The following is a 922,746-nucleotide window of genomic DNA, read 5'->3' as shown; positions in this document are numbered from 1 at the left end:
TACCAGTGGCAGTTCATAAAACACTTCTGGCATTTCGACAACTTCTTGCGTCACCAAATACTCAGAATAAGGTCGAGGGCTTTCTGTTGAATGCTTTAAGAAGGTTTTCGCTGCAAAGCTAAGAACCAACAACAGGCCAAGCTGCAGACACAGGCTGACTAGCTTAGCTTTGGAAAACTTCATCGTGAGCAATGCCAGAGACAAAACAGCTAGCGTTACCAAGAATCCTTGATTGCCTGCTGAGTACGTCACGAACGTCATGAAGGCACCATAGAAAGGCAAAACCGCACTTCCAAGGTCAAAGTTCGATCCAAAGATCAAAAAAGGTACGAGAGAATACAAACTTAGAACGAGAAGTAATAAGCCTTTGGATTTGTTAGAGAACAGAGAAGTCATGGCTAAGATCTTTTAGGTAAAGTGTCCGGATGCTATCGCAGCTTAGCAGCGCTAATATCAATTTTATGTCAAAACGGTCAGTAAGACGTCATGGTGTAACAATATTGAATTATTAAGCCACGTTAGCATTCATTTGATAAACATTTGCTTTATCAACGATATGAATTGGACACACACTCATGTTCATAGACACATGAAAACCCTTTCAAACATCAAAAATCTACGCACAACTATGTATGCAAACCAAGTGATGCCTGTTTCGTTGATAAAATGAGCACTTACCGCCTTCAAAAGGCAGAATCTAAAAAACTTTGCTGTCAGTCCTTTAAATCCACTATTGAAAGGATTACCATCTGGTCTGCTTTCAAAGCAAAACAAATTATTAATTTTTATTCTCAGGGCGGGGCGAAATTCCCCACCGGCGGTATGTCCTTAGCAAAATCTAAAGATAAGCCCGCGAGCGCTCGATTCGTCGAGGTCAGCAGATCTGGTGAGATGCCAGAGCCGACGGTCATAGTCCGGATGAGAGAGAATGAAAACACACTCGTTTAAGTTGGAAAGGCATGCCCATTTATTGGGTTCATGCCTCCAACTTAGGCGGGTGCATTTCGTTTTGGATAAAACCATAATGAGCTAAAGCCAATCATAGTACGATTGGTACAAGCCGACTTATAATGAGTTGGCTTTGTTGTGCTCGGTTGAGATCCCTCATACAGCCCTGATTCTGGTGATATTTTAGGAGTTTAACCATGAATCAGTCTTCACTACTTGCCGAATTTGGCGAACCAATCACTCGCGTTGAAAACGCACTGCAAGCTCTACGCGAAGGTCGTGGCGTACTTTTACTTGACGATGAAGATCGCGAGAACGAAGGCGACATCATCTACTCAGTAGAACACCTAACCAATGCTCAAATGGCACTAATGATCCGTGAATGCAGCGGCATCGTGTGTCTGTGTCTAACCGACGAGCAAGCAAACCAACTTGAACTTCCACCTATGGTTGTAGATAACAACAGCGCAAACCAAACTGCGTTTACGGTGACTATCGAAGCAAAAGTAGGCGTAACAACAGGTGTTTCTGCCGCTGACCGTGTCACGACGATCAAGACAGCTGCAAACCCAACAGCTAAGCCTACTGACCTTGCTCGCCCTGGCCACGTATTCCCACTGCGTGCTCGCAAAGGTGGTGTACTTGCTCGCCGCGGTCACACAGAAGGCACTGTGGATCTTATGCAAATGGCAGGTCTTCAATCGGCAGGCGTACTGTGTGAAGTAACCAATCCAGACGGCACGATGGCAAAAGCGCCAGAGATCGTTGCTTTCGGTAAAATGCACAACATGCCAGTACTGACCATTGAAGATATGGTGATGTACCGCACTGAGTTCGACCTTAAGCTTGCGTAACGTTTAATCGTCAGTGTCCCGCGCTGGCGATAATTGGATCGCTAGTAAATATTGAAAGGCCTCACTTTTTAATGCTGTTTCTAGTTAATAGCATTAAAGAATGAGGCCTTTTTAATTTCCGTACTTTGAGACGAACTAGAGATTGATCGCCGAAGTGTCCCTACCTATCGAAACCTCCCCAGCCTAATCACAAGAAAAGCGTAACCTCTCAAAAAATCCTGCAAAATATGAGAAACATTCACTCGAATGGTGAAGTCATGCACCATCATTGATCATCCATAAATAAAGAAAAAACATAAACCACTGAAATATAACACTTATTGATTTTGGCACGGCGTCTGCACTACCACTAAGTAGGTATGCACATATTAGGAGTTAAATATGTTTGTAATTATTTCAGTTGGTTTATCCATAGCAGTACTTGCTGCCCTATTTCATTTTTCCAAAAAGAGACAAACGGCGCTATCACATAGGTTTGAAACCTTAGTTCTACTCAGAGAACTATTACTGCTATCACGCAAACATCGCGCCGCAACGCATTATGCTCTTGGTTATAAGCTGTCTAGCGACTCGATTCGCAAAGTGAATGAGATTTACGACAACATACTTGAGGTGTCTGAACTGCTTCAATCTCATGTGTCGTTTGATAGCCGTCCTATGTATCGCATCTACCATCTAAAACTCATCGCAATGCACAGCGATTGGCAAAACCGTAGCTTGGTGCGTAACCAATCTATTCACGGTAAAACCATTCGCCACAGCATGTTCTTGATGGATGAAGTCATGATCATCTGGCTGATCCAATCTGAACGAGAAGACATGAGTAGCGAATACCATATGAATTGGCAACAGATCTTAGACTGCATGGAGATCTTGACCAAGTTACGAATGTGTATCCCTGATATGGAGAAGCCAGAAGAGTATGCGAGATTCAAATTCTACGCCTCTCAGACACACAGAAAACTTAACCAATTATCGATTATCTGTCCTATAAGCAGTGGGTCACCCATTTGCACACGTGCGATGCATGCACTCACCGAGATCGCATCAAGTACCGAAGCAACTCAACCGGCAGATAGCATGTACGAATTAACAAGCGATATATCAACCGTCGTTTCAAAAGTATACGACCAAGTATTGACGGACATTACCAGAAGCTTGTATCGACCTTTACCTGACATTAACGAAAAGGCGATAGATACCCGATTATCCGTACATCATTACATGTAAAGACTTCGTGAGAGGAGAGCGTGCTGGAACTCTGAATTATTGAGTTCAAATCCGATATCACCTTTGATATCGGATTTTTGTATTTATATGTTTATGCCTTGTGTACTTAGGATATATAACCTCAAACACCCTCAGATTTAATATCGTTAGACCAAGCTTCTGCTGCAAAATCAATAAACTGACGTACAGCAGGGAGTTGATAGCTGCGTGATAGATACACCGCCCAAAGCACACTGCTCGGTGAAACAAAGTCTTCCAAAATCCGCTTCAACTTACCATTGGCAATCAATGGATTCGCTAAGTCACACGGTAATCGCACGATCCCTTTGCCATGCTGTGCGGCGCGGGTTAACACCCCAACATCGTTGGCTTTAATGGTGCCAGACACCTCAACCGAATAATGTTGGTTATCCTTAACAAAATCCCACTTAGAGACACTCAAATGGCGAAAGCAATTATGTTGTCTAAGCGCTTCAACCGTTTCAGGTTCACCGTGTTTGTCTAGGTAGTCTTGTGAGGCGCACACCACCGAATCGATTTCCATTAGCTTCCTAGCAATTAGGCTATCGTCAGGTTGATCGGTATAGCGAAGGGCAATATCGATTCTTTCATCCACCAACTGAGCAAAACGATCCGATGCAAACAACTCGACCGTGACATTAGGATGACACTCAGTGAATTGTTCGACCACATCCAGCAGCATGTTTTGAGTTAAACCAATGGGTGCAGCAATTCGAATTACCCCCGAAAGATCATCGGTTTGATTGAGCGAAGTGACTTCTAGCTCTGCGGTCTCGTGGAGAATTTTTTCGCAACGTTGTAACGCAACCTCCCCTGCCGCCGTCAAACTCACCTTTCGAGTGGTCCTGTGCAATAGCCTCTGCTTTAACCACCCTTCTATCTCTTGAACATGGCGTGAAACCTGTAATCGGCTCATGTCCAAATGCTCAGCTGCCTGAGTGAAACTGGCACAATTCGCAACTTCGATAAAACTGCGCATCGCCGTCAACCTATCCATCACACTCTCCTTGAACTGTTTAGCAGCTAATCGAATCTTATTAGATCACTATCTAGATACAATCTACATCATTTTGCGATATTTATCGCAACCTAGTGAGCTATTAGACTGCAATGGCTGTCGAGAAAACGACTTAATAAATTAGATAATTGGAGAGACATGATGAAAATTGCAGTATTAGGCGCATCAGGTTGGATTGGTAGTCACATCGCTCAAGAAGCTCAATCTCGTGGTCATGATGTGGTAGCTGTTGTAAGAGATGCAAACCGCGTGGAAACCAAAGGCATTGAAGTTCGTTCATTTGATTTACAAGACGAAGCCGCAAGTCTAGCAAACGCACTAGCCGGCGTTGATGCAGTAATTACTTCGATTGGCGGACGTGCTCTGGGTAATCACGACATCGTAAAAAACACTGCGACTAAATTGCTGGCAACATTACCAAGCATCGGTATCGAGCGCCTACTTTGGGTTGGCGGTGCAGGCTCATTAGAAGTAGCACCAAATGTACCGCTAGTGACCGTTCCTGATTTTCCAGCGGATTACAAAAACGAAGCGCTAGCACAAGGCGAAGCTCTTGAAGTGTTCAAGCAATCGAACAGCGAAGTTAACTGGACGTTTGTTAGCCCTGCAGCAGAAATCTTCCCGGGTGAGAAACTGTCAACCTACCGCACAGGCGGCGACCAATTACTCACCGACGAAGCTGGCAACAGCAAAATATCCGTCAGCGATTACGCTATCGCGATGATTGATGAACTAGAATCTGGCAAGTTCCCACGCCAACGTATTGGTGTCGCTTACTAGTCAGCTCATATGTAAAAACTAAAAAAAGCCGCTTGTTCAAAACAATGCGGCTTTCTCATCTTTGTATTGGGCACTCCTTTAATCCAATGGCAGGTGACCTGTTTTCACTAGGATGACGGTCTCTTCTTCCACATAAGGGAAATGCTCACTCATGTGAGGGCTACGCATCCATGTGTGTTTTGGATACTCGCCATGTTCATCTTTAAAGGTACCGGACAACACAAAGATCTCTTCACCGCCAAAGTGACGATGCGGCTGAAAACGTTCGCCAACTGGCCACTTAACTAAAGCGACATGCTCGTGTTCGAATTCATGCAGTGGCATCACTTGTAAACCGCCGATACCTGCAAGCCATTCCGTTTCTAGCGTATTGATACGAACTTGAGTTAAGTCTCTCTCATCAAACTGATTAAGCTTAACCAAAATCGTGCAGCCATTTTTGCTTGATGGAGAGTGCGCGCTACCCGGCGGATTACGGATATAAGTGCCAGCAGGGAAGTCTCCTGTTTCATCTGAGAACACACCCTCTAATACGAAGATCTCTTCGCCTTGTGGATGTGGGTGCTCAGAAAACGAAGATTCAGGATCGTACTTCACCACACTGGTCGTGTGGCCCGATTCTTTCTCTTCTCTTTCTAGAGGCTTACGCCATACCCCTTTGGCAGGGCTTGCAATCCAATCTAATGATTCGGTTTCAATAACCAGTTTCTTTGAAAAATCCATGTTGAACATAATGGCGACCTTACTCTTGTTATCGTTTTAATTATTCTTATTATCTTTCTAGCTTTTATTCTACGCGAATACTCATCAAGGAGGCCATCTCGCTGCTATTTTGCCTGCGCGACAGCCACCTAAAAAGAACCCTAATTAATTACGACCAGCAATCACACCGCCATCAACATCCCAGATTGCACCCGTTACCCAATCTGCACTGTCTGACAGTAAGAAAGAGATGCTATTGGCGATGTCTTTCGGTAAACCGACTCGACCAATCGGGTGGAACGCGTTGAAGCCTTCTAACGCTTGATCCACTTCTTCAGGTTTAATGAAAGATTCGTAAATTGGCGTTTTAACCACAGCCGGGGACACCGCATTCACACGAATGTTATGCTCAGCCAGTTCCATTGCCATGTGCTGTGTTAATGCGTGCAGGCCTGCTTTAGCCATTGAATAGGCAGAAGATGGCGTCGCTTTGATTGCTTGCTTACCCCACATAGAACCAACGTTAACCACATTGCCACCGCCGTTCTTGATCATCAATTTGCTTATCGCTTGAGTGATGAAGAAGGTTGCTTTATTCAGCTGCATATATTGCTCGTAATCAGATTCTTGGTGCTCAATAAACGCTTTAGGGTTGAAATAACCTGCAGCATTAACAAGGTAACCAATACCTTCATCTAACGACTCAAGGTGTTCGATAAGGCGAGACACACTCGCACCATCATAAAGGTTAGCTTGCCAACCAGAAGCGTGGCCTAGTGATTGAAGTTCTGACACCGCTTTATCTAACTTAGTTGGGTTATTGCCGACAACCAACACATGGATGTTCTGAGCGACTAACTGCTTCGCTGTTTCAAATCCCATACCACTTGTGCCACCGATTACTACTGCAATACCATTTTTAGTGAAGTTCATTTTGTTATCTCCTAAGTCATGTGAACGTGGTAATCTTAGGCTTTGAACTAACACTATGAATAGTAAGTACAAATCGGTTAGGTAGGTACTTATTGGTACATCTTTATGAAAAATCAGGAAAACTTTTTTTCAAGAAAATCAGCACCAGAGCGCTCAGCTCGCATGGTAGAAACCATCTACGGCTGTAAATGGTCGCTAACGGTTTACCAATTATTGGCAAATGGCATTAATCGCCCCGGTGAAATGGTGCGGTCAGTAGAAGGATTATCGACCAAGGTATTGAATGAATGTTTGAAGCGAAATGTAGAGTTCGGGATTTTAGATAAACAAATGTTCAACGAACTGCCACCAAGAGTTGAGTATCAAGTGACACCCTTTGGTGAGAAGTTCTTATTGATACTAGACCAGCTGGAAAACCTGCAAAACGAAATCGACGAGATGTAAGCCCACGCTAATCCGTTCTATTGCAAATAATGGACAGCACGCACTATTTAGCTCACTGGTATTTGCTCAAAACGGCCTTTTACAAAATCAATGAAGGTTCGGATTCGGCTTGGTTGATAGCGGTCTCGATGGTAGATCGCTGAAAAGTCCACTTTCGGCACCACCCACTCATCAAACACTTGCACTAGTTGTCCGTCATTGAGTTCTTGTAAACAATAGATGGTTGGCACACGAATAATTCCGTTGCCTGATTTCGCGCCCTGTACCAACACTCGGCCATTTTTGCATTGCAACCTGCCCGTCACATGCACATCAACCGTTTTCTTGGTGTCGTCCAAAGCTTGAAAGCTCCACTTGCGCACTGACCCCGTTAAGCAATCATGATGGATCAGATCTTTGGGGTGATTTGGCTTCCCTTTGCGAGCAAAATACTCAGGGCTCGCGAGTGTTCCCATCTCAATGTCTAAAAGCTTTCTTGCGATAAAGCCCGCGTCTTCTAAGCTTCCCATGCGAAAAGCGATATCAAACGCGTCTTCAATCAAGTCGACTCGGTTGCTACTGAAATCAAGGCTAATACTGATGTCTGGGTAGAGCTGCATAAACTCATTCACCAAATCCGCGATGATCACTTCACCCAAATAACCGCCAACACAGTTTACTTTTATGTCGCCACGTACTTCTTCGACATCATCCACAGCAGCAATCAGAGCTTGGTCTATATTATCTAAAGCTTGTTCACATCTCGCGTACAGATCTTGCCCTGCATGCGTCAGTCTTAAGGTTCGAGTAGTACGAATAAACAGAGTCACACCCATCTGTTTTTCTAAGCTACTCACTTGACGTGACACGTGGGAACGCGACACATCAAGCTCCTCTGCCGCTTTAGTGAAGTTACCTAAACGCGCGATAAGTACGAAGGAGCGAATATCAGACAGGTTAATTTGATTGAGCATGGTCGCCAGCTTAGTTGTGAGATTTTAAGATGATGAAGTAATAAAGTGTGCACCTTTATTGTTGCACCACCGCAACAGTGTTTCAAGTAAAGCGCTATATATCAACAATGCTATTTTCCTTAATATACCTCCATCGCAACGAAGCAAGGCAACAAGCACTTGATTCAAATGCACTTAAACAATACGTCGTAACCACCCGACGCAATAAAAGTACAGAGGAAATAAAATGAAAAAACTAATCGTAATTACAGGTGCAAGCTCTGGTATTGGTGAAGCAATCGCTCGTCGTCTAAGCGATGAAGGTCACCCTCTGCTACTTTTAGCTCGTCGTGTTGACCGCCTTGAAGCGCTTAACCTACCAAACTCTCTATCAGTAAAAGTAGACGTGACAGACAAAGCGTCTTTTGATGCAGCAATCGCACAAGGTGAAGCTAAATTTGGCCCTGTAGACGCGCTTATCAACAACGCTGGTGCAATGCTTCTTGGTCAAATCGATACTCAAGACGCTCAAGAGTGGAAGACAATGTTCGATGTGAACGTGATTGGCCTTCTAAACGGCATGCAATCTGTACTTGCTCCGATGATGGAACGCAACACAGGTACTATCATCAACATCAGCTCAATCGCGGGTAAGAAAACTTTCCCAAGCCACGCGGCTTACTGTGGTACTAAGTTCGCGGTACACGCTATTTCTGAGAACGTTCGTGAAGAAGTTGCCGCTTCAAACGTTCGTGTTACGACTATCGCACCGGGCGCTGTAGAAACTGAGCTTCTGTCGCACACTACCTCTCAAGAGATCAAAGACGGTTACGATTCTTGGAAAGAAGACATGGGCGGCGTACTGGCAGCTGACGATATTGCTCGCGCGGTATCATTCGCTTACCAGCAACCACAGAACGTTTGTATCCGTGAAATTGCTCTAGCACCAACTAAGCAACAACCATAGAAGTTAATTATCACGCATATATTTGTGATGCATAAATAGAAAGCGCCACGACTTAACAAGTCGTGGCGCTTTTGTTTTTGTTGAGTCTAGTTACACGCAGTAACCGTGATTAAAACTCAACGCGATAAACTGATGTGCTACCACTTACTTCGTTCCCAACCGCAATAAAGTGGTTACCAGAACGGGCGAAATACTTGATTGACTCTGGGCCTAAATCACCCGCTTTAGCGTTGTACGTATCGTTGTCGCAATCACCGTCTTCATCAACCTTAGTGCACACTGGTTGTGTAAAGTCTCGGTTGTTCAAGTAGCTGATGAAACTTGCAGTTTTAGGCTGTGTTACGTCGTAAACCATGATGCCACCTTGGCGTTCAAGACCAATAAAGGCATAGTGCTTACCGTTAATCTCAGCCACTTCGATAGCTTCAAGCTCAACCCCTTTATCATCACTGCGATCGTCACCACTTTGGTTGTTATCATTGGTGCTGTTGAAGTTTGCAGGATCTTGCTCAAGAACGATTCGAGCGAAATCATCACCGCTATCAAACACTAACTCGCCTGCCTCATCCCAGATAGAGAAAGAACGGCTACCGAATGCTTGAACCTTTTGGTCAGCAGCAAGTGTCTCTTGTGGCTTAATCACTTTAAGACGAGCAAGTTGCTTATTGTCTTTGAGTGCCCCAGCCAATGGGTGGTTCGCGTCAACGTCTAGCTTCTTGCCACGCACTTCATCGACATAAGCAATACAAAAATCTTTTTCTGTGGTGTAGTTTTCGGTGCCTTGATAGTCATCACCATCCCACTCAAAGCCTTTGTCGTCACACAATTGTTGCGTCGTCTTGATGCCATATTCACGGCCGTCGCCTTCGTTTGCAGTCACAATGTAGGTGTTACCATCAACACTGTAGCTGGTGATGCTGTCTGGCATGTAAAGGCCTTCTAGCATTGCGTAGCTTTGTAGGTTACCTATGTTTTTGTCTTTATTTGACGCATCCAACTGAGCAGTATCCCAAGGCTTTCCACCTAATCCCAGAATCGCATCCACTTCTGCACTCGCCACGTCAATTGCTGCCAATGCATTGTTCTCTTGCAGGGCTACGTAAAGCTTTCCGTTATCAGCAAACGTTAGGTATTCCGGTTCAAGGTCTTGAGCAACGGTTGCATTAGGCGCCGAGATTCGAACCTTGTCGGTTAGTTCTGCATACCGTGGCTGACCTTGGTTAAATGCCTTAAAATCAATCTGCGTGACTTTCGCTTGCAAAGGACCATTGGTTAAATCAACCAGTGTCACTGAGCCTTCAGGATCAATGCTGTAATCCGAATTCGGCTCTCCTTCATTTGCAGAGGCAATATAGTGACCATCTTTCGAGAAGCTCACCATATCCGGTAATGCACCAGCCGTATAAGTAGTGATCAGCTCTAGCGTGTCTGAGCGATACAGAGCAATGATGCCATTTTGTTGCTTGTCGGCGTTTTCAATCACGACAGCAACTAAACCCTGATGAGTAGATACACTGTTCGCAGCACCGATATTAATACCAGAAGCCGCAGCGGCTGATTGAAGGTCGATAGAGCCCTCAGAAGTTGGTGCGCTGTCAGCGTCCATCGATAGCACATCAACTTTTTGTGCTTGAGCGTTAACCACATAAAGCTTGTCGGTACATGAATCGTAGCTGACGATTTCGGCTGCAGAAGTATCAAACGGGGCGTCAGCAATAGCACGACCAACCAAACTAATTCCAGAAAGAGTGGCATCTGTCATGTTCGGTTGTTGAATGGATTGGCATTGGAGGCTAAAAGTATCAAGTGACGTTTGAGATGATGTTGCAGTCGTTGATGGTGTTACCAACGTTGAAGTTGACTGAGAACACCCAACCAGAGCAGAACTTACCGCGATAGGCAGTAATAGAGCCAGCTTATTAAATTTACGATTCATATATCCTCCATAATTAGAATCGAGATCATAGGAGCCGAATATGACAGTTGGCTTTCTGTTTTATTAACAATCTATTACGAATGAGGAATATTCTTCATTAATAAAGTTAGCTAGCGAATAAACAAAAAAAACGCTCAAGCGGCTGGTGCTTGAGCGCCTTTAGTAAACTAATAGGGAGGGTTAGAAGTTGTAACCACCACCGATCATGAATACCCATGGGTCGATATCAACGTCTGTTGAGTACTGTTTTCCACCCGCTTTGTATTTCGCTGTAGTGCTAATGTCTGCATACCAAACTGACGCATTCAAGAACCAATCTTCATTGATCATGTAGTCCATACCGATGTTTGCAGCAAGACCCCAAGAGTCATCAAGAGACAGGTCACTCAAGCCTGCATCTTTACCAGTGCCATTAAGTTCTTCATCAAAGAAGACAGTGTAGTTAATGCCCGCACCCACGTAAGGGCGGAAGTCGCTGTTCGCTTGGCCGAAGTAGTACTGAACCATAAACGTTGGCGGAAGGTGTTTAGTGTCAGCAACTTTACCTAAACCATTAACAGAAATACTGTGAGAAAATGGGCTCGCGGCTAATACTTCAAAACTGATGTTATCAGTAAACATGTAGCCGAAAGTAAGGCCAAGCTGAGTATCAGAATCAACCGAGAACTCTAGGTCTGGATTGTTAAGTACAGCGCCGCTGCTTTCGTTTGGAGATACCGTTGCTGCACCTGCACGGATGATGAAATCACCTTCTTTATGAGCAAGAACATTGGTTGACATAAGAGCCGCAATAACCGCAATACCACATACTGTTTTTTTCATTATAATTTCCTTTTGAGGGCTTAATTCTTTATTGGTGAATGAGTAATCATTTCTTATTTTGCGTGCAAGGTAGCACAGAATAACCCTACTTTATTGATGGAAATCAATTTGTGAAAAGTTGTGATTATTTATGTAAATTTATATCGACCCGATCACTTTATTCCTTCATTTTATTGACAGTTTTGTAATGCAACTTTCACGTGCGTCATCTTGTTAATTCACCCCCTCACTTTGCCCAGAACTCTTCGGATCAAAATAGAGCAAGCCAATATCTCGTACGCATCAATTTGGTGCAGATCTACAAAAATCACTCCCACCTCGCTTAATATTCAATGAGTTACATTTGGCTTAGTGCTTGCAAGTCTATGTTCATAATCATAAATACATTGAGGTTCTGACCATGCAAGACACTCTAACAATCGTTCTGGCCGGCGGTGTTGGCTCTCGGCTTTCTCCCCTCACCGATAACCGTGCAAAACCTGCGGTGCCCTTTGGTGGCAAATATCGAATCATCGATTTCACACTCGCGAACTGCCTGCATTCTGGACTTCGCCAAATTCTGGTACTGACTCAGTACAAGTCTCACTCTTTGCAAAAACATTTACGTGATGGTTGGTCGGTGCTTAACCCCGAGCTCGGCGAATACATCACCAATGTTCCTCCACAAATGCGAACGGGTGATAGCTGGTATAGCGGAACAGCCGATGCGATTTATCAGAACCTGTATTTGCTTTCTCGCAGCGAAGCGAAACATGTGGTGGTGTTATCAGGCGACCATATTTATCGTATGGACTACGCGCCAATGCTCAAACAACATAAACAGAGCGAAGCCGACTTAACGGTGGCTTGTATGGAAGTTTCGATTGATGAAGCCAAAGAGTTTGGCGTTATGGAAATCAACGAATCGCATCAGATAAACAACTTCACAGAAAAGCCCCGTTATCCTGCCTGCGTACCCGGAAGGCCAACACGAAGCATGGCTTCAATGGGGATTTATATTTTCGATAAAGAAGTGCTTACACAAGCACTATTGGCGGATGCAGAAGATCCAAATTCCAGCCACGATTTCGGTAAAGATGTGATACCTAAATTGGTAGGGGATAAAAGCGTTTATGCCTACAAATTTGGAGACACCGAAGGCAGAGTTACACAAGATACTTATTGGAGAGACGTTGGTACCCTCGACTCTTATTATCAAGCCAATATGGATTTACTAAAGCCAGTTTCCCCTATCGATTTATACCAACCCGATTGGGCAATCCGCACTTACGAACCTCAATTACCACCCGCTCGAACCATCGCTTCAGTTGAAGGGAATCAAGGGATCTTCATCAACTCGATGATCGCAAATGGTGTGGTGATAGAAGGTGGTTCAGCGCAGAACTCCATCTTTTTCCCAAAAGTTAAAGTCAACAACGCGGCCATTGTTATTGACAGTATTCTGTTTGAAGATGTTGAAATTGGGAAAAATTGTCATATACAAAACTGCATCATCGACAAGCATGTGAAAGTGCCTGTTGGTACCCAAATAGGTATTGATAGTAGAGCGGATTCAGAACGATTTCATATATCAAAGAAAGGCGTGATTGTGGTGCCCTCTTCTTACCAATTTGAAGAGTAATCTTGGTCATTGTAATAGCTTTTCTTTAAACGAAAAAAGGCAGCGAATTCGCTGCCTTCTTAGTAATTCACACGGCCTCAGTTAAACCCTAACTGTCCATGCATTCGATTAAACAGAAACCCTTAGAAAGGCCCTAGCTCAATCATTTGAGCAATCACAACTGAAATCAAAGCACCCACCGACCAGAACAAGAACAGCGGTAAGAAGAAGCGAACCCACTTAGTGTAAGGCACTTTTGCAATAGCCAATACCGCTAACAAGCCACCATTGGTTGGGTAAATATAGTTAGAAATACCATCACCCAGTTGAGAAGCCAGTGCTGCTACTTGACGAGTCACTTGACCAATATCTGCCAATGGAATGATGATTGGCATAGTGATCACAGCTTGGCCACTGCCAGACGGAATGAATAAGTTGATCGCAGCCTGCGAGAAGTAGATCCCTGCCGCTGCCACGAGTTTAGAGCTACCAGAAATGATCTGTGCGAGATAGAAGATAATAGAATCGACGATCTTCGCGTCTTCCATAATGGTTAACACTGATCGAGCGAAGAAGATGATCAGCACTGCCACCAATACATCGCTAACACCTTTGGTCCAATATTCACAAATCTTATTCGGAGACAAGCCCGCAACCAAACCTGGAATGATCGCCATTGCCACGAATGCACCCGCAATCTCAGTGAAACCGAAACCCATCGTCAGCGTGCCGAAGATCATGTATGCGAATACGCCCAAGAACGCGATGCCCGCAAGCTTTTCACGAGTAGTCAGTGTTTTCGCTTCAACGCTAGATTCGTAGTGGTAACCCGTACCATGCAACAAACTTTTGGTTGGATCTTGCTTAACTTTACGCGCGTAGTTAAGTACATACCAAGCACCCGTTAGCAACATGAACATGCCAACAATAAAGCGGTACCACATGCCTGAATACATAGGCAGTTCAGCAATAGTGTGTGCGATACCCGTAAAGAATGGGTTAGCCAAAGCTGCAGCGAAACCGGCACAACTTGCCAGTAAAACAACGCCAAGTGCCGTGATCGCGTCATAGCCAAGCTTAATACAGATCGGGATCATCAAAGAGATAAAAATGACATCAAGCTCACGCATACCCGTGAAGGTGACGTTGAAGAAAATCGCCGTCATGATCACAGGTGCAATCACGTACAAGCCTTGCTTCTTTAGCTTCGTCGTCAGCGCAACAACGGATGCGTCTAACAAACCCATGTGTTTGATAATGCCGAAAGCACCACCAACGAATACCACAACACCCATCACGCCAGAAGCGGATTTGAAGCCTTTAAAAAATGATTCGAAAAAAGAGGCTAATGTCGTTGGGTTACTAGCTAATAATGTGTAACTGTCTGGGTCAATCACCGTGCGACCATTCATGACCACTCGTTCAAACTCACCAGCAGGGATGAAGTAAGTTGCGATTGCAGCAACAATAACCATGATAACCAAAGAGAGAAACGGGTGGTTTACTTCTTTCTCTATCGGAGCTGTGTTACCAGCTTGAGATGTAGGTACGGACGTAGATACCGTAGTCGTCATATAGACTCCTTACTTGTCAGCAACTAAGGAGTACTTAGCCGCCGAGAGGGATTTTTGGAAAAACGAAACCCTTCACGCAGAACTAAGTTCGCGCTAATTTAGGCTGTTTCAAAAAGGCCTTTGATAGATGGTGCTCTCAAATGTACATAGTGAAGTAGTGAGTACTACTCTCTTTGCGTCCGAGCAAAATGCAGATGTTCAGCCAAATCAGGCCAAACTGAATGAGGTCATTACGGGCAGATAAACAAAGAAATCCGCTGAGTAATATGTTTTTTATCAATTACAAAGACAAGCCGCGCATGCTAACACAACGAACGGTAAATTGTCAGAAAAGTGTGAGTTTCGTCATGTTTTGGTGGGCTTTAAAAAAGCGCCCCATAAAAACAGGGCGCTTTTCTAAAATTGAATCAAATTACTTAGGTGCTAATTCATAGTTTTCTTGCATCTCATGAGGGGCAATCCCGTACTCATAATCCGCTAAGTAACCATCCTTATAGACCTTCATTCCCTTCTCATCCCAGCTCACTTTGATCATCGCCGTGTTGCCATCTTCACTGCCTAACAGCTCAAGCATTTCAGCATCGATCTTAATCGCTTTAATGGTTTTAATACGCTTAAAGGGCTTAAATTCAGTGATCGAGGTTGGCAAAGATCCGTAGCTGCTGATCCATGTCTCTTTAGGTACTAGCCATTGGTTGAAAACATCATCCACAATCGCTTTCGGCATGCTTGCGATAACAACAGAATCTGTCATTACGTTGTTTGTCTCTAAGCTGTAGCCACCCTTCCCGTCTGAAACATAAGTAGGAAAATCAATGCCAATTTCAGACTCGGCTGGTAAACGACCTAAGGTGACCGACTTCTTAACGTACAGTTCTGCCGTTTCAAACTGCTGCATGATCTCTGGAATTTTCTGAAACTCAACAGGGGCAGCAAAGGCATTAAAAGCGAAAGAAAGGGAAGCTGCGATTACAGCGAATTTAACAGGCATTTTCATGTTAACGGATCCAAATAGAAGATGGCAGTTAGAGTATCCCGCACTAAAATTCATCTCAATATCTCATTGTTCTTTATATCAGTAATTGTGATATCGACAGAGCAGATATGTTTTGTTCACTAAAATGGATGTGGATTTATAAAAGCAGACTAGAATAAGTATTTGGAGTGATGCGTGATTAGGGCGATAAAAACTAAGTTGAAAGAGTGAATTGGAGTAATACTTCAAAGGTGAGGGATTTTTAAACACGTTTGAAATTCACGAAACATAATATGCGACCAGTTCATCGGACTTTCAAGGGAGTAATGGGAGATTATTTGATAACACTGAAGTGAATCACACATGTGCTATTTCGCAGTTGGTTAAACTCACCGATGTTTGCTACGTTTAAATGACACAGTCATTGGAAAGGTATGATTTATGAAAATAAATGTTCAAACACATCACGTATCAATTAACGACGAGTCACGCAAAGACATCGAAAGTAAATTCGAGAAGATATCGAACCATTTCCCATCACTGATCAGTTGCGACATCATCATTACTAAAGAACACGGTCAACATCAGGTAGAAGTATTCACCAACTACGAAGGTGTACGAGTAACAGCAAAATCTACAGACGATGTTATGTACCCAGCTATCGCTGCAGCACTCAAGAAACTTGAAGCAGGCTTAAGTAACCGTAAGGGACAATTGAAAGCAGACCTACACGAGAAACCAACGAGCACGAAGCCAGAAATCGCTTCGGACATCATCCAAGAGATGAAACTGGTATAACTCGACAAGTAGTTAAAGCTCACTAACGAATAGAAGCGCACAAGAATTTCAAAGCCAGCACATGTTGCTGGCTTTTTCGATCTACCCCTCAATTTCTTTATCAATCTATCACTTTGATTTTTCCTATCGCGACGGCCTAACCCCTTCACTTCCCATCTTAGAGCCAAGCCCAACTCTATATCGTTTTTAGCAAACTTATGTCACTGGCTGCTATAACAATCGCTAGTCGTATTTGGTACAGTTATAAGCAGAAATTTAGAGAATAAAGGAATCTTTATTATGAAAAAAATCGCGCTAATTCTATTTCTAGCGACTCAACTGATGGCTTGTACAGAAGTGGGCAGTGAAGCTTGGTGTACAGATATGAAAGAAAAGCCGAAAGGCGACTGGACTGCCAATGAAGCCGGTGATTTTGCTAAACATTGTATTTTCTAAACACGGTTAAGCGTTAATTAACGACACTGAGTGAAAGACGTTTAACGACGAACTGAGCACTCCACGCAACACAATAAACCCGAATAAGTGAGTTTGAGGATGGAACACCAACTAGGTAATGACTGGCAACACATCAACTGGGTATTAACCGACGTCGATGACACGCTCACTTGGCAAGGTTCACTCCCTCCAGAAACCCTGATTGCGTTACAAAAGCTGAGAGACAATGGAATCAAAGTGGTCGCAGTAACGGGAGCCTGTGCTGGTTGGTGTGACCATATTGCGCAGCTTTGGCCTGTCGATGCCGTGCTTGGAGAGAACGGCGCCTTCTTACTAGAGAAGCAAGATAGTGCATTACAACTCTCATCTGAAACACCGCTAGAACAAGTGCGTCAGAACCAAGCTAAGCTAAAACAAGAAGTTGAAGCGATCTTGTTGAGTTATCCCGACCTATCACTAACTTTGGATCAATCTTACCGCTTGTGTGAGGTCGCGATTGATATCGGCCAAAACCGTAAGCCTGTTGATCCTGAAACTGTTCAAGCGGTACTCGAAAGAATACACGCTTTAGGCGCACACGCGACGGCAAGTTCGATTCATATCAATGCTTGGTATGGCGAACACTCAAAGAAAAACGCAGTACACCGCTTCCTTGCTGATAAAGGCTTATCGCTTGAGCAAATCCACAATGAGGCTTGCTATGTCGGCGATTCAATGAACGATCAACAGATGTTCGAATCACTACCACTCACCGTTGGCGTGGCAAACATTAAGCATTATTGGGATAAGTTAGATCATCATCCAAGTAAGGTGATGTCGCAGCCGGGTGGCTATGGGTTTGCAGAATTTGTGGATGCGCTGCTGGCAGTTAAAAGCTAGACACTTAAAAACGAGTCACGCCCTTCTAACAAGGTCTCAGGTCACTCAATAGACATAAAAAAACGACCGCTAGGTAGACCGAAGTACCTAGGGTCGTTTGAGCTTCAAAATGCTAGATAAGCTCTTAACTTTGACACATCACACAAAACACGCTGCATTGCACCATATGTTTATATGAGTTTGTTACGGATGTGGATCACTACGGCTTCTGCAACGATAACCACTGCGAAGATACTCACTAATACCATCGAAACTTTTTGCCACTCAAAAAGGTTCTGCGCATCGTTTAGCACCACGCCAATACCACCAGCGCCCACTAACCCCAATACCGCAGATTCACGCACATTGATGTCCCAACGGAACAACACGATGGAGTAGAATGCGGGCATCACTTGTGGCCAATACCCTTTAAGCAAGATGCTCATCCAAGAAGCGCCTGTTGCGCGCAGAGCTTCGATAGGCCCCATGTTCACTTCGGCAATCGCTTCCGCTAACAGCTTCCCTACAAAGCCGATACTGCGAATGGCAATTGCCATAATGCCTGCGAGAACACCGGGGCCAAATAGTGCGATAAACAACAAAGCCCAAACCAATGAGTTCACAGAACGTGAAGACACCAAAAAGAATTGTGCCACCCAGTTCAGCGCTTTATTAGGTGTGATATTTGGCGCGTTCAACAACGCCAACGGAATCGCAAATATCAAGGTAAACAAGGTACCTAACGTCGCAATGTGCAGTGTTTCAATCATCGCTGCGTGGATTGATTCAGGATAGAAAGCGTAGTCCACTGGCACCATACGCTCGAACATGTCAGCAAACTGCGCTGGCGCGTCGTATAGGAACTCTGGAATCACTTCAACCGTCTGCCAAGACCAAACAATCGCACACACTAAGCTCAGGTAAACGGCAAATCGAGCTACTCGTTCATTTGGTGTAAAACGCTGCCACTCTTTATCGATAGATGCTGTTGTCATTAGAAGATTCTCCTAACAATGTTGGAAAGAAATTCACCCACAAGAATCAATGCGATAATGGTGATCAAAATAGCGGCAACGAAGTCGTAGTCAAAGCGTTGGAATGCCGAAAATAACGTGCCGCCAAGGCCGCCCGCACCCACAATGCCAACCATGGTTGAGTTACGTAGATTTGAATCCAACTGGTAACTAGCAAAGCCAATAAAACGAGTAAATACTTGAGGCATTACCGCATACAAAATGACGCTGATAAAACTGGCACCGGTTGCTTTAATCGCTTCAACCGGTTTAAAAGATATCTCTTCAATCGCTTCTGCAAAAAGCTTGGCAATAAAACCAATCGATGCGAAGACCAAAGTCAGGATCCCAGCTAGGGCACCGAAGCCCACCGCTTTCACAAATAGGATTGCGATGATCACCGGGTGAAAAGAGCGACATAGTGCAATGAAACAACGTATTGGCGTCGATACGATTGAAGGCATCATATTTCTCGCAGCTAACAAGCCCAGAAACAATGAAATAACGATGCCAAAGAAGCTTGAGATAATCGCAATCTGTAAGCTTTCCGCTAATCCACTCAGCAGTAAGCTAGTACGCGAAAAATCAGGCGGAAACATTCTTGATAGTAACCGCTCACTTTCACCAAAACCGATGACCAAACGATCAAAGGTTAGCCCTAACGTCGAGAAACTGTAAAACAGATAAGCAACTATCGCAGCGATGATTGCTCGGTTAGTCCATGAGGTTTTGAATGGGTTTTCATGCTTCGCTGGCGACTGGTTTGACGGTACGCTTGGCGATGAACTTGGGGTTAATCCAGCCATGACTCACCCCCGTAAATGATTTTTAGATCTTCTTCTGAGATCCCTTCAGGGCTACCGTCATAATGCACTTTACCGTTACACATGCCGATGATGCGCTTGGCATAACGCTTGGCTAAGTTCACATCGTGGATGTTAACCAACACGGGAATGTTTTTCTGTTCTGCGAATGTCTCCATCAACTCCATGATCTCAACCGCGGTTTTCGGGTCGAGTGATGAAGTCGGTTCATCCGCCAATAAGATATATGGGTCTTGCATAACGGCGCGAGCGATACCGACACGCTGTCTTTGGCCGCCCGATAAACTGTCGGCACGTTGGTTAGCAAAGTCTTGCAGGCCAACAAATTCAAGTAACTCGAACGCTTTTGCTAGGTCTTGCGCAGAGTAGTTGCGACGCCATGCATTCCAAGCGGTCATGTAACCCAAACGGCCACTCAACACGTTCTCGATAACCGTTAAACGTTCGACAAGGTTATATTCTTGAAACACCATGCCGATGTGTCGACGCTGTTTACGTAGCGCTTGGCCTTTTAATTGAGTCAGATCTGCGCCATCAAATATGATCTCACCTTGGCTTGGATCGTTGAGTCGGTTGATACAGCGTAGAAGTGTACTTTTACCTGTACCAGATGGACCAATGATCGCGATGATGCCTGGTTCATCGATATCAATATTAATGCCTTTAAGGATTGGCTTGCCTGCCACATATTCGTGGAAAAGGTTGTTTATCTTTATTCCTTCATAGCTTGCTACGGCCATACTGCATTTCCTTGTGCGAATTTTCGAATGATCTATGCCCTACCCGCGAGGGCATAGATATTTAGTTGAAGTAGGTATTTTAAAAGGGCTAAGTCTTTCTAAAACTTAGCCTTCTAATAGAAAAAGAGTTAGCCGTTGTTTGCTTGTTTTGCTAGCTCAGCTGCTTTTTTCTTTGCGCGTTTAGCCGCATCTTTTTCAGCCAATTTCTTCAGGCCTGTTTTGGTGTAAGCCGTACCTGTCGCATGAGCGATATCACGAATCACATCCCACTCTTCTTTGTAGCTGATTGGCGAGAAACGATCTGCACCTTTAAATGATGCGCTCATCTCTGGTGTAAAGCGGTAGCTAAAGAAAGCTTCGTTGATCTTCTCAACTAGCTCTGGTTTTAAGTTGTACGCGTAACCAAAAGCAGACGTTGGGAAACGTGGGCTACGGTAGATGATCTTCAGTTCAGAATCGTCAACACGACCTGCTGCTACCATACGATCGTACACGTCCGATGCCACAGGTGCTGCGTCATAATCTCCATTGAAGACACCTAGAATCGATTGGTCATGCTTGCCTGAGTAAAGCACTTTATAATCTTCATCTGGCACTAGGCCTTTCGCTGGGAATAACGCACGTGGAGCTAGGTTGCCAGAGTTGGAAGATGCAGAAGTGTGTGCAACCTTTTTGCCTTTCAGATCAGACATTTTGTTAATGCCGCTATCTTTACGCACAATCGTGATTAGGTTGTAGCCTTGGAAACCAGACTCATCGCCCTTCACCGCAATTGGAACGTAACCTGCCAAGTTAACTGCGTAGCCTGTTGGGCCCGTAGAGAAACCAGCAACGTGCAGTCGACCAGAACGCATCGCTTCTACTTGCGCAGAGTTCGAGTGAACTGTGTAGTAAATCACTCGCTTACCTGTAATTTTACTTAGGTGAGCTTGGAAATCCGCAAACGCATCTTTGTACAACGCAGGGTCTTCTACTGGCGTGTAGGTAAACACAAGCGTACTTGGGTCATTCCACTCATCTGGGTTCTTTGGTGAATCGGCCACCAAATCTTGGTTTTCATCACAGTATCGATCGTCTAACACACCACGACTAGAGCAGTCGCTTGCCATAGCCATTGAAGGAAGTAGTAATGAGCTAGCGATTAACAGTCCTTTAACACTGATTTTCATATTCAAACCTTACTTTTACTTATTGTTGAAAGTCACCTTAGCTACTGCAGCCTTCGTGCCATATTTTTATTTATTAAATTTCAATAACTTACAACAAAACTCAAACTAGCCAAGATCTTTTGAGTCATTCGTGTCCAACTAAAAATCCATCATTTGGGTCATTTCTGTCCCACCAATTTCAGTGGTAAAAAAAGAGCCCGAAGGCTCTTTGGTTCACTGCTTTTTCTCTTATTATTCTTTGGCTAAGCGCTCTCTATACAAACGCTATAATTAGCGACGTAACAGCGCTCTCAGAATCGCCTATGCGTCGCTGTCCATGCAGTTAGCGTAATAAGTTACCGTTGCAGGCCAGTCGCTGAATACGCCCATCACACCCACATCTTGTGCCAGCACATCAAGCATTTTCATCATATCGCCATCATTGTTGATGCCGTCCTTCACGCTCTTGTAGTACCAACCACCGCCTTGCGCTAGCGGGCCAGAACGTTCCAGTGTCCATGCGATAATGTCGAGGTCTGCATCCTTAGCCAGTTTCGCGTAATTAGACGCCACTAATTCGTTGTTCTTATCAAGTTCAACCAAAGCAAACAGAGGTGGTGCGATGATATTCACACCCGCATCGTGCAGTTCTTTCATGTTCTCAACAGACGCGACAAAGTCCGTTTGCTCATAAACACGGTCATCAAGGTAAACCGCTTGTTTGCCGAACTTCGGCGTTTCATTGATCCAATACTTCACATCATCCAAGTTAAATGACTGTAGGTAAGTCTCAGAAGGCTTGAAACCCGCCTCTTTCAGTTCATCCACCAACTTCTGCGCGTACATCTCTTGGCTAAATCCATTGAAAGGCATGTCTACTGCTGCCGATTTCAATTCAGGTGTGACCTTAACGCCGTGCTCTTTAAAGAGTGCTGCACTTTCTGCGTGTGTCATCAGTGTGCCACTTTGACTGTAAAGATCGGTTCTCCAACCTGGAGTTCCGTTCATGTACTCTTCAACCGTGGTGGCTTTTGGGTTCGCACCATCCATTTTTCCTTTTAACGTCTTAAACTCAGCCAACGTGAAATCAGAAGTACGGCACTCCACCTGAGCATCTTCACCTGTCGTTGGATTAGCTGGTGTAAACGGGGTTGAGCACTTCTTAGCAAGATCTGGGTGCGCTAATACATCGGTTGTGGTGTGCAGATCACTTTGCGAGTGACGACATACCAACGCCTTATCTTTGGTAAAGGTCACATCACACTCTACAACACCTGCGCCCATTTGAATCGCCGCTAAATAGGATTCCTTAGTGTGCTCAGGAAACTGCATCGCAGCTCCGCGATGCCCAATAGAAAAATCACTACGATGAAAAGGTCCTTCGCTGCAACTCAACAGCTTAGTTTTCAAAGGGCTCTCATCCATATTGTTGACTAAAAAGAAGGGACGAGGTCCTAAGTTTGCTGGTTCTGCAGCGGCCCATGCCGTTATTGAACTCATGCCTAATATCAGAGCAATCGAACCTTTCAGTATTTGCTTCATGTTTGTATCTCCTTGCAACAAGCAATTATTTTTCTAATGTCCTTTATTCGATCATTCAATGTTGGATAGCTGTCATATATAGATAGCTGTCATATGTTTTTTGACTCAACACCGAATAACCTCGTGTGGGCTGACGCCACAATGTAGGGGTTGCACGCTTTGTGCCAGATGTTAAAGCTCTTTTATTACAATCACTTGAAACCGTTAGCCATTCGACTAAAAACCAAATGGGTCATTGTTGTCTTGTGCTTTTATTTTGGTTTTGGTTTTGGTTTTGGTTTTCCATTTAACAAACACCTGAACGAATTAAGCTTTGAAACTCTCTTTATCCAATTGGTGTTTCTTCATTTTTCGATAAAGGGTTTTACGCGGTAAATTCAGCTTACTTGATACCTCGTTAATGTTACCTGCGCTTTCTATTAGCGCTTCCGTCAGTACATTCCTTTCGTACTGCTCCATCTGCTTTTCAAAGGCGAAATCTTCTCCGGACGCTTCACAAATTGGCGATTGAAGATCGAAGCCATCACCGACGATACCCAACACAAATCGATCAGCGACATTACGTAGTTCACGTACGTTACCCGGCCATTCATGTCGACATAGCTGCTGTATCTGCTCGGGGTAAATCGTCGATGGGCGCGTCTTATATTTGTGGCTCGCTTGAATCACAAAGTGGCGAAACAGCACCTGAATGTCTTCTTTTCGTTGGCGCAGTGCCGGAAGGTTTAAGCTTGCAATGTTCAAGCGATAAAAGAGATCGGCTCTGAATTCCCCAGACTCACTCAAGCTCACAAGATCGGCTTTACTGGCTGCGACCACGACGATGTCGACAGGTATCAACTCATTACCACCAACACGCTCAATCATTCGCTCTTGAATCACACGCAGTAGTTTTATTTGTACCGCAATCGGCATGCTCTCAATTTCATCGAGAAACAGAGTACCGCCATTGGCTTGTTCTATTTTGCCAATGCGCTTCTTGTTCGCGCTAGTAAACGAACCCGCTTCATGGCCAAACAACTCACTCTCAATAATGCTCTCTGTCATACCACCACAGTTAATCGCGACAAATGGCTTAGTCTTACGACGACTGAATTGATGCAGAGCTTGAGCTATCACCTCTTTGCCCGTTCCCGTTTCGCCGTTGATGATGGTATCAACACCGGTATGAGACAGTGCGAGCACTTGCTTGCGTATCGTATCCATCGCTTTTGATTGGCCAATAACCACCGTTTCAATCGGTAACTCAGTTTCCGCATCACCGTCTGTAGTCGCTGGGTAATTGTGCTGAGATTGTGTCAGTGCCAGTGCCAAATCGAGCTTCTCTACCAGCTCACTCGCATTCAGTGGCTTTTCTAAGAAGTCGAAAGCTCCTAGCTTCATTGCCTCTATCGCCATGGGAATATCGCCATGGCCACTCATCAACAATACAGGGACGTTAGCGGCTCTATGTTGAATTGAACTCAACAGCGTAAGCCCATCCACCTGTGGCATTCGTACATCACACAATACAACCGCCTGGCTGTTCGCTTTGAGCGATTTAAGGCCAAGGTTAGGGTTGGTAAAAGTGGTGACGCTAAACCCTTCTAGCTCCAACATTTCACTCACGGCTTCAACGACATCGATTTCATCATCGATAAGAACTATGTGTTTTTCTGCAGTCATGAGGCTATGCCTTTTGGTAGAGTGACGATAAAAGTAGTGCCTTGGTGTTCAACTGATTCCACGTGAATCGAGCCGCCAAAGTCTTTTATGATGTTGTATGCGATAGACAAACCGAGCCCAAGCCCCTTACCTGTTGTTTTGCTGGAATAAAATGGGTCAAACAAATACGGGATATCTTCTTCAGGTATGCCCAGTCCATTGTCCTTAACCAAAATCTGTATGGTGTTCGAAAACTCTTGCGTAGCAATACTAAGTTGAGGCTGCTCTTTATGCTCAATAGCATCCAGAGCATTGCTGATGAGGTTCACCAGCACTTGTTCCAAGCGTATGTTGTTGGCTCGAACCATCTGGTCGCTTTGGGGCGAATACTGAATCGATACTGAGCTCTGTCTGGTTTCAAACAGATCAATCGCATCACCAATCACCTTCTCTAGTTCCACATTATCAGTCTTGCCGTCGCTCTTACGTGAGAAGGCTTTTAAGTGACGAGTAATCGCAGCCACCTTTTCTAGCAGGACTTCGATCTTTTTAAGATTTTCTTGTGCTCTGTCTGGTCTATTTTTACCGAGCCAAAGCTGTGCACTTCGAACGTGGCTATTCACAGCCGTCAGAGGTTGATTGATTTCGTGAGTGATCCCAACACTGAGTTGCCCCAATGCAGCCAGTTTTCCGGCTTGGATCAACTCATCTTGAGTCACTCGAAGTTTAGCTTCGGCTAGGGTTCGCTCTTCCACTTCAGCTTCTAATTTTCGGTTAGTTTGCTTAACGATTTTGGCCGTGGTTTGGAATACCTTTAGGTACTTGGCCATTTGCGTCACTTCGTCTTTGCCACGAATGGACACTTCGGTATCTAAATGGCCGGTAGAAATCGCAAACATGTTGTCTTTAAGCTGTAAAAGTCTTTCCAAAATGCTCTTACGCACGTAGAACCATGAAATAGCAGCGGCAGCCAACACGCTAAATAGAGAAAGGAAAAGAGAGAGACGCTGGTTAGATTGCAAAGATTGCTGCGCCTGCTGAATCGATTGGTCAATATTGCTATTCACCTTGCTGGTGTTGCTTTCGATCTGCACGGTTAATTGGTTCAAATGCTCGCGGCTGTTTTGCAGGAAGTATTGCTCTTGATAAAGATGATCGAGCGCTTTATTTTTCATCCCATACAAGCTGCTATCACTTGAGGCAAGGTTATAAATCACCGTGAGTTGATGATCTAATTGAGGAAAATCACTTCTTAAATCACCACTGACCCAGAGCTTCCACCACTCTTCCCCTACCTGCTCTAAACGGTAACTGGTGTAATCGAGCTCATTAAAGCTTGAGTCGTTATACAGCTTCTCTACCAAGCCTAATTGGTAATAAAGCAGAGATTTCAACTGGGTATATTGGATTTGATCTTTGGCTGGGTCAGATAAACTATCGAGTGAATCACTGGCTTGTTGCAATAGAGGATAAAAGCCCTCAAGCAAGTTACGAAGTTCTTGATTGAGTTGTTCTGACTCAATCTCACTTTGATACAACAAACTCAGACTATTGTTAACTTGGGCGATAAGGTCTTTAAAATAGGCATGATAATCAGGGAACTGAACCATAACGCTATTCATCACGGAAATAGCATCTTCGATTTTTAGCATCGCCTGTTTGCGCTCTAAATTCGATTCAGCGTCACCAAGCTGAGAAGACGTTGTGATAATCACTCGCACCATATCATTAAGGCGTGCGGCATTATCTAAGGCCGGGATTTCACTCTCCTTTAGCTCAACAAGACGTTGGTTTAAATCATCGAATGTAAAGCTGGAGACAACCGAGAGGAAGATAGTGGTCATCGATAGCATGGCTAACGCAAGTACTAAGCGCAGCTCAATACCTTTCCAACCAAACCACTTACGACGTGGGATTTTGATCGAGAACGGGCGCTCAAAACTATCCTTATTTTCTACAACCTCGGAGACATGACTACTCACTCGCCCCACCTTCTTCTCATCAAATAATCAACAGGAACTGTCAATGATTCAATTAGTTAGGGTATGAGCCTTACTTAGGTTTGCATCGAATAGCTTTAGTGAAGCTATTAAATGAAGAGTAATCATTAACATTTCACATAAGATATCATAACAATTGTTTTATAAAGCTTGAGCTGTCTGTTTTGCGATAATAGAAAGTGACCGCACCGACAGAAACGTGATTACTTTATCAATACGCCCGTAAATCATACGAATAGCGCGCTCAATCAAGCAGTAAAAACCTTTGATTATTTAATAAGTTAAGGACTAGAGATCTAAAAAATCGCACAAGCTTTCACTCGTGCGATTTCATTTATGCCATGTCCATCGACTAACCCGAGGCTCAACGAACTTAGAGAATAATCATCCCATCGCGATAAGTCAGAGCAGGAGAAACGTCTTGGCCAAGTAAGACTGGGCCATCAAGGTCGACGATTTCAGATTGAACGGCGATAGGCAGAGCTGCACGCATCGCCAAAGAAGTACCAAGCATACAACCAGACATCAGAGTAAAACCGAGCCTTTGTGCTTCTTCTGCGAGAACTAATGCCTCAGTCAAGCCACCCGTTTTATCGAGCTTGATGTTGACCATTTCATACTTACCCAACAGCGATGAGAGCTGTGAAGTGGTATGACAGCTTTCATCAGCACACAGTGGGATCGGGTGCTTGATGTGTGCCAATGATGCATCATGCTGTTGTGGCAGAGGCTGTTCGATCATAGCAATATCAAATTCAGTCAGTTGGTTAAACAATTCTTCGAGATTCAACCCTGTCCACGCTTCATTGGCATCCAATACAATCGTTACACCTTCCGCAACTTCTCGAACTGCGCGAACACGCTCCACCACTTGCTCACCATCAAGTTTCACTTTCAGCAGTTTTGCGCCGTTGGCGACATAATCTCGCGCTTGGGTCGCCATCGCTTCTGGCGTACCAATTGAGACAGTCATCGCGGTGATGATTTGCGTTGGCAGCTCAAACAGGCTTTTCGGGAAGACCTGATCAGCTTGCTTAGCTTCAAGTTCCCAAAGCGCACAATCGACCGCATTTCGCGCTGCCCCTCCAGTCAATAAAGACTGAAGATGATCTCTTAGCTCTGCGGGATCGGTAATGCCTCGCTCAAACATCGCTTCAAGCGCACTAGACGCTTGTTGAATTTGCGCTAACACAGACTCCGACGACTCACCATATCTTGGGTAGGGGGTACATTCCCCTTGAGCTTGTTTGCCGTCGTGTTCGATGTGAACACGAACAACATGACACTCAGTTCGGCTGCCGCGAGAGATGCGAAACGGCGTTTGCATCGCGATAGTAATGGGTTCTGCTGTAATCTTCATAATTTCACTCGGTTGATGTTCGCTTTAACAAATGGAAACGTAGAAATGATGAAGTCGCTAAAGTGAATGTCGCAAATGATTCGTAATGTGTTGTACACCAAAACGCACAGGGTCCGTCACGGGTACTTGATATAGTGTGGTCCATTCTTGGCACAATGTCGCAGCATCTTCAACGCTAATCGACGAGGTGTTCAAACAGATACCAAATAGTTTCGCATCTGGGTTAGTCAATCGCGCCGCTTGCAAGTTAGCTTCAATCGTCTGTTCAATACTTGGTAGTTGCGCGTGTGGCAGATTGCGAATATGTGGCCTTCCAACTTCATGGCACAATACCAAGGCATCGGCTTGCGCGCCATGTAAAAGCCCCAAACTTACACCAGCAAAAGACGGATTGAACAATGAACCTTGCCCTTCAATGATGTCCCAATCATGGTCGGTAAATTCTGGGCTAATCGCTTCAACCGCGCCGGAAATAAAATCCGCAACCACAGCATCAATCGAAATTCCGCTGCCTTCAATCAAAATACCGGTCTGCTCTGTCGCTTTAAACTGAGCAGATGTTCCCGCTTGTTTAAGCGATTTTTCAATCGCTAATGCCGAGAACATTTTGCCTACTGAGCAATCTGTTCCGACAGTAAGCAGGCGCTTGCCCTGACGAGGCTTACCGTTACCAACCTTTAGAGAACCATCAAAATGGCGTATATCATGAAGCTTAGTCAATCCTTGTTGCTGCATGTCAGCAAGCGGTGAAAATTCACTCAGTCGTTGGTGCATGCCAGATGCAATCTCATATCCCATTTCTGCTGCTGCCATAATGGTTGACTGCCAAGAATCAGGGATAACGCCCCCCGGATTTGCGGTGCCAATCACTAGCGTTTTCGCCCCCTGCGCTTGAGCAGCTTGCAAGGTCATGTCCGTTAACCCCAGTGAAACGGTATCGTCAGTTAAACGCAGTTGGCCTAGACAGATTTCTGGTCGCCATTGGTGAATACCGCGAGCTGTCTTTGCGGCAAGTGGATCTGTAACATCCCCAAGAAAAAGAAGGTAAGGTTGAGCGATAGACATGAGCATTCCTAATTAATAAATCCTTGTATGGATTTACTTTAATTAAGAATTTGAAGGCTGCCGAATACCTATTTATGGCGAGCCTATAACCTTAAGTTATAGGGTGAGTATGGCTCTTCAATGAAGCGATAAATTGCTTAACGGAAATCGACTGAGGGGTGTGCTCTGCGCAAAGCATCGAGACCGAGAATTGGATATCTGGTTGAAGTGGCAACACACAAACCGCATCGTCATTTTGGTACTGCTCTGCCGTCCACGGGTCAACGATCGCAAACCCAGCTTGGTGCTTCACCAGTTCCGCCGCCGCGCTATATTCACGTACCGATATCGGATGGTGATAATGCTCATCGCGTGCAATAAGGCTTTGATGTAACAGGAGGCCTAATGGATCGCGGCCATCAAGCCCGATGATTGGCAGCGGAAAATTGATAAGATCATTTAGCGTTAATTCTGCCGGTAACTGCTCAACCGTATTGGATGGAACCAAAACCTTGAGTGATTCGGTTAATAGCGTTTCACTTAATATGGCAGGCGGTGCTTCATCGCCGAACGCGATAGCAATATCAAGCTCATGCTTTAATAGCCCAGCACACAGTTCGTCACGGTTGGCTGTCAGTAATTCAAAAGAGAGTTCTTGCTCGCGAGACATTTGGGCGATCACTGGCGTCAGCAATTTAGTCGCCAGAATCGGTGGCGCACCAATGCGTAAATGCTGGTGTCCTTGTTTTACTTTATTGGTCAAAGCGCGAAATTGACCCAGTTGCTGGTATACCCTCTCCGCTTCTGGCAGCAAGGTTTTCGCTTCAACCGTTGGTACTAAGCGTCCTTTAACTCGTTCGAATAAACCAAACTCGAGTTGTTGCTCAGTGTGCGCCAGAATACGAGTCACATTAGGTTGTGACACATGCAGATTACGTGCAGCTCCAGATACGGTGCCGGTTTGCATGATGGCGTAAAAGACTTCCAACTGTCTTAGGTTCACATTGATGTCCCTTATTGTTCACGAAACCAGTTAAGGCTTAGCTTTCTGATATTGGCTAAGCTGCTTATCTGTATATCTGTTTAACTCGCTGCCTATTTATCTATTTATTTGCGTGAGTCTATTTTAGTAGCTCAGCTACCGTAGGTTGAAGAACCTCAGTCCAAGCTTGGTAAGCCTTCGCATTCAAATGCAAATCATCACATGAGTACTCATTCGACAAAAGCTGATTAGGTGACAATACAGAATTCACATCTAAGAACGCAATACCTTGCTGGAAACAGTACTCGCTTAACTTGCTATTGAGCAATTCAACCGACGGATTCAAACCTTGCAGTTTAGAGCCAACATAAAGCGTTGATTGCACCAAGATTCGAATATCGTTTTCTTGCCACACCTTAAGCATATCAATGTAGTTCTGGTAGATATGCTCGACATCATAACCCTGAGCTAAATCGTTTATCCCTGCCATAAAACACAACAACTTTGGCTTCACATTCAACGTGGTATCAATACGGCGCAACATACCGGTTGTGGTATCGCCTGCTAGGCCACGATTGACCATTGAGACATCGCGGAAAATATCTGCCCATGGAGCCCACTCGGTGATCGAATCACCAAACATCACTAAGTCTGCATTCGGAGAGAAATGGCGATGATTGTCTGATGTCATGATGTAACGGCTCATGCTGTGGCCTCGTTGCTGAATCTCAGACTGAAGAGCGACCGCTTTGAGGATCTCGCTATCCGGCGTAGTGCTATCAAATTGAGCCAACAACCCTTCAATGTGAGGCTTAAAAGGGCTAAGACGAGTACTCAGTTGATGGTGTTCTTTAAGGGAAGATAGCTTTTCTAGTAATGCATACAAAGAGCGGTTTTGACCAACTTCTTGGAATAACTGATACAGATCGAGGACAGGATTTTGTTGTAGCGCGGCAAGTAATTGCTTGTCTTCCATAGTGTTATCTAACCCTTCAATTATCTAGTGATGAACCAAAGATAATATCCGATTGCTTACGGGATAGATAACACTAGAAGCAGAGAGTTACTTAATCTGAACAAAACACATACATACTGAATAAAATTTATGGCCGTACAAATCTCAACTGGGACTCAAAAACCAGCACTTCATCATAATATGCATAAGAAGTTAGCTACATATTGTGACCCCAGTCTCTCAGCCTACCGTCTACTCCTATTGCCACTATTTAACGGAGGATTTATAGAATATCAGGATGGTGAATAATAAGTTAAATCATAATAATAAGGACCTTAACGTGAAACTTTCTCTATCCAATACCGCGTTGGCCGTTACCGCCATCCTACTTGCAGGTTGCCAATCTGCACCTGAATCAGTTCAAGAACCAACGACATACCAATGCCAAACGAATACGAATGCCGACGTGAATGACTTGAGGATCTATCAAGTGATGGTCGAAAGCTTTGTCAGTGGCGATGACTCAATTGGTCATGGGACAGGCTACGGAACCAGTCACCATAACGGAGATATCCAAGGTATTATCGACTCACTTGATTACATTGAATCTCTTGGCATGAACGGGATTTGGCTAACCCCAATCTTTAATTCAGAGCCTATCGAAAACCAAGACCATTGGGCTGATAGATTGGATGCAACCGGTTATTTTGCCACTGATTATTTCAATATCGACCCTAGATTCGGAACGATGGAAGAAGCTAAAACCTTAGTTGAAGAAGCGCATGCTCGAGGGCTTTATGTCTTCTTTGATGGCGTATTTGGCCACCACAAAAAAAACGTAGTGCCGTCACCTACAGGTAAGGTGCCCCAAGGAGAAGATAATCCAGTCTCATACCCTGAGAGCCTAGCCTTCTATCAAGAAGTTGCCGAGTATTGGATCAAAGAACTCAAAATCGATGGTTGGCGCTTAGATCAGGCTTATCAAGTGCCAAAAGAAGCTTGGAGTCAAATCAGAGAGACGGTAGACACTGCTTCTTCTCAAGTCGAATACGTAAACAGCGAAGGTAAAACCGTGAACCCTCTGGGTTATATAGTCGCGGAAATTTGGGCCGGTGAGAACCGTATTATAGAAACAGGTTACGGTTCAAATGAAGCACCGGCCTTATGTTCTGCGTTTGATTTCCCGATGCGCTACCGCCTAACAGAAACCTTTGCCGTAAACGAAGCAGGCGTGGGGAACAAAGGTGGAGAATGGCTTGCAGAAGGCATGTCTTTACATTCGTTATACCCAGACCACGCAAAGCCCAACTTGATGATTGGTAACCATGACCTTGTTCGCTTTGGTGACTTATTACAGCGCGGTGATATCGCTTCTCCACAAGACAAAGAGTATTGGCAGCGTTATAAAGCGGCATTTTCATTCCAAGCAGCTTATACAGGCCCAATAACCACCTACTATGGGGACGAAATTGGCGATCAACTAGAAGGTTTTTCAGATAAAGTTTGGACTGATGACTGTGCCATTAATGGCTTGTGCGATGACCATGTAGCACGTACTAGCGGTAAAGTAGAAGGTGTCACAACTCAACTCAATACCAACGAAAAAGACTTAAAGCAGTACGTTACAAACTTAATGAAATTAAGGGAAACGCACCCCGCTCTATCACAGGGTAAACGTACAAACCTAATCGCCAACGATATCGCATATGTCGATCACAAAGCCTATGAAGGCGATGCAGTTATCTACGCAGTGAACGTTACCAACAAAGAGCAGACCATAAAACTAACCAAAGAAAAAGCAGGCTCCAAAGCTGATCTGACGGATATTGAATCTGAGCAATCTATATCAGCAATTGATGGTCATTACTCTATAGTTCTAAACCCTTTTGAAGCTCGTTTCTTGTCGATAACACAACCAAATAAAAAAGGCCCTATAGCGGCCATAATGGCGACAGGGAATGAAGTTGGACAAGGTTTCATGGCTAAATGTAATAATCCAACGATTAACGCTGAAGGGCCAATTTCAAGCCCACTTTATGTGGTTGGCAACTTTACTGATTCAGGTTGGAAACACGTAGCTAAACGAGAGTTTGCGTATAAAGGTGGAAACACTTACCAAGTCGTTACCACTGAAAAGCCTGGTAGCTATCGCATGCAATACGCGTCTAAAGCTTGGTCACCACAATTTACAGCGGATGGGCTCAACCTAAAACTGGGACAACTAAACTCATTAACTAAAGGTGGTTACGGGCAAGATACTGCTATTACCATCCGTAATCCAGGGCAGTATGTATGGAGCTTACAGTTCGATGAGACGGGACAACCATTAAAAATTATGGCTTCCAAATGTGCTGAATAGCCAAACCTAAGACCTAAGATCCAAGTTCAACCAAGTAAAAACCCCTTATTCCTACGAATAAGGGGTTTTCTTTAATCGGCATTGGATATTAAGAGAGCACATACGATTAGAACGATATCTAGCCCTGCTTCACTTGCAAGTGATTGCGATTATCACGGCTCTTTTTAATAAGCTCGTTGCTCTCGTCCATTTCATCCGATTTAGCAAGGCGATCATAAAGTAGCACGTTGACCGTCGCAGCTAGATTCATACAGCCTACCGTTGGCACATACACAACGTGATCAGCTCTATCCGCAACATCTTGAGAAATTGAGCCATCTTCAGGGCCAAAGATATAGATAGCGTTTTCAGGGTGTTTAAAACGAGGCAGTGGTGTCGCACCTTCTGCTAGTTCTACACACACAATCTGAGTTTCCGCGTCAAGATTATCTAAAAATGACTCAGCGGCAGTAAGCGGGATCGTGCGCGCTGCGCTCTTCGTATCAGTGTGGAATTTAGCGGCTTTTTCGTAGCGTTGCCCTGTGTATTTAACTTCGTCGACTTGGTAACAACCAGCCGCACGCATAACAGCGCCAACATTCGTCGGGCTCTTTGGGTTAGTTAAACCAATAATCACATGGCTTTTGTTCATGAATATATCTCACTTAACGAATAAACATAGCAAGGTGCTACAAAGGGCCGCATTCTACCAAAGCAGCGTCGAATTCTAAAGCATGGATACAAACTCGCTTTTTCGCTCTTAAGCCTCTAATTGCAAGGCTTCTCACTTGAAAAACTTAACCATCATCATATTTATCAAACAAAAACACTCTAGAGTAACAATTAGACAACAAGCCCATTTACATTTTGAAACCACATTAATAATGTGTTGAAAATTGCATGAGAAAATCACACAGGAAGCGTGACATGACCCTAACCATCAAAAACCGCCTTTATATTCTCTCTTTCATTCCTTTGCTACTAATGGCAATTGGCATGATGAGCGTGACGTATATGAAGAGCACCGAGCTAACCGCACAGCAAGTAGAATCGACGCGTAGCAATATGATGGCGATGAAAGAAAAGGAACTCAAAGCGTACCTGCAAATGGCCTACTCTTCGATCAGCCCATTTTTAGATAAAGGGGCAACGCTAGAAGAGGCTTTACCAACATTGAGAACCCTAGAATATGGCGAATCAGGCTATATTTTTGGCTATGACTCTAAAGGTGTCCGAGTTGTGGTTGGGCAAAGTAACGATGGTATTGGTAAAAACTACTATGACCTTCAAGACAAACAAGGTAATTACCTAATCCGAGACCTGATCAAGAACTCAAAATTGGGTGAATTTACGACTTACTATTTCCCGAAACCGGGCCAATCTGTCGCTTTACCAAAACTCAGCTACTCAGTATTTGTTCCGCAATGGGACTTAATGCTTGGTACTGGCTTCTACACCGATGACATCGACGCTGTTATTGCCGAGATGAAAGAGAGTTCAAATGTCGCGCTACAAAGTTCCCTGACTGCTATCGCGATTTTCTGCGGATTGATTGCCCTAGTGGTAGCCGTTTTCGCCGTCGCAGTGAACCGCACCATCATGCAACCTCTTGAGCAGTTCGACCGATCAATTAGTGCCTTTGCAAGTGGCGAGGCCGATTTAACCGCTCGAATGGAAAAATTCAAAGCCCCTGAGTTCACTAAGCTCAGCGAGAACTTCAACGCCTTCGTTGCTAGCCTACAAACCATCATCCGCAGCGTGAGTGATGTTGGCCAGCAAGTTGTCGCTGAAACCAGCAGTATGTCTTCTCGCGCCGCTCAGGTTGATGAAATTGCCACTGGTCAGCGTGAAGAGACTGAACAAGTTGCAACAGCAATGACCGAAATGACAACAACAGCACAAGAGATCTCCAGTAACGCAAGTCAGGCGGCTGACTCAGCGAAGCTTGCAGAGGGTAATGCCAAAGAAGCTCAACAAATAGTGAACGCTGCTGCCAACTCTGTTGCTGGTCTTGCTAGCGAAGTGTCCGAAGCCAACACAGTGGTATCTAGATTAGAGGGTGATGTACAAAACATTTCGTCGTCACTGACGGTCATTCAAGATATTGCCGAACAAACAAACTTATTAGCACTGAATGCAGCAATTGAAGCCGCTCGTGCAGGTGAGCAAGGGCGAGGATTTGCAGTGGTTGCGGACGAGGTTCGTAAACTGGCAAGCCGAACTCAAGAAAGCACTGGCGACATCCATAAAATGATTCAGCAGCTAAAAGCCGCCTCAGATGCTGCCGTAAAAGCAATGGATTCGAGCCAAAATAAAAGTGCTCAAACGGTGGAAGAAGCGAATGCCGCAGCTGCAGCACTGGCGAAAATCCAAGAGTCGATTGATACGATCATGGACATGAACTCATTGATTGCTACCGCGACAGAGCAGCAAAACATTGTTGGCCAAGAGATATCTCAACGCATTGTGGTGATTTCCGATCAAAGCTCACAATCAGCATCATTAGCGAATCAAAACCGTGCGGGGAGCCAGAACCTCAACAGCCGCGCAAATGAGCTGTACCACTTGGTTGATCGCTTCACGGTTTAACGTTTAACGTTTAACAAGTAAAGCTATAGAGCATTAATAGAAAGGTGCCTCAGAATTTCTATTCTGAAGCACCTTTTTATCTGAAGTGATTTGGTAAAATAGAACTAGTCCAATTGCTCAGACAGGAAGTCCACCAGCAAGCGAACCTTTGAAGACAGGTTACGGTTCTGCGGATAAAGCGCCCAGATCCCTTCTTTATCGTCTCGGTAATCGGATAGCACCTCAACCAACTCTCCCGACTCTAGATCTTCACTCACGTAATATTCTGGCAGTTGAACCAAGCCAATGCTCTGTTTAGCGGCGTCCAATAAGGCTAAGCCACTGTTACACCTAATTCGTCCATTAACACGAACCGAACGCGGACGACCATTTTCCTTGAAGCGCCAATGCTCAAAACCACCCACTAAGCATTGGTGATGACTCAATTCAGAGAGCGTATGCGGCTCACCATAGCGTTCAATGTATTCAGGGCTTGCACATACATAAAGCTGTCGCTGCGATAACTTCTTTGCGACCAAGCTTGAATCTTCTAAGCGGCCAAGGCGAATCGCCACATCAACACCAGAATCGATGAGATCGAGCTTTTGATTGGTCAGCATCAGCTCAAGTTCTACTTGTGGGTGAAGCTTTAAAAATTGATGAAGTATTGGAGCGAGTTGGCGCTCACCATAGGTCACAGGCGCAGTGACTTTCAGTAAGCCTTTTGGCGTGGATTGCATCTGCGTGACCGCAAGCTCAGCAATTTCTAAGCCTTCAACCAGCAACTTACACTGCTGATAATAGAGTTGCCCAGCCTCTGTAAGAGAAACCTTACGCGTCGTTCGATTGAGCAGTTTCACCGCGAGTCGTTCTTCGAGATTTGCTACTCTACGACTGATTTGAGCCACCGACGTAGCGAGCTTCTGCGCCGCACCGGTAAAGCTTTCACGCTCTGCCACTGCAACAAACTCACTTACCCCTTCCCAATTGGCCATGTTTTTACCTTATGCTGAACGATGGTTACCCAGACAGTGTATTGAAGATAGATATCAGTGTCACCTTGCTTGATATGCGCTGTTCATAAATGGTCTTCATCTACAATCGTTCAAAATCAATACAACCAACACCTGACATTTCTCCATATTCCTTACTTAATACTAACAAAATCGGCTTTTATCCTGACACTCATCTTACCACTTCATTGGTATGTTGGTTCTGTACCGGAACACAGGTATTCCAACAAAGTAAGGTAATCCTATGAAAAAATTAATCATACTTGCATCAACTCTTGTTCTCAGCACCACAGCGTTTGCAGCAACTAAAACAACGATTCAAGAAACAACGCTAAAGTCTGATACATTTGTTACTGAAGCGGAAGCATACGATGCAGGCACGAACCTTATGGATGAGTTAGGCACAAAAACTTCTTTTGAGCTTTCAAGAGAACTGCCACAGTTCCAACAAACAACAAAGTACGATTCGTTCAAGATTGATGACGCGAATATGGAAGTGAAGAAAATCACGAATATGAACGGCGACATTCATTACCAAGCGAACGTAAAAGTTGACTACCGTTACACATACAAAGACGGTCGTAGCAGCTAACACCGAATGATTGATTAGGTCTAAAAACTGATCACCTAGTCAAAAAAAGCCCGCACTCATAGAATGCGGGCTTTTTTGTCGTTCAGCTATGATCAATGGGAGCCAGAGCGAGCAACCATTATCAGATCATGCTTATCTGCTTATCTGCTTATTTTTGAAGATTAAACCTCAAACTGAGATACAAGGCTATCAAGCGCTTCACACTGTTCGGCCAATGCCATGCAAGCATTCTCAGCGCTGCTCGCCATTTCAACCATTTGCATAGTGCTTTCTGCGATGCGTTGAACATTCTTGTTCACTTCTTCAGACACTTGAGACTGCTGAGAAGCTGCGGTTGCGATTTGTGTGTTCATGTCATTCATCTTGCCGATTGAGTTACGAATCTCACTCAGTGAAGACGCCGCAGTTCCTGCCTGAACAATGGTTTTCTCGCCACTCACTTTGCTTTCGGTCATCACGCCAACCGCGTGTTTAGCACCCACTTCTAAGCGTTCAATCATTGATTGGATTTCGCCAGTGCTGTCTTGAGTTTTACTCGCCAGCGCTCTTACTTCATCTGCGACTACGGCAAAACCACGGCCTTGCTCACCGGCACGAGCTGCTTCAATCGCCGCATTTAATGCAAGCAGGTTGGTTTGCTCTGCAATGCCTTTGATCACGCCAAGAATTGAAGCTATGTTCTTCACATCGGTATCCAGCTCTTGAACCACGCCACCCGCGTTCTCGATATCTTGCGCAAGGCGTTCAATAGAAGTCACGGTTAAACCCAACGTCGTATCTGCCGATTCCACTTCATGATTGGCAACGTTACTTGCAGTTGCGGCATCCAGTGCATTACCACTGACCACTTCGCTAGTTGCTTGCATTTCATGAACCGCTGCCGCGACGACTTCACTTTCTCTCTGTTGGTTCGATGAAAATTCAGCAACACTTTGCGTGAGCGATTTGATGTTTTCCATCTCGCCACGTACTGCGTTCGATGTGAGAATAACTTGTTCCACGGTTACATGGATCTTGCCAACAAACTGGTTAAATGCCGAGCTTAAGCGAGCAATTTCGTCGTTGCCTTCAACCTTCATGCGTTGAGACAAGTTACCGTCGCCCGATGCGATCTCATTCATCGCTTTCTCTACGTTCTGGATTGGTTGGACGATAAAACGGTTAGATAACCACATCGCAAAAAGCGCAGCGAAAACAGCGACCGCCATACCCACTTCAATGATCAACTTACTTGATTCGATAGAGTCAGCAGCTTGCTGGCGAAGCTCTCTCTGCTTCTGTTCAATCAGGGTTCTGATATCACGAAGCTGAACACGAATGATTGCAAACTCAGCGTCTAATGCTGGTGAGTAATTGATGTTGTATTGGTATGCGTTGGCAGGATCTGCAAACATTGGCTCATGCAGCGCCACCCACTTGCTCATCGCGTTCACAAGCTTTGACAACTCACCGCGAGAAGAAGGATCCAGCACACCCGCTGTATATAAAGTTTCCACACTTTCAAAACGAGGAACCGCTTTGTAAGCGTTGTCTTTAAATTCAAATTTTTGGTACTCAATCGCCGCTTGGTCTTTCGCGAGTAGCAGACCTTGAGCAGAAGCAATAACTTGGTAAATGTCACGATAACCATCTTCCAAATTGTCTAGCACGGGCTGAACCACATTATTCAACTCATAGTTGATCGCAGCCTGAGCATTAGATCTAATGACATTAAGCACAGTAACAGTCGAGAAAACAATCACGATCACCATTAGTGGAATCGCAATTTTACTCTTAATAGATAGGTTGTTGATACTCATAAGGGGGTTAATAACCACACAGTAAATAGGGACGCGCGCATAATATACAGTATCAATATAAAAGCTAGCTAAAAGTTTGTGAACCTAGTCGCATAGCAAACGTTACCCTTGAGTTAACTGTCGAATACTTAACCAAACGTCAACTTTAAAAAGATCTGAAGAAAGCAAATATCGCACTTATTTACCCTAGACATGCTCAAACACTGGAGAAGTATTGGAAATAGCACCATAATGTACGGCTCAAAAGTAAATAGGTATGAACATGAAAATTTGTGGTGTTGAAATCAAAGGCAACGATGCAGTCATCTGTCTTCTTTCTCTGTCAGATGGTGTATTTAATATCCCTGATTGCCGAGTTTCTAAGGTTGCGATTAGCGACGCAAACGACACGCAGAATATGAAAGACTTTCAATTCTCTTTTGCAAAGTTGATGGAAGATTACCAAGTAGACAAAGTTGTGATTCGTCAACGCCAAACAAAAGGCAAATTTGCTGGCGGTGGCTTTGGCTTCAAACTAGAAGCAGCAATTCAACTGATCGACGGCCTAGACGTAACCGTTGTGTCACCTGCTGACATCAAGGAGAGCCTTAAGCGCAACCCTCTTATGATGAAGTTCAAAGAAACTGGCCTTAAGCAATACCAAGAAGCACCGTTTACAACGGCTTACGCTTGTTTAATGCAGCGCTAATCAATAGTCGCTAGCCAATATTTGATACAGAAAGAGCCTGAATATTCAGGCTCTTTTTTGTTTCTATCACTCGGCTTTAAACCCAGTTAGTTTTGATGAAATACGCTTACCGCTCTAACGCTGTTCGCCTGCGAGCCTTGATCCATTCTGGCTTCTTCACCACCAGATAAACAGCAGCCGCAGACAAAGCGAAGCCCGTCGCACCGTAGATATCGAACGACTCACCAAAGATAAGCCACGCTTGAATAGCTGTCGTCGGTGGAACCAAGTAAAACACAGATGCCACACTTGAAGATGCTCCATGCTCTACCATGTAAAGCAGCAAAAGGATGGCCACACAAGACAGAACAACCACCAGCCAGGTTAGAGTCAACGTGAATTCTACAGTCCAGTTCACTTGCATAGTTTCGTAACGCATCGCGAAAGGTAAAAACAACGAAGCTGCAGCCAAGTATTGCACCATCGCGCCACCGACCATATCCGTCCCTTTGCAGAAACGCTTTTGGTACAGAGTACCGACCGTGATACCCACCAGCGAAACCAAACACAACAGCGTCGCCATGCCCTTTTGATCATCTGATTGCCATTCAATATTTCCCATCAACACTAGGCTAATGCCCGCAAAGCCGAGGGCTAAACCCAGCCATTGTGCGAAGTTAAACCGCTGTGAAGTACAGCTAATCATAATCAAGGCAGTCAAAATCGGTTGTAAGCCAACAAGTAGAGAACTCAACCCTGCAGGCATACCCATATCAATCGCCAGATAAGTGCCACCAAGGTAGAAACCATGAATCAAGATGCCGACAACACAAGCATGGAAGAATGCGCGACCACGAGGGATACGACGCTTAAGGATTGCAATCAAAACCAAGAACAGCGCTACGTTGGCCACCATCCTCAGTGAGAGTAATGTTGCGGGTTCCGCGTATTCCACACCAAGACGTGCGCCGACAAAACCTGACGACCACAATATTACAAACACGAACGGAATCATTTTAATCAGCATTACAAACCTCTGGTCAACTCTTCATCAATGCTGTTACCTTAGTTGGGTACAGATAACTAATAAAGATACAGATATAACACTTTAAATGGTTACAGATTGAGAGTGAGCAACGAGGGAGAATAACGTGGAAGTAGAAGTCAGCGGCAATAAATACCTTGCTACCGAACACCATATTAAGGCTCAAATCGATAAAGGGCTCTTTCACCCAGATGATCGTCTACCCTCGATCCGCCAGTTAAGCGAACAGCTTGGCGTAAGCAAAAATACCGTAATTCGAGCCTATCAAGAACTCGAAGCAACGGGTTGGGTTTACTCGGTACCTAAATCTGGCTATCGCGTGAAAGCGCCCAATACCACCAGCTGGGATTCATCGAGCCAACCTCAAAAAGTCGATCTACTATCTGTCACTAAATCGGTGCTCTCTCGTCCAAAGGGTCGCTTGAAGCTTTTAGCAGGTTCTGCACATCCCAACATCAACAACCCCGCGATTCGTAGTTTATACGCCGAGATCGGTCGCCACAGTCGATTGCAAACTCAGTTACCCGGTTACTACCAACTACCTCCTGGCGACGAGCAATTAGTAAAGCAATTGTTAAAGATCACCCATGATCTAGGCGTGCCCGCGGGATCGAAAGAGATTGCGATTACTCACGGTGCTCAACAGGCGATCAGTTTGGCTCTGCGAGCATTAACCAAACCGGGTGACATCGTCGCTGTTGAGTCGCCGTGTTATTTCGGTAACTTACTACTACTTGAATCACTTGGGTTACAGGCTCTTGAAATACCAAGCAGTATTAGCCACGGAATCGACATCCCTTCGCTACAAAGTGCATTGGATAAATGGGAAGTAAAAACGCTACTGCTAACACCAAACTTTACCAACCCAACGGGCTCTCGTATGCCTTTGGCAAATCGAAAAGCGCTGTTGGAGATAACCGGATCTTTGCCGATTATCGAAGATGATGTGTTCGGCAGTCTGGCGTTTGATACACCAATTGCTAGCCTAAAAGAACTTGATGACCAAGATAGAGTTATCTACGTGAACTCTCTATCCAAAACCTTAGACTCTCGCCTACGCATTGGTTGGTTACTCTCGGGACGTTACCAAGCTCAAGTCGAAAAATATCTACTTTGCGACAACATGGGCAGTTCCAATCTCATGCAATCGGCGGTCGGACAGTTTCTCACCACAGGCAAATACCGCAGTCACCTTTCCAAAATGAAACGACTCTATCAAACCAATCAAAAGCAGTTTCAAAGCTTGTTAATACAAGCATTGGACAGCTATCCTCATATGGAAGGGCGTTATCATTTATCGAAGCCAGAAGGCTCTTTTTTAAACTGGATAACACTGCCGGAATCGGTCGACAGTTATGCCGTTTATCAAGATTGCTTGAAACATAAACTAGGGATCTTACCCGGCACCGTTTTTGGTACCCACGATCAATTCAAGCACTGTTTGCGCTTTACTGTGGCTAACATTGAAGAGAGTAAAGATTGGAAAGAAGGGGTTGTGACATTAGCGAAGATAATCGCTAAGCACGTAAGTTAGGTTACCTTTCTAATTCCCCATTCACACCAAACAACAAAGCCCCACTCAACCGAGTGGGGCTTTGATTATTCTTACTCTTTACTTAGTTCAATGGGAATTAACCTTGCCAAGCAAACTGTTCGAACACCTTGTCTACTGGCGTTTCAGCAACACGGTTTACGTAGTTACTGATCACTTTCTGAGACAAACCTAGAATGACTTCTAGCACTTGTTGTTGACCGTAACCCGCCGCAAAGAAGGCTTCCATTTCGTCCGCTGGCACATTGCCACGATTACGTACCATACTTAGCGTGAAGTCGTGCAATGCTTGCAGTTTTTCAGTTGGCAGTGCAGTACGGTTACGAAGTGCTTCGGTAATCGCTGGGTCCACATTCATTGAATGTGCGATACCCGTATGTGCAGGCACACAGTAGTGGCACTCGTGCTCAACGTTGATAGTTTGCCATACCACGGTTAACTCATCAGCATCAAAAGACGAATCACTAAATGCTTGATGAAGCTGCGTGTAAGCTTTGAGAGTATTAGGTGATTCAGCCATCACCCCAAAAAGACCAGGAACTCGACCCATCTGTTTTACAGCCCCTTCAAGAATGGGTTTGCTTTGCTCAGGTGCTGATTCTACTGAGTGAATTTTAAAGTTGCTCATGTTCTATTCCTTTCGATTCTTTATACTAATTTGATTCACAATCGGAGTGATATATGACTGTTCTCCGTTGGCGTGAAAACAATATAGATCAAATCTGAACGATCGTTCAAGTATTAATTTGAACAATCGTTCAGATTTACACTGTTTATCGAATCAACAATTAAGAAATAACCGTATTCATTTGAGAAGTTCTGACCCTATCCGTATGATTTAAAATAAAAAGCCCATCAGATAACATCTGATGGGCTCGCTTCTGACTCTGAATTCTTATTTCAATCAACGATCAATATCAACGGTACAAGCCTTCAGGTCATCTAATCACATTTAATCTCATCACAAGGTTAGACACTTTTCCCTTCAAACTGATAAAGCTCTCTAAGCGTGTCTTTTAGCCATAGAACGATTGGGTTGTAAGCATTGCGTTTATGCCAAATCATGGTGAACGGGATCAGCAGCTTTGTGGCGTTCTCTTCATCTAGAGGAATAGGCAGACAAGTAAGATTAGGGTAAAGTTGTTCAACGTAACGTCGGCAGTAATTCGGTGCCACGGTAGTCATGGTGTGGTTTGACTGAGCCGCCATAAACAAAGACTGCTCAAAACCCGCTAGCGTAAGTGCGATATGTCGGTCGAGTTGCAAATCTGTGAGAATTTCATCCAACGCCCATGTTTCACTTTTCTCCCACACAATATTGATGTGAGGGTATTTGAGGAAAGCCTCAAGGTTCCACTCTTCTTGCAAGGCTGGGTGGTCTTTTCTCAGATACACCACGGGCAAATCGTGGAACAATACCTCGAAATCAATGAAGTATGGCAGTGCATCTAGAGACTCTTTCGAACGTGGGTGGCTTTCTCGCCCTGAAAATCCAATATCAGATTCGCCACGTACGATGGAATCTATCGAATCGTAGTCCCAATTGCGCATTTTGATCTCCGCATTGGGATAACGTTGATACACGCTTTGCGTCAATTCGTTCAGCATGATCAACGATAACGGAGATTCGGCTTCTAAATTTAAACGTAAGTCCTTTGGAGCATCGTCGCCACGAGTAGTGAGTATTTGACTACCAATCTGCAACCAGTCTTGAAGATCTTTCACCATGCTCAGCGCAAGTGGTGTTGGCGTTAAGCCCCTCGGCGTTTTCACAAATAGAGGATCATCGAACCAGTCTCGAAGTTTAGTCAGTGATTTGCTTACCGTTGAAGGCGTGACGTTCAGCTTTTTGGCAGCTTTTGAAACACTCTGTTCTTGCAACAGCAATTGCAGAGTGAATAACAAATTCAGATCAAGACGGGCTAGTGGCTTCTTCATAATCACTTTTAACTTGGGAAGGACCTACCCATAGTATTAGAGCAATACTGATAACTCCACCAGCAGCCAATATAAATGCCAACATATTCAATGCACTTAGCCCGATAACGCCCATAAACCAGATAAACAGTGCTGAAGTACATACTTGGGAAACTCCGAGTATTGAACTTGCCACACCTGCGCGCTGTGAATAACAGCTCAATGCTTGGCTCATCGCGACACCAAAACCCAATGAGAAGCCGCCGCACACGAAAGCAAAGCCCAACAACGTCACGTAATGCCCTAAACCACCATCAATCGATGCGAGCAACAAGATAGCCGCAACGACAAAGCAAACTTGTGAAGTCAGCATTAAGTACTTTTGATTAAACACATTCAAAGCAAATGGTGCAGAGAATGACACCAACATACTCACCAAAGCCGTGAGTGCCATAGTGTAAGAATACTGACCTCGGTCGAAGCCAAGCTCTGTCATGATCAACAGTGGAGAGACATTCACATAAGTAAGAATTGCGGTCACTCCTAGGCTGGTCATGATCACTCGGCTGATAAACAACGGGTCTTTGAACGTTTCAGTTGAAGTTGGTTGAAATGTCTCAGATAAAGAAGCTTTCGCTAACACCGACCCTATAACTTTAGGTTTAGTCTCTTTTAGCACGAGCACCGACAACAAACACACCACTACACCCATGCCCGCCATGGTCGTGAACAAACTCGGCCATGGGTAAACAGTCATGATTAGATGACCAATCACAGGCGCGAGTACTGGTACGATGCAGGTAATGCCATTCATCATCGACAGCACCTTAGCGCGTTTTTGGTCGTCCAATACATCTCGCAAGATAGCGAACGCCACCACATAACAAGAGCCAGCACCCACACCTTGAAAGAAACGCACGAGAAGAAATGGTTCTGCATTGGTCACAACACCGCCGAACATCGAAGAGGTAGCAAAGACAATCGCACCGAAAATAGCGACAGGTTTTCTTCCTACACTGTCGGCAAATTTACCGGCAAACAACATGGTGGTTGCCATTCCTGCGAGATAAATAGAGAACGCAGCATGAAGCTGAGCCTCAGACGCATTTAGGTCCGCGGCAATTTGAGGCAACCCAACTAAATACAAATCAATAGCCGTTGGATACAAGAGAACAAGCGTAAAACTACAAAATAGAAAACGGTACATAACACCCCCACATAATTGGTGTGAGGATAATAAGAGCGAAACGCCAAACTACCGAGTGGTATCTACGACAACGGATCTTTCCATTTACGACAAACCCTCATGCTACAACTGGATAGTCTCTTCATTGAGGAGATCCAATTAGTACTCATAAAATAAGGGAATCCGGCAGGAAATCATCAAATTAGCAAGGTTTTGACTTGGTTTCACTGAAATTAAGGCATCCGTTAATCAGCCGTATAGAACGAATGATTAAACGGCTGTTAATGAACATAAGTTATCAAAAAGATAAAACAACTCACAAGATGAATACCAAAAACAACCGGCCATATGTAGCGCAAATCTCTTCGTGATTTTTTTAGAAAAATTCAAAATTTATTAGAAATTAACCCCTAACTTTACTGAGTAATTTGTTAGTCTTGGCAACAAATATTTACAATCCAACTAAAAATTATTTGGATACTTCGAGGTTGTTTTCTTGAATATGAAATTATTCGGCAGTTCCCTAATCCTTTCAGGGACTGCATTAGGTGCAGGCATGCTGGCCATTCCGATGGTATTGGCTCAATTTGGTTTCATGATCAGCTCAGTACTGATGCTGCTTATCTTTATTGGCACCACCTACTCAGCACTCCTCTTGGCAGAAGCGTGCACCAAAACCAAAGACAACAGTGGAATGAGCAGTGTTGCTTACCTAACGTTAGGCAGCAAAGGCAAACACTTTATCAATGCACTCTTTTACCTGCTGTTGGTGTGCATGCTCATCGCTTATATCTTGGGTGTCGGCGACATCATTCATAAGTTACTGCTCGATGTCGGTATAGACATCTCTGCATCCGCTGCTTATACCGTTTTCAGCCTATTAATGGGTGTGATTGTGGTGGCGGGTAAGTCGTATATCGACAAGTTAAATCGCGGTTTATTCATCACGATGGTGGTGATGCTGCTTATCGTTATCGCCTCTTTGTTTAGTAATATTCGTCTTGATTACCTGACTCAAACCAGTAAATACACCGCTAATGACGTGGTGCAGTACAGCGCAGTTATCTTTACCAGCTTTGCCTCTATGGTGGTGATTCCGTCACTGGTTATATACAACCGAGAAGCGACTCAAAAGCAGATCCGCAATATGATTCTGCTAGGCTCTGTGATTCCACTAATCTGCTACCTCACTTGGTTATTCGCGATTATCGGTAACCTTGGTACAGACGCTATCAGCCAATTCCATAACATTTCAGAACTGATCTCGGCGTTTAGCGGACAGTCTTCTTGGCTGAAAGTAGTGATTGCGCTGTTCTCAGTATTGGCATTGGTGACATCTTTCCTTGGTGTGTCTATGGCGCTGTATGACCAAAATAAAGATGCAGTCACCAGCAACAAAGCATTGGCTTATGCCCTAACCTTCGTTCTACCTTTGGTATTAGCTGAGTTATTCGCTAGCCAATTCGTGAGCATGTTGGATTACGCGGGGATGGTGTTGGTGTTCTTAGCTATCTGGGGACCACTTGCAATGGTGGTTAAAGTTCGTAGGCCAGACTTTCCTCACCTACAGACTCAAGGCAGCTATACCGCAGCCGGTGGCGACACAGCACTTATCGCAACATTTGGTTTTGGTGCGTTGATTTTTATCTCTTGGTTTATGGGTTAATTCTCAAACTAATACAATATCAAGTGACCATTTCAACGGTAGTCGATACCAAAAAGCCCGTGAGCATTACTCTGGATTAGCAATGACCGCTAATTAGTAGTAAAGGCTTACGGGCTTTTTCATTTTCTGATTATCATTGCCGAGAACTAAAAGCCCTCTCTCATTTGGTCAAGTTACCAAGCAATTGCTCACACTGTGCTTTTAATGATTTAAGCTCATCTTCGTTCATCTTGGAGAGACACAGCATTTCAACTGGCACGGTTTGCGCTTGTTCTTTGAGAACGACCCCTGCAGGTGTCAACGTGATAACTCGAACTCGTTCATCTTCAGCACTGCGAGTTCTAAGCACATAACCTTTCGCTTCCAAACGCTTGAGTAGTGGCGTCAAGGTGCCAGAATCTAAATGCGTTTTTGCGCCTAGCGCTTTGACATTTATCTCTTTTTCTTCCCAAAGCACCATCATCACAATGTACTGCAAGTAAGTAAGATCAAGCGCTTTCAGTAAAGGTTGATACGCCCTACTCATTGCATTCGACGCACTATACAACGCAAAACACACCTGATTATCCAGCTTTAGATAGTCATCTTTGTCGCTCATGATCACCTCACCAATAAATTAAATTGCGCACAATATACTTGCGCGCTCAAATTTTATCAATTAAGCTAGCTTTAAAATTAAGTTGCGCGCAATTTAATCTTACACAATTCAAATAAGGACTAAAACAATGACAACACTCTACACAACTTCTGCAACAGCAACGGCAGGTCGTAATGGCCAAGTATCAACTGATGACAATCTACTCTCAGTGGCATTGAGCTACCCTAAAGAGATGGGCGGTTCAGGTGAAGCGACCAACCCAGAGCAGCTATTTGCTGCGGGTTACTCTGCGTGTTTCTCAAACGCTCTACTTCACGTTGCGAAAGAGATGAAGATTAAGATCGCATCAGCGCCAACCACTGCAACGGTAGGCATTGGTCCAAATGAGAATGGTGGCTTTGCTTTAACCGTTTCACTAGCCGTTGAACTCGATTTAGATCAGGAACAAGCTGTTACGCTTGTGAAAACGGCTCACCAAGTTTGCCCTTACTCAAACGCGGTTCGTGGCAACATTGATGTGAAATTGTCGGTTAACGGACAAGCGCTTTAGTCTCAAAGTTAAACCAGAAAGATACGCCAATAGAGATGTCTGTAGACGCCTAAAATTGAGCCTCATCCCTAAGTTACTTTGCTTTGAGCGAGTAACTTGGGGATTGTTCATTCGTTAATAGCGAATAAGCTTTACCAAAACAAATCGATACTCAGATCCCGTAACGCCGGATTGGCAGACACCGAAAATAGACATCGACATATTGCGATATCCTAGTTTCGAGGGTATATTTCACTTAAATCAGAAATAGCAGTTAAACACCATGTCAGACGTGAACGAAATTTTAAAATCCATCAACAACCCTGTACGCCGAGATATTCTTCATTGGCTTAAGTCGCCTCAAGAGCACTTTAACCTAGAGAAGCAACTCGTTGATACCGATGTTGAGGGGGTATGCGTTAGCATTATTCAGGAGAAGAGTGGCCTATCTCAATCTACCGTTTCTTCTTACCTCTCGAACCTGCAGCGTGCAAAGTTAGTGACATCAAAACGCATTGGCTCGTGGACTTACTACAAGCGTAATGACGAATACATCGAGAAATTCCTGAAAGCGCTGTCTGATTCCCTATAGTTGAAAAGAACAAAAATCAACAGAACAACAGTTAGATAGCACGATGAAAACTGGATGGATTCACGCCATCCTTTATGACGAATATCATTTATTAAAAACCAACATATCGAGATTTTTAGATATCTAGTTATCGAATTATTTAATAATAATGCAGATACTAAAAATGCAGCGGAGCCGACAAACATGAACAAGTCCATTCAATCCTTTGACCCAAGTAACGGTGAACTCCTTGGCGAGGTAAACCAAACTTCAGCTGAAGAAGTCACTCAAACCATTCACAAAGCAAAAGCTGCACAAAAAGCATGGCGTCAACTCTCGATGAACGAGCGAGTGCTGACCATTATCAAAGCCTATCAACAACTTGATAAGTACGAAGAGTCCTTCTCACAGTTACTTGCTCGTGAAATGGGTAAAGACATTCGTCGTGCGACCGGAGAAGCAACCGGTGCGATCTACATGGGTCAGCACTATGCAGAGGATGCTCAACGCGCACTCAACACACGGAAATTGTCCGGTTCAACAGAACTTCAATACCGTCCACTAGGTGTTGTCGGAGTTGTATCTCCTTGGAACTACCCTGTGATGATGGCAAACAACCTCATTGTGCCAGCACTGGTCGCGGGCAATAGCGTGATTCTAAAACCTTCAGAAGAGACACCTCTCATCGCAGAAGCATTCTTTGGTGAACTGCAAAAGCACTTACCAGAGAATGTCTTGACCGTGATGCAAGGCGATGGTGAAACAGGCAAAGCATTAGTCGAAGGCGACATCCAAATGATCGCGTTCACTGGCTCAAAAGCAACAGGCCAAGACATCATGAGACGTGCCGCGAGCAAAGTGAAACGCCTTGTAATGGAGCTGGGCGGCAAAGACCCAATGATCGTGATGCGCGACGCGAACCTAGAACAAGCCGCACGCTTTGCTGTTGCGGGTAGTTTTGAAAATTCAGGACAAATGTGTACTTCTATCGAACGTATTTATGTTGATGAGCGCATAGCAGATAAATTTGAACAACGTGTCACTGAGATCGCAAATATGTACCAGATTGGCCCGTGGGATATGCCTAACGTAAACATAGGACCAATCATCAATGCTACGCAACATGGAAAAATCGTTGAACAATTAAAAGACGCACAACAAAAAGGGGCAACTTTCCTTCTAGGTGATATTGAACAACCAGAGCGTTATATCCGCCCTACTGTTATCACCGGAATGACTCCTGAAATGAAGTTAGAAACAGAAGAGACTTTTGGGCCAGTGGTCGCGATCAGTCGCTATTCCGACATTGAAGATGCGATTGAGCGCGCTAACAACAGCGAGTATGGGTTGGGTGCTGTGGTGTTCGGAAACCAAGGCGCCAACGAGGTTGCTGATGAACTTGATGCTGGCATGGTTGGCATCAATCAAGGTCAGGGCGGCAGTGGCGATGCCCCATGGGTTGGCGCGAAACAGAGTGGCCTTGGTTACCACGGCTCGGTTGACGGACACCGTCAGTTTGCACAAGTAAAAGTGGTTTCAAAATAAGGATTCATGATGAATAACGAACAGAACTTCTACGTTGTTAGACGAGAATCAGGCACTCAGCGCAGTGACCTTCCCGTTTGGGCACCAAAGTCTGCAAACCCATTTGCACTTGATAAGAACGTTAACGCGGTATCACGCGCTGAAGTAAGCAATGTACCGGGTGCTTTTCAGTTACTCGATGTGCTGCTCCCTGAAGAAGTTCAGCGCATACTCGATGAAGCCAACCAACTTGGTTTTACAGAAGATGCAGCTGTGTCTCTACCAAGAGAAGTTCGCCACAATCAGAATCTCAACTTGATCGCGGATACTGAAACCCTCGACATTATTTGGAAGCGTTGCAAAGATCATTTCGTTGATAAGTACGGCCATTTTGCTGGTGTGAAACCACTTGGAATCAACGGTCGTTTTCGATTTTATCGCTACGATGAAGGGGATTTCTTTAAAATGCACACCGATGGCTCTTGGCCCGGTAGTCAAGTTGTCGATGGAGAACTGATCGATGACTCTTTTGGCGACCGTTGGAGCATGTATACCTTTTTGCTTCTCTTGAGTGATGATTTCGTCGGTGGCGAAACTCAATTCATGGTTAGCCATGATGACCCGAGTAAGCCTGCTCGTCGTCAAGGGCATCATCATGAAAATGCGGATATAGAATCGGTTAGAACACCGAGCGGCAGCGTGCTTTGTTTTCCTCACGGTACGCACCCCGCCCATTGTATTCACGGCTCAGCACCGATACTTTCTGGGACTAAATACATTATTCGTACTGACGTATTGTTTGAGCTTTAACTTGTTGTTTCTATAAAGCGCAGTCTTAGTCGCTTCAAATCCTAAAAAAATGTCCCGCACTAAGCGGGACATTTCGTTATATAAGAGAGATAGCTCTTAACTTTAAACTCTTAGCTATTAGCCATGAGCTCGGAAAGATTAACTCTTAAACGTATTCGAGAGCTCTTTCAGCGATGTTGCCAATTCAGCTTGTTCTTTCGCTGTCGCCGCAATTTGCGTTGCGCCCGTCGTCGATTCGGTCGACTTCTGCTCAACCGCCACCACGTTCTGAGCAATGTCTTGTGTCACGACTGCTTGCTCTTCTGTTGCCGTTGCAATCTGCTCTGTCATGCTGAATATCTCGCTCACAGCACTAGAAATATCTTGTAGCGTTTGTTCTACTTCTCGCGAATCTTCAACCGCTCTTGATGACATTTTCTTACTGTTCTCAATCACATTGAACGCCGTTTGTACATCAGACTGTAGCGAACTGATGAAGCCCTCTATCTCTAACGTCGACTCTTGCGTACGCTGAGCCAATGTACGAACTTCATCAGCTACAACGGCGAAACCACGACCTTGTTCACCTGCACGTGCCGCTTCGATCGCTGCGTTTAGTGCTAACAAGTTTGTTTGATCAGCAACCGACTTAATCACATCGATAACGCTGTTAATGTTATTGCTGCTTTCGTGTAGGTGGGTAATTTTCTCAGCTAAGCCGTTAATCTCAGATGCCAAGATTTCAATCGATTCATAAGAGTGTTGAACTGTGCTCAAGCCCTCTTGTGACTGTTGATCCACCATTTTCGCCGAAGTTGCCGTTTGCTGCGTTTTAGCCGCGACTTCATTCACGGTTGCCGAAAGCTCTTCAGTTGCCGTTGCAATCAGCCCAATTTGGTCTTGTTGCTCAACTAATGTATTGGAGTTGTATTGGCAAGTTTGCGCCGTCTCTTCTGCTGCCGAAGCGAGTGTTAAGCTTGATTGAGACAAGTTATCGATCACCTGAGAGAACTTCTCTAACGTTTCGTTAAGCGATGAAGATATCTGACCAAGCTCGCTCTCACCCAAGTAAGTTGCGCGAACCGTTAGGTCATTGTCATCACGAACCTTTGAAAGCACCAAATTCAGGTCTTTGACTCGGGTAGTTAGGTCTGTAATGGCTTTGAAACTAACAAAGGTTGCAAACAAAGTAATCACAACAAACATCGCGATACTGCCCATCATTGCTGATTGAGCTTGCTGAGTTTTCTGATCAGTCAATGCAATAAGAGAGTCTGACAGTTGGTTCTCTGTCTTTTTCAGCTGAACAATGCGCGCTGTTGATTGCGCGAACCAGTACACAGGGTCGACATCAAATCCGCTCATTTTCGATTCAGCCACATCACGAAGCTTCTCGACTTCCGCGACCGAGCGGTCATTCAATTGTTGTTCAAAAAAGCTAACATTGTCTGGGTTACCCAGAACTTCAAAGTTCGAGAAATAGGTATTTTGCTCAGTCACCAAAGAGATGAATTTAACCAACATACCTGGGCCAAATTCATTTTTAGAAAAGGTGTTGTTGAGGACAGCACGCTCGATACCAGCTCGCTCTTTACCTTGCAAGAAATTGTAGTAAGCGATGGTTTCAGTAGTAATCGTCGAGTCTGAGCTCAGTTCCGCAATCAAAGCCGATACACTAAGCAGTTTTGCATTCAGTTTTGTGTAGTAACCTAACGCCTCAGAGAGTGGAATTGATTGAGAATCCACTCGGTTTCGAATCGTGGTTATTTGATTAAGGCTTTGGCTTATTTCACTGTTCAAGCGATTGATCTGTGGCAGATCGATATCAGCCGACTGCCAGTATTCGTTTCTCTGATCACGTCGACTATCCGCACTAGTACGTTGTGAACGTAATTCACTCACAAATTGAGTGCCTTGAGAGCCGATAAAGCCAGCCGTCATGCCTCGCTCTTTTTGCAACTCATGTACCAATTCACTGTAAACAACCGACAAGCGTGTCAGTTGATTCAATGATGACATTTCACTCGTCGTTTCTACGCCTTTTGAAATCGCAGAAACACTGAGCCATAGAAACCCTAAGATCGGCAAAATAAGCAAAGCAATAATTTTTTGCTTAAAAGACATATCGGATAATTTCATTTTTATTCCCTAGCAGCTAACAAATCTCTATCTGTCATGTAATTAGACACACTTCTAAACCGGCATGCCCTTGTTGAGATCATATAATTATTCAGTTTTAACAATTACCGTTCTATATCGACGGCAATCGATAAATCTAACACTTAACCTTACAAAACTCATTGATTTATTTATAAAACTGCAAGCTATGCAACCTTAGTAGCCATACAAATGCGTGCAACAACATTTTATTGGCGGAGTGACTAAAAATTGACAGCTTTTGCATAACCATAAAGAGGTAGATCGGCACTCGCAGTATAATCTTTACCAAACAATGCACTCGCGATCATCTATAAATTCAACATCAAATATGTATAATGCCGAGCTCTTAAAATTAACGTAGATGCATAATTAGAGGTTTTATGAATTGTCCTGCTTGCGAAGAAAACATTGGATGGGAGTGGGTAGAAGAGGCAGCAATTGAACCCAACGAAGAATTCAACTGCCCAGAATGCGATGAAACTCTAATGTATACCATTGATGAAGGCACCTATTACGGCGCGCAACATAAAACCGTAGAAGTAGTCGACGCGTAAATTACAGCCTTATAGCGACAAGCTGACCACTTTATTTCAAATACTTAGCAAATAACTAAACTAAGCGGCTTACTTTCTTGCTGGCTCTTCTTTACTAGAACGGGCGTTCAGCATAAAATATTGAACATATGTTCAGATTAATGAAGTAGATGTTATGGCCAAGACAGCGAAGTTCGATAGACAAGATGTAGTAGATAAAGCAACTAACCTGTATTGGGAAAAGGGCTTTCACGCAACGTCTATGCGTAACCTACAGGACGTGATTGATATGCGTCCGGGAAGTATCTACGCGACTTTTGGCAGCAAAGAAGGCCTATTTAAGGAAACTCTTGCTCGTTATACCGAGCTTGGCATCCTTAATCTGAACCGCTTCCGCAGTGAAACGGACTCGCCGATTAAAGCACTCGAAAATTTTGTAAAGCGCGCAGTCGTCGAATCTAAACAGAGCTCTCCTAACGGCATGTGCATGTTAGCTAAAACGGTTGCTGAACTGACTGACGAGCACGCAGAATTATTAGCAGAAGCGAAGAAATCATTAAAGATCATGGAAGGTGAATTCGCCAAGTTGATAGCTGAATCACAAGATCTAGGTGAGATAAGCAAAGAGCGAGAACCCGCTCAGCTTGCTCGTCATGTTCAAGTTCAAATCGCTGGCCTGCGTACCTATGCGAAAACATGCGACGACATCGAATTACTCAACTCGATGGTTGAGGACGTATTTAAGTACCACCCTTTTTAGCGTCTGACCTTATAGATTGGGCACAATACTAAAAGACTCCACTTTCGCCTTAATAGGTCTGAGCGGAGTCTTTTTAGTTTGGAGTCGATAAACTTTGTGGTTTAAGGATTACACCTTTCTCATGATCAACGCTTGCGCATTAAGCATCGCTTCCTTAGTACTAACATCTAAGGTTTTAACGTTCGCAAAGCGCTCGACTTCTTTGATTGCCACATCGTGAGCAAAAATCACTAGCCTAGCTTTTTCAATATCTTTTTGTGTAATGCGATTGCCTATCCCGTTTGCACCTTGTGTTTCGACTTTTATCCGAACCCCAAGATGATGCGCCGCCTTTTCCAAAGACTTAGCCGCCAGAAAAGTGTGCGCGACACCTGACGGGCAAGAAGTAATAGCAAGTACATCAGCTTGCCCTTCTTCCGTGACCGAACCACCCGCAAATTGATTAGAGCGAGACTCATCTTCAACCACATTCTTTTTAAGCAGTATCACGATCGCAGCCGTCGTCAGTGCACCCGCTAACGTCCCAACAATGTAGCCAATCTTGCCATCAACCACAGGCAAAACAATCCAGCCCCCCCAAGGAGCATGGTTTACTACATGGAACATAAAGCCAACCACGTTACCGACAATGCCACCAGCCACAACCGCAGGCAGAACACGCGCAGGATCGGCCGCTGCAAATGGGATTGCACCTTCACTGATGCCAATCATTCCCATAATACCTGCTGCTTTACCTGCTTCGCGTTCGTCTCGTTTAAACTTCTTCGGCGATAAGAAAGTCGCCAGCGCCATACCTAATGGGGGTGTACAAATGGCAATGCCAACCCCCCCCATTAACCATGGCTGAGTATTCACCTGAGTTTGTGCAAACAGCGTGGCTACTTTGTTGATTGGGCCGCCCATATCAAACGCGGTCATTGCACCTAGAATGCTACCCAGTACCACTTTTCCTGAGCCAGCCATGCCAGTCAGCATTTGATTCATCTCAAGCATCACCTGCGCAATGGGGGCACCAATCACCCACATCACAGCCCCACAGGTAACAAAAGTGCCGACAAGCGGATAGATGAAGATAGAGCTCAGCGAGATCATGCTGTCTGGCAGCTTGATTTTCTTAAGTAGATTAACCACAAAGCCTGCGAAAAAGCCGACCACAATCGCACCAAGGAAACCAGTGTTGTATTGATTAACCGCCACCCAAGAACCAATCATACCCGGTGCTAAACCCGGCTTGTCGGCCATTGAATACGCGATGTAACCGCCGAGCACGGCGGTAAAAAGCGTTAAGCCCGCAATACCCATTTGTGCAATGTCAGCCAGAACGCCGCTCTCTGGAACGGCACCGTGACCAGATATCATGACCGATAAAGACAACAGAACACCGCCCGCGACCACGAATGGAATCATGTGTGAAGTGCCGTACAACAAGTGTTCTTTAAGGCGATTGAGATATTGAGCCCAAGGGCTGAGCGGCTCGACGTAAACTTCATTATAGTTTGAGGCGTAACTATCGAACGATTCAGAATTGGCTTCGAGGAACAGCTCTTGAGCTTCCTCGACCGACTCAACCGCCTTTAATTTTGTAACAAAGTCATCTTCAATCAGTTTGGTCGAGATCTGAGCCAGTACCTCGATATGATGGTCATCGTTGTTGTCAGGCGAAGCGAGCATAAAGAACACATCGGACAGCTCACCGCCATCGGCACCATAATCAATACCCGTTCGGCTAATCCCAACCGCAACGGCAGGCTTAGCAACTGCGGTGCTTTTCGCGTGTGGAATGGCGATACCATCATCAAAGCCCGTGTTACCTATGGCTTCACGCTTCCAAATGTCATCAAGGAATTCACTTTTATTGGAAAGCTTACCAGCACGGTCGAGCAGTTCGACAAGCTCTTCAAATACCGCCTGTTTTGAGTCTGCCTGTAGTTCCAAGCAGATAATCTCGGGCTCGATAATGTCAGTGATATCCATGTGCCGCCTCGTCCGAGTAACAATTTGAGTGAATGAGATAAAGAGGTTAATAAGAAGAAAAGATTAACGGTGTGGGGGCACTCAATATATAGGACGAAAGGTGCATTAACTGGATTATTGTAACCAAGAACTCAGAGTGTGACTTTCACCTTGGAATAAAAAACGCCAATCCATAAAATCCACAGAACCCATAACAATATCGCCCCTCCCCAATGCGAGCTTTCCATACTGGATTTCCCACGCAAGATAGCTTCTGAAAGGTAGCTTATGTAAAGTAACAGGGACGAGATTAAGCCGAGAATAATAATGAGAATTGTAGCGGTAACTGCGTGCCCTACAGGTATTGCACACACCTATATGGCAGCTGATGCATTAAATAAGACAGCCCCTAAATTCAACGTTTCAATCAAGGTTGAAACACAAGGCGCTATGGGTATTGAAAACTTACTCTCTGCACAGGACATTAGCCTCGCAGACAAGGTGTTGATCGTTTCTGATATCGACATTGAACAGCCAAGTCGCTTCGACCCAGCTAAAACCTTATTCATTCCCATGGAAGAGGTATTGTTGAGTGTCGATAAAGTCTTTATCAAGCACTGTCGAACCTAAACCTTTCATGAACGAATATCAGATCACCTTCTTCGTTGACGATCCTGCAGCTAACTCACACGTCGCGCAGCCACTTAGCCGTTTGGCAAAGAAATTCAAAAGTAACATCCGTATTATCAACATCACTCAAAATCGAACGGCCGATCTATCCAAATCTGTCGCGATGTTACAAGTCGGTCTACTTCGTGGTGATTTGTGTCAGATAACCGCTGTTGGTATCGATGCGGAACTGGCGTGCTTTGTTCTTAAAGACATAATCGCCGAGCATTACGCCATGGTTGGGTCGCAAGTAAACCATGAATTCTCTAACGATTTGATTCAGCGTATGCCGCAGATATGCCCACCTTGCGAGATCAAATGGCATCATGCCAAAGCACAAACCCAATTAACCAAATTCGAATGCTTAAAAGGACTCGCTCACTTAGTTCACCCAAACGATCCTGATGAGCTTATTCTGGCTTTCATTAAGCGAGAAGAACGCTCTTCAACGTGTGTATCGCCGGGCATCGCATTACCTCATGTGATGTTTGAATCGACCAAAGATCTCTCGATTGCGGTCATCGTCAGTGACGAAGCGATTGATTGGGCGTCTCAAATTGGCCAAGTACACGTTGCCATCGCACTTGTACTGCCAACCAAACCACAAAGAGAACATATTGTAGCGGCCACCAATCTAACCAGAAACCTGCTTCATGATCAGGTCAATGAGCGTTTACAGAAGACCCGCAGCAGCGTCGACCTACAAGCCTTGCTGATGTATATCTCTTCACGTCTGATTTAGTTCTTCTCTCCCTTTTAAATTCAATCTATTAATCAACTAAGTTACTCACTCATTGGTTATAATCCCCATTGTTTACACAATAAAAAACGGCTGAGCAATTACGCTCAGCCGTTCTATTCTAAATGGCTTATCTTGTAGGTTTAGTTACCTAAGCCGTTTTGTTCTCTTGTTTCGCATCTTCCACCGAGTCGTCTACGGCTTTCACCAGCATTAGACCAACGATAAACACGATACCGCCACACAGTACGAACATCATTCTTCCCCAGAATGGGTTCGGTAGAGCAAACATCGCCATCACTGCCACACCAGACACTGCGATCAGTGAGCCCAGCATGTGTCGCTGTTTGTTATCCAATTTCTTCTGTGCTGTTGATTCAGAAACCAAAGGTGTCGCAAGGTTGTTGAAGAAGGTATCAACATCTTTCTGACGAGACGCTTCTAGTGGTTTGTAGAACAAAGTCGACAGAATGAAGAAGCCACCAGTAAACGTTAAGTGAGCAATCAGACCTACCGCTACTTTCAAATCAGACCATTCACGGCCTGTTAGCGGCTCTAGGTTGAACCAGTTTTGTAGCATTTCAGCGGTAATCACAAAGCCTACAATGTAAGACACAATCGCGCCAACCACTAGCGTGCCCCAACCTGCCCAGTCCGGAGTCTTTTTAATGAAGAAGCCACAGAATGCTGGAATCGTCATTGGGAAACCGATTAATGCACCGACGTACATCATGGTGTCGAACAGGCTCAAACCTTTCAGCGAGTTGATAAACAGTGCGATAAGGATGATAGCGACGCCGAAGACCGAAGACATCAACTTAGACACAACCATCAACTCTTTCTCTGTCGCGTTTGGACGAAGAATCGGTTGGTAGAAGTTGATAACAAAGATACCCGAGTTACGGTTTAAACCTGAATCCATTGAAGACATAGTTGCCGCAAACATCGCTGCAATTAGAAGCCCCACCATACCTGCTGGCATGTATTGCTCTACGAAGTATAGGTAAGCGAAGTCGCCCGCTTTAGAACCTGCATCTGGGTAATGCGCCGCAAGATCAATGCCTTGCCCAGCGACAAACCAAGGTGGCATGAACCAGATGATTGGACCGATTGTCATCAGAATACATGCCAACAGAGCCGCTTTCTTCGCGTTCTTTGAGTCTTTTGCCGCTAGGTAACGGTAAGAATTCAACATGTTGTTAGTAATACTGAACTGCTTGAAGAAGATGAAGAATGCCCAGATTCCGAAGATGCTTACGTAGTTCAGATTATTACCAGAAACGAATGATGCGCCTTCTGCTACAGGGAAGTCGTTGATGATCTCAGTGACACCGCCACCTTGCACAATAGCGACCGCAGCACACGTTACTGTTACCGCCATGATGATAACCATCTGCATGAAGTCAGACGCAATAACCGCCCATGAACCGCCAGTAACCGACATCACCAGTACAACAAGACCGGTTAGAACGATGGTTGTCGTCATATCGAAGCCAAAAATGCCCGATGCGATGATCGCCAAGCCATTTAGCCAGATACCTGCAGATACAATACTGTTCGGCATGCCAGACCAAGTAAACACTTGCTCGTTGAAGCTACCAAAGCGCATGCGTATCGCGTCAATTGGCGTGACTACACGCAGTTGACGGAATTTCGGAGCAAAGTACAGGTAGTTCATCAAGTAACCAAATGCGTTTGCTAGGAAGATAACCGCGACAGCCATACCATCAGCGTACGCTTTACCTGCTGCACCGGTGAAAGTCCAAGCACTGAACTGAGTCATAAACGCAGTTGCGCCAACCATCCACCAAAGCATGTTACCGCCCCCGCGGAAATAGTCACTGGTTGTACTGGTGAACGTTCTAAACATCCAACCTATTGCGATAAGGAAAAGGAAATAAATTCCTACGATCATAGTATTGAGTTCCATGAATTAAGTCTTCTTTATTATTAATATCTGAAGAGCATATTATCCATAGAAAATTTAATTTGTAGTATTATAAGTCAAGATTGTGATGGGACATATAAACCTGAATATTCAATTTCGAGGCATTAATTACGCGCTAGTAAACAAAGAATAAGCTATCATGATAGTAAACATTTAGAATCAATGACTTAAAATCACATCGATCAGTAACTCGGACAACAATAACAAGATTTTGTCGTTTCGATAAGTGGTTTTTAATTTACTTAACATTCATTAAATGCATCGCGTTAATACATCAACTCTCACACGTTTAATTCAATCAATAGAGAGCGGAAATAATAAGCAACTCGCAAAGCTAACCCTTAATGTTATTAATTAGGGTTATTTAGTGAAGTGGGATAAATAGAAAAATGAGCTTAGAGATGAAGCGTAGGAATAAACACTAGAGGAAAACACAAAGTAAGTGACCACCACAGCTCAGAACCAGCAGTGATGCTCTAGTCATACAAATTTCGGTCGTATAAGCTCAGGTCAGAAAAGGGAATTTTAGAGTATATTAGATTGACCCACGATATTGTGTCGGTGTTCTTCCTGTTCGATTTTTGAACACTCGACAAAAGTAATTCACGTCCTTGAAGCCACAACGCACCGCCACTTCATTGAGCTTGAAGTTGTACTTTTTGAGCATGAACTTGGCACGGTCGACTCGCACGCGTGTGATGTATTCTGCCAGCGTCATATGGCCCTGCTGGCGGAACATTCGTGATAAGTGATTGGATGAAATACTAAAGCGTGAGGCAATGCTGTCTCGGGTTATTTGGCGATGGAAGTTCTCTTGAATGTAGATACAAATTCCCTGATACACATCCTGCACTCGGCTGTGAGACTTCTCGACCGGCGCATCCAACATCGACTTACTGTATTGAAGAAGAGCCTGTAGCAATAACTCATCCATAGGCTGCTTGTTGCTCTCTCTTGCTAGTGAGCTGAGCGCCTCAAGAATGTTATCAATCGCAAACCCAGATCGAGTCTGAATACTGTGCTTTTGAATATCATAGAAACTCTCTTCCCCTTTGCGCTTACTCACCAAACTTAAACCAAGCTGACGACGCCCAAACAACATGCTCAACACAGAACAATCGGTATCCCAATTAGGCTTATTCCAGCAGTTAGGCGGAATGAAAATCGCATCTCCGGCTTTGGCAACAACGTTAGTGATTTTGCGATCATGACATTCCATTTCATTAATATACTCTCCGTCTAGAACCAACTCTAAACGCGGAAAGTTCACCTGATAACTAAAAGCTGAAGGCGTATGAAAATCTCCAGCAAACCAGATGTTATGAAACGGTTCTCTCTCATTTAGCACCGAGGAGATTAAGTCATGAAATATCATTATTCGTACTCTGATGGGCAGCAATAAGGCTACGAGAATAGATATACCCCTTAGTGAAACATAGCGCTATTGAGCAAAATCACAATTTGAGATCTAGGTTACAAAAATCCAGTCATAGAAATAAATATCCAGTCTAAAAACTGATATAGAACGTCATTTTCAAAATAGACCACTACGCCACAACCTTTATAAATAAAAGCCTCGTTGCATTATCAATGCTGTCAAGATAGGCCTAAAATCGACTGTTATACCGATCAAAATCACACTCTTTTTAGAACGCAACAATCATCCAGTAAATGCATTTTTTCTGCACTACAGAAGGTGAGTGATCAATTCCAGAATACCCATTACAAAATAAAAACGTATTAGGGGTTCATTATGATCACGACATTGATCAATCAAGATTTGATTAAGCTTTCGCTTAGCGCTAATTCAAAAGAAGACGTATTTAAAGAGCTAATAGACGTGCTTTATGCACAGGGTCGAATTTCAGATAAAACACAATTTCTTGCCGATATTAAGGCGCGTGAAGCACAAGGTAATACTGGCTTTGAAGAAGGTATCGCCCTTCCACACGCGAAAAGTAGCGCGGTAATCAAACCCGCGGTTGTGATCGGCGTCCACAAGCAGGGCATCGACTACGGCGCAGATGACGGTCAGCCATCCAAACTCTTTTTTATGATTGCCTCTCCTGATGGCGGCGATAATCACCATATCGAAGTACTAGCAGAGCTTTCTTCAAAACTGATTGAAGAAGGCTTTATCGAAAGCTTCATGAATGCTAAATCTGAACAAGCGGCATTGGAACTACTGCTTGCCAAACCTGAACCTTCAGCAACCGAAACCAATGTTGAGAAACAAGGCTTCATCATTGGTGTCACAGGTTGCCCTGCAGGCGTTGCACACACTTACTTAGCAGCAGAAGCACTTGAGAAAGGCGCGGCAGCACTTGGTTACGACATCAAGGTCGAAACCAACGGTTCTATTGGTGTTAAAAACAGCCCAACTCAAGAAGAGATCGAACGTGCTGACGCGATTGTCGTGGCTTGTGACAAGCAGGTCGACATGGCGCGCTTTGCGGGAAAACGCGTCATCAGCACCAACGTAAAAGCACCAATCAAAGACGCACAAGGTTTAATTAAGCAAGCGCTCAACGCACCTAGCTACCAAGCTGAACAAACGCCGACCAACCAATCCGTTGTAGAAAAAGCCTCACAAGCGCGTTCAGACCTTTATCGTTACTTGATGAATGGCGTATCACACATGATCCCATTCGTGGTGACTGGCGGCCTATTGATTGCCCTTGCACTGGCGATTGGCGGCGAGCCAAGTGAATCTGGCATGGCGATTCCTGCTGGCAGCATGTGGAACCAAATCCTAGAAGTGGGCGTGGTTGCTTTCACCCTAATGATCCCAATCTTGGCTGGCTACATTGCTTACGCGATTGCTGACCGCCCTGCCCTAACCCCTGGCCTTATCGGTGGTTGGATTGCGAACAACGGTTCTTTCTACGGCGCTGATGCGGGTACAGGCTTCATTGGCGCGATCATCGCAGGCTTGTTAGTCGGTTACTTCGTTAAATGGATTACCTCATTTAACTACCACAAGTTCGTTCAACCGCTTGTGCCTATCATGATTGCTCCGATCACTGGCTCTCTATTCATCGCAGGTCTGTTCATCTTCGTAATTGGCGCGCCTATCGCGGGGCTGATGGATGCTCTTACTGCACTACTAACGAGCATGAGCACAGGCAACGTGGTTCTACTAGGTATTGTCCTTGGTGGTATGGCCGGTTTCGATATGGGCGGTCCATTCAACAAGGTGGCGTTCCTATTCTCGGTCGGCATGATTGCGAGCGGTCAAACTCAATTCATGGGTGCAATGGCGTGTGCAATTCCTGTTGCTCCACTGGGTATGGCTATCGCAACCAGACTTGGCCGTAAGTTCGACCTATTCGAGTCTTCTGAAATTGAAGCGGGTAAGGCAGCAGGTGCGATGGGCTTGGTGGGCATCTCTGAAGGTGCGATTCCTTTCGCAGCTCAAGACCCGATGTCGGTTATCCCTGCCAATGTACTTGGCTCAATGACGGCAGCGGTTATGGCGTTCTCATTTGGTATCACCAACAGCGTTGCCCACGGTGGTCCAGTGGTCGCTTTACTAGGCGCAATGAACTATCCACTGCTGGCACTTCTGTGCATGGCATCAGGTGCGGGTGTGACTGCCATTACTTGTATCGCGCTTAAAAATCTACGCAAAGCCAAGCTAACGACAGCAGCGGCTTAAGCCATTTCAACTCCAATGGCTTGAGCCCTTTTACTCTCCTTTTTTTAGGAACTAATACAGCTCAAGCCATGTTTCCCTTCATGGTGATTTCGATGTCTGATTTTTCTTTAGCGAACGACTCGTTCGTGCAACGCTTTTTCTACCCTATGACCAACGTGATTCAGAATTACGCATGGGGTAGCCCTTCTTCGTTTAGCCAACTGTTTGGTATTGATAACCAATCTGGTGAGCCACAAGCGGAGATCTGGATGGGTGCTCACCCGAATGGTTGCTCAATGGTGACCGATAATGGTCAGCAAACCACATTGTCGAACCTGATTTCGAAGAACCTAAGCCTGTTTCTAAGCGAAAAAATAGCAAGTCGTTTTGGTGAGCTTCCATATCTGTTTAAGGTGTTAGCAGCAGAGAAAGCGCTCTCAGTTCAAGTACACCCGAATAAGCAACAAGCGGAATCTGGGTATGCACTCGAAGAGCAGCAAGGCATTCCAATGACGGCGGGCAACCGTAACTACAAAGATGCCAATCACAAGCCAGAACTGGTGTATGCCCTAACCGACTACACGGCGATGAATGGTTTTAGGTCGATCGACGAGATCCTTGAACATTTCCACTACCTCGATATTCCAGAGCTGCATTCGATGATCAACGATTTAGCGGGCGATCAAACACCGAATGGATTAGCGTGCTTTTTCGCAAGCCTGTTGTCTTTGGAAGGCGAACAAAAAGGAATGGCACTCACCATGTTGTTGATGAAGGCGAAGCTTTCTGATAACTGTGTGTTCCAGTTGATTTCAGAGTTGGAACAACAGTATCCGGGTGATATCGGCCTGTTTGCCCCGCTGCTATTGAATGTGATCACCCTAAAGCCAGGGCAAGCCATGTATTTGGATGCTGAAACGCCCCACGCTTACATCAAAGGGACTGGATTAGAGATCATGGCGAATTCCGATAATGTGCTTCGTGCCGGGTTGACACCTAAGTACATGGATATCAATGAACTAGTCTCTTGTACTCAATTCAATGAAAAGCCTGCGGATAGGTTACTGCTAAGCCCAGTTGAGCAAGGTGATGTAATGGAATACCAAATTCCCGTCGAGGATTTTAAGTTCTCTATCGTCCAGAATTCTCATAAGAGAGAGATCACTACTGAGGGTGCAGAGATCTTGCTGCCGCTCGATGAATCCATGGTGCTCACCCATCAATGCGGTGAAACCTGTGTGATAGAGAAAGGCCAATCGGTTTTCATTCCCGCTTATGCTGAGAGTTACAAACTGGATTGTGTTGGGCGTGTTGCACGCGCTTACAGTTAGTCAGCACTGAGCAAATCTAAATAAACTCACACTGATCATGCCCTGCTTTTGCGGGGCATTTTTGTTTTTACGAAGCCTATTGGCGTATCAAAACATAATCAAAACGCCATTAAGTATGACCCGTATCACACTGCATTAATGATGCAAATCACACTTAATTTTGCTTGGTACAAATATGCAGTGAAGGGCTTTTATTTGCTATTTCGCGAATCGGGTTAATCCATTAATTTTAATTCAAGAACTTCAATAGTGAATGAGTTAATAAATGATCACACAGCTAACTAACGTCAACTTAATTAATAACAACCTTCAAGCGAAAAATAAAAAAGAACTGTTTGAAGAATTGGCAGACATGTTATTTGAGAACAAGCGAATCAGCAGTAAAGAAGCCTTCTTGGCAGACATCGAAGTTCGTGAATCTCAAAGCATTACCTCAATGGACGGCATTGCTTACCCACACTCAAAAAGCAAGGCAGTCACTGAACCCGCAATTGCTGTCGGTGTTAAGCGTGAAGGTATCGAGTATGGCGATGACGACGGCATTAACCCAACCGTATTTTTTATGATTGCATCACCAGATAACGGTGCTGACCATCATATTTATGTACTACAAGAACTATTTGGAAAATTCAGCGATGAATTTATTCAAAATATCCATAACGCAAAAGACGAACAACAAATCCTTAATATTTTAATTAATTCATAAGGCGTAGAAAATTATGAGCACCCTAGCAAATCAAGCTACCAATACCAGTAGCAATTCTAATAATAAGAATAGTAGTAGCGACTATAAAAAAATCCTCAGTACTATGAAAGGTCACCTGCTTTTTGGTACATCACACATGCTACCTTTCATCGTAGCCGGTGGTGTTCTGTTGGCTTTAGCGGTAATGGCATCGGGTAAAGGCGCAGTACCTGCCGACGGCTTGCTGGCAGACATCTCTAATATCGGTATCAAAGGCCTTGTTCTTTTCCCAATCATTCTTGGCGGCTTTATTGGTTACTCAATTGCAGATAAACCAGCACTTGCTCCTGCGATGATCTCTTCTGGCATCATGGCTGACATGGGCGGCGGCTTCCTTGGCTGTATCGTGGCAGGCTTTATCGCCGGTGGCGTGGTGTTCCAACTTAAGAAGATCCCGCTTTCTGCGAACATGACAGCGCTAGGTGCTTACTTCATCTACCCGCTTCTAGGCACGTTAATCTCTGCAGGTATCGTATTGTGGGGCATCGGTGAGCCAATCAAACTGTTCATGTCTTCTATGAACGAGTTCTTAGCTTCAATGGCTGGCGCATCTAAGATGGTTCTAGGCACAATCCTTGGCGGTATGACTGCGTTTGATATGGGCGGCCCTATCAACAAAGTAGCGACCCTATTTGCTCAAACTCAAGTAGACACACAACCGTGGCTAATGGGCGGCGTAGGCATCGCGATTTGTACGCCACCTCTAGGTATGGCATTGGCGACTTTCCTATTCAAAAACAAGTTCTCTAAACAAGAGCAAGAAGCAGGTAAAGCTGCAGCAATCATGGGTTCTATCGGTATCTCTGAGGGTGCTATCCCATTCGCAGCAAATGACCCAATGCGCGTACTTCCTTCAATCGTTGCCGGCGGTATTGTTGGTTGTGTGTTTGGCTTCATGACAGACGTTCTACTGCACGCACCGTGGGGCGGCTTAATTACTGCACCAGTATCAAGCAACATTCCAATGTACGTCGTCGGTATTGCACTTGGCTCACTAACCACAGCCGTTATCGTTGGCTTCTGGAAACCAGTGGCTGTTGAAACCGATGAAGACATGGCTGAAGCGCCAGTACAAGCTCAAGCGGCTCCAGTAGCAGGCGAAGGCGAGTACGACATCGTAGCAGTAACATGTTGTCCTTCTGGTGTTGCACACACCTTCATGGCCGCAAAAGCACTAGAGAAAGCAGGTTTAGCAGCAGGCCTTAAGATTAAGGTAGAAACACAAGGTCAAAACGGTATTCAGAACCGCATCAGCGACCTAGATGTGGCTAACGCAAGGCTGGTTATCTTGGCTCACGATATTCAAGTGAAAGACGCACACCGCTTTGCTAACGCGAACGTGATTGAATGCTCGACTAAGGAAGCGATGAAGAAAGCCGCGACTATGGTCGCTATTTAAAGCCAAAGGTTATCTAAAGCCAAAAGCTATCTAAAAGAATCAATAAATTAGTGAATGCTCACTATTGATAAAGTAACTACCCCCTAGTAACTAAAATCCCCATTCGTTTATCAACGAATGGGGATTTTTTATAGTTAGGCTAACAGTATCCTTCTCGATACAAGTCATCTGTATCCCTGTCGCTTAGATGAAAAAATATTACGTTATGTTGTTGAACATGGTTATTTTTCAGGGGTAAGACTTACTTTTAACTGTTTGGAGGACATCGGGTAGCCTAGATAATAACCTTGGGCTTGTTCGCAATTTAACGTTTTCAAAATTGACAACTGTTGAGCATTTTCAACCCCTTCAGCCACGACATTAATGCCAAACCCTCGCGCGATATCAATGATACCAGACGTTATGGCTCTAGAACGATAATCATCTTCTAACCCATTGATGTAACTGCGGTCGACTTTGATTTCATCTACATCTAATTTGCTAAATATACCAAAAGAAGTGTAACCAACACCAAAGTCATCTATCGAAAAGGACACCCCTTGTTTTTTTAACGTCTGAACAGCGATTGCACACTGATCTATATCTTTCAAAATAGCGGTTTCAGTGATTTCAAGACAAAGTAAGCGAGCAAACTCGGGATCCTTTCGTAGATATTCATCCAGATGGTTCATGTCATCAACGCTATTTAGCTCTACCGCTGAAATATTGACCGAGACACTATTAAGCTCATTTCCTAGTAAACCGTTAGCCCTAAGTTGTGACGCAGTCTTCTCTAGAACTAACGTAGTCAAATCACGACAAAAATGATTCTCTTCTGCTAGCGCGACAAAGATATCTGGTGAAACGACACCATAGCGCTCATGCGTCCAACGAGACAACACTTCCACGCCAGCGACAAATTTACTTTCAATGTTGTATTTAGGCTGAAACACAATATCAATCGCTTTGTCATCAATCGCTTTACGTAATTCTTGCACCATCTCTTGACGTTGACGTTCAAGCTCAGTGAGCTTTGGGTCATGAAACTCAATCGTATTCTTGCTTTTCTTTGCTTCAGTTAAGGCGTGGATTGCTGATGCCATAAGTTGCTTGGCATTATTTCCATCAGAGGGGAATAGAGCAGCGCCAATACAACAAGTGGCGTTGATATCATAACGATAAGCACATTGGTTAAATCTACGATGTACGAGAGCAATGTAGGATTCAATATCTTCCTTATCATCGAGTTTGACTAAACATGCGAAACCATCGGAATGTACCCGTGACGAAAGTGGTTGATGCTCAATAGGAAGTTCAATCGATCGGGCGATGTCTTTTAAAAATAAATTCGTATTTTCGAACCCAATCTGATCAGCTACAGATTTGAAGTTATCAATGTCGAGTAAGAAGAGGACATAATGGTCACTGGCCTGGGATTTTTTTAGCCTTTTGTTTAAATATCGATAAAAAACTGATGGGCTATGAAGCCCAGTGACACTATCAAGATCGTTAGCGCTCTCTAAATCTCGATTATTTTTCCGAACCATTACCCATAACAAAGCAGACGTTAGAATGATAAATACCAGGCCTTTGACTGTCTGTGCTAAGGCGTGTTCTTGCAAGTCATTTGATAGTGATTCGACCGCGAGATCAGAAAATAAAACCCATAAAGATGACAGTATTAAGTAACTGAATACTATGTTGGCCGGATATCTTTTTGTCTTGTTCATCGTTAGCTGCTATCTCTCAGTCTAATGTGTCATGACTTATATGTTATAAATTGCTCATAACGTAGCACCAACATAAATCGCAATCTACCGCTCGCGTTTTTATTTTTAACTTTTGTTTACCGATTTTCGTCATCACTCTGCGCGACGAAAACCTTTAAAGGCTAAAACATGCCAAGAACAATTTGAGTGGATATTAGCTCTTAGCCAAACTAAGAGCTGCCAATCGCTTTTGTTGATGTCGAGTAACTGTCATATGACTCTTCAATTACAATTGTATTTCGTCCTTTAAGCTTTGCTTGATAAAGCGCCCTATCAGCGCGATCGACACAGTCTTTCCATTTTTCATTTTCTGATAGCAAGCTAATACCAAAACTAGACGTAATTGTTAAAGTTGGTTGTTGCTCAAGTTTGATCTTCTGAATTGCTGAGCGTAATTTCTCTGAAAGGGCTGCACACCAACTGCCAATGTTCTTGAAACAGTCGCTCGCAATGGGTGTCTTCGCTTTCGACCTTGCCGTTAGTCAGTTCGATATCAACATTCTGACAAGGGGTGGTTGATGGCCAGTCCACCAGCTGAATATCGAGCCTGATAAAAGAGTATTTTTTATAGAAGGGTGGCAGGCGAGGAAGGCTTCTAAACTTTTTAGCTGCTGACTCACCGCAGCTTGTGTAACGCAAAGCTCTCTCGCGGCAGCGCCAATGGAACCGAGACGAGCAACAGCTTCGAACGCAACAAGGGCGCGTAGAGGGGGTAACATGGCTTCATTGAGCGATAGATCCAAGCTCGCATCAGACTTATCTATTCTTTGATGTAGCGATCTTTGGAATAACGCAGCTCTAGAAAATGCAGATATTTGCGAAGCACGCACCGCTTAAAGACGTTGAAGAGAGTAAACCCATCACATCTAAAGTAAGAGTACTCGCTCTACTATTTTAATATGATGAGTTTCTAGAAATTAAGGCTAGACGTATTTAAATAGCGCTCTAGCCTAACTGAATAAAAGTCTGATAATTCCTCGTCTTCTTCATCGTGGCAATCTATACAGCTATCCTTAGGATCAAATTCTTCATGAGGAAGATGACACTCGACGCACTCCATCTCCTCGCTCTCTTTGTGCTTTAGATTATGCTGGTGCCCCTCTAGATGCCCAAAATCATCATGACACTCCACGCAGCTGTTATATTCAAACTCAAGATCGTCAGAAGGTTCCTCGTCTAGATGGCACTGCCCCGCACATGTTTCATCCTTCAGGTGAATATTCGCTAGATTATGCTCATCTGGATTAGGTAAATCTTCAGCGACTACCAGAACGCATACTCCAGCAAGTAATACACCAATTAAATATTTAGTCGTACTCATAAAACTGGCTCCTTCTTACCGATGCGACTTAAGCGCTTTCTCACGCAGAATAGCTTCATGGCAGGTTGCACATAGCCCAATACGGAACTTCTTACTGATACCGATAATCGGGTCTGAATCTCGATGTAAATTGTGGCAGTTGGAACATGTTAATTTGGTGGCGTGTACATCGTGGGTCCACTCACTGGCCCTCAAGCTTTCTGGAGAATGACAGGCGATACACTTTTGGTTTTGTTCGAAAATTGGTAAGTCGACATGATCATCGAATGGAATCACACTCACTAAATCAGAATCTTTGGGGTGAGAACCTTTTCTGCCATGACAAGCCGTGCAGTTGTTGTGAAACTCGGTACTGGCATGTGCGCCTACAGAAGCGATGGCATCAATATTTTTAAGCAGACGCTTTTTTTGATGGCACCGTATACAACGCTTATTTTCTTTTATTAAAATCTGCATTCCCGCTTCATTGGTAATTTGGCTAGAAAACGGTTCTACATTATGGACAGCGGAATCCTGAACTGTTGGCTCAGAACAGAGCGATAACGGAATAAAGAACATACTCAACGTGGTCAACACAAATAAATAAGAAACATATTGAGTAACTGTTTTGACCATAATAGTATTCTTCTGTGAAGAAATGATTTGAGCCGATTATTTCGACACAAATCATTTCAGTTAGTGACGAGTGTTATACTTATTTAAACTCAAGATTTAACACACCACGATGGTATATGTGATTAATTTGAGAGTTATCAAAAACCGCAACACCAAATGGATATAATTGGCTCAAGTCGTTAAATTGCACATCTTGCGTTTCTGAATTTTCACCCGTAGTGACAAGCTTACGCTTCATTTCAAGAGTCCAAATACCCTCTTTCCAAACGGCACCGACTTCGATATCACCACGAGAACCGGTAAATGGCTTACCCGTTAAACCTGGGATTCGTTCCAACTGATTGTAGTCAGGTGTAAATGGTTTCTTCCCTGAGTCTAAAATCAGTAACGTTTCATTAGTCAAGTTATCTGATACATAGGCTGGCTGGCCGTCTTTTACGTTATTAACGTACCCACCACCTGTTTTGCTGTCACCTTTACGTCCCCAACCTTTGTTTTGTTCTGGATCAGTATTGCTATCGACGTATTGGTCATCGAGCTGGTTATGAACCGCAGTTCTCACACCTTTCCAGTGCCACATATCAATAAACTCACCTTCACGATTGGTGTATTTCCGTGCAGGGTTCTTGTCATCACGCCCTGCGTTTTTTCCCTTTTTAGCTCTGTGACACGCAGCATTACACCCCTTATCAGAAAAGCCTTCAGCATTGATATTCCAATAGACCGCAAATTTGTCTTCGTAGTAGGTATTGTCATGTCCGGTGTCATCTTTATTTTTTAACTGTTTCCATGAACCATCCTCTTGCTTAATCCAAGGAAAGCGGTCAATACTTTTGGTCGGATCGGCATAACTAAACAAGAAATAAATGTATTCATCGTCATACATTGATTTCATTTCCACGCTGGTTTTTTTAATACCCTCATAGCCATTATTTGGCTTATACGGTAATTTATTCACCTTCTGAGTCAGCGGTTTAGCTTGATCCCAAACGGCATCAACGCTGCCATCGATAACTATATTTGAGGCAAGCTTACTGCTCTCTAGTATCTTATCTTTTGCTTGAACAGCACTGGCTGGAATGATCATAAGTACAGCCACGGCTGATAGCGTCATCATTGAGTACTTCATTATTACCCTCCTAAATCCCATTGCTCTATTTATATAATTAAGCGTAGGAATGAATTAGGCTTTTTCAATTGATCGATATCAACTTAAATACAAATAGACTAAATAGAAAAATAGATATTTAGAACTCAACAAATAGAGGGTAATTTTTGCAGAAAACCTCAAATATTATAAATATCAATAGCTTTAGAGTGGCTCTCCGTAACGAATTCACAAATAATAATGGTTAGTATCGACTTCGAGCCTCAACGTTCATTTATAGGCAGCTAAAATTGCCTATAAATAGCCTTATCTAAAACAGAGATATAATAAAGGGACGTTAATCATATATTTATGTTCAACGTCCCTCTTCTTCTTTTTTTGATCTTTATGCGCTATTTCTTAGATCCGTCATGTCTTCAAACCGCCATATCAGATCTCACAGTTAATCTATCTATTCTTTGATATAAAGATCCTTAGAATAGATGCGCCCTTCAACATTGTTCTTAGCAAAACCACCGACACTTGGTCGCACTAGGCGAGCCTGCATGTAGTAATAGATTGGCGCGATAGGCATATCTGCAGCCAGTAACTGCTCCGCTTGATCATAGAAACCTTGGCGATCTTGCTCATTGGTTGCGGCTAATGCGCTGTCCATCGCTGAGTCGTACTTGTCGTTGTTGTAACGCGCAAAGTTACCCGAAGACTCAGAGCGCAGTAGGCTTAAGAAGGTCGACGCTTCATTGTAATCACCACACCAAGATGCTCGCATCACATCAAAATCACCTTGGCGACGTGATACTAGGTAAGACTTCCACTCTTGGTTTTCCAACTCAACTTGCGCGCCTAGATTACTTTTCAGCATGGATGCAATCGCCACCGCAATCGACTTATTCGATTCACTGGTGTTGTAGAGCAATTTGAAATCTAGTGGATTAGCGGCATCGTACCCCGCTTCTTTCAACAGCTCTTTCGCCTTTTGGTCCCGCTCTTTTTGTGTCCATGAGCTGTATTCAGGCTGAGTCGCATCAAAACCTGCTGTGTATTCATGGGCAAAGGTATAAGCCGGCAAGTTACCCACCTGAGTGACGCCATTGGTAATCACATCACGCATCATTGAGTAAGACACTGCTTGACGCACTCTCGCGTCATCAAACGGAGGTCGTGTGGTATTGAATGCGTAGTAATAAGTACACAGTAGAGGGACGGCGGTATAAGCGTCTTGATACTTTGTTTTCAGCTGCTGCGCCATGTGTGTCGGCACATCAGACGTGATATCAACCTCGCCCACCGCATAACGGTTAATCGAGGAATTTTGGTTCTCAAACGGAATGTATGTCACTTGAGTTAGGTTCGTATCTGAACTGTCCCAATAGTTAGGATTCTTCTTCAGTTCAATCCGTTCGTTAACCACCCACTCGTCTAAAACAAAAGCGCCATTCCCCACAAACTGCTTAGGATCGCTCCACGGCTTGTCGCTGTTTTCTAGCGTTGTCTTGTGAATGGGCATCATTGAAGTGTGACCTGTCATCGCCACAAAATATGGCACTTTACTATCAAGCTCGAACTTCACCGTATGCGTATCAACGGCCGAGATACCGAGCTCTTCAACAGGCTTCTTACCTTCTGCCACATCAGCGATATTTTTGATTTGAGTTAGCTTGAGATACCACACATTTGGCGAAGCGAGTTTCGGGTCGACCGCGCGTCTTATCGCATACACGAAATCATCGGCCGTCACCGGATCGCCATTCGACCATTGCGCGTCTTTACGCAAGTGGAATACAAACGTCTGGTTGTCTTCGGTTTCCCAAGATTCCGCAACACCTGGGGTGATATTGCCATCGCGATCTTGAATCACTAAACCTTCAAACAGGTCACGTAGAATGTGCATTTCAGGCAAGCCTTCTGCCTTTGCCGGATCGAGTGTCGCAGCTTCTGCATCATTGGCTCGCACCAAATGTTGCTCTTTCGCCAGAGAAGTTCCGGCAGGTAAGGTTTCAGCAACGGCAGTCACTGATATAAAAGGGGTCAATAAAGATGAAATGAGTAAAGCCGTTGAATGTTTCTTAAAATCCATGTTTTTTTGCTCTCCTAGCCTATCTTTGAAGCAAAGTAATAAAATTAACAATGCGACGGTTGACGAGTTTTGACGCTATGGTTTATTTAATAGAGGTCATCTAAATAGTAGTGACACTTTGATAGTACTTGATCAATCAGGAGATTAAGGTGAGTTTAATTCCAAGAACGGAAAGAGCTGCGTTTTCGATAAAGCCGCTGTCATATGGAAAATCGGGGTTGGGTGCGCCTTTGCTCTATTTCCCCGCGCAAATCGAAAGCGAATCTCGCGGGCTGATCTTAGCAGGCACACACGGCGATGAAACTGCTTCTATCGCGGGTTTATCTTGCGCGCTAAGAAGCTTGCCTGCCGCCAACTTACGACACGATGTGATTCTGTCGATGAACCCAGATGGCAATCAATTGGGTACTCGTGCCAACGCTAACCAAGTCGATCTCAACCGCGCCTTTCCGACACAAAACTGGACTAAAAACGGCACCGTCTATCGCTGGAGTTCTCACACCCCTGTCAGAGATGTAAAAGTAAAAACCGGACACGCCAACCAACTTGAACCTGAAGTGCAATCGCTCATCAACCTCATTGAGCAACGCAAACCCAAGTTCGTCATCTCTTTCCACGAGCCACTCGCCATGGTCGACGACCCAACCCAATCTGAACTCGCCATTTGGCTGGGCAAACAGTTCAACCTACCACTTGTCGAAGACGTCGATTACGAAACCCCAGGCTCATTCGGCACTTGGTGCCAAGAAAGAAACCTACCGTGCATCACCGTGGAGCTACCGCCCGTTTCAGCGGATCTGACTATCGAGCAGTATTTGGATGCGTTTGTGGCAGTGTTGAGGGGAGAGGGAGGGCAGGTTGACTTATTGTTGGACAAAAGTGTCTCAGGACTTACTCTAAATTAGCAACTCGTGGATAACTAAAGGTATGGAAAAGTGAGTATTGGAGAGCGAGCGCGATGCGTAAAATCGCACTAGTAAAAAGGTTGGTTTAAATGCCGACTAAATGCGGTTCCGCTCAAACCACTATTATTGAATAAAAAGCCTTTAGCGGTGGAGCTAGAAGAAATTCACCCTTCGAATTGACTTTGTAGTGTAAAAACGGCTCCCTATCGGGAGCCTGTCATATGTCTAAATCTCGGTGCGGATTAAGTGCAGTTAAGTTCAATCAACTATCGATGTTGCATGAAGGTTGTATTTAATCACATCGAATGTAATCAGATTCCAAACATATTTTAGCTCTTTTTTTCGCCTTATTGACATCGATTAATGTCATTCTTTTAGTCATTATATCGAAGTCGTTTTGCATCCCTTCCTTGCCATTATATTGAGCTAATTTTAACCACATGTAAGATGTTTTATCGTTTTTAGTCACACCTTTACCTTCTGCGTACATTGATCCAAGATTGTATTGAGCTGTCGCAAGTCCTTGCTCAGCTGCCTTTGTGTACAAAGACACCGCTTTTTTTTCATCTCGAGAAACACCGGTGCCCTTTGCGTACATAACACCTAGATTGTTTTGAGCATCTACATCACCCTGCTCCATGGCCTTTCTATACCAAGACACCGCCTCTTTATAGTCCTGAGAAACACCTCGACCTTCTGCGTACATAACGCCTAGATTGTTTTGAGCTGTCGCAAGTCCTTGCTTAGCGGCCTTTCTAAACCACAACACCGCCTCTTTATCATCTTGAGAAACACCGATGCCTTCATCGTACATCCACCCTAAATGGTTTTGAGATCTCGCATGCCCCTGCTCTGCAGCCTTTTCATACCAATACACCGCTTCTTTATCGTCTTGAGAAACACCCGCACCTTGCTCGTAAGACATTCCAAGGTTATGTTGAGCATCTACAACCCCCTGCTCAGCGGCCTTTTTATACCAAAACACCGCTTCTTTATCATCTCGGGAAACACCTCGGCCTTCTCCGTACATAACGCCTAGATTGTTTTGAGCTAGCGCATGTCCTTGCTCGACGGCCTTTTTATACCAAGACACCGCTTCTTTATAGTCCTGAGAAACACCTAGGCCTTTTTCGTGCATAACGCCTAGATTGTTTTGAGCTAGCGCAAGTCCTTGCTCAGTGGCTTTTCTATACCAAGATACTGCTTCTTCATAATTTTGAGAGATACCTCGACCTTCTACGTACATGCTGCCTAGATTGTTTTGAGCTAGCGCATGCCCTTGCTCAGCGGCCTTTCTAAACCACAACACCGCTTCTTCATAATCTTGAATTACACCCACACCTCGTTCGTAAGACAATCCAAGATTATATTGAGCATCCATAGCACCCTGCTCAATGGCTTTTCTATACCAAGACACCGCTTCTTCATAATTTTGAGAAACACCTCGGCCTTCTGCGTACATGGTGCCTAGATTGTTTTGAGCTAGCGCGTGTCCTCGCTCTGCGGCCTTTCTATACCAATACACCGCTTCTTCATAATTTTGAGAAACACCTCGGCCTTCTGCGTACATAGCACCTAGATTGTTTTGAGCTAGCGCATGCCCTTGCTCAGCGGCCTTTCTAAACCACAACACCGCCTCTTTATCATCTTGAGAAACACCTGTGCCCTCGACGTACATCCATCCTAACTTGGTTTGAGCTCTTGCATACCCCTGCTCTGCCGCCTTTTGATACCAAGACACCGCCTCTTTATAATCTTGAGAAACACCTGTGCCATCGGCGTACATCCATCCTAAATTGGTTTGAGCTCTCGCATACCCTTGCTCTGCGGCCTGTCTATACCAAGACACCGCCTCTTTATCACCTTGAGAAACGCCTGTGCCTTCGTCGTACATAATGCCTAGATTGTTTTGGGCGCTCGCATCACCCTGCTCAGCGGCCTTTCGATACCAAGACACCGCCTCTTTGTCATTTTGAGATACACCTCGGCCTTTTTCGTACATAACGCCAAGATTGTTTTGAGCTGTCGCGTTCCCCTGCTCAGCGGCCTTTCTATACCAAGACACCGCTTCTTTATAGTCCTGAGAAACACCTCGGCCTTCTTCGTACATAACGCCTAGATTGTTTTGAGCTCTCGCATGTCCTTGCTCAGCGGCCTTTCTATACCAAGACACCGCTTCTTTGTTATCTAAGGAAACACCGATGCCTTTTTCGTACATCCATCCTAAGTTAGTTTGAGCTCTTACATACCCCTGTTCAGCGGCCTTTCTATACCAAGACACCGCCTCTTTGTCATCTTGAGAGACACCTCGGCCATTTTCGTACATCCATCCTAAATTGTTTTGAGCTCTAGCGTACCCCTGCTCAGCGGCCTTTCTATACCAAGACACCGCCTCTTTATCATCTTGAGAGACACCTCGGCCTTCGTCGTACATCCATCCTAAATTGTTTTGAGCGCTCGCCTCCCCCTGCTCAGCTGCCTTTTTATACCAAGACACCGCCTCTTTATCATCTTGAGAAATACCTCGGCCTTCTTTATACATCCATCCTAAGTTAGTTTGAGCTCTCGCGTACCCCTGCTCAGCGGCCTTTCTATACCAAGACACTGATTCTTCATAATCTTGGGAAACACCTCGGCCTTCGTCGTACATCCATCCTAAATTGGTTTGAGCTCTTGCATACCCCTGCTCTGCGGCCTTTCTATACCAAGACACCGCCTCTTCATAATCTTGGGAAACACCTCTGCCTTTTTTGTACATCCGTCCTAAATTGGTTTGAGCTCTTGCATGCCCTTGCTCTGCGGCCTTTCTATACCAAGACACTGCTTGTGTATCGTCCTGAGATACACCTTTTCCGTCTTCATACATAACGCCTAGATTAAATTGACCATGAGCGTCCCCTTGCTCTGCCTGTTGAAAGTATGCAGCTTTTTTTGCTTCAATATCTTCTTGATGTCGATCTTGAGTGCACCCAGCCAAGCTAATAGAAACTATTAAGAAAATTAAAATTCGCATCTCTGACTCTGTTGTATAAGTAATAATTATTATTTATGTGTGTAACTTGTGATTTCCACAAAATCTATGACAAGTAGTAGCAAAGTCGCTATAGCGACCTTTAAATAGCAAGTAATAAGATAATGCGATCTTCTCTTTGTGACTTTTTATAAAATCAATAAGTTAGAAGAAAGTCAATCGAGTGAATTGCTTATTGTTGCATATGTTGAATATTTACTGCGTTTGAGTGAATTCTAGTCGGGAAAGGCTCGTCGTTAAATTGTGTAGAGTATTCAATCTGTCAAATAAACGGGCAGGGATGTGTAAGTCGAGAATCAACCAACTCGACTATTGAGAAGTTAACTAGGAATAAGTTCTTGAGGGTTAAATTAACAAGTTCAGTAGCTGAAACTCCTGTGTTGCGTACATAACGAGTCACGAAGCTGTGTCCCCCTCACGCATAACACAACTAGCTCCCCTAATGACTCACCGAAGTCGAAAACAGGTTGATAATCACGACGCCAGACAGAATCAAAGCGATGCCAATGATCGCGAAGATATCGAGTTTTTGCCCGTAGACCAGCCAAGACAAAGCTGCGACTAGCACTATCCCTGCCCCACACCAAATCGCATACGCCACACCCAAAGACATGGTTTGCACTGTGAGAGACAACAGATAAAAGGCACAACCGTAGCTAGCCAATACCGCAGCAGTGGCCGGTAGAGAAGTAAACTGCTGTGTTTTAGGTAATAGAGAAGTTGCGACAACTTCAAGCACAATGGCAAGTGACAGCATCACTGGAGGAGGGAGAGATAAAAGCATGTTTGAGTCCACAACAATAAAATACGGCGCTCAGAATATTGTAGTTTTATTTCCAATTCATGCGATTTTCAGTAAGCAATTATTATGACATACCCTAAAAAGCCTTGAGTGTAATCCTCGATTGAAGTTTCTCTACAGACAAACAAAAAGGACCCACGAATTCATCTTTAGTGGGTCCTGCTTTAATCCAATGATCTAGAAACCTAGTCAGCTATAACAAAGCAATGAAACTTAGTTTGCTGACGTAGAGCCTCTTAAAATATCGCGCTTAACTTCACCTTTCAGATCCGTCAAAGTTTGTTGGTCGATATCAATCAAGAAGTGATCACTCGCTTGACCTGTTGCGAATTTTTCAAGAATCACGAACAAGCTGCCGAAACGTGAACGGAACACTTCACCAACGGTATATTGGCCAAGGTCACCCAGTTCAGAATCCACCGTGCCATCAAACTCTGAAAGCTCTCGGCTTAGCAACTCGTATTGGCGCAGTTGTGTTTCACCGATATCACGGAACGCCAGTTCGTCTGCATTACGTAGTCGGTAGAAGTCGGTTGCAAGAGTTTCACCTTCCCATGTTACGAAGTCTTCAAGCACTAGACCTTCTTGAGATGCAATAGCGTCAGCTTCAACTTTCGCTGCTTGCCAGTCTTGTTTAAATTGCTCGTAGTCTTCTACACCATTTGCAACACAACCCTCGACTGGATAATTCATTTCATCAGCTAGCTGACAAACCGTAAAATTGGTTTCTAGCTGAGACATGATCATCATATCTTCACCGTTCATGCGCATGATCATTTCACGCATTTCGATTGGCCAATCACTAGGAAGGAAACGCAGACGCGTTAACTCACGGATATGCCAATCAGTCAGTTCGTAGTAGCTCTCTGAATCCAAAATATCTTTGTTCCAGATTTTCGCTTGTGCTTCCGGGTCTCCGATTGCAGCTTGAGTAAGATATTCATGCTCTTCTTCATAGTGACTGAATAGCTCGTTGTAACGTTTAACTTGATCGATAACGACGGTTTCAACTTCGATTTGGTTATCCGGGCGAATGTTCAGCAGCTTGTAAGCTGGGATGTAACCCGCTAGCGATGGCGCTTGGATGTTGAAGAGTGTGTGTTGAACACCATCAATATTGAAGCTCTTCTTACCCGTATCATTAAAGTGCATGTGACCGCCAACGTGAATGTTTAAACCAGTCGCTGCCAATGCTCGGCTGGTATTGTCATCTGGTTCACGAGCCAATTGATGGCTTCCTTCTCCAAACAAGTCTTCAATCTCTTCAGAGGCACCGTTGTAGAAATCGGTCATTGGGAAGTGTGAGAAAGAGACCAGAGTCTTATTCTGTTCTTTCGCTGCTTTTACTACATCAGAGATCCAATCGATCACGTGTTCTTTGTGAGTGAGCATCATGTTGTAGCCAGCACTGCTTGAGCCATCAAACGTATTTCCATCTAAAGAACTATCAGCCGAACCTTCTTGGGGGCGATAAACATTCGCGTCGATTGCCAACAACCAAAGTCCTTTCACAGGCTCTACTAAGTAGCTGGTATCAGGCACTTCAGAACAGCTTGAGTAACCGCTCTCTTTGTAACTGCCTCCAGTGCCTTCGTAACAGATCTCGTACATACGCTTGTCAAAGGCCGCTTCTTCTTTAGCTAAGTCATAGCTGTAGTTAGCACGAGCTTGGTCACTACTGTAAGGCGTTTCAAAGTAGAGATAATCTTGCTGAGGATAGAAACCGTGAGTACCAAGGATACTCATGATCTCTTCATAACCCCATTCACGCACTTCTTCAGTACAAATGGTATCGAGGTTGTCACCGGCTCCAGGAATGGTTGTCCACTCATCTTCATAGCCAACACACTCTTCTTTACCGCGACTATAAATACGTTGGTTCTTGCCCCCTTCACCTAAAAAGTCGGACTTACCCGCAGGGATAGTAAATGGCCTCACTGGATCGTGGTTGCCAGGTGCTGCAAAAAACTCAAGGCCGTACGTGTCGCGGTAGTGATCAAAAATGCTTACTAAACCACGCATATGAATGGGTTGGCCGTCATCACTGAAGTCACCCGGCAGGGCTACGTACTTCACGCCACGCTCAACCACATCATCTAGCGCCGCAATCATCGCGAAGTAGTTTTCGTTGAATAGACGAGTAGAGTTCATCTGAGACTCCATCGTTCTGATCGTTGCATTCTTACCACTGATTGCATTCGGCAACCCTGCGAACGAGCCGTCCTGAAAATCACCGTAAACATCATGGAAATGGATATCAGGCATGAACGCCACTTGCACTGCGCTATCCATATTGCCGCTGTCATCACTTGGCGAACTTGAATTGCAACCAACCAGAGCTGCTGCTATCAAGCCTGAAAGTACGGTCAATGTACTCTTTTTCATTTTCTCTTCCCAAAAAGTTAGAACTCAAAATTTGGCGAGGAGATTAGGTGAGTAAAATGACACTATTGTTTCTGATATCTTACAAAACGTCGTATGCAGAGTTCTTATGCGACATTGCTTCAATCATTAAAATTCAATTAGTTAGTAACTATTATAAGTATTGATAACTCTATCGTAGGAATCAGTTATTAATATATAAGCTGCCATAACACAACCACTCAAACATCAATGATAACTATGCATTCAGACTATTTGGATAAGTAGCCCTCCATCAAAACCCGACTCGATCTGAATAAAGTAATTACTGGGAACGCAGAGCAGATCTTTATACTAACTATTACAAATACGTAATAATCATTTTCAATTTAAGGGGATTATCAAAACTCATGCTCACACCTATACTAGCTCCAACAAAACGAGAGAGCGGAAACAATTAAGCTCAACTACTCTTAACGGGTTGAAGCTAATTGCACAGTTATCCGCTGTACTGACATATATAGGAAGCATCCAATGACAATCGAAATTAAACCTGGTCAAACTCATATCAAATCAAAAGCAATGGTTGCATGGGCAGCTGGCGAGCCACTAAAAATGGAAGAAGTAGATGTACAACTTCCTAAAGCGGGTGAGGTTCTAGTTCGCATCGTTGCTACTGGTGTTTGTCACACTGACGCATTCACATTATCAGGTGACGATCCAGAAGGTATCTTCCCTTCAATCCTTGGTCACGAAGGTGGCGGCATCGTTGAGATGATCGGCGAAGGCGTGACAAGTGTTGAGATTGGCGACCACGTTATCCCACTTTACACAGCTGAATGTGGCGAATGTAAGTTCTGTAAATCTGGTAAAACTAACCTATGCCAAGCGGTTCGTGAAACGCAAGGCAAAGGCCTAATGCCAGATGGTACAAGCCGCTTCTCTATCAATGGCGAAACAATTTTCCATTACATGGGTTGCTCTACTTTCTCTGAGTACACAGTACTTCCAGAAATCTCTCTAGCGAAAGTAAGCAAAGAAGCGCCACTTGAAGAAGTTTGTCTTCTAGGTTGTGGTGTAACAACAGGTATGGGCGCGGTATTGAACACTGCTAAAGTTGAAAAAGGCGACAACGTTGCTGTATTCGGCCTAGGTGGTATCGGTCTATCTGCAATCATTGGTGCTCGCATGGCTGGTGCTGACCGCATCATCGGTGTAGATATCAACGAGAGCAAATTCGAGCTAGCAAAACAACTTGGCGCGACTGACTGCATCAACCCAACTAAATTCGACAAACCAATCCAAGACGTTATCGTTGAGATGACAGACGGCGGTGTTGAGTACTCTTTCGAGTGTATCGGTAACGTAAACGTAATGCGTCAAGCACTTGAGTGCTGTCACAAAGGTTGGGGCGAATCTGTAATCATTGGTGTGGCGGGTGCAGGTCAAGAGATCGCAACTCGTCCATTCCAACTAGTGACTGGTCGTGTATGGCGTGGTTCTGCTTTCGGTGGTGTTAAAGGCCGCTCTGAGCTTCCAGAAATCGTTAACCGTTACATGGCGGGTGAATTTGGTCTTCAAGAGTTCATCACTCACACTATGGGTCTGCAAGACGTAAACGAAGCATTCGACCTAATGCACAAAGGTGAATCTATCCGTACTGTTCTACACATGGATAAGTAATTCTCCTTGGCCTCGGCACTTAGGTGTCGAGGCCAAAGTTATAAATGAAAAGCAACAAACTGTCTTCACCACCTCCTGCCCGGTGGGTGGTGAAACTTTAGATGATATAGACATGTTATTCCCCAAAACCATCAACCTAACGGAGCACAATAGATGACAATCGAAAACATTAGCCAAGCAAAGGTTGCTGGTGGTTGGCACAAACAATACACCCACTTTTCTGCAACGCTTGACTGCAACATGCGTTTTGCGATTTTCTTGCCGCCTAACGCAAGCAAAGAAAACCCAGTTCCTGTTTTGTATTGGTTATCAGGCTTAACCTGTACCGATGAAAACTTCATGCAAAAAGCCGGCGCGTTCAAAGCTGCGGCTGAGCAAGGCATCGCGATTGTTGCCCCAGATACAAGCCCGCGCGGCGAAGGCGTTGCCGACAATGAAAGTTACGATCTCGGCCAAGGTGCAGGCTTCTATGTGAATGCCACTCAAGCACCATGGGACAGCCATTACCACATGTACGATTACGTGGTAACAGAGCTCCCAGCTTTGATTGAATCTTTCTTCCCAGTAACGTCTGTGAAATCCATTTCAGGTCACAGCATGGGCGGACACGGTGCCCTAACGATTGGTATCAAAAACGAAGATAGCTACCGTTCTATCTCGGCATTCAGCCCAATCACCAACCCAATGCAATGCCCTTGGGGACAAAAAGCCTTCAACCAATACCTAGGCTTAGATATTGAAGAGTGGAAACACTACGATGCCTCTGAGCTTCTAAAAACCAAAGGCACTAAACTGCCAATGTTGGTTGACCAAGGCGAAGCCGATAACTTCCTGATTGAGCAACTTAAGCCTGAACAATTAGTCGAAGCAGCTAAGGTAACCAATGCCGATTTAGATCTACGTATGCAGCCAGGTTACGACCATAGCTACTTCTTCATCTCTAGCTTTATTGATGAGCACATTGAGTTCCACGCAGCTTATCTGAACAAGTAGTCACACCGATTTAGCCCACACCTTGCAAAAGCGTGAGGTGTGGGCTTTTTTGTGCCTGCTATTTAGGCGAGCCCACTGTAACTCAATAGCAGCAACAACGATTCACTCTTTCAAACACCTCGCTATACCAACAAAAAACAATACAACTAAAAGGTACGACTATGAGCTGGTTTTTCTTAATGATGGGCGTGATGGCGGAAGCACTTTCTCACGTAGCACTTAAAGCAACCGACGGTTTCAGTTTGTCTAAACCCATCCCTGCTCTATTGGTGATTTCAGGACACTTGGCGGCATTTCTATTTTTGAGCCAAGCCATGAAAGGGATGCCTGTGGGTGTGGTTCACTCTTTATGGGCGGGTTTGGCTATCGTAACCGTGAGCCTGATTTCTACGTTCGTTTACCGCCAACACCTCGATACCATGGTGTGGATCGGCATGTTATTTGTGGCGGCAGGTGTTGTGATGATCAATCTATCTCAAGGTCACTCGCACTAGTGTAGATAATGACTTATGAACAGTGTGTCAATTCATTCAAACTTCCTAACAGACAGGTGTCGCCTTCACTTATTCATACTCTTACAATCAACAAATCAAACCTGTTACCATAGCGTCTTCAACATCACCTATTTTGAAGGTTGCTATGAAAGCAATTAAGACTCTTTTCTTCCTGATGGTTTTATTGAGCGGTCTGTTTACCGCTTGGCTGTTTATCCCGATTCCAGCGACCATGGACAAGCAAACGCTCGACGTTCCATTAACGGAACCATTCAAGCTTGTGGCGTACCGCAGCAACCCGAATGATGCGAGCAAGCCGCTGACCTACCACTACTATGTGATTTCTGATGTGGTTGGCGTAGATGACATGGACCCGTTTTTGATTACCACAGACCAGTTCGTAAAACTTGGTGAGTTCGATGAGAACACGTTCAATTTAACGGTTAACGGTAAGATCGAGAGCTACACCAACGATTTGTGGATCAAAAAATCTGACGGCAAACTTCAGCACTGGTACGTAAGTGTTGATGCAAACTATATTCGTTAGAGTCGAATCCCAATAGACCCTATTTTAAAACTGCGCTTTGGCTTCCAAGCGCAGTTTTTGTTTCTAGCGCAATTTTTGTTTCAAGCCGCCCGCTTTACACTCTCCCTCACTTTTTACCCACCACTGCCGTACTCTTAAAATGCTACAAGCAGAGCAGGTTTTATAAGCTCTTAAGATAAGATAAGCTCCACCTATACTCGACTCCCAATAAATCAAAAATAATAAAGGATCACCCGTGGAATTTACGCTCGACAAATTTAACGGCATCATCATAGACCCAGCAACTGCCCCTCACGATGCTGATTCATTCAATGCCGAACTCAGCGAGATCACCGAATTTTCAAATCAGAATAACAAAGGCATCATTTGGATTAGCTTGCCTATTTCACTCTCGCACCTTATTCCGGTGGCGACTGAGCTTGGCTTCGTGTTTCACAACTGCTTAGAAGACGAGATTACGCTGATTCATAAATCCGAGATTGTAGAATTTGTGCCTTTCATTCCGACCCACACCTTGGGCGCTGGCGCGTTGATCACCAACGAACACAACCAAGTGCTGATGATCAAAGAGCATGGCATGACAGGCTACAAATTACCTGGCGGCCACATTGAACTTGGCGAGGGTATTGAAGAGTCTGTGGTTCGAGAAACATTAGAAGAGACAGGTATCGAAGCCACGTTCGTTTCAGTGGTTGGCATGGCGACAAGGCACCCGTATCAATTCGGCAAATCAAACCTCTACTTTATTTGCCACCTGATAGCTCAAACCCAAGAGATCGCAATTCAAGACACTGATGAAATTGCAGAAGCTAAATGGATTGATGTTGAAGAGTATATTAACAACCCCGACAGCTACCCGTTTAACCGCCAGTTAGTCGGCTCTTTGATAGGCAAACAAGGATTAGAGCTTACCCAACTAGAAGGCAACTATGGCCCTGTCCACAAGCCAGAGATCTTCTTTTCACAAAGCTAGAACGATTCAGACATAAAAACGCCCAACTCAAATGAGTTGGGCGTTTTGGTTTCTAGCTTTTGTTCTTGATTAAGCCGACTGCGTTGTTAGTTATTCTTTGTACCTATGATTCATTCTCATACTTTTAAAACGAATCTGTATTAAAAGAAGCCTAACGGATTAGTATCGTAGCTGATCAACAGGTTCTTAGTATTTTGGTAGTGATCGAGCATCATTTTATGTGTCTCACGACCAATGCCTGATTTCTTGTAACCACCGAACGCGGCATGTGCTGGATAAGCGTGGTAACAGTTCACCCAAATACGCCCCGCTTCGATGTTACGTCCCATGCGATACGCTAGGTTTGCATCACGCGTCCACACACCTGCACCCAAGCCATATTCGGTGTCATTGGCAATTTCTAGTGCTTCCGCTTCATCTTTAAACGTCGTTACTGCGATAACAGGGCCGAAGATCTCTTCTTGGAATACACGCATCTTGTTGTGCCCTTCCAGCATGGTTGGCTGAATGTAGTAACCGTTGCCGAGATCATCTGGTTGCTGCGCGATTTCACCACCTGTTAGCACTTTCGCACCTTCTTGACGACCGATTTCTAGGTAGCTAAGAATCTTATCGAACTGTTCTTTAGAGGCTTGTGCGCCAACCTGCGTATCAGTATCTAACGGGTTACCTTGTTTAATAGTTTGAGCACGCTCGACCACCTTGGCGATGAACTTGTCGTACACCGATTCATGGATCAACACACGTGATGGACAAGTACACACTTCACCTTGGTTGAAGAACGCAAGCAGCATGCCTTCGACACACTTATCGAGGTATTCGTCTTCATGGTTAAAGATATCTGGGAAATAGATGTTTGGAGACTTACCGCCAAGCTCAACCGTTGATGGAATCAAGCTTTCTGCGGCACATTTCAGAATATGATGTCCAACTTCAGTTGAGCCAGTAAACGCCAACTTAGCCAAACGATCGCTAGTTGCTAATGCTTGGCCTGCTTCGCTACCAAAACCATTCACGATGTTGACGACGCCTGCAGGTAGAAGATCGGCGATCTTCTCCATCATCACCAAAATCGATGTCGGTGTTTGTTCGGCGGGTTTCATCACCACACAACAGCCCGCTGCCAGCGCTGGTGCCAGTTTCCAAGCTGCCATTAAAATCGGGAAGTTCCAAGGAATGATCTGCCCCACCACACCAATAGGTTCTGGGAAGTGGTAGCTTGCGGTGTTTGAATCTAGCTCTGCTGCGCTGCCTTCTTGCGCTCGAATACAACCCGCAAAGTAACGGAAGTGATCGACAACCAAAGGAATGTCTGCTGCTAAGGTTTCACGCACAGGCTTGCCGTTTTCCCACGTCTCGGCGACTGCGATTTCTTCAAGGTTTGCTTCAATGCGGTCGGCAATTTTAAGCAGGATGTTGGAGCGCTCAGTCACACTGGTCGAAGCCCAACTAGCACGAGCAGCATGCGCGGCATCAAGTGCCAAGCTAATGTCCGCCTCGGTTGAACGCGCCACTTGGCAATACACCTGACCATTCACTGGGGAAGTGTTATCAAAATACTCGCCGCTGACAGGCTTCACCCACTCGCCACCGATAAAATTATCGTATTGCGCTTTAAAGTTAACCACTGCGTTATCACTACCCGGCTGTGCGTAAATCATAGTTAGATCCTTCTTAGATTTTTAGTCGTTGTTTATTCGTTATTGAGCTTATGTTGTCGAGCTAGCATGGTGGCTTCCCTTGAGAACAGATCTCGTGAGAAGAAAGCTCGTAAGAAGAGAGCCACCATGTTTATGCTTTCTGTTTAAAACACTGATACTTCGTGTTTTCTTCACAACAGTAACAACGCAAATCACACGCCAGAACTTCAAAACTTGTTGTTAATAAATTGTAAAACTATGATTACCAAACGTTTACAACCCAAAGTGAGTTGGCATTGAACGGACGTATGGAAACCACTCCAGTGTTCAACTGTTCCAAATTGGTACACCCTCACTGTTACGACATGGAACAGTCATGCACCTTCAACAAGCAAACACCTCAGATTGGCTTTCGTCTTCTTGGCACCGCAGCACAGAAGCGGGTCTAAAACAGAGACGACTTCCCGAAGACATTCGCCTGCCACAATCGATACTTAAACAGCGACGTCATCAATCGGCTGACTTGATCCACATCGTCGAACGCAATGCGCTACCTCTGTTTAATCAGATGTTTGCACGCACTGACAGTCGTTTGATTCTGACCGATATTGAGGGCGTCATTCTGGCAAGTTGGGGACAGGAGCGGTTTAAGGAGAAACTGACATCAATTGCACTCAGCTCAGGAGCGTGTTGGCAGGAGCAACTGAAAGGCACCAACGCGATTGGCACCGCCATTGTTGAAGCGAAAGCAGTATCCATCATTGGCGAACAACACTTCATCCACCAGCATCGATTTATCAGTTGTTCAGCAAGCCCAGTGTTTGATCATCAAGGGCAAATGGTTGGCATATTAGACATTACTAGCGAGCAGCAACAACACGACAGTTCCGTACAATTGCTGGTTCAAAATATGGTTCAGCTTGTTGAAAACCAGCTACTGAGTCATATCCCGCAAGGCACTACTCGAATCGACCTCGCATGTGAGAAATCGTTGCTGTACAGTGGTTGGCAAGGAATTGTGATAGCCAACGAAGCCGGAGAAGTGGTAGCGCACAATCAAGTCGCCTCTCAACTGTTGGATCAAACCTCGATCGTTGGCGAATGCATCGATACTCTCTTCAATCGAACCTCATTGGACACGCCCTTTGTATTTGAGAAGCAACACCTCAAGCAACCAACCACCAAATGCACGCGCTCCATTTCAGCATCGTGTGATCTGCACCATGGCGAACAACAAATTGAACACGCTTGGCAACAAGCCAATAAGGTTATCGATAAAGGGATCAGCCTATTAATTCTAGGAGAAACAGGGGTCGGCAAAGGAGAGTTTGTTAAAGCGTTACACAAGCAAAGCCAGCGTAAATCGTCGCCCTTAGTTGCGGTGAACTGCGGTGCACTACCGAAAGATCTTATTGAATCCGAACTGTTTGGTTACGCACCGGGCGCTTTTACGGGCGCAAGCCACAAAGGATTCCAAGGTAAGATCCGTCAAGCAGATAAAGGTATTCTATTTCTTGATGAGATTGCCGACATGCCATTAGAGGCTCAGTGCCGACTACTGCATGTTCTGCAAGACAAATCCGTGGTGCCGGTTGGTTCCAATCAAAGCTATCAAGTCGATTGCCAGATCATCGCTGCCACACATAAAAACTTAGAGCAGTTAGTCGCAACTGGAGAATTTCGACAAGATCTCTTTTATCGCCTAAATGGCTTAGCCTTCACTTTACCAAGCCTGCAACACCGACAAGATAAGCATGCCTTAATCGAGCACATTCACCGTAAATACGCTGAGGATGAGCAGACAATATGCCCGCACTTAATGAGCTTACTGTGCGCCTATTCATGGCCCGGTAATATCCGCGAATTAGACAACTTACTTAAAGTTGCTGCTCTATTGGCAAGTGATGAACCACAACTCACGCTAGAACATGTACCTAGCCATCTTGCTCAACACCTCACGTCATTAGCGCAAGATGATCATCATAAGTTCATCACAACCAATGCTATCGAAGGTAGGCCAAAGTCCGATTTAAAAAGCACCGTTGAAGATACCTTGCTGCAAACCTATCAAGCTAACCAAGGCAATATCAGCAAGACATCGCGAATACTCGGCATCAGCCGCAATACCATTTATCGAAAGCTGAAAAGCTTGGGGATTCTCCAGTAATCACCAATGACGATCCCAGCCTGCCCTTTCGTTATCAATAAATAAAATTCACTTCCAGTGAGACATTTTGCCCTCTAACTCGTAGTGCTTGAAAACGAAAGAGGGCTCAGATGCAAACAATCAACATAGTGTGGCTAAAGCGCGATTTAAGACTCACCGACCACGCACCTTTACTACACGCTTTATCAGATAAGCACCCAACGATATTGCTCTACATTTTCGAACCCATGCTGCTAAACAATGCCCACTATTCTGAGCGACATTGGAGATTTGTCTGGCAGTCACTGCAATGCATGAACCAGTCGTTGAAAGAGCATGGACATCAGATTTCAATACTTCATGGCAGTGCTATGGACTGCTTCGAAGCGATCCAATCTCGTTACCACATCAAAAACGTATTCTCTCATCAAGAGATAGGCCTCAATTGTACTTTCGAACGTGACAAGCAAACCTCTGACTGGTTTCAAGAGCACAACATTCATTGGCAAGAGTTCGCACAGGGCGCTGTCGTGAGAGGGTCAAAAGATCGAATCGGTTGGGACAAGCACTGGAACAGTGTCATGCGTAATCCCATACCAGAAATTCAATTGACCACGGAATCACTACATACCCTTGATGCTGAAGAGCTTGAGTTGGCAATGGAACCTCCACAAGCATGGTTAACCAAAGGTAACGGCATTCAAACGGGCGGAAGTGCATTGGCATGGGCAACGTTACACGACTTCTTTGAGCGCCGTGGTAGAGATTACTACCGCAGCATCTCAAGCCCAGAAGCTTCACGACATGCCTGTACACGTCTATCCCCATATTTGGCTTGGGGCAATATATCCCTGCGTGAAGTTTATCAACATCTATTGGGACACTGGCAAGTTGCAGGGTTTCGTCGCAGCTTGATCGCGCTCTCTTCAAGGCTTCATTGGCACTGTCATTTCATGCAGAAATTTGAATCGGAATGCGATATGGAATTTCGCTGCATCAATCACGCCTACGAAGCACTATTACAGAATGAAACGGTAAAAGAACCAGCAAGTTTGGAGGCATGGAAGATGGGACTAACGGGCGTGCCCTTAGTCGACGCCTGTATGCGCTGCCTACATCATACGGGTTATATTAATTTTCGTATGCGCTCTATGTTGGTGAGCTTTCTAACGCATCATATGAATATGGACTGGCGTGATGGTGTCACTCACTTAGCGCAGCTGTTTCTCGATTTTGAACCCGGTATTCATTACCCACAGTTTCAAATGCAAGCAGGGGTAACAGGGATAAACACTATCCGAATTTACAATCCGACCAAGCAAGCGCAAGAACACGACTCTGATGGAGACTTCATCCGAAAATGGGTGCCAGAGCTTTCAGACATTCCTACCCCACTTCTGTTTGAACCATGGAAGATGACACCCATGGAGGTGATGATGCAAGATTTCGAATCTAACTCACCCTACTTAGATCCAGTGGTAGATATAGAGGCGAGCGCAAAAGAAGCACGCGTACGTTTATGGTCGTGGCGAAAACTGGCTGAGGTAAAACAAGAACGAAGCCGTATTTTGGCTCGCCATGTCAGGCCGTCGAAGAAGCAAAGCAAATCGACACGGGCGCGCTAATACAACGCGTCCCCTCTTTAAATCACTTATAAAAAGATTAGTAATTCATTAGGTTAAATAAAATTAATTGTGACCGTTGTCATATAATGAGTAATCGATACACGGTCACAAACTAGAAAAGCTGAATCGCAGCCTTAGGAAAACATCAAGCTGTCCTAATTATCATGAACACTAATAAATACATAAGGTTAGCGATTGCTAAATGATGATTTTTATCTTCCTCTAAACGTTGCGACCAAACCCAAAACTACACGTTATGCAATCCTATTTATAATTTTGATCTCCCTATTCTTTTTGTGTTCATTATTCTGAATTTTCCATTCACTTATCTTGTTTAAAATCTCTGTAAAACTACCACTATTTGGTTACAGGGATCTTATGTTTAACAGTATACGTACGCGAATTGCGGTGAGTGCAGGCGGGGCAATGGCTTTCACTCTGTTGATCGCAATGGGCATGACCACCAGCGCCTTTACCGATGTGAACAAACAAGTCACTGAAAAAGTAAAGACGCAGCTGACAGACGCCACAACGACAGATTTGCAAAACACAGCCATTCAACAAGGTTTGAACATTGCTAACCAACTTGATCCTGTACTAGCAAACCTTAAGCAAGCACGTTCCATTATTGAGTTAAGTTCAGAAACCAACGCAAGCGCAGATCTTATCGTTAAACAGTTTACTGCCGCCTTGGAAGCACAAAACAAAGCTGTATTTGCTGGCTACATGGTGTGGGAGAACAAGACTTGGCCACAACAAACCGATCTGAATAACGAAATCAGCTTGGACACCGAATTAGGTTTTAACAGTCAGGGCTACCTTGCGCCTTTCTTCTCTCCAAATGATCAGAACAGCTTTGACGCCGTCGCAATGGAGAGCTTCAGCAATACCGAGCTAAACAGCAACGGTGAGCGCAAAGATGACTGGCACTTAATGCCATACCAAACCGGTAAGACATTTGTGATGGAACCCTATTTCTACCCAGTTCGCGGTAAGCAAGAGCTCATCACTACCATCAGCCAACCAATCAAACAAGACGGGAAAATCATTGGCTCAATTGGTTTTGATTTGTCTTTGTTTGAGCTTCAAAGCCAAAGCGAATTGCTTGCACGTAACTTGTTTGATGGCGAAGGAAAAATCCTTATTACATCATGGAAAGGCATAACTCTCGCCAATAGCCGAGCTGGAAACATGGTGGGTAAAAGAGTCTCTTCTGAATTGGAATCCGAATGGTCGACAATTCAATCTATCGCTAAGCGAGAAGGTGCAGGCCTTGTTAATTTCGGCGGCGATGAGTACGCAATAACAGCCATTGATACCAGTGATGCGCCATGGGTAGTCATGGTATCCGTTCCCAGTAGTCACCTTACAAAAAGCGTCGACGACTACACGCAATGGAGTGATGCACAGAATTCAAAAGCACTTGAAAAAGGTGTGTGGGCGGGGATCATCGCAGCTATTCTAGGTATTGCCTCAATGGCATTCATTGCCAATTCTCTGGGCAAGGTTCTAAACAATTTAGTAGAGCGCTTTAAAGATGCAGCACAAGGCGAAGGTGACTTAACTTACCGCATTGAAGTGAAAGGAAAAGATGAAACTGCTCAGCTTGCACACTGGTTCAATACCTTCCTATCTCGTATGCAAGAGATGCTACTTACCGTGATGGTAACGGCCGACCAAGTGGATAAAAACGCAACAGAAGGTCAAGCTCGTGCTGAAGTTTCACGTGACCAGTTGAACTCTCAGGTTAACGAGGTGAACTCACTTGCAACCGCGATCAATGAAATGAGTGCAACTGCGCAAGAAGTGGCAAGTTCAGCGGTTCAAGCAGCAGCGGCAGCAAGCCAAGTACAAAGTAATAGCCTCAATGGCATGACACGCATGGACAATGCCGCCAGCGCTGTAGACAGCTTGGCTGTTCAGGTCAATGACGCACAGCAACAAACGCAAAATTTGGTCGATTCGAGTACTGCTATTCAAGGCATCTTGAGCGAGATTGGTGGTATTGCAGAACAAACCAACCTACTTGCGCTCAATGCCGCTATTGAGGCAGCACGTGCGGGTGAAGCGGGACGAGGCTTTGCTGTCGTGGCAGATGAAGTACGTAACCTCGCAAATCGCACTCAAGGCTCGACAGAAGAGATTCGCTCGATGCTGGCTCGCCTAGAGCAAGAGACTCAATCTATCGTGATATTGATGGAGCAAAGCCAGAAGCAAGCGAATGACACCAAAGGCGAAACCCAAGCAGCACATCTCGCCTTGTCGGAAATCAACCAAGCGATTGAAGTGATCAACGACATGAACAATCAGATTGCTTCCGCGGCTGAAGAGCAAAGCTCAGTATCAGAAGAGATTAACCGCAATGTAGTGATCATCAATGACACCGCTGTGGAAGTGATGGGCACCATGACATCATCAGTAGCAATCAGTAATGAGCTGACAGTGAAAGCCGGAGATTTGCACGGTGAGTTAAGCAAGTTCAAGCTTTCTTAATTACCAACAACGTCTCACAATAACTAGGCCGAGAAACACTATGTTTTCGGAGAAACGCGATGTTCTCGGCCTCTTCATTTATTAATTCCCACTCAGCTCCAAACTCATCGATTGCAGTTCATCTATTAAATTTTACGGAACAAAGCTAATCAGACTCTATTTCCACAAGCTGATTGAGCACTTCTTTGTCTAACACCGGGTGATGTTTGCTCGCTAAGATCAGCACAATATCGACCGAGGGTAACGGCGGCATATCTCCAAGAATTTTCAAATCCGGAGTCACGCTAAGCTTACCCATAGCACCAATCGCTAAACTCGCTTTAACAATTGCTCGCTGCGCAGAAGCCGTGTTACTGCACGCCAACAACTGATAAGGCGTACCTTGCTTAGTTAAACCATTCACCGCCGCCGCATGATATTTACAGTCCGTTTGAAACAAGGCTAATGGAACAGGCTTGGAACCATCAAATACAAACTCAGGGCTGCTAATCCACACTCCGACATCATGAGTCAGCCAATACCCCTCTTCGCTGTCGGGCGCTCGAGTGACAATTGCGGCATCTAAACGGCCGTCATCCAACCACTCTCTCAGCGTAATGCTGGGCAGGCTGAATATTTGGATTGAGCACGTAGGCTCTGCTTGCTGTAACAGGCGAATCACTTTCGGAAGAATGGTGTCGTTGTAATCTTCAGGGCAACCTAATCTTAAGGGCTGTTTGTCTTCATAACGCTTTACTTGTTTAAGCGCGGTATTGTGAAGGGCGACCAACTGTTCAGCATGAGAACGCAGCGCTAAGCCCGCTTCAGTCAGTATTAAATTACGTCCTTCTTTTTGGAAAAGAGTGACGTTGAGTTCTTCTTCCAACTTACGCATCTGAGCACTGAATGCCGATTGGGTGCGGTTGATCTGCTTCGCGGCACGCGTGAAGCTGCTGGTTTCCACAAACGCGAGAAAGCCTCGCAACGCATCAATATCCATATCGAAATCACCACCCATCGTTTTTATTAATGTATTGCATCAAAATTATCCGTTAGTGCCTCGCAATACAATCCCCTAAGCTCAAAAGCATACCCACCAAACGCAAGGAAGCAACGATGCAGCTTTATATTGGAAACCAAAACTACTCAACTTGGTCACTGCGCGCATGGCTAATATTCGACAACTACAACCTCAATGCCGAAGTCATTAAGCTCAAGCTTTTCACCTCTGATTTCTACGACACTCTGGCTAAAGTGACACCAACGGCCAAGGTTCCAACCCTAGTTGATGGTGACGTTGCGGTGTGGGATTCATTGGCGATTCTCGAATACGTTAACGACGCCCACTTGAACAGTGCTGCGTGGCCTAGCTCAGTGAAAGAACGCGCCCATGCCCGAGCTATTTCCGCAGAAATGCACTCTGGATTTTTTGCCGTCAGAAATGAAATGCCAATGAATTGCCGCGCACAACGAAAGCTAAAACTCAGTGAAGATGCACTGAAAGACATCGCTCGTATCGATGCAATATGGTCAGCGCAAATGGATCTGTACCCAGAGGGATGGTTGTTTGGTGAATGGTCGATTGCCGATGCGATGTTTGCACCAGTGGCGCTACGCGTAGAAACCTATGGCATCAAACTTTCAAAGAAGGCATCACAGTATCAGCAACGCGTGCTTAACAGTCCATCAATACAAAAATGGCTAGCAGAAGCGAGCTTAGAAACCGATGTTGTTGAAGAGGACGAGGCAGGCAAGCCTGTATAAATAGTTAGCAATGAGTCTCGATAAGGGCATCGAGACTCATTCATTATTAGATAATTAGAAAGCGATTTCCTTACCGGCTACTCTTCAGCAACGCTGTCTTGATGATCATTCGGTTCAAACTCCAAAATATCACCAGGTTGGCACTCTAAAACTTCACACAGCTTATCGAGTGTCGATAGCCTTACCGCTTTAGCTTTACCATTTTTTAATACTGATAAGTTGGCTTCAGTAATCCCAACTTCTTTTGCCAATGTCTTCAATCGCATTTTTCGTTTGGCCATCATAATGTCTAAATTAATGCGGATAGTCATGACAAGTCCTTTAAATGGTTTGGCTATGTTCGTCAGCCAGAATATAACCTTCTTTCATCACCCATGAGATGATCAAAATAATTATACCCAATATCAGTGTTAAAAAGTCCATACCAACAAAACTAATCTCGAAGATACGTTCACCTGGTGGATTATTGAACGACAGAATCACTGACATCAATGAACCATAGATAACTGAACCTAATACCCAATAAAACAGGCTATATCCGAGCTTCTGGTAGGACATTGCGTTTTCTAAAGAGAAGATTTCACCTCGCTCATAGTTACGGAATAAACGTATCAGAACCATCAGTGCGTACATAAGGATGCTGGACATCAATAAGCCTGTGAACGCAGCAACGATTCTTGTTGTCATAGTAAGCGGCAACATCGTGAAATACCCGATGTCGTAGGTAAGATAAAAAATGCCCGTCGCACTAATAAAGTCATAGGGAGTCTCAACTGTTAGCCAGAAGTAGCACACCATTATAGGGGTAAGTACAAAAAGGGATTGCAATAGCATACGTACACGTCGGCTTTGTTTTTGGATGTTAGACATACTTATATTCCTGTTGAATTGACAGGAGGATACTAAGATCAAAACAAACGCTAATCAATGAAAAATTATCGTTTTTCGATAATTTTTTATTGATTAGCATTTAACAAAGAAGCTATTCGCTATTTTATTTTCAGAGTATATTTTCCAACAACCCACTAAATCGTGACGCTATCCACTGATGCGAAGCGGATGTAAATGTACGTTGATGCTGCAACAAATAGAGATCTACGTGATATTGTTTACTGTCTACGAAATCGTAAATGTCCACAAACCGACTATCGAAATCAGGTAGTGAACTCAACGCGTTCATACCAAAAATCACCGCATCTGAGCGAGATGCAATCTCCATTAACACATGAGTTTGAGTACTTCTAAGTTTTGGTCGTTTATTGCTTTCAAGCTCTAACAATATTTGCTGAAGAGGGGTGTTAAATGCTTGTTTGTGGTCTTCTTCTACATTCATCGCGAGCACCGGGTATCGCATGATTTCATCTAACGTAGCGTTTATTCCTACTAGAGGATGGTCTCTCCGAACAAACAGTTTGGGGTAAATGGTTCCTAACTTTGTCGCTTGGTATTTTTGATCTAGCGAACTCGAATAATGAATAGCAAAATCTAACTTCCCTTTATCGAGCAAATCATAAGGATTACTTTTCGCTGCCATTTCTATCAAGTTCACATCTGGAGCTTCATCAAATAGCTCTAAAGCCAAATTAGGAAGAATGGTACTGCCCAGAAAAGTAGGCAGGGAGATCGAAAACGTATCATTGCATTCTCGGGGATCAAATTGATTACGCTGAAATAACGCACTCAACTGCGGAAGAATGTGTTGCAGTTCTTTGCCTAACTCTAAGGATTTAGCTGTCGGTGTCAGCCCTGTCGATGTTCGAATGAAGAGAGGATCATCGAACGTTTCTCTCAAACGTTTTAAGCTCCGACTCATGGCTGACTGCGAAACAAACAACGCCTTAGCAGCATTGGTGACATTACGTTCTTTAAGCAACGTATCAAAAGCCACCAGTAGATTTAAGTCGACTCGATTCAACTGATATGAAATATCTTTTTGCATAAGCCCTCTAGCTAGATTGAACAATGACAGTGCTAAACGTTGAATAACCTTAACATGAAAAGATGCACCCATTTATAGGGTGCATTCAAACTTACTATGCCTTCTATTTTATCTTAACAAAATCACTTGGCTTCCATGAATTATCAAACCACTTTTCTGTCGGTGAATACATGCGGAAGATGATATTAAAACCCTTACCTTCCGTCGTTTGAACCCAGTTATTTTCCATTCCTTTGGGTGCATTGGGAGCAAAGTGTATGGTTATAGAACCATCGACATTTTTCTGAATACTGTCACTCAAACCATCAATACCCGCAGACTTTTGATCCGTTTCTAACATAGAACGCGTCTGGTTATCGTAGATCATAAATGACCAAAACTTCTCTACAGGTGCATTTGGCGGCAGTGTCACCGTGTAATGTTGACTACCATCCAGTACTTCCTTGTTTGCATCACGTGTCGCCAATAAGTAATCCGACCCTTTGCCTACAGTTTTTGTCACCATATCAGGGGTAATCCCCGTCGCCATGAAGTGGAAAGTTGCTCGCATATCCGAGTCAATCACGCCATTCGCATCTTTAAATTCATGGCCTGAGACTAGCGGAGTAAACCATTGTCTATCATCGTAGCGGAACATTTCTTCTTTAGGATGGAAGTAGGTTGAACGTGCTTCAGCCGTTGCTATTTTTGCCGCTTCCGACAGTATTTTCTGCATGCGTTTATTAGGAGCAAACTCCTGGCCTTTTTCTATCCCAATATCTTTGGCTAGCGACAACCATTCAGCATCAAAAATAGCAGTAGGTTCGTACTGAATTAGAGCATTTACCTCATCGTAAAACGTCGCATCCATAGCGTGAATGGTGTTGTAGTCAACACCTGAAATGTTCATGAACTCTGTCTTATCTTCTTCTCCATACGGGTAAAGCTTGGTGGTCGCTTTTAGTGTTTCAATGCTTTCTTGCATCTCTTCTGGAGAGCTCACAAGGCGCAGTAACAACCAATGTTGATAACCTTCACTAACAATCTCAATGTATCCCTCTGGCACTTCTCCTTTCCACGAAGAATGGCGAACGAAGTACTTACCTGATTTAGCGACGTTGTCTGGGTGAGTCACGCCAATTCTGTCTACATATTTGAACGCAGCATTGTCGAGTAAGCCAAGCACTGGAGTGGGAATATCCAGAATGACTGGGCCATTTCTTACATCAATCTCTGATGTGATATACGGTGTGGTCGTGTTCGCTGTTAACCAAAGGCTATTCGCGTCTAGATTATCTTCAGAAATTGCGATGGTTTGATTAGGTTTCATGCCGATGCTTTCATGTCCCAACAATAGTCCTTGTATTGAAGCAACGGGGATGCCAGATAGAAAAACACGAACGGCGTTGGATACTTGAACGAAATTTTGAACCTTGGTGTGTGTTTCGGCTGTCGGTGCGCCATCGGTATAATTCAGTTCACCTAGATAGGTAGACTCAACCTTATTTGGCGTGATGATGCTCTCTGGCACTTGTGCGCTGAATTTAGGCTCAGCTAGCGCCACAGATGAACAACCTAAAGTAATCAGCAACGTAGCAATAATCGATTTTTTCATAATAATTTCTCTTGTTAAATTTGATTCACATAGCCTAGGCCGCACCAATTGATATTCTTCGCTTAGGTGTCACGCTCTAGGCTATTTATTTCCAGAAACGGGTTAGCGTTTATTGCTGGTTAGCCACTGATTTTTTCCATGTCTTCTAGCATCCAGTTTTTAAAGAACGTCTTCGATGTTGGACGGTAAAGTCGGAACAATAAGAAGTAATCTTCACCACCGGTAGGAACCCAGTTTTCCTCTTGTCCTTTTGGCGCTTCCGGGCCGAAGTACAAATCATAAGAACCATCTGGATTCTTTTTCATCGTGTCTGCATTTCTAGACGATAGTCCTACTCGGTCGACTCCTTTAACAAAGTTTTTGGTTTCCATGTTGTAAACAATGGCTGACCAAAAATCCTCAACAGGCGTGTCGGCTGGCACATTAAGCTTGTATGTCGCTTTGCCATCTAGCATCTCACCTTTTGAATCACGTAAGCCCGTTAAATAAAAGGTTGAACCGCCCAATTGCTTCGGCAAGTAAGTGACGTAGAAGTAAGATGCTGCACGCTTATCGACTAACACCTCATTTTCATCCACAAAGGGGAAACCAAGCTGAGCTTGAGGGCCAAAATTCCAGAAGGACCATTGCGACAAAGGCTCGCCATTTTCATCTTTCCATAACGCACTCACCGTCTGATCAGGTTCTACAAATTTCGACTGCATGTGCGCATAAGCCATCAAGACACCTTCACGTATCGCTTTTTTCTGCTCATCTGTTGGGTCGAATTTTTTACCTTTTTCGATACCGAGATCTTTTAGTAATGACGCCATCGCCTTGTCTTGAGCTCTGACCGGGTTCTCTTGGATAACGTCATTGATGTCTTGAAAAAACGTCTCGTTGTAATACGGGAGGCTGTCATACGCGACTTCCGTTGCATCTAAGTAGTCTGTTTTGGGTGGGTTTTCAGCATCAACAAGATTGTAGATTTTGATTTTCTTCGCATAGTTACCCGCATCTAAATCTGTCGCACCATTCGTTAACGATGGTCTGAATGAAAAACCATACAGATAAGTGTCGGTTTCAAATACCAGATAACCTTGCCTTTCTAGCGCTAGCTTCGAACCAAACTCGTTGTTGTAACCTGGCGGTAAGAAGAGATATTTGCCTCCTTCACCTTCATCAGCACCTTTGTAGCCAACATCCGTGATCGGTACTTCCCATTGGTTCACAACCGAGCCAAAGTAATTCACTTTGTCAGTCGCGGCAGGCACTTCAATAACGACTGGGCCATTTTTAGAGGTTGTGGTTGCCCACGCATAAGCTGTGGTGTCATTGGCAGTGAGGAACCCCTTTTCTGATCCGAAAGGTTCGTTCACGTAAATCACGTCATTGTAGTCGCCATTCAAATCACGGCGGGTCGCTTTTAAAAAATCTATTTGAGTAACCGCTGGCATGTAATGAATCGCCGTTTGAGTGGCACGTTGCACCATCATTTTGTATTCAAGGTTTTCAATCTGCGATGCGCGAACAAGGATGTCGTCGGTATCATCAAACGATTGAGAATAGACAGGCATTGTGCTGATAGTGAGTAGCGAAGCTAATAGAAGTTTTTTCATGTTGAGCATATCTCTTCGTAAAGGTGAAACATTCAATTGTTTAAAAAACATCCTTTGTTTGAACCGAGTATACGAACGCGACCAAAATTCATCCAATGACTTATAGTAATTACTAATTATTCGAATTATGGATAATGCTAGATGAGATTCGATTAACTCAATACGACTCAATGACCTTTAAGCTTCCCCTTTAAACCGTTTTAATTTGATCGATTGTGATCGCCGAATCACAATGTGCAGACCTGATTGTTTATATTCAACTAAATTCAAATCATTAAGATAAACATCATGTTACGAGCAACGATCGCATTACTCAGCGTGGCCAGTTTCGCTGTATCTGCCAATGTCACCCTTCCTTCCGGAGAAGACTGGATTAATCATGCTTCTGAAGGGCTCGCACCTTACTGGCTAATGCCTAGCGCTCAGGGAGAACCGATAGGCAATTTCCCGACGTTTCGTTGTGATGACGGTACCTTGCTTGATGTTTCTGATGTGTGTCCTGAATTAGACAGAGGCTGGATCACTCCCCACTTCGGCAAAGAGTTTACGCGCATGAAATCACGCCAAACTTATGCCTATGGCGTGCTCTACCATCTTACCGGAGACAAGCAGGCTTTGGCGCTTGCCAAACAAGGCGCCTACTACCTCATTGATCAACTAGAAGATAAGCAAAATGGTGGCTTTATTGGCTACACAAAAGAGGGCAAAGCAGGTCAGAATTGGCAGCAACGTACCTCTCAAGATCAAGCGTATGCGTTGGTTGGACTCGCGATGTATTACTACCTAACCCAAGACAAAAAGGTAGAAGAAGCACTCATCGCCCAACAAGCTTTTATCTTTGATAAGTATCGACTTAGCGACAACAGTGGTCTTGCTTGGGTACTTGCTGACGGTGAAGATGGAAAAGCCACACGACGTGAATTAGTCGCGCAACTTGATCAAATTAACGGTTACATGCTGTTAGTCGCCCCTTTGCTGAAAGAGCCGATCAAATCAAAATGGCTTGATGACCTGAATTGGCTCACACAAACCATGGTCGATCACTATCATTCTGAAGATGAGCAACGCTTCTACGGGGCTATTCACGATAAAGCAGCGATGATGCCGAATGCTAATCACAATGATTTTGGGCACACCATCAAAGCGTATTGGATGACTTACCTTACCGGCCAAACATTGAATAACTCTGAATGGAAAGAGTTTGGCATCAAAGGGATGAAGCACACCTTAGAGCAAGCTCAATACCAGAAAGAGTTCGTGAGCGTGTCCCAATATTTTGGCGAGGAACTTCAGAATACGTGGAAAGGACAAGAGATTACTGGGTGGCAAAGCAGGCCAAACACTAATTGGGCGTCATCATGGGAATGGGCAGAGCTTGATCAAGCAGCCATGACGGTTTCACTGGTCGATGGTTCAATGAAAGACGTCCTGCAATACACCCTACCGACCTTTCATGATGTATGGGTCGACCACAAATACGGTGGCGTTGGGCTTGAACCTAAGCGTACTAAAGCTTTCCATTGGGGTAATGGCTATCACCAATTTGAACATGCGCTGATTGGCTATTTATATGCTCAGCAAGTTGACGCTAAACTGGCTGTATTGCACTACGCAAGACCGACCAACAGCAATATGCCAATGGAACCGTATTACTATCAAGGGGACGTGGTTAAGTTGGAGAAACTTGGAGATGGTACGCAGAAGGTCAGCTTCAATAACATTCGACCTTAGCATTGGTTGTTAGCTCTGAATGAACTTTATGTGCGAGGAATGGGCAAGGTCAAAGAGCTAGCACAATAGTGATGTCGCAGACCAAACAAAAGCCGCTGTTGATCAGCGGCTTTCTTGATGGAGATAAGCGGAGGTTAGTCGTCCAACCCTTTAATTGGGTTCATCGAGTGATAAACGGTGTTCACGTCACCAGTCATCGACAATGAACTCAAGTCATCAATGAAGAAACGGCTGGTCATTGTGTGCTTACCGCCATTGATAAAGATTTCGATCACTGACTTATCGACATATACCTCGATGGTTTGCTTAGTGCTCAACCTCGGAGCTTTTCTCACCGAGCCAAACTCTTCCGCGTAGAGTTGAGACATCTTACTGCGATCAAGCATGAACTCCGATTCCGTGGCACTGAACACGATGTTATCGCCCGCAGCGTTAGCAAGCGTTAACTCAAACTCGTCCGTTTCCGTTTCAAGCTGAACCATGAAGCTGGTTGTATCCAGTTCAAGAACGCTCTCAACCGCAACAACTTCGCCTTGCAACGCGTTCAATTCAGGTAAAGTCGATTGCACCAGATAGCCATCTTGGATGTTAAGCTCGCGTGGTAATGACAACATACCCGCCCATTGGTGCGCTACAGATGGAGCGTCGATATCAGGAAGGCCTACCCAAGCAATCAAGATCCGACGACCTGAATCGTCTAAGTAAGTCTGAGGAGCGTAAAAATCAAACCCGTAATCAGGCTGCGCGATATCTTGATGGTTTTCAAATTCCATCGAATCTAAATTCAAACAATCACCAACAATGTAAGCCACTGAGTAAATGTTTTTAAAATCGTACGGATTATCGCTAGAGACACCTTGTGGAGAAAACAGCATCACCGACTGATTATCGATTTCAAAGAAATCTGGGCATTCCCACATATAACCAAGGTTGTTGTAACGAGTTTGAATAGAACCTTTATGCTGCCAGTTCATGAGGTCACGACTTCTGTACAGCGCCATTGAACCACGTTCTTCTTGGGTCTGAGCCCCAACAACCATCAAGTAATCGTCACCGCCCTTCCACACTTTTGGGTCGCGGAAATGTTCGGTGTAGTGTTCATTTTCGATAACCACACCATGCTTTTCTATTTGCCCTTTGACAGACATCTTGGCAAAACACTGAGTTGAGGACCTTTCCCAGTTTTCATCACGATGATTCCCCGTGAAGAATAAAATAGCTTCGTCGTTTTCAACGAGAGCTCCACCAGAATAAACCCCATGAGAATCGTAATCTTGGTCTGGGTGCAAGCCAATGCCGTGGTCTTCGAAATGAACGAAGTCTTTGGTAGAAAGGTGGTACCAGTACTTCATACCATGGACTGGGCCAACTGGCGTCCATTGGTAAAATAGGTGGTGTTCACCATTAAAAAAACACAGACCATTCGGGTCATTAAGCAGACCAAACTTAGGCGCAATATGGTAGCTCGGATATCCAGCATCTTGTTTGCGAAGCTTTATCATCGCATCAATGCTGTCTTGTGAAATCGCTTCTATACGACGATATCTTTGCTCTACCGTCCAGTTCGAGTTCAAACTCATACACTCTCCTCGACGGCATTCGTATTTGAAGAGTCTTTTTGAATAAACTGAGTTAGAGCCTCTTGCGATGGAAGTGCAGTCATCGCACCTTTTTGCGTGGTTGCCAATGCACCACAGCCATTTGCCCACTGGATTGCAGAGTCAACGACTTGTTGATTATTCCACTCTTCATGTTGAGAAAGCTTTGCAAGTAAGCCGCCAACAAAAGCATCGCCTGCGCCTGTAGTATCCACTGGCGTCACTGAGCGACCTGAAATCAACACACCTTGGTTTTCAAATACTCGCCAAACGCCTTTCGCGCCCTGCGTAACCAAAACAAGCGTGTTGTTAAGATCTGCAATGTTAGCCAAACCTTGTTCCATCGAAGTTGAATCGGTTAAGGAATCCAGTTCTTCTTCTGAAAATTTAACCACATCAGCTAATTCAACCGCTTTCATGACCACAGACTTAATTTCAGGTGGGTTTTGCCACACTTCATCACGAAGGTTTGGATCGAAGCTGATGTAACCACCCGCGGCTTTCATACGTCGGATCGCTTCGAAGGTACTGCTTCGGCTTGGTTCATTAGCCAAAGAGATTGAGCAGACGTGTAGCCACTCGTTTTTCTTAAATTCGGGAATGTCTTCAACAGACATAAACTGGTCGGCACTTGGCTTAACCATAAACGTAAAGCTGCGCTCGCCTTGGTCATCAAGATCGACCACCACAGTGGATGTACGTTGTTCAGGGTCCTTCACCAAACGGTCGGTATTCACACCTTCCTTTTGCAGAGTCACTTCCATAAAAGTGCCAAACGGGTCGTTACCCACTCGGCCGAAAAATGCGCTTTTGCCTAAAAGGCGAGAAATCGCTACCGCGACATTAGCAGGCGCACCGCCCGGACATTTCAATAATGTCGCGTCAGTCTCCGGAATGAGGTCGACGACGGCGTCTCCAGTTACCCAAACTTGATTCATCTTTCTTACCTTAAAACTGAAAATCATGACAACCGAAAGCGATGGCAATCGAAAGCAGTAGCAACCAAAAGCAAGGTGACACTTCACGCTGTCATGTAAAAATATAAAAAGGCTAGCTAAGCCAAATCACCTAGCTAGCACCCCAAAGCTTAGGAAATGAAGTGAAAAGGGGGGCTTCACTTCTAGGGAGAAACGTTAAGCTGTTGCTTTAATGTTTTGCTTGCTGCGCTCACGCAGACCTAAAACAACGGTCAAAGCAAAGGCAGTCACGAACGCGATAATCATACCTACCACGTAGTAGCCAATTTTTTCTGGTGATATTGAGATGATGCCAGGAATACCCGCCGCACCCAGTGCTTGTGCTTTCACATTGAACATCGTGATAAACGCGCTTGAAACCGCAGCTGCACAAACCGCAGCAATGAATGGGTAGCGAAGCTTCAAGTTCACGCCGAACATTGCAGGTTCAGTAATACCAAGCAAGCCAGTCACACCAGAAGGAATCGCGATACCTTTCATTTTCTTATCTTTACTCATGAAACCAACCGCCAGTGCCGCTGCACCTTGTGACACGTTAGACATCGCCGCGATAGGGAAGATGAACGTACCGCCAGTCGTTGCTATATCCGCAAGCAGCTGAGTTTCAATAGCAATAAAGCTATGGTGCATACCAGTAATAACGAACGGCGCATAAATCAAACCAAACACCGCACCACCAATGAAGCCAGCGCTGTTGTATAGCCAGTTAAGACCATCACCCAGTAGGAAGCCGATATCACGTGTAAATGGACCCACAACCGTGAATGTCAGAAGGCCAGTCACGAAAATAGCCAGTAGCGGCGTTAGCAAGTTATCCAGAACCGAAGGAATAACTTTACGTAGGCCAAGCTCAACTTTCGCTAGAATAAACGCAGAAACAAGAACGGGCAGTACTGAACCTTGATAGCCCACTTTCTCGATTTCGAAGCCTAGAATGTTCCAAACAGGAATACTGCCCGACACTGATGCGCCACCGAAGCCCCAGCCGTTAAGCAAGTCTGGGTGAACCATCAACATACCTAAAGCCGCGCCAAGGTATGGGTTACCACCAAACTTCTTACTCGCTGAAAATGCTAATAAAATAGGTAAGTACACAAAAGGGGCATTAGCAAATGTATTGATCATGTTTGCTAAATCGGTCAAACCCGGATTAGCGTCGATTAAAGATTTGCCATCAATGAACAAGCCTTGAGCCGTCAATAGGTTGTAGATACCCATCAACAAACCACCAGCAACAATTGCCGGAATGATTGGTACAAAGATATCAGACAGACCTTTCACCGCGCGTTGCAGAATATTTTGGTTATCAGCACCTGCAGACGCCACATCGTTGGTCGACATTTCCGTCATTTCCGTCAGCTTAGCCAACTCAGCATAAACTTGGTTTACGATGCCTGAGCCAAAGATGATCTGATATTGACCCGCCACTTTAAACTGGCCCTTAACCCCCTCTAGGTTATCAATCGCCTGTTCATCAATTTTATCTTGGTCTGCAACCGCAAGACGCAGACGAGTCGCACAGTGTGCGAGTGCGGTGATATTACTTTTACCACCTAATAGAGAAAGCAGCTCTTTTGCTATTTTTGGATAATTCATTACATACCCCATTGGATTATCATTTGAGCCTTTGAATTTTCGGGAACGTTTGCAGAACAAATTTTTGCCTAGAAATAGCAAATGATCAAAGATAACTGCTCAATACTGTGAGAATGATCTTCAAATTATCTCCCTAGGATAAGAAGACCGGGTTAAAATCTCCTAATAACAGGTGAATTTGATGATCTGTTTGCAAACAATCCCAAAACTAAAATTACAATTGGATAATGAATAATGGCTAGTCTTCATGATGTCGCTCGTCTCGCTGGAGTTTCCAAGTCGACGGTCTCAAGAGTAATCAACGATGAGTATGGCGTAAAAGACACAACCAAGGTGAAGGTGCGTCAAGCGGTTGAAGAGTGTGGCTACCTCCCAAACCAAGTCGCTAAAGACTTAAAGTCTCAAAAAACCAACCTGGTTGGCGTGATTGTTCCTAGGGTTTCTTCCCACGCCACCTCTCAGGGTGTCGATGGTTTAACTGCCGTCTTAGAGCAAGCGGGCAAGCATGTTTTATTAGCGAGCACACACCAAACACACCATAAAGAACTTGAATATATTCAGATATTTAACCAAAAACGCGTTGAAGGTATCATCCTGTACGCGACCCACCTCGACAACAAATTAGTCAAAGCGATTCAAAGCTCTGCTGTGCCGGTGGTATTGGTTGGTCAAGACGGGTCAATGTTTAACATCCCAAGCATTGTGCACGACGACACTCGCGTAGGGTTTGAAGCAGGTAATCGCTTCATAGCGAAAGGTTGTAAGCACATGGGGTTCATCGGCGTGCAAGGCGATGATATTGCGGTTGATAATATGAGATCGGAAGGCTTCGCTCAATCGCTTAAATTTAACGACCTCATACTGCAGTTTCACGCCCGTGGCGACTTCACCATAGAGTCAGGTTACCAACTGGCTAAACAGTCTCTAAAAGAGCACACCAAGCTCGATGGCCTGTTCTGCGCAACTGACCGTATCGCAATCGGTGCGATCAGAGCGATTCAAGAAGCTGGCCTCGTTCCAGGAAAGGATGTCTTGGTACTCGGCGTGGGTGATGATGAACTCGCTTCAGTATGCACACCAACGCTGTCTACGTTTAACTATGCGTTTGATAAAGCGGGAGAAAATGGAGCCAAGCTGCTGCTCGACCGTATTGAAAAAAAAGGCTTTGAAATGAGCAAGATGGTGTTGACCTTCACCACTATTGACCGAGAGTCTTGCTAGCGATTTATCTCAGAGATTAAGTTATCCCAAGATGAAAAAATGCCAACCTTCGAGTTGAAACGATAAGGTTGGCATTTGATGATGCGACTATCACATCATGATTAACACTCTCTATCTAAACGATATATCAGGTAATTAGAACCAAGTTTCCATCTGCAGTGCAAACAGAACCTCGCCGCCCTCTCCCATCGTTGCAGCATCTGCTTCAGTGCTGATCGAGTAACCATTCAGGTCTTCACTCCAATCCACATAACTCACAGCGAAACGCAATTCTGGTCGGTCAAAGAAACCAGTGCTGGTTGAAAGCTTGAGTGTTGGTGCCACTGTCGCTTTATAGAAACCGCCGCTCGCTTGCTCTGTCGAGTTGTCTAAATCCATGTACTGCAATGAACCTTCGTAAACCATCTCAAAGTTCTCTGTGAACTCTTGAGCCAATCGAACGTTTAAAGAGGCCCATGTGAACTCGTCATTCTTCTTCAGACGGTCTTGGCTATGCTCTGCCATTAATGCAGGTGCTAAGCGCCAGTTGTCGCCAATGCGAGTGACACCGTAGCTAAACAGGCGAACGGCTTTTGCGTCATCCAGTAGATCACCATTAGAACCGATGCCTTTTAGCTCTGCACCTAAGCCACTACCCACTAACACACCCGTTTTAGAGAAGCCTTCGCTCAGACCAAAGAAGTTGCCTCCATGGTACGCAAACATGGCGTGTACACCGCTTTCAGCTGCGCCATTTAAGCGGCTATCGTTGTCTGCTGAGGTCATGCCGCTCAACATCACTTGCCATTGGCCAATACGGTTATTCATGGTTGCAATGTAGTTTTCTACATCTGTTGATGAGCTATCAATCTCACCAAAATCTCGGCCATAAATAGAAAAATTCGCTTTCCAGTTGTCGCTCATCTGAACATCGTAAACGCCCGCACCAGTACCTGATAAGAAGACAATATCCGAATCGAAAAAGTGAATATCAAAGTTGTCGCGATCGAATCGTTTACCCGCCCAAAACGTTGCTTCAGAAAACGCTTCGGATTCAGAGAACATGCTCAGACGGTTCAGTTCTGAATACACTTGTCGTACATTCAACTGGCTTTCACTGGCTGTCCATTCGTTATTTGTTTCAGTACTGTCGGCTAACATGATACGAAACAAGGCACTAGAGCCATCATCCGCAAAGCGCTTATGAATCAAGTTCGCTTCAACGTAATGATCATCTTCCACACCAAGTCGTCCAACTGGTGCACCAATCGCACCCGCCGCTGTCATATAAGGACCAGTACCTGTCGCGCCGTTTAGGTCGTCGTTGATCAATAATCCAGAGCGTGCATAGCCGTAAAACTCAAACGAAGAAGCCTTTTCATTAGCTTCGGTAGAAACCTGCTCCGTTTGTGCAACTCTTTGTTCTAATTCATTAATACGTTGCTCTAATGCTGCAACGTCTTCACTTGCTAATACCGATGTAGTCATTAGCCCCATTGTTACAGCAACCGCTAAAGTGTGTAGTTTCATTCTTATGTTCTCACGTTAATTGTTTGGATTGTTTGCAAACGTTCCCAAAATAATTCGTAAGCGCATTTCGGCTTATACTTTTGATGTACAAGCTCTATATCGAAGAAAAAATAGAAATCAGTCGTGTTGATCACTTCACTTTTGTATCTGGATGGATGATAGATCGATACTTTCGGGAACGTTACCGAAAATGCATAATTCTGATAGCTTTGTCACAAGTGAAATTGATTAATGGGCGAAAAATAGTGTATCGCGCACATTGACAGCTTTAGCAAGGTAGTCGATAAGCTTGAGTGAATAGCGCACAAAGCGTGACTCGCCACTCAATAACAACCCACCTTAACTGATGGATAGCTCCATTATCGAAAGTAAAGACGGTTTTGTTCAATCTCATAAATGACGATTGAATGATAAAAGTAGGAGTTAGAAATGAATCCACATGGTTATGAAAGCGCCTAATAAAAAAGCCAAGTTGAACTTGAGTAATCAACTTAGCTTTAAATGGCTCAATGAGTGCTTTCTAGAGCGTTGAAACGCTACAAAAGTAGAGATTATTTAATTGGATAATGTCGCTCTAAGAACGCAATCACATGCGGTACATACTTATCAGTAGCAAAAATTGGATCACTATGGCCAACACCTTCCTCGATAAATAGCTGATTCTCAATGCCGTATTTATCCAAAACATCTTTAAAGATCTGGCTTTGCGCTAAAGGCACTCGCTTACAAGTGTTCCATGAAACTGAATGTAAGGCGGAGCATCACTGTTTATATAGCTGGTCGATGAAGTATTGAATGCGTCACTTCTTCTTATTCTGCTCAACCAGCTTTTCATTCCACGCTACGTTGCCGTCTCGCTTACTGACATCATACTCAGAACAGAACTGCGATATGGTCATGTTGTTATCGCCCGTCGCTAACTTTAATGCCAACTGAACTTGTTGAAGCTTGCTTTGAAGGCGAAGGTTTTGGCCTGCCTTTGGGCTTTTTTCTTTGGCGAACTTTAAGGCGGCATGTTTACGCTCGGCGGCACCCGCTCGGCGATCGGCTTCTGATAATAGATATTTTAGCTGCGCGACACTTCTCCCTTTTTTAAAAGCAGGTTCAAGCAGTTCGACACACTCATCAAATGATGGATTTATAACATACGGATCAATTTTATGCGCTTGTTGGCGCATCCACTCTAGCGCGAGCTTTTCATCTGACATTTTACAATCTTTACCAATAAAACAGCCGTACATGGTATCGCTCAATAGCAAACCGCTGCAATAAAAAGTTGACCAAGTTTTGCCTTTTTAACGAGTACTTGTAGTCAGGTATCAATAACGACAAATCGGACAGCGGCTCCAGCCCCGCAACGAAGAGCCAAAGTTGACGCTATTGATAGCTATTTCGGTCTTTTTAACGCATCACAAACAGCTCTTCGTGATAATTCTGGTCAACGTTGAACTTGTACGTACCCAATTCTTTTTTAAGCGATGTTGAGAACAGCTCTGGCCCGCAGAAATACAGTTCATAATCGTTTAAATCACCACACTGGTAAGCAATGCGTTCAGCGTTTAATCGAGGTGAGTGCAAGGTGTCTATCACGTTCAACTTCACTCCTACTTGATGTGCAAGGTGCCATAGCTCATCCACCAAATGCTCATCGACACCACGAGTGCAATAGAATAGCTCGATGCGAGAGTGAGTCTTCTCTGTTTTGAGCGCTTCAAGGGTTGCAAAAAACGACGCTATCCCAACACCACCCGCAATCCAAATTTGTGGCTTACTTAAGTCAAACTCAAGTCGACCATAAGGCCCTTCCACCGTAACAGCATCGCCCGTATTTACTCGTTCATAAAGACCATTCGTAAAGTCACCCAACTCTTTAATCAAGAAACGCAGTTCTGAATCTTCGCTGCCCGAAACAATGGTAAACGGGTGCGGGTCTTCATTCCCGAAGCGCAAGTACGCAAACTGCCCTGCTTTGTGGCCTCGCCAAGATGTTCCGGGTTTTAGCACCAACTCCATCACTTCGACCTGTGGAAAGTAACGAGTGGAAGAAACAGCAGCAGAGTGACGATTACGACGCCCTACAAAACCCAACAAACTGTACATCGCTGCGACAGACCCAATCAAAGCAAAGGCCACCGTTAGGTAATAAATGGGCTGACCCCAATAGGCATGTTTGAGCAGTAATACCGAGTGAAACGCGATCAAAAGATACGCGACAGACATCAAGCGATGTGACAGTTTAAACGGTTTGTATTTCACTGCCGCCCACAACGACGCCACCAGTAAAACAAGCAATAGATAGAAACCCCACTCGCCAATATTTTCAGCAAAGCCGTGGAGCCCATTGACCCACGCTTCCCAACCAGACATAGTTCTTGCCGGGCCGGAACCATCATGACGAACAGGCTTAGCCAACACTCCAGACATCACTAGCCACTTAGGGATCTGGTACCACAACCAGTGTGTCACACCCAGAGCTACACCACCGATACCCAACCATTTATGGACTCGATACGCTTTATCCATACCGTTGAGCCAATTCTCAACCATAGGTAGACGCATCGCCAAGATCATGGTGATGGACATTAACATCAGAGACAAAATACCCGAGTACTGAATCATGGCCGAGCGCCATTCAAATAAGTTGCTTGAAGCGAAGAGTTGCGGTTCCATCGCAAACCAAAAGGCTGACATTGTGGCAATCATTGCCCAGATGACATTGCGGACTGTTTTCATGTTTTCGCGCTCTCAAAGACTATAACTTTACTTTAGTTTCTTGAATGTAAAGGGACGTCAAAGTGCGTAAATCTATGCAAATAGTTTGCACCACATAAAAAATCACACTTTAAAGAAGCACCTGTTTCGCAAAATACCGACGAAACCAGTGCCACATAGCTATTCAGGGCAAACCCGTTGATCGATAGAAAGTGATACTGCGTACATATTGATCCGTTAGTAAGCAAGTTTGTGATAAACAAAAATGAGAAGAAGAGAAGATATGAAGGACATCAGCCTTTCGAAACATGATCTGCAAACAATGGATCAGAGGCATCGTACTCGATTGATTAACTCTCTGTCAGGGTTCAAAAGCGCCAACCTTATTGGTACCTGTGACAAACAGGGGTTCGATAACCTTGCTGTTATTAGCTCGGTAGTTCATTTAGGATCGAACCCACCACTGTTTGGTTTTATCGTTCGCCCCTGCGAAAGTCGACGCCACACGCTAGAGAATATTCTAGAAACTAAGCACTTCACGATTAATAGTATTGGTGCCGATTTTGTTAGAAAGGCGCATCAAACATCGGCTCGCTACCCTAAACCAATCTCAGAATTCAACGCGGTCGGTCTCACACCTTATTACGACAATGTGTTCCCTGCTCCGTTTGTCTTAGAAAGCCCTTTAAAAATAGGTTTGGCCTTCAAAGAACAAATCACAATAGAAAGTAATCAAACTCAAATGTTGATTGGTGAAGTTATTACGATTCACGCGCCAAAACGCGCCATGATGCCGGATGGTTACCTTGATTTAGAAGCGCTAGATTTAGTCACGATTTCAGGGCTCGATAGCTACCATGTCACGCAAAGGCTTCACCGATTGAGTTACGCCAAGCCAGACAAGCCTCTGTTTCCGCTGACTCGTGAAGGTAACCCAACTTCATGGGAAGCTTTTGAGCTCAATCTAACTCATTTTGTTCGGTAATTGTCCGTCAAAAGTGCTAACTTTCTTTGACTCCAAGAGAGGCAGCTCAAAAAGGATTCATAAGGACGCAGCTAAACGGTATGCATCCTTCAAGAGCATCTCACTCAATCTTAATTCTGTTCCCAAGGTCCCCCTTTGAAGTTAACTCACTTTAAATACAAAACACGCAAAGGCCCAGACTACCGACATGGCGATCAGGTGTCTTTCATGGACATCAAACAGACCTTCGGTATGGGGAGCATTCGCGTGGGAGCTTGGGTTTCTAAAGAAGAGAAAGAGCTCGCTGCGAACCTGATATTCGACTCGCTGGCAGACTTGGCTTACATCTTGGCTCTACCTCCAGAAGCGATTGGCCTGCGCGGCACGTTAGGCTTAGCCTTTGGCAGTGGTGGTAGGAAAGGTGTGCAAGCACACTACGCACCGAACCAACGAGAGCTAGCCCTCGCCAAGAACGCTGGCGCCGGTGCATTAGCCCACGAGTTCTGGCATGCGTTTGACCATTACATTGCCGAAAAGGCGTTTGAGATTGGTGATATGTCCGGCCCTCGAAAACACATCTTGTTCGCCAGTGATTGTTGGCTACACGATAGAAAGGTGCGACCTCATCCATTAAACGAGAGTTTGATGTCGCTGTTCGATACCACATTGCTCAGCGACAATAATCTGGATAAACACGACTACGTGGCTCGAAGTGTTATTGCCGACAAGGCAACGTCTGCCCGTTATTTCTCATTACCTACGGAGATGATGGCGCGTGCCTTTGAAGCTACGATTGAATCCTGCTCTGATATCGAGAATTCTTACTTAGTCGATGGCACGACCAAACCGGATATGTTCCCTCTCTATCCAGACCTCAAGCATCGCAAAGATATTTATCAAGCGCTTCAGGGATACTTCGCACCATTAGGTCGTTCTCTAAGTAAGTAACGTCTTAAGTCGTTTGCTTGAAGAGATGACCAAGCAGTGGAAAATGTTTATAGTCGAGACTCAAACTTCAACATGCATGATTTAGAGGCAGTAATGATCAGTTGGCCATCTTTGGTAAAACTCGACGGTGACGATGAGCTTATTTACGTCGCATCCGAACACGAATTTCAAACAGAATGCTCAGACATGATCTTGGGCGAAGATGATTACCTCATCGATTCAGAGGGTGACAGCTACTCGCTTCAATCGAGTTCAAACCAACTATCCCTAGCTAAACGAACACTGCAATATTCGGTTGAAGCCGTGACGAAACTGATTCGAAATCACGAGTTCCAGAAAGCAGAAGTATGCCTGATGAAGATCCACTTCCTGACTATCGAAGAAGCGATTCAATCTTTGGCTTTTGAGCCACGTTAATATTGCTTTAGATTCGAAACCTAACTTCGAAGCACAGTAGTGAATTAATACAGTACAAACAAAAACAGCGCCCAAATAGGCGCTGTTTTTCGTTTTATCTCGCTCGTAGATTACGCGACAAGAAGTTAGGTTAAGCGATAAAAATCTGTGCCAGTGCGTAGCCTAAACAACATGCACCTACTACACCGATTAAACCCACCGACATGAATGAGTGGTTGAAGTACCACTTACCAATCTTGGTGGTGCCAGAGACATCGAAGTTAACCGTTGCGATGTCTGATGGATAGTTCGGGATGAAGAAGTAGCCGTAAACTGCTGGCATCAAACCGATAAGCAGTGCTGGATCTAATCCTAAGCCAAGGCCAACAGGTAACATCATACGTGCCGTTGCTGCTTGCGAGTTCACCACAACCGATACGATGAATAGCGCTAGTGCGAACGTCCATGGGTAGTTGGTTACCATTTCCACGATGCCAGACTTGAACTGAGGCATTGCATATTGGAAGTAAGTATCCGACATCCAAGCGATACCGAAGATAGCAATTGCTGCCACCATACCCGATTTGAATACCACACCATTTGGTACATCACGTGGGTCAGTTTTGGTTGCCAGCAAGATGATACCGCCGAAACAGAGCATCATCATTTGGATGATTACCGACATCTTGATTGGCTTGTCGCCGTCTACGATAGTTCTGATCTCAGGCACCATCGCCACGATAACAATCACGACAATTGAAAGTAGGAAAATCAACACGGCATTACGAGCCGAAGTTGGAAGCACTTCATCCAAAGACGTCGCCGTCGTGTTCTCGATGCGTTTTTTCCACTCAGGATCTTTTAGACGTGCTTGATAATCAGGATCATCGTTCAGTTCTTTACCGCGTTTCAAGCTATATAGAGAAAGTAAAAGTGTGCCGAACAGCGTTGCAGGAACCGTCACCATCAAAATGGAAAGAAGAGTAATAGAGTGTTGGACATCGGAAAGTTGCGCGAGGTAATACACCACTGCAGCCGAGATTGGAGAAGCCGTAATCGCTAGCTGAGACGCCACTGATGCCGCTGCCATTGGACGCTCAGGACGAATACCATTCTTCAACGCAACATCGCCGATGATTGGCATGATTGAGTAAACCGCGTGGCCAGTACCCAATAGGAAAGTCATCGAGTAAGTCACGAACGGTGCTATCAAGGTGACGCGTTTCGGGTTCTTTCTCAGTACCCTTTCCGCTACTTGCAACATGTATTTCAAACCACCCGCCGCTTCTAAAATCGAAGCACAAGTCACAACGGCGAGAATGATCAACATGACGGTGACAGGTGGAGACGTCGGTGGCATCTTGAAGACAAACACCTCGATAACCAAGCCAATCCCAGAAACAACACCTAAGCCGATACCGCCATACCGAGACCCGATATAAAGTACGACTAATAAAAATAGAAACTCAAAATACAACATAAGCAACCTTGCTAAAAATATGGACTAATTATATTTTGTCCCTAAGCTCAGCCATTTACTTATTGCTTGGTCACACTATCATTGCAGGCTCACGCAAATTGTTTTTTATAAGATTATGGTCACGCTAACAAGCCTGTAAGTTTATGAAATGTAATAAGAAGCCAGACCCGAAACCTAGATTTGTTATGTGGAATAATCATAATTGTTTCTGTTAGATCTGTATCGCCTATAAAACACCAAACTCATAACTGAACGATATTATTCCAGGTGAAATCAATCACACCTCAAGTCACTCAGAAGCATATTACCAAGACAATTCGGCATATTCTTACTGAACACTGACTCGCCTATCTCCAGGCACTATGTCAAAATACTCGCCCTCACGAAGACTACACAGAAAGAACCACGTATATGAATTTTCAAGCTGCTATTTTTGATATGGATGGACTGCTGCTCGACACCGAGCGACTTTGTATGCAGGTTTTTGAAGAAGCATGTCACACACAAGGTGTTCCGTTTTTGCAGGATGTTTACCTAGGCATCATTGGTTGTAACGCAAAAACGATCGAACAGATCTTTAGAAATGGCTACGGCGAAAGCTTAGATTACCCAGCATTGAACAACGAATGGCGTACTCGCTACAGTGCGATTGTTAAGCACCAAGCTATCCCAGTTAAAGATGGCGTGATTGAGCTTCTTGAATGGCTAAAATCAAACGACATTCCAATCGCGGTGGCAACTTCCACTCAGCTTGATATCGCGAAGAAGAAACTTGAGCTCGCAGGCCTAGATTCTTACTTCACCTCATTAAGCACAGGCTGCGAAGTGACTCACGGCAAACCTCACCCAGAGATCTACTTACTGGCGGCAGAACGCCTAGGTGTTGCGCCTGAAACTTGTCTCGCGTTTGAAGATTCAAACAACGGTATTCGCGCGTCGATGGCTGCAAACATGATCAGTTTCCAGATCCCAGATCTGGTTGAGCCTTGCGAAGAAGTAAAAGCGCTTGGGCACACGATAAGCCCTTCCCTGCACCATGTGTTAGCACAGCTTCAACAAGCCGCTGCTTAAGCTCTGATTACCGTTGATAACGCTTTTATCTGTCTCGTCCTAAAATACGTAGACAAGCCTCTCTATTAAGCCGACTCACAGAGTCGGTTTTTTTGTGGGTATTCCTTTTATAAAAGATAAAAACTCGCACTTGAAACTGTTACAGTCGATATGAAACGACACTGATCGATAAGCAACATTGATAACGTCTAAAAATGGAGAAAGGGACGCGTGATAGAAAAATTTGAAAGCCAACTGCTTGATTTTGCACAGCAAGAGATGACACAAGATGCAGCGCACGATATCAGCCATATTAAGCGCGTAGTCAAAACCGCCAAGGCTTTATGTACTCAAGAGCAAGCTAAGCTTGAAGTCGTGCTGCCCGCCGCTTACCTCCATGATTGCTTCACCTTTCCAAAGAACCACCCAGACCGCGCTCAAAGCTCACAAATGGCAGCAGACAAGGCCATCTCTTATCTCAAATCTATCGAGTATCCTGCGTCCTACCTTGATGAGATCCATCATGCCATTGTCACACACAGCTACAGTGCCAACATCACACCAGAAACCTTGGAAGCTCAAATCGTCCAAGATGCCGACCGCCTAGATTCTCTCGGTGCGATTGGTATTGCACGCTGCCTGTACGTGGGTCAAAGCTTTAACGCTGAACTCTATAACCACGAAGATCCATTCGCTGAACATCGTGACTTGGATGACAAGCATTACAGCGTCGACCATTTCTACGTGAAACTGTTCAAGCTGGCTGAAACCATGAATACAGAATCCGCCAAATTAGAAGCCAACAAGCGCACCGACTACATGCGCGGCTTTCTTGAGCAATTGGGCTCGGAAGTTTAACGGCTTAAAAAAGAGACACGCGATAAGGGAGAGAGAAGGATATGGAAATAAACCGCTTTAAAGCGTCCGACGCCGACGAAATCGTCACTTGGTTCACATCCCTCGAAGACTACGTACTGTGGGGAGGACGAACATTTGGTTGGCCGTTAAAAGCAACCTCCATCATCGAACGTTCTCAAGAGCCACATGTCGAGCTCTATACCTTTTCTACATCTAAGTCATACTCTGAACCGAACACCGATTCAAACGCCAACTCAAACGCCAGGGACTTGCTTGGCTTTATGGAATTTCAGCGCATGTCAGACAATGAACTTCGATTCTGCCGAGTTGCAATTCACCCAAACCAACGTGGTAAAGGGCTTGGGCAATCCATGATAGAAAGTGCATTAGAAGCAGCGAAAGAAATTCCTGATGTCACCACCATCAGCTTAGCGGTCTTTCAACAGAATATCGGCGCAAAGCGCTGCTACGACAAAGCGGGCTTTCAGGTGGTCGACAAAGAACCAAGCGTGAAAGAATTCAATGGCAAAACCTGGCCCTTGTATCAAATGGAATTAAAGCTCGGCTAGTTTGTTCTAATTATCAGGCTGGTTTTGATTAATAAGATTGTTTTAATTAACAGACTTACTTTAGTTAACAGAATTGTTTTAATTGCCAGATTTGACCCCATATCATTAAGCATTGGCTACACAGATGTAATTTGGAACCTTCAATGACCCAAGAAAAATTCGACACCATTTATCAACGTGCGGCTCACCGTAAAGGTGGAGCAGCAGAACTCGAAAAGATTGTCCGTGCGCCCCTTTCACAAGCCGAGCTATCACAAATCACCGACGACCGTTGGTTGGCCGCCTTTACTGAAAAGGTATTCCAGTGTGGCATTTCATGGAATGTAGTAAGAAAAAAATGGCCGCAATTTGAAGAGGTGTTCTTTCAATTCAATATCGAAAAGGTGCTAATGCTGCCGAATGAGATGTGGGAACAGAAAGCACAAGACCCGCGTATTATTCGCCACCTGACTAAAGTGATGACCATCCCTGCCAATGCCACCATGATTCACAACGCCAAGCGTGAAGCCGATTCATTCTCACAAATGGTTGCCGACTGGCCATCAGAGCGCATCACAGAACTTTGGGATTACCTGAAAAAACACGGTAAGCGATTGGGCGGAAACACAGGCGCCTACACTTTACGCCAAATGGGCAAAGACACCTTTATCTTGTCTTCGGACGTTGAAGCTCACCTACGCAGCACAGATGTTGTCGATAGCGGCCGTAACACCAAGCGAGCACAACTGGCAGCGGGTAAATCCTTCAACGAATGGCAACAACAATCAGGGCGTAGCCTGAGCGAAATAAGCCAGATCGTGGCGTACAGCTGCGGTGATAATCGCGTCTAGCCGCACTCCAAATGATTTAAAGCTCAAGATTGCACACACTTCACCGCAAACTAAATGTTATAAGTCATTAACAAATAAGCGTACATCGCACTTTCACTCGGTGGCATTGTATAGATAAGTGTATACAATGTAGGGTAGCACTCATGAATTATTCTCGATTAACCCTATCCGACTAAACAAGGGCCCTTATCTCTATGACAGTTCTCAAAAACTCTGTCTCCAAAGGTGTAAAAACTAAAGTCACAGGCCAGACTCAAGACGATGTTGTTTACTGCCATATCTTCGACGCGATACTAGAACAAAGGCTGCCACCAGCCACCAAATTAAGCGAAGAAGCCCTAGCAGAAATTTTTAGCGTTAGCCGTACAATTATCCGTCGTGCCTTACTGCGTCTTTCTTTAGAACAAGTTGTGGTGATCCGCCCGAACCGAGGCGCAATGATTGCCGCCCCAACAGTGGATGAAGCCAAACAAATTTTTAAAGCGCGCGAAGTGATGGAGATTGCTATCACTGAACTTGCGGTGAAAAACGCCACCAAAGCACAGATAGAAGAGTGCAGAAAATTAGTCGCGAAAGAGAACTGTGCCTTTGACCAAGGTGATTACGGTTCTGGCTTGCGATTGTCTGGCGAGTTTCACATCAAACTGGCTGAAATGGCAGAGAATGCACCACTGCTCGCTTTTCAACGCAGCTTGGTATCGCAAACCTCACTGTTGATCGCTCAATACGAGACAGGTAACCACTCGAACTGTTCTCTAGACGAACACTCAGGCTTACTGGATGCAATTGAGTCAGGTAACGAACAACAAGCAGTAGAATTGATGCAGGAACACCTAAGCCACATCCGTTCAAAGCTCAACCTAGACAGCAGCACAGCTTCTAGTGACCTGCATGTCGTGTTCTCAGATCTGCTTAAGAGCAAGTCATAGAAGATTCAACAAGCGATTAATAACCATCATTCAACAACTTCTTGTTAACAGCTTTTTGTTAACAAAATTGGAGAGAAGTAAGCCTCTGCGTTTACTTCTCTTTTTTATGCCCCCTCCCCTAAAAATAAAGACGACGATCGGCTCACACCCATCTAAAACACTGCCTATTCTAGCCTCAACAACGATCTTAGCCTCTATAAAATCACTTCCAACTGTGCCATAAACCCCGCCTTTATCTTGTATACATAGCTATCAATTCATTCACGCCAGAAACTGTTCACCTTCAATTCAACCCCTTATAAAACAGGCAACTACAGTCAAAAATAAATTGTACACAATCACCCGACAAGACCATTTGTTGCACTTTTGTAAATAAATAGTTGACCACAGGGTCAGGATGGATAATTATTGACCTAGAAGTCAAAAAGAATACACATGGAAATATGTCGATTTACAAGGAGGTCTCTTGATTACTTTTTTGCTCAATCAGGAAATAAGACGTGAAGATAATCTGTCGCCAAATATGACAGTGCTCAACTACCTTCGTACCAAGGTGAATAAAACGGGTACAAAAGAAGGTTGTGGGTCGGGGGACTGTGGTGCATGTACGGTAGTTCTCGGTGAAGTGGTTGATGGACAGTTGCAATACCGCTCGGTGAACTCTTGCCTGACGTTCGTTTCAGCTCTGCATGGCAAGCAACTGATCACGGTAGAAGATCTACAAAACCGAGATCGCTCTTTGCACCCAGTGCAGAAAGCGGTGGTGGATTTTCACGGTTCACAGTGTGGTTACTGCACGCCGGGCTTCATCATGTCGATGTTTGCCCTAGGCAAGAACAAACCCAATGCGAGCAAAGAAGACGTCATGGAATCACTGGCGGGCAACCTATGTCGCTGTACGGGTTACCGACCAATTGTTGATGCTGCTATGTCGCTTTCAACAGACCAACCTTTGATCGACCAATTTGCTGAACTTGAACGCAACACCATCAAGAAGCTAGAAGGTATTCAAGACACCGAAGCCAATTTACGCCTTGGTCACCTCACCGCTTTTTCCCCGAAAAGCACTGATGAGCTGGCCAAGCTTTTTCAAGCACATCCGAACGCTAAGCTGGTTGCTGGCGGTACGGATTTAGCACTGGAAGTGACACAGTTCCACCGCGAGATTGAAACACTGATTAGCGTAAACCTTGTTGAAGACATGAAGGTGTGCGAAGAGACCGACACCGATTTAATCATTGGTGCCAATCTGCCTATCAGTGACTCTTACGCCCTACTGAAAAAACACTACCCAGATTTTGGTGAACTGCTGCACCGCTTTGCTTCGCTGCAAGTGCGTAACCAAGGCACCATTGGCGGTAATGTGGCGAATGCCTCACCTATCGGTGACACCCCTCCCCTGCTGATTGCTCTCGACGCGAAAATCAAACTTCGTTGCGGCGGTGAGTCACGCACTATGCCGATTGAAGATTACTTCATCAGCTATAAAGTGACGGCGCAGAAAGAGAGTGAATTCATCGAACAGATCATCATTCCTAAGCCAACCAACGACAGCTTCCGAGCTTACAAAGTGTCGAAACGTTTAGACGACGACATCTCTGCGGTGTGTGGCGCGTTTGATATTCAAATTGAAGATGGCAAGGTTTCTTACGCTCGTATCGCTTTCGGCGGTATGGCAGCAACGCCTAAGCGCGCAACTCGTTGTGAAAATACGTTATTAGGCAAACCGTGGACAGACGCTAATATTAAGTTAGCGATGCAGGAACTGTATAACGACTTTGAGCCGCTCTCTGATTTCCGTGCAAGCCAAGAATACCGTTCATTGTCGGCGGCCAACATGCTGCGTCGCTACTTCATTGAACGACAGAACAAAAACAACCAAATCGAAACAAGGGTAACGTCTTATGTCTAAATCAAATTCCTCTGGTCACAAGAGCAATGCGATGACCCACGAAGAGATGGTTACCATTGCAAAGCAAGACCTAAAAACTGGCGTAGGTAAAAGCGTTAAACACGACAGTGCAGCCAAGCAAGTCACGGGCGAAGCGGTATACATTGATGACCGCCTAGAGTTCCCAAATCAGCTGCACGTATACGCACGCCTGAGCACACAAGCACACGCCAACATCACCAAAATAGACCTATCTCCGTGTTACGAATTCGAAGGCGTGGCGATTGCCATTCAAGCGAAAGACGTACCGGGTGAACTGGATATTGGTGCGATTCTTCCAGGTGACCCACTGCTCGCTGATGGCAAAGTAGAATACTACGGTCAACCGGTGATTGCGGTAGCAGCTAACGATTTAGAAACCGCACGCAAAGCCGCACATGCAGCCATTATTGAATACGAAGAGCTACCCGCGATTCTTGATGTAAAAGAAGCGCTAGAGAAAGAACACTTCGTAACAGAAAGCCACACTCAACAACGTGGTGACTCAAAAGCCGCACTGGCAAAAGCGAAACACGTGATCTCTGGTGACCTAGAGATTGGCGGCCAAGAGCACTTCTATCTAGAAACCCAAATCAGTAGCGTTATGCCAACCGAAGATGGCGGCATGATCGTGTACACCTCGACCCAAAATCCGACCGAAGTTCAAAAACTGGTTGCGGAAGTGATTGGCGTACCGATGCACAAAGTCGTGATTGATATGCGTCGTATGGGTGGTGGTTTCGGTGGTAAGGAGACTCAAGCGGCCTCGCCAGCGTGTATGGCTGCGGTTATTGCCCACCTTACAGGCCGACCTACCAAAATGCGTCTGCTGCGTAACGAAGACATGCAGCAAACCGGTAAACGCCACCCGTTCTACAATCAATACACAGTCGGTTTTGACGACAACGGTGTGATTCAAGGTGCCGATATTACCGTTGCAGGTAACTGTGGTTACTCTCCAGACTTATCAAGCTCTATTGTCGACCGTGCGATGTTCCACTCAGACAACGCCTATTATCTAGGTGATGCAACTGTAGTGGGTCATCGATGCAAAACCAACACGGCATCGAATACCGCTTACCGTGGCTTTGGTGGCCCGCAAGGCATGATGACCATCGAACACATCATGGACGAGATTGCGCGTTACCTGAAAAAAGATCCTTTGGAAGTACGTAAGGCGAACTACTACGGCGAAGAAGGCCGTAACGTAACCCATTACTACCAAACCGTTGAAGACAACTTTTTACCTGAGATAACCGAACAGCTTGAACGCAGCAGTGACTATCACGCACGTCGTAAAGACATCGCTGAGTTCAACAAGCAGAGCCCTATCTTGAAGAAAGGCCTTGCGATCACACCCGTGAAATTCGGCATCTCGTTTACTGCGACTTTCTTGAACCAAGCAGGTGCGCTCATCCATATCTACACCGATGGCAGTATTCATTTGAATCACGGTGGTACGGAAATGGGGCAAGGCTTGAACATCAAAGTGGCACAAATCGTTGCACAGGAGTTCCAAGTCGATGTCGAACGTATCCAGATCACCGCTACAAACACAGACAAAGTTCCGAACACATCACCAACCGCAGCCTCATCGGGCACCGACCTCAACGGTAAGGCCGCGCAAAACGCCGCAATGACCATTAAGCAGCGCCTGATTGACTTCGCTTCTTCGCACTTCAAAGTGTGGCCTGAAGAGGTGGTATTTAAGAACGGCATGGTGAAAATCCGCGACGAGATCATGACCTTCAGCTCATTTGTTGAACTGGCTTGGTTTAACCAAATCTCGCTATCGAGCACTGGCTTCTACCGCACGCCGAAGATCTATTACGATCACGAGAAAGCGCGCGGTCGTCCGTTCTACTACTACGCGTATGGTGCCTCTTGTTCAGAGGTTATCGTCGATACCTTAACCGGCGAGAACAAGATTCTGCGTGTCGATATTCTGCATGATGTGGGCGCTTCATTGAACCCTGCGATTGATATCGGCCAAGTCGAAGGTGGCTTTGTGCAAGGTGTTGGTTGGTTAACGACGGAAGAGTTGGTGTGGAACCAGCAAGGCCGCTTGATGACCAATGGCCCTGCAAGTTACAAGATCCCTGCGATTGCTGATATGCCAATTGATTTCAGAACGCACCTTTTAGAAAACCGTAACAACCCAGAAGACACCGTCTTCAACTCGAAAGCCGTGGGTGAACCGCCTTTCATGTTGGGAATGTCGGTGTGGAGCGCACTGAAAGACGCCATTAGCTATGTCGCTGTCGATGGCGCGATTCCTAAGCTCAACACACCTGCAACGCCAGAACGTATCTTGATGGCGATTCAGGAAGTCACTGAAACGGCTCCGACTTCGGTCGATGCTCAATCAGAAACGGCTTAGGGCTCATATCGATCGTTTAGCTTGGGAAGCATAAAAAGGGATTTAGGAGGACATATGTTTAAGGATAATTGGATTCACGAACTGGCAAAACTGGAAGAGAACTACGAGCCATGTGTAATGGTGACGGTGCTCGAAGACAGAGGTTCCGTTCCACGCGATGCGGGCACCAAAATGCTTGTCACTCGTGACCGAATCATCGCTACGATTGGTGGTGGTCACCTTGAACATGTGGCCACTAAAATGGCTCGCGAGATGCTGATTGCCAGCGAGAAATCACTCAAAGTGGAACGCTTCAATCTAGGTGCTCGTTTAGGCCAATGTTGTGGCGGAATGGCAACACTAAGCTTTGAACCGATTGGCACTCAACAGAACCACCTTGTGCTGTTCGGCGCAGGCCATGTTGCCAAAGCGCTGCTGCACATTGTCGCGACTCTGCCCTTCCGTGTGACCTGGATTGATGAGCGTGAAGAAGTATTCCCTGAAACGCTGCCACACGGTGTGAAGAAGCTTGTTTCAGATGATCCGGTTGGCGAGGTAAAACACATGCCGCCGAACAGCTATTACCTTGTGATGACGCACAACCACCAGCTCGATTTTGATCTAACCAAAGCGATTATCGACCGTGAAGATAGCCGTTATTTTGGAATGATTGGATCACTCACTAAGCGCAAGAAGTTCGACTTCCGCTTAGAGCAACGCGGCTATAGCCAAGAGCAAATTGAAACCATGATTTGCCCGATTGGTATTAGCGCGGTGAATGGCAAACATCCTGCGGAAATTGCGGTGTCGGTTGCGGGTGAACTGATCGCACACTATCAAGGCCAAGCACTTGAACAAAAGCGCCCAACCAAACAATATCGAAATCAGGATTTGACCGATCAACACAGTCAACCAAGCGACGTAGGCGAACCACCATTGGAAGAGAAGATCGCCTAATAAAAGTCGCAAAGCTTTAGCGGCCATAACGTCGCTGAAGTCATTAAAAGGAAGTAAACATGACAACCCAACGCAAAGCTTATCGCGCCAGCATTTTACACAGCGTCGCCGACCCAAAAGATGTCGGTATCGATGAGTCTTACGACTATTTTGAAGACGGTGTTTTAGTGGTTGAGAACGGCCATGTCGTCGACTTAGGCCATGCCGATGAGGTATTAGCTCGCCAACCTAAAACACTCGAAGTAAAAGAATACAAAGACAAGCTGATCACCTCTGGCTTTATTGATACGCACATCCACTATCCTCAAACAGGGATGATCGCGTCTTATGGCGAACAGCTACTTGATTGGTTAGAGAACTACACCTTCCCAGAAGAAAAACGCTTCAAAAACCCAGTCTATGCACACAAAGTGGCGAAGCTATTCCTAGATGAATTAGCAAGCAACGGCACCACCACTGCACTGGTATTTGGCACGGTACACAAAGAGTCCGTTAACGTGTTCTTTGAAGAAGCTGAGAAGCGTAACCTACGTATGATCGCAGGTAAGGTGCTAATGGATCGCAATGCGCCAGACTACCTGACTGACACACCAGAATCTGGCTATACAGACTCAAAAGAGCTGATCGAAAAATGGCACAAACGCGGTCGTTTGCACTATGCCGTAACACCTCGTTTCGCACCGACCAGCACACCAGAGCAGCTCGAAACAGTCGGTAAACTGCTAGAAGAATACCCAGATGTGTACATGCACACGCACCTTTCTGAAAACGAGAAAGAGATCGAGTGGGTGAAATCGCTGTTCCCAGAGCGTGACAGTTACCTAGATGTCTATGACCACTATGGTCTGTTGCACAAACGCTCGGTATTCGCGCACGGTATTCACCTATCAGATTGCGAATGTAAACGCCTAGCGGATACCGATTCGGCAATCGCTTTCTGCCCAACTTCTAACCTTTTCTTAGGCTCGGGGTTGTTCCGATTACCAGAGATGGAAGATCACGGTATTCGTGTCGGCGTGGGTACTGATGTAGGCGCAGGCACCAGCTTCTCAATTCTGCAAACCATGAGTGAAGCGTACAAGATCATGCAGCTACAGCATAAGAAGTTGCACCCGGCTAAGTCGCTGTTCTTGGCAACTCTAGGCGGTGCACGTTCACTGCATTTAGAAGACAAGATCGGCAACCTAGAAGTCGGTAAAGAAGCGGATTTCGTGGTGTTGGATCTACACGCTACACAGCTGATGCGCTTTAGAATGGAACAAGCCACCAAGCTTGAAGAGAAGCTATTCGTGTTGATGAGCTTGGGTGACGACAGAACCGTCAGCGAGACTTACATCTACGGCGAAAAAGCCTACGATGTGAATTTCAAAGATTACAAAAAGCTCGTTAGCTAGATTTAAAACCGAGTAACAATCGCTAGACAGCGACAACCGTCGTTTATTAAATAATCCGTCCAGATTTATCTAGCCTTTAAAGACCAGTTGCTGATGCCACTGGTCTTTTTTGTGCTTCATTCAAAGAAATATAAATTAACCGCTCACAGACAACGATCTTCGGTGACGCCAAGTCATTATATTGATAGGTTAATGTTTATACATATCGACTTTATGCTTCGTTTGGCGTCTCTCTAAAACATTCGTTTCTCAGCTGAATGGAAGCACCCAATCTAGAAAGGAATTCTATGTTCGAACAGGTCGTCAGCATTCTGTTTCCGGTTTTTGCTTTAGCCAGTGCTGGCTTTGCGGTGGGTCGTTGGCTCAAGCCCGATTTCAAACCGATCAATCGCATCAACATGGATGTCTGTATTCCTGCGCTAGTGTTTGCCTCGCTGACCACCATGCCCCTCGACACTGAACAACTGCCACTCATCACCGCGTCTTTGATTGCGGTGTTAGTGCCAGCCTTATTGATGATTCCAATCTGTAAGATCTTTAAGCTCAACTTCAAAGCTTGGGCTCCGCCACACATGTTCCGCAACAGTGGCAACCTTGCGATTCCCCTGTTCACTTATACCTTTGGTGAGAGCGCATTGGCCCCTGCGGTATTACTGTTCGTAGTGTCCGCTTGTGTGCACATTAGTGTTGGCTTGGCGCTGTTGAGTGAAGGTAATCCGATCAAACAGATCCTCAAGATGCCGATATTCTTAGCCGCAGCGTTAGCGATGACGCTCAACCTGTCTGGAATTGCAGTATGGAACCCAATCTACGAAGCCACATCACTACTCGGCCAAGCAGCCGTGCCAATCATGCTGTTGTCGCTAGGCTCGCAAATGGTCAACTTAAGGCTGAGCGGATTAAAGGTCGGCTTGTTGTGCACGGCTCAATCGCTATTTACTGGCGCGATCGCTTTTACCATCATCTACTTCTTTATCCCGCTGCCAACGCTGCACCTGCAAATGATGGTGCTGTTCACCATGCTGCCACCCGCCGTGATGAACTACCTGTTCGCAGAAAGGTTCAATGTGGAGCCACCTAAGGTCGCGTCTATGGTGTTGTTCGGCAACTTCCTGAGCGTGGTTACCTTGCCGATCTTATTGTCATTCGCGCTGTCTTTGTCGCCTTAAAGAACCACGAACCTTCCAGATTAACTACCTTTAAACTTAGCCAATAAATAAAAAGGGAGCGCAACTTAGCAAAGTTGAGGCTCCCTTTTTAGAATATATTTTTGTTTCTCTTACACTGCGCTTCTCTCCGCAAGCACCTCTTTAAATGCGAACATGCTATTTAATGCCGAAGGGAATCCCGCATACACCGACATCTGCAATATCACTTCTTTGATCTCTTCCTCGCTGCAGCCGACATTAAGCGCTGCATTCAAATGCACCTTAAGCTGAGGCGCACAATTTCCAAGTGCAGTGAGAGCTGCCACGGTCGCAATCTCTCGTGATTTCAAATCCAAACCGGGGCGTGAATAGATGTCTCCGAAGGGATACTCGATAGTATACTTGGCAAGATCAGGGCAGATGTCTTGCAGGCTTTCGATAACCTGTTGCCCTGCTTCTCCGTCGATGTGATTAAGTCTTTCTAAGCCAATGTCGAAACGTGATTGATTCATAAGTCTGTTCCTGTATTTATAGTCCACAGGAACACCTTACAAGTTAGAGTCGACTCTAAGTCAACGGACTTTTCCATCTCGATACAAACTAATTTTTTCTTCCAACGCTGCCATGTGCTTTTGCTGCTCTTCGATATGGGCTCGCAAATTCTGTTGATGTTGTTCAAGTAACACTTGGCGCTGCGAAGTCGATTCTGGCCCTAATTCCCTCAGTTTTGCGTATTCCAGAATTTCGTCCAGTGGCATTGCGGTGTCTTTTAAGCGCTTCACGAACTCAATCCAGGTAACGTCCTTCGATGTATAGACTCGATGACCGCTACTGTTCCGCTGAACATTTTTCAACAAGCCGATTTTTTCATAGTAGCGAAGCGTATGGGCAGACAAACCCACCAACCGAGAAAACTCACTCACATTCATTACTTCACCTTTTCTATCTGGGTATAGGAACTCAAACTATGCGCACTTATCTAATTTGAGCTCTGCGGTGACTTTCGTCAAACGTAACGCAATCGCAAAACACACTAAGTAAGGACTCACATACCAAAAGATACTTTCTAATGGCTGCTTCACCTGCGCTTCTCTGGTTTTAATGTATTGGTTTTTCTGCTTCTCATACTGACTCAACATACCATCCACCCACACTGCATCACTTTCCACCAGCGACACGCTCGGCGCAGGGACCGTAAAATCCGATGCATTCGGTAACAAGGTGAAATCGACATCTTTGAACGTGATCGCCGTATTCAAATACCACAAACACGCTTCATGGTGCTGGGCATGATTATCTAAAGACGGCTGACCAGTGCAGATATCACGTCTTAATTTATCCAAAGAGAACTGCTGAACAGATTCTAAAATCGCCACCGCTCTGGTTTGTTCGGTTTCAACCCAATCACCCGCTACTTTCGCACGAATCTCAGATACTGCACCCAGCATCCCGATACCCGCCAAGAACGGCCATAAATAATCCATGAGCTTCCACTTTCGTCGGCTCAAGTTGAACCCACACCAAATCGGAAGATGAAAAAGGAGCGTTAGCCCAAGCGATAGCAAAACGAAATTCAAGGAGCTAGAGAGCATGAGTTCGCTATCAAAGAAGTTCTTCATAATGAGAGACTTGCCTGTATAACAAAGAGAAATTTGATACTAGGTTCGATATTTGAAAAGAGTGTAAGGGGAAAGTAAAAACAGCACCAAGATTGGCGTTGGCGCTGTTTATTTGAGCATATAGTTACCGAGACTAAACTTACTTCGGAATTATTTGATGGTACTGAAATCGAGATTTCTAGGAACAGCAACACTAACAACTTTATTCAGTTTGAAATCCAAGGCTTCTAGAGCTGCTTGCTCAGTTTGTTCACCTGTGGTCAACAAATTCCGGATACAGCCTTAAGGGGGAAGCAAGGCGTTTTAGTTTAGGGGGTGACTTTCGGTAGATTAAAACTAATCGATGAAGCGTCGAGTACGCCGCGTGATTATATGAAGAGGTATGGATTAACTCCAAGTTATCTAAAGGGCTAAGATAGCTATGAAAAGTGCTTAGCCGGAGACATGTGCTTACCAAGAATCGCTGCAATAATGATGTGCTCTTGTTTTCGAGTGTAATAAATCACATGGTGCTTTAAAGGAAAACGGAAGTAATCTTGCCTCAACTCTGAAACCGCTATGCCGAGCAACTTATTGCTAGCCAGTAATTCCATTGATTGCTTTAATTCTGAAAAATAAGCGGTCCATTGTGTTTGCCCCCTTCGCTCTAATGTATAGCGACGAATCTCAATGAGATCAGATTGCGCTGCAGAAGAAAGCTTATAGTGCGTCATTAATCAAACTTACCTTGGTCCAGTGCATTCATGAAGTCGTTACCATCGACTAGGTTACCTGATAAAGCATCGGCTTCTGCTTGTTCGAAGCGTGATTTAACGAACATCAATTTCATGGCTTCAAGTTGCTCATACTCTTCACAAGACATCATCACTGCAACTGGCGAGCCGTTCTTATTGATTTGTATGGGTTCACGTTGAACTTTCATCAACAAATCGCCAAATTTGGTTTTAGCTGTATTAGCTGTAAGTGATTGCATAATATTCTCCCTTTCGTTCATTATAAACGAATCGAACGATTTGACCAATTTGTGTTATTTGGATATCAGCTTGACCTAATGATGCCTCCATAAAGGTATTATTGAACCGATACTCAATTCATATTTGTTTGACCGGTTTGGGATTAAAGTTCATAATTACCCAAATAAAGTACAGTGCACTTTAATCTGCAAGAGAGTTATGCGAACGAGTAAAAAGCTCGGCCAACATTATAGGCAATTGAATGCTACACGTTTTAGATAAGAGAAAGGAAGTAATACAAGCGACTCAGGAAGAGTACGAGGCATGGCTAAGAGAAAGCGGTAACGGTTTAGGTTGTGCTCTCGCTGTAGATCGCATTGGCGAGGTGCTGATTAGCACCGCGTTCCTATCCCTTGATCATAGAACTGATGGTTATACGCCGGAGTTCTTTGAAACAATTATCTTCAGTGGCAACAAAATCAAATTACATAACCGTTACCCAACCTGGGAGATAGCTAAAAGTGGCCATCAACAACTGGTAAAAAAATTTAATGCAACAAAGGCTGCCTAATCGATGTTTGACCTAAACTCTGGCCACCCTGAGTTCTTGAGCTTTTCGATTTGTGACAGCTCATGTCAGCATTTACTTCACTATTTTGCGAGAATTGGAGGTGTCTCTGCAGAAGTATTGACTTTCATGGCTGACACTCACGGAATCAAAGATGGTCAAGTGGGGATTACGCTCAACAAAGACGATCTAATTAAAGCCCTAGAACAGGTCATAAAGATAATCAAGGACTCTGCGGCCCATAAGCATAGACACGAGAAGCTCGAGAGTTACTTGGAAAATATAACGAAGAAAACAGCGAGTGACGAAACGTTTTACGTTCATCGTTGCGACTAGAGAACGCAACCAATGACAAATATTATGAGAGCGTATAGGTTGCGTACCCTATACATTTAAAAACGCACTCTTCTGCTTCTTTTTTTGGCGCTTCAATTTTATTGACTAACCCATCAATACCTTTACGGGATGGAATGATAGGCCCGCACGCTTTAACTGCTGCTCTAAAATTAGTGTCACTATCTAGAGTTTGCGTCCATGACTTATAAAATGTGTCGGTCGAACTAAAATCTAGTGGTGCTACTAGCATCTTTGCAAAAATAGGTTCAAGAACTTTGATGAGGTCTTCTTTCTTTTTAAAGTGGCAATTCACCCCTGAACGAGTAATGCCAACGATCTTGGCAAGTTCACCCAATGTGACGAACTCAAAACTCTTCTCGATTGATATTTTAAAAGCGGCATCTATTATTTTCTGGCGTGTAATTGCTGCTTCTGCTTGGGTAGATTTGGCCATGATTCGACATTTTTAAGAAATGATATCTATGCTACATCAAATAGATAAATGGGTGAAGCCTATTGCAAATAAGTAGGCTCGATCTACTCAAATAGAATACCTCTCGCCTTACCAAGTCTATGAATTATTGCTTTCATCAGCTTTTCTCCAACTGCGACTACTTTGATAAATGAGTTTAGGTTTTAATTTCCCCCTCCCCCGCTCTTAAAGGAGTCTTTTTACGTAAACCTATAGAACTAATTCAAGAATCTACGACCTGATCCGCTCCATTCACTTTACATCGCTGCCTATAATTAAGCCTTCTTACAAAACGTCCAACTGGAAACGACACAATTCAGACATATAAAACCCTGTAAGCTTATTCAGCGTTTTGATCATGGCGTAAGTTTCGCCTACCTGTGCATTAAATCTCTTAAGCTTAATCGTCCCTCTAATAACTTCTGGCCTCGAGGGATTGTGAACGTACCTAATCAGATTGATTTAGCATGGTTGAATTAATCAACAAAACCATTAATAGCAGGTGGTTGTAGCATAACTACCTGTACCAGTAGTAAAGCAGTTTGTAGGTCTACTTTGTTATAATTGTTGGTTCAGATCTCTCCATGCTTGTGCATTACTATCCGCTTGGTGTCGAGCATCAGTACGGTGAGTGTTGGCTTCACTTATTGCTAATAGCAAGTCAACGCAATCTTTTCTACTTGGTTCGAATACACTATAAACTTCGTAGGTGTTTTGAATTTCTTGTGTGTCCACTTTACTCCAAGTGGTTTTAGCGTATTCAGCGGTAAGCTTGGCATCAGCATATGTGCTCATACTTATTTGATTAGTAGCCAGGCATGTTTCATGCAAAAGCATATATTCGACCAATACTTTTAGCTGCTTCACTTGTCATTGGAGTCTTTGATATACAAGCAGTTAATGCTAACGAGATTGGTACAAGTGCGATTAGTTCTATCTTTATTGAGTTAGTAGATAAATAAAAAATATCTTTGAAACAAACGTACCAATGAATACAGATGTTGCTGCGACAAAGAACTTCTTCCAACTATCAGTTCTTTCGGTTGTGAAGTAATGCGCAGTTACCATACTTACAAATATTGACTTAACACCAATTATCATAAGTATGATGCTGAGGAAGCTTTTAGTTTTCTTCATGGTTCATTTTATTCGTTAATTAATCGTACTGTCCGTTGGGTATAAACAATAACTTAGGTACGTACCCTTACCTTTCGACAGCACAATCACATGTAGAGTTTTTTACATAAATACTTGTTACAACAACCTAGGTTACATCGACGTACATGTACCTTTTATGGCCATGTTTGTTTTTTTTACTTCAACTTTACCTTTTACTTCTTCAACAAGTTCCACATTTGCACCACCAACGAAAGCCCCCATTTTGAGATATTGATTAACAAAATATAACCGTCCTTCTTCAGTAAATATCGTCAGCTCATTTGCAGAAAACTCTGATTCTGTGCCTACCACATGAGTTTGATTACCTTCAACTTCATGATAAAAAAAGACTCCTGGAGCTGTTTCACCAATGCATTTGGAATCAATATAAACATCTTTTTTAAGAGCTGCCCCGACAGGAGAACTAACCCTGTAAACATAAATACCCGCACTCCCCTTTTCTGGCGATTCAAACTTTTTAGCTTGGTTGGATTTTTCTACACCAACCGTAGGAACAGATGCACAGCCGGACAAAACCAAAAGAAGCATCGATAATATTATTATCCTAATTTTCAAAACATTAACCTATTATAAAACTAAATAAACGATATAGATGTCACCGCACTTTATTTGGCGGTGTTAATCAATAAAAAAATTGACGCATAGGGTTACTGCCACATAAAGTGCAGTGAACCTTATGTGGCGATATTACACTTATTTGCCGATTCGGGTCAAGGAGGTGCATGTACTCATAAACAGAAAAATGCACTCTTCAGTTCGGGGGGGTTTGGCCGTGATTCGACTTTATGAAGAAGTCGTACCTATTTTCTTCAGTATGATCAGGAGATTAGAAAAGTCGAATAGTTGAAAAATAAGGTTTAATTACCTTTATTTTCTGGGTGAGATCGTTTGTCAGAGAAAGTGACGTTTCGACTTTTGGTCTTTGTTGTTACGTTTATTGATGAGTGTTATCAAGCTATATCTTATTTATAGTAATGAAGTTAATGGCTTTTTCCATAATCTCATTAATACGACGAAAAGAGATTAAGTGAATTAAACTCAGTTAATTTCCCCTTGATACTAGAAATTAGAGTGCAATATCCGCTATTATCGCGTTGGAGATTTATATGTAGTCATGGGTAATCGTGCTACATCACTTGTTTCGAGTGCTTACTACAAAGAGAACATGATAATGAGAACATCTAAGGCGTTATTTTGGGGGTTATTGTTCTGTAACGGAGCTTACCCAATAACGTTAGACGTCGGATTGATGGATGCAGATCGTCCTCCTTACTTTGTTCGGCCCACTGACCATTTTTCGGTATCGGGCATGTATATCGATATTCTTGATGAAATCGCTCAACAAACAGGGTTAGAGTTTAATTATAATTTTCTGCCACAAAAAAGAATAAGAGCATACATTAAAATTGGTTTGTTGGATGTCGAGCCCGGTATTGACCCTCAGTGGCGAACTCAAAAAGGAGAGATGGAAACCACAGTTTACTCCGAGCCATTATTTGAATCCGCTGAAGTACTTGTCTATAACCCAAGTAAGTTTCCTGCACCACCAAGTCATGAAGAGTTGATGCAATATAAACCCTGTAAGGTGTTGGGGTTCAACAGCGTGAAAGATGCCAATGCAAAAGAGTTTGCATTTACTTCAGAAGAACAGATTATCGAGCTTATTAAATTACAGCGATGCGACTGGGCTGTTTTTCCTATTGATGTCCTCAACAGTCACCCCTCTTTCGGAAAGTTGAAGTACACAGATCCCGTCGCGACGTATTCACTGTCATTAAGACTGAATAAAGAACACGCCCACCAACTTATCCCTATCAATACCGCTATTCGAGAAATGAAAGCCAGCGGCAAACTCGATGCAATTATTCGTTCTTACGAACATGGGCACTAAAACATGAACAAACGACTAATAGCATGTTTATTTGTATTCTCTGTACTTTTTCCAAAACACGGCTTTTCTGCGATTAGTGAGGAAGTTAGAGAAGTAACAGGTGGGCAGCTCTCTGTGGCTACGGACGCAGGGAGAATGGCCTTGGAGTTATCTGAGCTAACCTCTACAGATTTGTATCACTTAGATGAAGAGCAGCTAGATCAAACGATACTTGTTATGTTGCGAACAAATCCGCGTCTCAAGGCTGTAAAGGTGGTCGATTATGCCACTCAAGAAGTTGTTACATCATTTTATCGAAATAAATCAGATAACCTCGTTCGAGGTTCGTTTCCACAATCCTTTAAGTATTACCAAATCGCCAAAGCCGTTATCTCGCACCAGGATGACATTATCGGTCTTGTTGAAATACGATTTCAATCAAAGGAAGAAGCCATCAGGGTGGATGCTTTATCGAAAAATCTGTTCATTTTGTTGATTGCCTGCTTTGTTTTTTTTCTTCTACTGGTTGTGATTTTTAGGCTTCTATCTAAAAATATTCGAGGAAATATATACTTAACGTTTGGTACCCATAAATTTGCAAAACTGATCTTCGGTGCAATATCTATTTTTGTACTGATAAGTCTCGCCAGCAGTTGGTTAATACTTGAACGCAACAAGTCTAATATTATGCAACGATCTGCCGATTCTTTTCATCAGCACTTAGGGTCATTAGAGCGAACCCTCACTAATCTACACAATATTAGAGAAAAAACACTTCGTCATATCCTAGGAAAGAGTGAGTTTCAACATAACTTTTATGGGATATCGAATGCAATTGTGAGCTCGGATGTACTAGCTGAGCGTTATTATCGCCATGAGATGGACAATTTTTGGTCAAAATATAGGGATTTTAGTGGGAGTGGTACAAAAATCATTGTGACGCCGAATCTTAATATTATTTATTCGCAAGGCGCTACTTTGGATATCAGTGATATTCCTTCTCATGGTTCTGGTAGATTAGCTCAAGCGTTAAGCGGTCACTCTGAACTGCTTCCTATTGACGTTAGTTATGACTCTGAAACGGGTTCTACCGACTATCGCCTGATTTTTGCGACACCGGTTTTTGATACGTTGACAGATGTGGTGATTGCGGTGGTTCTGATTGAAATCGATGAAACAGATATTGCTTATACTGATCTCAGTATGTACGACTTTTCTCGCAGTGGGGAAATGATGATCTTTGATCGTGACAGTCAGATTTTGTCAAAACCGAGGTTTCTATTAGACCCAACGAGCATCGTTAAGGATCATCTCTTTATTAAAAATTTATTGGGGAAACTTGAGAGGCAAGGCTTTGATAATGATCTAGCGGGCGTTCATAAACTCATAGATTATCGTGGGCAAGAAACTTACGCCATGCTTAACTGGAACGCAGACTTAAATGTCGCTTTGGTTGTTAAAATGGACATCGATGAAATGCTAGATGACTATTATCAGTTTAGAAAAGGGCTATTCTTTGTTGTTTTGCTAATGGTGGCGTTTACGATCCCTTGTTTGCTCTTTACTTTGTATGCGGGAAATTTGACTAACCAGAGGTTGAAAGAATCGCGACGCGAAATTATCAACCGGTTGGGGCATGCTGCAGAATTTAAAGACAACGAAACAGCTCTGCATATCTTCCGTATGAGCCGTTATTCCGAGGTGTTGGCTCGGAATCTAAAAATGCCTAAAGATTGGGTCGACCTCATCTGTGACGCGGCACCAATGCATGACATTGGCAAGATTGGTGTACCCGATAACATCCTTCAAAAACCAGGTAAACTGACTCCCGAAGAGTGGGAGATAATGAAAAAACACCCTAAGTTTGGAGCTGATATTATAGGTAACCACAGTGACTCTAAATTGTTGAACACCGCGAGAGAAATTGCGTTGTATCACCACGAAAAATGGAATGGTACAGGTTACCCAGAAGGTCTCTCTGGTGAGGATATTCCGTTAGTGGCGAGAATTGTGTCAATTGCCGATGTGTTTGATGCACTAACCAGCTCTCGACCATATAAGAGAGCATGGTCCTTTGATGAAGCCGTAAGCTTGATAATAGAAGAGTCTGGGAGGCATTTCGATCCTAAACTGGTTAAGGTTTTTATTGAGTCTTTGCCTGAGTTTAAGTACGTGATGCATACGTATAGAGACGATAGCCTTAACGATAAGTCGTCAGAGAACGGATAACTATTAGGTGGGAGCTTGGAAATAAAACCATGTAACACGCACTACCAAGACGAATCATTTCAACGGAAATCGGCAGTATCTGCGTTCGTTACGTTCAAGATATTGTTGTTAAGGCTAGAGAGAAGAAAATTAATTCCCAAAACGAGTTATCCATCGAAGACAACCACAAGGTATTCGAGTTAATCCTTAAACAGCCCAGTAGGAGTCTCTTTGTTTGAGGTTTGAAAGCATAACGTTTAATGCCTGGCAACATTAGGGAGTTCCTACTTTGCATTCCCTACATGTATGACCGCATAACCTATGGCCATGTAGGTTGTTTTAATTATTTCTTCTTCTTCTCCTTGGATCTTTTTAATCAAGCTAGCAGTGCCTGTTTTCCCATCAATCACGTTTTCAAGATTGGCGATTAAATTTCGAAACATACGATCGTTATCGACCGCATTACGCCATGATAGGAAGAAATTGTCGGGGGACGAAAAGTCTAAAGCTTGCTCTACCCGCTCCGCCAAAATCGGACGAATCTCGCTCATTAGATCTTCTTTCTTTTTAAAGTGACAATTAATACCAGAACGGCTAATTTCGGCCTTCTTTGCAATATTTGCAAATGTCAGGTGGTCGCTGCCTTCAAGAGTGATGATTTTAATAGCAGAGTCGATTATACGTTGGCGGGTTTGTTTAGCCACTGCTTGGCTTACTCTAGGCATCTTACTTTCCTTGGGGTTGTCTGATATATCAATCTCATAATACACCACTATATACGCTTTTCTTACAAATCTACTTATCTGTCCGTTATTTAAATCACTTATAAATATTGAAGTTAAAATTAATAAAATCAATATTAGACAGTAACTTATGATAAAAATACAGATAAAATTTAAGCGTAACATTTGAGCACAATATGAGGGTAAAATAAAGTGTCCTATACGTTATTTTAATGTTGTTCAGCATGTTAGGAAGGGAATTACACAGTTTCTGCGTATTTTCTGTCTACCATTATGATACTGTCACAAAAATCGAGTTCTTTGCTGCACTTGCACACAAAAAAGCCTCCGGTATGGAGGCTTGTTTATTCAATACGTTATCGGTGTGAGTAACGGTCGTCTTATCCTAATTGAATAACGTGTTATTCTTCGAACGTATACCCGACACTAATACTTCGACCATACTCGTCAAACGTAACTAATGTAGCTCGCTCAATCCCATTGAACGTTGACGCACTGACAGATGTCCTTCCGTCAGGAACTGCCACTCGTTGAGTCCCAAGTTGACCAATCTCTTGAACCCATACATCGATATCAGTCGCTAGTTTAGACTCTCGAGTCCAGCTCATATAGAAATCACCGCTACTCGTACGGCTGTCGGTCAGCTCAGCAATGTATTTGCTCATATCATCACTCGATTGCTTTCCCTTACCAATAGATATTTGTTCGTTGGTGTCTGGTGATCCGTCTTTATATTTGTATGTGACTTCGTATTTCGCGTTGTCATTAATCACTGAGTTAGGGGCAACTTTATAGCCATCAATCACTAAACTGTATGGCATAAACGAATTAACCCCTCGTGCCTCACCGTAATTACTATCAACAAGGTGACATCCAGTGATTTTTCCGTTGGTCACTTCTTTATAAATACTATCCAAGTTAATGTTGCCATCAATGCCATCCCCAGAAACAGTGACCGTTTCTAATTCCATGTAGTCCGAAATCTTTACGAGTTTTGGAATACCCGCAAACCACGAAGTATTGTCATAATCAGACGGAATCTTGCCACAAACGGTGTTTGCATCCGGAAAGGCATCTACTTCAATCGCCCAGTTACCTTGAGTACGGTCGTGTGGGTTAAAGAATCCCGCTTTAATGATTGCTGATACGCTTACAGGTAGCTTATCTTTACGACCCATAAACTGAATCTGACCATCACTACTCTTAGCAAACCATGCTTTTGCACGACCACATGTTGCAAAAGGAGAATCTTGATAGCACTCAGTGTAAGCCAGTTGATAAGAGTCATCATCGGCAACTTCTTGTATCACAAAGTCACGATAGCGGTTCATCGGGTCTGTTTCATTAGGGAGCATGGATTTGAGTTGCTCAAACATACCTTCCTTTGGTTGCCCAAACCAAAACGCATCCTCGTGAACGTACTTTAAGTACTCATCCTTTGTTTCTTGCATAACCATAGATTCAAGAATACTGTCAGCTGCAACGATGTAGGTAAGCGGCTCTTTGACATCTTCAGGCCCTAATTCGACTGCGCCGTTATGAAAAGATTTATTGCTCCAGCTTTCATTCCAAGTCAGCGTTACTGAGTAGTCTGTATCGCCTTTATAGGTCAGCGTTGCTCCGATATTAGAAATCGTAATGTCGACTAAATCCAAAATAGCATCGATATCTTGGTAGTTAGCCTCAAACTCTGAACTTATAAGATCAAAATCGTCAGCAATATTCGCACCATCAAGAAGCGGTTTGAGAACTTGTTTCAGTTCTTGCTGTGCAGATTGGAGAGCTTCAATAGTTAGCTCTGCTTTGTATGTGTTGAAATCAGAGTAAACTTCATCTGCGGGTTTACCTGTCATCTTCGAGATCAAGATGTGTGTGAAAGGGGTAATGTTCGATACGCCAATCTCTTGATGATTAGTTAAGATAAGAGAGTAGATCTCATGACTGCCTCCTCCAGCTGCTCCCACAGCTTTAACAATGGCAGGGGCTGCGATGCTGCTTTTCTCAAACTTAAAATTGCCGCCTTCTACTGCCGCGTATTCTTGCGTTGTTCCATTCGTATCTAAAACTGTTATCTCACCATAGATAGGCGCACCGGTAGCCGCAACGCCAGTTACAATCGTTGGAGCAGGAGTTGGAGCTGGAGAGGTCGAGTGCTTCTCATCGCCAGAGCCACAGCCAACGAGGGCCGTGGTAAGCATTACGGATAAAATTGTCTTGTTCATTTTTATGTTTCTTTTGGTTTTGCGAGTAATACATGTTTGTAAGAGTGCATCTTACCTTAAAATAAAGGACATTGGACTTTATTTTTTAGCAATTACCATGAGTTTTTCGGTTGGTTAGCTAACCATACCTATCCTTTTTCTGAGTTATAAATTATTAAATTAAGCAAAAACAACTACCTTAGAACCCGATACATACTTGGCTTAGGGTACTTAGTCGTATTTGATAACGATGATTTTGAAGAATGAATGATACCCATAGCTAATATCGTGACCGTCAGATGTACTAGGTATTGAAGTCTAGCTGTCGTAATCCGGATTAACGCTCCAGCTTGGTAAGGATTGAAGAAGATGTAAGTTAGAGCCGATTGAACGTACTCTTCAGAATATTTGATGACAGCCGATGATTCTTTCGTATTGTCTAGTGTGTTTGCGTAAGGGGCGACAGGGAGTTGCGGATAAAAACTTGTTCAATAGGATCGTAAGGGCATAATTAAAGTAATAAACTCAACAAACATTTTATACGTTGTTCCGATGGCTGTAGTATCGGTCAATAGTCTTACCTATATACAATTGTCCGTTATAATCGTTGAGTGTGGAGCCTTCCAATCTTAAGGGCGGTTTTTCTAATACTTGATTTCACGTTGTTATATCTACCGTTTTCAATTGCGTATTTGAACGGCAAAGTATGCACTCTTCCAAGCAAACAACATACTGATCTCGCCCAGCAACTTTTGCCTTATACATAGCTTTATCCGCTCGTTGGTAGATCGATTCAAAATCATCTTTCGGCCCGAATTCCGCAATGCCAACACTGACGGTAACGTGATCTGATATAGATGATTTGGGGTGCTTAATGCAAGTTTTTGCAAGTGCCATTTGAATGTTTTGAACAACGCATATTGCTTGGTTGGCCGATGTCACAGGCATAATGAGGGCAAACTCTTCACCGCCAATCCTGCATACGTTATCAATAGAGCGTTGACACTGAGAGCGTAAAATTGCAGCGACGTTCTTAAGACATAAGTCCCCTGCTGGATGCCCCTTCGAATCGTTGTATTGCTTAAAAAAATCAATATCTATGATCGCTATAGATAGCTCAGAATGAGATCTTCTCGCATTATCAATGGCCTTTTTGAGCTCTGAGTTAAACCCTTTCCTGTTCTTAACCCTAGTAAGTTCATCTAAATGTGAGTTTCTTTCAAGCCTCTGTATTTTAGATACTTTTTCTAGAAACTTTTCTTCTACAAACTCAAATAACTTCCCAATTGTCGCGTAAAACACAACCAATAAAATAGGGAATTTTATGCCACTTATTACGATATCTATCAATTCAACCTTTGGGGTCATTGATGTTAAATAGATATAGAAAGTGACAATCGGTAACGTGCCAATGGCAAGTACATACCGACTGGAATTCCAGCTCATTAACATAATAAGAAAAGATATGAGTAGTATTTTCTTTCCATCGTCAGGTGAAAAATATGCAATAGTTACAATATTAGCTAACAGAATCGAACTAACGCTGATAAATAATGCCGCAGCTCCTAACAGCGGATAGCGAGACTTCATTTTTTTTGAAAAGAAGATAGACAAACAGGCGCAAAGTAACAGTAGCAAGCTCAACACTAAACTTGAAAAGTGCTCAGGCGACACACTACGAGGATCAATTACAACATAATAACCAACGGCAGAACACAGTAATACTTGAGTCGATATTACCCATATAGAACCATAATCTACGATTTTATATCGAATTTTATCAGAAATGGATTTGATGCTTATATCGACTTTTTGTTTCATGATTAACGCTTAATTTGGGTTACTTTATCATTGTGCAACGGTACGTAAAAAATGATGATAATGGACAATGACCATTAATTCATTGTTTTTTAATAAAAAGTAGACAGCATCTTCTTTTTGTACATTTTTACTAGTAAAAATAGTGACATATCACAACAAGTACATTACTCGCACCCCACCAATTCGATTATTGGTGGCTCATTAGCATTAAGCCACATCGCATACAGCACGTGACAGCTTCCATCAACCAACTTATTGTCATTGATGTTTTTGGCATCAGTTATCGCTATCTGCATTGCTAACTTACCATCGATGTTGACGAACTGTTTATCGAGGTCAGCAAAATTCAAGTCTTCACCCTCACCAACACCACCAATCACAATAGCGAGAGACTCCCGCCTCGCACTTGGGTAGCCACGATAAAATGCACAGTTAGCGGTAGTGCAGTCGGGGAATATATCAGTTAGGTCTGGATAGTTTGGATCGAGACCACTTGGCTGTCCTGTATAAGTTTTGGTTTCTAGTCCATTCGCTGCCAATTTTCCATAAGCTATGCTTACTCCACCACTCAATGAACCTTTAACGCCATCCATGACAGCGACTTTCGCGTCATCTTGAATATTTAGAAAGCGCGGCAGAGCTGACACGGCTAGCACTGCAAGAACTACGATTACTACAATCAATTCGATTAACGTGAAGCCATTATTTTTTTGTTTAAACATAAATGTTAACCCCATTCATTTTCTTAGCCACTTCCGCGCCCTCGATGCGCTTCAGAACTACGCCGTTGTTGGTCTTAACCTCAATCTGGCTTTGCCCGTTAACCCTCGCTGTTAAGCCTTGATTTTTAAGAGCGCCGTTCATAAAGCTGGTTGCGTTCTTAATGTCTTGCTGAATGCTCGGTTTATGGATATTTAATTTCAAAAGCGCCAAATCCTTATTACTTCCCCCGTTTGGGAGTTTTTAAATTTCGCAGTCAAAAGAATGCGCTCCCACCAATTTCGGTGTATTCGTTCAATGCTCAACGTTTCTCAAACCTTTGGTCGTCACGGTTGGATACAAACTCGTGGATCTTCCCGTTCTGTAAGTAGTCAATTGCTTGGTCTATCGACCATAGTGGGGTGAAGCCATTCCGTTACTTTGTGTGTTTACAAAATCTTGAGATCCGGCGCTATGGTCACACCTAATCCAATTCTTGTTTGACGGTGGTTGTAATCGATAAGCGACTCGCCATAACCTTCGAACACTTGCGCATATAGGCCAATGAACTTGTTAAGAGGAAGTGTGTACCCCAATTCAACATGGCCCTTATCAGTAGTGAAGTTGTACGCCGACTTGATCTTTATGTAGCCAATGCCTGAGTGGTATTTCGCCCAAACCTCATAGGGAGGTATAAAGTCTTTAATATCCGGGTTATCACTAAGACTTGCCGCATACCAACCTTGTAATCCGTATTCGAGCTTTGTATTCACTAGCTCTAGAGCTAAGAAACCCATATCCCAGGAGCGGCTTGTACCCTCATCCTTGCCGTTGGATTGGTGGCGGTATCCATACTCGATGCTATTGAATGGACCGTAGTTCCCCTGGTGCATCATGAATAGTTGGGGCTTGTAATTGGTTTCACGAAACGGTGCTGAAGCTTCTTTGTTACCAAGTTGCCATAATGACAATTGTGTATAGCTAGCCATTAGCGAACTGTACTTTAGTTGCACTACAGGTATAGATAGTGAGAATTGGTATTTGATCTCCATTTCCTTAAGCTCATCCATATCGCTACCATAGGCCTCGTCATAAACTGCTTGGTTTATATCCGTGGTGTACGTCTGCATGACGTAAGTGTCGTCATAGATGCTCACACCTTTGTTAGATTTTGCATTTACTTGGCTTGCTACCAGGCAAAGAAAAGGAACGGTGATTGCGACTGTTAGTTTTTTCATTTGTGAACTTGCCAACTTGATAATAATTTTGGTGAATGGTGTTCCCTTACCATCCTGTTGTTGTTACCAGCAGTCGTCGACATCGAAGCTAACCGTGCTCACGTCTGCGTTCTTGTGACTGCCACTAACCAGATAACTCTCTGTTGAGATTGGAATAGATAAAGCGCTAGTGATAAATACGGTTATTTTTACATAAACCCCAACTTAAGGTTCGCTGCACTTTAAATAGCCAAATAAAAAAGGAGTTACCGGCCACTTAAGGAATTGTTGCAACTCACATAAGCGCTTTTTCCATTCTAGTGTCTGTTGTTGTTCTCAATGTTTAATTTGATAAATCGGTAAAGCGCTACAATAGATAAGATAACGATTACGCCCACTGTCATGTTTAGCGCTAATAGGCATTCATATAGTGTCATTAAAGGTACTTATCCCTGATGATGCCGCACATAATCGCTAGCTCTAACTTGTTGGTGTCATCCAAGCGGCGAAATTCCTTCTTTTGAGCCTTTTTCATTTGGTTTTTCCACCACTCGCCTTTTTTACCAACTTTGTACTTTTCAATAACTGCAAAGTTAGCTCCAGCTTTTTCACCGCCATCAAGCTCTCCAGCCAAGTGACAGGCTGTTATTTGAGCGAATGTTTTACCTGCGTTTGCTGGTGCGCCAGCATTAGCAGACATTGGCGCCATAATGGCAAGTGCGATAAGTCGCTTTTTCATTTTTCATCTCTTTGATTTAATAGCCAAAGGGCCGGAGTCTCTATTGGGGAAAGCGTTATTATTTAATGCTTCCGTTTGTTCTGACGTCATGGTTTCGGTGCGATAGATCTTGCTTTTTTCGCAGTCACTGCTGATACCAAGGCCAACCTGTCCACTGCTCATCTTGCACACTGTTACTTCCATTACGATTGTGCCGTTTTCGTCAGTGATGGTTAGAGATTGGCCAACCTTTCGAGTGAGTCTTAACATTGCTTTTCTTCTCGTTTTACCGTGTGTATTCCAATAGTTTCTAGTTGAATTAATAGTTATTCACTGCTGTTCATCTAGCACGACTTTCATGTAACCACTTGTAATGGAATGTAATTACTGCCAGATAGAGCAAACCCAAACGGAATCTAATAGGTCGCAATAGCACAAAAACGTTTCTTGACCCCGCCGATAGATATTTTCATTCACTATTTTTTATTAGTTAAAATGGCTTATATCGTGCCAGATTTAAATAAAGTGCACTGCACTTTATTTAAGGGCGATAATAAACCCTTAAACCATAAATGGTCAAACTTATTTTCGTTGACTCAAATTTATTTCGACATAAAGTGATTGAAGGAAAAATTGGTTAGTACGATGGTTAAATGTTCATGACCACTAAGCAATAGATTATGAAAAAGCCAACCAATTATAAGCATTTATATGTATATTTATTGTAATAGGTTCTGTTGCATCATCTCGTCGTCTGTAAAATCTCACTTAATGGCACAACCCATAAAACTTAGACAAATTGGACGATTTCATCGTACACCTCGACAGGCAATCGACTTAGCTCAACCATAAGTCCTCGCTTGTCGCTGCTACGAGAGACTTTTGCGTATTGGTTCTGGTCATCAAACGTCGCCAGCGGTTCAGTTTCCCAAGAGATCTAAGCCTTCCCTTTTGAAAGCTTAGATTCAATCGTCTCTGACATCTTCCCCTTGAATACTCGGAAAATTGTCGCAAACAGCGTCTAAAGTCCAGACACGCAAAAAAGTGCCGCCTACACTCTGCCAGAGGTAAACATGATTAACTCAGCAACACGAACAGGCGTAACGGCATAACCAATATGTTGTTCAAACTGACTGGTTAATTTCACGAATTCATCATCACGAGTCAATTGTTCACACAAACTCATGTAACTCCGGTAATTGGGAATACTGTTAAGTTGAGAGCTACTTTTAGAGCCTAAAAGCCAAAGGCTGACACGACTATCCCATATCGGATAAATGGCGGGATTTACGAAGTGCAGTAACTTAGAAGTACCAACTAAAGAGTTGTTTACAACCGCAACAATGGCTTTGAAGTCCTCATCAGTTAGAACTTCTCCACCTTTTGCTTTATTCAAAGCCTTAAGTGCAGGTTCAAAATTAGTTGACTTGATTTTCAGTATGGTTGGCATCCATCCATAAACCATGTTGCTGCCAACAATTAACTCTGGTAAGCCTATGTTTGACTTGTTGGCGAAGAAGTCAACAAAGTATGGGTACTCCAACTGATAGGTATCGTCATGTGGGATGCTAAATAGGCAATGACCTGTTTGCTTAACATCTGCGGTCGTTTTCATCATTTTTCATTACTCTGTATTTTACGTCATTCAATATGCACGCTATATCACCAATAGTTGTGCATTCGTAGTAACTGCCTACTTCGGTCTCTATACATTCAAACGAGCAGGCATCATCACTGTCAACCACACTCACGCCTGTGAGCTTGGCTAAATCAAACATGATCAAGGTCGCAATAACCACACCACTGTCAGATATTCCACCTTCACCATCTGGCGTAGTGAATAAACGCCCTCCCCCCAGGTCACCGGTAATGTAATGTTCCACATCATCGATGAGCTTGGAGCCTAAGTGAAAGGTTCCCTTCGGCGCCGAGGCGTAATAATCAAAGAACGTCAATAAGCACTGCTCAACGTTATTGTTGGAATCCGTTAGATCAAAAGCTGGGCAATTAGACATCAATCGCTCTGTCTCTGTTTGGCAATCTACAGCTTCATCTTCATCTTCATCTTCATCTTCCAAACAAGGGAGGATCGGCTGACCCGGTTGAACAAGAACACGCAGTAGAGCAGGCTCTTCGTAAACACCAAAAGAGTAATCTTCCGTTTCTGCGCAGATGTGCTCTTGTATTATCCAACCAATATCAACATCTTTAGGCTTTTCAGTTTTTTCAATACCGGGAAGCGCTTGTTTAAGCTGCACGTAAAGCGCATCTCGTAACTTTTCAGAGGCCGAATTAGGCTCGACCTTAGTCCAAGATTTCAAATCGTGATAAATCAAACACAGGAGTTCCTCCGGTGAAAGTACTCTGTTTGCCCGAAATTCTTCGTGCGCTTCAGAGGTTCCTGTATTGAAGGGCTTCAGTGATTCCAATAATTCATTAAGCTCGTTCAACTATAATCCCCATCAACATAAAGTGCATTGCACCTTATAATAATGTTTTTTTTAGAGCAAGGCGTATTTAAAAAACAAGCAACTAAATAAAAACCCCAGAGGGGAAAAATGGTAAATCGAGACAACCTAAGTCAAGAAAAATGCTTAGTCGTATTAGCTGTCTCAACTGGAAGTACGAGGTTAGTCAGAATGAAAGTTGCCTAATTGGCCTCAACAGTTAGACAACTAAACCGAAGAAGCAATAGAAACATAACTGCCCACTTATGGGGACAATGGAGGTTGTTTTGATATAACGCAGTTAACTAGGTGCCTTTTATCCGAAAAGTTGCGATGGACATTTTTATGGTGATGTCACTTTTAATGAGTCATCAGATGCGCTTAATTTCACTTATTTTTCACAACACGTTGCCTATCATTACCAACTTAAAATGCATTGCACTTTACTTTGAAGGGGATAGAAAAGAACGTATGAAAAAACTAATTTTGACGGCTATTGCACTGTCAGTATCTTTTGCGGTTAACGCAAACGAGCTTGGTGAATCTGGATTCAGTGGCGAGGTGTCAGGTCTAATTGGAATGACCTCTGAAACATCAAACTTCAATACCGATACAAAGAAAAAAACGGGCGACTTGAATACCAAAGGGGAATCGGAGTCGGGGTTGGCTGCCGCTCCTCTTGGGCAAATTCGTTACACATTCGGTTTGGACAACAATCACCAAGTGTTTGCTGGTACATCTAGAGAAGATGTGGCAGTCGGTGATTTCGTTTTAGAGCTAGGCTACAAGCACGGCTTTGGTGAAAACTCATCTATTGCATTTTCTTATCTACCATCTTTAGGTGGCGAAACATGGGCAGACCCATTTATTGTTGGTGATGACCGCGAGGTGACCGATTTCTCAAGTAGTGCTTATCGCGCAAAGTACGACAACATTTTAGATTCAAATTTTTCTGCGGACTTTGCCTATTACACAATTGAACTTGATGAAGAAAGTTCAGGTTCTTTCCAAACTGGCTCAGCCATTAAATCCTTGGATAGAAATGGCGATGGCATCTATTCAAAGATTTCATACACTCATCAGTTAAGTTCCAATTCGATCCTTGAACCTTCTCTATTGTATAAAACATTCTCTGCCGATGGTGACGCGATGTCTAATACCGAGTTTGGCACTGAGCTAACGTACAAAGCATTCTATGGTCGCCACGCTTTCGCTCTATCAGGAAAATACAGTTCAGTCAGCTTCGATGGTACGCACGCCTTTTTTAATAAAAAACAAAAAGACCGTAAAATTGGGGCTTTTACTGCATACGAGTTTGACAAATTAATGGGCTGGGAGAATGTTTCATTCAACGCGCTTGCAGGCTACGACGTGACAACATCAAACATCGAGTTTTACGAGAAGTCTGAGCTCATTATTGGTGTTGGCGCGACATATAAGTTCTAGGAGATCGATATGAAGAAACTTCTACTCGCTAGCCTTATCTCTTGCGCGGCAGCGGCACCGGTGTTTGCGGAAGATGACAATATGACAGCACATACCGCTTTTAAGTCGGATTTATCGCAAAACCAAGACCACTTTTACCGCTCTCTTCGTGTTGATGAATGGGAAAAAATGGGATTAGAAAAGGCCGATTTTACGTCTACTGTGAAGCGTCTTAAATCGAACACAGCAGATGGATTGCTAGACAGTAACAATGAGAATAGACAAGGTTTCTGGACTTACGAATTTACCCAGTCGGCAGAAGCCATTGAGGTTCAAGCTCGTCTGGATAATCTAGCGGAGAGTTACGATCGAGCATCAACGGCTTATCTGGTTGCTGCTTACCCAAACCTTCAACGCCCTAATGAAATTGTCGCAATGGAAAAAGCGGTCGAAATGTACCTAACAGCTGCAGCAATGCGCGGTGAAAAGGTGCACAAGGTTATGATGAAGAGAGAGGACGGACGAAGCATCGTTGGTCTTTTACACCTTCCAACGACAAGGTCCAATAACTTGCCTGCAATAATGTGGTCGGGCGGCGTTGATAAAACACTAATCGAACACAAACACAGTATTAAACCGTTAATCGACAAAGGCTATGCCGTATTAACGTTTGATATCCCAGGTGCAGGCCTAGATTATAAAAACCATATAGAAGTTGGTTATGAGCGGGCTTCCCATGTCGCGGCATTTAACTTCCTTAGTTCAAATAAAATTGTGGATAGCACTCGTATCGGAGTTTTAGGCTCCTCTGGCGCTGGCCCATCTCTTTTGGATTTTGCGCTTAATCAGGAAGGCTTAAAGGCCGTTGTTGCTCGATGCGCATTAGTCGATGGACCAATCGGCAAAACTGAAACACTTAAGTTTATCCCTCGAATGTCATCAGATTCTTTCATTGCGAGAATTGGTGGCGATGTTTCAGATATGTCTTACTTCGAACTGATGGCTCCTCAGTTTTCTCTCAACAACAAAGGGCTGTTTGATGGAAAGGCGAGAATTGATGTGCCTCTTCTTGCTATCAACACAAAAAAAGACCCTGTTGCGATGCCAGATGATGTGAAGAAAACCGCTGCACTATCTAGCAAGGGAGAAGTCTATATATCTGATGAATTTGGTCACTGTCCAGATAGTAAAGATGCCAGCGACAGAGTCATTCAGTTCTTATCTGACAACATCTAACCTAACGCTAAGATGAAAAGCCTTCCATGGCATTATGTACTGTGGAGGGCCTTTTGAAATGTTATTTGTTACTGGAGGGTTCGGAAGAAATGAGCCTGAATAGATCGAGTATCCATTTTAAAACAAGGCATTAACTAACATCGCAACCTGCGCATCGCAAGTTGCGATGTCACCAGTAAATACCGAAAATCAGCTTTAGTCAGAGTCTAGAATTTGTGATTACTTGTCGAGACAGTTGCTAATCCTTAGCATTATAAATGCCCCTTTCGTGTCAGAGCAAAAAAGGGACCTGACCCCATTTATATCTTTGATCCAGCGTAGATATCATTTCTTAATATGTCGAATCATGGCCAAATCTACTCAAACTGAGCAGCAGTTAAAGCGTGCGGACCTATCACTCCATCCCGCAAAGGGCTAGATGGGCTAATAAACAAAATAAAAGCGCTGAAGAATGAGACTGAATAGTGTGTTTTCAAGTGTATCGGATACGCGACCTACACGCTCTCGTAGCCAACGTTAGACCGAATTTACATCTTCTAGATATGCTTTTTTCTTACCAATTACCTTGACCTAAATTGGTTAATAAGAGTAAGATTCACCATAAAGTGCACCGCACTTTATAGGTATGGCCGGTTATGTTGTTCAACTATTTCTAAGCTATTGAATAGTAGAGAACTAAAGGGAGGTTTTTGATTGATAACATGCCTCGAATCGGGAACAGTTTGTGCTTGCACGCTTTTCAACTATAGATTAGATCTAAAATAAATTATATGTATATTTTTCAATTGGTTAGGCGTGGTTCTTTAGGTGTTCTGAATGCACCAACTCGTATTGGCACGATATTAGAATGTTAGTTGCTAGAAGGAAATCTGATGAAGTTGGTACTAAAAGAAACCGTATTCACATATCCCAAAGCGCTGTTAGATGCATGGAAAGAAGGTGATAAAGATTGGATTCCAGATTCATTGTTCGTACCGAAAGATGTTTATAACCAACCTAATTATCATTTTGGAGAGTACTACGCTTTAAAAAAATATCTTGAACAAGGTTGGCAGGGTACAGCATTTTACGCGTTGGGTGACTGGGAACTAAATAATGATAAGTATGTTCAAGGGCGTGCAATGATCGCCAAGTATATTGACCCTATTAGGTTGGCAATGTTCAAGTCTTTAAGAGAGGACTTAACTTCAGGAGAGCCTGATTTGTTTCTATATAAAGATGACGGTTCAGTTTTGTTCGTCGAAGTTAAGAAACAATCAGACCGCATATCTAAATCACAGCTAATTTGTATGGAGCAAATTACGTCTATTTTAGCCTGTGATGTTGCAGTGGCTTATCTTGCCGAAGAAAATCAGGTGTATAAACCTAAATCTTATGAACTGAATGTGTTTTCTGTTCCGAAAACGTGGCTAGAACGCAACTAACAAACGACTATGGCGTCAATGATTAATTTTTGGCTGTGTTTTCATCCCACATGGCGCCATCTCTCAGCATAGAGTTAAGGGTCACAACCATCTTTCGAACACACGCGATTATTGCGACTTTCTTAGGCTTTCCTGCAGCTACAAGTCGAGCATAAGTTGCTTTGAATACGGGGTTACATTGCATGGCTGACATCATTGCCATATATAACACTGTGCGTACTTGCGCTCGACCGCCTTGGATCACGCGCTTACCTTTGTAGCGCCCACTTTCGCGTGTTATTGGAGCGACACCAATCAGTGATGCCGCTTGTTTATTTGTGATGTAGCCAAGTTCAGGTACGTTGCTAATGATTGATGCTGCGGCAATGTTTCCTATTCCTGGAACGCTCTGCAATATTGTGTTTTTAGCCTGGTATTCAGGGCTATCTTCAATGAGTTTAACGAGCTTTTCTTCTAACTTGGTGATTTGATTTTTTATCGTGGTTAGCACCGGTTTGATAGTCGGATGGAGAGAAGCGGGAAGTATCTGGATTCGGTTCTTTTCCATTGTTTGCATGGATAACAACTGGTTTCGGCGAGTGACTAAGTCACTCATTAGGCGAATGTTTTTTGGCTTTATGACAGTAAGAACTGGTTTGATTGCTTCTCCATAGTGAGCGATCAACTCTGCATCTAAACGATCATTTTTGGCTCTGCGGCCAATAGCTCCAGCGAATCGTTTTATGTGGACAGGGTTTGCTCTGACAATAGGTAATTTAGCCTCTGCACATGCAAGAACAAAAGGCATTTCTAATCGGCCTGTTGCTTCAATAACTATACGTTCAGGATTATGACTTTTAATCGTTTTGAGTGCTTTCTTGATGCCTTTATCATTGTTCTCTACTGAGAAAAATAGATCTAGTGGCCTGATGTGGATGTCTAATTGTGTTTTTCCGGTATCAACTCCAACGTTGATGCTTTGATTGATTTTGGTATTCATAATAAGCTAACTCATGCTTGCGTAATGCGGGTTCGAGACCCAGTCGACTATTCGAGGTTTATGCTTGAAGTCCTATGTAGCGTTCATGTTTGTTATCGGTCTCTCGATAGAGGAGCCAGCGTTTAAACGAACTGCTACATAGAAAGCTTTAGTTGCAGCTAAAGCCTGGGTCTCACATTACCCGATTGGAGTGCTTATTATCCATACAAAGCGTTTAAGACAGATTCGCAACGCTTGGCATTTTCAATTCAAGTGAGTTTTGTGTTTACGATGTAATGGTTTAGTAAGGTGGTAATGTTGCTCACTACTTAACGCGGCGTTAGCACAAAATTATTTGTTGTTGGTTAAGGAGGTAAAATGAATCCATTTTCACGTATGCTAAATGATACGGTTTATATTGAAAATACGAATGGTGAACGCTCAAAGGCTTATAAAACGGCTATAGGTTCAAAAGGTGGCCTTTCTGCGACTATTTTTGATAAATCAATTGATGTTGAAGAAGGTTGGAAGTTAATTAGAGATTTACCAAATGGTAAGGATGAAACGTATACAATTACAGAAACCAATTATAGTCCAGGGTTACACTCAATTCCTGCTAGTTGGAAGTTGAAGTTGCGTAAGGATAATTCACTAATTTCTAATAAAGCCCCAATCCAAAAAAATACAACGATTAATATTAGCAATTCTTCAGGAATTCAAGTCGGTGATAATAATACACAGAATATTGAAGTTGGAATCAAAGATTTGATTGAACAAATTAATGCCTCTGATGTAGATGATACTGATAAGAAACAAGCTAAAATTATATTGAAGCAACTTATTGATAATCAAGTTGTTGCTGGTGTTTTAGGAGGGGCAGCATCGAGTTTAGTTGGTTTACTCGGCTAATCGTGCTAACAAATGCATCAACACGATTTGCTACATTCGGCGTTATCAGTTTGCCTTTAGTTTCAGTGATTAAGGCGTTATAGCGCAGTTCAAATTTCAATTTTAAACTAATAGGAAAATCGTCTGTGAATGTTGAAGAAGTATTTGGTGTAAGTGGCAAAAGAGTAGAAAGCCATGTCGAAAGAGAGCAAGTTGATGGGAAATTCACAGATGCACTGCGAACAGACAAGCAAATTATCGTTTATGGTTCATCTAAGCAGGGAAAAACAGCCCTAGTAAAAAAATATATAAAGTATGAAGAAAATATATTAATTAGTTTATCTCCTAGAACAACTCTCAAAGATATTTATCAATCGATACTTCGTAAATCAGGGGTAGTACTTAAAACTTCTTTTACAGAAGGGACTGGTGATACGACTAAAGTAAAAGCTAAAGCTTCAATTCAAGGTGCTGTAGCGATGGTAATGAAAGGGAAAGTTGAAGTTGGTATTGATAAAGACAAAAGCCAGAAGCTTGACGAACAATATGATGAAATAGAATTTAACTTAGAATTACCAGATGATGTCGCTGATTTAATTCATAGAGTTGGTCACAAGAAAGTTGTAATACTAGAAAATTTTCACTATTTACCCGAAGAACTCCAAAGAACATTTGCCTTTGATTTAAGAACATTTCAGGATTTAAAGGTTCGTTTCGTAATCCTAGGAGTGTGGAAAGAAGCTAATAGATTAGCTCAATTTAATGATGAATTACAGGATAGAATTTACGAAATACCAGTAGAGCCTTGGGAAGAAAGTGATTTTAAAGCAATTGCGACTAAAGGTGAAAAAGCATTAAACATTACATTTTCAACTGTAATTTTAATGAACTGTATTGAAAATGCTTTTGGAAGCGTGGGCGTATTTCAAGAGTTGTTAAAAAATACATGCATCAAAAGTGGGATATTAAAGAAACAAGTAAACAACTTTTTTTAGAAGATACTTCATTCTATGACCAAGCAATTGATGCAAAAACAGAGGAATATTCTGGGCGTCATTTAAGAAATCTAGAGTCGATGGCATGCGGAAATGGTGTATCAATATCTACCGAAAAACCTATGCCATATTTTTTACAGTATTACATAGTAATGTATATTTTAGATTTAGGGTTCCATGGAATTAATGGTGGAATTAGCAAAGAAGCTTTATTGCACGGATTAAAGCAATTTCATCACAGAAAAGAAAGCTTAAATGGGGCGTTACTGACTAGAGCGCTTAAGGGGTTAGCCGAGTTGCAATCTAATAAAGGAATTCGCCCCCCTGTAATTGCTTATGATTCAAATTCTCGACAACTTAAAATTGTTGATTCGACATTTTATTTTTTCCTGAAAAATGCAGATCTTGAACATATAAAAGATGAAATTATTAGCCCTATGGAAGGTTTAGATTTATAGCGCTACAACAAGGTAATTAAACGGAACTAAAACAGTGAGTTAGGTTTCGCTTCGCTACACATTATTTTAGTCCGCTTATTGCGGCGTTAGGTTTTGAGTTAGGTGATTTTTGGGAGAGTAGGATATGACATTATTAGTTGCGTTTAAGCAACCCGGACTAAATTGTATAATTTCTGATATGAGAGTAACGTATAATCACCTCGGAGAAGGGAGAAATAGTGCTTTGAAAACGGGCATTCTTTTTCCTGGATGTATTTACGGTATTACGGGTGCCGCAGAGCCAAGCAGACGTTTTATTAGGGCATTAAAAGAATTTGTCCATGCAAATAAAGGCGCCAGTGTACTCAAGATGTGGTCTCTTTTTGAGCAATTCGTTTTGAGCTATGAGTTTGATACAGACCCCAATTCTAGATTTGATTTAGTTTTATCAGAACGCTCTACTGGCAAGCCACGGTTTGTCTATTTAGAATCCTCCACAAGTAAATTGCATTTTGATTATTCTTCTTGTGAACAAATATCTGCAGCTCCTTTTGGTGGCGGGAAGGATATTGTTCAGCATGAGTTCCAGACAAACATAAAGAAAAAATTGGAAGGTTTTTTTGAATATGCATCTGAAAAACTAGGTCGAACACCTGAGGAAATTATAGCTTTTTCTCCTTATATTTTTTGTCATTGGCTGAATGAACTATCTCTCGGAGAGTATAAGTACGATCTTGAGTCAAAAGGAGTTGGTGGTGTTTTTCATTTCATCTACCAAAATGGATGTAATGAAAATCGGCAAGGTAGCGCTTGGCATATTATTACATCAATAAATAAAAAAGATGGAAAAATAAAAGCAGTGGCTAATTTGCATAAGATTGTTCCATTATCAAAAGGTATTGGAGTTCATTCATATGGCTTTGATACGTTTGATTTCAAAAATGATATCTTATTGGATACAAGTGCTGATTATGAAGTTTCAGTGATTGATGATGAGTTGATTAATGAGTTGCAAAAGGAATTTGATAGCTTAAAGGATAACGCAGTTTGGGGATTAATTGGTTACGCTCACCCTAAATTTAAGCAAAGTTTAAGTTATCGACCTAACTGTAAAACGAGTGATTATCTTACCGATGAAGGAAACCCCAGCGAGTACTTAAAAAATGAAATTAATCAAACACTAGCAGAAGTTTATCGATAGCACTTCACTAAAGTGAGAAACATAACAGGTCGCTTAGTTTTATCTAAAATCAGCGCATTGAAATCAAGATGAAGAGTGTGGTTTGTCAACTTCTTAGGTTATCAATTTAATTAGTCTATTGTGTCAAGAAACCTAACAAGCATTTAAGAGTGATTCCTTAATGCGGCGTTAAGAATTTATGTAAGGCTTAAGATGACAAATGAAGAATATTTAGAAGCATACTTTGATGGTATGGCTTCGATGATAGTCCCTGCCGGAATGTATTTTGATGATGTCGATATCAAAATTATAAGTACAGATGAAGTCGCTGTTAGCGCTGACTTACACGAATGTCACTATCGTCTGGTCAAAACTTATAGAGGCAACATTGCTTCGTGGAATGTAGGCGTTAATGATTCACCTAAAGTTATTCGTTTTGATGACTTAAGTTTGAAAAAATTCATTGAGGAATCAAGAGATAGCTATTGTAGAGATGTAAATAGATAGAGCAAAAGGGCACACTGAAATAAAAACTTAACAAACGACTATGGCGTCAATAGTTAATTTTTGGCGCTGTTTTCATCCCATAGAACACCATCTCTGAGCATTGAATTTAAGATCACAACCATCTTGCGCACGCATGCAATAATAGCGACTTTCTTTGGTTTACCAGCGCCTAAAAGTCGCTGATATGTCGCTTTAAAAACAGGATTACATTGCATGGCTGACATCATTGCCATATATAACACAGTGCGTACTTGCGCTCGACCTCCTTGGATCACGCGCTTACCTTTGTAGCGCCCACTTTCGCGTGTTATTGGAGCGACACCAATCAGTGATGCCGCTTGTTTATTCGTGATGTAACCAAGTTCAGGTACGTTGCTAATTATTGATGCGGCGGCAATGTTTCCTATTCCTGGGACGCTTTGCAATATTGTGTTTTTAGCCTGGTATTCAGGACTATCTTCAATGAGTTTAACGAGCTTTTCTTCTAACTTGGTGATTTGATTTTTTATCGTGGTTAGCATTGGTTTGATAGTCGGATGGAGAGAGGCGGGAAGTATCTGGATTCGGTTCTTTTCCATTGTTTGCATGGATAACAACTGGTTTCGGCGAATGACTAAGTCACTCATTAGGCGTATGTTTCTTGGCTTTATGACAGTAAGAGCTGGTTTGATTGCTTCTCCATAGTGAGCGATCAACTCTGCATCTAAACGATCATTTTTGGCTCTGCGGCCAATAGCACCAGCGAATCGTTTTATGTGGACAGGGTTTGCTCTGACAATTGGTAATTGAGCCTCTGCACATGCAAGAACAAAAGGCATTTCTAATCGGCCTGTAGCTTCAATAACGATTCGTTCAGGACTGTGACTTTTAATCGTTTTGAGTGCTTTTTTGATGCCTTTATCATTGTTCTCTACTGAGAAAAATAGATCTAGTGGCCTGATGTGGATGTCTAATTGTGTTTTGCCAGTATCAACTCCAACGTTGATGCTTTGATTGATTTTGGTATTCATAATAAGCTAACTCATGCTTGCGTAATGCGGGTTCGAGACCCAGTCGACTATTCGAGGTTTATGCTTGAAGTCCTATGTAGCGTTCATGTTTGTTATCGGTCTCTCGATAGAGGAGCCAGCATTTAAACGAACTGCTACATAGAAAGCTTTAGTTGCAGCTAAAGCCTGGGTCTCACATTACCCGATTGGAGTGCTTATTATCCATACAAGCATTTAAGAGTGATTCCCAATGCATGGCATTTTTCATTTCATCGTTGGGATTTCATCGTTGGGTATCGTGTTTACGTTGGTATAGCTAAGTCTCGTGGTGGATTTATAGCTTGATGATGTTGTCTTTAGTAAGGATAAACATGTTAGCCATTCACCTTAATGTTCTTGTACAACTTAAACTCGTTCCCAGCTCGGCCGTTCTTCTCAATCACAATAGACACGGTGTTCTTGCGATAGTTGTACGAACAGATAACAGGTTTTTTTAAGATTTCAGGTTTACCATTACGTTTGGAGTCATAGTTATACTCAATACCATCGTATGAGATTGACTGGTGGTTCAGTAGAGTTACTGGGGAGCCATGCAAGTCGATATCTGCACCATCAAAGAAGTCGCTAGCCACTTCAATGACTTTATCTCTACAAAGGGCGTCTAGATTATCTTTTGGGGCAATAGAGCAACCAGCTAATAACGCTGAAGCAACTAAGCATGTAGTTAGCTTTTTCATTATTTGCCACCTTGAGCTTTCTTGTGTTCAACAAATGAACTTAACGCATCAACCATTAGTTGGGCGTCTTCAAGGTTGCGAGTTCTTAATACTTGTCTCATGGCGCTACCGCGTTCGTTGAATAAAGTCATTGCTGTACCTAATAAAAAACCAGCATCTGGCTAGTTTTAGGTCTTCATATCAATATTTAGGTTTTCTCGAACCACTTGGAAGGTTCAAAGCGTCTTCAAAGCTCCAATTACGGTTAACCCTGTTAAGAACGCCACGATAACTAATGAGAGGGTTCTTGTTCGCTACAATCAGCTCTTCTTGTGTATCGTAATACTTACCTTTGTATCTGTATTGACTTCGGTCTGGGTTGTTACTACCACGCTTTTTAGTAAGCGCGTTCTCAAGTGACCAGTCATTTCTGAGCCGAGAGAGAACCAAATCACAATTAAGCCCAGCGGCCATATTGGTGGTTATCATTTCTGTCTTGCTGGGGTAAGTAACGCCAGCGTATATAACTTTAGTACGCATATAAATCTTGCCAATGCAGCATTGAAAAAATCAGCACAGTGACTGAATTTGTAGTTAATGCTTTTTCATCCAGAATAGATCAATCAAAAGATTAGCTGAGTGAACGAAACTAATGACAGGAACAATGGACTCGTTCCTGCATTGGTAATCGGATTACTTAAAACAGGTAGGTAACGCCAACATTACCCATAACTGAAGTGGTGTTATCAAGGATAGGGCTCTTCTCAATTTCACTGTCCAGGTTCTCGTAGCGAACACCGCCAGTTAGACGCAAGTGCTTAGATAAGTACATGTAACCAGACAGGCCTACGAAGTAACGGCCAGACCAATCAGGCTTAAATTCATCGAAGCGAGTTCTGGACGCTTCAGCAGCAGATACGCCGTATAAATGTTCGTTAAGCTTGTCACTGTTAAGCGAGTAACCAATCGCAGGAATAAGGCCAAACGCGCCAAAGTTCATGTGATAGCTGTATCGAGTCTCTACATACAAGCCATTGTGAACACTACCAATGTCAGTACCGGCACCTAAACGGAACTCGCCAATATTGGTAGTAAGCACGTAGGCCGCCCCCCCCATAAAGGTAGAATCGCGATCATCGAGCTTTTTGATATCTGCATCGTCAGATTCACTAGCCTCAAGCGTTCGTGGGTCATACACTGCGAAAAACACAATGTTGCTCACTGAACCTTTTGGCGCTAAACGGTAGCCAGCTTGAACACCCTCAATGAAGAAATGGCCATTGTCATAGCTCAGAAGTGGGAACGGTGTTACTTCCGTGTCGCCACCTTTGTAAACGTTAGGTGAGTAAGCAGCAGTAAGGCCTAAACCAAACTCTGAGCCTTTAGCGTTAGCAATCGATGGAATTGATAGTGCCGCGATCATTGCAGCGATTAACGTAGTTTTCATTGTTAGTTTCCGGTTGGCCTTTCGACTTAAAGGGTATCGCCCTTTTTTGGCAAAAAATCCCCGGCGATAGGAGCCGGGGGAAGATGGGGAAAATGAGTCTGACGTATGCCTGCGATCAAACTCCCCCGAAACCTCATCTAAAGCTGGTGTCTTAGTTGAGGGCTGGCAAATGGTTGTTGAAATGTCGTGTCTTACTTTGGCAACGATTCAATCTGAGAAAATCACCATCTATCCTCAATATCTCCTTTGATCATGCGATAGACCAGAAATGCAGCGACAATGCATAGAACAGTCATCACGATGCTGCTAATACCAAGAAAAACGTAAATTGGTTCCACTTCTTCTCCCATCACTATCTCCAGAAATAAGCCTCGACGACTCTGACATCATCAGTAACACACTAATATTCAATGACAATTTAAAGGTTAACACCCTTTATTTGATCGTAATTTTTGTTTTATCGCTAATTATTAATTAGCCAAAGCCAACTAGCTGTTGTTATATCCGCTCAAAATAAGGGGTGTCACCCTTTATTTTTGCAGTCTACGTTTAGTCGCACTTATCGTCAAGCTACTTCGTAACCAAAAGTCAGAATAACCGCTCAACTCTATTGGAGTTGGGTTCCTAAATTTGAACATAGGGCCACCCCTTCCCCTTGAATCCTTTTTATACCGTTCCATTCGACGATGAGATAACAATTTGCTTATGGCTATCTAGCTTGGCTGACAGGTCGGCCTTGTTCGCTGAAAACGTGGTGTTGATGTAATCAGTGGCGCTAGTCAGTTTGTGACTGCTTAATGGGGAATGTATCAAGTTGGTCATCATTTCGAGCCTTTTAAGAATAAAGGTTAACAACCTCTATTTTATATGCTAAATGTATAATTTCAATAGCATGAACTCGATGAGGCCTGTTTGGACCCATTAATGTTCAGTTACTCAACGATCGATTGTATCGCAAGCTATGTGCCTTTATTCTACGGCCTGTGACTGCTTATTATCGATGGCACATAAAATACAACCATCATCCAACGTTCGGAGGCAAGAGTGGGAAGAGCAAGCGCTGCACAAGCGATTATTACACGACAAAAGATCATCGATGCTGCATTTGATATCGCATTAAATGAAGGCTTCGACAAGGCAACCTTTGCTTATATTGCTAAAAAAGCCGGTGTGTCTAAATCAGGGATTAATGCTCACTTCGACAGAAAAGCCGATATTGCCAAAGAGCTTGAGCCTCTGTTTGCAAAGATCATCAATGAGCACTTAAATTACGAGTCGACCGCGGCGTTTTCGAAGACTTGGCAGAAAGCCATTGATAGCGAACCGAATTTTGTAGCAGCCATTATTGCATTTGGTCCTATTATGCCAACAGAGAAAGGCATCAAAGGGCTGCAATCCAAGATCCAAGGCGAAGAGCAAGAAGTGCTCGACTGTATCTATCACTGCATCGGCTATGCGGTTTGTAATATTCAATCTCGCCAATCCGTTTAGTTCGCCTATCTTCATTCCGCAGATTTAACGAATAAAGCGACCGATATTCAGCTTCACATTTCCTGTTTTCTGTTTCCTATTCCCGATTGTCCAAAAACAAAAAGCCCCGGTTATAGGAACCGGGGAAACAGGGTGGGATGAGTTTGGCGCGTGCCCGAAACCAAACTCTCCCCAAGCCTCACCTAAGACTCATGCTCTTAGGTAAAGGATGCTGAGTACTGTTATTACAAAGTACTGCTATTGCAAAGTACTGCTATTGAAGCGTAGCGCCTTGCTCTACCCAAGTGCCGATGAGTGCGCGTTCTGCATCGGTCATTTGAGTCATGTTGCCGAGCGGCATCACCTTGGTTGTTACGGTTTGAGCAACAATCCTCGGGACGTTGGCTTTAATCTCTTCTGGGGTATCAAACATCACACCGGCTGGCGCAGCAGCAAAAGCGGCGTGGCTAGGGGTTGATGAATGACACACAGAGCAGCGCTCTTGAATGACTTTGTTGATGGTTTCAAAGCTTACGCCTGCGCTAGCAGTTTGCATTGCGTGATCTGCTGGTGCAGCTTGAGAACTAGCCGTAGTTGAAGCAGTACCGTTTTCAGCAAGCTCTTCTGTCGCCGATTCAGTCGCACTTACTTGCACTTCTTGAACCACAGGTGCTTGCACAACCGGAGTCATCTGCTTTTTGGCGTAAGGCGAGGTAACAAACGCAAGCGTGATCATACCCAATGCTGCTACTGGTACTGTCCATGCGAACTTCTGGCTACCATGACGGGTGTTGAAATAGTGACGCACCAAGATACTGAAGATCGCTAAGCCAGCAAGAATCAGCCAGTTGTATTCCGAGCCATAAGTGCTTGGAAAGTGGTTACTGATCATGATGAACAGCACTGGCAGTGTCATGTAGTTGTTGTGACGAGAACGCAGTAGGCCTTTCGCTGGCAATGCAGGATCCGGTTCGCGCTTCTCTTCAATCGCTTTCACTAAGTTGCGCTGTGCAGGCATGATGACGCGGAATACGTTACCCACCATGATGGTACCAATGATGGCACCCACGTGGATGTAAGCACCACGACCACTGAACACTTGAGTTAGGCCATAGGTCGCAGCAACGAGCAACACAAACAGCACAACGCCAAGCAGTACCGGGGTTTTACCTAATGGTGAATCACACAGTAAGTCGTAGATAAACCAACCAGCAACGAATGAACCAATACCAATCGCGATTGCCGTTGTTGAATCAAGGCCAGAGCCCGGTGCAATCAGGTAAATCTCCGCGTTAAGGTAATAAACCACACCCAGTAGACACACACCGGTGATCCACGTGAAGTAAGCTTCCCATTTGAACCAGTGCAGGTGCTCTGGCATTTCTGGTGGCGCAAGTTTGTACTTCTCTAGATGATAAATACCACCGCCGTGAATTGCCCATAAGTCGCCTGAAAGGCCCGTTTTTGGGTTTACTCGATTAAGGTTGTTCTCTAACCAAACAAAGTAAAATGATGCGCCTATCCACGCAACACCAACAATCATGTGAGCCCAGCGTATTGCTAAATTCAACCACTCTGTAATATGCGGATCCATAATAAACTCCTGTATCACAACGCTTTAGCTAAGCGTTGCTCTTCCTTATTGTCGTCCGTTGGCAGATCGTCCAAATGCAATGCCACTCGATCGCTGTCGAAATAAACTTCATCACAATTGTGCCCTTCGCCGCCTCTATCGACGATCAAGAACTGGTCTTGATCAGTAAGCGCAAGAACTGGGTGGTGCCACACCCCTTTGTGATAGTTCACTCCTTGACGGCCGTTGCTCAAGAAAGCTCGGCTATTGGCTAATGTTGGATCATCGCCTTTTGGCGCAACAACAATTAAATAGGGTTGACCAAGTAATGGAATGAATGCCTGAGAGCCAAGTGGATGACGCTCTAACATTTTGATGGTCAGTGGGTAGCTCAACGGTGTGGCTTGGAAGATGCTGATGATCGCTTCTCCGTCTTGGTCTTGCACATCCGTTGTCGCTAGCTTGTGGTAGCGACGTGTTGATCCACTGTTGATCATGAAGAAATCACTATTATCGGACTCGATAACATCGCCAAACTCTGAAAAAGCCTGCTTGGTTAACGGTTCGATGGATAAACGACGTATTCCATTACTCATATCTGATTTCCTTACCTATTTCGCCTTCGTACCAAACAGACGCAAACGGCTGATACCGCCATCTGGGAATATGTTTGCACGTACGTGGGTAATTGCACCAAGGTCGTTTACCTCAGAAATGAATTCGTGAATCTCGTGCGCTTGCAGCTTTTGTGCTGGCAACAGTTCACGCCAGAATAGGCTTTGTGTTTCTACTTGATCGTCGGTACCGCCTTTCACGTAGGCCGCTTGAATCGAGCAGCTGTCAGGATAGTTACCTTTGAAGTGAGCTGTGTCAACAACGATGCGTTCGATGTTACCTGGGTGGCCTAGTGCCACGATAACCCAGTCATTACCCGGTGTACGACGACGTGCTGTTTCCCAGCCATCACCCATGTTTTCACCGCGGCCTGGGCCTAAAATGTTGGCTTTATTGCCGTAGTGCTCATCGCTACATGCCAGTGCTCGGCCACCGTGTTCAACCGATGCTAGGTCAACTTGTTGCTGAGAATCTATTGCGTCCCAATCCACACTTGGTCGGCCATAAACACGTAAGCGCGCGACACCGCCGTCTGGATAGATGTTCAAACGTAGGTGCGTAAATACTTGGTCACTTTCGATTGCTTCAAGATGATGATGATCACCCTGTAATGCCATTGAAGGCAGAATTTCTTGCCACTCTGTTGAGTCAGTTGGCTCACCTTGTGGTGAGTAACACGCGTCGATTGATGCCGAAGGTGGGAAGTTACCTGTGAAGAATGAGGTATCAATATCAACGCCAGCAATGGTGCCAGCTAGGCCAAGGCGAACGACACAGTAGTCGTAACCTTCACCGCGTTTACGTCTGCTTTCCCAACCGTCCATCCACTTGCCGTTGTCGTCGTATAAGTCGTCTTTCCACTCTGGTGCTGCGTGGCTGAGTAGACGGCTTTTATCCGCGAAAAAATCGTCGGTTGCGAAGATCGCTTCTGCGCCGAGTTTTTCGTCTGCAAGGTTTATGTACTGTTCAAATTTATGGGTCATGTCCGTGTAATCCTATGAAATTAATCAAGTAATAATAAAATGAGAACTTAGTGGCTTATGTTTTTACAAATCAAACCTTTAGCGCACTAAGACTGGGCTGAGATAGCTGTTAACTCCGTTAACTTACATATCCCAGAGACGAAACATCGCGATCTTGTTGATCTCTTGAATCGCCGTAGCAAACTCAGTTTCACTATCATTTCCTAATCGCATCTCGAACGACTCAAGAATTTGGTAACGATTGGCTCCCTTCACCGCCATGATAAAAGGGAAATTGAAGCGACTTTTGTAGCTGTTATTGTAAGAAGTGAATTTTTCAAATTCTTCGGCGTTGCACTGGTCGATGCCCGCCCCCGCTTGTTCTTTGGTCGACGACTCGGTAAGTTCGCCGTTTACTGCTGCTCGACCGGCTAAATCCGGGTGAGCGTTGATCAAAGCCAACTGTTTGCCTTGGTCTGCACTTAACAAGGTCGATGCCATTTTCAGATGAAGATTCTCGATATGGTCGTCTTCGGCATTCAAACCTTGGTCATACACCAGTTCTGCAACCCACGGGCTGTGCTCATAAACATCAGCGAAGTGAGCGACAAAGGTATCGCGGTCCATGGTTGTTGGTTGGCATGATCGAAATTCAGTCACGTTAAGCCTCCTTGCTTCACTGCTACTTTTGCGGTTGATGAATAGCGTTATTTGGTTGATATGGATGATGTTGGTGCCAATGGTTAGCAATATCGATTCGACGACACAACCACACGCTTTCGTGCTCTTTGACGTAATCGAGGAAACGTCTTAAGGCAGCAATACGACCGGGGCGACCAATCAAACGACAATGCAGCCCAACCGACATCATTTTCGGTGCGGTTTCACCTTCCATATAAAGGGTGTCAAACGTGTCTTTCAGATACTGGAAGAACTGCTCACCCGAGTTGAAGCCTTGCGCGGTTGAAAAACGCATGTCGTTCACATCGAGAGTGTATGGGATCACCAGTTGCGGATAACCAGTCTCGGTGTGCCAATACGGCAAGTCATCGTCGTAGGCATCCGAGTCGTAAAGAAAACCACCCTCTTCTGCAACCAAGCGACGCGTATTTGGACCCGTTCGACCTGTGTACCAACCTTGCGGGCGTTGCCCCGTCACTTGTTGGATGATCTCAATCGCTTTAGTCATGTGGTCACGCTCTTCAGACTCATCAATGTATTGATAGTCTATCCAACGATAACCGTGGCTACAGATTTCGTGACCCGCTTCGACCATGGCTTTGGCAACGTCTGGATGACGCTCAATCGCCATTGCGACAGCAAATACAGTCAGTGGGATTTCATATTCATCGAACAAGCGAAGAACACGCCACACACCTACACGGCTACCATATTCATAGATGGATTCCATGCTGATGTGACGTTCGCCTTTGATCGGTTGTGCTGACGGGATCTCTGAGAGAAAGGCTTCAGACTCGTCGTCTCCATGTAACAAACAACGCTCACCGCCCTCTTCATAGTTCAATACAAAAGAAACCGCGACGCGCGCATTACCTGGCCATTGAGGGTTTGGAGGGTTAGCTCCGTAACCGATCAAATTTCTTGAATAATCCTTATTCATCCAAGTACTCCTAACATAAGTGGTTGGCTTAGCCGCTCTTTAAGTCAGTCACCAAATGATTCAACCAAATGGATTCTCGATAAACAGAGCAACCTTACCCCTGTGCATTTATTGTATACAATTATTTATCTCAATGTAAAGATTTTGTTATTCAAGTTAAATTTACGCACTATTAATAATTAAAAACAACAACTTAATAAAACCAAAACTCACCAAAAAACGATAATCAAGATCTATAAAGTCAGAAAAAACGACACAATAGTTAACATTTTTCCAACAATTCGCTTTACTAATTGTGTACAGTTCGTACATAGTTAGTGATAACAAAGTGACCAGTTGCATTCTTTGCAAGGTCGAAACAGACAGATAAACCACGGAACAGAGGAGCGCTAAAAGCGCTATTAAAGGACTATGGGAAGATTAACAACACACGTATTAGACACCACGCACGGCTTACCGGGCACAGAGATCAAAGTAGAGCTTTATAAGGTCAATGAAGACTCAACAGAAAAGCTGGCGACGGTCATCACCAACTCCGATGGCCGAACCGATGCGCCGATTCTGGCAGGGAATGATTTCCGTCCTGGGAAATATCAATTGGTGTTCTACGTTGCGGATTATTACAAAAGCAAAGGTGTGGAATTGGATGGCGTACCTTTCCTAGACGATGTGGTTATTCGTTTCGGCTTAGATGATCCAGAAGCGCATTATCACGTTCCTCTTCTCGTCTCGCCTTACAGTTTCTCCACCTATCGGGGCAGTTAGTCCCGTGTCCTAGCACTTAGAACTAGGCTCAACCATCGAATAATAAACAGATTCGTGCGTGCATCTAAAATGATGCGCGCTCACTAAACACGCTCATATAAAAATACTAACAACGTTATTAGTTAGAGAGTTGATGACTAAACAACAGATAACTAAAGAAATAACGGCCAGGAAAAAAGCTTAAAACTTAATATTGAAATCTCGCTGTATTCAATAAATGGATCACAACATAAAAGGACTTGCTGACATGAGTGAGAGTAAAACAGAAATACTCAACCAAGACGCGAATAACGGAATTTTAGAGAAACTCTTTAAAATTAAGGCCCACGGAAGCAGCGTGAAAGATGAATTAATGGGGGGTGTGACTACCTTCGCCACTATGGCTTACATCATCTTCGTTAACCCACAAATTATGGCCGCATCGGGTATGGATGCAGGGGCGGTATTCGTCGCAACCTGTATTGGTGCTGCGATCGGTTGTTTGTTAATGGGACTATTTGCGAACTGGCCTGTCGGCCTTGCACCAGGCATGGGCTTGAATGCCTTCTTCTCATTCACGGTAGTAAGCGAAATGGGCTACACCTGGGAAGTGGCGTTGGGCGCGGTGTTTATCTCCGGCATCTTGTTTGTCGGGATGAGTTTCTACAAGGTTCGACAATGGATAATCGAAAGTATTCCGGTGAGTCTGCGCTATGCCATGACAGCGGGCGTTGGTCTATTCTTAGGCCTAATTGGTCTTAAAACAGCGGGCATCGTCGTCGAAAACCCAGCGACTTTGGTTTCTTTAGGGGATTTTACTAAACCTGAAGCTCTACTGGCCGCTATCGCCTTCTTGATCATCGCGGTACTCAGTGAGCGTAAAATATTTGGTGCCGTGTTAATCGGAATTTTGAGTGTGACTCTGGTCGGCATGATGCTTGGCTTAGTTCATTACAACGGCTTCTTCGCAGCGCCACCAAGTTTAGCGCCTACGTTCCTAAAAATGGACATTATGGGTGCGCTTGATGTTTCGATGATCAGCGTTATCTTGGCTTTCCTTTTCGTCAACATGTTCGATACCGCGGGTACTTTGATGGGCGTGGCTGAGCGTGCAAATCTGACGAACCCTGAGACAGGCAAGATCGAAGGACTAAGCAAAGCGCTGAAAGCCGACAGTATCTCAAGTGTGGCAGGTGCGTGTGTGGGTTGTCCGCCAGTCACCAGTTATGTAGAAAGTGCAGCAGGCGTTGCAGCCGGCGCACGAACTGGCCTATCGGCAATTGTGGTTGGTGTGTTGTTCTTAGCGGCAATTTTCCTATCTCCACTTGCAGGCATGATCCCCGCTTACGCAACCTCTGGCGCGTTGATTTACGTGGCGTTTGTGATGATGAGCAGCATGCAACACGTTGATTGGAAAGACTTCACCAACGGCGCACCTGCAGCCATTACCGCGCTGATGATGCCACTGACCTTCTCTATCGCAAATGGTATCGCACTGGGTTTCATTACCTACACGGTATTGAAATTAGCGACAGGCAAAACAAAAGACGTATCAATTTCGATGTACTTCCTAGCCGCGATTTTTGTCGCGAAGCTCGTGTTCATCGGTTAATCAAATCGTTCTTGGGCCGTCGCTTAGACATTTGGCCATTTAGAGATGGCTCAAGAATGAGTGCTTGGTTTGTTCACAAGCCAAGCTATCAAGACACATGCTAGAACAACATTTTTAAGAAAAAGCTAATTGTGCTAATCAGTGGAACACACAAATATCCGCTCGGTTGGTGCACCTTTTTTATGACCCTACGCAGTTTGTAGAAGTCATTATTTGACCGCCAATCGCCTGTAAACGGAAACGCAGGCAGAGGAATATCAAATGAAACTTCTGTACACCCTAAATGAAAGACCGCCTCACGGATTAACCTTCCTACTCGCATTGCAACACATGCTCGCTTCGATTGGTGGCATTGTTGCTGTCCCCCTTATTGTTGGTGCTTCTATCGGCCTACCTAATACAGAGATCGTATCACTGATCAATGCTGCGCTGCTGGCGTCAGGTATTGTGACCGTCGCTCAATGTCTCGGTTTTGGCCCTGTTGGCATTCGACTGCCCGTGGTGATGGGTTCGAGCTTTGCCTTTTTGGGCGTCGCCATTTCAATCGGCAACGAAGGCGGTGTCGCCGCAATCATGGGCTCAGCGCTTATCGGCTCGTTCGTGGTGATTGGTGCCAGCTTCTATATGGACAAGGTTCGGAAACTGTTCCCAACCGTGGTAAGTGGTGTAGTGGTTACCTTAATCGGCTTAACCATTTTACCGGTTGCCATGAACTGGGTCGGAGACTCTCCTGCCAACACAGAACAATTCGCCACGCTGCCAAAGCTGTTTCTAGCACTGATCTCTTTGGGGATTGTGGTTGGCGTATCGGTTTACTGTAAAGGCGCGGTTGCCGCTTCGGCCATCGTGATTGGTTTAGCGGGCGGTTACATTGTGGCGCTATCACTCGGCATGGTCGACCTTGAGCAAATCAGCTCTGCCGCTTGGGTTGGCGGACCTGAGCCCTTCAAATATGGCTTTACCTTTTCTGCGAGTGCCATCATCAGCATGAGCTTGGTGTACATCGTGGTTATCGCCGAAGCAACAGGTGACTTCATGGCACTAGGCAACAACTGCCAAACCCAAGTCAGCGGTAAAGACTTAAAACGTGGTCTATTAGGCGATGGACTTGGTAGTACCTTATCTTCGATTTTAACGGCAATGCCATTGGCGTCGTTCAGTCAAAACGTCGGCATTGTAGGTATCACAGGTGTAGCAAGTCGCTATGTAGTGGCTGCAACCGGTGGTTTGCTAATTTTAGGTGGTTTATTCCCGAAATTAGCCGCTATTGCCGTCACGATTCCGAAACCTGTTCTAGGTGGTGTGGGTTTTGTGATGTTCGGTATGATTGCCTACGCGGGTATCCGCATGTTGATCAAAGCCGCAGACACCAAGCGAAATGCCTTGGTAATCTGTGTAGGTTTGGCGTCTGGTTTGGCCGTCACTTTCGAACCAAGATTGCTGCAACACTTGCCACATGATTTGGCTAATTTCCTTCACTCTGGCATTACAACAGGCACCATCATGACGGTGCTATTGAACCTTGTTTTACCAAAGTCTTCACGAGCAGAAGAGCAAGAAGCACTGGCCGAAAGCCAAGCGCAAGTTGAGCTAGAAATGAAAGAGCAAGCTGAAGAAGAACGACACTCAGACGAGCAATTAGAGATTCAACAAGCAAGTACAGAAGCAGACGTTCAAGCGGCATCAGAAAACCCTGAGCCAAAAACGAACTAGCTGATTCCCTAATTAACTGGTTCACTGACTAGCGTAAACCGATTTTCACAGAATCAGGGAATGATTAGAACATTGAACGTTTTAACGCCCCTGATTCGAATTTATCTATCAACAGCAAATACCAATAAAGACCCTCTTCCCTGAAAAGGCTGAGATGGCTAAGGACTACTATGAATGGAAACCATCTGGATTAAGAATCCTCTCGCAATCTACACTGGCTCGCTGGCTGATGCAGAAGGCGGTATTGTCATTAAAGGTAATACAATCATTGAGCTGGTTGGCAAACACAAAGAACCAACCTTACCCGTAGATTACAGCGTCGACGCCTCTCGTCATGTTGTGACTCCTGGGCTTATCAATGCGCACCACCACTTCTATCAAACCCTAACGCGTGCCTACCCCGGCGCACTGAATAAAGAACTCTTCCATTGGCTACAAAGCCTCTACCCTGTTTGGGCTAACCTCGATGCTGAGATGATGAGCCTTGCCACTGAACTGGCGCTGGTTGAGCTAATGATGTCGGGTTGTACGACAGCGTCAGACCATCATTACTTAATACCTAACGGGCTAGAGCACGCCATCGATTTACAAGTCGAGGCCGCAGAGAAACTAGGCGTTAGAGCCATATTTACTCGCGGCTCCATGAGCCTTGGGGAAGATGAAGGTGGACTACCTCCACGACACACCATTCAAACCGAACAGACCATCATTGATGACAGTGAACGCTTAATCCGCGATTACCACCAGCGTGATGAAGGGGCGATGATTCAAATCGCACTCGCGCCTTGTTCGCCGTTTTCAGTCACCACAGATCTAATGAAAGAGACAGCCAAGATCAGTGAGCGTGAAAACGTAATGATGCACACGCACCTTTGCGAAACCTTGGATGAAGAAGACTTCTGTATTGAGAAGTTTGGCTTGCGCCCTGTCGATTATCTCGAAGATGTGGGTTGGCTGAACGAACGCACTTGGCTTGCTCATGGTATTCACTTCAATCCAGAAGAGATCAAACGTTTGGGTAAAGCAGGCATTGGCATTAGCCATTGCCCGACGTCCAACATGATGTTGGCTTCCGGTATTTGTAAGAACAACGACCTTGAAGCAGCAGGCGTAAAAGTCGGACTGGGTGTGGATGGTTCCGCCTCGAATGACGGTTCGAACATGATTGCCGAAGTGCGCATGGCGATGTACTTACAGCGCCTGCAATATGGTTCTGCCAATGTTTCACACTTTGACGCACTGCGCTGGGCGACATCAGGCTCGGCACGCGCAATGGGCAGAACCGACATTGGTACACTAGAGGTTGGCAAACAAGCCGACATCGCAATGTTCAAGCTCGATGATATTCGCTTCTCTGGTAGCCACGATCCACTCGCTGCATTACTACTTTGTGGTGCTCAACAAGCGGATAAAGTAATGGTAGCCGGAAAATGGCGAGTTAATGATGGTGCCGTTATTGGCGTAGACATGGAGCAACTGATGCACCGCCACCATGCTGCTGCAATGAAGCTTGGTAAATTGGCGATGAATAACCATTAGTTGAAACACTTGCCCATCAAACACTGCAAGCCAAAGCGAGTGGCTTTGATGGGCAAACCTCCATAAACGTCCGCAATGATTCGAAAACACCCGTAAACATCCCAAAAAATGTAAACCTGATGCCTCTCAGTCTATTTATCAATCTATTTCCTAAATAATTTCGACTCAATAAACCAAAAACATAAACCGCCAATAATTAAGAAAACCTAATTTAACTCTATCTAATATAAGATTGACTAATAAAACATTCACTAATAAAAAATCACTCATAACCCCTTCGGTAAATATCAAATCACCCGTACATTATTTGGCACAGATCAAATTTAAAACGTTCGTTCTATTTATATATTCATCAAATTAATCAACAGATTTAGTAATAATACGAATAATGGCGATAATTATATTTTTATCACTTACCACCTTTATGAATAGAATGAAAACCTCTCGAGACCTTTCCATACCTAGCCTGACAAAAGAACCAAAACTAATGATTCAAATATCATTAAATTCAATAGATCAACAAACGATCAATATGAATCCAAATGTGTGACCTAAATAGAACTTTTCATTATAAATCTGCTATAGATTGGCAAAATCTTATAAAAACAAAAAACACATTAAAGAGGTTAGTTTTAAAGAACAAAAAATAATCACAAAAATAACAATATTAAAATATTCAATAACCCTTCATAAATATTTAAAAATACCATCTAAATGGTAGGGGGATTATTGACTTTGCAAAAAGCTAATAACAAATCTAACAGGGCTAAATAATGAAAAAAATCACAAGAACACTCGTATTATCTTCGATTTCGATTGGGCTACTTTCCTCTTTTGCACTCACTTCTCAAGCAGCTCCAGTTCAAATCAACCAAGCGTCAACTGAACAAAACATACCTCAAGTCACCTACGACACGATCATCGGTGAAAATGGGGTCTTTATCGATCTAGAGACTGACAATTTTATTCTTAAGCAACAAGAGTGGTATCAAATCCAAGCGTATGTCGAAGGCGCTTTAGCGCTGCCGGTGACAGAAGCCAGTATGAAATCTACTTTAAGTATTCCTAACGACATTCCTTTCTCTAATTTCCAAGCACTGGTTCAGCAATACTCAAATATTCACGATACCGCCTTTTATTGGAAAAAAGATCTTTATCCAAGCATCGTTGGTCTTTCATTAAGCTTGGCCAATTACGTCCAAATTAAAGACTACATGCTTAACCCACTTAGTGATGCTTTGAATGAAATGCTGGCCAAAGCATTCTCGCCGCTCCCGGAAGATATCGAAGCGGTAGAACGCAATAGAAAGGTGGCGATCGCTTACCTGAAAAGCCTGCAGAGTTTTTCCATGAGATACCAACAAGAAGTGTCTGACGTTGGCGGTAACCTATTAGAATTTTCAGCTACATTAGATACACAAAAATTGCAGTTAGATGTGTTGGAAGGCACTCACAACGGTTACCTAAGCGACGATGGCAGCGCGCTTCAGCAGCGAGTGAATGACATCAATGCGCGTATTACTCAACTCAACAAAGATTACACTCACTACGTTACGGTCGCCTCTACCGCGGTGACTTATGCATGGTTCCCTCTGGTTGCAGGTCCAATCATGGGCGTATATGGCGATAAAGCAGAAAAAGCACGCAAACTTCGTAACGAATTACAAAACGAAGTAAAAGAGCTTCAAGAACAGTTAACTTACACACAGAAAATATATAACTCTTATCATCGCTCTTCAGAGAGTATCGATATGATTTCTCAACAAATAGAAAATGCGATTCCACATATTAATAAGCTGAAACTAAATTGGCAGAAAATGAATGCCGACTTTACTTCACTGCTCGTTGCCTTAGAACAAGCCCAGAATAATGCCGACATCATGAAAGACGACGCAATGCTTGGCGCAATAGGCGCTCTTGCCAATACAACGGTTGCAGAAAGTAACTGGAGTAATATTAGTGAGAAAGCAAAAGCGTTCGCAAACAATGCATATATCCAAGAAATGGAATAGTCCATAGACCTCTCGATCATATAAAAACACAAAAAATATAACGCAATAGCCAAAAATATATCCCTAACAGAAAGCCGCACCTTATCAAAATTAAGGTGCTGGCTTCTGCTACCCAAAATTTGGCAAATACTAATTTCGACAGGACATCAATATGAGACTTCTACCTATTATTATTTCTCTTTCATTCTCTCCACAGGCTTTTTCTAGCGATTGGCTTGAACTGAACAATTTACCCAATTCAACCGAATACCCAACTTGGGTTCAATCGGCCTATTCCGATGTCGGCGTTCTATCTCGTTCCACATCCGATTTACACATCAACCTCAGTGATTGGATAGCAGAACAAAACCTTTACGTCACTCAACCCTCAAAAATCGTCGTTTTTGCAGATACCATTGAAATTCCAGAGAATTTCAACTTGCTTGTAAACAACCAAAACATCCTTATTTTTGCGCGAAAAATCGTTGGCCAAGGCACGCCAACGTTTGTGCTCGGACAGCAAGGCTCTGCAGCCTCAATTTCTGTGATTGCCGGCGAAATAGAAACACCCATTAATGTGCTCGCTTTCCAAAGCGATGGCAGCATTACACGAGACGCCCTAACAGGAAAAACTGGTGATGGCGAGTCCGTGGTATTGGCAGGAGAACACTACCGAAGAACGACCATTGACTCGAACATTACTGGGCAAATGAAACTGGCTACTGAACCTTTTACAGACATTGTTAATCGCTCTTTTGATATGGCAGCCAGCTTATATGACACCAACCCAGAGCTTAGCCTCGACCTCATCAATTGGGTTGAACAGAGCTTGCGTTATTCAGGCTCAGTGGTTGAAGACGATCCAATTCTTTCCGACCTTTACCTACAAACGGTCGCGTTCAAGCAATTCATTAGCTTCAGCACCAAAGAGAGCAATTACGTTCCTTATCTCGACAAGGTGTTATATCAAGATAAATACGAAGCCTATTTGAACGCTATGATCGCGTATCAAACTCAATGGGACATTATTCAAGATAGAAACACGGTCATTGAAGACAAAATTGAAGCCGCCAAGTTAGCACTCGCTAACATCGAAGACGTTCTACGCGCTCAGAGTTCGATCATCACACAAACCCAATCCAACATAGACAAGATAGGCGATAGCCTGACCGAGGTCGATAGCCAATATAAAGCACAAGAACTGGTCACTCTCAGTTCAAGAACCACTTATTTAGTTGGTGTCGAGAATTGGAAAACCCAACAACAACTCAATGCGGCTCTAGCAATATTCAAAGCAATAGCCGAAATTGGAAGCGCCGTGAGTGGTGTATTCACAGGCAACCTTTCTGGTGTGAATGACCTAACCGAGCAATTGGCTAAAACACCTGAAGCATTAGAAAAAGCGAAAAACCTCGTCACCAATATCAAGTCCGTCACAGGCATTATTGATAGCGTGACCAAAACGATTTCTGGCATTTCTCAGTTAACCGCGGATATTAAATCAACCATCAAGCTCCAGAAGGTATCTGAAGCGATGGATGGCTTTAACTTCAACATCCCAACCATCAATGAAAGCAATCTGGCGTGGGATCTGATGATCACCGAGATCCGCAGCAACTTAAGATATGCCGATAGCTTAGGTATCAAAGGATCAAGACAATACCTACTCGAACTCGAAAAGCAGGTTCTGCTCGGTAAGGCAATTAACATCACGCAGCTTAACTTTGCTCACGAGCAAGCGAAGTTGGTAGACCTCTTACTCACCAATAATGTGACTATCAATCAACAACAAAGATTGAACGATGCGATCGAGGGTTATCAAGTAGACACCGACAGCTTCGATTCGATTGAACGTGAACTATCACGAGTATTGATGCACTTCAAGCGTCCGATGTTCGTTGCTTTGTCTAACTATGTTCAGGCATACGAATATTGGGCATTGAAGCCAAGCGAAGTTACGCCTTCTCTGAATAAAAGCTACTTGGACTACCAGTTTGATTTGGCTACTGTCGAAAGTGAGTATGTAAATGCTCTGTCTTCTTTCCAACCAGCACCACAAGATTTCACCATCGACAACTACACCATTTCTAGCCCCGAGCAACTAGAGAGCTTTGCAACAACCGGACAACTAAACTTCACCATTCCATTAGAACAAGTCCAATTGTGTTCGTTTGACCGCGTTAGGCTTTCCACGGTACGAGTGTTCTTAGAAGGGGAAAACTTACCTTATGGCAAGCAACTCAACTTACGAGTTTCCAGTTCGGGTAATTATTTAGACCGATATGAGAACAAGGACTATCAGTTCAGTTCTAATCCTGTTTCACGCGCGTTCTATTACCGCCTAGATGATCCAACAACCAACGATGTTAGCATCATCACCGATGGTGCCGTGGCGAATAAATTCGAATACGCCTACTTCCAACCCACTCCGTTTTCATCATGGAATGTCACGCTCAACAACTTTGATAAAACCGAGCAAACGAACAACCAGTACCTAAAAGATGTCGAACAAATTCGCGTCGAATTCTTAGGTAGCGGTATTCCTAACGGCAACAGTTGCTCTAATTAGCTAAGTACTACTTTAGTTAGCCGAAGCCTTGCTTTAATTAACCAAGCGTCGATTTCATCCAAAGAACCGAGGTTCAAGGAGTAAGGTTCTGGAGAGAGTTCGTAACAAAAAGGCCGACATGATGTCGGCCTTACTTATTCATTCACTCTATTCGATTTTAGAATCAAGTTTACGTCTTAGTCCATCAAACTCTTAGACTTAATCGCCTTCTTAGAAAGCTCTTTGGCAAACGCTTTGATATCAGTTTCAAACTCATCGACACTTTGGCGGATTTCATCCAGTTGAACCGTCTGCATCACGCGGTTTTCCATTACGATTTGACCGTTAACGATAGTGGTGTCGATATTGCTTGGGTTCGCTTGGTAAACCAATGTCGCGTATGGGTCGTAATTTGGCATCATGTTCGCTGATTGTGTCTCTACAATCACGATATCTGCTTTCTTTCCGACTTCAAGAGAACCGATTTGATCTTCCATGTGCAAAGCTTTCGCACCGCCTAATGTCGCCATCTCAATCACTTGCTCAGGGATCATGATGGTGCGATCGGAATGCTTCAATCGTTGCATGTTCGCTGCGTAACTTAGGGTACGCATGATATCAACTTGGTTGGAGCTCATTGGCCCGTCAGTTCCTAAGCCAATGCGCATGTCGGCACGGTACATCTCCCAAGCAGGTGCAATGCCTGTCGCGCCTTTAGCGTTCGCCATTGGATTGTATGAGATACCCGCGTCAGCTTGTTTCAGTAGCTTTTGGTCGTTTTCTGAAAGGTGGATACCGTGAGCAATCACTACGCGCTCGTCTAGCACACCGATTTCATCCATGTATTCAACTGGCGATGTCGCTTTGGTTTCGTCTTTGATGCGCTTTTCTTCATTCGGAAATTCAGCAACGTGAATCAGCACTGGCACATCGTATTGAGCAGACAGTTTATTGATTTCTTGCAACTTATCTTTACTCACGGTGTACACCGCATGTGGCGCATACGCCGGCGTGATTAGCTCATCGTTTTTGTACTGCTCGATAAAGCCTTTGGCATACTCAATCCCACCGTAAGGTTCTTTGGCATCGACCACCGGGAACTTAATCACGGTTTCACCTAGCACGGCGCGCAGACCGACTTCTTTGGTCGCCTTCGCCATCTCATCCATGTGGTAATACATATCGGCATAAGTGGTCACGCCGCTTTGTGCCAGTTCTATGCTGCCTAGCTTAGTTGCGTTGTAAATCAGTTCACGGCTTAACTTTTCGGCTTCTAGAGGGAAGAAGTAAGCAAACAGACGATTCGAGATGCCCTCTTCCCCTAGGCCACGAAACGCGATCATAGGTAAATGGTTGTGAGCATTGACCATGCCCGGCATGACGATTCCATCTTGAGCATCAATCACTTTTTCTGCGCGATATTGAGTCATTAAATCCTCGTTACCGACTGCGATGATCTGGTCGTCTTTCACCACTACAACGCCATCTTCAATCACATCCATTTCAGAGTTGATTGTTAGAACCTGTCCGTTGGTGATGATCAGATCGGCGTTGTATGTTTGCGTCGTGACCGTCGAACCGCAGCCTGCCAGTAGAACTGTGCTGATGATGCATGCCAAGCTTTTAAGCGTCATTGCTAAACCTTAATGTTGTGCGCGTAATACCGTTAGCGGCTTCATCTTTAAGTTTCCAGCTTTTCGCTTTTCGCTTTTCAGAAGAATAAGTGCCGCCAATTTTCGCGATACTATAACCTGTTATTTAAATAAAATGGCATACCTAATCAAACCAGTTTTAAGTTAAATGACTTATTGCACAACAAGTCACAAAAGTAGCTTTGCACATATGCTCACTCACATGCACAAACAAAAAAGGCCTGCAATCGCAGACCCAAAAAAACATTCAAATAACGTTAGCTTTTCACCCCACACCCTTTAATCACTAATTGGGTGATGAATTCAGCGGCATCTTCATAGTCTTTGTCATCGAGCTGATCTTTCTGCATTACACTGCAAATCTGCCAGCCAAAATCGGCGTAAGTTTGAGTCGCCGCCCAAATGGTAAACATCAGGTGGTGTGCAGGAACGTCATCCATTAAACCTTGTGCTGACCACGTTGAGAACTTATCAAGAATCATCTGTGATTGCTTATACAGCTCGTCACCAATCTCTTTCGGCAGCACTTTCGCGCCCGACATCACTTCATTGGCAAATACTTTAGAGGCATGTGGATGGTCGCGAGAAATAATCAGCTTGGTTTGAATATATTGAGATAAAGCTTCAACAGGATCGCTCAGCTCTTCAATCGGACGAGATGCTTCTAGTAAGGGCTGAGTGACAGTTTCAAGCACGGCATTGTAGAGCTTATCTTTAGAGCTGAAATAATAAAATACGTTAGGTTTGGGAATGTCGGCCGCTTTTGCGATGTCAGCCATTTTTGTTGCGGCATAACCATGAGTGGCGAATTGTTCACACGCGACTTCGATGATTAAATCTTGATTCTTTTGTCTGATCCTAGACATATTGCATCCTTTACAGCTCGTTACTAAAATCATAGTAATCAACGTGCTTCATTAGTCCAGAAGATAATCTCAGAACTCAAGGTCACCGCATTGATAACAATAAAATGGCCGCTCTATTTGTTAAGAAGCGACCATTCCATACCGTGTTTTTGAACTGTTCAAGTTAAAGAATCAATATTGCGCGGAAGTCATTCACATTGGTCAGCGTCGGCCCCGTGGTAAGAAGCACATCGACTTGCTTGAAGAAATCGTAGCTGTTGTTGGCATCGAGGTAATCTTGCGCTTTAAGCGACAGGCTAGAACCTTGCTGCCATGTTTGTGGGGTAATCCACGCACCCGCATTGTCCTCCACGCCATCAATCCCGTCGGTATCGGCGGCCAATGCAAATATGTTGTCTTGGCCTTTAAGCTCATTATACAAGCTCAATAAGAACTCACAGTTACGCCCACCGCGACCATTGCCTTTAACGGTTACTGTGGTTTCGCCACCGGAAAGTATCACGCAAGGCGTCTCAAATGGGTGCTTGTTATTAGCGACTTGCTTGGCCAACGCAGCATGAACCTTCGCTACATCTCGAGCTTCCCCCTCAATGCAGTCACTCAGCACATAAGCAGGAATACCTAAACCTTCGGCCTCTGCCGCGGCTGCTTCCAATGCCGACATCGGCGTGGCAATAATATGGTGCTCTGCATTTTTCCAACAGACGTCATCTGGCTTAACGGTTTCTGACTCTGGATTATTTAACCATTCAAATGCCGAGCGTGGTGTTTCTATTTGGTAACGCTCTAAAATTGCCATCGCATCAAAACGCGTAGTGGTGTCGGGTACGGTTGGGCCAGAGGCAATCACACTAATGTCATCACCCGGCACATCTGAAATCGCTAAAGAGACTACTCTTGCTGGATACGCAGCTTTCGCTAGTCGCCCACCTTTGATAGACGATAAGTGTTTACGCACACAGTTCATCTCATCAATGGCTGCGCCCGACTTGAGCAGCACCTTATTGATTTGTTGCTTCTCAGCCAAGCTAATGTCGCCACCGGGCAGGCTTAGCAAAGCAGAACCGCCGCCAGACAGTAGACAAATAACGGTGTCGTCAGCACTCAGGCCACTCACTAATTCCAGCATACGTTGGCTCACTTCTAAGCCCATCGCATCCGGGACGGGGTGCGCCGCTTCGATCACCTCAATGTGTTCGCAAGGTGCGGTGTGTTCGTAGCGGGTCACGACGAGACCTTCAAGGTCACGCAGAGCGAGATCTTGCTGTTGCTTAACCTGCCAGACGGCCTCTAGCTCAGCGGCCATCGACGCGGCTGCTTTTCCTGCTCCTATCACCACAGTACGCCCAGCTTGATTAGCAGAGCGATAAAAAATGTCTTGAGGAAGAAAAGGTTCGATGTGATTTTTAGGTAACGCCTGATTAACAGCACTTGAGAAAAGGGTTTGCAGAAACTGCTTAGCATCAATGTCCATCAGCCACTCCTTAGTTGACGGAGGAAAAAAGAACCCCGATACAAGGCCAAAGGGTGCCTGCTAAGATCAAGTTGGAAAGGAACAACTTCAACCTCTGCCTCGTATCAGGAACGCGTATAAAAGGAGACGAAACTACGCGATTTATAAACAAACTGTTGGGCTACGAATCGATAGCAGCCCTAATTAATTAGCGAATCGAGTGGTCAGAACGTTTCTCTATCGCTTGGATAAGCGCAGAGTGGTCCCAACCTTCACCGCCCATTTCGGCACACTCGCCAAACAGCTCTTGTGCATTTGCCGTGTTCGGTAGTGCGACACCTAATTCTTGTGCGCCCGTTAGCGCTAAGTTCAGGTCTTTCTGGTGAAGCGAGATTCTAAAGCCAGGATCAAATGTGCCTTCAACCATGCGCTCGCCGTGTACTTCCAATATCTTCGAGTTAGCAAAACCGCCCAATAAAGCCTGACGAACTCGTGCTGGATCAGCGCCTGCTTTCGAAGCAAATACTAACGCCTCAGACACGGCTTCGATATTCAGAGCAACGATGATTTGGTTTGCGACCTTACAGGTTTGACCGGCACCGTTGTCGCCTACTAGCGTGATGTTCTTGCCCATGATTTCGAACAGAGGGCGTGCTTTATCAAACGCGTCTTGCTCACCGCCCACCATGATAGTCAGCGCAGCATTGATCGCACCTACTTCACCACCTGATACCGGAGCATCAAGGTATGACGCGCCGCCTTCGTTAATTCGCGCTGCAATTGCTTTGGTCGCGATTGGCGAGATTGAACTCATGTCGATAACCAGTTTTCCAGCTGCACCGCCTGCCGTTAGGCCTTTCTCAACACCGTTGTCACCAAACAGGACATCTTCAACTTGTGGTGTATTCGGCACCATTAAGATAACGATGTCTGCTGCTTCAGCTGCTTCCGCTGGTGAATGGCAGACCGTTGCGCCCTCTGCCACAAGGTCGGCAGGTGCTGCATTAAAGTGATCCGACAGAATCAAATCGTGACCTGCTTTTTGAAGGTTACTCGCCATAGGTTTACCCATGATGCCAGTTCCGATAAATGCAATTTTAGACATGTTGTTCTCCTTAACGTTTGAGGGTTACCAGGCGCAATTAACGGTACTGGTGTAGCCAACCAAGGCCTTCTGTCGTTGTTGTTTTTGGCTTGTATTCGCAGCCAACCCAGCCTTGATAGCCAAGCTCATCAAGATAATTGAGCACGAATGGGTAGTTGATTTCTCCGGTACCCGGTTCGTGTCGGCCTGGATTATCCGCCAGTTGCACGTGTGCGATTTGGCCAATGTTTTGTTGCATGGTCGGCGTAAGATCGCCTTCCATAATTTGCATGTGATAAATATCGTATTGGATAGAAAGGTTATCGCTCCCTACCTCTTTAATGATCGCTTTGGCTTGCTCAGTCGTGTTCAAGAAGAAGCCCGGAATATCACGGGTATTGATCGCTTCTATCACTAAGCTAATGCCTTCTGCTGCTAGCGCGTTTGCCGCGTAATGCAGGTTAATCACAAACGCCGATTGCGCGTCTTGTTGGGTCACACCTTGCGGGACAATCCCGGCTAAGCAATTCACTTGAGTACAGCCGAGTGCTTTTGCGTAAGCGATAGCTTTAGGTACACCAGCTTGAAATTCTTCAACTCGTGCTGGGTCGACCGCGATACCACGGTCGCCAGCGTCCCAATCACCCGCGGGCAAATTAAATAGCACTTGCTCTAGGTTATTAGCGTCGAGCTTTGCTTTGATTGCCTGAGCATCAAAGGCGTAAGGGAAAAGATATTCCACACCTTGAAAGCCCGCTTCTGCAGCGGCCTCAAAGCGATCCATAAAATCAACTTCCGTGAATAACATTGACAAGTTTGCTGCAAATTTTGCCATGACTCTGTCCTTATTCTTTATCTGTAAAAATCTGGTTGTATGTAGTAAAGCCTCGCTCTATCGGAGGCTTTCCGTAGGGCTAAACCTCAGCTCTACGGATACACATTACTTAATGATTACTTGTACGCCAGCGCGGTTGGAGCATCGCCTCGGCTTTCGGCAAGTGGCTCAAATTCGTTGATGGCGTTGATCTCTACGCCCATCGCAATATTGGTCACTCTCTCAAGAATTAGCTCAACAACAACTGGTACTTTATGCTTATTCATCAGCTCTTTTGCTTGCTCAAACGCAGCAGCAATCTGTTCTGGTTCACGAACTCGAATCGCCTTACAACCTAGGCCTTCAACTACTGCGACATGGTCAACACCGTAGCCTTCAAGCTCTGGCGCATTCTGGTTATCGAACGCCAATTGCACACAATAATCGATATCAAATTGACGCTGTGCTTGGCGAATCAAACCTAGATAGGAGTTGTTAACCAACACATGAATGTATGGCAAGTTGAATTGAGCACCTACCGCCAGTTCTTCGATCATGAATTGGAAATCGTAATCTCCAGAGATGGCAACGATATCGCGATTTGGATCAGCTGCTCTTACACCCAATGCGGCTGGTGTTGTCCAACCTAGTGGGCCAGCTTGACCACAGTTAATCCAGTTACGCGGCTTATAAACATGCAGGAACTGAGCGGCAGCGATTTGCGACAAACCAATGGTGCTCACATAACAAGTGTCACGACCAAATGCCTTGTTCATCTCTTCATAAACACGCATAGGCTTCATTGGCGCTTCATCGAAATTGGTTTTACGCAGCATGGTCGACTTGCGTTCCTGACACTCACTTGCCCAAGCATTTCGGTTCGGCAGCTTGCCAGCGTCACGCCACTCTTGCGCCACTTCAACCATTAGCTCTAGCGCAGCTTTCGCATCAGAGACTATGCCCAAATCCGGACAGAACACACGGCCGATTTGAGTTGGTTCAATGTCCACATGTACAAACTTACGACCTTCGGTGTAAACATCCACAGAGCCGGTATGACGGTTGGCCCAGCGGTTACCAACACCAAACACAAAATCAGAACTCAGCATGGTTTCGTTACCGTAACGGTGAGAAGTTTGTAGCCCCACCATACCCGCCATTAACTCATGATCATCCGGAATCGAGCCCCAACCCATTAAGGTTGGAATAACAGGAACACCAGTGATCTCGGCAAACTGCTGCAACAATTCAGACGCGCCAGCATTAATCACGCCACCACCCGATACAATCAGCGGTTTTTCCGATTGAGACATCATGGTTAATGCTTTCTCAACCTGCGCGCGGGTTGCTTGCGGTTTGTAAGGTTCTAGCGGTTCATAGGTATCGATATCAAACTCAATCTCAGCCAGCTGAACATCAATCGGTAGATCAATCAGGATTGGACCTGGGCGACCCGAACGCATTAAATGAAAGGCTTTTTGGACTGCGCGTGGCACTTGTGCAGGTTCCAGCACCGTAGTCGCCCACTTAGTCACTGGTTTAGCGATAGATTCAATGTCGACCGCTTGGAAGTCTTCTTTGTGAAGACGAGCACGTGGCGCTTGGCCGGTGATGCATAGAATTGGAATCGAATCTGCAGTCGCAGAATAAAGACCCGTGATCATGTCCGTTCCCGCAGGACCAGAAGTACCAATACACACACCTATATTGCCTTGATTAGTGCGCGTGTACCCTTCAGCCATATGGGATGCACCCTCTACGTGACGAGCTAAGACGTGGTCGATTCCTCCGAGCTTTTTCATAGCCGCATACATAGGGTTAATTGCTGCGCCGGGAACACCAAATGCGATGTCTACACCTTCACGTTTAAGCACCTCTACCGCTGCTTCAATCGCTTTCATAATTGCCATTCGAACCTCCAGTTCAGATTGTATACAATTAAACTAACTTTTGTGTACTATGAACCATCCTCGCTATTTATCAACCCCAGAATGAAACAATTTTGTTACATCAACCCATCACATTAAGTACGCACTCATCCTGAAAAGCTTACAATTCATTGCTTTACATAAAATATCTTTACGTAAAAATAAATTACAAAAAGATCAAATGATAAATAAATGTTAAATACCGTTTGCTTGTTTACAATTTCTACAATATAAATATCCTTAAAAAGAGCATTTTGTATACAAAGTGACATCGTATTGTTCAAAGGAGACAACAATGATGAATGACGTAAAAGAGAGAGAAGAAGTGCAGTGTATGCAGGTACTCGGGAATATGGACAACTCCGAGTACAAAGAGATCTTGTCTAAAGATGCATTAAAATTCTTAGAAGCTCTCGTCAATAAGTTTGGAGATCGCCGTCATACCCTGCTAAGTGACCGCGACACAAAACAAGCTCAATATGACGAGGGAGAGCTACCCAATTTCAGAAAAGACACCATTTCCATTCGTCAGAATAAAGAGTGGAAGGTAGTAACACCGCCGCCAGAGCTGCTTGATCGCCGCGTAGAGATCACCGGCCCCATCGAAAGAAAGATGGTGATCAACGCGTTAAACTCAGGTGCGAAAGTCTTCATGTGCTGCTTTGAGGATGCCTCTTCCCCGACTTGGGCCAATATGGTCGAAGGACAAATCAACCTAAGAGATGCCAATCTTGGCACCATTAGTTACTTCGATGAGAAAAAGCAGAAGAGTTACCAGTTAAACGACGATCCTGCACTGCTGATCGCACGCCCACGAGGGATCCACCTTCCTGAGCAATCCATCCAATTCAACAATCAGCCTATCGGCGGTTGCTTGATGGACTTCGCCTTGTACTTCTTCCACAACTATCAGTCACGAGCACAACAAGGCTTAGGCGTTTACTACTACATTCCCAAGCTTGAGAGCATGGAAGAAGCACAGTGGTGGGACGATATTTTCAGCTTCACCGAAAACTATTTCCAAGTACCCAAAGGCACTATTCGCGCGACAGTATTGATCGAAACGCTACCAGCCGTGTTCCAGATGGAAGAGATCTTGTATGCAATGCGTGATCATATCGTAGCGATGAACTGTGGTCGTTGGGATTACATCTTCAGCTACATCAAAACGCTGAAGAACCATAAAGACCGCATCTTGCCAGATCGTCACGGAATCGGCATGGATCAAGAATTCCTCAACGCCTATAGCCAACTGTTGGTGCGCACTTGTCACGCTCGTGGTGCACTGGCAATGGGTGGTATGTCAGCCTTTATTCCAGCGAAAGACCCACAAGAGATGGCGCGTGTGACTGCCAAAGTAATTGAAGACAAACAGAGAGAATCTCAAAACGGACACGATGGGACTTGGGTTGCGCACCCTGCACTGGTTGATTTGGCAATGTCGATCTTTGATAAGCACTTAGATGGCAAAGTAAACCAAATAGATTTCCAAAGCCCAGAGCATGTGATCAATGCAGACTCGTTGCTAAAACCTTGTGAAGGCAGCCGCGACGAAGCAGGAGTACGTAAAAATATACGCATTGCGCTTTATTACATTGAGGCTTGGATTCAAGGCTATGGTTGTGTACCTATCTACGGCCTTATGGAAGATGCCGCAACCGCTGAGATATCGAGAGCCAATATTTGGCAATGGATCCACCACGGGGTAACACTCGATGATGGCCAAACCTTTACCAAATCACTATTCCACTCTTGGCTTTACCAAGAGCTAGACACCATAAAACATGAAGTCGGAGACTCGCGCTATGCAGCAGGTCGATTTGAAGAGACAGCTGATCTTTTCTATCAACTTTCTACAGCCGATGAGTTCGCTGCCTTCCTAACTTTACCCAGCTATGGGCTGTTACAAGAGTCCAGTTAGGACTCTTGTACCGAACTGAATCAGTCAATGATGCTCACCAACAAGAGTCATGATTGGCTGACTTAGCTTGGTACACGGCCCCTTGAAAAACTAGGAGATAACATGGGAAGTTTGACTCTACAACAAGCGTTAACCATCATCGATGGCACCTTAAAAGCAGGAAACAAGATCCACACAGAACCTTTGACGGTCGCCGTCTTAGACAGTGGTGGCAAGCTGATTTCTCTGCAACGTCAAGACGGTTCTAGCATGATGCGACCAGACATCGCGATCGCTAAAGCGTGGGGGGCACTCGCACTGGGTTGTTCCTCTAGAAAACTCGCCCAAGATGCTGATACAAGGCCAGCATTTATCTCCGCCGTAAACGTGCTCGCACACGGAAACATGGTACCAGTACCAGGGGGGCTACTGATTCGAGACAAGGATAAAACGGTACTGGGCGCTATCGGGGTTAGCGGCGATATATCAGATATCGACGAAAGCTGCGCCATTAATGGTATTGGTTGTGCAGAGCTATTCAGTGACGAGATGCTGCAAGCTTAACTCGCCAATTAGCTGTACTTGAAATTCTTAGATAGAAACAAAAAACCGAAGCCTGAGCTTCGGTTTTTTAATGAATATAAAAGGAGTTCAACAATACTACTCGTACGCACTCAACCATGTTTTCAGCAGCTGGTTAGTATTTTTCTTCTGGCTCGCAGACAGAGATTTCACCAGCTTCTTCTGCGTTTCAACATGCTCAGTCATCATTTGGTCAATCAGAATCAGACCATCTTTGGTTAACTGAACACTCACGCTGCGTCTGTCTTCTTTGCTGTGCTCACGACTGATCAACCCTTTAGCTTCCAATTTATCAAGGCGATTGGTCATCGCGCCGGATGTCAGCATCATCGACCCAATCAATTCTGATGGCGTGAGTCGGTAAGGCTTTCCAGAACGTCGCAAGGTGGCTAGCACATCAAACTCACCGAGTTTCATGTCGTATTTTTTATGAAGCTCGGCAACCTGCGTCTCCATATACTTGGCAATACGCATAATTCGGCCCATCATTGCCATAGGCTCAGTTTCTAATTCGGGCTTTTCCTTTGCCCATTGCTCTACAACGCGGTCGATAGCATCCATTTGCAATCTAGCTCCGTGATTAGTCTTGTTTACTTTAAACTAGTTTAACATAAAGATACTTTACAACCACTAGTTCTCAGTATACAGTTCACACAATAGTTATCTTAACGTAAAGATATTTCATATGAATATATTACTCGCGATGATCCCCGCATTCTTTTGGGGAACAACCTATGCAGTGACGCAATTTACGCTACAGGAGTGGCCACCATTATTATTGGGTGCTTTGCGTGCGTTACCTGCTGGTTTGCTATTGCTAGCGGTAAAGCCGACACTGCCTAAAAAAGGCGAGTGGCAGATCATTTTCACATTGGGCCTTATCAATATTGCGACCTTCTTTGGCCTGATCTTCGTGATGGCACTAACGCTGCCTTCAGCGATTTCTGGCGTGGGTATGATCTCTGTGCCTGTGTTCGCGATGATCTTCCATTGGGTAGTGAAAAAGCAGCGCCCGCATTTGATTCAAGCCCTGTCTGGTATTGGCTTGATCACCTTAGCGTGGATACTATTTAACCCAAGCCAAATCGCTTTGAATCCAATCGGTTTAGGTGCCATGTTCGCCGCAATCATGTGTATTGTCATCGGCAGCAGCATTACAAAATCACTGGGTAATCGCATGCACTGGTGGAAGGTATTAACGTGGCAACTGATTCTAGGCGGTGCTATTTTGTCTGTCGCGTCTGGCGTTCATGCGTTCATCGACCCGCAACCTTATATTAATGCAGTCACTCATTTCGATTCTCGCAACGCAATGGGTCTATTGTGGGTAATTGGGCTGAATACAGCACTAGGTTACGGCATGTATGTATGGTTACTACAACGCATGTCAGTGGTCGATTTCACCTTCGGTGGCATCGCTAACCCAGTGGCTGGCATCGTTACGGGGATGGTGTTGATGGGTGAATCCTTCACTCCAGTACAGTATTCACTGATGACAGGCATGATCGTGATGTCACTACTACCACAGCTTATTCTGGCAGTAAGGCAAACCAAAACGGTCAAACCCGTTACGCAGTAAAAGATTTAGATTGTTACTTATAAACCCGCCAAGTGCGGGTTTTTCTTTACAGGCATCACACCTATATAAAATATGTATTTGTTCTCGTACCGACCCAACCTTATAGTTAAATAACTAATAATAAGGTGCTCAATATGGCAAAAGACTTGTTTTCTAGCTTAGATTTAAATCTACTGCGAACTTTTATGATCCTGCATCAAGAGCGGAATATGCGCAAAGCATCCGAACGTTTGTTCGTATCTCAACCAGCGATCAGTAAAGCTCTACAAAGATTGCGCGATCATTTTGGCGATGAGCTATTTGTAAAAACGCACCACGGATTACGTGCAACTGATCACGCGACTATGCTAGCGGAAAGCATTTCACCAATACTTGATGAACTTTCTTTCGCTATTAATAACAGCAATGATTTTAATCCCGCTGAACTACAAGGAGTGGTCAAAGTCGCATTGTCCCCATATTTGCTGTCGTCTCTTTCAAGTAAGCTCTTTAAAGCCATTCGTTCTGAAGCACCGCTAGTACAAATTCAGCTATTGAATTGGTCAGGCACAACCATGACCGACATTATTAATGATGAAGTTTACATAGGGTTGAACTACGAGATTAACCATGCCCCTAAAGAACTACTGCAAAAGCCTATTGCACAAGATACTTTCAAAGGGTATGTCAGGAAAGATCACCCATACGAAAAAGAATTTTTAGAAATTAAAGACGGGGTAAATTTTGAATTAGCTTCAGTGATTGCGGTTGATTGGAATTCACACCAGTCACAAGCAGAGAAAATACTCAAAGTAAAAGGGTTGAAAGCAAACATTGGTTTCCGTTCAGAATTACCGTCTGCAGTTATTGATGTCGTCAAAAACTCAGACATGTTATTCCCAGCATCTAAATTCCTAGATATTGAACAAGAAACCTCATTAAGAGCCATCAAGTTGCTCTTTGATAGTAGCTATTACGAACCAACGGTTTGTGCATACTATCATCACAAAAACCGAAATAGCCCAATGACGCTGTGGTTGAGGAAAATACTTGAATCACAACTCAATAATAACCAGTAGTTATCACCCTCTTTACTCTGTTTCATTAATAACTCATCGTTAAGGCCTCTATTCTTTTAAGAGATTAGAGGCTTTTTTGTTTAGTCCATAAACTCCTCTCATTGGCTAGGAGCACCACATAACTAGCGATTGAAGCATCTTAATATTCAGAAGGCTATCTAGCAGAAAATTAAATGAACGACTAATTACGGACATAGAATCAGCTAACACCATTGATATAAATATGCAAGGTAAGATGAAAAAGGGACGCAGAGCGTAGTTAATTTCTCTCAGGTTTAGGGTCGGATCAAAGTCGTAAAAACAAAATCTCTTTAACAAAAACAACGTCAGAAAATAAAACAAGCCGTCAAAGATCGCGCTAGTCAAAATAATAAATATAAAAGCAAAGGGGCCGCTTATCAGCGGCTCCTTTTTTGAAAGTTGAGGGTACGATGAAACGATTATTGATACCTTTTGTTGTATCTACAAACAACCATCAAAGACAAACATTCAATTACCTAGATCAAAGCTTAAGCTTCAAACAGCCAAGACGTCACTTTTACGCTGAAACCCAAATGGGTGGAACCATATGTGAAATATACATTCGGTCAAAAGCACGTTAGTCCAAGTGACCCTACCCGTTCTGATGGCAGCGTCGAGCTAGGTTTCAACCTTCGTTTTTAGTTTACCGTTTCGTGTGGTAGCTCTCACCCCTTTATAGTCTGATTCAATAAAGGGGGTTTTTACGCCATTAAGATTCCATCTCAATAACATTGAGAATACAGCAATTGCCTTAAATCACTTTCGCCGCCTCAGCTTCAATTTCAACTTTCCATCGCTCATCAAATAACCCACTAACAAACAATAATGTCGTTGGGAGACCACCAACATCGAAAGGCAAGCGTTGCTTTGCAGCTTGATACTCAGGCATATCATTTCGATCAACTAAGTACAGCCTTACACTGATAAGATCTTCCACATCCATTTGATTGGCCTGAAGCACGCCTCTCAAATTTTTCCATGCTAATACAATTTGTTCTTCCGCACTCTCAGCAACCATACCTTGGCTACCAATCCCTAGTTGCCCGGCTATATGTAACCGCGTCGAGCCAGCAGGAATCAACGCACACTGGTGATAATTAGCGGCCGGAGCGGGCACTGAAGAAGGGCTCCATATCTTATTCATCATTACGCCTTAGAGGTCGTGACGATTTTTGACATGACGGTGATAATTGGCATATCCGTAAGCATCGCGCCTAAACGGTCAAAATCGCCAATATCTTTGCGCCAAGCAATGTATTCATTGAAGTGAGCGGTACTTTCCCATTCTTCGCATAGAACCAAGGCGTTTTCAGACAGATCTTTTTGGTAAAGTTCCGCAGAAAGGTTACCGTTGAAAGTTCGAGTATCTGGCAATATTTCGTTAAAAAACTCAACGATCTCTGCCGTTTTATCTTCAGTATGGCTCAAGTTAAATTGCACTAAAATAGTCATTATTCTCTCCGTTTTATTATTTTGTTAAGGTACGAGGAGAAGCTTACTTGTTTGTGAAAATAGATAAATACCGTAGGATTTCAAATATCGTTCGATTTAATGAGACAATAACAACAATGAAAAACGAATTACATCGTATGCAAGTATTCGCCCAAATCGTAGAGTCTGGCTCTATAACCAAAGCGGCTGATAAGCTAGAGCTATCAAAGTCTGTCGTTAGTCACCATTTACAAGGGCTTGAGCAATACCTTGATGTAAAACTACTCACTCGAACAACACGTCGACAATCTCTAACTGATGCTGGTCAGCGCTTGTATCAACGATGTTTGGAAATGCGAAAATTAATGACACTTGCTGAAGAAGAAGCACGCGAGTCCTGTTCTGATTTTGCAGGCACCATCACCATCACCTCGCCACACACATTGATGACAAATCTTATTGGACCGGCGATGTGTGAGTTCATGAAAGCCCATCCCCGTGTCGAACCTCAATTATTAGCCAGCGATATGCGCCTCAATCTCATCGATAAATACATAGATCTATCGGTCACAGTAGGCGAACTACCAGATTCAACATCTCGAGCAATAAAGCTTGGTGACCTTCAACAGGTACTGTGCTGCCACCCAGACTATCTTGCGAACACACAATTACAGTTACCCGTCACCTCAAATGATCTTTCCGAATATGATTATATTGCCAATCAGTGGGAAGGTATTAACAGCCAAAGAAGTTTTGAAGTGAGCAAAGGGAAAGTGAACACCTACCAATTCAAGGCCAATCGTACAGGTGACAGTGTTCCTACCATAAAAATGATGGCTTTATCTGGATTAGGCATTGCTTGCTTACCAAAACAAGCTATTGAAGAAGAACTGCTCAAAGGTACATTAGTGAGCCTTTTGCCGGAAGGGCAGATACTTAAAGCCCCTTTCTATATCGTGCATAACTATGGCTTGCAAATGCCAACCAGGATTCGAGCTTTTATTGACGACCTAAAACGACACGCTGAATCTTATTCATAAGTGACTCACACAATCAAACGAAGAGAATTAAATATTAGAAGGCCCATTTTCTAATATTTAATTTGACCCCACAAAGAATAATGACTTTGTAAAATATAAACATTGAAGAAATAATTTACTTTTAATTGTAATATTGGAGATTTTATTTCTATAAAAAAGCAAAATCAGAGACAAAAAGACAAAAAATTTCTCCGACTACTTATCTATACTGTGCCACGTCATTAAGGCGCCACAAGCCTATGATTTAAAATAATTATTAATGAGTAGTCACCATGAATTCGAAGTCTCTAACTATCTTGCTTTTTGTCTCTGTTTGCTTAATTTGGGGAACCACTTGGTTCGCTATGGAAGTGGCATTGCATTCTATCCCACCTATTTTTGCCACTGCGTTACGCTTTTTACTTGCAGCACCTCTGCTTGCGGTATTAGCAAAAGTCTTCAACCAACCTTTGCTTTTCCCTAAAGGTAAACGTCAATGGCTGCTTATTGTGGCACTGATGTATTTTGCTATTCCGTTCACTTTGATGATCTATGGTGAGCAATACATCTCTTCTGGTCTAGCGTCGATCATCTTCGCCAACATGCCAGTCGCTGTCATGCTGATGTCGGGTTTATTCTTAGGTCTACGATTGGCGAAACATCAAATCTTTGGTTTGGTCACAGCTGTTATGAGCCTATGTTTAATCCTTGGTAATGAAATGCAAATGGGTGGTGATGACTACCTTATTGGCACGGTTTGTTTAGGCCTTGCTGTTGCCATTCACGCAGTGATGTATGTTTTAGTTCAAAAGCACTGCAAAGGAATCGAAGTTCTAACCTACAACGCCGTTCCGAGCTTAATTGCTTCTCTATTCTTGTTCGCAGTTTCTGCAATGGGTGAAAGCGTTAATGTTGAATCCTTCACTTGGGATTCAATCTCAGCTGTCGTGTACCTAGGTTTTGTGGCGAGTGTTGGCGGCATTGTGGCTTACTTTAAATTAGGACAGGTTTCGACGCCGTTCCAAGCGTCTATCTGCTTCCTAATTTTCCCTGTAGTTGCTCTACTGATCTCTTGCTACATCAATGGTGAGGTTCTATCTGAACAGTCTCTGCTTATGATGCTCCCTCTACTTTGTGGCATCTTGCTGACCAAGGCACCAAAAGGGATCTTTAAGCTGCGCTCTTCGTTAAAAACAGCGAGCAGCAACTAAGTTCTATGGATTTACCCTAGAAGCCCGTAGTGCGCTTCTAGGGTTCTATTTAGCGACTCAAATCTAAGCTATTACCTCACTCCCCTCTGCACACTCCTATCTGTTTCTCCACGATCACTTTTTCATTGCTCATAGCTAATAACGCACCAAGCAAATGACTTAAAAGTCGCAATCGGCTACATTAGAAACACCCATCATTGTCGGCTTTAGTCATCGCCTTCAGCGCCCTTCTCCAACAAAGGAATGTCATGAGTACTCCCATCAAACACATGCGCCTTATTAAAGGTCAGCCCTGTCGTGTGACTGAGTTATCTAACAGCGACGATGCGTTCTTAGAACCACACAGACATGAGTATTGGGAGTTGGTGTGGTGCGTGGATGATCTCGGTAGTCAGAGTATTGATTTCGTCGACTACGACAACAAGGTCGGGCGTATTTTTACCATCGCTCCAGGTCAGGTGCACCGCTCAGAACTGGTGGGAGAAAATGCTCGTTTACTGGTATTTACCCCAGGTTTTGTCAAAACCAATCATCGCAACACACAATTAGTCGACACTGTTTTTGCCATGCATCAAAGTCGCCCTCCCTATTTGGATTGCAGTGAGGAAGGCAACCGCTACCTGCTGCCTATTTTCACCATGATCAAAGAAGAATGTGAGCGAGTGGATAGCGACTGGGATTTGGTAGAATCACTCATGAATAGCTTTTTGCGCTACATATTACGCTTTGCCACCCAATCCTCATTGAAAGGTGAAGTGCGCGACAGCCGAGTTAACAAGGTTGTTAATTTGATTGAGCAACACTACGCCACGCACAAACACTGCGAATTTTATGCGCAAGCGCTGTCGATAACTAACAAGCGCATCAACGAAATCGTCAAAGCAGAACGAGGTAAAACGGTCACGCAACTAATCCACGACCGAACCATCTTAGAAGCGAACCGAGAATTGATCTTTTCGACCAAGACAATTAAAACCATCGCTTTTGAACTCGGCTTCGAAGACCCTGCCTATTTCAGTCGCTTTTATCGCGGCCAAATGAACGAGTCACCCGCAGAGTTTCGAACTCGATGTGCAGATAGTGCAACATAACACGCAGATAATCCCTTTTTAGAATCCAATTAAGTTCGGATAATGCTCCCTCTTTATTTCATCCAATTTGTTGGGAGCTTTCTGGAATGGGCATTAATCTCAAAACCGATCCGATCTCAAAATCCTTTTATCAATACCTTTGGCCCGCACTAACGGGCATGGTGATCAAGTCTCTTTTTATCATGGGAGATGCTTGGTTCGTCGGACGCGGTGTTGGCCCTGATGGGCTTGGTGCTATCGCTTTGACCATCCCTGCTTTTTCAATATTCACCGCCATTGCCATGATGGTGGGCATTGGCGGCGCAGCACTTATGTCTATCGAAGTCGGCAAAGGAAATACAACGTCGGTTCAAACCCTCTTTAGCCAATCAATGCTCAGTACCGCCGTGCTTAGCACCATTTCAGTCAGCATTGCTTTGTATTTTCTAGACGACATGATTGCGTTAATGGGCGCTTCTGGTTACATGGCGGAACTGACTCACGATTACCTGTCTGTGATGCTGCCATTCTTTGTGTTGTACTCGTTAGCTTGGGTCATGTCGTGCTTTGTACGAAACGATACCAACCCAACACTGGCAACTTATGCGATGTCGATCGGTGCTGTGGTTAACCTAGTTTTGGACTACTTCTTCGTCTTAGAATTTGGCTGGGGCATGAAAGGCGCGGCCTACGGTACAGCAATTGCTCAAGGTGTTATCGCTTGTATTTTATTAAGCCATTTCGTGCGTAAACAAGGCACCTTGGAAATGAGCTTAAAAGGGATTGGTTTGGGCAAACTGCCAAGCATCCTAAAAATAGGTACGCCGACATTCTTCATTGAAGTAACCGCAGCGATGACCATCTTATTGTTCAACTACGTGTTGCTGCATCAGTTTGGTGAGAACCATATTATCGCCTACGGCTTAACAGCAAACATTGGGGTTTTTGCTCTGTTTGTAATGGTCGGCATAGCTCAAGCATGTCAGCCAATCATCAGCTTTAATCATGGTGCCAACCAACCAAACCGAATCGAAGCGATTTTTCGCTTAGGTTTAAAAAGTGCCATTGGTAGCGGCTTGGTGTTTATGGTTCTGGTGTACCTGCTTGCTCCACAAATCGCAGCCCTCTATTTGGGTGATTCAAGCGATTTGATTGCACTGTCATCAACCGCATTGACGTTCTTCTTCTTTGCTGTGCCGCTGATGGGCATAAACTTGGTGATCGCCAACCTGTTTCAGGCAACGGCCAAACCTAAGCAAGCAACACTGATATCTCTAGGACGAGGTTTTGTGTTCGTCGCATTGGGTATCATGATTTTGCCAAAGCTATTCCCAGAACAAGGTATTTGGGCAAGTATCCTGTTTGCTGAAACCTTAACAGCCATATTCAGCTTAAGCATGTTACGCAGCTATAAGAAGCGTTTTTCAAGCGCCTTGGCAGAGCCAATGGCATAAGAAGCAATCCGTTTAGAGCGTAACGCTTCTTTGACCATCCGTAGCAGGTTTACTCATGAGTAGAGCTTCCTTATCATTATTCCATCATCAAACTCTTGTTTCATTAGAACCAACAAATGAGCCGCTCAAAGATTTACACCATGGAAAATGAAGACTTTAATAGTCAAATAAAAATGAATGGTAAAACCCTCAAAACAATCTTCCATGAGGGCTTTACTTATTTTATACATCCCAACGTATATTTTAGAAACCCAAGACAAATAACCACTTAGCCAGGGGAGATTCAATGATATTTTGTATATATTCACCCATAACACATCAACAACTGAACATTAATTTAGACATTAAATAATCAACATACAGAAAGGCTTATTAGATTTCATACTTAATATGACACATATTTAAATATAAACATTCTGATAAAGTGCTTAAAAAATTATGATTATCATTTTAGAAAACCCCACATACAAACTCTGTTCACTCCATTTTCCTAAGTTACGTGTATTAAAGATAGTGTCGCTAATTGTCTCGTAGGTTGACGAATTAGAAAATTAAGGTCTTTGTAAAGTGCTAGATATCACGTTTATTGAAAAGTAATGTTGATAATTTAAATTTAGATTTAAAGAGAATTAGTAATTATTCTATGGCTCAACTAATCAATAGACAGAGTTTAAGGTACTCATCAGCACTTCGGATTAATTTTCTACCTATGGAGGGTCACAATGACCAAAAAGTACATTTTTCTTATATTCACCGCATTAAACTTATCTGCATGTGGAAGTGATTCATCTCCATCATCAGACACTCACCAAGACAACTCTTCTCTGACCGTATCTCAGTCAATTCAAGCTAAAAGCATACTTTTAGAATGGAATAAAATTGAAGGAATTAAACATTATAAGTTGATACGTTATAGACCCTCGGCTCATGGCTTAATTAGCGAAGTAATTGAACCATCAATCACTGGTACTTCATATAAGCTAAAGATCGACCTCGTCGATTTTGATGCCGCTGCTTCTGATTATGAACTGCTAGCCTGCAAAAATAATGATTATTGTCTTGTTCAATCTCCACAATTTCAATTAAAAAATCTAGAACAAACTGTCATTCGGGTTAAAACGAACCTTAAGCATTCCGATTCGAGCAACGTTCGCTTTGGCGATGCACTAACCTGGAAAAATGATCATTTAATCGTCAATTCAGGTGAAGAATCAAATCATATAGTTGGTATTTATACTGCGCAGGAAAATGGCAATTATAATTATGATGAAGAAATAGCGAATAGAACGAGCTATAACACTGAAGCACGAAAATCAACGAATAGCTTAGTGGCCATAGGTAACACTTTCGAAGACATGATGCTTGCAACATCGACGTATTCTGCTTCGGACGAAAACAAAGCGCTCGTTATTTTTGGCAAAACAAATAGTCACTATAATAATGGATACCTAGAACATTGGTTCGAAAATTACAGCGATTCAAGTGGTTCTATTACTGATTCTTATGGCCAAGCTTTAGCTAGCTCAGGTGATAATGGTGGTATCATCGTCATGGGGCACAAAAATAAAAATATGGCAGGAGAAGTCTCACTCTTCCTCAATAAAGATCTCAACTTTCCATCGGCTCCTGAATCGGGCATTAAAACGGTACGTCACCCTAGTGAACTAAAACTAAAGCGTCCAGATGATCTAGCTATCGATGCAAAATTCGGGGCTAGTGTCGCTATTGCAAAAGACAACGTTATAGTCGTTGGTTCTCCTATGGATTCATTACGAAAAGATACAGGTAGCGAAGTCAAGCACGGTGGTACTGTCTATGTATACCGTCTTAACCCCTATCCAAACCATTACACCGATATATGGTGTTTAGAAACCGTATTGAAAATGCCCATCCCAATTGAAAACAGTGGTTTCGGGTCATCAGTCACTATAAATAAAGACGCAAACCTTATTCTCGTTGGAGCTCCCGGGGTTGATAAAGTCTTTAGTTATAAATACGACTCACAGAAAGGTTTTTGGTCAAACGTCGATTCAATAGATCCAGTAAAGGCATTTAAAGGTCAAAATTTTGGTTCTGATATCGCGCTTAGTGACAACGGTTATCTAGCGGTATCCGCCCCACAGGCCCCATGGCGAGGGTTTGGTTTTCATCACAGCCCTGATACCTTAGAAATTGGTGGTGATACAGACGGTGCGGTTTATGTTTACCACTTAACTAACTATGGTGATCGAGACTACGCATGGGAAGGCGTTTTTACTGGTGATAGTGTCAGTGGTGTAAACGAGGAGTTCGGGAAGTCAATGATGTTTAAACCCGGCGCTGATGAGCTTGCTATTGGAGCACCTGGACATCCTTCGGATCCTCTTCTCGATTGGAGTGATAATTCCTGGAAAGATGCTGGAGCCGTGTACATTTTCTAAATTAGTAGAGTAACTGTACATCAGCTGAAAGGGTATGGGGAACCAAATTACAACCCGCACTTGAGAAAAGTAATTAATGGGATCAATAACGTAGATATTCACATCTAGGATTTTATTATCTAATGGCAATCACCTAATGAGCATGACTTTAATGTAAACATTGAAATTCATATCGAATCAGTTTTGAACTTAACCCTATGAGTAGGACAATAATATTTAACTTTGTATTATATTGTTATTTATTGATTAGTTTACATTAGGGGATTATTTCACTAATAATAAAATCGATGACTTTACTTATACCCATATCAATTGCTGATGGCATCAACCACTCTATAACTAATCAGAGCCAATGTAAGTTATTATAAAGTTTTATTTAAAATAATATTAGTCACTAAAAAGTAGGAACATTGAAATGAGATCAGGTTATGAAAGTGAACTATCACTTGTTTTTGGTGGTGAAGATATAAAGATGGATCGTATATTGTTTCTGATGGAAAGAACTCACCAGTATGAGAGAAGCCTATATTGGATGAAAATGAAATTTCTGATCTTCGGGATGATAATTCCCACAGTACTATCAATAGCTGCACTCTTTTTCTCGGTTATTAAATAAACCGTTTACGTGTATTAACTTAGTCGCAAGGTCGAGCCTACGCTCGACCTATCACATTATAAATCATCGTGATTCGAACCCAACATACGAGACTTGTCCATTAGGCTGCTATACACATTCCTTTGAACATGAGAGCTTGAAGCGAAAACTGCTTATTTTTTCTCGCGTTGATGAGATATAAAACACCTTACCCTACTGTTCGTAAATCCGAGTATTCAAACTCATACGTTTAGAGCGTGACGCTTCTTGATAGCACATACAAAAAAGCTCCAATATCGCTATTGGAGCTTTTTATTTATCTCACCAGATTGAAATGCACATTAGCGCCAGCTAAACATCCGAACTTCATTGCCCTCTTCAGGCTTCTTAGGGATGTTTAAAGACAGCGCTAGAGAAACCACTGCCATTGCTGCACCAATGTAAAAAACTGTCGCAGGGGAAGACAACCAGATCACACCAAACGCGACTGGAATAACAACCGCTGCAATATGGTTGATGGTGAAAGAGACACCAGCGGTTGAAGCCATATCAGCAGGATCTGCAATTTTCTGGAAGTAGGTTTTGATCGCCAATGCCAACGCAAAGAACAGATGATCGACCACATACAGCGCGGCTGCCCACTCCGCAGTTTGTACTAAAGCATACCCAACGAACACACCAATCAAACCGACATACTCGAAGATCAGCGCTTTGCGCTCACCGACTACACCAATAAATCGACCAATACGTTTGGCAAACAAGAAATTAAACAGATAGTTGATTAAGAACAGTAGTGTTATATCAGCAGCCGAGTAACCGAACTTCTCTACCATCAAGAAGCCAGCAAACACCGTGAAGATCTGTCTTCTCGCGCCACTCATAAACGTGAGTGCGTAGTAGAGCCAGTAACGCTTTCTCAGCACCAATTTCTTATTTTGTTGAGTCTTGGTTTGAAACTCAGGGAAGCCAAAGGTCATCACTAAAACCAGAATAAAACCAATGCCTCCAGTAATACCGTACACCCAAGCGAAATCCAGCTTAAGCTGTTCCAACATCACCCAGATAGATCCGTACGTTATCAATGACGCGAGCGCGCCCACAGAGATCATTTTACCCAGCATCTCTGGTGCTTCTTCTTTATTCAGCCACTGCAAAGATAAAGATTGCTTGAGCGTTTCAAAATAGTGAAAGCCCGTCGACATCAAAATCGTAGTTAGTAACAAGCCTGTGAGTGTAGGAAATAAACCGGTAATCGCCGTGCCTACGGTCAGCATCGCCAGCGATATCAACATAAAGCGTTGCTCACGAATGAATGCCAAAACAAACACCACGGTAAACGCTAAGAAACCAGGAATCTCACGAACGCTTTGCAACAAGCCAATATCGGCACCATCAAAGTTCGCTTTCTCTATCACGAAGTTATTCAGCAGAGCCATCCAGCTTGAAAACGCGACAGGGACAACAATCGAAATCAGTAATAAAAAGTTTTGCGGCGTTTTCCAGCTCGCAGTTTTATCGAACATTGACGGACTCCTGTTCGTCTAATTGAGTGAGCACTCGTAAGGTCAATTGCTCAGTATACGGATTGATCTTCCAGTGTTCTGGACTCCAACCTTTTACGAAACGTTGGAAATCAGCCCACGCCACATAGAACATTGGTCGCCATGCGGCTTCGACTTCATCAAACGAAAACTGTGGCTGATAGTACGCCAATGCCTCTTCCAAGTATCGGAAGTAAGTCTCTAACATCTGTGATTCAAGCTCTGCACAATCTTGCGGCCTCACCGCACTGCTCATAAATAGAGCCACGTCTTTCATCGCACAACCATGACCCACATATTGGAAATCGACCGCAGCCGCGTTTTGGCTTTCTGAATCAAAACAGAAATTAGCGAGCTTGGCGTCACCATGCACCAAGGTTGGATACGGACACTCTCTGAGTACACAGTCGATGTGTTGCGCTTGATTCTTCAATGGTAAATCAACCAAGGCATTGAACTCATCAGGGCGTGTGTCTAAATGCCAATAAGTACCGATTTGCCACAATGACGCAGACTGCTCTTGGTCAGTATGGATATGCTTCGCATGAAAATTAGCGAGCCATTTAAGGCAAGCATCGCGTTGTTTTTGCTCTTCTAATGTGTAACCAAACGCCAGTTTAGACTGAGTATCTTTGGTTGCCAGATCATCGAAAACAGCAAGCACATTAAACTGAGAAGTTAACGGAAAACCGATTTCGGCTAAGTCTTGCATCACAATCAACCATTCGTTCTCTTGTAACTCACAATGCAGCCCTACAGGTACAGGGCAACGCTCATCCCACTGTTGAGTGAACGACTGATACCATGCCGTTTCAACTTGGTAAGAGTGCACCTTTCGTTGGTGAGAGAGTTTGGTATTCCAACCCTTTGGGTGTTCTGCTTTATCTGGTAACGCGACATGTTTAACAATCACACTTTTCAGTTCAGCATGGCCTTCTTGAGAAAAGACCAAGCGAACTAACTCGCCATATCCTCCCCACAGGCGTTGAATCACTTGGACATCAAACCCTTCATGACAACCCAACGAGGTCGCTATTTTTTGATAAAGCTCAGGCTGATTTTGACTTGAACTCGCTTCAGGTTGAGCCCGATTATTTGACGATATTGATTGAGACATATTACTCGTTGCTATGCTTTATCAGATAGAAGATGTGACCACTGTGGCTGCCTATTCATGTAGTGAACGACATAGCTACAAACTGGCACAATTTTAAAGCCTGCTTGTTCAATTTCAGGCAAGACCGACTCCATCATCACCTTGCCAAAGCCCTTGCCTTGTAGTTCATCAGGGATTCGTGTCGAGGTGATATGTAGTACATCTCCGTCCTTTTGATACTTAACGACCGCGAACTGGTTGGGTTCTAGCTCAACTGTGATCTGGTTCACTTCTTGATCCCATTTTACTGCCTGCATTCTCAACTCCTGCAAATAATTGATACGACAAACAATAAAAGTTTGAAGTATGAGTTCCTTGTAATAGACTAACGCAAGTGCATATAAATAAAACTAAGTACTTACAAACAAAGTAGTTAATTCAGTGCCATCGGCTTAATATAAAAACAGCAATGATAAAAGGCACTCTATAAATCTATGTGAGTACGCCTACTCAATCTAGCACGTAATAACCCCTTGTTAGCAAGTTACCAATATAACTAACAGACGCATGTTGGCGCATGGAGAATATATAATGAACGCACCACTGAAGAAGCCTTTGGAGCATAATCAGGCACTTCAAGATCCTCGTAACCGCACCGTTTCTACGATAAACAGCACCGATGCACTGGCCATGATTGAGCACGGCAGTGAGCTGACATTAAATGTCTCGACTCCAGTTGGCACGAAGTTTCTCGCCACCACCAAGTTTATCGGTACACACAGTGATAACTGTATTGTGGTTGAGGTTCCCGAGGTATCCAATGAAGATCTGAATTTTTTCTTTCAAGAAGGTTTTTGGATGACCGCTCGAGCCTACTCTCTGCGAGGTGAGGGCGCACTTATTCACTTTAGAAGTCAAATTCACCATAAGATTGGTGAACCCTTCCCTATTCTTGTACTTTCGACACCAAGCACGATGCAAGTCACTCAGTTGCGTAAAGAAACACGCTATGAAGTGAACTTGGCTTCAAGAATTATCTTCAACGACCAACGAGCAAACTGTGAGATAAGAGACTTATCGAAAAGTGGTTGTCGTTTTGTGACCTCTCCGACCTCTCGTGCAATTCAGATTGCCGATCGAGTGTCTATCGAGATTACACCTGAAAACTACAATGGCCCTCTTATCCCTCCTTTGAGAGGCATCATCTGTAATCTGCAAAAATCGACGCACTACGCTCGATACGGTGTGGAATTTGATGATATTGGCCGAGCTAACGCCAAACACTTGTTGGCAAAATTGAAGTTCGATGGCACCAAGCTCTGCTTACGAAACGGCTAAGATCATTTAACACACTGCGCTCATCTAATTCGTGAATTGACCAAATACAAACCACTCACTCGCGAGCTAAGTCGCAACCAATAAAAAAGCCATCGACTCTAGAATCGATGGCTTTTGCGTTTTGGCTGTTTATTTATCTGTTTATCTGTTTATCTGTTTATCTGTTTATCTAGGCATAAACTAGCTAACTATCTAGTCTAGCTATACAGCTATTTACGCAGTGCGTTCAGTTTAGCTTGAGCGATACCAAAGATAGTATCAATTGGATAGCTACCCTCATCACTTGCCTCACCTGCGGCTTTGCCTGTGAACAGTTCAATCGCCTCTGTGACATGGTCAATCGCCCAGATATTGAACTCGCCTTTTTCAACTGCTTTCACGATGTCACCGCGCAGCATTAAGTTATGAACATTCGATCGTGGGATTATCACCCCTTGTTCGTTTGAACGCCCTTTGATTTCACACACATCAAAGAAACCTTCAATTTTCTCGTTCACACCACCAATAGGCTGAGACTCACCGAATTGGTTCATTGAGCCGGTAATCGCAATATCTTGGCGGTTTGGCTGCTTAGAAAACGCAGACACTACCGCACAGAACTCGGCCATACTCGCACTGTCACCATCGACACCACCATACGATTGTTCGAAGGTGATGTTAGTGGTGAGCGGGACTTTAGCTGTCTTACCAAACACTGAAGAAAGATAAGCAGACAAGATCATCACCCCTTTCGAGTGAATACTGCCACCTAGGTCTACGTTTCTTTCAATATCAATCACTTCACCGTCACCGTAAGCTGTGGTAGCCGTGATTCGGTTCGGCGCACCAAACATATGATCGGTAGTACTAAGTACTGACAGAGCATTGACCTGCCCAACCGCCTGACCATCAACATGAATCAGCGTTGTGCCGTTAGTGAAGGTTTCCATTACGCTGTCTTGCAGTCGTCCGACACGCATCTGTTGGTTAGATAACGCTTGGTCGACGTGCGTTGCACGAATCAAGTTCGATTTTGAGCCTCTCGCCACGTAGTTTGATTCACGAAGCAGGTTCGCAATATGTGCCGAGTGCAGCGACAACTTACCTTGGTCACCCGCCTGACGAGAACTGTGCTCAATGATGCGAGCAATCGCTTTACGATCACAATGCAGCATGTTGTTGTCATGTACGATGCTCGAAATGAAGCGTGCATAATGCATTTCAGAATCCGCAGTACGCTTCATCTCATCTTCAAAATCAGCAGTGACACGGAACAGTTCACCGAACTCCGCATCGTAATGTTGCAGCAGTTGATAAGTGCGGTAATCACCAAACAAAATGATCTTAACGTCTAATGGGATGGGTTCTGGATCAAGCGATACCGCTCCCGTTAACGTGACCTCTTTTTCTAATGAAGTGAAGCTCAATTGACGCGAACGTAGCGCGCGCTTCAGGCCTTCCCAAACATAAGGCTGTTCGAGGACTTTAACCGCATCCATCAACAACACACCGCCATTGGCTCTGTGTAAGCTACCGGCGCGAATCAATGAGAAGTCCGTAAATACAGTGCCTTTAAAAGTTGCCGTCTCGACATAGCCAAACAGAGAGTGATAATTCGGATTCTCTTCAACCACGATCGGCAGCGTCTCCTCCTTCTGGCTCACAATCACGTTAACCTTGTAACGACGTGGCATTTTCTTATCCAAAGAGGCGGTCGCAACTTCTGCTTGCTCTGTGCTCTCTTCCAAGAAAATATCTGCGTTGTCGACAATGTCTTTACGCAGTGCCGTCAGGTATTTTTTGATATCTGGATATTGGCTGTAGTCTTGCTTCAATTGCTTGATGAAGTGCGTGATCACATCTCGCGCCGTATCATCATTAAGCTTTTGAATTTTCTCTGTATACGTCTCCTCAAGCTCGGTCAGTTCGCGAGAAATGGTTCGTAGACCCACTTCCAATCCATCAATGGTTTTATCGAACTGGTCTTGCTCTTCCGGCGAAAGCAGATCGAAGCTCTCTTCGGTATGAAGATCATCACCATTCATTGCGACAAACTGGTAATCACCCTGAGTGGTAATCGTCAGGTTGATGCCCTTGTCTTTCGCTTCTTGGCTAATTGTTTCGAGTGCAGCTTGTTGCTTCGTGGCCAATTGGTTTTTAAGCCTATCTGCACGGCTAAAGTACATCTCATTGTCGAATGCGAGCGGCATGGCTTTAAGCAATTTACGCATCAGCTTTTCAATGTCTTGCTTTAAGCTGCTGCCCACGCCACGTGGCAACTTGAGTACCTTCGGTGTACGAATATCTTCAAAGTTCGCGATATAACACCAATCAAAAAGCTCTTGGACCTCTTGAGTGTGTCGGTTTAGATAGCGCAAAATCATGGTGCGCTTACCCAAACCATTTCGCCCTATCGCATAAATGTTGTAACCCTTTTCCTTGATTGACATCGCGAACTCAACGGCCTTTTGTGCACGTTCTTGCCCGACGATTTCGTCAATTGGAGCCAGTTCTTTGGTCGACTTACATGGTAGCTTATCGAGTTCCGCTACCTTATACAGCTGTTCTGTATTGAGTCTTTGCATCGCCATCGCCGCCTCCTTAGTCCTTCATTACTTGGGTGTAGATAAAATCAGTGTAGATGTAATTTCCTATAAATTTAGTGACTTACGCAACATCGCCGTTCAACTGAGCAAATAACGCACAATTTGAGCCATTTTTAAGAATAACCGGCCACTTTATTTACCAACTTAACATGTGAATGATTTTAATTTGCATTTGATAATAAATATCATTAACATTTTCGAATATTATAAATTGAGGATGTGGATATGGAAATTGAACGATGCTGGATGCACTACCTAAAAGCTGAACAGTTAATGGAACAAGGTCACTGGCCAGAAGCACAGCGCCTGTATGGTGATGTTCTAACGTCTCTTCCTCACCACATCCAGGACGCTGCATACCAAGGCGACATCAAGCCCTGCCAATTTGCCTGTCTACTTGCAGGGCTTAGAGACGCAAGTGTCGCTCAATCAGAGATTTTCAACCGTTTAGGCCATCATCAGCAAGCCTTCGACACCTTGAATCAGTCTTACGCACTGATGCAATTTATCTCTCTCGAAAGCACAGAACTGATCCAACGCACCTATTCACTGCTGGAAAAACAGAGTGAAGATCTACTCAATCATTTGATCGCTTTTTGCAGTGCTCAACGCAGTTCGTATTGGATGCTCGAACTAGAACAAATTCAACGTGCTCATCACCATTTTGGGCAACTTAAAACCACGTCAGAAGTGAAATCTTCACCTAATGTCTTAAATTGATAAGGATATATCATGTCGGACCGGGCCATTCTTAAAGTCAATAACCTCTCCGTTAGCTTCACAACCAATGATGGAATCATTGATGCGGTAAAAAAGGTTAACTTTACCCTTAATTCTAGCGAAACCTTGGCCATTGTTGGTGAATCAGGGTCAGGTAAATCAGTATCTTCTAACGCACTCATGCGTTTGCTCCCTGATAACGCCATCATTGATGCTCAATCTGAAATAGAATTTGAGGGGCAATCAATACTTGGCAAGACTGAACGAGAAATGCAGTCGATTCGTGGCGACAGAATCGGCATGATCTTTCAGGAACCGATGACCTCTCTCAACCCATACCTGCGCGTGGGCACACAAGTGGCTGAAGCCATTATGTGTCACCGCAATGTATCGAAATCAAAAGCAAAACAGCGTGTGCTAGAGCTCTTCAATCTTGTGCATTTACCCATGCCAGAGCAAGCATATAACAAATACCCGCATGAGTTTTCAGGCGGTCAGTTGCAGCGCATCATGATTGCGATGGCTTTGATCAACGAGCCCGATATTTTGATTGCCGACGAACCCACTACGGCATTAGATGTAACGGTTCAGGCTGAAGTGCTCTCTTTGATCAAAGAGATTCAAAGCAAGATGGGCATGGCGATTTTGTTTATCACCCATGACCTTGGCGTAGTAAAACATTTTGCCGACCGTGTTCTGGTAATGTGCAAAGGTGAGCTAGTTGAAGAAGGAATGACTCAAGCCTTATTCGAGAATCCAAGACACGATTACACACGCATGCTGATTAACTCGATTCCTAAAGGCGCTAAGGTTCCTGTTGAGGCGTCAGCCCCAGAGCTATTGTCTGCTGACGATATCCGAGTTCAGTTCTTAGTTAAATCACATTTCATCAAGAGTAAAAGTCAGTACTTCGAAGCCGTAAAAGGGATTTCGTTGAATCTTAAACAAGGCGAAACGCTAGGCATTGTAGGTGAATCAGGGTCAGGTAAATCGACTCTTGGACGTGCATTAATCGGCTTGCTGCCAAGTACCGGACGTATTGTTTACAAAGGCCAAGACGTTAGCTTATTAAATGATAAAGAGCGTCACAAGCTCAAGAAAGATGTCCAAATGGTGTTCCAAGATCCTTATGGTTCTTTATCACCACGCATGACAGTTGGGGAAATCATCACCGAAGGCTTAACGGTGCATCAACCTCATCTATCCAAGCAAGAACGTTTAGAAAGAGCGCGCAAAGCATTGATTGAAGTTCGCTTAGAGCCGAATTCAATAAACCGTTATCCGCATGAGTTCTCTGGCGGGCAAAGACAACGTATCGCGATTGCTCGCGCACTGATTCTAGAGCCCTCTTTCATTTTGCTGGATGAACCGACTTCAGCACTCGATCGCTCAGTACAACTGACCGTGATTGACCTGCTGAAAGACATTCAAGCCAAGCACAATATTGGTTTTCTGTTCATCAGCCACGACCTCTCGGTAGTGAAAGCACTATCGGATCGTGTATTGGTGATGCAGAAAGGCGAAGTGATGGAAGAAGGGTCTGCAGAAGAGATTTTCAATGCACCGAAAAATGACTACACCAAGAAGTTAATCGCAGCGTCATTCGACTTAGAAAATAAATCGAAAAAAAATGCGGCGTAACGGGAACTAATCAACATTAACAGCGTCTTATAAGTACATTCTGAATATGTATCGCTACTCAAGATAGTTGGAGTTGCAGCTAGGCAACAAATAAGTTCAGCCCTATGAGCATAGGGGCTCTATGTGATTAGGGTGAACTTAGGCAGTTAACAACGCTGCGGCTACAAATATGAAGAGTAGAATGGATTGAAATCTAGAATGGATATAGCAAAACTGGTTTGGCCGCCAAAAGAAAAATGTCGCATGGATGCGACATTTTTCGTTTCTGGCATATATGAAAAATCAACTCAGTGATTATGAAGGTTTGCTAAAACTGACGGACTTTTAACAGGGTTAGCTGATAGTCGGATCACAGCCACAGAGTGGCTTGGTTCAACTCGTTTTTGGACAAAAATTTGTTAGCGTATCTGCGAAATTAGCAATTAATGAAGAACTCCAGGTATGGAAAATCGCTTAACTTAGCGTTCAGTATTGATGGTGCGGGTTACACCACGCTCACTCTGAATCTCTTCGATTTCACAATAACTGAGTTTATAGGCGAGATAATAACGTACGATTTCAAGAATAACTTCAGAAGGAAAGTGGCAGCCTTTAAACATTAAGAGTCAGTAACATGAATGGAAATTAAGCAAATCTTAACTTAAAGACTCAAAGTTTGCGACAGAACCCCAAAGCCTCACACCAGCAGGTATTTTGCTGCAAGTTGCCACATATGATGCAATGCGCTACAATTGACATCAACAAACAAATGACCATCGACCAAGGTAAGACATATGGCTACTACAAGCGTTAGACTTGATGAGAGCCTAGTAGATAGAGCTGCAACCATTGGAACAGCTTTAAATCGAACGACCCCCAAGCAAATTGAGCATTGGGCGAAAATAGGCAAGATCATGGAGGATAACCCTGACTTAACCTACGAGTTCGTACTGCAGGCAATCATCGCTAAAGCCGAATTAGAGCACGGGAATACGACCTCTTATGAATTTAGCGAAAGTAACAAAGATTGAGCAAACTACGACATTTGCCAAGACCGTAAAAAAGCTACACAAAAACCAGAAACAAGATCTAGATAAAGCAGTAAAAGAGGTTATAGAAAACCCTTATATTGGCGTGATGAAGAAAGGCGATTTGTCTTTTCTTAGGGTGCACAAGTTTAAGATGAACAAGCAGCTCACCTTCCTTGGGTACAACTACGATGAAGACGGGACGTTAGTCCTGACCCTAATGGCGTTGGGCAGTCATGAAAACTTTTATCGAGATGCATCCAGAACATTTAGATAACCAAAGCCTCGCCAAGTGCGAGGCTTTTTTGTGCCTGGTACTTTGTGTGAAGTGTTAATTCCATCTCTGAAGGCTTGATTATTAAAGGGCTTGAGGGAAATAAGATGAGCAGATTACCAAAATCAATTATTAGATTTGGCTCTGGATCACACCCAATTGAAATGCTCATTTATGGTGGCAAAGAACCAAGTGATGATCCTTGGACAAGCCGATTTATTGGCGATTGGCCTCTACCGGTTTGGCAGCGCGGCCTAGTCTGAACAGTTGACACTATAAACTTCTTCAAAAGAATATACCTTTATTTTTAACCACAAATAAAAAATTAGGAAGGCATTTTAGTTTAGATTCGTTTGAACTCGCATTTATAGCTAAGCGTTATTGAACGTTCTTTGTAGGTCTTTCCTCATATCTTGATCCATACAAGAATTATACTTGATGATAATATTGCCTAACGATTCTTTTGTTTTAATCTTATCAGATAGTAATTCTTGCTTTGAAACATTACGACTAAAATACAAAGCCATTGCCTCAAAAACATTCGTATATTTAGGCTCATGGTGATCCACATACAAACCAAAACTATATATATTGACCTTGCCTAATTGAATCATCAGAGTTTTCTCTTTGGTTATTGGGCAACTCATTTGTGATAAAATCTCCTCTAAGTGACATGCAACTGATTCGTAATGACTCGGAACTTCAAACTCAAATTTCTTACTCATAATAAACTTAACCTTTAAATAAAATGTCTTGGATGCAATTATACACTTTTTAAAAACCTCAAGTTTGAACAGAAAATAACCATTAGAACAAATAGAGAATTAGCGCCTATTTTTACGAAAATCAGTACTTCAAATAGATGATATGAGACATTTTTAGTGCCATTAAAATCAAGTCGCCACCTAATGTGACGTACAAATGGTGACATATAAGATTTTTGAACCAATAAAGGTAGTGTTCTAGATATTTACATCAAAGTCATTGTGTTTTATTTGTACGAAAACCGGTTATTCATATCGTTCTCTAAAGAGTCGAAATGTCGTTAGCCCTTTTTTTTATTGGTGTGCGCGTTATTCGGATGTTTTATTGTTGTTTGACATTTCCTACTTTATAAAATCCAACCTTATTTTAGAATAGCTTCTCATGTCTAGCTCTATTTCAGCCGGTGATAGAGGTTTCCGTATCACGCATTACACTCTCGTTGGCACCTTCATTAAAATTCCCCTGTAGTAATTGATTTCGGGCAGAAGTGCTTTAGCTTACCTACCCCATATTGAACAATGTGAACGCGTAAATATCAGCAGTGAGATCGATAGCTTTACTCAGCGATACCTGCCCAATGCCCTGCATTTACGTCAATCCGAATCATCACGGGCGCACCACCTTGATGCTTGTCTTAAAATTAACGATACAATGACTTGGTCGACTCTCTGACGATTAGATCAATGGGTGGCAATCGCGCTTCATGCCTCTCGCCAGATAACAAGTTCAAAATCGACTGAGCACACACCTCACCAATCTCTTCAATCGGCTGTCTCAGCGTCGTCAGGGCTGGCGTGAAATACTTAGACGTAGGCAAGTCATCAAACCCGATCACCGACACATCTTCTGGCACTTTATAACCGTGATCATGCAATGCCTTAATCGCCCCGTAAGCCGTTTGATCATTGGCTGCGAATAGAGCGGAAAAATGAACCTTCGACTCTATTAATTCAACGGTTTTCTCGTAGCCTGACTCACTACTGAAATCACCCTGTTTAACGAGTTTTGGCATCACTTTTATGCCCGCCTCTTGAAGTGCTTTCTTATAGCCTTCAAAGCGATTCCCCGAATCAGGTTGACTTGAAAGCCCCTTAATATGAGCAATATTCACATGCCCTTGTTGCAGTAAATGTAAGGTTGCCATGTAGCCGCCCAACACGTTATCAATGTTGATGGAGCGGACGTTATTCTCAACAAAATCGTAGCCAACCATCACGATAGGAATGTCTTGTGCATACTTGGCAATCTCTTCCTGAGTAATGCTTCCTGTCACGATGATCATGCCATCCACGTTACTTTTTGCAAGATACTCCAACGCGTGCATTTCCAACTTTTTCTGCCAATGCCCTGTCGCGATCACTAACGAATAGCCTTGAGCGATCAGTGTTTTCTCCATGTCATTGAGAATACGACTGGTATAAGGGCTGTCAGGGTGTTGCACCAACACACCAATGGTGAGTGAACGTCGGTTGGTGTTTTCTTGCATTTGAAAATTAGGTTTGTAGCCAGTGTCTTTAATCGCTTGCTCAATATTTTGGCTTTTATCGTCAGACACATAAGTGGTTCGATTAAGGAAGCGAGACACGGTGCTGGGAGAAACGCCAGCCAGTCTTGCTACATCGTATACTGTTGTTTTTTTTGTTTTAGTGCGCATCTCGATACCCTAATCAAGTGACATTCGGGGAGCTTGAAGCTCCCCGTCAATTTCAACCTGCATACCACTGCTTTAGCTGAAGCTTGTGTCATTAAGTTAATACAAGTAGGCGAAGATCATCCCCGGTCTAAAATAGCGGCCAGCTGTATATTTCAAGCCAGTACTCAATAGCCATTTGTGTAAGCCTGCCAGTTTTTCTAGCGGAATTTCACCGCCCATCATTTTAACAAAATTGTCAGTATCTTTCGTTAATGTTGGGTTGATACGACCGTCAGACAGCACACACTTTTGACATTTAAGTACACTTAGCCAGTTTTTCGCATCATTTTGCGACACTTTAAACACTTCTATAAGATCTTTCTCATTGACAGACACAGAGCAATTGAATCCTTCTGGCGCTGCAAATGGAATTTTCGAATAGTCATAGAGTGCGGTATACACGGTATCCATCAATGTTTCTGCTTGCTGTGATTTACCCGCTAAATTCAACGCTGTTGCCACACTAAACTGAACACCAATCCACACATCTTGTGCCTGAAATGCTTCATGTGGTGAGCCATCGGCTAACGTCATATTCGCAACACCCAACTCAGGACTGTTAATTTCGAAGTTATGCTTATAAACATAGTCCAATGCGCGTTGGATATTCTCTTGCGGGAAAATACCGTCCAAGCCGATGAGCTTTAGGTAACTGTCGGCCAACAAGGCATCACCAAAACTGTTGTCAGAATCTGGCACTAAATCTAAGTATTCTTGTATAAAAGCTTGAGGCGCAGTCTCACTCAGCAAGCGTTTCTTAGAGACTCTTTGAGATACCTTACTAATGTTGATGGAGGTATCCGTTTCATTTAAATAGGCATTTAGCGTGTTCTTGTCAGCAATCGCATCACCCGTCAAAGTCAGGCCCAAGGTTTCCAGAGCTTGATAGCCCGCACCGGTTAGATGCTTGGCTTGAACTGGCGTCACGAAGAAGTGGTAGTAACCCTCTTTGTCATCCCACAAGCTTTGCTCAACCGTGGCTAACGCCTTTTTAGAACGCGTTAAGTAACCGCTAGCTAGCTCGCTTTCACCCATCAATTGTGCAAGTTCGCTCGCGGCTTGTAGGCCAGCAACCCAAAGGCTCGCACAGTAAATTGAGATGCCGTGAGACGCGAGGTTATCAAAGGTATCGTCTGTGCCTCGGGTTAGTGGTAAATCGTCACCTTCAGCGATCAAATTCGATAAGAAATCGATGCTTTCAGTTACCGCTTGCCAGCACTCTTTAACCACAGAGAGATCTTGGGTGTTTTGGTAATGGCGGTACACCATCAGAATGTATTTCGGCGCTAAGTCCTTCCACTCTTTCACGTTGTGCCAGCTGTAAGCGTCGGGCTGGATGTCAAACGGACTACCCAAGTCGTGGATTACCGCACCTCGAATTGCACGCACGCCTTGGTACTTGTCATCAATCAATTCGGCATTGGGCGTCGCTTCGTATTCCCAGTAACGGCGCTCGGTAAAGTCTTCCGCCAAAATGGCCTTAGAAAACTCTTTCATCACGCAGCCATCAAGCTCAGGCAACAAATAAAGCAGTGAGAATGAGCCGTAGAAATACACATCCAGAGAGTTAAAGAATGGGTAGTCGACACACTCTTTTACTAAGAATTTATCTTCTTTATCCCATACCGTTGATTCCGCTAAGAAAGACAGTGAGTTCATCGCCATCGTCGCATAGCGAAGTGCTGAATCAGGCTGCGAGATCTTGCTTTGAGCTTGCTCTAGGAAGGCTGCTTGTTGCTTCACGATCTGTTGCTCAATCGCTTCTAGCTCAGGCAATACGTCTTCTAACATCGGCAGAGCGGGTTTAGCTTGAGGGTAGAATTGCGTGTAAGCCTTCTTTGAATGCCAACCATTAAGCATGACTTTGCTGTGTGCCATTACTTGCGCAAAACGCAGGTCAACAGACTCTCCCGCTTCTAGCTCAACCTGCACCACAACCAAAGCGCTCAGTGCTTCACGCCCCGTGTAAATTCCTGTTTGGAACTCAGTGTTTGTGCGGCCTGTTTTCAGTGCGAACTCTGTTTGCTGAGCACTCTTAGAGGTGTAAAGCGTTGGCTTCACAGAAATCGAGACCTTGCCAGATTCCACCAAATGGTTATCCGCTTGAACACCAAACACCACTTCGCCTTCAATATCGCTCTGATAAGGCGATTGGCTAGAAAGCTGAACTCCCGTAAAGCTGTGACTTTCGCCTTTTAAGTTAACCACTTCATGCTGCTGAGCGATCGGGTTTTGAGACAAGGTACACGCCGAATCTTGAATGCCATCGCGACCTTTTTGATAGGTTGAACCAATCAAGTTTTGTAGCGGTTGAGCAAGCGTAATCACGCGTGGTTGCGATGAATTATTTGTTAATTCGAAGTGATTCCAGTGCATCGGTAAAGAACAGAGGCGTTTGTTCTCTTTAACGATCGGAGAGACTACCTTACGCTTTATATTAATATCTTCGAAGCTGCTGTATTTATATTCAGCCAATGGATACAAAGCTTGATATTCTATATCTCTACCATTAACTCTATCTATATCACTGCCATTGATATTATCCATATTATTATCACTCGCAGTGAGTGATAATAATCTCGTTGTATCATTTATTAATAAACCATTAAAGAAATCTAAGACTACATATAATTGACAAATAGTTGAACCTGAATCTTCTTCAATCAACAATTGAGTCTTATTTGAAAATTCAACGTTCCACTTTGTAAAGTTAGCTTTATTTTCTTGGTAGAAGCGACCATTTTTTAATGCTGATCGAATCAGGTTAATCGCATTCGATATGTTTTTGCTTTCGATCTTCTTGCCATCGAACAAAGCAGGATAAAAGTTCAGGTGAACACTCAACTCTTCTTCGCTAAGAACTTGCAGCGTGTCGATGGTTGGCGCATTCATCACAGACGCATAAAAATCATTAAAATTAATAACTTGTTCTGAACAATCGACAAAGATTCCCGGAATAAAGCTGAAGTTCGGCGTGTTGCCGTTTGGTGTGAGTGTAAATGTGTTACCAATTCCGCCGACTGCCATACCGGTATTTTCTGGCGTGGTCGAAATTGGCGTGTACCAAGGTTGAATAAATTCAACTGCATCACCTTTTTTACACAAGTGCTCTGAATTTCCTGAGTAGCTCGTATATGGAATTTTATTATTCATTTTAAAACCGCCATTGAATATTTTTTTCTTCTTGTTAATATCTTTTAAAAATGGAGACATCAACATGTTTAAAATTATAAATGAAAAATTTGGAAATATTGACTCTGTCACATTAATAAACCACCAACATGGTATAGAACTTCAAATAATCAATGGATTTGGTTCTATTATTAATAAATATATCGTAAATAACAGTCCATTCTCTTTTATTTGTGGTTATCAGAATTATGATGAACTGATCAACCAACATCCGTTCTTTTCCCGCAGTGCTAAATTATTCCCTTTTCCAAACCGTTTAAACTTAGGTCGTTACAGTTTCGATAACCAAAACCATCAACTCCCAGCTAACTTTCCTTGGTCTGATCACGCCGTACATGGCCTGCTCTACAACCAACCTTTTTCAATCACAAACAGCGTAGCCACTGAAGAATCCGCCAGTGTGACGTTGCAGTATCAAACGTCGTCTTTGCATCCTGCTTTCCCGTTTGCGTTCAACCTTGAAGTAACCTTCAATGTCGACATCACGGGTAAACTCACTTCCTCAACGACCGTCTCTAATCTTGGTGATTCTGCATTCCCATTCGGTGATGCTTGGCACCCTTATTTCTCACTCGGCACTGAGCTAGAACAATGTGGGCTCGCTATGTCGCCTTGCTCTGAGGTCATCCACGAAAACGACCTACCCAATGGTGAAAAACTGGCTTTTGACTGTTTGTCTTTGGACGATTCACTCACCAATCAAAGCTTAAATCACTGCTTTGAATTTGATTCCAAGACAACCAATCAACTTGCGTTTACGCGCTCAGATTCGTCTGCCGCAATTCGCTATCAACAAGATGCAAGCTACCCATTCGTTCAGCTTTACACACCGACTAGCGAGCAAAGTATTGCAATAGAACCAATGACTTGCCCAGCTGATGCGTTCAATAACCAGATCGGCTTATTGACGCTTAGCCCGAACCAATCTCAGACCTTTATTTGGCAATGCCAAGCCAGCTATCAACCACAGTGATGCAACCAAAATAAAGCGACACTAAAGAGAAACTAAAAAGCAATAAAGGGCGCATAAAGCGCCCTTCTCTTTGTTAACCTAAAATCACCTTGATGGTGTGCTCACCCGATGTAAACACTGGCGCTTTATTACCTGAAATTAGGTCACCGTTGACCTTCATTTCAACCACTCCCTTACACACGTTATTTGGGTTGGTAACATGGATGTTGTAGGTCGCGCCACGGAACTGACGACGGACTTTGAATTCAGGCCATTCTGCCGGAATGCAAGGATCCACCAGCAAGCCATCCACTTCAGGACGAACACCCAGGATCCATTGCGTACCCGCAACGTAGGTCCAAGATGAAGTACCAGAAAGCCATGCATTTCGGCCTAAACCAAATTGCTTATGTTCGTCACCCAAGATGTTTTGTGGGTAGCAGTATGGCTCAGATTCGAAGGTATCAATATCATCATTCTTAGAAGCTGGGTTGATTTGACGGTAGTACTCGTAAGCACGCTCACCGTTGCCCATTTTCGCTTCTGCGATCATCACCCATGGGTTTGAATGCAAAAAGATACCGCCATTCTCTTTCGCACCTGGTGGGTACGTCGAAACGCCACCTAGCTGCGGATCAAAGCCGTTGTAGCCAGGTGTTGAAAGCTTGATGCCATTGGTGGTGTTCAGCTTGTTGTAAACAGAATCTAGAGCTTGAGTTGCACGTTCTTGAGTCGCGAAACCAGAGATCACAGGCCAGCTTTGACCGTTGGTGTAAATCTGCCCTTGCTCATTTTTATGAGAGCCGATTGGCAAACCTTGCTCATCAAAGTAACGAACAAACCACTCACCATCCCAGCCGCACTCATTGACCGTACTCTGCATTTGCTGATATTGGTCTTTGAACTTAGCCGTCAGTTTCGCTTCGCCGCGCAACTCACACAGGTCCAACATATCGAGCAATGCCTTACCGTACATGTTAGCTACCATCATCGACTCAGCACCGGTTGGCAGGTTCACCGTGTCATTCCAGTCAGCAAAACCTAATAGTGGTAGACCGTGCTCACCGGTATTGGTGTAAGTAAATTCAATAGAACGACATAAGTGGTTCCAAACCGTTCCGGTTTCAACGGGGTTGCCAGCTTTGTCTTTTTGATAGAACGGGATCTCTTTATTCAAGAAGTCTGCATTACCCGTTTCTTTCACATATTGAGTTACCGCGTAGATGATCCACAGGTGATCATCGCCGTAGTAATCAGGGCGATCTTCCTCTTCACGAGAGTCACCCGCGTTCGCTTCCATCGTTGATGGGAAGAACTGATGCATCGCAGAACCGTTAGTATTCTGAACAGACAAGAGACGCTCAATGAACTCACGCGCCTCTTCTGGCATGTGAGTAATCACACCCAAAGTATCTTGAGAAGAGTCACGGAAACCGATACCACGAGCGCCATAGCCAAGCTGATACAGAGACAGGTAACGAGACCAGTTCTTGGTTGTGTGGCACTGACGTGGGTTATGTACGTTAAGCATTGAGTTCATTGCTGGGTCTGGCGTTTCAACCTGAACCGCTTGTAGGTAACCATCCCAATGTTCAGCCAGTTCAGCGAAAGCAGAATCGACCACTTGATGGTCACGATATTTAGCCAATAGAGGCAGTGCAGCTTCTAGGCTCTGTTCTTGCGCGATTTGTACAATCGTACGTTCGGTCTGCTCTGGTGATAACCAACCCAAGCGCAGATTTAGTGCGCCAATGTTATCGCCACGCAAGCACTCAGTATTACCCAGTTCATCATTGTTTAGCGCTTCTGGCGCTGCCCATGTACCGTATCCCAAATTGCCTAAAAACGACTGGCGATCACCGTCAAAAGAAGTCGCAGGGCGATCCGCTGTCATAAGGTTAACCGCGTAATCACGCTTCATGAAAGCGTATTGCTCAAGCACGGTATGACCCGACTCTTGCTGATGCGCTTTAAGCGTCATAGTTTGTGGAACCCAGTCTGCGTTTAATAGTTGCTTAAGTGCATCAAAGTGAGTGAACTCATACACGGGTACCACATCAACGTGCAGCGCTTTGTCTGAAATGTTGGTGACTTTGATGTCTTGCAACAGTACTTGGTCAGACTTTGGCACAAAGAAGGTCGCTTCACAGCGCACACCGAATGCTTCCGCAATAATGGTGGTGTAAGACAAACCCGTATGGTTTTCAAACTTATCCAATGGCTTCAGAGTTGGTGTGTAAAAAGGAGAAAACACTTCTACATTCCCTGCTTCATCACGCACCTTAAGGTATAAGGTCGAGCCTTTGAAATCTGAGTTTGGCAGTTGAGCAATGTACTTGGTGATGCGGTTGAGTGCCGGATCGCCTTTACACAACAACACGCCGCCGTTGCTATCTACAATGCCACCGAAATCTAATGTGCCCACATAGTTACACCATTTGATCGGTGTACACGGTGTGGTTGCTACGTATTCTTTGTTTTTATCGTCAAAATATCCGAATTTCATCATCACTATCCCCAGCCCCTCCCAAATCAGGAAGGGCCAAACAATTTGTCGTAAGTTGGTTGATATCAGCTCGATGGCTGACTGAACCATTTGAATCTGTTGTCTCGAACTCGCTTTATTTAACGAACTAGCTCGCTAGCGAGTTCTCACTCAGAGCATCGAACAAGTGGAAAGCATCCAAATCCAAATAAAGTGTCAGCTCTTTCACATCGACTTCAGCGGCTTGGGTTTCAACCATCAGCGGTTGACCGCCAATTTCTGTTTTCAGAAGAATGCTTGCGCCCAGTAATTCCTTGTCTTTGATTTTCACAGGGAATGGCAGTACGCGGTCGTGGTCAACTTGCTCGGCACGTAGGTGAATGTCCGTTGGACGAACACCAAAATGCAGCGCTAGGTTCTTAGATGCCAGAGACTTAAAGCGCTCAGGAAGTGGGATATGAACATCGCCAATTTCAACGAAGTACTCACCTTCAGTCTCAGTCAGTTTCGCTTCCAGCATATTCATTGACGGGTTACCAATGAATTGCGCGACAAACTTGTTAGCAGGGCGTTGGAACACCTCAGTTGGCGTACCGACTTGTGCCACATAACCGTCTTTCAGAATCACGATACGATCCGCCAGTGTCATCGCTTCAATCTGATCGTGCGTTACGTAAATCGTGGTCGTTTTTAGTTCACGGTGCAGGTGTTTGATCTCTTCACGCATCACACCACGAAGTTTCGCATCTAGGTTAGATAACGGCTCATCAAACAAGAAAACCTTCGGCGTACGAACCATTGCACGACCCATCGCAACACGCTGACGCTGACCACCAGAAAGCTCTTTTGGCTTACGGTTCAGTAGCGGGTCAAGCTCTAGCATTTTCGCCGCTTTTAGCACTTCTACGTCGATTTCTGCTTTCGGCATGCCTTTCAGTTTTAATGCAAAGGCGATGTTCTCGTACACCGTCATATGTGGGTACAGAGCGTAGCTTTGGAATACCATCGCCAAGTCACGGTCTTTCGCGTCGACTTTATTCATCAACTTACCGCCAACGACGATGTCACCAGAGCTGATGCTTTCAAGGCCAGCAAGCATGCGTAGCGTTGTTGATTTACCACAGCCAGATGGGCCAAGGAAAACCACGAACTCGCCGTCTTCAACCGTAAAATCAAACTCTTTTACAACCTCAACATCACCGAATGATTTCTTGATGTTCTTAAATTCTACTTTAGCCATTATCTGTTCTCCTCAGCGCGCTCTAGAAGCATATTTCGGTACGCAATTGCGCTCTGTTTCAATGTTCTTTCTTGGGTGGTGTAGTCAACATGGACAATGCCAAAACGCTGGCAGTAGCCGAATGCCCACTCAAAGTTATCCATCAAGCTCCAAGCGAAGTAACCATCGACTTTCACACCCGCTTCAACGGCGTTGTGAACCGCTTCGATGTGACCTTGGAAATAGCGAACTCGTTGCTCATCCATCACTTGTCCGTTAACGCGCTCGTCGTTGCCCGCAGCACCATTTTCAGTAATGTAGATAGGTGGCATATTTTCGTAGCGAGCATCCAGTCTGACCAATAAGTCGGTTAAACCTTGTGGGTTGATCTCCCAGCCGATGTAAGTGTGTTCAGCTTCAGTTTGTTTCACCGATTCAATATCGCCGTTCTCATTGAAGCGAGCGACATTGCGTGTGTAGTAGTTGATACCGATGTAATCGACAGGTGCGCTGATGATGTCTAAATCACCTTCAAGGATCATTGGCATGTTCATCGCTTGGCGTTCAACCACTAACTGTGGGTACTCGCCTTTCAATACTGGGTCGATGAACCAGTGGTAGTTTTCCGCTTCACAATAGTCGGCTGCACCTTGATCTTGTGGTGTCAGCGGGTAAGCTGGCGTCGCGTTGAATACCACACCATGCTTAGCATGAGGTGCATTCTTGCGAAGAATCGGCATTGCCAAACCGTGTGCCAGCATTAGGTGGTGAGACGCTAGGTAGCCCTCTTTCTCACCTTTGATACCTGGCGCGTGTTCGCCCCAGCGGTAGCCTAGGAATGCAGACACAAACGGTTCATTGAGCGTGGTGTACACATCGATGTTGTCACCAAAGTATTTACTCACCACTTCTGCGTATTCTGCGTATTTGTAAGACGTTTCTCGGTTTAGCCAGCCACCCTTATCTTCAAGGTATTGCGGAAGATCCCAGTGATAAAGCGTCACATACACCTTCATTCCACGAGCATGGCACTCATCAATAATTTGCTCGTAAAACTCTAAGCCTTGTTGGTTCACGACACCGTCTTGCGGCAGGATGCGCGGCCATGCAATAGAGAGACGGTAAGCATCAACGCCTAAACCTTGTATCATCTCGATGTCTTGCTTCCAAAGGTGGTAGTGGTCACACGCCACATCACCATTGTCGCCGTTATCGACCTTGCCCGGCGTCTTGCAGAAAGTGTCCCAGATAGACGGTGTACGACCGCCCTCTTCAACGCCGCCTTCAATTTGGTATGAAGATGTCGCGACACCGAATACAAATTCCTTACTGCGTAACTTTGAATCACTTGGAAGTTGATATTTATTCATTGTTATAACCCTTAAACCTAACCTTTGACTGCGCCGGACGTTAAACCACTGATCATCTGTTTCGATGCGAACAAGTAAGTAATCACGAGTGGTAAAATTGAAATTGTAGTACCTAGCATCACCGCGCCCCATGGCGTATTTGGAATGCCTTGAACACTTCGAAGTGCTTGCGTAATAACATAGTTATCTGGGTTGTTGAGCACCACGAGAGGCTGCATAAACATGTTCCAGAAGAAAACGAATTGAACGATAGCCAGTGTTGCTAATGCGGGCTTCATCAGTGGCAATACCACACTCCAGTACGTTCTAAACTCACCAGCACCATCCAGCTTTGCGGCTTCCAATAGCTCTTTAGGAATCGATGCAATCACGTGCTGACGCATCAGGAAGATACCAAATGGTGTCGTTGTGAACGGCAGCCACACCGCCATATGGTTGTCTAACAAGCCTAGGAATTTCACGATCATGAAGTAAGGGATCAAGCTAAGCACCGGCGGAATCGCCATTGAGCCAACCAGCATGCCGAACAACACGTTCTTACCGCGGAACTTAAACACAGCAAACGCGTAACCACCCATGCTACAAAACAGCAGCGAGATGGTGGTGCCTAAGAAAGCCACGTAAATCGAGTTAAACATCGCTTTCCAAAACGGCATGATTTCAAGCAATTTGGCGTAGTTAATCGCCAGGCTATCGCCAATCGCAAAGCTAATGCCCGTGCCGAAAATTTCAGAACGGTCACGCGTTGATAGCAGTGCCGACCATACAAATGGAAAGACTGTAATTAGCGCTGAAACAACCAGTAAAATGCCTAACATGACCATCAAGATCTTAGTCAGAATATACATGCTGCGTTCGCTTGGCATCAGTCCACTTAGTGGTGAGGTATTTGTCTTAATTGATGTCGACATCTTAATGTTCCCCTAAGCCTTTCTTACCGAAGAGTAAAAATTGAACCAATGTACAAGTCGCGATGAGTGCAAACAGTAACCATGAGATAGCAGATGCTGTGCCCATTTCTAGCCATTCCCAACCCACTTTGTAGAGGTACATCGAGATAGTTAAACCAGATTGGCCAGTACCACCTGTACCACGTGTTAATACGAACGGTTCTTCAAACATTTGCAGGTTACCGATGATGGTCATCGTGATAGCAAAGAAGATGAATGGACGAATCATTGGTAGTGAAATGTTCCAGAAGCGGCGGAAGGCATTGGCACCATCCATACGTGCAGCTTCTAAGATGTCTTTAGGTATCGTCATTAAACCCGTCGTGTAAAGGACGATGTTAAAACCGGTGTATTTCCAGAAAACCATGATTGCGATAGACGGCTTCACCATAGTGGCATCGTCTAACCAACGGATTGGTTGGAAATCGTTAACCCAAGCGAATGCCCAACCAAACAGCGTGCTATCGGCCAGAGCCATTAGCGTTTGGTTAATGATTCCTGAGTTAGGAGAGTACATGTTGAAGAAAATCAGTGACGCTGCGACCGTTGAAGTGATAAACGGTAAAAAGTACGCTGATGTTAGCCAGTGACGCATGCGATCACCCATAGAAACCAACATGTAAGCCACTGGAATAGCAACTAAATGCTGAGCCACACCTGACGTGATAGCTAACCAAAACGTATTCTTCAATGAACGCCATAACCACGGGTCAGTCAAGGCAATATGATAGTTCTCAAAACCAACGAACTCCATTGCATCCATGCCTCTTACCGGGTTCCACTCGTGGAACGACAGGTAAACGGAGAACAACAGCGGGAAGATCCCAAATACAGAAAAAATGATCAGAAACGGCAGAAGAAATCCATACGGTGTAAGCGCTTTCAAATTTAGACGAGAAAAAAGACTTTTATCCGCAGGTTCCATCGTTGTGCTCGCTGTATGATTCATAGTAACGACCTCTTAAAAAAAGGAAGCGCGTTATCCACGCTTCCTCACTTACTTAAAGTAAAAATAAATTACAAACTGCGTGTGCGACGCTTGATTAGACGTTCAGCCTCTTTCAACGCTGTCTTGATATCTTTACCTTCATCAAGCACTTCCATTAACGCGTTCTCCAAAATTATAGAACGTGCAACGTGATCGCCTTGTGCTGGAGATACTGGTTTGATATTTTGCGCAACTTCAGCAAAAAGAAGACGTGCTTTTTGTCCGCCAAGGAACTCCATCTCCTCTTGGAAAAGCTCATCGTCATACGTGGTTACGTTAGAAGGGAAGGCCGCGATAGTCTCAAAGGCACCCAGCTGAACATCACGATCAGTCGTCATGTATTCAATAAGAGCCCACGCTTCATCTGGGTTGTCCGATTGAGTTGGAATAGAAAGGAATGAACCACCCCAGCTTCCGTAGATACCATCTGGAAGGTTAGAGACTGCCCATTTACCCGCAGTATCTGGAGCCATCCAGTTTTGAAGGTGACCCAATAGCCATGCGCCAGATAATTGAGTTGCTAACGTACCGTTACGGAAGCCTTCGTACCATTCGTTAGACCAAGCCAGAATGCGGCCGTCTAAGCCTTTGTCGCGAATCTCTTTTGCTACTTCAAAAGCGTGAACAAAACGCTCTGATGTCACCACTGGGTTACCATCTTTATCAAAATAAAGGCCTTCACCCTCAGGAACCGTCGTGAAGATAATGGCTTGTGCAACATCTGATGCTGAAGCGATAAGTTGTACGTTTTGCTCTTTCAGTTTTTCACCAGCAGCGATGTATGAATCCCAATCTTTGATTGCTTCATTAACATCAATGCCCGCTTTTTCAAATACATCGGTACGGTAGTACATAACACCTGGACCAAGGTCGACAGGGATGCCGTACATATCACCATCAGCGCCTTTGCCCTGTGCCCACGCATAAGATGCGAATCGTTCTTCGTACTTATCTGCACCGTAGTTTTCAGACAAGTTAACTAGGCCGCCAGAACCCACGAATGGACCAATTTTCTCAACGTCGACAACAATCACATCACCCGCACCAGAACCCGTTGCAAGGTTCGTTGTCAGTTTCGTGTGGTGGTCACCGTGGTTGTTCATAAGGTAATCAACTTTGATACCCGTTTCCTTTTCGAAATCAGGCAGTAATACCTTTAGGCTGCTATCGAAATCAGGGAAACCGTCGAAACGAATTTCTTTGTCTGCTGCATTCGCAGCTGTTGTACCTAATCCTAAAGCAACCGCGCATGAAAGCGCTAAGGTCTTAAATTTCATGTTCTATCCTTAATATTTTTATAGGGTAACTGGTAAATCCGATACCGAGTTTCTAGTGACCAACGTCGGCAGCAATTTAAAGTTCACGTCATGTTTTATTTTTTTTAGCTTCTGTAGAGTGAGCTGTACTGCTTCAACGCTCATCTCTTCAATAGGGAAATTAATGGTGGTCAAACTAGGGGTCAGATAGCGCGCGAAGATGGTGTTATCGAAGCCCACCAGTGATACATCTTTAGGAACAGACAGCCCCTCTTGATGCAACACCTCGAAGGCGCCAAATGCCATGTGATCATTCGAAGCAAATACTGCTGTGAAATGACACTTACGATTTATCAGCTTCTTCATCGCACTGATGCCAGTCTCTTCAGTAAAGCCCGCTTCCGAGACTAATGCTTCATCGTATGGCACACCCGCTTCTTCCAAGGCCTTTCGATACCCCTGCAAACGCCCCCTAGCATCTGCTTTATCTAAAGGCCCGGTAATACACGCGATATCTGTATGTCCCTTTTGCAATAGATATTGAGTAGCGAGTAGCCCCCCGACTTCGTTATCAATATCAATGCAACTCATCGCCATTTCTGGGATGAAGCGGTTAATTAAAACCACAGGGGTCCCCTGTTCTTCCAATTCAATTAAATAGTCATCACTGAGCAGTTGAGTGTGAAGAATCAAAGCATCAACACGACGCCCCAATAGAAACTCCACCGACTCGCGCTGCCCTTGTTCGGTGTTCGAGCCCGCCGCAACAACAGCGTGGTAACCAAAGCGGCGTAGGTTTTCTTCTATGCTATGCAAGATGCCTGAATAGAAAGAGCCACCAAGCTCTGGAACAACAACGCCCACACTACCAGTACGACTTGAAGCCAAAGCTTGAGCGATAGAGTTCGGGCGATAACCCAATTCTTTGATCGCTTTTTCAACCTTTAGCTTCTTGTCATGACTGACTCGGCTAGTGCCATTAATAACCCTAGACACTGTCGCCTGAGACACACCTGCATGTTCTGATACGTGTTTAATTGTTGCCACTCGAACCTCGATACTTCATTAGCTTGTAACCGCTTACAAAACGATTATTAAAGAAAGGCGTCTTGGTTGAAGTGAGTGTCATCACACTAAAGTTGGAGGTAAAAAGGCCAGTTGTGGAAATCATGAAAGCGCTTACAGATTAACTTCACGCCATGAAACTGTTTCATGAGATTATTGTTCATATTATCAAGATGGCGCTCGGTTACTTGTTCGTCAGATCAAACAAGCCCGCCTAAATCCATTTTTTGAAAACGTTATTTGATGATGAATCCGCAGCTGACGGCAATATACACGGGGAAAGTGACCTTGTTATTTAAATGGCCTTTCGAAATTGTATGAGAACATTTCACGGTAATTTTTAGCTCAAAGCCTTTTCATCAGAAAAAACCAGATACGAAAACGCCCAGCGGAAGGCTGGGCGTGAAATCATGGAAGAAATTAACTGGCTCTAATCTTTGTGATTAGATGATTCCGCTAACTTAAACTCTTGAGTTAATGAGAATTGCTGTTGCGACATGGTTTCAAGCTGTTGACCGTGGGAAAAAAGCACTTGGGAACGTTGCGAGTTATCTTCAGCCAAGGTGTGTATCTGGCTGATATTTTGAGTGACTTGAGAGGCAACGACTTGATGCTCTGTCGTCGCGGTCGCAATTTGATGGCTTCTTTGCTCTACTTCGTTGAGAAGATCAGACACTGTCGATATCGAGTGATTAACTTCGCCGGTTTGTTCTACGCATTGAATCATCCCCTCCACGCACTGATTGATCTGTTCAACCGCCAGTTTAGAGCTAGTTTGCAACTGCTCGATCTTGTTGTGTATCTCTTGCGTTGATGCATTGGTTTTGGCTGCTAACACTCGAACCTCATCCGCAACTACAGAGAAACCACGCCCTTGTTCTCCCGCTCGCGCGGCTTCTATTGCCGCATTCAACGCCAGTAGATTGGTTTGCTCAGAGATCCCAGATATCACATCCAGAATGGATCCAATACTGGCGCTTTCGCTTTCAAGCTGACCAATGGTCGCCGTTGATTCCGCCAGCTTATTTTCTAGGCTGCCCATCAATTCGACGCTTTTATTCATGGTCTTTTGCCCATCACTGGAACTGGATACCGCTTCGGTCACTAGCGTTAGAGTTTGGTTAGCCGCCTGAGTGATCTCCGTCACTGAGCACTCAATTTGTTCCATCGCTGTCGCTACCATCACCGTTTGATTGGTTTGTTCTTGCATCGCTTCACTCAGAGAACGGCTGGTGCTTTGGTTTTCAAGGGAAGCTTCCTTTAAACGTGTTGAGGAGTGGCGCATGTTGTCAATCATTTGGGTCAGGTGACTGATCACCAAATTGACTTTATCGCTCACCAAACCAAATTCATTATTGGCTTGATAGTGAACCATCACGCTCAAGTCTTTTTTGGCGACTTGGTCTAGTGCACTTTGCAGTAATTTACTTGGCTTGCGAATCCCTTTAGCGATGTTCAGCCCGATTAGCAGCGCAATAAAAACCGACCCAATAGCAATGATGGCCTGCATCAACAGTACTTGATGAGAGAAGTCCATCGACTCGTTATATAAACGTTTAGCCGTGTCTTCCGCGTACATAGAAAGCTCATCAAAATGGCTTAACTGCACATCAATTAGCTGTTCGATCTCCACTCTTTGCTGAGCAATGCTCTCATGTAGCTTCACGGTTTCCATATGCGTTGACACAGATCCTTGCGCTGAAAATACATGTGAAGCGAGCAGTGATAAAGACTGTTTACTGCGGCGTAACAAAGATGAGTCCAGATTATCCAAGTCTGATACAGCTTGTTCGAATCGCTCTTTACGACTTTGAAGACGACGCTCAACACCACGAACCTCCGATGAAGTTTGCAGTGAAAAAGCCTCATTGGCTTCTGCCGCAATCAAGCTCAATTGAACCAGTAATACTTCTACTGCTTTTTGCGTTGCATCTGAGCTCGCGCTCGCCAGTTGATTCACCAAGGTATTGTTGAGTTGACCCACTACCGATTGAAATTGTGCCTGCTCCATCGAACCGAGATCTTTACTATCCAAATAAGAAACGTAAAGCTCTAATACCTGCTCTATCTTATCAATGGTGGCAACACCCGTTTCATCAATATTCTCGAGTATGGATTCAAGTGGCGACCCTGCCTTAGCCTTGCCTTCAAACCAATTTAATTGTTGCTGATAATGCTCGGTGTTATTCACAACGGCTTGTTTTAGTGGCTCTAGCTCGTCAATATAATTCGCTGATAAATAAGGAATTGAACTTCGGTTAATGTCCAAAAAGCGGATGGTAAGCGTGGAAGATTGGAGCATTAAAGGAGTGGCTTGTTGAGTGATGGTTTCGATGTGTGAGGTTATGTTCTTGTTGCTGTTAATACTCAACCATGCACTACCCAGCATGATTACTATCAGCGTGAAGAAACCTAAATAGACTCGAGACACAATGGAAGAAAGTCTCATCGTTATTCCTTGATCTAGTGGCGAAAAAAAGGGCACAAAAATGTGCCCAAGAATGGAGTTAATTGAAACGTGCCCTAATCAATCTGCCTTTAGGGCTAAAATGGACAGTATTACTTACTCTTTAAAAGCATAGGTATTTCAACGTATGCTCTTAAAAAGCATGGATATTCGAAAGTATGGCTCTTTGAAAATATGCCTAATTCAAAGAGCTATTGTTTCTAGCTTGTGATTACCACCAAGCTTCAAACATTGCGCCGAACGCAAGTGTATCTGCAGTAACCGTTTCAGTTGTGCCTTTAGTCTCCACATCACCCACTGTTGTGTAGAAACGTAGCATTGGACGACTCCAAGGTAGACCACCAAGTGATACGTTTTGAGATAGCGTGACTTTCCAACCGTTTTTCTCAGAACCATCATCACGATCTTCCATCGCATAGCCCGCTTCTAACCATGTAGAATGCGTGTCATCCCATTGGTACTGTGGACGAACGATACCAGCGTATTCGCTCTGCTCTGTTGCATCATCACCAGAGATGTCTTTGTACGATATAAGGTAATCAATAATGAATTGATCACTCGTTGCGTAATTACCTTCTAAACTTACATAGATAACTTGCTTATCGCCCGCTAACTCAAATACTGAGTTGTCAGCACCGTCAGCGTATTTAGCAACTAACTTGTTGGAATCACCTAAGCCAAGAGTTGCACCGATTTGCCATGCATTTTCATCGCTTACTTTATTCCCGATAGTATCGGCTTCTTCAGACGCGAAACCATAGTTAGCATACAAATCTAGGTTGCCAATACCAGCATTGATGCCGTGAAGTTTCGACGTAATACCATAACGGCCTGAATCATTACCTAGAGCACCGTCTTCGCTATCAACCGCACCAACAAAACCCATATCTAGCTTAATGCCACCAAGGTTTAAGTTGTTAAAGCCCGCACCTTGACCATCGTGAGACATCCAGAAGTAATCGTTCAAACCTTGTTGTGGGCGCTGATGGAAATCACGACCAGCCCATGCGTATAGCTCAGGTTGGCTCTCAACGAAATTAGTGACACCAGCGTACATTTTCTTCAAGTTTACGCCGCCAGAAGAACCCCACTGATCGTTGTTCCAATCATCAAGCATGAGCACTACGTCCCACTTCGCGCCGCTATCTGCTTGGAAAATTTTTCCTAATTGAAACTCACCGCCGTTGGCTTCGTTACCTAAACGACCAAGAGAGCGGCCTGAGCTACCAACTTCAACATAGCGATTGTCTCCATCCGAGTAATGTGCGCCGTAACGAGCGTAACCAGAGAATACAATCCCTTCTGGCACTTTCGTGTCTGGAGTCAAAACTGCTGGCTGTTGATCGTTAACATAATCAATTTCTACAACCTTAGATTCTAACTCTTGAATTCGTTTTTCTAATGCTTCGATATCAGTATCAGCAGCAAAAGAAGAGAGTGAAGCAAGCGACGCCGCCACTGCGACTGTTATTGGCAAAAGCTTAAATTTTTGCATTGTATTTCCCTATTATTTTTTTGAGTTTTCATCGAACAGGGAAATATTAAGCAATGAAAGCGTTGAAAAGTTGGTCGCTGTTCACACTGATAAATCAACTTAAATGCCATGAAACTTTTAGAAAATCCATGATGAAAACTACTGATTTTAGATCAACAGGTTATAGTGAAAAATGCGTAAAATATCAGCTTGAAATCGCTTTCATTTCATCAGTAATGGTGGCGGCTATCACGTAAAAGGGTGCCGAAAGGCAAAGAGAACGAGGTGTGAATTTGATTGGTTTTCACATATATGAAAAACCTCAAAATCTAAGGCAGATTTTGAGGTTTTTTGGTCTGAGTTAAATACCCAGTTATCTAAAATCAAGTATTCGCTACAATGAATCTAGAGACTCAATTCCCATATTGAACAGGGTAAATGCGTAGATATCAGCAGTGAGGTCGATAGCTTTACTCAGCGGCATACCTGCCCCATGCCCTGCATTGACGTCAATACGGATCATCACTGGCGCGCCACCTTCATGCTTATCTTGCAGCTCTGAAATGAATTTATAAGAGTGAGCTGGCACCACACGGTCATCATGATCAGCGGTCGTAACAAGAGTCGCCGGATAATCTACGCCGCGCACCACATTGTGTACCGGTGAATAACCAAGCAGGTATTCAAACATCTCTTTATTCTGCGCTGACGTGCCGTAATCGTACGCCCAGCCTTCGCCAGACGTGAATGTGTGGTAACGCAACATGTCCAAAACCCCAACCGCAGGTAAAGCCACTTGGAACAACTCAGGCCTTTGTGTCATGCAAGCGCCTACCAGCAAGCCTCCGTTAGAACCGCCGCGGATCGCTAACTTATCGCTGCTGGTGTAGTTTTCTTCGATTAAGAACTCCGCAGCAGCAATGAAGTCATCAAATACATTCTGTTTTTGTTGTTGTGTACCGGCTTTATGCCACGCCTTACCGTATTCGCCACCACCACGCAGGTTAGGTACCGCATACACACCGTCAAGCTCCAGCCAACTACCCACTGTTCCCGAGAAGGAAGGGGTTAAGCTGACATTAAAACCACCATAGGCGTACAACATGGTTGGATTACTACCATCTAACACTAATCCCTTCTTATAAGAGATAAGCATCGGAACCTGAGTGCCATCCTTCGAGGTATAGAAGACTTGTTTAGACTCAAATTGCTCCGATTCAAACGGCGCTTCAGAGCGTTGGTAGATTTCAGAATTGCCTGATTCGACATCGAAATAGAAAATCGTTGGCGGCGTAACATAGTTGGTAAAGGTGTAATAAAGCTCGGTTTGCTCATTTTTTCCACCTAAGCCACTGGCCGTTCCGAGACCTGGTAAGTGGATTTCACGAACGAGGTTGCCTTGGTAATCCAACTGCTCGATCTTGGACACCACATCGACCATGTAGTGAGCAAACAAGTAACCACCGCCCGTACTGATATCTAAAGGCTGTGGCTTTTCAGGGATGATTTCGAGCCATTTCCCATCGCGAGTATCAAAGCTCACCACCTTGCCATTAGGCGCATCGAGATTGGTGTATAGAATGAAGGTCTCATCTTGGTTATCGATGAGATAAGTGTCGCTATCCACATGATCAATCAGCGTGTTCAGCGATTGTTCTGGTGAATTTAAATCGATATAGAACAGCCTGTTACCCGATGTCGACTCTCGCCCTAGAATGATCAAGTAACGGTCGTCTTCGGTGGTGTAACCCGACACATAGCGGTGCTGCTCAGCGTTGTTCTCGCCAAAAACCACCTTGTCGCTAGCTTGCTCTGTACCCAACTCATGGAAGTAAAGTTTGTGCTGTTCGGTACGTGCAGAAAGCTGGCTACCGTCTGGCTTATCATAACTAGAGTAATAAAAGCCACGATTACCCAACCAAGAAATGCCGGTAAATTTAGCGTCGGTGATTTCGGCTTCAAGCTGCTGTTTAGTCTCGGTATCGATAACAAAGATCTTACGCCAGTCGCTACCACCCTCTGAAATACTGTACGCCACTAGGCTGTAATCTTTAGAAAACGACACCGAACCCAGTGATGTAGTGCCATCTTCCGAGAAAGTGTTCGGATCTAGGAAAATTTCTTCTTGTTGCCCTTCTTTGTGACGATAGAGAATGCTGTGATTTTGCAGGCCATCGTTCTTATAGAAGTAGGTGTAATCTCCTCGTACAAACGGCTGCGAGCTCTTTTTGTAGTCTTGCGCTTTCGCTAATCGCTCTCGCAGGTCATCACGATACGGAATTTGAGCAAGGTAATCGAACGTGACTTCATTTTGGCTCGCCACCCACTGCGCGGTTTCGTCGCTTCTGTCGTCTTCTAACCAGCGATAAGGGTCTTCAACTATGTGATCAAAATAGTCATCGCTGACGATCTGTTTGTTGGTGACTGGATATTGATACTCTTTTAAATAGCTCATCGTGATCCTTATTAAAAATAATGTGAAATCGTCAGGTAACGCGTTCTGATGTGTTCAATCAATAACTTAATCTTGTTCGGTGGCTGACGAGTGAACGGGTACACGGCATAGATGCCCAGTTTTTTGCCTACTAAGTCAGGGAAGATGTCCACCAGCTGGCCGTTACGAATGTCGTGATAAACCAGACAGCGCGGTACATACGCGACCCCATGACCGCCCAACGCCGCCTTTCTTAATGCCGTCGCATTATCGGTAGAAAAAGAGCCCGAGACGCGCACTATGTATTTATCGTTATCGGTAAAGCCATCTTTGCTATGCAGAAATTGCCACTCACTGGCACCCGTTGTTTGATAAGCGTATTGCAGACAATTGTGCTCAACCAAATCCTTGGGCTGCATCGGCTTACCATTCTTAGCGATATAAGACGGAGAAGCACATACCACCCATTGAGAGTCCAAGATATGACGGGCAATTAAGCTGGAGTCTTCCAAGTAGCCGGTTCTAATCACTAAGTCGAGGCCATCATCAACCAGATCCACAAAGCGATTGTTAAGAGACATATCGACCGTTAAACCTGGGTGCATATTACAAAACTCGGCAACAGCGTCTGCGAGAATCAAATCTCCGGAGATAGTAGGTACTGACATTTTGATATGACCACTAACATTTTCACCAAAGCCTGAAACTGCGTCCATAGCCTCTTGAGCCGCCTGCTTCACATTTTTGGCGCTGTGTAACATTGCCTTACCTGCCTCAGTCAGCGTCAATTTACGCGTGGTTCGATACAATAGCTGCACGCCAATCTCTTCTTCCAAACGCGCAATTCTCTTACTAACTACCGAATTTGTAAGGTTATTTTGTTCTGCCACCTTACTAAAACTGCCCAGCTCTACTACCTGTGAAAACAGGATCAAATCGTCTGCTCGCATTTGATTATGCCAATTTTGGAATTAATTATTTTCATTATTTCCCTATATCAATAAAAAATAAAGGGGTAAATTCACGCCAAATTAACAAAACAATTACAAAAACAGCTTTTGCAATCACATCGGTTACAAATAAAGCGACTCTAATTACAACAATTGAATCCTCGAGATTCAGATTACACCTACAAAACTAATGACGTGTTATTCACTTCAAACATGAACGTTTGAAAACAAGTACGAGGAAGTACCCATGAGTGAAACTCTACTAGCATTATTGGCCTTTTCGCCAATAGTTGTTGCCGCGATTCTGCTGGTTGGCCTTAACTGGCCTGCAAAAAAAGCGATGCCAGTGGCATTTGCATTAACCGTTGCTATCGCCCTATTCGCATGGGATATGTCTAGCACTCGCGTGCTGGCTTCAGTATTCCAAGGCTTCGGCATTACCGTATCGGTTCTCTGGATTGTGTTTGGCGCCATCTTCTTATTAAACACTTTGAAACACACCGGAGCTATCACCACCATCCGCAACGGATTTACTGACATATCAGCAGACCGTCGTGTACAAGCGATCATCATCGCTTGGTGTTTTGGTTCATTCATTGAGGGCGCATCTGGCTTCGGCACACCCGCTGCAATCGCCGCTCCCTTACTCGTTGCAATCGGCTTCCCAGCATTAGCTGCGGTACTGATGGGCATGATGATTCAATCTACGCCGGTATCGTTCGGCGCGGTTGGTACACCTATCATCGTTGGTGTGAACAAAGGTTTGGATACGCACAACATCGGTGAAAGCCTGATTGCCAATGGTTCAACATGGGATGCTTACCTACAACAGATCACATCAAGTGTTGCGATCATCCACGCCTGCGTTGGTGTGATGATTCCTGTATTGATGGCGATGATGCTGACTCGCTTCTTCGGCAAAAACAAAAGCTGGACTGAAGGTCTTGATATCCTACCATTCGCACTGTTCGCAGGTGCCGCTTTCACCATTCCTTACGCACTAACGGGTGTTTTCCTAGGTGCTGAGTTCCCATCACTGATTGGTGGTTTGGTTGGCCTAGCAATTGTTGTAACAGCAGCAAAGCGCGGCTTCCTAGTACCAAAATCAAAATGGGATTTTGAAAGCGAAGATAAGTGGCCAGCAGAATGGTTAGGTTCTTTGAAAATCGATTTAGACGACAACAAAGGTCATAAAAAAATGAGCATGGCGATGGCGTGGGCACCTTACGTGCTGCTCGCTGTCACTCTAGTTGCTAGCCGTGTGAGCCCTGAGTTCAAAGGCCTACTTAAGAGCGTTAGCCTTTCTTTCAGCAACATCCTTGGCGAGACAGGCGTAAGCACAGCGATTCAACCTCTGTACTTACCTGGCGGCATCTTGGTCTTCGTCGCACTGGTTGCTGTTCTAATGCAATCACGCAGCGCAACACCACTGGCTAAAGCCTTCGGTGAATCTAGCAAGACACTGATTGGCGCTGGTTTTGTGTTGGTGTTCACCATCCCAATGGTTCGTATCTTTATTAACTCTGGCGTGAACGGCGCTGATTTAGCAAGTATGCCAGTAACCACTGCCAACTTTGCAGCTGACCTAGTCGGCAGCGCATTCCCAGCGTTAAGTGCAACGGTGGGTGCGTTAGGTGCCTTCATTGCAGGTTCGAACACCGTTTCAAACATGATGTTCAGCCAGTTCCAATTCGAAGTAGCACAAACTCTATCTATCTCTAGTGCAGTGGTTGTTGCTCTGCAAGCGGTGGGCGCAGCAGCAGGTAACATGATTGCGATTCACAACGTGGTAGCCGCATCGGCGACCGTAGGCTTGCTAGGACGCGAAGGCGCAACACTACGTAAGACAATCATCCCAACGTTCTACTACTTGGTGATGACCGGAATCATCGGCCTAGTGGTTATCTACGGCTTCAAAATGACAGACGCACTTATGTAAACCATAAGTCGTTACAAAAGCACTTGGCGTTAATACTCAATTCCCCGACTGTAACACCGTCTAATAAGACAGTTGATGAGTTTCGGAATGGATACTAAAACACATCAACACCCTCGGGTATTAACGCCATTTTATTGCTTCTCTGTTTCACCGTTAAAGAACAAACGAACACTGACTTTCAAGAATTAAAGCAGCCCAAGCCAAGCTCTCATAGAAGGGCAACATCCCAAGAATTTAGGACTGAAATTATGATCATATCCGCATCGACTGATTACCGCGCCGCAGCAAAAGCGAAATTACCACCGTTTCTTTTTCACTACATTGACGGCGGTTCTTACGGAGAACATACCCTACGCCGCAACACAGCCGATCTTGCAGAGATCGCGCTCAAGCAGCGTGTCCTCAATGACATGTCAGATCTGAATTTGGAAACTGAGCTGTTTGGCGAAAAGCTAGCGATGCCGATTGCCTTAGCACCCGTTGGTCTAACAGGCATGTACGCACGACGTGGCGAAGTACAAGCTGCAAAAGCCGCGGACAACAAAGGCATCCCTTTTACGATGTCGACCGTATCGGTATGCCCGATCGAAGAAGTCGCACCTAAGATTGAGCGCCCAATGTGGTTCCAACTTTACGTGCTAAAAGATCGTGGCTTCATGAAGAACGTATTGGAACGTGCCAAAGCGGCAGGCGTGACGACACTGGTCTTCACGGTTGATATGCCAGTACCCGGCGCTCGCTACCGTGACATGCACTCAGGAATGAGTGGCCCGAATGCAGCAATACGTCGTGTATTTCAATCTATGCGTCATCCTAGCTGGGCCGTTGATGTTGGCCTACTTGGTAAACCGCACGACCTTGGCAATATCTCTACTTACCGCGGCTCTCCAACCAAACTGGAAGACTACATCGGTTGGTTGGGTGACAACTTCGACCCGTCGATTTCATGGAAAGACCTAGAGTGGATCCGTGACTTCTGGGACGGCCCTATGGTTATCAAAGGCATTCTTGATGAAGAAGATGCGAAAGATGCCGTGAGATTTGGCGCAGACGGTATCGTAGTTTCAAACCACGGCGGTCGTCAGCTTGATGGTGTTCTATCAAGTGCTAAGGCACTGCCTGCAATTGCAGACGCAGTAAAAGGCGACACTAAGATTCTGGTCGACTCTGGCATTCGTACTGGCTTAGATGTAGTTCGCATGATGGCGATGGGCGCAGACTGCACCTTGCTTGGTCGCTCTTTCGTCTACGCGTTAGCAGCGCAGGGACAAGCAGGTGTTGAGAACCTACTCGACCTTTACGACAAAGAGATGCGCGTTGCGATGACTCTAACTGGCGCCAAGACAATCAAAGACTTAACTCGTGATTCTCTGGTGGGGCTAGATTAAGCCTCCACGACTAAGATTCGGATTCGGATTCGGATTCGGATTCGGATTCGGATTCGGATTCGGATTCGGACTAATGCTTGGGTCTACTTAGACTGAAGTTCAATCGGTGTCACAGCAATTACACTGCCGTTGTGACACCGTTTAAGCACTGGAAAATAAAATAAAAAACAAATCAGTGCCAAATAAGAAGCACAAGGAAGCAAAGATGGAGACGACCACATCCCATGAGCGAGTAATAGGCGCACAAGCTTATCAGCAGCTTGAAGCGATACTGGCTCAAAAAATAGAAACAGAACGCATTGTCACGCAAGAGGCAAAGCGATTGGCCTACGGCACCGATGCGAGTTTTTATCGCTTGGTGCCGAAAATGGTTCTAAGGCTTAAAAACTTAGACGAAGTGATATTCACCATTCAAAGCTGTCGCGAACTCGGCATTCATTTTACCTTTCGCGCTGCGGGCACCAGCCTTTCAGGACAAGCCGTTTCAGACTCGGTACTCATCACACTGACCGATGACTGGCGTGGCCACGAAATCGTAGATAACGGCAATCAGATCATCCTTCAACCGGGTGTGATTGGCGCTGATGCCAACAAATATCTTGCTCCTTTCCAACGTAAAATCGGCCCAGACCCAGCCTCCATCAATACCTGTAAAATCGGTGGTATTGCGGCGAACAACGCCAGTGGCATGTGTTGTGGTACTGCGCAAAACTCGTATCGCACCGTTGAGAGCATGAAAATCGTATTGAGTGATGGCTCCCTACTTGATACAGCAGATAACGCCAGCGTTGAGGCTTTCAAGCAGTCACACAAAGCGCTGTTTGAAGGCATTGTTGATTTGCACAGACAGACTAGCTCAAACCAAGAACTGGCAGACAGAATCCGCCATAAGTACCGCCTCAAAAATACCACCGGCTACGCGCTTAATGCACTGGTCGATTACCACGACCCAATTGAGATCATCAAACACCTGATGATTGGCTCTGAAGGTACACTAGGCTTCATCGCAGAGATCACCTACAACACGGTTATCGAACACCCAAACAAAGCTTCGGCGCTGTTGGTGTTTGCCGACATAGAGCAAGCCAGTAAAGCCGTTACTACGCTATCAAAAACGCCCGTTGCTGCGGTGGAATTGATGGATGGCAGAGCGCTTCGTTCTGTCGCGGATAAAACGGGTATGCCTGCGTTTATGCCAAACTTGGATTTAGAAGCCGCAGCGATTTTGGTTGAATCACACGCCAGTTCCCAGCCGGACTTAGATTTACAATGTAAATCAATTTTGGACGCATTGACTGAATACACGATTGTTGAATCGGTGCCTTTCACTTCCGATCCAAAGACAGTCGCAACCCTATGGGGCATCCGAAAAGGCATGTTCCCAGCAGTTGGCGCCGTGCGTGAAGTCGGTACGACAGTTATCATTGAAGACGTAGCTTTCCCTGTCGAAAACCTCGCTAACGGCATTCGAGAGCTGCAAGAACTGTTCGACAAATACGATTACAGCGAAGCGATTATTTTTGGTCACGCCCTCGAAGGCAACCTGCATTTTGTATTCACTCAAGGCTTCGACAGCCAAACAGAAATCGATCGCTACGGCGGTTTCATGGATGACGTTGCCGAACTAGTCGCGGTGAAATACCAAGGTTCACTGAAAGCAGAACATGGCACTGGCCGTAATATGGCACCTTATGTCGAATTGGAATGGGGCAAAGATGGCTACGCCTTGATGCAACAAATCAAAGCGCTGTTTGATCCAGAAAGACTGCTCAACCCCGGCGTTATTATTAACGACAATCCAAATTCACACATCACCAATTTGAAGCCAATGCCTGCTGCTGACGACCTTGTCGACCGCTGTATTGAATGTGGCTTCTGCGAGCCTGTTTGTCCGTCTCGTACCTTAACCCTATCGCCACGCCAACGTATCGTGCTGTACCGCGAGTTACAACGCCGCCGTGCTGCAGGTGAAGAAATAGAAGCAAGCGAACTAGAGAAAACCTTCGAATATCAAGGTATCGATACCTGCGCCGCAACCGGCCTGTGTGCCGAGCGTTGCCCAGTGGGAATCAACACTGGTGATTTGATTAAGAAGCTTCGTATTGCCAAGTACGAGAAATTTACACCAATCGCTAAGTGGACAGCGGATCATTTCTCGACCACCACAAAACTTACTAAGGCCGGCCTCAAAACCAACCAAGTGGCGAGCAAAGTATTAGGCGCAAGCACAGTCGGCAAGCTAACCAACGGCTTGCGCTCAATAACTAAAGGCGCGACACCGGTTTGGATGCCGGAGATGCCGCAATCCAACAGTCATTCGCTAACCTCATCACCAGTGACGGCAGAGTCCTCAAGCAATCATAAGAAGGTGGTTTACCTCCCTTCGTGTGCCAGTCGAACTATGGGACAACAAAGCGATGCGGGCGATCAACGTCCTCTAACTGAAGTGACCATGTCTTTGCTTAACAAAGCCGGATTTGAGGTTATTCTTCCGAAGAAGCTAGATGACCAATGTTGTGGCATGCCTTACGATAGCAAAGGGATGACCGATTTAGCCCAATCTAAAGCACAACAACTCGAAGAAGTGTTATGGCAAGCGAGTCGTCAAGGTGAATATCCAGTCTTAATAGATACCAGCCCGTGTGCTAAACGCAGTATTGAACAGTTCACCAAACCATTAGAGGTATTAGAGCCGACAGGGTTTGTGAACCAATACTTGCTTGAACACCTGACACTCGAGCCGCTGCAAGAAACCGTGATGCTGCATGTGACTTGTAGCTCTCGTCGAATGGGTTTGGAAGGCGCGATGTTGAGCCTTGCTAAAGCCTGTACTGAAGAAGTGATAGTTCCTGAGCATATTCAATGCTGTGGTTGGGCGGGTGATAAAGGTTTTACCACTCCAGAGCTGAATGAAGCGGCGGTACACCCACTCAAAGAACAAGTGCCGAGCAACTGTACTCGTGGATTCAGCAACAGCCGAACCTGTGAGATAGGTTTGTCACATCACAGTGGCATTCCGTATCAGTCAATCTTGTACTTGGTGGACGAAGTCGCGCAATAGCGGAGCCTCCCCACTTAAGGTATCGAGCAATTAGCTTAAACCTAAAACGAAAAATGGCAGCCCAATCAGGCTGCCATTTCTTTATCCGATTTAAAACGTATTACCGAGCTAGGTATTGCAGAGCTAACGGCTACTGAGCTAAGCGCATCAACTCTTCTGGTGAGTAGTTTTCTGCTTCTGCGCCTTTGGCGATTAAGTCGATCACTTGGAACTCACTCATATCACCGAACTCTTTAACTAAGTAATCACGAAACGCTTTCTCGTTCGGCCACTTACCTCGCACGATATAGCCCTCTTCTTTGTCAAAATCTTCCGTTTCAAAGAAGGAGAAGTCGGTCATACCAATATTGTGGCAATACAAAACAAGATACATAATTATTCCTCAAAAACGGGGTTACTAATAAAAACTCACAGGGAGGTAGAAATCAAGCTCAAACACTTCATCACTATTGAGAAAATGGTTCCGATGATAATGCACATACGCAGGAGTCGAGCGCTGTTTGAAACCAGAAGCCGGCAACCATTTTTCCAATACCATACTGATCTGTGGTAGCAGCTCACCATAACGACCATTAAGTCGAAATACGGCATGCAAACCGCCTGGAATCACCATCTGGTTCACGACACTTCGATACTTGATCGGCTCATCTATCGCGATGCACGCTACATAACGACACTGATCCATTTCAACCCAAGCAGGGTTAGAGTGATGCAAGCCGAACTGACTCGAAAAATCACGCTGTTCAGAGTTCGCCCATGCTTTCAATATCAGCCACGCGTTGCGAATGGAGCGGTTATAACCAGTATGTCGAACATAAGCCGCCATTCGGTCTGATACTTCAACAATTTTAGGTTCCGGCAACTCCCGCTGCGACACATTCAAATAGCCTGCCGCCACTTCGGGATCTTTCAAATAGGGTTTTTCTGCGATCTGTAAATCATGCTTACGCCATTCTCCTGGCGACATATTAAAGGTCGCTTTAAATGCTCGGCTAAACGAAGACACAGAGCTAAAGCCACATTTATGGGCGATCTCAACCACAGACGAGTTGGTATCGAACATTAATTGATTGGCCGCATACTCCATTCGAGTGCGTCGAATGTATTGATGCAACGACTCCCCAACCACACTTTTGAACGTGCGATGAAAGTGTTGCTCTGAATACGCAGCAATCTCAGAGAGCGCTTTTGCCGACAAAGGCTGACTGATGTCTTGGTGAATATGGAACAAAACATCATTGATTCGGGATATGTGTTGTCGTGACATCGTTCAAATAGCATAAATGGACATGTTTAAGAGCATAAACGGACACGCCAGTTTTTACAATTGCCGTGTAATATCAAGCGATAGAATAAAAACGATAAACGACGAGACACAACACATGGAAATCGCACAGTCATTACAACAGATTCAATCTTCATACATTCGAGAGATCCTCGCAGCCGCAAGCGATCCTAATGTTATTTCGTTGGCCGGTGGTTTACCCGATGCGAAAACATTCCCTATCGATTTAATGAAGCCTACGCTAGAAAACCTAGCGAACATGCCTGAAGTTTTCCAATACGGCTCGACTGCGGGTTACGGCCCTTTGCTTGATCACCTTACGCAAAGCTACCAATTGCCAGAGACTCACACGGCCATGATCTGTACCGGTTCTCAGCAAGGTTTGGATTTAATTGCACGAGCGTATGTTGATCCGAATGATGTGGTTGTGATGGAAGCGCCAAGCTACTTGGGTGCGATGCAGGTTTTTGGCTTAGTTCAAGCAAACATTGCAACCGTGTCTCAAACTGAATTTGGTCCGAACCTAGATGAACTGGAGACATGCTTTGCACAGCAAGCGCCGAAAATGTTCTATGCCGTACCTGATTTCCACAACCCAACCGGCGTGTGCTGGGCAACAGAAACTCGTCAAAAAGTGGCTGAGCTGTGTATCAAATACAACGTAGCCTTCATTGAAGATGCACCATACCGTGAGCTACGTTTCACTGGTACGGAACTGCCGTTGGTTTCTTCGTTCTGCCCTGATAACTCTATCGTTCTTCGTTCATTCTCTAAGATTGCATCGCCAGGTCTACGTATTGGTGCGGTAACAGGCAAACGCAGCTACCTTGAGCCACTGATCAAAGTGAAGCAAGGCGCTGACTTGCACTCAAGTGTACCCATGCAAGCGCTGCTTGTTGGTCTTCTAAAGCATGAAGACTTCAACGTACATATGGAAAACATTCGCACACTGTACAAGTCTCGTTATGAAGTGTTGTTCTCAGAACTACAAAAACAACTGCCTGCAGATTGCGTGTTAAAAGCCGTTGATGGCGGAATGTTCATTTGGGTTGAAATCCCAGAGTGTGACACCTTTGAACTGGCTAAAACTCTACTTTCGAATGGTGTGGCAGTTGTACCAAGCCCAGTCTTCTATCCAAAAGCAGATGAAGCAAAAGCCGCACTGCGCTTGAACTTCACCAACGCCAACCCAGAAGAGTTGACTGAAGCGGTGAAACGCTTAGCGGAAGTACTGAACCAAGCGTAATCGCTGATTAGATAAGACAGATTAATACCAAGACCCTGCTGTATTTTTACAGCAGGGCCTTTTGGTTTAAGAACACACAAACATACGATTATGCCTGATATTTCCCATCCATGATGAAGGCTTACTTTCGTTTTTAAGACTAAACTGCTAAACATTACTTAATAGTAAATAAAAAGGCGCACGACAAACTATGGATCTAAACCTATTAAAAACATTTGATGCTGTAATGAAGGCTCGTAGTGTTAACGTCGCAGCAGAAGCTTTAGGTATCTCTGCCCCCGCCGTCAGTCAATCGCTCAATCGACTAAGAGATCAGTACAAAGATCCATTATTCGTGCGTGAAGGTAGAGGTATCTCACCAACCAATTTTGCAGTAGAGCTTCATGCTGAAGTACAAGAGCCGCTAAGCCTGCTAATCAACGGAGCTAAGTCACGACAACACTTTAACGCTCTAACAAGTCGTCGTACATTTCGAATATCCAGTCACAAAGACATTGATATCTTGGTATTTCCTAACCTGACCAAATACCGGGAACTGCACGCCCCAAACTCCACGATACAAGCTGATATTGAACATATTGATGAACAGTCCCGCCAAGCTGACCTTAGGCAAAGAAAGGTCGACATCATCTTGTCTACGGTGCCATTAGAAGAACACGGCTACCGTAATCTAAAACTGTTTCAAGAAGATCTTGTGGTGGCACTGAGTATCGATCACCCCCGTATTCAAGGCAGTATCTCCGTTGAGCAATTCTTCTTTGAACATCATATTTTGTGGCAGACTCAAAGGATGGATAACTACACTCTCAATTCTGTGGCTTGTGAACGCCTACCAACTCGAAAAATCGCCTATACAACGGGATCAGGGCTAACAGGACTAGTCTTGGCTCAAAGTACTGACTGGCTTTGTGTTAATGCTCGTTCATTAGCCAACAAAGTCGCAGGTAGCGGAAAATATCAAATCTTTGAATTACCGTTTAAAGCCGAGCCTGTCCCTATTTACATGACTTGGCATCATTCTCAGAATAATGATACGGGACATAAGTGGTTTAGGAATGCACTTGAAACCACAACAGGGAATAAACAATTAAGTAATAGTTAATTATTGTTTAAGTTTCACTCTATCGATTGATTAAACCTTAAGCCTTAACATCTCTCTCATCGACGGGCCGAATGGTCGAGTCCGTAAATTTAGAGAGAATCACCAATGAAAGCTTCAAACTTTTTAACTCAGTCAATATGCATCGCACTTCTTACCACAACAGCGAGCTCAGCGTTCGCAATGGACCAGAATTTAGTGCGCAGTTCGGATCCAACGTTCTTCACTAACGATTCAGTACAAAGCCACTTAGCAAAAGTGGTCTGGGAAGACGCAGAACACAACAGAGCATTCACTGAGAGCTCTGAATACATGCCTGTTGCCATGACTGAATTTGCAAAGCAGATGGCACCAAAAATCCAAGAAATCGCTCCGGGAAAACTCTACTCAATCTCAGGTTTCCAGTTAGCTTCAACCCTTGTAGCAGTCGGTGATGACGGGCTTATCATTGTTGACCCTGGTGAAAATGATACCGCCGCTAAAGAGTCAATGGAGGCATTCAACCAATTTTCAACACTGCCTGTTAAAGCGGTAATTTACACCCACCGTCATCCAGACCACGCCTTTGGTGCTGCTGGTTGGGGCGTAACAGAAGAACAGGTTAAGTCAGGCGAAGTAAAAATCATCGCATCAGATAACTTTATCCCTAACCTTGTGAACGATGTTGGCGTAACAGGCAAAATCCTGACTCAACGTACGGCTTACGCGAGTGTCTACTTACCTAAAGGGGAAAAAGGTCGCCCTGCTCACTTCGGCCTAGGCCCAACATTTACAGCTGGCCCTATCTCTTTCTTCATGCCAAATGTCTTGGTAAGTAATGATGAGCCATTGAAAATTACCGTCTCTGGTATCGATATGGAAGTATTTGGTGCTTACGGCGATGCGGGTGACGATGAAGTCGATATCTACTTCCCACAATTCAAACACGTACACGGCAGCGAAACGATCCAAGGCGAAACATTCCCGAATTTGTATACACTCCGCGGCACCAAATATCGTGATGTGCAAGAGTGGTACAAAGGCATTGATACGCTATCTGAGTACGCACAAAAATCGAATACCTATAGTGGTTCTCACATGCGAGCATGGGTTGGACACGACTTCATCAATGAGCGCATAACCAACTACCGTGATGCGATTCAATTTGTACACGACCAATCAATCTACAACATCAACCGCGGTATCAAGCGCGATGAGTTAGCAGAAAAAGTTGTCCTGCCTGAGAACTTAGCCAACGACCCTTGGTTGGGCGAATACTACGGTACAGTGGCGCACTCAGTTCGTAACATTTACAACGGCTATCTTGGCTGGTGGGACGGTGATGCAACCAAACTGGCTCGTCCGGGCGTGAAAGACATGGCTCAAGATTACGTTGATGCGATGGGCGGCGAAGATAAAGTCATCGATATTGCTCGCGACGCGTATGCCGAGAAGAACTACGGCTGGGCGGCAGAAGTGCTGACTCACGTGAACAATGCAGATCCTGACAACATGGAAGCGCGTGACCTAAAAGCGCAAGCACTTCGTGAGTGGGGTTACGCTCAAACCAATATTTACTGGAGAGGTTATGCGATTTCTAACGCAGCAGAATTGGACGGTACATTAGACCGCTCTGTGGCATGGGATTTTGCTAACCCAGCTATTGTGAAGGTACTACCAACCACCAAAATCTTAGAAACCGAGCGCGTAAACCTAAATGCAGACCGTGCTCAAGGGAAAGAATTATCTATCAACATTCAGGTATCTGACACCGGAGAAGTCGCGAACTACACGGTACGTAACGAGATTGCTGTTTTCTCTCTAGAGCAAGATCCAAGCGCAGATGCAACGTTAAGCGGCAAGAAGTTAGAGGTTCTGGGTTATTTCGCCTCTGGCGATGTCAGTAACGCAACCATCGAAGGCAACAGTCAATCAGTGGATACGTTCTTTAGCTTGTTCGACCATAACAAAGCGAATGACATCAACCTAGTTCTACCTAACTAACACGCCAATTCACCATCAATGCCGATAGATATAGCGGTTCCATTTGGAGCCGCTTTTTTTAGCGCCAAATAAAAGCTTTTTAAGCACCAGAAAAAATCAAAGAGAGAAAAACATGAAAACTGTACCACTCATCGCATCCATATCGCCGCTCCTATTAACATCGAATGCGTTTGCTCAATAAAACACTTCCGACACAACAGATATCATTCAGAAGACTTCGCCTCAAGAAGTGATGCCGTCGACAGAAAGCGCCACACCTGAAAAAGTCCAAGACATGTCTGATCCGCTCGCGGTTTACACTCAAGCGGGTTTCGGTATCTCAGACAAAGGGCTCAATATCAAAATCGGACAATCTTATGATACGGGCAGTGATATCACGATGGGGATGAACATCGTCGAAATAAAAGGGGTGGCAGGCGAACAGCTAGGGTGGTCAGGCTCGAACCACCGCGATGATTCAATCGATAGTGTTCGTTTTCGTAATTTCACCGTTGATAAGACTAATGGCCAAGGGAAACAAATCGATTTGAATTACAGCGTCGAGCAAGAACAGTTAGACGCTTCATACAGCTTTATTCAAACGCTACCAAAATGGGGTGCGATACAGCTCTATCCTTTGGCTGGAGTTGGCGCTCGTATCATGAATGGTCAGGTTGATAAAGTGGTCGATACGGATTCTGGCGCTTATAAAATCGACACATCTGTGGGCTACACAATTCCCGGTGTATATGCCGTGGTAGGTATGTACAGCCGCATCACGGTCACCGAAAACATATGGATTAACTACAACCCAATGTGGTTAACGTCGATTGCTGGTTCTGACTCGTTTGTTGACCAAGGCATGGCCGGAGATAGCAATATCTTCACCAATGAGTTATCGATTTCCTATCAATTCACACCGCGTTTTAACGCAAGATACTATGCCAACTGGACTCAAGATCAAGACTACTTTGAAGGTGACCAACGTATTGAATTCAACTATCAGTTCTAAAGCGTAGAGAATTCTTTGATAGTATCAACATTATTGACATTGAACGGTCTTTGGGATTATTGTTGATACTATCAACGTATATTTCTATGGAGTGAGTATGTCATCGGTTATGCAGATCAGAAGCGAGTTACGTTATCTCGTTCGCGAGCTTGGATTATTGGATAAAAACTGCCTTAATTCAGGCTTATCACTGACACAAGTCCACCTTCTTACCTATCTACGTAAGAATGGAGTCACACCCTTTTCTGAGCTCAGCGTACAGCTCAGCGTCGAGAAAGCCTCTCTTAGCCGAACCCTCAACTCCCTAGTAGAAAAACAATATATCGAACCATCTTTGAGTGAGACGGATAAACGTCAGAAGTACTTTTCACTCAAAGCTGAAGGATTGAAAAGGTTAGAAGAAGCCGATGAGTCAGCCAACAATGAACTGTCTCAATTGCTGAACCTAATGAGCCCAGAAGATACCCAAAATGTGATTGATGGACTAAGAACATTACGACTCAGCGCTTTTCAGAAAAACGCCACGCACAACAAAGCCAGAATTCAGCTCGAAGCTTGCACTTCGGTATACCGCACTGAGATCGACAGTTTGATCAGAGATACCTTTTCGGGTGAACAAAGTATCCCACAACATCTCATACCATTATCCCCTGACATTCCTCAGAAATGGTGGTTAGCACGTTCAGGAGAATATGTTTTGGGCGCAGTCGCGGCATGGGAGAGCGATGGAGAATGGCACTGGGGGCGCTTTGTTGTCGACAACCGATTCCGCGGCCTTGGCATAGGAAAAGCATTGGCTCGTTACTCGTTAGTTCAGGCGTCGAAAGACATCAACGAGATCCATATCGAAGCGCGCGACACGACTGTCAATATCGTAAAAGGACTGGGTGGAGAGGTTTTAGGTGACAAGTTCGACTTCTATGGGATGCCCGTAACGCCAATGCGATTAACGAGAGAGCGACTCAATGAAGCCACTGAAACACAAGAGTTTACGCTACCTACTCACCTGTAATTGATTCGTAAAAGATTAAGCGACTCAATACATTACTCGCCTGCCAATCACACAGCTTTGGCAGGCATACATGTAAAATTCTCTTACCTATTCATCCCACTCCATGAGTATGGATCTTTGCAAGCCTAAAACCACACAAATCGAATTGATAAATAGCCCTACTTTTGGTTGGTTTTTGTCCTTCCTTGGCTTGGTTATACTGCGGCGGATTTTAATAAGCCAATATGGGCAAACCTGAGTAAATCAAACTCAGTCTGTATCATAAAAGGCAACCGCTCTGGATTTACGTTCCAGCTCGCAGAAAGGAAAAACCATGTCTCAATATGTTGTATGTGCTCTGTATAAATTCGTAGCACTTGATGATTACCAAGAAATTCGCCAGCCACTCACTGACGTGTTAGAAGCCAACCAAATCCGTGGTACTTTGCTACTTGCGAGCGAAGGCATCAACGGCACTGTTGCAGGTAAGCGCGAATCGATCGACGCTCTTCTTCAATGGTTCAAACAAGATTCTCGTTTGGCTGATGTTGTTTACAAAGAGTCGTTCAACGAAGAACAACCATTCAACCGCACCAAGGTTAAGCTTAAGAAAGAGATCGTAACCATGGGCGTTGAGGGTATCGACCCACGCCACGTTGTCGGCACTTACGTGAAACCAAACGAATGGAACGCTTTGATTTCTGATCCTGATGTGATTCTGGTTGATACTCGTAACGACTACGAAGTCGACATCGGTACATTCAAAAATGCTGTAAACCCAAACACAGAAACCTTCCGCGAGTTCCCTCAGTACGTTGAAGAAAATCTCGATCCTAAGAAACACAAAAAAGTCGCAATGTTCTGTACTGGCGGTATTCGCTGTGAAAAATCAACGGCCTACATGAAAGAGCAAGGCTTTGATGAGGTTTACCACCTTGAAGGCGGCATTCTTAAGTACCTAGAAGAAGTACCAGAAGAAGAGAGCATGTGGGAAGGCGACTGCTACGTATTTGATGGTCGTGTTGCAGTAAACCACCAGCTAGAGAAGAGCGGTTACGATGTGTGTAACGCGTGTCGTCTGCCAATCACTGACGAAGACAAAGCCTCTGAGCACTTCGAGAAAGGCGTAAGCTGCCCTAAGTGTATTGATAAGCACAGCGACGAGCAGAAAGCCCGTTTCCGCGAACGTGAAAAGCAAGTTCAACTGTCGAATGCTCGTGGCGAAACCCACGTAGGTGGCGAAGCCGCTCACCTTATCGATCAACGTAAGAAAGAAAAGCTTGCACACAAAGAGCAGCAACGTTCTGGGAAGAAAGCGAAGTAGTATTTGATCCTACTAAAATAACAAAGGGCATTAACGCATCCAAACTGGAACGTTAATGCCCTTTTTTGATCCTACTCTCGCTTTGTGTTTAGGAACACATTTATCTTCAAAAATAGGCTCTATACTGAAGTTAACTAGACAAGTGAGGAAGTGCCAATGCTCAATGAAAACCATGCCTTTATCTTAGATTTCCCAGATCTTAAATTAGACATTGTTCAGCTCAACCACGACGACGAAAAATTCAAAGCAGACATGCAGAAATACCACCAACTCGACTACGACATCCGTCAGCTAGAAATCTCTGGCAGCCCTATCGATGACGACAGCATGCACAACCTCAAAGTTGAACGCATGGCGCTAAAAGACTCGCTACACAAGCAGCTCACGCGCCACCACGCACTTAAGATCGTATAGAAAAATCAATCCAAGACTTTATTCTAAGCCATGCATCACGCATGGCTTTTTGGTTTTATCACATCGCAAATCTAAGCTAATTCGGCTTCTTCAATCATGTTACTGTTTGCTTATTCAAAGGCGTTTGATAAGGAAGCAATCAGAGTGGTAATAAAAGAAGAGAATATACAATTCCAGCTCGTTTCAAATTCTGAATTCGAAGAACGGTTTACGTGTGTTAAACAAAGTCTTTTCATACACGTCGATAGTGTTTTCGGTTGGGATGACGACTTCCAACGCCAACGACTTTTAAACGATTACCATCCCTCTTGGTTTCATTGGGTATACCGAGGAAAAGAGAGGATTGGACTTGTGTGTTTTAAGCCTTATGACAACGCATACCATATTCATCTGCTGATCATTTCCCCTCAATACCAAGATCAATCTCTTGGTAAAAAAGTCATGTCACTCATCCACGAAAAAGCCCATCAAGAGCAACGAAACCAAGTCACTCTGTCGAGCTTTAGAAGTAACACCCGCGCCATTCGCTTTTATCAGTCACTTGGCTATCAGGTTATTGATGACAGTGATGAAGATTTTGTGGGGATGGCTCTCAACCTAGCTAACTCTAAGTCTAAGTCTCGCTAACCATAGAGAAAATACAGATAGCGATTAGGTAGAGAGCGTTTACTTTAGCGCGCGCTTGAAATATCTAACTTCTCAATCAACGACGGAAAGCCCCAACCGTTCTCGCCTTCGACCACAGGTTCTCCGGTCAAATACTCAAACAGCGTTGGCGCTAAAGATCCATTAGCTTCGATTTTCAGTTGCTGAGAGTTATCGCCAATTGGCGCTCCCCAGAATCCGATGAAAGCATCTTTCTCTAAGTAATCCTCACCAGCATGACGCCCCGGTACCTTGGTGTTGTAGCCAATTCCCGCTTTAGGGAACAAGTTAACCGTGCCAGCCCTATCTTCAAGGTAGATATTAGCCAGTTGATTCACTGAATCTGGTCGAGGTGTTGGTTGCGTCAATGAAGTCCACTCAGCACTGCTACACCACGTTGTCACATCCGCCTTAACCGCTCGGTTAATACATTTTTCGACCAATTGAGAATACTGTGCAAAATCAGCTTCGCTTGGTGATGCTAGGTATGGATTTAACCTTTGCGTATTGAGCAAAATCGGTGCTCGGTTGTCTTCCAATGACTCATAGAAAAGCTTGTCACCTTCGCGGGTAATTAATTCGTCGACTCGTTTTAAATCTCGGTTACCAATTACACGAACCGCACAACGTTGTTGGTCACATGTGCTTTCTCTTACGACCATATAATCAAGACTTTCAGGCAAGCGTTGCGCTATCTGATTAATGATATCGATATTCTGACCAGCTGGCGCTGCAATCGGAGACCACTGCGTGAGTTCTTGGTAAACAGGCTGAACCTGCCACCCTTGAGCCGAATTAAAGAAGTCCATCATGAAGTTACCACCGGCAGTCGAGGCGACCACCACATCCAATTCCTTCGAGCTTGGGTAGCTTAGAGCATTGGTGATTTTAGGCCCTTCACCCTCGTCTGAAGATATCTTCTTCACCACAATTGGATACTCTAGCTCTGCTTGTAAGCCTTCAAATACCTGCTTTTCGGGATTGAGCGCGTAGAACACCGGCGTTAAACCATGATCCCCAGCCATGCCCCATAGCGTTTTATCGTAAACGCCTGCACTGCGGTAGGTCGCTTCAATCTGGCGAATCCAATAGTCCAGTCGGTTAAGCTCTCCAGTCGGCATCAGAATTTCGTCACTAAAAGGACCGGTAAAGTGCGCGAAGTGATCCGGCCATGGGTTATAAACCAAGGTGTAATCCGGCATCCCTTTTCCATCTAACTCGGCAAACTGAGTGATCGACTGTTTAACCTGAGCTCTCTTTGAAAACTTGGTGAAAAAATCAAAGCCAGATATAGACTGATACGCCTCAATATCTTCAATCAAGGCTTGACGCTTTTCTTGCAAAACCACTTCGACTTCTGAACGTTCTTGAAGCTCTTTAACGCAGCGTTTCTCACCATAATCACGCAGTGACTCACCCAAACCTAGGTTTACTAGCCCGTCGTAAGTCGTGTGAGCATTCCAATCGTATTGGGCGTTGCAGTTCAACGTTTTCAGGTAATCAAGGCGATCAAACATGGTCTGCACCTTGTTGTTTGCCATCAACACATCCAACTGCAGGGCATCATTACCAAAGAAGTAATACGCTCGGTCGATCTCTCGGTCAACAAAGTGGAAATTAGGGATACCAGTGCCACCTTGCCCTGATACTTTAGCGCCCGTTTTAATGATCGGTAGGTTACGTACGCTGATTGTGGGAGTTGAAGAGATACCCACTCGGCTAATATTGTCTAGATGTTCTTGATAGAGTTTTTTGAAGAACGGAAGATAATTCGGATCACGGTAGGTTTGTTCAGACAGAACCTCCATGAACCTCGCCTGCTGTTGATGCTCAGGCTCAATCACCGTTTCTAGCTTAGGTTTGTATTGCGCTCGGTTTTTATGATTTTGGTAAGCAACAGAAATGAAAGGTGAATCTTCATCGACCAAGCCTTCGATCAACCCCTGCTGTAAACCATCGACGGTCACTTGGACCGCAAAGCGCTTGTTCTGTTGGGATTCTAAGAACTGAATGAGCGCATCAGGCTGGTCACTGAACGCTTGCTGCATCCAATCATCGAGCGCTTCTGCACGTTCTTCTTTAAACACAAACTGTCGGTAGGCTTTCAGCAAGTTTAAGCGCACAAAATCAATAAGCGTGATGGTAAGAGCTTGTGCTTTGTTATTCTGCTTATCAGCGTTTTCTGGTTTACCATCTTCTGCAATCGCCAACATTGCAGACTTCATGTCGCCGTCATCCATTCCCAATGCCGCTTTATCGATCAAATCAACGATGATCGGTTGAATCTGAGCGATGATCGCGAGATCTTCAGAGCTATTGGTTAAGTATGTGTAATTCGCAGGGAGCGTGTCCATATCCTGCCAAACACCAATTTCGAATAACGCATCGTAGATAACCACCATGTTGGCAATGAACTGTTCATCGATACGAATACCTTCATGATGTCCCGTTGCTTCAGTCGAGGTATCTGGCTCATGATGCTCTGAGGTTGGCTTATCTCCAACATGATAGAGGCTATGTTCAAAGCCCTTTAATGCCTGCTCATCATAAACCGTCGACAAGTAAGATTTGAATACATCTTCACTGCCCAAGCCTGAATAGCGGTCGTAATAACTATAAAGAAAATAACCCAAAGGAATTGAGTACGTCGGGTTGGATAACTGAGCAACGACTCTGGCTTTTGTTTTGACATCTAAAGGGAGAGCGAGAATATACGCATCTAATGTAACGCCACCAATCGTGAAAAGAGCCGCATCACGAGTGAGTTTGGCAGAGTAACTTAGGCTTGAAAGCACCTGATTTTTCAACACTTCACTGGAGCTAAACACGCCACCAATGACGGGCGTTGTTGATATATCAGCCGCACTCGGAGCTGACGCAACCGCCAACGATAAGACACTGAATAAACTGGCGTAACTGCGAACGTGAGAATAAGAGCTCATCAAATTTCCTTTAGATCAACACACTTCTATAAATGCGACTTATTGTTTCAGTTTGCATTTATTAGTCAACCTATGAAAACGTTTGTTTTCTGATTCAAAGAGCTCTTATTGTTATGAAATGTTTATTCTTACTAATATCTCTACGACTTTACCGCATACCCAAAGCCCGAAAGCTTTCTAATGTTAGACGACAGCTATTCCCCTAATTAAACGCTCTGGCCACTCGCCCGTTACTGCTCAATTCGTAATGGCCAATATAGGCTGGGATAAATACCGATTGCCCTTTAGTAAGGGTTAAATGCTCACCTTTCTGACTCATTAACGTTAAATCATCGTCTATCGCCATTAAAATTTCAGCACCGCTTGTGATGACTTCTTCTCGCTGAGGGCGATGAAATATATTGAAATCAAAATCACTGACAGGGATATCATAACTATCACATTGTCCCAGTTTTGAGGGCGCTAACAACAAGCGATCAAACGGGATTGGCGTAAACTCTGTACACGCCACTAATTCAGCGACATCAATGTGTTTGGGCGTTAAACCTGCTCGCAGCACGTTGTCTGAATTTGCCATGATCTCGAGCCCGGTTCCCTTAATGTAAGCATGCGGAGTGTTCGCATTCAAATACATCGCTTCACCCGGCTTTAGTGTGATCAAGTTAAGTAGCAGAACACAAAACAGACCGATATCGTTCGGGTACTGATGGCCAAGCTCAGTAACCAAGGCAAACTCAGCTTGATCTTGGTGAGCGGCTGCGTGAGTCAGAAGTTGCTCTAATGCTCGGTGTTTACGTTGGTCATTCAGCGTTAACAGATCGCGGAAAAACGCTTCTAAGCCTAGAGAATCAATATTGTTACCAAACTCTTCAACCAAACCAGCCAGCTCGTTCGAATCCAACTTTCTGAACAGACCTAATATTTCATTGAAATCTCGAAAGCCATTCATCGCTTGGTATTCAGTGATCGCGTAAACCAATTCAGGTTTGTGGTTCGAGTCTTTGTAATTACGATGTCCTGCGGTCAGAGGAATGCTTGCCTGTTCCTCTCTCGCAAAGCCAATTTCAGCTTGGCGCTTATTTGGGTGGACCTGAACCGATAGTGCCTTTTCTGCAGCCAAGATCTTAAACAAGAACGGGAGTTCACCGAACTCCTGCGCAATATCGCTTGATAGATAAGCGGGTTTATTCTTGTTAATCAATTCAGATAGAGGCACCAAATGTTGGTCAAGCTTAACCATTGAGCAGCCCTTCGGATGCGCTCCCATCCAGACTTCCGCTTGCGGCTCTTGTGACTCATTCTGAAAGCCAAACAGCTCACGTATCGAAGAAATGCTCCCCCATGCATAATTTTGGATGGTGTTTTCCATTGGGAAAAATGAGTGTTCTGAGAAGTGGCTGAGTGACATGGCGTTTTCCATAGTGAGCCCTTTGAACATAATTCAGAGAGCTGATTTCTAATAACGTAAATAATTAGAAAGACTACAGAGAGCAGCTAGGACCCACATGAGATGAGGTCTTAGACGCAATAGGAAAAATTCTTAGAAACAGGTGAGATCGATGAAAAGCGTGAAAAGAGTCACATTTGAACATCACTAGTAGAAAGCGCTGAGAATAAGATAGCTGCTTGTATCGCACTGGTTACAGCAGCGATACAAGCAACAATACAAACACCAGCGACTATCTTGTTATCGGGAAGAGTCCTTAAAAGCCAGAGCGAACCTCTGCACTTTTCTGAGGCGATTGAGCTTGTAGGAAAGGCAACAGCAGCAAGCCAATAACGGCCGCACAAGTAGAGATGGTAATGAAGAACCCACTCCAACCGTATGTTTCTAGAACGAGCGCTAATGGATAACCAGAAAGTGCTGCACCCATGTAAGCAAACAAGCCAACAAAGCCTGTCGCCGCCCCAGCAGAGTCTTTGTGCGAGCATTCTGCCGCCGCCATACCAATAAGCATTTGAGGACCAAAAACAAAAAAGCCGACACAAAACAGCCCAGCAGCTTGAAACACAAAGTTGGTTAAAGGCATCAACCACAATGCAGAAACTGAAAGAAATATGCCGATGGCAAACAAGATGTTCATTGGACCGCGGTTGCCACCAAACAGCCTATCCGAGCCCCACCCAGCAACAAGTGAACCAACGAAACCGCCAATCTCAAACAGAGACAAGGCAGCGTTGGCGTTTATCAAACTGTAATTGTGTTCTTCGGTGAGGTATAAGTTACCCCAGTCGTTAACCGCCGTTCTTACGATATAAACCAACACATAGCTAAAGGCGAGCAGCCAAATGTACTTATTGCTGAACACATAGGTTTTCAGGATTTCTCGATAGCTTAACCCTTGCCCATGGCTCTCTTGCGCCAATTCTAGATGGTCACTGCGCCACTTCCCTACCGTCGGAAGTCCCATGGTGGTGGGCTTATCACGTAAGCGCCAACAAACGATAAGACCGATAAATACACCAATCACACCCGGCCAGATAAACCCAGCTCGCCAACTGAATTGCAGCGTTAGATAACCCACGAGAATAGGAATTAGCGCCCCACCAACGTTGTGTGCTGTATTCCATATAGCCCAGCGAAAGCCTCTTTCGGAGCGAGAATACCAAGTCGTCAATAACTTAGAACACGATGGCCAGCCCCAACCTTGGAACCATGCATTCAGTACCCAAAGCGAGATGAAAGCCGCTAACGAACTAGAAAAGCCAAAAGCGATATTGATCAAGCCTGTTGCGATTAAGCCAAGCCCCATAAAGTAGCGCGGGTTTGAACGATCCGATATCGTGCCTGAGATAAATTTCGATAAGCCATAAGAAAGATAAAAGAGCGTGCCAATTAAGCCGATATCACCTTTGTCCAAGCCAAGGTCGGTGATCATGGCTGGCGCGGCATAATTAAAGGTTTTACGAGTGAAGTAAAAACCGGCATAGCCGACATACATTCCTATCATGATGTGGAGGCGCCAGTAGCGATAACTCTGATTGATCTCATCATCAGTTAGAGCATCACTCTTTGACGTTGTTGAGCGCAGAAATCCAAACATATTCGTTCTCACACTTTAGGTAATGTAACGCTGATATTGGTACCCGAAGATGAGCCATTAGCGTTGATTTTCATCTTGCCACCGAGCGCCTGAACACGCTCTTGCATACCACGAACCCCCATTCCTTTGAGAAGGTCTTGCGCTGTAAAACCAACGCCATTGTCTGAGATCCGAAGATAAGCCTGATCATCTAGAATCAGTTCAATTCTGATTTCGCTCGCGTTGGCGTATTTAGAGGCGTTGTTTAGAGATTCTTGGCACAGCCTGAAGATAGTGACCTTGAGCGTGTCACTCAAACACGAGTAATCACCTTGCCAATTTAACTGGATATCAACGCCGTGATCCGAAAACTCCATCTCTCGAATAAGCTGTTCCACGGAATCTTTTAGGTCAAGATCGTCCAACATCTTAGGTCTTAGTTTTGTGAGTAGGCGTTTGGTGGTGTCATAAACATTCAAAGACAACGACTCAATCGTGCCCGCACAACGAACGCTCATCTCAGCCGCGTCGACACGCTTAATAATGCTTGCTTGAGTGCGAATTGCCGTGATGTTTTGACCGATTTCATCGTGTAGCTCACGCGCAATGTCACGACGAACCGATTCTTCAGCCGTGATTAACTGACGTGAAAGATTTTGGTTTCTGGAAAGCTCGCTTCGCAATTTGGAGTTGAGATCTTTCTGCTTTTGAACCGCAAGGCCAAGCAATATACCGGTAATAGTTTGAGCAGATAGAGACAAGAGTAAGTCGGTAATTTCAAGTTTTGATGTTCCGCTATGAGCAGCAATCAGCGCAACACTGTTTAACAGGGTCGCGAGCAAAGCGCCTTGCCATCCGTAACGAACGGCCAGCAAGATAATAGGGATCGCCATACAAAATGGGGCGAAGCGCCTTAGTTCATCAGGCAAACTGGTTTGTATCAAAATACTGGCCACCAGCAACACACTGTATAAAGCGATGTGACGGATTTTGAACTCTACAATATTATGGATTAAGTAAGAGCTCAGTGGCGCCCACTTATTTTGGAATAGATAGTTCCAGACCAGATAACACATAGGCACCAGCATCAGTCCACCCGTGATACTCGCTAACCACACCATGTAAACGGCTGGAACATGAGAACCCACCACGGCAACGTTAATTGATGCGGTGACCATGATTAAGCTCGCCATCACTAACAAGTGACGATTCTGGTCACCAGAATAATAACGTTTGGCAATTAGAGTAGCTGGAATACTTAGTCCACTGGCGATTAGTATCGTCAGCCATTGGGGTTCATCCAGTAATAGAGCTAGAGCGATCGCGAGCCCCCACTCTGCAATATAGATAGCAGGCCAATAGTGAGTGCGAGTGTGCAGCGTCATTCCTAACCTGAGTGAGAATGGAAAAAGCAGAATGGCTAACTCAGGGTCATTAATGAAATAGAAGGCAATAACCCATAAACAAAACCATGCGCAGCCAGCCATAAAAACCCCACATAGGGAGGTGGCTAGATAGGAGCGCATTAGTACTGATCTTGAGTGAACAATTTGGCTAACTCAACGTTGTTCTTAACATTGAGTTTGTCCATGGCATTGGCACGGTGTACATGAACCGTTTTATGACTAACTCCTAACTCAACGGCGATAGATTTCACATCGAGCCCTGTTGCCAATAACTGGCACACTTCGCTTTCTCGACGGGTGAGTTGATTTAAAGAGGCTTTATTCTTCATTGGTGTCGCAAGCTTTATAGCGATATCAGGCGTGAGATAACAGCCACCATTTGCGCTCGTATGTACGGCTTGGATTAACTCATCTGGGCTGCAGCGCTTGCTGAGATAACCTTTGGCTCCTAACTCTAATGACTTCTCAACCATCGCCGGAGAGTCATGTACGCTCAGCATGATACTGGCAATGCCTGATGGAATTTCTTCCAATAAGCTCAAGCCACTTTCATCCTGCATTGAAATATCCAAGATAACGACATCAGGGTGACAACTTGGCAATCCGAGGCGCGCTTCTGCCGCAGAGTTGAATTCACCCACGACCGTAATATCAGTTTCAAGACTGAGTAACTGAGCAAAGCCCGAACGAACAATGACGTGGTCATCAACAAGCGCAACATTAATCATGATATTAACCAAAATTAGGAGTAAGAAAGAAAAATAGCCCCGACAGGAGCTATTTGATATTAAGTTTATTGATAGAGATGATACTGAATCGAACTAGCGATTGGTATGATCTCACGTGCTTTAATCAAATAAAGCACGTGAGACTAACTACCCGAAACTCTATTTGCGAAAACTCGCTAGGCGTTTTGAGCCGCTAGGTGCATCTTCTTCGCGTGACGAATCTTCTTCTCTTCCGCAACCGCAACGAATAGCAGCAAAACAATACAAATAGCAGCAGATGTATCCAATGCTGCGAATGTGCCTTTCCAACCCGTTAAGCCGAAAATAGGTGTGCCATCCGCAATCATACCGAGGCCAAGTTTGGCAAAGCTGTCACCAATTAGGTAAGCAAATGTGCCTTTCACGCCGTCAGCAACACTGATTGCTTTCTTAGGTACAAAACCTACCGCAGCAACACCAATCAACAGTTGAGGACCGAACACTAGGAAGCCAAGTACGAACAGTGACGCTAGGTACATGAACTCGCTCGTTGCATTTTGGTAGAACTCTAGAGAGACAATAATCAGTCCAAGCGATACACAAGCAACTAAAGCACGGCGCCCGTTCGCAAGGTCGGATAAATAACCCCACATCAATGTGCCAACCAGTGCTCCGACTTCAAAAAGAGTAAAGCCTGAAATCGCCGTTTCTTTTGATAGACCTAGCTCTTGATACGCGTAAACGGTAGACCATTGATCGATACCGATACGAACAATGTATAAAAAGATATTCGCGAAGCAGAGCAACCAGATCACTTTGTTTTTTAGAATGTATTCAACAAAGATCTCTTTCTTGGTCATTTGATTTTCTTCAGCGATAGTATCTTCTTCGCTAATTTCTTCATCAAACAACTCTTCAACCGTACCTAGACCGTATGCTTCTGGAGAATCATTACCAAAACGCATGCCAATAAAACCCACCACAATCGCGATGATAGATGGGAAAACGAACATACCAATTACGTTGCCATCAAATAGGTAATTCGCACCAAACAGAGCAACACCAGCAGCACCAGCACCACCCACGTTGTGTGACATATTCCAAAGACCTAAATACGAACCACGCTTGTTACGAGGCGTCCATTTAGTGATCGTTGAGTAACTTGAAGGGCCACCCGTACTTTGGAAGAAACCACTCAATGCGTAGAAGGCAACCATCATGAATAAGCTAGCGCTGCCGCCACCCATACTGAAGCTGAAGCCCAACATGGCAATACCAGAAAGGACAAGCATGAATGGTAGGAACTGCTTGGTGTTTTTACCATCGGCGTAATAAGAAACGACGGTTTTACCGATACCATAAGTGATTGAGAAACCAAGACCGATAAGACCTAGATCCGTCATTGATAACCCATAAGTAGAAATCATGTCGTTTTGCGCGACATTGAAGTTCTTACGGATCAAATACATGGTTAGATAACCAATGAACACGACTAGGTAAGATTGTAGGAAGGGTTTAAACCACATTTTTCTTCTAGTTTCGACCGGAAGATCCAGTGTCGGTTTTCGAACCTGATCTAGGAACTTTAACATTGTGAACTCTCTTATTATTTATGAGGTCTGCACGGCATAATTGCGACCATGCATTCTTTGTTAGTTGACCGTGAAATAATAAAGAGTCTAAAAATCGACCGCATGAGAGAGGGTCTTAGAATAACTAAGAAAAATTCCTAGTTCAGAATTGGGAGTCAAGAAAGCGTGAACAGCATCACTTTGTTTACGGTCTGTTATGTATTGATATTACGATAACAAAAGTAACTCATTTCAAGGCTGATGAACTTTGTAAACGAACAGACACAAGTGACACACTTCGCCTAAAAAAAGCGCCAGTGTCGATTCATCACCATCAAACTCCATGACATGATCAATACTGGCTCAACATTCATTCCTATTAAAATAGATTCAATAGGCTTATTACGTGTTTTGCGCGAATCGTACTACAGTCGTTTACCGCTGCCGTCTTCCCACATCACTTCGCATTCATCCTTGATTGCCGCTTTCAATAGTTCGACTAGCGGAAAAGCTCGGCTACCGATATTGACAGGCGCTTCAACAACCTCTTCTTCACTGTCGTCATCAGCATTTTCTTGCTCTACCGGTTTGCTCTGCTCAGCAGCGATCGCAGCACGTAAGTTGTTTAGCGCTTGAGGAACCTCTGAAGCATCAATCGCTCCTGGGATCGCACCACTATGTCCAAGCATCTTAATGAACTGAAGACCTACCTCACCAAACATCGTGACGCTAGCATGAGCCTTGCAACTAAAGGTAATTAACATAATGAGCCTCTATCAAATTTAGGTATCTATAAACATTTAGCTATCTACAAACTATGTTGAGTAAATCATTGGAAAGCAAGTGGATAATAACTAAATCGCTTTTGCCAACTCGAACCTTGATTATCCTCCCTCTCGGACAAGCTTGCGCCGTCAGTGATACGCATCACTATTTATTATCGGTTGGGCATTTTTAATATAAAACCTTGATAATAATCACACTAAATAGCCATCTAAGTATCCGCATAGCTTATTATTTAATCTACTATTAACTTCATTATCAAAATCTTTGGCACAAATCACATGAAAAGGCTGGTCGGCAGACATCTAGAAGAAATGGCGGACATACGATCCACCCGCAAGCAAAAGATTGTCCACTCCTTTTCACTGACTGCCGCTGCGTTATTCATTTTCTACACTTGGGCTTACTTCCAAGGCCAACATTACACACTATCGGTTTTCGAATTGTGTTTTGCACTGATCGCTATCTCCAATGCATTTTACGTAAGAAAAGTCATTAACCCTGAATATTCAGAATTGATTCTGAGTGGCGTTCTTCTGGTACAAGGGGTTATCCTATTCTTGTATAGTCACGCTATTCCCGACCGGATACTTTGGCTCTATCCGATTCTGGCAGCCGTCATTTTCATTAACGATTTCAGAATTGGCATTGTCTTCAGTACCTCATTTTGCCTATTTATCAGCATCTTAATTACGGCGATGCCCAACAACTTTTCTTTGCCATTTAACAACACACACAGATTTATTCTTAGCCTGTTTACCATGAGCTTGGTGTGTCACACATCCGCTTATTACTACACAAAAGCCGTCAGTTACATCCAACGCCTGTATAAAGAAGGCATTGAAGATCTCGCCTACAGAGACCAACTTACCGGATTGGCAAACCGCTGGAGTTTTGAGCGCTGGGCGGTAGAAAAGCTTGCGACAGTGGATAGTGAGCGATCACTTACGGCATTGGTCTTCTTAGATATTGATGACTTTAAAGGTATTAACGACAGCTACGGGCACGACGTAGGAGACAGTGTCTTACAGCACTTTGCTAATCGCTTGAGCAACAACATCCGAACCAGAGACAGAAAAAGCCATGAATACGACTATTCGATTGCGCGCTTTGCTGGCGACGAGTTTGTTTTGATGCTCTACGATGTACCAACTCGTAAAGATCTAGACGGTATTTTAGATAGGATTTGCGGGTTATTCGAAAGTGGTTGCCAGACAAACGAGAGAATAAAGGAGTTGACGCTCAGTGTTGGGGTGTCTTTGTATCCGCAAGATGCTCAAGAATTACATGAACTGACGAGATGTGCTGATAAAGCGATGTATGTCGCTAAGCACTCAGGAAAAAACCGATACGCTTATTATCACGACAATCCAGTATCGACCTTGATAGAAGAACTACCGACGAATCTAACCTTCTCAGAATCGGATTCATCTGAGCTTGAAGATTGTCTTGAAGCAAAAGTCGAAGGGAACAATGTTACGCTGTTAAAAACGCGTCAACGTTAACCATTAACATCGCTTACTGCTAAGCGCGCTAACCTGCCATATACATAAGCCATAGGCTCACTAACCCGATCACAATAATCCATACGACTTGTCGTGTTCGGTTTGGGTTATTGCCTCTAGGTCTCACTACCGTTTTAAAAGCAGCTTGCTTAGCCGACTGAATAAACGGTGCTTCAATCTCACGTTTTTTCACGCGACGTTTAACCGCGCTGTTCGCAACCTCGGTAAAACGCTGCCCTTGCTCCGTTGTAAAGTCGTTATCAAAGCCCATCCGACCTTGCCTTTCGCCATGTTTTTGCTGTACTGCCATAGCGGCCTCCTTGGCGGTCTACTCTATATTGAGTATAGACATAATTTCATATTGTTACCTGTTCAAAATTACTGTTACCTGTTCAAAATTTTCGAATAAGTCACTCAACGCTATGCCATCTTCTTTTTAAATCGAATTACATAAACTACAGCTATTCAAGTTTATGAGGATTTCAAAATGACGAGTGTAAGAACAGTAGATCATGTGATTGCAGCACATGCCACCTCCGATGGTGATGGCGTCAAAATCCAAAGACTCGCTGGTTTCAATAACACGCGTTTCTCTCCATTTTTGATGATTGATGAACTTAAGTCGGATGAAAGCAAAGACTATGTTGGTGGCTTTCCTCCACACCCTCACCGTGGGATAGAAACGCTCACTTACATGCTCCAAGGTCACTTCCAACACAAAGACCACATGGGGAATATTGGAGAGCTACGCAGCGGTGGCGCACAGTGGATGGCCGCGGGTCGTGGTGTGATTCACAGTGAAATGCCGATGATGGAAGAAGGCGCATTGCACGGTTTTCAGATTTGGATAAACCAACCAGCAACACACAAAATGCTGCCCGCGCAATATCACGACTTCCAGAGTGAAAGCATTACAGAACACCAAAGTGAACAACGTGGTTTATTGAGAGTGATAGCCGGTGGGTTTGAACTGCATAACCAAACTAACGATGATTCAGAGGCTTTACGAGCGCAAGGTCCATTGCAGAAAACAGGTGTGCCATTAAGCGTTGCGGATTGGCGCTCTCATTCTGGGCAAAAAGTGACGTTAGGGACTAATGTTAATCACAATGCCATGACTTATGTGTACCGAGGCAGTATTAAGATCAACGACAAAGTGATCAAGCAAGGTCAGCTTGCCCTGTTAACAAAAGCTGAATTGTTGTCTTTAGAAAGCCTAGAAGATTCAGGTGTACTGATTTTTTCTGGTCAGCCGATTAATGAACCTGTTGTGCACTATGGTCCGTTCGTCATGAATTCAATGGAAGATATTGAACAGACGATTCAGGATTACAATAACGGCGTATTTGAGACTTACTGATTTACAGATGTCTGTCTTTGAGCTTTGAGCTTTGAGCTTTGAGATTTGAATTGAAGATATTTTGCAACGAACAACGATTTGGTCATCCATTTGATGACTGCAAAAACAAGTGACACTATCCACTGCCGGTTACTATCACTTATTTAACCACGCTCTTAGAGCGTGGTTTTTTTCTATTAAATCAGAGACAAGCGATGCCCTGATTAAACGAATTTAGAGCGAGTTACAGGTACTCACACAGGTAAGCTGTCGCTTCTTTTACCTGTAGGTCGAATGAAGAATCACCCGCAACGTCAAAAGACTCACCAGATTGGTATGTCGTCCAGTCATCATCGCCAACACGCTTTACAATTAAAGCACCTTTAACAACGGTCATCTTCTCTGGAGCCGCGGTACCGAATGTGTATTCGCCAGCCGCCATCACACCAACACTCACATCAGCGCCAGCTTGGTTAAACGCTAACGACTTAACGCCACCATCAAAGTATGTATTCTCTTTAATCATTGTACTTCCTTGTTATCTTCAAATTGCAATTATTGGACTCAACGAATGAGCCTATGCGTAAATCTAGGTGATAATTGTTTTAACCAATTCGAGACTGTCCTACAAGAAATAAATACGCATAGCTTAGGCATTTATTGAATTCACTTTCATTGATAACGTAAATACCAAGGAATCAGGCAAAAAATCGCCAACGCAACCAAATTTATTGGAACATTCGATCCTGCTTCTAACTCTTATAACAATTTTTGCAAACTAAGGTTTTAGTTAATAGAATCTAAAATAATATCAGTGGGAAAATGAAGAGATAATGGCAAAAAAGTCGATCAAAAGCAGAGATTTATTTGCCAACTCGTTACTCTACAGCTTCCTATTAGCTGGTTTTATGATTGCCCTCACCGCGGGCTATTTTGCTTACCAAGCCCACCAACAATCTGTCAGCCCAAGCAATGTCTATGGCACATGGATAGAGATTGCTGCACCACCTTACAATACTGATACCCTGACACTTTCAGATAATGGTGTGATGATGAATCATCGCCTCATTGCTACCTCGTTTGATTTTGATGGCAAGATTGTCACGATTAGCACAGGCTCTGGAACCACCGTTTACACCATCAGTGGTACTTACGATTCTCCTCGCTTGAAGCGACTAGAGCCAAGCGTACCATCTCAACAATTTATTAAAGAAGGCTACGAGGATACTGCAGCTGGTGATACCCACAGTGTGATGCAACAAAGACGGGCTTCTTTAGCAGAGCAATTCAAAAGATAATCCCCTTCTCAGTCGTCTAAATAATAGTCTTCTCCGTAAAAAGTATTCTCCGCATCACTACTTTCATATTTACCTACCGATCTGCGCCGCTCACCCAACACACTTCGCTTTGTGATACTGCTTCAACTTGCGATATTTTCTTATCATTTGTCGCATCTTTTCATAACTTCATGTCGTGGATTTTCACTTATGAGATTTTACTTCTGAAGGGCATTTTATTTTATAAAACATGGACTCAGCCTCTCACTCATTAAGCAACAGAATTGTAACGAGATACTATTTTTTAGTTGTCCATCGAAAACGGATTTATTTTCAGTTATAAAATTAAAACTCTCTCGAATACTGACTGGGAAGCTCCTTCAAAACTGACTGGAGCCGTTTATGGGGCCATTTGGTTCTCGTAACCTTCAAGGAATGAGAGAAAAAGTATGATTCGTATAAATACCTGTGCTGCGAGCATTGCTCTAGCGCTATCTGGTACAGCATTAGCTGCTCCAACAGCACCTAGCATCGACATGTACGGTTCCAACAACCTGCAGTTTTCCAAAATTGAACTCGCGATGGAAACCACATCAGGCTACAACCAGATGGTTAAATATCACGACAAAGCAAAGGTCGACGTCAAGTTCAACCAATGGAGCGGAACGTCAGGAAACACGTACAACATCTACTTCGATAGCGTTAAAGTTGCCACTGGCCCTATTACTGGCAGCCAAACTACAGCTTCATTCGAATACGGCCAAGGCGGCTTATTTCAGATGGAAATCGAAGCGTGTGACGAAACAGGCTGCGCCAAGAGTGCTCCTGCTCAGATCACGATTGCAGATACCGATGGTTCACACTTAGCGCCACTTGCAATGAATGTTGACCCGAACAACAAGTCATACAATACAGACCCAAGCACGGTAGTAGGCACTTACTTTGTTGAGTGGGGTATTTATGGTCGTGATTACACCGTTGATAACCTACCCGCTGACAACTTGACCCATATCCTTTACGGCTTCATCCCAATTTGTGGTCCTAATGAATCAGTAAAATCGGTAGGCGGCAACAGCTACAACGCACTCATGACAGCCTGTCAGGGTGTAAACGATTACGAAGTGGTGATTCATGACCCTTGGGCCGCTTTCCAAAAGAGTTTCCCGCAAGCTGGTCACGAATACAGCTCACCTATCAAGGGTAACTACGCAATGATGATGGCGCTTAAGCAGCGTAATCCTGATTTAAAAATCATTCCATCGATTGGTGGTTGGACGCTATCGGATCCGTTCTTCGATTTCACAACCAAAGCCAACCGAGACACGTTCGTTGCATCGGTTAAGAAATTCCTCAACACATGGAAATTCTACGATGGTGTCGATATCGATTGGGAATTCCCTGGTGGAGGCGGTGCTGCTCCCGATCTTGGTGATCCTGTAAATGACGGCCCTGCTTACATTGCATTGATGGCAGAGCTGCGCGTTATGTTGGATGAGCTAGAAGCTGAGAACGGCCGTACTTACGAGCTAACATCAGCGATCGGTGTTGGTCACGATAAGATTGAAGACGTGAACTACGGCGATGCTATCCAATACATGGATTACATCTTCGCAATGACTTACGACTTCTACGGCGGTTGGAACAACGTGTTAGGTCACCAAACAGCACTAAACTGCGGTAACTTCATGCGCCCTGGTCAATGCGATGGCACAGGCCTTGATGAAAATGGCGAACAATACACTGGCCCAGCTTACACCACAGACAACGGCATCCAATTGCTGCTTGAGCAAGGCGTTCCTGCGAACAAACTTGTGGTTGGTACAGCGATGTACGGCCGTGGTTGGGAAGGCGTATTACCATCATCACTTTCAGATCCTAGTGATCCAATGACTGGCGTAGGTAATGGCAAACTGACCGGCAGCTCTGCTCAGGGTGTATGGGAAGATGGCGTTATCGATTACAAAGGCATTAAGGCGAACATGCTTGGTGCAAACAACCAAGGCATCAACGGCTTTGAATATGGTTACGACGAAATGGCAGAAGCGCCTTACGTTTGGAACCGTACTTCGGGCAAGCTGATCACATTTGATGATGACCGCTCAGTAAAAGCAAAAGGCGCGTACGTTCGTAGCCTTGGCCTTGCGGGTCTATTCTCTTGGGAAATTGATGCGGATAACGGCGATATCCTAAACGCAATGCATGAAGGCCTAGCGGGCGGAACAACAGATCCTGTCAACCGTGAACCAACCGCAGCAGCGGGCGCAGACCAATCGGTTGAAGGCCCAGCTTCTGTTTCTCTAGACGGTAGCGCTTCAAAAGACAGCGACGGCACGATTGCGAGCTACGCTTGGTCACAAGTAAGCGGTACGGCAGTAACGCTGGCGAACGCTAATGCAGCAGTTGCAAGCTTCGATGTGGTTGAAGTCGTGCAACAAGAAGTACTAACGTTCAGCCTAACGGTAACTGATAACGAAGGTGCTACTGCAACTGACACAGTGGTTGTAACAGTAACCCCTAAGGACACAGGTCCAGTCAATACAGCACCAGTTGCGATTGTTTCAGCTCCAGCTGAAGTTAATGCGGGTGACGTAGTCGTGGTTGATGCTTCGGCTTCGAGCGATCCTGACCAAGACACTTTGACCTTCACGTGGGATGTGCCTGCTGGTATTGATGCTACGGTTCAAGGTTCTTCAGTGAGCTTTGTCGCGGCGGAATACACGCAAGATACGACGCTGAACTTCTCTGTAACGGTCAGCGATGGCACTGATACATCGGTAGCGGCTACTTCAGTGAACGTTCTTAAGAAAACCACTGGCGGCGGTACATGTACTAACGCTTGGGATTCAAATGCGGTCTACACTGGCGGCGACCAAGTAACTCAAGGCGGTAAGGTTTGGGAAGCGAAATGGTGGACAACAGGTGAAGATCCAACAACGACAGGCCAATGGGGCGTGTGGAAAGAAATCGGTCCTGCAAGCTGCTAACTAAAAATAGTGCTTAGTTAAATACTGACTAAGCATCAACTAAATCCCTAAAACAAAGGCCAACCAGATACTGTCTGGTTGGCCTTTTTAGTGTTTGTTTTCTTAACCTACGTTCTACTTGCTTGATTAGTTAAACTTAGCCAATCAAGTTATCAAAGCTCTCGAATACTTGTGGGCACTTCATCACTCGTCCGTGACCTTGGCCTTGAGTGGCAATCAAGGTGACGCGATCCATTTCATTGGCAGCGCGCTGAGACACATCAAACTTAGTAAACTTGTCTTGTTCATCATGAACAATGATCGTTTGAGATTCACGAAGCGCCAGTTTTCCATAAGGATCGACAGACTGAATTGGGTAGTTAAACTGCTCTTCTACTTCTCCGACTACCGCTTCAAATAGCTTCATTGAATAACCAGAACGCGCAACGCTGCCAAATAGGTTTTCTAGATAATCCAATACAGGTGCAATCAACAATAATGGCTTATCTTCCAATTTAACGTGCTTGCACTCCAACGCAGAAGCGGTACCCATACTGTGACCGACCAAACCTGCCACTTCACCAACCGAATCTAGAACAGCTTCTAAACCATTCACAAACGCTGGGATATGACCATGTACGCCATCACTGCCACCATGTGCCGGGTGATCGTAAGCCAAGGCCGTAAAACCTTTAGCAGCAATATGCTCCATCAGAGGGAAAAACTGACTCGCGGTACCAGACCAGCCATGAGTCAGTACCCAGACGGGACCCGTACCTAAAGAGTAAGTTTTCAAAACACCATCACGGCCTTTGATTTCACTCTTGATAAGCCCTTGCGGATCGGCATTTTTTTGCTCGGTACGCATCGGAGTGAGCAACAGTTTACGTGCTGTTTTCTTCGCATGACTCGGCGCTAAAATGTAGTGCAGACTGGTTGTTGCGCCAATTAAGCTGCGCTTGAAGCTAAATTTGTTCGAAGTATTGAAATAGATTTTGTCACTCATGACCGTTCCTTGTATCGCCATCATTATTGGCGGATCGAGCTCGGCCCTAAAAATCGAACGACCGTGCTATTTGTTGATATAAAAAATGGCGCTACTGCGATTTATCATCGCTTACCACCACTTCTCTAAAATTTTGTTGTAAACCTTACTTCAGCAAGACTCACATGATTTGCGAGTTAACCTGCTGTATGTATTAAACCGCTTTCCAACTGGCTACCAAGCGCTCGACACCACTCCAAAAATGAGTGTGGCTCGCTTGTTGGCCTCGTAATGAGTAGAACAAGTTCGCACTTAAATAGAGACCGTACAACTCGAAGGTTGCTTGCTTAGGCTCTAAATCGGCTCTGAATTGTTTGCTCTCAACCGCTTTTGCTACCTGAATCGTCAAGTAATCAATCCACACTGAAATGGTTTTCTGCAGTGCCTTCTGAATCACAGACGTTTCGCTGCCTGCATCTTTCCAAGCATCAATAAACATGCAGCTGCCTTGGAACGAGTGGTTCCAGCCCAGCCAGTTATCGAGCAGTTGTTTAAGCTTGGCTTCAATATCACCATCCCCCAGCTCTCGTGCGGGAATGATGACTCTTTCGGTGAATATGGCGTTGGAATACTCGAGTACAGAGAGTTGCAGGTTCTCTTTAGAGTTGAAGTGCGCAAACAAGCCACTCTTAGACATACCACACTGCTTGGCTAACTCGCCAATCGTCAAACTCTCAAGACCATTCTCACTCGCAAGTGCAAATGCATGGCTCAAAATATACTCTTTGGTTATCTTTCCTTTGCTCATTATTCACCAATAATAAATCTGATGCTTTATTTTTAGCACGTTCGTACTTTTTTTCAAGTTTTTTACTTAACCCTTGGTATTCATTTTGTATTATCAAAGAATTGTGGAAAAATGCGACAGTATTCAAAGGAATTTGAGCTAACCGATTATTGAGTTTAATAACTAGGGAAAGAGAATGAACACACTTTGGGAACAGTTTGCGTTTTCGGCTTCGGTGACAGGCCCCATCTGTTTAATGCTGTTTCTTGGTGTCATGCTCAAGCGAATCGGCTTAATCAATGACAACTTCATTGATGTCGCATCCAAGGTCGTGTTTCAAGTCACCCTGCCTGCAATGCTGTTTTTGAGCATTGTTCAGTCTAACCACGACTTTGCCGCAAGTGGAAAGCTTGTCATTTTTGGCTTAGTCGCCAACCTAGCCTTCTTCGTATTCACCACAGTAAGCACCAAAATAGCCTTTAAAAAGCCTCAAGACCAAGGCGTCATAGTACAAGGTGGCTTTCGTGCCAACACTGCTATTATCGGGCTTGCTTATGTTGCCAATATATACGGCAACGACGGTGTCGCGCTCGCTGCACTTTATGTCGCCTCGCTGACGGTTCTCTATAACATTCAGGCAGTTATCGCGCTCACCCCGAAAGGTCAAGAGTCGGGTGACAAAGCCATTCAAGTGATTGTTAAAACGCTCACCAAAAACCCTCTTATTATATCGATCGCTATGGGTGTTTTGTTCTACTTACTATCGATTCCAGTACCGAAAATGGTGACAGATGCAGGGCAGTATTTTGCCAATATGACGTTACCATTAGCCCTGCTATGTACTGGAGGGTCGCTTGATATACGCTCTCTGAAAAAAGATAAAGGCCCAACTTGGTTCTCTACGGGATACAAACTGGTTTTGGCTCCGCTACTGATCACTCTAGCTGCCCTGTTCTTCGGTTTTAGAGGGTTAGATCTTGGTCTTATTTTCTTGATGAGCGCAGCGCCAACCGCAGCTGCAAGCTATGTTATGGCGCGTGCGATGGGTGGGAACTCCACATTGGCCGCCAATATTATCGCGCTAACCACTGTCGTTTCGCTTATCACTTGCACACTTGGCATATTTGCATTAACTGCAATGGATTTAATATAGCTGCGACAGGCTTCAAAAAATCAATATAAGCCTTAAATCAAAGGCCTCCAGCTTTGATTTAGGACTAACTGATTCCACATAAAGACTGTTAGATTTTACGAAATTTTTCTTAGAGATCTGATATGTCTTCCGTTCAACATACGCCTTCACAGCGCATCGCCAGTATCGAGTTGGGTCGAGTGATTGCTATCTTGGCGATCATTGGCTTACACGGCCAAATGGCACTTACTTATTGGCAAATCGATGAAGTGCCATGGATTGGTTATGTGCTTAACCAAGTCGCTCGCTTCGCCGTGCCTCTGTTCTTTCTGATTTCCGGCTATCTGATCCAACCCAAGCTCACAGCGTCGCCTTGGACAACCTTCATCAACTACTCCAAACCACTACTCAAAGTTTGGTTGGTATGGAGCGTCATCTGCCTAGTCATGCCATTTAATCTCGCTAAGGTTGAAGAATTGGGTTACTTAGGCGAACGCCAAGGCTACTGGGGCTTTTTAATGAACACCCCGCTCAACTCTTTCTTAGAGGGTGGGCTGGTTCACTTGTGGTTTATTCCAGCCCTTGTTTGCGCAGTGTTGGTCATCGCTTTATTGGTTGAGTTGAAGCTCAACAAACTTCTATTACCGATAGCCATAGCGCTCTATGGCTATGGTGTTTTGGCAGGAAGCTACGCAACGCTGACCGGATTAGAAGCACCCTTCTTCACGCGTAATGGCCCGTTCTTTGGCACGTTAATGGTGACCTTAGGTTTCCTTATTCGTCAGAATCAATGGAAGGTGTCATCAACTAAAGCGTTGGGGTTATTAGCGTTAGGCATGTTGATTCACTTTGCTGAGACGGCATGGCTCACCACGTTCGACGTCGGATTCAACATGAATGATTTCTTGTTTGGCACGGCGCTATGGGGGATGGGCGTGTTCATGTGGCTTTTAGCAAATCCAAACATGGGTAACTACGCTTGGGTTCGTGCCATTTCGAATCGTATGCTGGGTATCTACGTAAGCCATTTACTGATCATTATTGTGTTGTTCAATGTCTGTGGAGTCTTGGGTATCACGGAGCTCGGTAAAGACATCACCGTCTTCTTCGGCACCTTTATCCTGAGCTTTATGTTGGTTGCTGGTATCGAAAAAACACCACTGCGACGCGTGCTACTTCGCTAGGGCGTGTTGACCTTTCGCGGTTAAATTTTGTGCCTAAAACTATCCGCTAAATCAGTTTTAAAGAGCCACAAAAAAGAAAGGCAAGATAACTTAATATCTTGCCTTTCTTTCATCATATTGGAACCGAGATTATCTCACTCGTGAGGTGCTATAGGAACGCCATCGCACCTTTACCGACCCCTTCATAAGCGACGATTTGTAGTGATTGGTTCTCTGCTAGGCTCGGCTCAACTTGATCCGCAATATAGCCTGCCAGTAATTCTACTGTGGTATCTGTCGGCAAAATCTCTGTTTCACTCTTAGCAATCGCTAGCTCAAATTCACCTTGAGGCGCCGTGTAGCGGAAGCCATAGTGGCTTTCATCATTAACGCTTTGCGCGTGTTCACTCAGATTAAGTGATGAAACTGAAACTTGGTCTTCTTTAGAACCTAAATAAATGTCTTCCCAGCGCTGAGCAAACGCCTGTTCGCGTTGTTCGTCACGCTGACCATCAACCAAGATTTCGACTGGAGAACGGTGGCCATGTGCGATGCGTTGGCAGTTGCCATCATGCTTTTTTAAACCATGGGTGTAGTGGTAAAACGCGCCATTAATGTTCTCATGACGTAGGGTGATCTCTAACCCAGTGACGTTACTTGGAAGGTTATCACGCAGAATATGATAAACATGAGCGGTCACACTCTCGATGGTGATCGCCTCTGCATCAATCAGACAGTATGCTTCGTCAGGGCAATGTAGGTGGAGGCTCTTGTCACCACGCAACACATCAACCTTAGAGTAGCCCGCTTTGCTCGCTTGAAGAACAACTGCAGCGCTTTGCATCGGCAGTAGCAAACGGTGATCAACGTGCTCATCAACGAGGTGTTTGATCTGCTTTTTGACCTTGCTAAAATCCAGCACCATGCTCATTTCATTAAGTTCACCAGACATGGTGACATCTAAAATCCAACTATCTCCTACGACCCCTCTGTGTTCACAGATGTATGAAGAATCGATAACGGTAAGGTCTCTTACAAATAGGTTCAAGTTGAACTCCTTAATACTTTAATGAGATACGGGAGGCTGAATAATGTCCAGCAGGCACTTCGTCTCATTGGTGTCTAGATAAAATAGGACGAGCAGGATGTTACGACAAGCTTAAAAAGTCCACCTTTTTAGACCCTCTTTTGAGAAAAGAACAAACTCTGCACAATTTCCGCTAAAACATAGACCAGCCCGATGCGAATAGCCATATATTGGGTAAGGTTGCCGAGCGTTTCACGATACATTTTGCTTTAGCCAAAGGCGCGGTGACACCCCAGCAACATGCTGAAAAGCGCGTGCAAACCCCGAATAGCTGCTGTAACCCACTTCATCAGCGACCCAGTTGATGGGCTTATTTTGCAATAAGAGGGATTGAGCCACAGATACCCGCCACTTTTGTACATAGTCACCAGGCGTCTCACCGACTTCTCGTTTGAACGCTTCAATAAACTGAGTTCGAGACATCGCGGCCAGTGACGCCATTTCCGCAATCGAAAAATGACGAGCAGGCAATAGGTGAACGGCCGTAACCACCGAAGCCAATCGTGGATGAGCTAGGGCTGAGAATACCCCTTGATCAATTTGCTGCTGTTCAATGAGATGACGGAAAATCAAAGCCATCAAGGCATCACTCAACTTATCCATTAGATATTGTTGCCCCGATGACTCTTGGCTCGACTCTCGAAATAGCACCTCTATAACTGGCATTAAGTTAGGTGCATCCGCAAACGGAATTACTATCACGTCAGGCAGAGCAGACAATAAAGGATTCATCTGCCCTGAACGATATTCGACATTCGCACACACGACCTCAGCACCGTCTCCCACGCCTTCAATCACATGTGGAGTGCTGTTCGGAAGGTAAATAATGCAGGGCTGTGACAGTTGCCTGTACTCCGTGTGCGCACTAGACAAGGTCAACTCACCCGCGCTCAATACATGAAGATGCCCTTCTTTACCCTGTTGCGGCTTAAATGACGACACTCCGCACAAATTGCCAGAATAGAAAACACCGGTACGTATCGAGAAGTGTTCCATTAATTGTGAAAGCAGATCCATGCATCCTCCGAACGATTCGCTTACTTTTAAGTTCTTTTGTCCCTCTATAGACCGGACGAGTGGGCTAAATTACTTCAAACAAGATAACCAACACTGACAAGGAACTTGATATGTCACACATGAAATCGACCAGTCAAAAAATCACTCTATTGGCCGCGTTACTAGGAACCAGCTTTTCACTGATGGCAGCAGACATCGACATGAGCGTTGATAGCAATGACATCGCGATCAAAGGCTATGACCCAGTGGCTTACTTTACTGATGCTGGTGCCGTTCAAGGTTCATCAGAATTCACTGCTACTTATAAGAACGCTATTTATCAGTTCGCAAACAGTGACAACCGAGATCAGTTCCGCACCAACCCTGAAGCTTATGCGCCTCAATACGGTGGCTATTGTGCCTTTGGTGTGGCTATGGGTAAGAAATTTGAGACCGACCCTAACGCTTGGAAAGTCGAAGATGGAAAGCTGTATCTGAACTTAGACAAATCAGTACAAAAACGATGGTTGGAAGATACGCAAGAGTTCATCCAAGACGCCAACAGCAACTGGACGACGATCAAAACCGTCGAAGCTTATAAGCTCTAGGTTCTAAGTTCTAGCATTCAACGTTTATCCATTGCCCATTAATAAAAACGGAAGCGACCGAACGCTTCCGTTTTTCTTTATGACCTCCCAACTATAGATAAACCTAAAGTTATTTGTCTCACCACAATAAACAACGATATGTCGCTCAAGCTTATGAAAAATCAATAAACCCTCAGTACGAATCAAATCCATTTTTATTCTATACTCCTAAAAGATAAGCTTTTCTTTTCATGGAAGAATAATGATATTACCTAGGATTTTTGTACTTGGGCTCTGCGCCTTATCAACACTGACTTATGCGGCTCAATGGCAGTTCGTCAAAAGTGAAGAAGGCATCATCATTGATAAGAGACCTCACAGTGAAGGCTTAGTAGAGATACGAGCACAAATGCAAACGCCCACCACTTATTCTGGTTTTTTACTTTTATTGGAAGACAGCGAGAACGTGCCAAACTGGATAGATAACGTATCGGAAAGTCGTGTCTTGATGCAGATATCTGAGGATGAAAATATCGTCTATACCCAATTCAAAGCGCCATGGCCTGCTAGAGATCGCGATATGGTGACTTACTCAAAATACAGCATTGAGGATGGCCAGTTTGTCTTGTCGATTAAAGATGCATCTAACTATTTGGCGAAAGAGTCGGGGTATATTCGAATTTACGATGTGGACGCACTTTGGACACTGCAACCGCTCACCAACGGCAATACCTACATTACCTACACCGCGTATGCGAACGCAGGTGGCATCTTGCCAAATTGGTTGATGAATAAGTTATCGATTGGCAGTGCACTGAGCACGTTTAAAGGGCTAAAAGAACAATTACCAAAGTACCAAGACCAACAGCACCCTAACCTGCCAAGCGAGTCTCGATAGCTATACAGATAATTCCAGTCGCTAACCATAAAAGCTAGATAGGCTATGGTCTTCTGGCTAGATCGCGAGCCAAGATAAGTGCTAAACCAAACACCTGAAGAAACAGGGCAATATTCTTGTAGAAAGCCATTTTCTCATCGAGCCTTTGGATTAATTCAACCAAGGTCAGATTATCCAAATAGTAGTCATCAATTCGTGCTCGTTGGGCTTCTTGAGCACTGTTTATCAGCATCATAAGCTTGGGTAAATTAGCCAACGAGATGGCTGGCACCTCATCACTCACCCAACTCCGGAGTTGGCCGCGAAGCGCTTCATTAAGAACAGTGGCAGGTTGAGCGGTTTCTGGGGATAGCTTATCAAGGTGAATCAGAATCGCTTCACGCTTACGCTCTAAGGTTTCGATCGTGTTCCAGGCCAGTTGTATTGAGTACACATTGCCGTATTTACGATCGTTGTATTCCGATTTCTCCGCTTCAATTTTGTCCAACACCAAGCTCGACATGACAATCGCCATGATGTTGAGTATTAACCCTGCAAGGACAATCACCCAAGCAGGAGGAAGGCGCAATGCCATAATGCTCCCTAGAACATTTTATCAAAAGGTAGGTAAGCTAAGTTTAGGACAATCAAAGAGATCATGCAGATAAGCGTTAACACCATACCCACTTTTCTGCCTTTGAAATTCTTCGCTAAGATCCCTTTCGCGTGAATCACTCGCCCCAGAATAAACGCCACACCAATGACATGAATAAGCCACACACCAGCCCCATTCACCTCTAGCAACCCCATCAAAATCACCGTGATTGGGATATAATCCATTGCGTTACTTTGTGCCGATCGAGCTATCTGTAACGACTCAACACCGCCATCGGCATGAGCAACAAGATTGATTCGTCTTTGCTTAATAACTTCGATCGCTAACCAGATCATTACTACCGTAAGCAAGGCTGCGTAAAGTGCTGTAACCATTATATTTCCCTATTACTTGGTGTTTATTCATCATCCATTACCCATCAATTCATTGATGCGGTCAACGCAAAATGATAGTCGAGCCCGAAAGTTTGTAAGAGATCTCTCACACCGGACGTAAGAGATCACAATCAAGCTTCGCAGAAAATTCCTAGAATACAAACCCAACCCCTTGTTTTGTATGAATCCACGCATATTTATTTCGGTTAGTGAGTACATTTATTTCTTGAGGTGGATTGTGAGTAAAGCCTCTGCAGTGTTTAATACACATGTCGACAGGGAGTTGGCAGGAACAGGAAAAAGCCTAACGGATTAGGTATCTTCAGGATGAAGATTTGATGACTTAGGATGAGTTATCAGCAAGGAAGTTTTGCTCTAGGATAGAGTCGCTTGTCAGGATGATGAGTTAGCAAGGACACCGCTAGGAAGGCGATGAATTGGATAGGTTAAAGGATTTAGCCACGTCAAGGAATGATGCAGGGAGCACCAGTTACCTATTGAAAGATAAGTAACGCGCAGTAGCAGGATGGCTACGAAAAGAATAGACCCCGTTTGGTGAAAGCCAAACGGGGTTTCCTTTTTTTTTTAACGTCTAAAAGCTGTTAGCAACTAACCGTTAATAGCAGCTAACCGTTAAAAGGCACGTTACAAAATAATGTTCATCAAGAACATTGCACCAAAGGCATTCAATACCGAAATCGCGATCATCACCGGGATATAACGACCTTCAGTACCAATTGGTCCCATAATACGACCCATGTATTGCACCTGAGAGCCCATCAAGTAGATAGCTGGCGCCAAGATAGCGATATGGTTGCCGTTCAGGATGCCTTGGTCAAACAGCGTGATAACTACACCCACAGCACCGCCCATCGACATCCAAGCGCCAATCAATACTGCTGCCGCTTCACCAGGTAAACCAAATACCGCCATGATTGGAGCAAATACACTGCCCATCAAATCCAGCGCACCGGTGATCTGCAATGCCTTGATGATCACAAACGCCATCAGAACATTCGGTACCGTAGAGGTAGTCGCAATAACCCAGCCTTTCTTAGCACCTTCAACGAAAATATCAGTAACCATTGGTTTCTTTGCTTTAACTTCGCTCATTATGCTACTTCCTCTTCCAGTTTTTGTTCTTTGTCTGATTTTGGTTTGTCTTCTTTGCCTTCAGTAATGTTGAGGTAAATACGGAACAGGTTCGCACCGACAAACTTGAAGATGAACATCACAGCCACAGCCAAACCAATTGACGATGTTACCGCCAAAGAACCATCCATCGCCGTTAGAGTGAACAGAACCGCACCTGAAGAGAAAAAGTTAACGATCGCCGCGCCCGCCGTAAACTGGAACATGGTGAAGACATCGGTTTCACGCTTAGTCAGATGCCCTTCATCTTTCAGTTGCCTGGTCATCGCTGCACCTGCATCGGTACTTTGCAAAGAAGCAATCAGTGCCAAGCCTGAGTTACCCGGAATACCCATTAGAGGGCGAAGCAGCGGTGTCAGTAGTTTACGAGCCGCGTCCAGTGCACCGTAGTGCTCAAGTACGTTGATCATACCCAGTGCAAACATCACGGTCGGAATAAGTGTCAAAGCAAAAATGAAACCGTCGCGAGCACCACTACCGCCTTTACCACGCAGTGACGTCGTTGCCGCTTGGATACCATCGGCCGTTTCACTGACATCGTAAGCGACCTTACCGAATGAACCGTTGAGCGTTGTAAAATCGAGCACTCCATACCATTCATTGGACTGCATTAAGCCTGAAAAGAACACAATCGCGAATGCGAGTGCGATATAGCTGCCGATCGTGACTTTACGATCGGTTTTAGTTGGATTAGTCATAAGGACCTCTATACATCTCGTTTATGTGGAACAGAACACGTATAGATAGTGCAAACTAATGAACAATAGGTTAATGACCAAAATCAAATAGCGTATCGGTTTGAACAAAAGAACCACAGCAACATATAAAACTGTGATTTAGATTTAAAAGCAGAGGTATACGCTAAAACAATTAGAATATTTCACATACAAAACTAAACAAAATTCGCTTCAACAGCGCAACCAAAAACGCACACAATCACCACACAAATAAGGTTTCAAATGACAGGTTTTTACCTAGTCTGATCTCTGATAATGATGTAAGTGATCTCTTACATGCTTTTTCTGTTCAATTTTAATTCGATTATAATACAGCGGCTTAAATCGCGGTTACGCTTCTAAAATGCAATCGTTTACCTATTATTGGTTGAGTTTTGAACCATGGCTAAACCGTGAGCCATTTTATAAAGAATTTGAGCTTAATCCGAAATTTCAGCCCTTAGAGGTGCTATAGACTTCGCGCTGCCAATATCGAAGGAGAACGGTGGTGATGATGATGGAAATGAGAACGCTTAAATATCAAGTAATGGGCAAAGGCATGTGGATCACTGCAACAGTATCTCGCGCAGTAGCGGACAAACTTGCGCTGGAATATCAATCCTATGGCTGGCCTGTTGAAGTATGTGCCGCAGAACAAACACTAACGTTTGATCTCAATGCGGCATAATATTGGCAATGGCGAATAAGCTCTATCGGTCCTAAACCCGGTAGGGCTTTTTCCCTAACCTCTATTTTCTCTATAATCTCTATTTCTCTATGATTGACGAGTTACCGATGATCGACCGTTTTCCTATGAACGATGGGGTCCTATAATCGACGGCTTTCACTGTGACCTCACGTTTTCACCCAATCTACTGTTTTCTATATAATCTATTGAATTATTAAGATATCTATCACACTGCACATGGTTATTTAGGTCTACGCTTTTACCCGTGTTAATAACTTATTAACTTCGGAGCGTAATCCATGTTAGGTATCCAGCTTTCTGCTGTTCTCTCTTTATTATTTTTTTCTACGGTAGCAGGCGCTGCCACTTCTCAGTTGGGAGAGCCGCTCAAACTAACCAGTTCATTTGCTGGCTACCTATCGCTGACCATTTTCGTTGTCGCCTACATCGTGGTGATGATGGAAGAATACCTAAAACTCCGAAAATCCAAGCCGGTTCTACTTGCGGCGGGCCTGATCTGGATAATCATTGGTTTTACCTACCAAGAACACAACCTTGTCGAAGTGGCCAAACAAGCGCTTGAACACAACCTTCTGGAATACGCCGAGCTATTACTCTTTCTACTCGTCGCCATGACATACATTAGTGCCATGGAAGAGAGAAGACTGTTTGATGCGCTGCAAGCGTGGATGGTAGGCAAAGGCTTTAATTTCCGCTCTCTGTTCTGGATAACCGGTATTCTGGCTTTCTTTATCTCACCTATTGCCGACAACCTCACGACAGCTCTATTGATGTGTGCCGTTGTTCTCAAGGTCGCAGGCTCTAACCCTAAATTTGTCAATCTCGCGTGTGTGAACATTGTCATAGCAGCCAATGCTGGCGGCGCATTTAGTCCATTTGGAGATATCACAACGCTGATGGTATGGCAGGCTGGCCATGTCAGCTTTACCGAGTTCATTCCTCTATTTATTCCTTCAGTGATGAACTACCTTGTTCCAGCCCTGATCATGTCTTACTTTGTTCCGACGACTCAACCTGACACGGTCCATCAGCACATAGAATTAAAGCGTGGAGCAAGACGAATCGTCTGCTTGTTCATCATGACAATAGCGACCGCGGTTGCTTTCCATGCCGTACTCCACTTCCCTCCTGTGATGGGGATGATGATGGGGCTCGCCTATCTGCAGTTCTTTGGTTATTACTTACGTAAGACTTTACCCAACTCACTCGCGAAGAAAAAAGCGGTGGCGATCGCCAATAACGATGAAGGCGCCCTAAAGCGACTCGGTTCTGTTGTACCATTCGATGTATTTCGAAGAGTGTCGCATGCCGAATGGGACACGTTGCTGTTCTTCTACGGCGTCGTAATGTGTGTCGGTGGCTTGAGTTTACTTGGATACTTGGAATTAGCCTCGGGCGTGATGTATAGCCAATGGGATCCAATTTGGGCCAACGTCATGGTGGGGATCTTATCGGCTATTGTCGATAACATTCCGGTGATGTTTGCCGTGTTATCCATGGAACCCCAAATGTCGATGGGCAACTGGCTACTGATCACCTTAACCGCCGGCGTTGGTGGCAGCTTGTTATCTATTGGTAGTGCGGCAGGTGTGGCGCTAATGGGCGCGGCGCATGGCAAATACACCTTCTTTGGCCACTTGAAATGGATGCCAGTGATCATGATTGGCTATGCCGTCAGTATCGCCGCTCACCTATGGCTGAATGGCGATCTTTTCTAGTAAAACGCTCTAATGCATATCAGCTAGAGGCTTCTCAACGCGTGTCCAGACGTTACTTAACTGCATCGCTGGACACTGGTTGCAGGTTAACACTGCACCCTCGTGTTGAATTCGCATCACTAGCCCGGAGTCAGATCGGCGGTTCGCTGAATTCAACTCAATATTGATTAAGTCATCTTCAACACGATAAGTTCGAGTAACAGACTTATCCGTTGTTTGATAAGTCACTTGCCCAGATTCAAAAAGCAAGTAACTGTCATTGTCAGCGTTCTCATACATGCCCTTAAACAGAACAAGTTGTGGTACTTCGAAGGGTCGACTGGTGTCGGTTAAACAACCGGTCAGCAATAGTGCGCTACTGCAGCAGAGTATAAGTGAATGATGGCTATTCATTTGGGCATCCTTGCCTAGAGAACATGGTTAAAGGATATGCAACCAAATAGGTATTTTCCAGCAAGTAACGAATTTATTGCAAAGTCATGTTTTAACTACAAGATCATGTTTTAACTGCAAGGTCACAGTTTGAACGCCCTTCATATCCCCCCTGAATAGTGCAGAATCTTCCATCTTAATCCACAGAACAGCACTTCAAGTCGCTAGTTGTACAGCTTCCTAATCTTGTTCTCTTCCCTCTATCACCAATAAGCGCTGTTTACGTTCTACGCCACCCGCATACCCGGTCAGCTTGCCATTTTTACCAATCACACGGTGGCACGGCACAATCACTGACACCGGATTTTTTCCATTCGCTAAACCCACGGCTCGCACAGCTTTGGGGTTACCAATCGCATCAGCCAGTTGTGCATAGCTCCATGTTTCTCCATAAGGAATAGTCATGAGCGCTTGCCAAACCGATTGCTGAAATGGCGTGCCCTTTGCGGCGATCGGCACAGAAAATTGGATAACCTCACCAGAAAAATAGCGATTGAGCTGCTCGGCAACCAATTCAAAGATCGGAAAGCCATCATCTCGAACACCTAATTCTTCAGGCTTGGTGGTGTATATTTCAAACCAAAGACCTAGCAACCCTTCATCGTTCGCCTGTAAAGTCACCGTGCCCAACGGGCTCTCATAGTAAGTAAAACGGTTGTCCATGATATCTCCTAGCTTAGTATTCCGATTAAGACTGATTCCAACAATGGAACGTGGCGTAACTACCCCAAGGCGAAACACTATCTGTGTTGATGGCGGGACGATGCTCAATGAACTTCTTCACCACCAAATCGCCAACCAACAGGTGGTTAGGTTCACTTAACCCGCGAAGCAGCGCGTATTGAATCGTCCAAGGCCCAATGCCCTTTAGCTCAATCCATTTGGAAGGGTGCTCTGCTTCATTGTCGACCATGTATTCAGCAAAACGCTTTAAGGTCTCTTTGCGGCTTCCCGGCATTCTTAAGAAACTGACATCAGCCTCCGCTATCTGTTTAGGTGTCGGGAAGCTGACCTTCTCATGTGCATCAGAAAGCTCTTTGACCAACAAGTTAAGCTGCCCAATCGCCGCGGTTACCGAAACTTGCTGCCCGAGAATCGCTCTTACTCCGGCTTCCCAAGCACTCCACACGCCAGGAATGCGGATGCCACTCTTAGCCACTAAGTTGGGGTCAATGGTTGTAAAGAAGACCTCAACCTTGGCAATATCGACATCAAGGTCGAACATGCGTCGAATGTTCGCAATCAAGCTTCTTAACTGGCTTATATCGTCCAACTCAAATTCAATATCTAAGCGGTTCTCTTTAGCCAAAGTGGCCTTGAACCAACCCTTTGACCCATTAACATTCACTGTGCGCTTGTAATAGTCTTCGCCAACGTCTTCTAAGCCCTCAATCATTCTTCGTCGATAGAAACCCAGTAAATGCTTCCAGTCTAATGGGCCGTGAAAGACTAGCTGAATATGATTGCTCAGGTTTTCACTTAGCTTTGTTCGTCGGATTTGGCTTGGCGAGAGCTGCAGCTCTTTTAGAAAGGCATCATTGAAACGACGCGTGCTATTAAAACCACTCGCAAAGCCAACATCGGTAATGCTCATGCTACTGGTGTGCAGCAACTGCTTGGCAAACATCAATTGGCTATAAAGGCTATATTGCTTTGGCGACACGCCGATGTAATTATCGAATAAGGTTCGTAAATAGCGGTCTGAAATACCTAATCGAGTGGCAAGGTCGACGATTGATCCTGAGTTCAGCGCACCATGATCAATCAACTGTAAAGCACGCAAGAAAGTCGTTTCAACACCTTTCCAAGCCGGAGAAAAAGGTGCGCTGTCTGGCCGGCAACGTAAGCATGGGCGGTACCCAGCCTTCAAGGCTTGAGCTTGATGAGAAAAATACTCGACATTTTCTTCTTTGGGCGGGCTTGCTGGGCAAATCGGACGACAAAAAATTCCGGTGGTTTTTACCGCCGTAAAAAACATCCCATCAAAGCGAGCGTCTCGCGCATATCGAGCCAAATGGCACTGCTCACTCGTTAACGTACTGTTGTGATGAATATTTCTCGACATGCTGTGCTCTTCCCATTTGCCATAACTTTTACTCCGATACCTAAAAGTTTACCGTGAACTGTCATTGTCGCTAGCCACTTTCGGAACTGAAGGTTAGATAAATCACAAAAAAGGGTTTTCTTTTTACGCAATTCGACTAAATTTAACCTTGAGAAGAAACTCTTCTCACAACGTCAACGATAGGTACTTAGCACACTAAGATGCAGAGACCTGTCGAATATAAAAAGGAAAAGGCTATGGTTCTTCACACGTGTCGTATTGTTTTATCAAACCAACAGGTTCTCACCAGTCAATCAGTCGAGCAATCTCTCAGCTTTCTTGAAGACGAAGCGAGTAAGGGGATTTCTAAAATTGAGATTGACGCTACCGATGGAAATCAAATCCATTCATACATGTCACACTCTCTTGAAGAGTCCATTGAGAATCTAATGAATCTCTAGAATTTTCGAAGAATAGTGCTTTGAAGTGATAGGGCTTTTAAAAAAGGCTACGCATACCAGGCTTAAACGGTTTTATCCGAGTTAGGGTTATCTCTGATTTGGAAAAGAAAATCATCTCTGGTTTAAAACAAAAATGGCTCCTAACTATACAATTAGTTAGGAGCCATTTTTTATTGAATCTAATCAACAAAGCCGTTGCTTACCGCGAATGCCGCTACTCTGGTGCTTGTTCAGCGGCTTGTTGCAACGTATAAGCGGTCGATGGATCAATTTCGTTAACCAACTTCTCGACCTGCATGATCGCATCAACCGAGGTGCTGCTTTTGCGATAGCTCAGATAAATCGGACGATACCAATCTTCTACCCCTTTCACCTTATGCAGCTGACCCGAATCGATAAAAGGTTCAACCATAGAAACAGGTAAATACGCACTGCCACCTTTCTCTAAGATGAAATCGAGGGCAATACGAGCCGTAGAGGTACGTAAATACGGAGCTGGAACTTTAGGGTGACGTTCTGCGTGTTCTGAACCGAAGCGCGTTCCCCAATCGACATACACATACTTATGTTGGAACACAGATTCCAGATCATCTTGCTGCGTTGATACCAACACCAAAACCAAATCAGCGACTTTTTTACAGTTCAGCTCTTCTGCTTTAATCTGATCGAAAGCGAAAGCCATATCTAAGGTTCGCTCTAGCAAATTACGGTTCAGTTGCTCGCGCCCCATCACCTCAGCCATGAAGCCATAACCACCAAAAGAATCGGTCACTACGCTTAAACAGTTTTGCAGATACGCATCCCAAATATTCGGAGTGCCACCTAGTGTTAACTGCAAGGCTTTTCCACTCTCTAACGACAGCTCAAACTTGGCTTGTTGTAAGGTGGATACCATCACTTCAGCATAACCAATCAAACGCTCACCGGAAGAGGTAAGCTTGATGTTATTGCGGTCACGAATGAAGAGCTGAGTATCAAAATAGCCTTCAAGCTGTTTGATCCGCGCACTCACCGCTGCTTGTGTTAAATACAAGTTTTCAGCTGCGCGCCCAAAGTGGCGCACCCTTGCAACCTCAAGAAAGGTTCTAAATACTTTCACATCCATCAAAAATACATCTCTGTAATAAATCTGCTAACTAGCCGATCTAGGATTGTTTATCGTAAAGGCAAAAACGTTTTGTTTCCTATTTTAGCCTTTTAACAATATTTTCGCGTGAGCAATAAACACTAATTTCTATCTAACCACATTACTGAGGCTGATATGTCTGAGACCGAATTCCGACACGGAAAAAAACGTTTTTATGACACCATTAAATTCCCACGAGGGTTCGCTAAGTCAGGTGATTTTACTCTTTCAGAAGAAGAAATCCTAACCTTGTTTGGTGACACTATGCTTGCACTTGAGACTGGTGAACTAACACCGACCAATGCTGAAGAAAGACATTTCATCAAAGTATTGGCTCACCCTCATAAGGCTAAGTCCAAGTTAGACCGTGTTTGGTTGAAGTACATTCAACTGGCTCGTGGACGCCGTCGCTTTCATACCCTAAACGGCTGCAAACGCGGTGAAGTGCCTAGGGAAGAATACGACAGAGAGTTAGTGTTAGAAGATTAGTAAAAATGCTCAAAGTGATACCTAATCACTTTGGGCTTTTTTTCATAGCATATTAGCGGCAACTTAAAACAAACACGCATCTTCTTCGTAATTAGTAAGTTTAGCCAACCTGTCCAGTTTTACCAATATTTATATAAAATTCATAGTGATAGCTTTGAATAATCACTATTCTTAAATATACCCATGCTCATTCACGCCTGTCGGTGATACTTCCTCACTTTTTCTCCTCTTTTTTGCACGGCAGTGCCACATAAGTATCACTCTTTGATCATACGTCCATTGCACTCCTGACCATCCACCCACTCATCCACTAAACAAAGCTTGTTGATCTTTCAGACCCTGAATCAAACCCACCAGACGATATATGACAAACGTATTAATCTTGTTTAACGCTACCAAATATCCATACAATAATTGTGCAAATTTGAGAGTTCTGGTCACAGATACGACGAAAAAAGCAAAAACTTGACCTAAAACAATAGCGGAATTTAATAACTTATTTTATAATGCGAATTAATGTTTCAGAACACTATAAAATTTTATTTCTAGGGGCAAAATCAATGAGACTTATTCCATTAAGCAACAAAGCTAAAGTAGGTAAATGGGCTGCTCGTCACATCGCAGATTCTATCAACAAATTCGCTCCTACTGCTGAGCGTCCATTTGTTCTAGGTCTTCCTACTGGTAGCACACCTCTAACTACTTACGCTGCGCTAATTGAACTACACAAAGCAGGCGAAGTAAGCTTCAAACACGTTGTAACATTCAACATGGATGAGTACGTTGGTATCGACCCTAACCACCCAGAATCTTACCGCACATTCATGCACGAGAACTTCTTCAACCACGTTGATATTCAAGCAGAAAACATCAACCTGCTAGACGGCAAAGCTGAAGACATCGATGCTCACTGTGCAGCATACGAAGAGAAAATCCGTTCATACGGCAAAATCAACCTATTCATGGGCGGCGTAGGCATCGACGGTCACATCGCATTCAATGAGCCAGGTTCTTCTCTATCTTCGCGCACTCGTATCAAAACGTTGACTGAAGACACTCGTATCGCGAACTCTCGTTTCTTCGATGGCGACATCAATCAAGTTCCTAAATACGCACTAACTATCGGTGTTGCTACTCTTCTAGATTCTGAAGAAGTAATGATCCTTTCTCTAGGCCACAACAAAGCGCAAGCGCTTCAAATGGCTATCGAAGGTTCTGTAAACCACATGTGGACTGTTACTGCTCTTCAGATGCATCGTAAAGCTATCATCGTTGCTGATGAGCCAGCTCAACAAGAGCTAAAAGTTAAGACTCTACGCTACTTCCAAGAGCTAGAAGCTGAGAACATCCAAGACCTATAATCCGCATAGTCTTGGATAGAAGGGCGTTTTTAATAAAGAGAGCGTCTTGAATAGAAAAAGCCACTGAATGTGGCTTTTTTTGTACCTGCTGCTTTTGTGTTTAATGGGAAGAGAGGTTTCGGGTATTTTTTATAGACACAAAAACAACAAAGCGATTTCTCCAACGAAAGAAACCGCCATCATTTTAAACTTTGTATTGATACGAACGAACAGCTACAAGATATGTAGGATGCGAAACAAGATAAGCAGGACTGCAAACTAGAACTAAGAACTCAGTGCGTTATCTCGGCATAAGGTCGTGATAATGTCAGTGATAGCCAAAACGATCGTCGACTTTACTTTCTGATTGTGTCGACCCAAGAACATTTGAAGCATTGGGCCAGACATGGTTTCCACCATCTCCGCATCATATTCGATAGGCATAATACGCTGAACCGCGTGCACCTTGTTGAGCTCAAATATAACGTCGACTTCTGTGAAGCTGGTGTCTTCACCCTGTATTTTCGCCCACTCTTTCAAGGTAACAAAAATCTCTAAATCATCGTAGAGCTCTTTACTGATCACACCAAGCCCTAATAGAAGCTTAGCGCGGATCATAATCTCGCCCAACGGTCCGCCACTGTTGAGAAGTGGTTCAACAACAAATTTAATTGCCGTGTCGTCTTTCTTGAAAATGTTTTTTAATACGGCATCTACCGTGTCATCCAATGCATCGTAAGCCGCCATTAGACAGGCGCTAGCGCTCTCAGCTTCAGATAGGGCTTCGAGTAATTCAGTTTCGTGGCTAGTTTGTATTGGCATAACGGCTCGACAATAAGAAAGTGCCACTGGTGTGGCACTTTGATGGTTTATCATTTCAATGCTAGATAAGCTTCTTCCGCTAGTTTAACAACTTCTGAGTTACTATTCAGCTCAGAATAATGCGCTAATGTCTCAGCAAACCCTTTTTCTGCAAACATTGCCTGAAGTTCAACCGCTTGCGGGTCATCTTCATTCTTGTAATGGAAAGCCGCTGCAATCGCTTTTACGAGATGAGCGTTTGGAAGACCATACTCCAATGTGCCGTTTAATGGCTTAACTAGGCGGTCTTGAGGACTTAGTTTACGGATTGGCTGACGGCCAACACGATCTACTTCATCACGTAAAAATGGGTTTGCAAAACGACCAAGAATCTTTTGGATGTACGCAGCGTGAGCTTCTGGATCAAAGCCGTAACGCTTAATCAGAACCGCACCACTCTCTTCCATCGTTGCTGTTACTTCAGCGCGGATTACGTCATCTTCGATAGAGTCTTTGATTGTCTCGTGACCTGCAAGCACACCAAGGTATGCCGTTACCAAGTGACCCGTATTTAGCGTGAACAGTTTACGCTCAACGAAAGCCATTAGGTTGTCAGTGCATTCCATACCTGGGATGTTTGGAATCTCACCCTTAAATTGTGTTTGATCTACGATCCACTCGCTGAACGTTTCAACGGTTACGGCTAGAGGGTCTGTTTCGCCCGCTTCTGCCGGTGGAACAATACGGTCGACCGCTGAATCAACAAAGCCAATGTGCTCTTCAGTAAAGGCTTTCATTTCATCAGAAAGGTGCTCTAACACTGCTGCCTTCAATTGGCTAGTACCGCGAACCATGTTCTCTGCCGCGATAATGTTCATTGGTGCCGTGTTGTTTGCCGCAGCACGTTGTTCAATACCTTGAGCGATCGATTTAGAGATAATCTTAAGAACCGTTGGGCCTACCGCTGTTGTTACAAGATCAGACTCAGCGATGCAATCTACTACAGCGCTTGTCGCTGAGTTTACTGCTGTCACGTTCTTAACCACTTCCACAACACACTCTTCGCCAACAATCTTAACTGGGTATTCTTGGCGTTCAATTAACGCATTTACAACCGTTTCATTTACGTCAGCAAACGTAACCTTCATACCTGCATCAGAAAGAAGCTTACCAATGAAACCACGACCGATATTACCTGCACCAAAATGTAACGCTTTCATAATTTTGACCTTATAAATATTTGAATCTAGATAGCTAACGGCTCAACAACATGCCTTGACGACGTGCCCTAGGCATTAAGCAGTAAGCTATTCAGACTGAATCTTCAATAAACCGATAAAGAGTAAGACCGAAAATGAGGCCAGTGGGGGGACACCGGCCTCCTTCACTCAGGAGCTTGACTAGAGCGTATTAATTTCCGTTTAGAATACGTAGAACATCATCTGGGTTAGTTGTGTTCTGTAAGCATTCCACTGCTTCTTCGTCATCAAGTGAATTGGTAATAGCCATCAACACCATGTTGTGTTCATCGCCTTGTGCTGCAATACCGATAACCATCTTAGCGATATCATCTTCGTCTTCGCCCCACTGAATGCCTTCAGGGTATTGGCAGAACACGATGCCGGTTTTTTGTACGTATTGTTTTGCTTCGATTGTGCCGTGTGGTACCGCGATAGACTCGCCTAAGTAAGTAGACACAAGCTCTTCACGAGCAAACATACCGTCTACGTATTCAGGTGACACGTTGCCAAGTTTTACTAACTGGTCGCCAGCAAACTTGATAGCGTCTTCTTTCTGCGTAGCTTTAAGGCCAAGGAAGATACTGTCGTTAGTTAGTGCAAGTTTGTTGCCTTTCTGTGTAGGAGCGGCTGCAGTCACTGGCGCTTTTGCTTGGCCACTTTTTGCTTCTACAAGGTCTGCAACTAGCTGGTCGTATACAGCACCATCTAAGAAGTTGTTAAGAGACATATGCATTGCACCTGGTACGGTTTTACGTGCACGGTCTGTTAGGTCTTTGTGTGTAATAACAATTTGCGAATCAGCTGGTAGATTGTTGATTGCGTAGTTGGTTACCACAATGTTCAGGCCTGCTGCTTCTACTTTTTTACGCAGTAGACCGGCACCCATTGCACTTGACCCCATACCCGCATCACACGCTACATACACTGCTTCTACATCAGTTAGGTTCACGTTTGCACCTGATGCCGCACCTTTAGAAGACGCTTTCATGTCTTTCATTTGCGCTGATGCTTTCTCTAGTGAATCTTCGTCGTCACCTTGAGCTGCAGTCTTAAGTAGGATTGAAGCTACGATGAAAGACACAGCGGTTGATGCGATAACAGAAAGAACAACACCAACGTAAGAGCCTTTTGGCGTCATCAATAGAACTGCAAAGATAGAACCTGGAGATGCTGGAGAGATAAGGCCAGAATCAAACATTACGTTAGTGAATACACCTGTCATACCACCTGCGATAACAGCAAGAATTAGACGTGGGTTCATTAGTACGTAAGGGAAGTAAATTTCGTGGATACCACCTAGGAAGTGGATGATAGATGCGCCAGCAGCAGACTGTTTCGCACTACCTTTACCAAATACCATGTAAGCAAGTAGAAGACCAAAACCAGGACCTGGGTTCGCTTCAATTAGGAAGAAAATTGAACGACCAATCTCTTCAGATTGCTGGATACCTAATGGAGAAAAGATACCGTGGTTGATTGCGTTGTTTAGGAAAAGGATTTTCGCAGGTTCAACAAAGATAGAAGCTAAAGGAAGGGCACCAGCTTCAACCATTGCGTTAACACCAGCAGCAAGAGCACCAGACAGTACTTTAACTGCAGGACCAATCACAACGAATGCGATGATTGCGCAGATCATACCGATGATGCCAGCAGAGAAGTTGTTCACTAGCATTTCGAAACCACTCTTCACTTTACCGTGAACAGCTTCATCGAATTTCTTAATTGCGATACCACCTAGAGGGCCGACAATCATCGCTCCCATGAACATAGGGATATCAGTACCAACGATGACACCCATCGTTGTAATCGCTCCAACAACCGCACCACGGTCGCCGCCTACCATTTTACCACCAGTGTAACCAATCAATAGCGGTAGAAGGTATGTGATCATAGGACCAACCATTGATGCTAACGTTTCGTTAGGCCACCAACCTGTTGGGATAAATAGTGCTGTAATGAAACCCCACGCAATAAATGCGCCGATGTTTGGCATTACCATATTGGATAAGAAACGACCAAAGTTTTGAACCTTAATCTTAGCTTCTGGTGATAACATAGGTAGAACCCCGTAATGTATTGGTTGGTCAAATGACCGAAAGTGTTTACTCAAAAGTCGATTAAAATGTATCACAACATTTCTAAAATGCACCTCAGCCCAACTTTCGTGACAACCATCACACACAAAAAACACTTTAGGGTTAACAAGAGCACTTTAGATCACAAAAACACCATGAATTTAAATTACAAAGCCAAACTAATGAGAATAAATATCATTAACACAAGATCTAGATCACACTTTATTTTGTAGTACTTAAAAATAAATAGTGATCAAAATCACACTTAATAAAATATGGCATCTAAAATCTATATAAACCGTATAAAAAAACATCGTGTCACGTATAGGAAATATGCACCTAGATGAACAAAAACGCTAATTATGTAATTTAATTACAAAAAGAGCCACATTTCCCACAGGATCAAAATCAGACATGACTTTCTACTAAAAACATAGACCAGTGAGCTGCAGTTGGCATTAGTAGATGTGATATGGTATTTATCTGTTCAAATGATGTTTCCTAAACTTCCCTTCAACACCAACCCTGCAGTCACTCTGCGATTTGAGAAAACTATGTCAGACAAGATTTCTACATCAGCACTTGCGAAACACAAAGGGATTGAACCTAAAACTCTGTTCAGCGATTTAAAAGTTGCTGGCTATATAGTGCGCTCACAAGAACGTTGGGTGCTCACAGAGCGTGGAGAAAGCTTTGGTGGAGAGTATGTAGAACACAAAAAGTTTGGTGTCTTTATAGTATGGCCAGAAAAACTGCTCATCGACTTAGACTCATTCTCAGGAAAAACGCTAACCGCGACTCAGTTGGGTAGTGCCTTTCAGCTCAGTGCAAAGAAAATCAACTTATTGCTCAATGAGCTTGGCTGGATAAAGAAAGAAGAAGACGGCTGGCACGTCACCTCAACGGGACTGAAGGCCGGTGGTGAGCAGAGAGAAGATAAAGCGACTCAGAACTTATTTGTGGTGTGGCACGATTCGTTAGTCCGCAATAAACGATTAAAGCAATCTGTTGTCGAATTTTTAGGACACGATGCTGAAAGCCATTCTACTGATGTATCGTTTTCTAGCTTTCGCCAGAAGTTTGAAGCGAAACACCGAACCTTAGATGGGCACTATGTTCGTTCAAAGGGAGAGCTGATCATTGATAACTGGCTCTATATGGCGGGAGTGGTTCATGCCTATGAACGTCCGCTCCCGATATCAAAAGAAGTAATGAGCGATTTCTACCTGCCAAGCGGCAAAGTATACATTCAGTTCTGGGGAACAGATTCAGGCTCTATAGAAGAAGACAAACGAAGTGCGACCAAGAAAGTTTACCAAGAGCATGGTTTTAGCTTGATTGAACTTAACCCTGAAGATATCCCAAACCTCGACAGCGTACTTCCCTCTTTATTACGCCAATATGGAATCAAGGCGTACTAACTGGCTGATTTTCGAAAACCAAAACACACCAAGATCACACAAATCAAATCATTGTGGACATTATTAACCATAGTGATTTGATGTGTTCGCTATTTTTCCCGAGCCAATCTTCTATTATCTTACACCCATCGACTTGAGCTACCGCAGATACTCGATTTATTGGGGCATGTTCGATAGCCATTTAAGCGTTCAGCCTTTTAGAGGCTGACTGTTCTAGAAACGACTTCTATAGAGATATAGCCTAAATGCGTTATCCGTTTATTGTTGACGTTACCGAACATAAAACCCTACAACATTTATTATTGATAGATATTAGGATTCAACATGACTCATCCAATCATTACTGATCTAAACACTCGTTACACAGCTAAAAAATACGATGCCGACAAACGCATCTCTGCGGAAGACATGGAAGTAATCAAAGAAGCACTTCGTTTATCAGCTTCTTCTATCAACTCTCAGCCTTGGAAATTCATCATCATTGAGAGTGACGCAGCAAAACAACGCTTCCACAATACTTTCGAGAACATGTTCCAGTTTAACCAACCACATGCGAAAGAAGCATCACATACGATCTTGTTTGCTCACGATCCTAAGTACACTAAAGAGAAATTCGCTAAGCGTGCTGACACAGAAGTAAGCTCTGGTCACCTACCCGCTGAAATGTACGAGCAATTCTTAGGTGCTTACGCATTCGCAGAAATGAACACAGACGAAACGGGGTTCAACGGTAACTGGACTAAGTCTCAAGTGTACATCGCACTAGGTAACACAATGCACACACTGGCTCGTCTTGGCATTGCATCAACACCTATGGAAGGCGTAGATGCCGCTATGATCGGCGAAGAGTTTGCTGACGAACTGGAAGGTCACGTTGTTGATGTAGCACTGGCTATCGGCTACCACAAAGACGGCGAAGACTATAACCACGGTAAACCAAAAGCGCGTCTAGCGCTTGATGAAGTGGTTACTACACTGTAATAAATCCAATGCATATGCATTATGTACTGATCGCTACAACGCTTTAATTTTTAAAACGCTTTTTCGTTTTACAAAAATATAGTTTTAACAGCACTTTAGACTGTTAGATTACACTGCCTTGTTTTGGCCAGACATTCGTCTGGCCTTTTTTGTATCTGTTATTTATCCAAGCAACTACCAATTACCAACCATCAATAACTTAGTCATAAAGACACGATGAGTTTATTTTGATTACACAACTAACAATGTCATAAAGACACATCATGACAATAAAAAACCAAACAAACACTATAAAAACAAATACTTAAAAACATGGCATAACTAGTGCAATAGGAGCCTTAGATATTTAAATAAGGTATTATCATTATGACTATTCACGTTAAATCAAATGTTCATTGGGTCGGCATCCACGATTGGGAAACCGAGCACTTCCACGGTAAGGAATACCACATGAACAAAGGTACGAGCTATAACTCATACCTGATCCGTGAAGAGAAGACAGTGCTTGTCGATACTGTCGATCATCGCTTTACTGAGCAATTCCTTGCAAACCTTGAGATGGAAATCGATATCAACGAGATCGACTACATCATTTGTCAGCACGCCGAAGAAGATCACTCTGGTGCCCTTTCTGCGCTACTGGCTAAAATTCCGAACACACCCGTCTACTGCACAGAAGCTGGCGTTAACTCTATTGTTGGCCATCACCACCAGCCTGACTGGAACTTCCGAACCGTTAAAACAGGCGACACGCTCGATGTCGGTAACGGTAAGCAACTCATCTTTGTTGAGATGAAAATGCTGCACTGGCCAGACTCAATGGCGACTTACCTAACCGGTGATGAAATCCTGTTTAGTAACGATGCTTTCGGACAACACTATTGCGACGAGAACCTATTCAATGACCAACTAGACCAAGTAGAGCTGCATGACCAATGTCTGCGTTACTTCTCAAACATCCTCACGCCTTTCGCGCCTTTGGTGAAAGCGAAGATAGAAGAAGTCTTGAGTTTAGGCGTGCCAATCGATGTTATTGCTACTTCTCATGGCTGTATTTGGCGTGACAACGCGACTCAAATCGTTGAGCAATATTACGAGTGGTCAAAAGCCTACAAAGAAGATCGTATCACCATTGTCTACGATACCATGTCCAATAACACTCGCATGATGGCAGACGCGATCGCAAAGGGTATTCGTAAAGGCAGCCCAGAAACAGCCATCAAGGTCTTCAATATCTCTAAGCACGATAAGAATGACATTCTTGCCAATATCTTCCGTTCAAAGGGCGTACTTGTTGGATCATCGACCATGAACAATGTGATGATGCCGCAAATCGCCGCACTACTTGAAGAAGTACACGGCCTCCGCTTTGCAGAAAAAAGAGCCGCAGCATTTGGCTCTTCAGGGTGGACTGGCGGCGCAGTAAAACGCATCGATGCTCGCTTACGTGAAGCCAACTTCGAAGTGAGCGCACCTCAGCATATTCACTGGAAACCAGATACAGACGCACTTCGCCAATGTATTGATTACGGAATGACACTTGCTGAAGTTTGGCGTGTAAATCCAGACGAAGTCAGCGCACCAAAGCAAGTATCACGCAATGTTACACCGCTTGAGGCAAACACCACTGCCGAGCTCAAAGACACGACAGAGCAAGAAACAGAAGTAGCTCAAGATAAGTCAGTACACACTGCAGACTGCACTTGCTGGCGCTGCACTGTCTGTGAATGGGTGTACGACCCACAATTGGGTGAACCCTACCAAGGCGTTGAACCAGGAACACCTTGGGCACAAGTGCCGGATGACTTCCTTTGCCCAGAATGCCATTTAGGCAAAGAAGTGTTTGTGGAGAAGTAATATGGACAACATTGTTATTGTGGGCGCTGGTTTCGCTGCCTTACAAACCATAAAGATGATCCGTAAAACTGACCCAAATATCGCTATTACAATGGTCACTGCTGATGCGGGTATTGAATACAGTAAGCCGAATCTTTCGCATGTATTCAGTCAAGCTCAAACACCTCAGCAACTTGCGATCAATACTGCTCAACAATTAGCTGAGCTGCATAACGTTGTCATTAAAACCAACGTTTGGGTAAACGAGATTAACACCGAGCAACAGTTTATTGTCGCTGGCGATGATGTCATCCCATACTCAAAACTAGTGCTGGCGACCGGTGCTACGCCTTTCATACCTGCTGCTGAGGGGTTGAGTGTTCAGGCAACGATTACTCTCAATAGCTTGGAAGAGTTCGAAAAACACAAAGCTCAGATCGACGCTGCGCAACGAATCACCGTTATCGGTGGCGGGCTCATTGGCGTCGAGTTAGCTTTCGACCTTCAAACTGCGGGGAAAAGTGTCACGATCATTGAACCAGCAAGTTATCTATTAGGTAGTTTGGTGCCACCTTTTATCTCTTTAGAACTGGAACGAGAGCTTCGTAAAGCCGGTGTGACAGTTGAGACGGATGCAATGGTAAGCCATGCCACCTATCTCGCTGACGGAGTAAGGTTACAAACGACCTCTTCTCGATTAATCAAAACCGATGTGGTCATCGCTGCAGCTGGGTTAATACCAAATACAGCACTCGCGCAACAGACAGGAATGGCAGTGAACAGAGGTATCATCGTTGATGAAGCAATGAGAACTAACATCCAAAATGTCTATGCCATTGGGGACTGTGCTGAGATTCAAGGACGAGTAATGGCTTACCTGCAACCCGCGATATTAGCGGCCAACGTATTAGCGAAACAACTCACTACGGGTGAAGGAAAGCTAAGCTTGCCGCATATTATGACTAAAGTGAAAACGCCTAGTTATCCGATTCAACTGGCAGGCCGTGATATTCAAACTGCTCAGAGTTGGGAGACTCGGTTTGATCCAAAAGGGATTGTCGCCAAAGGTTTTAATGAGGCAAACCAACTCGTCGGATTCATTGTCACAGGGGAACACACTAAAGCAGCATTTCCTCTGCTTAAAGAACTACAGACCAGCTCACCGACATAAGATAAAATCTATAAGTTCGTATACGCTAGACAATAAAAAAGCCAGTCAACAGACTGGCTTTTTTGTATTCATCTTAGTGCGATTAGCTCATCGCATTTAAGCAAAGGCGAACATTAACCGATAAACGAGATGTAACCTTGAAGGATGATCAGGTTAACGATATCGATAAAGAAGGCACCAACGATTGGCACAACCATGAAGGCTTGTGGCGACGGACCGAATCGGTTCACCAAAGAACCCATGTTCATTACCGCTGTTGGTGTTGCACCTAGGCCGAAACCACAGTGACCACCCGCCATAACCGCTGCGTCGTAGTTAGAACCCATTACTTTGAACGTCACAAAGTAAGAGAAGATACCCAACACCACAGCCTGAACCGCAAGGATAACCAAGAACGGAATCGCAAGGTCAAAGATGTTCCAAAGCTTAAGGCTCATTAGCGCCATAGCTAAGAACAGCGACAATGACACCGTACCAAGAATATCGACCGTTTCACTGTCGGTTTTATGCAGCTTAGTCACTTCAAAAACGTTAGTGATGAACACACCGATAAACAACGCGTAAACGAAGTCAGGAATCATCAACCAAGAAATTTCAAAAGTCGCTACCCACTCTTCTAAGTATTTCGCCCCCGAGATACAGATTAGAAGAATGAACAATACTTCAATCACCTTCTTCGCTGTTACTTTGTCTTCTTCATACTCGTTGTAAGTAACAAGTTCAGGAAAACGCTCGTGGGTTTGTGTGCCAGTGCCGTACTCAGATTCAAGCTGGTTTTTATCAATCAGCTTTTGTGCTACTGGGCTACCGATAATACCACCGATGATCAAACCAAACGTCGCTGAAGCCATCGCGATTTCTAGAGTATTGGCAATGCCAAACGTGTCTGAAAAAGTTTGAGACCAAGCTGCGCCTGTGCCGTGACCACCCGAAAGCGTGATAGATCCAGCAATCAAACCCATCAAGGGTTCAAGGCCTAGTGCCGTTGCAAGTGTTACACCTACACCGTTTTGGATAATGATGTAAACCGAAGCCACCCCTAAGAATAGGAATACCTTAGCGCCACCTTTTATCAGCTGCGTGTAGTTAGCCGCAAGACCGACCGTTGCAAAGAACATCAACATAAAAGTGTTCTGCAGGGGCAAGGAAAACTCAAGATCAAGGCCGTTAAAGTGCAGGGCTGTAATAGCAAAAGCGACAATCAAGCCGCCGACAATGGGCTCTGGAATATTGTACTTTTTGAGAACCGGAAGCTTTGCATTGACGAAATGACCTAGAAACAAAACACTAATCGCGATTAGGAAGGATTCTAGTGGTCCAATTGAAATTAATTGATTCATATAACCTCTATTTTTTTACGTTCTCATCTTCCTTAATGAGTCTAGTTTTATCTGTAATTATCTGTGCTGCTCTACCTATATTTATACAAACTGGAGAGAAATTGTAGATTCGAAAAGCGAACACATTACTGCGTTCACTTGGTGCCATGTTAGTGACACGTTAACTTTTATAGGAGATAAAAGGATTTGTGACAAAAATCACCTCCAAAAAGTTGATAACGGCGTGAGTATCCTTGCCGCTGACTCTGCTTTTTTAATACCTAAAAAAGCAAAAAGGAGCTATTACTAGCTCCTCTTTCATCACCATCACTGGTAATTAGAATTTTTTCGGTGCGTAACCAGTCATAACCTCAATGCGAAGCTCTTTACCGATCTTCGTCATTGGGTGAACAATTACGAGCCCTTTTACAGACTTCTTAAGTTTACCCATATCCGCTTGCTCAGCTTTTGTAATCTCACGGCTAAATGGCATATCAACCAAAGACTTACGCTCTTGATTTACATCGAAGCTTTCTTTGTGTTTCAACTGAGCAATTTTCTTGGTTAGCTTCTTAATCTCGTCTTCAAATTGACGAACAACAGGACGATCATTACGAGTTTTAGCAGCCGCTAACTTGTTGCGACATTTGTCTAGACGGTTGTTAATTTGTTGAAGTTCGTTTTTAACACTCATAATAATTTCCTAAGATTTAACAAGCCAATTCGGATTGGGGCGCGGAGTATAGCACAAGGGTTCACTTGAACCGAAATTTATCTATCAATTACCAACAGAAACGAATCACATCACCGCTGGTCATTCAGCTCGCCAATTATTTGTAGCCGAACCTCAAAGCGGATCACTCATTAATCAGCTCGTGTCGACTTCAAAAATTGCTGTCCTCGATGCTTCAAAATTCAGTCTAAACTTGTAATCTAACCACAGTAAATAACTCAATTAACTTAAACAGCTTAAACAGCTTAAGGTACATAACTTAGATCGCGTAACTTGAGTTACATGACTTAGGGGGATCACCTTAACACCGAGCCTGAATCGCAGCATAATCACAAGGATAGCCGATGACATTATTGAAACGAACACTGGCCTACAGCCTAGCCCTTAGCTCAGTGTTTGCCGCCACTTATGCATCTAGTGAACAAACAACCCAAAGTAACCTGATCGTTAAGTTCTCTTCACCACAAAATACTAAAGAAGAGCAGCTCAAACGTGAAATTCAAAACAGTGGCGTCAATGACACTGTGATTGACCTGTCAAACCAACTCTTCATGTTTGAAAAGCCATTAACCATTCAATACGGCGGGGAAGAAGGTCCACTCTACGATCCACAAACGCATCAAGTGCTTATCCCGTATAGCTTCTACTCTGAGTCGCTTAATTACTTTGAAAAGAATCGATACGAAAAAGAGTATGGAAAGACCGCGCAAACTGGTGCTATCGATACCTTGCTTCATACTCTACTGCACGAAGCTGGGCACGCTTATATCGAAGACCAGAATATTGCCATACTGGGCAAAGAGGAAGATGCCGTTGATAACCTCGCGACAGTGCTTTTACTTAACTATGTAGAACATGGAGGTGATGCCGCAATCAGCGCCGCTGACATGTTCGCTTTCGAGTCAGAAGACCGCCCTGAGTATTACGACTTGGGTGAATACATTGATGAGCACAGTTTTGATCTACAGCGCTACTTCTCCACATTATGCTTGGTGTATGGCAGCGATCCTGATGCCTACAAGAACTTGCTCGATGAAGTAGAAAACGACTATTTGAAAGATAGGAAAGAGTTCTGTGTGGAGCACTTTGATGTCATCAATGCCAACTGGCACCGTTACCTAAAAGAGAACCACGAGAGCTAATGGTTTAACCTTCTCTATTGGTCTTCTTCAATAACAAGCGGCTTAGTGTTTTTCTAAAGCCGCTCTCAGTAATCTATAAATCCAAGATTTAAAGTGGAATATATCTTAGTCCTGAGTCCTGCGACCTTAGACCTTCACTTTATACTTCAGGTCTTGGGCTTCATCACCGGTCATGCCTCGAAACCCCCAACAGTGTGCAGGTTGTTCCTTGATGGTTATTTCAATATCAATAGGAGAGATAGCTAACTGCTTCTCTATTTCAGAGAATATCTTCTTAATTAAGCGCTTCTTGGTGTTGACCGCTCGGCCTTCCATCATATTGATCTCTATAACAGTATAGGCTTCTGTTCTTCCTTCTGGATAAAAGAAATCATCTCGCTCCAATGGCACAAATCGATGCGCTCGCTTATCATCGGGTAAACCCATTTCACTGTTTAAGCACTGTTGCAACACATTAGAGAGCTGCAACTTAATTGGATTCAAACACTCTTTGATACCATATATAACAATCATGACCATTCCTTTGATGCGATGTCAGGTAAAGAAGAAGGTTAGATAGAAGCATCGTCTGGCGACTACCCATCCGCTTACTATTCGTACATATATTACCTAATGACGCGCATGAAAGAAGGTAAAAACAATGAATTTATGAGCATGTGCAACAAAAAATCATCTGCTTTGGCTCATGTCTATAGCTCATCACCCAATAACAACAACCACAATCAATTGATCGAACACCACCGACTCCGCGTATATCTTCTCAAATTACATTTGAACTAAGGAGTGCTATGTGCCGAATTCATCGAGCCAGACCACACGGACAGACGCCGAACCAGAGGCACTCGTAGAGTCTTCTTTCGAGCTCGCCGTATTTCCTCTTCCGATACTTCTTCTGCCCGGAGGTCGTCAGAGGCTACGCATCTTTGAACCAAAATATCTTGCTATGGTTGCACATGCGGCCCAAGGAGATGGGTTCATTATTGCCACCCAAGACAGCACCAACTCTGAACATCTCAGTTCTTGGGGAACCAAAGTGTCCATCGTTGATTTCAATATGTCTGACGACCAAATTTTGGAAATCGATGTCGAAGGTCAACAACTGGTTCAGCTTCACGGGTCATTTCGAGACGACGATGACCTGATAAAAAGCCGATTCAGGTTATTACCTCATTGGCCAGATCTAGAATGCAAAGTACCGAACGTATTTACTGCATTCTTAGTACAGCTGTTTCGAGACCACGATTCAATCAGAACGCTCTACCCCACTCCAGACTTCGAAAGCCCACGATGGATCTGTGCGCGATTACTCGAAATGATGCCTATCCCATTGGAAAAGAAAACAGAATTTACCGAACCCGCTAGCTTTCCTTCTTTAGTTCCTTTTTTGAATCAAATCATTACGGGGCAATAAGCACTTTTCTTCACTATAATTTTGTATAGTGGAAATTAATTTAAATTAAAGTGATCCCGACCTTCTCCTTTCACGTATTGTCACTCAAATTCGCATGATGGTTAAGTACTATGCAAGTCGAAAGCAGAAGTTCAGGGAACGGCAAGGAGCATGTCATTATTCCCGACAACAAATTACCTAATGAAAATAAGGTACCTACAGAGCTCTCAAGTTGGTTGATTTTGGTTGGTTCAGACCGAGACAAACAAGCCTTCACCTGTTTGTTCAAGTTCTTCGCACCTAAGATCAAGCGTTTTGGAATCAGCAAGTTGGGCGGCGAGGCTGCTGCAAACGAGCTAGTTCAAGACACAATGACTAACGTTTGGAAAAAAGCACATCTCTACAACGAAGAGAAAGGTGCTGCGACTACTTGGGTCTACACCGTGATGCGAAATGCGGCCTTCGACATGTTACGAAAGGTGAAAGCAAAAGCAGAACAAACCATTGCTGACGACATTTGGCCAATAGATGCAATGGTCGCGGAATCTCAAAGCGATGAATTACCGTTTGGTGATCATTTGATGAGCCGCCATGTAATGACTCAAATAGAGAAGTTGCCTTTGGCTCAGAAAACGATTGTTAAAGGCGTTTACTTTCAGGAATTGTCACAAGAGCAACTCGCTCAACAACTTGGCGTCCCACTTGGAACCGTGAAATCACGTCTAAGACTCGCTTTAGCCAAACTTAAGGTTCACATGGGGGAACAAGATCATGATTAAACATCACCCAAATGCCGCAATTTTGAAAGATTTTGTCGATGGCACACTCGCAGATTCAGTTTCTTTGATTGTCTCTAGCCATGTTGAACTGTGTGAACACTGCCAACAACAAGTAAGCATGCTGACGGCGCAAGCTGCTGACTCAGTCTTTGAAAGTGATACCTCAGGGCTTCAACTTTCTGACAGCGAAATGGATGCGTTCCTATCCGATGATGGGGAGTTTGATTTTGATGCGATTGCTCAAATCACTGCTGATTCATCTCAAGCTATCGAAGTGACACCCGAAGTTCAGCAAGTTACGGTTGCAGACACCACATTCACTATTCCTCGCGCGTTGAACTCAGTGGCGAGAAAAGACTGGATGAACTTAGGCAAAATTTCGCGAGCGCGACTCGATTTTGATGACGAAGCACACCACACCAGCTTGCTGCACATCGACAAAGATGGACAAGTGCCTTGCCACACCCACAAAGGCTTTGAGATTACGCTTCTCTTGGAAGGCAGTTTCGAAGACGAAATGGGCGTCTACAACAAAGGCGACTTCATCTGGTTAGATGGTGACCACACCCATCAACCAGCTACCAAAGAAGGTTGTGTGTGTTTAACTGTTTCAAGTGATGCGCTTTACTTCACAAAAGGTGTGAGCCAGTTATTCAACCCACTGGGTAAATACATTTATTAGATTGAAAAGATTTACCGGGTACGTCACAAGACTCATAGAGTTGGCTAGTAAGCAAAGTAAAAACCGAACTAAAGTAATGTTTAATAAGCAACAAAACACACAATGTAAGAATAACAACGAGCAATGAGCGTAAGGAATTGACCAATGGATAAAAAAATAAAAATAGGCATTAGTGCATGTGTCGCCGGTCATAAAGTTCGGTTCGATACAGGTCACAAACGCTCTCGTTTTTGTACAGACGATCTTGCAGACTACGTAGAACTTGAGCCAGTTTGTCCAGAAATGGGCGTTGGACTTCCAACGCCTCGCCCAACCATTCGCCAAGTTCGTCAGCTAGACAATATCATTCACGTTTCTAGACCTGACGGTTCTGGTGATGTGACCAATGATCTGATCGAGTTTGGACAAAACTATTCAAAGAGCAACCAGCACATCGCAGGATTCATTGTGTGTCAAAAAAGCCCAACCTGCGGTATGGAAAGAGTAAAAGTGTACCACCACCACGGTCGCGGCTCTGAATCGACAGGCGTAGGCATGTTCACCAAACAAGTGATGGAAGGCAACCCATTACTTCCTGTTGAAGAAAATGGTCGCCTCAATGACCCTATTTTGCGCGAAAACTTCATGACACGTGTCTTCACTTATCAGAAGTGGCTCAACCTTGTTGACGAAGGCGTAACTAAACACAAGCTGATTCAATTCCACAGCGCTCACAAGTACTTGGTAATGTGTCACCACATTGAAGGCTATAAGAAACTTGGGAAATTATTAGCAAGCAACGATCTTGAAATCGATGAGTTGGCAAAACAATATATTGAAGGCTTGATGACGGCATTATCTCACCACGCGAACCGTGGTAGCCACGCCAATACTCTGCATCATTTGCAAGGTTACTTTAAGAAACAATTGAGCAGCGCGCACAAGCAAGAGCTTACCAATCAGATTTCATCATTCAGAGAAGGTCTTGTTCCTCTGTTAGTTCCACTAACACTGATCAACCACTACTTGATGGAATACCCAAACGAGTACCTTGAATCACAGGTTTACCTAAACCCGCACCCACAAGAACTTAAGCTGAGATACGGATATTGAGCGACATTCTATGGATAAGACGAGACCTGCGGATTCACGATAACCCTGCGCTCGTCGCGGCAGTTGAAAACGGCGTGACGACCGCCGTTTTCATTTCAACGCCACAGCAATGGCAGCAACACCACCTTGCGCCAATCAAAGCCGATTTAATCTATCGTCACCTGCAGCAACTTGAATCCCAACTCGCTGAATTTGGGATCGATCTTCTGCACCTCAAAGCCACAGACTTTAACGATCAAGCCACTCAACTCATCAACTTGTGCAAACAGGTCGATGCGACATGTGTGTATGCCAATTCAGAGCCGGAAGTGGATGAGCAGTTAAGAGACAAACGCTTAATCGCTACTGGTATAAAGCTGGAAATAACCGACTGCGATACGATTCTGCCATTAGGTAGCGTGCTGAATAAACAAGGTGAGATGTTCAAGGTTTTCACACCTTTCAAAAACGCATGGTTAAAAGAAGTGCAAGCGAAAGGCATCATTTGCAGCCACGCTCCAGCTTATTCAACAGGAGCGCCGCAAGCAGATTCATCTGAAACGGATTCACCTCAGAACCCATCACCACCGAGTCAATCGTTAAGTGGTTTTTCTGGCGAGTACGATTTTGACTTTCCTCGTACCGATTCAGAACGTTGGCCACTAAGCCAAGACGTCCTTGAGAGCGTGATCCCCAACTTCTTAGCCAATAAAGTTAACGACTATTCTCGCCTTAGAGACATTCCATCAGTGAAGGGGACATCAGGCCTATCTCCTTACTTGGCTATTGGTGCAGTCAGCCCTCGTTGGTTAGCGATTCAATTGATTCAGCAACAGCCTGACTTGTTATTTGATACTCAGTTGCCAGCTTTTTCTTGGCTTAATGAATTGATTTGGCGAGATTTTTATAAGCATTTGATGTTCCACCACCCTAAACTGGTTAAAGGTGCGAACTTTCAGCAGAAATACAACGGCTTAGATTGGTATCACGACAACTCGAGCTTCAAGGCGTGGTGCGAAGGAAAAACAGGCTACCCATTAGTTGATGCAGCGATGCGTCAATTGGTTGAGACAGGCTGGATGCACAACAGGCTCAGAATGGTCGTTGCGAGCTTCCTAACCAAACACCTGCTGATTGACTGGCGTTGGGGCGAGCGATTCTTTATGTCGCACCTTATCGATGGTGATTTCAGCGCGAATAATGGCGGTTGGCAATGGGCTTCAAGTACTGGCTGTGATGCTCAACCCTACTTTCGAATTTTCAATCCGATCACACAGAGTGAAAAGTTTGATCCGAAAGGAATTTTTATTCGTAAGTACATACCAGAGCTGCAAAATATTCCTGACAAGCATGTGCATTTTCCACATGATTACATTGCAAAAAACGGAATTAACAGCGAATACTGGCAACCCATCGTTGAACACAAAGAAGCACGATTGAGAGCCTTAGCCTTTTTCAAATAATTAGAGTGAATATTATGGATAACTCTCTATGGCTTGATAACTTTCTCAACATGTATCGAGAACTCGGAACTGACAATTTCGACGTGCTTAAGACGGTTTATCACCCTGATATCGAATTCCAAGATCCGCTGCATCATGTCAGCGGAATTGCGGCGCTTACCCACTACTTCGAGAATCTCTACACTCAGGTAACGAGCTGTTACTTTCATATCGAACACACTTTCGAAGCGAACGACGAAGCTTCTGTTTACTGGACGATGCAGTTTGCTCACAAGCAATTAAATGGACAAAAGCCAATCGAAGTGCAAGGACACAGCCACCTCAAGATGCTCGACGGTCAAGTGGTCTATCACAGAGACTATCTTGATGTCGGCTCTATGTTGTACGAACACATTCCAGTTCTGGGCTGCGCCATCAAATCCATCAAAAAGAGAGCGAGCCAATAATGCGTATTATGATCACAGGCGCGACCTCGGGTATCGGCCAATCACTCGCTATCGATTACGCTCAACAAGGGCATCAGGTGATTGCTTGTGGCCGTAACCCAGACAAGCTGCAAGCCTTAGTTGATTCTCACGAGACAGACATCGCGCATTCATCCATTACGCCGCTCTGTTTCGATCTGACCGATTACCACAACTACCCAGAGCTCGACCAAGACAAACCGCTCGATCTGCTGATTTTAAATGCGGGTGATTGTGAGTACATCAACGACCCAGTGAATTTTGATGCCGAGCTTTTCGAGCGCGTCATCAACATCAATCTAATTTCAATTGGCTACGCCCTTAAAGCCTGGCTAAAAAACATCAAGCCCGGCGGCCGCTTGGTTTTAGTAAGCTCTAGCGCCAGTTTTTTACCGCTACCCAGAGCGGAAGCTTATGGCGCTTCAAAGGCGGCACTCACGTATTTAGGAAGAACACTCTCGGTTGATCTGGCCGAGCACAATATTCATGTCTCAATTGTGCACCCAGGCTTTGTTCAAACGCCATTAACCGAGCGAAATACCTTCTCTATGCCTATGATTATTAGTAGTGAGGCCGCAACTCAGCGAATCGTAAATGGTATTGCTCAAGGAAAGAGTGAAATCGATTTCCCAAGACGATTCATCATGTTGATGAAGCTACTAAGAATGCTTCCAACTCCAGTTTGGCAAAAACTCGCTTCAAGGATGGTATAACAATGAAGAAAATCGCCATTATTGGGTCAGGTATCTCTGGACTCACTTGCGCACACATATTAGATAAGCATCACGACGTAACAGTATTCGAAAAAAACGATTATGTTGGGGGCCACACCGCCACCGTTGATATTGAACATCAAGGCTCGGCGTTTTCGATAGATACTGGCTTTATCGTATTTAACGATCGAACCTACCCAAACTTCAATCAGCTACTCGAACAACTCGGTATTGAAAGGCAACCTACCGAGATGAGTTTCAGCGTTCACAACACAACGACTAAGTTTGAATACAACGGCCACAGCATCAACTCTCTGTTCGCTCAACGAAGTAATATTTTCAAACCTCAATTTTGGTCTTTAGTCTCTGACATTCTCAAGTTCAACAAATTGTGTAAGGCTCAATTCGAAAGTAACGAGTTCACACCGGATGTTACCTTGGGCAACTTCCTACGTGAAAACCAGTTTTCCGACTTTTTCAGCCAGCATTACATCCTACCGATGGGCGCAGCAATTTGGTCGACAAGCTTAGAGGAGATGGAAGAATTTGAGCTTAAATTCTTCATTCAATTCTTCTATAACCACGGCCTGCTCGACATCGCGAACCGTCCACAATGGTATGTGATTCCTAAAGGGTCCCGCTCTTACGTTGAAATCATCCTTTCACGCTTGAACAAATCCGTCGCTTTGAACACATCGATCAAACAAGTCACTCGCCATGAAGCGGGCATCACGATTGAATTTGAAGATGGCGCTACACAAGACTTCGACGAAGTGATATTTGCTTGTCACTCAGACCAAGCGTTACGTTTACTCGGCGATGCAACAGAGCAAGAGAAACAGGTTCTAGGCGAGATCCCATACAGCCGTAATGAAGTGGTTCTGCACACTGATACCCGATTGTTACCAGACAGAAAGCTAGCTTGGGCAAGTTGGAACTACATGTTGGATGGCGACAGTAAACGACCTGCCTGTGTGACATACAACATGAACATTCTGCAAGGCATCGAAAGCCAGGACACCTTCTGTGTGACCTTGAATCAGAGCGAAGCCATCGACCCAGAAAAAATCATTCGCAGCTTTGTTTATCATCACCCGGTACTTAACTCGAACACGGTAGAAGCTCAGCACAAACGCGAACAGATCTGTGGCAAAAACCAGACTCACTTCGCCGGCGCATACTGGTACAACGGGTTCCATGAAGATGGCGTCCACAGTGCACTCGACGTGACCAAACGCTTCGGTTTAGATTTGAGTACGAGTTCAGCGCTATGAACAGTCAAACCCTGACATCCGAAATGGAGATCGCATCCGAAAAGAGTGAAGAACTCAGCGGTATCTATTGGGGCAACGTCAGACACCGCCGCTTTGGCGACATCACTCATGAGTTCAGCTATCAGCTGTATATGATGGGGTTAGATCTCGATGAACTGCCCCAAACCACAGCGCGTAGTGCGCTGTTCGGAACTCGATGGTACAACCCGATTCGCTTTGTCGAATCGGATTATCTCGCTGAAAAAAAAGAAAATGCCACCACAGATGAACCAAAATCACTTAAACAACGTATAGCTTCCAAAGTGCAAAAACTTGGTGGGATTTGGTCTGACTCAAACCGTGTGACGATGCTGGCTCAGTGCCGCTGTTTAGGTATCTACTTCAGCCCAATCAACTGTTTCTTCTGTTACGACGAAACTGGAGATTGTAAGTACATGTTGGCTGAGGTGAGTAACACGCCTTGGCGAGAAAGACACTATTATCTGATCGACATGCACCAAGAGTTGAAAGTAAAAAAAGAGTTTCACGTTTCGCCGTTTATGGATTTGAACATGACTTATTTTTGGAAGATTAAGCCACCAGCGAAACGCACCTTGGTCCATATTGAAAGCCGCCGAGACGACAAGCTTTTCGATGCGACACTGGCTTTGACGAAACAGTCAGTAACCAAGACAAACATTAGACGAACGGTATTCAAGATTCCGGCAATGACGATTAAAGTCGTGATGGGAATTTATTATCAGGCTCTCAAATTATTCCTGAAAAAAGTACCGTTTGTGGGGCATCCAGATTCAACATCTTAAGTGTCTTCACAGCAACTAAATAATAGAACTCGACCCAAGCTTGGGTTGGCTCCAACCAAGGGGCACAACCCAGCTAAGTTGGCACAAAATATTAGAATGAGTTATCAGCGAGGTTTACATGGAACAGCTTGCCAAACAAAACAACAACATTGAACAACAAGCTAAAGCCGTTGCTGTTTCAAGCAACTGTAAATATCGAGCTTTAATCTTTAAGGTTTTAGAAAGCCTGCAATTCGCGACGCTTGAGATCATTGAGCGCGACCAGCATTCGGTGTTCGGCGATCGAGAAGCCGACTTGAAAGGTCGAATCGTGATTCACGATGCAACCTTTTTTAGAGATGTCGTGATTGACGGCAGTATTGGCGCATCTGAGGCCTACATTGATGGAAAATGGACAAGCCCAGATCTCACCAAAGTGATTCAAATCATGGCTCGAAATCAATCTCAACTCGACGAGCTTGACGATAAAACGCAATGGATTTCTCGCATCAAAAATCTATTGCTGCGTCGTAAGAATGCTAACACCGAGCAAGGCTCTAAACGTAATATTCTTGCGCACTACGATATTGGCAATGAGTTGTACGAGCGCTTCCTAGACAGCTCGATGCAATACTCTTCCGCTATCTACAGCGAAGAAGCAGAAACCCTATCCAAAGCTCAGCAAAACAAAATGAAAACCATCTGTGAGCGATTAGAGTTGTCAGAGAACGATAACGTGGTCGAGATAGGCACGGGCTGGGGTGGTTTAGCGATATTCATGGCGCAACACTACGGATGCCATGTCACCACAACCACAATCTCAGATGCCCAACACGCGCTTGCAGAACAGAGAGTCAAAGCGCTTGGCTTAACCGACAAAATCACCCTGCTCAAAGAGGATTATCGTAACCTCACTGGTGAGTATGACAAGTTGGTCTCTATCGAGATGATCGAGGCGGTCGGCCATGAATATCTCCAGACCTTCTTTGAGAAATGTTCATCGCTACTTAAACCTTCAGGCAAGATGCTGATCCAAGCGATTACTATTGCCGACAGCCGTTACGATAAATACCGTAAAGGTGTCGACTTTATTCAGAAGTACATTTTCCCGGGCGGTTGCCTACCTTCGGTTTCAGTGATGACTCAACACCTTGCGACCAGTACAGACCTTGTTGTCCAAGAAATCGATGACATTGGCCTGCACTACGCTCGAACGCTTAATGATTGGAATGTTGCCTTTGAAAACAGTTGGGAAGAGTTAGAGTCTCTCGGCTATTCAGAAGAGTTTAAGCGCTTGTGGATCTTCTACTTCTGCTACTGTGAAGGTGCATTCAAAGAGCGCGTGATCAGTACTCATCACTTAGTTGCTAGAAAACCTCGTTACTTTGGAGCAAAAGATGAAACGGTTTTGGATTATTAATCTCGTTCTGTTTCAAGCGACCTGGGTTTGCAGCGCGTTCTTTACCGCGCAAGCCCCGTTCGTGGCGCCACTGATTGTGGCCGTTCACTTCCTTCTCTCCCCTACTCGTAGTAGCGATCTGAAAATACTCCTTTTATTACCATTAGGGCTGTTGCTTGATAGCCTCTTACTTCACTTCGGCGTGTTTGCCGTCGACTCTGAAATTGCTAATCAATCGTGGTTTCCAGTGTGGCTCGTTTGCCTGTGGATCATGTTTTTAATCAGTTTTAACCACAGCCTAAATTGGCTTTTAAAATGCTCGAAAGTGATCTTGTTTGCCATAGGGTTCGTAGCAGGTACTAGTAGTTATTGGGGAGGCATCAAAGCAGGCGCCCTTCTTACTACTTGGCCAGATGCATCGGTGTTAGCTGCCCTTGCAATAAGTTGGGGGATTTTGTTGCCCTTACTGGTGGCCGCCTACTCCAACTTAGTACAACCTAAAATGGCATCAACGAGGTGACTTATGGCTTTTCCACACAACCCTACGCAAGCGTTCAAATCTGAGAGCAACGTTAGTCGCGTTCGCACTCAAACAAGCGAGCAATCAAGAAACCGACTATTTAGCTTAGTCACCTTAACCCTCATTTGCGCAGCACTCCTATTTACCGAAAATGCCAAAGCTTCTGCTGTCGATGATTTAAACAAGCGTGGTCAAGGTGAGATGAGTTACTTGTTTTGGACTTTGTATTCTGCAGAGTTCTACACCACTCCATCTAACTCTGAGCGTGCTTTGAAACTTGAGTACTACCGAGCAATTGACAGCAAAGACCTTGTAGACGCAACCAAAGACCAGTGGAGCAAACTTGGTTACTCCAACAACAATATTCAACGTTGGTTGAAGCCTTTGTACGCAATGTGGCCCAATGTTGAAGAAGGAAGTACCCTCACTATCCGTGTCGCTGAAGACAACGTAAGTCGCTTCTATTTCGATGAGCAACCCATAGGCACCATCCAAGACAAGCAATTTGGTGAAGCCTTTCTAGCGATTTGGTTATCTGAAAACACATCCGAGCCAGGCCTACGCAAACAACTATTAGGTTTGAACAAATGAATCCAAAAACAACAATAATAAAATTTGCTTTGGCACTGTTTTCACTCACTTGGCTGACGGGGTGTGGCTCTGCTAGTTTAGAAAACCACGTAGACACTACGCCAGAGCTCAAGCTAGAAACCTTTTTCAATGGGGAGCTAATGGCTTACGGCATGGTACTAGACCACTCTGGTAACCTACTACGCCGTTTTGACGCTAAGCTTGTCGCGACTTGGGACGGTGACAAAGGCGAAATCAAAGAGTGGTTCTCTTTTGCTGATGGCGAGCGCTCAACACGCGTTTGGAACTTAATCAAAACAGGCGAAAACACCTACACTGGCACCGCTAATGATGTGGTTGGTACGGCTTATGGTGAAACCCAAGGCTCGGCTTTGTATTGGAAATATGACTTAGAAATCGAAGTAGACGGCAGCACCTATGAAGTGGTGTTAGACGATTGGATGTTCTTAATGGATGACAAACGATTGTTCAACAAAACCGAAATGTCCAAGTTTGGGTTCAAAGTTGGTGAAGTAATCTTATACATTGAGAAAATTTGAATAAACCAATGCTGATGCTTCAAGGCTAATTATTCTTTGTTTCATTAACTTTTCGATTCATTTTACAGGGCGTCTCCACCCCACAAGAAAACTTCAGTCCACAACAAAAAATTGTGGGCTGTTTTTTTTAATCGCTCGAATAGCATATCTGCAAGATTAAGTCTCTGTGCTAAGATGCGCCACCAGCATGCAAATGGGCTAGACTCATACACAACAGTTCCTATTTGTTTCGCTAAGTGTAGATTCCCTACCATGATTAATTGAAAAGGCTTTAAAGCATGAGCAAGTTGACCTCAGCGGAGCGTAAAGCTCGCGACAATGAACGTTTCTCACAACGTGTAAACGACCGCAGAGAAAAAGGCGAAGACGTAGTTGCTTACGCACTGACCAACAAGAAAGCTGTAAAATTCCTGACTAAGTCGGAAAAGAAACGCTTCAATGAAGCGAAAGTCATTCGCCAAGAAGAACAGCGAGTGAAAGATCAAGAAGAGCTCAACAGAATCGAAGACTCGTTCACGACCAAACAGTTCGACGAAGAGTAATCTGATTTCAAAAGCGCTGGCCCTGTGCCGGCGTTTTTACTTTTTAGTTCTCCTTATTTTCCCCTCCCTACTTACATTACTTTCTCAAACCTCTGTTTTATCCATCTTGCTCATGGATCTCTGCATCTTGGTCTTAGATCTCAGCAAACAGGTATTCAAAGCCTTACTATCTCGATTCAATTCAACAATTCCGAGTCACCATGATTTTAATCACCGGATCAAGCAGCGGTTTAGGCGCGGCTTTAGCCAAGCAATATGCGAACACATCGAACAGCCATCAGCGCTTAATGATCACTGGCCGTAACTCACAGCGTTTAGCTGAATTAGCGAAAAGCCTGCCAGCGAATACTGTTAGCCAAGCCTGTGACTTGTGTGATCCACAATCAGTGAGCGAGTTATTGGATGCGTTGCCTGAAACACCAAAACTGGTAGTTCATAGCGCAGGCAGTGGGTACTTCGGTAAAATTGAACAACAAGATCCCGCCGCCATCAGCGACATGCTGAAAAACAACATCGAGTCTTCCATATTTTTGATTCGCGAGCTTGTTCAACGCTACAAAGATCAACCCGTCACTATTGCTGTTGTAATGTCGACTGCAGCCCAAGGAGCTAAAGCGGAAGAGTCTACTTACTGCGCAGCAAAATGGGCGGTAAAAGGCTTTATCGAATCGGTCAGATTGGAGCTCAAAGGTCACCAGATGAAAATCGTGGCGGTTTATCCTGGAGGTATGGCAACCGAGTTTTGGGGAACCAGCGGCAAAACGATGGATACCTCAAGCTTTATGAGCGCTCAAGAAGCCGCTCAAATGCTGCAACAGGCGTTAACCAGCACCGAGCATGGATATGTGTCAGATATCACGATAAACCGCGGTTAACGGCTAATGAGAGCAGCGAACAGGTAAACCGAGCTATTCCGCTAATTATTTGTGAGGGTGAGCACGAAAGTGTGCGACAATGCTCGGCGTAAATTCATATTCAAGGTTTATTATGAAACTTCTAGTTCGTAACCTATCGCGCTCTACTGCAGAGCAAGACATCCGTGTTCTATTTTCTGAGTTCGGCTCAGTAAAAGAGTGCAGCCTAGTTTTAGACCAAGAAACTGGCGAATCTAAAGGCTTTGCTTTTGTTGAAATGCCAGAGCACGAAGAAGCTAAAGCAGCACTAAACAAGCTGAACTTGTCAAAGCTTGGCAAAAACACGATTCGTGTAAAAGTAGCTAACTCTTAATAAGAACTAGCGCTATACAAGAACAGGCAATTGAACTGCCTCGTGATCTAGCTTTTCAGTAAGCACAGATGATAAAGCCCGTAACGATATTCCGCTGAAAAACGCAATATCGTTACGGGCTTTTTGCTGCTCGCGATTCTCTTTTACAACATTTCACAACACAACCTATTCACTTATAGTTTGCGCTTACAGCCCTTCATGTTCATCAATGGCACGCCTTGCTTCTGCCATTGAACATCCAGACTCCATCACCAGTTGAGCGACGGTCATTGAGGGTGTCGCGGCCAACAGAGATGCCAAACACACCACAGGTTTAGGCAGCACTTTATCGATTGCGATTGCTATCCAACCGTCTTTTTCGTGAGTTAACATCATTTTAAATTCAACGAGTTGATGCTCTTGAGCGACCAACAGCCAATTGCGTGAACGACGAACTCGCTTCAACTGGCATCCACATTCTGCAGCATGCGCCATCACTTGGCTTTTATCACTCACACGATGTACAAAACTATTCAGTGGGACGCTAAACATAACTCTCTGCTAACCAATCTATTCCTACCATTCAAGAGATCGCTACCTATCTCTCAGTACTTTCTAACTGTCACTCAATAAAACCGTACGTAGGATTACACAGACATAAAAAAACCGCCAGTGATGCACTAAGCAGCCTCGCGGTTTTTTGTTCTTTAGAGCCCAACGCTCGATATCAGCAGCAGCTTTTTGAAGCGCCGCTATCACAGCAGTTTGAACTCTCCTGACTTCCTCGTTCAAAGCCATCAATCGCGTCTGCTAAAGCAGTAAATGATTGCTCGATATTGTCACGTGACGTTGCGATGTTCATTCGCATAAAGTTAGGACTTTCAACACCAAACCAACCGCCCGGCGTTAATCCCATTTTAGCCTGATCAAACACCACGTTTTTCAATTCATCTTCCGAAAAGCCTAAGCCTGAGAAATCAAACCACACTTGGTAAGTCCCTTGCGGTTGGAAGACTTTTAACTGAGGAATTCGCTGCTCTGCAAACTCGGTAATCCACTTGACCGTGTCTTGCAGATACACCAACATGCCATCTAACCACGCTTCGCCCTTTTCAAAGGCCGCCACGGTTGCAAACGTGCTGAATGCATTCCCGTGATCAAGATACATTGCGACCACATTGGTTTTGAACGCTTCAAATAGCTCATCATTGTTGGTGTATACATAGCCGTTTGAGATGCTGTGCATACCAAATGTTTTTGCTGGAGATCCAATCAAGGTGATGACCTTATCGTAATCAAAACTGGTCAAGCTCGTAAAAGAGTGACCTTCAAAGATAATGTCTGAATGGACCTCATCACTGATGATCAATACATCATGACGCTTGGCGATTTCGATGACTTGTTCAATTTCTTGAGGTGTCCACACTCGCCCAGTCGGGTTATGCGGATTACAGAAAATCATCGTCTTCACTTTTTGCTCGATGATCTGTTGCTCCATACCATCGAAATCAATCTTGTAACCCTGTTCATCATTGAGCAATGGGCTTCTCACTACCTGACGTCCTGCTTTATTCACCAAGTTAGCAAACTGGTGATACGCCGGCGTATGGATAAGCACGCCATCGCCTTCGTTGGTGAATTGGCGCAGTAACAGCGCAATACCAGAAAGCACACCCGGTACCTGAACAAACTTGTCTGTAGAAAGGTTTAAACCATGACGCTTTGAATACCATTGAGAAAGCGCTTCAAATACAGCCTGCTCATGAAACTCATAAGAGTACACACCGCGCTCAACCAAACGGTTCAACTCTTGAGTTATGGGTTCCGCCACCTGAAAATCCATATCGGCAACCCAATAAGGGAATACATCTGTGGTGTTATAAATGTTCTGTAGCATCTGCGGTTTGCTTTTGATAAACGCATTTTCACCATAGTTCGATGTACTGTTAAACGCTGTCATGGAGGTGTCCTCAAATAGTGTGTTCGGTCTTTTTGCAATCAACTGAATTGCATGAATACCCTTAAGACGACGGCAAAATCAAAAAGACGAAGTTTTTAAAGAAATCTTGTGATTAATTTAAATCAATCTCGCATCTCGACCTTTATCTCTGTTTTTACCGAGTTCGCGATAAAGCAGTTTTTGTGCGCCAAGTGATGCAGTTTTTCGAGTTGTTTGGCGGTTGGTTGTTTGGTGCCTAGAAACACAATGTCAGGTCGCAGAGTCACCTTAGTGACCGATGAGCGGCCTGATTTATCTTCCTCAAGCACACCAACTGCATCATCCACATAAGAGTCGATCACGTACTTCTGCTTCGCGGCGACTCCCAGAAAAGTCAGCATATGACAGCTAGAGAGTGCCGCAATAAAGGCTTCTTCTGGGTCAACATTCGCTTCAACCGACAGTGGAAGTGGCACAACATGAGGAGAAGATGAAGCAGGCACAGTGATTCCACCATCAAATTCCCACGTATGACCGCGGCTGTATTGATTGTCGCTAAAGGCTTCATCTGCCGCTTTTTGCCAACGAATGAGCGCACCATATTCAGACATAGAACCGTTCCTTTTTAATGTTCATTAATTAACGATCAGCAGGATGATTCACACCATCGTTGGTCACCACATCACCAATATCAAAAGGGTTCACTCCTTCCAAACAGCCGATGTTAAAACCGTATTCATTTGGGCTTGAGCGGCGTTGGTGATGGGTATAGATACCGCAGTTTGAGCAGAAGTAATGCTTCGCGGTGTTTGTATTGAATTGATAAAGCTTAAGATGCTCCGCACCTTTGAGGATCTTGATGCCATCTAGCGCAACAGAGCCCACAATCGCTCCCCTGCGACGACAGATAGAGCAATCACAACGACGTGGTTTTTCTATCCCGTTAGGTAAGCTGAGCTCTAATTCCACCGCACCGCAGTGACAGCGTGCCTTATGAAAAGGTTGGATAACCGTATTGCCGACGACTTTCATTTTTCTCTCCAATCACGTCCTTGTAATCGAACTATCTTAACGAGAACTATTTACCTTGTCCGTAACCTAGCATTGAGTTCGAGAGATCCGTCATAAGCTAGCGAGTGAGCGATTCTTCTTTATCTGGTTCATCTTCTGTATTTTCTTTATCTGACTAATCTGATTTCTCAACCAAACCGCCAAAATTTTCAAATAGAAAATCCAAAAACAGTCGAATACGCTTGGGCTGATATTTCTTGCTGATGTACACCACATTCAAGTCAGCACTGGAAACAGACATCGCGGTATTGAAGTTCTTCATGTAGCCGTTGAGTAACGTCACAAGGCGCTGATTATTGATGTCATCTTGCACATCCAGAATGGATTTCAGTGCAATCCCTTCTCCTTGTAGCGCCCAATAACGGATCACTTCGCCATCATCCGAAAATCGCTTAGGAACCACCGTCACAGCCTTCTTCATGTCATGATCTTGGAAGTGCCAAGTTTTGAGTTCTTCGTTGCTGCGAAGCATCGCCAGACACGCATGATCAACCAAATCTTGAGGTTTGATCGGCGTCCCGTGTTTGGCGAGGTATTCTGGGGACGCGCACAGCACACGTCGGCTCGGTGATAAGCGTCTGGATATCAAACTGCTGTCGACCAACTCACCGTAGCGGATAACGATATCCATGCCAGATTCAGCGATATTCGACAGATTGTCGTTCAAATAAAGGTAGGGAATAACGTCGGGGTATTGCTGACAAAACTCCGACAAAATAGGCAATATGTACTGCTTACCGATGTCTTTTGGCGCGGCGATTTTTAGTGAACCTTTGACTTCTTTTACGCCATTTTGAATCAGGTTTTCAGCTTCGCTAACGTTATCTAATATCTCAAGACACGCCTTGTAATACAGCTCCCCTGAATCGGTCAACGACACATGGCGAGTGCTACGGTTCAACAGCTTCACACCATATCGCTCTTCCAACGCCTGCAGCCTTGCTGTCATGGTCGCAGGAGAAAGCCCTAACTCTCGCCCCGCCGCAGCTAACCCGTGATGCTTAACAATGCTCACGAACATCGCCATATCTGAAAACTTGTCCATTCACCTCTCCTACTATTCAGTTAATCCGAATAATGATTTTATATTTTAGCTAATTATCAAATTTAGTCGAATAAATATAATGGTAACCATCAGCAGAACACGCAGGAATTCAGAACATGAACAACGAACTTACAAACCAAGAAAAGCACACATTCGTCATCATTGGTGGCACATCAGGTATCGGCAAAGCTTTGGCTATGCAATTGAGAGATGAAGAGCACACGGTACACATTACTAGCCGACATACAGGCCTCGATATCAGCAATGAAAAATCGATTTGTGAATACTTTGAATCCATCGGTGTGTTTGATCACCTAGTGGTAACTGCAGGCTCTTTCGCTCCAGCAGGCAGAGTCACAGATGTTGCCGTTGAAGATGCAAAAGCAGCCTTTGACACCAAGTTTTGGGGAAGCCTAAACGTTGCGAAACATGCTGCGCGCTACATGACATCAAATGGCTCAATCACTTTCACCACTGGCATGTTGTCACGCAAAGTCGTTGCAGGCACTTACGTTAAAACCGCGATTAACGCCGCGCTAGAAAGCGTCACAAAAGTGTTAGCAAAAGAACTGTCACCGATTCGAGTCAACGCAGTGAGCCCCGGCTTAACCATGACAGAAGCGTATAAGAACATGGACGATTCCGCTCGTACAAACATGTACGACAACGCCAAAAACAACCTACCCGCAGGCAAGGTTGGCGAACCTTCAGAGATAGCCATGGGTTACCTGTTCGCGATTAATAACCCGTACGTAACTGGGTCAATCATCGACATCGACGGCGGCGCTCTACTCAATTAAGCCCTCATCACTAAGCCCATCAGAAACAATAATAAACATTAAAGCGAGGGCGCCCAACATCGCGCCCTGTGCTACCAAAGTTTGAAAATAGGTACATCGTCATGAAACAAGAAACCGTCCATAAAGAAAAGATGCCATTCCAAGTTTGGATACTAACACTCGCAGCGTTTGCAATCGGCACGGCTGAGTTTGTTATCGCAGGCATCCTTCCGCAAATCGCCACATCACTTTCGATCACCGAAGGTCAAGCCGGATACCTAATCAGTGCCTACGCGTTGGCTATCGTTATCGGTGGGCCAATTTTAACCATCTACCTTGCTCGCTTTAACAAGAAGATGGTGCTGATTGGCTTAATGGCACTGTTCATCATCGGTAACGTGTTGTCGGCCTTAGCGCCAAGCTACCCATTACTACTGGCAAGTCGTGTTATCGCAGGCTTAGTTCAAGGTCCTTTTTATGGCATAGGTGCAGTTGTTGCAACCAACTTAGTGTCTGAAAAAATGGCAGGTCGTGCCGTTGGCCAGATGTTCGCAGGCTTAACACTCGCTAACGTTCTTGGCGTTCCAGCTGGTACATGGGTCAGCTTGCAATTCGGCTGGCACACTACTTTCTTTACCGTGGCAGCACTTGGCACTATCGCGATGCTTGCCATTCTGACTTCGATTAAATCGGCTGGTCACAGTGAAGCGAAAGACATCAAAACTCAGCTTCTAGCGTTCAAAAATCCAATGTTACTGATCAGCTTAGCAATCACCGCTTTTGCTTGGTCTGGCTTCATGACGCTTTACGGCTACCTTGCGCCAATCGCCATGCACATCACAGGTTACAGTCAAGAATCAGTGACTTGGATCTTAGTGATTGTGGGTGTTGGCTTAATCATCGGTAACACCTTGGGCGGGCGTTCTTCAGATAAAAACCTAGGCAAAGCTTCAATGTTTTGGGCTGTCGCAATGATCGTGTCATTGGTGGTGATTGGCCTTGTGGTAGACAACAAAATCCTCTTCGTTGCAGCCGCATTTGTCTTTGGTATTGCATCATTTGCGAACGTCCCTGCCATGCAACTTCGAGTAATGAACCACGGTGGCGAAGGGCAAGAGCTAGCAGCAACTGCGAATATCTCAGCGTTTAACTTAGCCAATGCCTTTGGTGGATTCCTTGGCGGCATGGTACTCGACAGCCAACTAGGCGCAGGCATGATTCCGTTCGCAGCCGTTGTGGTTCCTATCGTCGGCTTGTTCTTAATCGCTAAAGCTAACCGAAACGAGAAACCACAAAGCAACTCAATATTTGCACCAACAGAAGCTAAATAATTTAAGAACTCCGTAACTTCAAAGTGCCAATTCATTATCGAACTGGAATTGGCACAGCACTAAAAATTCATAAAGGTAGAGATCATGAACAAGTTATTCGAAACATCAGAACTGAAAGGCCTAGAGCTGCAAAACCGTGTAGTTATGGCACCCATGACACGCGCTCGCACTAGCCAACCTGGAAACGTGCCAAACGACATGATGGCGACTTATTACCAACAACGAGCAAGTGCAGGGCTAATCATCACTGAAGCCACACAAATTTCAGATGACTCTCAAGGTTACTCATTCACACCCGGCGTTTATACCGATGCGCAAATCGAAGGTTGGAAATCAGTCACCACAGCAGCAAAAGAGCAAGGTGCCGCGATATTCTGCCAACTATGGCACGTAGGCCGAGTATCACACCCTACCTTTCAAAAAGGCGAGTTGCCGATTGCACCTTCTGCACTGGCACCCATAGAAACGCAGGTTTGGATCTCTGATGAAAATGGTAACGGCAACATGGTGGATTGCATCCAACCAAGAGAGATGACCCAAGCCGATATCGATCGTGTTGTTCAAGATTTTGCTAACTCAGCGAAAAAAGCCGTCGAGGCAGGGTTCAACGGAGTGGAAATCCACGGTGGTAATGGCTACCTCATCGATCAATTCCTAAGAACCAATTCAAATAAGCGCACCGACAACTATGGAGGCAGCCGCGAGAACCGACTTCGTTTTCTAATCGAAGTGGTGGATGCAGTGATTGATGCGATTGGTGCCGATAAGGTGGGTGTTCGTTTAGCTCCGTTCATCACCTTCAAAGACATGAACTGCCCAGACATCGTGCCAACGATTTTAGAAGCTTCAAAGGCGCTACAAGCACGCGACATCGCTTACCTGCATCTATCAGAAGCAGATTGGGATGACGCACCTGTGATACCTGAAAGCTTCCGTTTAGAGCTAAGAGAGCTATTCTCTAACACCATCATCGTCGCTGGCAGTTACACACCAGAACGCGCCGAAGAAGTGTTAAGCAAAGGCTACGCCAACCTTGTCGCATTCGGTCGCCCATTCGTTGCTAACCCAGATCTAGTTTCACGCCTACAAAACGGCAGCGAACTATCCGATCTTGACGGCGCCACCCTGTTCGGCGGCAACGAAAAAGGCTACATCGATTATCCAGCGTTGTAATGAATTTGGAGGAGATGATGGTTTCTAACCACTAGAAACATTTCCGACAGGCAAAAGAAAGGCTCGCATGACTAGTGCGAGCCTTATGCAGTTTAGGGGGTAAACCACAATCTAGTTTAATCTTAAGATTAATTATTTAACTTATGAGCCATTATGCACTTGTGCGCATTGATATTCTATTTTTAAATGATTCACTGCAATTAATCAATCGATAAAAGTTAGCGTTTGGTCAATTTAAACCACATAAATAACAGTGATTTAGTGAAGAGCGTCTAGAAAATTATCATAAAATCCATAGAAATCAGATTTATAGACTTCTCATTTGCCAATACCCTTCACCATTTGTCGCGAGTTGGCTGTGTAAATAATCAAGCGTATCCGCGACCGTTCCAGCAATGCCTTGTGGTGGATTGAACAACAGTAAACCACTACCGATCAGGCGATCATCACCCTTAGGATCTCGAAGGCGAAGCTCCGACTTAATCGGACTTGGCAGCAAACCATCTTTCACTGCGGTCACACAGTGGTTCAAAATCAGTGAGCTCTTGTCATCCGTGTAGAGCGGGTACCAAATTAGTGCAGATACTTTCTCCGACTGCTGATATGCCTTAACTAAGGCATCAATCACCGCGAGATATTCTGAATCGGTTTCATAGGGTGGGTCGATAACAATCAGATGATGATTGTCATGTTTAGCTACGTCATCAGGTAACGCTTTAAGCCCATCACCTGCGCTAATCGTAAGCTTGCTTGAAATATCTAGGTTACATTGTAACTTTTCAATATTGGTTTGCAGTAAATCAGCTTCATCTTGCTGAATGTCTGAAAAATAGAAACTATCTTGGCTGCGACCTTGTTGGTAAGTGATGGCGGCAGAACCCGGATACAAAGAGATAAGTTGATTCGGATTGTAGTATTCCAGTACCGACATAAAAGAAGCGAATGCCGGAGGAAGATAAGCCTTATTGCGCCACAAGTACCCGACCCCTTCAGCAAACTCACCTGCATGATTACTTGGTGCGGTGGTGAGGTCATAACACCCTGTACCTGAGTGCGTGTCGATAACATTGAGACGTGAATGCTGCTGCATTAATGACTGAACAAGTGCACTCAATACTGGATGCTTCAGTGCATCACCATGGTCGCCTACATGACATTGATGTCGATATTCCATTCCCTTGCCTCATTTCTACTAACGTCATCTAAACATACTTCATATCACACGCAGTTGCCTATTCAATCCATCGTTTTTTGAAATAGCTTCTCTTTTCGCTAACTGTCTGACTCTTATAAAAAATAAAGCCCTTCGTTTTATTACAAACGAAGGGCTTTACTGACGTTACTTGCTAACTTGTACTGCTAGAGCATAGACAACCTAAGGGTACTCTCCCTCAACTTCTACTGGCGCTTTCACTTGGTAGTGGCAAGGTTGTAGACCAAGTAGCTTAGGCAGTGTGATGCCGACAGACACTGAAGACCACGTACCGCTGACAATGCCGACAACCAATGCGATTGCAAAGCCTTGCAGCGCAGAACCGCCAAGTAGCCAAAGTGCCGATACGGTGATTAGCGTTGTACCTGAAGTCACCATGGTGCGTGAGAAGGTCGCTTTAACCGATTCGTTAAGCAGGTTATCAGTATCACCGTTTGGATTGCCGCGCAGCATTTCGCGTACACGGTCGGCGATGATGATCGAGTCATTCAATGAGTAACCGAGAATCGCTAGCACGGCCGCCAATACGGTCAGGTTAAACTCAAACTGAGTAAAAGCGAACAGACCCAAGATAAGCGTCACGTCATAGATGATCGCGGCAAGCGCACCCAGAGCCAAACGCCACTCAAATCGTACACTCAGATACAGCATGATCATTAGGAAACACACCAATACTGCCAAACCACCTTGGTCAACCATGTCTTGGCCTACTTGAGGGCCAACCACGCTGCTGTTGAGTACTTTCACTTGGTCGCTAACCGTTGTCAAAGCATCCACTAAGTTTGGCTGTGGAGTATCTGTCAGTTGGCTGTAACGAATCGTCCAACGATCCTGTTCTGCCATACCAACCACTTGAACGTCTTGTTGGAAAGCCGTGTCGAGTTTTGTTTTTAAGGCGTCTTTAGTCACTTGTTCAGAGAGTTGCACCTCGGCAACGACACCGCCTGTAAAGTCCAAACCCCAGTTAAAACCTTTCACTGCCACCAGCATCACAGAGCTCATGAACAGCACAATAGAGATCATAGACATCACCTTACGAAGGCGAGTCATATTACTGTTTGAAAAATAGCGGTCTGAAATAGTCATTTTTGAAATACTCATGCTTAAATCCTTACATCGTGGCGTTGGTCACGCCCCCAAACCAAATTGATGATCGCTCGTGAAGCAAAAATGCCCGTAAACATACTGGTTAGAAGACCTAAGCCCAGTGTCAGAGCGAAGCCCTGAATCGGACCATTACCAATGGTGTATAGGGCTACAGCAACAATCATGGTGGTGACGTTGGCATCGAAAATAGAAGAGAACGCACTGTCAAAGCCACGATCGATAGAACTCGCAAAGCTGCGCCCTTCTTTCATCTTGTCTCGAATACGCTCGAAGATAAGCACGTTGGTATCCACCGCCATACCGACGGTTAGTACCAAGCCCGCAATGCCCGGCAGGGTTAATACCGCACCTGGTAGCAAGGCAATCAAGCCAAACAATGTGGTCATGTTCACCACCAATGCACAGTTCGCGACCCAACCTAAGCGGCGATACCATAGCGCCATAAACGTCAGAGTAAGACCAAGGCCAAGCGCCAGCGCAGCAAAGCCGTTGGTTACGTTTTCAGCCCCCAGAGATGGGCCAATAGTACGTTCTTCAATGATGGTAACGGGCGCGGTTAATGACCCCGCACGCAACAGTAACGCAAGCTCTTGTGCGTCTGCCAAGCTGCCTGCGCCAGTGATTCTGAAACGGCTCCCCAGTTGAGATTGGATGTTTGCTACACTAATCACTTCACTGTCTTGCTTGCTGTTGCCTGCTCTATCACGGCTGTATTCGCTGTAAACAGTCGCCATTGGCTTACCGATGTTATGGCGAGAAAACTCAGACATTTTCTTGCCGCCAGAAGAATCCAGTGTGATGTTGACTTCTGCGCTGCCCATCTCACCAATGCCACTACGAGCATCGATAATATGTTCGCCACTCAACACAGCCTTGCGGTCGACTACCACGCGGTTGCCATCTGTGTCCTTCAGCGTTTGAGTGCTGCGCGTTGGGTTGTCGTACACAGAATAGAAAGCAAGTGATGCGGTTGCACCAATCACATCTTTCGCTGCTGCAGGGTCTTGTACGCCCGGCAGTTCAATACGAATACGGCTTTCACCTTGGCGTTGAATTGATGCTTCTGTGATGCCTAGCTCTTCAATACGGCTGCGCATGATTTGCAGGTTTTGTTGAACCGTTAGGTTACGTAGCGTTCTTTGCTCTTCTTCAGATTGGGTTAACGTTAGCGATTTATCTGAACGATCACGTTGCCATTGTGGGAACTCTTCACGAATCAACTTTTGCGCTTGTTCGAAATCAGCATCAGTGCGGAAATTAAACTTAACTTGGTTATTCACCACTTCACCGCGTGCATAGCGGACTTCACTGGTGATCTCGTCGACCACCGCTTGAGCTTGCGCGTGATAAACCGGAGCCATATCCACTTCTAGCAAGAACTGCACGCCACCGCGTAAATCAAGGCCTAGTTGAATCGGCGCAAAACCCATATCAGTTAGCCATTTAGGTGCAGCTGGCTCCATCGCTAGAGCAACGGTTGCGCTGTCTAGTAGACGCTCATTAAGTACTTCTTTAGCTTTCGCTTGCTGCTCTGCATCTTCTAAAATCACAACTAAGCGTTTGTCTTTTTGAAAGGCTGATGTCGCTTGGATGCCTTCACTCGCGAGATATTGAGTAATTTGAGTGGCGTCGATCGTCTGTTCAGAACGGTTGCTAATTTGAACCGAGGCGTTCTCGCCATACCAAGAAGGTAAAGCACTCAGAACCATAACGATGATAGTGGCGATAAGCACCACGTATTTCCACTTTGAGTAGTGGTTGATTTGTTTTCTTGGAATGCGTTTTTTCACAGTCAAGATCTCTTCTTTTTACCAATCACAGTAAATAAGTGCTCGAAAATAGCGTAGGAAAAACGCAGTGATCGAGCATTTTAACCAGCTAGGGTGACCAGTTATTTACTACGATTGGTATAACTAATGTTTTGCGAACACGATCGATAGCTGAAACCAGAACAAGCTGATTGAACGGTAGTGATGCTAAAGCTGATGTCGCTATGTTTGTCTTGGTTAACTGGCGAGCTCAACGGGCACAAGTGACCATCGATACGACCAATTAGGGGTCAAACGATTAGCTAAGAAGTTCTCGGAAATGCGAGTATTGGATGTTGCCCTCTTTCCACCCCGAAAGCCGGGAGGACGGAGAACTCACAATGCTAGTCCAATGCTGCTTAGTATCCAACATCGGCGTGTTGAAGAGCAGAGAAGCCAGTAGTGATGGGGGAGAGAAATCGATCAGTAGATGATAAGCAGGCTCAAGGTCGGCCACGCTTTCTTGCTCGTTGCTGAGCATACGTCTAAAGGTTACCGCTTGGAGACTCGATTCAGTGTCGTGATAATTGGAACTATCACCTAAAGACGCAGTGTCAAACTGAACCTGATCGCATTCCATGTAGCTCGACGGGTTATCCGCAGCAGCTTGTTTACAAAGATTATTCTGCGAAGGCTGCTCTTGAGCGGAGTGGATTTGGAATGGCTTAGAAGGGAACGAATAGCCGTTAGAATTCACTAAGCCAAAGCTCAGTAAAAACAACATTAAGACTAATCGGGTACCTAATTTAAGCAATCTAATATCCAAACAACATTCTCGTAGATCGCCAATCTACAATACAAATGAAATGCTGTCTTGATTTAAAACATTTTTTTAGAAAATGATACGAAGCAACCGATTAAGCACCCTAGCATTTAGAATTACATGCCTTTAAATACGACCAACAACACGTAATACATTGACGTTATGAATGATGTAAAAAAAACAAAAAAGCCAAGCAGTGTGTGCTTGGCTTTGAGTCATCTATTTCTGTTTGCTTATAGCTTATTTATAGCTTTAGGCTTTAGGCTTTAGGCTTTAGGCTTTAGGCTTTAGGCTTTAGGGCGCATGATATTCTTAACCTTACGGCTATTTTCACCAAATACACGCTGCACAAGTTGATTCATGTCTTCCGCAGTGATCGACCTCGCAACACGCTTAACTTGAGACAACGCTTCGATGTCGTAACCATGAAGTAAATAACGAGATAGGTACCACGCTTGGTCGATAGAGCTCATCTCGAGAGGCGTGAAGTCAGCTTCAAACTGTTTCACTACCGCTCGCATTTCCTCTTCAGAGACACCTTGTAGAAGGTCTGCAATCACCTTATCGATCGCCACTTCCACTTTATCAACGTTCTCAGGCGCTATCATCGCACCAATAACCCACTCATGACTCAGCTCTCTATCTGCAGACGCCGAATATGCATAAGGTGAGTAATCTAAACTCAACTCTTCACGAATATAAGCATCTAAGCGAGTCGCCAGCAGTCGTTCTAGCAAGCTTTCCGTGAAGATATCTTTTGCCGTTACGCCTTGGTCGGTTTCGGTTACAGGTTCAGAGATGACTCGTAAGACGTACTCTGCGCTATTCACATTGTTGATGGCTAAATCAATACGTGATTCAGATGGCTGCTTGTAAGCCACCTTAAAGTCAGGAACCTCGGCTTTTTCTAATGGAATCGAAGCCAAGTATTGCTCAACCAAAGGCTTTAACTCACTTGGGTCGATATCACCCACGATAACCAATTGGTTATGTCTCATTTGACCAAACAGCTGCTGGTGAAGATTAGCGACGTCTTCCACAGAAACCGCTTCAACACGTTCTTTATCAACAAAGAGGTGGCCACTGTCCTGACCATAGATGTTCTGGTTTCTTGCGCGTTCAAACCGACCAACAGGGCTGCTCAAGAAAGATTCTTGACCTTGTACAAACTCCTGCTTCACTGCCTCTAACTGCTCGGGAACAATTTTAGGCGCAGTGATGAAGGTATAAAGCGCAGCAAACGTGTCTTCAAGCCCATCTTTGTTAATATTAAATTCAATACCATGACGAGTATTACCAATGAAGGAATCGGCACGAATATTTTCCCGATCAAAGTACGCTAAAAGCTCAGAGCCCGTAAACTCACCGGCACCGCTTCGAGCGAAGGTAGGTAACGCAACCTCAACCGCTGGGTACAAGCTCGGATCCAAAGCGGCTTTTCCGCCGAGGCTCATGTACATTACACCGACATCATCACCTGCCACATAATCACGCAGGTACCATATATCGATACCATTACTTAACGTCCACTTTTGGATGTATGGGTCTACGGACATTTGTTCAGCAAGTACAACCTCGCCTTGCGAGCTAGGTATAGCAAAGGCACTGGCTGTCCCAATCGCAAGCGGCGGAACTCCCGCCTCGCTATACGCGGCTTTTAAACTATCTAGAGAGTTGATGACCGCTGTTCTGTCTTCGGAATCATCCATCCCAATAACAATAAAGTAATCATCAGAAAGTAGATTCTTGATGTTGTCGTTAATCACTTCAAGGCTCAAGTTATCAATGAAGGCTTCCAAGCTGACTTGATAGTCTTTCTGTGATTGGACGATTCGATCAGTGACTAACGCACTCACTTTGTAGTTCGCGTGTTCAACGCTGTCCATTTTATCCCAGTCATGCTCAATGTTATCCAGCAAGTCTTGGTAGTAGTGCAGTTCGCCAGCAATATCCGTTTCCGAAACACCAAAATCACGCAGTGATGCCAATGTAGAAAGCAGATCTTTTTGGATAACTTCGCGGCCTCCAGTCGGAAACCCAACACTTATTGACGAATAGTACAGAGAACCCATTCGATAGCTATCAGACGCTATCCATTGAGTCGGCAGCGCGGCATCATTGAACACCGCTTCTAATCGCTGTCGAATCAATTGTTGAGCGGTTTCATCTAACCTGCGTTGGTTCTGCTGAGCATGATTGTCAACTCTATTTAAACCTCGGTTAAACGTCAGAGTGATGCTTGGCGCTTCTCTTCCTGCGTACTCAACATAATCATCTTCATTGAATGACGTCACTTTCTGTTTCTCTGGTCGCGGCGTGTCGCCACGCTCCCAGCTAGAAAACTTTTCTTCAATGAGTGGAATCACGGTTTTGATATCCACATCACCAGAAACGACCAGCTCAACTATTTGAGGTTGATACCAAGTCTGATAAAAGTTGGTGATGCCTTGAGGAGTGGCATTCACAATCGACGGTTTAGTCCCTAGTGCATCTTGCGATTGGTACGGGCCGCCTTCAATGAAGTGATCATAAAATATCTCTCCGAATGACTTATCATCGAGGCGAGCCATACGGAACTCACCAAGAACCACGCCTTTTTCTTTTTCTACTTCTGAACTTGATAGATCCAGGCCATCACCAATGTCACGCATCCACGTCAAAGCAGACTGCAATTGGATGTTATCTGGCAAATCTAACTGGTAGACCGTCTCTTCATAAGAGGTGTAGGCATTAATATCTGCACCAAAGCTAGCGCCTGCATCTTCAAATAGACGAATCACATCATTTTCAGAGAAATTCTTGCTGCCATTGAATGCCATGTGTTCCAAGAAGTGCGCGTAGCCTTCTTGCTGATGAGTCTCTTGAATTGAGCCCGCGTGCACAACTAAACGAACAGATACGGATTCTTCATGATCTGGATAAACATGATAGGTAAGGCCATTTTCTAGTTGGCCTGATGTCCATGCCGGATCCGGCTGGATTAAGGTTTCGGTGATACTTGATGTTGAACTACAGCCAACTAAGGTGAGGCATACAGCCGCCGCTAAATAATATGTTTTCATAACAACCTCTTAATGTCATTCATCGACAATATACAGATTGAGTTAACGATTATTATTTAATATTGAACCGGATGAGTATCTTTGTGATCTGGATCTTTATTTTATAAATCGCTATGCGTTATGTAAGATCGAATATACTCGTTTAAAGCGGCGTTTTGATAAGAGCCTAAAACATCCATTTAAACTTGCTAACTACATACCTTTAAAATCAATGGCTACATCCCCTTAAGCTCGTTCTCTACATACCTTTAAAGAGCGCTTGCGAAGCGCGGCTGATCGGTAACTTCTCTCCAGAAACATACGCCGACATCTGGCCTGAGAGCCCTTTCTTCACCTTATCAATAGCGGAGACCTTCACCACCACGGAGCGGTGGATCTGCCAAAACTCATCAGGATTGAGCTGAGCGATCAGTTCTTTTAGCGACACGCGAAGAATAAACTCTTCTAACGAACCGCCTTGACCCTTTTTAAATATAGACACGTACTTATCTTCCGCTTTGAAGTAGGCCACATCATCGACGGCAATAAGATGAATGTCTTCCCCAACACTGGCTTTAAGCCATGTGAGATATAGAGGTTGCTGTGAGGTTGACTGGGATAGCTGTTGAAGCTGACTCATTAACGCAGCAATATCAGGCTGCTCAGGCGTGCTACCTGATTGTGTTTGATTGCTCGACAAGCGCGCTTGAACCTTCTGACAGGTAGCGAGTAGACGCTCTTCGTTGATTGGCTTCAGTAGGTAATCCATCGCATTGTGCTCAAAGGCTTTGACTGCATATTCGTCATAAGCAGTGATGAATACCACCAACGGCGGGGAGTCTAACTTGTTCAATTGTTTCGCCAGCGAGATTCCATCGAGCTCTGGCATGCGAATATCGAGAAAAGCCACATCGGGCTTAAGCTGCTGAATACTATGCATCGCCTCTAAACCATTGGTTGCCTTACTGACGATCTCTAGTTCAGGCCAAACCTCAGCAAGGCTCTTGTCTAAATGGTGCCTTAACAGTGCTTCATCGTCTGCGATAATTGCCGTTACGTTCGGCTTTACTGCTGGGTTAGTCATTATTATTCCTTTAAATTCACACTGTAAATCGTCTGTTTGTAATCACTGTTCTTAGAGGTTCGGCTCATCGTTCTCAGATCTAGTTTCGCTAATGAGCGGTAATAAGATTGTTGATATCACCCCACCCTCAGCTTGCTCAGTGATCGTCAAGCTAGCTTTCTCACCGTAAAGAGTTTCTATTCGCTGAAGAATATTGCTAAGCCCCACACCATGGCCCGCACTATTAGAAGGGGAGTTCAGCCCAGCGCCATTGTCTGCAACTTCGATTTTTAGCTGCTGCGCTTGTTGAGTAATGCAGATCTTCACTTTACCACCCGCAGCTTTTGGCTCAATCCCATGGGTTAATGCATTCTCGACCAAAGGTTGAATCAAGAATGGCGGAATCACCTGCAAGTCGCTGATGCCATGCGCTTCAATCGAAAACTCCAATCGTTCTGCCAATCGAATTTTCTGAATATTAAGGTAAGCATCAATCAAATCGACTTCTTGAGAAACCGTAGATTGATCGGCACGACTATTTTTTAATGTCACGCGCAGTAAATCCGTCAGCTTTTCTAACATCAGCTTGGCTTTAGCGCCATCAGTATCAATTAGCACGCTTATGGTGGCGAGAGTGTTGAACAAAAAATGAGGTTCAATTTGGCTTTGAAGTTGCTTTAGCTGACTCATCACCACGACTTTCTCTTGGTCAGCTTGACGGCGTTTAGCAATCTCCAACTCATTTTCGGCTCTGAGTTGTTCGCCTCTCGTATAAAAATAGTAGTAACAAACCGAGCAGAAAATGACACCCAACAACATCACCGATTTCAGCCCAGAGAAATTGTCACCAAAGAAACCATTTAACCAATAATGTGCGTTTAACGTACCAACCGTCATCGCCACCAACATCGAGATACCCACTTCAAACACACGAGATTCGGTTTTGAACAACTTAACCAAAATGAAAGAAGAGCCGACCGCACTCAAACCAAAACCAAAGCTGATCGCGAGGTTGAGGATGAAATCGCCTCCCCATATGGTTTGCGTGGTCACAGCAATCAAAGCGCAGAAAATGGTGGTCAGAGTGAAACTCTTTGGCCACGAAAATTCACTTTTAGAAGAAGTACTCATTAAAACCGTCCTTTGATATTTAAGAGAATCATATGACTATCGGGTAAGTTGGCGTAAGCAGAATCACTTTTACCGCCTAGAAAGCGTGCAGCAAGTTCCAAATCCAACGATGAGTCGCCATTATCTAAAGCCTGATAGTTGAGCCACTGCGTAGCAATAAAGCCGCCGTCTTGTGGAGATAACATGACGTCGAATGTCGGCGTGATATCTTCAAGCCAGCCATGTGTCGAATCCAAAGACCAGTGAAACATGATGTTGTGTTGAACCAAATTGGCGTGTTGATAGCCCTGAGCGTAAGAACCAGCCAATGATGCTGTCATTGGATTAACCGACAAAGACTCAGAACTTTCTATCGCGCTTTGCCATTCAGAGTTACTCCAAGCTCGGCTATCAAACCAATATTCCAACACCACATTGTGGCCAGTGTCATTGGCCCATGTTAATCCGGCTAACGCTTGATAGGCCTCGCCCTGTTCTTCTAAGTAAACAGGTTTAAGTATGGAATCAGGCTGGCTGTAGCCAAGGCTTTGTCGCTGATAAACCATCGAACCATGAAACTCCCACGCGAGGTTTAATACCGAAACCAAACTAGCCCCGAGCAAGCCGTGGCGTACATCATCGTAATAAGCGACCCATTGATATTCGTGATCGCCCACTAAGTTGTAACGACGTATCCCAAGCCCTTGTTGCTGGTTCTGCTTTTCGAATTCATTTACGTCCTGAGAAGTCCACGAAGAATCACTGTAAAGCAGTGTCCACTCGCCCGTCATATCGAACAGTGACGCCGAGGCCACACCCGCGCCCTCTTCTGCGACAATGCCTACCGGGTTCTGGCGATAAGGCTTGATGATGTCTAACGGTCGGTAGCCATAACCCACGCCCCAATCTAGTCGAACCTTACCGAGCGTCACATCAAGGTAGTGATCCCCGAAAGCAGAATTCGACAGTTCAATACCACCTTGCCAAAACAACTCACGTACAATGAATTCAGACTCAAAGGTGGCGTCTTGTTCTTGAGGGTTGTTGCTCACAATATCATTGGCTTTCACTGCGAACAGACCAAGCCAATTGCCATAGCCAACCTCTAGATCCAGCAAACCATTGAGTGACTGACGATTATCTGATGCTAAAGGACTGAATGGCGACTCTCGCGATTCAACCGACTCAGCGCTCAGTTGCCAATCCCACGCCAAGCTCAGGTCGTCCGCTTGAATCGTGTTACTCACACAAGACAAAGCAAGCAAAGTAGCAATTGAAGGCTTTATGTGGAATCGGCAATTGGAAGCTTTCATAACGCTCACCTACAGACCAGATACGCTGTTACGCGATAAGTAAGCAGGGTTATAGTATTTGTCAGCCAAGGCTTGTTCACTCACCTCGCGGTACTCAATCACGGTTTTCTTACTTGGTTGAATCTTATCGAGCAAGGTCATCGACACCACTGTTGGTAATCCATCACGCACGCCTTCAGTAAACCAAGCTTGTTTCGCCAGTTTTCCTGAACGCAGATACAGATCCGCTTTAACTGGAAACGCTCGGTCAGCCGTTAACCACAGATCAATCGATTGATAGCTGGCACCCTTGGTTTTCGCCGCGAGCTTTAGGTGATGGGTATCGAGTGTCTCGCCAGTCGGCATCTCAACTTGTTGCTCGGCAACCCACTCACCTTGGTAATCTTCGCTCCAAGTCAGCGTAGAAATATCCCCTACCGAAGCTTCGCCAAGCAGCTTTTGCATCGGGGTAATACGAATTGGACGGCGTGACTTCGGCATCAGTAGCCAATAGTTGTCCTCTATCATCAACATCTTTTGACCCACCTCGACCGCCGACTTGAACACAACCAACGACTCTCTGTTTGGTCTTGTGTAGACGTTGTATTCTCGCGTTTTATCCAGTTGCTCGTCTTGATATAGCGCCACCAGAGAAACCACTTTAGAGGCTTGTGTGCTGTTCAACCGGTAACTATCCGCCTTGGCGATCATCTCAGTGACTTGTTGTGAATCGACGGCCCAGCTTGGTGTCGATGCTAGAACCAAAACCAATACAGAACCTAAAACAGTGATAAGCGAACGAGTAAATTTATACATAAACCAGCGCCTCCGTGATTGGCTTATTCACGCCTTTACGAGCAGAGAAATAAGCAGCCAGCAAACATATCGTCAGCACACCTAACGTGGCGTAACCAACCAATTCTAATGAAAAGTAAATGTTGAGTGGGTAACCTTCGGTTCTGCCGGGGGGAGGTGGCATTTGCACATCAATCACCAGTAACAACACCGACACCAAACCACTCACTAGCGCGCCAATCGCACTGCCAATCAGAGCCAGTAATCCCGCCTCTTTTAAGAACCCTGCGACAATTTCTGAGGGGTAGCTGCCAAGTGCCGACAAGGTGCCGATTTCACGAGTGCGCTCTGTGACTGACATAGTCATGGTGTTAAACAGCGACACGAACACCACTAATGCCATCACTGCACCCATGATGCCGAAGATCCGGTCGTAAAGATCTTTAACCTTGGTGTAAAAAAATGCACGATCTTGCCATGGGGTTATCTCGATCTCTGTACCTTGATCACTTTGGCTCGCGCTGTTTCGATCTAAAGCCGTTTGGATACGCTGTTGAACGGTCGAAGTCTTGCTTGTTTCAAATAGGAACACCGATAAGGTGCTGACTTTTTCTGAGGCCAAAAGCTCTTGAGCGGTCGTGATATGAACATACAGTTGACGCTTATCCAGCTCAGGAACCCCTGTCGAGTAGATGCCCTGCACCTTATAATCAAATGCGTTCAAAGCACCGTCACTGGTGGTCGCGAGCAGCGTTACCCAATCACCAACCGCAACTTTGAGGTTACGAGCAAGGTCGGTTCCTAGCATCACTTGTGGCTCTTGGCTGTCGTATCTTGGTGATTTCACATCCGACAGGGTTTGTCCGCTGCGCACATCTAAGAAAGGACCTTTCATGTCGAACTCACGCTCATTGACGCCCGTTCCCATAAAAATGGTCGATTTGCTGCCATTAGAAATCAAACCACTAAAATAGACTCGCGGCTGCACACCACGCACATCACTATCGCCAATGATGCTCTTGATTAAGGCTTGAACGTTATCCAGACCATTGCTCAGCGGCATGTCTTCATCTTGTTCAAAATAACCTGACGTACTCAAAGTAAGGTGGCCAGTATCACGCGCAGTCGATTCACGCAGAGATTCATAAGTGTAAAGTCCGTAACCACCTGCACTGGTGAGTGCAAATACGGCTATCGCGATAATCAACACTGAAAGCAGACTACGGCGACCGTTTCTCAATAAATTAAGCCACGCCAAACGCACCGAGGTTGGAAGTAAAAACGTGCTCATTCTTTGTGTTAGCTTGCCCATGAGATCGCCTCCGTTGTTGCGGATTGTGGCGCCAGTTGACCGTCGATAAGTTCAATGACTCGGTCACAACGCTGCGCCATTCTTGGGTCGTGCGTTGCGACAATAAAGGTGGTTCCCATTTCATGGCCGAGCTCTTTCATAATGTCGATCACAAGGTTGGCAGTGTGGCTGTCTAGGCTTGCAGTCGGCTCATCGGCAATCACTAAGCTTGGGTTGTGAATCAACGCTCTGGCTATCGCGACACGTTGCTGTTGGCCGCCTGAAAGATTGTCTGGACGGTGATGAACGTAATCTCCTAACCCAACACGCTCTAACATGTCTTGTGCTCTGGTCTGCTGTTCTTGTTTTGAGCATTGGTTCAACATCAATGGGTAAGCGACGTTCTCAAGTGCTGTCATCACAGGAACCAGATTGAAGCGCTGAAATACAAAACCCAACGACTGACGACGAAAATGCGCAGCGGCGATCTGCTCTGTCGGATACGGTTTGCCGTCAATATTGATCTGCCCTCGGTAGTCCATGTCCAACAAACCCAAAATATTCAACAGTGTGCTTTTGCCAGATCCCGACGGGCCACATAACGCCACCATTTCACCACGTTGGATGTGTCCATCGACCCCTTTTAATGCATCAACACGTTGACCACCCGTAACATACGTTTTACCGATATCGTTAAATTCAATCATTTAGTTGTCCTCTGATTGCCAATCCATTCTTAAGCGTTCGCAGCTACTATTTAGCGTTCGCGCCCATTATTTAGCATTTGCAACTGTTACTTGGCTTTGGCTATTAGGGCCTTCGCAGTCATAGTTTCGATGTTTCCGGCATCAGTACTTTCCATTTTTTCTAACCACGTTTGTGCTTGCTCGAAGTCTTCAGCACGAATCGATGCAGTAATGGCGTAACGGTAAATCCACGAGGTCGCTGCGAAATGTTGTTGTTGGAAATCATCTTCCGCAAGTAACGAGAGGAACAAGTCATAACCGCGATCAAAATGGTTAAACATGTCTGGTAAAGAGGTATAAGTCACCGCAGCCATGGCGCGAGTTAGGTAAGAATCTGGCAACCCTTGAACACGAGGTTGCTCATGAATCGGTTGGTCTTCGTCTTTCAGCAGCACCAGTGATTTATCAATGGTGGATAAGCCCTTTTCGACATACTTCATCTTGTTCCAAGGTAAGAACGCATCACGTCCCATTAAGGTTTCTGTGCTTCCTAAGTAGACCAAGGTCAGTGGCGTCGCACCGTCTTGTTGCAGCGTGTCATTTAGGCGCTCGTAAGCCACCTCAACCAAATCTTCATTACCTTGCGCCGCTTGGTTGTAGATATCGAGCACGTCTGAACTTGGGTTGGCTAAAGCTAATGACGGTGCAATTGAAGCAAGTGCAATCAGTAGTGAGCGCTTAAGCAGAGAAGCGGTAGCGCTTGAATTAAACGAGTGTGAAGCAGTCATGATTTCTATTCCCTTTCAAATGTTGACGTTGAAAGGTTAACTAGAATTTGTCACGCCGTTTTATCAATGCGACGAACGGTAGTAACAAGGAGTGAATGGTTGAGTTGGGGTGTGAGTGGAAAATTCAAGAAAGAAAGAGTAGCGAAAGAATAAAATGGATGTGCCAAAGCGGGATTAAACTTGATTTCGACCTCCTCAATTAGACTTACTTACCTGATTATTATTTTCTAAGTGTTTGAGTGTCTATATTTGCAATTGTAATGAATTTTTCCCATTTATCTTAAGGTAGAGCAACTCACGCTCTGGAAACACCGCTTGTCGCAATGATAAGAACTGTAGATAAAACAGCCTTACCATAGAGCTTAAAACAACAACACAAGGAAAGCGTCATGAATGGTAAGAACATAAGAATAATTTTGCGATGGATACACATAACTTTAGCGCTATTTGTTGGTGCAGCGTTCTATTCACCCTTAGGAAGCAATGAAGCATATCTTACCGCTACGCTATGGGGCTTAATACCAGCTCTTGCTTTAACAGGTATTGGTATGTGGAAACAGTCGTCAGTTATGAAAGTATTAAAGCCGATAAGCAAGAAGGCGCACCAGTAAGGTAAAAGATTACGCGAGAACCAATAGATCTCGCGTTTGTTCTTTTGGTTGCAACATATAAAGGTATGAGAATATTGAAGTTACTTTTTAATCATAAGTTAACGAATTATGTGCAGCTTTCAATACTTGAAGTCTTCCTGCCTCGCATAGTTTGGTTGCCAACTCATTTATGTCTAGAACTTGGATAGTCCAGTTTTTAACTCTTGGCACTTTATAACTCAAAGTGCGCTAAAACAAACTCATAATAGATAGCTCATCAAGCTCAATACTTTCTATAGCCTGATGAACTCATCCCAATAAAGTGTCCGTTTTTTAGTATGCTGATTTATTTATATAATAATCAGCGACCTTGATGATCGATTTTTTTACCTGAGCAATCTGTTTTGAATGTGGACACCAAAGGGATATGGGAACCATTATTTCTTGTTTGATCTCGTCACATTTTATCTCTACCAAATTCTCAGTCATATATTCAGATTCAATTATCGACTTTGGTAAAAGAGCCCAGCCAAAATCATCTTGGACAAGCTTAACAATGACCGCTAATTGATCAACATATTCATGTTTTGAAGAAACAACAACCTTCTCCGTCATTTTATCATCGACCATAGATTTGAGTACAAACTGGCGTAAAGATTTCATCGTTGAGAGCGTTTCGTTTGAGGGCTTAGCCGATAATTCACTTCCTGCATGAGCAAATGGAACAAAAGGCATATTCCCCAAAAAGGTAAAATCAATACTATTAATCACTTTGCTTTCGTATATATTCACAATCCCAAAATGAATGCTTCCGTCTTCGATCCCTGCTTTTATTTCTGGTTTCGTTCTGACCAAAAAATTAACGCGCATGGATGGGAAGTCTTCATAAAGCTGTCGACGAATTTTAGAAACAACGTGATGAGGTAAAAAGCTCGCATAGGCTATCGTCACCGACTCTAGCCCGCCAAATGAAAGGCTTAATGCAAATCTATCAAGAGTTTTAGCCTGCTCTAGAATTTGCTTTGCGTAATGATAAAGGAGTACTGCATCTTCAGTCGGTTCGACACTGCGGCTCAATCTATCGAATAAAGTGATCGCTAACTGGTCTTCTAAACTCGTAATTACTTGTGCAACCGTTGTTCGGTGCTTATTCAATTTTATCGCAGCTTTACTAAAAGCTTGCTGTTCATATACCGCAACGAAAGTATTTAATTGTTCAAGACTAAAATTCATATCATGCCCTGCGAGTCCTTATATTCGATAATAAATCTTACCACCAGAGTCTACATTAACCAATACAACGTATGTTTCTCTTATTAAGTGACACATTTTTATCAGCACGTTCTGACTTGAATTCAAATATCTTCCCAAATACACATTAAACATACGAATTAATATACTTTTTACCACGAGAAACCGCCCTCCCCCTTTACCGACGCTGTTTGGATGACAACGATGGTTCGAGCCCATCGCTAGAGAGTTAATGAGTCTAAAAACCTTGTGTAAAGTTGCGTCATTGCTTCGGCAACTTAACTTAAATAACTCAGGAACGTCCCATGAACACTCTAAAAATGACCGCTTTGTCTACGGCTTTACTTGCTACTATTTCTATTTCTGCATTTGCTGGCGATGACATTCAAAAAGTCGACCCATCCGATATGACTCGTGCCAGCTCTAATATGTATGTAGCAACCAGCAACAAAGGTGACCTAAAGCTATCAGGGGCACTATCATACGCTTATGACAACGGGCAGATGTCTATGTTCACATTGGAAGGTTCGATGGATAATGAAGGTAAATATAAAGACAGCCGAGCTCAATATTTCCATGTGTTCAACATAAATAGTGCTATTACACCTCGTGTAGCCGCATCATTAGATATCATTGATAATGCAAGCTTTACTACTGCTGCAGTAGGTGGTGTCGCTATTTTTAGAACTCCAATCGACTCTCTGACCTTTTTTGGCCGTGCAGCAGTGATGGGCGGTGAATATTCAGACAGCACAACAAGTGCCTTCGGTGTGACAGACAATAGCATCGTAGGTGGTATGGCTGCTGCTTATGCAGTTTGGAAGCCGGGCGCCGATGGTACTTATTTTGCAGCCTACCCAGAATTTACATACATGGATGGTGATATTGAAACGAGTACCGTTAAAACCACTCTACTCGCAGCGACTCCTTTTTCGGCAGACAAAACACGTTGGGGACAAGTCAAGGTTGAAAATACTTATGGAAGCATGGAATCAACCAATCAAAAACTAGACATTGACGACACCGTGGTTTGGTTCCAATACAAAGTATTCTTCTAAAACGACCAAAATCCATAATATGTTAAAGGTGAATCGAGAGATTCGCCTTTTTTTAGTTTTGTTTTCCTTACCTTACACCCTCTCACTCTTCTTTATTAAAATAGCCACGATTGACTATTCAGTTCGGCCTTATCTCTATCTCTATCTCTATCTCTATCTCTATCTCTATCTCTATCTCTATCTCTATCTCTATCAAATTACGCCTACATCCCATATTGATTCAACACTCAAAACCTTATTCTAGCGGCCTATTTCAATGCCGTTATTGATTGATATTTAACTGTTTACGTTTGCTAGTGCATACCTAAACCCCATCAATATAGCTTGATTCAAACGAAGCCACTCTTGAGCTTACATAGCATCCCAACACTACGCGCATTGCCAATGAGTAGAGGGTAAGGAGATCGAATGTATAGTCTGAACACAATGAGTAACGGGAAGAAGCTCAAACAATCGTATCTATATAATGTGAACTTCTTTACGCCATGGCATTGGTGTGTAACCACGAGCCTAAAGCCCATAAAAACGTTAACACAAGCGATAATGGATAGTGGTGTTGAGATGACCCAAAGATATCGTGGTACTTAATCACCCAATCACAGGGAATCAATAACCAAGTTCAACAAACAAAAAAACGCCAGTCAGGCGACTGGCGTTACAAAAAGATAAAACTCTATTCAATGATCAAATCTATCAATGATTAATCACATCAAGTGGCAATCACCGATTGCATAATTAGCGGCTAAAATATTTCGCAATCTCACGAGCATAAGTTTCTTCTTGGTTTTTGCCATTACTGGTTGAAAAGAAAGATATAACTAAGTCTTTTTCTGGTGAAATATACACACCTTGACCGCCAACACCGGCCTTGAATAAGTCGCCATCCTCAAAGATTGCATCAAATTGATAACCATTCTTGATGTTTGTGTCGTTGTAGAAAGAGTTTTCCATCATCTTACCAACATAACCACCACCGTAAGCTTCAGGGTTACCAGAGTCTTGAATTAACGTAATGACTTCTTTGCTAACACCACCATTACCCAACTTTGTGGCTGACGGAGTAAGTAACATACCGAATTTAGTCATATCTTCAATTGTGGTATTCATTGAGAAAAACATTAAAGGGTATCCCCCCTTGTGGAGAAACAACAGTGTAAGCGTCATTATTTGCCCCCATTTTCTGCCACATATCACGACTGACAATCTCATTCATGGGTAAGTTACGAACATTCTCAATAAGTCGAGCCAGAACAAACGTATTAATTGAATTGTATTCGAATGTTTTTCCGCCCGGTGCTCTTCGCTTCATTTCGGCCAGCACTTCAAGTGGGCTTTGGTTGCCTTCACCTTCAAACACGCCAATGGAAACCGCCCATTTAAACCAAGGTTGTTCTGGGTTTATACGTGAGTCTGCCTCTGGCTCATCGTGCTCTGTTGCGTTCAAGCCTGTCGCCATATTTGCAGTATCAGAAACAGATACTGTATCCCAGTCAGATCCCTTTAATTCAGGAATGTATTTAGAAATAGGGTCATTAGGGTTAACTTTGCCCTCATTGACTAACTTAGCCAGCTCTATACCTGCTGTAATTTTCGAGTTTGAAAACCAATTATGCTTATCTGTTTTTCGCATCGTGTTGTAACGTTCAAAGACAACCTCTCCACTCTTAACAACAAGAAAAGCATCGACAGGGTAAGAATCTAGGTGTTCATTTAATGTCTTGCTTTCACCGTGCACAGTCGCTGATATTTCACCAATTTCTTGGTCAATCTGATATGGGAATTGGTAGACAGGTCCATCACGTTCAATTTGAGCGGTAGGATAGAAACGGCTTAGGTTCTGCCAAGCAAACTTAGACTGTTCAATAGGAAACTGAAGTTTAACGCGATTGCCTTTTTGCAAGAAGAAGTCATGAGTGTTGTAAACATCTACATTTGTGGATGATTCATTAACGATCTCATTAGCAAACGCTGAGCCTGCAGATAGAGCCGTTACTATGGATATAGCGATTAAGCTTTTCATATGGGTTTTCCTATTGGTATATAAGTGCTGTAGTGCGAACTGTATGCAAAAGCTGCGAGCCAGTTGCCTTTGTTAATACAGACACGTTACAAGGAAAACGGAATAACGCCTCATCGCCTCCGATGGATTGCTTCCATCAAACATTGAAGTTAGATACATGAATATTGTTTTCTCGGTGGTTTACCTACCCCAAGTGATTCTAATATTTACTATATTTAGCGCTGCTATGTGTAGAGCATGAAGAGAAGTGAATTAAACGGCACATAACGATCAAATTTGGTCTAACTGTTCCCCGTTAATCACCTTTTCAATTCTAAGTTCGTTGATCAGATTTAGTGATAAAGCTCAATATCCGACGCGTCAATGACATACCCAGTTTCAATATCTTGATTGCCATCAGAAAGTGCAATCGACGTATCAACCGCCCCTGTTTTAATGTTCCCTGTCACCCATACTGGTGTGTATAAACTTTGTAATTCATGGCCTTCAGGAAATTCAACTAAAATCGTTTGGTTTACAGGTGGGGGAGGAGTGTGAATGCAAGCCCCTGCGGTTGGCACTAAAATGAACTGCTTTCCTATTAAACCTTCCATTTCGAGCGGTACTAAAAACCCGGCCAGTTTCATATCGTTAATACTAAGCTCAGGAACTATATCGTTCGCTTGTTGTGTTCTTTGTACAAGCAGCTCACGTACGTTTAAGCCAAACTTTTCAGCCAATACCACGCGTTGATTGTATCCATCGTTTTCCATTGGACTTAACTGACGCGTTTTTTGAACGGCTTCGTAGGCGTAAATCTCAGAAAGTAGCGCCTTATTCCCAGGAGAAAGAACCTGATACTGATTTTGCACAGGTCTTAATGACTCCCAAGATATCGTTTCAGCAGCTTGTGTGAACAAACTAAAACAACAAGCCATAACCATTAATAATGTATTTTTCATGTCAATGTTTTCTAATTAGAACAAGGGCTAATGAAAAAATGGCTAAGAAAGTCTTAGCCATCGTCTCGTTTTATATCAGTCAATAATATTTGAATTACAGACTTTCGAGGTTATCCATTAGTTGGTAGAAGAACCCAATAGAGCGACCGTATTCTTCAACTAAGATACGCTCGTTCACACCGTGGAAGCCTTCGAATTCTTTTACGCTTTCTAATTGTATCGCCGTCATTGTATATACATCAGGGGCAAAATCTCGTGCTTGAAAGTGCTTAGAATCTGAACCACCAATAACAAAGAACGGTGAGACAATCAGGTCATTTCCCCAAGTTTGGCGAATCGTTTTCTCCAACATGGCATAACCAGGACCGCTAGGATCCGCAACATTAGTTGCAGGCGTTGATGCTGAGATATCACGAATGGTCATTCTTTCGTCACCGATCGCTTTCTTCACATGCTCAATAATCACCTCAGGAGTGTCACCTGGCATTGGTCTAAAGTTTACAACTGCAGTTGCTGCTGGCGGTAATACGTTGTCTTTAATACCAGCATTAAACATAGTAACTGCCGTTGTGGTATGAAGCATGGCGCGAGTAACCTCATTTTTAGACATTACATCAATAAATTTTTTCTCTAGGTCCGTCACCGTGTCGTTTTCGCCATAGGCTACGGCTTTGTAAAGTGGTTGCTGCGCTTCTGGAAGTTCCGGCCCCATGTATCGGTATTGGTATCTCACCGCATCATGAATTTTGTAAGGGAATTGCGCTGCTTCAACTTTCTCAACGGCTTTTGCTAACGCGACAATATTCGATTCTTCACCCGGTTGTGATGAGTGACCACCAACACCATTGATGGCAATCTCTAGACTAACGAATCCTTTTTGAGCAATACCGATTAGTGCCGTGTTTTCACGGATGCCAGGGAATATACCAGGGACAAGAGGAGCAGATTCATCCATAACAAACGCAATTTTCTCATAGCGTTGTTCAATGATGTCAGCGGCGTGCTTAGCACCTTCTGGCCCACCAACTTCTTCGTCGTGGCCGAATACAAACAAAATGGTACGTTCAGGTTGGAAACCTTCTTTTAGCTTCATTTCAGTGGCTTCTAACAGTGCTTGAAGTTGGTTTTTGTCATCTAATGAACCACGGCCCCAGATATAACCGTCTTTAATCGCACCTGAAAACGGATCTTCTTTCCACTCATCACGAGACTCTTTTGCAATTGGTACCACATCTTGGTGCGCCATAAAAATAGCGGGAGCGAGTGATGGGTCTTTACCTTCCCAAGTGTAAATCAAGCTGAAAGGGCGCGGGTCACCGACTTCTTCTCGCTTGAGTGTTTTGTGCACTAATGGGTACGATTCTTCAAGAAATTGGTGGTAGTCACGAAAAGCCTGTTCATCAAAATCACTGCGATCTTGGTTAGAGATAGTTTGAAACTGAACCGCTTGCGATAAGCGTTGCGCAGCGCCTTCTATATCAACTTGAATATCCACTTTTTCGACGCCTTGCATTTGCATCGAACTAAAGTCTTGCTCATCAGCCCATACTGAAACACTAGCGGTCAATGCCAAAGCAGAAGCGATACTGGTAAAGAGTTTTGATGGTTTTGTCATGATTTGACGCCTTAATTAGGTAGAAAGTAAATCTGTGTTTTTGGTTTATGCGGCAATTATTAATGAACAATACTGACCAAACCAATCTCTAGCGAAGGACTCAACCCATCAGAAGACGTTGGTAACAACTTGTAGTGGATGAGTAAAATCTTTGTAGTGGATGAGTAAATCGAGCATGACTTTCTAGGGGAGGACGGTTTTTACAGTCGCGGAAATGATCCGAGATCACCCTGTGGCGTTAAATTCGTAACAAAATTTTGTTCAATGGTGAGTTTCAGAACAAACGCTTCTCTGTATTTCTAAGTTATCTTAGGCAAAAAAATAGCCGCTAATCTGCGGCTATTTTTTATTATTGAAACGAAGCTTCGATGACTTTTAGCCTCTTGTGCTTCGTATCTTCTACTTCTTAATTTCTTCTATTTCTTTGTCTCTTCAACCGCGGTTTTCCACCTGCCATGAACCTGCAGCGCCGTTTTTAAGGCAATCAACCAGCGTTGGGGTGTCCAAACCTGATTTTTCAGCAAGTACTAAACCTCCAGAAAGGCCATCCAATACACCTGCGATGCAGTTCTGATTAACCATTTTCGCGCGTTGGACTTGACCGACTTTACCCTTCAGAACCGACGATTTAAATTAGCCTACTTTTTTAATCATCGTCGCTGGATTGTAACCTTTCTCGCCTTTGCTAACTGGCTCACTCGGGTTGTAATGGCGTATAAGAACATTAAATTTACCGGTCTTATTACCTTCCATCGTTGGGATATTGTTTGGTTGACCTTCACACCCAAAACGGAGAGTGTAGGTTCCATCGCTGTTCATTACGGGGACCATTTCACTCGAAATATTGGCTTTATCGTTAAACATTCGCCCATCAGCGTTATATACGGTCGCAGACCAGAATGAGCCAGCCTTCGGATCTTTGAAAGTGGTCTCATAACATGCATTCGCATCGAAGTACTGGCTGGTTTGATAGATATTGTCTTCGACCATCGCGCCCCCCCAACCGCCAGCTGCGCCAACGTAATTCATATAATCAGTTTGGCCGCTTTCTTTGTTACCAAACGCCTTTGATTGGTCATATCCGTCACTGAAATCTATGTTGCCAGCTTTATCCGTGGTACTGAACGACGCCATGTCCCACTCTTTTACTTCAAACGGCTTCTCACTGCCTGTTTCAATCTTCAGGTTACGGCGTGCGTCATCTTCAAGAGCGCGGACAATGACAAATGCGTGGTCGGTTTTTGAACTGATTTTATGACGACCGGAACCGTAGATCATTGGCTGTGTCTCGTGGTTTTCGTCCACGACTTGCAGTGACACATATTGGTCAGTTTCTGGAACAGTCACATAGACATCATCGTTCGACATATCGATGACAGAAACGGAATAAAAAGTGTCTCGATTCATTCGTACAACGAACTGCTCTTCTGGAACGCTGCTCGGCACTGGCATCTCAAAGAATGTATTAATACCACCGGCTTTCTCTACCACCGAGCCGAGACGCATGTTGGTGTATGCCTGAGCAAAATTATCTTCCGTGACGATAGTTGGCGCTGCAAAAACGCTGGTTGAGAATAAAGCGACAGCAGTAAGAGGGAATAGCTTTTTCATAATAGCGACCTTTATATTTCAAAGTGAATGTCATTTGGAAGAGTATTATTTGCTCTGCCGATAGTGATTACTTTATACTTCCCAAAAGGAAAGTGTGGAAAATAGGACTTGCCCAAATGGAAAGTATAGACCTGAATTTGCTGCGTACTTTTGTATTGCTGTGTCAGTCGAACAGCCTGAAAAGGGCGGGGATGAAGCTAGGGATCTCTGAGAGCGCAGTCAGCAAGCAAATGACCAAGCTCAGAGATCAATTAGGGCACCCACTTTTCGAACGCACCACTGAAGGACTAAGGCCAACACATTATAGCAAATCTATTTTGCCCAATATTGAACACGCCTTGTCCTTGATGCACTCTGCTACTTCACCTGTGACATTCGATTCTGCCACCTATGATGGGCCAATCACTCTTGCTTTTTTCGCCTACACACTGGAGTTTTCAGGTGTTGATCTATTTAGGGAACTCTCGAAAACGTTTCCCAAAGCGCAAATAGAGCTGAAGACTTGGGCATCAGATACAGAGCAAAAGTTAGAAGAGGGTGACATCACTCTAGGTGTGCACTTTTTAAATGAAGACCGCAGTATGAATATCTTCCAGAAACGCATCATGGCCGATCAACTGGTGATCGCCGTTTCAAAGTCATTGGGGAAATTAACATGGGAAGAGGCGTTGCAATTGCCTTTTATCAAGATCCGCAGTCAAGGTTGGAATGAAGATCGTTACCGATATTTAGAAATGTTGAAAAGTAATGGTATTGAGCCTCACATCAGTATCACGGTAGACAATTTTTCAGTTGCGAGGCAAATTCTAGAGCAGGGGGAACACGCCTGCGTACTAAGCGATAGTTGGAAGGATGCTTCGCTTAATACCATAGAGCCACCCAAAGAGTTTAGGATCGATCTAAACCTTGTATCCTGCATGCGCCTTGTCGATCGCCAAAGCCCCCTAAATCTTGCCGTTCATGACGTAATAAAAAGGGTTATGCTTCAATCTAGATAGGCTTTAATCTAGATCGTTAGTGCCCCGAAGCGAGTTAAAAAGGCCCGTTATCGTTTCACACAAACAAAAATAGCCGCTAATCAGCGGCTATTTTAGTTATCTAAGCAAAGTTTTTACGACTTCTTCGCTGCGACTGTTTCTTCGTTTCTTCTACTTCTTCGTCTCTTCAACCACGGCTTTCATCAATACTGATGTATCCATGCGGCCTTGTCCTTCGGCAGACAGTGCCTTGTATGCGTTGTTGGTTTTTTCAGTCAATGGAAGTTGGATACCTTGGCGCTCAGCTTCATCTAAGCAGAATCCCAAGTCTTTGATCATCCAATCAATTGCGAAACCGAAATCGAACTTGTCTTGCGCCATTGTGGTGGCGCGGTTTTCCATCTGCCATGAACCAGCTGCGCCGTTTTTAAGGCAATCAACCAGAGTTGGGATGTCCAAACCTGATTTCTCAGCAAGTACCAAGCCTTCAGAAAGGCCATTCAATACACCTGCGATGCAGATCTGATTGACCATTTTCGCGCGTTGGCCTTGACCTACTTTACCCATCAGAACCGACGACTTACCGTAAGCTTTGAACACAGGTTGAAGTTCATCAAACAAATCTTGTTCGCCACCACACATGATGGTTAACACGCCGTTTTCTGCGCCCGCTTGGCCACCAGACACTGGTGCATCCATAAAGCGAACACCCGCTTGCTTCGCGGCCACTTCAAGCTCTTCAGACAGTACTGCAGACGTTGTGGTGTGATCGACAAGAATCGCGTTAGGCTTCATTGCTGCTAGTGCGCCTGTTTCGCTGGTCGTCATGCTGCGTACGTCGTCATCGTTGCCAACACAGACAAGTACAACATCCGCATCTGCTACACATTCAGCTACGCTTTCTGCGGCTTTACCTTGGTGTTTATCAGCCCAGTCTAGCGCTTTACTGTGAGTGCGGTTAAATACCGTTACTTCAAAACCGGCTTTGACTAGGTGGCCTGCCATTGGAAAACCCATAACGCCTAGCCCGATAAAACTTACTTTCATTCCTTTCTCCTTTTATTTGACCAAGTCATCACTATGGAAAGATCGAACACTCTCAATCAATGCATCGATAAGCAGGGTCAAAGCCTTTGGCTGATATTTTCTTTCTTTGTACACTAAATACGCTTGGCGATCACCCCGATGATACTCAGGGAGCACTTGAATCAGATTCATCTCTGGAGATACATGGCGAAAAGGCAGTGAAGCAAGCCCCAACCCCTTCAGCGCTGCGGCGGCCACAGCATTGATGTCATTAACAATAAACTTCGGTTTAATCGTCACCATCTGCTCTAAGCGGTCGGATTTGTAGAGCGGCATATCAAAAACATCATCGACATTAATCCAGTCGTGGTGCTCTAGATCACCTGGATTTTTAATCGCACTGTGGGAATCCAAATAATCTGGGCTCGCAAAGAAACCGTGCTTGGCTTTAAACAGTGGTCGAGCAATCATGCCTTCCATGTCGGAAATCTTAAACGTAATCAACAAATCACGATCAGTTTGAGGAACCACTTGCTGCTGACTCAGAGTTAAATCAAGCTGCACATTGGGATACTCAACAAGATATTGCTCAATGGTCGAACGTAGAAAGCCACTGTAGAAGTTATGAGGCACTGCGAGCTTTATCTTACCTTGAATCGCATCGCGCTCCTCAAGCAAGCTACTGAAGCCTTGATGCAGCGATTCCATACCGCTGCTCAACGCAGCAAAGGCCGCCTCGCCATCTTTAGTGGCCATCAACTCACGACCTTTCTTTTCTAAAAGTCGGATACTCAGGCGATCTTCCAATGCGGTTAATCGACGCGACATGGTCGACACAGGTAATTGCAGGCGTTTCGATGCCGAAAGCAAAGAACCCTCTTCAACCACTGCACAGAATAAAAACAGATCATCAATGTTTCCAAATATGGAATTCATACTTCTATATGTGCCTATTTTTCTCATTAATGGATAGATGTAACCTTATCTCATCAACAACAGAAAATCACGGGAGAAACATACAATGAACAATAAACAATTTTGGGTAACTTCTATTTTGTCTTCCCTGACCATGGCAATGATTATGTCTGGGGTTATCTCAGGCTACAAAATAGGGTTCAGCCACGAATGGCCGCCTATTTGGCTACAAAGCTTCTTTATTGCTTGGCCTTGCGCATTAACACTCAACCTAACCGTACTGCCATTGATTCGAAAATTAGCAGCGTGGATATGTAAGCCAAGAACTAAAACGATGCCTAACCCATTACCTGAAACTTCAACTTCACCTGAAACGACTAACTAAGTCGATCACGAGTCTAGGAGGATCATGTCGCTATCATGGAACGATGATCAAGGGGAATTCGACCAGCGGTTCCGAACAGATACTGCGAACGGGTACAGTGAGTAAAAACAGTAAGCAATCACAGAAGAAGACCAAAGAAAACAGCCAACACTCAGAGGCACACTTTTAAGTTCTTCTATCTCTGAATAAACGGCATAAAAAAACCGAGCACTAGGCTCGGTTTTTTTTATTCTACATTCTACTCACAAGAGCAAAGCTATCAATTTAGATTGATATTAAAGCTCAGCGTTGTGGTAAACCTGCTGAACGTCATCACAGTCGTCAAGCATGTCTAAGAACTTCTGGAACTTCTCAGAATCTTCTTCAGCTACTGGCGTAGTTGTTTGAGGAACGAAAGTGATTTCCTCAACGTCCAGAGTTAGCTCTGGGAACGCAGTGTGTAGTGCAGTCTTCGTTTTGAAGAACTCAGTCGTTGGAGCGAATACAGTGATAACACCGTCTTCTAGCTCAACGTCAGTCACGTCTACGTCTTCCATCATTAGCGTTTCTAGGATGATCTCGTCATCTTCGCCAGCAAACTGGAATACAGCTTGGTGAGCGAACATGTGAGAAACAGTACCTTCAACACCGATTTTCGCGCCAGTCTTAACGAAACATTGGCGAACGTCTTGGAAAGTACGGTTGCCGTTGTCAGTTAGACAGTCAACGATTACGCTTGTGCCACCAGGGCCGAAACCTTCGTAACGAGCTGGTTGGAAGTCTTCACCGCCGCCGCCGTTCGCTTTATCGATCGCTTTGTCGATAACGTGAGCGGGTACTTGGTCTTTCTTAGCTTTAGCAATCAGGTGCTTAAGAGGTAAGTTCATGTCTGGGTCAGAGCTGCCGTTCTTAGCCAGTACGTAAATCTCTTTACCGTATTTAGAATAAACTTTAATTTTTGCGCCTGCAGTTTTCGCCATTGAGGCCTTGCGCACTTCAAAACTTCTTCCCATCGGGATCTTCTCTCTGATTCAATTAACGGAGCAAATTCTAGCAAATTACTGTGTCATTTCAATTCTACAGCTTTGCTGGGTAAGGTTTATGTGCGTTTATGCGACACCCATTACCCGCTTGTATTTTTCTACAGACTGATCAAACCAAGCCTTTTCTTCTGGGTCACCTAGCTTCATTGCTTCTTCAACAATGGCTTCAGGGCCACATTTCGCCTGCTTCAATTTCCATACAAGAAACGATGCCTGCTTATCCAGTTCGATTTTATTTTTCTCACTGGGTGGAAGGAGTGAAAGGTTGATAGACATTATTAGCCTTCGTCTGTAATACACTTGGCCGAGAAATATATCATAGAGCAGCCTCATAAAACCAATACTATGAGCAATAGAGGGGGTTGTGGGGCAAGAAACCAGCAAGTCGCTGATGCAGGTCAAGCTAGTTTGGGAGAAGTTACGCTCTATGATACAAAAGTATCGCTTATTCAACTCATACCATGAGCCGTTTAAGCAGTCATTCGACTCACCTTATGAGCCGAATAATAAGATAATCACATCACAGATGTCGGAAAAAGCCTCATCTAGACCAAAAAGGCTATTCACTCACCGCAAACACATCGCAGCGTGAGGCACAGATGAAGTCATTCTTGTGCAGGCCTTTGATTGAGTGGCTCCACCACGTTACGGTGACTTTGCCCCACTCCAATAAGATCGAAGGGTGATGGAATTCGTCTTCTGCCAACTCTGACACTTTGTTGCTGAATGCCCATGCTTGTTTGTAGTTCTTAAACTTGAACACCTTCTCAAGCTGTGGGATGCCATCTCTTTCCATGATCTGCCAGTCGGACAACTCCAACAGTAAAGGCTGTTGCTCGTCTTTACTTAAGGCAATCGCGTCGATACTGCAGGCTTCGCATTTTTGTTCATTCAACATGTGTTGGTTCCTTAGGTTCAAAAAGTGGTGGTAGTAATCCCTCGTCTATCGCGAGATCTGCTTGCTGCAATAGGTTTTCCTGGCTGATTTTGAAGAGCTCAGACAACTCATCAATCACGTAATATTTCGGTTGTATAATATCGATACGATAAGGCGTTCTTAGCACGGTTTGCAGGTCAAACCGCTCACGAACGGCCAAGTCCCCTCCCAACGCATACATGGTTTCCGCCGGAGACGAAAGAATGCCACCGCCATAGATTTTCAGCCTATGGCCTTCTTTTACTAAACCGAACTCAACCGTAAACCAATACAAACGGGCAAGATACGCGCGCTGTTTAGGTGTGGCTGCTTGGCCAAGTTTTCCGTAATGCTCAGTGAATGTCGCAAAATCGGCATTGGTGAGCATGGCACAGTGGCCAAAAATTTCATGGAAGAAATCAGGCTCTTGTAAGTAATCGAACTCGTCTCGTGTTCTCAGAAATGTCGCGACTGGGAATTTCTTGTTGGCGAGCAAATCAAAGAAACGGTCGAAATCGATCAATGCAGGCACAGGCTGAACCTGCCAACCTGTTGTTTCCATTAGCACTTTATTTATCTCTGGAAGCTGGGGAACTCTGTCTAATGGCAGATCCAGCAGGGTCAAACCGTGCAAATAGGCATCGCATGCGCGGTCATTAATGACGTCTAATTGCCTTTTCACTAAGTCGTGCCAAATGGCGTCTTCTTCGAGGCTCCACTCAACCCATCCCTCTTGGCTCACGGGCTTAGAATGATATTGAGTCATTACACACCTCCTTTCGAATGTCTCACTTTAAGCCTATCTCCACTCGTTATATCCGCCAATTTGCGCGACTTTTCGAAATAGGCGATCGTGTAACATTTTATTTACACAATTCCAGCAACCACTTATTTTGCTGATCTTTTGACTTTGTAAAACCTAAATACCAGACTGAAATCGTTAACTTTTTGTTAAAGGTAAAGGAATGCACGAAAGCAATAAGCCAGTTTGGCAGCCCAGCGAGCAGCGCATCGCACACGCCAACGTAACCCGATTTATGGATAACCTCGTTCAGCAGGGCGTACTCGGGCGGGAATTACAAAACTATAAGGATCTCCATCAATGGTCTGTGGAAGATCCCGAGACGTTTTGGCAGAACGTATGGCAGTTTTGTGGAATGGTGGGCTCGCAAGGAGATGACACCAAAAATCAAGGCGAGAGCCGCTGGCAGCAACCAAAATCGAATCGCGATGCAGTATGGTTCCCGAATGCTCAAGTAAACTATGCCGAAAACTTGCTGCATTCATCAAAAACGTTGCCAAACGAGCTTGCGATTTGGTTTGAGAATGAGCATGGCGAGCATCAAAGCTACACTTGGCAAACCTTGTGTGAGGAAGTATCTAGCGTTCAACAATGGCTTATTGATAGTGGTGTTCAACAAGGTGATGTGATTGCTGCTTATACGCCTTATCTTCCTCAAACCGTGATTGCGATGTTGGCAACCACTAGCTTGGGTGCGATTTGGACATCGACTTCACCTGATTTTGGCGTCGAGAGCGTGATTGAGCGATTTGGCCAAGTGAAACCTAAGGTGCTGTTAACCTGTGATGGTTACACCTTCAATGGCAAAATGTTCGATATGACGGACAAGAACCGTGAAATCATTGAACACTTAAACGCGCTAAAACAGGTGTGTGAGATCGGTTATTTGAAACCGACTCGTGATGTAGAGAGAAGCGATTTAGAGAAGAACGTTGAACATGATGTGCCGCCTCAAAGCTGGCACAGCATCATCAATCACTATCAGCCACAACCTCTTCGATTTACTCGTGTGAACTTCAATGAACCACTGTTTGTGCTCTACTCTTCCGGCACAACAGGCAAGCCAAAGTGTATTGTGCATTCGGTAGGTGGCACTATCATCAACCACCTAAAAGAGCATCAGCTTCATTGCGATATTAAACCAAGAGATCGCGTGTTCTACTACACCACTTGTGGTTGGATGATGTGGAACTGGCACGTCTCTGCGCTCGCGAGCGGTGCGTGTTTGGTGATATTTGATGGTAGCCCGGTTTACCCGCAACCTAACGTTCTGTGGGATTTAGCGCAGCGATCTGATGTATCGACATTTGGCACTTCAGCCAAGTATCTAGAAGCGATTGAGAAGGCAGAACTCTCGCCTATCGACAGTCACAACCTTCCTAAATTAAGAACACTGTGCTCGACCGGTTCAGTGCTCTACCCAGAGCAGTTCGGCTACGTCTACAAGCACATCAAAAAAGACCTGCATTTAGCATCCATTTCTGGTGGTACGGATATTTGTGGCTGCTTTGTTTTAGGCAACCCTATCTCGCCTGTGTATCGCGGTGAGTGCCAACAGGCAGGGCTCGGGGTCGACATCAAGGTGTTCAACTCTTCTGGCCACAAAGTCAATCACGAACGTGGCGAATTAGTGTGTGCAAATTCCCTCCCCAACTTTCCTGTTGGCTTCTGGAATGACACCGGAGAGCGCTACCACAGCACTTACTGGGACAAGTTCGATAATGTGTGGCATCACGGTGATGAAGTCGCACAGAGCGTGCATGGTGGCTACCTGTTCTACGGGCGAGGCGACACCACACTCAACCCCGGTGGTGTGCGAATTGGTACTGCCGAGATCTACCAGCAAGTGAACACCATTGAGGGCATTGTTGACTCGATAGCAGTCGGTAAAGACATCGACCGCAATGAACAGATATGGCTGTTCGTTCAGTTGCAGCAAGGTGTGAGTCTAGATGAAACATTACTAACGGCCATCAAGAGGAAGCTCAAATCATCATGCTCACCAAGACATGTGCCGAGCCAAATTTTTGCCATCAGCGACGTACCAAAAACACGTTCGGGCAAACTGGTGGAATTAGCGGTGAAACAGGTAGTGAACGGTAAAATAGTAGAAAACCTCGGAGCTATTGCTAACGCCGAGGTTTTAGAAGAGATAAAGCACGTTGTTTCGCTTTAGCGACTAGGCCTAGAACGTAGCAAGCTATCTCCAATTTTCACTTGGCTGTCAGATAATATCTAGAGTAAAGGCAGCCGATTGAAAACCGATGACTGAGTGAAGCAAGCAACGGGAGAAGCATTAAACACTGAACACTTTAAGCAGCCCTTGATTGGCCAATAAAAACCGAATCGAAGCCACTCTTTGAGCTCGTAAACCCTCGCCTCAGTTTGGCCCCTTACCTTTTCTAAAGTTCTTAATGAGATCTGAACGTCATATTTAAAACAAAAATGTTAAATTATTCATTTTTGGGGCTGAGATAATATTCACTAAAGACGAATCATTTATACAAAAAAAGAGTCCACCACTGGATTGTATCCCAGCTTATGGATATTTAATCGAATTATAATAATTCCCGCTCCCACAGCTCTATTTCTAGTGAAATGATAATTTGATAGCTATCACATTTAGAACAGTTATTTTCCCATACTATCTCGGCATGTTAATTACTTAAGAGTAATTAAAAAACCTAGTCATTGTTATTAATAATCTTGAATTTAATTAGAAACAAGCGGTTAATCCCTACGTAAAATAAATAAAATCATTATTAAATGATCGGAGACATTATCATGCGGATAGTATTAGCTTTAGGCGGTAACGCTCTTTTAGCAAGAGGCCAAGCATTAACGGCTGAGAACCAACGTGAAAATATAATCAAATCAGCGGCGAGTATTGCTGCAATCGCACGCGAACATGAGATTGTTATCGTTCATGGTAATGGCCCACAAGTAGGTTTGTTGATGGAACAAAACGCGGCTTATAGCGAATATTCGCCAGAGACTACCCCATACCCAATGGATGTGCTCGGCTCTCAAACCTGTGGCATGGTGGGCTACATGTTACAACAAGAGCTAAGAAACATTGACCCTGAATTAGACGTAGCGACGCTAGTCACGCAAACTGAAGTATGCAAAAAAGACCCTGCGTTTGCTAACCCGACTAAGTTTGTTGGCCCTGTATATACAGAGCAACGAGCTAAAGAGTTAATGGCTCAAAGCACAATGCAGTTTAAAGCTGATGGCGAGTACTACCGACGCGTTGTGCCTTCTCCTATGCCAAAAAGCATTGTTGAAATTCAGCAAATTGAAACTCTTCTAGATACAGAAAACCTTGTTATCGCTTGTGGCGGCGGCGGTGTTCCCGTGAGTATTGAGCAAGGTAAGAGTACTGGCATAGAGTGCGTAATTGACAAAGATCTTACGGCTGAACTACTCGCTGAAAAAATCCATGCCGACTTATTTATTATCTTAACCGATGGTTCGATTTTCCGTAACTATGGTAAAGAAGACCAAGCAGAAATGAAGCAAGCAACGCCTGCTGGTTTAGCAGAATTTTCATTCCCTGCCGGTTCTATGGGGCCAAAAATTGATGCCGTTTGTAAATTCGTTGAAGCTGGATTGGGTAATGCGGCGATTGGTTCATTATTTGATTTAGATAAAATAATCACCAATGAAGCTGGCACTCTGATAACGAAAGGCGAAGGTATTGTTTATTACTAATATTATCGAGTGATAAACACCACTAATATAAATTATATTACAAGCCTCTTATTTAATTATAATGAGGCTTGTTTTATTCGACCCGTTTAATGCTAGATGAGATAAATAGTCATAAAATTGGAAATTAAACCTGAAAAGAATGAATACATAATATCTTTAAATATACCAAAGAATAATTATAACGAGACTTAATCCAAATAACGTTTCCAGTTCATAAAAAAACAATTCAATACGTTCACATCGGTGCATTCGCATCCGCTTGGTTCTCTGGCATCGCCCCAATAAAAGCAGGTAACTGGTTACACGCTTCGACAATCGAGTTAATCAACGGATACGGTGACATATCAACATCAAAGCGCAAGGCATTGTAGACTTGTGGCACTAAGCAAATATCGACGATACAAGGGGAGTCAGTGAGGCTATACACTGAATCGCCATGTGCTTTTCTGTGCTTCGCCAGCTTCTCTTCTAACGCTGAAAACCCTTGGCTCATCCAATAGTAAATCCAATCCATTTTCACCTCTTGCCCGCATAATAATTCTCGCTCCAAATACTGCAACACACGCAGATTATTAAGAGGGTGAATTTCCATCGCAATATCCTGAGCCATCGCCAGTGCTTGATAGCGCAGTGGTGTTTGCTCTGGAATCAACAAGGTGTCTGGGCTGCTCTCACACAAATAGTGTTCATCGAGATATTGAAGAATAGCCAGCGACTGATTGAGCTGAACGTCACCATCCACCAGCACCGGCACTAATTCACTGGCATTGAGATCGCGATATTGTGGATCATGCTGCTCGCCGCCATTACGCACCAAGTGCACCGATTTAGACTCATAATTGAGTTGTTTTAGGTTCAATCCGATACGCACTCGATAGGCTGCGGACGAGCGCCAGTAACCGTAAAGTATAATGTTCTTGTTCACGATACTCTCGCTCATACAGAAATCCTATTACGTGGATTATAGCGCTCGATACTGGCTCACTTTTTGGTCAATCGCACCAAAAATGGAGTCACCCGCTGCATCAAACATCTCAAGCTTGATCGAATCGCCAAACGACATGAATTGAGTCGACGGTTTACCATCACGAATCGTCTCAATCATTCGCACTTCGGCAATACATGAATAACCCACACCGCCTTCGGCAATTGAGGTGCCGTGGTCAGTGCCCTGCTTATTAGAAACCGTGCCTGAACCGATGATCGCGCCCGCCGACAGTGGACGAGTCTTCGCGGCATGCACGACCAACTCTGCAAAATTGAAGGTCATATCCACGCCTGCATTCGGACAACCAAAAGGCTGGTCGTTGTAGGTCGATATTAATGGTAAATGTACCTTACTGCCTTTCCACTGTTCACCAAGTTCATCGGGTGTGACGGCAACCGGAGAAAACGCCGAAGACGGTTTAGACTGGAAGAAGCCAAAGCCCTTCGCAAGCTCAGCGGGAATCAAGCCACGCAGCGACACGTCGTTCACCAACATCAGTAAACGAATCGAATCATGCGCTTGTTTAGCACTTGCGCCCATAGGGACGTCACCAGTTACAATCGCGACTTCTCCTTCGAAATCTATACCCCACTCATCGCTAGCAAATTCGATGTTGTCACGAGGGCCGATAAAGGCATCTGAGCCGCCTTGATACATTAATGGATCGACCCAGAAGCTTTCTGGCATTTCAGCACCACGCGCTTTACGCACCAGTTCAACGTGGTTTACATAAGCACTGCCATCAGCCCATTGATATGCGCGTGGCAGAGGCGATTCACAATACTGAGGTGCAAACACTTCACTGCCAGTCACATGCCCGTTGTTTAACGAGGTGTATAACTCTTCTAACTGAGAAGCCACGCTGTCCCAGTTATCCAAGGCTATTTGCATGGTTGGCGCCAGATGCATTGCATGGAAAATTTCGGTGGCAGCTACACATTGTTTAAGATCTTTACTTACGACCATCAATAGACCGTCGCGAGTACCATTTTTCTTGGTTGCTAATTTCATCCTTGTCCCTTACTTCTTATCGTCAGCCATTTCTTTCGAACCAGAATCTTGCCAACTGTAGACATATTCTTTGTTCTCAACGCTATCGAGTTCATCAGAGAACTGCAGCGCATGGCGAGTATCGATCATCACCGCCACTTCATCGGTAAACTTCTTCTTATGAGCTTGCCCAGCCTTAAAGGCTTTTGGGTGAGGCCCATGCGTAAACCCAGCTGGATGGAAAGTCACCATGCCCGCTTCAATATTATCGCGACTGAAGAAGTCACCAGCGTGATAGAAAAGCACTTCGTCGTAGTCATCATTGTTGTGGTAGAACGGCACTTTCAACGCCCCAGGATCGCTCTCAATCGGACGTGGCACAAAGGTACACACCACAAATCCTGCGCCAACAAACGTCGTGTGCGCTGAGGGTGGCAAGTGGTAGCGATGCGACATCAGCGGTCTGATATCGCGCCAATTCACTTTCACCACGGCCAAATCACCATGCCAACCAATTGCATCCAATGGATTGAATGGATAGGTGATCACGCTGACTTTGTCGTGACGCTTCACCTGAACCTGAGTCTGGTTTTCTGAATACTGAGCGCGGAATTGATCATTGATTGAAGGGATGTCGAGCACCGCAGGGTCAAACACCGCGTGATTACCGACCATGCCTTTCTCTGGCAGGGAGTAAGCCGCATCTGTGTTCTCGATCATCAAGATGAACATAGGCTCACTTGGCTCTAAACGCCAGTTGGTCGAGCGCGGGATCATCACGTAATCCCCTTCACTCACCGCTAGATGACCATAGTCACAATAGAGATCGGCGCTGCCTTGGTGAATGAACAGCAGCTCATCGCCATCAGAGTTACGCACTAAGAAATCCATCTTCTCATCCATGCGCCATACACGGATTTTGCAGTCCGCGTTGTGCAAAAGATGAGGCACCGCCCAAGGGGTTATCTGGCTGGCTTTTTCCACCAGCGTAAAATCAAAAGCGCGAGGGCGTAAATCGCCCTCCCACTCCGACCAACCTGTTGGGGCATGCTGGTGATGAAAGTGAGCCGCAGGGCCGAAGAAACCACTCCGACCCGCTTCTCGCTCATAAATTGCCTCTTCGGGAAAATCGGCGTGCGCTTGTTTAGAGCACACCCCCTCCCGATGAGGAAACGAGATCCATTTATGCATCGTCTAATACTCCTCGACGAATCTGGTCCTCTTCAATCGATTCAAACAACGCCTTGAAGTTACCTTCGCCAAAGCCTTCATTGCCTTTACGCTGAATGATTTCAAAGAACACAGGCCCGATTACTGTCTGCGTGAAAATTTGCAGCAAGATACCGTCTTTGGTCGGCGCACCATCAATCAACACACGCAGGTCGCGCAACAGATCGGTGTCTTCGCCGTGGCCTTTAACGCGCTGATCGACTTTATCGTAGTAGGTGTCAGGGGTTGGCATAAAGTCCATGCCGCGATCGCGCAGAGTTTTCACGGTTTTGTAGATGTCATCCGTGGATAACGCGATGTGTTGGATACCTTCGCCGTTGTATTCACGGATGAACTCTTCGATTTGTGATTTGTCGTCAGAAGACTCATTGATTGGGATACGGATCTTGCCACACGGAGAGGTCATAGCGCGGCTCACTAGGCCTGTCAGCTTACCTTCAATGTCGAAGTAGCGAATCTCGCGGAAGTTGCCAAGACGCTCATAGAACCCAGACCACACATCCATATTGCCTTGCTTCACGTTATGCGTGAGGTGGTCGATTTCATACAAGCCAACATTGGCTTCAGCCATACGCTCTTCCGCATCGTCATAGAATCGGAAATCGACGTCATAGATGCTCTGCTTGCCATAACGATCCACAAAATAGAGCAGGCTCTCACCGATGCCGTAAATAGCCGGAATGCTCAGTTCCATCGGCCCTATTTCTGTTTTGTACTCTTCACCACCGCCCTTAAACGCTTGTTCCATTGCAGCCGTTGCTTCGTTGACACGAAAAGCCATGCCACATACCGATGGACCATGTACCTTGGCGAACGCTTCCGCTTGGCTGTGTGGCTGTTCATTGACGATAAAGTTGATGTCACCTTGTCGATACAGCCAAGCCTCTTTTGAGCGGTGCTTGGCGACCTCAGCAAAACCAAGTGACACAAACAACGCTTTAAGTTGCTCAATTCCCTTGTGGTCAACGGCCGTGTATTCAACAAACTCGAATCCATCCGTGCCAAGCGGGTTGTATGTATCCACCATGAACTTTCTCCTTGTACCTATTGGTTTGTATTACGTGTTTTTTTATTTACGTACTTTCTATTACGTGACTTTTTGTTACGTACTTTCTATTACGTGATTAGATGTTGTGTGTTTTTTGTCCTTAATTAAATTTGGCCCACAAGCCGAGATAATGGAATGGGTGGAGGAAAATGGGCAATTTCGATGAAACCCCATCAATTTGTAAAATATTTGTTACACACAAACCATCAAGACAAGAAAGTGAGTACTATCAAGGGATTGAAAGATGGTAGTTTGATTTACAGCAGAGGAATAGATGTTATTGAATTGTTACGTTCGAGCTTTATCAGCAAAGGTGATAAATCAAACATTAGACTGATGATGCAAAAAAGCCGCTGTAGTCAGCGGCTTAATGAGTTCTAGAAAGAACCTAATTCGAATATAAGATTCGCGTTAATCCCAGTCGAGGATCGACCAGTTCGGTTGATCAGCTAACGCTTTTAAACGCGGACACGGGTTCACCAAGTAAGCAAAATCAGCGTGTTCACACAAAGGTAAGTCGTTGATTGAATCCGTATAAAAGTGAATGTCTGAGTAGTTAGTTTCTTGATTATCTAACCACTCTTTTAAACGCGTCACTTTACCTTCTCGGTAGCTTGGTACGCCTGAGATCTGAGACGTGAAACGGCCTTGGTTTTCGACCAAATCGATACCGAGTGCGTTCTCGATACCAATCTTGCGACCGACCGCTTCTACTAAGAAAGTCACGCTAGCAGAGATGATCAACATATCGATGTTGTCGCGATCTAGCTGCTCAATCAAGGGTTTAGACTGCTTAAACTGCTTAGGAAAAATATGCTGTTCGACACACTCTTCGACCAATGCTGTAACTTGCTCTGTTGGCATATCGGCTAAAGGCTGCATGGAGAATGTTAGGTAATCTTCCATGTTCAGTTTGCCTTCCGAATACAGGCCCATTAAGCGCAGATCTTCTTCGATAAAGTTAGGCGCAGTGGCAATACCCTTTTCAACCAAGAACTCATTCCAAAGCATCGCTGCATCAGCATTGATCAGCGTTTCGTCCATATCAAATACATACAAAGGTTTGAACATCTTAGGCTCTCACGGGTTGGATTTCATTAAGGTTAAACAGGAGTTCAAGTTGGCTGCCATTGGCCAACAATCGTTCAGAAGAACGGTTGAGTAGGTCGACTGTTAATTCACACTCATCAACATCCACTTGGTAGCGAATTACGTTACCCAGCAGCTGGTGGTTGCGAATAGTGCCCGTTTTCGGCGCAGAGATATGTTCGCCATATTGTCGGCCTTGCTCTTTCACGTAGATAGATTCAGGTCGAATCGCCACTTTCCACTCGGTTTCAATATTGAAAAGTTGCTTGGCTTTGTTCGCTTGCACCAGATTATAGTGCCCCATGAACCCAGCCACGAATTCATTGGCAGGTTGAGTGTAGATCTCTTCGGGTGTACCCGCTTGTACGATCTCGCCTTTGTTCATCAAGAAGATACGGTCAGACATGATCATCGCTTCTTCTTGATCATGAGTCACGAAGATCGTGGTCAGGTTCATCTCTTTTTGAATATCTCGGATCTGTTGGCGTAGGTGTTTGCGGATCTTCGCATCCAACGCTGAAAGCGGCTCATCCAACAACAAAATACGCGGCTTGACCACCAAGGCTCTTGCCAAAGCCACACGCTGACGCTGACCGCCTGATAGCTGATGCGGGTAGAACTTCTCTTTGCCCGTTAAATCCACCAGCCCAATCACTTTCGCGACTTCGCGTTTAATTTCATCGGCAGCAAGCTTTTTCATCTTGAGGCCAAACGCAATGTTGCCTTCAACCGTCATGTTCGGGAACAGCGCATAAGATTGAAACACCATGCCGATGCCACGCTGTTGCGGCACTTGATGAGTAATCTCTTCGCCGTTCACCCAGATCTCGCCACCATCGACCGGATTCAAGCCTGCCAAGCTGCGTAGCAGAGTCGATTTACCGCAACCACTTGGGCCAAGAAGCGTGATGAGTTCACCCTTCTCAATTGAAAATTGAATGTCTTCAAACACCGTGTTGTCACCAAAGCGCTTGGTGAGGTTTTTCGCATTTACATAACTCATTATTTGGTTCCCTGGCTGAAACGACTTGCCAACCAAGTCAGTAAGAAAATAAACAGGAAGTACGTCATCACAAGGGCTGACGTGAAGTGGCCACTGGTTTGACGCATGTTGTATAGGTAGATTTGCAGTGTCTCATAGCGTGTTCCTACCAAAATGTTGGCGAACACGAACTCGCCCAATAGGAACGAGAACGACAAGAACAGTGACGCCATTAAGCCTTTCTTAAGGTTTGGCAGAATAATCAACAAGAATGCCTTGGTGGTGCTTGCACCTAATAGGTGTGCTGCGTCCATCAAGTCATGCAAGTTAATCGCTTCAAAGCTGTTGGCAATCGCGCGATACATGAATGGCAGCGCGATGGTGAAATAGGTGCCAATCAAAATCCACGGCGTGCCTATCAGTGAGATTTCGCTGTCTGCATACAATTGAAGTAAACCAACCGATGACACCACAGGCGGCACCGCGAACGGCAGTAAGATAAGGATATTCATTACCTTGTCGAGCTTCGGGAAATAGTAAAACACCACGAAAATCGCAGGTAGAACCAACACCACACTCAGTGACAACGCCGCCACACAGATAAACAGTGAACGACCAAAGGCTTGCAAGAAGCGAGGATCCGTCAGCAGGTTGATGTACCAATCTAACGTGAAGCCATCCGGCAGGATCGTTGCGCCCCAACGTGAAGAGATCGAGTAGATAAAGGTCGCTAAGATCGGGATCATCATGATGCCGATAATCGAATAGACAACCGTTTTGTGAAAGCGAGTATTGACGGTGTTCATTACTTTCTCTTCCCTGCGTAGCTTTTGCTGATCAGCCATTGGTTAATCACGGTAATAAAGGCCAACATCGCCATCAGAATTACGGAAATTGCTGCGGCTAGGTTAGGCTCTAAGAACAAGTCGCCCGATACCAAGCTCGCGATACGAATCGTAATCACATTGTAGTTGCCCGAGGTTAACGCATACACACTCGCATACGCGCCAATCGCGTTAGCAATCAAGATGATGAAGGTGCCAAGCAAGGCAGGCGACAACACAGGAAGCGCTATTTTGGTCCAATATTGCCAGGTTCTCGCGCCAAGCAGTGCCGAGGCGGCTTGCCAGTCGTCACTCAAGGCATCGAACGCTGGATAGAGTAATAACACCGCTAATGGGATCTGGAAGTAGATGTAAATCGCCAGCAAGCCCCACTTCCCATACAAGTCAAAATCACCCAATAGCCCGTACTGCTTGAGCAACAAGGTGATCGCACCATTGGTACCCAAGATGATGATGAAGGCGAACGACAGAGGCACACCAGAGAAGTTGCTGCTCATATTAGTGAAAGCAATCACCGCATCGCGGATTTTAGAATCAACACGGCGCAATGAAGAGACCAGCAGAGTCGCAATCGCCAAGCCAACAATGCTCGACCAAATCGACAACCATAAACTGTTGCCAAAAGCCTGCATCATAAAGGCAGAATCGAACACTTCAGCGTAGTTTTCGAGAGAGAGCTCATCGTCGTAAAAGAAGCTGTTGATCAGCACCCAAACCATAGGTGCCAGCTGGAACAGGTAGAAAAACAGGGCAAAAGGCGCAAGCCACAAAGCGGGCTTGAAGCGTTGAAACAAAGATTTGGTTTTGGGTTGAAGCGCAGAGCCATCGCTCTGCGTGATTACAGAACTGCTCATAGGGCCAACAATTCCTGAGTGTAAGATTTATCGTGTTCAAGGTTGAGTAACTGACAGACGCTGCCGCAGATATCGGTCTGTTTCACTGAACATTCTTGGTGTGTGAACTTATCGCCAATCACAAAGAATGGCACTTCGCGCTCTTCAGGCAGAATGCCACCATGAGACAGGTCATTGTTCATACCATGGTCACTGGTGATGATCACTTGATAACCATCGTCTACCCATTTCTCAAGATAGTTTGATAGGTAGATATCCGCGCCACGTGCACTATTGCGATACTGGCGAGAGTCCAGCCCGTGCTTATGTCCCATGTCGTCAATGTTCATTGGGTGAATCAGCAAAAAATCAGGCTGATGAGTCACGCGCAGGTGCTCAGCATCCAAGAACAAGGCTTCATCTGGGTAGTGGTCCCAGTGGTAGAAACAACCGTGTTGGATGTTCATGGTTTCATCGTTTGTGAAACGGTCGCGTACTGCATCAAATGGCGCTCGGTTATATAACTCGCTCACCCAATGGTAAGCCGCAGCTGCCGTCACTTTGTTCTGCGACTTCGCCAAGCTAAATACCGACTCGTGATTCGACAAACGCACAATTTGATTGTTGACGATGCCACTCTCGACAGGGCGAACACCGGTCAGGATGCACTCATACAATGGACGGGACATTGACGGCAGATCACACTGCACAGGGTAAAGCGTGGCACGCAGCTTGTTTTTTTGCGTGCTCTGCGAAGTGCTCTGTTTATTGTACGAATCACCCTGTTTATTCTGCAAATCGCCCTGTTTCTCATACATATCACTTTGCTCTAGAAGACCGTTCAGGTAGCCCATGCAATCACGGGCTACCTGATAGTTCAGTCCATCTAGAACAACAAGGATAACCTTATTGCTCATGGTCTATTCTCTATTGCTTGTTACTATAAGCCACCCATTACAGGTGGCGTGTTAAGCGGGGTTATTGCTGGTGAATCAATACGCTTTCTTGCCATTGACGTGGCAAGCGACGTGCTGATTTTCCCCATGCTGAGAAATCAGTCACTGGGTGAACGTTGCTGTATTGCTCGTTCGAGATCAGCTTGTCTTGCACTGATCTAGGCAGCGTAACGTTGCTACGGATTGGACGTGCGTAACCTTCTGCTAGGTTGATTTGGCCTTGGTCGCTGAAGATGTATTCACGAGCCAACTTCGCCGCGTTTGGGTTTTGTGCGTATTTGTTAATGATGGTGGTGTAACCAGAAATCACTGAGCCATCTTGTGGAATGCTGACTGTAAAGCGCTCACGGTCGATCTTGTCGCGGTAGTTCAGTGCGTTGAAGTCCCACATGATTGCCACTTCCACTTCGCCTTTTTCAAGGTTCGCGATGCTTGGGTCGGTGTAAGACAGGCGGCCTTGCTTCGCTAGTTCACCAAAGAATTTAATCGCAGGTTTTAGGTTTGATTCATCACCGCCATTAGCAAATGCAGCCGCTAGAATTGCGTTGTTTGCTTGCGCGGCTACGCCTACATCACCGACTGTGACTTTGTAGTCACCTTCTAGTAGGTCACTCCAAGATTTTGGTGCATCTTCAACAAGGTTGTTGTTTGAAATGAACGAAATAGTACCGGTGTAAGCCAGAGCCCAGTGACCATCTTTGTCTTTCGCCCAATCTGGAATGTCATCCCAAGTCGTTGGCTTGTATGGCTGCGTTACGTCTTTCTGCACAGCGACACGTGCAAAGGCGAAACCAACGTCACCGATATCTGCGGTTGCGTTTCTTTTCTCTGCTTCAAATTTCGAGATCTCTTGTGCCGAGCTCATGTCTGTATCCTGATGCTTCAAACCGTAGTTTGCTTTCAGATCAGTCCATGTGCCTTTCCAGTTTGCCCAACTGTCTGGCATGCCCACACTGTAAACCGCACCCTCTTTTTGAGCGGCTTCAATCAGTGACTCAAGATCAGCATCCTTCGCCATCGCTGGCATTGAAAGTGTTGCCGTTATTAGCGTTGCGCCAATCAGTTTAGCTGGCGATACAGTTGAACGGCTAAGCAAAGTTTTCATTGTCTCTATCCCTCTGGACTAGGTCAGTAAGTTCGTTTTGTATGCTATCGCCGGAGTGTGACGCTTTCGCGCAACTTATTTGACAGTTCGAGTGCATTTACGTGGCAGTTATATTTCACTCATATGACAATAAGCCCTTGTTTACTGTCACATTCCTGTTAACTCCATGGTTTACCTTATTAAGCACACGAACTTATGGACTAGATCAGTAATGAGAACATTGGGCACCGGGCAGTCAGGGACACAGTTAGGAAGAATTAAGGCGAGTATTCGAGAGCAGCTTCAATCAGGTATCTTCATTGAAGGGCAAAAACTGCCATCAGAAAGAAACCTTAGCGAACTGTTTTCCACCACGCGAATCACGCTCAAAGATGCGTTGGTGTCTCTGGAAACCGAAGGTTTGATATACCGAGAAGAGCGTCGTGGCTGGTATGTGTCACCCGAACGTATCCGCTACAACCCGCTGTCACGCTCTCACTTTCATCAAATGATTCGCGAACAGCATCGTATTGCTGAAACACAACTGCTGAGTACCCGTACAGAGATGGCGGCAGGCGATTACGCCAAGGCATTAGAGATAGAGCAGATAACCCCGATACATGTGATTGAGCGATTACGATTTATTGATGGCAGAGCGGTGCTGTTTGTTGAAAACGTCTTAAAAGCGCCGTTGTTTGAAAAAGTACTGTCGGAAAACCTCACTATGTCACTGACAGGTATCTACCGAGAAAAGTATGGCTACGAGACCCAACGCTCGCGCTTTGATGTGATTCCCACTTCTGCCCCTGCGCATGTCGCCAAGGCGCTGAATTTGGCAGAGGGCCAGCCCGTTTTGAAGATCTGCCGAGTGAACTACAAACAGGACGGTGAATTAATGGATTGCGAGTTGGAGTACTGGCGCCCAGACTCTGTGGTCATTCATATTGATAGCATTGGTTAGCGTCACATGATTATTTGCCTAGGTTTAGGCTTAGGAAGAAAAAGCGAGCACATACAAAAACTCCGACTGATTCAGTCGGAGTTTTTATTTTCAACGGTTGCGTTTGATGAGGCACTAACTAAACAATCTTTTGCTCATCTTCTTCTTTGGTCGAATCGCTTTCCTTAGATAAAAAACTGGCAACGATCTCTCTCAGTTTCCCTTGATTAACCGGTTTTGGTAAAAACTCATCCATGCCTACATCGAAGCACAAATGCTTGTCTCGCTGCACGACGTTGGCCGTCAGAGCAACGATTGGAATGTGTTTTGAAGAACCCTCTTCGAGCGCTCGGATCTGTTTAGTCGCTTCGAAACCGTCGAGAACCGGCATCTGGCAATCCATAAAGATCATCACATAGTCATTGGCCTTAAACTTCTCGACACCAATTTCCCCGTTATCGGCAATATCAACCTCAAACCCAAGCTTCTTGAGCATCATCTTGGCGACTTGTTGGTTCACTCGCGAGTCTTCAACGACCAATACTTTGCCACTAAACGAAGCGGCCACTGGTTTTGGCTCTTCTTTGATTGGAGCTTGTTTGTCTGTTTGTGTGGTAGTGACAGAAGCCGTTGATGTAGCTTCAACAGAACCCGTTGGTTTGGTTAATGGTACTGGTTCATTGTCTTTGAACGCGACCTCACCTCTGTTTGGATAAGTAAAGTTTGAGGTATCCGCTGCTCTCGCGAGAACTTCACTCAACGTCCATTTAAGTTGGTTGTCTTGATATGGACGAGCTATGTAGGCAACAAAACCCACTTGTTTAGCGCGCGCTTCATCTTGTTTTCGTGGGTCTGCAGAGATCATCACCAGCTTAGGACACGCTTTGTCAAAACGCTCAATCAAGCTTCTTGCTAACTGGAATCCATCAATAGACGGCATCACTTTATCAATCAGCACCAGATCATAAGGCAATGACTTCGCCACAGACTCCGAAACAAGCTCTAACGCTTGGGTCGCGGTTTCACAACACTCTGACTTAACGCCGAATGATTGAAGCTGTGTTGAGGTAATACGCATATTCAGCTGACTATCATCAACCAGAAGCACCGAAACTTTATTAAAATCGATATTGCTTTCGTCAACGTCCAAGCTCGGGTCAAAGTCAGCGGTAAAGTAGAATGTACTCCCCTTACCTACGACACTGGTTAGCTCAAGCTTGCTGCCCATTAAGGTCACGATCTTATCGCATATCGTCAGACCAAGCCCGGTGCCTCCGTAAATACGGGTGGTGCTGCCGTCGGCTTGTTGAAACTTATCGAACACCGATTGTTGCTTGTCTTCAGCAATACCAATACCACTGTCAGTTACCTCAAATTTCACTCTGAGCTTTTGGTCTGGCTCTATGACTTCTTCCAAGCGAAGTGAGAGTGTGACATGACCATGCTCGGTAAATTTGATGGCGTTGCCGACTAGGTTATTAAGCACTTGTCTTAGCTGGGTGCCATCGCCAATCACCATAGTTGGGATCTTAGGATCAATCGCCAGTTGGAACCTGAGCCCTTTCTGCTCGGCTTTAACTCTAAACGTCGATTCAACATCGGCAGCAATACCCATCATCTTCATTGGTTCTTGTTGCAGTTCTAAACGACCCGCTTCTATCTTCGAGTAGTCGAGAATGTCGTTAATTAGATCAAGGAGAGTAAGCGAAGAGGTATTGAGCATATCGACATACTCTTTTTGCTCTTTCGGCATATCCATTTCAGAGAGTAGAGACGACAGTCCGATAATCCCATTCATCGGGGTGCGGATCTCGTGGCTCATGTTGGCAAGAAATTCACTTTTGTTGCGGTTGGCAACCTCAGCGACATCTTTGGCTTTTTCCAGTTCTTGGTATTGTTGACGAATACGTTCAACAGACTGGTTATAGCTACTCTCTAGTGTCGAGATCTCGTCTCTATAAGTAGAATCGGTTGGCGTTATGAAGCGTGGTTTGTTGTCTTCAACCTGTTGCTGGTTGATCTGGGAAGACATAGTCATTAAGCGTTTGACCACGAGGCGATAGACGATCGTTAAGCAAACCAGAGACAATAAGAAGATTTTAACGGCTTCGAAGGCGAGCAATAGTAAAACTCGTTCTTCAAAGTCGTTGAGGATCATGCTCAAATCAGATTGCACCGTGAGCGTCGCTAATGGGAAATCTGTCCCCCCCATCTGGTGCACCATTTCCCAAGACTGGGAATAAGACTGACCTGAGGTCTTTTGACCTAATTCTAGAATTTTTTCATCGGGACTTTCGATAAGAAGGTAACTAACCGAGGGTAAGCGGGAGATACCTTCGGCTTGCACAAACAGTTGCTCTCGATCTTCAACCCACAAACTGGACGTTAAACCCGAAAGATAGCCAGCCTTAACCTGTTCGATCTGAGAACTGATAAAAGAAACTCGACTTTGGTACTCCACATACAACCCTAGACCTGTCACTATAACTGTGAATAAGGTGCTGATTGCTATTATAGTCCCGATCAACTGTCGGGAGAGTCCAATATAGCGTTTTCCTTTTGTCACCATACACAAATTACCATTATTGTTATCCTAGCAAACTACAATTACTCAACTAGTATAATAGTAGTCATTCATCAAATAACTAGGGAAGGTTATGAAAAAACATCTTATATTTGCATCCATAGTCAGTTTGTTTTCAAGCAGTTATGCTTTTGCAAGCGAACCTGTTCACTACTACATTATTGCGAGCCAAGCGCAACCTTTTCAGATCGAAACTGACGGGTCATCTCACAGAGGAATGGTTTCGGATATTGTTGAGGCCGTATTTGATGACAGCCAATACGAGATCGATTACCACACCTACCCTTTCAACCGCATGATTGACAAGCTCGACGCGAGAGAGAATCCAAACTGGGTAACCTACGGCAGTCCTAGTTGGGGAAATATCCAATCTGTAAACCTGTCTAAAGATCCGATTTACAATGTAAAACACGTGTTACTCAGCAGTGGCAAGGAACCATTTGAGTTCAATACTATCGACGATTTAAACGGAAAAGCGGTGGTCTTGCTGGTGGGGTTTGAATATCCAAACCTAGAGCCTTACATCAAACAAGGTAAGCTCAACGAGATTCGAGTTAAAGATTACAGCGCGGCTTTTCGTGTATTAAACCGAACTCCGGGCGATACCGTTTTTGTTGAGATGGAATCGAGAATCAAATACAACCTAAACGAGCAGAAGTTAAGTATTGATGATTACCAGATGCAAGATTTTGGTTCAGTGATCAATAACTACCCTATCCATTTGGCGTTTGACCCTGAGATGGATCCTAAGCTGCAAAGCTTCATCAACCAACGTCTCGACCAAATGAAAGACGATGGTCAGCTCGATGACATCGTGCAAGGGTACTTATAGATCCTTTATTTATCTGTAATAGCGCCTAGTTGACGTTGTAGAGCACTTTTCTACTCTCAGTCACCTTAGCTCGACTTGCAACGAAAAGGCCGCTCTGCTTAGTCTAGCTTAATACTAAATTGCAGAGCGGCCTTTAAAGTTTAACGTTTAGGGAAACTATCTTTGAACTTGTACTCGATAGGTTAGTGCGAAGCAATCAAATACAGTTGTTGATTACGAAGCTGTTGTCGCACCGCCATCAAAATTTCACCTAAGCGGTTCTCACCAGTTCCATCACCACCATCGCCCCAAAAATGGTCTTTATGAGAATGCTCTTTGATCACCGAATCTCCGGTGTTAGTCAGAAACAGCGCAAGCTGGGGGTTCTGTCTGAACTTCTCAGTCACAATGAACTGCATCACTTCAACACGAATGTCATACCAGTCTTCTCGAACTTGGTCTTCATAATCACGACTTAAAGAGAACGCTTCAGCAGGGGTACTGGCTTCCAAAATAGTATTGCGTAACGCTTCAGAAGCAAATTTCATCGCTTGATAATAATGTTCGCTGGTTGCCCAAACTTGATCGTTAACCTTGATGGGACAAGCTGCAAAATTTGACAGGTATCCGTTTGGATCTTCAGGTTCATAAAACAGCACTTCTTTGGCTTTAGCCACAGAATTAGACATAGCCTTCTCCTTACCAACGACATCGCATATTTTTGCTTTAACTTTAAAATTAGTGGCGTTGCATATTGCTGTCAAACAACTTAGTTCAAGAGTATGCCATGAGCATGTTTTTAGTCGGGAACAAGCAATGTAAAGGCAGGACAATGGAGTTAAATGGTGGGAGACAAGGAGCATGGTTTACTTATAAAAAACTCACAGCCCTTTTAAAAAGTCATATAAATCAAAGGGTGGCGGTGCGCCACCCTCTTAAATGCAATAGGGGTCCTTAGTGAATAAGACCTAGTTCCCTCGCTTCTTCCAGACTAAAACCGCTTTCTCTAATTTCTCTTAGAGCTTCAATACGACGACGAGCTTCAGCGGACTTCATTTTCTTTTCTGGTTTGAAAGATACTTCTTCTTCAGCATCCCACTTGTTTGCAATATTTGTCATTTCATCATGGTTGATAGAATTAATGGACATGTTTTCCTCCGAAAAGCACCATGTAATGGACAGGTAATCTGTAGCAAATGCTATTTCACTTGTTAAGACATTCTGTACTGAAATGTGATGATTCCGACGCTTCACAAAGCTAATTAATAAATGCCTCATTTAAACTTTGCCAAAGCCATTTTCTGCAATTACATTTACAAGATTCCCCATAAGAAATGTGGTTTGATCCACCTCTCATTTTCCCCGTTCTCATTTCTTGTTTCTCACTGAAACTTCGTGAAATAACCCAAGATAAATTTCGAGGCACTTCATTCTTTTTGTGCTCATCGCTTTCACTAAATTCACTTCATTATAATGATAATAGTTATCAATACCATAACTGAGTATTTATCATGTCTAGGGAAAATCCAGATAAACCACTTCTCGAAGTGAAGAATCTATGTGTCGATTACATCACCGATGACGGCGATTTTAATGCCGTAAAATCCGTAAGCTTTAGCATAGGCCAAGGCGAGATTTTTGGTTTGGCTGGCGAATCAGGGTGCGGAAAAAGTACCATCGCGTTTGCCATTAACCGTTTACACAAACCGCCTGCTTTCATCTCTGGAGGGAAGATACTGTTCGACGGGCAAGATCTGCTCGGTTTATCTGACGACCACTTGAACACCTTGCGCTGGAGCGAAATCGCCATGGTTTTCCAAAGTGCGATGAACTCACTCAATCCTGTACTGACCATTGAAGAGCAGTTCGCTGATGTTTTACGTCATCACAAAGGAATGACCAACGAACAAGCTAAAGATCGTGCAGAGAAGCTCCTCGACCTTGTAAACATTCCTCGTAACCGCCTCACCGAATATCCGCATCAGTTCAGTGGCGGCATGCGTCAGCGTTTGGTGATTGCCATTGCTCTCGCCCTTAACCCGAAGCTGATCATCATGGACGAGCCGACAACGGCGCTTGATGTGGTTGTACAACGCGAAATTCTGCAGCAAATACACCAACTCAGAGAAGAGTTTGGGTTTTCGATACTGTTCATCACCCACGACCTCGCACTAATGAGCCAGCTATGTGACCGCATTGCCATCATGCGCCACGGCCAGATCGTTGAAATCAACCAAGCCTATGAGATTCGTAACAACCCTCAGCACTCCTATACCCAAAAGCTATGGAGTTCTTTCCCTAACATTCACGAACATGCGCACGCGACTACGTGCTAGGAGAGCTCCATGTCACAACCTATTTTTCAAGTGAAAAACCTCGTTAAAGAGTTCACCGTCGGCGGTGGATTTGGCAAAGAAGCAATCTTTAGAGCACTACATGGGGTGAGTTTTGATTTGCATGCCGGTAAAACATTGGCGCTGGTTGGAGAATCAGGCTGCGGGAAAAGCACCTGCGCCCGATTGATGACCAAGGTTTACGCACCGACAGAGGGAGAGATACTGTTCAATGGCAGAGACATCTCTACCCTAAAAAGCCGTAAAGATATCTTGGATTACCGCAGCCGCGTACAAATGATATTTCAAGACCCATTTGGCTCACTTAATCCAACTCACACCATTGAGCACCACTTAACGCGCCCGCTTAAAATCCATAAGCAAGTTGCCACGAAACAGGCTCTCACAGAGCGCCTCAAGGAGTTATTAACGCTGGTGGAGTTACCCATAGAAACTCTCGCCAAATACCCACACGAGCTCAGTGGAGGCCAAAGACAGAGGGTTAACCTGGCAAGAGCGCTTGCGGTTGGGGCCGAGGTTATCCTCGCCGATGAACCGACCTCGATGTTGGATGTCTCGATTCGCCTTGGCGTGTTAAACCTAATGCAAAAAATGAAGAAAGAGTTGGGGATTGGTTTTTTGTACATAACTCACGATCTTGCTACGGCACATTACATCGCAGAAGAGACGGCGGTAATGTACAAAGGGCAGATCGTTGAATGGGGATCAACCCAGTCGATCTTAACCAATCCACAACATCCGTACACTAAACTGTTGATCTCTGCCGTTCCCGATCCCGATCTGCCATTTGGCGAACTCGTCAAAAATGAGCCAAACTATTCAATAAACGCAGACCGAATTCGAGAGCAGAGCTGTGAAATACAGCATGAAATCGAGCAAGTTGCTGATAATCACTTTGTAAAACAGTGGGATAACGTTGCATGAATGAACTAGACACTTGGTTAGAGCGGATCGGAGATTGGTACAAAGACCGAAAGCATGATCAAGTGGACCGGTTAGAACCTTTGATCTTAACGCCTCCAGATGCACTCTGGGGGCCTTTGATCACGGATGAACAAAGCAAAGGCATCGCGTGTTGGTTGGATGGGTGCCTGAGAATCTTTACTTTCTATCGAAACTCAATCGAAAACCCGCACCATCAAGAAAAGGCCTATCAATACCTGATGTTTGCTTACGGTAAGCTTCAGGCGGTGTCTTGTGACCCAAAAGCGGAACCCGGCCTACAAGAGTGGTGTACCAAGCGGGTACAACACTTATGTGTGCTGGCTTTGGAGTTTGCTAACCAACAACAAGAACCGCGCTGGAAGGAAGAATCAGAAAAACTGATCGAATCGCATGTGCGTTTTATGGCAAGCCAACACCAGAACGATGATCAAGGTGCAGCTCTACGTCAACGCCACTGATCCACTCCACGGTTTAACCCTGATCGATCAAACACCAAAGCAGAATCCTTTCACAAATAGGATCCGTAAAAAGCACGATCTAACCTTGATCATGCTTCAGGATTAGCAGTAAGGAATAATACGTAAGCTATTGAATTTTAATAATTATGCGAATTTCAGGCAAAAAAAAGCGAGTCCCTTAGGAACTCGCAAAAATCTATTCAGTATGATGTAACAAAATATGAGCCAATCTATTAATCATAAGAAAGGACAAAGGTTGTCTATTCGGAATAAATAATAATCAACTGGATGCGTTACATTGTCAGAACTTTGTCAGCGTTAGGTGCGGTTTTAATCAGCACCTAATGTGTTCAAACTATCCATTCATCGACCGTAAATAGCGGCTTCTTGCTACTGGGTATTTCTACTGCAAAAATTAGGTCGAAAGATCAACACGCCCTCGTGATTAATGGCCAATCGCCATTTCATCGAGCGCTAGAAACACATTCTCGTCCAAATGGCCTTCGTGAACTTGTTTACACACTTTACGACGTACAGCCAAACCAGAAATCAAACGTTCAATGGACAGGTGTCGATTGCTGGTGCTGTCACGGTCGTTGTACAGCTCAATTAAGCGACTCAGTGTTTCGTATGGGATAACATCCTCCCCTACTCTCAACCAATCAAGCTTCTCAATGAGCTCTGAGCACTCTTCTTTGATTGAGGCATGTGAATGCCCGGTCATAGCAGATAAAGCCGTTATACTGCGTTCTAGAGCCTCTGTGGAGGTATATTTAGAGAGAGTAATCATGATCTCATCAGCGTTGATCTCAACAGAATGTTTACGCTGCTTAACTCGACGTCCCAATTTGCCTCTTGGCGAAGGAGCTTTACGTTGAATTGGCTCAAACTCACCATCGATAATCTCAGACAGCTCTTCCAGCTTCTGCTTAGACACCATCTCATTACGCAGCGGGTTCGGTAGCGTTGGGGCCATATTACGCTTACCAGCGTTGGTGGTACGCGCTCTTGAATAACGCAACACCTCTTCAACATTACATTTGATATCAACCTGATAATCGGTGGTTTTGCCTTTTTCGATCAACGCCGTGATCGTCAAGTGATAACCCCAAAGATTCACTAGGAAAGTATCTTCTTGATCCCCTACTTCACCCAATTTTCTTAGTTCGCGGATCAAATCCATCGAGAAGCGACGCCAATCGATATTACGAGCCAACTTCTGGTTCAGCTCGCTCAGCAACATACAATCTGAGTGGCGACGTGCCATACGGCTTCTAAAGTACGAATACATTTGGAAGACCAAGGTATGTTGTTTCAGGATTTCTGGCGGAAATAGGAAGAAATAATCACGCGTCAGGAGCTCTTCGTAGAACGAAGGTTCCCAGACAAGGATATACAGGTTCGGTTTAATGCGAATTTCGCCATCAGAGCCCTCTGTAGGCGCTTCTTCCGATGCCGTAATGGTTCTAGCTAAGAATCGGAAACGATCACTCTTGAAGCCTTCTGGCATGTTCTCGCTAAGCCAACGGCCCGTGAGCTCGTGCAGTTGGAAATCGGTAAATTCGATACGGTCAATACTGTCACGGATCGAATCGCGTGCAGGACCGCTGTCTTTCTTGCCACGCAAAGACAAAATATCCGTGATGTAGAGTGGTGTTTTGTTCGGTGTGTGTTTCGCGTCGAGATGATAATCATCTTGGTGGTGATCATGATATTGGACAGTAAGCGTGAATAACGCGAACAGCGTCATCAGATCGTCAACCGTCATGATGTTTTTAGAAGATCGTGTCTCGATCACCGCTCGAGTGCCAGAGATCGAAACCATAGATTTCTGGTAGCTCTTACGGGTTCTAGGTGGCGCCAACGCTTGATCAATAATCCCCGCCCAATTGGTTGGAGAAACAATGAATTGATCCGCTTCGTCTTTCATCGTCGGTGGCGTATTCAGTCCGTGTTCATTCAGTAAGCGCTTGTTTACTTTGGTTTGAGCTAGCGCTTTAGAACGCTTCTGCTTTTCATTTTGTTTGACGCTTTCTGTCACTAAACTGGTAGCACCCAGAACCGATATCAATTGGTTTGGGTTCACAAAGCGATGCAACATGGTTTTACCCGCAAGGCCTTCTTCAAAACGAACTGGGATTTGTTTGAACAGACCAATACTTACAGCGGCTCTCAGCCTTTGTTGCAAGGCGGCGCGAGTCACTTGACCATCAGTTGATTCAATGATCTCGGTGGTGGAGACGTATCCATCTTTACTGCTAAACCCACGTAGTGAAATTAGGTTAAGAAGCTCAACGATGCTTTTGGTGACCCCTTTGAAGTGTTGATATTGTTCTATCCATTCAACGGCTGTTTCAGATACCTCAAATAAATGACCATCTTTGTGGCTTCGTGCCTTAATTAACAATTTCTCTTCTGGTTTCATTTTTGATCCGTATCACACTAACCGTAATTTCACTATAGTTCCTGAATGATAAAGAAAGAATGATCATAAATAAAGAGAATTTATTGGCTTTTAAATAACTGATCTTTTTGATTAATATGATCTTAAATGATTAAGTGATCTAATGATCTGGCTTTGAATTTGCTTTTAAGTATATGAATTATAAGTGTTTAAAAAAATCCAATTGGAAAGCATGATCATAAAGAACCCGAAACGATGATCATTAAATTAAAGAAAGCATGATCACAGAACTTCAGAACGATGATCATTAAGTCATTGTAAGCATGATCATTATCGGTTCGAAAGCATGATCATTATGCTTATACAGCTTATCCACAGTCCGTAATTGATCAAGTTGTATTAAGCGGCTTCTAAGTCACCTATGTGGATATTTTTGACAGCCAATTCATCGGAACAATGATCAAGTAATGGGGCTTTTATATCGTTCCTCCCCTTTTATGTTTAAAAATTGGTCGATATTGGTCACAGCGTCAGTGGTTGGGCACTTTTAGCTCGCAACACAATAAATCAGGAAGCATGATCATGAAATTGTCATGTTTCTGCATTTCCATTCTGTGTCGATTGAATTTCTAACCAATCAGGCCTTATAGAGCTTGAATCCCCATTGCAAAAGCATTTGTCCGTAAGTTAGCTCTAAATCTATATGCTTCCGGAACGATATTTACTTGATCATTTTTCCGGAGGTTGATCATTTCGAACGGGCATTCATACGGATCAATATTGATGAGTTTACACCTTGATCATGCTTCACAATATGGACTTATCAATTTTCTTACGAGTTATGTATCCCATGATCATTCTTCCGGTTGAGGCTCAATTCTCTTTTGTTTAGTGACATCTCTTCTTCGCTTTATTTTCTATTAACTAAGCGATTTTTTAGGGTTTACTCTTTGTTGGTTGAAAATCTATCAATTTCGAATGCAAATCACACCAACCGTAATCTATGCTTGTGTTTCAATCGTTCCGAAGATTTTTCTCTGAAATTCTATTTACATTGTAAATAAGTGATGCTGTAACATTTTAAATGTAAGGATGAAATAGAACGGTTATACATGACAAAAAAGGTCATTTTTGTGTTCGTATTAGCCGTTGTTTCATCAAACTGTAAAAATACAGTCTATTTTATGTGATTTTACTCATAAATGTATGTTCATGTTTTTGTTGTGTTTGTTGTTAATCGCTGTACAATTTGTACTTAGTTAATCATTACGGAAACTGGCAATGAAAAGAGAACAAACGATTGATAAGCTCTATCAGCTGGCCGAACAAACTCAACAAGTTCAGGCTGACCGAATTGAGATTATTCTGGAAGAGCGAAGTGATGAACATTTCCCTCCAATGTCTAAAGCTATGATGGAGACGCGTTCAGGCTTAACTCGTCGTAAATTGGATGAGGCTATCAACAAGCTTGAAGCGGATGGTCATCAGTTTACAAAGAACAACGCCAATCATTACTCGATTTCATTGACTGAAGCTCACATGCTGATGGACGCAGCTGAAGTGCCGAAGTTCCACCAACGTAAGCAGCATGTAGACAATAAGCCATGGGTTATTAACGTACAGAACCAAAAGGGCGGTACGGGTAAATCAATGACAGCGGTTCACCTAGCGGCTTGTCTGTCTTTGAACTTAGATAAGCGTTACCGTATCTGCTTGATTGACTTGGATCCACAAGGTTCTTTGCGTCTGTTCTTAAACCCACAAATTAGTGGTGCAGAGCACGACAGTATCTATTCTGCTGTTGATATCATGTTGGACAACGTGCCAGAAGGCCAAGATGTTGACCTTGAATTCTTGCGTAAGAACGTACTTTTACCAACACAGTATCCGAATCTAAAGACGATCTCTGCGTTCCCAGAAGACGCGATGTTTAACGCTGAAGCGTGGCAAAGCCTATCTCAAGATCAGTCACTTGATATTGTTCGTCTTTTAAAAGAGAAGCTTATCGACAAAATTGCTGATGATTTTGATGTGATTATGATTGATACCGGCCCGCACGTAGACCCTCTAGTGTGGAACGCAATGTACGCATCGAACGCTCTTCTGATTCCATGTGCTGCCAAGCGTTTGGATTGGGCTTCAACGGTTAACTTCTTCCAGCACTTACCAACCGTGTACGAGATGTTCCCGGACGACTGGAAAGGGCTCGAATTTGTTCGTCTAATGCCAACCATGTTTGAAGACGACAACAAGAAGCAGGTATCAGTATTAACTGAGATGAACTACCTGTTGAATGACCAAGTAATGATGGCCACTATTCCAAGAAGCCGCGCTTTTGAAACCTGTGCAGATACTTACAGCACGGTTTTCGATCTAACGGTGAGCGACTTTGAGGGTGGTAAGAAAACTCTGGCTGTCGCTCAAGACGCAGTACAAAAAAGTGCTCTAGAATTAGAGCGTGTATTACATAGCAACTGGCCTTCACTTAATCAGGGATAACAAGAATGGCGATTAAAACATCTGACTTAAATGCAAAGCTATTTGGTAAAGCAAACAAACGTCGCGTAGCTACGCCACAAGAAGCTCAAACAGCGGCTAAAGAGCAGGCTCAAGTGATCGAGCTTTCTGTTGCAGGCGAAGAATTGGTTTCATTTGAACTAGTTCGAATCCCGGCGGCTGACGTAGCAACTCAAACGGTTGTTTTCGAAGAAAATGCTCGTGAGCAATCTTTCTTAAACGAGCACGCGCTTTCTGATGTTCTTACAACATTGAAAGAACGTGGCCAGCAATACCCAGCGGTTGGTCGTAAAAACAAAGACGGTAAGATTGAAGTTCTTGATGGTAGCCGTCGTCGTATGTCGTGTATTTTGGCTGACAAAGAGTTCCTTATCTATGTTGCTGAAAACATCAACGGCGAACACGCTAAGTTCCTATCTGATGTTGCTAACGCTCATAAACCGCTTTCTCTGTATGAGAAGGGTAAAGAGATGCAAGCGAAGCTAGATAAAGGCGAAGCTGAAGACCAGAAAGCACTAGCGAAAATGTTCCAGTGCAGTGAAGCTTTGGTGAGTGGCGCGTTGAAAGCGGCGGCTTTGCCTCTTGAACTGCTACAAGCTTACCCAAATGTGAGCGATCTTGGTCGACCAACCATTGTTAAGCTACACAAACAATTCGGTGGCCTGACTGGCGAACAGCAGCAAATATTACTGACTAAGTGCGATGCTTCTGAAGGTTTTGTATGGCAGCGTAGCGAAGCACAAGGTGTTACGCGTTTAACTAAAGACGTTACTGAAACTTTGGAAGGTTGGATTCTTGAATTGGCGCCAGCGCCAGCGAAGAAAGCTTCTCCAAAAGTTGAGCTTATTAAAGGCCGCGCTTCATACAGCCGTAAGGGTTCAAACTTAGCGTTGAACCTTAAGAAAGTGGATGATGCGACAATGGAAGATATTTTAGCCTTCGTTCAATCGAAGCTCGACTAAGTCGACGACTTTCCATTACGACTCTAAAGCCGCATTATGCGGCTTTTTATTTGGCTGTGATAAACTGTGTCTAGATGAATCTGGACGCTAACTATGACAAACCCAACCAACACTTTTCTGCATACACTTTCTGATGTTGCTCAACATAATGATCACCGTTACGGCGTGGTTTTTAACGGCGATGTCGACTGGCAAAACACGGCTATTTCAACTTTCCTTCAAGATAAGAACGTTAAATCCATTTTTCAGATTGGCGGTGTCCCATTCGACGATGTGACGCATGCACCGGTCAAGAAGGGGCAGAAACTTCTGGGGCGTGAATGCCAGATTCTTGTTTGTGATTTTAGAGAGCAGTTTGACGCGAATGGTTTCAGTGCAGCACTGGGGTCGTTAGTGGGTGGCGGTTTGTTGTTGGTGTTGCCGCCAAACGTCAATGAAGCTGAAGAGGGTGGGAGTTCTGGCTTTGGCCAACGTTGGTTAAAGGGGCATTTCGATAAACTTATTTCTGTTTCGCAAACTAATGAAGCTGGCGATGTTACTCAAGCGAGTAACGCATTCCCCCCAAAACAAAACGCTGAAATCGGATTGGATAGATTTGAACAGCAAAACGTGGCAGTTGAGTTGGTCAAAAAGGTGTTGTCTGGGCATCGCAAACGTCCTTTGATTCTCACCGCAGATAGAGGCCGCGGTAAAAGCTCGACGTTGGGGATTGCCGCAGCACAGCTTCTGGGTGAACGTCATGGATTAGATATTATTGTGACTGCGCCTTCAGTGAAAGCAATCGAGCCTGTATTTTCCCATGCAATACAGCGACTCGAAGTCATCGAAGTGGTTAACGCTACACACATTCGCCATCAAGGGGGAAGTTTAAGATTCGTCGCACCGGATGAACTACTTCAATCTAAGCCTGATTGCGACCTGCTATTGGTTGATGAAGCGGCTGCTATTCCAATCCCTATGCTCAAGTCCATGGTCGGCATTTATCATCGTATGGTTTTTTCAACCACGGTACACGGTTACGAGGGCAGTGGACGAGGGTTTGGGATTAAGTTTGAATCTTGGCTTTCGGTACACCGCCCTGGTTGGAAGGGCTTTAAGCTCGAACAACCTATTCGTTGGAATAACAACGATCCACTAGAAGCTTGGTTGTTTGACTGCTTCCTGCTTGGTAACGACGCGTCGCTAAGTGACTCGGCGATTCATGAGTTAGATAACTTTTCTGTTCAGACAATCAACCAATTAAATTTAGTTGAACTATCAAAAGCAGATTGTTTGGCTAATCCACACAAGTTACAACGATGTTTTTCTCTTCTTGTGGATGCTCATTATCAGACGTCGCCCAGTGACTTAATGCAGTTCCTTAACAATCCAGCAATCCACTTGTACGCAGCCTGGCAGCAAGATGAATGTTTAGGTTGTATGTTGGTCACTGAAGAGGGTGGTTTAGATAAAGATTTGATTGCTCAGATTCAAATTGGAAAACGCAGGCCTCAAGGACACCTTGCTCCTGTGTTACTGGCGAACCAACTTGGCTGCACAGAAGCGGCGACCAGCCGCTGCCTTCGAGTGATGCGCATTGCAGTTTCAACTCGTCATCAAGGTTTGGGCATTGGTGGTTGGATGTTGGCTAAGTTATCAGAGCAAACCAGCCAAGCGGATTATCTGGCGACAAGCTTCGGTGCGACTGGTGAGTTGATTTCATTCTGGCGCGATAACGATTTTGTACCTGTCCATATTGGCCACCAGCGGGATCAGGCAAGTGGCTGCCACTCGGTATTGATGGTTAAGGCGCTTACCTCAAACTCCCAAAGCTGGATTAACCAAGCTCTAAGTCACTTCGAGCGTAGCTACTGCTTTCTTGTTTCAGGTTCTTTGGTTTCACTTGAAACCGAAATGGTGCGCGTACTGCTGCCAAAGAGTGTCGATACCGTTAGCGAGTTTGAAACTCAGTTAGTTAGAAATTACGTGAACGGTGGCAACAGTTACGATGCGATTAGCTTCAGCGTACTGAACTTGATTCTACTTGGTAACGATCGAAACATAGGTATTTCTGACTTACTCATCGCAAAGGTCGTTCAGCAGAAAGAGTGGGGGACTTGTGTTGAACAGTTTAATCTTGTTGGTCGCAAACAAGCAGAAATTCAGTTTCGTAAAGACGTCGATGTTTTGCTAGCAAATTTACAGTGTAAATAGACAAGCCATCATTTAAATAGACTGACCGTTACAAATTAGATTTACAGTGTAAATTAGAATATTGGATTTACACTGTAAACTGAAGCTCCATATTGAAATCCGTTTTTACCCTGATTATCAGCTTCATCACTTCTGTTCCACCTCTCCACAACAGCCTTTAGTCTTCTAAAGCTATTCGCCTTTACTATCTCGCTCTAATATCGAATCGACATTCAATCACACGAAATATTCTGAAAAATTTCCCTATGTATTTGTAAAGGCGAAGTAGATCATAAAATGTGTAAGTCTTATTTATGAGTCATGTTTGCAGAATCGAAAGTAAGTGATGTGACGCTGATTATTCTAATAATGTGATACTCAGCGCAGAACGAATTATATAGACTGAATAACAACTGAGTCATTAGGGATACTCAATTCGAATGTGGGATAACATTGTTACATTGTCAGAAGACAAGCAACAAGTGGTGGCATGTCTGCCGTCGGGGTTTGTGGTTGAAGCAAGCTTTGATAACACGACGTTGCCACCAACCTTGGAAGCTTTGGACGCATCAAACTATTTTCTTTTTGAAGAAGAGGTGTTGCGCTTCGTCACTCTTGCCAAAGAAGGTAAAGGGGAAGCTTACGAAGGAGTCTTGATTGCCGAAGTTCGTAACGCAAGCGTTGCTGTCGAACTGTCTGATGACGAGATGCTGGCGAGTCTGGTGGTGACGGGACCACATCATGGACACGCACTGCGCGGGAGCGACATCATTCATTGTTTAGCCCAAGCCCACATAACAAAGGGAATTAATAAGTTAGCGCTCAGAAAAGTGCTGATGATGAGTAACAAGCTTAAACCCGGTGAAAAGTTTACTCAACCCGTCGCGAAAGGGACGCAGCCAGTAAAGGGCAAAGATGCTAAGTTTGCCGCCTTGGTTGAAGACATTACTCGCCAAGTCTTGAAGCCTCGCAGTAAAGACGAAGGCAAGATTGATATGCGAGACTTGGGGCAAACCATTACTGTTGGTCAAAATGATCACTTGATGAAGCGTACTCCCGCGACCAAAGGCATCGCTGGCTTTACAGTCCAAGGTCGAATTATCCCACCGCTTCCTGGACAAGACAGTTTAATTAAGCCTGGAAAGGGCACCTACATCTCCCCTGACGACCCCAATTTATTACTCGCTTCATTTCCTGGATTACCCATAATCAAAGATAGAACTATTGAAGTAGATGACGCCTTGTGTGTTAGCAACGTAGATGTATCAACCGGACACGTTAAATTCAAAGGCAACGTCTTTGTCTCTGGGAACATTGAACCGGGAATGATCGTTAAAGCGACAGGAAGTGTCACGGTTGGTGGCTTTATTGAATCGGCAGAAGTCCAAGCACAGGGTGACATAAAAGTCGCGAAGGGGATTATCGGTCATACGACTAAAGAGGGTGAGCCGAAAAGCTGCAAGGTGTTTAGCAAAGGTTCTATCACAGCAAGCTACGCGCAGAACGCAGAACTCCAAACCGCCACCGACCTTCGACTGGGTGTGCACAGCATGAGTAATGATATTCGTTGTGGTAACAACCTTATCGTGATGGACAGTTTGAAGAAGCACGGTACGCTCAGTGGCGGCGAAGCTAGAGTCGGTGGGAAAGTGGAGTGTGTCTTTTTAGGCGTAGAAGGCGATACCGCAACCAAGGTACACGGATTTGCACGTTACGATGGTTACCGACAAAAGATAGCCGAGCTGAAAGAAACTTATAAATACGCTCAAGAGCAGACCATGGATGTGATTCGCCAAGAGCTCGAATTTAAGAAGCGACCAAAAGCGGAACGAAGCGAAGAGCAAGCACTAGAAATTGAGCAGCAAAGAGAAAAAAATAATCTTGCGATCGAAAATACTAAATCACAGTTGGATACGCTTGAAGCTGAGTTTGAAACCAACCTTGCCGAGTGCACAGTTGAGGCGCATGAAAAGGTGTATACGCGAGTGACGATTCAATTTTGTGATGAGACAGTTACCACCAAGCGAACCCATGGCGGCAGCGTTTTCTCGTTCAACCAATACGAGATTCAATGTTCATTCAAAATGGAGCAAGAAGATATCTCGTTGTAATTGAGATACTTTGAAATTGACCGACTCTGAATAGAGCGGTTCGAGCTATTTTCTACTCATTAGAACAAACAAAAAAAGGGGGAGCTGATGCTCCCCCTTTGCTTTATCTGATATTGATTTAGTTAGATTCTTTAAGTCACATGAGCGCTTTAACTTGCTGCTCTTACCTTGCCTTGCTTCAAGTCTGACAGAACTTGTGTTTTCGGGCCGTCGGCAATAATGCTGCCTCTCTCCATCACAATCACTCGATCTACAATATCCAACATCGATGTTTTGTGGGTGATAAGAATCAATGTCTCGCTTGGCAATAACTGGTTGAGTTGATGTTTGATGTGCATCTCTGAGCGATTATCCATCGCACTGGTCGGTTCATCCATCAAAAGCACGGGTGGACGTCCTAAGAAGGCTCTAGCTATGGCAATCGACTGACGTTGACCACCAGATAGCAATGCACCACCTTCGCCCACTTGGCGTTCTAAGCCTGCTGGATCTTGCTGAGTAAACGCGGTCACGCCTGCACGGCTGGCTGCGTCCATCACATCACGGTCATCGACCAACGGTCGACCTAAGGTAATGTTGTCTCTTACTGAACCGTAGAACAGGTTACTGTCTTGCGGTACACAGCCTATATTGCGTCGTACATCGACATGATGCAGTTGTTCCATGTCGGTGTCATCAATGCGCACATGGCCTTCTGTAGGCTTATATAGGCCCATAATCAAACGTTCTAGCGTGGTCTTGCCTGAACCAATTCGACCAATGATCGCGACTTTTTCACCGGGTTTGATATTAAGGGTTAGGTCTCTGATAGAAGCGACAGGCGAGTCTGGGTAGTGGAACGTCACTTTATCTAGCGCAATATGACCCTGAATAATCGGACGGTGGATGTAGCGCTTACCTTCTTCCTGTTCATCAGGCATCGACATTACTTGTTCAATCAAAGTCATTGATGACTTCGCTTGGTTGTAACGAGTAGAAAGCAAAGACAGTTGAACAAGAGGGCCAATTGCACGGCCGCTCAACATGGTCGCGGCAATCAAGCCACCCATAGTGAGTTCACCTTCTGCGATGAGGTACACACCAAAAATGATCATGCCTACATTGGTACTTTGTTGAACAAAGCCAGCCGTGTTTTGGATGCTGTCGGTGATGCGGCGACTTTTGATATTCCAGTTTGCCATGTGCGCAACCGCTTCTTCCCAACGGAATTGGAACTGACTTTGCGCGCTGAATAGCTTAACGGTTTCTAACCCAGCCAAGCTCTCAATTAAGTTCGCGTACTTCTGAGAAGCAAGTCGAGAGCCTTCTTCAATCGTACGACGCAGTGGCCCTTGGATTAACAGTGCATAGATAATCAAAATGACCACACCGACGACAGGAACAAACACAAGGTTTCCGGCCATCAGCCAAATTAACGCCAAGAACATCAGCGCGAATGGTAAGTCGATTAACGAGCCAATAGTTGCTGAGGTAAAGAACTCACGGATTGATTCAAATTCTTGCAGGTTTTTCGCGAAAGCGCCAACAGAGGCGGGCTTTGCTTCCATGCGAATCCCCAGAACTTTACTGAACAGTTTAGAGGAAATTAAGATATCGGATTTTTTCCCCGCGACATCAATGAAGTAACTGCGCATTAACTTGAGAAGCAGATCGAAAAGGAAGACGACGAAAATACCACTCGCCAACACCCACAGGGTTTCAAAGGCAAGGTTAGGGACTACTTTGTCGTACACCAAACGAGTAAACATTGGCGCGGCAATGGCGAAGATATTGATCAGAATGGATGCTATCAACACGTCACGATAGATGTTTTTAGATTCCCAAATAGTGCTCCAAAACCAGTGACCTTTCCGTGTTTTTAGAACCTCTGGTGAACGTTCATCATAACGGAATTGTTTTTTTACCAAGAAGTAGCGGCCGATGAATTGTTCTTTGAGTTCATCGACTGGAATGACGATAGGCACCATCCCGCTTTCTGCGGTGATGATCTCTGCTTCTTGTTTTTCTAAATCGATACTATTTAGAACACATGCTTCGCCCTGTTTGAGAAGTAGAATAGCAGGCAGAATCAGGTGAGGAATACTTTCTAACTCGGAACGGTTTTCTTTCGCCACTAATCCCGCTCGTTCAGCTGAACGAGGGAATAGGAAAGGGGTTAGCTTTCCATCGGATAGTGGTAGCCCATTGATCAACGCTTCGGGCGAGTTAGCTAACCCGTAATACCGACTAACGTAGATCAGTGAGTTTAATAGTGGATCTTGCATGCGATATAACCCTTACAACTATTTATCAACAATGAAGCCTTGGAACACTTCTACGTAGTTATCAGACAGGATATCTAGCTGAGTCTGAGTTTCTATTCGAGACGCAATGGTGGTTATGCCTAGGTTGTGAGCGGTTCTAGAGATCGACGTTAAGGTGAATTTCTGTTTTTCATCATCAAGGTTGTGCGTAAACAAGTAATCCAACTTCACATAGCTTGGGCGGTACTCGTTGATGTAATCCAATGATTGGAAATTACGTCCGTAGTTATCAACACCGAATACGGACTCAGCGTTACGAATGGTGTTACACAGCAGCGCCGTGTAGTGCGGAACATTGATGAAACAATTTTCTGGAATCTCAAAATGTAACAGATGAGCAATTGAGGCATTGTGTTCAAGAGTTTTACCAATCCAGCGGATAAAGCTTGGCTGAGAAATACTGCTTGGCGAAATATTGATAGCAACGGGGCTCGTTATTTCTTTCGCATTCAGTTTCTCTATCATCTTCTCGATAACGTATTGGTCGAGAATGTGGCTCATTTCTAACTGTTCTAGTGCGTATAGATATTGGTTTGCACTGTAACGAACTCCGTCTTTTTCAATCGCAGAGAACACTTCTTGGTGATACGTTTTGCCAAAGCTATTGTTTGCAGCTTGCAGACGGAAGGTGACAAGGTCGTTGATGATTGCTTCTTCAACCAACATACGCCATTGTTGTTTGCCCATCACAGCACCATGATCGTCTGCCGTTACGTAGCCGTAAGTCAGTTCACGGTTCGCCTTCGCACTTGAGAGCGCGTTATCGACCAACGACATGATTTCGGTACTGGTTTTTCGCGTATTGCTGTATGTCACACCTAGCGCGATGTGTGGATTCGCCGTACCTGTTGGGTCTGAACCTAGGTTTTGAATGCAGTTTACGATGCTGCCAGCAACAAGTTTAAGTTCGCTTTCATCAATGTTTGGCATGATGAAACCGAATTCGTCACTAGAAATACGGGCGATGGTGATATCTGGTGATGAGATTGAAGCTTGCAGCTGTTCAGCCAGTTGATGAACCAAGGCATCACCTTCTTGATAGCCTTTTTCGTCGTACTCTTCACTAATAAATTCGGCTTTTAGTACGGCTAAACCACCTAAACTGGACTCTTCTAACCACTGAGTTAACTGAGACATGTAGTAAGCGCGGTTGCCTAGCTGAGATACAGGGTCGATATACGCTCTTTCACGCAGCTTTTGAGCTTCTTTCGCTTGGTTTTTAAAGGCCAGTTCAACTTGGGTCGACATGTGGTTGATACCATCGACAACCAAGGTGAGATCTTTTGTCTTTGGACGAGCCAGTGGTTCACCAAACTGATTCTTCGCGATCTGATCCATCTTAGTAATGATCAACGAGAGCGGGCGTAAAGCACGCTTAAGGATCCAAGAGATAGACACTAAACCGAGCAAGAAGATCGTGCCAAAGATGCTCAGTAAGCGGATGAACGCTTGCCAAAGCTGATCGTAGGCAGGACCAGGGTGACTTACGATCTCGACTTCTGCCAGTTGCATCCAGCCACTGGTAATTACGCGGCGGTCATGAACAGGCTCAAATAGGTTAAGGTTAGTAAACCACTCTGGTACGCCGGTTGGCTTTACAGGGTATGAACGGAGAATGTCATCTCCGGTGTCTAGGAAAATCAATCGCACGACGGAATAAGAACTGCCATCAAATAGGGCGTTGATAACAGACTCCACTGCCACCTTGTCCTTTTCTTCTAGGTAAGGGGCGAGAGCCAGTCCAACAGTATTAATGGTATTACTTACCTCAGAGCGTTGCTGCTCCTCTAAGTATCCACGGGTGGTATTGAATTCGATCATAAAAACTGACGTCATCAGCAGTATGAATACCGCAACCATCCCGACCACAAGCTGTTTATATAAAGTCATTGTACCTACTCATCGTAATTGATAATGGGTTTGTTTAAATTTAGAGAGCGCTCACGAGAACGTAGGTCGTTCCATAAGCTCAATCTTGAAGATTTCCCTGCCAGCTTACCGCTGCCTGCTGCCGACTTAATTAACCAAAGGTTTTTACCATTGAAACTGTATATCGGTCGCAGGTCTCCGCGTTTAGAACCGCGTTTTATTTCAGGGTTTAAGTTATCCAAAATTAGTGGTTCTGCACTGGGTGTCGAGTAGTACGCCAACACCATATGGAATTGGTTTAACTCAAGTGCTTTTACGTACACCAATCGCAATTTTTTATCTGGGACGCCGAGTTCAAGTAAAGAGAAGTATTTTGCAATAGTGAAGTCTTCGCAATCGCCGGCGTTGCTGCCTAAAAACTCCAGTGGTGTCGCCCAGTAGTCATTCTTTCCCCACAGTATGTTGTCATCGACAAAGTACATTTGGTTGAAGAACCGGTTTACCGAATCGAGCTTTTCCGTTTCACTTAGCCCTTCGTACGACGTCATATTAGAGCGCCATGTTGCCACTCGTTTTCCGGCTCTTTCCCCGTAGGTTGCAGTAACCGCGTCTATCCACCTTTGGTCGCTCTTGTTGAGCGCGACTGAGGTAAAAGAAGTGAGGACCAGCAACAATAACGAAATCCGAGATTTCATAGCCTCTGCTCTTGTCTGTTCACTGTGTATTGAAAGGCGCTATCAAGCATCAAACGTCCTTACTCTTTTAATGCGTTGTTTTGAGCGCTTAATAGTGGCTTCAACATGTACTCAAGTACGGTTCTCTTGCCCGTGATGATATCGACTGAGGCTGTCATACCTGGAATGATCGGCAACTCTTCGTTGTGTCCAAAGCTGTATTTATCGGTACGTACACGCACGATGTAGAAGCTATTGCCTTCTTCATCTTGAGTGGTATCGGCGCTGATGTGTTCTAGCACACCTTCCAAACCGCCATATTTTGTGAAGTCATAGGCACTAAATTTAACAATGGCGGTCAGTTCTGGGCGTAGGAATGCGATATCTTGCGGAGCGATTTTAGCTTCAACCAATAGCGAGTCTTCAGTCGGTACAATCTCAACAATGTCCATACCCGGCTGAATAACACCACCCACGGTATTAATACCTAGCGTTTTGACTGTGCCCGTTACGGGAGAGACCACGATGGTACGGTTTACTCTGTCTTCAAGGCCAACCGAAGATTCGGTCATTGCAGAGAGCTTGTCTTGTGCTTGGTTCAGTTTTTCTTGTTGTTCTGAGCGGAAGCTCAATGCAGCATCGATACGGCTGAGCATCGCTTCTTTGATGGCGGAACGTAGAAGAGGGATTTTGAGTTCGCTCGAGGTCATTTCTCGGCGAGTGTCATTCACTTGTCTTTGAAGCTTGAGGAGTTCAATTCTTGGTACCACCCCTTCATCGGCAAGCGGTTTTGTTATATCTAATTCTTGGCGGGCAAATTTGTAACTTTGTCTTAAGTTATTGACGCGCGATTTTATTTCAACAAGGTCTTGTTGCTTCTGTTCAACTTGTTGATCAAAAACGGAAAGTTGGTTTCTTAAATTGTTTAGGTCTTGACGATATTCGGCTTTTTGGCGATTAACCAGTTTAGGTTGAAGTTCGTATAGCTTTGGTGGGAAGGCGAGTTTGCCGTAGTCGAGTAACACACTTTGTTTCCAGTTTTCGACGGAGAACTCTTCGTTGATGACCACGCTGTTAAAGGAAGCTGAAAGCATCAACACGCTGGCAGTTAAGTTTGCCACTTGTTGTTCGCGCTCTCGGAAGTCAGAACGGAATCGAGTGTCATCGATCAACAGCAGCTGTTGACCTTTCTGAACGCGTTGACCCTCCCTTACTAATATCTCTTTTACGAGGCCGCCCTCAAGGTTTTGCACCACTTGGATTTGGGAAGAGGGGATGACCTTGCCTTGGCCAACGGTGACTTTATCGATCTCAGCCCAAGCGGACCACCCAATAGCAGCAATAAAAAACAGAACGATCACCCATAACATAATACGCGCACTGGTGGGCGTATTGAGTAGTAGTGCCGCTGTTTTATCATCGACGTACTCAAGTTCGGTTTCGTTCAATTTGCTGTAATTCTTCTGGCTCATGACAGTCCTTGTTTGCTAAATAAAAGTGCAAGCCTATTGAGTGTATTCTTACTTTTGATAAATGTTAAGATTTTGCTCCTTTAAATCTTTGAATTTATATATTTTTTAAGACTTATCGGTTCTTGAAATCTGTTTTATCCAATTGGTGCTTTCTCAACTTGTCATACAGTGTCTTTCGCGACACTTGCAGCTCTTGTTGCACTTCTTTTAAACGCCCTTGATGGCGATGTAGTGCCTCAATTAAGATAATTTGTTCAAAGCTATCAGTGCGTTGGTTCAACGACTGTTGCTCCTCAATGCTCACGTCACGTTCATCCGCGTCACTTTGCTCACCAGTATCACCGTCGAGCGACGGCTGCTTAATTTGAGTCAGCACTCTGAGTTCGGCATGTTGGCGAAGCTGACGAATGTTTTCCGTCCAATGAGTCGCAATGAGTCGTTGAATCTCTTTTTCTGTAATGACAGGTGGCGGCAGCTGATATCGACTTGCCGCACCACGAGCAAAATGCTTAAACAAGGAGCCAATATCTTCGGTTCGTTGCGCTAAGGTTAGCAAATCAAATCGGCGGAACTCACCTACAATTGTAGTTGGAACTATTGTGGTTGCGATAATGATACAAGTTGCATTGGTCTTGCATGAGTTTTCACGAAGTAGAGTGGGTTTTAGAGCCGCCAACCAGCGCCATTGTTGTGAAGTTAATGCTTCTGTTTCGTGGATATAAAGTGTTCCGCCCTGGTGTTTGCTGAATAATTGCACAACAAACTGATCAAACGTAGCTTGGTCATTGCTTGGTAAATTGAACGCAGCGACAGGGCAAAGTTCTGCGGATTGATGGCTGTGTAGATCGTGCGTGTACTGCGCCGTGACCCTTTTACCTGTCCCTAGATCGCCGACAAACAGTAGAATAGGGTGAGTTTTGGTATCTAAGGTGATCAGTTCTCGGCGTAATGCCTGCATGGATGGCGATTGACCAATCAGTTTTGGTCCCACCTGATTCTGCATCGCCAACTCTTTACGCAATAAGTTGTTCTCTTCAACCAGCGCGAGTTTATCCGCGGCTTTTTTTACCGCGGTGAGTAGGGCATCGACCACAAATGGCTTTTCCAGAAAATCGTAAGCGCCGGCTTTCATTGCGGACACCGCTGTTTGCACGTCACCATGCCCAGTAAGGACGATGATCTGAAAATGAGGATTTTGGCTCAGCAACTTTTGTGTCAATTGAATGCCATCCATCACTGGCATGTGAATATCGGTGATGACAATTCCAGCTTGCGCGGTATCTATTTTCTTTAGTGCCTCAATAGCATTAGGAAAGCAGACGATATCGATGCCTTCAATGAGCATGGCTTGTTCTACGGAGTCTCGGATTGCGGGTTCATCGTCGACAAAGTAGAGTTTAGGCATAGAGTGCAAAAGTCGAGTCCTTAACAGTATGTGATTTGCTGTATGTCAGATTAGCAGTATGTAAGATCAGCAGTATTTAACGTTCGTTTTCTAATCAACAATAACAACGGCACGTCAGCCCTTATCGTTATATAACGGGATGTTTAGCGACAATACCATGCCTGAAGGCTCTAATCGGTTCGCGCTGATCGTGCCGTGATACGCCTCAATAATCCGTTTCGATATTGAGAGCCCTAGCCCCAAGCCTTCCGGTTTAGTGGTAAAAAACGGGTCGAATAACTTTTCTAATTTGTCGTCCTGCATGCCAATTCCGTTATCCCAAATGATCACCTGACAAGAGTCATGATGCAGTTGCCATTCGATGCCTATCTGTGGACTAGCCTGTTGGTCTACGTTCTCCAAGTTTTGTTGCTCCTGCAAGACTTTCTGTTCAAGAACTTGTTGTTGAAGCGCTTGAGTCGCGTTGTGAATCAGGTTAACCAGTACTTGTTCGAGCTCGGTTGGGTGAATCGCAATGTTAATGTCGCCTGGCACTGTGCTTAACCTTAACGTGATGCCTTGTTTGATCATTAGCGCACTAAGAATACTGGTCGCGTTGTTGATCGATTGATGCAGGTTTGCGACGTGATGTTCTTGCTTGGTGACCTTGCGAGTGAAGACTTTAAGACGCGCGATGATCTCGGTAATTGAGGTATTCAAAGCAATCATCTTATCGAGATTGCTTTTGACCAAGTCAGTCCGTTCCATTTCAAGCAGCTTTAAGCTGTTCTCACTGTATGTTCGCAGCGCTGCAAGTGGTTGGTTGATTTCGTGGTTTATGCTGGCTGACAGCTCACCGAGTACCGCTAATTTTGCGGTTTGTGTCAGCTCTTGTTCTGTCTGTTTCAACTTCGACTGCGACTCTTGGTATTGAAAAAGGGTTTGTTGCAGCTGTTGATTGGATTGCTTCAAGTAGTGAGTGCGTTTATCAACGGTTTGCTCAAGGTTTTGGTTGAGTCGGGTCAACGCCACTTTCGCGAGATAAGTCTGGCGCCACGACCAAGCGATGAGCATCACCAAGCTGTAAATCACTACGAAGATGACATCGATCTGCAAAACTTTTATAAGCTCAGCTCTGGTCTCTTTTAGGGCGACGACTTGGTACTGGTTGTTGCTGACCGTTGCAGGGTAAAGATTAAAAGTACCAAGCTTGAATAGCTGGTTAGCGGTGAGCTCTTTTCGGATTTCATTGGATTGAAGGTTCTTAGATTGATTGGCGTTGCTAGCTTCTGACTGAGAGCTTGAAGAACGAAAGGCTTCGATGATCGCAATTTCGCTTTGACCGTATTGGCGTTGAAGTGCGATATCCGTTTGTTGTTGCTGAGTTAATGGCAATAATGAATGGTAAAGCCATGGAGCCTGGCTTGATAGAAAGACTACTTGGTTAGAGTCGAGTACCACGATCTCATAGTCGTCGCTGGTTAGGATGTTTTCGAGGTTCTCTAAACTCACCTTTACGGTGATAACGCCAACAATGTCATTCTCAACATACAGTGGTGAAGATAAAAAATAACCGCGTACATTCGAGCGAGCGCCTAGCGCGACATATTGTGTATTGTTGCCTTGAATGGCGGAGGCAAAGTAGGGGCGAAACGAGAAGTTCTCGCCTACAAAAGTGCGAGGCTTTTGGTAATTACTGGAAGCGACGACAGTACCACTCTGGTCATGAATATAGATGGTGTCAGCTTGGCTTTGGTTTGACCATTCAAATAGCAATTGATTGAGCTGCGCAGCGAAAATCTTGTCTGTTTGTGGTGATGAGTCAAAATAAGAGAGCAGACGCGGGTCATGGCTGAGTAAATCCGGGATCTGTTTGAACTTATCCAGTTCAGAATCGATTTGTAGATTGGCTTTATTGGCCGCTTCATTGAGTTGCTGAGTGACGATTTTTTCTTGGAATTGTACTGCCATAAAGTGGGTTGCAGTCAGTCCTGCAGTTCCCAATAATAATGAGAATAAAACAAAAGGAGTCATTAGGTTAGGCAGTATCTTGGTCACTTGGATCTCAGCGTGTAATCGGTTTGTATAAAGATTATCAATATGATTGATTGAGTACCGAGATCTTGTTAACACCGAACACCTTCTGTGAGACAAAACCATGGCTTAGACTTGTGTTTCAAAGGATTACAGCGCAAAATCACAAAAAATTGAAAGGAGCAACGAAATGGAACTGACAGATATTCGTCGTGAATATGCTAAGGGTGGACTGAGACGTAAAGACTTAGCCGCAGACCCTATTGAGCAATTCAATCTATGGTTAGAGCAAGCCATCGAAGCTAAGATGACTGACCCTACTGCCATGACAGTTGCCACGGTTGATGAAAATGGTCAGCCATTCCAACGAATTGTTTTGCTAAAGAATGTTGATAAAGACGGTTTCGTTTTTTACACCAACTTAGGTAGCCGTAAAGCGCATCAGCTTGAGCACAACAGCAAAATCAGTTTGCACTTCCCTTGGCATCCACTTGAGCGACAAGTTCACATTACTGGCACCGCTGAAAAGTTGACAGCAATGGAAAACATGAAGTACTTCTCGTCACGTCCAAAAGAGAGCCAATTGGCCGCGATTGCAAGTAAGCAGAGTAGCCGTATCTCAGCTCGTGGCATTTTAGAAGGTAAGTATCTAGAGCTTAAACAGAAGTTTGCTAAAGGAGAGATTCCGGTGCCTTCTTTCTGGGGTGGCTTCCGAGTTCGCGTGGATAGTATTGAGTTTTGGCAGGGGGGTGAACACCGCTTGCATGACCGTTTCTTGTTCTCACGCCAAGACAACAGCTGGGATATTGATCGCCTAGCGCCTTAGGCTTATGAATCTTAAGTGGTCTACACCGAATAGAACATACAAAAATACCGCTAACTTGGTGATTAGAAACATCAAGCAGCGGTATTTTTTTATCTGTACATTCCCAGATTCATCGACGAGTTGGTCATTCAACTCATTTATCACTGTGCAGCACAACGGAGATCTGTTTATTGAGCAGAGTTTCTGGGATCACGGACCCTAAGCCCGAGTCCAGTGCATACTCAATTAATTGGCTTTTGCTGCGCGCATCGAACTTCTGTTTCAATCTCGCGACATGACCTTCGACCGTTTTGATTGAAATGTCTAACGTAGACGCAATGTATTGAGGCTTCTTGCCGAAAAGCAGTAAGAACAACACCTCTGATTCTCGCGAAGTCAGCCGCTTTTGCAGCTTAGACACACGCGGCTCTGATCCCGCAAGTGATGCTTGATTACCTTTCGCTCCTGTTGCCTGACAAACCCAATGACCGACCTCTAAGATTGCAGTATCAGTGAGCTCTTGCCCATAGAAGATAGTGCCTTGGACATTGTCATTATCATCAAGCCAAGGGGTTTTGGTAAAGATATGGGCGTGCCAGCGTCCGTCTGGATAAGGGTGAATATCGAGGATTTTAAGGGTACTGCGTGTATCCATCACATGTTTGTCTTGAGCTCTGAAATCTTGCGCGCACTCAATGGTTTGACTGGGCATGTCGAAGTCGGTCAAACCAGTACAAGTCTCATCGGGTTTTAAGCCAATCAGTTTGTTGTAGGCAAGGTTTGCGTACACGAAGACCGAATCAGTATCTTTGCAGCCCCAGCAACCTGGTAGTTGTTCAAATAAAGAACGATGTATGGCGTTGAATGGATCTGGCAAGGTTTTATCTCGTAAGCAGAGGTATAGCAATAATATCAGTTTCTTATAGCGCTGCAATGGCAATTAGAGTTTGTACTCTGTTCGAAAAATAGGGTGGTGAATGACAGTTAAACAGATTGCTGACTAACTGCTTCAATCACGGGGAATAGGTGGTCAGAAAGAATGATAAACAGGCAAAAAAAAGCCAGCCTGAAGAGGGGCTGGCTAAAGACAAGATATGCCTTGTCGACATGTAGAAGATTTTCAGCTTAATTTACGAGGGTCAGGTAAATTAAACTGAGGCATCAATTTGATACCCAGAGTGACTTACTACTCTATCGACGAATCTACTCCTAGGAATGCTTATGCATAAGGGGGGAATTCCCCTATAAATGCTGCTCAATGTGATAATTGAGAACTTAGAGTAAATATTTGAGATTCTGAGCCTGTGATTGGGAGCCTACAGCTCTCGCACGACTCGGAATCCTAGATAGTTCGCTGCCGTTGAAGGCGGTACATACAGTTCGTTAAACACTTTTGCTTCTTCTGGAGAGAAGCTCCACGCGCCACCTTTCGCTAAACCTTTCTGAATGGTTGTCCATTCCCATACGTTACCCACCATGTCGTAGAAGCCTGTTGGTGTTGGCAGGAATGATTTAACTGGAGATGTGCTAACGTTTGACCAAGGCGTACCCGCCCAGCCAGTGTTGGCCTTACCTGAGCGGAACTCGTTACCCCACCAGAAGTTGGTGTCTTGGCCTGCTCTTGCTGCAGCTTCCCACTCTTGTGGTGTAGGTAAACGGTAAGTGAAGCCGGTGTTTTGAGATAACCAACGAGTATACGCTTTTGCATCATTTTGGCTGACACATACAACGGGTGAGTTATCTGCTTGTTCAAAGCCAGGGCTCTGCCAGTCATTGTCCGAAACGGTTGTGATCTCTGCATTCACGAACGTATCGCAGGTGTTCATTAGCTCTGCGTCTGTTTGGTAGCCAGTGCTGTCAACAAATGTTCTAAAGTCTTGAACGCGGGTAGGTGTTGCGGCTAATGCAAACGGCTGTTTGATCGTTACTTGTTGTGCGTTGTTTTCACCGAGTAGGTAGCGACCCGAGCCGACAACAATCATTTCAGGGCTCTGAATGTTGTTTCCCATCGGGTCTGCAAACTTGGTACCGACATTCAATGAGTTCTGCTTGGCCTGTAATACGGCTCGTAGGTTGTGATCGCGGGCTATCTTCAGCTCTTGGTGGAAAGAAAGGTAACCCTCTTTCTCAATCGTGACCATGTGTAGGCCTGTTGGTAACATCACTTCAACCGGTGTGCTGCCATAGTTCACGCCGTTGATAGAAACCTTGTCGTTGTATTGATTTGAACGAACCACCAAGTTAACCCAAGCGACTTCTTTTTGTTGGTCGTTGGCTTGTTGCTCGCTTTGAGTGAAACAGTTTGATGACTGAATACCAAGCAGACGACAAGGTGTGTTCTTATCTGGACGAGTTTCTAGGTTGGCCGCAATCACCGCTCGGTAACGGTTATCTTCAGAGAAGCCCGAGGATTTCACTTTGTGTTGCAGAACGTGAATATTCAATGAAGCAGACGCAAGGTGCTCTTTCACTGTTTTCGATTCGGTCGCGTTGTCTACAAGGCTGTGCTGGAATTGTTTTACCGCTTTTTGAAGTGCCAAGGTCACCGTTTGGTCTGAACATTGCGCCAGTGTCATATCGCTGCTGCAACGGTTCGTAAAGCTAACGGTTTGCTCTTCCGTCTGAGTGATCTCGTTTCTGAGTCGCTCAGCTCTTGCTCTTAGCTTATTTTGGTTCAGATTAGCGATTGAAGCTTCTGCTGCCGCTTTCTCTGCTTGAATAGCCTCAAGTTCCATCACTAAGCCTTGCTGCTTCTGCTCTGAATCTGAAATCGCAAGCTTGCCTTCTTTTACTGTTTTCCAAGCGTCTTGGAAGCGGTTTTGAGCCGGTGAGATATCGAAATCGGGCTCATCAATCATGCGCGTGTAATCTTGCTCTAGGCTGGCTTTCGCCTTTGCGAGTGTTAGCTCTGCTTGAGACGATAACTTGGCTAGACGTGCCGTTTGCTGCGCTTGATTGTCGACTTCATTTTGTTTGTCAGCTAGTTTCTTCTCAACTGCCGTTAACTCGGCATGCTTTTCGAAAAGTGAGCTTTCAATGTCGCTGACAGAAGACGCGATCGCTGGTGGTGTCGCCTCAGCGAAAACAGCAGGCGTCATTAGGCAGGGAGCAAGTGCAAATAGTAGAGTAGGAAGACCTTGGCGCATGATGGGCTACTTCAATCGTAATTTAGGTTAATCGAATATTCTAAACGAAAACGCCATTTCGTCTGCAGCTACTGTTTATAACGATCATACTGTCTATAACGTTCATACAGTTTATAACTACCAACAAAATGGCGAGTATTCATTCAGCTTTGTGAAATAGGCACGGCTATCTTAATTAGAGCGCTGAGCTATTCATACTGGACTTAGCTTTCCTTGCTAGGAAGAAGCTTAACCCAAATAGTGTCGCTACCGTTGATGGTAACTGTGCGGTTGTAAGACTCATAACCTTGTTTTGAAATGGTTACTTGGTGACGACCACTTGGTAGCGCAACCTCAAGAGGGGTGCTGCCATACTTAATGCCGTTGATGGTCACTGAGTCATTGTACTGATCAGAACGTACCGTCACGTTAGCCCATTGTTTGTCACTCTTCTTAACGACCGCTGCGTCACTGCCCGTTAAACAGTAGCGCGTTGAAACGTTCAATAAGTTACACGCTGCAACCGCTTCAGGTTTTGCTTGAAGCTGAGCCTGCATCTGCATGAAGTAAGAGTTGTTACCAGAAAAGCCACTCTTGATCGCTTGGCTGTCTTGAACATGGATGTTCAGTTGAACACCTTGCAAGTTCTGTTTTGCTAATGAACTTTCCGTGAGCTGCTCAAGTAATTGGCTCTTGAACGTTTTCACCGCTTTTTGATTGGTCAGGTGTTTACCTTGAGCAGTACATTCACCCAATGTCATCGTTGATGAACATGTGGTGGTGTAGCTGGTTTCAAGAACGGCACTTTCGCGAAGTTCTGATGCAATACGTTTAACGCGAGCTTCAACTTTCGACTCTCTCAAGTTAGCCAGCTCATTATTCAGGCGAGCTTGCTTTTGCTTGATTTGAGAAAGGTGAATTTCGCTCTCGTTCATCGCTTGTTCGTTATCTAGCTGAGACGATTGATTCTCTTTAACCGCAGCCCAAGCGTCTTGGTAACTTTTCTGGAAAGAGACCAAATCCGTTTCTGGATCTTCAAGCAAGCGACTGTACTGTTTGTCGAGTACAGACTTGGCTCTGTTACGTTTTGCCTTAAGTTCTTCACCTTCGCGTAACAACTTGCTGTTCTTATTTTGAAGTTGTTTTAGGTTTTCAGTCGCCGATACTTTGGTTGCTGAAATACGCTCAATATCTGAGTTTTTCTCTGTTAGCTTTGCATCGATAGCTGAAACGGGATCGACTTGATTCAGTTCTTCAGCGGATACCGATGCAGATACCCAAAGTGGGGATAGCGCGAGTAAAAGCGCTGAAATTCGAAAGTTAGTCATAGGTCCCTGCAACTTGTAGATTGAAAATTGGCTCGTTAATAAAGTGTCTACTTCCTAGTTGTGAGTCACTAGTTATTAGCAATTAACACAGTACCCGTCTTTATACCGTTTTATTGCTATCCAATCTACTCAAAAGCCAAGTTTCGGTACTTCGGATACATTTTTTGCAGGTTTATCGCCAATTATTTGAGCTATATAAGAAAATTTATTCATTATGCTGGGGCGCTGAAGCATATATTGATGACATGGTTTTTCGTGCTGGTGTGCTTGCTTGTATGAGTGCTGTAAGCCCCTAAACTCACCGGAACGATTGGTTTTACAATGCCCGTAGTTTGTGCACTCTTGATCATCTTTCCGGAGGCATGATCAAGACGATCTCGATAATGATCTTTTGTTTAAGGCGAGGAAATGACTCTCATGATCATTTACAAATTCATCTTATGCAGATTTCAGAGTATTATTCTTACTATGTCGACCTGAGTATTTTGATGTTATGCCTAAACCGTTACCCTTTCCGAACTTTGACTTGTCCCCGCTAAGCCTTACTGGCCCTCGCCCTGCAGAGATCATTACTTTGCCTTCGCATATGGATTGTCACGATCACCATTATTCGCAGGTAGTCATTGGTTTAAAAGGTCAGGCGGAATTTGAAGTGAGCGGTAAAGGGAATCTTGTCGGTCCAGGGCAAGGCTGTGTAGTCACGGCTCGCTCTGATCATGCTTTCGGTGGCGTGGTTGGTCAGTCGGATATTCTCGTACTCAACATGCCTATGCCAACCGATGATGACCCTCTGATGCTAGAGAAGATTAACCAGTTAGAATCATCGAACGTCTACTTCCAATTAGATGCGCAAATTCAAAAGCTTATCCACATGTTGGTGCAAGAGATGCAGGCCAGTCCTGATGATCTGTTGTTGAGTCGAGCTTGTAATGACACGGTGATTGCGTTGATGCAAAGACATATCTCGGCATTTGAAACCTCGATTAAAGATTCGCGTTTCGATCTTGAGTCGTTGGATCGCTACATCGAACAACACTTGGCTAATAAGATCTCAGTCGCGCAGCTTGCAGGCAGTGTGTTCTTGGGCGAAAGCCAATTCCACATGCTATTCAAAGATCAAATGGGTATTACCCCTCACCAATATGTTTTAGGAAAGCGTATCGACCGCTCTCGACGCCTAATTGAACAAGGTAATTTAAGCCTTGGACAGGTTGCAGAACTTGCTGGTTTTTCCGGTCAATCCTCCTTTACTCACACCTTTTCTCGCCTTCAAGGCATGTCACCATCTCAATACAAAAAGCAAATTTCTGTTAAATAAAAAAACAAAACGGCATATTATATTAAAGTTTCATATGTGACCTTGTGTTTGTTTTGTTAATAAAGCGAGTTTTTAGCAAAAAACTCGGAGTTTTTGACAAGTAATCCTTATATACTCTAAATACACTGCAGCCATTGTAGAGATCCCGAACTCTTTTCGGGTGTGAGATTAAGGAAAACGCATGTTTACAGCTACTGATGTGTTAAAGCCAGAATTCAACGAGCAGTCGCTTGCTGATCTTTGGACGCTTATCTCACCATTATATATGGTGGATGAAACCCAATGGCTAGAGCAACTTCTGCCGCTAGCTACCCCTTCTGAGTCTGAAAAGCAGCAAATCACAGACAAAACGACATCATTGATCGAAGCTATCCGTGCGGATAAAACTTCAATTCAGATGATCGATGCGCTGTTGCTTGAATACAGTTTAGATACTCAAGAGGGCATCTTGCTGATGTGTCTGGCGGAAGCCTTGATGCGTATTCCTGATTCAGCAACGGCTGATGCGCTGATTCGCGACAAACTCAGCGTTGCGGATTGGAAATCTCACTTAAAGAACTCTGATTCAGTATTTGTTAACGCATCGACTTGGGGATTAATGCTAACGGGTAAGGTGGTTGGACTTTCATCTAACGAGCAGAGTGCAGGCCAAGCGGTTAACCGTTTAGTCAACAAGCTTTCTGAGCCGGTGATTCGTAAAGCGATGCACCAAGCAATGAAGGTGATGGGTCACCAATTCGTTCTTGGCCGCAGCATTGCTGAAGCGCAAAAGAACGGTAAGTCTATGCGTGACAAAGGTTTTACCTACTCATACGACATGTTAGGTGAAGCGGCACTGACCACGGCAGACGCAAACAAATACTTCAAAGATTACCTAATGGCGATTGAAGCCGTAGGTCGAGATACCTATGTTTCATCCAAATTAAGCCCAGCACCGTCTGTTTCTATTAAGCTTTCCGCGCTTCACCCACGTTATGAAGTGGCGAATGAAGATCGCGTATTGACGGAACTTTGCGACACGTTAGAGCAGCTATTGCGCCGCGCAGTAGAGCTAGACGTTGCGATTACGATTGATGCGGAAGAAGCGGATCGCCTAGAGCTTTCTCTAAAATTATTCGAAAAACTGTACCGTACCGATCTTGTGAAAGGTTGGGGTAAATTTGGTCTGGTTATTCAAGCTTACTCAAAGCGCGCACTACCGGTTCTAGTATGGCTAAACCGCTTGGCGAAAGAGCAGGGTGATTTAATCCCGCTTCGCTTAGTGAAAGGCGCGTACTGGGACAGTGAAATCAAATGGTCACAGCAAGCTGGCTTTACTGATTACCCAGTTTACACACGCAAAGAAGCGACAGATGTAGCTTACCTTGCATGTGCACGTTACCTACTGAGCCCAAGTGTTCGTGGCAATATCTTCCCGCAATTTGCGAGCCACAATGCTCATACGGTTTCTGCAATCGCAGTGATGACTGAACATAAAGATTTTGAATTTCAACGCTTACACGGCATGGGTGATTCTCTTTATAACCATGCGATGGAAGCTTACCAACAGTCGGTACGTATCTACGCACCGGTTGGCAGCCACAAAGATCTACTGCCATACCTAGTACGTCGCTTGCTAGAAAACGGAGCAAACAGTTCGTTTGTACACCGTCTAGTTGATGCGCGTTGCCCTGTAGCAGAGCTGACTCAACATCCTGTCGATATGCTTCTTGCGTTCGATACATTGCACAACACTAAGATTCCTCTGCCTCCAGCGGTATTCCCAGAGCGTAAAAACTCTTACGGTGTGAACATCGATATCGAAAGTGAAGCGCATCAGTTTGAAGAGCAAGTAAAAGCGTTCCTTAATAATCAATGGACTGCTGGCCCTGTGATCAACGGTGAATCTCTTGCCGAAAGCATGATCAAGGCTGATCAGAACGTTGAGCAAGTGACTGCACCTTACGATCGTCGTATTAATGTCGGTCAGGTGGCTTTCGCTAACCTTGATCATGTTTCCGCAGCGATCACTGGTGCAGACGCAGCATTCGCTGATTGGAACGCAACTTCGGTTGAAACCAAATCGGCGGCACTTGATAAACTGGCTGATCTGATGGAAGACAACCTAGCTGAATTGGTAGCGATTTGTCACCAAGAAGCAGGTAAAACAATTCATGATAGCGTTGATGAAGTACGTGAAGCGGTCGACTTCTGTCGTTACTACGCAAAACAAGCTGACAACCTACAAGGTTTCGAACTAAAAGGTTTTGATGGCCAAACACGAATCGCTTCTCGACAAGGTCGTGGTGTGTTCGTTTGTATCAGCCCTTGGAACTTCCCTCTAGCCATTTTCCTTGGCCAAATTACAGCAGCTTTGGTTGCGGGTAACACGGTTGTGGCTAAGCCTGCCGAGCAAACAAGCTTGATTGCTGCTCGCGCGGTTGAACTGATGAATGAAGCGGGTTTCCCTGCTGGCACCATTCAGCTACTACCAGGTCGCGGTGCTGAAATCGGCAGTGCGCTTACTAGCCATAATGCGATTGCTGGCGTTGCCTTTACGGGTTCAACACCAACAGCACAACGTATCAACGTGTCATTGGCAAGTCGTAACGCTAAGCCTGTTCCGTTTATTGCGGAAACCGGTGGTCAGAATGCGATGATCGTCGACAGTACCGCACTGCCTGAACAGGTGGTTCGTGATGTTATTCGTTCTGCATTCGCTTCAGCAGGCCAGCGTTGTTCTGCGCTGCGTGTGCTTTACATTCAAGAAGACATCGCAGACCGCGTGGTTGGATTGATTCACGGTGCAATGGACGAGCTGAGTGTGGGTATTCCACATCTTCATAAAACGGATGTTGGCCCTGTTATCGACCAAAATGCGAAACAGAAGTTGTTGGCGCACTTAGAAAACATGACCAATACCCAGAAGAAGGTGGCTCAACTTTCTCTAGGTTCTGATTGTGAACATGGTGACTTTGTTCCACCAAGTGCATTCGAAATCGATGACATCAGCTGTTTGAAAGAAGAACAGTTTGGCCCTGTGCTGCACATCGTTCGCTTCAAAGCGAGTGAGTTGGCGCAAGTGGTCGATCAAATTAACCAAACGGGCTTTGGCCTAACCATGGGTATCCACAGCCGTAACGAGACAACTTACCGTTGGATCGAAAAACACGTGCGCGTGGGTAACTGCTACATCAACCGTGACCAAGTGGGCGCCGTTGTTGGTGTTCAACCATTTGGTGGTCAAGGCTTGTCAGGTACTGGCCCTAAAGCGGGTGGTCCTCACTACCTATACCGCTTTACTGATGTTCATTTCTCTCAATCACAAGACAAGGCATAAGGAGCAGTATCATGGTTCATCAAGTGACAGGTTTTTCTGATGCTTTGCTAGCGTGGGAACAATGGAATCTTACCGACTTTGATTACAAGAGTGCTCAGGTACTTGCGCTGAAATCAGAGATCGAAAGTCAATCTGTGCCTTTGGCTGCAGTGGCAACTTATCATCTAGAGCAAGCATCTGCGCTTCTTTCTGAACATCACCTAATGGCAGGTCCTACGGGCGAAACCAATGAGTTGTATGCCGCAGGCCGCGGTGTGGCTTTGGTGATTGTTGATGATTGCGAAGAGAAAGTGCCCGCACTGCAAACTGCAACAGCGATGATTACTGCAGCACTATTGGCAGGTAACAGCGTTCAATTGTGCAGTGATGACGTGCAGTTCAACACCTTAATTGCAGATGCCGCGAAACAAGCGAATCTACCAACCAACTTGGTGCAGGTTGCTTCGTACGACGCTGCTCAACAGCTGCTGTCTTGCGATGTGCGAAGCGCGGGTTACGTAGGTAATTCACAAACGGCACAAGCTATCAATTTACAGCTTGCTAAGCGTGACGGTGCAATCGTCGGTTTAGTGGCTGAAACGGATCTGACCGCAATGAATATTGCCAATGATCCACACCTATCGCTGCGCTTCATTACCGAGCGTACGCGAACTATAAATATAACAGCCGTGGGCGGTAACGCGACCTTGCTCGAACTTGGAAGTGAAGCTCACTAACCTTCAGTAAAATTGGCTCTAAAGACTTTTGGTTTTCTCCATTGTTGGGTTTTCCCATTTTTGGTTTTCTCCCTGAGTGCTTTGGAGCCTCAATACCTAACTCAATGCACTTGCTTGCCTTTACGGTGAGTGCCTTGCATTGAATTAGGCATGGAAGGCTTTCTACAAAATGAGGACTATCAAATGATAGAAAACAGTTTTGCAATAACGACGACGTTCATTGCGTATCTAATTATGATGCTAGCGATCGGTGTTATTGCTTACAAACGTACATCTAACTCAACTGACTACTTCCTAGGTGGTCGTTCGTTAGGCCCATGGCCTGCTGCACTTTCTGCTGGTGCATCAGACATGAGTGGTTGGTTGCTACTTGGCCTGCCTGGTTACGCTTACGCTGCTGGCTTTGAAGCATTTTGGCTTGCTGGTGGCCTACTTGTTGGTACTTGGGCAAACTGGTTAATCAGTGCAAAACGTCTACGTACTTACAGCATTACGACTGAATCACTGACGCTGCCTGAGTTCCTATCTCGTCGTTTCAATGATAATTCTAAGCTGATCCAAACAATTTCTGCTTTCTTTATCCTTTTATTCTTCCTTTTTTACACAAGTTCAGGCTTGGTAGCAGGTGGTAAATTGTTTGAAACGGTATTCGGCCTAGATTACACAACTGCGGTAATTATCGGTACGGTATGTGTGGTTTCGTACACCCTGTTTGGTGGTTTCCTTGCGGTATCTTGGACTGACTTAGTTCAAGGCTTGCTAATGTCTGCTGCGCTATTGATTGTACCAATCGCGGCAATGAACGGTGGCCTTGGTCAGCTATCTAGCGACCTACATAACATCAACCCAGAGCTTCTAACGCTATGGAATGATGCGAAAGGTGAGCCATTGTCTGCTATTGCGATCATCTCGCTAGCGGCATGGGGCTTGGGTTACTTCGGTCAACCACACATCTTGGCTCGTTTTAAAGCAACTCGTTCAAACAAAGATCTTGTGACAGCACGCCGCATTGCGGTTATCTGGACTGCATTGTCTATGGTTGGTGCAATGCTAGTTGGTCTTGTTGGTCTAATTTACGTGACTAACTCTGGCGCGCCTAAACTAGACGATGGCGAGAAGATCTTCATGCTTCTTGTTAACGCAATGTTCCACCCAGTAATCGCCGGTATCCTACTTGCTGCAATCCTAGCGGCAATCATGAGTACTGCTGATTCACAACTTCTTGTTTCTTCATCTGCAATGGCAGAAGACTTGTACAAGCAAATTCTGAAGAAAGACGCAACGTCAGAAGAGATTGTTCGTGTTGGCCGTTTCGCGGTTATCCTAATTTCTCTGATTGCTCTTGTGCTAGCGATGACGCCGGACAGTTCAGTTCTTGGCCTTGTATCTTACGCATGGGCAGGTTTTGGTGCTGCGTTTGGTCCAGCTATCGTGTTGAGCCTGTACTGGTCTCGTATGAACCGTAACGGCGCTCTAGCGGGTATCGTGGTTGGTGGTGTTACGATTGTTCTTTGGAAACAGTTCACGGGCGGTTGGTTCGATGTTTACGAAATCGTACCGGGAATCATCCTATCGACTCTTTCTATCGTTATTGTGAGCCTAATTACTGGCGAACCAGAAGACGAAGTTAAGAAGCAACACGCTGAATTTAAGAAGAACCTAGTTGAGCTAGACTAATTTACATTGTAAAACAGATGTGAATTAGCAACGAATATTAGCTAAAAATAATAGAGTCACTTCGGTGGCTCTATTTTTTTGACTATACCCCAATGCTTTGACCTTTCGACCTTTGTTGCGTCTGGCAAGTTGAGTGTATTGAGCATGTTTACCTTGTTGGTGACGCTGGCTAAGTCATACTTCTAGGCTCGGAGCATTTCAGTTCCCACAGGGATACATTACTCTTGCTAAGAGCAGTTGAGTAAATGAATAGGAAGGTGGTCGTGCCTCAAGTAATCCCGAATATTGGCTTTAACCATGAAAAAACGGCGCAGGCTGAGCTGGAGTTGGTGCCCTTGTCTCGGCTCTATTCAGAAAGCAATATTAACCACGATCCTCAACTGCCCCATCGTGTCAGTTTCTTCCTGATTTTGTTTATCGAGCAAGGCTCTGGCACGCACATGGTCGACTTTGAGGACTACCCTTTTAGCCAAGGGAGCGTGTTGTTCATTCAAAGAGAGCAGGTGCACGCCTTTGATTTTAGTAATAAGCCACAAGGCACAGCGGTTTTGTTTACTCAAGCGTTCTTAGACAGCGTTCACGCTAACATGAAGTTGCCGAACTACACGCCTACTCATTTGAACAAGACACATTCTGCACTGTTGTCACTAGACGTATCCCATCAAGATCGAACGCAGAGCCTGTTACAGCAAATTATGACGGAACTGAAACAGTCAGAATCCGATCCCTTGATTGTGATGTACCTGTTCTCAGCACTAGCACTGATTCTTCATCGCCTGCGACCAGAAGTGAAGCAAGACGCCTTGAGCTTGCAGCAGAACATTAAGTTTGCCCGCTATTTTGAGCTTCTTCAAAACAACTACCTGCGCGTGCGTGATGCAAACTGGTACGCCAATCAAATTAACACCACCTACAAGACGTTGAACCAAGTGTGCAAAGTCGCAACGGGGTTAACTGCCAAGCAAATCATCGATTCTTTTACCGTTTTAGAAATGAAGCGTCAGCTGGTGGTAACCAATATTACGTCTCAAAAAATGGCGTCGGATTTTGGTTTTGAAGACGCCAGTAATTTTGTTAAGTACTTTAAAAATCATACTCAAATGACGCCGAGCGAGTTTCAAAAGAAATATTCCAAGCCTTCCCTCTCTGAATAGTGAATGGGTCGATACGAATCATCTAAGGTTCGATATCTACCATTTTTCTGCCTAAATCCACTCTGCCGTGAGTCTCTCTCGTTGATTAATATAGTTTCCAAGCCAACGAGAGGACTTTAAAAATGAAAACAATAACTAAATCTACATTACTAGCGGCAAGCGTATTTAGCGCTTCTACTTTCGTAACCACTGCGACTGCCCAAGAGCTGTCTATTCAAGAAAAAGCGGTAGCGGTTATTTCGAGCATTGAAACGGGCGACGCAAAAGCGGTGAGCTACATTAACCCTGAAAAGTACATTCAACATAACCTAGCTGTTGGCGATGGCTTAGCGGGCTTTGGTGAAGTGCTACAAATGCTGCCTGAAGGCTCTGCGAAAGCGCAAGTGACGCGCTCATTTCAAGATGGCGACTATGTTGTCACTCATACCGAATACAACTTCTTTGGCCCGAAAGTCGGTTTTGATGTGTTCCGCTTTGAAGAGGGACAGATAGTTGAGCATTGGGACAACCTGCAAGAAATTGCCAAGCCAAACGCAAGTGGACGAACTCAATTAGATGGCGCGACTAAAGTCGTAGATCTCGATCAAACGGACAAAAATAAGCAGTTGGTCAGTGGTTTCGTTAAAGACATCCTGATCGGCGGTGATATGGCGAAGATTAATAACTATATCGATAATGAAGACAGTGCTTACTTACAGCACAACCCAGGAGTAGCCGATGGTCTAAGCGGTTTGGGTGAAGCTTTGGGTGCGCTAGCAGAAGTGGGTATGCCAATGGTTTATACCGCCAACCATAAGATTTTAGGCCAAGGTAACTTTGTGTTGTCGATCAGTGAAGGCCAGTTCATGAATAATCACGTTGCTTTTTATGATCTATTCCGTGTTGATGACGGAAAAATTGTAGAGCACTGGGATACCATTGAAATCATTCCTGTTCGTTCAGAGTGGAAAAATTACAATGGTAAATTTGGCTTTTAAAATGTGGGCTAAATTCAACCAAACATGGTTTGCTTAAGCGGTACTTTCGCAGAGGAAGTGCCGTTTTTTTATCGATCAATTTGATGACTAAGACGGGGGAAGTACTGTCATTATGGGGTTTTACAATGTAAATCGAAACCGCATGAACGAGGGAGGATAAATGGAAGAAGAAGGATCTTGATGGCGTTTGATGTCAAAAAACGAAAGAGAAAAATGGCTATTTTTTGAACTTGGCGCTCACTTTTGTAATTAGCTCGGTGAATAGTGAAACCAAATTCGACATGATGTGTCAATTGTCAGTAACCACTAAAGACCTATAGGACAAAGGTATGCCTGATCTCTATTGCAAAGGATGTAAAAAAACAACACTACATAAGTCTATAATGAAACGTTGTGAATCTGAGCCCGAGACAACCTCTGGCCGTATGATGCAATGGACGTCAAAGCTATTTAGTGGAAATCTGTACTACGATATGGAAACTCAGCACTTCTGTCGAACGTGTAACTGCCGTTGCGAAACAGGAAGTACTGTACCCCAAGTTGGTTTAGCTTAACTTACAGTAAGCGCTCACTAACTTAGATCAAAAAACCTCCGTTTTAGGAGGTTTTTGCGTTTCTATGCGGCTTTGAGTGCTAGTTCGGCGTCAATGGCGTTGCCATCAATCTTCACTTCCCATCCATAGTTCGAGTATTCACTTGCGAGTGCTTCAGCAACATCTTTTGATACTGTTACGTGTGTCCATGAGCCAATACCGTATGGTTTGTACGCGAGTTCTTGTGTCTTCATAATAGAGTTATCCTTTCTCTTTGATAATCCCATTATTCACTTTGGCCTATATCCTTTCTTTCGTTTCTGGCTCAACTTATTTGTTATTCGGGTCATTTCTATAATAATTTGTTAATAGTCAAAGATTGATTTATAAGGGGTCTTATCGTTCCATATTGATTTATATTTGATGTGAATACTAATGGCGTATTTAGTTTTTTAAATGTGTGAGCGAGGTTTTCTTCGATTGTTCGTGGTATGGAATATACTGAGCGGAATTTAGAATGTTTAAGGAATGTTATGTCTCAGCATCAACTCGATCGTATCGATAAAGAGATACTAAGAATTCTGCATATGAAAGGGCGTTTGCCTGTTGTTGAGTTGGCAAAGCAGGTCAACCTAACGACGTCCCCTTGTTCTGATAGATTGAAGCGATTGGAGAAAGAAGGCTACATAACGGGCTACCATGCCGAACTCTGTTCAGAAAAGCTGGGACTCGATGTCCAGGTCTTTATCCATATTCGTCTCGACCAGACCAGCTTCTCGATTTTCGATAAATTCGCCCAAGCGGTTGAAATGATGCCTGAAGTGGAAGAGTGTTATTCGCTGTCGGGTGATTTTGACACCATGATCAAGGTTCGAGTGAAAGACATGAAGGCATACCAAGCGTTTATGGCAACCAAGCTGGGTACACTGCCAGGCGTGATTCAGACTCGCAGCGAAGTGGTGATTGAAGAGCATAAGAAGGGCTTTGGTGTTAACCCTGAGTTGTTGGCCACCCTAAAATAGTGGCCTGCTTTCGCCTTACCAAGGTTATTTAGATATAAAAAATGGAAGCCGATAAGCTTCCATTTTTTGTTGAGCGTCAGATGAGGGCATCAGATTAAGTTAGAGCAAATAAAGTTAGAGCAAATAAAGCGAGAACAGATAAACTGCTTATAGCGTAATTGCCGCAGAAATTAAGCCAATCACACCACCGAATACTCCGCCCCAAACGACCAACCAGCCAAGGTGTTTCTTGATCATGGCTTGAACCATCTCTTTAACCAGCTTTGGTGTCAGTTCATTCAAGCGCTGATCGATGATCGCTTCAATGTTCTCTTTGATTTCATCCATCATTGCAGGCGATTCAAGTTCATCCTTGATGGCATTTTTTACCGAATCACTCTTGCTGATTTCAATCACAGACTCTTGCATCTTCTCTACAAATGGCGCTTTCATCGGCTGCAGTGCTTCTGTGCCGCCAACCATTGCCAACATGCCACCAAACTGTGAGTTCTCGATAACATGCACCAGTGAATCGAATGCAGGGTTGAAGTCGATCTTCTTAATCACGGGTTCTAGGTTGAGCGACTTACCGCTCATCTCGCTGCTTAGGAAGCGGTCGATATTACCTTCGGTAAAGAATTGTTCCATCATCAGTTGTTTAATAGCCGCCTTGAACTCTTCAAAACGAGCTGGAATAACGCCAGAACCGTATAAGCCGGGTACTTTTTCGAACAACATGTGAATCGCAAGCCAGTTGGTGATGGCACCAGAAAAGGCGAATAGGCCTGCATAAAGCAAGTATTGGTTTGCTGTCGCATAGCCGCCAGCAAGCAGTGCTAACGCGATTACGTTAGTTAAGACACTTTTGTTCATGGTTGATCTCTAGAAAGAATACTGCGCGCATTTTAAGAAAAAAACGCCAAGAAAAAAACAAAAGGATCGATGAAGTTTATGGGGAAGATGAAAATAGATGAGAAAGAGGCTAAGAATAACAGGCATAAAAAAGGCTAGCCTCCCCCCGAAGTCTAGCCTTATTCCAGAACGCGCAAGCGAGGCGTCTTTGGTGTTAATGTCATTATATAATTACGACATAACATTCTGCCACGTGTAATTTACCATTAGTTAACAAATTGGTGTGAATTACACCGCACTTTTAAAGTAGCACATAAATCAAGCACTCGACGCTTGGTCAAGATTATCGGCAATGAAGCCTCCGGTCTGGTGATTCCACAATTGAGCATAGATGCCATTTTGTGTAATCAGCTCTTGGTGAGTGCCTTCTTCAACGATATTGCCTTGATCGAGTACGATTAAGCGATCCATTGCTGCAATCGTCGATAAACGGTGTGCAATTGCAATCACGGTCTTGCCTTCCATGAGCTCAATCAAGCTCTCTTGAATTGCGGCTTCTACTTCTGAATCAAGTGCTGATGTTGCTTCATCCAGAACCAACAGCGGTGCATTCTTCAGAAGTACGCGTGAGATAGCAACACGTTGACGCTGACCACCCGAAAGCTTAACGCCTCTCTCACCAACTTGAGCATCGTAACCAATGTTACCAAACGGGTCGGTGAGCGTTTCAATGAACTCGTGCGCGTGCGCTTGTTTGGTTGCGGCATACACCTCTTCATCTGTCGCGTCAGGTCGACCGTAAAGGATGTTCTCTTTGATTGAACGATGAAGCAATGAGGTGTCTTGAGTCACCATGCCGATGTTGCTGCGCAGTGAGTCTTGCGTGACATCTGAGATCACTTGGTCATCAATCAGGATGCGGCCATTTTCTACATCGTGGAAACGTAGTAGCAAGTTAACTAAGGTTGATTTACCTGCACCTGAACGGCCAACCAAGCCGACTTTTTCTCCCGGTTTGATGTTGAGGTTTAGGTTGTTAATCACACCCTTATTCTCGCCGTAGTTAAAGCTCACGTTATCGAAATGGATACCGCCTTGTGGAACGTCCAAAGGCTTCGCGTCTTTTTTGTCTTCAATAGCGATGGGTTTAGATAGCGTTTTAATACCATCAATCACGGTGCCTAGGTTTTCAAACAAGCCACCAATTTCCCACATGATCCATTTCGACATGCCGTTAATACGTAAAGCCAAGCTGACTGCGATGGCAATTGCGCCCACGGTGATCGCGTTGTCTAGCCACAGGTAGATAGATATGCCGGCAATACTGAACACCAACAAGTAGTTGGCGAACTCGACGCAGATGTTGAAGCCGGTCACTAAGCGCATTTGGCGATGGACAGTATCTAAGAAACCTTCCATGCCTTCTTCGGCGTATTCTGTTTCTCTTTTGCTGTGTGAGAATAGTTTGACCGTTGCGATGTTGGTGTAGCTATCCACAATACGACCCGTCATCAACGAGCGAGCATCGGCTTGCTCAGAAGACACATCTTTGAGTTTCGGTACGAAGTGCAGCTGAATGCTGACGTAAATGAACAACCAAACCAGCATCGGAGCCATCAAGCGCCAATCTGATTCTGCGAGTATGAATAACATTGCCGTAAAGTAGACCGTCACATAGACGAACACATCGACCATTTTGGTCACGGTTTCACGTACTGCGAGCGAGGTTTGCATCACCTTGGTGGCGACACGTCCGGCAAAATCATCTTGATAAAACGACAAGCTTTGCTTCAAAAGGTAGCGGTGCGCTAACCAACGAATCGACATTGGGTAGTTGCCCAGCAAAGTTTGGTGAAGCAATAGCGAGTAGACGCTGATCAAGATTGGCATCACGACCAACAGTAGAACGCCGAGCCCCATCAGTGTTGATTTATTATCAGCAAGGAAGGTTTCGGGGTTGCTTGTTGATAGCCAGTCAACCAGTTGTCCCATGTAGCCGAACAGCGCGACTTCGATGATCGCGATGGTCATGCTCATCAACCCGAGCAAGATCAACGGCTTTTCGAAACCTCGAGTGTAATGGCGGCAGAACGCCAGTATCCCAGTAGGAGGTTGTATCGGCTCCCCCTTTGGAAAGGCTTCGGTAAAGCCTTCAAATTTCTTGTACATAGATTTCCCTTTATAAGCTGCTGCATCTATGAGTTAGTGCATCGTAAGCGCAGCTTTGTTTTTATAAATTCGGTTTGAAATTTTATCGGTGTTAATGAGTTCTTATAAGCATTAAGTCATTCGATGGATTTTTTGTTTTAACTTTTAGTTAAGCGACGAAGGAAAGATCTAAAGAGTGTCTTTCATGACGCTTATTTTAGATTGAATCAGACAGGAAAAGTTAAGCTTATTTCAAACGTAATTGATGGTTATGCAACGGTGATAATCCTAACGTTAAATGGATTGAATTGTAACCAAAACTCGTGGTGAGCGAGAAAATGAAATCGGAATATTTATCCATAAAGCGACTTAACGAATATGCATACAGTTGGTTCTTTCTGATGTGCTGTTATCTCGCAGTAAAAATTACCGATTAATCTAAGATCTGCAGTGATTGTTTGGGATAAATATTCAAATCATTATTATTTTCAGTGAATCTTGTCGTAACAAGTTGTTTACAATTCTGAGGTAAATAAAAGATAGGGACGGTTGAAATGTTAAACCTACACAAAAAATCACTTCATATTACTAATGTTCAAAACGCCAATTGCGTTGTTATGGTTCCGCCAAAAGAGTTTCGATTTAACGAAGAAACAGCACGTGATAACGAGTTTCAGCACAGAGTCAATCTGACTGAAGCTGAGGTGAAGCTGGAAACGATGGCTGAATTTAAGGCTATGGTGGCTTCGTTGCGTAAAGAAGGTGTGCAAGTTGTAGAGTTTGATTACCCAGAATTGGGTGTCGAAACCCCTGACGCAGTGTTCCCAAACAACTGGTTCAGTACTTGTAGTGATGGAAGTTTATTCACTTTCCCTATGGCCTGTGAAAACCGTCAGCATGAAGTTAAGCCTACTGCTCTTATTGAAGTGCTGGAAGCGTCTGGTCGCATTGTTAACCACAGTGAGTCTATGGAGTCGTACGTTGCTCAAGGTTCTTATCTAGAGAGCACCGGTGTGATGGTTATCGATCACATCAATAAGACGATCTATGCGGCGCTTTCTCAGCGTTGCGACCGTGAAGTATTAGAAGATTATGCGAAGCGTATTGGTTATTCTCGCGTGGTTTCGTTCCAAACGGCATTACCGTCGGGTCAGCCGATTTATCACACCAATGTGATGATGGCGATTGGTGATAACTTCTGCGTGATCTGTGATGAAGTGATCCCTGAGTTTGAACGCCGTTTTGTGGTGAAATCTCTTGCCAAAGACAAGCAAGTTATCTCGATCTCGATCGATCAGATGAACCGATTCTGCGGCAACATTCTGCAATTGGAAACCGTGAATGGCGATAAAGTAATCGCGATGTCTCAGTCGGCTTACGATGCATTTTCTCCAGCTCAGTTAGCTCAGCTTTCGACACACGGAAAGTTACTACCGTTTAACGTGAAAACGATCGAAGACATCGGTGGTGGTTCGGTGCGATGCATGTTGGGTGAGGTATTTTTACCAACGCGAGTGAATCGTCTGTAACAAGTATAGAAAGTATAATAAGCACTCACTTCCAGCATTGAATCTTTGAATACCACTCTCATCGCAGAGTGGTATTTTTGTTTTTATCTATCTTTGTATCGGTCTACCAGAAGTAAGAAAACAGAAATAACAAAACCAGAGCTTGATACAAGAGCTAGCGCGCGAGCGGAAAAAAGCTAACAGATAAAAGCTATGAAGCGTTCTTAAAAGCTCTGTGTTCGATAAACTGAGCCGACAGTGCCACGACTTCCTTGGAGTAGACAAGCGCCGTGTGGTTGAGTTTGAGAGCGTAAGTATCCGTTGCCCCTCTCAGGTTTGCGTCTTCGAGTGTTACCGTGCCATCCCCCGGATTTTTTCCCAGTACAATACGTCCAACTCCGGCGTCGTAAGTGCCTGTAATCACGCCAATCGGCACATCAATATCGTAGTCACCCAAGCCATCACTTAAGATCATTTTGCTCGAACCAAATATAAACCCAAGACCATGATTCGAAAGCGTTTTGGCGATGGTTGCCCCATTGTGCGGAGTACCTGCGGTAATAATGCAGGTGTCTGCAAAGTCGGGTTGGTAGAACTTAAAGTAGTGGCGAATCAGCAAGCCACCCAGTGAGTGACCAAAGAAGTAGACTTCATCGTATTCATTAAAGCGAGCATTCACGAAGCGATTGAGGCGTTTGGCTGCAGAAGGGAAACGCAGCGAGTTGTAGGCAAACTTGTGCGTTGTAAAGCCGCGTTTTTTGAAGTTTCTATCCAGATATTGCATGATCAACGCAGGCATATATAGACCATGAATTAAAACTATATGTTTGTTTTTATTATTCATTTTTGTCCTCCGTCTGATGGTGTCCCCAGTATATTTAGTCGCAAATCTAAACTCAATAAAACTTGCTACTAATGGGACACAAAAGACAGAGGTGTGCATTATAGACAGGACGTTTGTTATAGATAGAGCGTTTGCTATATAGATAGAACGTTCGTTATAGAAAGAATGCGCGTTATAGACAAAGAGTGCTTGATGGACAAAGAGTGGGTTAGTCCGATCTCACTCCACCATACACATCAATGGTTAGGCCGCCTTGTTTAGCGTAAGTATTGGGTGTTAGACCGATGGTTTTCTTTAGGTAACGAATCAGGTGCGGTTGGTCGCTAAACCCAAATTGAAAGGCGACGTCTATCCAATCAATGTCATCCAAATTTCGTTTATACAAGTATTCCAGCATCGCTTCGAGCTTGTTCATCGATTGGCATTGTTTTAATGTCAGCCCTGTTACCTTGTTGAAGCTTCTTTCCAATGTTCTTTGCGAGCAAAACAGCTTGTCGCTAAGCTCTGCAATCGGTGTCGAACCAAGCACACCCAACACCTTACGTGTCAGTTCGCTGTGCCTATCCGTTTTAGCTGTCGATAACCAAGGAAGCAGCAAATCATCTAACTGCTGACAACAGGCTTCAACATCGGTTTGAGCAAGCTTAATCAATGACATAGCATCGGCATTTGAGCTGCTAAGCAAACCTGAAAGGTCGATAGAGTTAACGCGGTCTAGGCTAGGATGAGGGCAATCTGGGATAACCAGAGAGTACAGTGCGCCCACATGGAACTTGATGCCCAAATGAATAAACGGCTTTGAGTGATCCAGTTCAATGGCTTTATGGTGTGGCAACAGTAGATGACAGCCAACGCCTTGGTCGACTTGTTGCTCTATTGTGTAGTGATAAACCTGCTCGCTTGGCGATAAGATCAGGTGCGCTGATGGATCGGGATTGAGTATCGGAAATTGATGAGTTTGAGCGTCGGGCGTCTTTTCAATCAGCCAGTAGCAATCAATGAACTGAGCAACTACAGGGGATTTTGGAGACTGTAACCAATTGATCATTAGACCTTCTATTTCAGATGATTGTCACCTCCAACTATATGTGGATATCGTTGGAGGTGACAGTTTTTATCAGTATCAATTGTTAGAACTTAGTCTTGATGTTTGTTAATCCGAATCAAGGCTAATCAGTTTCCTTTAATTCGCTAAAATCAAACTGCAAGATACGATGCTTTGATGATAACCCAGCGCGTTTGATGGCCTTTTGTGCGCCAATATTACTGCTTTCCGTAGAGCACATAGCTTCTACCCCTTGGCTATTAGCGTGTTGCTTTAGAAAGTGAATAACACGCGTTGCTAAGCCTTTACCGCGTTCTTCTTGTGCGACAATCATACCTAGGTCGGCAAACTGTGTTTGATGCTCATCGAACTTACGGCACTCTCCAGTAGCGAGAATGTCGTCACTTTCCCAGTAGCCCCATAGCTCTTGGCGGGCAATCAAATTACCGTAGTAACCGGTGAGCCACTCTTTTGGCGCGCCAATCGCTGATGAAGCAAACTCAACGAGCTGCTCCAGTTGTTCTTCTGTCGAGAGGCTCATCTCTATCTCTTCAATGCGGTCTGAATCACAATCAGATCTGGCTTGAGAGTTTTGGCGGTACATCATCGCATTCACTTTAAATGACACTGTGTTGTCGACACACAGTGATAAATATTGTGGTTCAGCGGTGCTCACGAATGCGCCTTTCACCTTACCAATCACAGAGCTGTTGTTCTCTACGATTAAGGTGAACAAGTCTTCAATATGAGTGCTGGCTGTTGGCGTTAGGTAGAACTGAAGTAAGTAGCCTTCGCCATTCAATACGCAATAACCGACAAGATTACCGTTTTCGTAAAAACCAAAATGGTCAGACATTGGCACAAAGCCAAAGTGCCACATGCCATCGAGTGGCGCTGTTGACTCAGTAAAGTAAGCCGTTTTAAGTTCGCTTAAGTCACTCAGTGCTGAGATTTTTTTGATGTCTAACATCGCTTGAATTCCTGCTGTCTTGATTCGATAGAGTGCGTGGTCGTCATCTTGTTCTCAGATACGTCAATTGACGATGAGATAATTGACGTATCTGAGCCACGTATCAATGACAGCAATTGTAGGCGACTGCTTGAGGTCGGTATTGAATAAAAACGACAGCTTTGAAAGGTGTGTGGGTGTTAACAGAAGAGCTGATGTTAATTGAAAGAGGGCAAGATATTTTGCCCTTTGCTGAACTTATTGATTGGGACGTTGAATCGGGCGCATTACTTTCCCGAGTCTTCAGCTTTGATGAGTTTTGTATCGACAGTTTCACTGTTTAACTCAGGTTCAACTAAGACCTTTATCACGCCCTTTTGTAGAATCAGGTTGTTGGGGTAGGTGATAATGTTGCCCGAACTGTGTCGAAGAATAACGTGGAACATGGTGATATCGATGATCACACCGCTGATGTCTTCGTCTTTCTCCGCGACTCTTACTCTGTCGCCAATGCGATAAGGGAAGACGAAAAATATTAGTACGCTGGCTGTGAGGTTACTTAGAATCGACCATTGCGCGAATAAAGCGACACCCAGCACCGCAAATATGGATGACAAGAACAGCGAAATATCACCAAAACCCAAGTTAAGAACAATCGTAAACACAGCGATGAAGAGTAGAAACAGAACGATATTGAAACACTTAATCACGAACTGCTTTCGCTTCAATTCGACGCGCTTATTTTCCGCTAATGTTTCTATCCAGTTTTTCCCCAAGCGTTTTATCACCCAATACACAGTGATAAGAAGTAAACCTAAACCCACTTGTTTAAGCCACATATTGGATTGCAAAAACTCAACCATTAAATAAACCTCAATTTTTTCAAAATAATGACCTCTGCCGCTATGACCACGAGCAGCCCAATGCAAAATAGTGGGAATGCTATTGGGTTATCTGTTCCGGGTATTCCTGCAATATTGACACCCAGCAAACCGGTGAAAAACCCAGCAGGGAGGAAAATACCCGCAATGATAGAAAATAGGTACGTATTTCTATTCATTTTTTCAGCTTGTTGCTGACTTAGGCTCGCTAAAAATACATTAATTTGTTCGATGTAAAACTCAACAGACTCATTAATTCTCAGGATGGTATCAAGGCTGTTCTTTATATGACTGTTGTGCTTACTCAATGGTGCAGGCAGGTCACTCATTAAGTCCTCAAAAACGTATTTCTGAGGCTTCAAATAGCGCCTTAGTCTAAGTAGCCTTGAATGCAGAGCGTTAATCGATCTTATGTCGATATTGGATGTAGATTCTAACTCGTCAATCAAGAGTTCGACGGGTACTAGGAAGGTTGAAATGCTGTGGTTGATTCCACGTATCATGCCCAGTAATACATCAGGTAATGATGTCGGGCCTTGGTTTTGTTTGAGATCGGATATCAGATTACTGACCGCTTTTGAAGGAACTTTGCGTGTCGATATTAAAGTGCCTTTGTACCATAAGATGCGTAGGCTAAGCATGTCGTCAGGGTTAGCACCTTCGTTTAGATTAATGCCTCGCAGAATCATCAAAAAACAGTCGTGGCCAAATTGTTCAAATCGAGGGCGGGTGTCATCGGTGAGTAATGAATCGATTATGGCATTTGGAACCGTATTACTGTGGAGCCATTCTCTCAAACCGTCAGCATCTCTTTGGCAGTGATACCAAGTTGATTGCTCGAATGAGGCTGGGCTGGTGGTGTGTTCATGTGCCACACCCTCAGAAAATTGCCAGCTTGAAATTATGAAAGCGTCCATTCATTTGTCCTTAATTATATGACGTAAACATTAATATTGCGGCGCCATTCAGGTGCCGTATTGAACTGAGCTTAATCGTGGCAAGTTCAATGAGCGATGTGAGTGAGATAAAGTCTAATAAGACAGGTTGGTCTTTGGAGCACGACGGACTGTTCCATTATTGTCTCTATTAAATGTAGCTCATTGTTTCGTCGTTATAAATTAACACTCTGGATCCATGTTAGCGACGAAAAAAAAAGAAAAGACCGAGGTCTTTTCTTTTTCGGGGAAGTTGAGGAGAGCTTGCTCAGGCAACTCGAGTTTTCCGATGATTTACATAAGCAAAAACACTACCGACACGAAGCAAAAATATCTTGGTTCTCTCGGTATTCTTTGGTTTGTACATCCATTAGGCCGAGTAAAGAGTCGAACAGGTTGTCTTGGGAGAAGCTCTGTTCTTTGCCTGCCTTTCTTAAGCAGGTTTGGTTTATCCCTTTCTGCTCGGCGAAACCATCAGACATCCACATGATCATAGGCACATGGGTTTGCTCTTTCGGTGCCAATGAATAAGGCATGCCGTGTAAGTAGATGCCATTTTCTCCCAATGATTCTCCGTGATCGGAAATGTACATCAGCGCGACATTGTACTTATCGGTGAGTTTCTCTAGCTTCTGAATAGCCTGTGATAGAAAGAAATCTGTGTACAAGATGGTGTTGTCGTAGGTGTTGACCACTTGCTCTTTGGTGCAGTTTTCGATATCAGAACGTGGGCAGTCTGGCACAAACTTCTTATGATCTTCTGGGTATCGCTCAAAGTAAGTTGGGCCGTGAGATCCGGAGATATGATAGAAAATGATGCTATCTTGTTTAAGATCTTGAGTATCTTGTTCGAAGTTCTCTAGCATGGCTGTGTCATAGCACACTTCTTTATTACACAAAGGGTCGCTGTCTTTGGCAACCAGTGTCATCTCTTTGATTCGATGTGCGACTGCCTTGTCTCCACCATCGTGCTCTCGCCAGATAGAATGAATGCCCGCGCGATTCATAATGTCGACCACGTTATCTTGGTTGTAGGCTTTGTCGCGATCGTAGTTGCTTCGGTTCATGTTAGAAAACATACATGGCACAGAAACCGCAGTGGCTGTTCCGCATGACTGGACATCAGAGAAAAAGATCGGGTTATAGGGTTTGGTATGAGCATTGGTTTCTTTCTCATAGCCATAATATTGGTAGTTATATACACGTGCTGTTTCACCAAGAACAAACACCAATAAGGTTGGTTTTTCAGCTTGTTTAGCTTCTGGTTTTAGCTGCGCATCTAAGCCGATTTCTTGGTAAGGAATCGGTTCTTTGATGTAAGTATTGTTGATGTATTTTGCGGTTGAAGCGACGTATTCGGTCGGAATGATCATCTTTTTAAGATGAGAGTTATTACGACCAATCGATGCGTAATCTTTGTAAAACAACCCTGCAATGATGGCAATGAGGATCAAAGAAGACAGCAGCCCTATCGACTTCCAAATCGCAAAATCTTTCCAAGATTCTCTTTCAAGGTTTGTAAACAAAAGAAGCAGTGACGGGACTCCACCCATCAAGACAAACCATAAAATAGAATAGCTGCTTAGGTAGCTAGCGGCTTCTCCGCTGTTGGTTTCGAAGACGTTTTCTATCATTCCATAGTCTACAAAAATGCCGTAGTTGAACATGCTGTAGCTGACTAAAGAAGAAGTAAGTAGTAACAAGATAAAAAAAGCTTTGGCGAATATAGGCCAGTTGAATACTTGAAAGATAAAGTTGAATGCGGCGAGAAAGAAAAATGGGATCGAGATGATAAACCCAATGCTTTCGGCTTGTGAGGCACTAAGAATATTGAACAGTTCGCGTGAGATAGGTAAGTTAATGACAAGTAGGTAATACACAGCCAACACGAAAGGGAGTTTGTTTATCGACATATTTAAGCGTGGTAGATTCATCGTAATTGAGTTCCTGCGTCTCTTATTCCTTTATTTTAGTCTCGCTACCAAGAAAGCTCTAATATCAACGCATAAATCTCAATTAGGCGTGACGAGCGATAAACTGGTTAAAGTGAAATGACGCGGTAGGGCGTGTAGAAACAAAAAATTCACTTTACTGAGTGACCTTCATGACAAGGTGGAACAGCAAAGTGAATTAGTATGTTCAGCTTATTCTATGTGGTTCAATCACATTAGAAGTTGTATGAACCACCGAAGCTAATACTGTTGAAGGCAAGCGTTTTGTCTTCTTTCTTAAAGCCGTAGTCGTTCTCAACACTCACTGCGTCTGCTTGAGAAATTAGGCGCAATGTTAGATGTTCGATTGGCGTGTATTCAACACCCACACCAAAGTGGAAACCAGTACCGCTATCGTCATCGTAACCCGCGCTCTTGTTTGCGTTTAGGTCAACAGAGCTTAAACCAGCCAATACGAATGGGCGGATTGTGTTGTCGAATGTGTAACCGATGTTTGCAGATGCAGAGATAGATGTCGGCGACAGTTTTGCAGTCCCTTTTTTGTAGTCTGCGTAATCATTGTAGCCAAGCTCAACACCAATGATGCGGTTGAATTGGTAGCCGCCATATAGGTTGTAGCCCATGCCATCTGAATCTAAACTACCTTGACCATCTGTATCAGAATCTTGGTAGATACTAAGACCACCACCAATGTAAGCACCGCCGTCAGTACCCGCTGCTAAAGCTGGAAGAGAAACTGCGCTGATTAAACCCAGTGCTAATGCTGATTTCGTTATCTTGTTCATCTTTGTTACTCACTCTGTCATGTCTTCAAATGTGATTGTCGGTCACTGTCGATTTTTATTAGTTGTTGGTTTTTGGCCTCTCGACCGTTGTTGACAATTATCCCTGAGTTTTTTGCTCATTACTGTATGGCTTTGTAAGTTGAATCGTTACATAGATAAAAAAAATTCACTTTACTGAGTTACCTTTAAGACAAGGTGGTACAGCAAAGTGAATGAGTATATTCAGTTTATTCTATGTGGTTCAATTACATTAGAAGTCGTATGAACCACCGAAGCTAACACTGTTGAATGCTAGTGTATGGTCGTCGGTTGAGAACGTAGATCCATTAAATTTATAAGAGTCTTCTACACTTACCGCATCCGCTTGAGAAATCAGGCGAAGTGTTAGGTGTTCAACCGGCGTGTATTCAACACCAACGCCAAAGTGGAAGCCTGTACCACTATCATCATCGTATCCTGCAGCGCTATTCGCATTGAGGTCGACAGAGCTTAAACCTGCTAACACAAATGGGCGAATAGTGTTATCGAACGTATAACCGAGGTTTGCTGATACAGAAATAGACGTTGGTGAAAGTTTGTCTGTGCTGTTTTTGTAGTCTGCATAATCGTTATAGCCAAGTTCCACGCCAACGATACGGTTGAATTGGTAACCGCCGTATAGGTTATAGCCCATGCCGCTAGAATCTAAGCTTGGCGCGCCATCTGTATCCGAACCTTGATAGACGCTCAGTCCGCCACCTACATACGCACCGCCATCTGTGCCTGCTGCAAAAGTTGGAAGTGAAACTAAACCGATTAATCCGAGTGCTAATGCTGATTTTTTCATGATGATACCTTGTTAATTCATCTTGTGATGCAAATCACGGTATCGCTGATTTTTGATTTATAAAACCCTCACAAATGAAACCTATTTTTTCATTGATAACGTGATTACCTGCGGCCCTTGATTTATCAAGAGCTAACGAAATATTTGTTGGTTATATTGTTTATAAATAAAATTCATATATTGACAAATGGTTAAATTTGCTAAATAAAACGATGTTTTTTAAAGTTGAAGTGAGGTCTGATTTATCTAACTAATTGAAAAATAAAACATAACAAACATTATATTTGTTCTATTGTAGTATTTATTTGCGGTGTTTGTTGAAAGCAAAGCAGTACGCTGATTCTAATCATGACAAGGAGAGTTGGATGTTAAACCGAGCAAACACAGGTTTGGTGGTTGTGGACGTACAAGGCAAGCTCGCACGCCTTGTTGATGAGAGCGATACGCTGATTGCTAATTGCGGAAAGTTAGCTCAAGGAGCGCAGGTTTTGGGTCTGCCAATTATTCGTTTGGAACAGAATCCAGAGAAGCTAGGTGCTACAGTCGACGAACTTAATGACTTGTTGAATGATGCAAAGCCGATACCTAAATTCACTTTCAACGCGTGTGATGAGCCCAAGTTTGTTGAGGCGGTTCAAGCCAAGGATGTAGAGACTTGGTTAGTGTGTGGTATTGAGGCTCATATTTGTGTTTATCAAACCGCAATGGGGTTGTTGGAACTTGGGTACAAGGTTCAGGTGGTTGGTGACTGCGTTAGCTCGCGAATGCTGCTTAACAAGAATCTGGCTATTAGCCGGTTACGAGATGCTGGTGTCCAAATTACAGGATTGGAAATGAGCTTATACGAGCTAGTGAAAGATTGTCGCGCCCCAGATTTTAAGCCCATTCTGTCCTTGATTCGTTAATCACCGAGAGGCTGTCTATCGCCACCGCCTCGGTAAGAATCGAGCGCAACTTTCAAGCGGCGCAGTTTGTCGCGCGAACGGTTCTTGTGATTGACTGCGATTCCCATAGAAAGCACATCCACTAATGCCAACATAGCGTAGCGAGAAGCCGATGGTTTGTAGATGAAGTCGGTTTCCATATGCTTGATGGGTAACAAGATATCGGCAATTTTTGCTAGCGGTGTATCTTGTGGCGTAATCGCGATGATCTTAAGTCCATACTGCTTAGCTAGCTCTGCGGTTTCAGTGATCACGGGCGTAAAGCCTGTCGCTGAAATCATCACCATCACGTCATTGGCATCTGCCGTGGCGGCAACCATACGTGACATCAAGCCGTCGTTGTACGACACCACAGGGTAGCCTAAACGAAACAGTCTATGTTGCAGCTCTTGAGAAGCAATGGTTGAACCGCCACCCATGCCGATAGCAATGATCTGTCTGGCGTTATGCAGCCAGCTGACTGCGGTTTCAACGTCTTGCTCTTTGAACAAAGTGCGGTTGATGTCTAGGCTCTGCTTGATCGATTCGTAGATACCTTGATAACCCGTTTGGTCAACAGGTTCGAGGATAAAGCGCTGGCCAACGGTTAGCGTCTGAGCCAACTTAATCTTCATATCACGTACGTTGTTACAGCCGATCGCTTTAGCAAAACGTGTGATGGTGGCTTCACTTACTTGAGCACCTTCAGCAAGTTCTGTAATGCTGGCATTGGCAGCAAAATCAATGTCGTCCATGATCAACTTGGCGACTTTCTTTTCTGCATCACGAAGAACAGGAAAACGCTCTGTTATCTGTGAAATGATATCTACTTCTAAACTCAAGAATCCTGATCCTTTGTTGATGGGGCTAATCGTATTGCTTAGTTTTTAAGAACCAAGCCATTTAGCACTAATCCATTTAAAACTAAGCCTTAGCCCCGTTAGTATATCTTATTGCTTCGCTGATTCTAGCTTATTGAAAAATCGACCTAGAAACAGGTTTCCGCCCATTTGGTCACCTGATGTTCGTCATCGCTGATAGCAATGTAGCGCCATTTGTCGAAGGTTAAACACGGATGCGAGGTAGAGAAAGCAATCATGTCGCCCACTTCAATTTCAGAAGAGCCATCGGTTTCAACAAAGGTATGTTGATCCATCACGGCAGTAGAGGTTAAGCCTTTCACTGAGATAGTTTCGCCATTGCGATAGCCACGCTCAGCAATTGGTAAGCCTGCATCAAAGGCCACATCACGCTTGCCTAGCCCAACCACTAATTTGGTCGGCTCTGGACGAGAGATTACATACGCCCATACCTCAAGTGCCGATTCTAAATCACCACCCAATTCGCACGCGTAGCCTTGGTTTACTTGGGCGCGTTGCAACACCTTGCTTTGTGCGTCTAGGTAAATGCCTGTGTCGTGAATGGCATAACAACCCGGACGGATGATCGCCAAATAATCGGTTAGGTTCGCCAAACATTCTGCGACTACATCGTACCAAGCAGATCCTGCACCAGTGATGATAGGTTGCCCTGCAATTAGGCCATCTGATGCAAGGCTTTCGACCGAAGTGAGCGCCTGATTTAAGAAGGTACGAATGTCTTGTTCTGCATTGTCACCGTGAATTACACCCTCGTACACTTCAATACCTGCCAGCGAAAGGGTTGGTGTGTCTTGGATGGTTTGAGCCAGTTCTAGAACTTCTTGCGGTGACCGACAACCACAACGACCACCCGGTACACCAAACTCGATCAGTACTTTTAGCATCTGCTTTGTATTGGCGAAATATTGGTTAAGTTGCTGCACGTTTACTGATGAATCCACACAACAATAGAAATCGACATCAAACTCGCGAATAAGTTGTTCGATGATCGCCATGTTGGTTTTACCTACCAATTGGTTGGCCATGATGATTCGTTTTGCACCCGCCATAGCCGCAATTTCGGCCTGAGCAGGCGTCGCGACTGTAATACCCCAAGCGCCGTTTTCTAGTTGTTGGCGGAAAAAAGCAGGAGTCATGGAGGTTTTGCCATGTGGCGACAATTTAACCTGATGGTGATCAGCGAATGATTGCATCCAATTCAGGTTATTGGTCAATGCCGATTGTTTGATAACTGCAACCGGAAGTGAAACATCTTCATCAACCAATCGATAAATACCGTTCTCAGATTGTGATATTGCTCTCCCTTTTTGGCCTTTTTCAGTCAAGATAAAACTATCATTTTGATACTTTATAACATCTTTTTGTGCCGAGTTATGTTTCATTGCTGATTCCTAACATGATTTAAGTTGTTGTTATTTAATGTTTAAATATATCCACAATCTGTTTTGTGGTAGAAACTATCACACAAATTAAAATATTATGTGTGTTTTGTCACTGAAAATAATCGGCTGAATTTCTAATATAGCTCCATCAACACAGTGGATTGAGAGAGTGAAAAATGTTGTTCGATACGATAATCAAAAATGTAGAGGTGTTTGACGGCACCGGCGAACAATCGTTTTGTGCCGATGTAGCAATCCGAGATGGAAAAATAGCCGAAATTGGTCAAATCGATCACGAAGATTGTGGCCAGTTGGTTGAGGGAGCAGGCTTAGCATTGGCTCCTGGTTTTATCGATGTACACACACATGACGATACCAATGTAATTCGTTACCCAGACTGCCTGCCTAAGATTAGCCAAGGTGTCACAACCGTGATTGTTGGTAACTGTGGTATCAGCGCATCACCAACCGTTTTGGCTGGCGATCCACCTGACCCAATGAATCTTTTAGGCGCTCAGGCTGATTTCAAATACCCAACTTTCGCCGCGTATGCACAAGCGGTAGAGCAAGCTCAACCGGCAGTAAACGTCGCAGCGTTAGTTGGCCATACCACATTGCGCAACCAAGTGATGGACGACTTACAACGTACTGCAAGCGAAGATGAAATCGCGACGATGCAAACCAACCTTGATTTGGCGATGGCGCAAGGCGCATTAGGTTTGAGCTCGGGTTTGGCTTACGCAAGCGCGAAACAAGCGAATGCCAACGAAGTGATGCAGTTAGCGAAAGTGCTTTCTGGCCATGGCGGCATCTATACCACGCATATGCGTACCGAATTTGAAGAGATCTTAAGCGCGATGGAAGAGGCGTTTGAGACGGGACAATACGCGAAAGTGCCTGTTGTTATCTCCCACCTTAAATGTGCAGGTGCGGGGAACTGGGGTCGAACCGTTGAAGTACTCGACTTAATGGACAAGGTTTCTGAGCACCAAGATGTGTCTTGCGACTGCTACCCATACTCAGCGAGCTCTTCGACATTAGATTTGAAACAAGTGACCGACGATTTCGATATCTTCATCACTTGGTCTGAAGAAAAACCAGAACACGCAGGCAAAACGCTGAAGCAGATTGCTGATGAAATGAACCTACCTCTGATGGACGCAGCAAAAGCGCTTCAACCAGCGGGCGCGGTTTATCACTGCATGGATGAAAACGACGTAAAGCGCGTATTGAAATACAAATTGACCATGGTGGGTTCAGACGGTTTACCTAATGACCCGCATCCACACCCAAGATTGTGGGGCACCTTCCCGAAAGTGCTAGGTCACTATTGCCGAGACGAAAAACTGTTCTCGTTGCCAGAAGCGATTCACAAGATGACCGGAATGTCGGCTCAGCGTTACAACTTAGCGGGCCGAGGCGAAGTTCGCTGTGGTGCCTTTGCCGATTTAGTTTTATTTGATCCAAAGAATATTAAAGACACAGCAACATTTGAAAATCCTATTTCAGTTGCTGAAGGAATAGAAAGTGTATTTGTAAATGGTGAGTTAACTTACCAGCAAGGAAAAGTAAGGAATAATCGTTCAGGCGTTTTTATTTACCGAAACTAGAATTTAAATTATTTATTAAATTCAGGTGGTTATAAAAACGGCGAATTAATTTAAATATATTGGAATAGAAACTGTTTTATCTATAAAGCCAATGCTATCTATAAACCCAATATTATCTATAAATAAGTGGAGTTAAAAAATGACTATTAAACGTTACGGTGTTGAAGGCGGTACAGGTACAGGCGGACAACATTTACCATTTGCACGTGCAACTGAAGCAGGTGGTTTCCTATACGTTTCTGGCCAGACACCGATGACAGATGGTGAAGTGGTTGAGGGTGGCATTGTTGATCAGTCTCGCCTAGCGATCCAAAACTGTGTCGATATCATGACTGAAGCGGGCTACGGCCTAGAAGACGTAATGCACGTAAAGGTTGTGCTAACGGATTCTCGTTACTTCCAATCTTTTAATAAGGTATTCAAAGAGTTCTTCGGTGCTAACCCACCGGCTCGTATCTGCATGGTTTGCGACTTAGTTGTAGACGTGAAGGTTGAAGTAGATGTGACTTGCTACCGCGCCGATCGCGGATAGTAATAACCTAATCACAATTACCTACTTAGAGAGTATTAGGGGTTAGTCATCCCTGTTATTATCCTTTAATACTCTCACCCTACATTTATAAAAATTACTTTAATTAAAAAAGATAAAATCAATAAAGTAATTATATGAAATATAAAATGAATGAATCATAAATAAAGTTCAAGAATGAACTCAATATTTCACTGAGAGGTGTCAAATGAACAGCACACTTTTTCTTACAGGCTTCGGCGTGTACGTATTATTTTTAATTTGGTTAGGCTGGTTTGTCTCGCGTAATCAAAAATCTGGCGAAGATTTCTTATTAGGTGGCCGTGGCCTACCTATGTTCTTAGTACTTGGTACAACAGTAGCGACGATGGTCGGTACGGGTTCAAGTATGGGTGCGGTTGGCTTCGGCTACGCAAATGGCTGGGCAGGTGCTCTATACGGCATTGGTGGTGCGATAGGCATCCTATTACTTGCTCTTTGGTTTGCTCCGGTTCGTAAATTGAACTTCATGACCATGAGTGAAGAACTGGCTTACTATGTTGGCGCTAACCGCATCGTGAAAAACGTTGTAGGTGTACTGATCTTTGTGGCTTCAATTGGTTGGTTGGGCGCCCACATTCTAGGTGGCGGTATGTACCTAGCATGGATTGCTGACATCGATCTCAACCTAGCGAAAATCATTATTGCAGCGGCATTCACTATTTACGTGGTGATCGGTGGTTACACGGCGGTTGTATGGACCGATACCATTCAAGCGATCATTCTTTTTGCTGGCTTTATCTTGATGGCAGTAATGTCAGTCGATTACATCGGCGGCATGGATAACCTTTACGCTGCGATGGACCCTGCTGCTACAAGCTTTTTAGCAATCGATAAACTGGGTCTTCTGCCTGCTGTGTCTCTGGCTGTGGTTATCGGCGTGGGTGTACTGGCGACGCCTTCATTCCGTCAGCGTATCTACTCAGGTAAAGATGTATCAACGGTTCGTCGCTCATTTGTTGCATCGGGTGTGTTGTACCTTTTCTTCTCAATCATCCCTGCAATCATCGGTATGGCAGCACATGCCATTGACCCAACATTGGATAACGCGAACTACTCGTTCCCTTATGTTGCTGCAACGGTTCTTCCGGTTGGCGTTGGCATGATTGTTCTTATCGCGGGTCTTTCTGCAACGATGTCGAGCGCAAGCTCAGATGCGATAGCTGGTGTGTCTATCCTACTTCGTGATGTTTACGTGATGTTCACGGGCCGCGTACCAAACAAAGAGTCAATGGTGAACTATTCTCGCTTGGCACTGATTGTGGTGATTGGTTTTGCACTGTTGTTCGCACTAACGTCAAACGACATCATTGGCTACATCACGAAAATGATTTCAACCGTAATGTCGGGCATGTTTGTGTGCGGTATGTTGGGTCGATTCTGGAAACGTTACAACTGGCAGGGTGCTCTTGCTACGCTAGCGGGTGCATCTGTGGCTTCATTTGTCGTAATGCTAAATGCAGACTACACGGCTTTCTGGGGCAACCCTGTGATTCCTTCTTGTCTAGTGGCTCTAACGGCTGGTGTGCTGGTGAGCCTATGTACTCCGGCTAACCAAGTGACACCAGAAATGGCGAAAGCAATTCTTGATGACGAGCGTGCTCTGATGGAGATGGAACTGTCAGACTCAGGTGTGCTTGAAGAAGAAGCGTCTTCTCAACGTCCTGCAAATCAAACAAGCTAATCTAAAACGCTCCACAGCAAGTTAGTACAACAAAGCTAGTACAACACGTTGTGGAGTGATTTAGCTAGCTCAGGCTCTGCTTCTCGGTAGGGCCTTATTCCCCATTTATCTCTCTATTTTAGGATCTGCTATGCCTGCATCTTCTAACTTCAATATTGCTTTCTTTGGCGAGTGCATGGTCGAAATCAGCGGCTCTCCATTAACCAAAAAATTTGGCGGTGACACGCTCAATACCGCACTTTACCTTTCTCGTTTAACCCAACATCAAAACCTCTCTGTTCATTACGCGACGGGTCTGGGTAGCGATGAGCTGTCTCAAAATATGATTGATAATTGGCAGCTCGAAGGTATTCAAACCAATTTCGTTGAACGCATCCCAAACAAGCTACCCGGCTTGTACATGGTCGAAACCGACGAGACAGGCGAGCGACACTTTCACTACTGGCGCAACGACGCGGCAGTAAAATCTTACTTTCAAATCGATAACTTAAACAAGCAAGCCGACAACCTGAATAAGCTTGAAATCGCCCTGACAGAGAAGCAAGTCGATGCGGTTTACATCAGCGGTATCAGTATCGCGATTTTGGATGATGCCTCTCGCGAGCATCTATTCAAAGCCATTAGCGTGTTCTCGAACCAAGGCGGCAAGGTGATTTTTGATAACAACTATCGCCCGCAACTTTGGAGCACCGAGCAAGCTCAACATTGGTACGCCAAGTTACTGCCGCTGGTGGACATCGCCTTGATTACTGAAGACGACGATCTGCTGGTTTGGGGTAACTCAGAGAGCGTTCAACAACGCTGCCTGCGTTTGGGTTGCCAAGAGATCGTCATCAAACGTGGCTGTGAACCATGCAAGATTGTTCAAGTTGAACAGGGCAACATTGTTGAGAGTTATGTCTCAGCGACTCGTGTTTCTAACGTGGTCGACACCTGCGCGGCGGGCGATTCATTCGCCGCGGGTTATTTAGCTGCGCGTCTTACTGGCGAGAGCGCCACCGACGCAGCCGAACTTGGCCACCAACTGGCTTCCATCGTTATTCAATACTCTGGCGCAATCATCCCCGTGAGCGCTATGAGCCAACTGATTAAAAAATAAAATAAAAAGCGGAATTATTATGTCTCAAGAAATGATCAACAAACTTAAGCAATTCAAAGTTATTCCTGTTATCCAAATCAACAAGGTTGAACACGCGATTCCACTGGCAAAAGTGTTGGTAGAAAACGGCCTGCCAGTGGCTGAAGTCACATTCCGTACTGAAGCGGCAGCAGACGCGATTCGTGCGATGCGCGATGCGTACCCAGAGATGTGTATCGGTGCTGGCACAGTATTAACGCTAGCGCAGATCGACCTTGCGAAAGAGTCGGGCAGCGAATTCATCGTAGCTCCGGGCCTGAACCCAAACACCGTAAAACGTTGCCAAGAAATCGGTATGCCAATCGTTCCGGGCGTAAACAACCCAAGCCAAGTAGAGCAAGCGTTAGAGCTTGGCCTTAACTTCTTGAAGTTCTTCCCGGCAGAAGCGTCTGGCGGCATCAACATGGTGAAATCTCTGCTAGCGCCATATGTCGATGTGTCTTTGATGCCAACGGGCGGTATCGGTAAACACAACGTCAATGACTACCTAGCCGTCGATCGCGTGGTGTGCTGTGGTGGTACTTGGATGGTCTCTCCAAAGATGATCGAGAACGAGCAATGGGGTGAGATCGGCGCATTGGTTCGTGAAGCGGTCGCTCTTGTTAACGAGCAATAAGCTTTTGAACTAGCGATAACAAGCTTTCGAATTAGCGATAACGAGCAACAGCAGTGGCTGATGGTTCTGTTTTGTGAATCGCCTCCGATAAACAAAACAGAACCATATTTATATAGGAAAACTAATAATGAAAAAAACTATATTATCCCTATTGATTTCAGGTTCAGTAGTGTCCCCAATGGCGTTAGCAATGGCTCCAAATACCGATCTAAATTTAATGCCGTACCCACAAACGGTCGAGCTGAAAGCTGGGCAAGTTAAGGTCGACGGTAACTTCAAGGTTTACATCAAAGGCTTTAATTCTGATCGCGTTGAATACACGGCGAAACGCTTTATTGATCGCCTTGAGCGTCAGACGGGTGTGCCGATTCTAAATTGGCAGGTTGGTAGTGCAGACGAAGCGAACCTGATCATTGATATCGACGCGGCGCCAAAGTCTGAAGTACAGAACATCGACTCTGTAGAGTCCTACAAAATTACCACTCAGGGTGAACAAATCACGCTGAGTTCTCCAAGCCCATATGGCGTTATCCACGGCATCGAAACCCTTTTACAGCTCGTTGAAACCACAGCGACTGGCTACCATATTCCTGCTGTCACGATTGTCGATGAGCCTCGTTTCCGCTGGCGTGGTGTTTCTTACGACACGTCACGTCACTTTATTGAATTCGATGTACTTATTCGTCAGTTAGATGCGATGGCGTCGGCGAAGATGAACGTATTCCATTGGCACTTCTGGGACGACCAAGGCATTCGCATTCAAACTGAATCTTGGCCGCGTCTGTGGTCTGAGACTGCTGATGGTAATTACTACACCAAAGACCAAGTTCGCTACCTAGTTGAATACGCGCGTAACCTCGGTATTCGTGTGATTCCAGAGGTGTCTCTTCCGGGTCACTCTTCTGCGGTTGCTCACGCTTACCCACGCTTGATGTCGGGTGGTGAAGGTCAAAGCTACGAACAAGAACGTGGCTGGGGTGTGTTTGAACCATTAATGGACCCATTGAATCCAGAAGTTTATGAAATGCTGGGTGATGTGTTTAATGAAGTGACCGAGCTGTTCCCTGATGAGTACTTTCATATCGGTGGCGATGAGCCAAATTATGCGCAGTGGAAAAACAGCGAAAAGCACCAACAGTTCATTGAAGAAAACAATATCGATGGCGAGCGTGGTCTGCAGTCTTACCTCAATGTAAAAGTCGAGAAGATGCTCGAAGAGCGCGGTAAGAAGATGACCGGTTGGGATGAAATTTGGCATAAAGATCTGCCGACTTCCATCGTGATTCAAAGCTGGCAAGGGCACGACAGCATTGGTCGTGCGGCGAAAGAGGGCTACCCAGGTATTCTTTCTACGGGTTATTACCTAGATCAACCTCAGCCGACGAGCTACCACTATCGCAATGACCCAATGCCAAGTGGCATCACAGTTGATGATAAGCTGCACAGCGGCGAAAAATTCGTGACGTACCAATGGCAGAAGCCTCGTTCAAAAGGCGGCCCACGTAAGGGAACACTGACTATCATTGAAGCGAAAGACGGCACTTTCCGCGCATTCAGTGATTACAACGGCAAGTCTCGAGAAGAGATCTACATCCTTGATTATGTGCCGGGTAAAACTTTTGTCGGTCACTTCGATAACTTCATGTCGTACACCGAGTTCAACCTAAATCTGAATCCAAAGGGTTTTGCTGAAGGCAGTTACCAACTGGTCGGTAATGTGCGCTGGCCAACCACAGGTGAAGTGATTGCAAGCAGTGATGTTGAAGGTAGCGTGATTCCTGAACCAAATGGTGGTTACCCTGCAGAATTAACAGAGAAAGAAAAAGAGTTAATCCTAGGTGGCGAGATCACCATGTGGTTAGAAAACAAAGACAGCCACACCGTTGAAAACTACCTATGGCCACGCAGCTATGCAATTGCAGAACGTTTCTGGTCTGATGCGGAATTGACGGACGAACGCAGCATGTACAAGCGTATGAAAGCGATGGATACATGGTCTGAAGTGTCTGTTGGACTTCGTCATCATGCGGACGCTGACATGCTGTTAAAACGTATTACCAAAGGGCAGGATATTCACGACCTGCGCGTGCTTGCGAAATACACAGAACCAGCACAGTACTATGCGCGCAACTGGGAGAAGTGGAATTCTACTGAACCTAAGGGCACTTTATACAGCCAATACGAGCGTCTAAACCGCTTCGTTGATGCGCTGTCAGTAGAAAGCTACGCCGTGTATGAGATGCAAGATTTAGTCAATGAAGTCGCGACGGGTAATCAACAAGCGCTTGAGCAACTTACAGAGCATTATCAACAAGCAAAAGCGGCTGCACTCGCGGCTAAAACTGTCTTCGCTGGCAACGTATCTTCGGTAGAGACTGTGGTTGTCGCAGAGAAAACTGCGGAAGTCGCAGACTTGGCGTTAACCTTGATTGCCAAAGCACAAGCGGGTGAAAAAGTTCGAGCATCAGATGCGAACGCCTACCAAGTGATATTGTCTGATTCAGCGAAGATCTATGATGAATCGATCATCGCGATTGTTCGCCCGACAGAGCTACTGTTGAAGCAGTTAGCTGAGTAAGCCGTTAACGGATTAGCGAATAAGTCACACGCCAACAAGTGAATCAAAACCGCTCTTTTGGGGCGGTTTTTTAGTTTTAGTTTTTCAATAGTGTGTGAACTCTAAACTCTATGTAAGCGGCTACTTACAATCACCATCACTATCACTATTCTGTAGCGTTAACGTGAATGTCATGCCTTGATCTGGGTTGTTCTTCGCTATCAAGGTGCCTTGCATATCCCGCACATTGTTTGCTGTGATAGCTAAGCCGAGACCTAAACCTTCGCCCATCTTTTTGTTGGTATGAAAGGGTTCGAAAATGGTTTCGAGTTGATCTTCTGACACACCGCAGCCATTATCTTGCACCTTGATGACCACACGTTGCTGATCGGTATGTGCGCTGACAACAATGGTCGCGGGTGTTTGATTTTGAGTTGCATCTACCGCGTTTCTGATTAGGTTGCCAAGCACTTGACGAAGTCGCGCCTCTTCTCCCATCACCATCGAAATATTAGAAGCAACACGCACGCGAATATCGATGTTGTCTAATTCGGCTTGGTGAATTCGTAGGGTTTCTTGCAGTGCGTCAGTCAGTGAAACTGGATAGGGCTTCTCAAGTCTTTTAAATGCGAACGACTTCAATTGACTGGTCATGTTGGCCATTCTGTCGATGAGGCTCATCACTAAGTCCATGTTCGCTTTCAACATCTTGGTCTCGCCTCTTTCCATCAGTAGTTGATTACTTGAAAGCAGGGTTTTTAGACCAGTAAGCGGTTGATTAAGCTCATGAGTGATCGCACTCGACATCCGCCCTAGTGCGGCAAGTTTGCTTGATTCAACCAGTTCTTGTTGTGCGTCTTTGAGGTCTTGTGTTCGCTCTTCTACACGTAGTTGAAGCGTTTTATTAGCGTTTTGCACTGCAATTTCTGCTTTTTTGCGCTTACTAATATCGATCACGGTACATAGATAATAAGTGGTCGCATGCCAAGGAAAGGCACTTATAGAAAACAGTACCGGAAAGTAGCTACCATCGCTGCGCCTTGCCATGGTTTCGACGCTGGTTATTTCGGCCAGTTCTTGGTGTTGCTCTAGGTTCTGAAGCAACTGCAAGGTGGTTGAATTTGGATTGCCTGCCTCAAATAACTGCCAAGCTTTGATGTTACTGATCATTGAATCGGATAGTGAGAAGTAGTTCTTGGCCATGAGGTTAATATCATGGATATGACCATGTTTGTCGATCAGCACTAGCCCAACGTGCGTTTTATTGATCATCCCAGACAGACGCTTTTCCGACTCTTCGATGAGTTTTTGTATTCGTAAATTGCTGAGCTTTTTCTGACGTCTTTGATAAAGAATAACCAGCAATAACAGAATGAACAGACAACCTACTGCGACGCTCCAACTTATCCAACTTGTGGTTTGGTTTAGGCTGGTTAACGGCGTTAGGTAGGTTAAGCGCCAATTCAGGTCGTCTAACTTTATGGATTGAATAAGGTAATCTTTATCTTTCAGTCGCCATACTCGAATGTGGGTTTGGTCATATAGCTCACGCTTTGTAGCGAGCGGTTGTGAAGTAAAATTTTCATTGAACCAATCTGCATTTAATCGGTGATCACTCGATAGAAAAAACTGATCGCGAGGGTTTTGAAACAAGATGGCTTCACCATCGGCAAACCATTGGTCGATCAGTAATGATAAATCAATTTGTACTGCAACAATGCCTACCACATCGGATGCTCGATAAACGGGTGCAGCAATAAAATAATCGGGTGTGACGCCTTTATTTTTGGTTACTAGGGAGATCGCACCGCCTTGCTGGTGGATCTTGGACACAATAGTGCTGGCGCTTTTTTTACTGAGTTTGTTCCTTTCTACGCTAGAAACAAGCAAATCACCGTTTGCGGAAAGTAGATACCATCCTTTGGTGTTAGCCGCTTTGTCTAACTGAATCAGCTGTTTTTTAATGTGTTTTTGGAGGCGAATGTCACCATCAATAAAACGCACGCTGGTTTCATCGTTCGTCACGAGATAAGGCAAATAGTAAAAACGTTTGAGCGTGCGTCTTGCTTCGGCAATGTATCCAAGGAAGCGCTGTTCTGCGTAACGCTGAGCTTGTTCTAGCTTCCATTGGCTTATGCCACTTTTGGTGGTTACCTGAACTAAACCAATCAATAAACAGGCAAACAGGAACAACCAATATCGATTTTTGTTAACCATTCTTGATTAAATCCTTTTTAAATTATTGAGTTGAAAAGCTGCGTTTTATTACCACATGGAAGGTTGAATCTGGAACAAATTGAAGCTAGCAAACATTATAAAACTGTTAAAGGAGTGTTATTCAAAGTGGGAGCTAGCTCCTTTTAGTCTGCGGCTTTTTTACATACCGTGGTCGATATTATTTAGGTGTAAGCGATGGGAAGAGATCATGCAACGTATTGCTTTGATTGAAGATGACGCAATTGTGCGTCAAGCAACCAGCCAATGGTTGCAGTTGGCAGGCTTCGATGTCACCGCATTTGAGGTTGGACAAGACGCGTTAGATGCGGTCGTGGAAGGTGATTTTCAGACCATCATTAGCGATGTGCGCTTACCTGATATTGATGGTGTTGAACTGTTAAGTCGCTTTAAAGATTTGGTGCCAGAAGTACCTGTTATCTTGATCACCGGACATGGTGATGTCGATATGGCCGTTAAGGCATTACAGCAAGGCGCGTATGATTTTATAGAAAAGCCGTTCGATCCAGAGCGTTTGTCTCAAACGGTATCGGAAGCGGTAGATAAACATCAAAGTGGTCAAGATAGGATAAATCGTCAAAGCTATTTGGATAACCTGAAGGGCATTGAACAAGTTCTGATTGGCCGCAGCAGAGTGATGTGTGCATTACGAGAACAAATACAAAAAGTCGCTTCAATTGATACCAACGTGATCATTTATGGTGAAACTGGCTGTGGGAAAGAGCTCGTTGCCTCTTGTTTACATAAATTTAGTCAGCGTAAACCTCATCCTTTTGTGCCACTAAACTGTGGTGCGATTCCAGAGAATCTATTTGAAAGCGAGCTGTTTGGTCATGAAGCCGGGGCATTTACTGGTGCTGCTAAACGACGCATTGGTAAGCTTGAATTTGCCGACAAAGGTACGGTCTTTCTTGACGAAATAGAAAGTATGCCGTTGTCGATGCAAGTCAAAGTGCTACGTACTTTACAAGACAATGTTGTTGAGCGTGTCGGTGGTAATCAACAGCAACATGTTGATTTAAGAATAGTTTCAGCTTCGAAATGCGACCTTTTAAATCATCCGGACTTTCGCCAAGATCTTTTCTATCGTTTGAACGTTGCTCAACTGCATTTACCTCCCCTTAGTGAACGAGAAGACGATGCTCTTATCCTTTTTGAACACTTCACTCAAGAAGCGAACAGCGAAACCCGAGCGGCCAGTGAAGCCGATCGCTATGCCTTGTTGTCGTATGCATGGCCGGGCAATGTGCGTGAACTGCGTAATGTTGCGATTCGTTTTGCGCTGGATGAAAGCCAGACCGTTGGTGATATTTTGGCGTGTCGTCCTAATTCTGTCACAGAGTCCACAACGGCAGGCATCCCGTTGGCGGTTCAAGTGCAGAGCTTTGAACGGAAAGTGATTCATGATGCGCTAGTGCGTTATCAGGGACGCATCAATGATGTTATGCAAGACTTGGATTTACCTCGTCGAACATTGAACCAAAAGATGGTGCGTTATGGGTTGAATCGAAGTGACTACGTCGATTCTCAATGATCGGTTTGACAGTCGTGTTTATTGGATATTGATGAGCAATAAATGGCTCATCGTATATTTATCACTTTATAAACATTGATCACATAAATATAACATGATGTGACCTGACCACCTTTAAGGGGATGTTAACTGCGGCTTTGGATAAGCAAAAAATAGCTTACTCATTAGTAGTGAAATAAGCAGAAAATGGCTTACTTTAGGTGGATTTTAAAATAAATCATAATAAAAACAGTAGTTTAAAAATTGGCATTGTGCTTGCTATCTAGTGATTGTTGTTAACAAAAATATAACGTGAATAACCCTACATGGAGAGTAACAATGAAATACAACAAGCTAGTTAAAACTTTAGCGATAGCAATGGCTTCTCTTGGCCTTATCAGTAATGCGTCAGCTGAAGAAGATCGCAGCTATATTTTAGCGACGGCCTCAACGGGTGGTACTTACTATCCGGTAGGTGTGGCCTTAGCGACATTGAGTAAAGTTAAGCTTGCGCCTAAGCAGCACTTTTCTTTAGCGGCTATCAGCTCTGCGGGCTCGGGTGAGAACGTAAAGTTGTTGAACGAGAACGAAGCCCAGTTCGCCATTCTACAAGGTTTGTATGGTGCTTGGGCTTGGCAGGGTTTGGGGCCATATGAGAAATCTGGCAGACAAACTCAACTGCGTTCAGTTTCCATGTTATGGCAAAACGTAGAACACTTTATTGTGCGTTCAGATCTAGCAAAAACAGGTACGGTAAGCGATCTAGAGAACCTAAACGGTAAGAAATTCTCTATCGGTAAGAAGAACTCTGGGACTGAAAACTCAGGTCGTCAAATCATGCAAGGCTTATCCGTGGACCCAGAACAATTTAAACTCGCCTTTATGGGTTACGGTGGCAGTGCGAGCGCATTACAAAATGGCACAATTGATGGTATGAACACGCCTGCTGGTGTTCCTGTTGGTGCGGTGACGCAAGCCTTTGCAGCACTGGGTGAAGATATTCAAATCTTGTCGTTTACCGATGCACAAATCAAACAAGCGAATGGTGATTACAATATTTGGACCAAGTATGAGATCCCAGCAAACACTTATCCAGGTGTCGATAAACCAATTACTACGATTGCCCAACCTAACTTCCTAGCGGTTCGTGAAGACATTTCTGAAGAAGATGTGTATCAACTGACCAAAGCTATCTATGAAAACCTACCTTTCCTACAAGGTATCCACAAAGCAACCAAAGCAATGGCACTTGAGAAAGGGATCGCAGGCCTTCCTGTTCCGCTTCACCCTGGTGCTGCTCGTTACTATAAAGAAGTGGGTATAGAAATCCCTTCTGAGTTGATCGTCGACTAACTCTTTGTCTTCGATTAGCCATTTATCTTTAACTCGCTATTTGGCGTGAACTGAATATTCGCGTTAATTAATTGCTTGGTGCGTTTTCATCTGTTTCGGCTACTTTGTCTGATTTGACCGTCTCCGACTCGTTCGATTATTTGAAGTGAAAACGCACCACCTTACTTTATGGATTTTCTCTGCGCGTTTGGCTGTGGAGAGCAGGAGTTTTCTATGAGCGATTCGCTGCAGCAGGAACTGAAAAAATTCGAATTGCCTACCCGAACAGATTTCCCTTGGGTAGGCAAAGCAATAACGACAATGGGAGTGATACTCTCCCTCCTACATATTTGGTTTAATACCTTATCTACCTTGCCAGAGCTTTGGATTTCGGCGACGCATTTCGCTGGTTTCGCAATCATTTGCGCACTTTGGTATCCCGCCCATGTATCGCTTAAAAAAAGCAAAATAGCATTAGCTATCGATATTGGGATTGCCTTGGCTGCTTTAGCTTGCCTTATCTACATTCCCTTTGCCGAAGATGCGTTGTATGACCGAGGCGTAAAATTTATCGCCAGTGATTGGTTTTTCTCTATCTTGGCGATTGCCATCGTCATTGAGCTGATTAGACGCACTATGGGCTGGTTCATTCCTGTGCTTATCTTAGTGTGCTTAAGTTATGTAGTGCTTTGGGGACAATGGACCAGCGGTATTTTTCATTTTCCGGGTTTAAGCCTTGAGACGTTACTTTATCGAAGCTTTTACTCATCAGAAGGGATGTTTGGTTCGATCTCAAGAATCAGTTGGACCTTCGTGTTCATGTTCATCTTATTTGGCGCATTTTTAGTTCGATCTGGTGTCGGCGACTACATTATTGATGTATCCCGTGCCGCGGCGGGCAAAGTGATTGGTGGCCCTGGTTTCATTGCCGTTATTGGCTCCGGCTTGATGGGCTCTGTTTCCGGATCGAGCGTAGCAAACACAGTATCGACGGGCGTGATCAGTATTCCCTTGATGCAAAAGGCAGGTTTCCCTTCGCGTTTCGCGGCAGGTGTTGAAGCGGCTGCATCTACTGGCGGGCAGCTGATGCCACCTGTGATGGGTGCGGGCGCGTTCATCATGGCCTCTTACACGCAGATCCCTTATGTCGATATTATTGCGGTTTCCTTTGTTCCTGCGCTTATCTACTTTTTGTCTGTGGCCTTTTTCGTGCGTATTGAAGCGAAGCGTAGTGGTGTACAAAAGGTGACCTCTGGCTGTGAACCTTTGTTAAAGGTATTGCTGTCGGGTTGGCACAACCTGATCCCATTGGCCGTGTTAGTGACTTTGCTCGTTCAAGGTTTTACGCCGACTTACGCTGCGGGTATTTCGATTCTTTCTGTGGTGGTGGCATCATGGTTCTCTAAAAATCACAAAATGGGACCGAAAGCGATCATTGAAGCTTTGTCTCAAGGCGCAAAAAACATGGCGACAACGGCTGTGCTATTAGTTGGTATTGGTCTAGTTGTTAATGTCATTAGCACTACGGGAATTGGTAACACCTTCTCTTTGATGATCAACAGCTGGGCGAATGGCGAGTTACTGGTGATGATTGCGTTGATCGCACTGGCATCTTTGATTCTGGGTATGGGGTTACCAGTAACGGCGGCTTATATTGTGTTGGGAACATTGTCTGCTCCTGCCTTGTATAAATTGATTGCTGAAAGTCAGTTGCTCGACTTGTTGGTGTCAGGGCAGCTTCCTGAGCAAGCTAAAGCCATCTTTATGTTGGCTGCGCCAGATAAGCTTGATCTATTGAACGCACCGATGGCGTTGGAAACGGCGAAAGAGATGATTGCGTTGGTTCCTGCTGATTTTGTGGAAACTCTGCTTGAACAGAGCCTTGGCTTAGAAGCAATCAGCCTCGCACTGCTTTCGGCTCACTTAATTATTTTCTGGTTATCGCAAGACAGCAACGTGACTCCGCCTGTTTGTTTAACTGCATTTGCGGCTGCAACCATTGCTAAAACACCCCCGATGAGAACGGGCTTAATGGCATGGAAGATCGCCAAAGGCTTGTATTTAGTACCATTGTTGATTGCCTACACTAACTTGGTAAGTTGGGATGTGACCTCCGTGTTAGTCACGGGTGGCTTTGCTGTTATTGGTACTTACGCGTTTATCGCGGCGATTGAAGGTTATCTAGAGAGCGAAGTTAATATTATTACTCGAGTAGTGTTAGTTGCGATAGGTATAGCTCTAGTATGGCCTGATGTTTCAGTCGTGATCCGTTTGGTATGTGTTGCCATTTTTGTTGGCATCTTTATCTACAGCGGTCGTAAATACGATGCTAATCAAGTGAAAAAGGAATCAGAAAGTGAGGAAAAAAAGTCACCTCAAATCGGGTCTAACACTGTCGCGTCTTCCCTATAATTAAAGGATTGAATGTAGGAATATTATGAACTCAACATACGACTATATTATCGTTGGTGGTGGCATTGTTGGTGTGTCGACGGCATGGCAATTACAGCAAGCTCACCCTGATAAAAGTATCCTTTTAGTCGAAAAGGAGCGTGGCTTCGCGCTGCACCAAACGGGTCATAACAGTGGTGTGATTCACGCAGGCGTTTACTACGCTCCGGGCAGTTTAAAGGCCGATTTTTGTAAGCGTGGCGTAGAGCGAACTATCGCCTTTTGCAGCCAACACGATATCCCTGTCGAAAACTGCGGTAAGTTGTTGGTCGCGACCAATGAGCAGGAAGTCGAGCGCATGAACGCGCTCTATCAACGTTGTCATGATAACGACATTGATGTCGATTTGTTGGACCAAGCGCAACTGAAACTTGCCGAGCCTAACATCACGGGCTTGGGCGCGATTTATGTCAAAACCACCAGTATCGTCGACTACAAAAAAGTCACCGAAGTAATGGCTCAAGAGTTTGTTAAGGCGGGTGGCAAGCTCAGTCTAGGCACAGAAGTGATCATGGCGGATGAGCAAGAAGATGAAGTGCAGTTAACGTGCAAAGTAGATGGTCAAACTCTACAACTGAACAGTCGATTCTTGATCACGTGTTCTGGTTTGATGGCCGACAGAATGACCAGCATGCTTGGCATTGAAACCGACTTTCAAATCGTGCCTTATCGTGGTGAGTATTATCAGTTGGACGCGAAACACAACCAGGTGGTGAATCACCTTATCTATCCGATCCCTGACCCAGAACTGCCTTTCTTGGGCGTGCACTTAACACGTATGATCGATGGCTCGGTAACGGTAGGGCCAAATGCAGTTCAAGGTTGGAAGCGAGAAGGTTATGGCAAGCTTAACTTTAGTTTCAAGGACACTTGGCAGATGCTGAGCTTTGCGGGCTTTTGGAAAGTGACTGCGAATAATCTGAAAACCGGTTTGGTCGAGCTTAAGAACTCGTGGTGGAAACCGGGCTATTTAAAGTTAGTGAACAAATATTGCCCGAGCATTACGGTATCAGATTTCAAACCTTACCCAGCAGGCATTCGTGCCCAAGCGGTACTCAAAGATGGCACTTTGGTTCATGACTTCCTGTTTGCAGAAAGCCCAAGAAGCTTGCATGTGTGTAATGCGCCATCGCCTGCAGCGACTTCTGCGATGCCGATTGGCGAATACATTTGTGGCAAGGTGATGAAAAAGACGGCTTGTGATAACTGAAGATCATTGATCGAACTTTTCTCCGAAGATAATAAAAAATCCGCCAGCTCCATTCTATTTAGGATCGAACTCGCGGATTTTTAGTTTTAGCCGTGTTTGCTCGAGTTAGTTGCTAGCAACTAAACTTAAAGCTAATCAGGAACGAAGGTTGCGACGATGGTGACATCGTTAAAGTTACGATAACCATGCACCATGATGTTGAATTCACCCGCTGGTTTGTTCAATACACATTGCTCGTTGCTGCTGTTCTGGTATGGACGGCAATCGTAGCTTGCTTTCGAGACGGTACCATTATGTTTCACGTAAAGGTCGGCATCGCCACTTCGAGGGCCGGTTAATGTTACCGTTAACTGACCTGCACTTTGAGTCGTAAATGTGAAGAACTGCTCTTCACCATATCCTGCAGTAAGTCCTTCAACAGGCACGCCATTTTGCAGCTCTTTAGGGCCTGCAACGGGTGAATCAAGGCTGGTTTCGACAAGGTAAGCAATGGCCAGTTTGGCGAACTTGGTCGCGTGTGTCGCCGTAGGATCTGAGTTCTCAAGCGTGTCGTGCTGGGTATGAATACTTGGGTTGTAATCATTGAACATGCTCTCGAATGGCATGGCAGCTGGGTAGCCAACATTGTGCCAAGAGGCGTGGTCAGAACAGGCATAGCCGCAATCATCGAAACCGTAACTGATGTCGCTAGCGTAAGTGTCGATCAGCTCGCTCAAGTAGGCGGTTAAGTTACTGTCGGTATAGTCTGTGATGAAGGTGATATCGTGTGCTGAACCGTTGTAGTTGGTCATGTCTAATTGCAGTACCGACACGACGTTTGCTTGCTCGTCTCGTAATGCGTTGGCGACATCTTGTGAACCGCGCAGCCCCACTTCTTCTGCAGCATAGCCATAGAACTTGATGGTTTTGTCTGGTTGAATGCCACTGGCGATCATCAGGCGAAGCGACTCAGTTACGGTCGCAATACCAGAGGCATCATCATCGGCCCCCGGTGAGATGGTGCCTTCGCTTGTCCAAGATCCAACAGTCGAATCAAGGTGTCCGCCAACAACGACGATTTCTTCAGGATATTTAGCGCCGAGTAGCGTCACTTCAACGGATTTTTGTGGATATTCGGCATGCGTGATCTGGCGTGCAGATGCGTACGGTACATCTTTAATCTCGGTTTCCCAACGCTCTAAAAGCCAATCTGAAGCAGCGACACCAGTAGAAGTAGTATAAAAACGGTTGGTGAAGTTGGTTAGATTTTCAATGGTCGTGACCATGTTGTTCGGCTCGACCTGAGCGAGTAGATCGTTCACTGTGTCTTGATGGCTGATCACCGGCTTTTCGAAGGTGTTCATTGTCAGTGGCATCGCTGCGGCTTTGAGTGCACTTGCTTTGTCTTCGTGCACCATGTAGCCACCACAACGGTGGGTTTCTTCATGCATGTGGCTGGATAGTTTCGCCAGCTCTTTCTGGTTGATTTTCGCGACGATGGAATGCTTGTTTCCGGTCACGCTTGGATAAACTGTTGCGCCATGTTGAGTCATTATATGCTGTGCGTCAGCATCGGTGGTGATCCAAACTTCTTCGTTCGCTGGTGGTGTGATACCTAGGGATGCGTAAGCCGAAGTACTGTTGATTAAGGCTAAAGAACCTCCGAGTACAGCCAAAGCTAGCATGCTTTTTTGAATAGCCATTTGTCGTCCTTTTTATGGTGAGTATTGTTGTGTTGATTGGTGTGAATTTTGTTTAGTGCGTGGATGTTTTTGTGTCGATGTTTCATTTTCTAAACAGATAACCGCGAAAAGGGCCCCTTTCGGAGCCCTGAATTTGCTATTGATTACTGTGCTTTAATGAAACGGTAGTGCTTGGTTTCTGAACAGATATCGCTTGAGGTACACACTTGGTACTCAACATCTACTGTGCCGTTGTGACGGAACTTGTCGACGTATGAGTTGAAGTCTGTAGCACCAACATTTTTGCCATTACGTTTAATCACGAAGTAGTCGTTAGTGTCGTAATCCCATGCCAGCTTAACGCGAGCCTTGCCGTTCGGGTTTTTGTTACCAAACTTCAGTTTTAGTGGGAAGCCTTCCGCTGAATCACCTTCAATTGTGATCGACTTGCTTGTTGATGTCGCAACACCTGCATCGTCAGTCACTGTTAGCGTAACCACGTAGTCGCCAGCTTCAGCATAGGTATAACGAGTCACTTCACCTGTTTGCATGTTGCCATCGCCTAGGTTCCATTGGTAAGAAACGATCTGACCGTCGCTATCCGAACTTGTGCTGCGCAGCTCTACTTCTTTGCCGACAACCGTGTGTTCGAAAGAAGAGACTGGCGGTACGTTAGCATTGCCTGATTCGTATGATGCTTTCAGATTTGCACCTGCGTAATCTGAGTAACCCAGAATGTTCACCGTGTAGCGACCAGCTGTTGGGTTTTCAATTACACATACTTCATCGGTTACGCTTTCACTCTTACAGATATTCTCTTGAGAGCTTGGTGCATAATCTAGACCGACATACATATCCGGGTCACCAGTAGACACAGCAAGATCAATCGTCAGCTTGTCTTGGCCTTCTGGTACTTCGATATCGAAGTAAGTTTTTGAGCCGGTTTCACCAGAAACCGCAGCTTCAACACCGTTTTCAAGGCGTTGATATTCCGGTTCTGGCGGCAGTGGTGGCTCTGCACATGGGGTAACACCTACGAGAGCGAACGCAGAAACAACGTCATCGGCATTGTAGCCAAGGTCGGTTGCTGAGTTTTTCACGCCACAAGCACCTTGCCAGAAGTCACTGTTTTCCGACCAGTAGATTTGGTTGGATAACACGAAAAGCTCGAACGCTTTTTTGGTATCCCAACCTTGCGTGGTTGCAAGATGGTAGAAGGCCTTGTTAAACACACCAGAACTGTAGTGAACATTCAAGCCATCGTAATACTCGGATGCATTATTGATTGAAGAACCATCTCGTGATGGATCGTCCATGTAACGTAGAGCTCCGTCGCCTTTAAAGATATTACGGCCGACCATCCAGTCGTTGGTGCCTTTCATGTAGTATTCTGCTGCTTCACCTGCCATATCAGAGAAAGCTTCGTTCATACCACCGGATTGGTTTGCGTAAACCAAACCTGAGTTTTGTTCAGTGAAACCGTGGCTCACTTCGTGCGCTGACACATCTAGGCTTACAAGTGGGTAGAAGAAGCTTTCACCATCGCCAAAGGTCATTGCCTTGCCATCCCAGAATGCATTCTCGTAGTTGTTACCGTAGTGAACACGCATCATGAGTTTGAAAGAGAGCGGCGCTGTGTCGAACCAGTTCTTATACATGTCGAACACGATGTTACCGAAGTAGTGTGCATCGTTGAGTGGAGAGAAGGCTCCGTTCACTTCTTTATGTTCGTTACGAGGACATTCGTAGCTGTAAGTGGTGTCGCCGTCTGTCGCGCCATTTAGGTCAACGGTAACGACATTTTCCGATTCCATCACACACTCTGTGCCGTTTTCTACCACATCAAGGTAGTGGTAGTCGGTACCGTACTCGTACATGCCTGTTTTCTCGTTACCACCAGGGCCTGTACCGATCTGTGCGTGAGCAATACCTTCCCAACGGTCGATAACTTCGCCGGTATGCGCGTCTAGCATGGTGAATGGTCGAGTCGGCTGTTCGCTGCCTTCAACGAGATAAGAGATAACGTAGACTAGGCGTGTTTTATCTGCCCCTTGTGTACCAATGCCTTGTTTATCGGCTCCTTGATTAGATGTGCCCTGATAAATAAACAGCTCATGTTGTACGTTGTCTAGAGATTTGCTGGTTAAGCCCTGAACCTTGAGATCTTTACTCGCAAGCTCAACGGCTTGGGAGCTGTTGATTGATGGCTTAACAAAAGAACGCTCTAGGGTCGTCGTTTTAAGGTAGCTGCCTTGAACAGACTTAAGTGCACCACCTTGTACGCTTTGGGTGGCGTTTAGGTAGTGCCCCCATACTGGTGTTCCCCAGATGTTCTGTTGGATCTTAACTTTGTAGATACCACGCTTTTTGAGGTTAACTTCCTTCACCATCTTAAAGCTAGAGGCGTTACTGACGCCTAACTGAGTATTCAACCCAGAAAAGCTAGTAAAGTTGATCGGTTGATCGATGTTAACGGATTCACTTGCATGTACTGATAAAGACATAGCACTCGCTATAGCAACGGCAACTAAACGCTTTTTCATTTTCATTGTTATTTTCTCTTTCCATGTAAAATCCATGAAAACGTAACAAAATTATCACAACGAATTTACATCATTCGATCTGATTAATTAGTAGCATGGCAATGATCTCTTTTATTCATGAAACTTATATTTCTCGTATTTACAGATAGTTATCGTTTCTGTTTATTTTTGAACGCACTCATAGGTTTATTTATAAAGTCATGACAATTTTATTAGGTGTTGTTTTTTATTGGAAATTAAGATTTCTAGGTAAATTGATCTATGCCTCAATTAGCGGGCTCTGGGTTGATAGAAGGATCAACGATTTGGAAGTGTCATTTTGAGCGAAAGACTATTAAGCGAGTTTAAAGGCAATTTTGATAAGAAATTGACGATTTTGGGGCTTATTTTCTGAATTGTTAGTTACAAGAGAGTTAGTCAAATGGGGCTTTATTTGGCACAGAGCACAAAAGCTGCTGGATGAAAAAAGCCAGCGACGAGGTCACTGGCTTAGATTAACTTAGTTTGTGCAGGCTACTGATTAAAGGTACGTAACTAATACACTTAGCTATGGTTTGCGACTAAAGCGAATTACTGCTTTTTACCGCCAACCTGAACGTAGTCGATACCGATAATACGGTTGATGATACCTAGCACAGAGCTTGTATCAGAGTTTGTTGAACGAATAGTATCAACCGTTGCACCTTCAGGTACTAATTCCATTGCACGATCTTGTGTGTTACCAGGAACTTGGAAACCAACAATGTTGAAGCTCTCAGCGTGCGCTGTGTAAACTTCTTCGTTGTGGCTGATACCTGAACAACCTGCTAGAGAGACAATGCCTAAAACAACTAATAACTTTTTCATAAAAATACCTTAAGAATGATTGGAATTTAGATAGTAAGCCTATGGCTTGAACTGCTAGCAAAGCGCGAGTTAACGAGTTGCTTTGCTACTACTCAGCAGTGCTGTGATGACAAGCCATAAACGACAGTGTCATGATTATCTAGACTCATAAGTTCATTGGGAGACAGCATCTCCCGACCGATGTTGAACATTATTCCAGAGGTGTTTTGTAGTTACTGTATGGGTTTGTCAGCTGAATCATTACATAGCTGAATGGTTATGGTGAATACCGCACCCTTTAAAGTTTGGCTCTGACCAACCTCCACGCTCGCGCCGTGTTGAGCACAGATCTTGTCGACGATAGAAAGCCCCAATCCATGGCCACTCTTGGCTTTGTTACGTGCTTTGTCACCAACGTAAAAGGGTTCAAACAGGCGAGCCTGATGCTCTTGAGCCACACCATCACCATCATCATGTACTGCAATCTGTAGTTGTTCTTGATGCACGCTGGCTTCAATCAACACTTGAGAGCGTGCGAATTTCATCGCGTTGCGTACTAGGTTATCTAAGGCGCGGTTGAGCAGTATTTTATCCGCCAGTATTGAGTGGGCTTGTTCAGGCAATGATAGGTTGATGTTGAGCTCAGTGTCTTTGCTCCAGCGTGCCATTGCGTGATTCAGAAAGTCTCTTATCTCTAGTGGTTGCTGTAGGTTTTCAAGGTCAATGCTATCGAGCTTGGCGTAACACAATAGTTCGTCGACCATCTTTTCCATCTCTTCGGTATCTTCGACAATACTTTCTACGGTGCTTTGTTGTGCCTCGTTGAGTGGCGTGTCCTTGAGCATTTCAGCTTGCCATTGGATACGGAATATTGGCGTGCGCAGTTCATGAGCTACCGCATTGGTGAGCGAGCGGTTACTCTCAATCAAGCGATGAATGCGGTCAGCCATTAGGTTGAAGGATTTATTGAGTGAGCCGATGGCAATGCCGCTTGACGTTTCGGCTCGCGCGGAGAGATCCCCTTCAGCAAAGGCTAGCGTGGCAGATTCAAGCTTTTTAACTCGGCGGAATATAATCATCAGATGGCATAAGCCGTATAAGATAAAGCTTGCTAGGAAGAACAACCAAATGAGGTCATCCTCCAACTCTATCTTTTGCCTAACGAACGCCTCACTGTTGGGTAGGTAATGATAGGTATTGTCACTGCTTGCTAAGCGAAACCATAGGTCACGTTCATCATCGTGAAAGATAAAGCTATTCGGATGGGTACTGAAAAATCTCGAAACTGGTTCCGGTATTTCATCATTTGGACTGAAAGTGACGAGTGTATTTCGAGTGGTCTCTACAAACTGACTTATCGCTTGATGAGCCGCTTCAAGTCCCTGATTTTTTGCGATGTTTTCTATGAGTTGCTGGTGGGCTGTCGCTTCGTAATCTTCCAGTACATATTCGTAGTCGGTATTGAGCTGATAGACGCAAATCTCGTAGGCGACAAGGCCGGCCATAAAGCAAACTAACAACCCTAATAGGGACTCCAAATAGATACGTCGCATAATCGATCTCTTTCATTACGCTCGTAGTGAGCGAAGTTAATGCCAGGCGGTTGAAACAAATAGGTAGCCTTTGCCGCGAATGGTCTGAATTTTCTCTGCTGGCGCGTGGTCGTCACCGAGTATCTTTCTTAGACGCACGACCTTGTTATCAATCGTTCGGTCGATCCCATCGTACTCAATGCCGCGCAGTGTTTGCGTCAAATAGTCACGTGATAGCGGAGTATCAGGGTTGCTCGCTAATAACCAAAGTAGGTCAAACTCACTGTCAGTAAGTGATAAAACCGCACCTGAAAGTTCACACTTCTTATAAGTGTTTTTCAGAACGAGTTGATCAAACTGAAGGTTGTCTGAGTCATCGACTGAAGCGGTATTGGCGTCTTGGCGGCGTAATAGCGAACGAACTCTGGCCAGCAGAACTCTTGGTTTGATTGGCTTAGTGACATAGTCATCAGCCCCTGTCTCTAAACCAGCGACGTGATCAAAGTCGTCATCGCTAGCGGTGAGCATCAAGATTTTACCTTTATAGTGTGTACGCGTCTGTCGGCAGATTGTCAGTCCATCCGTTACAGGAAGCATCAAATCCAGCAGTACAATATCAGGTTGTTCCGCGAGGATGGTCTGCGCGGCATTACCGCCGTCACCTAGCACCGTGACGTCAAAATCTTGCGCGACAAAGTAGTCTTGCAACATTTTCTGAAGTTTCAAATCGTCTTCCACGATGATCATTTTAGGTTTTGTCATTCCATTATCAGCCTTGTCGTGCGTTTCTCGTATTGAGATTACGTGAGGGTGCCTTATCTAGTGGTTAGCTATTGTGGCATATTCAATTTGCATGCTTTACGTAAAATACCTGACGTGAATGATTAAACACTTTCTACGCCAGTTCAATGATGATTTTGAATTTATGCGAAAATAAAAAACAATGTTCAAAAAGGTATACATTCTCATACATTCGCACGACAGATGTTTGCGCTTTTAAATAATAGAATTTTCCCATCAAACATTTTTGGGAATTACCACATGAATAGTTATAGAAAAACGTTACTGGCATTACCTTTGATTATTTTAGTTGGGTGTAACTCAAGCTCCAACTCAGGCTCAAGTTCTGGTAACGCGGCGACTAAAGCGCAAGTTAAACCTAAAGCGGATTACGTATTTTCATCGGCTAAACTCGGTAAATTGTATCAAGAGCGACAAGAGATCCAAGAGTCAATGAAACTGACTTATGATGGTGTGCCGTATGAAACAGTGCAGTTTGCTGAAGATATTAGTGACGAACAAAAAGTAATTAGGCTTGCGGATAGTTTAGGTCAAAGCGTGGATCTGTACCTCCCTGATGCTGGAGCTGATGACTGTGCGATTTACAGCGAGGGTAATTTTTTTGATTCATTTGATTGTGGTGCGGCTCAACGCTCAATTGGGAATGACACCACGTTAATTCAAACGACGACGAGTGATAAAAAACGACCGGTTGAGCTTGAATATCACAATGTGATGTCGCAGTACGTGACTAGCCTTGGCTCGACGATTCTGAGCAAAACTAAAAATGGTAACAAAGTCACGATCACTACTTCGTTTGCTTTCAATGCTTTTTATCGTGATGTGTTAAGAGACACTGGAACCGTTGAGCGCATTACCTCTACCCTTGGGGCGACAACCTATTCCCAGCTTTTCGATATTGTGAAGTTATACCAAGGCAGTGAGATGACCTTGAAGTTTAACAATCATATTGGTGGCAGTGGCGACGATGACATCAATATGTACACCGGACGCATGATTAAAAATAATAAAATGACGACGGTTGTAACGCCAACGGGTTCGGTGTTCTCTGGCGGGACGGATTTGTTCGCTGCGGGTAACCCACGGGTTTTGCAACGAGCAGATACCACCAAAGCCATTGAGCTTAATAAACAGGTTGGTGTGCACAGTTGGGCTGAGGATGATAAAACAGCCAAAGATTTCCCATACACTGACGAAAGCCATCGCAAGCAAGCGACCTACTTTAAAAAGGTGATGGGAGACAAAGGGATCGACTTCTATATCTTCACTTTAGATTCTGCCCCAGCTTCCGGTGAGCACTGGATGACCAAAGCCGATTCTGATAAGTACGGTTTCATTACTCGTATTGAGTAGTCAAAGAAAGTAGCAATAACGACTCCGAAAAGGTTGGTCATGGCTCTGTCATTACCGGCCTTTTTTGTGCCTGGTGTTTTTAATTTGATCTTTGTAGTGGTTGAATAAAGGTTTTTATCCGTTCTATCAACGAATGTTTTACACAATTTCATAAGATGAACAAATACTGCATTTAACCGTGGTGTAACAATTAATTCCCGCAGATTGAGTGATAAGAATGTGTAATCACGGCAATTTTTGTCGATAGAATTTATTATCCGCAGCCTTACTGGCCGATAGGTTTCTATAATCTAACGATGTAAGGAGCATGTGAATGACTAATAAGGACGATCATTTATGCAGTTACTGGCAGGCACTCTGACACACTACGCTAACCCACAAGCACGCCCTGAATTGGAATACTTGAGTGAACAGCGTGACATTTTAAGTGTCGCGAACTCACAACAGGCGATTAAAGATATTTCTCAATGGCCAGGCTACTCTGTTACTCCTTTGCATGAGCTGAATGCTATCTCTGCTGAGATCGGCGTAAACAAGTTTTGGTACAAAGATGAATCGCAGCGTTTTGGCCTAAAGAGTTTTAAAGCACTGGGCGGCGCTTATGCCGTTGCTCGTCAGCTTCAGATTGAGATCGCCAATCGCTATGGAAAGAACCCGACCATCAGTGAGCTGCTCAACGGTGAGTGGAAATCAGAAGTTGCTGAAATTGTTGTCAGCTGTGCGACAGACGGAAATCATGGTCGCTCCGTCGCATGGGGCGCACAAATGTTTGGTTGTGGCTGTGTTATCTACATTCACCGCGACGTATCGGAAGGCCGCAAGCAAGCGATGGAAGCGTTCGGCGCAGAAGTGGTTCGCATTACCGGTAACTACGATGAATCCGTTCGTTTGGCCGATTCAGAAGCCAAAACGAAAAACCGCGTGATTGTGTCGGACACCTCCTACGAAGGCTACATGGAAATCCCTAAGGACGTTGCTTTGGGTTATACCGTGATGTTGGCTGAAATTGTCGAGCAACTTGATGGTGAAATCCCAACCCATGTTTTCGTACAGGGTGGAGTGGGTGGTTTGGCATCTGCCGTCTGTGGTTACTTCTGGGATCTGTGGGGCGCCGATCGTCCACGTTTTGTTATCGTCGAACCTGAGCAGGCAAACTGTCTTCAGAAGAGTGCTCAAGCTGGAAAACCTATCGTGGTTACTGGCGATCTAGAGACACTGATGGCAGGACTCGCATGTGGTGAGGTTTCAAGCTTGGCGTGGACGATTCTACAAAATGGCGCTGATGACTTTATGACGCTGAGCGAAGAGGCTATTCCACAAGCGATGCGCATGTTGGCAAGTGGCGAGCAAACGGAAGTGGCAATAGAAGGGGGGGAATCTGCAGTCCCAGGTTTTGCAGCAGCGATCATCGCTAAGCAAGACCCAAACTTCGCTGAAAAATTGAATTTAACTCAAGACAGCCGAGTGTTGGTGATTGGTACTGAAGGGGCAACCGACCCGGATCTCTACCAACAGATCATCGACAACAAGATCTAATAACTAAAAGTACATAGCAATAATTAATAGCTGATAGTTAACAGCTAATCGCTAACAACGAATAACAAAGCAAGCCCCAAGGTTGGCGGTATGTAAGATTTCTTCATACCGTCTTTTTTCTCTCTTCTTTTTTTACTTCACAACACGCCTTGCCTTTTAATCGCGCTGGTCATCAATCGGAATTGTCAGCCCTACCTTAACGTTATCCATCACCACATTGGTTTGAAAACTCTTGATATTGGCATTATCGAAGAAGGCTTCACGAGTAAAGTTGTCGTAACCCTCCATATCCGCTGCCGTAACAATCATGATGAAATCTGAACTGCCAGTTACGTAATAACATTGCTGTACTGAGCGGTTCGAACTCATCTCTTTTTTGAAGTTGTGCATCAAATCCACACGCTCGCGTTCTAATGTCACCTGAACGATAAACGTCATCGCATGACCGACCGCTTTTGGGTTGATAACTGAGACATCAGCTTGAATGACACCTTGCGCCCTCATGCGTTTTAAGCGGCGCTGAACGGCAGCAGGAGACAGCCCGACCTTTTCTGCAATCTTGTCTGAAGTAGCTCTATTTGAGTCTTGTACGATGTTGAGGATCTTCTTGTCGAAACTGTCGACCACCAATGCAGGTTGCTGTGTCATACCCATACTTCCCAATATCTGTTTGTAAATTAATTGTTTCTTTTGAACCAGTGTGTGATCGAGTTAAAGGTATTTAGCCTTAATAATTAGCCCTCGATAAATGAGAACAAAAAATCACTATAACGCAGAAAAAATGCGGAATTTCTGCACAACAAGGTAATCATTTAATGATAATCCTTAAAGTTATCGGTGCATTATTAACCTTGTGAACGAAATGTAAAGTTCAAATTAACAGAGTTTGAAGTTTATATGATACATGTTGTTAACATTTATTGAGTGTTGATATCGGCAGCTCAAGGAGTCGGAAAGTATGAAATCTGCAATCGCTACTTTACATTTTGAATTAGAACAATTGGCACCAGCAGGACGCGTCGGTGTGATTGCGTTGGCGACAGATTTCAATATTGAGCGTGATTTAAACGCGCTATATCCAAACGATGTGCAGTCGTTCACCAGCCGCCTGAGAAACTACAATCCGTTGACGATAGAGAACCTACGTAGAATGGAGCCGGGAATCGCTGCTTGTGCCGATACCATCCTACCGGGCACCGAATTGGATGTGGTGATTTACGCTTGTACCTCCGGCACCATAGCGATTGGCAGCGAGCGAATTACCCAGCTCATTCATCAGTCTCGCCCAAACGCTGCGGTAACGAATCCGGTGACCGCTGCCTTAGCGGCTTTCGACAGCTTTAAAGCGAAGCGTATCTCGGTATTAACGCCTTATACCGAAGCCGTGAATCAAGACGTGGCCGCATTTTTTGAGTCGCAAGGCATTGAGGTGATGAGCATCGCTGGCTTTGGCTTTGAAGATGACACCGCGATGACGTTCATTGATCCAATGGACATCAAACACGCCGCACTACAAGTTTGCGACCCTGAAGCGGATCTTCTGTTTATCTCTTGCACGGCATTGCGTGCAGCATCGGTGATTGAATCCATTGAAGCGCAATTAGATAAGCCCGTTGTTAGCAGTAATCAGGTGTTGGCTTGGCATTCGCTTCAGTTGATGAACTACCCCATACCCATAAAAGGCTTCGGTGCACTGCTAGAGCACCATCTTGAGCCAACCTCAGATAATTACCGAAGGTCGCAGTCGTTGTAACGACCTTTGATTAAGGCTGCTCGCTTTGCGTTTACATTCAGCAGCCAAGCTAACTCCATATTTAATAAGACAAAGAATTACACTTTGGGATCACTACTATGCCGTCTACTTTCTCGATTAAACCAGACCAACTGTCTTCGCAGCTTATTCAAAGCATGACGGAATGGCGTCAACACTTACACCGTTTCCCTGAGTGTGGCTTTGACGTCAATCTCACCTCTGATTTCATCGCCAGTAAGCTTGAGAGCTTTGGTATCGAAGTGGTGCGCAATATTGGAAAAACAGGATTGGTAGGGATACTTCGTTCTGGATCAAGTGAAGCGAGCATCGGTCTTAGAGCTGATATGGATGCGCTACACATTCACGAACAAAACAACTTCGCACACTGCTCACAACACGATGGGAAGATGCACGCTTGTGGTCACGATGGACACTCTGCAATGCTGCTTGGCGCAGCAAGTTATTTAGCAGAGAACCTATTAGCCGAAAACCTATTATCAGGGAACTCAACTTTTGATGGCACGGTGTATTTCATTTTTCAACCCGATGAAGAACACGGATGTGGCGCGCAAGCGATGATTGATGATGGCTTGTTTGAACGATTCTCGATTGATGAAGTGTATGGCGTGCATAACTTTCCCGGCTTAGCGGAAGGTGAATTGATGGTTCGCCCCGGATCATTAATGGCCAGTGAGAGTAGCTTTGAGATCACCATCAATGGTGTGGGTGGGCATGCTGCTCTGCCGCATCAAGGGGTCGATCCTCTCGTTGTTGGCTCACAAGTCATTCTTGGTCTGCAAACCATCGTGTCTCGTAATCTCAGTGCGATTCACGACACCGCTGTAGTCTCTGCCACCGAGTTTATTACCGATGGCACGGTTAACGTCATCCCGACTCAAGTAACCATTAAAGGCGATTGTCGCTGCTTCACTGAATCTTCCCTCGATCGAATCAAGCAGAGCATGGAGCGAATTGTGGCGGGCATTTGTCAGGCAGCAGGCGCGACTTACGACTTCGAGTTTATCAATACCTTCTACCCAACCATCAACAGCGAGCAACAAACCCAATATTCGGTTGCTGCCGCGCAGAAGGTGCTTGGTGTCGAGAATGTTAATGACGCCTGCGACCCACTGACAATTTCGGAAGATTTCTCAAGCATGTTACGCGTTAAACCGGGCTGTTATGTGCTGCTGGGTAATGGCACGGAATCGGTCGGCGGCTGCGCATTGCATAACCCCGAATACGACTTCAACGACGGCATCTTAAAGCTCGGTGCGAGCTACTGGATTCAGTTGGTGAACGATCGTTTAGCACGATCAATTTAGAAACATTTATTTAGAAACAATGAATTAGAAGCAACTCAATGAGAAGTAACAACTCAATTAGAAGCAATAAGTAAAGAAACAGATTCAGCAGTGACGCATTTGGCACTGCAAGATGGCTGACTTTAAACGGAGTTTATTGTCGACACAGCCAAAACTGAAGCGCGTGAAGTGACCAAGGTCATCAGCGTGTAATTAGGATAATAAAAAGGAAAAACAGGATGAAACGATTAGGCGTAGCACTGCTAAGTTTGAGCATGGTTTTTGGCGTTCATGCCGAAACATGGAAGTTTGCTTCAGAAGAGGACAAAACAGACGTTCAAGATATCTATGCGCAAAAATTTGCGGAAGTAATCAAGAAGGAATCTGATGGTGATATCCGTGTTCGCATCTATTACTACGGTCAACTGGGTACAGAAAACGACATCGTAGAACTAGCAGCTAAAGGCACGATTCAATTTGTGTCTGTAGGCGCGGGTCACTTAGGGTCTTATGTTCCTGAAGTACAAGCGGTGAGCTTGCCGTATGTACTGGGTACTAACGAAGCGATCACACATAAGGTCTTAACGGAAAGCCCAACCATCTACAACAAGCTGGCACCTAAGTTTGAGAGCGTAAACCTCAAGCTGTTGTCGATGATGTCTGAAGGCGAAATGGTGTGGGGTGGCAACAAACCTATCCGTACACCTGAAGATTTTGCGAACCAGAAAATCCGTACTTTCACTTCAACCATTCCTGTTGAAACCTACAAAGCGTTTGGTGCAACACCTACTCCTCTTTCTTGGGGTGAAGTGTACGGTTCACTGCAACTTAAGACCATCGATAGCATGGTTAACCCGATCTACTTCATCTACAACGCGAAGTGGCATGAGGTTCAAGACTACCTAATGTTCCCAGGCCAGCAACCTTATGTGAGTACGGTTTCGACCAACAGCAAGTGGTACAACGGCCTGTCTGAAGAGAAGCAAGCTATGGTCGACAAAGCAATCACAGCGGCAGACCAAGCGGCTTACGACTATCAGGTACGCATCAACAAAGAGAACATGGACAAAATCTTGAAAGAGCGTCCAAATATGCAAGTGGTTGTGTTAACTGAGGAAGAGCGTGAGCGCTTCAAGGTACTCAGCCAAAAGCTGCACACGACTTACTATGACGTGGTAGCAAATGCGTATCCTTCTGGTGAGCAAAGTGAAGCGCGTGAGGGTGCGAAAACCATTCTCGAAGAAATCCTAGATGAAGTGAAGGCTGCTTCAGCGACGCAATAGAAAGCGTTGTTAGGATGAATGCTATCCGCTGTTAATTGGCAGCGGGTAGCTTATCCCCACCTTCTCCAAATTGTGGCAATGGACCCCTGTCACTGAACGAAGTATGGAGCACTGCCTGTTATGAAAGAACTGCTACATAAAATAAGTGTCGCGACAGAAAAGCTAGAACGCTTTTTAATCATGACCGCCATTCTCGCGATGATGATTAATTCCACGGCCAATGCGATTGGTCGGTATGCCTTTAACAAAAGCCTGTTTTTCTCAGAAGAACTCAATCAGTTTTTGATCGTCTCAGTCACCTTTATCGGTTTCGCTTATGCGGTGCGCCAAGGTCGAAACATTCGCATGACCGCAGTCTACGACTCATTGAGCACTAAAGCTCAGAAAGTCCTGACCACCATCATTGCACTGCTAACCGCCATGTTGATGTTTTACCTCACCTACCATGCGTTCTTCTACGTCAAAGAGCTCAAAGACATCAATCGATTAAGTCCAGCTCTACAGCTCCCTGTTTATTGGGTATACGCGATCATTCCGATTGGATTTTTCATCGCAGGATTGCAATACAGCATGAGTTTTTTGATGAACTTACTGCATAAAGAGATCTATGTGTCATTTGACGTGATTGAAAATAGAAACACTAAAGTAGGTGAGTTCGAATGAGCGATGTAGCACAGTTTTTCTCGGACATTATTGCCGGCGAATTAGATATTTATGTCATCACATTTACTCTTGTCTCTGTGATGGTTATTCTGCTGTTTTTGAGCTTCCCGATGATCGTTCCGTTAGCGGTTGGGGCATTAATTGGCTTGATTCATTTCTCTCAGGTAGAGCCGGGAGTGCTGATCCAGCAAATGGTCACGGGCATCTCACCCAACGCATTGATTGCGGTTCCCATGTTTATCTTGGCGGCCGATATCATGACGCGTGGACACACAGCCTATAACTTACTTGGTTTGATCCAAGCGTTTGTCGGACATCTGCGTGGTGGGTTACCGATTACGACGTGTATCAGCTGTACTTTATTTGGTTCTGTTTCCGGTTCGACCCAAGCGACCGTGGTGTCGGTTGGCCAAATCATGCGTCCGAAGTTGCTGCAAGCAGGCTATAAAGACAGCTTCGTGATGGCGCTGATCATCAATGCCAGTGACATCGCGTTTCTTATCCCACCGAGTATCGGTTTGATTCTTTACGGTACCTTAGCCAACGCCAGTGTGGGTGAATTATTCATTGCCGGTATTGGCCCAGGTTTAGTGCTCGCAAGCCTGTTCTCGTTGTACAGCTATGCCTACAGCGTAAAACACAGCGACACCATCACTTTGGTTGAAAAAGCCAACACTGCAGAACGTATTGAAGCGATCAAGAAAGCGATTCTGCCTCTTGGTTTCCCTGCTTTGATTATCGGTGGAATTTATTCGGGCATTGTCACGCCAACCGAAGCGGCTTCGTTTGCAGTGCTGTATGCGATTATTGTCGAGTGCATTTTTTATCGCAAACTTGGCGTAAAAGACATCTGCGATGCGGCGTTAAACACCGGCTTGATTACTGCGGTGGTATTTGTGCTGGTGGGTGTTGGTCAGGCGTTCTCTTGGTACATCTCGTTTGAACAAATCCCTCAAGAGTTGTTGGCTCCTCTCAATCTAGAAGATGCTTCACCTGAATTTATTCTGTTTGTTATCGCACTGACTTTCTTTGTCGGTTGTATGTTCGTGGATTCATTGGTGGTTCTGCTTATCTTGACGCCGATTTTCATGCCGATTGTGGATGCCGCAGGTATCGATCCGATATTGGTCGGTGTGATGGTGACGCTACAAATGGCGATTGGGTCGGCAACACCTCCATTTGGTTGTGACATCTTCACCGCGATAGCGATTTTCGAGCGTCCTTATATGGAAGTCATCCGCGGAACATTACCGTTTTTCCTTATCTTGATATTGATGTCTGCGTTGCTGATTTTCTTCCCAAGTATCGCTCTGTTACCAAGAGACATTTTATTCAATTAATCCGTCGAGTTACCCTTATTCAATCAAGGATAGAGATATGAGTATATTGCCATTAACACCTCCGCAGAGAGGGTTTGAATCAGCAGAACTAGAGCAACGTACTGTCGAGTTGCAACAACGTCTTCGCGCGCAAAACATCGATGCTGCGTTTTTCACGACCGAGCCTGAATTCCGCTATTTCAGTGGCTTCAAATCGCAGTTCTGGGAAAGTCCAACTCGACCTTGGTTTTTGGTGGTGCCAGCGGTTGGTAAGCCCATAGCGGTAGTGCCAGAGATCGGTGTGGCTGGTTTTGACGAGACATGGATTGACGATGTGCGCAGTTGGCCTTCACCAAGGCCAGAAGATGACGGTATCTCTTTGTTAGCTTCAACTTTATCTGAAGTCTCCAAGGGTTCTCGCAGAATCGGTTCGATGATTGGCCCTGAAACACATCTGCGTATGCCTGCCACTAACTATGCGTTGTTACAGCAGAAGCTGAGCCAACACAGTGTGGTTGATGTGTCACTGATGGTTCGCGATCTTCGCAGTGTTAAGTCTCAAGCGGAGATCGATAAAGTACGCTTTGCTTGCCAAGTCACGGCGGCGGGCTTTGAGTATCTTCGTTATCATCTCGCGATAGGGATGACAGAACGACAGGCGTGTAAAGCCATGCATTTGGAGATGCTGCGTTTGGGTGCCGATGCGTGTCCTTACTTGATCTCTGCATCAGGCCAAGGTGGCTATGACAACATCATCATGGGGCCAACGGATCGTGTGCTCGGTGAAGGTGACGTGTTGATCATCGACACGGGGGCTAACTTTGACGGCTACTTCAGCGACTTTGACCGCAATTATGCGTTTGGTCATGCGCAGCCAGATACGATAGCGGCTTATGACGCCGTTTATAAATCGACAGAAGCAGGGCTCGCGATTGCAGAGCCGGGACGAACAACCGGAGACGTGTGGCAAGCCATGTGGTCGGTACTCGAAAAGAACGGCGCGCTTGGCAACGATGTGGGTCGAATGGGGCACGGCTTGGGTATGCAGCTAACCGAGTGGCCATCACATGTGCCAAATGGGGACGTGATATTAAAACCCGGTATGGTGCTAACCCTTGAGCCGGGCATGGCATTTGCGAAAAACCGCATGATGGTGCACGAAGAGAACATCGTTATTACCGAATTTGGTTGCGAAATGTTGCACCAAAGGGCATGGCAATCGATGCCGATTATTGGTTAGTTATGCTTAGAATCTAGTCATAATGTTGAATCCTGGTAGAGGAGGGCGTTCAAGCACTTTGTTGGACGCTCTGTTTTATTTTTTACTGCGTCATACCCCTTCATCTTTTACACCCAAAGACCTCTAATTGCTGAATGCCTTCTTGTTTCTAGAATCTATCTTTCTGTTTAAATATTATCCTTATTGAGCAAAAACATTTGACCATTAACTATCACACCTCAAATCTTTAATTAATTTCATTAGTGGTCTAAATGATATCTAACCTTTTGTTTTTGTGGGTTATTTTTGTTTTTGAACGCTGTGTTGTTACAGGTTTGTTTTAAATAATCATTTGAACCCTAATTAAATTTCTGTCATTTTATACTTAACTGAACGTTCAATATAAAATAAAAGGACTAAGAAATGCCGAAGGTTGGGATGCCTGACATACGTAAACCACAGCTTGTTCAAGCCACCATGACGGTGATTGATCGAGTGGGTTTGCATGCCGCGAGTATTGCGTTAATCAGCAAAGAAGCGGGCGTGTCTACAGGTATCATTAATCACTATTTTGGTGGGAAGCACGGTCTGCTCGAAGAGACGATGCGTGAAATCCTTCGCCAATTATCCAACACCATCACGACTTCACTAAAAGCGCTTCCTGTTGATGCTCACCAACAGAGAATTAACGCGATCATCGACGGTAATTTCGAAGGTTACCAAGCCGAAAATAAAGTCGCGAAGGCATGGTTGGCATTTTGGTCCTATTCAATGCATGACCAACAACTGAAAAGACTGCAGCGTGTGAATGAAAAACGTTTGATTTCGCATTTACGTCTTGAGTTGAAAGGTATTTTGAATCATGAACAGGCGGATCTCGTTGCTCACGGGATTGCTTCTCTGATTGATGGGTTATGGCTGAGAGGCACGTTAAACCCTGAAGGTATCGATGCTCAAAAGGCTCGCGCCATCATCAACGATTATCTTGATAAACAACTGACGTTCTACTCGTGTAACACCGCATAGAACGCGGTCGTAGCATTGCAATCATAGTATCTGAACGGCAAACACTCACATATAGACCAGCAGAGTCTAATAACAATAATTAAGTCAGAATCTCAAATGGAAATGAACTCGTTATATATTGATGGCGCAGCGGTTAAAGCTACGTCTGGTGAAACCTTTGATAGCATCAACCCAGCAAACGGCGAGCCTAATGCAACGCTAGGCCAAGCCTCTTCAGCGGACGTGGATAGCGCTATTGAATCAGCGAAACGTGGATTTGCGGTATGGTCAGCAATGACAGCCGTGGAACGCAGTCGTATTCTTTTGAAAGCGGTAGCAATACTTAGAGCTCGAAATGATGACCTTGCAAACCTTGAGGTTGTTGATACGGGTAAGCCACTGCAAGAAGCGATTGAAGTGGATGTGGCATCTGGCGCCGATGTGATTGAATACTTCGCAGGCCTTGCGCCTACGCTACAAGGCGATCAACAACCCCTTAGTGAATCTCAATTCTTCTACACTCGTCGTGAACCGCTTGGCATCTGTGCAGGCATTGGCGCGTGGAACTACCCGATTCAAATCGCGATGTGGAAATCAGCTCCTGCATTGGCTGCGGGTAACGCGATGATTTTCAAACCTTCCGAAGAAACCCCGCTAACTGCGCTTAAGCTTGCTGAGATATTTACCGAAGCTGGCCTTCCTGATGGCGTGTTCAACGTGGTTCAGGGCGATTACCGTGTTGGTCAAATGCTAACGGCTCATCCTGACATCGCTAAAGTGTCTTTCACAGGTGAAACGGGTACGGGTAAAGCAGTAATGGCAGATAGTGCTAAGACGCTTAAATCGGTCACCATGGAACTTGGTGGCAAATCACCAATGATTGTGTTTGATGATGCCAAATTGGATGATGCGGTTTCCGCTTCGATGGTCGCAAACTTCTACACCCAAGGTGAAGTGTGTACTAATGGTACTCGTGTTTATGTACACGAAAACATCTACAACGATTTTATCGACCAACTTAAAACACGCACTGAAAAGCTGATCATTGGTGACCCAATGGACATGGAGACTCAAATTGGTGCGTTGATTTCTAAAGAACATCTTTCAAAAGTTCTCGAAGCGATTGAGCTAGCAAAACAGTCTGGCGCAACATTGCTGACTGGCGGTTATCAAGTGACTGACAACGGGCTAGCGAACGGCAACTTTGTTATCCCAACCGTGTTTGTGGACTGCGAAGACAACATGCCACACGTTCAACAAGAGATCTTTGGCCCTGTAATGTCGGTTCTAAAATTCAGCGATGAAGACGACGTGATTCGCCGTGCTAACGACACCAAATATGGCCTTGCGGCTGGCGTGTTCACGCAAAATCTTTCTCGTGCTCACCGCGTGATCCATCAAATGCAGGCTGGTATTTGTTGGGTTAATACGTGGGGTGACTCACCTGCAGAAATGCCTGTTGGTGGCTACAAGCTTTCGGGTGTTGGTCGTGAAAATGGCCCAGAAACTCTACTCCACTATACGCAAACTAAGAGCATTCTTATTGAGCTAGGCGACTACGCCAGCCCTTATGCCTAACGCGTAACACTTAATTCAACTGGCTAGCTTAAAAGAGTTAGCCTCACTGACTCATCTCAGGGAACTTAAAATATGGAACAACGCTACGATTATATTATCGTCGGCGCGGGTTCGGCCGGCTGTGTGTTAGCGGATAGGCTAACGGAAAGCGGTGAACATAGCGTTTTATTACTGGAAGCTGGTGGTACGGATAAGAGTATTTTTATCCAAATGCCAACGGCGCTTTCTTACCCGATGAATACCGAAAAGTACGCATGGCAGTTTGAGACTCAACAAGAACCAGGCCTTGATGGACGCGAACTGCACTGCCCACGCGGCAAAGTGTTAGGTGGTAGCTCATCAATCAATGGCATGGTTTACGTGCGTGGTCATGCTTGTGACTTCGACCAGTGGGAAGAAGAGGGTGCTGCGGGTTGGAACTACCAAGCATGTCTGCCTTATTTCCGCCGTGCTGAATCATGGAATAAAGGTGGCGATCAATACCGTGGCGACAATGGCCCAGTCGGCACTTGTAACGGTAACGATATGGAGCTTAATCCGCTTTACCAAGCATTCATTGATGCAGGTAAAGACGCTGGTTACCCAGAAACACAAGATTATAACGGCTACCAGCAAGAAGGCTTCGGCACCATGCATATGACGGTAGATAAGGGTGTTAGAGCCTCAACCTCTAACGCTTATCTACGTCGAGCATTGAAGCGTTCAAATCTGACCTTGAAGAAGGGCATCGTGGCGCGCCGTTTCTTACTTGAAGCACTCGTCGTAGAAGACCAGTCATCAAAAGGCCAATCAGGTCTGAAAGCAGTCGGTGTCGAGTTTGAAAAGTCAGGCAATACTCAAGTGGCTGTGGCGAACAAAGAAGTGATCTCTTCTGCGGGTTCTATCGGTTCTGTTCAACTGCTGCAGCTTTCTGGTATCGGCCCGAAAGCCGTGCTTGAAAAGGCAGGCGTTGAGCTTAAACACGAGCTGAATGGCGTCGGTGAAAACCTTCAAGATCACCTAGAAGTGTACTTCCAATATCACTGCAACGAACCCATCACGCTCAACAGCAAGCTTGGCTTGGTCAGCAAGGGCATGATTGGCGCGGAATGGATTTTGACTCGCAAAGGCCTTGGCGCCACTAACCACTTTGAATCGTGCGCGTTCATTCGTTCTCGCAAAGGATTGAAGTGGCCAAACATTCAATATCACTTCCTGCCAGCAGCGATGCGTTACGACGGACAAGCGGCCTTTGATGGTCACGGTTTCCAAGTACACGTTGGGCCTAACAAACCAGAGAGTCGCGGTACGGTTGCGATCACTTCTGCTGATCCGCATGCCAAGCCAGAGATCATTTTCAACTACATCTCGACTGAACAAGATCGCCAAGATTGGCGCGATTGTATTCGTCTGACGCGTGAGATTTTGTCTCAACCTGCGATGGATGTGTACCGAGGCAAAGAGATTCAGCCGGGTCTAAACATTACTTCTGATGAAGCGATTGATGAATGGGTTAAGCAGAACGTTGAAAGTGCATATCACCCTTCTTGTGGCTGCAAAATGGGTTCAGATAACGACCCAATGGCGGTGCTTGATGAAGAGTGTCGTGTTCGCGGCATTGATAATCTGCGCGTGGTCGACTCCTCTGTTTTCCCTGTTATTCCAAACGGCAACTTGAATGCCCCGACCATCATGGTTGCTGAGCGAGCTTCGGACTTGATTCTTGGTAAGCCAATGCTTAAAGAACAAGACGCTCCAGTGTGGATTGCACCTGAGTGGGAAGAGAAACAAAGAATAAATAAACCAGTAAGAGAAGCGTAAATCTCTGTTACTGGTTGAAAAAAAACAAAAAAGTAGCAACAAAAATTAGTCAAAAGTCAGAAGAACTGCTCTCTATCGGTGTTGATATCGAGCAGCAAAAGGAAAGATAAAAAGGAACCATTATGACGACTCTAAATATTCAGAACGTGACCACGAAAACGTTAACAGCACTAGCCATCAGTTCATTTGCATTTGGTGCTAACGCTTCTATTGAACCACAACAGTGCGAAAACGTACGTTTCGCTGATGTAGGTTGGACAGACATTACCGCAACAACTGCCGTTACTTCTGAACTCTTAAAAGGCCTTGGTTACAAAACCAAAACCGACCTACTTTCAGTACCGGTGACTTACTCTTCAATGGCGAACGGCGATATTGATGTATTCCTAGGTAACTGGATGCCAACCATGGAAGGCGATATTGCTAAGTACCGTGAAGCGGGCACGGTTGAAACCGTTCGTGCCAACCTTGAAGGCGCAAAATACACACTAGCTGTACCCAAATATGTGTACGACTCTGGCGTAAAAAGCTTCGCAGACCTAGCAAAACATGCAGACAAATTTAAAGACCGCATCTACGGCATCGAGCCGGGTAACGACGGTAACCGCTTAATTCAATCAATGATTGATTCTGACGCGTTTGGCTTGAAAGATTTCAGCCTAGTGGAATCAAGTGAAGCGGGCATGGTATCGCAAGTATCTCGCGCTGCTCGTCGTAGCCAGTGGATTGTTTACCTTGGTTGGGCACCACACCCAATGAACAGTAATGTTGAAATGGAATACCTTTCTGGTGGTGATGACTTCTTTGGTCCTAACTACGGTGGCGCGAATGTCTACACCAATGTTCGCTCAAACTATCTGTCAGAGTGTTCAAACGTGGGTCAGCTTCTGCAAAACCTAGAGTTCACTCTAGAGATGGAAAACCAGTTGATGGAAGAGATTCTTAACCAGAAAACTAAGCCAGAAAAAGCCGCTCAACAATGGTTGATCAACAATTCTCAACAAGTTGAAGCTTGGTTAGACAATGTAAAAACACATAAAGGCGAATCAGCGACTCAAGCCGTTACTGAATACCTAAAACAAGTTAAAGCTTAGTTCTACCTATCTCAACAGCTACATAAATAATAAAGGTGGGCTTGCCAATTTATCGATTGGTTTGAAGTAGCCCACCCATAATAAAAGGCAATATTGTGAATTTTATTACGGAAAACAAAATCCCTGTCGGACAATGGATGGAAGCGGGTGTTGATTGGCTAACAATCAATGCAGCAGGCTTTTTTGATGCTATTTCTATCTTTTTAGAAACCGTCATTATGTTTTTAGTCGATGTATTTAAGTGGATGCCACCGGCTTTACCAATCGTGATGACCGCGGCGATTGCATGGTACTTACACCGTAAACCCTCGCTTGTGATTTTCGTGGTTGCAGCTTTGCTGACTATTTTAAACCTTGGCTACTGGCAAGAAATGCTGGAAACCTTTGTCCTCGTGTTTGCAGCGACAACGATTTCCGTATTAATTGGCGTTCCAGTTGGCATTATGGCCGCGCATCGCCCTTGGTTATATACGGTGCTTAGACCCATTCTTGATTTAATGCAGACGGTTCCAACGTTTGTGTATCTGATTCCGACTTTGGTTTTATTCGGCTTGGGTATCGTTCCTGGCTTAATCTCGACCATCATCTTCGCCATTGCCGCGCCAATTCGTTTGACCTACTTAGGCGTCACCAAAGTGCCTGAAGAGTTGATTGAAGCGGGTAAAGCGTTTGGTGCTAGCCGCATGAAATTGTTGATGAAGGTGGAGTTACCGGCCGCTTTACCAAGCATTATGGCGGGTGTAACTCAATGTATTATGTTGTCGCTTTCGATGGTGGTTATCGCCGCTCTTGTTGGTGCTGACGGACTTGGTAAACCTGTTGTTCGTGCATTGAACACAGTGAACATCTCACAAGGTTTTGAAGCTGGATTAGCGATTGTATTAGTCGCAATCATCCTTGACCGCTTGTGCAAAACACCAAACCAGAAGGAAGCTTAATCATGTCTAACTCTCAGGAAAAAAAGACAATGGACGCGATTACCATTAAGAACCTCGATGTTGTGTTTGGTAATAAATCGAAACAAGCGCTTGAGCTACTCGACCAATGTAAAACTCGCCAAGAGATCATCGATGAAACTGGTCAAGTTGTCGGCGTAGATAATGTGTCGCTGACGGTGGAAGAAGGCGAGATTTGTGTGTTGATGGGTTTGTCTGGTTCTGGTAAATCATCTTTGCTGCGTGCAGTTAACGGCTTGAATGAGATCAGCCGTGGCTCACTGACAATCAAAGACGGTGACCAACAAGTCGATTTAGCGCAATGTGATGAAGCGACTCTGCGTCATCTTCGTACTCACCGCGTATCCATGGTGTTCCAAAAGTTTGCTTTGATGCCATGGCTTAACGTATTAGACAACGTGGCGTTTGGTCTTGAAATGCAGGGTGTAGCGAAAGATGTTCGTCGTACAAAAGCGCGTGAACAATTAGAAATGGTCGGCCTAGCGGAATGGGAAACCAAATTTCCACATGAGCTTTCTGGCGGCATGCAGCAACGTGTTGGTTTGGCACGTGCGTTTGCAATGGACACCGACATTCTGTTGATGGATGAACCGTTTTCGGCGCTTGATCCACTGATTCGTGCTCAGCTGCAAGATGAACTGATCACGCTGCAAAACAAACTCAATAAAACAATTCTGTTCGTGAGCCACGACCTAGATGAAGCTTTGAAGATTGGCAATAACATTGCGATCATGGAGTCAGGCAAACTGATTCAACACGGTAAGCCTGAAGAGATCGTGTTGACGCCAAAAACCGAATACGTAAAAGACTTCGTTGCTCACACCAATCCATTGAATGTGCTAAAAGGTCGCTCTTTAATGCAGCCTCTTGATTCACTGACGCAAGAAAATGAAAGCTGGAAGATCTGCGATTCTAAAGATCTCTGGATTGAACAGAGTGAAGGTGCTTTATCAGTGAAAGGTGAATCTACTTTGGCGCTTGTTGAGTGGAGCGAGTCTGACGACCTAACCGCGATTAACGCGTCTAGTGTGGTAGTGACAAGCCCGGAGATTGGTATGCGTGATGCGATTAAGCTTAAGCAGATCAGTAACCACCCAATTCTGTTGGTTGAAAACAATCAATTGGTAGGGATTTTGGATAACAGCGAGTTTTACAACGCGCTTACGGGTAATTTTCAGATGAATACAGCCGCGTAAAATTTCGTTTTCCAGCTTGGAGATTAGGGCTGATTTTTTATTGGGTGGAGAGGGTTAAATCTCTCTACCTCTATGATTATTAAAATATATTATTCTTTGAACTTGTATTCTCTGATTCATTATTTTTGCCTTCATTGAAGCTTTCATTCCCCCTTCATTAAGTAAAAGTGCCGTACCACGCAAGTTTAGTGGTATAGAAAAGATTGAGAATAGTATGAACATCAGTACAATGCGGAAAAATCAATGAAGTAATTTATCAATTTACAGTGTAATTCGAGCGCGCGTGACGTAATCACTCGAGACATTTCATCGCTTCGACACTGTAAAACCATTCACAGTATATTAGTACAAAGGTCTGCATCTTGGACAAACATGACGAAATCCTGGTCGCTATTCGCCAAATTATTCGCGCTATCGATTTACACTCGAAGAAGCTGAGTAAAGAGTATGGTTTGACTGGCCCTCAATTAATCTTAATGAGAGCAATCCAAGAAATGGGTAATGTGACGATCAAAGAATTGTCTAATCAGACCAATGTAAGCCAAGCAACGACGACGACGATCATCGACCGCCTAGAGTTAAATGGCTATGTACAACGAGTACGCAGTTCATCGGACCGCCGCAAAGTACACGCGAACCTGACTGAGAAAGGTCAAGAGTTGCTAAACAATGCGCCACCGCCGCTGCAAGATAACTTCGTGAAAAAATTCCAAAACCTAGAGACGTGGGAGCAAAGCTTACTGCTTTCTTCGATGCAGCGCGTATCAGCAATGATGAATGCAGAAGACATCGACGCTGCTCCAGTGCTTCAGCTTGAAGGCATTGCAAACGTAGCTAAAAGCTAACGTTAGTTTTAAATTATTTATTTAAAACAAAAACTTAAATAGTTATTAAATGGTCGCATTAAGCGGCCATTTTTGATCTCACCATGTAAAGTTTCTAGTTATACTGCCTGTTCGCTACGTCCTTCTATTTTAAATCTCCCTGGTTTTTAACCCTACGTTGTAATCACCTTATTTATTTGTATTAAAAAATGCATTGACGATTCTCTGACAATAAAAATATAGACCGACCGGTCTGATTTGTATTATTGTGTGCTCATCTTAACCACGAGGTGATGTATGAAATACGAATTGACGCCAACACAAATGACCATGACGTTGAACAACATGCAGGGAGCTTTTGCACAGAACCCGATGCCAGCGGTATCGGTGAGAATTGAGCAGTTGCTTGCACTTAAATCTGCGCTTATCGATTACACAGATCGTTTGTGTTTAGCCGTGAGTGAGGACTATGGTCACCGCAGTCGACAAGACACTTTGATGGCCGACATATTGCCTTGTATCGGAAATATCGATCACAGCATTGAGTGTTTACCTCATTGGTCGACATCTTCGATTCGTCATTCCGGCCCTTTGCTTTCAACCTCTCGTGTTGAAGTGGTTTATCAACCCAAAGGCGTTGTTGGGATCATTGCTCCGTGGAACTTCCCGATCATGTTATCCGTCGGCCCGCTTATTTCGGCGTTGGCAGCGGGCAATCGCGCCATGATCAAGATGAGTGAATTTACCCCTGCGACGAACCAAGTATTAAGATCGCTATTGGTAGAAGTTTTCCATGCCGATGAGGTGTGCTTGGTTGAAGGTGAGGTAGAAATCGCAGCCGCATTTTCGGCATTGCCGTTTGATCATCTTCTGTTTACGGGGTCAACCCAAGTGGGTCGCCAAGTGATGAGGTCAGCGGCTGACACGCTAACTCCAGTCACGCTAGAGCTAGGCGGTAAGTCACCGGTTATCGTTGCAGAAGACATGCCAATTGATATCGCGGTTGAGCGAATCATTTATGGTAAGAGCCTCAATAACGGGCAGGTGTGTGTGGCTCCTGACTATGTATTGCTACCTGAAGGGAAAGTTGAATCTTTCATTCAAGAGTATAAAAAACAGTACCAATTGCTGTTCGATGAAGGGGTCTATTCCGAGAGTTTGACGTCCCTAATCAATCCTCGTCAATGCGATCGTATTGTCGGCTTGTTGAATGAAGAGCAACAAGCAGGAACGCGAACCGTCGCTTGCCATGACGAAGCGATGGACTTAGATTGCCAACGACTGGTGACGCACCTAATTGTTGAACCAAGCCTGTCATCCAAGGTGATGAACGAAGAGATTTTCGGCCCACTATTACCCTTGATTACGTATCGCAATATCGAAGAGGCGTTCCAAGTCATCAATAGCAAACCAAGGCCGTTAGCGCTCTATCTAATGAGCTTTGATTTGAGCTTACAAGCTCAGGTTAAACACCAAGTTCATTCCGGCGGAATGTGTATCAATGACTGTGTTTTCCATTTAGCGGTTGATGACGCGCCGTTTGGTGGCATTGGTGAATCTGGTCAGGGCAACTATCACGGCAAAGAAGGTTTCCTTACTTTCTCCCATGCCAAAACCGTCTTGGAAACAGGCTTAGATCATCGAGTTAAGCATCTGTTTTCAAAAGAAGACAACGAATTAAAGACCGCAGTGATGAGCATGCTTGGCAAGTAAATCATTTCTGTCATTACTCAATTTATCTACAAGAAGTTATTTATAAGAAATTATTTTTACGACGTTATTTTAAGAGGTTATTTTTATGTTAGAACGATTTTTTGAACGAACGATGAAAGCGTATTTGATGGTTACAGGATTCTTAACCGCAACCGCTTTCTCTACTTTCCTTGCGCCTGATTGGAGTATGCAAACGCTGTTCTCGTACAACGATACGATGATGGTGAACAAAGAGTATCTTATGGGTACCTATCAACACTGGGGAGTCATGGTTGGCTGTATTGGTGTGTTGTTGATGTTCTCGGCGAAGTACAAATCGCTGCGTACTTCGACCATGATTTACAGTGCATTTGAGAAGTCGATGTTTGTGGGCATATTCTTATACAACGTGTGTATCAACGATTATGAGTGGTTTTATGGTTGGAGCGGTGTATTTGCGCTCGATGGATTTGTGACTGTCTACTCTTTAGTTTACCTGTATTACTACCTCACTAGAGACAAAAGCAAGGTGCCAGCTCATCTTCGTTAATAGTTAATAGTTAATAGTTAATAGTTAATGAGTTGCTCATGGTGAATCAATGACACTTATTCAATGATCACTCAATTATTACTACAGCCCGCATTTGCGGGCTTTTTTCGTTTTGGGGCAATGATCCATAAAGATCTTAATTGACATATCTTTGACATTAACACTCTAGACCGACCGGTTTGTATTGGTTATTGTTTAGTCATCAACTAGAAATGAGGTAAATATCATGACAACCAATAATTTTAACTTTCAACTTAAAACCATTGTTCATGCTCAAGAGAATGGCATTGAAAATATCCCTTCTCTTTTTGGTCGCTTAGGTGCGCAAAGAGTCGTGCTCTTTTCTGATAAAGGCTTGGAGTCTCTTGGTTTTGTTGAGCAGTTCTCGGCGTTGTTTGTAAACGAAAAGGTGAACCAGCCAGGTAATGAACAAGCGGTTCAGCTTGTTGGTGTGTACACCGATATCGCGCCAGACGCGACTTGCGACAACATCAACGCTGCCATTGAGTTTGCAAACAGCGTCAATGCTGATGCGATCTTGTCTGTTGGTGGTGGCAGTGTGATTGATGCTTCTAAAGGTGTGAAATACGCATTTCATAAACAGATAGATGATATCCGTACGGTGATTGCGGGCGGCGGTCATATGGATGTGTGGCCAAACAATGAAGATATTCGAGTGCCCCACATTGCGGTTCCGACAACGGCTGGCACAGGCGCAGAAGCTTCTCCTATTGCTGTTTTTTACAATGAACATGAAAACATTAAGGCAAGTCTAGTTGCGTCTGGACTGGAAGCCGATATCGCAATCCTTGATCCAACGGTGACCACTAAGCTGCCAGCTCACCTGACTCGTTCTACCGCCATGGATGCGCTAACACACGCTGTTGAAGCGATTGTTTCTCCAATGAGTAATGCATTCACCGACGCTTACGGCATTCAGGCTGCAAAACTGATTGTTGAAAACTTACCCTTGGCATTGAAAGAACCAGAAAACCTAACCGCGCGCGGCAACCTTCTTCAAGCGAGCACTATGGCGATCTCTGCATTTTATTCGTCTTTGGGCGGGATTCCGATTCATAACTGCGCTCACGCTTTTGGTGCGATTAGCCACATTCCACATGGTGATGCCAACACGGTATTAATGCCGGTTGTGATTGAAGCACTGCCAGAGTTCTACATGCCGAATGCGGCGAAGTTAGCTCAAGCATTCTCTGTCGACAGCACGGGAACCGATGAAATGATTTACCTACGCGTGTTGGATTTCTTAAATAACTTCCAAACTAGTGTGGGTGCGATGAAGCGTTTCAGCAGCTGGAAGTTTGATGACCAAGAGAAGATCAACATTGCAGAAACGATTGAAAAAGACATCTGTTTTCAGTTCTACCCAATCTCGAAACAGACGATTGAAACCATCATAGAGAAAGCGATTTAAGTCTCTGTCTTAATCGACTGAATGTTATGACCATTTAATTCAGTCGATGATTCACTCAACAATCATTACTCGAGAGCCAATTATGAAAATTGAAAACGTATTGCTATCAAGCTTGTGCATCATCGCGCCATTCCTACTTTTCACCTAATTCATTCAACAGGGACGTTGTGAACTTTATTCCCGAGGAGGAAATAAATGCTCAATAAACGTTTAACTACCGTGATTTTGGCGGGTGTTTTGGTTGTTCTGTTTTTTGCCAAGGCAAGCTTTGGAAGCGAGAGCTTTGAGAATGAAGCAACAATGGCGAAAGCGCAGCAGCATCAAGACGTCGTGCAACTGTTGGATGAAGCTTACCAAGGGCAATTGGATGCCCAGCTCTCTGTCGCTTACTTATATCTGAGCGGAGAGGGCGTAGATCAGAATGATGAAAAAGCCGCGGAGTGGTTCGTCACCGCAGCCAATAACGGTAGCCCTGAAGCTCAAACACAGCTTGGGTTGATGTATATCTCTGGAAGTGGCGTTCAAGCCAGCCAAGTGGAGGCTGTCACCTGGATTGGCATGGCAGCAGATCAAGAGTATGACCCCGCGCTCGACTTATTACATTGGATGTCGCAAGCCGCGCATTAATTCAAATCCTAACTCAGGTTAATCACAGAAAGGTTAACCTCAGAAAAAGTTAATCACAGAAAAAGTTACTCGCAGAAAAGTTAATTACTGAAACAAGTTAATCACAGAAATTGGAGAACGTCTTATGCAGACATTCAAGAAATCGTTAGTCTTCACTGCAATGGCCGCGGCAAGCAGTGCTGCTCTGGCCGCAGAATCAGAAAAACCGAATATTGTTGTCATTGTTGGCGATGATGTGGGCTTTGCCGATACTCAGCCTTATGGCTCAGAAGCCAATACACCAAACCTAATGGCGCTGGCGGAAGAGGGGGTTAAGTTTACTAACTTTCACGCGTCACCAACCTCATCGGTAACGCGCTCTATGATGTTAACCGGAGCAAATAGCCACGAGGTTGGGCTAGGCACCTTCGACTATGCTGTCTATCCGGGTGCGATTGGCAAGCCGGGTTATGAAGGTTACCTCACCAAGAAAGGGGTTACGGTCGCCACGCTGCTTGAAGAGAGCGGCTATAACACTTACCTCTCTGGTAAATGGCACTTGGGGCACGACGATGGCTTCTTACCTGACGATCGAGGTTTTGGTGAGAGTTACGGTATCTTAGCGGGCGGCTCGAATCACTTTAATCGAGATATGATGTTCCCGGCCAAAAACGCTGCGACAGCGGATGCGTTGCAAAAAGGCGATATTCCCGGTGTTGAAGTTGAGCCAACTTACCGCAACGGTGAAGTGGTTGAGGATAAGTACAAAGGCGAGTACTCAGACCAAGTTTACACTAACGAGATCATCAAGATGATCGACAGCAAGAAAGACGACGGCAAACCTTTCTTTGCCTACGTCCCATTCACCGGTATTCATCTGCCACTGCAAGCACCTGAGTCTGCTTATCAAGATAAAGTCGATTACTACGTTGAACATGGTTGGGACTCGGTTCGAGAAGATCGTTTCCAACGCATGAAAGAGATGGGCGTGATTCCAAAAGACGCCGATATTTCAGATCGTAACGCATTAAGCCGCCCTTGGGACTCGCTTTCTGAGAAAGAACAAAAGTGGTACGGCAAGAAAATGGCTGTCGCGATGGGCATGATGGAAATGCAGGACCAACAAGTCGGTCAGATAGTCGATTACCTGAAAGAAATCGGGGAATACGATAATACTTACATTATGTACCTAGCGGATAACGGCCCAGAAGCGGCGGATATTACCGGTGAAAATATCAGTGATTTGATCCGAACGTGGACTGCTCATCATTTCGATAATTCGACTGAAAACTTAGGTAAGGCGAACTCCAGTGTGTCACTTGGTCCTGAGTGGGCAAGCGCTTCAACTGGCGGCCTATCTTGGTACAAAGCTTACACAGCAGAGGGCGGTATCCGTGTGCCATTTATCGTTAAGCCAGCCAAAGCGCTTTTAGCCGCTGAAGATGCGTTGCAACCGGGAACTCAGACAGACGACTTATCCCAAGTGAAGGACATTGCAGCCACGATTCTTGAGATTGCAGAGGTCGATCATCCAGGAACGGAATATCAAGGTCGAGAAGTGGCGCCGATGAGTGGTGTGAGCTTGTTGCCTTACTTCAAAGGGGAAACGGCAGATGTGCACAGTGCCAACAATGCGATTCCATTTGAATTGTTTGGTAGCGGGATTTTGCTTAAAGGTGATTACAAGATCATCCGAATTTCTACGGGAATGGGCGGTGACAGTGAGTGGCACTTATACAACACCAAGAAAGATCCAGCTGAGCAACATGACTTGAGAAATGAAATGCCAGATCTGTTCCTTGAAATGGTCGCTGAATATCAAGAATACGAAAAAGCGCAAAATATCGTCCCAGTTGACGAAGCGTGGAACCCGTTTGAAAACGTGAAATAGAGGAAAAAAACCACTCGGCCAACCTAATGCCATCAAGCTTGGTTGGCCGATGAACACCGTGTAAAGGAATTACGAATTGTTTTGGCTAATACAATAACTTTTACATCGAGGCACTCTTCATGACGACATTATCGCTATCAAATCTGAGTTCAGTTCCGCAGTTCAATGGCAAGGCGCACAGCAAACTTCAGGCCTTAGCAAAACCGATAGGTGCGGTGTGTAATATCAGTTGCACCTACTGTTATTATTTAGAAAAACAACAGCTGCTTGAATACCCAAAAGGCTCTCAATATACGATGGATGAAGTTCTGTTAGAGCGTTATATCAAGCAGTACATAGAAGGGCAGAATACGCATGAAATCATCTTTTCTTGGCACGGTGGAGAGCCTACCTTGTTGGGGGTTGAGTACTTTCAAAAAGTCGTCGATCTGCAGAAAAAATATTGTCCTAGCTACAGCAAGATCAGCAATGACCTTCAAACCAACGGTACGTTACTGAATGATGCGTGGTGTGAGTTCTTTAAAAAGAATGACTTTATCATTGGTGTGAGCATTGACGGCCCAGAGCACTTACACAATCACTACCGAACCAACCGTGCAGGCAAAGGTACTTTTTCTCAAACAATGCGTGGCATTCGCTACTTGAAGCAGCATGATGTCGAGTTCGCGACCCTAAGCTGCGTGAATGATGTGACAGGAAAATATCCATTAGAGGTCTATCGCTTTCTGCGTGATGAAGTGGGTTCGAAGCAATTGCAGTTTATTCCTGTGGTCGATAAGCGTGCTGCTCATACCAACAACAAATGGCTCACCAACCAGAAGGCGATCATTCCTGTTTCAGGCGATCTAGAGCCGTGGAGTGTTGAATCAGCACAATGGGGAGAGTTTCTCTCTACGATTTTTGATGAATGGTACCAACATGATTTTGGTCAGGTGCTCGTGCCTTATTTTGAAAACTTCTTTGGTGTGTGGATGGGGAAAGAAAGCACGATGTGCACATTGAGTGAGATTTGCGGGAAAGGGCTCGCGGTTGAACCGAATGGTGATGTCTATTCATGTGACCATTATGTTTTTCCTGAATTTCAGTTGGGTAACATTCAGGAACAAGCACTTTCAACTTTAGCCTTCTCGCCAAAGCAGCAGCGTTTTGGGTTCGCCAAACAGAAGTCTCTGCCGAAACAATGCCAAGCCTGTGAGTTTAAATTTGCATGCCATGGCGAGTGCCCTAAAAACCGCATCATCAAAAGTCGAGATGGTGAGGCTGGGTTAAATTATCTCTGTGAAGGATGGCTGAGCTTCTTCAAGCATATCGACCCTGTTATTAAGGGCTTACTCAAAGCTAATAATATTCCGTCTCGTCTGGGGTGAGGGAGTAAGCGTGAATCGATTTAATCAATGTTTACAGTAAGACAGAAGGCTCACATAAATTATGCGAGCCTTTTGGTATTTGGTAACGGGTATCTAGTCAGCCGATTCTTGGGCTGGGTTCATGGCGAGAAGAGTCTCTTCCATGGCATTGTTTAGAATCGAACGGTTACGCTGCATGGCGGCCATGAGCGTTGAGCCTAGCCATAGACCATAAAGCATTCGAGACAGCGATTCGGGCTCTGCGATCGTGAAATCACCGGTCTCATTGCCTTCTTCAAATAGCTTCGCCATACGCAGGATGATCTTTTCTGCGCCTATTGCCATTGTGGACTGTAGCGGGTTAGCAGACCCAGATACTTCTCCCGCCAGTTTTACGACAAGACATTGGATATTGAAGTCTTCAGTCAGTTTCGATGCACACCAAAACTCGAAATAGGCTTTTACGCGGTCCCGACGAGAAAGCGACTCATCACTTAAAAAGTCATCTAGCTTAGCGAGATGCTCATCAAAGTAGTTAGTAAGAAGGATCTCACCAAAGTGTTCTTTGGATTTGAAGTAATGGTAAAAAGAACCCTTCGTGCCTTCCGCTTGGTTGATGATTTTCATCAGGCCAACACCAGCAAACCCGTGTTCATTAATAAGGCTAAACCCTGCATCGAGCATAGCTTGTCGCATGTCTTTCATTGTTCTTACTCTTTATGCTGAGAATGAGGAATAGTGTAACGAGCAACATACCAACCGTCCAGTCTAGCGCGTTAGGACGCGGTCAATAATTGACTCGTTTCGTCAAAGTAACATTTTCTCTTATTGGCACTTCTAAGCGACAAAACTTTTTTCAAGATAAGCACATCCTATAAATCGAAAATAACAACCTTAAAGGGCTTGTTTGGTGCCTTAAAATGGCTAAATCAGGGTGTTTTAAGTTGCTGTTTTTGTTGGTTTTTAATTTGGTGTTTTCTTGAGATCGCAATGGTAGTCTTAGCTTAATTTCTTTAGGGGGCTAAATGGACACCAATAACAGCACTTATCATCAGCACAGTTTTGCTCAGCAAGATTTATCAGAGCTTACATTTACAGCCTGCACGTTTATCCGTTGTGATTTCAGACGTTCGAACTTACGTGATGCAACGTTCATTAACTGTAAATTTATTGAGCAAGGCGATATTGAGGGATGCCACTTTGATATTGCCGACTTACGAGATGCAAGCTTCCAGAATTGCCAGTTGGCGATGGCGAATTTTAGTAACGCGAATTGCTATGGTATTGAGCTACGTGAATGCGATTTGAAAGGGGCGAACTTCACTCGTGCTAACTTTGCTAATCAGGTAAGCAATAGAATGTACTTTTGCTCAGCTTATATTACGGGCTGTAACCTGTCATACGCCAATTTTGAACAAGCTTGTTTAGAGAAGTGCGAGCTGTTTGAGAACCGTTGGATAGGCACTTACCTTGGTGGCGCATCACTGAAAGAGTCTGACCTCAGCCGGGGTGTGTTCTCGGAAGATGTATGGGGGCAATTCAGTATGCAGGGGGCTAACTTGTGTCATGCTGAATTAGAAGGGTTAGATCCTCGCAAGGTAGACACATCGGGGATTAAAATTGTCGCTTGGCAGCAAGAGCAACTGCTTGAAACCATGGGTATTGTGGTCATGCCCGATTGATAGCTGTAATTTCCAACTGCAGGCTATAGAAGAAAAGCCCAAAGCTAATAACTTTGGGCTTTTCCGTACTTGGTCGCATGCATTTTATAATGAAGTTTAGAAAAGAGAATGCTTGGCGAATATTGAGCTGATTAGTGCATACCTGAGCGCATTTTATCGGCAAGCGCAAAGAAGGCAAACAACACAAAACATACTAGAGCAACACCCAGTGAAACTAAGATTGTTGTTGCATCTTTTGAGATCAATGGGATAACGATAGAGGCTAACGCTACTAACATAACAAGGATATGAACGATTCGTCCGACGATTGGATTCTTATGACAAAATGAAGCCCATAGGTAACGCATTTTTAACACCAGTATAAAATTAGTGGTTTTATTCTATTTGCTTAATGAGTGTTTTGTAAATAAGTTTTAGTTGCAGGTGACTGTAAATATGATCTGGGTCGTTCTAGTATAAAACTGATTAAATAACAGAGGTTTATTTTCTTTTAAAGAATATTTCTCGTCTAAATGACAACTATAGAATTCCGTATTCTTTAGAATAGTAAGTCAAATATTATTCGATTTTCACTTTCTTGACTGAATGTCTCATTTATTGAGCCTTCTGTTAAGAGGCTGGTTGCTTACTCCTATTCCTCTTATAAATGTCACGCAAGCTACAAGCAGGTTTCTAGCCTATTATCCCTTTTTGTTATTTATCAAAGCGACCCCTCAAACTGAGAACGAAGTAATCTTTCGAATTTTTCTGTTTGATATACTCAACGCTTATTCGATGAAGATGATGGAGATGATATGTCGAAAACCGCGAAGATCATTAATGAAGATAAGCTGGTAAAAAAAGCAGTTGAGGTCGGTTTTAAGATGGCAAAACTACAAGGTTTTGATTTGCCACATTCATCCCAACCGATAAAGGTTAAAGCGGTGTATTTGTTCCTTGTAGAGGTTAATCAGATCACACCGTTACCTGACGATAAGCTTGATGGTGCCAACATTAAAAAACGTTTGGCGCTATGGATTCACAAAGCATTGCCTGATAATGACCCATTGAAGTAAGGGCGCCTTCGCCTTTATCGTCTTCAATGAGAATTCATATGTGTTTCTAATTGAAAAAGCCTAGCGATCCCTCGCTAGGCTTTGTTGTTTTTAGGGCCTGTTTTTCAACGATAAATGTTTATTTTCTCGTTTACACAGCCTGTACTGGTTCTGTTGGTTTGTGATTTTCTGAACCATCGTTGGTGATGTGGTCATACTTTTCAGTGAGGTGATCTTGAATTTTTTGGTGATACGCGCCGTTCAGCTTGTAGAAGCGGAAGTAGATGATTAATGCAATGGCAAAGAAGAAAGCAGGTAGGCCGACCATGATGCATTGCATGCCAAATACGGTTTCAGGGCTTTGCACTACATTAGGTACATAGTCGACGGCAGTGAGCGAGATACCGATGAAGAAAGCGGCAAATGCAGAGCCTGCTTTTACGACTAAGGTTTGCACAGAGTAAGCAATGCTTTCACAACGAGAGCCTAGTTTAAATTCACCATAGTCGACGGTGTCTGCCACCATAATGACGTTAAGAACCCAGAATAAAGCGGTACCGATTTGTAGGAATACACCCGCCGTTGAAATCAACAAAATGCTTTGTTTGTCGTACATGCCAACATAGATAAGAACAGCACTGCCTAAAATAGGGAAAGTGGAAGCACAAGCCCATAGAGTACGGCGTGAGAACATTTTTGCGAGTTTAGGAAACAACACCAGTGTGATGAGGTTTGCGATGCCTGCATAAGCCATGTAGTAAGGGAACAACTCTTCGTTGCCTACAACATAAGTGAAATAGTAGACCGCGAAGGCTGTGATGATGTTGGTCGCCAAATTGTAAGACAGTGCCATGCATAGAACGCTGGTCAATTGGTCGTTTTTGTAGATAAGTGACAGTAGCTTTTTCAGTGATACTTTTTCTTCCGGATGTGTGGCGTCGAGGTTCGCGGTTGAATAGCGTTCTTTGACATTACGCAGGGTGATAAACGTCGAGACTAAGAAACAGGCAATCAACAGTAACGTAAATATTTGAAACCCAAACCCCTTGTCGTCACCACCTACATAGTTGACGAAGGGCATTGCAATGGCAGCGGTTACTATCCACGCGAGGCTCGCAAAGAAGCGAGGATATGGGACTAACTCTTCGCGTTCGCGCTTATCTAAGGTGAGTGTTGGGACTAACGACCAAAAAGGAATATCCATTAGTGTGTAAGTCATGCCCCACAAAATATAAGTGACAGCGGCGTAGGCGATGAGCCAAGGGCCTTCGATGTAATGCGCACTAAACACCATGAGTAGCACGACAGAGTTGGCGAGCGTGCCAATTAAAATCCAAGGTTTGAATTTGCCCCAACGGGTGCGCGTATTGTTGACCAACCAGCCCATGATTGGGTCGTTGACCGCATCCCAAATACGGGCGACGAGGAAGATGGTTCCGACGGTAGCGGCAGAAATACCGACTACATCCGTGTAGTAAAACATTAGGTACATATAGACGATGGTGATTGCGAAGTCTTTACCAAACGCCCCAAAGCCATAACTTAGCTTGGTATTCATAGAGATACTCATTGCCACTCCTTACGCCTCCTCTGTGAGGAGGCGCTAATATTCACGTTATTGTATTTTTTTATTAGTATGAAATTACTTGTTAACCCACTCTGGTAACCAACCCTCATGAGCCTCAATCAAGTCGTCGACCAGCGCGTAGATTTCTTCTATTCCAAGTACAGCGGCTGTATGTGGGTCCAGCATCGCAGCATGATAAATACGGTCGCGATTCTCGGTCAGAATGGCTTCAGTCAATAGAGTTTGTACGTTGATGTTGGTCTGCATTAACGCGGCTAAGTGGTTAGGTAGGCGACCAGCTTTGATCGGTTGCACACCATTCGCATCAACTAAACAAGCGACCTCAACACAGCAGCCCTGCGGTAAGTTGTCGATCAATGCTTCATTCTTTACGTTGCCGTAAATGACGCTTGGAGTGCCTGTCCAGATAGAATTCATGATGGTGCTGGCGTACTCATGAGACTCATCAACGGTAATTTTGTCAGCTGTTTTGAGTTCTTGAAGGTCGCGTTTCCAATCGGCTATTTGCTCGACACAGCGCTTCGGGTACTCATCAAGTGGCACTTTATAACGTTCAATTAAATCTGGGCGATTCGGCTTGATAAAGTAGGGGGTGTATTCCGAAAAATGTTCAGAAGACTCAGTCACAAAGTAGCCAAGCTTCTTAAACATCTCATAGCGAACTAAGTTGGTACAGCGACCATTGTGATAAATACCCGGTTTAGGCGCTTGCCCACTCTCAAAAGCTTCAAGTAGATCTGGATAAATATCGATGTATTGACCACTTTCTGTTTTCTTCTCAAGAGTGAGGTAGTAAGCCATGTGGTTGATGCCAGCGCAGGTATAGCGAAGATCTGAATAATCTAAGTCCAGGTCGCGCGCTAATTCTTCTGCTGTGCCTTGTACTGAGTGGCATAAACCGACTTGTTTGATGTGCGGGTATTTCTCGTACATCGCCCACGTGTTCATCGCCATAGGGTTGACGTAGTTGAGCATAGTGGCGTTCGGACAAACCTCGGTCATATCTTCACACACGCTCCAAAGGTGCGGGACCGTGCGTAGCGAACGCATAATACCGCCTGGGCCTAGTGTGTCTGCGATGGTTTGTTCCAGGCCATGGCGTTTACACACCTCGAAATCCGTGACCGTACAAGGTTCATAACCGCCGATTTGAAAAGCGATGACAACGAAGTCTGCATCTTGTAGTGCCTCTTTTTGATTTAAGTGACACGAAATAGAGCCAGTAGCACCTGATGATTCCATGAGTTTACTGACGACTAGGTGTGACTCTTCTAATCGGGTCTCATCAATATCCATCAAGGCGACATGAGCGTTTTGTAGTGCAGAACGATGGAAAACGTCACCAAGAATGTTCTTAACAAAAATGGTTGATCCTGCGCCGATGAATGTGATCTTAGGGCTTTGCATAGTGGAATCCTTTATCTCTCTGAGTTCTTTGTTGATACAGACAAAGTACACCTAGAACCCACGTCGATTCGTCTCAGATAATCAAATAGCTCTCCCGTTTTCTAATATTTTTAAATCATTGAATGGAAATCTTAGGAAATGGGATAACTTACTGGCTTTTGAGGAGAGGGGTTGTGCAATGAAGCGAGTTTTTCACTTAAGATGCTGACTCTAATCACATTGTGCTGATCTTATGAAATGGGGTATTTCGGCACTATGATCGCCTTCAGAGTTTTATTATCGAGGAATTGCTAAAAGTCATTTATACGATTTCCTAAGGAACGAGATATGCCGCAATCAACCCCTGATGCGCTGAGAATTATCACTTTAGATAAGTACTCATCCGAGACCGTGTCGGTAAGCCCGCTTTCTCTCTATTCGTCCTATGAGAAAATTGATATCGAACTTAGAGCTCCTCACTCCATGCCCGGCTATCATTGGCATGGTCAAATTGAGGTGAATATTCCTTTTGGGGACGATGTGGAATACATCATTAACGGCAGCCCAATCGTGGTTAAGAGTGGATCGATTGGCTTGTTTTGGGCATCGGTACCTCATCGACTCACCAATCCCGGCCAAAGCCATAATATGGGGATCATCAACATACCGATTCACCATTTTATGTCGTGGACTCTCAGTCGGGATTTAGTCAATCAGGTAACTCACGGCAGTGTGTTGCAATCGAATTCTTGTTCGTTAGTGAGTGAATTTGAAATTGCCCGTTGGGTACAAGAGATAAAGCATTCGTCAGAAAGTCGCCAGCAGTTGGCGATCGATGAAATTGGCTTGATGCTTAAGCGAATCTGCCTTGATGGTTGGCAACAACTGCTCGTAAATCGACAGGAAAAATCGACTTCAAAAGGGGTGTCGAAACACTCCCAATTCTATGTAAGCCAAATGTTGGAATACATCGCCACGCATCATAACCAACCATTAACCGTGAAAGATATCGCAGAACATATTGGATTACATGCCAACTATGCAATGAACGTATTTCAACGAACGATGCAGATGACCATCAAGCAGTACATTACTGCGATGCGCATCAATCATGCTCGTGCTTTACTGAGTGATACCGACAGAACCATTCTCGATATTTCACTCACGGTGGGCTTCAATTCGAGTAGCCGATTCTATGAAACTTTCCAAACGTACATTGGCGTCACGCCGACGCAATATCGAAAAATAGCGAGGGAAGATCATCGGTGGAGCAGTCATGGAGCCAGTCCCGTCTACGACCTTGAGAAAGGCGCGTGTGATGGTAAAAGGCCGCTAACGGTCACCGATAATTTAAAGGAAAAGTGGTGAGTGTTTATTCCGTTGCGTAAAGATGGCTAATACCCTGAACTAGGGGCTAAGGGGCTAATAAAGCAGAAATAGCCCTTGATACCCCCCAAGCTTAACTTCTGTCACATACTCACCAACCTTGCCATTCATATCGACGGGCCTCATTGGCTTGTTTAATGGAATACTGAGTTTGGGTGCCGAATAGAAGTCACGATTTTTACCATAGAAATCGGTTCGATAAAGTACGCGCCCATGCTCAAACTCTCTTGCGAGCACCATCTCTTGAGGGCCTCCCTCTACGATGTTTGTTTCCGAACGATAAAGAAAATAGGTATAGGTTGGTAACAGCAGAACCTTACCGTTTGGCAGATCAGCATGCACAACTTGATGCTTGGTTGAATCGCCGACAATGGTGTAGTCACTGGGTGTTGAGTGTGTGGTCGAAAGCATTAACGGAATGGGCTCTAATTCATTCGGAATCCGGTTGGCTGGAAAGCCTAGGTCGACCTTGAGCAGCTGTGTCGGTCGGTAAGCGATGTTTTTCGGCACACCACTCTTCCAAAAATTCTCTTCGGTAGTATTGCCACTGCCATACACATAACTGCTATTCCACTGGTTAAAATAACTATGTTGTGGCTGGTAGCTGAGGTAATAAATAGCGAGGGTTGAATACTGATCTTGTTGCCAGTTATCTTGGCTGTTACCTAGGTATTGAACGCGCCCATAGCGAGTAGTGGCTTGGAATATAACGCTTGAATCAGTGTTAGCTAACGCTGAGTTATCCCAAAACTTAGACAATCCGGCATAACCACTAAAGCCTGTAGAGGGGAATAAGTAGTGCTCCCTAAAGTACAGGTTTCCTGAGTTAATTAAGTGTGATTGCCCGTTTCGGCCATAAAGGTTGGCCGTTCCAATATTAAGGCCAATTGAAAGAGTATCGTCGTTAGCTGATAACTGTTTGAGAAAGGCTGCGAAGTGCGTCTTGTATTGCTTATCCGCTTCATTAGGCCCTACGACAAGACCAAGCTCTTGAATGGTTCCTCCTGAATAAACCTCAAATTGATTGCTGCCAAGGAGTTTGTTGGTATCGTCGTTGTAGGCGCCATTGAGCCCTTGTTGCCCCCAATGTTTGGAATAGTAGTTTCGTATCAACATCAGTAGATCTGGGTTAGCAAGGTTGGTCAATGACCATGATGAGTTTTGGTTCCACATTCGGCCGAAAGGAATGACGCGAGACTCCCAGCGAAATCGAGCTGTAGCCAATTTTTTATTCCTATTTTCATATTCAGAAGGTGATAAATAGTTGTCTTGGTTGAGATCGGCTGACTGGTCAAAACCACGGATCTTGCGCCAATACTTGGTTTCGTTTGGTGGTTGTGAATCTGTCTTTGAAGTCTGCAGATCTTTGAGTTCGATTTTCGGGAAATGGTCTTTCAATTGAACTTGATTTAAGCGAGGGCGAATATCATTTTGGTTCCCTTGCCAGCGTACCCTAACAACGTATAAACGCCCGCCATCTCGAATAAACGTAGAACCAAAATACTGCCCCCCACCATAACTCTGGCCACTTCCATCGTGAGTATTTGTTCTTACCCAGTTAGATGGGACTCGCCAGTTTACGGCTTGGTTTCGGGTCATGTTGCTTGTGTTATCTTCCATTATATCGACGCTAGACCATGCCGTGACTTTACCCTCAACGTTCATCGATGATGGATACTCAATCTGAAACTCTCCGCCCTGTGCAAAGTGTGAAAATTCAAATGCTAAGTGATTGAATTTCTCAGAGTGATAAACGTAGAGAGCGCCACCTTTGTCAAAATGTTCAAACACATCAGCATCCCAAGGTGGTGGTTGATAAAGAGCAAAGCCCGCGTGCTTTTCATCAGCGGTATAGCCGATAATCATAGGTTTGCGATTTAAAGTGGTATTGGCACCGTGACTCGTATCAGGCTCTGCCAGAATCGTGTCTTCTGAAAAGTGTAGGAAAAAATCTTCGTAATCAATGCCATTTCGCTCTGCGGCATTTCTAATTTCGTTTTCTAATTCTCCTGAATTCAGATCCAATTTTTGGTTGTACATATAACCAATCGCGCTGACGCTTTCGTTATCATTTTTATCGGCGTAAGCCCCAAACACCAAGTCACTATTGTTGACCTCCCAATCGATCACCTCTCTGGCTGATAAGGAGGAGCCATGTAAGTTGAACCCATTCTCATGTTGGCTTGGTAGCACAATGGTATAGCTTGCCAAGCTGGTGTTTGAAGACACAAGGCATGTAAAGGGAAGGGCCAATAGTAGTCGAGTACGGTGTTTTTTCATCAAGCTTCCTAGTCACAATGGGAGCGGTTTTATATCAGCCAAATTAAGCATCTCACGCTATGTCAGTGTAGCAAAGCACGGTATTGGGGTTGGGTTTACCTCTGGAGGTTAGCTCGAATAGATATCAGAACGTAGCTTCTAACTTGACAGTTTGGAGGTTACTAACAACTATTAAGTTGATGATTTTTAATCCGTAATCCATTGGTTCACCTAAGTTGAATGACTAAGGACGTAGGTGCGGGTGTTTTGTGATGTTCAATATGACTGAACTCGATAAGTAAGGAGGGGATGCCCCTTATGATGTCTTTACTGTTTTTGTTATTACTTGTGGCGATGGTGTGCGGGTTTTTCGGCAAGAAGACCGCCGCGTATGGCTTTTTCGCTGGCTCAGTGATCCTTGGTTTGTATTGGTTTAATCACCATGCGACTGACCCTCTGTCGATCTTATTGTAAGGAGCTAACATGAATCGAAATCAGTTAACTCTTCTGAATACGCTTGGCTTACTGGGTATGACAGCCGTTTTGTTGATCGGCTTTATTCTTCAGTTTGTCCTCAATGAACTTCCTTGTCCTCTGTGTTTGTTGCAGCGCATTGGCTTTGTGATGGTGGCGTTTGGCTTCATGCTGAATGTGGTTTATGGGCCTCAATCTCGTCACTATGGTGTCATTCTGATTGGCGCTTTGTATGGTGTGGCCACATCGTTAAGACAAGTTTCCCTACACGTGATTCCGGGCACTCCTGGTTACGGTAGCCCTATTTTGGGGATGCATTATTACACTTGGGCCTTTGTATTGTTCGCTGCAACCATATTGGGTGTTGCCGTGATTTTGATACTAACCAATAAGGCCAAGTCTCACGAACCTTACAAAATGAGTAACTTTGGACGGATTGTGTGTTTATTAGCAATCGTGGTGGTGGCATTGAATGCTATTGCTACGTTTGTAGAGTGTGGGCCATATCAGTGTCCGGATAATCCGGTGAGCTATTGGTTACTCAATCAAGGTGCGAGTTAGAAAAATGGTGCTTTGAGAGAGCGATTAAAGAACAACTGGTAAAAGAAAAGCCACAGCGTTCGCTGTGGCTTTGTCGTTAGTGTTGTGGAGTTTATGACCGTCAGCAATTAGTTAGAGTGGTGCAATCCATTCCAAACGATGTCGCGGTAACGTGTTTGGTTGGTGTCGCCTTCGGTGCTGAAGAGCATGATGGTTGCGTCTTCATTTAAGCCTAGAGTGTCACGCGTTGCTTGGTCTGCGCCCTCTCGGCAAAGTTGGTAAAGAAGACCTAGTGTAATCGCACCTGACTCACCGCTGATGATTTGGCTGTCACCTTGTAGTGGGTTACCTAGAACACGCATCCCGTTTGCTGAAATACTGTCGTCAACCGAGATAAAGTAGTTACTGCAATTACGCAATACTGGCCATGTCACTGGGTTTGGTTCACCACATGCAAGACCCGCCATGATTGAGTTCAACTCACCGGTTACGTTGACCATTTCGCCTTTCTCGCCTGAGCGGAAAATACAATCTGCGGCTGCTGGCTCTGCAATGATGGTTTCAAATGTATCTGCGCCTAGCTTGTCTGCAAGGTAGCCTAATATGCCGCCTGCCATTGCACCTACGCCAGCTTGTAAGAATACGTGAGTTGGAGCGCTAAATTCTTGCTCTTGAACTTGCTCGACGGCTTCATCTGCCATCGTCATGTAGCCTTGTGAAATCCATGTTGGGATCTCTTCATAACCCTCCCATGCAGTGTCTTGAACAAGCATCCAGCCATTGTCTTGCGCCGTTTGGTTCGCCATACGTACCGTGTCGTCATAGTTAACTTCCGTCACGATGCATTCTGCACCTAGACCCTGAATGCGGTTAACGCTTGCTTGAGATGAACCTTTTGGCATGTAAACCACGGCTTTTTGGCCCATTTCACGAGCTGCCCACGCGACACCAGTGCCATGGTTACCCGCTGTTGCTGTCGTAAATACAAGTGGCTTATCCAGTTTTGAAGCAACGGTTTTAAGATTGATCTCAGAGATATCAATGCCAAGGTGTTTTGCCAATTGGCGACCCAGAGCGTAAGAACCGCCGAGTACCTTGAATGCATTCAAACCGAAGCGTTTTGATTCGTCTTTAACGAGGATCGCCTTAACACCAAGGTGATTAGCAAGATTAGGAAGAGAGACAAGTGGCGTTGGTTGGTAACCTTCGATCTGACGGTGAAACTCACGCGCTTGTTGCGCTTGAGATGCAGTGAATAGCTCGCAAACTTGTCCAGTGTAGAATGAATTTTTTGATAGTTTTAACATAGGGCACACTTAGATACAGGCAGAGGAATTAAAGGCCATCAAGCGATGTTCAATGACCTTACTTTGTCGTTAATAACATTACATAGTTATTTTTTGCTATACGCAGTCACTAAAAGCAATACGTGATTACTTCATGTAAGCGATTGCTTCAACTTCGACTAGTGCGTCTTTTGGCAAACGAGCGGCTTCAACACAAGAGCGTGCTGGCGCGTTCTCTGTACCAAATACTTCCGTGTACACCTCGTTAAATGCAACGAAGTTTTCCATATCAGATAGGAAACATGTGGTTTTAATAACGGTATCCAGTGAACCACCACTTTGTTCCAAAACTGCTTTTAGATTTTCTAGTGACATACGAGCTTGCTCTTTGATGCCACCTTCAACAAACGCCATTGTTTTTGCATCAAGCGGTAATTGACCTGAAGTGAAGATTAGGTCTTTGAATGCCATACCTTGAGAGTAAGGGCCGATTGCTGCTGGTGCTAGATCTGTATGGATTTTTGTTTTCATTTCGTTTCTCTTTATATGATTTCTATGCTCTAAACTCGCGGATGTATTTGTAAATAGCGTGGCGAGTAATACCAAGACGCTCAGATACGAATGCTGTCGCCTCTTTTAATTCGAAAATACCGTTCTCAAGCAATAGCTTGGTAATGGCTTTGTTTCGACCTTTTAAGTTGACTGACTCATCGTTGTCGACTTCAAAAATAGCGTGCTCAAGCGCTTGCTCAATCACTTCTGTTGTTGAAGCTCCAAAGTTCTCATGCACACCCACAGGGGCATGAGCCATGTCTGGCATTAAAGTTTTTATGATCTCAGGAAACGGGTGAGACAAGTTCATATTGATACAGAACAGCCCAATTGGTTTGCCATTTTCTCCAGCTAGCACACAGGTCGTAGACTTAAGTAACGATCCATCTTTGCTGGTGGTGAAGTAACTCTTTGGCGTGATCTCACCAGTGCTCTCAAACACACTCAGCATCTTCAGCCCCAGATCGGTGATAGGTGATCCTACTTCTCGACCCGTGTGGTGTCCGTTCACTATCTTCACTACCGACTTTTCAAAGCTCTCGAATGAATGAATCACAACCTCACAGTGCGGACCAATAAAGTCGGCAATGGTTTCGGCTAAGCGAAAGTTCAGTGCGAGATGCTCTCTATCATTGTCGGTGAATTCTACGTTAAACGATTTATATGCTGATGCGTTCATTTTAGACCACTGTTGTTAACTTTAATTGCCTTTTATTATCTTTGGTTACTCGATGCATTTCAAGTTGCCAATTAACTTTATGTAACTATAAGACTATACATCCGCTTCCCATACAAGGCTAAAGTTACAAATAAGTACCTAAAATTGATCGTAATCAACAATATTCCCAGTTTTAGATGCTTTCTGGTCACTATAGTTAACCCTAAGATCTTGGTCACATTATTTAACTTAAATGTCAGTAAGATGCTCATCGTAACGTAAACAAAATTGAACTATAGGGTTGGTTACTGGTTGTGAAGAGCAGCAGAAGTGCCTACCTAAATACAATAATTAGAGGTTCCAATGACTAACTACCTAAACCGCGGCTTTGAACAAGCTGAGTTTGAAAACAGAACATCACGCGCTCAAAAAGTCATGCATGAGATGAATCTGGATGCGATGATTTTCACAACCGAACCAAACGTTCGCTACTTCACTGGCTTCCACACTCAGTTTTGGCACAGCCCAACTCGCCCATGGTTTGTCATAGTTCCTGCAGAAGGAAAGCCGATTGCGATTGTTCCTGAAATAGGAGCAAGTGGTATGGCGGGAACATGGGTCGATAACATTATTACTTGGCCTTCTCCTCGTCCTGAAGATGATGGCATTAGCTTAGTAGCTAGCGCATTGAACTCTCTGCCTTGTCGTCATGGCCGAGTAGGCGCAACGCTAGGCATTGAATCTCACCTACGTATGCCTGTGAACAATTACTTGAAATTAACCACCATGGTTAAGAAAGACTTTGTTGATGTGTCTTTAGCAATGCATGAACTTCGTCAGATCAAGTCACAAGCTGAAATCGAGAAAACACGTGAAATCTGCCGCATTACCAATGTTGGGTTTAGCAAGATCCCTCAATACGCAAAAGCCGGCATGACCGAGCGTGAAATCTGTAAACAGTTCCGTATCGATATGTTGTTAGAAGGTGCGGACGAATGCCCTTATATCATCGCAGGCTCAGGGCCAGATGGTTATGACAGCATCATCATGGGCCCAACTGATCGCATCATTGAGCCGGGAGATGTGTTGATCATCGATACCGGTGCTGTACGTGATGGTTATTTCTCTGATTTCGACCGTAACTGGGCATTTGGTCATGCAAGTGAGCAAACCAAAGCGGCATACCGCGCTACTTACGAAGCGACCACGAAAGGCTTTGAGGCTGCGAAACCGGGCGCAACCACGACTGACATCTACAACGCGATGTGGGGAGTATTAGAAGCCAATGGTGCATTGGGCAACGACGTTGGTCGTCTTGGTCATGGTTTAGGTATGGAGCTGACAGAGCGCCCGTCTAACACGGCTACCGACAACACAGTACTTAAGCCGGGTATGGTGATGACACTAGAACCGGGCATGGTTTACGCACCGGGTAAGTCAATGGTTCACGAAGAGAATATCGTGATTACTGAAGACGGCGCTGAATGGTTAAGCAAACGCGCAGAGCCAGAACTGATCATTATTTAGCTAAAAACTTAACACCTTACAAACTTAACACCTTACAAATTTAACACCCTACAAAAGCTGGCTCTGGACTCCAGAGTCAGCACATAAAAATTATAAAAATACGAGTTTCTCATGCAAACAATAGAACAGTTTCGTCAATTTGAAATCCCATTACAGCACGTTCAGGCCCCAAGAATTGGTCGAGTTCATATCGGTTTAGTACAACTAAGTACTGACCACTCTTTAGAGATGGACTGGGCAAAGTTACTGGGTACACAAGCGGGTGTGTTTAGCTCCCGTGTTTATTACAGTAGCGAAATGACACCAGAAGCGCTCGACCAAATTGCGGTTGGGATCAGTGAAGCATCAGATTTGATTGCTACTGGCTTACCCATGGATGTCATGGCGTTTGGTTGCACTTCAGCTTCTATCATTATTGGTGAAGAAAAAGTAGCAAACCTTCTTACACAAAATCGCGGTGATATTCCCGCAACGAATCCATGGACAGCTGCTCAAGCTGCATTTAAGCACTTGTGTGCAAAGAAAGTTGCCGTGTTTTCCCCTTATCCAACAGAAGTGAATTTCCCTCTTTATCAACAACTGACTGCCGCTGGCTTTGAAGTTCCTGTTTTGGGTTCACTTGGCATTGAGAAAGACACTGACATTACCACGGTTTCAAAGGAATCAATGATGGAAGCATTAAGCGAAATGCTGCCTGATTCTAGTGCCGATGTTGTATTTATGTCTTGCACCAACCTTCGTGTTCTTGACCATATTCAAGAGATTGAAGATCGATTTGGTATCCCTGTCGTGTGTAGCAACTCTGCGATGTTCTGGCATTGCATGCACCTAGTCGGCAAGACAGCTCAGTGTCCAGGTTACGGACAATTGCTAAATCAATAGCAACCAATGAAAGGAATTTAAAGATGAGTAATACAGTAAAAGGTTGGATCGCGGCCATTTTCATTGGCCTGCTATGGGGTATTCCCTGGATCGTTGGAACACCAATTCTAGAAGTAATGGATGCACAGGTCTTGGTATGGGTTCGCTATACCGTAGCCTTCATTACCTTATTTGTGATTATCCAAGTCAGCAATGCGATGGGTAAACCACAGAAAAAAGTCGACTTTAAGCTTAACTGGGCAAATCGACACGACATTTTCTGGGCAGCATGTTGCGGCATTATTGGTCAAGGCGCTTTCAGTTTTCTATCGTTCCTGTCTCTTGACTACATCACTGCTTCAGAAAACGGCGTAATCCAAGGGCTTATTCCAATCATTATCTTGTGTGTTGGTTTCCTTCGTCATGGTGAACGTTTTACTCCAATGCAAATTTTGGCGGCGGTTGGTGCGTTCGCTGGTGTCGCTATCTTGGTAATGGATCCATCTGTTGAAGGAAGTGGTTTCAACATTGGTCACTTGATCTGTCTTGGTAGCGCAGCGAGTTTCTCTACGATGGCTTACGCTCGTGCGAAACTTGCTGAGAAATATGGCTCAGTGGCGACGATGTACCACCAGTTCATTTTTGCGGCAATCGGTTTTGGTCTTTATCTACTGGTTGTGGGGGCGGACTTCTCTTCAGCACTCGGTATTTTCAGTTCTCCACTTCGTATGGCTTGTATTGCAATTTTGGGTGTGGGTATTTCAGGTATCAGCTACCTAATCTACATCTATGCCATGGAACGAGTCGGCGTAGACGGAACGGGTATGGCACTTAACTTGATGCCTCTGTCTTCTTTCGTCCTGGCTGTGTTTGCTCTCGGTGAAGCGGTAACGCCAATGCGACTATTAGCGATTGCGGTCGTTATTGGCTCAATGATGCTGTTCATGAAGTTTGGTAAGGCGAAGAAAAAAGCGCCTCAGATGAAAACGGCGACAAACGCTAACTAACCGTCAACCACGATACAAATTACAAGTAATAAGGCGGTGTGCCGCACCGCCATTATCGAAAAATTATGGAAGATAGAAAGATGAACACAACAAACAGAGACACATTTTTAGGATGGACTGCAGCCATTGCTGTTGCCTGTATCTGGGGCGTAACAGGGGTGGTCTCTAAGCCGCTTTCTATGGCTGTTGATCCGATGACATTGGTATTTTTCCGCTACGTTACTGCGGTAATTGGCCTATCAATCATTTTCTTTTTTACATCACGTAGCAAAAACTTAAGTGCAGACTTAGGTTCTTCATTAAAGATCGATACCAAAGATATTGGACGTATTGCGCTTTGTGGCATCGTGGGACAAGGGGTTTTCTCACTTTTTAATTTCCTTTCTCTTTCTCATATTGGTGCGACTGAAAACGGTGTTATCCAAGGTATGCAGCCGTTCGCGACGGTTTTCTTTGGCATGATGTTTATGAACTTCCGTATGAACAAGATTCAGTGGGGCGCTTTCATCGCATCTGCAGTTTGTATTTACGCAATGAGTGTCGGGCCAACAAACACCATTGAAGGCGGTACTCCGCTGCTGGGTTATGTTTACGTGACATGTTCGATGCTGGCTTTAGCGTGGACGGCACATTTACGTGCTAGCTTAGCGGACAAGTACGGCTCAGTGGTTTCCATGCTGTACCAATACATTTCGGTTGCTGTGATGGGCATTATCGTTGTGTTGACCATGGGCTTGGACTTGTCTCAGATTTACATTATTTTCTCTAGCCCGCTGTTGATTGCACTGCTTATTTTCTTAGGTACAGGCATTTCTGGTGGTAGCTACTTGATTCAATTGTATTCTTTCAAGCGTATCGGTGTAGAAAAGGCAACGATGGCATTAAACCTCATGCCTTTGGTTGGCTACTTAGTGGCAGTTGTAACACTTGGTGAGCAGATGGCCATGGGGAAAACCATTGTCGTTTCATTGATTGTCGTAGCACTTTACGTATTCACTAAGTTTGAAACGAAGCAAGAAGAACAGACAGCAGAAAACTTAGCTTGCGATAAGAAAGCAACGCCAGAAGTGAGCTAAGTGATGAAATCAGTGACTAAAGGTTGGATTGCAGCAATTAGCGTTGGTTTGCTATGGGGCTCTGAGGCTGCTTTAGCTACCTTGCCACTGCAAACCATTGATGCGCGATTGTTAGTGTGGCTGCGCTACATGATGGCATTCTCGGTTTTATCTTTAGTCCTGATTTTTGGAGCAATACGTCAAGCCAATACTCAAACTAAACCGAAACTGTCGTTCAGTTGGGCTAATCGAAGCGATTTATTTAAGTTATTAGTGTGTGGTGTAGTAGGCCAAGGTTTATTTAGCTTCTTGTCATTTCTATCACTCGATTATATTTCGCTATCGGAAAACGGAGTCATTCAAGGTCTTGTACCGATTGCAATCTTGGCTATTGGGCAAGTTTTCTATGGTGCACGCTTTACGCGTATGCAAATTGCCTCAAGTGGGATTGCTTTGATTGGAGTGAGCATATTGGTTCTTGCTCCGCCGTTTACTTCGGAAGATAGCGGAATGAACATTGGCCATCTGATTTGCTTATTGAGTGTGTTGAGCTTTGCATCTGTCACCCACTTACGGGCTCATCTGGCAGAAAAATACGGTGCAACTCGCACCATGCATTATCAGTTTGGTTTCGCAGCTGTTGGTTTTTTCATTTATTTATTGGTGTCAGGTATAGATGTACCCAGCCTGCTACTGGTGATGCGCCCTTCTTGGTCACTTCTATGCATTATGGTGCTAGGAGGTTTTGTATCAGGTCTGGGCTATATCGCGTATATCTACGGCATAGAACGTGTGGGAGTTGAAGGCAGCAGCATGGCTTTAAACCTCATCCCTATGTCAGCATTTTTCATTGCTGTTTTGGTGTTCGGAGAGCCTATCACCCCCTTGAGGGCGATGGCGGTTGGCTTAATCATCGTTGCTATGATGCTATTTGCAACCTCCAACAAATCTCGCGAAATGACATCCAAAACAGTTTCAACAAATTAATTTTAAGTATTTATTGGAGTTTCCATGACTAACACTGCCACTGTCACAGAATGGCGTCGCCATCTACATCAGTACCCTGAATTTGGTACTGAAGAGTTCAAAACCTCTGAATTTGTTGCGAATAAACTCGAAGAGTTCGGCATTGAAGTTCACCGTGGTATTGGTGGAACCGGTGTTCTGGGAATTTTAAAAAATGGTACAAGCGGTCGCTCGATTGGGTTGCGTGCTGACATGGATGCCCTGCGTATTCATGAAGAGAATACGTTTTGTCATGTTTCTAAACATGATGGTGCGATGCATGCTTGTGGTCATGACGGGCATACAGCTATGTTGTTGGGTGCCGCGCAAGAGCTAGCAAACAGCAAGCAATTTGATGGCACCGTTTACTTCATTTTCCAACCCGATGAAGAGCGTGGTACAGGCGCCAAAGCGATGATCGAGGACGGCCTGTTTACTCGTTGGAATATGGATGCGATTTACGCAATGCATAACCTACCGGGTATTCCTGAAGGTAAGTTTGTGACTCGCCCCAACTCATTAATGGCGAGTGAAAGTAGCTTTGAAATTGTTATCAAGGCTACGGGTGGTCATGCCGCTATGCCACACATGGGAACCGACCCGATTGTAGTTGGAGCTCAGGTTGTGACCGCCTTACAAACCATTGTTTCACGTAATTTGAGTGCAATTGATGAGACGGCGGTTATTTCAGTGACTAACTTTGTTACCAACGGCACAGTTAACGTGATTCCTTCGCAAGTGACCATTTCAGGTGATACTCGTAGCTTCACGGATCAAGCGTTACACAAGATTGAGAAAGCGATCGAGCGTGTCGTTGCGGGTCAGTGCATGTCAGCAGGCGTTGATTATCAATATCATTTTAACAATAGCTTTCTATCAACAATCAACACGCCGGAAGAGACTGCTCACGCAATCAAAGCAGCACAAGCGGTTGTTGGTGAAGAGAATGTGAATGGAGCTTGTGAACGCTTCACCATCAGTGAGGATTTCTCGTTCATGTTACGCGAAGTAAAAGGGTGCTATGTGCTAGTTGGGAATGGTGTTGGTGAATGTGGAGGCACTGCGCTTCATAACCCACACTACGATTTTAACGACAATATTCTGGAACATGGCGTTGGGTTCTGGAAGACGCTTGTAGAGCAACAATTGTCACAATAGATAGATGAAAAAAGAGCGAGAGGCAAGCCTCTCGCTCTTTTTGTATGTAACGCATTTCCAAATCTGCGAACAGTTTAGACTAACTACTTAACTACTTAACTACTTAGCGATTCACCTGCTCAACAATCTCTCTTGTTAGACGGGCAATCTCGTCCCACTCTTTGTTTTCGACGAGCTTCTTATCCACCATCCAGGTGCCACCACATGCCAATACCTGAGGAACGGCTAGGTAGTTGCCAATGTTTGATGGCGTGATACCGCCTGTAGGCATGAGTCTTATGTCGCCATAAGGTCCGACTAACGATTTCACCATACTGATACCGCCAGAAGCTTCTGCTGGGAAGAACTTCAAGGTTGTTAAGCCCATCTCTAATGCCGCTTCAACGGTGCTTGGATTGTTCACTCCAGGAATGATATCGATGCCGATTTCTTGGCATGCTTTAACCGTGTTTGTATTGAATCCCGGTGATACCACAAACGTTGCGCCCGCTTCTTTGGCTGCGAGTGCTTGCTCACAGTTCAAGATGGTGCCCGCGCCGATCAGCATGTTAGGCTGAGCTTCGCGAAGCAGTCGGATAGCTTCAACAGCGGCGTCTGAACGGAACGTAATCTCAGCAGCTGGAAGGCCATTCTCAGCCAATACTTTGCCTAGAGGGATAATATCCTCTGCGTTATCAATCGCGATAACAGGGATAACTTTAAGTGCTTTTAGCTGTTCGTTAATTGTAGGCATGGTTTACTTCTTAATAGGGTTTGAAAGAGTATCGGTGATGACTTTTGGAATAATTGCACCGTGGTGTTGAATCACTAGTCTTGCGAGTGCATTACCTTGTTGGCAGGCTTCTGAAACAGAACCTCCAGCGAGATAGCAAGATAAGAAACCGCCGTTAAAAGAGTCGCCAGCAGAGGTGCTATCAACCACAGTCTCGACAGGTGTCGTTGTGATTTTTACTGGCTCATTTTCAGGGTTTTCGCTGATCAAGCAGCCTTCAGCACCAAGCTTCACAACAACGGTTTTGACGCCGAGTGAATGCAGCCTTCTTATGGTGTCTTGCGGCGTTGTATCGCCCCACAATAGTTGTTCGTCATCAAAGGTAACCAAGGCGATATCTGTCGCTTGATAGGCAAGCTGATAAGCTTCTTTGGTTGCGTCTTGTGAGTCCCACAACTTTGGTCGGTAGTTACTATCAAAGGCGATGGCCACACCACGTTCACTTAGACCTTGGATGATAGTGAGTAACTTTAGCTGATCGCCATGAGGCAAGATCGCCAGAGATATCCCGCTCAAAAACACCATATCAACATCGCAAAGTTGGGCGGTTATCTTATCGAAATCTGGGTGCTGCACCATGTAACGAGCAGCAGAGTCATTACGCCAATACAAGAATGTGCGTTCGCCAACGTCGTCTAATTGAATCAGATACAGGCCTGGCGAGCGCTGTTCGTCGATAAGCACTAAATCGGTTGATAACCCTTCATCTTGCCAACGCTTAAGCATCTCTTGGCTAATGGAATCTGCTCCAAGAGCCGTGACGTAACTGGTACGAATCCTAGGAGTATTTGTCGAACTGGAATGGCTGGTGGCACTTCGGTTCAAATACACAGCGGCGTTGAGCGTATCTCCACCATAGGTTTGTTGCATGGTACCGAATGGAGCGCCGTTCAGTTCAATCATGCACTCGCCGATAATCGCAATGTGGCTCATAAGTGTGCCCTTACAGAAGAATGGGTATTGCTAGCTATAAATGATGGAACGTGGCTACAAGGAAGGTAGCCACGTTGATTCTGTTCCCAATAGGTTGGGAGGAAGTGTTATTTGTTGTCTAGTTTTACGAACAATAGCGTTAGAACATAAGACAGTACAAACACACCAACCACACCCATAATCGCTTGGATAAAGTTCTGTGTGCCGCCTGCAAGGTAAGCTGGCAAGCTGAAGACAGAAGAAAGAATGTAGCTCGTTAAGTGCGTATCGATTGTTACCGAGATAGCACCGAACACACCCGCAGCCAAACTCGCGGTCATCATCGCTTTGGTGTATTTCGTGAGGACACCAAATAGAGCCGGCTCCGTGATGCCTAAGATAGCGGTAACACTTGAGCCCATCGTGATTGAAGATTGCTCTTTAGAAACTGTTTTACGTTGCTTGTGCCAGATAGCCATTGTCGCGCCAGCAATTGCCATGTTACCTAAACACATGATCGGCATTAGTAAATCCTTACCATACAGAGCAAAGTTGTTCAGGCTAATCGGCGTCATGCTGTGGTGAATACCAAACACAATCGTAATCGGGCGAGTCAGACCAAAAACAAAGCCCGTTAACGTAGGAGATATCTCCAGTAGCGAGCTCATTACCCAACCCGCGCCGTTACTTAGCCAGATACCAGCAGGGCCAACAAATGATAGCGTGATGGTCGAAGTTACCGTAAAGGCAAGCAGTGGTGTAAATACAGGCTTCGCAGAAGAAGGAACTAGACGGTCAACTAACGGAGTCACTTTAGACAATAACCAGATTGCTAGAATCGCAGGAACAATTGCGCCGCCGTAGTTGAGCAGTTCAATCGGAACCACGCCAAGAACCGTCAGCTCCGGAGCAGCGCCAGCATCTTTGAGTAGCACTGCTTTATCGACTAGTTTGGGTGCCAACATCGCTGAAGAGACAGCCAGCGCAATGTATTCGTTTACTTTAAATACTTTGGCTGCAGAGAAAGAAACCAGCATTGGTAGGAAGAAGAAAACAGCGACAGAAATAGAACGGAAAAAGTAAACCGTGTCTGAGCTTTCAGAGATAACGTTGGTTGCGATAAGCCCTGAGAGTAGACCCATCAACATACCAGCGCCCGCAATGGCAGGAACGACAGGGCCAAAGATACCTGCGACAATACGCATCACGCCCTGGAACAGCTTGCCTTTCTCTAGCTCATCAGCCGGATTAGCGTCAGCTTGTTGAGTGTTTGATAGCGCGTTGAACCACTTCTCGACCTCAACACCGATGATGACTTGGGTTTGGCCTTGTTGAAGTACCACACCTTTCACATCAGCGATCTGCTTGATAGCCTCTTCGTCTACCAGAGACTCGTCTGCCAATTTGAATCTTAGTCTTGTCATACAGTGCGTGAGACTCACGATATTATCTTCACCACCAAGTGCTGTGACTAATAACTGTATATTTTCTCTGAAATTTTTCTTTTTAGACGATGACTTAGAGTTATTCATAACAGCATCATTATTTTCAACAATTTGCATACTACACCTGTTACTGGGATATATTTAACTCCAGTAATCATATCGATAACTTATTTAAAGCCAATGGGATAAAAAGAGACTTCAATCACACTTAAAATTCGAATAAATTATTTTCGACCGTTTTGGGCCAATTGGTATGTTTTGTTTATCAAAAAAAAACACTAAACGTACCAATTATTTTCGCATGAAATTTAACGCTTGAAATGTGCTTTTTAACACGGTTAGATAATAAGAGTTGAAGTTAGTTTAGGTTATTTAATTGTGAAAGAAACTATTATATCCGATATCCATTGTATTATTACCAAGCCAGATAGGCATAACCTCATCACGGTTGTTGTTGAAACCAATGAAGGTGTGACAGGCTTTGGTTGCGCGACCTTCCAACAACGACCGCTTGCTGTAAAAACAATGGTCGATGAGTATCTAAAACCTCTTCTAGTTGGTAAAAATGCCAATAATATTGAAGACTTATGGCAAATGATGATGGTCAATGCTTATTGGCGAAATGGCCCTGTTATCAATAATGCAATTTCCGGTGTTGATATGGCACTGTGGGATATTAAAGCCAAATTGGCGGGTATGCCGTTACATCAATTATTTGGTGGTAAGTCTCGTGATGCTATTCCTGTATACACACACGCGACTAGCGACACAATGGAGGGTATTTATGAGTTGGTGGAATCTTTCCTAGACAAAGGTTACAAGCATATTCGTTGTCAGCTTGGTTTCTATGGCGGTGTTCCAACCGATTTGCATACCACTCAAAATCCAACTGAAGGTTCGTACTACGACCAAGATCAGTACATGGACAATACACTGACAATGTTTAAGTCGCTTAGAGAGAAATATGGTAATAAATTCCATATTCTTCATGATGTTCATGAGCGCCTTTTCCCAAATCAAGCAATACAATTTGCCAAAGAAGTTGAGCAATATAAGCCTTACTTCATTGAAGATATTCTTCCGCCAAACCAAACTGAATGGTTGGATAACATTCGTAGCCAAAGCTCGGTTTCATTGGGTTTAGGGGAGTTATTTAACAACCCTGAAGAGTGGAAGTCTTTGATTGCCAACCGCCGTATTGATTTTATTCGTTGTCATGTTTCACAAATTGGCGGCATTACTCCAGCTCTGAAACTAGGTCATCTATGTCAGAACTTCGGTGTTCGTATTGCATGGCATTGTCCGCCGGATATGACGCCAATTGGCGCTGCGGTAAACACGCATTTGAATGTACATTTGCACAATGCGGCAATTCAAGAGCATGTTGAATACAACGAGAATACACATAAGGTATTCCCGAACGCTGCTGAGCCAATTAATGGCTACTTATACGCTTCTGAAATCGCAGGTATTGGTGTAGAGATGGATCGAGAGGTTGCAGCCGAGTTTCCTGTGATGTACCGCCCTCATGAGTGGACTCAAAGTCGACTACCAGATGGCTCAATTCATACGCCATAGTTTGTTGTTTCAATTAAAATTTAGCCGCACTAGCGGCTATTTTTATCTCTGAAATTCATGCTCTCGTTGTTAAAAGGCGTGTGATAAGTGCATTGATAGTTGATGTCGATAATGTCACTGACGATGAACAATTCGCCAGAGGTAAGGAAGCCACGGTTGGTGATGTTCATTGCCGCGACATTCTTCTTACAGCCCAGTAAATCGGCATCATCTTTGGATACGTTGATGGCTTGATAAGTCGTTAAGTAACTGTCGATCTCTAAGCCTTGAGCGAGTGCGTGTTTTTGAAGCGAACTCTCGATGATGTCTGTGTTCATTTCATGAAAGATACTGACAGGTATTTTTGTTTCTTCAATTTGAACGACTTTATTATTAATTAACCTAAGACGTTTGATCTTCCAAATATATTCATCATCACGTAAAGAAAATATTTGCTGTTCGTGATTGTTTGGTAACGTCTTATTCAATTGAATCTTTTTATAAGATATTTCTTCAAAGCTGTTTTCAGTAATCGAGTTATAAACTAGAGGGGTTCCAACCAAAGATGTATTAACAAAATACCCTGAGCCCACCTTAGATGTCACCATGCCAATCGCTTCTAGTTTGGCTAGCGCTTTTCGAATAGTAAATCGAGATAAGCCATATATTTCAGAGAGTTCCCTTTCTGCAGGAAGCTTATGATTGATACTGTTTTGGCAGATCTTGCTAACAATATCTTGGACAACTAATTCATATTTTTTCATTCTAAAAACTTAAAAAAGCACTCATGGTGATTAAATTATAGTTAACTAAATCAGATACTCAGCGCATTCCGAACCAGCCGTTAATTCTAACATAGAAGGCCAAGTAGATTATGAGAAATAGGGTGTTTTGGAGGGCGAATTCGAGGGTTACTTCTGGGTGTGTGACTTCATTCTCTTTCTTCGATATATAGCGGCTGAATGAGGATGTTGTCTACAAGATGTTAAATAAAAAAGCACGCCCAATAGGACGTGCCTCGAATGCTTGAGCTTTGTTAGTTGCGAGCTACATGGCTAAGTTTTCATTTCTTAACTTGGTTAGTTCTTTTAGGCGTTTTGTATACTCTTTTTGGAACTTGTCGGGGTCTGCACCTTCAGAAACTTGAGCGTAAACTCTCATCTTGTTACCGCCGTAGATCTTCGCAAGATCATCATTGCTGTAGCCACGTTTCCACAGTTCATCGGTGATGGCTGCAAGGATCTTCGCTAATTCACCATTGCCCGTCGCGCCTTTGTTGAACGCCTCGATCATGTAACCACCATCGTCGTACATTTTCGCGTTCTTGGTTGCGAAATCAACCACCATGTCAGTTGAGAACATGTCATCGGTGGCGATACCTACGTGGTCAACGCCGACCAATTTTACGTAGTAGTCGATCATATCGGCAGCTTGAACTGGAGAGATATCTTCAGGCCAAACGCCGTCCATCATCCATTCCGTGAAGGTTGGAGCAACGTAGCCTCCTGATTTAGCTGCGCGTATTGCTTCATCATCAGGAATGGCACGGTAGCAGCCTTTTGGTGTCGCATTCGCTTCGTTTTTGTATAAACCGGCAGGCACAGAGTGGGTGTATACAAATGGCACATCAGGGTAGTTTTCTTCCATATAGCCCATGGCATCGTTAGCCGTTTTTGAGCCTGTATGGCTGAGATCTAGAATCACCTGATACTCGACCATCGAATCGATAACAGACTCTCCCCAAGATGTTAAGCCGATGTCTCTGCCATTATATGCAGCCAGTTGTCCCGAACCTGTTCTGAAAATGTCGTTATAAGACAAGATCATGCTTTTGAGACCCATATCTTTAAGGATCGCCATCTTGGTGACATCTTCTTCCAAAATTGTCGCAGTTTGGCTATTCCATAGAACGGCAGTCTTTCTTTCTGTATGGGCTTTTTCAATATCGTGATTAGAGTGGGCAACGATGAACTTATCAGGTTGTTTTGCCATCACAGAACGATGCTTGTGATGGTGGAACAAGAAGTCATCAAAGTTGTGGTCGGCAGCAGTAATGGTGTATTCATGCCCTGTAATACCCGCGTCACGTGCACCTTGGAAGTAATCCAATAATTGTTGGTCGTCACTCCAGCCCGCTCCATATGGGCTCGCGAGCATACCAATGACAATGGTGTCTTGAACAAATGTTTTAGCCTTGTCCGATGCAGGCCAAGTTTTACTCTCAACACTTGCCTGTGCAACACCAACACTCATTGCAATGCTTGCTGCTACTAACGTTATCTTTTTAAACATGAAAACCTCTCAATTACTGGCTTAAGTCCATTTATATTTATGCCTAGATTTAATAGTAGACCCTGACGGTATCGTTGAGTTATTTAAAATTGATAACCCTGTCATACTTTGTAATCAAAGTGTTACGTCCTGAATTGTGATTTCGCCTTAATGCTAAAAACTTAAAGCGCCTCTTGTTAACTTGAGGTAATAGTAGCTAAGCTAGAAAAGTAAAATGTGCATTTTGTGCCACTGAACTTAGACTGTGTTGATGTAGAAATTGATGTCGATATTGGGTTGAGTTTTGGGTTTGACCTATTTGAACAAGACAAAGGAATCGTGAACTGATGCTTGAATTACCATTGATTGCGAAGAGTGTTGTGAGTCATTTCCAGCAGTGCGTGCGAGAAGATAAGTCATTAGCTCCATATCATGCCGCGATAGAAGCGCTCGCAGTTCAAGTGAGCGTGCCGTTCTCAATGGATACTTCAGCTGCTCAATATGTCTCGTTTAATGTGTTTACTCATTTCTTAGAGGGTTTGAGGAAGGTATTACCATCTGAGGTGTTTGTTTTTGTGTTATTAGGCAGTGCTGAACGAGCTGTTTTCGAACTCGATTTTTACAACCTTTCAGCTCACGCTTTTCTGTCCCTTTTTCCGTTTGAACAATGGTCAGTCGAATCGTCTTCACAGTCATTAAAGCTTTCGTTTCAAGTATCTAATAGCTCGCTCAATGGTATTGAAGCTGAGCTGTTTTTGATCGTATATAGCCACGCCTATTTTAAAGCTCAGCAGGCTGATATAGATAAGCCGATTCGTTACGACTTAGTTTCAGTGTCGGCTAGTGCGTTAAGTGAGTTGAGAATACAAACGGAAACGCCACAGTACTTAGGTCAAACTGAGACGTGCATTTCGTATAACCCCTTAGATCGAGATTGTTCAATTAAAGCGTTGGCAATGACGACGACCTCAACCTTCAAGGTGACACAAGCATTACTTCCTTATATCGGCCGAGTAGACGTAGATTTGGTGATGTTTGGTCAGATTAACCGAATGGGTAAGCGCAGAATCCAAAGGGCGCTTAGTGAAGAGGGTACGACCTTTCGAAGCATCAAAGAGGCTCTGTCTTTTGAATTCGCCAAGCGCGTTATGACTGAGCAAGATTATTCGATCTCAGATATTGCGCTTCACTTGGGATACGCAGATGCCTCCCAATTTATAAGATCGTTTAAGCGAGTCAATGGGATTACACCTTATCAATGGAAGAAAGGCCATGTTAAGTGATAAACATGGCCTTCTTTAGATTTAGATTATAGCTGAACTAGTCGCTTTGTTGCTCGGTATTCAAATGTCGAATCAACTTGGCTGGCGTGCCTCCGTATAAGCAGTCTGGTGGCACATCACTATTGACCACAGAGTTAGCTGCGATAACAGAGCGAGCACCAATCGTCACGCCTTGGTTAATCACCGAGTTTCCGCCAATCCAGACATCATCTTCGACTGTAATAGGTAGACAAAACGTTTCCCACTTACGGCGACTGAGGTGATCCAATGAGTGAGAGGCTGTGTAAAATTGAGCACTTGGCCCCACCAATACATTGTTACCAATTCTGATATTGGCGCCGTCAAGCATGACAACGTTCATGTTGATAAAGGTGTTGTCACCGATCTCAATGGTTTTACCAAACTCGCAATGAAAAGGAGGTCGGACAACGCTGCTGCCTACTTTACCAAATAGATTAGCTTGAAGGCTTGGCTGCTGAGTATCGTCTGAACATTGATTGAAGTCTGATAGAGCCTTGCTCGCGTGAGTACGCATGTGGTCTATCTCATGGTCTGCGCCATCAAAAATTTCGCCGGATAGCATTTTCTGGAGTTCTGTTTTCATTGTTTGCATCTCACTAGTCAACATGGGCATTAGAATACGGAGATACAGACATAAAAAAAGAGAAAAGCCTAAGCCTTTCTCTTCCTGTTTTGTGCCTTTAAGCACTAATACTAAGTGAGCCCAGCTATTCAGCAAAAGGCGCGCTTTGTTAAATTAGATTTGCTCAACGAAACCCATTAGGTGTTGTTTCACTTCGTCTGAAGCAAAAGCGCTCTCCACAGAGTACTTGTAGATCTCTGCGTAGTCTTCTTTTGTTAGACCGAAAGTTTCACACACACGCTTCACTTCGTTGGTCATAGTGGTGTTCGACACAGTGCGGTTGTCTGTGTTGATAGTCACAACGATGCCGTCTTTCTTGAATTCAGCAATTGGGTGGTCGCTGAATTTGTGAATACATTTAGTTTGAACGTTACTTGTTGGGCAAGTCTCAAGCGCAACCTGCTTTTCTTTCACGATGTTGTACGCGTCTTCGTTACCTTGGATGTGAACACCGTGGCCGATACGCTCAGCGTCTAGCAAAGTAACCGCATCGTAAACGTTTTGACCATGCCATTGCTCACCAGCGTGCACGGTAATGCGGTAGCCTTTTTCAAGAGCGTACTGTGTGTACTCAGGGAATTCAGCGCAGAAGCCTGGCTTTTCACCGCCAGCGATATCAAATGCTACAACACCTTTACCTAGGTAAGGTTGACCTGCATCGATCACGTCTTTGATAGAGTCTTTAGGGAACATACGAAGCACAGACATGATGTAGTTGCCTTTGATGTCGTATTTCTCTTCAGCACGCTTCATGCCTTTAACTGCACTAGCGATTATTGCATCAAGAGACAGACCTTTGTTTACGTGCAGAATTGGCGCAAAGCGAACTTCTAGGTACTTAACGTTTTCTAGTGCAGCGTCTTCGTAAAGCTCGAAAGAGATACGTTCAATCGCTTCTTCAGTCTGCATTACTTGTAATGGCAGGCTGAAACAAGCCAGGTACTCATCTAAGTTTTTACAATCTTCTGGCACCGTTAGAGATTGAACAACCGCATCGCGATCTTCAGGTAGTTCGATATTGTACTGTTTTGCTAGGTCAATAATCGTATCTGGACGAACACTTCCGTCTAGGTGGCAGTGTAAATCAATCTTTGGTAGTGCTAGAAAATCCATGAGTATTCCTTAATTCTATTATTCTTTGAGTGTATTAACTCACATGCGCTAAATTTACCAAGACAATGATATGATTTAAAGTGACAATTAATCATCATTAACCTGAATTTAGGGAATATCATGGTAGATGTTAAAAGCTTACTTAAATGCGATATGAATTTGCTGCTTTGCTTACACGTTCTGATTGAAGAGCGAAGCGTGAGTAAAACGGCAGATCGACTCTTTTTGAGCCAGTCAGCGGTAAGTAAACAGCTCACTAAACTCAGAGCTTTGTTTGATGATCCGCTGTTTGAGCGTGAATCAAAGGGGTTGTTCCCAACGCCCAAAGCACTCGCTTTGGCACCTAAGGTCCACCAAATCCTACTGCAAATTGAAAAGCTGACCGTTCCCGAAGTTTTCGATCCTAAAGCCAGTGAGCGTACCTTCACTATAGACCTTGTTGAAACTGCCTACACCGCGATTTATCCGCACTTCATGCCGACTGCTCTCGCGGAAGCGCCTCACATTACCATCAACAGCTCAACGTGGAGCAGCGACAGCTTCAAGCGTTTGCTAAAACGTGAAGTGGATTTTGGCATCGGTATTTTTGAGCTCGATGAGCGAGCATCTACCCATGTGCAGTGTATTCCCGATGATCTGGATTACGTAGAACTGTGCTTGGACTATTCTGTGTGTTTGATGCGAAATGACCATCCGGCGTTAAAGGAAGAGTGGAACCTCGACACCTTCTTGAAGTATCGACACATACAGTTGGTGACGGGCGGAGCGGGGGATTGGCTATTGATGGAAGTGCTGAACTCTAAGCAGTTGGAAATCAATAAAGCCGCTAACGTGTCAGACATCACCAGCGCCATTAAATTGTGTAAGCAGAGTGATTTACTGATGTGTTATCCATACAACTCGGTACGTGATTACATTGATAGCGGTGAACTGGTGATGAAGCCTGTTCCAGTCGATTTGGTGCCAGGAGGCTTGTTCTTGCTATGGCACAAATACTTCGATTCAGAGCCGAGCCATAAGTGGCTTCGCGATTTGATCATCGAACAGATTCAATAATAAACGATAATATAATTAAGAGTCAATATTAGTTACTTATTGAAAATTAAAAGAAAAATATCGAATTAGAAACTAGTTGGATATTTTTTTGTTTTTATTTCGTCTTTTTATTATGAGCCTCGTCTTAATTACGTTGCTATAGCTTTTTTAAGACGAAACAATGAAAAATAATCAAGTATTAAAAATTGAAGCCAATCTCGCTTCCTTCCTACAAAATGAACAAGTTCATGCTTCTTTGGCGGGTATCCGTCGCGGTATTGAACGTGAGTTAATTCGCACACAAGCGACCGGTGGTATCTCAGATAAAACTCATCCAGTCGAACTTGGTTCTGCGCTCACACATCCTTATATCACCACTGATTTTGCCGAGGCTCAATTAGAGTTAGTGACTCCTGCGATGGATGACCGAACTGCGACATTCGATTCGCTTGCTTCACTGCATCATTTTGTTGCGACTCGCTTACCTGAGGGTGAAACCTTATGGGGTGCGAGCATGCCACCACAATTGCCGAATGATGAGGCAGAAAGTGAGGGCGCGATTAGAATCGCTAGCTATGGCACTTCGAATGCTGGCCTACTGAAAAAACGTTATCGAGAAGGGTTAGCCAATCGTTATGGCAAACGCATGCAGCTTATCTCTGGAATTCATTACAACTTTTCTCTGCCGGAAGCATTTTGGATTGCGCTGTACGATCACCAGAAGAGCATCGATAGCAGTGTCGCTCAAATGCCTCTGGAAGCATTCGTTTCTGAACGCTACTTTCATATGATTCGCAACGTGCTGCGTCATGGTTGGTTAGTACCCTATTTATTTGGTGCTTCCCCTGCGGTAGATAACAGTTATTTGCAAGGCAAAGCACATGCGCTTGAAGTGTTTGATGACGAGACTTGTTACTTACCGTGGGCGACATCATTGCGTCTGAGTAATCTCGGTTACAGCAGTGATGAGCAGTCATCGTACCCAATCAGTTTTAATAACAGGCAGCAGTATTTATCTGATTTGTATAACGCTTTGACTCGTCCAAGTGAGCGCTACTTACATCTAGACATCGATCAGCAAATGAATGGTTCTGTGTTACAGCTGGAAAACGAATTGTATGGCTCGGTGCGACCAAAAATCGTTAACGATACACTGCGCCCTTTGTATGCAATGTGTCATTACGGTGTGCAATATGTTGAGCTGCGCAGCATGGATAACAATCCATATTTACCACTTGGTATTGCGCAAGAGCAGAGCCACTTTTTGGATCTTTTTTTGGTTTACAGTGCATTAGCGCCAAGCCCCGAGTTGACCGAAGAGGAACGCGCCATTGTCGTTCAACGTCAAGAATCCGTGGCAACACAAGGCCGAAAACCGGACTTAACACTTCCTACATTAGAAGGCGAAGTGTCATTAGAAACTTTGGGGCTTGATCTGTTGGACGCTATCCAACAAATAGCAGCGCTGTTTGATGATGCTTTTTCTACGGATTCATACCAAACCAGTATCTTCAGTGAACGTATGAAACTGCAAAACAGTGACTTAACCCCTTCGGCAAAACTGTTGGCACAAATGAAAAACCAAGGATTGAGTCATCAAGGCTTAATGCAACGTCTTTCTGATGAGCACTTGTTAGTGCATTTGCAACACCAAGTTGAGACGGAAAAAATGGACAACTTAACAGCGTTGGTTGATGAATCGCTTTCCAAGCAACAACAAATGGAAAGGCAGCCAGACATCAGCTTTGATGATTTTTTGAAAAAGCAAAATCAACTACAGCGCGACTGCAAACAACAAGAAATGATGGTTTAACAAGTTATGGATATTCTTTGGAAATTACGTGGCTACATTAAAATGTTCAGCCGCCAATATTTGATCGCCTTTGTTGTTTTACAAGTGGTCGCATTGTTCAACCTAGTACCCTCATGGCTGATTGGTCGCATCGTTGATAGCATCAGTGATGGTGAACTGACTCTATCATTGCTCATGCTTTATGTGGGTGGTATAGCGGGTTCGGCATTTGCCATGTACGGGTTGCGTTATGTATGGCAGAGCAAACTCTATGGCGCGGCGATTGGCATTACACGAGTCATGCGTAGCGAGCTTTTCCATAAGTTCTCACGCTTATCGCCATCATTTTATTCTCGTCGCAGTACGGGAGATTTGATGGCGCATGCGACTAATGATCTTAATGCAGTGGAAGAGGCGACAGGCATGGGCATCATGACGCTGGTTGACTCTCTTATCGCTGGTTTTACCGTGATCTTCGGGATGATTTTTGTCGTCAGTGGTCACTTAACCGCTGTGGCGTTATTACCATTCCCGTTGTTGGTTTACTTTACTCGTCGTTATGGTGCTCGTTTACATACCGCCTTTGGACATGCGCAAGCGAGCTTCTCTGAACTAAGCGAAGAGACTCGTGAAACCGTTGCTGGTATTCGCGCCGTCCGTTCACATGGTATTGGTCAACGACAAGAGCAACGTTTTGGTAAGACGTTAGATGAGACGTTGGAAGCGAACCTTAAAGTGGCAAAGGTGGATTCGGCATTTGCTCCAACGATCCAATTGGTTTATGGCTTGTCGTTTGTGATTTCATTGGGTTATGGCGCTTGGTTAATTGAGCAAGGCAGCATTACGGTGGGCTTGTTCACAACGTTCACTTTGTATCTTGGTCAGTTGCTAGGACCATTCTTACAGTTTGGTTGGCAGTTCAATGTATTCCAACGTGGCAGTAAATCATGGGAACGCCTCGACAGCCTATTGTCAGAGCCTGAAGACGTAACTGAAGGGACGAAAACCCTATCAGACGACGTGAGATCAAGCCTTGACGTCAACATTCATTCATTTACTCACCAAGGTGCAAATAGACGAACGTTAGAAGCGATCAAATTCAGCGTGAGTGAAGGCGGTTTAGTCGGCATTACGGGCCCGACTGGTGGTGGGAAGAGTACGCTGTTGCAATTGTTGATGAGGCAGTTTCCGTTGGACGGAAATTCGAAGATGGCATTGGACGGTAATTCGATCGATGACCTGACGTTTGATTCGTTGCGAAGCAAAGTGACGTGGGTTCCTCAAAAACCATTTTTATTCTCAGGGACGATTGCTGAAAACATTGCGTTAGCAAAGCCGGACGCTACCGATGAAGAGATTAAGCATGTGGCGAAAATGGCTGGTATTCAAGCTGAGATTGAAGCTATGGCTGATGGGTTTGATACTGAACTACGCGAAGGTGGTAGTAATTTGTCTGGAGGTCAAAAGCAAAGGTTAACCCTTGCGAGAGCATTACTTTCAGGTGCCGATATTTTATTGCTTGATGACCCGTTCAGTGCGTTGGACATGAAAACAGAAGTGGTGGTTCGCCGAAACTTAAAGGCGCATTACGGCCACAAAACGATGTTGTTGGTCACTCAACGCTTAACCAACTTGATAGAAGCTGACCATATTCTGGTATTGAACCAAGGTCAAATTGAAGAGCAAGGCTCTCACCACGAACTTGTTGCTAAGCAAGGTTGGTATTCAATGGTTTATCAACGTCAAAGCCAGCTCGGTAAAGACGATATTCAGACCACTACCGATGTTACAGAAACGGCTCACACGTTTAATTCTAAGGCTGTTGAAACGGGAGCAAGTTATGTTTAAGCCAACACAAAAAACTCAACGGTCTCAAAGCCAAACAGATATGAAGGCCAATTCAATGTACCGTCGGTTGTTGGCTTATTCATTGCCACATAGAGCACGTTTTATCTTAGCCTTTGCGATGTTGACCGTTGCCGTGAGTGCTGAAATGGCGATCCCATGGCTCGCTAAAATTATCTTAGACGATGTGATTGTCCCTCAGACATTTGAGTTGCAACACCTTGCTATATTAACTGGGGGAGTGATGATGTTTTACATCATTGCCGCCGTGTTTACTTACCTGCAGGCTGTTACATTCCGCCATAGTGCACTGCTGGTGGTTAATGATATTCGCCGAGAATTGTTTAGCCATGTGCTCAATTTTCCAATCAATACTTTTGATAAGTTAGCGGCGGGTAAACTGGTGTCGTACATCACCAATGATACCGAAGCGATGCGCAACATGTTTGTTTCTACGTTTCCGACTATTATCCAAGGTGCACTACGTATTACGGTGATCTTCATTGCTATTGCACTACTTGATTGGCGTTTGATGCTATTGAGTTTAGTGCTGATCCCAATTCTGCTGATGACCATGCATTTGTATCGAAAAATTTCGATGCCAGTATTTGATGGCATTCGCATTCAAGTGAGTAACATCAACGGTCGATTGAATGAATCTTTGCAGGGAATGGCGTTCATTCAAGCTTTCCGCCAGCAAAAGTCGTTTAAAGAAAAGTTTGAAAAAGAAAACCAAAGCTGGTTTGAATTTAGAGCTAAATCGATCGCAATAGACAGCTTCATGCTGATCCCGCTCACTCGTTTAGTCTCTACATTAACGGCTGCGGGCATTGTTGCTTGGTTTGCTGGTGCTTCGTTTAGCACGGTCGTTGAAGTCGGTACTTTGTATGCTTTTCTTAACTATATAGAACGATTTTTCGACCCATTCCGCCAGTTATCCATGGAACTAAGAAAGCTACAGGTGGCGACGGTTTCTTCTAAGCGTGTATTCGAGCTGCTGGATGATGAATCGGAACATCATCGATATTCTCACCGGTTGGTCGAGGTTTCAGAGCCGTATGACATTGAGTTTAAAGATGTTCAATTAAGCTATGAAGAAGGTTCGCTAGTACTCAACGACGTCAGTTTTACGGCTAAAGGTGGCCAATTCACAGCGATTGTTGGTCATAGCGGAAGTGGTAAAAGTTCGGTGATAAACCTGCTGATGCGTTTCTACGATCATCAAAAGGGTGCAATTTTGGTGGGTGGACAACCTTTATCGGCATTCCCAGAGGAGCAACTGCGCCAACTGTTTGGTTTAGTGTCTCAAGACCCGACCATATTCAGTGGTTCAGTGCTTGAGAACATAGACCTGGCTGGAAGCTACCTAGCTGAACGTGAGCGAGCAGCAAGAACCAAGGTTATCGATGCTGCGAAACAAGTCAAAGCGCACTCATTTATTGAACGTTTAACCAATGGTTATGACCATCAACCTAGTCACGGTGGAGCTTCGTTTTCCGTTGGTGAGAAACAGCTGTTGGCGTTAGCAAGAGCGCTCTCGCATGATCCTAAAATCTTCCTGTTAGATGAGGCCACCGCTAACATTGATAGTGATACGGAAGAGGCAGTGAAGATAGCATTAGAGAAAATCCAAGAAGGCAGAACGGTTATAACGGTGGCGCACCGACTTTCAACGATCAAACACGCTGACCAAATTTTGGTGATGAACAAAGGGCGAATTGTTCAAAGCGGCACGCATCACGAATTGGTTGCTCAAGATGGCGACTACCGTGATTTATATCTAGCCCAAAAGGCGCAAGAAGAACAAGAACACCTAAGCAGCAAGCTAGGATTGTCGGCTGCCACAGCATAGTTGATGGGCGTGTTATTAGAAGAATGACACGGCTAATCATTAATAATTGAGAGTAAAAATAATGAATATCGAAAAAGCATCATTGATTTCACAACAAACGATTGAAGACGCTTGCGAATGGGCAATTATGCATGGTGTCGCTTTCCGTCAGGCCGATAATACGGCGAGGCATTGTCCTTTCAGTATCGCACCAATGACAATGGAACGTAAGGTATATGAGCACTTACGTAAGGTTACGCCTCTGATGACTAAGTTGGTGAGTAACGTATCTGAGGATCATGACTTCTTGCAGTCATCATTGAGCGACATGGCTCAAGCCGATCCGTTTTTTGGTCGCTTGATGGAGTTGCATCAACAAGCTCATGGCAGTGTGGATGAGCGCTTGAATCCAGCTCGACAATCCTTGTTGTTAATGCGTACTGATTTTATGGACGATCGCCAACACGGCGCAAAAGTGATTGAGTTTAATGGTATTGCTGCAGGGATGGCGCCGTTTGGTCAACGTGCAACAGAATTTCACTCATTCATGCAAAACCAATGGCCAAACGTTTATAACCATTGGTTGGAAGAACCGTCAGCAACACCGGCTGAAAACCAAGGCTTAACGCAGTTGGCTTATGGTATCGCTAGTGCTGCCAAGCAAGTTAAAGCGGACTTCAATGAACAAGGCAAACCGATTTTCTTGATGGTGGTACAGAAGAACGAAGACAATGTTTATGACCAACACCTACTTGAAGTTGAGTTACAAAAACAGGGTGTTCGCACGGTTCGCCGTACCTTCGATCAATTGAGCTCTCAGCTTTCAACGGGCGATAACCAACGTCTGCTTTTGCAAGATGTTGGCGCAGTCGATGTTGTGTACCTAAGAGCAGGTTATCAGTATTCAGACTACTGGGCGCCTGAGCTTAATGAATCCGTTTGTTGCCACACGCTAAGTCAGACGCGTTTGTTCATAGAGCAGCACCATGTGGCAATGAATGCGACGATAAGCCAACAACTCGCCACCAGTAAAACCATGCAAATGTTGCTGACCATGATGTCTGCGTCAGAATACGCACGTTGGGGTTTAACACTAGAAGAGGCTGCATTGGTGAAGAGTGTATTGGCGGACATGAAACCAATCACCAGTGAATCGATTGAATGGTTTAACACGCAAGCCGACAAGCAAGAGTGGGTGCTGAAAAACCAAGGCGAGGGCGGCGGCCATTGTGTGTTCGGTGACGATATCAGCGAGCAACTTAGTCGACTTAAGCCAGAAGAGTACGACGCGTGGGCACTCATGCAGCGCTTGTACCCACATGAGCGAGAGGTGCCAACTATTGCAGTGCGTGATACTCAACAAACACTCGTAACAGATTTAGTCAGCGAAGTCGGTCTATTTACCGCTTACTATCAAGGCAAACCCGTTACCGAGCTAGATGGCTACGCGGGCTACCTAATCCGCAGCAAACCAGCCAGTGAAAACGAAGGCGGGATCCACAGTGGAAAAGGGATTTTGGATTCTTTAACACTGATTGAATCCTAATTTCACTAAGCAATAATCTAGTGGTTTTGATAATTGAAATCCCGCATCTACTAATTGGATCCGGGATTTTTTTGTTTTATAGGACGACAAAAAGATCTCATTGACATGGGTAGAATGATCGCTCTACTATGTATGTAGAACAATCATTCTACCTTTGGTTAGGTATAAGAGGTCAGCTTGTTAAGAGAACAGATTGCAGCAAGTCTTGAAGTGGCGTTTAGCCAACAAGGGTTTGCTGAGCCGAGTGTGGCTCAACTGAAGACGGCGTGTAACGTGAGCCTACGTACGCTCTATAAACATTTTCCATCGAAAGAAGCGATGATAGTGGGCGCCTTAGAGCACCGTCATCACCGTTACCTAAATTTCCTATTAGAAAATGTACCTGCTGGTGGCCTTGAGTCGATGCTTGATATCTTCAACAAGTTACAACAGTGGATGGAAGAGTATGCGCCGCACGGTTGTATGTCGATGAATGCGATGGCGGCTTTTCCTGACAACGAGATAATTAACCAAGCTGTTACTGAACATAAACGAGAAGTAAAAGCACTTCTGGGTAAGCAGAGTCAACGAGACGATCTGGCTTCAGAGCTTTTTCTACTTCATGAAGGTGTATCAAGCGCGTGGCCAGTATTAGGCGAAGAAGCGGTGACATCAGCACAGAATATGGTGACAAAATTACTCGAGGAAACACGATGAAATTCGAACTACCTAAAACAATGAAAGGCGTAGAGATGTTAGGACACGGCGGAGCAGAAATGCTTGGTTACCGTGAAGGTATCGCTGTTCCTGAAATTGAACCTAATGAAGTGCTGATCAAAGTGATGGCTGCGGGCGTAAACAACACGGATATCAACACTCGAATCGGCTGGTACTCAAAAAGTGATGACTCAGACGACGCAAGTTGGTCGGGTGAAGCGTTGCAGTTTCCTCGTATCCAAGGCGCTGATGTGTGTGGTTTTATCGTAGCAGTTGGGAATGAAGTCTCTACCGATCGTATTGGTGAACGTGTTCTGATTGAACCTTGTCTGACTGAAGTGTACGGACGAGATTTACCACAACCATGGTATTTCGGTTCGGAGTGCGATGGTGGCTTTGCGGAGTACACCAAAGTGGCGGCGAAACACGCTTATGCGGTGAACAGCACCATGTCGGATGTTGAGCTAGCGTCTTTCCCATGTTCTTACTCGACCGCAGAAAACATGCTGACCCGTGCCAACGTGGCTGAAGCTGATCGCGTGCTTATCTCAGGTGCATCGGGTGGTGTGGGCTCGGCTGCTATACAACTGGCAAAAGCTCGCGGTGCTTATGTGATTGCCATTACTAGCCCAAGTAAAAACCAACAGTTACTTGAACTTGGCGCAGATGAAGTGGTTGCTCGTGATGCTGATCTGGTTAAAGCGTTAGGCGCAAACAGCGTCAATGTGGTTATCGACTTAGTTGCCGGTGACAAGTGGCCTCAGTTCCTTGAAGTGCTGAAACCCCGTGGCCGTTACGCCGTATCTGGCGCAATTGGTGGAGCTATGGTCGAGCTCGATGTACGAACTTTGTATCTCAAAGATCTCAGCTTTTTTGGTTGTACGGTTTTAGAACCACAAGTGTTCCAGAATCTAGTCAATCGTATCGAGAAACAGCAGATCGAAGCAATCGTCGCGCAGTCTTATCCGCTCGCTGATATCCACAAAGCACAAGACGAGTTCTTGAAGAAAAAGCATGTCGGTAAGATCGTATTGGAAGTGTCCCAGAGCTAACTTCAGACAGTGCCACACATCTAACCTATGTAAGAGCGAGCCAGTGTTATGTGCTCGCTTTTTTGTTTCTGACGAATACAGGAGGCCTAGTCTCGCAGGCTGTTAAGTAACAGATCCTATACAGTTGAATAGTTAATGATTCAATTGTCACTGTATGGTTTATGGGTTGTCTGTGCGATAATCACCGCCGTTATATATCCCTATCTATGTTGTATTCATCTAGGAGCCGTATTGATGTTTAAAAGGGTATTGCAGGCATTATTCTCACCTTTTGTTGATTCAAAAAACAAACCCTCTGCAGAGCCTGTCCAAAAAGAGCAACAACAAACCGTTGCTACTGATTCCGTTCAGTCTTCAACCTTTGTTCCGCCGTCGTCAGCTCAACCATCATCATTAATCGTCGATAATACGCTTAGCCTTCACGATGGTGAGTTCCTTGATTATTTGTTTGGAGAGTCTCGCCTGCGAACAGAGTCAGACCCATTTAGCGATTTTGTCGCTTGTCAGATTGAACGCTTGATTCGCTCTCCAAAAGCTTTGCTTAATGAACTGCCAGTGATGCCAGCCTCTGTGACCACGTTAATGGCAGAATTACAGAGTGACGAATTTGACGTAGATGCATTGCTAAAAGTAATTGAGCGCGAGCCGAGTATGGCTGCCGATGTAATTAAACTGGCTAACAGTGCTTTCTATAAACGCAGTGAAAAACAGGTAACCGACCTAAAAACAGCATTCCTAAATATGGGTTCTCAAGGACTTGTTGAAGGGGTTGTGAATAGCTACATGAAGAACTTCACGCCGGGCAACAATATTTACTGGCGTCATTTCGGTGAGAAAATTTGGAACCACAGCGTTCAAACCGCGTCGTTTTCTAAGGAGTTGATGAAAGACTCTTCATCCCAAGAAGATCAAGCGGCGGCGTACTTTGTTGGGTTGATTCGCAACTTAGGCAAGATGATCATTTTCCAAATGATGGTCGAAGCCTTCAAGCATGTTGATCCTTCTGTTCCACCTAACTCATTAGCATTGAAGCGTTTGATGAACAGCTACTCTATTCGCCTGACTTACACCATTGCTAAGTTCTGGGAGTTGCCAGAATCTGTGCTGACGGTGATTGGTTATCAAGAGTCGAACCGATACGAATGCACGCCACTTGGTCAAGCTGTGTTTGAAGCTAACTACCTGAGTGAGCTGTACTATTTACTAGAAGAACAAACGATTGAAGTCGAGCAGTTTAAGCGCAGATGCAAAGAGACACTGATTTCACCAGCGGCATACAAAGTGGCTAACCGTATCTATAAAGAGTCTGAGTTAGCGCTGGTAGGATAATAACGGCCTAGCGTTGGCTAGGTTGATTCTTGAGGTCGTCAAAAAGCGGTATTTTCTAAATGGTCTTACTAAGCAGTAAAGCAGTAAGACCATTTCTGTATCTAGCTTCGATTAAGGGATCTCAGTCAGTTCTTGCTTCAATTTATCGATTTTACGCAGTTCTTTTTCGATCTTACCTTCATACTTTCGAATCTTATCAGCTCTGTCATCTCTCTTGGCTTCTTCTAGGTCGGCTTGGTATTCAGTCAAATCTTGCTCATTTGATTCAATCTTCTCACGCAGATCATCCTTCAAACCTTCATTGGTGCAGTTCTCTTTCGCCGCTTTCAACGCTGTGGTTAATCGCTCTACTTTGTACTGATTGTCGTACTGCTCCGCTTTCTCTATCTGATATTCGATCTCACAGAACTTCTTCTCACAACCCGTTGGCGCGTCGCATTGAGTGCTAGCAGCTACGCTGTTAAACGAAAATGCGCAAAGAAACAGTATTGAGCCTTTTAGGTGTCGAGTCATGATTTACCTTCTTATTGGGTCTAATTAGTTTGTGCTTATATTTGTTGAGTCTCACTTCGAGAGTACATTAGCATCCGCTCACTTTGCTATTGGCAGGGGAGTGTTAAAGATAAGTCGCTGTGCCTAATGACTTATTTTTGAACATGGCTAGATTTACAAATGGCTAATCCACAATTGGTCGAGTTCGCACCAACCGAAGCCATTCACTTGTACGCCGTGTAGTTTTTCAGAAACCTCTAAGTTGAACACCTCTTGCTTGAGCTCAACCACAATCCCTGAATCATTCAACCAATGCTTCAGTGCCAACACTGCATTCATCGCTAACTCAAAGTTTGGCTGGTTTCTTATTGAGGCTAAGCCTTGTTCGATTGTCTCTAGCACTTCAGCAGGCAGAGCTAAGTCCTCAAACGGAAAGCGAATGAAAAAGCTTAACCACGAAGTGAAGGTGTCGTTCTCATCAATAATGCTGCACAGCGCGACATCTTTGGTAGTTAGGTAGTGTCCATATTCCACGCTGGTTTTGCTGTCGCCGGATACTGACAATTGCTCAAAAAGAGTTTGGCATTCAGAGGTGTCTTCAACAGTGAATTCATGAACGGTTTTCGACAATGTTGGGTTCTGAATTTTGAAAAACGTTGAGCCGAAATCCGGTTGAGAAGAATGGTCATCGCCACGCACGGTGATCGTTTTCTCGGGCAGTTTCACGCACACCTGATTTTGAGCGCAAGCTTTGCTCTGTGCCCATTCTGGATAGACCCACAACTCGACTCGATTGAGAATAGGTATACTGTGTGAATACGCGCTATTACGGCTCAATCTCAACATCTTGCTCGAGAATATGTCTAATGAGAACGCGCCAGATCCAATCAGCCTTTCAGTCGGTGATGAGTGATCAAATACGGAGGCTTCAACTCTGGCAAGTAAGCGCGGTAAATGCCAATCAGGTTGATTCAATTTCACGACAACCACACTGCCTGCCGAGACAGAGACCTCATCAATATGCTGATAACAACGACGCCATATTTTGCTTTGAATTAGCGAGTTAAGGTTGCGTGCTATGTCTTGAGGTTCGAGTGTTCGACCGTTATGGAACTGAACGCCATTGCGAATTTGAAAGTACCATTGCGTAGCGTCTTGATTAGGTTGCCAATGATACGCCAGATCGCCGCTGAGTTGACCGTGTTGAACTGAGGTTAGGCGTTGGCAAATCTGCATCACTAAGAAACGTTCGGTGCGCCTAAGTACACGTTGAGGATGAAGCGCTTCGAGTTCTCGGTGAAAGGGGATATACGCGATATTCTGCGCCGACGGATTGGTGTTGCTTAGAAAGGCTTGCAGTTCTGCGCCAGCATTGCGGCCATTGAAGCCCAATGTGCTAAACACCTGTTCTATGTTGCCTGTGTCAGCTTGGGTTTTTGCGTATTGGTAACATGCTTCAATAGGCTCAACCAGACACGTCAGCTGTGCTTTCTTGCTGCGGCCTGAGCTGGCTTGCCACTCAATCCAACCTTGCGTTGTCATCGCTTTGAGTAAGGTTTGAACGTGACGTTCACTCACGTGCAGCAGTGTGGCCAGTTGGTTGACCTGACAATGTGATACTCCAGGCCCAAAAGCCTGAAATATCTTTTCATACAGTTCAAGCTTGCGCTTAAGGTTGCCCAATTTGCTTTTCCTAACGACGAGGTTGAGTTAAATGTTTATAGCCAGAGTCAATGAGTGCTTTCTCCATCGTATCGAGCACTTGAGAGGTTACCTCTGAGCTTAGGATATCCGATTCAGTTTTGCCTTGAAGCACCAAATCTGAAAAATGGTCGATTTCAAATTCGAACCCATTGCCCGTCACTCGTTTGTTGATGGTCGACTTCTGCCCTTGATGTTCAATCTCAATAAAGGCCGGATTCCACCATTTTTCGTGAATGGTGATCTTAGTGTTGGGCCCAGTCAAGTGTGCTGATCGGGGAAGGTTTTGCACCGTTGATGCCGATATCTTACCGTTTATATCGCCAGAGAATGTAAAGCACGCATCGGTATCAACATTCGCCCCCTCATACAGACATGACATCTCTACCTGAGGTTTTGAAGGATTCACACCCAGTGTTCGACACAAATCGTAGAAGAACCAAAGCCCATAGACCCCAACATCGAGCGTTGCTCCGCCTGACAAATTCGGATTGAAGATAAACAAATCGGGCTCATAGTCGTGATGGTTACCAAAGCTGGCTTCGATTGAGTCTACCTGAATGTTGTTATCGACCAAGAATGATTGGAGCTCACGATACGCGGGAAACACCACGGTTTTCATCGCTTCTAGCAACATCACACCATTTTGATTTGCGAGAGCTTTCATCTCCAGCCAATCACAAAGATTGGTGAAAGCTGGCTTCTCGACCAATACGTGCTTATTGTTCTTTAGAAACAGTTCAGCTAAAGGCTTGTGATAAGGATGAACCGTAGCGATGTAAACCGCTTCAACATTTGGGTCATGCGCCATTTCTTCATAAGAGCCATAAGCCTTGTCGCAACCAAACTTGTTGGCGAACGTGGCTGCGCGTTTATGGTCTCTCGCGGCAACCGCATAAAGTTCACCATGCAGACAGTGCTCTGTTACAGCTGTTGCGAATCGATTGGCGATATTGCCTAGCCCTGCGATGCCCCATTTAATTTTTCGTTGCGTGTCGCTCATCAGTTGCTCCAAATCGTTGTTTTGTATCAGTGTACTCAGAGACGCCACATACAAATAGAGAACAGATTTCTCAACCTGTTCTCTATTTATTTTATTCTAGCTGAAGCTCCGGATTAGCTCTGTAGGGAGCGTTTCCAATCGGCTAGGGCTTGAATGTGTTTTGGCCCGATGCCACAACAGCCACCGACAATATTCGCACCCAATGCGTGCCAGCGTTTTACATAAGTTAAGTAACCTTGGCCATCCAGCTCACGCATCTCCTGAAACATATCATTCGCTTCATGTTCGTTGCTGATAGGCGCAAAATTGTTGGCGTAGACACCAATTTCTAAATCACGGCCTAGCTCATCGATCACTTTCTTCGCATCGATAATGGCTTGATCCATCACTTCAGGCACTGAGCAGTTAAACATAATGCCTTTTGCGTTCGATTGGCAGGCAAGTTTGATCGCGTCTGTTACGCTCTCGCCAGAACGAATATTGGCACAATCGCCCTTGGTGTCTTCCAAACTGAATGCGTAGTAACACGGCTTATCGGACTGCTTAAGTACCGCATGAATGGAATCGAATTCTTGTAGGCTGCAAATGGTTTCTGCTATCCAAAGGTCGATATTTGGATTTTGCGCATCGTAAAGGGTTTGAATGATTGGCGCTGCTTCTTCTACCTTGAATAAATCTGGTCGGTAGCTACCAAATGGCGGTGGAATCGCGCCCGCGACTTGTACTGTGTGAGGGGCATTGTCTGCAACTGATTTAGCCAGTTCACCAGACAGTGCGGCCAGTTCAAAACCTCGTTGTTCAAAGAGCTCTTCACCCAAGTGAAAAGGCACACACGCATAGCTATTGGTGATCAGGATTTCAGCACCTGCATCGACAAAGTTTTGATGCGCTTGGCTAACAAAGTCGGGTGCTTCAATCAGCGCTTGAGCACTCCAAAGCGGTTGAGAAAATGGCGCGCCAATTTCTTTGAGTTCTCGGCCCATGCCGCCATCAAGTATGGTTAGTGTTTTCATATTTAATACTATCTAAACAATTGCTGAAGTTCTGCCGTCACCATATCAGACAACTTTGTCAGACAGAAGCCATCAAGCCAGGTCCAACTATCGATGAGGGAGTTTCGTTATAGGTGGTCTAGCGGGCTAGTCGTGCCGCTAAAGTGTTGCCCAATAACGTGAGTGTATATCTGAGTTGTCTTAACATCACTGTGCCCCAGTAACTCTTGAACCGTTCTGATATCGGAGCCTGACTTTAGAGGTTGCTTAATAAATTGATTGTATAAATAGGCTAGAGCATTGAGCGCTACCTTTTGAGTATTGATGGCGACTTTTTGTTGATTAGCTAAATGAGAAAGAAAGGAGACAACTTCAGCGGCATGCATCTGTTCAGGGTGTTTCATTTTATGAAAATGAATGTAGTACTTAATCCAATAACAGTAGGCTTTGATTGTCCTGCGACTATAGCCCCGCATCGTCATATGTTCGCAAATTGCCTGCATGAATTGACTCGCCATATATCCCCCTCACAAAATCTGTACATACAGACAGTTTATTGCTTGTTGAATAATTAATGACTTAAAAAAGAGTGGTTTTTAACTCTGATTGAGCACGAATTTAACGAGAAGTTGATTCTAAATTGTTGATTGATAATGGTATTTATGGGTGGCTAAGGATGATAACGAGCATTATATAGGCGACAAGGTGTGCTTGCACGTTTTCACACTTCATGTTGAGACCCACTTTTATATTAAATGCATAGCATTCAGTTGGTTATGAGCGACCTTTTTGATATGTTAAGCGGATGGATTCGTGCTTGCACGATATTAAAATGTTATAACCTTTTTTGATAAAAATAACCTTTATCGATATAATTATAAAAATTTCAATGAGTTAAAAAATATGAGTCCAAAGTCACATACGTTGTTTCATTTCACTCAAAGCAAAGAGACTTTAAAGTTAATCTTCAAAAATGGTTTTTGGCCTAGGTACTGCCTTGAAGATGTAAGATGGTTTGGTTTTAAGTCGTTTGACTATATTGCTTACCCAATGGTTTGTTTTTGTGATATTCCTCTTTCTAAAATAGACGACCACGTTAATTTTTATGGTGAGTTCGGAATTGGTTTAACAAGAGAATGGGCTATTAAAAATGGATTAAATCCTATTTTATATGTAGCAGGGGATAATCATATAACTCAGTCTTTTCGAGAGTTGAACGATCATGCAAATAAATCAGAAGGAGAGCAACAAACTCGAGCTAAGGTTACAATGCGCTATCTGTTAGCTCATACCAAGCCTACTGAAGGGCAGATGGTCATGAATAATAAGCCTGTCGATAAGTTATTTTACCAAGAATCAGAATGGAGATTTGTACCGAAAGACAGTGAAGCTCCTGAATATTTAGTTAAATCTAATTATGAAGATGAGGCTGTTTTTAATGAGGCTAACGAATTAACATTAAAGAATTGTGCACTTACAATTTCTCCGCAAGACGTAAAATACATTTTTGTTAAAAGTGATACTGATATTCCAGATATGATCAATTTTATTCAGACTGATCTAGATGGTTTTGCAAATTCAGATATAAAAGTATTAATGTCTCGGGTAGTTTCGCTTGAGAGTATTCGTCAAGATATTTAGACGGTTATAACAAATGCATCAACACGATTTGCTACACTCGGCGTTGTCAGTTTGCCTTTAGTTTCAGTGATTAAGGCGGTAAAATTCAGGTAAGTCTGTATCGTAGCAAACGTGTTATGCAGGCGTTAGGTGCCAATTTAGATAGTCATAAAAGGACTAATGTGAAAGATAATCAAAGATGTTTTGGTCGCAATGCTAATTTCACACGTTGTGGGAGGAAAGGCACGTGGCGATTATTTTGTGCGGATCATAAAAACCAGTGGATAGGCTGGTTAGCTTTTATTATTTTTACTGTACTTGGTGGGCTTGCTTCAATCGTAGGATTGTTTCCAGTAATGGACTATTTGCAAAAGGAAAAAGTAGTTGTCCCTGGTGAGTACGCAATTGAACGTATGATTAATAAGGCCAAAATGGAGGGGTCTATTATTCCTGATATTAAGGACAATGCTTTACTAGGTAAAGTATATGTTAGGCCGATAGCAGAGTTTATTGATACAGAAGATAATTTTTCTCATATTGCTGTAACCCTAATGTCGCCGTTTAAACCCTTAGGCTCGGATTACTTATACAAAGCCGATGATTGTCGATTCTTAGGCAAAGCTTCTCACTTTGACAAACGAACAAAAAAAGCACGGTTCTATATTTACGCTGCTAGCTGTAATAGAAATGATGGGACAGTCTATGAAGCAGATGCCAGAAAAATAACAGGGGTAAAAGAAATAGGCTATTTATCATTACCCGGTTTATCAGGTCAACAATATGTTCCTCTTATAGAAGAAGGTAGAAATCATAGCCTTCCCTTTGAAACTAATGTTGAGATTTTTCTTGACTATAATGTGACAAAATTTCAGCGTGTGTGGTAAGTACCTTACAAACGCTTTAAGCCTGATTCGTGAATGCGTATCGATTTCGCTTCGCTCCATTATGGCACACTTCACTCACAGCTTAAGCGGGCGTTATGTGCTTAGAAGGAACTTATGAAATATCGTGAACATTTGAATGGTCTTGTATCAGGCATGTTAGTAACTAATTCTGGTTATATCTTGGCTAGTGCCACCAAGCTCATCGACGTAACTTGGATTCAACTAATCCCATTAACCCTATCGGTTATTTCACTAGGCTTGTTACTTGTACATCGAATATTCAATGTCTATTTTGAAAATCAAACAGCATTGGCAAACACTTTTTCCTTTGGTCTCGTAAGTGGTGGGCTTGCATATGGGTTCATTCTAGCCAGTATTCATATGTGGTTAGCAATAGTAGTCTTATTTGCAGCATTATTGGCTACATATGAGATTAGGAAGGATTTCGGGAAAGCGAAACCTAATTACATAAAGTCTCGGAAAAATTACTACGCCAAGAGCAGGCGCACATAACAAATTGCTCAAGTCGACAGCTAACCGTCGGCATTTTTGGTGTGGTTGCGTTTTGTGATTATGGTGGCTTTGATCGAGTGTCGTGATAGTTAGCTGCAACTTAGCAAGGCGTTATATTTTAAAAACACATGTTTGTGAATATAAAAGAGATGTAAATGAAAAAAGCTTTAATTATTGGTAATAGCAATTATATTGGTTTTGATAGGTTAAAAAACCCCGGAAATGATGCTAACGCAATTTCTGAAATTTTAGCATATAAAGGATTTGAAACTGAAGTCTACTTTGATCAAACAAGTAATGATATGCGAAGTACGTTTGATGACTTTGTTAAAAGAGTAAATGATGGAGATCATATATTCTACTTTTATGCTGGACATGCAATAGAATTTAGAGATAGTAATTATTTGCTTTCAGTGGATCTTGGTTGTGGTTCAGTTGAGCATAACTGCTTAACAATCGATTATATACAAAACCAATTGAACAGAGCTAACAAAAAAGGGGTGAAACTACTAGTCATTGATGCATGCCGTAATAATAACTTTGCATTTGAAGCTAAGGGGCTTAAAAAGGAAGAGTCAAACTTAAATACATTAATCGCATTCTCAACATCACCTGGTAGTGCGGCTAAAGATGGTAAAAATGAGCTTAGTTACTATACTAAATATTTAATAGATAACATAAAGAAATATAACATATCTATAAATGATATTTTTAGAAATGTTAGAGAGTCGGTAATAGAATCTACAAAATTTGAACAGATCCCTTGGGAGCATAGTTCACTAACATCAGAATTTTCTTTTGAGAACATATTTGTTCCGACTAAACTTGAGCAAATAAGTAAGCTTACTTATAAACAGTGTTACTCAATTAAGAATATTGGTGATGGTTTTTTACTCGGTGGGAATGGTGCTGATTTATATAAGTATGTTAAAGGTGAACACCCACAGAGAAGGCTAAGAACGAAGAAAGAAAATGATAATTACGCTATTGAAGAAATTGATTGCAATCAATCATTAGTAGTATTTATTGATAGTGAGGATTTCTTGGTTTTTTTAGATAAGAGGGAGTTGAAGGTTGTGGCGCATGTGAATGTTGGCTTCACACCATATACTGTTTCCATTAACAATGACAAGGTCTTTGTTGCCGGTTCTGGAGATGTTGCAAAGCTCTATGATTTGTCGTCAAACACAGTGGAAGTTATTGACTTAGAAGATGGCATTTTAAAAGAAATCTACAGTAATGATGATGTTATAGAGTATAAGTCAAGAAGTTTAACTATTATGTGCTCAACATTTGCGGAGGAAAAAACTAATATTTTGGCATTCGGTGGTTCTGACAGTATATTTTTTGTGAAAGATATTCTTACTGGGGAGGAGCTACTTTTTAATAAGAATAGAGATTTGTTCACCTACACTTACTCAATTAGTTTTTCAAATGATGGTAAATACATTGCAACGGGTCATGATGAAGGTAAAGTGTTAATTTGGGATGCGAGTCATTTCACTTTACTAAAAGTAATTGGCGAGAATAATAAAATTTTGAAGAATCAATTCTTTGAATTCAAAAATGAAAAAATATCAAATGACATTATGCATTTAAAATTCTCTAATGATTCAAAGTTCCTCGGTGTGGGTACGAGTGAGAGTAAAGTTATGTTCTTTGATGTGGAATATAATGAGAAAATCAATGAAATTGATCTTAATGTTGAACCGTTAGCAATTAACTCTTTTGATTTTGATAGTTGTGATGAGTCTTTGCTTGTCTCAATAAATGATAAATCATACGAGTTCAAAATATAACAAAGCAATCAAGGTGATGCATTACACTCGGCAGCTTTGGTTCTGAGTTCGGTGTGCTTTGTTAGTTCAGTGGGGCACACCTTATTACAGGCGTTAGTTGTACATCAGAATTCGTCTTCTACTTCTAATTCGTCTAGATACTCCGGTGAGTGAATTGCACAATAATCAACATCGGCATTTTTATTTAGTATGTCGACTTTTATCTCCGCATCTTCCATGTAAAGAGCGTATTCACCGATAAATTCAACAGATTCAGGGACAACGATATGAGTTATAAAATTCATACTTAACGCCCCATACTCTAGTCGCTGCAATGTGTTTGGCAGAATTATATTTGTTATCCAATTATGGCAAAATGCATTTTGACCAATGATACGAACTTTAACGTTGTCAAAGTGGGAAGGTATTTCTATATCCCTATAATCAGCCTCGTAAGAAAGGATCGTACCAGTTTCCTTGTCAAACTTAACGTCATTTGCTTCTAAGGTGTGGGTAGTCATTGTTAAATCCGGTTAATAATCTTATTGAAGTCATTATGCTACTAGGGAAATATACAACTAACAAACGACTATGGCGCCAATAACTAAATTTTGGTGCTGTTTTCATCTCACATAGTCCCATATGTCATCAACCATTTCAGAGCGTTAAATGGTCGGTCACCACAATCTGTAGAGGAAAAGTGCATTGAAGTTAACGAATAAACTCGTACGTTACCCGCACATTGATGTTGATCGTGCGTTTGAAAAAGAAGATGAGCTATTGCAGCAGATACAGGCCGGTGAGATTGCGCAAGCCTTAATGCTTTGGCAAGCAAAAACGCCGACACTCGTTTTGCCTGCGGGTAAAAAGTGGCCAGTGACGTTAGAGTCTAGAAAGCAACTTGCGGCACAAGGCTGGCAACTCACCTCGCGTAAAACAGGTGGCGCTCCCGTTCCTCAATTGCCGGGGATCATTAACTTATCGCACATTTACCATTGGCCTCGTGATGAAGCCTACAATATCCAAAAAGCGTATCGACATTTATGCGATGTCTTAACCTTGTTTTTTAAAGAACTAGGCATCGATGTGGATGTACACGCAACCCCCGGTTCTTATTGTGATGGTGAGTACAACCTCAATATCAATAAACAAAAAATAGTGGGCACTGCGCAGCGTGTTTTGCTTAAACAAGGGGGCGGTCAAATCGTACTTTCGCAAGCTTGTATCTTGTTAGACGTAGACCTAGAGAACATCGTTGCGCCTGTGAATTTTTATAATCAAATTTGCGATAACCCTACCGTGGTGGATGCGCAGGTTCATACTCCGTTGTCCGCACATTTGACTAGCCTTCCCAACGTCGACTCACTCTTTCAGCAGTTAAGCCAAGTTTTCATCAAATATGCGTAATGTCTTCCTTTCGCTAACGCACAGCTCGCTCTTGGTTTAGGAAGGCCAGTTTCGTCCTTATCCCTTTTCTTTATAGATTGCCGGCTTGATATCCAACAGTGGTGTGTTGTTCAAGCAATCTAAGCCTCTTACTGTCACTGTGCCATTTTCTATTTTTTCAATCGGTAACACGGCAGCACCTATTGGGTTTGGTCTGTGCGGTGAACGCAGTGCAAAGGTGCCTTTGGTCGGTGTCTCTTCATCCCAGCTTTGTATCAATTTATCTCGTTTCGCGCCTTCTAACCAATACAAGATCAAGATGTGGTCTCTTGTCTTTAAACCAAGCAAGCCTTGCTGGTAAACGTCATCTAAGATTATTTCACAGATTGGGCCGTTGTCCGGTTGGATGTTATTCGGACACTCTGAAATCGAGTGATACGGCGTAGTAATTCGACCAATCAATTTTAGTTCTTCAGACATATTCAGCTCCTATTTATCTCTTTATTAGTCATCATTTTTCATCGTCACTAAGGTGTAGATGAAGATCGTAATCAAGATCACCACACCACCGATAATGCTGGTCGTTGGCGGGATCTCGGTGAAGAAGATAAACGCCCAAACTGGCGCTAACACGGTTTCTAACATCAGAGTCATTGATACCTCTGGTGCGGTAATGTGGCGCGTTGCGACCATTGATAACACTCGTCCAACCGGTGCGGTAAACAACCCCATCATGCCCATAATTAACCACGTTTCAACGCTGTAGCTTGATGGCGTTGCGAAGAAAAACATCACAACCGCGAGCAATAAGCCACCTAAGCCAACGCTCGCCAATCGGCTGACGCCTTGATATTTACGCAGCAAGGTAAACATCATTGATAGGCAGATCACCGCGAACACGGCCAATGCATCACCGATCCAATTACCTGAAGAAAATGAGCCTGAAACGACAATCGTAATACCAATCATCACCGAAATAATGGCAACCAAAGTCGAGCGACTGGTGGCTTCTTTCAATATTAACCAGCTGAAAATAGCGGCCACAGCAGGGGCAGCACTGAGGATCACAAAGGTATTAGCGATTGAAGTCATTTTGATGCTGAACACCAAGCCTGATGCACTGCCGAGCATAAGAATACCCGCTGCCAACAATGGCCAACCGCTTTGTGCTACTGCCTTTCGTATTCCGCGTTTGTCGTTGAATTTAAGCAAAATCGGCATCGAAATTGCGCTGAATAAGCCGAACAAGAAGGCCGTATCAAATCCGCTGACACCCGCATAACGAATAAAGATGGGGTCAATACTCATTAATACGGCACCTGCGATCGCGAGTGTAAAGCCGAGGGTTCGAGTGTTTCTTACTTCAGTTTTAGGGAGGTTCATTGTTGTCATTTCTCTATCCAAATATCTGTTATCGACAAATCATACTTGCGAGTATGATTTTGAAAATTGGTTGAGTCAACACAAATCATACTTTAAAGTATGATCTCTGTTTTGGGGTGGATTAAGTAATGAGCAAGATTGAGCAGAATAAAGAGAAGAAACGACAGGCTATTTTGAAAGCGGCTAAAGCTGTTTTTTTAGCTGAAGGTTTTACGCTCGCGAGCATGGATGTGATCGCAAGCGAAGCCCAGATGACTAAACAAACGCTCTATCGATATTTCTCATCAAAAGATGTGTTGTTCAAAGCGACATTGCAGCAAATGGGGGCTCAGTTTGATGAGCATTCCGTCGAGCAGTTAAAAATCTCTGATAATTATCAGGCATTGTATGGATTCGCGACGGCCTTTTTGGCGTTTCATCTGTCGGACGAACATATCGCTACGTTGAAGCTATTGATTGCAGAAAACGGTAAGTCTCCCGCTATCTTGGAAAGCTTTATGTCGGTAGGTGAAAATGAAACCGATATTGCACTCGCTCAGTTTTTCACGGATAGGTTTGATACCGAAGATGTCGCCACTAAGGTTACTCTTTGGACGGGGATGTTATTGAGCTTGAGAAGCGGCGTGTTAATGGGGATGGCAAAACCAAACCTACAAGATATTGAGCAACATGCTCGCGTAAGTACGGAATTTTTGTTGGCTGCGCTGAATACTGATTGATGTTATGGAGTGCTCCTAAATACGGAGCACTCATTGTATTTGGCTAGTGAGCGTGGCATTAGCTAGAGCTGTTCTGCAAGTAACTGGTCGAGAGTCGTCACCAGCTTCTGATTTTTCTCCGCATTTAATGCATCAGCATGAGGGTCTCTAAATAGCCCTGAGTCATTATCAAAATACTTCCCAGAAGCGTTAGAAAACTCTTCCGATAGTGCCGCTCGGCATAAGATATCAGCGCCAATCCCTAAGTCATTGCCTTCCAAACCATACGCATCTTTAACCAATTTACTGCCAAGAAATGAGGCCGGATTAACGGGAATGATTAGGGGCCCTTGATCTCCTAATTGGTGCGCAAGATGGATTGACCACATCGTTAGTGCCAACTTACTTTGTGCGTAAACCGGACCATCAAGTTCACCTGCATTTGGACTGATAAGCGCGTCTAAATCTACAGGCGATTGAGCTGCTGAAGATAGATTGACGATACGACCGTCGGCATCAAAAAGTGGAAGCAGCAATTGTGTGAGCAGGTAAGGGGCGATAGTGTTAACGACGAATCGAACGTCTAGATTATCCTGAGTCGTGATCTCATCAACCTTATAAACGCCAGCGTTGTTAATCAATACATCGAGCTCTTCATGCTTCGACTTTATTTGGTTGACGAGGGCTTCAACTTCAGAAAGAGAAGAGAGATCAGCAACATAACTTTCGATAATCGCATCCTTGGATAATCGAGAAAGGCCGGTTTCTACTTTGCTGAGCTTTGTTGGGTTACGTCCATGGATAAGGATGTGATGCCCTTGTTGGGCTAACATTTTCGCGGTCTCTAAACCGATACCATCTGTCGCACCTGTAATCATGATCTTTTTTCGCATCTTCCTTCCTTGAATAAAGAGTCCGGACAACTTTTATAACAAAGTTTGATTGCACAAAGTTTCTACTACTTCACATGCTGAGATATAGAAAGTACGGATGTGTATTGCGATTGAGAAACCGTGAAACAAGGGTGTGGTTTAACAAACACAGTACTGTTTTTCTGGGCTTGATAAGAAGTTTTACTCAATGCTATTTGAGTGCTGTGAGTGGGGGTTCTTATTTTATTTTCTTGATATCGAATAAAGCTCAAATCAAAAAAGCCTCAACCAGTTTAATGGTTGAGGCTTGGTCGTATTAGCCTTGTTTCAGCCTATTTAGGCCAGTTTGACGTTGTAATTATTTTACCTTAGAGCGGCTTAGTGAGCGTGCTCGTGTGAATCTTGGTACAACTCAGCGTCTACTTCTTCGCCTTTGTTTGGACGAGGAACAATCTCAAAAGAGGTGTCAGCTTCTGTCAGTGAAGACAGCAGTTTGTTAAGTGATGATTTGTCACCTTTCACGCGTGCTTGTCCGTCTTCTAGCAGTTTTCCAAGGCTTGTTTTCTTAAGCACGATATCAGACACGTCAGACTTATTGATGATCAGTGTGGTATCCGCATCTTGCAGCTCTGATACTTGGATGTTGTTCAGGTTGCCGTTAGACATTTCAACGTAGTAGAACTCTTTTACATCAGGCAACTGAATATTCAACGTAAATGGTGTTTCTTGCGCCTTTAGCGAATCCACTTTAACTGCTAAGTAATCCAACAAGTTCTCAATGGTCATGTTAGCCAACACATCTGGAGATGCAGTTTTTGGTGCGCCCGGTTGTGTGCCAATACGAAGTTCTTGGGCGCCCGTTAGGTAGATGTTTCTCCAACCTGCGCCTTCTGATTGATAACCCAATTGCTCGTAAGTATCTGCCAATAAGCCACGTGCAACTTTGTTCTCTGGCTCAGCTTGAATCACTTTATTCAGTGCTGTTGCAACGAAGCGATATTCGCCTTCTTGGAAATCTTGCTGTGCTTTTTCTATCACAGCATCGCTGCCGCCCATGTACTCCACAAACTTCACCGATTCTGGCTCGATTGGTAATGGGTTTAGGTTAGCTGGGTTCATGTCGAAGTAACCAAGATACATGTTGTAGACAGCGCGAGCGTTGTGAGAGTATGTACCGTGGTAACCATTGGTGTGCCAAGACTGTTGAATGCTGTCTGGCATTACCTTGTAAATTTCGTCACCGATGTCTTGTAGAACCACACCGTTATTCGCTAAGCGAAGCGTTTGGTTGTGAGTAAATCCGTAAGCATCACGCTGCATCTTCAGGTAATCAGAAATCTCTTGTTCACCCCAAACTGGTGCCGAGTGAGAGGCGAATAACACGTCAGTTTCTTCACCCCAAGTGACGAGCATCTCGTTGATTTTTTTAGACCACTTCAAACCATCACGTACTTTTGCACCGCGAAGCGTGTACAGGTTATGCATACCTTGGTAGGTCAGTTCGCCAGTCCAAAGTGCTTTCATGCTTGGAATGTAGGTCACCATTTCAGATGCTGCTTCGGTACCTGAAGCATCCATGAATTGCATTTCTAGGCCGTCGATAACCAGAGTTTCAATTTCTTCGTTATGGTTCAGTTCGTAGTCTGGCAGGACGTAAGTAATGCTACCGGTTGATAGGCCTTTAGACAGTGCCGCATCAACAATACCGTGTTCGTGTCGGTTCAGGGTTGCGCCATATTGATAAGCAGTACGACGAGACATCGCATTACCTGCTAATACGTTTTCGTCGACGATTTCTTTAGTGATGTTTTTCGAACCGTACACTTTTACATCTGGGTACGCGTCTTTGATTGCTCTTGCGCCACCAAAGTGATCAGCGTGCGAGTGAGAGTAAATCATTGCAACGACTGGCAGTTCACCGCCATCAGGCACATTGTTCTTGAAGAATTCGAGTGATTTGGCGGCTGATTCTTTGGTAAGAAGAACGTCGTAGGCGATCCAACCGTTGTCACTACGAATGAAAGAGATAGACGCTAAATCCGCGCCTCGAACTTGGTAAACTTTACCCGGAACAACTTCATATAAACCTTCCGCCGCTTGGTTCAATACCGCTTGGCGCCACAGTGAAGGGTTTACCGAATCTGGTGCTTGGTCTGCATTCGTTACACTTGGATCGATGAAGTTAAAGCTATTACGAATGATGTCACCCGTCTCTTGATCAAAGCTAGCAACAAGACCTTTATTGTTATTGTCGAAAGCGCGAGTGTCGGCAAAGTTAAGTGTTTTTGCGAACTCTTGGTTTGCTTTAGTGGTCATCTCGGTTGCGCTTTTGCCACCTTGATCGCCAATTTCGCTGAAGTGTGCGTGGTCATGGTTAGCTGCAATCGCAGGGAATGCGAGCGAGATAGCTAGGAACAGTGATGCATTTTTGAACGTGCGAGAAGTTGTCATAAGAGCCTCTTCATTTCAGAATTTTGTTTCGTTGAGGCGATTATAGGAATAAGACATATAGCAAAAAATAAAGTAAGCTTTATTTAATACATCACGATTGGCTATGTATTGAGTCATGCAATGGTTGGGGAACGAAGACGAAACCTGACCTATGATTGATTAAGACCACATTGACAGGGAGAGTAACGGTGAGCGACGTGGAAAAGTTGGATTTAAATCTATTGAGCGTGTTCTTAGAAGTGTATCGATTAAAGTCGATCACGCTTGCATCAGAATCGCTTGGTATGACTCAACCCGGGGTAAGTGGAGCCTTGAAGCGACTCCAATCTCAGCTTGATACTGATCTTTTTATTCGTGAAGGGCGAGGGATCATTCCAACCAATGCTGCGGTGCAACTAGCAAGCCGAGTGGAACCTGCACTCGAGGGAATCACCAGCGCTGTTAGTACCTTGAAGCAATTCGATAATCAGCAGCATCATGTGTTTCGAATTTTGGTCAACGAGATCGGTTTAACCAAGCTTCAGCCCCTTGTGGAAAAGGACGATACGCTTGGTAACATCTCGATTGAATTCAATATGGTGCCAAGCAATGAAGAAGATCTGCTGCAGAGTTTGAGCATGCAGCAAGCCGACTTAGCGATCGATATTCACTATCCACAAGTGAATGGTTATATGAACCAGCAAGTGATCGAAGATGAGCTCGTATTGATCGCCAAGCAAGGGCACCCAAGGATTGATGGTTCGGTGACGGAAGAGCAGTATTATCATGAGAAACACATCACCTTCAGAATGCGTCGTTCTCGCCTTTATACCGCAGATTACTTTACGAAAAGCCCGATACAACAGCGAAAAGTCAGCTCCGAATGTGATTCATTGATGACGATGTGTGTGTTGGTCTCTGGCTCTGATTGTGTTGGTAGTACGTCTCGTGATTTTGCTAATCAGTTTGCGGAGCGATTTCAATTGCAAGTTCTCGACCAGCCGTTTGAGGTCTTGCCCATGAAGCAGTATATGATTTGGCATAAGAGAACCGATTTGAATCCTGCTCATCAGTGGTTAAGAAACAGGATTCAACAATACATGGCCGACTAACGAGCCGCTCTTGCTGCTCGTTTTTGTTTGACGCTCTCTATTATCTTAGAAGGCGTCATACCGGTCACTAACATGGTGCCGGTAATAACAAGAACCGAACCGAAAATGGTGTTAAGGCCAATAGCTTCGTCTAGGAAAAGGTTGCCCCACAAGATGCCAAACACTGGAATCAAAAAGGTGACAGACAGAGCCGAAGGCGCACCCAATTCAGAAACGAGATTGAAGTAAAGCAAGTAAGCAAGCCCAGTACATACGGCGCCTAATAAGATCACCGATGTGGTGATGGTTAGATCCGGAGCCTCTCTCATCGGCATAAAGAAGACAAACGGCAACACGATTAATACCGCCGCCCACATGCTGCCATGAGCATTGTTGAATGCCTCAACTTTGGGTGCTTGTTTGGTATAGTTCGACGCTATTCCGTAACTAAAGGCCGCCATCACCGCCGCAAAGATAGGAAGCACAGCCTCACGGCCAATGTTCATCGCATCCCAACCAACTAACACGCCAACTCCCGTTACCCCAATACCTAGCCCTAATAGAACTCTTGCATCGAGTGTTGTTTTTGTCCATATCGCACCAATGATCGCCGCCCATATTGGCGCGGTAGAGTTCAAGATAGCGAGTGTCGAGGCGTTCAGTGTTTGCGCTGCATAAGCGAAAAACAAAAAGGGAAGTGCGGTATTAAACAAGCCAAGAATGAAAAAGTGTTTCGCATGGGCATTAAAAGAAAGCTTCCTTTTCAGATAAAAAGAAACCAAGAGTAGAGTGACGGCAGCGCACAGAACTCGCGCTTCAATCAGCACCGCAGGACCCAGCGGATTAGCGGCAATTCTCATGAACAGAAACGAACCGCCCCATATCGCAGCGAGAGTTATTAGTTTTATAAAGTTCACGGCTTATATCTCAGAATGTGTAAAACACTGACTATGGAGGAAAGATAACTATTACACAAACTTAGATGTTAATACTGTTCAGCTACTTGTTATTATTTTGATGACTCAACTGACCGTTAAACAGGAACACATTCGATGAATTTCGTTCTGTTTATTGATCCTGATTTGATGAGTAATCTAGTGTTAGACATCAAACTTAGGTGAACAAAATGAAGATTGAACACATCGCAATATGGACAAAACAGCTCGAAGTACTTAAGCGGTTTTATGAAGATTACTTTGGTGCGGCGTCTAACCAGAAATATCGCAACCCAACTAAAGGCTTCTCTTCCTACTTCCTCTCTTTCGAGAGTGGTAGCCGATTAGAAATCATGGAAATGGATTCGGTTCCTGAATCGAAAGATGATATCTATGATCAATTTACCGGTTTCATTCATATGGCCATCTCATTGGGGTCGGAACAAGCGGTCGATGAGTTAACAAGCCGCTTGATTCAAGACGGTTATGAGCGCTTAGATGGTCCAAGAAGAACAGGTGATGGTTATTATGAGAGCTGTATACTCGATCCTGATGGAAATCGTTTAGAACTTACCGTTTAATAGAAGGAGCTTGAATAGCGTTTAATTCACTAACAGAACTGAGGTATTACAATGATGAAGCGTACTTTGACTTTCTTTTTTAGTCTTGGGCTTATGGGATGTGCTACCTCAGATCTGGTGTATGAGAAGAAGCCAGATGCGAAGCCTGAACCGTCTCAACCAATCGGCTACCTTGGATTCAAAGCGAATCAAGAATGGGCTGTTAAATTCAATGACTGCACGGTTTACGATTTAACAGGCGCGCAACCCTACCAATGGTTTGATCGCACTTTAGCTTCTGTAAGTTGTTATTCGTTTAAGCCAACCGATGCTATTAAGCCTTTGCTGGTTTATTCCGATGCCACTTTCAACAGTAATAAACTCACCCCGATTAATCGCTTTCAACAGCTGCAGGTATCAGAGTCAGGCTGGGGCAGTTTTCCTATCGTCTACGAGACAAACGGAACCAATTGGCTGAAAGTCAAAGAGGGTTGGATTCACCTCACACTAGCCGATCAGACTTTGGTTCAGTTCTATCCCGGAACTCAAGACCAATCTGGTAAATCACAGCATGACCAGTATTTTGAGCAGCATTGATGTTGGGGGGCCATTTGTCCCTATCGAATTGGTAGGGGCAAATGGAGCCGTGAATTATTGACCTTTCTTGAGTTGGATTATAAAAGGCATAATGGCATTGAAAACAATCACCGCGGCGCCAATCAGCGTTATGGTGTTTGGCAACTCGGCAAACAACAGTAACCAAGAATCATGAGTAGATTATCTGTGAGAACTCAACATTCGAAACCATGTTCGCTTCTCTCCATTTGTAAGCGTTGACACCAAACCATTGGCCGATAGAAGAAATAACACCGACCAACACTAACAGCACCAACTCATACCACGTCGGCCATTGCCACTCGATAAGCGGCGGAATCAGCGCAACACCCCCCACGAATATGACTTGATAAGCTAGCACTACGACCTTCTATTCCACATTCGCCATTTTCCTTACGCAGATAGCGGCAATCGTTGTGCCTAACGTGGCCACTAAGCCGAGTTCCAACGTAGAACAACATAGAACAGAGACTCGCTTTCTAGAGTGTGAAGTCTACCTTGGTAGAGGGGGCAAACAGAGTTTTCAAAATATTGAGAGAGAGCATTAATAAGAACTCATTAACTTTTCATTAATTATATTAATAGAAATTAGATAAAAGCATATAAATTATCATCTTGTCGGTTAATAATTGAACGCAGTAGTAATTTTATGGTGGTTTTTATATTTTGACGTAATTAACGAACGCGGTAGATATCTGAGGATATAAGCTGAATAATGAATATTACCATTTTATTGGTAAGGGTAATCATCTCTAATAGTTCTTCTTAATATAAAAACAATGTAAAAGCGCTGATAGTATCAACAGTAAGGTGGTGTAACGATGCGAGTCACCACAAATAAACAGGCTTATTTTTATAAAAAGTAATTCCCTCTCGATTCTGAGTGTGGCTATTGCATGAATGAATTTGAAATAATGTTACATGTGAAGTTTTAAGTTGTTGTTTTTTATGGGTATAGTTTTTCATTAGATTTTATGGCTTGGCTAGCGCTAAGAAGACTTTTAAATTTTACATTGATGAATTGATTAATTAAATTAGCGCTGTCTGTTTAATCAATTAAATGGCGTGTAAGCAATGGTTATCAGAATGGATAATGTCACTTGTAATCGTTGATAGTGTGAATTTTAAAATAGGGCAAAGACCCTAGGGTGAATTTAACTATCAACAAAGTTGTTATACCCAGAGATATCATTGTCTTTTCTTTAATTTCTTACCTAATAATATGTAGAGTTAATACTATGAAGTTGTCGATGAATAAATCATTGTTACTAGCAATGTCAGCGTGTTTTTTTTCTAGTGCAAGTTTTGCAGGAATTAATAGTGATTATCATGTGGTGGCCGATGACTTAACGGCTGATCATAATGAAAGCAACGGCGTACCTATGCCTTTTTATGGCAATGGAAGAATGCAGTCCAAACTTAGTGTGTCAGTTTCCTTCGCTGATAGTTACGGCAGACCAGTAACAGTACCTAAGAGTGACTTAGAAGGTGCGATATCTTTTTACCTTAAGAATAGTGAACAAGAGTTAGGCAAAAATAAAGACTGTACCTACGGAAGAGATTGCTGGGGGTATACATTGAACCCAAATGACTATTCTCATCAAATGGGCAGCAATTATCGGTATTCTAAAGGCCTACCAACGTCTCGTGTTTCATCATCTGATACCAAATTAACCGCTTGGGTTTACAGTAACGAAATCGCTCAGCATCGCGAAGTTTGTATGAAAGTTAAATTTAATACTGGTAGCCAGTATGACAATAACTATTACGACAGCTGCGCTTATCCAAATGAATCAAGTGCCTTCTATCAAAGCGTACAGCCTAAGTCCTATAGTGCTGCTGACTTTTCAGAGATTGGAGAAGGTGACAAGGTATGGGAAGAAAGTAATGCTGATGGGTTCTATTTCGACAAAGCTGAGATGTATAACTTCTATGTGACGCCCAAAGATACTTCAGTGAAACTGGTCGAGGTTGCTATGGATAACTTCGACGAGTCGGACAGCGATAAGGTGTTCCTAAACGATGAGTGGTTAGGTTGTTATTCAGATTGCACTAATGGTTTTCGTTCAGTGAAAGGTTATGTGTTCGCTCCAGGTTCAGAGCGTAATGTATCTGATGAATATGTTTGGAATAGCGCCGCTGGCGAAGGTCGCACGGCGGTATGGCGAGTTAACCAGCAACTAAGATCAGTGACTCTGAGCCAATTGCTTTATTCAAATAGCGGGACATCGAACAATGATTCTCAAAAAGAGTACCGATTTACTGTATTTGACCAATACGGAAATAAGGGACCACTGAAGCTTATTTATCCGCAAAGTGAATTTACCGGTGGCGGCCAGAAATGGGATTACACCCATTGGAACCTGGTTAGCCAGTAACATTCGGATAAAACAGAGTTAGCCCAACCATTTGGGCTAACTCATTCACTTTAGGGGAAATTTATGTCTAATTGGACTTCAAACGCTTTTAACTTTGATAGCTTTTGTTCGGGTGGCGTAGACCAAAGAACCAGAAGCTATTCATATCAAATCTTACTTGGTTCTCTTATTGGTAACTGGCTTAAGGGACCAAACCTCGATATATCCATTCAATTCTCACCTTACTCGACGGATAACCTTGGCTTCGGTAAAGGCTGGAAATTGAACCTCCCAAGATACGACATCGAGAACAAACAGCTCTATCTTGCAAATGGACAATCCTACCGTGCTGAATTAAATGCCAATATCGAAATGAGTATTCGCTACAAGAAACTGCTCGATTTCTCGGTATCATCTAGCGCGAATGGCTATGAAATTACGTATAAAAATGGTCGCACCGATCTTTTGGATAAAGATGGCGACATCATTAAGATCACTCAAAGCAATGGCCATGCTCTCTACTTTTCTTGGCTCAACGTGGGACAAAATAAGCGCCTAGATAAAATTTGGGATGATAGAACAACTAAGCAAACCGCACTTTTGTGGGTTGAGTATATCTCGGTAGGGCGCGTTAATATTTTTACTAATATTGGCAGTACCCATGAAGCTTATTTCAGTCTTACTCTTAGCAATAACAAGCTCGTCAAATGCAATTTACCAGAACAAGCAGGTAGCTATAGTTTTGGTTATGAAAGCATTGGTTCATATATGTTAATCAATGAGGTAAATCACCCTTGTGGTTTGACCGAGCGTTTGAGATATAAAGCTGACGGTATTCGAGTTAACTCAATGACTTATTTACCAGCAGTGACAGCGCACGATGTCCTTACCCTTAATTCGCCAGTTATTGGCACAACCTACGACAGTGTTGGCACAGATAGTCGTAATTTTATGGGTTATGGCGTGCGTGGTGGTGAATTAAGTGAAGGGCTTGATAATTTGCTTGAGCGTGGTTACGAATATACTTATCGCGTACAAAAAATCGAAAATGGCTCTATTGTGACCGCGCAAACATACAATCAATTTCACCTACTCGTAGAAGAAGCCCGGCAGGTAAACGGAGACCTTGTTCATTTGAAAAGGCTGGAATACCCAGCGATTGATAACCAGCAGTTTTCGGATCAACCTGCTCAGTATTCTTTGATCAGTAAAGAGGAACAAATCTGGTTTTCTGGATCGGATAGCCAAACTCAAAGTCGATTATGGGACTACGACGAATATGGCAACATGCTTAAGTTCGTTGATGAGAATGACATTTCTGAACGTTACGAATATTACGCAAAAAATGGTGAAGCAGATTGCCCTGCATCGCCTACTGACATGGTGAATTTCGTAAAATCTCGTACGCTCAACAATGGATCAGAACAGAGAGTGATCTCTTATCAATACGCTTCTCTTGAGGGGCTGAATGGCCATCGTGATGTGGTTCTGAGTTTGGAAGAAGACGTCCAACGCTATAGAAGTCATTACGCTTATCAAACTGATACTGGTGAGACTTACTCTTTCGGCCGATTGGCTTCAGTCCAAAATGACATTCTTCATCCTAACGGCACGTATTCTGCTATTTCTCACTATCGCTATGAGTTGGATAGCGATGTCCTTGAAGAACACGAAGAGCTGACTTGTCACGACAATACGAAAACCAATCTTGCGGTTGGGCACTACCTTGATATTGGAGAACTCGCGCGTCATGTCGATTCAGACGGAGTTAGCTGTGCATTTACTTATGATTCGCTTCGTAGAACTACTGAAGAACGGATTGAAGGAAGTGCAGCCCGTTCGTATCAATACATTGTTGATAATGGTATGAGTCGACAAACCTTGTTGCTAACGGATTGCAAAGGCAACTTGTGTGAACAAAGCTGGGACGGTCAAGGACGTGAATTAGAGGCTAAAGTTGGTAGCTCGGTCGTATGGACAAAAATGTACGATGCGTTGGGCAGACTCCAAAGCAAGAGTACCTACGATGTGCTGCCTGATCGCAATTCCAGATCGGCGCCTGTGGTGTTAACAGAAAGCTATGAATACGATGAGTGGGATCAGGTTAAAGCGACTCTGTTAGCGAATGGAAAACGTCGTGTCGAGTTCAATAATCTCGCCTCACGTAAGAAAACCCAAGGTATTGAAGACTTGACCATGACGGTCAGTTCTCTGAACAGCTGGGGGCTAGAAGAGAAAAAAGAGCAAGGCATCAACAGTTGGAATTATGAGTACGATTCATGGGGAAGATTGATTAAAGAAACGAATCCTCTCGCTCGAGCCAAGTATTACCATTACGACCGTTTTGATCGTGTTATTCGCATGACTCAAGCGAACGGTGTCGATCAAGATATCACTTACGCTGAACACACCGATCAGTCACAAGTTGTAGACCTGAAAATTGGTGGGGTGACTTTAGGGCAACGCGATATTGATGGATTGGGGCGTCCGAGATCTTTGCGCAGAGGAGCGAGTCCCCAAGCTTCATTGGCGTGGACTTATGCGGATAGCAGCAATATCCCAGAAACTGAAACGAGTATGGCAGCACCAACAAGGCTATTTACTCGCGATAGCCAATTGGGTGTGTTAAGTGCTAAGTCGTCTGATGGGCAGGCTTCTAGTTACAGACATGATCCAATATCCTGCTTACCGACAGGGAGTCAGGACAGTGAAGGCAATCAAAGTACCATTACCTACTCAACGAAAGGCTTGCCTGAAGCCGAGGTGAATGATGGTCAGTCTCGTTATTACAGCTACTCCGATGGTGGGGTTATCGCTGCAGTTGAGAGTGACACGGACACTCGCCAATATGGTTATGATGAACTCGGGCGCTTGGTGAAGCTGAGCTCAAATTCAACAACGGTTTACTACGAATATGATGAGTTTGATCGAGTGATACTAGAAACATTGATATCGGGTAATCAAACCCAAGTCACTGAACTCGAATGGGATGAATATAGTCGCGAAGTCAACCGAGCTATAGCCTTGAACGATAATTATATCTTTGAGCAATCACAAGAATATAACGCGTTAGGGCTGCTTAATTCTCGTAAAAAGGAGTGTGTAACTTTAGGTAATCTGACGGAAATCTATACCTATGATGACCTCTCTCAGTTGACTAAAGTCGAGTTCTTCGGCGCGGGCCCACTGAGCGATTGGTCTCAGTCTATGACGTCTATTGACTGGAGCTTCGATGAGCTAGGTAACATGCTGACGCAACGCACAGCTACTGCTGAATCTGAGGATTTCGCTCGTTACTTTTATGAGTCGGATGACCCTTGCCAGTTGACCCGTATTACTCATTCCCACCCACAACTCGATGGTCAAGTAACAGTGAAATACGACTTGAATGGCAACATGATTCAAGATGCGGATGGTCGAATTCTTGAATATGACAATTTCGACCGATTACAGCGTGTGTTAGCTGATAATGCCGAATGGCTCTATCAATATGACAGCAACGACCGACTATCTACACAACAGTCCGCTTCTGAATCTCGTCACTTTAACTATCTATGGGGTGACCTCGCTTCGATCGAGGAAAATGGCAAACTCACTCAGTATATCTATCACGAAGGAGTTCCTAAATGGTCAGAGATGGACTCGGAAACCACGTTATTGGCCACGGATCAAAATGGTTCGGTAATCGCATCAAATACGTCGGGTAAAACAGGGTCTATGTACCGTTACTCTCCATATGGGCAACGTGATCAAGCGGGGAATGCAAATGAACAATAAAGACTCGGTATTTATTACCCCACTTAATCGACGTGAGTTCCTGATTAAAATTGGTCAAACCGCAGCGGTGGCTGGTGGTATCTCACTGCTTCCTACTTCGGTTCGTTTGGCGATGGCGCAGTCGATGACCATCTCTCATTCGGAAATTGGCTTTAATGGCGAGTGGTTGGATCCTGTCCTACAAGGTTATCATTTAGGTCAAGGCTATCGCGTTTACCAGCCGAAGTTGATGCGCTTCAATGCACCGGACAGTTTGTCCCCTTTCAATGAGGGGGTTCACAATGCTTATGTGTACTGCCATAACGATCCGATTAACTTCACCGACCCAAGCGGACACCTGAATATCAGTAAGATCTTATTTGGTGCTTTTGGTGTGATCGCGGGTATTGTTGGTATTGCCTTAGCTGCACCAACGGGCGGTTCTAGCTTGGTATTGGCTGCAGGTATCATCGGTGGTATTGCAGGTATGACTAGTGGTGCGCTACAAATTGCCTCGGGTGTTATCGATGATGGGGATATCTCTCATAAACTCGATATTGCGACCATTCCATTCGATATCATTGGTGTGGTGAGTGGCGGATATTCAGCCTACAAGTCGGTTCAGAACTTACGTTGGGTAAGAGCGGGTGGGGCATTGGAAGATGTCACTCAGCCCGGTCTTGGTTCTCGTTTGATGAACAAGATTAGACCTTCCGGTGAGTACAATCTTGCGTGGGCCTCTAAAACGAACCCAGCTATGCGTATAGGCAGCTCTAAGGGACAGGTGATTGCGACCAGAATGACGCAGGGCGGTAAGACGATGACGTACACGCCTCCTCCCATTCATGGTGGGTTTACCAAGATTCTTCTTGGACAAGTCAAAGTGGGCGCCCGAGGCTATACCATCTATCAAGGCATAATGACGGCGCGCTCGATTGGTGGTTTAGGTTGGTCATCGGTTAAAACAATCCCTGGGCGATTAGATGAAGAAAAGTCTTCTGCGGATACCATGGTTACGGAAGGTCGAAGTGCCAACCCTGCAGCTAAGAAGACGCAAATGTACGCACTCGAAGAGACACGACAACGAATAAAATATGGTAATGAGGTTCAGCAGATGATCCGTCAGTTGCCATTGTCGTAGTCTGATTTATTCTTTTTCTCTAACAACACAAAGCCAGCTCAATCCTTATTGAACTGGCTTTTTTGCATTCTGTGTAGGCGTTCTCGAACGTTATCCATCAACCATGAGTACTTTCCTTAGATCCCACTTCCTGATCAAAAAAAGATCAAAAAGGCATTGTTGAAACCGGTTTCAGTATGTATCTTTACTTTATTGAAATCGGTTTCAGAGTGGCGGTTGCTTTTCTAATACCAATATTTTTCACGAACAATCTGTAGCGAGTAACAGTATGAACAACGAATTTCCGAACGATTTTTTATGGGGTGGTGCGGTTGCTGCGCATCAGCTAGAAGGCGGCTGGGATGCGAATGGTAAAGGTGTGAGTGTGGTCGATGTATTAACGGCAGGCGCTCATGGTGTACAACGTCGAATTACAGATGGTGTAATCGATGGTGAAAACTACCCAAACCAAGTGGCTGTTGATTTCTACCACCGTTACAAAGAAGACATTAAGTTATTCGCAGAGATGGGCTTTAAATGCTTTCGAACCAGTATTGCTTGGACGCGTATTTTCCCAAATGGTGATGAAACCGAGCCGTGTGAAGCGGGTTTAGCGTTTTACGATAACCTGTTTGATGAGCTGTTGAAATACGACATTCAACCAGTGGTAACACTGAGCCACTTTGAAATGCCTTACCACCTAGCCAAAGAATACGGCGGCTGGATGAACCGCAAAGTGATCGATTTCTTTGTTAAGTATTCAACCACGGTGATGGAACGCTACCAGCACAAGGTGAAGTACTGGATGACGTTTAACGAGATCAACAACCAGATGAACACTTCGGCAGACATCTTCGGTTGGTTATGCTCTGGCGTGAAGTTCCCACAATGCGAAAAGCCGCAAGAAGCGATGTATCAAGCGGTTCATCACCAGTTTGTGGCAAGTGCGTTGGTGGTTAAGAAAGGTCACGAGATCAATCCAGATCTTCAAATCGGCGCAATGTGTGCGATGGTGCCTTTCTACCCTCGCTCTTCAAAGCCTGAAGACATCATGGTGGCACAACAAGCGATGCGTGACCGTTATTTCTTCTCGGATGTAATGGTGCGTGGTCATTACCCAAATTACGCTAAGCGTGACTGGGCAATCAAAGGCTTCAACATCGAGATGCAACCTGAAGATGAGCAGATCCTAAAAGAAGGTAAGGCCGATTACTTAGGTTTTAGCTACTACATGTCGAATACCTTGGATTCTTCTTCTCACCAATCTACAGAAGAAGCGATGGACGGCGGTCATGAAAACTCGGTCGATAACCCGTTCATCCAGTCTAGTGATTGGGGCTGGCCAATTGATCCAACGGGTTTACGTTTCTGTTTAGCGTCTCTGTATGAACGTTATGAAGTGCCATTGTTCATCGTTGAGAATGGTTTTGGCGCTGTTGATACCATTGAAGAAGATTTCAGCATTAATGATGACTACCGCATTGCTTACCTTGGCGACCACATCAAAGAGATGAAAAAAGCCGTTGCGATCGACGGTGTTGATTTGATGGGCTACACCCCTTGGGGCTGTATCGATTTGGTGTCGTTCACCACCGGTGAGATGAAAAAGCGTTATGGCTTCATTTATGTAGATAAGCACAATGACCAATCAGGTTCTTTAGATCGCAAACGTAAGAAGTCGTTCGAGTGGTATAAAGGCGTGATTGCATCTAACGGTGCCACTATTTAGAATGCATTTCCCAGCGCAGTTATGTGAACTGTGAGCTGTCATTTTGCAATGAATTAGTCGGCCTATGTCGGCTAATTTTTTATAAAGGAAAAGAAGCGAATGGTAACCATGCTTGATGTCGCGAACCGCGCAGGCGTATCTAAATCGACCGTTTCTCGTGTCTTAAATGGCAAGAACATCGTGCGCCCAGATGTGGTGAAAAAGGTATTCGATGCGATTCAAGAAACAGGCTATCGACCAAACCTGTTGGCTCAGCAGTTGGCGACCAAGAAGACCAACTTCATCGGTTTTGTAATCACCAATGAGTTGTTCAATGGCCCTTACTTTTCTTCTTTGATGTATCACGCGGCTTCTTACAGCGAAAAGTCGAATCACCAGCTGGTGATCACCGATGGCAAACACAGCGCTGAAGACGAAAGAAAGGCGATCAACTTCCTGCTGGATATGAAGTGCGCGGGCATCATCATCTATCCACAGTGCTTAACCGAAAGTGAGATTGCAAGGATCATCGAAAGCACTGACACACCGATTCTGGTACTCAACCGAGAAATGCCGTCGAAGCCCACCCATGCCATTACCACCGACCATTATCAGAGCGCTTGTTTGATGGTTGAACACATCATCGAGCAAGGCCATACAGACATTGCAGTGATTCGAGGTAAAGCCGGTTCTTCGACAGATGAGTTGCGTTACCAAGCTTATCAAGATGTGCTAACTAAACATGGTATGGCATTGGATGAGTCCAAGGTTGTTCAAGGTGATTGGACGATGGAGAGCGGTTATCACACCGCTCAAGCTTTAGTAAAAAGAAAAGCAACATTCACCGCTATCTTATCTGAAAACGATGACATGGCGATTGGCGCGATTAAGGTGCTAACTGAACTTGGTTACTCACTACCTAAAGACGTTTCTATCGTTGGTTTTGATAATAGTAAAGTGGGTGCGTTTTTAACGCCAAGCCTCACGTCTGTGAGTGTGCCATTGGAGCAAATGACTCAAAAGGCAATCCTGCAAATTGTCGGTGAAACTGAGCAAGCCAAAGCTTTGAGTACTACTGGCAGTTTAGTGGTTCGCGACTCAGTTGCTCTGCGTGGCTAGGCTCAATTAACTGTGAGTGAGTTTCATATTTTACCTACAAATCGTGACTGGCTACGCATCTTCGAAATCCGTTAGAAACCGAACTTATTGTGACCGTTCTAGATATGCGATATTGCGTTTTTTGGTGTATGAATTGACTACCATTAGGTCAGTAATGTGAAACTAGGTAAGTAACGTGAGAGCAGAAAAACAAAAAATGCTAGCTGGTGAACCTTATCAAGCTTGGGATGAAGAGTTGTACTCGGCGCGAATTGAGTGCCGAAAAGTGCTTCAAAAACTTAATAACAGTATTCCTGACACACCTGAATGGAAAGCGGCTACTCAAGAGCTTATTCCTGGCTGTGAAAATACGCATTTAGAACCCCCATTTCGTTGTGATTACGGCTCGAACATCAAGTTGGGCAAGAACTTCTACGCTAACTTTAACTGTGTGATTTTGGATGTGGCCGAAGTGACCATTGGTGACAATGTGCTGCTTGGTCCGAACGTTCAAATCCTGACCGCAGGTCATCCACTCGATGTGAAAGGCCGAGTTGAAGAGGGTGTTGAGTTTGGCACACCGATTAACGTCGGCGACAATGTTTGGCTTGGCGGCGGTGTAATTATCTGCCCCGGTGTCACTATTGGCGAAAACAGCGTTATTGGCGCAGGCAGTGTGGTAACCAAAGACATCCCGGCCAATGTGGTTGCGGTGGGTAATCCATGTAAAGTACTGAAAGCGATCGATAATGCGTAATAATCAGATTGAATAGATAAAGCCCGCGAACCTAGGCGTGCCGCGGGGCTTTTAAATCGAATTCGATAGCTGGTCAGTGTGCTTTCTAGTAACAGACTACTGGAACTGTACTTAAGCGATTTTCGTCATCTCATTGAGTGTGAATGACGCAACACTACCTTCCGTTGCAGCCATGTATTCAGCAAGGTGAGTATTGCCCATGTGTACTTGCCAAAGTTCGCGAGACGTCCAGTTTTCATAGAAAGTGAAATGTGCTGGGTTTTCATTGTCTTGGTGAAGGTCGTCGTTGATGCAGCCTTCTTCAGCGCGAGTTATATCAATCAGTTTTAATAGCTCGGCTTTAACCAATTCAATTTTGTCTTCGTTAGCGACGATGTTTGCGATGATAGTCAGTTGAGTCATGTTCGTACCTATATTACTTTTCACCGAAATGGTGAGTTGTCTGTGTTTACAGCGCCACTCTTTGTTCATTGAGCTACAGTCTGTATCGATGGATAAATAATAGTAGGAATATTTGAAACGATAAACAGCGCCACATTTGAATTATTTTCAAAAATAAATTGATAATAACCTGGGGATTATGTGCTACTAGGTGTAGGTAAAGAGTGTTTAAAAACCGCCCGCCCACGCATCAAAATCGTCAATGTTGTCGAGCTCTTCCTTGGTACTTGGGGCTGGGTAATAAGGCAGAGCCAATCTTTGAGCGGAAGGTTGCAGTTCCCAATCGGGCGTAATCTTGAGTCGTGTTAACTCATCGTTGAGGCGCACAAACATATAGTAACCATCGCTATGGGTATTGGCGTAACTTGCGATGGTCGCAATGTCACCAGAAGGCAACTTTACGTCTCTGCCTAGTGGGTAAAGTTGGTGCAGAGCGAAGCTGACCTTAGGATCTTGTAGCTTGCCTTGTTTAAAGCGTTCTAGGCCAATCGCGGTTGAGGTCGTGCGAGGCTTCCAACCTGTGAGGAATAATCCACTCAAGCTATCTTGGAACGGTTTACCTTTTCGATTGCCTTCATTGCTAATGAATTGAACCGTCAGCGTGTCTCCCGATTCTTGCAGGATTTCTAAAAACTGTTCACCAGTGCGATCGACCAAAAGCTTCATAAGATCTAGATACCATCAAGAATGAGAGACGATAAAGGGTACTACTATAGGGGAGGCTTGTGTAGGGACGATAAACGTTATGTAGCGTGAACAATGTTTCCGGTGTTGATCCTTACATGCCCCTTTGATGAACAACAGCTCTAGCGCTTACGTAAGTAATGCGTTTGCACTATCTCATCAAGGTACGTCGTGACGCCTTTCAACGTAAAATCGACAGGGGACACTAAGTCACCAAATAGCGGGGACCCACCACCAAGCAAGACAGGAATGGTCGAGATGATCAGCTCGTCAATCATGTCTTCTTTCAGGAAGTTTTGAATGGTGATGCCGCCATCGATGTACAAGTTCTTTAGGCCGTTGTTATTCAAATCCGCGACAATCTGTTTAAGCTCGCCCTTCATCAAAAATACCTTACCTTCAAGTTCTTGAGGTACTTCATTCAAAGTATTGCTAAGTACATAGACTGGCTTGCTGTAAGGCCAATCGATACCAAAGCTCAACACCATATCCATTGTATTACGTCCCATGACCAGCGCATCGATACGATCGGTATGAGCGTTGTAACCCATGTCGTCACCGTCTGGATTTGGAATTGCTTGCAGCCAATCTAAGCCGCCTTGCTTGTCTGCAATGTAACCGTCAAGGCTGGTTGCGATAAATACAATATTTGACATTTTTAACTCCGATATCGATGAGAAACTTGGTATCTACACGATAATAAATTAAAATATTCTACTGTGTAGAAATAAAGTTTAAGAGGTGACGGCATGACTGTCAAGGATCAGAAACGAGGTAGACCAAAGAGTGGGTCAAGCCAACTCAGCGCCGAGAGAATTCTCACCATTGCCAAAAGCATGATGCGAAATAGTGGCAAAGTGCCAAGCATTCGAGGGTTGGCGACAGAACTCGGGGTCGATGCGATGGCCATATACCATTACTTCAAAAACAAAAACGAGCTGCTTGAGGCAATCACAGTTTCTTTGATTGAAGAAGTCGCGCAGCCAGAGCTGAATCAAGACTGGCGAGGTAATCTTTATCGGCTCAGTGTGAGTTACTTGTCGATGCTCAACGAATATAGAGGCTTGTTAGAGACCTTATTGACCATGAAATCCCTCGGGCCAATAGAAGTATTTAGTGAACGTTTTACAGCAGTGTTGAGCCCGTTATCGTTAACCGAAGAGCAAACCAAAAACGCGTTGGATTTGCTGGTGGATTATTTACACGGCTACGCTTTGGCGTTGAACTGCAACCCAGACCGAACTGAACTCACTATTGAAATGGTCGAAAAGCCGCTGAATTTATACTGTTTGGCGCTCACTCAACTTAAGTGATCTGTAGGCCAATTTACCGACCTTTAAATTTATACTGGATAATTACCTATAAATTTCAGGCTTTAGCAGTAATAATCAATGAATAGATCGGAATAGCTTGTTCATTGAAAAGCTGTACGGAAAGTTTCTAAAGACGCCATCGTGAAAAGGAAGTCAGATACATGCCTGTGCTCCAACGCATCAGTTTAACGTTAATCTTAATCGCCGTTTTAGGTGGGTGTTCTTCACTTCCTGAAGGCATCGACCACCCTGCAGAACCGTACACCTCTTATGGACCAAGCACTTTGTCGGTTTTAGCGGATGAATATCAACCTCAAGCACTAGAGCAGGCGACTACCGCGGTTCGTCTGCAAGAGTCGGGTTGGGATGCTTTGGCACAGCGATTAGCACTGGTCGAAAGTGCTGAGCACACTATCGATATTCAATACTACATCTGGAACTCTGACGAATCGGGCCGCTATCTCGCTAGCCGTTTATTAGCCGCGGCTGAGCGTGGTGTTAAGGTGCGCGTAATGTTGGATGATATCAACCTCAACGAACGTGAAGGTTTGCTGTCGGCACTGGATGCGCACCCGAATGTCGAGATTCGTATCTTCAATCCAACACCAACACGCCGCGGTTTCAGTAAATGGCTGAGCTTTGTCGGCGACTTTTCTCGTTTAAATCGCCGTATGCACAATAAGTCGTTTACCGTAGATGACACTTTGTCTGTGGTTGGCGGCCGTAATATTGGTGATGAATACTTCGACCTTTCTGATGAAATCAATTTCCGAGACCGCGATGTATTAGTCATGGGCTCGGTAGTTAACACCATCCAAACCAGCTTTGTTGAATACTGGAACAGCCGTTGGTCTTACCCTGTCGATATGCTGGGTGATGACGAACAACCTGATCTCTCAAAGATAGATAATATTGTCGTTCCGCATTATCAAAATTATCCTGAATTACCATTAGACCGTGAGGCTGCTGATAGCTTACTGAAAGAAGTGATTGGTGAGATGATTTGGGTGAATGCGCGTTTTGTTTACGATCAACCCGTCCCTGATGACTCCGATAATACTGATGAACCAAAAGCGACCGCGATTCTTCTAGGGAAGTTAGCGAGCGAATCGAAACAAGAGATCTTGTTGGAATCGGCTTATCTAGTGTTTGATGATGGTCAGCTTGAAGAGTGGCAAGTGTTGAACAATAAGGGCGTTGAGATAAAAGCGCTAACTAACTCAATGGCGTCTAATGATCTGGTGACTAATCATTCTGCTTATGCGGGCAGACGTTACGACATGTTAGAACATGGCATCGACCTGTTCGAGCTAAAACCAGAATCAAAGCTATGTGAAGCATCGACTCAAGATGTGTCCAAATGTGCGCCTCAGACGGCCTATGGCTTGCACGCAAAATCAGTTGTATTCGACCGCAGTATCGCAAGTATCGGCTCATTTAACTTCAACTTGCGCTCTACCTATCTCAATACTGAATCGGTTTTGATCATCGAGAATAAAGAGATTGCTGAAATGTTAGCAGAAACTATTAAGCAAGCAATGAGTGACGACAATAGCTGGCGTTTGGAACTGGAAGACGGTGATGTGTATTGGTATTCAGGCGATCAAAGCTGGGACAGCGAACCAGAAACGGGTAAGTGGGAACGAATGCAGTCAGGCTTCCTACAGTTGTTACCGATTGAGAAATACTTATAAAAGAGTTAGCACCGTAGAAATAAAAAATGTCAGCGCATAATACGCTGACATTTTTGTTTGTGCTGCGGTTTGCTGCTAGCTCTAATCGCTTAACGGCTTAACGGCTTAACGGCTTAACGGCTTAACGGCTTAACGGCTTAACGGCTTAACGCTTGGTCAGTTGCTTACTGTTCAAGTAAGGCAGAATGTGCGGGCGAGATTCGCCAGACAGCTTCTGCGTGATCTGTTGTGACCAACTGCTCTGCTTCTGATTGCTTGAACGGTTTGCATAGTAGCTTTGCATTGAATCATCGTAGCTAGCAATTTCATCTAGGCTCAGCGGTTGGTATTGGTTTTCGTGCATTACTACGTGAGCAGGAAGGCGAGGCTTAATCTCAGGTTGTTGTGCCGGGTGACCTAAACACATGCCAAACAACACGGCGGTGTGTTGTGGTAGTGCTAACAGTTCATCGACTTGTTGTGCGCTGTTACGCAGCCCGCCAATGTACACGCCACCCAGACCTAGAGACTCAGCAGCCAGCATGCAGTTTTGCGCCATGATGCCAGAGTCTACCGCGCCAATCAGGGTCAGTTCTGTAAAGTCGGTTTTCACTTCAGGATTAATCTGAGCGTGGCGTTGATAGTCGATACAGAACACCAAAAACTCAGCCGCGTTCTCAACGTAAGCTTGATTGCCTGCGTATTCGGCTAACAGTTTGCGCTTCTCTTTGTCTGTCACCCTCACGATAGAAACAGCCTGCAGTAAACTGGATGATGAAGCCGCAAGACCAGCCTGAATAATCACATCAAGTTGTGCCTTTTCAATCGGTTGATTTGTATATTGACGAATGGAGCGATGCCCCAGAATAGTTTCAATCGTGCTGTTCATAACTCTCAGCCAGTCCTTGTGATGATGACGTAGAGAATCACAATAACGACTATTACCATGAGCGTAAAGGGTGTTAGGGCCTTTCTGGTTAGCGGAATGATATTCATGAAATCAAAAGGATTGCTCTCACAGCCAATCCTTTTTTGTACCGTTTCCTGCTAGAAGCTAGAAGCTAGAAGCTAGAAGCTAGAAGCTAGAATGGAACGCTTAAGAGTTCGCTTTAATGGCGAAGAGACAAAGTGATGAAGTGAACTCTGTTGGTCGAATAGCTGCCAGAAGGCTGAAATAGTCCTGAGTCCGCACTAATTTCACCATGGCCTAAATCTTGGTATTGGTAACTCAACCCTAGATGTAAGTCATTGGATATCTTCTTCTCAGCGCCGAATCCGATACGCCACTGTTTATCGAGCGGGAGCAACACATCCCTGTTTTGACTGCTTACAGGGCTCGTGTCACCGCTCAGTCCGCTGTACAGCAACCAATCCTCATAGGCGTATTCCACACCAACCCCAAGAGAGTAGGTGGTCGAGTATTTGTCATCATAATCTTGCCATGTCTCCATATTGGATCTGAGTAGAAGGTTTAAGCTCTCATTTAATGAATGCTTCAACCCTAAGTTTAAGCTTCGAACCCACGTCAATTCAGAACTGATTCCAAAATCATTGGCGCTATCAAGGGAAAGGTCGTGATCAAATTGGCTCTGATAACTGACACCCAATTGTGTGTTGTCACTTATGTGGTGATTGAGACTCAGGCCGAACCCTAGATCAAGGCTACCCCCTTGAAGTTCGCGACCATTCAAAGCTTGAGTTTCAATCGCTGCGTGCTGCAATATCAAAGAACCACCAAGGGACAGTTGTTCATTAACTTGATATGACAATGAAGACGTTAAGTTGAGTGCTGAAATGCTATTTTCTTTGATCAATAAAGCAGGGTGCGCGGCAACGCCGTGTGAGTATTCAACGCCAGTGCCGCCAGCTGCGTGCAATGCTGCGCCAACGACCCATTGGTCATTGAGCCTTGATGCGTAAGACAGGTGAGGGAGAACATCCGCGCTGCTTCCTGTGGTCGAAGCCGAGTTATCGTCACGGACAAAAGTGGTTTCAACATCGAGGTATTGAACGCCGAGAATCCAAGCGCTTTCTTCAATGGCCGATAACCCCGCAGCGTTGGTGATCACTGCGGATGCATCGTTCGCGGTTACGTTTCCTGCGCCTGCTGTGCCAACGCTTTTGGTAGTCGCAATCTGAGATAGGTTTAATCCTCCTGCGTGAGCAAGAGAGCTGACTATCGCTGTTACTAAAAGAGACAGTGTGATGAAAGGTGTTTTCAAGAATAGAACCTCATTTTCAGTGTATGAGTCATGTTTCCAGTAATTTGGGTGATGTTTCTAGCAGTTCGAGCCATGCTCTTAGAGAGAGAAGTCATTGCCACGAGCGAACACTAAGAGCAGCGTGGCAATTGACTTGATCGACTTAATTGCCTTAGTTGGATTAATCGACGTAATTAACCAAATTGAGGCTAGAGTTTTTCAACTTGTGGCAGTGGATATTCATTGTCGAGAACGGCTTGAGTTGGCTCGTACAGGCGCATGTGAAGATAGAAGTCATCTTGAGGGGCTGGTAGCCAGTTACATGTTGGATCGGACGGTTTTGCGTATTGAATGCATATTGGTAAGGTGCCGTCTTCTGCGTATTTCAGTTCATCCTTACGATTGGTTGAAATGGAGTAGCGTTGAATGAAGTTCTCAACCATGAACAAGTTTTCAGCATCGTACATAGTCAATGACCAAAAGGCGTCAGCGGGTGCATCGGCAGGCATGGTCATTCGATATTGATTGTCGCCCGACAGTTGCTCGCCATTCGAGTCCGTGTATCGATTTGGATAAAGAGCTCGCTCTGGCACATTCAAACCAGCCGCACGCATATTGATGCTCGCTCGGCTCAGGTAATCATTTCCGTAGCGGCCTCCCTCGTACATCATCGACCAGCCATTATTGACATCGCCGATGCTTCGACCTGCGTATTGAATGATCTGTTGCGAAGAGTCAATCGCGCGCATTAGTCCTTTTTTCTGTGCTGAAGTTAGCGCTTCCGGGTTAAAGGGGGTCGATCCTCCAATACCAATTTGTTGGAATTGATCAACGATGGCAGCATCTTCTGGAATCGGGTTTTTACGTAGCTCACGGTCAATTAGCGAATACCACTCTAATCCTTCAGGTCTCGCCATGGGTGGGATACGACCTGTCGAAGCTTTGAGTTCTACGATGTCATGCTCTGCGCCGAGTTGATCGAGTGGGTAGCTGAGGAATTTATCGTGAGTAACCAGTGCGTCATCGAGATCTTGCTCGCCAAACACGCCCGTTCGTTGAATCAACCAAACCATAGGAGTGCGAGACTCTACGACACGATCAATCCCCTCTGGCACTTCGCCAGCCCATCCTTTGTTGACCAAAAGCACTTTGGAACCTTGGTCGCCGACATTCTTCACGTGCAGATCTTCAATCGAATCTGAGTAAGCATCTAATAGCTGAACAATGTAATAACGGTTATCGGTGCGAGGAATATCAATCACCATTGGGCCCGATAAATCCAGATCGTAGTGAGCTTGTGAGTAGAGCGTATCGTTGTTGACGGTAGGTACAATTCTATCCTGAGGTCCGGATAGAACGCGTGTTTTACCCATCTCATTCAATGGTGCCATGGCGTTGTCCATCGGCGCATCGACAGATGTGGTCGTTTGCCTAACCGCCGCCACGGTTAATGGGCCAGTACCATAGATAAATGCTTGAACACCTAGGTTGTAAGCGAGCTCTTCTTCAGGATTAATAGATTGTTGGGCAAGGGATGGCATCGCAATAATACTGGATAAAGAACACACTAAACTGGTCAGTACACTTTTCTTATAGAGCAGCTTTCTCATGGAACACCTTAGATCGTAGGAACAGAATTAGGCATTTATCATATGAGCAAGTGAGATTAAGGAGTGTAATAGCCGATATTAAGGATGTTAATAGTCTCTTTTTATTATTCAAGTGATTGTTTTAATTAATATTAATTCAGGTTGGTGAAGCGACTCTACGACGTGTGCAGGTAGGGGGCCTGAGGCGCTATTGTTTGATTGATTTTCGGTTGATATGTTGGCAAAAAAGTACGGGAATCGATATGAACACATCCACTTATCCTTTTAGCTTATTCATTAAAGCAGAAGGAGCTCAGTGCAATCTGGATTGTAGCTACTGCTATTATCTCAATAGACAAGATGGCGATGAAAGATCGTCAATGTCTTTGGACATGATGGAGCAAATTGTCGGTGCTCATATCGACGCGCAGCCAATGAAAGATCAGCAAGTGGACTTTATCTGGCATGGTGGCGAGCCTATGTTAAGAGGGCTCGATTTCTATGAAACGGCGATGAAAGCACAGGCAAGCAAAGCAACGAAAAAGCGCGTCGTGAATACGATGCAGACCAACGGAACCATGATTAATGATCGCTGGGCGAGCTTCTTTGCTAAACACAATTTCATGATGGGCATCAGTATCGATGGGCCCAATATTCTGAATGACATCGCTCGGATCGACAAAAATGGCGAGTCGTCTTTTGAACGTACAATGCGTGGGGTGTCTTACCTTAAGAAGCACAATGTTGATTTTAATACGTTAACGGTCGTGAACAATAAAACCTACAAACACGGTAAAACGATTTATCAGTTTTTGGTTGAAAATGGCAGTGGTTACATGCAGTTTCAGCCTTGTATCGATCATGAGTTGGACAGGCGAACAGGGCACGACTGGTCGTTAACGGGAGAGCAATGGGGGCAATTTCTTTGCGACTTGTTTGATGCATGGAGCGCCAATGATGTCGGTAAAGTGTATATCCAGTTTTTTGAAAACTGTCTTATGGTGTTGATGGGCTACCAAAGCCAAATGTGTCATCACAGCGCGACTTGTGGGCAGCAATTAATGGTTGAACATGACGGCAATGTTTACAGTTGTGACCATTATGGGTATCAAGATCATCAATTGGGCACCATGAACAGTGATAAGCTTGCGACTATGGCGAGCTCACCAGAACAAATAGCGTTTGGCACCAACAAATATCATGAGTTAAACAGCACTTGTCGACGTTGTGATTTTGTTGAACTTTGCCAAGGTGGTTGTCCTAAAAACAGAATAGCAACAACCGAAGATGGCAGTCCGATGAATCATTTGTGCCAAGGGTATGAGATGTTTTTTCGTCACGCATTACCCAAATTATTGCCAATGGTAGAAGCGATGAAAAAAGGGTATTCGCCAGCGTACTTTCCACTTTTCTAAATCACTTGGAGTAGGGCATGACCAAAGACCTAAACTTACTGCGGCTCATTTTGGTGCTTAATGAAACTCGTCAAACGGTGAGTGCAGCAAAAGCCTTGAACGTAAGTCAGCCGACGATCAGTGTCATGCTTCGTAAACTCAGAGAACAATTTGATGATGAATTGTTTGTTAGAGATAAAGCAAGGCTTGAACCCACTCCAAAATGCTTGAAGCTTATCGAAACCTTGCCTCTGCTATTAGAGCACCTTGATAACCTTTACATACCCAATGATGAGTGGGGCTTGGAAGATTTAAGAGGGGAGGTTCAAATCATGTTGCCTTCCCCGCTGTTGATCCCAGTGGGTGTGCCACTAATCAAAAAACTGACCAAAGAAGCACCGCAAGTGACGTTCCAATGCTCGCCTTGGTTAGATAACGGCGTGCAATCTCTAGAGACCAACCGAATGTGTTGGGGAGTGAGCTATCTTCCTATGGACGTCAATAAAACCCTGACTGAGCGCCCAGTTGGCTTTGATAAGTTCATGTTGGTGCTAAGAGCTGACCACCCAATTCAAGGCAATTCCCTTGAGGACATTCTGAAATACCCACTCTGTATCAATATGATCCCTGGTTACATTCAGCCGTCCAAGACGGAAATGTTGATCAAAAAATATGACTTAGATAAACACATCGGGCTCAGAAGCAACAATATGAATTTGATGCTAGAAGTCGTTAAGGACAGTGACTTCATCTATATTACATCGTCGAAATGCCGCTATTTGCTTGATCACTCTTATCGCTGTATCGATTTACCGCCGGAGCTGTTGAAAGACACCTACCGTCGAGAGTTGGCACTGTTTACTCATCAAGCAAACCGCAATAACCCTTTCACGGATTGGCTTCAAAAAGAAATTACGTCGATTATTCAATCCTAGTGTCACGCTACTATTCCATCTAAATAACGCCTACTTCTCGCAGCCACTATTAATAATCGTAATAGTGGCTATCAAGCTATTTTTGGCGTCATTCTTATATCATTTACCTCAACAATGGTTCGCTGAGACATGCACAATTTCGTTGTGACTTCAGCGATTTACTCATAGTGAATGAGGGTTATAAATGTATAAGTCTTTTGTTAAATCAGCTCTGGCGCTCTCGGTACTGGCGAGCGTCAACGTACATGCAGCGAGCCAACCCAATGTGGTTGCCATCATGCTCGATGATGTGAGCCCAACGGATCTGTCTGCCTACCACCGTGGTTTAGGCGCGGTGGATACGCCGAACATTGATCGAATTGCCGAACGCGGAATGATGGTCAGCGATTACTACGCACAAGGCAGCTCTACCGCGGGGCGCTCTGCCTTTATCACGGGTCAATATCCTTTCCGAACAGGCTTAACGTCTGTCGGTCAGCCGGGCTCTTCGCTTGGCCTTCAAAAAGAAGATCCAACCCTAGCCGAAATGCTGAAAGACAAAGGCTATGCGACCGTGCATGTTGGTAAAAGTCACTTAGGCGATAACAATAGTCACCTACCAACGGTGCACGGCTTTGATGAATTCTTCGGTTTCCTTTACCACCTCAATGTTATGGAGATGCCTGAACAGCCGGAATTCCCAACAGACCCTAACTTCAGAGGACGCCCTCGCAATGTTCTTCACACCGTCGCTACCGAGAGTGTGGATATGCAAGAAGACCCAAGGTTTGGTGTGGTTGGAAAGCAAACCATTGAAGATAAGGGTACTTTGGGCGCTAAACGCATGCAAACCGTTGATGGCGAATTTTTGGAGTTTGCTACGAATTGGCTTGATAGACATGAAGCGGAGAAAGACGAACAACCTTACTTCATGTGGTACAACCCGACTCGTATGCACCAAAAAACGCACGTGCGTCCGGAATATCAAGGCGCGAGCCAAATCAACACTTATTACGATGGTTTGATCGAACTGGATGACCAGATCGGTGTGCTGCTCGACAAGCTTGAAGACTTGGGCGAAATCGACAACACCATCATTCTCTTCACATCTGACAATGGCGTAAACCTAGATCACTGGCCTGATTCTGGCTCTGCATCATTCAGAGGACAAAAAGGCACGACATGGGATGGCGGTTTCCGTGTGCCAATGCTGGTCAGCTGGCCAGATAAAATCCCTCAAGGTGAATACACCGATGGCTTCATGACTTCTGAAGACTGGGTGCCAACCATTATGGCTGCAGTGGGTGAAGGTGATATTAAGCAAGAACTGCTTGATGGAAAAGAGTTAAACGGCGATCGTTATCAAGTTCACTTGGATGGTTATAACCAACTGGACATGTTGACTAAAGGCGAGCCGAGTCAACGTCATGAGTTTTTCTTCTACAACGAGCAAGATTTGAATGCGTTCCGAGTGGATGATTGGAAAGTGCATCTAAAAACCAAAACGGAGTGGATTGCACCTCCTGAAGAGTGGCCACTAGGGATGCTCATCAACATCAAAGCTGATCCTTACGAGCGTAGCCCTGATACTCGCGGTTGGTTCTTATGGATGAAAGAGAAGTCTTGGGTATTACCAAAGCTGCAAAAATCAGCGGCGGAATATCAGAAGTCACTCAAAGCGTTTCCACCAAGACAGAAAGCCGGTGGTATTGGTATGGCAGACAAATCAGTGATTGCTGACTAACGCCAAATACGACTAATGCAAGGTGTGCTGTAACAAGCGCACCTTTTGCACTCCTTTTAGTTGGGATATCCAATGATGAAAAAAAATAGACTTGCGGCAGCACTGGCTTGTGCTTTCATGGTTGCACTTCCGTCTCCGGTACTAGCGAGCCAATCCGTGGACGCGACGAGCGCAGCTATGGCAACAAAAACAGCAATGGCGATAAAAACGGAAACTCTACCCGTTGAGATGGCGAGTCTAGCGTCGCTCAAAAAGGATAATCAGCTATTGGCACAACTTGCCTATGAGTACGCGTACTCGATAGATGAAGCCTACAAATACTTTTACAAAACCGTCGTTGAGCAAGATTACCCTTTGAATCGATTTCAAAATATTCGAATACTTGCTGACGACACTTACACGGCGCATCCGACGATTAACAATGACACGTTACACTTGATGGGGTGGATGGACCTAGCAGCAGAGCCTGTCATCGTTACGATCCCAGACCATGATGAAAATCGATATTGGTTGTTCCATACCATGAATATGCAGCACTTTACTGACTCGGCTTTTGGCTCTCCACAGCGAGGCACAAAAGGCGGCAGTTTCATGTATGCAGTTGAAGGATGGAAAGGTGAAGTGCCTGCGAGTGTCGACCAAGTGATCTATGTCGAGCACCCGCAGGTCAAAATGATGGGTCGAATCATGGACCTTGGCGGCGACGATTCTGCAACTGCTCAAAAGTTAATGGATCAATGGAATATTAGGACGTTGTCGGAATACTTAGGTCAAAAAGGGCCTGCTCCTGTTGAGCGCGAGTATCCCGATCCTGAAGACTCTAATTGGGTCGAGCGAACCAATTTCATCCTGTCTGAAGGAACAATGAAGACGCATGACCAAAAGCTGCTTGAACTGTTTGAGTACATTGGCTTAGGAGATGTTGAATTAGGCAAAGCCAATCATCCATTTACAACAGAGCAGCTTCGTATGATCGAGTCTGGTCAAAAAGACGGACTGGAGCGAATAATTAATGCGGGCTTTGATGATTCACGTGACGTGTTAGGCACTCGCGATGAAATGACCAAGGTTCCAAGCTTTCAGCACGCCTACGGCACCTTAATGGGACAATGGGGGCTGCCTGCAAAGCACACTATGTATAGCGGTGACTTCTTCGATAGTGAAGGTGGTGCGCTCGACGGTCGTAAGTATGATTACACGGTGACCTTCGATGCGCCACCGCTAGAAGAGGGTGGTTTTTGGTCATACACGGCCTACAGTGGTGAAACTCGACTGATGGAGAAAAACGAGTTAAACCGTCATTCCCGTGGAGACAGAACGCTCACGCCTAATGCTGATGGCAGCTACACCATTTACATGAGTAGCGACGTAAAAGGGCATGAAGATGATCCTAACTTCTTACCTATCCCCGCTCACCAATGGTATTCAGTGTTACGCATGTACACGCCCGGTGAAGAGGTAAGAACCGATAAATGGAAATCGACACCGTTCACTAAGGTCAAGAAATCCACGATAAAGTGATGACTTAGATCGCCTGTTTAAGGTTTTGTTTATAATCGATTAATGCCAGCTGCTATGCCGCTGGCATTTTATTATTGAGTGAAATTTGCTTCGAAATAGGCACTAAATGCTCAGAACTGTCGAATAAAATAGGGCATACTGGACGCAATATATAGACCAAAGAAAGTAACCACGCGCATGAATCCAATCTGCCTCAACGACCCTTTTTCTCTTCCTAATGGCCAAGTGATCAAAAATCGCCTGTTCAAATCGGCAATGAGTGAACAGCTAGGTGATAAACATCATAACCCTAAGCAAGGTTTAGTCACGCTTTACCAGCGTTGGGCTCAAGGAGGAATTGGCCTATCCATGACGGGCAACGTGATGGTCGATAGAGGTGCGCTTGGTGAACCTAAAAACGTTGTGTTGGATGAGCAAAGTGACTTAAGCGTATTTCGTGAGTGGGCGAAGGCTGGAACACAAAATGGTTCGCAGATATGGATGCAATTGAACCACCCAGGAAAGCAAATCCCTAAATTCTTATGTGATAGCCCGGTTGCTCCTTCGGCTATCTCTTTAGAGCGTGGATTAGAAAAAGGCTTCAATAGGCCACGAGCTCTGACTGAGACGGAAATAATCGCAATCATTGATAAATTTTCGCTGAGTGCAAAGCTTGCAAAACAAGCAGGCTTTACTGGTGTGCAGATTCACGGTGCTCATGGTTATCTCGTGAGTCAGTTTTTGTCTTCGAGACACAATCAACGCCAAGACAAATGGGGTGGGTCACTTGAAAACAGACTTCGTTTTGTACTTGAGGTTTATCGCGCGATTCGAAAAGAGGTCGGTGACGATTTCCCTGTCGGGATTAAGCTCAACAGTGCTGACTTCATGAAAGGTGGCTTCACTGAAGAAGAGTCGATGCAGGTTGTGCAAACACTGAGTGATAACGGTATCGACCTGATTGAGATCTCCGGTGGCACCTATGAAAGCCCATCAATGATGGGGTCGAAAAACAAAGCCGAGCCATTGAAGTCCAGCACAGTAAAACGTGAAGCGTATTTTATGGATTACATGGTTAAGGCGAGAAAGCTCGTGAGCACGCCGCTGGTGGTCACGGGAGGTTTTCGAACCGCGCAAGCAATGAATGAAGCATTAAACACCTCGGCGACCGATTTTATTGGTATTGCGCGTACGATGGCGGTTGATCCAGATTTCCCTAACAAGTTAATTGAAAACCCTAGCCACGGCATGCCGCTAACGGTGCCAACCACAGGTAAACCCGCATTAGACAAGGTGGCGATGGTTGGGCTGGTTTGGTATGAACATCAGATGTGGCGCATCGCTTCTGGCAAGAACGCCGACCCTAAACTAAGCGCACTCGGTGTGGTGTTAAAAACAATTTTCAGCGCTGGCTGGCACGCCTTCAAAAAGCGCAGAGCGTAAGCAGTCATGGATTGTTAAAGCAGAACTTTGAGGAATTGAAGTTCTGCTTTTTTATTCTGCTCATCGAGCGAAAATAGAAAGGTAAGACGTTATCGGGATTACAGGTTCTCTTAATGCGTATGCATCCTGCTAGGCTCTGCTTTTTGACAGATATGAGGAATATACAGCTTAAGGTAAGACTCGGTAAGTCGGATTGCTTCGTTGGCAAGTTCTGGTGTGATGCAGCCATGTTGGCGATAAGATAACGAGTATATTTTATCTGCGACTTGCAATGAGATAGCGAAGACATTGATGGATTGTGGTAACTGAGGAACATCAAAAAACTGTCGATAAATCGTTTCTACTTCTTTACCCAGAATTAAGTCATTCTCGGTGTCTGCATGTCCTAGTTCAGTGAATGTATGACGACCTAGAATTAACTTTTTAGCAATCGGGTGATTGTTGTAATAATTAACATACGCTGTTTCAATCATGCGATTGATGTCAGTCCAATGATTAACATGCTCGTAATCTATACATTTACCGAGCAGAGAGTCGAAATCAGTAAAAACGTCATCTAATAGATTATGAAATAAGTTCTCTATGTTTGGATAGTGGTGATAAACCGTGGATGTTGCCATTCCACACTCTTTGGCAACATCGTACATTGAAATATCAGTAGCTTCACGGCGTTCCATTAGTTGCACAACAGCATCATGAATTCGAATTAACTTTTCCTCGGTTGTTACTTTGCGCATCTAATGATCCTCATTTTTATTTGGAACACAAAAAACATAAAGGGTTTTCAAGCAAAGTTCCAACTGGAATATCAAAACTTAGACTTTATTACCCTTTATTTATATAAAGCATTATAACCCAATATTAAGCATTAATATGTGTCCCCGTTTTTCCTTCTATGATCTCTAATGCACTCGACAGGTCACCAATGTATCCATGCTGTTTTGTTTTTTCTACAAATTGACAACATGCGTCGACCTTCGGCCCCATAGAACCGGCTGGGAAGGTGTACTTTTTCATTTGTTCAACTGACACGTTCTCAAGCTTCTCTTCCTTTGGGGTTCCCCAATCTAAACAAACATGAGAGCCGTCAGTGAGGATCAGCAAATGTTCTGCGCCGATTTCTTCTGCGATGAGTGCAGCGGTCATGTCTTTGTCGATTACTGCTTCGAAACCCAAATAAGCGCCATCTTTTTCCACTACTGGAGCGCCACCGCCACCGCCACAAATAATTAGGTGCTCTTTCTCTAGCAAGTCTTTGATGGCTTTTATTTCTAGCACTTCTTTTGGTGAAGGTGATGGCACCACGCGACGCCAGTGTGCGCCGTCAGGTTTCACAACCCATTGGTTGGCTTCTGCGAGTTGTTTGGCTTGTTCTTCTGTATATATAGGGCCAATAAACTTGGCTGGGTCGGCAATTGCAGGATCATTCTCGTCTATAACAATTCGAGTCAGGATTGTGGTCGTAAAGCGGTCTTTAATTGCAGCATTTAGCCCTTGCTGGATAAGGTAACCAATCATCCCTTGAGTCTCAGCGCCAAGGACATCAAATGGATAAGGGGGGCAATCTTTATAAGCATTATTCTGCAACGAGAGTAGGCCGACTTGAGGGCCATTTCCGTGTACAACCACTAAACGGTAGTCTTTGCTGAGTTCAGCCAAAGAGCTGGCGGTTTGCGCGATGCTCTTTTTTTGGTTTTCGCAACTCATTACTTCACCACGCTGTAGTAAAGCATTCCCACCGACAGCAACAACAATAATAGGCTTCGACATGTTTAACTCTCCAAATGATATTTTGCTCAGGGCAAATAAGTTGGTTTGAATTGTATTTAAATATTGTCGGTGCCGTGGGGATAAAAATCACAATTCGATTTGTGCTCAATATTTGATGTTTTTAGTCGCCTATATGTCACAGAAAGCCTTAATTACCCTTAGATTAACTAGATATGTGATCTTGGTTTTGAAATGGAAAATGTATTTATTAATCGAATGGTTATTGACCAAAATCAAGTATTCCTACTTTTAGCATTATAAATCTAATATTTGTTGGGTTTATTTTGTTTTTACCCCGAACTCGTTTGTGTAAAACCGATATTCAATTTTCATCCCAGTTCACTTCATCGCTTTGCCGTTTAATTAATCCCGAATTAGAGATTAAGGAGCTAAGAGATGAGTAACGAAACGCAAGGAAAAATGGGGGTTACGGGAATTGCACTCTTTACACTGTGTGCAGTCTTGGTGGTCGACACATTAACCGCGTCAGCCAGTATTGGTGTCAGTGCCATTGGTTGGTGGGTGTTAATGCTGGTCTTCTTTGTCATTCCATATGGCTTAATTACTTCCGAACTGAGTACCACCTACCCAGGTGAAGGTGGGATTTACGATTGGGTAAAACAAGCCTTCAATTTTAAATGGGCAGTCAGAACAACGTGGTTTTACTGGATTAACGTTGGTTTATGGATGCCTGCGGTATACATCATGTTTGCAGGGATGTTTGCCGAACTCTTCATGCCAGATCTGTCTTTATGGGGACAAATCGCCATTTGTATATTACTCACCTGGCTAACGGTTTTGATTTGTAATGTGTCGGCCGACATCGGAGTGTGGGTCACCAATATTGGCGCAATATTAAAGATTGTCGTGATCAGTACATTGGGTGTAGGCGGCTTTATCTATGCAATGAAAAACGGCGTAGCTAACGAATTTACGTTGCCAGCTATGATGCCTTCATTGGATTCTGCGGTCTCTTTCTTACCAGCGATTGTGTTCAACCTAATGGGTTTTGAATTGGTTGCGACCATGACTAAAGAAATGAAAGACGTTCGTGATATGCCTAAGGCCGTCTTCCTCTCTATCGGTATCACCGCTTTCTTATACATCTTCGGTACGGTAGGCATTTTGATGGCGCTACCTGTCGAAAGCATTGGTTTGGTGTCTGGCCTTATCGACACATTTAGAACACTTTTCGGCACTGGTGTGGTTGGTACAGCGATGGTGTACATCTTCGGTACTTTCGCTTTGTTAACGCTTATCGGAAACATGGTGAGTTGGACAATGGGCGCTAGCCGAGCTGCTGCTGAAGCCGCTCAAGAAGGTGAGCTTCCTGCCCCTGTCGCGAAAGTGTCTGAGAAAGGCTCTCCAGTTGGCGCAAACAACATCACAGGCACAGTATCAACGGTCGTCATTCTGTCTTACGCGCTGTTTGCTCAGGGTAATGATGATCTGTTCTGGTCGATATTTGCCTTCTCTAGCTGCATTTTCTTACTTCCTTACCTGTTCATGTTCCCTGCATACCTAAAGCTTCGAGTGGTTGATGGTAAACGCGAACGCCCATTCAAAGTTCCGGGTGGTATGGCGGCTCAATGGATCATGTCGATTGTTTGTTTCTTGGTCGTCTTTCAAGCCGTGATCTTGTTTATTTTCCCTGAGGCTCTTGATTTAACCGTTGCCGATTGGGGATACACAGGACCTGTTTTGATTGGCGTGATTGCCACCATCCTCGCTGGTGAATGGATTCTACTAGGCGCTCTAAAGCGTAAGAAACAGCAAGGATCGGACGATAACGACACAGCCGATACGCAAGATAAAAAAGAAGCTCAAGCATAATTTAGGGGACATAACGATGAAAAAACTGATTGATACCACTCCAAAACATGATGGCTTCAGAATGCCAGGGGAACACGAGCCACACAGCGAAATTTGGATGGCTTGGCCAGAACGAACTGACAACTGGCGCAATGGTGCAAAACCAGCACAAGCAGTGTTTGCAGACGTTGCTACCAAGATCAGCCACACGACGCCAGTCACCATGCTTGCGAGTTCAGAGCAATACGATAACGCAGTATCTCGTTTACCTGAGGACATTCGAGTATTGGAAATCTCAACTGACGATTCTTGGATGCGTGATATCGGTGCGACTTATGTTGTTGATGACAGCGGTGAGCGCCGAGGTGTGGATTGGGAATTCAATGCATGGGGCGGGTTTGTTGATGGTTTGTATTCACCGTGGAATCGCGACAACCAAGTTGCTCAAAAGATGTGTGAAACCATTCGTGACTCTCGATACCGCGCTCCAATCGTACTAGAAGGCGGTTCAATTCACGTTGATGGCGAAGGCACGCTCTACACAACAGAAGAGTGCTTATTACACGAAAGCCGAAACCCAGATATGAGCAAAGAAGAGCTGACAGAAGTGCTGTGTGAACACCTCAATGTTGAGAAGGTAATTTGGCTGCCTCGTGGTTTATACAACGATGAAACCAATGGTCACGTCGACAATATCCTTCACGTCGTGAAGCCGGGTGAAGTGGTTCTGACGTGGTGCGATGACAAGAATGATCCTCAATATGAGATCAGCAAAGAAGCCTATGACTACATCACCAGCCAGACCGATGCCAAAGGCCGTCAAATCAAGGTACACAAGCTGCCGATGCCAGGCCCTCTTTTCATGACCGAGGAAGAAGCGGCAGGTATCGATATCGCAGACGGAATGGAGCGAGAAGCGGGTGAGCGCTTAGCGGCATCGTATGCCAATTATCTGATTACCAATAACCAAATTGTGTTGCCGTTGCTCGATCAACGCTACGACAACGATGTTATCGGGATCCTAGAAGGCATCTATCCGGGCTACGAAGTGAATGGCGTCCCGGCTCGAGAAATTTTGTTAGGTGGCGGCAACATCCACTGCATCACCCAACAAGTACCAAGAGTTTAGTTACAACAGAAAAACCAATTTAATCCAAAACGTAGCGGTTCTTGAAAGTGATGGCAGGTATTCAAAATCAAATTGCCATGAAAGTGAACTTAAAAGAACCGCGCACAAAATTATGAAAAATAGGAACTTATTATGAAATTACCTTCTTCTAGCGCGACTGAACTAAACAAAGCAAACCTAGAGCACATGGTTTCCATGAAAGACTTCTCTGTCGAAGAGATGGACAACATGATGGAGTTGATGACTCACCTGAAACAGGCGCGCAAAGACAACGCAATTCCGCCACTGTTTAAAGGCAAATCAGTAGGGATGATCTTCGAAGCGGGTTCTACTCGTACACGTGTTTCTTTCGAGGTGGCGGCTACATTACTAGGTGGTCATGCGTTATTCCTATCACCAAAAGACATTCACTTAGGTGGCAAAGAGTCGATTGATGATACTTCTCGTGTTTTATCGCGTATGTGCGACATCATCATGGCTCGTACTAATAGCCCTGAAACACTCGATGGTCTACTTGAAATGTCGACAGTGCCAGTGATCAACGGCCTTGATACGCGTTTCCATCCAACTCAAATGCTTGCGGATCTTTACACGATCAGAGAACACATCACTGATGGACGTAAGTTGTCTGATCTCACCTTGGCATTCATGGGGGACGCGACGGATGTGTGCCGTTCGCTGATGCTGACTTGTGCTAAGTACGGTATGGGCTTTAAGCAAATTGGTCCTAAGAAATACCACATGGAGCAAGAGTGGATCGACATGGCGCTGAACTTCTGTGAAGAGTCTGGTGGCAAGATTGAAATTACTGATGATGTAGAGCGTATCAGTGATTGTGATGTGGTGTACGGCGATAGCTTCTATTGGGTGACGCAAATGGATGAGAAGGAAGAGCGTCTCGCGGCATTCATGCCTAACTACGTTATCACAGAAGAGCTAATGGCGAAGGCTCGCCCAGGCGCAATGTTGCTGCACTGCCTACCTGCAAATGACAAAGAAGAAGTGACTCGTGGCGCATTAGAAAGTGAATACTCAGTGGCGTTCGATGAAGCAGAAAACCGACTCACTGCGCAGATGGCGATTTTAGTGTACTTCACACATAAAGATGCGGTTATCCCAACGCAAGAAACCGTTAAGCATCACGAAGAAAAAATCAGTAGCTTCCTAAGTACTTTGTAGAGGCTTATTCGGGGAGCACTAACGCCTCCACTGTTTAACGTGAATTAAGCTGGACCAGTATTTATCACGATTTATTGGTTCGGCTATTTTTGTGCCTTTTATTTTGAAATGTCGGTAAACACGCAGCTAATTGGCTCTATCTGACATCAATACTCGAATAGGAGATGTATCGACATGAGTGCCGATATTATTAAAGTTTCAAGAAACACTGAAGATGCACCATTGAGCCCTTTCTCAACACAATCGGTGGCATTTTCACACTACAATAACCTCTCTGCTCAATTACCTATTGATCCTAAAACAGGTAGCCTGATCTCAGGCTCTTTAGAAGATCAAACCAAGCAGTGCCTATTAAACATTCAAGCGATTGTGGAGAGTATTGGACACCGCATGCACGACCTTGTGAGAGTAAATATATACTTAAAAAACATTGTAGATATCGATGTGGTTAATGAAATCTATGCGTCGTTTTTCCAACACTATGTTCCCACATGCACGACACTCGCTGTCGTTGATTTACCGCTCGAAGGCGCTCACTTGCAGATGGACGCTGTGATCTCGAATGGTGAAGGCACTTACCCACAAGCAGCTTGTGAGCTAGTTAAAATCGCCAGAAATACTCCATACGCGCCAGTCAGTTCTCTATCGACTCAGACGGTTGCTTTCTCTCACTATAATCACATTTCAGCTCAGCTACCGATTGACCCGCAATCGGGGAGCATCGTCGTTGGTGCAGCAAAAGAGCACGCGATTCAATGCCTCAAAAACATTAAATCGATACTGGAAAATGTTGATGTTCCTCTTGATGACATTGTGAAGGTGAATATTCATGTGAGAAGCCTTGATGACCTTGCAGCAGTCAATGAAGTGTATACCACCTTCTTCCCGGACTCCGCTATTGCAAGGGCTGTCGGATACATGCCTGCGCGCTCGGTGACGGTGGTTGAAGGCCTTGCAATGGGAGCGTTAGTACAGATGGATGCGACCGTGTCACACGGCGATGGCACTCCGCCACAAGTGGTTGAAGACCGACATGGGATTGTAATTAATGCGAACAATACCAAAGCTGCGCCAATAAGCCCGCTTTCAACGCAAACTGTGGCCTTTTCACACTACAACAATATCTCCGCTCAATTACCGATGGATCCAAGAGTTGGAGCGATTGTTGCGAATGGCGCAAAAGAGCAGGCGATGCAGTGCCTGAATAACATTAAAGAAGTGATTGAGAGCGTTGGTCATGTCATGGATGACATCGTGAAGTTGAATATCCAATTAAGAGACATGGCAGATCTAGATGTGCTCAATGACGTGTGCACGCATTACTTTGACGGTCCATTGCCTGCGCGCACGGTTATCGGTGTCTCTGATATTCCTACGGGCGCCTTGGTGCAAATTGATGCGATTGCTTCCAATGGTGAGGGTACTCCACCGAGTCTTTAAGCTTTCCATTTAGCTTTTTAAACAACGAGGGTTGGCCGTGAGGTTAGCCCTCTTTTTACGGCAGTACTAACGACAATATGAGTATTGGTTATAGTGTCCATAAGTGGAAAATTAGAGTAGACCAACTAGGATGAATTGAATTAAACCCTACAATTAATTCAACAACATGGTAGTTGCTATGAAGAAAATAACTCTTTTATCCGTCGCGATCTTATCCAGTCTTTCTTTCTCATCTTTTGCTAAAGATTGTGATCCCAACTTGCTGCCTTCTTGGAAAGACAGCGAGAGCAAAACCGCTATTGTGGATTTTGTTGGTCAAGCCACCAAAGCTGAGTCTGATACGTTCGTGGCGATTGAAGATCGCATTGCCGTGTTCGATAACGACGGTACGCTTTGGTCGGAAAAGCCTTACTACTTCCAACTGGCTTTTGCGTTAGACCGTGTAAAAGAGATGGCACCAGATCACCCTGAATGGAAAACCGAAGCACCTTTTAAGTTTGTGCTTGAAGATGATATCGAGAGCGTTCTTGGCAGCGGTGAAGAAGGGTTATTGAAAATCATTATGGCGACACATTCTGGTATGACTGTCGAGCAATACCAACAAGACGTTGAGCAATGGTTGACGGTAGCAAAAGACGGACGTTTCAATAAAGCCTACACAGACCTTACTTATCAGCCAATGAAAGAGATGCTGACTTACCTGCAAGAGCATGACTTTAAAACTTACATTGTGTCGGGAGGTGGTGTTGATTTCATGCGAGCGTGGGCTCCGCAAGCTTACAACATTCCTACAGAACAAATCATTGGTAGCGCCCTTCAATACAACTACAGCTACAACGATGGTAAGCCGACGGTTACTAAGGATTCGTCCATTTTGACCATCGATGACAAAGCCGGAAAGGTCACTAACATTCAGCATATTATCGGTAAGAAGCCTATTTTAGCAGTAGGCAACTCAGATGGTGACCAAGCAATGATGCAATGGGCAACGAGTCAACCCAACTCAATGGCTATGATTGTTCATCATACTGACGCTGAGCGCGAGTGGCAGTACGATCGTAAGTCTCATGTTGGTAAGTTGGATAAAGCGCTAGATGAGGCGAATTCCAGAGAGGATTGGACGCTGATCGACATGAAATCCGATTGGTGTGAGGTGTACTAACGCCTAGTTTTTCTTTGGTAAAAAACACAAAGGCTCGGATTGTTGATTCGAGCCTTTTTTGTTCGCGGACGTTTTTGAAATCAGAGGTTTGGAATGAACGCTTGAAAACAATGAAGGCTTAATGCCTCGCTATAAGCAAGAACGTACTATAAGTTCTTAACTCATGACGGTTTAATCGGATAGTTGAAAAATAAAGGAATAGAAACATGAAAACGATCGGTTTGCTCGGCGGTATGAGTTGGGAGTCGACAGTGAGCTACTACAAATCCATCAACGAGGGCGTTAAAGCGATCCTTGGTGGGCTCAATTCTGCAAAGGTTTGTATGTACAGCGTGAACTTCGATGAGATAGAAAAGCTGCAACACCAAGGTCGTTGGGCTGAGACGGCTGACATCTTATCGGACGCGGCTTTATCGGTAGAGAAGGGCGGAGCGGACTTCATCCTGATCTGTACCAATACCATGCATAAGGTCGTTCCTGAGATCGAAGAGAAAATCACGATTCCTATCTTACATATCGCAGATACTACGGCGCAGAAGCTGCTTGAACAGGGCGTGAAAAAAGTCGGGTTACTCGGCACCGCTTTCACGATGGAACAAGATTTCTATAAAGGGCGCCTGACTAACAAGTTCGGTATTGATGTTGTGATTCCCGATGAGAGTGACCGACAGAAAGTGCACAACATCATTTACCAAGAGCTGTGCCGAGGTGAAGTAAGAGAAGAATCTCGAGCTATCTATCGTCAAATCATTGAGAAGCTAAGCCAGCAAGGTGCAGAGGCCGTTATTTTGGGATGTACTGAAATAGCCCTGCTGATTCAACAGCACCACACCGATGTTCCTCTGTTTGATACCACTGCCATCCATGCAGAAGCGGCAGTACGTTTGGCGACGAGTGACTAACATCTAGCTCTTATTCTTAGTTCCATAACTATCCTCTGTTCACTCCTGTGCAATTTTTATTCATAGGAGTGAAAGTTTTTTGTACAAAAGCAGGTCGTTAATTAATGAAGCGATGCTTTGTTCATTAACCAAGGCTTTATCGGTAGGTAAGGCTTTAGTTAATGACTGAGGTGTCCGCGATTTTAAGCACTATGCTTAGTCATGACCAAAAGAGGATTTATTATGAAATGGCTTATCTTATCTGTAACGCTGTTATTCGTGGCAGGATGTCAATCGACGGGCTCTGACACATCTTCACATGATCAAATGAATCGAGTTCATTCTGGTGGGTGTAGCAGCTAATCCTTTTTTGAAAATACTTTTTAGCTGCTGTTATTATCATTTTTGTCACTGTTCTTATAAAGAGCCCCCCCCCTAAAAAGCCTTGTGATTACACGAGGCTTTCTTCTATGTAAAACAGCGTATCCCACCGACTGATGTTGTAAATTTGTGAATCTGAATTGTCTATATTCTAGGCTGTGTACTGGATCTCATTTGTTATTTGAAGCACTTGCTAAGGTTAATAATGAAATGTGCTTAATACCAATCACTTTACTCAACTTAAGAGGTTTCTATGCTAGGTGAAAATCACTCTCTTGTTCACGAATTTCCTGAAATGAAAGACAAAATTGCTGAGCTTGCTAAAACTGACGATGGCTTTGCAGAAGATATGAAGACATACGACAACCTTGATAAAGAGATTCGTAAACTAGAGCTGAAAGATTCACCCATTGATGACGGCTCGATGCACCAACTAAAACATGATCGTTCTGAGCTTAAAGATTCACTGCATGCTCGTTTAATTGCCTAGCTAGCGGGTTATTTTGCTGAATAGCTAAATTAAATAGTTAGTTAGCGGATTGCAGATTGAGACAATAAAAACTCCTTCGGGAGTTTTTTTGTTTCTGCATTCCAGTCCCTATCTGAACGCATAAGAATATTTGGATACAAGAAACCGTAGATATAGGCAAACTCAATTAGCACTAAGGTTTTGTAAATAGAGCGGATATAAAAAAGCTTAGCGCGGGGGACGCTAAGCTTCGTTGTTAAGTATGTTCTTGAACCATGTTTAGGCTGGTGGGGTTAACCTACTTGAGAAAAGCTCACTACTTTGCTTTGTAGTTTATCTTTCAGGTAATCCGTTACTGCTTGCTGCTCTGATTCACTTATGTACAGGCCAAGCTTGGTTCTGCGCCACAAGATGTCTTCGTCAGTCATCGCCATCTCTTCATTGATCAAGTAATCGATTTCAACTTGATAAACGCCATGGGCTTCGCTTGAGAATTGGCTGCCAAGGTCAGCTTCGCTATTCGCACCTTCCAGTAGTTTCCACGTGTAAGTTCCGAATTGAGTCACGTAGCGAAGCAGCAACGCTTCAGATGCCCAAGGGTATTTAGTATGGATCATCTTCGCAAGTTGCTCTCTGCTACAGCTGAAGTTACCACCTGGAAGCGTGTTGTTGGCTGTCCAAGGCGCACCCATATTGGTTAGGTGTGGTTCTAACTTCTTAAGTGCTGCTTCGCCTAGCTTACGATAAGTGGTCAACTTGCCACCGAAGATCGAAAGCAGTGGTGCTTGATCGAGCTCTGCGTCCAATTCCAATGTGTAGTCACGAGTGATCGCTTGTGGTGAATCAGATTCGTCGTCACAAAGTGGTCTTACGCCACTGTATGTCCAAACCACGTCTTCACGGCCAAGCTGTTTAACAAAGTGCTGGTTAACGATATCAATCAAGTAATCCACTTCTACATCATCAATTGCGACGTTACGTGGGTCGCCTTTGTATTCAAGGTCGGTAGTGCCGATGATCGAGAACTTATCTAGGTAAGGGATCATGAACACAATACGATTGTCTTTGTTTTGCAGAATGTACGCTTGTGGTTCGTCATGAATGCGTGGCACAACAATGTGTGAGCCTTTGATTAGACGAATATTACGAGGCGAAGCCTGCTCTAATCCATCATCAAAGAACTGTTTAACCCAAGGACCAGCAGCGTTAACAAGCGCTTTTGCTTTGCGTTCAAAGCGTTGGTTTGTCATGACATCAAGGATCGTTACATGCCAAATACCACCGTCGCGGTGCGCTTTTTCAACACGGCAGTAGTTACGTACTTCTGCGTTATTTTCTTTTGCTGCCAACACGTTGAGCAATACCATGCGTGCATCATCTACCCAGCAATCTGAGTATTCGAAACCTGTCTTCATCTCTGGCTTCAGTAAACCTGATTTAGCCAAGTTCACCGTTTTACTTCCAGGAAGCGTAGTACGTTTACCCAAGTTATCGTAAAGGAATAGGCCACAGCGAATCATCCAAGCTGGGCGTAAAAATGGTCGATGAGGTAAACGGAAACGCATTGGCTGAGCAACGTGAGGCGCTTTTCTTAACAAGACTTCACGTTCAGCGAGTGCTTCCGAAACCAAACGAAATTCGTAATGTTCAAGGTAGCGTAGGCCACCGTGGATAAGCTTTGAGCTAGCAGAAGACGTCGCAGACGCGAAATCATTTGCTTCGTATAAGCCAACGTTTAGACCGCGACCTGCTGCATCTGCCGCGATGCCTGCACCATTGATGCCGCCGCCAATCACGATCAAGTCTAAAGTGGAAGATGTACTGTTGTTTGAATTATTTTGTTGAGCACTCATGGTTTTGACCTCTTCTGAGCGAACGAGCATTTTAGAACATAATTGAATCCTATATGAACTTTCGTTTGCGGTCATTTATTATTTTCGTTTATGCGCGTTTTATGTGATTTGGGCATAAAAAAACCTCTGCTTATGAAAGCAGAGGTTCAAATAAGTCTAATTCGAGCATAGAAGCGACAGTGACAGCGAGCAAGTTTTACTTTTTTAACTTTTCTATAAAGAATCGTGATTCATTTAAGAAAATGGCGTCACTGAGCACTTATGTTGAGTTATTCGCTCACAGGACGAGCAGTATCGATCACTTCTAATGGTATTGCTGAATCTTTAAGGATGTTGAGAATCTCTTCTGGTGGCTGTTTATTGGTAAAGACCATGTGCGCTTGAGAGATATTACCGAGCTTAACCATCGCGTTACGGCCAAACTTAGTGTGGTCGACGGCTAAGAAGATGCTGCGACTGTTTTCGATGATAGCTTGTTTCACACGAACTTCGTGGTAATCAAAGTCGAGCAGTGAGCCATCAAAGTCGATGCCGCTGATGCCCAAAATACCGAAATCAAGGCGGAACTGCTTCACGAAATCGAGTGTCGCTTCGCCAACTATACCGCCATCACGGTTGCGTACTTCGCCACCCGCCAAGATAACCTTGATCTCTGGGTTCGGTAGAAGGATGCTGGCAACGTTAATGTTGTTGGTGACGACTCTTAGTTGTTTGTGGTTTTTGTTGAGTGCGCGTGCCACCGATTCTGGCGTGGTACCGATATCAACGAATAGGGTTGCACCATCTGGGATGTGCTTAACCAGTTCGTCGGCGATCACGTCTTTTTCGTTGAAGTTAAGCGCTTTACGCGTGTTATATGAGGTGTTTTCCGAGCTTAAAGGAATGGTTGCACCACCATGATAGCGACGAATTTTGTTGCTGTCGGCAAGTTCATTGAGGTCTCGTCTGATGGTTTGTGGGCTGACATCGAACTTTTCAACGAGCTCTTCGGTACTCACATATCCTTGTGTTTTTACCAGATCTACAATCTGCTGGTGTCTTGGTATCTGCTTCACTTAACTTACCACTCCCTGCGCGCAAAGGGCTCTAGCGCGTCAAAATCGAAAATATAAACTCACGCTATTGTGCTCGAATTGATGAAAAGAGAGAAGTAATGATGGTAAGGAATCATGTCTAAACCGCAAAAACGCTGCGCAAAACGCGGAATTTGAGCCTGAAACGCAAAAAAGAGCACAAAATAGTGCTCTTTTTAGTTTCGTTTTCTGAGGTTCGAACAATCTAGTCGATTAGATTACTCGAGTTCCTAGATCAGCGGCTAATGATTAACGATTAGCTGAGTACTTAGTATTACTCGTTGTCATCGTCATCGTGTAGCTCAGACCAAACCTGTGCACACTTGATAGCACGTTTCCAACCTTTGTAACGGCGGTTACGCTTCTCTTCGTCGTGGTGCGGCATGAATGTGCGGTCAAGAACGGCTTTGTCTTGAAGCTCATCAATACTGTCCCAGAAACCAACCGCTAGGCCAGCAAGGTAAGCGGCACCCAGAGCGGTTACTTCCGTTACTTCAGGGCGGTGAACTTCAGTATCTAGCACATCAGATTGGAATTGCATTAGGAAGTTATTCGCTACTGCGCCGCCATCAACACGTAGTTTCGCTAGCTTGATGCCAGAGTCCGCTTGCATTGCGTCTAGTACGTCACGCGTTTGGTAAGCAATGCCTTCCAACGTTGCACGGATGATGTGGTTAGAGTTAACACCACGAGTCAGGCCAACAATCGTACCGCGAGCGTAAGCATCCCAGTATGGTGCGCCTAAACCAGTAAATGCAGGGACTACGTAAACGCCGTTTGAAGAATCTACTTTGGTTGCGAAGTACTCAGAGTCTTCTGCACCAGCCAGTAGCTTCATTTCATCACGTAGCCATTGGATTGATGCACCGCCCATGAATACCGCACCTTCAAGCGCGTATGCAGGTTCGCCTTTAGGGCCACATGCTAGCGTTGTTAGTAGACCATTCTTCGATGTTACTTTCTCTTGGCCTGTGTTCATTAGAAGGAAACAACCCGTGCCGTAAGTATTCTTAGCTTGGCCTGCTTCTACACACATTTGACCGTAAAGTGCAGCTTGTTGGTCACCCGCAATACCCGCGATTGGGATACGCGTACCGCCTTTACCACCAAGGTTCGTTTGACCGTAAACCTCTGAAGAGCGCTTCACTTCAGGCATCATGACTGCTGGAATGCCCATTTCATCGAGTAGCTTCTGATCCCAGCATAGGTCATTGATGTTGAACAACATAGTACGTGACGCGTTGGTGTAATCCGTAACGTGAACACGTCCTTGAGTCATTTTCCAAACTAACCAAGTATCAACCGTACCGAACAGTAGTTTGCCAGCTTCAGCGTCTTCGCGAGCGCCTTCAACGTTGTCTAGAATCCATTTTACTTTGGTACCTGAGAAATACGGGTCAAGGACTAAGCCTGTATTGTCACGTACGTAGTCTTCTAGGCCACGAGCTTTTAGGTCTTCACAGATGTCTGCTGTACGGCGACACTGCCATACGATTGCGTTGTAAACCGGTTTGCCAGTTTCTTTGTTCCAAACAATGGTGGTTTCACGTTGGTTAGTGATACCGATACCCGCTAGCTCATCGCTGCGGATGCCTGCTTTAGCAAGCGCTTCAACCAATGTAGAGCTTTGAGTCGCCCAGATTTCCATTGGATCGTGCTCAACCCAACCGGCTTTTGGATAAATCTGAGTAAATTCTCGTTGAGAAGAACTAACGATGTTTGCATCGTGATCGAGGATTACAGCGCGAGAACTTGTGGTGCCTTGGTCTAGGGCAACAATGTATTTTTGCTCGGTCATGGTAAGAATCCTTTTTCTTTTGTTATTTATATTTTAGTAAATGTAGGGTCGCTTAGGAATTAAGCTTGAGCTTGTTCAGCTTCTTCTTCTGTTTCACATTGGTTTGGAATTGTGCAGCCTTGGCCTTCTACTGGTAGGTAAGCACCGATAACACGTGGGTACAACCAACCACCAAAACACGCACCAGCAATTGGAGCAAGAATTGGAACGATGAAGTAAGGAATATCACGAGCACCGCTTAGTGCGAAATCCCAACCTGCAAAGTAAGCAAAAAGTTTTGGCCCGAAGTCACGAGCAGGGTTCATTGCAAAGCCAGTCAGTGGACCTAAAGAACCACCGATAACCGCGATAAGAATACCGATCAGTAGAGGGTTCATTGCACCGCGAGATGCGCCGTTGTTCTCATCACCTAACGCTAAAATGGCAAACATCAACACTGCAGTAATCACGAATTCCACAGCAAAAGCGCCGAAGAAAGAAAGTGAAGCATGTGGGTAAGTCGAGAAGATACCAGCAGTTGATAGTGCGTCTTGGCTGCTACGAACAAAGTTATGTGCGATTTCGTAGTCAGTAAATAGGTTGCTGTATAGGCTGTAAACCAATGCAGCAGAGCAGAAAGCGCCAAGCAGTTGCGAAATGATGTAAGGCACCACTTTCGCTTTATCAAAGCCATGGAACATGGCCAGTGCAATCGTTACGGCTGGGTTGATGTGTGCGCCTGAAACGCCGGCAGTACAGTAAATTGCAATCGCAACACCGAAGCCCCAGATGATGCTGATTTCCCATTGTCCGAATGTCGCACCAGTTAATACCAGAGCGGCCACACAGCCAACGCCAAAGAATATGAGTAATCCTGTGCCGATAAATTCAGCCAAGCATTGCCCAAATAAAGAAGGGTGTTTGTTTGTTGTCATGTTCGAGTCCTTTTTAGTTTTGCTTATCTAGCACGTGTATTGTGCATATATTTGCGAACTCGAAAATAAACGAACATCAAAAGTGAGCGTTTGAGCATAAAATTGTTAATTAAAGTCACTTGAAATGTTAATCCGAACACTTTTGCTCGTAAAAGATGCTCGCATGAACGTCATTGCTCGAATTGATAGGTTGCGAAGCCGCTCAAACTACCTATATGTAAATGAATGCGCAACTGGTACGAGGAGTTTATGTTTGGATTTGTGATGCTACTTCGTGGGTGGTGGATTATTAAACTTAATTAGGGAGGGCTGTGTGATGTTTTTGCTATGTAACAAGGGCGTTAACAAATGAGCTTATATGCATAAGTGAATAAACTGCCAACTATGTTGTAGTTTGGCAGTTTTAATTTGGGTATTTGTTCTTGTGATAAGCTACGAACTTGCAGCTCTAAACCAGAGCTGCAACCTTTCCTCTCGCAACCAACTGAGCTCGGATCGAGTCATACGCCCAGTTGAACGCAATCGCGTACAGCACGAAGAAGATAACAATTCCGATATCCATTACTAGTACAGTCCAGAAATCGAGTTGAAGTACCCACATTAGTAGCGGGAACGTCACCAGCATCAAACCCAGTTCGAAACCTAAGCCGTGCAGAATACGTGTTTTCTTGGTTCGTTTGCTGCGGTCAGCACCGTAAATCTTGTCGTAACCGTAGTTGTAGACGTAGTTCCACGTCATCGCAATCAGTGATAAAGACAGCGCCAAGCCTGCCATTTTTACTGCTCCGCCTCCGACAATGTAAGTTGCCGCCACGGCCATCAAAATCAAAGCTGCTAATTCAAATAGCACCATGTGTAACATGCGTTCTTTATGTGACATCTTTTTACTCTCTTTATGTTTTCTAGCCTCTATGGGCTAATGACTTGCCTAGATAATATCTATTTAAGTGATAATATAAAGATAGTTAGCATCATATATGATGATAGTAAGTCTTAGGAGACGCCGAATGTACAACATAGAACAGCTGAAGATGTTTGTGTATGCCGTTGAATTAGGGTCATTTTCTGCCAGTGCTCGCGAGTTAGGTAAGGTACAGTCGGCGGTGAGCCAAGGTATCAGTAATCTTGAAATAGATTTTAATGTTCAACTTTTTGACCGTTCGACACGCAAGCCAACGCTGACGGCGCAAGGTCATCAGATTTTCAAGCAGGTCAAAGCGATTATTCTACAAGTGGAAGATCTCAACTCGTCGGTCAATGCCATCAATAATCAAGAGGAAGGGCTACTGCGTATCGCTTTAGACGATGCCTTGTTACTTCCTTCATTGCCTAAGGTGTTGGATAAATTCAGCCGGACATTCCCAGCGACAGAGGTTGAGTTAATGGCTGCGGCGAGTACCGATGTAAACCGCTTGGTGTCACAAGATCGCGCAGATATTGGCTTGATGTTTACCGACCTCGCTTTTCATGCCGATTCAGAGCCGTGCTTTATTGGTAACCTGCCTTTCGTTGCCGTGTGTCACCCAAGTCATGCTTTGTCTGAAGTGGGTATCGCCAAGTTGCCTGATTTCATCCCTCATCGTCAGCTCATCCTACGCGGCAACAAAGGTAAGGTGATTGATCATTTTCCGGTAGTAGCAGGCAAGGTGTGGTGGGCGAATAGCTTTGTCGCCATTAAAGAGATGATTGTGCATAGTTCAGTGGGCTGGGCGTATCTGCCGCGTTACTTGGTGGAAGATGAGATTCAGCAGGGAAAGCTTAACCAGATTAACGTCTCGTTTGACCATAAAACATGGTCGCCTCCTGTCGATTTAGTGATATCTAAGAAAGCGATGAAAGGGCCGGGTTTGCTGTGGTTGGAAGAGAACCTCAAAACCTTGCTCGACTAACTTTTCACAAGTGACAGACAAATAAAAAGGGCTTACCCCGAGAGGTAAGCCCTTAGTTTTTCAAATCTTATGCTAGATGCTAGATGCTAGATTTAACCGTCAGACCGTTGTAGTACTTGTCTTTCATCTTAAGCGCCACGTTCACTAGGTAAATCAACACAGGTACTTCAATCAGTGGACCGATAACACCGGCAAACGCTTGGTCTGAGTTGATACCGAATACTGAGATTGCCACTGCGATTGCTAGCTCGAAGTTGTTACCTGTCGCTGTGAATGCAATTGATGCGTTCTTGTCGTATTCAATACCCATCTTCTTACCAATGAAGAAGCTGATGAAGAACATCGCTGTGAAGTAGATGGTTAGAGGAACCGCAATCAACAATACGTCCATTGGCAGTTCAACAATCATCTCGCCTTTTAGGCTGAACATCAGCACGATAGTCGCCAGTAGAGCAATCAGTGTGATTGGCGAGATGCGAGGAATAAACACATCGTTGTACCACTGCTCATCCTTCATCGACACAAGGATCTTACGGCTTAGGAAGCCTGCTAGGAATGGGATACCTAGGTAGATAAGAACACTGTGTGCAATATCGATCATTGAGATATCAACCATCATGCCTTCGTAACCGAATACCGGTGGTAGAACGCTGATGAACAACCACGCCATAAAGCTGTAGCTCACCACTTGGAATGCACTGTTTAGAGCAACCAATGCCGCGCCGTACTCTTTGTTACCGCCGCCAATGTCGTTCCAAACCAGTACCATCGCCACACAACGAGCTAGACCAATCAGAATCACACCGACCATGTAACCGGGGTGATCACCCAAGAAAGTCAGTGCCAACACGAACATCAGAATAGGGCCAACAAGCCAGTTCATGATCAAAGATAGCTTGATCGCTTTCTTATCTTTTACCACGGAGCCTAGCAGGTTGTAGTTAACCTTTGCCAGAGGAGGGTACATCATTAAGATAAGACCAATTGCCAGTGGAATGTTGGTTGTGCCAACAGACATTGATTCGTTCCACTGTTCGATTTGTGGGAACAAGGTGCCAAGTAATACACCAAGCCCCATCGCAATAAAGATCCACAGTGTTAAGTAGCGATCTAGAAAACCTAACTTTGGTTTCATGATATTTTCTCTTTAGTTGATATCGTCAATCGTCGAAAAACGATATTAAAGAATAAAAAAATACGCTTAGTTTATCCTGTATTCGACAAACTAAGCGCGATGAATCTATTTTAAAATGGTGTCGATTAGCGTCTCAAATTGCTGAATATTATCTCGATTAATGCGGTAGCACATCTTCGGTGGTATCGATTCAGCAGTGATGAAACCTGAGGTTTTCAAGATTCTTAGGTGCTCTGATACTGTTGATTGCGCCAAACCTAATTCGCTAACCAGATCACTGTTCAAACAGCCACCAGACTTTTCTAAAGCGGATAAAATACTAAGTATGCGAATTCTCGCTGGATGAGCGAGTGCTTTTGCTAACGCAGCCATCTCTTTTTCTGCTTCAGCATTACTTGGCGGAAGAGGTAGAGAACAGCTATCTGTTGCTTGGCATGTTGCAGTCATACTTAGTGGGCTCACTTACTACTAATCGTTAAAAGACGATTGATAGTAAGCCTATTTCTTTTATTGGTCAACGCTAATTTGTTTATTGCCTGACAGGAATGGGCAACCTTAAGGTCGATTTAAGATTTTCCTACCCAGTAAAGCGGCCACTTCTGGTGTGCTGATGTGTTATTGAGCATGGCCCCAACACAAACCAATGCAATGCTACCAATTAAAACTGGGGTAAATAGGAAAGTCCAATCCACAGCCGATGTGCCAGCTAACGCGATGACGATTGGGTTAGCTCCTGCTGGTGGATGAACTGCGCGGAAATATTGCATCAACATGATTGCCGAGCCTACTGCCATCGCCATTACTAAATAAGAATCACCAAACCCATACAGTGCGATCAACCCAACCGCAGCAGAGATAAAGTGACCAGCGATGATGTTCCTTGGTTGAGCGAGAGGCGATGTTGGAACGGCAAATAAGAGAACACAAGTCGCGCCAAAAGGTGCCATCAACCAAGGAACTTCAGATTGCTCTGCGAGTAAACATAAAAACAAGATGCCTACCGTGCCACCAACAAATCCCTTTATTAACTGGCTGAACGTTGCCCGTGGTGGAAGTTCACCTCCGCCGATTAGTTTTTTCATCATCGCGACTTACCTCTTTCAAGACTAAAAACACAAAGTGTACAGATCTGTACCTGTTGAGTTGAATGATACAGATCTGTACACTGTTGGCAACAGGTAATTTAGTCGCTGTAAATTTAGCAGCATCAAATTTTTCCCGATTTGAAAGAGTAATAGGCATGAGTAAGAAAGAACTGATCTTGGATGTAGCCGAATCTTTGTTTAACCAATTTGGGTATACCGCCGTTGGTGTAGATAGGATCCGAGATGAGGCTGCGGTTTCTAAGACATCGATGTACCGTCACTTTGGGTCAAAAACTAAGTTGATTGAAGCTGTGTTGGAAAGGCGTCACCAGCGTTTTGAATCGAGTTTAGAAGTGGCACTGGCATCGGTTTCTGGCTCACAGAGTCAGCTAAATGCATTACTGGATTGGCACTTTGCTTGGTTTGAGCAACCTGACTTCAAAGGCTGCATGTTCATGCACGCCTTGGCCGAATTTAAAGAATCCGACAGAGATATTTCTGCTCTAGCTAAAAAACATAAATATTGGCTGAAGCAGCTATTAATACGTACGATTGAATCAACAGGAGTCGAGGACTATCTAGTTCGCTCGGAAGTGATGATGGTATTTTTAGAAGGGCTGATTGTAAGGTCTGAGTTCCAAAGTTTAGAATCGGATAAGTCTTATTATCACCGAACTTGGTTTGAGTTATCGGGCTTTTGCAAGTGATTCCATTAAATGACACCAGTAAGAAGCGTCCTTACTGGTGCCGACGTGAATTACAGCTCAACCAAATTGGTCAGTGAGCTGAACGAGTCCATTATACCGTTATTTGATTCACTAGATTTTGGAAGTGGAATACCCGCATTACTATGACATTGCGCAACGATATTACTTTCACTTAGCGTTTGGCATTGGGTAAGAAGCTCGGCTACTTGTGTGTTGTTACCTAATGCTTTATGAGCTGCGATGTATTCAGGCAAGAATGGTACTTGGGTACCGATGACTTGCTCGCCTTTCGCAAGAAGCTTGAGTGAGCTCTGTGGTTTTTTCTGATCTCGATAAGATTGTGCCGCGAGGGTAAAGGTTTGGATAGAGGCGTAATCCCAGTTTTTAATAAGCGCCAAGTTTTGTAATGCTTTGGAATCTAAATTCTGCATTTTTCGGACACCATAGAATGCAAGTCTTGGGTAAGCATGGTGCTTGGTTGGGCCCGTTACGGATTTTCTCGCGAGTTTCTCAGCGGTTTTTATATCGCCAAACTCCAATGCTTTGAATGCTTCCGATGCATACCAATAGTTCTCTTGAATCTGTTTCCCCTTACCCGTTTTCACAACTTTTTCGAATTCGACAGTTGAAAGGTGTTTTTTCCGCTCTGTGCGATATTCACGTTTTACGTACGCTGACATGTCTTTCTTACGATCCATCGGAGAGGCATGTCGGGCTGAGAAACTTTGTAGCAGTTGTGTACCAGCTTCGTTTGCTGCTAAGTAACCCAGGTTGCTCCATTTATTGTCACTGGATAAGTGTTTTCCCGCATCACTGGCAAGGGTAACGAAGCTTTGGAATTCTTTCTTCTTCTCTTTCAGTTGCGCAGCAGTGTGGTTTTGGCTGCTATCCAGCCGCTCGAGTACAGGTGAAAATGCTCTTGGGCTGTATCCTGCCTTAACCAGTAGATCCATACCAAGTAGGTCGGCTTCATCTTCGTCGCTGCGGCTCATCGAAGAGCTTATTACATCACGGCTTAATCGATTGATCGTCAACCCCGCTCGATAAGAGTCTTGAATCAGGTTCTTGGTGGAACTCTTATTCTGGCTTGCAACCTTATAGCCGTTGACGGTTTTCTCTGCCTTCATATCCGTGATGAGCGCTGTGCTCATGGCTATATTGGCAGTTTTACTAACTAAGGCGCTTTGTTTAGCAAAATACTCATTGGTCTCATTGTGTTCTAACAAGATGTGGGAGAGTTCATGGGCAATAATAAACGCGAGCTCATCTTCAGAATCAGCGTCTGCTAATACGCCTTGGGTAATCACAATTGTATTAGGTGTTGCATATGCAGAGTAGTTGCGATCGGACGAGACCAATATCGTTATGTCTTTATCGATAGGCTTGCCCCACTCCTTGACGATCTTGTCTAAAATGCCTTCCAAATATTTATTGACGTATGGGTTAGCAATCAGGTCCTTATCAGCGGCAGCTCGAGTATTGACGATGTTTTGAAATTCTTTGCTAGTAGCCGTATTGCTTGCTGATGTGCTCTTTTCTGGTGCGTTAGTTTCAGCAAGATGTTGGTCAATAAATTTGCCATCGAAGGACTCATATTTACTGCTCATTAAATTGTTGATGCTGTCAACAGCACAACCTGAGATCAAAAAAGGTGCGGCGATCCAAAGTAGTTTTTTCATTAGTTACAGCCCTCACCAAGCCCCAGTGTTGCATATGTGCCACTGTCGCTTTTTGCACTGATCTTTTGGGTACTACATACTACACTTGCCACAGCTGTCTTATTCAATTGCACTTCAATTTGGTCAAACCATTTTTCTTGGCCATTGATTTTTACCATGATCATTTGCTCTTCTTGGTCATAGTTTTCAACCACTAAGCCGTTTTTCTTTGGGTCGGGCAGAGTGTTCTTTGGTACATCTGCACAGTCATTGTTTTTATCACAAACCCAAACGTTGTCGACTAAAAAATCGATAACCTTGATTTGTTCTTGCGCCATCACAACTGATGGTACGAGACCAATACCTAAGCCTAAAACTAACGTTGATAACGATTTCATAAATGTTCCTTATTTACTGAATGTTTGTTGTTTATTGTGTCTTTCTTAATTTATGTTTTGTGTTTTTTGCGAATAGACAGACCCTTTCCTTATAAGTTTGGAGTTTTGGTCTGAAAGCTTCAAAAATGAAGAAGAAAAAGATGGGTAGATCGATAAAAATAATTAGGATTAACCCGTACCAGTTTGGAGCTCCCACATTGAGCACGAAATGGGAGACCGCCACTGAAATACCGATGACCGCGATGATAACAAGTATGGGCACGAAAGCGCCCCATAGTTTTTGTTGTTCATCGAAATGCTGGTTTTCTTGTTGCTCCAAAAAATTGAAACGAAACCAAATAACAAGAAATAGAACTATGGTTTGCACCGATATCTCGACCATGTCAGCAATGCTCAAATTGAATAGACCTGTATCGGCGGGTGATCGCCAGTACTCGCCATTGAGCGTTACTAAGTTATCGAGTGCCATAGCATGAAAATAGACGCCTGGAAGCGTGCCATGGACCGGCGAAACTACGAGGTCAACCCCACCAGTAACATGATAGCCAACCAATACCATTTTCCCTTGAATCGCTTGTTTTAGTTCACGAGAACCTGCAGATCCAGGAGCGCTGAGCTTCGATGCCGCTATGGTGAGAAAAGGCGGACAGCGTTTTCTGAGTGTAGCATCGACATCATTTTGATCTTGTATGCCTTGAGTAAGGCTTACGACAAGTAACTCTTTTAACTGTTGTGACTGGTTGGTATGTTCCCCACAGTCAAACCCAAGTGGAAAAAATGACTCCTGCTTACTAGCGTGTTTGTTACTCCATTGAACAATGACAGCGTCATCCATATTGCCGATAGATGTGGTATCGCACTGTTTATCTCGTGTACACCAGTCTTGGTACATCGCTGCTGCAACGGTGTTCATTGTCTTATCATTCCATGGGACAGACAACGGGTAGTAGCGTCCTTCACCACTCCAAGATACCGCTGCCAGTTGTGCGACATTTGCTATTTTGTGTCTCAATGATTCCGGATCATTAAGTCTTTGTTCAGTGTCATAAGTGGTATTACTGGCCATAAAAATGGGAAATTTTTGGTTATCGAGTGTTTGTAACCAACGGTTTAGGTTATCTGAGTGCTCGTGGTGTTGAAGAATGTCGTAGAACATTGAATCGGGTTCGAAACGAGAAATGGTTTTGAGTAGTCGTGTAAGATTTCGATAGCTCACCGGGTAGGTCTTGGTTGCGTCTATGTATTGATCATCAATCAACACTACTACAATTTCATCAGAAACGGTTTGGCTAAAAAACGGTGACCAGAGTCTAAGTATATGATCTTCGTAATGGTCTTCTGCTGAATTTCGGATGCCCAACGGGTCAACGATAAAAACGAGAAGTATGAGAGCTGTGGTGACTAACGCTTTACAAAAAATTTCTAAACTAAAGGACATGAATGTTGGCCGTCGATAATCCATAGGTGATTTGTTGGTAAACAACTGGTTGCAAATTTGTTTAAAAAAATAGCACTGTAGAGTTGTGTTTTATGGGAGCAATATCACAAATGAAATTGGTATTTATAAATGAAACAGTAAGTTAGCGATAAGTCTCACTTTTCAAGGTGGGTATTGATTTATTCATCAATTTAAATATGCGTTCGGGACAAGAAATCGAGTTAGGTATTAAGATATACTTTTGATCTTAATCTGCGGAGGCAGGTATAAAACAATAATTTAAGGTAAGCCCTGAAATGCCACAACAGAACATCAAATTTATCGCTGCTGATATGGACGGCACTCTGCTTAATGAACACGGAAAGTTAGACCCAGAATTCTTCAATCTTTATGAGCGACTAGAAGCTCAAAACATTATTTTTGCTGCGGCATCGGGTCGTCAGTATTACAGCTTGATGGAAACCTTTGCCCCGCTAAAAGATCGCATGATGTTCGTTGCTGAAAACGGCACATTAGTGATGCACAAAGGCCAAGAGCTTTACAGCTGCTTACTTGATACTGATGCCATCAAAGAGATCATTAAAGAAGCTCGCGCGATTGAAGGCGCGCATGTGGTGCTTTGTGGTAAGAAATCGGCATACATTGAAACCAAAGATGAGCGTGCCCTAGCGGAGATCTCTAAGTACTACCATCGCCGTGAGCAAGTAGAAGATTTACTGGCGATAGAAGATGATTTTATTAAGGTCGCTATCTGCCACTTCGACGGTTCGCAAGAGAAAGTGAACCCAAGCATTAATGCCAAGTTTGGTGAGAACTACCAAGTGGTTGTGAGTGCAAAAATCTGGCTAGATGTGATGAACGCTGAGGCATCAAAAGGCGCGGCAATCAAACATCTACAAAACACACTCGGCTTCACTTACGAGGAGACCATGAGTTTTGGTGACTACCTCAATGACTTGGAAATGCTTAAAGAGAGCTACCACTCTTACGCGATGGAAAATGCACATCCAAAGCTGAAAGAGATCGCTCGTTTTGGCGCGCCAAGTAACATCGATGCAGGTGTGTTCCAAGTGCTAGAGAAGCTGCTAGCGTAACGCGGTTAAGCTCAGTCCGATATTTATGAAAGCCAACTCGGTAATAGGAGTTGGCTTTTTTGTTGGTTACTGGGGTATCGAGTTTAATTTGAACGAGTGTTCAGCTTGTTGTAGTCTAATTAGAAAGATGGGTATTCACTTTGAATTGGATACGCCTTAGCAACGATATTTGGAATGATTATGAGCAACAAACTTCAACTTGATATTATTTCTGACGTAATGTGTCCTTGGTGCGTAGTCGGTTACAAAAACTTAGAGCTAGCCGTTGCGGAACTTGGATTAGAAGACCAAATTGAACTTGAATGGCAGCCGTTTGAGCTTAACCCTGACATGCCGAAAGAGGGTGAAAACCTGCGTGACCATATCATGAGAAAATACGGCTCTAGCGCAGAAGAAAGCCAAAGTTCGCGTGAGCAACTGGCTGCTCGTGGCCAAGCGGTAGGGTTCGATTTCAATTTCTATGACAGCATGAGAATGGTCAATTCACGTCACCTGCATGTGCTGCTCGATTTTGCTCTAGCGCACGGTAAACAGACTGAGTTAAAGCTACGCTTCTTTACTGCTCACTTCACAGAGCAAAAAGATCTGTCTGATCTTGAGGTTATCGCGCAAGAACTTGAAGCAGTTGGCTTAGATTCCACGAAGGCACTGAAGCGCCTAAAGAACACCGATAACTTGAAGCAAATTGAAGCGCAAGAGTTTGAATGGCAACGCATGGGGATATCTGCGGTTCCTACAGTGGTATTTAACCGTAAGAGTGCAGTCACAGGCGCGCAGACGGTCGAAACGTACAAGCAAATTCTTCAAGAACTTATTGCTGAATCATAAGCCGATTATTGGTATCAATTAGAGTCTGAACTTCATGGAATCATTGTCACTCGCTCAAGCGCAAAAGATTGTACTACTTTCGCAAAAGCTGCCGCCTAAGAAGCTGCCACCTAAAAAGCAACGCAATGGAGGCACTTTGGCGAACACGCTGTCTGCGATTGAAAACCTTGGGTATGTTCAAATTGATACCATCTCTGTGATTCAGCGAGCTCACCATCATACGCTGTGGAATCGTAATCAAGACTACAAACTTGATCATCTCGACAAGCTGCTAGAGCGTCGAGAAGTGTTTGAGTATTGGTCGCACGCTGCTGCTTATCTACCTATGCGTGATTACCGCTTCAGCCTTCATCGAAAGAACGGGTTTGCGACCGGTAAGCTTAAGCATTGGTATAAAAAGGATGATGCACTGATGGCGCATGTTCTCAAACGCATTGAGAGCGAAGGGCCATTAATGGCGAAAGACTTTGAAGGGGATAGACCAAACCCCGGCGGGTGGGGTGGCAAACCTGCTAAACAGGCACTAGAAACCTTGTTCATGCAAGGTGACTTAATGGTGCCAAGGCGAGTGAACTTTCATAAGGTGTATGACCTAACCGAGCGAGTTTTGCCGAGTGGCATTGATACCTCAGAACCAACGGAACAAGAGTACATCGAGCATCTGATCACGCGTTATTTAGAAGCCAATGGTGTGGGAATAGCGTCGGAAATGAGTTATCTACTCAAGAACACAAAACCTCTGATTCAGACAACACTCCAGCAGATGCTTGAAGATAAGCAGTTGATGAAAGTAGATATTCAAGGCTCGGATTATTATGTGTTGCCGGATGCTTTTGAGCTGTTGAATCAACCTCTTTCTAGAACCAAGTTAAAGATACTGTCTCCGTTTGATAACTTGTTGATTCAACGAAAGCGAATGCAATCATTGTTCAACTTTGACTACCTTCTTGAGTGCTATGTTCCAGAAGCCAAGCGCCAGTTTGGTTATTTTAGTTTGCCGATTTTGTGGCAAGGTGAGCTGGTGGCACGAATGGATTGTAAAGTTGATAGGAAGAGTGGTTTGCTCAATATCCGTAACTTGGTTGTGGAAGAGCGAATTAAAAACCATGAGTCGTTGGTTCATGCTTTATGCGATGAGCTAAAACACTTCATGGTGTTCAACCAATGTGATGAGATGATCGTCCATAACACCACGCCCTCTGATCTTGGCAAGCGCTTGATGAGCCATTGGCAAACAGCCTAGCGGTTTTGTTGAGTCGGAAACTCTTCGTTACTTAGAAGCCTCTTTGCTAATTCGTCAGCTCTTAGTTACTCAGAAAGAGTGGCTAACAAGAACTCGACAAAGGTTCTGTTCTTCAACGACAGTTGCTTGGTCTTGTAGAGTAAGTGAATCGGTTTGGGTAACGGTGCCATGCCGGGCAAGATCTCCAATAGCATTCCACGCTCAATTTCTTCGGCAACTAAGATAGTCGGCTGTAACAATACGCCTACGCCTTGAAGGGCAGCATATCGCAACACATCCCCATTGTTCGACATCAAGCGCACGCGTTCTTTATTCGGTGTGGCGTGAGGAACTTGGCTGCTGTAACTGAACCCAAGCGATGGATGCTGCGCGAGATCTTCCAACACGCGTATCTCTGCATGTTGACTAAGGTACTCAGGAGCCGCGCAATAACACATCTCATAATCGCCTAAGTATCTGGCGACTAAACTGGAGTCAGACAGGTCACCGATTCGCACCATCAAATCAATATCAGAAGAGTAAGGGTCAACAAGATCGTTGTCCAACACGAGTTCGACGTTGATCGTTGGGTGATTTGCGAGAAACTTAGCCACTATCGGGGCAAGTACCTTGTTTCCATAGGTGACCGGGCAGTTTATTTTTACCGTGCCTTGAGGCTGGTTTTCCAAGGTTTGAATCAGGTTTTCAGCATTACTGATGTCTTCAAGAATTCGTTTACATTCTCGATAATAAAGCTGCCCTGAATCGGTTAAAGACTGCTTGCGTGTAGTGCGATGAATCAGCTGAGAGTTAAGGCTAGTTTCAAGGTGGTGGACATGTTTACTGATCATGGTTGCCGACAGGTTGAAGTGGTTGGCGGCGCTGCGAAAGCTGCCTTGCTCCACTACGTAAACGAAGACCTTCATGCTGGTTAACTTATCCATTAAACACTCTCAGTTGATAAATAATAAACAAAAGGTGAGTTTATCAATTATTAGGGGTTAATTATATTAATGGCAAACCGATAATTAACTAAAATAAGAGCGTGAAATGCCTCAAACAAACGAAACCATCTTTGTGACTGCCGAACTTAAGATCAAAACCAACATTGAACGTGAGGCTGCGGTTGAAGCCATCGAGCAGTTTTGTCGAGATATGCAGAGTGAGCCGGGTTGCTTACAGGCGATAGCAACCTATGATCAAAACCAAAGCGCTCGCGTGATTTTGCTTGAGCAATACGCAAATCGTGAAGCGATTAATCAGCACTTTGGTATGCCTCATACCCAAGCGTTTATTGAGCGTGATATAACGGAGTTAGTACAAGCTTTTGAAACGCAACGTGGGCTTATCAAAACACAAGAGCAGGAGAGCTAAGCCATGAAATGGGGAATCCTAGGAACCAGCTTTATCTCAGGCGTAATGGCCGATGCGATTAAAGGCGATGCTCAAAGCGAGCTGTATGCCGTCGCTGGACGTACAGAGAAAACACTCAATGAGTTTGCTGCACAGTACCAGCCAACACGAACCTTCAACAGCTATGAAGCCTTGATTGAAGATGAGTCGGTCGATATTATCTACATTGCTCTACCAAACCATGTTCACCACGAATACGTAATCAAAGCTGCTCAAAAAGGCAAAGCGATTCTGTGTGAAAAGTCTCTGTCGGTTGATATGGAAAAAACCGAGCAAGCTTTGCAAGCAGTGAAAGAAGCAGGCGTATTCTTCGCTGAAGGCCTGATGTACCTAAACCATCCACTGATCGCCAAGCTTCATCAAGAGCTAGCGACAGGTGAGATCGGTGAGGTACGCTCTATTCAAGGTTCATACGTAGCTGCGATTGACCAGTTCGTGAACCCTGCGAGTAAAGGCGCACTGTACAACTTGGGTTGTTATCCAATGTCGCTGATTCACTCTGTTGCGCAGCAGCAATTTGGCGAGAGCGTGTTCGATGAGATGCAAATTTCAGCAATCAGTCGACGAGGCCAAGATGGCAATATTTGTGAATCGTCGGCGATGATGCGCTTCAATGACTGTTTTACCGCGCAAATCCATACTGCAGAAGACCACGGCTTAAAGCATGGCTTCACGATTCTAGGTAGCAAAGGCTGCATCACTCTCGACACCAACCCATGGTTACCGACCGAAGAAAACTCGTTCACTGTTGAGATCTATGAAACGTCGACACGTGAAGTGAAAGTTGAAGCGCAAGGCGACGGTTTCCACTATCAAGTGCGTAATATTCGCCAAGCAGTTGAGCGAGGTGATACACAACTTGCTGCTCCGATGGCGACTCATCAAGACTCGCGCGTAATAATGAAGCTATTGACCGATTGGGAACAAGCGGCGAGCTAACATCTTCGTAAATTCTATATTCGTCTCATGTTTGATTGTCTCGTCAGTGATCAAGCAGGAGGCGTTTCCTCTATATCTTCCAGTCGACTCTCCCAATAAATACTTTGCATTTGAAACCGCCACAGTGTCCAATGTCGGTTAAGACAATATTGACCGAAAAACCTTATTTTTTAAGGTGTTAAATAGGATGCTTACTTCATGCGTAAATCAGATAAGAAGACCGAAAACCAGATCAGAGACGTGCTAACTGACGTTTGTGAAGGCACGTTGAAAAGCTACGATGGTTTTCTATGGGTGACTCACTCGGTCAACTTCTCTTCATTCCCACAAAGTTTGAAAATTGTCTGTGTATTCGACACCAATCAAGATAGAGCTAACTTCTTAGAGGGAGGAGGTCAGCAGGAGGTCTCTGTTACCATCCAAAAGGCGTTTAGTCAGGTTGGGATTACATTGAAGAATATCGATAAGCACGTGAGCTTCGATACACAAGAGAATTGCGACCGTGACCATCAAGGTAAGTGGAATAAAAGGCTTTAGTACTCTTACTTCTTTAGAGATCCCCCCCTGTGTTGTGATAAAAAGGTCGTGAAATGAAAAAAGCTCAAATATCGCTTAACAAGAACACACTACTAGGTGTGTTCGAGCAATTTTCAATATTAGCCTTATGGCTGCTCGCAGGAAGTGTCGTTTGGTTTGTTTGGTTTATGTGGGGGATTAACGTTGTCCCTTTTGACGATCCTTACCTCTCTGATACTGAGTATCAACGTCTAATTGAGCAAGAAACTCAGCTGATCAATATCGGCCTATGGGTAGGTAAGCTCTATATCGCGTGTGTGGTGATGTTTTTTATTGTACGCGTTAGGAAAGTACTTCGAGCCTCAAGCGATTGATGAAATCAGTAAGGGGTTCGCTTTGAACTGTCTTAACTGTTAGATGGAAATGGTAAGGCAAAATTTAGCTTACCTCCAGTTTGTATCCCACTCATTTTGATTGTCATGGTCCAAATCCGTTTGGGCTATGACATTACTGGTGTCTACTAGTATTTATTCTCATTTATTGACTAAAAAGCTTTGAAACAGGCCGGTTCTATCTCCAACCTAATTACGTAACAAAGCTGTTGGAAAGCGCTCTAAAGAGACGAAAGCCTACGCGAAGTAGGCTTTGTTATTGTATTTACTATTGTTACTTAATTGCAGTACAGAAGCTGACGTCTGAATGGTGAGTTTGCGGATCGTAGCTGTGGTAGAGCTCAAAACAAGGTCGGTCTTCGGTTTCAATGCCGGATTCAATGACGTTACTCATTAAATCATCCCATGCTTTTGCATATTGACCGACTTCGGTGATCGTTTGTCTCATCACCGCATATTGCCCACCGGGAAAATCTTTTAATTCGATCCCATTTGGCACTTCAGTGTCGTCTGAAACCATCAAGCAGATGTCTGTTCGGCACTTATCTGTTGGAGTGATTTCTGGATTGTCATGATAGATAAAGATGCAACTATTACTCGCTAGTCCCTTCATTTCTGCCCATTGATAAAGACGACCGCTTGGCTCTTCATAACCTTGTCCATAGGGGCCAGTCACTCGTACATACGCCAGTTTCGATGCTTCAAATTGTTGTGTTTTCATTGTCATACTCCATGTTGAAAGTTCGGAGTTAGTATATGAATTGCCGTCAGTTGCATCGTTTCCATTCTTGCGCAATGAGTGTCCAATCTTGCTATTTCGAGTTAGCTCGCTGAATGCTTGGTAATCTTCGCAATCACGAAAGGCACTAGGCGTAACACCAAAGTGTTGTTTGAATGCCTTGGCAAAGCTCTGAGACGATGAAAAGCCATAATCCAATGCGACGTTAATAATAGGTTGTTTGGATTTGAAGAGATCATTGGCTGCCGCTTCAAGCCTCAATCGCCTGATGAAATCAGCAAGGGTCTCGCCTTGAACGGCCTTAAAAGTACGATGGAAATGGTAGGGTGAAAAGTTGGCTAACGCCGCTACCTCTGGCAGGTTTAATGGCTCATTAAAGCGTTTTTCTAGATAACGGATAACGGGAATCAGCCGTTTTTGATAGTCAACTTTCATTGCTTTGCTCGCCTGTCTTGGCTTGTTATTGGTATTAGACAGAGAGCCTAACCTATCCAAACAGAGTTTCAATATTCACAGTGTAAAGGTGAGATTAGGTACCGGAAATCACAGTATGTTTATGAAGGGCCCCAGATCGTTTAGGTGTTCTACAGAAGAAAAGGAAAACTGGTTGGGTAGATAACCGAGCCATTAAAGGCTCGCACATCCAATTATTTGATGACCATTATGCCGAAGCGTTAATTACTTCAATACCTTTGTCATTTAACTCTTCAATTACGCTGCTTGGGAGATTGGTATCGGTAATGACACCATCAAGTGACTCCATATCAAGTGCGTGAAAGCTTGCTACTCGACCATATTTGGTGGAATCCGAGATCAAGTAATTGGTTTGGGCTGATTTTACAATCGCCTTTTTCACTAATACTTTATTTTCGTTTGGTGTCGATAAGCCTTTTAAGCTCCAAGAAGAAGAGGAAATAAACGCAATATCAATATTCATCCCTGCCAAGAATTCAGCTACTTTGCCCCCAATACTCGATTGGTTCTCTCGATCGACTTTACCACCCGTATGATAAATCTCGCATGGTGAGTGGTTCATTAAATAAGCCGCGATTGAGAAGTCATTGGTGATGATTAACAGATCTTCACGTGTTGCTAACTGATGGGCGATTTCCAATGAGGTCGTTCCAGCATCTAAATAGACAGTGGCATTTTTTTCGATAAGTTGGGCAGCAAGCTTACCGATTTGGACCTTTTCGTTTGCTTGCTGTTCTACTTTAGCATCATGAGACAGCTCGCGATGCAAGGCTTGAGCTAATTGTACCCCTCCAGATACTGAAACGACTTTTCCAGAAGCTTCCAGTTTTACTATGTCTCGACGAATGGTCATGTGTGACACGTCGAGCTGTTCGACTAACTCAGAAATACTGATCACTTCTTGGTGTGATAACAGTGACAAAATGGTTCTCTGACGCTCTGCTGGAATCATGGTTTTCTTCTATGTTCTTGTTTTTCATCATCCTAACAACCTTTATCTTATTTGTGAAGATCTGTGAACTTATGTTCCCTGTTTGGACTTTAAAGTGTGATAGCCGCCTTTTAAGTGAATTTGTGCTGCCTCTAAAGGGCTAAATTGAGTGGTGGTGTTAAGTTTTGTTAAAAATGTGACTTATCACTAAGTCACTGGTAGCCACTTCACATATAATCACAAACATAAACAAGAATTAACAAACTTAAAATGAACGAAATTACCAAGAAGGCATTGATATTATGAGTGAAGTTCAATCTGTCGGAGTGATCGGTTTAGGTTCAATGGGAATGGGCGCTGCGAAATCATGTGTACGTGCTGGCCTTGATGTCTATGGTTTTGACCTAAATGCACAAGCACTAGAAGAACTGGGTTCGTTTGGTGCAAAAGCGGTGTCGACGAATGCTGTCGAGTTTGCAGATCAACTTGATTCGGTATTGGTGTTGGTTGTGAACGCACAACAAGTGAACACAGTTTTGTTTAAGACTGGCCTTGCTGCGGCACTAAAGCCAAATACTCCAGTGATGGTGTCCGCAACTATCTCTGCTGAAGATGCAAAACAAATTGAAGCCCAGCTCGCTGAGCATAAACTTGTAATGCTTGATGCTCCGGTATCTGGCGGTGCGGTGAAAGCGGAAGCTGGTGAGATGACGATAATGGCATCGGGTGCTCAAGGCACATTCGACACGCTTGCTCCTGTTCTTAATGCAACAGCTGCTAAGGTTTACAATATCGGTGAAGCGATTGGCCTTGGTGCGACAGTGAAGATTATCCACCAATTGCTTGCAGGTGTTCATATTGCTGCGGGTGCTGAAGCGATGGCACTAGCCGCACGCGCAAACATTCCGCTTGATTTGATGTACGACATTGTTACGAATGCAGCGGGCAACTCATGGATGTTCGAGAACCGCATGAAGCATGTAGTCGATGGTGATTACTCTCCAAAATCTATGGTTGATATCTTTGTGAAGGATTTGAACTTGGTATCAGATACCGCTCAAGACCTGAAATTCCCACTCCCACTATCAAGTGCTGCACTGAACATGTTCGTTAGCGCGAGTAATGCTGGCTTTGGTCAAGAAGATGACAGCGCGGTGATTAAAGTCTTCCAAGGTATTGATCTGCCGGGTGTAAATACGTCAAAGGTGGAGAAATAATCATGTTATTAGGTGTTATTGCAGACGACTTTACAGGTGCAACAGACATTGCTGGTTTCTTGGTTGAAAACGGTATGCGTACTGTTCAATTGAATGGGATTCCAACGGGAGAGTTTGACACATCAGCAGATGCTGTGGTGATCAGCCTTAAATCTCGCTCTTGCCTAGTTGACGAAGCGGTGACGGATTCGGTTACTGCGCTTAAATGGCTTCAATCTCAAGGTTGCCAACAGTTTTATTTTAAATATTGCTCAACGTTCGACAGTACCGCTGAGGGCAACATTGGTCCCGTGACAGATGCGCTTTTGGCTGAGCTTGGAGAATCTTTCACTATCGTTTGCCCTGCATTACCAGTAAATGGTCGCACGGTTTACAACGGTCACTTGTTTGTCTTTGGTGAGTTGTTAAGTGATTCAGGTATGCGTAATCACCCTGTTACACCAATGACGGATTCAAGTGTGGTTCGAATGATGGACGCACAATCAGAAGGCGTTTCCGGTTTAGTGAACTTTCAAACGATTGAACAGGGCTCTGATGCGGTTACCGTTCGTTTTAACGAACTCAAAGCTCAAGGTAGTCGCTACGCCGTGGTAGACGCATTTAATGCCGAGCACTTGGTGACGTTAGGTCAAGCGGCTAAATCTATGAAACTAATCACAGGTGGCTCCGGACTAGCTGCGGGTATCGCTAAAAATTGGACAGAACATCTTGTTGACCAAAGTGATGCAAAACATGCAGGCAGCCCAGTAAAAGGAACAACCGTTGTGTTCTCTGGTTCTTGTTCTGTGATGACTAACCAACAAGTTGCTGTATACAAGCAGCTTGCTCCTCACTTTGCTATCGATGTGAAGGCTTGCTTGACCAATGATCAATACGCAAACGAAGTGTTCGATTGGGTAATGACCAACAGCCAAGGAGATTTTGCTCCTTTGGTTTATGCAACGGCAGACGCTGCTGAGCTTAAAGCTATTCAAGAAGAATACGGTGCACACGCTTCAAGCCATGCCGTTGAACAGTTTTTTAGTCAACTCGCTATCAAACTGCAACAACATGGCGTGAAAAACTTCATCGTTGCTGGTGGTGAAACCTCTGGTGTAGTGACCCAAAGCTTGGCTGTGAAAGGTTTTCATATTGGCCCTCAAATCGCACCAGGTGTGCCTTGGGTGAGGTCGGTTGAAGGTGATCTTTCATTGGCACTTAAATCTGGCAACTTTGGTGATGAAAACTTCTTCGCTAAAGCTCAATCATTCTTTTCATAAGCGAGATTCAAATGAGTAAAGTTTTGATGAACGAGCAGCAGTTAAGAGAGCAAATGGTCACGCTCGCTCGTTCAATGTTCGAACGAGGTTACGCCACAGGTGGCGCAGGTAACCTATCTATCAAATTGCCAAATGGACATTTTCTAGCAACACCAACTGGTTCTTCATTTGGCCGTCTTGTGGCTGAGGAGTTGTCGGTTGTCGATATCGATGGCAATCATATATCAGGAAAGAAGCCGTCAAAAGAAGCCGCGTTCCACTTAGCGATTTATAGAAATAATGCAGAGTGCAATGCGATTGTGCACCTGCACTCTACATACCTAACTGCACTGTCTTGCCTTGAAGGGTTGGATCGCAACAATGCAATTAAAGCGTTCACTCCCTATTTCGTGATGCGTATTGGTGAGTTACCAGTGATTCCTTACTTGCGTCCGGGCGACCCACAAATCGCTGAAGAATTGGCAAAGCGAGCGGGCGACTACCGAGCATTTTTGTTGGCTAATCACGGCCCAGTAGTAACAGGCACTGACTTTGTTGATGCCGTTGATAACGCTGAAGAGCTAGAAGAGACCGCCAAATTAGCATTCTTATTGAAAGGGAATGATATCCGTTACCTAACGGACGAAGAAGTGATGGATTTAAAAGGGAGAGGCAAATAATGGCTAAGTTAGCAGCAAACTTAACGATGTTATTCACAGAAGTACCATTTCTAGAGCGTTTTGAAAAAGCACACCAAGCCGGTTTCAAAGCTGTTGAATTCCTATTCCCTTATGCATTTGAGGTCGAAGAGCTTACAGAAAAAATGCAGGAATTTGGTTTTGAACAAGCACTTTTTAATATGCCTCCAGGCGATTGGGACGCAGGCGAACGTGGCTTTGCAGCGATTCCTGGCCGTGAAGATGAGTTTAAAGCCAGTGTTGATACCGCACTTATGTACGCTAAAGCGCTGAACTGCAAAAAAGTCCATGCGATGTCGGGTCTACATGATGCGAACTTCACGAGACAACAACACGTTGAAACCTTCATCTCGAATATTCGTTTTGCCGCAGATAAGTTTGCTGAGCAAGGCATTGAATTGATGATTGAACCGCTGAATAGCCGTGATGTTCCTAATTACTTCGTGGCTCACCAACGTGATGCTGTCGAACTTATTAAGCTGGTCGATAGGTCAAATGTGAAACTGCAACTCGACCTGTACCACGCGCAAATCATGGATGGCGACTTAAGTACTTTGATTCGCGAAGTTGCTGCTTATACCGGCCATATTCAAATCGCTTCTGTACCAGAAAGGCACGAACCATCGGAAGGCGAGCTGAATTATCCACATTTATTTAATGTTCTAGATGATTCAGGTTACCAAGGATGGATTGGTTGTGAATACAACCCCAAAAATACAACTGAAGCTGGTTTGGAATGGGTTAAACCGTATTTATAGACGCAGCCAGCACGAGCCTTTAAGGCAGATTTGAACTCGTAAAAATAAGATAAAGCGGCCAAAACAAAAAGTCGCTGTACAACAAAGTGCAGCGGGAGGCACACCTATGTCTCTCGTTTGCAAAACCCTACACAACAAAAATAGACACAAAAAGGAATACACAATGGATGGAGCACTGATAGGCATTGTAATTGGCATTTTAGCCATGATGGGCATGATCATAAAAACAAGAATCCCAGTGGCGCTTGCTATGATTATCGCAAGCATCATCATGGGTCTGTTTGCTGGGATGGCACCCACTGAACTTATTAATGCAATCAAAGCGGGCTTTGGTGGCGTTCTTGGTGGTATTGGTTTAATTATCGCGTTTGGCGTGATTATGGGTGCATGTTTTGAGCGTTCTGGCGCTGCTGTAAGAATGGCAAAAACGTTTGTAAAGCTATGTGGTAAAGGTCGTGAAGACTTGGCACTTGGTTTCACAGGTGTACTTGTCGCTATCCCAGTATTCTGTGACTCTGCGTACATTATTTTACACTCGCTTGTTCGCGCAATTTCACGTGATACAGGTAAGTCAGCGGTAGGTTTAGGGGTGACACTGGCACTTGGCCTACTGATCACCCACGCACTTGTTCCACCAACACCGGGGCCAGTTGCTGTTGCGGGTATTCTAGGCGTTGATCTAGGTGAGTACATGATGTGGGGTTTGATGGTATCTATCCCTATGATGTTGCTTTCTATGATTTACATTCGCCGCGTGGGCAATGAATACTATCGTGTACCAAACGGTGAAACATGGATTACTAACCAAGCTGATTGGGCAAACCTAGAAAAAGTAAAAGAGACGGATGACAAAGAACTACCAAGTAACTTCTTATCATTTGGTCCAATCCTTCTTCCAATCGCCTTTATCCTAATCAACACACTTGTTGGTCAAGGTGACACTGCAATGCACAACGTTATTTCGTTGATTGGTAACCCAGTGGTGGCTGTGGGTATTGGTGTTGTTATGGCGCTATACGGTCTTACTCGCCATATTGAGCGTAAAGACATGGTTAGCTCTATGGATGATGCTCTGTCTACTACGGGGCTAATTCTTGTAGTGACTGGTTGTGGTGGCGCAATGGGGGCCGTACTTAAAGCATCAGGTGCTGGTCCTCAAGTAGCAGAAGCGATTGCAAGCAGCGGTATTCCTCCATTATTAGTTCCGCTAGCCATCGCATCAATGCTTCGCTTAATCCAAGGTTCAGCAACGGCATCAATGATGGTGGCAGCAACGATGACACTGCCTCTAGTTGAAACGTTAGGTCTAGACCCTGTGTTCGTTGCACTAGCTTGTGCGGTAGGCCCGGTTGGCTTCTCTCATTTGAACGACTCTTACTTCCATATTATCAACCGTACCTTAGGTATTACTGAACTTGCTGACCAAATCAAAATCTGGTCTGTATCTTCAACCGTAGCATGGGCAATTGGTGCAAGCATCATAATGATTCTTAACCTGGTGTTTGGTAAAGGCGGTACGCTGATCGACCCACTGATTCCAATTGCTGTTCTAGGTGCTGTATTTGTGTGGCTAAAAAGCAAAGAGAAATCACAAGTAAAGACAGCCGTTACTAACTAATACTGCTGACCTTTATATACTGCCCCTATTAAGTGATTAGCTTGCTGATCTTCAATAGGGGCATTTTTGGATCGGGCACTCATCAAACCTAATATTCTTTTGGATCTCTCAGTATGAAAATTGTTATTGCACCAGACTCGTTTAAAGAGTCTTTATCTGCCGTATCGGTGGCAGCGTGTATCGAAAAGGGCTTTCGTGAAATCTTCCCAGACGCTGAATACGTAACATTGCCTTTGGCCGATGGCGGTGAAGGGACTGTGGATGTATTGCTCCAAGGGCTTGTTGGTGAAAAGCGACATAGCCAAGTCGAAGGGCCGTTAGGGCAACCAGTCAATGCAGAATGGGCAATGCTAGAACCGTCGGATCAGAATCCTAAGAAAACGGCTTTAATTGAGATAGCCGCTGCCTCTGGTTTGGATTTACTTAAATCAGAACAGCGTAACCCGTTAATAGCTTCTTCATTTGGTACAGGGCAATTGATCTTAGAAGCCATTGAACAAGGTGCTGAGAGCATTATTTTAGGATTGGGTGGCAGTGCGACCAACGATGGTGGTGCAGGTATTGTTCAAGCGTTAGGTGGACGCTTGTTAATTAGTAAAGGGCAAGATGGCAAAGGGCAAGATAGTACTGGACAAGAGCTTGGCCGAGGTGGTGCTGCACTTGCAGAATTAGCATCAATAGATCTTACAGGTTTGGATTCGCGCTACGCAGATGTCGAGTTGATTGTGGCATGCGATGTTGATAATCCATTGTGTGGCGATAACGGTGCCAGCCATATATTCGGCCCACAAAAAGGGGCGACACCTGAACAAGTCTTACTGCTTGATAAGGCGCTAGCGAATTTTGCTCAAATCGCAGAAAAGCAAGGTTGTGTTGGTGGTGATGACCCTGTTCACAAGCGGGTGGGTTATGGCGCGGCTGGTGGCACACCGATGGGGCTTGGTTTGCTATTTAATATGCAGATCAAACCGGGTATTGAGATGGTGCTTGATGTTCTCCAAGCCGATGAAGTACTGAAAGGTGCTGACCTTGTGATCACTGGCGAAGGGCAAATGGACAACCAAACGCTACAGGGAAAAACACCTTATGGCATTGCTAAACGTGCGAGCTTACAAGGTATTCCCACCATAGGAATTGCAGGATCTTTAGGTTCTGAAGTCGAAGCCTTATATGGTGAAATGAGCAGCTTGTTTGGAACGGTACGTTCTCCTCAACCACTCAATCAGGTACTGCAAGAGGCAGAAATGAATCTAACCAGAACGGCAAGAAATATAGCAGCGACGCTCAAGCTAGGAAGAAAGATACTTAGCTAATCAGTGCATCACATCGTTGTTTCTAAGTTGGCCGATTAATAGGTTTTATAGATTATAACGATAAATACAAACGATTATATTTTATGCCATTAGAGGTCTATTCTATATCCATAGTATTTTAGGGGCTTTTGAAAGGGAGCCAGTATAAATATCAAGGTGCATTGCTATTGCTGCATCTTTGGACCTTAAGGAATAGATCATGAGTAAAAAACTAACTACAGCTGCAGGTTGTCCTGTGGCTCATAACCAGAATGTTCAAACTGCGGGTAAACGCGGTCCTCAACTTCTTCAAGATGTTTGGTTTTTAGAAAAAATGGCGCATTTTGACCGCGAAGTGATTCCAGAGCGTCGTATGCACGCGAAAGGTTCAGGCGCTTACGGTACATTTACTGTTACACACGACATCACAAAGTACACCAAGGCAAAGCTGTTTTCTGAAATAGGCAAAAAGACCGACCTATTTGCTCGTTTTACAACGGTTGCCGGTGAGCGCGGCGCCGCTGATGCTGAGCGTGATATCCGTGGCTTTGCATTGAAGTTTTATACTGAAGAAGGTAACTGGGACATGGTGGGTAACAACACCCCAGTATTCTTCCTTCGTGATCCTCTTAAGTTCCCAGATCTAAACCATGCGGTTAAGCGTGACCCGCGCACCAACATGCGCAGTGCAAAGAACAACTGGGATTTCTGGACTTCTCTACCTGAAGCGCTTCACCAAATCACCATCGTAATGAGTGACCGTGGTATCCCTGCTACTTACCGCCACATGCACGGTTTTGGTAGCCACACGTTCAGCTTTATTAACGCAGACAACGAGCGTTTCTGGGTGAAATTCCACTTCAAATCTCAGCAAGGCATTAAGAACTTATCTGATGCAGAAGCCGGACAATTGATCGGTAATGATCGCGAGAGCCACCAACGTGATTTATTAGACAGCATCGACAACCAAGATTTCCCGAAATGGACGTTGAAAGTACAAGTGATGCCAGAAGCAGACGCAGCGAAAGTGTCTTACAACCCATTCGATTTGACTAAGATCTGGCCACACGCGGATTACCCATTAATTGAGGTAGGTGAGTTTGAATTGAACCGTAACCCGCAAAACTTCTTCGCAGAAGTAGAGCAGTCGGCATTCAACCCGGCGAACGTAGTTCCGGGTATTAGCTTCTCGCCAGACAAAATGCTACAAGGTCGTTTGTTTGCTTATGGTGATGCGCAGCGTTACCGTTTGGGTGTTAACCATCAGCATATCCCAGTGAACGCACCTCGTTGTCCTGTACACAGCTACCACCGTGATGGTGCGATGCGTGTCGATGGTAACTTTGGCAGCACATTAGGCTATGAGCCAAACAACGAAGGCCAATGGGCAGAGCAACCAGACTTTGCTGAACCAGCATTGAACCTAGATGGCGCAGCGGCACACTGGGATCACCGCGAAGATGAAGATTACTTCTCGCAACCAGGTGACTTGTTCCGTCTAATGACACCAGAGAAGCAAGCGATTCTGTTTGATAACACTGCTCGTAACCTAGGCGGCGTGCCAAAAGAGATTCAACTGCGTCACCTAAGACACTGTTACAAAGCTGACCCTGCATACGGTGAAGGCATTGGTAAATTGCTTGAAATCGATGTGAGCGAATTTAAGTCGTAATCAATAAATTTGATTAGTTAAATGAAAGGCCGTTGAGTGAATCACTCAACGGCCTTTTTTGATCATGCTGTGTATTAGGTGAGTCATGTAAGTAGTACCAATTACTTGAAAATTAGCACTATTTCTATTGATAGTTTTTGCCTATCGAATTGATAAACACATCCCATTATCTTTATAAAATGGACGGGATTATCCTACGTCTATCAGTTTATAAAGTAATAGAGTTTGAGATGAGTAAAAGCGCATTAATCGTTGAAGGTGGGGCTATGAGAGGCATCTTCGCTGCCGGAGTGTTGGACGCCTTTATGCAAGACGACTTCCGTCCTTATGATTTTGCCATTGGTGTATCTGCGGGTGTGTCGAATTTGGTTGGTTACTTATCTCAAGCACCAAAACGCAGCTATAACGTGATTACTACCATGGCGACCGACAAAACCTTCTTTAATCCAACTCGCTTTGCTAAAGGTGGCAATTTGGTCGACGTTAAGTGGTTGTGGGATGAATCTAACCAACGTTATCCGCTCGATTGCGGTGAGCTGTTCTCAAGTGTTCCCTTAGTTGCTGCTGTAACGAACGTCGATACTGGCAGTGCGGATTACTATCATATCAAGCCTGAAAACCTTTCTAATGTGGTTGAAGCGACAACGGCGCTACCGATTGCTTATCGTGAAACACCGTGCTTCTCTGGCGGCTGTTATACCGATGGTGGCGTGGCTGATTCGATTCCAGTGCGTGAAGCATACCGACGTGGTGCACGCGATATTACTGTGATTCTATCCCACCCACTTAGCTACCGAATGAAGCCGCAGAAGTATCAGTGGATGCTGAAAAAGCTGTTAAAGAAATTCCCAAATATTGCGGAGTCGATGGCGGTGCGTGCTGAAAACTACAACCAATCTTTGGAGTTTATTCGTAATCCTCCAAAAGATGCGACCATCAAGGTGATTGCGCCACCAGAAGCGTTTGAGGTGAAGCGACTCACTATGGATCAAAGTATCTTGGATGCAGGTTATGAGATGGGCGTGAAGGCTGGTGCAGAACATCTGGCCATTCGCAAAGGCGTTTATGGTTTGGATGTCGAGGATTGTCATTTCTGCGTCTAGGAACTGTTTTTGAATACTAGATAAACGAAAAAGCCACGCTGTTCACTTAGGAATAGCGTGGCTTTGTATTTGTGGAGCTAGTTTGTTTTTAACTCAGTCTGCTATTAACTCAATTTGTTGTTAAACCAGTTCGTTGCCGCTGGTGTTGCCTGCAAAGAAAGCATCAACGCTGGTTAGAGTTGTATTGGCAATGTTGAACAGAGCATCTTTAGTTAAGAAGGCTTGGTGACCGGTGAACAACACGTTGTGACAAGCGGATAGGCGACGGAATACGTCATCGACAATCACATCGTTAGATTTATCTTGGAAGAATAGCTCTTTCTCGTTGTCATAAACATCAAGGCCAAGCGCACCAATCTTGCTCTGTTTCAGCGCTTCAATTGCGGCTGTCGAATCAAGCAGTTCACCGCGACTGGTGTTGACGATCATCACGCCATCTTTCATTTTGCCAAATGCCGTTGCATCCAACAGGTGGTAGTTCTCTTTACTCATTGGGCAATGCAGAGAAATCACGTCAGATTCTTGGTAAAGCTCATCGAGCTCTACGTATTTAGCACCCAGTTCTTTTGCCAAAGGATTTGGGTACGGGTCGTAGCACAAGATGTTCATGCCTAAACCTTTCAGAATACGCATCGTCGCTAAGCCAATCTTTCCTGAACCAATTACACCAACGGTTTTACCGTGGAAGTTGAAGCCAACTAGTCCCTCAAGAGAGAAGTTCGCATCACGAGTACGTTGGTATGCTTTGTGTAACTTGCGGTTCAAACACATCATCATACCGACGGTGTGTTCTGCTACAGACTCGGGAGAATAAGCAGGGACACGAACGACTTGCAGACCAAACTCTTTGGCTGCGTCTAAGTCGACTTTATCAAAGCCCGCGCAGCGCATCGCAATCAGCTTAGTGCCGCCTTTTGCTAGAATCTCTAGCACATCTCGCGATAGGTCATCGTTTACAAACGCACAAACGACTTCGTTGTCGTGCGCCATTTTTGCTGTTGTTGTAGTGAGTCGAAAATCGTGAAAATGGAACTCGGCGTTGAGTTCGCCTTTTGCAAGTTCAAATGATTTTTCGTCGTATGATTTTGAGCTAAAAAAAGCAATGTTGAGCATGGCTTCCTCTCTTACCTAAAATATAAATAATCCACTTATTCATTATCTGAAACGGGATTAAAACTAATAACTTTGTCCAGTGTGCTAGAGTTTTTTTGTCTTGTCTATCACCATTAGTCACTGTAATTACTATGGTTATTTGATCTTCTATCATCACTTCTTGAACATTAAAAATCACACTACGAAGTAGCTTGCTTATAAGTTCATCAATATTGAATGGATCTTACTTTCGGGTGTTGAACATCTTCTTGGTCTCTTTTTCTGACCAGAAGTTAATGTTGAATTGCGCGTCGTCACTCAGCTCTACTCGATGCCAATATTGAGGTGGACTTGTGGCAAATTGCCCTGCTTGGATCGTGATAACATTTTCTGGTTCCGTTGCGTCTGCACCGGCAAAACCGTAGAAAGTGACGGTACCTTCCATTACGCAGATCTGGCCGAATACACCTTCTGCGGTGTTGTGATGATTGAGAAGCGCAGCCGGTATGTTGTCTTTGGTGAAAAATGGCGTTGAACGTTGAATTTTCCAGTGTGACGGAATACGTAAATGACTCATATGAAACCTCTTATCTGCCTGTATTTTGAATACAAGCTTTAGCTTTGATTGAATTGGTGACCGTGATTACCAGTAGTTTTCACTGCTGAATTGGCCGGGCTTTCGGCGTAAGTGCTTCTCGAAACCTAAGCTGGTTAGTGCTTCACTTGTGTCGCGAACCATTTGCGGATTGCCACAAAGGTAGAAAAAACTGCGGGTTTGATTGAAAGCGACAGACGTGGTTTGCTCAAGGTCGCCTCCAAGTAACAAGCTTGGGATTCGTCCGCGCAAAGTTCCGGTGACTGATTCTCTAGAAATAATTGGCACATATTGTAGTTTCCCTTGGAAGTGATTAACGAGTTGAGCGATACGGTCTCGATAAGTCAGGTCTTGTTCTGTTCTTACGGCATGAACCAGTACAAGGTTCTTGAATGACATTACTTTTTCGACATCTGAGCCATTTTGCTGCTGTATTTGCATACTTTCGAGCATAGAGATAAATGGACCAACCGCGGTTCCTGTCGATAGCATCCATAGATCGTCTGCGATCTCAGGGATCTCATCTAATGTCATAAATCCACTAGGGTCTTTGCCGACAAATATGTCATCGCCGACCTTCAACTCATGAAGTTGAGGAGAGAGCTGGCCGTTTTGATCCTTAACAATCAAAAACTCTAAATGCTGATGACCTTTTGTGTGTTCTGGCGCATTCACCATTGAATAAGCGCGTCGAACAAACTCATCTTCACTGTTGAGTAAACCCAACTTTGTGAATTGACCCGCTTGGTAGGGTGAGACTGGTGCACTGACTTGAAGCGAGAACAATTGATCGGTCCATTCTGTCTTGTGTGTTACTTTTCCTGTTACCAAACCATGAGGAATATCTGTCATATCATCACCTTTATGTAGAGAAGTTATCTCATTAAGGATACTCAACTATCTTACTTTTTGGAGTTGCATGTACCATGCCAATAATGAGAATGCTTATCAATACTAAATTGTTAAGAGGGATTACTTTTAATGGAGTCAAAAATACACACTTATAATTGAGTCTTAATGACTTCTTGTGGTCTTTTTTGTTCTTGTTGAGAGTTGGATCTTGGTGGCTTTGCTATGGCTAATTTTTGAATTGAGCTTGATCAATCTCAATGAGTGGTTTGACCCTTGAACGATTCCACCAATAACTGAAGAGAATAATTTACAGATGAGTATAATGTCGGCTTTCGATCTCAATATAGCCGTGTTTTATGCTTGATAATCTTCGTATGGTCTTGAACGTATTGTTCGTGACTATCAATACCGCAATGACTGCGTTTACCGTGAGCTTCTTTGGCCTCATCAAACTGATTCTTCCAATCTCTATTGTTCAAAAGTCATGTACTCGTTTAGCGAATTTCACGTTTTGGTGTTGGGCTTCGCTTAACCTTTGGATGTTGAATGTGAATAACGATATCGAGTGGCAAGTCGAAGGAGGGGAAGATATCTCGACTAAGCAGTGGTACCTGATGATGTCGAATCACCTGAGCTGGGCGGATATCGTGATTTTGTCTTCAATCTTGAAAGACAAGATGCCAATGACTAAGTTCTTCCTCAAGCACGAACTGTTGTATGTTCCCTTTGTTGGATTGGCCTGCTGGGGCTTGGATATGCCGTTCATGAGACGCCACTCGCGTGAGTTTTTGATTCGTAACCCTGAGCGCCGTAATGATGACTTCGACGCAATCAACAAGGCATGCACTAAGTTCAAATGGGCACCAACAACATTGGTCAACTTTGTCGAAGGGACACGTGCCAATCACGAGAAACTGGCGACAGCGAAAACACCGTATCGACATCTACTCAAGCCAAAAACCGGCGGTGTGGCGTTTGCTCTGTCTGCAATGGGCCCAATCCTAGATGGTATCGTCGATGTTACTTTGGCTTACCCAGAGAATCAGACTTCTCCGTTTGAAGACATGCTGAAAGGTAAGATGAAGAAGGTGGTCGTGCGTATTAAATTGCATCCGATGGATGAGAACGTGAACGGCAATTACTTTGAAGACAAAGCGTTTAAGCGTCGTTTCCACAGTTGGTTGAACAACACGTGGAAAGAGAAAGACGAGTATCTCGATACGGTTTATGCTCTTGATACGGTTGATACGGTTGATGCGGTTGATGCGGTTGATGCGGTTGATGCGGTTGATGCGGTTGATGCGGTTCATAAGAAGCAAGCGCAGTAAGATCAAACCAAACAAATAGCATCAAAAAAGCCGATAGTTCATTGAACTGTCGGCTTTTTTATTGAATCTGCTGTATGGGCTTTGAACAATGAAGTTAGTGCTTACTATGTTCTTAACTCTTTAAAGTGAATACGCTCAAAGTGAGTACAAAGCTAAATCGCTTGGTAAGCATCGATGATGTGTTTCACTTGGCTCGGTTTGCCTTGCTTCTCTTGCCCTTGATGGATGCGTAAGTAATGCTGCAATGTTTTGGCTTTGTATTGCTGTGATACTTTCATTTGTTCATCACAGCTTGGTGCCCAGATCTTGTCACCGACGTTTGATATCTCGTTAACGTTTTGGCTCTTTTCAGCATCACCTTGGTTATTACTAATCAATAAAATTTCGTAGTAACGACGGTTCTCTTCAATCAACACTTCGTCAATCAGGCCGAGCTTGAGCGCTTTTAAATGACTTCTTAGCTCGAACTGCTGATGGACTGGGCAAAGCAAAAAATCGATATCTTTGTCTGGATGTTGGCGATGAATGTCGTCGACGAGCTTCTGCGTGAGATCGCCACCGACGCCCGCGATAATAACCAGGTGTTTACCAGTATGTTTCTGGAGCGGAATAGCAGCGACATCCATGCAGTAAACTTGCCATCGGCTGGTAACCGTTTGTTGGTCTGAATTATCTTGGGGAAAGTAACGAGTTAGCTTGTCTTCCAGTTCATTCATCAGAGACGGGACAATATCGACAAAGTGAATCTGAGGCGCTCTATTATCCGACAACAGTTGAACGCCCAAAAATCCATGATCGCAGCAGCAGTCCCAAATATGTTGGTAGTCATTGTTGACAAGGGAGTGGAGAGTTTGCAGTCGGTTACTTAGCTTCATAAGGTTCGTGTCGTTAGAAAGGGAATATTGTCGTGTCGAAGGCGCATTGTAATGACTTTCCATAAAAACAAAAGCACCTAGGGTGTGAATCCTAGGTGCTTTGTGTGCACATACGAATCTGCGGCGTGTTATGAAGCTTGCGCGACAGCTCTTATATGTCCTTCCACTCGGTTCTTTCCGAGCTGCTGAGCGATGAGTTTCGCCTGTTCTGCAAGCGCTAAAGCCGAATCTGTTTCACCTACTATTTGCGAGAATCCGACGCTGACACCTAATGATAACGTGATATCTGGTGTGGTAACGGCTTGATCACTAACTCCAATTCGACATTGGTCGAGCTGGAATTTGGCATCCTTCACATCATTTGCTTTGAACAATACAGCGAACTCCTTGCCTCCAATACGTGCAAGACAAAGCCCTTTAGGCTTAGGGAAGTATGAGCGTATCGCTTCTGCAGTCAGCTTGATCATCTTGTCACCGACCGCTTCACCATAGGCGCGATTAACGTGGTCAAAGTTATCGATGTCGAGCAGAGCAACATAGGTATCTGGCTCGTCGGCGTAGTTTTCCAGTGCGATATTGAAACTGCTTTTGTTGTCCAACTGAGTCATCAGATCTTTACTGCTCAATTGATGGTGGAGCAGTAAGTTAGACAGCGAGACCTCAGTGTAATCTCTGATCATACGCAGAATACTCTGGCTGATCGGTAAGTTCGCGTTCACATAAAGCACTGCGACCAACTGTTTGCGAGAGTGCAAAGGAATGCAGTAGTGACGTTGGTGTATTTTGAGTTTACATGCCAGCGGATCAGCGTACTTACCACTTCGATAAGCCATGGTGTCTGGTGTAAATCGTTCTGCAAGGGCCTTGTCACAATGTACCGTTGATTTGTTTCCGTGATAGTCGATGGTACTGAATGTGTGGTTTTCAGGCTGATAGAGACAGAATTGAATGCCTTTTTGGTAAGTAAAGCTAGCCAGTATGGATTTCAACTCTCGTTTAAAGCTTACGAGGTCATCGACCTTATTCAGTTGAGATAAAGATACGTTCAAGCGATAAGACAAATAGTTTGCCCCAACCCACAACAGAATCAGAGAACCAAGTACGACACCAGTTAATGTGAATTGATATGAGCTGGTTAGGATATCATGACGATCGGTACCTGCGATGAACACCCAGTTCAAGCTATTGTCAGCGTCAAATACCGATATTTTGAAGTTATCTTGATAGTAGTATTCGTGTTTACCGACGGTTTCGCCTTGCGAGAGTTGGTGGCTTATTCCAGCGTGGTAGCTGATAGATTTAGAGCCGATACGTTTCGGATTAGGGTGAAAGACAAGTCGTTCTGTTGCTCGATCAACCACAAACACATAGCCGTGATTAAGCGTTTTTAAGTCTCTTAATCCTTGGGTTGTGTGCAATAGATCAAACTCAATCCATATCTCTTCGTTCAATCTTTCCGCTGTATGTTTTACCGCGAATACCCAACGACCATCGGGCTTTTGATAAATAGAAGAGATATAAAAATCGTCAACAACACTGTCTATTGGGTTCCATTTGATGGAGCCAACTTGTTCATTGGAAATAGGTAAGCCACGACTTGATATATATTGTTGGGTTTTAGGTTGGTATCGAATGATATCGGAGAAGTTAGGTGTTCTTTTTAGAATGTTATCACTCAGTTCTCTGAATTTTCGGTCACCGATTGGAGCCGTTTGAGGTAAGCCTAGACTGGTTTCTAGAAAATAGAGCTTGCCAAATGTGGCTTCGATGTTGGAACGAATCGTGGAGCTTGCGATTCGAATATTTGATGATGATTGTTCGGTTGCTGCTGTTTCTACTTTTTCAAGTTGAGCCACAGCAAGATAGAGCATCCCTCCAGTTAATAAAATAATGTATGGTTTAAAAAGCCGAATTAATGTTTTAGGTAAAGCCATGATATCCAAAGACGTTATAGATTCATTTTTATAGTACGGCCATACTAAACAGTTTTTGTAATCACATCAATGCAAATGATTCCATATAAATGAATGACTTTTCTGATATTCGGCTAACAAAAAAGCCAGTCATAAACATAACTGGCTCCTATGGTTTCTGGTGGTTTATTAAGCTGGCTTAGCTTTTAACTTAAATCAAATCAGTCTTGTCTGGCGAATAGTGCAGAATCGCCATTGAAGCTGGAGATAACAGCATTTCACCTTCAGCATGACCTGGTTTTACATTTCTTAGGTTAGTATCGCAGATAGTCACCCAGTTTTGCTCACGGTCACTAGGTAAAGAAAAACGCGCAGGTGCGTTGGTTTGGTTGATCAGATAGATCAACTCGTCACCATCTTTACCAATACCTAAATGCAACGCAACCGAGCTTAAACGGTTCCAATCATCATGCTCCATGAGAGTGCCATCGACACGGCTCCAGAAGATGCGGTTAGAGTTACGCTTTTCGCCACTGAATGCCTTAATAAAAGGCACCATGTATTGCTGACGTGCGGATATCATCTCAGACAGCCAAGTCTTGAAGTAAGTCTTACGCTCAGAATCTTCCCAGTTCAGCCAGCTGGTTACGCCGTCTTGGCAGTAAGCGTTGTTGTTACCCTTTTGAGTATGAGATAACACATCAGCCGTCAGAATATGCGGAATACCAAAGGCGAACAGCAGGCTTGCCATGAAGTTACGCTTCTGCTTTTCACGTGTTGCGACGACCAATAGGTTTTCGGTTTCGCCTTCAACGCCATAGTTTTCAGAGCGATTGTCGCCGTGCCCATCGCGATTGTTCTCACCATTTTCTTCATTATGCTTGTGCTTGTAAGAAACAAGATCCTGCATGGTGAAGCCGTCATGGTAAGTGATGTAGTTGACGGTCAATTTGTACGGCCAGTGCGCTGCACTGTAGATATCACGCGATCCCATCAAGCGAGTTGCAAACTCTTTCAGATAGCCTTGATCACCGCGCCAGAAGCTGCGTGTAATGTCTCTGAGCTTGTCGTTACACTCATTCCAACCTAAAGGAAAATTACCAACTTGGTAGCCATTCGGGCCGATGTCCCAAGGTTCCGCAATTAACTTGGTTTCTTTAAGTACAGGATCTTGAGCAACGGCTTTGAAGAAAGCGGCCTCAGGATTGTAATTATCGCCTTCACGGCCTAGCGTTGCTGCTAAATCAAAGCGGAAGCCATCAACTTTAAACTCATTAACCCAATAGCGAAGCGTATCCATCACTAAGTTGAGTGCTGGCTGGTGGGTTAGGTCGACCGTATTACCGCAACCAGTAAAGTTCGCATAATGACAACCATGTTTAATGTAGTAGCGACTATCCAGTGCTTTTAGGTTGAAGGTAGTTCCACCTTCACCGCCTTCTGCTGTGTGGTTGTACACGACGTCTAGAATGACCTCGATGCCATTACGGTGCAGTTCGCGAATCGCAGTTTTGAGCTCATTCACGGCGTCCTTTTCGGCGTAGCGTGGGTCAGGCACCATGAATAAGTATGGGTTGTAACCCCAATAGTTCACTTTCCCCATATCTAGTAGGTGAGGCTCATGCATGCATGCAGCAATAGGTAAAAGTTGTAGAGAGTTGATATTTTGCTGTTTGTAGAACGCGAGCATTTCAGGGCTAACTAACCCTAAGTAACGGCCTTTAGTATGGGGCGCGACTTCAGGGTGAAGCTTAGATAGGCCTTTTACATGGGTTTCGAAAAGAACGGTCTCTTCTCGGCTAATACGCGGCTTGTCTACATCTTGCCAATCGAAAGTGTCATCAATAACAACACATTTCGCCATCGAAAAGCTTTTTTCATTGGTATACGGCGTGACGTAATCGAGCGGTTCGCTGATTGCTTTAGCGTAAGGGTCTGAAAGTAGGATTGGACCATTTTCAGTTTCAGCAATGAAGCCGTATTTTTGTCCTGCTTTTATACCGTCGATAAACACATATCTGATATCAGCGTATTCATTTTCCAACTTATAAGTGGTGAACTCATCGTTCTCGTCAAAGAGTGCGAGGGAAAGTGATTTACAGTCAGGAGAAAAAATTGAGAAGTTGCAGCCAGTGTTACCTAGCGTTGCGCCTAGCGGATAAGGGCGAGCGAGCGTTCTAGTCATTGCTTGATTTCTTGTTCGTTTATCGACATCAGTGAACTATAAGTAAAAAGCTTTGTCACAGTAAGGTCAAGCAACTTCACAGAATAATTATTGTTAAAAAAATAATTTACCGATTAGGTTCAAATTATATATTTGAAGTAGATCTCACTTAAGGTGAATAATTAGATCTGTGTGCTGCCTACTCCTCCTAGATTAAGTGATCTAACTCCTGTAAACACCGTTCCGTATAATTTCTACTCCCTTCTCATCCCCCTTAATTTAGTTCAGGGCGGAGGAAGTCAAACTTGTCATCCCCTCTTAATATTGGCTCCGTTGAAACGAATCAGGGGCAACCCTAAACCTCTCTATCTTACGTCCGCCATAACTGCCTTTGGTTGTCGCAAGAGAGCAAAAATATAAAACCTAATAATAAATCGTCCTTAATGGAGTTAAGAATGAAAAAAGTAAGTTTGATTGCTGCAGCGGTGACTACTGCACTTATGGCTGGTTCTGCATTTGCTGAGAATGAAGTTGCACTGGATGTAACAAGCGGTGACTCTGCAATGGAAGTAGAGGTGAAAAACCCTACTGATGTTATCGCTGACGGTTGGGAAGTGCATGGTTATATGTCTTCCAACGTTCGTGTAGTAGATGGTAAAACAGTAGACACTGAATTTGGTAAGCCAGATTACAAAACGGCTGGTACTCACGGTAAGAGTACAAACCAAGTTGAGTTTGTAGTTAAGAAGCACTCTGAATACCAAAATGGTGTTTGGGCTGACTACGTTCTACGTACTGAGTATGGTAATGGTAACTCTTACGCTTACTCTTCATCCGGTAGCCAAAAAGATAACACCACAGCACAATTTGAAGTAAAAGAAGCATATGTTGAGTTAGGTGGTATTCTAGGTGACGACACTTCAATCTGGGGTGGTCAACGCTTCTTAAACCGTGCTGCAGGTATTTTGTCTGGTGAGTTCTGGAAACAATCATCTGGTATCGGTGCAGGTATTCAAACTAAGTTAGGTGGCAACACAGCTGGTATCGCATATGTAATGGCTGACCCTGATGCTGGTTCTTCAACTCCAGGTGCAGAGCGCACTACTGCTTCTTCTGTAGACTTATATTACTACGGAGTAGATGCAGGTATTGGCTCTCTAGACTTTGATTTGAAATACGGTCAGAAAGTTGTAAACGGCGATGAAAACGAAGACGGTATCGGTGCATCTGTAACGCTTAATACAAGCTACTACGGCCTAGACGGTTGGACACAAAACGCGATTGCATACGGTACTGGTGTAATGCAAAACCGTGGTGTTAACTTCGGTGGCTGGTCTGGCGGTAATGATGATGCCGAGTCTCTATTCTTGACTTCTTACGGTGTGCTAAACATCTCAGAAAGATGGCAGCTTGGTACAGAAGCGACATATATCACAGCTCTTGACGAACTTTGGGGCGCTAAAGGTCTAACACGTTATATTGTTGCAGCTCGTCCTTCTTACAAACTGAATGACAACATTCGTCTAGAAGCAACAGCTTCTTACGGTCACGAAGAAGGTGATGAAGGTTACTGGGGTCGTACAGGTGACGATGTAGAAAGTAACATCATTAACTTAGAGATTGCTACAGCATTTACGGCAAACTCAGATTACTTCGGTCGTCCACAGGTAAAACCTTACATCAGCTACATCAAAGCTGATGACGATGCAAGTGCTAAGCAAATTGGTATCGAAAGCGGTAATGACCAGTTTGTATTCGGTGTGCACACTGAAATTTGGTTCTAAACCATTTACAGTATAAGGCAGCCAATTGGCTGCCTTTTTCCGTTTCCCCCAAACAACCAATAGTAAGAGAGATTAAAATGACAAATAAAAGCTCTATGTTAGCCGTGGTACTAGGTGCCTTGCTAAGCGGTTGTGCTTCAGATGCTCAGGTTCAAACTAAATTAGATGCACCTACTAATGCAGAAGTATGCTGCAGCGATTTTTCGCAATTCCCATACGCTCGATTAAATAACAATGAAGATTTAAAATTTGATATCGACTTGGGTTCACCTGTCGGTACATTTACGACCGGTAATAGCCACTTTGCAGCGTTCAAGTTCAGCGAACGCTCAGGTGAGATGGTAGTTAAGCTATCCAGTTTGATGATCGATGATTCGGTTTTTGCTCCAGAAGCTATACTTCTCGATGAGAACTTTAAGCCATTGCAAACATTGAAGTTTGAAGACTTTAAAGTTCAGGCATCCGATGCGTTTACACGCACTAGTTACATTGAACGCTTACGTGTTGATGCAAGTAAAACACCTTACATCATTATCTACACACCAGCTGATGAGCTAGGAAAAGCGATTAAAGTTGATCATCCTGCGAAAGTTCGTGCGAAAGAGTTTGGTGAAGTGATGCCTATGGTCACCGATCCTGTATACACCAATCAACTAGGTGGTCGTCTAGAGTTAGAAGTAGAAACTCTAAAGCTTCGCCCTTACCGTGCTAAACCTGCTGTAGTACCAGTGGCTGCTGTTGCGGCACCTGTCGCTCTGGCAACGACTACAGCAGTAGCACCGAAGAAAGCAGACACGCAGATACGTGTGCAGCAAGAGACAAAAGACTTCTATTTGTCCGCTATACAAAATTCGGTGAAATCGGGTGACATACCGAAAGCTTTAGGTTTGCTAGATGAAGCGAAGGCACTTAATGTTGAAGGCGCACAAGAAGCTTTTGTGCGAGCCGTCAACGCAAAATAGCTTGTTAGCTTAATAACGTAATAGATTAGTAGGCTGAATGGTTTAGCAGCCCAGTATCTTAGTCGCTTAGATAAAGATAAAGATAAAGATAAAGATAGAACGCTCCTTTAAAGGGGCGTTTTTTGTATCCGAATTTATAGACGCTTCAAGTTTAGAGGTCGTTATGCAATCTGAATTGATTATTATCGATGAGTTCTTTATTCCACAGTTGAATCGAACTCGAACGCTCCGCATTTATCTTCCTGCGGGTTACCGACAATCAGAACAAGCTTATCCGGTCTTATACATGCACGATGGACAGAATGTCTTTGAGAAGTCTACAGCGACGTATGGGATGTGTTGGGATGCACAAACGACACTCGATGAGATGCAAAGGCTCGGTAAGTTATCAGGGTTAATTGTTGTCGCAATCGACAGCAGTCATGAGCTTGATGGCATGGAGCGTTATAATGAGTATTCGCCTTGGCGCGCCAATCAAGAGATAAAAGAGTTGGGTGTTGGTGATGAGCTACTTAAATTTGGTGGTGAAGGGGACGAGTATATGGCGTTTATCTGTCAAACATTGAAACCTTATATAGACCAAACATACAGAACAAAGCCGAACCGAGAGTTTACGTATCTTGCTGGCAGTTCCATGGGCGGGTTAATAAGCTTGTATGGCGGCTCACTGTACCAGAATATCTTTGGCGTGCTTGGGATCTTCTCTCCGGCGTTTTGGTTCAATAAACCCTCATACTTCGAGTATATGAAAGAGTTTAACTTTCTGTATCCAACAAACATATATATGGATATGGGAACGAATGAAGCTCGTGAAGGGACAAGCGTGGATTTTGCTGACGTTTATCTGAGTGGTTCAAGGGAAATGAATAAGTTACTCGCTCAAAAACACAACGTGACGCTGTTTTATCAAGAAGGTAAAGATCATAAGCATAATGAAACGGCTTGGTCTCTACGATTCCCTGATTTCATCGACTTTATTTTTAGACAATAAAAGAAGGCCTAATTCCATTCTCTTTCTAGTAATAAGTGGATTAGGCTTTCTTTATATCGGCTTGCTAACAATGAAATTAGTCTTTGGCTACTGATAGCTGTTGTTTATTCCGTTTGTTCAACAAGTAGTCATTGTTAAACATGCTACGGTGTTTCCTGGAAAAATCAGGTTTAGCAAATTGTAAGTCACTTAAGATGGCATTACTTTGTTTAGGTTGAATATCAATATGCGCTTGTTTATTGCTTACAGTGACCTGTTGTTGGTGACTGTCGATCGTGATCTCCAACGATTGTGTTAATGGTGTCGAGATTACGGCAACAGACTCATGGTTTATGTCTAACGTAAGCACCAATGTGATCTCGGAACTTACCGTATCTTCTCGATTTGACTGAATCTTGTAGCGAGAAATACCGCACTCAGATTCAAATGACAGTCGTAGCTGGTTTCCTTGACCGAAAGGCAACGAAGCCACTAATTCACTCCAACAACTTGGAAAATTTGGTGTTAGGTGTATCTGATTGTCCAATAAGCGTGGGCAATATCCCAAATAGTCCTGTTGCGCGTTACGAGCGTATTCTGAAACAGACCAGGCTTGTGCAAATGTGCCTGATTCTACAAGATCGCGGTCATCGAGTTGGTAGGCGTCCAAATTTTCACTCATTGTCCCTCTACAGCCTTGTGTAAGGATCTGTTTTGCCAAGTTTTTGGATAGCTGGTAACTGAGATCTTGCTGCTTAAACTTGTTGAGAGCAGTGATGGTAAAGCCTGCATTCCACCCCCAGATCGTCCCATTGTGATAAGCCGCATCTTTGTGGTACATGGCTTGATTGTCATGATATGGGTGAAAATCGACATGCTCTTGTTGTAGCGAGCAGATCCCCCATGGGAACAATAGCTTTTCGACCGCATTCTTGACGATGTATTGCTCTCTTTCGCTCTGATTAAGCTCAACTTTCTGAGGAATTGAAATCGTCATGAGTTGGTTTGGACGCACGCTATAGTCGGGAGCGTCACCTTCAGATAAATGGTCGGCTAATCGATTATGTTCATTATCCCAAAATTTGGTTGCGAAGTTTGCCTTCACTTTTCCTGCTTGGATTGTCCAGCTCTTTTCTGCTTCGGAGTCGCCCACTAAAGTTGCGAGTTGAATGGCACTGTTTAAGCTCTCAAACCATAAAGCTTGGATATCATTGGCTTTAGGTCCACGAGGAGACCAAGGTGTCATCCCATCAATTTTTGCATCCATCCATGTATCAGGGTGGCGATGTGCCATCAAGCTATCTTCACTTAAGTAGTGTTTTTCGACACCTGTGATGAAACGCTTCAGGGTTGGGTAAATAGCCTTAGCGAACGCCACATCACCAGAATAGTTGATGTATTCGAGAGCTTCTCGAATCATCCACGGTGTGCCATCAGTAGTGTTGTAAATGATGTTCGTTTTACTTGTCACGCGATTGGGGATTCGGCCAAAATTCACGGAGCTTTCGTCGAGCATCTGCATTGATGCAAAGTTTTCAATTATCTCTTTGGCTTCGCTAAATAAGCCATTAACCAAGCTTGTTCCTGATAAAGCGATAAACGTATCGCGGCCCCAGCAGTCTTTGAACCAAGGTAGCCCAGCCCAAATACCGGTCCCAAATTCATGGCTAACAAAGGCTCTACTGGCAAGACGTGACCACATAACCGCTCGGTTGTATTCCAGGTCGTTGGTCCACAAATAATTATTGGTTAAGAACTCATAAATCCGCTGTTGGTGAAGAACGTGTTCGTTATTTTTGATCGCTTGATTAACCAATGAGCTAGCGGTTTCAAGAGTTTCAGCAAAGCCGAGGTAGACGACAAGTTCAGTTTGTTTATCTGACGTCGTGAGCATGAGCTTTGTATTGCTCTCTGAGAGCTGAACTAGGTCGCGAAGTTCAGGGTGAGCGTCTAGCGAGATCTCTCGTGCATGTACTGCATGATTGCTCACGATGGCGACAAACCTTGGGCAGCCGTCTGGGCAAACTTGAGGGTTGAGTTCTATTACGATATTTGAGTCTGAAATGTGAACTTTAGAGTGAGTCGTAGGTACGTTGAGTTCTGGAATTAGGCTTAAAGCGCTCGGTTTGTTGGACGATACCTTAAGCGATACGAGTCTGGAACCTTGAATCAGGCTCAGCGATTCTCGACTATTCTCATAATGATGTTCAATACCATAAGGCGTCAGGCTAGCACGTTCAGCCTCTAACTTATTATTGAACTTGCCGTCGATATAGCTGGCGAAGGTTCCCAGTATCCAACCTTGGTGGTGACGATATTTACCACCGTTTACATAGCTATAGGTTGCTCCATGATAGTAACCATCGACATTATCCCCGAACACAAACGGGAATGACTGTGTCTCTGAGATGGTGAGCTCTTGGAATAGTTGGTTATGTGGCATTGCAAATTCAGGGTGTTGCCAGAGAGGCAGCGTCTCCTCTGTCTCACCCTCTATCAGACGTGTGTTCATAGGCTCGCGTTGAGGTGTTGATAGATCATTGTATTCCCCCTTGGTTACGGTGATCGTTGGCGTCGAAGCGCTGAATTGCACCTTCAAGGAGTATTGACCAGCGACAGCGGGAGAGAGCAGCAGATCATTGCCAATACCTTGTGTGTTGATAAGCGGCATTGCTTGTTCTAATTCGCAGAGTGTGGCTTCACTTTCATGCCCTGAAAGCGTCCATTGCTTGGTGCCATCTGAATCCGAAATTTTGAAGCGATAAAGGTCGGTAGATAAGCATAAGTTTGCTCTGTAAGAGCCGTCTTGCTCTTTGAACAATGGGGTGTCTAACCCCCAGCCATTGAACGTACCTTTTAGGTAAAGAGTAGGGATTTGCATAGCGAGTTGATTTCCAAAACAAAAAAGGCACAGCATGCGCTGTGCCAAAGGACAATAGGATATTAATAATAAGAAAGGTTATTTGGTGATTTGTTTCGCTGCTGTGTCTAGTGCTTCTCTAACGGTTTGCTTACCCTGCATTGCGTTATCGATAGCCGCACCTTCAGCGAACCAGTAAGCCGTCATTTGCGGGATGTTTGGCATGATTTCGCCGTTTTCAGCATTCGTCATGGTTGATTTGATGCGATCATCGCTCTCAAGAATTTTTTGGAATGATTTTAGTGTCACCGCGCCAAGAGGCTTGTCATCATTCATGGTTTTCAGAGCGTCGTCTTGGAATAGGTAGTTTTCTAAGAACTCGACAGCAAGATCAGTATTTGGACTCGCAGCATTGATACCCGCACTTAGGATTCCAACAAATGGGTTACCTTTACCGCCATTTAATGTCGGCAGTTCAGCAACGCCATAATTAACCCCAAGCTTGTCTAAGTTACCCCAAGACCAAGGGCCATTAATGGTCATTGCCACATTGCCATTGGTGAATTCTGCTTCTGCTACTGAGTAATCCATATTCGGGTTAACTACCCCTTGGTTTACCATATCAACTAAGAATTGAAGGCCACGAACACCCGCAGCATTGTTAACACCTGTGCTCTTGGCGTCATACCCTGTTGCTGTTTTTTCAAACGCAAAGGCACCACCGGCAGAGATCATCGGCCACGTGAAGTACGCATTTTTCACATCCCACATGATGGCTTTTTTGTTTTGCTTAGCCATCTCTTCCTGAATGGCAGCAAGCTCTTCCCATGTTTTTGGTGGGTTTGGAAGTAGGTCTTTGTTGTAGATCAGAGAAGGTGCTTCGATTGCTAGAGGGTACCCTACAATTTTACCATTCACCGTTACCGCATCCCAACTGAAGTCGACGAGCTTTTCTTTGAACTCTTTACTTGGGTTTAGTTCGTGAAGTAAACCTGATTCTGCATAGCCACCAAAACGGTCATGTGCCCAAAAAATGATATCAGGGCCGCCGCCTGTCGCTGCGTGTTGTTGGAATTTCGCTTCTAATGAATCTGGGTACTGAACGTTAATTTTTACGCCAGTATCTTCTTCGAATTGCTTACCAATTTCAGCTAGGCCTGCGTAACTTTTGTCGCCGTTAATCCAGATTGTGATTTCACCTTCTTCCATTGCAAAAGCAGGTGCATTGAAAAGAGCAGCAAGGGTACAAATAGACAGTGTTTTCAATAGAGGTTTCATAGTTTTATTCCATATTCAGAAGGTTATCCATAACGATAATCACTTCTATCAGTTCTTATTATCTGAGAGTGATTTTATCGATTTCGTCTCTTCTTGAGAAATAGGTAAACAGCTAAGAGGTATAGTAAAAATCTATATCATTATTGTGAACCTAGTGTTTAGGAGGTAGGGTGTAGCTTTTGTGATGTTGAACGTGAAAAGAAATGTGAAGACGGGCTCAAACAAATTGATGGTGGTTTGGCTATCGCTCGCTAAGAAGAGCGTTGCGTATATTGGTTTATGCGATGTCGGATTCAATATACGGATATGTTGGCTAGATATACGGCTTTGACAGTTAAGTTTACGCGCTAAAGAACAACGAAAAAGGCAAGGGTTTACCTTGCCTTTATTCGGGGAGATTGGCTCTTATGGTGCTATAGCTTCATAGCTTCATAGCTTCATAGCTTCATAGCTTCATAGCTTCATAGCTTCATAGCTTGATGCTTTACAGCTTTAAAGTGAATGCTTCATAAGGGGCTAAGTTTAGTTGCGTGTCGAGACTCGAAACCTCACCATAATTGTTGATTAGGCAAGTTGCTGTTTGAGTGCGATATTGCTCAGGGACGTCAAGCGTTAATGAGTCACCAGAGAAATTACATACGACAAATAGCTGCTCACCATCCAACTCACGTACGTAGGCGAAAACCTTGTCGTGTTCTTCAAAAACAGGAATAAATGAACCGTAGACAATCGCTGGATGAGCTTTTCGTAACTCTATCAATGTCTTGTAGTGGTAAAATATTGAGCCTGGATCGGCCAACGCACTTTCGACGTTTATCTCTGGGTAGTTTGGATTCAGCTCAATCCACGGTGTTCCCTCAGAGAACCCTGCGTTAGTTTGGTTGTTCCAGTGCATTGGTGTTCTAGCGTTGTCACGGCTGTTCTCGTGAATGGCGTCCATCATGTGTTCATGAGTGACACCCGATTCCGTTTTTACTTTATAGAAATTGTGCGTTTCAATATCTTTATATTGGTCTAGATTGTCAAAAGCGACATTGGTCATGCCAATCTCTTCACCTTGATAAATGTAAGGTGTGCCTTTTAAGAAGTGCAAACACGTCGCCAGCATTTTTGCTGACTCAACTCGGAAATGTTTGTCATCACCGTATTTTGAAACCAAACGTGGCAAATCGTGGTTGTTCCAAAAAAGGGAATTCCAGCCACCATCGGCCAGCTCAAGCTGCCACTTGGTCAGCACATTTTTGAACTCTCGAAGATCAAGCGGAATAGGGTTCCATTTGTCACCGTTTTCCCATGTCAGGGTAATGTGCTCAAATTGGAATACCATAGAAAGTTCATTTCTATCTTGTCCACTGTATAGCTTGGCTATTTCTGGTGTTGCGCCCCAAGTTTCTCCTACGGTTAACAAATCCTTGTTACCAAAGGTCGCCTGATTCATTTGTTGTAATAGCTTGTGCAGCCTTGGTCCGTTACCAGTGATTCCTTTATCGATCTCTTTACCAATAAGATCAATCACATCTAAGCGGAAGCCGCCGATGCCAAGGTCAATCCACCAGTTCATCATAGTATGAACTTCTTCTTGAACCTTCGGGTTTTCCCAGTTCAAATCTGGCTGACGTTTCGAGAATAGATGGAAGTAATATTGTTGTGTGAGTTCATCCCACTGCCAAGCACTTCCGCCAAAGATAGAACCTTGGTCATCCGGTGCGCTGCCATCCGGTTTTGCATCGCGCCAAATGTAATAGTCTCGATACGGATTGTCTTTTGAAGAGCGTGCTTGCTCGAACCAACGGTGCTCATCTGACGTATGGTTTACCACTAAATCCATAACAATCTTAATGTCACGCTCTTTCGCTTCATCCATCAGGCGTTTCATCTCTTCCATCGTGCCAAACTCTTCAGCAATCGCTTGGTAGTCGGAGATGTCGTAGCCGTTATCGTCCATTGGAGATTGATAAACAGGAGAGAGCCAAATGACATTAATGCCTAGTTCTTTAAGGTAATCGAGTTTGCTGATGATTCCATTTAGGTCACCGATACCGTCATTATTCGAGTCTAAAAAGCTACGCGGGTAAATTTGGTAGACCACTGCGTCATGCCACCATTTCTGTTCCATCTCAATGTCCACTTAATGAGTTAATTGACCTACTATAGTGATTTCATCTTACACTGGGAAATAGCATTACTAATGCTCTCTATAGAAAAATCCTATATCATGAGCTCTATCCATTGCGCACTGTGTTCAGTGGTTTAATTTGTTGAATTTCTAACCTCGCATTTTGTGATCGAATGCAAACTAAGAGAATCCTATGAACAAGCTATACCGATACTTTCTGATGGTTGCGCATACAGGCAGCATTAAAGGTGCAGCAGAAAAGCTGAATATTAGCCAACCCTCCTTGACCGCTGCGATCAAAAAATTAGAGAGTGATGTTGGTGTGGCTATTTTTACTCGCAAGTCAAAAGGCGTTGAGCTTACCGAGTACGGGGTGTTGTTTCGGGAGTTTGCACAAGAACAGCAAGAAAAGCATCTGTCGTTGATGCACCGCTTTACTGATATGCAGCAGCGACAATTAGGTAAATTGAAGCTCGGAACCGGGGAAGCTTGGTGGGAACAATTTGTTTGCCACTCTGTTAAAGAATACAAACTAATAGAGCCCGCTTGCTCATTGCATTTGGAATTTGGAAATAACTTGTCTTTGATGCACCACCTTGTTCAAGGTGATATCGATTTGTTTGTGGGGCATGAAGTCACAGGTTTACATGAACGCTGTAAAGTGACATTTCACCCTTTGTTTCAAGATAAAGAAGCCATTTTTGTTCGAAAAGATCACCCGCTGCTGACTAAGAAAAAATTGGGTATTAGTGATCAATTGAAGAGTCAAGAACAGTACCCGTTATTACGAGTGACGCCTGAGCATTCAAGGCACAATTCGGTTCTCTCTGATCATGTTAATTCCCAAGAAGATGCAATGGAAAGCCAATTGGTTGGGCGTGATGTGTATGATGTAGATTCACTTTTCGCCAGCATTGATATGTTGAAAATGACCGATGCGGTGATGCCATATAGTCAGAAAATGTGCGCTTGGATGAAAGAGCGAGAGATTGAAACCTTACTGGTGAATGAAGAAAGGTTAGGTAATGTCGGGATCTATACCAAGCAAGGTATTGATGACCAAAAGATACAACGATTTGTGCAGATTTTGCAGGAATCAATTTAAAGCAGTTATGTAAGGCGGCTTCTAAGCTATGCCAAATCAAGATACAAGCTATGTCAAACCTAGCTTCAAGCTGAACCAAAAACTGATTTGTATATAGCGACTTGCTTAAGGCTATTGAAGCTACGTTTCTAGAAACTCATGCACTAGAAATTAATGCACTAGAAAACAAAGGTCTAGAAACGAAAAAGCGCCAACCTTATGTAGGTTGGCGCTTGCTTTTAGTTGGTGCTGTTTTAGAGCAGCCCAACATTACGCTTTCATATTACATTGACTAAAGTTACTTAGCCGTAATTGTTAGCTCTTTGTTTAGTATGTTGAATGCCACTTGGTAGCTACCCGCTGTTGCAGGAGTGAAAGCAATATTGCCGCTTGAGTCAGTAATCTCTAGAGATTCAGAACCCTGAACAACATCATTAAAGGCATGTTCACATTCGCCCCAGTTACCACAAGTCATTTTAAACTGAGTAGTTTCACCGGCAGTCAGCTCCGCTGTTGTAAATGAAATCATTTCAGGCTTATCAGCATCTGACGTCATTTTCTGTGCATCACCGTGTGCCCAATCTCCAGAGATAGTACCTGGAATGAACCAAGTTTTGCCTACATAGCTTTCACTTAATACTGCATCAACCACAACTGGTGTCTCAGCATTGGTTGCATCAAGTGTAAACTCGTACATACCCATTTCAGAGAAGTTACTTGGGCAGTTATCACCACCACAGCTAATTTCTGTATCCCATGAGCCTTTAGTAAATTTGTAGCCAGTATCTTTAGCAAGACCTAGTTGAACTGTATACAAACCGCCATTAGCGTAAGGTACTTCGATAGTTGATGGATCCCAAGATGCAGCAGGGAAGTCACCAGCAATGTAGATCTTGGTGTTACCAAATGGAGGTAAATCATCAAGTTTTTCACTCACTGGTAAACCTAGCCCACGTTCGCCATTACGAGCTTGTACAAACACTGCGCTAGACCAAGCTGGAACCGAGAATTTACCTTCAGCAAATTGTGAAGCACCGGCTACGCCGCCATCCACATGTTCTTCGCTTAATGCAAATCCAGCCAGTTCGATAGCATTGCTCTCATGGTCAACGAAGTCACCCACTACTTGAGTTTCTGGTGATGCGTTAATAACCACTACGATTGAATCAAGACTAGAATCTAGGTCAGTCGTTTGTGTTGAACCGTTATCAATAGTCATCACAATCAAACCAGGTGTTTGACCTTTGCCTGAATTACGGAAGTCGACACGTTTCATGATTTCTTCAGCACTTGGCAGTGTCATCAAATCAGAAGCACTACGGATGCGTAGCATTTCTTTGTAATTTGAGTACATCAATTCCAAGTCTTTAGCTTGTGGGTGCGCGTTAACGTCGGCCGTTACTTGGCTGATCAAATCATAGTTAGCGAAGTCTTTATCTTTTGCAGGTAAACCTTTGTTCCAGTTGTTGTCTGCAAGAGTAAAGTCGACAAGGTTGTACCAATCACCGTAGTCGTAAGAGTCACGCTGCATTGATTTAGAACGTAGCAGTTCACCACCCATATGGTTGAACGGCATTGCTTGACCCAGTAGAACGGTCGCCATACCAACAGACTGCATTTGAACGCGTACTTCAACTGATGCCTCTGAAGGCACTTTGTACATGTTGATGTCCCAGAACGTTTGGTTATCGTGCTTAGAAACGTAGTTTTGAACTTCCCAAGGCTGTTCTGCGTAACCTGCTTGCTGACCGTTATAGTCAATGCTTGAACCTAATTGAGTGGTCCCTTCGTAATCGACCATCTTGAATTTCTTCAAGTTGCCAGCCATACCTAAGCGAGTTAAGTCAGTTTGGTGAAGTGCGCGAGCTAATTCTGCATCAGACACATTGCCTTCTGCATCTCGGCTTAACTCATTAGGTAATACTGCTGCACCAGTAGCAAAACCTTGAGTTTCACGGATGCCGTTAGCTTCATCAAATGGGCTACCGCCACGTACTGCATCTCTCAATCTGTCTGAGAATGAACCAATACCAGTGCCGCCAAGATTCGGTTGAGTTGCTTGTACAAAACGTTTGTTGTTCTCAACTTCACCAAAGTTCCAGCCTTCACCGTAGAAGTAAACTTCAGAGTTGACTTCACGAGCTGCCGCTAAAGTTTGCTCCATTTGTGAAAGTGGGTGGTGACCCATTAAGTCCCAACGGAAAGCATCAATTTTGTAAGCTTCAACCCAAGTTTGGATAGAGTCATCAATCAGCTTGGCAAACATGGCATTTTCAGGTGCTGTGTTTTCACAACAGGTTGATGTTTCTACTAGGCCTGTATCTGGTACTAAGCGTTGGTAATAAAGAGGAACCACTTTATCCAGTACCGACTTGTCGTTCATGCCTGAAGCGTTGGTATGGTTGTACACCACATCCACAACGACGTTCATGCCGATGTCTTCTTTAACTGACTTCACCATTTCACGGAATTCTAGGATACGCGCGGTACCTTCTGCATCGCTAGAGTATGAACCTTCAGGAACCGTGTAATGGAATGGGTCATAGCCCCAGTTGTATGAGTCGACTGAACGGACGTATTCGTTAAGCCCTTCAACCACTGGGTTCTCTTTTGAATCGCTTGCTTTTAGCTCTTCAAATGCGTCAGCAATAGTGCCACCACTTGTACAGTAGCCACTGAATCGGTCATCTTTTTCAACAGACGCATTCAGTGAGCATAGTTTGCTAAATGGTTCGTTGATATTAGCAACTTGATCAGGGTCTTCGTTGATCGTCGCGATATCAAACACAGGCATTAAGTGCAGGTGAGTCATACCCGCATCACTTAGCTCTTTTAGGTGGTTTACTGGAACCGAATTTTGCTCGGTGAAGGCGAGGTACTTACCTTTGTTGTCTGTACTTGCATCTTGAGCCGAGAAGTCACGGACATGAGATTCGTAAATCACCATGTTAGACAAATCACCATTTTCAGGATTTTGAGAGTGGGGTGCGTCTAGACCGTCCCAACCAGCAGGTTTCAAATCATCTGAATCTAAATCGATGGCTTGGCTGTATAGAGAGTTTGTTGAAAGGCTCACTGAGTACGGGTCAGTTACTTCGTAGCCGTAACCTTTTTGCTCTCTTGGTTGGAACACTTTCATTGCGTAACGGTAGAATTTGTTGTCTACCGCGTCAGTTTCTAGTTCAACGCTCCAGCTACCAGAAGCAGTATCTTCAGTCATTGCGTGACGTGAAGCTTCAGACTTGTCGCTGTTGTAAACCACCAATTCAACTTCAGAAGCTGTTGGAGCCCAAAGGCGGAAGGTCACCCCGTCATCACCATAAATTGGACCGTATTCTAGGTCTGCTGCATCTTCAGCAAAAATAGCATCAATTGCGCCAGCAAACTGAATCGCAGTAGAAGAACGCAGCTCTGATGGTTCATTCGCAGCACCGTTTGAAGAAGCAATCGCAATTAAGCTGCCTTTCATCAAAGAAGCCAATGACAGATCCGTTGGAAGATCTGGCACCTCAAATGCTGGGTAGTCAGCAAGGTGTGGGAATTGTGCTTTTTGCGCTTCTGTTAGTGTTGCACCAGTAAGCTTGATTGAGGCACCGGTGACGACACCGTTTTCTGATACATCGTACTTGCCGTTTGAGCTGAACATGATTTGCACAAGGTCAGCACCGCTGCCTGCACGCCACACCATGGTGTTGTCATCAAGTAAAATTGCCCCAACGGTATCAATAGTGAATTCTGAAGATGGACCGCCTACTGCAAATGCATCATCTCGGGTTGGGTAAGACGTTCCGCTGCCAGGAATATAAGTGACGCCTGGGTTATCTGCTTGACCTGAAATATCAATCACAAGGTCGTTACCAATAAGCTTATCTTTGTTGGCATTACGGAAAATTACGTTGAAACATTGAGTGGCATCATCAGTAACCGGTACATACCAAACGGGACCAAACTCATCAGAGGCATCTGGTGTTACGCTTACGTCGTCCCATCCACCATTTAGGTAGTCTTCACCTGCTGCGGCACAATTTGCGTTATTCCAGATATGCAGGTTTAAGTTTGCGTAGCCGTTTTTCTCTGCACCTTCTTCTTTGTAATCACCTAGTGCATCGTATAGGTGCAATGCAAAGTGACCAGACGGTGGAGCTGGCAATTCACCAGGAGCTGCTACTTCTGGTAATTTTACGTCAGTACCGGTTTGATCAAGCCCGTGAGCCATCATCATGGTGTCTTGACGAGAACCTTCAACTTTGTCGCCAGTATGAGTCACACCAAATGACTTACCAGCATCACTGCTGTCTAGCGTCACGGCTGCTTGTTGAGTTGTACCATCTGAAATACTGCACGCGCCTTGTGCTTCTGTTGCGGTAACTAACCAAGTCGGACCAAAATTATCAGACGATGTCGCGGTAAACGATTTATCACCACACTCCAATACCCATTGGCTAAAATCGGTGGTGGCATTTGCCATGCGAGAAACTATGGATGTCGTATCTGCAATGTAGCTAACCGAAATTTCGGTGGCTGCTGGTGTTGCAGCAGCAGAAGGGAGAGCTACATTCGGTGCAAGTTCCACTTCAGCGGGCACAGAGGTTGATGGTGTAGGAGCGGTATAATTTGATGAGTCATCATCATTACAGCCCGCAATCACTGTTGCCGTTAGAATTGGCAGCATAGCCTTGGATAAGGTCGATAGCTTAAAGGTTTTTGTATTCACGTTTGATATCCATATTGTTTTTATTTCAGTTGAATATCGTAGTGTTTAATAGGTCGAACGGTGTGTGAGCGATATATCCAAAGTTATTTTTGATAGGGAAATTTAGAAAATACAGTGAGGTCGTCACGCTTTGTATAACTAAAATGAATATTACGTTTGATCAATCGCTCACAAATTAACTATTCATGAGGTAAAGGCGTAGTGCATGGGAGTAGGAGGTGAGGATGAGCTCTACTCCTCAGAAGTGTGAGCTTAATGCCGATATAGAGCGATCTTATTTTTTATCGAAAATAAAGGGTGAATCATTCACCCTTTATTGGGGGTACTTAGTGCGAAAATCAGTATTAGATTTGCTCTTTAAGCTCGTTTTTCATGGACTAAATTTGCTTCATTAAAGTGGTAGAGTCAAAACTAATGCGGAGGTTGCTAGTGGCTCTAATTGTAAACTGATGAAACCTTCCCCGTGGTTGTTCACTTTTAATGTAGCCGTTGAATGGTTACCAATACATTCGTTCATACCATATATTCCTTCTTTTAAATCAATATCTTGAAGGACATTTTGCGGAATGATGAGATCAATGAACTCGGAGTTCAGTTGATGGAAATTCGCCGCAGCAATCACCAGTTCATTCTGGTCATGGCGGATAAACGCGTAGCATGAATCGTTTAAATGATTGGATTGATGTAAGTCGACATAAGCACCTGTCATGGATGAATGTTCTAGGGTGAAATTCATCACTTTTTTGTAGAAGGCACGAAGTTGCTTTTCATCGTCATTGAGTTGCCCGCCGTCAAACTTCCCGTCATTCATCCACTTTTGGTGCTGAGGTACGCCAATGTAATCAAAGATAGAAGTGCGTGAAGGTTGCCCAAACCCTGCATTTTCAGCCCCTGATTCACCGACTTCTTGACCAAAATACAACATAGTTGGTGAGCTACTCAATAAAGCGCTGACTAGCATTGCAGGCTTAGCAATATTGGCATTACCTACAAACTCTGGTGAAGCAATTCTTTGCTCATCATGGTTATCAAGGAAGTGCATCATATGGTGTTCAATGTCTTGCAGCTGATGCTGAATCTCCGGAATGATTGCGGTTGATGCTTTGCCTTGCATAATCGCCTTCAAACCATCATACAGATCGACCTTATCGTATAAGTAATCCATTTTTCCGAGCTTGATGTAATCTCGGTAAAGGTGAGGCTGATATACTTCGGCCATTAAAAACGCTTCTGCATTATTCATTTTGATCGATGAGTTGAGGTAGCTCCAAAATTCAACGGGCACCATTTCTGCCATATCATAGCGGAAACCATCCACGCCTTTAGATAGCCAGTATAGGGCTATGTCTCGGAATTTAACCCAAGAGTCAGGGACTTCAAATTCAAGCCAAAAGTGATAATGATCCATGTAATCGCGGTGTTCAAAGTCACGAGGTAATTCCGGGAAATCTTTGGTGCCATCGGGCTTAATACCATAGTTCACTTTAACGGTTTCGTACCAATCGTCGAAATTTGGCTTGGAAAGGCGAGATCCATTACCTGTCCATTTGGCTGGGTTTTCAATAAATGGAGTCGCTAGGCTTGGATGATCTTCTCCACCAAGAGGCAGGAATTCGGAGATGATGTCTGGCAATTCAAACGCAGCATCAGGAATGTAATAGAAGTTATTATCGCGGTGGTACTCTACGCTGGTATTGTCTTGGCTACCGAAATCTTTGATACCAAGCAGGTTGTTTTCCCCTTTGTATTGGCGCGCAACATGATTGGGTACGATGTCTATAATGACTTTTAAGCCGTTTTCATGGCTTCTTTGTATTAGCGCTTCGAACTCTTCAAGGCGTGATGCAGGGTCATTAGCCAAATCAGGGTTTACTGAGTAGTAATCTTTGACTGCATAAGGAGAGCCAGCACGCCCTTTGACGACACTTGGGTGATCATTGGTAATACCGATATGGGTGTAATCCTTGATGACAGCATGATGCGGAACGCCGGTATACCAAATATGAGTAATGCCAAGGTCTTTTATTTCAGCCAGAGCGTGATGCGTGAAATCACTGAATTTTCCTACCCCATTTTCTTCCATCGTGCCCCATGGAGTATTAGTGGTATTTTTGTTGCCAAACAAACGTGTAAAAACTTGATAGATAGCATGTTTTTTATTATTCATTGTTATAATTCCTTTATATTCCATCATGTTATGTAGGGATGGATAAGGCATTTAGGCTAACGTATTTGTAAAAAAGCTTACTCCTCCTTTATTAAAGATTTAAGGGCGTAGTTGGGTTTTATTTGACGGTTTGAGTCGCTAAGCTAAGCATGTCAGATCCATACTTCGATAAGTGATATATAAATCAAATATATACCGAGTAAATTTAAGGGTTCATTTTTGTCTATCTCAATTATTCTCAGTTTTGTATACCTAGCTATTGTTGCAGTGAGCATGTTGTTTGTTGCGTCTTATGTACCGATTCTTATTGCCTACATTGTGATGAGCCTTTTGACCTTTGCGCTTTACGCGAAAGATAAGCGAGCGGCAATAAAAGGTCAGTGGCGAACCAAGGAAAGTACGTTACACCTGTTTTCTTTATTGGGAGGTTGGCCTGGGGCGTTACTGGCGCAAGCGAAGTTACGTCATAAAACTCAGAAACAGCCATTTAAAGCCATCCTATGGATGTCGATTCTTGGGAATATTTGTGGTTTTGCGTGGGCTTTGACGGCGCAAGGACAAGCCGTGTTACAGCCTATCCTTGCCAACTTATTGGCTAACTAAACCATTTGCTAACTAAGTTATTGGTTAACTGAGTTATTGGTTAACTGAGTTATTGAGCAGTTAAGCATTTAAGTGAACTGAATTTTCAGCTGTGTGAAAGCGTTAGATATCCAGATAACGTTTTGACTCCATGGCTAGAATTTAGAATTTAGAACCTAGAAGCTAGATGAATCAATAACTAGAAATTAGAGCATTGGAATCGTTGATGCTAACAGCAAGCCCGCCATACCGTAGTTAAAGCTTTTGATGCGTACTGGCGTTGTTAGCCAGTGCTGTAGCTGTTTGCCTGCTGCCGTCCAGAATGTCACTGATGGCAAGTTGGCTAGCGTGAAGATCGCTGCGATGATCGCAAGTTCCCACCATGAACTGCCACTGCTATAAACTGAAATCGCAGTCAGAGCCATTGACCAACCTTTAGGGTTTACCCACTGAAAACTTGCCGCGCCAATGAAGGTCATCGGTTTATAAGCCTCGGTACTTTTGGCTTTGCCGCTCAATGCTATCTTAATTGCTAGGTACACAAGGTAAGTCAGGCTTAGGTACTTCAATATTTGGTGAGAGACAGGGTAAGCGTTGAAAATGCCCATTAAGCCGAAGCCAACCAACAACAACATGGCTGCAAATCCCAGAGCTATCCCAAGCATGTGCGGAATAGTACGGGCAAAGCCAACATTGGCACCTGATGTCATGAGCATGATGTTGTTTGGCCCCGGCGTGAATGTCGAGACAAATGCAAACAAGGCAAGTGCGCTAAGTTGTTCTAAAGGCATAATGGTTCTCCTACAATAAAATGAACGAAGTGACTGACCGGTCATGACTTTCACGTGTTGAGAAGCATAGTAGGTGGAAAGTGAGGCAATTATGTGCTTTTATTTCACTTATTATCACTAAATGCACAATAATAAGTACCTATGGATAGATTTGACGAAAGGATATTGCAAGAGCTTAAGTTGGACGGCAGAATCTCCAACATTGAGCTTTCAGAACGAATTGGTTTGTCTGCTTCAGCGACCTTAAGGCGAGTACAAGATCTCGAGCGTAAAGGGATCATTCAAGGTTACCGAGCTGTTCTGGATAATGGCCTGATGGGCGTGGGCTTTATTGCTTACGTTTCGATTGGTTTATCGAGCCACAGCAAAGCGGCTCAGCTAGAGTTTGAACAGCATGTCAGTATGGAAAAAGAGGTGGTGGAGTGCCACAACATTACTGGTGCCAACGAGTACTTGCTAAGGGTAGAAACCAAAGATCTACCGGGCTATAAGAAGTTTCATGCCGATGTGCTTGGGGAATGTGCTCAGGTGCAATCTATTACGACTATGGTTGTGATGGACACCCCTAAAGACGAACGTTAGTCGAGTTTTATTTCAGGAGAGGCGCAGTGCCAAATACGAATCAGCTGTTATTGTTCTTAGATGTGGTTCAACAAGGATCGTTTACCAAAGCGGCAACCTTGCATGATATGGACAACTCATCACTCTCTAAACAAATAAAAAAGCTTGAGCAAGACCTAGGTGTTCAGCTTCTCAACCGTTCTACGCGTTCGTTCTCGTTGACGTCGGCAGGGGAAGATATTCTCGCGCAAACCTATGTGCTGAAAGATACTATCAATCAGATTCAAGGCATTGCAGATTCATACCAGTCCGAGCCTAAAGGCGTTCTGCGAATTACTTCGCCGATCTATTTTGGTCAGCAATACTTGCAACCTATCATCACTCAGTTCATGAGAAAGTACCCGGATGTACAGATTGTGCTGTCATTGGACGACAAGATCGCCAATATCATTGCAGGACAGTTCGATATCGCGTTTCGCTTCAGTAAGCTCGTTGAATCGAATTTGATTGCCAAGAAGATTGCCGACAGTAACTTTATGTTGGTTGCCTCGAACGACTTTGTGAAGCAGCATGGTGAACCGAAGACGCCACAAGATTTGCTCGCGTTACCTGCTGTAATTTATACCAATGGCGATATGACGGTTGATCATTTACGTATCAGCGAAGAGCCAGGAGGAAATACTTTCCAAAGCCTAACGATTCGTGGCAACTATAAAGTGAGTGATGTTCGCACCATGGTCTCTTGCGTAAGAGATGGCCTAGGGTACGGCTTCCTCGACCAGTCAAATCTATACGCATCAATGAAAGAACTTGGCTTGGTCACTTTACTTCCAGACTATCCAATCTCTACTGCTGATACGGCTATTTATGCCGTTTACCCGCACCGTAAGCAGACCAAGCTGGTTAAAGAATTCATCACTACGGTTCAAGACTATATTGGCTCTCCGACCATTTGGGAAAAGATGCAGCAAGGTTAGTTTTTTTTTCTAATCGTTCAAACATAAAAAAGGAGCCAGATCGTCACACGATCTGGCTCCTTTTTATTCTTCCGGCTATAACTGATTTACAATGTAAAGCTTAGCTATAGCAGGCGTGAGCGGTTCTTTTTATCGAAAGAACTGTCTCTTGCTCTCGAAAAGAGTGTCTCTTGATTCGAGACTAGTGTTCGTGAATCGCTTCCTTACCACTTGGGTACGCTTTTGAACCCAATACATGACCGTCGACTTCTTTACCATAGTAACCTTGGTGGTTGTGGTAACGCTTAGCATTGCCTGCAACATCACCCTTGTATCGCGGATCTTGTGGGCGTTCATGACTGTTTACAAACGCGGCCACATCCCATGCATCCTGAACTGAAAGCTGTTGGCTCTTTCCAAGTGGCATGTTTTCGTAGATGAAGTACGCGGCGGTGTTCACACGGTGCATACCTGCGCCCCAGTTGAACGAGTTTTCGCCCCAAAGAGGTGGTAGGTATGAGCGACCATCCGCCCCTTTAATGCCTTCGCCATTTTGACCATGACAGGTTTGGCAGCTAGTTTGGTAAACCTTCTCACCACGCGCTATCGACGGTTCTTGTTCAGGGTTAGCAATCTTAGGATAGCCGCGACCTGCAAGCTTGCTGCGGTCATCGATTGGGTATTTGCTTAACAGCTCTTCAGGAAGAGGGAAGCTCTCCGCTTTTCCTCCGACTTGTAAATCTGCATCGCTGATCTCAGGAACGGGCGTGTCTTGCATGCCGTTCTTATCCAAGATGCCGCCCATTGCTAGCCAGTATGAGTAAGCTGTGAGCGCGACCATCTCTTTTGAGCCCACTGCTGGTGGCAGGCCATTCATTGAATAAGTAAAACAGCCTTGGATACGTTCTGCGTAGCTGTTTACCTTGTCATTTTTCTTACGGTAAGCAGGGTAGGCCATATAAGCTCCCCATAGAGGCGCCGCATTCGCCTTCATGCCCGCTTGCATGTGGCAGTTGACACAGTTTTGTTCATTGCCGACGAACGTACCGCGCATCTGTTGTGAATCGACAAACAGTGAATAGCCCAGTTTAACTTTGTCGCCAAACTCCCCTGCAGGAATATCGACCAAGTCTCGTGGCACCAGATATTTGTTATCTTGTGGTTTCTCAACAGCTGGGAGTTCGGTTTGGCGATCGGGCAACTCACCTTCGGCATAAGCGATTCCAGAGACAAGGGTTGCGGTAATTAAAAGTAATGTTTTCATGCGAGCCCTTTAGTATCGGAAAGATGCGAAGTAGTAAGACAGGTTTTTGATCTCATCGTCGGTTAGCTTGCCCGCGATGTTGCCCATCATGTTCAAATCATCACCCTTCCGAGTGCCGTTTTTCCAAGCGTTGAGCTGAGTTTGAATGTAGTCGGCGTGTTGACTGGCTAGGCGTGGGAATTTTTCTACGCCCATCCCACTTGGTCCGTGGCAGGTTGCACAAGCTGGGATGTTTCGGTCCCAATCGCCTTGGAATACAAGTTTACGATAAGGGTTATCGATATCAGCTTGTGAGCCGCGCTGTTCTAAATCGGTGAATTCGTATGAAGGCAGTGATGCAAAGTATTCTGCGACTTCACGACGAACGGCAGGGTCAGACACACCGTCAGCCATTCCCTTCATGATCGCGCTTTGACGCTCACCACTTGAGAACAGGATTAGTTGGTGTTCGAGGTAATCAGCATTGAGCCCTGCAAGCATAGGGGCGATGTTGGGCATGCCTTTACCGTCGGCTTGGTGGCAGCCGCTACAGGTTTCTGCAGCTTCTGGCATTGGGTTAGGCGCTGCTTGTGCAAAAGCGGATAAAGAAAGGCTTCCTAGAGCAGCGATGCAAAGCGTTAAAGTTTGAGTTTTAATTGTCAGCTTAGTCATGAGGCGTCGCTATTGGTTGTAATGCACGCATTTTCGACATAATTGGTTGTTCGCGCTATTGTGGATTTCCACATTAATTCACTTGGAACTTGAGGTGAGTCTCACATTAATAACCTCAATCACCATAATGGTATTGATGTGAACTTCGATAGGCTGATCCAACTGCCGTTAACGAAATGCAAGGGAACTGCCATGTTCGCCTCGGTGTAACTGCTTGTTAAGGCTCTTTTATGGCACCGATCGTATAAGCATAGCTGCTTTATGGATGCTGGCTAAAAAAGTTGTGGTGAAATGAAGATTACCTAATGGCTTTGGGTTGATTACTCTATCTAGACCGGATGCTTTATCTAGCCCCGATGTTGTATGTAGATTGGGCGTTTTATCCAAATAGGGTGCTTTCTAGATTTAGGGGATGAAAAAGCAGAGCAACCTCGAATGACGAAGTTGCCCTGTTGTGTTCTCATCTGCAAATCAGATAAAGAAGTGTTTTGATTAAGTGCTTAAGTTAGAGCTTACTGAGTTTAAGCTAGACCTTGTAGATCTTAGCCGGAAGCGCTTGTCTTGCCGCTGCGCCCACAACCCAATCAAGCATCACGCCTTTGCCTTCTCTCGTCGGATCAATCAAGCCAATATCATTGATGTTAACGCCATCGTTTGACTTCATTTTCACTGGTTGTTGTGTGTCACCAATCCAGTGCGCACGCTCACCGAGTTCTTTGTGTCCAAAGCCGTGTTCAAAGCCTAATGTTCCCTGTTTTATACCATCAATCACCATCGCCAACGCATGTGTGGTTGAACTCGGTGTTTCAATGGCAAATACATCGCCTGTTTTGATGCCAGCAGAAGAGGCGTCTTGCGGGTGAATGTAAACCGGGTTCACGCCTTTGATCGACTCCAAACGTGGTGACAAGTTAGATACTGCACTGTGAATGTTGGATTTAAAGTTGGTTAGAGTAAATGGCCACTCTTTGGCCGGGAATTGCTCTGCTAAAGGTGTGCCGTCTGCCAGCTTCTGTGGATACCATGTCGGACAACCCATGTACTGTTCGCCACTGATGGTGTTGCGAGAGGTCCCCAGCTTTTCATTCCAGATAGCCAAAGGTTTGGTCCATTTGTATTTCATGGTTTCATTGGTGTAGGCATTGGTTGCGTCTTCAAAACGACCGCCACGCGCAAAGATATACGCCACTTTGAGCATCTCTTCTGGCTTAAGCGTTTTGTTCATCACTGGCACTAGGCGCTCTAGACCAGACCAAACGATATCTTCGGCATCTACATTCGGCACTCCGCCTTTAACGAACGCTAGATTAGCCGCAGAGCGTAAGTAGAAATCTTCCGCACTATGGATGCCGTGCCAGTTACCTTGGCTGTCTTTAATTACGTTATCGCCAAAGCCACCTAAGCCAAGTGTTTTCGCCACATCAATAAAGAAGTTCTCTAGGTTGATGGCGCGCCCATCTTGAGTGCGTGAGGTTTTAGGTTCAACAATCGGCCAACGAGCGGTGATCGCTTTGGTCGCAACACCATGCCACGGTGTTGCCATGCCCCAGCTTTCGTAGGTCACTGTGTCTGGCACGAGGTAATCCGATAATGCTGTGGTCTCATTGATGAAGGCATCGATAGACACGATCAAACCCAGTTGCTTTGGATCCTTAAGCTTTTCACCCAACAGGTTATCTAACCCCGGAACGCCATAAAGTGGATTCGCCATGTGGTTGATCCACGCTTTTGCGCGGTAAGGGTAGCCATCAATCGCAGCTGATAAGTGCTCGGTTAAAAGCGGCGCTGAGATTGGGTACCACGGCGCGCGTGTCGGGTAAGGTGATTCACCTGCCGCAACGCGACGCTTGTATTCGCTGGTCTTGTGATATGGGAATTTGCTGCGAGATAAGAACACCCCTTGAGGCTTAGTCTTGCCTTTGAACTTGGTAAAGTCGTAACGTGGGCCTGCAACCGATGTTGGGTAGCCACCTGCTTTCGCCATCGCACCGCCTTTTGCATTGATGTTACCGATCAGCGCGTTCAGCATTAGAATAGAGAACGAGTTGTAGAAGCCGTTGGTGTGCATGTTGCCACCGTGAGTATCAACAACTGCTTTAGTTCCGTAGCTGGTGAAGCGTTTCGCCAGCGCAATAATTTGATCTTGCGGGATTTCACACTGCTCACTGTAGTAAGCAAGGTCATATTTGAAGGCTTCTTCCTTCAATCTTTGTAGAGAAGACTTCACACGAACGGTCTGACCATCGATTTCTACGTCTTGATCGACAAACAACGCCGCCTCATCGACCTGTACATTTGATGTTGGTAGTGACGTTGTCACATCTAGTGCGATAAATCCGTCATCGTCAGATAGTGGCTCACCCGTTTCTAGTAAACCCATATCCGATGCACGAAGCATACGCCCGTTCTGAGGGTGTGTTTCGTCACTGATCACAAGGTGTGAAGCATTACACCAATGCGTGGTGCCTGCTTTCTGCATCGCTTGTGCACTTGGGCGAGACAAGAAATCGTGATTGTAGCGCTGGTTTTCGATGATCCATTGGATCATGCCCAGGACTAATGCTGAATCAGTGCCCGGTTTGATCGGTAGCCAGTTGTTACGATCGCCCGCCGCAAGGCTTGATGATCCTGCTGGAAGGCTTGGAGTCACAATGGTGTAGCTCAGTTTTCCATTAGTACGAGCTTCAGCCAGTTGTCTTGCTTGACGCTTGAACGGGTTACCCGCTTGAGCTGGAGACATACCGATGAAAAGAATGAACTCTGCGTTGTTGAAGTCTGGTTTTAAGTGCGAGAACTTGTCTAAATCATTCATGATCGCGCCAGAACCCGCGCGGAATGCGTAACCACAGTAAGAGCCGTGGTGACCAAAGTTGCGTGTTCCGTAGCTGTTAAACGCAAAGCGCTTCAAGATGTCATCACGACCTTCATTACCGGCATTAGTCACTAGTAACTGGTTGGCTTTAGGACCGTATTCAGGGTTGTTCGGATCGAGCGGTGTTTCGATATCACGAATCGAACGTAGGCCCTCGACTTCGCCCTCTCCGAATAAGTTACCACCTTCGGTGATCTCAGAGATGAGTTGTTCGTAACTGATCGGCTCCCATTTACCTTCACCACGCTTACCAACACGTTTGAGCGGTTGAGTGATTCGGTACGGGCTGTTTTGAATTTCTAACATGCCGTTACCGCGGGCGCAGGCTGTCGAGCGGTTATTGATACCTGATTCACCAGACAAGCCAATGTAGGCGTCTTTTACGGGCGTTTTGAACGGGATCTGCTGGTCACTTGATAGCGGGTGATACGGGTTACCCGAGATACGCAAGATCTCGTCATTGCGATTATCGATACGCACACGCAGGCCACACAGTGTCCAGCAACCGAAACACATTGACGGTGCAACGCGTTGGTTTGGATTCGGCGAAATCTTACCTTGCTCATCGACACTGTATTCCGTCTCTAGCGAATTACCGTGGTGGATGTGGTTGGTTTTTTTACCAGCGGTACCATCGATAGCACCGTGAACCATGTGTTTTGTGGTTGTCGCATAACCTGCAGCAAAAGCTCCAACACCACCGGCAGCAAGGCCTGTTTTCAAAAATTGACGACGTTTGTTATCCATGATGATTCCTCAGACTACAAGCTATGTGAGCGGTTAAGTGGTGAAGGTGTATTTTGGTTAGGCTTTGATGTTGTCTTTGGCGCACAGCCAGTTGCTCTTGTAGACCCAACAGTTCGAGTAGACACGATTTCAGAGGCGAACAACGCAAGTGCTAACCAAAGGCCACACATACCAACAATGCCAAGTAAACCAGCGCTACCCATTGGCAGTTCATAGGGGAATGGACCTACATCAAAATGGGGAATGGTTTGAACTTCCATCATGGTGACCCAACGAACCGCCCATGCTGAAACGATGGTCGCAAGCGCAACACAGATGACTCCTAGCTTGCTTTGCGATAGGCGTTGCAGTGGTAGAACCAAGATCATGCACAGCAAAATGCTGGTGGTCATGATGCCTAAATTGATGCCCCAAGCGTCGTTCTCATACAGGCTGAAGTGACCATGGTTAGATGCCCAAATCGACGTAAGAATGATGGCAAGGCCACCGGTTAGGGTAATCGTTCTTTGTACCAGATCGAGGTCTGTTGGTTTTAAGCTTGGCTTGGTGGATGGCAACAGAGCCCAAATCAATAGGGTTAAACCTATTGCAGCAAAGAATGCGGTCGTGAACCAAAGCAGCGGAGAAGCCGGTTGATGCCAAAGCGGGCGACTAGCCAAAATAGCAATCTCGGCACCTGTATAAAGCGCGATACTTAAGCCTGATAACGCAGTTGCAGCGGCTAATGCAATCATAACTTTTTTCGATACCTGCCATTGGCCCAGTGTTAACCAAGACAGACGCTTTAGAAGTGGGTTTTCACTCTCTTTAAGCTGTGCGATGTCATCACGCAGGTAAACCCAAGCAGTCGCAACAGCCAGACCAGAAAACAGAGGAAGAAACAGAGAGCCCAATGACATCCATGACCAAGGTGTGATGTGAGCGTAGAAGTGCCACGCACGTCCCGGTTGGTGTAAGTCACCAGTGAGGGCTAATGGTCCAACAATCGCGCCAATGGCCATTACAAGCACAAGGGCAGCACGGAATTGGTGGCTGGTAGAGTTTTTGAAGATAAGTGCAATCAAAAACAGAATAGCCGCCGCGTAAGCTGAACCTATGTAGAAGAAATACTGAACCGCCCACGGTAGCCAAGCGATCTCTTGAGCGGGAACTAACACCTCAGTGATATTCATGCTGTCGCTCCTTGTGTCGCGATTGCCAATTCTTGTTTGCTAGAGGATGAGTTATCGATGGCGGCTGGATCATAAATCGCAGGTTGGCCTTCAATGTGGCTAACGAATCGCTCGTTCATGCCGATATAGAAAACATGGGGGTTGGTATTCTGCTCTGGTTTAAGCACCTTGATGTCGTCTTGGTTTTCATTGAGCAGGCGGTTGATCTCGCTGTTTGGATCTTTCAGGTCACCAATGACACGCGCACCTCCAACACAGGTTTCGACACAAGCGGGCAGTAAGCCGTCTTCAAGGCGGTGTGCACAAAAGGTGCATTTGTCAGCGGTAAGCGTGTCGTTGTTAATGAAACGCGCATCGTAAGGGCAAGCTTGAACACAATAAGCGCACGCAACGCAGCGTTCGTTGTCGACCATCACGATGCCATCTTCACGTTGGAAGGTCGCTTGAACAGGGCAAACCTTTATGCAGGGTGCGTTGTCACAGTGATTACAAAGGCGAGGCAACATGAAAGATTTCACGTTTTGTTGAGCTGTCGAACCATCATCAAGGGAGACTTCATATTGTTTTACAGTGGTTCTGAACTGGCCAATCGGCGCTTGGTTTTCAACGCTACAGCCAACAGTACATGCCTGACAACCAACGCATTTACGTAAATCAATCGCCATCGCGTAGCGTTTACCTATTTCGCCTTTGCGGTCAGGTTGGTTGTTATTGCGAATGGCCGTGCTCGCGACTGCGGTGTTGATTCCGGCAATGGGAATGAGCGCAGCACCGGCGGAAACTTTACCGAATTGGCTGAGAAACCGTCTTTTCAATGAGTCCATAGTGGTACCTATAAATGGGTATTCTTTCTGTTGAGCTCATTGTCAGTTTTTGACCGTACACGGGGTATTGTGGATTTCCACATACCCAGATCAAAGTTGATCTAGAACAAATGTGGTTTTACCAATCTAGCTGTTATGCTTTGTTTTAAAGACTTGTTTAAGGCGATCTAAAGCATGAGTTAGGCGTTAAACATGTCGTCAGCGTAAAGACGAAGTGAAATTAATAAACAGTCCGTTTGGAGAAAGAGATTTTAGTGACAGTCAGAAACCTAATGACAATCGTTGGCCTTTGTTGGTTGAGCCTAACTGCGGGTGCGTGTTTAGCCGCTCAATCTGAACAAGCGATAGCAGCCCCAAGCTCAAGCCTAAACCAAAACACAGATGAACCCGATCAGGTTATCGAGGTTGGCGTGTTGGCGACTCGAGGTAAGCTTTCCGCTCAACAGCGTTGGCAGCCGACAATGGATTGGCTGTCGGATCGTATTGCGGGTAAGCACTTTGTCCTCAAGCCTTTCAATTTGGAAGAGATGGCTGAAGCGGTGAAAGGGGTCACTGTCGATTTTGTTATTACTAATCCAGGTCAGGCGGTTCGATTAGGACGCCAGTATGCGCTTTCTTGGATGGCGACCATGACCAGTCATAACGTTGAAGCTCAAGGCGCCAGTAATACACGCAGCATTGGTTCCGCCTTGGTGGTGAGAAGAATGTCGCCCTATATTTCTTTTGAACAACTAAGCGGTAAGCCGATTGCGGCGGTATCGGAAAATGCATTTGGTGGTTACTTAACAATGCGTTATCAAGTGATGCAAGAAGGGCTTAATCCCAACCACTTTTTTTCCAATACGCAGTTCTTAGGTTTCCCTATCGATGCCAGCTTGTACCAACTGCGAGAAGGACACATTGAAGCGGCTGTGGTGCCAGCTTGTTTGGTCGAGAGCATGATCAGTGAAGGCTTGCTGGTGGCGGGTCAATATCGCGTTATCGGTAATCAAGCGCCTGAAGGTTTTCGATGCCAAGTGTCTACGCCTCTGTATTCCAACTGGTCGTTTGCCAAAACAGAGCGAGCCTCTTCGGCATTAGCTAAGCAAATGAGTCAAGTGTTGTTTTCAATGCCAAAAAGCAGTGTGCCAGCCATTGCTGCGAATGCATCGGGTTGGACGTCACCGACAAGCTTGCTCTCAATCGACAAGCTTTATCAGCAACTCGACATGCACCCACTGCAACAACCTTGGTGGAAGGAAGCGTTAATCTGGCTCAAGTACAATCAACAGTGGGCATGGGCGTTCTTTATTCTTGTCGTGTCGCTGAATGCTTACCACTTCTGGCTAGAATACAAATTCAGTCGCAGCAAGAAACAACTAGAAGCGACGCTGTACAAGCTGAAAAGTAAGAGTGAACAGCTAGATCACTCACAACGTATCGCGGTAGTCGGTGAACTGGGAAGCAGCTTGGCACACGAGATCAATCAACCTTTGGCGGCCATTCGCAACTACAGTGAAGGTGGTTTATTGCGGATTTCGAAGAACAAACCATTGACCGATATTGAACCTGTGTTTGAGAAGATTCAGTCTCAAGTGGATCGTGCTGATGCGATCATTCAACGCTTGAGAAGCATGATAAAGAAACGTTCATCGGAAAAGTCACGGACTGATATCGAGCAGTTACTCACAGACACTATCGAGCTACTGCAATTTCGATTACAGAAACACAAGATAACCATTGAGCGCGACGCTGTAGGTAAGCCTATCCAACTGCATGTTGACCCGGTGGGATTGCAGCAAGTGATTGTAAACCTGATAAACAATGCGACCGACGCATGTAATGCACAACAGCATCGCGAACAAAGCGCTACGTCTGATATTGGTAACAAAAACAACGAACCATCGACAATTAAAGTGATTACCGAGTATCAACCGGATAAAATGATACTGTCGATTATCGATAATGGCACCGGTTTAGATTTCACTGAACAACAAGTCACTCAAGCCTTTGTGAGCAGCAAAGAAAACGGCTTGGGTTTAGGGCTGGCGATTTGCCAAGACGTGATTGAAGACCACAGTGGCAAAATGAGCATCACCTCACTGACTCCTCATGGTTGTCATGTCGCGGTGACACTGCCTTCCTCTATTTCAAATGACTCATAAGGAATCTTGTTATGTCTGAACTTCATCATACGTTGCCAGTCTATGTGGTTGATGATGATGAGTCGATGCGTGACTCATTGGTGTTCTTATTGGAAGAGCATGATTTCAAGGTGACAGCCTATGAAGATGGCCCGAGCTTTTTGGATGCAGTGGATTTGAATGCGACGGGATGCGTGGTGTTAGACAGTCGAATGCCTGAAATGAGAGGACAGCAAGTTCATGAGTTGATGATGAAAGCGCAGAGCCCATTGTCGGTGATTTACCTGACGGGCCATGGTGATGTACCAATGGCGGTGGAGGCATTGCAAGCCGGTGCGGTAAACTTCTTTCAAAAGCCAGTTAAAGGCAGTGAGTTAGCTGAGGCGATCAAGCAAGGGCTAGAGGCTTCTGAAAAGCATTTACACATGAATGTTTATCGCCAAGCGTATGCGTCGTTAACTGAGCGAGAAATCGATATTCTTAAGCAGATTATCGACGGCAAACGTAACCAGAAAATTGCCGATGAATTATGTATCGCGATGAGAACGGTAGAAGTACACCGAGCGAGTTTAATGAAGAAATTTTCTGCTAAAACGGTTGCTGAGCTAGCTTACATATACGGTCAACTGAACTAACTACAGCGACACGAAATTGCAGATAGGTATTCATCAATTTCGTTGTCGTTTTTTAAGATTATTTTGCTCAAAGGTGGTCTTCATTATCGAACTCTATTGAAGCAAGATCACACCATTTATGGAGTGCATAAGGATAGGTCTTAGTAGACTTTTTATCGCTATGTATTCCTGAGATACTGAACTAAGTTCATTTTAGGGCGGAACGTTTAAATAACGGCGCTTTTCCCTGTAATTAGAAACATTCACTATGGGTTGATCACCTTCCCGATATCGGGGCTAGTATCAGCCGAGTTAGGTTAAAATATTTTATGAGTACAATGGGAATCGCAATTGGTGCGACGGCTCTTTCGTTAATACTTGTCGCCGTGTGGCTGATCTCTTTATCGCTAAGAAAGCAGCGCTTGGAACAAGAACGTAAGGCTCGTGCTGTCGCTTATCGAAAAGCGATTGAAAAAGCGCGCATACAAGAGCAAAAAGAGCGTCACTTCAAAGCCGAAACTGGGCATGTACCGTCGATTCTGTATTTGGCAAAAGAAGCTGAACGTAACAATATTAAGGAAGCTCTGTATTGGTACGACAAAGCGGCGCAACTCGATAATATCAATGGCATGTACGGCATTGTGCGCCTAAGCATGAAGCGTAAAGAAGACCTGATTTTAAGAGAAAAAGCCAACTTTTGGCAGCTGGCAATCTCTGCTTTAGACAATGACGTATCGGCGAAATTCGAGATGGGCAAAGCGCTTGTCTTTGGTCGTGGAACCGATAAGAACATCCCTAAGGGTTATACCTATATTGAAGAGTCAGCGGCTGGTGGTAATACGGAAGCGATGCTGTTTATCGGTGACTGGTGTCTAGATAAAGAGAATCCCGATTACTCGGCTGAAAGCTCTGTTGAGTGGTACCAAAAGGCCGCTGAAAAAAACAACCTAGACGGCAAGATCAAACTCGGTATGAGTTATTTGAACGGTGTGGGTGTTGAGCCTAACCATGGCGAGGCTATTTACTGGCTTGAGACGGCTGCAGAAAAGAACAGTGCAGAAGCGATGTTTAGAGCAGGCGAAGCTTGGATTGACCATGGTGAACACGGCAACGCCATCGCTTATATCTGGTTATTCCTATCAGCTCATTTTGGCTACGCAGAAGCGAAGCATTTGAGGGATAAAGTCGGCGGGGAACTTGGTGTCGATGCAGTCGTGGGCTTACAGGCTCTGACTAAGCCAATAATGACTAAGCTGACCCAAGAAGCAATCACTAAGCATTCAATCATCAAAGCGCTTAACAAGCTCTACAAACGCAATGTGCCTGTTCCTAAGAAGGTTAAAGAAGCCTCCGAGGAAGAAGGTGAGGAGTTAAATGTAGATGAGAGCCAAATAGCGACTCAAGCGCCGAATGCTCAAGATACTAATGTTGATTACAGCCAGCAACCTAACACCGAACAAGCTTCAACAGAGAGACAAGCTACACCAAATAGTGATCCTCTAGATTTCAGTCAGTCTGCTGTTGAGTCTAACTGGAATAGAAGCCAGTAAGTTGCACTCATTGTTTGTGTACGGTTGATAGGTCGTTTTAGCTCTAATCGAGAAACTCAAGACAACAAAAAGGGAAGCTGATGCTTCCCTTTTTATTTATGTGCTATTTGCTTTTAGAGCTTATTAAGCTTTGTTTTGCTCAGCTTTACATACAGCCGCAGTGAACACGACGTCTGTTGAGCTGTTAAGCGCTGTTTCAGCTGAATCTTGAATCACACCGATAATAAAACCAACCGCTACAACCTGCATCGCTACATCGTTAGAAATACCGAATAGGCCACATGCTAGTGGGATAAGCAGCAGTGAACCGCCTGCAACACCCGATGCGCCACATGCCGAAATTGCAGCAACAAGGCTCAGTAGAATCGCAGTGAAGATATCAATTTCAATACCCATTGTGTGTACAGCTGCAAGCGTTAACACAGTGATGGTGATTGCAGCACCTGCCATGTTGATGGTTGCGCCTAGAGGGATTGATACAGAGTAAGTATCTTCATCTAGCTCTAGCTTCTTACAAAGGTTCATGTTCACTGGGATGTTTGCAGCGCTTGAACGAGTGAAGAATGCCGTTACACCAGATTCACGAATACATTGTAGTACAAGTGGGTATGGGTTCTGTTTTGTCTTTACAAAGACAAGCAGAGGGTTAACCACAAGTGCAATGATCAGCATTGAGCTTAGTAGAACCGCTAGCAGTTGACCGTAGCTTGCTAGTGCATCGAAGCCCGTTGTTGCGAATGTAGTCGAAACAAGGCCGAAGATACCGAATGGCGCAAGACGAATAATGAAGCGAACAATGTGTGAAACACTGTGGCTTAGGTCTTCGAAAACCGCTTTTGTTGTTGCTGATGCGTGGTGCAGAGCAAGACCAAGACCGATTGCCCAAGCAAGAATACCGATGTAGTTAGCGTTCATTAGTGCGCTAACTGGATTATCTACAAGCTTGAATAGAAGCGTATGAAGAACTTCTGCAATACCTTGAGGAGGGTTAGCACCTTCAGCGCCAGCAACCAGTGTCAAAGTGGTTGGGAACATGAAGCTCAGTACTACCGCAGTCAGTGCTGCAGAGAACGTACCAATCAGGTAAAGCACAATGATTGGACGCATATGAGTATGCTGACCTTTCTTTTGGTTTGCGATAGAAGCTGCAACAAGAATGAATACTAAAATTGGAGCAACAGCTTTCAGAGCACCAACAAACAGACTACCTAATAGGCCTGCATCTTGAGCTGCTGAAGGAGAAACCATGGCGAGAACGACACCGAAAACAATACCAGCAAGGATCTGTAGAACGAGATTTCCACGAGCGATGCGGGCGAGCATGTTGTGATTTTGCATAAAATACCTGCAATTGTTAATTTATTATAGTGATGTATTTTTTTATAAAGTTGTACCAAATCCAACTATACACTAGTGGAATGGGCGGTCATATTAGCGGGATCTAAGAGGGTGTCTAGGAATAGTTTACTTTTAGGGTGATTGTTTGCGCTACGTGGTGTTTTTAGAGCTAAATGTTAAATTTTTGTACTCTTGTTGAGATATAAATCTGCATGATAATACTCATTCGGGTCAATGTTCTGGTTCTAGTGCCGCCAGAGTCGATTAGCAAGATCATTGTGTGCAGAAATAATCCTATTGAGTTCCTGTTGATACAAAGAAGCCCCGCTGATACAAAAAAGCCCCAGCCCAATGCGTTAAAGAGCTCATGAATTAATGAGCTAATACGCGATAGGGACATAGGGCTTATTTACGTGTTGTAAACCTAATCCAATAATCGGCTATTTAGACGATTTCTTGATATTACGGCTCTCTGACTGCACGGTTTTGTACATTTTAGAAAGCTGCTTACTGTTCGCTCTCTGTTCTGCCAATGAGGCTCCATTTCTTGCTTGCTCTCTGAGTAGCTTCTCATAGTTAGAGAATCGTCTTTCAGAAAGCTCACCGCTTTCAATGGCTTTGCGTATTGTGCATCCTGGTTCTGACTCATGACTGCAATCAGAAAAGCGACAATGCATCGCTAACTCTTCCACATCCGAAAAGGTTTCACTTACTCCTTCAGCACAATCGGCGAGTTGTAACTCTCGCATACCAGGAGTATCGAGCAGTAAACCACCCGATGTTAGCAAGTGGAGCGATCGTGACGTGGTTGTATGACGGCCTTTGCTGTCGTCTTCACGAATACCGCCCGTTTCTTGCTGAGTTTCGCCAAGTAGCGAGTTCACGAGTGTCGATTTACCAACGCCGGATGACCCCATTAAAGCCACCGTTTTGCCCGTTTTACACCAAGGTGATAATACTTGAGTAGAGTCTTGGTCTAGGCTATTAACGGCTTCGATCATCAGCATAGAATCTAAGCTTTGAACTTGTTGTACTTTGTCTTGGTAGTCGTCACACAAGTCTTTCTTGGTGAGTACGATAACGGTTTCAACTTGCGCTTCGTTGGCGAGTGCTAGATAGCGTTCGATGCGGCTTAGATTAAAGTCGTTATTTAACGAAACCACGATAAAAACGGTGTCGATATTGGATGAAATATATTGTTCAGCTAAGCGACTGCCTGCAGCTTTACGGCGGAAGAGCGACTGACGCTCAAGTAAGCGGTCGAATTGCAGCTCAGAGTTCAACATCACCCAGTCACCAACCGTCATTGCGGGTTGGTTTTTATGAACGGGTAGAACGATTTCGCCTTGCTCTGACGCTAATGTATAGCCGCTGCGATGGTGCGCGGTAATGCGAGCAATGACGGAATGATCATAGTCTTCGAGTGTCAGTTGTTGTTGAAATACAGGTTGCCATCCAAGCTGTTGAAGTGACATTGGATGAGAAAATGCAGTTTGTGAATTCATGTTTATTTACCCAGACGTGCGAGCTTTCTTTTCTTGTGAGAGCATTAAAGTCTTATCAGTGCATTAAAGTCTTATGAGAGCATTAACATCTTGTGAGATCTCAGGTTATTGACGAGATCAAAAGAGTTAATGAGACCAAAAAGAGTTGCTGAGATTAAAAAGTGTCGAGACGTCAAAAATGTTTTGAGCTTGGGTCGAATTCAAATAGATAGGACCCCGGATTTAGTCATGCGCTATTGGCATGAGAGATTGATCTCTTATAGATCAATAGTTAACCGGGTAAAAGTGTGCGGTAGTCAACGGGTGACGAGATGTTGGTCGATCGATATTTAAGTTGGATTAACCAAACATATTAACGCGTTACTTTTACTGCCAGTTTTAGTGTGTTCATTACAATCATCTTCTATTCTCCTTGGGTTATTTATGTGTTCAGGCTTTGAATAAAAAGCGAACTCAGTTTAACAAAAAGCCACGATGGCGAGAAGTCATCGTGGCCTAAATTATTTTATCAATTGTGAATACGATTAATGATGATCGTGATTCATCTTTTTCATGCCGCTCATTACTTTCTTAACCGGCGCATCGAAGGTCTGTGTTTCACCATTGGCGAAAGTCAGTGTCATCTCGATTTGCTCACCTTCTTTTAGGCTGCTTGCTAGGTCGAACAACATGATGTGTAGGCTACCTGGTTTAAGTACTGCTTCACCGTTCGCAGGGATGGTGATCTCTTGAACTTGGCGCATTTTCATAACATCGCCATCCATGATTACATCATGAAGTTCTACTTTACCTGCTGCAGGTGTTGTTGCAGAAACAATAGCGCGATCTTTATCGCTGTGGTTCATCAGAGTCGTGAACACCGCGCTGTTCACTGCTGAAGGCGGGGTTGCACGAGCGTAAGCGTCGTGAACCATAATGTCACCTTTAGCATGAGCAAGAGGTGCAAGCAGTAAGCCTGCTAGAGCAAGAGCTTTTAACTTCATGTTGTTGTCCTTAGTTTTTATGTTTTGGTCTGGGACCTGACTTTTTTAGTTCGAACTTTATTGAGTAAGTTCTTTATTTTTACGTTTTACTGCGTCAATTTGTTGATGGCCTCAACAATTGGCGCTGGCGTTAACGTATGCGGCACTTTGGTAATCAGTGTGCCGTCGGGCTTTAAAAAATAGAAATATGAGCTGTGGTCTAAGGTGTATTCCAACTCTGAACCTTCAAGCTTAGTTTTTCTGAAAATAACACCGTAGTTATGGGCCAGAGTAGTGGTGACATCCAATGGACCACTTAGTCCTTCCATCATCGGGTGGAAGTATTGCGCGTATTCATACGAGGCTTCAGCGGCATCACGTTCTGGATCGAGAGAAACAAACATTGGGCGAATCTTTGCTTTTGCTTCATCAGAGACTTGGTTAAGTGCTCCGGCCAACATAGCCAAAGAAGTCGGGCATACATCTGGGCAACGTGTGAAACCGAAGTAAACGATACGAATTCTGTCATCGGTTTGGTCAAAGATTTCCGTTGGCTGGTTGTCTTTGCCGAAAAGAGTCGTTGCGGAGAACTCTTGTTTTGCAGCGTGTTGTTCTTGAACTTCGTTTTGCCCATCAAGATAGCTTTTGACACCAAAGCCAAGTACAAAAGCGACAACCAATGCTAACGACCAATTTCTACTCATCTTGCCATCCTTATTGCAGGGTTTACAGTATCGACACCATCAGTGAGCTCACCGACCCATGTCATTTTATCTAAAGTACATACAGGTAAAATCACTTCACCTTCATAGGTATTATTGCCAATGCTCTTCAATTGAAAACGCGCTGATCCCATTTCCATTTCTAAACCGGTGAGCGATAACATCAGTGTCTCAGATGCAGCACCTTCCCAAACGACCTTTATCTTGGTGGGTAGAAGAGGTTGCGCGGTTTCGCGATCAAGCGACATTGAAATGGATTCCTGCTCACACGATATGGTTGAAAGCATGCAGTAGTCATCCAAGTTGACTTCGGCAGTTGAGTGCTCAATGACCGACTTAAATTTTTGAAATACTTGCGGCCCATAAAAACCTGCCACGAGAGCTATGCCAAGAGCCACCACCTTTAATGCTGGGTGCATGTCGTGTTCTCATCTAATTTTATAAGAGCGGCGATGTTATCATACCCCTCAATACGTGCTTGTATCAAAAAGCAATTTTGTGCGTATGGTAGAACTAAAAAAGCGAAGCCATTGGCTTCGCTTTTGTCTGTTTATCGAGAGGTGAGCTTAGTATTTCTAAGCATTATCCGTTCTAAACGCTTTCCAGAAGTTGGTTGAATGATTAGTCAGCGTTGCGCTCTGCAAATTTCTCTAGTCCTAGAACCAAGGCAATAGCAGCCAACATCATCACAATCGCCATTACCAGCTGAGAAGGCTGAGAGGTTACGGCTTCAAAATCAAACGGTGACAGATTTTCTTGAAGTAGAGGAACTTGCTCACCCTTTGAATTTGTACGCCAGCTGATGGTTTCTTTCCACGGCCAAATCTTAGGCAGCGTACCGATCATCAAACCAGTTAAGAACACTAATGTGAAATCGCGGAATGAGCGCAGTAACCAAGAAAGTACGTGCGAGAAAGTCAGTAGGCCAATCACACAGCCACTAAGGAATAGCGCAAGCACATCGATTTGGAACTCTTTAACCGCACCAAGAACCGGACCATACATACCAATCAATAGCAGAATGAAGCTACCCGAGATACCCGGCAAAATCATCGCACAGATCGCAATCGCACCCGCAATGAGAACATTGATGCTGGTTGGTTCCATTTGCAGCGGCTTAAGCACGGTAATGCTATAGGCGAAAGCAACGCCAAGCAGCAAAAACACGAATCGAATCATATCGCGCTTCTCTACTTGCTTAAGAATATGGAAAACCGACACCAAGATCAGGCCAAAGAAGAAAGACCACAGTGGAACGGGGTGGGTGACTAATAACCAAGAAATCAGTTTTGCAAATGTCGCAATGCTCGTGAATACGCCTGCGAACAGTGAAATCAGGAAGAAACCATTGATGTGGTTAAACGCGGCTTTGAAGCCTTCGCGTTTCCATAAGCCAAGTAAGCTAGGGTTAATCCTGCGAATGCTTTCTAGCAGCGTATCGTAGATACCAGTGATGAATGCGATGGTTCCGCCCGACACGCCAGGAACAACGTCTGCTGCGCCCATTGCCATGCCTTTGAAAAAAGTACTTAAGTAGTTCATTGCTTCATAGAGTTGAGGGTAATTTTGTGCAGTATACAAACTTTAGTGTAAAAAAAGTATGAATATGCCATTGGGGAAGGGCTTTTATTACTCTCTTAATTGTAAGGCAATAAGTTGAACTGAACATTTGCCTAACATTTAAAATACAACCACTTAGTAATTTGTCATTAAGAGCAGAGATGAAACTGATCTCTTATCGATATTGCATCTTGGTTGCATTATGCAAATGCACTTTGCAATTCGCATGACAAATTCATGGTTTTTATGCGATGCAGGGCTTATAAAACGTCGAATAAAAGTTGGCACGCTAACTGCATTATATTAATTGACCCTTCTTAAGCCGAGGGTCACCTAGCCAACTGACGTTGTTAGTGAACCTATTGATTTGTTCACAAATATATAGAGCCAATCGCGATTATTGCGGTTGGCTATTTTTTTGCCTGTCGTTTGGTGATTGTCTTTTTTCTTTTCCAGCTCCTACATTTTTAAGCTCTAAACTTCAGATGAAAAAAAAGCCAGCCACCATTGGTGACTAGCTTAAGCTTTTCTCGAATCAATCTCGATTCCGTTTTAGTACCCCATCAACTGCAGCAAGTTCTCCGCCGTGCTGATTGCTTCTTTACGGTTAGCAATGTTGAGCTTTTGATAAAGGTTACGGATGTGAGTTTTGATCGTGGTCCCCGCTACATCGAGCTCTTGAGCGATTTGCTCATTACTGAACCCAGAATAGATCAGACCAAGTACTTGCCATTCACGCTGGGTGAGTGGGCTAGTGCGCACAAGCTCAGGAATATTCGGGTGATTAACTAAGTTCTCAACAAAGTCTTCATCGAAGTGAACCGAGCGGCTGCGTTGGGTGGTTGAGATATCTTTCATGATCTGTTGAGCGCGATGGCGTTCTAAGTCACCTAAGCCTGGCTTGTTGCTCAATTTATCCAAGATATGCCCGATAGTTCCACCGTCGACTAAGAAGTTACCAACCATACCGGTTTGGTTGGTCATATGAAGCGCTTCTTCAAGTAGCACGCGTGCGCTGTCTTCATCGTTAATTTGTGTACGCAACACCGCTTCAACGATCAAGTTTCGGTTGGTGTCTGTAATCAGATGTGAACGCTGCGCTTCACTCTTAAGGAAAATCAGCGCTTCTTCCGCATCTTCATACTGCTCAAGGATGATGTGAGAACGTACGATGTTTCGCCATTGAAGCTGGCAAAAGTGGTTACTTGCCGATTCAGGTCGAACCGCCACGCTTAGCCAATCACGGATTGCCTCTTTATTGCCTTTTACTTGCCAGAAAAGAATCAAAGACAAAGAAGCATTTGCCGTCCAGTCCACGTGGTAAGTTGATTGACGTAGCAGGTGTTGAATTTGGTCGATAAACTTCGACGCTTTATCAATCTCGCCGCGGCTCAATGAAATTCGAGCCAGCATAGAATAGCTGTGCAGGTGTTTACTCGGAGAGTGGTGACCAAGGATATCTAAGCCTTTGTAGCAACATTCTTCCGCTTCATCTAGTCGGTTCCAACACCAGAAGATCTGAGCGCGAACACGCAGCAAAAATTCATGTAGAGGAACGTATTGAAGCTGATGCTCTTCGATCAATTTGAATGCGCTGTCTTGTAGCTCAAATGCAGCTTGAACATAACCTTGAGCAATCAAGATTTCGCTTTGCTGAAGAATTGCCCATAGAGCCTGATGGTAAACCTGATACTGACGTGCCAGTTTTTCTGTTTGTTGCATCATCGGTAGCGCACGGCTTAGGTTACCCATTACGTGATTCACTTCGCCCACAACCGAGGTTGCGACAATGCGGCTACGATAAACGGTGGTGTTCAACTGGCTCAACGAAAGCTCAGCCAACTCCAATGCTTTCTCAGGCTCATTGCTGTTGATGGCAACTTGGGCACGCAAGGCATTGTATTGGCCTTGTTGCTGAGTATCGAGTTCAATGTTTCGAGCTTGATATTGAGTCTCAGCCTCTTCCAACAAAGTACCCACTTGATCATAACGGTGCTGACTTTGTGCCAGCCAAGCGCGCAGCATTGATAGCTTCGGCTCACTGTATAGTTGATCCGTAGTCAGTTGCTTGATCGCCATCTCTAATGATGAAAGCTCACCTTGGTTGAACATCGGCCAACCGTGTTCAGTCAGGATTTGGATGATCAGATCTGGATCTTCAGCACGTTGTGCATGTCGCAGTGCTTGATGAGGCGTTTTCTGTTTGATCCACGCTTTCGCGGCACTCCGGTGCAACTCGGCTTCTTGTTGCGGAATTCGAGCTTGGCGCTCATGGGCAAGAAACTCACCGAATAGATTGTGGAATCGGTACCAGTTTTTCTCGCCTTCAAGCGGGTAGATGAATAAGCCAAATCGGTTGAGTGATTCGATCATACCCAGTGCGTCTTCACGCTGTGTAAGCGCGCAGACTAATTCGTCATTGAAATGATCAAGTACTGAACACTGCATCAAGAACTGTCGGGTTTCTTTATCCAGTAGATCGAATACTTCTTCAACCAAGTAATCCCAAAGGTGGGCATGGTTAAAGTGAGAGAACGATTCTGCAGATTGCGCAAGGGTACGTTTTTGATGTTGAGCTTGAAGGGCAATAAGCTGTAACGCCGAAGGCCACCCCTCAACATAAGTACAGATACTACCAGCGGTCGTGTCATCTACGCCATCGGCGACACGTTGATTGAAGAAGCGCGTCGTCTCTTCAGTATCAAAAGCCAGAGAGTCGTTTCCAATCTCAATCATCAAATCACGAACACGAAGGTTTGCAGTTCCAAGTGGTGGAGTGCCACGGCTAGTCACAACAAGCGTCAGGTTGTCAGGCATGTGTTTAAGGAAGAAGCGCATAGCTTCGTGGATGTCGTCATTGTTGACCAAGTGATAGTCATCCAACACAAGGAAACATTCGTGATGGAATTCAGACATCTCAGCAAACACTTCACTTAACAAAGAATGCAACGATGAAAATTGTCGCTTTTCTGCCAGCTTTTGGGCATTAGGGCAGGCATTTTGAGTCGCTTTATTGAGTGATTGCATTAGGTAGTTGATAAAGCGAAAGGCATCGTTGTCACTGTCATCAATGCTGTACCAACCCACATTGGGCTTATCTACCAGCCATTGAGCTGCCATTGTGGTTTTGCCGTACCCCGCTGGAGAGCGGAATAATACAAGCTTATAGCAATCTGCGTGTTGGAGCAGATCGAGAACCCTAGGTCGTAGGATTGCATTATGTAAGCGGCCGGGACGAGTCAGTTTCGAAGGGATCCACATGTCGAAGTTTTTCACCTATTCCGTGGCTTATGTTCTGGATTACCTCAATCTATCGTTGAGTGTAATCGAATGACATCAGCCTAATTACTTAAGTCTTCAATCATATTACGTGAAGCAAAACGGCACCGACTATGATCCTCCTCAGAAACCTTGCACTCCTGCATGTTTTTAGGCTTCTACGCCCTTTATTTGAGACTTTGCTCACATAGCGGGTTGGTTTGTGAATGTGACTTCCTTCATCTCAACACGTAAATCTATGCAAAAGATGAGAGGAAGAAATTATTTTCGTGATCTGAATATCAAATTTGATAATGACTTTAATCCGGTTAAATAAAAGTCACATCAATTGAAGGTAAGTTATCGAACGGGAGCTTGTGATCTTAGTCACTCCAAGTTTTTGTTCGAAGTCAGAACATGAGAGTCAGATCACTAACCCTATGTCGGTACGCCCCCTACGCCCTCCCATCTACTCCTAGTTTGTCGCGTTAGCGGGAGGATGTTTAGTTAATGGTGACCATGCACGATATGTGACAGATGAATTAGAACTATTAAAAGCGAGATTTCTGAAATGAAACCAACTCAGCAAAAAACTTTCGATAAAGTGTCGTTCCAAGAAAGCGTTAAGAAGCATTTATCTGCAACCTACGCAACAACGATTGAAAACGCAGATAGCCGCGCATGGTACCTAGCAATGGGGCGTGCGCTAGCAGAATTGACAACATTTGATCTGTTAGAAACTGAAAATGACGAAAAAATTAAGAACGCGAAGAGCGTTAACTACCTTTCACTAGAGTTTTTGATTGGTCGTTTAACAGGTAATAACCTGATCAGCATGGGTCTGTACGAACAGATCACTCATGCAATGGAAGAGCTAGGTCAAAACCTAACGGATCTTCTAGAAGAAGAACGCGACCCATCACTAGGCAATGGTGGTCTTGGTCGTTTAGCCGCTTGTTTCATGGATTCTTGTGCCGCTCAAGAATACCCAACAGTAGGCTACGGTCTTCACTACGAATACGGTCTATTCAAACAGTCTTTCCAAGACGGTCGTCAACAAGAAGCACCTGACGCATGGCGTGGTGTTGAAGGTTACCCATGGGAAGTAGCTCGTCCAGAACTAGCACAACACATTGGTTTTTACGGTCATGTAGAAGTTGAATATATCGACGGTAAAGAAGTTCGTACTTGGGTTCCGGGTATGGAAGTGAAAGCAATGCCTTGGGATCTACCTATCGTAGGTTACGAGTCAAACACAGTTTACCCATTGCGTCTTTGGGAATGTCAGGCAATCGCACCATTCTCACTAGCAAGCTTTAACAACGGTGACTACTTCGAAGCGCAACACTCGCTAATCGATGCAGGCAACATCACTAAAGTACTTTACCCGAACGACAACCACGAGAAAGGTAAGACACTGCGTCTAATGCAGCAGTACTTCCACTCAGCAGCGTCTGTTCGCGATATTCTACGTCGTCACGAAGCAGCAGGTTTCTCTCTAGAAGATTTGCCTAAGCAAGAAACGATTCAACTGAACGATACGCACCCAACGATCGCTATCCCTGAATTGATGCGCATCCTGATCGATGAGAAAGGTTTAACTTGGGACCAAGCTTGGGAAATCAGTGCTCATACGTTCGCATACACGAACCACACACTACTTCCAGAAGCATTAGAGACTTGGTCTGAATCTTTGATCAACCGTCTTCTTCCACGTCACATGGAAATCATTTTTGAAATCAACCACCGCTTCATGCAAGAAGTTCGCAAGATGTGGCCTGGTGACGGTGAGAAGCAAGCGAAGCTTTCTATCATCCAAGAAGGTTTCCACCGCATGGTTCGCATGGCAAACCTATGTGTGATTGGCTCTTACAAAGTAAACGGTGTAGCTGCGCTTCACTCTCAACTGGTTAAGAAAGACTTGTTCCCTGAGTTCAACGAAATCTTCCCAGGCAAACTGACTAACGTAACGAACGGCATTACGCCACGTCGTTGGTTGAAGTTCTGTAACCCAGGGCTATCTACGCTAATTACTGGCAAGATAGGCACTGAGTGGCCAGCAAAACTAGAGCAGCTTGAAGGCATAGCTAAGTTTGCAACAGACGCGAAATTCCAAAAAGAATTCATGGCTGTTAAGAAAGAAAACAAACAGCGCCTTGCTGATTGGGTTCAAGAGAACATGGGTATCGAGCTAGATACGAACGCTATCTTCGACGTGCAAATCAAGCGTCTTCACGAATACAAGCGTCAGCACCTAGATTTGCTACACATTCTATCTCTGTACCACCGTATTCTTAACGAACCTGGTTTCGAGTGTGAGCCACGCGTATGTTTCTTCGCAGCGAAAGCAGCACCGGGTTACCACCTAGCGAAAGAGATCATCTTCGCGGTTAACAAGATTGCAGAGAAGATCAACAACGACCCTCGCATTGGCAACAAGCTGAAAGTGGTATTCATCCCTGATTACCGTGTAAGCATGGCTGAAATCATTATTCCTGCGGCAGATGTTTCTCAGCAAATCTCACTGGCTGGTAAAGAAGCATCGGGTACGGGCAACATGAAGATGGCGCTAAACGGCGCGCTAACTATCGGTACGATGGATGGTGCAAACGTTGAGATTCGTGAAGAAGTTGGCGATGAAAACATCTACATCTTTGGCCTAGACGTTGATGGTGTAGTGGCATTGCAAGCTCAGGGTTACAACCCATACGATTACTACAACGCAGACCCACTGCTGAAAGCATCTCTAGACCTACTGACTGGCGATGAGTTCTCTCCAGGTCAACCAGGCCTTCTACGTGCAACGTTTGATAGCCTACTAGACGGTGGCGACCCGTACCTATGTCTTGCTGACTTCGCATCTTATGTGAAAGCACATGAAGACATGGGCAAGCAGTACAAAGACCAAGCAGGTTGGGCTAAGAAAGCGATTCTTAACACAGCATTGGTTGGTAAGTTCACATCAGACCGCTCTATTCGCGATTACGTGAACAACATTTGGAAACTTGAAGCGGTTAACCGTTAATACTTCCAAAGTAGCCAAGGCAGTTTCTGCCTTGGCTCAATTAGCTTGTGAGCAAACGAAAGGCTTAAAGGTTTGTCGTTTATAAACAAGATGCTTACAAACTGATTGTCACAAGCTAATTGATTAGTAACAAATTAAATAACAACCCTACAAAATTGAAAGCGTCAGAACGTTTTCGGAGAGAGCGATGAAAGAACAGACCGTATTAAAACAAGTCGCAGAAATGGCAAATATTGCCGACAGTTACGTTAGTGCGTGGGGCGATGAAGCACAAGTATCAGAAGAGACGATTACGTCTCTATTGGCTTCATTGGGCTACGATACAAGCAGCGATGATGCACTGCTTAAATCTGCAGAAAGAAAACACAAAAAAGATGTACTAGACCCAGTTCTTGTCTTGCGTGACGGTGAGCCAGTAGAGGTGGCGCTTAATCTAGGTGTTAGTGCTCGTGAAAGTGAGTTCAGCTGGCGCTTAGAAACCGAGCAAGGAGAGGTACTTGAAGGCTATCTTCAATCTCAAGTCGTTCGTGACGAGCGTGCCGAGGGTGGCCCTTTAGTGTTTGCATTGCCAAGTGATTTGGCATGGGGTTATCACAAGCTGATTGTGAGTCGTAAGCGCCGTAAGAAGCCTTACGAGATGACATTGATCATTACGCCAAAAGCGTGTTTCAAGCAGTCACCAATCGAGCAAGGCAAAAAGCTTTGGGGACCAAGTGTTCAACTGTACACACTAAGAACTCAGCACAACTGGGGTATTGGTGATTTTGGTGACCTTAAACAGCTTGTTGCTGATATCGCTTCTCGCGGTGGTGATTTTGTTGGCTTAAACCCAATTCACTCATTATTCCCAGCGAACCCAGAAGGCGCGAGCCCATACAGCCCGTCGTCACGTCGTTGGTTGAACATCTTATACATTGATGTGAGCTCAGTACCTGAATTCGCATTAAGTGCTGAAGCACAACAAACGGTAGGCAGCGCTGAATTCCAACAGCGTCTACAAAAAGCTCGTGAAGCGCACTGGGTAAACTACACCGAAGTGTCTGAGCTTAAGATGAGTATCTTGCCTCTGTTATTCGCAGAATTTAAGACTCGTCATCTAGACAAGAACAGCGATCGTGCACAAGCGTTCTTAGCATTTGTAGAAGAAGGTGGTGAAAGCCTGATGCATCAAGCGGCGTTTGATGCTCTGCACGGTGAGTTACATGCCGAAGATTCAGGTATATGGGGCTGGCCAGTATTCCCAGAGAAGTATCGTACATTCGAAAGCCCAGCGACACAGAAATACATTAAAGAGAACCTAGAGAATGTTCATCTTTACATGTACCTGCAGTGGTTAGCGGATTGCCAAATCAACGATGCACAGTCTCTTGCTGAAGAGAAAGGCATGGCCGTTGGTTTGTACCGTGACCTAGCTGTTGGTGTTGCTGATTCAGGCAGCGAAACTTGGGCCGATGAAGGCAACCTAGTGATGGATGCGAGCATCGGTGCTCCACCAGATGTGCTTGGTCCTCTAGGTCAAAACTGGGGTTTACCACCACTTAATCCTGAAGTGCTTCAAGAAACGAGCTACGACGCATACATTAAGCTACTCCGTGCCAATATGAAGCACTGTGGTGCACTTCGTATTGATCATGTTTTGGGCCTACTGCGTTTGTGGTGGATTCCAAAAGGCGAAAACGCAACCAAGGGTGCGTACATCTACTACCCAGTACAAGACATGCTGTCAATTCTGGCGCTTGAATCTCACCGTTACCAATGTAGCGTTATTGGTGAAGATTTAGGTACTGTGCCGGATGAAATCGTCGATATTCTAGCGGATGCGGGCGTGCATTCTTATAAAGTATTCTTCTTCGAAACATCAGAAGATGACGGTGGCTTTATTTCACCGAAACATTATGCGCCACAATCGATGGCGGCACTTTGTACTCATGATATGCCAACGCTTCGCGGCTTCTGGCATTGTGATGACTTGAAAATGGGTCAAGAGATTGGTTTATACCCAGATGCAGAACAGCTAGAAACCTTGTTCGATGACCGTCTGGAGTGCAAACAAGGTATCTTAGATTCAGTGGCATGGCATGGCTTCTTACCTGAAGGTGTTGGTCGTGATGCAAGCCAAGTACCGATGGACTCTTATCTTGCTGAAGCACTTCAACTGCACGTTGCGGCTGGTGGTTCGACACTTCTTAGTGTTCAACTGGAAGATTGGTTAGAGATGGACAAGCCAGTAAACATTCCTGGCACTGTCGATGAATACCCTAACTGGCGTCGTAAACTATCAATGAACTTGGACGAAATATTTGCTCACGAAGGGGTAAATCGTATCGCTTCTAAGCTGACTGACGTTCGAGAAAAAGCAGCTAAGTAATGACGTTGAGTGGCTTGAAAATAGGTGGTTTTTTGCTTACGCCGTACGAAACTACAACCTCGGTCACTCAATAATGAATGCTCATCTGGTAGAATAAACCGTCGTTATATTGCCCGCACTAATAGCGGGCATTTTTGTATTATATTTTTTGGATGTTTGGTTAGGGAGAAGCGTTTTGGAACTAAGTTCTATTTCAAAGCAAAAACAAATATATACCCAACTATCACAGGCTTGTTTCACTGACCCATTTGCGTTTTTAGGGCCATACCTACCTTCTGAGCAAGGTGCATTACGTGTGTGGATTCCTGGGGCAAATAAAGTCGAGTTGATTGTTGGAAAGGAACCTCGTATTGAGTTAGCGCGAGAGGGTGAAAGTGGTTTCATTCTTAAGCAAGAGAGAGATTTACGTTTTACTCACTACAAGCTCGCGGTTGATTGGGCTGGAGTCGAGCAGATCATCGATGATCCATATCAGTACCACGATCTGTACGCGAGTTATGAAGATCTCCATACACCTAAAGATATGTATCATCACATGGGGGCTCAGTTTATTACGCTAGAGCGTGATGGACAGACGATTTCAGGTACGCGTTTCTTGGTGTATGCACCGCATGCAACAGCGGCAAGCTTAGTGGGTAACTTCAACGCTTGGGATGGTCGTCGTCATCCAATGCAACGCTTAGATTATGGCATGTGGGGCCTATTCATTCCTGAACTGGAAGAAGGCGCTCAATACAAGTTTGAATTAAAAGGACCTGATGGCGAAGGCTTACCACACAAAGCTGACCCATGGGGTTTTTACTCTGAGCAATACCCTTCATTTTCTTCTGTGACTTACGATCACGCTCGTTACGAGTGGCAAGATACTCAGTGGCAGAATCGCCCAGTAACGCAAAAGCGTAAAGAAGCACTTTCGTTCTATGAACTGCACGCTGGTTCTGGAAGCGTAACGCTGAAGGGGAATTCTTAAACTACCGTGAACTTGCTGCTGAATTGATCCCATATTTAACGGACTTGGGTTACACGCATGTAGAGTTGATGCCGGTTTCAGAGCATCCGTTTTACGGTTCTTGGGGCTATCAGCCAATAGGCTTGTTCGCTCCAACGAGTCGTTTTGGCTCTCCTGATGACTTCAAATTCTTCGTCGATCAATGTCACCAAGCTGGTCTGGGTGTTGTTCTGGATTGGGTTCCAGCACACTTCCCTAGTGATGATCACGGCTTAGCCAACTTTGATGGAACACCTTTGTTCCATGATCCAGATCCACGTCGTGGTTGGCACCAAGATTGGAGTTCGTACATTTACGATTTAGGCAAAGAGCATGTGCGCCGTTTCTTGGTTGCAAACGCACTGTACTGGTTTGAACAATTCCATATCGACGGCATTCGTGTTGATGCGGTTGCTTCGATGTTGTACCTCGATTATTCGCGTAGCCATGATCAATGGATTCCGAATGCAGACGGCGGCAACGAAAACTACGATGCTATCGCAACCCTTAAGTGGATGAACGAAGAAGTGTACAAGCACTTCCCGAATGCGATGACGATTGCTGAAGAATCAACGGCTTTCCCTGGTGTTTCAGCCCCAACCTTTATGGGCGGCTTAGGCTTCGGCTTTAAGTGGAACATGGGTTGGATGCACGATAGTTTGTCTTACATCCAAGAAGATCCAATCAATCGTAAATATCACCACGATACAATTACCTTCCCATTGGTTTATGCACACAGTGAGAACTATGTATTGTCTCTATCTCACGATGAGGTGGTTTATGGTAAAGGATCTATCCACGAAAAAATGCCTGGTGATGAGTGGCAGCAAACGGCAAATCTACGTGCTTACATGGGTTATATGTACGCGCAGCCAGGTAAGAAACTGAACTTCATGGGTGCTGAATTTGGTCAGACGGCGGAATGGAACCACGATGATCAACTGCAATGGTTCTTGCTAGATTATGAACGTCATCAAGGTGTTCAGCGCTTAACGAAAGATTTGAACAATCTGTACCGTTCTGAAGCCGCAATGCATGATCTTGATTTCGACCCAAAAGGTTTTGAGTGGCGTCTACAGGATTCAGCTGAAGCGAGCATCTTAGCTCATGAGCGTATCAGTGAATCAGGCGAGCGTGTATTGGTGGTTTCTAACTTTACCCCCGTTCCTCATGAGCACTTCCGCTTAGGCGTTCCAGCACAAGGTCAGTACTCTTTGTTATTGAATACAGACTCTGCGGATTATGCAGGCAGTGGCTTTGAAGTGAAGCCGGTTGCTGAGGTTGAATCAGTAGAAAGCGAAGGCTTAGACACATCGATTGAGCTGCGTTTACCACCGTTATCGACCGTTTTTTACAAGCTAAATTAGGTCTATAAGTTGAAGTAAGCGATAACTAAAAAGAAAATGGGAGCTGAAAGGCTCCCATTTTTGTATTTCTAATGCTTGGTTTAATGCTTGGTTTAATGCTTGGTTTAATGCTGTTTGAAGTTCGTGAGATAGAACATTGAACGTCCTACGACAGTTTCAAGGATTCGAACGGAATCAAGCCCAAAGCTATTAAACATTATCTCGCGGAATTGACCATCTGAACTGATATTAAACTGTTCAGGGCTCTTGACCTGGGAGGCATGGAAAAACATCAATTTGATCACGAATCGAAATTGATCATTATCTAGAGCGTTTTGCCAAGATTGAATGAATACTTCTTCCGACGAGAACTCTAGATTCTCTATAACAATTGATAGCATGTGTTGGTGTAGCGCTGATCGGATAGCGCGGGTCGATGGATAATAGCCCTGAAGCGTCGTCAAACTAATGCCAATTTCTTGAGCAATCCTTGCATAAGTTAGTGCTTCATGTCCTTCAGCCAGAAAAAGGTTTAGTACGATCTCATCGTAGTGCTTTTGATTTTCTAGTTTCTGTACTTGAGTAATTCGAGCGATTACAAATCTCTATTGAGTGTAGCATTCTGTAAGCGTGTGTATTAAGAGTTTCTAAATTAGATTTCAAACCAAAGACGTAAGTAAACGGTCAGTTTATCGTCAAAAATAGTCAGTATTGAGTTATTGGTTCAATTGTTAATCAGATCTTGGCACACATAAAAACACCGCCCTACTGAGCGGTGTGTAATTTTAAGTCGTTGTTTGTATGTGGTAAATGAAAACTTAGAATGGATACCAAAACAATTCAGGTTCAAGAATGCGTTTCGCTATGGCCAACACCACAATAAAAGCAATGACACTCAAACAAACAAAGTCGATACGTCTCAAAGGCGAATAGCTATACCAAGTACGTGCCTTGTGTCGGCCAAAGCCTCGAAGCGTCATTGCATTTGAAATCTCGTCTGCGCGGTCTAAGCTAGAGAAAATGAGCGGCCCTAGAACCTTAGCCACGTTTTTGATTCGAGTTATTAGGGGCGCTTTCTTCGAGAGTTCTACACCACGAGCTTGCTGAGCATGCATGATATTGATGAAGTCCTTCTTAACCTCTGGCAAGTAACGCAGCGTTAAGCTTACCGCATAGGCGATCTTGTACGGAACACCGATACGGTTGAGGCTTGCGGCAAACTCAGTCGGATGCGTAGTGAAGACGAATATTAACGCTATCGGAAACATGCTCATGTACTTAAGCGTGACGGTGACTAAGTAAAACAGAGTCTCCTGGCTCAACGAGTAGTTACCCGGTAATGTCAGTAATACAGTTTCGCTACCGATGAGCTCAGTGCCTTGCTGCGGAGCAAGCAGGAACATGAATAAAGCATTTAGGCTTAAGACACTCGCCGTACCTAATAACAAAGGCTTATACACGCGTATAGGCACATTGGTGAGCTTTAATAGGTATAAACCAGTCATAATAAGCAGCGTAATCAATCTCAGGTCGAACGTAGTCAATACCACGGTTACCCAAGCTAAGAAGAGTGCAAATTTCGTGATGCCATTTAATGCGTGCAGGGGGGATTTGGTATCAATGTAGTTGATGCCGAATTTTACTTTTGATGCGTTCATAGAGAACTTCTCTCGTAGTCGATGAAGTACTGCATAAACGCATTGGTATCGTCGATTTTCATCATAGTCGCGAGTTCATAAATACTAGTGGTACAGAGGTTTGCACGTTCTAGAAGCGATGGCTGACTAAACACTTCCGTCATGGCGGCATTGGCAATAAGCTTGCTGTCTGCGATTACGATCGAACGTGTGGTGTACTCTAGAACGAGATGCATGTCGTGTGAGATGATCACCACAGTAATCCCCAAATCACGGTTAAGCTTTTGGATAAACGCCAACATTGACGTGTAGTTTCGGTAATCTTGGCCAGCTGTTGGTTCATCCAAGATGAGGAGTTCAGGCTCCAACACTAAAATAGAAGCGATCGTTACACGCTTTTTCTGACCGTAGCTCAAAGCTTCGATAGGCCAGTGACGGAACTTACTCAGCCCACACAGCTCAAGAACGTTCTCAACTTTTTCTTTGACCTCATCTTCTGCAACGCCACGGTTACGAAGACCAAAAGCAATCTCGTCAAAAATCATATGATGCGAGATCATATGATTTGGGTTCTGCATTACTACACCGACTTTTTGGCTTCTTTCGAAGATAGAAAGCTCAGATAAGTCTTCACCATTGAGATAGGAAGAGCCTGAATCGGCATCGATCACACCCATGATGAGTTTGGTGATGGTAGATTTACCCGAACCGTTCTTGCCCAGAATCGAAACAAACTCGCCTTTGCCAATCTTGAAGCTCACATCTTCGAGTGCGTTCTTCTCGCCATCGTAAGAATAAGTCAGACCATGAACTTCAAGTAAAGGTTGATACTGCTTTTCTGCAGCAGGGGCCGGGCGGTCAGCAAACCAAGCTTGAACTGCTGGGCGGAACCTTTTGTAATCCAAAGCTTTGAGGTTTGACAGCTTATCTTCGCAGGTTAGTGGGGCTTTCGCCGCTTTAAGCGCAGATAAGTAAAGAGGCTCACGAATACCATGCGTATCAAGTAACTTAGACGCTAAAATTTCATCGGGAGTCATATCCGCGACGATTTCACCGCGCTCCATTAAGATCACACGATCGATATCACGATGCAGGACATCCTCAAGGCGGTGCTCGATAATCACGATGGTTTTGTTGGTTTCTTTATGCAGTTGGTCGATGATCTCGATGGTCGCCTTGCCGGTCTTAGGGTCAAGACTGGCTAAAGGCTCATCAAACAGCAAGATATCAACGTCATCAACTAAGATGCCGGCTAGCGATACTCGTTGCTTTTGACCACCTGAAAGATCGTGTGGCGAGCGCTCAAGCATGTCCGCTAGGTCAACCATTTTTGCAGTCGACTTAACTAACGGGTACATGTCAATGTTCGACATCAACTGGTTTTCTAATGCGAATGCGATATCTTCGCCGATGCTTAAACCCACAAATTGGCTGTCAGTATCTTGCAATACTGTGCCTACCTGCTCGGTATAGTCGTGCATCGAAAATTCAGAGATATTCTTGCTGTTGATCTCTAAATAGCCAGTTACCTCACCTTTAATTGCATGAGGTATTAGGCCATTGAGGCATTGACCTAGGGTAGATTTACCGCTTCCGCTTGGTCCAATAATGACGATTTTCTCTCCTTTCTCTATCCTTAGATTGATATTTTTTAGCGTCGGTTTATCCAGCGACTCATATCTAAAAGAGAAGTTCGAAAATTCTATAGTCATTGGCGCTTATGCCTCAGTCAGGTTGCGGCTTTGTTTGTTGCGTTTAGCGACTGATTTTAGGATCAGGAAGCCCACAACAGCAATCAGAACGGTGTTACCCGCTGCGATGATAGACAGTTGAGTGAAGACTTTAGTAAACGGTTCTGCGTATAGGATAGTGTCTAGGAATGCGGAACAGCCGTAGCCTACAACGTTACCTGCAAGGGCAAGTACCACGAACAATACAAAATCTTTCATTGGCAGTTCACCTTGTTGAAGACGGTTCTTAGTCATCATAGGGAACAAGCCGATAACCATGCCTACGATGCCTGAGCCTAATACCCAAGTTAACCATACGCCCCAACCAGCAAATAAATCCGTTACCCAGTGACCAATAAAGCCAACCAAGAAGCCAACGATAGGGCCGAACAAAACAGAAAACAGTGCTAAGACTGCCATTGCTGGTTTCAATGTCGTGTTAGCAAACACTGGGACACCAAACATAGGTAAACCACCAATGCCGTACAGTGCCGCGCCAATGGCGATAACGACCACTGTTTTAGCTGAAAAGTTCATAGATAACCTCGAATACTGAAAGATAAAGCATGATAAAGAATGAATATTCGCCATTATTAATATGTGTCTCAATGAGAACGTTTTTTGGGCAAATATAAAAAATAAGGCGCGCATTATACAGTAGAACCCTTCCATAAGGGAAGATAAGTGTCTAGATGTCTAAAATTCCATCCGAACACTTAAATATCATGTAAAAAGTCCACTTTTACGGTTAATCAAGCAACAAAAAAGCCAGAACGGGTCTGGCTTTTTGATTCATCTTAACAATGTGTTAAGTGGGTTCATCGTATATCTACGACCATTTTGTGGTCTAGGTACAGTTAGTGGTCTAGATATAGATAGTTTTGCCAGCTCTTCATGCGAATAAGGACCTTACGCATGATAGACACGTGAGTGAAACTGTCAGAATAAACGGCAACCTCAACTGCAGTACCCATAGGTAAATGGTAGTCAGACAGATCATCAGTGATGCTCAATTTAACAAACACACGACCACTGGTACGCAATGCGTCAGTACCTAGAAGCGCGCCTCGAGCTTGGAATTGGCTCTCACCAATAGCTGGAATCACTTCATCAATACGTCCTTTAAATACTTTTCCTGGCAATGCTCTAAATAGGAACTCAGCTTTGTAACCTGGTTGTAGGCGCTGTAGCGAGTTTTGTCTAAATGCAGCGGTATAGAACTGCTCCTCTGTGTGAACAAAAGTCATCACAGGAGCTAAAGGAAGTGGTACTGCCATTACACCTGGGCGTAATGCTAGTTGCGTAACGTATCCGTCAGTGGGAGCTCGAACCACGGTTTGTTCTAAATCAAACTGAGCTTTACGTAATTCAGCTAATAAGCTTAAAACCGCTGTATTCTCGCCACCTATTTCAGAGTCCAAGGCGATCTTTGTTTGTTCTAGGTTTGCATCTGCAACTTTCACGGCCGCTTCCGATGCTTTGTAAGCTTGTCTGCGAGTATCCAATTGTTGCTCGGTAAAAGCGCCGCTGTCGTAACCGCGCTTGTAACGAGAAAACTCACGTTTGGCTTTATCTCTTTCTGCGATGGCTTTGATTTTTGCAGCCTCTGCTTCAGCCACTTCAGATTCCATTCCAAGCGCACCTTGGCTTGCTTCTTTTACCTTGGCTTCTAACCTTGCGACTTCAGCTTCGAATGGAACTGGGTCGATTTTGAAAAGAATATCCCCTTGCTTCAGAGGTTTGTTTGCTTCTACAGGCACTTCGATAACTTTACCCCTAACGCCTGAAACGACTGGCGTTGTTGAGTAAACTTGGTTACCGATTTGCGTAAATGGATGATTGTAGTTCATTAGTAGAATTAGGGTACCTACTATGATCACACCTCCAAGTACGGCAGTGGGTACTGTCCACTTATTTAGCGGGATATTGAACACCTTGAAAATGGTGATACAAAGAGCCGCGTAGGTCATTATCAGCAGTAAATCCATTATTTAGCCTCCTGATCTTGAGCGTTATTCTGATCTTTAGCTTGATTCTCTTTCACTGAATCGGCTTGTTTGAGTTGAGCAATCTCTTCCTGAAGCGTGCTAACCTGATCGATTAAAATATCAACACGATGATGAATGTCGTGTTGTTCTTCTTCTAATTTAGCAAAGCCCCAGCCACGATCTTTGCGCCATAGTGTCGCCCAAATCCATAGGAACGGCCAAATTGTGTGCAAAGTGAATAGGCTAACCCAGCCTGAAACATGAATAGCATCTTGATGAGGATGATTGCGTTCTTTCGCTATTTCGTAAGGAATATCGTGAATAACGATGATGCCGTAAAAGATGACTAATGCTACGAAAATAAGTAAGCCGAGCGCAAAGTAGTCTAAAAACATAACAGATCCTTGTAATGTTAGATATTAGTTATAAATATACTACGCTATCATCCAAGTAATTGTTATAAAAATGATTTACCGAATTGAAAATAATGTGTTGTCGCTTCTTATGAGAATAAAAGCATTGATGAATCTTATAAAATCTCATCGCGTTTGAAGAGGCTATTTCGGCTTTCTGGTTGGTATTTCAGCTGAAATGATGACAGCTACGATTCTAAATGACGTGCATAACCACAAGGGGCAAATACGGATGTATATAGGTGAATTGGCGGCCATTGGCGCTGCAGTTGTGTGGGCATGTGCGACATGGATCTATGGGCAATTTGGACATCGCTTCTCTGCGATGCAATTGAACATTGTTAAGGGTGTTGTAGCCTCTGGCATGATGCTGTTAGTCATGCCGTTAATACCGATGCCTGAATTTGAATTGAGTACCAACCATTTTCTGATATTGGCAATTTCAGGTGTGATTGGCATTGCGATTGGAGATAGCGCCTATTTTGCGGCGTTGAAAAGAATCGGTGCCAATAAGACGCTGTTACTGGAATCTTTAGCACCACCTCTTTCTGGTGTGCTGGCATTAATGTTCCTTGGCGCTGTATTGACAGTACAAAGTTGGCTCGGTGTCGTGATTACAACACTAGCGGTAACCTTCGTCGTGTTTCAACCGTCAAAATCGGCGAGTGGAGAATCTAGTGGTAAAGCGCAATGGAACGGCATTGGATACGGGCTTGTGGCGAGTGTTTGTCAGGCATCCGGTGTGGTTATTTCTCATTACGCGTTAGTGGCTGGTGATATTCCCCCGTTATTAGGGGCACTGATTCGTCTCACGATAGGTGTGTTTGCCGTTATGCTTATTATCCCTTTTGTTGAGAGTAAGCCTTACTCGTCTATAAAAAGAGATTTATTGGAGATGACTAAATTCGACAAGCTTTGGCTTTTAGGGGCAATCTTTGTCGGAACCTTTTTGGCATTGTGGCTTCAGCAAGTTGCATTGAAGAATGCGAACCCTGCGATTGCACAAACATTGATAGCGACCAGTCCGGTCTTTATTTTGGTGATTTATGCGATTAAAGGGGAGAAGGTGTCAAAGCAAAGCGTCATAGGGACGCTTGCTGCCCTTGCTGGAATATCTCTGTTCTTCTATCAATAAGATGCAGGCTTACCTACAGACCTACAGACCTACAGACCTACAGACCTACAGACCTACAGACCTACAGACCTACAGACCTACAGACCTACGTGGCACTATTCTGTACACACTTGATTACGGCCATTGGCTTTAGCTCGGTATAGCGCTTTATCGGCACGGTAGAAGGTACGCTGAGTATTTTCTCCGTCGCGATGTAAAGTGATACCGATACTCACGGTTAAACCGCGTTCTCCGAGTATTTCATGCCATCCGAATTGGAAGATACGCTCTCGATAATTTTCAGAGTGCATTTCTGCTTTCGCAAGGTCAGTGTTCTCAAGGATGACTAGGAACTCTTCTCCGCCAAACCTGACACATGACGCGCCTCTAAACTTAAAGTATGAGCGCAGCTCTTGAGAAACGCTGACAATCGCTTTATCACCCACTAAGTGGCTGAGTTCATCATTGATAGACTTAAAGTGGTCGATATCAACAACCATCAAGGCGAAAGGTGCTTCGTGAAGCAACAGGTCTTTTAGTTTCACATCTAACCATCGACGGTTGTGTAACCCGGTCAGTGGGTCGGTGAAAACATCTTGTTGTAGTTGAGCAACTGTATTCTTGTGTTGTTCAGTCGTCTCTTTGAGTTCTCTATTTTCTTGTTCAGAGAGAATGAGTTTGAGTTGTAACTCAAAACGCGATAGGCGGCGTAGTTGGCTTGCACCGAGTTCGCTGATCGGGATCTGCTTCATCAGATCCGTTTCAATTCGGTAACCTTTTTTCTCATAGCTCAGAGCTTCTTGAAAACGGCCCTGATTCATACATACGTCACTCAAAGAGTCATAGAAACGCTTTGCAAGCACTGGCGATGAGTAGGCTTTTACACGTTTGTCTGTGCTCGACAAAATCATGCTCGCATAGTCTTGCTTCCCGGTTGCACTTAGGCAATGTGCTAACTCGAGGCGAGTCATGGTTGCGAGCCAGCTTGCTTGAGTGCTGTTGGCTGGGTATTGAACTTTTGATAGGCAACGTAAGGCTTCATGGTGTTTTTTCTTAGCACGAAGCACTTTCGCCTGGTAAAGCAATATCTGAGCAGTGAGCAGCTTGTCACTTACCAAAATACTGAGTTCTTCGCACTCATTCAGTAAATCGCTGGCCGCGGTAATGCGGTTGAGCAGAAGTAGGCTTGCTACCATATGCAGCTTGAATTTGAGGCGAAGTGAGCGACTGCTTATCGCGTGGTCTATACTGCTGATTTTTTGGTAATAGCGAAGAGCTCTGTTGTGATCACCATAGGCATCACACAGGTTCCCCATGCCTAAAATTGCCAATACATATTCATCGATATGGCCATGTTCAACCGCGATTGTCGATGAGCTGACGAATTCATTCAGTGCCGATGTGTAATCACCAATTTCAACTAAGCGGTCGCTTAGGCTGGTCTTTACTGTGAGAATGTCTTCGATATCTACAGGAAGGTGGAGTAGGTCGAGTGCAAGCCTGAGTTCTTCAATACTGGTTTGATTTTGTTGCAACTCGGCACGGTACTCAGAGCTGATTATATAGCAGTGCGCTTGCTCTGTTTGCGTGGTCGAAACGTGCTGGCGAATGTGGTTCCAGAATATGATCGCTTCTTCACCCGATACCGATGAAGGGTCTAAACCAGCATCTGTGATTTTGCGTAATAGGGTTTCCATTATTCTATTACCTCAGCATCGTCTTCTTCTAATTGTTCAAGAGTGAACGGGAACGTCAAAATATCATTGAGGCTGACGGTAGGTCTCGAACCTTTTAATCCTTTTCTATGCCATGGATATATTTCTAGCATGGTGCTGAGAGTTTGGAAGGTTTGTTCTGCGGCTTCGCCTTTCTCTGAAAGCATCATAGCAACACGCTCTGAACTCAGCCTAGCGATGAAGTCGTTTTGATTACACAAGGTATGAGCAATCTCGGTACAGACATCTAAGTAATCGGTATCGACATGATGGAACATAATGATGCTGTGGTTCGAACGCTTAAGTTCTGTCTTAAATAGGACCAGCTTCTCCCACCAAAAGGTTTCAGAGACGACATAAGAGAGGTGCTTTTCAGGATCGTATTCATGCTGGCCACGAATACGATTAATCAGCTTTCGTGCTCTCTGTTCAAGCTGGCGTTTTGAACTGCGCGCTTTGTCTAAACCGACACGATTAGTTTGCTCTTTAAGCATACCGATGGAATATTGACGGTACTTTTTAAAGGCGACCAACGCAGCTTTGAAATCTTGGTTTTCTTCTGCAACTAAGGATTGTTGGTAACAAATTTGGCTAAGCAACTCACCATTATCGAATTCATTTGCAGAGTGTTCAGCGAGTTTCAGTAATTCTGCCGCATGTTCTGGTCTTTTTCTGAGGAGCTCCAATCGAGCTCGACTTATGTAAGAGTGCGCTTTCATCCAAACGAGGTTGTGTTCTACGGCTAGATTGTGCGCTTTGGCTGTCGCGCGCTCTGCATCATCTAGACGTTCAAGCCCAAGCAGAGCAAGGCCTCGAAAGTCCCATACTTCGGCATGCCAAGTGTTATCTTTATGCTCTTTTAACGCTTCTTCTGCACCGTCGAGTACCGACAGCATTTCAACATAGTTGTTAAGCAGGTAGTAATCCCAAGCGAGCAGTATTCTTGCTTTGCCCTCTAGCCAACCAATGCGGCTGTTGTTAGCCACTTTAACGGCAAGCTGATGGGTAGAACGTGCAAGCTTATATTCATGAGTCATTCGCCAAATGTTGCCAAGCCCAATGAGACATTCAATTTGAATCTCGACTTCATCAACCAGTGCAGATTGCTCTAAGGCATTGATCCAGAACTGTTGGGCGGAGTAATACTTGGCTTGTCCCCAGTACTGGAGCGCGTGTAAATGGAGGATTTCAGGGAGGAAAAGGTCGGTATCTAATCGGTTCTGGCGCTTGTAGGCTTCCTTGATGTACTTCAAACCTTTTTGGTAATCCATCAGGTTCCAGCTACACCTTGCCATTAACATCAACGACTGGATAGCACCCTCTTCAAACAGAACTTGCTCCGATCGGACTAGGCACTGTTGAGCAATCTCAAGGATCACCGATGGCTCAGAGTCGACACGAGTTTTGAGTTGTTCTAGTTCTGTTTCAAGAAGGTACTGGTTTTTGTCCAAGACTTAGATCCATAATTATCGAACATATTGATAACACAATCATTATAAGTGTGTGATTTGAGATAAGCACCAATTATCTTTCTTAGAGCGTCAAAGGAACATGTATCTTTTCTAATTATGGGTGTTACCTCATGTTGTTGCTTTAAAATCAATGAGTTCCCTAATAATTATCTAGCTGATACGTGTCTATGAAAGTAGTTGCTTTAAGGTCAATGGCTGCTCTGCTACACCTAAGCGCTGCGCTGCCGTGAGCCCTTGCTTATCTTGGTAGCACAGATTGTGCCAAGCTCTGAATATGTCGAGTAATGGAAGAATGCCCCCAGGACGAAGCTTACGTCTGGGCTCATTAATGAAGCTATCAAATAACAGCTGGAAGCGTTGTTGATAGAACTTGGTTTGCTGAATTGAGGCCGTGTTAAACCACTGTTTTGGTTCTGGATTGTTACCCGTCAGGTAGCAAATGCCTTTCTGATTATCACCTTGATTTGCGATAGCCCAACGATCGCGCCACCAACTCATGTGAACGATGTCGATCTTTTCGAAACTTTGATCGTCTTGCCAGCCAGGATCTTCCTCTACATACATAAGGTCAATATTTTGACTCTGAATACGCGGCAAACATACACTTAAAGCGGCAGATCTTAGTAATGGATCTTGTGGCATATAGATAGCTACATGCTTGTCTTCATTACACATATCAAGCACATGTAAGAAGTGAGCATAAGAGGTATAAGGCGGTCGAATCAGCGCGCCTTTCGAAGGGTAGCTAAATGTGGTGAGGTTACCCATGGGATCCTCAACGTTACCTCTCGCTAGAATCACTTGGTACTGCTGTTCAATACGCTCTTTCAACTTGTCAGATGGCTGAGGTTGTTCGAGGTTCGCTTCTGATGAGTGATCTTTGGATACAAAACGCGCAACATCATCGTAAGGATTGTGGTCAACATTCCCTGAAGGCTCTTCATTTTGAGAATAGTTGACGTGTTGGCAAAGGATATAGCCAGAATGCGCTTCACCCGTCGCTATCCAAACCACACCATTGTTGCTTTGCGGTTGCAGACGTTGATAGTGAGAAGCGAATTGATAATCTTTGGCATGATTAACCCATCGTGCATCGATCATCGCTAATTTGCGACGACAACGGCTGGCGATATGGTCAACATGATCATAGAAAGTCTTTGGATTGATCTCTAATTTTCTACAGATTTCACGTACAGAATAGCCCATGAACAATAAGCCCATAAGGTTCTCTTGAAACTGAAGTTTTTTATTGGATCCAGACCACTTATCAACGAAGGTTGATTGGCAGTCTTTGCATCGATAACGCTGCCTGTCACCGCTGTAACCGAAGGCATGATAAAGATGTTTGTGGGTATGAACCGATAGGCCAAAGTTATCGCAATCATCATTACGGCAAGCAGGAAGGCCATCGCTGTGAAGTTGTCTCAGGCGATGAAGTTCGCTTAACACTTCACGATTGTTAAGTAAGGGGGGGAAAGCTCCACATTCACGACAAACCATCGCTGGACGCTTAGGGTTAGCGTGTTGCAAAACATACCGTTTTGCATCGCTCAAGCCAAAGTTGTCACACGCCAATGTTTTACAAAAGTTGAGTTGCAAACCATCCGCATCTTTTGGCAGCTTGTCGTTAGACACGATCTCCCCCTCGGGATTATTTGAGCAGCCAAGCAAGCTTGGCTGCGGGGTAACGCTTTTCAATGTATCTTATTCAAGTCGTTAGATGTTGATTGCAGTCTCTAGAGCAACTTTCATCATGTCGTTGAACGATTTTTGACGATCTTCAGAGCTTAATTTCTCACCACGGATGATGTGGTCAGACACTGTTAGGATAGTTAGTGCCTTAGCACCAAGATCCGCAGCAACACCGTAGATACCAGCCGCTTCCATATCAACACCAAGGATACCTAGCTTTTCCATTTTCTCGAAAAGGTCAGCTTCTGGAGTGTAGAAAAGGTCTGCAGAGAATACGTTACCAACTTTAACTGGAACTTCTTGTGCACGTGCTTGGTTTACTGCTTCTTCTAGAAGACCGAAATCGGCGATAGCAGCGAAGTCGTGGTTGTTGAAACGAATGCGGTTTACTTTTGAGTCTGTAGAAGCACCCATACCGATAACAACGTCCATTAGTTTAACGTCGTCACGTACCGCACCACAGCTACCTACGCGAATAACGTTTTTCACGCCGTATTCAGCGATCAGCTCGTGTACGTAGATGCAGCATGATGGGATACCCATACCGTGGCCCATTACAGAAACTTTCTTACCTTTGTAAGTGCCTGTGTAACCAAACATGTTGCGAACGTCACAAACTTGCTTCACGTCATCAAGGAATGTTTCTGCAATGTATTTTGCACGAAGCGGGTCGCCCGGCATAAGTACTGTTTCTGCGAAATCACCAGCTTGAGCATTAATATGAGGTGTAGCCATGGTCGTTCTCCAAAGTTTAAACGGTAATGATAGGAACAGGATTTAATCAATTACCGATTCTGTTGAATTTAATTCGTTTTGTTGAGGCAATATTAGCGAGTTAAAACGAGGCTCCATGAGACTTTAGTCACAAAACTGCTTTGCCATTATAGTTTTATTAATATTGATAACCAAATGTGTTGAAAGCGTAAAGGCAATCGATTTTGTATGGGTAAATTGCACGATATTTAAAGATAAAGCTCGAAATATAAATCTGTTGCATATTGCCTTGGAGGCAACAATACGTTGTAGAGACGTTTGATCAGCGATAATCTAAACTTTGATAAAGAGACAAACCAAGGAATTGTATGTCGTATTGCGCTAACTCGACGCCTTCGCACTCGATGAAAACACAGTTACAGACGAAAACAAGGTTACATAAGCTAGCGTTGGTCGCTGTTAAATCCACATTGATTGCTGTTAAGTCGACATTGATTACTGCTAGAACGACTTTGTTTGCTGTGAGAACTGCTTTACTTGCTCGGGTAATTATTTTGCTTGCTGGCGCGACGATTTCGTCGTGGGTGTCTGCTGCAACTTTTGAGTTGCCACCAACAGAAAGCCGTATCGTGGGCAGAATACAGCAACACGAAGTTGCGGCGGGTGAAACCTTGGCGATCATTGCAAAGCAATACGATATTGGCTTTCTTTCTTTAATGGCGGCAAACAAGGGTGTCGATCCTTTTCTTCCTTCTGAAGGTTATGTGCTAAGCATTCCTAGCCGTTTGATTCTGCCGGATACTCCGAGAAAAGGCATTGTGATTAACCTTGCCGAGTTGAGGCTATATTACTTTGAGCCTGAGAAAAATCAGGTGCATGTCTTCCCTGTTGGTATTGGTCGAGTAGGGCGTGATACCCCCGAGATGATCACCAAGATAAGCCAAAAAAGACCTAACCCGACCTGGACTCCTCCAAGCTCAATTCGCAAAGAGTACTTAGAAAAAGGGATTGAGTTACCAAGAGTGGTTCCCGCTGGGCCTGAAAACCCTTTGGGCGAGTATGCACTGCGACTTGCTTATGGTGCTGGTGATTATCTGATACACGGTACCAATAAAGACTTTGGAATTGGCTTGCGAGTGAGCTCAGGGTGTATCCGTATGGAACCTAAAGATATTGAGTGGCTTTTTGAACAGGTGAGTCGTGGTGAACAAGTCACAATAATCGATGAGCCTATTAAGGTGTCTTTAGAGCCGGATAGAAGTGTATTTGTTGAGGCTCACGAACCTTTGACGCGAAGTGATGGTTCTAAGAAATTACTGCAAATCCCTGTTGAATTAAAATGGTGGCTTGAAGACGCTGATCTACCTAATTCAAAAGCCAAAGCAGTCATCTTTGCTCAAAATGGTGTGCCTGTTGAAATTGCGCCACCTGTGATTGAGTTCTAATTTGCTCGGTTGTGAGTAAAGCCCCATAGCCTTCTTTTTCTTTTCCCTCAATAAAAAAACACCACCTCGAAAGAGGTGGTGTTTTCAATTTACTGCATGTATATACGTCTTTTGAAATCTACAGCTTCATTGAGTTTCTATCTCAATTACTTAGTGTAAGACTCAGCAATGTTATCGATACGGTCGTTAGCACGATCCGCTTCTTCTTTTGCTGCCATAGCCGCAGCCGATGCTTCTTGAGCTTTCATTTCAGCAGCCGCTTTGTCACTCTTAAGTGCTTCTACTTCGCTGCTTAGCTCAGCAACTTGGTTAGTTAGTTGGTCCATTTCTGATACTGCTGCTTCTTCAGGCTCTGAAGAACAACCAGCTAAAATAAATACTGAGGCTGCAGCTGCGATTAACGTCTTATTCATAAGAACTCCTTGCTTATTTATCATCAAAAGATGCGCTATACATTCTTTATCATATAGTCGCTTCATTAATGATTGTAGCGACTAATTTTTTAACTGCAAAAACAATAACTAAAGAAATTGCTTAATCTTTGAGGTAATTAGCTAAGTGTCACGTTCTGTCTCACTTCTGAGAGTAGGGGTTTCGAGGCCGTTTTGATACTACTTTGGAGAGTGCTCCCTTTGTTAGCACGCATACAATGTTCTAGTTAACATCAGATAAAAGGATAAATTTACTGTGATCTCTATCCTTATAAAGTACTTTCGCGGTATCATGTCACGTTAAATTAATTTTATTCAATACCATCATGACTGGAGAGTCCTTTGCACTTTAAAGATTTAGGCTTAGATAACCGCTTACTGAAGAACTTAAAACATTACGACTTCAAGAAGGCGACAGAGATCCAATCAAAAGCGATCCCTGTTGCTATTGCTGGTAAGGATCTATTGGCTTCATCAAAAACGGGATCAGGTAAAACATTGGCGTTTGTGTTGCCGATGATACATAAAGCATTAAAAACAAAAGCGTTTTCTGCTAAAGATCCTCGTGGTGTAATTTTGGCTCCTACTCGTGAGCTAGCAAAACAAGTTTACGGCGAGCTGCGTAGCATGCTTGGCGGTCTGTCTTACGAAGCCACACTTATCTTGGGTGGTGAAAACTTTAACGACCAAGTTAAAGCCCTGCGTAAGTACCCTCGTTTTATTGTTGCGACTCCAGGTCGTCTGGCCGATCACCTTGAGCACCGCTCACTGTTTTTAGATGGTGTTGAAACACTAATTCTTGATGAAGCTGACCGTATGCTGGATTTAGGCTTCGCGCCTGAATTGCGTCGCATTGCGAATGCAGCTAAGCACCGTCGTCGTCAAACGTTGATGTTTTCTGCGACGCTTGATCACGCTGAAGTGAATGGCATTGCAAATGAAATGCTAGACGCACCTAAGCGTATCTCTGTTGGTGTTTCTAACGAGCAGCACCTTGATATCACTCAGAAATTCTACCTTTGTGACCATCTCGATCATAAAGAAGCGATTTTGGATCGTGTGATTGAAGAAGCTGAATACCGTCAGGTGATGATCTTCACTGCAACTCGTGCCGATACTGATCGTTTAACGGATAAGTTAAACGAGAAGAAGCTTAAAGCCGTTGCATTGAGTGGCAACCTAAACCAAACGCAACGTAACGCGATCATGAGTCAATTTGAGCGTGCGGTTTACAAGATCTTGGTAACAACCGATGTTGCTTCGCGTGGTATCGATATTCCAAACGTAAGCCACGTTATCAACTTTGATATGCCTAAGCATACAGAAGAGTACGTGCACCGCGTTGGTCGTACTGGTCGTGCGGGTAACAAAGGTGATGCAATCTCTTTGGTTGGTCCAAAAGACTGGGACAGCTTTAAGCGTGTTGAGCTTTACCTTCAACAAGATCTTACTTTCTCTGTGCTTGACGGTCTAAAAGGTAAATTCAAAGGTATTAAGCCTCGTAAACCTGCTTTTGCTAAAGGCGGACCTGCGAAGAAGAAGACCAGCACTCAAGTTAAGAAAACGCCGAAGAAACCAGTTAAGCGTGATAAGAGCTTCCACCAAAATGTGGCAGTGGGTGATACCGTGTTTATCCCTAAGAAGAAAGTCGCACCAAAAGTGGATGACGAGTAATCAACTTGCGTGACCCAAAAGCTGATGTTTATAAAAACTGATCTTTATAAAAGTTAACGTAAATAAAAACCGCCAATGATGGCGGTTTTTTTGTACCTGTACTTCGTGTAAGCCCTTAGCTTCTGGTACTTACAGACGGTATTTGATGATACTCGACGAGGTTTCCTCGTTAGAAATCAAAGGTAGAGAATGAGTACGCCAAGATATGGTCTGCGATGTATTTATGAGTAGCCGTCGTTGGATGCGTAACTCCCCAGAACACATAACTATCAGAGCCGTATGTGGCACAGTCATTGGTTAAACTATGACTGCGTAAATAGTCGGTTGATGAGCTTCTGTTGATATTTAGGCAAGCGTCACTCGCATTTCTAAAGCCATGCTGCTCAGGGTTATCGGTAATACTCGCGAAGAGTGCACTTGCATCGAATAACACCACGTTTTTCCCCATACCTTGATAATATTCGGCTTGGGCTTTGATGAATTGGTTGAATTCTAATATCTTGCCACGAACTTTAATGATCTCTTGCTCCGTCGAGTATCTGAATTGTGGCGCTTTGGTCGCATCGGGCAATGTGAACAGCAAGATATTACTCGCACCAGATTCCGTTAATCGGATCAGAGCGCTGCCGAAATCAGCTTTAACATCGGCGACTTCTCGGTCGTAATTCATAAAATCATTGAGCCCAAACTCTAGAGTAAACAAGGAGTTTTCTGGGCGATAGTTTTTAGCGACTTTCATGTAGGTTAGATAAGAGGTGACTTGGTCATAGACGCCTGTTAGAGCGACGTATTGATTGGTACCTGCTGCGCCACCCACGGCCCAGTTATATAGGGGAAGATCTTTCGCTTTTGCTAAATATTCGGTCCACACCAAACCGTTTGAAAAGTGTCCCAAAAACCATGAATTCGCATTTGGGAAAACCCATTGAGAGCCATTAAATAGGTTGCCAGTGTCAGAGAGGCTATCACCAAAAGTGACAATACGATTAATTGTATTGGCTTGCACAGCGTTATCGTTGGTCCAGATGGAGTGATTGTAAGAGAAGCGATTATCTGCTGCAAAATAGGTGATATCTGCGACGTCATGTTGGATGTCGAGCGTCTTTTCACAACGCTGCTTTATTTCGGATTGAGGCGCGTCACTATAAAACATGTTCTTGAACGAGACTGAAGACCACCAATATCCGTTGATGGTGTAATAGTCCCCGTTCTCTTTTCTTGCCCATTGCCAATCAGTGGCTGAGGAGTCGTGTGATGCGTCGGTTCGATACCAACATCGAACATACGAATAAGTTTGTTCCCCTTGCGTTTTTAGAACCTGTGCAGACGTTATGGATTCTGGAGTGGGTATAGAATCTTCAGCTGCATGAGCACCAAAAGGGATGGATAACGCGAGTATTAAAGCCGTATTTTTCATCACTGCATTCTCTTATTGTATTTAGGTAAGCCAAAAAAACGTTGTTTCTTGTTGCCTGTTACTTTTAATAACTGAATAGCGAATAACTGGTAAGACCTATATCTAACATCAATAATTCACGTCAATACATTCAACTGTCCGTCGGCTATAACTGGCATAAACATCAAATTTTCAACGTGTTTTCTGTTGTTAGAACACTCAAGTACAGGATGAAATTCGTCACTTTTTTTGAGGGTTTTGGTATCCGTTTTAGAGGTATGCAGTGAGGGTAAATTAGCAGTCTGTGCGGTTTTCGTAAGTTGTTAGATCTAATGTGACCTTTATAAAATGTGCCAAAAACCAAGGTAAGATTTTTTTAATCAAAGAGTTAAAAAAAACTGTCTATTGGGATACATATTTCAATGTTAATCACCCCTGTTTAATTTAAGCCCATCATCACAAATATCAATCTCGAATTTTTTATTTTATAAAATTATAACCTACGGTTCCTTTACTCATCAGAGGTCTAATCTGTTTAAGGAAAGAGCATTGAAAAAGATATTAATTTGGACAATAGCCTGTCTATCGAGTTTTGGTGTCTATGCCGGAACAAGCGCATCGGCATTAGAAGTCAGCGGGTACACAGAAACTAAATACCCGATTATGTTGGTACATGGTCTGTTTGGTTTCGATACATTAGCGGGTGTGGACTATTTCTATGGCGTACCTGAGTCCCTAACCAAAGATGGCGCGAGTGTGTATGTAGCGCAAGTATCAGCGACCAACAGCTCTGAAATACGTGGAGAGCAGTTACTGGCTCAAGTAGAGACTCTGTTAGCTGCGACTGGGGCAAGCAAAGTGAATTTGGTTGGTCATAGCCACGGAGGGCCGACTGCACGTTATGTGGCGTCGGTTCGACCTGATCTTGTTGCGTCCGTGACGAGTATTGGCGGGGTTCATAAAGGCTCAAAGGTGGCTGACTTAGTGCGTGGAACCGTAGATGAAGGCTCTGCGACAGAAGGTATTGCGGTTAAGTTGGCTGGTGGATTGACCACGCTTATTAACTTGCTGTCTGGTGGCTCAGATTTGGATCAAGACGGGCTTGCCTCTCTTGAAGCTTTGACCACCGAAGGTTCGCTAGCATTCAATCAGTTTTACCCTGAAGGCGTTCCTACGTCTGAGTGTGGTGATGGCGAATGGCAAGCGAGTAATGGCGTTTATTACTACTCGTGGACAGGGTCTTCCAATTTTACCAACCTTCTTGATCCTACTGATGGGGCGATGACAATCCTTGGCTTAGCATTCAATGAACCTAATGATGGTTTAGTGGGAGCATGCAGCGCGCATTTGGGCAAAGTGATTGGTGACGATTATAAAATGAATCACCTAGACGAGATCAATGGCTTGTTGGGTATCCACCATCTTTTTGAGACCGATCCTGTGACGCTATATCGTCAACATGCGAATCGATTGAAGCTGGCAGGCCTGTAGGTGGCTCTGCCCATTTAATAAGATAACAAGGAAAATACAATGAAAAAGACCGCCATTTTGTCGATAACCACAATAGCCCTGATGAGCACAGCGGCGGTCTTTTTATATGTAACCTTTTTGCCTGAAAAAACAGACAATCTAAATCCAAACAACAAACAACAGAACGCTTCCTCATTGAAGGTTACCTCTCAACAAGATACCGAAATCGATAATGCATCAGCCAAAGACATGATGGAATATTTCGTGTCAGGTAATACCGAATTAACCCTTGAAGATATTCGTGACAATGTGGCAAAACACCACGAGCAATCACAAGCTACGATTGTCGATGAAGCACTGTTTGCCAAGTATCTTGAGTACAAGTCGGCACTGACATCATTAGATGTCCAATTCGACACCACATCAATATCCGCTGAGGACCTACGCGCACTCAATCAAGCGTTGCTCGAGCTCCAATCTCAATTTTTCAGCGAGAGCGAGATAAGTATTCTATTTACCCATGACAACAGAATGAGGGAAATCGCTTTAGAAAAGTTACTTCTGAAACAAGAAGGGTTAGACGAGTCGGAATATCAACAAAGGCTTGAGTCTTATCTATCTGAGCAGCCGGATTACGTTCAAGTCAGCCATCAAAATCAAGTATTACTCCCGCAGCTATCCAGCTCACAAGGCCTAGATGAACAAGGGAAATACTTGAAGAGAAGCGAACTGGTTGGCGAAGAAGCGACACAGAGGCTCGAAGCGCTTGATCAACAAAGGTCGGACTTTGATGGAGCTTTAGAGGTCTACTTTGTCGAACGAAATGACATCTTGAATGACTCAGCACTCTCTGAAATTGAACAAAAAGAGACGATTGCCCAGCTTCGAGAAGCTCATTTTCAGCCCCAGCAACTTAGAAGGGTAGAAGCGATTGAGAGAATCAGAGCCACTGAGAACGCTCAGTAAGGTTTGCTGAGTTAGTAGAACATCTATCAAAAATAAAAAACCAGTCACGAGTGACTGGTTTTTTGGTTGTGAGGAGAGTTGCAACGTAAATAAAGCTAAGTGTCTTTATTTCTTAAACCTTAAACTTTATGCGCTAAACCTTACTCCCTCAACTTAATACCTTGAAGCTTATACCTTAAAATAATCCAACTGCTGCTTTTGCTGCTCAGCTAAGTTAGATAACTCGTGGCTTGCTGCTGCGGCTTGAGTAATACCGGTTACGTTTTGGCTTACTAGGCTGTAGATGTTTGAGATATTACGGTTGATGTCTGCAGTCACTTGGCTTTGTTCTTCTGCGGCAGAGGCAACCTGAGTGTTAATTTCTGTCATGTCGGTTACTGAGTTAGCAATACCTGAAAGGGCTGCACTTACCTCGCCTGAGAGCGTTTGGTTGTGCTCTAACATAGACAGTGAACTGCTCATGCTTTCATTAGCGTTGCCCGATTGAACCTGCAAGCCTTCGATGATCGCTTGGATCTCTTTGGTTGAATCTTGTGTGCGGGCTGCCAGCATTCGAACTTCATCGGCTACAACTGCGAAACCACGGCCACTTTCACCAGCACGAGCTGCTTCGATTGCTGCGTTAAGCGCAAGCAGGTTAGTTTGTTCAGAGATGCTTTGAATCACCTCAATCACTTTACCAATTTGTTCAGAGTGCTCTTTTAGCGTGCCTACAACGTTTGCAGCTTCGCTAAGCTGAATCGCCATTTGCTCATTGGCTTGGTTGCTTTCATTAAACAAGCTCATACTGTGCGTCGCCATTTCATCGGCTTGCTTAGACGCTGAGTCGGCTTGTACTGCATTCTCGTTTACGTGCGATGCTGTGCTCTCAAGTTGATTTACAGCAGAAGCAACCTGTTCAACCTCTTGCTTCTCTTGATCAGAATTAGCACTTGATTGAGTCATCACAGCCGCCAACTCTGTTGATGCAGACGCCACTTCAATACTGATTCGAGATAGTGAACTTACTGTGTCGCGCAATTGTTCAACGGATTTGTTTACGTCTTGGGCAAGGCGAGATATTTCGTTGTCGCCATGCTCTTCCGCTTTTACTAGCAGGTTACCTTTTGCTACTTCGCGCATGGTTTCTTGGATATTGCTAAGCGGCTTAACAATGATGCCAGCCAGCGTCCAGCTGATGACTAATGCGATTGAAAGAATCACCAACAGTGCGATGGTTGCGGTATTGAGTGTGCTGGTGTGTTGCTGGCCATTGATATCCACTTCTTGAGTGGCAATACGGTTCAGTTGCTTTGAAAGGAGGTTGATAGCCTGCACCATTTCGTTACCCGCGTGACGATATTGGTCGATTGCGATCTGATAGCGGTTATCAAAGTCAGAAGGTAGCGTTGCGCTGCCATGCTTTGCTCTTAATAGAGGAAGCATAGTGGTGCGAGAAAAGTCGACGTAGTGATTCATCGCTTTGCTCATTGCGGCCACTTCATCTTGCATGCCAGGTACGGTATCAAGCGAGCTCAGTAGGCGAGTATTTTGGTCACGTTTTTGATTTAGCGTTTCGACAAGCGTTTTGACGTCGTCAGGATTAAATAAGCTATAGATTGCTTTGATGCGCATTCCGTAGCTGTTGTCGACGATTTCGCTAAGTTCTTCTTTATGTAGAATGAGTTGATCTGTTGCTGTTGATACATCTTTAAAAGCATTTTCCAGTTTGTCACCACCGATAATGACACCTGTCAAAAGTAGTACGACAGAAAAGAGCACTGGGATAAGAATTTGTATTTTTATAGATAAGCCACTGAGAAGTTGTCGCATGTATTGTCCTTCTTTGAATAAGTAAATGAGCAGAAGCAATTGTTATTATTGTTATTAGCCAGTGATTCTAACTATTGAGAATGACAATTCAATCAGTAATAGATGCTATTTTTATATATGCGATAGGTATTTCATAAATTATGATTATTTATCGTACAAACAAGGCTTTAGCCATTTTTAAGGTAGGGTTATTTAACGAGGAACCTTGTGCGGTATTAGGTAATAAAAGGGATGGCGAGATATTGAGCGGTTTGGCTTAAATAGGTTGGAATGAATATTCAGTGCCTATGAGTGAGGCTAATTTATTACTTCAAGGTTATTTGGTAGGGGGAAAACAAGAAAATAAATTGTAGTTGTCATATAGGCTTCAATTAAGTGAAACACAACTGTCACATTCGGATTCTAAAGTAGGCCTCGTTCAAGCAAAACAACATTACGGCAATAACGCCACTAAAGGAAATTTGTGATGAAAAAGACAGTTATCGGTGCAATCGCACTACTAGGCGCTCTAACAGTGAATACAGCTTCAGCTAAAGAAACTATCTCTGTAGTTGGCTCTAACAGTGCTTCTCCACTGGTTGAAGTTTTTGCAGAAACCTACATGAATAAAGGCGAACCAGTGTTCATCGAAATTCAAGCACCGGGTTCTTCTGCAGGCATCAAAGCAGCAAAAAATGGAAGTGCTGACCTTGGTATCTCTTCTCGTGACCTAAAAGAAGAAGAGAAAACAGCTGACCTGAAAGAGCTCGTTATCGCTCGTGACGGTATCGCAGTTGTTGTTAACCCAAATAACGAAGTATCTGCTCTTACAGCTGAGCAAATCACTTCAATCTACAAAGGCGACATCACTAACTGGAAAGATGTTGGTGGTGCAGACAAGCCAATCGTAGCAATCACTCGTGATACTGCATCTGGTACACGTGGTGCATTCGAAGACATCATGAAACTTAAGAAGAAGATTGGCGACAAGAAAGTATCGGCTATCTCTCAACGTGCACAAGTTGCAAACGGTAACGGCGCACTTAAAGTTTCTGTAGCAAGCAACCCATACGCTATCGGCTTCATCTCTCTTGGTACTGTAGATAACACAGTTCAAGCTCTAACTATCGATGGCGCAGCAGCATCAGTTGATAACGTTAAGAACGGTTCTTACAAAGTTGCTCGTCCTTTCCTAGTTCTTTACAAAGCCGGCGCTCCAACAGCTGAAACTCAACAATTCCTAGATTGGATGGTTGCGGATGAAGCTCAAGCTATCGCTGACAAGAAAGGCTACATCACAGTTAACTAATCTTAACTGACCAACACTTAATTATTGCTCAGCCTAACTTAGGCTGAGCCTTTTCTTTCAACTTTGTCTATTTCGAGCTCTTATTGAGCCACAAAGTTTGAGATTTTATATATGACCATCGCAAATAGTGAAAAGCTTATGAATACTGAAGCGACTCAAATCAATAAGCCAAGTCTACGCGCTAAGAAGCGCATTGACTGGAGAGAAAGAATCTTCCACGGCTTGTTCTTATCGAGTGCTGTAATCGGCATCGTATCACTAGCCGTTATCGCTTACTTTATCGTTGCAGAGAGTATCCCTGCATTCCAAGAGGCTGGTGTTTCTGGCATCGTTCTGGGTGTGGATTGGTTACCGCCAGCTCTATTCGGTGTTGCAACAATGATTGTTGCATCGATTGTCTCGACGCTTGGTGCCGTAGTTGTTGGTGTACCAGTTGGTGTATTAACCGCCATTTTTATCGCTGAGATTGCTCCTAAGCGTCTTGCCGATATTATTCGACCAGCAGTTGAGCTTCTAGCGGGTATCCCGTCAGTAGTTTACGGCTTCTTCGGTCTAGTAATCATCGTTCCTATGATTCAGAACATCTTCCAAGTACCAGCGGGTAACACTATCTTCGCGGGCATCATTGTTCTGGGCATCATGATTCTTCCTACCGTTATTACGGTTTCTGAAACTTCGATCCGCGCTGTACCTCGTACGTACAAAGAAGGTTCACTTGCACTGGGTGCTTCGAAAATCTACACGATTTTTAAGTTACTCGTTCCTGCTGCACGTTCAGGCATTATGACGGGTGTGATTCTGGGTATCGGTCGTGCACTTGGCGAAACGATGGCAATCATCATGGTGATGGGTAATGCGCCAGCAATGCCAGAAGGTATTTTGGATTCGGCTCGTACGCTAACCGCAAACATTGCTATTGAAATGTCTTACGCAAGTGGTATTCACGCGAGTGCACTGTACGCAACCGGCGTTGTGCTTCTGGTATTCATCATGATGTTGAATGGTGCTCTGCTTTATCTTAATCGTGAAAAAACGAAGTAGGCGAGGATAAGTAATATGGATCGCGTAAAACTAAAACAAGCACGTCAAATGAAAGATAATGTCTTGAAAGGCTTTATCTGGGCGGCAGCAGCAGTCACCGTTGGTTTCTTATTCTGGATCATTTGGTACATCCTATCGAATGGCCTGCAATACGTAGACTGGAACTTCATCACCGACGACTACACTCGAACCGGTGAAGAACGTGGTATTTTCCCAATGATCATTGCCACGATCTACATGGTAATCGCATCGATTGCAGTGGCGGCGCCACTCGGCATTATGACGGCAATATACCTAACCGAATACGCAAAAGTGGGCAGTAAATTGGTTAAAGTGATTCGTTTCTGTACAGAATCTTTAGCGGGTATTCCATCGATTATCTTTGGTCTGTTCGGTATGACCTTCTTTGTTTCGATTCTTGGTCTTGGCTTCTCGATTCTGTCGGGTGCACTAACACTAAGTATCCTGATTCTTCCTGTAATCATTCGTACTACAGAAGAAGCATTGATGTCAGTACCACAAACTTATCGTGAAGGTTCATACGGCCTTGGCGCTTCAAAAATCTACACTATCTGGCGTTTGATCTTACCAAGCGCAATGCCAGGTATCTTAACTTCGGTCATTCTTAGTATTGGTCGTGTAATTGGCGAATCAGCACCTGTATTTTTAACAGCAGGTATGGTGGCACGTGTTCCTGAGTCGGTATTTGATTCTGGCCGTACACTAACGGTTCACCTATATAAGCTGACAACAGAGCTATTTACTATCGATGAGTGGAACCAAGCCTACGGCACGGCGACAGTCCTAATCGTATTGGTTCTCTTGATCAACATGGTTACAAAACTGATTGCGAGACGCTTCAACACGGCAACTTACTAAGCTCATTAGCTGGCTCAACAATAAAAAGAGCCTCCGTGATAAAGAAAGCATCAAGTTAGACACGAATTTAAGAATTTAGAGAAGACGACAATGAACAAATTTGATATTGAGAACCTAGATCTGTTTTACGGTGAAAACCAAGCGCTTAAGTCTATTAACCTGCCAATTCCAACGCGTCAGGTAACGGCTCTGATTGGTCCATCTGGTTGTGGAAAATCGACACTGCTACGTTGTTTGAACCGAATGAATGACCTAATTGAAGGCGTTACCATTAAAGGTAAGCTAGATATGGATGGCACTAACATCTACGGTAACATTGATGTGGCTGACCTACGTATTCGCGTAGGCATGGTATTCCAAAAGCCAAACCCATTCCCAATGAGCATCTACGAGAACGTTGCTTACGGCTTACGTGCTCAAGGTATCAAAGACAAGAAACACATTGATGAAGTAGTTGAAAGCTCACTACGCAGTGCGGCACTTTGGGACGAAGTGAAAGACCGTCTTAAAGCACACGCATTTGGTTTGTCTGGTGGTCAGCAACAGCGTCTATGTATCGCTCGTACCATTGCAATGGAACCGGATGTAATCCTGATGGATGAGCCTACATCGGCACTTGATCCAATCGCGACACACAAGATTGAAGAATTGATGGAAGACCTGAAGAAAGACTTCACTATCGTTATCGTAACGCACTCAATGCAGCAAGCGCGTCGTATTTCAGACCGCACGGCTTTCTTCCTAATGGGAGAGCTTGTAGAGCACAACGAAACGAGTGTTATCTTCAGCGAACCAAAAGATGATCGTACTAAAGGTTACGTAAACGGTGACTTTGGTTAATTCGATTAACTCAGTGCTGTTTTAGTTTTTTAAAGGACAGCACGCTAACTGAAACGCAGGTTAGATAATCGAATAGATCGACAGAATTATCACTATAACTATAAGCGATGGAAGTTTTGCCCCACTCTAATGTGGGGCTTTTTTATGTCGCTAAAAAAGTCTTAATGTCGATGAAATTTTGGGCAGGAAATCCCATTTTTGTCGTCCTTCTCATGCTTGTGATAATGTAAAAAGTGAAATTGCGACCCGCTTAACATCTCATTTTTAGTTACATTGATTGCATATCAAGGCTTCGGTATTTTTGCTTCAATCTTATTAGCCAATGGACGGAAGCTGTGCCTGTTAAAGCCTTTGCAAAACAAATATCTGCTACTCGCGACCACCGTCTGTTGGCAGAGTCTCTTTTTGGTTACCTTGTTGAGGTACTTGCCCCAAAAGGGAGCGGAGTATTTGCCGAGCCAACACCAGAAGGCGATTCGTTACCCTTGTTTTCTTGCGGTGAGCTAACCTCCCTCGACAAGTATCCCTCAACATTTTGGCCTTGGGTTTCCCAGTTTGATACCGCAGATGGTGTGCTTCCAATGTCTATCAATACTTGTAAGTGGGAACACATGGAGGTGCTGGGTGGTGAGTCGTTCATCATGATGCTAGACAACGCGCCTGCCTGCAGAACTTATTTAATTGTTCAAAATTGCAATGCTCAGCAGATCAACCAAACGTTCGACCAAGATCTTGATGTCCTTCAACTAGCCGCAGCTCGCTGGCAGTGTATTCGTGCGGAAAAGAACGCTGCGCTTGAGATCAAATACAGAGACACACGTGAAGCGCAGTACCTTGATGAAATTAAGCTGCGAGAGCTATTTGTTGAGAACATGAAACTAGTCCATCAGGTCGCGTTAGAGCTTTCTAATCCTGACTCTTTGGATGCTTTGTATAAGGCTTCTGTTGAGGCAGTGCGCGACCGTCTAGGCTTTGACCGTGCGATCTTTATGTTACTCGATATGAAAAAGCGCTGTTTTAGCGGCACTTATGGTACTGATGAGGCTGGTAAAACCAACAGCGAACATCATACTCAGTACGACTTACATCAACTTGAAGCCGAATACATTGAGGCGTTGTCTGACAATCACAACAACCTAGTTATTATTGAGAAAGCGCCGCTATACACCGAAGGCAAAGTCGTAGGGCAAGGTTGGAATGGCATGTTGATCTTACGTGAAGGAGATAAACCCGTCGGTTGGATTGCAATGGACAATTATATTCACCGTTCACCCATCACTAATTATCAAAAGCAGATGCTTGAATCATTCGGATCTCTGCTTTCTCAGATCTACATTCGCAAGCGTCAAGAACAAAACATACGCATGTTGCACTCAAGTATGGTGGAGCTGTCTCGTTGCGATAGCGTCAGTGAAGTGTGCAAATCGGCGGTAAGCTTTGCGATTCAGCATTTAGGCATTGATCGATTGGCGGTTTTCCTCACCGATAAAAATTGCAGTTACATGCAAGGCACGTGGGGCACTGACATAAAAGGCGACATTGTCGATGAATCTTATTATCGCTCTGAGCTGGTGGAGCGTGACATTGTCGCCGCAGCACGTGCCTGTCCTAATCAAGTCGCCTTTGAAGAATCCGTGCCTATCTATCACGATTTTAATATTGTAGGTGTCGGTTGGACGGCAATGACGATGCTCACTACCAATACGGGTGAGCCGATTGCGTTTATTGCCGCGGATAATTTGTTAACTCGCAGCCCTTTAACCTCACAACTGCGTGAAGTGATACGTATCTTCGCTTCGAGTTTAGCTGAGGTGCTACAGAGAACTATGGCGCAAGAGGAGCTCAAAAAGCTCAATGAGACGCTAGAGCAAGAGGTCAGTAAGCGCACTCAAGAGCTTGAACGAGCCAATGAGCAGTTGGATATCATCTCTAAGCTTGACCCTCTGACACGCCTTGGAAATCGTCGTATGTTGTCGCAGGTTTTAGATGATCTCAATTGTGATGATCAAGGGGCATTTGCCACAGAGCACGAAGTCACGTTTGGACTCATTCTTGTTGACCTTGATCACTTTGGTTTGTACAACACGGTTTACGGGCATACAGAAGGTGACGCTGCTCTGCGCACCATCGGCAAGATACTTAATGCCCATGTTCATAGCGATAAGGAAACTTTTTGTCGTATTGGTGGTGAGGAGTTTATGTTGTTGATGATCGGCACTCATCACTCTGAAACTAAACAGCGTGCAGAGTCGATCAGAAAATGCATTGAAGAGGCGAAGATCCTTCATTGTGAAAGCAGTACCAGCCAGTATTTAACCGCATCTGTCGGCTATGCCTCGATAACCTCAGACCAACATCAATTCGATTTCGATCTGCTGTATGGCAAGGCAGACAAAGCCTTGTATCAAGCTAAAGACTCAGGGCGAAATCGAATTGTATCTGCTCTAAAGCGAAGAAAGGTCGCGACGCCACTGATTTAGTTTGGCGTTTATTTTTCCGGTCTCAAAACGATTGAAGCTGTGATGATCACAATGTGGTCATCACGGCTTCGTTCTTTTTTGTTTACTTAGACTTTCTGTTTAACTAGCTTTCTGCTTACTTAGAACGCTGGTTAATTAAAGCCTTTCTAATGTGCTCTTGTGTGCTTTGTTCGAGATGCGTTTTGGCTTCTTAACCGCTTTGATTGCCTCAGAAGGATCCCATGACTGACTTGGTGAACCAGCTTCAGCGTAGAGACTCTGATTTAGCTTGGTGAGCTCAGCTTCGATTGTTTCTAACGTCTCATCACTCAAGTCTGAATTTTCTGTTTTCCACTGTTCGAACAAAGTTCTCGTCTTCACACCATCTTTCATCTTCAGAGCGGCAATCAGCGCTTCTGCCGTATCGGATTGACGTTCATCTTTTTGCTTTGGTTTTACTGCTGTACCGCGGCGTGACCAGAAGTAGAAAGCAAACGCCGAGCTGATTAACCATAATGCTGCAAACAGCGCCGTTAGATAAGGCCACATTCCTGGTTTTTCAACGGTAACAATTGTCGGGCTGGCTTGCTGAGTTGGTGTTTCAATAACAGGAGGCGGTGTGCTTGAGGTTACGCGATCACTTGCCTGAACCGACAACTCAAGCCCAAGAGCCTTACTGGTTTTTTGTGATTGCGAATCGGTGTTAAACCAAGTTTGAGAAACACCAGGCAGGGAGATGCTTCCAGATTCCTTAGGGATGAGAACCTGCTTATAAACAACGATAGCATTACCGGATTGGGTAGTGCCAAATTGCGGTTTCTCTTCATACACGCGTACCGATTTAGGGTAGGTGATGTTCAGTTTTGGTAACTGGTGTTGGGTCAAGTTGCTGGCTGTCATTGTGATGGTACGAGTTAACGAATCACCAGCTTCCATCTCAATATTCTGCTTATCGCCACCTAAAGTATTACTACCTGTCAGCTCGTTGCCTTGGCTATCTGACCATTTCTGAATCAACTTGAAGTCCGATGTTGGTAACCACTCACCTTGGTAGCCTTTTGGTACAGGATTCACTGTGACATCTAAGGTTTCAACGGGCGTGTCGAGCTGGAAAAGGCGCGTTGTGCTTGAGTTGTTGGTTGAGTAAACAACTGCACCAGTTAACTTCGGCCCTTGAAGCTGAAATTGCCCTGCTTGTTGTGACGATATATGGAAAGATTGCTGAACAACGGTGACTTCTTGTCCGTTGATAACATCTTGAAATTGCTTAGACTCTCCAATCGGTTCTACGTCTAATTTCGCTGAACTTGGTGGTGCGATTTTAGGATCTTGCAGTCTTCTAGGATCAGCCTTAATAATGAGTTTTACATCAAGCTCTGCGACCTCTTGAGGGTACAGCGAATCTTTACTCAGATTAAGTTGAAACTCGGCCATATCACTCTGCTTTGGAGCGGCTTTATTAACCGCAACGTTGATGGTGATCGGTTGGGTTTTTGCGCCTTCAATATCAAAGCTAGGAATATCTAATCGGCCTAATCGAAGTGGGGCAAGGGTAATATTCCATTCGCTAGACACAGTGCGGCTGCCATTGACGATTCGCATCGACGACCCAAATCTTGGGGTGCTGACGTAGAAATCCTTCTGAAGAGGGGTTAGGTCTAAAGCACCGGACGATACTTTTTCATTGGTAGCCACTCTAAGTAGGAAGACTTCATCTTTGGTCACACTGTTTTGTGAAACGCTCGCAACAGCGGTCGCTGCGAATACAGAATGTGACGAGAAAATACCGATTAGCAGTGTCAGTAGCATTGATAAAAATGGCTTGGTTAAAAATCGCATGGTTACCACTTTTTGTTTTGGTTATTAGGAGCACTTTTTTGTCGTGCTTGTAGAATCATTTGCGCTTTCAGCAGTTGGCTCGGGTCGCGAGCACTCTCGACTTGCTCAAGCTTACGCATATCGGGATCGCTCGACATAGGTTGACCTGATACTTGTGCTGCGGCTTGTTGGGCATTGCTGTCATTGTCTTTCTTAGCTGCCTCTTGTGCTTGGGCAATTTGAGATGCTGAGTCATCTTTATCTTGTGGCTGCTTATCTGCTTGACCTGCTTTGTTTTGTTGCACAGCTTGCTTGTCGTTTTCTTCATCCGCCTTGGAATCAGGGCGGCTATCAGCTTGGCTTTGGTCAGTATTCTGATCTTGGTTTTCACTTTGATCTTGGCTGCCGCTTTGACTTTGCGACTTCCCATTGTCAGCTGAGCTTTGTTGTTGATCCTGCGAGCTTTGCGAAGAATCATTTTGCTGACCTTGCTGACCTTGCTGACCTTGCTGACCTTGCTGACCTTGCTGACCTTGCTGGTTTTGTTCGTTTTGGTCTTTGGACTCAGAATCGTCTTGCTGTTGCTGTTGCTGTTGCTGTTGCTGTTGCTGTTGCTGTTGCTGTTGCTGTTGCTTCTGAGCTTGTTCGACAATCTCTAGATTCTTCTTCGCGTAAGCATGTTCAGGGTTGCTTTCGAGAATACGTTGATACTCTTTTATCGCTTGGTCGTACTTACCTTGCTTTGCTTGTGCATTGGCGAGGTTGTAGCGAGCATCTTCGCCAGAAAGGCTTTGTAGCGTCTGTTCGGCCGCTTCGAAATCACCGGCTTTGTATTGCGCTATGCCTTTCCATTCTTGCTGTTCGAACTGTTCTGCGGCTTGTTGAAAGTCCTCATCTTGATACAACTGATAACCCACCTGGTCGTCGGTTTTCCACGGATTCGCAAACGCGGTATTCGGTTGGCTGAAGGACAAAACCACAGCTAACCCACACCAAATAACCCCTTTTCGGAATAACCCAAGTGCGGGAAGTAACAGAAACGGCAATAACCAAAAACCGTTGTTTACTCTGGTGTTGAGTGAGTTATTGGTTTTAGTCACCTCTGAAGTTGTCGCAACTCGGTCGAGATAACTCGCGATGTGCTCAACGTCTGAGTTATTAAATTGCACCTCGGTGAAGGTGCCACCAGAGCGACGAGTCAGGTCGCGCATATTGTCTAAGTTAGTTTTTGCCACCACGGTTTGCCCTGAATCTGTTTTCAGCATCGACCCGCTTGGTAGAGAGATTGGCGCGCCACTTTCCGTACCTACAGCCAAGACTGATAACGTCCAATTACTACCAGAGAGCAGCGAGTCGATATCTTTCTTCTCTTGACCATCAATATCATCAGCAATCAGTACCAGATCGCCTTGATAGATATGAGCACGAGTCATCATCTCAATCGCAAGCTTAACTGCCGATGCTGCATTGCCGCCTTGGAAGGGCATGATATCTGGTGATAGGTTGGGTACCAGGTTCTTGATGGTGTTGATGTCGGACGTTAGCGGGCTAATGGTGTAAGCATCGCCAGCGTACGCCACCATTCCGGTTAAGCCTTCTTTCCACAACGAGAGCAGATCAAGAGCTTTGTATCGCGCTTGAGTCAGGCGATTTGGTTTTATGTCGGTAGCGTATAGAGACATCGACATGTCCATCATTACAACTCGCGCCTGCGTTTTTTCAAAGCTCGGCCGTTCATTGTTTTGAAAGCTGGGGCCGGCTAGTGCAACAACACCGACTATCCACCAGATACCAAAGTAAGTGCTGCGGTTTTTTGATGGCTTGCTTGATTCTGGCGCCAAGTATCGAGCGATATGAGAAGCCAATAACCCTTGCTTAGATTGCTTCTTGCTAAGCCACCAAATCGCGGGCAGCACGGCAAGAGCCAAGAACCAAAATGGATAGATAAAAGTAAAGTTAGACATTGTTTCTCCTAATGGCTAACAGCATAAATGCGAAGAACATTGCCGCAGACAAAGGCCAGACAAACCACTCTTGTTGTGGTCGCCAGATCTTAGTGGCGTTCGTCACGGGCTCTAACTGATTGATGGTGTCGTAAATCGTTGCCAGCTCTTTGCTGTCACGCGCACGGAAGTACTGACCGCCAGTGCGTTTGGCGATTTCCATTAGAGTACGTTCATCCAAGTCTTGAGCAGTATTGACCTTACGAGTCATGAAGAACTCTTTGACCATCATTTCACCCGCACCGACACCCACAGTGTAAATCGTCGCGTTGTACTTCTTAGCAATATCCGCGGCTTCAAGTGGATCTAATACGCCCGCGGTATTGCTGCCGTCACTGAGTAGAATCATTACACGCTGAGGGGCATCGCTGTCGACAAAGGTTTTGGTGGCAAGGCCGATACCATCACCTATCGCAGTTTGAGTACCAATCAGCTTTAACACAGCCTGATTGAGTTGTTGTGAAAGCGTGTCTCTGTCTAACGTCAGTGGCGTCTGCAGATAGGCGTGATCAGCAAATAACACCAGTCCGACTCGGTCACCTTTGCGTCGCTCAATAAAGTCACTCAATACATGTTTTACCGCAGATAAGCGGTCGATGTATTCGCCATTGAATTGCATGTCCTCTTGGCTCATCGAGCCGGAGAGGTCGACAACCAACATCAAATCACGGTGTTTCGGCTGAAACTCAACCGGTTCGCCGTACCAAACTGGACGTGCCATCGCAGTCACTAATAAAAGCCAGGTGATGACCGACAATGCTTTGGGTAAGCGACTGCTCGGCGTTTTGGTATTGCTGTCCTCGGGCAAAAACGGAAGCCTTAGAGCGCTGCTTGATTCTGATTTTGGTGAGAATAGGTAAACGAGCAACGGTAGTGGCGCGAGGAAGAACATCCACCACCAAACGAACTCGATGTTTAGTAAGCTCTTGCTTAGAAACATAGTGCTTAGAAAACCAAAGCTTAAAAGATCAGTCATAACGGCCTCGCTTTGGAGGAAGGGCTTTACGAAGCCAGGTTTCGCAATCATTAACCAATTGCTGTTGAGCCTTTTTCTGTTCGTCGTTCATTAAGGCTGTATCTTGGTAGAGCGCTTGCTGCCAAAGTGACTGTTTTTCGGAAAATAACGGCTTCGTTAATTGTGCATCTAAGAACGCCAACCAATCGTCACCAGATAAGCCTGCCACTTTGTCGCGTGGGAAATAGCTTAGTGCTGCCTGACGAACGATGTCTTGAGCTGCACTCGGAGACAAGGTATTTGAAGACTGACTATTACGAAAGCAAGCAAGTGCTTCGTTCTTCGCGTATTGGTTCTTTTGTCTGCGTTTTACAATGAAAAACACTAAGGAGATCAGAACGATGGCCGTGATAATGATTGACCACCAACCCCATGCCAAAGGCCACCACGATGGTGCGCTTGGCGTAATAATCGGACTCAAGTCGAGAGGTTGATTCATGACTGAATTCCTGATACTTGACTCATTAACGATTGCGCACAAGACAATGAACTGTATGGGATCGCCAAAGAAAGGCTCATTTGCATAAGCTGTTGTTGTTTCATGTCGAATGCATGACTCAGCTTTTCCTTTTCCTTACTGGATGAAAAGTTGAACCATTGAGTTTTATTGCCGTCGGTGATCTGTTTTGAACCTTTGAAAGCAGTGACACCTTGCTCTAATGGATCGTAAAAATGCACCAAGCGAACCCGATTATGTCGACGTATTTGATTGATCAGTGAGTAATTACTTTCGTTATAACGGACGAAATCACTGAGCATAATGATATCGCTTCCTTTCGGGCAAAGCTGGTGGAGAGACTTCAGCCCATGCTCTAAGGTTGTGTCGTTGTGATTGTCTTGGTTGGTCAGCGCTGCGTTATTGATTTCTATGACTTTTTGTAAAATCCGCAGCGGAGCGTGGTTGCTAGCACTGGGTTTAATCTCAATGATCTCTTGGCCAGTATCTATCACTGCGCCAATACGGTCTTTTTGAGCGACGGTTAACCAGCAAAGTTGGCTGGCAAAGTGCGCGAGTTGAACCGATTTAAGCAACAAGGTTGACCCGAAAATCATACTACTTGATAGGTCCAAGAACAAAATCACAGGTTGCTCTCTTTCTTCAGAGAACAACTTGGTATGCGCCTTGCCTGTTCTCGCCGTGACGCGCCAATCAATGCTGCGGATATCGTCGCCCACCTGATATTGACGAACCTCAGAGAAATTCATCCCGCGACCTTTACGATTGCTCTCGTGTTGCCCGTTTAGTTGCGACCAAAGACTCTTGGCTGGAGGCAACCAGCGAACAGACTGCGCTTTGTATTGCAGCAGTTCGTCCAGATTTAACGTGACACCGTCACTATGGTTAGGTAATTGATTATTCATGCGCGTATCCCTATGCGCTACCAACCAACGAGATAAGGTGTGCGATCACTTGGTTTGCAGTGACCCCTTCAGCTTGTGCGTGGTAACTGCGAAGTAGACGGTGGCGTAATACAGGGAATGCCATCGCTTGAACATCTTGCGGTGTTACGTAATCGCGGCCTGCTAGCCATGCGTGCGCTCGGGCACATCGGTCTAAAGCAATAGTTGCACGTGGGCTGACCCCCATATCTAACCATTGATCAAGTTGGTCGCTGTATTGCTTAGGTTGGCGAGTCGCCATAACCAGTCGAATAATGTACTGCTCGATGATGTCTGCCATGTGAATGTTGAGCACTTCTTGGCGCGCTTCAAAGATCGTTTTCTGAGATATCTCTTGTGGCTGAACAGATTCGTTGCCTTGAGCTTCGCCTCTGTTTAGGCGCAAGATCTCCAGCTCACTTTCCATGTTTGGATAAGCCACTTCTAAATGCAGCAAGAAACGGTCTAATTGAGCTTCTGGTAGCGGGTAAGTGCCTTCTTGCTCAATCGGGTTTTGCGTTGCCATCACCAAAAACAGATCCGGTAGCGCATAGGTTTTTCGACCTGCAGTCACCTGTTTCTCGGCCATTGCTTCTAACATCGCGGCTTGTACTTTCGCCGGAGCACGGTTGATCTCATCCGCTAGAATAAGCGAGTTAAAAATAGGCCCAGATTGGAAGGTGAACTCTCCGGTTTCTGGACGGAAAATATCGGTGCCCGTCAAATCAGCTGGTAATAGATCGGGAGTGAATTGAATACGGTGAAAATCTCCCTCGACACAGTCAGCCAGTGACTTTACGGCACGGGTTTTTGCCAACCCTGGAGGTCCTTCAACAAGAATATGACCATCTGCCAATAAGGCGATCATCAGTTGTTTAACGAGCTCTTGCTGACCAATGATTTGAGACTCTAGGTAGTTTTGAAGGATTTCGAAGTTATTTTTATGCATTTTTGGACTCTCTGGGGGCCATTTGATTCTTATTTTGAGTATTGGTCACTGATTACCAGGAAAAAGTTCCAGTACATTTGCGGAATTTATTTTTTCAAAATTGGAAAGATTTACAAGTGTTTAGCTAGAAAAATCACTGAACAGTGAATTTTCATCATATCAATCGCTTTTTATACAATAAAGCTCAAAGGTGTGATGCTGCCTGACTCAGATAAAAACTAAAGGGTTTGATAATAAGGGTGAATATCAATAAGGGGGCGTATTTAGCTAGTTAATCTCAACCCCACAAGAAATGATTGAGTCGTTACATCATGTTTGCAGTTTTTTGAGATAAAAGTCTCTAGTTTTATTGGTTTTGGCCGATACATCACTCAGATTGTGCATTGCTTGTTGGAGTGCACTAAAAAAGTCCTGTTCAGGGTATACCAATAACGAGCGATTCTTTTAAAGGTCCAAATATGTTTAAAACTAACTCTCTGAGTATCAAACAAAAAGTTGTACTTGGAATTACCTTTGCGGTTCTTGCATCGACAGTGATTGTCGGCGCGATGGCACAACAGCAAGCAAGAGATGTATTGAGCCACCGTTTGGTTGATATTGAGCTTCCCGGTATGTTGGAGCGAATCAATGGTGAAATTGATCGTGAAGTCTCTCAGCTATTGTTAGCGGCGGAGCAAATTGCTTCAAATGAATTCATTTCTGATGCAATCGAATCGACCGATCGTGATGCTGAGCTAGAAAATAAACTGGTTAAACAACTGAACAATGTTCGTAACCAATATCAGCTGAATGATGCCTCGGTAGCTAACCGTCAAACAGCTTACTACTGGAACCAAGATGGTTTTTTACGCCAGCTAAACCAACAACAAGACGGTTGGTTCTTTGGTTTTACTCAGTCAGGCCAGCCAACCATGGTGAGCATGTTCCAAGAAGCCAATGGTGAAGTGAAGATGTTTGCTAACTACCAACAGCCTTCTGGTTTGGCGATGTCAGGTTTATCAAAATCGATGGATGACATGGTTAACCTGCTGAACGGTTTCAAGATTGAAAATACAGGCTTTGTATTTTTGACCGATAGCCAAGGTGATGTACAGATTCACCGTGAGCGTTCTCGCAGTGATTCTTCACTTCAACAACTTTACGGCCCTCAATCAAGCCAACTATTGAACAAGTCGGGTTTCAATCTGATTACCACTGAAAGCCAAGGACAAGAACTGTTTGTGGCGAGTTTGTATGTGTCATCAATGGACTGGTTCGTTATTGGTGTGGTTCCAACCGATGAAGTGTTTGCTGAGCTTGATGCGACTGCGCAAAAGATGCTGATCATGACGGCTGTTGTGGCTTTGGTGTTTATCCTAATGGGCGTAGTGTTAGCAAACAGCATTACTCAGCCAATTAAACTTCTGGCTAAGCGATTCGGTGACCTTGGCGAAGGCGATGGTGATCTTGCACAGCGTATCGAAGTTAAAGGCAACGATGAAATTGCACAGCTTTCAAAGGGCTTTAATGGATTCATTGAAAAGATTCACGAGTCTATGAAAGAAGTATGCTCGACAAGCCAAGCGCTTCAAGTGGCGGCAGAGAGTGTTTCTAACAAAGCACACATCACCCACGATAATAGCCAAGAGCAACGTGATCAAACCCTTCAAGTGGTTGCTGCCATTAACCAAATGGGCATGACCATCAGCGAGATTGCATCAAACGCGGCAACGGCTGCGGAAACGGCCACTCAAGCTTCGGGCAATACGGAAGTGGGTCGCTCTGTTGTAAATAAAGCAAAAGATGCAATTAGCCGCTTAGCTCAAGATATTGAGAGCACGGGCCAAGTGGTTGAACAACTTGCTTCAACAACACAAGATATCGGCTCCATTCTGGGTGTTATCCGTGATATTTCAGAGCAAACCAATTTACTTGCATTGAACGCAGCGATTGAAGCAGCGCGTGCCGGTGAGCAAGGCCGTGGCTTTGCCGTGGTAGCAGATGAAGTACGAAATCTAGCAAGTCGCACGGCAGACTCAACGGAAGAGATTCAGAAGATGATCAACCAGCTGCAAAGCGATGCTAAAGATGCAGTAGCAGCAATGAGTACAGGTAAAGTCATTACCCTTGAAGGTGTAGCTGCATCGGATGAAGCCGTAGATGTACTGGGTGGCATTTCGGACCGCATCGTAGACATCACCGATCGTAACACGCAAGTAGCAACGGCAACGGAAGAGCAATCAACCGTAGTTCACACCATCAACCAGAACATTGAAGAGATTAACGCAATCAATGAAGTGACAACGGGTACCGCTGAGCAGCTTGCTGAAGCGAGCCAAGAGCTTCGCGACCTTTCTTCTCGCCTAGATAAGATGGTTGGCTCGTTTAAGCTGTAATTTCTTTAAGCTTTAATTCCTTTAAGCTGTAGCATGGCTTAGAAAGAGACATAGACGAAGAGCTGGATTTATTTAATCGTGAATCCAGCTCTTTTTATTTACGGGGTTGTTTTCTTCTAACTGGCCTTAGCTTGATCTGGTTTCGGGCTTTGCACTTAATCGCTCTAGCATCACAGAGCGTAAATGAGTAAAATCTGATTAGGTTTAATATTTAGGTAAGTATCATGAGCGATTTTGAAAAAGAACTAGAGCAGATGACTCAAGAGATGGGCGATGAGCCAGAAGTACAACTGCCATCAATTGAAGAGCAAAAAGCGATCGTTGCTGAATTTAAGCGACTAGAAGCGGAAGGCAAACTAACACCAGAAGTGTTAGAAAAGCATTTTGGCCAGTTCAACAAAACAAGTGATACGCCAATCCACTAAGCTTTAAGCTTAAGGCAATTTCATCTTGTCTAAGATAGAGTAGAATGAGTAGTTGGGCTTAGCCTGACTATACAAATCAAGGTCTAGCCATTGCTAGGCCTTTTTTATTGCTGCGCGAAAAGTTAACTGAGCTGTGCGCAAAGTTAAACCATCAAAGCGAAAGTAGTTGGTGTCTTTAAACAAAAAAATCCCCCTTACTTGGTAAGAGGGATTCGATATGGGCAAGTTATATCTTAAAAAGGCGAACCGACTAGTCGGTGCCGTACTCTTTGTACAAGCGACGACATGCTCGACCATCGCTATGGAACAAGTGACAACGGTGCGCAGGAATACCAATCGCTAGTTTGTCACCAGACTCAATCGTCAACGTGTCTGGCTGGCGATAGATAACGTCAGCATCTGCGCTGTCGAGGTTTAGGTAAACTTGTGTTTCGTTACCTAATTTCTCGACCATCATCACTTCAGCTTCAATCGTCGCATCACCTGTTTCAGCAGACAACAAGTGTTCAGGACGAACACCCAGAGACATACGGTCACCAGCATTGACAGTCGTACCATCAACTGGGATCCAGAAAGTCATACCGTTGGAAAGTTGAACTTGGACGCGTTCTGCTTCAGCTTGCTCGATGTGAACAGACATAAAGTTCATCTTCGGCGAGCCAATAAAGCCTGCCACGAAACGGTTTTGAGGGTAGTGGTAAAGATCAAGAGGTTTACCCACTTGAGAAACATAACCGCCATCAAGAACAACAATCTTATCGGCCATTGTCATCGCTTCCACTTGGTCGTGGGTTACGTAGATCATGGTGCAACCAAGTTGACGTTGTAGTTTAGTGATTTGCGAACGCATTTGAACACGCAGCGCAGCATCTAGGTTAGATAGAGGCTCATCAAGTAAGAATACGTTTGGTTGAGAAACTAGAGTACGACCAATAGCAACACGTTGACGTTGACCACCAGAAAGTGCTTTAGGTTGACGCTCAAGAAGGTGACCAAGCTGAAGGATTTCTGCAGCATGCTCAACACGCTTGTCGATTTCAGCTTTGTTTGCGTTTGCTAACTTAAGGCCGAAAGACATGTTGTCGTAAAGGTTAAGGTGAGGGTAAAGCGCGTAAGATTGGAATACCATACCTACGCCACGCTTTGAAGGCTCAACGTCATTCATGCGTTGATCACCAATGTACAAATCACCAGACGTAATGTCTTCTAGACCTGCGATACAGCGTAATAGCGTCGATTTACCACAACCTGATGGTCCAACGAATACTACGAACTCACCTTCGTTGATGTCTAAGGTTACGTCCTTAGAAATCTGTACATCACCATATGATTTATAAACGTTTTTTAACGTGACACTCGCCATCTAGCTAGTCCTCGATCGATCAAATTTTAAGTTTTACTGCTTATCATTATAAGAAATTTTTGGGTCAGCAGTAACTGTAGGAATTGGTAAGTATTGAATGAGTAAGAAAAAAAGTGGGTGAGACTTGGATTCTTTAACCAAGCCCACCCGTCATAGCCAAACTGGTGCCTATTTCCCCCACATCCAGCTAAATCTCCCCCGTGATTCAATCACAGATTTAGCTCGATGCTTAATAAAGACAACAGCGGGCAGTGAAGCCAACTAAATGAACAATGCTTCACGCATAACATTCGCTGGTAAAGGGTTCTTACTATCCACTCTTGGATGGGTACAGTTTCGGTGAATTGGCGCAATGGTACATCCTCCCAATGAAAATTTAACGAGGGGGAGTAGGAGGGGAGGAGTAGATAAATGGGGTTGCTCCCAATTAGCGATCCAGTTCAAATAAATTCACCACATAACGGTGATGTGGATCACGATGAGTATGCACTTTGTGACTTCGCTCTCTAATCTGACCGGATGGCGATCACGAAATTAAGCCATAATAGCTAGGGCGTAGTGGCTAGGATGATGAGTTAGGGGCTGTTTTCTCAGATCATAACCTCGAAAACTGGCTCGTCTTAATTGAATGCGCCCTACGTATAAATATAAAAAGGATATTGACATGAAAAACGCTCTAAGCGCTGTAGCTCTAGGCACAATTGTGGCTCTGGGTTCATTTGGTGCAAACGCTGCTATCGAAGAAGGTCAACTAACTATTTGGGTTGGTGGCGATAAAGCTTATGAAGGAATGGCTGAAGTAGGCAAACGCTTTGAAGAAGACACTGGTGTTAAAGTAACAGTAGCTTTCCCAGATAAACTAGAAGAGAAGTTCTCTCAAGTTGCAGCGGCTGGCGATGGCCCAGACATGATCTTCTACGCTCACGACCGTTTTGGTGGTTTTGCAGAAGCGGGTCTTCTTGCTGATATCAAACCTTCTAAAGAGATTAAGGAAGGTATCGTAGACTTCGCATGGGACGCTGTTTCTTACGAAGGTAAAACAATCGCTTACCCAGTAGCGGTTGAGTCAGTTTCTCTTATCTACAACAAAGCACTTGTTCCTAACCCACCTAAGTCTTGGGAAGAAATCCCAGCACTTAACGCTGAGCTTCAAAAAGACGGTAAGAAAGCGATCATGTGGCCTCTACGTGGTGGCGCTTACTTCACATGGCCTCTACTAGCAGCTGACGGCGGTTATGCATTCAAACAAACAGCCGAAGGTTACGACATTAAAGATGCGGGCGTAGCGACTGATGGTGTTCAAAAGTCTCTAGGTTTCATCGAGAAGATGGTACAAGACAAAGTTATCTCTGCTGACATGGACTACTCAGTCGCTGAGTCTGAATTCGTTGCGGGTAACGTTGCAATGACAATCAATGGTCCTTGGGGCTGGGCAAACATCGAGAAAGCGGGCGTAGACTACGGCGTAGCAACACTGCCTAAGTTCAACGGTAAAGCGTCTAAGCCTTTCGTTGGTGTATGGGCGGGTGGTATCAGCACTGCTTCTCCAAACCGCGACCTAGCTGTTGAGTTCATGGAAAACTACCTATTAACTGATGAAGGTATGAAAAGCTTGAACGATGACAAACCACTAGGCGCTGTTGCTCTTAACTCTTTCCAACGTCAACTAGACAGTGACACGCGTATTGCCGCAACAATGGACAACGCGATGAACGGTGAAATCATGCCTAACATCCCTCAGTTCACTACATTCTGGTACAGCATGGAAGAAGCGATCGGCAACGTTGTTGATGGCCGCCAAACTGTTGATCAAGCGCTGAAAGGTGCTGAAGCTCGAATGACTAAGTAATACTCAAGTTCTACCTTTAAGGAGGGGGTAACCTCTCCTTACTTTTCTATTTTTATCTATATCGTTAGCAGGTTCCTCTATGCAGTCAGTTCAAGGTTCAGATGCGATCCCGGCACCATCAAGCCTTCCAAGCAGTAAAAGCGTCTTCATCAAATGGGGGTTGCTTGGTAGTGTTGGCTTAATTAATGGCTACGCTACAATTTTAATGTATTCTCGCGGTGAGCTCGCATTTGCGCTTCTTACTGTGATCTTAACGGCTTTGGCACTTTACATTTTTGGTAGTAAGAAAACTTACGCCCACCGTTATATTTACCCAGGTATTGCCGGAATGATTTTATTCATTCTTTTCCCACTGGCATACACCGTCGGGCTTGCGTTTACTAACTACAGCGCAAAAAACCAGCTCTCTCTAGAGCGTACTCAAACCGTTCTTTTAGACCGTTCATTCCAAAGCGGTGAAAGTTACCCATTTACTTTGTACAAAACAGATAACGGTCACCAGATCGTTGTGAAAGATGGCGACCAGCTGTTAGCAACTGATGTATTTTCTCTGGAAGGTATGACAGCAACAGAGATGGACCTATCTGCAATCGAATCTGTACAAGGTGAAAAAGAGAAGATCAAAGCGATCATCCAAAACCGTTCTGCGATCAGTGGTGTAGACTTCCACTTGCCAGATGGTGATGATATCCGTATGAGTGGCTTGCGTAAGTTTGCTGCTGTCGCACCGCTTTACACCCTTCAAGGTGATGGTGAAACGTTAATCAACAATGAATCTGGTGAAGTATTGAAACCAAACATGGAAGTGGGTTTCTACCAACCGGTTGACGAGAAAGGAGAGTTTATTGGTAACACAATATCTCCAGGCTTTGTTGTAGACATCGGTACGGCTAACTTTGAACGTGTTTGGAAAGATGACGGCATTAAAGAACCGTTCATCAGTATCTTCATCTGGACCGTTGTATTTTCTATTTGTACGGTTGTTTTCACGCTTGCCATTGGTCTGATTCTTGCGAATATTGTGCAGTGGGAAGAGCTAAAGGGTCGTTCAATCTACCGTGTTCTACTGATTCTGCCTTACGCAGTCCCAGCGTTTATCTCGATTCTTATCTTTAAGGGCCTATTTAACCAGAGCTTTGGTGAGATCAACATGGTGCTTGAGAGTATCTTTGGCTTAAGCCCGAACTGGTTCTCCGACCCGATTCTTGCGAAAACCATGGTGTTGATTGTTAACACTTGGCTAGGTTTTCCTTACATGATGATTTTATGTATGGGCCTATTAAAAGCGATTCCTGAAGATTTGTACGAAGCGTCAGCAATCGATGGCGCTAACTTTCTTGATAATTTCAAGAGAATCACATTCCCATTGATGATTAAGCCGCTTACACCGCTATTGATTGCAGCATTTGCCTTTAATTTCAATAACTTTGTAATGATTCAACTATTGACGAACGGCGGCCCGAACATGATTGGCACTTCAGAGCCCGCGGGTTACACAGACTTACTTGTAAGCTACACCTACCGAATCGCATTCGAAGGCGGCGGCGGTCAAGACTTTGGTCTAGCAAGTGCTATCGCAACGCTTATCTTCCTATTGGTTGGTGCACTCGCGTTACTAAACCTACGTTTCACTAAACTGACTCAAGATTAAGGAGCACGACAATGGCTATGGTACAAGGTAAAGGCCTTAAATACCGAGTGTGGGCAACGCATGCAGTGTTGTGGTGCTTCTTAGCGCTAATTATCTTCCCACTATTAATGATTATTGCTATCTCGTTCCGTGAAGGTAACTTCGCAACCGGTAGCTTGATTCCAGATAACCCATCTTTGGAACACTGGAAATTAGCTCTGGGCATGTCAGTGACCAACGCTGATGGTTCGGTCACGCCACCTCCATTCCCTGTACTTACTTGGTTGTGGAACTCGATAAAAGTAGCGGGTATTACGTCTATTTTGATTGTGGCGCTGTCTACTACATCGGCTTACGCATTTGCTCGTATGCGCTTCAAAGGTAAAGAAACTATTTTGAAAGCGATGATGGTTTTCCAAATGTTCCCAGCAGTATTGGCTTTGGTAGCGATTTACGCGCTGTTCGACAAACTTGGTCAATACATCCCGTTCTTAGGCTTGAACACGCACGGCGGTCTAATCTTCTCTTACCTAGGCGGTATCGCACTACACGTGTGGACGATTAAGGGTTATTTTGAGACGATTGATAATTCTTTGGAAGAGGCTGCAGCACTGGATGGTGCGACGCCGTGGCAAGCGTTCAGATTGGTTCTATTACCTCTGTCAGTGCCAATCCTAGCGGTTGTGTTTATTCTATCTTTCATTGGTGTTGTTGGTGAGGTACCTGTTGCTTCAATCCTATTATCGGATGTGAACTCTTACACGCTAGCAGTCGGCATGCAGCAGTACCTATATCCTCAGAACTATCTATGGGGCGACTTTGCGGCAGCGGCTGTACTATCAGCACTTCCGATTACGATCGTATTCTTACTTGCTCAACGTTGGTTAGTTGGCGGTTTGACGTCGGGTGGTGTAAAAGGATAAGCTGTACCCTATAAGAAAGACAAAGAGCGACCTTTTAGGTCGCTCTATATTGGCATTTTTATTACATCATTTGGTTTGGCCGCCGATCAGTAATAAAAATAACCCTCAGGTTACGCATAGCTGGCTACTAATCAGGTTCCTTACGCTATTAATGATTAGTGGTTTTTGTAACTCTAACCCAGGTATTTACTTGGGTTTTTTTATGCCTGCTACTTTTTGCTTTCTACTTTGTCTTGATGTTCGTTTACCTGTCAATTCTTGTGCTCATAACGGCTTCATGTTCAAAGCTTCGAGTCACTTCTCTCTCAAACCTTCCCTACCTCATTCCTCTTACTTGAAGACATGAACGAGTCTCACAAATCAGACACTCAGTATAAGGGGCAGTTGCTCTATTGATATATTGCTAATATTTCAATGCGTGATACTTCAATGATTTGTATGCAACGATTAGCCTGATTGCACAGAAAATGTCTAAAACGTCGGGCTACTGTTGATGTGTTGTGAGTAGCTATCACTCGTAGTTATTGGTTTGCTTGGAAGTATCTTTCAATTCAAAGGTAAGAGGGAATCGGATGTTGTGGTTAGAGTTCTCTACTAGAAGGAGCACAGCCAAGATGCTGCAACAGCACATAGATGCTTTCTTGATCGAGTGCCACACGGCGAAAGAGATCCGCAAACGTGTTATCCCCGCCAAAACAAGTCTGGATATAGTGGTTAATTTCGTTGCTGTCGTAGCCTTCGACGTACAAAGTTCTAACCCATTGGTACTCAACCGCCTTTAAATTGTTCAGTGTAGATTCGCTAAGAGTGGGGCGTGTGACGCTCAAGAGTGGCTCCAGGAAATTCAAATACATCCATTATGATTGGCGGTATTTAAACAGAGCAAAATGACGACTTCATTACAGTCCGAGTAAATAACTAAACAATAGCGGCTTCATTTCAACCCTTGGCTGGGTATCACGCTATATAAGCAGTATTGAGACAATTCGTATTGAGATAAGAAGTATTGGGTAAGACGCGGCTTTATCTGTGAGAGTGTGAATAGGGGAGTTTAGTTAGATAAGCAAATGCCAAGCATGTGCTTGGCATCGTAGTAAGGTTTTGTAGGGCTTTCTGGGTCGTGACCTTATTTAAGGTACTTCACGTGCGCTTCCATCTCTTCACCGATCTGTTTTCGCATGTTCATTAGGCGAATAGCCGAATCTCTTAATTCGATGTCTTCTGGTGTTTCTGGCACCCACTCCGGCACCTTAGTCGGGTTACCATTTTCATCAACAGCGACCATAATAACGATACAGTGAGTCGTTAGGCGGTTGTTTAGTTCTTTAGGGTCGCTGGCTTGAACGTCGATAGCGATGTGCATAGAAGATGAACCGGTATAGATGACCTTCGCACTTACCTCAACAAGGTTACCAACATGGATCGGAGCTACGAATCGAATCCCCCCTGCGTAAGCGGTAATACAATATTTACCACTCCACCCAGCAGAACAAGCATAAGCCGCTAAATCGATCCACTTCATTGCTGCACCACCATGAACTTTACCACCAAAGTTCACATCCCCAGGTTCAGCTAAAAAACGCAGAGTAACGTCTCGTTTACCATCTGGTCGGTTATTGTTACTGCTCATCTATCTTCCTTCATTATTATTGTGCTGTATAACATGCTTGTTACTTGCTAATAACAATATACTTAAGATGACATAAATTAAAGCGGTGTTTCTCACGATTAAGACTATTTTTTCAAACGAGTGACGAAGGGATGAATATTGATGTTTAAAGGCGGTAGAGGCGAGTGGCAAACGCGGATGAAGTAATATTGAGCAGGTGCCTAGCCATATTGAGTAAGAACCAATAAATGTTGAGCTGACAGCTAGAAAGGTCGATTGAAAAAAAACACCTAGCGTAATGCTAGGTGTTTCTAAGCCGTTTGGTACTCATTGCGGTACCTTATTTTGTTTTAGCCAACTAACCGCTGTTTATCTGGTTTAGTTAAATTATTTTAATCTTTTTACCACTAAAGTGGTAGTTAAAAATATTTGTTATTCAGCTCATTTTTACTCTTGAATAAAGTATAGATCCTTCGCGTAGATATTTCCTTTCGGATTATTGTTAGGGAAGCCTTTGAGGGTATTTCGCACTAATCGGGTGTGATTGTAATGATATAAAGGCATTACTGCTGCAGATTTGTTAAGTAGCGATTCAGCATGCTGGTATAAAGTAAAGCGTTTAGACTGATCTTCCGTTTTACTTGCTTGCTGTAAGAGCTCATCGTAATCGGGATTGCAGTAGCCACTTTCATTTGCCGTGTGACCACAAGTGAACGCCTCTAACAGTGCAGAAGGCTCTGGGTAGTCACCAAATGCCCATGAGCGAGCTAGCTGATAGTCGCCACTTCCCTTCGCTGCAACATAGGCTTTCCACTCCATGTTTTCTAACTCAACTTTTACGCCAAGTGGCTTCCACATAGATGCAATCGCAATAGCTATCTTTTTATGATTCTCACTGGTGTTGTATGTCAGGGTAAATTTGAGCGGCTTGTTTTCGTTGTATCCCGCTTCTTCAAGTAGCGTTTTGGCTTTTGTTAAACGCTGCGTGCTGTCTAAAGAATTGAATTCGGATAAAGGAGCTGTGTAGTCAGGAATATTATTCGGCGTCACGCTGTATGCTTCTGGCTCACCTTGACCAGTGACTTTATCTACCAATATCTCACGATTGACGGCCATGCTGAGTGCTTGGCGTACTCTTACGTCATCAAACGGTGCTTGACGTGTATTGAATGAATAAACGTAAGAGCCCAATAGAGCTTGCGCTTTGATTTGTTCAGGACTTTCTTGGATTAATTTTTGGTAGTACTCAAGCTGAACGCGATTGGTCATATCGATCTCACCAGCTTGGTAACGAATCAGTTCGGCATTTTGAGAGGATAGGCCGAGATAGGTTACCTTATTGATGACTGTCGATGTGTCATCCCAATAATTTGGGTTTCTCTCGACTTCAACGTATTCGTTGGGCACCCATTTACTCAAAGTGTAAGCACCGTTGGTCGCGATATTTTCTGCGCGAGTCCATTGGTCACCTTTCTCTTGAACCAACTTAGCAGGCAAAGGGAAAAAGGTCTTGATGCCCATTAAACTCATAAAGTATGGCGTAGGTTTTGAAAGTGAAATCTCAACCGTGCGCTTATCTAATGCTTTGATGCCAAGCTCAGAGGGAGCTTTGTCTCCTGATAGAATCTCGCTAGCGTTCACGATATTAGCCGTCGAAAAAACAAAACCTGTGTTGTTACCTGTTTTAGGAGACACGGCACGCTGCCAACCAAAAACAAAGTCTGATGCTGTCACCGAATCGCCATTCGACCACTGAAGACCCTCTTTCAACACAAATGTCACTGTTTTGCCGTCTTTGCTGAATACCCATTCTTTAGCTTGTCCTGGGATGATCTGCCCGTCACGGTTCTCAATCACAAAGCCTTCAAACATATCATTGACGATGATGTCACCAGGCATACCGGAATTAACAAAGTTGGGGTCTAGCGTGTTGGGCTCTGCGCCATTGCCACGCACAAAATGTTGTTCCTCAGCTAATGGTGTATTAGCAGGAACAGTGGCAGCAAAGCTTGAAGCAGATGACAAAGCAAGCAGAGACGAGATGATCACAGGGATCGTTGGTTGAGTCATTGTAATTCCTTTTACAACTTAAACGGTACTCAATGCATTAAACCTGAGTCGGTAACATGTTGCAACCACAATGAACGCGTATTAAAAGCATTTGAAAGGCTTGTGAATAAAACAACAGTGCCTACTTCGGGAGTAGGCACTGTGAGAAAAGTGAGTTTGAATATTTACCCTAGTGTGAGCGTTGGGTAATGTGTTTAGCCTTGTTGAGGGAGAGGTGCCTCAAGCCTTGGTTTTCTTTTGATTTGAGCAAGGATGACACCGGAAATTACCATCACACCGCCAATGATGTGGAACTGGTTAATCTCTTCGCCAAGCCAAGTGGAAGCTAATACAATTGCGATAACTGGCATCAAATTCATGAACATCGCACTTGAGTCCGCACCAATGGTATCAATCGCTTTCACCCACATCCAAGGTGCTAAAATCGAAGCGGCCACCGCGGCGTAAGCTATTAATGGGATCGCTTGTTGCGGTGGTAAAAGCTGTTCGCTGGTAAGCCAAAGTGGCGCTAACATTGCGACAGCAAAAAGCCCCTGCATGTAAATCACCACCCAGCTACTGATTGGCATTTTCCAGCGTTTCAATAGCACACAGTAAGAAGCATAAACAAAGGCTGCAATCAGCATATAGCCATCGCCTTGGGTCAATTCTTGATGGATGAAGAACAGAGGATCGCCTTTGCCTAACATCAGTGCTAAGCCTGACAGTGACAATACACCACCCACAATACTCAAACTAGAAATCGACTTGTGCAACAGAGGAACGCTAAGGAACACACTGATCAAGGGCACTAATGAGGTGATCAACGCCATGTTAGAAGCGGTTGTGGTTAAGCCCGCGTAATAGCCTAGAGATTGGTTCAACACCATGCCTAAGAAGCCAAGGAAAGCCAACTTAGACAAGTTAGGTTTAATGATCGGCCATTGCTTGATAACTGAGCGAATACAGAAAGGGGTGAGAATTAACATCGCAAAAAACCAGCGGTAAAAACTCATTGCGCTAGGTTCTATGGTGCTTGCAGCAAGCTTGTTGACGATTGCATTGGCGCCCCAGATACAGACTGTAAAAAATGGTAAGAGATAATGCATGTGAATTCCGTCGCAAATGAGTTGATGCGGCTAGTTTGACAGGTCGTTATACTTACAAGTATCTTTAGAAAGACATCAGGCGCGATAGGAAGACAAGTTTGAAAAAACACTCAAGAAACCTTCACCCATCCTTATCAATAGATAAGGCACCATCCAACGTATTTATGAATTTTGAAGCGTTTCTTTCGAACACGGAAACCCGAGTTCATAGCCACTCATGGGGACAGGTTCAATTGATCAGTGGCGGTATATTAGAGATGGAAGCGGAAGGCACCCGATTTCTAGCGCCACCACATTTGGCGATTTGGGTACCGGCCGGGGTGACGCATTGCAGTTATAACCGTAAGCCTTTGGACTACTGCTCGCTAAATATCGCCCCAGAGCTAACGCAATATCTTCCAGATAAAACTAGCCTTATAAAAATCACGCCGATTGTGTCTTCGATTATTGATGACTTTCGCGATCGTGGAATCAATGTTGCGGAAACAGAACAAGATCAAAGGCTTGTTCAGGTACTACTCGACCAACTTGCGCAGCGTGAAGTTGAACACCACTTCTTGCCTTCAACTGACAATAAGTACCTAGCGCCTATACTGGCTTCTGTTGAAGAAAACCCAACCGATGAAGTGACACTGAAAGATTGGGCTGAGCGTGTCCACACCACGGAAAGAACCCTTTCTCGCCACTGCCAGACGGAGCTTGGGATGAGCTTTACAGAATGGCGATTGCGAGTGCGCTACCTCTACTCAATGGACTTGTTGAGAAACGGCCAATCGGTTAAAGAGGTCGCTCTTACATTGGGTTATAACCAAGCGAGTCCATTTATTACCATGTTCAAACGTTATGCGAACCAAACGCCAGAACAGTATAAGAACCGTTTGTTGTAACCCGAGCTGATCTCGCATGGCTAACATGACGAGAAACCCCGACATAACTATAACGTAGTCAAAGCAACGCACCTGTTACCTAACAGGGTCGACAACGTTGCGATCATTGGTTTGTTAATGTAATCGCTTTCTACTGCTACGTCGTCAAGCCAGTAAATATCTGCAAGTAGGTGAAGATCTTCAATCAATGCTTGGCAACTTTCCTCAGTCACTTTTGAAATATCACTAGGGAAATCATCACTGAGATCGACAATGATCACTCGTTGATGCTTTTTTAGCTTCAATCTTACAATATCTTCTAAATCGGCCATGCTTTTCTCTCTGTGGAAAATAAACATCACACTTTGGCCCTCTCCGATATCGTAGATCTTATAGCGTCGATCATTGAGATAAATAATATTGAATTTCATGTTATCGATTCCTCGGGATTTAAATAATCAGCCAAAATGAAAATGTTGAGTTGGCATTAGACGTTAATTTTTAACTCAATGTCGTTTGAATTGAGTTTGCTTAACTTCACTTAAAGACTCAAAGAATTAGAGAAATTCAAATGTGAATCTCTCAAGTCATATTTGAATTTCTGTAAACCATATTCAGGACACTGTTGGTTATTTATGATCTCTGCATTCATGGTTTTCTAGGAAAGGAAACCTAATGCAGCAAAGGAGATAGGTTCAAAAAAGAATCTAAGTAGCATCAATTAACAGTTGTCAACCCAATGAAAAATATCAATAAATATCTTTTGTTATTATCTCTTCTTGTAAACGGTTTTTTCTCAAGTTTTGCATGGTCTTCGAGCTCGATGTTGGAGGATGTGTCTGCAATAGCCAAGCTCATTTATGACAGTGAACCTCAAATTGAAGCGACGAGTGATGTCAAACAAATCAGAAATAATCAATCTCTGACGTATCGAATTACAAAGGAAGACGCCGAAAGCGATTTGTGGTCGATTGTTATCATGGATGGGCAAAGTGACGAGATAGCAGATGGTGGTCAGCAATTGATTACTAATATCGACAATATGAATTTTCATCGAGAACTCGATGGTAGCTTACTTATCAAAATCTCGAAGTACCGACCTGGTGATGTTAACGCTACTAACTGGTTACAAGCCCCAGAAGGTAGCTTTTATCTCGTGAAGTATGTGTACTTATAGGGTAGAGAACATGAAAAAAATATTTGCCTATTTTCTGCTAATTCTCTTATTGATTAGCGCCATACCGAGCTTTTTTGGCGAAAAGCCTGCATTGGTTCTTAATCACGTTGATAGTTCATTACCCATTGAGCCTTTGCTAAGCATATTAGTTAAAAATCAGATAACTCCGTTAGGTGTTGAGAACCAACAAGACGAAACTACATTAATCTTTGAAAGTAAAAAAGAACAGCGAGAAGCGCAACAGGTATTGTCATTGGCGTTTCCGTTAGCTCATTCTCATTTTTCATTCGTCAGTGCAGCACCTCAGCTATTTAGCCAGGTAGGGCTAACACCCATTAACCTTGGATTAGATCTTCGTGGTGGCGTGCAGTTCATGCTGCAAGTTGAAATAGATGATAGCGTGAGAAGTTTGGTAGAAGCGACATCGACGAATGCTCGCCACGTGGCTCGTGCAGAAGGGATACGCAGTCGAATTGCTGACATAGACAACAATGGATTCTCGGTCATTATTACTAATTTAAGTAGTCGTGATTCAAACAGTATTCAAAACGTAACCGACCACATGCGTTCACAGTTTTCTGAATGGAAAATCAGTGTAAACGACAACGTATTACGTTTTTCGCTTGATGAAAGTATTAAAGAAGAGCAGGCAAGCCTCGCTATGCAGCAAACCCTAAATATTATGCGCCAGCGTATTGAAAGTTTAGGTATTACTGAGGCCGTCACCCAGCGTCAGGGGGCTGACCGTATATTGATAGAGCTTCCGGGCGTTCAAGATCCTCAAGTAGCGAAGCGTGTTATTGGTGCGACGGCGACGATCTCTTTTCATACGGTTGTTGATTCAAGCCAAGCTGCACAGACTCATACTACGCGTGATGGGGAATCTGTACGCTTGTCTAGGCAACCGGTGTTAACGGGAGAGTACATTATTGGTGCATCCGCATCGGTTGGCGAGTTTGGACAATCTGAAGTGAACCTAGTGTTGAGCAGTGCGGGAGGCAGCAAAATGTCTGACTTCTCACGTAGTAACATCGGTAAACCTATGGCGACCTTATACAGCGAATATCATCAAGATCATAACAACCAACTTGTTCAACGCCATGAAGTGATCAACATTGCTACGATCCAAAGCCAATTAGGAAGTCGTTTTAGAATCACGGGTATCGGGCAAATTTCCGATGCACAAGACCTTGCGCTAATTCTACGCTCTGGGTCATTGACCGTACCTGTGACCATTATTGATGAGCAAGTGATTGGTCCAAGCCTAGGTGAAGAAAATATCCAAAAGGGTTTGCTCGCGGTGATGGTAGGTTTAGCTCTGACATTTGTGTCGATGCTGGTTTTGTACCGAAAGTTCGGTGTTATCGCATGTGCCGCGCTGATCGCCAATATTGTCATGATTATAGGTTTTCTATCGTTGATACCGGGAGCAACGCTCACTTTGCCAGGTATTGCGGGCCTTGTACTCACCATGGGCATGGCGGTTGATACTAACGTTCTGGTGTTTGAACGAATCAAAGAAGAAATGCGTTCAGGAAGGTCGCTAGCGAGCGCGATACCAAGAGGCTACAAAGAGGCAAGAAGTACGATTATCGATGCTAACCTGACGTCGTTGATCACTGCGATTATTTTGTTTGCGATTGGCTATGGTGCGGTTAAGGGCTTTGCAATAACGCTCGGGATTGGACTGTTAACCAGTATGTTTACGGGATTACTCTATAGCCAAATGTGGATGACAAAACTTTGGGGGCATGACAATGACAAAGCTTAACCAACGAGTCGCTGATATTCAGTGGTCAAAAGTAAGGTGGAACGGTTTGTTAGTTTCACTAGGGTTGATGTTTATATCAATTGTCCTGATATCGACCAAAGGTTTCACGCTTGGGCTTGAGTTTACCGGTGGTATTTCCCATGTCGTCAATGCTGATGTCCCGGTGAGCTTGGAAGCGATGCAGTCAGCCTTGAATACGGTATTTGATGAATTACCCAATCTAGTGCCCGATGTCACCTACCAAACTTGGCAGTTACAGTTTCCTATTGGCGGAACAGGCGAATTGGAGTTGTTGCAGTGGTTAAGAGCTGTAGAGTTGGAGCTAGGCCATCCGCTGAATCTAGTGTCGAGCTCAGTTGTTGGCGCGCAGGTGGGTGAGCAATTATTTGAGCAAGGTGGTTTAGCCCTGATTGTTGCGTCTATCGCCATTATGTTTTACTTAACTGTGCGTTTTGAATGGCGATTAGCTCTGGGTGCGATTGCTGCGCTACTGCATGATGTGCTGGTGGTTCTAGCATTGTTTGTGGTGTTTTCGATTGAATTTAATCTCACCGCTCTTGCTGCGTTGCTTGCTGTGGTCGGTTACTCGCTCAATGACTCTATTGTGATCGGAGACCGAATTCGTGAGTACCTGACTCGCAGACCGAATCAGAGTACCAGTGAATCTACGGATCAAGCGATACGAGCGTCATTATTTAGGACTCTAGTGACCTCTGGAACGACGTTGTTGACGGTAAGCAGTATTGGCCTTATCGCAGGCGGTACATTAAGTGGATTTGCGTTTGCATTGTTTGCTGGGATTATTGTGGGCACTTGGTCTTCATTAGTGATCGGTACAGCAATACCGGAAAGGATCGGCTTGTCTTCTGAGCATTATAAGCCCAAAGCTCCTTTGTTAGATGAAGGCGGTAATCCTATTCATCGTTAATAGCTCATCGCTCATCGCTTATAGCTAATTGAAAACTTATGGCTCCTATATTGGAGCCTTTTTTGTGCCAAAGGAATTATTCATCATCTTTCGTCTAATGTACCAAATATTATTTTAGATTTCCTATTGGTGACTATTTGGGATTTTATTGAAAATTTAAAATAGTAGTGTACTCATTTTATCGAATGAATGTATGTTTATTAATAATTTGCAGTGAGCTCTATTTTGAATTTCTGTAATTCGTCGTAAAAAATAGTTGGTTAGGTACAATTTACTCGACATTAAATATTGAGGAACACATTATGAAAAAAATTGTATTAACTATCTCTGCTATTTTACCTTTAACTCTTTCTGCTGTTGCGAATGCAAACCAGAACATCGACTTTTCAAACCCAGTGTCGACTTATTCTTATGCGAACCTAGGTTATGATAGTGATGGTTTTACAGCTGGCATTGCTGCAAGCCAGGATCTAAACAATGGTTCAACCATGTTTGAATACATTGGTTCTAATGATTTCTACCAACATAATTTTATTGCGACATTAGCGAATAGTGATAGTGATGCCGCTCTTCAGTTGGATTACCTATGGGACACCGATTACAAGGATACAAGCAAAAACTCACATACGGTATTTTTTAATGCCATAAAAACAACCTCTATTGACTCTAACTTCAGCCTTTCTCCATCAATGGGTCTAGGCTTTAATACCAATGACTTATCGACAAACACAAGTTATTTAGCTAATGCAGCACTGACGATGACCTACGCATTCACTAGTCATGTTTGGTTTGATGTTACACCAGAATACACTTATAGCTTTAACGATCAAAAACAGAAAGTTGGCGGCAAAGAGAGTTACCGTGATTTATCTATTGAAACCAATTTAGGTTTCAAAGTAGCACCAAATCAGTTTGTTGAAGCAACATATCGCTACGATGAAAACAATGATCACCATACTGGTATCAGTTACAACATGAGCTTTTAATCCACAATATCACCCTTTGTTAAGTGACTGTATGTATCTTAATTTTTGAAGCGTACAGTTACTTAATAAATAATATATTTAGCTAATAACCAGTAACTAAAAAATGATAGATAAATTTATTATTAGCTAAGTGCGATATTTAATCAAAACGTTAAATGGTAGGTGTAACTACATATGAAAAACATAACTGCTCAACCATTGATTCTTTACGGAAAAGTTCCCTTTAAATATATTTATTTTGGCTTATCTTCTTATGTGGTTGTTATGTGTGGTTTTTTGTCTTTGATAGGAGGGATGGGTTAAAGAAAATGATTTCCATAGATAAGTTTAATCGCAAAGGGAAGTTTAATCGCATAGTGAAGTAATTCGCTATGCGGCAGTTAAAGGTAAAATATATTTATGATGATATTCGCAATGTTAGAAATGACATAAAAATTAAGTAGCCAAGAATAACGGTTATAAGTGGGAAGTATTTCATGGTTTATCTCCATAGATTATTGATGATTATTTATCGCATAACTACTTCACAAAGCACATGAATTAGAGAAATTCATTATCGTTCGAATTGATAGTGAACCATTCTTAATTTATTTCAATTTTTATTCTTACTAATCATATTGATAGTAAGAATAGTATGCTCTCTGAGAGGGTGTTTCGACTAAATCAAAGGTCAATTATGGTCGCTCGACTTTTAACACTTTTCTTTTCAATCCAAATTATTTGGTTTAGTTCATTCGCTCACGGCCAAGACAAGTCCAGTTTTGTGGATACCTCAACGCCCAATAGCACTCTATCTGGTTTTATTAAGTATTCTGAGCACGTGATCCATTATTGGCAGCTTGAGCAGCTCGATTTACCTGAAGCCCAACACGCTTATGCCCAAGTAACGCGAACCATGGATCTGTCGAACCTTCCCAATCGCAGTCGAACCGTGGTCGTGATGGAAAGAATCATTTTGCTGCACGAAATTTTAAATAGGTTAGGACAAGACGTTCAATTACATCCTTCAGAAATGGCATCACCAACGGGTGACACTGGTCACCAATGGCGTCTCGCTAATACGGACATTCTGATCGCTAGACAGACGAATGGTGAGAAGGTTGGCCAATATCTGTTTACGACCACTTCCATTAATAGCTTATCGAAATGGTATCGCCTGATCTCAGCGTCTACGGAGAAAAGTGAACATGACGTTGATTTGTACCATGAGTTTTTAATTCTCCCAGGCCCGCTATTTTCAATATCATTGATTAAATCTTTACCAGAAAGCTTTAATACCTTATACGCATCGATTCCTCTTTGGCAGTGGTTCGCTTTAGTGAGCGTCTTTTTGTTATGTCGATTTATGATTAAGTTAAGCTTCTCGCTTGGCGAACGTTGGAACTTACATTGGTATCGAAATGGACTGAAATGGCAAGTTGGCCGCCAGTTATCTTTGGTTGGGGTTGTCTTTATCCTGTTTATTACCCGAAAAGTGATTGATGACGGAATATGGATCACTGGAGGTATCTACCAGTTTTTGTCTACCTCTTTTTTGATTGGCCAGTTTTTCTTCGTTGCGTGGTTGATCATGACCATATTCAATTACTTTGCTGAGCTGTATGTATTTAATAAACACGAAGGTAAGTATGTTGACTCCTCTTTAATTACGGTACTCGCGCGTATTTTTGGTGGCCTCACGATTGCCATCTTGGGCATTTATGTGGTCGATTTTATGGGCTTCTCTATCTCCCCGATCGTGACGGGTTTAGGGGTTGGTGGTTTGGCGGTAGCACTCGCCATTCGTCCTGTACTGGAAAATGTGATTAATGGTCTGACTTTGTATGCTGATGGTGGAATTAAAATTGGGGAACTTTGCCGCTATGGCGATAACCTAGGTACTATTGAGAGCATAGGGCTACGATCTACACGAATCAGAACACTAGAGCGTTCTTTAATTACTATTCCTAATTCCGAATTTGCCAATATGGAAATTGATAACCTCGAACGCCGCGATAAGCGTCGGATGAGTCATCGCTTGAGGTTGCGTCCAGAGCTAACTCAAGACCAACTCAAACTTCTGGTTGTTGGTATTAGGCGGCTGTTGTTACAACATCCTAAACTGGATGAAGATCCGGTGAGAGCAAGGTTTGTAGGCGTTGGTGAGTTTGCGATACACATCGATATACTCGCTTATATTATATGCAAAGACCATGAAGAGTTTCTTGCTGTGCAAGAGGATGTGATGTTTTCGGTGATGCAGCAAGTTGAAGCGGTAGGCGCCCAGTTGGCATTCTCTAATCAATACCAACTTGCTCAGGCACTTAACCCTATTGATGATGAACTCAAAGAGAAAGCGACCGAAACAGTTAAGCAGTGGCAAGATAACAATAACTACCCATTCCCTGACTTTAGTTATGAATTTAAAGATGGAATCAAAGACAGCATTATGTACCCTGCGAAAAGTTCAGCGGTTCGCGCAAATGGAAATGGTTAAAACAAGAAGCTTTACCCTAAGGTGATTATCGCTAATTTGAATTTCTCTAATTCATCGTGTTTGCCTTCTATTTACTCCAAAGTAGCGTCAAAATATTTAAGCTACTTTGGAGATATCCATGCCTCGTATTCGTTCTTCACGCATACTTCTTTCTTTTTCTGTTTTACTTATGTCGATGGGGTGTTCGACCGAAGACTCACCACTGATAGGTGATACGCCTCGCCCTGTCCGTTTGACTGAAGTCCAAGCCGTGGGTCATCAAGAAATAAGACGTTTTCCTGCTCAAGTTTCTGCGTCGAAGGAAGTCGAGCTCGCTTTTAGAGTGGGTGGTGAAGTCGTTGAATTTAACTTAAAGCCATCGCAAAGAGTGACAAAAGGCGAAGTCATTGCTCGACTTGATCAGCGAGATTTTAAAACTGAAGTCACATTGAAAAAATCGGAGTTTGATTTAGTCAAAAGAGAATTAGATCGAGCGACCCAAATGATGAAAAAGAATCTATTGGCTCAAGCGGAGTTTGATGGAATTCAAGCTCGTCTTCAAGTTGCACAGGGAGCTTTACAGCTTGCACAAGACAGGTTGAAAGATACCGTCATTACTGCGCCTTACAGTGGTCGAATTGCAACGACTCACATTGAAAACCATCAACAAGTGCAAGCTCACCAAGGTATCGTCCTTTTACAAGATCATGAAATGATAGATGTCACGATCCAGTTACCTGAGAGCGTCCTTAGCCAGATGGATGCTAAGAGAATTGCCCCATCTTATCTGCCCTTAGCGACCTTTAATGGCTCGTCGGCTTCATACCCTGTGACTTATAAACAGCATAAAACGCAAGCAACAGCAGGAACACAAAGCTATGAAGTGACCTTTACTCTGGTCGCACCAAAAGATAACCATACTGTGTATCCAGGTATGGGAGCAACGCTACACCTTGATATCGATAAAATCATTGCCGATAAGCAAGGTGCTCAACGTTTTGTCGTTCCTGCTAGCGCCATTTTAGACAATGACCTGATTGGTCAACCTCAAGTCTGGGTATTTCAAAACGGGTTAGTTTCTTCGTTAGATATCACCATTCAAGGAGTGTCGGCGCGTGGTGCGATTGTTTCTGGAGATCTCTCTCAGAATAGCTATGTGGTGAGTGCTGGTGTCAGTCAATTGTCAGAGGGGATGAGAGTTACGCCCGTCGTTCGTGAGCGAGGTTTATAATGAACCTGACTAATTACGCAATTAAAAACAAAGTCATAAGCTGGCTCGTCGTTGCCATTTTATTGGTGGGCGGTGTGCTTTCGTTTCGTGGTTTAGGGCAATTGGAGTTTCCTGCATTCCCTATTCCACAAGCTATGGTTAACACCACGTACCCTGGTGCCTCTGCAATGCAAGTTGAGGAAGAGGTCACCTTACCGCTTGAGCGTGCGATTTCTCAGCTTGAATATGTTAGAGATGTCGAATCTTTTACCAGTGCTGGGCTGTCTCAGATTGCGGTGATATTAAAAGAGACCATACAAGCAGAACAACAGCCTCAGGTATGGGATGAATTGCGCCGCAAGGTGAATGATATTCAGCCTAGAATGCCACCGGGAGTGAATCCATCGCAAGTCATTGATGATTTTAGCGATGTGTATGGCATTCTCTACAACATTACGAGTAATGAATACACTTATCGCGAACTACAAAATTACGGTGAATACCTTCAGCGTGAGCTTCTTGCCATTAAAGGGGTAAAGAAAGTTAACTTGGCCGGGCTAGTCTCTGAACACATTGTGATTGAGATTGCTCAGCAAGATCTTAATACGTTGAATCTTGATCCTGCTTGGCTTTCTCGTTTGATTCAAAATCAGAACATGGTGTCTAACGGTGGTGATTTGCTACTTGATGGACAATCGATCCGAATCCATTCTTCTGGCGAGTTTAATGAAATTGAAGCGTTAAAATCATTTAAATTTAGCCCGCCGGGAAGCAATGACCTAATCCAATTAGGTGATATCGCAGAGGTAAGCCGTCAGTTTCAGGATAAAGCTTATACCTTGTATCGTAACAATGGTGAACAAGCCATTTCTCTTGGGATCTCGTTTGCGAACAGCGTCAATGTGGTTGATGTGAGTGAACGTGTCAGTAATAAATTGTCTGAACTCGATTTTGCTCGCCCAATCGGCATTGAATTAAACAAAGTGTACGACCAAGGCGATGCGGTTGATAAGTCGGTGTCTGACTTTGTGATGAGCCTAGTCGAAGCGGTATTGATTGTTATTGTCGTACTGTTATTTGCCATGGGTTTGCGTTCAGGCATTTTAATGGGGGCTATTTTATTACTGACTATCCTCGGCACCTTCATTGGAATGAGTATTCTAGGCGTTGAGATTCAAATCATTTCACTTGGTGCTTTGATCATTGCACTGGGAATGCTGGTTGATAATGCGATAGTGATAACTGAAGGTGTCTTAATTGGCCTGAAACGTAGATTGACCAAACGTAAAGCCATTGAATCCGTTGTTAAACAGACCCAGTGGCCGCTGCTTGGTGCAACACTGATTGGTATTATTGCATTTGCCCCGATTGGCTTGTCTGCCGACGCAACGGGGGATTTCTTAGGGTCTTTATTCCAAGTATTAGCGATTTCTTTATTACTAAGTTGGGTGCTTGCTATCACGTTAACGCCGTTCTTCTGCGAACTGATGTTTAAAGAAGAAATAGCCAAAGGTGAGTCAGAGCATATCGATCCTTATCGAGGGTTGATATTTACCCTGTATCGCACGGCTCTTAATACCGCACTAAAAAACCGCGTCGCGACTATGGTCATCACTCTGGTCTTGCTTATTTCTGCTGTGATCGGGTTTGGCTCTGTAAAACAGGCCTTTTTCCCGCCATCGAATACGCCAATTTTCTATGTGGATGTATGGCTGCAACAAGGCACAGACGTTCGTGAAACAGAACAACGCCTAAAACAAATTGAACGTACCGTGAGCGGGTTTAATGACGTTCATAATGTCACGACCGTCGTAGGTTCGGGTGCTCAGCGATTTATTCTGACTTATGCACCTGAAAAATCATACAGCAGTTACGGGCAATTGATTGTTGAAGCGAAAGACTTAGCCGCGATCGAAACGATGTTACCCCAGATGAAAGCAAGGCTTGAAAGTCTACATCCGGATATTGATTTTAAGTTTAAGTTAATGGATTTGGGCCCTGCACCTGCCGCTAAAGTAGAAGCGCGCTTTTATGGTGCGGATCCACAGGTGTTGAGACAACTTGCTGCTCAAGCGAATGAGATCATGCGTAATGAGCCAAAAGCAACCGCAGTTCGTCACTCATGGCGAGAGAAAACTCAAGTGCTTGAACCGCAACTTGACGGTGCAGCAGCAAGGCGAGTCGGGATAACCAAGAGTGATCTTGATAGAACCTTGTTACGCAATTTAAATGGTGAGCAGATTGGCTTGTTCAGAGATGGCAGTCATATCATGCCGATTGTCATGCGCGCGCCAGATGAAGAACGTTTTGATATCGATAGATTACCTGAGTTACAAGTGTGGAGCCAAGACCAAAGCCGTTATATCCCAATAACACAGGTCGTTTCCGACTTTAATTTGACGACGGAAGACTCTTTAATTGTTCGTCGTAACTTTAAACGCGTGATTTCCGTTATGGCCGATGTGACGCCATTTGGTGATGATACGGCTGAATCTTTGCGCCGTTTGGTCGCCCCTAAAATCGAAGCGATTGAACTCCCTCAAGGCTATCATTTTGAGTGGGGGGGGGAATATGAAAGTCAGCAAAAGGCTACCAACAACCTAATGGGTTCATTGCCAATGGGATACCTGATCATGTTCTTGATTACGGTATTGTTATTCAACACCATTCGTCAGCCTTTGGCGATTTGGTTGACGGTACCACTGGCATTAATTGGTGTGAGTGCAGGCTTACTATTAATGAATATTCCGTTCTCGTTCACGGCACTGCTAGGGTTATTGAGCTTATCAGGCATGATTGTGAAGAATGGTATTGTGCTGGTGGAGCAAATCAATATCGAAACCGACCAAGGTTCAAATCTTAACCGTGCAATTGTAGATGCGAGTGTGAGTCGTGTTCGACCTGTGTGCATGGCGGCAATTACTACCATGTTGGGTATGATCCCGCTGGTGTTTGATGCCTTCTTCCAGTCGATGGCGGTGACCATCATATTCGGACTTGGGTTTGCTACACTACTAACTTTAGTGGTATTGCCTGTGATTTATGCCTTGTTGTACCGAGTAAGCTATCGTTAACATCTACATGTTCAATACCTTTCATTAGGATAAGAAAGAACGTCCAGAAGTGCATAGGATTAAGCTGATACCAATAATGTTGGTATCAGCTTTTTTGTTCGTATTAGCCTGGAGGAAGTGAACGATTTAGTACTCAAATTTGCAGAAAGATACGTGCTGTTATCAATGTATATAACAGTACTATTCAGCTAGAAAGCCACCAGTGTGACCACCTTAAAACGTCCATACATTGCTATCGATTCTCTGTGATGAAAACTCGGGAAGATGTTCGTTAAAGGCGCCAATGTTTACTGGTTCAGAGGAGCATTTACATAGAAGAACGTAGAGCAAGTCGAGCGATTAGAGTTAGAGTGGGTATTTTGAGGGGGATAGTATTGTGGGCTGTTGGAGTGGAAACTGGGTGCCGTTGTTTAAACAGAAAAACCCACACAATAAGCAATCTACAGTGCGGGGTTTGATACGAAAAATTACAGCAATGCGCCGATATCTTGTACGATTTCTGTAATACCGATAGTAAAGAACTGCACACCCATACAGATAAGCAGAAAACCCATTATTCGGGTAAACGCGTTAATACCATTTTGACCCAAAGCTTTAAGTAACGGGTAAGCCATACTCAGAATAAAAGCGGCGACTAAGCTCACGACACCAAATCCGCCAATGACTCCTGTATAAATACTTATCTTTTCTAACTCTTCTTCACTAGATGCGATTTCAGCAGCAAGGCTAATGATCAATGCCATTGTTCCGGGGCCGCATAGTGATGGAATTGTAAGGGGCACTAAAGCAATCGAATCTTGTCCGACACTACCATCCATACTTTCTGGTTTGGGAAACAGCATGTTAAAGCCAATCGCACAAATGATGATCCCGCCACCCAAACGTAAGCTCGGAATTGAAATACTAAACAACTCCAAAACAGAAGCACCAATAAAAAAGGTGATGCACATGGCGATGAATAGGTAAAGCCCAACGGTTTTCGCTTGTGAAACGATATAACTCTTGTCTCGGCCCTTACTTAAACCAAGAAGAACGGTGGCAGCGGCTGGTGGGTTCATCATTGGCAACAAGCCGAGAACAGTTAGAGTTAAATAGGTGAATAACGTTTCTATGTGCATACAGTTTCCTTTAAGTGTGGGTGGGTTTTTGTGTCATTGGGTAGTGGTTAAATTATTAGGTGTCGCTTAATCTCGAATCAAATTAATGACTAAATGGCTGACTAACTAAATGATTGACTAGCTAACTAACTTAAAGAAGCATTAACTGTGCAAGATATAGAACACTAAAGAATGAAATCGCATCGGTTAATGTAGTGAGCAGTGGGCTAGATAACATGGCTGGGTCGAGGTTTACGCGCTTGAGAATTAGGGGCAAAGCGCCACCGATCATGACGGCACAAGTGGACGATATCGTGTAGGCAGCCGCGACTAACACCGGTAATAAATGACTTTGCTGACCATGGGTGAACAACATGAGTAGGGCAATAACCAAACCAATTGCAAGACCATTGATAGCGCCAATCGGTAACTCTTTGGCGACGACAAACAACCAGTCTTTAGCGGAAATATGCTTTGTTGATAATTCTCGAATAGAAACAGCAACGGATTGGTTGCCCGCGGCCCCGGATAAGTTAGCCACTAAGGGTAAAACGGCAGCTAATACGGCAACTTGTTCGATAATATGTTCAAAGGAAGCGATGATCGATACCGCGGCATAGCTCAAGATTACCGATGGCAACAAAAATGTGAGGCGTCGGATATTACGTTGTAATAGCGGCATAGTACGAAACTCGTCACCGCCAAATATACCGCTGGCTTCACGTTGTTGTTGTTCGGATTTCTCATATAACGCCTGGTTTAACTGGGTGTGACCAACGATACCAATTTGAAAGCCATGTTCGTTGATAACAGGAACGGTAGAGTGTGAGGTAGAGTCGAGCACACTTTTTAATGATTGGAGATCAAAATCTGCAGGTACGGTGGGGACACTTGTATCAATATGATCGAGCAATCTATCCCAAGATTGAGCGAGAAACAGTTCTCTAGTTTTGACCGTACCTAAGTAGTTACCGCGTTTGTCGTGTAAATAAATGTAGCGCCATTCAATTCGTTCAGAGCTTTGCTCGCCTTCACGCAAGACGGTTTCTAAGTCTGAAATGGTTGCCCAGCTTTCTAGTTTGATTATCTCATTCTTGCAAATTCGCCCCACGGAACCATTAGGAAAAGACATCGCGGATTTTTCTTCGTTTTCCCAAGTTTCGGGTAGCGAGGATTCAAGGGCTTTGTGAAGTGGTTTAGGTAAGCTACGTAATAGAGAGCGGCGAACGTCTGAACGCATATGTAAAAGAATGTCTTTCGCACTGTCGATAGGAAGGTTTGAAAATAAGAGTGCACGCTCTGGCTCTGTTAGGTAATCCAGAAAGTCAGCAGCCAGATTAGGCTGCTGAGTACAAAGCAACACCCAAAACAGTTCACACTGTGCGTTGGTGAATTTTCTAATCACGAATGGAAGATCGGTCAGGTTAGCACTTTCTATTTGTTTGATAATGCCATCACTAGTCCCGGTCTGCATTGCTGAAATTAACTCGGAGTACAGCAGCTCGGCGTCAGTGTTAGGTAATGGAACGGTTATTAAGGTCATAATAATGGGCTACACTGCAATGTGATTACGTTTGCGAATTATTCGGATAAACAAGGTGATAAAAGCAATTGCCATCAGCATTAAGCTGGTGAAGAGAAACCACTTGGTGATGAGTTCTTGATGTTGATGTAGAAACGGGTGACGCATAATGGACTTTCCTGCATAAAGCAGGGTTAACACCCACACGATGGAACTGGTCATGCTGATCATGACAGTGCGGATAAAGCTCAGGTGTGCAATGCCCATTAGCATCGGGGTTAGAACTCGAACGAAAGGAATAAAGCGGGACACGAACAATGATAGGAACCCGAATTTATTGAGAAGGCGCCTTGCTCTAGGTAATGAATCGTCAGGCAGTACGACTTCAATTTTGTTCATGAAGCGTGAACCTTCTAACCAGCGTCCTTGTAGATAACCGATAATGGTACCTAAACAAGCCGATAAGCTGAGAGCAGTCAGGGCGGTATAAAAATCCACAGCACCTAATCCAACTAGTCCACCTACAAACAAGACCAGTCCATCCCCAGGGAGAGGCAAAAACACAAAACTCGACTCTAGAAATAACACAACCGCAAGCAGTAGCAGCAAGATATGGAGTGAGTTGATCTCAAGTAGCGTGTCAAAATCTTGTATCCAAATGGCGGATAATATTTCATTCATACTCTTTCCTTAATTGTATCAAACGACGTAACAGCCAGATCGAATGATCTGGCTGTTGTGCTTCGTGTTAGTCGAACATCAAAATTAAATAAGCGAAGAAGAGGACAAGGTGGGTTGCACCATTCAACGAGTTGGTTCTACCGCTGCTAAAGCTAACGCTGGTCATGAGAAGTGTAGCGGCCAGCAACACCATTTCTGCGGGTTCTAAGCCTAATTTCAAGGGCTGATCCATTACACCAGAGATCAATAAAACGGCCGGTACGGTCAGTGCAATCGTTGCTAATACTGAGCCGAAGAACAGGTTGATAGCACGCTGTAGCTGGTTTGTGAGAGCTGCTTTGACGGCACCAACTGCTTCTGGCGCGAGAATAATAAGGGCAACGATAAGGCCACCAAGGGCTGCCGGAGCGCCCATAACGCTAATGCTGTCGTTAATTGGAATGGCTAAACCTTTTGCCAGAAGTATTACGATGAGTAAGTAACTAATTAGCATGACGGTGTGAAATAGATTGCTACTTACAGGGCCGTGGTGGTCATGTTCACTTTTATTGTCGGCATCAATGAAGAAGTGAGTATGGCTACGTGTTTGTACGAACAGGAATACGCCATATAACGCAATGGATGCGAGAACTAATGTGCCCATCAAGCTCAATGACATGTTTCCATTGTCACTACTGCTGGTAAAGTTTGGCAAGATCAAGCAGAGCATCGCAAGAGGAATAATGGCAACCAAATACGCTTTAATGCCATCCAAATTGTAGGACTGGGTGTGATACTTCATCCCACCAACTAATAAGGTAATACCGACAAAGCCATTCAATACCGCCATGATCACAGCAAACATCGTATCTCGGGCAAGAACTGGATTTGGATCGCCAGTCAACATGACAGAAGAGATCATAATCACTTCTAATGAGATGACTGACAATGTCAGAATAAGGGTGCCGAATGGGTCTCCCAACTTAATTGCTAAGGAGTCTGAGTGGCGAACCACCGCAAAAATGGCGGTCATTGAGACATAAAAGAGGACGGCGGTAGTGATGACATAAGAGAAGGTTGAGAGACTTGAGGTCAGCATGCTTTCACCTAAAGTCTTGAAGAATATTACAGTCAAAATACCAAGGAGCAGCGTTTTTTCTTGTTTTAAAATCTTATACATTTGAACTTCTCGTTGAGACCAACATCGTAAGGTCCTAGTGACTTTGTCGGTTCGCGAATGTTCACTACGTCCTCCATAAGGTAGTGATTTGCTCATAGCTTATGGTTGTGGGAAGAGGTTGAATATGAATTAGAGAAATTCATAAATGCTTCAATTGTTGCCCCAATTCTGAATTTCTCTAATTCGTCGATTTTAAGTTCATTGATTTCAATAATGGCGTTGACAAACTGCAAACCGCAGTTCATAAGTTGCCTTTGGAGTCACAATGAAAACATTACGCAAATGTATACCGACTAATTTAATTCCTACTACTCTTGTCTCTGCGCTTGTACTTAGTCTTTCAAGTACCTCGGTAATCGCTGATATCAACTTGGCTGAGCGCACGATTCCAACGCCTGTGGGGATATCGACAACGTTTGCTGAAATGATCGAAGGTAGAGGCAGTATTCCAGAGATTCCTGTCCCTGAAAGTACAGAGGCGTGGCTTGAATTTCAGTCCATGTTTGATGCGCCCGGAGTTGAACTGGCGAAATCAGTAGCGGAACGTTTTGAAGTAACGTATGAAGCAAAAAAATTTGCAGGAGTAGATACCTTTTTTGTCACGCCCAAAATAGTCTTATCTGAATATAAAGATAAGTGGCTAGTTCATATTCATGGTGGCGCGTTTGTTTTTGGTGGGGGTGAATCGGCACTTCGAGAGGCAATTTGGGTCGCGAATGGGTTAGGGGCAAAAGTGATTTCAGTTGATTATCGTCAGCCACCATTACATCCATTTCCAGCTGCAATTGATGGTGCCGTTGCCGTTTGGAAAGAGCTAATGAAAACTCAAACAGCAGAATCGACGGCTATTTTTGGCACATCTGCGGGCGGTAATTTAACGTTGGCAACGACACTAAAAATACAAGAGATGGATTTACCGGCTCCGGGAGCGCTTTTTGTTGGCACACCTGCGGTTGATTTGAAAGAAACATCGGATACTTGGCACACATTGAAGGGGCTAGATTCATTAGGTCATCGTGAAGGATTAATTCAAGCGACATTTGATTTATATGCTGATGGTGAGGCATTGGATAACCCAATAATTTCACCTATTTACGCAAATATAGATGCTTTTCCACCCACTGTTTTTATTTCAGGAACTCGTGATTTATTACTGAGTGATACGGTTCGAATGCACCGATTACTGCGCAGCGCTGATGTTGAGACTGAGCTTCACGTTTATGATGGTCAGTCTCATGGTGATTATATGAATGGACTCGTTGCGGACATGCCTGAATCGGAAGATGCTATCAAAGAGATTGGCTTATTCTTCAATAAGCATATCAATTAGTTTTAGTTTTAGTTTTAGTTTTAGTTTACAAAAGGCTCCAAAATAAGTGACCGATATGAAGTAACTTGATGTTCAAGAGTTACTTCTCAGGTTGCACCACTTTATCGAAGAAGCTTTGCATCGCTTGGTGCAACAGTTGGTTCAATGGGAAGCCACGTTTAGATTGTAGGTAGCCACCGTTAATTTGAATGGACCTCATCTCTCTAGGGACAACAGGAAGAGGATAGCAACTCAACTCTGGTTCATTTTCTGTCATGAAGGTACTGCCGAATGAAAAGGCATCAGAGTGTTTTAACTTGTTAAGTAAAACTCGAAGACTATGAGTGGATAACACAATATTAGCCTTGTAGCCTTTCGCTAAATAAAGGTCTTCAACTGGCGCACGCTTCGAGTTAATTCCATCTGCGAGTATCCGAGTTATAGGAAGGTGGTGAATATCTTCCCAAGCACTGCCGTTACTAAGCACAGGGTGGTTTTTGCGGGCAATAAGGCTCAGCTTGATTTCTTTCAATTTATGTTGATAAATTTCTTGTGGTAATGGGAATTGGGCGAAGTGGAGCATATAGTCAACTTGGCCATTAAGCATGTCACTCAAGCTTTGTTCTTGCCAGTAAACCAGTTTGAAGTTGGCATTAGGTAATACGCTTCTCAGCTCACTAAAAATACCATCACCGTATTGCTCTAGCAGGAAAATGTTCATTGCTATCGATACTTCACCGGTGAACTGTTGAGGGTCAAAATTTTGATAAGACTCAACGACTTTAACCAATGGCGTGAACATTTCATCGGCCGCTTCTGCCAGTTTTTCAGCTAGTTCAGAAGGTTCTACTCCATGTGCCTTACGTATAAATAGTTGATCGCCAAACGTTTCTCTCAGCTTAGCTAGACCACGACTGACGCTAGTTTGTGATATCCCTAGTTTGTCTGCGGCCTGATGTGTGTTTCGTGTTTCTACAACCGCTTGCAATAGTTTCAGTAGGTTTAAATCTAAATCGCGAAGTTCTTTCATCGTCAGTCCTTAACTATTGAGAGAATTCCATTGTAGTGTTGAACGAGGGTGACGCAAACTCATTTTTGTCCGCAGTTGTGAAGTGGGCTTTGAGCAACATAAGTTGTTGGTATCCAACTGAACTACCTCAAGAAGCAAAAAGTTAGTTTTGGTTACAAAAGCGTATGCTTAATATCACACTAAATATAAATCGCATAAAGACGACGCCGTAAGGTTTAACTATAAACCCCGTTTATAGCAAATGTAATCCCCACCAACTATTTAGACCAAAACTGAACCTATAGAATAGTGGAACACACTTATATGGACCGTTTTCATTAATGGCCAAGTCGACGGGCTCTGTTTGCCATTTTGGTTGCAACTCCCTTTTCTATTTCGAAACACACCAACTCTGTCCTGGACACCCAATCAATTGTTAAATGAGTGATGACACGTTAAATGCGGATATGAATCGGGGCATCGAAAATCTACAAGTGAAATTGGTCTAAGTTAAACGAAATCCAAGACAATATTGAGTTTGTGGCTGAGTTGAATGACAAGAAAGGTTCGGGCGCCACTTAATTACTAATTACGTGAACGCTCTAGTCTTTATTGCGGATAGTTTAAGTGTGGGCTTGTTGCAAGTGTGCGATACGCCGAAAAATTCTCTCGAAACATCCTAAGGAATCTATAAAATGAAGATGACGCAAGTCGCTCTCAATGTTGTGGTTGCATGTGCCACTCTTACCCCCTTTTGGGTCAATAGTGCTGGCTTAAGCATGTCTCAAATAGCGACAACCAAAAGCGTTGCAACAGCAGGGGCCGCCAACGTTACAAACAGTTCTGACTCTTCTGCAACAATCTCAAATGCTGCTGCACTTTCTGGCATTGAAGATCGCTCGTATGTTTCGGGCGCTCAGTATATCAATGTATTCAACCAGTTCACTCGTGATGATTCAGGAGAGAGCACTGAAGCCTCAAAGGGATTAATCGCACCTCACGCCTCTTATGCTAAAAGAGTGAATAAGAAAGCGGTGCTTGGAATTAGTCTTCATTCCGCGGGTGGCTTAGGTGCTGAATATAGCAATGGTGTCGGCGCTAATCCAATCAATGTCATTTCAGAGAACGCTATTGCTGTCGTCGATGTTACAACTGGTGTTTCATATCAAGTTACAGACAAGCTCTCCCTTGGCGGTTCTTTGATTCTTCAATACATGAAAATAGACGTCGTTGGTGGCGTGAACACTCAATTGGAAGAACTTGCTACCGGTGACAGTATTGCTCCTTCTTTTGCTCTGAGCTCGTACTACACGTTGAGCGACAATACACACTTGGGTCTGCAATATCGCCATAAAACAGACCATGAAATTGATATTGAAACGTCGCTAGATGTGAATCCAACCGCGAATTTATCTTGGGTTACTAGTATCGACTTGGGGCTTAAGCATGCTCTTTCCAAACAAACCGATGTAATGGTTAACGCTAAGCTTGAAAACTGGGAAGATTATGACGACAAATATACATGGACCTATTCTGTAGGCGTTGGCGCAGCGCATAAGATGGATAAGTTTACGATTTATGGCGGCGCTAGCTACGACTCTTCTCCAGTGAACGAGAATGAGCGAGACGTACTACTGCCCGTTGACCAGCAATGGCGCATTGGGTTTGGTAGTGAGTATGAGCTTGAATCTGGCAACAAGTTAGGTTTAGCGTATCAATATCAAAATAATGGAACCGCGGATATCACAGCCGACAACGTGACGCTCCAGCCAACAGGAAGTTATGAAGATAACCGTATTCACTTTGTGACCCTTTCTTATCGTCACTGATTCGTTTAACAAGCCTAGATGCCGAGTTATACACTTTAAACTCACCCAAAACCAAAACCAAAGCAGAAGAAGGCTTTGGTTAATCACTAAAATGTGTCGATATTTGTCGGTGGTCGTGGATTTGAGCTATTCAGAGGCATGAACTATAAATCCTGTTTATAGTAAATGTAACCACCACCGACTATTTAGCCAGAAACTGAACCTATAGAATGGTGATACACACTTATGGACGCTTCTCACTAATTAGCCACAATGGATGGGCTGACTATAAGGTTCACTCATGCAAGCACCTCACAATTGTCACGTAATGGCCAAGCCGACCGGCTCTGTCTGTAATCTTGACTGCAGTTACTGTTTCTATCTTGAAAAACACCAACTCTATCCTGAACGTCAAACAAACTGGCGAATGAGTGATGACACGCTAAGTTCCTATATAAAGCAGACCATTGAAGCTCAAAGCAACAACCATGTTCAATTTACTTGGCAGGGCGGTGAGCCAACAATGATGGGGCTCGCGTTTTTTGAAAAAGCCATGCAGTTATGTGAACAGTACGGAAAGGGAAAAAAACTTGAACACACCTTTCAAACCAACGGCATTTTGCTTAACGATGCTTGGTGTGAGTTTTTCAAAAAACATCACTTTTTAGTCGGTGTGTCCATTGATGGGCCGCAAGATTTACACGATGCTTACCGAGTCACCCGCTCGGGTAAACAAACACATGCTCAAGTTATGCAAGGTATCGAATTTTTAAAAAAGCATGGTGTTGAGTTTAATACGCTTACCGTCGTCAATAATGAAAATGTGAAACATCCAAAGCGGGTGTATCAGCATTTGAAAGAGATTGGTTCAACGTATATTCAGTTTATTCCTTTGGTCGAACGAACGAAGCAAACATGTTCTCAAACGGATTTAAAACTTGTCTTACCCGATGAGCCTTTAGCAGAAGTCACGTCATGGTCGGTGCCTTCGCAAGCCTATGGCGAATTTCTTTGTGATATTTTTGATGTATGGGTACGCAAAGATGTGGGCTCCATTTTTGTGAATATGTTTGATAGTACGTTGAGTGCTTGGTGCGGACAGCAGTCTGGAATGTGTCATTTTACTGAACGTTGTGGTCATGCTTTTGCTCTTGAGGCGAACGGGGACTTATACAATTGCGACCATTATGTATACCCAGAACATTGTTTGGGCAATATTCATCATAAATCGATTTCTGAATGCAATAACAGCCAGCAAGCCATTGAATTCGGTCTACAAAAACAAACAACATTGACTCCCGACTGTAAAAAATGCCCATTTCAGTTTGCCTGCAATGGAGGGTGTCCAAAACATCGTTTTGAACGCAGTTCAAGCGGACATCCAGGGCATAATTATTTTTGCCAAGGCTATAGAAAATTTTTCGAGTACAGTGCTCAATACATGAAAGAAATGCGTAGGCTATTATCTGTTGGTCGTTTTGCAGATGAAATCATGTGGGCATTGGCTTATCAAGATGTGAAGCTGACAGCAGTTGTAAGCAAAAGCTCTGTGACCATTGGTCGTAATCAATCTTGCTCTTGTGGAAGTGGTATAAAATACAAACATTGCTGCGGAGTAAGAAGGTAAACCATGGATTTTGATCTGAATTTGATAAAAGTATTCTTAGAAGTTTACCAGTATCACTCTTATACCAAAGCCTCTGAAACCATAGGTATCACACAACCTGCGGTGAGTGCATCTATAAAGCGAATGGAACAAGAGATTGGTGAGCCCCTGTTTTATCGAGAGGGGCGGACGATGAAACCGACCGCGATGGCCATTCGTTTAGCCGCTCGATTTCGCGTTGGGTTTGATGAAATACAAAATGCCTTGAGTGAGCGTTTTACTTATTCGGTTTATGTGAACGAGGCGCTGGCATTGGATTTGCCCGTTCTACCGTCAATGATGATAGAACATACTCCATTAGATCAGGAAATACTGCTGCACCAACTTAAATCGTTATCTGTCGATTTAGCCGTGGGCATATTTATGGTCAAAGACCACTCCATTGTCACTGAGCCGTTATTCAGCGAATCGACCGTTATTGTGTGCCGTCGTGACCATCCAAGAATTCATGGTCATATTTCACGGAATCAATTCTATGAAGAGGGGCATGTCGCATTAGCCACCCAATGGAAAGGAATGGATGGATTCGAACATATCCGCTTGGAGAGTCCAAAAAGTAGGAATATCCAATGCAAGACCCATTCAATTTCAGCGATGCTGCTTGATGTCACCATCAGCGATAGAGTTGCGATCGTGCCTAGACATCTTGCACTCAATTGGCAAGAGCGTTTAAATTTTCAAGTACTGGAAAACCCGATAGAGCATAAGCCATTGGAATACTGTCTGGCTTACCATCGACGCTATCAAAAAACAGAAAACCACATAAAAGTTAGAGAAGCGATTCGAGCCCACCTAGAATGCGCGGATTAGTACTATAAACCCCACTTATTGCTGATATAAACGCCACGCTCTACCTGCATATCCCCCTTTTGAATAACCTTAGCACTGAAAAACTACATTGGTGCTGAGGCTATTTTCTTTGACCCCTCGCCATTGAGTTTTACATCTCTGATCTATTTTGCTTCGCTAAATGACGGTATACGGATGTCTTTAGCACAACAGGTAGACCGGAGTTAATTCCTGTTCTCAAAGGTGTCCGAATGAAAAAGCTTAGTGCCATCATGATGTCTTGTTTTGCTGCGGGTTCTGTCGCACAAGAGGTCTTACCGTTTCCTAGTCAGCCATCGACCTCGGTGGCCAAACATACTCTTGCTGAATCTACTCATAACAAGCGTCCTATTTCCAACCATCTACCTGAAGATGCTCCTAATATCGTCATCGTGATGATTGATGATGTAGGTCCTGGCCAAACGTCGACTTACGGCGGTCCAATCGATACGCCTACATTAGATGAAATCTCTGGTGAAGGTATTTCCTACAACCGTTTCCACTCGACAGCGATGTGTTCGCCTACACGAGCTTCATTGCTTACTGGTCGAAACCATCACCGTGTTGGCGCAGGTGTTATTGCGGAATACGCTAACGATTGGGATGGTTATGCAGGGGTGATCCCGAAAACCAGTGCGACCTTTCCTGAAGTACTTAAAAACTACGGTTATTCAACCTCTGCTTTTGGTAAATGGCACAACACTCACCCGTTAGATTCCACAGCTGCGGGGCCTTTTGATAATTGGCCTACGGGTTATGGTTTTGAATATTTCTATGGGTTTGTTGGTGCTGGTGCATCTCAATATGAACCGACTATGGTGGAAAACACCACGTTTGTTGATCCAGAAAAAATCCACCGCGAAGGCTATCACATGAGTGAAGATCTTGCGGATCAAGCGATCAAGTGGATGCGTCAGCACAAGTCTCTGCAGCCTGACAAACCTTTCATGATGTATTGGTCTAGTGGTGCGGCACACGGCCCTCACCATGTAACCAAAGAATGGGCTGATAAGTACAAGGGCAAATTCGACGCTGGTTGGGATGAATACAGAAAAGACGTATACGAAAAAGCCAAGAAAATGGGCTGGATTCCTGAAAACGCGCAGCTAACACCAAGGCCAGAAAGTATGCCTGCGTGGGACGATGTACCTGAAGATGAAAAAGCATTCCAAGCACGTTTAATGGAAGTTTACGCCGGCTTCATTGAGCATACCGACGCTCAGGTTGGTCGTTTGGTCGATGAAATCGATGAGCTTGGCTACAAAGACAACACTGTCTTCTTCTACTTGTGGGGTGACAATGGCGCGTCATCGGAAGGGCAAAACGGCACGCTTGCTGAATTGCTCGCTCAAAACGCCATTCCAACCACGACAAAGCAACAAATTGAAGCGATGAACAAGGTCGGTTCAATTGATGAGCTAGGCGGTCCTAAATTCGAGAATATGGCGCATGCGGCATGGGCTTGGGCAGGCAGCTCCCCTTATAAATCAACCAAGTTAGTTGCGGCTCATTTTGGTGGAACACGTCAACCTCTTGCGGTGCGTTGGCCAGCGAAAATTGAACCCGATGCGACGCCACGCTCGCAATTCCATCACGTTAACGACATCGCGCCTACTATCTACGACATTTTAGACATTACACCACCTAAAGTGGTCAACGGTCATGTTCAAGATGAAATCGATGGTAAAAGCATGACTTATTCGTTTGACGATGCGGATGTGAAAGGGCAGAAGAAAACCCAATACTTTGAGATCTTAGGCAGTCGCGGTATCTATCATGATGGTTGGTTTGCGAGTGCGTTTGGGCCAAGAGCTCCTTGGGTTCAAGGTATGCCTGAAGGTTTTAGAGAGTGGAGTCCTGAGACGGATAAATGGGAGCTATACCACATTGATGAGGACTGGTCTCAAGCGGTTGATCTGGCTGATAAGTACCCTGAAAAACTGGAAGAAATGAAGGCGATTTTCAAGCAAGAAGCGCAGGATAACAAAGCATTCCCGATTGGTGGATCATTATGGTCTACTGCAGCACACAGCCCGCAAGATGCGCCAGAGAGTAAATATACGCAATGGACGTATCCTGATGAAATCACCAGAATCCCTGAAATTGCAGCACCAAAAGTCGGCAACCGTTCTACGCTCGTCGAGTTTGATGCGGTGGTTACTCCTGATACGAATGGTGTGCTCTACGCGGTCGGTGCATTCTCAGGTGGTATGACGGTGTACGTGAAAGACGGAAAACTTAATTATGAGTACAACCTGTTTTTGATGGAACACACACATATCCAATCTGAGAAAGTGTTACCAGAAGGTGAAGTGACGATAGAAGTTGAATCTAAAGCGACTAAGCCGGGGCCGTTTACGCCTTTCGATATCACCATCAAGGTGAATGGTGAAACGTTCGCCTCTGGTGTGGTTCCAAAAACAGCGCCTTCGTTCTTCTCATTCAATGATGGGTTTGATATTGGCTCTGATTTAGGCTCGCCAGTGTCACAAGCTTATTATGATGAGATGCCGTTCAAATTTGACGGCAAAATCAAAGAAGTTCGTGTTAAGTACCTAGAACAATAAAGTGTATGCCGTCTATTGATACCGATGACAATGGGTATTGATAGGCGGCTTTTTTCGTTCATTCCGGGCTCAGTGCTTAAGTGCGTAAGTATATAAGTACATAAGTGCTTAAGTGATTGGAATAGTCCAATGGCTTTGCCTTAGAGACGGGATGATAATTTAGGAAATCGTATGAAGATTCATCCAACTACCTTGGTTTACGATGCGTATCCTTCGGTCTACAACATTCTAGAATCGACGTTGTTCATGTGGTTCATTGTGGCAGTCACATTAGGCATCCTTGTATGGACATTGAGCAAGCTATGGTATGTCCATTCTATTCCCAAACACCTTGCTAAAGAGCGTGGTTTGGCTCAGGCCAAGTTGATTTTTTGGCTGTGCATATTGGGCATGTTTTACAAACCGCTCTGGATTATTGCGGTGCTCGCGATTGTGACGGACTGGGATAAATTACAACAGTGGATTAGAGGCGCTTCGCAATGAAAGAGATCATGCTCCCCTACATATTAGTGGTTTGGTTGTTATTCAAATTTAATGTACTCAAACGAACCCCTAAGAATTACTTTGTGTCTGTTGTGATTGGCTTGCTGTTACTGGTGAGTTTGTTTGTCGGCCATCGTTTCTATTCTCCGATTGATTTGACCAATTCAACCACTGTCAAAGCACCTCATGCAGTACTCTCTCCAGCGCTTGGCCAACACATCGACAAAATATACGTTGACCATAATCGCGATGTGAAAAAAGGAGAAGTGCTTTACACTCTCAAAGATGATCTGATCTCTGCGTCGATTTCTGAGGTTGATTCTGGTCTGATTGAAATTGATAGAACCATTGAAGCTCAAGAAGTGAAAGTGGCCCAAGCTAAGCGAAACCTATCGCGTAACCAGAACTTAGAGCAACATGTTAGCCTTAAAGAGTTAGAAGAAACTCAAGACAACGTTGAGTTTTTTATGGCTGAGTTGAACGTGTTGCACGCAAAGAAAGATGGCTTGCTCGCTAAGAAACAAAGCTTGATGTTTGACCTTGACCGCCTTACGGTTCGAGCTCCGTTTGATGGCATGATCACCCATGTTTTTATTGCTGATGGATCTCGAGTTGGTTCTCTGCATGTGTGGGATACATCGAAGAAATTTGTCGAAATGCGTATCCCTGATCAAGCGTTTGCCAATATCGAAAGAGGTCAGTTTAGTGAGTTCTTTATTGATACATTTCCGGGGCAAATTTTCCGCTCTCGAGTTCACAGCAAAGTAAAAGCAACCGGTGAGGCTCAAGGAAATTTACTCCCACAAGAGCAGCGAGTTTCGGCACACATTCAAAGGGGCTCTCCAGCAATTGGTCGAACCGTTATTTTAGAAATTGATGAAGAAACGATGAAAAAAATACCGATTGGCGCGACAGGCTCAGCATGGATCAGTGCGTCTAAGCCTTACCCTATACTCGGTTTTATAGACATTATTGGTGGGGCCACTTTACGTCTTGCGTCTGTTAAGTCGTATCTATTGGCGATTTAATCTCTTTCATTTGTTTACTTTGAATAGAGTGATGAAGCAGCATAAAGGTGGATAGCTCTTTACGCTGCTTTTTTGATTAATGCCCCGTCAACTCCATGTAGCCTGTACCAGGGTGAGTTCCTTCAATTAAGACCGGGCCTTCCCAATAGGGAACCGACAGCGGCATTTTGGCATTTGGATTGAGAGCTGAAACGGTCAGTTCGATTTGTTGAGTTGGAATTGAAACTTGCCATTTTGTTGGGTAGTCACTTCCATCGATTTCCGTTTGCTTGATGGCGGTTAAGTTGATGTCTTGTTGCTTAATCGCGATGCCAGAGCCATCTTGCTGCATTAACCTTGCATGGGAATAACTGGCTTCACCTGTTGCTGAGTTTCGCAGTTGGAACACGACTAAGCTGGTTGCATCACTCAGCCTTAGCGCAAACCAATCCCAGCCTTGTTGTGAGTCGAGTAAGAACTGAGAGCTCCACTCTCTGTCTATCCAACCTTTGCCAGACACTTGATGTGTTGTGCCATCAATGGTTACTTCGCCTGATACATCGATGAATGGTTGGCTGTAGTAATAGGAAGCTACTTTGCCATCGCTACTTTTGGTGCTGTAGCCTTGTTCGCCTTGCTTTTGATAAGGCGCGTTGTTGGTTAACTTAAGCGAGTAGCCAAACTGACCGGAATTAGCGTTCAAGGTTGCGGGGAACAGATCATCACTTGACGATGTCCATTGCCAGTCATCGAGATAGACCCGAAATGGTGAAGCGCTTACACCTGCGAGTTCAGCTTGGTCGCGTGACCACTTCTCATCGGCGTAGTGTCTGTCTTTGGTGGTGACTGCGCTGTGTGCCATGTAGATTTGCTGACTTTGCCACGTAGTTTCCTTAGTGCTATTCGAGCTATCCTTTGGGGCAGCCGCGAAGCGGAATTGTGTCCATTGTACGCCGAGAGCATTGCCATTCTCATCGATAAGGTTAGCGGTTAAATACCACCATTCATGACGAAAACTTGGGTGTGCTTGGTGGTCGGCAGGGAAGGTGATGTTGATACCTTTTACTACCGGAGAAAATTGCGCTTGATCGATTGCCGTTTCATTCTCGGCTTGTGTTCCAGTACCGAGTATCGAACCCATATTCTGAGCGGTTTGTTGTGTGGATTCATCGCACCCTAAAAGGAGCAAGATGCCAAGTGTTAGAACGAAAGCTCTCATTGGTCGAGTCATCACAACACCTCACTCTGTAAACTGGATACCACGGGTTTACTGACCAAACGCCACAGCGGAATCAAGGTCGCTATCACAGCGACTAAAATGGTGATGGCTGCGATGCTGAGTGCATCACTCCAATTCCACACGTAATTTAAGCTCCAACCAAAGGCGCGCAGGGTAACGATGTCCGTCAACACATAACCGACCATAGCGCCGAGTGGTAAGGCGATAACCAGAGTAAAAGTAACCAACACAACGATTTGCCCGACCACCATCGCCATCAATTTTCGCTGACTAACACCGAGCGCATACAACCTTGCAATAGCGGCTTTACGTGCATCGAGCAACATGAAACAGGCGCAGAACAACCCTATTACCGCGACCATTAAAGTAACGCCATTAAGCGCTCGAGTGATGGCAAAAGTTTGTGAGAAGATATCTAACGCGATCGATTTGATCTGCGCTTGATCGTAAAGCTGACTTGGGTGCAGGTTCAGTTTCTGGCGCAGTTGTTCGTACACCACTTGTGGGTCGCCAGATACTTTGACTCCCAAGCTGGTGGGCAAGTCAGTAAATCCGCTTTCGAGCCATAAATTAGGCGCAAGTAACACTTCACCATTCGGTGAGCCGTAATCGTGGAAAATAGCCCCGACGATGAGTGTTTTGTCTTGGATCGCGTCGAGCTTGAGTTGGCTTCCAAGAGACAAGCCGAGCTTCACCGCAGTGGGTTCGCTGATCGCCACCAATTCACCTTGGTAAAAGCGTGACCAGAAGTCATCAACGTGAGATTGGAACACCATGGTTTGTTCAAGTGTGTCTTTGTCTTTGGTGCCGAGCAAAGTCGGTAAACCCTGCAAGTTATCATCGACGTAGTATTGCTTATAGACGGTTTCAACATTATCAAACTGTTCTAACGCGCGCTCTACATTGGCGATTTCACCTTGGGCAGGGCTAACGTAAATATCGGCATGTAAGCGTTGTTCAAGCCATTGTTTCAAGGTGGATTCAAAGCTGCCGACTAAGGTATTCATTCCCATGTTAGCGGTAACCGCTAGAAGCAGCGCCATCATGGCAAGGGATAGGGGAGATATTAGCTCTCTCAGTTCAGCAAAAAGATATTGTATTAACCCTGACTTGGTGCGCTGTTCGCTCCAATTTGCTAACACGCTGAGCGTTTTGGGTAGATATAAAGGAATCGACACCACTAACACTCCAAGCCAAGCCATAGTGAAGCGATGATGTTCGCTGAGCCATAACCCTGCTAACGCGATAACCGTCAGAACCAACCCGATAGTAAACAACTGGTTTTCGTTTGAAGCCTCTGGCGCTTGGTAAAAACCACCATGAGAAGAGAGGGGTTGTCGAATACGCTGCTTAAAGTGTTGCCAACATGCGACTAACGTAGCCGCTAGCGTGAGTAATAAAGCCTGCACTAGCCATTGCCACTGCCATGTGCCGGGAAGCAATGTTGCACCATAAAGTTGCTCAAGCGTTATCGCGACGGTGGGATGTAGCCAATGGCTGAGTTGAATGCCGAGAATGAAACCAAGCGACGCGCCCAGTGTGACTAAAACAGTCAGCTCGACTAACAGAGCTGAAAACACGATGCTTGGCGAAATTCCAGCTTGTTGAATTTGCACCAATAACCGATTACGTTTCAGCAAACTGTACTTCACACCGTTGTAAGCAATGAATAGGCCAACCAAAAACGCCAACAAACTCATGGCGGTGAGATTGAGGTGAAAGCTATCGGTAATTGAACCGAGATCCGTACTTTGGTTGTTGGTAATCCATTGCCCCTGTCTGCCAATAAGGCTTTGCCATTTATCCTGAGTATTACTCTTAGTGTCGCTCTTAGTGTCAAAAACAGCGATGTAGCTCAGTTGCCCTTGCTTGTTAAGCAATTGCTGAGCGAATCCAATGTCCATCAACATTCGGCTACCCAGTTGCCATTCATCTGGCAGTACCACAACCTTGGTGAGTACTTCATCTAAAGTGAGCGTGTCCACTTCGTCCAAACTCTGGTGCTGAGATTGACTCATCATCACAATGGGTTCACCCGCTAAGAGTTGCGGCAAAGGTAAGACATTGTCGAACAGGGAAATGTTTGGCTCTTTGGTTTGAATATTGCTTTTATCGTCGACGCGAGAGTGACGAGTTCTTGAAGTGAGGGCGGCGATCAACTCACTGCCTTGAACTGACCAACGTCGACCTTGTTCGTCTCTTACTCGCCCTTCAATCACAGGCAGCGCAGCGCTTAATCCACTTTGTCTTAAGTTAAAGTAGAGCGATTCCGGCAAATAGTTTTGCCCCGCTGGTGGAATGATAAGGTTCTGCGCCTGGGCGCTAAGTTGCTCGGTCGACTCAGCGTAGCTGCGCTTGGCATTGAGGTTGATGGCCTGCACGGCAACAAACAAGGTGACCGCTAGCACAATACCAATCAGGATTGCCGTAGCTTGCAGTGGCGATTGGCGATAGTGTGCCGCGAATAGACTCAATGTCAGTTTAGTATGGGTGATCTGGCTCTGTGCGAAGCCAGTTTGCTTCATTGGATTACTCACAACGTTGCTGCTCTTTGGCTTGGGTTCGATCTACGTTCTTTAAACAACCATCATCTAACATCAATTTTGTCTGCATAAAGCTGGCACATTCCGAGCTGTGCGTGACCAAAAGCACAGCAGTGTTGCCTTGTGTGGTGATTTCGTTCAGCAGCCTCATTACTTCTAAACCTGCTTTGTGGTCGAGGTTGCCTGTGGGTTCGTCGGCAAGCAGTAGCTTGGGTTTATGGGCAAGTGCACGCGCTATTGCCACCCGTTGTTGCTGACCGCCAGAGAGTGCAGATACGTGTCTTTCGAGTAGATCGCTGATACCCAATGCATCAACTAAATAGTCGCACCAGTCGCTCCATTTCTGTTGATTTAAATGAAGAGGGAAGGCGATGTTTTGTTTTACGTTGAGTGGCGTTAGCAAGTTGAACTGTTGAAAGATAACACCCAATTTTTGATGGCGGAATCGGCTCCACTGTGGGTCTTTCCAATTTGATGTGTTCTCGCCATCGAGCCACAACTCGCCACCAGATAGAGGTTCAAACCCCGCAATGATGTTCAGCAGAGTACTCTTTCCACTGCCACTCGCCCCTGTCAAAGCCACGCTTGCCCCTGTCGCCAAAGCGAAGTCGACACCTTCCAATACGTGATGGGTATCTTTGCCATCAACAAAGCTTTTGCTGGCATGTGTGAGTGTGACAATTGGGCTTTCCATTTCCTTTCCTTATAACCAAAACTTACCATCAAAAGGTGTCGTTACTTGTGGCAATTACTGAAGCGACAAGCTCTATAAAACTGTAGACAACAATTTCAAACAATAGAGCGATTTATATCGAATTATTAATAACTTGTACTTCAAAAAGAGGGAAATAGATCAGTGTGGGGGAGAATACAGTTGGTGGTGGGAGCTTAGAGTCACCTCGGAGGCTTTGAATTTTTCGTCAGACGGTTCGTGATCTCGTTTAAGTGCAATAAATCATGGCTCAAATTATTAAACGTTTTATTTATGAAAGCGGTGTGGGTTGGTGTTGTTTTGCTAGCTTGTTTTTGCCCCATTGTGGGTTACGCCTTGAAGTTCGAATAAATATGTTCAAGTAATTTTGATATACAAAACCTAATGAATGGCAAAAAGAAAGAACTAACCCTATTGGCGATAGAATATTTAGCCATGTTCACCATATACAGACTCTCCAACGAAGCCTTAGCGCATGGTTATGTTGATATAGACTCATGACAACAAGTTTGAAAAAAGAAATGGTGCAGAATTTCCTGGGTTGTGGCTAGGTACTTCTCTTATCGCCACACACTCACTACACAATTCAACCCAATCCAACCGAAGTCATTTATTATCAATAACTTATAGTGATATCTTATCACAAAATTCCCTCACATTTTTTCGTTATCCTAATCACAGTTAAAAAATTGGGAAAACCTGCGCATGAAAAACCTCAAACAGTTAGTGACGATCACTTTGCTTGTTACCGCTATCGGTGCTGTCGCCACTTATTTTTATATGAAGAATGATGCTTCAACCGTCACTTATTCTACGGAGCCTGTTCGCGCCGGTAACATTGAAGATGTGGTGCTCACTAACGGTGTGCTATATCCCTACAAAATGGTGAATGTGGGCGCTCAAGTCTCAGGCAAGTTAGAGTCGATAGCCGTGACGGTCGGTGACACACTTAAAGCCGGCGATGTTATTGCTCAGATAGATAACCTTTCACAAGAAAATGCATTGAAAGAATCCCACGCTTCACTCACTAACATTAATGCGCAATACCGAGCGAAAGAAGCGCAGATTTATCAGTCACAGCTTGCCTTTGAACGACAAAAAGCGATGTTGATAAAAAATGCCAGCTCGCAATCCATGTATGACGCAGCAGAGGCCGAACTTCTTGTTTATGAAGCCGAACTCGACCAACTGGTTGCAGAAAAAGAGAAAGCGCTGATCAGTGTCGATGACGCTCAACTGGATTTAAGCTATACAAAGATCGAATCACCGATTGATGGCACGGTTGTTTATGTCTCTGTTGAAGAGGGGCAAACCGTTAACACAAATCAATCGACACCTTCCATTGTTGAAGTCGCTCAACTTGATGTTATGACGGTCAAGGCACAAGTGTCTGAAGCCGATATCATTCACATTGCGACGGGGCAAAAAGTGTACTTTTCGATTTTAGGCGCGCCACAACACAATTTTCATGGTGAACTGAAATCAATTGAGCCTGGCCCAACCCTTTTGACTGGCGACGATAGTGAGCTAAACATTGGCGACAACGATGCCATTTACTACAACGCGGTATTTGATGTCGACAATACGGAAGGGTTGCTTCGCTTTGGCATGACAGCGCAAGTGTCAATCGTGTTAGATGCAGCTCAAGAGGCGCTGTTAGTTCCGTCCCAAGTCCTTACTAAAAAGCTTCCCGGCAAGAATCGTTATCGTGTCCCTGTTTTAGTTGACGGCGCATTAGAGGTGCGAAATGTTGAGATTGGCATCAATAATAAAGTGTATGCACAAGTTCTGGATGGGCTAGAGCTAGGAGATCGAGTTGTTATTGGTCAAGCGAACGCCAAATCGTCATCAGGTTTTGATATGTCATCGACATTAGGGCCTGAGAAAGGTGGTCGTGGTAATGGAGGTCCTGGGGGGCGCGGTCAAGGTAACGGCGGGAGACCTTAGTTATGAGTGACGTTCTATTAGAAATCTCAGGACTCAGTCGTCGTTTTCCTGCAGGTGATGATCAGTTAACGGTATTGAACAACGTTAACCTAACCATACGTCGCGGTGAAATGATCGCGATAATGGGTGCATCTGGTTCGGGTAAATCGACTTTAATGAATATTTTAGGTTGCTTAGATACTCCTAGCGAAGGAACTTACCTTGTTAATGGTCGAGATACATCGGTAATGAACCCTGACCAATTAGCGGAATTACGCCGTGACTATTTTGGTTTTATATTTCAACGTTATCATTTGTTAGATGATCTCACTGCTATCGGTAATGTCGAGATCCCTGCGCTTTACTCAGCCGAAAATAAAGCGTCCCGCCAAGCACGAGCTGAGCAACTGTTAAAAAGGTTGGGGCTAGCGGAGCGAATGGATCATAAGCCAAGTCAACTTAGTGGTGGGCAACAACAGCGAGTCAGTGTCGCCCGCGCTTTGATCAATGGCGGTACGGTGATCCTTGCCGATGAACCAACCGGGGCTCTGGATAGCCATAGCGGTAAAGAGATGATGGACTTGCTTCGCGAGTTGCATCAACAAGGGCATACTATTGTTCTGGTTACTCATGACCCTAAGATCGCCGCCTCTGCGGAACGCGTAATCGAGATCTCTGATGGAGAAATCGTGAGTGATATCACGAGCGATGTCAGTAACGATAGCGCCTCAACTGAATATTCAGCGACGGTTCATTCAGCAGTAGCTAGTTCGGCAGTGGTTAGTTCGACGGTAGCTAGCTCGGTAACGGATGATTCGTCGACAAGAATCGAAGAGAAACAAAGTACCAATAAACCTGTATCAAAGCCATTTTCTGCGCAGTGGTTCAGCGTTGTTGAAGCGTTCAAAATGTCGCTATCCGCAATGGGAAGCCATCGACTAAGAACGTTTCTGACGATGCTGGGGATCATCATCGGTATTGCGTCTGTGGTGTCCGTGGTCGCGATTGGTAATGGTTCTCAAGCTCAGGTGTTGTCACGAATGGCTTCAATGGGCACTAATACTATTGAAATCAAACCTGGCTCTGGGCTGGGCGACCGGCGTGCAGGTCGAGTGAGAACCTTGACAGCAAGTGATGCAAACGCTTTAACGAATCTCTCCTTTGTTGATAGTGTGACACCGACTGTGCGTGTGAATGTGGCGGTGCGCTATGGTAATGAGGCGGTGACAGCAGAAGTGCAAGGTGTTGGTCCTGACTACTTTCGCGTTCGAGGTTTTGAAGTCGCACAAGGGCAGTTATTTGATGAGGGAAGTATCGATGCACTAGAGCAAGTGGCGGTTATTGATAACAATACCTTAAATGACCTTTTCCCTGACGGCGAAGCACTTGGCAAAGTCATCTTTTTAGGTCGCTTACCTGTGCGTATTATCGCGGTTACCGAAGCAAGAGAAATGGCGTTTGGTAATAGTGATGCTCTGAATGTTTGGCTACCTTATAGTACGGTAAACTCTCGTATTTATAGCCAAAATTACGTTAATGATATTACGGTTAGGGTGAGCGACGAAGTATCCAGTACCGCTGCAGAGCAAGCGATCATTAATTTAATTAAAATGCGCCATGGTGTGGAAGATTTCTTTACCGTGAATACGGATACGGTCAGAGAAAATATCGAACAAACTTCATCAACGATGACCTTACTTATCTCGGCTATTGCCTTTATTTCATTGGTGGTGGGTGGCATCGGTGTTATGAATATCATGCTGGTGTCGGTAACCGAACGAACGCGAGAAATCGGCATTCGTATGGCAGTTGGAGCAAGACAAGCGGATATTCTAAGACAATTTTTAATAGAAGCCGTTTTAGTGTGTTTGTGTGGTGGCGCTTTGGGGATAGGGTTAGCTTACGCTGTGGGCTTGATTGTCTCGTCGACGAGCAGTGGTTTGAGTATGATTTATTCGACCAACTCAATTATTGCGGCCTTTATTTGCTCAACACTGATCGGGGTTCTCTTCGGTTTCTTACCCGCTAGAAATGCAGCAAGATTAAACCCGGTGGATGCGTTATCTCGAGGATAAGGAAAGAACGTTGAAGATAGATTATAAATTGAAGCTTATTCATAAGTTCTTCTTTGCTTTTTGTATCACAAGCTTTGTGGCGGTGTGCATTATGCTCGCTTTGATCATGCAGAACCTGTCGTCGGGTTTTCATGACTTTATCAAAGAGGCCGAATCGAGCTATATCAAACAAGTCAGCCAAAAGTTGGGAGAATACTATCAAACCAATGGGTCGTGGCAATCGCTAAAAGAAGACGAGAAGCATTGGCGACGTTTGGTAGGCACTCGAAAAGGGCCAGAGGAGCGAGGATCACTCGCTTTACCGACGGATACGACGGGAATGAGCCAGTTACTGCAAACGCAGAGAAGACTCAGTTTATATGATGTCGATAAAACGGTGGTGGTAGGCCGCTCTCGAATTGATGAAAGCGCCTTTACTCAGGCCATCGTGTTAGACGGTGTCGTGATCGGCTGGTTAAGTTATGTCCCTTCGCGGCTGGCTGAACACAGCCCTGCCAACGCATTTCTGGCTGAGCAATACCAAAGTTATGTTGCGATTACGTTGGCCGTTATCGTGCTTGCGTTTATAACAGCTTGGCTTTTCTCTCGTCACTTGGTTGCGCCCATTTTTAAAGTGAATGAAGGTACGACTCAGTTGATTCAAGGTAACTTTTCAACAAGGGTGGAGAGCGTTAGTAACGATGAACTTGGCGTACTCACAGACAATATTAACGTTCTGGCTCAGACATTGGAGAAGAATAAAACGGAACGTTCAAAGTGGATGTCAGACGTTGCTCATGAACTGAAAACACCGCTCACTGTGGTTCGAGGGCAACTTAACGCGATCCAAGATGGGATTTTTAAAGCGGATGAAAAGCGCTTACAGGTGATGATTGATCAAATTGATAGCATGAGCCATTTGGTCGGTGATATCTATCAGCTGTCTATTACCGATATTGGCGGTTTGTCATACCAAAAATCCTCATTCGATCTTGTTGAACTTCTCAAAGGTATCTTACTTGGCTTTAAGGTTAAGACCGATGAATTGGGGCTAGGTTTAGAGTGTGAATCGCTGTATACGAAAGAGCAGACAGCGTGTTTTGTAGTGGCTGATCGAGAACGTTTGACGCAGTTGTTTACCAACATATTGGAAAATAGCTGTCGTTATACCGACGCACCGGGAAGCATCGCTTTATCACTTCACAAAGACAAAAATACCGTTGAGGTGGTAATTGAAGACACGTCTCCATCCATACCTGAGCAAGATTTCACGCGGGTATTTGAACGTTTTTATCGAGTAGAACAATCTCGAAGTCGAGAGCATGGTGGCTCTGGTATTGGTTTAGCATTGTGTCACCAAATTATCGAGGCACATCAAGGCACTATTTGTGCTAAAAAATCAGATCTGGGCGGTGTTAAAATGATGATAACCCTACCGATCCATCACCATACTGGCTCACAATAAGATTTCGATAGAGGAAAGAGAGAATGAAGACGCATATTTTGATTGTGGAAGACGAGGAGTACATTGCCGAAGTCTTGATCGCGTATTGCCAAAATAGTGGCTTTGAAGCGACCCACCTCGCGTCGGGTGCGAATGTTGTTGAGACAGTGAAATCGCAGACTTTTGACTTAATGTTGCTTGATTTAATGCTGCCAGATGTAGACGGTGTAGAGATATGCAAACAAGTACGTCAGTTTTCTCAATTACCTATCATCATGGTGACCGCAAAAAGTGAAGAGATTGACCGATTAATTGGTTTAGAGTTTGGAGCTGATGATTATATCTGCAAGCCGTTTAGCCCTAGAGAAGTGATTGCGAGGATCAAAACGGTACTGCGCCGCATTCAACCAAACCCAGCGTCTAACCGCTCTTATCAACCAAGCGCTGAGTTAGTTTTGGGGCAATTTGTATTAAAGCCTGACGAATATGAGGCTCGATTTAGTGGCTGCTTTCTCGACTTAACGCCCAAAGAGTTTATGTTACTTCGCCTGTTAGTGGAGCATCCGGGCCGAGTGTATAGTCGTGATGATATTCTCAATGCGCTTTACAGCGACCTTGCCGATGTATCAGACAGAAATATTGATACCCACATAAAGAACATCCGAAAAAAAATCCATGCGGTGGCACCAACAGCAAACCCTATCCGTTCGGTTTATGGGGTGGGCTACAAATTACTAGATGAAACACTTAAATAATCTGTGTATAGCGAGCGAGATGACTATGGGGTGTGTAGTGGATGATAAAAACTGGCCACTCGATCAGAAGTTTTGCCATACCCCTGATAATTCGTCAGAAGCTAAATTAGCAAATTTACTGACACAAAAATGCCCAACTATGAGTTAGTCTTTGCGGATCATTTATCCAGTATCAACCGTGTACTTAGTAAAGGTGTGGTGTTGTAGGACGGGAACGACTTAACCACGCTCTAAGCGTCGTTAAGTCGTTAAGTCGTTATTGGTTTGAGGTCAGGGGTTAATTGAGCGCTTCAATCAGAGTGATTTCGCGTTTGATCTGTTTGCTCTCTTGTTCACTAGCTTGCGCCAGTTTCTTTTCGCGTGTGGTTATGGCTGTTTGTTTGGCTTCGTCAGATTTGAACATCAGTTCTTTCACGTTGATAGAAGCGATGTTTGTGTAGCGGCCATCGTCACTGGTGGGGATTGATATGGTTTCATCATTAATCAATGACTTTACGATCTCTCGCTGTTCATTGTAGCGGTTCTCTAACCCCGAAAGTGCCCATCGCTGCTGAGTTTTACCTTCATACTTGCCGTTCTTTTCTTCTTTAAGATACTTGATGGTCATGTTACGGATCGTGCCTGCTTCTTCTCCATACTCTGCTTCTGTATCAAAGAGTACAGGGAACGAATCTCCTTCTAGCACGCCGCCTTTCTTGGTTAGATGACCCATTCGATAGCTATTCATACCAATACGAATTTCTGTTTCATCTGTAACTGGAGTGCCATCTGTAAACGCGAGGTTGGTGATGCGTGTACCTGCAGGTTGAGTAAGGTCGATGGTATAAGTCACGCCCGCGAAGAAGTCGTTGGTTGAGTATTTTGAAGCTCTACGTTCAGGGTTAAAGCTGTAGGTCACATCACCGGGTTGTACGGAATTGAAGTAACCAGCAGACCATTCCATGTAGGTTCTCAGCTCTTTACCTGTCATCTGGTAGACAGTGATTTCGCCACCCGCGTATTGGTAGTTGTACGCGATGTCTTTGGCTTTGATTGGGCCAACATCGAGCTCTGCATTGTCGTTGTCTATTTGAAGTGCGATGACATTGGCTTTGGGTGCATAGAAGAAGCTCGCTTCTTGGTATAGCGCACTGATGCCTGTGTCTTGAACGTGGACTTGAGGGATGCCGCGGATTTCGTTTTCTGGGACTAAATCAACGCCGGTAAGCTGAGCGACAGGTCGATTCGCCATTTCTCTGAGTTGTTTGTGATAAGGCTGGTATAACTCGTCCATATTTTCATAAGAGTCGATACCTTTAATTTTATAGGTGAAACTGTCTTTGTTGACGAGAGTGAATGTGCCATCGCGTTCTTCAAATTGAAGATCAATACGAGATAAGGCGCGGCCATATTTGTCGGGTTCAGTAATGATAACGCCATTCACAACGGCTTTATCAATGCGAGTGTGCATGTGACCAGCGACGATGGCATCAAGCTCTGGGTTTGCATTGGCAATGTCGGTGACACCGGTGTCAGCAATGTCATTCTCGTTTTCAATCCCCATATGGGCAACCAATACGATGGCATCCACTTGATCATCAATTTCTTTGACGATTTTCTTCACTTCCAAGGTTGGGTTAGTGAAAGTGACGCCTTCTAAACGGTTGGTGCCTTGCGCAAAGACCTCCGTCATTGGGGTATCCATTCCTATCACGCCGATCTTAATACCACCGCGTTCAAGGATGGTGTAACCCGGCAAGAATGGGTTTCCGTTTTTGTTCTTGATGTTGCCACCGAGAGATTGCCCTTTAAATTGAGTAACGGCTCTGTTAAGCGTTTTAAGGCCAAAGTCGAATTCGTGGTTACCTAAAACCCACACATCGTATTTCATGTGATTAAAGCCAAGCATCATTGGATCAACGGGCTCGTCTTTGAAGGTTTCGACGAAGTTGCCTTGGATGGTGTCGCCAGCGTCGACAAGGATAATGTTAGATTGCTCTTTGCGGATATTACCAACTTTGGTCGCGATTTGGCTTAAGCTACCACGAGTGTTGAGTTTATCTGCCGCGTAATCCCACGCCATAAAATGACCATGGATATCTGAAGTACCCAGTATCGTGACATCGTGTATGTCGCCATCAGCTGCAAAGGTTGGAGAGGCTAAAGAGAGTAGGATGGCGCTTGATAGTATGTGTCTTTTCATAAGTATGTTCACATCGTGGTTTTAAGTATGACGCTACCATATAGAATCGAGGTTGCCTTATGGGTGATCAGTGTCATATTTATAGTGATATAACTTACTGATGTTTCAAATAAATGTGATTAATGCCCATCTCGTAACCACTTAAGTTATGGTCAAAACTCACTACAACTCTTTGCTTCGTTCTCAATACTCAATTCCTTTAATCAAACTTCCTCAGTGAATCAATTTCCGTATGCACTTCTGTCTTTGTTCAAGGTGATTGGGTTATCCCGCCATTTCCAATGCTTCTTAGCGCGGTCTTAATATTTCTATTATTAACTATACCTTTAACTTATTGTTATGTTATAACATAACAATAAGTGTTGTTTTTGGATGTTCGGTGGAAAATTGAATAAACCTGTATTGTCTGTGCGCGGGCTCTGCGCTGATGGCTTGGCTAACTGGAGAGCCGTCTCCGACGTGACATTTGATGTGAACGATGGTGAATGCGTTGCCATCATTGGGCCCAATGGAAGTGGAAAGTCCAGTTTGCTGAAAGGCATTACAGGCGAATATAAAACCGTCGCGGGTGAGTTGATGTTGTCTGGTATTGCGCTTGGAAGCCTTGAGCGGCAGCAGATAGCCAAGCAAGTCGCGGTGGTTACTCAACATGAGCATGTTGACCCTCGTTTGAGTGTTGCTGAGTATGTTGGCTTAGGCCGTACTCCTCATACGTTTTGTTGTAGCGCAAAAGAGCACAAACGAGCGGTTCAGCAGGCGATGCAAGATGTCGGGCTTGTTCACAAAAGCCAGCGGTGCTTTGGTGAGCTATCTGGTGGTGAACAGCAACGTGCAAGTATTGCTCGCGCATTTGCACAAGAGCCGAGGCTTTTACTCTTAGATGAACCTACAAACCACCTTGATCCTCTCGCTCGCCTTGAACTTCTGAGCCTAATTAAACAGCGCGGCATTGCGTCTGTTGTGGTGCTGCACGATTTACCTTTGGTCGCGCCATTCGCGGATAAAGTCCTGTTGATGTCAGGCCAAAAAATGGTGGCGTTCTCAGTCCCAGATACGGTGATTCAAGACCGATACATGATCCCTATTTTTGGATTGCGCGTTCTTACGTTCAATCATCCTGTTATATGCAGCACCATCCATCATTTTGAAGCTGCATCAACTTACTCAACTCACTTAACTCTCTCTAATCACTCTTTAATAGGAGCAGCCAAATGAAGTGGCCTGTAATTTCCAGTCTTTTGTTTCTTTTACCTTTCTCTTTTGCGCATGCGAAAAGCACTCAATACCCAGTGACGGTTGATAACTGTGGGAGCCCACTGACCATAGAAAAGCGCCCTTCGCGTGCGGTTGTACACGACATCAATATGACCGAGATGGCGTTTGCTCTTGGTCTTCAAAAGGAGATGGTGGGTGTTACGGGCATTACTGGTTGGTACAAGATGTCGAGTTCGTTTGAAGAACGTTTAGGAGACATTCCAGAGTTAGCACCTAAGTATCCTTCATTAGAAACATTGATTGCTGCTGATGCTGACTTCTTTTTTGCTGGCTGGAACTACGGGATGAAAGTAGGTGGTGAAGTGACACCTCAAACACTGAAGCCTTATGGAATTGATACTTTGGTACTCTCAGAAAGCTGCATTCACACTCAAGACAAAAAAGAAGGCGCGACAATGGATCTGCTTTATGGCGACATGCAAAAGCTAGGCGTTATTTTCGACAAGCAACCAGAGGCCGAGGCTTTGGTAAACAACTGGAAAGAGAGAGTTGAAAAAGTAGCAGAAAAGCAAAAAACATCAGGTAAGTCGAGCCCAAAAGTGTTCTTGTTTGATTCGGGTGAAGACAAGCCTTTCACCGCGGGTAAGTACGGAATGCCAAATGCAATGATTGAAGCTGCTGGTGGCCAAAATATTACAGGCAACATGGAAGCAAGTTGGGCAAGAACGTCTTGGGAGAATGTCGCTCGTGAAAACCCAGATGTGATTATCCTTCTTGATTACCAATCGGCGAGTGGTGCCGATTCGTTGCAACGTTTCCTCGAAGCCCATCCGTTAATGAAATACACCAATGCGGTCACTTCTGGTCGCTATGTCAAATTGCGTTATGAGCAACTCACTCCTGGGCCTGCCAATATCGATGCCATTGAGAAACTTGCAGAGGCGTTCGTTTCTGAGTGATCGGGAAGGTAGTCATAGAAAATCTTGTTATTGATAAAAGTAGTAGTTCCTTGATTTTATTTGATAAATATCGAGCAGCATGGCTAATAGGTATCACTGCCATGCTGATCGCCTTCATGATGAGTTTACAATTTGGCTCGGTTCCTTTGTCTTTCAAGGATGTGCTCATAGGGTTGAGTTCTTTCAATGATTCAACGCCGGATATGACCAGTCGAATACTGATCGATTTGAGGTTACCGAGAGCATTGTTAGCCGTTATCGCGGGTGCAGGGTTGGCGATGGTTGGGGCGTTACTTCAAACCTCGACACGGAATGATCTGGCGGATCCGTTTCTGTTTGGCTTGTCATCTGGCGCGTCTGCTGGTGCTGTGTTGGTGATCACCAAAGTGGGAGATGCTCTGGGTGTTTGGTCACTGCCACTGGCTGCATTCTCGGGCGGTATTGTGTCGGCGACCGCCGTTCTGATTCTGTTTTCGATGCAGAAGAAAAAAGGCAATGACAACTTGATCTTGTGTGGTTTGGCGATCTCATTTTTATTCGGAGCCATCACGAGTTTTTTGATTTATTCAGGCGACCAGAGAGCGGCGAGTTCGATTTTATTCTGGACGATGGGAGGCTTAGGACTCGCACGTTGGGATAATTTGATTTTTGCCTTGGTGGGCGTGTTGTGTCTTCTAGCGTTGATTTTCAAACGTTATCGGGAGCTCGATACTTTGTTGGTGAGTGAACAGACGACAAGCTCATTGGGGATCAATGTACACCGCCTACAAAGTGAGATTTTTCTTTGTTGTGCGTTTTGCACTGCGTCGATTGTATCGATGACCGGAGTGGTCGGTTTTATTGGCTTGATGGTACCCCACTTAGTACGACCATTTTCAGGTGTCACTCACAAGCGAGCTCTGCCTTTGGTTGCCTTGTGGGGCGCGGTGCTTTTACTGTTTGGGGATGTTATTAGCCGAACCATATTAGCGCCACAAGAACTGCCTGTAGGTATTGTGACAGCAGCTCTTGGCGGGCTATTCGTTTTGTATCTTGTTTGGCGTAAATAGTGTGCTCTCAATTCCACCAAACTACACAGGCAGCAAGATGATCTTGCCGTTCAAGCGTGTGGTTTTCGATTCAATGAGATCAATCGCGATTTGCACTTCATCGAATGGTAGGTAGCGGTCGACGTCGAGCTGAATGTCGTTTGTGATGAAGTGATCTAGCATGATCGTGAATTTATCACGGCGAACATCTTTACCTTCCGCTTCTTCCCAATAGCGTAAGAAGAAGGTGCTGAAATCGATGCCTTGGCTTTTCGCGTGCTCAAAAAAGCGTGGTTCGTAAAAATCCAGAGACAGCGTCCCATAGTTGATAAAGCGCCCATTGTTGCCAAGGGTGTGAATAAGATCGGTTCCGGGTGAACCGCCAATCGCATCAAAGGCGATGGTTGGCATAGGCAAGTCTAAAGCCTTGATTTGAGAAACTAGATCAGCGTTCGAATCTAACGCCCAACTAGAACTAGAAGTGGCTGGGTATTGTTCCGGCTGTGATGTAACGACAATGATTTTGAAGCCGAGTGATGCTGATAACTGGGAAAAGATCTTACCGATGGCTGAGCTACCAGCATTGATGATCAACACATCTTCTTGGTTCAGCTTAGCCACTTCTGTCGTCAACACCCATGCGGTTAGCGCATTAATGTACAACTGGCAGGCGTAGCCATTTTCTAGATGCTGAGGAACTTGGAACAGGTCATCTGGTGATACATCGACATAGGTTTGCCATGTTCCACTGGTTGCCACAAGCACGCGCTGATTCACTGCAAACTCAGCATGGCTGGACTCTACAACTCTTCCTACCGCTTCAAATCCCGGCACTCTCGGCGGCTGGTGGCTATGTTTGTATTGGCCCACACCATAAATCGACAACAGATCACTAGGATTAATGTTAGTGGCTTCAATTTGTACGCGAACTTTATCTTTGTCTAGTGCCCCTAAAGTGACATGTTCTAACTTGAGAGATTCTTTTGGCTGACCGAAACGGAACTGGCTAATTCGGGTGTTTTGCTTAGTGTCAGTCATAGTTCGGGTACCTTTATGGATTATGAGTACTGCATTGATTTTAAGTGTAGCGTGTTCATAAACAATCTTGGGTCGGTAATATTGCTCAGCATGGCTGGCGTTGGCAGACAATCGTCATCAACGTAGTCGACATAGTCTGCCGCCGAGTCAAAGATCAAAATATCCAAAGCCAAACGATCCAAGCCATAGCGGCCTCGGTGAATCATATCCGCTGAAAACACCAATAAGTCACCGGCGGCTAACGGTATCTGCTTACCGCCAGATATATCATCACTGCTCACTTTGCCGTTTTCTTCTTGGCGAACATTGTATTCTTCTTCGTTGTCCCAACGCTTGTGTGTGCCGGGGATAAGCTCCATACCGGGCTCGTCAAAAATAGGGACTCGCAGGTGCAATACTTGGGTTTCCATGATGACTTTCATCTGGTCATCAACGTCGTAGTCGTATTGACAGTCACGATGCCAGAAGTCTTTTTGTTGCGGGTTCACAGGGTTGAAGAACAGCTGCGTATTCATGAATGCCGGTTTGTTCGGAATCACTGCATCAACAACGCCCATCACTTGTTTTGAGCTGATGAAGTCAAAAAGTACGCTTCTATCATCGGCTGGCAAATATTCGCTTCCGGTAATTAAAGACGAGTTAAATGCTTCTTCTTTATAGAATTCTTCGTTGTCTGCTTTCCATGATTCATGGAATTTCAGCACGACTTTTCTAAGCGATGCAATTTGAGCTTCATCGAAATAATTTCTGATAACAAAGTAACCATGTTCGTTGTAACGGTCACTTAATTGTTGGCTGTTTTCTACCACTGACTACCTTCATTCATTCTTTACTGTGTAATAACTAGGGGCTGTTGACCTTTCGTGGTTAAGTTTTGTTCGGATGGGGACGCCTAGTCAAAATCGTTTTAGGCGCGGCGAAGAGTATGTAGCCTAGTCATTCTAAGCAAATATTCTTAAACAAAGCATAAAACGATTTTTGCGGGGGCGCCTAGCTCGAACCCTTCGGGCAGCTCTTGTGGTTCATTTCTACTGTGTTATCGGCTTTTCATGTAGGCCAGCTACACGTCAAAGCCCCTTCCTTGAATAAATTTTCCACAAGATGCTGCAAAACCCAGCTCGAAAGGTCAACAGCCCCTAGAGATTTCTTAGGCGCATAATGCCAGACAGTCGTCATTCGACCAAGTAACGAGTGCAGAAGCCTGTAGATTCCGTGATGCTATGAAGCCATGTGGGCGAGTTTTACATGCCTATCCAGATCATGGACTCATGCGAAAAAAATCTCTGCATATGTGATCTATCCCTTATTTTATAAAATACAAGGATTCATATAGTGAATGTTTCTTTGGTTTGTATGATTATTAACCATGTTGTGATTTGGTTTGCTTATGGAAGATAGAAAATCATGGATGGTTTTTCGCTGGATATGAGAACACTTAATTTCATTATTATTTTGTTCTCTTTCATTTACTGTATTGGCTTATTGTTATTTCAATTCACTCAACAGCCGATTAAAGGGCTTTCAATCTTTTCCATTTCAATATTTGTTATCGGAACAGGGCCGTTGATGTTGAGCCTAAGAGGGGAATTCCCTGATTGGGTCACCGTTATTGGTGCCAATATGGTCATTGCGCTTGGTTTTCATCTCGCCTTGTATAGCTTATGTCTGTTTCGAGAATATTCTCTCAAATGCACCTACCTCAGTAGTCTAATGATGTTGGCTCTTTTGCCATGTTTTATTTACTTCACGTACTATGAGCCTTCCATCAAGGCTCGAATTATCCTCATTAGTCTATATCTGGCTTTTGTGACTTTTTGCACTGCCTTTGCGGTATTAAAGGGCCGGCGTGATGACTTGACCCTAGGTATTCGGATGATGGCCATGTCATTTACGATATATGGCGGGTTTATGGTTTTCCGAGTAATGGTGACGTTATTTTCAGCTGAGCTGCAGGATTTCATGGCGGCCACTCTCATTCATCAACTTGCCTTTTTAGTGAGCATCGTTCTTATCGTGTCGATGAGCTTTACAATGCTTTGGCTGATTAACGCAAGGTTGCTTAGTTCTATTCACGAGCTCTCTTACAGCGATCCCTTAACGGTACTGGGAAACCGCAGAGCATTAGATGAAATGGTACCAGTCATCATGAAGCAGGCGGGTACTACGCCTGTCAGTGCCATTATGATGGATATTGATAATTTTAAGTCGATCAATGATCAACACGGGCACATTGTGGGTGATCTCGTCATCAAGTCTTTTGCTGAAATGGTTCAAGGTGCGATAAAAACCTCGCCCAAAGCCAGTGCGTTTCGTTTTGGCGGAGACGAGATAATGATTTTATTGCCCAATTTTAATTTTCTCCAAGCACAGGCTATTGCCTGCAAGCTGCGATTATCTATTTCAGAGGTATCAGCAGTACAAGAACATGAGATGTTTCTGACATCGAGTTTTGGTGTTGCTCAGCTTCACCCGCATGAGAGTTGGAATGGGTTTATTAGCCGAGCCGACAAAGCGTTATATCAAGCGAAGACAAACGGTCGCAATATGACTTCAATTTGTCCTAGTCATATTAATCAACTCGCTACTGCTTGATGAGTACAGATCTCTAAGCGGTAGTTTGATGAGATCACTAGTTTGATGCGGTTCACTGTTTTGACACGGCCATTATATTGTTGGCTGTGGCGCTGAGTCTGTTTTTTGGCTTTGTGTTAACTTCTGAGGGGTAGTGTTTTCAACTTTGTCTGGAGACGTAAAATGCTTATCTGTTAGCGTCACCGTCATTGCTTCATGTTTCACGGTTATGGTTGCCACTTCTGATTGGGCTTCATTTGTCGTCGTGGGTTCAGCGAATGCCATTAGTGAGGTTGTAAATACGATTGTTGCTAGTGCGATTTGAGCGAGTGTTTTCATTAGGCTGTATCCTATTGGGTAAGTGGAGATTACGAATAGCTGATACGTGCACTATAGAAATTATGTGAAAATGGTTCTTATCATTTTACGCCACCGTAAAACTTATACGGTGGCACAACATATTTACTGAGATTATGGCTTTGGCTGTATGGCTTTGAACATATAGCTTTGAATATGTGGGCAAGATGATTCGCTAATTCCCGCTCGCTCTGCACTCATAGCCGGTAGTGTGGGCCAACTTACTGCCACATCACCAAGACCGCTGCGATAGAAAGCAAGATGAGCGCAAGAATGTCTTTGCGAGCAATACTTTGCCCCAGCCAGAAGTAGGATATTAAGACCATGAAGATCACTTCGACTTGCCCGAGTGTTTTTACATAAGGCACGGCTTGAAGTGACATCGCGCTAAACCAACCCAGAGAACCGATAACACTTGCTAGGCTTGTCATCACCACCAGTTTAGATTTCTTGAATATCTGGCGCAATGTGTCGCGTTCTCTGAAAAAGAGATACGTACAGATAATCACGGTCTGAAGGGAAATGACTAGGAAGAGTACCCATGCGGCGCTATGAGGGAAGGGTAGGCCGATGCTCAAGCTGGCCTCACGTACCCAAAGAGACGTTAAAGCAAATGCGGTACTACACGCCATACCTAACAAAAATACTTTCGGAGACAAGCTTCGCCAACCCGAAGAACTACTCATGATTAGTACGCCTAACGTGCCAATAAGCACGCCGACCCAACCTGTTAGTGTCAAAGCAGTACCAAAAAACAATACGGATAACACAGCAGATACGGGGGCTTCACACTTGGCTAAGCCTGCTCCTATCGCATAGTTTTCGAGCTTAAATAACATCACCATTAAACCCGTCGCGAGGATCTGCATAATGGCTGCTGCAATAATGTAGAAAACAAACTCACCCGAAAAATCAGGTGTTGATACTGGCTTCCATTGATAGAGGGCGCACAGATAAATAAGTGCGATTGGGCCAGCCCAAATAAAGCGAGCCAGCGTCACACCTGCCACACTCATGGTGCCAGCTAGTTTACTTTGAAATGCATTGCGCCAAGATTGGCTGAAGGCTGCGAGAAGAGTAAAGGCTATCCAACTAAAAGACATGACGCTTCCATGTGTTATGTAAATTAATGATTATCTTAACAAAAAATATCATGATAAGAAGCGACATGGTCTATTTATAACCAGAGGCTCACCTTTCCGCTCTATTTGGTATCAGAGCGTTCTTGAAAAGGTCTACGTTTTCTTCAAAAGATAGGCTCTTTCTTGTTTTTGAAATAGAACAACGCGCTGATCGAAACGAACAACAACGTGAAGTAATAGAAGAACGAAGACAATGAAGCCAAGAAAGCGAGGTTCTGCTCTATCTCTTGTTCGGTGTAGCCCTGAGATACCAACTTGTAGTAGTAAGCGTACAAAATACCGATCAAACCGTATCCGAGATTAAACATCAGGCCTTTAAAGCTAAGAACCGTGGCTCGGTTGTGCGATTCGGTCTTTTTGTTTAGGTGGTAACTAATGAAAATGTTCATCGTCATGATAATAAATATTAACACCAGTGCAGGAATTACCCCGTAGATTGACCACCCCAAACTGATCCAATAATAAGTCGCCATGGTGGCAAAACCCATGACTGCGATAAACGTTTTGGGCGCCATACTTTCCGCTAATCGGCGGCTTTGTCCTGCCAGTATGATTTTGAGTAAACTGATCCCCGCGCCAATAAAACCAAAATAAATGATGGGGATATCAATGGCCAGATAGTATTGGCTGTTCATGGTTAAGAACATTCGCGATGTGTGTTCGAAGAGGCTGTAGTAGAGCAATATGGAAAACACATAAGGCGTAGCGAGTACCCACTTACCGGTGTCGGCAGTTAGTTTAAGGCTAGCTATAGATGTAGCTAACTTGGTTTGACCGCTTGGTAGGGTTTTTTTCTCTTCTCGCATGTTTATAGCCGCATAAATGGCGAGCATCGCGACAAATAGGGTGGCGAACACGGGAATACGCATCAGGTCTTTGGTGCTTTCTGGCTCGGCTAATCCGATGAAATGAAAGATGTTCGCCATAAAGTTCACGTCGTACATCGCTGCACCAATCAATGTGACAAAGATGCCGACGGTTGAAGCGACACGAAGTTGGATTTGTAACACTCGCGGCCATAACTCTTCATTACCTTGCTCTTTCAAGGTGTCGTAAGCCAATGCCTCGTCAGCGCCGCTAGCCAGTGCCATTGCTAAGCCACTTAATATTCGGTTAATCAAGAAGACGATGAAGACCAGATTAGGATCTCCTGTCGGCACAACGGCGATCATGGCGATTTCAACAAACATCACAATCGAAGATAACACCACAAGTTTCTTACGCCCTAAGGTATCGGCGAATGCGCCCGATGGCACCTCAGCAAGCACAATGGTGGCAGCCCAAACCACGTTAAGCATCGCGAATTGAGAAAGGGTTAAGCCGTAATCTAAATAGAGTAGGGTGAATACAGGGTAATAAAAACGCGCAAAGTAACTGCTTCTAAACATTAAGAAGTAGCGGACGTTGGGGATTTTCAGGATTTCTTTGAGCGTCATGATAATTCAGTACTTTTAATAACACATTATTATGTATATACCGTTTAGCCTTTTAAATCATGGGATTGTTGCCAAATAGCTGAAATATCTGTTTTAGCGAAGCGGCGTGCTGCGCTTTTACTGCGGGCAATCGGCTTGTTTGTCGTCACTCCCTTTGACTCAGTGAATAGCTACACTTTTCTCTTCTAAAATCTCACACCTATTTTGTACCGCTATTCTCCTACTTATCTACTTATCTACTTATCTATCTATTTATTTACTTATTTACTTATCTACCTACTTGTATGATTTTGACCTAAGTTTGGACTTCTTTAACGTTAGTCCCATCTTTATGTTTTATTGTATGATTAAATTACTGGGAGATATAAGCAGTGACGCCACAACACCAAACATAACTGAGGAAAAGAATACGATGCTAGAGTCATTCAATCTGGAAGGAAAAGTAGCGATAGTGACTGGTTGTAATACTGGCCTTGGACAAGGTATTGCAATGGGTTTAGCTGAAGCTGGTTGTAAGGTTGTTGGCGTTAATCGTACTGAGCCTAAAGAGACGATTGAGGTAATGAATGCCGCAGGTCACACGTTTTTAGATGTACGTGCCGACCTTCTAAAGCAAGAGTGCATTCCAGGCATTATAGAGAAAGCTTTGACTGAGTTTGGTCAGATCGACATCCTTGTGAACAACGCTGGCATCATCCGCCGTGAAGACGCCATTGAGTTCTCAGAGCGAAACTGGGATGACGTAATGAACATCAATACCAAGACTGTTTTCTTTATGTCTCAGTCTGTTGCGAAGCAGTTTAAGGCGCAAGGTACTGGCGGTAAAATCATCAATATTGCATCGATGCTCTCGTTCCAAGGTGGTATTCGTGTGCCTTCTTACACTGCATCTAAGAGTGCAGTGATGGGTATTACCCGTGCGATGGCGAACGAATGGGCTCGCGACAATATCAATGTAAATGCGATTGCCCCTGGTTATATGGAAACGAACAATACTCAAGCATTGCGCGAAGATGCAGACCGCAATCAAGCGATTCTTGAACGTATTCCTGCCGAACGCTGGGGTACACCGAAAGATGTGGCTGGCCCATGTGTGTTCTTAGCATCGTCAGCATCGGATTACATCAACGGCTACACCATTGCTGTCGATGGTGGTTGGTTAGCACGTTAACTATTCTTGTATTATTAGATGGTTAGAAATTATTAAATTTGCAGCAATATAGTAGGAGAACGTAAATGAAAATCGCACTAATGATGGAAAACAGCCAAGCAGGTAAGAATGCAATGGTTTCTGCTGAACTAGAGTCAGTAGCTGGTGGCCTTGGCCATGATGTGTTCAATTTAGGTATGACAGACGAGAACGATCATCATTTAACGTATATCCACTTAGGCATCATGGCGAGTATTCTTATCAACTCAAAAGCTGTTGATTTCATTGTGACTGGGTGTGGAACTGGTCAAGGTGCTTTGATGTCACTGAACCTACATCCGGGTGTGGTTTGTGGCTACTGTTTAGAGCCATCAGATGCGTTCTTGTTTAATCAAATCAATAACGGCAATGCTATTGCGCTTGCGTTTGCAAAAGGCTTTGGTTGGGCAGGTGAACTCAACGTTCGTTACATTTTTGAAAAAGCTTTCACTGGCGAGCGTGGCCAAGGTTACCCACTAGAACGAGCAGAGCCGCAGCAGCGTAATGCTGTGCTTTTAAATGAGGTGAAAGCGGCGGTAGTGAAAGATAACTTTATTGACTCGCTAAGAGCGATCGATCAAGAGTTAGTGAAGACAGCGGTTGGCAGCGAGCGTTTCCAGCAATGTTTCTTTGATAACTGCCAAAACCAAGACATTGCTGATTATGTTCGTTCGGTTTTAGATTAATGTTATGAAGGTTTTTAGAGGACTTGGTGAGGTGTATTGAGGTTTGTTATTTAATTCCTTTCGTTTCTACGATGTGTTCTTAGCCTGTTAGTTAGTTAGTTAGTTAGTTAGTTAGTTAGTTAGTTAGTTAGTTAGATAGAGATAATAAAAAAGAGGAGCACTTAGGCTCCTCTCTACAGTTATTCATTACTTCACGAGCGTTGCTGTTATTTTACACGCTTAAAGTTCGGTAATAATGTCTCTGGTCGTTGCTCTACAAATCCTTTGCTTGGTGAATAAGCGCGGAAGTAAACAAACCAGTTTTCATCTTCTCGGGTTTGAACCCAGTTCGCTTCATTTACACCATTTGGCTTTGTTGGTGAGAAGTGGAACGTGTAGTTACCTTGAGTATCTTTAACCGTTCCTTCTATGTTTGAACCGACATCGGCACGCTCAATCTGATTGTCGATGATGGCACGGTTTTCGACGTTGTAGACGGTAATTGTCCAGAACAAATCGGCAAAATTTACATCCCCATCCAGTGTCAAAGTGTAGTGATTGCTGCCATTAAGTCCGTTGCCATTATCGTCACGGTAATTGTCTAGATAGATCTGACCCCAACCGCCGTTTTCAAAACCGTGCATCGCAATATCGTTGGTCACCGCTTCATAAAACCAAGCCGCACGTCCATCGAGATCCATACCGTAGTCACGATCTTGGTTCGGAGTCGAAGCGGTTGCTATTTCCCACGAATTTCCTTCATTACCGTAAGCTGCGTATGGCAAGCGTTCCGTTTTGTTGAAGTCGATGTTCTTAACCATAGCTTCACCCATGATGACAGCTTGCTCTAAAATCTCACGTTGTTGAGCTGATGGCGTAAACGCTTTATCTTTCTCAATGCCTAATGGGCGCAGCATGTCGTGCATCATACGATCGCGCTCTGCTACTGGCTCAGATTGGATTGCTTCATTTAGCGTTTCCCAAAATGCCATGCCACGCGGGTGTTTGGCATCTTCGCCACGCTCAGGGAAGTTCACCCCTTTATTGCTAAGTAGTTTGCCACTGAGGTCTGTGATTTTTAGCGCTTCTAAATCTTTCATACGTTGTTGTTCTGACTTAGCCATTAAGCGAACACCGAAGAAAACATTGTTTGTGTCAGACTCAAATACCTTTGCACCCTTTGGAAGGTTGCTCGGCGTTTCAGAACCTTGCGCTTTTACAACATAAACACCCGGTTCTGTCATCTGAGAAATGCCAATTTGCCACATGGTGTGTACTGCGCCACGCAACTCATCCGTCGGGATCTCAATCACTACTGGTTCTTTCTCTACGTTAAACCAGGTAATCGCATAAGGCGTAGAGGTATTGTAAGTTAAGCCGCCCAGCTTGGATTCATGAGACTCAACGTAGGTGATTTGGCCATCTTCTGCCCCCATATCTGCATACGCTTTTTTCCACGCGTAGTTCGAGACTAAAGGTACCGACCAAATGTACGCTTGTGACGCGCGTTGATAATCCATTAATTCAAATAGCTTCTCTGAGCTTGCTTGTGTTGGAATGCCGTGAAGAAAGTCGGTTTCGAAAGTAAAGTCACCTGCACGCGTCTGGATCGTTTCTGTTGCATCATCGTTTCCGGCTATCGCCGCTGCTGAAAATAAAGCCGTTACAGAAACGAGCATGGCAGCAGATCGTAATGGGCAAGTGAAACTCCCGACAAAGGCTTTAGATATCATATTCATAATGTGTCCTCAAAAACTCAAAATTGTTCGTTAAAACTGGAATTTCTCGTTAAAACTAAAATTGCTCGTTAAAACTGAAATAGCTCGTCAAACAGAAATCATGGGTTAAGACTGCAAGAGCTTATCCGCACAGAAAATTACTGCTTAAAACTGATAGTTAAATTCGATACGGTGATCACCGTCTTCGATACTGGTGTTTTCTGTCCAGTTTGCGAAATAACGAATGTTGGCTCTTGGGTTAATTTGGTAACTTGCTGCAAACTCATGCGCGAGTACAGAATCACTGCCTTCAAAGCCATGATCTTTGAACGTTGAAGAACCAGACATTGTGCCTAAATACATAGGGTTATAGTTCAGCCAAATTTTGTCGGTAAGTTGCATCTTGGCGTACATACCCGCTACGTAGAAAGTACCGTGCATGTTGTAGCGATCGCTGAGCTGCGCGGCATCGAGGTCGCCTCCAGTCCCTTCAACTAACTCTTCACCTGCAGCGATACCGAGACCAGCAAGCGGATAGAAGTTAAACATGCCCATCTGTGGTAGCGCCTGAATAAAGCTGTAAGATGCACTACCTTGATTACTATCGAAATCCCAAGACATATCGACTTGTGTACCTCGGCCATTGGTTAAATCCACACCGAAGTTTCTAAAACGAATCGAATCAATACTGTCGTCTGCGCCTCGGTTGTTCCAACCAACGGCTTCACCGGCGATGCCTTTTATTTCGAACACATTCATGCCCATGGTTGTGTCGCTACCAGTATCGTAGGTTTGGCCTATTTTTAGGTTTAGGCCTTTATCTGTGTAACCAAAGCCACCTTGTGTATACACCGCCAGAGGGTCGGACATATCTTGAATTTCGGTTTCTTCCGCGATAGCTAAACCAGCGAAAAGGAAAGAAGTAAGAGAAAGGATTGAACGGTGTAATAACATAGTTGCCTCATAAATTTATCTCACTACGTCCGTGTAATTCGTGAATGTGGGATAACTATACAAAGTGGACATTGTTAAGTTAATTCATATAAACTTAACTACTCGTTAATCTGTGCTTTATGGTTGTGTTATGAAACTGAACAATGTCGATTTGAACTTACTGAAAGTTTTTGTGGTGGTGTATCAGGAAAAGAGCTTGCGCAAAGCCGGCGAAAAACTGTTTGTTTCGACACCCGCGGTAAGCCAAAGCATCAAAAAGCTCAAGGAATCGTTAGGTGAAGAGCTGTTTGTTTTGTCTTATAAGCAGTTTCTACCGACGCCTTATTCCGATGATTTGTATCGACGTGTTTTTCCATTACTGGACGGATTAGTCACGGCGATAGAGGAGGGCAAGCAGTTTGCTCCTGCCGATCTAAACGAAGATTTTAAGATAGAGGCGAACCCTCATATTTTGCCTTGGTTAACACCAGCTCTCTTCCATCAACTCTCAATGGAAAGTCCGCTTTCTAGGCTGATAAGCCATACTAGTTCCCAAAACTCGTTAGAAAGACTTCGAAGTGACGAAGTTGATTTTGTTATTCATTTTGAAGCGGAGAGTTTGCCTGCCGAGATCATTGCCGTGCCTCTCGTGACCTTAAAGTTTGTATTGGCCGTGAGGGCTGATCACCCTTTCAAGGCGTCTATCGCTACAATTGATGATTTGTTGTCCTTCCCATTCGCTCATGTTGACCTCGCTTACTTCGACCAAAACAAGCACTCGCGATTGGAAGAAGAAGTTTTAAGCCAAGGCAAGTCGATCAATATGGCGCTTCGAACCACGTCAATTGTTGGACTCATCGAAACGATCAAGCACTCCAACATTATTGCCCCTTGTATGCCTCCAGTGATTGAACAACATAAGGGAGTATTGCGCTCAATCGTGATTGAAGGATTAGAGGAGGGGGCTGAGGAAATGGAGGTATTCGCCTATCTTCACAAGAAAAACCAACATTCCTCAAAATACAAATGGCTACTGGATTTGATCGAAACTTCGATGGTGGATGCTAATCACTCGTAATCGCTAGTCTGGTTTGTTTTTGTCGGTGATAACAAGCACACCGTTATCTTGTGAACACTTCTTCAATACACGATTCAAGCCAGCGTATTTTGGATTGGTTACGGTGCTTACGTCCAATGGTCATGCCAATATCACTGTTCGGCATATTGGGTATGTGAGGGAATTTCACAAATGAAAACTCATCAGATAGTGAGTTCGCTAGTAATTTAGAGCAAGGGAACAACACATCACTCTGTTTTACGATTGACAATAAGCTGTGTAGGTAGGTCGATCGTATTTTCACTTCAGTATTGATTCCAACGTCCGCTAGCACGTTAGGGGCAAGTGCAATATTCTCGTTCCAATCACTCACGACTAAGCTTGCTAATTGAAGCGGCTCTTCCTGATCTTGTGGTAATAATGAGTCAGCAAGCGGATGCCCAGATCGGCAGATCAAGACAAAGTCATCACTCGCTATTCGTTTTTGGTATACCTGCTTAGATAATTCTAATGGGTAGTAATTGATTCCTAAGTCGATTTCACCAGAGGTCATCAAGTCCGATGTATTTACTCCCCAATCGACGATGTTCACTTTCACCTTCGGGGCTTGTGCTAACAGAATATTAATCAGCTTCGCCGAGATGCTATTGGCAATGAATCCATTGATAGCAATGTTCACGGTGCCATCAAATTGAGCGACATCAAACTCAGATTCTGGTTCAAGCACTTGTTCTAATTGTAGTAACACTGGCATCAAGGTTTGTTTAATTTCAAGTAATTTAGCGGTCGGCTCTAAACCATGTTGTGAGCGTATAAATAACTCATCGTCAAAGTAGTCGCGTAGCTTTTGTAATGAACGACTGATTGAGGGTTGGCTCGTAAACAGGAGTTCTGACGCCTTTCGAGTGTTTTTCACCTCGATCAACACCTTCAATACTTTAAGTAAGTTGAGGTCTAAGCGCTTAAAGCGGTTACTTATTATCATTGTGGGATCCAGAACAAAGATGATTAGATATACCTAAAGTGTATATCTTGTTTTCATATAATCAATTGGAGTATATCACGGCGCATCTACATACTGAGCTCATCGAAACAAACACGAGAAACCATCATGAATAAAACGACGTTAGCGACGCTACTAGCATTAACCACATTTGGTGTAACGGCAGAGGACAACAATCGTTCATCTACCTATGACCATGCTGCCGTTGGTGGTGTTAACTGGGATAACTACCCTGAAGCCGAGTCTGATTGGAACTTCCTTGGATTACAAAACAAAGTGGGCGTAAACCATTGGCTGCACGCAGACCCAGTATCCAAAGACGCACAAACGGTGATTCGCTCAAATCGTGATGTCGTTTACTCGACGATGGTGGTTGACGTATCAGAAGGTGCAACGTTCCATGTACCAAAAGAAGATAACGATTATTTCCAGATCATTCATATCATGGACGAAAATCATCTTCTGCATAAAGTGGTTCGCCGTGGCGAAACGCTAACTCTAACCGCTGATGATCTGACGAACGGTACTCATGTCCATGTATTAGCGAGAACACGCATTGCAGAATCCATTGAAGATACTAAGCGTCGCCAGAGTCTACTCTCTATAAAAGCGAACTCAGCCACGCCTTATCAAGGCAAAGGTTACAACCCAAGCGACGTTGAAGATTATCGTTTAAAACTGATCAACAACGTGATGAAACATGGCGCACCGATTGAGGGCTTGAAAGGGTTTGGCGCCACGTTAGATGACGTGGAAGATCACCATTTTAAATATGTGACGGCGTTTGGCTATGCAGGGCTACCGGCAGATACAGCGCAATATTTGGAGCGTGTTCCCGGCCAAGGTAAAACTACCTGCCAAGAGTGGACTATTCCAACACCAAACCTAGACTTTGAAGGTCGTGGCGGTTATTACTCTTTGACCACTTATGGCGCAAACGGTTGGATTGATTCTGAGCAATTCTATGCGTCTGGCGAGTCCATGCGTGACAACGGTGATGGTACCGTTTCGGTCACGTTCAACTGTGATACTGGTGCTGAATATGACTTTGAAGTTTCTGAAGGTTGGGCGGGAGTACTGCGCTTATACGAACCAATCGATGTAAACGAGACTCTAGAGTACATGGAAGCATTGCGCCAAATCGAGATTAAAGAGCTTTAGTCAATTATTGATACCGAGCCCTTTGAATTTTAAAATCCCCTCAAGAAAGGCTCTTGCGGGGATTTTTGATTAATCACTGGGTTGTCCAATTGCTGGTTTACTTCTCGAGTCGTTGTTCTCATAGGATCAGCGGCTGTATTGCATCTAGTCTTCACTTTGTGTTTCTTTAGAAACGTTCGATCTCATGTCTTTCTTCAACCAGTTATCGAGTACATGTTGCAGTGCTTTCAAAGAGGTTGGCTTCTCTAGGCGACCATCCATTAACCTGCTGATCATGTCCAGTTCGTGTTGCCCGGATTCCCCAGACAGTGCAATGATTGGCGTTTGAGGTGAGCGCGCTTTGATGATCTGGCTTGCATCAAAGCCATTCATTACAGGCATTTGCACGTCCATTAAGATCAAATCAACTTTGTGTGATCTGAACAGATCGACAGCATTTTCCCCGTTTTTGGCTTGCAAGCTATTTACGCCAAGTCGACTCAGGTACATTTGAACAAGCGTGCGTTGTACTTCTTTATCATCGACGATCAGTACGGTTGGAGCCAAATGATTCCCTGGGGTTAGCGTGCTTGTTGGTTCTGAATTTTGCGTTGCCGCTTGGTTGTCTGGCTTAGCGTCTACGTTGGTTTTGTTTTCAGTTGCGGCTTGGTTACTTTTCCAATCATTGAAGTAAGGTGTACGAAGTGCGTCTGCTTTGGGTGCATTGGGCACAACAGGGAAGTACAGATGGAACTCAGTAAACTCGCCAAGTTTGGAATGGCATTCAACTTTGCCACCAAATGAACGCATCACACGTTGGCAGTAGCCTAAACCTAATCCACTACCACCGCTTTTTTGGTAAGAGAAGAAGTCATCAAAGATCTTATGAACGATGGCTTCGTCAATGCCGGGGCCAGTATCACGGAATGTGAGGACGTTCTCGTAAGCCCCAGTTTTGGTGCTGATCTCAATTTGGCTGTCTGGATAAGAGTCAAAGTAGTAGATCGCATTACGTATCAGGTTGAAAATGACAAAATTGAATAAGGTCTCATTGAGCTTTGCGACAAAATCAGCATGTTGTGGTAAACGAATTCGCTCAATAATCTTCTCGTTTTCAAAACCGTATTGGCTTACTGCCTGATCCACAGCTTTGTGAATAGAGGTCATCGCAACCGGCCCATGCTCCGGTGAGCTGTCACTGACCTCACGCAAGATGATGTCAATCAATTGTCGCCCACGTTGAATGGCAGCTTGGCCGTTCTCAATATCAAGCAGTATTTGTTTTGCTGGTGCTTGGTTATCAATGTGCTGCTTGAGTACTTCAAAATGCAATTGTACTTGAGCGAGCGGGTTACGCATCTCATGAGCAATTGAGTTCGCTAGTGCTCGGCTTTGACGAATGCGTCTATCAGCTTCGATGGTACTTTGCACACGAGTTAACAGGGTTTGCAGTGCCAAGATCTCTTCATTAGAAAACATCTGGTCGTTGCTCTTGTGTGATGATATCAATAAGTGCGAGACAGACTGTCCTTGACCAAACAAAGGCATAACTAAGGCTGTGTTATTTGAGCTCATCTTGTCATAAAGCGCCTTGATCGAGCTTTTCGTGGGCTCTGCGTAATCTAACTCTTCAGAAAGTTCATCGAATAACAAAACGGACTTATTTGTTGAAAGGTAGTCTTCGTAGAAGGTCTCGTTGTAGTTGCTGTTAACGAGGCGCAATTTGTCCTCTGGAATTTGCAGTAGGTTACCCAAGCGACGCATCGCGTCATCAATAGATAGTTTGAAGTCTTCTTCTAAAGCAAGGATTTGCTGTACAGGCGTTTTCTTGTTTCTGTAAACCAATAAAGAGGCGTAATGGCTCACGCGTTTGTAGAGTACATGCCAAGTGATGCCGATAAGCGCACAGATAGGTATTGCGATTAGCCATTGGTTGTTGTCGGTCAATGGGATGAATATTGCGCCGAAAGGTATCACTAAAATTGCACACACCAATAGCGCGTTAAGGCTCATATAAGCTAGGTATTTAACACTGTAGAAGCGAGAGGTCAGCAGAGCATAACCAACGAACAGCATCTCACTAATGGACAACGCTGGTGGTAACCAGGTTAGTGAGAAATCATGCATGAAGTATGTCATGCCAAGGTGAATGGTTGCGGTAGAAAGCATGAAAACTAAGATGCCCGCAATCATGTAACTGGTTTTGGCGAGTATGAGTTTGCTGCTATTAGCTCGCATGGCCACAAGGTTGGTTAAGGTCAGGACAACAAAGCTCACCAGTCCGATAAAGAAATATGGCGTATGAGGACCAAACTCAATAACGAATTGGCTTGGGCCAACAATGTCGACGTGTTCAACGGTTAACCCCGGACTTAAATTAATAAAGAGGGCATAGACTGATGATCCGACAAAAATAGCCTGTTGCCATATGTGTACTTTACCATTGCGTTGCTCGGCTGCGAGCTGACACGAGAAGTAGTAGGCAAATGCAAACGCAAAGAAAGAGGCGAGATTGGCAAATTTTGCCGCCAACACTGCGGCCGAAGCGCCAAGCTCCGATAATAAGTCGGTATGGAAATACGCGTTGCTGCTGATCCACGCAACAATGCAAACCGAGTAAGCAATGTAAGGCACATGGTGCGTGCCCGCGATGGCTTCATTTTTTTGCTTCAGACGATAGCAATAGTAGAGTAACCACATTACTACGATTGCTGCCGTCATAAGAAGCGTTATTGCTTTGGCATAGATGATCGCCTCTAGGCCGAAATCAAACATGTTCATCTCTTTTTACCGAACTTAGTTTTTCTATCGAGTTTACTTTTTCTGCTGAGCCTAGCTTTCTACTCTCACGCACTGCGCGTTTGTAGCGACGAAAATCGGTGTTATTAAATACTTTGACCATCACTTCGAAATTCCACAATCCACGATAAATGGTTGTACCGTCATCATTTAACTCGCAATATCCGGAATGGAAATACGCTTTGGGATCGGTAGCTTGATAAAACTGGAGCATGAAAGGCTGCTCGATAATGGTGAAGCCGATTTTGTACCCTACTTGGTGCAATACACTCATTAGTTCTTTTTGGGCGAGATAGAGGAAATAGAGTCTTTGTTGAGTATTACCGCTTACTGTCAGGCGGAGCACTTCACATATGGCACTTTTGTCAGACAATTGTAACTGAAACTTATTATCAAATTCTAGGAGAGAATGACATTTTGACAGTGTAGACGGTGTGAATATCTGTAACTCAGCCAAATCATCGTAACCATGATCGGGTAAACAGTATTGCCATTGTTCATTGCTGAACGGTGGCGCGTAACTTAACCAAGTTTCATTCTTAGACCAATCTTGAATTAACGCAGAAGAAACTAGGGTTGGGAAAGTTTCATCGGTCGGGTGTTTGAGTAAAATAAAGTGCTTACCCGTTTGTGAAAGGTGGAGTAAAGGTAGCATCTCAAACCATTTCTCTCCCTTGATGAACACCTCAAGATTACTTAACGCGATGGCATCACTGATTGGCATAGCTTGAGGGTGACAGGGTGTTTGCACCATAAGCTGATCATTCTCTATCTGTTCAATGATGGCACCGTAGTAGGCACTATCTTTAATGGGCAGATCGACAGGAGAAGGGGACTTGGTATTCAATGGCGATTTTGCTTTGATCGCAGCAATTTCGCACTCACACCAGAAATCTAGCCAATGCATATAGCACTGCCCTGCGGCCTGCTCTAGAAGAGCAACCTCTGTAGATAGTGTAGTTGGATAGCGCAGAATCAGATCGCGGTAGTCCATCACCTCAAACAATACCGAATAGCTTTTGTTTTGATGCTCAGGGAAAAGCAATTCTAATTGGCTTCTACGATATTCAGTCACGCTTTGGAAAAGAGCAGTGCGCTCTTGTGGCTGATAAGTACTGATAACGAGCTCTATCAGCGCTCGCTGTTTTTTTTCGATAGACAGACTGCTAGCCAACAGTGAGCCTAAAGACGACGTTATTTTCATTTGATTAACCGAACCTAGCCTAGGTTTATATAATTATTTTTATTCGATTTGCACTGTCTACAGGACACAAATTTTTTAGTATTTTTTGAGTCATGTTACTTGGAGCGAGTCTGCCGTAACGTTACTTGAGCCTATGACTTGAGAGACAAGTTGCATAACCGGTCGCAAGTTTACTACTTGCGGTCATCCTTAACAACATAGCCTTGCCATATCTAAATCAATTAATGATCAAATAAAATACCTTATTATCAGTAGCTTGTGTTGTTCGATAGTGTTTTGAGCTTATGAGTTCTTGTCGAGCATAAACCTTTAAATTTATAAAATAACGCAAAATATCTATTTTTTGAACCAACCTCATAAATCATAAGCAACTGAATTCACCTTATTAATCGTAAGGAATATAACGGCGACCCAAAATATATAATTAACTAATGAGTGTTGTATGTCTCATACCTGTTTATTCCCATGTCATCGTTTGGCGATCGCTTGTGTGCTTGCTGGTGTTTCCAGTTTCTCTTTTGCCGAAAATCAATGTGATGTTTCTGATCTTAAGTTGGCCTCTGATCTCGCTCTTTCTGTCTCTACGGCGGACTACAGTTGCTATAGTTCTTGGTTCTCTGCATCTGAGAATGCATTAAACAATATTTACAGTGAAGTGAGCTTAAGCCGCATTCAAGCCAAGCTGAACCTAGAAATTGTCCGTTATCGAGGTGAAGAAGAACAAGCTCGTAAACTCGAAAACCTTGGCGAGTTTGTTCGTGCGGCTTATTACGTTCGCTATAACGCGCAAGCACAAGACTTCGGTGAAGCGTTGAGCCAGCGGTTTGCTCAGTCAACCATTGCCTTCTTAGCTAATCCTACTGCGCTAGACCAAGGTCGTGAACAAGTTGGAGCAATGAAAAGCCTGACGCTAATGGTTGATAACGTAAAGCAACTGCCACTCACAATGGATGCACAACTTGCGGCACTGAGTCACTTCAATAGAGAGACCGCGCAAGACTCACAATGGGTCGACGGGCTAAACAATCTGTTTCGAGCAATGGCTGGTCATGCGGCTAGAGATGATTTTTATGATTACATGGCAAGCAATTCTCAACATATTGATACACTTGCAGCGTTCGCTCGTGATAACTCATGGGCACTGGATACTGATGCCGGCTTTCTTGTTTATAACGCAGTCCGTGAAACAGGTCGTTTGTTGGCAAGCCCAGACAAAGCCACCAAAAACAAAGCTCTGCAAGTCATGCAGCAAGTGATGGTGCAAAACCCACTGGGCAGCGAACACGATAAGCTTTGGTTAGCGGCGGTCGAGATGATGAGTTACTTTGCGCCAGAGGGCCTAAATGGGCTAGATCTAGAGCAAGCAAAACGTGATTTAGCAATGCGTGTACTTCCCAATCGTCATGAGTGTCAAGGGCCTGCAATTATCCGCTCACAAGATTTAACGCAAGCACAAGCGATGGAAGCTTGTAATGTGTTGGCCGTTAAAGAGGCCGATTTCCACCAGGTCGCGAATACGGGCCAACAACCTGTCGCCAACGATAACAACAACCGCGTTGAAGTGGCGGTATTTGGCAGTAAAGGCAGTTACACTGATTACTCTGCATTCTTGTTTGGAAATACGACCGATAACGGTGGTCAGTACTTAGAGGGTAACCCTGCAGAGGTGGGGAACGTGGCGCGTTTCGTTGCTTACCGTTACGCCAATGGCGATGACCTCTCTGTTCTTAATCTTGAACATGAATACACACACTATCTGGATGCTCGCTTTAACCAATATGGTTCGTTTAACGACAATTTGGCGCATGGCTACGTCGTGTGGTGGCTAGAAGGTTTTGCAGAGTTCATGCATTACCAGCAAGGCTACGATGCCGCGATTAATTTGATTGCTAGTGGAGAAATGAGTCTGTCGGATGTGTTTGCGACCACTAACTCCCACGATTCTAATCGTATCTACCGATGGGGTTACTTAGCGGTGCGCTTTATGATGGAAGAACACCCGCAAGACGTGCAAAGCTTATTGGCACTGTCTCGCTCTGGCCAGTTTTCCGAATGGGCGCAACAGGTAAAAGTGTTGGGTCAGCAATACAATGGTGAGTTTGAACGTTGGTTAGAATCAGTTTCAACTGAATCAGAAATACCAAATCCAGATCCTAACCCAGGAGAGCCGACTGATCCCACTGAGCCGACAGATCAAGTCACTGTGCTTGTCTCAAACCAAGATGTGCTGTTAACCGGCACGGCTTATAGCGAACAGCTTTTCTACATTGATGTACCAGAGAACACCACGCATTTTGAGGTTTCGATTGAAGGTAATGTTCTGGGCCAAAGCCAAGGTGATGCTGACCTCTATATGAGTTACGGCAAAGAGGCGCATTACTATGATTTTGAATTCAGCCAATATGGCAACGGCAGCAATGAGCATGTGACGTTTGAACCAGAGACATCAGGTTATATCAAACCGGGACGTTACTACATGAGTATTGCGGGTCGCACCGATTTTAGTGATGTGACGCTGGTGGCATCCGTAGAGACAAAAACGCCAACACCACCAATCCAAGAACAAGATGATTTAACGCCTGTAGTATTGGAGTCCGGTCAGGCTCAAGTATTGACTGTGCACCAGCGACGTTATGCCGCGATTTATGTTCCACAAGGCGTACAAGAGGTTCGAGTGTGGTTGAACGATAAGAATACAGAGAAACCAAGTCGAGGCAACGTCGATCTGTTCGCCAGTCACTCATATTGGCCAACGGCAGGACAACATGACTATGCGTCTGATTACCGTAGTAGCAATGAGTATCTACAAATCCCTGTAACAGAGGAAGGCTATGTGCACTTCTTACTTAGTGCTGAACAGCAAGGAGATGATGTCGAGATGTTGGTGTACTTTCATTAACCAACATAGCACTAGATAAAATGGCATTAACAAATAGCACCATCTAAAATGTTACTCCTATAAAGGGTCACAATATCCGGTGGATAAAAGCTAGGCATGAATGTCCGGCTTTGTTTTTTCTGACACAGTTCTGTGTTTATGGATTAGCGACACCATGATTCCTGATGAAGTGATGACATTTGAGGTTTAATCTTGAAGGCATATGAAACACTATTGAGTGTAAGCACTCGTTAATGGCTGAATGAATTATTTAGTGAGGATTTATGAGAAAAGCATTATTGGTTACTTTGGTAGGTGTCGTAGTTTTAGCTGGATGCAGTCAGAAGGGCGAAGTGATGACTCAATCACAAGAGAAAGCGAATCCAATCTGTAGTACTCAGAATCTTACTGGCGGTTGGTCGAAAAGTGATATCACACCTCAAGCTGAGCAAGCTTTAAACGTGGTTCTTGGTCAAATGAATATCGCTGCCGAGCTCAAACAAATCTTGAGTGTTCGAACTCAGGTCGTCGCCGGTTTGAACTATGCTATCGAGTTTGAAATGGATAATGGTGAGGTGTGGAATACCGTCGTTTATCGTTCGCTACAAGGTGATATCGAAATGATGCAAGCTGCGCAGCAAGGCCGTCTGTGTCTATAGTATAGATATTTTCAATACCTATATTTTTAGGTAACTTATGTTTGTATACAGAAAGTAGAAATGGCTTCGTATTGGGAGCCATTTTTAATTCTAATTAAGGTCGGTTGATTGAACGGTATTAGCTGGTCAGTTCAGGTTCCAATAACTCTTGAACACAAGCTCGGCTGATGTCTTCATCAATGTAGGCCATCCCAAGTTTATTCAGATAGTCCATACGATCGGCTGTGCGAAGCTCGATGTCGGGGCCTGCAATGTTGTTCTCTTGATAGATCTCGGTGAGGTGAGACATGAATTGCTCGCCAACACTCATCATCAACAGGCTCATTGCGCCAACGTCCGGTCTTACTTTGGCTTGTTGTTTTTCAGATAGATTGACGGCTAACACGATAGGTTGCTCTTCACCCTCAAAACGAGTGCTGCGCTCGCGAATGGTTTGCTGAGCCCAGTAATACGCCAGTTCTTTGCTCTGGGTGAGAAACACTGGTTCAACCGATTCGGTGTAGTTGTTACCGATGGTCGCCATGGTTTTTGAAGCTGCTTCATTGAGCGCTTTGTCTCCAGAGCGCTTAAGCCCTTGACCTTGAATAGACGCGAGTAAAGCTGAAGATGTGCCGTGATACCAAGTATCACCCGTTGCGAAACCATTTTCTGATAACAGTGTTTTTGCATCTTGTAGGTGTGTCGGAATTGAAGTCATAGGCACTCTCAAAAAATAAGAATCTCAACAAATATGAATCTGAACAAATATGGATACAGTTAGCTTAAACAGAAGTTGTTCGGTTAACCGTGGTGTGGAACACAAATCTGAGGCTTTGAGATAAAGCTGGCAGTAGTAGCTTTATCTCAAAGCCTTCCCCCGGCTCTTACCTAAGTAAGAGAGAAGGGCGGGGGAGGCTTTAGTCTTAGCGATTAATCAAAAGTGTTAGCGATTAATCAAATTGATTCGATGTATTCGCTTCACCTGCTGCTTTTAGTGCATTCTCACCAGCAAAGTACTCTTTGTGGTCATCACCCATGTCTGAACCAGACATGTTTTGGTGTTTAACACATGCAATGCCTTGGCGGATTTCTTTACGTTGAACATTCGCAACGTAACCCAACATGCCTTGGTCACCGAAGTACTCTTTCGCAAGGTTGTCAGTAGACAGCGCTGCAGTGTGGTATGTAGGTAGTGTAATCAAGTGGTGGAAAATACCCGCTTCACGTGATGCATCGGCTTGGAATGTGCGAATTTTTTCGTCAGCGCTTGCAGACAGTTCCGTTTCGTCGTATTCCGCACTCATTAGGTTTGCACGGTCGTAAGCTGATACATCTTTACCTTCTGCTGCCAGTGCATCGTATGCTTGTTGACGGAAGTTTAGCGTCCAGTTGAATGATGGAGAGTTGTTGTATACCAGCTTAGCGTTAGGGTGAACTTCACGTACGCCGTCCATCATCTCTTTGATTTGACCAATGTGTGGTTTTTCAGTCTCAATCCAAAGAAGGTCAGCACCTGCGTTGATTGCTTCAATACAGTCGAATACACAGCGGTCTTCACCTGTACCTTCGCGGAATTGGTATAAGCCTGAAGGCAAACGCTTAGGTCGAACTAGCTTGCCGTCACGGTTGAAGCAAACATCGCCTTCAGCCATATCAGCAACATCGATCTCTTCAACATCTAGGTATGAGTTGTAGATATCACCTTGGTCGCCAGGTTCTTTCACTACTGCGATTTCTTTTGTTAGACCAGCACCTTGTGAATCGGTACGAGCAACAATAACGCCGTTGTCGATGCCTAGTTCAAGGAAAGCGTAACGAAGTGCGCGAAGTTTTGCGTGGAAGTCAGCATGAGGAACCGTTACTTTGCCGTCTTGGTGACCACATTGCTTCTCATCGGCTACTTGGTTTTCGATTTGTAGACAACATGCGCCTGCTTCAATCATCTGCTTAGCCATTAGGTAAGTCGCTTCTGCGTTACCGAAACCTGCATCGATATCGGCAATAATTGGCACTACGTGTGTTACGTGGTTGTCGATTTTGTCTTGGATTCGGTCTTGTAGATTCACATCGCCAGCTTCACGTGCCGCGTCTAGCTGACGGAACAAACCACCTAGTTCACGAGCATCTGCTTGGCGTAGGAAGGTGTATAGCTCTTCTACTAGGCCTGCAACCGAGGTTTTCTCATGCATTGATTGGTCTGGAAGTGGACCAAAATCAGAGCGAAGTGCCGCGACCATCCAACCTGAAAGGTATAGGTAACGACGGTCTGTCTTGCCATCAAAGTGCTTTTTAATCGAAATCAGCTTTTGTTGGCCGATGAAACCATGCCAGCAACCCAGAGACTGAGTGTATTGAGAGCTGTCTTCGTCGTAAGCCGCCATGTCTGCACGCATAATATCTGCCGTGTATTGCGCAATATCCAGACCTGTTTTGAATTTGTTTTGAGCTCGCATACGGGCTGCAGATTCAGGGTTAATTGCATCCCATGGAGCACCAGCAGCGCTTTTTGCAACTTCAATCTTTTCGATATCTTGTGTAATTTGCGACATAACTATTCCTTAGTTTCACGTGGACATGTTGGCCAATTTGGCGAGGTCATTTGATTTGGATTAAATCTAACCATGGACAAAGAATAACCATGTATGTGATAATTTTGTTAATTTATAGTTATTATGTTCGGTATTTTTCTTATGAATATTGCTCGTGTAGACCTTAATTTACTTGTGTATTTAGACATGTTGCTACGTGAAAGAAACGTAACGCGTGCAGCAAATCAACTGGGTATTACTCAGCCAGCCATGAGTAATGGCCTACGCCGATTGCGTGATCTGTTTGAAGATCCGCTATTGGTGAGAACCAGTGAAGGGATGATACCGACCGAGCGAGCACATAAGTTGCAGCCATTGATTCGAAACATCTTGGTTAATGTAGAGAAGACACTGCAGCCGACCACGGAATTTAATGCAGAAGACAGTGAACGCGTGTTTCGTATCATGGCGAGTGACTATGCTGAGTCGACCATTATTCAACCCCTTCTGAAAAGGTTAAGCGAGATCGCGCCGAAAATACGACTGGATATCATGACGCCAAGTGACGTGAGTTATCAGGATGTAGAGCAAGGCACTGTTGATATTATCATCAACCGTTTTGACGATATTCCACAGTCGTTCCACCAGATGAGCCTTTGGCACGACGGGTTCTCTTGCTTATTTAGCTGTGATAACCCAATAGCCGACAACTTCGATATTTTGTCTTATCTAAAGGCGCAACATATCTGGGTAAGTAAGACCGGAATGGGAACCGGAGTTGGGATCAACCCAAGCGAGGCGCAAAAGCTAGGTTGGATAGATGAAGCATTAATGCGCATTGGTAAAACGCGCAATATCACGGTGTTTACTCGACACTATTTGTCGGCGATTCTCTTCGCACAACAAAAGAATCTGATCCTGACCATTCCAACCAAAGCGGCTCAACTGCAGCGCAATAACCCTAGATTGTTGATCAAGCCTGCGCCATTTGCGATTGAACCCTTTGAGGTGAAGATGGCGTGGAGTCCATTGTTACAAACCAATCCAGACCATCAGTGGATGCGTCGCTTGATTAAAAGTGTCGCTAATGAAATCGAGAGTGGCGTGACGGAATAACACAGTTTGTAGGGTATTTTTTTTGTGAATATCCAGTATAACTGGCATAAATTAGCTAAATTTATGTCCGTTGCGTAAGTTTAATCTAGTAACGTAAATTTGAGCTAGTCACGAAAATTTATTGAGTAGCCATCAGTTAGTTTGAGAGAGATTTTATGAGCAGTCGTATTCAACAGGGAAGCTTGAACATTGATAGCACCCTCTACCAATTAATTAATGAGCAGGTAATTCCTGGAACAGGCATTGTCGCTGAAGACTTTTGGCAATCATTTGCAACTATCCTTGAAGACTTGGCTCCCAAGAACCGCGCACTGCTTATCAAGCGTGAAGATCTTCAACATCAAATTGACGTTTGGCACCAAGAGCGTGCGGGACAAACACTAGATGCGGCCGAGTACAAACAGTTCTTACAGCAGATTGGCTACCTAGTTCCTGAGGGTGATGACTTTCAAGTAACGACCGCCAGCGTTGAGCCTGAAATTGCAACACAAGCGGGTCCGCAGCTTGTTGTACCTATTATGAATGCACGTTTTGCACTTAACGCGGCCAACGCACGTTGGGGCAGTTTATACGATGCGCTCTACGGAACCGATGTCATCAGTGAAAGTGACGGCGCGGAAAAGGGCGGAAGCTTTAACCCGGTACGTGGTGCTAAAGTGGTGAGCTACGCTCGAGGTTTCCTTGATGACGCTGCACCGTTAAACGGTGTCTCTCATAAAGACGTCACCAAATACAGCATCAGCAACGTCAGCATTGGCAATACACTGACAGCGACCTTAGATAACGGCGAAGAAGTCACCCTGATTGATCGCAACCAGTTCATTGGTTATCAAGGTGATGCGAGTGCCCCTTCAAGCATTCTGCTGAAACACAACAATCTACATATTGAAATTCAAATTGACCCAAGCGCTCCGATTGGTAGCGTCGATGTAGCTGGTATTAAAGATGTGCTGGTAGAATCGGCACTGACTACGATTATGGATTGCGAAGACTCGGTCGCTGCGGTCGATGGTGAAGATAAAGCATTGGCTTACCGTAACTGGTTAGGCTTGATGAAAGGTGACTTACAAGAGTCGCTAGAGAAAAACGGCAAAACCATCGTTCGTAATCTTAATCCAGACCGCCAATACACTAGCGTGACGGGAGGCGAGATCTCGCTGAAAGGTCGCAGCATGTTGTTCATACGCAATGTGGGCCACCTGATGACAAACCCTGCCATTATTGATGCAGACGGTAACGAAGTCCCTGAAGGCATTATGGATGGCATGGTCACTTCACTAATCGCGATGCATGATTTAAAAGGCAACAGCGCGTACCAAAACTCGACCGCGAACAGCATCAATATTGTAAAACCTAAGATGCATGGTCCTGAAGAAGTCGCGTTCACCAATGAGCTGTTTGGTCGCATTGAAGATGCATTAGGGCTAGATCGATTCACGATCAAAGTCGGCATCATGGACGAAGAGCGTCGTACCTCTGTGAACTTGAAAGAGTGTATTCGCGCGGCTAAAGATCGTGTTGTGTTCATCAACACAGGGTTCTTAGACCGAACGGGTGATGAGATTCACACCAGTATGGAAGCAGGACCATTCGCTCCTAAAACACAGCTGAAAACCATGACTTGGATTGGCGCATACGAAGATCAGAACGTTGATCTTGGCTTAGCTTGTGGCCTGCAAGGTAAAGCCCAGATTGGTAAAGGTATGTGGCCAGAGCCAGACAATATGGCGAAGATGATGGACGCGAAAATCGGACATCCTCAAGCGGGCGCAAATACTGCTTGGGTTCCTTCTCCAACTGCCGCGACTTTGCATGCTCTGCACTATCACAAGGTGAGTGTACCAAGTCGTCAGAAAGAGCTTCGTGAGCGAGTGAGAGCAAATGTTGACGATATTCTTACTATCCCATTGCTAGGTAATCAAAAGCTGACCGCTCAAGATATCCAAAACGAATTGGACAACAATACGCAAGGTATTCTTGGTTATGTAGTGCGTTGGATTGACCAAGGCGTCGGGTGTTCTAAGGTGCCAGATATTAACGATGTAGGTTTGATGGAAGACCGCGCTACGCTGCGTATTTCGAGCCAACACATTGCGAACTGGTTACGTCATGGAATTTGTAATGAAGCCCAAGTAATGAAAACCATGAAGCGCATGGCCGCAGTGGTTGATGAGCAAAATGCTGGCGACCCGAGCTACCGCAATATGGCACCTGACTTTGAAAGCAGCATTGCCTTTTCAGCAGCGTGTCAGTTGGTATTCGAAGGTTGTGCTCAACCAAGTGGTTACACTGAACCAGTGCTGCATGCGATGCGACTGAAGCTGAAAGGAACTGCACAATAAATAATAAAAAAAGAAATACCCCTATTTGAACCGAGCCCAAGGTGCCGCGCTAATTTAGCGCGGCTTTTTTTATGTTCAATGGCGTGCTTATTACTTTGCATTAATTTGGGTGTTTAGACGTCTAGACGTTGACAAGCCTTAAGTGTGACATTAGTCTGCTCATCTTCCTGTTCTATTGTGTTGTCGTTCCATGTCCAATTCAAAAAATTCTAATGCGGTAATTGCCCCTTCGGCAGTTGCGCTTATCCCTCTGATCGTGTTCCTAGCGCTGTTTATTGGCGTAGGTACGTACTTGTCACTGCAAGGCGTCGATTTTGCTTTCTATCAGCTTCCAGCTCCGATTGCAGCTTTACCTGCGGTGATGCTAGCGTTGTTGCTAAGCAAAGATAAATTGAACCGTGCTATCGAACAGTTCTTAGGTGGAGTCGGTCACAAAGACATTATCGCAATGTGTATGATCTACCTATTGGCGGGTGCTTTTGCGGCTGTGGCTAAAGCGTCTGGTGGCGTTGACGCGACCGTAAACCTAGGGTTATCGGCGATTCCAACAAGCATGATCCTACCGGGTATCTTCCTAATTTCAGCTTTCATCGCGACAGCAATGGGCACCTCAATGGGTACTATCGCTGCGGTTGCCCCTGTGGCACTAGGCATTGCAGATTCAGCAGGCATGAGCATTCCACTGACGGCTGGTGTTGTTTTAAGTGGCGCGATGTTTGGTGACAACCTTTCTATCATCTCTGATACCACGATTGCCGCGACACGCTCGCAAGGCTGTGAGATGAGAGACAAGTTTAAAGAGAACATCCGCATTGCACTGCCTGCTGCTCTTATCGCGATTGTTATCTTTGCTTTCAACAGCACGGCAACTCAAGTGCCTGAAACGGGCCCAATCGAGTGGCTGAAAGTCCTTCCGTACATCACTATTTTGATTCTTGCTGTATCGGGTATGAATGTATTCGTTGTGCTGACGATTGGTATCTTGCTGGCGGGTGGCGTAAGCCTAGGTTCTGTTGAGAACTACGGTATGACGGATTACGCTCAAGACATCTACGCAGGCTTCGGCAACATGCAGGAGATTTTCTTATTGTCGATGCTGATTGGCGGTTTGAGTGAGCTCATGCGTCGTCAAGGTGGATTGGCGTTCCTGACTAGCTTAGTAAGTGGTGTGATTCGTGCGTTTGGCTCTTCACACTCTAAGCAAGCGAATGGCCGTGCGAGTGAGTTGGGTATTGCGGGCTTGGTATCTATGGTGAACCTATGTACTGCAAACAACACGGTAGCGATTATTGTGTCTGGTAGTGTGGCTCGCCAATTAGCTGAAGAAAATAACGTTTCTCCACGTCGCTCTGCCAGCTTATTGGATATCTTCTCTTGTGTGATTCAAGGCGTATTGCCTTACGGTGCACAGGTATTGCTATTAGGTTCGGTATTTAACTTATCGCCTTTGGATATAGTGGCTAATTCTTACTACTGTTTCGCGCTTGCAGTCGTTGCTGTGGTAGCTGTGTTTATCAAACATCCAGCACGTCAAGTGGCTCAAGCTTAGTAAAAATAGATCTTAATGAGAAGGCGCCGTAATTGGCGCCTTTTTTGTATCCACAAGAATTGTTCAGAAGCTGGCTTTTGATTTTTAGCTTTATTTAAGTAGGCTCTCAAGCTCGTTTGCTGTTGCAACGTTGCCATAACCAAAGCTTAGTGCAGCCATGAATGCGGCATGGACATGCGCTGCTGGAACCTTAACGCCATTGAACTCCATGTCTAAGGTTGTGCAAGCATCATGCGCTACGTGGCATTCATAGCCCAAATCGGTTGCTGCACGAGTCACAGCATCAATACACATGTGGCTCATTGCGCCAACGATAATCAGTTTTTCAACACCTCGCTCTTTTAGCACCTTGCTCAGTTCAGTGTCTCTAAAGCTATTGATTTGATGCTTTACGATAACAGGTTCACCTTCTAGCGGAGTCACGCTGCTGTGGATTTGAGCACCGTCTGATTTTGGCAAGAAGAAAGGAGCATCATTCGTCGGAAACTCATGACGTACATGAACCACAGGAAGTTGCTTGTCTCTGAAAGCGGATAATAACTGTGCACCTTTTTCGGCTGCTTTCTCTGTTTCAGACAACGCCCATTTTGCACCCTCGTATGAAGGGAAATAGTCATTTTGAAAGTCGATAAGTAGCAGGGCTGTGTTCTTCATAGTCTATACCTTTGTATTTAGTGTGTTGCGGTGTAGGGATATTATGAATACTCTGTAGTTTTTATCGCACGTCAAAAATGACAGACTCTATGGCAATAGTGACAAAATCAGTAATGGTCGAAATCATCGACTATCCGGGTTCTTTGCAAAGTGCCGTGTTTGGAGTGAAAGAGTTTCTGCAGATGGCAAATTCTCTTGACCCTTCGGCTGAGAAGACTCAATTCAACGTTCAGATCCAAGCGCATGACAGTGTTAGCGTGTCGAACGCCGATATCATCATACTCCCACCGAATTTAGATGGTTGTTACTATCTAGATCCGAGTGACGCCTTGCTTGAGTACCTGATTGAGTCTCACCAAAGGGGGGTGATCCTTTGCTCAGCTTGTGCAGGCGTGTTCATTTTGGCAAAAACAGGTTTGTTAGAAGGGCGAACCGTGACCACGCACTGGCAAGCGCAGCAGAAGTTTACGGAGCTTTACCCACAGATCGCAGTCGATATCGACAAAATCTTGATTGATGATGCGGATGTGATGACCGCTGGTGGTTTGATGTCGTGGATGGATCTCGCTTTGTTTATCCTGACCAAATACACGACACCGACCAACACTCGTAATCTAGGTAAATATTTGGTGCTTGATACGGGGTTGAGAGAGCAACGTTACTATCAGAGCTTTGTGCCGAACTATGCTCACGGCAATGAAAAAATTGTGTCGGTGCAACGTTTTATTCAAAAGAACCATCACCTTTCGTTGTCTCTTGATCAATTGGCTGAAGAAGCGTTTATGACTCGAAGAACCTTTATTCGTCAATTTACCAAGGCGACCAGTTTTACGCCGATTAACTATATCCAACACGTACGTATTCAAAGTGCATGCGAGTTATTGGAAAGCTCTCATAAACCGGTTGAGCAGATCAGCTACCTAGTTGGTTATGAGGACGTAAATAGCTTCCGTAAGGTCTTTATGAAAATCATTGGCTTAACACCATCAAGATTTCGTTCTAGATTTCTCTCTGAGGAATGATTTACCATAGATTGATACTCAATACTTATCACTCGCATTGATTCAATGGTTTACTTACGGAATATGTGACGTGATATTGAAATCATCTTCCCCCGAACCTAAATGGAATTTTGATGCTCGCCATTCCCCTACCATTTATTGCAGCTCTGCTGTTATGCGTCACGGCTGTTTTACTTAGATATCGTTACCCACAGACAAGCCAAAAACCGTTTTGGTTTATTATGTTGTGTGCGTTGATGATTACTGTCGTTGGGCTACGTTGGACGTTTGATATTGCACTGTTCCGTTTCTTACAACCGGTTCTAGGGGCAAGTGTACCGGTGGCTGCATGGCTCTGCTTTGCGGGAGCTCATCGAAGTAAACCTTTGTCTCTTTTGCATTGCTTAGGCCCAGTCGTTGTTCTGGTTGGCTCCTTTTCTTATTCGTATATTTGGGATGGAACGATTGATCTATTGTTGATCTCGCTATATCTCAGCTATGGCTGCTTGTTGTTGAAATCATCGTTTAACTTCCCAGAGCACGTCAGGCTGAGTGATGTATCGAATGTTTTGTATGCTGAGCGTACGGCAGGTATAGCCTTACTGTTTTCGGCTCTAGTGGATAGCATTATCTCGTATGATATTTTGCTGCTTAACGCACAACACACCGACTTAATTCTGTCTATTGGTTACCTAGTTCTTATTCCCGCAATTGTTGGGGCTGTGGTCGTTGTCAGTACCAGTACGTCTCCGACTCCGACTCCGAAAAAAAATCAACAACAGAGCGAACTTTCAACGCTAAATAGCATACAAGACGAAGTTGAGGCATTGATACCAACGGTGAGCTTAGACGAAGACAAAGAAGTCACGCAGATCGTCGCTAAGTTTGATGCGTTAATGAAGGATCATCAGGTGTTCAAAGATCCTGACTTGTCCCTGAATCGAGTGGCGAGAAAGCTAGGTATCCCAGCTCGAAAAATATCATCTGCGGTTAATCAAACTCACCACCAGAACATTTCCAAGGTGATTAACGCCTATCGAATTGAGCACGCTAAGACTCTCCTGATGCAAAGTGATGAAGCGATAACTGATATCTTCCTTAGTTCAGGCTTTCAGACCAAGTCCAATTTCAATCGCGAGTTTTCAAGGATAACTGGGCAAACTCCGAGTGAGTATCGAAGTTCGCCGCAAGTGTTAGATTGAGTGTGTTTGCTTTCCGTTTATCAATTCAGAAAGCTAACGATGTCGTTTAAGATCAATTGATGTAGCTGGTCGCGTGATGTACCAACGCCATCTTTACAAATAATGCCATCGCCTGGCACTTCTTCTTCAAGCATCGGTACCGCCCCAGCTTTGCAACTTTGAATGAAGCTGAAATGGGTAGCGCTTTCGTAGACCTTATAGCGTCTTAAATTAAGAGGCATGTGCTCAGCAATGTAGCCAGATTCTAATGCCTGAGGTAGATCCCCAATATCAATCCCAGCCGCCAATATTAAGGTTGGCACTGTAACGTCATTTAAGCTGCCGACTGAGAAGCTACGAGCAAGCCCCAAATCAAGGCTGACAACGCGCTGAATTCTAGGGTCTGATAGGTCTTTTTCATTTGGTTCAGCTGGTTGGGCTTGTGATAGCCCTAATTCATCAGACAGCCCACAGATACGCGGGTTAGGGTATATAAGACACTCGGCTTCAAAGGTCGCTCTATCTATTTTCGCTCCTGCCAATTGCATCACTGTCCAGCCTCCTAGCGAGTGTCCGATTGCAGTGATATTGTTGGCGTTAACAGCTTGCTTCCATTGAACTTCGTTTAACAGGTAATCGATGGTTCGAGTGATATCTCGCGGCCTCTCCCACCACTTGGCCGCTTGCTCTGGAGATTGGTCGAAAGAGGTGGTTCCCGGATGGTCAGTGGCCGCTACGATGTAGCCACGACTCGCAAGTTCGGTCGCCAACCAGTTTTGGTTTCGCCAGTTTCCTCGGTAGCCGTGTGATAGCAGTACAACTGGAAAAATGCCTGATTGAATCTCTCCATCTTTGATGACTTTCGTGCCGATGAAGGCTGGGTTATCGCCAATCAAGGTTGTGTCTAAGACATCTTGTGTGGGATACCAAATGGCAGTGTTTAGCGGGCGATTAGGGTCGTCAGTTAAGGTGACTTGAGTGAATCCGACATCGGAAGCGATGGATGAAGCGCAGAGGAAAAGTAGGGATGTGAACAGTAAATGTATCCATTTCATGGTTTAACTCCAATTGAGGTGATTGGAGCCAATATGCGCTAAAGCCAGTGAGCGCGAGACCTCAAACACGATCGAGGACGCCCTAAATCGTGTTTGAGTACAAACTTAGTTATTTTGGATGCGCCTAATTCAGCTTATTAGTCACGAACTCTTTGTTTCTGATCATTAGCCACATCAGGCCGCCTAACGTACCGACGGATAATTGAATAAAGCCTAGGTTTTCAATCAGTGAATCTGGGCGGATTGAAACCAACACCATGCCAAGCGAACCACAAATCATGCTGAAGAACTGTATCAGTGCGACGGCAGAGCCCGTGTCATGATCTTGTTGATTCAACATCAAGTTGGTACCCGGTACTCGCATGATAATCGCCATTAATGTCGCTGGTGCAGCGATGAACATGAAGAACCAAGGGGATAGGTCGCCAATGGTTAGAGTGAAGATTCCCGCAAGCGCTAATAAAGCAAAACATCCTGAGATGACCTTTTGAACCGGCATTCGGTAGGACAACTTCATGTAAATTGTTGGACCAAATGAGGCGCACAATGCATTGAATGCGAACGCGTAACTAAACTGTTGTTCGGTCAATCCAAAGTGATCGATGTAGATATAAGAACCCGCCGCAAGAAAGCCCATCAACGCCATCGGTATGATAGAGAAAATGATCAGCAGCTTGACGAACGAGCGGTTTTTCATGACCACGCCCATTCTTCCCCATGAGCGGAATATGGAACCTTGGTATTTGTTTTCGAGAGTTTCTCTGTAGCAGCAAGCCAATACTGACGCAAATGCACCAAAAATGGCGAGCGTGACAAACATCATTCGCCAAGACGCAATTTTCAGTAAAAAAGCGCCAAACACAGGCGCAACCATTGGTGCGATGATCACCAGTGACATGATAGTCGCCATGATCTTTTCACGTTCTCGGCCGTCATAAAGATCTTTTACAATGGCAGTCGCGATAACGGTGATGGCACTGCCCGCAAAGGCTTGGAATACACGAGCACCAATCAACTGTTCGATGCTATTGGTCATCGCGCACAATATGCTCGCGACCATATAGCCCGCTAATCCAATCAATAGGATCGGCTTACGACCAAATTTTTCGCTGAGCGGCCCCCAGAACAAAAGACCGATGGCGTAAGTAACGAAGTAGCTGCTCAGGGTTAGGTTGACCATGGATCGATCAGTATTAAACACCTCGACCATCTGCGGAAGCGCAGGTAAGTAAAGGTCGATAGTCAATGGAGGGAAAGCACTTATTATGACGAGAAAAAATAGCATACCGGTCTTTCCCAGTACTGGTTGTGGTCTCTTCAAGGTGGCTCTCCGTTGTCCAAGGTAGGTTTCTAATTGATGTGATATTGATATACAGAAGGCTAGGCACGTCAGACAAGAAGGATAGAGTCGTTCAAGAATATGGTGAAAGTATCGATGAGCTTATCTCTATGAGTTCGAATCTACGAAGTCGGTCTGCGCACTGAATTGTATTACAAAACATTATTACTTTTATAGCTAACGAGTTCAATCAGTTAGTAGCAGGGTGGCTTGTGATCGCCAACGACACATTGTAATGATTATCGATTTGGCTTGTTATCTTTTCTTTGGGCGTTTTTCGACTAAACCGTTACGCTCTAAACCACGTCGAACGCTGCTGCAAAGCTTACCAAAGCGGCGCAGTTCCTCGAAGTTGGGGCCTTGGCCAATGGAAATACTGTGCTCCCAATACATTAACTCACTGTCGACCATCTCTAGTAGTTTCTTAGAGCAACCCGAGCAGTTTCCTTTTGGCCCACAGATAAACGTCTCCGATTCGTAAAGTGGGAGTTCGTTTTTAACTTCTTCAATTAAGCTTAGCATTGCCAAATTTAGATTAGGCTTTTTGGTTGCTAGTGGTTTCAAGCTTGGTGCTTGCGCAGTTATCAAAGAAGAAGTTTGTGTGTTGTGGGGCAAATTCAAAGCAGCTGATGACATATCAAAGGCCTCAAGGAGAGAAGAAGGTGGGCATGCTACTCTTCACAACAAAGTGAATCTTGATGTAGTGCAATAAGCGTGGAGATATACCCAAAAGAGGTAGGAGCCACAAGCGGTGTGACTCCTTTTTTAAAGCTCGGTACTAATGAGAGATTTTAGAATTCAGCGTCGAACTGGAACTCCATCCACTCTTTGGTGACTGGGTGGTGCAGTGCAAGTCTTTCTGCGTGTAGGTGCAGTCGGTCGGCTTTATTACCATATAGGCCATCACCCACGATAGGCATGTTAAGCCCTTCTTGGTGTGAACAGTGAACACGTAACTGGTGTGTACGGCCTGTTTTAGGGTGCAGGTAAACCTTAGTGGTTTGTTCGTTTCGCTCAATCACTTCCCATTTGGTTTCTGCAGGCTTGCCGTGTTCGAAGCAAACAATCTGACGAGGGCGGTCATACAAGTCACCACGCAATGGCAGTCGAATGTAGCCTTCATCTTGGTCTAGCACACCTTCAATCATTGCGACATATCGCTTCTCAACTTCACGAGTAATGAACTGCTTCTGTAAGCTTTTGTTCGCACGTCGTGTTAAAGCAAATATCAGAATGCCAGAGGTCGCCATATCCAAACGGTGGATAACAAATGGCCCTTCAACATCTTGGTGCATTTCTTGAACGCGTGTGTAGGCCGAGTCTTTAATGTTTTTACCCGGCACGGATAGAAAACCTGCTGGTTTGTGTACTACAACAATGTGCTCATCTTGGAACAGAATATCCAGCTCTTTTCCTTCTGCTGGGTTCTCTAGCAATGGGTTTGGATCGACTTCTAGACCTTTCATCATATGGCCTAAAATCGGTACACACTTACTTTGGCAAGAGGCGTAGTATTTCTTGTGCTTACGGATTTCAGACTTTGGAGAGCGGCCCCACCAAAATTCAGCTAATGCCAGCGGTGTGTAACCGTTCAAATACGCGTATTGTAGCAGCTTTGGAGCGGCACATTCGCCAGAACCCGCTGGTGGTATCTTGTTTGGCGTGTCTTCAAAGATTTGGTTTAGATCCTCAATGTTTCCTTCCGCATTCTGGAAAGCGTATTGTGAAAACAGTTTGTGCTGAAGCTGATGAGAAAGGTGTGCTCTTTGCTCTTTGAGTTCTGCCAGTTGAGTGGTGAACACATCAACTTTAGTTTGCAGTTCATTCAGAATTTGTTCCCAGTTGAGCTTAAGATATTTCTGCTGATTTTTGTCGGCAACACTGATCTTGTTTAGCTCGTTATTTAGCTGTTCGAAAGCTTGCTCATCAAGGTTTTCTTTGCCTTGTTCACGTTGTTCTTTACGTGTTTTTCGGCCTTCAATAATCAATAGACGTTGAGCTTCAATCTCTTGCTCAGCTTGCGCTTTTTGCTGCGCAAGTTGTTCGCACAAATCAAGGTATTCAGTATTTGCTTGCAGCGCTTTAAACTCAGCGTTTACAGCCATCATATCGGCCGTATCTTGATGGAAAAAGCTGTCGCTGCTCAGCATGTCGAATACGGGCGGCACAAAGTGAGGCAGTAGGTTTTGGTCGGCGATTTTACCTGAGAAAGCAGAGAAGTAACCCAATTCACCTTCAGGGCTTTTCACCAGTAACACACCAAACATTTTGCCGCGACCAGCGTCAGAATCTAGCCCGAAGTCATGTTGCCAATCGGTTTGCGTTTCTAGATATTGTTGAAGCTGACGAGAGGCGATTTCACACAGTGGATGCGGTTCGTAATAGAACGGGAAGGTGAAACGCTCTGGCAACGAATACGACTCGATCGGCTGTTGAAAGCGGGTGAAGCAATGCTCAGGTGTGTGGCTGTTATCTGAGTCGTGCGTTGATTTTGATGAGTGCATAGTCGTCTTAATACTTATATCGTGGTGATAAATGGTTGTGAGTCTACTGTGTATGTTTAGAGACTTTAAACACAGTATGAGGCGGCGATTCTACTCTTTATCGAAAAGCGCCTCAAATAAGAAATGGTTCTATTACTGGATAGCTAAGCGAGACGGTTAACACGGAACCCATGAGCTATGGCTTGAACTTCATTAATTGATGAGTAACTTCTCGTTTTTAATCATAGAAGGTAACTTCACAAACGAAGGGTGGTAGCCTTGCCGCCCTCTTGTTCAACCTAAGGTAACGTTATGATTCCACTCAATACTTCGATTGTATCTGGTGTCGCTATTTCAGAGATCGACGGACAAATGAAAATGCTACTAATGAAGCGTGTGAAGGGCGAGTTTTGGTGCCATGTCGCAGGCTCGATTGAAGCCGGTGAAACAGGCTGGCAGGCTATCGTGCGCGAGTTTGAAGAAGAGACCCAAATTAAAGTGGAAGCCTTGTATAACGCGCAGTTTCTGGAGCAGTTTTACGAAGCGCACGTTAATGTGATTCAGCTCATCCCTGTGTTTGCGGTGCTATGCCCACCCAACCAAGCGATTGAACTGAATGACGAGCATACGGAGTACCGTTGGTGCAATTTAGAAGAGGCAAAAGCGTTAGCGCCATTCCCCAACCAACATGCTGTCTACGATCATATCTGGTCGTATTTTGTCGATAAGCCAGTCAATCCGCTTTACCGAGTGAAATTGAATTAGCTCGATTTAGTCAATGACTTTAGCGTTTGAATTCGAAAGCTAGTTCACTGTGACTAATCGTTAACTTGGGCCAATGAGTTAGCCAGTTCTTAGACTGAACTCGTTGATCAAACACGGCGCGACTGCGATTAGGGTTCGGTGTGATTTTTAAATCAAACAAGCTCTTTAAACCAAAAGCAGAAATACATTCGATCTCCCCAGTGAGACTTTGCTGTATGGCAACCGCTGTCTCTTTCTCTGGCCAATAACTCATCGCACCCAATGAGCCTTGGTAAGGTTCATCCCCATTTCTGGTGTGCATGCAGGCTTGATTGCGAACTTGCCAATTCAGTTCAGGTAACCGTTGTTTAAGCAGATCCTCGTATCGAAGACCCGATTCGTAGGAGGTATCAATGGGATCAAAGTAGATCACATCAATGTCATTGAGTGGCGTCGGGGAGGAATAACCATGTAGGTGATCCCAAATGAGGTTTCTCACAAAGCCAGCAGCAACATAGCACTGTGGCAAACCCAGTTGATATACACACTCTAAAATCTGCATTCGCAAGGGATCTTGTTTGGTCAACCTGACAACGCTGTTAGCGAATGGCTCGGACATTTATGAGGTGGTAACGTCGGTTATTTGATAATGACGAGTCACGTTCTTGGAGATGTCACCCCACTCAGAAGCTTTTACGCGCTGTTGATGGGCTTCGAATGCCTCTCTACTGACGAATTCTTCATACACTTCAAAACGATGAGGTTGAAGTGTGCTTTGACTGACTCGAAACACGATACAACCAGGTTCTTCCAGTGTCAGTTCTTTGTGTACAACCAAGGCTTGTGTGACGGCTTCGAGGTCTTTGTCTGGCACTAGAATATGCCCTTGCAGAATTACTTTACTCATAATTACGTCCATTTAATTTTATTCATTACGGCTTTTTTCTATCAAAAGCTCTATCCGTTACAAACATAATCCCATTTTGATGTTGTGACGTATAGGCTAATGTGGCGATTATTTGTTCGCATTGAATACAGTATTGGTTACGGTGTAACTTTAGAGGCGATGTGAGCAATAAAAAATAAGACGTTGGAACTAAATCCGCGTTGGTCCGGTCTATTAAATACGTATCATTGAACTGTATTGATACTGAAATGAATTTGTCATCTGAGAGAACTAATCTAAATCTCGAACAACGGCTTAAGATATTAAATTGAGCCATAGTTGATAACTAGGTCATACTTTAATGTAAATGGTACTCAAAACTCTATAAATTTTGTGATTTGTATCATTGATCTGGACATCAAACACCGTTAGATTCGAATGGTTGGCAATAAAAATAGCTCATGAAGAGCAGTTAAAGAAAAGGAAATATCCCTTATGAAAAAAATGAGAAGAGCACAGCTTCATCGCGTTCGTATCCAATACTGGAAAGACACAGCGAAAGAAGCTTCAAAGAAATAAGCTTTAAATCATAAAGCTTAAAAGCTTAATCAAATGTAAAACGCAACAAATCGATTTCATTAGCACTCTCAAGGACCTTCATCTGGTCGGCGACTAAAGAAATCATCCCCCAAAGAGCTGACAGGCATTAATAATAATGCAATTCAATGTCAGCTCATTAATACCCCCTAGTTATCTCTACCTTACTCAGTTTTCCCAAACCAACTCGATCTGCACTTTTGTCTCAGTGATTAAACCTATCTTGAAAATTGAAAAGCACATGAAAACGACAAAAACTTGAAAAGAATTGCGTCTGAAAAAATGCCAGTCAATAAAAAAGCTCCCGATTTCTCAGAAGCTTTGATTTTAGATTTTGATATCTGATGTTATCCGATCAGGATAGATGACTCTATCGTTGGAACAACGTCTTCAAGTTTACATCGTCCGTTCTATTCAATTTAAGGCTCAGTAGATAACCACCAACACCGATCAGTGCGTAAATACCTAGAGATAAAATCGGCGCTTCTGCAATCGCACTTAATGGGTTGCTTGCTATGAGCACATTCATTGGTAATGACGCGATGAGAGATAGGAAGTCATTGATGCCATAGAACCCAAACACGGCGACAGAGAGGAACTTAATCGCATAGCTTGAGATGAAAATGACAAGCAATGGAGAGTTCACCAGCTGCGAAATAGCTAGAGTGACAGTTGCCAGTGGCAATAAAACCAGTGCAACTAACATCATTCTTCCAAAAAACACGACCCAGTTACTCAGCACATAAAACAGAGATTGCTGCTCAACCAATAGTGCCAGTTGTTGCTCACTTGAGACGTTCAGTATCCAGAATAGAAAATCTGCGAACAGCACTAACAACGCACAGATAGCCGGAATAACCACTAAACCGAAGCCTAGCTTCACGCCGTGAGTCATTGCGTTGGATACCGGCATACTTCTCCAAAACATTGAACTGCCTTCTTGGCGTTCTTTACGTAGCGTTTTAGGGATATATAGCGTCGACAGGATCAGTGAAACAAGGCCCGCGCCGAAGTAAATCACTGAGTTGAGATCTTGTGCGAACTCTCTGTGGATGTCGCTCACGTCACCGTTCACTTGCATTTCGAAGAAAAACTCATGTTGCGCTGCGCCATTAAAGAACAGACCAACGAACAGTAAGAAACCACATAATGCGACAAACAAAGGCAATCGAGTGTTAACTTTATGCTCGATGAGTTCTTTTTCTAGCATGTAAAAACTTGGATGCATTATGCCTTCTCCGTCTGTGTTGCAAGGAATAGATCTGCGAGACCAACGTTATAGATGTTACCCAGTGATTCAACCTGCGCTTTGTATTGACCTTCTAATAGCCACTTAGTCGTCCCTAACCCAGGCTGAGAGGTGAGTGGGTTAAGTTTCTGTATCTCGCTTGAATGGTTGTTTGCGACTTCGATAATGAAATAGTCGTGCTCGATGTCTTCCATGCTCTTTTGTAGTACACAATGACCTTGCTTCAAAATCAGTACATCCGTTAATAGGTGTTCAATTTCTGAAACCTCATGGCTCGCAATGATCATGGCGCGTTCACCGTCGTGGAACCATTCTAGTAGGTGGCGATAAAAAGTATCGCGGTACAGCAAATCTAAGCCCAGCGTTGGCTCATCTAATATCAACACTTGAGTGTCAGTCGCGATGATGATCGCGAGATGAAGTTGAACTTTCATCCCTTTAGAAAGCTGTTTGATCTTAGAAGAGAGCTTAATGTTGGTGCTGCTTAACGTCTGTTCTGCTTTTTGTTTGTTGAAGCTAGGGTGTACACCTTGTGTGTATCGAAGCAGTTGTTTAACGGTCATCCACTCTGGTAACACGTTAACATCTGAAATATACGATAAATGCTGCATGAGCTCAGCGTGCTGGTGGATAGGGTGGTAGCCGTTTACTTCAATCTCACCTTGATAGTTGTGGCCACCAAGCAATGATTTGATCAATGTCGATTTGCCCGCGCCATTGTGGCCCAGAAGCCCAAGTACTTGCCCTGGCTTTAACTCGAAGTTGATGTTCTCGACACCCACTTGGTTCGAATAGGTTTTGGTTACGTTTTTCACTGAAAGTAAAGTACTCATGACTTGTCCTTTATATGTTGTGCTAGCTGTTTCACGAGTTCTTCGACACTCATATCAATGATGCTTAGCGTCTCAGCGATGGCTGGGATCTGCGTGTTGATGAATGATTGGTGTGCAGACTCTTTCAATTTTTGAAGTGCCCCTTCAGCCACATACATGCCTTGGCCGCGCTTTTTCTCTACCAAGTCTTCATCCACCAATAACTGATAGCTTTTCATGACAGTAAGGTGGTTGATCTTGAGATCAGCGGCAACCGCACGCACTGAAGGTAACGCTTGTTGCTCTAACCAAACACCTTGAAGAATTTGGTCGCTGATCTTTGTAGCAAGCTGCCTAAAGATCGGTTGATCGTCTTTCCATTCGGTCATAATTAAAACTGCATGGTGATATACATGTGTATAACACTAACCTTTTTATTCGAATTGGCAAGGGTTTTATGAAAATGGATCGGATATTTTTACATTTGGATAAAGCATGTTTGGCGGGGAGGGTACTTGAAGCCTACGTCCTTGTGGGCTTTCAAGCAGCTGTATGAGCGATGATTATTTGAATAGGAAATGGTTGCTCGTCAAGATTTCTGTTAGGGGGGCCTATTGCTCCTCTGAGTCATTGGGCCGGCTATACAGATAGCCTTGATGTAAGTTGTAGCCTAGCTGACACAAGATATATTGTTGCCTGCGCGTCTCGACACCTTCATAAATCATCGTGATATTTGATAAGCGTCCAATCTCAGAGATATTAAGCAATACACCCTGATGGTGCTCTCCTGACTCGATATCCTTAACAAAGCAACGATCCAGTTTTAGATAGGCCGGAGAGATAATATTGATGATTTCGATGTTGTTATTGCCCGTGCCAAAGTCATCCAGAGCGATAGTGATACCAAGCTTTTTGATATCCTTAATGTTATCGATAACCTCACATCCATAGCCAATATTCGAATATTCAGTAATCTCGACGACAAATTCATTCGCTTCCATCGCGGCCAAATGCTCTCTGAGCCTTGCGAAGTTCGACCCCACCAAAGCGCTCGGACACACGTTGACACCATAGATCTCATGGCTGTTGTGTAATTTGGCTTTTCTGACCGTCTCGATGAGCAAGATAGTGTGAAAGGTGAGTAAATTGGTGCGTCTCATGGTGTTGATGAAGCTTAAAACGCCGACGTTACGAACTCGAGATAGCAACTCGTAATACAGAACGCTGTTGTCTTCGGTGTTGATGATGGGCTCTTCTTCAAAGGAGATGTGTTTCCAACGAAACAGGTAGATCATAAAGCCCAGAATATAGGAGCGATAAAGCAGTGTGGCGAGAATCAGAGAAAGCGCAGTCCACAGTACGACAATATCGTCACTGTAAAAGGCAATGGTTGCACCGGTTGGCAGTGGTGTTTGATAGATAGCTTTACTTTCTTCACCTAGGTTCAGAATGTAATAACCATTCTTCTGGATCGAGACCGAGTCGACTAACAGCGGCAATAGTGAGTTCTTGTATCGAGCTTCAATAGAGCGTGTAGAAATACGCACCGTAAGGTCAATGTCACGCTTAGTATCTACGAAGCGTGAATAAGCGAAATCGGTACTATCGTAAAAGTCATCAACTTGATCAAGGTCTACCATTTTCGAGCGTGTTTTGGAGATATAACATGAACCATAAGACGTAGTCATGATGACAGAATCTAAGTTGAGTGAATGCCTTAATGAGTGCACAGCCCCTTGGTTATCGCAACCATAGAGCATGATTTCTTCAGCAATATGTTTGGTGTTTTCGCTGTATTCATCAGCAATCTTCGTCGTATAAAGGATTTGGAAAAAGTAGACAACGAAGAGGAAAAATGAAGAGACGGTAAACACGGTTATCAGAGCCTTAATCAGTTCTCTATGATAGGTGTTGAACATCATTTTCAACATTTCTATCTGACTGGGCTTGAATTGATTGATGTCGTACTTTGGTGCGACGCAGTTTGTAGAGCTCTTATCGAGATCGATGAAGTAACCCACCTTATAAAGGTTAGAGATAAGTTCGCTATTATTATCTATCTTTGCTTTTTTACATAAGTTTCGATATTTCTTTCTTATTGAGGCGATGATGTTTTTTAATGCATACAAACTAAACTCTTCATCAAAATGTAATTTAAAAGACTCTTCAACATCTCGTGCAGATTGAGGGTTAGATATTGATGAGTGCTCAATAAGGTATTTGAATACAAAACTCTCTTTACTATTAAGACTTTCCTCTGATATCTTATTGCTGTTGTTCTTGATATATATCTTTTCTTCATTGTAGATCAGTTGCAAGCTCTCATTATTGTTGTTTATATTGAAAGAACAGTGCATGGCTCAACTCCTAAGCGACAGTTATTATATTTATGTGATTGATGTGTATTGGCTGGGATTTTCATTCAACCTAAGAGTCCTTTCCAAATAATATAACCAAAATGTCACCATCTTCTCTTAAGATGTTGATACTAATCGCAGAATTTGGGCTTGAATGAAAGGTTATGGAGATGTTCATCCAAAAGTTGAATTTATAAATGAAAGCCAATGATTTACAAGGGATAAAAGGGATTTATCCATTTGTTTTGGTATTTATCCATTTCACCGCTTCTATGTGGAAGATTTAGCTACTGGATTTAGAGGTTTCTAATGTAGCTTTTGATGGTATTCATTCGGTTTATTGATGTGTGAGATTTATCAGAATTTTTCAGGATAAACTTAGATTATGTCAATTTATGTAATATTAATTACAACATAATTAAGACATGATTTTAGTAATTGAATTATATGGCTAGATGATGGAATTGATAATATTGTATTTTGAGTCTGCTTTATTTGTATTATTACGTATTATTAAATAATGAAATCTTTAGGTGGGAAGTTTTAGATAGCACGAAGATGCTATTTATAATTATATATTTATAACTATCTATTTACGAAAGGTGTTTAACCAAAACACTGTTGATATCTATATCAGAAATGCACCTATGTAGATCTTTACAGGCTAATTATAAAAAATAAGATATGAATTAAGTTCATGTTATAACGTAAACAGCACTTAAAGATGTAAGTAGCAACAACTTAACCCTATTCGTATTATTTTTGAACAAATTTATCGTAACCACATGATATTCAAAGAGCTGTCTCGATGGTTTAGCTCTAACTTCTGAATGAGTAAAATCGTTGAGTATTTAACATGCGCCATCAAGTACGACGATTTGAGGTTCTTTTTCTGGTTGATAGAGTACCTGACAAAAGTTACCTTCAGGTGAATAGGTGTAGTTATCTGCGTCAAAAGAGATAGCTGCTACTCTTTCGGCATTGCTACCAGGATCGACTTCTTTGTTGATCACGTGAAGCTCTGTTCTGTCGATATTGAGCAGTCTTCTTAGTGAATCCACATAAGCTATTGGGTAGCCATGACAGACGTAGTAGGTTTCAATTTCCGTTTTTTCTACATAGTTGCACTCTCCCTCAACGCCAGCAATCGCAGACTTGGCGTAGATCATATCGATACCGGTACGTAGGTTACCCGCTACGTCGTGTATTTTACTCGCACGGGCGCTTCCTTGAACGTTTAAGAACTTGACCATAGCCGTGGTAGACAGGATAGCTAAAATTAAGACTGCGATGATAAGTTCTAAGAGAGTGAAGCCGTTTTGTCTTCTCATATTTACCGATTATTTGATCTGATTGAGGGGCTGCTTGAGGGTAATCTAAATACCAAAGCCATTACAGAAGGTAGGTATATCTGTTATATGGCTTGCAGGTTGATTGTTCTCAATAATTGCATAATAAACAATACTTTAACTTCGGCTTGTCGTTATTGGCCGCAATGTAAGCATACGTAAGCGTTGATGTGGGTATCACTCTCTGGACTACGAAGTGCTAAAAAACTCTAACTTATTGATAAATAGGTTTTTAAATGTCTATTAATCGACCTGTTAAAAATTGTCTTTCGACTTCATTTGACGGGATGGGCTTACTAAACAAGAACCCTTGAAGATACTGGTATCCACAATCGATCAAGAACGCTTTTTGCGTTTCTGTCTCGACGCCTTCAGCAACTACTTTTAGCCCCAGTTTATCGCAGATAGCATGAGTGGCTTGGACTATTGCTTTGCTCCCTTTGTGCGAACCATGGACAAAACTTTTATCGAGTTTAACGGTGCTAATTGGCAAGTCATGCAACATTGAGAGTGAGGAGTACCCTGTGCCAAAGTCATCAAGGTGAAGTTCTACGCCTAATTTTGATATATCACTTAATGCTTGTCTGACTTCACCATGCTTGAAGATCATGGAAGACTCCGTGATTTCAAGGGCAACGCTTTGAGGCTGGATGTTGTAGAAGTTCAGCATTGCCAATAACTGTTCGGCAAAGGTAGCGTGCATCTGAATACTCGAGATATTGATGCTCATCATCAACTCATTATCAAACTCTCGTTGCCACATCGATAACTGTTTGAGTGCGGAATTGAGAACCCATTTTCCGAGAGGAACTATTTGTCCACTCTCCTCCGCTAAGGTAATAAATTCGTCAGGAGCTATGTCACCTAGTTCTTCGTCCGACCATCGAAGTAAGGCTTCAAATCCTTTCACCTTGTCGCTGTTAGTGTTCATTATCGGTTGGTAATGAAGGTTGAGGTCGTCATTCTCTAAGGCATGCGTGAGTCGATGACGGATCTCTACCTTGCGGTGAAGGGTTTGTGCTAGACAAGGTGTAAAAGTTTGAAATCGATTTCGTCCATTTGTTTTGGCCATATGCATCGCCATACCCGCTTGCTTGAGCAGTGACTCTTGATCGACGGCATTATCAGGGAAATGAGCGGTACCGATGCTGCAACCAACAGACAAGGTGCCAATCCCTCTGATGTGGAAACTCTTGTTCAAGGCTTCAATAATACGAGAGCAGAGCAGCGGGATATTGTGATTTCGGCAGGCGTGGGCAATAACAATGAATTCGTCGCCACCAAATCGACCGATCATGCACGTTTCGTCGACGAGGTGTTTAAGACGTTCGCCAACCTGCTTAAGTAGTTGGTCACCGACACTGTGTCCATAAGTATCATTGACCAATTTGAAGCCATCAAGGTCGACAAACATCAACTCAAAGGGCGAGCGATAGGCAATACTGGTTTCTAAAAGGTTGGTGATACCGCGGCGATTGTAAAGCTCAGTTAAACAGTCGTGCTCAGCGTTGTATCTGGCTTTGATCAACTTCTCTTTCTGTTTAGTTGTACAGGTGAGGTTTAACAGAAGCTCGCTTTTATCAAATAGCCATTTTCCTTGAACGTCAAAGTGATGAATTTTGTTATCTATTTCGCAGCTGACTTCTTCTAAAATCTCGCGGCCTTTACGCGCAGCAAACAACCATTGTGCTGCTGCCTCTTCACTTGAAACGAAGTCGGATAGGGTACTAAACGGTGAACCATAGCTTTGAAAGAATGCGGAGTTAGCGCTCACTACGTCTCCCGAGTTATCAAATAGAAGGGATAGATTTGCGCCATCAGAGCAAGCTAAGTCGTGCTTTAGGCTGCCCTCTTCGGCAATGACTTGTACCAACATCCCAGTTCGACCATCGGGCAATGGGATCCCAGAAAATAGGCATAATGCACGTTTGGAAATGTGGTTTGGCGTGAAGTTCCACCATGTTTTGATGCTTTCGTTACGTAGAAATTGTCTTTGGTATTCTTCCAGTGTTGCTTCTATCGCTTTTGACATCTCGACACTAAAGTCACGTGATGTCAGCTCAAACATCGACTCAGACTCCCAGAGGGGGAGCGCGTTACTATTTGCCCAAGTTATTCTTTTATTATCAATATCATATATCCAAATAGGACACTTGAGATGCTCGAAAGGTTGATAATTGGTCATCATATTGAACTCGGTGAACTGATGTGTTGGTCGAACAGTGCCTACCGAACTCATGCATTCAGTAGGCGCTTATCAAATTGAATTCTGGTCTTCAACAGCCGTTAAAAGCCGTGTTGAAGAAGAAAAAAGTGCTACAGAAAGGAGCGCGCTATAGAACTCACAGTTGAAGCCCATCTTTTGACGAATGTTATTTTTGGCGCGACCTGAATGTTTATCCAAGAATTTGCCTGCGCTTGAATCGGATTCACTATTTCTTGTTTATTGTTATCAGCTAATAACTGCGTTGAAAATAAAGGGGGGCTGGTCAGTAACAGTGAAAGCGGTTTATTCATCTTAAAGTGGACCCTGTGTGGTAGTGGTGATTAGCAAATGCTGGATCGAATTATCAATTTCATGAATATTACTTGAAGAAGATATTGCTTAATAGCGCCTGCCGAGGCCCTGAAAATGCAAAACACTGGCTGGTGGGTAACGTAATCGTTTTCTTTCGACTGTTGAACGATATGTTCGGATTTTAAACCTATAAATATGTCATTTGTCAGTGATATTAACCGACAAGTCATTACTATTTGGAGGGTTTATTTGATTGGGTTTTGTAAATGCCTTAAATGTAAGTGTGAGTAAGAAAATAAAGCAAACGTAAGCGTTGTATAGGCAATTAAAACACCGTGAATAGCGAGTTATTGATGGCCAACCTTCTTAAACTAAGGCGTACTGGTGGTTAAGCACTGCGTTTTGTAAACGTGTATGTACAAAAGTGATTACAATGTTTTGCGTACGGTAAAAGTGAGGCTCGAATCACAACATTGATGATATATGAGCAGTATATATACTGCCCTCGCTTTTAATAAATACTGGTGATAGGAATGTCGAAAACCAAAGTGCTCATTGTCGAAGATGACCAAGAGATAGCTCGTTTAACTACGCTTTACCTAGAAGCTGAAGGCTACGATGTTAGCGTTGTTCATGAAGGGAATTTAGCACTTGAAGCGATCCGCAGTATTGAACCTGATTTAGTGCTGTTGGACTTGATGCTTCCAGGCATGAGTGGCGCTCAAATTTGCCGTCAGGCTCGAGAGTTTTACAATGGAATAATTTTAGTGTTGACCGCCTCTGCCGATGAAATGAGTGAGGTAAGCTTATTTAAGTTTGGCGCGGATGATTACGTTGCAAAGCCTATTCGTGGCCATGCTTTGTTGGCACGAATTGAAGCGTTATTACGTCGAGCTGCTCCTATTGCTATCGCGCCAGAAAAAACGGCTGAAAAGCAATGCGATATTGTGATCAACAATATTGCTCAAAGTGCCACTCTGTATGGGCAAAATCTTAAGCTTACTTCTGCCGAGTTTGAAATCTTAAACCTTCTTGTGAATAACATCTGTCAGGTCGTGACTCGAGACCAGTGCTGTCAGTTATTTCGAGGGATTGATTATGCTTTTAATGATCGTTCTATTGATATGCGAGTTTCCGGTTTAAGACGAAAACTACGCATTCACGCAAAAGACAAACAGTTGATCCGTACGGTTCGCAATAAGGGGTACATGCTGGTTGCGTAAGTTCATGACTGCGAAACTTCGTTCTGTTTCGATGTTTGCCCGATTGTATCTTGGGATTGTGGTTGGTATGTCGGCAACGATCTTTTTGTTTGTGAACCTAGGTGAAGGGCACATGCGAAGAACCGAGATCGAAACTTTCCTAAATGATGGTATTTACTTCGTTGAGCAGTATACCCGTCAGCACAATCAATATAATTCACTGTATAAAGAACTCGATAGAACAGGCTATCAACAATTTTATATCTTCAATTTACGACTGCTAGATAATTGGTCGGGAGAAGCTCCCTGCCAACGATGCGAGTTATTTACCACTTTAAATGGTGTACCTATATACCTCAGTGATAACGATCTGTACTCGGCGGTGTTTCAACTTCCAAATTCTAAATTTAGTTTCGCGTTCAGTGAGGTAGGGGATTTTTTCTCTCCTGAAATTGAATGGTATGAAGATTCAGAAAGAAACTTTTTACTCGGGCTTTTGTTCGCCATTATTGTCGCGATCGGCGCAAGTGTTTACTTACCTGTGAGGCGTTTTCAAGAAAGAATCGAGTTGCTAGTTGAGAAGCAAAAACAGTTTGGTCGAGGGAAACTCAGTACTCGTTCTGATCTAGACGACATTCATCCAGTGTCAGATTTGGCCAGCAGCTTTAACTTCATGGCGGAAGAGATCGAGAGCAAAGTGAAACAAAGCCACATCTTTGCTCAAGCTATCCCACATGAGGTGCGCACCCCGCTCAGTCGTATTCAACTGGCGACCGATATTCTAAGAAGGGGAGCTCCCGACCATCATCAGGCGCTTTTCGATGATATTGATACCTACATTGAGGATATCAACGATCTCACTTCAGAAATTATCATGCTGTCGAAGTTGAATGTCATGGATAACTCATTCTTTGAGCTCGTTAAAGTGACCTCTGATCTTCATGAGTACTGTCTCGATCGTATTCGTTACTCTCAGTTAGACAATGTGCTCTTTGAATCCAAAGTAGGGCAAGATTGCAAGATTAAGTGTGACTGCTCAATGGCACGTTTGGTCTTCGATAATATTCTCAAAAACGCGGGTAATTACACGCGCGATGAGGTGTGGATGACACTGGATGAGAATTCAGAAAATTGGCTAGTGGTTATTGAAGATAATGGTTCTGGAATCCCAGAAGACAGTCGTGATGAAGTATTTCTTCCGTTTTCCCGTCTAGATTCAAGCAGAACCTCAACAACGGGTGGTTTGGGGTTAGGCCTCGCGATTGCGATTTCAGCGGCTAAAAAGCTTTCTTGGGATATCAAAATCGATGACAGCAACCATGGTGGAGCTAAGTTCAGTATCGTGATTCCTAAGACCGTATAACTGGGCGCTCTGAGGGCTACTTAGGTTCTAGGTTCGTAAAATAACAAAGCCACGGTCGAATACCGTGGCTTTTTAGTATGCTCATTTACATAATAGTGACTGCTTAGAGCTTAGAGCTTAGAGCTTAGAGCTTAGAGTTTAGAGCGATGAAGACCATAAATGGCGTGGTCTACGATGCGGCCATTCAAGTTCTCATTACGAGTTATAATACCTTCTAACGTGAAATGTAAGCGCTCACAAACTTTACGGCTGCTCATGTTCTCAGTAGCGGCTGATATTTCAATCTTTTCCATATCTAACTCATTGAAAGCAATATCAATCAGTTTTTGAACCACACGAGTGACGATGCCTTTGCCTTGTTGAGTCTGTGACAACCAATAACCAATCGTTACCTTCTTGGTATTGTGGTCGATGGTATTGAAGCTGCAGTTACCGACGATCTTTCCTTGATACACGATGGCACATGTCATGCTTTTCCCTTCAGCATAATCGTGTAATGAGCGTTGGATGAAAATCCTAAAATCTTGCTCTGTTTTGCAGTGCGGTGGCCATGCTAACCACTGGCTAAGATACTCATTTTGGCTTTGTGAATAGTCAGCGTAATGGGTAGCGAAGCTTTCTTCGACCAATGCGATGGATAGTTCGTTATCGATAATCGTTTTAAACATGTCTTTCCTTTTCTTTTGGCTGATGATTTAGTGATTTTTGGTCGGCAGGCTATAATGTCGCATGATTTTCAATATGCAACCACTTGTAGCACGGATTTTTCGTGATACGTTAGTTCTATCACGAAACTCATTAAACCTTACAATAGTTGTGTATATAACCATTAGCTATGCATTAGTATTAGCAGCCTAAATATATAAAAACTATAAAAATGCTAGGCTTAAATAATGAATCAACATTGCCAAGAGGTAACCGTAGACCTAAGAAAGGCTCTATTTGGTATTGCTAAGGCGCTTGATAACGTCGGTTTTGAAAGCAAAAACCATGGGCAGAGGGTAGGTTATATCGCGTATCGATGTGCTCTGAGCGTCGGGTGGGAAGAAGAGCAGGCCCAACTTGCGTTCTCATTAGGGTTAATTCACGACTGTGGCGTATCGCAAATTGATGAGCAGCTCAGCTTAACTTCTGGGTTTGTGCCCGACTCGAGCTATCACCATTGTCAGAAGGGCTACCAAATCTTAAAAGAGTGCCCAGTTCTTTCTATATTCGCTAAGCCGGTTCTTTATCATCATACCCCGTGGGCTGAGTTAAAGGCGATTCATATCAGCGAGTTAGAAAAAGAATTGGCCGCGATCGTGATGCTTGCCGACAGAGTCGATTATCTATACGGCATAACCTCTTCTGATCGTTATGGAAATTTAACACCAGATGGAAAAGCGAGCATTATTGAACGTTTGACTGAACAAGCGGATGAGATGTTCGAAACCAACCTTGTACAACACATGTGTGAGCTGGTCGATCTGGATGATTTTTGGTTCTCGATGGAAATCCCTTACATCGAGAACATGAGGGATAACTTTGAGCCTGTGCCATTCTTCTCTCAGCAAATGTCGCTGGACGAGACGGTGGCCTTTGCCGAGTTTATCGCCAATGTTGTAGATACCAAAAGTTCGTTTACTTTTAAGCATTCGTTGAAAGTCGGGCAGCTTTCTGAATATCTCGCCAAGCAGTTGGGTTATTCATACACAACTCAGCGTAAACTCTATTTAGCCGGGCTAGTTCATGACATCGGCAAACTGCAAACACCTAATGACATTCTTCATAAGCCGGATTTGCTGACCGAAGAGGAGTATTGCTGTATTAAACGCCACGCAACGGACACTCGATTCGCACTGCAAGAGCTGTTTAGTTCTCCTCAGGTATGTCAATGGGCATCCAATCATCATGAAAGGTTAGATGGATCAGGTTACCCAATGGGTAAAACGGCGGAAGAGCTGGATCAACCGAGTCGGATCGTCGCTGTGGTAGATGTATTCCAAGCATTATCTCAATCACGTCCTTATCGTGCTGGTATGACGTTAGAACAGACGATGGCTATTTTGAGAGACTATGTTGAAAACTATAAGTTGGATAGAGAAGTGTTTGAATGTCTTGAAAAACACGCACAGTACTGTTTCGAGTTATCAACTGATAAAAGAATGTACGCATTTTAACGCTAGTGAATGCTGATTGGTTGTGAGGCGTTGGCGTGATGCACTTGTTAGTCATGCATTTGTAAGCCATACATTTTTGTAAACCATGCCTTCTGTAAATCATGAATGGGCAAGCCATGCGTTTCAATTCATGCTAAAAGATAATTGACTAAGCACCAGAAACAGAAAAGCGATAGCCGAGGCTATCGCTTTTTTAATGGGGGCATATCAGGATCTTTAGATCGAGATTAGCAGCGTTTTAAGATCTCGATGATCTCTAGCTCTGTTTCCGCTGCGATAATGGCATCAATGTCATCATCATTTTGGAACAACTCTGATAGCGCCATAATAGTATGGATATGGCTATCTGAGTCCATCGCTGCCAGAGTAATTGAAAGGTAAACGTCACCGTTGTCTTCCGACTCTAAATCAACACCCTTTTTGAATACCGTCACTTGCAGAGATGCTTCGTTCACACCATCTTCAGGACGAGCATGAGGCATCGCAATCTTTGGTGCTAGAACATAGTACGCGCCAATGTCCTTGTGCTTTTGTTTGATAGCTTCAACATAGCTAGCTTCAATTTTGTTGCTTGCTAGCAGTGTTGAACAGGTTAAATCAATCGCAGCATCAACCGTTAGGTTTTCTTCAGAGTTGATGATAACGCCTTGGTCACCGATTAAATCGAATAGGCTCATGAAACAATCCACCCTAGAATCAGACCAACTACACCGAAGTCGAAGTCAGCAAACGTTGTTGCTTCAAGACCCAGGCCACCCAGTACAGGAAGTAGCAGCATCGGTAGGAAAGAGATACACAGACCTTGCGTGAATGAACCTAGGATTGCACCGCGTAAACCGCCTGTTGCGTTACCGTAAACACCAGCTGCGCCACCAACGAAGAAGTGAGGTACCACGCCCGCTACAATGATTGTCCAACCAAGTGCACCTTGTACTGCCATTGCTAGTAGACCAGCAGCGAAAGAACAAAGGAAACCGATAAGTACCGCGTTTGGGGCTACAGGGAATACCATTGGGCAATCTAGAGCAGGTTTTGCACCCGGAACTAGTTTGTCAGAAATACCTTTAAATGCAGGAACGATTTCAGCAATTAGCATCTTCACACCTTGCAATACGATGTAAACACCACCTGCAAAGATTAGAGATTGCATGAAGGTAAACACAACCCAGTTTTGACCGCTTGATACTGTTTCTACAAACTCGCCGCCCGCAATAATAGACGCAAGCATGAAGAAGATTGCCATTGTTGTTGCTACGGCTACTGGCGTATCACGCAGGAACATTAAGCTTTTAGGAACTTGGATGTCTTCTGTTGATTTTGATGTGTCACCGAATTTGCTACCAATGAAGCCAGACACGATGTAAGACAGTGTCGAGAAGTGACCGATAGCCAGTTGATCAGTACCCATTACTTTTTCAGTGTACTTTTGGCCTAGAGCTGGCATCACAACCATTAGTGTACCGACAATGATAGAGCCAATTGCGACTAGAGCAGTGCCTTCAATGTTTGCTGTAGACAGAATTACCGCTACTAGCATAGACATGAACATTGTGTGGTGACCCGTTAAGAAAATATATTTTAAAGGAGTAATGCGAGCCAATAAAATATTCACAACGAATGCGAAGAACATAATTAGAGCCATTTCATAACCGAATGCTTCTTGTGCTAATGCAACAATTGCTTCGTTATTTGGAATAACACCACTTACGCCGAATGCTTCAGTAAATACAACTGAGAAGTTATTTAGTGCGCCAACAAGAGCGCCAGCACCAAAACCTAAAATTAGGAAACCCATTACGGTTTTAATTGTGCCTTTTAGAATGGTAGAAATATCAGCTTTTTGTGCAACAAGGCCAATGAAAGCAATTAAACCTACCATGATTGCTGGCTCTTTTAATAAGCCGAGCATGAATTCGAAAAAGTTTTGCATAATTTGACCTTACATGAAAGTTTTTAGTTGTTCTTCGATTGATGCTTTGTCAAAAATATTTTTAAGGCTGATGATGTTCTCTTTTCCACCGTCTTTCAGTTGGTTAGCAACGTCTGTTGCCGCGACCCAAATATCCGCATTGCTTGATGCCGCAGAAGATAGATCTTCGTGATCAATCTCTGCTTCGAAACCGATTTTTTTAGCCACTTCTTTCACTGCCATTTCCATCATTAGTGAAGTACCAAGGCCGTTACCGCAAACTACAAGAATCTTTTTCATAATATTTGTCTCAATTGGATTTTAGGGGTTGAGAAACTGCGTTCTCTTATTGTGTGAGAGCATAATAATGGAAATATTCAGATTTCAATAAGATCTCCATCACAAAGCTAAAATGAGATTGTGATGGAGATCTCGTTAATTTGTGTTAAAGATCCAGAGTGAGACTTTGATCAAATTTAACTTTTCACTCGAATATGCAACGTATCTTATTGAGAAAGGCAGGAGTAAATGTATTTATTTTTCGGAAGACAAATATTTAGAGGATTTGTGAAATAAAATAGATAACTAATCGTATCGACCGTAATCGGTAAGCATTTTCTTAAGCATACTATTGACGTCTTTGGTCTTTTTATTTCTTTTTGTTAATTGACTGAGAGAGGTTGGCTTTGGAGCCTCAGTTTTATCATTCTCAACATCTTCGACCTTATCTTTCATTTTTTGTACAGCGGGCAATAACATTCGAATTTCTTCGTTATTAGTGTTGGTTAGTACCACAATATTTTCAGATTCAACTTGGGTAATGGTCAATATTCCATGTTTAACGGATTCAACCTTTTCACCAATCATAATTGATTCAGGTGCGACAGAGCGATCAGTTAACTGACCTGTACGTAATTTCGCCGCACTGATAGCGCGGATATTTCCGGTGTTTTCAAACGCGACAATAACAGTATAGGTATTATAATATTCAACTACTGTCACATAGCCATGTCTATTTGTTTTGAATTTAGCTCCATTGTTCATGTCGTGCGGAGCTTCCATTTTCTTCAAGTGTTTCCTCTCTTAGTCTCGATGGCTGTTATATCTAATCAGCTCTATTAGTATTTTATAGATAATTATTTGGTGAGATCATACAAAGTATATACGCATCTAAACTTAAGATGAATCTTGAAGTATCGGGAAATGAGGCAGAGCACAGAAAAGTAGTAAGAATCACACAGAATTAACCGAGTGATTACGCTCGTACGTTTAAAGGCTTAACATTACAAATTCAACTTCATACAGGTTGTTTACAGTTTTTATGCACACAAATGACGATAAACACAGCGTTTTGTTTAATCCTTGACCGCGCGATCGTTTGCGTTAAAAAATGTGATGAAAGTCTCACTTAACTGTTTATACTTCTTTTCCGGTTTTAAGCCGGTGCTTAGCCAATACAAGCCGTCACATGGATATGTGAATGACCCCACGGACCGGACCAGCTACGTTCCACTGCTTGTATAAGGTGATTTTTACATGAACAACTCGTTGTTACAGTCGCTAACGTTGTTAGCTCCTTCATCGCGTAGCGTTTTGCTTGCGGTTCTTTGTCCTATTCCTTTGATGTCATTCGTTTGGCTCATGTTCACTCTTTAAGGATTACTAGGACACATTATGAATATTCTATTTGGTCTTGTCGGTGTTATTGCACTGATTGCTTGCGCATGTCTGCTATCTGAGAGTCGCTCTTCTATTAACTGGAAAACGGTCTCTCGTGCACTATTACTTCAAATCGGCTTCGCTGCTTTGGTGTTGTATTTCCCTTGGGGACAACTGGCGTTAACAAGCCTAAGCAATGGCGTTTCGAGTTTGCTTGGTTTTGCAGACGTTGGTATCGCTTTCCTATTTGGTGATCTGGCTACTGAAGGTTTCATTTTCGCGATTCGCGTACTTCCAATCATTATCTTCTTCAGTGCTTTGATCTCTGCGCTCTATTATTTAGGCGTTATGCAGAAAGTGATTCAAGTTCTTGGTGGAGCGGTGCAAAAACTGCTGGGCACCAGTAAAGCTGAATCTCTAGTTGCAACAGGTAATATCTTCCTTTCTCAGGGTGAGTCACCTCTTCTTATTCGTCCCTTTTTAAAGTCTATGACTCGTTCTGAACTGTTTGCTGTAATGGCGGGCGGCATGGCGTCAGTGGCCGGCAGTGTGCTGGGTGGCTATGCAGGATTAGGTGTTGAGCTTAAATACCTTATTGCAGCAAGCTTCATGGCGGCTCCGGGCAGCCTATTGATGGCGAAGATCATTGTTCCTGAGCGTAGTACTCCGAGTGACTACGACCACATTGAGCTAGATAAAGCTGACCAAAGCAACGTGATCGATGCATTGGCAAGTGGAGCAATGAACGGTATGAAGGTGGCGGTAGCTGTCGGCACTATGTTGGTTGCATTCGTGAGTGTGATTGCAATGGTCAACACGGGTTTAGAAAGTCTAGGCGAAATGTTCGGTTTTGCGGGCATTACCCTGCAAGCTATCTTCGGTTACCTATTCTCGCCTCTTGCATGGTTAATTGGTATCCCGAGTGATGAAGTATTAATGGCAGGTTCTTACATCGGTCAGAAGATCGTAATGAACGAGTTTGTTGCTTTCATCGATTTCGTTGAGAACAAAGCGCTGCTATCTGAACATAGCCAAGTCATTGTGACTTTTGCATTGTGTGGTTTTGCCAACATTGGTTCTATCGCGATTCAATTAGGTTCGATTGGTGTGATGGCACCAGAGCGTCGTGCAGAAGTGGCAAACTTAGGTTTGAAAGCAGTAGCGGCTGGTACGTTAGCTAACCTAATGAGTGCATGTTTAGCGGGTATCTTCATCCTGCTTTAAGCTAGATTAAGTTAAAGTAGCTAGATTCAATAAAAGCGCTTAAATTTAGTAAAAGCGGGTATCTTACTTACGGAGTTTACGTAAGAAGGGTATCCGCTTTTTTGTGCCTGCTGGTTAGGTTGATTCAGATTCAAACCACCACTTTCATTACTCTGTCGTGTATAAGGCTCACTCGGAAGAGTAATAGAGCAAGCTCCTTTTATCCGATATACTTGAATATCATCAGGTTGCGATTAATAGCATTCGACTTCGATTAAGAATATTCGGTTTCGACTAAGCACATCCGCTTTCGACTAAGAACAATGGCAACCAAGTCCAATAAATCAAAGGTTTCCCCATGAACATGCGCGTTCTCATCGGTCTTATCACTGCCTTTATCGGCTTGTTTGCGATGGTTTATCTTATTGCTGGTGGTACTCAGTTCCCTATCTCTCAGTGGCCGCAAGAGGCTTACCACGGTTTAGTCTTCAGCATCGTATGGGGCACTGGCGTCGCCGCATCGGTGGCGTACTTCTTCTCGGCATTGGTGTTTGTGACTATTGCAGTGGTTTGCTATGCGATTGGTTATAAGATCGGTGGGCTCTTTTCTAGCAAGTCAGAAGCATAAAACAGAAGTTTAAACGTACACTTTTTGCATTTTCTTTTAGGGTTAACGTTCGCCTTAACCCTCCCTTAACCTCCAGCTCGTTATCTTGCCTCCATTCTTACAGGAGACAAGAAGATGAAATTGAATCTTCCTTTAAAACATTCCCTTATTTCACTTGCTCTAATCGGGTTGATCGGTTGCACGACAACCAGTCAGGCTGACTATGTTTCGTTAGCAGAGCAAAGCACTAGCAAGACACAGCAAAGCTTACTTTCAGAGCTGATCCAACAAACCTCTGAAGAACAGGCTTTGAACCAGCATGCTTCTAATGAACAAGAGTTAGATACAGAGAATCTACAACTCACCGATTTAGTGAATGCGCCGGAGCTCGATCTCTATATCGAGCGCGCTCTGCAGAACAGTCCAAGCCTTCAACAAAGTATCACAGCACTCAAAATTGCCTATGCACAGCAAGGTGTGACGTCTGGCGACCGCTTACCAACCGTCGATGCGAGTTTTTCTGGTCAAGCTGACGAAGGCACTAAAGGCTCAAGCACCACTGAAACCTACACCACGGATGTCACGGTCGGTTGGGAGTTGGACTTATGGCAGAAATTAGCAGACACAAACAACGCCGCGTTAAAAGACATTGCGACGTCTCAGGCTAACCTTCAGGGGGCTCAAGATCTTTTGGTCGCGAGTGTGATGAGAGGTTGGCTTGATATCAGCTTGAAGCAGCAGCTTGTTGATATTGAAACACAGCGCTTGGTGATTCTAGAAAATAACGAAGAGCTTGTTTTAGAACGATACCGTGCAGGGTTGGGTAGCCTTGAAGACCTGGATAACGCCAAAACCAGCAGCGCATCGACTCAGTCAACCTTAGCCGATTACCGCGAGCAACTTGCACAAAGTCGCCGTGAATTGGTTCTGTTAACAGGACAGTGGAGTGGAGAGTCTGATCTAGCTTCAATACCTGATCTCGGTTCATTCCCAACCATCATTAACCCGCTAGACAACATGCCGACGCAAGATCTGGCAGGGCGTCCGGATCTTCAAGCGGCTTTCTTCAATATTGAAGCAGAAACACTGCGTGCTGATGCTGCATACAAAGCGATGCTACCGTCGATCAGCTTATCTGCAAGCCTAACCGATATGGCAGAATCTCCGAGCGAAGCGCTGCTTACCGGGCCTTTGTGGAGTGCGCTTGGCCAAGTATCGGCACCACTGTTTCAAGGTGGCAAGCTGAAAGCCCAAGCAGAGATTGCTGACTTAACCACAGAAACCAGTTACTGGGCTTACCAAGAAACACTACTGAATGCGGTGAATGAAGTGGAGAACGCGATGGGTCAAGAGTCCTCACTAACGCTTCAACAGCAACACCTAACGAACGCCTTGGTGAGCGCACAACGCAGCTTCACCAGCTATGAAGAGAAATACCGTCAGGGTTTGGTCGACATTTTTGATCTACTTACTGTTCAGCAACAAACCTATGACCTTGAAGCGCAGCTAACACAAACCATCTATAACCGTCTTGTAAACCGAATTGATTTAGGCCTAGCTCTGGGCTTGGGAGTATCTTCATGAAACTGAACACCATCACAATTGCAATCACCCTTGTTGCGGGTTCAAGCATTTTTGCTGCCCTCGCTTACAACGGTTCACAAACAGAGCTTACTCCTCAAAAGACGAATGAATTAACGGTTTCAGAGTCTCAAATCATGGTTGCTGAAACTAAGTCTATTGGAACTAAGTCTGTTGAAACGACCACCTTAGCAGCCTCGCAACAGCAACAAGTGTCAGTGGTACTCGCAACTCTCGGAGACTACCAAGCGGAAGTGGTGGGCTACGGAGAAGCGAAGTCGCGTTATGAGTTGATGTTTTCAACAGAAGTTGGTGGCCGAGTAGAAACGATCAGCTCGCAGTTTGAAACAGGGCAAGTGATAAGCCAAGGTGAAGTGATCGCCAATATCGACTCGACCAGCTACCAACAAGCGGTAACGCAAGCAAAGGCGAATGTTGCTCAAGCTCAACTGGATTTATTGGAAGAGCAAAGACAAGGCGAACAAGCTAAGTCTGAATGGCAACGCTCTGGTTTGTCCGGCGAGCCAGATTCACCTTTAGTATTACGCGAACCACAACTGGCACAAGTAACAGCTGCCTTAGAGAACGCCAAGCTTGAATTGGTAAAGGCTCAGCAAGACCTCGAAAAAACAACCTTGGTTGCCCCTTTTGATTCGTTGGTCGTGAGCCGTGATGTTCAACCGGGAAGCTACGCACAAACGGGCGCGCAGATTGCTACGTTATACAGCGTTGATGAGGTTGAGGTCTCTGTTCCTTTGTCTGAAAGCCAATGGTTGAGCTTACCCAACAGCGATAACTCGCAATTGAAAGAGCAGCCGTGGCCAGTGATTCTGTCGAGTTCTGATGGTCAGTACCAGTGGCAAGGTTATGTCGAGCGAGTAGAGCAGCACTTACAACAAGACACACGTCAACGTTCACTGATCGTGAAAGTCGATAACCCTTTGGAGCAAGAGAAAGATCTTTATCCAGGCACATTCGTGCAGGCAACGATCTCGGGTAAGCAACTAACTCAATTATGGGAGCTGCCAGCTTCAGCACTTTCGCAGCAGGGTGATCTGTGGTTTGTGGATGGCAACGGTCTGCTCTCTAAATCAAACGCGAATGTTGAGTTTGAAAAGGGCGGTTTGATTTACATCGACCCTACCAAGCTGAACAACTCTGCCGATCTGAATAGCCTTACAGAATCAAATAGTGACAGTGTGCAAGTGGTAAAGCGTCCGTTAAGCAGCTTTAAAGCAGGCATGGTCGTTCTGGCTAAGGCGGAGGGTTAATCATGTCAAACAAGCAGCATACAGGCGCTATTGCATGGTTTGCTAACAACTCTGTGGCAGCGAACTTATTGTTAGTGGGCGTGATCATTATTGGCGTGTTATCGCTTAACACGTTACGTAAAGAAGCATTCCCGAGCCTAGAACCCGATGTTGTCACTGTTTCAGTGACTTATGACAGTGGTGACCCTGTTCAAGCGGAAGAAGGCCTTGCGATTAAGATTGAAGATGCGTTAGAAACCGTACCTGGCATTAAGCGTATTACGTCTACTTCTGATGCGAACGGCAGCTATGTTTCGATTGAAAAAACGAGCACCTATGATCTTGATACCCTGTTAACCGACGTTAAAACTAAGGTTGATGCGATCAATAACCTGCCTGCGGGCGCTGACAATCCTGTGATTGATAAGGCTCGCATGCAAGACCACGCCTTATGGGTACAGCTTTATGGGGATGCAGACCGAGCAACGCTGCAGAGCTTAGCTGAGCAACTAAAGTCGGATTTACTGAGCCAATCGGCCATTCGTGACTTAGAGATTAAGGCTAAAGCCGATCCTATGATCTCGGTCGAGGTTGATGAGAATAAACTTCAAGCTTATGGATTAACCCTGACTGACGTCTCTGAAGCGATCAATGCGGAATCTTCTGCTGCAATTTCTACCAGCCTTCGCAACGGTGAAAAAACGGTTCGTTTGAAGGTGTCGGAACAGGCGTATGAGATCCAAGACTTCAACGCGATTCCGGTGATGACGACGACTGATGGCACTCAAATTACATTGGGTGACATTGCCAACGTCGAAGACATGTTTGCCGATGACACCTTCATGCTTTCTCGTTACAACCAACATAATGCAATGGCGATTCAGATCGTGATGGATGAATATGGAGATGTCGTCAGCATCGTTGAACAGGCTCAACAAGTGGTAGATCGCTGGGAAAACAGCAACATGCTGCCGAGCGATGTCGAAATCGAAACGTGGTACGACAAAAGTACCATGATCAAAGACCGTTTGAGCCTGTTGGTGAAGAACGCGTTAACGGGTATTGCTCTGGTATTCATCGTGTTAGCGGTATTCCTTAATGTGCGTGTCGCTTTCTGGGTGGCTGCGGGCTTACCGTTCGTATTCTTTGGCACCATGTTCTTCATGACAGACACCTTTATGGGGTTAACCATCAATGAAATGACCACCTTTGGTTTCATTATGGCGCTCGGAATAGTCGTCGATGATGCGGTGGTCGTCGGGGAAAGCATTTACTCCACGCGCAAAGAAGAAGGGGACTCAATCGGAAGTACCATTCGAGGAACCATGAAAGTGGCGTCACCAACTATATTTGGTGTGTTAACGACAGTCGTTGCCTTTTTAGCATTGGCCAATGTTGAAGGTAAAATGGGGCAGATTTATGCTCAATTTGGCACCGTCGTGACTATTTGCTTGTTGCTGTCATTGGTTGAATCAAAGTTCATCCTGCCATCGCATCTTGCACACATTAATACCAAGCGTAGTGACAAGAAGGGGTTGTGGGCTCGCATTCAACATGCTGCGGATACTGGTTTAGGTTGGTTTAACAAGCGTATCTATTGCCCGGCTATTGAATGGGCACTAAAACTGCGTTACGCCGTGGTAATGGTTTTCTTGTCGCTGCTTATCTTGGTTGCTGGGCTACCGATGACGGGTGCGGTTCGTGTGGCTTTTTTCCCTGATATGCCGGGTGACACCGTTACAGCTGATATGTCGATGCAGAACGATGCCAGCTTTGGTCAAACACAGCAAAACTTGCTAGTGCTTGAAGCGGCGGCAACACAAACGGATGAAACTCTGAGAGCGCAATACGGTGCTCAAGATGGATCATCGGAATTGCTTAGCCTTCAGGTTATCGCCGATGCCGATGATTCTGGCCAAGTGAAAATTGAATTGGACAGCGCCAGTGTTTACACATCGAACGAGTTTGCAGATGCGTGGCAAGAGACTGTTGGCCAAATGGAAGGGGTTAAGAAGCTTAAAATCTTGTCTAAAATGGAGATGGTCGATAACTTCAAAGTCGAGCTAAAAGCGTGGAATGAAGAATCAGTTTCGGCGGCCGGCAATGAGTTCTTAACCAAGCTTCAAGCTATTGACGGTGTGAGTGGCATTGATCATAACTTGGATCTGGGTGAGCCTCAGTATCGTTTCGAATTAACACAACAAGGTCGTGCGTTAGGTTTTGATACGGCAAGTCTTTCACAGCAAGTATTACAGGCGTTTGGTGGTGACATAGTTCAGCAATTCCAACGTGGTAAAGATGAGGTGAAAGTTCGAGTTCGTTACCCAGAGTCGGATCGTCAAACCATTGCGGATATCAAGCAATCGAGCGTGAGAACCAACGACGGTACCGTGGTGCCTTTGAGTACGGTTGCTGAGGTGCATTCAGACTACCAAGTATCAGAGATCACACGCATTGATAGCCAACGTGCTGTGTACATCAGTGCAGTATTGGACAAAGAGGTGGTTGCGCCTGCTGAGCTTGTTCATCAGTTGCAAGACACATTAGTACCCGATTTAGAAGCGCAATATCCGGGGCTAACGGTCGACTTTGCTGGCGAAACGGAAGAGCAAGAAGAAACCGCGAGTTCAATGATGAGCATGTTTGTACTCGCCATGATTGCTATCTACACGCTGCTTGCTATCCCGCTGAAGTCTTACATTCAGCCTGTGATTATTATGACAGCGATTCCATTTGGTATTGTTGGGGCAATCTTAGGGCACTGGTGGAATGACTTAACAATCAGTATCCTATCGTTAAACGGTATCCTTGCATTGAGTGGCGTGGTGGTGAATGACAGCTTGTTGTTGGTTTCTCGTTTCAATGAGCTAATCAAAGAGCAGGGCAAGTCGGTTCACGATGCGATTGTTGAAGCGTGTTCTGGTCGACTAAGAGCCGTGTTACTCACATCGGTCACCACGTTCGCAGGTTTGACGCCACTATTAAGTGAAACGTCTCTGCAGGCTCAATTCCTGATCCCTGCAGCGGCAGCACTAGGTTACGGCATTTTGTTTGCGACGTTTATTACGCTGATTCTGACGCCAGCATTACTAATGATTCAGTGTGAGATTAAGTCGCTGATTCTTAAAGTCACAAATCGAGTCAAAGGCGTTGAACAAACGGCTTAACAATGGCTAAGCTAATGATGATATCTAATAGGTGGATGCTGAATTAGTCTCAGCAGCATCTGTTTAGGTTCATTAGCAGTCAAAGCTCAATAGGCTAAGGCATTACAGAACTGCGCATTACTAGCCACAATATAACTAAAATAGAGGTCGTCATGATGGCAGAATCCGTCACTAATAAACTCACAGATAAGCTTCAATTGCTTTTGGTTGAAGACGACCTCGATTTGGCCACTGCTGTTATTGATTACCTCGATTTAGAAGACATCCAGTGTGATCATGCAGCAAATGGTCTAGCTGGACTCAATCTAATTGAAACTAATCGCTATGACGCAGTAATTCTCGATCTCAACTTACCTAAAATGAATGGCTTGCATGTTTGTGAGAACTTGCGGGCACAGGGGATCGACACACCAGTATTGATGCTGACGGCGCGTGATACGCTTGATGATAAGCTGACAGGCTTTTCAAAAGGTGCCGATGACTACTTGATCAAACCATTTGCGATGGAAGAGTTGATTGTTCGAGCTCAAGTATTGGCAAAGCGGCGCAGTGGTCAGGTTAGCCGCTTATCGGTGAGTGATCTGGAGATCGACCTTAAACAGCATCAAGCTTATCGTGCGAACTCACCTCTCAAGCTTTCCCCAACTGCGCTCAAAATCTTAGAAGTTTTGATGCGATCTAGTCCTAATCCTGTTTCACGAGAGACGATCATGCAGGGCGTGTGGGGCGATGATCAACCAGACAGTAATAGCTTAAAAGTGCATATTTTCAATCTACGTAAACAAGTCGATGCTGAACAAGAGAACAAATTACTTCATACCATTGCGGGCAAAGGGTTTGCGATTAAGGAGCAACCAGAAGGATGAAGATTAGACCAAGCTTAAGAATCTATGTATTGCTGGCGATTTTGGTTACGGGCGTAACGACGATTCTGGTTCTATCAGCATTGAGTATAAATTACTTTATCTCAGGTATGGATGTCGCTATGCGTGGCTCTATGATTGCTCAAGCTCAGCAAGAGGTTGTGAAACCGGGCAAGCCTATGACCAATCAAGAGTTTACGGTTGCAACGCAATGGAGCGATTTACCACAAGGTATTCAAACTCATATTGAGCAGAGTAACGTTGAGTTAAATGTCATATCAAAAAAGGTTCTTGGTAAGTCAATCTTTGCACCGCCAAAAGAAGGTTACTTTGTTATGAAAGTGATGAAGGGAGCCGAAGCGCGTTACGTTTCTGCTGTGTTTAACCAAAAACAAGACCATTTCTTAGAAGACAAGGCACTGCCTCACTTTGTGACAATTTTCCTGACTGCGTTAGCCGCGATTGTCCTGTTTTTCGCGATTTTAGTTTTGATATTACGTAAAGTAGCATCGCCTGTTGAACAGCTAAAAAACTGGGCTAAGTCGTTAGACAAAGATAACCTCAATGAACCCACACCAGATTTTCACTTTAGTGAACTGAACACTTTGGCTAACATCATTCGTGATAGCTTGAGCTCTGTTCAAAACAGCTTAGAGCGGGAACAGAAGTTCTTGGGCTATGCGAGCCACGAATTACGTACCCCTATTGCTGTCACAAGAACCAACAGTGAACTGCTAGAGAAGCTGATTCAAAAGGGTAAGAGCCCAGAAAAGCAGCTTGAAGTGATAGACCGAATTAAGCGCGCGGGTTTCACCATGACAGACCTGACAGAAACTTTGTTGTGGCTCACCCGACAACAAGACAAAGACCTGCCTCTGGAAAACGTACATCTTGGCGAACTGTCGCAACAGATTACCCACGATTTAACCTATCTATTGAATGGAAAGGCGGTGGTTGTGAATCTTGAAAGCGACGACACTCAATGCCAGTTACCAGCTGGACTAACCCGAATCGTGCTGACCAATTTGATTCGCAATGCTTTCCAGCACACAGGAAGCGGTACCGTGGATATCGTTCAAGTGGGTTCAAAAGTCACCATTGTTAACAACAACACTGATGGTACGGTGGAAGATAATCATTTGGGCTTTGGTCTAGGGTTAGAGCTCACCGAAAAGCTGCTTGCGCAATATCAATGGCAGTACCATAACCAAGAGCTGGCTGGTGGCCGTGAAGTGTGGGTGGATTTCTCGTAATGCACTGGCGTGATCGTTTTAAGGTGTATTGGTATCACCGAAAGCAGACTAACCGCTCAAATGGCGACCAAGCCAAAGCTCTAGGTTGGACTAGTGAAGAGAGTCAATTGTGTCGCTTTGAAGTGATCGCTCGTTCGGCTGATTTCGAAAAGAAGAGTGTTTTAGATTTGGGTTGTGGCTATGGCGAGTTGTTTGAACTGCTCGACAGCATCTATCGAATTCAATCTTACACCGGTGTTGACCAACATGCAGGCTTTCTAAAAAAGGCTAAGCAGAATTACACAGAAGACCGTTGTCAGTTTTTGTCGGGAGACATGAGCAAAATGAGCCTTGAGGCGCATGACATTGTTATCGCCAGTGGTTCACTGAACTACATCTCTCGTGATCCTGACTATCTGACAAACATGATTACTCGTATGTTTGAGTTGGCGAATCAGACGGTGATTTTTAATCTTCTCAACTCAAGCCAATATCCTTCACGTAATACCTTGATGAGTTATCACCCTCAAGGTGTCTATCGTTTCTGTAAAACGCTCTGTGAGGATGTCTCTTTAATAGAGGGCTACGCAGAAGGGGATTTCACGATAGTGATGAACAAAGCCGTGTCTGGGGCTTGATGCCGTCTTTGTTTTTATCTTTACGCAGGTTTTGATATTAACGACTTTTAATACGAGTACTGACGTAGCAAACAGTAAAAAGCCGCAGGCCTTGAAAGGTATGCGGCTTTTTGGGTTCTATGACCAACCTAGGCTAGGTATGCTGCTAGTTCTTCGGTGGTTGGTTTTTAATGAGTCCGTAAGGGATGTTAGTAAACACCTTAGGGTTGCCTTCATAGGTTGGCGCTTCATTCACTTGCTGCCAATCGAGTAGCATGATTGCTAGCACGTTGCGGTGTTCACCATACTCAAGATCAAAATCACCAGTGATAGAAGGGATCATGCCTTGTTTCTCATCGATAGAAGCTTGAATCGCGAGCCGAGTTTTCTCGACAACTGGATCATCTTCTAAACCTGCCAGTAAGAAGGTTAATCCAACCTCAGCAATCACATCTTCTTTCGCACGCAGCAGAATCGTATCGATGTTTTCTCTGAAGTAGTCGTAGATCCATTGATGATCTTGCTCGCTCACTTGATGCTGATAGTACTCGGAATCGCCAAAGATGACGTGTGTCATGCCATAGAGTTTGTTGCCAAATTGCTGGCTTGAAAGCTTCTTATCTTCATCGTCTGGATACGCTTTCTTGAAGGTGTCGACGAACTCATCAACGACATCTTGTTCACCCAGTTGGCGCAGCCAGTAGACTTGATTGGCGAGTTGAGCCGCCCACGCTTTCACCATGTCTTCGTTGGTCACGTATCGCGAGAAGTCATAGCGACGGATGATCTCACGCAGTTTGGTATCATTCTGATGTTCTAGGCCGTATTCGTTGGCACGTGCCATTGAGCCAAGAAGATCAACACCAAGATAAAGGTATTCAGGCATGTGCTTGGTGATGTTGTAGCGTCGAACACTGCGCTCATCGTTATCGCCAACATAAGAAGCAACGCGCTTCTCTGAGTAGAGTACGATTTGTTCCATGGTATGAACGTCATTAGACAGGGTGCTGAGCTTACTTGCCACTCGTGCCATGTCACTCCATACCGCAGCAGAATATTTATCGTCTAATGTTTGGCGATACATACGCAAACCATAGTGACCCTCTTTGAAGGCTGGCAGGGTATAGAGTTGGCTTTCGTAGGTCGTACGAATGAGGTCTGCAGATTGTTTGAAAGATTGTTCATTAGAGTTAAGAGAATCTGCTTGGGTTTGAATACTCGGTACATTTGTCGCCAGAGCGTTCTCTTGTGCGTGAACAGCGACCGTAACTGAGGCCGATAATAATGTGCACAGTGTAATCGTTTTTAGCTTCATGTCGTGAGGTACCAAGCTGATTAATAGTCTATGTAAAATAACATCGATGAATCCTTTAATGTAAGGTTTGAGTCAATACAATGTAAGCTTTATAAGGTTCACTAACCCTTTTTGATTAAGCAATTAGTATAACCAATAGACCTGAAGTGATGAATGGCACAATATTTGATAGATAGTAGACGTTAGTATAGATTTTTAGTGACTTAGCGGCATACTGGAGCAATAAGCCAGAAATGAGCCGTTATAAGGCAGTATATAGAACAAAAGTGTTAGAGGTTCGTAAATGCCAAGTGGTTCTAGCAAGCAGTGGTCTGCCAAAGTAGTATCTTTTCTTTTTTTCCTAGCGATAGTAGGCGCGATTGAGTTCTTTCACGCCAAGCAATTAACTTTTCTTAAGAATGAATCGTATTCTGAGGGGAAAAAACAATTATCCATTATTCGTTCTCGGATCGAAGCCGCGATCGTGTCTGATATGTATATCCTCAACAATTTCTCTACCTTAGTGACCATCAACCCTGATGGTGAGGTGAAGAATTGGGACAAGATTGCTGAGAATATCATTCGAGATGGCTTCCATATTCGACTTATCGCACTGGCCAAAGACGATATTCTAAACTTTGTTTACCCAATGGAAGGCAATGAGCAGATTCTTGGTATTAATTATCGCGATTATCCGAACCAATGGGAGTCTGTTGAGATAGCCCGTAATCTCGGTAACACTGTTATTGCTGGGCCTTTTGAATTGTTTCAAGGTGGTCAAGCCCTCATTACGCGAACTCCGATCTTTCGAGACCCACCTTTTAATCAAGACTATTGGGGTGTATCCAGTGCTGTTATTGGCTTAGATGAGCTGTTTGACGATGTCGGAATTGGGAAAATCGAGAACAAGTACGAACTCGCGATTCGCGGTGCCAACAGTTCGGGTAAAGATGGCCCAGTCTTTTATGGCACCCAGGATGTGTTCGATAATGCGTTTGCCACCGAGCAGGTGAGCTTTCCTTACGGTGGTTGGTACCTTGCTCTCTCCGGTAATGAGCATGTATTGATGGACGTGCCTTGGTATCGAGTTCAAGCGGTAAGGCTGGTGGGTTACACCATAATGTTAGTACTAGCGATTGCCTTTATGACTATTTATCGCCTGTATCTAATTGCTGATAGCCGTTCTATGCATGATGAGCTTACGATGTTACCGAATCGTCGATACTTCATGTACAGCCTCAAGCAGGCATTTAAAACCACTCAAAAGCAGAGAGCGAGAACCTTTGCAGTTGTCAATATCGATCTGGATGGGTTTAAAGCGATCAACGACACGTTTGGTCATGCGGCCGGCGATCAGGTATTAGTTGAATGTGCTAAGCGTATAAAGAGTGAGTTGCGCGGCTCAGACATCGTGGCAAGGATAGGGGGGGATGAGTTCTTAGTCTTATTGCCACGCATCATCGATGACCAACATGTATCGTCGATTGTGGCTAAACTTCGTAAGGTGATATGTACGACACCAGTGGTCTACGAGACGTACTCAATTTATCTTCGAATCAGTGTTGGTTGGGTTATTCATAACAATAACTACGATGATGTCGATGCACTCTTGAAAGCGGCTGATGAAAAAATGTACGAACAGAAGCGGCAAGTTATGTAGGTTGAATTGGAGCTGTGATTAGAATTTAGTTGCTGAATGTGGGGAAAAGCCTCAGAATACCGCGCTTTGCTCCTTATCAATCTAATTGATGAGCGAAAGCTGTAGCAACGACTTCTTTCTGCGCGTTGCTCATACTAAATGTTATTCAACTGAGAAAATAATCTATGAGTTTTACCTCCCTGGGCCTTTCTGAACCGATCCTTAAAGCTATTGAAGCACAAGGTTACGATAAGCCATCACCAATACAAGAGAAAGCCGTACCTGCTGTCCTAACGGGCAAAGATGTTATGGCCGCTGCTCAAACAGGTACAGGTAAAACTGCAGGCTTCACGCTACCTATTCTTGAAATGTTGTCAAAAGGCCCTCGCGTACGTCAGAACCAAGTACGTGCGCTAGTGCTAACACCAACCCGTGAGCTTGCTGCGCAAGTGAATGGCAGCGTAGTGAAGTACGGTATTAACTTACCTCTTACTTCTACGGTGGTGTTTGGTGGTGTGAAAATTAACCCTCAGATGCAAAAACTGCGTAAAGGTAGTGATGTACTGGTAGCAACACCGGGTCGTCTACTTGACCTATACAACCAAAATGCTGTGCGTTTTGATCAACTAGAAATTCTAGTGCTAGATGAAGCTGACCGCATGCTAGACATGGGCTTCATTCGCGATATCCGTAAGATCTTGGCTTTTCTACCTAAGAAGCGCCAGAACCTACTGTTCTCTGCGACGTTCTCTGATGATATTCGTGGCTTGGCGAAAGGCTTAGTAAACAACCCAGTTGAAATCTCGGTAAGCCCTGCGAACTCAACAGCACCAACCGTTGAGCAAAGCATCTACCCAGTAGATAAAAAGAAAAAAAGCGCAATGCTAGCGAAGCTCATCAAAGATAATGATTGGCGACAAGTACTTGTGTTTAGCAAAACGAAACATGGCGCAAACAAGCTTTCACACTTCCTTGACGAGCAAGGCATCTCAGCGGCTCCTATTCATGGTAACAAGAGCCAAGGCGCGCGTACTAAAGCCCTAGAGAACTTCAAGACGGGTAAAGTCCGAGTATTAGTGGCGACAGATATTGCCGCGCGTGGTATCGATATTCCGCAACTGCCTCAAGTAGTGAATTTCGACCTTCCAAACGTATCAGAAGATTACGTTCACCGTATTGGTCGTACTGGCCGTGCTGGTGAAGTGGGTAAGGCAATTTCATTAGTTTGTGCTGATGAAGTGGGTGAACTGTTTGGTATCGAGCGCCTTATTCAGCAAGTGCTTGAGCGCCGCGAACTTGAAGGTTTTGCACCTGTAAACAAACTGCCTGAGTCTCGTTTGGATTCGCGTCCGATTAAGCCTAAGAAGCCGAAAAAGACACGTGAACACTCTGATGGTCAACGTTCTGGTGAGAATGCTCGCGGGCACAAACCAGCAGGTAAGAACAAGCGTCATGTCTCTGGTTCAGGTTCTGCTCCTAAGCGTAAGCCTAATGCGAACAAGCCTAATTCAGGCAACAAAGCTTCTGACAGCAACTCAACAGTTGCGGGTGATGATAAATCTTTAAGAAATAATGGCAGTAACTATAAGCGTGGCAATGCGGCAAACAAGCCTTCTACGAATAGTTCTGGTAAGCCAGCTGGTGCAGGTAAACCTAAGAAGTCTGGTTTCGGTGGTGGTAATGGCTCGAGCAAACCGTCGAACAAATCAGCAGGTAATAAGCCTACAGGTAACAAACCTTCACCATCTAGAAGCCGTTCTAAGCCTGCACCTCAGAAATAGTAGAGCTCTTTGGTAGACCGAAAGGTTGAGAAGGTAGCTTTGTAGCGGTTCAGCAACGAGAATTACTTTTTAAGAAGGTTCTCGTTTATTAGCGAATTTCTGCAATTTAACTCGAATAAGCGCGAATATTGAATTTCAATGTTCGCGTTTTTTTATGGGTATTATTTTGCGAATTAGAAGTGATTTCTTGGCCGTAAAAACGACTGAATCAAAAAGAAATACGCTATTGAGAGGAAAGGTAATGATTCGTTAATGATTTATTAATAACAACATAATCACTAGCGTTTTTGTGGATCTTTGCAATTTGCAATTCCAGTTTGCAAAACAAGCAGGGATTTACGGCCAATACGTGTTCAGATGCTTAGTAAATACGTGTTTTAAAAGTTGGCACGTATGCTGCATTAGTAATGGTGACCCTTCTTAAGCCGAGGGTCACCTAGCCAACTGACGTTGTTAGTGAACCCATATTGTTCACACAAAATATATGACCAATCACCTTTATTGTGGTTGGTTTTTTTTTGCCTGAATTTTGAGTTCTACTTGTTGGTTTTACTTTTTTACTCACCACACTTCGAGTAACAGCTTGGTTGACGAGGGCACTCTCCACCTCTGGAGCAGATAAGCCTAGCCTCTGTCTCAATCCCACGTTCAATCCAATTTATATTTAGAATCTTGGCTATTGTCGTGAGATCTTTCTTGATGTTACGCGGGATTACCACAGAGCCACCATTGTTGACGCATGACGCCTTAAGCTGCTCTGCTATATCTCTTGAATTACCGCCTTGAGCATCAATCGCTGGGTTTAAGTCTATACCAGCACACAACACACGATTGTTACCCGCAGGATCCGTCATATTGATGGATTCACAGCAATAGATTCTTGGCTCATCTCCCACATTTAAAATGGAGATCTGAGCTGAGCTACCTGCCTGAGGTTCTGACAATCGACGGAATACAGCCCAATGTTGACATGGGTCAGCGACCGTTCTCATATTCCCCCAAGGCAGTGGAATCCCGTTCCCGCGGTATACCGCCTTGAGCTTCCCCGGCCCATAAGCATCAAAGTAGTGCCAGTGAGGGTAGGGCGATACTACCGTCATTCTACGCATCGCAACAGAGGGGGAAACCCCCGCTCTCTTATGAACGTCTATTTCGTAACCTGTGCGGTCAAGCAGCTGTCTAAACGGGACTTTAGGGCACAGAAGTGCTCCTGCAAAGAAACTGGATTCAAAGTCTCGCCACGCTTGCAGAATGTCTTGAGAGTTCAGCTGTGAAGAGCCTGAAATCTGGTTGTCATCCCATGTGTTGTTGTTACCGACCGACAACACACTCTTTAACCCTTCTTTGCTATGCAGAATGCAATGGCCGATATAAACCGAGAGATCGTATTTCAGACGAGTGGGGTACTCTTTGAGAATTTCGTTTAAAAAGATCGTACCGGGAGGCTCAAAGAATGAAGTAACCAGTTGCTTGGCATTGATTCCTAGCTCGTCAACCACGTCCTGCGGCGTGCGCGTAACCCAGCGGATATTAATACCAAGGGTTCTAGCGATGTCTATAAGGTCTTCTACGCTCAGGTTAAGACGTTTTAGGCCAACCTCCTCTGCGGCGCGCTCAAGGTCAGGGAAGTGGTTCTGGTTGCTTTCTTGGTGTGCCCTAATCAAGAGGTGAGCAAACTGACGGCCAGAGATCCCCGTTTGTGACAGCATTTCAGGAATCGCAATCTGCAGGATGTCGTTGGAGAAAAGAAAGCTAGGCTCGAGTGCCATGCCACTTATCCCACCACGATTCCCTTTGTCAGGTGCAATGGCTTGTTGTTCTGATTCGTCGTCGAGGAACCACGTTGGGGTCTTCTGAAAAACCTGCGCAATCACTTCCAGCATGTCGATACTTGGCACACGCTTTCCGCGTTCAATCATTGAAAGGTAAGAAACGGAAGGTGCGTATTCTGGGTTGATTCGAATACAACGCGCAGACAGATCTTCCATCGTTAAATGGTTACGTTTTCTTAGGTTACGTATTTTCGTACCTAGGAAATGAGACTGACGAACTAAACTTTTTGACAAGGCCATATTTGTAAAATTCACATTGTAAAATTTTTGTTGTGAAATTGTATGTAAAAAAGCGCTAATCTACAAACTAAGCAATTCACAAAATGACAAATAAGTTAAACGTTAGTTTGGAATAATTGCTCTAGGACACATTTTTGCTGTAGAAATCGGTGGTTATCACCGGGCTAGTCAAGAGGGAAAGACTATGAATATGCTTACATTCGATAAAACAGAAATCCAAAAACAATCAAAACCATTTATCGCTGAAGCTGTCTTTGCCGTGGAGACAATCAGTGCCAACCAGCAAACAGAGAAGCAAGTGAAAGCAAAACAGCTGCTTGATCGACTGTTCCCACTAGAGAATGGTTCACATCAAGACGTAACCAGCTACGTAGTTGATTACCGCCATATCATGGCTTACTTTAAAGATGGTCAGCACAGCGGCCTAAAGCACCCTAAACAGTTTGTAGCGTACATGGGTGAGAAGAATGACCCAGACTCTATCTTGTTCCGAGATGGCAGTGGCAGTCACTTGGAAGTGATGTTTGGATGTCATAAAGGGACAGGGTGTATTGAATTGGTAGAGATCGATGATATTCAGTTAGAATCATGCACCACGTTCGGTCAATCGCCAGTGGAAGCAACCACCACAATGCGCGAAGAGACCATTGCAGCAATGCGCCACTGGATCAGCTTGATTCAAGGTGATGCAAAGGGCAAACCAAAGGCATGCAGCGAAGATAAAGAGTTCAGAGCAAAGAGTGGTGAAGATTACTGCCTGAATTATTGCTACCAGCTTTAGTCGTATGAAATAAGGTTTGGAACGCTGGAGGGTTTGACCCCAGTAAGTACTAAGCCGATACACATAGCCAACGAAAAAGCCCCAAAGATTAATGTACTAGTTAGTCTTTGGGGCTTTTTGTTGTTTTTTAAATGTGTATCAATTCGCGTTCACGGTTTCTCATTGAGCAGAACCAGCTGTGAAACCTTAAAGAGGCATGACTCGGTTGCGGCCAAGTGATTTCGCTTCGTAAAGTAACTTATCAGCTCGTTCGATCAGTGATTGCGCCGACTCTCCGGGCTCAAGTTCAGCGACACCAAACGATGCGGTGATACTACCGACTTGTTGACCACTGCGACGATCTTTAATAGACAGCTTTTCTAGAGAACGTCGATTAGTATCAGCGAGCTGACGAGCAATACGCAAAGACTTGTTTGGCACGATGAGTGCGAACTCTTCACCACCAAATCGATACGCAGAAATACCCTCACGGCAACTTAACTTCAGCTTGCGAGCTATCCCTTTAAGAACCATATCGCCAAACAAGTGGCCATAGGTGTCATTGAAATTTTTAAAATGATCGATGTCGAGAAGAATCAAACACAAAGATTCTTTTGCTTCACACAAGGTTTCTATATCACGGTCGAAAGAGCGACGGTTATAGAGTGTCGTTGTACTGTCAAAGAGCGCATCTTTCTGAACTTCTACAAGTTGGGTTTTAAGCTTGGAAATTTCTGATGTAGCAGAGTGCAGCTGAGAATTTAGAAACTGAGTAGAGTGACGAATATGACGAGACTCAGAAACCAGTTGACGAACCAACGACATGACTTCGTCGATCGATAAACTTTCATTATCAACACGAGCCAAATCCTCGAAGCTTTGATCGATCATGTCGGAGAAAGCGGAGGTATCGGTGAGAGTATCATTCATTGAATTCGAAACTTCAGAAACTAACAGTTCTAGGTTAGCGCGAAGATCGTTGATATTAGTTTCAGATTTGCTCGCAACGTAATTGTTGTAAAGCTGCTCACCAACGGCTGGAGGACAAATGCCGTAGTGTTCTAAAATACCATCCATGTCTTTAGTTAGCTGTGGGATAGCATTATCGACATAGGTGTACCAAAGTGCGTAATTTGCAGGTGTGGTAGACACTCTGTTCTTCATCATAAGAGGTACCGCTTTTTTTAGATTAGCGGTGGATTTCTGGAATTCGTCTTTTTTCATTATTTTTACTGCAGATACCAAACTAACTCAAGCCACTTGTGGACAAGGTTAGCGGATTTCGCAGGTCTTTGCTTTAAAAATTATATGATTAATCGATGAGGATTGGATAAATAACTCATTTTTATTATGAATATCGATTGCGTATTCATAAATGGTGTCTAATGGATTGTTATTTAACCATATTTTTGGTTATTCATTATGGAACATAGGTTAAGTTTTTTATTAAAACCTTAGTCTGGGAGAGAACTGTGATTTCAGAATCGATTGGAGAAGTAACGCAGAAATTTGAATCGAGAGAGGGAAAGGATGAAAACATTGATGAGCAGATACAAAAAAGCGCCGATAAAAATCAGCGCTTTAAAATTCTTTTTAGCTAAAAGCTAATTATTGAGCAACAACGTTTGCTGCTTGTAGGCCTTTTTGACCGTTTTCAACTTCGAAAGAAACCTTTTGGCCTTCTTTCAGAGTTTTGAAACCTTCTGAAGCGATTGCACGGAAGTGTACGAATACGTCAGCACCGCCGTTGTCTTGAGAAATGAAACCGAAACCTTTCTCTTCGTTAAACCATTTTACAGTGCCAGTATTTGTGTTAGACATAATTTGTCCCTTATTCATAAATTTTCTAAATTGTTGATTGCATTACTGCAATGCGCTGATAATTGAATTATTTAATGTTGCTAAGAAATAAGGAAAAACTACTTACAAAAACGGGTAACGATTTTACATGTCATTTTTTACTATTCATCTAACTTAAATAACTCCGGCTAACAGAGCGAGTGCATGTTAACACAGTCTTTCCGGTTGTACACTCATTGATTGAGAAATCAGCGAGTTTTTTTGTCATGTTGTGCTCGTTAACAAAACCACCTGAAATAGCTGGTGGTTTTATAAAATTACACGCCGTGACAAAGTAAAAAGGACGCCTAAGCCTCCTTTTCATCATTAGTATAGACGATATTATCGTTTGAAGTTGATATCTTCAGTTTTATCTAAATTAATTTTTGTTTTCGCTGGTTGAGTCTCTGCGATTACCTTGCCGTGGCGAATTGAGTACTGCACTGGTACTTGGCGGCGCACGGCATCAAAGCCATCGTCAGCAGGAAGAATTAGCAGGCTTCCTGGCTTACCTTCTTCAATACCGTAGTTGTCTTGGATGTTCAATGTACGAGCTGAGTTCTTGCTGATTAAATCAAGAGAGGTGTTAATTTGGTCGTAGCCCATAACTTGTGTTACGTGCAGTCCCATGTGCAGAACTTGAAGCATATTCGCTGTACCCAGCGGGTACCATGGGTCAAACACATCATCATGGCCGAAACACACATTGATATTAGCCGCTAGCATCTCTTTAACACGAGTCACACCACGACGTTTCGGGTAGTCGTCGAAACGGCCTTGTAAGTGGATGTTCACTAACGGGTTTGCCACGAAGTTAATGCCAGACATCTTTAATAGACGGAATAGGCGAGATGCGTAAGCACCATTGTAAGAACCCATTGCTGTAGTATGGCTTGCCGTTACCTTTTCACCCATGTCGAATTTGTGCGCAAGGGCTGCCAGTGTTTCAACGAAGCGAGATTGCTCGTCATCGATTTCATCACAGTGAACGTCGATCAGACAGTCGTACTTGCGAGCAAGCTCAAACGCATAGTGCAGAGATTCAATACCGTACTCACGAGTGAATTCGAAGTGAGGGATAGCACCAATAACGTCAGCACCAATTTTCACGGCTTCTTCAAGCAACTCTTTGCCGCTAGGGTATGAAAGAATACCTTCCTGAGGGAATGCAACGATCTGGATGTCGACCCACTCTTTCATCTCTTCACGAACTTCAACCATCGCGCGTAACGCAACTAACGTTGGATCAGATACGTCAACGTGAGTACGCACGTGTTGAACACCGTTAGCAATCTGCCATTTCAGTGTTTGTTTCGCACGAGACTTTACGTCTTCGATTGATAACAATTCTTTACGCTCAGCCCAACGCTCAATACCTTCAAACAAAGTACCAGAGATGTTCCAGTTAGGTTCTCCAGCCGTTTGCGTCGTATCTAGGTGAATATGCGGTTCACAGAAAGGAGAAACTGCAATGCCACCTTCAGCATCAAGGATGTCACCTTGATGATTGATTGGTGCGTCATTATCGAGAATGCGAGAAAATTGACCATTTTCAATCAGGATTTGTTTCAAGCCGTCTTGGTCTTGAAGCTTCGCGTTCTTGATTAATAAGGTTGTCATAGTGTGTCCTTAAGCGGCCTGAGATTTCAGAGCGTTTTTATTCAATAGAGGGTTAAGCACGAGGTAACTGATTGCACCACCAAACACGGCATTCAAAGGAACGATGCCAGGAAGGAAGTGACCGGCGGCTACGCCTGTTGCTACCGCGATAATGCCAGCCCAGTTAACGGTTTGGAACTCTGCTTTTGCAAAATCTTTGTAACGTTTACGGTTCGCAAAGAAGTCGGCGATGATTACGCCACCAATGGGTGGAATTGCCAGCGAAAGGAAGGTTAACCAGCCGACGAAGTTGTTGTACAACCAAAGCGCGAAAATCGTACCTACGATACCGTTAATGATAGACATTGTAGTACTTGAGCGACCTGTGATGTTAGATAAACCAAGACCTGACGCATAAAGTGCGTTTTCATTGGTTGTCCAGATGTTCAAGCCTAGAACGATGATGGCTGGAAGAAGTAGTCCTTGCGCAATCATCACATCTGAAATGTCAGAGAGACCCGTCGCTGCTGCACCTGCCGCGCCAAAGATAAACATCAGTGAGTTACCGATGAAGAATGCGACCATGGTAATTAACACTGCGCTCGCTGGCTTTTTACCAAAGCGAACGAAATCGGCAGTTAACGTACCCGCACTCACGAATGAACCGACAACCATTGCTAACGCCATTGAGAAGTCCATTGGTGTTTCCGGCTCAATCAGTTGTAGCTGTTCTAGCCCGCCAACACTGTCTACAGCAGTCAGTACTGAGTAACCACCCAGAATTGCAATGGCAGGAACCGCAATCGCTGAAAGCACCATGAGTGCTTTAATACCGAAGTACACCGTACCTGTCATCAACAATCCTGATACAACAATCAAGGTGTTGGTATCAATGCCCGTGGCTTTCTGCACCGGAATGGCAAACATGGCCACGCCCACACCAAACCAACCGACTTGTGTACCACCAAGTAAAGCAGAAGGAAGCCATGAGCCTTTAGTACCGAAAGAGAAACGAGCAAGGAGGTGAGTAGAGAGGCCAGTAGATGAGCCGATGTAGCCAAGAAAAGAAGTGTAAATACCGAGAATTAGGTTACCGATGAGTACGGCGAGGAAGAAATCGTTGAATGAAAGACCTGTCCCGAGTGAACCACCTGTCCACATACTTGCAGAGAAGAAAGTGAGTCCAAGCATTACCATGGTGAGTGAAGCGACTCCTTTCCTAGCCGATGTAGGAACCGGCCCAAGACTGTAGTTATTATCAGCAGCCATTTTTTACCTCCGCAAATGATCAAAATTAAATTTAACGGTCGCCGTATTGCAGGCAAACGTGCGCATTATGGTGATATAAATCACGTAGTCAATGCTAATTTTGTCAATAAAGGCGGCGTGGCATCAGTTGTTGAACTAAAAGTAATATAAAACATAAGGTTATGTTTTATATTTTTTTAATTAAAATAAATAGAAAACGTTTTCTATAACGCATCAGGTATCTGTTGTTCATAGTTGGCTATGAATATTGATTATTATATTTATGAATGGGTGTCTGTATATTGGGCGGGCGATGTTTCTTAAATGACAGGCAAAAAAATGGCCAATCGCAATATTCGCAATTGGCCTATATATATCGTGAACAACAAAGGTTCACTAACAACGTCAGTTGGCTAGGTGACCCTCGGCTTAAGAAGGGTCACTGTATATGTTGCAGTTAGTGTGCCAACTTTTAAAACGACGTAAAAGGGGTGTTTTATAGCAATTTGGTGCGTATTTAAGCTGATTTTTCGCGTTTTAAAATTGTAATTTCGCAAAATGAAAATGCATTGTGCGAATATGGATGGGTTGTCTAAGCTATGTAATAAGAACTATTTTGTATTTTATGCCGACAGCTAGTACTAGCTCGTCTTTGTTCTTCCCTAAAAAAGCCAGCATGCTTTAAGGGCATACTGGCTTTGTATTGATTTACTTGTTACTTAAGTTAGATTGAGTAAAAGAAGTACAACTGAGATTTCATTCGAATGATAATCCCGCGTATTACGTCTAGGAAGCCCATAAAGCCAATTGGCTTCTCACCGCTTACCCAAGCTAGTCCAACGGAGCCGACAGGAATATCGTAACCTTCCGCTTCGTCAATTTTTAAGCGAACAAAGTGGTGTTTGTTCTGGAGGTTTCTGCCTGTGGTAACGCGAACCTGTTCATCAATACCTAATAAGCTAGCTTGTGCCTCACCCGTCGCTTCAACAATGCCTTCTACGGTTGCAGAGAATATTTTCCCCGGGTATACCGCGGTCGAAAATTCTGCTGGCTGACCCACCTTAACATTGCGAATCGCTTGGTGATTGACTCGCATCAATACGTACTTCTCTTCGGTATACATCTGGATACGAGGCATCATCGAAACGCGCTGACCCTCACGAAGGATAAAGTTCGTTACAAAGCCGTCAGTCGGTGCAGTGACTTTGGTGCTGTTTAGATCCCATTGTGCTTGCGCCAGTGTTGCCTTAGAAGAATCAACCTCAGTTTGCTTCTTGCTCACATTGGTTTCAGCTTTGTGGATATTTAATTTCGCATTCTCGGCATCGACTTCTTTTTTACTGAGTTGTGACTCCAGCGTAGTGACATTGTGAGTTGCTAGGTCAACCTTTGCTGTTTGTTGGTCGATGTCAGTTTCTGTAATCGTATGTTCTACGACGCTGTTTTGTTTCTGGTACCGGTCAAGGGTCTTAGATTGCAGCACTAGATCTGTCTTTGCTGACTCTATCTGTGCAATAGATGTTTTGATGTCTTCTAGCGCCGACTGGTAGCTAATTTTAGCAATGCTGACTTCTTGGCGAGCTGTGTCTAAAGCGACTTTTGTTGACTCCAGTTGAACGCTTGCTTTGTCTCTCGCAATCACATATTTGGTGTCATCAATTTCGTAAAGAAGTTGCCCTTCAACCACATCTTGGTTTGGGCTGATGTGAACCTTGGTGGTTTTTCCTGTGACCGCTGTTGAGTCCGGACGTAATTGAATATGCGGAGATTGAACAACTGAACCGCCCGAGAGATCCATCGGCGTGAAGTTGATTAACCCAACCCATACGAACATTAACCAAGATGTACCACCTAAGTAAGCAAACGCTTTGGTGCCTTTGTTCCAAGGCATACCTACCAATCTCAATAAGTAAATGAACAGTGCCCAAATAGCTAAGCCTTCTAACATGCTGGGTTCTCCTCATTTTTATCACTGTGTTCTGGTTGAACGTCAGACTTTGTCGGCGCTTTCCAGGTGTCTCTCAGATTGATGATCGCTTTTTCCATATCAACAAAGGCCAAGATGACGGCGAGCACCCATACCCAGTGCCAGATAAAACCAATCCAAGTTAATGCGGTGATTAAGCCGAGTTGTTGGTGCTCTTTACTGTGAGCTTTATTGATTGGTAATTCATGCACACGCCAGAATCCGTAACATGCAGCAGCGATAGTTGCGATCAATACAACGCCTGCTACTACGTGTAGAGCGGTATCGGCGCCGGTTCCGACAAATGGGACACTTACTAAACTCATTGATAAACCCTAAGTTAAATGATGCACCGAGTGTGATGGGTGTAGGATTTACAAGTTGTAAATTTACTAATTACTTCGATAATGCTATTTATATGATTTGATCTGTCATTGGATTTATAAAGGACTGCCATTAGTGAGTAATTGTAACTTCTTAAGAGCGTTAGGGATTTTGGGAATCTATCGGCACGCCGTGACGAATCCTATGGTTAATGCGGACAGTTTGGGTATTCCGAAATCTGTATTTAATAATTCAATGAACCTTATTCCAGTTAGTGAAGTCGACAAATGGTTTGGCTTGTTGGAATTACAAACCAATGATCCGGATATCATTTTGAAATTGGCTGATCGAGTTGATATTGAAAGGTTAGGCCCGTTAGCTAATTGGTTTTTTTCTGGGCATGATCTTGCTTCGACGATCCGTAGAGTCAACATCGGACTTCATTGTTTGCAGTCGGGTGCTTTCTTATATGGTGCACAGGTAGGGACAATGATTAAATGGTGCTACGACAACCCTGCGTACTCGGAAGCGGGTAAAGTGCATGACTCGATAAGAGTCGCAATTTTCATTATGAAGATTTTACGTCGATATTTGGGTGATGATTTTAAACCCGTTGCGGTATCAATTGCGGGCCACCGAGATAACGTCGATCTTTACCAAGAGTATTTCGGTTGCACGATTCAGTGGGGGCAGCCGCGCACTGAAGTTTGGATCCCTAGTGAGTCGAGGTTATCCATCAATCAATCACCATCGAATAGTAAAACAAATCTGGCGATGAATTTTCATGACTTGGATAACTATCTCAACATGCCCGACGCAGAGGACGAGCACAAGGTGACCTACGAGATGATCAATTACAGTCGTCATTTTGGCCTGCCAACGCTGCATAAAGTTTCCAGTCTACTCGGTTTATCTGAACAGCAGTTCCAGCGAAAATTGCATAAAGCTGGCGTTAATTTCTCAACAATTATGGGTTATGCGTTAAGCAACGTGGCTGTAGAGCTCTTGGTGTATTCAGTGCCAGTGGAAGAAGTCGCGACGAGGTTAGGTTATACCAACGTTGCAAGCTTTAATCGGATGTTTAAGAAACATCGAGGTTTGACGCCCAAGCAATATATTGAGCGCTTAAAAAACGGTCTTTGAATGACTCGACTTGATTACCCTAGGCACTTACTGTTTTCTGATCTTGTAATTTTTGTACCAGTAGCCCGGATATAGGTACAGGTGGTGACGAGACATGTTTCATAGAGTATTTACTCACCAATGGTGGGTGTCCAATTTTATTTATATCGAGAATTACGACCTTAATGGAACTAAAATAAACACTGTGCAGAAAAAATACTGTAAATAAAGTGGCGTTTAAGAAAGTGAGTCATAATTTTCTATGATTTATTTAAATATTAAAAATCACCACTTCATTATCATTTTTTTAGTCACATGTAAGCAGTAAATATACGTAATGGCTATATGTTAATTTCGGTTTTTGTTTTTAATATATCTAATTTCTCTTGAAGAGAGTTACGGACAATATTGATACAGAATCGATATAAAGGGTGGTTGTGATTTCGTTCTAGGTAATAAATTGCATGATACGTTTTTTCAGGAGCTAAATCAGTTAGCCATGCAGGTTGTACGCAATTAATAGAGCTCGGACACATCGATGCTGAGAGCGTCTCTGTTATCGCTAGAATGTCTGAGTGCTCAGCGAGGCATGTTAAAACAGACATACTGGCAGACCGGTATTTGAAATCAAAAATCTCAGGATGTCGACGTTCAAGTATCGCGTTAAAGTTAGTCAGTCCAGGAACAAGAATCCCTCCTGTAGGATAATGGTTAAAGTGTTCTAATTTGAAATTGCCATGAGACCATGGGTGGCCTTTTCTCATGATAACAATGGGTCCACTGGAAGTTAGCTCAACGGAACGGATCGATTTCGGAGTGTCAATTGGGCCGAAATTCAACCCAATATGGACATCGCCATTTTGTATGTCGGTGAGTGTTCGATCTGTCCAGGTGGTAACATTCAGTTTTGCTTTTGGAAATGAGTTAAACACAACCGAGCTAGTTAATTCTGTAGCCATAGCTTCAAGGAATACACTTGATACTGCGATAGTGAGCTCACCATCGAATTCACTTGGATCTTCAAAAAGCTCTGAAAAGATCCGACTGTCTAACGCATCGAGTTGCTCATTTAAGCCCAAACCAATAGTATCTGCTCTATGGGTTGACTGAAATTGACCATTGGCTGAATAAAATAACTTGTCGCCAGTATAGTCACGTAATTTCGCTAATGTTTGGCTAACCGCCGATTGGCTAATACCCAATGCCGATGCAGCTAACTTAGTGCTTCTATGAATATAAATAGCATCAAACACGCGTAGATAATTTAGGTTCACCTGTTCATTATATTTTTTGTACATAATATTCCTAGCCTCTGCTTGAAATTATTAATTGATAGAATAAGTGATGCTTATTTTTCGTATAAGTAGCGTGGAAATAGTCATCTACATATAGTGGCATCATCTTCTTAAGTGTCAGTTTTGGTGTATACAATGAAAAATATTAAAACAGCTTCTCTTTCTTTAATAAGCACAGCATTAGTTTTAGCTTCAACTTCGGTATTTGCAGAGCAAAACTCTGAAAAAAACAGTCATGAGTATCATGATGCGGACCCTCGAAACAGCAGCATGAGAGCGGCGGTATTTTCAGACGATGAAGGAGAGCTCAAGCTCCTTGCTGGTGGTGGTGCTTCAGGGCTAACGAGTGATATATCCCAGACCGTTGGTTTTGCTGAATATTACACTCAGTCAGAGAATGCTCGATTGAGAGCCGCTCATTTTGATTCTTTTGGTGGTGTCTATGTTGACGTTTACCAACTAAAAGACGCCGCTAACATGTACACCACAGGCTATATGCTGCCTCTAGGCAGTGAAGATGGCACCTTGTTCTTCCCTTCGTTGAACTATACCTATGTCGACGGTGGTGATGCATACTCAACATTGAATGGACTAGGCGTGCCTCTACAGGGTAATGAAGAAGCTCACTTAGGCTCAGTTAACATGTACGCGCTACACCCTTGGAACGATACCCACTTCTCTGTGTTTAATATAAATCTTGGCTCATCATACGGTGGTGCTGAAATGCAGGTGGCTAATCTAATGTGGTTGCAAGGCATTAAAACTAAGGTTCAAGACAAAGACTTCAACATCATGTTTGAATTTAAATACGATGTGATTTCTATCCAAAATGAGCGCGGCATTGATGAAACTTCCGAAGAAGTGACTGCCTCTATTGGTATTGATTACCGCTTCTAACACTGAGAGTAAAACGCTGAACTCGAGAGTTCAGCGTTTGAAGTTACTGCGAGCAACATTAGAAAGTGATGTTAGCACCAATGAAGTGAATATGGCCGTCGAATGAACCCGTTACATCAACGTTGGTTCTTTCAATGTCAACAGTACCTAGGTCAGCAAATTCATAGAACATGTCGATACGTACGTCGTCCCAGTGCGTGCTAGCGCCCACAGAATAGCGGTATTGTTCGCCAACAGGTAAGTCAACCCATTGCTTGGTTGGGTCATCTTGTGGCGACGTCTCGTAAGAGAAGCCTGCTTTTAGAGCCCATTTTGCGTTTAGTTGGTAATCGGTACCGATGGCGAACTTCCAAACGTCGTCCCAGTCGCGGTCTACAGCTACTGGCGCGCTATCACTGCCATTGGCATAAAGTGGTGTTTCTGGGTAGTCACTCCATTTGTGCCACTGTACCGAGCCCAAAAGAGCTAATTGTGGATTGAGGTTGTAGCTACCACTTAGGTCGACGATAGTCGGGAATATTAGATCAGTACTTAAAGTGTTTAATCTATCAACATTTGAAGTAACATCCACATCAAATTCGTGTTCTAGTTTCGAGCGGTAACTTAAACCTACTGCCCAATCGTCTTCTTGGTACATTGCACCGGCGTTAAAGCCCCATGCAAAGTCGCCGTCTAGATCCGTTTCTAACGTAGAGGTTTTTGCTTCTAGGATACCGTAGTTAAGCTGAGCACCGATGCCGATAGACACTTTATCTGTCACTTTAAAGCTCAACGCAGGGTTGAATTGAACTGCTGTCACCAAGGCCTCGTCTAAACCAATAGCTCCTTCCCAGTCTGTCCCATACTCAACAGCTGTGCCACCAATAGAACCAAACATCAGGCCTAAGTGGACATCTTCGTTTAATTGAGTGACATGGAAAATACCGATAGATGGCATAACGGTATGTGCACTTGCATCTCCTTGGGCTTTGCCAAAGTTACCATTGTTTTGGTCTGGCGTATCGGTGTAATCCATATGCAGATCTAGAACCATGGCATTAACTGTCGTTTTGCTTTGACCCATGTGGGACATGGTTGCAGGGTTCGTATACGCAGCAGTAGCGGTCTCGGTATAAACGCCGTCGCCAGCGCCAGCGGCACCTGCATTTGCATAAGTCGCTTCTTGCATGAGTGTGCCACTAGCATTGGCTAGATTTGAAAAGATAAGTAAAGCGAGAGCCGTTTTTCTCATGGTGGTTTCCTGCAGGTTAGCTTTGAGGGCATGGATTAATAAACTGCAGATAGTGTAAGGAAGGACTGGTTGGAGATATTCAGTATTTTTTCTGTATTGAATCAATTCCAAGTATTGAAAGTTCCGAAAACAATGTGATTTCGAGAAGAGTACTAGCCAAAAGCCTTGTTCGCTGAAGGTGGAGTTTTCATTAAGTTAAGAAACCCAGCAGCCTATAGGGGGAAGGTTGCTGGGTTTCTGATGTGTTTTGTTATCGTGAATTAACTAATAAGTGCAGCGTAAAACAAGATAAATGAATGCTGAGAATAGAATCAATTGACTCTTTTCCCTATGCGTAACATCTATGAAATCACAAATCTTATGGAATTTATTCATAGTCTTACATGCTATATATGAAGTAAATCTGAGCTTTCATTCGGATAATGATGCCGCGAATGACGTTCAAGAAATTCAAGAATGGAATAGGCTTTTCTGCATTAACCCAAGCGAGCCCAACGGCACCCACTGGTATGTCATAGCCTTCAGGTTCGTTGATACGCAGACGCACAAAGTGGTGCTTGTTCATGACGTTCTTGCCTGTTGTGGCACGGACGTTTGTTTCACGAGCAAGCAAAGAACCTTGAGACTCACCTGTCGCTTCAACAATACCCTCTACGTGAGCGTTAAATACTTTCCCAGGATAAATCGCGGTAGCAAACTCAGCTTCTTGGCCTACTTTGATGTTTCTAAACGCTTGATGGTTAATTCGCATCAAGACGAATTTTTCGTCGCTGTACATTTTTAAGCGAGGTATTGTGCCAACAAACTGACCTTCACGTGCCATAAAGTTGGTTACATAACCATCCGTTGGTGCGTAGATTTTTGTTTGTGCCAAATCCCATTCTGACTGGGCTAGTGCTGCTCTTTTATTTTGAAGGTCAGCCTCTTTGCTCGTCATAGAAATTTGTGATTTTTCAATTAAATTTAGGTTCTTATTTGCCGTAATTTCAGACTTTTGATATTGAGATTCGATGATTGTTAACTGGTTCTTCGCAACTTCAACGGCTGTTCGCTGTTGGTCAAGAACGCTTTCGGTAATCGTACTTTTTACTCTTGCATTCTGGTCAACATAGCGCTTTAGCGTACGTTGCTTTAGCGTCAGATCTTGTTTTGCTGCTAATATCTGGTTCTTGATTATCTCAATGTCTTCAAGCGAAGCTTGGTAGTTTGTCTTTGCGATATTGATATCTTGTACAGCAGCTTTGTGGCCCATCTTAGCAATCGCTAGTTGTGCTTTTGCTTTGTCAACGGCATTAACGTATGAGTCATCGTCAAGCTCGTAAATTAATTGACCCTTTTTGATCTCACTATTCGGCGAGATATGAAGAGATTCAATATTCCCCGTGATTCGTGTTGAACCTGGTCTTAATTGAATATGCGGAGATTGCACGACAGAACCGCCAGATAGATCCATTGGTGCCCAAGTAATTAGGCCAACCCAAACAAATACAAGCCAGAACGAACCACCACCATAAGCAAAAATCTTAAATGGTTTGGTCCAAGGCATGCCTACAAGACGAAGCAAATAAATAAACAAAGCCCAAACAGCTAAACCTTCTAACATTGTTATTCTCCTGCCTTTGTCATTTGAGTCGGTGTAGTGTCATGCCAAATATGACGAATACGACGTATGCTTTGTTCTGTATCGATAAACGCAATGATTACAGCAAGCACCCAAACCCAGTGCCAGATAAATCCTATCCAGGTGAGTATGGTAACTAACCCCATCTGACCGTGCTTTTTCTTGTCTGCGTGGTGGATTGGCAATTCGTGAAATTTCCAAAATGCATAGAACGCTCCAACAATAGTACCGATGAGTACTACTGCTGCTACAACATGTAGGCCAATGTCGAAACCAGTGTCGACAAAAGGCATAGTTATTAAACTCATAAAGCTTCCTAAAGTGTGTAGTTAAAATTTGAGCCAGAGTTGTTTCACCGACCGTAGTGGTGAACGATTATCGTGATAGTACGTAGCTGGTTAAGAGATCGAATCAGTAAAAATACGGGTCATAACTTTTAGTAGAGGAAAACATGATCTGGAACGAATCTAAAAGGGGAGGTAGATTGAATGGAAGGCCAAAAATAAAGCCTGTCTCTGACGACAGGCTTAAGTAAGTTATCGTTCGAACAGGAACGGGTATTAGAATCGTTTAGAGATCACCGCGGTGAACGCGATAAATGCGATACCCATTAACATGACTTCGCCTTTGCCACTGTCAAAACCAGCCTTCACGCCCAAAAAAGCAACGATTGCGATTGCAAAAGGAATGACGTATTTAACCAAGCCGTACCAAAGGTTAAACAGAGGAAACGATATTTCACCGTTGTTAGTGATTTCATTTTCTAGATCTTTCTTGTTCAACCTCCAACCCGCAAAGATACAGATGAACATGCCACAAACGGCTAAGAAGATCTTGTCAGTCAACAGATCGAAGATATCGAATACACCAGTATCGAACAACTTAGGGCCAATACCACCAAGTGATAGCGACGAAAGGGTACACATACTGATCATCGTAATACTTGATATCAACACCGCTTTAAAGCGTGTCATCTGTTTTTCATCGATTAAGTATGAAACAGCAACTTCTAATAGAGATACTGAAGAAGTAAGCGCAGCCACGCTGAGACCAACGAAGAAAAGCAGTGCGAATAGTAAGCCGATCACGCCACCCATTTCTGCGAAGAGCTGTGGTACAACAACAAACACCAAGCCTGGGCCTGCCGCTGGCTCTATACCAAATGCAAACATTGCAGGGAACATTGCGATGCCAGCCAGTAGTGCAACACCGCTGTCCATGGCAACGACCATTGCTGTGGTTTGTACTAGGTTCTCTTTTTTCTTTAGGTAGCTACCGTATGTGATCATACAACCTGTTGCTAAGCTCAAAGAGAAGAAGGCTTGTCCGAGTGCAGCAAGTACTACGTTGCTGTCTACTTTAGAAAAGTCTGGACTAAACAAGAATGTTAGACCTGCACTTGAACCGGGTAGAGATAACCCTTTAACAGACACGATAACCAAGATCATGAACAGCATTGGCATCAGGATTTTACCTGCTTTTTCAATACCGCCTGAAATACCTTTCATCACAATAAGTACGTTTAGAATTAGGTATACACTCATCCACATTAATGGCTCTACAGGGGTCGAGATAAAACCACTAAAGCTATCTCCAATTAGCTCAGGAGTGCTGAGTAGGCCTGTCGCCACTTTGTAGATGTAAGCGATAGACCAGCCACCCACTACGGGGTAAAAGCCCATAATTAACAAGCCACTTACCACGCTGATAACGCCGGTAAATGTCCAGCGCCGGTCGGTTGCTTTAAATGCACCGACTGCTGATTTTTGTGTATGTCGACCGATAGCAAATTCCGTTAGCATGACACTAAAGCCAATGAAAATAACAAAGGCTAAGTAGATAAGAACGAAGGCGCCACCACCACTCTCACCTGCGGTATAGGGGAATTTCCAAATATTCCCAAGGCCAACAGCAGACCCTGCTGCTGCCATTACAAAGCCAAGCTTTGATCCCCATGTATCTCTTGATTGTGAAAGGTTACTTGCCACAACATCTCCGAAAGCGTTCTAAATAAAATGATTGAATTTGATTACGTTTTTATAGTTATGAGAGCAATGTGCAGTTGTTATGAACGCTGCACTGCTTCAAACCACCGCGCAGTGTAAGGGGCGAGAACGTGAAGCTAAACCGTAGAATTACGGTATAAGCGCGTGTTGGTTTTGCTAAGAGCCAACTTTTTATTAATGCCAAAGGAAGTACCAGTGGGCCGTATATTTTTGACAAACATAGACAAGCCCTAGGTAAATAATCAAGAAGCGAAGGCGAACGAGAATATATATGGATTTGTGATGGCTTTTATAAATTATAGAACCAATAGCGGTAGACATATATTTAGGGGGTAGGTTTGCTGATGTTCTAAATTAAATCCTGTCGTTGGCTTTATAAGCAGTAGTATTACGAAAATCATGCAAAAATGGTATGCATGATTTTCAGCAATTAGGAGTGAGACTTATGAGGGGGGAAAGGACTATTGGGCGATTCCAAGACCGTTGCGCAGTGCAAACTGGACAAGCTCGGTATTGTTTTCAAGCTCCAGTATATCGATCATTCGGTACTTATGTGACTCGATGGTTCGAGGGCTTAAAAACAATTTTTCTGCACATTGTTTTGCCGTAAAACCTTGAGCAAGCAGAGTGAGAACTGAGCATTGTTTAGGCGATAATAAGAGAAGTTTTTCACTTTCATTCGCATTCGTGGGTTGGTCTTGTTTTAAATTACGTACCATCGTTGAATGCTGCCAGTAGCAAAGCCAAATGTCACAAATTAGTTTTAGGCGTTTCATGTCTTGTTCTGTTAAAGGTTCTAAATCACTGGTGAACCTAGAGAAAGACAGTGCCCCCCAGTCTTGACCAAATAGCTTTAGAGGAATGATACCGTGCCAACGACCGCCTTCTGCATGTAAAGTCTGTATCACGGATATTTTATGGTTGCTCATTTCTTGATCATCAAAAGTAAGCCAACTTTTCTTTGTTCGAAGCTGCTTAAAATAATCTAAATAATTACCATTAATGAAGATTGTTTTCTTAAGTTCCGGGATGCCATCTCTCGATACTGTCGATACCTTACCATCATTGAGTATGATCATTGAGTTTGGGAAAAGTGTGACTCTGTCTATTTCAAACCAATCTAAGACTGACTGCGCTATTTTTCGCCAAGTCACATCAAAGTCTTTAGGTGGCGAACCAATTAGCGCATCGGATTGCTCTGTCACCAAATCCTCAAAAGACATATCAGCAGTATTTTTCATCGTAAATAATCAACCTCAACAGTAATATTACTATGTATAAGCTAGCTTTTTATCGGACTGCAAGTCAAATGTTAAACCATATAATCGAATAATATTACCTATGTTCGATATATCAGTATTCTTTGAATCAGTAATACTACTGATTACCAATTCCTCAGTTTCTTAAATAATAGCTCACGGAAAGAAATTACTTTTAAAATTACAAAAGGTCTTGAGCTATGTTCAAAAAGAAAACCTTCCTACAACTTGCGGTGGGCGCGGCACTTGCATCGACTGCAATGGCAAGTTATGCGACAACGGATACAAGCCACCCCAACATCCTAGCTATCTGGGGTGATGATATCGGTATCGATAATATTTCGGCGTATACACGAGGACAAGCAGGTCACTGGACTCCGAACATCGATCGTATCGCGAATGAAGGCGTGCTGTTTACTGACTTCTATGGTGAAAACTCTTGTACAGCTGGTCGTAGTGCATTTATTACGGGTCAACACCCAATGCGTACTGGTTTGACAAAAGTAGGCATGCCTGGCGCAGCTGAAGGTATGCGCCAAGAAGATCCTACAATCGCAACCATGCTCAAAGCTAAAGGTTACATGACAGGTCAGTTCGGTAAGAACCACCTTGGTGACCGCGATGAACATCTACCAACCGCTAACGGTTTTGATGAGTTTATGGGTAGCCTTTACCACCTAAATGCTGAAGAAGAACCAGAGCATCCGGATTACCCGCAAGCGCCAGGCTTTAAGAAAAAATTTGGCCCGCGTGGCGTTATCCATTCATACGCTGATGGCCGTATCGAAGATACAGGTGCTCTAACGATTAAACGTATGGAAACCGTTGATGAAGAGTTCCTAGAAGCTGCTTTAGACTTTATCGACCGTGCTCATAAAGAGAAAAAACCATTCTTCGTTTGGTTTAACTCAACGCGTATGCACGTTTGGACTCACCTGAAAGAAGAATCAAAAGGTCTATCAAAACGTGGTGGTCTATACGGTGATGGTCTAGTTGAGCACGACAACATGGTCGGTCAACTACTTGATAAGCTGGACGATCTGAAGATCGCTGATAACACTATCGTTTCGTACACCACCGATAATGGTGCAGAGAAATGGTCTTGGCCAGATGGTGCGACATCTCGTTACTACGGTGAGAAGAACTCGACGTGGGAAGGCGGTTTCCGTGTACCAGCAATGATGCGCTGGCCGAACAAGATCCCAGCAGGCTCTGTTGCAAACGAAATTGCGGCGCACAATGACTGGGCTCCTACATTCTTGGGTGCGGCTGGCGAGAAAAATATTGTTGCTGACCTGAAGAAAGGTAAAAAGCTTAATGGTAAAGAGTACAAAGTTCATTTAGATGGATTTGACTTAATGCCAGCGCTTAAGAAAGGCAACAACACAACGGCAGACAACTCTGTTGATTGGCCTCGTAAGGGCTTCGTTTATGCAGCTGATGATGGTCATATTTCAGCTGTTCGTATGGGCGACTTTAAAGTGATGTTTACTGCAAACGAATGTCACGGTATTGAAACTTGGCAATGTCAGTTCGAAGAACTGCGTTTCCCGTATATCTTTAACCTGCGTCAAGACCCGTATGAAAATGCGCATAAAGATGGCATTGGTTACTCTCAATGGCGTGTTGAGCATGTTCCATACATGTACTTAGGTGCAGCTTACACATTCCAATTCTTGAAAACATTCCAAGAATTCCCACCTCGCCAAGTCCCGGGTTCTTTCTCTATCGACAAGATCGTTGAGAAGATGAATATCTGGCAGCGTGCTCAATACCAATAGTATTGAGTAACAAGCGAATAATATTGAGTAATAAACTCATATTATTGAGCTTATAGGTGAGTCAAGCCAGCCCTCGCTGAAAAACTGATGAGCCACTTAAAAGAGCGATCCTTGTGATCGCTCTTTTTGTTTTCTAACGCTCTTTTGTTTTTAGGCGTCCTTTGGTTCTCATGAACAATGAACAGAATCCGTAATACTACTGATTACGGCTGCTAAGTGCTGTTGAATAATAGTCACAGATAACCGTTACAGGTTTCCATCTTAGGGAAGTAATCGCACAGTGAATGTGAGTGAACGAGAAGAGGAATAACAATGACCCAATCAGCTCAACACAATACCATTATGTTGCCAAAAGCAGCCCCAGCGAAACGTATGAATATCATGACTAAGCCCATTGGCTCCGCATGTAATATTGATTGCACGTACTGTTACTACCTAAGTAAAGAGGAGTTGTTAGGCCATGAGCGTGGCTGTGCGACTCAAATGAGCGAAGAAATGCTCGACACCTACATCAAAACCTATATCGAACAACAAAATTTTCCAGAGATTGTTTTCCATTGGCAAGGCGGAGAACCAACGTTACTAGGGGTGAACTTCTTTCGTGACGTAGTTCGCCTGCAAAAGAAATACTGCCCAAAAGGCGTGAAAATTGAGAACAACCTGCAGACTAACGGGACGTTACTTAATGATGATTGGGGCAAGTTCTTAAGTAAAAACAATTTCATGGTCGGCTTGAGCATTGATGGGCCGGAGATGATTCACAATGCATACCGTACCAACCGTTCGGGGCGAGGTACGTTTAAACAAACCATGAAAGGTGTAGGCATTCTGCATAAACACAAGGTTAACTTTGCGACGCTGACCTGTGTAAATAACCTCACTGGTTCAAACCCACTCGAAGTATACCGCTTTCTGCGCGATGAAATTTGCTCTCCACAGATGCAGTTCATCCCGATCGTAGAACCAAAATCATTCCGAGAGACAGCACCACAGAAGTGGTCAGAAGAAGAGATTCTTTTTCAAGGTATGCCTGAAACCGAGCCTAGTCATCCGAATTCAATTGTCGAATCTTGGTGCGTTTCTGCTCATCAATGGGGAGATTTCCTGTGCACCATTTTTGATGAGTGGTTGGAAAATGACATCGGCAAAGTGAATGTTCCGTATTTTGAATCTTGTGTTGAAACGTGGATGGGGCGAGTTAACCCGCTTTGTACACTGGCTCCTATGTGTGGAAAAGGTTTGGCTATTGAGCACAACGGCGATGTATTCGCGTGTGATCACTATGTCTACCCGGAATATAAGCTCGGCAATATCAAGGATGCCAAGCTTGAAGATCTGCAATTTTCAAAAGGCCAAGAAGAATTTGGCCGAGCAAAAGAGTCAACGTTACCTAAACAGTGCCGCGAGTGTAATTATCAGTTTGCCTGTTTTGGTGAGTGTCCGAAAAATCGCTTCATTAAAACCCTCGATGGTGAAACAGGCTTGAACTATTTGTGTGCAGGCTGGAAGCAGTTTTTCTCACATATTGACCCTTATATTTCAATGGTTGTTGCGACTATGGGCTACCCAGTGAATAAAGGCATCAATGGCGATGCAATGAAGATTAATTTTAAATAGAGGCGTTATCCGATGAAACTAAAAACTATTGTGCTGCTTGTTGCACTGATTAGCCAAACGGTTACCGCTCAGACTAACGCGGTATCACCTACAGACACTCTATTTAATCAAGGATCGGTAAAAGCTGTGATTGATATGGCTTTTAATACCAAGAGTGAACGATATACAGAGTTTGCTTCGCTTTTTAATCTTTGCCAAAAGCGCCCTAATAACCCTCAATGTGGTGAAAAATACAAGACTAAACGTACTAATTACGAGGTGGCGAATGCGAATTACAATGTACTATTAATGACTAATGAGCCGCAATTTATCACGTTGATGATGCCTCCGGTTAATTATGAAGAGTTAGTTTCGGCTCTCAAAACATTGGGTTACATGAGTGATAAGCAAGTAAAGGTAGATCCAGCGCAAACACTTGAAGCGTTAAACCAATGGCTTGAATTCCATAATTTTGCGGAAACAGATGAGATTTATTTCATGCACGCTCTAATGGTGAGAGCTGAAGAGTTATCCCAGAAACTGTATATAGAGCGTCATCCAGTATGAAACATAAGCTAATCAATTGGTCAGCAGTGTTGCTTATTATTGTTGGAACGCTACTTAGCTTTTATTCTTGTGCCACTCTGGCGAATAGTGTTCAACCTTTAGATAATGCAAGTGTCAACCAAGTGGTAACTGTTGCTGAGCAACGTGAGCAGTTACTCGCGGAGTACTCTCAAAATGAAGCTCTTGCCATAGATCAACGTGCAGCTGCGACTGTTAACTTAGGGATATATTATGGCCCGAATTCGGTTATTGCCGTTGCTAGAGCTTCACGTTCTGAACATCCACAAATGCGCCTGGCGGCAATACAAGCCGCAGAACAGTGGCAGGGTAAAGCAAAGTGGGATGTTGTCTCCCCATTACTTGATGATGTTGACCGCGATGTTGAAGCGCAGGCTGTTCGAACTTTGATTATTCTTTGGCCGCAGTTATCCGGTGAGTATCTCGACCGCTTGGCTCCAGCAATCGATAGGCACCTAACCTTACTCTCCAACGATCTTGATGGTGATTTAGAGCGAGCTTGGATCTACACCTTACAAAGCAAATTTCAACAGGCTGAACTGATCTACTTAGATCGATTTGAGAATCGTAAAGAGCCTAGGGTTGCCATTGCTTACGCAGAGTATTTAAAAGGTATTGATGACGATGAACAAGCTCAGCATGTTCTACAGCAAACGTTGATTGAGTTCCCTGAATCAGCGGCATTGCACTATAGCCTTGGCTTGTCTTACTTGCGAACAGGGGAAAGAGTGAAGGCGCTACGTCGCCTGAGAAATGCGTATGATCTGGAACCTAATAGCGGGTCCTACGGATACACCTACGCGACCTTGGTCCGAGAAAATGACGCTGAGACTGCGATTACTGTCTACCGAGCTATCTATCAAAATCATGCTCAACCCGCTTATCTATATGCTTTGTGCGACACATTGTTGAATGCTGGACAAGATGCGAATACGTGCCTTGCTGAGCTTGAATCTATCGCTCCTCAAAATGTTGTCTCAAAACTAAAACAACTCTATCTGCCAAATTAAATCAATGCTGATATCCCAATTCAGGTACTACAGCTTATTTAGGTAGCCTTACAAGGTAACGTTATGTCCACAGATACTCGTGCAGCAGTTTGTCATTTAATTGAACAGACAAACCTATCTATTATCGGCCAAGCTCATGTTACACAATCTATGATGATTGCGTTGTTGTCGGGCGGTCATATTTTATTGGAAGGGCTTCCTGGAACGGCAAAAACTCGCGCCGCTAAAATATTGGCAGAACAATTAAATATGGCCTTTAGCCGTGTGCAATTCACGCCCGATCTACTTCCTTCTGATGTAACTGGCACGCAGATTTATCATCAAGAGCAGTCGAAGCTGGCGTTCCAACCTGGCCCTATTTTCAGTTCGATGGTGTTGGCCGATGAAATTAATCGAGCCCCAGCCAAAGTTCAAGCCGCACTGTTAGAAGCTATGGCTGAAGGCACAGTGACGGTTGCGGGTGAAACCATGTCATTGCCAGAACCTTTCTTAGTGATAGCAACACAGAACCCTGTTGAGCAAGAGGGCACCTATCCGTTACCAGAAGCGCAGATGGATCGCTTCATGATGAAAGTGAATGTTGACTATCCAGACCGAGACTCTGAAATGTTGATTATTGATCTAGTGCGTAGGGAAGAACTCGCAGTAATGGATGAGGAAGTGAACAAGAGTATGGATACAGGAACCCTACAACAAGAACAAAATGAATTGCTAGCTGCGGCATTTGAAGGCGGTGTTGAGCACATTGCAGCTGGCAAAGAGGCGGTAAAGCGAATCCATACCTCACAACCGATCAAGCAATATATTGTGGATCTTGTGATGGCTACTCGTTTTCCTCATCTGTATCCAGATTCTAATTTAGACAAATGGATCGATGTTGGAGTAAGTCCTCGTGCATCAATTGCCTTGGATAAATGTAGCCGTGCACACGCATGGCTAGCTGGGCGTGATTATGTGACACCAGACGACGTGAGAACGGTCGTGGTCTCGGTATTGGGTCATCGTATTACTCCAAGTTTTGATGCTTTGTCGAGTTCGGTGACAGCAGAGCAGATTGTTGATGAGCTACTGCTCAATGTGCCTCTTTCTTAGGGAACGTTGTTATGAATGTGTCCGATGACGTGAGGGTTGTTAGTTCTTTTGAATCTCTGATGGCGACAAAATTGAAGTCGACAGGTTTCTCGTTGCCACCCATAGCTAAAAGCCGTTCTCGACAAGCGGGTAACCATTTATCTCGTTACCGTGGTCGAGGGCTTAACTTTGAAGAGTTTCGACACTATCAAATGGGTGATGATATTCGCAGTATTGACTGGAATGTCACACAGAGAATGCTTGAACCTCATGTAAGGGTTCAAAGTGAAGAAAAAGATCTGCCGGTGGTGTTACTCGTCGATCAACGCAGTAGCATGTTCTTTTCATCGGTCGATACCATGAAATCTGTGGCGGCAGCTCAAGTTGCTGCTTGCTGTGCTTGGAAAGTCTTAAAAGACAGTGATCGCATTGGAGCGTTAATCTTTTCAAATGAGCAGTTGTACTGGCATAAACCACAACGTCATTCAGCACATGTCGCACGAATTCTTCAGTCTCTGGCACTCGCTAATCAAGATTTGTCTCGTGCAGAACATAAAAGTAAAGAAGTCGCAGGTTCAGGGTTATCCGATGCTTTGACTAAGCTAACGCAACAAAAGCTAAAGGGTTGTTTGATCGTGATGATCAGCGACTTCAATGATGCTACAGAACAAGATGTTCAACGAATCAAATGGTTAAAGCAGCACAATGATTTGATGGGTATCGCTGTCAACGACCCTATGGAACTGGAACTTCAATTTTCTCAACCGATTCATATTAGTGATGGTGAGTGGCAGTTATTGGCTGATACTGCATTGAACGAGAGGCTTCATCGATACAACCAAGCAATTCAACAGGGCTACCAAGATATCCATCAGTTATTGAGTGCTGGTGGAGTTGATGTGGTTAGATTAGACACGTCTGGGAACCACATCGCTGATTTTATTCAAAAAATGAGTGGGGGCTGCCGTGTCCGATAATCGAGTTTTACTCAAAGGTTTTATCGATCCTGCCTCTACTGTGGATGTCATTTGGTTGCCAACAACAATTGGTTGGAAAGTCACCTTTGTTCTGATTTTGGTGTGGGGGGCTTGGAAGTCGTTCCACCTTTTTCACTCCTACAAAGCGAACAAATATCGTCGTCTGGCGGTAAAAGCGATCAGTAGAAGTAAACAAGACACCATTAATGATCAGTTCTTGCAACAAGAGTTACGCAGAATCAACAGCGTGTTGAAACAGGTGGCTTGTTGCTCGTTCCCTGGAAGTAAGGTTGCGATGCTCAGTGGCAATGAATGGAGTGAGTTCCTCACTGTTTCTTCAACACAACCCATTTTTGACCGAGCGCTTTTGTTGCAATGGCAACAAGATATCTACAAGCCCGCATCAGATTATGGTTGGACCGAAAGTAAAGTAAGTCAGATTCGTTTAAGCGCCATTACGTGGGTAAAAAGCCATGTGAGAGGGACAGATGATCGAGTTTGAATACCTTTGGGTCTTTACCTTATTGCCCTTGCCGATTCTTATCTACTCTTTTGTGCCGAGTCATCAAACTCCTCAAATTGCCTTGAAAGTGCCTTTTTTTGATGCGTTGGCATCAAGTTTAGGTCTGAGTGCTGAGAAAGGCTCAAACCAGATTAAGGCGGGTATTTGGCAACGTTCTTCTCTGATTCTAGGTTGGCTTTTAGTCGTACTGGCAGCTGCAAAACCTGTTTGGCTAGGGCCTGAAGAGACGAGAGAGCTAGCTGGACGTGATGTAATGATTGTTTTGGATCTATCGGGCTCTATGGCAACGGACGATTTCTCTAATCGTGCTGGTAACCAAGTGACTCGTTTGGCGGCCTCAAAAGAGGTGTTGGACACGTTCAGTCAAAAGCGAAGTGGCGACCGACTCGGCCTGATAGTATTCGGTGATTCTGCTTTTTTACAATCGCCCTTTACGGCTGATCACACGGCATGGTTAGCGCTGTTGAATGAAACCGAGCCTGCAATAGCAGGGCAAAGTACTCATTTAGGCGATGCAATTGGACTCGGTATTAAGACATTTCTTTCCGAGAATCAGAAAGACAAGCAGGAGCTGTCATCCGGCTTAGATAGCGCTCAACCTGATCAGCTTTCTTCTGAAGACCTTGTTCCTGAAAACTTAGATCATCAAAACCTAGATCATAAAAACCTTGCTCCTGAAAAACATGAGCATGGGCGCCTTACTCACGAACATCTTAGCCGAGATCACTTGATGATTGTACTTACCGATGGCAATGATACCGACAGCTTAGTGCCGCCGATTGATGCCGCGAAAGTGGCTGCTGCGCACAACATTAAAATTCATCTTGTGGCAATGGGGAGTCCGAACACTTCAGGTGAGCAAGCGATTAATATGGAAGTCATTGATACTGTTGCCAAGTTAACGGGAGGGCAGAGCTTTCTAGCGATGTCACCTACTGAGCTGGATAACGTATACGACACCATCAATGAACTCGAACCTAGTGTGTTTGAAAGTTACCGTTATCAGCCAAAACAAAGCCTTCATTATGTGCCTTTGCTTATCGCCTTCATCTATCACTTAGTGTTTATGGTGGTTCGATCTGTTTTGCGACTTCGTATCACGCCTGAGACTCTAAAAGCGAGGGCTTTATGATGGGAAACTTTCATTTTATTCGCCCTGAATGGCTGCTATTAATCGTGCCACTTGTTGTGGTGTTGATCATGAACTGGCGCCGCAGCCAAAAACAGAATTCGTGGGTAACCCATTTGCCCAAGCACTTGTCTGATGCTTTGCGTGTTGGTGAGTCGTCTCGTGTTAAGCACCTTCCGATCTTTTTGCTCAGTATCATCTGCTTGGTCGCGATAGTGATTGCTTCCGGGCCCAGTTGGTATCGTCAGTCTTCGCCTTTTGCAGAAGACACTACGCCTTTGGTGATTGTGCTCGATGTCTCTGAGTCAATGTTGCAAAAGGATGTTGCGCCAAGTCGTCTGTTTAGAGCGAAACAAAAAATAGCGGAGCTCATCGATCTGCAAGGTAAAGGAAAAACAGCGTTAGTCGTCTACTCGGGTACCGCTCATTTAGCGATGCCTTTAACGCAAGATGTTGCGGTGTTTAAGCCTTTATTAGAGGCTATTCACCCCGAAGTGATGCCAAGGGAGGGGAAGTTTGCGGAATATACCTTACCTGTCATAAATAAACTGATACCTGAAACCGACAATGCGACGGTATTGTTGGTGACCGATGCCGTTAATCAACTGGCTTACCGTGAGTATCAAGGTTATTTCAAGGACAAAGGCTATCAACTGCTGGTTTATGGTGTGGGCAATCAAGATGTTCCGTCCCCGTTACCTATGGAAATTGAAACCCTATCGAAATTAGCCAGCTCGGTGCATGGTGATTTCGTTGCTTTTACTCAAGATGACCAAGATATAGAAAATCTTAGTTGGGAAATAACGTCTTTTGCTGAGCTCTCAGCAGATCAAGCTGAACCTTGGTTTGATGCAAGTTACCCTTTGGTGTGGGTGGTGCTGGTACCGTATTTATTGTGGTTTAGAAAAGGTTGGCTAGTTCAGTGGTGCGTTGTGGTTTATCTATTTTATAGCGCGACTTACAGCCCGAATTTATACGCAGCAGAGTTTTCGTTGGTCGATATTTGGCTGACTAAAGATCAGCAGGGCGCTCTGTATTATCAAGATCAAGAATACCAACAAGCCGCGCAAATCTTTGAAAATGAGTACTGGAAAGCAACGGCCTATTACCAAGCTGGCGAATACGAAGTGGCACAACAATTCTACATGCGCAGTGATACCTTACAGGGGCAATTAGGTGCGGCGGCTTCATTGGCGAATCAAAAAGAGTTTGTTGCGGCAAGGTCTTTGTATCGAGAGATCTTGGAGCAATACCCTGACAATCAAGAAGCTCTTCATAACTTAAAGATTGTTGAAGATGTTATTTCTTATATTGATAGTTTTACGAAGGAACAATCGAAAAGCAATGAACGTCAGGTGAGCCGAGAAAATGGTGATAAGCCAGAACGCTCGGATGGTGTAAAGCAGCAAGTAGAACAAGATCAAGTGATTCAAGAAGTCTTATCCGCTGAACAAATCTTGAGTGATCCAGGCGCCAACGAAAAATGGATGAAGCGAGTTCAGAGTGATCTATCGAGCTTTATCTCAACCAAGTTTGCATTGCAGTATCAGCAAGGGGTGGCTAACCAAACGGAGTGGAAAGATGAAGCTAAGTAGGTTATTTCAGCTTTTGTGTTTGGTCATTAGCTTAATGAGTCACTTTGCTTATAGCCAGCTCTCAGCTTACAGTCAAACTCTGGTTTATAGCTCAAATATTGTTTATAACCAGCAGCTAGCCTCGCTCTATGATCAAGGCAGTGTAAAACTTAATGCCTGGCTGAGTCATGCCAGTTCGGATATTGCCGTGCATGAGCAGGTCGTTCTCAATATTGAAGTGATGACAGACACATGGTTCACCAAAGGCACCAAGGTGCACCGTATCGAGGTTGATAATGCGGTCGTGTTGCCTATGAGTTCTTTTGCTGTGAACTCCACAGAACGTATTGATGGGAAAGTGTACTCCAAACAACTCTGGGAAATTGTGTTTTACCCATTACATAGTGGAGAGTATCAAATCCCTCCTGTCGCGCTTGAGATTGGCGTAAAGCAGGGCAGCAATAATGTTGATGGGGTGGTGATGACGAAGGCTTTGTCTTTCAATGCTCATAAGCCTTCTGCCAATATGACTTCTGATCAGAAATGGTTAACAGGTACTGAAGCTAACCTGAAAGAAAAGTGGACGCTTGTCTCTCAAAATGAAAGCTCACAGGGTTTGGAAGAACAGCTCAGTGTGGGCGACGCGATTACCCGTGAAATTACATTATCTGCACACGACACCATCAGCGCACTTTTGCCGGAAATTACGTCACTTCCAGATACCTTAACGAGTCAATTTTTGGTATATCCTGAGTCAACTCAGTATAGAGATGATGAGCAAAGGGGTGTGCGTCTGGCTCAAAGGTTAGAAAGGGTGACTTATATAGTGAACAACGCTGGCCGGGTTACGCTTCCTGCGGTTAGCGTTTTTTGGTGGGATTCAGAGTATCAACAGCAAAGAACTCTTGTCTTACCTGAGCGAAGTTGGCAAATGTCGCACACCTTCGCTTCTTTTGTGGAGCAGTACAAGATGCTAATGGTCGGACTCGCTGTCATCGTTGTTCTTGTGACTTTGAGTACAGCATTGTTGTACCGCTATGTTAAAACAAGGCCTAAAAGCAAATGGCTTTGTTTAGCTCAAGCTATCCATAAGAAAGATATACCTTTGTTCGAGAATTCGATTTATCAGGTTCTACTTGAGCATTTTCAATCTAGAGTGCTGACTCCAAGAATAGAAATGGTCGAAGGTATTGAGATGATATGGCAAAGATATAAGAAAAGCTCTGAGCATGAAAAACTACGAAAGAATGAATGTTCTCGATTAGTCTTATTTAAAGTACTGATAGCTTTTCTCTTGTTTGTTAAATCGGGTAGATTAAACCGTTAACGGGTAACGCGATTTTTTTTCATCACTTCAGACAGATAGACAATCCCCCAAGTACTTAAAATAAAAGGGGCGGTGAGTGGCTGTAGTGACAGTTCATGAAAACCAAGTGTAACAAGGCAGCTCAACAGCATTCCTAATAGGATTAAGGCCCATGGGATTCGTGGATACAGTACAAGCGCAAGAGTGGCAAGGATGGCGTTGTACCCGTAAAGACCTTGAGCTACCAGTTCATCAGAAGCACCAATCAAATCGCTAAATGCTGTGCTAATTATTACTGCTAACACAACCCAAATGGCATGCTTGATATTGTTAAGTGCGATGGCGAGCAAGATAACGAGCCCCGACAATGCATTTTCGATAAAGCTGACTTGGCTAATCCCTTTTAAGAGCGGGATCACTACTGGCGGCAGGTTAAACCACGAGTTTTCCTCAAAACTGATTATTGGTATCAATGCTGAGCTCGATGGAGAAAATACCGAAAGTCCTAAGCTTGATTGGATAAGATAAATCAGCCAAGAGGTGAGGATAAAGGCGCTAGTGTAACCGCGATATTTCTTAAAGCGGAATACAATATTGGCAATGGGAACTGTGAGCAACGCGCCTAACACAGTCACCAAAGCCAATAATGGTGTGACACCAAAAAAGTTACCGATAAATAAACCAATTAAAGCACCATTTAGCGCGAACATCCCATTATCAAGGTCTTTGCTTTGTTTGATGGAATAACGAGCCAATGCATAACTGCAACTTGCGCCAAGCAGGGTAAGGAAAGCAAGTGAAAGTGATTCAATCGAAATGGCAAGCAACAGCAAAAGCGACGTCATGGCAGACGGTGTGAAATAGACTTGCCCAATGCCATTGAGCAAGCCTTGAAATGGTAGGATATCCTTATTCGTTTTCATCGTCTGATTACATCATGAGTCATGTTAATTTTTTGTAATTCAGATTGTATATAACTCCATCCTTTTGACTACCTAAGTGTGTTAATTTTGATACCAACGTTCACCATAAGCTTGTTGGTAATCTGGCGTTTCAATGATGCTTTCTTGCTCTGGAACGGTTTCTAATGGTCCTACAACGGTGCGATAAGGCAACACACCCGCCCAGACAGGAATATCCATGTCAGCCTTATCATCATTCACGCCGTGCTTTCCAATTTTGACGGATGCTTCCGTTAACGGTATTGCTAATAGCTCGGTTGCGGTGAGCTCTTTCTCATTACTGAGCCTGACTTCGTCGGTTCTTCCCGGCGCGATTTGCTCAATGAAGATGTTCAATAAGCGATCCTTTTCTTGGTTGTCATCGATGACTGAGAATGACCCCAATACCACAGCAGAACGATAATGCGCACTGTGATGAAATGCAGAGCGAGCCAACACCCAACCATCGAACAGAGTGAACGTTAAGCAGGTTGGATCTCCCTTTTTCAGACCTTTCAATAAGCGACTGTTTTTGGCGCCATGAATGTAAACCATGTCATCGACTCGCCACGCAAGCATCGGGATAACCATTGGTCCTTGTTCGCCTTGTAATGCAATGTGTGCGATTAAGCTCTCATCTATGATTTGTTGAAGTTTCTCTTGTTCAAATACGGCTTTGTGAGCCCCTTTTTTAATCGTGGTTCTTTTCGTGTTAGATAACATAATCGCTCCTTAATCATTGCCTTTTGATTAATGTAGCGATTAACTGGTCTATTAAATAGAGCCACTTTTAAACACTATTTGGATCCAGTTATGCAGCCTATTGATGTGGGTGACCTACGGTTAGATGAACAACACGACACGCGCCAAACCGCCTTGTTTCACGCGATCAGAGAAAAGATCGTGCATGATTTATGGAGTAAAGGCTGCAAGTTACCTTCAACGCGTAAGCTGGCCGTTGAGTTATCGGTGAGTCGAAATACGGTGATTTACGCGTATGAACAACTGGTCACCGAAGGCTATATCGAGAGCAAGCAAGGTTCAGGGTTTTATGTCTCGGTTGAACAGCCAGAGCACTTCCTAAGTTTGTCTCAGCCAAACAGTGTTCAGGATGCACTGGTTAAGCACGTAATAAGTCAACCGATGGCAAACATAGCGACACCTAACGACATTAACCGCAGCTTTGCCCCTGGAGTTCCTGACTTAGATGCATTTCCTTTTGCGAAATGGCAGAGGCTGCTGCAACGTCACTCTACACGTCAGAACATTGCGGGCAATCAAGAGGTTCAGGGAGGCTTAGCCTTGAGGGAAGCGTTGAGTGGGTATCTTGCGAGTAGTCGCTCGGTCAATTGTAGTGCTGACAGAATCATCATCACCGCTGGTGCGCAGCAAGCCATCTCAGTCGGATTAATGGCGACGTTAACGATGGGCGACAAAATCCTTGTGGAAGAGCCGGGCTATCGACAAGTGCATAAAATCATTGATCTGTTGAGGCTAGAGCTAGACGGTGTGAGTGTGCGTGAAAAGGTTGGATTAGATATTGAAAAAGTGTTGTCCAGTAATGCTAAGGCTCTCTATGTCACGCCGAGTAACCAATACCCAATGGGCACGACCCTCAATACTGAGCAACGCCTCAAGCTGATCGACTGGGCTAACAAACATCAGTCATGGATTATTGAGGATGATTACGACAGTGAGTTCCAGTTTGCTCATCGCCCTTATACCAGCATGCAAGGCTTAGCGGGCAAATTGGGATTCGATGACCGAATCATCTATGTCGGTTCCATGAGCAAGGTGATGTTCAATGGCCTGCGACTAGGTTACTTAGTAGTGCCTGAAAATTTGGTGGCGAAGTGTCTTGAGATTAAAGATGCGCTCACCGGAGACACGCCGTCACATACACAAGAAGCGTTGGCGGATTTTGTTCGCGAAGGCGACTTGCTGCGTCATATTAGAAAGATGCGTCGTTCATACAAACTCAAGTATGAAGCCATGATAGAAGCGATTGAAAGCGAGTTTCATGGCGATCTTGAAGTGATCAGTCAGGCTGCAGGGCTACATGTGACCGTGAAGTGGTATCAAGGGATATCTGAACATGAGTGGAGCCGTAGAGCCGAGCTTGAAAATATCATCATTCGTCCTTTTGACTTTTATGAATATGGATCAAGTGATGCTCGTGATTGGAATGGGGCAGTGCTAGGGTTTGGAAATATCCGTTTGGCTGAGATAAAGCCGAAGATCAAACAGATCGCTCGGCTTTTTTATCAGTAATATTGGTAGGGCTTGCTTACAATCTGTCGATTCATCATTAATCGAGTTATAACTTGTTGATAGAAACGGTGGGTTTACCCAACCATTTTCGCCAAGGGAGTGACAATGTCACAAAAATAGTCACAGCATAGAGCATTGACCAACTTAAGCAGATAAACACCAAGGTACAGATGACCAATGAGAGCATGGCGGTGTATCTAGATGCGCCAGTCAGCAATCGGCAAGCCGCTAACATCGCAAGCAGATAAACCAGAACAAAAATACCGTTGGCGAGTTTAAGGAAGAATTCAAGGTCCAAATCAGATAGCTCACCAATCACACAAGAGATAAGCGCGACAAAGCCAATTGTTAAGGTTGGGTAAAGTGGTACGCCACGGCTATTGAGTTGAGCCATTCTACTTGTAGGAGTGTGTTGGCGAGCCTGAGCCCAAATCATACGAGACAAGCTTTGTGTGTAAAGGTTTAGGCTCGCAAAACAAGCAAAGAAGCCAAGAACACTGATGACGGTTTTAAAGCCATTGCCAAACAGTTGCTCTGTCACCCACGGGATGGATGCAGCATCAAATTCTGGTGAACCATAAGCGCCTAGCTTAATAATAACCACTGAACAAGCCCAATAGACGATACCCGCAACAAAACACCCTGCAATGATCGCGATGGGAAAGTCACGCTGTGGATTCTTAAATTCTTCTCCCATGTGAGCAAAGGCTTCTATCCCGACAAAGCACCAAAACATGACCGCCAAAGCAGCGCCAATCGACCACATTGAATCGGACGTCATGGTCGGAACGGCGATGTCAGCTGCTGTGATGTCGGCTTTCCAAACAAAGGCGCTAACCAAGGCAAAAATCGACAAGGCGATCACCGTTTGTAAGCGGCCAGAAGACTTACTGCCCATCAAGTTGACAGCAATAAGCAGAGCGACGGTAAAGGACTGAGCACCAAGTGGTGTGTCGAGAGGTGCTGGCAATAGTTGTTGTGCAAAACCTCCTGCCAATGCAATGGCCGCCGGAATACCGACAGGAATAACACTCACAAACAACCAAGCTACGCTGGTTTCTAATCGCTCACTGAACGCCTGGCGAACAAAATAGGCCGTGCCACCTGCATTGGGGTAGCGTTTCCCTAATGCGGCGAAGGTGAGTGCTATTGGGCAAATAGCGATAAACAAGATCAACCATGCGACTAAAGACAATTGTCCGGCGATGCCTGCGGCAATTGCGGGAATCATAAAGAGTCCAGTGCCAAGCAAAGTTGTTGAGAGTTGTCCTATTCCTGAGATCAAGGTGATTTCTTGTTTGAGTTGTGTCATTCGCTCTCCTAGCTATTGGCTTATCATATCGGCCTTCTTATGCCTGTCTTCTGATGTTTGGGTGATGCTATGAATGAGAGCATACATTGTCGATATTAATAATGCAGCTAGCGAAACGTCTTAAGACACCGTCAATTTAACGGTATTAATTTGATTAAGCGTGAAAGTGTCGGCTGTCATAATGGCTGTTATAAGCAGGAAAGTTGTGTCAAATTAGGCGTTATAAATAGAACAATAAATGGAAAGAATCAGAAGCATGGATAAATTTGATCGTCAGATTTTGGATATTCTCAAAACCAATGCACGATGCTCAGTGAGCGATATCGCCCGAGATGTCAGCCTCTCGCGCTCGGCGGTGAATGCCAGAATCAAGAAACTGGAAAGCGACAAAGTGATTACGGGTTATTGTGCTCAAGTAGCAGAGCCCAACCAAACGAAGAATGTGTGCGCTTACATCTTGTTGAAGTTCGACATGTCGAGCAGCGACCATAGTTGTGAGTCTTACGCGACACGAATCCAGAGTATTGATGAGGTGCGATGGTGCCACTCTATTAGCGGTGAGACAGACATGATGCTTTATGTTGAAGTTGAAAGCATGGAACGTTTGAATCAAATCCGCGACCGCCTGCAAAGCTATCCAGAGCTTCGACACCTTATGACTCATACTGTCTTGACGGAGTTTTTTAACAAACAGAATGCGACGGTGCATTCATGTTAGGCAATATCAACTTAAACCTACTGCGCTCTCTGCATGTGCTTCTTGAAGAGTGTCATGTCAGTCGAACAGCTCAGCGTTTGCACATCACGCAATCGGCGGTGAGCCGTCAACTGGCTCAGCTTAGAGACCTATGTGGCGATCCTTTGCTGGTTCGTGATGGCAACAAACTGGTTCCGACTAACCGTGCTTTGTTGCTCAAAGGCAAACTCGATGACTTGCTTGGAGAGTTCGACCACCTTTTAGACGATAAACCCTTTGAACCGCAAGACTGGCAGGGTGAATTGGTATTGTCTTCGAGTGACTATGTGGCTCAGTATATTCTTCCTGTTATTGTTGCAGAGGTGTCCGCCGAAGCCCCGAACATTAATTTGGCTTTCCGCTTGTGGCAGCCAAACTACCTTGAAGCTCTGAACGAGTCGGGTATTCATTTGGCTTCCAGTATGTTTCCCACAAAGCCAGAACATGTATCAAGCATTAAGCTCGGTGAAGATAAATCGGTGTGTTTAATGCGCAAGTCGCACCCATTGGCTCAACAAGCGGCTTTGAGTGCAGAAGATATCGTCAACTATTCTCACATCAAAGTGACGGGTGGCGGAGATAAAGACAGCTACGCGGACATAGCATTGAAGAAAAAAGGACTTAAACGAAGAGTGGCTCTGCAGGTTCCGTTCTTTTCATCCGCTGGAACTGTATTAATGCAAGACGACTATCTGATGATCGTGCCTGAACATATCGCCTATAACCTAGGTCGGCACCTCGATACTGCCTATTTTTCTTTGCCATTTGATACGGAAATGCACACCTATTGGTTAATGTGGCACCCCAAGTATGACAACGATTCTGCCCACAAATGGGCGAGAGAAAAGGCATTCCAAGCTATGCAGAAGTCGAGTTATAATATCAGTATGACTTGAAATCATAGGTGCAATGATAATCTTTGATTTCAAATAATACCTTCTGCGAATTATGGTAAGTGCTAAGTATTGAATATTAAGCAAAGAGCGTTCCGCTGGGGCGCTTTGTTTTACTAAGAATGGAATGATGACAGTAACAATTTGGTTTTCTTTATTAGCGATTTGCTTGTTGGGTGCAATGTCTCCGGGCCCAAGCTTGGCTATGATTGCAAAACACAGTCTGGCTGGTGGCCGCATGAACGGGCTTATCGCAGCTTGGTCTCACGCCGTAGGCATTGGTATTTATGCGTTCGCAACCATTGTTGGTTTAGCCGTTGTGCTTGAGCAATCACCCATGTTGTTCAAAGCCATTAGTTTAGCGGGTGCGGCGTATCTACTTTATCTCGGCGTGAATGCGTTGCGTTCGAAAGGTGGTGTTGCCGCGAAATTGGAAGCGGGTGAGCAGATGAGTTACATGCAGTCTGCTCGCGAGGCTTTCTTGATCTCTATCTTGAGCCCAAAAATCGCGCTGTTCTTCATCGCTCTGTTTAGCCAATTTGTTGCGTTAGGTAATGAACTGACCAATCAAGTGATTATCGTATCAACACCGCTACTTGTAGACGGTTTATGGTACACATTTATCACCCTGGTGTTGTCTAGTCCTTTGATTGTTGAACGTATTCGTTCGAAAGCTCAGTTGATTGACCGGTTGTCAGGTGTGGTGTTGATTCTACTTGCTGTGCGTGTGGTGTGGATGATTTAGTCATCACTAGACCTTAAGATCTAAAACGGCTCACAAGAGATTATTTTGTGAGCCGTTTTTGTTTATACTGATCTAAACGCTAACAGTTAACAGCTAACAGCTAACAGCTAAAAGAAGTTAGCCTGCTGAGTTTAGAACCGCATCTAATTCTTTCATTGAGTCTGCAAAGTAAGGGTTATAGGTCAAACGTGCATGGTTTTTTCCATCTTCACGATATCCCCATGCTGAGTACCAAACTTCACTTGTCGCGTTGCACTGTTCTTCAAAACCTTCCTCTTGACCATTGGAGCAGATCTTCTCGCTACCATTGATTCCGTAATACGGATTGCTTGGCGAGAACAGTAAACCCATGTGAGAACCGTTCGAGATGCGTTGCTCCGGGAGCTTCATGCTGTACTGAACCGCTCGCGGATCATCGAGTGTCGTCTCTCCTTGCCAAATCAACACATTGTTTGGGTTGGGCATGGACTCAGTAAACGCTTGTTGAACGAAACTGGTGTCAATCACGCTGTCGCCTTCACTCATCATAATAAACACCGGTTTATCGAAGTGCTTATCTTGTAAGTCATCACGAACGACCTCTGATGTCTCGTAGTAAACCGAGGCACCGTTCATTGGCAATGAGTTGTAACGCAATACATTGTCTTCAGGATCTTGATCAGCCCAAGTGACAAAGTAGCTTGCTAGCCCAGCATATTGAACGGCAGACGAGCTTGGTTGAAACGCAGGAGAAAACAGCAGCAACCCGGAGATCTTTGGATCGTTCATCGCCTGTGAAGTGACGAGATTCGCGCCCGTTGAATAACCGCCAAGCCAAACAGAATCATACTCTTGCTCAAGCAACTTAGTATGGTGAGCTACCACACCTTGCCAATCTTCTAAGCTCGGTTGCATTAGGTCACCCACACGACTGCCGTGACCCGGAAGCAATACCGTTCTCACTAGGTAGCCTTGTTCTGCTAAGTGCGTTGCGATGTCTTTAAACGAGTAGGGTGAATCACCTAATCCATGGACCAATAACACTGCCTTGCCGTTAGGTTTGGTAGGTTTGTATTCAGTCGGGGAGTTCAGTTGAATCTCAAGCTGCTTGTCTTTTGTCATGAACACGCGGTTTTTCAGCAGCCAATCTTGGGTGTCATTGACGTAGGCATCAAAGCTATCTTGCTGATAGGCCGGCAAGCTTGGAGATGTTTCGTAAGCGGGTATAGATGTCTCGTTGGAACAACCAACGAGACTTAAAGTCGTTAAGGCGAGCAGCGTTAGAATGGTATTTCTATGCATTTTTTAATGTTGTCTCTGTTGTGCTTTCACTATGTTTGAAACTAAAGTTTAGATTACTTTCTGCTTGAAAGGTCTTCGTATTCACCTTCAATAACACCGGCATCATTGGTTGATGACTGACGAGTGTTCATATGAGCTGAGAAACCTTGTTTCTTCATTTGATTCTGAATGCGCTTGCCAGTAATTAAAGCTGCGATAGCTAAAGGAATAGCAAGGATCAAGCTAGTGAATAACGCCAAAAGGCCAGTAAACAATGCAACAATCGTAACTAATATATTTTTCATATTCATTCCTCTTTTTCTATGTTGTTACTTTATCGCTTCTATTCTGAACGAAACATGAACGCCGTTAATAAATCTCTGAGAGTCACTATGACACAGGTGTGTGTGGATTGAGAGTTTATATGTAGTCATAATCACGCACTAAAATAAGGGAATAAAGGCAAGGTCAATAAAATCAATGAGTTAAAAGTTGGCACGGTTGATGCTCTATAGGGTTTGGAATAAGTCACTGTAAGCAAAGCACTTACAGCTAATAAAAAATTACTGGAGCCCCTTTATGTTCTGTATTCAATGTGAACAAACGATTCAAACCCCAACCGTAAAAGGCTGTTCTTTCGCACAAGGCATGTGTGGTAAAACATCGGAAGTATCCGACCTTCAAGACGTGTTGGTGCATTCTCTTCAAGGTGTTTCTTTCTGGGCCAATTTAGGCCGCGCTTGCGATGTTATTGATACTGAAATTGACGAATGGGCACCAAAAGCGTTCTTCGCGACACTGACTAACGTAAACTTCGACCCTGCTCGTATAATCGAATTCGCACAACAATCTCACGAGTTTAAGCAGCGTTTAGAGCAACAGGTACGTGCGGCTGCTACGTTGATCGGCTTTGAAATCCCAGCACTTTCGGCTGCTGCGCAATTCGATCTTCCAACCGATTCTTCAGAGCTATTGGCACTTGCCCCTCAAGCTGCGGTAAACCGTGGTCACGACTCTCAACACGAAGATGTGATTGGTCTTCGCCTTCTTTGCCTATACGGTCTAAAAGGTGCTGCAGCCTACATGGAGCACGCGCGTGTTCTTGGTCAAACTGACAATGCTATTTTTGCTGAATACCACGAAATCATGGCTTTCTTAGGTACTGATCCATCTGACCTAAAACAACTGCTAGATACGTCTATGCAAATTGGCTTGATGAACTACAAAGTAATGGAAATGCTGGATAAAGGTGAGACAGATACATTTGGTCACCCTCAACCAACAACCGTGAATGTTAAGACTAAGAAAGGCCACTGTATTCTTGTTTCTGGTCACGACTTACATGATCTAGAAAAGATCCTTCAACAAACTGAAGGCAAGGGCATCAACGTTTACACCAATGGTGAGATGCTACCTGCACACGGTTACCCTGAACTGAACAAGTACCCACACCTTGCGGGTAACTACGGCAGCGCTTGGCAGAACCAGCAAAAAGAATTCGCTAACTTCCCTGGTGCCATCGTAATGACATCTAACTGTCTGCTTAACCCTGATGTAGGTTCATACGCAGACCGTCTATTTACACGTAGCATTGTAGGCTGGCCGGGTGTTGATCACCTTGAAGGCGACGATTTCAGCGCAGTAATCGACTGTGCTCTTGCGCAAGAAGGTTTCAAACACGACGAGATCGAGCAGATGATCACTGTCGGTTTTGGTCGTAACGCACTGATGGAAGCGGCACCTGCGGTTATTGAGCAAGTGAAAGAAGGCAACATCAAGCACTTCTTCCTAGTCGGTGGTTGTGACGGTGACAAGTCTGAGCGTAGCTACTACACAGACTTCACAGCTCAAGCGCCAGAAGATTCAGTAATCCTGACATTGGCATGTGGTAAATTCCGTTTCAACAAGAACCAATTTGGTGACATTAACGGTATCCCACGTCTGTTAGATGTTGGCCAATGTAACGATGCTTACTCAGCGATTCAGCTTGCTATCGCACTGTCTCAAGAGTTTGATTGTGGTATCAACGAACTTCCGTTAACGCTGGTTCTATCTTGGTTCGAGCAAAAAGCGATCGTGATCCTGCTTACCCTGTTCGCTCTTGGTGTGAAAGGTATTTACACGGGCCCAACAGCACCTGCCTTCCTAACAGAAAACCTATTAAAGATTATGCAAGACGAGTTCGATATGCGTTCTATCTCAACGCCAGAGCAAGATCTTAAAACAATCTTAGCGGCTTAATTTAAGCCAACTCTAAGCCCCGTTGTTGTGACGTTTTTCTAAAACAGACAACGGCGGGGCTTTTTCGATTTAAATCTTTAGTCATTTAATCATCTAGTCATTAGCAAGGTACACGAACTATGTATGCATGGTCGGATAGCGATTCAATCAATTTAGTGTGTTTAAAGAAATGGCACGAGACGCCAGATACGGTCAGCTTTGAGCTTGGCAGCGTTCCACAAGACTTACATTTCAACTTTAAGCCAGGGCAATTTATTACTCTGGGTTTGGATATGCCGACGAAAACCGATTACCGTGCCTATTCTGTAGCGTCTTGTCCTGAAGATAATCGCCTGAAGCTGACGGTAAAGCGTGTGGAAGGTGGTTTGGTTTCGAACTTTATTGTTGATGAACTTGATGAAGGTGATGAAGTTTCTGTATTGAAGCCTGCTGGCGCGTTTAACTGTATTGATTGCATGCCAACAGCTACCAAGAAAGTAACGCTAGTGAGCGCGGGTTGCGGTATCACCCCGGTGATGGCGATGGCAAAGTATTGGTTGGCTCAAGGCAGTGATGTTGAAATCGATTTTGTTCACATGGCACGTAATCGACGCGAGACTATCTACTTTGAAGAGCTTAACCAACTTGATGAGACACACGCTAACTTTAACCTTAAATTACTTCTGAAAGACAGTGAAGGAACAACTGCTCCCCAAGGTCGTCTAGACAAGAGCTGGTTGGTAACACTCAGCCCAGACATTTTAGACAGAACCGTTTACTTGTGTGGGCCGGTTAGCTTTATGCAAGACATAGAAAACTACCTGAAAGAACTTGAGTTCAACATGGATAACTTCTACCAAGAAAGTTTTACTCCAGCGACTCAAAGTAATAATTCACTAGCCAATAGCAATACTGCTTCAGAAGAACCACAAACAGAAGCGTCAGCAGATTCAAATGGCGCCGTTAAGGTGTTTGTTCCTGCATTTGGCGCAGAAGTAGAAGCGGAGGCGGGCACACCACTCGCTGATTCATTAGAGAAAGCTGGTGTTCCAATTATCATTGCTTGTCGCAGTGGGATTTGTGGTTCTTGCAAGTGTAAAGTAACCAAAGGTTCAGTGGAATCAAGCAGCCAAGAGACTTTGACGCCAGAACAGATTGAACAAGGTTATGTACTCGCGTGTTCGAGTGCGATTCAGTCAGATGTTGAGGTTGAGTTGTAACAGATGTGAAGTGAAGCTTTCCAAGAGTGACGAGGATAAAGTTCTTGTCATAGCGATAAAAGTTAGCTTGCCAGATGTAAAAAGGCCACTTAGATCAGATAGAGAGAGCAGATCTAAGTGGCAACCTTCCTGTTTATACGGGGGAGTAAAACAAGAAGGGTTGCAAAGCCCATTACAGACCTCGCAGATATAATTATTATGTTGTGGAGCTGGTTACCTAAAACTGTTTATAGAATCTAAGGAAGTAATAGAATCTAAGCAATTTACAGGCTCTAAGCAGTTTATACTTCAGGGTAAGTCTTGTAGCGCACACCCATCATTTGTTCCATACAGTGAACAACCTGACAGCTGTAGCCAAACTCGTTGTCGTACCAAATATACAGAACAGCACGGTTGTCTTGTGCGATAGTCGCAACACCGTCAACCACGCCTGGGTGGCGAGATCCAACCAAGTCCGTAGATACAATCTCAGTCGAGTCTGTGTAATCAATTTGTGCAGACAGAGAAGAAGACAGCGCCATTTCACGCAGGTATTCGTTCAACTCTTCTTTGTTTGTGCCTTTCTCAAGGTTTAGGTTCGCAACTGCCATTGAAACGTTTGGCGTAGGTACGCGAATCGCATTACCTGTTAGCTTACCTTCCATTTCCGGCATCGCTTTTGATACCGCTTTAGCAGCACCAGTCGATGTCAGTACCATGTTCAATGATGCAGCACGACCACGACGATCGCCTGAGTGGAAGTTATCGATTAGGTTTTGGTCATTGGTAAATGAGTGAACCGTTTCAATGTGACCAGACAGTACGCCGAATTTGTCGTGAACCGCTTTCAATACTGGCGTGATTGCGTTTGTCGTACAGCTTGCAGCAGAGATGATGGTGTCTTCTGGCTGAATAACATTTTCATTCACACCAAATACCACGTTCTTGATATCGCCTTTACCTGGCGCAGTCAGTAGAACTTTCTTCGCACCATTACACGCAACGTGTTGGCTTAGGCCTTCCGCGTCACGCCATACGCCTGTGTTATCAACCACAAGTGCGTTTTCAATACCGTAAGCCGTGTAATCCACGTCTTCTGGCTTGTTTGCGTAGATAACTTGAATGAAGTTGCCGTTTACGATGATTGCTTTACGTTCTTGGTCAACTACGATGCTGCCGTTGAACTGGCCGTGAACAGAGTCACGACGAAGTAGGCTAGCACGTTTTTCTAGGTCGCCGTCTTTGCCACCACGTACAACGATTGCACGTAAACGAAGTGGGTAACCTGGGCCACTTTTCTCGATCAATAGACGAGTTAGCAGTCGGCCAATACGACCGAAACCGTACAATACAACGTCACGAGGTTCTGTCATTGCATCGCCTTGAAGCGATTCTACAAGTGCAGTTTGTAGAAAATCATCCAACCCGTGAGTGTCTTCGCGATCTTGCCAGAATGCATGGGCAAGGCGACCAACATCAATACGACATGGAGACAAGTCCATAGAGAGAAGGTGTTGAATGATTGGTTGAGTCTGTTCTGCTGTAAGAGGAGAACCAGTGTAACGTTTTGCGATGCGGTGAGCTTTGATGATGTCGATAGTTGTCGCGTTAACCAGGGTCTTACCGAAGAGGATAACTTCTACGCCTTTTTGACGGTATAACTGACCTAAAGTTGGAGCGATGGATTCAGCAATAGTTTGACTAGTTTGCCAGTCTAGGAGGTGCTTTTCGGGACTCATCTTTACTCGGGACCTTTCACGTTAAGTTTCTGCATTCATGGCGGTTGTAGGGAAGCCAATCAGCATAGGGGATTTGAGGTATCAGGCTGTGGTCTTTATTGCCACTTAAATGTGCTTGATATGCCTTGTGTGCAACTTGTAATTTTTATGTGGCAGGATTGTAAGGTACGACGGGTTATTCTGCTAGGAAAAATAAATGCAGACAAATTATCTGTAAGTTGGCTTTATATTAGCCATAAATCAAGTTTTAAGTGTCGATAAAGGCTATTGACTTTAACAATCTGTAGCACTTATTTTTCGCCAAAAAATACTCAAATCAAAATATTATATGTAATAAAAGTCATAGTGTTCATTAAAGGTGTGATCGTGAGCTCAAGTTACACGTAAACAGTAAACGACAAATAAGGTGATCAATGCGTTTTCTTCTTCGACCTTTGAATTCGCCGAATTCGAGTGCGAAAAGTGCATGACGCAAACGATTGGATCTCACAAATTTCACTTAACTTCGGTGTTTGTTGGTTTATTGAGTCATTACTCCCAACCTTGTGGAGCCGAGAAGCGTGGCCGTTTGCTTATTATGCGAGTGATAATAACTGGATAAAGCTTGCTTCGTTAAACTTCACTTGTTCATACCTCGTTTGTAAACAGCTCTCTCATCTATACTCCTCCTGTTTAAACATTTTGTGTTTAGACCTCGCGTGTTTACAGCACAACTGCTTAAAGCATATTTGTTTTGAGTCTATCTGTTTAGTTAAAGCCCCCCCTTTAAAGCCTAAACATGGAGGTAAGTTGATCATAATTTACCGTTCTGGGCTCAGAGTATCGTTTGTTCATATCCAATTTGATCAATAAGTCCTGTTAATGTCCTATTCTTAACTTGGGCTAGGTAAAATTACTTTCGGGAAGGGAGTCGTTATAAAAATGATAAACATGTCAATTAGATGGCGTCTTATATTTCTTTCCACGGTTTCTGTATTCATCATGTTTGGTTTTACAGTCAATGAAGTGCTCAAGAACGATAAGAAGATGAATCACCTTGAAACAACTCGTATTAAGGTTGAAGCGCTTCAATCTTTTAATACCGTTTCAAGCGATGCTTATCGATGGTTGGTTCTGTCTAATGACTCTCCAGAGAAAGAGCTGCTGCTTTTAAAGCTGCAAGCTGATTTAGCTAGACTGGCTCAGTACGAAAAACAGCTTCGACAGTTCGATAGCAATTGGACTGTTGAACCGCAGTTGGTTGAGCTTAAGAGTGTGTTAGCGAAACTCGCTCGCGTAACCTCCAGTATGAACAACGACGCATCACAAATTACGGACAACAACACGCAACTGACAGAGCATGCCTTTGACTTGCTAAAAGGTGTGTTAATGGAGCTATCTGAATATCGCATTATCATCGTGGACGAAAAGATCAGTCAAGCTGACGCGATGTTTATCAATCTTACTCACTACGTGTTCTGGACTCAGCGAGAAGCGTGGTTGAGCTACCGCTTGTATCGTTCTCCAGAGCTGATAGATCAATATTTATTGAGTTATGTTGGTGCTTTAGAAAGGCAGCAGCAGTTATTAGATACGTTTTTCCGATCAGGAAGCCGTTCGCCTGAAATTAGAAAGCTATTAAGTACGTTTTCTAAAGATGAATTTCAAAACCGTTTTACAGCTCGAATCCTCAAAGGTGACTTCTCGTCGCCTGAAATATATGAACATGTGGAAGGTTTAGAACGAAAGAAGTTAGCGATTTCAAAGGCAGTGGGTGCTTACACGAAGCAATTACAGTTTGATTTAACAAAAAATATAGCGCTGCAAAAAAGGCAAACCTTGGTTATGACATTGCTTATTCTTGTCGTTTCAGGTGTGTTGTTGTGGCTTGGTGTAGCGACATCTCTTCGCTTAAATCGAAACCTATCGATTATTTTGAAAGGGGTGTCTGAATGCGCGGATAGCTACGGCAAGCCCAAGGTCATTCATATTCAAGGTAACGATGAACTTGCCGAGTTCACTGAAACTTTGAATCGAGTGATGGAGCGTAACTATCAACATAACAAAGAGTTAGTAGAAGCAAAAGAAGATGCAATTTCGGCTAATAAGGCGAAGAGCGCATTTTTAGCCAATATGTCCCATGAGATACGTACACCACTCAACGGGATTATTGGGATGGCTGAAATTTTATCTCAAAGCCAACTGAGCGCGAATCAACAAGAAGTGTTAGGAGATATCGAATCGTCTTCTCACTCATTACTGGTTCTGCTTAATGACATTCTTGACCTGTCCAAAATCGAGTCGGGCAACTTAATGCTATCGCCACACAATGCTGATCTGAGAGAGGCGGTTTACGACTCAGTAAGTGTGATTTTATCCAAAGCGATAAGTAAGGATATCGAACTCGACATCAATATCGATTCCCAAACGCCACCGCAGCTGTTTTTCGATGAGTACCGTGTAAGGCAGGTGCTGACCAATTTGCTGTCTAACGCTATCAAATTTACGTCAAAGGGCACGATTACGACGGATATCGCATACACACCTATGTCTTTGGGTAGAGGCAAGCTTGAATGCAGTGTGTCTGATACCGGGATTGGGATTGAGCCAGAGAAGTTAGAGTCCATATTTGAACCTTTCACTCAAGAAGATGGCAGCATTACTCGCCAATTCGGTGGGACAGGGTTAGGGCTTGCGATTTGTCGACAGCTTGTTGATTTGATGGGTGGTTACATTACCGCGCGTTCAGTGAAAGGAGAGGGCTCAACGTTCACTTTTTGTTTGTATGTCGACACTGTCGAAACTCATCTTCAAACCTTCGACAACCTAAACCGTGCGACTATTATCTCGAATTCTTTCAATTACCTCGATCAACTGGTCAAAGAGTGTGAACGCTTAAATGTTCGACCTAATGTCGTGTCATCCATTTCGGATCTTGATGAAAACCTGAAAGAAAGTGACTTCATACTTTATTGTCATACGCTGCATCACTCCATGGATAAAGATCTTACGACGCTGAAGGCGTTATACCCTTTGGCTCGCGTTATCGTGTGTCAGCATCATCTCTTTAAAACCAATCTAATCACAGAAACGGTTCACTCAACTCATACATTGCCATTCTTGGGTCGACGATTCTTAAACAGCTTACAATCGCTCGATATCGGTGAAGAACAAGCGCCGACGGTGGAAGTAAAAGATGAAGAGGTTCGTTCTCTGAACCGACGTATTCTGATTGTTGAAGACAACCTAATGAATCAGAAGATAGCGAGCTTCTTCCTTGAGCAAGCGGGCTATGAATATTTGATTGCCAGTAATGGCCAAGAAGCGGTGGATGTCATCACTCAAGGCGCTCAGTTTGATGCCATCTTAATGGACTGCATGATGCCTGTTATGGATGGTATAACTGCGACTCGTGCGATTCGACAGTGGGAGATTGATCAGCAAGCTGCGCCATTACCCATCATTGCTTTAACCGCTAGTGTGCTGGAAGAAGACATCAAAGATTGCTTTGAAGCGGGCATGAATGCCTACTTGCCGAAACCTTATAAATCCCACCAACTGTATGACCTTTTCAGTAGCCTTGATATTGTCTAGCTGGCTCATTATCAAGGCTAGCACTGTACGATTTAGCGAACTTCTAACCCAAGGTTGTATTGCGCAAGGCAGCGACCGACATAACTAATCTTTAGTAATGCAGCCACTAAGATCGTGCTGATGTGTGCGACAATTTGAATTGGCAGTGAGAAGTGATCGGCCATCGGATAAGCGACAATAATACTGAGTAGCATAAGCAAGGCGGTGGTTGCTAGACTGAAGTTTGAAACAGAAAGTAGCGTTTGAAAGCGTTGAGTCATCGTCTTCATATTGAATTCCTAATTGCTATTAATAATTATGATACTTGTTATCAATAGCAATTAGCGTTCCAGTTTTATTTTAATCATTAAATCAATTGGTTAAAGTGTTCTGCTAATTATTTGAGTCATAATGACTCTGATAATAATTAAGTCATTATGACTCCATTGAGTGGTTACCACTGTCTAAATCCGCAAGTATCGATGTGGAATCGAACACCAGAATACAAACCCAGCCCAACGTTATTTTTTTGCCCAAATTCAGCATGAATCTTTTTAAGTTTCACGTGTAGATCTTCGCGAGTAATATCATTCGCAGGAACTAAGTCTAAGGCGCAGAATTCCAAGTGTTTACTTCGCAGTGCGCCGCCAGCTTGTTGATTGTAGATATTGGTTCGCTCTCCGGACACAGGGATAACAACGCCAATTTCAGGCTCAATATATTGTTGTATGTACTTAAGGGTATTGATCATGTTTGGCACATGTTTCTTATTGGGAAGGGTGAACAGGGTCGTATTACTCATTGCCCAATCCGTGCCTTGCAACAAGACTAAATGTAGAGGCATGCTCTGAGTGATGCCGTTGTCTTTGAGTTGTTGACCGATCGCTTTGACTTGATCTTGGGCGTGGTTAAGGAGCATCCAACCTCGAAATGCTGATCGGGTCGGAACCTTGTAGCCATGAACATCGACCACGAGATCGTCATAAGTGATTTCGGTTTCTTCGGTATAAAGTTTCTCAAATTTTTCAGGGTAAGGTTGTGTCGTTGATAACGCTAAGGTAATTAGAATACTTGCGTACATAGGTCACTCCGTTGCTTACGTTCACCTAGTTAGTTTTACAGTTGCTCAGTTTTACGTTCGCTTAAGTATAGACGTTAGAATTTGGGCATAAAAAAACCCACTACTAAGAGTGGGTTAATAGGGCGTGTTGATCTTTCGAGCTGGTTTTTGCAGCGATTTTCTGGGTATTTATACAAGGCTGAGGCTTTGATGTGTAGCTAGCCTACATGAGAAGCCGATAACGTAGTAGAAATGACCAGCAAACGCTGCCCGAAGGGTTCGGCTAAAAGCGTTTTACTCTTTGTTGAGGGAGATTTGCTTAGAATGACTAGGCTACTTCCCCCTCGCCGCGATTAAAACGCTTTTATCTCGAACAAAATTTAACCTCGAAAGGTCAACACGCCCTAACATTGTTGCAAGTAAATTCGCGAGGTTAGATTACTTCTTACCTTGAGTTTGCTTGTCTTCTTCTGTTAGTTCACGAATGCGGCGGCTGATGTCGCGACGAGCTTTAGAGATCTCTGCACTCTTGATGATGTGATCATCAACGCGGTCTTCGTAGTCAGCTTTCATGTTTTTGATAATGCCTAAGATCTCGTCGTGAGTCATCTCTGGCTTGATGTAATCAAGTAGGTTATCAAGAAGGTCGACACGCTTGCGGTTGTCGCGAACTTTCTTTTCGTTGTCTAAAAGTTCACGCTTAAGTTTGTTCTTACGTCGTGCTTGGTTAACAATTTCAAATACGCTGCTCATAGATTCCTTTTCCTAATCGTCAAATACGTTGTCTGGTTCTGATTAAAGCACATCAGTTAGTGTTGTAACAGTCTTTAGATCAAAGCAAAAGTAAGGTTGTATAATTATTCGGCACTCTCGCTAAAGTGCGATTGTTTTTATCTAACTGTTCAAGTTAGTATCCAGTATAGACACTGCATTGATACGAAATGTGAAATGAATCAACAACAACTGGAAACAGAAGATTTGGGCGACGATGTCACTGAACCTTCGGCAGAGCAAAACAAGCTTCGTGATGCGTATGTACAAGAACGTACTTATTTGGAAGTCGTGGAAATAGAGCTAAATCGTTCTAAGATCATAATGATTGATGAACAAGGCAGAAAGAAACGAGTACCGATTTTGTCTGAGCATTAGCCATTACTGGCTGCATTGTTAAATGTTGAGATGGAATTATCAAAATAATAAAAAGGAAAAACGATGAACACAGTACTTTCCCCAATTGAAGCGAGAATTATCGGTTGCTTGATCGAAAAAGAAGTCACTACCCCGGATCATTACCCGTTAACGTTAAACAGCTTAACGACTGCATGTAACCAAAAGAGTAACCGTGAGCCAGTTCTCTCTCTGTCTGAGTCGGACGTTTTAGATGCGGTTGATGGTTTGATAGCTCGCCGCATGGTGAGTGATGAGAGCAGCTTCAATAGCCGTGTTAATAAGTATCAGCATCGTTTCTGTAATACTGAATTTGGGGATTTGCAATTTACAGAGCAAGAGCGCGCAATCATCTGCTGTATGCTGCTTCGTGGGGCGCAAACTCCTGGCGAACTGCGCACTCGTACTGGTCGTCTTGCTAATTTTAGTGATGTGAAAGAGGTTGAAGCGACACTCGATAAATTAGCCGTAAGAGAAGCGGGCGCTTTAGTCGTGAAGTTACCACGTGAAGCGGGTAAACGCGAATCACGCTACCAGCACTTATTGAGTGGTGAAGTAGATGTTGAAGCGTTTGCGACGGCATCGGTAAGTGCGGCGGCACCTTCTGCGACAAGCGAAAAGTTTGAAGAACTTGAATCAGAAGTCGCAAGCCTACGTGAAGAAGTGGCAGAGCTTAAGGCTTTGGTTGAATCACTGCTTTAGATGTCTGAGTCTGATAAAAATGCGGATTGGGTCGTGTACTTAATCCGCAATCGTCACAATGCCCTTTATTGTGGCGTGACGAATAATTTAGAACGTCGATTTGAACAACATCAAACCGGTAAAGGCGCCAAAGCTTTAAAAGGTAAAGGCCCGCTTAAGCTAGTTTGGAGTTTTGGTGTTGGGTCAAAAAGTGAGGCGTTGAAAACCGAATACGCGATCAAACAACTACCAAAATCTCGCAAAGAAAAACTGGTATCACTTAAACTGATTATTGAGTGGCAACAAGGCAGAATTCAATATATCGAAGTCTCATAATTCATAGCCAAAATGTTTGTTATTGATTAAATCTTAATAATGTAAACCTTACGCTGGATTATTCTAAGTTATTGATTATATGTATTAATTCACTTTCTTCTTGAGAGCCTTATTTCATCATCTAGCTTGTTATTACTAATCTCCATTCCAAATTAACATATCGCTCATTTAGAATGTCGTTCTAATTATTATGAGGCGCTATCATTTATCACCGTTGTCCTACATAATATCTTTTAGCCATACAAAGAGATGGTGTCATGCTAGGTTAAAAAATGAGCCAAAGTAGCTCATATAGAACGAGAAAAATATGAAACGTTTATTGATGTTGTTTGGACTTGCCGTATTTTCTGCGTCCGCTCTCTCTCACGGAACTCATGTCCTCAATGGGTACTGGGAATACCAAGATTATCTTTCCAACTTTCCAGAACAAAAAGCACTGACCGATAAAATGGTCGAAGCTGTGCAAAATCATCCTGTGCCATTGAGACGAGTTCAAGACAGGCCTATTACGATTTCAGTCGTGTATCCGGGTCAACAGATCTCTGATTATTGGGTTCGTAATATCCAAGCTTTTGAGAAACGTCTCGATAAGCTGAGAATTCGCTATCAAATTAACCAAGTGTTTACACGTGTAAATGCAGATGTCTCTCAACAGAGCATTTCTTTGCAAGAGGCGATTGAAAACAAGACGGACTATCTGATTTTTACGTTAGATACGACGCGTCATCGCAAGTTTATTGAGCACGTGTTGAATTCTACTGACACCAAACTGATTCTTCAAAATATTACGACCCCAGTCCGAGCGTGGGCCGATAGACAGCCATTCATGTACGTGGGCTTTGATCATGCGACCGGTAGTTTGAAATTGGCAAATTATTTTAAAGAAGTTAGCCAACCAGCCAGTAAGTATTCTGTTTTATACTATTCGCAAGGTTACATCAGTGATGCGCGTGGAGATACCTTTATCCATGAAGTGAATACCGGTACTCATTTTGATCTTAAGTCTTCGTTCTACACAAGATCTGATAAAGAAAGTGGTTATCAAGCGGCTAAAATCAGCATAGCGAACGATAAGGATCTAGACTTTATCTATGCGTGTTCAACCGATGTCGCTTTGGGCGCAGTAGAAGCCATTCGTGAATCTGGTCGAGATATCTTAGTTAATGGCTGGGGAGGCGGATCCGCTGAACTTGAAGCCATTGCAAGGGGCGACCTAGATGTCACTGTTATGCGCATGAATGATGATACCGGTATCGCTATGGCAGAGGCAATAAAGTGGGATCTAGCCGGATTGAAAGTTCCTACCGTTTACTCTGGCGAATTTGAAGTAGTGACCAAGGAAGATTCTCCAGAACGTATTTCAGAACTTAAGCAGCGAGCATTTAGGTACTCAGGCCAATAATGAAGAAAAGTTACGCCAGTACACCTAGAAACACTTTAGCTAGACTCATTACGCGTATCATTATTTTAGTGATAGGTGTGATGGCACTTGGCGTGCTTATTCATACTTATGAGACCAGTAGTACCATCGTAAAGCAAGAGACGAATCGAACGGTTAAACAAACCTCAAGCCTCATCCAAAATATGTTTGATTATCGTTTGTCGGTGCTACAAATTCATCAAGACAGTAGCTCACACAGTGAAACACTAAGAGCATATTTTGCTACTGGCAATAAAGAGGCTCTGAGTTACTTCTTTTTTGGTGTTGACCAAAGTGAACCTGATCATGCACCGGATTTGCGTTTTGTGTCTACTCATGATGGTTTGGCTTGGGACGATGGTAATGGCCAGTTTTATGGATTGGACGAGTCCAACTTAAAACATATCTCTGATGAGGTTTCATTTAGTAGTAACTGGCATTTCATTAAAGTGATAACCGATATTGGTAAGCGTCATTTGTTGGCTCGCCGAACCCCTATTGTGGATAACAAAACAGGGGAGGTTCTTGGCCAGCTCTATATCGCGATCGTACTCGATAATAACTTCTCGCTCGCAGAATCGATCCAACAGGGAAGCAATTGCGAGAACATCGTTATTGAAGCGCACGGCACACCGGTTACGTCAACATTCAGTGGCGATGAAAGTTACACAATAACGGATATTCTCAACTACAAAATGTACGAGCAATTGCCTCGCCATTTCGTCACCATCGCAACTATTGAGATCAATGCTGTTGAAACGCCTCTCATCATTCGAGCTGTCCAAAAGAACACGAACTTCATTGCGTTAGAAGAGAACTATGAGCGTGCGATCATTGTTGTGGTTGTGGTGATCATATTGATGTCTTTCTTTGCGCGAACTTGGATTCAAAGAAAGGTGGCGGCTGAACTCGATAAGTTGATGGACTTTACTCGCTCAGCAAGTGACGGCGAAGAGTACAACAAGTTCGATGGCTCCAATATTTTCGAGTTTCATCATATTGGTTGTACACTTGAGGACACTTTTGAACGTTTATCCGAACAGAACCAAAAGTTCCAAGATCTCTTTAACTTTGCTCATTCACCTATCTTGGTTTGGTCTGATAAAGGTGACTTAATTCAGATGAACCCCGCTGCTCGTATGGCGCTATTTGACGCCGATGATAAATACGGAGCAGTGGCTCAAGAGTTTGAGCATCGCATGCTACCGAATATCCATATGGTGGTTCAAGGTTCAAAGCTGACGGGCATTAACGTGCCAATTGGTGGGAAGGTATTTCGTTGGAACATGTCTGCAATTCGCGTTGAACACGGCATCACAGGTGTCGTGGTACAAGGCCAAGACATTACTAAGCTCATTGAAGCCGAGAGACAGGCCGATCGAGCAAGAGAAGAAGCTGAGCACCTTGCGAATGTACGTGCAGATTTCCTCGCTAAGATGAGCCATGAAATTCGTACACCGCTTAATGGTATTCTTGGTGTTTCTCAGTTACTGAAGCGCTCTATACACAGTGAAGATAACCGTGAACAGGTGGATGTACTTTGCAATAGTGCGGAACATTTGCTGGCGGTACTTAACGATATCTTGGACTTCTCAAAGATAGAGCAGGGGCAGTTCAATATTCAAAAGAAAGACTTCCGTTTGGGGGAACTGGTTAATACATTAGACAGTATCTATCGTCCGCTTTGTGGCGATAAATCGATCGCATTTACTATTGTGAATCATTTGGCTGATGACATTGAAATAAACACCGACCAAGTGCGCCTGAATCAAATCATGTTTAACTTGGTGAGTAACGCTCTTAAGTTCACTCACCAAGGCGGTATTTCCGTTAGTTTTGAACTCGAAAGTATCTTTAACTCAGATCATGCGAGTTTGATCGTTCGAGTGAAAGATACCGGTATTGGTATTGATGGAAGCAAGATTGACGTTGTGTTTGAACCCTTTGTTCAAGCCGAAGAGACCACGACTCGTGAATATGGTGGGACAGGGTTGGGCCTAACGATTGTAAAAAATCTGGTCGATATGCTGGAAGGGGATATTCAAGTCCGCAGTGAGATAAATCAGGGTTCGGAGTTCATTATAGAAATTCCGGTGGAAGTGCACTCTAAGCCGATATTGGACTTGAAGCAACACGCTGATATCGAACCAGAGGCGTTGTTTAGTCGATCTTTGAGCGTATTGTTGGTGGAAGACAATCACACCAATGCCTTTATTGCGCAAGCTTTTTGCAAAAAATATGGCATGGTGGTGACATGGGCAAAAGACGGTTTAGAAGCGCTAGAAATGGCTAAGGCGACAACCTATGATCTTATTTTGATGGATAACCAACTTCCCAATCTTGGTGGCGTTGAAACTACTCAGCAACTTAGGGATGATATTGGCGTTACAGCCCCGATTTATGCGTGTACCGCTGATGCTCAAGCGTCGACAAGAGACAGCTTTATGGCTGCTGGGGCTAATTACGTGATTGTAAAACCCATTAAAGAAGAGTCGCTACACCAAGCATTTGTTCATTTTAAAAACTCACATTGGGATGTAACGAACGACTGATCTAAACCTTTGAAAGTGCGATAGAACAAGTGCTGTGAATAAACTTTACTTGAACACGCATTTATACAAAGCCGGCAACAAATGCTTGCTCCAACAGCAGCGTTTTTAACTCGTCACTCATATCTAGTTGTTCAGGGAACTGAATGCCTAATAGCCAACCTTGGCCTTGTCTTTTTTTGCTCACTACGTTGTAGATCAGTTCGCTATCTAAGTACTCACTTAAGACAGAGTTTACTTGTATCTTCCAATCTACATCGATATCGGATTGATGGGTAATATAGACGCCGCAGCCTGAGACTGAAAAATCGACCAGGGTGGCATCTAATGACAAAGTATTAAAAGTAACTTCACAGCTGAGTCGTACCTTATATCTTTCGTGTTCACGGATAGGCTTGGTCGCAAAGCTTGAAGGCGGACGAAGGAAAATAAGGTGTGCTGGCGAGGTGATATGAGCCAGTACGTTGGTTTTAAACGCGACAATGTGCCCAAGTTCGGTGTCGGTGATGGCACGAACAATAATATCCACGTTGATGAGTTTTCTTAGCGTCAGTGCTTCTGTCGCTTTTTGTGATAGCTCAAGGATAAGGTATTGTTCTTCTTTGTGTCCGATATAGAGTGTAGTGATCTGGATCGAGTCGTCTGGGCCAAATTCTAATACACCTGCTGTTTTTGTACCGGGTTTGAGGTATCTAAACAGTTCTAAGTTTTTATCTTTATGCATATTCGTTACTGAACAATGTTAATCGTCTGATAAAATAATATAACGTCCTGATAAAACTATGTCATTAGTTTCATTGAGGTAATTTGCATTGTTTGTTCAAAAAGTGAATCGCTGTCCCAAGTAAACAACGGCTTACTCTTGTCGTAAAACAAGATACACTGCTGACAGATATATACTTGGTGGAGAAATTGTAAATGGAACTGGAAACCTTATTAAATACTCTGGCTGAAACCCCAGAAAGCGTGCAATTTGAAGATACAATGCAAGTGATCGAAGCTCACTATGTTTTTGCGGAGAGTGAATTTCGCAATGGTGAAGTGGTGAATACTGCAGGGCAGAATAATGGTTCGTGTAAGATTTTTGCTTTTGGTTTGGAGCAAGGTTTATCTGCGGAGCAAACACTTGCTTGTTTTGGTCAATTTTATCGTAACGACGTGCTAGGTTTTCCAGAGAACACAGACCATCAAAATATTCGTAACTTCATGGTTCATGGTTGGAACGGTATACAGTTTTCTCAGCCTGCGCTGGTTGCAAAAACGAAGTAGGCACTAACCAAATAAATCTCAGTATTTTGAAGAGAGAAGCAACCTCTCGCTTTTTTGTCTATGTTGAACCGGTACGTAACCTGCGGAATAGGTTCTAAACTACTTAACAGGTTCGAAAACTACTGAATAGGCAGTTCAGACAAGCATTTACGGCACAGACATACTCCAGCTTTTGGAATATCGCTAGTATCACGCTTTTCTAGTTCAAAACACCAACACGTCTCTTTACCCGCACTGATATCGCATTGAGCTGGCTCATTACACTGCGGACATTGGTGAGTCGAACTAACACCAGTAAGATTATCCATAACCGACGTTTGCTCTTCTTCAGATAAGCCTTTCCAGCCTATAATTTCATCCATTGTTCGAAAGCAGCCACTGCACATTCCGCCATTATTTTTACAAGCCGCTCGGCAAGGTGTTTTCATTTATCTAACCTGTGATTCATTTGGGCTGAAATGTAGCATATTTGTTTGCCTATTAAGAGCCGTTAGGCTAAGAAATTACTCAGTTAAATTTAGAAATGACCTCGTAATTTTTAGGCTTTTCATGTAGCATCTCGCCCCTTTTGTTGAGTGGGGGATATTATGTTTATTGGATTTGATTATGGAACAGCGAACTGTTCTGTCGCGGCAATGGTTGATGGAAAACCAAGCCTGTTACCGCTAGAAGGTAACAATCACTATATTCCCTCAACCGTGTTTGCACCTACTCGTGAGAGTGTTTCCGAACATCTATTTCGCCATTTGAATATCAAACCGAGTGATGCGGTTGGTGAGCAAGTGCTACGACGTGCTATTGCTTTGAATCGAGAAGAGAGTATCGATTTGGTGCCAGAAGATATGGCGTTTGGTCAGGCGGCGTTGGACCTTTACTTAGAAGACCCTCGCGATGTTTATTACGTAAAATCCCCTAAGTCTTTTCTTGGCGCAAGCGGGTTGCATGATGTTCAGGTGAGTTTCTTCGAAGATTTAGTTTGCGCCATGATGGCAAATATTAAACACCAAGCAGAACTCACGACTCAAGAGCAGATCAAACAAGCTGTTATCGGTCGACCAATTAACTTCCACGGTCGAGGTGGTGAAGAAGCAAACCGACAAGCTGAAGACATACTCTCACGCGCAGCTAAGCGTGCAGGCTTCCTTGATATCGCTTTTCAATTTGAACCAGTAGCCGCAGGCCTTGATTACGAAAGTACCCTGACTGACAACCAAACGGTATTGGTTGTGGATATTGGTGGTGGTACCACCGATTGCTCATTGCTAGAAATGGGGCCAACTTGGTCGGGTAAAGCGGACCGAACCCAGAGCTTGTTAGCTCACAGCGGGCAACGGGTAGGGGGTAATGACCTTGATATTTCCCTTGCCTTCAAACAACTGATGTCACCTTTCGGTATGGGCAGCAAAGGCATTTCTGGTATCGATATGCCACTGACTCAATTCTGGAATCCAATTGCGATCAATAATGTCGAAGCTCAAAAGAATTTCTATTCTCGCGAAAACCTAGCGGCCTTGAAGTTACTTCGTAAAGAAGCTTCAGACCCTCAAAAGCTAGAGCGTTTGATGAGGGTTTATCACGACACTCTAGGCTATAGCATTGTACGCAGAGCGGAAGAAGCCAAAATTGCACTAGCAGAATCTTCTCAATATCGAGCCGCGATTAATGTTGCTTCTGAATTGGTCGAAGTGGACATTTCCGTTGAGCAGATGGTTGAAGCTATTGAATCGCCAAAGTCTAAGATGATTGAGTTGGTTAAAGAAGCTATGCAACAAGGCCAGAAAAAGCCAGACGTAATTTACATGACGGGTGGTTCAGCTCGTTCACCTATACTTCGTGAAGCCGTACAACAAGCAGTGCCGAACGTACCTATCGTGAGTGGTAATTACTTCGGTTCAGTAACTTCAGGTTTAGCTCGTTGGGCTGAGGTTTGCTTCAAATAAGAGCCCAATGATGAGTTGTTAGGGCAACCAGTCGCTGATTGGTTGCCCTTTTTTTGTGTTTGGCTTTAATGAATTTTCGCTAAGGTACTTTTATCTTCTCTAAAGTGGGAATTGTTTCACACGATTAAATATTTCAATCAGATTCTCAGTGTTACAAAATGTTTCAAGGTTAAGGTTTTGTCATGTGATGGTCTGACGAGTAAATTTTAATTTTGATTTTTAATGTTCATTTGATGACTAGAAAATCAAAAAAATTGATAGATTTATCTCAATAAATACCAACTTACGCTTGTGGTTTTATTTGTATAGTATTGTTTATAAAGTTTTTTTTGATTTTTATAGTGTGATTTTTTTTATTTTATATATTTTAATGCAACTTTTTTGTCATTCGTATATTAGTGTTTGCCTACTTGTTAAATGCAGGTAACAACTTCTCCGTAAGCACGAGGTTGTTAGTGAATAACTCACCCAGTTACATAATGGATATGACAATGAATAAGAAACTTTTAGCGCTAGCAATTTCTGGTGCAGTATTTGGTACACAGGCAGTTGCTGTAGAACTTTACAACGAAGACGGCACAACATTCTCTGTTGGTGGTCACGTATCAGTTGCAGTTGGCGACGTAAACAGTGGCGATCGTCTTAGTGAAGATGATATCGGTGTAGAGACTGTATCTCCACGTATCAACTTCGGTGCAACTCATGAACTTGGTAACGGCTTTACTGCTGATGCTAAAGGTGAATGGGCGCTAAACATGCTAGACGGCGGTGATGAGTCATTCACAACTCGTCTTGGCTACGTTGGTCTTTCTCATGATGACTTCGGCCGTGCTGCTGTTGGTACTCAATGGGCACCTTACTACAGCGTTGCTGGCGTTGCTGATATGCCAATCGCTTTCGCAAACGACTTTATCTACGATGATCACGGTAACTTAGGTACTGGTCGTGGTGAAGAGATGGTGAGCTACGCTAACGCACTAGATTTCGGAAATGCTGGTACACTAGGCCTTGGTGTTGCATGGCAAGGTCGTAAAGCTGATACAGTTAAATACAGCGATGCTGTATCTCTAGATAACGAATACGGTAACCGTGCTCAGATTGCTCTAAACTACAATATCGCAGACTTCTCTGTGAATTACGCATACAACACTGGCGACGTAAACTTTAACGGTATCTCTGGTTCAAAAACTGCGGATTCTAACGTTGTAAGTGCAACTTACGGTTCATACGGTTCAGGTCTATACCTTGCAGGTGTTTACGCGATGAACAACTACATGAACAAGACTTCTGCTGGTCCTCTAGAAGAGACAACAGCGGTTGAACTACTTGCAGCTTACGCACTATCTAACAGCTTAAACCTAAGCGTTAACTACGAAGCAGTAGAAGACGACAAACTAAGCGATACAGTATTTGCTACTACTGCTCTACAAGCTGAATACAACTTCACATCTCAGTTCGTAGGCTTCGCTGGTTACCAGTTCGACCTACAAGGTTCTGGCGTGTACAAAGAAAAAGCTGATGACCAGTGGCTACTTGGTGCTCGTTACTACCTATAAGTCGCAGACTTATTTAGCATAGTGTTTACTCCTTAAGTTTACCTTTTAGGATACTGTCCTAGACACCATGCTAAGCCCTCTCAAGCCTTTTGGTTTGAGAGGGCTTCTTTCGTATGAATGCTCTTCAAATCTAACGCCCTCCTTTAGTTTCATTTTCTCTAATTTATGTAAGCCGATGACTCTATTTCTGGTGGGTCGGTCGAGATATACACCGATATTGACCTAAAAGTATTCAAATCAATGAATTGAGCTCAAGATCAGAATTTAGAGATCGGTAATCATCTTGTCGAAGACTCTCATTTTATGATGCGCTAAACTCTGCTCTCTAAAAATAGTTCAGGGATAAACTATGAGCAGCGTTGTAGATCAGAAACAATTGATGAATTCGAAACGAACAGCAACCCCAACAAAAGTACTGTGTGTTGGGCGTAACTATGTCGATCACATTGAAGAACTTAACAATGCGATCCCTGACTCTATGGTGGTTTTCAATAAGCCGAGCACCAGTGTTACTTCCTCTCTGTCTTCTTTTCATCAAGAAGCGCTGCACTACGAAGCAGAGATCTGTTTTATTGTTGAAAACGGTGAATATTCTGCAGTGGGATTCGGCTTAGACCTTACCAAGCGTGAGTTGCAAAGCAGTTTAAAAGCCAAAGGTTTACCTTGGGAGCGTGCCAAAGCCTTTGATGGTTCCGCTGTCTTTAGTCGCTTTGTTCCCGTTGATAATTTTGATCTCTCTGAGTTAAACCTAGAATTATTTATTAACTGTGTCCGCGTTCAAAAGGGTCACGTTGAGCAGATGCTGTATTCTCCACAAACTATCCTAGAAGAGCTCTCTTCTTACACGACTGTGCTTGATGGCGATGTTGTAATGACAGGCACCCCCAAAGGTGTTGGTGAAGTGCATCGAGGTGATATTTTCCTTGGTCGCCTAAAGTGTGGCGAAACCACATTAATTGAGATCGAGTGGGTAGCAAGTTAAGTAGTATTTTCTATTTGGTTAATAAATTTGTTTTATTGTTCGTTGATGGTATTTAATTCGAATATTTTACTATCCTACAACTAATTGCATCTGGAAGGGTGTTGGTAATTGATATAAAATCCGCCTCCGTTTTTATCAATACTGAAACCCATGATCGACTTAGCCATTTTACCTGTTTACCTGACAGCCGTTGTTGCACTTCTCCTTTTGCCTGGCCCTGATATGTTACTCATCGCGAGCTCAAGTATGAGCTATGGCCGCAAGGTTGGTGTGTTTGCAAGTTTGGGTAACGCGACTTCTGGAATTATCCTGACAGTATTGGCAGCAATGGGTGTTTCAGCATTGATTGCGATGAGTCCAGTGGCTTTAAAAGCCCTTCATCTGTTAGGCGGTACCTACTTATTAAAAATGGGGTGGGATTGTCTTCGAACAAAGCAGGGTAATGCGCCTGAGCTAAGCGACAACTTTGCTGCAAAAGCCTACTATCAACGAGCATTGATTAGTAACCTGCTTAACCCTAAAGCGTTGGTTTTCTTTGTGATGTTCTTACCACAGTTTGTGTCGACGAATATTGAAGCGACTTCTGGTGAACAGATGCTCGTTCTGGGTTTATTGTTGAATGTTCTCGGCTTAACGTTCAACTTTTTGCTGGTGGCTTTAGTGGGTACGATTGGTAAGTCTCTCGTAGAGAATGCTAAGTTTCGTACCTATCAACAGAAAGTCATGGGCGGAGTCTTCATCGTGTTGGCTATCTGGATGTTGTCTTCTTTCTTTACTTCGTAGACGAATCAACCCAAACATCTTCTCGCGGTTAGCCGCTGAGACAAAAATGGACGCTTTGAGCGTCCATTTTTTATTCCTAGCAGTTACATATTGCACTTTATAGAACTGATGTTTTGAAAACGATGATTCACTAAGCGTTCAACTCTTGCTGGTGTTGTTCAATCAGTTTATTCATGTCTTCTTCACCGCGTAGGCGAGTGTCTTCGTATGTTTCTGTCCCTTCGAACTTTGTTACCGTCTCATAATAGACTTTAACTTTTGGTTCTGTGCCTGAAGGTCGGACGATAATGCGAGTGCCATCTTCTAGGTGATAGATGAGAACATCACTTGAAGGCAGGTTAATCGCTTCAGTATTGCCACCAATGACGAAGCGTAAAGAAGACTGCAGATCTTCAATCACAGAGATAGCAACACCGTTTATTGCTTTAGGTTGTGCCGCTCTGAGTTTAGAACCAATCGATGGCGAATCTGGGTCTAGGGCAATACTTCGTTGCGCGTTGGTATGAACACCATGTTCAAATGAAATTTGAGCAAGAAGATCCCAAACGGTTCGACCTTGAGATTTGAGCTCTTCAACCAGTTGAGCGAAAACAACGATAGCAGACAGCCCATCTTTGTCTCGTACCTGAGTACCAATTGTATAGCCTAACGCTTCTTCATAGGCGAACAAAAACTCGTTCTGATCATCTTCTAATTGCATGCCAATATTCGCTAACCATTTAAAGCCCGTTAGCGTTTGGAAGTAAGTCGCACCGTGGGATTGAGCCACTTTTTCAAGCAGAGTTGAAGACACGATGCTGTTACCAACTAACTGGTTTTTGGTATGCGGCTTCGACAACAAGTAATGCGCGAATAGCACGCCGACTTGATCGCCTGTTAGCATTTTATAGGAAGCATCATCAGTTCTAGCTGTATCGTCAGTTCTGACCGCAACGGCGAATCGATCTGCATCTGGATCGTTGGCACAAGCTATGTCGGCATCGACACTTTTTGCGAGGTTAATAACGAGATCCATTGCCCCTTTTTCTTCGGGGTTCGGGAAGTTCACGGTTGGGAAGTTACCATCAGGCTCTCTTTGTTCAGCCACACTGAATACTTTGTGGAATCCAGCATCGTGAAGAAGATCTTCCGCCATTTTTGCCCCCACCCCATGCATTGCCGTGTAGGTGATGGTGGTATTCGCCGATTCAAGAGTGTTATTAACGTACGGACTTTGATTAATAGCAGCACGGTATGTTTGATAATAACCCTCAGTTAACCACACCAGTTTACCTTGCGTTTCGGCATCACTTAGGCTCATTAATGGGATTGGCTTGGTTGAAGCGACATCGATTTCGCCGGCAATGCCTGCATCGTGAGGGGGAATGATTTGAGCGCCATTCTCCCAGTATACTTTGAAGCCATTGTATTCCGGCGGGTTGTGGCTCGCCGTAACAACAACAGCGCCAGCTGCGTTGAAATGCTCAATACCAAAAGCAACAATAGGGGTTGCTGCGACATCGGAGGTTAGGTACACCTTAATGCCCAATGCGGTGAGCACAGAAGCTGTATCAATGGCGAATTGTTTTGAATCTAAACGCCCGTCATAACCGACAACGACGCCACGAATCGAGGCATTGGCGACATGTTCAATCAAGTAATGGCCAAGGCCTGTTGCCGTTTCTTGTATCACCAAGCGGTTCATTCTATTTGGACCGCATCCGACTTTACCTCGTAAGCCCGCCGTTCCGAATTCCAATCGTTGAGTAAAGCGGTCTTCTAATTCGTCGTGCATTCCCTCATCAATGAGGTGTTGAAGCTCTTCACGAGTTCTTGGATCTGGGTCTCTCGCTAACCAGTTCATTGCATCTTGCATAATCACTAAACCTTTTAATGTCGGTATGACTTACTGTTGAACTAATTTAAGTGATATTGATTATCATTTCCATGAAAGCAATCGTAAAACTTAATATAAAATAATTTATAACGGCGAGGGCGCGTGGATTAAGCCACTCTCAATAATTGACTGTTTAATAAGTAAACTTACCTTGAACAATTGGATATCACTAACTAGCCTTTTACATAAATATAACAAAATTTAACAAATTCGCCGTTTTTGAATCTTTCATGGAAACTTCCAACGCTTATGAGCCGTATTCACTCTTAGGTTGAGATGAGGTCAGCAGCCCGTTTACAGGCTAGTTCCATGTGAGTTGTAGATTGAGATTCAGCTTTTCATGTGCAGCTGGAATAACAATGAATGTTGTTCAGCTCGCAACGACATTTAGGTCGCAAGTATCCAATTAGGAAGGATAAGGAGAGATCTTTTGAAAAGATTACTGGTTAGGCTAGGGTGGCTTTTGAAAAGTTTTGTTGTGGTTTTGGTATCGCCTTTGGTGCATGCCAGCACTGAATACAACATGACTCAAGGTGTCACTGAGATCAGCGGTAAGGTGTACGAACTTCATATGCTGATCTTCTACATCTGCTGTGCGATTGCTTTTGTTGTTTTTGGTGTGATGTTTTATTCAATTCTGAGACACCGAAAGTCGAAGGGGGCGGTTGCTGCTCATTTTCACGAAAGTACCAAAGTCGAAATCCTTTGGACCATCATTCCTATTATTATCCTCATCGCTATGGCCATACCCGCGACCAAGACCTTGATTGCGATGGAAGACACCTCTCAATCAGAACTCACAATCAAAATTACAGGCTCGCAATGGAAGTGGCACTACAGCTACTTTGGCGAAGATGTTGAGTTTTTCAGCCTTTTAGCGACCAGCGATAAAGAGATTGAAGGCATTGAAGTGAAAGGCGCGCTTTACCTGTTAGAGGTTGATAAGCCGCTTGTACTGCCTATCAATCGTAAAGTCCGCTTTTTGATGACTTCCGATGATGTTATTCACTCATGGTGGGTGCCTGCTTTTGCGGTTAAGAAAGATACCATTCCCGGTTTCATTAATGAGGCGTGGACAAAGATCGATGAGCCTGGCGTATACCGAGGTCAGTGTGCTGAATTGTGTGGTCGTGCTCATGGCTTCATGCCGATTGTGGTACGTGCTATGGAAGAAGACGATTTTGACGCATGGTTAGCGGAGCAGAAAGAATTGGCGATAGCCGCACAACAAGCTGCACAAGATGCGCTAGATGCGTCACTTTCCTTAGAAGAATTGAATGCCATCGGTGAAGAAGTTTACAAAACCCGTTGCGCCGTTTGCCATCAAGTCAACGGAGAGGGTATTCCCGGCGCATTTCCTGCCATTAAAGGAAGCCCTATAGCACTTGGTGATGTGGGTGTTCATATCGATACCATTGTTTATGGTCGCGGAGGCACCGCAATGCAGGCATTTGATAATCAATTAACCGAGAAAGAGATCGCAGCGGTAGTGACCTACCAACGAAACGCTTGGGGTAATGATACGGGTGACATTGTTCAGGCTTCAGATGTAAACGCTTATAAAGCCAAGCAAGAAGGCGGAGGCCAAGCAGCTGACGAACAAGGCTCAACGGATGAAGCACAAAACGATGCTAAGGGGCAGTTATGAGTTCACCAATCAATAAGCCGGTGAAATCGGCTCCTGCAGAAGACCAAGTTCTGAGCCATTCTGCGGAAGGTACGCTGGGCAATGATGATTTGCCTGTTGACGATAACGACTCACATGCGGCACCTAAAGGCTGGGCTCGTTGGCTTTACTCAACCAATCATAAAGACATCGGTACACTTTATCTGTGGTTCAGTTTTGCGATGTTCTTAACGGGTGGTGCCATGGCAATGGTGATCCGTGCTGAGCTATTCCAACCCGGGTTACAACTTGTTGAGCCAGATTTCTTCAATCAGATGACTACAGTCCATGGTTTAATCATGGTATTCGGCGCCGTGATGCCTGCATTCACAGGTTTGGCTAACTGGATGATCCCAATGATGATCGGCGCTCCAGACATGGCGCTGCCGAGAATGAACAATCTCAGTTTCTGGATTCTACCTTTTGCTTTCTTGATCTTAATTGGTTCTTTGTTTACTGAGGGAGGCGGCCCGAGCTTTGGTTGGACATTTTATGCGCCGCTCTCGACAACTTATGGCCCAGACAGTACGGCATTGTTTGTGTTCTCAGTTCATATTATGGGGATAAGTTCGATCATGGGGGCGATTAACGTCATCGTAACCATAGTGAACATGCGCGCGCCGGGCATGACTTGGTTCAAGCTACCGATGTTCGTATGGACATGGTTAATTACTGCTTTCTTGCTGATAGCCGTGATGCCCGTTCTCGCGGGTGCGGTTACCATGGTGCTGACCGACAAATACTTTGGGACGAGCTTCTTTGATGCCGCTGGTGGCGGGGATCCGGTGATGTTCCAGCATATATTCTGGTTCTTTGGACACCCTGAAGTATACATCATGATTTTACCGTCTTTTGGTATTGTCTCTGCGATAATCCCGGCATTCAGTGGCAAGCGTTTATTTGGTTATCACTCGATGGTGTACGCAACATGCAGTATCGCACTGCTGTCATTCTTAGTGTGGGCGCACCACATGTTCACCACGGGTATGCCAGTATTTGCCGAGCTTTTCTTCATGTATTGCACCATGTTGATAGCCGTGCCTACGGGAGTGAAGGTGTTTAACTGGGTGGCGACGATGTGGCGGGGTGCTTTGACCTTTGAAACACCAATGCTGTTTGCTATTGCCTTTATCGTTCTATTCACGATTGGTGGGCTATCTGGATTGATGCTCGCTATCGTACCTGCCGATTTCCAATACCACGATACCTACTTTGTTGTGGCTCACTTCCACTATGTTCTGGTGACAGGTGCTGTGTTCTCAATTATGGCCGCCGCCTATTATTGGTTGCCGAAATGGACAGGGCATATGTACGACCACAAGCTCAGTCTGTGGCATTTCTGGACATCGGTAGTATCGGTCAATGTGTTGTTTTTCCCAATGCACTTTTTAGGGTTAGCCGGAATGCCGCGTCGTATACCGGATTATGCGATTCAGTTTGCTGATGTTAACCAAGTCGTGTCGATAGGTGGCTTTGCCTTTGGTTTGTCTCAGTTGATCTTCTTATGGTTAGTTATCAAGTGTGTCAGAGGCGGGGAGACTGCGCCAAGCAAGCCTTGGGACCGAGCTGAAGGTCTAGAGTGGACTGTTCCTAGCCCTGCCCCTCACCACACCTTTACTCATCCACCTAAAGTTGATTAGAGGGAAGAGCCATGAGTGATAAACAAAGCGACCTAAATCAAGAGAAGCAGCAGCCAAAGCACCCGACTAACAAACGATCGACTAAGAAGTTGACAGGTTATTTAGTTTTGAGTGTGGTTGCGATGTTTGGTTTCGGCTTTGCTTTGGTGCCGCTCTACGATGTGATGTGTGATGCTTTGGGGATTAATGGCAAGACTAATAGCGTATCTGTGGTTCAACCTCAAGGAATGCAGCCTGACTACTCTCGTACTGTTCGAGTGGAGTTCATGTCGCACATTAAGCCAGATATGCCTTGGCAATTTTCGCCCGAAATTCGTGTTTTAGAGGTTCACCCCGGTGAGGTGGTCCAGACTAACTACATTGCCAAAAATCTTTCTGGATCTTCATTGGTTGGCCAAGCTGTACCATCGGTTTCTCCAGGTATGGGGGCAACTTACTTTAACAAGATGGAGTGCTTCTGTTTCAATCAGCAACCATTAGAGGGGCACAAAAGTGCCGAAATGGGATTAATATTTTACATTGAGCCCGATATTCCAGAATCGATACATACGCTTACGCTCTCTTACACGTTGTTTAACATCACGAGTCAGGTGAGTGGAGAGGCAAGTAAGCCTGAGCCTAACGTGCTCGCAAGTAACTAGGGATTTACAGAACCAGTATCAACATAAGGAGTTGAGCGATGAGTTCTAAAAAGGAAGTTTATTTCGTTCCACATCAAAGTCACTGGCCGCTGGTCGGGGCTATTGCTCTGTTTCTTGTCGCAGTTGGCGCGGGCTTAACGGTGCAACACATGGAGACCAACTCTGCTGGTGGTGTGTTTGGGAAAGTAGTGCTGTTCGTTGGCTTTGGTGTGCTGCTGTATATGCTTGCCGGTTGGTTTAGCAACGTCATCACAGAATCATTAAATGGGCTCTATTCTGAGCAAATATCTCGATCCTTTAGACAGGGCATGAGTTGGTTTATTTTCTCTGAAATCATGTTCTTCGGCGCTTTCTTTGGCGCGCTTTTCTACGCTCGGATGATTTCTGTGCCATGGATTGGTGGCGCAGGTAACAATGCTATGACTCACGAAGTGCTGTGGCCGATGTTTCAGTCGATATGGCCGCTGACCATCACTCCAGATGGTGTGACGACGCAAGCAATGCCTTGGCAAGGTATCCCGCTTAAGAACACCATTATCCTGCTGCTTTCCTCTGTGACGCTGCACATGGCACATATCAGTCTTGAACAAAATAAGCGTATGGCTTTGATCGTGTGGTTGGAGATAACCATTGTTCTGGCTGGCTTCTTCCTATTCTTCCAAGTTGAAGAGTACCTTCACGCGTATCAAGAGATGGGGCTGACGCTTCAATCCGGTATCTATGGCAACACCTTCTTCTTACTGACCGGATTCCATGGTTTGCATGTGTGTTTAGGAACGATTTTTTTGATTGTGTTACTGGCGAGAGTTGCGAAGGACCACTTCACTCCGAAAGACCACTTTGCGTTCCAAGCGGGCAGTTGGTATTGGCACTTTGTTGATGTGGTTTGGTTAGGTCTGTTTGTGTTTGTTTATGTGCTCTAACGAAATATATCGGTCTAGCTGTTAGGTTTGTATGGGCTTAATAAGGGCGAGGGTTGGGAGTTATCATTCCTGAACCTAACGCCAGTAATAACAGCAGCACGACAACGGCTGACCACATGACTCGACGACCCAAGAAGTGACTCAGTCTTTTGCCATTGTGTTTACCTGAGGCGATTTGGATTAGCCCTTTCATCAGGTTGAAAGCGATAAAAAATAGCAAAGCGACCAATACAATTTTAAACAACAACACAAAGGTAGATGACGCCATAGTGATAACTCCAAGCCGATTGATTGATGATGAACACAAGTTCCGCAGTAAAGGTTTTTGGATAGCGGTTGTTTTAACTGTGGTTTCAGTCGGCATTTTAATCAAGTTGGGTTTGTGGCAGTTAGACAGAGGTAACGAGAAACTACGTTATGAACAACAGCTATCAGAAAGAGCGCAGCAATCGCCGAGGTCATTGGATGCGGTTATCTCTGAATGGAAGGACTCGCGTATACAAGCGCAAGGTGCATCTGAACAGCTGTCTTTAAATGGTTTGAAGGTTGATGTGGAATTGGAAACACCAAGTGGTTTAGTGGTCTTGTTAGACAATCAGGTTAACCAAGGAGCGGTGGGGTATGTGATTTACATGTTGGGTGAGGTTCGCTTTAAAGATGAAAACGAGTCTTTAGTGGCCGAAAAGCAGTTATTGATCGATCTGGGGTTCGTTGCGGCAAGTAATGACAGAAGAGAGCTTCCACAACTAGGAAACATAACACTACCAACCAATATGTCAGGGCGTTTGTACACTCGTTCAGTGAATCCTCTAAGTCATGAGCTGGGTTTAGAAAACACAACGCCTAAAAGAATTCAAAACATCAACATAACAGCGTTATCAGAGTACACAGGACAAGCCGTTTTACCCTTTGTCTTCCAACCGCAAAGCTTAGAATCGTGGCCTTATGAGTTGTTATGGCGACCGACGGCAATGAAATCTGAGAAGCACTTCGGTTACTCATTTCAATGGTTTGTAATGGCAGCGGTACTTTTGTTTTTGATGTTGTTAATTGGCTATAGGTACCTAAAAGCGACACCTATCACGGAGAACAAAGATGGATAAGTCTCAAGCACGAGTGAACAGGGAAAGTACCGAGGCAAACATGGCTGAGCTTAGAAGCCGTCGTACTAAGGGACGTTTGGTATTAATCGGACTTGTTCTAATTTTCGCTTTGCCTGCGCTTATCGCCAAAACTGTGTTGGACCAGAATTGGTATACGTCAGGTGTCACTAACTCAGGCGAATTGGTAGAACCAAGAGTCACGCTAGCGGATTTTGGCGTAACGGTACCCATGGCTGGAGAGGGTTGGTTAGTGGGTTATATCGCACCGATGGAGTGCGAAAGCTTGTGTGAACAACAGCTTCATTATTTGAATCAAAGCTACTTAGCGTTAGGGAAAAACAAAGAGCGCGTGACCGCCGTTGTTTTCGTCTCAGAAGGTAACTCGTTGTCGGGTTCGCTCAACAAGCCTGATTTGTCGTTTTTAGCTGGTGGTGATCAATTAAGTAACGAGTTTGCACCTGCTTCCATTGTCATAATTGACCCACTCGGGCAATTGGTTATGGAATACAAACGTGTTTCTGATCCTTCGCAGCTAGTCAGCCAATCTAAAGGCATGATTCATGATTTAAGAAAGCTACTCAAGCTGTCACGAGTTGGGTAGTTAATCAGCTTGAGTTGATGATCTTTAGCATATTGCGTTAATGCTGAGTGTTGTTAGCGAAAAGGGAACAAGTATAGGGAGATAAACGATGCAGAATAAAGCCCCTGATTTACTCATGCACATGATGAGATTAACTATCTTGTTAACCCTTACCGTGATTGTGCTCGGCGCTTATACCCGTTTGTCTGATGCTGGCCTCGGCTGTCCTGACTGGCCTGGGTGCTATGGAAAGATCACCGTTCCCTCGAATACCCAAGCCGTTAATCAAGCCAATCTACAATTTCCAGAACGAGCTCTCGAAGCAGACAAAGCTTGGATAGAGATGATCCATCGCTACTTTGCAGGAACATTAGGGCTGCTTATCTTTGTCGTTGTTGCTTGGTGTATTAAAAAGAATATAACAGCTGCTGGTCTTCCGTTACTTATCTCTGCAACCGTGATATTTCAGGCTTTGCTTGGAATGTGGACGGTGACTCTCAAGTTGATGCCCGTTGTGGTTATGGCGCATTTGATGGGGGGCTTCACGTTGCTGTCACTGTTATGTCTGCTCTACTGTCGTTTGTCTCAATTCCAAAGCCGTTTTGGTGAGGCTACCTATTCTTCACCACTTAAAGTCTCGGCACTATTCGGATTACTCATTGTGGTTGGGCAGATACTGCTTGGTGGCTGGACATCGTCTAATTATGCCGCTCTGGTGTGTACCCAATTACCTATCTGTGAAGGGAACTGGACAAGCTATTTAGATTTCAAGAATGCCTTCGATTTTGCTCAACACGGTCATGATAACTATGAGTTTGGAGTGTTGGAATATCCCGCAAGACTTACCATCCATGTCATGCACAGGTTCGGGGCTATTGTGGCGACGTTAACGGTGCTGATGATCGTGTACCAGCTATGGAAATTTGGCCAAGCGCCTCACCAAAAGCTGAGCGTGATTGTCGCAATAGTCCTGTTTACTCAAATCAGCCTTGGGATCAGTAATGTATGGTTTCACCTGCCAATCTCAGTCGCGGTTTTGCATAACCTAGTCGCAGCGATGTTGCTCATCAGCATGGTTGTAACCAATTTTGTCGTGTGGCAACACAAACCAAGTCAGAGCTTGGTGAAAAACAGTGTATTACAAGGAGGTAATCATGGTCAGTAGAACGTCAACACAACATGAAGTAGTGGTTCAAGACGCATCCTTAATTCATAAGATAACAGCCAACAATGACACAGCTTTAAGTAACGAAATAGCTGCAAAAAACAAAGCCACTTGGAAAGTTTATTTAACGCTGACCAAGCCGAAAGTGGTGGCTTTGATGTTGCTGACGGCATTGGTTGGGATGTGTTTGGCCGTGCCGAATGGATTGCCTTTACAGCAAACTGTGTTTGGGATGATTGGGATAGGGCTGATGGCAGGTTCGGCAGCTGCATTCAACCACTTGATCGACAAAAAGATTGATGGGCAAATGACTCGAACAAATCGACGCCCTTTACCATCCGGTGAACTGAGTAGTGTACGTGTGTTCAGCTTTGCCGCGGGTATCGGCTTACTTGGGTTTGCCACGTTAGTGGTGTGGGTCAATCAACTGACCGCTTGGTTAACCTTTGCAAGCTTATTAGGTTACGCAGTGATTTATACCATGTATCTGAAGCGAGCGACGCCGCAAAACATTGTGATTGCAGGGATCGCAGGCGCAATGCCACCTCTACTGGGCTGGACGGCGGTCACCAATGAACTGCATTCAAACGCTTGGTTGTTGGTGATGATCATCTTTATCTGGACGCCTCCGCACTTCTGGGCATTGGCGATTCATCGTCGTGATGAATACGCTAAGGTGAACATTCCGATGTTGCCTGTGACTCATGGTATTGCCTACACCAAAACATCGATTCTGCTCTATACCTTGCTGCTAAGCATCGTATGTGTGCTTCCAGTATTAGTTGGGATGAGTAGTTGGATATACCTGAGCGCGTCTTTGGTACTAAACGGTGGGTTTGTCTATCACGCGTGGGTTTTAAAATATCGTGATGAACCCAACATGGCGATGAAGACATTCAAGTTCTCCATCTATCATCTCATGACCTTGTTTGTTGCTCTGTTGGCAGACCACTATCTACTTTAACAACTGGCGTTTCTACTTTTACTGAACAAGAAAACGGATGCTTTGGGCATCCGTTTTTGTTTGGTTGATGACTAAAACTCACTTAATACAAAGTAAGTATCTAGCGAGTACTTAGTCCACTTTGTTCCAAGCACTTTGCCAGTGTGAACCGACACCTGGTTCGTACTGAGTTGCTGTTGGAGCCCATTGAACACAGTAACCAGAGTATGGGAACTCTTTACACTGATAAACGCCGCCGTCGCTGCTCAGAACCTTTGTTCCTGCTGTGTAAGACTCAATGCTTTCTGGGAATATGAAGTCATAATCGCCTGCTGGTGGAGGTGTTTGCTCGTCCATTAGGTGGAAATCAAGCGTGTTCTGATCCACCAAGTTACCTTGGTCATCTTTCGTCACGACCACAAGCATGTGGTGGCCAGCTTCCGACTTAGATAGAGTGAGTTGAACATCTTCAACTTGTCCGTCTGATAACTTAGATTTCTGAGATGCAAGTGCTTCACGATGATGGTTGTACACAGTCAATTCAGCTTGAATATCGCCTGTTGCTGCAAGAGTAAGATCAAGCTGTGTCGGCTGGTTTTCATCAATAATGTACTCAGACTCTAAGCCTGTGACTTCTAGCTCATGATCTGGCTCTGGAGTATCAATCTTGTATCCGATTTCTACGCTCTTAAAGCCTGAACCTGATTTTAGATAAACAGGGTTCGTGCCGTACACTGGCGCGAAATCGTTTTGATCGTTTAACTGGCCCGCTTGGATTTGCGTTTGCTCTTGATTGATCTTCGAAGCAAGCGCGTAAGACCAGTTGTTTGCTTTACCTTGTTCGTTGTTCTCAATCACTAGCTCTGTACTGTATGAAGCGTTCTCACCAGATTGGTCGAATACGCGAGTGTAAACAGCGTCACCTACATTCAGGTTTTGCGTTGGGTTGATTTGACCGCCTTGATCCCAATCCGGGATAACAGGGCCGTCGCCATCAAACTTCACATCGATAACATTGTAGAAAGCCGCAGCAGTGTCACCCACATCCCATACCGCAAGGATCACTTGATAACCTTCACGCTCTGGTACATTACACAAGTGGCTGACTTGCATCGGTGGTTGTTCCATATTGCCTTCAACGACGCAGAATGGCGTTAAATCAAAAGAACTGCGTGCCAAAGGTTGGTTTGGGTTCCAATCTGGTTGAGTAATGTAATATTTCCAATCACGGGTTTTGTGGTTCGCTGTGAACGTCCACTCAAAGTACTGAGATCCAGATTTGATAGGGCGCTTAACCCAGCGGTCTGCGGTTTGCTCGTCTAGCGCTGCCGCTAAAGAAGATTGTGCACTAGCGATTTTTCCATCGGCAGGGCCGCTTTCAGGAAAGCCCTCAGGGCCTTCTACACTTTGTGGTTCATATTGAATACCACCACAGCCTGTGTTTTTTTGTTGTGTATCACTCGCTGGGAATTTACACAACGCGACACGGCTTTCTGCTACGCCATTATCGTATGCCGAGACATAACCGTGACCGAAGCTTGCTCCACTGACGCTAAGTAGCGATAGCGCGATGAGCGATTTTTTTGGGAGTTGTTTCATTATTTGTCCTTACTGTATTTGGCCGACAAAAAAGAGAACACTCCGGCATGCATTTACACTTAAATTCTATTAAGTGGCGGCCCCGCTATCATAGACAGAATATATGTCGACAGACCGGTGGCTTTGCGTCCTATTCTTTCAAATAGTTTGCCAGAAGTGAGTTTGAGCAAACGAAATGTAGCCAACAGCTTTTATAAATGCGACACAATAGATTTAAATGTGGAATGCTAATCTCGAACTTATAATTCTTAATACAAATTAACTTGCCATATGTATTCCTAGGTAACATATAAACAATTGATATAAATAAAGAAAGTAATTGCTCTAATTGTTTCTGTGAATGATTAATGGTTATTATTCTTTGTTCCTTACACCGATTGAGCGCATATCAAAACCAAACCTTTGGTTTCCACTAACCGAACGCTGACATGCTGTGTATGAAAAGCCGGACAATTGATTGGTACGAATTATATAAAGGAGTCGGTATGGAATTTACAGAGCAAGACAGAGATGCGTTGTATCAAACGTGGATGTCACAAAAGTCGCGAATGCGAATTACGCAGATGGAGTTTTCGAAGAAGCTAGGCATGAACCAGCTTGATTTCTCAAGAGTGCTAAGAGGGGAGACAGCATTGACTATGTCTTTCATTATCCACTTTTGTCGCTTACTTCACTTAGAACCTAGGAATGTGTTTCCTTCGCTTAAAGAAGGTAACAAGTCAGGGCCTAAAGTCGTTTATTTGAAAAGTAGAATGAGTGTTGATGGTGAAATTCAAAATGCTTACATCGAAGGAAATCAAGTAATCGTAGAGTATGCACACACCGTTCAGCATGATTAATTTTAGATCCAGCTTTGATTTTTAACTCCTTTTCTACAATCCTTTCACTTAGGGTATGGCATACTTGGTTGAAATATTGAATTTAATCTAAGTGCGCTATGAAACCTTTAAAATTTCTCTTGCTTGTTGCAACCAGCATCTTTTTGTTTGGTTGTGCAGGCGGCCCAATTAAAACCGCAACTAAATTCACCAGTTATGAAGATTTTCAACCATGATTGACTCGCTTGGTGATGCCAAAGATGCGATCAACTATTGGGTTGAACGTTTAGGTGATACTCTACAGAACATCGATGACGCTTAGAAAGAGCCTGTAATGCTAGAGAAAGAGAACCTGATTAAACTTGCTAGAATGCAAATGCCATTTGGTAAATACGCTGGTCGTACGTTGATTGACTTGCCTGAAGAATATTTGCTGTGGTTCGACAAAAAAGGGTTCCCCTCTGGTGAGCTAGGTGACTTATTAAAATTGTGCCTTGCTCTGAAAATTGAAGGGCTTGATAGCGTTGTCAAACCATTGAAAAGAATGTAGTTGAATAGAGAGCTTGCGTTAATCACGTGAGCTTTTTTTGTTTTCAAGTGCTACACAATGCTACATGTATGCTGAAGCTTGAAGAATAGCTGCTCTTGTCTTCCTTGAAATTACGCAATCGATAGCGTGTAAATAATGTTGTACAGGGTGTTTCTAATATAAAACACAAAAAAAATTGCGTTTATTTTCAATTAGTGATTGAAACTAGAGTTTTTACTAGTTAAGTTACAAGGAACAAGAAGATTAGTGCTGAAAGAAAGTTACGTGAGACAACGTACATTCAGCTCAAGGATAGAAAAAAGGAAGAAGTAAGCGATGTTTCAGACTGATGATGTAAGAATTAACAAAGTAAAAGAGTTATTACCACCTGTTGCTGTTTTAGAAAAGTTTCCAGCGACAGAAATTGCTTCTTCTACAACCTTTGAAAGCCGTAAAGCGATTCATAATATTTTAGAAGATAGCGACGACCGCTTACTTGTTATCGTTGGCCCATGTTCTATTCATGACACAGAAGCTGCACTTGAATATGGCAAACGCTTGAAAGTGTTACGTGATGAACTAGGCGATAACCTTGAAATCGTAATGCGTGTTTACTTTGAAAAGCCACGTACAACTGTTGGTTGGAAAGGCCTAATCAATGACCCGTACATGAACGATACGTTCAAGCTAAACGATGGTCTTCGTCTAGGACGTAAGCTACTGCTTGACCTAACTGATATGGGAATGCCGACGGCAAGTGAATTCCTAGATATGATCACGCCTCAATACGTTGCTGACTTAATCAGCTGGGGCGCAATTGGCGCACGTACGACTGAATCTCAGGTTCACCGTGAACTTGCTTCAGGTATTTCTTGCCCTGTAGGCTTTAAGAATGGTACTGATGGCAACATTAAGATCGCAACCGACGCGATTCGTTCAGCGAGTGCTTCTCACCACTTTTTGTCTGTAACTAAGTACGGTCACTCCGCTATCATTGAAACTGCAGGTAACCCTGATTGCCATATCATCCTACGTGGTGGTAAAGAGCCAAACTACAGTGAAGAGCATGTAAGCAAGATTAAGGAAGAACTAAAAGCTTCAGGTCTTCCAGAGAAGGTGATGATTGATTTCAGCCATGCGAATAGCTCTAAGCAGTTTAAACGCCAAATTAACGTATCTGATGACGTAAGTGCACAGATTTCAGGTGGTGATAAAGCTATTTTTGGTGTGATGATTGAATCTCACCTTGTTGAAGGTCGCCAAGACTTGGTTGACGGCAAAGCAGCGACATACGGTCAGTCTATTACCGATGCTTGTATTGGTTGGGAAGATACTGAAACAGTACTTCGCCAACTGGCAGATGCTGTTGAAGCTCGTCGCAACAAGTAAACTAATTACAGTCAGCGACTAAGCGACTGAAAATTCAAAGCCCTTATTAGCAATCGCTAGTAAGGGCTTTTTTGTGACTCTTAGTTGAAAATTAGTTAAAAACTGGAAGTGCTTTGTATTCTTAAATGAAAAAAGACAGTAGCTCGTCGACTTTAAGTGACAGTAAAGTTCTATCTTGCTTGGTTTCCACGTTGAGGCGTATCAACGGCTCTGTATTGGACTTTCGTAAGTTGAAGCGCCATGTCCCCATATTCATGCTGAGCCCGTCTGTGTGATCGATATCAACAGCATCAACTTGATAGTGCGACAACACATAAGCCATGACTTGTTCTGAGTCTGAAACTCTGCGATTTATCTCTCCGGAAGAAGGGAATCTATCCATACTTGCGCTGGTCAATTGGTGAAGAGATTTTTGGGTTTTCGACATCAATTCAATAACCAGTAGCCAAGGAATCATTCCTGAATCGCAGTATCCAAAATCACGAAAATAATGGTGCGCACTCATTTCACCACCGTACACAGCGTTTAATTCTCGCATCTTCTCTTTGATGAGCGCATGCCCAGCTTTGACTGCAACAGCCTTCCCATCAAGCTTATTGGCGACTTCAATCGTGTTCCATGTCATACGCATATCGTGCAACACTGTGGCGTTAGGCTCTTTTAACAAAAATGCTTCAGCGAGCAACCCGACAATATAGTAACCCTCAATGTAGTTGCCATTTTCGTCAAAGAAAAAACAACGGTCAAAATCACCATCCCACGCAATGCCAAGGTCGGCAGAATGCTCTAAGACTGCATCTTGAGTCGCTATTTGGTTGTTTTTGATCAATGGGTTGGGAATGCCATTAGGGAAGTTTCCTTCAGGAGTATGGTGAACCTTGATGAAGGTGATAGGGGCACTGAGTTCGTTAAATTTCTTCTCTAAAGCATCAATGACATGTCCTGCAACACCGTTTCCTGCGTTAACCACAATCTTCATTGGTGAAAGTTTAGAAGGTGTTATGTAGGAGAGCAGGTGGTCTACATAGGGAGCGAGAATACTGGTCGATATGCCTGAGTTATTTGATTGAACATGAAAGATCGGCAAATCGGTGTTCAGCTCTTGATTCAGTACTTTAATACGTCGTTTGATTTTATCTAAACCACTGTTTTTACTGATGGGGCTAGCATCAGCACCGACCAATTTCATTCCGTTGTAATTGATTGGGTTATGGCTGGCTGTGATTTGTATTCCGCCAATCGCTTTTAGGTGACGAGTCGCAAAGTAGACTTCTTCAGTGCCAGTCATACCTAGGTCTATGACGGCTATCCCAGACTCGATTAAGCCTTTGGTCATGGCTTGTTGTAATGAAAGGGAGGTTTCTCGGTTATCTCGACCAATCACCACTTGAGCCAAGCCATCTAATGAAGTTTCAGGTGTCGTGGATAGGACGTATTCGCCAAATGCCTTACCGAGCAGATAGGCAAACGGCTCATTGATTTGGCTACCAATGATGCCGCGAATGTCGTTGTTCTTAAAGCAGCTAAGATCTAATGTTGGTTTCATTTGATTGAAGTCACTTCTATTTCTATTTTTTGTTCTGAGACGAAGAAGCTTGTTCGCTTCGAACATCTCGCCCATAGCTGTCTTGATATCGAATGATATCGTCTTCACTTAAATGGCTGCCGGTTTGAACTTCAATCATTTCAAGAGGTGTCTCGCCAGGGTTCTCTAAGCTGTGGATGTGACCTAAAGGGATGTAAGTCGATTGATCTTCTTCGACGAGATAGGTTTTCTCATCGTTGGTCACCTTCGCAGTGCCAGCTACTACTACCCAATGTTCCGCTCTATGATAATGCATCTGTAGTGAAAGCTGATGACCCGCTTTTACAGTGATACGCTTAACTTTGTCTCGCTTTCCTAAATCAATCACATCGTATTTACCCCAAGGCCTCAATACCTCACGATGATGAATATGCTCCGTTCGACCTGCTTGACTTAGTTGACTAACAATCGATTTTACACCCTGAACCTTGTCTTTATCTGCGACTAATATGGCGTCTTTGGTCTCGACAATAATCAGGTTATCGACACCGACAGTAGCAACTAGCTTGTTTTCAGCATGGATGTAGTTGTGTTGAGAGTCGACGGTTAACACGTCACCTTCAATGACGTTGTTATGCTCATCTTTGTCGCTTACATCCCAGATAGCAGACCATGAGCCAATATCATTCCAACCGACATCCATCGGGATCACAGCTGCGTGCGAGGTTTTCTCCATCACGGCATAATCGATGGAATCGCTTGGGCTACTTTTGAATGCTTCAGCGTCGATACGGATAAAGTCGAGGTCGGTATTTTGCTTTGCAAGAGCGAGTTTACAAGCCGCTAATATATCGGGGTGGTGTTCGGCGAGTTCTTCAAGATAGCGTGATGCCTTAAACATGAACATGCCACTGTTCCATAGGTACTGTTCTGAGCGGATGTATGCTTCTGCGGTTGCTTTATCGGGCTTTTCTACAAAGCACTCAATGTCGTAAGCATAATGGGTTGGTTGGTCTGTAATGTTGGTTTCTAGTTGTAGGCTAGAGATAAGAGGTTGCCCTTGTTTGATGTAGCCATAGCCAGTCTCTGGAGCATTTGGGGTTATACCGAATGTCACCAGTTTGCCTTGTTTTGCGTAATCAACACCACGGTTAATCGATTGTTGAAATTCAGAGGTTTTAGCGATGTGATGGTCGGCAGCAAGCACTAATAAGATTGGGTCAGCCGCTTCTCTTTTAGTCTCATGAGATTTGGTCAAAGCTTGCAAGGCTGCAAGTGCGATGGCTGGCGCAGTATTTCTACCGACAGGTTCTAACAGAATGCCACTGTGCAGGACGTTAGCTGAGCGAATTTGTTCAGCAGCGATAAAACGATGCTCTTCATTACAGATGATGAATGGCGCATCGCAGCTGCTATCCGTTAGGTGTGCGTTGATACCTTGCAGGCGTTGAAGTGTCTGCTGAAGCATCGACTGTTCGCCAGCAATATTCAGGAATTGCTTAGGATAGAGCTCTCGAGACAGTGGCCAGAGGCGGCTTCCAGAGCCGCCAGCTAGGATGACAGGTAAAATCATAGAGTGGTAATTGTGTGCATTAGAATACTGCCATCATATTACCACGCTTCACGCTTATTACTTATCGATAACCAAGAAGGATGCTGACTATCGATGACCTTCCGTAGGAGAGTTCAACATATCTTTGGGATCGCTAACATTCTGATTATCACCTAGGCTCTGAACGCTGTTATGACCTTGAACATTAGAAAAGTCTTGAGGGTCAATCTTGAGTGTCTGTGTGGGGAACGCGATGTCTGCATTGTGTTTATGAATAATCGCCAGAACCTGTAACAGAACGTCTTGCTTCACTTTGTGGTACCTGATCCAGTTGACCGTTTTTGTGAAGGTGTAGATAAAGAAGTTCAGTGTTGATGGTCCAAATTTGTCAAAGTTAACGATTAACGTCTGTTTGGCATCAATATCTGGGTGGGCCTCGAGCATGGTTCTTACATCATCAACAATGAGCGCCAATTTGTCTGCATCTTGATAACGAAGACCAAATGTTTCATTGATTCTACGATTTAACATTCTCGATGGGTTCTCTACCACAATACTACTGAACACCGAATTTGGAACGTACAAAGGACGTTTATCAAAAGTGCGGATAATCGTCATGCGCCATCCAATGCGTTCGACCGTACCTTCGATTTGACGATCGGGAGAGCGTATCCAATCTCCGACTTTAAAAGGGCGGTCGAAGTAAATCATCATGCCGCCAAAGAAATTCGACAGTAGATCTTTAGCGGCTAAACCGACGATTAAACCACCGACACCACCAAAGGTAAGCAAGCCCGATAGGCTCAGCCCAAACGCCTGCATGATGGTTAAGCCGCCCATCACCATAAAGAACAGTCGAGCCACTTTAGCGATAGCTTGTACTGTGGTTTCGTCTCTGGTTTTTTGCTCCAAGACATACTCTTCAGAGTTACTGATCATTCGCAGCGTAAACCAAACAAACGTAGATATGATCAGTATGTGTTTAAGTGTTCTTAGCCAGTTGATTTCATTACCAAACTGGTCTTGAAGGATTAAGCCAACAGACACGGTAGCAGGCCAGCACCAAAGCAACGTACTGACAGGTGTTTTTAAGGCCTCTAGCAGTAGGTCATCCCAATGAAATTGGGTTTTTTTGACCAAGATTTCCAGACGATTATGGACAATTCGCCAAGCGACCCAAGCGAAAAAGCTCGCAATAGTGATGAATAGGACGCTATTTGCCCAATCGCTATGGCTCTGGTTGATGTAGGTTTGTACTTGGGTTATGAATTCATTCATTGTGTGTACTGCCGCAGAAATTATGGGTTAGAAATTAGCAGAAATCACTTTTGTTCTCTACCTTTATAAATCAATCGATTAGCTGACAATTGTATCTCTATATGGATATATAGTCGTTTTTTTGTATGAAGACAATTTTGTTATTTGTTTTCGATGCTACGTAGCTTTGTGAGTGGAGTAATAAATGAGTGACAAACAATATGCAGTTATCGGCTTAGGGCGTTTTGGGTTATCTGTATGCAAAGAGCTACAAAGTTCAGGGGCGCAGGTGCTCGCTGTCGATATTGATGAAGAGCGAGTGAAAGAAGCGGCCAATTTTGTTTCACAAGCGATTGTTGCGAACTGTACGAGCGAAGAGACAGTTAAAGAACTAAGGCTGGACGATTACGATATGGTGATGGTGTCGATTGGCTCTGATGTTAACTCCAGTATTCTAACGACGCTAGTGGTAAAAGAATCAGGCGCAAAAGCGGTTTGGGTGAAGGCGAACGATAAGTTTCACGGCAAGATCCTTTCTAAGATTGGTGCCGACCATATCATCATGCCGGAGCGAGACATGGGTATTCGTGTTGCGCGTAAAATGTTGGATAGACGCGTTCTTGAGTTTATCGACCTTGGCAGCGGTTTAGCGATGACGGAAATTGTTATTGGTTCTAATTTTTTGGGTCAGAAACTTGGTGACCTTAAGCTGTGCAAAGAAAATGGTGTTGAGGTACTTGGTTTCAAACGAGGCCCGAACCTAACTAAAGCACCTGAACTGGATGTGAGTTTAGAAATTGGGGATGTGGTGATCATCGCTGGGCCGAAAGAGACCTTATCTAGAAAGCTACGCAATTGGTAACTGGCAATCGGAAATAAGGTAACAGTATGAATTCGTTAAAACGAAAAGGTACTTTCTACACGCTTAAGAGTGATAAAAAGCCACGTAAAGGATCTGAACCTAAGATTATCCTTACGAGCTTCTTAGGCGTACTTATCCCTTCTGCAATATTGTTGACGCTACCCGTGTTCTCTGTGACAGGTCTAAGCTTTACGGATGCACTGTTTACTGCCACGTCGGCGATCAGTGTGACAGGCTTAGGTGTTGTTGATACCGGTCAGCATTTCACCTTGGCAGGTAAAATCTTACTGATGTTCTTGATGCAAGTCGGCGGGTTAGGGCAGATGACCCTTTCTGCGGTGCTGCTCTATATGTTTGGTGTTCGGCTAAGTTTGAAACAGCAAGCATTAGCGAAAGAAGCATTGGGGCAAGATCGTAAGATTAACCTCCGAAAATTAGTCAAGAAGATCATCATTTTTGCATTGGTGGCGGAATTTATAGGTTTCGTATTGCTCTGTTTTCGTTGGGTTCCTGAAATGGGATGGGCAACAGGGAGCTTTTACGCGTTATTTCACGCGATTTCTGCATTCAATAACGCAGGATTTGCGTTGTTCTCAGACAGTATGGCGAGCTTTGTTGACGATCCACTGGTGATCTTTACCTTAGCAGGCTTGTTCATTTTCGGCGGATTAGGTTTTACGGTCGTGGGCGACCTGTCGACTAACTGGCGGAAAGGCTTCCAACATCTGCATTTACACACCAAGATTATGCTAACGGCGACACCGACGTTATTGGCGGTGGGCACGGTGATGTTTTGGTTATTGGAGAGAAATAACTCAGCGACGATGGAGGGCTTGTCGACACAAGGGCAATGGTTGGCGGCTTTTTTCCAGTCAGCGAGTGCTCGTACTGCTGGTTTTAATAGTGTGGATTTGTCTCAATATACACAACCTGCATTATTGGTGATGATAGTACTGATGTTGATTGGTGCTGGTTCAACTTCCACTGGTGGTGGGATTAAAGTATCGACCTTTGCGGTTGCATTTGTTGCGACTTGGACATTCTTGCGTCAGAAAAAGCATGTAGTGATGTTTAAACGCACTGTGACCTGGCAAGCGGTAACAAAGTCATTGGCCATTATTGTGGTAAGTGGAGCACTGTTAACCACCGCAATGTTTTTGTTAATGCTTACTGAAAAGGCGGCGTTTGATCGAGTGATGTTTGAGGTGATTTCGGCCTTTGCGACGGTCGGACTGACTGCAGGGTTAACCGCAAACCTAACTGAACCTGGGAAATACATCATGATTGTGGTGATGGTGATTGGACGAATCGGACCTTTGACTTTGGCTTACATGTTAGCTCGCCCTGAGCCTTCGTTGTTGAAATACCCAGAAGATACGGTGTTAACGGGTTAATAAGGTTAACAGGCTAAGGTTAACCCTTCTTGTTAGTGCGTTAGAAAAACAAAGCCAGCGAATATGCTGGCTTTGTTTTTTAGAGGTTCAGAGGTTTATAGTCAGTTTCTGAATTCTTAGCCCTCGAATAATCCCACATATTCTTCGTAGCCTTCGTCTGCCAGTTTATCCGCTGGAATAAAGCGCATTGCGGCTGAGTTCATGCAGTAGCGTAAACCTGTTGGCTTTGGACCATCTTTAAATACATGTCCTAGGTGAGAGTCACCAAATTTACTGCGAACCTCTGTTCTCGGGTAAAGCAGCTTGTAGTCTGTAGTCGTTACGACATAAGCCTCGCTGATTGGCTGTGTAAAGCTCGGCCAACCTGTACCTGATTTGTATTTGTCTTTTGAAGAAAACAAAGGCTCACCCGTTACGACATCAACGTAAATACCTTCTTGCTTGTTATCCCAGTATTTGTTGTCAAATGGGCGCTCTGTCGCGTCGTCTTGTGTGACATCGTATTGCAGTGAAGTTAGAGAAGCTTTGATCTCTGCATCAGACGGCTTGCTGTATGTCTTAGTATTGGCTGTCGCATTCTTACCATCGATGATCTGACGGATCGTTTGCGGGTTTTCATTTCTATCATCGCCGAAGACTTTATCTAGGTACTGATCACGACCAGAAGCGTAGCGGTAGTAGTTATAACGAACTTTGCTCTTCTTGTAATAATCTTGGTGGTAATCTTCTGCTGGCCAGAATTTCTCAAACTTAATCAGTTCTGTTTTTAGTGGTTCACCAAAGATCTGAGCCTTGTCGATTTCCATCATGAAGTTCTGAGCGACGTCTTTTTGTTCTTGGTTATGATAGAAAACAGCAGGTCGATATTGTGGACCTCGATCAACGAATGAACCTTTGTCATCAGTTGGGTCGATGTGTCGGAAGAATTGGTCAAGCACCTGTTCATAGCTGACCACATCAGGGTTATAGGTCACATTGATTACTTCGATGTGGCCAGATTTACCCGATGAAACTTGTTTGTAGGTTGGGTTTTCTAATTCACCACCAGAATACCCAGAGATAACGTCTGTCACGCCTGTCAGTTTTGCTAGATCGGATTCTGTACACCAAAAACAACCACCAGCCAGTGTCGCGATTTCAGTTTTACCTGAATTAGCCGTTTTATCCATTGTATTGGCAGTGCCAGTCTGGCTTACAAACAGTGAAATCAGTGGTAGTGCAACCACGAGTGATACCAATATTTTAGATAATTTATTCATAGATACCTCATCTTGACGTTTTTCTCATTCGATTTTGAATGTACGAATAGAGACAGGTTTTAGATGGAAAAAATTACACTATTCATGAAAAAAATATCTCAAATAGAAAATCTTGCTCATAAATGCTGCCAGTAGTAGGGTGTAAGCATTGATATAAAATAATACCAATCACAGTAAGTAAGTGATCATAAATAGCGCAGGAAAAAAACTCGAGAACAAGGCGGAATTTTCCGATAAGTAGTTATTCTACAATCAAAAATTCTAACGAAGTTATCGAGATTTTTAACAAGCTAGGATGACCAGTTATTTACTACGATTGGTATACCAAATAATGATGACGTTTTCGTACATCTAAGGAACAACATGCAAGCAGAAGTTAAATGGGTCGAAGGCTTTAAATTCCTAGGTCACTCTCAATCAGGCCATTCTATTGTTATGGATGGAAGCGGCGGAGCTACAGCGCCAAGCCCTATGGAGATGGTGCTCATGGCCGCTGGTGGTTGTAGCTCTGTTGATGTAGTGGACGGTTTGAAATCTGCGGGTCAAAGCATCACTGGTTGTAATGCAAAGCTAGAAACGACACGTCGTGAAACAGCGCCGAAAATCTTTACTGTGATTAATATTCACTTTGAAGTGTCTGGTGACAACCTTGATCCTGAGCAGGTTGCTAAGGTGTGTGCGGATTCATTAGAAAAATACTGTTCTGTATGTCTAATGCTGGGTGCTGGCGTAGAGATGACCCACAGTTGGGAAATCGTCTAGTCTTCTGATAGTACAGCTTGGCGGTAGGCTGATTTTTGCGGCTTACGGCTTATCGCTTACGGTTTATAGGCATAGCCAGATAAAGAAAAGGGCGGAGCACTTTAAAGTGCTCCGCCCTTATTATTTTAACTAAGGTAGAGTGCTATTATTCAGTAGCTTCTACGATAACTTCTTCAACTTTGACTTCTTCTTGGTATTCGAAGCCAGGGATCGTTGCGTCAACACGACGGTTTTGAGCACGGCCTTCAGCTGTATCGTTTGATGCGATTGGATTCTCTTCGCCTTCACCTGACGCTGTAATTCGGTCTGCTTCAATGCCTTGCTCTTCGATGTATGCTGCTACAGCTGCTGCACGCTTCTTAGAGATCATCATGTTGTATTCAGCTGCGCCTGTTGAGTCTGTGTGACCAACAACATCAACTGATGATTGAGGGTGAGCTTTAAGTACTTCAACTAATGGCATTAATGCAATTTTACCATCTGTAGACAGTTCAGTGCTGTTAGTTGCGAACATTTCTTGAGAGTAGCTTTCTGTTTGCGCTTTAGTCACAACGACAGTCGTTTTCTCTTCAACGACAACTGCAGGCTCTGTGATTGGCTCCGATGGCGCTTGAGTTACTGCTACTGCAGAAGTTGTTGCAGCCGCCGCTGATGCTGTTGTGTTGCCAGTACCGAAGTTGTAACTAACACCAACTGACAGTAGGTTCGAGTTCAGGTCTTGAACGTAGTTGTCGTCGAAATCATCAAAATATTGGTATTCAACACGAACTGCCCAATCAGAAGAAAGCTGCTTCTCTAGACCGATGCCAGCAGAAAGAACAACGTCATCTTCGCCACCGTGTGAAATGTAAGCAGGACCTGCTTTAAAGAATACGTCGAATTCTTGTTGTACTGCTAAGCGGTACATTGGAGTTAGCGAGATTGCGATTAGTGGGTCGCTGAACGCAGCTGTTGTGCCGTTCTTTGAAAAGCTTGTCTTGTAGTCGCCAAGGAAGTCCGAGCTTAGCTCAATACCAAACTTGTCACTAAAATTGTAACCAGAGTAGATGCCTGCACCAATTGCATCATCATCACATTTAACCCCATCGACACAGGCGCTATCTAGCCAGCCCATGCCAACTTTTGCGCCAACATAAGTGGTGGCAGCAATAGAAGGAGCTGCCGCTAAGCCCGAAGCAGCGACAACAGCACACATGATTTTAGAAAGTTTTTTCATAATCTTATCCTTGGATTAATTTTATTGTTATCTGAAGTTGGCCTATAAAGCGATAACTTACTGGCTAAGACACTGCGACCGTAAGCAAATCAAGGCGTTGATTCAGGTAGAGCTTTTAAGACACAACTAATATATTGTTAGTCTGATTGCGTATGAGAGTCAATCGGATTGTTAGGGTTTATAGTTGTTGAGGCGCTATTTATAACTTTTTTGTTGAAAAATTGTTGTCTCAAATCTTGGAAACGAAGAAACCTCGTATCATTTTTAGGTGATATGAGGTTTCATTTTGATGACTAAAGAATGTTTGGCTACATAGCCTGAGTTGTAGGGTAGAGCGGAGGTTAAGCTGTTAAGGGCGCTCTCCTGCAATTAAACGTTTTTCAATATCGGTAATGACATCTGGCAGATCTGCAATAGTATCGATCAGGTAGTGCGGGTTTGATTTGTTTAGCTTAACGCTTGCTTTTTCACGTGCAGCTGCAAGTGTTGACTCGTCTGCATCTAAATATTCTTGGTATGTTAAGCCTGCTTCGTTCCCCGATAATACAAGTCCAACTGTCCACATGCCTGCGTTGTGGCCTTCATCGATGCCAGGTGCTGCATCATCCACTTTCACACATGCTGAAACGCTGGTTACGCCAAGGTCGATTACGTTTTTAAGTGCCATAAATGGAGCAGGGCGACCGCCTTGAGGTAGGTCATCGGTTGCTACGATGTTGTCTGGGTGGTAACCGTAATCTGCAGCAGCAGGGATTAGCACATCCATCACTTCTCGTGGGTAACCTGAACAAGAACCTATTTTTACATTCTTCTCTTTTAGGTCATTTACCACTTCAATTGCGTTTAAAATAGGCGCTGCGTGGTCGGCTACTTTCGCTTTTTGAAGAGGCATGAATGCCGCGTAGATCGCATCAACGTCTTTACTGGTCATCGAGCGTCCGAATTGAGCATTCCAACGAGCGTCAACGGCAGGGATTCGACCCACCGCTTGGATGTGTTCCCATTTGCCGATACCCATAGGTTCACGTGCTTCTGCTAGGTCGATATCAAAGTCGAAACCTTGCTTGAATGCTTCAACAAAAATACTGGTTGGAGCAAATGAGCCAAAATCAACGATAGTGCCAGCCCAGTCAAAGATAACCGCTTGGATAGGTGATGTCGTGTTCATAGTAGTGTCCTATTTTTTTCTCCCAATTCAGGTAGTTCTGGGAGGTGAATAATTGTTTTAGGTTATTGGTTGCTTGAAATCCTTGCTTCAAGGAATGCTTTCAACGGTGGTTCAAAGGTATTCAAAGTCTTTGCTGACTTTGGCTATCGCTTTTTCGAATACAGACAGAGCGACTTCTAGCTCGCTACGGCTGATGATCAATGGTGGGCTCAACTGAATCACGTTACCTTGTGACACCTTAAAGCTCAGGCCATCGTTCAGACATTGATAAAGTACCGCTTCTGCTTCATCGAAAGCTCGGGTCTTAGTGATATGGTCGGTGACCAACTCCACGGCCCAAAGCAGTCCGATACCGCGAACGTCGCCAATAACTGGGTATTTCTCTTTCATTTGGAGCAGTTGTTCACGCACAAATACGCTGTCTGCTTGCACTTTTTCAAGTAGCTTTTCGTGCTCTATCACTTCCATGGTTGCGAGTGCTGCCGCGCAACCAATTGGGCTTTTCTCGTGGGTGTAGTGACCGAGTGACACTTGCGCTGCCGTGTTATATTTGTCTCTGGTTACCATGGCTGCAATAGGGACTAAGCCGCCGCCAAAGCCTTTACCGATACATAGGATGTCAGGTTCGATATCAAACGCTTGGTGTGTGAACCATTCACCGCTACGACCCATGCCATTTGGGATGTCATCAATGATCAACATGACGTTATGTTTGTCACAGATCTCACGGATGCGTTTCCAATAAGCTTTGCTTGGCACTTGAACGTCCGTATTACGAACAGCTTCGGCAATGAAGGCACCGATGCCACCTTCCTTTTCAATGACGTACTCAAGGTAATCGGCATAGTGCACATCACATGCAGTCTCGTTCGCATCGCCGGAGTTTTGCCCGCGAAGCGATAAAGAGTCATTAAGCGGAAAAGCACCACGATAAGAGACCGCTGGTGGAATACGCTCTACGCCTGCCATTAACGGCCCCATACCTTCACGAAAACAAGCTTCGCCACCGACAGAGATCGCATCAAGTGAAGCGCCGTGGAATGAATCCCACAATGAAACGACTTTGAAGTTGTTGGTGACATGTCGCGCTAATTTGAGAGCCATGCCAATCACAGATGTACCTCCGGGAGCAAACAACACACGATTCAAATCACCACCGCAGATCTGTGTGAGTTTCTCAGCACACTGAACGGCGGTTTCATTGGTAAAGCGACGCGGTGAAAACGGCAATGACGCCATTTGTTGAGTCACTTTATTAATAATATGTGGGTGGCCATAACCTAACTGGTGAACATTGTTCCCGTGAAAGTCCATGTACTTCTTGCCCGTCGCATCTTGAATGTAGATGCCTTCTGCGGCTTCAAGGGTGTCTAGGCAAGGCGTTGACATCGCTTGATGAAGAAACACGTCGGAATCACGTTTTAACATCGCTTGAGTTGCATCATCGTTTAGCGATTGGTTCCACTTTTCACGCGCTGGCGTGGTGTTCACATCGCCTTCGCTTCGAAAATGTGTCGCCTTTAGAATCGGCTCTTGATTGGTCGTCATCATTATTTGATGTCCCAGTACATAGCGTTTTTCACTGCGCCAATGAGGGCTTCAATGTCTGACGGGTAAACTTCACCGATGTTACCTATACGGAAGCAGTCTGCGTTTGAAACCTTGCCTGGATAAATCACAAACCCTTGCTCTTTCAAACGGTCATAGAATTCCTTGAACTGGTAATCGCTATGAGTTGGAGAGTAGAAAGAGGTGATGATAGGTGAGTGAAGGTCATCGTTAAGCAGTGGTTCAAAACCAAGAGAGCGCATGCCAGCAACCAATGTGGTTTGGTTGGTTTGGTAGCGATTGTGACGAGCTTCAATGCCGCCTTCTTGTTCCAATTCAAGCAGGGCTTGGTAGAACGCACGCACCGTGTGAGTCGGGGAGGTGAAGCGCCATTTACCATGGTTGCTTTCCATGCAGTGCCATTGGTCAAACAGGTCAAGGCTTAATGAACGAGCTTGGCCCTTACACTTCTCGAGGTCCGATTGCTTAGCAATAACAAAGCCGAATCCAGGTACACCTTGAATGCACTTGTTTGCTGAGCTGATCATGTAATCGATACCTAAGTCAGCAATATCCATAGGGATACCGCCAAAACTCGACATCGCGTCAAGAATGACGGTTTTGTTGTGCTGTTTTGCCAATTTGGCAATCTCTTCAATTGGATTCAGCATGCCTGTGGTGGTCTCACAGTGGACAATTGCAACATGAGTAATGTCTGAATCCATGGCCAATGCCGTTTCCATTTCGTTCAAGTCAGGCTGTGATGTTTCACCTGGGGAAACGACATGGCATGGAATGTTTAAATATTCGGCGATTTGAGCAATACGAGCACCATACGCACCGTTATCAACCACAAGAAGCTTACCGCTGTTAGAGATAACGCTACCGATTGTTGCTTCAACTGAAGCGGTACCGCTACCTTGCATTAATACACTTGTATATCCCGCCTGCTTAGTCGCCAAAGTCACAAGCTTGCTACGAATCACTTCAACAACGTCTTTGTTGTATTCATCATCCCAAGTACACCAATCTTTTAGCATCGCTTGGCGAACGGTTTCAGAAGTAGATAAAGGACCCGGTGTCAGCAGTAAGTATTCGTTTCTCATGTTCAACTCTCGTGATTTGTATTTTGGACTATACCAATATTTGCAGTTACTTTAACAACCAATTTAAACGGTCGTAAATAGCCCAAACGTTATTTTCACAAAAGCTTCATATTCAAATTTGTCACTTGTGTTGAGAAATTTTCCGATCTTTAAATTGCCATTTTTTGTTCATTTAATCGTCATAAAAGCCAGTTAGCTTAACACTCGAAATCTGGTACATACCAATGCAAAAATATGTGCTAATAACCTAAATGAATTTATGGATATAGAAGCCTCTAGATGGAGCTTCTAACTTCTAACCTTGGCATCGGGCCTGACTGGAGAAAATGATGAAAAACCGTTTTATGAAAGGATCACTTGCAGCATTAGTTACTCTACTAGCTGGTAATGCTTATGCAGCACAGGAAGTGACGGTTTACACAGCTTTTGAAACTGACATTTTAGCGAAATACAAAAACGCATTTGAAAGTGAAAACCCAGACATCAACATCAAATGGGTTCGTGATTCAACTGGGATCATGACGGCAAAATTATTGGCCGAGAAAAACAACCCTCGTGCAGAAGTAGTATGGGGTCTTGCGGGCTCTTCTATGGCTTTGCTTAAAGAAGAGGGCATTCTTAAGCCTTACACTCCTAAAGGTGTAGAAGCGCTGCGTGCAAATCTTAACGACCCGCAATCTACTCAAGCTTGGTATGGCAATGACGCATTCTTCAATGCGGTTTGTTTCAACGAAGTAGTTGCTAAGCAATTGAACCTACCTGCACCTAAATCTTGGGATGACCTAGCGAAGCCCATCTACAAAGGCCACATTGCAATGCCAAACCCTGCCTCTTCTGGTACCGGCTACATGCAGGTTTCGGCTTGGTTACAAAACATGGGTGAAGACCAAGGTTGGAACTACATGCAGAAGCTAGATCAAAACATTGCTCATTACACGCACTCCGGTTCGAAGCCATGCGTTCAAGCGGGTATGGGTGAAGTGGCTATCGGTATTTCTATGGCGAGCCGCGGCGCGAAGCTGAAGACTCAAGGCGCGCCACTTTCTGTGATTACACCGGAAGGTATCGGTTGGGAATCTGAAGCGGTAGGTCTTGTTAAGCCTTCCGATGCAGCACAACGTGTTATCGATTGGTCAATATCTAAAGCAGCGAATGAACTTTACATCGAAATGTACCCAGTTGTTGGTCACCAAGATGTAACAGGTAAAGCAGAGAACTTCCCGAACGTAGAGAAGAATATGGCAAAAATGGACTTCGCTCGCATGGGCAGCGAACGTGCCGACGTTCTTAAAACATGGTCTGAGAAGTTTGACGCTAAATCAGAGCCAAAATCTTAATCTGCTGAGCTTTTTAGTTCATGAGCTCCTTAGTTAATTATCTACTGAGCTTATTAGACACATAGTTTATTAGACACGTAGTCCATTAGATATGCAGCTCATTAGAAGTTAGAAATCAGTAAAGGAAGGCTTCGGTCTTCCTTTTTTAGTTTTACGCCTTTAGGTTTTAAGTAAGGTACAACAAATGACAAAGCACTACTCATATTGGTTCAAGCAAGCGTTGGAACAAGAGTTTGGCAACATCAATGCGGGGCTAGATTCGGCTAAGCCGCTCCAAAAAGACGTCAACTGTGATATCGCCATTGTTGGCGGTGGCTATACGGGTTTATGGACGGCGATTTTAATCAAACAACAGCAACCCGAAAAACATGTTGTCGTGATTGAAAAAGGCCTATGTGGCAGCGGTGCTTCTGGCGCCAACGGCGGTTGCATGCTGACTTGGTCGACAAAGTATCCGACCTTGAAAAAGCTCTATGGAAAAGAGCAAGCCAAATGGCTAGTTAAGGAATCTGAAAAAGTTATTTACGAGATCGAAGCGTTCTGTAATGAGTACAATATTGATGCGCATCTATATCGAAGTGGTACTTACTACACGGCGACTAATGAAGCTCAAAAGGGCGGAATGAAGCCTGTTGTTAATGAGTTGGTCAAGCAGGGTATCAATAGCTGGCAGAAGTGCGATCAGTCATTGCCTGATAAAGCGGGATCTGAGCGCCATATTGAGGGTTACTACTCAGAAGCTGCGGGCAGTGTGCAACCCGCTTTATTGGCTCGAGGCTTACGCCGAGTTGCTATTGATCTAGGCATCGAGATTCACGAAAACACAGAGATGATGTCACTTGAATATGGTTCCCCCGCTCGAATTCACACCAAAGGCGGTTCCGTATTTGCGGATAAAGTGATTTTGGCACTCAATGCGTGGATGCTCGATCACTTCAAAGAGTTCAAACGCAGTATTGTGGTTGTCTCTTCCGATATGGTGGTGACCAAGCCTGTCCCTGAAAAGCTCAAGCAGTTTGGCCCAGAGAAAGGAGCCGCAGTAGTGGACTCACGTATCTTTGTTCATTACTACCGTGACACTGAGGATGGACGACTCATGTTGGGCAAAGGCGGCAATAAATTCTCGTTTGCGAATCAGGTTGAAAGCATGTTCAACCAAACGACTAACTACCTACCGATTCTCAATCAATCTTTCCAGAAATTGTTCCCTAAACTGGAGCAGAATGAATTCGATTACAACTGGTCGGGCGGTTCAGACCGATCCGTCACAGGATTGCCATTTTTCGGTAATCTAAAAGGCCAAAACAACATCTATTATGGGCTCGGTTACTCAGGTAATGGTGTGGCTCAAACTCGCATGGGAGGCAAAATTTTGTCTTCAATGGTGTTAGGAGTTGATAACGAATGGACACGTAGTGGCTTAACTAGCGGTCCACGAGGCTATTTTCCACCAGAGCCATTTCGTTGGGTTGGGGCAATGATGGTTAGAGATGCTGTTCGACGAAAAGAGAACGCGGAAGACTCTGGAAACACGCCATTGTGGCTGGATAAGCAATTTGCAAAGCTCGCGGGTGCGGCAGGTAAAGCCGACAAGGTTGAATCGTAAACTAGTCTAGCGTTCAAGTTTGAGGTATACGCGAAGGCTCTCAGTGACTTTTTGGTTGGTCATTGAGGGCTTTCTGAGTTAACTTTCAAAACTGAACGAGTAGCAATCTTTAATGCTTATTATTTCTGCAATATAACTGTCATTTAGCTTCTATAAATTTGTCACTCAACTGCAATATTCTCAGTTTAAATTTGGTATATACCATATGGAGAGTGCTGTAGTATGAGCAACCAAACTTATTTGAATATTGAAAACGTTGTAAAGCAATTTGGCCAATTTACAGCGTTAAAAGACATCTCCCTATCGATAGATAAAGGCGAGTTCGTCTGCTTCCTTGGCCCATCTGGTTGTGGAAAAACCACCTTATTACGTGCGATTGCTGGCCTAGATTTACCAACCTCGGGCTCTATTGAGCAGAACGGTAATGATACGACCTTTTTGCCACCAGAAAAGCGTGACTTTGGCATCGTGTTCCAGTCTTATGCTTTGTTTCCAAATCTCACCGTTGAAGAGAACATCGCGATTGGGTTGAAGAACCAAGGGATGTCGACCAAAGAAGCTCTTGAGACGGTTGAATCTTGGTTAGAGACCATTGGTTTACCAACATCTGGTCAGAAATACCCGAATCAATTGTCAGGTGGACAACAGCAGCGTGTTGCTTTGGCTCGCGCATTGGCCTTGTCTCCAGGTTTGTTGCTACTTGATGAACCGCTGTCTGCATTGGATGCGAAGGTAAGAACACACCTGCGTGACGAGATCTGCCAATTGCAACGCAAGCTGGGTATTACCACAATTATGGTGACGCACGATCAAGATGAAGCTTTAACCATGGCTGACCGAATTGTGGTGATGAACCATGGTGTCATTGAGCAAGTTGGTGCTCCGCAAGAGATCTACCAAAAACCAGTCAGTCGTTTTGTCGCTGAGTTTGTTGGCAGCATGAACTTCATTCAAGCTTCTGTCGCAGCACAAGGCAAGATGCGTATTGCTGAGTCAATGTTACCGTTACCTCGCTTAGATAATCTCACGCCAAAACTTGGTGAGGTTTTTGATATTGCCGTTCGTCCAGAGCAAATCCAATTTGTTGATCGTTTTAGTGAATCCTTACCCGTGAGAATCGTATCAAGCGAATTCTTGGGGGCGTTTTATCGTGTTGAGTGTCAATTGCAACATGACTCAACGGCGAAAGAGATCATCGTTGATGTGTCAGTCAAAGAGTTCAACCGACTGAAACTGCGTCGCAGCGATATTCGTTACGTAGCATTTGATCAAGAAGGCCTTAGAGCTTACTCATCGAAAAGCCTGCAAGTGATGAAAGACGAGGCGGCGTAAATAATCATGGAATCGACTCAAATGATGCAATCTAAGCTGCTAATTCAACGACGAGTAACGCCTTTTCTTGCTCGGTTAAGTAAAGACAACGTAATCCTATTCGGGCTTCTCGCTTTTTTGTCTGTGGTCATGACACTGTTTATTCTGATGCCACTATGGGCAATGTTGAAAAAAAGCGTTCAGAACGCAGACGGTGAATTTGTAGGTTTACAGAATTTCGCCACGTACTTCGCTTCTCAAAGCCTTTGGCAATCAGTAGGTAACACCTTCACTTTGGGTCTACTGGTCACGGTTGTCGTTGGCGTATTAGCGTTTGGTTATGCCTATGCATTGACTCGTTCCTGCATGCCTTTCAAGGGGCTTTTTCAGGTGTTGGGCTCAGCGCCGATTCTAGCTCCGTCGTTGCTTCCTGCGATCAGTCTTATCTTCTTATTTGGTAATCAAGGTATCGCCAAAGAAGTGTTAGGGGGTAATTCTGTCTATGGTTTGATTGGCATATCATTGGGCTTGATATTCTGGACGTTTCCACATGCCTTAATGATTTTAACTACTTCATTGAGAACCTCTGACGCTCGTCTTTATGAAGCGGCACGAGCCTTAAATACTTCACCTTTGAAAACTTTCTTTATGGTGACGTTACCAGCAGCAAAGTATGGTTTGATCAGCACTTTGATCGTTGTGTTTACATTGGTAGTTTGTGACTTTGGCGTACCGAAGGTGATTGGTGGTAGTTACAACGTGTTATCGACCGACATCTTTAAACAGGTGGTAGGGCAACAGAATTTCTCGATGGGTGCAGTGACCAGTATTTTGTTGCTATTGCCTGCATTACTCGCGTTTACTGTGGATCGCTGGGTTCAAAAGAAACAAAAGAGCTTGTTTGATACTCGATCCGTGGCGTACCAACCAGAGCCCAATACGGTGCGTGATGGCTTGTGTTTCCTTTATTGCACGATTATCTCTGCTGCTGTGGCTATCGTGCTAGGCATGGCGATATACGGTTCAATGGTTACCTTCTGGCCTTGGAACAAAGCGCTCACGCTGAATAACTACAACTTCGCAGAAATGAGTACCTACGGTTGGACGCCGTTCTTCAACTCTCTAACGCTCGGTGCTTGGACTGCTATTATCGGTACGGTTCTGATTTTCCTAGGTGCGTACTGCATTGAGAAAGGCAGAGCGTTCGGTCCAGTTCGTCAGGCAATGCAGATGCTCAGTGTTGTGCCGATGGCGGTTCCGGGTATGGTGTTGGGTTTGGGGTATATCTTCTATTTTAATGACTTGAGCAACCCACTTAACTTCTTGTATGGCACGATGGCGTTTCTGGTTATCAACACTGTGGTTCACTATTACACGGTAGGACACATGACGGCGTTAACGGCATTAAAGCAGTTACCTGATGAAATTGAAGCAACCGCGGCCTCAGTTAACCTACCGCAATACAAGTTGTTCTTTAAGGTGACGGTGCCCGTTTGTCTGCCTGCCATTTTAGATATTGCGACATACTTGTTTATTAATGCACTTACCACGACATCTGCGGTAGTATTCTTGTATTCTACCGATACGATACCTGCGTCAGTTTCAGTACTGAATATGGACGATGCGGGGCAAACCGGTGCAGCAGCAGCCATGGCGGTGATGATCATGATATCTGCGGCGAGTGCGAAGTTGATTCATATGTTAATCAACAAGTTATTCGAGAAGCGCACCCAAGCTTGGCGTAAACGCTAGCGAACCAATTTATATTGCAGTTGGCCAAGGAATGGCTGACGACAAGAACAAGAATGAAAGGAAGTGAAGTGCAGTACGTAAAAATTAAAGACGTCATCGTAGAGCAGATAGAGTCGGGGATGTTAACGCCACGACAGAAGCTGCCTGCAGAACGTAAGCTGGCTGAATCGTTTAATACGACACGAGTTACGTTGCGCGAAGCTTTGTCTTCACTTGAAGCGGAAGGGCGCATTTATCGAGAAGACCGACGTGGTTGGTTTATCTCACCGGATCCACTTCGTTATGATCCAACGCAAACGCTAAACTTCACCAATATGGCTTTGTCACAAAATCGTAAGCCGAAAACAGAGTTGGTCGCGGCAAAAGGGATGTTAGCAACCAAGGAAGCAACTAAGCTTCTTGAGCTTCAACCTTTTTCAGATGTTTATCGAGTAGATAGAGTTCGTTACCTTGAAGACAGGCCGGTTGTGTATGTGACGAACTTCATTCGACCAGAGCTGTTTCCCAACTTACTCGAGTATGATTTGTCTAAATCATTGACTGATATCTACCGCGAGCACTTTGGCGTGGTGTATCAGAAGATCCGTTACCGAGTAAGCACAACGTCTTTGCTTGGTGAGACCGCGCAAGCCCTGCGTGCGACTTCGGGTTCTCCGGCAATGGTTGTCGAGCGTGTTAACTACAATCAAAACGGCGATTTGATTGACTGCGATATTGAATATTGGCGTCACGACGCGATCAGTATTGAGTCAATCGCGCAGCTAGAGCGTTAGTCAGAGAGCTACTCACACTGATTGGCACCTGAAATTATTTAGGATTGCCCAAATGAAACGTTTAAAGGTCTCTTATGTAGGAGGCCTTTTTTATCAGCTGTTTTCAGCGACTGTTCTTATCAGTTATCAGTTATCAGTTATCAGTTATCAGTTATCAGTTATCAGTTATCAGTTATCAGTTATCAGTTATCAATTTAGGAATGAAATGGAATTTTCTGCCATCGTCATCGTGATAATTTCGGCTCTGCTTCATGCGGGATGGAATGTCCTAGGTAAATCTAATCAAGGATCGGGTTCGTCTTTCTTCCTAGCCTCTGGCTTTGCCGCCGCAGCGATATTGACGCCTTACTTGATCTGGTATGTTCACAGTGTAGGGCTATCAAATATCTCACTTCCATTCTGGCAACTGGTTTTCTTGAGCGGGATTTGCCAAATCATCTATTTGATCGGCTTGGGCGCAGCCTATAAACAGGCTGATATCGGCGTTATTTACCCAATGGCAAGAGCACTGCCCGTGTTGATGGTGGGTTTAGGCACGGTGTTGATAGGCTATGAGCTGTCGCCTAATCAATGGTTTGGGTTCACCTTGATTACCTTGGGTTGCTTGTTTGTCCCGTTGAAGCAATTCTCTGAGTTGAGGCTTAAGGCCTACCTAAACCTTGGCGTGTTGTGGGCGCTCATTGCCGCAATAGGTACCACGGGTTATTCGATTATTGATAAAGAGGCACTTCTATTATTGGAGCCTCTAAGCACGCCTAGTATCACTAACAAGCACACCGCGATTTTCTACCTAGGTATTCAGTTTTGGGCGATTGTGATTCCGCTGAGTGTTTGGTTGCTTGTGTCGAATCAAAGAATCGAATTCCATAACGCTTGGATACTGCGTAAAAGAGCAACACTTGCTGGCATCATGATGGCTTCGACCTATGGCCTAGTATTGTTTGCAATGACCATGACTGAAAATGTCAGCTTGGTTGTCGCTCTAAGGCAAGTAAGCATCATCTTCGGCGTAGTGATGGGGATCTACTTTTTAAAGGAAAAGTGGCACGCCACTCGCGGTGTAGGCGTCATGTTTATCATTGCTGGCTTAGTTATCTCACTGACTTAAAAAGAAATTAAATCCTACCTCCAACCTATAATGTGACTTTTCAGTCGCATTTTTCTTATTGATAGCAAACGTTTTACTAATGTTAAAGATGTGATCCTTCTCATAGACAAGGCTGTAAAGTTACCGGTAACATCCACCTCAACGTTACCGGTAACATATAATTAAAAACCGGACTCTGTGAAACTCATAAGGATACCCAAATGAAAGCTCTGACTAAAACGCTGATTGCTGCCTCCCTCACTGGTCTATTTGCTACTTCAGCAATGGCTGCAGACTTTAAACTTAAAATTCAATCTTCAGATCCTTCTGGTGACTTGAACTTCAAAGTTCAGCAGAAGTGGGCTGAGCGCGTAGAGACGATGTCTAACGGACGTATTGATATCGATCTTCTGCCTGTAGGCGCTGTGGTTAAGCACACAGAAACGCTAGGCGCGATCAAAATGGGCATCCTAGATGGTCACATCACAGCAACAGGTTACTTCTCTGGTAAAGATCCAGCATTTGGTCTTATCGGTAACATGGTTGGCGCATGGTCAGACACAACACAACTGCTTCAGTACATGAACTACGGTGGTGGTAACGAACTAATGACTGAACTGTACAAGCCTTATGGAGTTCAGTTTGTTGGTGCTTCTACGACGGGTGTTGAATCTTTCATTTCTAAAAAGCCAATCGATGGTGTTGCGGATCTTAAAGGCCTGAAATTACGTGCGCCTGAAGGCCTAGTACAACAAGTATTTGCAGCCGCGGGTGCGACACCAGTAAACCTACCGGGTTCTGAAGTATTTACTGGCCTAAGCAAAGGCGTAATTGATGCCGCGGACTACACGGTATTCTCTACCAACCAAAAAGCGGGCATGAACGACATTGCAACACATCCAGTTCAACCGGGTTTCCATTCACTACCGCTTATCGATATCTCTATTTCTCAGAAGAAATGGGACAAGATGCCAGCTGATCTACAAACAATGCTGCAAACATCAGTGCGTGACTTCTCTTACGACATGACAACTCAGCTGAAAATGGCTGACCAAGCTGCACTGAAAGAAGCTCAAGCGAACCCAGAAATCACTATCCATGACTGGTCTCAAGAAGAGCGTAAGAAGTTCCGTGAAATCGCGAAAGGCCAATGGAAGGTATTTGCAGAGCGTTCTGATAACGCAGGAAAAGTTTACACCTCAGTGACTGTGTTCCTAGAAGAAAACGGCTTACTGTAATTCAAACTTAGTTTACTGACGGGGGAGGGCATTGCTCTCCCGTATTCTCCCAGGATATTTGGCCCATGACAGACAAAACTCCCCATGCCCCAGCTGAAAACGACGAGCAACCAAGAAATGCGCTTGATCGTTTTGTTATAAAGTTCAGTAATCTCGTGAGCTGGTTTTTTATCTTTACTGTATTGATTTCATTTTATGAAGTTGTGATGCGTTACGCATTCGATGCCCCGACCACATGGGTACATGAAACAGCTTCTTTCATCGGTGGTTCTTTATTCATTATTGGTGGTATCTACGCGTTTGCTGCGAATAAGCACGTGCGTGTGGTTCTTATTTACGACTCAGTGTCTAACCAAGCACGCAAATATCTTAATCTTGTTCACCACATTGTGGGTTTGGCCTTTGCTGGCATGCTCGCTTATGCGGCTTACTTCACCGCAGAGGAAGCATGGTTTGCACCATGGGGTGAATTCCGCCTTGAAACATCAGGTTCAGTGTTAAACGCGCCTTATCCTGCGCTGCTGAAAGGCCTGATCTTTGTCGTTTTGTGTGTTCTTGTTGTCCAGTTTGTATTGCACCTAATCCAAGAGTTGATGGGTCTAAGGAAGAATGACGATGTTTGATTTATCTTCTATTGGTATCGCATGGGGCAGTTTGCTCATGCTGGTTATGATGATTGGCTTGCTACTGACCGGTATGCAGCTAGCGTTCGTAACAGGCTTTGTCGCGATTTTCTTCACTCTATGTTGGTTTGGCCCTGATGCCCTGCCTTTGATCGCAAGCCGTACCTACAGCTTTGCTTCTGGTTATGTTTTCCTTGCTGTTCCGATGTTCGTATTGATGGCGGCTTTATTAGACCGTTCGGGCATTGCTCGCGATTTGTTTGATGCAATGAAATCTGTCGGCCGTAAAGTTCGCGGTGGTGTGGCAGTACAAACCTTATTAGTCGCGGTTCTATTGGCTTCGATGTCAGGCGTTATCGGTGGTGAAACGGTACTACTGGGTATTCTTGCACTGCCACAAATGCTTCGTTTAGGTTATGACCGTAAGCTTGCTATTGGTACAACCTGTGCAGGTGGCGCACTTGGTACCATGCTTCCGCCAAGTATCGTACTGATCATCTACGGTATGACAGCCAGCGTATCGATTGGCGACCTGTTCAAAGCTTCTTTCTTGCCAGCGTTTATCCTTGCGGGCTGTTACATCGGTTACGTATTGATTCGCTGTAAGCTGAATCCTTCTCTGGCTCCTCTTCCGAGTGATGATGAGACAGAAGAAGATATCGCAAATCAGCCAAGCTACTTCAAGGCTCTGTTCTTCCCACTGCTTTCTGTAGCAACAGTTCTAGGCAGTATCTACACGGGTATCGCTTCAGTAACAGAAGCGTCTGCTTTGGGTGTAGTCGGCATCATGATCAGTGCGCTGATCCGTGGTGAACTGAACTTCAGCATGTTGAAAGAGAGTGCCATCGCAACCATGCGTACCTGCGGCATGATCATGTGGATTGGTATCGGTGCAAGTGCATTGGTTGGTATCTACAACCTGATGGGCGGTATTGATTTTGTTGAAGAAACCATCCTTGCGCTCAGTGGCGGTAACGCGACAGTAACGCTATTAATCATGATGGCTATCTTGTTGGTACTAGGCATGTTCCTTGACTGGGTAGGTGTGGCACTTCTGACTATGCCAATCTTCGTTCCAATCATCACTGGTCTTGGTTTTGACCCAGTATGGTTCGGCGTTGTGTTCTGTCTAAACATGCAGGTGTCGTTCTTGTCACCACCATTTGGTCCCGCGGCCTTCTACCTGAAATCGGTAGCACCAAAAGACATCAGTTTGGGTGAGATTTTCTCTTCACTACTGCCGTTCATTGCACTTCAAGTAATGGTTCTGGCATTGGTTATTATCTTCCCTCAGCTAGCGCTTTGGTGGCAATAACAGCAAAGGTTCCAGAGCGAGTTTACGTTCAGGAACCGATCAACAGCAACACAAGTTTAACTATTAGATTCGATTGTCAGCCCCTGTTTTGGTTGGGGCTTAGGGAAGGCTTGCCTTATGAAAAGCAAAAAAATACTCGTGATGGGCGTATCTGGATGCGGGAAAAGCCTAATTGGTAGCCGTATCGCACAGGCTTTAGAGCTTCAATTCTTTGATGGCGATGACTTCCATCCGCAAAGCAACGTAGAAAAAATGCGTCAAGGTATTCCGCTGACTGACGAAGATCGTCAAGGATGGCTAGAAACACTGAATAAGCAATATATCGAACAGCCAAGTGCTGTGATTGCTTGTTCTGCATTGAAACCTCAATATCGCGACATTCTACGAAAGAATAATGAAGGTTTAGTTATCGTGTACCTACAGGGTAGCTTCGACACCATTTGGAACCGCCATAAAGCGCGCGAGAACCATTACTTCAATGGTCAAGAAATGTTGAAAAGCCAGTTCGCAACCTTGGTTGAACCGAATGAAGCCGATGCGTTGTTTGTTGATATCTCACAAGATGTCGAACAGGTAGTAGAAAGTGCACTCAAACAAATTAAGCAGATAGGCTAAACCATGACTCAGTTAAAAAACGACATTGCGATGATTGGTT

Annotated in this window: 777 protein-coding genes, 7 pseudogenes and 2 riboswitches (2 of these 786 running past the window's edge); of the genes and pseudogenes, 394 read left to right on the top strand and 390 right to left on the bottom strand. The window is 44.3% G+C overall.

Features of this window, described 5'->3' with window-relative positions; all coding sequences use genetic code 11:
• Positions 1 to 396: the 5' portion of a phosphatase PAP2 family protein gene (locus AC3CH4_RS19925; RefSeq protein ID WP_065206288.1), read on the bottom strand. Its footprint begins 351 nt before the window's first position; only the first 396 of its 747 coding nucleotides appear in the window; it begins with the start codon at positions 394 to 396; the stop codon falls past the left edge of the window.
• A 387-nt stretch (positions 397 to 783) separates the two neighbouring features.
• Positions 784 to 934, top strand: a riboswitch (FMN riboswitch).
• 211 nt (positions 935 to 1,145) lie between these two features.
• On the opposite strand from AC3CH4_RS19925, the gene ribB reads away from it, so the two are divergent.
• Positions 1,146 to 1,802 carry a 3,4-dihydroxy-2-butanone-4-phosphate synthase gene (ribB, locus tag AC3CH4_RS19920; protein WP_004733029.1) on the top strand — a complete coding sequence of 219 codons (657 nt, stop codon included), beginning with the start codon at positions 1,146 to 1,148 and terminating at the stop codon, positions 1,800 to 1,802.
• 381 nt (positions 1,803 to 2,183) lie between these two features.
• Positions 2,184 to 3,032: a hypothetical protein gene (locus tag AC3CH4_RS19915; protein WP_102551303.1), complete on the top strand. Its 849-nt coding sequence runs from the start codon at positions 2,184 to 2,186 to the stop codon at positions 3,030 to 3,032.
• Between the two features lie 121 nt (positions 3,033 to 3,153).
• Here AC3CH4_RS19915 and AC3CH4_RS19910 read toward each other — a convergent pair whose 3' ends face one another.
• Positions 3,154 to 4,050 (bottom strand): LysR substrate-binding domain-containing protein, encoded by an 897-nt coding sequence (locus AC3CH4_RS19910; protein ID WP_488543665.1) that lies wholly within the window; start codon positions 4,048 to 4,050, stop codon positions 3,154 to 3,156.
• A 162-nt stretch (positions 4,051 to 4,212) separates the two neighbouring features.
• On the opposite strand from AC3CH4_RS19910, the gene AC3CH4_RS19905 reads away from it, so the two are divergent.
• Positions 4,213 to 4,851: an NAD(P)-dependent oxidoreductase gene (locus AC3CH4_RS19905; RefSeq protein WP_488544363.1), complete on the top strand. Its 639-nt coding sequence runs from the start codon at positions 4,213 to 4,215 to the stop codon at positions 4,849 to 4,851.
• Positions 4,852 to 4,929: 78 nt separating this feature from the next.
• Here AC3CH4_RS19905 and AC3CH4_RS19900 read toward each other — a convergent pair whose 3' ends face one another.
• Positions 4,930 to 5,583 (bottom strand): cupin domain-containing protein, encoded by a 654-nt coding sequence (locus AC3CH4_RS19900; protein WP_488543664.1) that lies wholly within the window; start codon positions 5,581 to 5,583, stop codon positions 4,930 to 4,932.
• Positions 5,584 to 5,718: 135 nt separating this feature from the next.
• Positions 5,719 to 6,486 (bottom strand): SDR family NAD(P)-dependent oxidoreductase, encoded by a 768-nt coding sequence (locus AC3CH4_RS19895; RefSeq protein ID WP_171331020.1) that lies wholly within the window; start codon positions 6,484 to 6,486, stop codon positions 5,719 to 5,721.
• Positions 6,487 to 6,591: 105 nt separating this feature from the next.
• Between AC3CH4_RS19895 and AC3CH4_RS19890 the strand changes: the two genes are divergently transcribed.
• Positions 6,592 to 6,930: a winged helix-turn-helix transcriptional regulator gene (locus AC3CH4_RS19890; RefSeq protein WP_004733017.1), complete on the top strand. Its 339-nt coding sequence runs from the start codon at positions 6,592 to 6,594 to the stop codon at positions 6,928 to 6,930.
• 47 nt (positions 6,931 to 6,977) lie between these two features.
• On the opposite strand, the gene AC3CH4_RS19885 is transcribed toward AC3CH4_RS19890, so the two are convergent.
• Positions 6,978 to 7,883, bottom strand: coding sequence for a LysR family transcriptional regulator (locus AC3CH4_RS19885; protein ID WP_488543663.1), 906 nt, complete (start codon positions 7,881 to 7,883; stop codon positions 6,978 to 6,980).
• 226 nt (positions 7,884 to 8,109) lie between these two features.
• Between AC3CH4_RS19885 and AC3CH4_RS19880 the strand changes: the two genes are divergently transcribed.
• Positions 8,110 to 8,829 carry an SDR family oxidoreductase gene (locus AC3CH4_RS19880; RefSeq protein WP_010433036.1) on the top strand — a complete coding sequence of 240 codons (720 nt, stop codon included), beginning with the start codon at positions 8,110 to 8,112 and terminating at the stop codon, positions 8,827 to 8,829.
• Between the two features lie 109 nt (positions 8,830 to 8,938).
• Here AC3CH4_RS19880 and AC3CH4_RS19875 read toward each other — a convergent pair whose 3' ends face one another.
• Positions 8,939 to 10,765, bottom strand: coding sequence for a choice-of-anchor I family protein (locus tag AC3CH4_RS19875; protein ID WP_488543662.1), 1,827 nt, complete (start codon positions 10,763 to 10,765; stop codon positions 8,939 to 8,941).
• Positions 10,766 to 10,945: 180 nt separating this feature from the next.
• Positions 10,946 to 11,587 (bottom strand): outer membrane protein OmpW, encoded by a 642-nt coding sequence (ompW, locus tag AC3CH4_RS19870; RefSeq protein ID WP_488543661.1) that lies wholly within the window; start codon positions 11,585 to 11,587, stop codon positions 10,946 to 10,948.
• A gap of 400 nt (positions 11,588 to 11,987) precedes the next feature.
• On the opposite strand from ompW, the gene glgC reads away from it, so the two are divergent.
• Complete coding sequence (gene glgC / locus AC3CH4_RS19865) at positions 11,988 to 13,208, top strand: glucose-1-phosphate adenylyltransferase (protein ID WP_488543660.1); 1,221 nt, start codon at positions 11,988 to 11,990, stop codon at positions 13,206 to 13,208.
• A 122-nt stretch (positions 13,209 to 13,330) separates the two neighbouring features.
• On the opposite strand, the gene AC3CH4_RS19860 is transcribed toward glgC, so the two are convergent.
• On the bottom strand, positions 13,331 to 14,761 hold the full coding sequence (locus AC3CH4_RS19860; RefSeq protein WP_171314370.1) for a YfcC family protein: 1,431 nt from the start codon (positions 14,759 to 14,761) through the stop codon (positions 13,331 to 13,333).
• A gap of 412 nt (positions 14,762 to 15,173) precedes the next feature.
• Positions 15,174 to 15,758, bottom strand: coding sequence for a hypothetical protein (locus AC3CH4_RS19855; protein ID WP_488543659.1), 585 nt, complete (start codon positions 15,756 to 15,758; stop codon positions 15,174 to 15,176).
• A gap of 420 nt (positions 15,759 to 16,178) precedes the next feature.
• On the opposite strand from AC3CH4_RS19855, the gene hpf reads away from it, so the two are divergent.
• The 3 genes from hpf to AC3CH4_RS19840 all read left to right on the top strand — a co-directional run bounded on the left by hpf (position 16,179) and on the right by AC3CH4_RS19840 (position 17,849).
• A complete protein-coding gene (hpf, locus tag AC3CH4_RS19850) occupies positions 16,179 to 16,535 on the top strand; it encodes a ribosome hibernation-promoting factor, HPF/YfiA family (RefSeq protein ID WP_004733000.1) in 357 nt (118 codons plus the stop codon).
• 279 nt (positions 16,536 to 16,814) lie between these two features.
• The gene (locus AC3CH4_RS19845) at positions 16,815 to 16,970 is read left to right on the top strand and encodes a DUF3012 domain-containing protein (RefSeq protein ID WP_081279990.1); all 156 of its coding nucleotides are present in this window, start codon (positions 16,815 to 16,817) and stop codon (positions 16,968 to 16,970) included.
• 99 nt (positions 16,971 to 17,069) lie between these two features.
• Positions 17,070 to 17,849, top strand: a complete 780-nt coding sequence (locus AC3CH4_RS19840) for an HAD-IIB family hydrolase (protein ID WP_237290133.1) — start codon at positions 17,070 to 17,072, stop codon at positions 17,847 to 17,849.
• Between the two features lie 170 nt (positions 17,850 to 18,019).
• On the opposite strand, the gene phnE (AC3CH4_RS19835) is transcribed toward AC3CH4_RS19840, so the two are convergent.
• The 11 genes from phnE (AC3CH4_RS19835) to AC3CH4_RS19785 all read right to left on the bottom strand — a co-directional run bounded on the left by phnE (AC3CH4_RS19835) (position 18,020) and on the right by AC3CH4_RS19785 (position 31,101).
• Positions 18,020 to 18,823: a phosphonate ABC transporter, permease protein PhnE gene (gene phnE, locus AC3CH4_RS19835; protein WP_004732994.1), complete on the bottom strand. Its 804-nt coding sequence runs from the start codon at positions 18,821 to 18,823 to the stop codon at positions 18,020 to 18,022.
• Complete coding sequence (gene phnE / locus AC3CH4_RS19830) at positions 18,823 to 19,647, bottom strand: phosphonate ABC transporter, permease protein PhnE (protein WP_054541529.1); 825 nt, start codon at positions 19,645 to 19,647, stop codon at positions 18,823 to 18,825. The genes phnE (AC3CH4_RS19835) and phnE (AC3CH4_RS19830) overlap by 1 nt, the downstream gene beginning before the upstream one ends.
• Positions 19,635 to 20,405: a phosphonate ABC transporter ATP-binding protein gene (gene phnC, locus AC3CH4_RS19825; protein WP_004732991.1), complete on the bottom strand. Its 771-nt coding sequence runs from the start codon at positions 20,403 to 20,405 to the stop codon at positions 19,635 to 19,637. Before phnC ends, phnE (AC3CH4_RS19830) begins: the two co-directional genes overlap by 13 nt.
• A 128-nt stretch (positions 20,406 to 20,533) precedes the next feature.
• A complete protein-coding gene (phnD, locus tag AC3CH4_RS19820) occupies positions 20,534 to 21,574 on the bottom strand; it encodes a phosphate/phosphite/phosphonate ABC transporter substrate-binding protein (protein WP_004732989.1) in 1,041 nt (346 codons plus the stop codon).
• A 300-nt stretch (positions 21,575 to 21,874) separates the two neighbouring features.
• A complete protein-coding gene (locus AC3CH4_RS19815; RefSeq protein WP_488543658.1) occupies positions 21,875 to 23,095 on the bottom strand; it encodes a glycerophosphodiester phosphodiesterase family protein in 1,221 nt (406 codons plus the stop codon).
• 306 nt (positions 23,096 to 23,401) lie between these two features.
• The gene (locus AC3CH4_RS19810; RefSeq protein WP_488543657.1) at positions 23,402 to 24,760 is read right to left on the bottom strand and encodes a sigma-54-dependent transcriptional regulator; all 1,359 of its coding nucleotides are present in this window, start codon (positions 24,758 to 24,760) and stop codon (positions 23,402 to 23,404) included.
• Entirely contained in the window at positions 24,757 to 26,730 is a 1,974-nt protein-coding gene (locus AC3CH4_RS19805) for an ATP-binding protein (protein ID WP_488543656.1), read from the bottom strand. The genes AC3CH4_RS19810 and AC3CH4_RS19805 overlap by 4 nt, the downstream gene beginning before the upstream one ends.
• A 382-nt stretch (positions 26,731 to 27,112) precedes the next feature.
• Positions 27,113 to 28,099: an N-acetyl-D-Glu racemase DgcA gene (dgcA, locus tag AC3CH4_RS19800; protein ID WP_428784039.1), complete on the bottom strand. Its 987-nt coding sequence runs from the start codon at positions 28,097 to 28,099 to the stop codon at positions 27,113 to 27,115.
• A gap of 57 nt (positions 28,100 to 28,156) precedes the next feature.
• A complete protein-coding gene (gene dgcN / locus AC3CH4_RS19795) occupies positions 28,157 to 29,164 on the bottom strand; it encodes an N-acetyltransferase DgcN (protein WP_488543655.1) in 1,008 nt (335 codons plus the stop codon).
• 91 nt (positions 29,165 to 29,255) lie between these two features.
• Positions 29,256 to 30,146, bottom strand: a complete 891-nt coding sequence (locus AC3CH4_RS19790; RefSeq protein ID WP_488543654.1) for a LysR family transcriptional regulator — start codon at positions 30,144 to 30,146, stop codon at positions 29,256 to 29,258.
• Between the two features lie 118 nt (positions 30,147 to 30,264).
• Positions 30,265 to 31,101: an SGNH/GDSL hydrolase family protein gene (locus AC3CH4_RS19785; protein ID WP_488543653.1), complete on the bottom strand. Its 837-nt coding sequence runs from the start codon at positions 31,099 to 31,101 to the stop codon at positions 30,265 to 30,267.
• A 277-nt stretch (positions 31,102 to 31,378) separates the two neighbouring features.
• Between AC3CH4_RS19785 and AC3CH4_RS19780 the strand changes: the two genes are divergently transcribed.
• The gene (locus tag AC3CH4_RS19780; RefSeq protein ID WP_488543652.1) at positions 31,379 to 33,439 is read left to right on the top strand and encodes an alpha-amylase family glycosyl hydrolase; all 2,061 of its coding nucleotides are present in this window, start codon (positions 31,379 to 31,381) and stop codon (positions 33,437 to 33,439) included.
• Positions 33,440 to 33,557: 118 nt separating this feature from the next.
• Here AC3CH4_RS19780 and AC3CH4_RS19775 read toward each other — a convergent pair whose 3' ends face one another.
• Complete coding sequence (locus AC3CH4_RS19775) at positions 33,558 to 34,070, bottom strand: RNA methyltransferase (protein ID WP_004732974.1); 513 nt, start codon at positions 34,068 to 34,070, stop codon at positions 33,558 to 33,560.
• Between the two features lie 275 nt (positions 34,071 to 34,345).
• On the opposite strand from AC3CH4_RS19775, the gene AC3CH4_RS19770 reads away from it, so the two are divergent.
• Positions 34,346 to 36,007, top strand: a complete 1,662-nt coding sequence (locus AC3CH4_RS19770; RefSeq protein WP_065206308.1) for a methyl-accepting chemotaxis protein — start codon at positions 34,346 to 34,348, stop codon at positions 36,005 to 36,007.
• A gap of 104 nt (positions 36,008 to 36,111) precedes the next feature.
• On the opposite strand, the gene AC3CH4_RS19765 is transcribed toward AC3CH4_RS19770, so the two are convergent.
• On the bottom strand, positions 36,112 to 36,981 hold the full coding sequence (locus AC3CH4_RS19765) for a LysR family transcriptional regulator (protein WP_017088293.1): 870 nt from the start codon (positions 36,979 to 36,981) through the stop codon (positions 36,112 to 36,114).
• 262 nt (positions 36,982 to 37,243) lie between these two features.
• Between AC3CH4_RS19765 and AC3CH4_RS19760 the strand changes: the two genes are divergently transcribed.
• Positions 37,244 to 37,591: a DUF3316 domain-containing protein gene (locus tag AC3CH4_RS19760; protein ID WP_114635660.1), complete on the top strand. Its 348-nt coding sequence runs from the start codon at positions 37,244 to 37,246 to the stop codon at positions 37,589 to 37,591.
• A 161-nt stretch (positions 37,592 to 37,752) separates the two neighbouring features.
• Here AC3CH4_RS19760 and AC3CH4_RS19755 read toward each other — a convergent pair whose 3' ends face one another.
• Positions 37,753 to 39,390 carry a methyl-accepting chemotaxis protein gene (locus AC3CH4_RS19755; protein WP_114635661.1) on the bottom strand — a complete coding sequence of 546 codons (1,638 nt, stop codon included), beginning with the start codon at positions 39,388 to 39,390 and terminating at the stop codon, positions 37,753 to 37,755.
• A gap of 262 nt (positions 39,391 to 39,652) precedes the next feature.
• On the opposite strand from AC3CH4_RS19755, the gene AC3CH4_RS19750 reads away from it, so the two are divergent.
• Entirely contained in the window at positions 39,653 to 40,078 is a 426-nt protein-coding gene (locus AC3CH4_RS19750) for a DUF3010 family protein (RefSeq protein WP_010432976.1), read from the top strand.
• 106 nt (positions 40,079 to 40,184) lie between these two features.
• On the opposite strand, the gene AC3CH4_RS19745 is transcribed toward AC3CH4_RS19750, so the two are convergent.
• Positions 40,185 to 41,084: a DMT family transporter gene (locus AC3CH4_RS19745; protein WP_171330237.1), complete on the bottom strand. Its 900-nt coding sequence runs from the start codon at positions 41,082 to 41,084 to the stop codon at positions 40,185 to 40,187.
• Positions 41,085 to 41,208: 124 nt separating this feature from the next.
• On the opposite strand from AC3CH4_RS19745, the gene AC3CH4_RS19740 reads away from it, so the two are divergent.
• Positions 41,209 to 42,636: an aminotransferase-like domain-containing protein gene (locus AC3CH4_RS19740; RefSeq protein ID WP_488543651.1), complete on the top strand. Its 1,428-nt coding sequence runs from the start codon at positions 41,209 to 41,211 to the stop codon at positions 42,634 to 42,636.
• A 97-nt stretch (positions 42,637 to 42,733) separates the two neighbouring features.
• On the opposite strand, the gene AC3CH4_RS19735 is transcribed toward AC3CH4_RS19740, so the two are convergent.
• The 3 genes from AC3CH4_RS19735 to AC3CH4_RS19725 form a co-directional block, all read right to left on the bottom strand.
• Positions 42,734 to 43,282, bottom strand: a complete 549-nt coding sequence (locus tag AC3CH4_RS19735; RefSeq protein ID WP_488543650.1) for a carboxymuconolactone decarboxylase family protein — start codon at positions 43,280 to 43,282, stop codon at positions 42,734 to 42,736.
• A 341-nt stretch (positions 43,283 to 43,623) separates the two neighbouring features.
• Positions 43,624 to 44,592, bottom strand: a complete 969-nt coding sequence (yidZ, locus tag AC3CH4_RS19730; protein WP_488543649.1) for an HTH-type transcriptional regulator YidZ — start codon at positions 44,590 to 44,592, stop codon at positions 43,624 to 43,626.
• The gene (locus AC3CH4_RS19725; RefSeq protein WP_488543648.1) at positions 44,567 to 45,778 is read right to left on the bottom strand and encodes an MdtL family multidrug efflux MFS transporter; all 1,212 of its coding nucleotides are present in this window, start codon (positions 45,776 to 45,778) and stop codon (positions 44,567 to 44,569) included. Before AC3CH4_RS19725 ends, yidZ begins: the two co-directional genes overlap by 26 nt.
• 481 nt (positions 45,779 to 46,259) lie before the next feature.
• Here AC3CH4_RS19725 and AC3CH4_RS19720 point away from each other — a divergent pair, with 481 nt between their 5' ends.
• Positions 46,260 to 47,423 (top strand): amino acid permease, encoded by a 1,164-nt coding sequence (locus AC3CH4_RS19720; protein WP_488544362.1) that lies wholly within the window; start codon positions 46,260 to 46,262, stop codon positions 47,421 to 47,423.
• Positions 47,424 to 47,583: 160 nt separating this feature from the next.
• Here the strand turns inward: AC3CH4_RS19720 and ohrR are convergent, their stop codons facing one another.
• A complete protein-coding gene (gene ohrR, locus AC3CH4_RS19715) occupies positions 47,584 to 48,021 on the bottom strand; it encodes a transcriptional regulator OhrR (protein ID WP_488543647.1) in 438 nt (145 codons plus the stop codon).
• A 127-nt stretch (positions 48,022 to 48,148) separates the two neighbouring features.
• Between ohrR and ohr the strand changes: the two genes are divergently transcribed.
• The 4 genes from ohr (at position 48,149) to AC3CH4_RS19695 (ending at position 51,455) form a co-directional block, all read left to right on the top strand.
• Positions 48,149 to 48,571, top strand: coding sequence for an organic hydroperoxide reductase Ohr (gene ohr, locus AC3CH4_RS19710; RefSeq protein WP_016797728.1), 423 nt, complete (start codon positions 48,149 to 48,151; stop codon positions 48,569 to 48,571).
• 262 nt (positions 48,572 to 48,833) lie between these two features.
• A complete protein-coding gene (locus AC3CH4_RS19705) occupies positions 48,834 to 49,142 on the top strand; it encodes an ArsR/SmtB family transcription factor (protein ID WP_004732945.1) in 309 nt (102 codons plus the stop codon).
• A 183-nt stretch (positions 49,143 to 49,325) separates the two neighbouring features.
• A complete protein-coding gene (locus AC3CH4_RS19700; RefSeq protein ID WP_488543646.1) occupies positions 49,326 to 50,666 on the top strand; it encodes an aldehyde dehydrogenase family protein in 1,341 nt (446 codons plus the stop codon).
• A 9-nt stretch (positions 50,667 to 50,675) separates the two neighbouring features.
• Positions 50,676 to 51,455, top strand: coding sequence for a 2OG-Fe(II) oxygenase family protein (locus AC3CH4_RS19695; RefSeq protein ID WP_488543645.1), 780 nt, complete (start codon positions 50,676 to 50,678; stop codon positions 51,453 to 51,455).
• Between the two features lie 138 nt (positions 51,456 to 51,593).
• On the opposite strand, the gene AC3CH4_RS19690 is transcribed toward AC3CH4_RS19695, so the two are convergent.
• On the bottom strand, positions 51,594 to 53,573 hold the full coding sequence (locus tag AC3CH4_RS19690; RefSeq protein ID WP_488543644.1) for a methyl-accepting chemotaxis protein: 1,980 nt from the start codon (positions 53,571 to 53,573) through the stop codon (positions 51,594 to 51,596).
• Between the two features lie 401 nt (positions 53,574 to 53,974).
• On the opposite strand from AC3CH4_RS19690, the gene AC3CH4_RS19685 reads away from it, so the two are divergent.
• A complete protein-coding gene (locus AC3CH4_RS19685) occupies positions 53,975 to 54,148 on the top strand; it encodes a hypothetical protein (protein WP_162838716.1) in 174 nt (57 codons plus the stop codon).
• Between the two features lie 154 nt (positions 54,149 to 54,302).
• A complete protein-coding gene (locus tag AC3CH4_RS19680) occupies positions 54,303 to 54,887 on the top strand; it encodes a TetR/AcrR family transcriptional regulator (protein ID WP_065206324.1) in 585 nt (194 codons plus the stop codon).
• 108 nt (positions 54,888 to 54,995) lie between these two features.
• Here AC3CH4_RS19680 and AC3CH4_RS19675 read toward each other — a convergent pair whose 3' ends face one another.
• Positions 54,996 to 56,861, bottom strand: a complete 1,866-nt coding sequence (locus AC3CH4_RS19675; protein WP_488543643.1) for a fructose-specific PTS transporter subunit EIIC — start codon at positions 56,859 to 56,861, stop codon at positions 54,996 to 54,998.
• A gap of 306 nt (positions 56,862 to 57,167) precedes the next feature.
• Here AC3CH4_RS19675 and AC3CH4_RS19670 point away from each other — a divergent pair, with 306 nt between their 5' ends.
• Positions 57,168 to 57,470, top strand: a complete 303-nt coding sequence (locus AC3CH4_RS19670; protein WP_010432939.1) for a PTS fructose transporter subunit IIB — start codon at positions 57,168 to 57,170, stop codon at positions 57,468 to 57,470.
• A gap of 7 nt (positions 57,471 to 57,477) precedes the next feature.
• On the top strand, positions 57,478 to 58,251 hold the full coding sequence (locus tag AC3CH4_RS19665; protein WP_488544361.1) for a PTS sugar transporter subunit IIA: 774 nt from the start codon (positions 57,478 to 57,480) through the stop codon (positions 58,249 to 58,251).
• A 148-nt stretch (positions 58,252 to 58,399) separates the two neighbouring features.
• On the opposite strand, the gene AC3CH4_RS19660 is transcribed toward AC3CH4_RS19665, so the two are convergent.
• Positions 58,400 to 60,178, bottom strand: a complete 1,779-nt coding sequence (locus AC3CH4_RS19660) for a sodium:solute symporter family protein (protein ID WP_488543642.1) — start codon at positions 60,176 to 60,178, stop codon at positions 58,400 to 58,402.
• Between the two features lie 553 nt (positions 60,179 to 60,731).
• Positions 60,732 to 61,571, bottom strand: coding sequence for a helix-turn-helix domain-containing protein (locus AC3CH4_RS19655; RefSeq protein ID WP_488543641.1), 840 nt, complete (start codon positions 61,569 to 61,571; stop codon positions 60,732 to 60,734).
• A gap of 378 nt (positions 61,572 to 61,949) precedes the next feature.
• Here AC3CH4_RS19655 and AC3CH4_RS19650 point away from each other — a divergent pair, with 378 nt between their 5' ends.
• The 4 genes from AC3CH4_RS19650 to AC3CH4_RS19635 all read left to right on the top strand — a co-directional run bounded on the left by AC3CH4_RS19650 (position 61,950) and on the right by AC3CH4_RS19635 (position 67,308).
• Positions 61,950 to 63,854 (top strand): PTS fructose transporter subunit IIABC, encoded by a 1,905-nt coding sequence (locus AC3CH4_RS19650; RefSeq protein ID WP_488544339.1) that lies wholly within the window; start codon positions 61,950 to 61,952, stop codon positions 63,852 to 63,854.
• Between the two features lie 92 nt (positions 63,855 to 63,946).
• A complete protein-coding gene (gene manA, locus AC3CH4_RS19645; protein ID WP_488544338.1) occupies positions 63,947 to 65,164 on the top strand; it encodes a mannose-6-phosphate isomerase, class I in 1,218 nt (405 codons plus the stop codon).
• Positions 65,165 to 65,429: 265 nt separating this feature from the next.
• A complete protein-coding gene (locus AC3CH4_RS19640) occupies positions 65,430 to 65,870 on the top strand; it encodes a PTS sugar transporter subunit IIA (protein WP_488526290.1) in 441 nt (146 codons plus the stop codon).
• Positions 65,871 to 65,883: 13 nt separating this feature from the next.
• Positions 65,884 to 67,308 carry a PTS fructose transporter subunit IIBC gene (locus AC3CH4_RS19635; protein WP_065206331.1) on the top strand — a complete coding sequence of 475 codons (1,425 nt, stop codon included), beginning with the start codon at positions 65,884 to 65,886 and terminating at the stop codon, positions 67,306 to 67,308.
• A gap of 221 nt (positions 67,309 to 67,529) precedes the next feature.
• On the opposite strand, the gene AC3CH4_RS19630 is transcribed toward AC3CH4_RS19635, so the two are convergent.
• From AC3CH4_RS19630 to AC3CH4_RS19600, 7 genes and pseudogenes are all read right to left on the bottom strand, one after another.
• Entirely contained in the window at positions 67,530 to 69,017 is a 1,488-nt protein-coding gene (locus tag AC3CH4_RS19630) for a putative bifunctional diguanylate cyclase/phosphodiesterase (RefSeq protein WP_488544337.1), read from the bottom strand.
• Between the two features lie 209 nt (positions 69,018 to 69,226).
• Positions 69,227 to 69,469, bottom strand: a pseudogene (locus AC3CH4_RS19625) (diguanylate cyclase domain-containing protein); the annotation flags it as partial.
• A pseudogene (locus tag AC3CH4_RS19620) lies at positions 69,462 to 69,775 on the bottom strand (LysR family transcriptional regulator); the annotation flags it as partial. The pseudogenes AC3CH4_RS19625 and AC3CH4_RS19620, both read right to left, overlap by 8 nt.
• Before the next feature lie 191 nt (positions 69,776 to 69,966).
• A complete protein-coding gene (locus AC3CH4_RS19615) occupies positions 69,967 to 70,377 on the bottom strand; it encodes a cytochrome c3 family protein (RefSeq protein ID WP_054546241.1) in 411 nt (136 codons plus the stop codon).
• A 15-nt stretch (positions 70,378 to 70,392) separates the two neighbouring features.
• Positions 70,393 to 70,992, bottom strand: coding sequence for a cytochrome c (locus tag AC3CH4_RS19610; protein WP_054546240.1), 600 nt, complete (start codon positions 70,990 to 70,992; stop codon positions 70,393 to 70,395).
• A 79-nt stretch (positions 70,993 to 71,071) separates the two neighbouring features.
• Entirely contained in the window at positions 71,072 to 72,121 is a 1,050-nt protein-coding gene (locus AC3CH4_RS19605; RefSeq protein ID WP_065206335.1) for an ethylbenzene dehydrogenase-related protein, read from the bottom strand.
• Positions 72,122 to 72,551: 430 nt separating this feature from the next.
• Complete coding sequence (locus AC3CH4_RS19600; protein ID WP_488544336.1) at positions 72,552 to 74,177, bottom strand: ABC transporter substrate-binding protein; 1,626 nt, start codon at positions 74,175 to 74,177, stop codon at positions 72,552 to 72,554.
• A gap of 149 nt (positions 74,178 to 74,326) precedes the next feature.
• Here AC3CH4_RS19600 and mpaA point away from each other — a divergent pair, with 149 nt between their 5' ends.
• Complete coding sequence (gene mpaA / locus AC3CH4_RS19595; RefSeq protein ID WP_488544335.1) at positions 74,327 to 75,082, top strand: murein tripeptide amidase MpaA; 756 nt, start codon at positions 74,327 to 74,329, stop codon at positions 75,080 to 75,082.
• A gap of 292 nt (positions 75,083 to 75,374) precedes the next feature.
• Here the strand turns inward: mpaA and AC3CH4_RS19590 are convergent, their stop codons facing one another.
• The 3 genes from AC3CH4_RS19590 to AC3CH4_RS19580 all read right to left on the bottom strand — a co-directional run bounded on the left by AC3CH4_RS19590 (position 75,375) and on the right by AC3CH4_RS19580 (position 81,300).
• On the bottom strand, positions 75,375 to 78,095 hold the full coding sequence (locus tag AC3CH4_RS19590) for an SEL1-like repeat protein (protein WP_488544334.1): 2,721 nt from the start codon (positions 78,093 to 78,095) through the stop codon (positions 75,375 to 75,377).
• Between the two features lie 457 nt (positions 78,096 to 78,552).
• Complete coding sequence (locus tag AC3CH4_RS19585; protein ID WP_488544333.1) at positions 78,553 to 78,897, bottom strand: DMT family transporter; 345 nt, start codon at positions 78,895 to 78,897, stop codon at positions 78,553 to 78,555.
• 231 nt (positions 78,898 to 79,128) lie between these two features.
• Complete coding sequence (locus AC3CH4_RS19580; RefSeq protein ID WP_488544332.1) at positions 79,129 to 81,300, bottom strand: metallophosphoesterase; 2,172 nt, start codon at positions 81,298 to 81,300, stop codon at positions 79,129 to 79,131.
• Between the two features lie 510 nt (positions 81,301 to 81,810).
• Here AC3CH4_RS19580 and AC3CH4_RS19575 point away from each other — a divergent pair.
• The 5 genes from AC3CH4_RS19575 (at position 81,811) to AC3CH4_RS19555 (ending at position 85,966) form a co-directional block, all read left to right on the top strand.
• Positions 81,811 to 82,959 (top strand): S-(hydroxymethyl)glutathione dehydrogenase/class III alcohol dehydrogenase, encoded by a 1,149-nt coding sequence (locus AC3CH4_RS19575; protein WP_017064961.1) that lies wholly within the window; start codon positions 81,811 to 81,813, stop codon positions 82,957 to 82,959.
• 153 nt (positions 82,960 to 83,112) lie between these two features.
• The gene (gene fghA / locus AC3CH4_RS19570) at positions 83,113 to 83,952 is read left to right on the top strand and encodes an S-formylglutathione hydrolase (RefSeq protein WP_054546233.1); all 840 of its coding nucleotides are present in this window, start codon (positions 83,113 to 83,115) and stop codon (positions 83,950 to 83,952) included.
• A 161-nt stretch (positions 83,953 to 84,113) separates the two neighbouring features.
• The gene (locus tag AC3CH4_RS19565) at positions 84,114 to 84,446 is read left to right on the top strand and encodes a DMT family transporter (protein ID WP_009846216.1); all 333 of its coding nucleotides are present in this window, start codon (positions 84,114 to 84,116) and stop codon (positions 84,444 to 84,446) included.
• A gap of 145 nt (positions 84,447 to 84,591) precedes the next feature.
• A complete protein-coding gene (locus AC3CH4_RS19560; protein ID WP_019821298.1) occupies positions 84,592 to 84,993 on the top strand; it encodes a hypothetical protein in 402 nt (133 codons plus the stop codon).
• A 235-nt stretch (positions 84,994 to 85,228) separates the two neighbouring features.
• Positions 85,229 to 85,966, top strand: a complete 738-nt coding sequence (locus AC3CH4_RS19555) for an NUDIX domain-containing protein (RefSeq protein WP_054546232.1) — start codon at positions 85,229 to 85,231, stop codon at positions 85,964 to 85,966.
• A gap of 140 nt (positions 85,967 to 86,106) precedes the next feature.
• Here the strand turns inward: AC3CH4_RS19555 and exaC are convergent, their stop codons facing one another.
• Positions 86,107 to 87,627, bottom strand: coding sequence for an acetaldehyde dehydrogenase ExaC (gene exaC, locus AC3CH4_RS19550; RefSeq protein ID WP_016785531.1), 1,521 nt, complete (start codon positions 87,625 to 87,627; stop codon positions 86,107 to 86,109).
• A gap of 355 nt (positions 87,628 to 87,982) precedes the next feature.
• Here exaC and AC3CH4_RS19545 point away from each other — a divergent pair, with 355 nt between their 5' ends.
• The 3 genes from AC3CH4_RS19545 (at position 87,983) to AC3CH4_RS19535 (ending at position 93,870) form a co-directional block, all read left to right on the top strand.
• Positions 87,983 to 89,773, top strand: a complete 1,791-nt coding sequence (locus AC3CH4_RS19545; RefSeq protein WP_054546231.1) for a sigma-54-dependent Fis family transcriptional regulator — start codon at positions 87,983 to 87,985, stop codon at positions 89,771 to 89,773.
• Between the two features lie 110 nt (positions 89,774 to 89,883).
• Entirely contained in the window at positions 89,884 to 91,377 is a 1,494-nt protein-coding gene (locus AC3CH4_RS19540; protein WP_054546230.1) for a cryptochrome/deoxyribodipyrimidine photo-lyase family protein, read from the top strand.
• A 378-nt stretch (positions 91,378 to 91,755) separates the two neighbouring features.
• Positions 91,756 to 93,870 carry a methyl-accepting chemotaxis protein gene (locus AC3CH4_RS19535; protein ID WP_061021387.1) on the top strand — a complete coding sequence of 705 codons (2,115 nt, stop codon included), beginning with the start codon at positions 91,756 to 91,758 and terminating at the stop codon, positions 93,868 to 93,870.
• 145 nt (positions 93,871 to 94,015) lie between these two features.
• Here AC3CH4_RS19535 and AC3CH4_RS19530 read toward each other — a convergent pair whose 3' ends face one another.
• The gene (locus AC3CH4_RS19530) at positions 94,016 to 94,867 is read right to left on the bottom strand and encodes a LysR family transcriptional regulator (RefSeq protein ID WP_054546228.1); all 852 of its coding nucleotides are present in this window, start codon (positions 94,865 to 94,867) and stop codon (positions 94,016 to 94,018) included.
• 98 nt (positions 94,868 to 94,965) lie between these two features.
• On the opposite strand from AC3CH4_RS19530, the gene AC3CH4_RS19525 reads away from it, so the two are divergent.
• Complete coding sequence (locus tag AC3CH4_RS19525; RefSeq protein ID WP_054546227.1) at positions 94,966 to 95,613, top strand: glutathione S-transferase family protein; 648 nt, start codon at positions 94,966 to 94,968, stop codon at positions 95,611 to 95,613.
• A 77-nt stretch (positions 95,614 to 95,690) separates the two neighbouring features.
• On the opposite strand, the gene AC3CH4_RS19520 is transcribed toward AC3CH4_RS19525, so the two are convergent.
• The 5 genes from AC3CH4_RS19520 to AC3CH4_RS19500 all read right to left on the bottom strand — a co-directional run bounded on the left by AC3CH4_RS19520 (position 95,691) and on the right by AC3CH4_RS19500 (position 100,744).
• Positions 95,691 to 95,924, bottom strand: a complete 234-nt coding sequence (locus AC3CH4_RS19520) for a helix-turn-helix domain-containing protein (protein ID WP_017054877.1) — start codon at positions 95,922 to 95,924, stop codon at positions 95,691 to 95,693.
• 10 nt (positions 95,925 to 95,934) lie between these two features.
• Positions 95,935 to 96,483 carry a DUF2975 domain-containing protein gene (locus tag AC3CH4_RS19515; protein WP_054546226.1) on the bottom strand — a complete coding sequence of 183 codons (549 nt, stop codon included), beginning with the start codon at positions 96,481 to 96,483 and terminating at the stop codon, positions 95,935 to 95,937.
• 130 nt (positions 96,484 to 96,613) lie between these two features.
• Positions 96,614 to 97,552, bottom strand: coding sequence for a LysR family transcriptional regulator (locus AC3CH4_RS19510; RefSeq protein ID WP_081008959.1), 939 nt, complete (start codon positions 97,550 to 97,552; stop codon positions 96,614 to 96,616).
• A 103-nt stretch (positions 97,553 to 97,655) separates the two neighbouring features.
• The gene (locus AC3CH4_RS19505) at positions 97,656 to 99,146 is read right to left on the bottom strand and encodes a DUF1254 domain-containing protein (protein ID WP_054546224.1); all 1,491 of its coding nucleotides are present in this window, start codon (positions 99,144 to 99,146) and stop codon (positions 97,656 to 97,658) included.
• A gap of 119 nt (positions 99,147 to 99,265) precedes the next feature.
• Entirely contained in the window at positions 99,266 to 100,744 is a 1,479-nt protein-coding gene (locus AC3CH4_RS19500; protein ID WP_054546328.1) for a DUF1214 domain-containing protein, read from the bottom strand.
• A 288-nt stretch (positions 100,745 to 101,032) separates the two neighbouring features.
• Here AC3CH4_RS19500 and AC3CH4_RS19495 point away from each other — a divergent pair, with 288 nt between their 5' ends.
• Positions 101,033 to 102,475, top strand: a complete 1,443-nt coding sequence (locus AC3CH4_RS19495; RefSeq protein WP_054546223.1) for an AGE family epimerase/isomerase — start codon at positions 101,033 to 101,035, stop codon at positions 102,473 to 102,475.
• A 134-nt stretch (positions 102,476 to 102,609) separates the two neighbouring features.
• Here the strand turns inward: AC3CH4_RS19495 and AC3CH4_RS19490 are convergent, their stop codons facing one another.
• The 3 genes from AC3CH4_RS19490 to AC3CH4_RS19480 form a co-directional block, all read right to left on the bottom strand.
• Entirely contained in the window at positions 102,610 to 104,055 is a 1,446-nt protein-coding gene (locus AC3CH4_RS19490; RefSeq protein WP_054546222.1) for a sucrose-6-phosphate hydrolase, read from the bottom strand.
• Positions 104,052 to 105,011, bottom strand: a complete 960-nt coding sequence (gene cscK / locus AC3CH4_RS19485; protein ID WP_054546221.1) for a fructokinase — start codon at positions 105,009 to 105,011, stop codon at positions 104,052 to 104,054. Before cscK ends, AC3CH4_RS19490 begins: the two co-directional genes overlap by 4 nt.
• 195 nt (positions 105,012 to 105,206) lie before the next feature.
• A complete protein-coding gene (locus AC3CH4_RS19480; RefSeq protein ID WP_010432806.1) occupies positions 105,207 to 106,646 on the bottom strand; it encodes a sucrose-specific PTS transporter subunit IIBC in 1,440 nt (479 codons plus the stop codon).
• Positions 106,647 to 106,880: 234 nt separating this feature from the next.
• Here AC3CH4_RS19480 and AC3CH4_RS19475 point away from each other — a divergent pair, with 234 nt between their 5' ends.
• Positions 106,881 to 107,867, top strand: coding sequence for a LacI family DNA-binding transcriptional regulator (locus AC3CH4_RS19475; protein WP_054546220.1), 987 nt, complete (start codon positions 106,881 to 106,883; stop codon positions 107,865 to 107,867).
• 135 nt (positions 107,868 to 108,002) lie between these two features.
• Here AC3CH4_RS19475 and AC3CH4_RS19470 read toward each other — a convergent pair whose 3' ends face one another.
• The 4 genes from AC3CH4_RS19470 to AC3CH4_RS19455 form a co-directional block, all read right to left on the bottom strand.
• Entirely contained in the window at positions 108,003 to 109,376 is a 1,374-nt protein-coding gene (locus AC3CH4_RS19470; RefSeq protein ID WP_054546219.1) for a carbohydrate porin, read from the bottom strand.
• Positions 109,377 to 109,927: 551 nt separating this feature from the next.
• Positions 109,928 to 110,095: an alpha/beta hydrolase gene (locus AC3CH4_RS19465; RefSeq protein ID WP_412179206.1), complete on the bottom strand. Its 168-nt coding sequence runs from the start codon at positions 110,093 to 110,095 to the stop codon at positions 109,928 to 109,930.
• Positions 110,096 to 110,176: 81 nt separating this feature from the next.
• Positions 110,177 to 110,584: a hypothetical protein gene (locus tag AC3CH4_RS19460; RefSeq protein ID WP_054546327.1), complete on the bottom strand. Its 408-nt coding sequence runs from the start codon at positions 110,582 to 110,584 to the stop codon at positions 110,177 to 110,179.
• Positions 110,585 to 110,777: 193 nt separating this feature from the next.
• Complete coding sequence (locus AC3CH4_RS19455) at positions 110,778 to 112,109, bottom strand: ferredoxin reductase family protein (RefSeq protein ID WP_054546218.1); 1,332 nt, start codon at positions 112,107 to 112,109, stop codon at positions 110,778 to 110,780.
• 262 nt (positions 112,110 to 112,371) lie between these two features.
• On the opposite strand from AC3CH4_RS19455, the gene AC3CH4_RS19450 reads away from it, so the two are divergent.
• The 3 genes from AC3CH4_RS19450 to AC3CH4_RS19440 all read left to right on the top strand — a co-directional run bounded on the left by AC3CH4_RS19450 (position 112,372) and on the right by AC3CH4_RS19440 (position 114,417).
• On the top strand, positions 112,372 to 113,073 hold the full coding sequence (locus AC3CH4_RS19450; RefSeq protein WP_054546217.1) for a flavin reductase family protein: 702 nt from the start codon (positions 112,372 to 112,374) through the stop codon (positions 113,071 to 113,073).
• A gap of 135 nt (positions 113,074 to 113,208) precedes the next feature.
• On the top strand, positions 113,209 to 114,000 hold the full coding sequence (locus tag AC3CH4_RS19445; RefSeq protein WP_054546216.1) for a CLCA_X family protein: 792 nt from the start codon (positions 113,209 to 113,211) through the stop codon (positions 113,998 to 114,000).
• A 93-nt stretch (positions 114,001 to 114,093) separates the two neighbouring features.
• Positions 114,094 to 114,417 carry a DUF4144 domain-containing protein gene (locus tag AC3CH4_RS19440; RefSeq protein ID WP_054546215.1) on the top strand — a complete coding sequence of 108 codons (324 nt, stop codon included), beginning with the start codon at positions 114,094 to 114,096 and terminating at the stop codon, positions 114,415 to 114,417.
• A 130-nt stretch (positions 114,418 to 114,547) separates the two neighbouring features.
• On the opposite strand, the gene AC3CH4_RS19435 is transcribed toward AC3CH4_RS19440, so the two are convergent.
• A complete protein-coding gene (locus AC3CH4_RS19435) occupies positions 114,548 to 115,876 on the bottom strand; it encodes an anaerobic C4-dicarboxylate transporter (RefSeq protein WP_029225082.1) in 1,329 nt (442 codons plus the stop codon).
• Between the two features lie 411 nt (positions 115,877 to 116,287).
• On the opposite strand from AC3CH4_RS19435, the gene AC3CH4_RS19430 reads away from it, so the two are divergent.
• The 10 genes from AC3CH4_RS19430 (at position 116,288) to AC3CH4_RS19385 (ending at position 127,921) form a co-directional block, all read left to right on the top strand.
• Entirely contained in the window at positions 116,288 to 116,947 is a 660-nt protein-coding gene (locus AC3CH4_RS19430) for an HAD family hydrolase (RefSeq protein WP_488544331.1), read from the top strand.
• Positions 116,948 to 117,157: 210 nt separating this feature from the next.
• Entirely contained in the window at positions 117,158 to 117,784 is a 627-nt protein-coding gene (locus AC3CH4_RS19425) for an HD domain-containing protein (RefSeq protein ID WP_488544330.1), read from the top strand.
• Between the two features lie 41 nt (positions 117,785 to 117,825).
• Positions 117,826 to 118,353, top strand: a complete 528-nt coding sequence (locus AC3CH4_RS19420; RefSeq protein WP_488544329.1) for a GNAT family N-acetyltransferase — start codon at positions 117,826 to 117,828, stop codon at positions 118,351 to 118,353.
• 143 nt (positions 118,354 to 118,496) lie between these two features.
• Positions 118,497 to 119,183, top strand: a complete 687-nt coding sequence (locus AC3CH4_RS19415) for a DNA-3-methyladenine glycosylase I (protein WP_488544328.1) — start codon at positions 118,497 to 118,499, stop codon at positions 119,181 to 119,183.
• 194 nt (positions 119,184 to 119,377) lie between these two features.
• The gene (locus tag AC3CH4_RS19410; protein ID WP_017075215.1) at positions 119,378 to 120,112 is read left to right on the top strand and encodes a GntR family transcriptional regulator; all 735 of its coding nucleotides are present in this window, start codon (positions 119,378 to 119,380) and stop codon (positions 120,110 to 120,112) included.
• A gap of 466 nt (positions 120,113 to 120,578) precedes the next feature.
• Positions 120,579 to 122,024, top strand: a complete 1,446-nt coding sequence (gene xdhA, locus AC3CH4_RS19405) for a xanthine dehydrogenase small subunit (RefSeq protein ID WP_032497844.1) — start codon at positions 120,579 to 120,581, stop codon at positions 122,022 to 122,024.
• Positions 122,017 to 124,422: a xanthine dehydrogenase molybdopterin binding subunit gene (gene xdhB, locus AC3CH4_RS19400; RefSeq protein ID WP_488544327.1), complete on the top strand. Its 2,406-nt coding sequence runs from the start codon at positions 122,017 to 122,019 to the stop codon at positions 124,420 to 124,422. The genes xdhA and xdhB overlap by 8 nt, the downstream gene beginning before the upstream one ends.
• Before the next feature lie 54 nt (positions 124,423 to 124,476).
• A complete protein-coding gene (gene xdhC, locus AC3CH4_RS19395; RefSeq protein ID WP_017630713.1) occupies positions 124,477 to 125,358 on the top strand; it encodes a xanthine dehydrogenase accessory protein XdhC in 882 nt (293 codons plus the stop codon).
• 59 nt (positions 125,359 to 125,417) lie between these two features.
• Positions 125,418 to 126,752 carry a guanine deaminase gene (guaD, locus tag AC3CH4_RS19390; RefSeq protein ID WP_488544326.1) on the top strand — a complete coding sequence of 445 codons (1,335 nt, stop codon included), beginning with the start codon at positions 125,418 to 125,420 and terminating at the stop codon, positions 126,750 to 126,752.
• Positions 126,753 to 127,039: 287 nt separating this feature from the next.
• Positions 127,040 to 127,921 (top strand): AEC family transporter, encoded by an 882-nt coding sequence (locus tag AC3CH4_RS19385; RefSeq protein WP_488544325.1) that lies wholly within the window; start codon positions 127,040 to 127,042, stop codon positions 127,919 to 127,921.
• 110 nt (positions 127,922 to 128,031) lie between these two features.
• On the opposite strand, the gene AC3CH4_RS19380 is transcribed toward AC3CH4_RS19385, so the two are convergent.
• The 5 genes from AC3CH4_RS19380 to AC3CH4_RS19360 all read right to left on the bottom strand — a co-directional run bounded on the left by AC3CH4_RS19380 (position 128,032) and on the right by AC3CH4_RS19360 (position 130,492).
• A complete protein-coding gene (locus AC3CH4_RS19380; RefSeq protein WP_488544324.1) occupies positions 128,032 to 128,412 on the bottom strand; it encodes a carboxymuconolactone decarboxylase family protein in 381 nt (126 codons plus the stop codon).
• Positions 128,413 to 128,472: 60 nt separating this feature from the next.
• Positions 128,473 to 128,829 carry a MerR family transcriptional regulator gene (locus AC3CH4_RS19375; protein ID WP_114635710.1) on the bottom strand — a complete coding sequence of 119 codons (357 nt, stop codon included), beginning with the start codon at positions 128,827 to 128,829 and terminating at the stop codon, positions 128,473 to 128,475.
• 36 nt (positions 128,830 to 128,865) lie between these two features.
• Complete coding sequence (locus AC3CH4_RS19370) at positions 128,866 to 129,384, bottom strand: hypothetical protein (RefSeq protein WP_488544323.1); 519 nt, start codon at positions 129,382 to 129,384, stop codon at positions 128,866 to 128,868.
• A 554-nt stretch (positions 129,385 to 129,938) separates the two neighbouring features.
• On the bottom strand, positions 129,939 to 130,232 hold the full coding sequence (locus tag AC3CH4_RS19365) for a type II toxin-antitoxin system RelE/ParE family toxin (protein ID WP_488544322.1): 294 nt from the start codon (positions 130,230 to 130,232) through the stop codon (positions 129,939 to 129,941).
• Complete coding sequence (locus AC3CH4_RS19360; protein ID WP_065206367.1) at positions 130,232 to 130,492, bottom strand: type II toxin-antitoxin system Phd/YefM family antitoxin; 261 nt, start codon at positions 130,490 to 130,492, stop codon at positions 130,232 to 130,234. The genes AC3CH4_RS19365 and AC3CH4_RS19360 overlap by 1 nt, the downstream gene beginning before the upstream one ends.
• Positions 130,493 to 130,734: 242 nt before the next feature.
• Between AC3CH4_RS19360 and AC3CH4_RS19355 the strand changes: the two genes are divergently transcribed.
• Complete coding sequence (locus AC3CH4_RS19355; protein WP_065206368.1) at positions 130,735 to 131,043, top strand: hypothetical protein; 309 nt, start codon at positions 130,735 to 130,737, stop codon at positions 131,041 to 131,043.
• A 3-nt stretch (positions 131,044 to 131,046) separates the two neighbouring features.
• Positions 131,047 to 131,376: a hypothetical protein gene (locus tag AC3CH4_RS19350; protein WP_260811323.1), complete on the top strand. Its 330-nt coding sequence runs from the start codon at positions 131,047 to 131,049 to the stop codon at positions 131,374 to 131,376.
• 22 nt (positions 131,377 to 131,398) lie between these two features.
• On the opposite strand, the gene AC3CH4_RS19345 is transcribed toward AC3CH4_RS19350, so the two are convergent.
• Together AC3CH4_RS19345 and AC3CH4_RS19340 are read right to left on the bottom strand one after the other, a co-directional pair.
• The gene (locus AC3CH4_RS19345; protein WP_488544321.1) at positions 131,399 to 131,830 is read right to left on the bottom strand and encodes a TetR family transcriptional regulator; all 432 of its coding nucleotides are present in this window, start codon (positions 131,828 to 131,830) and stop codon (positions 131,399 to 131,401) included.
• Positions 131,831 to 132,406: 576 nt separating this feature from the next.
• Positions 132,407 to 132,643 carry a hypothetical protein gene (locus AC3CH4_RS19340; protein WP_488544320.1) on the bottom strand — a complete coding sequence of 79 codons (237 nt, stop codon included), beginning with the start codon at positions 132,641 to 132,643 and terminating at the stop codon, positions 132,407 to 132,409.
• Positions 132,644 to 132,666: 23 nt separating this feature from the next.
• On the opposite strand from AC3CH4_RS19340, the gene AC3CH4_RS19335 reads away from it, so the two are divergent.
• Complete coding sequence (locus tag AC3CH4_RS19335) at positions 132,667 to 132,810, top strand: hypothetical protein (RefSeq protein ID WP_488544319.1); 144 nt, start codon at positions 132,667 to 132,669, stop codon at positions 132,808 to 132,810.
• A gap of 307 nt (positions 132,811 to 133,117) precedes the next feature.
• Here the strand turns inward: AC3CH4_RS19335 and AC3CH4_RS19330 are convergent, their stop codons facing one another.
• The gene (locus tag AC3CH4_RS19330) at positions 133,118 to 133,582 is read right to left on the bottom strand and encodes a DUF2846 domain-containing protein (RefSeq protein WP_488544318.1); all 465 of its coding nucleotides are present in this window, start codon (positions 133,580 to 133,582) and stop codon (positions 133,118 to 133,120) included.
• 616 nt (positions 133,583 to 134,198) lie between these two features.
• Between AC3CH4_RS19330 and AC3CH4_RS19325 the strand changes: the two genes are divergently transcribed.
• On the top strand, positions 134,199 to 134,918 hold the full coding sequence (locus tag AC3CH4_RS19325; protein ID WP_488544317.1) for a substrate-binding periplasmic protein: 720 nt from the start codon (positions 134,199 to 134,201) through the stop codon (positions 134,916 to 134,918).
• A 3-nt stretch (positions 134,919 to 134,921) separates the two neighbouring features.
• Positions 134,922 to 137,126 carry an HD-GYP domain-containing protein gene (locus AC3CH4_RS19320; RefSeq protein ID WP_488544316.1) on the top strand — a complete coding sequence of 735 codons (2,205 nt, stop codon included), beginning with the start codon at positions 134,922 to 134,924 and terminating at the stop codon, positions 137,124 to 137,126.
• 263 nt (positions 137,127 to 137,389) lie between these two features.
• Here AC3CH4_RS19320 and AC3CH4_RS19315 read toward each other — a convergent pair whose 3' ends face one another.
• The 11 genes from AC3CH4_RS19315 to AC3CH4_RS19265 all read right to left on the bottom strand — a co-directional run bounded on the left by AC3CH4_RS19315 (position 137,390) and on the right by AC3CH4_RS19265 (position 146,840).
• Complete coding sequence (locus AC3CH4_RS19315) at positions 137,390 to 137,830, bottom strand: TetR family transcriptional regulator (protein ID WP_474356841.1); 441 nt, start codon at positions 137,828 to 137,830, stop codon at positions 137,390 to 137,392.
• A 419-nt stretch (positions 137,831 to 138,249) separates the two neighbouring features.
• Positions 138,250 to 140,070, bottom strand: coding sequence for a hypothetical protein (locus AC3CH4_RS19310; RefSeq protein WP_488544315.1), 1,821 nt, complete (start codon positions 140,068 to 140,070; stop codon positions 138,250 to 138,252).
• A 636-nt stretch (positions 140,071 to 140,706) separates the two neighbouring features.
• Entirely contained in the window at positions 140,707 to 141,870 is a 1,164-nt protein-coding gene (locus tag AC3CH4_RS19305; RefSeq protein ID WP_488544314.1) for a GGDEF domain-containing protein, read from the bottom strand.
• Between the two features lie 164 nt (positions 141,871 to 142,034).
• Complete coding sequence (locus tag AC3CH4_RS19300; RefSeq protein ID WP_488544313.1) at positions 142,035 to 142,592, bottom strand: prepilin-type N-terminal cleavage/methylation domain-containing protein; 558 nt, start codon at positions 142,590 to 142,592, stop codon at positions 142,035 to 142,037.
• Positions 142,585 to 142,794, bottom strand: a complete 210-nt coding sequence (locus AC3CH4_RS19295) for a hypothetical protein (protein ID WP_114635717.1) — start codon at positions 142,792 to 142,794, stop codon at positions 142,585 to 142,587. Before AC3CH4_RS19295 ends, AC3CH4_RS19300 begins: the two co-directional genes overlap by 8 nt.
• A 224-nt stretch (positions 142,795 to 143,018) precedes the next feature.
• Positions 143,019 to 143,807: a phospholipase A gene (locus AC3CH4_RS19290; RefSeq protein WP_488544312.1), complete on the bottom strand. Its 789-nt coding sequence runs from the start codon at positions 143,805 to 143,807 to the stop codon at positions 143,019 to 143,021.
• A 415-nt stretch (positions 143,808 to 144,222) separates the two neighbouring features.
• Positions 144,223 to 144,525 (bottom strand): hypothetical protein, encoded by a 303-nt coding sequence (locus tag AC3CH4_RS19285; RefSeq protein WP_488544311.1) that lies wholly within the window; start codon positions 144,523 to 144,525, stop codon positions 144,223 to 144,225.
• 3 nt (positions 144,526 to 144,528) lie between these two features.
• Complete coding sequence (locus AC3CH4_RS19280; RefSeq protein WP_488544310.1) at positions 144,529 to 144,774, bottom strand: carbon storage regulator; 246 nt, start codon at positions 144,772 to 144,774, stop codon at positions 144,529 to 144,531.
• 520 nt (positions 144,775 to 145,294) lie between these two features.
• The gene (locus AC3CH4_RS19275) at positions 145,295 to 145,441 is read right to left on the bottom strand and encodes a ParB family protein (RefSeq protein WP_488544360.1); all 147 of its coding nucleotides are present in this window, start codon (positions 145,439 to 145,441) and stop codon (positions 145,295 to 145,297) included.
• Between the two features lie 114 nt (positions 145,442 to 145,555).
• Positions 145,556 to 146,119 (bottom strand): hypothetical protein, encoded by a 564-nt coding sequence (locus AC3CH4_RS19270; protein WP_488544309.1) that lies wholly within the window; start codon positions 146,117 to 146,119, stop codon positions 145,556 to 145,558.
• Positions 146,097 to 146,840, bottom strand: coding sequence for a hypothetical protein (locus tag AC3CH4_RS19265; RefSeq protein WP_488544308.1), 744 nt, complete (start codon positions 146,838 to 146,840; stop codon positions 146,097 to 146,099). The genes AC3CH4_RS19270 and AC3CH4_RS19265 overlap by 23 nt, the downstream gene beginning before the upstream one ends.
• A gap of 582 nt (positions 146,841 to 147,422) precedes the next feature.
• Between AC3CH4_RS19265 and AC3CH4_RS19260 the strand changes: the two genes are divergently transcribed.
• The 3 genes from AC3CH4_RS19260 to AC3CH4_RS19250 all read left to right on the top strand — a co-directional run bounded on the left by AC3CH4_RS19260 (position 147,423) and on the right by AC3CH4_RS19250 (position 151,036).
• Positions 147,423 to 148,397: a DUF2860 domain-containing protein gene (locus AC3CH4_RS19260; RefSeq protein WP_488544307.1), complete on the top strand. Its 975-nt coding sequence runs from the start codon at positions 147,423 to 147,425 to the stop codon at positions 148,395 to 148,397.
• 9 nt (positions 148,398 to 148,406) lie between these two features.
• Complete coding sequence (locus tag AC3CH4_RS19255; RefSeq protein WP_488544306.1) at positions 148,407 to 149,612, top strand: alpha/beta hydrolase; 1,206 nt, start codon at positions 148,407 to 148,409, stop codon at positions 149,610 to 149,612.
• A gap of 872 nt (positions 149,613 to 150,484) precedes the next feature.
• Positions 150,485 to 151,036 (top strand): VRR-NUC domain-containing protein, encoded by a 552-nt coding sequence (locus tag AC3CH4_RS19250; protein ID WP_488544305.1) that lies wholly within the window; start codon positions 150,485 to 150,487, stop codon positions 151,034 to 151,036.
• A gap of 22 nt (positions 151,037 to 151,058) precedes the next feature.
• On the opposite strand, the gene AC3CH4_RS19245 is transcribed toward AC3CH4_RS19250, so the two are convergent.
• Positions 151,059 to 152,015 (bottom strand): IS110 family RNA-guided transposase, encoded by a 957-nt coding sequence (locus tag AC3CH4_RS19245; protein WP_488543432.1) that lies wholly within the window; start codon positions 152,013 to 152,015, stop codon positions 151,059 to 151,061.
• A gap of 357 nt (positions 152,016 to 152,372) precedes the next feature.
• On the opposite strand from AC3CH4_RS19245, the gene AC3CH4_RS19240 reads away from it, so the two are divergent.
• From AC3CH4_RS19240 to AC3CH4_RS19220, 5 genes are all read left to right on the top strand, one after another.
• A complete protein-coding gene (locus tag AC3CH4_RS19240; protein ID WP_488544304.1) occupies positions 152,373 to 152,903 on the top strand; it encodes an RIP homotypic interaction motif-containing protein in 531 nt (176 codons plus the stop codon).
• Between the two features lie 125 nt (positions 152,904 to 153,028).
• Positions 153,029 to 153,877 (top strand): P-loop NTPase family protein, encoded by an 849-nt coding sequence (locus AC3CH4_RS19235; RefSeq protein WP_488544303.1) that lies wholly within the window; start codon positions 153,029 to 153,031, stop codon positions 153,875 to 153,877.
• Positions 153,829 to 154,335, top strand: coding sequence for a hypothetical protein (locus AC3CH4_RS19230; RefSeq protein WP_488544302.1), 507 nt, complete (start codon positions 153,829 to 153,831; stop codon positions 154,333 to 154,335). Before AC3CH4_RS19235 ends, AC3CH4_RS19230 begins: the two co-directional genes overlap by 49 nt.
• A gap of 124 nt (positions 154,336 to 154,459) precedes the next feature.
• Positions 154,460 to 155,515 (top strand): hypothetical protein, encoded by a 1,056-nt coding sequence (locus AC3CH4_RS19225; protein WP_488544301.1) that lies wholly within the window; start codon positions 154,460 to 154,462, stop codon positions 155,513 to 155,515.
• A 192-nt stretch (positions 155,516 to 155,707) separates the two neighbouring features.
• Positions 155,708 to 156,001 (top strand): hypothetical protein, encoded by a 294-nt coding sequence (locus AC3CH4_RS19220; protein ID WP_488544300.1) that lies wholly within the window; start codon positions 155,708 to 155,710, stop codon positions 155,999 to 156,001.
• Between the two features lie 53 nt (positions 156,002 to 156,054).
• On the opposite strand, the gene AC3CH4_RS19215 is transcribed toward AC3CH4_RS19220, so the two are convergent.
• From AC3CH4_RS19215 to AC3CH4_RS19190, 6 genes are all read right to left on the bottom strand, one after another.
• Positions 156,055 to 157,011, bottom strand: coding sequence for an IS110 family RNA-guided transposase (locus AC3CH4_RS19215; RefSeq protein WP_192854760.1), 957 nt, complete (start codon positions 157,009 to 157,011; stop codon positions 156,055 to 156,057).
• Positions 157,012 to 157,364: 353 nt separating this feature from the next.
• Positions 157,365 to 157,727 carry a hypothetical protein gene (locus AC3CH4_RS19210; RefSeq protein WP_488544299.1) on the bottom strand — a complete coding sequence of 121 codons (363 nt, stop codon included), beginning with the start codon at positions 157,725 to 157,727 and terminating at the stop codon, positions 157,365 to 157,367.
• Positions 157,727 to 157,858 carry a hypothetical protein gene (locus AC3CH4_RS19205; RefSeq protein WP_261378583.1) on the bottom strand — a complete coding sequence of 44 codons (132 nt, stop codon included), beginning with the start codon at positions 157,856 to 157,858 and terminating at the stop codon, positions 157,727 to 157,729. Before AC3CH4_RS19205 ends, AC3CH4_RS19210 begins: the two co-directional genes overlap by 1 nt.
• 49 nt (positions 157,859 to 157,907) lie before the next feature.
• A complete protein-coding gene (locus tag AC3CH4_RS19200) occupies positions 157,908 to 158,246 on the bottom strand; it encodes a hypothetical protein (RefSeq protein ID WP_265974132.1) in 339 nt (112 codons plus the stop codon).
• A gap of 157 nt (positions 158,247 to 158,403) precedes the next feature.
• On the bottom strand, positions 158,404 to 159,153 hold the full coding sequence (locus AC3CH4_RS19195) for a MipA/OmpV family protein (RefSeq protein WP_488544298.1): 750 nt from the start codon (positions 159,151 to 159,153) through the stop codon (positions 158,404 to 158,406).
• Between the two features lie 666 nt (positions 159,154 to 159,819).
• A complete protein-coding gene (locus tag AC3CH4_RS19190; RefSeq protein WP_171314292.1) occupies positions 159,820 to 159,975 on the bottom strand; it encodes a hypothetical protein in 156 nt (51 codons plus the stop codon).
• Positions 159,976 to 160,197: 222 nt separating this feature from the next.
• Here AC3CH4_RS19190 and AC3CH4_RS19185 point away from each other — a divergent pair, with 222 nt between their 5' ends.
• On the top strand, positions 160,198 to 160,644 hold the full coding sequence (locus AC3CH4_RS19185) for a TetR family transcriptional regulator (RefSeq protein ID WP_171314291.1): 447 nt from the start codon (positions 160,198 to 160,200) through the stop codon (positions 160,642 to 160,644).
• Between the two features lie 253 nt (positions 160,645 to 160,897).
• Here AC3CH4_RS19185 and AC3CH4_RS19180 read toward each other — a convergent pair whose 3' ends face one another.
• The 5 genes from AC3CH4_RS19180 to puuE all read right to left on the bottom strand — a co-directional run bounded on the left by AC3CH4_RS19180 (position 160,898) and on the right by puuE (position 165,394).
• Positions 160,898 to 162,217, bottom strand: a complete 1,320-nt coding sequence (locus AC3CH4_RS19180; RefSeq protein WP_237298838.1) for a urate hydroxylase PuuD — start codon at positions 162,215 to 162,217, stop codon at positions 160,898 to 160,900.
• A gap of 14 nt (positions 162,218 to 162,231) precedes the next feature.
• Complete coding sequence (locus AC3CH4_RS19175) at positions 162,232 to 162,792, bottom strand: ureidoglycolate lyase (protein ID WP_488544297.1); 561 nt, start codon at positions 162,790 to 162,792, stop codon at positions 162,232 to 162,234.
• A 15-nt stretch (positions 162,793 to 162,807) separates the two neighbouring features.
• Positions 162,808 to 163,794 carry an allantoicase gene (gene alc, locus AC3CH4_RS19170; protein WP_137406819.1) on the bottom strand — a complete coding sequence of 329 codons (987 nt, stop codon included), beginning with the start codon at positions 163,792 to 163,794 and terminating at the stop codon, positions 162,808 to 162,810.
• A 123-nt stretch (positions 163,795 to 163,917) separates the two neighbouring features.
• Positions 163,918 to 164,433 carry a 2-oxo-4-hydroxy-4-carboxy-5-ureidoimidazoline decarboxylase gene (uraD, locus tag AC3CH4_RS19165; protein ID WP_102424562.1) on the bottom strand — a complete coding sequence of 172 codons (516 nt, stop codon included), beginning with the start codon at positions 164,431 to 164,433 and terminating at the stop codon, positions 163,918 to 163,920.
• Positions 164,434 to 164,455: 22 nt separating this feature from the next.
• On the bottom strand, positions 164,456 to 165,394 hold the full coding sequence (gene puuE, locus AC3CH4_RS19160) for an allantoinase PuuE (RefSeq protein ID WP_488544296.1): 939 nt from the start codon (positions 165,392 to 165,394) through the stop codon (positions 164,456 to 164,458).
• A gap of 411 nt (positions 165,395 to 165,805) precedes the next feature.
• On the opposite strand from puuE, the gene uraH reads away from it, so the two are divergent.
• From uraH to AC3CH4_RS19130, 6 genes are all read left to right on the top strand, one after another.
• On the top strand, positions 165,806 to 166,159 hold the full coding sequence (uraH, locus tag AC3CH4_RS19155; protein ID WP_017075240.1) for a hydroxyisourate hydrolase: 354 nt from the start codon (positions 165,806 to 165,808) through the stop codon (positions 166,157 to 166,159).
• A gap of 247 nt (positions 166,160 to 166,406) precedes the next feature.
• On the top strand, positions 166,407 to 167,750 hold the full coding sequence (locus tag AC3CH4_RS19150; RefSeq protein ID WP_017075241.1) for an NCS2 family permease: 1,344 nt from the start codon (positions 166,407 to 166,409) through the stop codon (positions 167,748 to 167,750).
• 261 nt (positions 167,751 to 168,011) lie between these two features.
• Positions 168,012 to 169,463 carry a solute carrier family 23 protein gene (locus AC3CH4_RS19145; RefSeq protein ID WP_372307032.1) on the top strand — a complete coding sequence of 484 codons (1,452 nt, stop codon included), beginning with the start codon at positions 168,012 to 168,014 and terminating at the stop codon, positions 169,461 to 169,463.
• 174 nt (positions 169,464 to 169,637) lie between these two features.
• Positions 169,638 to 171,002, top strand: coding sequence for an 8-oxoguanine deaminase (locus AC3CH4_RS19140; RefSeq protein WP_017075243.1), 1,365 nt, complete (start codon positions 169,638 to 169,640; stop codon positions 171,000 to 171,002).
• A gap of 773 nt (positions 171,003 to 171,775) precedes the next feature.
• Positions 171,776 to 173,014, top strand: coding sequence for an alpha-xenorhabdolysin family binary toxin subunit A (locus tag AC3CH4_RS19135; protein WP_488544295.1), 1,239 nt, complete (start codon positions 171,776 to 171,778; stop codon positions 173,012 to 173,014).
• A gap of 151 nt (positions 173,015 to 173,165) precedes the next feature.
• Positions 173,166 to 175,562, top strand: coding sequence for a hypothetical protein (locus AC3CH4_RS19130; RefSeq protein WP_488544294.1), 2,397 nt, complete (start codon positions 173,166 to 173,168; stop codon positions 175,560 to 175,562).
• A 176-nt stretch (positions 175,563 to 175,738) separates the two neighbouring features.
• Here AC3CH4_RS19130 and AC3CH4_RS19125 read toward each other — a convergent pair whose 3' ends face one another.
• The 6 genes from AC3CH4_RS19125 to gcl form a co-directional block, all read right to left on the bottom strand.
• Positions 175,739 to 177,175 (bottom strand): amidohydrolase, encoded by a 1,437-nt coding sequence (locus AC3CH4_RS19125; protein ID WP_488544293.1) that lies wholly within the window; start codon positions 177,173 to 177,175, stop codon positions 175,739 to 175,741.
• Positions 177,176 to 177,450: 275 nt separating this feature from the next.
• A complete protein-coding gene (locus AC3CH4_RS19120) occupies positions 177,451 to 178,059 on the bottom strand; it encodes a TetR/AcrR family transcriptional regulator (RefSeq protein WP_019826185.1) in 609 nt (202 codons plus the stop codon).
• 163 nt (positions 178,060 to 178,222) lie between these two features.
• Positions 178,223 to 179,533 (bottom strand): glycerate kinase type-2 family protein, encoded by a 1,311-nt coding sequence (locus tag AC3CH4_RS19115; protein WP_488544292.1) that lies wholly within the window; start codon positions 179,531 to 179,533, stop codon positions 178,223 to 178,225.
• 187 nt (positions 179,534 to 179,720) lie between these two features.
• On the bottom strand, positions 179,721 to 180,617 hold the full coding sequence (locus tag AC3CH4_RS19110; RefSeq protein WP_488544291.1) for a 2-hydroxy-3-oxopropionate reductase: 897 nt from the start codon (positions 180,615 to 180,617) through the stop codon (positions 179,721 to 179,723).
• Between the two features lie 37 nt (positions 180,618 to 180,654).
• A complete protein-coding gene (gene hyi / locus AC3CH4_RS19105) occupies positions 180,655 to 181,431 on the bottom strand; it encodes a hydroxypyruvate isomerase (protein ID WP_017075254.1) in 777 nt (258 codons plus the stop codon).
• Positions 181,432 to 181,547: 116 nt separating this feature from the next.
• Positions 181,548 to 183,320, bottom strand: coding sequence for a glyoxylate carboligase (gene gcl, locus AC3CH4_RS19100; protein ID WP_488544290.1), 1,773 nt, complete (start codon positions 183,318 to 183,320; stop codon positions 181,548 to 181,550).
• Between the two features lie 313 nt (positions 183,321 to 183,633).
• Here gcl and aceB point away from each other — a divergent pair, with 313 nt between their 5' ends.
• Together aceB and AC3CH4_RS19090 are read left to right on the top strand one after the other, a co-directional pair.
• The gene (gene aceB, locus AC3CH4_RS19095; RefSeq protein WP_488544289.1) at positions 183,634 to 185,259 is read left to right on the top strand and encodes a malate synthase A; all 1,626 of its coding nucleotides are present in this window, start codon (positions 183,634 to 183,636) and stop codon (positions 185,257 to 185,259) included.
• Between the two features lie 102 nt (positions 185,260 to 185,361).
• Positions 185,362 to 185,802, top strand: a complete 441-nt coding sequence (locus AC3CH4_RS19090) for a GlcG/HbpS family heme-binding protein (RefSeq protein WP_060980973.1) — start codon at positions 185,362 to 185,364, stop codon at positions 185,800 to 185,802.
• Between the two features lie 96 nt (positions 185,803 to 185,898).
• Here the strand turns inward: AC3CH4_RS19090 and AC3CH4_RS19085 are convergent, their stop codons facing one another.
• Positions 185,899 to 186,381: a MarR family winged helix-turn-helix transcriptional regulator gene (locus tag AC3CH4_RS19085; protein ID WP_010432677.1), complete on the bottom strand. Its 483-nt coding sequence runs from the start codon at positions 186,379 to 186,381 to the stop codon at positions 185,899 to 185,901.
• Between the two features lie 124 nt (positions 186,382 to 186,505).
• Between AC3CH4_RS19085 and AC3CH4_RS19080 the strand changes: the two genes are divergently transcribed.
• Positions 186,506 to 187,399: a DMT family transporter gene (locus AC3CH4_RS19080; protein ID WP_135456933.1), complete on the top strand. Its 894-nt coding sequence runs from the start codon at positions 186,506 to 186,508 to the stop codon at positions 187,397 to 187,399.
• A 134-nt stretch (positions 187,400 to 187,533) separates the two neighbouring features.
• Positions 187,534 to 188,457, top strand: a complete 924-nt coding sequence (locus AC3CH4_RS19075; protein ID WP_065206413.1) for a LysR family transcriptional regulator — start codon at positions 187,534 to 187,536, stop codon at positions 188,455 to 188,457.
• Positions 188,458 to 189,229: 772 nt separating this feature from the next.
• Here AC3CH4_RS19075 and AC3CH4_RS19070 read toward each other — a convergent pair.
• Entirely contained in the window at positions 189,230 to 189,625 is a 396-nt protein-coding gene (locus AC3CH4_RS19070; protein ID WP_488544288.1) for a RidA family protein, read from the bottom strand.
• On the bottom strand, positions 189,625 to 189,933 hold the full coding sequence (locus AC3CH4_RS19065; protein ID WP_488544359.1) for a putative quinol monooxygenase: 309 nt from the start codon (positions 189,931 to 189,933) through the stop codon (positions 189,625 to 189,627). Before AC3CH4_RS19065 ends, AC3CH4_RS19070 begins: the two co-directional genes overlap by 1 nt.
• 113 nt (positions 189,934 to 190,046) lie before the next feature.
• On the opposite strand from AC3CH4_RS19065, the gene AC3CH4_RS19060 reads away from it, so the two are divergent.
• The 5 genes from AC3CH4_RS19060 (at position 190,047) to AC3CH4_RS19040 (ending at position 197,083) form a co-directional block, all read left to right on the top strand.
• Positions 190,047 to 190,949 carry a LysR family transcriptional regulator gene (locus tag AC3CH4_RS19060; RefSeq protein ID WP_488544287.1) on the top strand — a complete coding sequence of 301 codons (903 nt, stop codon included), beginning with the start codon at positions 190,047 to 190,049 and terminating at the stop codon, positions 190,947 to 190,949.
• Between the two features lie 272 nt (positions 190,950 to 191,221).
• Complete coding sequence (locus AC3CH4_RS19055) at positions 191,222 to 192,139, top strand: DMT family transporter (protein WP_488544286.1); 918 nt, start codon at positions 191,222 to 191,224, stop codon at positions 192,137 to 192,139.
• Positions 192,140 to 192,387: 248 nt separating this feature from the next.
• Entirely contained in the window at positions 192,388 to 193,230 is an 843-nt protein-coding gene (locus AC3CH4_RS19050; RefSeq protein ID WP_488544285.1) for a helix-turn-helix domain-containing protein, read from the top strand.
• A gap of 86 nt (positions 193,231 to 193,316) precedes the next feature.
• Positions 193,317 to 194,663: an MATE family efflux transporter gene (locus AC3CH4_RS19045; protein WP_488544284.1), complete on the top strand. Its 1,347-nt coding sequence runs from the start codon at positions 193,317 to 193,319 to the stop codon at positions 194,661 to 194,663.
• A gap of 722 nt (positions 194,664 to 195,385) precedes the next feature.
• Positions 195,386 to 197,083, top strand: coding sequence for a hypothetical protein (locus AC3CH4_RS19040; RefSeq protein WP_488544283.1), 1,698 nt, complete (start codon positions 195,386 to 195,388; stop codon positions 197,081 to 197,083).
• Positions 197,084 to 198,019: 936 nt separating this feature from the next.
• Here AC3CH4_RS19040 and AC3CH4_RS19035 read toward each other — a convergent pair.
• From AC3CH4_RS19035 to AC3CH4_RS19025, 3 genes are read right to left on the bottom strand one after another with little or no spacing between them, the layout of a single operon-like run.
• Complete coding sequence (locus AC3CH4_RS19035; protein ID WP_146455375.1) at positions 198,020 to 199,201, bottom strand: MFS transporter; 1,182 nt, start codon at positions 199,199 to 199,201, stop codon at positions 198,020 to 198,022.
• The gene (locus tag AC3CH4_RS19030; protein ID WP_146455373.1) at positions 199,191 to 200,336 is read right to left on the bottom strand and encodes a phosphotransferase; all 1,146 of its coding nucleotides are present in this window, start codon (positions 200,334 to 200,336) and stop codon (positions 199,191 to 199,193) included. Before AC3CH4_RS19030 ends, AC3CH4_RS19035 begins: the two co-directional genes overlap by 11 nt.
• A gap of 11 nt (positions 200,337 to 200,347) precedes the next feature.
• A complete protein-coding gene (locus tag AC3CH4_RS19025) occupies positions 200,348 to 200,632 on the bottom strand; it encodes a GNAT family N-acetyltransferase (protein WP_004732803.1) in 285 nt (94 codons plus the stop codon).
• Between the two features lie 274 nt (positions 200,633 to 200,906).
• Between AC3CH4_RS19025 and AC3CH4_RS19020 the strand changes: the two genes are divergently transcribed.
• Complete coding sequence (locus tag AC3CH4_RS19020) at positions 200,907 to 201,653, top strand: flagellar brake protein (protein ID WP_004732802.1); 747 nt, start codon at positions 200,907 to 200,909, stop codon at positions 201,651 to 201,653.
• 209 nt (positions 201,654 to 201,862) lie between these two features.
• Here AC3CH4_RS19020 and AC3CH4_RS19015 read toward each other — a convergent pair whose 3' ends face one another.
• Positions 201,863 to 204,223 carry a Lon protease family protein gene (locus AC3CH4_RS19015; protein WP_017083022.1) on the bottom strand — a complete coding sequence of 787 codons (2,361 nt, stop codon included), beginning with the start codon at positions 204,221 to 204,223 and terminating at the stop codon, positions 201,863 to 201,865.
• A gap of 240 nt (positions 204,224 to 204,463) precedes the next feature.
• Here AC3CH4_RS19015 and AC3CH4_RS19010 point away from each other — a divergent pair, with 240 nt between their 5' ends.
• Together AC3CH4_RS19010 and AC3CH4_RS19005 are read left to right on the top strand one after the other, a co-directional pair.
• Positions 204,464 to 204,958, top strand: a complete 495-nt coding sequence (locus AC3CH4_RS19010) for a hypothetical protein (protein WP_146455371.1) — start codon at positions 204,464 to 204,466, stop codon at positions 204,956 to 204,958.
• 12 nt (positions 204,959 to 204,970) lie between these two features.
• Positions 204,971 to 206,599, top strand: a complete 1,629-nt coding sequence (locus AC3CH4_RS19005) for an ABC transporter ATP-binding protein (protein ID WP_146455369.1) — start codon at positions 204,971 to 204,973, stop codon at positions 206,597 to 206,599.
• Between the two features lie 485 nt (positions 206,600 to 207,084).
• Here the strand turns inward: AC3CH4_RS19005 and AC3CH4_RS19000 are convergent.
• Positions 207,085 to 207,198: pseudogene (locus AC3CH4_RS19000) on the bottom strand (IS6 family transposase); the annotation flags it as partial.
• 174 nt (positions 207,199 to 207,372) lie between these two features.
• Between AC3CH4_RS19000 and AC3CH4_RS18995 the strand changes: the two are divergent.
• The 3 genes from AC3CH4_RS18995 to AC3CH4_RS18985 all read left to right on the top strand — a co-directional run bounded on the left by AC3CH4_RS18995 (position 207,373) and on the right by AC3CH4_RS18985 (position 208,143).
• Complete coding sequence (locus tag AC3CH4_RS18995) at positions 207,373 to 207,609, top strand: TA system antitoxin ParD family protein (protein WP_017100443.1); 237 nt, start codon at positions 207,373 to 207,375, stop codon at positions 207,607 to 207,609.
• Positions 207,581 to 207,883 carry a type II toxin-antitoxin system RelE/ParE family toxin gene (locus tag AC3CH4_RS18990; protein WP_488544282.1) on the top strand — a complete coding sequence of 101 codons (303 nt, stop codon included), beginning with the start codon at positions 207,581 to 207,583 and terminating at the stop codon, positions 207,881 to 207,883. The genes AC3CH4_RS18995 and AC3CH4_RS18990 overlap by 29 nt, the downstream gene beginning before the upstream one ends.
• A 104-nt stretch (positions 207,884 to 207,987) precedes the next feature.
• Positions 207,988 to 208,143 (top strand): hypothetical protein, encoded by a 156-nt coding sequence (locus tag AC3CH4_RS18985; RefSeq protein ID WP_186733048.1) that lies wholly within the window; start codon positions 207,988 to 207,990, stop codon positions 208,141 to 208,143.
• Positions 208,144 to 208,251: 108 nt separating this feature from the next.
• On the opposite strand, the gene AC3CH4_RS18980 is transcribed toward AC3CH4_RS18985, so the two are convergent.
• From AC3CH4_RS18980 to AC3CH4_RS18970, 3 genes are all read right to left on the bottom strand, one after another.
• Positions 208,252 to 208,605 (bottom strand): hypothetical protein, encoded by a 354-nt coding sequence (locus AC3CH4_RS18980; RefSeq protein ID WP_146455365.1) that lies wholly within the window; start codon positions 208,603 to 208,605, stop codon positions 208,252 to 208,254.
• Between the two features lie 680 nt (positions 208,606 to 209,285).
• Positions 209,286 to 210,299: a LacI family DNA-binding transcriptional regulator gene (locus tag AC3CH4_RS18975; protein WP_054541431.1), complete on the bottom strand. Its 1,014-nt coding sequence runs from the start codon at positions 210,297 to 210,299 to the stop codon at positions 209,286 to 209,288.
• A 96-nt stretch (positions 210,300 to 210,395) separates the two neighbouring features.
• The gene (locus AC3CH4_RS18970; protein ID WP_488544281.1) at positions 210,396 to 213,491 is read right to left on the bottom strand and encodes a GH116 family glycosyl hydrolase; all 3,096 of its coding nucleotides are present in this window, start codon (positions 213,489 to 213,491) and stop codon (positions 210,396 to 210,398) included.
• Between the two features lie 64 nt (positions 213,492 to 213,555).
• On the opposite strand from AC3CH4_RS18970, the gene AC3CH4_RS18965 reads away from it, so the two are divergent.
• Positions 213,556 to 214,503 (top strand): aldose epimerase family protein, encoded by a 948-nt coding sequence (locus AC3CH4_RS18965; protein ID WP_372244750.1) that lies wholly within the window; start codon positions 213,556 to 213,558, stop codon positions 214,501 to 214,503.
• 73 nt (positions 214,504 to 214,576) lie between these two features.
• Here the strand turns inward: AC3CH4_RS18965 and AC3CH4_RS18960 are convergent, their stop codons facing one another.
• The 11 genes from AC3CH4_RS18960 to AC3CH4_RS18910 all read right to left on the bottom strand — a co-directional run bounded on the left by AC3CH4_RS18960 (position 214,577) and on the right by AC3CH4_RS18910 (position 231,140).
• Positions 214,577 to 216,991 (bottom strand): glycoside hydrolase family 94 protein, encoded by a 2,415-nt coding sequence (locus AC3CH4_RS18960; protein ID WP_488544280.1) that lies wholly within the window; start codon positions 216,989 to 216,991, stop codon positions 214,577 to 214,579.
• Between the two features lie 124 nt (positions 216,992 to 217,115).
• Complete coding sequence (locus AC3CH4_RS18955) at positions 217,116 to 218,207, bottom strand: ABC transporter ATP-binding protein (RefSeq protein WP_488526216.1); 1,092 nt, start codon at positions 218,205 to 218,207, stop codon at positions 217,116 to 217,118.
• Positions 218,207 to 219,556, bottom strand: a complete 1,350-nt coding sequence (locus AC3CH4_RS18950) for a GH1 family beta-glucosidase (protein ID WP_488544279.1) — start codon at positions 219,554 to 219,556, stop codon at positions 218,207 to 218,209. The genes AC3CH4_RS18955 and AC3CH4_RS18950 overlap by 1 nt, the downstream gene beginning before the upstream one ends.
• Positions 219,557 to 219,573: 17 nt before the next feature.
• The gene (locus AC3CH4_RS18945; protein ID WP_017077012.1) at positions 219,574 to 220,422 is read right to left on the bottom strand and encodes a carbohydrate ABC transporter permease; all 849 of its coding nucleotides are present in this window, start codon (positions 220,420 to 220,422) and stop codon (positions 219,574 to 219,576) included.
• Positions 220,423 to 220,468: 46 nt separating this feature from the next.
• Entirely contained in the window at positions 220,469 to 221,455 is a 987-nt protein-coding gene (locus tag AC3CH4_RS18940; protein WP_102551672.1) for a carbohydrate ABC transporter permease, read from the bottom strand.
• 68 nt (positions 221,456 to 221,523) lie between these two features.
• A complete protein-coding gene (locus AC3CH4_RS18935; protein WP_054546147.1) occupies positions 221,524 to 222,771 on the bottom strand; it encodes an ABC transporter substrate-binding protein in 1,248 nt (415 codons plus the stop codon).
• An 18-nt stretch (positions 222,772 to 222,789) separates the two neighbouring features.
• Positions 222,790 to 223,797 (bottom strand): LacI family DNA-binding transcriptional regulator, encoded by a 1,008-nt coding sequence (locus AC3CH4_RS18930; protein WP_054546146.1) that lies wholly within the window; start codon positions 223,795 to 223,797, stop codon positions 222,790 to 222,792.
• 448 nt (positions 223,798 to 224,245) lie between these two features.
• A complete protein-coding gene (locus tag AC3CH4_RS18925) occupies positions 224,246 to 226,264 on the bottom strand; it encodes a methyl-accepting chemotaxis protein (RefSeq protein WP_054546145.1) in 2,019 nt (672 codons plus the stop codon).
• 229 nt (positions 226,265 to 226,493) lie between these two features.
• Positions 226,494 to 227,777, bottom strand: coding sequence for a carbohydrate porin (locus AC3CH4_RS18920; RefSeq protein ID WP_010432626.1), 1,284 nt, complete (start codon positions 227,775 to 227,777; stop codon positions 226,494 to 226,496).
• Between the two features lie 373 nt (positions 227,778 to 228,150).
• Positions 228,151 to 230,211 (bottom strand): prolyl oligopeptidase family serine peptidase, encoded by a 2,061-nt coding sequence (locus tag AC3CH4_RS18915; protein ID WP_488544278.1) that lies wholly within the window; start codon positions 230,209 to 230,211, stop codon positions 228,151 to 228,153.
• An 11-nt stretch (positions 230,212 to 230,222) separates the two neighbouring features.
• Positions 230,223 to 231,140, bottom strand: coding sequence for a LysR family transcriptional regulator (locus tag AC3CH4_RS18910; protein ID WP_171307384.1), 918 nt, complete (start codon positions 231,138 to 231,140; stop codon positions 230,223 to 230,225).
• Between the two features lie 247 nt (positions 231,141 to 231,387).
• Between AC3CH4_RS18910 and AC3CH4_RS18905 the strand changes: the two genes are divergently transcribed.
• The 3 genes from AC3CH4_RS18905 (at position 231,388) to AC3CH4_RS18895 (ending at position 237,528) form a co-directional block, all read left to right on the top strand.
• Positions 231,388 to 233,079, top strand: a complete 1,692-nt coding sequence (locus tag AC3CH4_RS18905) for an L-lactate permease (RefSeq protein ID WP_488544277.1) — start codon at positions 231,388 to 231,390, stop codon at positions 233,077 to 233,079.
• Between the two features lie 248 nt (positions 233,080 to 233,327).
• On the top strand, positions 233,328 to 234,467 hold the full coding sequence (gene lldD / locus AC3CH4_RS18900; RefSeq protein WP_017083007.1) for an FMN-dependent L-lactate dehydrogenase LldD: 1,140 nt from the start codon (positions 233,328 to 233,330) through the stop codon (positions 234,465 to 234,467).
• A 205-nt stretch (positions 234,468 to 234,672) separates the two neighbouring features.
• A complete protein-coding gene (locus AC3CH4_RS18895; RefSeq protein ID WP_488544276.1) occupies positions 234,673 to 237,528 on the top strand; it encodes an FAD-binding and (Fe-S)-binding domain-containing protein in 2,856 nt (951 codons plus the stop codon).
• A gap of 130 nt (positions 237,529 to 237,658) precedes the next feature.
• On the opposite strand, the gene AC3CH4_RS18890 is transcribed toward AC3CH4_RS18895, so the two are convergent.
• Positions 237,659 to 237,901 carry a hypothetical protein gene (locus AC3CH4_RS18890; RefSeq protein ID WP_171327554.1) on the bottom strand — a complete coding sequence of 81 codons (243 nt, stop codon included), beginning with the start codon at positions 237,899 to 237,901 and terminating at the stop codon, positions 237,659 to 237,661.
• 24 nt (positions 237,902 to 237,925) lie between these two features.
• Entirely contained in the window at positions 237,926 to 238,795 is an 870-nt protein-coding gene (locus tag AC3CH4_RS18885) for an AraC family transcriptional regulator (protein WP_065206442.1), read from the bottom strand.
• A gap of 115 nt (positions 238,796 to 238,910) precedes the next feature.
• Here AC3CH4_RS18885 and AC3CH4_RS18880 point away from each other — a divergent pair, with 115 nt between their 5' ends.
• From AC3CH4_RS18880 to AC3CH4_RS18845, 8 genes are all read left to right on the top strand, one after another.
• Positions 238,911 to 240,059, top strand: a complete 1,149-nt coding sequence (locus AC3CH4_RS18880; RefSeq protein WP_488544275.1) for an aminotransferase-like domain-containing protein — start codon at positions 238,911 to 238,913, stop codon at positions 240,057 to 240,059.
• Between the two features lie 190 nt (positions 240,060 to 240,249).
• Complete coding sequence (locus AC3CH4_RS18875; RefSeq protein ID WP_488544274.1) at positions 240,250 to 241,161, top strand: LysR family transcriptional regulator; 912 nt, start codon at positions 240,250 to 240,252, stop codon at positions 241,159 to 241,161.
• A 105-nt stretch (positions 241,162 to 241,266) separates the two neighbouring features.
• A complete protein-coding gene (locus tag AC3CH4_RS18870) occupies positions 241,267 to 243,141 on the top strand; it encodes an alkyl sulfatase dimerization domain-containing protein (RefSeq protein WP_488544273.1) in 1,875 nt (624 codons plus the stop codon).
• 274 nt (positions 243,142 to 243,415) lie between these two features.
• Complete coding sequence (locus AC3CH4_RS18865; protein ID WP_488544272.1) at positions 243,416 to 244,132, top strand: hypothetical protein; 717 nt, start codon at positions 243,416 to 243,418, stop codon at positions 244,130 to 244,132.
• 97 nt (positions 244,133 to 244,229) lie between these two features.
• Positions 244,230 to 245,144 (top strand): GNAT family N-acetyltransferase, encoded by a 915-nt coding sequence (locus tag AC3CH4_RS18860; protein WP_054546135.1) that lies wholly within the window; start codon positions 244,230 to 244,232, stop codon positions 245,142 to 245,144.
• A 313-nt stretch (positions 245,145 to 245,457) separates the two neighbouring features.
• A complete protein-coding gene (gene trhO / locus AC3CH4_RS18855) occupies positions 245,458 to 246,447 on the top strand; it encodes an oxygen-dependent tRNA uridine(34) hydroxylase TrhO (RefSeq protein ID WP_017089989.1) in 990 nt (329 codons plus the stop codon).
• A 156-nt stretch (positions 246,448 to 246,603) separates the two neighbouring features.
• Positions 246,604 to 246,861 (top strand): HP1242/YdcH family protein, encoded by a 258-nt coding sequence (locus tag AC3CH4_RS18850; protein WP_010432560.1) that lies wholly within the window; start codon positions 246,604 to 246,606, stop codon positions 246,859 to 246,861.
• A gap of 96 nt (positions 246,862 to 246,957) precedes the next feature.
• Positions 246,958 to 247,488: a GNAT family N-acetyltransferase gene (locus AC3CH4_RS18845; protein ID WP_488544271.1), complete on the top strand. Its 531-nt coding sequence runs from the start codon at positions 246,958 to 246,960 to the stop codon at positions 247,486 to 247,488.
• A gap of 44 nt (positions 247,489 to 247,532) precedes the next feature.
• Here AC3CH4_RS18845 and AC3CH4_RS18840 read toward each other — a convergent pair whose 3' ends face one another.
• The 7 genes from AC3CH4_RS18840 to AC3CH4_RS18810 form a co-directional block, all read right to left on the bottom strand.
• Positions 247,533 to 250,448, bottom strand: coding sequence for an alkaline phosphatase family protein (locus AC3CH4_RS18840; protein WP_488544270.1), 2,916 nt, complete (start codon positions 250,446 to 250,448; stop codon positions 247,533 to 247,535).
• A gap of 202 nt (positions 250,449 to 250,650) precedes the next feature.
• Positions 250,651 to 251,856, bottom strand: a complete 1,206-nt coding sequence (gene manA / locus AC3CH4_RS18835) for a mannose-6-phosphate isomerase, class I (protein ID WP_488544358.1) — start codon at positions 251,854 to 251,856, stop codon at positions 250,651 to 250,653.
• A 295-nt stretch (positions 251,857 to 252,151) separates the two neighbouring features.
• Positions 252,152 to 253,492, bottom strand: coding sequence for an MFS transporter (gene uhpC / locus AC3CH4_RS18830; protein ID WP_054546129.1), 1,341 nt, complete (start codon positions 253,490 to 253,492; stop codon positions 252,152 to 252,154).
• An 8-nt stretch (positions 253,493 to 253,500) separates the two neighbouring features.
• On the bottom strand, positions 253,501 to 254,997 hold the full coding sequence (uhpB, locus tag AC3CH4_RS18825) for a signal transduction histidine-protein kinase/phosphatase UhpB (RefSeq protein WP_488544269.1): 1,497 nt from the start codon (positions 254,995 to 254,997) through the stop codon (positions 253,501 to 253,503).
• On the bottom strand, positions 254,997 to 255,605 hold the full coding sequence (gene uhpA, locus AC3CH4_RS18820; RefSeq protein ID WP_004732761.1) for a response regulator transcription factor UhpA: 609 nt from the start codon (positions 255,603 to 255,605) through the stop codon (positions 254,997 to 254,999). Before uhpA ends, uhpB begins: the two co-directional genes overlap by 1 nt.
• 176 nt (positions 255,606 to 255,781) lie before the next feature.
• Complete coding sequence (gene uhpT / locus AC3CH4_RS18815; RefSeq protein ID WP_004732760.1) at positions 255,782 to 257,176, bottom strand: hexose-6-phosphate:phosphate antiporter UhpT; 1,395 nt, start codon at positions 257,174 to 257,176, stop codon at positions 255,782 to 255,784.
• 404 nt (positions 257,177 to 257,580) lie between these two features.
• Complete coding sequence (locus tag AC3CH4_RS18810; protein WP_146455334.1) at positions 257,581 to 257,919, bottom strand: DUF1840 domain-containing protein; 339 nt, start codon at positions 257,917 to 257,919, stop codon at positions 257,581 to 257,583.
• Between the two features lie 333 nt (positions 257,920 to 258,252).
• On the opposite strand from AC3CH4_RS18810, the gene AC3CH4_RS18805 reads away from it, so the two are divergent.
• Positions 258,253 to 259,443, top strand: a complete 1,191-nt coding sequence (locus AC3CH4_RS18805; RefSeq protein WP_171327748.1) for a GGDEF domain-containing protein — start codon at positions 258,253 to 258,255, stop codon at positions 259,441 to 259,443.
• Between the two features lie 28 nt (positions 259,444 to 259,471).
• On the opposite strand, the gene AC3CH4_RS18800 is transcribed toward AC3CH4_RS18805, so the two are convergent.
• Positions 259,472 to 259,753, bottom strand: a complete 282-nt coding sequence (locus AC3CH4_RS18800) for a hypothetical protein (protein ID WP_054546126.1) — start codon at positions 259,751 to 259,753, stop codon at positions 259,472 to 259,474.
• Positions 259,754 to 259,930: 177 nt separating this feature from the next.
• On the opposite strand from AC3CH4_RS18800, the gene AC3CH4_RS18795 reads away from it, so the two are divergent.
• Positions 259,931 to 260,803 carry a pirin family protein gene (locus tag AC3CH4_RS18795; protein ID WP_054546125.1) on the top strand — a complete coding sequence of 291 codons (873 nt, stop codon included), beginning with the start codon at positions 259,931 to 259,933 and terminating at the stop codon, positions 260,801 to 260,803.
• A 223-nt stretch (positions 260,804 to 261,026) separates the two neighbouring features.
• Here the strand turns inward: AC3CH4_RS18795 and ppnP are convergent, their stop codons facing one another.
• Entirely contained in the window at positions 261,027 to 261,308 is a 282-nt protein-coding gene (gene ppnP, locus AC3CH4_RS18790) for a pyrimidine/purine nucleoside phosphorylase (RefSeq protein ID WP_054546124.1), read from the bottom strand.
• A gap of 307 nt (positions 261,309 to 261,615) precedes the next feature.
• On the opposite strand from ppnP, the gene AC3CH4_RS18785 reads away from it, so the two are divergent.
• Both AC3CH4_RS18785 and AC3CH4_RS18780 read left to right on the top strand, forming a co-directional pair.
• Entirely contained in the window at positions 261,616 to 262,080 is a 465-nt protein-coding gene (locus AC3CH4_RS18785; protein WP_004732753.1) for a DUF2850 domain-containing protein, read from the top strand.
• Positions 262,081 to 262,508: 428 nt separating this feature from the next.
• The gene (locus AC3CH4_RS18780) at positions 262,509 to 265,043 is read left to right on the top strand and encodes a glycosyl hydrolase family 18 protein (RefSeq protein ID WP_488544268.1); all 2,535 of its coding nucleotides are present in this window, start codon (positions 262,509 to 262,511) and stop codon (positions 265,041 to 265,043) included.
• Between the two features lie 136 nt (positions 265,044 to 265,179).
• Here AC3CH4_RS18780 and AC3CH4_RS18775 read toward each other — a convergent pair whose 3' ends face one another.
• The gene (locus AC3CH4_RS18775) at positions 265,180 to 266,028 is read right to left on the bottom strand and encodes an alpha/beta hydrolase (RefSeq protein WP_488544267.1); all 849 of its coding nucleotides are present in this window, start codon (positions 266,026 to 266,028) and stop codon (positions 265,180 to 265,182) included.
• A 193-nt stretch (positions 266,029 to 266,221) separates the two neighbouring features.
• Positions 266,222 to 266,815, bottom strand: a complete 594-nt coding sequence (locus AC3CH4_RS18770; protein WP_108209248.1) for a TetR/AcrR family transcriptional regulator — start codon at positions 266,813 to 266,815, stop codon at positions 266,222 to 266,224.
• A gap of 175 nt (positions 266,816 to 266,990) precedes the next feature.
• On the opposite strand from AC3CH4_RS18770, the gene AC3CH4_RS18765 reads away from it, so the two are divergent.
• Together AC3CH4_RS18765 and AC3CH4_RS18760 are read left to right on the top strand one after the other, a co-directional pair.
• Positions 266,991 to 267,947 (top strand): AEC family transporter, encoded by a 957-nt coding sequence (locus AC3CH4_RS18765; RefSeq protein ID WP_054546121.1) that lies wholly within the window; start codon positions 266,991 to 266,993, stop codon positions 267,945 to 267,947.
• 122 nt (positions 267,948 to 268,069) lie between these two features.
• Complete coding sequence (locus AC3CH4_RS18760) at positions 268,070 to 269,110, top strand: acyltransferase (RefSeq protein WP_488544266.1); 1,041 nt, start codon at positions 268,070 to 268,072, stop codon at positions 269,108 to 269,110.
• 148 nt (positions 269,111 to 269,258) lie between these two features.
• Here AC3CH4_RS18760 and AC3CH4_RS18755 read toward each other — a convergent pair whose 3' ends face one another.
• Both AC3CH4_RS18755 and AC3CH4_RS18750 read right to left on the bottom strand, forming a co-directional pair.
• Entirely contained in the window at positions 269,259 to 270,137 is an 879-nt protein-coding gene (locus AC3CH4_RS18755) for a 6-pyruvoyl trahydropterin synthase family protein (protein ID WP_054546119.1), read from the bottom strand.
• 231 nt (positions 270,138 to 270,368) lie between these two features.
• A complete protein-coding gene (locus AC3CH4_RS18750) occupies positions 270,369 to 271,193 on the bottom strand; it encodes an AraC family transcriptional regulator (protein ID WP_474356914.1) in 825 nt (274 codons plus the stop codon).
• A gap of 110 nt (positions 271,194 to 271,303) precedes the next feature.
• Here AC3CH4_RS18750 and AC3CH4_RS18745 point away from each other — a divergent pair, with 110 nt between their 5' ends.
• Both AC3CH4_RS18745 and AC3CH4_RS18740 read left to right on the top strand, forming a co-directional pair.
• Complete coding sequence (locus tag AC3CH4_RS18745) at positions 271,304 to 271,780, top strand: YHS domain-containing (seleno)protein (protein WP_017077045.1); 477 nt, start codon at positions 271,304 to 271,306, stop codon at positions 271,778 to 271,780.
• A 241-nt stretch (positions 271,781 to 272,021) separates the two neighbouring features.
• Complete coding sequence (locus AC3CH4_RS18740) at positions 272,022 to 272,657, top strand: START domain-containing protein (RefSeq protein WP_054546117.1); 636 nt, start codon at positions 272,022 to 272,024, stop codon at positions 272,655 to 272,657.
• Positions 272,658 to 272,700: 43 nt separating this feature from the next.
• Here AC3CH4_RS18740 and AC3CH4_RS18735 read toward each other — a convergent pair whose 3' ends face one another.
• The 4 genes from AC3CH4_RS18735 to AC3CH4_RS18720 all read right to left on the bottom strand — a co-directional run bounded on the left by AC3CH4_RS18735 (position 272,701) and on the right by AC3CH4_RS18720 (position 275,476).
• Positions 272,701 to 273,231, bottom strand: a complete 531-nt coding sequence (locus AC3CH4_RS18735; RefSeq protein ID WP_054546116.1) for a hypothetical protein — start codon at positions 273,229 to 273,231, stop codon at positions 272,701 to 272,703.
• Between the two features lie 8 nt (positions 273,232 to 273,239).
• On the bottom strand, positions 273,240 to 273,626 hold the full coding sequence (locus tag AC3CH4_RS18730; RefSeq protein ID WP_054546115.1) for an MAPEG family protein: 387 nt from the start codon (positions 273,624 to 273,626) through the stop codon (positions 273,240 to 273,242).
• 645 nt (positions 273,627 to 274,271) lie between these two features.
• Complete coding sequence (locus AC3CH4_RS18725; protein WP_004737023.1) at positions 274,272 to 274,739, bottom strand: YjiG family protein; 468 nt, start codon at positions 274,737 to 274,739, stop codon at positions 274,272 to 274,274.
• The gene (locus tag AC3CH4_RS18720) at positions 274,739 to 275,476 is read right to left on the bottom strand and encodes a nucleoside recognition domain-containing protein (protein ID WP_017082976.1); all 738 of its coding nucleotides are present in this window, start codon (positions 275,474 to 275,476) and stop codon (positions 274,739 to 274,741) included. The genes AC3CH4_RS18725 and AC3CH4_RS18720 overlap by 1 nt, the downstream gene beginning before the upstream one ends.
• Before the next feature lie 529 nt (positions 275,477 to 276,005).
• Between AC3CH4_RS18720 and AC3CH4_RS18715 the strand changes: the two genes are divergently transcribed.
• Together AC3CH4_RS18715 and nhaD are read left to right on the top strand one after the other, a co-directional pair.
• Entirely contained in the window at positions 276,006 to 276,182 is a 177-nt protein-coding gene (locus AC3CH4_RS18715) for a hypothetical protein (protein ID WP_004732739.1), read from the top strand.
• A gap of 299 nt (positions 276,183 to 276,481) precedes the next feature.
• Positions 276,482 to 277,921 carry a sodium:proton antiporter NhaD gene (gene nhaD, locus AC3CH4_RS18710; RefSeq protein ID WP_237298742.1) on the top strand — a complete coding sequence of 480 codons (1,440 nt, stop codon included), beginning with the start codon at positions 276,482 to 276,484 and terminating at the stop codon, positions 277,919 to 277,921.
• A gap of 9 nt (positions 277,922 to 277,930) precedes the next feature.
• Here nhaD and AC3CH4_RS18705 read toward each other — a convergent pair whose 3' ends face one another.
• The 3 genes from AC3CH4_RS18705 to AC3CH4_RS18695 all read right to left on the bottom strand — a co-directional run bounded on the left by AC3CH4_RS18705 (position 277,931) and on the right by AC3CH4_RS18695 (position 280,418).
• Positions 277,931 to 278,314: a hypothetical protein gene (locus AC3CH4_RS18705; protein ID WP_065206460.1), complete on the bottom strand. Its 384-nt coding sequence runs from the start codon at positions 278,312 to 278,314 to the stop codon at positions 277,931 to 277,933.
• 219 nt (positions 278,315 to 278,533) lie between these two features.
• Positions 278,534 to 279,016, bottom strand: coding sequence for a methylated-DNA--[protein]-cysteine S-methyltransferase (locus tag AC3CH4_RS18700; RefSeq protein WP_488544265.1), 483 nt, complete (start codon positions 279,014 to 279,016; stop codon positions 278,534 to 278,536).
• 25 nt (positions 279,017 to 279,041) lie between these two features.
• On the bottom strand, positions 279,042 to 280,418 hold the full coding sequence (locus AC3CH4_RS18695; RefSeq protein ID WP_488544264.1) for an AlkA N-terminal domain-containing protein: 1,377 nt from the start codon (positions 280,416 to 280,418) through the stop codon (positions 279,042 to 279,044).
• Positions 280,419 to 280,654: 236 nt separating this feature from the next.
• On the opposite strand from AC3CH4_RS18695, the gene AC3CH4_RS18690 reads away from it, so the two are divergent.
• Positions 280,655 to 280,858 carry a hypothetical protein gene (locus AC3CH4_RS18690; RefSeq protein ID WP_237290022.1) on the top strand — a complete coding sequence of 68 codons (204 nt, stop codon included), beginning with the start codon at positions 280,655 to 280,657 and terminating at the stop codon, positions 280,856 to 280,858.
• 214 nt (positions 280,859 to 281,072) lie between these two features.
• Here AC3CH4_RS18690 and AC3CH4_RS18685 read toward each other — a convergent pair whose 3' ends face one another.
• A complete protein-coding gene (locus AC3CH4_RS18685; protein WP_004732733.1) occupies positions 281,073 to 281,963 on the bottom strand; it encodes a LysR family transcriptional regulator in 891 nt (296 codons plus the stop codon).
• Between the two features lie 156 nt (positions 281,964 to 282,119).
• Here AC3CH4_RS18685 and AC3CH4_RS18680 point away from each other — a divergent pair, with 156 nt between their 5' ends.
• The gene (locus tag AC3CH4_RS18680; RefSeq protein ID WP_017092459.1) at positions 282,120 to 282,473 is read left to right on the top strand and encodes a MaoP family protein; all 354 of its coding nucleotides are present in this window, start codon (positions 282,120 to 282,122) and stop codon (positions 282,471 to 282,473) included.
• A 560-nt stretch (positions 282,474 to 283,033) separates the two neighbouring features.
• Complete coding sequence (gene nagB / locus AC3CH4_RS18675; RefSeq protein ID WP_004732731.1) at positions 283,034 to 283,834, top strand: glucosamine-6-phosphate deaminase; 801 nt, start codon at positions 283,034 to 283,036, stop codon at positions 283,832 to 283,834.
• A gap of 264 nt (positions 283,835 to 284,098) precedes the next feature.
• Here nagB and AC3CH4_RS18670 read toward each other — a convergent pair whose 3' ends face one another.
• From AC3CH4_RS18670 to AC3CH4_RS18660, 3 genes are all read right to left on the bottom strand, one after another.
• Positions 284,099 to 284,635, bottom strand: a complete 537-nt coding sequence (locus tag AC3CH4_RS18670) for an MltR family transcriptional regulator (protein ID WP_208638372.1) — start codon at positions 284,633 to 284,635, stop codon at positions 284,099 to 284,101.
• Positions 284,636 to 284,685: 50 nt separating this feature from the next.
• Complete coding sequence (locus tag AC3CH4_RS18665; protein WP_488544263.1) at positions 284,686 to 285,834, bottom strand: mannitol-1-phosphate 5-dehydrogenase; 1,149 nt, start codon at positions 285,832 to 285,834, stop codon at positions 284,686 to 284,688.
• Positions 285,835 to 286,024: 190 nt separating this feature from the next.
• The gene (locus AC3CH4_RS18660; protein ID WP_488544262.1) at positions 286,025 to 287,911 is read right to left on the bottom strand and encodes a PTS mannitol transporter subunit IICBA; all 1,887 of its coding nucleotides are present in this window, start codon (positions 287,909 to 287,911) and stop codon (positions 286,025 to 286,027) included.
• 573 nt (positions 287,912 to 288,484) lie between these two features.
• On the opposite strand from AC3CH4_RS18660, the gene AC3CH4_RS18655 reads away from it, so the two are divergent.
• From AC3CH4_RS18655 to norW, 4 genes are all read left to right on the top strand, one after another.
• Positions 288,485 to 289,351, top strand: a complete 867-nt coding sequence (locus tag AC3CH4_RS18655) for a glycerol kinase (protein WP_488544261.1) — start codon at positions 288,485 to 288,487, stop codon at positions 289,349 to 289,351.
• Between the two features lie 324 nt (positions 289,352 to 289,675).
• Positions 289,676 to 290,332: an NAD(P)H-dependent oxidoreductase gene (locus AC3CH4_RS18650; protein ID WP_004732726.1), complete on the top strand. Its 657-nt coding sequence runs from the start codon at positions 289,676 to 289,678 to the stop codon at positions 290,330 to 290,332.
• Between the two features lie 366 nt (positions 290,333 to 290,698).
• Positions 290,699 to 292,189 carry an anaerobic nitric oxide reductase flavorubredoxin gene (gene norV, locus AC3CH4_RS18645; RefSeq protein ID WP_488544260.1) on the top strand — a complete coding sequence of 497 codons (1,491 nt, stop codon included), beginning with the start codon at positions 290,699 to 290,701 and terminating at the stop codon, positions 292,187 to 292,189.
• A 1-nt stretch (position 292,190) separates the two neighbouring features.
• On the top strand, positions 292,191 to 293,339 hold the full coding sequence (norW, locus tag AC3CH4_RS18640) for an NADH:flavorubredoxin reductase NorW (RefSeq protein ID WP_488544259.1): 1,149 nt from the start codon (positions 292,191 to 292,193) through the stop codon (positions 293,337 to 293,339).
• 113 nt (positions 293,340 to 293,452) lie between these two features.
• Here norW and gltS read toward each other — a convergent pair whose 3' ends face one another.
• Positions 293,453 to 294,679, bottom strand: coding sequence for a sodium/glutamate symporter (gltS, locus tag AC3CH4_RS18635; protein WP_004732723.1), 1,227 nt, complete (start codon positions 294,677 to 294,679; stop codon positions 293,453 to 293,455).
• Positions 294,680 to 294,995: 316 nt separating this feature from the next.
• On the bottom strand, positions 294,996 to 295,352 hold the full coding sequence (locus tag AC3CH4_RS18630) for a YibL family ribosome-associated protein (protein WP_004732722.1): 357 nt from the start codon (positions 295,350 to 295,352) through the stop codon (positions 294,996 to 294,998).
• Between the two features lie 383 nt (positions 295,353 to 295,735).
• Here AC3CH4_RS18630 and AC3CH4_RS18625 point away from each other — a divergent pair, with 383 nt between their 5' ends.
• Positions 295,736 to 296,533, top strand: a complete 798-nt coding sequence (locus tag AC3CH4_RS18625) for a DUF4344 domain-containing metallopeptidase (protein ID WP_488544258.1) — start codon at positions 295,736 to 295,738, stop codon at positions 296,531 to 296,533.
• Between the two features lie 126 nt (positions 296,534 to 296,659).
• Here the strand turns inward: AC3CH4_RS18625 and AC3CH4_RS18620 are convergent, their stop codons facing one another.
• On the bottom strand, positions 296,660 to 297,046 hold the full coding sequence (locus tag AC3CH4_RS18620; RefSeq protein ID WP_004732720.1) for a tautomerase family protein: 387 nt from the start codon (positions 297,044 to 297,046) through the stop codon (positions 296,660 to 296,662).
• A gap of 277 nt (positions 297,047 to 297,323) precedes the next feature.
• On the opposite strand from AC3CH4_RS18620, the gene AC3CH4_RS18615 reads away from it, so the two are divergent.
• The 16 genes from AC3CH4_RS18615 (at position 297,324) to AC3CH4_RS18540 (ending at position 309,969) form a co-directional block, all read left to right on the top strand.
• Positions 297,324 to 297,944 (top strand): LON peptidase substrate-binding domain-containing protein, encoded by a 621-nt coding sequence (locus tag AC3CH4_RS18615; protein ID WP_488544257.1) that lies wholly within the window; start codon positions 297,324 to 297,326, stop codon positions 297,942 to 297,944.
• Between the two features lie 110 nt (positions 297,945 to 298,054).
• Positions 298,055 to 298,702, top strand: coding sequence for a sigma-70 family RNA polymerase sigma factor (locus AC3CH4_RS18610; RefSeq protein ID WP_065206472.1), 648 nt, complete (start codon positions 298,055 to 298,057; stop codon positions 298,700 to 298,702).
• Positions 298,695 to 299,384 carry a ChrR family anti-sigma-E factor gene (locus AC3CH4_RS18605; RefSeq protein WP_065206473.1) on the top strand — a complete coding sequence of 230 codons (690 nt, stop codon included), beginning with the start codon at positions 298,695 to 298,697 and terminating at the stop codon, positions 299,382 to 299,384. Before AC3CH4_RS18610 ends, AC3CH4_RS18605 begins: the two co-directional genes overlap by 8 nt.
• Positions 299,385 to 299,528: 144 nt before the next feature.
• Positions 299,529 to 300,476: a YbgA family protein gene (locus tag AC3CH4_RS18600; RefSeq protein WP_488544256.1), complete on the top strand. Its 948-nt coding sequence runs from the start codon at positions 299,529 to 299,531 to the stop codon at positions 300,474 to 300,476.
• Entirely contained in the window at positions 300,473 to 301,918 is a 1,446-nt protein-coding gene (gene phrB, locus AC3CH4_RS18595) for a deoxyribodipyrimidine photo-lyase (protein ID WP_488544255.1), read from the top strand. The genes AC3CH4_RS18600 and phrB overlap by 4 nt, the downstream gene beginning before the upstream one ends.
• Before the next feature lie 14 nt (positions 301,919 to 301,932).
• Positions 301,933 to 302,364, top strand: a complete 432-nt coding sequence (locus AC3CH4_RS18590) for a nuclear transport factor 2 family protein (protein WP_054546097.1) — start codon at positions 301,933 to 301,935, stop codon at positions 302,362 to 302,364.
• Positions 302,364 to 303,095: an SDR family NAD(P)-dependent oxidoreductase gene (locus tag AC3CH4_RS18585; protein ID WP_171314219.1), complete on the top strand. Its 732-nt coding sequence runs from the start codon at positions 302,364 to 302,366 to the stop codon at positions 303,093 to 303,095. Before AC3CH4_RS18590 ends, AC3CH4_RS18585 begins: the two co-directional genes overlap by 1 nt.
• A gap of 2 nt (positions 303,096 to 303,097) precedes the next feature.
• Positions 303,098 to 304,369, top strand: a complete 1,272-nt coding sequence (locus tag AC3CH4_RS18580; protein WP_488544254.1) for an NAD(P)/FAD-dependent oxidoreductase — start codon at positions 303,098 to 303,100, stop codon at positions 304,367 to 304,369.
• Complete coding sequence (locus tag AC3CH4_RS18575) at positions 304,366 to 305,172, top strand: DUF1365 domain-containing protein (protein ID WP_488544253.1); 807 nt, start codon at positions 304,366 to 304,368, stop codon at positions 305,170 to 305,172. The genes AC3CH4_RS18580 and AC3CH4_RS18575 overlap by 4 nt, the downstream gene beginning before the upstream one ends.
• 118 nt (positions 305,173 to 305,290) lie before the next feature.
• Positions 305,291 to 306,571, top strand: coding sequence for an SAM-dependent methyltransferase (locus AC3CH4_RS18570; RefSeq protein WP_029224045.1), 1,281 nt, complete (start codon positions 305,291 to 305,293; stop codon positions 306,569 to 306,571).
• The gene (locus tag AC3CH4_RS18565; protein ID WP_488544252.1) at positions 306,549 to 307,070 is read left to right on the top strand and encodes a DUF2878 domain-containing protein; all 522 of its coding nucleotides are present in this window, start codon (positions 306,549 to 306,551) and stop codon (positions 307,068 to 307,070) included. Before AC3CH4_RS18570 ends, AC3CH4_RS18565 begins: the two co-directional genes overlap by 23 nt.
• A gap of 3 nt (positions 307,071 to 307,073) precedes the next feature.
• Positions 307,074 to 307,661 (top strand): chalcone isomerase family protein, encoded by a 588-nt coding sequence (locus tag AC3CH4_RS18560; protein WP_488544251.1) that lies wholly within the window; start codon positions 307,074 to 307,076, stop codon positions 307,659 to 307,661.
• Positions 307,658 to 308,200 (top strand): DUF3833 domain-containing protein, encoded by a 543-nt coding sequence (locus AC3CH4_RS18555; protein WP_488544250.1) that lies wholly within the window; start codon positions 307,658 to 307,660, stop codon positions 308,198 to 308,200. The genes AC3CH4_RS18560 and AC3CH4_RS18555 overlap by 4 nt, the downstream gene beginning before the upstream one ends.
• 278 nt (positions 308,201 to 308,478) lie before the next feature.
• A complete protein-coding gene (locus AC3CH4_RS18550) occupies positions 308,479 to 308,742 on the top strand; it encodes a hypothetical protein (protein ID WP_004732701.1) in 264 nt (87 codons plus the stop codon).
• 200 nt (positions 308,743 to 308,942) lie between these two features.
• On the top strand, positions 308,943 to 309,617 hold the full coding sequence (locus AC3CH4_RS18545; RefSeq protein WP_488544249.1) for an SDR family NAD(P)-dependent oxidoreductase: 675 nt from the start codon (positions 308,943 to 308,945) through the stop codon (positions 309,615 to 309,617).
• Positions 309,618 to 309,729: 112 nt separating this feature from the next.
• Positions 309,730 to 309,969, top strand: coding sequence for an RNA recognition motif domain-containing protein (locus AC3CH4_RS18540; protein ID WP_004732698.1), 240 nt, complete (start codon positions 309,730 to 309,732; stop codon positions 309,967 to 309,969).
• Positions 309,970 to 310,155: 186 nt separating this feature from the next.
• On the opposite strand, the gene AC3CH4_RS18535 is transcribed toward AC3CH4_RS18540, so the two are convergent.
• The 5 genes from AC3CH4_RS18535 to AC3CH4_RS18515 form a co-directional block, all read right to left on the bottom strand.
• A complete protein-coding gene (locus AC3CH4_RS18535) occupies positions 310,156 to 310,500 on the bottom strand; it encodes a ribosome recycling factor family protein (protein WP_108181063.1) in 345 nt (114 codons plus the stop codon).
• Between the two features lie 175 nt (positions 310,501 to 310,675).
• Entirely contained in the window at positions 310,676 to 311,908 is a 1,233-nt protein-coding gene (locus AC3CH4_RS18530; protein ID WP_488544248.1) for a MalY/PatB family protein, read from the bottom strand.
• Between the two features lie 122 nt (positions 311,909 to 312,030).
• Positions 312,031 to 312,498 carry an OsmC family protein gene (locus AC3CH4_RS18525; protein WP_488544247.1) on the bottom strand — a complete coding sequence of 156 codons (468 nt, stop codon included), beginning with the start codon at positions 312,496 to 312,498 and terminating at the stop codon, positions 312,031 to 312,033.
• Between the two features lie 28 nt (positions 312,499 to 312,526).
• Positions 312,527 to 312,919 (bottom strand): GFA family protein, encoded by a 393-nt coding sequence (locus AC3CH4_RS18520; RefSeq protein ID WP_054546086.1) that lies wholly within the window; start codon positions 312,917 to 312,919, stop codon positions 312,527 to 312,529.
• A gap of 154 nt (positions 312,920 to 313,073) precedes the next feature.
• Positions 313,074 to 314,003, bottom strand: coding sequence for a LysR family transcriptional regulator (locus AC3CH4_RS18515; RefSeq protein WP_054546085.1), 930 nt, complete (start codon positions 314,001 to 314,003; stop codon positions 313,074 to 313,076).
• Positions 314,004 to 314,119: 116 nt separating this feature from the next.
• On the opposite strand from AC3CH4_RS18515, the gene AC3CH4_RS18510 reads away from it, so the two are divergent.
• The 3 genes from AC3CH4_RS18510 to AC3CH4_RS18500 all read left to right on the top strand — a co-directional run bounded on the left by AC3CH4_RS18510 (position 314,120) and on the right by AC3CH4_RS18500 (position 317,286).
• Positions 314,120 to 314,803, top strand: coding sequence for an SDR family oxidoreductase (locus tag AC3CH4_RS18510; protein ID WP_488544246.1), 684 nt, complete (start codon positions 314,120 to 314,122; stop codon positions 314,801 to 314,803).
• A 101-nt stretch (positions 314,804 to 314,904) separates the two neighbouring features.
• Positions 314,905 to 316,113, top strand: a complete 1,209-nt coding sequence (locus AC3CH4_RS18505; protein ID WP_488544245.1) for an MFS transporter — start codon at positions 314,905 to 314,907, stop codon at positions 316,111 to 316,113.
• A gap of 84 nt (positions 316,114 to 316,197) precedes the next feature.
• Positions 316,198 to 317,286 carry an alkene reductase gene (locus tag AC3CH4_RS18500; RefSeq protein WP_488544244.1) on the top strand — a complete coding sequence of 363 codons (1,089 nt, stop codon included), beginning with the start codon at positions 316,198 to 316,200 and terminating at the stop codon, positions 317,284 to 317,286.
• 307 nt (positions 317,287 to 317,593) lie between these two features.
• On the opposite strand, the gene rlmJ is transcribed toward AC3CH4_RS18500, so the two are convergent.
• The 12 genes from rlmJ to AC3CH4_RS18440 form a co-directional block, all read right to left on the bottom strand.
• Positions 317,594 to 318,460 (bottom strand): 23S rRNA (adenine(2030)-N(6))-methyltransferase RlmJ, encoded by an 867-nt coding sequence (gene rlmJ / locus AC3CH4_RS18495; protein WP_017077084.1) that lies wholly within the window; start codon positions 318,458 to 318,460, stop codon positions 317,594 to 317,596.
• A 201-nt stretch (positions 318,461 to 318,661) separates the two neighbouring features.
• Positions 318,662 to 319,600 carry a protein translocase subunit SecF gene (gene secF, locus AC3CH4_RS18490; RefSeq protein ID WP_065206492.1) on the bottom strand — a complete coding sequence of 313 codons (939 nt, stop codon included), beginning with the start codon at positions 319,598 to 319,600 and terminating at the stop codon, positions 318,662 to 318,664.
• A gap of 2 nt (positions 319,601 to 319,602) precedes the next feature.
• Positions 319,603 to 321,402: a protein translocase subunit SecD gene (secD, locus tag AC3CH4_RS18485; protein ID WP_237290000.1), complete on the bottom strand. Its 1,800-nt coding sequence runs from the start codon at positions 321,400 to 321,402 to the stop codon at positions 319,603 to 319,605.
• Between the two features lie 271 nt (positions 321,403 to 321,673).
• Positions 321,674 to 322,138, bottom strand: a complete 465-nt coding sequence (locus AC3CH4_RS18480; RefSeq protein ID WP_010432361.1) for a hypothetical protein — start codon at positions 322,136 to 322,138, stop codon at positions 321,674 to 321,676.
• A 326-nt stretch (positions 322,139 to 322,464) separates the two neighbouring features.
• A complete protein-coding gene (locus AC3CH4_RS18475) occupies positions 322,465 to 325,239 on the bottom strand; it encodes a M16 family metallopeptidase (RefSeq protein ID WP_488544243.1) in 2,775 nt (924 codons plus the stop codon).
• A 238-nt stretch (positions 325,240 to 325,477) separates the two neighbouring features.
• Positions 325,478 to 326,302 (bottom strand): LytR/AlgR family response regulator transcription factor, encoded by an 825-nt coding sequence (locus AC3CH4_RS18470; RefSeq protein WP_488544242.1) that lies wholly within the window; start codon positions 326,300 to 326,302, stop codon positions 325,478 to 325,480.
• Between the two features lie 51 nt (positions 326,303 to 326,353).
• The gene (locus AC3CH4_RS18465; protein ID WP_488544241.1) at positions 326,354 to 327,412 is read right to left on the bottom strand and encodes a sensor histidine kinase; all 1,059 of its coding nucleotides are present in this window, start codon (positions 327,410 to 327,412) and stop codon (positions 326,354 to 326,356) included.
• Entirely contained in the window at positions 327,412 to 328,704 is a 1,293-nt protein-coding gene (locus AC3CH4_RS18460) for a hypothetical protein (protein ID WP_488544240.1), read from the bottom strand. Before AC3CH4_RS18460 ends, AC3CH4_RS18465 begins: the two co-directional genes overlap by 1 nt.
• A gap of 9 nt (positions 328,705 to 328,713) precedes the next feature.
• Complete coding sequence (locus AC3CH4_RS18455; RefSeq protein WP_488544239.1) at positions 328,714 to 329,499, bottom strand: outer membrane lipoprotein-sorting protein; 786 nt, start codon at positions 329,497 to 329,499, stop codon at positions 328,714 to 328,716.
• Complete coding sequence (locus tag AC3CH4_RS18450) at positions 329,492 to 330,790, bottom strand: ABC transporter permease (protein ID WP_488544238.1); 1,299 nt, start codon at positions 330,788 to 330,790, stop codon at positions 329,492 to 329,494. The genes AC3CH4_RS18455 and AC3CH4_RS18450 overlap by 8 nt, the downstream gene beginning before the upstream one ends.
• Positions 330,778 to 331,476, bottom strand: a complete 699-nt coding sequence (locus AC3CH4_RS18445) for an ABC transporter ATP-binding protein (protein WP_488544237.1) — start codon at positions 331,474 to 331,476, stop codon at positions 330,778 to 330,780. The genes AC3CH4_RS18450 and AC3CH4_RS18445 overlap by 13 nt, the downstream gene beginning before the upstream one ends.
• 86 nt (positions 331,477 to 331,562) lie before the next feature.
• Positions 331,563 to 332,243: a hypothetical protein gene (locus AC3CH4_RS18440; protein ID WP_488544236.1), complete on the bottom strand. Its 681-nt coding sequence runs from the start codon at positions 332,241 to 332,243 to the stop codon at positions 331,563 to 331,565.
• A 389-nt stretch (positions 332,244 to 332,632) separates the two neighbouring features.
• Between AC3CH4_RS18440 and AC3CH4_RS18435 the strand changes: the two genes are divergently transcribed.
• A complete protein-coding gene (locus AC3CH4_RS18435) occupies positions 332,633 to 332,854 on the top strand; it encodes a hypothetical protein (protein WP_054546072.1) in 222 nt (73 codons plus the stop codon).
• 312 nt (positions 332,855 to 333,166) lie between these two features.
• On the opposite strand, the gene AC3CH4_RS18430 is transcribed toward AC3CH4_RS18435, so the two are convergent.
• A complete protein-coding gene (locus AC3CH4_RS18430; protein WP_017075582.1) occupies positions 333,167 to 334,066 on the bottom strand; it encodes a LysR family transcriptional regulator in 900 nt (299 codons plus the stop codon).
• A gap of 323 nt (positions 334,067 to 334,389) precedes the next feature.
• Here AC3CH4_RS18430 and AC3CH4_RS18425 point away from each other — a divergent pair, with 323 nt between their 5' ends.
• Entirely contained in the window at positions 334,390 to 335,142 is a 753-nt protein-coding gene (locus tag AC3CH4_RS18425) for a hypothetical protein (RefSeq protein ID WP_488544235.1), read from the top strand.
• A gap of 110 nt (positions 335,143 to 335,252) precedes the next feature.
• Positions 335,253 to 335,411, top strand: coding sequence for a hypothetical protein (locus tag AC3CH4_RS18420; RefSeq protein ID WP_488544234.1), 159 nt, complete (start codon positions 335,253 to 335,255; stop codon positions 335,409 to 335,411).
• A gap of 466 nt (positions 335,412 to 335,877) precedes the next feature.
• On the opposite strand, the pseudogene AC3CH4_RS18415 reads toward AC3CH4_RS18420, so the two are convergent.
• The 5 genes and pseudogenes from AC3CH4_RS18415 to AC3CH4_RS18395 all read right to left on the bottom strand — a co-directional run bounded on the left by AC3CH4_RS18415 (position 335,878) and on the right by AC3CH4_RS18395 (position 341,329).
• A pseudogene (locus AC3CH4_RS18415) lies at positions 335,878 to 337,162 on the bottom strand (serine hydrolase domain-containing protein).
• Between the two features lie 332 nt (positions 337,163 to 337,494).
• Complete coding sequence (locus AC3CH4_RS18410) at positions 337,495 to 338,103, bottom strand: DUF3299 domain-containing protein (protein ID WP_341634323.1); 609 nt, start codon at positions 338,101 to 338,103, stop codon at positions 337,495 to 337,497.
• Positions 338,104 to 338,197: 94 nt separating this feature from the next.
• Positions 338,198 to 339,718: a M20 family peptidase gene (locus AC3CH4_RS18405; RefSeq protein ID WP_017075587.1), complete on the bottom strand. Its 1,521-nt coding sequence runs from the start codon at positions 339,716 to 339,718 to the stop codon at positions 338,198 to 338,200.
• A 438-nt stretch (positions 339,719 to 340,156) separates the two neighbouring features.
• Positions 340,157 to 340,348, bottom strand: a pseudogene (locus tag AC3CH4_RS18400) (NAD-binding protein); the annotation flags it as partial.
• A gap of 3 nt (positions 340,349 to 340,351) precedes the next feature.
• On the bottom strand, positions 340,352 to 341,329 hold the full coding sequence (locus tag AC3CH4_RS18395; protein ID WP_488544233.1) for a DUF1254 domain-containing protein: 978 nt from the start codon (positions 341,327 to 341,329) through the stop codon (positions 340,352 to 340,354).
• Positions 341,330 to 341,445: 116 nt separating this feature from the next.
• Between AC3CH4_RS18395 and AC3CH4_RS18390 the strand changes: the two genes are divergently transcribed.
• The gene (locus AC3CH4_RS18390) at positions 341,446 to 342,327 is read left to right on the top strand and encodes a LysR family transcriptional regulator (protein ID WP_488544232.1); all 882 of its coding nucleotides are present in this window, start codon (positions 341,446 to 341,448) and stop codon (positions 342,325 to 342,327) included.
• 150 nt (positions 342,328 to 342,477) lie between these two features.
• On the opposite strand, the gene AC3CH4_RS18385 is transcribed toward AC3CH4_RS18390, so the two are convergent.
• Both AC3CH4_RS18385 and AC3CH4_RS18380 read right to left on the bottom strand, forming a co-directional pair.
• Positions 342,478 to 343,353: an NAD(P)-binding domain-containing protein gene (locus AC3CH4_RS18385; protein ID WP_372244565.1), complete on the bottom strand. Its 876-nt coding sequence runs from the start codon at positions 343,351 to 343,353 to the stop codon at positions 342,478 to 342,480.
• A 12-nt stretch (positions 343,354 to 343,365) separates the two neighbouring features.
• On the bottom strand, positions 343,366 to 344,268 hold the full coding sequence (locus tag AC3CH4_RS18380; protein WP_488544231.1) for a LysR family transcriptional regulator: 903 nt from the start codon (positions 344,266 to 344,268) through the stop codon (positions 343,366 to 343,368).
• An 85-nt stretch (positions 344,269 to 344,353) separates the two neighbouring features.
• Here AC3CH4_RS18380 and AC3CH4_RS18375 point away from each other — a divergent pair, with 85 nt between their 5' ends.
• Complete coding sequence (locus tag AC3CH4_RS18375) at positions 344,354 to 344,632, top strand: DUF2798 domain-containing protein (protein WP_488544230.1); 279 nt, start codon at positions 344,354 to 344,356, stop codon at positions 344,630 to 344,632.
• A 275-nt stretch (positions 344,633 to 344,907) separates the two neighbouring features.
• Here AC3CH4_RS18375 and AC3CH4_RS18370 read toward each other — a convergent pair whose 3' ends face one another.
• From AC3CH4_RS18370 to phhA, 4 genes are all read right to left on the bottom strand, one after another.
• Complete coding sequence (locus tag AC3CH4_RS18370) at positions 344,908 to 345,624, bottom strand: YebC/PmpR family DNA-binding transcriptional regulator (protein ID WP_004732617.1); 717 nt, start codon at positions 345,622 to 345,624, stop codon at positions 344,908 to 344,910.
• A 96-nt stretch (positions 345,625 to 345,720) separates the two neighbouring features.
• On the bottom strand, positions 345,721 to 345,930 hold the full coding sequence (locus AC3CH4_RS18365) for a DUF3283 family protein (RefSeq protein WP_004732615.1): 210 nt from the start codon (positions 345,928 to 345,930) through the stop codon (positions 345,721 to 345,723).
• Positions 345,931 to 346,213: 283 nt separating this feature from the next.
• Complete coding sequence (locus tag AC3CH4_RS18360) at positions 346,214 to 346,552, bottom strand: 4a-hydroxytetrahydrobiopterin dehydratase (protein ID WP_488544229.1); 339 nt, start codon at positions 346,550 to 346,552, stop codon at positions 346,214 to 346,216.
• The gene (phhA, locus tag AC3CH4_RS18355; RefSeq protein ID WP_017075597.1) at positions 346,542 to 347,336 is read right to left on the bottom strand and encodes a phenylalanine 4-monooxygenase; all 795 of its coding nucleotides are present in this window, start codon (positions 347,334 to 347,336) and stop codon (positions 346,542 to 346,544) included. Before phhA ends, AC3CH4_RS18360 begins: the two co-directional genes overlap by 11 nt.
• Positions 347,337 to 347,535: 199 nt before the next feature.
• Here phhA and AC3CH4_RS18350 point away from each other — a divergent pair, with 199 nt between their 5' ends.
• Together AC3CH4_RS18350 and AC3CH4_RS18345 are read left to right on the top strand one after the other, a co-directional pair.
• Complete coding sequence (locus AC3CH4_RS18350; protein ID WP_488544228.1) at positions 347,536 to 349,548, top strand: acetoacetate--CoA ligase; 2,013 nt, start codon at positions 347,536 to 347,538, stop codon at positions 349,546 to 349,548.
• A 608-nt stretch (positions 349,549 to 350,156) separates the two neighbouring features.
• On the top strand, positions 350,157 to 351,086 hold the full coding sequence (locus tag AC3CH4_RS18345) for a carbamate kinase (protein WP_488544227.1): 930 nt from the start codon (positions 350,157 to 350,159) through the stop codon (positions 351,084 to 351,086).
• A 235-nt stretch (positions 351,087 to 351,321) separates the two neighbouring features.
• Here the strand turns inward: AC3CH4_RS18345 and maiA are convergent, their stop codons facing one another.
• The 10 genes from maiA to AC3CH4_RS18295 form a co-directional block, all read right to left on the bottom strand.
• Entirely contained in the window at positions 351,322 to 352,026 is a 705-nt protein-coding gene (maiA, locus tag AC3CH4_RS18340; protein WP_488544226.1) for a maleylacetoacetate isomerase, read from the bottom strand.
• A gap of 21 nt (positions 352,027 to 352,047) precedes the next feature.
• Positions 352,048 to 353,085 (bottom strand): fumarylacetoacetate hydrolase family protein, encoded by a 1,038-nt coding sequence (locus tag AC3CH4_RS18335; protein ID WP_488544225.1) that lies wholly within the window; start codon positions 353,083 to 353,085, stop codon positions 352,048 to 352,050.
• A 9-nt stretch (positions 353,086 to 353,094) separates the two neighbouring features.
• Positions 353,095 to 354,255: a homogentisate 1,2-dioxygenase gene (locus AC3CH4_RS18330; RefSeq protein ID WP_488544224.1), complete on the bottom strand. Its 1,161-nt coding sequence runs from the start codon at positions 354,253 to 354,255 to the stop codon at positions 353,095 to 353,097.
• On the bottom strand, positions 354,248 to 355,321 hold the full coding sequence (gene hppD / locus AC3CH4_RS18325) for a 4-hydroxyphenylpyruvate dioxygenase (protein ID WP_488544223.1): 1,074 nt from the start codon (positions 355,319 to 355,321) through the stop codon (positions 354,248 to 354,250). The genes AC3CH4_RS18330 and hppD overlap by 8 nt, the downstream gene beginning before the upstream one ends.
• A gap of 432 nt (positions 355,322 to 355,753) precedes the next feature.
• Positions 355,754 to 356,413: an HAD family hydrolase gene (locus tag AC3CH4_RS18320; protein ID WP_171307452.1), complete on the bottom strand. Its 660-nt coding sequence runs from the start codon at positions 356,411 to 356,413 to the stop codon at positions 355,754 to 355,756.
• A 1-nt stretch (position 356,414) separates the two neighbouring features.
• The gene (locus tag AC3CH4_RS18315) at positions 356,415 to 357,434 is read right to left on the bottom strand and encodes an ABC transporter ATP-binding protein (RefSeq protein WP_171307453.1); all 1,020 of its coding nucleotides are present in this window, start codon (positions 357,432 to 357,434) and stop codon (positions 356,415 to 356,417) included.
• On the bottom strand, positions 357,434 to 358,219 hold the full coding sequence (locus AC3CH4_RS18310) for an ABC transporter permease (protein ID WP_171307454.1): 786 nt from the start codon (positions 358,217 to 358,219) through the stop codon (positions 357,434 to 357,436). Before AC3CH4_RS18310 ends, AC3CH4_RS18315 begins: the two co-directional genes overlap by 1 nt.
• Entirely contained in the window at positions 358,219 to 359,112 is an 894-nt protein-coding gene (locus AC3CH4_RS18305; RefSeq protein ID WP_488544222.1) for an ABC transporter permease, read from the bottom strand. Before AC3CH4_RS18305 ends, AC3CH4_RS18310 begins: the two co-directional genes overlap by 1 nt.
• Positions 359,109 to 360,008: an alkaline phosphatase family protein gene (locus AC3CH4_RS18300; RefSeq protein WP_488544221.1), complete on the bottom strand. Its 900-nt coding sequence runs from the start codon at positions 360,006 to 360,008 to the stop codon at positions 359,109 to 359,111. Before AC3CH4_RS18300 ends, AC3CH4_RS18305 begins: the two co-directional genes overlap by 4 nt.
• 61 nt (positions 360,009 to 360,069) lie before the next feature.
• Positions 360,070 to 361,152, bottom strand: a complete 1,083-nt coding sequence (locus AC3CH4_RS18295) for an ABC transporter substrate-binding protein (RefSeq protein ID WP_488544220.1) — start codon at positions 361,150 to 361,152, stop codon at positions 360,070 to 360,072.
• A 211-nt stretch (positions 361,153 to 361,363) separates the two neighbouring features.
• Between AC3CH4_RS18295 and AC3CH4_RS18290 the strand changes: the two genes are divergently transcribed.
• On the top strand, positions 361,364 to 362,092 hold the full coding sequence (locus AC3CH4_RS18290; RefSeq protein WP_065206523.1) for a UTRA domain-containing protein: 729 nt from the start codon (positions 361,364 to 361,366) through the stop codon (positions 362,090 to 362,092).
• A 118-nt stretch (positions 362,093 to 362,210) separates the two neighbouring features.
• Here the strand turns inward: AC3CH4_RS18290 and AC3CH4_RS18285 are convergent, their stop codons facing one another.
• Positions 362,211 to 364,640, bottom strand: a complete 2,430-nt coding sequence (locus AC3CH4_RS18285) for a response regulator (protein WP_146455229.1) — start codon at positions 364,638 to 364,640, stop codon at positions 362,211 to 362,213.
• Positions 364,641 to 364,728: 88 nt separating this feature from the next.
• Between AC3CH4_RS18285 and AC3CH4_RS18280 the strand changes: the two genes are divergently transcribed.
• Complete coding sequence (locus tag AC3CH4_RS18280) at positions 364,729 to 365,487, top strand: substrate-binding periplasmic protein (protein ID WP_146455227.1); 759 nt, start codon at positions 364,729 to 364,731, stop codon at positions 365,485 to 365,487.
• 182 nt (positions 365,488 to 365,669) lie between these two features.
• Here AC3CH4_RS18280 and ybiA read toward each other — a convergent pair whose 3' ends face one another.
• Positions 365,670 to 366,230 carry a riboflavin biosynthesis intermediates N-glycosidase gene (ybiA, locus tag AC3CH4_RS18275; protein WP_488544219.1) on the bottom strand — a complete coding sequence of 187 codons (561 nt, stop codon included), beginning with the start codon at positions 366,228 to 366,230 and terminating at the stop codon, positions 365,670 to 365,672.
• Between the two features lie 190 nt (positions 366,231 to 366,420).
• Complete coding sequence (locus AC3CH4_RS18270; RefSeq protein WP_004732575.1) at positions 366,421 to 366,615, bottom strand: PA3496 family putative envelope integrity protein; 195 nt, start codon at positions 366,613 to 366,615, stop codon at positions 366,421 to 366,423.
• 362 nt (positions 366,616 to 366,977) lie between these two features.
• Here AC3CH4_RS18270 and AC3CH4_RS18265 point away from each other — a divergent pair, with 362 nt between their 5' ends.
• Genes AC3CH4_RS18265 through AC3CH4_RS18255 form a run of 3 tightly spaced genes read left to right on the top strand, consistent with a single transcriptional unit; the run spans position 366,978 to position 369,223 of the window.
• A complete protein-coding gene (locus AC3CH4_RS18265; RefSeq protein ID WP_054546040.1) occupies positions 366,978 to 367,802 on the top strand; it encodes an ABC transporter ATP-binding protein in 825 nt (274 codons plus the stop codon).
• Between the two features lie 9 nt (positions 367,803 to 367,811).
• The gene (locus AC3CH4_RS18260; RefSeq protein WP_054546039.1) at positions 367,812 to 368,744 is read left to right on the top strand and encodes an ATP-binding cassette domain-containing protein; all 933 of its coding nucleotides are present in this window, start codon (positions 367,812 to 367,814) and stop codon (positions 368,742 to 368,744) included.
• Positions 368,741 to 369,223 (top strand): hypothetical protein, encoded by a 483-nt coding sequence (locus AC3CH4_RS18255; RefSeq protein WP_054546038.1) that lies wholly within the window; start codon positions 368,741 to 368,743, stop codon positions 369,221 to 369,223. The genes AC3CH4_RS18260 and AC3CH4_RS18255 overlap by 4 nt, the downstream gene beginning before the upstream one ends.
• A gap of 445 nt (positions 369,224 to 369,668) precedes the next feature.
• Here AC3CH4_RS18255 and AC3CH4_RS18250 read toward each other — a convergent pair whose 3' ends face one another.
• The gene (locus tag AC3CH4_RS18250) at positions 369,669 to 371,648 is read right to left on the bottom strand and encodes a replication initiator protein RctB domain-containing protein (protein ID WP_004732568.1); all 1,980 of its coding nucleotides are present in this window, start codon (positions 371,646 to 371,648) and stop codon (positions 369,669 to 369,671) included.
• Positions 371,649 to 372,908: 1,260 nt separating this feature from the next.
• Here AC3CH4_RS18250 and AC3CH4_RS18245 point away from each other — a divergent pair.
• The 4 genes from AC3CH4_RS18245 to AC3CH4_RS18230 all read left to right on the top strand — a co-directional run bounded on the left by AC3CH4_RS18245 (position 372,909) and on the right by AC3CH4_RS18230 (position 379,389).
• Complete coding sequence (locus AC3CH4_RS18245) at positions 372,909 to 374,126, top strand: ParA family protein (protein WP_004732566.1); 1,218 nt, start codon at positions 372,909 to 372,911, stop codon at positions 374,124 to 374,126.
• A 5-nt stretch (positions 374,127 to 374,131) separates the two neighbouring features.
• Positions 374,132 to 375,106: a ParB/RepB/Spo0J family partition protein gene (locus AC3CH4_RS18240; protein ID WP_488544218.1), complete on the top strand. Its 975-nt coding sequence runs from the start codon at positions 374,132 to 374,134 to the stop codon at positions 375,104 to 375,106.
• 93 nt (positions 375,107 to 375,199) lie between these two features.
• A complete protein-coding gene (locus AC3CH4_RS18235) occupies positions 375,200 to 377,299 on the top strand; it encodes a tRNA(Met) cytidine acetyltransferase TmcA domain-containing protein (protein ID WP_488544217.1) in 2,100 nt (699 codons plus the stop codon).
• A gap of 419 nt (positions 377,300 to 377,718) precedes the next feature.
• Entirely contained in the window at positions 377,719 to 379,389 is a 1,671-nt protein-coding gene (locus AC3CH4_RS18230; RefSeq protein ID WP_488544216.1) for a flagellar assembly protein A, read from the top strand.
• Between the two features lie 149 nt (positions 379,390 to 379,538).
• Here the strand turns inward: AC3CH4_RS18230 and AC3CH4_RS18225 are convergent, their stop codons facing one another.
• The 6 genes from AC3CH4_RS18225 to AC3CH4_RS18200 form a co-directional block, all read right to left on the bottom strand.
• On the bottom strand, positions 379,539 to 381,653 hold the full coding sequence (locus tag AC3CH4_RS18225; RefSeq protein WP_488544215.1) for a type I secretion system permease/ATPase: 2,115 nt from the start codon (positions 381,651 to 381,653) through the stop codon (positions 379,539 to 379,541).
• 18 nt (positions 381,654 to 381,671) lie between these two features.
• Entirely contained in the window at positions 381,672 to 383,582 is a 1,911-nt protein-coding gene (locus AC3CH4_RS18220; RefSeq protein WP_146455219.1) for a bifunctional diguanylate cyclase/phosphodiesterase, read from the bottom strand.
• Positions 383,583 to 383,587: 5 nt separating this feature from the next.
• Positions 383,588 to 384,256 carry a transglutaminase-like cysteine peptidase gene (locus tag AC3CH4_RS18215; RefSeq protein WP_017078414.1) on the bottom strand — a complete coding sequence of 223 codons (669 nt, stop codon included), beginning with the start codon at positions 384,254 to 384,256 and terminating at the stop codon, positions 383,588 to 383,590.
• A gap of 59 nt (positions 384,257 to 384,315) precedes the next feature.
• Complete coding sequence (locus AC3CH4_RS18210; protein ID WP_017082895.1) at positions 384,316 to 385,707, bottom strand: HlyD family type I secretion periplasmic adaptor subunit; 1,392 nt, start codon at positions 385,705 to 385,707, stop codon at positions 384,316 to 384,318.
• 112 nt (positions 385,708 to 385,819) lie between these two features.
• Positions 385,820 to 387,112: a sigma-54-dependent transcriptional regulator gene (locus AC3CH4_RS18205; RefSeq protein WP_488544357.1), complete on the bottom strand. Its 1,293-nt coding sequence runs from the start codon at positions 387,110 to 387,112 to the stop codon at positions 385,820 to 385,822.
• Between the two features lie 114 nt (positions 387,113 to 387,226).
• Positions 387,227 to 389,149 (bottom strand): sensor histidine kinase, encoded by a 1,923-nt coding sequence (locus tag AC3CH4_RS18200; protein ID WP_488544214.1) that lies wholly within the window; start codon positions 389,147 to 389,149, stop codon positions 387,227 to 387,229.
• Positions 389,150 to 389,315: 166 nt separating this feature from the next.
• Between AC3CH4_RS18200 and pdxH the strand changes: the two genes are divergently transcribed.
• Positions 389,316 to 389,951, top strand: a complete 636-nt coding sequence (pdxH, locus tag AC3CH4_RS18195) for a pyridoxamine 5'-phosphate oxidase (protein WP_004732548.1) — start codon at positions 389,316 to 389,318, stop codon at positions 389,949 to 389,951.
• A gap of 133 nt (positions 389,952 to 390,084) precedes the next feature.
• Here pdxH and AC3CH4_RS18190 read toward each other — a convergent pair whose 3' ends face one another.
• The 3 genes from AC3CH4_RS18190 to AC3CH4_RS18180 form a co-directional block, all read right to left on the bottom strand.
• Complete coding sequence (locus tag AC3CH4_RS18190) at positions 390,085 to 390,870, bottom strand: helix-turn-helix transcriptional regulator (protein WP_065206539.1); 786 nt, start codon at positions 390,868 to 390,870, stop codon at positions 390,085 to 390,087.
• Positions 390,871 to 391,246: 376 nt separating this feature from the next.
• Complete coding sequence (locus AC3CH4_RS18185) at positions 391,247 to 393,076, bottom strand: SUMF1/EgtB/PvdO family nonheme iron enzyme (protein ID WP_473578930.1); 1,830 nt, start codon at positions 393,074 to 393,076, stop codon at positions 391,247 to 391,249.
• Positions 393,077 to 393,279: 203 nt separating this feature from the next.
• A complete protein-coding gene (locus AC3CH4_RS18180) occupies positions 393,280 to 394,383 on the bottom strand; it encodes a PEGA domain-containing protein (protein ID WP_004732542.1) in 1,104 nt (367 codons plus the stop codon).
• Between the two features lie 493 nt (positions 394,384 to 394,876).
• Here AC3CH4_RS18180 and AC3CH4_RS18175 point away from each other — a divergent pair, with 493 nt between their 5' ends.
• The 6 genes from AC3CH4_RS18175 to AC3CH4_RS18150 all read left to right on the top strand — a co-directional run bounded on the left by AC3CH4_RS18175 (position 394,877) and on the right by AC3CH4_RS18150 (position 403,544).
• Positions 394,877 to 395,701, top strand: a complete 825-nt coding sequence (locus AC3CH4_RS18175) for an AraC family transcriptional regulator (protein WP_017075637.1) — start codon at positions 394,877 to 394,879, stop codon at positions 395,699 to 395,701.
• 181 nt (positions 395,702 to 395,882) lie between these two features.
• On the top strand, positions 395,883 to 399,020 hold the full coding sequence (putA, locus tag AC3CH4_RS18170; protein WP_488544213.1) for a bifunctional proline dehydrogenase/L-glutamate gamma-semialdehyde dehydrogenase PutA: 3,138 nt from the start codon (positions 395,883 to 395,885) through the stop codon (positions 399,018 to 399,020).
• A gap of 11 nt (positions 399,021 to 399,031) precedes the next feature.
• On the top strand, positions 399,032 to 399,736 hold the full coding sequence (locus AC3CH4_RS18165; protein WP_054546029.1) for a hypothetical protein: 705 nt from the start codon (positions 399,032 to 399,034) through the stop codon (positions 399,734 to 399,736).
• A 186-nt stretch (positions 399,737 to 399,922) separates the two neighbouring features.
• Positions 399,923 to 401,413 (top strand): sodium/proline symporter PutP, encoded by a 1,491-nt coding sequence (putP, locus tag AC3CH4_RS18160; protein ID WP_029203037.1) that lies wholly within the window; start codon positions 399,923 to 399,925, stop codon positions 401,411 to 401,413.
• 263 nt (positions 401,414 to 401,676) lie between these two features.
• Entirely contained in the window at positions 401,677 to 402,567 is an 891-nt protein-coding gene (locus AC3CH4_RS18155) for a helix-turn-helix domain-containing protein (RefSeq protein ID WP_488544212.1), read from the top strand.
• 122 nt (positions 402,568 to 402,689) lie between these two features.
• A complete protein-coding gene (locus tag AC3CH4_RS18150) occupies positions 402,690 to 403,544 on the top strand; it encodes a nuclear transport factor 2 family protein (RefSeq protein WP_488544211.1) in 855 nt (284 codons plus the stop codon).
• Between the two features lie 616 nt (positions 403,545 to 404,160).
• Here AC3CH4_RS18150 and AC3CH4_RS18145 read toward each other — a convergent pair.
• Complete coding sequence (locus AC3CH4_RS18145; RefSeq protein ID WP_162838715.1) at positions 404,161 to 404,331, bottom strand: hypothetical protein; 171 nt, start codon at positions 404,329 to 404,331, stop codon at positions 404,161 to 404,163.
• Positions 404,332 to 404,610: 279 nt separating this feature from the next.
• On the opposite strand from AC3CH4_RS18145, the gene AC3CH4_RS18140 reads away from it, so the two are divergent.
• The gene (locus tag AC3CH4_RS18140; protein ID WP_004732526.1) at positions 404,611 to 405,099 is read left to right on the top strand and encodes an Lrp/AsnC family transcriptional regulator; all 489 of its coding nucleotides are present in this window, start codon (positions 404,611 to 404,613) and stop codon (positions 405,097 to 405,099) included.
• Between the two features lie 147 nt (positions 405,100 to 405,246).
• Here the strand turns inward: AC3CH4_RS18140 and AC3CH4_RS18135 are convergent, their stop codons facing one another.
• Both AC3CH4_RS18135 and AC3CH4_RS18130 read right to left on the bottom strand, forming a co-directional pair.
• Positions 405,247 to 405,951 (bottom strand): DUF445 domain-containing protein, encoded by a 705-nt coding sequence (locus AC3CH4_RS18135; protein ID WP_017078426.1) that lies wholly within the window; start codon positions 405,949 to 405,951, stop codon positions 405,247 to 405,249.
• A 297-nt stretch (positions 405,952 to 406,248) separates the two neighbouring features.
• Positions 406,249 to 408,099, bottom strand: coding sequence for an ABC transporter ATP-binding protein (locus AC3CH4_RS18130; RefSeq protein WP_146455207.1), 1,851 nt, complete (start codon positions 408,097 to 408,099; stop codon positions 406,249 to 406,251).
• 533 nt (positions 408,100 to 408,632) lie between these two features.
• Here AC3CH4_RS18130 and AC3CH4_RS18125 point away from each other — a divergent pair.
• The gene (locus AC3CH4_RS18125) at positions 408,633 to 409,607 is read left to right on the top strand and encodes an arginine deiminase-related protein (protein ID WP_004732521.1); all 975 of its coding nucleotides are present in this window, start codon (positions 408,633 to 408,635) and stop codon (positions 409,605 to 409,607) included.
• Positions 409,608 to 409,797: 190 nt separating this feature from the next.
• Here the strand turns inward: AC3CH4_RS18125 and AC3CH4_RS18120 are convergent, their stop codons facing one another.
• From AC3CH4_RS18120 to AC3CH4_RS18085, 8 genes are all read right to left on the bottom strand, one after another.
• Positions 409,798 to 410,430, bottom strand: a complete 633-nt coding sequence (locus AC3CH4_RS18120) for an esterase/lipase family protein (protein WP_488544210.1) — start codon at positions 410,428 to 410,430, stop codon at positions 409,798 to 409,800.
• Between the two features lie 208 nt (positions 410,431 to 410,638).
• Positions 410,639 to 411,478: a helix-turn-helix domain-containing protein gene (locus AC3CH4_RS18115; RefSeq protein WP_488544209.1), complete on the bottom strand. Its 840-nt coding sequence runs from the start codon at positions 411,476 to 411,478 to the stop codon at positions 410,639 to 410,641.
• Between the two features lie 121 nt (positions 411,479 to 411,599).
• Positions 411,600 to 412,445, bottom strand: a complete 846-nt coding sequence (locus AC3CH4_RS18110; protein ID WP_488544208.1) for a GNAT family N-acetyltransferase — start codon at positions 412,443 to 412,445, stop codon at positions 411,600 to 411,602.
• Positions 412,446 to 412,711: 266 nt separating this feature from the next.
• On the bottom strand, positions 412,712 to 413,287 hold the full coding sequence (locus AC3CH4_RS18105; protein ID WP_237289958.1) for a mechanosensitive ion channel family protein: 576 nt from the start codon (positions 413,285 to 413,287) through the stop codon (positions 412,712 to 412,714).
• The gene (locus tag AC3CH4_RS18100; protein ID WP_054546020.1) at positions 413,287 to 414,222 is read right to left on the bottom strand and encodes a CorA family divalent cation transporter; all 936 of its coding nucleotides are present in this window, start codon (positions 414,220 to 414,222) and stop codon (positions 413,287 to 413,289) included. Before AC3CH4_RS18100 ends, AC3CH4_RS18105 begins: the two co-directional genes overlap by 1 nt.
• Before the next feature lie 329 nt (positions 414,223 to 414,551).
• A complete protein-coding gene (locus tag AC3CH4_RS18095) occupies positions 414,552 to 416,174 on the bottom strand; it encodes a phosphoethanolamine transferase (RefSeq protein WP_171311152.1) in 1,623 nt (540 codons plus the stop codon).
• Positions 416,175 to 416,407: 233 nt separating this feature from the next.
• A complete protein-coding gene (locus AC3CH4_RS18090) occupies positions 416,408 to 416,977 on the bottom strand; it encodes a porin family protein (protein ID WP_054546018.1) in 570 nt (189 codons plus the stop codon).
• 250 nt (positions 416,978 to 417,227) lie between these two features.
• Complete coding sequence (locus AC3CH4_RS18085; RefSeq protein WP_488544207.1) at positions 417,228 to 417,803, bottom strand: porin family protein; 576 nt, start codon at positions 417,801 to 417,803, stop codon at positions 417,228 to 417,230.
• Positions 417,804 to 418,168: 365 nt separating this feature from the next.
• Here AC3CH4_RS18085 and AC3CH4_RS18080 point away from each other — a divergent pair, with 365 nt between their 5' ends.
• Positions 418,169 to 418,708 carry a hydrolase gene (locus tag AC3CH4_RS18080; protein WP_488544206.1) on the top strand — a complete coding sequence of 180 codons (540 nt, stop codon included), beginning with the start codon at positions 418,169 to 418,171 and terminating at the stop codon, positions 418,706 to 418,708.
• Here the strand turns inward: AC3CH4_RS18080 and AC3CH4_RS18075 are convergent.
• Positions 418,705 to 419,568 carry a MurR/RpiR family transcriptional regulator gene (locus AC3CH4_RS18075; protein ID WP_004732501.1) on the bottom strand — a complete coding sequence of 288 codons (864 nt, stop codon included), beginning with the start codon at positions 419,566 to 419,568 and terminating at the stop codon, positions 418,705 to 418,707. The genes AC3CH4_RS18080 and AC3CH4_RS18075 overlap by 4 nt on opposite strands.
• A 146-nt stretch (positions 419,569 to 419,714) precedes the next feature.
• On the bottom strand, positions 419,715 to 420,989 hold the full coding sequence (locus AC3CH4_RS18070) for an amino acid deaminase (RefSeq protein WP_488544205.1): 1,275 nt from the start codon (positions 420,987 to 420,989) through the stop codon (positions 419,715 to 419,717).
• Positions 420,990 to 421,165: 176 nt separating this feature from the next.
• Between AC3CH4_RS18070 and AC3CH4_RS18065 the strand changes: the two genes are divergently transcribed.
• From AC3CH4_RS18065 to AC3CH4_RS18040, 6 genes are all read left to right on the top strand, one after another.
• On the top strand, positions 421,166 to 422,599 hold the full coding sequence (locus tag AC3CH4_RS18065; RefSeq protein WP_488544204.1) for an N-acyl-D-amino-acid deacylase family protein: 1,434 nt from the start codon (positions 421,166 to 421,168) through the stop codon (positions 422,597 to 422,599).
• 139 nt (positions 422,600 to 422,738) lie between these two features.
• Entirely contained in the window at positions 422,739 to 423,131 is a 393-nt protein-coding gene (locus AC3CH4_RS18060; RefSeq protein ID WP_004732497.1) for a RidA family protein, read from the top strand.
• Positions 423,132 to 423,336: 205 nt separating this feature from the next.
• Entirely contained in the window at positions 423,337 to 424,851 is a 1,515-nt protein-coding gene (locus AC3CH4_RS18055; RefSeq protein ID WP_004732495.1) for a sodium:solute symporter family protein, read from the top strand.
• Between the two features lie 130 nt (positions 424,852 to 424,981).
• Positions 424,982 to 425,950: a sugar kinase gene (locus AC3CH4_RS18050; RefSeq protein ID WP_428782893.1), complete on the top strand. Its 969-nt coding sequence runs from the start codon at positions 424,982 to 424,984 to the stop codon at positions 425,948 to 425,950.
• A 19-nt stretch (positions 425,951 to 425,969) separates the two neighbouring features.
• Positions 425,970 to 426,605 (top strand): bifunctional 4-hydroxy-2-oxoglutarate aldolase/2-dehydro-3-deoxy-phosphogluconate aldolase, encoded by a 636-nt coding sequence (locus AC3CH4_RS18045; RefSeq protein ID WP_488544203.1) that lies wholly within the window; start codon positions 425,970 to 425,972, stop codon positions 426,603 to 426,605.
• Positions 426,606 to 426,732: 127 nt separating this feature from the next.
• Positions 426,733 to 429,183, top strand: a complete 2,451-nt coding sequence (locus AC3CH4_RS18040; protein ID WP_488544202.1) for a family 20 glycosylhydrolase — start codon at positions 426,733 to 426,735, stop codon at positions 429,181 to 429,183.
• 120 nt (positions 429,184 to 429,303) lie between these two features.
• Here AC3CH4_RS18040 and AC3CH4_RS18035 read toward each other — a convergent pair whose 3' ends face one another.
• The gene (locus tag AC3CH4_RS18035) at positions 429,304 to 431,379 is read right to left on the bottom strand and encodes an ATP-binding protein (RefSeq protein ID WP_488544201.1); all 2,076 of its coding nucleotides are present in this window, start codon (positions 431,377 to 431,379) and stop codon (positions 429,304 to 429,306) included.
• Between the two features lie 208 nt (positions 431,380 to 431,587).
• Between AC3CH4_RS18035 and AC3CH4_RS18030 the strand changes: the two genes are divergently transcribed.
• The 4 genes from AC3CH4_RS18030 to lhgO all read left to right on the top strand — a co-directional run bounded on the left by AC3CH4_RS18030 (position 431,588) and on the right by lhgO (position 437,903).
• Positions 431,588 to 432,931 (top strand): sigma-54-dependent transcriptional regulator, encoded by a 1,344-nt coding sequence (locus AC3CH4_RS18030; RefSeq protein WP_473578960.1) that lies wholly within the window; start codon positions 431,588 to 431,590, stop codon positions 432,929 to 432,931.
• 318 nt (positions 432,932 to 433,249) lie between these two features.
• Positions 433,250 to 434,263 carry a TAXI family TRAP transporter solute-binding subunit gene (locus tag AC3CH4_RS18025; RefSeq protein WP_010432072.1) on the top strand — a complete coding sequence of 338 codons (1,014 nt, stop codon included), beginning with the start codon at positions 433,250 to 433,252 and terminating at the stop codon, positions 434,261 to 434,263.
• A 213-nt stretch (positions 434,264 to 434,476) separates the two neighbouring features.
• Entirely contained in the window at positions 434,477 to 436,654 is a 2,178-nt protein-coding gene (locus AC3CH4_RS18020) for a TRAP transporter permease (protein WP_428782897.1), read from the top strand.
• A 25-nt stretch (positions 436,655 to 436,679) separates the two neighbouring features.
• Positions 436,680 to 437,903, top strand: coding sequence for an L-2-hydroxyglutarate oxidase (gene lhgO / locus AC3CH4_RS18015; protein ID WP_488544200.1), 1,224 nt, complete (start codon positions 436,680 to 436,682; stop codon positions 437,901 to 437,903).
• Positions 437,904 to 438,034: 131 nt separating this feature from the next.
• Here lhgO and AC3CH4_RS18010 read toward each other — a convergent pair whose 3' ends face one another.
• The 5 genes from AC3CH4_RS18010 to AC3CH4_RS17990 all read right to left on the bottom strand — a co-directional run bounded on the left by AC3CH4_RS18010 (position 438,035) and on the right by AC3CH4_RS17990 (position 445,226).
• Positions 438,035 to 439,585, bottom strand: a complete 1,551-nt coding sequence (locus AC3CH4_RS18010) for a M28 family metallopeptidase (RefSeq protein ID WP_488544199.1) — start codon at positions 439,583 to 439,585, stop codon at positions 438,035 to 438,037.
• A 143-nt stretch (positions 439,586 to 439,728) separates the two neighbouring features.
• The gene (locus AC3CH4_RS18005; RefSeq protein ID WP_488544198.1) at positions 439,729 to 442,113 is read right to left on the bottom strand and encodes a M4 family metallopeptidase; all 2,385 of its coding nucleotides are present in this window, start codon (positions 442,111 to 442,113) and stop codon (positions 439,729 to 439,731) included.
• A 564-nt stretch (positions 442,114 to 442,677) separates the two neighbouring features.
• Positions 442,678 to 442,953 carry a hypothetical protein gene (locus AC3CH4_RS18000; RefSeq protein ID WP_017065177.1) on the bottom strand — a complete coding sequence of 92 codons (276 nt, stop codon included), beginning with the start codon at positions 442,951 to 442,953 and terminating at the stop codon, positions 442,678 to 442,680.
• A gap of 212 nt (positions 442,954 to 443,165) precedes the next feature.
• A complete protein-coding gene (locus tag AC3CH4_RS17995) occupies positions 443,166 to 444,485 on the bottom strand; it encodes a sensor histidine kinase (protein WP_488544197.1) in 1,320 nt (439 codons plus the stop codon).
• A gap of 36 nt (positions 444,486 to 444,521) precedes the next feature.
• A complete protein-coding gene (locus tag AC3CH4_RS17990) occupies positions 444,522 to 445,226 on the bottom strand; it encodes a response regulator (RefSeq protein WP_017075673.1) in 705 nt (234 codons plus the stop codon).
• A gap of 279 nt (positions 445,227 to 445,505) precedes the next feature.
• Between AC3CH4_RS17990 and AC3CH4_RS17985 the strand changes: the two genes are divergently transcribed.
• Entirely contained in the window at positions 445,506 to 446,618 is a 1,113-nt protein-coding gene (locus AC3CH4_RS17985) for an alpha/beta hydrolase (RefSeq protein ID WP_488544196.1), read from the top strand.
• A 336-nt stretch (positions 446,619 to 446,954) separates the two neighbouring features.
• Positions 446,955 to 448,154 (top strand): diaminopropionate ammonia-lyase, encoded by a 1,200-nt coding sequence (locus AC3CH4_RS17980; RefSeq protein ID WP_488544195.1) that lies wholly within the window; start codon positions 446,955 to 446,957, stop codon positions 448,152 to 448,154.
• Between the two features lie 156 nt (positions 448,155 to 448,310).
• On the opposite strand, the gene AC3CH4_RS17975 is transcribed toward AC3CH4_RS17980, so the two are convergent.
• Positions 448,311 to 448,802 carry an Lrp/AsnC family transcriptional regulator gene (locus tag AC3CH4_RS17975; protein ID WP_029225134.1) on the bottom strand — a complete coding sequence of 164 codons (492 nt, stop codon included), beginning with the start codon at positions 448,800 to 448,802 and terminating at the stop codon, positions 448,311 to 448,313.
• A gap of 310 nt (positions 448,803 to 449,112) precedes the next feature.
• On the opposite strand from AC3CH4_RS17975, the gene AC3CH4_RS17970 reads away from it, so the two are divergent.
• The 19 genes from AC3CH4_RS17970 (at position 449,113) to AC3CH4_RS17880 (ending at position 471,686) form a co-directional block, all read left to right on the top strand.
• The gene (locus AC3CH4_RS17970; RefSeq protein WP_488544194.1) at positions 449,113 to 449,907 is read left to right on the top strand and encodes a maleate cis-trans isomerase family protein; all 795 of its coding nucleotides are present in this window, start codon (positions 449,113 to 449,115) and stop codon (positions 449,905 to 449,907) included.
• A gap of 98 nt (positions 449,908 to 450,005) precedes the next feature.
• Positions 450,006 to 451,232 (top strand): M20 aminoacylase family protein, encoded by a 1,227-nt coding sequence (locus tag AC3CH4_RS17965; protein ID WP_488544193.1) that lies wholly within the window; start codon positions 450,006 to 450,008, stop codon positions 451,230 to 451,232.
• 218 nt (positions 451,233 to 451,450) lie between these two features.
• Positions 451,451 to 452,494 (top strand): TRAP transporter substrate-binding protein, encoded by a 1,044-nt coding sequence (locus tag AC3CH4_RS17960; RefSeq protein ID WP_488544192.1) that lies wholly within the window; start codon positions 451,451 to 451,453, stop codon positions 452,492 to 452,494.
• A gap of 120 nt (positions 452,495 to 452,614) precedes the next feature.
• Entirely contained in the window at positions 452,615 to 453,157 is a 543-nt protein-coding gene (locus AC3CH4_RS17955; RefSeq protein ID WP_488544191.1) for a TRAP transporter small permease, read from the top strand.
• Positions 453,154 to 454,497, top strand: coding sequence for a TRAP transporter large permease (locus tag AC3CH4_RS17950; RefSeq protein ID WP_017111212.1), 1,344 nt, complete (start codon positions 453,154 to 453,156; stop codon positions 454,495 to 454,497). The genes AC3CH4_RS17955 and AC3CH4_RS17950 overlap by 4 nt, the downstream gene beginning before the upstream one ends.
• Positions 454,498 to 454,534: 37 nt before the next feature.
• Positions 454,535 to 455,716 (top strand): M24 family metallopeptidase, encoded by a 1,182-nt coding sequence (locus AC3CH4_RS17945; protein WP_488544190.1) that lies wholly within the window; start codon positions 454,535 to 454,537, stop codon positions 455,714 to 455,716.
• Positions 455,717 to 456,118: 402 nt separating this feature from the next.
• Positions 456,119 to 456,721 carry a transcriptional regulator BetI gene (gene betI, locus AC3CH4_RS17940; RefSeq protein ID WP_017075682.1) on the top strand — a complete coding sequence of 201 codons (603 nt, stop codon included), beginning with the start codon at positions 456,119 to 456,121 and terminating at the stop codon, positions 456,719 to 456,721.
• Between the two features lie 96 nt (positions 456,722 to 456,817).
• Positions 456,818 to 458,278, top strand: coding sequence for a betaine-aldehyde dehydrogenase (gene betB / locus AC3CH4_RS17935; RefSeq protein ID WP_479277990.1), 1,461 nt, complete (start codon positions 456,818 to 456,820; stop codon positions 458,276 to 458,278).
• A gap of 72 nt (positions 458,279 to 458,350) precedes the next feature.
• Positions 458,351 to 460,078 (top strand): choline dehydrogenase, encoded by a 1,728-nt coding sequence (betA, locus tag AC3CH4_RS17930; protein ID WP_488544189.1) that lies wholly within the window; start codon positions 458,351 to 458,353, stop codon positions 460,076 to 460,078.
• Between the two features lie 122 nt (positions 460,079 to 460,200).
• The gene (locus tag AC3CH4_RS17925; protein ID WP_017075685.1) at positions 460,201 to 461,172 is read left to right on the top strand and encodes a choline ABC transporter substrate-binding protein; all 972 of its coding nucleotides are present in this window, start codon (positions 460,201 to 460,203) and stop codon (positions 461,170 to 461,172) included.
• A gap of 95 nt (positions 461,173 to 461,267) precedes the next feature.
• Complete coding sequence (gene choW / locus AC3CH4_RS17920; protein WP_009845976.1) at positions 461,268 to 462,110, top strand: choline ABC transporter permease subunit; 843 nt, start codon at positions 461,268 to 461,270, stop codon at positions 462,108 to 462,110.
• A gap of 2 nt (positions 462,111 to 462,112) precedes the next feature.
• A complete protein-coding gene (gene choV, locus AC3CH4_RS17915) occupies positions 462,113 to 463,324 on the top strand; it encodes a choline ABC transporter ATP-binding protein (RefSeq protein ID WP_488544188.1) in 1,212 nt (403 codons plus the stop codon).
• 362 nt (positions 463,325 to 463,686) lie between these two features.
• A complete protein-coding gene (locus AC3CH4_RS17910; RefSeq protein WP_004732429.1) occupies positions 463,687 to 464,169 on the top strand; it encodes a MarR family winged helix-turn-helix transcriptional regulator in 483 nt (160 codons plus the stop codon).
• 276 nt (positions 464,170 to 464,445) lie between these two features.
• A complete protein-coding gene (locus AC3CH4_RS17905) occupies positions 464,446 to 465,861 on the top strand; it encodes a coniferyl aldehyde dehydrogenase (protein ID WP_488544187.1) in 1,416 nt (471 codons plus the stop codon).
• A gap of 85 nt (positions 465,862 to 465,946) precedes the next feature.
• Positions 465,947 to 466,390 (top strand): hypothetical protein, encoded by a 444-nt coding sequence (locus AC3CH4_RS17900; RefSeq protein ID WP_004732424.1) that lies wholly within the window; start codon positions 465,947 to 465,949, stop codon positions 466,388 to 466,390.
• Between the two features lie 226 nt (positions 466,391 to 466,616).
• Positions 466,617 to 467,822: an iron-containing alcohol dehydrogenase gene (locus AC3CH4_RS17895; protein ID WP_488544186.1), complete on the top strand. Its 1,206-nt coding sequence runs from the start codon at positions 466,617 to 466,619 to the stop codon at positions 467,820 to 467,822.
• Positions 467,823 to 468,017: 195 nt separating this feature from the next.
• On the top strand, positions 468,018 to 468,449 hold the full coding sequence (locus tag AC3CH4_RS17890; RefSeq protein WP_054545988.1) for a tetratricopeptide repeat protein: 432 nt from the start codon (positions 468,018 to 468,020) through the stop codon (positions 468,447 to 468,449).
• Positions 468,450 to 468,573: 124 nt separating this feature from the next.
• On the top strand, positions 468,574 to 470,319 hold the full coding sequence (locus tag AC3CH4_RS17885; protein WP_488544185.1) for an arylsulfatase: 1,746 nt from the start codon (positions 468,574 to 468,576) through the stop codon (positions 470,317 to 470,319).
• 119 nt (positions 470,320 to 470,438) lie between these two features.
• Positions 470,439 to 471,686, top strand: coding sequence for an anaerobic sulfatase maturase (locus tag AC3CH4_RS17880; RefSeq protein ID WP_488544184.1), 1,248 nt, complete (start codon positions 470,439 to 470,441; stop codon positions 471,684 to 471,686).
• Between the two features lie 93 nt (positions 471,687 to 471,779).
• Here the strand turns inward: AC3CH4_RS17880 and AC3CH4_RS17875 are convergent, their stop codons facing one another.
• On the bottom strand, positions 471,780 to 472,370 hold the full coding sequence (locus AC3CH4_RS17875; protein ID WP_016799875.1) for a TetR/AcrR family transcriptional regulator: 591 nt from the start codon (positions 472,368 to 472,370) through the stop codon (positions 471,780 to 471,782).
• A 320-nt stretch (positions 472,371 to 472,690) separates the two neighbouring features.
• Here AC3CH4_RS17875 and AC3CH4_RS17870 point away from each other — a divergent pair, with 320 nt between their 5' ends.
• Positions 472,691 to 473,347: a Qnr family pentapeptide repeat protein gene (locus AC3CH4_RS17870; protein ID WP_054545985.1), complete on the top strand. Its 657-nt coding sequence runs from the start codon at positions 472,691 to 472,693 to the stop codon at positions 473,345 to 473,347.
• Positions 473,348 to 473,478: 131 nt separating this feature from the next.
• Here AC3CH4_RS17870 and AC3CH4_RS17865 read toward each other — a convergent pair whose 3' ends face one another.
• Positions 473,479 to 473,694 carry a hypothetical protein gene (locus AC3CH4_RS17865; RefSeq protein WP_054545984.1) on the bottom strand — a complete coding sequence of 72 codons (216 nt, stop codon included), beginning with the start codon at positions 473,692 to 473,694 and terminating at the stop codon, positions 473,479 to 473,481.
• 447 nt (positions 473,695 to 474,141) lie between these two features.
• Here AC3CH4_RS17865 and AC3CH4_RS17860 point away from each other — a divergent pair, with 447 nt between their 5' ends.
• Positions 474,142 to 474,402, top strand: coding sequence for a DUF5062 family protein (locus AC3CH4_RS17860; RefSeq protein WP_004732406.1), 261 nt, complete (start codon positions 474,142 to 474,144; stop codon positions 474,400 to 474,402).
• A 130-nt stretch (positions 474,403 to 474,532) separates the two neighbouring features.
• Here AC3CH4_RS17860 and melB read toward each other — a convergent pair whose 3' ends face one another.
• Positions 474,533 to 475,951 carry a melibiose:sodium transporter MelB gene (melB, locus tag AC3CH4_RS17855; RefSeq protein ID WP_488544183.1) on the bottom strand — a complete coding sequence of 473 codons (1,419 nt, stop codon included), beginning with the start codon at positions 475,949 to 475,951 and terminating at the stop codon, positions 474,533 to 474,535.
• Between the two features lie 72 nt (positions 475,952 to 476,023).
• Positions 476,024 to 477,376 (bottom strand): alpha-glucosidase/alpha-galactosidase, encoded by a 1,353-nt coding sequence (melA, locus tag AC3CH4_RS17850; RefSeq protein ID WP_114634478.1) that lies wholly within the window; start codon positions 477,374 to 477,376, stop codon positions 476,024 to 476,026.
• Positions 477,377 to 477,703: 327 nt separating this feature from the next.
• Here melA and melR point away from each other — a divergent pair, with 327 nt between their 5' ends.
• Positions 477,704 to 478,723 (top strand): transcriptional regulator MelR, encoded by a 1,020-nt coding sequence (melR, locus tag AC3CH4_RS17845; protein WP_054545981.1) that lies wholly within the window; start codon positions 477,704 to 477,706, stop codon positions 478,721 to 478,723.
• Between the two features lie 54 nt (positions 478,724 to 478,777).
• Here melR and AC3CH4_RS17840 read toward each other — a convergent pair whose 3' ends face one another.
• Positions 478,778 to 481,021, bottom strand: coding sequence for a hypothetical protein (locus tag AC3CH4_RS17840; protein ID WP_488544182.1), 2,244 nt, complete (start codon positions 481,019 to 481,021; stop codon positions 478,778 to 478,780).
• A 297-nt stretch (positions 481,022 to 481,318) separates the two neighbouring features.
• Here AC3CH4_RS17840 and AC3CH4_RS17835 point away from each other — a divergent pair, with 297 nt between their 5' ends.
• Together AC3CH4_RS17835 and AC3CH4_RS17830 are read left to right on the top strand one after the other, a co-directional pair.
• On the top strand, positions 481,319 to 481,474 hold the full coding sequence (locus tag AC3CH4_RS17835) for a DUF5993 family protein (RefSeq protein ID WP_017075701.1): 156 nt from the start codon (positions 481,319 to 481,321) through the stop codon (positions 481,472 to 481,474).
• A 9-nt stretch (positions 481,475 to 481,483) separates the two neighbouring features.
• Positions 481,484 to 482,035, top strand: coding sequence for a disulfide bond formation protein B (locus tag AC3CH4_RS17830; protein WP_488544181.1), 552 nt, complete (start codon positions 481,484 to 481,486; stop codon positions 482,033 to 482,035).
• A 107-nt stretch (positions 482,036 to 482,142) separates the two neighbouring features.
• Here the strand turns inward: AC3CH4_RS17830 and dpaL are convergent, their stop codons facing one another.
• The 3 genes from dpaL to AC3CH4_RS17815 form a co-directional block, all read right to left on the bottom strand.
• Positions 482,143 to 483,321, bottom strand: a complete 1,179-nt coding sequence (gene dpaL, locus AC3CH4_RS17825) for a diaminopropionate ammonia-lyase (protein WP_488544180.1) — start codon at positions 483,319 to 483,321, stop codon at positions 482,143 to 482,145.
• 126 nt (positions 483,322 to 483,447) lie between these two features.
• Positions 483,448 to 483,831, bottom strand: a complete 384-nt coding sequence (locus tag AC3CH4_RS17820) for a RidA family protein (protein ID WP_488527560.1) — start codon at positions 483,829 to 483,831, stop codon at positions 483,448 to 483,450.
• Positions 483,832 to 483,853: 22 nt separating this feature from the next.
• Positions 483,854 to 484,531 carry a helix-turn-helix transcriptional regulator gene (locus AC3CH4_RS17815; protein ID WP_408683886.1) on the bottom strand — a complete coding sequence of 226 codons (678 nt, stop codon included), beginning with the start codon at positions 484,529 to 484,531 and terminating at the stop codon, positions 483,854 to 483,856.
• 342 nt (positions 484,532 to 484,873) lie between these two features.
• Between AC3CH4_RS17815 and AC3CH4_RS17810 the strand changes: the two genes are divergently transcribed.
• From AC3CH4_RS17810 to AC3CH4_RS17785, 6 genes are all read left to right on the top strand, one after another.
• Entirely contained in the window at positions 484,874 to 486,037 is a 1,164-nt protein-coding gene (locus AC3CH4_RS17810; protein ID WP_114634484.1) for a M24 family metallopeptidase, read from the top strand.
• A gap of 111 nt (positions 486,038 to 486,148) precedes the next feature.
• Positions 486,149 to 486,919: a maleate cis-trans isomerase family protein gene (locus AC3CH4_RS17805; RefSeq protein ID WP_488544179.1), complete on the top strand. Its 771-nt coding sequence runs from the start codon at positions 486,149 to 486,151 to the stop codon at positions 486,917 to 486,919.
• A 23-nt stretch (positions 486,920 to 486,942) separates the two neighbouring features.
• Entirely contained in the window at positions 486,943 to 487,905 is a 963-nt protein-coding gene (locus tag AC3CH4_RS17800) for a DMT family transporter (protein ID WP_017082837.1), read from the top strand.
• 80 nt (positions 487,906 to 487,985) lie between these two features.
• On the top strand, positions 487,986 to 488,981 hold the full coding sequence (locus tag AC3CH4_RS17795; RefSeq protein ID WP_114634486.1) for a DMT family transporter: 996 nt from the start codon (positions 487,986 to 487,988) through the stop codon (positions 488,979 to 488,981).
• 3 nt (positions 488,982 to 488,984) lie between these two features.
• Positions 488,985 to 489,947 carry a DMT family transporter gene (locus tag AC3CH4_RS17790; protein WP_488544178.1) on the top strand — a complete coding sequence of 321 codons (963 nt, stop codon included), beginning with the start codon at positions 488,985 to 488,987 and terminating at the stop codon, positions 489,945 to 489,947.
• Positions 489,948 to 489,971: 24 nt separating this feature from the next.
• On the top strand, positions 489,972 to 491,123 hold the full coding sequence (locus tag AC3CH4_RS17785; RefSeq protein ID WP_488544177.1) for a M20 aminoacylase family protein: 1,152 nt from the start codon (positions 489,972 to 489,974) through the stop codon (positions 491,121 to 491,123).
• A 103-nt stretch (positions 491,124 to 491,226) separates the two neighbouring features.
• On the opposite strand, the gene AC3CH4_RS17780 is transcribed toward AC3CH4_RS17785, so the two are convergent.
• The 3 genes from AC3CH4_RS17780 to AC3CH4_RS17770 all read right to left on the bottom strand — a co-directional run bounded on the left by AC3CH4_RS17780 (position 491,227) and on the right by AC3CH4_RS17770 (position 494,369).
• Positions 491,227 to 491,856 carry a bifunctional 4-hydroxy-2-oxoglutarate aldolase/2-dehydro-3-deoxy-phosphogluconate aldolase gene (locus AC3CH4_RS17780; protein WP_488544176.1) on the bottom strand — a complete coding sequence of 210 codons (630 nt, stop codon included), beginning with the start codon at positions 491,854 to 491,856 and terminating at the stop codon, positions 491,227 to 491,229.
• 3 nt (positions 491,857 to 491,859) lie between these two features.
• Positions 491,860 to 492,828, bottom strand: a complete 969-nt coding sequence (locus AC3CH4_RS17775; RefSeq protein ID WP_488544175.1) for a sugar kinase — start codon at positions 492,826 to 492,828, stop codon at positions 491,860 to 491,862.
• Positions 492,829 to 492,935: 107 nt separating this feature from the next.
• Positions 492,936 to 494,369 (bottom strand): PTS transporter subunit EIIC, encoded by a 1,434-nt coding sequence (locus AC3CH4_RS17770; RefSeq protein WP_488544174.1) that lies wholly within the window; start codon positions 494,367 to 494,369, stop codon positions 492,936 to 492,938.
• A gap of 261 nt (positions 494,370 to 494,630) precedes the next feature.
• Between AC3CH4_RS17770 and AC3CH4_RS17765 the strand changes: the two genes are divergently transcribed.
• Positions 494,631 to 495,830: an enolase C-terminal domain-like protein gene (locus AC3CH4_RS17765; RefSeq protein ID WP_237289813.1), complete on the top strand. Its 1,200-nt coding sequence runs from the start codon at positions 494,631 to 494,633 to the stop codon at positions 495,828 to 495,830.
• Positions 495,831 to 495,859: 29 nt separating this feature from the next.
• Here AC3CH4_RS17765 and AC3CH4_RS17760 read toward each other — a convergent pair whose 3' ends face one another.
• Both AC3CH4_RS17760 and AC3CH4_RS17755 read right to left on the bottom strand, forming a co-directional pair.
• Positions 495,860 to 496,573: a GntR family transcriptional regulator gene (locus AC3CH4_RS17760; RefSeq protein WP_054545974.1), complete on the bottom strand. Its 714-nt coding sequence runs from the start codon at positions 496,571 to 496,573 to the stop codon at positions 495,860 to 495,862.
• 283 nt (positions 496,574 to 496,856) lie between these two features.
• Positions 496,857 to 498,101, bottom strand: coding sequence for a membrane dipeptidase (locus AC3CH4_RS17755; RefSeq protein ID WP_488544173.1), 1,245 nt, complete (start codon positions 498,099 to 498,101; stop codon positions 496,857 to 496,859).
• Positions 498,102 to 498,427: 326 nt separating this feature from the next.
• Between AC3CH4_RS17755 and AC3CH4_RS17750 the strand changes: the two genes are divergently transcribed.
• Entirely contained in the window at positions 498,428 to 499,363 is a 936-nt protein-coding gene (locus AC3CH4_RS17750; RefSeq protein ID WP_171307503.1) for a helix-turn-helix domain-containing protein, read from the top strand.
• 37 nt (positions 499,364 to 499,400) lie between these two features.
• Here the strand turns inward: AC3CH4_RS17750 and AC3CH4_RS17745 are convergent, their stop codons facing one another.
• The gene (locus tag AC3CH4_RS17745; protein WP_114635754.1) at positions 499,401 to 499,967 is read right to left on the bottom strand and encodes a sugar O-acetyltransferase; all 567 of its coding nucleotides are present in this window, start codon (positions 499,965 to 499,967) and stop codon (positions 499,401 to 499,403) included.
• Positions 499,968 to 500,120: 153 nt separating this feature from the next.
• Entirely contained in the window at positions 500,121 to 501,119 is a 999-nt protein-coding gene (add, locus tag AC3CH4_RS17740; RefSeq protein WP_488544172.1) for an adenosine deaminase, read from the bottom strand.
• A 120-nt stretch (positions 501,120 to 501,239) separates the two neighbouring features.
• Between add and AC3CH4_RS17735 the strand changes: the two genes are divergently transcribed.
• The 8 genes from AC3CH4_RS17735 to AC3CH4_RS17700 all read left to right on the top strand — a co-directional run bounded on the left by AC3CH4_RS17735 (position 501,240) and on the right by AC3CH4_RS17700 (position 512,245).
• Positions 501,240 to 502,175 (top strand): LysR substrate-binding domain-containing protein, encoded by a 936-nt coding sequence (locus AC3CH4_RS17735; protein ID WP_017075712.1) that lies wholly within the window; start codon positions 501,240 to 501,242, stop codon positions 502,173 to 502,175.
• Positions 502,176 to 502,335: 160 nt separating this feature from the next.
• Entirely contained in the window at positions 502,336 to 503,967 is a 1,632-nt protein-coding gene (gene gshA, locus AC3CH4_RS17730) for a glutamate--cysteine ligase (protein WP_488544171.1), read from the top strand.
• A gap of 6 nt (positions 503,968 to 503,973) precedes the next feature.
• Positions 503,974 to 505,794: an ABC transporter ATP-binding protein gene (locus AC3CH4_RS17725; RefSeq protein WP_341634254.1), complete on the top strand. Its 1,821-nt coding sequence runs from the start codon at positions 503,974 to 503,976 to the stop codon at positions 505,792 to 505,794.
• Positions 505,795 to 505,834: 40 nt separating this feature from the next.
• Positions 505,835 to 507,643, top strand: a complete 1,809-nt coding sequence (locus AC3CH4_RS17720) for an ABC transporter ATP-binding protein (protein ID WP_488544356.1) — start codon at positions 505,835 to 505,837, stop codon at positions 507,641 to 507,643.
• A gap of 61 nt (positions 507,644 to 507,704) precedes the next feature.
• The gene (locus tag AC3CH4_RS17715; protein WP_488544170.1) at positions 507,705 to 509,168 is read left to right on the top strand and encodes a glutathione synthase; all 1,464 of its coding nucleotides are present in this window, start codon (positions 507,705 to 507,707) and stop codon (positions 509,166 to 509,168) included.
• A 177-nt stretch (positions 509,169 to 509,345) separates the two neighbouring features.
• Positions 509,346 to 509,864 carry a TetR/AcrR family transcriptional regulator gene (locus AC3CH4_RS17710; RefSeq protein ID WP_135454218.1) on the top strand — a complete coding sequence of 173 codons (519 nt, stop codon included), beginning with the start codon at positions 509,346 to 509,348 and terminating at the stop codon, positions 509,862 to 509,864.
• Positions 509,861 to 510,916 carry an alcohol dehydrogenase family protein gene (locus AC3CH4_RS17705; RefSeq protein WP_488544169.1) on the top strand — a complete coding sequence of 352 codons (1,056 nt, stop codon included), beginning with the start codon at positions 509,861 to 509,863 and terminating at the stop codon, positions 510,914 to 510,916. The genes AC3CH4_RS17710 and AC3CH4_RS17705 overlap by 4 nt, the downstream gene beginning before the upstream one ends.
• Positions 510,917 to 511,150: 234 nt before the next feature.
• On the top strand, positions 511,151 to 512,245 hold the full coding sequence (locus AC3CH4_RS17700; RefSeq protein WP_488544168.1) for an HDOD domain-containing protein: 1,095 nt from the start codon (positions 511,151 to 511,153) through the stop codon (positions 512,243 to 512,245).
• A gap of 111 nt (positions 512,246 to 512,356) precedes the next feature.
• Here AC3CH4_RS17700 and AC3CH4_RS17695 read toward each other — a convergent pair whose 3' ends face one another.
• From AC3CH4_RS17695 to AC3CH4_RS17675, 5 genes are all read right to left on the bottom strand, one after another.
• Entirely contained in the window at positions 512,357 to 512,758 is a 402-nt protein-coding gene (locus AC3CH4_RS17695) for a DUF1090 domain-containing protein (RefSeq protein ID WP_488544167.1), read from the bottom strand.
• A 153-nt stretch (positions 512,759 to 512,911) separates the two neighbouring features.
• Entirely contained in the window at positions 512,912 to 514,420 is a 1,509-nt protein-coding gene (locus AC3CH4_RS17690; RefSeq protein WP_488544166.1) for an SgrR family transcriptional regulator, read from the bottom strand.
• A 10-nt stretch (positions 514,421 to 514,430) separates the two neighbouring features.
• A complete protein-coding gene (locus AC3CH4_RS17685; protein WP_488544165.1) occupies positions 514,431 to 515,441 on the bottom strand; it encodes a Gfo/Idh/MocA family protein in 1,011 nt (336 codons plus the stop codon).
• A 113-nt stretch (positions 515,442 to 515,554) separates the two neighbouring features.
• A complete protein-coding gene (locus tag AC3CH4_RS17680; protein WP_488544164.1) occupies positions 515,555 to 516,454 on the bottom strand; it encodes a homocysteine S-methyltransferase family protein in 900 nt (299 codons plus the stop codon).
• A 107-nt stretch (positions 516,455 to 516,561) separates the two neighbouring features.
• Complete coding sequence (locus AC3CH4_RS17675; protein ID WP_488544355.1) at positions 516,562 to 516,936, bottom strand: site-specific integrase; 375 nt, start codon at positions 516,934 to 516,936, stop codon at positions 516,562 to 516,564.
• Positions 516,937 to 517,336: 400 nt separating this feature from the next.
• On the opposite strand from AC3CH4_RS17675, the gene AC3CH4_RS17670 reads away from it, so the two are divergent.
• From AC3CH4_RS17670 to AC3CH4_RS17655, 4 genes are all read left to right on the top strand, one after another.
• Positions 517,337 to 518,074 carry an abortive infection system antitoxin AbiGi family protein gene (locus AC3CH4_RS17670; protein ID WP_488544163.1) on the top strand — a complete coding sequence of 246 codons (738 nt, stop codon included), beginning with the start codon at positions 517,337 to 517,339 and terminating at the stop codon, positions 518,072 to 518,074.
• Positions 518,075 to 518,235: 161 nt separating this feature from the next.
• Positions 518,236 to 518,937: a hypothetical protein gene (locus AC3CH4_RS17665; protein WP_102479301.1), complete on the top strand. Its 702-nt coding sequence runs from the start codon at positions 518,236 to 518,238 to the stop codon at positions 518,935 to 518,937.
• Between the two features lie 114 nt (positions 518,938 to 519,051).
• The gene (locus AC3CH4_RS17660) at positions 519,052 to 519,450 is read left to right on the top strand and encodes a hypothetical protein (RefSeq protein ID WP_102351349.1); all 399 of its coding nucleotides are present in this window, start codon (positions 519,052 to 519,054) and stop codon (positions 519,448 to 519,450) included.
• A 155-nt stretch (positions 519,451 to 519,605) separates the two neighbouring features.
• On the top strand, positions 519,606 to 521,249 hold the full coding sequence (locus AC3CH4_RS17655; protein WP_488544162.1) for a caspase family protein: 1,644 nt from the start codon (positions 519,606 to 519,608) through the stop codon (positions 521,247 to 521,249).
• 104 nt (positions 521,250 to 521,353) lie between these two features.
• Here the strand turns inward: AC3CH4_RS17655 and AC3CH4_RS17650 are convergent, their stop codons facing one another.
• Entirely contained in the window at positions 521,354 to 521,749 is a 396-nt protein-coding gene (locus tag AC3CH4_RS17650; protein WP_102351352.1) for a leucine-rich repeat protein, read from the bottom strand.
• A 184-nt stretch (positions 521,750 to 521,933) separates the two neighbouring features.
• On the opposite strand from AC3CH4_RS17650, the gene AC3CH4_RS17645 reads away from it, so the two are divergent.
• The gene (locus AC3CH4_RS17645; protein ID WP_488544161.1) at positions 521,934 to 522,635 is read left to right on the top strand and encodes a lipoate--protein ligase family protein; all 702 of its coding nucleotides are present in this window, start codon (positions 521,934 to 521,936) and stop codon (positions 522,633 to 522,635) included.
• 57 nt (positions 522,636 to 522,692) lie between these two features.
• On the opposite strand, the gene tsaA is transcribed toward AC3CH4_RS17645, so the two are convergent.
• Positions 522,693 to 523,094 (bottom strand): tRNA (N6-threonylcarbamoyladenosine(37)-N6)-methyltransferase TrmO, encoded by a 402-nt coding sequence (gene tsaA, locus AC3CH4_RS17640; RefSeq protein WP_488544160.1) that lies wholly within the window; start codon positions 523,092 to 523,094, stop codon positions 522,693 to 522,695.
• 24 nt (positions 523,095 to 523,118) lie between these two features.
• A complete protein-coding gene (locus AC3CH4_RS17635) occupies positions 523,119 to 524,006 on the bottom strand; it encodes a DMT family transporter (RefSeq protein ID WP_488544159.1) in 888 nt (295 codons plus the stop codon).
• Between the two features lie 119 nt (positions 524,007 to 524,125).
• Here AC3CH4_RS17635 and AC3CH4_RS17630 point away from each other — a divergent pair, with 119 nt between their 5' ends.
• The gene (locus AC3CH4_RS17630; protein WP_102362895.1) at positions 524,126 to 524,716 is read left to right on the top strand and encodes a TetR/AcrR family transcriptional regulator; all 591 of its coding nucleotides are present in this window, start codon (positions 524,126 to 524,128) and stop codon (positions 524,714 to 524,716) included.
• A gap of 62 nt (positions 524,717 to 524,778) precedes the next feature.
• Here AC3CH4_RS17630 and AC3CH4_RS17625 read toward each other — a convergent pair whose 3' ends face one another.
• Together AC3CH4_RS17625 and AC3CH4_RS17620 are read right to left on the bottom strand one after the other, a co-directional pair.
• Entirely contained in the window at positions 524,779 to 525,588 is an 810-nt protein-coding gene (locus AC3CH4_RS17625) for an SDR family NAD(P)-dependent oxidoreductase (RefSeq protein ID WP_488544158.1), read from the bottom strand.
• A 357-nt stretch (positions 525,589 to 525,945) separates the two neighbouring features.
• Positions 525,946 to 528,018, bottom strand: a complete 2,073-nt coding sequence (locus AC3CH4_RS17620; RefSeq protein ID WP_488544157.1) for an alkyl/aryl-sulfatase — start codon at positions 528,016 to 528,018, stop codon at positions 525,946 to 525,948.
• Between the two features lie 188 nt (positions 528,019 to 528,206).
• Between AC3CH4_RS17620 and AC3CH4_RS17615 the strand changes: the two genes are divergently transcribed.
• Complete coding sequence (locus AC3CH4_RS17615; protein ID WP_065206627.1) at positions 528,207 to 529,109, top strand: LysR family transcriptional regulator; 903 nt, start codon at positions 528,207 to 528,209, stop codon at positions 529,107 to 529,109.
• On the opposite strand, the gene AC3CH4_RS17610 is transcribed toward AC3CH4_RS17615, so the two are convergent.
• Positions 529,106 to 530,005 (bottom strand): DMT family transporter, encoded by a 900-nt coding sequence (locus AC3CH4_RS17610; protein WP_114634510.1) that lies wholly within the window; start codon positions 530,003 to 530,005, stop codon positions 529,106 to 529,108. The two genes, AC3CH4_RS17615 and AC3CH4_RS17610, sit on opposite strands and share 4 nt — an antisense overlap.
• Before the next feature lie 209 nt (positions 530,006 to 530,214).
• On the opposite strand from AC3CH4_RS17610, the gene AC3CH4_RS17605 reads away from it, so the two are divergent.
• A complete protein-coding gene (locus tag AC3CH4_RS17605; protein ID WP_171307524.1) occupies positions 530,215 to 530,604 on the top strand; it encodes a VOC family protein in 390 nt (129 codons plus the stop codon).
• 51 nt (positions 530,605 to 530,655) lie between these two features.
• Entirely contained in the window at positions 530,656 to 531,180 is a 525-nt protein-coding gene (locus AC3CH4_RS17600; RefSeq protein WP_171307525.1) for a hypothetical protein, read from the top strand.
• A 169-nt stretch (positions 531,181 to 531,349) separates the two neighbouring features.
• Here AC3CH4_RS17600 and AC3CH4_RS17595 read toward each other — a convergent pair whose 3' ends face one another.
• Entirely contained in the window at positions 531,350 to 531,559 is a 210-nt protein-coding gene (locus tag AC3CH4_RS17595) for a hypothetical protein (RefSeq protein ID WP_244212237.1), read from the bottom strand.
• An 889-nt stretch (positions 531,560 to 532,448) separates the two neighbouring features.
• Here AC3CH4_RS17595 and AC3CH4_RS17590 point away from each other — a divergent pair.
• The 6 genes from AC3CH4_RS17590 (at position 532,449) to AC3CH4_RS17565 (ending at position 541,994) form a co-directional block, all read left to right on the top strand.
• Positions 532,449 to 533,576 (top strand): hypothetical protein, encoded by a 1,128-nt coding sequence (locus AC3CH4_RS17590; protein WP_171307526.1) that lies wholly within the window; start codon positions 532,449 to 532,451, stop codon positions 533,574 to 533,576.
• A gap of 63 nt (positions 533,577 to 533,639) precedes the next feature.
• Positions 533,640 to 537,332 (top strand): RHS repeat domain-containing protein, encoded by a 3,693-nt coding sequence (locus AC3CH4_RS17585; protein ID WP_488544156.1) that lies wholly within the window; start codon positions 533,640 to 533,642, stop codon positions 537,330 to 537,332.
• Positions 537,322 to 538,452 (top strand): RHS repeat-associated core domain-containing protein, encoded by a 1,131-nt coding sequence (locus AC3CH4_RS17580; protein WP_488544155.1) that lies wholly within the window; start codon positions 537,322 to 537,324, stop codon positions 538,450 to 538,452. Before AC3CH4_RS17585 ends, AC3CH4_RS17580 begins: the two co-directional genes overlap by 11 nt.
• A gap of 268 nt (positions 538,453 to 538,720) precedes the next feature.
• Positions 538,721 to 540,160: a 6-phospho-beta-glucosidase gene (locus AC3CH4_RS17575; protein ID WP_488544154.1), complete on the top strand. Its 1,440-nt coding sequence runs from the start codon at positions 538,721 to 538,723 to the stop codon at positions 540,158 to 540,160.
• 99 nt (positions 540,161 to 540,259) lie between these two features.
• Entirely contained in the window at positions 540,260 to 541,258 is a 999-nt protein-coding gene (locus tag AC3CH4_RS17570) for a LacI family DNA-binding transcriptional regulator (RefSeq protein WP_488544153.1), read from the top strand.
• Between the two features lie 175 nt (positions 541,259 to 541,433).
• Positions 541,434 to 541,994, top strand: coding sequence for a sugar O-acetyltransferase (locus AC3CH4_RS17565; RefSeq protein WP_488544152.1), 561 nt, complete (start codon positions 541,434 to 541,436; stop codon positions 541,992 to 541,994).
• Positions 541,995 to 542,105: 111 nt separating this feature from the next.
• Here the strand turns inward: AC3CH4_RS17565 and AC3CH4_RS17560 are convergent, their stop codons facing one another.
• From AC3CH4_RS17560 to AC3CH4_RS17550, 3 genes are all read right to left on the bottom strand, one after another.
• Entirely contained in the window at positions 542,106 to 542,396 is a 291-nt protein-coding gene (locus tag AC3CH4_RS17560) for a putative quinol monooxygenase (RefSeq protein WP_488544151.1), read from the bottom strand.
• 207 nt (positions 542,397 to 542,603) lie between these two features.
• A complete protein-coding gene (locus tag AC3CH4_RS17555; protein WP_488544150.1) occupies positions 542,604 to 543,101 on the bottom strand; it encodes a hypothetical protein in 498 nt (165 codons plus the stop codon).
• A 140-nt stretch (positions 543,102 to 543,241) separates the two neighbouring features.
• Entirely contained in the window at positions 543,242 to 543,775 is a 534-nt protein-coding gene (locus AC3CH4_RS17550; protein WP_479298598.1) for a dihydrofolate reductase family protein, read from the bottom strand.
• A gap of 93 nt (positions 543,776 to 543,868) precedes the next feature.
• On the opposite strand from AC3CH4_RS17550, the gene AC3CH4_RS17545 reads away from it, so the two are divergent.
• On the top strand, positions 543,869 to 544,432 hold the full coding sequence (locus AC3CH4_RS17545; protein ID WP_488544149.1) for a TetR/AcrR family transcriptional regulator: 564 nt from the start codon (positions 543,869 to 543,871) through the stop codon (positions 544,430 to 544,432).
• Positions 544,433 to 544,593: 161 nt separating this feature from the next.
• Entirely contained in the window at positions 544,594 to 546,126 is a 1,533-nt protein-coding gene (locus AC3CH4_RS17540) for a phospholipase D family protein (RefSeq protein ID WP_488544148.1), read from the top strand.
• A gap of 145 nt (positions 546,127 to 546,271) precedes the next feature.
• On the opposite strand, the gene nfsA is transcribed toward AC3CH4_RS17540, so the two are convergent.
• The 3 genes from nfsA to AC3CH4_RS17525 all read right to left on the bottom strand — a co-directional run bounded on the left by nfsA (position 546,272) and on the right by AC3CH4_RS17525 (position 549,916).
• Entirely contained in the window at positions 546,272 to 546,994 is a 723-nt protein-coding gene (gene nfsA, locus AC3CH4_RS17535; RefSeq protein WP_488544147.1) for an oxygen-insensitive NADPH nitroreductase, read from the bottom strand.
• Between the two features lie 220 nt (positions 546,995 to 547,214).
• Complete coding sequence (locus tag AC3CH4_RS17530) at positions 547,215 to 548,327, bottom strand: OmpP1/FadL family transporter (protein WP_488544146.1); 1,113 nt, start codon at positions 548,325 to 548,327, stop codon at positions 547,215 to 547,217.
• A gap of 188 nt (positions 548,328 to 548,515) precedes the next feature.
• The gene (locus AC3CH4_RS17525; protein WP_488544145.1) at positions 548,516 to 549,916 is read right to left on the bottom strand and encodes a DUF1254 domain-containing protein; all 1,401 of its coding nucleotides are present in this window, start codon (positions 549,914 to 549,916) and stop codon (positions 548,516 to 548,518) included.
• 242 nt (positions 549,917 to 550,158) lie between these two features.
• On the opposite strand from AC3CH4_RS17525, the gene AC3CH4_RS17520 reads away from it, so the two are divergent.
• The 5 genes from AC3CH4_RS17520 (at position 550,159) to AC3CH4_RS17500 (ending at position 556,890) form a co-directional block, all read left to right on the top strand.
• Entirely contained in the window at positions 550,159 to 551,310 is a 1,152-nt protein-coding gene (locus tag AC3CH4_RS17520; protein ID WP_054545917.1) for an anaerobic sulfatase maturase, read from the top strand.
• Positions 551,311 to 551,327: 17 nt separating this feature from the next.
• Positions 551,328 to 552,224, top strand: a complete 897-nt coding sequence (locus tag AC3CH4_RS17515) for a LysR family transcriptional regulator (RefSeq protein ID WP_054545916.1) — start codon at positions 551,328 to 551,330, stop codon at positions 552,222 to 552,224.
• A 184-nt stretch (positions 552,225 to 552,408) separates the two neighbouring features.
• Positions 552,409 to 553,947, top strand: coding sequence for a sulfatase-like hydrolase/transferase (locus tag AC3CH4_RS17510; RefSeq protein ID WP_054545915.1), 1,539 nt, complete (start codon positions 552,409 to 552,411; stop codon positions 553,945 to 553,947).
• Positions 553,948 to 554,019: 72 nt separating this feature from the next.
• Positions 554,020 to 555,468, top strand: a complete 1,449-nt coding sequence (locus AC3CH4_RS17505; protein ID WP_488544144.1) for a DUF1254 domain-containing protein — start codon at positions 554,020 to 554,022, stop codon at positions 555,466 to 555,468.
• A gap of 177 nt (positions 555,469 to 555,645) precedes the next feature.
• Positions 555,646 to 556,890 carry an NADH:flavin oxidoreductase/NADH oxidase family protein gene (locus tag AC3CH4_RS17500; RefSeq protein WP_488544143.1) on the top strand — a complete coding sequence of 415 codons (1,245 nt, stop codon included), beginning with the start codon at positions 555,646 to 555,648 and terminating at the stop codon, positions 556,888 to 556,890.
• Positions 556,891 to 557,000: 110 nt separating this feature from the next.
• On the opposite strand, the gene AC3CH4_RS17495 is transcribed toward AC3CH4_RS17500, so the two are convergent.
• Both AC3CH4_RS17495 and arcC read right to left on the bottom strand, forming a co-directional pair.
• On the bottom strand, positions 557,001 to 557,627 hold the full coding sequence (locus tag AC3CH4_RS17495; RefSeq protein ID WP_488544142.1) for a TetR/AcrR family transcriptional regulator: 627 nt from the start codon (positions 557,625 to 557,627) through the stop codon (positions 557,001 to 557,003).
• A gap of 124 nt (positions 557,628 to 557,751) precedes the next feature.
• Positions 557,752 to 558,660, bottom strand: coding sequence for a carbamate kinase (gene arcC / locus AC3CH4_RS17490; protein WP_488544141.1), 909 nt, complete (start codon positions 558,658 to 558,660; stop codon positions 557,752 to 557,754).
• Positions 558,661 to 559,056: 396 nt separating this feature from the next.
• On the opposite strand from arcC, the gene AC3CH4_RS17485 reads away from it, so the two are divergent.
• The 7 genes from AC3CH4_RS17485 (at position 559,057) to AC3CH4_RS17455 (ending at position 567,134) form a co-directional block, all read left to right on the top strand.
• Positions 559,057 to 560,493: an APC family permease gene (locus AC3CH4_RS17485; RefSeq protein WP_054545911.1), complete on the top strand. Its 1,437-nt coding sequence runs from the start codon at positions 559,057 to 559,059 to the stop codon at positions 560,491 to 560,493.
• Between the two features lie 16 nt (positions 560,494 to 560,509).
• Positions 560,510 to 561,601: an agmatine deiminase gene (aguA, locus tag AC3CH4_RS17480; RefSeq protein ID WP_054545910.1), complete on the top strand. Its 1,092-nt coding sequence runs from the start codon at positions 560,510 to 560,512 to the stop codon at positions 561,599 to 561,601.
• Positions 561,602 to 561,733: 132 nt separating this feature from the next.
• Positions 561,734 to 562,780, top strand: a complete 1,047-nt coding sequence (gene argF / locus AC3CH4_RS17475; protein ID WP_017078525.1) for an ornithine carbamoyltransferase — start codon at positions 561,734 to 561,736, stop codon at positions 562,778 to 562,780.
• Positions 562,781 to 562,954: 174 nt separating this feature from the next.
• A complete protein-coding gene (locus AC3CH4_RS17470) occupies positions 562,955 to 564,220 on the top strand; it encodes a RidA family protein (RefSeq protein ID WP_488544140.1) in 1,266 nt (421 codons plus the stop codon).
• 178 nt (positions 564,221 to 564,398) lie between these two features.
• The gene (locus AC3CH4_RS17465) at positions 564,399 to 565,382 is read left to right on the top strand and encodes an HAD family hydrolase (protein ID WP_054545908.1); all 984 of its coding nucleotides are present in this window, start codon (positions 564,399 to 564,401) and stop codon (positions 565,380 to 565,382) included.
• Positions 565,383 to 565,588: 206 nt separating this feature from the next.
• A complete protein-coding gene (locus AC3CH4_RS17460; RefSeq protein WP_054545907.1) occupies positions 565,589 to 566,284 on the top strand; it encodes an aspartate/glutamate racemase family protein in 696 nt (231 codons plus the stop codon).
• Between the two features lie 613 nt (positions 566,285 to 566,897).
• Positions 566,898 to 567,134 carry an HP1242/YdcH family protein gene (locus AC3CH4_RS17455; protein WP_009845921.1) on the top strand — a complete coding sequence of 79 codons (237 nt, stop codon included), beginning with the start codon at positions 566,898 to 566,900 and terminating at the stop codon, positions 567,132 to 567,134.
• A 272-nt stretch (positions 567,135 to 567,406) separates the two neighbouring features.
• Here AC3CH4_RS17455 and glpD read toward each other — a convergent pair whose 3' ends face one another.
• The 5 genes from glpD to AC3CH4_RS17430 form a co-directional block, all read right to left on the bottom strand.
• Complete coding sequence (glpD, locus tag AC3CH4_RS17450; protein WP_488544139.1) at positions 567,407 to 568,966, bottom strand: glycerol-3-phosphate dehydrogenase; 1,560 nt, start codon at positions 568,964 to 568,966, stop codon at positions 567,407 to 567,409.
• Between the two features lie 269 nt (positions 568,967 to 569,235).
• Entirely contained in the window at positions 569,236 to 570,021 is a 786-nt protein-coding gene (locus tag AC3CH4_RS17445) for a DeoR/GlpR family transcriptional regulator (RefSeq protein ID WP_004732237.1), read from the bottom strand.
• A gap of 292 nt (positions 570,022 to 570,313) precedes the next feature.
• The gene (gene glpK / locus AC3CH4_RS17440) at positions 570,314 to 571,837 is read right to left on the bottom strand and encodes a glycerol kinase GlpK (protein ID WP_065206658.1); all 1,524 of its coding nucleotides are present in this window, start codon (positions 571,835 to 571,837) and stop codon (positions 570,314 to 570,316) included.
• A gap of 59 nt (positions 571,838 to 571,896) precedes the next feature.
• Positions 571,897 to 572,751, bottom strand: a complete 855-nt coding sequence (locus AC3CH4_RS17435; protein ID WP_004732234.1) for an MIP/aquaporin family protein — start codon at positions 572,749 to 572,751, stop codon at positions 571,897 to 571,899.
• Positions 572,752 to 573,199: 448 nt separating this feature from the next.
• A complete protein-coding gene (locus AC3CH4_RS17430; RefSeq protein WP_054545905.1) occupies positions 573,200 to 573,631 on the bottom strand; it encodes a PACE efflux transporter in 432 nt (143 codons plus the stop codon).
• A 127-nt stretch (positions 573,632 to 573,758) separates the two neighbouring features.
• On the opposite strand from AC3CH4_RS17430, the gene AC3CH4_RS17425 reads away from it, so the two are divergent.
• Positions 573,759 to 574,640 (top strand): LysR family transcriptional regulator, encoded by an 882-nt coding sequence (locus AC3CH4_RS17425; RefSeq protein ID WP_488544138.1) that lies wholly within the window; start codon positions 573,759 to 573,761, stop codon positions 574,638 to 574,640.
• Between the two features lie 79 nt (positions 574,641 to 574,719).
• Here the strand turns inward: AC3CH4_RS17425 and arsB are convergent, their stop codons facing one another.
• From arsB to AC3CH4_RS17410, 3 genes are all read right to left on the bottom strand, one after another.
• Positions 574,720 to 575,775 (bottom strand): ACR3 family arsenite efflux transporter, encoded by a 1,056-nt coding sequence (gene arsB / locus AC3CH4_RS17420; RefSeq protein ID WP_488544137.1) that lies wholly within the window; start codon positions 575,773 to 575,775, stop codon positions 574,720 to 574,722.
• Between the two features lie 105 nt (positions 575,776 to 575,880).
• Complete coding sequence (locus AC3CH4_RS17415) at positions 575,881 to 576,222, bottom strand: ArsR/SmtB family transcription factor (protein ID WP_488544136.1); 342 nt, start codon at positions 576,220 to 576,222, stop codon at positions 575,881 to 575,883.
• A gap of 119 nt (positions 576,223 to 576,341) precedes the next feature.
• On the bottom strand, positions 576,342 to 576,860 hold the full coding sequence (locus AC3CH4_RS17410; protein ID WP_488544135.1) for an HPP family protein: 519 nt from the start codon (positions 576,858 to 576,860) through the stop codon (positions 576,342 to 576,344).
• Positions 576,861 to 577,015: 155 nt separating this feature from the next.
• On the opposite strand from AC3CH4_RS17410, the gene AC3CH4_RS17405 reads away from it, so the two are divergent.
• On the top strand, positions 577,016 to 577,567 hold the full coding sequence (locus tag AC3CH4_RS17405; RefSeq protein WP_171329933.1) for a TetR/AcrR family transcriptional regulator: 552 nt from the start codon (positions 577,016 to 577,018) through the stop codon (positions 577,565 to 577,567).
• Between the two features lie 50 nt (positions 577,568 to 577,617).
• Here the strand turns inward: AC3CH4_RS17405 and AC3CH4_RS17400 are convergent, their stop codons facing one another.
• Genes AC3CH4_RS17400 through AC3CH4_RS17390 form a run of 3 tightly spaced genes read right to left on the bottom strand, consistent with a single transcriptional unit; the run spans position 577,618 to position 581,061 of the window.
• A complete protein-coding gene (locus tag AC3CH4_RS17400) occupies positions 577,618 to 579,246 on the bottom strand; it encodes a M48 family metallopeptidase (protein ID WP_428785052.1) in 1,629 nt (542 codons plus the stop codon).
• A complete protein-coding gene (locus AC3CH4_RS17395) occupies positions 579,246 to 579,623 on the bottom strand; it encodes a hypothetical protein (protein WP_237289607.1) in 378 nt (125 codons plus the stop codon). The genes AC3CH4_RS17400 and AC3CH4_RS17395 overlap by 1 nt, the downstream gene beginning before the upstream one ends.
• 31 nt (positions 579,624 to 579,654) lie before the next feature.
• Complete coding sequence (locus tag AC3CH4_RS17390; RefSeq protein WP_488544134.1) at positions 579,655 to 581,061, bottom strand: CHASE2 domain-containing protein; 1,407 nt, start codon at positions 581,059 to 581,061, stop codon at positions 579,655 to 579,657.
• 296 nt (positions 581,062 to 581,357) lie between these two features.
• Between AC3CH4_RS17390 and AC3CH4_RS17385 the strand changes: the two genes are divergently transcribed.
• The 3 genes from AC3CH4_RS17385 to AC3CH4_RS17375 all read left to right on the top strand — a co-directional run bounded on the left by AC3CH4_RS17385 (position 581,358) and on the right by AC3CH4_RS17375 (position 584,226).
• Complete coding sequence (locus AC3CH4_RS17385; protein ID WP_488544133.1) at positions 581,358 to 582,155, top strand: Cof-type HAD-IIB family hydrolase; 798 nt, start codon at positions 581,358 to 581,360, stop codon at positions 582,153 to 582,155.
• A 180-nt stretch (positions 582,156 to 582,335) separates the two neighbouring features.
• On the top strand, positions 582,336 to 582,983 hold the full coding sequence (locus tag AC3CH4_RS17380) for a DsbA family oxidoreductase (protein WP_488544132.1): 648 nt from the start codon (positions 582,336 to 582,338) through the stop codon (positions 582,981 to 582,983).
• A gap of 34 nt (positions 582,984 to 583,017) precedes the next feature.
• Positions 583,018 to 584,226 carry a winged helix-turn-helix domain-containing protein gene (locus tag AC3CH4_RS17375; RefSeq protein ID WP_488544131.1) on the top strand — a complete coding sequence of 403 codons (1,209 nt, stop codon included), beginning with the start codon at positions 583,018 to 583,020 and terminating at the stop codon, positions 584,224 to 584,226.
• A 65-nt stretch (positions 584,227 to 584,291) separates the two neighbouring features.
• Here AC3CH4_RS17375 and AC3CH4_RS17370 read toward each other — a convergent pair whose 3' ends face one another.
• The gene (locus tag AC3CH4_RS17370; RefSeq protein ID WP_488544130.1) at positions 584,292 to 585,149 is read right to left on the bottom strand and encodes a LysR substrate-binding domain-containing protein; all 858 of its coding nucleotides are present in this window, start codon (positions 585,147 to 585,149) and stop codon (positions 584,292 to 584,294) included.
• A 106-nt stretch (positions 585,150 to 585,255) separates the two neighbouring features.
• On the opposite strand from AC3CH4_RS17370, the gene AC3CH4_RS17365 reads away from it, so the two are divergent.
• From AC3CH4_RS17365 to AC3CH4_RS17350, 4 genes are all read left to right on the top strand, one after another.
• Entirely contained in the window at positions 585,256 to 585,579 is a 324-nt protein-coding gene (locus AC3CH4_RS17365) for a putative quinol monooxygenase (RefSeq protein WP_171329949.1), read from the top strand.
• A 3-nt stretch (positions 585,580 to 585,582) separates the two neighbouring features.
• Positions 585,583 to 586,557, top strand: coding sequence for a Gfo/Idh/MocA family protein (locus tag AC3CH4_RS17360; protein ID WP_488544129.1), 975 nt, complete (start codon positions 585,583 to 585,585; stop codon positions 586,555 to 586,557).
• Positions 586,558 to 586,755: 198 nt separating this feature from the next.
• Complete coding sequence (locus tag AC3CH4_RS17355) at positions 586,756 to 587,094, top strand: Fis family transcriptional regulator (RefSeq protein WP_171307556.1); 339 nt, start codon at positions 586,756 to 586,758, stop codon at positions 587,092 to 587,094.
• Between the two features lie 53 nt (positions 587,095 to 587,147).
• The gene (locus AC3CH4_RS17350) at positions 587,148 to 587,447 is read left to right on the top strand and encodes a hypothetical protein (RefSeq protein ID WP_241901697.1); all 300 of its coding nucleotides are present in this window, start codon (positions 587,148 to 587,150) and stop codon (positions 587,445 to 587,447) included.
• Positions 587,448 to 587,739: 292 nt separating this feature from the next.
• Here AC3CH4_RS17350 and AC3CH4_RS17345 read toward each other — a convergent pair whose 3' ends face one another.
• The gene (locus AC3CH4_RS17345) at positions 587,740 to 588,639 is read right to left on the bottom strand and encodes a GyrI-like domain-containing protein (RefSeq protein WP_372243403.1); all 900 of its coding nucleotides are present in this window, start codon (positions 588,637 to 588,639) and stop codon (positions 587,740 to 587,742) included.
• 226 nt (positions 588,640 to 588,865) lie between these two features.
• Complete coding sequence (locus tag AC3CH4_RS17340; protein ID WP_054545888.1) at positions 588,866 to 589,630, bottom strand: DeoR/GlpR family DNA-binding transcription regulator; 765 nt, start codon at positions 589,628 to 589,630, stop codon at positions 588,866 to 588,868.
• Positions 589,631 to 589,911: 281 nt separating this feature from the next.
• Here AC3CH4_RS17340 and ltnD point away from each other — a divergent pair, with 281 nt between their 5' ends.
• The 8 genes from ltnD to AC3CH4_RS17300 all read left to right on the top strand — a co-directional run bounded on the left by ltnD (position 589,912) and on the right by AC3CH4_RS17300 (position 599,205).
• Complete coding sequence (ltnD, locus tag AC3CH4_RS17335; protein WP_054545887.1) at positions 589,912 to 590,826, top strand: L-threonate dehydrogenase; 915 nt, start codon at positions 589,912 to 589,914, stop codon at positions 590,824 to 590,826.
• Between the two features lie 2 nt (positions 590,827 to 590,828).
• Entirely contained in the window at positions 590,829 to 592,085 is a 1,257-nt protein-coding gene (gene otnK, locus AC3CH4_RS17330; RefSeq protein WP_488544128.1) for a 3-oxo-tetronate kinase, read from the top strand.
• A gap of 11 nt (positions 592,086 to 592,096) precedes the next feature.
• Positions 592,097 to 592,744 carry a 3-oxo-tetronate 4-phosphate decarboxylase gene (gene otnC, locus AC3CH4_RS17325; RefSeq protein ID WP_171349682.1) on the top strand — a complete coding sequence of 216 codons (648 nt, stop codon included), beginning with the start codon at positions 592,097 to 592,099 and terminating at the stop codon, positions 592,742 to 592,744.
• On the top strand, positions 592,744 to 593,520 hold the full coding sequence (gene otnI, locus AC3CH4_RS17320) for a 2-oxo-tetronate isomerase (RefSeq protein ID WP_065206675.1): 777 nt from the start codon (positions 592,744 to 592,746) through the stop codon (positions 593,518 to 593,520). Before otnC ends, otnI begins: the two co-directional genes overlap by 1 nt.
• A 163-nt stretch (positions 593,521 to 593,683) precedes the next feature.
• Complete coding sequence (locus AC3CH4_RS17315; RefSeq protein WP_065206676.1) at positions 593,684 to 595,138, top strand: GntP family permease; 1,455 nt, start codon at positions 593,684 to 593,686, stop codon at positions 595,136 to 595,138.
• Between the two features lie 113 nt (positions 595,139 to 595,251).
• Positions 595,252 to 596,451, top strand: coding sequence for a glycerate kinase (locus AC3CH4_RS17310; protein WP_474357074.1), 1,200 nt, complete (start codon positions 595,252 to 595,254; stop codon positions 596,449 to 596,451).
• Between the two features lie 199 nt (positions 596,452 to 596,650).
• Complete coding sequence (gene katE2, locus AC3CH4_RS17305) at positions 596,651 to 598,102, top strand: catalase KatE2 (RefSeq protein ID WP_102339972.1); 1,452 nt, start codon at positions 596,651 to 596,653, stop codon at positions 598,100 to 598,102.
• A gap of 230 nt (positions 598,103 to 598,332) precedes the next feature.
• Positions 598,333 to 599,205 (top strand): patatin-like phospholipase family protein, encoded by an 873-nt coding sequence (locus AC3CH4_RS17300; protein WP_488544127.1) that lies wholly within the window; start codon positions 598,333 to 598,335, stop codon positions 599,203 to 599,205.
• A gap of 120 nt (positions 599,206 to 599,325) precedes the next feature.
• On the opposite strand, the gene AC3CH4_RS17295 is transcribed toward AC3CH4_RS17300, so the two are convergent.
• From AC3CH4_RS17295 to AC3CH4_RS17285, 3 genes are all read right to left on the bottom strand, one after another.
• Complete coding sequence (locus tag AC3CH4_RS17295; RefSeq protein WP_052879196.1) at positions 599,326 to 600,318, bottom strand: 2-hydroxyacid dehydrogenase; 993 nt, start codon at positions 600,316 to 600,318, stop codon at positions 599,326 to 599,328.
• A gap of 223 nt (positions 600,319 to 600,541) precedes the next feature.
• Positions 600,542 to 600,874 (bottom strand): TehB family protein, encoded by a 333-nt coding sequence (locus AC3CH4_RS17290; protein ID WP_146455003.1) that lies wholly within the window; start codon positions 600,872 to 600,874, stop codon positions 600,542 to 600,544.
• 66 nt (positions 600,875 to 600,940) lie between these two features.
• Positions 600,941 to 601,744 (bottom strand): ferredoxin--NADP reductase, encoded by an 804-nt coding sequence (locus AC3CH4_RS17285; RefSeq protein ID WP_488544126.1) that lies wholly within the window; start codon positions 601,742 to 601,744, stop codon positions 600,941 to 600,943.
• A 356-nt stretch (positions 601,745 to 602,100) separates the two neighbouring features.
• On the opposite strand from AC3CH4_RS17285, the gene yihG reads away from it, so the two are divergent.
• On the top strand, positions 602,101 to 603,072 hold the full coding sequence (gene yihG, locus AC3CH4_RS17280; protein ID WP_488544125.1) for a 1-acylglycerol-3-phosphate O-acyltransferase, YihG family: 972 nt from the start codon (positions 602,101 to 602,103) through the stop codon (positions 603,070 to 603,072).
• A gap of 152 nt (positions 603,073 to 603,224) precedes the next feature.
• Here the strand turns inward: yihG and AC3CH4_RS17275 are convergent, their stop codons facing one another.
• From AC3CH4_RS17275 to glgX, 3 genes are all read right to left on the bottom strand, one after another.
• The gene (locus AC3CH4_RS17275; protein ID WP_146455584.1) at positions 603,225 to 603,947 is read right to left on the bottom strand and encodes a tRNA (adenine(22)-N(1))-methyltransferase; all 723 of its coding nucleotides are present in this window, start codon (positions 603,945 to 603,947) and stop codon (positions 603,225 to 603,227) included.
• Positions 603,948 to 604,075: 128 nt separating this feature from the next.
• Positions 604,076 to 605,818 (bottom strand): sensor domain-containing diguanylate cyclase, encoded by a 1,743-nt coding sequence (locus tag AC3CH4_RS17270; RefSeq protein WP_488544124.1) that lies wholly within the window; start codon positions 605,816 to 605,818, stop codon positions 604,076 to 604,078.
• A 253-nt stretch (positions 605,819 to 606,071) separates the two neighbouring features.
• Positions 606,072 to 608,045 carry a glycogen debranching protein GlgX gene (glgX, locus tag AC3CH4_RS17265; protein WP_488544123.1) on the bottom strand — a complete coding sequence of 658 codons (1,974 nt, stop codon included), beginning with the start codon at positions 608,043 to 608,045 and terminating at the stop codon, positions 606,072 to 606,074.
• A 434-nt stretch (positions 608,046 to 608,479) separates the two neighbouring features.
• On the opposite strand from glgX, the gene AC3CH4_RS17260 reads away from it, so the two are divergent.
• The 3 genes from AC3CH4_RS17260 (at position 608,480) to AC3CH4_RS17250 (ending at position 611,761) form a co-directional block, all read left to right on the top strand.
• A complete protein-coding gene (locus AC3CH4_RS17260; RefSeq protein ID WP_108192280.1) occupies positions 608,480 to 609,808 on the top strand; it encodes a carbohydrate porin in 1,329 nt (442 codons plus the stop codon).
• Positions 609,809 to 609,885: 77 nt separating this feature from the next.
• A complete protein-coding gene (locus AC3CH4_RS17255) occupies positions 609,886 to 610,770 on the top strand; it encodes a MalM family protein (protein ID WP_488544122.1) in 885 nt (294 codons plus the stop codon).
• Between the two features lie 163 nt (positions 610,771 to 610,933).
• Complete coding sequence (locus tag AC3CH4_RS17250; protein WP_488544121.1) at positions 610,934 to 611,761, top strand: alpha/beta hydrolase; 828 nt, start codon at positions 610,934 to 610,936, stop codon at positions 611,759 to 611,761.
• A gap of 76 nt (positions 611,762 to 611,837) precedes the next feature.
• Here the strand turns inward: AC3CH4_RS17250 and AC3CH4_RS17245 are convergent, their stop codons facing one another.
• From AC3CH4_RS17245 to AC3CH4_RS17235, 3 genes are all read right to left on the bottom strand, one after another.
• A complete protein-coding gene (locus AC3CH4_RS17245) occupies positions 611,838 to 614,669 on the bottom strand; it encodes an amylo-alpha-1,6-glucosidase (protein ID WP_017092686.1) in 2,832 nt (943 codons plus the stop codon).
• A gap of 30 nt (positions 614,670 to 614,699) precedes the next feature.
• Complete coding sequence (malE, locus tag AC3CH4_RS17240) at positions 614,700 to 615,878, bottom strand: maltose/maltodextrin ABC transporter substrate-binding protein MalE (protein ID WP_488544120.1); 1,179 nt, start codon at positions 615,876 to 615,878, stop codon at positions 614,700 to 614,702.
• A gap of 484 nt (positions 615,879 to 616,362) precedes the next feature.
• Positions 616,363 to 617,994, bottom strand: a complete 1,632-nt coding sequence (locus AC3CH4_RS17235) for a glycoside hydrolase family 13 protein (protein ID WP_171310904.1) — start codon at positions 617,992 to 617,994, stop codon at positions 616,363 to 616,365.
• A 193-nt stretch (positions 617,995 to 618,187) separates the two neighbouring features.
• Between AC3CH4_RS17235 and AC3CH4_RS17230 the strand changes: the two genes are divergently transcribed.
• A complete protein-coding gene (locus AC3CH4_RS17230; protein WP_145562510.1) occupies positions 618,188 to 619,099 on the top strand; it encodes a LysR family transcriptional regulator in 912 nt (303 codons plus the stop codon).
• Between the two features lie 277 nt (positions 619,100 to 619,376).
• On the opposite strand, the gene pulA is transcribed toward AC3CH4_RS17230, so the two are convergent.
• Both pulA and AC3CH4_RS17220 read right to left on the bottom strand, forming a co-directional pair.
• Positions 619,377 to 623,792 (bottom strand): pullulanase-type alpha-1,6-glucosidase, encoded by a 4,416-nt coding sequence (gene pulA, locus AC3CH4_RS17225; protein ID WP_488544119.1) that lies wholly within the window; start codon positions 623,790 to 623,792, stop codon positions 619,377 to 619,379.
• 391 nt (positions 623,793 to 624,183) lie between these two features.
• Positions 624,184 to 625,959, bottom strand: coding sequence for an alpha-amylase family glycosyl hydrolase (locus AC3CH4_RS17220; RefSeq protein ID WP_428782974.1), 1,776 nt, complete (start codon positions 625,957 to 625,959; stop codon positions 624,184 to 624,186).
• Between the two features lie 273 nt (positions 625,960 to 626,232).
• Between AC3CH4_RS17220 and AC3CH4_RS17215 the strand changes: the two genes are divergently transcribed.
• Positions 626,233 to 626,562 (top strand): DUF1294 domain-containing protein, encoded by a 330-nt coding sequence (locus AC3CH4_RS17215; protein ID WP_102307705.1) that lies wholly within the window; start codon positions 626,233 to 626,235, stop codon positions 626,560 to 626,562.
• 185 nt (positions 626,563 to 626,747) lie between these two features.
• On the opposite strand, the gene AC3CH4_RS17210 is transcribed toward AC3CH4_RS17215, so the two are convergent.
• Entirely contained in the window at positions 626,748 to 627,332 is a 585-nt protein-coding gene (locus tag AC3CH4_RS17210; RefSeq protein ID WP_010431665.1) for a LysE family translocator, read from the bottom strand.
• Between the two features lie 141 nt (positions 627,333 to 627,473).
• Between AC3CH4_RS17210 and AC3CH4_RS17205 the strand changes: the two genes are divergently transcribed.
• Entirely contained in the window at positions 627,474 to 627,914 is a 441-nt protein-coding gene (locus AC3CH4_RS17205; protein ID WP_009845852.1) for an Lrp/AsnC family transcriptional regulator, read from the top strand.
• Between the two features lie 26 nt (positions 627,915 to 627,940).
• Positions 627,941 to 628,870, top strand: coding sequence for a LysR family transcriptional regulator (locus AC3CH4_RS17200; protein ID WP_146454990.1), 930 nt, complete (start codon positions 627,941 to 627,943; stop codon positions 628,868 to 628,870).
• A gap of 181 nt (positions 628,871 to 629,051) precedes the next feature.
• Here the strand turns inward: AC3CH4_RS17200 and AC3CH4_RS17195 are convergent, their stop codons facing one another.
• From AC3CH4_RS17195 to dsrO, 5 genes are all read right to left on the bottom strand, one after another.
• Entirely contained in the window at positions 629,052 to 630,113 is a 1,062-nt protein-coding gene (locus AC3CH4_RS17195) for a c-type cytochrome (protein ID WP_488544118.1), read from the bottom strand.
• A 9-nt stretch (positions 630,114 to 630,122) separates the two neighbouring features.
• Positions 630,123 to 630,764: a c-type cytochrome gene (locus AC3CH4_RS17190; RefSeq protein ID WP_488526040.1), complete on the bottom strand. Its 642-nt coding sequence runs from the start codon at positions 630,762 to 630,764 to the stop codon at positions 630,123 to 630,125.
• A 526-nt stretch (positions 630,765 to 631,290) separates the two neighbouring features.
• Positions 631,291 to 634,383, bottom strand: a complete 3,093-nt coding sequence (locus tag AC3CH4_RS17185; protein ID WP_488544117.1) for a molybdopterin-dependent oxidoreductase — start codon at positions 634,381 to 634,383, stop codon at positions 631,291 to 631,293.
• A 14-nt stretch (positions 634,384 to 634,397) separates the two neighbouring features.
• A complete protein-coding gene (gene nrfD, locus AC3CH4_RS17180; RefSeq protein WP_488544116.1) occupies positions 634,398 to 635,555 on the bottom strand; it encodes an NrfD/PsrC family molybdoenzyme membrane anchor subunit in 1,158 nt (385 codons plus the stop codon).
• Entirely contained in the window at positions 635,552 to 636,379 is an 828-nt protein-coding gene (gene dsrO, locus AC3CH4_RS17175; protein ID WP_488544115.1) for a sulfate reduction electron transfer complex DsrMKJOP subunit DsrO, read from the bottom strand. The genes nrfD and dsrO overlap by 4 nt, the downstream gene beginning before the upstream one ends.
• A 254-nt stretch (positions 636,380 to 636,633) precedes the next feature.
• On the opposite strand from dsrO, the gene AC3CH4_RS17170 reads away from it, so the two are divergent.
• The 3 genes from AC3CH4_RS17170 to AC3CH4_RS17160 all read left to right on the top strand — a co-directional run bounded on the left by AC3CH4_RS17170 (position 636,634) and on the right by AC3CH4_RS17160 (position 640,666).
• Positions 636,634 to 638,523 carry a sensor histidine kinase gene (locus AC3CH4_RS17170; RefSeq protein ID WP_428782982.1) on the top strand — a complete coding sequence of 630 codons (1,890 nt, stop codon included), beginning with the start codon at positions 636,634 to 636,636 and terminating at the stop codon, positions 638,521 to 638,523.
• Between the two features lie 11 nt (positions 638,524 to 638,534).
• Entirely contained in the window at positions 638,535 to 639,137 is a 603-nt protein-coding gene (locus AC3CH4_RS17165; RefSeq protein WP_065206699.1) for a response regulator transcription factor, read from the top strand.
• A gap of 308 nt (positions 639,138 to 639,445) precedes the next feature.
• Positions 639,446 to 640,666 (top strand): tetratricopeptide repeat protein, encoded by a 1,221-nt coding sequence (locus tag AC3CH4_RS17160; protein WP_488544114.1) that lies wholly within the window; start codon positions 639,446 to 639,448, stop codon positions 640,664 to 640,666.
• A 123-nt stretch (positions 640,667 to 640,789) separates the two neighbouring features.
• Here AC3CH4_RS17160 and sstT read toward each other — a convergent pair whose 3' ends face one another.
• The 7 genes from sstT to malT all read right to left on the bottom strand — a co-directional run bounded on the left by sstT (position 640,790) and on the right by malT (position 650,014).
• Positions 640,790 to 642,004 carry a serine/threonine transporter SstT gene (gene sstT / locus AC3CH4_RS17155; protein WP_004732110.1) on the bottom strand — a complete coding sequence of 405 codons (1,215 nt, stop codon included), beginning with the start codon at positions 642,002 to 642,004 and terminating at the stop codon, positions 640,790 to 640,792.
• A 440-nt stretch (positions 642,005 to 642,444) separates the two neighbouring features.
• On the bottom strand, positions 642,445 to 643,509 hold the full coding sequence (gene rsgA, locus AC3CH4_RS17150) for a ribosome small subunit-dependent GTPase A (protein ID WP_488544113.1): 1,065 nt from the start codon (positions 643,507 to 643,509) through the stop codon (positions 642,445 to 642,447).
• A gap of 524 nt (positions 643,510 to 644,033) precedes the next feature.
• The gene (locus tag AC3CH4_RS17145) at positions 644,034 to 644,492 is read right to left on the bottom strand and encodes a copper chaperone PCu(A)C (protein ID WP_488544112.1); all 459 of its coding nucleotides are present in this window, start codon (positions 644,490 to 644,492) and stop codon (positions 644,034 to 644,036) included.
• 86 nt (positions 644,493 to 644,578) lie between these two features.
• A complete protein-coding gene (locus AC3CH4_RS17140) occupies positions 644,579 to 645,175 on the bottom strand; it encodes an SCO family protein (protein WP_004732104.1) in 597 nt (198 codons plus the stop codon).
• Positions 645,172 to 645,612: a hypothetical protein gene (locus AC3CH4_RS17135; RefSeq protein WP_017073657.1), complete on the bottom strand. Its 441-nt coding sequence runs from the start codon at positions 645,610 to 645,612 to the stop codon at positions 645,172 to 645,174. Before AC3CH4_RS17135 ends, AC3CH4_RS17140 begins: the two co-directional genes overlap by 4 nt.
• A 202-nt stretch (positions 645,613 to 645,814) precedes the next feature.
• Positions 645,815 to 646,735, bottom strand: coding sequence for a polyprenyl-phosphate transporter (locus AC3CH4_RS17130; RefSeq protein WP_488544111.1), 921 nt, complete (start codon positions 646,733 to 646,735; stop codon positions 645,815 to 645,817).
• A 570-nt stretch (positions 646,736 to 647,305) separates the two neighbouring features.
• Complete coding sequence (gene malT / locus AC3CH4_RS17125) at positions 647,306 to 650,014, bottom strand: HTH-type transcriptional regulator MalT (protein WP_488544354.1); 2,709 nt, start codon at positions 650,012 to 650,014, stop codon at positions 647,306 to 647,308.
• Positions 650,015 to 650,582: 568 nt separating this feature from the next.
• Here malT and AC3CH4_RS17120 point away from each other — a divergent pair.
• From AC3CH4_RS17120 to glgB, 3 genes and pseudogenes are all read left to right on the top strand, one after another.
• Positions 650,583 to 653,036: a glycogen/starch/alpha-glucan phosphorylase gene (locus tag AC3CH4_RS17120; RefSeq protein WP_010431613.1), complete on the top strand. Its 2,454-nt coding sequence runs from the start codon at positions 650,583 to 650,585 to the stop codon at positions 653,034 to 653,036.
• A gap of 187 nt (positions 653,037 to 653,223) precedes the next feature.
• Positions 653,224 to 655,404, top strand: a complete 2,181-nt coding sequence (gene malQ, locus AC3CH4_RS17115) for a 4-alpha-glucanotransferase (RefSeq protein WP_474357096.1) — start codon at positions 653,224 to 653,226, stop codon at positions 655,402 to 655,404.
• A gap of 175 nt (positions 655,405 to 655,579) precedes the next feature.
• Positions 655,580 to 657,759, top strand: a pseudogene (gene glgB / locus AC3CH4_RS17110) (1,4-alpha-glucan branching protein GlgB).
• Positions 657,760 to 657,863: 104 nt separating this feature from the next.
• Here glgB and AC3CH4_RS17105 read toward each other — a convergent pair.
• The 6 genes from AC3CH4_RS17105 to AC3CH4_RS17080 all read right to left on the bottom strand — a co-directional run bounded on the left by AC3CH4_RS17105 (position 657,864) and on the right by AC3CH4_RS17080 (position 663,488).
• A complete protein-coding gene (locus AC3CH4_RS17105; protein WP_017072409.1) occupies positions 657,864 to 658,334 on the bottom strand; it encodes a TetR/AcrR family transcriptional regulator in 471 nt (156 codons plus the stop codon).
• A gap of 222 nt (positions 658,335 to 658,556) precedes the next feature.
• The gene (locus AC3CH4_RS17100; RefSeq protein WP_488544110.1) at positions 658,557 to 659,396 is read right to left on the bottom strand and encodes an energy-coupling factor transporter transmembrane component T family protein; all 840 of its coding nucleotides are present in this window, start codon (positions 659,394 to 659,396) and stop codon (positions 658,557 to 658,559) included.
• Positions 659,393 to 661,087, bottom strand: coding sequence for an ABC transporter ATP-binding protein (locus AC3CH4_RS17095; protein ID WP_488544109.1), 1,695 nt, complete (start codon positions 661,085 to 661,087; stop codon positions 659,393 to 659,395). The genes AC3CH4_RS17100 and AC3CH4_RS17095 overlap by 4 nt, the downstream gene beginning before the upstream one ends.
• Positions 661,088 to 661,093: 6 nt before the next feature.
• On the bottom strand, positions 661,094 to 661,642 hold the full coding sequence (locus AC3CH4_RS17090) for an ECF-type riboflavin transporter substrate-binding protein (protein ID WP_048609818.1): 549 nt from the start codon (positions 661,640 to 661,642) through the stop codon (positions 661,094 to 661,096).
• A gap of 320 nt (positions 661,643 to 661,962) precedes the next feature.
• On the bottom strand, positions 661,963 to 663,093 hold the full coding sequence (locus tag AC3CH4_RS17085) for an HlyD family secretion protein (protein WP_054545855.1): 1,131 nt from the start codon (positions 663,091 to 663,093) through the stop codon (positions 661,963 to 661,965).
• Positions 663,093 to 663,488 carry a DUF3302 domain-containing protein gene (locus AC3CH4_RS17080; protein WP_065206708.1) on the bottom strand — a complete coding sequence of 132 codons (396 nt, stop codon included), beginning with the start codon at positions 663,486 to 663,488 and terminating at the stop codon, positions 663,093 to 663,095. Before AC3CH4_RS17080 ends, AC3CH4_RS17085 begins: the two co-directional genes overlap by 1 nt.
• A 250-nt stretch (positions 663,489 to 663,738) precedes the next feature.
• Between AC3CH4_RS17080 and AC3CH4_RS17075 the strand changes: the two genes are divergently transcribed.
• Positions 663,739 to 664,641 (top strand): DMT family transporter, encoded by a 903-nt coding sequence (locus AC3CH4_RS17075; RefSeq protein WP_488544108.1) that lies wholly within the window; start codon positions 663,739 to 663,741, stop codon positions 664,639 to 664,641.
• Positions 664,642 to 664,736: 95 nt separating this feature from the next.
• Here the strand turns inward: AC3CH4_RS17075 and AC3CH4_RS17070 are convergent, their stop codons facing one another.
• From AC3CH4_RS17070 to deoD, 4 genes are all read right to left on the bottom strand, one after another.
• Positions 664,737 to 666,317 (bottom strand): GGDEF domain-containing protein, encoded by a 1,581-nt coding sequence (locus tag AC3CH4_RS17070; RefSeq protein ID WP_488544107.1) that lies wholly within the window; start codon positions 666,315 to 666,317, stop codon positions 664,737 to 664,739.
• Positions 666,317 to 667,786 (bottom strand): hypothetical protein, encoded by a 1,470-nt coding sequence (locus AC3CH4_RS17065; protein WP_017090319.1) that lies wholly within the window; start codon positions 667,784 to 667,786, stop codon positions 666,317 to 666,319. Before AC3CH4_RS17065 ends, AC3CH4_RS17070 begins: the two co-directional genes overlap by 1 nt.
• 186 nt (positions 667,787 to 667,972) lie before the next feature.
• The gene (locus AC3CH4_RS17060; protein ID WP_029222154.1) at positions 667,973 to 669,442 is read right to left on the bottom strand and encodes a lactate dehydrogenase; all 1,470 of its coding nucleotides are present in this window, start codon (positions 669,440 to 669,442) and stop codon (positions 667,973 to 667,975) included.
• An 81-nt stretch (positions 669,443 to 669,523) separates the two neighbouring features.
• Entirely contained in the window at positions 669,524 to 670,234 is a 711-nt protein-coding gene (gene deoD, locus AC3CH4_RS17055) for a purine-nucleoside phosphorylase (protein WP_004732072.1), read from the bottom strand.
• 347 nt (positions 670,235 to 670,581) lie between these two features.
• Here deoD and AC3CH4_RS17050 point away from each other — a divergent pair, with 347 nt between their 5' ends.
• A complete protein-coding gene (locus AC3CH4_RS17050; RefSeq protein ID WP_146457847.1) occupies positions 670,582 to 671,658 on the top strand; it encodes a L,D-transpeptidase family protein in 1,077 nt (358 codons plus the stop codon).
• A gap of 146 nt (positions 671,659 to 671,804) precedes the next feature.
• Here the strand turns inward: AC3CH4_RS17050 and AC3CH4_RS17045 are convergent, their stop codons facing one another.
• The gene (locus AC3CH4_RS17045) at positions 671,805 to 672,071 is read right to left on the bottom strand and encodes an Lpp/OprI family alanine-zipper lipoprotein (protein ID WP_004732066.1); all 267 of its coding nucleotides are present in this window, start codon (positions 672,069 to 672,071) and stop codon (positions 671,805 to 671,807) included.
• A gap of 360 nt (positions 672,072 to 672,431) precedes the next feature.
• Here AC3CH4_RS17045 and AC3CH4_RS17040 point away from each other — a divergent pair, with 360 nt between their 5' ends.
• Entirely contained in the window at positions 672,432 to 673,763 is a 1,332-nt protein-coding gene (locus AC3CH4_RS17040) for a DEAD/DEAH box helicase (RefSeq protein ID WP_171307585.1), read from the top strand.
• Positions 673,764 to 673,932: 169 nt separating this feature from the next.
• Here AC3CH4_RS17040 and AC3CH4_RS17035 read toward each other — a convergent pair whose 3' ends face one another.
• On the bottom strand, positions 673,933 to 675,180 hold the full coding sequence (locus AC3CH4_RS17035; protein WP_473579107.1) for an SGNH/GDSL hydrolase family protein: 1,248 nt from the start codon (positions 675,178 to 675,180) through the stop codon (positions 673,933 to 673,935).
• A gap of 528 nt (positions 675,181 to 675,708) precedes the next feature.
• On the opposite strand from AC3CH4_RS17035, the gene AC3CH4_RS17030 reads away from it, so the two are divergent.
• Both AC3CH4_RS17030 and AC3CH4_RS17025 read left to right on the top strand, forming a co-directional pair.
• Positions 675,709 to 676,650 carry a lipase family alpha/beta hydrolase gene (locus tag AC3CH4_RS17030; RefSeq protein WP_108121857.1) on the top strand — a complete coding sequence of 314 codons (942 nt, stop codon included), beginning with the start codon at positions 675,709 to 675,711 and terminating at the stop codon, positions 676,648 to 676,650.
• Between the two features lie 39 nt (positions 676,651 to 676,689).
• On the top strand, positions 676,690 to 677,595 hold the full coding sequence (locus AC3CH4_RS17025; protein WP_488544106.1) for a lipase secretion chaperone: 906 nt from the start codon (positions 676,690 to 676,692) through the stop codon (positions 677,593 to 677,595).
• A 168-nt stretch (positions 677,596 to 677,763) separates the two neighbouring features.
• Here AC3CH4_RS17025 and AC3CH4_RS17020 read toward each other — a convergent pair whose 3' ends face one another.
• A complete protein-coding gene (locus tag AC3CH4_RS17020) occupies positions 677,764 to 679,407 on the bottom strand; it encodes a methyl-accepting chemotaxis protein (RefSeq protein ID WP_054545848.1) in 1,644 nt (547 codons plus the stop codon).
• A gap of 466 nt (positions 679,408 to 679,873) precedes the next feature.
• Here AC3CH4_RS17020 and AC3CH4_RS17015 point away from each other — a divergent pair, with 466 nt between their 5' ends.
• The 5 genes from AC3CH4_RS17015 to AC3CH4_RS16995 all read left to right on the top strand — a co-directional run bounded on the left by AC3CH4_RS17015 (position 679,874) and on the right by AC3CH4_RS16995 (position 685,935).
• On the top strand, positions 679,874 to 680,695 hold the full coding sequence (locus AC3CH4_RS17015) for a phosphate ABC transporter substrate-binding protein (protein WP_054545847.1): 822 nt from the start codon (positions 679,874 to 679,876) through the stop codon (positions 680,693 to 680,695).
• A 111-nt stretch (positions 680,696 to 680,806) separates the two neighbouring features.
• On the top strand, positions 680,807 to 681,736 hold the full coding sequence (gene pstC, locus AC3CH4_RS17010) for a phosphate ABC transporter permease subunit PstC (RefSeq protein ID WP_004732040.1): 930 nt from the start codon (positions 680,807 to 680,809) through the stop codon (positions 681,734 to 681,736).
• 15 nt (positions 681,737 to 681,751) lie between these two features.
• Positions 681,752 to 682,615, top strand: coding sequence for a phosphate ABC transporter permease PstA (gene pstA, locus AC3CH4_RS17005; RefSeq protein ID WP_004732038.1), 864 nt, complete (start codon positions 681,752 to 681,754; stop codon positions 682,613 to 682,615).
• 90 nt (positions 682,616 to 682,705) lie between these two features.
• Positions 682,706 to 683,455: a phosphate ABC transporter ATP-binding protein PstB gene (gene pstB, locus AC3CH4_RS17000; RefSeq protein ID WP_065111481.1), complete on the top strand. Its 750-nt coding sequence runs from the start codon at positions 682,706 to 682,708 to the stop codon at positions 683,453 to 683,455.
• Between the two features lie 335 nt (positions 683,456 to 683,790).
• Positions 683,791 to 685,935 carry a sensor domain-containing diguanylate cyclase gene (locus AC3CH4_RS16995; protein WP_488544105.1) on the top strand — a complete coding sequence of 715 codons (2,145 nt, stop codon included), beginning with the start codon at positions 683,791 to 683,793 and terminating at the stop codon, positions 685,933 to 685,935.
• Between the two features lie 135 nt (positions 685,936 to 686,070).
• Here the strand turns inward: AC3CH4_RS16995 and AC3CH4_RS16990 are convergent, their stop codons facing one another.
• The 6 genes from AC3CH4_RS16990 to AC3CH4_RS16965 are packed head-to-tail and all read right to left on the bottom strand — an operon-like array spanning position 686,071 to position 693,079.
• A complete protein-coding gene (locus tag AC3CH4_RS16990; protein WP_488544104.1) occupies positions 686,071 to 687,753 on the bottom strand; it encodes a BatD family protein in 1,683 nt (560 codons plus the stop codon).
• Positions 687,754 to 687,755: 2 nt separating this feature from the next.
• Positions 687,756 to 689,696 carry a vWA domain-containing protein gene (locus tag AC3CH4_RS16985; RefSeq protein WP_488544103.1) on the bottom strand — a complete coding sequence of 647 codons (1,941 nt, stop codon included), beginning with the start codon at positions 689,694 to 689,696 and terminating at the stop codon, positions 687,756 to 687,758.
• Complete coding sequence (locus tag AC3CH4_RS16980) at positions 689,689 to 690,711, bottom strand: vWA domain-containing protein (RefSeq protein WP_488544102.1); 1,023 nt, start codon at positions 690,709 to 690,711, stop codon at positions 689,689 to 689,691. The genes AC3CH4_RS16985 and AC3CH4_RS16980 overlap by 8 nt, the downstream gene beginning before the upstream one ends.
• Positions 690,704 to 691,189 carry a DUF4381 domain-containing protein gene (locus tag AC3CH4_RS16975; RefSeq protein ID WP_488544101.1) on the bottom strand — a complete coding sequence of 162 codons (486 nt, stop codon included), beginning with the start codon at positions 691,187 to 691,189 and terminating at the stop codon, positions 690,704 to 690,706. The genes AC3CH4_RS16980 and AC3CH4_RS16975 overlap by 8 nt, the downstream gene beginning before the upstream one ends.
• A complete protein-coding gene (locus AC3CH4_RS16970) occupies positions 691,186 to 692,112 on the bottom strand; it encodes a DUF58 domain-containing protein (protein ID WP_488544100.1) in 927 nt (308 codons plus the stop codon). Before AC3CH4_RS16970 ends, AC3CH4_RS16975 begins: the two co-directional genes overlap by 4 nt.
• Before the next feature lie 10 nt (positions 692,113 to 692,122).
• A complete protein-coding gene (locus AC3CH4_RS16965) occupies positions 692,123 to 693,079 on the bottom strand; it encodes an AAA family ATPase (RefSeq protein ID WP_488544099.1) in 957 nt (318 codons plus the stop codon).
• A gap of 458 nt (positions 693,080 to 693,537) precedes the next feature.
• Here AC3CH4_RS16965 and AC3CH4_RS16960 point away from each other — a divergent pair, with 458 nt between their 5' ends.
• Together AC3CH4_RS16960 and AC3CH4_RS16955 are read left to right on the top strand one after the other, a co-directional pair.
• Positions 693,538 to 695,454 carry a methyl-accepting chemotaxis protein gene (locus tag AC3CH4_RS16960; RefSeq protein ID WP_237289420.1) on the top strand — a complete coding sequence of 639 codons (1,917 nt, stop codon included), beginning with the start codon at positions 693,538 to 693,540 and terminating at the stop codon, positions 695,452 to 695,454.
• Positions 695,455 to 695,678: 224 nt separating this feature from the next.
• Positions 695,679 to 695,879: a restriction endonuclease subunit S domain-containing protein gene (locus AC3CH4_RS16955; protein ID WP_017091765.1), complete on the top strand. Its 201-nt coding sequence runs from the start codon at positions 695,679 to 695,681 to the stop codon at positions 695,877 to 695,879.
• A gap of 250 nt (positions 695,880 to 696,129) precedes the next feature.
• Here AC3CH4_RS16955 and malK read toward each other — a convergent pair whose 3' ends face one another.
• A complete protein-coding gene (gene malK / locus AC3CH4_RS16950; protein WP_171307598.1) occupies positions 696,130 to 697,242 on the bottom strand; it encodes a maltose/maltodextrin ABC transporter ATP-binding protein MalK in 1,113 nt (370 codons plus the stop codon).
• Positions 697,243 to 697,906: 664 nt separating this feature from the next.
• On the opposite strand from malK, the gene malE (AC3CH4_RS16945) reads away from it, so the two are divergent.
• From malE (AC3CH4_RS16945) to malG, 3 genes are all read left to right on the top strand, one after another.
• Positions 697,907 to 699,091: a maltose/maltodextrin ABC transporter substrate-binding protein MalE gene (gene malE, locus AC3CH4_RS16945; RefSeq protein WP_171310879.1), complete on the top strand. Its 1,185-nt coding sequence runs from the start codon at positions 697,907 to 697,909 to the stop codon at positions 699,089 to 699,091.
• 79 nt (positions 699,092 to 699,170) lie between these two features.
• Positions 699,171 to 700,742, top strand: coding sequence for a maltose ABC transporter permease MalF (malF, locus tag AC3CH4_RS16940; protein ID WP_004732011.1), 1,572 nt, complete (start codon positions 699,171 to 699,173; stop codon positions 700,740 to 700,742).
• A gap of 11 nt (positions 700,743 to 700,753) precedes the next feature.
• Complete coding sequence (malG, locus tag AC3CH4_RS16935) at positions 700,754 to 701,644, top strand: maltose ABC transporter permease MalG (protein ID WP_004732010.1); 891 nt, start codon at positions 700,754 to 700,756, stop codon at positions 701,642 to 701,644.
• 581 nt (positions 701,645 to 702,225) lie between these two features.
• On the opposite strand, the gene AC3CH4_RS16930 is transcribed toward malG, so the two are convergent.
• The 4 genes from AC3CH4_RS16930 to AC3CH4_RS16915 all read right to left on the bottom strand — a co-directional run bounded on the left by AC3CH4_RS16930 (position 702,226) and on the right by AC3CH4_RS16915 (position 706,411).
• A complete protein-coding gene (locus AC3CH4_RS16930; RefSeq protein ID WP_488544098.1) occupies positions 702,226 to 702,498 on the bottom strand; it encodes a hypothetical protein in 273 nt (90 codons plus the stop codon).
• Between the two features lie 272 nt (positions 702,499 to 702,770).
• A complete protein-coding gene (locus tag AC3CH4_RS16925; RefSeq protein ID WP_004732005.1) occupies positions 702,771 to 703,274 on the bottom strand; it encodes an acyl-CoA thioesterase in 504 nt (167 codons plus the stop codon).
• A gap of 426 nt (positions 703,275 to 703,700) precedes the next feature.
• The gene (locus tag AC3CH4_RS16920; protein ID WP_488544097.1) at positions 703,701 to 705,323 is read right to left on the bottom strand and encodes a peptide ABC transporter substrate-binding protein; all 1,623 of its coding nucleotides are present in this window, start codon (positions 705,321 to 705,323) and stop codon (positions 703,701 to 703,703) included.
• A gap of 194 nt (positions 705,324 to 705,517) precedes the next feature.
• Positions 705,518 to 706,411 carry a DMT family transporter gene (locus AC3CH4_RS16915; protein WP_114634747.1) on the bottom strand — a complete coding sequence of 298 codons (894 nt, stop codon included), beginning with the start codon at positions 706,409 to 706,411 and terminating at the stop codon, positions 705,518 to 705,520.
• 98 nt (positions 706,412 to 706,509) lie between these two features.
• Here AC3CH4_RS16915 and AC3CH4_RS16910 point away from each other — a divergent pair, with 98 nt between their 5' ends.
• Entirely contained in the window at positions 706,510 to 707,298 is a 789-nt protein-coding gene (locus AC3CH4_RS16910; protein WP_488527483.1) for an AraC family transcriptional regulator, read from the top strand.
• A 47-nt stretch (positions 707,299 to 707,345) separates the two neighbouring features.
• Here the strand turns inward: AC3CH4_RS16910 and AC3CH4_RS16905 are convergent, their stop codons facing one another.
• The gene (locus tag AC3CH4_RS16905; RefSeq protein ID WP_054545834.1) at positions 707,346 to 707,708 is read right to left on the bottom strand and encodes a hypothetical protein; all 363 of its coding nucleotides are present in this window, start codon (positions 707,706 to 707,708) and stop codon (positions 707,346 to 707,348) included.
• Positions 707,709 to 708,112: 404 nt separating this feature from the next.
• On the opposite strand from AC3CH4_RS16905, the gene AC3CH4_RS16900 reads away from it, so the two are divergent.
• The 7 genes from AC3CH4_RS16900 (at position 708,113) to AC3CH4_RS16870 (ending at position 718,878) form a co-directional block, all read left to right on the top strand.
• On the top strand, positions 708,113 to 708,454 hold the full coding sequence (locus AC3CH4_RS16900) for a DUF1214 domain-containing protein (protein ID WP_488544096.1): 342 nt from the start codon (positions 708,113 to 708,115) through the stop codon (positions 708,452 to 708,454).
• 10 nt (positions 708,455 to 708,464) lie between these two features.
• Positions 708,465 to 710,225: a protein translocase subunit SecD gene (gene secD / locus AC3CH4_RS16895; protein WP_488544095.1), complete on the top strand. Its 1,761-nt coding sequence runs from the start codon at positions 708,465 to 708,467 to the stop codon at positions 710,223 to 710,225.
• On the top strand, positions 710,212 to 711,153 hold the full coding sequence (secF, locus tag AC3CH4_RS16890; protein ID WP_488544094.1) for a protein translocase subunit SecF: 942 nt from the start codon (positions 710,212 to 710,214) through the stop codon (positions 711,151 to 711,153). Before secD (AC3CH4_RS16895) ends, secF (AC3CH4_RS16890) begins: the two co-directional genes overlap by 14 nt.
• A 302-nt stretch (positions 711,154 to 711,455) precedes the next feature.
• Entirely contained in the window at positions 711,456 to 712,139 is a 684-nt protein-coding gene (locus tag AC3CH4_RS16885; RefSeq protein ID WP_488544093.1) for a hypothetical protein, read from the top strand.
• Positions 712,140 to 712,815: 676 nt separating this feature from the next.
• On the top strand, positions 712,816 to 714,615 hold the full coding sequence (locus AC3CH4_RS16880; RefSeq protein WP_488544092.1) for a mechanosensitive ion channel family protein: 1,800 nt from the start codon (positions 712,816 to 712,818) through the stop codon (positions 714,613 to 714,615).
• A 118-nt stretch (positions 714,616 to 714,733) separates the two neighbouring features.
• Positions 714,734 to 715,825: an efflux RND transporter periplasmic adaptor subunit gene (locus AC3CH4_RS16875; RefSeq protein ID WP_474357118.1), complete on the top strand. Its 1,092-nt coding sequence runs from the start codon at positions 714,734 to 714,736 to the stop codon at positions 715,823 to 715,825.
• Positions 715,825 to 718,878, top strand: a complete 3,054-nt coding sequence (locus tag AC3CH4_RS16870; protein WP_474357119.1) for an efflux RND transporter permease subunit — start codon at positions 715,825 to 715,827, stop codon at positions 718,876 to 718,878. Before AC3CH4_RS16875 ends, AC3CH4_RS16870 begins: the two co-directional genes overlap by 1 nt.
• 467 nt (positions 718,879 to 719,345) lie before the next feature.
• Here the strand turns inward: AC3CH4_RS16870 and AC3CH4_RS16865 are convergent, their stop codons facing one another.
• The 4 genes from AC3CH4_RS16865 to AC3CH4_RS16850 form a co-directional block, all read right to left on the bottom strand.
• Entirely contained in the window at positions 719,346 to 719,996 is a 651-nt protein-coding gene (locus tag AC3CH4_RS16865) for a MarC family NAAT transporter (RefSeq protein WP_054545826.1), read from the bottom strand.
• A gap of 130 nt (positions 719,997 to 720,126) precedes the next feature.
• Entirely contained in the window at positions 720,127 to 721,518 is a 1,392-nt protein-coding gene (locus AC3CH4_RS16860) for a magnesium transporter (protein WP_248391938.1), read from the bottom strand.
• A gap of 9 nt (positions 721,519 to 721,527) precedes the next feature.
• Positions 721,528 to 722,178 carry a DedA family protein gene (locus AC3CH4_RS16855; RefSeq protein ID WP_248391936.1) on the bottom strand — a complete coding sequence of 217 codons (651 nt, stop codon included), beginning with the start codon at positions 722,176 to 722,178 and terminating at the stop codon, positions 721,528 to 721,530.
• 67 nt (positions 722,179 to 722,245) lie between these two features.
• Entirely contained in the window at positions 722,246 to 723,337 is a 1,092-nt protein-coding gene (locus AC3CH4_RS16850) for a calcium:cation antiporter (protein ID WP_171315416.1), read from the bottom strand.
• Between the two features lie 265 nt (positions 723,338 to 723,602).
• On the opposite strand from AC3CH4_RS16850, the gene AC3CH4_RS16845 reads away from it, so the two are divergent.
• A complete protein-coding gene (locus AC3CH4_RS16845) occupies positions 723,603 to 724,667 on the top strand; it encodes an alpha/beta hydrolase (RefSeq protein WP_488544091.1) in 1,065 nt (354 codons plus the stop codon).
• Between the two features lie 79 nt (positions 724,668 to 724,746).
• On the opposite strand, the gene AC3CH4_RS16840 is transcribed toward AC3CH4_RS16845, so the two are convergent.
• Positions 724,747 to 725,676: a LysR family transcriptional regulator gene (locus tag AC3CH4_RS16840; protein ID WP_054545821.1), complete on the bottom strand. Its 930-nt coding sequence runs from the start codon at positions 725,674 to 725,676 to the stop codon at positions 724,747 to 724,749.
• 674 nt (positions 725,677 to 726,350) lie between these two features.
• On the opposite strand from AC3CH4_RS16840, the gene AC3CH4_RS16835 reads away from it, so the two are divergent.
• From AC3CH4_RS16835 to AC3CH4_RS16810, 6 genes are all read left to right on the top strand, one after another.
• Entirely contained in the window at positions 726,351 to 727,484 is a 1,134-nt protein-coding gene (locus tag AC3CH4_RS16835) for an OmpP1/FadL family transporter (protein ID WP_488544090.1), read from the top strand.
• Positions 727,485 to 727,764: 280 nt separating this feature from the next.
• Positions 727,765 to 729,090, top strand: a complete 1,326-nt coding sequence (locus AC3CH4_RS16830) for an anaerobic sulfatase maturase (protein ID WP_488544089.1) — start codon at positions 727,765 to 727,767, stop codon at positions 729,088 to 729,090.
• Positions 729,091 to 729,093: 3 nt separating this feature from the next.
• Entirely contained in the window at positions 729,094 to 729,939 is an 846-nt protein-coding gene (locus AC3CH4_RS16825) for a LysR family transcriptional regulator (RefSeq protein WP_065206740.1), read from the top strand.
• Between the two features lie 230 nt (positions 729,940 to 730,169).
• Positions 730,170 to 732,524: an arylsulfatase gene (locus tag AC3CH4_RS16820; protein WP_016766992.1), complete on the top strand. Its 2,355-nt coding sequence runs from the start codon at positions 730,170 to 730,172 to the stop codon at positions 732,522 to 732,524.
• Positions 732,525 to 732,695: 171 nt separating this feature from the next.
• Positions 732,696 to 733,007: a hypothetical protein gene (locus AC3CH4_RS16815; RefSeq protein ID WP_010432893.1), complete on the top strand. Its 312-nt coding sequence runs from the start codon at positions 732,696 to 732,698 to the stop codon at positions 733,005 to 733,007.
• Positions 733,004 to 734,035: an HlyD family secretion protein gene (locus AC3CH4_RS16810; RefSeq protein ID WP_237298378.1), complete on the top strand. Its 1,032-nt coding sequence runs from the start codon at positions 733,004 to 733,006 to the stop codon at positions 734,033 to 734,035. Before AC3CH4_RS16815 ends, AC3CH4_RS16810 begins: the two co-directional genes overlap by 4 nt.
• Positions 734,036 to 734,111: 76 nt before the next feature.
• Here AC3CH4_RS16810 and AC3CH4_RS16805 read toward each other — a convergent pair whose 3' ends face one another.
• From AC3CH4_RS16805 to AC3CH4_RS16795, 3 genes are read right to left on the bottom strand one after another with little or no spacing between them, the layout of a single operon-like run.
• On the bottom strand, positions 734,112 to 735,245 hold the full coding sequence (locus tag AC3CH4_RS16805; RefSeq protein WP_488544088.1) for a lipocalin-like domain-containing protein: 1,134 nt from the start codon (positions 735,243 to 735,245) through the stop codon (positions 734,112 to 734,114).
• Entirely contained in the window at positions 735,245 to 737,779 is a 2,535-nt protein-coding gene (locus AC3CH4_RS16800) for an ABC transporter permease (protein WP_488544353.1), read from the bottom strand. The genes AC3CH4_RS16805 and AC3CH4_RS16800 overlap by 1 nt, the downstream gene beginning before the upstream one ends.
• A 4-nt stretch (positions 737,780 to 737,783) precedes the next feature.
• On the bottom strand, positions 737,784 to 738,491 hold the full coding sequence (locus AC3CH4_RS16795; RefSeq protein ID WP_488544087.1) for an ABC transporter ATP-binding protein: 708 nt from the start codon (positions 738,489 to 738,491) through the stop codon (positions 737,784 to 737,786).
• Positions 738,492 to 739,214: 723 nt separating this feature from the next.
• On the opposite strand from AC3CH4_RS16795, the gene AC3CH4_RS16790 reads away from it, so the two are divergent.
• Genes AC3CH4_RS16790 through AC3CH4_RS16775 form a run of 4 tightly spaced genes read left to right on the top strand, consistent with a single transcriptional unit; the run spans position 739,215 to position 744,688 of the window.
• Positions 739,215 to 740,456 carry an efflux RND transporter periplasmic adaptor subunit gene (locus tag AC3CH4_RS16790; protein ID WP_488544086.1) on the top strand — a complete coding sequence of 414 codons (1,242 nt, stop codon included), beginning with the start codon at positions 739,215 to 739,217 and terminating at the stop codon, positions 740,454 to 740,456.
• A 2-nt stretch (positions 740,457 to 740,458) separates the two neighbouring features.
• Positions 740,459 to 742,510, top strand: coding sequence for a MacB family efflux pump subunit (locus tag AC3CH4_RS16785; RefSeq protein ID WP_488544085.1), 2,052 nt, complete (start codon positions 740,459 to 740,461; stop codon positions 742,508 to 742,510).
• A gap of 10 nt (positions 742,511 to 742,520) precedes the next feature.
• Positions 742,521 to 743,954: an ATP-binding protein gene (locus AC3CH4_RS16780; protein WP_488544084.1), complete on the top strand. Its 1,434-nt coding sequence runs from the start codon at positions 742,521 to 742,523 to the stop codon at positions 743,952 to 743,954.
• A 23-nt stretch (positions 743,955 to 743,977) separates the two neighbouring features.
• Positions 743,978 to 744,688: a response regulator gene (locus AC3CH4_RS16775; protein WP_488544083.1), complete on the top strand. Its 711-nt coding sequence runs from the start codon at positions 743,978 to 743,980 to the stop codon at positions 744,686 to 744,688.
• Between the two features lie 277 nt (positions 744,689 to 744,965).
• Here the strand turns inward: AC3CH4_RS16775 and AC3CH4_RS16770 are convergent, their stop codons facing one another.
• Complete coding sequence (locus tag AC3CH4_RS16770; RefSeq protein WP_488544082.1) at positions 744,966 to 746,870, bottom strand: bifunctional metallophosphatase/5'-nucleotidase; 1,905 nt, start codon at positions 746,868 to 746,870, stop codon at positions 744,966 to 744,968.
• Between the two features lie 372 nt (positions 746,871 to 747,242).
• Here AC3CH4_RS16770 and AC3CH4_RS16765 point away from each other — a divergent pair, with 372 nt between their 5' ends.
• The 3 genes from AC3CH4_RS16765 (at position 747,243) to AC3CH4_RS16755 (ending at position 750,093) form a co-directional block, all read left to right on the top strand.
• Positions 747,243 to 748,085, top strand: coding sequence for an ABC transporter ATP-binding protein (locus tag AC3CH4_RS16765; protein WP_488544081.1), 843 nt, complete (start codon positions 747,243 to 747,245; stop codon positions 748,083 to 748,085).
• Positions 748,082 to 749,044 carry an ABC transporter substrate-binding protein gene (locus AC3CH4_RS16760; protein WP_488544080.1) on the top strand — a complete coding sequence of 321 codons (963 nt, stop codon included), beginning with the start codon at positions 748,082 to 748,084 and terminating at the stop codon, positions 749,042 to 749,044. Before AC3CH4_RS16765 ends, AC3CH4_RS16760 begins: the two co-directional genes overlap by 4 nt.
• A 101-nt stretch (positions 749,045 to 749,145) precedes the next feature.
• Complete coding sequence (locus AC3CH4_RS16755; protein WP_488544352.1) at positions 749,146 to 750,093, top strand: FecCD family ABC transporter permease; 948 nt, start codon at positions 749,146 to 749,148, stop codon at positions 750,091 to 750,093.
• A gap of 21 nt (positions 750,094 to 750,114) precedes the next feature.
• On the opposite strand, the gene AC3CH4_RS16750 is transcribed toward AC3CH4_RS16755, so the two are convergent.
• The gene (locus AC3CH4_RS16750) at positions 750,115 to 751,110 is read right to left on the bottom strand and encodes a zinc-dependent alcohol dehydrogenase family protein (protein ID WP_488544079.1); all 996 of its coding nucleotides are present in this window, start codon (positions 751,108 to 751,110) and stop codon (positions 750,115 to 750,117) included.
• 20 nt (positions 751,111 to 751,130) lie between these two features.
• Positions 751,131 to 751,919 (bottom strand): phytanoyl-CoA dioxygenase family protein, encoded by a 789-nt coding sequence (locus AC3CH4_RS16745; RefSeq protein ID WP_114634771.1) that lies wholly within the window; start codon positions 751,917 to 751,919, stop codon positions 751,131 to 751,133.
• A 595-nt stretch (positions 751,920 to 752,514) separates the two neighbouring features.
• Here AC3CH4_RS16745 and AC3CH4_RS16740 point away from each other — a divergent pair.
• A complete protein-coding gene (locus AC3CH4_RS16740; protein WP_054545802.1) occupies positions 752,515 to 753,702 on the top strand; it encodes a GGDEF domain-containing protein in 1,188 nt (395 codons plus the stop codon).
• Positions 753,703 to 753,774: 72 nt separating this feature from the next.
• Here the strand turns inward: AC3CH4_RS16740 and AC3CH4_RS16735 are convergent, their stop codons facing one another.
• The 3 genes from AC3CH4_RS16735 to AC3CH4_RS16725 all read right to left on the bottom strand — a co-directional run bounded on the left by AC3CH4_RS16735 (position 753,775) and on the right by AC3CH4_RS16725 (position 756,616).
• Positions 753,775 to 754,020, bottom strand: a complete 246-nt coding sequence (locus AC3CH4_RS16735; RefSeq protein ID WP_479298948.1) for a hypothetical protein — start codon at positions 754,018 to 754,020, stop codon at positions 753,775 to 753,777.
• A gap of 239 nt (positions 754,021 to 754,259) precedes the next feature.
• The gene (locus tag AC3CH4_RS16730) at positions 754,260 to 755,141 is read right to left on the bottom strand and encodes a multidrug transporter (protein ID WP_488544078.1); all 882 of its coding nucleotides are present in this window, start codon (positions 755,139 to 755,141) and stop codon (positions 754,260 to 754,262) included.
• 143 nt (positions 755,142 to 755,284) lie between these two features.
• The gene (locus tag AC3CH4_RS16725; RefSeq protein WP_488544077.1) at positions 755,285 to 756,616 is read right to left on the bottom strand and encodes an MFS transporter; all 1,332 of its coding nucleotides are present in this window, start codon (positions 756,614 to 756,616) and stop codon (positions 755,285 to 755,287) included.
• A 412-nt stretch (positions 756,617 to 757,028) separates the two neighbouring features.
• On the opposite strand from AC3CH4_RS16725, the gene kduD reads away from it, so the two are divergent.
• Together kduD and AC3CH4_RS16715 are read left to right on the top strand one after the other, a co-directional pair.
• Positions 757,029 to 757,787, top strand: a complete 759-nt coding sequence (kduD, locus tag AC3CH4_RS16720; protein ID WP_114634776.1) for a 2-dehydro-3-deoxy-D-gluconate 5-dehydrogenase KduD — start codon at positions 757,029 to 757,031, stop codon at positions 757,785 to 757,787.
• A gap of 65 nt (positions 757,788 to 757,852) precedes the next feature.
• The gene (locus AC3CH4_RS16715) at positions 757,853 to 758,491 is read left to right on the top strand and encodes an RpiB/LacA/LacB family sugar-phosphate isomerase (protein WP_017074718.1); all 639 of its coding nucleotides are present in this window, start codon (positions 757,853 to 757,855) and stop codon (positions 758,489 to 758,491) included.
• 206 nt (positions 758,492 to 758,697) lie between these two features.
• On the opposite strand, the gene AC3CH4_RS16710 is transcribed toward AC3CH4_RS16715, so the two are convergent.
• Complete coding sequence (locus tag AC3CH4_RS16710; RefSeq protein WP_488544076.1) at positions 758,698 to 760,209, bottom strand: DUF1214 domain-containing protein; 1,512 nt, start codon at positions 760,207 to 760,209, stop codon at positions 758,698 to 758,700.
• A 144-nt stretch (positions 760,210 to 760,353) separates the two neighbouring features.
• On the bottom strand, positions 760,354 to 761,142 hold the full coding sequence (locus AC3CH4_RS16705; RefSeq protein WP_488544075.1) for a hypothetical protein: 789 nt from the start codon (positions 761,140 to 761,142) through the stop codon (positions 760,354 to 760,356).
• 130 nt (positions 761,143 to 761,272) lie between these two features.
• Here AC3CH4_RS16705 and AC3CH4_RS16700 point away from each other — a divergent pair, with 130 nt between their 5' ends.
• A complete protein-coding gene (locus AC3CH4_RS16700; protein ID WP_017074721.1) occupies positions 761,273 to 762,199 on the top strand; it encodes a LysR family transcriptional regulator in 927 nt (308 codons plus the stop codon).
• Between the two features lie 43 nt (positions 762,200 to 762,242).
• On the opposite strand, the gene AC3CH4_RS16695 is transcribed toward AC3CH4_RS16700, so the two are convergent.
• The gene (locus tag AC3CH4_RS16695; protein ID WP_054545793.1) at positions 762,243 to 763,163 is read right to left on the bottom strand and encodes a LysR family transcriptional regulator; all 921 of its coding nucleotides are present in this window, start codon (positions 763,161 to 763,163) and stop codon (positions 762,243 to 762,245) included.
• An 888-nt stretch (positions 763,164 to 764,051) separates the two neighbouring features.
• On the opposite strand from AC3CH4_RS16695, the gene AC3CH4_RS16690 reads away from it, so the two are divergent.
• The gene (locus AC3CH4_RS16690) at positions 764,052 to 764,342 is read left to right on the top strand and encodes a hypothetical protein (protein ID WP_029225018.1); all 291 of its coding nucleotides are present in this window, start codon (positions 764,052 to 764,054) and stop codon (positions 764,340 to 764,342) included.
• A gap of 144 nt (positions 764,343 to 764,486) precedes the next feature.
• On the opposite strand, the gene luxN is transcribed toward AC3CH4_RS16690, so the two are convergent.
• A complete protein-coding gene (gene luxN / locus AC3CH4_RS16685; protein WP_488544074.1) occupies positions 764,487 to 767,096 on the bottom strand; it encodes a quorum-sensing autoinducer 1 sensor kinase/phosphatase LuxN in 2,610 nt (869 codons plus the stop codon).
• Positions 767,089 to 768,324: an acyl-homoserine-lactone synthase gene (locus AC3CH4_RS16680; protein WP_488544073.1), complete on the bottom strand. Its 1,236-nt coding sequence runs from the start codon at positions 768,322 to 768,324 to the stop codon at positions 767,089 to 767,091. The genes luxN and AC3CH4_RS16680 overlap by 8 nt, the downstream gene beginning before the upstream one ends.
• A 442-nt stretch (positions 768,325 to 768,766) precedes the next feature.
• Between AC3CH4_RS16680 and AC3CH4_RS16675 the strand changes: the two genes are divergently transcribed.
• Complete coding sequence (locus AC3CH4_RS16675) at positions 768,767 to 771,223, top strand: M9 family metallopeptidase (RefSeq protein ID WP_488544072.1); 2,457 nt, start codon at positions 768,767 to 768,769, stop codon at positions 771,221 to 771,223.
• Between the two features lie 263 nt (positions 771,224 to 771,486).
• Positions 771,487 to 771,861 (top strand): cystatin family protein, encoded by a 375-nt coding sequence (locus AC3CH4_RS16670; RefSeq protein WP_171316029.1) that lies wholly within the window; start codon positions 771,487 to 771,489, stop codon positions 771,859 to 771,861.
• A 118-nt stretch (positions 771,862 to 771,979) separates the two neighbouring features.
• Here AC3CH4_RS16670 and AC3CH4_RS16665 read toward each other — a convergent pair whose 3' ends face one another.
• Positions 771,980 to 772,558: a hypothetical protein gene (locus tag AC3CH4_RS16665; protein ID WP_171308331.1), complete on the bottom strand. Its 579-nt coding sequence runs from the start codon at positions 772,556 to 772,558 to the stop codon at positions 771,980 to 771,982.
• Positions 772,559 to 772,790: 232 nt separating this feature from the next.
• A complete protein-coding gene (locus AC3CH4_RS16660; protein ID WP_017085385.1) occupies positions 772,791 to 774,389 on the bottom strand; it encodes an isocitrate lyase in 1,599 nt (532 codons plus the stop codon).
• A gap of 141 nt (positions 774,390 to 774,530) precedes the next feature.
• On the opposite strand from AC3CH4_RS16660, the gene AC3CH4_RS16655 reads away from it, so the two are divergent.
• From AC3CH4_RS16655 to AC3CH4_RS16645, 3 genes are all read left to right on the top strand, one after another.
• Positions 774,531 to 775,484, top strand: a complete 954-nt coding sequence (locus AC3CH4_RS16655; RefSeq protein ID WP_017077357.1) for a LysR family transcriptional regulator — start codon at positions 774,531 to 774,533, stop codon at positions 775,482 to 775,484.
• Positions 775,485 to 775,639: 155 nt separating this feature from the next.
• Positions 775,640 to 777,826 carry a malate synthase G gene (locus AC3CH4_RS16650; protein WP_488544071.1) on the top strand — a complete coding sequence of 729 codons (2,187 nt, stop codon included), beginning with the start codon at positions 775,640 to 775,642 and terminating at the stop codon, positions 777,824 to 777,826.
• Positions 777,827 to 778,016: 190 nt separating this feature from the next.
• Entirely contained in the window at positions 778,017 to 779,375 is a 1,359-nt protein-coding gene (locus tag AC3CH4_RS16645; protein ID WP_136982880.1) for a Na+/H+ antiporter NhaC family protein, read from the top strand.
• Between the two features lie 90 nt (positions 779,376 to 779,465).
• Here the strand turns inward: AC3CH4_RS16645 and AC3CH4_RS16640 are convergent, their stop codons facing one another.
• The gene (locus AC3CH4_RS16640; protein ID WP_065205822.1) at positions 779,466 to 780,029 is read right to left on the bottom strand and encodes a cysteine hydrolase family protein; all 564 of its coding nucleotides are present in this window, start codon (positions 780,027 to 780,029) and stop codon (positions 779,466 to 779,468) included.
• An 89-nt stretch (positions 780,030 to 780,118) separates the two neighbouring features.
• Here AC3CH4_RS16640 and AC3CH4_RS16635 point away from each other — a divergent pair, with 89 nt between their 5' ends.
• Together AC3CH4_RS16635 and AC3CH4_RS16630 are read left to right on the top strand one after the other, a co-directional pair.
• Positions 780,119 to 781,051 (top strand): GlxA family transcriptional regulator, encoded by a 933-nt coding sequence (locus AC3CH4_RS16635; RefSeq protein WP_488544070.1) that lies wholly within the window; start codon positions 780,119 to 780,121, stop codon positions 781,049 to 781,051.
• 110 nt (positions 781,052 to 781,161) lie between these two features.
• On the top strand, positions 781,162 to 782,232 hold the full coding sequence (locus AC3CH4_RS16630; protein WP_488544069.1) for a helix-turn-helix domain-containing protein: 1,071 nt from the start codon (positions 781,162 to 781,164) through the stop codon (positions 782,230 to 782,232).
• A gap of 20 nt (positions 782,233 to 782,252) precedes the next feature.
• Here AC3CH4_RS16630 and AC3CH4_RS16625 read toward each other — a convergent pair whose 3' ends face one another.
• The 4 genes from AC3CH4_RS16625 to AC3CH4_RS16610 form a co-directional block, all read right to left on the bottom strand.
• Complete coding sequence (locus tag AC3CH4_RS16625) at positions 782,253 to 783,266, bottom strand: alpha/beta hydrolase family protein (RefSeq protein WP_488544068.1); 1,014 nt, start codon at positions 783,264 to 783,266, stop codon at positions 782,253 to 782,255.
• A gap of 124 nt (positions 783,267 to 783,390) precedes the next feature.
• Complete coding sequence (locus AC3CH4_RS16620; RefSeq protein WP_488544067.1) at positions 783,391 to 784,587, bottom strand: multidrug effflux MFS transporter; 1,197 nt, start codon at positions 784,585 to 784,587, stop codon at positions 783,391 to 783,393.
• Positions 784,588 to 784,860: 273 nt separating this feature from the next.
• The gene (locus tag AC3CH4_RS16615; RefSeq protein ID WP_488544066.1) at positions 784,861 to 785,241 is read right to left on the bottom strand and encodes a hypothetical protein; all 381 of its coding nucleotides are present in this window, start codon (positions 785,239 to 785,241) and stop codon (positions 784,861 to 784,863) included.
• A gap of 155 nt (positions 785,242 to 785,396) precedes the next feature.
• A complete protein-coding gene (locus tag AC3CH4_RS16610; protein WP_488544065.1) occupies positions 785,397 to 787,109 on the bottom strand; it encodes an RluA family pseudouridine synthase in 1,713 nt (570 codons plus the stop codon).
• A gap of 291 nt (positions 787,110 to 787,400) precedes the next feature.
• Here AC3CH4_RS16610 and AC3CH4_RS16605 point away from each other — a divergent pair, with 291 nt between their 5' ends.
• Positions 787,401 to 787,853, top strand: a complete 453-nt coding sequence (locus AC3CH4_RS16605) for an NUDIX hydrolase (RefSeq protein ID WP_016769103.1) — start codon at positions 787,401 to 787,403, stop codon at positions 787,851 to 787,853.
• Positions 787,854 to 787,872: 19 nt separating this feature from the next.
• Here AC3CH4_RS16605 and AC3CH4_RS16600 read toward each other — a convergent pair whose 3' ends face one another.
• The 8 genes from AC3CH4_RS16600 to AC3CH4_RS16565 form a co-directional block, all read right to left on the bottom strand.
• Entirely contained in the window at positions 787,873 to 788,451 is a 579-nt protein-coding gene (locus AC3CH4_RS16600; RefSeq protein ID WP_488544064.1) for a nucleotidyltransferase family protein, read from the bottom strand.
• Positions 788,452 to 788,739 carry a putative quinol monooxygenase gene (locus tag AC3CH4_RS16595; protein ID WP_135458322.1) on the bottom strand — a complete coding sequence of 96 codons (288 nt, stop codon included), beginning with the start codon at positions 788,737 to 788,739 and terminating at the stop codon, positions 788,452 to 788,454.
• A 946-nt stretch (positions 788,740 to 789,685) separates the two neighbouring features.
• Positions 789,686 to 790,543, bottom strand: coding sequence for a hypothetical protein (locus AC3CH4_RS16590; protein ID WP_473577783.1), 858 nt, complete (start codon positions 790,541 to 790,543; stop codon positions 789,686 to 789,688).
• The gene (locus AC3CH4_RS16585) at positions 790,543 to 791,397 is read right to left on the bottom strand and encodes an ABC transporter ATP-binding protein (protein WP_473577785.1); all 855 of its coding nucleotides are present in this window, start codon (positions 791,395 to 791,397) and stop codon (positions 790,543 to 790,545) included. The genes AC3CH4_RS16590 and AC3CH4_RS16585 overlap by 1 nt, the downstream gene beginning before the upstream one ends.
• Positions 791,394 to 791,765 (bottom strand): GntR family transcriptional regulator, encoded by a 372-nt coding sequence (locus AC3CH4_RS16580; RefSeq protein WP_488544063.1) that lies wholly within the window; start codon positions 791,763 to 791,765, stop codon positions 791,394 to 791,396. Before AC3CH4_RS16580 ends, AC3CH4_RS16585 begins: the two co-directional genes overlap by 4 nt.
• Positions 791,766 to 791,987: 222 nt before the next feature.
• Positions 791,988 to 793,733 (bottom strand): EAL domain-containing protein, encoded by a 1,746-nt coding sequence (locus AC3CH4_RS16575; RefSeq protein ID WP_488544062.1) that lies wholly within the window; start codon positions 793,731 to 793,733, stop codon positions 791,988 to 791,990.
• Positions 793,734 to 794,584: 851 nt separating this feature from the next.
• Positions 794,585 to 795,064 carry a type II secretion system protein gene (locus tag AC3CH4_RS16570; protein WP_488544061.1) on the bottom strand — a complete coding sequence of 160 codons (480 nt, stop codon included), beginning with the start codon at positions 795,062 to 795,064 and terminating at the stop codon, positions 794,585 to 794,587.
• A 250-nt stretch (positions 795,065 to 795,314) separates the two neighbouring features.
• A complete protein-coding gene (locus AC3CH4_RS16565; RefSeq protein WP_065205832.1) occupies positions 795,315 to 797,321 on the bottom strand; it encodes a putative bifunctional diguanylate cyclase/phosphodiesterase in 2,007 nt (668 codons plus the stop codon).
• Positions 797,322 to 798,133: 812 nt separating this feature from the next.
• On the opposite strand from AC3CH4_RS16565, the gene AC3CH4_RS16560 reads away from it, so the two are divergent.
• Both AC3CH4_RS16560 and AC3CH4_RS16555 read left to right on the top strand, forming a co-directional pair.
• Positions 798,134 to 798,823 carry a response regulator transcription factor gene (locus AC3CH4_RS16560; RefSeq protein WP_065205833.1) on the top strand — a complete coding sequence of 230 codons (690 nt, stop codon included), beginning with the start codon at positions 798,134 to 798,136 and terminating at the stop codon, positions 798,821 to 798,823.
• Entirely contained in the window at positions 798,816 to 800,165 is a 1,350-nt protein-coding gene (locus AC3CH4_RS16555; RefSeq protein WP_054547151.1) for a sensor histidine kinase, read from the top strand. Before AC3CH4_RS16560 ends, AC3CH4_RS16555 begins: the two co-directional genes overlap by 8 nt.
• A gap of 131 nt (positions 800,166 to 800,296) precedes the next feature.
• Here AC3CH4_RS16555 and AC3CH4_RS16550 read toward each other — a convergent pair whose 3' ends face one another.
• Entirely contained in the window at positions 800,297 to 800,833 is a 537-nt protein-coding gene (locus AC3CH4_RS16550) for a GNAT family N-acetyltransferase (RefSeq protein ID WP_488544060.1), read from the bottom strand.
• A gap of 225 nt (positions 800,834 to 801,058) precedes the next feature.
• Between AC3CH4_RS16550 and AC3CH4_RS16545 the strand changes: the two genes are divergently transcribed.
• A complete protein-coding gene (locus AC3CH4_RS16545) occupies positions 801,059 to 802,324 on the top strand; it encodes an HD-GYP domain-containing protein (protein WP_054547150.1) in 1,266 nt (421 codons plus the stop codon).
• Between the two features lie 227 nt (positions 802,325 to 802,551).
• On the opposite strand, the gene AC3CH4_RS16540 is transcribed toward AC3CH4_RS16545, so the two are convergent.
• The 4 genes from AC3CH4_RS16540 to AC3CH4_RS16525 all read right to left on the bottom strand — a co-directional run bounded on the left by AC3CH4_RS16540 (position 802,552) and on the right by AC3CH4_RS16525 (position 805,295).
• Positions 802,552 to 803,001, bottom strand: coding sequence for a PTS sugar transporter subunit IIA (locus tag AC3CH4_RS16540; RefSeq protein WP_488544059.1), 450 nt, complete (start codon positions 802,999 to 803,001; stop codon positions 802,552 to 802,554).
• A complete protein-coding gene (gene ulaA / locus AC3CH4_RS16535) occupies positions 802,998 to 804,254 on the bottom strand; it encodes a PTS ascorbate transporter subunit IIC (protein ID WP_004729966.1) in 1,257 nt (418 codons plus the stop codon). Before ulaA ends, AC3CH4_RS16540 begins: the two co-directional genes overlap by 4 nt.
• 9 nt (positions 804,255 to 804,263) lie before the next feature.
• A complete protein-coding gene (locus tag AC3CH4_RS16530) occupies positions 804,264 to 804,533 on the bottom strand; it encodes a PTS sugar transporter subunit IIB (RefSeq protein ID WP_004729968.1) in 270 nt (89 codons plus the stop codon).
• A gap of 285 nt (positions 804,534 to 804,818) precedes the next feature.
• Positions 804,819 to 805,295 carry a hypothetical protein gene (locus AC3CH4_RS16525; RefSeq protein ID WP_004729970.1) on the bottom strand — a complete coding sequence of 159 codons (477 nt, stop codon included), beginning with the start codon at positions 805,293 to 805,295 and terminating at the stop codon, positions 804,819 to 804,821.
• 612 nt (positions 805,296 to 805,907) lie between these two features.
• On the opposite strand from AC3CH4_RS16525, the gene AC3CH4_RS16520 reads away from it, so the two are divergent.
• From AC3CH4_RS16520 to AC3CH4_RS16485, 8 genes are all read left to right on the top strand, one after another.
• A complete protein-coding gene (locus AC3CH4_RS16520; RefSeq protein ID WP_004729974.1) occupies positions 805,908 to 807,116 on the top strand; it encodes a NupC/NupG family nucleoside CNT transporter in 1,209 nt (402 codons plus the stop codon).
• 337 nt (positions 807,117 to 807,453) lie between these two features.
• Complete coding sequence (locus tag AC3CH4_RS16515) at positions 807,454 to 807,723, top strand: hypothetical protein (protein ID WP_065205837.1); 270 nt, start codon at positions 807,454 to 807,456, stop codon at positions 807,721 to 807,723.
• 114 nt (positions 807,724 to 807,837) lie between these two features.
• On the top strand, positions 807,838 to 809,286 hold the full coding sequence (locus AC3CH4_RS16510) for a TolC family protein (RefSeq protein ID WP_488544058.1): 1,449 nt from the start codon (positions 807,838 to 807,840) through the stop codon (positions 809,284 to 809,286).
• Complete coding sequence (locus AC3CH4_RS16505) at positions 809,283 to 810,554, top strand: efflux RND transporter periplasmic adaptor subunit (protein ID WP_488519322.1); 1,272 nt, start codon at positions 809,283 to 809,285, stop codon at positions 810,552 to 810,554. The genes AC3CH4_RS16510 and AC3CH4_RS16505 overlap by 4 nt, the downstream gene beginning before the upstream one ends.
• Before the next feature lie 2 nt (positions 810,555 to 810,556).
• Positions 810,557 to 813,700, top strand: a complete 3,144-nt coding sequence (locus tag AC3CH4_RS16500; protein ID WP_488544057.1) for an efflux RND transporter permease subunit — start codon at positions 810,557 to 810,559, stop codon at positions 813,698 to 813,700.
• A 155-nt stretch (positions 813,701 to 813,855) separates the two neighbouring features.
• Positions 813,856 to 814,566 (top strand): response regulator transcription factor, encoded by a 711-nt coding sequence (locus AC3CH4_RS16495; RefSeq protein WP_114635777.1) that lies wholly within the window; start codon positions 813,856 to 813,858, stop codon positions 814,564 to 814,566.
• A complete protein-coding gene (locus AC3CH4_RS16490; protein ID WP_488544056.1) occupies positions 814,563 to 815,816 on the top strand; it encodes a sensor histidine kinase in 1,254 nt (417 codons plus the stop codon). Before AC3CH4_RS16495 ends, AC3CH4_RS16490 begins: the two co-directional genes overlap by 4 nt.
• On the top strand, positions 815,816 to 816,433 hold the full coding sequence (locus AC3CH4_RS16485; RefSeq protein WP_428783024.1) for a class I SAM-dependent methyltransferase: 618 nt from the start codon (positions 815,816 to 815,818) through the stop codon (positions 816,431 to 816,433). Before AC3CH4_RS16490 ends, AC3CH4_RS16485 begins: the two co-directional genes overlap by 1 nt.
• Before the next feature lie 145 nt (positions 816,434 to 816,578).
• Here AC3CH4_RS16485 and AC3CH4_RS16480 read toward each other — a convergent pair whose 3' ends face one another.
• On the bottom strand, positions 816,579 to 817,727 hold the full coding sequence (locus tag AC3CH4_RS16480) for a DUF3541 domain-containing protein (RefSeq protein WP_488544055.1): 1,149 nt from the start codon (positions 817,725 to 817,727) through the stop codon (positions 816,579 to 816,581).
• Positions 817,728 to 818,010: 283 nt separating this feature from the next.
• On the opposite strand from AC3CH4_RS16480, the gene AC3CH4_RS16475 reads away from it, so the two are divergent.
• The gene (locus AC3CH4_RS16475) at positions 818,011 to 819,366 is read left to right on the top strand and encodes a diguanylate cyclase (RefSeq protein WP_488544054.1); all 1,356 of its coding nucleotides are present in this window, start codon (positions 818,011 to 818,013) and stop codon (positions 819,364 to 819,366) included.
• A 164-nt stretch (positions 819,367 to 819,530) separates the two neighbouring features.
• The gene (locus AC3CH4_RS16470; protein ID WP_017079614.1) at positions 819,531 to 821,126 is read left to right on the top strand and encodes a DEAD/DEAH box helicase; all 1,596 of its coding nucleotides are present in this window, start codon (positions 819,531 to 819,533) and stop codon (positions 821,124 to 821,126) included.
• Positions 821,127 to 821,683: 557 nt separating this feature from the next.
• Here the strand turns inward: AC3CH4_RS16470 and AC3CH4_RS16465 are convergent.
• Positions 821,684 to 823,213 carry a DUF3612 domain-containing protein gene (locus tag AC3CH4_RS16465; protein WP_488527441.1) on the bottom strand — a complete coding sequence of 510 codons (1,530 nt, stop codon included), beginning with the start codon at positions 823,211 to 823,213 and terminating at the stop codon, positions 821,684 to 821,686.
• 169 nt (positions 823,214 to 823,382) lie between these two features.
• On the opposite strand from AC3CH4_RS16465, the gene AC3CH4_RS16460 reads away from it, so the two are divergent.
• On the top strand, positions 823,383 to 823,979 hold the full coding sequence (locus AC3CH4_RS16460) for an aldolase/citrate lyase/malate synthase family protein (RefSeq protein ID WP_054547138.1): 597 nt from the start codon (positions 823,383 to 823,385) through the stop codon (positions 823,977 to 823,979).
• Positions 823,980 to 824,165: 186 nt separating this feature from the next.
• Here the strand turns inward: AC3CH4_RS16460 and AC3CH4_RS16455 are convergent, their stop codons facing one another.
• Positions 824,166 to 825,182 (bottom strand): GGDEF domain-containing protein, encoded by a 1,017-nt coding sequence (locus tag AC3CH4_RS16455; RefSeq protein ID WP_102501515.1) that lies wholly within the window; start codon positions 825,180 to 825,182, stop codon positions 824,166 to 824,168.
• Positions 825,183 to 825,430: 248 nt separating this feature from the next.
• Between AC3CH4_RS16455 and AC3CH4_RS16450 the strand changes: the two genes are divergently transcribed.
• Entirely contained in the window at positions 825,431 to 825,559 is a 129-nt protein-coding gene (locus AC3CH4_RS16450) for a hypothetical protein (protein WP_301338411.1), read from the top strand.
• Between the two features lie 7 nt (positions 825,560 to 825,566).
• Here AC3CH4_RS16450 and cspE read toward each other — a convergent pair whose 3' ends face one another.
• From cspE to AC3CH4_RS16425, 5 genes are all read right to left on the bottom strand, one after another.
• Positions 825,567 to 825,779 (bottom strand): transcription antiterminator/RNA stability regulator CspE, encoded by a 213-nt coding sequence (cspE, locus tag AC3CH4_RS16445; RefSeq protein WP_004730009.1) that lies wholly within the window; start codon positions 825,777 to 825,779, stop codon positions 825,567 to 825,569.
• 360 nt (positions 825,780 to 826,139) lie between these two features.
• A complete protein-coding gene (locus AC3CH4_RS16440) occupies positions 826,140 to 827,417 on the bottom strand; it encodes a cytosine deaminase (protein WP_488544053.1) in 1,278 nt (425 codons plus the stop codon).
• 9 nt (positions 827,418 to 827,426) lie between these two features.
• Complete coding sequence (gene codB, locus AC3CH4_RS16435; RefSeq protein WP_032545837.1) at positions 827,427 to 828,665, bottom strand: cytosine permease; 1,239 nt, start codon at positions 828,663 to 828,665, stop codon at positions 827,427 to 827,429.
• A 703-nt stretch (positions 828,666 to 829,368) separates the two neighbouring features.
• Positions 829,369 to 830,592: an HlyD family secretion protein gene (locus tag AC3CH4_RS16430; protein WP_114635582.1), complete on the bottom strand. Its 1,224-nt coding sequence runs from the start codon at positions 830,590 to 830,592 to the stop codon at positions 829,369 to 829,371.
• Positions 830,586 to 830,936 carry an MFS transporter gene (locus AC3CH4_RS16425; RefSeq protein WP_108208668.1) on the bottom strand — a complete coding sequence of 117 codons (351 nt, stop codon included), beginning with the start codon at positions 830,934 to 830,936 and terminating at the stop codon, positions 830,586 to 830,588. The genes AC3CH4_RS16430 and AC3CH4_RS16425 overlap by 7 nt, the downstream gene beginning before the upstream one ends.
• A gap of 133 nt (positions 830,937 to 831,069) precedes the next feature.
• Between AC3CH4_RS16425 and AC3CH4_RS16420 the strand changes: the two genes are divergently transcribed.
• A complete protein-coding gene (locus AC3CH4_RS16420; protein ID WP_488544052.1) occupies positions 831,070 to 832,077 on the top strand; it encodes an AraC family transcriptional regulator in 1,008 nt (335 codons plus the stop codon).
• A gap of 320 nt (positions 832,078 to 832,397) precedes the next feature.
• Here the strand turns inward: AC3CH4_RS16420 and AC3CH4_RS16415 are convergent, their stop codons facing one another.
• Complete coding sequence (locus tag AC3CH4_RS16415; RefSeq protein ID WP_488544051.1) at positions 832,398 to 833,354, bottom strand: LysR family transcriptional regulator; 957 nt, start codon at positions 833,352 to 833,354, stop codon at positions 832,398 to 832,400.
• Between the two features lie 132 nt (positions 833,355 to 833,486).
• Between AC3CH4_RS16415 and AC3CH4_RS16410 the strand changes: the two genes are divergently transcribed.
• Positions 833,487 to 834,248, top strand: a complete 762-nt coding sequence (locus tag AC3CH4_RS16410) for a hypothetical protein (RefSeq protein WP_488544050.1) — start codon at positions 833,487 to 833,489, stop codon at positions 834,246 to 834,248.
• A 58-nt stretch (positions 834,249 to 834,306) separates the two neighbouring features.
• Here the strand turns inward: AC3CH4_RS16410 and AC3CH4_RS16405 are convergent, their stop codons facing one another.
• The 5 genes from AC3CH4_RS16405 to AC3CH4_RS16385 form a co-directional block, all read right to left on the bottom strand.
• The gene (locus AC3CH4_RS16405) at positions 834,307 to 835,479 is read right to left on the bottom strand and encodes an OmpP1/FadL family transporter (RefSeq protein WP_488544049.1); all 1,173 of its coding nucleotides are present in this window, start codon (positions 835,477 to 835,479) and stop codon (positions 834,307 to 834,309) included.
• A gap of 379 nt (positions 835,480 to 835,858) precedes the next feature.
• Entirely contained in the window at positions 835,859 to 837,082 is a 1,224-nt protein-coding gene (locus tag AC3CH4_RS16400; RefSeq protein ID WP_488544048.1) for an HlyD family secretion protein, read from the bottom strand.
• A 2-nt stretch (positions 837,083 to 837,084) separates the two neighbouring features.
• Entirely contained in the window at positions 837,085 to 837,408 is a 324-nt protein-coding gene (locus AC3CH4_RS16395) for an MFS transporter (RefSeq protein WP_488544047.1), read from the bottom strand.
• 252 nt (positions 837,409 to 837,660) lie between these two features.
• Positions 837,661 to 839,088 (bottom strand): sodium-dependent transporter, encoded by a 1,428-nt coding sequence (locus AC3CH4_RS16390; RefSeq protein WP_488544046.1) that lies wholly within the window; start codon positions 839,086 to 839,088, stop codon positions 837,661 to 837,663.
• A 479-nt stretch (positions 839,089 to 839,567) separates the two neighbouring features.
• The gene (locus tag AC3CH4_RS16385; RefSeq protein ID WP_065205855.1) at positions 839,568 to 840,347 is read right to left on the bottom strand and encodes a response regulator transcription factor; all 780 of its coding nucleotides are present in this window, start codon (positions 840,345 to 840,347) and stop codon (positions 839,568 to 839,570) included.
• Between the two features lie 218 nt (positions 840,348 to 840,565).
• On the opposite strand from AC3CH4_RS16385, the gene AC3CH4_RS16380 reads away from it, so the two are divergent.
• The 10 genes from AC3CH4_RS16380 (at position 840,566) to AC3CH4_RS16335 (ending at position 851,938) form a co-directional block, all read left to right on the top strand.
• Positions 840,566 to 842,146 carry an arylsulfatase gene (locus AC3CH4_RS16380; protein ID WP_171327989.1) on the top strand — a complete coding sequence of 527 codons (1,581 nt, stop codon included), beginning with the start codon at positions 840,566 to 840,568 and terminating at the stop codon, positions 842,144 to 842,146.
• 306 nt (positions 842,147 to 842,452) lie between these two features.
• A complete protein-coding gene (locus AC3CH4_RS16375; RefSeq protein WP_422938775.1) occupies positions 842,453 to 843,763 on the top strand; it encodes an anaerobic sulfatase maturase in 1,311 nt (436 codons plus the stop codon).
• Positions 843,764 to 843,775: 12 nt separating this feature from the next.
• The gene (locus AC3CH4_RS16370; protein ID WP_171316545.1) at positions 843,776 to 844,309 is read left to right on the top strand and encodes a hypothetical protein; all 534 of its coding nucleotides are present in this window, start codon (positions 843,776 to 843,778) and stop codon (positions 844,307 to 844,309) included.
• The gene (locus tag AC3CH4_RS16365; RefSeq protein WP_341633966.1) at positions 844,306 to 845,337 is read left to right on the top strand and encodes a tetratricopeptide repeat protein; all 1,032 of its coding nucleotides are present in this window, start codon (positions 844,306 to 844,308) and stop codon (positions 845,335 to 845,337) included. Before AC3CH4_RS16370 ends, AC3CH4_RS16365 begins: the two co-directional genes overlap by 4 nt.
• Before the next feature lie 63 nt (positions 845,338 to 845,400).
• Positions 845,401 to 846,429: an AAA family ATPase gene (locus tag AC3CH4_RS16360; RefSeq protein WP_488544045.1), complete on the top strand. Its 1,029-nt coding sequence runs from the start codon at positions 845,401 to 845,403 to the stop codon at positions 846,427 to 846,429.
• An 11-nt stretch (positions 846,430 to 846,440) separates the two neighbouring features.
• A complete protein-coding gene (locus AC3CH4_RS16355; RefSeq protein WP_488544044.1) occupies positions 846,441 to 847,385 on the top strand; it encodes a DUF58 domain-containing protein in 945 nt (314 codons plus the stop codon).
• A complete protein-coding gene (locus AC3CH4_RS16350) occupies positions 847,375 to 847,887 on the top strand; it encodes a DUF4381 domain-containing protein (RefSeq protein WP_488544043.1) in 513 nt (170 codons plus the stop codon). Before AC3CH4_RS16355 ends, AC3CH4_RS16350 begins: the two co-directional genes overlap by 11 nt.
• Positions 847,874 to 849,040, top strand: a complete 1,167-nt coding sequence (locus AC3CH4_RS16345) for a VWA domain-containing protein (protein ID WP_488544042.1) — start codon at positions 847,874 to 847,876, stop codon at positions 849,038 to 849,040. The genes AC3CH4_RS16350 and AC3CH4_RS16345 overlap by 14 nt, the downstream gene beginning before the upstream one ends.
• On the top strand, positions 849,037 to 850,632 hold the full coding sequence (locus AC3CH4_RS16340) for a vWA domain-containing protein (protein WP_488544041.1): 1,596 nt from the start codon (positions 849,037 to 849,039) through the stop codon (positions 850,630 to 850,632). The genes AC3CH4_RS16345 and AC3CH4_RS16340 overlap by 4 nt, the downstream gene beginning before the upstream one ends.
• Entirely contained in the window at positions 850,619 to 851,938 is a 1,320-nt protein-coding gene (locus tag AC3CH4_RS16335; protein WP_488544040.1) for a BatD family protein, read from the top strand. Before AC3CH4_RS16340 ends, AC3CH4_RS16335 begins: the two co-directional genes overlap by 14 nt.
• On the opposite strand, the gene AC3CH4_RS16330 is transcribed toward AC3CH4_RS16335, so the two are convergent.
• Positions 851,935 to 852,840, bottom strand: coding sequence for an urea transporter (locus AC3CH4_RS16330; RefSeq protein WP_488544039.1), 906 nt, complete (start codon positions 852,838 to 852,840; stop codon positions 851,935 to 851,937). The genes AC3CH4_RS16335 and AC3CH4_RS16330 overlap by 4 nt on opposite strands.
• A gap of 81 nt (positions 852,841 to 852,921) precedes the next feature.
• The gene (locus AC3CH4_RS16325) at positions 852,922 to 853,581 is read right to left on the bottom strand and encodes a pyridoxamine 5'-phosphate oxidase family protein (RefSeq protein WP_488544038.1); all 660 of its coding nucleotides are present in this window, start codon (positions 853,579 to 853,581) and stop codon (positions 852,922 to 852,924) included.
• A gap of 90 nt (positions 853,582 to 853,671) precedes the next feature.
• On the opposite strand from AC3CH4_RS16325, the gene pdxR reads away from it, so the two are divergent.
• On the top strand, positions 853,672 to 855,129 hold the full coding sequence (gene pdxR, locus AC3CH4_RS16320) for a MocR-like pyridoxine biosynthesis transcription factor PdxR (RefSeq protein WP_488544037.1): 1,458 nt from the start codon (positions 853,672 to 853,674) through the stop codon (positions 855,127 to 855,129).
• 46 nt (positions 855,130 to 855,175) lie between these two features.
• Here the strand turns inward: pdxR and yjeH are convergent, their stop codons facing one another.
• A complete protein-coding gene (gene yjeH / locus AC3CH4_RS16315) occupies positions 855,176 to 856,441 on the bottom strand; it encodes an L-methionine/branched-chain amino acid transporter (RefSeq protein WP_488544036.1) in 1,266 nt (421 codons plus the stop codon).
• Positions 856,442 to 856,697: 256 nt separating this feature from the next.
• On the opposite strand from yjeH, the gene AC3CH4_RS16310 reads away from it, so the two are divergent.
• The 3 genes from AC3CH4_RS16310 (at position 856,698) to AC3CH4_RS16300 (ending at position 858,815) form a co-directional block, all read left to right on the top strand.
• Positions 856,698 to 857,159 (top strand): Lrp/AsnC family transcriptional regulator, encoded by a 462-nt coding sequence (locus tag AC3CH4_RS16310; protein ID WP_488544035.1) that lies wholly within the window; start codon positions 856,698 to 856,700, stop codon positions 857,157 to 857,159.
• Positions 857,153 to 858,073 carry a LysR family transcriptional regulator gene (locus tag AC3CH4_RS16305; protein ID WP_065205870.1) on the top strand — a complete coding sequence of 307 codons (921 nt, stop codon included), beginning with the start codon at positions 857,153 to 857,155 and terminating at the stop codon, positions 858,071 to 858,073. Before AC3CH4_RS16310 ends, AC3CH4_RS16305 begins: the two co-directional genes overlap by 7 nt.
• A 127-nt stretch (positions 858,074 to 858,200) precedes the next feature.
• A complete protein-coding gene (locus AC3CH4_RS16300; RefSeq protein WP_029221972.1) occupies positions 858,201 to 858,815 on the top strand; it encodes a LysE family translocator in 615 nt (204 codons plus the stop codon).
• Positions 858,816 to 858,932: 117 nt separating this feature from the next.
• Here AC3CH4_RS16300 and AC3CH4_RS16295 read toward each other — a convergent pair whose 3' ends face one another.
• Both AC3CH4_RS16295 and AC3CH4_RS16290 read right to left on the bottom strand, forming a co-directional pair.
• On the bottom strand, positions 858,933 to 860,096 hold the full coding sequence (locus AC3CH4_RS16295) for an alpha/beta hydrolase (protein WP_488544034.1): 1,164 nt from the start codon (positions 860,094 to 860,096) through the stop codon (positions 858,933 to 858,935).
• A gap of 53 nt (positions 860,097 to 860,149) precedes the next feature.
• A complete protein-coding gene (locus AC3CH4_RS16290) occupies positions 860,150 to 860,380 on the bottom strand; it encodes a hypothetical protein (RefSeq protein ID WP_488544033.1) in 231 nt (76 codons plus the stop codon).
• Positions 860,381 to 860,654: 274 nt separating this feature from the next.
• Between AC3CH4_RS16290 and hcp the strand changes: the two genes are divergently transcribed.
• Both hcp and AC3CH4_RS16280 read left to right on the top strand, forming a co-directional pair.
• Positions 860,655 to 862,316, top strand: coding sequence for a hydroxylamine reductase (gene hcp, locus AC3CH4_RS16285; RefSeq protein WP_004730037.1), 1,662 nt, complete (start codon positions 860,655 to 860,657; stop codon positions 862,314 to 862,316).
• Positions 862,317 to 862,435: 119 nt separating this feature from the next.
• Positions 862,436 to 863,515: a 2Fe-2S iron-sulfur cluster-binding protein gene (locus tag AC3CH4_RS16280; RefSeq protein ID WP_372243488.1), complete on the top strand. Its 1,080-nt coding sequence runs from the start codon at positions 862,436 to 862,438 to the stop codon at positions 863,513 to 863,515.
• 281 nt (positions 863,516 to 863,796) lie between these two features.
• Here AC3CH4_RS16280 and AC3CH4_RS16275 read toward each other — a convergent pair whose 3' ends face one another.
• The gene (locus AC3CH4_RS16275) at positions 863,797 to 865,233 is read right to left on the bottom strand and encodes a glyceraldehyde-3-phosphate dehydrogenase (protein WP_488544032.1); all 1,437 of its coding nucleotides are present in this window, start codon (positions 865,231 to 865,233) and stop codon (positions 863,797 to 863,799) included.
• A 981-nt stretch (positions 865,234 to 866,214) separates the two neighbouring features.
• Here AC3CH4_RS16275 and AC3CH4_RS16270 point away from each other — a divergent pair.
• Positions 866,215 to 868,806, top strand: a complete 2,592-nt coding sequence (locus tag AC3CH4_RS16270; protein ID WP_473579113.1) for an ATP-binding protein — start codon at positions 866,215 to 866,217, stop codon at positions 868,804 to 868,806.
• Positions 868,807 to 868,838: 32 nt separating this feature from the next.
• On the opposite strand, the gene AC3CH4_RS16265 is transcribed toward AC3CH4_RS16270, so the two are convergent.
• The 3 genes from AC3CH4_RS16265 to AC3CH4_RS16255 form a co-directional block, all read right to left on the bottom strand.
• On the bottom strand, positions 868,839 to 869,075 hold the full coding sequence (locus AC3CH4_RS16265; RefSeq protein ID WP_004730045.1) for a hypothetical protein: 237 nt from the start codon (positions 869,073 to 869,075) through the stop codon (positions 868,839 to 868,841).
• A gap of 164 nt (positions 869,076 to 869,239) precedes the next feature.
• The gene (locus AC3CH4_RS16260) at positions 869,240 to 869,866 is read right to left on the bottom strand and encodes a D-Ala-D-Ala carboxypeptidase family metallohydrolase (protein ID WP_065205875.1); all 627 of its coding nucleotides are present in this window, start codon (positions 869,864 to 869,866) and stop codon (positions 869,240 to 869,242) included.
• A 417-nt stretch (positions 869,867 to 870,283) separates the two neighbouring features.
• Entirely contained in the window at positions 870,284 to 870,598 is a 315-nt protein-coding gene (locus AC3CH4_RS16255; protein WP_004730049.1) for a DUF496 family protein, read from the bottom strand.
• A gap of 195 nt (positions 870,599 to 870,793) precedes the next feature.
• Between AC3CH4_RS16255 and AC3CH4_RS16250 the strand changes: the two genes are divergently transcribed.
• The 5 genes from AC3CH4_RS16250 (at position 870,794) to luxQ (ending at position 876,001) form a co-directional block, all read left to right on the top strand.
• Positions 870,794 to 870,994 carry a hypothetical protein gene (locus AC3CH4_RS16250; protein WP_004730052.1) on the top strand — a complete coding sequence of 67 codons (201 nt, stop codon included), beginning with the start codon at positions 870,794 to 870,796 and terminating at the stop codon, positions 870,992 to 870,994.
• A gap of 63 nt (positions 870,995 to 871,057) precedes the next feature.
• Positions 871,058 to 871,714 carry a YceH family protein gene (locus AC3CH4_RS16245; protein WP_054547119.1) on the top strand — a complete coding sequence of 219 codons (657 nt, stop codon included), beginning with the start codon at positions 871,058 to 871,060 and terminating at the stop codon, positions 871,712 to 871,714.
• On the top strand, positions 871,715 to 872,029 hold the full coding sequence (locus tag AC3CH4_RS16240) for a GIY-YIG nuclease family protein (protein WP_065205876.1): 315 nt from the start codon (positions 871,715 to 871,717) through the stop codon (positions 872,027 to 872,029).
• Between the two features lie 307 nt (positions 872,030 to 872,336).
• Positions 872,337 to 873,431, top strand: coding sequence for an autoinducer 2-binding periplasmic protein LuxP (locus tag AC3CH4_RS16235; RefSeq protein WP_054547117.1), 1,095 nt, complete (start codon positions 872,337 to 872,339; stop codon positions 873,429 to 873,431).
• Positions 873,431 to 876,001 carry a quorum-sensing autoinducer 2 sensor kinase/phosphatase LuxQ gene (luxQ, locus tag AC3CH4_RS16230; RefSeq protein ID WP_488544031.1) on the top strand — a complete coding sequence of 857 codons (2,571 nt, stop codon included), beginning with the start codon at positions 873,431 to 873,433 and terminating at the stop codon, positions 875,999 to 876,001. Before AC3CH4_RS16235 ends, luxQ begins: the two co-directional genes overlap by 1 nt.
• Before the next feature lie 61 nt (positions 876,002 to 876,062).
• Here luxQ and AC3CH4_RS16225 read toward each other — a convergent pair whose 3' ends face one another.
• Positions 876,063 to 876,722 carry a PilZ domain-containing protein gene (locus tag AC3CH4_RS16225; protein ID WP_473577840.1) on the bottom strand — a complete coding sequence of 220 codons (660 nt, stop codon included), beginning with the start codon at positions 876,720 to 876,722 and terminating at the stop codon, positions 876,063 to 876,065.
• 194 nt (positions 876,723 to 876,916) lie between these two features.
• Between AC3CH4_RS16225 and AC3CH4_RS16220 the strand changes: the two genes are divergently transcribed.
• Complete coding sequence (locus AC3CH4_RS16220) at positions 876,917 to 877,267, top strand: HopJ type III effector protein (protein ID WP_017082477.1); 351 nt, start codon at positions 876,917 to 876,919, stop codon at positions 877,265 to 877,267.
• A 119-nt stretch (positions 877,268 to 877,386) separates the two neighbouring features.
• Here AC3CH4_RS16220 and AC3CH4_RS16215 read toward each other — a convergent pair whose 3' ends face one another.
• Entirely contained in the window at positions 877,387 to 877,695 is a 309-nt protein-coding gene (locus AC3CH4_RS16215; protein WP_017079638.1) for a DUF1289 domain-containing protein, read from the bottom strand.
• Positions 877,696 to 877,854: 159 nt separating this feature from the next.
• On the opposite strand from AC3CH4_RS16215, the gene yegD reads away from it, so the two are divergent.
• The 4 genes from yegD (at position 877,855) to AC3CH4_RS16195 (ending at position 882,528) form a co-directional block, all read left to right on the top strand.
• The gene (yegD, locus tag AC3CH4_RS16210) at positions 877,855 to 879,207 is read left to right on the top strand and encodes a molecular chaperone (RefSeq protein ID WP_473577843.1); all 1,353 of its coding nucleotides are present in this window, start codon (positions 877,855 to 877,857) and stop codon (positions 879,205 to 879,207) included.
• Between the two features lie 491 nt (positions 879,208 to 879,698).
• Entirely contained in the window at positions 879,699 to 880,763 is a 1,065-nt protein-coding gene (locus AC3CH4_RS16205) for a porin (protein WP_171328018.1), read from the top strand.
• A gap of 349 nt (positions 880,764 to 881,112) precedes the next feature.
• Positions 881,113 to 881,745, top strand: coding sequence for a fumarylacetoacetate hydrolase family protein (locus AC3CH4_RS16200; RefSeq protein ID WP_488544030.1), 633 nt, complete (start codon positions 881,113 to 881,115; stop codon positions 881,743 to 881,745).
• A 150-nt stretch (positions 881,746 to 881,895) separates the two neighbouring features.
• Positions 881,896 to 882,528, top strand: a complete 633-nt coding sequence (locus AC3CH4_RS16195; protein ID WP_171308002.1) for a LysE family translocator — start codon at positions 881,896 to 881,898, stop codon at positions 882,526 to 882,528.
• Positions 882,529 to 882,658: 130 nt separating this feature from the next.
• Here AC3CH4_RS16195 and AC3CH4_RS16190 read toward each other — a convergent pair whose 3' ends face one another.
• The gene (locus AC3CH4_RS16190; protein WP_102450109.1) at positions 882,659 to 884,383 is read right to left on the bottom strand and encodes a phospho-sugar mutase; all 1,725 of its coding nucleotides are present in this window, start codon (positions 884,381 to 884,383) and stop codon (positions 882,659 to 882,661) included.
• A 451-nt stretch (positions 884,384 to 884,834) separates the two neighbouring features.
• Here AC3CH4_RS16190 and coxB point away from each other — a divergent pair, with 451 nt between their 5' ends.
• From coxB to AC3CH4_RS16170, 4 genes are read left to right on the top strand one after another with little or no spacing between them, the layout of a single operon-like run.
• The gene (gene coxB / locus AC3CH4_RS16185) at positions 884,835 to 886,052 is read left to right on the top strand and encodes a cytochrome c oxidase subunit II (protein ID WP_488544029.1); all 1,218 of its coding nucleotides are present in this window, start codon (positions 884,835 to 884,837) and stop codon (positions 886,050 to 886,052) included.
• Positions 886,049 to 887,710: a cytochrome c oxidase subunit I gene (gene ctaD / locus AC3CH4_RS16180; protein WP_488544028.1), complete on the top strand. Its 1,662-nt coding sequence runs from the start codon at positions 886,049 to 886,051 to the stop codon at positions 887,708 to 887,710. Before coxB ends, ctaD begins: the two co-directional genes overlap by 4 nt.
• An 11-nt stretch (positions 887,711 to 887,721) precedes the next feature.
• On the top strand, positions 887,722 to 888,351 hold the full coding sequence (locus tag AC3CH4_RS16175; protein ID WP_171315681.1) for a cytochrome c oxidase assembly protein: 630 nt from the start codon (positions 887,722 to 887,724) through the stop codon (positions 888,349 to 888,351).
• A gap of 38 nt (positions 888,352 to 888,389) precedes the next feature.
• Complete coding sequence (locus AC3CH4_RS16170) at positions 888,390 to 889,274, top strand: cytochrome c oxidase subunit 3 (protein WP_488544027.1); 885 nt, start codon at positions 888,390 to 888,392, stop codon at positions 889,272 to 889,274.
• Between the two features lie 37 nt (positions 889,275 to 889,311).
• On the opposite strand, the gene AC3CH4_RS16165 is transcribed toward AC3CH4_RS16170, so the two are convergent.
• Entirely contained in the window at positions 889,312 to 889,542 is a 231-nt protein-coding gene (locus tag AC3CH4_RS16165) for a DUF2909 family protein (protein ID WP_029225153.1), read from the bottom strand.
• Between the two features lies 1 nt (position 889,543).
• On the opposite strand from AC3CH4_RS16165, the gene AC3CH4_RS16160 reads away from it, so the two are divergent.
• The 4 genes from AC3CH4_RS16160 to cyoE all read left to right on the top strand — a co-directional run bounded on the left by AC3CH4_RS16160 (position 889,544) and on the right by cyoE (position 893,086).
• Complete coding sequence (locus AC3CH4_RS16160; RefSeq protein WP_488544026.1) at positions 889,544 to 890,377, top strand: SURF1 family protein; 834 nt, start codon at positions 889,544 to 889,546, stop codon at positions 890,375 to 890,377.
• A complete protein-coding gene (locus AC3CH4_RS16155; protein ID WP_488544025.1) occupies positions 890,370 to 890,978 on the top strand; it encodes a hypothetical protein in 609 nt (202 codons plus the stop codon). Before AC3CH4_RS16160 ends, AC3CH4_RS16155 begins: the two co-directional genes overlap by 8 nt.
• 88 nt (positions 890,979 to 891,066) lie before the next feature.
• The gene (locus AC3CH4_RS16150) at positions 891,067 to 892,122 is read left to right on the top strand and encodes a COX15/CtaA family protein (protein ID WP_102535377.1); all 1,056 of its coding nucleotides are present in this window, start codon (positions 891,067 to 891,069) and stop codon (positions 892,120 to 892,122) included.
• Complete coding sequence (gene cyoE / locus AC3CH4_RS16145) at positions 892,112 to 893,086, top strand: heme o synthase (RefSeq protein WP_488544024.1); 975 nt, start codon at positions 892,112 to 892,114, stop codon at positions 893,084 to 893,086. Before AC3CH4_RS16150 ends, cyoE begins: the two co-directional genes overlap by 11 nt.
• Positions 893,087 to 893,197: 111 nt before the next feature.
• Here the strand turns inward: cyoE and gbpA are convergent, their stop codons facing one another.
• The gene (gene gbpA / locus AC3CH4_RS16140) at positions 893,198 to 894,664 is read right to left on the bottom strand and encodes an N-acetylglucosamine-binding protein GbpA (protein ID WP_488544023.1); all 1,467 of its coding nucleotides are present in this window, start codon (positions 894,662 to 894,664) and stop codon (positions 893,198 to 893,200) included.
• A gap of 72 nt (positions 894,665 to 894,736) precedes the next feature.
• Positions 894,737 to 894,826: riboswitch (cyclic di-GMP riboswitch) on the bottom strand.
• Positions 894,827 to 895,149: 323 nt separating this feature from the next.
• Between gbpA and AC3CH4_RS16135 the strand changes: the two genes are divergently transcribed.
• From AC3CH4_RS16135 to aroG, 4 genes and pseudogenes are all read left to right on the top strand, one after another.
• The gene (locus AC3CH4_RS16135; RefSeq protein WP_488544022.1) at positions 895,150 to 895,503 is read left to right on the top strand and encodes an XRE family transcriptional regulator; all 354 of its coding nucleotides are present in this window, start codon (positions 895,150 to 895,152) and stop codon (positions 895,501 to 895,503) included.
• 98 nt (positions 895,504 to 895,601) lie between these two features.
• Positions 895,602 to 895,712 (top strand): annotated as a pseudogene (locus AC3CH4_RS16130) (DUF3313 domain-containing protein); the annotation flags it as partial.
• A gap of 104 nt (positions 895,713 to 895,816) precedes the next feature.
• Positions 895,817 to 896,032, top strand: a complete 216-nt coding sequence (locus AC3CH4_RS16125; RefSeq protein WP_004730103.1) for a DUF3820 family protein — start codon at positions 895,817 to 895,819, stop codon at positions 896,030 to 896,032.
• A 315-nt stretch (positions 896,033 to 896,347) separates the two neighbouring features.
• On the top strand, positions 896,348 to 897,400 hold the full coding sequence (gene aroG / locus AC3CH4_RS16120) for a 3-deoxy-7-phosphoheptulonate synthase AroG (protein WP_488544021.1): 1,053 nt from the start codon (positions 896,348 to 896,350) through the stop codon (positions 897,398 to 897,400).
• A 121-nt stretch (positions 897,401 to 897,521) separates the two neighbouring features.
• Here aroG and AC3CH4_RS16115 read toward each other — a convergent pair whose 3' ends face one another.
• The 3 genes from AC3CH4_RS16115 to AC3CH4_RS16105 all read right to left on the bottom strand — a co-directional run bounded on the left by AC3CH4_RS16115 (position 897,522) and on the right by AC3CH4_RS16105 (position 901,755).
• The gene (locus AC3CH4_RS16115; protein ID WP_488544020.1) at positions 897,522 to 898,946 is read right to left on the bottom strand and encodes a phosphohexomutase domain-containing protein; all 1,425 of its coding nucleotides are present in this window, start codon (positions 898,944 to 898,946) and stop codon (positions 897,522 to 897,524) included.
• Positions 898,947 to 898,968: 22 nt separating this feature from the next.
• Complete coding sequence (locus tag AC3CH4_RS16110; RefSeq protein ID WP_488544019.1) at positions 898,969 to 900,498, bottom strand: mannose-1-phosphate guanylyltransferase/mannose-6-phosphate isomerase; 1,530 nt, start codon at positions 900,496 to 900,498, stop codon at positions 898,969 to 898,971.
• Between the two features lie 87 nt (positions 900,499 to 900,585).
• Positions 900,586 to 901,755 carry a mechanosensitive ion channel family protein gene (locus AC3CH4_RS16105; RefSeq protein WP_017094663.1) on the bottom strand — a complete coding sequence of 390 codons (1,170 nt, stop codon included), beginning with the start codon at positions 901,753 to 901,755 and terminating at the stop codon, positions 900,586 to 900,588.
• A gap of 184 nt (positions 901,756 to 901,939) precedes the next feature.
• Between AC3CH4_RS16105 and AC3CH4_RS16100 the strand changes: the two genes are divergently transcribed.
• Both AC3CH4_RS16100 and AC3CH4_RS16095 read left to right on the top strand, forming a co-directional pair.
• Entirely contained in the window at positions 901,940 to 902,596 is a 657-nt protein-coding gene (locus AC3CH4_RS16100) for a potassium channel family protein (protein ID WP_428783056.1), read from the top strand.
• 26 nt (positions 902,597 to 902,622) lie between these two features.
• Entirely contained in the window at positions 902,623 to 903,990 is a 1,368-nt protein-coding gene (locus AC3CH4_RS16095) for a TrkH family potassium uptake protein (protein WP_054547094.1), read from the top strand.
• A 116-nt stretch (positions 903,991 to 904,106) separates the two neighbouring features.
• On the opposite strand, the gene msrB is transcribed toward AC3CH4_RS16095, so the two are convergent.
• Entirely contained in the window at positions 904,107 to 905,249 is a 1,143-nt protein-coding gene (gene msrB, locus AC3CH4_RS16090; protein WP_372243506.1) for a peptide-methionine (R)-S-oxide reductase MsrB, read from the bottom strand.
• 363 nt (positions 905,250 to 905,612) lie between these two features.
• Between msrB and AC3CH4_RS16085 the strand changes: the two genes are divergently transcribed.
• A complete protein-coding gene (locus AC3CH4_RS16085) occupies positions 905,613 to 906,011 on the top strand; it encodes an OsmC family protein (RefSeq protein WP_114635540.1) in 399 nt (132 codons plus the stop codon).
• A 145-nt stretch (positions 906,012 to 906,156) separates the two neighbouring features.
• On the opposite strand, the gene AC3CH4_RS16080 is transcribed toward AC3CH4_RS16085, so the two are convergent.
• From AC3CH4_RS16080 to phnW, 4 genes are all read right to left on the bottom strand, one after another.
• On the bottom strand, positions 906,157 to 907,227 hold the full coding sequence (locus AC3CH4_RS16080; RefSeq protein WP_146456157.1) for an OmpA family protein: 1,071 nt from the start codon (positions 907,225 to 907,227) through the stop codon (positions 906,157 to 906,159).
• Between the two features lie 349 nt (positions 907,228 to 907,576).
• A complete protein-coding gene (gene phnX, locus AC3CH4_RS16075) occupies positions 907,577 to 908,395 on the bottom strand; it encodes a phosphonoacetaldehyde hydrolase (RefSeq protein ID WP_488544018.1) in 819 nt (272 codons plus the stop codon).
• A gap of 111 nt (positions 908,396 to 908,506) precedes the next feature.
• On the bottom strand, positions 908,507 to 909,946 hold the full coding sequence (locus tag AC3CH4_RS16070; protein ID WP_488544017.1) for an aspartate aminotransferase family protein: 1,440 nt from the start codon (positions 909,944 to 909,946) through the stop codon (positions 908,507 to 908,509).
• On the bottom strand, positions 909,946 to 911,049 hold the full coding sequence (gene phnW / locus AC3CH4_RS16065; RefSeq protein WP_488544016.1) for a 2-aminoethylphosphonate--pyruvate transaminase: 1,104 nt from the start codon (positions 911,047 to 911,049) through the stop codon (positions 909,946 to 909,948). The genes AC3CH4_RS16070 and phnW overlap by 1 nt, the downstream gene beginning before the upstream one ends.
• A gap of 326 nt (positions 911,050 to 911,375) precedes the next feature.
• Here phnW and AC3CH4_RS16060 point away from each other — a divergent pair, with 326 nt between their 5' ends.
• From AC3CH4_RS16060 to gndA, 11 genes are all read left to right on the top strand, one after another.
• Positions 911,376 to 912,386, top strand: a complete 1,011-nt coding sequence (locus AC3CH4_RS16060; protein ID WP_488544015.1) for a putative 2-aminoethylphosphonate ABC transporter substrate-binding protein — start codon at positions 911,376 to 911,378, stop codon at positions 912,384 to 912,386.
• A 184-nt stretch (positions 912,387 to 912,570) separates the two neighbouring features.
• A complete protein-coding gene (locus tag AC3CH4_RS16055; protein ID WP_488544014.1) occupies positions 912,571 to 913,992 on the top strand; it encodes an FAD-dependent oxidoreductase in 1,422 nt (473 codons plus the stop codon).
• Positions 913,993 to 914,214: 222 nt separating this feature from the next.
• Entirely contained in the window at positions 914,215 to 915,324 is a 1,110-nt protein-coding gene (locus AC3CH4_RS16050) for a putative 2-aminoethylphosphonate ABC transporter ATP-binding protein (protein ID WP_154723729.1), read from the top strand.
• Positions 915,325 to 915,345: 21 nt separating this feature from the next.
• Entirely contained in the window at positions 915,346 to 917,055 is a 1,710-nt protein-coding gene (locus AC3CH4_RS16045) for a putative 2-aminoethylphosphonate ABC transporter permease subunit (protein WP_488544013.1), read from the top strand.
• A 68-nt stretch (positions 917,056 to 917,123) separates the two neighbouring features.
• Positions 917,124 to 917,828: a phosphonate utilization transcriptional regulator PhnR gene (phnR, locus tag AC3CH4_RS16040; protein WP_488544012.1), complete on the top strand. Its 705-nt coding sequence runs from the start codon at positions 917,124 to 917,126 to the stop codon at positions 917,826 to 917,828.
• Positions 917,829 to 918,033: 205 nt separating this feature from the next.
• On the top strand, positions 918,034 to 918,936 hold the full coding sequence (locus AC3CH4_RS16035) for an EamA family transporter (protein WP_488544351.1): 903 nt from the start codon (positions 918,034 to 918,036) through the stop codon (positions 918,934 to 918,936).
• A gap of 200 nt (positions 918,937 to 919,136) precedes the next feature.
• Complete coding sequence (locus tag AC3CH4_RS16030) at positions 919,137 to 920,153, top strand: TRAP transporter substrate-binding protein (RefSeq protein WP_009845626.1); 1,017 nt, start codon at positions 919,137 to 919,139, stop codon at positions 920,151 to 920,153.
• Between the two features lie 65 nt (positions 920,154 to 920,218).
• Positions 920,219 to 920,776 carry a TRAP transporter small permease subunit gene (locus tag AC3CH4_RS16025; RefSeq protein WP_017079674.1) on the top strand — a complete coding sequence of 186 codons (558 nt, stop codon included), beginning with the start codon at positions 920,219 to 920,221 and terminating at the stop codon, positions 920,774 to 920,776.
• Positions 920,769 to 922,091, top strand: a complete 1,323-nt coding sequence (locus tag AC3CH4_RS16020; RefSeq protein ID WP_488544011.1) for a TRAP transporter large permease — start codon at positions 920,769 to 920,771, stop codon at positions 922,089 to 922,091. Before AC3CH4_RS16025 ends, AC3CH4_RS16020 begins: the two co-directional genes overlap by 8 nt.
• A gap of 117 nt (positions 922,092 to 922,208) precedes the next feature.
• Positions 922,209 to 922,706: a gluconokinase gene (locus AC3CH4_RS16015; RefSeq protein WP_017059513.1), complete on the top strand. Its 498-nt coding sequence runs from the start codon at positions 922,209 to 922,211 to the stop codon at positions 922,704 to 922,706.
• Positions 922,707 to 922,709: 3 nt separating this feature from the next.
• Positions 922,710 to 922,746, top strand: partial view of an NADP-dependent phosphogluconate dehydrogenase gene (gndA, locus tag AC3CH4_RS16010; RefSeq protein WP_488544010.1) — the 5' end (the start) only. Its footprint extends 1,472 nt past the window's final position; only the first 37 of its 1,509 coding nucleotides appear in the window; its start codon is at positions 922,710 to 922,712; its stop codon lies beyond the right edge, outside the window.

It is taken from the genome of Vibrio sp. QJM3NY_26 (assembly GCF_057786005.1).
Note: the sequence above shows the minus strand (reverse complement) of the source record. Positions and strands in the feature narration are given on the sequence as shown.

Coding starts and splice junctions, on each gene's coding strand:
- ribB (WP_004733029.1), top strand. CDS start 1,146: ATGAATCAGTCTTCACTACTTGCCGAATTTGGCGAACCAATCACTCGC.
- AC3CH4_RS19915 (WP_102551303.1), top strand. CDS start 2,184: ATGTTTGTAATTATTTCAGTTGGTTTATCCATAGCAGTACTTGCTGCC.
- AC3CH4_RS19910 (WP_488543665.1), bottom strand. CDS start 4,050: ATGGATAGGTTGACGGCGATGCGCAGTTTTATCGAAGTTGCGAATTGT.
- AC3CH4_RS19905 (WP_488544363.1), top strand. CDS start 4,213: ATGAAAATTGCAGTATTAGGCGCATCAGGTTGGATTGGTAGTCACATC.
- AC3CH4_RS19900 (WP_488543664.1), bottom strand. CDS start 5,583: ATGTTCAACATGGATTTTTCAAAGAAACTGGTTATTGAAACCGAATCA.
- AC3CH4_RS19895 (WP_171331020.1), bottom strand. CDS start 6,486: ATGAACTTCACTAAAAATGGTATTGCAGTAGTAATCGGTGGCACAAGT.
- AC3CH4_RS19890 (WP_004733017.1), top strand. CDS start 6,592: ATGAAAAATCAGGAAAACTTTTTTTCAAGAAAATCAGCACCAGAGCGC.
- AC3CH4_RS19885 (WP_488543663.1), bottom strand. CDS start 7,883: ATGCTCAATCAAATTAACCTGTCTGATATTCGCTCCTTCGTACTTATC.
- AC3CH4_RS19880 (WP_010433036.1), top strand. CDS start 8,110: ATGAAAAAACTAATCGTAATTACAGGTGCAAGCTCTGGTATTGGTGAA.
- AC3CH4_RS19875 (WP_488543662.1), bottom strand. CDS start 10,765: ATGAATCGTAAATTTAATAAGCTGGCTCTATTACTGCCTATCGCGGTA.
- ompW (WP_488543661.1), bottom strand. CDS start 11,587: ATGAAAAAAACAGTATGTGGTATTGCGGTTATTGCGGCTCTTATGTCA.
- glgC (WP_488543660.1), top strand. CDS start 11,988: ATGCAAGACACTCTAACAATCGTTCTGGCCGGCGGTGTTGGCTCTCGG.
- AC3CH4_RS19860 (WP_171314370.1), bottom strand. CDS start 14,761: ATGACGACTACGGTATCTACGTCCGTACCTACATCTCAAGCTGGTAAC.
- AC3CH4_RS19855 (WP_488543659.1), bottom strand. CDS start 15,758: ATGAAAATGCCTGTTAAATTCGCTGTAATCGCAGCTTCCCTTTCTTTC.
- hpf (WP_004733000.1), top strand. CDS start 16,179: ATGAAAATAAATGTTCAAACACATCACGTATCAATTAACGACGAGTCA.
- AC3CH4_RS19845 (WP_081279990.1), top strand. CDS start 16,815: ATGAAAAAAATCGCGCTAATTCTATTTCTAGCGACTCAACTGATGGCT.
- AC3CH4_RS19840 (WP_237290133.1), top strand. CDS start 17,070: ATGGAACACCAACTAGGTAATGACTGGCAACACATCAACTGGGTATTA.
- phnE (WP_004732994.1), bottom strand. CDS start 18,823: ATGACAACAGCATCTATCGATAAAGAGTGGCAGCGTTTTACACCAAAT.
- phnE (WP_054541529.1), bottom strand. CDS start 19,647: ATGGCTGGATTAACCCCAAGTTCATCGCCAAGCGTACCGTCAAACCAG.
- phnC (WP_004732991.1), bottom strand. CDS start 20,405: ATGGCCGTAGCAAGCTATGAAGGAATAAAGATAAACAACCTTTTCCAC.
- phnD (WP_004732989.1), bottom strand. CDS start 21,574: ATGAAAATCAGTGTTAAAGGACTGTTAATCGCTAGCTCATTACTACTT.
- AC3CH4_RS19815 (WP_488543658.1), bottom strand. CDS start 23,095: ATGAAGCAAATACTGAAAGGTTCGATTGCTCTGATATTAGGCATGAGT.
- AC3CH4_RS19810 (WP_488543657.1), bottom strand. CDS start 24,760: ATGACTGCAGAAAAACACATAGTTCTTATCGATGATGAAATCGATGTC.
- dgcA (WP_428784039.1), bottom strand. CDS start 28,099: ATGAAGATTACAGCAGAACCCATTACTATCGCGATGCAAACGCCGTTT.
- dgcN (WP_488543655.1), bottom strand. CDS start 29,164: ATGTCTATCGCTCAACCTTACCTTCTTTTTCTTGGGGATGTTACAGAT.
- AC3CH4_RS19785 (WP_488543653.1), bottom strand. CDS start 31,101: ATGGAAGACAAGCAATTACTTGCCGCGCTACAACAAAATCCTGTCCTC.
- AC3CH4_RS19780 (WP_488543652.1), top strand. CDS start 31,379: ATGGTGAATAATAAGTTAAATCATAATAATAAGGACCTTAACGTGAAA.
- AC3CH4_RS19775 (WP_004732974.1), bottom strand. CDS start 34,070: ATGAACAAAAGCCATGTGATTATTGGTTTAACTAACCCAAAGAGCCCG.
- AC3CH4_RS19770 (WP_065206308.1), top strand. CDS start 34,346: ATGACCCTAACCATCAAAAACCGCCTTTATATTCTCTCTTTCATTCCT.
- AC3CH4_RS19765 (WP_017088293.1), bottom strand. CDS start 36,981: ATGGCCAATTGGGAAGGGGTAAGTGAGTTTGTTGCAGTGGCAGAGCGT.
- AC3CH4_RS19760 (WP_114635660.1), top strand. CDS start 37,244: ATGAAAAAATTAATCATACTTGCATCAACTCTTGTTCTCAGCACCACA.
- AC3CH4_RS19755 (WP_114635661.1), bottom strand. CDS start 39,390: ATGAGTATCAACAACCTATCTATTAAGAGTAAAATTGCGATTCCACTA.
- AC3CH4_RS19750 (WP_010432976.1), top strand. CDS start 39,653: ATGAAAATTTGTGGTGTTGAAATCAAAGGCAACGATGCAGTCATCTGT.
- AC3CH4_RS19745 (WP_171330237.1), bottom strand. CDS start 41,084: ATGCTGATTAAAATGATTCCGTTCGTGTTTGTAATATTGTGGTCGTCA.
- AC3CH4_RS19735 (WP_488543650.1), bottom strand. CDS start 43,282: ATGAGCAACTTTAAAATTCACTCAGTAGAATCAGCACCTGAGCAAAGC.
- yidZ (WP_488543649.1), bottom strand. CDS start 44,592: ATGAAGAAGCCACTAGCCCGTCTTGATCTGAATTTGTTATTCACTCTG.
- AC3CH4_RS19725 (WP_488543648.1), bottom strand. CDS start 45,778: ATGTACCGTTTTCTATTTTGTAGTTTTACGCTTGTTCTCTTGTATCCA.
- AC3CH4_RS19720 (WP_488544362.1), top strand. CDS start 46,260: ATGAAATTATTCGGCAGTTCCCTAATCCTTTCAGGGACTGCATTAGGT.
- ohrR (WP_488543647.1), bottom strand. CDS start 48,021: ATGAGCGACAAAGATGACTATCTAAAGCTGGATAATCAGGTGTGTTTT.
- ohr (WP_016797728.1), top strand. CDS start 48,149: ATGACAACACTCTACACAACTTCTGCAACAGCAACGGCAGGTCGTAAT.
- AC3CH4_RS19705 (WP_004732945.1), top strand. CDS start 48,834: ATGTCAGACGTGAACGAAATTTTAAAATCCATCAACAACCCTGTACGC.
- AC3CH4_RS19700 (WP_488543646.1), top strand. CDS start 49,326: ATGAACAAGTCCATTCAATCCTTTGACCCAAGTAACGGTGAACTCCTT.
- AC3CH4_RS19695 (WP_488543645.1), top strand. CDS start 50,676: ATGAATAACGAACAGAACTTCTACGTTGTTAGACGAGAATCAGGCACT.
- AC3CH4_RS19690 (WP_488543644.1), bottom strand. CDS start 53,573: ATGAAATTATCCGATATGTCTTTTAAGCAAAAAATTATTGCTTTGCTT.
- AC3CH4_RS19685 (WP_162838716.1), top strand. CDS start 53,975: ATGAATTGTCCTGCTTGCGAAGAAAACATTGGATGGGAGTGGGTAGAA.
- AC3CH4_RS19680 (WP_065206324.1), top strand. CDS start 54,303: ATGGCCAAGACAGCGAAGTTCGATAGACAAGATGTAGTAGATAAAGCA.
- AC3CH4_RS19675 (WP_488543643.1), bottom strand. CDS start 56,861: ATGGATATCACTGACATTATCGAGCCCGAGATTATCTGCTTGGAACTA.
- AC3CH4_RS19670 (WP_010432939.1), top strand. CDS start 57,168: ATGAGAATTGTAGCGGTAACTGCGTGCCCTACAGGTATTGCACACACC.
- AC3CH4_RS19665 (WP_488544361.1), top strand. CDS start 57,478: ATGAACGAATATCAGATCACCTTCTTCGTTGACGATCCTGCAGCTAAC.
- AC3CH4_RS19660 (WP_488543642.1), bottom strand. CDS start 60,178: ATGGAACTCAATACTATGATCGTAGGAATTTATTTCCTTTTCCTTATC.
- AC3CH4_RS19655 (WP_488543641.1), bottom strand. CDS start 61,571: ATGATATTTCATGACTTAATCTCCTCGGTGCTAAATGAGAGAGAACCG.
- AC3CH4_RS19650 (WP_488544339.1), top strand. CDS start 61,950: ATGATCACGACATTGATCAATCAAGATTTGATTAAGCTTTCGCTTAGC.
- manA (WP_488544338.1), top strand. CDS start 63,947: ATGTCTGATTTTTCTTTAGCGAACGACTCGTTCGTGCAACGCTTTTTC.
- AC3CH4_RS19640 (WP_488526290.1), top strand. CDS start 65,430: ATGATCACACAGCTAACTAACGTCAACTTAATTAATAACAACCTTCAA.
- AC3CH4_RS19635 (WP_065206331.1), top strand. CDS start 65,884: ATGAGCACCCTAGCAAATCAAGCTACCAATACCAGTAGCAATTCTAAT.
- AC3CH4_RS19630 (WP_488544337.1), bottom strand. CDS start 69,017: ATGAACAAGACAAAAAGATATCCGGCCAACATAGTATTCAGTTACTTA.
- AC3CH4_RS19615 (WP_054546241.1), bottom strand. CDS start 70,377: ATGAGTACGACTAAATATTTAATTGGTGTATTACTTGCTGGAGTATGC.
- AC3CH4_RS19610 (WP_054546240.1), bottom strand. CDS start 70,992: ATGGTCAAAACAGTTACTCAATATGTTTCTTATTTATTTGTGTTGACC.
- AC3CH4_RS19605 (WP_065206335.1), bottom strand. CDS start 72,121: ATGAAGTACTCAATGATGACGCTATCAGCCGTGGCTGTACTTATGATC.
- AC3CH4_RS19600 (WP_488544336.1), bottom strand. CDS start 74,177: ATGGATTTTAAGAAACATTCAACGGCTTTACTCATTTCATCTTTATTG.
- AC3CH4_RS19590 (WP_488544334.1), bottom strand. CDS start 78,095: ATGCGAATTTTAATTTTCTTAATAGTTTCTATTAGCTTGGCTGGGTGC.
- AC3CH4_RS19585 (WP_488544333.1), bottom strand. CDS start 78,897: ATGCTTTTATCTCTCCCTCCTCCAGTGATGCTGTCACTTGCCATTGTG.
- AC3CH4_RS19580 (WP_488544332.1), bottom strand. CDS start 81,300: ATGAAAAAGAGTACATTGACCGTACTTTCAGGCTTGATAGCAGCAGCT.
- AC3CH4_RS19575 (WP_017064961.1), top strand. CDS start 81,811: ATGACAATCGAAATTAAACCTGGTCAAACTCATATCAAATCAAAAGCA.
- fghA (WP_054546233.1), top strand. CDS start 83,113: ATGACAATCGAAAACATTAGCCAAGCAAAGGTTGCTGGTGGTTGGCAC.
- AC3CH4_RS19565 (WP_009846216.1), top strand. CDS start 84,114: ATGAGCTGGTTTTTCTTAATGATGGGCGTGATGGCGGAAGCACTTTCT.
- AC3CH4_RS19560 (WP_019821298.1), top strand. CDS start 84,592: ATGAAAGCAATTAAGACTCTTTTCTTCCTGATGGTTTTATTGAGCGGT.
- exaC (WP_016785531.1), bottom strand. CDS start 87,627: ATGATTTACGCACAGCCGGGTAGTGATAACGCAGTGGTTAACTTTAAA.
- AC3CH4_RS19545 (WP_054546231.1), top strand. CDS start 87,983: ATGCACCTTCAACAAGCAAACACCTCAGATTGGCTTTCGTCTTCTTGG.
- AC3CH4_RS19540 (WP_054546230.1), top strand. CDS start 89,884: ATGCAAACAATCAACATAGTGTGGCTAAAGCGCGATTTAAGACTCACC.
- AC3CH4_RS19535 (WP_061021387.1), top strand. CDS start 91,756: ATGTTTAACAGTATACGTACGCGAATTGCGGTGAGTGCAGGCGGGGCA.
- AC3CH4_RS19530 (WP_054546228.1), bottom strand. CDS start 94,867: ATGGGTGGTGATTTCGATATGGATATTGATGCGTTGCGAGGCTTTCTC.
- AC3CH4_RS19525 (WP_054546227.1), top strand. CDS start 94,966: ATGCAGCTTTATATTGGAAACCAAAACTACTCAACTTGGTCACTGCGC.
- AC3CH4_RS19520 (WP_017054877.1), bottom strand. CDS start 95,924: ATGACTATCCGCATTAATTTAGACATTATGATGGCCAAACGAAAAATG.
- AC3CH4_RS19515 (WP_054546226.1), bottom strand. CDS start 96,483: ATGTCTAACATCCAAAAACAAAGCCGACGTGTACGTATGCTATTGCAA.
- AC3CH4_RS19510 (WP_081008959.1), bottom strand. CDS start 97,552: ATGCAAAAAGATATTTCATATCAGTTGAATCGAGTCGACTTAAATCTA.
- AC3CH4_RS19505 (WP_054546224.1), bottom strand. CDS start 99,146: ATGAAAAAATCGATTATTGCTACGTTGCTGATTACTTTAGGTTGTTCA.
- AC3CH4_RS19500 (WP_054546328.1), bottom strand. CDS start 100,744: ATGAAAAAACTTCTATTAGCTTCGCTACTCACTATCAGCACAATGCCT.
- AC3CH4_RS19495 (WP_054546223.1), top strand. CDS start 101,033: ATGTTACGAGCAACGATCGCATTACTCAGCGTGGCCAGTTTCGCTGTA.
- AC3CH4_RS19490 (WP_054546222.1), bottom strand. CDS start 104,055: ATGAGTTTGAACTCGAACTGGACGGTAGAGCAAAGATATCGTCGTATA.
- cscK (WP_054546221.1), bottom strand. CDS start 105,011: ATGAATCAAGTTTGGGTAACTGGAGACGCCGTCGTCGACCTCATTCCG.
- AC3CH4_RS19480 (WP_010432806.1), bottom strand. CDS start 106,646: ATGAATTATCCAAAAATAGCAAAAGAGCTGCTTTCTCTATTAGGTGGT.
- AC3CH4_RS19475 (WP_054546220.1), top strand. CDS start 106,881: ATGGCTAGTCTTCATGATGTCGCTCGTCTCGCTGGAGTTTCCAAGTCG.
- AC3CH4_RS19470 (WP_054546219.1), bottom strand. CDS start 109,376: ATGAAACTACACACTTTAGCGGTTGCTGTAACAATGGGGCTAATGACT.
- AC3CH4_RS19460 (WP_054546327.1), bottom strand. CDS start 110,584: ATGTCAGATGAAAAGCTCGCGCTAGAGTGGATGCGCCAACAAGCGCAT.
- AC3CH4_RS19455 (WP_054546218.1), bottom strand. CDS start 112,109: ATGAAAACAGTCCGCAATGTCATCTGGGCAATGATTGCCACAATGTCA.
- AC3CH4_RS19450 (WP_054546217.1), top strand. CDS start 112,372: ATGAAGGACATCAGCCTTTCGAAACATGATCTGCAAACAATGGATCAG.
- AC3CH4_RS19440 (WP_054546215.1), top strand. CDS start 114,094: ATGATCAGTTGGCCATCTTTGGTAAAACTCGACGGTGACGATGAGCTT.
- AC3CH4_RS19435 (WP_029225082.1), bottom strand. CDS start 115,876: ATGTTGTATTTTGAGTTTCTATTTTTATTAGTCGTACTTTATATCGGG.
- AC3CH4_RS19430 (WP_488544331.1), top strand. CDS start 116,288: ATGAATTTTCAAGCTGCTATTTTTGATATGGATGGACTGCTGCTCGAC.
- AC3CH4_RS19420 (WP_488544329.1), top strand. CDS start 117,826: ATGGAAATAAACCGCTTTAAAGCGTCCGACGCCGACGAAATCGTCACT.
- AC3CH4_RS19415 (WP_488544328.1), top strand. CDS start 118,497: ATGACCCAAGAAAAATTCGACACCATTTATCAACGTGCGGCTCACCGT.
- AC3CH4_RS19410 (WP_017075215.1), top strand. CDS start 119,378: ATGACAGTTCTCAAAAACTCTGTCTCCAAAGGTGTAAAAACTAAAGTC.
- xdhB (WP_488544327.1), top strand. CDS start 122,017: ATGTCTAAATCAAATTCCTCTGGTCACAAGAGCAATGCGATGACCCAC.
- xdhC (WP_017630713.1), top strand. CDS start 124,477: ATGTTTAAGGATAATTGGATTCACGAACTGGCAAAACTGGAAGAGAAC.
- guaD (WP_488544326.1), top strand. CDS start 125,418: ATGACAACCCAACGCAAAGCTTATCGCGCCAGCATTTTACACAGCGTC.
- AC3CH4_RS19385 (WP_488544325.1), top strand. CDS start 127,040: ATGTTCGAACAGGTCGTCAGCATTCTGTTTCCGGTTTTTGCTTTAGCC.
- AC3CH4_RS19380 (WP_488544324.1), bottom strand. CDS start 128,412: ATGAATCAATCACGTTTCGACATTGGCTTAGAAAGACTTAATCACATC.
- AC3CH4_RS19375 (WP_114635710.1), bottom strand. CDS start 128,829: ATGAATGTGAGTGAGTTTTCTCGGTTGGTGGGTTTGTCTGCCCATACG.
- AC3CH4_RS19370 (WP_488544323.1), bottom strand. CDS start 129,384: ATGGATTATTTATGGCCGTTCTTGGCGGGTATCGGGATGCTGGGTGCA.
- AC3CH4_RS19365 (WP_488544322.1), bottom strand. CDS start 130,232: ATGACGCACTATAAGCTTTCTTCTGCAGCGCAATCTGATCTCATTGAG.
- AC3CH4_RS19360 (WP_065206367.1), bottom strand. CDS start 130,492: ATGCAATCACTTACAGCTAATACAGCTAAAACCAAATTTGGCGATTTG.
- AC3CH4_RS19355 (WP_065206368.1), top strand. CDS start 130,735: ATGCTACACGTTTTAGATAAGAGAAAGGAAGTAATACAAGCGACTCAG.
- AC3CH4_RS19350 (WP_260811323.1), top strand. CDS start 131,047: ATGTTTGACCTAAACTCTGGCCACCCTGAGTTCTTGAGCTTTTCGATT.
- AC3CH4_RS19345 (WP_488544321.1), bottom strand. CDS start 131,830: ATGGCCAAATCTACCCAAGCAGAAGCAGCAATTACACGCCAGAAAATA.
- AC3CH4_RS19340 (WP_488544320.1), bottom strand. CDS start 132,643: ATGAGCACATATGCTGATGCCAAGCTTACCGCTGAATACGCTAAAACC.
- AC3CH4_RS19335 (WP_488544319.1), top strand. CDS start 132,667: ATGTTTCATGCAAAAGCATATATTCGACCAATACTTTTAGCTGCTTCA.
- AC3CH4_RS19325 (WP_488544317.1), top strand. CDS start 134,199: ATGAGAACATCTAAGGCGTTATTTTGGGGGTTATTGTTCTGTAACGGA.
- AC3CH4_RS19320 (WP_488544316.1), top strand. CDS start 134,922: ATGAACAAACGACTAATAGCATGTTTATTTGTATTCTCTGTACTTTTT.
- AC3CH4_RS19315 (WP_474356841.1), bottom strand. CDS start 137,830: ATGCCTAGAGTAAGCCAAGCAGTGGCTAAACAAACCCGCCAACGTATA.
- AC3CH4_RS19310 (WP_488544315.1), bottom strand. CDS start 140,070: ATGAACAAGACAATTTTATCCGTAATGCTTACCACGGCCCTCGTTGGC.
- AC3CH4_RS19305 (WP_488544314.1), bottom strand. CDS start 141,870: ATGAAACAAAAAGTCGATATAAGCATCAAATCCATTTCTGATAAAATT.
- AC3CH4_RS19300 (WP_488544313.1), bottom strand. CDS start 142,592: ATGTTTAAACAAAAAAATAATGGCTTCACGTTAATCGAATTGATTGTA.
- AC3CH4_RS19290 (WP_488544312.1), bottom strand. CDS start 143,807: ATGAAAAAACTAACAGTCGCAATCACCGTTCCTTTTCTTTGCCTGGTA.
- AC3CH4_RS19285 (WP_488544311.1), bottom strand. CDS start 144,525: ATGAAAAAGCGACTTATCGCACTTGCCATTATGGCGCCAATGTCTGCT.
- AC3CH4_RS19280 (WP_488544310.1), bottom strand. CDS start 144,774: ATGTTAAGACTCACTCGAAAGGTTGGCCAATCTCTAACCATCACTGAC.
- AC3CH4_RS19270 (WP_488544309.1), bottom strand. CDS start 146,119: ATGAAAACGACCGCAGATGTTAAGCAAACAGGTCATTGCCTATTTAGC.
- AC3CH4_RS19260 (WP_488544307.1), top strand. CDS start 147,423: ATGAAAAAACTAATTTTGACGGCTATTGCACTGTCAGTATCTTTTGCG.
- AC3CH4_RS19255 (WP_488544306.1), top strand. CDS start 148,407: ATGAAGAAACTTCTACTCGCTAGCCTTATCTCTTGCGCGGCAGCGGCA.
- AC3CH4_RS19250 (WP_488544305.1), top strand. CDS start 150,485: ATGAAGTTGGTACTAAAAGAAACCGTATTCACATATCCCAAAGCGCTG.
- AC3CH4_RS19245 (WP_488543432.1), bottom strand. CDS start 152,015: ATGAATACCAAAATCAATCAAAGCATCAACGTTGGAGTTGATACCGGA.
- AC3CH4_RS19240 (WP_488544304.1), top strand. CDS start 152,373: ATGAATCCATTTTCACGTATGCTAAATGATACGGTTTATATTGAAAAT.
- AC3CH4_RS19230 (WP_488544302.1), top strand. CDS start 153,829: ATGCATCAAAAGTGGGATATTAAAGAAACAAGTAAACAACTTTTTTTA.
- AC3CH4_RS19225 (WP_488544301.1), top strand. CDS start 154,460: ATGACATTATTAGTTGCGTTTAAGCAACCCGGACTAAATTGTATAATT.
- AC3CH4_RS19220 (WP_488544300.1), top strand. CDS start 155,708: ATGACAAATGAAGAATATTTAGAAGCATACTTTGATGGTATGGCTTCG.
- AC3CH4_RS19215 (WP_192854760.1), bottom strand. CDS start 157,011: ATGAATACCAAAATCAATCAAAGCATCAACGTTGGAGTTGATACTGGC.
- AC3CH4_RS19210 (WP_488544299.1), bottom strand. CDS start 157,727: ATGAAAAAGCTAACTACATGCTTAGTTGCTTCAGCGTTATTAGCTGGT.
- AC3CH4_RS19205 (WP_261378583.1), bottom strand. CDS start 157,858: ATGACTTTATTCAACGAACGCGGTAGCGCCATGAGACAAGTATTAAGA.
- AC3CH4_RS19200 (WP_265974132.1), bottom strand. CDS start 158,246: ATGCGTACTAAAGTTATATACGCTGGCGTTACTTACCCCAGCAAGACA.
- AC3CH4_RS19195 (WP_488544298.1), bottom strand. CDS start 159,153: ATGAAAACTACGTTAATCGCTGCAATGATCGCGGCACTATCAATTCCA.
- AC3CH4_RS19190 (WP_171314292.1), bottom strand. CDS start 159,975: ATGACCAACTTGATACATTCCCCATTAAGCAGTCACAAACTGACTAGC.
- AC3CH4_RS19180 (WP_237298838.1), bottom strand. CDS start 162,217: ATGGATCCGCATATTACAGAGTGGTTGAATTTAGCAATACGCTGGGCT.
- AC3CH4_RS19175 (WP_488544297.1), bottom strand. CDS start 162,792: ATGAGTAATGGAATACGTCGTTTATCCATCGAACCGTTAACCAAGCAG.
- alc (WP_137406819.1), bottom strand. CDS start 163,794: ATGACCCATAAATTTGAACAGTACATAAACCTTGCAGACGAAAAACTC.
- puuE (WP_488544296.1), bottom strand. CDS start 165,394: ATGAATAAGGATTATTCAAGAAATTTGATCGGTTACGGAGCTAACCCT.
- uraH (WP_017075240.1), top strand. CDS start 165,806: ATGGGAAGATTAACAACACACGTATTAGACACCACGCACGGCTTACCG.
- AC3CH4_RS19150 (WP_017075241.1), top strand. CDS start 166,407: ATGAGTGAGAGTAAAACAGAAATACTCAACCAAGACGCGAATAACGGA.
- AC3CH4_RS19145 (WP_372307032.1), top strand. CDS start 168,012: ATGAAACTTCTGTACACCCTAAATGAAAGACCGCCTCACGGATTAACC.
- AC3CH4_RS19140 (WP_017075243.1), top strand. CDS start 169,638: ATGGAAACCATCTGGATTAAGAATCCTCTCGCAATCTACACTGGCTCG.
- AC3CH4_RS19135 (WP_488544295.1), top strand. CDS start 171,776: ATGAAAAAAATCACAAGAACACTCGTATTATCTTCGATTTCGATTGGG.
- AC3CH4_RS19130 (WP_488544294.1), top strand. CDS start 173,166: ATGAGACTTCTACCTATTATTATTTCTCTTTCATTCTCTCCACAGGCT.
- AC3CH4_RS19125 (WP_488544293.1), bottom strand. CDS start 177,175: ATGACGCTTAAAAGCTTGGCATGCATCATCAGCACAGTTCTACTGGCA.
- AC3CH4_RS19120 (WP_019826185.1), bottom strand. CDS start 178,059: ATGTCTAGGATCAGACAAAAGAATCAAGATTTAATCATCGAAGTCGCG.
- AC3CH4_RS19115 (WP_488544292.1), bottom strand. CDS start 179,533: ATGGACATTGATGCTAAGCAGTTTCTGCAAACCCTTTTCTCAAGTGCT.
- AC3CH4_RS19110 (WP_488544291.1), bottom strand. CDS start 180,617: ATGTCTAAAATTGCATTTATCGGAACTGGCATCATGGGTAAACCTATG.
- hyi (WP_017075254.1), bottom strand. CDS start 181,431: ATGGCAAAATTTGCAGCAAACTTGTCAATGTTATTCACGGAAGTTGAT.
- gcl (WP_488544290.1), bottom strand. CDS start 183,320: ATGGCAATTATGAAAGCGATTGAAGCAGCGGTAGAGGTGCTTAAACGT.
- aceB (WP_488544289.1), top strand. CDS start 183,634: ATGATGAATGACGTAAAAGAGAGAGAAGAAGTGCAGTGTATGCAGGTA.
- AC3CH4_RS19090 (WP_060980973.1), top strand. CDS start 185,362: ATGGGAAGTTTGACTCTACAACAAGCGTTAACCATCATCGATGGCACC.
- AC3CH4_RS19085 (WP_010432677.1), bottom strand. CDS start 186,381: ATGGATGCTATCGACCGCGTTGTAGAGCAATGGGCAAAGGAAAAGCCC.
- AC3CH4_RS19080 (WP_135456933.1), top strand. CDS start 186,506: ATGAATATATTACTCGCGATGATCCCCGCATTCTTTTGGGGAACAACC.
- AC3CH4_RS19075 (WP_065206413.1), top strand. CDS start 187,534: ATGGCAAAAGACTTGTTTTCTAGCTTAGATTTAAATCTACTGCGAACT.
- AC3CH4_RS19070 (WP_488544288.1), bottom strand. CDS start 189,625: ATGATGAATAAGATATGGAGCCCTTCTTCAGTGCCCGCTCCGGCCGCT.
- AC3CH4_RS19060 (WP_488544287.1), top strand. CDS start 190,047: ATGAAAAACGAATTACATCGTATGCAAGTATTCGCCCAAATCGTAGAG.
- AC3CH4_RS19055 (WP_488544286.1), top strand. CDS start 191,222: ATGAATTCGAAGTCTCTAACTATCTTGCTTTTTGTCTCTGTTTGCTTA.
- AC3CH4_RS19050 (WP_488544285.1), top strand. CDS start 192,388: ATGAGTACTCCCATCAAACACATGCGCCTTATTAAAGGTCAGCCCTGT.
- AC3CH4_RS19045 (WP_488544284.1), top strand. CDS start 193,317: ATGGGCATTAATCTCAAAACCGATCCGATCTCAAAATCCTTTTATCAA.
- AC3CH4_RS19040 (WP_488544283.1), top strand. CDS start 195,386: ATGACCAAAAAGTACATTTTTCTTATATTCACCGCATTAAACTTATCT.
- AC3CH4_RS19035 (WP_146455375.1), bottom strand. CDS start 199,201: ATGTTCGATAAAACTGCGAGCTGGAAAACGCCGCAAAACTTTTTATTA.
- AC3CH4_RS19030 (WP_146455373.1), bottom strand. CDS start 200,336: ATGTCTCAATCAATATCGTCAAATAATCGGGCTCAACCTGAAGCGAGT.
- AC3CH4_RS19025 (WP_004732803.1), bottom strand. CDS start 200,632: ATGCAGGCAGTAAAATGGGATCAAGAAGTGAACCAGATCACAGTTGAG.
- AC3CH4_RS19020 (WP_004732802.1), top strand. CDS start 200,907: ATGAACGCACCACTGAAGAAGCCTTTGGAGCATAATCAGGCACTTCAA.
- AC3CH4_RS19015 (WP_017083022.1), bottom strand. CDS start 204,223: ATGGCGATGCAAAGACTCAATACAGAACAGCTGTATAAGGTAGCGGAA.
- AC3CH4_RS19010 (WP_146455371.1), top strand. CDS start 204,464: ATGGAAATTGAACGATGCTGGATGCACTACCTAAAAGCTGAACAGTTA.
- AC3CH4_RS19005 (WP_146455369.1), top strand. CDS start 204,971: ATGTCGGACCGGGCCATTCTTAAAGTCAATAACCTCTCCGTTAGCTTC.
- AC3CH4_RS18995 (WP_017100443.1), top strand. CDS start 207,373: ATGGCTACTACAAGCGTTAGACTTGATGAGAGCCTAGTAGATAGAGCT.
- AC3CH4_RS18990 (WP_488544282.1), top strand. CDS start 207,581: ATGAATTTAGCGAAAGTAACAAAGATTGAGCAAACTACGACATTTGCC.
- AC3CH4_RS18985 (WP_186733048.1), top strand. CDS start 207,988: ATGAGCAGATTACCAAAATCAATTATTAGATTTGGCTCTGGATCACAC.
- AC3CH4_RS18980 (WP_146455365.1), bottom strand. CDS start 208,605: ATGAGTAAGAAATTTGAGTTTGAAGTTCCGAGTCATTACGAATCAGTT.
- AC3CH4_RS18975 (WP_054541431.1), bottom strand. CDS start 210,299: ATGCGCACTAAAACAAAAAAAACAACAGTATACGATGTAGCAAGACTG.
- AC3CH4_RS18970 (WP_488544281.1), bottom strand. CDS start 213,491: ATGAATAATAAAATTCCATATACGAGCTACTCAGGAAATTCAGAGCAC.
- AC3CH4_RS18965 (WP_372244750.1), top strand. CDS start 213,556: ATGTTTAAAATTATAAATGAAAAATTTGGAAATATTGACTCTGTCACA.
- AC3CH4_RS18960 (WP_488544280.1), bottom strand. CDS start 216,991: ATGATGAAATTCGGATATTTTGACGATAAAAACAAAGAATACGTAGCA.
- AC3CH4_RS18955 (WP_488526216.1), bottom strand. CDS start 218,207: ATGGCTAAAGTAGAATTTAAGAACATCAAGAAATCATTCGGTGATGTT.
- AC3CH4_RS18950 (WP_488544279.1), bottom strand. CDS start 219,556: ATGAATAAATATCAACTTCCAAGTGATTCAAAGTTACGCAGTAAGGAA.
- AC3CH4_RS18945 (WP_017077012.1), bottom strand. CDS start 220,422: ATGCCAAGCGAACGCAGCATGTATATTCTGACTAAGATCTTGATGGTC.
- AC3CH4_RS18940 (WP_102551672.1), bottom strand. CDS start 221,455: ATGAATCATACAGCGAGCACAACGATGGAACCTGCGGATAAAAGTCTT.
- AC3CH4_RS18935 (WP_054546147.1), bottom strand. CDS start 222,771: ATGAAATTTAAGACCTTAGCGCTTTCATGCGCGGTTGCTTTAGGATTA.
- AC3CH4_RS18925 (WP_054546145.1), bottom strand. CDS start 226,264: ATGAGACTTTCTTCCATTGTGTCTCGAGTCTATTTAGGTTTCTTCACG.
- AC3CH4_RS18920 (WP_010432626.1), bottom strand. CDS start 227,777: ATGCAAAAATTTAAGCTTTTGCCAATAACAGTCGCAGTGGCGGCGTCG.
- AC3CH4_RS18915 (WP_488544278.1), bottom strand. CDS start 230,211: ATGAGCTATTTAAAAGAGTATCAATATCCAGTCACCAACAAACAGATC.
- AC3CH4_RS18910 (WP_171307384.1), bottom strand. CDS start 231,140: ATGCGAGCAGACGATTTGATCCTGTTTTCACAGGTAGTAGAGCTGGGC.
- AC3CH4_RS18905 (WP_488544277.1), top strand. CDS start 231,388: ATGAGTGAAACTCTACTAGCATTATTGGCCTTTTCGCCAATAGTTGTT.
- lldD (WP_017083007.1), top strand. CDS start 233,328: ATGATCATATCCGCATCGACTGATTACCGCGCCGCAGCAAAAGCGAAA.
- AC3CH4_RS18895 (WP_488544276.1), top strand. CDS start 234,673: ATGGAGACGACCACATCCCATGAGCGAGTAATAGGCGCACAAGCTTAT.
- AC3CH4_RS18890 (WP_171327554.1), bottom strand. CDS start 237,901: ATGTATCTTGTTTTGTATTGCCACAATATTGGTATGACCGACTTCTCC.
- AC3CH4_RS18885 (WP_065206442.1), bottom strand. CDS start 238,795: ATGTCACGACAACACATATCCCGAATCAATGATGTTTTGTTCCATATT.
- AC3CH4_RS18880 (WP_488544275.1), top strand. CDS start 238,911: ATGGAAATCGCACAGTCATTACAACAGATTCAATCTTCATACATTCGA.
- AC3CH4_RS18875 (WP_488544274.1), top strand. CDS start 240,250: ATGGATCTAAACCTATTAAAAACATTTGATGCTGTAATGAAGGCTCGT.
- AC3CH4_RS18870 (WP_488544273.1), top strand. CDS start 241,267: ATGAAAGCTTCAAACTTTTTAACTCAGTCAATATGCATCGCACTTCTT.
- AC3CH4_RS18865 (WP_488544272.1), top strand. CDS start 243,416: ATGTCTGATCCGCTCGCGGTTTACACTCAAGCGGGTTTCGGTATCTCA.
- AC3CH4_RS18860 (WP_054546135.1), top strand. CDS start 244,230: ATGTCATCGGTTATGCAGATCAGAAGCGAGTTACGTTATCTCGTTCGC.
- trhO (WP_017089989.1), top strand. CDS start 245,458: ATGTCTCAATATGTTGTATGTGCTCTGTATAAATTCGTAGCACTTGAT.
- AC3CH4_RS18850 (WP_010432560.1), top strand. CDS start 246,604: ATGCTCAATGAAAACCATGCCTTTATCTTAGATTTCCCAGATCTTAAA.
- AC3CH4_RS18845 (WP_488544271.1), top strand. CDS start 246,958: ATGTTACTGTTTGCTTATTCAAAGGCGTTTGATAAGGAAGCAATCAGA.
- AC3CH4_RS18840 (WP_488544270.1), bottom strand. CDS start 250,448: ATGAGCTCTTATTCTCACGTTCGCAGTTACGCCAGTTTATTCAGTGTC.
- manA (WP_488544358.1), bottom strand. CDS start 251,856: ATGTCACTCAGCCACTTCTCAGAACACTCATTTTTCCCAATGGAAAAC.
- uhpC (WP_054546129.1), bottom strand. CDS start 253,492: ATGTTTGGATTTCTGCGCTCAACAACGTCAAAGAGTGATGCTCTAACT.
- uhpB (WP_488544269.1), bottom strand. CDS start 254,997: ATGCGCTCCTATCTAGCCACCTCCCTATGTGGGGTTTTTATGGCTGGC.
- uhpA (WP_004732761.1), bottom strand. CDS start 255,605: ATGATTAATGTTGCGCTTGTTGATGACCACGTCATTGTTCGTTCGGGC.
- uhpT (WP_004732760.1), bottom strand. CDS start 257,176: ATGTTAAAGTTCCTAGATCAGGTTCGAAAACCGACACTGGATCTTCCG.
- AC3CH4_RS18810 (WP_146455334.1), bottom strand. CDS start 257,919: ATGTTAATTACCTTTAGTTGCAAGGCTCATGCTAGCGTCACGATGTTT.
- AC3CH4_RS18805 (WP_171327748.1), top strand. CDS start 258,253: ATGGCGGACATACGATCCACCCGCAAGCAAAAGATTGTCCACTCCTTT.
- AC3CH4_RS18800 (WP_054546126.1), bottom strand. CDS start 259,753: ATGGCAGTACAGCAAAAACATGGCGAAAGGCAAGGTCGGATGGGCTTT.
- AC3CH4_RS18795 (WP_054546125.1), top strand. CDS start 259,931: ATGACGAGTGTAAGAACAGTAGATCATGTGATTGCAGCACATGCCACC.
- ppnP (WP_054546124.1), bottom strand. CDS start 261,308: ATGATTAAAGAGAATACATACTTTGATGGTGGCGTTAAGTCGTTAGCG.
- AC3CH4_RS18785 (WP_004732753.1), top strand. CDS start 261,616: ATGGCAAAAAAGTCGATCAAAAGCAGAGATTTATTTGCCAACTCGTTA.
- AC3CH4_RS18780 (WP_488544268.1), top strand. CDS start 262,509: ATGATTCGTATAAATACCTGTGCTGCGAGCATTGCTCTAGCGCTATCT.
- AC3CH4_RS18775 (WP_488544267.1), bottom strand. CDS start 266,028: ATGAGTGACAAAATCTATTTCAATACTTCGAACAAATTTAGCTTCAAG.
- AC3CH4_RS18770 (WP_108209248.1), bottom strand. CDS start 266,815: ATGAGCAAAGGAAAGATAACCAAAGAGTATATTTTGAGCCATGCATTT.
- AC3CH4_RS18765 (WP_054546121.1), top strand. CDS start 266,991: ATGAACACACTTTGGGAACAGTTTGCGTTTTCGGCTTCGGTGACAGGC.
- AC3CH4_RS18760 (WP_488544266.1), top strand. CDS start 268,070: ATGTCTTCCGTTCAACATACGCCTTCACAGCGCATCGCCAGTATCGAG.
- AC3CH4_RS18750 (WP_474356914.1), bottom strand. CDS start 271,193: ATGGATCTGCTTTCACAATTAATGGAACACTTCTCGATACGTACCGGT.
- AC3CH4_RS18745 (WP_017077045.1), top strand. CDS start 271,304: ATGTCACACATGAAATCGACCAGTCAAAAAATCACTCTATTGGCCGCG.
- AC3CH4_RS18740 (WP_054546117.1), top strand. CDS start 272,022: ATGATATTACCTAGGATTTTTGTACTTGGGCTCTGCGCCTTATCAACA.
- AC3CH4_RS18735 (WP_054546116.1), bottom strand. CDS start 273,231: ATGGCATTGCGCCTTCCTCCTGCTTGGGTGATTGTCCTTGCAGGGTTA.
- AC3CH4_RS18730 (WP_054546115.1), bottom strand. CDS start 273,626: ATGGTTACAGCACTTTACGCAGCCTTGCTTACGGTAGTAATGATCTGG.
- AC3CH4_RS18725 (WP_004737023.1), bottom strand. CDS start 274,739: ATGAGCGAAGTTAAAGCAAAGAAACCAATGGTTACTGATATTTTCGTT.
- AC3CH4_RS18720 (WP_017082976.1), bottom strand. CDS start 275,476: ATGACTAATCCAACTAAAACCGATCGTAAAGTCACGATCGGCAGCTAT.
- AC3CH4_RS18715 (WP_004732739.1), top strand. CDS start 276,006: ATGATGATGGAAATGAGAACGCTTAAATATCAAGTAATGGGCAAAGGC.
- nhaD (WP_237298742.1), top strand. CDS start 276,482: ATGTTAGGTATCCAGCTTTCTGCTGTTCTCTCTTTATTATTTTTTTCT.
- AC3CH4_RS18705 (WP_065206460.1), bottom strand. CDS start 278,314: ATGAATAGCCATCATTCACTTATACTCTGCTGCAGTAGCGCACTATTG.
- AC3CH4_RS18700 (WP_488544265.1), bottom strand. CDS start 279,016: ATGGACAACCGTTTTACTTACTATGAGAGCCCGTTGGGCACGGTGACT.
- AC3CH4_RS18695 (WP_488544264.1), bottom strand. CDS start 280,418: ATGTCGAGAAATATTCATCACAACAGTACGTTAACGAGTGAGCAGTGC.
- AC3CH4_RS18690 (WP_237290022.1), top strand. CDS start 280,655: ATGGTTCTTCACACGTGTCGTATTGTTTTATCAAACCAACAGGTTCTC.
- AC3CH4_RS18685 (WP_004732733.1), bottom strand. CDS start 281,963: ATGGATGTGAAAGTATTTAGAACCTTTCTTGAGGTTGCAAGGGTGCGC.
- AC3CH4_RS18680 (WP_017092459.1), top strand. CDS start 282,120: ATGTCTGAGACCGAATTCCGACACGGAAAAAAACGTTTTTATGACACC.
- nagB (WP_004732731.1), top strand. CDS start 283,034: ATGAGACTTATTCCATTAAGCAACAAAGCTAAAGTAGGTAAATGGGCT.
- AC3CH4_RS18670 (WP_208638372.1), bottom strand. CDS start 284,635: ATGCCAATACAAACTAGCCACGAAACTGAATTACTCGAAGCCCTATCT.
- AC3CH4_RS18665 (WP_488544263.1), bottom strand. CDS start 285,834: ATGAAAGCGTTACATTTTGGTGCAGGTAATATCGGTCGTGGTTTCATT.
- AC3CH4_RS18660 (WP_488544262.1), bottom strand. CDS start 287,911: ATGTTATCACCAGAAGCTAAGATTAAGGTTCAAAACTTTGGTCGTTTC.
- AC3CH4_RS18655 (WP_488544261.1), top strand. CDS start 288,485: ATGTCAGACAAGATTTCTACATCAGCACTTGCGAAACACAAAGGGATT.
- AC3CH4_RS18650 (WP_004732726.1), top strand. CDS start 289,676: ATGACTCATCCAATCATTACTGATCTAAACACTCGTTACACAGCTAAA.
- norV (WP_488544260.1), top strand. CDS start 290,699: ATGACTATTCACGTTAAATCAAATGTTCATTGGGTCGGCATCCACGAT.
- norW (WP_488544259.1), top strand. CDS start 292,191: ATGGACAACATTGTTATTGTGGGCGCTGGTTTCGCTGCCTTACAAACC.
- gltS (WP_004732723.1), bottom strand. CDS start 294,679: ATGAATCAATTAATTTCAATTGGACCACTAGAATCCTTCCTAATCGCG.
- AC3CH4_RS18630 (WP_004732722.1), bottom strand. CDS start 295,352: ATGAGTGTTAAAAACGAACTTCAACAAATTAACAACCGTCTAGACAAA.
- AC3CH4_RS18625 (WP_488544258.1), top strand. CDS start 295,736: ATGACATTATTGAAACGAACACTGGCCTACAGCCTAGCCCTTAGCTCA.
- AC3CH4_RS18620 (WP_004732720.1), bottom strand. CDS start 297,046: ATGATTGTTATATATGGTATCAAAGAGTGTTTGAATCCAATTAAGTTG.
- AC3CH4_RS18610 (WP_065206472.1), top strand. CDS start 298,055: ATGCAAGTCGAAAGCAGAAGTTCAGGGAACGGCAAGGAGCATGTCATT.
- AC3CH4_RS18605 (WP_065206473.1), top strand. CDS start 298,695: ATGATTAAACATCACCCAAATGCCGCAATTTTGAAAGATTTTGTCGAT.
- AC3CH4_RS18600 (WP_488544256.1), top strand. CDS start 299,529: ATGGATAAAAAAATAAAAATAGGCATTAGTGCATGTGTCGCCGGTCAT.
- AC3CH4_RS18590 (WP_054546097.1), top strand. CDS start 301,933: ATGGATAACTCTCTATGGCTTGATAACTTTCTCAACATGTATCGAGAA.
- AC3CH4_RS18585 (WP_171314219.1), top strand. CDS start 302,364: ATGCGTATTATGATCACAGGCGCGACCTCGGGTATCGGCCAATCACTC.
- AC3CH4_RS18580 (WP_488544254.1), top strand. CDS start 303,098: ATGAAGAAAATCGCCATTATTGGGTCAGGTATCTCTGGACTCACTTGC.
- AC3CH4_RS18575 (WP_488544253.1), top strand. CDS start 304,366: ATGAACAGTCAAACCCTGACATCCGAAATGGAGATCGCATCCGAAAAG.
- AC3CH4_RS18570 (WP_029224045.1), top strand. CDS start 305,291: ATGGAACAGCTTGCCAAACAAAACAACAACATTGAACAACAAGCTAAA.
- AC3CH4_RS18565 (WP_488544252.1), top strand. CDS start 306,549: ATGAAACGGTTTTGGATTATTAATCTCGTTCTGTTTCAAGCGACCTGG.
- AC3CH4_RS18560 (WP_488544251.1), top strand. CDS start 307,074: ATGGCTTTTCCACACAACCCTACGCAAGCGTTCAAATCTGAGAGCAAC.
- AC3CH4_RS18555 (WP_488544250.1), top strand. CDS start 307,658: ATGAATCCAAAAACAACAATAATAAAATTTGCTTTGGCACTGTTTTCA.
- AC3CH4_RS18550 (WP_004732701.1), top strand. CDS start 308,479: ATGAGCAAGTTGACCTCAGCGGAGCGTAAAGCTCGCGACAATGAACGT.
- AC3CH4_RS18545 (WP_488544249.1), top strand. CDS start 308,943: ATGATTTTAATCACCGGATCAAGCAGCGGTTTAGGCGCGGCTTTAGCC.
- AC3CH4_RS18540 (WP_004732698.1), top strand. CDS start 309,730: ATGAAACTTCTAGTTCGTAACCTATCGCGCTCTACTGCAGAGCAAGAC.
- AC3CH4_RS18535 (WP_108181063.1), bottom strand. CDS start 310,500: ATGTTTAGCGTCCCACTGAATAGTTTTGTACATCGTGTGAGTGATAAA.
- AC3CH4_RS18530 (WP_488544248.1), bottom strand. CDS start 311,908: ATGACAGCGTTTAACAGTACATCGAACTATGGTGAAAATGCGTTTATC.
- AC3CH4_RS18525 (WP_488544247.1), bottom strand. CDS start 312,498: ATGTCTGAATATGGTGCGCTCATTCGTTGGCAAAAAGCGGCAGATGAA.
- AC3CH4_RS18520 (WP_054546086.1), bottom strand. CDS start 312,919: ATGAAAGTCGTCGGCAATACGGTTATCCAACCTTTTCATAAGGCACGC.
- AC3CH4_RS18515 (WP_054546085.1), bottom strand. CDS start 314,003: ATGGACAAGTTTTCAGATATGGCGATGTTCGTGAGCATTGTTAAGCAT.
- AC3CH4_RS18510 (WP_488544246.1), top strand. CDS start 314,120: ATGAACAACGAACTTACAAACCAAGAAAAGCACACATTCGTCATCATT.
- AC3CH4_RS18505 (WP_488544245.1), top strand. CDS start 314,905: ATGAAACAAGAAACCGTCCATAAAGAAAAGATGCCATTCCAAGTTTGG.
- AC3CH4_RS18500 (WP_488544244.1), top strand. CDS start 316,198: ATGAACAAGTTATTCGAAACATCAGAACTGAAAGGCCTAGAGCTGCAA.
- rlmJ (WP_017077084.1), bottom strand. CDS start 318,460: ATGGAATATCGACATCAATGTCATGTAGGCGACCATGGTGATGCACTG.
- secF (WP_065206492.1), bottom strand. CDS start 319,600: ATGAGTATTTCAAAAATGACTATTTCAGACCGCTATTTTTCAAACAGT.
- AC3CH4_RS18480 (WP_010432361.1), bottom strand. CDS start 322,138: ATGTTGTTTTTACTGAGCTTTGGCTTAGTGAATTCTAACGGCTATTCG.
- AC3CH4_RS18475 (WP_488544243.1), bottom strand. CDS start 325,239: ATGAAAACATATTATTTAGCGGCGGCTGTATGCCTCACCTTAGTTGGC.
- AC3CH4_RS18470 (WP_488544242.1), bottom strand. CDS start 326,302: ATGACTAACCCAGCAGTAAAGCCGAACGTAACGGCAATTATCGCAGAC.
- AC3CH4_RS18465 (WP_488544241.1), bottom strand. CDS start 327,412: ATGAGTACTTCTTCTAAAAGTGAATTTTCGTGGCCAAAGAGTTTCACT.
- AC3CH4_RS18460 (WP_488544240.1), bottom strand. CDS start 328,704: ATGAAAGCTTCCAATTGCCGATTCCACATAAAGCCTTCAATTGCTACT.
- AC3CH4_RS18455 (WP_488544239.1), bottom strand. CDS start 329,499: ATGTATAAATTTACTCGTTCGCTTATCACTGTTTTAGGTTCTGTATTG.
- AC3CH4_RS18450 (WP_488544238.1), bottom strand. CDS start 330,790: ATGGGCAAGCTAACACAAAGAATGAGCACGTTTTTACTTCCAACCTCG.
- AC3CH4_RS18445 (WP_488544237.1), bottom strand. CDS start 331,476: ATGATTGAATTTAACGATATCGGTAAAACGTATGTTACGGGTGGTCAA.
- AC3CH4_RS18440 (WP_488544236.1), bottom strand. CDS start 332,243: ATGACTGCTTCACACTCGTTTAATTCAAGCGCTACCGCTTCTCTGCTT.
- AC3CH4_RS18435 (WP_054546072.1), top strand. CDS start 332,633: ATGAATGGTAAGAACATAAGAATAATTTTGCGATGGATACACATAACT.
- AC3CH4_RS18430 (WP_017075582.1), bottom strand. CDS start 334,066: ATGAATTTTAGTCTTGAACAATTAAATACTTTCGTTGCGGTATATGAA.
- AC3CH4_RS18425 (WP_488544235.1), top strand. CDS start 334,390: ATGAACACTCTAAAAATGACCGCTTTGTCTACGGCTTTACTTGCTACT.
- AC3CH4_RS18410 (WP_341634323.1), bottom strand. CDS start 338,103: ATGAAAAATACATTATTAATGGTTATGGCTTGTTGTTTTAGTTTGTTC.
- AC3CH4_RS18405 (WP_017075587.1), bottom strand. CDS start 339,718: ATGACAAAACCATCAAAACTCTTTACCAGTATCGCTTCTGCTTTGGCA.
- AC3CH4_RS18395 (WP_488544233.1), bottom strand. CDS start 341,329: ATGAAAAAGCTATTCCCTCTTACTGCTGTCGCTTTATTCTCAACCAGC.
- AC3CH4_RS18390 (WP_488544232.1), top strand. CDS start 341,446: ATGGAAAGTATAGACCTGAATTTGCTGCGTACTTTTGTATTGCTGTGT.
- AC3CH4_RS18385 (WP_372244565.1), bottom strand. CDS start 343,353: ATGAAAGTAAGTTTTATCGGGCTAGGCGTTATGGGTTTTCCAATGGCA.
- AC3CH4_RS18380 (WP_488544231.1), bottom strand. CDS start 344,268: ATGAATTCCATATTTGGAAACATTGATGATCTGTTTTTATTCTGTGCA.
- AC3CH4_RS18375 (WP_488544230.1), top strand. CDS start 344,354: ATGAACAATAAACAATTTTGGGTAACTTCTATTTTGTCTTCCCTGACC.
- AC3CH4_RS18370 (WP_004732617.1), bottom strand. CDS start 345,624: ATGGGAAGAAGTTTTGAAGTGCGCAAGGCCTCAATGGCGAAAACTGCA.
- AC3CH4_RS18365 (WP_004732615.1), bottom strand. CDS start 345,930: ATGTCTATCAACCTTTCACTCCTTCCACCCAGTGAGAAAAATAAAATC.
- AC3CH4_RS18360 (WP_488544229.1), bottom strand. CDS start 346,552: ATGTTGAATGAACAAAAATGCGAAGCCTGCAGTATCGACGCGATTGCC.
- phhA (WP_017075597.1), bottom strand. CDS start 347,336: ATGACTCAATATCATTCTAAGCCCGTGAGCCAAGAGGGATGGGTTGAG.
- AC3CH4_RS18350 (WP_488544228.1), top strand. CDS start 347,536: ATGCACGAAAGCAATAAGCCAGTTTGGCAGCCCAGCGAGCAGCGCATC.
- AC3CH4_RS18345 (WP_488544227.1), top strand. CDS start 350,157: ATGCGGATAGTATTAGCTTTAGGCGGTAACGCTCTTTTAGCAAGAGGC.
- maiA (WP_488544226.1), bottom strand. CDS start 352,026: ATGAGCGAGAGTATCGTGAACAAGAACATTATACTTTACGGTTACTGG.
- AC3CH4_RS18335 (WP_488544225.1), bottom strand. CDS start 353,085: ATGAAATTAGCAACCAAGAAAAATGGTACTCGCGACGGTCTATTGATG.
- AC3CH4_RS18330 (WP_488544224.1), bottom strand. CDS start 354,255: ATGCATAAATGGATCTCGTTTCCTCATCGGGAGGGGGTGTGCTCTAAA.
- hppD (WP_488544223.1), bottom strand. CDS start 355,321: ATGGTGGATACATACAACCCGCTTGGCACGGATGGATTCGAGTTTGTT.
- AC3CH4_RS18320 (WP_171307452.1), bottom strand. CDS start 356,413: ATGTTCAAACCTTTGTATGTATTTGATATGGACGAAACGCTGATCAAT.
- AC3CH4_RS18315 (WP_171307453.1), bottom strand. CDS start 357,434: ATGAGTTATGTAAATGCGAAAAACCTCACCAAGCGCTTTGGTGACAAC.
- AC3CH4_RS18310 (WP_171307454.1), bottom strand. CDS start 358,219: ATGAACACCGTCAATACTCGCTTTCACAAAACGGTTGTCTATTCGATT.
- AC3CH4_RS18305 (WP_488544222.1), bottom strand. CDS start 359,112: ATGAGCAGTTCTGTAATCACGCAGAGCGATGGCTCTGCGCTTCAACCC.
- AC3CH4_RS18300 (WP_488544221.1), bottom strand. CDS start 360,008: ATGAGCAATAAGGTTATCCTTGTTGTTCTAGATGGACTGAACTATCAG.
- AC3CH4_RS18295 (WP_488544220.1), bottom strand. CDS start 361,152: ATGAAAACTTTGCTTAGCCGTTCAACTGTATCGCCAGCTAAACTGATT.
- AC3CH4_RS18290 (WP_065206523.1), top strand. CDS start 361,364: ATGAGAACATTGGGCACCGGGCAGTCAGGGACACAGTTAGGAAGAATT.
- AC3CH4_RS18285 (WP_146455229.1), bottom strand. CDS start 364,640: ATGGTGACAAAAGGAAAACGCTATATTGGACTCTCCCGACAGTTGATC.
- AC3CH4_RS18280 (WP_146455227.1), top strand. CDS start 364,729: ATGAAAAAACATCTTATATTTGCATCCATAGTCAGTTTGTTTTCAAGC.
- AC3CH4_RS18270 (WP_004732575.1), bottom strand. CDS start 366,615: ATGTCCATTAATTCTATCAACCATGATGAAATGACAAATATTGCAAAC.
- AC3CH4_RS18265 (WP_054546040.1), top strand. CDS start 366,978: ATGTCTAGGGAAAATCCAGATAAACCACTTCTCGAAGTGAAGAATCTA.
- AC3CH4_RS18260 (WP_054546039.1), top strand. CDS start 367,812: ATGTCACAACCTATTTTTCAAGTGAAAAACCTCGTTAAAGAGTTCACC.
- AC3CH4_RS18255 (WP_054546038.1), top strand. CDS start 368,741: ATGAATGAACTAGACACTTGGTTAGAGCGGATCGGAGATTGGTACAAA.
- AC3CH4_RS18250 (WP_004732568.1), bottom strand. CDS start 371,648: ATGAAACCAGAAGAGAAATTGTTAATTAAGGCACGAAGCCACAAAGAT.
- AC3CH4_RS18245 (WP_004732566.1), top strand. CDS start 372,909: ATGAAAAGAGAACAAACGATTGATAAGCTCTATCAGCTGGCCGAACAA.
- AC3CH4_RS18240 (WP_488544218.1), top strand. CDS start 374,132: ATGGCGATTAAAACATCTGACTTAAATGCAAAGCTATTTGGTAAAGCA.
- AC3CH4_RS18235 (WP_488544217.1), top strand. CDS start 375,200: ATGACAAACCCAACCAACACTTTTCTGCATACACTTTCTGATGTTGCT.
- AC3CH4_RS18230 (WP_488544216.1), top strand. CDS start 377,719: ATGTGGGATAACATTGTTACATTGTCAGAAGACAAGCAACAAGTGGTG.
- AC3CH4_RS18225 (WP_488544215.1), bottom strand. CDS start 381,653: ATGCAAGATCCACTATTAAACTCACTGATCTACGTTAGTCGGTATTAC.
- AC3CH4_RS18220 (WP_146455219.1), bottom strand. CDS start 383,582: ATGACTTTATATAAACAGCTTGTGGTCGGGATGGTTGCGGTATTCATA.
- AC3CH4_RS18215 (WP_017078414.1), bottom strand. CDS start 384,256: ATGAAATCTCGGATTTCGTTATTGTTGCTGGTCCTCACTTCTTTTACC.
- AC3CH4_RS18210 (WP_017082895.1), bottom strand. CDS start 385,707: ATGAGCCAGAAGAATTACAGCAAATTGAACGAAACCGAACTTGAGTAC.
- AC3CH4_RS18205 (WP_488544357.1), bottom strand. CDS start 387,112: ATGCCTAAACTCTACTTTGTCGACGATGAACCCGCAATCCGAGACTCC.
- pdxH (WP_004732548.1), top strand. CDS start 389,316: ATGGAACTGACAGATATTCGTCGTGAATATGCTAAGGGTGGACTGAGA.
- AC3CH4_RS18185 (WP_473578930.1), bottom strand. CDS start 393,076: ATGCGCCAAGGTCTTCCTACTCTACTATTTGCACTTGCTCCCTGCCTA.
- AC3CH4_RS18180 (WP_004732542.1), bottom strand. CDS start 394,383: ATGACTAACTTTCGAATTTCAGCGCTTTTACTCGCGCTATCCCCACTT.
- AC3CH4_RS18175 (WP_017075637.1), top strand. CDS start 394,877: ATGCCTAAACCGTTACCCTTTCCGAACTTTGACTTGTCCCCGCTAAGC.
- putA (WP_488544213.1), top strand. CDS start 395,883: ATGTTTACAGCTACTGATGTGTTAAAGCCAGAATTCAACGAGCAGTCG.
- AC3CH4_RS18165 (WP_054546029.1), top strand. CDS start 399,032: ATGGTTCATCAAGTGACAGGTTTTTCTGATGCTTTGCTAGCGTGGGAA.
- AC3CH4_RS18150 (WP_488544211.1), top strand. CDS start 402,690: ATGAAAACAATAACTAAATCTACATTACTAGCGGCAAGCGTATTTAGC.
- AC3CH4_RS18145 (WP_162838715.1), bottom strand. CDS start 404,331: ATGAAGACACAAGAACTCGCGTACAAACCATACGGTATTGGCTCATGG.
- AC3CH4_RS18140 (WP_004732526.1), top strand. CDS start 404,611: ATGTCTCAGCATCAACTCGATCGTATCGATAAAGAGATACTAAGAATT.
- AC3CH4_RS18135 (WP_017078426.1), bottom strand. CDS start 405,951: ATGAACAAAAGTGTCTTAACTAACGTAATCGCGTTAGCACTGCTTGCT.
- AC3CH4_RS18130 (WP_146455207.1), bottom strand. CDS start 408,099: ATGTACAAGAAATTTGAAGGCTTTACCGAAGCCTTTCCAAAGGGGGAG.
- AC3CH4_RS18125 (WP_004732521.1), top strand. CDS start 408,633: ATGTTAAACCTACACAAAAAATCACTTCATATTACTAATGTTCAAAAC.
- AC3CH4_RS18120 (WP_488544210.1), bottom strand. CDS start 410,430: ATGAATAATAAAAACAAACATATAGTTTTAATTCATGGTCTATATATG.
- AC3CH4_RS18115 (WP_488544209.1), bottom strand. CDS start 411,478: ATGATCAATTGGTTACAGTCTCCAAAATCCCCTGTAGTTGCTCAGTTC.
- AC3CH4_RS18110 (WP_488544208.1), bottom strand. CDS start 412,445: ATGTTAGACATCAAAAAAATCTCAGCACTGAGTGACTTAAGCGAACTT.
- AC3CH4_RS18105 (WP_237289958.1), bottom strand. CDS start 413,287: ATGGTTGAGTTTTTGCAATCCAATATGTGGCTTAAACAAGTGGGTTTA.
- AC3CH4_RS18100 (WP_054546020.1), bottom strand. CDS start 414,222: ATGGACGCTTTCATAATTTCAAGCTGGCAATTTTCTGAGGGTGTGGCA.
- AC3CH4_RS18095 (WP_171311152.1), bottom strand. CDS start 416,174: ATGAATCTACCACGCTTAAATATGTCGATAAACAAACTCCCTTTCGTG.
- AC3CH4_RS18090 (WP_054546018.1), bottom strand. CDS start 416,977: ATGAACAAGATAACGAAATCAGCATTAGCACTGGGTTTAATCAGCGCA.
- AC3CH4_RS18085 (WP_488544207.1), bottom strand. CDS start 417,803: ATGAAAAAATCAGCATTAGCACTCGGATTAATCGGTTTAGTTTCACTT.
- AC3CH4_RS18080 (WP_488544206.1), top strand. CDS start 418,169: ATGTTAAACCGAGCAAACACAGGTTTGGTGGTTGTGGACGTACAAGGC.
- AC3CH4_RS18070 (WP_488544205.1), bottom strand. CDS start 420,989: ATGAAACATAACTCGGCACAAAAAGATGTTATAAAGTATCAAAATGAT.
- AC3CH4_RS18065 (WP_488544204.1), top strand. CDS start 421,166: ATGTTGTTCGATACGATAATCAAAAATGTAGAGGTGTTTGACGGCACC.
- AC3CH4_RS18060 (WP_004732497.1), top strand. CDS start 422,739: ATGACTATTAAACGTTACGGTGTTGAAGGCGGTACAGGTACAGGCGGA.
- AC3CH4_RS18055 (WP_004732495.1), top strand. CDS start 423,337: ATGAACAGCACACTTTTTCTTACAGGCTTCGGCGTGTACGTATTATTT.
- AC3CH4_RS18050 (WP_428782893.1), top strand. CDS start 424,982: ATGCCTGCATCTTCTAACTTCAATATTGCTTTCTTTGGCGAGTGCATG.
- AC3CH4_RS18045 (WP_488544203.1), top strand. CDS start 425,970: ATGTCTCAAGAAATGATCAACAAACTTAAGCAATTCAAAGTTATTCCT.
- AC3CH4_RS18040 (WP_488544202.1), top strand. CDS start 426,733: ATGAAAAAAACTATATTATCCCTATTGATTTCAGGTTCAGTAGTGTCC.
- AC3CH4_RS18035 (WP_488544201.1), bottom strand. CDS start 431,379: ATGGTTAACAAAAATCGATATTGGTTGTTCCTGTTTGCCTGTTTATTG.
- AC3CH4_RS18030 (WP_473578960.1), top strand. CDS start 431,588: ATGCAACGTATTGCTTTGATTGAAGATGACGCAATTGTGCGTCAAGCA.
- AC3CH4_RS18025 (WP_010432072.1), top strand. CDS start 433,250: ATGAAATACAACAAGCTAGTTAAAACTTTAGCGATAGCAATGGCTTCT.
- AC3CH4_RS18020 (WP_428782897.1), top strand. CDS start 434,477: ATGAGCGATTCGCTGCAGCAGGAACTGAAAAAATTCGAATTGCCTACC.
- lhgO (WP_488544200.1), top strand. CDS start 436,680: ATGAACTCAACATACGACTATATTATCGTTGGTGGTGGCATTGTTGGT.
- AC3CH4_RS18010 (WP_488544199.1), bottom strand. CDS start 439,585: ATGGCTATTCAAAAAAGCATGCTAGCTTTGGCTGTACTCGGAGGTTCT.
- AC3CH4_RS18005 (WP_488544198.1), bottom strand. CDS start 442,113: ATGAAAATGAAAAAGCGTTTAGTTGCCGTTGCTATAGCGAGTGCTATG.
- AC3CH4_RS18000 (WP_017065177.1), bottom strand. CDS start 442,953: ATGAAAAAGTTATTAGTTGTTTTAGGCATTGTCTCTCTAGCAGGTTGT.
- AC3CH4_RS17995 (WP_488544197.1), bottom strand. CDS start 444,485: ATGCGACGTATCTATTTGGAGTCCCTATTAGGGTTGTTAGTTTGCTTT.
- AC3CH4_RS17990 (WP_017075673.1), bottom strand. CDS start 445,226: ATGACAAAACCTAAAATGATCATCGTGGAAGACGATTTGAAACTTCAG.
- AC3CH4_RS17985 (WP_488544196.1), top strand. CDS start 445,506: ATGAATAGTTATAGAAAAACGTTACTGGCATTACCTTTGATTATTTTA.
- AC3CH4_RS17980 (WP_488544195.1), top strand. CDS start 446,955: ATGCAGTTACTGGCAGGCACTCTGACACACTACGCTAACCCACAAGCA.
- AC3CH4_RS17975 (WP_029225134.1), bottom strand. CDS start 448,802: ATGACACAGCAACCTGCATTGGTGGTCGACAGTTTCGACAAGAAGATC.
- AC3CH4_RS17970 (WP_488544194.1), top strand. CDS start 449,113: ATGAAATCTGCAATCGCTACTTTACATTTTGAATTAGAACAATTGGCA.
- AC3CH4_RS17965 (WP_488544193.1), top strand. CDS start 450,006: ATGCCGTCTACTTTCTCGATTAAACCAGACCAACTGTCTTCGCAGCTT.
- AC3CH4_RS17960 (WP_488544192.1), top strand. CDS start 451,451: ATGAAACGATTAGGCGTAGCACTGCTAAGTTTGAGCATGGTTTTTGGC.
- AC3CH4_RS17955 (WP_488544191.1), top strand. CDS start 452,615: ATGAAAGAACTGCTACATAAAATAAGTGTCGCGACAGAAAAGCTAGAA.
- AC3CH4_RS17950 (WP_017111212.1), top strand. CDS start 453,154: ATGAGCGATGTAGCACAGTTTTTCTCGGACATTATTGCCGGCGAATTA.
- AC3CH4_RS17945 (WP_488544190.1), top strand. CDS start 454,535: ATGAGTATATTGCCATTAACACCTCCGCAGAGAGGGTTTGAATCAGCA.
- betI (WP_017075682.1), top strand. CDS start 456,119: ATGCCGAAGGTTGGGATGCCTGACATACGTAAACCACAGCTTGTTCAA.
- betB (WP_479277990.1), top strand. CDS start 456,818: ATGGAAATGAACTCGTTATATATTGATGGCGCAGCGGTTAAAGCTACG.
- betA (WP_488544189.1), top strand. CDS start 458,351: ATGGAACAACGCTACGATTATATTATCGTCGGCGCGGGTTCGGCCGGC.
- AC3CH4_RS17925 (WP_017075685.1), top strand. CDS start 460,201: ATGACGACTCTAAATATTCAGAACGTGACCACGAAAACGTTAACAGCA.
- choV (WP_488544188.1), top strand. CDS start 462,113: ATGTCTAACTCTCAGGAAAAAAAGACAATGGACGCGATTACCATTAAG.
- AC3CH4_RS17905 (WP_488544187.1), top strand. CDS start 464,446: ATGAAATACGAATTGACGCCAACACAAATGACCATGACGTTGAACAAC.
- AC3CH4_RS17900 (WP_004732424.1), top strand. CDS start 465,947: ATGTTAGAACGATTTTTTGAACGAACGATGAAAGCGTATTTGATGGTT.
- AC3CH4_RS17895 (WP_488544186.1), top strand. CDS start 466,617: ATGACAACCAATAATTTTAACTTTCAACTTAAAACCATTGTTCATGCT.
- AC3CH4_RS17890 (WP_054545988.1), top strand. CDS start 468,018: ATGCTCAATAAACGTTTAACTACCGTGATTTTGGCGGGTGTTTTGGTT.
- AC3CH4_RS17885 (WP_488544185.1), top strand. CDS start 468,574: ATGCAGACATTCAAGAAATCGTTAGTCTTCACTGCAATGGCCGCGGCA.
- AC3CH4_RS17880 (WP_488544184.1), top strand. CDS start 470,439: ATGACGACATTATCGCTATCAAATCTGAGTTCAGTTCCGCAGTTCAAT.
- AC3CH4_RS17875 (WP_016799875.1), bottom strand. CDS start 472,370: ATGAAAGACATGCGACAAGCTATGCTCGATGCAGGGTTTAGCCTTATT.
- AC3CH4_RS17870 (WP_054545985.1), top strand. CDS start 472,691: ATGGACACCAATAACAGCACTTATCATCAGCACAGTTTTGCTCAGCAA.
- AC3CH4_RS17865 (WP_054545984.1), bottom strand. CDS start 473,694: ATGCGTTACCTATGGGCTTCATTTTGTCATAAGAATCCAATCGTCGGA.
- AC3CH4_RS17860 (WP_004732406.1), top strand. CDS start 474,142: ATGTCGAAAACCGCGAAGATCATTAATGAAGATAAGCTGGTAAAAAAA.
- melB (WP_488544183.1), bottom strand. CDS start 475,951: ATGAGTATCTCTATGAATACCAAGCTAAGTTATGGCTTTGGGGCGTTT.
- melA (WP_114634478.1), bottom strand. CDS start 477,376: ATGCAAAGCCCTAAGATCACATTCATCGGCGCAGGATCAACCATTTTT.
- melR (WP_054545981.1), top strand. CDS start 477,704: ATGCCGCAATCAACCCCTGATGCGCTGAGAATTATCACTTTAGATAAG.
- AC3CH4_RS17840 (WP_488544182.1), bottom strand. CDS start 481,021: ATGAAAAAACACCGTACTCGACTACTATTGGCCCTTCCCTTTACATGC.
- AC3CH4_RS17835 (WP_017075701.1), top strand. CDS start 481,319: ATGATGTCTTTACTGTTTTTGTTATTACTTGTGGCGATGGTGTGCGGG.
- AC3CH4_RS17830 (WP_488544181.1), top strand. CDS start 481,484: ATGAATCGAAATCAGTTAACTCTTCTGAATACGCTTGGCTTACTGGGT.
- dpaL (WP_488544180.1), bottom strand. CDS start 483,321: ATGTTAAAACTATCAAAAAATTCATTCTACACTGGACAAGTTTGCGAG.
- AC3CH4_RS17820 (WP_488527560.1), bottom strand. CDS start 483,831: ATGAAAACAAAAATCCATACAGATCTAGCACCAGCAGCAATCGGCCCT.
- AC3CH4_RS17815 (WP_408683886.1), bottom strand. CDS start 484,531: ATGAACGCATCAGCATATAAATCGTTTAACGTAGAATTCACCGACAAT.
- AC3CH4_RS17810 (WP_114634484.1), top strand. CDS start 484,874: ATGACTAACTACCTAAACCGCGGCTTTGAACAAGCTGAGTTTGAAAAC.
- AC3CH4_RS17805 (WP_488544179.1), top strand. CDS start 486,149: ATGCAAACAATAGAACAGTTTCGTCAATTTGAAATCCCATTACAGCAC.
- AC3CH4_RS17800 (WP_017082837.1), top strand. CDS start 486,943: ATGAGTAATACAGTAAAAGGTTGGATCGCGGCCATTTTCATTGGCCTG.
- AC3CH4_RS17795 (WP_114634486.1), top strand. CDS start 487,986: ATGAACACAACAAACAGAGACACATTTTTAGGATGGACTGCAGCCATT.
- AC3CH4_RS17790 (WP_488544178.1), top strand. CDS start 488,985: ATGAAATCAGTGACTAAAGGTTGGATTGCAGCAATTAGCGTTGGTTTG.
- AC3CH4_RS17785 (WP_488544177.1), top strand. CDS start 489,972: ATGACTAACACTGCCACTGTCACAGAATGGCGTCGCCATCTACATCAG.
- AC3CH4_RS17780 (WP_488544176.1), bottom strand. CDS start 491,856: ATGCCTACAATTAACGAACAGCTAAAAGCACTTAAAGTTATCCCTGTT.
- AC3CH4_RS17775 (WP_488544175.1), bottom strand. CDS start 492,828: ATGAGCCACATTGCGATTATCGGCGAGTGCATGATTGAACTGAACGGC.
- AC3CH4_RS17770 (WP_488544174.1), bottom strand. CDS start 494,369: ATGCAAATTGTTGAAAATAATGATGCTGTTATGAATAACTCTAAGTCA.
- AC3CH4_RS17760 (WP_054545974.1), bottom strand. CDS start 496,573: ATGAAAAAATATGAATTAGTTGTCCAAGATATTGTTAGCAAGATCTGC.
- AC3CH4_RS17755 (WP_488544173.1), bottom strand. CDS start 498,101: ATGTTTAAAAAGATAACGTTAGTAGCAGCAAGCATTGCAATGAGTGTT.
- AC3CH4_RS17750 (WP_171307503.1), top strand. CDS start 498,428: ATGCTTGAATTACCATTGATTGCGAAGAGTGTTGTGAGTCATTTCCAG.
- AC3CH4_RS17745 (WP_114635754.1), bottom strand. CDS start 499,967: ATGAAAACAGAACTCCAGAAAATGCTATCCGGCGAAATTTTTGATGGC.
- add (WP_488544172.1), bottom strand. CDS start 501,119: ATGGATTTTCTAGCACTACCAAAGATTGATTTACACTGCCACCTAGAC.
- AC3CH4_RS17735 (WP_017075712.1), top strand. CDS start 501,240: ATGGTAGATGTTAAAAGCTTACTTAAATGCGATATGAATTTGCTGCTT.
- gshA (WP_488544171.1), top strand. CDS start 502,336: ATGAAAAATAATCAAGTATTAAAAATTGAAGCCAATCTCGCTTCCTTC.
- AC3CH4_RS17725 (WP_341634254.1), top strand. CDS start 503,974: ATGGATATTCTTTGGAAATTACGTGGCTACATTAAAATGTTCAGCCGC.
- AC3CH4_RS17720 (WP_488544356.1), top strand. CDS start 505,835: ATGAAGGCCAATTCAATGTACCGTCGGTTGTTGGCTTATTCATTGCCA.
- AC3CH4_RS17715 (WP_488544170.1), top strand. CDS start 507,705: ATGAATATCGAAAAAGCATCATTGATTTCACAACAAACGATTGAAGAC.
- AC3CH4_RS17705 (WP_488544169.1), top strand. CDS start 509,861: ATGAAATTCGAACTACCTAAAACAATGAAAGGCGTAGAGATGTTAGGA.
- AC3CH4_RS17700 (WP_488544168.1), top strand. CDS start 511,151: ATGTTTAAAAGGGTATTGCAGGCATTATTCTCACCTTTTGTTGATTCA.
- AC3CH4_RS17695 (WP_488544167.1), bottom strand. CDS start 512,758: ATGACTCGACACCTAAAAGGCTCAATACTGTTTCTTTGCGCATTTTCG.
- AC3CH4_RS17685 (WP_488544165.1), bottom strand. CDS start 515,441: ATGAGCGACACGCAACGAAAAATTAAATGGGGCATCGCAGGGCTAGGC.
- AC3CH4_RS17680 (WP_488544164.1), bottom strand. CDS start 516,454: ATGAAAACACTAACCATACTTGATGGCGGCATGGGCCGAGAACTCAAA.
- AC3CH4_RS17675 (WP_488544355.1), bottom strand. CDS start 516,936: ATGCAGGCAATTTGCGAACATATGACGATGCGGGGCTATAGTCGCAGG.
- AC3CH4_RS17670 (WP_488544163.1), top strand. CDS start 517,337: ATGAGTCCAAAGTCACATACGTTGTTTCATTTCACTCAAAGCAAAGAG.
- AC3CH4_RS17660 (WP_102351349.1), top strand. CDS start 519,052: ATGAAATATCGTGAACATTTGAATGGTCTTGTATCAGGCATGTTAGTA.
- AC3CH4_RS17655 (WP_488544162.1), top strand. CDS start 519,606: ATGAAAAAAGCTTTAATTATTGGTAATAGCAATTATATTGGTTTTGAT.
- AC3CH4_RS17650 (WP_102351352.1), bottom strand. CDS start 521,749: ATGACTACCCACACCTTAGAAGCAAATGACGTTAAGTTTGACAAGGAA.
- tsaA (WP_488544160.1), bottom strand. CDS start 523,094: ATGTCTGAAGAACTAAAATTGATTGGTCGAATTACTACGCCGTATCAC.
- AC3CH4_RS17635 (WP_488544159.1), bottom strand. CDS start 524,006: ATGACAACAATGAACCTCCCTAAAACTGAAGTAAGAAACACTCGAACC.
- AC3CH4_RS17630 (WP_102362895.1), top strand. CDS start 524,126: ATGAGCAAGATTGAGCAGAATAAAGAGAAGAAACGACAGGCTATTTTG.
- AC3CH4_RS17625 (WP_488544158.1), bottom strand. CDS start 525,588: ATGCGAAAAAAGATCATGATTACAGGTGCGACAGATGGTATCGGTTTA.
- AC3CH4_RS17620 (WP_488544157.1), bottom strand. CDS start 528,018: ATGACAACTTCTCGCACGTTCAAAAATGCATCACTGTTCCTAGCTATC.
- AC3CH4_RS17605 (WP_171307524.1), top strand. CDS start 530,215: ATGAAGATTGAACACATCGCAATATGGACAAAACAGCTCGAAGTACTT.
- AC3CH4_RS17600 (WP_171307525.1), top strand. CDS start 530,656: ATGATGAAGCGTACTTTGACTTTCTTTTTTAGTCTTGGGCTTATGGGA.
- AC3CH4_RS17590 (WP_171307526.1), top strand. CDS start 532,449: ATGAATAAATCATTGTTACTAGCAATGTCAGCGTGTTTTTTTTCTAGT.
- AC3CH4_RS17585 (WP_488544156.1), top strand. CDS start 533,640: ATGTCTAATTGGACTTCAAACGCTTTTAACTTTGATAGCTTTTGTTCG.
- AC3CH4_RS17580 (WP_488544155.1), top strand. CDS start 537,322: ATGAACAATAAAGACTCGGTATTTATTACCCCACTTAATCGACGTGAG.
- AC3CH4_RS17575 (WP_488544154.1), top strand. CDS start 538,721: ATGAACAACGAATTTCCGAACGATTTTTTATGGGGTGGTGCGGTTGCT.
- AC3CH4_RS17570 (WP_488544153.1), top strand. CDS start 540,260: ATGGTAACCATGCTTGATGTCGCGAACCGCGCAGGCGTATCTAAATCG.
- AC3CH4_RS17560 (WP_488544151.1), bottom strand. CDS start 542,396: ATGACTCAACTGACTATCATCGCAAACATCGTCGCTAACGAAGACAAA.
- AC3CH4_RS17555 (WP_488544150.1), bottom strand. CDS start 543,101: ATGAAGCTTTTGGTCGATCGCACTGGTGAACAGTTTTTAGAAATCCTG.
- AC3CH4_RS17550 (WP_479298598.1), bottom strand. CDS start 543,775: ATGTCAAATATTGTATTTATCGCAACCAGCCTTGACGGTTACATTGCA.
- AC3CH4_RS17545 (WP_488544149.1), top strand. CDS start 543,869: ATGACTGTCAAGGATCAGAAACGAGGTAGACCAAAGAGTGGGTCAAGC.
- AC3CH4_RS17540 (WP_488544148.1), top strand. CDS start 544,594: ATGCCTGTGCTCCAACGCATCAGTTTAACGTTAATCTTAATCGCCGTT.
- nfsA (WP_488544147.1), bottom strand. CDS start 546,994: ATGAACAGCACGATTGAAACTATTCTGGGGCATCGCTCCATTCGTCAA.
- AC3CH4_RS17525 (WP_488544145.1), bottom strand. CDS start 549,916: ATGAGAAAGCTGCTCTATAAGAAAAGTGTACTGACCAGTTTAGTGTGT.
- AC3CH4_RS17520 (WP_054545917.1), top strand. CDS start 550,159: ATGAACACATCCACTTATCCTTTTAGCTTATTCATTAAAGCAGAAGGA.
- AC3CH4_RS17515 (WP_054545916.1), top strand. CDS start 551,328: ATGACCAAAGACCTAAACTTACTGCGGCTCATTTTGGTGCTTAATGAA.
- AC3CH4_RS17510 (WP_054545915.1), top strand. CDS start 552,409: ATGTATAAGTCTTTTGTTAAATCAGCTCTGGCGCTCTCGGTACTGGCG.
- AC3CH4_RS17505 (WP_488544144.1), top strand. CDS start 554,020: ATGATGAAAAAAAATAGACTTGCGGCAGCACTGGCTTGTGCTTTCATG.
- AC3CH4_RS17500 (WP_488544143.1), top strand. CDS start 555,646: ATGAATCCAATCTGCCTCAACGACCCTTTTTCTCTTCCTAATGGCCAA.
- AC3CH4_RS17495 (WP_488544142.1), bottom strand. CDS start 557,627: ATGCGCAAAGTAACAACCGAGGAAAAGTTAATTCGAATTCATGATGCT.
- arcC (WP_488544141.1), bottom strand. CDS start 558,660: ATGTCGAAGCCTATTATTGTTGTTGCTGTCGGTGGGAATGCTTTACTA.
- AC3CH4_RS17485 (WP_054545911.1), top strand. CDS start 559,057: ATGAGTAACGAAACGCAAGGAAAAATGGGGGTTACGGGAATTGCACTC.
- aguA (WP_054545910.1), top strand. CDS start 560,510: ATGAAAAAACTGATTGATACCACTCCAAAACATGATGGCTTCAGAATG.
- argF (WP_017078525.1), top strand. CDS start 561,734: ATGAAATTACCTTCTTCTAGCGCGACTGAACTAAACAAAGCAAACCTA.
- AC3CH4_RS17470 (WP_488544140.1), top strand. CDS start 562,955: ATGAGTGCCGATATTATTAAAGTTTCAAGAAACACTGAAGATGCACCA.
- AC3CH4_RS17465 (WP_054545908.1), top strand. CDS start 564,399: ATGAAGAAAATAACTCTTTTATCCGTCGCGATCTTATCCAGTCTTTCT.
- AC3CH4_RS17460 (WP_054545907.1), top strand. CDS start 565,589: ATGAAAACGATCGGTTTGCTCGGCGGTATGAGTTGGGAGTCGACAGTG.
- AC3CH4_RS17455 (WP_009845921.1), top strand. CDS start 566,898: ATGCTAGGTGAAAATCACTCTCTTGTTCACGAATTTCCTGAAATGAAA.
- glpD (WP_488544139.1), bottom strand. CDS start 568,966: ATGAGTGCTCAACAAAATAATTCAAACAACAGTACATCTTCCACTTTA.
- glpK (WP_065206658.1), bottom strand. CDS start 571,837: ATGACCGAGCAAAAATACATTGTTGCCCTAGACCAAGGCACCACAAGT.
- AC3CH4_RS17435 (WP_004732234.1), bottom strand. CDS start 572,751: ATGACAACAAACAAACACCCTTCTTTATTTGGGCAATGCTTGGCTGAA.
- AC3CH4_RS17430 (WP_054545905.1), bottom strand. CDS start 573,631: ATGTCACATAAAGAACGCATGTTACACATGGTGCTATTTGAATTAGCA.
- AC3CH4_RS17425 (WP_488544138.1), top strand. CDS start 573,759: ATGTACAACATAGAACAGCTGAAGATGTTTGTGTATGCCGTTGAATTA.
- arsB (WP_488544137.1), bottom strand. CDS start 575,775: ATGAAACCAAAGTTAGGTTTTCTAGATCGCTACTTAACACTGTGGATC.
- AC3CH4_RS17415 (WP_488544136.1), bottom strand. CDS start 576,222: ATGACTGCAACATGCCAAGCAACAGATAGCTGTTCTCTACCTCTTCCG.
- AC3CH4_RS17410 (WP_488544135.1), bottom strand. CDS start 576,860: ATGATGAAAAAACTAATCGGCGGAGGTGAACTTCCACCACGGGCAACG.
- AC3CH4_RS17405 (WP_171329933.1), top strand. CDS start 577,016: ATGAGTAAGAAAGAACTGATCTTGGATGTAGCCGAATCTTTGTTTAAC.
- AC3CH4_RS17400 (WP_428785052.1), bottom strand. CDS start 579,246: ATGAAAAAACTACTTTGGATCGCCGCACCTTTTTTGATCTCAGGTTGT.
- AC3CH4_RS17395 (WP_237289607.1), bottom strand. CDS start 579,623: ATGAAATCGTTATCAACGTTAGTTTTAGGCTTAGGTATTGGTCTCGTA.
- AC3CH4_RS17390 (WP_488544134.1), bottom strand. CDS start 581,061: ATGTCCTTTAGTTTAGAAATTTTTTGTAAAGCGTTAGTCACCACAGCT.
- AC3CH4_RS17385 (WP_488544133.1), top strand. CDS start 581,358: ATGCCACAACAGAACATCAAATTTATCGCTGCTGATATGGACGGCACT.
- AC3CH4_RS17380 (WP_488544132.1), top strand. CDS start 582,336: ATGAGCAACAAACTTCAACTTGATATTATTTCTGACGTAATGTGTCCT.
- AC3CH4_RS17375 (WP_488544131.1), top strand. CDS start 583,018: ATGGAATCATTGTCACTCGCTCAAGCGCAAAAGATTGTACTACTTTCG.
- AC3CH4_RS17370 (WP_488544130.1), bottom strand. CDS start 585,149: ATGGATAAGTTAACCAGCATGAAGGTCTTCGTTTACGTAGTGGAGCAA.
- AC3CH4_RS17365 (WP_171329949.1), top strand. CDS start 585,256: ATGCCTCAAACAAACGAAACCATCTTTGTGACTGCCGAACTTAAGATC.
- AC3CH4_RS17360 (WP_488544129.1), top strand. CDS start 585,583: ATGAAATGGGGAATCCTAGGAACCAGCTTTATCTCAGGCGTAATGGCC.
- AC3CH4_RS17355 (WP_171307556.1), top strand. CDS start 586,756: ATGCGTAAATCAGATAAGAAGACCGAAAACCAGATCAGAGACGTGCTA.
- AC3CH4_RS17350 (WP_241901697.1), top strand. CDS start 587,148: ATGAAAAAAGCTCAAATATCGCTTAACAAGAACACACTACTAGGTGTG.
- AC3CH4_RS17345 (WP_372243403.1), bottom strand. CDS start 588,639: ATGAAAGTTGACTATCAAAAACGGCTGATTCCCGTTATCCGTTATCTA.
- AC3CH4_RS17340 (WP_054545888.1), bottom strand. CDS start 589,630: ATGATTCCAGCAGAGCGTCAGAGAACCATTTTGTCACTGTTATCACAC.
- ltnD (WP_054545887.1), top strand. CDS start 589,912: ATGAGTGAAGTTCAATCTGTCGGAGTGATCGGTTTAGGTTCAATGGGA.
- otnK (WP_488544128.1), top strand. CDS start 590,829: ATGTTATTAGGTGTTATTGCAGACGACTTTACAGGTGCAACAGACATT.
- otnC (WP_171349682.1), top strand. CDS start 592,097: ATGAGTAAAGTTTTGATGAACGAGCAGCAGTTAAGAGAGCAAATGGTC.
- otnI (WP_065206675.1), top strand. CDS start 592,744: ATGGCTAAGTTAGCAGCAAACTTAACGATGTTATTCACAGAAGTACCA.
- AC3CH4_RS17315 (WP_065206676.1), top strand. CDS start 593,684: ATGGATGGAGCACTGATAGGCATTGTAATTGGCATTTTAGCCATGATG.
- AC3CH4_RS17310 (WP_474357074.1), top strand. CDS start 595,252: ATGAAAATTGTTATTGCACCAGACTCGTTTAAAGAGTCTTTATCTGCC.
- katE2 (WP_102339972.1), top strand. CDS start 596,651: ATGAGTAAAAAACTAACTACAGCTGCAGGTTGTCCTGTGGCTCATAAC.
- AC3CH4_RS17300 (WP_488544127.1), top strand. CDS start 598,333: ATGAGTAAAAGCGCATTAATCGTTGAAGGTGGGGCTATGAGAGGCATC.
- AC3CH4_RS17295 (WP_052879196.1), bottom strand. CDS start 600,318: ATGCTCAACATTGCTTTTTTTAGCTCAAAATCATACGACGAAAAATCA.
- AC3CH4_RS17290 (WP_146455003.1), bottom strand. CDS start 600,874: ATGAGTCATTTACGTATTCCGTCACACTGGAAAATTCAACGTTCAACG.
- AC3CH4_RS17285 (WP_488544126.1), bottom strand. CDS start 601,744: ATGACAGATATTCCTCATGGTTTGGTAACAGGAAAAGTAACACACAAG.
- yihG (WP_488544125.1), top strand. CDS start 602,101: ATGCTTGATAATCTTCGTATGGTCTTGAACGTATTGTTCGTGACTATC.
- AC3CH4_RS17275 (WP_146455584.1), bottom strand. CDS start 603,947: ATGAAGCTAAGTAACCGACTGCAAACTCTCCACTCCCTTGTCAACAAT.
- AC3CH4_RS17270 (WP_488544124.1), bottom strand. CDS start 605,818: ATGCTCTATCTTGCTGTGGCTCAACTTGAAAAAGTAGAAACAGCAGCA.
- glgX (WP_488544123.1), bottom strand. CDS start 608,045: ATGACTAGAACGCTCGCTCGCCCTTATCCGCTAGGCGCAACGCTAGGT.
- AC3CH4_RS17260 (WP_108192280.1), top strand. CDS start 608,480: ATGAAAAAAGTAAGTTTGATTGCTGCAGCGGTGACTACTGCACTTATG.
- AC3CH4_RS17255 (WP_488544122.1), top strand. CDS start 609,886: ATGACAAATAAAAGCTCTATGTTAGCCGTGGTACTAGGTGCCTTGCTA.
- AC3CH4_RS17250 (WP_488544121.1), top strand. CDS start 610,934: ATGCAATCTGAATTGATTATTATCGATGAGTTCTTTATTCCACAGTTG.
- malE (WP_488544120.1), bottom strand. CDS start 615,878: ATGAAACCTCTATTGAAAACACTGTCTATTTGTACCCTTGCTGCTCTT.
- AC3CH4_RS17235 (WP_171310904.1), bottom strand. CDS start 617,994: ATGGAACAGAAATGGTGGCATGACGCAGTGGTCTACCAAATTTACCCG.
- AC3CH4_RS17230 (WP_145562510.1), top strand. CDS start 618,188: ATGAACAAGCTATACCGATACTTTCTGATGGTTGCGCATACAGGCAGC.
- AC3CH4_RS17220 (WP_428782974.1), bottom strand. CDS start 625,959: ATGAATAATAAAAAACATGCTATCTATCAAGTTTTTACACGTTTGTTT.
- AC3CH4_RS17215 (WP_102307705.1), top strand. CDS start 626,233: ATGTTGTTTGTTGCGTCTTATGTACCGATTCTTATTGCCTACATTGTG.
- AC3CH4_RS17210 (WP_010431665.1), bottom strand. CDS start 627,332: ATGCCTTTAGAACAACTTAGCGCACTTGCCTTGTTTGCATTTGTCTCG.
- AC3CH4_RS17205 (WP_009845852.1), top strand. CDS start 627,474: ATGGATAGATTTGACGAAAGGATATTGCAAGAGCTTAAGTTGGACGGC.
- AC3CH4_RS17195 (WP_488544118.1), bottom strand. CDS start 630,113: ATGAAAACATTACTTTTAATTACCGCAACCCTTGTCTCTGGAATCGCT.
- AC3CH4_RS17190 (WP_488526040.1), bottom strand. CDS start 630,764: ATGACTAAGCTGACAATTAAAACTCAAACTTTAACGCTTTGCATCGCT.
- AC3CH4_RS17185 (WP_488544117.1), bottom strand. CDS start 634,383: ATGGATAACAAACGTCGTCAATTTTTGAAAACAGGCCTTGCTGCCGGT.
- nrfD (WP_488544116.1), bottom strand. CDS start 635,555: ATGAATATCACTGAGGTGTTAGTTCCCGCTCAAGAGATCGCTTGGCTA.
- dsrO (WP_488544115.1), bottom strand. CDS start 636,379: ATGGACTCATTGAAAAGACGGTTTCTCAGCCAATTCGGTAAAGTTTCC.
- AC3CH4_RS17165 (WP_065206699.1), top strand. CDS start 638,535: ATGTCTGAACTTCATCATACGTTGCCAGTCTATGTGGTTGATGATGAT.
- AC3CH4_RS17160 (WP_488544114.1), top strand. CDS start 639,446: ATGAGTACAATGGGAATCGCAATTGGTGCGACGGCTCTTTCGTTAATA.
- sstT (WP_004732110.1), bottom strand. CDS start 642,004: ATGCAAAATCACAACATGCTCGCCCGCATCGCTCGTGGAAATCTCGTT.
- rsgA (WP_488544113.1), bottom strand. CDS start 643,509: ATGAATTCACAAACTGCATTTTCTCATCCAATGTCACTTCAACAGCTT.
- AC3CH4_RS17145 (WP_488544112.1), bottom strand. CDS start 644,492: ATGAAGTTAAAAGCTCTTGCTCTAGCAGGCTTACTGCTTGCACCTCTT.
- AC3CH4_RS17140 (WP_004732104.1), bottom strand. CDS start 645,175: ATGAGTAGAAATTGGTCGTTAGCATTGGTTGTCGCTTTTGTACTTGGC.
- AC3CH4_RS17135 (WP_017073657.1), bottom strand. CDS start 645,612: ATGCACCCAGCATTAAAGGTGGTGGCTCTTGGCATAGCTCTCGTGGCA.
- AC3CH4_RS17130 (WP_488544111.1), bottom strand. CDS start 646,735: ATGAACTACTTAAGTACTTTTTTCAAAGGCATGGCAATGGGCGCAGCA.
- malT (WP_488544354.1), bottom strand. CDS start 650,014: ATGTGGATCCCTTCGAAACTGACTCGTCCCGGCCGCTTACATAATGCA.
- AC3CH4_RS17120 (WP_010431613.1), top strand. CDS start 650,583: ATGAAACCAACTCAGCAAAAAACTTTCGATAAAGTGTCGTTCCAAGAA.
- malQ (WP_474357096.1), top strand. CDS start 653,224: ATGAAAGAACAGACCGTATTAAAACAAGTCGCAGAAATGGCAAATATT.
- AC3CH4_RS17100 (WP_488544110.1), bottom strand. CDS start 659,396: ATGAACGCATCAAAAGTAAAATTCGGCATCAACTACATTGATACCAAA.
- AC3CH4_RS17095 (WP_488544109.1), bottom strand. CDS start 661,087: ATGACTATAGAATTTTCGAACTTCTCTTTTAGATATGAGTCGCTGGAT.
- AC3CH4_RS17090 (WP_048609818.1), bottom strand. CDS start 661,642: ATGAACTTTTCAGCTAAAACAGTGGTCGTTATCGCCATTGGCGCGGCA.
- AC3CH4_RS17085 (WP_054545855.1), bottom strand. CDS start 663,093: ATGGATTTACTGCTGATAATGACCTACGCGGCTCTTTGTATCACCATT.
- AC3CH4_RS17080 (WP_065206708.1), bottom strand. CDS start 663,488: ATGTTTTTAGACTACTTTGCGCTCGGCTTACTTATTTTCGTAGCATTA.
- AC3CH4_RS17075 (WP_488544108.1), top strand. CDS start 663,739: ATGTATATAGGTGAATTGGCGGCCATTGGCGCTGCAGTTGTGTGGGCA.
- AC3CH4_RS17070 (WP_488544107.1), bottom strand. CDS start 666,317: ATGGAAACCCTATTACGCAAAATCACAGATGCTGGTTTAGACCCTTCA.
- deoD (WP_004732072.1), bottom strand. CDS start 670,234: ATGGCTACACCTCATATTAATGCTCAAGCTGGTGATTTCGCAGAAACA.
- AC3CH4_RS17050 (WP_146457847.1), top strand. CDS start 670,582: ATGTCGTATTGCGCTAACTCGACGCCTTCGCACTCGATGAAAACACAG.
- AC3CH4_RS17045 (WP_004732066.1), bottom strand. CDS start 672,071: ATGAATAAGACGTTAATCGCAGCTGCAGCCTCAGTATTTATTTTAGCT.
- AC3CH4_RS17035 (WP_473579107.1), bottom strand. CDS start 675,180: ATGAAAAATACGGCTTTAATACTCGCGTTATCCATCCCTTTTGGTGCT.
- AC3CH4_RS17025 (WP_488544106.1), top strand. CDS start 676,690: ATGAAAAAGACCGCCATTTTGTCGATAACCACAATAGCCCTGATGAGC.
- AC3CH4_RS17020 (WP_054545848.1), bottom strand. CDS start 679,407: ATGCGACAACTTCTCAGTGGCTTATCTATAAAAATACAAATTCTTATC.
- AC3CH4_RS17015 (WP_054545847.1), top strand. CDS start 679,874: ATGAAAAAGACAGTTATCGGTGCAATCGCACTACTAGGCGCTCTAACA.
- pstC (WP_004732040.1), top strand. CDS start 680,807: ATGACCATCGCAAATAGTGAAAAGCTTATGAATACTGAAGCGACTCAA.
- pstA (WP_004732038.1), top strand. CDS start 681,752: ATGGATCGCGTAAAACTAAAACAAGCACGTCAAATGAAAGATAATGTC.
- pstB (WP_065111481.1), top strand. CDS start 682,706: ATGAACAAATTTGATATTGAGAACCTAGATCTGTTTTACGGTGAAAAC.
- AC3CH4_RS16990 (WP_488544104.1), bottom strand. CDS start 687,753: ATGCGATTTTTAACCAAGCCATTTTTATCAATGCTACTGACACTGCTA.
- AC3CH4_RS16985 (WP_488544103.1), bottom strand. CDS start 689,696: ATGTCTAACTTTACTTTTATCTATCCATTTTGGTTCTTGGCTCTTGCC.
- AC3CH4_RS16980 (WP_488544102.1), bottom strand. CDS start 690,711: ATGACTGATCTTTTAAGCTTTGGTTTTCTAAGCACTATGTTTCTAAGC.
- AC3CH4_RS16975 (WP_488544101.1), bottom strand. CDS start 691,189: ATGAATCAACCTCTCGACTTGAGTCCGATTATTACGCCAAGCGCACCA.
- AC3CH4_RS16970 (WP_488544100.1), bottom strand. CDS start 692,112: ATGAATAATCAATTACCTAACCATAGTGACGGTGTCACGTTAAATCTG.
- AC3CH4_RS16965 (WP_488544099.1), bottom strand. CDS start 693,079: ATGCATAAAAATAACTTCGAAATCCTTCAAAACTACCTAGAGTCTCAA.
- AC3CH4_RS16960 (WP_237289420.1), top strand. CDS start 693,538: ATGTTTAAAACTAACTCTCTGAGTATCAAACAAAAAGTTGTACTTGGA.
- AC3CH4_RS16955 (WP_017091765.1), top strand. CDS start 695,679: ATGAGCGATTTTGAAAAAGAACTAGAGCAGATGACTCAAGAGATGGGC.
- malK (WP_171307598.1), bottom strand. CDS start 697,242: ATGGCGAGTGTCACGTTAAAAAACGTTTATAAATCATATGGTGATGTA.
- malE (WP_171310879.1), top strand. CDS start 697,907: ATGAAAAACGCTCTAAGCGCTGTAGCTCTAGGCACAATTGTGGCTCTG.
- malF (WP_004732011.1), top strand. CDS start 699,171: ATGCAGTCAGTTCAAGGTTCAGATGCGATCCCGGCACCATCAAGCCTT.
- malG (WP_004732010.1), top strand. CDS start 700,754: ATGGCTATGGTACAAGGTAAAGGCCTTAAATACCGAGTGTGGGCAACG.
- AC3CH4_RS16930 (WP_488544098.1), bottom strand. CDS start 702,498: ATGTATTTGAATTTCCTGGAGCCACTCTTGAGCGTCACACGCCCCACT.
- AC3CH4_RS16925 (WP_004732005.1), bottom strand. CDS start 703,274: ATGAGCAGTAACAATAACCGACCAGATGGTAAACGAGACGTTACTCTG.
- AC3CH4_RS16920 (WP_488544097.1), bottom strand. CDS start 705,323: ATGACTCAACCAACGATCCCTGTGATCATCTCGTCTCTGCTTGCTTTG.
- AC3CH4_RS16915 (WP_114634747.1), bottom strand. CDS start 706,411: ATGCATTATCTCTTACCATTTTTTACAGTCTGTATCTGGGGCGCCAAT.
- AC3CH4_RS16905 (WP_054545834.1), bottom strand. CDS start 707,708: ATGAAATTCAATATTATTTATCTCAATGATCGACGCTATAAGATCTAC.
- secD (WP_488544095.1), top strand. CDS start 708,465: ATGAAAAAAATATTTGCCTATTTTCTGCTAATTCTCTTATTGATTAGC.
- secF (WP_488544094.1), top strand. CDS start 710,212: ATGACAAAGCTTAACCAACGAGTCGCTGATATTCAGTGGTCAAAAGTA.
- AC3CH4_RS16885 (WP_488544093.1), top strand. CDS start 711,456: ATGAAAAAAATTGTATTAACTATCTCTGCTATTTTACCTTTAACTCTT.
- AC3CH4_RS16880 (WP_488544092.1), top strand. CDS start 712,816: ATGGTCGCTCGACTTTTAACACTTTTCTTTTCAATCCAAATTATTTGG.
- AC3CH4_RS16875 (WP_474357118.1), top strand. CDS start 714,734: ATGCCTCGTATTCGTTCTTCACGCATACTTCTTTCTTTTTCTGTTTTA.
- AC3CH4_RS16870 (WP_474357119.1), top strand. CDS start 715,825: ATGAACCTGACTAATTACGCAATTAAAAACAAAGTCATAAGCTGGCTC.
- AC3CH4_RS16865 (WP_054545826.1), bottom strand. CDS start 719,996: ATGCACATAGAAACGTTATTCACCTATTTAACTCTAACTGTTCTCGGC.
- AC3CH4_RS16860 (WP_248391938.1), bottom strand. CDS start 721,518: ATGACCTTAATAACCGTTCCATTACCTAACACTGACGCCGAGCTGCTG.
- AC3CH4_RS16855 (WP_248391936.1), bottom strand. CDS start 722,178: ATGAATGAAATATTATCCGCCATTTGGATACAAGATTTTGACACGCTA.
- AC3CH4_RS16850 (WP_171315416.1), bottom strand. CDS start 723,337: ATGTATAAGATTTTAAAACAAGAAAAAACGCTGCTCCTTGGTATTTTG.
- AC3CH4_RS16845 (WP_488544091.1), top strand. CDS start 723,603: ATGAAAACATTACGCAAATGTATACCGACTAATTTAATTCCTACTACT.
- AC3CH4_RS16840 (WP_054545821.1), bottom strand. CDS start 725,676: ATGAAAGAACTTCGCGATTTAGATTTAAACCTACTGAAACTATTGCAA.
- AC3CH4_RS16835 (WP_488544090.1), top strand. CDS start 726,351: ATGAAGATGACGCAAGTCGCTCTCAATGTTGTGGTTGCATGTGCCACT.
- AC3CH4_RS16830 (WP_488544089.1), top strand. CDS start 727,765: ATGCAAGCACCTCACAATTGTCACGTAATGGCCAAGCCGACCGGCTCT.
- AC3CH4_RS16825 (WP_065206740.1), top strand. CDS start 729,094: ATGGATTTTGATCTGAATTTGATAAAAGTATTCTTAGAAGTTTACCAG.
- AC3CH4_RS16820 (WP_016766992.1), top strand. CDS start 730,170: ATGAAAAAGCTTAGTGCCATCATGATGTCTTGTTTTGCTGCGGGTTCT.
- AC3CH4_RS16815 (WP_010432893.1), top strand. CDS start 732,696: ATGAAGATTCATCCAACTACCTTGGTTTACGATGCGTATCCTTCGGTC.
- AC3CH4_RS16810 (WP_237298378.1), top strand. CDS start 733,004: ATGAAAGAGATCATGCTCCCCTACATATTAGTGGTTTGGTTGTTATTC.
- AC3CH4_RS16805 (WP_488544088.1), bottom strand. CDS start 735,245: ATGACTCGACCAATGAGAGCTTTCGTTCTAACACTTGGCATCTTGCTC.
- AC3CH4_RS16800 (WP_488544353.1), bottom strand. CDS start 737,779: ATGAAGCAAACTGGCTTCGCACAGAGCCAGATCACCCATACTAAACTG.
- AC3CH4_RS16795 (WP_488544087.1), bottom strand. CDS start 738,491: ATGGAAAGCCCAATTGTCACACTCACACATGCCAGCAAAAGCTTTGTT.
- AC3CH4_RS16790 (WP_488544086.1), top strand. CDS start 739,215: ATGAAAAACCTCAAACAGTTAGTGACGATCACTTTGCTTGTTACCGCT.
- AC3CH4_RS16785 (WP_488544085.1), top strand. CDS start 740,459: ATGAGTGACGTTCTATTAGAAATCTCAGGACTCAGTCGTCGTTTTCCT.
- AC3CH4_RS16775 (WP_488544083.1), top strand. CDS start 743,978: ATGAAGACGCATATTTTGATTGTGGAAGACGAGGAGTACATTGCCGAA.
- AC3CH4_RS16770 (WP_488544082.1), bottom strand. CDS start 746,870: ATGAAAAGACACATACTATCAAGCGCCATCCTACTCTCTTTAGCCTCT.
- AC3CH4_RS16765 (WP_488544081.1), top strand. CDS start 747,243: ATGTTCGGTGGAAAATTGAATAAACCTGTATTGTCTGTGCGCGGGCTC.
- AC3CH4_RS16760 (WP_488544080.1), top strand. CDS start 748,082: ATGAAGTGGCCTGTAATTTCCAGTCTTTTGTTTCTTTTACCTTTCTCT.
- AC3CH4_RS16755 (WP_488544352.1), top strand. CDS start 749,146: ATGCTGATCGCCTTCATGATGAGTTTACAATTTGGCTCGGTTCCTTTG.
- AC3CH4_RS16750 (WP_488544079.1), bottom strand. CDS start 751,110: ATGACTGACACTAAGCAAAACACCCGAATTAGCCAGTTCCGTTTCGGT.
- AC3CH4_RS16740 (WP_054545802.1), top strand. CDS start 752,515: ATGGATGGTTTTTCGCTGGATATGAGAACACTTAATTTCATTATTATT.
- AC3CH4_RS16735 (WP_479298948.1), bottom strand. CDS start 754,020: ATGAAAACACTCGCTCAAATCGCACTAGCAACAATCGTATTTACAACC.
- AC3CH4_RS16730 (WP_488544078.1), bottom strand. CDS start 755,141: ATGTCTTTTAGTTGGATAGCCTTTACTCTTCTCGCAGCCTTCAGCCAA.
- AC3CH4_RS16725 (WP_488544077.1), bottom strand. CDS start 756,616: ATGACGCTCAAAGAAATCCTGAAAATCCCCAACGTCCGCTACTTCTTA.
- kduD (WP_114634776.1), top strand. CDS start 757,029: ATGCTAGAGTCATTCAATCTGGAAGGAAAAGTAGCGATAGTGACTGGT.
- AC3CH4_RS16715 (WP_017074718.1), top strand. CDS start 757,853: ATGAAAATCGCACTAATGATGGAAAACAGCCAAGCAGGTAAGAATGCA.
- AC3CH4_RS16710 (WP_488544076.1), bottom strand. CDS start 760,209: ATGAATATGATATCTAAAGCCTTTGTCGGGAGTTTCACTTGCCCATTA.
- AC3CH4_RS16705 (WP_488544075.1), bottom strand. CDS start 761,142: ATGTTATTACACCGTTCAATCCTTTCTCTTACTTCTTTCCTTTTCGCT.
- AC3CH4_RS16700 (WP_017074721.1), top strand. CDS start 761,273: ATGAAACTGAACAATGTCGATTTGAACTTACTGAAAGTTTTTGTGGTG.
- AC3CH4_RS16695 (WP_054545793.1), bottom strand. CDS start 763,163: ATGATAATAAGTAACCGCTTTAAGCGCTTAGACCTCAACTTACTTAAA.
- luxN (WP_488544074.1), bottom strand. CDS start 767,096: ATGTTTGATTTCGGCCTAGAGGCGATCATCTATGCCAAAGCAATAACG.
- AC3CH4_RS16680 (WP_488544073.1), bottom strand. CDS start 768,324: ATGAAAATAACGTCGTCTTTAGGCTCACTGTTGGCTAGCAGTCTGTCT.
- AC3CH4_RS16675 (WP_488544072.1), top strand. CDS start 768,767: ATGTCTCATACCTGTTTATTCCCATGTCATCGTTTGGCGATCGCTTGT.
- AC3CH4_RS16670 (WP_171316029.1), top strand. CDS start 771,487: ATGAGAAAAGCATTATTGGTTACTTTGGTAGGTGTCGTAGTTTTAGCT.
- AC3CH4_RS16665 (WP_171308331.1), bottom strand. CDS start 772,558: ATGACTTCAATTCCGACACACCTACAAGATGCAAAAACACTGTTATCA.
- AC3CH4_RS16660 (WP_017085385.1), bottom strand. CDS start 774,389: ATGTCGCAAATTACACAAGATATCGAAAAGATTGAAGTTGCAAAAAGC.
- AC3CH4_RS16655 (WP_017077357.1), top strand. CDS start 774,531: ATGAATATTGCTCGTGTAGACCTTAATTTACTTGTGTATTTAGACATG.
- AC3CH4_RS16650 (WP_488544071.1), top strand. CDS start 775,640: ATGAGCAGTCGTATTCAACAGGGAAGCTTGAACATTGATAGCACCCTC.
- AC3CH4_RS16645 (WP_136982880.1), top strand. CDS start 778,017: ATGTCCAATTCAAAAAATTCTAATGCGGTAATTGCCCCTTCGGCAGTT.
- AC3CH4_RS16640 (WP_065205822.1), bottom strand. CDS start 780,029: ATGAAGAACACAGCCCTGCTACTTATCGACTTTCAAAATGACTATTTC.
- AC3CH4_RS16635 (WP_488544070.1), top strand. CDS start 780,119: ATGGCAATAGTGACAAAATCAGTAATGGTCGAAATCATCGACTATCCG.
- AC3CH4_RS16625 (WP_488544068.1), bottom strand. CDS start 783,266: ATGAAATGGATACATTTACTGTTCACATCCCTACTTTTCCTCTGCGCT.
- AC3CH4_RS16615 (WP_488544066.1), bottom strand. CDS start 785,241: ATGTCATCAGCTGCTTTGAATTTGCCCCACAACACACAAACTTCTTCT.
- AC3CH4_RS16610 (WP_488544065.1), bottom strand. CDS start 787,109: ATGCACTCATCAAAATCAACGCACGACTCAGATAACAGCCACACACCT.
- AC3CH4_RS16605 (WP_016769103.1), top strand. CDS start 787,401: ATGATTCCACTCAATACTTCGATTGTATCTGGTGTCGCTATTTCAGAG.
- AC3CH4_RS16600 (WP_488544064.1), bottom strand. CDS start 788,451: ATGTCCGAGCCATTCGCTAACAGCGTTGTCAGGTTGACCAAACAAGAT.
- AC3CH4_RS16595 (WP_135458322.1), bottom strand. CDS start 788,739: ATGAGTAAAGTAATTCTGCAAGGGCATATTCTAGTGCCAGACAAAGAC.
- AC3CH4_RS16590 (WP_473577783.1), bottom strand. CDS start 790,543: ATGCATCCAAGTTTTTACATGCTAGAAAAAGAACTCATCGAGCATAAA.
- AC3CH4_RS16585 (WP_473577785.1), bottom strand. CDS start 791,397: ATGAGTACTTTACTTTCAGTGAAAAACGTAACCAAAACCTATTCGAAC.
- AC3CH4_RS16580 (WP_488544063.1), bottom strand. CDS start 791,765: ATGACCGAATGGAAAGACGATCAACCGATCTTTAGGCAGCTTGCTACA.
- AC3CH4_RS16575 (WP_488544062.1), bottom strand. CDS start 793,733: ATGCACTGTTCTTTCAATATAAACAACAATAATGAGAGCTTGCAACTG.
- AC3CH4_RS16570 (WP_488544061.1), bottom strand. CDS start 795,064: ATGAGAAGACAAAACGGCTTCACTCTCTTAGAACTTATCATCGCAGTC.
- AC3CH4_RS16565 (WP_065205832.1), bottom strand. CDS start 797,321: ATGAGTTCGGTAGGCACTGTTCGACCAACACATCAGTTCACCGAGTTC.
- AC3CH4_RS16560 (WP_065205833.1), top strand. CDS start 798,134: ATGTCGAAAACCAAAGTGCTCATTGTCGAAGATGACCAAGAGATAGCT.
- AC3CH4_RS16550 (WP_488544060.1), bottom strand. CDS start 800,833: ATGTTTAAAACGATTATCGATAACGAACTATCCATCGCATTGGTCGAA.
- AC3CH4_RS16545 (WP_054547150.1), top strand. CDS start 801,059: ATGAATCAACATTGCCAAGAGGTAACCGTAGACCTAAGAAAGGCTCTA.
- AC3CH4_RS16540 (WP_488544059.1), bottom strand. CDS start 803,001: ATGAGCCTATTCGATTTAATCGGTGACCAAGGCGTTATCATCAACTCT.
- ulaA (WP_004729966.1), bottom strand. CDS start 804,254: ATGCAAAACTTTTTCGAATTCATGCTCGGCTTATTAAAAGAGCCAGCA.
- AC3CH4_RS16530 (WP_004729968.1), bottom strand. CDS start 804,533: ATGAAAAAGATTCTTGTAGTTTGCGGTAACGGCCTTGGTACTTCACTA.
- AC3CH4_RS16525 (WP_004729970.1), bottom strand. CDS start 805,295: ATGGAAGCTCCGCACGACATGAACAATGGAGCTAAATTCAAAACAAAT.
- AC3CH4_RS16520 (WP_004729974.1), top strand. CDS start 805,908: ATGAATATTCTATTTGGTCTTGTCGGTGTTATTGCACTGATTGCTTGC.
- AC3CH4_RS16515 (WP_065205837.1), top strand. CDS start 807,454: ATGAACATGCGCGTTCTCATCGGTCTTATCACTGCCTTTATCGGCTTG.
- AC3CH4_RS16510 (WP_488544058.1), top strand. CDS start 807,838: ATGAAATTGAATCTTCCTTTAAAACATTCCCTTATTTCACTTGCTCTA.
- AC3CH4_RS16505 (WP_488519322.1), top strand. CDS start 809,283: ATGAAACTGAACACCATCACAATTGCAATCACCCTTGTTGCGGGTTCA.
- AC3CH4_RS16500 (WP_488544057.1), top strand. CDS start 810,557: ATGTCAAACAAGCAGCATACAGGCGCTATTGCATGGTTTGCTAACAAC.
- AC3CH4_RS16495 (WP_114635777.1), top strand. CDS start 813,856: ATGGCAGAATCCGTCACTAATAAACTCACAGATAAGCTTCAATTGCTT.
- AC3CH4_RS16490 (WP_488544056.1), top strand. CDS start 814,563: ATGAAGATTAGACCAAGCTTAAGAATCTATGTATTGCTGGCGATTTTG.
- AC3CH4_RS16485 (WP_428783024.1), top strand. CDS start 815,816: ATGCACTGGCGTGATCGTTTTAAGGTGTATTGGTATCACCGAAAGCAG.
- AC3CH4_RS16480 (WP_488544055.1), bottom strand. CDS start 817,727: ATGAAGCTAAAAACGATTACACTGTGCACATTATTATCGGCCTCAGTT.
- AC3CH4_RS16475 (WP_488544054.1), top strand. CDS start 818,011: ATGCCAAGTGGTTCTAGCAAGCAGTGGTCTGCCAAAGTAGTATCTTTT.
- AC3CH4_RS16470 (WP_017079614.1), top strand. CDS start 819,531: ATGAGTTTTACCTCCCTGGGCCTTTCTGAACCGATCCTTAAAGCTATT.
- AC3CH4_RS16460 (WP_054547138.1), top strand. CDS start 823,383: ATGAATATGCTTACATTCGATAAAACAGAAATCCAAAAACAATCAAAA.
- AC3CH4_RS16455 (WP_102501515.1), bottom strand. CDS start 825,182: ATGAAAAAAGACGAATTCCAGAAATCCACCGCTAATCTAAAAAAAGCG.
- cspE (WP_004730009.1), bottom strand. CDS start 825,779: ATGTCTAACACAAATACTGGCACTGTAAAATGGTTTAACGAAGAGAAA.
- AC3CH4_RS16440 (WP_488544053.1), bottom strand. CDS start 827,417: ATGACAACCTTATTAATCAAGAACGCGAAGCTTCAAGACCAAGACGGC.
- codB (WP_032545837.1), bottom strand. CDS start 828,665: ATGGCTGCTGATAATAACTACAGTCTTGGGCCGGTTCCTACATCGGCT.
- AC3CH4_RS16430 (WP_114635582.1), bottom strand. CDS start 830,592: ATGTTAGAAGGCTTAGCTATTTGGGCACTGTTCATTTACTTATTGAGA.
- AC3CH4_RS16425 (WP_108208668.1), bottom strand. CDS start 830,936: ATGAGTTTAGTAAGTGTCCCATTTGTCGGAACCGGCGCCGATACCGCT.
- AC3CH4_RS16415 (WP_488544051.1), bottom strand. CDS start 833,354: ATGTACAAAAAATATAATGAACAGGTGAACCTAAATTATCTACGCGTG.
- AC3CH4_RS16410 (WP_488544050.1), top strand. CDS start 833,487: ATGAAAAATATTAAAACAGCTTCTCTTTCTTTAATAAGCACAGCATTA.
- AC3CH4_RS16405 (WP_488544049.1), bottom strand. CDS start 835,479: ATGAGAAAAACGGCTCTCGCTTTACTTATCTTTTCAAATCTAGCCAAT.
- AC3CH4_RS16400 (WP_488544048.1), bottom strand. CDS start 837,082: ATGTTAGAAGGTTTAGCTGTTTGGGCTTTGTTTATTTATTTGCTTCGT.
- AC3CH4_RS16395 (WP_488544047.1), bottom strand. CDS start 837,408: ATGAGTTTAATAACTATGCCTTTTGTCGACACTGGTTTCGACATTGGC.
- AC3CH4_RS16385 (WP_065205855.1), bottom strand. CDS start 840,347: ATGAAAAATACTGCTGATATGTCTTTTGAGGATTTGGTGACAGAGCAA.
- AC3CH4_RS16380 (WP_171327989.1), top strand. CDS start 840,566: ATGTTCAAAAAGAAAACCTTCCTACAACTTGCGGTGGGCGCGGCACTT.
- AC3CH4_RS16370 (WP_171316545.1), top strand. CDS start 843,776: ATGAAACTAAAAACTATTGTGCTGCTTGTTGCACTGATTAGCCAAACG.
- AC3CH4_RS16365 (WP_341633966.1), top strand. CDS start 844,306: ATGAAACATAAGCTAATCAATTGGTCAGCAGTGTTGCTTATTATTGTT.
- AC3CH4_RS16360 (WP_488544045.1), top strand. CDS start 845,401: ATGTCCACAGATACTCGTGCAGCAGTTTGTCATTTAATTGAACAGACA.
- AC3CH4_RS16355 (WP_488544044.1), top strand. CDS start 846,441: ATGAATGTGTCCGATGACGTGAGGGTTGTTAGTTCTTTTGAATCTCTG.
- AC3CH4_RS16345 (WP_488544042.1), top strand. CDS start 847,874: ATGATCGAGTTTGAATACCTTTGGGTCTTTACCTTATTGCCCTTGCCG.
- AC3CH4_RS16340 (WP_488544041.1), top strand. CDS start 849,037: ATGATGGGAAACTTTCATTTTATTCGCCCTGAATGGCTGCTATTAATC.
- AC3CH4_RS16335 (WP_488544040.1), top strand. CDS start 850,619: ATGAAGCTAAGTAGGTTATTTCAGCTTTTGTGTTTGGTCATTAGCTTA.
- AC3CH4_RS16330 (WP_488544039.1), bottom strand. CDS start 852,840: ATGAAAACGAATAAGGATATCCTACCATTTCAAGGCTTGCTCAATGGC.
- AC3CH4_RS16325 (WP_488544038.1), bottom strand. CDS start 853,581: ATGTTATCTAACACGAAAAGAACCACGATTAAAAAAGGGGCTCACAAA.
- pdxR (WP_488544037.1), top strand. CDS start 853,672: ATGCAGCCTATTGATGTGGGTGACCTACGGTTAGATGAACAACACGAC.
- yjeH (WP_488544036.1), bottom strand. CDS start 856,441: ATGACACAACTCAAACAAGAAATCACCTTGATCTCAGGAATAGGACAA.
- AC3CH4_RS16310 (WP_488544035.1), top strand. CDS start 856,698: ATGGATAAATTTGATCGTCAGATTTTGGATATTCTCAAAACCAATGCA.
- AC3CH4_RS16305 (WP_065205870.1), top strand. CDS start 857,153: ATGTTAGGCAATATCAACTTAAACCTACTGCGCTCTCTGCATGTGCTT.
- AC3CH4_RS16300 (WP_029221972.1), top strand. CDS start 858,201: ATGACAGTAACAATTTGGTTTTCTTTATTAGCGATTTGCTTGTTGGGT.
- AC3CH4_RS16295 (WP_488544034.1), bottom strand. CDS start 860,096: ATGCATAGAAATACCATTCTAACGCTGCTCGCCTTAACGACTTTAAGT.
- AC3CH4_RS16290 (WP_488544033.1), bottom strand. CDS start 860,380: ATGAAAAATATATTAGTTACGATTGTTGCATTGTTTACTGGCCTTTTG.
- hcp (WP_004730037.1), top strand. CDS start 860,655: ATGTTCTGTATTCAATGTGAACAAACGATTCAAACCCCAACCGTAAAA.
- AC3CH4_RS16280 (WP_372243488.1), top strand. CDS start 862,436: ATGTATGCATGGTCGGATAGCGATTCAATCAATTTAGTGTGTTTAAAG.
- AC3CH4_RS16275 (WP_488544032.1), bottom strand. CDS start 865,233: ATGAGTCCCGAAAAGCACCTCCTAGACTGGCAAACTAGTCAAACTATT.
- AC3CH4_RS16270 (WP_473579113.1), top strand. CDS start 866,215: ATGTTTGGTTTTACAGTCAATGAAGTGCTCAAGAACGATAAGAAGATG.
- AC3CH4_RS16265 (WP_004730045.1), bottom strand. CDS start 869,075: ATGAAGACGATGACTCAACGCTTTCAAACGCTACTTTCTGTTTCAAAC.
- AC3CH4_RS16260 (WP_065205875.1), bottom strand. CDS start 869,866: ATGTACGCAAGTATTCTAATTACCTTAGCGTTATCAACGACACAACCT.
- AC3CH4_RS16255 (WP_004730049.1), bottom strand. CDS start 870,598: ATGAGCAGCGTATTTGAAATTGTTAACCAAGCACGACGTAAGAACAAA.
- AC3CH4_RS16250 (WP_004730052.1), top strand. CDS start 870,794: ATGAATCAACAACAACTGGAAACAGAAGATTTGGGCGACGATGTCACT.
- AC3CH4_RS16245 (WP_054547119.1), top strand. CDS start 871,058: ATGAACACAGTACTTTCCCCAATTGAAGCGAGAATTATCGGTTGCTTG.
- AC3CH4_RS16240 (WP_065205876.1), top strand. CDS start 871,715: ATGTCTGAGTCTGATAAAAATGCGGATTGGGTCGTGTACTTAATCCGC.
- AC3CH4_RS16235 (WP_054547117.1), top strand. CDS start 872,337: ATGAAACGTTTATTGATGTTGTTTGGACTTGCCGTATTTTCTGCGTCC.
- luxQ (WP_488544031.1), top strand. CDS start 873,431: ATGAAGAAAAGTTACGCCAGTACACCTAGAAACACTTTAGCTAGACTC.
- AC3CH4_RS16225 (WP_473577840.1), bottom strand. CDS start 876,722: ATGCATAAAGATAAAAACTTAGAACTGTTTAGATACCTCAAACCCGGT.
- AC3CH4_RS16220 (WP_017082477.1), top strand. CDS start 876,917: ATGGAACTGGAAACCTTATTAAATACTCTGGCTGAAACCCCAGAAAGC.
- AC3CH4_RS16215 (WP_017079638.1), bottom strand. CDS start 877,695: ATGAAAACACCTTGCCGAGCGGCTTGTAAAAATAATGGCGGAATGTGC.
- yegD (WP_473577843.1), top strand. CDS start 877,855: ATGTTTATTGGATTTGATTATGGAACAGCGAACTGTTCTGTCGCGGCA.
- AC3CH4_RS16205 (WP_171328018.1), top strand. CDS start 879,699: ATGAATAAGAAACTTTTAGCGCTAGCAATTTCTGGTGCAGTATTTGGT.
- AC3CH4_RS16200 (WP_488544030.1), top strand. CDS start 881,113: ATGAGCAGCGTTGTAGATCAGAAACAATTGATGAATTCGAAACGAACA.
- AC3CH4_RS16195 (WP_171308002.1), top strand. CDS start 881,896: ATGATCGACTTAGCCATTTTACCTGTTTACCTGACAGCCGTTGTTGCA.
- AC3CH4_RS16190 (WP_102450109.1), bottom strand. CDS start 884,383: ATGCAAGATGCAATGAACTGGTTAGCGAGAGACCCAGATCCAAGAACT.
- ctaD (WP_488544028.1), top strand. CDS start 886,049: ATGAGTTCACCAATCAATAAGCCGGTGAAATCGGCTCCTGCAGAAGAC.
- AC3CH4_RS16175 (WP_171315681.1), top strand. CDS start 887,722: ATGAGTGATAAACAAAGCGACCTAAATCAAGAGAAGCAGCAGCCAAAG.
- AC3CH4_RS16170 (WP_488544027.1), top strand. CDS start 888,390: ATGAGTTCTAAAAAGGAAGTTTATTTCGTTCCACATCAAAGTCACTGG.
- AC3CH4_RS16165 (WP_029225153.1), bottom strand. CDS start 889,542: ATGGCGTCATCTACCTTTGTGTTGTTGTTTAAAATTGTATTGGTCGCT.
- AC3CH4_RS16155 (WP_488544025.1), top strand. CDS start 890,370: ATGGATAAGTCTCAAGCACGAGTGAACAGGGAAAGTACCGAGGCAAAC.
- AC3CH4_RS16150 (WP_102535377.1), top strand. CDS start 891,067: ATGCAGAATAAAGCCCCTGATTTACTCATGCACATGATGAGATTAACT.
- cyoE (WP_488544024.1), top strand. CDS start 892,112: ATGGTCAGTAGAACGTCAACACAACATGAAGTAGTGGTTCAAGACGCA.
- gbpA (WP_488544023.1), bottom strand. CDS start 894,664: ATGAAACAACTCCCAAAAAAATCGCTCATCGCGCTATCGCTACTTAGC.
- AC3CH4_RS16135 (WP_488544022.1), top strand. CDS start 895,150: ATGGAATTTACAGAGCAAGACAGAGATGCGTTGTATCAAACGTGGATG.
- AC3CH4_RS16125 (WP_004730103.1), top strand. CDS start 895,817: ATGCTAGAGAAAGAGAACCTGATTAAACTTGCTAGAATGCAAATGCCA.
- aroG (WP_488544021.1), top strand. CDS start 896,348: ATGTTTCAGACTGATGATGTAAGAATTAACAAAGTAAAAGAGTTATTA.
- AC3CH4_RS16115 (WP_488544020.1), bottom strand. CDS start 898,946: ATGAAACCAACATTAGATCTTAGCTGCTTTAAGAACAACGACATTCGC.
- AC3CH4_RS16110 (WP_488544019.1), bottom strand. CDS start 900,498: ATGATTTTACCTGTCATCCTAGCTGGCGGCTCTGGAAGCCGCCTCTGG.
- AC3CH4_RS16105 (WP_017094663.1), bottom strand. CDS start 901,755: ATGAATGAATTCATAACCCAAGTACAAACCTACATCAACCAGAGCCAT.
- AC3CH4_RS16100 (WP_428783056.1), top strand. CDS start 901,940: ATGAGTGACAAACAATATGCAGTTATCGGCTTAGGGCGTTTTGGGTTA.
- AC3CH4_RS16095 (WP_054547094.1), top strand. CDS start 902,623: ATGAATTCGTTAAAACGAAAAGGTACTTTCTACACGCTTAAGAGTGAT.
- msrB (WP_372243506.1), bottom strand. CDS start 905,249: ATGAATAAATTATCTAAAATATTGGTATCACTCGTGGTTGCACTACCA.
- AC3CH4_RS16085 (WP_114635540.1), top strand. CDS start 905,613: ATGCAAGCAGAAGTTAAATGGGTCGAAGGCTTTAAATTCCTAGGTCAC.
- AC3CH4_RS16080 (WP_146456157.1), bottom strand. CDS start 907,227: ATGAAAAAACTTTCTAAAATCATGTGTGCTGTTGTCGCTGCTTCGGGC.
- phnX (WP_488544018.1), bottom strand. CDS start 908,395: ATGAACACGACATCACCTATCCAAGCGGTTATCTTTGACTGGGCTGGC.
- AC3CH4_RS16070 (WP_488544017.1), bottom strand. CDS start 909,946: ATGATGACGACCAATCAAGAGCCGATTCTAAAGGCGACACATTTTCGA.
- phnW (WP_488544016.1), bottom strand. CDS start 911,049: ATGAGAAACGAATACTTACTGCTGACACCGGGTCCTTTATCTACTTCT.
- AC3CH4_RS16060 (WP_488544015.1), top strand. CDS start 911,376: ATGATGAAAAACCGTTTTATGAAAGGATCACTTGCAGCATTAGTTACT.
- AC3CH4_RS16055 (WP_488544014.1), top strand. CDS start 912,571: ATGACAAAGCACTACTCATATTGGTTCAAGCAAGCGTTGGAACAAGAG.
- AC3CH4_RS16050 (WP_154723729.1), top strand. CDS start 914,215: ATGAGCAACCAAACTTATTTGAATATTGAAAACGTTGTAAAGCAATTT.
- AC3CH4_RS16045 (WP_488544013.1), top strand. CDS start 915,346: ATGATGCAATCTAAGCTGCTAATTCAACGACGAGTAACGCCTTTTCTT.
- AC3CH4_RS16035 (WP_488544351.1), top strand. CDS start 918,034: ATGGAATTTTCTGCCATCGTCATCGTGATAATTTCGGCTCTGCTTCAT.
- AC3CH4_RS16030 (WP_009845626.1), top strand. CDS start 919,137: ATGAAAGCTCTGACTAAAACGCTGATTGCTGCCTCCCTCACTGGTCTA.
- AC3CH4_RS16025 (WP_017079674.1), top strand. CDS start 920,219: ATGACAGACAAAACTCCCCATGCCCCAGCTGAAAACGACGAGCAACCA.
- AC3CH4_RS16020 (WP_488544011.1), top strand. CDS start 920,769: ATGTTTGATTTATCTTCTATTGGTATCGCATGGGGCAGTTTGCTCATG.
- AC3CH4_RS16015 (WP_017059513.1), top strand. CDS start 922,209: ATGAAAAGCAAAAAAATACTCGTGATGGGCGTATCTGGATGCGGGAAA.